The organism is Qipengyuania sp. MTN3-11 (genome assembly GCF_042851825.1).
Lineage (GTDB): Bacteria > Pseudomonadota > Alphaproteobacteria > Sphingomonadales > Sphingomonadaceae > Qipengyuania.
The window spans coordinates 672,931-1,484,722 of the sequence record NZ_BTGM01000001.1 but is presented as its reverse complement, the minus strand read 5'-3'; the positions used below and the strand labels follow the sequence as shown (position 1 = coordinate 1,484,722).

Here is an 811,792-nt window from a genome sequence, read left to right as displayed (position 1 = left end):
CTCGAATAAAACCGGTAGGTTCCCCTGCCCCCGCCCTTGGCAGCATAAAGTGCAAGATCGGCTGCCTTGACCAACTCTGTGGCATCGAGCCCGTCGTAAGGCGCGATCGCTATCCCCAGCGAGGTCCCGATGATCGCTCGCGAGCCCTGAAGGGAATAGGGCTGGGAAATGAACTGGATCAGTCGCTGACCGAGTTCGCCGAGCGCACCCCGATCGTCGATATCGGGTAAGATGATCTGAAATTCGTCCCCTCCCGGCCTTCCGACCGTGCCCTGGGTGTCGACGATGCGCGTAAGGCGGTCCGCTACTTGCTTGAGCAGTTCGTCGCCCGCCGGATGACCCAGCGTGTCGTTGACCTGCTTGAAGCGGTCGAGATCGACCATCATCAAGGCGCAGGAACGCTTGGAGTTTCGATAGGCGTTGAGCGTGTTGGTCAGAAGATTGTCTATCCGATGACGGTTAGCCAAGCCCGTCAGTGAATCGAATTGAGCAAGTCGTTCGGCGCTTCGCTGCTTTTCGCGCGATTCCGTGATGTCTTTCGCGCTGCCCCGATAGCCGATGAAGTTTCCATTCTTGTCGCGCTGGGGTTTTCCGGCGATCTCCCACCAGATCTCTCTGCTTGGATCGCTGATCCTTACGGCGAGTTGCGAAATCGTGTTGCGGGCGTTCAGCAAAAAATTGAGGGGGCGCTCGGATTTGTCCTCCGCTTCCTCGATGACGAAGAGATCGGTCAGGCTCTTGCCGATGGTGAATTGGGCATCCCATTTGAATTTGGCATTCGCATTGGGCGAGAGGTAGGTGATGCGGCCCTCGTCGTCGGTCGCCCAGAACCATCCAAGCCCGGCGGTTTCGAAACTGTCCAAGAGCTCGAGGCGCTGCGCGGTGTCGGACTGCTCGCCCGACGGCGTCCGCCAACCCCGCGCTCCCGATGTGCTGCGCGAAAAGAAACTCATCGCCTTTTCTCGAACTCCGCCGTCAGAACCTTCATCGACCCTGGACGGCCGACTTGAAGGGCGAACTAGGCAAAAATGCTTGAAAAAGGGCTAACCATGCCTTTCCCGTGTTCGCGATCGCTTGCCTCGCCCGGCCGACCGGGTCATTCTGCTGGCGAGGAGAGGCTATGCGCCACATCGCGATTATCGGTTCGGGCCCGGCGGGCTATTACACCGCCGAAGCCGCGCAGAAGAAATGGGGAGAGGAGGTCCGGGTCGACATCTTCGATCGGCTCCCGGTCCCTTTCGGACTGATCCGCACCGGGGTCGCGCCCGATCATCAGTCCATCAAGGGTGTCTCGCGCCGTTACGAGAAGACCGCAAGCGGCGACAACGTCCGATTCGTCGGCAATGTCTGCGTGGGCAGCGACGTGGCCATCGGCGAGTTGCAGCAGCTTTACGATGCCGTGGTGCTCGCAACGGGCGCACCGAACGACCGCGTGCTGGGGTTCGAGGGAGAGGATCTCGCCAACGTCTTCGGTAGCGCGGCATTCGTCGGCTGGTACAACGGCCACCCGCAATTCGCCAGGCTCGATCCCGACCTCTCGGGCCGCCACGCGGTCGTAATCGGCATGGGCAATGTCGCGCTCGATGTGGCGCGCATTCTGTCGAAGACTCAGGGCGAGTTCGCAGGTTCGGACATCGTGCTCCATGCGCTCGACGCGCTCGAGGAAAGCAATCTGGAAACGATCACGATCCTCGGGCGCCGCGGACCGCACCAGATCATGATGACGCCGAAGGAACTGGGCGAGCTGATGCAGCTCGAGCGCGCCAGCCCCCACGTCGATCCGGAGGTCCTGCCACCCTTGGAGGACGACGCCCTGCTCGAACCCGGTCTGCGCAAATCGGTCACGCTCCTGCGCGACTTCGCCGCCATTCCGCAGAGCATCCACGGCGAGAAGAGCATCGCCATCGATTTCGCGTTCTTTGCCAGCCCGGTTCGCCTTTTGGGCGACGATGGCAAGGTCACCGCCGTCGAGGTCGAACGAACCGAAGTCAAGGCGGGACGCGCGGTGGGGACGGGAGAGTTCACCCGACTGCCTGCCGATCTGGTCGTCACCTGCATCGGCTATCGCACCTCGCCGATCGAAGGCGTCCCCTATGACGAGCGGGCCGGCAAGTTCGCCAATGACGAGGGACGCATCCTGCCCGGGCTCTACTGCGTCGGATGGGCGCGCCGGGGGCCTTCCGGCACGATCGGGACCAATCGGCCTGATGGCTTCGCCATCGTCGACCTGATCGATGACGACATCGGCAGCGGGAACCGCAAGCGCGGTCGCGAGGGCTTCGACGAACTCGCGCGCGACCGTGGACTCGACATAGTGACCTTCCGCGATTGGCAGGAAATCGAGAAGGCCGAGATTGCCGCCGCCCGGGATGGATCGCCGCGCGAGAAATTCGTAGATGTCGAAAGCATGATCGCGGCGCGCGGAGGCTGATCGGCGCGCTTGCGCCCGGGTCGTCGCCGGCGCATGACCGTTCGCACAAAAATAATAAATGTGAGAGGCTGCCGATGACCAAGCTCGAAGACGAAGCTGCCCAGCATACGAATGCGCTCGGTCCGCTCGTGGGCCTGACGCGCGAGGACATCTTCGGTGCCGTGGCGGTGATGCTGCGCGAAAGCGCGTCCGATCCGCAACGCATGGCGAGACACGGTCAGGCGCTGGGGATGGACATGGTCCGGATCATGACCGGCAAGAGCGAGATCGCCCCGCATCCCAAGGACAAGCGCTTCCAGGACCCGGCCTGGCAGTACAATCCCTTCATGCGCGCGGGTATGCAGTATTACCTCGCGGTCCAGAAGGGCACGCAGCAATGGATCGAGGAGCTGGAACTCGACGAACTGGAGAAGGATCGCGCGCGCTTCGTCTCCAACATGATCGTCGATGCCCTCGCCCCGACCAACACTTTCGCGGGCAATCCCTCGGCACAGAAGATGGCGATCACAAGCGGTGGGCTGTCGCTTTTGAAGGGCCTCAAGAACGCCTATGACGACATGGTCCACAACAAGGGCATGGTCAGCCAGGTCGACAAGAAGCCGTTCAAGCTGGGCGAGAACGTGGCGACCAGCCCGGGTTCGGTGGTCTTGCGAACCGAGATGATGGAACTGATCCAGTATGCGCCCACGACCGACGAGGTCTACGAGGTGCCGCAGCTGACCATCCCGCCGCAGATCAACAAGATGTACATCAACGACCTCAGCCCCGAAAAATCGGTGGTCAAATACCAGGTCGACAACGGCATCCAGACCTTCGTCATCAGTTGGAAGAACCCGAGCAAGGACCAGGGCGTTTGGGACATGTCCGCTTACGTCCGCTCCTGCCGCGAGGCGATGGAGGCGGTGGCAAATATTACCGGCGCGAAGAAGGTCAATGTATCCGCGGGTTGTTCGGGCGGGCAGACCGCCGCGATGCTGGCGAGCAAATTGGCGGCGGACGGGGACGACCTGCTCGGCGCGCTGACGCTGATGGTCTGCGTGCTCCATCCCAAGCAGAACGACATCGAGGCCGGATCGCTGATCTCCGACAACGGACTTCATCTCGCGCGCCGACGTGCGGAGAAAAAGGGCGTGATCAAGGGCGACGATTTGGCACGCGGTTTCGCCTGGTTGCGGCCCAACGATCTGGTGTGGAACTACGTGATCAACAATTACCTGCTGGGGCAGGACCCGCCGGCCTTCGACGTGCTGTTCTGGAATGCCGACGCGACCAATCTCTCCGCCAGCCTGATGGGCGATTTCCTGACGATCTACGAGACGCTGGCCTTCACCAAACAGGGCGAGGTCGAGATGGTTGACCACAGGATCGACCTCTCAAAGGTCACCAGCGACCTGTTCATCCTCGGCGGCGTGACCGACCACATCACGCCGTGGAAGGCGACCTATCGCTCGACCCGGCTGTTCGGGTCGGAGGACGTCACCTACGTGCTCTCGCATTCGGGCCATATGCAGGCGATCCTCAACCCGCCGGGCAATCCCAAGGCGAAATACTATCTGCCCAAGGATCGCGGCGCGCAGCTGCCGGGCACCGCCGACGAATGGCTCAAAACCACCGAGGAAGTGGCCGGAAGCTGGTGGCCGTTCTGGATGGAATGGGTCCAGGCGCGCTCGGGCGAGCGGAAGGCCTCGTCCAAGAAGCTGGGGAACGCCAAGTACAAGCCACTTGACCCGGCCCCCGGTCTCTACGTCATGGAACCGTGTTGAAACCGATCAAGGGCCGCGGATGACCGCCTCCAAAGTTGAAAAGATGACCGCCACCGTGGAAATGGTGGAGGCAGGAGGCCGCAAACTGCGCGTAGCTCACTGGCGGCTCGGCGAGCGCTCCGATCATCCCCCGATCCTGTTCTTCAACGGCATCGGCGCCAATATCGAGGCGGTCGCCCCCTTGGCAGAGAAGCTGTCAGAGCGCGGGTTCGTGATGTTCGACATGCCGGGCACGGGCGAGAGTCCGGATCCGAGCGTGCCGTACAACCCCTTCACCATGGCCTGGACCGCGACGAAGGTTCTCGATCATCTCGCGATCGACACGGTCGACGTTATGGGGGTCAGCTGGGGCGGCGCCATTGCGCAGCATTTCGCTCTCCAGCACCCCAAGCGCACTCGCCGGCTCGTCCTCGCGGCGACAACGGCCGGGATGCTGATGGTTCCCGGCAAGCTCTCCGCGCTCACGAAGATGGCCGATCCGCGCCGCTACATCGATCCCGAATACATGAACGAACATTTCATGACGCTCTACGGCGGAATGACGAAACGCCCAGGCAGCAAAGCGCAGCATATCGGCAGGCTCAAACCCCCGTCGCCCCGCGGCTATCTTTATCAACTCATCGCCATGCTCGGCTGGACCAGCCTGCCCGCCCTGCCCTTCATGGACAAGGAAGTGCTGATCATGATGGGCGGCGAGGACAGTATCGTCCCGGTCGTCAACGGCCGCATCCTTGCCGCCGCCATTCGCAATTCGCGGCTGGAGGTATTCGAAGACGGCGGCCACCTGTTCCTCCTCACCCACGCTGACGAAAGCGTCGCCGTGCTACGCGAATTCCTCGACGCGCCCGACAGCCCCTCCGAACAACGCCGTGCGGCCTGATCGCTTCGAAACAACCGCGGCAAGGCGACAGGACGCGAACGGAATAAGCGGCTCTTAACTCTCCCGCGATAGGGCGGCGGGATGGACGCGCCCCGCACCCCGCAGCGGTTTCATTCGGTGGATGCCTTGCGCGGTATCGCCGCGATCGCGGTCATGCTCTATCACGCTGGCCCGGCATCGCCGCTGCCGATGCCCGGCGGCTATCTCGCGGTCGATCTCTTCTTCGCCCTGTCGGGCTTCGTAATTGCCGCGAACTACGCCGGCAGGCTCGATCACGGCATGGGTTTTCGCGAATTCATGTGGCTGCGCGTAGCCCGGCTCTGGCCGATGCTGGCACTGGGCGCCTTACTGGGTATCGTGCTCCACGCCGGGCATGCGGGAATGCTCTTCCTGCTTCCCCAGCCCAAGTCCGCGACAATGCTGTTTCCTGCCAATCCGCCGCTCTGGTCGCTGCTCTTCGAGATGATCGCCTATGCCACCTTTGCTGCGATCTGGCGGCGGGGCGGGTTGAAGGCCATTTGTGCCATCACCGCTGTTAGCGGAACGGCACTGCTGTTCCTGGCCGGTTCCGCGCATCCGCTCGAAGGTTTCGGTGCGGAATGGCCGGCGGTGTTTTCCGGCTTCGCCAGACTGGGCTTCGCCTTCGGAGCGGGCGTTCTGATCTGCAAATGGCAGGCCGAGCGGTTTGTTGTTCGCTCGAGCACGATGGGGTGGCTGATCCCTATCGCCTTTCTCGCAGCTGCCGCGCTGTTACCGACCTCGAATGCCGCGGGCGTGGCATTCATCCTGGTGGGGGTTCCCGCCTTCGTCTTCACCACAATCCGGTTCGACATCGGGCGCAGCGCGACGGGAAAGGCGCTGGGGGCGCTCTCCTACCCGCTATACTGCATTCACGTGCCGCTGATCGCCACCGCATCCGGTTCGGGAGCGGAGGTCATGATGCTGGCCATGCTCCCGGCCCTGGCGCTGTGGCTCGACGGGCATTTGGATAAACCGGCCCGCGCGGCGCTCCGGCGGATTCTCCCGAGCGAAAGCGCGCGCCTTTCGCCCGCCTGACTAGACCCGCATCGGCATCAGGACATAGAGCGCAGGCGAGTTCTCGTCCTTGCGGATCAGGGTGGGCGCACCTGCGTCGGCAAGGTGCAATTCCACCGTATCGCTGTCGATCTGGCTGAGGATATCCTTCAGATAGCCGGCGTTGAAACCGATCTCGAAGCCGTCAGCGCCATATTCGGCCGGCAGTTCCTCGGCCGCCGTGCCGTTGTCCGGGCTGGTCACGGTGAGGATCACCTTGTCCTTCTCCAGACCCATCTTGACCGCGCGGGTCTTCTCGGTGGCGATGGTTGCGACGCGATCGACACCTTGGAAGAAGCTCTTCGGATCGAGCTTCAGCAGCTTGTCGTTCCCGGTCGGGATGACCCGGCTGTAATCGGGAAAGGTTCCGTCGATCAGCTTGCTGGTGAGCACCACCCCGCCCTCGCCGCCCAGCGTGAAGCGGATCTTGCTGGCGGAAAGATCGATCTGGACATTGCCGTCCATCGTCTCTTCCAGCAGCTTGCGCAATTCGGCGACGGCTTTGCGCGGCACGATCACATCGGGCATGCCTTCGGCTCCCTCCGGCCGCGCCAAGGTGAAGCGGGCCAGCCGATGGCCGTCGGTGGCAGCGGCCTTCAGCACCGGCTGGTCCTCGTCCGAGACATGGAGGAAGATGCCGTTGAGATAGTAGCGCGTCTCCTCGGTCGAGATCGCGAAGCGCGTACGGTCGATCAGCTCGGCAAGGGTCTTTGCCGGCAGCTCGAAGCTGGTCGGCAGATCGCCCTCGACGATCACCGGGAAATCGTCGCGCGGCAGGGTCGGCAGCTTGAACCGACTGCGTCCGGCCTTGACCTCCATCCGGTTCTCGGCGGTCTCGAGGCTGACCTGGCTGCCGTCGGGAAGCTTGCGGGCGATGTCGAACAGGAGATGCGCCGACACCGTCACCGCGCCGGGATCGTCGACATTCGCCGCGCTCATGTGTTCGACCACTTGCAGGTCTAGATCGGTCGCCATGACCTTGAGATCGCCGTCCCCGCTGGCCTCGATCAGCACGTTGGAGAGGATGGGGATCGTGTTGCGACGTTCCACGACCGACTGCACGTGGCTGAGACAGCGGAGCAGCGTCGCGCGTTCGATGGTGGCCTTCATGGTCCTGTTTGTCCCTCTGATCCGTCTCTGGGGCGCATAAAGGGCCGGAATCGCCCCACCAGCGCCGGAATTTCGCCCGACCTTAGCGCGAGGGCCATGACGGGCAAGGCCAGGCCCCTATGCTCGCGGATTCCTTGGGGATAACCGCGCGATCAGCCGAGCATCGCCATCCCGCCGTTCACATGCAAGGTCTGCCCGGTGACGTAGGCCGCCTCGTCGCTGGCGAGGAAGGCGACAGCGGCGCCGATCTCCGCACCCTCCCCCATGCGACCCATGGGAATACGTGCGTCGATCGCCTGCTTCTGCTTGTCGTCGAGCTTCTCGGTCATGGCGGTGCGGATGAAACCGGGCGCGACGCAGTTGACCGTGACGTTGCGGCTGGCCAGTTCCTGCGCCAGACTCTTGCTCATGCCGGTCAGTCCGGCCTTGGCTGCGGTGTAGTTCATCTGCCCCGGATTGCCGGTGGCGCCGACGACGCTGGTGATCGAGACGATCCGTCCGCCCCGTGCCTTCATCATCGGCCGGGCCGCGGCGCGCATGAGGCGAAAGCTGGCTTCGAGATTGATGCGGATCACCTCGTCCCACTCATCGTCCTTCATCCGCAGGGCGAGATTGTCCCGCGTGATGCCGGCGTTGTTGACGAGGATGTCCATCCCGCCGAGCGTGTCGAGCGTCGCTGGGACCAATTCCTCGACCTGTTCGCGGTTCGAAAGATCGCAGGTGATCTCGACATGGTCATGCCCGAACTCGTCGTTGAGCTCGTCGCGGAAGGCGCGCAGTTTCGACGGGTTGGAACCAGACAGCGCGAGCCGCGCCCCCTGTTTCGCCAGCGCGCGGGCGATCGAGGACCCGATCCCGCCGCTCGCCCCGGTAACCAGCGCGCTCTTGCCTTCGAGGCTGAACATCAGGCGTTCTCCTTGGCGAATGTCTCGAGGTCTTCCATCGTCACCAGGCTGGCGGTTTGCGCCTCGCCGTCGATCCGGCCGACCATGGGGGCGAGCACCTTGCCGCCGATCTCGACGAACCGCTCCGCGCCATCTTCGCGCATCGCCATCACGCTCTCGCGCCAGCGGACGCGCCCTGTGATCTGATCGACGAGCAGATCGAGCTCTTCCGCCGCATCGGTGACTTTTGCCGCCGTTACATTGGCGAACAACGGCACCGCGGGCGCCGATGTCCGCGCGTCATCGAGAGCACGCTTCATGCGCAACGCGGCCGGCTGCATCAGCGAGCAGTGGAAAGGCGCCGAAACCGGCAGCTTGATGCCACGCTTGATCCCGTGATCCTTAGCCATTCCGACGGCCCGGTCGATCGCTTCCATATGGCCGGAAATCACCACCTGGGTCGGATCGTTGTCGTTGGCGACCTCGCACACCTGGCCCTCGGCCGCGGCCTCAGCCAGCGCGCTGGCCTTCTCGAGATCGGCCCCCAGCAGCGCGGCCATGGCGCCGACACCGATGGGGACGGCGTCCTGCATGGCGATCCCGCGCAGCCGAAGCAGCTTGGCCGTCTGGGTCAGGTCGAACATGCCGGCGCCGCACAGCGCGCTGTATTCTCCCAGCGAATGTCCCGCGACACAGCCGGCGCTGTCGGCCAGCGCCATGCCGAAATCCTTTTCCAGCACCCGCAGCGTCGCGACCGAATTCGCCATGATAGCCGGCTGGGCGTTGCTGGTCAGCGTGAGCTCGCTTTCCGGCCCTTCCCACATCAATTGCGACAGCTTCTGATTCAGCGCGTCGTCGATCTCGTCGAAAACGTCCCGCGCGTGCCGGCTCGCTTCGGCGAGTTCGCGGCCCATGCCGACCTTCTGGCTTCCCTGTCCCGGGAAGATGTACGCATCCATGTATGTCTCCTCTTTCGAGGCAGGCGGTTAGGGGGCGGCGCCTCGCGCGGCAAGGCCGAAGGGGACGATCTTGTTGTCCGCATCGTGGCCGATGTCGGCGCGGCCGAGATATTCTATCCCGCTTCGCGCGCACCATTCGCGGGCGATCGCGACCTCGTCGGTGCCGAACGGCCGATCGTTCTCGGGGACAGCGCTGACCCGCCCCAGCCGCAACCCGGCAATCCCGCGTGTGTGCTGGGTGATGTGGAAGAACAGGCGGTCGACGGCGTAGAGATGCTCGGCGACTTCCTCCACCATCACAACATGCCCGGCGAGGTCGGGGGCGAACTCGGTGCCCACCAGCATGGCCAGCGTGGTGAGATTGAACGCAGCGGCGGGGCGTTCGTCGAGATGCGGTTCCAGCCCGCGGGTTTCCCCGGCCAGCCAGTCCAGCGCGCGCGCGATCGCCGCCTCGCCGCCGTCGCGCTTTATGTCCCCCGCCAGGGGCCCGTGCGCGACCCGGCCGAAGCCCTCGCGGTACATGGCCCCCAGCAGCGTCCCAGTATCGGAATAGCCGAGATAGCGCTTTGCTCGGGCGTGAACGTTCGCGCCGTCGATGAAGCCTCGGGCGATGCGGTTGGAGCCATAGCCGCCCATCGCGAACCACACCGCGTCGAAGCCGGGGTCGTTGGCGCATTCGAGCAGGGCCGACAGGCGCGTGGCATCGTCGCCGGCGAAATGCCCCTCTTCCAGGAAGCATTGCTCGTGGAAATGGAGCTCGATGTCGCTCCGTCCGCTCGCCAGCGAGAGGACGGCTTCGGCCCTCTCGCGCCGCATCCGCTTGCCCGGCGCACAGATCGCTATCTTCCTCGGCACGGCCAGACGCTAGACCGCTTGCAGGCACCGGCACAACTCAATACCGCGCCGCCATGAGCGAGTTTCCCACACCCGAGGCGCTGTTCGAACGGCCGTTCTTCTTCGTCGGAATCGGCGGATCGGGCATGCTGCCGCTGGCGCAGATCCTCCGAGGGCGCGGAGCACGGGTGGCGGGCTCGGATCGGAGTTTCGACCAGGGGCGAACGCCCGAGAAGTTCGCGGCGATGGAGCGGCAGGGGTTCGAACTGCACCCGCAGGACGGCAGCGGGATCGTTTCGGCCGATCAGGTGGTCGTCGCCTCCGCCGCGATCGAGGACAGCGTCCCCGAGATCGCGCGCGCGAACGAGCTGGAATGCCTGCGGATGACGCGGGCGGAACTCAATTCAATCCTTTTCAACACCAGCGGTGCCGGAATCGGGATCGCGGGGACGAGCGGAAAATCGACGGTTACCGCCATGCTCGGCTGTATCCTCCATCGCACCGGCCGCGAGCCGACGATCATGAACGGCGCAGTGATGAAGAACTTCGTCACGCCGGACAGCCCGCTGGCGAGCGCGGTGGTCGGCGGGCGCAGCCTCTACGTCAGCGAGGTCGACGAGAGCGACGGCTCGATCGCTCTCTACCGCCCGGCGGTTGGCCTGCTCCTCAACGTTTCTCTCGATCACAAGAGCATGGAGGAATTGCGGCAGTTGTTCGGCGATTTCCTCGCCCGCAGCCGGATCGCGGTCATCAATGCCGACGATGCCGAAGCGCTGGCGCTGTTGCCGCGAGCACATGAGGCGATCACTTTCGGGATCGAGCAGGAGCTGGCGCAGATCGGCGTCGTTCCAGGCAGCGTTGCAGAAGGGCCATTGCGCCAGGCGGCGACCGTCATCGATCGCCACGATGCGAGCGAGCATGCGCTGCGACTGAATATGCCGGGTCGGCACAACCTCGCCAATGCGCTCGCGGCGATCGCCGGGGCGGCAGCGGCGGGCATTCCTGTCGCGGCGTCGGTCGAGGCGCTGGCCGGCTTCGAGGGCATTGCACGGCGCTTCGATATCGTCGGGACGAACCACGCCGCCATCACCGTGATCGACGACTTCGGACACAATCCCGAGAAGTGCGCCGCCACCCTGCGGACGCTCAAGGCGCATCCAGGGCGCGTCCTCGCCTTCTTTCAGCCGCACGGGTACGGGCCCTTACGCCAGATGGGTACCGAACTCGCCGAAACCTTTGCCCGCGAACTCGACGCGGAGGACATCGCGATACTTTGCGATCCGGTCTATTTCGGCGGCACGGCAGACCGCAGCGAAGGCAGCGAGCGGATCGTCCGGTTGATCGAGGAAGTCGGGGGCCAGGCCGAATACATTCCCACCCGCAAGCATGTCGGCGACCGCCTGCTCTCGCTCGCGCGGCCGGGAGACCGGATCGTGGTGATGGGAGCGCGCGACGATACGCTCAGCCTGTTCGCGCGGAACCTGTTCGAACAGCTCGGCTGAGCTAGGCGCCTTCCGGCAGCGAGGGAGCGTTTCGCGCCCGCGTATCATCGCCTGTTTCGACCTCGGCGATCGCGATCCGGTTCCGTCCTTCCTGCTTCGCCCGGTAGAGCGCGCCGTCGGCGGTGGCGATCGCCTCGCGGATCGGTTGTCCGGTCCCAACCACCCCGCCGAGACTGATTGTGATAGGCGGCAAAGCACCCGAACCGCCGCTGCCGGAGTGTTCTGCGATCGCCGCGCGCAGGTCCTCGGCAATGGTCTCGAGTTCGGCGCGATCCTCGATCCGCGCCATGATCGCGAATTCTTCGCCCCCCAGGCGATAGACCCGCGCATGCGGCCGATCGGCCATTGCCTCGCGCAGCAGCGTTGCCGCATGACACAGCACAGCGTCCCCCGTCTGGTGTCCGTGGGCATCGTTGATCTGCTTGAAGCGGTCGAGATCGCCCAGAAGCAGGCCTTTGCCGGGGCGCAGTCGGGAAAGCTGATCGAAGGCCCTGCGGTTCAGCAGGCCTGTCAGGCCGTCGGTATTGGCCATCCGGCCCAGCATGACCGCTTTGTCCCGCGCCCGGTCGCGCTGGCTGCGCAGGTTGAGGACCCGATCGCCTACCCCGGCGGAGGTGCCCAGCGCGAGGATCACCAGCGCCGCATAAAGGACGTCGTCCAATGGGAAGGTCCCGGCAATCGCACCCGTCCGGACCATCGGGGCGAGGAGAGCGGTGACGGCCATTCCCGAGAAGCCGATTGCCAGATAAGTCGCGGCGCGACTGTGCCGTGCCAATCCCGTTGCCACCAGGGCAAGGGCAGCCACGGCGACGGCGAACAGGCTGGAAAAATACCACACCGCGAAGTTTTGCCGGATCGGCCAGACACCGAACAGTCCGAGCAGATTCACCAGGAGCACGGTACCGGTGGTCGCCAGCACGGTTCGCGCCAGCCAGCGTGGTATGATGCGATCTTCGATCGAACCGAGCGCGAAGGCCATGGCCGCCGTGACGGTCGCGCTGAGGCTCGCGATCGCGAAATGCCAACGGGCCTGGGACGAAAGTTGGGGGTACAGGAGATTGATCAGCCCCGAACTCGTCAGAACGAAGGCAAGCATCGCGGCGATCATCGCCAGGTGCCAAAGCATGAATCGCGCCCGCAGCACGCGATAGAACAGCATGTCGTAAATAAGCGGTACGATCAGCAGGCCGCAAATAAGGGCATAGACCAGTGCCCGGAGGTCGGTTTGCCGGGTCGATCCGCCCTCGCTGGCCGGCAGCGGTTGCCGCGTGTCGGGGAACGCTTCGGATCGCTCCGGCCCCTCGATACAATGCGGCGGCGGAGCGAGGGAAAAACCGGCTTCGACCCGGGCCGTGTCACCGTTGCAGATCTGCGTGCCCGCTTCGGCCGCGCGCGCGCCGGCAGCCCCCGCCAAGACGAGAACCACGGCGACCACGATCACATGCACGAGGCGGAGGAACCCCACGCGCTCTCCTGTCTGGCGTATAGGCGGACGGTTAACCGTCTCGGAAGATGCTAGGAAAAGTGGGCGTGCGCCAGCTTAAGCCGCACTCCGTGCCGATACGGGACTGGGCTTGCGCAACCGGTTAATGATGATCGGTACCGATCTTCAGCACCCGGTGGAGGGTCACCGCGATGACGGCGCCCAACGCCAGTCCGGCGAGCGCCGAAAGTCCGGCATAGGTTGCCCATCCCAGTATGCCCGACAGTCCGCCGGTCGCTCCCTCGACGGCATGTTGCGCGGCGTGCGCCCAGTCCGAAGGGCCGTGCATTCCGAGTTCGTGCAGGCCGTGGAGGATAATTCCACCGCCAACCCACAGCATGGCGATCGTGCCGACGAACGACAGGACTTTCAGCAGCCAAGGCATCGCACGCAGCAGAAACCGTCCGGTCGATCGCGCGATCTGCGAGGATTTGTCGTCAAGATGCAGCCCGATGTCGTCGATCTTCACGATCACCGCGACCGCCCCGTATACGAACAAGGTCACGGCGATACCGACGACGGCGAGCACACCCGCCCTCGTTACGAAGCTCTCGTCGGCGACTTCGTTCAGCGTGATTGCCATGATCTCTGCCGAAAGGATGAGATCGGTGCGGATCGCGCCCGATACTCGCTTGGCCTCGAAGGCGGCCGGATCCTCGATCGGGTCGTCGAGCGTCTTGCCGTGCTTGGCGCCACCCAGCTTCTCCACGACCTTCTCGGCGCCTTCGTAGGAAAGGTAGGCACCGCCCGCCATCAGGATGAAGATGATCGCCTGCGGCAGCAGCCAGCTCAGGAGCAGCGCGCCCGGGAGGAGGAGGAGCAGCTTGTTCTTGAGACTGCCGAGGGTGATCTTGCCGATGATCGGCAGCTCGCGCGAGGGGTCGAGCCCGGTGACGTAGGAAGGCGTTACCGCCGCATCGTCGATCACCACGCCCGCCGTCTTGGAACCCGCACGGCTCGCGGCGATGCCGATATCATCGACCGAGGCGGCGGCGGTCCGCGCGATCGCTGCCACATCGTCGAGCAGCGCGACCAGACCACCGGGCATCTCGTTCTCCTGATTTCGGTTTATCGTGCAACCCGCCCCTGCCGTGCCCGTTCCCTGCGCTCAAGTCTTGCATTGCAGGCCATTGCCGCTATGTGCGCGCCTTCTCCGTTGCCGCAACGGGGATGCGAAGAAAGCCGGAGGGGCTGCCCGCGATCCGCGTGGGACGAGCCAGCGATCGGCAGTGTTGAAAGGACCAAGGCATGGCTCTCTACGAGCATGTATTCTTGGCGCGCCAGGATCTGAGCCAGTCTCAGGTCGACAGCCTGGCCGCCACCGCGACCGAAATCGTCGAAGCGAACGAAGGCAAGGTCACCAAGACCGAGACCTGGGGCCTCAAGTCGCTCGCGTACAAGATCGACCGCAACCGCAAGGCGCATTTCGTGCTGCTCAACATCGACGGACCGGGCACGGTCGTCGAGGAGCTCGAGCGCCAGACCCGTATCAACGAAGACGTCATCCGCTACATGACCATTCGCGTCGACGAGCACGAGGACGGCCCCAGCGCGATGATGCGCAAGACCGAGCGCGACAAGAAGCGCCGTTCGGACCGTGAGGAGCGCGACTGATGGCCCGCCCGTTTTTCCGCCGCCGCAAGTCCTGCCCCTTCCAGGGCAAGGATGCACCCACGATCGACTACAAGGACGTTCGCCTGCTGCAGGGCTTCCTGTCCGAGCGTGGCAAGATCGTCCCCAGCCGCATCACCGCCGTTTCCGCCAAGAAGCAGCGCGAACTCGCCAAGGCGATCAAGCGCGCACGCCACATCGGCCTGCTTCCCTACGTCGTGAAGTAAGAGGAGAAGAGACATGGATATCATCCTCCTCGAAAGGATCGGCAATCTCGGCTCGATCGGAGACGTCGTCTCCGTGAAGGACGGTTATGCCCGCAACTTCCTGCTGCCGCAGAAGAAGGCGCTGCGCGCCAACGCTGCCAACAAGAAGGTCTTCGAAGCCAATCGCGAGCGCCTCGAAAAGGAAAATGCCGAGCGTCGCGGCGAGGCCGAGACGGCCGGCGGCAAGATCGACGGCGTCGAGATCGTGCTGATCCGCGCTTCGTCCAACGCCGGCCAGCTCTACGGCTCGGTCAATGTGCGCGACGTCGTCGCCGGCCTGGCCGACAAGGGCCACGAGATCGACAAGAAGCAGGTGGTGATGGGCAGCCCCATCAAGACCATCGGCATGCACGACGTCACCATCGCCCTCCATCCGGAGGTCCATGTGACGGTCAAGGCCAACGTCGCCCGTTCCGATGACGAGGCCGAACTGCAGAGCCAGGGCGTCGACGTTCTCGCGCAGATGTTCGAAGACGAGCAGCGCGAGATCGAGGAAGCGGCCTCGGCAAACCGCGTCGATCCCAATCTCGAGCCCGGTGAAATTCCCGCCGACATGCTCGAAGACGGGGTGAGCACCGAAGAGGGCACCACCACGACCGAAGCCAAGATCGAGGCGACCGCGCCCGACACCAGCTCGGAAGAGGTCGAGGCAAAGTCAGACGAAGCCTGACCCTCGCCGATCTTCGCACAGAGGGCGCGGCGGCTTCGGCTCCCGCGCCCTTTTTGTAACCGCGACACAGGCGTGCCACAATGGCGCGCGAACGGAACCGAACCCAAAGAGAAAAGACGGCAGCCATGGATTCGATCGACACAATCCTCGACCGGGTGGAAAAGATTTACGACGCGGCGGTCGAGCGTCTGCGCGAGGATGTGATCGCCTTCGGCCGCGATCGCACCCTGCCCCCGCCCGAACGCCGCAAGGACGGGTCCTACACCTATCCCGAACTGCGCCTGCGGTTTCGCGGCGGCGACCAGCCCGAGGATCGCAGCCGCGCCTTCGGACGCCTCAACGCGCCGGGTCTCTATACCACCACCGTTACCCGTCCCCCGCTGTTCCGCGACTATCTCGCTGAGCAGCTCGAGCTGATTTCCTCCAACTACGAGATCGAGGTCGAGGTCGGTTCGTCGGAACAGGAAATTCCCTTCCCCTACGTCCTCGACGGCGATGCCGGGGCGCAGATGGCAGGCGTCGATCCCAACGAGATCGCGCGCTATTTCCCCTCCACCGAACTCGCGGACATCGGCGACGAACTCGCCGACGGGATCGAGCTCGACAATCCCGAGGCGCCGATCCCGCTGTCGCTGTTCGACGGGCTGCGCACCGATTTCAGCCTCGCCCGCCTGGCCCATTACACGGGCACCCGGCCCGAGGATTTCCAGCGCTTCATCCTGTTCACCAACTATCACCGCTATGTCGATGAATTCGTCGATTGGGCGGGCGCGCGGATCGGGACGGACGGCTGCTCGCATCTCGCCGGCGCGGGCGGCCTCAAGATCACCGAGCGGACCGCCGCCGCCCGCGACCAGCTGTCGGACACCGCCTGGCGGCGGCACCAGATGCCCGCCTACCACCTCGTCGGCGAGGGGCGCGGCGGAATCACGCTGGTCAACATCGGCGTCGGCCCGTCCAATGCCAAGACGATCTGCGACCACCTCGCGGTGCTGCGGCCCGAGGCCTGGCTGATGATCGGCCATTGCGGCGGCCTCAGACCAAGCCAGAAGATCGGCGATTACGTCCTCGCCCATGCCTATCTGCGCGACGACCACGTCCTCGACCCGGTACTGCCACCCGAAATCCCGCTTCCCGCCATCGCCGAGGTGCAGCAGGCGCTTGCCGGTGCGGCCGAGGAGGTTTCGGGCGAGCACGGCAGCGACCTCAAGCGGCGGATGCGCACGGGCACAGTCGTCACCACCGACGACCGCAACTGGGAACTGCGATACACCAGCTCGGCTCGCCGGATGAGCCTCAGCCGCGCGGTCGGGGTCGACATGGAAAGCGCCACCATCGCCGGACAGGGCTACCGCTTCCGCGTACCCTACGGCACTCTGCTATGCGTATCCGACAAGCCGCTGCACGGTGAGATCAAGCTGCCGGGCCAGGCCAACAAGTTCTACGAGGAAGCCATCGCCGCGCATCTGCAGATCGGCGTGACCGCGTGCCGCCGCCTGCGCGAGGAAGGGCCTAGGCTGCACTCGCGCAAATTGCGCGCGTTCAACGAGCCGCCGTTCCGGTAATCGAAAAGCAAGGCCCGCTCAAACGAGCGATGTCTTAGCGGACGGGGCGGTCAACCCTTGCCCTTGGTTTTCGTCCTGCCCGATTTGGCGTGGGCGGCGATGAACTCGATGATCTGTCCGGCGATGTCCTTGCCCGTTGCCGCCTCGATGCCTTCCAGCCCGGGCGAGGAATTGACCTCCATGATGACCGGGCCGTGGTTGCTGCGCAGCATGTCGACGCCGCACACGTTCAGGCCCATGCGCTTGGCGGCACGCACCGCGGTGCTGCGTTCCTCCGGCGTGATCTTGATGAGCTGCGCGCTGCCGCCGCGGTGGAGGTTGCTACGGAAGTCGTCCGGCGCGCCAGTGCGCTTCATCGCGGCGACGACCTTGCCGCCAATCACCAGCGCGCGGATGTCGGTACCGCCGGCTTCCTTTATAAATTCCTGGACCAGGATGTTGACGTTGGCGCCACGGAACGCCTCGATCACGGACTTTGCCGACGACATCGTTTCGGCGAGGACGACGCCGATACCCTGCGTACCCTCAAGAAGCTTGATCACCACCGGCGGGCCGTTGACCGCCTTGATGATCTCCTCCGCCTGCCGCGGATCGTTGGCATAGGCGGTGAGCGGCAGGCCCAGTCCGTGTTTGGCGAGGATCTGCATCGAACGGAGCTTGTCGCGGCTGCGGCCGATGGCGATGCTTTCGTTCAGGGGCCAGACGCCTTGCATCTCGAACTGGCGGAGCACCGCGAGGCCGTAATTGGTGATCGAGGCGCCGATGCGCGGGATCACCGCCTCGTATCCGGCCAGTCTCTCGCCGTTGTAGGTCAGCGTGGGCCGATGACTGGCGATGTTGACCGTGCAACGCGTGGTGTTGAGGATGTCGAGCGTATGCCCGCGCGCCTCAGCCGCTTCCACCAGGCGCCGGTGCGAATAAAGGCCGGCGTTGCGCGCCAGCATGGCGATCTTCATGAGCCAGCACTCCTTATGGCCGGGAAATCAGGGCCTGTGCCCTTCCACCGGCTTGCGGCCGGGGGACTGGAGCCAGCTGTGCCCCGAGTCGACGACGAACCGCCTTCTAAGCGAGGAGCGACCGATCAGCATGGGAAATCGCATATCGGACCGATCGGCGAGACTGATTTCGGCGCGGAATTCGACCTCGCCTATCCGGAGAGGTGTTTTCACGATCCGCCTGCGCTGGGTCTTGCCGTTCGAGCTGGTGATGCCGCGCCAGTCGATATGCACCGCCTCGCACACCTGGCGGACATGCTGCTGCGGGAAATCGACGGCGAAGCGGACGAATTGCTCGCCGTCGCGTTCGAATTCCTCGAGCACGGTTGCGTGCAGCGAGGATGTGCGCGCGCCGGTGTCGATCTTCGCCGGAATTCCGTGCAGGCCGAGCTCGGGCAGATGGACCAGCTCGCGCCAGCCCACCACCGGCATTGGCTCTCTCGCCTTCTTCAATCGACGATCGCCATGCCGTCGCCGCCGCCGGTGCCCGGAAGCCGCCGCAGCACCGTTCCGCTGGCGAAATCGACCTCGGCAATGGTCTCGGCCACCGTTTCGGCGACGTAGATTCGCTCGCCATCGGGCGACCAGAGAATGGTGACCTGCATCCGCTCCTGCGCGCCCTCCGGGCTCGAAACGGCGATCTTGCGGGCCACCGACATGTGGGAAAGGTCGATGACCGTCAGTCCGCCGTCGGCCAGATCGGAGGTGACGGCGAAATCGCCCTGCGGCCGGACCGCGATCCGCAGCGGGAAGTCGCCCACCTTCAGCGTCCGGCGCACCTCCATGGTCTGCGGCGCGATGGCATAGACCTCGTCCGAACCGCGCGCGGAAACGTAGAGCGTTTCGCCATCGGGGGCGAGCGCGATGCCCTCGGGCTCCACGCCTACCTCGACCGACAGCGGCGCGCGGCGGGTGAGAAGATCCACCCGCGTCACGGTCTTCGAGCCGAGGTCGGTCGTCCAGGCATGGCGCGCATCGGGCGCGACCACCAGCATGTGTGTGCCTTGCTGGCCGGTCCCGTATTCGAAGGTCTCCGCCGCGCCCAGCGGGTCCTTGATCCAGAAGATCGACTGGCGCCCCTCGGCGGTCGCGAAGAGATCGCCGTTCGCGTGCCAGACGATGCCGTGCGGCCGGGCGTTCTCGCCGAGCTCGACCGACTTGACCTTTTCCAGCCCCCCGGTGCGAAAGATGTCCACGGTCGTCCCGCCGTAGCAGGCCAGCGCTACGTACCGGTCGTCGGGGGAGGTCGCGAGTTCGTGCGGGTTGGCGCAGCTGTCGACCCGCGCGGTCTCCCGCCCGGTCGCGAGGTCGATCCGGGCGAGCGTGTTGGCGAACTTGCCAGCGACGAACAATGCGCCATCGCTCGGCTCGCCATCGGCGGCCCGGGGGGCGTCGGCCACGGGCGCACAGGCGGCAAGGGCAAGGCCCAAGAGAACCGGAGCCGCCCTCACCAGCCCTGCCCTTTGCCAACGTTACCGAGCGATGCGCGGAACAGGTTCATGGTTTGGGTCCTCTCGAATACAGTCCGGAATGCCGGCCCGTGCGATTGCACCCGTCCCAGGACTTAATCAAGCGGGTGGCTTGCCCAGCCAGTCGGCGATCGCCTGCCCGAGATCGGGTTTGGTCACGCTGCCCATGTGCGTTCCCGGAACCTCGACGAAATCGGCGTATGGCAGCATCCGGGCCAATTCCTCGGCGGAACCGTTGTCGCGATCCTCGTCGCCGCAGACGACCAGCGTCGGCATGGTGGCGCGGGAAAGTTTCGCCAGGTCGAGATCGGGCATGGTATCGAGCAGCATCCGGGCCGCGACCCGGTCGATGCCCTGCGATTTGAGGAATTGCATCGAGAAATAGGCCGGATCGCCGCGCGGGATGGCATCGAATTCGTCGATCACCCTCCGGAAATGGGCGGCGCGCTTCTGCCATTCGCCGAGCCCGGCCGTGCCCATCCCGCCGACCACCAGCCGTGCCGGTTCGAGAACGCCATGCCCAACCCCATGCAGAACGGTCCTGGCCCCGAGCGAGAAGCCGCCGAGGTCATACACTTCGAGTTCCAGATACGCGACCAGCGCAGCGACATCGCGGACCAGCACATTCTCGGGATATTTCGTCGGATCGTGCGGGGCCTCGCTTTCGCCGTGAACGCGAAAATCGAGCATCAGGACTTCGTAGCCCTTCGCCGCGATCGCCGCGTGGTGGCCCCATTTGATCCAGTTCATCTGCGCGCTGGAAAAGAGGCCGTGGAGCAGCACGAAGGGCCGCCCCTCGCCATGGCGATGCAGCGCGAGTTCGGTGCCGTCGAAGCTGGCGAAACGCTCGGTCCTCATCGCTTTTGCATCCCCCGCTGCTCCATACGCCACTTCACCATCTCGATTCGGTCCTGCCCGAAGAACGGCTCGCCCTCGAACACCAGGGTCGGTACGCCCCAGTGCCCTGCCGCCTCGAGCGCCTGCTGGTTGGCGGCAATCTCGGCGTCGAGCGCTTCCTTATCGGCTTCGACTTCCTTTTCCAGCGTTGCGAAATCGAGAGCCGCTCGCCCCGTGGCCTTCGCCAAATGGTTGCCCTCGTTCCATCCCTCCTGGCCGCCCCAGATCAGCATCCCGGCCTCATGCGCGAAGGCGAGGCCGCGTCCGCGCCGCGCCGCCGCCTGTCCCAGCCTGGTTACGCGCCGGATATGCGGCTGATCCTTGGCGATCTTGCGGGTGGCGACGTCCTGCACGATCGGATCGGGACGAGGCGGGCCGAAGGGAATGGAGTTGAACTGCGCCACGCGCATCATGTCGCGCATGGTGTAGCCGAGCCAGTTGGGATGGTTGCGCTCGAAGAAATCCGGCTGGCGGATGGCCAGCGGCCAGACCGGACGCAGCGCGATGTCGAGATCGTATTCCTCCGCCATCGCGCGATACCTGCCCACCGCCAGGTAGCTGTAGGGCGAGCGGAAGCTGAAATAGAGATCGGCGGTCAGCGTCATCGCCGCCTTGTCGCGCGGTTCAGCGGAAGAAGCAATTCGTCCCCGTATAGAGCGAGGTGACAGTGCCCTCTTCGTCCACGAAGCCGCCGATCTCGCCGCCATCCGCCGCGGCATAGCTAAATTCGCCAACCAGCATGCTGTCTTCTACCATATTGGCGGAACGTTCGTTTTCGATATCGGCGAAGCTGGTCGTGCCCGGCTTCACGCCATCCGCGGTGGTCAGTTCGCCGCCGGCCTCGAGATACCAACCGACAAGCCGGCCGTCCTGGAAATTGAAGGTGAGCGGACCGTATTCGGTGAAGGACATCGGCCCTGCGCCGCATTCCTCATTGGTCGTGATGCCGGTCGGCTCGCCGAATTGCTGGCGGGCGATGCGTTCGACCGTTTCGCGCCGGATATCGAAGTCGATTTTCGAATTGGTGGTGCCCCCCGCCACGCGATAGGTGAACCCGGTGGAGGTGAGGACCATGTTGGCCTTCGACCCGATCGCCTCGTGCTCCGCGGTCGCTTGGCGGTCGACCTGTTCGGCCGGACGGTCCTCCACGGGCGCGGGCTCGCCCTTTTCGGCTCCGCAAGCGGCCAGTGGCATCAGCATGGCCGCGAAAAAAGCGGAGCGCATCGCGATCATCCCTTCTTGAGGCATTCGCGTCCGAGCAGCTCGGCGATCTGCACCGCATTCAGCGCGGCACCTTTTCGCAGATTGTCGCTGACGCACCACAGGACCAGACCGTTCTCCACCGTCGGGTCCTCGCGCACGCGGCTGATGTAAGTCGCGCTGTCACCGGCGGCCTCCACCGGCGTGATGTATCCCCCGTCCTCGCGCTTGTCGACGAGCATGATGCCCGGCGCCTCGCGCAGGATGTCCTGCGCCTGCTGTGCGGAAATCTCGTTCTCGAACTCGATGTTCACCGCTTCGGAATGGCCGACGAAGACCGGCACCCGCACGCAGGTGGCGCTGAGCTTGATCTTGGGGTCGAGGATCTTCTTCGTCTCGACCACCATCTTCCATTCCTCCTTGGTCGACCCGTCGTCGAGGAAGACGTCGATATGCGGAATGACGTTGAAGGCGATCTGCTTGGTGAACTTCACCGGTTCGGTCGGGTCGCCGACGAAGATGTTGCGGCTCTGCTCGAACAGCTCGTCCATTCCCGCCTTACCCGCGCCAGAGACCGACTGATAAGTGCTGACCACCACGCGCTTGATCGTCGCCGCATCGTGCAGCGGCTTGAGCGCCACGACCAGTTGCGCTGTCGAGCAGTTGGGGTTGGCGATTATGTTGCGCTTGGAATAATCGTGGATCGCCTCCGGATTCACTTCGGGCACGATCAGCGGAACGTCGGGCTCCATGCGATAGAGGGAGGAATTGTCGATCACCACGCAGCCCGCCTTGGCTGCCTTGGGCGCGTATTCCTTGGCCGGGCCGCTGCCGGCCGCGAACAGGGCGATATCCCAGCCGTTCCAGTCGAAATGCTCGATACTCTGGCATTTGAGCATCTTGCCGGTGTCGCCGAATTCCACCTCGGTCCCGTGCGAGCGTGATGACGCGACCGCGGCGATCTCGTCGCAGGGGAAGCCCCGCTCCGCCAGCACCATCATCACCTCGCGCCCGACATTCCCCGTCGCGCCGACCACGGCCACCCGATAACCCAAATCAGTTCTCCTAAATCGCCCGCGCGATGTAGCGAGCGCTCGCGCGATCGCAAGCTTACTCGGGCGATGTCACCCCGTGGCTCTCGAGGAAGCGGAACACCGTGTTATAGCGGTGGGGGCTGATCTGCTCGCCCGAGACGCGGTGGGTGTACCCGGGGTAGAGCATCATCTCGAACGGCGCATTGCCTTCCTGCAGGGCCGCGATCAGCTCGGTGGCGTTCTCGAAGACAACATTGTCGTCGGCCATGCCGTGGATCACCAGCAGAGGGTCGGTGATCTTGGTCGCGTCGGGGATCGCCGAGGCGGCACGGTAGGCCGCGGCATCGACGTTCGGATCGCCCATGTAGCGTTCGGTGTAGTGCGTGTCGTAGAGTTCCCAGCGGGTCACCGGCGCGCCGGCAATGCCCGCGGCATAGAGCCCCGGATCGGCCTGGAGCTGCTTGAGCGTCAGGTAGCCGCCGTAGGACCAGCCATCGATGGCTATCTTGTCCGGATCGACGAAGGGCAGCGTCTTGAGATATTCAGCCCCCGCCTTCTGGTCGCGCACCTCCACCCCGCCCATCGCCCGGTAGAGTGGCTGTTCGAAGCCGACGCCGCGATTGGCGCTGCCGCGGTTGTCGAGCTCGAACCAGATATAGCCCTTGTCGACAATGGCCTGCTCGAGCGGCGCGCTCCAGTCGCGCTGCACGGTCTGCGGGCCGGGACCGCCGTAGTGGTAGAAATAGACCGGATAGCGTTTGCCCGGCTCCATCTCCGGAGTGATCATCTTGTAGTGCAGCACGGTCCCATCCTCGGCGGCGATGGTGCCGAACTGCGGCATGCGGTGGCTCGCGAGGAAGGGGGCATAGGGATGGTCAGCGTCGAGCGCGTTGCGTTCGACCCACAATTGAGCATCCCCCATCGCATCGGCGAGGTAGGTCTGCGGCGGCTGGTCGGGCTTGGACCGGGTGACGAGCAGGTTCTGCCCCCGGCCGTCCATCGTCGCGGAATTGGCGAATTCGGCGTCGGTCAGCCGGGTGTATTCTCCCGGCCGGGCGATATCGACCGCATAGACCTGCTGCGCCAGCACGTCGTCCTTCGTCCCCTGGAAGAACACACGGCCTTGGCGTTGGTCGACGCCGGCCAGGCCGGTGACCACCCATTCGCCGCTGGTGAGCTGCGTCCAGGCTCCTTCGGCGTAGCGATAGAGGTGGCCGTAACCGTCGCGCTCGGACCACCAGATCAGCGAACCGTCGTCGAGCCAGCGGTAAATGTTGCCGAGGTTGATCCAGTAGTCGGGGACGGCGGCGTTCTCGGTAAAGACGATCTCGCTCGCCCCGGTGCGCGGATCGACCGCGAGCATGTCGAGCCGGGTCTGTTCGCGGTTCTGGCGCTGGACGTAGAGCGTGTCGCCATCGGGAGCCCAATCGACGCGGGCGAGATAGATGTCGGTCTCCTCGCCGAGATCGACCTCCACGCGCTCGCTCCCGTCCGGGTTCATCACGAACAGCTCGACCAGGGCATTGGGTGTGCCCGCCGCGGGATAGCGTTGATCGAACACCTGAGTGCCGGTCGCGCCGATCGCCGCGCGGGTGACCACGCCGACCCCGCTTTCGTCGAAGCGCTCGACCGCGATGCGGCTGTCGCCGGGTGCCCACCAATAGCCGGTGTCGCGGTCCATCTCTTCCTGCGCGACGAATTCCGCTTCGCCCCAGCGGATATCGGCCCCTTCTTGCGGGGTGATCGGCCGTGCATCCTGGCCGACGCGGCCGACCCACAACTGCCGGTCGCGGACGAAGGAGAGGTATTCGCCGGTCTCGCTCAGCGCGGGGTTGAGTTCGCTTGCCTCGGTGTCGGTGAGCCGAGTGACGACGGTTCCTTCCGGGCCGTCCAGCCGCGCCAGATAGAGATCGCCATCGAGAGGCACCAGGATCGCCTCGCCGTCGCTGGTCCACTGATAGGCGATGATGCCGGACAGATTGCCGACCCGTGCGCGTTCGCGCTGCATCTTCTCGTCTTCCGACAGCTCGCGGCCCGATCCGAGCTTTTCGCTGTCGACCAGCATCGTCCACTCGCCTGCCTCGCGGTCGTAACCCCACAGGTCGTACCGCTGGCGATCGTCCTCGCGGTTGCGCAGCAGGGTGAGCCAGCGTCCGTCGGGCGAGAGCTTGGCCTGCCGCGGTGCCGGCCCGTCGAGCGAGGGCGAGGCGAAGACTCGTTCGAAGGTCAGTTCGGGCGTCTGGCTCACCGCAGGTTCCTGCGCGGCGGCGGATGCGGAAAAAAGGATGCAGGCGGAAGCAAGGAAAATGCGCATGACAAAAGGTTCGTCCCCAAACGAAAAAGGCGCCCCGGCATAGACCGGAGCGCCCTTTTGGCAAAGCTGATCGGCGGCTTGCGCCCCCAAACATCAGGACTTGGGTGCGTTGTCCCGGCGCTCGGCGATGCGGGCGCTCTTGCCCGTGCGGCCGCGCAGGTAATAGAGCTTGGCACGACGCACGATGCCGCGACGCACGACCTCGATGCTGTCGACGATCGGCGAATAGAGCGGGAAGACGCGTTCCACGCCCTCGCCGAAGCTCATCTTGCGCACGGTGAAGTTCGAACCCATGCCGCGGTTCGAACGGGCGATCACGACGCCTTCGAAGTTCTGCACGCGCTCGCGGGTGCCTTCGACGACCTTCACGCCCACGCGCACGGTGTCGCCGGCGCGGAAATCGGGGATGTCCTTGCCGAGGTTTTCGATCGCCTCGGCCTCGAGTGTCTGGATCAGGTTCATCGCCTAATCATCCTTCGTTTCATGCCGCGCGCCAGAGGCAGATCGGTCCCGAGCGCCACCGTGGCGCTCCCAAAGGTCCGGCCTGCGTAACCGTGTATCGTCCTCGCTGCGTTGCTTGCGCCACGCCGCGATCCTCGCATGATCCCCCGATCGCAGCACTTCAGGGATCGTGCGCCCTTCCCATTCGACAGGTCGGGTGAATTGCGGATACTCGAGCAACCCGTTCTCGAAGGATTCCTCGGTACCGCTTTCGGGCGCGCCCATTACTCCGGGAAGCAGGCGAATGCAAGCATCGAGAATGGCCAGCGCGGCCGGCTCTCCGCCCGACAGGACGATGTCGCCGAGCGAGATCTGCTCGACCTGCGGCCGCGCCTCGAAGAAGCGCTCGTCGAACCCCTCGAACCGGCCGCAGATGATGGTGACGCCCGGCCCGGCGGCGATCTCGCGAATGCGGCGCTGGGTAATGGTTTGGCCTCGGGGCGTCATCGCCAGGATCGGTCGGGCATCGGCGACGCTGTCCAGCGCAGCGCCCAGCACGTCCGCCTTCAGTACCATTCCCGCCCCGCCCCCGGCAGGCGTGTCGTCGACCGTGCGGTGTCGGTCGGAGGCGAAGTCGCGGATCTGCACCGTCTCGCACGACCACTCGCCCCGTTCCAGCGCCCGCCCGGCGAGCGACGCGCCGAGAGGACCGGGAAACATCTCGGGATAGAGCGTTAGGATAGTGGCGGCGAACGGCATGCTCCGCCCATGCGCGAGAGGGGACCCCGATGGCAAGCGACGCGACCAGCGAACCGGACGACTGTATCATCGTCGGTGCGGGACCGGCGGGGCTCACCGCGGCGATCTACCTTGCGCGCTATCACCTTTCGATCCGCATGTTCGATTGCGGCAGCAGCCGCGCGGGTCTCATCCCGACCAGCCACAACCATGCGGGTTTTCCCGATGGCATCAACGGCAAGGACCTGCTCAACCGGATGTACACGCAGGCCCACCGATACGGCGCGATACGCGAACAAGTGAAGGTCGAACACCTTGCCCAAGCCGGCGATTGTTTCGTCGTCGGCACCGACCAGGGCACCTACCGCGCCCGCTCGGTCCTGCTGGCCACCGGGGTCGTCAATCATCGCCCGACGAACCTGCCCGACGATGTGCACGACGCCGCGCTTGGCGCGGGCATGCTGCGCTATTGCCCCGTCTGCGACGGCTTCGAGGTCACAGACCGACGCGTCGCGGTGGTCGGAACATCGGATCATGGGACTGCCGAAGCCATGTTCCTGCGCGGCTACACGGCCGATCTGACGCTGGTTTCGCCCCATGGCGACCATGATCTCGACGATGCCTGCCGGCGCAAACTGGCCGATGCCGGTGTGACGGTTGTCGCGGGGCCTTGCGGAGGCTGGCAAATCGAGGGCGCGCGGCTCGGCTTCGAAACCGGAGAGGGGCGCATGCGCTTCGACAGCGTCTATCCGGCAATGGGATCGCACATCCGTTCCGAACTTGCCGAAGCGGCGGGCGCGAAGCTCAGCGACGAGGGCTGCATCGCGGTCGGCGATCACATGGAAACGAGCGTTTCCGGCCTCTTCGCCGCGGGCGACGTGGTGATCGGGCTCGACCAGATCAGCCATGCGATGGGGCAGGCAGGCGTCGCCGCCACCGCCATCCGTAATCATCTGGCGGAGAAAAGGCCGATCAGGCGCTAGTCGACGAAACCGGCTGCGACGATCAGCCGATCGTCGTTCCATTCGGGAACCGCCTGTTCGATCAGCGGGACCATGAAAGTCTTGCCATCGGGCTTCTCGATCTCGACGATATCGGTGGCGCCGAAATTCTCGACCGAACGGACGCGCCCGATGGCGTCCCCCGTATCGGTGACGACCGGGAGGTCGAGCAAGTCGGAGTGGTAGAACTCGCCCGGCTCCAGCTCCGGGAGACTATCACGCGGAACGGTTAAGACTGTGCCGCGCAGCGCCTCCGCGGCGGTGCGGTCCGCGACCTCGGCGAATCGGGCGATCGCGCCGCCCTTGCTGTCGCTCCGGATCTTCGACAGCGTCAACGCACCATCGTTGAGTCGCCGTGGTGCCTTCAGGCTGTCGAGTCCTTCGCCGAACAGCTTCAGGCGGACCTCGCCCGTCACGCCGTGCGCGCCGGAGATGGCGGCGAGCGTGACGGGCTTGTCCGGCATGGGTCGGCCTTACTCGGCCTTTTCTTCGGCTTCGGTCGCGGTATCGCTGTCTTCGGAAGCCGCGCCCTCTTCGGCGGAGGGGCTGTCCTCGACAGCGGCTTCCTCGGCCGGAGTGGGAGTGTTCGCCTCTTCCTCGGCGGCCTTTCTGGCTTCCTCGGCCTCGGCGGCCTTGGTGGCCTTCTCCTCGGCGCGCTCCTTGGCGGCTTCGCCAGGCTCGCCCTTCTTGGGGTTGTTGCGCGCAGCACGCTCTCGGACGCCGGCGGCGTCGAGGAAGCGGGCGACGCGGTCCGACGGGGTCGCACCGACGCTCAGCCAATGGCGCGCGCGGTCCTCGTCGAGCTTCACGCGCTCGCCCGAGTCCTTGGGCAGCATCGGATTGTATGTGCCGATCTGTTCGAGATACTTGCCGTCGCGCGCGGCGCGGCTGTCAGCGACGACGATGCGGTAATAGGGACGCTTCTTCGCACCACCGCGCGAAAGACGGATTGCAACTGCCATGTTAGTTCACCTTTCCAATGTAGATAACTGAAATCACTTGTTGTTCTTGAGCAATGCCTGAAGGTCGGGCGGCAGGGTGCTGGCATCCACGCCCGGCCCCTTCGAGCCGCCGGGCCCGCCGAGGCCGGGAAGACCGCCCGCTCCGCCCATCGCGCCGCCGCCTCCTCCGCCACCGAACAGCGCGCCGAGTCCCTTCAGTCCACCCATCTTCCGGATCTGCTTCATCGCCCGGGACATTTCCTGGTGCATCTTGAGCAGCTTGTTGACGTCCTGCACCTGCGTGCCGCTGCCCGCCGCGACGCGCTTCTTGCGCTTGGCGTTGAGCAGCGCCGGATTGCGCCGTTCCTTGCCGGTCATCGAGCCGATGATCGCATCCATGTGGACCAGCACCTTGTCGTCCATGTCGGAGGCGGCGAGCGCGGCCTTGGCCTTCTTCATGCCCGGCAGCATGCCCGCGAGCATGCCCAGTCCACCCATCTGCTGCATCTGCTTCAACTGCATGCGCAGATCGTCGAGGTCGAACTGGCCCTTGGCCATCTTGCGGGCGAGGCGTTCGGCGTCCTCCGCCTTGACCGTTTCCGCCGCGCGCTCGACCAGGCTGACGACGTCGCCCATGCCGAGGATGCGGCCGGCGACGCGCTTGGGATCGAATGCTTCGATGGCGTCGAGCTTCTCGCCCGTTCCGGCGAACTTGATCGGCTTGCCGGTGACGTGGCGCATGGAAAGCGCCGCGCCGCCGCGCGCATCGCCGTCCATCCGCGTCAGCACCACGCCGGTCAGCGGCACCTCGCCGGTGAAGCTCTGCGCGACATTGACCGCGTCCTGGCCGGTCAGGCTGTCGACCACCAGCAGCACCTCGGTCGGGGTCGAGACGCCGGCGATAGCCTTCATCTCGGCCATCAGCGCCTCGTCGACATGCAGCCGGCCCGCAGTGTCGAGCAGCAGCACGTCGGCGTTCTGCAGGCGCGCGCTTTCCATAGCACGGCGGGCGATGTCGACCGGCTGCTGGCCCGGAACGATCGGCAGGGTCGCGACCTCGGCCTGCGTGCCCAGCACTGCGAGCTGTTCCTGCGCCGCCGGACGGTTGACGTCGAGCGAGGCCATCAGCGGCTTCTTGCCGTGCTTCAAGCGCAGCATGCGTGCGAGCTTGGCTGTGGTGGTCGTCTTGCCCGAACCCTGCAGGCCGACCATCATCACCACGACCGGCGGCTTGGCGGCGAGGTTCAGGCCTTCAGGCTCGCCTTCGCTGCCGCCGAGCATCGATTCGAGTTCGTCGTTGACGATCTTGACGACCTGCTGGCCCGGCGTGACCGACTTGAGCACCTCGGCGCCGATCGCGCGCTCGGTGACGGCGTCGATGAAACGGCGCACCACCGGTAGCGCGACATCCGCCTCGAGCAGGGCGATGCGCACCTCGCGCATGGCGTCGCGCACGTCCTGCTCGGACAGCGCGCCACGGCCGCGAAGCTTGTCGAACACATTGCCGAGCCGGTCGGACAGATTGTCGAACATCGCCTACTCCTCGACCCCGCAAACCGGGAAAACGCGAAAAACGCCGGCGGACGAGAACTCGTCGGCCAGCGCGCGGGTGGTTACCCGGCTTGTATGTGACTGGTGGAGCCTAGCGGGATCGAACCGCTGACCTCAACACTGCCAGTGTTGCGCTCTCCCAGCTGAGCTAAGGCCCCGTTCCAGTCATGTACGCGGGTCTCATACCCGCATGCCCTGCCCTTCGGCAAGGCCGCGCCATCTAGGCGCGGGCCCTGCGCTTGGCAAGGGCGAAAATCAGCTCTCGTCGTCTTCGTCGTCGCCCTTGCCCTTGGACACGCCGAGGTCGTCGTCGCCGCCGAGATCGACGTCGTTGTCGGGCGAATCATCGTCCTCGTCGATGTCCTCCAGATCGTCGTCGGCCAGATCGCTGTCGGGCTCGGCGTCCTTCTTCTTCTCTTCCTCGAACGGGATCGGCTGCTTCGATTTCAGAACCGGCTCGGGTTCCCACTCGTTCCCGCATTCGATGCAGGTGACCGGGTGTTCCTTACCCAGATCGTAGAAACGCGTTCCGCAGTTCGGGCAGGTCCGCTTCGTGCCCCATTCCGGTTTGACCATGTGTAATCCTTAAGATCGCTGGCTCCGCCCAGATGCGGACGGAGCGGGAATTTCGTCTGTGTCAGATGGGATTCCGATCCCCCGATGCAAGCACCGGAATCGACAGCGCCGCGCGCCTTGCCAGAAGGTATGTGCGCTGTCAAAGCGCGCATCGCATCGCGCCATCGAAGCGTACCCCACGCGCCCGAAGAACCGCCGGAGTTTTCTTGACCCCCCACCGCTTCCTGCCTTCCGGCCCGCTCAAAGGACGCATCCGCGTCCCGGGCGACAAGTCGATCAGTCATCGGGCGCTGATGTTCGCTGCCTTGGCAGTCGGGCGCAGCCGCATTTCCGGGCTGCTGGAGGGCGAGGACGTTATGGCCACCGCCGCGGCGCTGCGGACAATGGGCGCGCGGATCGCGCGTGAGGGCGACGATTGGGTGGTCGACGGGGTCGGGGTCGGCACGCTGCTGCAACCGGACCGGGCGCTCGACATGGGCAATTCCGGCACTTCCGCGCGGCTTTTGATGGGACTTCTCGCCAGCCACGGGATTACCGCGGTGCTCACCGGCGATGCAAGCCTCTCGAAGCGCCCGATGGACCGCGTGATCGAGCCGCTTTCGCAAATGGGCGCGCAGTTTACCGCCTCGCCGGGCGGCACCCTGCCACTGACGGTGCGCGGCATGCAGCCCGCGGTCCCGATCGCCTATCGCCTGCCGGTCGCCAGCGCCCAGGTGAAGAGCGCAGTTTTGCTCGCCGGGCTCAACACGCCCGGCACGACCACGGTGATCGAGCCGGTGCCCACCCGCGACCACACCGAGCGGATGCTGCGCGGTTTCGGCGTCGAGGTCCGGATCGAAGAGCGGGACGGCGAACGCTGCGTCTCCCTGTCCGGTCCGGCGGACCTTGCACCTTGCGATGTCGCAGTACCGGGCGACCCGTCTTCCGCCGCCTTCTTCGCCGTGGCGGCGAGCATCGTCCCCGGGAGCGACCTCGTGCTCGAAAACGTCGGGCTCAATCCCACCCGCGACGGGCTGTTCCGCGTGCTGGTGCAGATGGGCGCGAGTATCGAGCGGCTGGACGAGCGCGAAGTGGGGGGAGAACCGGTCGCCGACCTGCGCATCCGCCATGCGCGCCTTCGCGGTATCGCGGTCGATCCCGCCCTCGCGCCGAGCATGATCGACGAATTCCCCGTCCTCTTCGTCGCCGCGGCTCTGGCCGAGGGCCGCACCACGACCGCTGGGCTCGAAGAACTGCGGGTCAAGGAAAGCGACCGCCTCTCCGCCATGGCGTCGGCGCTGCGGACGATCGGAGCGAGCGTCGAAGAGCGCGCCAACGGGCTGGTAATCGAGGGAACGGGTGGCGCACCTCTTGCCGGGGGCGGCCCCGTCGCCACCCACCTCGACCACCGGATCGCGATGAGCATGGCGGTGGCGGGCCTCGCCAGCAGGCATGGCGTGCAAGTCGACACCACCGAACCCATCGCCACCAGCTTCCCGAATTTCCTCGCTCTGCTGGACGAGGCGACCGGGTGAGCGAGGCTTTCGACATCTACACCGCGATCGGCTTCCTCGGCATGGCCTGCATCATCGCGGCCTATGCCTATCTGACCTGGAAGGACGACCCGAACCCCTTTGTCCTGCACGGCACCAACCTCGTCGGCGCCGCCTTGCTGACCGTCTCGCTGGTGGTCCACACCAACTGGCCGAGCTTGGTGCTCGAAGGCTTCTGGGCCGCGATCGCAATCTGGGGCCTCATCAAGGCGATGCGGCGAGGCAGCCCCGCCCAACCACGGAAGGAACCACCTCGATGAAGCTTGTCGCCACGCTGTCCGCGGCCCTGCTATCGGTTTCGCCCTCGTGGGCGCGGGACGTGACCCCACCCCCGTCTCCCGCCGACTGGTCGATACCCGACCGCGAACTCATGGTCCCGGTCGAAGGCGGTCGCGTGTGGGTGCGCATCGACGGCGATCTCTCCACGGACCTCCCCCCGGCGGTGCTCGTCCATGGCGGACCCGGCGGCACGCACACCAGCTTCGGCAACATGATGAGTCTCGCCGACGAGCGGGCCGTGATCCTCTACGACCAGCTCGATTCCGGCAAATCCGATCATCCAGGCGATCCCGCCAATTGGCGGGTCGACCGCTTCGTCGAGGAACTCGAGGCGATCCGCAAAGCGCTCGGCATCGAGAAATGGCATGTCATCGGCCACAGCTGGGGCTCGGCGCTCGCCCTGGAATATGCTGCGAAATATTCGCAGCACGTCGCCTCTTCCGTACTGGCGGGCACGTTCATTTCCACTCCGCACTGGATCACCGGCACCAATTTGCTGATCCGCGAATTGCCCGACGATGTCGCGGCTGCCCTGATTGCCTGCGAAGGCCCTACGCCGCCCGCGGCGGAGGTCTGCGAGCCGGCGAGCAAAGCCTTCTACAGCGCCTATAACGGCCGCCCGGACCGGCCCGCGGTCACGCCGGAGGAGAAGGCCTATCGCGAACGGTTCAACGGCAAGGGCTTCAATCCCGAACTCTATAACGCCATGTGGGGACCGAGCGAATTCTCCGCCCGCGGGAGCCTGGTTTCCTTCAATGCGACTCCGCTTTTGTCCCGCATCGACGGCCAGCGAACCCTGTTCATGATCGGACAGTACGACGAGGCGCGGATCGACGACGTGCAGGAGTTCGTCGAGCTCGCTCCGGGCTCGGAACTGGCCGTGATCCCGGGCGGGAGCCACTCCTCCTTTCACGAGCGCCCCGCCGAAAGCGAGGCGATCCTGCGCGCCTGGATGAGGCGGCACGACCCCCAGGACGCCGCACCGTGATCATCGCCGTCGACGGCCCGACCGCCAGCGGCAAGGGCACCATCGCCAAGGCGCTGGCCGCGCATTTCGGCCTGCCGCATCTCGACACCGGGCTGCTTTATCGCGCGGTTGGACGGCAGTGCTTCCTGGATGGCGGCGATCCCGACGATGCCGGCGATGCGCTTGCCGCCTGCAGCTTCCCCGACGGCCTGCTCGATGACCCGCATCTGCGCGACGAAGGCTCGGGCGGGCTCGCCAGCCGCGTGTCGGTCCATCCGTCGGTTCGCGAGGCGCTGTTCGAGCGCCAACGCGCCTTCGCCGTTCAACCCGGCGGCGCGGTGCTCGACGGGCGCGACATCGGCACGGTCATCGCGCCCGATGCCGATGTGAAACTCTTCATAACCGCCGACACCGAAACCCGGGCCAGGCGCCGCTGGGCCGAAATGCGCGAACGCGGCAAAACGGTCGATCTGGAGGATATCGTCGCCGACTTGAAAGCTCGCGACGAACGCGACCGGGGGCGCAGTCACGCCCCGCTGGTCCCGGCCGGCGATGCGCAGGTGATCGACACCAGCACGCTCGATCGCGATCAGGCAATCCGCTTCGTCATCGACGCGGTCGAAACGGCGCTCGCCCGCGAGTAGGCGCTCTCAAGCCGCCAGCTTGCCGCGGATGAAATCCTCGCTGCATTCGCGTTCGGTCAGCCCCCAATATTCCGGCGAAGAGGGCGCGGTGATGCTGTCCTTCGCGAAACTGTCGGAGATCGTCACGTCTTCGGGCACGATCGGCTGCCGATCCCGCATGGAATAGAAAGCGAGGACGCGTGGCGGTGCATTTTTGCGGCGCGATGCGAGGACCAGGGCAAGACGGTTGCTGCGCAGTTCGACCAGCATGCCGGGCGGGAACACGCCGATGCTCTGCATGAAGGCGAACTGCAGCTTGCGATCGAACTGTCCTTCCCAGTCCCACATCGCCGTGACCGCTTCGGCCGGGGTCCAGGCGTCCTTGTACACTCGCTCGGATGTCAGCGCGTCGTAGACATCGCAGATCGCGCCGAGCCGCGCGGCAATCGAAATGTCCCCGGCGGGCAGACCGAAAGGATAGCCCTGCCCGTCGGGCCGCTCGTGATGATGGCGGCAGACGTCGAGCGCGAGCTCGGGAATGTTCGAGGTTTGCGACAGAACCTGGAAACCGTGCTCCGGGTGGCCACGGACCTGTTCGAGCTCGCCGTCCGTCAGCCTGCCGGCCTTGTTGAGCACCTCGTCCGCGATGCCCATCTTGCCGATGTCGTGCAGCAGTCCGGCCATGCCGTAATCGCGGACCTCGCGTTCGGGCAGGCCGAGATGGCGCGCGACGGTGATCATCAGCGTGCAGACCGCGACCGAATGCAGGTAGGTGTATTCATCCTTCTTCTTCAGCCGCAGCACTTCCAGCAGGGTCCGCGGACTGCGCTCCACGCTGGCGACCACGTCGTCGACCAGATCGCCGACCTCGGTGATGCGGATCGCGCGTCCCAGGCGAACCTCGCCGAAATTGCGGCGCATGACCTTGAGCGAACGTGCGGCGAGCTTTTTCGCCTGGGCGCGCTCGTTGTCCTTCCAGCGGGCGTCGTATCTTTCCGGTTGTCGCGGGTGTCGCCCGCCTTCCTTGTCGGTTTTGCGACGCGCGAACGATGCGGGGTCCGCCTTCCGCGGCGGCTCCGAGGGCGCATTCGGGCCGAAGCCCAGCTGGTCGTCGATTACGACGTAGGGCACGTCGGAGGCGGCGAAACGCGGCACATCTTCGGGGCGCACGACGAAGCGGGGAAACCAGAACGGGTGGTCGAACCAGCTTCCACCGAACCGGCGGACATACATGCCCGCCTTCACCTCATGCGGAGCCAGCTTGTGTTCCATCGATCAACTACCCCTGCAGTTCGGATATTTGTTATGTTCCGATCCGCAACCCGCCTTTTCAGCTCCCCGGAGCTTTAGTGCAAAGGAGGTAAAGAAATTCTGAGCCGCTGCATGTTCGTCGGATCGATCGTTCGCGACCGACGCGTAGTTGCGCTCAGGCCACCGCAGCGTAATCCGCTCCGGGACCGGCGACAGCCGGAAGCTCGCGGAACGCCGGCCGTGCGAGATGATACCCCTGGATATAGCGAATGCCGAGGACCCGCAGCGTGTGGAATTCCTCTTCGGTCTCCACGCCCTCCGCGATCACCGTCACTCCGAGAGCGCGCGCAATACGGACCACGCCCTCTACGATCGCGCGGCGCGGACGCGAGGCTCCGATGCCGCGGATAAGCGCCATGTCGAGTTTGAGATAGTGGGTCTGTATATCGGCGAGCAGGCCGAGACCGGCGTGCCCCGCGCCGAAATCGTCGATCGCGGTGCCGAAACCCATCGCGCTGTATGTGTCGATAATGGTCCGCACATGCTGCGTATCGGTCATTTCCTCGTTCTCGGTGAATTCGAAGATCAACCGCTCGGTGGGAAAGCCGCAGGCATTCGCGGTCTTCAGGGTCAGCTGGATGCAGGCGAGCGGTGAATATACGGCGTTGGGGAGGAAGTTGATCGACAGCCGGGCATCGGTGTCGAGAATGCCCGCCGCGACCGCGCCTTCGATCGCGGCGACGCGGCACTGCTGGTCGAAGGCATAGCGGTTCTCCGGCGTGACCCTCGCCAGCACCTCGCCCGCGCCTTCGCCGTTGCCTCCGCGCACGAGCGCCTCGTAGGCGAAAGGCACGCCCGTCTCGCAATCGACGATCGGCTGGAACGCCATGGCGATGTCGAAATCCTGCCGTTCGGAGCGGCATCCCCGACAGCCTGTGGTGGACATATTTTCTATCCCTTCCACCGTTTTGATAAGGGCCAGGGAATAAGATATTGTGAAGGCTGACAAAGATTGCGACACCTCCAGCCATCCCGACGGTCCGTCCAACCGGCGGCCAATCCACGATACCGGGCCCGAGCCGTGAACGGGTTGACGGCGCGCAACCGCGCTTACCACTTGCAAATTCGGGCCATTGGCTCTACCCGGCCGCCCGTTCCAGACCATCTTCGGACAGGCGGGACCCGGACGGCGGCATTCGGCCATCGCCCGGCACGCGGCCCTCTTGCCCCGTCAGCCCCCGCAATGGTGCGGCGGAGACGGGTAAAGACCCCGGAAAAACCGGCGGCCGGTAGCAAAACGATACGAAGGACTACTGAACACATGGCAACCACAGCCAATCCCACCCGGGACGATTTCGCCGCGATGCTCGACGAGCAGCTCGGCAGCGTCGACGACGGCGGCTTCGAAGGCCGCGTCGTCAAGGGCACCGTCACTGCCATCGAGAACGGCATGGCGCACATCGATGTCGGCCTTAAAAGCGAAGGCCGCGTCGATCTCAAGGAATTCATGCGCGTCGACGACGAGCACGGCCTCGAGGTCGGCTCCGAGGTCGAAGTCTTCGTCGACCGGATCGAGAATGCCGACGGCGAAGCCATGCTCAGCCGTGATCGCGCGCGCCGCGAAGCCGCCTGGGACAAGCTGGAAAGCGAATTCGGCGAAGGCAAGCGCGTCGAGGGCCGGATCTTCGGCCGCGTCAAGGGCGGCTTCACCGTCGACCTCGACGGCGCCGTGGCCTTCCTCCCCGGCAGTCAGGTAGACATCCGCCCGGTGCGCGACGTCGGCCCGCTGATGGACATGCCGCAGCCCTTCCAGATCCTCAAGATGGATCGTCGCCGCGGCAACATCGTCGTCTCGCGCCGTGCGGTGCTCGAGGAAACCCGCGCCGAACAGCGCGGCGAGTTGATCGACAAACTGACCGAAGGCGAAGTGATCGACGGCGTCGTCAAGAACATCACCGATTACGGTGCCTTCGTCGATCTCGGCGGCATCGACGGCCTGCTCCACGTCACCGACATGAGCTACAAGCGGGTCAACCACCCCAGCGAGATGATCGAGATCGGCGCCACCGTGACCGTCCAGATCATCCGCATCAACGAGGATACCCAGCGCATCAGCCTGGGCATGAAACAGCTGGAAAGCGATCCCTGGGACGGCGTCAGCCAGAAGTACCCGGTGGGCGCGAAGATGACCGGCACGGTGACCAACATCACCGAATACGGCGCCTTCGTCGAACTCGAGCCGGGTATCGAGGGCCTCGTCCACGTCTCCGAGATGAGCTGGACCAAGAAGAACGTCCATCCGGGCAAGATCGTCTCGACTTCGCAGGAAGTCGAAGTGATGGTGCTCGAGGTCGACAGCGAGAAGCGCCGCATCTCGCTCGGTCTCAAGCAGGCCCAGCGCAATCCCTGGGAAGAGTTCGCCGAAGCGCATCCCGTCGGCTCCAAGGTCGAGGGCGAAGTCAAGAACGCCACCGAGTTCGGCCTGTTCGTCGGCCTTCCCGGCGACGTCGACGGCATGGTCCACATGTCGGACATCGCCTGGGGTATCTCGGGCGAGGATGCTCTCGCCCTGCATCGCAAGGGTGAGCAGGTCGAGGCGATCGTGCTCGATGTCGACATCGACAAGGAACGCATCAGCCTGGGCATGAAGCAGCTTGAAAAGGGCGCGCCATCCGCCGAAGGCGCGGATGCTGGCAGCCTGCGCCGCAACCAGACCGTCACCGTCACCGTGCTCGAAGTGCGCGATGGCGGCCTCGAGGTCCAGGTCGGCGACGACGGCGCGACCGGCTTCATCAAGCGTTCCGATCTCGGCCGCGACCGCGACGAGCAGCGCCCCGATCGCTTCCAGGTCGGCAGCAAGGTCGATGCGATGGTCACCGGGTTCGACCGCTCGAAGAAGCCCAACTTCTCGATCAAGGCGCGTCAGATCGCCGAAGAGAAGGAAGCGGTGCAGCAGTTCGGCTCGTCCGACAGCGGCGCTTCGCTCGGCGACATCCTCGGCGAAGCGCTGAAGAAGAAGGAAGACTAAGCTCCTTCCTCCTTCGCAGGACACGAAAGGCCCGCTTGCGAGACCCGCAGGCGGGCCTTTCCACTATTCGCCCCCTGCCCTACAATGCCGGCCATGCTCGAAATTCATCAGTTCCCGTGCCTGTCCGACAATTACGGCTTCCTGCTCCACGATCCCGACAGCCGCGAGACCGCGGCGGTGGATACGCCCGATGGGGCGGAATATCTGAAACAGGCCGATGCCAGGGGCTGGCGGATCACCCAGATCTGGAACACCCACTGGCACCCCGACCACGCCGGCGGAAACGAGGCGATCGTCGAGGCCACCGGCGCAACGACCATCGCTCCGCGCGAGGTCGAGAAGATCGCCGCGATCGACCGAGTCGTAGGTAACGGCGAGACCGTCACACTCGGCAAGCACGAGGCGCGGGTGATCGATGTGTCCGGCCACACCAACGGCCATATTGCGTATTACCTGCCGGACGACGCGATCGCCTTCGTCGGCGACAGCGTCTTCGCGCTTGGTTGCGGGCGCATGTTCGAAGGCGAGCCGAAGCAGTTCTGGGAGAGCCTGCGGCGCATCCGCGACCTGCCGCCCGAAACGACGCTCTACTGCGCACACGAATACACGCAGGCGAACGCGAAATTTGCGCTCCATGCCGATCCCGACAATATCGAGCTCCAGCAATACGCGCGCGAAGTGGACGAGAAGCGTGGGCGCGGGGAGCCGACCGTGCCGACCCGTCTGGCGCGAGAGATCGAGACCAATCCCTTCCTGCGCGCCGACAAGGAAGGCCTGCAGAATCGCTGGGGCGGCTCCACTCCGGCCGAAACTTTTGCCGCGCTGCGTGCCGGCAAGGACAATTTCTGACGTCATGAAGGCATTGCGGGTCGAGCGGCTGAGCCCCGACCTTTCGGGCGTGGTCCTTCAGGAGACCGACCGACCCGCACCCGGCGAAGGCGAGGTGCTGGTGCGAGTCTGCGCCGCGTCGCTCAACTATCCCGACCTGCTGATGACGCGCGGCGACTATCAATTCAAACCGGAACTGCCCTTCATCCTCGGTATGGAACTCGCCGGCGAGGTAGTCGAGGCTCCGCCGCAAAGCCGGTTCCGGGCCGGCGACCGCGTCCGTGGCGGCGCCAAGACCGGGGCGATGGCCGAATTCGCCGCGGTGCCTGCCGACACGCTACGCGCGGTCGCGGACGGCCTCGACCTCGATGCCGCCGCGGCTATGGGCGCGGCCTATCAGACCGCCTGGGTCGGGCTGGTCGAACTCGGGCAATTGCAGGCGGGGCAGACCGTACTGGTCCACGGAGCCAGCGGCGGCGTCGGCATGGCCACCTGCGATTTGGCAAGGGCGCTCGGAGCAACGGTGATCGCGGCTTCGCACCGGGCGGAGAGCCTCGCCGCGCTCAGCGCGATCGGGACAGCGGATCACTATATGCTCAACACCGGCCGCTTCCGCGAGGACGTGTCGGAGATTACCAAGGGGCGCCTCTGCGACCTCGTGTTCGATCCCGTGGGTGGCGATGTCTTCGATGAAAGCACCCGTTGCGTCGCCTTTGGCGGCAAGCTGCTCGTGGTCGGTTTCGTGGCCGGCAGGATACCGCAGATCGCGGTGAATATTCCGCTGATAAAGGGTTTTTCGGTCGTCGGCGTGCGGGCGGGCGAATATGCGCGGCGTTTTCCCGATCGCGGCGCGCGGATCGCCGAGGAGATCGACCGGCTCGCCATAGCCGGCGCGATCCACCCGCATATCGACTGGATACTGCCGCTTGCCGAATGGCAAGCAGGGTTCAACGCGATGGCGCGGGGCGAGATCACCGGCAAGCTGCTGATCCGGCCGTAGAACGAGAAAGGGCGGCCCCTTCGGACCGCCCTCTCGGAAACATGTGAAACTTTCGCCTAGAGCGAAGCGATCAGCTGGTCGGCCAGCGCCTTGTCGGCCTTGGCGTCATGCTTGCCGGCGATCAGCTTGCGGCTGGCGAGGGTCGCGGCCATCGCCGCGCGGTTGCGGACGTCCTGCACCGCCTCGCGCTCCGCGGCGGCGATCGTGTCTTCCGCCATGCGCTGGCGACGTTCGACCAGCGCCTTGCTGTCGGTCTCGGCCTGGGCCAGGATATTGCCCGCTTCGTTCCGGGCGTTCGCCAGCATCGCCTCGGCATCGCGCGCGGACTCGGCCTGTTGCCGACGTGCATCCTCGAGCAATGCTTCGGCTTCCTTGCGATAGCGTTCGGCCTCGTCGAGCGACTTGCGGGTCTCGGCGATCTGCGCATCGAGCTTCTCGGCAATGGTGCGGTGCACCTTGAAACCGAAGAAGGCGATGAGGAAGAAGATGGTGATCGAGGCATAGACCCAGCCCTCGGCCGCGAGGCCCAGGAGCTCGGGATGATAACCGCCATCCGCCGTATGGGCGGTCGGGGTTTCCTCGACGATCGACGGGAGTGCCATGCTCAATTTCTCCGCATCAGGTCCGCTGCGCCAGCGCCGCGTCGACCTCGGCCTCGGCCGCTTTCCGGTCGGGCTCGCCGCCCGTCAACTTGGCGACGATGGACTGCGCGCTCTCGACCGCAATCTCGCGGATCGCGTCGCCCGCGGCGCGGCGCGCCTCATCGATCCGGGCCTCCGCTTCGGCCAACTTCTTGCCGACCGTGGTCTCGGCGGCCTTGAGCCGCGCTTCGCTGGCCTTTGCCGCCTCGGCCTTGGCTTCCGCCACGCGGGCCCGCGCCTCGTCGCGCTTGCCGTCGAGCTCCGCACGGACCTCGTCGGCCAGCGCATCGGCCTTTTCCTTGGCCAGACGCGCAGCCTCGAGATCGCCCGTCACCTTGTTTTCGCGCGCATCCATCACCTTGCCGAGCCGCGGCAGAGTGGTCTTCACCACGCCGAAATACAGCACGAGAAAGAACACCGTCAGCCAGAACAGCTGCGGAATGAAGACCGTGGCGAAATCGAATTGAGGCATCGCGGCTACCCGAATGGCTGACTGTCAGGTCGGCGCGGCGACATGATCGCCCCCGCGCCGGACCGGATCAGGAGAAGGCCAGCGCCAGCGCGACGACGGCCGCGATGAGGCCGAGCGCCTCGGTCACGGCGAAGCCGAAGATCAGGCGGCCGCCCATCTTGGCGTCGGCTTCCGGGTTGCGCAGTGCGCTGTTGAGGTAGTTGCCGAAAATGGCACCCACGCCGATGGCGGCGAGACCCGCACCGATCGCGGCGAGACCTGCACCGATTACCCGAGCTGCTTCAGCGTCCATTGTAAAAACCTTTCCTTGGTATTCGTTCGATTAGTGGAGATTGACCGCATCGTTCAGGTAGAGCGATGCGAGAAGGGCGAAGACATAGGCCTGCACCACCGCGATCAGGATCTCGAGCGCGGTGAGCGCCACGTTGACCGCCAGCGGCAGCACCCCGAAGACATAGGGCAGCGCGCCGAAGGAACCGAGCGTGACCACGAAGGTGCCGAACACCTTGAGCAGCACGTGGCCCGCAGTCATGTTCGCGAACAGCCGGATGGCCAGGGTGAAGGGGCGCGAGAGGAAGCTCAGCACTTCGATGATGAAGACGAACAGGCCGAGGACGATGTTGGCATCCTTGGGCCAGAACAGGCTGAAGAAATGGAGGCCATGGCGCCAGAAACCGACGATGCAGACGACGATGAAGACCAGGAAGGCGAGCCCCAGCGTCACCGAAATATGGCTGGTGGGGGTGAAGGCGCCGACCCAGGGCAGCATGCCGAGCAGGTTGCAGACCAGCACGAACATGAAGATCGCGAAGATCAGCGGCGCGTAACGCTTGCCTTCAGGCCCGACGTTCTCGTCGAGCATCCCGCGCACGAAGTCGTAGACGTATTCGACCGCCGCTTGCCAGCGGCCGGGCACCATCTGCGGGCGCGCGGTACCGACGAACATGAAGACCGCGATCACGCCGATCGCGATCGCCATCCACAGCGAGGAATTGGTGAAGGAGAGATCGTAACCCGCCGCCTCGAGCGGCTTGAGAGCGACGATCTCGAACTGTTCCATCGGGCCTGCCACGATATACTCCCGTTGACCCTCAGTTGGTTGTTTCGTCGGAATCGAACTGCGCCGAGGTCTTCATCGCGCGGCGCGTGCCGGCGGCGAAGCCCAGGATCAGCAGGACGATCATGCCCCAGGGCGAGGTGCCCAGGCCGGCCCAGTTGTCGATCGCCCAGCCGATGAAGCCGGCGACGAGGATGGTGCCGACGAATTCGATGCCCACGGCCCAGCCACGCGTTTCCGCCCGGCCTTCGGCCCGGCTCGCGCCGTGATCGTGCTTCGCCTGCGCTTCGGCGATCCGGCGATCGAGATCGTCGCCGTTCTTGTGTCCGTTGCTGTCGGCCAAAGCGTGCTGAGCCCCGCGAGAATGTTGCCTGCCCGAAAGGGCGCATCAGGATGAAATTCGCCACCGGCAATTGGCCCGCAAGTGCGAGCCAGCCGTTGCGCCGCCCCCTTAGAAGGGGGTCAAACCCGAGTCAACAATGGGCAGCGGCACACTCGCGCATAAGCTGCAAGCCTTGCCGCATTTGCGTCAACCCCGATGCAGGGCGCGGATCGGGCCCCGGGTCAGGGGCAGCGCGGGTCGCGGATCGGAGGACCGCTGCCACGGGTCTGCCAGCTGCCGTCGGGTGCCTGATACTTCTCGCCCGGCTCGGTCTTGAGAATCGCCTGGCAACCGGCGGCAAAGGCATATTCCTCCAGCGTCGCGTTGGCGGCCTGGGCCTTTTCCGAATAGACGGCACGGCGCTTGATGTTGATGTCGTTGACGATGCGCTGCAATTCGGCGCTCCCGGCGCCGACGATGCCGATGTATCCGTCCATCTTCTCGCCGATCTGCCCGGCTGCGCGCGCCGCGGCGTAGGCGGGATCGCGCTGGGCGAAGGCGGGGCCGGCGATGCCGCCCGCCGCCATGGCCAACCCGGCAAGCGCGAGTGCGGTTCTGGTGAGTGTCTTCATGGTCCTGTTACCCTCAGAAAATATCTGCGTTCTCGTCGATCGTGTTGCCGGCGTCCTCGGCCAGCCGGTAAATAACTTCCTGGCGGATGTTGACGTTGAGTTCGATCACGATCGGTTCCTCGGGCGCATTCACCGTGATGCACCCCGATAGCGCGAGCGAGGCCAGCATCAATGCCGCCGGTTTGCATGACGCCTTTCCGCCCATGGCCCGCATTTTCGCAAGATGCGCGGTCCGCGTCAAATTCCCCTGTCTCATAGTCCTCACTCGCTTTCTTGGCGCTGAATGGCCGTATTCGTGTTCGGTTTGTCCGGAACGAGGTCGTCCGGCTCGATATCGGGTTGGGCTTCTTCGCCGGTGATCTCGCGTCGCAGCAACCGGGTGCCGTCGTCCGAGAGCAGGCCCAATTCGCGTGGGTCGCGGATCGCCGCCGGATCGTAGAGCGAACGCACCGATGTGATCAGCTGGTAGAACTGGGCTGTGATGTTGATCCGGAACTGCAGCGGCAGGTTGGCGAGCCGCCGGGTGATGAAGTTGGTTTCCGCGCCCTCCCCCTGCCGAACTCCGTCGAACCGCAGCCTGGTAATGATCTCGCCGGTCAGCGGGCCGTCCATCACCACCCGCATCTGCGAATAGTCGAGGCTGCGCAGCGAATCGAAGGCGAAATTGGCGATCGGCGAAAGGTCTTCGTAGGTCAGCTCGCCGACATAGGAGATGTTGCCCCCCGGCGGACGCGAGATCAGCAGCCCCTGTTCGATCCTGCCGTCGCCGCTTGCGTCGAAGACGATGGGCACGGTACCGTCGAAGATGCCGGTGGCGCTGACGTTGCCGATGTCGAGCTGCTGGACGAAAACGCCGGCATCCAGACCGACGATCTCGAAGACGTAGCGTCGCTGTTCCTCGACGCCGAAATTGAGGTCGGTCTCACGCAGGATCAGCTGTCCCCCCATGAACGGGAAAGTCGCGCCCGCGACCGAAAGGAACTGCCCTTCGCGCAACCCGAATTCGACCACGCCGTCGGCCACTTCGATCCCCGGATTGACCGAGGCGACGCGCAGGCTTTGGCCCGGCGCGGTGGTGAGGCCGAGGAGATCGCTGAAGACGATCGTGCCGCTGGCTCCGCGCACCGGACCGAAAGCGGCGGCAAAATCGAGATCTTCGGTGGAATAGCTGCCTGTGCTGGTCACCGCCTCGCCGCCCCAGTCGATCCTGCCGCGCCCCGTCACCGTGCCGCGTGTGTTGGCGACGACGCCGATGGCCTTGACCGTCAAATCGCCGGGTTGAAGATCTTCGTCGAACAACAGGCCGGCGGTGGCGAGATCGGCATGGCCGCCACCCGTCGCTAGGTCGTGGCGGATATCGGCGGAGGTGACGATCCGGTCGCTCTCTGGATGGCGCAGTTCGGCGAAGGCAGTGATCACATTGTCCTGAAGCGTCAGCGACGCGTCGCGGGCAATCAGCGGTTCGAACCGGTCGGACTCCTCGCGGTCGAACAGGCGGAATTCGCCGTCGGCCAGGGTCAGCACTCCGTCGGCGTAGCGCCAGGTGCCGGAGGTTTCGCGGATATCGAGCGGAACGGCGTCGAGCGTGACGTCGGCATCGGCGAAACGGCCGGAGATATCGCTGCCGAGGCGCGCGTCGAGATTGCTGATGGTGAAGCGGTTCGCGGTGTCCGCCGGCCCGAGCGTGACGTCGAGCGCGCGCGCCGTCATCACTCCGGGATAGGCGAAGCCGACCGGCCCGCTGGCGATCCGGATCGGAGTGCCGCCGAGCATGCCGACAATATCGAGGCTGGGCGCGCCCGCCGCGATCCTGACACCTTGGCCGGAACTGCGGACGATGGCGCTGCCGGGCGCCGGACACAGCGTCACGTCGCGGCGTTCGAAGACCAGCTGCGCCAGCTCGAGCCGGTCGAAACCGAGCGCGGTACATTCGCGCCACAGCGCCAGTTCGCCGCCCGGCCCGTATCGTCCGCTGACCGGCAGGCGCAGGTTGCGGGTCGATCCGCCCGGCAACGGCCCGCTGGCGACGACGCGGCCGGAAAAATCCAGCGCGCCGTTCGCCGCCTGCGCGACGGTCATCTGCGGGATGGCGAGCGAGGAACCTCCGGCCGAATATTCGTCCATCGCCAAGCGGAAAACGGTGTCACCGCCGGGCTCGCGCTCCATCCGCCCGGTGAGCCGCGGCAGACCCGACCCGGCGCTGGCGATGTTGCCGCTGATCGTGGCGGGACCGCCGCCCGCGCTGCTCAGCTCGACCTGCGAGAGCGAAAGCAGACGCGCGCCGCTGCCGCCGCGCATCTCCGCACGGGGCAGCAGCACGGTCAGCCGCTCGCCATTCACCCGCGCGGTGAGGTCGGCGGCAAAGGCGCTGCCGCGCGCTTCCCGGCGCAGTGCCGCGGCGAACTGCCGGGCCAGGGGTGCGACCAGCGTCCCCTCGCCCACCCGCGAGAGCGAGGCGATGCCGCTTTCGAGCGACGGCCCCGACCGCAACCCGTTGCCCTCGATGTCCGAGCGCAGCTGGACCTGCTCGAAGCCGTCCCCGGCACGGATGGTCCCGTCGAAGGTCACCAGCGCAGCGAGCGCCTGCGGCGTGCGGATGCCCCGCGCGGCGACGATATGACGCGCGTCGAGCACGCCCTCGCGCCAGGACGCGCGGATCGAACCGTTGAGCCCGGCCAGGGCATATTCGCCGTACCGCCCTTCGCCCGTGTCCAGCGAGATCTGACCGCGAAGCATGTCGAACGCGGCATCGCTCGTGGCATCGACCCGTGCGGCAACCCGCTCGAGCGAGACGCCGGCCTCGGGGCAGGCGATGGTGGCTGCGCGCAGCGGACCCTGGAAACGCGGTTCGCCGCCCGCAGTGCTGAGCTGGCCATAGGCGCTGGCGCCACCGATGGCGCAGCCACTCGCAACAAGATCCGGCGCTGCGATGGCGAGGACGCCGTCGAACCCGTCGGCAATCGGCCCCTCGCCCTCGAGCTTGATGCCCATCGGGCCGAAGTCGGTTTCGAGCAGCCCGCGCCCGTCACGGATGGCGACGTCGATCTCGGGCAGGCCGGGCGGCTCTCCGGTTTCGCGGAACAGCAGCGGGTCGAGCGCGCCGAAGCTCAGCGTGCCGTCGCGATAGCTTCCGAAGAGCCGCGGCCGCGTGACGGTGATCCGTCCGATTTCCGGCGTGCCGAACCGCCAGCGAATCTCCACTTCTACGGTTTCGGCGGTAAAATCGGGCGCGGCGGGGTCGCCGACCACTACGTTCGAGAGTACCTGGCGCTGGCCGCCGATGCGCGTGATCTCGTAGGTCGCCGGGACGCCGTAGGCTTCCAGCTGATCCTCGATGACATCGATGGCGATCCGCTCGCGCGAGAGCCAGGCGACCAGCGTCAGCATGGCGACCAGCGCCAGCACGGCGTTCGGTACCCACCAGCGCTTCCTGCGCCAGCGCGGCCGCCGGGGCGAAATCACATCGGTCTCGCTCTGGCTTGGGTCGCCTTCGGCCATCGTCCTCACGCAGTCGTGTTGATCCCTTGCGCCTCGACCCCACCGAAGGCAATGCAAATGCTTTCAACTCCATGGGGAGAAAAAGGTTGCCGGAGCCAGGCGCGAAAGCCCCAGCCCATTCCGGAACGGGTCACCGCGCGCGTCTGCGCCAGCGGCTGCTCGACGGCGGGGACGAGGCACTGGCGGATTATGAGCTGCTCGAGTTCCTGCTCTTCGCCGCGGTCCGACAGGGCGACACCAAGCCCGCGGCCAAGGCGCTGATCGCGCGGTTCGGATCGCTGGCAGGCGTGCTCAACGCGGATGCCGAGGCGCTGAAGGGCGTAAAGGGCGTCGGCGATGCCGGCGCGGCGGCGATCCGCAGCGTCTCGCTCGCCGCCCGGCGGATGGCGCGCGGAAAGGTTCGGGACATGCCGGTTTTGAGCAGCTGGCAGGCGCTGCTAGACTATCTCGCGATCGACATGGGTTCGCTCACCCGAGAGCGCGTGAGGGTGCTCTATCTCAACACCCGCAACCGGCTGGTCCTCGACCATCTCGCGCACGAGGGCACGATCGACGAGGCGGCGATCCATCCGCGCGAGGTGATCCGCAAGGCGCTCGACCTCGGTGCGACGGCGCTGATCCTGGTCCACAACCACCCCAGTGGCAGCCCCGAGCCGAGCCGCGCCGACATCGCCATCACCCGCCGCATCGCCGAGGCGGGCGCCCATCTGGGCATCACCGTCCACGACCACGTGATCATCGCCGGGGACGATCACGTGTCGCTCCGGGCCAAGGGGTTGATCTGACCGACTGCGAAAACGCCCCTTAGGGCACCAGGCCCCATCTGGCGTATTCGCTGCTCACGGCCGGACGCATCGCGGTCGCTTCGGCGATGGATGCCTGGCCGCCCTCCCGATCGCCCTGCGCGATCAGGATCAATCCGCGCAGATAGCGCGTCTCCGGCATCAGCCGATGTTCGCGCAAGGCGGCCTCGGCGTCGGCCAGTGCCGCGGCGTAATCGCCCACCCGGTAATGCGCGAGCGCCCGGCTATCGAGCGCCGCCGGACTGTAATTGCTGCGTTGCACCGCCTCTTCGCAGCGTTCCAGCATGGCCGGGTCGATCGCATCGTTCGTGCCCGCCAGCCAGCACAGGGCGTTAAGCGTGCTGCCATCTCCCGGCCGTTCATCCAGAGTGGCTTCGAGAAGCGCGATACCCTCCTCCGCCCGTCCTGCCCAGCCGAGCGCCACCGCCATGACCTGGTCCGCCTGATACCGCTCTTCGGCGAAAGCCGCATATTCCTCCGCGAGCGAAAGCGCTTCATCGCTCCGCCCCAGCCGGCCCAGCCAGTCGACCCGGTCGCCATAGCTCCAACCGGTCGGAGAGAGATTTTCGGCGGTTTCGATGTCTGCGAGAGCCCCTTCCAGATCGCCCATCGCCGCTTTGAGACTGGCCCGCGCGGAGTAGACGTTTTCGTCCTCCTCGATCGCCAAGGCCGCATCGTAATCCGCCAGGGCACCGGCGAAATCGAGCGTTCCCTCCCGGAACGCGGCCCGGTTGACGTAGGGCAAGGGTTCGTCGGCATCGGCATCCGCGATCAGCTTTTCGTAGGTCGCCTCGATCGCGGCGAGCGGGCTCCGGTCGTCGCCATATTGCCACGATCGCGTCACATCGTCGGGTGCGACGAGCAAGGGCAAGGCACGCTCGTGCAACGCGGCCTGCCGCCGGGCTTCCGCGATCTCGGAGGCCGGGATTTCCCGCCGGGTGCTGCGATTGCTTTGCTCGATCGACAGGCGGTCCCCCGACAGCACGGCATCGGACGTCAGGCGGACGCCGGCGATGGTGGTATCGATCGGATCGGAATTGCGCAGGGTAAATTCCTGCGCGCCATCGGGCAGAAGCACCTCGACATCGGAGGTGAAGTACAGCGGAAAGTTCATCCGCAGCGGAATGTCCCGCCATGCCGCGCGGGAGCGGTTGCCGCCGATGGTGAAATCGGCGGCGGCCTGACCGGGAGCGGAGAGACGGTAGATGCCGCGGTCCTGAGTCCACGGCGTCGTCATCAACCCCTCGGCGGTGTAGGTGGCGATGCCGGTCTCGGCGTCGAAATCCGCCGCGAACTCGGTCATCTGGACGTCGCCCAGCACGCGGCTGACGAACATCCTGACCATGTTCTCGGTCGCTTCCTCGTCGTCGAGCTGCACCAGGCTTTCGGCCGCCACCGCACTCGCCCCGGTGTGGGCGATGGAAATGTCGAAGAGCGCGGGCACGCCGAGCCCGGCGCGACTGTCGAGCGTCAGGCGTATCGCACTGTCCGGCACCGACTGCCCGCGCTCGTCGATCGCGATCAGCTCTGCCCCGTTTTCGCGCAAGGGAAGCGCGTGGTAGAAGGCCGGAACCTCGTCCATGTTGGCGAGCCGCGTGCCCCGCGAAGTGCCGTCGAGCCAGTAATTCTCCCCGTCGATGGTTGCCCGAACGATGACATGGTTGAAGCTTGCCGGAGCGGGGAGGAGAGCGGGCACCGCATCGCCTGCCTGGGTCCGGACCAGCACCGATTCCGCCTCGACTCCTAGCGCGTCAAGCATCGCGGCAAGAAGCAGGGACTTGGCCTTGCAATCGCCAGAGCGTTCCTCCCACGTCGCCATCGGAGATTGGGGGAGATAATTGCCGCCATCGAGGCCGTTCATGAGATAGCTGACCCGATCCTGCACGAACTGGGTGGCGAGGACCGCCCTTCGCTTCCGATCGGCTCCCGCGGTTTCGGCGATCTTCTCGACCTCGCGCATCAGATCGCTGCCCGGTTCGATCGCGCCTTCGGTGCGGTAATAGGGTGCCATGACCGCGGCCACTTCGGCATAATCGGCAAAGCTCGACACGGTAAGGATGGGAGGCAGGAGATAGCGATGCGGCGCGTCGCCCGGCATCTCCGGCTGTTCGGGCAACGGCAAGGGCACGTCGAGAAAGGTGTAACCGCCCTCGGTCTCGACCTTGGGATCGGCCCCCTCGCCACTGATCTTCCACTTTATGTCCGCATCTTCGGGCCAGGAAATGCTGAGGCCGAAGTCGCCGAACGGGACCGGTTCGGTCATCAGGATGTCGGCGAACTGCATTTCGTCGCCGAGCGCCTGGTCCGAAATAGTGACGGAAACGGCCATCCGCAACACGTCGCCCACCCGTGCACCCGATACGGGCATGGTGGCCGTCAGCCGACCGTCCAGAACACGGTTTTCCAGTTGCTGCTCGCGGCGCAGGACTTCGAAGCGGCTGCCGTTCTCCAACAGGTCGATCACCTCGCCATCGCGAACCAGTTCGACAGCATGGACGATCAGGTCGCCCTTGTCCGGCATCCAGACGTGCGAAATCTGATTCATCTGGGTGAGCGCTTCCGGTGTCGCCAGCCGGATCGCCGCGTCGGAATAAGTCCAGACCCTGCCATCTTCCAGCCGAACCCGCTTTTCCGCCCGCACGAGAGGAGACTGCGCGGCAAGGTCTTCGGCGCTCAGCGGCTCGCTGTCGATCCAGTCCGGCACCGGCTGGTACAGCGGTTCGTCTCCAGCCGCTGCCGGGACGGCGAAGGCGGCGCAAGCGATAGCGATTGTGGAAACGGTTGCGACCCGAATGCGATACACTGATAATTCCCCCGATATTGAAGGCGTTGGCCTCCGCTAGCGAATTTGCCTCAACGGTCGCCGGGTTGCAAGGGCGCGAAAAGCGTCCGAACCACCCCTTGCCTTCGCCCCACCCTCGCTTTAGCCGCGCCCCAACCTCGCCAGCCGGAGTTCGCATGGTCCCCCGTTACGCCCGCCCCGAAATGTCCGCGATATGGGAGCCCGAGGCGCGCTATCGCATCTGGTTCGAGATCGAGGCGCATGCGACCACCAAGCTCGGCGAACTCGGCGTGGTGCCGGAAAGTGCCGGCAAGGCACTGTGGGACTGGTGGGCGACCGATCCCGCGATCGACGTCGACGCGATCGATGCGATCGAGGCGGTGACCAAGCACGATGTGATCGCCTTCCTCACCTGGGTCGCCGAACAGGTGGGCGAGGAGGCGCGGTTCATGCACCAGGGCATGACCAGCTCCGATGTGCTCGACACCACGCTTGCCGTCCAGCTCGCCCGTGCGACCGACATCCTGCTCGCCGACATGGACGCGCTGCTCGGGGCGCTGAAGACCCGGGCGGAGGAGCATCGCTACACGCCCACCATCGGCCGCAGCCACGGTATCCACGCGGAACCGGTGACTTTCGGGCTCAAGCTGGCGCAGGCCTATGCCGAGTTCGAGCGCTGCCGCGCGCGGTTGTGGGACGCCCGGGCGGAAATCGCCACCTGTGCGATCTCGGGCGCGGTCGGGACCTTTGCCAATGTCGATCCCGAGGTCGAGGCCTATGTCGCCGAGAAGCTGGGCCTCGTTCCCGAGCCCATCTCCACCCAGGTGATCCCGCGCGACCGGCACGCGATGTTTTTCGCGACGCTGGCGGTGGTCGCGGGATCCATCGAGCGGCTGGCGGTCGAGATCCGCCATCTCCAGCGCACCGAGGTGCTGGAGGCCGAGGAGTATTTCTCGCCCGGCCAGAAGGGCAGCTCGGCGATGCCGCACAAGCGCAATCCGATCCTCACCGAGAACCTCACCGGCCAGGCACGGATGATCCGCGCCTATGCGCTGCCCGCGCTCGAAAACGTGGCGCTGTGGCACGAGCGGGACATCTCGCATTCCAGCGTCGAACGCTTCATCGGTCCCGACGCGACCATCACGCTCGACTTCGCGCTCGCCCGGCTGACCGGCGTGGTCGAGAAGCTGCTGGTCTATCCCGAGCGGATGCAGGCGAATTTGGACCGGATGGGCGGTCTCGTCCATTCGCAGCGCGTGCTGCTCGCACTGACCCAGGCCGGTGTCAGCCGCGAGAACGCCTATGCGATCGTCCAGCGCAACGCGATGAAGGTGTGGGAAAGCGACGGGCACCTCAAGCTGCTCGACCTGCTGAAGCAGGACGGCGAGGTCACCGCGGTACTGGGCGAGAGCGCGCTCGAGGAGAAGTTCGACCTCGCCTATCATTTCCGCCATGTCGACACGATTTTCGCGCGGGTGTTCGGATAGCGGATGCTGGACGCGCGCCCGCGCTTTGCCTAGCATCGCGGGAAAGCGCGCCGATACGAAGGGGTAGTCGACCCATGCAGATTCTCCGAACCGCATTCTGGGTGCTGATTTTGGTGCTCCTCCTGGTGTTCACCGCCTTCAACTGGAAGCCGGTCGAGGTGCAGCTGTGGGAGAACATGATCGTCGAGACGAAGGTCCCGGCGCTAGTGATCATCGCTTTCCTGATCGGCCTCGTCCCCACCTGGCTGCTCCACCGCGGCACCAAATGGCGCCTGCAGCGGCGGATCAACCAACTCGAGAGCGCCGCGCGTACCACCGCCGCGAACCGGTCTGCTCCGCCGCATGCCACGACCGGGGATGTCGCAACCGACACCGTGGTGGCCGAACCGGCCCCCGCCGCCCCGGTCCGGCCCGAACCAGACAACCCGGTCGATCCGGTACCCTCCGACGATCGATGAGCAACCCGATCTTTCTCGCGCTCGATCTGCCGCGGCTCGATGCGGCGAAGGCGCTGGCGGAGAAGGTCGGGCCACATATCGGCGGGATCAAGCTGGGGCTGGAATTCTTCAACGCCCACGGCGGCCACGGCGTCCACGAGATCGCCCATGCGACCGGCCTGCCGATCTTCCTCGATCTCAAGCTGCACGACATTCCCAACACCGTCGCCGGGGCGATGCAGGCGATCCACGTGCTCGAACCGGCGATCGTCACCGTCCATGCCTGCGGCGGGCGCGCGATGATGGAGGATGCGAAGGCCGCCGCCGGCGAACATTGCAAGGTCGTGGCCGTCACCATGCTCACCAGCCTCGACGAACGCGACCTGAAGGCGACCGGGATAGACGGCTCGCCGCACGATCATGTCATGCGGCTGACGGAGCTGGCGCACAGGTCGGGACTCGATGGCGTGGTCTGCTCGGGCGAGGAAGTGGCGGCGGTCCATCGCCAGTGGAAGGACGGGTTCTTCGTCGTTCCGGGGCTGCGGCTGCCGGGCGGAGCGACCGGCGACCAGAAGCGCGTCGTCACCCCGCGCAAGGCGCGCGACGATGGCGCGAGCGTGCTTGTGATCGGCCGCCCGATCAGCCGGGCCGACGATCCGCTCGCCGCCGCGCGCGAGATCGAGGCGACGCTCTGACCGCTTCGGAAACGATGCATTCACGGGCCAGCAAGCGATGCTGCGCGATCCCGCCCTTCCCACCGAACAATCGGGAGTTACCGACCATGCGTGCCGCATTCCTCTTCCTAGCCGCTTCCGCTGCCACGCTGCCGCTTGCTCCGCTTTCGGCGCAGGTGGTGCAACCGGAGGTCGCGATCCCCGCCAACCATACCGTCCTCACCGTCAACGGCTCGGGCGAATCGATGCGCGCGCCGGACATGGCGATCTTTAGCGCCGGGGTGACGAGCCAGGGCACCACCGCCGCCGATGCGCTGGGCCAGAACTCGCGGGCCATGGAGCAGGTGATCGCCGCCCTGCGCCGCGCCGGGATTGCCGAGCGCGACATCCAGACCAGCAATCTCTCGATCAATCCGGTTTACCGCGACCCCAACCGCGAGGCGGCGCTGCGGGCGCAGAGCGGACAGCCCTACGTCCCCCCCGCCCCCGAGGACCAGATCCCGACCATCATCGGCTATCAGGTGAACAACACCGTCTCGGTCCGCCAGCGCGAACTGGGCGAATACGGCCGGATCATCGACACGCTGGCGAGCGCCGGTGCCAACCAGATCAACGGCCCGAACTTCCAGCTCGACGAGCCCGAACCGGCGCTCGACGAGGCCCGGCGCGACGCCATGGCGGATGCCCGCCGCAAGGCCGAACTGCTCGCCGGTTCCGCCGGCCTGCGGATCGTGCGGATCGTCTCGATCACCGAGGGCGGCGGCCATTACGGTCCCCCGCCGATGGCCTTCGCGCGGATGGCGGCGGATTCCGCTCCGCCCCCGCCCCCGCCTGCTCCCGTGCAGCCCGGCGAACTGGAAATGAACGCCAGTGTCACCGTGGTCTACGAGCTCGCCCCGTGAGGCTTTCGCGCCGCGTTAGCTTGGCCTAGGAGCGCGGCCCATGGCCACCGAAGTGAAGATCTGCGGGCTCTCGACGCCCGAAACCCTCGATGCCGCGGTCGATGCCGGCGCGACCCATGTCGGCATCGTGCAATACGAGAAAAGCCCGCGTCACGTCCCGCTGGCGGAGGCTGCCAAATTGCGCCGCCGCGTGCCGCCCGAGGTTAAGCTGGTCCTGGTGGTCGTCGGAATGGAGCCCGCGGAACTCGCCCGTGCCTACGAGGCCGTGCGCCCAGACGTCATCCAGTTCCATGGCGGGGAAACGCCGGAATGGATGACGCTTGCGAAGCAACACATGCTGGTCGAGACCTGGAGAGCCGTCGGTCTGCGCGAGGAAAAAACGCTCGAGAACTCCCGGAAATTCGTGGGCGCCTGCGACCGTCTGCTGTTCGATGCCCCGGCCACGCCGGTGCCGGGTGGCCTGCCGGGCGGCAACGGTGTTTCCTTCCGTTGGGACATTCTCGACGGGTGGAACGCGTATATGCCCTGGGGCCTGGCCGGGGGACTGACGGCCGACAACGTCGGCGAAGCCATCCGCCGGACCGGGGCGACGCTGGTCGATGCCTCGAGCGGAGTCGAGGACGAACCGGGCGTCAAGAACCCCTCCAAGATCAAGGCGTTCGTCGAGGCAGTTCGCAACGTATCGTAAGACGGGCGGCTCCCCCGGATGGAGGAACCGCCCGTCGCTCGGGCCGGATTGGGGGGATTGGTCGGGGTCGGGGACCATCCGGCCGGAGTTGAAACGCTGCTCGCGTGTTACCGATCTATCGTGTTGCCGTGCGATGGCAATAATACACTCGACGAACGACCCATCGCGTCCGATCGGGGCGTGCAAGGACCTTATTCCGGTTTCACAGGATGCTGGACAGCGCTCCAGGCATTTGCGAAGCCGCCGGGCGATGAACGATCCCCAGCCCAATTCCTTCCGCAACATGCCCGACGAGCGCGGGCATTTTGGCGATTACGGCGGGCGCTATGTCGCCGAGACGCTGATGCCGCTGGTGCTCGACCTCGAACGCGAATACCGCGCGGCGCAGGCCGATCCCGCGTTCGACGCGCAGTTCCAGGACCTGCTCGAACATTATGTCGGCCGCCCGAGCCCGCTGTATTTCGCGGAACGTCTGACTGACGCGCTCGGCGGCGCGCAAGTGTGGTTCAAGCGCGACGAATTGAACCACACGGGCGCGCACAAGATCAACAATTGCATCGGGCAAATCCTGCTCGCGATCCGCATGGGCAAGACCCGCATCATCGCGGAAACCGGCGCGGGTCAGCACGGCGTCGCGACCGCCACGGTCTGCGCGCGTTTCGGCCTGCCCTGCACGGTGTTCATGGGCGCGGAGGACGTGCGGCGGCAGTCGCCCAACGTATTCCGCATGAAGCTGCTGGGCGCCGAAGTCCGTCCCGTCACCGCCGGGCGTGGTACGCTCAAGGACGCGATGAACGAGGCGCTGCGCGACTGGGTCGCGAACGTCCACGACACTTTCTACATCATCGGCACCGCTGCGGGCCCGCACCCTTACCCGGAGCTGGTGCGCGATTTCCAGAGCGTGATCGGCAAGGAAGCGCGCGCGCAGTTGCAGGACCGCATCGGCCGCCTGCCCGACCTGCTGGTCGCGGCGATCGGCGGCGGCAGCAACGCGCTCGGCCTGTTCCACCCTTTCCTAGACGACGCGGACGTGAAGATGCTCGGTGTCGAGGCGGCGGGTCACGGGCTCGACGGGAGCGAACACGCCGCCAGCCTGCTCGGCGGTTTCCCCGGCGTGCTCCACGGCAACCGCACCTACCTGTTGCAGGACGAGGACGGCCAGATCGTCGAAGGTCACTCGATCAGCGCGGGTCTGGATTATCCGGGCATCGGCCCCGAACACGCCTGGCTCAAGGACATGGAGCGGGTCGAATACACCGCCGTGACCGACGACGAAGCGCTTGAGGCGTTCCAGCTTTTGTGCCGGACCGAGGGCATCATTCCCGCGCTCGAACCCAGCCACGCGATCGCCGCGGTCGCCAAGCGCGCGAAGGAAATGGACCGCGAGCAGATCATCCTCGCCAACCTCTGCGGCCGCGGCGACAAGGACATCTTCACCGTCGCGGAAAAGCTGGGAGTGGAGATGTGAGCAGCCTCCTCAAGTCCACTGGAACGGCTTTGATGCTCGCGGCGGTTCAAACGGTCGTCATTGTGCCGATCGTCAGCTGGCTTTTCGGCAACGGATTTAGATTGGGCTTCGAAGACGCAAAGTTCTTTTTCGCCTTCCTTGCGGTTATCCTCTTCAATCGATGGCTTAGCGGGCGCGACGCAAAACGGCAGTTTGAACCCAGCCCGTGACCCTCTCCTCAACTGTGTTTCCTAAACACCATCCACTCTCGTCACCCCGGACTTGATCCGGGGTCCAGCTTCTTCCTGCGCGGCGCTCAAGGCAGCGGGACCCCGGCTCGGGGGCCGGGGTGACGGTGGGGTGGGGGCTGTCCTACATGGCAATGGATGTGCCATCCTCGCTTAATGACCGCTGCAAATCTCTTCTCGATGCCCGATCGCCGACCCCCGCTCGCCCCCGCCGATTTTTCTTCTCCTGAACCGTGTAACACCTGTAACACCCTTCAGCTTCGACAGCTCCAACCTGAACGATAGACCCCCGCATGACCTCCCCCACTCGCCTCTCCGCTGCCTTCGCCAAGCCCCACCCCGCCCTCGTCTGCTTCGTCACCGCGGGTGACGGCGACACCGCGACCAATCTCGATGCGCTGGTCGAAGGCGGCGCGGACGTGATCGAGCTGGGGATGCCCTTTACCGATCCGATGGCCGATGGTCCGGCGATCCAGAACGCCAACATCCGCTCGCTCGGAGCTGGGACGACCACGGCCGACGTGTTCGCCATCGCGACCGCGTTCCGCGAGCGCCACCCCGAAACGCCGCTGGTTCTGATGGGCTATGCCAATCCGATGGTGCGGCGCGGGCCCGAATGGTTCGCGGATCAGTGCCGGAAGGCGGGCGTCGACGGGGTCATCTGCGTCGATATCCCGCCCGAGGAGGACGAGGCGCTCGGCCCCGCTCTGCGCGCCGCAGGGATCGCCCCGATCCGCCTCGCCACGCCGACCACGGATCACAAGCGCTTGCCGCAGGTAATCGCGGGCAGCGAGGGTTTCCTCTACTACGTCTCGGTCGCCGGTATCACCGGCAAGCAGCAGGCCGCGCAGCAGAGCATCGAGGATGCGGTGGCGATCCTCAAAGCCGCGACCGACCTTCCCGTGGCGGTCGGCTTCGGGGTGCGCACGCCCGAACAGGCCGGCGCGATCGCGTGCGTCGCGGACGGCGTCGTGGTCGGTTCGGCGCTGGTGGAACTGGTCGGCGAACACGGAGCGGATGCGCCGCGGCACCTGCGCACCCTCACCGCCGGTCTTGCCAAGGCGGTGCATTCCGCCGCAAGGACGAGCGCATGAACTGGTTCACCCGCGTCCGCAATTCGCTGTCCTTCCTGCCCAAGCGGGCATCGGAGAAGGACCTATGGATCAAATGTCCGTCCTGCCAGGAGATGATCTTCGCGCAGGAGTATCACGACAACGACGACGTCTGCCCGCGCTGCGAGCATCACGGCCGCATCGGCGCGGACCGGCGGCTGGAACTGCTGCTCGACGGGGGTTACGTGGTCATGGACCAGCCCGACGTCCGCGAGGATCCGCTCAAGTTCAAGGATACCGCCAAGTATACCGACCGGCTGAAGAAGGCGCGCGCCAAGAGCCCGCACAAGGATGCCTTCGTGGTCGGCTTCGGTTCGATCGAAGGCCGCGCGGCGGTGGTCGGCGTGCAGGACTTCACCTTCATGGGCGGCAGCATGGGCATGGCGGTGGGCACCGCCTTCTGCAAGGGCGCGGAACAGGCGCTCAGCCTCGGCTGCCCCTACGTCGTCGTTACCGCGGCGGGCGGCGCGCGGATGCAGGAAGGCATTCTCAGCCTGATGCAGATGCCAAAGGCGACGGTGATGACCCGACGCCTCAAGGAAGCCGGCCTGCCCTACATCGTGGTGCTGACCGACCCGACCACGGGCGGCGTCACGGCGAGCTATGCCATGCTGGGCGATTTGCACATCGCCGAACCGGGCGCGCTTATCGGCTTTGCCGGCCAGCGGGTGATCAAGGACACGATCCGCGAGCAGCTCCCCGAAGGCTTCCAGCGCGCCGAGTATCTCCACAAGCATGGCATGGTCGACATGGTCGTCCCCCGCCACGAGCTGAAGGACATGCTGGCGACGGTCATCGACTATTTGCAGCCGAGGAAGGCGGCCTAGGCGCCCTGCGCGACTTCGCGACCTCCGCCGATCCAGCCGTGCAGGCTCAGCTCGACCGGCTGGCGGCGCTCAGCGTGCCGCAGGGGCGGCTGGGGCTCGATACGATCCGCGCGCTGCTGGGCCGGCTTGGCGATCCGCATCTGCGCCTGCCCCCGGTGTTTCATGTCGCGGGGACCAACGGCAAAGGCTCGGTCTGCGCCTTTCTGCGCGCCATGCTGGAGGCGGAGGGCAGGCGCGTCCATGTCACCACCAGCCCGCATCTGGTGCGCTACAACGAGCGCATCCGGGTGGCCGGCGAGCTGATCGACGACGCGCGGCTCGCTGCGCTGCTGGCAGTGGTGCTGGATGCGGGGGAAGACCTGAGCCCCAGCTTCTTCGAGGTGACCATCGCCGCCGCCTTCGCCGAGTTCGCCCGCGTCCCCGCCGACGCCTGCGTGGTCGAGGTCGGGCTCGGCGGGCGGTTCGATGCGACCAATGTGCTGCCCGCTCCCGCCGCCTGCGGCATCGCGGCGCTGGGCATCGATCACGAACGCTTCCTGCTCGCGCCCGAAGAAGGAACGCCGGAGGTGCCGCTGGCCCGGATCGCATTCGAGAAGGCCGGCATTGCCAAGACCGGCAGCCCGCTTGTCACTTTGAGCTATCCGGCCGAGGCCGAGCTCGAGATCGAGCGCGCGGCGATGACCCACGGAGCGCCGCTGGCGATGCGCGGGCGGCACTGGTCGATGAGCGCCACTGCAACCGCCCTGCACTACGCCGATCGGCACGGCGAGCTGGCCTTGCCGCTTCCCGCCCTTCCCGGCGCGCATCAGGCCGAAAACGCGGCGCTCGCCATCGCCATGCTGCGGCATCAGGACCGGATCTCGGTCTCGCGCGACGCCATGGCGCAGGGACTGCGCAGCGCGAAATGGCCGGCGCGGCTGCAGCGGCTGGCGCCCGGCCCGCTCACCGGCGACCGGATCGTCTGGCTCGACGGCGGACACAACCCCAGCGCGGGCGAGGTCCTGGCCCGGCACTTCGCCGGCGAGCGGCTCCACCTCGTCATCGGCATGCTCGAGGCGAAGGATCCCGCGGCGCTGATCTCGCCGCTCGGCGAAGCCATCGCCTCGGTCACCGTCGTCCCGGTGCCGGGGCACGACTGGCACGCGGCCAGCGCCTTCGGACCGGGCGCACGCTCCGCATCCGATGTCGTCGAGGCTCTCGCCTCGCTCCCGGCCGACAGCCTGCCGGTGCTGGTATCCGGCTCGCTCTACCTCGCGGGCGAAGTCCTCCGACTCAATCGCGAGCTGCCGGACTAGCCCTGGCTCGCGGCCAGTTCGGGCGTGGCATCGGCAGCCACCACGCCGCTCCGCGCTCCGGCCCGGCGCTCGCGAATCCATTCGAGGATGCACAGCACCACCGCCACCATGCCGATCAGCATGGTGAAGATGAAGACGTCGTAATAGCCGCGCTCCTCGATCATCTCGCCCAGCGCCCCGCGCCCGAGCGTGCCGACCAGCAGCGTAAGCGAGGCGAGCAGGGCATATTGCACCGCCGAATAGCCCTTGGCGACGATGCTCGAGAGCCAGGCGATATAGGCCGCGCCTGCGATGCCGATGGCAAGGTTCTCGCCGCCGATCACGATCATCAGCCGCGCCAGCCTCTCGCTGCCGCCGGGGAATTGCATCACCGCCCAGGTGAACCCGATCGCATCGCTCACCGCCTGCATCGTCGCCCCGCCGAGGGCGAGATCGGCATAGAGCAGATTGGTCACCGCGGCGAGGAAGGCGCCGAGCGTCAGCGTGAACATCCGTCCCAGCGCGGTGATCATCCAGCCACCGAGCGCGAGCCCGAGGATGATCGCGCCGACGCCGAAGAACTTCGACGCCACCGCCACCTCGTCGAGGGTGTACTCGAGCTCGCCGAGATAGAAGGGATAGGCGAAGGTACCCCAGATCGCGTCGGTGATCCGGTAGGTCAGGACCAGCGCCAGCACCAGCACCAGCGACCAGCCCATCCGTCCGACGAATTCGACCAGCGGCAACAGCAATGCGCGGTAGAGTTGGTCGAGGATCAGCCCGTCGCGCTTCCCGGCGACGCGGTCGCTGGTGACCACATGCCTGCCCTCGCGCCGCAACTTGACCAGCCAGGCGGCGATGAAGGCGGGAAGAATGATCGTCGCGGCGATGATCAGCGGGCCGAAAGTGGCGGTGAATTCGGTCGGATCGGGGCGCAGTTCCGGCGCGTAGGTCATCGAGCGGACCATGAACACCAGCACCGTGCCGATCGCCCAGGCCCACAGCAGGCCGACCGCGAGCAGCGCCCAGTTGCGCACCCGAGGCTCGACCTCGCCGACCTCGTAGAGCTCGGCGGTGCGCTTCTCGTTCTCGATCGTCGCCGCCCCCTTGTCGACATCCGCATCGGGGGCGAACAGCCCGGCAAAGCCGATGGCGAGCATCAGCGCGCCCATCACCACATAGGTTTGCGGCCAGCCGATCCGTTCGGCGATGATCAGGCCCAGCGCCCCGCCGACAAGGGCGGCGAAGCGGAACCCCATCTGCGTCACGGTGGACAGGATGTCGATCGTCGCTTCGTCGTCGGCGATGTCGATGCGCCAGGCGTTGATAACGATGTCCTGCGTCGCGCTGGCGAAGGCGCCGATGCCGGCGAGCAGGCTGAACCAGGCGAGCTGGCTTCTGGGTTCGAGCAGCGACATCGTCACCAGGATCACGCCCAGCAGCAATTGCATCGGCGCGATCCATTGCTTGCGCTTGCCGAGTTTCCTCAGACCGGGAATGTCCACCCGATCGACCAGCGGAGACCACAGGAACTGAAAGGCGTAGGCGAGACCGATGAGCGAGAACACGCCCATCGTCTCCAGATCGACCTCAGCCTCGGTCAACCAGGCATAGAGCGTCCCGAGAAACAGGGCGAACGGAAGACCGCTGGCGAAGCCGAACAGCAGCATGAAGCCCGTCTTGCGGTTGTTCAACGCCAGCTTCAGCGCCTGCCAGCTGCTCTTCTTTTTCTCGACCACAGCTTCGGCCATTCCCTAGCGTCCTTCCATTTCGGCGAATTTTTTGCGACTCTAGCAGCGTCCCAAGCGAAAGGAACCTGAACGATGGGCCTATCCGGAACGCTGTCGGCCTCGCGCCGACCGACCGACGGGCAGCTCGAACTCGCCCGCCAGGTTGCGGCTGGCGGAGCCAAGCCAGACGCTGCGATCCGCAAGGTTCCGGCGTCGGTCTATACCGACCCGGATTACTGGCAGCGGGAGAAGCGCGCGATCTTCGACCGGCTGCCGCAAATCCTGTGTCCGACCGCGCTGGTGCCCGAAGCCGGGATGGCGGTGCCGCACGATGCGACCGGACGGCCGCTGCTGATCACCCGCGATGGCGATGGCCAGGCCCACGTCTTCCTCAACGTCTGCCGCCACCGCGGCACGAGGCTGGTCGAGGGCAACGAGGTCCAGTGCACGAAGAAGCTCGTCTGTCCCTATCACGCCTGGACCTATGCCGTGGACGGCAGGCTGCTCGCCCTTCCCCGCTCCGACAGCTTCCCAGGGCTCGCGAAGGACGAATACGGTCTGGTCGAACTGCCCAGCCTCGAGAGCGGAGGGCTGATCTGGTTCAGTCCCCAGCCCGATCCGGACTGGACGGACGCGCGCACGATCGGCGCCGACATGGACGCCTTCGGGACCGCGGATCATGTGCTGTTTCGCCGCAAGACCCACACGGTCCGCGGGAACTGGAAGCTGATCATGGACGCCTTCCTCGAAAGCTATCACGTGACCCGGCTGCACGCGAAGACCATCGGCCCGTTCTTCAAGGACGGGGTGACCAGCGGCGATCAGGTCGGCCCGCACAGCCGCAGCGCGGTCGGGCGGCTCGAGGAGATGGAAACCGTCGATCTCCACGACATGGCGGCGCTCCGCCGGGTGGTCACCTTCGCCTATCAGATGCTGCCGGGTGCCTTGATCATCCCCAGCCCCGATTACGTCAACGTCATGACGATGATGCCCCGGTCCCACGACCTCACGCTGGTCGAGGATTTCATGCTGATTCCCGAGGAGCCAGCCCCCGATTCCTCTGGCGACAAGGCTCGCGACCACTGGGAACGCAGCTGGGCGCTGCTCGACGGCGGCGTCTTCGCCAGCGAGGATTTTCGCGCCGCGGAACTCGGCCAGCAGGGGCTCGCGAGCGGAGCGGTGGAAGAACTGACGATCGGCACGCTCGAAGGCGGGGTTCGCCGCTACCACGAGATCGTCGAGGAGGCGTTGCGCGCCGCGAACTGAGCGCCTAGTCGCCGCGCCCATGGCCGAGAAACCATCCGACAGACTGCCCGAAGCCGGCGACCGGATCGCCAAACTGCTTGCGCGCGCCGGCATCGCCAGCCGCCGCGTGGTGGAGCGGATGATCGCCGATGGGCGCGTGGCGGTGGAGGGCAAGGTGCTGGATACGCCCGCGGTGAAGCTTACCGACCTCAGAGGGGTGACGGTGGACGGCAAGCCCGTGGCCAAGCCGGAACCCGCACGGTTGTTCCGCTTCCACAAGCCTGCCGGCCTGCTGACGGCCGAGCGCGATCCCAAGGGGCGGCCGACGATCTACACGGCGCTGCGCAACGCTCTGCCCAACGGGACCCCACGCCTGATGCCCGTGGGCAGGCTCGACTGGAGCACCGAGGGTCTGCTCCTCCTCACCAACGACGGCGAGCTGAAGCGCGCAATGGAACTGCCTTCCAGCGGAGTGCCGCGCAGCTACCGCGCCCGCGCCTTCGGCGAGATCACCCAGGCCCGGCTGGACGAGCTCATCGAAGGCGTGACCATCGATGGAGTGAACTACGGTAAGATCGAAGCCGATCTCGAACGCGGTGGCAAGGGTCGCAACAACTGGATCGAGATGACGCTGACCGAAGGCAAGAACCGCGAGGTGCGCCGGGTGCTCGAACATCTCGGGCTCGAGGTGAACCGACTGATCCGCACGTCCTACGGCCCCTTCCCGCTCGCCGACCTGCCGCGCGGCCAGGCGCAGGAAGTGCGCAGCGGCGAGGTCGAGCGCTTTCGCAAAACACTCGATCGCCGATGAGGATCGTGGCCGGGGACTGGCGGGGCCGGACGCTGGTCGCGCCCAAGGGCGAGCTCACCCGCCCGACCGCCGACCGCACCCGCGAAACCCTGTTCAACATGCTGGCGAGCCGGCTCGGCTCGTTCGAGGGTCTCGCCGTCGCCGACCTCTTCGCCGGTTCGGGAGCGCTTGGTTTCGAGGCACTGTCCCGCGGGGCGGCCCATTGCCTCTTCGTCGAACAGGAATCGCGCGCGGTCGAAGCGATCCGGACCAACGCGAAGAAGCTGGGTGCGGAGCGGAAGATCACTATCCGCTCCGGCTCGGTCATGGCGCTCGGACCGGCCAGCGCGGCCCTCGACATCCTGTTGCTCGATCCGCCATACGGCACCGGCGCGGGACAGGTGGCTCTCGACCGGATGCTGCGACTGGGCTGGATCGGTCAGGCGAGCTGGATCGCCTTGGAAACGGGCGCGCGCGAGGACGTCGAAGTCAAGGGTCTGGCAGTGGATGCCGTCCGTCAGGTCGGGAAGGCGAAATTGACCTTGCTCCGATACGCCCCGGATTAATGCACAACGGGAAAAGGGCGGAGCCGCCGCGGCGGCTCCGCCCCTCCACGCTACGCGCTACACCTTTGATCCAAGGGAGCGCGAGCTGGAACTTGGCTCAGTTGCTGGCACTTTCGCCCGGCCAGTAATTCAGCGGACGTGTGCCGGTCTTCCGTGCTTCCCAGGAATTGATGCAATTGTCCTGTTCGTTGGGTTCGCAGATCGGAACTTCGCCGGTCGGCGGGCCCTGATCGCCTGGTGTCGGTTGCACTCGCGCGTTGGAGACGAACCGAATATTTCCAGCAGACGCCATCGGTGCCGCGGTGGATGTGGTCGTCGCGGCGGTAGCCGCAGCCGAGCCGCTCATCTGGTTCATGATCGAGGTCCAGGCCGCGGCGCGCTGTTCCGGAGTCATCCCTACGATCCGCACGCGCTGCTCGTCGTTGAGAGCCCACCAGCCGCGCTGCTGGTTGGCGTTCAGCGTCCAATAGTAGGTCTTGGCTTCCATCGGCCAGGCGTCGTAGGTCGTCTGTCGATCAGCGGGCCAGCCGTCGTACATGGTCTGTTGGGCGGTCGTCATGCCCATCTCGCCGGTCTGGGAAACGGCGGGCGCGGCCGACATAGCGAGGCCGACGGCGGCGCTGGCAGCAAGCAGAGTCTTCATCATGTTACGCTCCTTCTCGGGGTGTATGCTGCAAAGGCAACGGGTTTGGTCCCCTGCCGGTTCCGAAATCCGCCTCCGCCCGGCCTCGGCTGGCCGTACACGCTTGCACGGAAGAGCCTCGTTCTCTACCTGTTCGCCCAAACGATGTCAGACCTCCCCACCACCACTTCCGAATTGCCGCCCTACGCCGCACGCTTGAACCCACCGCAGCGCGACGCGGTTGCGACCACCGAGGGGCCCGTGCTGATGCTCGCGGGCGCAGGGACCGGAAAAACGGCGGCGCTGACGGCCCGCCTCGCGCATCTCATCGCCATGCGACTGGCGTGGCCGAGCGAAATCCTCTGCGTCACTTTTACCAACAAGGCCGCCCGCGAAATGCGCGAACGTGTCGGTGGGCACATTGGTCAGGCGGTTGAGGGCATGCCCTGGCTCGGCACCTTCCATTCGATCGGTGCCAAGATGCTGCGCCGACATGCCGAACTGGTCGGGTTGCAATCGAATTACACCATCCTCGACACCGACGATCAGCTGCGTCTTCTGAAGCGGCTAATTCAGGAAAACGATCTCGACGAGAAGCGCTGGCCCGCCCGCCAGCTTGCCGGGCTGATCGACCGGTGGAAGAACCGCGGGCTCAATCCGGGTGATCTCGATGCGGCCGAAAACGAGAGCTACGCCAACGGGCGCGGGCAGGAATTCTACCGACTTTATCAGGAGCGGCTGAAGAGCCTCAACGCCTGCGATTTCGGCGACCTCCTGCTGCATGTGCTGAACATCTTCCGCCAGCATCATGATGTCCTCGAGCAGTATCAGCAGCGGTTCAAATACATCCTCGTCGACGAATATCAGGACACCAACCAAGTCCAGTACCTATGGCTCCGATTGCTGGCCCAGGCCCGCAAGAACATCTGTGTGGTGGGCGACGACGACCAGTCGATCTATTCCTGGCGCGGCGCGGAAGTCGCCAACATCCTGCGGTTCGAGAAGGATTTTCCGGGCGCGAAGGTGGTCAAGCTCGAACAGAATTACCGCTCGACCCCGCAGATCCTCGCCGCAGCATCCGGGCTGATCGACGCCAACAGCCAGCGGCTCGGCAAGACGCTATGGACCGAACTTCCCGCCGGCGACAAGGTGCGCGTGATCGGCGTCTGGGACGGGCCGGAAGAAGCCCGCCGCGTGGGCGAGGAGATCGAACGGCTCGAACGCGAGGGCTGTCCCCTCGACCAGATCGCCATTCTCGTGCGCGCCCAATACCAGACCCGCGAGTTCGAGGACCGGTTCATCCAAATCGGCCTCAACTATCGGATCGTCGGCGGTTTCCGCTTCTACGAACGCGCCGAAATCCGCGACGCCCTCGCTTATTTGCGGGTGATCGAACAGCCGGCCGACGATCTCGCTTTCGAGCGTATCTACAACCAGCCCAAGCGCGGGCTCGGTGCCAAGACGCTGGAAGCGATGGCCCGGCATGCGCGGCGCACGGGCGCGCCCCTCGCTGCGGCCAGCCTCGACCTCGCAGACAGCGACGAATTGCCGCCCCGCGCTCGCAACACACTGACCGGTCTGCTTCGTCAGTTCGTCGTCTGGCGCGAGGCGGCGGAGAAGGAGACCCCCGCCAACTTGCTGCGGCAGGTGCTGGTGGAGAGCGGCTACGAGGAAATGCTGCAGAAGGACCGCAGTGCGGAGAGCGCGGGGCGGTTGGAGAACCTGTCCGAACTCGCCCGAGCGATGGAGGAATACGACACGCTCGGCGATTTCCTCGAGCACGTCGGACTGGTGATGGACAACGACGCGCGCGACGATGGCGAGAAGGTCACGATCATGACCATGCACGCCGCCAAGGGGCTCGAATTCAACCACGTTTTCCTGCCCGGTTGGGAGGAAGGCGTGTTCCCGAGCCAGCGCGCGCTAGACGAAGGCGGGCTCGCCAGTCTCGAGGAAGAGCGACGTCTTGCCTACGTCGCGATCACCCGGGCGCGGCGTCGCTGCACCATCCTCCATGCCGCGAACCGCCGCATCTTCGGGCAATGGACCAGCTCAATTCCCAGCCGCTTCGTCGAGGAACTTCCCGCCGAACAGGTCGAGAGCGAGACGACAATGACCGGGGGAGCGTCCCTTTGGCGGGCGAACTGGAGCGAGAGCGAAGATCCCTTCGCGCACGTCTCGCAAAACCGCCCTGACAAGAGCAGCGCGCGCGGACCGGGCTGGCAGCGTGCACTCGCCACCGGTTACGATACCAAGCAGGCGCATGTGCGGGAGAACAGCCGCAGCGCCGCCAGCTTCGCGGCCCGGCCGCGCAGTGATATCGCGGCCGGTGCGCGGGTGTTCCACGACAAGTTCGGCTACGGCACCGTCACCGGGCAGGAAGGCAACAAGCTGGAAATCGATTTCGAGAAAGCCGGGACCAAGCGGGTGATCGACAGCTTCGTTACGGTGGCAAGCTAGGAGGCGAGTTCGCCGCTCGGCGCGCTCCGTGCCTGTCGGCGGTACCGGGCTTCCCACGGACGCATCAGTTCGCCCCATACGCTTCGCGTGCCTTCCGCGATGCCGGTTTCGCAATTGAGATAGGGTTTCGCATCGACATAGGTGCCGAAGACCCGATCCCACAGCGTGAGGGTGTTGCCGTAGTTGGCACCCATCAGCGCTTCGTCGCGGATGTGATGCAGGCGGTGGGCGGCGGGCGAGATCAGCACGGCGCCAAGGGGACCGAGGGTCCACGGCACATCCGCGTGTATGAAGAATCCCCACCAGCTGCGGATGACGTTCGCCAGCACGATCGCCTCGATCGGGAAGCCGAGCGCCAGGACGACGAGATTGTCCGCCAGCATCGACAGCAGTCGCGCGAGCGGATGCTTCCGATTGACGGAGAACCACGTCATCGCTTCGTCGGCATGATGGGTCGCGTGTATCCGCCACAAAGCCGGATCGTGTTCCAGCCGATGACGCCAATAGGCGGCGAGATCGATGAGCACGATTGCCGCGAAGATAGACAGCGGCAGCCCCACGGTCTCCCAAAATGCCGAGAAGGCTGGATGGCTCGGGATCGCCTGCTCGATCGCCGCCACGGGGATGAGGAAAAGGGGAAGGAGGATCACATAATTGACGAGGTAGAGCGCCATGTTCGTCCCGCTCTCGGCGCGCGCCCTCGCCCATGCCTCACGGATTCGCCCGCGTTTGACCGCCAGCGCCAGCAGGGTGAAGACGACCGCAACGGGCATGATTGCCAGGGTGGCAGTGCTGGCAGTTTCGACGAAGGCGTCCATGACGCGCAACTTAGCGCGATCGATACAAACAACCGGTTAAGGAATCACCCGAGCGCCGAGACATCCAGGAAGGTAGGGCAAGGACCGTTCCACTCGCCCGCGGGAACGGCATCGTCTCCGGTCTCCTGCTTCGGAGAACTCTTGGAGCGCGGACCGGCTCCTTCGGAACGGGATTTGCGGCTTCGAGAAGAGCGTTCCTCCCTCGGTTCCGGGTCGCGATCCTGGTCGGCTACCTTGCCTGCCGGCTTTGAAGTCTTTTCCCGGGCCGGCTTCTTGTCCGTGCTCGCCTCGACCAAATCGACGCGGACATCGCTCTTGCCGAAAATCGGTATCTTCGCCTTGGTCAGTTTCTCAACGTTGTCGATCGCCTCCTCGTCGCCTTCGGCCACGAAGGTGAAGGCACGGCCCTTCGCTCCGGCGCGGCCCGTCCGGCCGATCCGGTGGACGTAATCGTCGGGGTGCCAGGGCGTATCGTAATTGAAGACATGGCTGACGCCCTTGATGTCGAGACCCCGCGCGGCAACATCGCTGGCGACGAGAATATTGATTTCGCCGCTCTTGAAACGGTTGAGTTCCTTGATCCGCGTCGACTGGTCGATGTCTCCATGGATCTCGCCGCTGGCAAAGCCGCTGCGCTGCAGATGCTTGTTGAGCTCGCGCACCGTAGTCTTGCGATTGGAGAACACGATCGCGGTTTCGACATGGTCGTTGCGCAGCAGCCATTCGAGCGATTCGCGCTTCTGGCGACTCTTCACGGGCACCTTGAAGGCGGTGATGTTCTCGTTCGTCGAGGCCGCGCGGCTGACCTCTATCCGCTTGGGACTGGTCAGGAACTTGGCGGCGAGCTTCTCGATCGGCGGCGGCATCGTGGCGCTGAACAGCAGCGTCTGGCGCTGTTCGGGAAGCTTGGAGCAGATGAACTCGATATCGGGAATGAACCCCATGTCGAGCATGCGATCCGCCTCGTCGATCACCAGCAGTTCGCAGCCGTTGAGCAGGATCTTACCACGCTCGAACAGGTCCATAAGGCGGCCGGGGGTCGCGATCAGGACGTCGACACCCTCGTTCAGCGCCTTGACCTGATCGCCCATCTGCACGCCGCCGATAAGCAACGCCATCTTGAGATCGTGATTGACGCCGTATTTCTCGAAATTCTCGGCCACCTGTGCCGCCAACTCTCGGGTCGGCTCGAGTATCAGGCTGCGCGGCATCAGCGCCCGCCGACGGCCGCTGGCGAGAACGTCGATCATCGGTAGGACGAAACTTGCGGTCTTGCCGGTTCCGGTCTGGGCGATGCCGACGATGTCCTTCATCATCAGCACCGGCGGAATGGCCTGCGCCTGGATCGGCGTCGGCTCGGTGTATCCGGAGGCTTCGACCGCCTTCAGAAGGTCGGGAGAGAGGCCGAGGTCGGCAAAGGTCATGCGGGTGTTGCGTCGATCTGTGAGAGCGTGGGATTAAAACCGCCGGAAATGCTGACCCGCGGACGTCGGCCCCTAGGCGCGAAAGCGCGCGGAAGTCAAGAAATGCCGTTGGCGCTCAGTCGGCCGGGACCGCGACGATCTGCCGCAGCGAGGACACGGAACACTTCGTCCCGTTGCGCGCCTGAAGACGATCGCGATCGACGCACAGCCGCCCGTCGTCGTTGCGCTCGAGGTAGAAACCCGAGTAATAGTTCTGCGCGGAACAGGCTTTCTCGAGCTCGGCAGACAGGAGCCTGCGGTCGCGCAGGTGTAGCAGCAGGCGGTTGCCGCGCTGGACCTGCACGGCGGCAATCTGGGCGACCGGCAGACATTCTCCGAAAGATCGCTCGACCAGCCGCGAACGACCGCGCGTCGATTGCAACGCAGCGGCCATATCCTGGCGCGCGCCAGGCCGTGGCGAGATGCGCAGGATCACGCGCTGTTCGATGCGGACCTGATTGGCTCTCGGGACTTGAGACTGCACCACGGTATCGAACCACGAGATTGCATTGCGTCCCGACGGCTGCTCGATGGCCGATCTTGCTGTCAGCCGGTTTTCCGACCCGACCTCTGCGTTTCCGAACAGCGGAAACAACAACACAGCAGGTGCGAGGAGAGGTGCAAGAAATTGCATGGAGGTTCGTCGGCTCGGCTCGCATTCGCACCGCCGGGGCGGCCATCGGGTTCGACGGACCTTTGGCGCCCGCCGTTTGAACACCCGCTTAATTGGTGAACGGCCGGTGACAACCGCTCTAGCCGATAAGCGGTCAAGTGTGGCAAATCAGCCGCATGAGCGAATCATTTGTCCGGTCGATTTCCGAACGTCTCGGTCCCCGAGGCTTTACCAACGATCCCGAACTCGTCGATCCGTGGCTGACCGACTGGCGCGGACGCTATACCGGCAAGGCGATCGGCCTGGCTTCGCCCGCGAACACAAGTGAAGTCGCCGCGGTGATGAAGCTTTGCGCCGCTCACGGGGTGCCTGTCGTCCCGCAGGGCGGCAACAGCGGGATGTCCGGCGGAGCGACCCCGGACACAAGCGGAACGGCGCTCGTCCTCAGCCTGAGGCGTATGGACACCATCCGGAGCTTCGATCCCGACGGCTTCGAAATTACGTGCGACGCCGGGGTCATCCTGCAGACCTTGCACGAAACCGTCGAGGCCGCGGGGCGGCGCTTTCCGCTGACTCTGGGCGGCAAAGGGTCGGCGACGATCGGCGGCCTGATCTCGACCAACGCCGGTGGCACCCAGGTGTTGCGCCACGGAACCATGCGCGCCCAGGTCCTGGGACTGGAGGCCGTGCTTGCGGACGGGCGTATCATCGACATGCTTACGCCGCTCAAGAAGGACAATCGAGGTTTCGACCTCAAGCAGGTGCTGATCGGCTCGGAAGGAACGCTGGGGATCGTCACGGCTGCCACGCTGCGACTCCTGCCCGCGATCGGCGAACGCGCCGTCATGTGGGCCGGACTCGACAGCATCGGTGCGGCTCGTCGATTTCTGCTTCACTGCGAGAAACTTGCGGGCGACAAGTTGGAAGGGTTCGAAGTCTTGCAGAGCCATTCGCTTTCGGCCGTTCTCGACCATGTCCCTCATACAAGAAGCCCCTTGAGAGACGATCATTCGTGGCACGCGCTGGTCGAACTCGTCGCCGATCGCGAAGGTGAAACGGATCTGCAGTCCCTTGCCGAAACTCTGCTGGAGAGCGCATTCGACGACGGTCTCGTGGAAGATGCCACTATAGCCGCGAACGAGACGCAGGCGGAGGCATTCTGGCTCATCCGCGAGTCCATCGCTCCCGCGGAACGCTCTATCGGCCCGGCCATGCAGCATGACGTTTCGGTGCCGGTCGCACGAATGGCGGAATTCGTCGACCAGGCGATCTCAAGTGTCGAGACAAGATTTCCCGCACACCGTGCCATTGCCTTTGGCCATCTGGGTGACGGAAACGTCCATTTCCATGTTCTCGCTCCCCCCGACGCCGATCGCCTGGAGTGGGAACGCGACTGCAGCGATGAGATCGCCGGTTTCGTCTACGATCTCGTCGACCAATGTGAGGGTTCGATCAGCGCCGAGCACGGGATCGGGCAGGTAAAGGTCGGCGAACTGGAAAGATTGGGAGACCCGGTTGCTCTTTCGATGCAACGCGCAATAAAGTCGGCGCTCGATCCTCGCGGTATCCTCAACCCGGGCAAGCTTCTTGCACTGGAAGGGGCCGTTCCCTAAGGGGCTGCCCTTCAATCGCTCTCGCGGCAGACCCGCCGCGGCGTAGCCAAGCAGACCGTTTTGAAATCCGGAGAGACTTCATGGCCAGCGCGCCACAACAGCCTACACTTCCCCTGTTCTATCAGGACCTCATGCCCCTCAACAGCCGGGATCACGGCAACTGGCGAACGAAATCTCTCGAATCCGCCGATTTCCTGAAATCGCAGCACGCCATCCCGCTGACGGTCGATGAATTCGCGCAGGCCCAGCGCGACTTCCCGATCGTCTTTTCCTCTGGCGACAACCCGCTTCCGCTCGCGCTGATGGGCATGAACGAAGGGGTCAACACCTTCGTCGACGACGAGGGCAAGATCAATGAGCCGGTCTATATTCCAGCCTATGTCCGCCGCTATCCGTTCATGCTTGCCAAGCTTAGGTCCGATAGCGACGAACTGTCTCTTTGTTTCGACCCGACCACGGAAGTGGTTGGTGCCTTCGAGAGCGGCGAACCCCTTTTCGGAGACGACAACCAGGCCAGCGAAACCACCAAGAACATTCTCGAATTCTGCGAGCATTTCGAGCAGGCCGGACAACGCACCCGGGTGTTCATCGAAGAACTGACCAAGGCCGGTTTGTTGATGGACGGGGAGATCGCGATCACTCAGAACGACAATCCCGACAAGCCCTTTCTCTATCGCGGCTTTCAGATGGTCAATCAGGAGAAGTTGCGCGAAGTGCCGAAGGCAAAGCTCGAGGAATGGCACAAGAACGGGCTTCTTATGCTGATCCACGCCCACATCTTTTCTCTCGAACTGATGCGGGTCATCTTCTCGCGGCAGGTGCAGCAGGGCAAAATGCCCAAGCCCGACGCGGCCGTCCCCGAAACCTGAGGGTTCCGGAGCGACGAACCGTGTCGCGGCAGCGCCGGATATGATGCGGGGTGCGCAGGAGTGCTTGAACCGGCTTCCGCGCACCCCAAATACCGACAGTCGGGCGGCGCTTCCCTCATGGCTCGTCCGGCGTTGTGCACGCGAGTGCACTTCCTCCCTGAACCTCGACCACCTCGTGCTGATCCAGCGCGAGGTGGTTTTTTATTCGGCTGCGAAAGCCAGGGCATCGCCGCTACCCATGCGGGCGACGTCCTCCGCCAATGTCTGGATCATTCCCGTGAGCAGCCGCGCGATGGTCGGCAGGCGCGGTCCGGGGACATCGAGGCGAGCATCGAGATAGGTCGAGCGACAGATTTCGATCTGTAATGCGTGAATACCGCGCGACGGAGCCGCATGCGTGTCGAGAACGTACCCGCCCGAATAGGGGCGATTGTGCGCCACCTGCCGCCCCGCCTTGCCGATATGGTCGATGGCCCGCGCACTCAGCACCGCATCGCAGGATGCGCCGAACCGATCTCCGATGACGAACTCCGCCGGCTTCCCGCAACCCGCGCCGGATTTCAACGGAGGCATGGAGTGCAGATCGATGAGCAGAGCCGCCCCCCAAACGTCCCGGATGTTCTCCAACGTCCGGCCGAGCCGGCGATGGTAGGGCCTGTGAACGGATTCGATCCGCGCCGTGAGTTCTTCCCGACCGATGCGATCCTTCCAGATTTCTCCAAGACCGGGCAGTCGGCGGGGGACCAATCCGAGACCCGAGCGTGCACGCCGGTTGGCGATGGAGTCCGGTTGCCTGGCTCCGGCACCCCCGGCGATCATGCTCCAGTCCAGATCGTCGCGGGCGCGATTGAGATCGATCATCGCCCGCGGAGCGTTGGCGACGAGCAGCGCAGCACCGGTGGCGGTGGCGATCTTGCGGGCGAGCGCATCGACATACCGGTCTTCGAGCCGCAGCGACGACCAGCCCGGCTGTCGCATCCGTTCTCGCAATTGCGAGGGATAGACCCGGCCTGCGTGCGGGACCGCAATCAGGACCGGAAGGGCGGGCTCATCCAGGCGCGAGAACCGAAAAGCGGGCTCGTCCGAACCGGGGATGACCCCCTCCTGGCCATCCCAAGCCATCCCGCTCGTTTCCGACATGTCGCGTATTGGGACCCCCTGGCAAAAATTCGCTTCGACCAAAGATTTCTTAACGCGACCGGGCTACAGAGGGAAGGATGAACGAACAGCATCGTGCAAGCATACTTCTGGCGGAAGACGACGAGGCCATGCGTTCCTATCTGGAACGCGCGCTGTCCCAGGCGGGCTTTTCCGTGACCGCTGTGGATCGGGGTACCTATGCCCTGCCCCTGCTCTCGCAGGGCGCTTTCGACCTTCTGCTGTCCGATATCGTGATGCCCGAAATGGACGGGATCGAACTAGCGCAGCGCTGCAACGAGATCAGCCCCCAAACCAAAGTCATGTTCATCACCGGCTTTGCCGCCGTGACGCTGAAGGCGAGCCGCGAGCAGCCCAACGCCCGGGTACTGTCCAAGCCGTTCCACCTGAAGGACCTGGTGATCGAGGTCGAACGCGTGCTCGAGGACCGGATCGCCGCGACCCTGTGAGGTCGTGCCGGACAAGGCTCTTGCGCGGGCCGTGGTGCCTCGCTAAACGGCCCGCCTGCCCCGGACCCGATCCGCGGCAAGCCGCCGGAAACCGGCAAAGACGATGGTGCGGGCGTATAGCTCAGTGGTAGAGCACTATGTTGACATCGTAGGGGTCCCAAGTTCAATCCTTGGTACGCCCACCATCGCTTGAAGCCCGCCGCCACGGCGGGCTTTTTCGTTCCGGACCGGCAGGGTCAGGCCCGCCTTGCGCAAGGGCCGACCTCTGCTAAAGCGCGGCCACACCGCATTCTTACGAGACGCCAGCAGACAGGGCCCCCATGCAGAAAATTCAGGTCAAAAACCCGGTCGTCGAGCTCGACGGCGACGAGATGACGAAGATCATCTGGAAATGGATCCGCGAACAGCTGATCCTGCCCTATCTCGATATCGACCTGAAATATTATGATCTTTCGATCGAGGGGCGCGACGCCAGCGACGATCAGGTGACTGTCGATGCCGCCAATGCGATCAAGGAGCATGGCGTCGGCGTGAAATGCGCCACCATCACCCCGGACGAGGCTCGGGTCGAGGAATTCGGCCTCAAGAAGATGTGGGTGAGCCCCAATGGCACGATCCGCAACATTCTCGGCGGAGTGGTCTTCCGCGAGCCGATCGTCATCGACAACGTGCCGCGTCTGGTGCCGGGCTGGACCGACCCGATCGTCGTCGGCCGCCATGCCTTCGGTGACCAGTATCGCGCCAAGGACACGCTGATCCCCGGCAAGGGCAAGCTGCGCCTCGTGTTCGAGGGCGAGAACGGCGAGAACATCGACATCGACGTGTTCGAGTTCCCCTCCAGCGGCGTCGCCATGGCGATGTACAACCTCGACGATTCGATCCGCGATTTCGCCCGCGCGAGCTTCAACTACGGTCTCGATCGCGGCTGGCCGGTGTATCTCAGCACCAAGAACACGATCCTCAAGAAATACGACGGGCGCTTCAAGGACCTGTTCCAGGAGGTGTTCGATGCCGAGTTCAAGGAGCAGTTCGACAAGGCGAACATCACCTACGAACACCGCTTGATCGACGACATGGTCGCCGCCGCGCTCAAGTGGAGCGGCAAGTTCGTTTGGGCCTGCAAGAACTACGATGGCGACGTGCAGTCCGACGTGGTGGCGCAGGGCTTCGGCAGTCTCGGCCTGATGACCAGCGTGCTGCTGTCCCCCGACGGCAAGACGGTGGAGGCCGAGGCCGCGCACGGTACCGTCACCCGCCATTATCGCCAGCACCAGCAGGGCAAGGCCACCAGCACCAACCCCATCGCCAGCATCTTCGCCTGGACCCGCGGGCTTATGTACCGTGGCAAGTTCGACGGCACGCCCGAGGTCGTGAAATTCGCCGAAACGCTTGAGCGGGTCTGCATCCAGACCGTGGAGAGCGGCAAGATGACCAAGGATCTTGCCTTGCTGATCGGCCCGCAGCAGAACTGGCTGACCACCGAACAGTTCTTCGAGGCGATCGTCGAGAACCTCGAGAAGGAGATGGCGAGCTGGGCCTGACGGTCCGGTTCGCGCCTCTCGATAACTGACGATGGCGACGAACACCAAGGCACGGCTCGAAGTCCGCCAGGCGAAGGCGAGCGATGTGCGCGCCATCGCCGACCTCGTCCGCCGCGCATACGACGACCTGCCGCCCTACACCCACGGCGAGCTTCGCGGCCAGATCAACAATTACCCCGAGGGGTGCTTCGTCGCCAAGCTCGACGGCAAGCTTGTCGGCTATTGTGCTTCCATGCGCCTTTCCAAGCGCGTCGCCTTTGCCAATCATACCTGGGAAGAGGTGACCGGCAACGGGTTCGGCAGCCGGCACTATCCCAAGGGCGAATGGCTTTACGGCTACGAGATGTGCGTCGATCCCAAGGTGCGCGGCACGCGGATCGGGCGGCGGCTCTACGAGGAACGGCGGGCGCTGGCCGAACGGCTGGACCTGACCGGTATCGTTTTCGGCGGGCGGATGCCCGGACTGGCGCGGGCGATGCGCCGCAAGACCAACCGGGCCGACACCCCGGAAGACTATCTGGACCTCGTCGTCGACAACAAGATCCACGATCCGGTGTTGCGGTTCCAGCTCGCCAACGGATTCGAACCCAAGGGCATCCTCGAAGGCTATCTGCCCGAGGACAAACAGTCGAAGACCCATGCCGTGCGCATGGTCTGGCGCAATCCCTACATCGACAAGGATCAGCCGCGCACGCACCGCCTGCCCCGCGATGTCGAGAGCGTGCGCATCGCCACCTGCCAGCTTCAGGCGCGCGCCGTCTCCGGCTTCGACGAGTTCATGAAGCAGATCGAATATTTCGTCGATGTCGCAGCCGATTACGAGGCAGACTTCATCGTCTTTCCGGAGCTGTTCACGCTCATGCTCCTCTCTGCCGAGGAAGAGGAACTCACCCCGCTCGAAGCGATCGAGACCCTGAGCAACTACACGCCGCGCATCCGCAAGCGCCTCTCGGAAATGGCGCTCAACTTCAACATCAATATCATCGGCGGATCGCACCCAACCCGTATGGACGATGGCGACATCCACAACGTCGCCTATGTCTGCCTGCGCGACGGATCCATCCATGCGCAGGAGAAGATCCATCCCACGCCCAACGAGGCCTATTGGTGGAACATCAAGGGCGGCGACAGCATCGACGCCATCCCCACCGACTGCGGCCCGATCGGCGTGCTGATCTGCTACGACAGCGAATTTCCGGAACTGGCGCGGCGTCTGGTGGACGAAGGCGCGCGGATCATCTTCGTGCCTTTCTGCACCGACAGCCGGCAGGGCTATCTGCGCGTCCGCTATTGCGCGCAGGCCCGCGCTATCGAGAACCAGTGCTATACCGTCCTGTCGGGCAATGTGGGGAACCTGCCCAACGTCGCCAACATGGATATCCAGTACGCGCAGAGCTGCATCCTCACACCCTGCGACTTTCCCTTTGCACGCGACGGTATCGCTGCAGAAGCGACGGAGAACGTCGAGACGCTCACAATCAGCGATGTCAATCTGGCAGACCTCAGCTGGGCGCGTGCCGAAGGCACGGTGCAGAACCTCGCCGACCGTCGCTTCGATCTCTACCGCATCGAATGGGACAAGCGGGTCGGTAATGTACCGACGCGGGTGGGAGAAGATCACGATAGCGCCGCGAGCGCGCCGAAGGGCCCGCACACGCCCGGCGGGGGTTAATCCGCGCTTGCAGGTGACGGGCGGCCGCTGCTCGCTATAAGACGGCCATGGCCGGTGAAATCACCTTCTCGCCCATCCTCCAGGATGCGCTCGTCATTCTCGGCGCGGCGGGGATTGTCATTCCGGTCTTCACCCGCTTCCGGATCACCCCGGTCATCGGTTTCATTCTGATCGGTATCGCGGTCGGCCCCTACGGTCTGGGAAGTCTGATCTTCGAGCACCCCTGGCTCGAATACATCACTATATCGGACCCCGAATCGCTCGCGCCCTTCGCCGAATTCGGGATCATCCTGCTGCTCTTCACCATCGGGCTCGAGCTGAGCTTCAATCGATTGTGGCAGTTGCGCAAGCTGGTGTTCGGGCTCGGCGCCCTCGAGGTGCTGATCATCGGTTCCTCCCTCGCCATCTTCATGGCGATGATGGGCCAGTTCTGGACCGGCGCCGTCGGTCTAGGATTCGCGCTGGCTTTTTCCTCCACTGCGATTGTCTTGCCGATTTCGGGGACAGCCTCGCCGGTCGGACGCGCGGCGCTGTCGATGCTGCTTTTCGAAGACATCATGATCGTTCCGATCATCTTCCTGCTCGGCGCGATGGCCCCGAGCGTCGCCGGCGACAGCTGGGAGGGACTTGCCGAAACGCTCGGCATAGGAGTGGCGATCGTCGCGGCGATGATGATCGGGGGACGGTTCTTCCTTCCCCGCCTGTTTGCCCAGGCCGCACGCACCAAGAGCCCCGAACTCTTCCTCGCTGCCTCGATGCTGGTGGTAATCGGCGCCAGCCTCGCCACCGCCGCGGCCGGGCTTTCGCCGATCGTGGGTGCGCTGGTCGCGGGCCTGCTGATCGCGGAGACCGAATATCATGCCGAGGTCGAGGCGATCATCGAACCGTTCAAGGGCCTGGCACTGGGCGTCTTTCTGATCACCGTCGGCATGAGCGTCGACCTGGCGACGGTGTGGAACGGCCTCGGCATGTTCGTTGCGGCCGTGGTCGGCGTGCTGACATTCAAGGCTCTCGTGACGGGCACGCTCCTGCGCATGATGGGTGCGCGTCGAGGAACCGCGGTGGAAACCGGCATCCTCATGTCGAGCCCTTCGGAGACCACGCTGATCGTCCTCGCGGCCGCGAGCTCGGCGCTGCTCATCCAGCCCGGTACGGCGCAATTCTGGCAGGTGGTCACCGCCATCGGCCTCACCATTACCCCGCTGCTGGCCAAGTTCGGCCGCATTGTCGCCCGGCGGATCGAGCCCATCGCCGAACTCCCGCCCGAAGATACCGGAGAACGCCGCGTCATCATTATCGGCGCTGGCCGCGTCGGACGGCTCGTCGCGCAGATGCTCGAGACGCATGGCAAGCCCCATGTGGCGATCGATTCCGACGCGGATCTCGTCCAGCGGGCAAAGGCCCGGGGCATTCGTGCCGTCTTCGGCGACGCATCGCGGGGCGATGCGCTCGACCGGCTGGAGGTCGGAGACGCGCTCGCCGTGGTGCTGACGATGGACGAGCCAATTCTGGCGCAGCGTCTCGTTGCCAAGCTGCGCACCGAATACCCCGACCTGTTGATCGTCGCCCGGGCGCGCGATACGGGCCACGCCGCACAGCTCTACCGTGCCGGGGCGAGCCACGCCGTGCCAGAGACGCTGGAAAGTTCACTCCAGCTGTCGGAGGCGGTGCTGGTCGACATCGGCGTCGCCATGGGCCCGGTGATCGCCTCGATCCACGAAAAGCGCGACGAGTTTCGCTCCAAGATCGAACAGGAAGGCGCGCTCGACTACCGACCGAAATTGCGGACTTCGACCGCCGATGGCTGAGAAAATCTGAACGCTTTGGCATTCAGTGCGTTGTTCGGGAAAGGAGAAAATTGATGGCCGACCCGACCAAGCCCATTCCCAACGACGAGAAGTTCAAGCCGCAGAACGTGGCCAGCGTGCGCAAGGACAAGGCGCCGACCGACAAGCGCGGTGCACCGGGCGATACCGATGGCTACGACATCGAGCGCGGATCGAGCGGCGAGACCAAGTCGACGCCGAGCGCTTAAATCGCCTTAATCCAAAATCGCCTGACCGGTTCGCGCCGGTCAGGCGTTTTCGTGCGCCAATGCAGCCCGCACAGCGGCAATGGCATCCGTAGCCTTCGGTCCGTCGGGACCGCCACCCTGGGCCATGTCCGGGCGACCGCCGCCGCCCTTGCCGCCGAGCGCTTCCACTCCGGCACGCACGAGATCGACGGCGCTAAACCGCTCGACCAGATCGTCCGTCACCGCCACGGCGATGGCGCCCTTGCCCTCGTTGACCGCGCAGATCGTCGCGACGCCCGAGCCGAGGCGGGTTTTCGCCTCGTCTAGGAGGGGCCGCAATTCTCGCGGGTCGAGCCCGTCGATAACCTGACCGGAGAACTTCACGCCGGCCACGTCCTCCTCGGCCACGTTCGCGCCGTTGGCGGCGCCTCCCCCCAGCGCCAGGGCGCGCTTTGCCTCGGCCAGTTCCTTTTCGAGCCTGCGGCGTTCCTCGACCAGCGCCGCGACACGGTCGGCGGCCTCGTCCGGGGCGCTCTTCAAGGTCCCGGCGATCGCTTTCAACGCTTCCTCGCGCCCGACCAGCCACTGCCGCGCCGCCTCGCCCGTCAACGCCTCGATCCGGCGCACGCCCGAGCTGACGGCGCTTTCGGAGACGATGCGGAGCAAGCCGATATCGCCGGTCGCCTCGACGTGTGTGCCACCGCACAGCTCGACCGAGTAGTTCCGGCTGCCGTCCTGCCGCCGTCCCATCGAGAGGACGCGAACCTCGTCGCCGTATTTCTCGCCGAACAGAGCCAGGGCGCCCGCCGCAACGGCATCGTCCGGGGTCATCAACCTGGTGGAGACCTGTTCGTTGGCGCGGATCTCGGCATTCACCTCCGCCTCGATCGCGGCGATGTCGGCGTCGGACAACGGTTTGGGATGCGAGAAATCGAACCGGAAACGATCGTCGGATACCAAGGAGCCCTTTTGCGTCACGTGACCGCCAAGCCGCGCCCGCAGCGCCGCATGGACCAGATGCGTGGCGGAATGGTTCGCCCGGATCCGGTCCCGCCGGTCGGCGTCGATGGCAAGGTGCACTCTGTCGCCCCTTGCGACCGATCCGCTAGCGATCACGCCCACATGCGCATGCAACCGACCGAGCGGCTTGTTGGTCGTTTCGACCGCGATCTCCAGCCCCTCCGGCGTCCAGATCCGGCCCGCATCGCCGGACTGGCCACCGCTCTCGCCGTAAAAGGGCGTCTGGTTGGTAAGGATGGTGACGCTATCGCCTTCGCCGGCCCTGTCGACCTCTGTCCTGTCCTTCACGAGCGCGACCACCGTGCCCTCGCCCGTGGTCGAAGTGTAGCCGGTGAACTCCGTCGAACCTTCGCGATCTGCGATGTCGAACCAGATGTCGTCGCTCGCCGCTTCGCCCGAACCCTTCCACGCGGCCCGCGCAGCCTGCTTCTGCTGGGCCATCGCCGCATCGAAACCCGCACGGTCGACCGACAGTCCGCGCCCGCGCAGGGCATCTTCGGTCAGATCGTAGGGAAAGCCGTAGGTGTCGTAGAGCTTGAAAGCGGTTTCGCCATCCAGCGTGCCGCCCTCTGCCATCTCGGCGGTCGCTTCGTCGAGAAGGCGCAAACCCTTGTCGAGCGTGCGGCGAAACTGGGTCTCCTCGCGTTCGAGTACTTCCTCGATCAGATCCTGGCCGCGCTGCAATTCGGGATAGGCCTGTCCCATTTCGGTAACGAGAGCAGGCACCAGGCGGTGCATCAGCGGTTCGCTCGTTCCGAGCAGATGGGCGTGGCGCATGGCCCGGCGCATGATGCGGCGCAGGACATAGCCGCGCCCTTCGTTGCTGGGCAAGACACCGTCGGCGAGCAGGAAGCTGGTCGAGCGCAGATGGTCGGCGATCACCCGGTGGCTCGCCTGGTTCGCGCCTTCGGCCTTCACCCCGGTCAGGCTTTCCGACGCTTCGATAAGCTCGCGGAAAGTGTCGGTGTCGTAATTGTCGTGCACGCCCTGCATCACCGCCGCGACACGCTCCAGCCCCATCCCGGTGTCGATGCTGGGATGCGGCAGGTCGGCGACGATCTCGTCGGCTTCCTGCGTGAACTGCATGAAGACGAGGTTCCAGATCTCGACGAAGCGATCCCCGTCCTCGTCCGGGCTTCCGGGAGGACCGCCGGGGATGTGGTCGCCATGATCCCAGAAGATTTCCGAGCAGGGCCCGCACGGCCCATCCGCGCCCATTGCCCAGAAATTGTCCTTGGTAGGGATGCGGACGATCTTCTCGTCGGGAAACCCGGTGAGCGTCTTCCATAGATCGAAGGCTTCGTCGTCGGTATGATAGACGGTCACCAGCAGACGCTGGGGATCGAGGCCCCATTCCTTGGTCAGCAGGGTCCAAGCGTGATGGATCGCCTGTTCCTTGAAATAGTCTCCGAAGCTGAAATTGCCGAGCATCTCGAAGAAGGTGTGATGCCGGGCCGTGTAGCCGACGTTGTCGAGATCGTTGTGCTTGCCGCCGGCGCGCACGCATTTCTGGGCGCTGGTCGCGCGCTGCGCGGGCGGAGCTTCGAGCCCGGTGAATGCGTTCTTGAAGGGCACCATGCCGGCGTTGACGAACATCAGCGTCGGATCGCTGTAGGGCACCAAGGGCGCGCTCGGGACCTCGACATGGTCGGCCCGCGCAAAATAGTCGAGGAAGGCGCGGCGGAGTTCGTTGGTCGAGGTCATGGTGGCCAGTTAGGCAATGGCGTGCGGGGCGACAAGCAAGGAAAGCCGCTCACAGTTTGCGGCGTGGTGATCAGGCGGCGGCCTTACCAGGCAAAATAGGGTCCGGTTTTCTGGCGTGCACGCTGCCAAGCGTCCCGGGCATGGATCTTCTCGACGAAAGCGGCGAGTTTCGGCGCCTTCTCGGCATAGCCCTGCATGACCGCGATCTCGGCGGGAAAGCTCATCATGACATCGACCGCCGTCCAATCCTCGCCGATGAAATGAAGGTTTTCGCCAATCCGCTCTTCGGCAAATTCGATATGTGCGGCCAGTTGCTCCTCGATACGAGGAAAAAGCGGCGCCGCGCCCTCGCCCAGACGGCCGAAGTATATCTTCAGCATGACCGGGACGAAGAAGCTGCTCTCGGCGAACTGCATCCATTCGGCGTGGGCTATCCAGTCGTCCGAGCCATATCGGGGGACCCAACGATCGCCGCCGTAACGGACGCAAAGATACTCGATAATCGCGCCGCTCTCCGAAATCGAGCGACCGGCGTCCTCGATCACGGGGGACTTACCAAGCGGGTGAACGGCCTTGAGTTCGGGAGGCGCCAGATTCGTCTGCGCATCGCGCTGATACGCGACGAGTTCGTAGTCGACACCCAGCTCCTCGAGCAGCCAGAGGATGCGCTGCGAGCGGCTGTTGTTGAGGTGGTGGACGATAACGGTCACGCGCGTTCTCCCGGTGGCGATTCGAGATCGATGCTAGAAGCGCACACACCGGCGATCCAGAAACTTGCGCGCAAGGCGCGGAAAAGCCGGTGCGGTTGGGAAGCCTTCGCAAGCGACGGCCCCGGCACGCACCGGCTTTCCGTGTGTTCGGGAGCGAACGGCCACGGTGGGGACAGTGGCTCCATAGCGACCGGCGAGAAATAAGCCGGGCGCGCTCCCGCTTGAGAAGATCCGATCAGTCGTCCGCGTCCGGACCGGTCATCATCTCCTCGGCAACCTCGTCGGTCCGGCCGCGTATGGCGGCTTCCAACTTGGCGCAAACTTCGGGGTTTTCCTTGAGGTAGACCTTGGCGTTTTCGCGTCCCTGGCCGATCCTGATGCTGTCATAGCTGAACCAGGACCCGGATTTCTCCACCACACCGGCCTTGACGCCGAGGTCGAGGATCTCGCCGATCTTGGAAATGCCCTCGCCGTACATGATGTCGAACTCGACCTGCTTGAACGGCGGGGCGACCTTGTTCTTGACGACCTTCACCCGGGTCGAGTTGCCCACCACGTCGTCGCGATCCTTGATCTGCCCGGTGCGGCGGATGTCGAGACGGACCGAGGCATAGAACTTGAGTGCGTTGCCGCCGGTGGTGGTTTCCGGATTGCCGTACATCACACCGATCTTCATCCGCAGCTGGTTGATGAAGATGACCATGCATTTGGAGCGGTTGATCGAGCCCGTAAGCTTACGCAGCGACTGGCTCATCAGCCGCGCCTGCAGGCCGACATGGCTGTCGCCCATCTCGCCCTCGATCTCGGCCCGCGGCACCAGCGCCGCGACCGAATCGACAACCAGCACGTCGATCGCGTTCGACCGCACCAACGTGTCCGTGATCTCGAGCGCCTGCTCGCCGGTATCGGGCTGCGACACGATGAGCTCGTCGATATCGACACCAAGCTTCCTGGCATAGATCGGATCGAGCGCATGTTCGGCGTCGACGAAGGCCGCCGTGCCCCCGGCCTTCTGCGCCTCGGCAATCACATGCAGCGCCAGCGTGGTCTTGCCCGAGCTTTCCGGGCCGTAGATTTCGATCACGCGGCCCTTGGGCAGGCCGCCAATGCCAAGCGCGATGTCGAGACCGAGCGATCCGGTCGAAATCGATTCGACATTCATCGCTTCCTTCTGGCCCAGCTTCATCGCCGAACCCTTGCCGAAAGCGCGATCTATCTGCGCGAGCGCGGCATCGAGTGCCTTCTGACGGTCCACGTCGTTTTCCTTGTCTACGAGCTTGAGATTGGCCGCCATCGCATCACCTCCACCGAATGACCAGAGCCGGGTGTCGACTCATCAACGATGACACCCATGTATCGGGTTTGTTCCTGTAGAACAAGTGGGGAACGAAGATTTATTTTCAAACCAAATCAAGCGCCCTCGCGCACCTGCTCGCCGAGCACCTCGGCGACCTTGGCGTTGATCTGCTGGACACTGAAGGGCTTGGGAATGAAATGCATGTTGTCGATGTCGATCTCGCTGCGCAGATGCTCTTCGGCATAGCCGGACATGAAAAGGATCGGCAGGTTCGGCTTCACCTTGCGGATGTCGCGGGCCATGGCGGGACCGTCCTTCACCGGCATTACGACGTCGGAGACGACGAGGTCGAACTCGCCCTTGCCGTTGGCGATGATCGCCAACCCTTCCTCGCCGTCGCTGGCGGTGGTCACGGAATAGCCTGCCCTGGTGAGAGCGCGTTCGGCGACGGCGCGGACCATGTCCTCGTCCTCGACGAGCAACAGGCTCGCGCCACCCGACCATTCGCTCGCCCGCTCGTCTTCGACCGGGTCCTTGCGGGCAGGTGCGGGCACCTCGCCCTTGTGCACCGGGAGATAGACCGTGAACCGCGCCCCGGCGACCCTGCCGTCCGATCCGGTGACATTGTCCGCGAAGATGAAACCGTTGGACTGCTTGACGATGCCATAGACGGTCGAGAGGCCTAGCCCGGTGCCCTTGCCCTGTTCCTTGGTGGTGAAGAACGGCTCGAAGATCTTGTTGATCACCTGTTCGGGTATGCCGCCGCCGGTGTCCTGAACGATCAGCACGGTGTAATCGTCCGCCGGCATGATATCGATGCCGAGCTTGCGCACATCGCGCGCGGACACGCGCCGGGTCGCGAGAGTGAGCCGGCCCTTCCAGTCCGATCCGGCCCGCGCGCCATGCCCGTGCATCGCGTCGCGGGCATTCACCGCGAGATTGATGATCACCTGTTCGAGCTGCTGCGGATCGGCCCGCACCGGGCCCAACTCGCGATCGTGCCTGATAGAGAACTCGACCTTGTCGCCCATCAGCCGCTTGAGCAGCTGGCTGACCTCGCTGACGACATCGGGCAATTGCAGGACGACGGGGCGCAGGGTTTGCTGGCGACTGAAAGCGAGCAGCTGGCGGGTCAGCGAGGCGGCGCGGTTCGAATTCGCCCTGATCTGCTGGATGTCGTCGTAATCGCTGTCGCCCGGCGTATGGCGCAGGAGCATCAGGTCGCAATAGCCGATGATCGCGGTCAGCACATTGTTGAAATCGTGTGCGACGCCGCCGGCGAGCTGGCCGACGGCCTGCATCTTCGTCGCCTGGGCGACCTGACGGCGCAGGCGCTTTTCCTCGGTCGAATCCGACAGCGACAGCAGCACCGCCGCATCGCCCAGCCCGCGCACTCCGGCAAGGCCGATCGAAACCGGTTCCTCGCGGTCGTTGGCGAGACGTACCGCGATGTCGCCGCTCGCGGTCGCGCCGCGAGCGAAGCGGCGCACCGTATCGGCAAACGGACCCTTGTCCTCCCGAACCACGAGATCGGAGGGGAATTGCGGCAATCCAACCTGTTCGCGCTCGACCGCGCGGAGGAAGGCCTTGTTGGCGAAGAGGAAGCGACCGTCGCGGTCGGTCAGCGCAAGCCCGAGGGGAAGTGCCGACAGCAGCGCTTCCAACTGCGGCACGGAAGCCTTGCCACTGGCCTCCCACCCTCCGCCGAAGCCCACGCTGCTGTCGATCAGCAGCATGACCGAGGGTCTCGTTTCAACGCCTTCGTCCGGGGAATCGCCGGCGTCGAGCGGGATATGAACCAGCGTCTGAGGCGATCCCTGCTGCCCCTCGCGAGCGAAATAGATACGGTCGCGGTCGTCGGTGCGAAGCAGCTTCACGAACTCCTTCCCCGCCAGCGAACTGTCGTCCTGCCCCTCGGCACGCTCGGCAAGGCCGGGAGAATGCGACATTATGATGCCGTCTCCTGCGACCAGCGCCACTTCGACCCCCGCACGCGACAGGATCGCCCCCAGCGATCCGGAAATGCGCTCGTCGATGCCGTCATAGCCCTGTTCGACCAGGATCTCGGCGAAGCGCCAGACAAGAAAATTCTCACCCCGACCCGCCCGCGTCACCTCGAGGCGAAACCTTCGCTCGCCCTCGCTCTGCGACAGGTCGTCCGCCACCCCCCGCCCTTCGCGCCAGGCTGCCCTCGCCGCCTCTGCGATGGCGATGTTGGCAGTGTCCGAAAACGCAATCTCGCTGGGAGGGTCGGGTTCGCCGAACCATTGGCGATAGGTCTCGTTGGCACAGGTCAGGCGGTTGGCCCGATCGGTGATCGCCATGGCCCTTCGGCTGTTGTCCATGGCCGCTGCCGTGACGGTCCAATCCGGCAACGCCACGGCTTCCCGGGTGGCCTCCGCGCGCACCCTGCCGACGAGCAGGCCACCGATCGCGAGGACGAGCAGCCCGCCGGCATAGGCGAGCGCCGCAATGCCGCTTCCCCCGATCAGCCAGACCGCGGCGATGGAGAGCGCGATCGCGGCAAGAAGACCCGCGAGAAGGGGTAGAGGCGGGAGAGAAACCCCGCGTGGTTCGTCGCTACCTAACACGGCGAAGTTCATTCGCCGCTCGTCTGCGCATGGCGTTCGTCGAGCCGCCGCTTCATTTCCTTCAAGCGGCGGCTGCGCCGACGTCCGACGAGGAAGCGCCAGATCCAGCCCGCAAGAACCCGCCCGAGCACGGAGGTGACCAGTGCCAGGACGACAAAGCCTAGCGCGGTGACGCCGGCAGTCTCGAAGATCGTGGCGAACAGGCCGCTGTCGCGGGCCAGATCGCCCGCTCCGGCACCCACGGCGGCATCGACGTTGAGCACGAAACGGCCGACCTTGTTGGCGACGACTGCCCAGAAGGGAAAGGTCAGCGGGTTGGTCACGAAGGTCGCCAGGGCCGCGATCGGGACATTGGCACGCAGCGGCAGGGCAAGGAAGGCGGCGAGAAAAATCTGGCCCAGAGGCACGATGAAGGCCGCGAACAGCCCGAGACCGACACCGCGCGGAACCGAGGTGCGGGTGAAACGCCACAGTTCGGGGCTCAGGAACCGGTGCGCGATCGGCTTCAGATATTTGTTGCGCGCCATTTCCTCGCGCTCGGGCATGCGCACGCGCATCCACCCCGGCAGGCGCGATCTGGGACGCGGGTCGATCATTTGCACGGCGGCGGCATGCGCGTGTCGCGTGGAGAGCGCAAGGAGAATGCACCGGTCGAACTGGAGTCTGCCATACTGGCCATATGCTTACTCAGATTGCGCTTGCCACGTGCTGAATTGGCAGGTGCGGAGCTGACCACCCGCGCTAGCCGCGTTCGCGCATCAGCCGCGCCTTGTCGCGCTTCCAGTCGCGATCCTTGACCGTCTGACGCTTGTCGTGAGCCTGCTTGCCCTTCGCCAGAGCCAGCTCGACCTTGGCGCGCCCCGTGGAATTGAAATAGACCGACAGCGGCACCAGCGTCATCCCCTTGCGTTCGACCGCACCGAACAGCTTGTCGATCTCGCGGGTATGCAGCAGCAGCTTGCGGGGCCGTCGGGGTTCGTGGTTGTTGCGGTTGCCGTGGCTGAATTCGGGAATGTTGGCGTTGATCAGCCAGACCTGGCCGTCGCGCACCTCGGCATAGCTTTCCTTGATGCTCGCCTCGCCCGCCCGCAGCGCCTTCACCTCGGTCCCCTGCAAAGCAAGTCCGGCCTCGAAGGTCTCTTCGACATGGTAATCGAACCGTACGCGACGATTGTCGGCGACGGTTTTCTGCTTGTCGAAAGTGGCGGGTTTGGGACGGGCCATGGGGTGGGCGATGTAGGCGCTGGGGGCTGGCAGGGAAACCCCGGACACGATTTCCCTTGCCAAAATCCGTGCCGCGACGACGAATGCGGCAGGGAGGCCGAAGATGGGGGACAATTCCACCGAGTCGCCTGACGGGCACGGTGCGTTCGAGATCGCCGGCGAGAGCATTCCGCCGGGCGAGCGCCGGACGCTGGCCATCCCGGTCACGCATCAGGTCACCGGCTTTCCCGCCAATCTGGCGCTCCAGGTGATCCACGGGAAGGAGCCGGGCCCCGCGGTGTTCGTGAGTGCCGCGATCCACGGGGACGAGATCGTGGGGACGGCAATCATCCAGCGGCTAGTCGCGCGCATCACGCCCGATGATCTCAAGGGCACTCTGATCCTCTGCCCGGCGGTGAACATCTTCGGCTTCATGCAGCACATGCGCTACCTGCCCGACCGGCGCGACCTCAACCGCAGCTTTCCCGGCAGCCAGCGCGGCTCGCTGGCGGCGCAACTGGCGCATTGCTTTCTCGAGCACGTCATCGACCGCTGCTCCCTGGGCATCGACCTGCACACCGCGGCGATCAACCGCTACAACCTGCCACAGATCCGCATCGCAAGCGGCAGCCCCTATCTCGTCGAACTCGCCATGGCATTCGGCGCACCGGTGATCATTGAGAGCCCGCTGCGACCCGGTTCGATGCGCGCGCTCGCCGCTGAGCGCGAGGTGCCGATGCTGCTGATGGAAGCCGGAGAGGCCTTGCGTTTCGACCGCCTGTCGATCGATATCGGCACCAGCGGCATCTGCCGGGTGCTGGCGCATATCGGCATGATCGACGCGGACGACGGGCTGACCAGCGTCGGCATCCCGGCCCGCGCCAACCGATCGAGCTGGGTCCGCGCGCCCCGCGGCGGTGTGACCCATAGGGTCCGCAAGTCCGGGGACATCGTCTACAAGGGCGATCTGCTCGCCACCGTCACTGGCCTGTTCGGCGAAGATGGCCAGGAGATGCTGGCCAGTGTCGACGGCATCATCATCGGCCACGCCACCCTGCCCGTGGTCAACCAGGGCGACGCGGTGTTCCACATTGCCCAACTCGAACATCCCGAGCGCGCCGGCGATCGGATCGACACGATCACCGAGGCGATCATGGCCAGCGAACCCGCCGGCACCGCCCAGCCCATGATGGACGAGGACGAGGTGCTTTAAAGCAGTCCGGCAATCTCCAGCGCCTCGTCCACCGCCTTGCGGCTGGCTTCGCTCGCATTGCAGAGCGGCAGGCGGACGTCGGGACTGAACCACTCGTGGACCCGGCTCAGCGCGTATTTGACCGGCGCGGGGCTCGCGTCGGAGAACATGGCGTAGTGCAGCGGAAACAGCCGGTCGTTGAGCTTGCGCGCCTTGACCAGATCGTTCGCCGCGATCGCCTCGTGGAATTCTGCACACAGCGCGGGCGCCACGTTCGCGGTCACGGAGATGCAGCCTGCGCCACCGGCAGCGGAGTGCGGCAGCCAGAGCTCGTCATTGCCCGAAAGCTGGCAAAATTCGTGGCTCAATCCCATACGGTGGTCGGCGACGCGCGACAGGTCGCCGCTGGCATCCTTGATGGCAACGATCCGGTGAGGATATTTGCGGACCAGTTCGACCACCGTGTCGTCCTCGATGTCGGTGACCGTCCGGCTGGGCACATTGTAGAGCACGATCGGCAGATCGCTGTGTTCGGCGAGGTGGCTGAAATGGGCGATCAGGCCATTCTGTCCCGGTCGATTGTAATAGGGCGCAACGCACAGTCCGGCGGCGGCGCCGGCCTTCTTGGCGAACTGCATGTGAAGCAGCGCGTTGCGGGTATCGTTGCTGCCGCAGCCTGCAATCACCGGCACGCGACCTGCCGCCTGCTCGACGCACACCTCGATCACGCGGTGATGTTCGGCATTCGACAGGGTAGAGGCCTCTCCCGTGGTGCCGCAGGGCACCAGCCCCTTGCTGCCGTTGTCGATCTGCCAGTCGACCAGCTTCCGGAACGCCGTCTCGTCGAACGATCCGTCGCGAAAGGGAGTCGCCAGGGCGGGGATGGAGCCTGAGAACATTTACATCGGTCCTGCGTTCGGAGAAGAATTGCATCCACCGCCCGCGCCTGCGGGCGATATCATTCAGCGCCTGATAAGGAGCCGCTTGGCATTATGTCCAGCATGAGCCGCACATCGTTTTTCCCCATCGCCCTCCTGGCCGGCTCCGCCCTGGCCGTTCCCTCCGTCGCGAATGCGCAGGACCCCTCCAGCTGGGATCGCGCACGCGGCAATCTCGTCGCCAGCCAACCGGGTCGGATGGCACAGGCGATCCAGCAGTGGGAGGTGCTGCGGGAAAGCGACAACCCTGGTTTCTCCACCGTCGCCAGCTTCATCACCACCTATCCCGGCCTGCCGCTGCAGGAGAGCTTCCAACGCAAGGCGGAAAACGCGCTCGACCGCGATCCGGTGGGGCCGGAAACGCTCGTCGCCTTCTTCGATCGCCATCCGCCGCTGACAAATTCGGCGCGGGCTCGATATGCTCTGGCGCTTGCCACCCAGAACCGGCCCGAAGCCTTCGAGGTCGCCCGGAAGGCCTGGCGCGGCGGTGAGATGAGCGGACCCTCCGAAGCCTATATGCTCGGACTGTACGGCACCCGGTTCACGCCCGAGGACCACGATGCGCGGATGAACGCGCTGCTGTGGCAGGCTGCGGGCGAGGCGGCGGCCCGCCAGGTCGTGAACGTCTCGCCGGCCATGCGCGACATGGCGATGGCCCGCCTCGCTCTGGTCCAGGGTGAGACTCCGAGCAACGCCGGACTGTCGGTTCCCGACGGCGCTCTCGCCGACCCCGGCTACGTCTACAATCTCGCCCGCCACTACCGGTCGAGCGGCAATTCGGCCTCGGCCGTGAACCTGCTGGCGACGCGCGCCAGTTTCGGGCGCACGCCGTATGATTCCGAAACTTTCCTCACCGAGATGCTGCGGATCGCGCGCGGTGCCGATGCAAGCCGGGCGGTGACGATCGCCGCCAAGGCCAATGATCTGTTTCCCGCAGGAACCGACCTGTCCCAGGAAAGCTATCGCATCCGCGACGATTGGACCTCGCTGATGTGGCTTGGCGGGACCAAGGCGCTTTGGGACATGGGCGACGGCAATAGCGCCGCGCCGCTGTTCTACAATTACGGGACCGCTGCGCAGACGCCGCAGACCCGTTCCAAGGGGTTCTACTGGGCCGGATATGCTTCCGCGCGCGCCGGAAACCGGAGCGAAGCGACACGCTATTACGAGTTGGCGGCGGCCTACCCCGATCGTTTCTATGGCCAGCTTGCCCTGCGCGAGCTGGGCCGTCCCGTTCCCCGGGTCGGTTCGCAGACCCCCGTCGTTCCGACCGGCGAACAGCGACAACAGTTCAACGCCATGCCGCTGGTTGCCGCCACGCGCGAGGTCGCGCGCGATGCGCCCTGGCGCACCGGAATTCAGTTCTATCGCGAATTGGCCCAGAGCGCCGACACGCCGGAGGAGCATGCGCTGGTCGCCGATCTCGCCCGCGAAATCGGGCGGCGGGATCTTGCGGTCAACGTGGCGGAAGCGGCGGGCGCCGACGGGCTCGACGGCTTCGTGGTTCAGGGCTTCCCCACCCTGCCCCTTCCTCCGGGAGCGAATTTCACCCTGGTCCACGCGATCGCGCGGCAGGAGAGCCAGTTCGCACAGAACGCCATCAGTCACGCCGGGGCGCGCGGTCTGATGCAGCTGATGCCGGCCACCGCGCGGGAAGAGGCCGGGCGCGCCGGCATGCAGTACATGACCGCCTCGCTGATCGACGATGCCGAATACAACATCCGGCTCGGCAGCAACCATATCGAGCGGCTGGTGTCCTATTACGACGGCAGCTATCCGCTCGCCATCGCCGCCTACAATGCCGGACCGGGCAATGTGAACAAATGGCTGCGCGCCAACGGCGATCCGCGCACCGGTGCGGTGAGCTGGGAACGCTGGATCGAGGAAATCCCGTTCTTCGAGACAAAGAATTACGTCCAGCGGGTGATCGAGAACGCGGCCGTGTACGAGCAGCTCTACCCCGATCGCACGGCCTACGGCCGGGCCCGAACGGCAGGCGAGTTCCTGCGCTAGGATTTCCAACGGGTTTTGATAGGAGGGGGCAGATGTCCGCGATCCCTTCCATCAAAATCTTCGCCGGCCTGGGGCTGTTCGTCACGGTCTTGCTGGCGGCACCGGTCGCCGCGAAAGACAGCCTCGGCGTCTTCGACAATTGGGGTGCATTTCGCGACGGCCAGGTACCGCGCTGCTATGCCATCGCCCTCGCCGATACGACCGGGCGAGAGACGGAACTCGAACCCTACGCCACGATCGGAACCTGGCCGCGGCGCAACCTGCGCGGACAGGTCCATTTCCGCCTATCCCGGATGCTGCGCGACCGAAGCGATATTCGATTGACCATCGGCGAGCGGAGTTTCGCGCTGACCGGCGGCGGAGGAGACGCCTGGGCTCGGGATCGCGCGATGGACGCCGCAATCGTGGCGGCGATGCGGTCCGCGCCCCGAATGTCCCTCCGCGCCACGGCATCGAATGGGCGGAGATTCACCGATCGCTACCGTCTCGACGGTGTCGCCAGCGCGCTCGATGCGGCGACGCTCGCTTGTTCCGGACGCTGAACGAAAAAAGGGCCGGAGACGACAATGCGCCCCCGGCCCTCCTTCGTAATCAGCCGATATCAGAAGCGAACGCCGACGCCCGCCATGATCTGATGCCGGTCGAGATCGACGTCGAAACGGTCGGTGTCGGGCAGCGTGCCATCGAAATCCACCTCGGCCTCGCTGTAATTCGAATAGCGGTATTCGACATTGACGAAGGCCCGCGGATTGATCGCATATTCGAGCCCGCCGCCGACACGGTAGCCATCGAGATCGAAGTCCTCGTCGAACTCGGTCGTACCGTCGTTGGCGAGGACGTTGAGCTTGGCATTGGTGTATCCGCCCTTGGCATAGAGGAGCACATCGGGCGCGACCTTGGCACCGGCGCGGGCACCGAAATAGAGATCGCGGCCAGCATCCACGCTGCCAAAACCAAAGCCTTCGAAATCGCCGTTGCTGAACTCGGTCTTGGCGGTGGAATCGGTGTATTCCGCCTCGGCACCGATCACCGCGCCGCCGAAGTCGAAATCGTAACCGACCGCCGCGCCATAGGCGAAACCGTCGATCGACTGGTCGTTATTGTCGTTACCGTCGTCATCGACACTGCTACCGGCGGTCACGGAATCGTAACCCCCGATGGCCTGTGCGCGAAAGCCCGTGAAGGTATCGGCTTCCTGGGCCAAAGCCGGTGTGGCGAGCGACGCCGTCGATGCTGCGACGAGAAGGGCTGTAAGCTTTTTCATTGTTGTACTCCGTTGTGTTCGTCACGGCGCAGAACGCCGCGCGGACCGGTTCAACGGGGTTTTCCCTCGGCAGTTTCATTAACCCTGCACAACAGGAATGTGTTGCATCTTTGAAACATTATGAGCGACGAACAGCCGCGTCTGATCGACAAATCGCGATCTCCGAATTTTTTCGACGGACGGTGGCGAAAACCGACGAGTTGCGGGAACCGGTCCCTCAGGACCGGCAAGTCGGCTTTCAAAATTGCCGCGATATCCCTATATGACCGCGTTCCATGACAAGTACCGAGCTCATGCCCATCCCCGGACAGGTCGATCCGGTGCCCGTCGCGCGCGACATCACACCGCGCGCCGATGGACGCCAGGATCTCATCGGGCTGCCTCGCGATCGCATTCGCGCCCTTTTCGAATACGCCGGGCTCGATACCAAGCAGGCCAAGCTGCGCGCCAAACAAGTGTTCCATTGGCTCTACCACCGCGGAGTCACCGATTTCGCGGCCATGACCGACATCGCCAAGCCCATGCGACCCTGGCTCGCCGAGCGCTTCGTGATCGGCAGGCCGGACGTCGTCGAAGCGCAGCACTCGACCGATGGCACGCGCAAGTGGTTGCTCAAGACAGCCGACGGGCACGAGTTTGAGATGGTCTTCATCCCCGATGCAGACCGCGGCACCCTGTGCGTGTCGAGCCAGGTCGGCTGCACGCTCAACTGCACATTCTGCCACACCGGCACCATGCGGCTGGTGCGCAATCTGACCCCTGGCGAAATCGTCGGCCAGGTGATGCTTGCGCGCGATGCGCTGGGCGAATGGCCCAAGGGTAAGATGGATTTCGCCGCCGAGGCGAGCGAGGCCGAATACACCGCCGATGGCCGCCTGCTCACCAACATCGTGATGATGGGCATGGGCGAGCCGCTCTACAATTTCGACAATGTCCGCGATGCCCTGCGGCTGGTGATGGATGGCGACGGGCTGGCCCTGTCCAAGCGCCGCATCACGCTGTCGACCAGCGGCGTAGTGCCGATGATGGAGCGCTGCGGCGAGGAGATCGGGGTCAACCTCGCGGTCTCGCTCCACGCGGTGACCAAGGAGGTGCGCGACGAGATCGTGCCGCTCAACCGCAAATACGGGATCGAGGAATTGCTCTCCGCCTGCGCGGCCTACCCCGGCGCTTCCAACGCCCGGCGTATCACCTTCGAATATGTGATGCTCAAGGACAAGAACGACAGCGACGACGACGCGCGCGAACTGGTGCGGCTCCTCAAGAAGTTCGATCTCCCCGCCAAGGTCAATCTCATCCCCTTCAACCCCTGGCCCGGCGCGGCCTACGAATGTTCGACGCCCGAGCGCGTCCGGCGCTTTTCCGAGATCGTGTTCGAACACGGCATCAGCGCCCCGGTCCGCACCCCGCGCGGGCGCGACATCGACGCCGCTTGCGGACAGTTGAAGACGACAGCCCAGAAAAAGAGCCGCGCCGAACGCGATCGCGAGGCGGCGGCGCCGGCAGCCGTGTGACCCACGACGCGGCCACACTCGCCTATTACGAGAAGGCCGCACCGCATTACGCCGCCAGCACCGCGCAGGACCGGCACCGCCACCTCGATCCCTTTCTGGATCGGCTGGCCCACGGCGCTTCGATCCTCGAACTGGGGTGCGGCTGCGGCGCGGACGCCGCCCATATGGCTAAGCGCGGCTTTCGGATCGACGCCACCGACGGCACGCGGGCAATGGTGCGCAAGGTTCGGGAGCGGCACGGTATCGAGGCGCGGGTAATGCGCTTCGACGAACTGGAAGCACTAGCACATTACGACGCCGTCTGGGCTCATGCCTCGCTGCTGCATCTGCCCCGCGCATCGCTCCCCGCTGTTCTCGCGAAGATACGGCACGCGCTGCGGCCCGGGGGTCTTCATTTCGCCAATTACAAGCTCGCCGACGACAGACATTCCGGCGAGGGGCGCGACCCCCTCGGCCGCTGGACAAACCTGCCGACCGCGGACTGGCTCACGACCTGCTACGCGCAAGCCGGGTTCGAACCGGTGGATAGCGAAATCTATACGGGCAACGGCAGCGACGGGGTCGTGCGCCAATGGCTGGCACTGACCGTTCGCAAGCCGGACTGACCGCTGAACGGAGCGATTTCGCACGCTTCGTCCCCGCGTTTCTCACGTTCCGTCGTTAATTTGCCGACCCAGGCGTTCGTTCATCGAACGTTTTTCGTGCTGAAGCGATCAATCCCCATCGAAAAGCAATCGATGAGGTTCGATCATGAAGAAAACCGCTCTCGCCATCGCGACCTCGGCAATGGCATTCACCGGGCTCGGCCTGTCTGTGCCGGCCGCCGCCGATCCCCCGCGCTGGGCGCCTGCCCACGGTTACCGTGCCAAGGGCGGAGACGGCATCGCCTATCGCCGCGCGCAGGGTAGCGACATCCGCTACTGGCGCGGTCAGGATGGCCAGTACTATTGCAAGCGCGGCAACGGCACCGTCGGCTTGCTTGCCGGGGGCGCGCTCGGCGCTCTGCTGGGCCGGGCCGTCGATACCCGGGGCGATCGCGCCACCGGCACCATTCTGGGTGCTGCGGCCGGTGCGCTGGTCGGTCGGGAACTAACCCGCGGGCCGACACGTTGCCGGTAATCAGATAAGAGCCCGAAGGGTCGCATCTGCGCGCCGTTATCCATTTAGGATGGCGGCGCGCTTCGCTTTCGGGCTTCCCCCGTACGGCCCGATGTGGTTGACTCAAGACGATGACCAGGCCGGCAGTTCTCGTTACCGGAGGCGCAAAACGCGTCGGCGGCGCCATATCGCGCCGCTTCGGCATGGCGGGCTGGCATGTGGTCATTCACTATCGCAGTTCCGGGGACGCCGCCGACGATCTGGCACGTCAACTGCCGAGCGCCGAGACGATCGCATGCGATCTCGCCGACGGAGATGCCGCGGTGGCGATGGTCGGAAACCTTGCCGAGCGGGTAGGTGACTGGCGGGCGCTGGTGAACTCGGCCAGCATCTTCGAGCCCGACGATGCGGCGGCACTCGATCCCGACATCGGCGCCCGTGCCATGCGGATCAATGCGCGCACGCCGACCCACATGGCCCAGACCTTCCTCGCGAAGGCGCGTTCCATGGGCGGGCGCCGGGTGATCAACGTCACCGATCAGAAGATCGCCAATCCCAACCCGGATTTCTTCAGCTACACGATGAGCAAGCATGCCCTCGGATCGACCGTCGCCATGCTGGCGAAGGCCCATGCCGGCAGCTCCGATCGCGTCTACGGCCTGGCCCCCGGCGCGATCCTGCCGAGCCACGACCAGAGCGAAGAAGAGGCCGAGATTTCCCACCGTCTCAACCTGCTGCGGCGCAAGACCGGCCCCGAAGAGGTGGCCGACGCCGCGCTTTTCCTGGCCCACGGCTGGCTCGCGAGCGGACAGACCCTGTTCGTCGATAGCGGCCAGCATCTGCTCGACCAGGACCGCGACGTGATCTATCTGGCGCGCGAAGGGGACAATGCATGAAGCGGCATGCGCTGAGCACAAGGTTGTGGCACTGGATCAACCTCGTCTTCGTGGTGATCCTGTTCATGTCCGGGCTTACGATCTCCAACGCCCATCGCTATCTCTACTGGGGCGACTGGGGCTTCGCGCCCGAGCAGGCCTGGCTGGCGGTTCCGCGCTTTCCCGACTGGATGACGATCCCGGGGTATTACAGCCTCGCCGTGGCGCGAGACTGGCACATCCTCGCTGCCTGGCCCTTCGCCCTGGGGCTGTTGTTCATGTGGGCGGCGATGCTGCTCAACCGCCACTTCCGGCGCGATATCGCCACCAGCACCCGCGAATGGCGCGCGGCGAATGTATGGAGCGACATCAGGGCGCACCTGCGGCTCGATTTCGACCACGGCGGGGGTAAATACAACTTCCTCCAGAAGCTGGCCTACGGTCTCGTCCTCGGCGTCTTCCTGCCGATGATGATCTTCACCGGAATGGCGATCAGCCCCGGGATGCAGGCGACGTTCGGCTGGCTTCTCGAGCTGCTGGGGGGAAGGCAGTCGGCCCGCAGCCTGCATTTCATCTTCGCTTTCGCGACCTTCGGCTTCTTCGTCGTCCACGTGGCGCTGGTGATCCTTGCCGGTCCCGTCCACCAGTTGCGCGACATGATCACGGGAGGAAAAGCCGATGCGTCGTAGGGGGTTTCTGGCGGCGCTTGGCGCGGCTTTCGTTGCCGGCTGCAACAAGGTCGCAGAGAGCGAAGCGGGCGCCGGCATGCTCGCTGCGGCAGAACGGTGGCACCGGGGCGCACACCGGTTGCTGACCGATCGCAAGGCGCTGGCACCGGAATATCCGCGCAGCGAAATCAGTCCGTTCTTTCGCGGCAATGGCTCGACCGACCCGCAAAATGGCGATTATCAGCAGCAGGCCGCGGCCGGTTTCGCCGACTGGCGTCTCGAGGTTCGCGGGCTGGTCGACAACCCGCTGTCGCTGAGCCTGGAAAACATCCGTCGCCTCCCTCAGCGCACCCAGGTCACCCGGCACGATTGCGTGGAGGGGTGGAGCGCGATCGGCGAATGGACCGGCCCACAGCTTTCGGTCCTCCTCGATGCGGCAGGGCTGCGCGAGGAGGCGAAGTTCATCGTGTTCCGCTGCGCGGACAATCTCAACGGATCGGACTATTACGAGAGCGTCGACATGATCGACGCCTTCCACCCGCAGACGATCATCGCCCACAGCCTCAACGGGGAGCCGCTGCCAATCCGCAACGGTGCGCCCCTTCGCATGCGGATCGAACGCCAGCTCGGTTACAAGCACGCCAAATACCTCACGGCGATCGAGGCGGTGGCCAGCCTGGACGATATCGGACGCGGCCACGGAGGGTACTGGGAAGATCGCGGCTACCAGTGGTACGCGGGCATCTAGCGCGAACCCTCAGTCCGGGTAGCGTCGCTTCATGCCTTCCCAGTCGTTGCGGACCATCTCTTCGAGCACGTCCAATTCGATATCCGCCAGCTTGTTGACGTACAGGCAGCTCGCGCCGCGCGAGTATTTGCCGAGCCGCGCCAGCGAATCCGCGTGCTTCTCGCCCGTTTCCGGATCGCAGTATCCGCCCATCAGATAAAGCGAATGCTTGGCCTTGCGCGGGCTGAAGCCGGATCGCAGCGAGTGGACCTCGCGGCCGCTGTCGTAGGTGGTGCGGTAATCGCCGTAGCCGATGATACTCGGCCCCCACATCACCGGCGTCGCCCCCGTCGCACGGCGGAACAGCGCGTCGAGCTGTTTCGCCTCGTCGCGCCTGCGCTCGTGATCGATGCTGTCGATGAAGTCTGCGGGATCGACTTCGGTCGGTACGGTCGCAACATCTGCCACTTCGGGTCTCCCCTTCTAAGATTGACGCGCTTCGCATGTTTGGCAGCGCGGCCGATCGCGAGCAAGCGATGATGAAGCCGGGGCGGTGTCCCCGCTCCGGTGCCGGACAGATGCTTGAAAGCGAGTGCTCACGCGCCCATCTCGGGGGTCCGGGAAGGAGTTTGCCATGGCCGGCGGATGGACGCGCGACGGCGCGGTACAAGATCAGATCGACGATACGATTTCCGACGCGGTGAGCGCCGCACGGTCGCGCATGCCGGTGGGTGAAAGCGTTCGCTGGTGCGTCGAATGTGGCGAGGAAATCCCGGCGAAGAGGCGCGAGGCGCTGCCGGGAGTGAAGCGGTGCGTCGCCTGTCAGACCGGGCAAGACGGCGCGGTCCGTCAGTCCGGGATCAACCGGCGCGGCAGCAAGGACAGCCAGCTTCGCTGAAGCCCCCCTTCGTAACCCGCCTAACCGGAACGCATACACAATCGGCCCGGCACCCGATTGCCGCAGCCGCGCCCCCCTGCTAGCCGCGCGGCCTAAGCCAGTGAGGTAGATTCCATGTCCGACATCCAGCGCGTCGTCCTCGCCTATTCCGGCGGCCTGGACACTTCCGTGATCGCCAAGTGGCTGGAGGTGGAGCGCGGGCTCGAGGTCGTGACCTTCACCGCCGATCTCGGACAGGGCGAGGAGATCGAGCCCGCCCGCGAGAAGGCGCGCGCCATGGGCATCCCCGACAATCACATCTTCATCGAGGATCTGCGCGAAGAGTTCGTGCGCGACTTCGTCTTTCCGATGATGCGCGCCAACGCCCGCTACGAGGGCGATTATCTGCTCGGCACTTCGATCGCGCGGCCGCTGATATCGAAGCGGCTGGTCGAGATCGCGCATGAGACCGGGGCCGACGCCATCGCCCACGGCGCGACCGGCAAGGGCAACGACCAGGTCCGCTTCGAACTCAGCGCCTATGCGCTCGATCCCGACATCAAGGTCATCGCTCCGTGGCGCGAATGGGATCTGACCAGCCGGACCGCGCTGATCGCCTGGGCGGAAGAGCACCAGATCGCCGTGCCGAAGGACAAGCGCGGCGAGAGCCCGTTCTCGACCGATGCCAACCTCCTCCACACCTCGTCCGAGGGCAAGGTTCTCGAGGATCCGTGGGAGGAGACGCCGGACTACGTCTACTCGCGCACCGATCATCCCGAGGACGCGCCGGACACGCCCGAGTACATCACCATCGACTTCGAGACGGGCGACGGTGTCGCTTTGAACGGAGAGACGATGAGCCCGGCCTCCTTGCTCGCCGCGCTCAACGATCTCGGGCGGCGGCACGGGATCGGCCGGCTCGACCTCGTCGAGAACCGCTTTGTGGGCATGAAGAGCCGCGGCATGTACGAGACGCCGGGCGGCGAGATCTACGCCCGCGCGCACCGCGGGATCGAGCAGATCACGCTCGACCGCGGTGCGGCGCATCTCAAGGACGAGCTGATGCCGCGCTATGCCGAGCTCATCTACAACGGGCTGTGGTTCAGCCCCGAGCGCGAGATGCTGCAGGCGGCGATCGACCTCAGCCAGGAGAAGGTCAGCGGGACCGTGCGGCTGAAACTCTACAAGGGGCTGGCGAGCGTGGTAGGACGCAAGAGCCCGAATTCGCTCTATTCCGAAGCGCATGTGACCTTCGAGGACGATGCCGGCGCCTACGACCAGGCCGATGCGGCGGGCTTCATCAAGCTCAACGCGCTGCGCTTGCGGCTGCTCGCGCAACGCGACCGGACCCGCCCCGCCTGATTTGCGCCGAGCGGTTGAGTTATCCACCCGCGTCCACAGCGGAATCGTGGAAAGGTGGATAAGTCGGGCTTGCGAAGCTTGAAAACCGGGGCCGGGAGTCGCAATCTCAATCCATCGGAAGGGTGACGAACCTTCTCGGGATCGAGGGCCTAACAGCCTGACAAACCGAGGGATTTCCAACCCGGATGACGCTGCGGGACCTGTCCGCGCGCATCTGGAGTGACCCTTTGCAACGGGCTTCGGCCCCGCGCAAGGGCGAACGGTGAAGGAAGCGCGAAACGTCCCGAAGCGGATCTGGCCGACCGGTCGGAGCGCCGATGGCGGCATCGCATGAAGGTCTTCGGACCGGACGCGATGCGCCGGAAGCACCGGCCACCAGGAACGCCAGGTCGCGGAGCCGCCCGTCGAAGGCTGGCCCGGGCAGGAAACCGATGGCTTCGGCCACACGGAACCGAGCCAGGCCAGCCGGAGGGTGGATCCGGATGCCGGTGCGAGCGCCGGTGACGAAGCCTGCGACCATCTCCGGATGGCTGGAGGCGGAAACATCGGATGCCAAGTTCCGCGCATCTTCGGATGCAGGACCACGCATCGGTGAGAGTGGGGTCGGCAGTAATGCCGGCCCCATTTGCTTTGCGCGATCGCGGTTCGACCTGCGTCCGCCCCCTAGCCCCGCGGCTCACCCGCAGCGACTCGCCCCGGCCTCGCGAATCGGCCGGCGCGTGCCCTTTCCACCCCCATTTCCATTCGTCGCCCTCCCGACACGTTTCACCTGCAACCGGTTTCGAAGCGTTCCCGCGCGCGCGACGAACTGTGGCGGGATTGGGGCGATCCCCCTCCGCGTTAGGGACTCCCCGCTCCGCCTCCGGTATCAGGCTGGGCACGCAAGGAGGGGTTCGTCCCATGTCCCAACGTCCGTATTCCCGCACCCATCTGCGGCCCGCCGCCAAGTCCCTCACCACCGCGCTCGCCGGTGCGCTGGCGCTGTCGGCGACCTCGGTGGCGATGGCCGAGACTACGCCGCACACCCATTCCGCCGCCAGTGCCGCCACCAGCGCCGCCGCGATCGCCCAGCAGGCCGGCGACCGGCAGTTCGCCGCGCTCTTCGCCAGCTTCGCCGCGCTGCCCGAAGGCACCGTCCCGCCCCGCGCGGTCGACATCGACAGCTTCGAGCCGCCGGTGGAGGCCGAGCCCGCCGCCACCCTGATCGAAGGCGGCACCGCCTCCTATTACGGCCGCAAGTTCCACGGCCGCCGCACCGCCAGCGGCGAGGCGTTCGACATGAACGCGATGACCGCCGCGCACCGCACCCTGCCCTTCGGCAGCAGGGTCAGGGTGACCAACCCGGCGAACGGCCGCACCGTCACCGTCACCATCAACGACCGCGGCCCCTTCCACGGCAACCGCGTGATCGACGTGAGCCGCGCCGCCGCGACCGAGCTCGGCCTGATCCAGCGCGGATCGGGCCCGGTGGAGCTCGCGCTGCTCGACTAGGGGCTCGACTAGAGGCTCGACCGGGGGCGCAACCAGGGGCCACGTACCCCCGCCCTACGCTCCCCCCGGCACCCCACTCGCCGCCTCCAGCGCATCGAGCGCGGCGTCCAGCTCGGCCTCGCCGGTCACCCGCCACCATTGCTCGACCCCGCCGTCGAAGGCGGCCATCTGCACCGACTCGACCAGATCGGAGTCCGGATAGTCGGCGGGCAGCTTCTCGCCCCAGGGCCGCGCCTCCTCCATCGCATCGCGCAGCGGGTCGCCCGTCCCCTCGTCGAGCGGGTCGGGCCAGTCCCCCGCCGGCGCGGCCGGGGTGTTGGACATGGACCGGGTGTGACACGGTCCAGGAGAAGATTTTGCGGGCGCGGCTTCTGGTGAGGGTTCGGGAAGCGGCTCGCCCCGCTCCAGCGCCTCCAGCGCCTCGTCGAAGCAGTCGGACAGCGCCGCGACATCCGCGCGCGCGGCGAGCTTGTCGAGCCGGGCGATATGCGCGAGCAGCAGGCGCGGGTCGTAGCGGCGGCGCCGGGCGACCTCCTCGCCGTGGTAATAGACCGTCTCCTCCACCCCGTCGATCGCACGGCTGGCGAGCACGTCCTCGGCCCGCGGCAACGCCTGGAGCAGTGCCGCGTCCCAGCACCGCCGGAAGGCGGCGCAGGCCCGCCGCGCGCGGTAGACCGTCTGATGCGACACACGCGCGCGCTTCGCCGCGCTGCGCACCGACCCGACCACGCTGAGCGCCTCGAGAAACTCGCGCTTCACCGCGAGGGTGAATTCGAGCTGCGGCTTGCGGCTGTCGCCCTCCGGAAGCTGTTCGAGGAGCGCGGGGAGATTGGGCGTGGGGAGATCGGCGGGGGCGTTCATGGTCCGGTTCCTATGCGGAGGAGTGGACCGGGCTATTTATGGCATTTGGAGGGCTGTAGGAAAGCTGATCAGCTTCCTACCCGTTTTTCAAACAACATTTTTTGTATTTGATGCCGCTCCCACATGGGCAGGGTTCATTTCGACCGACCTTGATGCGCTTCAGTTGTCGTCCAACCAGGCGCAAATTCCCCATCATATTCATTCCCTTAGTTGTTTCTCTCAAACGCTCATCCGGTTTCCATCGGCTCTTAAGATTAACTCCGAATTTAGGCATGCCATCGGTATGGCGGACCGAGAGGCCGAACCATTGGTTGGCTTTGCTTGCATACTTCCGTCGCTCGCAATGATCGAATAATTTCTGTGCGGATTCTGGCGACGAGCCAATTCCGCAATGAACGGTTAGGCCCTCGGTCTGATCACCGAAGGTAACCGTGAAGTCATGCAGTCGGGAATCTCTCTCTGTTTGTTTGCAAATTTGTGTAACGCCGTTCTCTATAACGGCGAAAGTTTCCTCACTGAGTTTTAGCAGCGCAAAGCCTAAGTCGATGAGAGGTGGCTCAGAAGATCGCTCAATTGCGGCGAGGAGGCGCCCGACATAGGTTGTTTTCAATCTCGTTAGAATTCCCTCTGGAGTCGCTTTTCCTGGGATCCCTCTCCTTCTAATGGTGAAAGCCGTATCAAGATCGATGCCCATGGAGTCATCGAGCGCTAGCAAATGGGTATCGTCATCGATCCAGAGGTTGGATTTCAGATGAAACCCAAGAATTGTAAACTCGCTAACAACCGTAAGTCGTTCGTGATAGTTAACACGTCGATTGACATAGCTCAAAAAATAAAGCGGAGAGGTTAGAAATTCACAAATGACATCGATAAGAAATACATCAGCAACAAAAGGGAGTTGAATAATTTCATCATCATTTTTGTATTTTAGAATCTCTCGCGCCTGCACGGTAAGAGCAGGATAATTTTCGGAAGTAATGCAAAACGGATAAATCTCATTGAAATCGACAATTTCGATTTCCTCTCCCTCACTTGAGACGAGCCGAATGTCCTTCCTTTTGATGTGTTCAGAACATCCCAGAGCTTGATCGTAGCTCTCCTGTATCGCCTTTTTGAAGTCGGACTTCAATTGTCCATCATTGCCCTTGCGAGCTTCCAAAGTGAGCTTTTTTGATTTGCATTGGATGACCAGCGCCCTGTCACCAAACTTGACGAACACGTCAATTTCACCCGCGCGGTTCGAGCGGCCCCTCTCAAGGTTCACGTTCCGGAAGACATTGGATTTCCCAAAAACCTCTGCCAACCTATCTGCTACTATTTGCTCAGTGAACCGACCTCGATTGGCCTGAGCCGTCGATCTGTATTCCTTATCCTCCAACATCCAATAAAATGGGGAGTCGTATAATGCTTCGCACAGAGCGTAAAATTGGAGTGATAGGAACGTCTTATCGTTCAAGGCTATAATCGGTTTAGCATTGACGAGGTTGAAATCTCCGATTTCGTTAAATTGATGATTTATGTTGCCAGGAGTAAGGGAAAAGGCGCTTAGAAAAGATTCAAGAGTCCTTGCCTCTAACGAGCAAGCGCCTTCGAGATCAGCGATAGTAAAACTGAAAACATCGAGAAAAGACCATAATCTAGGATGTGTCGCAGGTAAACTAGCCATTTTTTCCATCATCTTTTGATGCTGGATTCGCGAGACAGCGTGTTCGAATTGCCTCATGTCCGAGGACGTAAAGCCGACGTTATCTTTTAGCCATTTATCGTCTTGACGATATCTCTCGACCGCGAATTCGGAATACTGGAAATGGAAGGCTGATTCACCCCGATAAAAGATGGGCTCCCTTAATATGTCCGCCTGATGGAATGGCCGCACCCCGCTTTTTAGCCGTTCGGGAGTGAAAATTTCCATCATTGGCTTATTGAATGAAGCGTGCAACTCTTCCATCAATCGTTCAGTTCGGTCGAGGTATTCCTGTGTGACGGTGGGATCAGGTAGAGTCGTTGCGACAGGCTCCTGAATCATGAAGCCAAGAAGCGTATTTAACTCCGTTCGAAGTAGTCTATTAGGGGCGTATGAATTTGCCATATCCTCTGGCGTGATTTCTCCAGCGTAGAAGATAAAGTTATCTCGCCAAGATGTGTGGGCAAGAGCATGAACATAGCCGGGACTTTGCGTAAGTTCTTTTATGTCGGACAGTATCTCGTTTTCAGGGCGAGCATCCAAAGAGAACCGCATTGACCTTCCTCGCTTTATCGTCCGTGACGCCAGCTACTCCGCCGCCTCCCGCTCCCCGGCCCGCGCCAGCATCGCGCGCAGGTACTGGCCAGTATAGCTCCCCTCCACCGCAGCGACCTCCTCCGGCGTTCCCTGCGCCACAACCTCCCGCCCCGCACGCCGCCATCCGGGCCGAGGTCGAGGATGTAGTCCATAGGCTTGATCGCGTCGAGACTATGCTCGATCAGCTTCCCAACCCTCTTGCACCCCCCGCTCCATCCGCTAGCCCGGCACCAGGGGGCACCATTCCATGAGCGGATTCGAGATCACCTTCGGCTTGTTCACGCTGTTGCTGGGGCTGGCGATGGCGGAGGTGCTGGCGGGCTATGTCCGTGCGTTCAAGCTCAAGAGCCGCATCCGCCACGGGCGCGAGCCGGGGCTGGCGAGCGGTTCGGGCAGCGGCGCGATACGGATCGGGTGGCTGATCCCGCTCTCGGCCACGGTGGTGGTGTGCCACCAGGCGACATTCTGGCTGTTCATCTTCGAGATGCAGGAGGCGATCCCGCTCAACTTCCTCTCGCTGCTCGCGCTGCTGGGGGTGATCGGCTGGTACTACCTCATCAGCGCGGCGCTGTGGCCCGAGGAGCCCGAGGCCTGGCCCGATTTCGACGAATATTACATGGCGCACCGGCGGTTTATCTGGTTCGGGGTGATCGCCATCGCGCTGCTGGCGGAAATGGCGCGCGCGGCCTTCGGCGACTACTCCGAGCCCGCAGCGCCCGCCTGGATGATCGCGGTGTGGGAATGGGCGAACGTGGTCGGGTCGGTGGCGCTGCTCGCCCTGCCCTTTATCCGCTCGGTCCGCTGGGCGGGGGTGCTGCTGTGGATCGTGGTCGCCCATTTCGCCGCGACCGCGCTGGTCTCGCCCTGGACGGGGATGTAGCGGGCTACTCCGCCGCCTCGCGCCGATGCTGGCGGGGGCGCTGCGTGGCCCCGGCATCGCCCCCCGCCCTGGCCAGCATCGGCGCGAGGTACTGCCCGGTGTAGCTGCCCTTCACCGCCGCGACCTCTTCCGGCGTGCCCTGCGCGACCACCTCCCCGCCGCGCACGCCGCCATCCGGGCCGAGGTCGAGGATGAAGTCCGCCGTCTTGATGACGTCGAGATTGTGCTCGATCACGACCACCGAATTGCCCTGGGCGACCAGTCGGTGGAGCACTTCGAGGAGCTTGCGCACGTCCTCGAAATGGAGGCCCGTGGTGGGCTCGTCGAGGATGTAGAGCGTCTGCCCGGTGCTGCGCTTGGAGAGTTCCTTGGCGAGCTTCACCCGCTGCGCCTCGCCGCCCGACAGCGTGGTCGCCTGCTGGCCGACCTTGACGTAGCCCAGCCCCACCTCGTTCAGCATGTGCATCTTGTCGCGGATGGGGGGGACGGCCTTGAAGAAGCCCTCCGCATCCTCGATCGTCATGTCGAGCACGTCGGCGATGGAGAGGCCCTTGAACTTCACCTCCAGCGTCTCGCGGTTGTAGCGCTTGCCGTGGCATTCCTCGCAGGTCACGTAGACGTCGGGCAGGAAGTGCATCTCGATCTTGATCAGCCCGTCGCCCTGGCACGCCTCGCAGCGGCCGCCCTTGACGTTGAAGCTGAAGCGCCCCGGCTTGTACCCGCGCGCCTGCGCTTCGGGGAGGCCGGCGAACCAGTCGCGGATCTGGGTGAAGGCGCCGGTGTAGGTGGCGGGGTTGGAGCGCGGGGTGCGGCCGATGGGCGACTGGTCGATCTCGATCACCTTGTCGCAATATTCGAGGCCGGTGACCTTGTCGTGCGGCCCGGCGATCACCCGCGCGCCGTTGAGCGTGCGCGCCGCGGCGGCATACAGCGTGTCGATGGTGAAGGACGATTTGCCGCTGCCGGACACGCCGGTCACGCAGGCGAAGGTGCCGAGCGGGAGGCTGGCGGTGACGTTCTGAAGGTTGTTCGCGCGCGCGCCGTGGACGGTGAGCTCTTTGCCGTTGCCCTTGCGGCGGGTGGCGGGGACGGCAATTTCGCGGCGGCCGGTGAGGTAGTCGGCGGTCAGCGACTTCTTCGACTTGAGCACCTGCTTGAGCGTGCCCTGCGCGACCACCTCGCCCCCGCGCACGCCCGCGCCGGGTCCGAGGTCGACGACGTGGTCCGCCTGGCGGATCGCGTCCTCGTCATGCTCGACCACGATCACGGTGTTGCCGAGATCGCGCAGGCGCTTGAGGGTTTCGAGCAGCCGGTCGTTGTCGCGCTGGTGGAGGCCGATGCTGGGCTCGTCGAGGACGTAGAGCACGCCGGACAGGCCCGAGCCGATCTGGCTGGCGAGGCGGATGCGCTGGCTCTCTCCGCCCGACAGCGTGCCGGAGGTGCGGTCGAGGTTGAGGTAGTCGAGACCGACGTTGTCGAGGAAGCCCAGCCGCTCGTTGATCTCCTTGAGGATCGCGCGGGCGATCTGCTGCTGGGTGTCGCCGAGATGGTCGGGCAGCGCGAGGAACCAGGCCCTGGCGTCGCTGACGCTCATCTTCGTGGGCGTCGCGATGTCGGTAGGGCCGTCCGGCCCCGGAACCTTCACCGCCAGCGCCTTCTCGTTGAGCCGCTTGCCCCCGCAGGTCTCGCAGGGCTGCGCGGTCTGGAACTTGCTTAGCTCCTCGCGCATCCAGGCGCTCTCGGTCTGGAGCAGGCGGCGGTTGAGATTGCCGATCACGCCCTCGAACGGCTTGTTGACGGTGTACTGCTTGCGCCCGTCCTTGAAGGTCAGCGGCACGCGCTTGCCCTTGGTGCCGTGGAGGATGATGTAGCGGTTCTCCTCGCTCAGATCCTGCCAGGCGGTGTCGAGCGCGAAACCGTATTCCTTGGCGAGGCTGGCGAGCACCTGCATGTAATAGGGGCTCGGCGGGTTGGACTTGGCCCAGGGCACCACCGCGCCCTTCTTGAGGCTCAGCGCCTCGTTGGGGACGACCAGCTGCGGATCGAACAGCTGCTTTTCGCCGATGCCGTCGCAAGTCGGGCAGGCGCCCTGCGGCGCGTTGAAGGAGAACAGCCGCGGCTCGATCTCCTCGATGGTGAAGCCGGAGACCGGGCAGGCGAACTTTTCGGAGAAGACGATGCGGTTGGGCGGCAGACCCGCGCCTTTCATCGCGCCGCCTACCCCCGAACCATTGGCACCCTCGTCCTCGCGCCCCGGCACCACGCCGTCGGCCAGATCGACATAGGCGAGCCCTTCGGCCAGCCGCAGCGCGGTCTCGAAACTGTCGGCGAGGCGCGTTTCCAGCCCTTCCTTCACCGCCAGCCGGTCGACCACCACCTCGATGTCGTGCTTGAACTTCTTGTCGAGCGCCGGGGCTTCCTCGATCGGATACATCTCGCCATCGATGCGCACGCGGGTGAAGCCCGCCTTCTGCCATTCGGCGAGTTCCTTGCGGTATTCGCCCTTGCGTCCGCGCACCACCGGAGCGAGCAGATAGAGGCGCGTCCCCTCGGGTAGCGCCATCACCCTGTCGACCATGTTCGAAACGGTCTGAGCTTCGATGGGCAAGCCCGTGGCAGGGCTGTAGGGAATCCCCACCCGCGCCCAGAGCAGGCGCATGTAGTCGTAGATCTCGGTCACCGTCGCCACGGTCGAGCGCGGATTGCGGCTGGTGGTCTTCTGCTCGATGCTGATCGCGGGGCTCAGCCCGTCGATATGCTCGACATCGGGCTTCTGCATCATCTCGAGGAACTGGCGCGCATAGGCGCTCAGGCTCTCGACGTAACGCCGCTGCCCCTCGGCGTAGATGGTGTCGAAGGCCAAGCTCGACTTGCCCGAGCCCGAGAGCCCGGTGATGACGATCAGCGAGTCGCGGGGCAGGTCGATGTCGATGCCCTTGAGATTGTGCTCCCGCGCGCCGCGAACCGAGATTTTGGTGAGTGCCATGAAGTTCCGTGTTCCGCTTTCGTTCGGGAGTGTCAAGGGCGGGTTCATCCCACCTGCGCCAAGCAGATGGGGCCGGTTCGCAGCTACCGCCACCCCCGACGCCGAGATTGATAGGCAAACGGCGATTGGCCTTCGATCCGCCCCCCTCGTCCGATGAGTCGTGGACCTTTTGGCTCGGCTTGTCCGTTATTTGGGTGAGACCGGGGCCAAGCCGAGCTTCGATTGCGGCAGACCGCGCGAAATCGGCACGGCCCTCCAGAAGTTACCGAGGTACGAGCAAGAATGTCATCCAATCCGAGCGAGAAAGCGCCCGAAGATCGACGAATGCCCGGCAGTAATTCGCCTGCTTCGGCGGCCAATGCACGTATTCGTCAGATGATGAAAGACCTCGACACGCCTCTCGACGCCGTGCCGAGAGCCGACAATGCCATCCGCGATCGAAGGTTTCGCGAGGCGCGACGGTTGCATGACCGCGAGCTCAAGAAGCGCCAGCGCAGCGATCTGAAACGCGCGCGCGATGCTGCGCGACGGGTGTTCAACGTCAAGCCGTCGATCTCGAGCCGCAAGGCAACGACCGCCCTGCTCACCGCGGGCGCGGTCGGGCTCGCCGCCTTCACCGGACCGGGGTTCAGCCGGGGGAGCCTCGACCCCAATTCCATCGAACTGACCGATGCCTTCCATGGCGAGCGGATGCCGGCACCGTTGCTCAAGGCCAGCGCGAAATTCAAAAAGGCGCTGATCGAGGAGGAAGGCGTTCGCTACGTCGTTTATCGCGACGTGGCCGGCTATCCCACCGTGGGCGTCGGCCATCTGATCGACGAAGGCGACAATCTGCGGGTCGGGGATCGGGTCAACAAGCAGCAGGTGCTCGATTTCCTCGAAGGCGACCTGATCGAGGCGGAGGAAGGCGTCCGGCAGTTGGTGGGCGATCTTCCGCTTCACCAGCACGAATTCGATGCGCTGGTCGATCTGGTCTACAACGTCGGATTGGGCAATGTCTCGGAGAGCGAGAGTCCGCGCCTGAATGCAGCGGTGCAGTCGGGCGACTACCGCCGGATCGCGTCCGAACTCGACTACACCCATGCCGGGGGAGAGGTCGCCCGCGGGCTGGAGTTCCGCAGCGACCGCAGGGCGAAAATCTTCCTCGACGCGCATTACGAGAACCCGCGCGGTGCGCTTCGCTCCACCGCCTGACGAACGCGAGGAGGCCCTGCCATGTCGCATCGGCTGTTCGTCGCCATACGTCCTCCCGAATGTATCCGCGACGCGTTGATCGACCGGATGGAAGGGCTCGAAGGTGCGAACTGGCAGGGCGAGGACCAGCTCCACCTCACGCTTAGATTCATCGGAGACGCAGATGGCCCGCTGGCCGAAGACATCGCCGAAAGTCTCGCAACCATCGGCATGGAATCCTTCACGCTCGCCTTGGCGGGGGTCGGCCATTTCGAGCGACGCGGGCGACCGCACACGCTGTGGGCAGGCGTCATGGCGTCAAAGGAGCTGCTGGCGCTTGCGGACCGGGTCGAAAGTGCGTGCCGGCGCGCCGGTTGCGCACCCGAAACCCGCAAATTCGCCCCGCATGTCACCATCGCCCGCCTCAACCGCTCGACGGTGCCGATCGGTCAGTGGATCGCTCGCAACGGCGATCTGCGATCGGAACCGTGGGCGGTCGAGGCCTTCACGCTCTACGAAAGCCACCTCGGCCGCGGCGGCGCCCTTTACGAGCCCGTGGTCCGCTACCAATTGAAGCCAGCATGATCCGCACGTCCCGCACTACCTGTCTCGCTCTCGGCTTCGCGGCCGCCGTCGCCGGCTGTTCGCCGGTTGCGGAGGACGACACCATGGCGCTGATGCCGGCGACCTCGGCGCAAGAAAAGCGGGTCGATCTCGAGCGGGCGCTGGAAACCGCGCGGGACGATTGCCTGCTGATGGTCTGGAGCGAACAGGAAGAACGCCGGGTCGAATTCGACCGTACCCACGATCAGGTGAAAGGCGGCGCGATCTCCTGCGCCACCGGAACCACGGCCAGCCAGTTCGATGCCGCCATCATCGCCATTCGCGAAGCCGCGCGCAGCGGCAACAAGGCGCGGATGCTCGAGGAGATCGGCATCCCCCTGATGTATATCGACGCGAGCGGCGAGCGCCGCCCGATCGAGGACCGCGAGACCGTGGAGCAGCTGTTCGACGAGGTGTTCGACGCGTCGATGCTGGCCACGCTGGAGCGCCTGGATCTGGAAGACATCACCGTGGTCCCCGACCAAGGGGCCTTCTTCGAACTCGGATCGCTGTGGCTGGTCGTCGGCGAGAAGGGCGGAAGGCCCAGCATCGTCACGGTCAACCGGCAAGCGCTCGACGACGCGGCCGAGGCCGCACGCGACAAGGCGGATCGCCGGGAAACGACGCCGCTGCCCGAAACGTGAACGATCCGCCGCGGACGGGCAGCGCGCCCTTGCCTTTGCGATCAATCCCCTGTTCAAGCAGGCCGTCCTATGCATGAAACCATCCGGCACGCGCGCGATCGCCGCAGTGCCACCAGCAATACCGGAGACCAATCCATGAAGGCCCAGATCCTTGCCACCGTCGCGTCCGCCGCACTTCTGGGGGGCTGCGCAACCGTTCAGGACAATATGGCGATGACCGACGATCCTGTTGAAAGTGCCGCCATTCCCGAGGGCACCGGCTATTTCGCCTCCGAAAGCACGCTGCCGTTCCATGCACCGGACTTCACGAAAATCTCGGAAGACGACTATATTCCCGCCTTCGAGCAGGGCATGGCCATCCAGAAGGCCGAGGTGCAGGCGATCATCGACAATCCGGCGGCTCCGACATTCGACAACACGATCGTCGCGCTGGAAAAGTCGGGGCGGATGCTCGGGCGGGTCAGCACCGTCTTCTTCGCGCTGACGGGTTCGAACACGACCCCGCGGCTCGACGAGATCAACACCGAGATCAGCCCCAAGCTCACTGCTCACGGCGATGCCATCGCGCTCGATCCGGAACTCTTCGCGCGGGTGAAGGCGGTGTACGACAACCGCGCCGCGATGGCGATGACGCCCGAGGACGCGATGCTGCTCGAGAACACCTATGACAGCATGGTCCACGCCGGCGCGATGCTGACCCAGGCGCAGCGCGAGCGGGTCAAGACGATCAACACCGAGCTTTCGACCGTGACCACCGAATTCGCGCAGCAGGCGCGCGACGCCATGGCCGAACAGCCGGTGTTCTTCGACAGCCGGGCTGAACTCGCCGGCCTGTCCGATGCGGACATCAAGTCCGCCGCCGACTTTGCCGCCGAGAAGGGCCAGCCGGGCAAGTTCGCCATCGCGCTGCAGAACACCACGCAGCAGCCGCTGTTGCCGAGCATGGAGAACCGCGCCGCGCGCGAGAAGCTGTTCAACGCCAGCTACCACCGTGCCGACGGGACCACCGCGATCGACACCAGGCCGCTGGTCGCCCGGATCGCCGCGCTGCGCGCCGAAAAAGCCGCGCTGTTCGGCGAGCCCGACTGGGCGAGCTACACCATGTACGACCGGATGGTGGAATCGCCGCAGGCCGCGCTCGACTTCATGGGACAGATGGTCCCCGCGCTTGCCGCCACCCAGCGGCGCGAGGCGGAGGTGCTGAACGAGAAGATCCGCGAGGAAGGCGGCAATTTCGACGTCAAACCCTGGGACTGGTACCGCTATGCCAACATGGTCAAGGCCGAGCGCTACGATGTCGACGACGATGCGGTGATGCAGTATTTCCAGCTGGAAAAGGTGCTGGAGGACGGTGTCTTCTACATGGCCAACAAGCTCTACGGCCTGAACTTCGAGCGCCGCACCGACATCCCGACCTATCACCCGGACGTTTGGACCTACACCGTCTTCGATGCGGACGGGTCCGAACTCGGCCTGTTCTATTTCGACCCGTTCCAGCGCCCGTCCAAGCGGGGCGGTGCCTGGATGAGCAATTTCGTCGAGCAGAGCTATCTGTGGGACAACAAGCCGGTCATCTACAACGTCCTGAACATCCCCAAGGCACCCGCGGGTGAACCGCAGCTGGTCAGCTTCGACAACGTCAACACGATGTTCCACGAGTTCGGCCACGCGCTGCACGGCTTCTTCGCCGACCAGAAATATCCGAGCCTGTCGGGCACGGCGACGGCGCGCGACTTCGTCGAATATCCGAGCCAGGTCCACGAGATGTGGGTGACCTATCCCGAGGTGCTCAGGAATTACGCCAAGCATCACGAGACCGGCGAGACGATCCCCACCGCACTGGTCGAGAAGATCGAGGCGGCGAGCAAGTTCAACCAGGGCTACGATTTCGGCGAAGTGCTGGAGGCGGCGCTGCTCGACATGAAGTGGCACGCGCTTTCCGCCGAACAGGCGGGCGCGATCGATACGCCGCAGGAGGTCTCGGACTACCAGGCGCGCGCGCTCTCCGAACTGGGCCTCGAGGTCGAGCTGGTGCCGCCGCGCTACCGCACGAGCTATTTCAACCACATCTTCTCGGGCCCGGCGGGCTACAGCGCGGGCTATTACAGCTATCTGTGGACGCAGATGCTGGATCACGACAGCCGCAACTGGTTCCTGGAGAACGGCGGCCTGACGCGGGCGAACGGCGACCATTACCGCGAGACCGTGCTCAGCCGCGGCGGAACGATGGACTACAACGAAATGTACCGCAATTTCGCCAGTCGCGACCCGAACGTGCGGTACATGCTGGCCGCGCTCGGCCTGATCGGCGGGGAAGGCAGCCAGCAGGGAAGCGGAGCGGAAGCCTCCGACGGCGCGCTGCCCGCGGACACCACCGGGACGGGTCCCGGCGAGAACTGAACGTTGCGATCGGCGTCCGGACGGCCTGGCCGCTCGGACGCTCGTTCGCTTCTACCTGCCGCGCCAGGCGAGCGAATTGCGGTTGAGTTCGGCGAGGTCCTCCTCGCCCGCCACCGCCGCCTCGCCCAGCGCGATGGCGCGTTCGAGCAGGTCGTCGGGCGCGTTGAGATAGGCCGGCGCGGGGATCTCGTCGGCCCAGTGGCCGCCCACGGCATTGTCGAGCAGGATGCGCTGGAAGCAGTGATCCTCGCGCACCGGCCAGCCGCGTTTGTCCGCCAGATAGGGCATTTGGTCGCGGGTGAGTTCGAACCAGCGTTCGGTAATGGATCGGTCGGCCATGAGCATCAAACCGGCAAACGCCGGATCAGTGCCCGCGCCCCGTCCTTTCCGATCCATTCCATGTCGATGGCCCACACCTTGTGGATCACATCCTCGGCCAGCGCCCGCTCCGCAAGGCCGTCGGCCGCCACCGTGCCCCGGTCGAGGACCACCACCCGGTCGGCATGGTTCATCGCCAGCGCGAGGTCGTGCAGCACCAGAACCACACCCGCGCCGGCATCGGCCGCCGAACGCAGATGGCCTATCAGCGCGTGCTGGTGCGCCAGATCAAGCGCGGCGAAAGGCTCGTCGGCGAGGATCCAGTCGGGCTGACCGGCCAGCACCCGCGCCAGCAGGACCCGGGCCGTTTCTCCGCCCGACAGGGACTGCGCACGCCGCTTGCGGAAATCGTCCAGATTCAGCGCGCGCAGCGCCGCATCCACAGGGGCCGGATCGGCATCGCCATGCGGCATCCGCCCCAGCGCGACGAGGCTTTCGACCGGCACGTCCCAGGCGATCTCCGGCTGCTGCGGGAGGTAGCCGATCCGGCGCCCGCGTGCCTTGGGATCGAGCCGGGCGAGATCGGTGCCACCGAGCAGCACCTCCCCCCGGTCGGGAGGCAGCAGGCCGGCGAGAGATTGCAGCAGACTCGATTTGCCCGCGCCGTTGGGGCCGCAGATCGCGGTGATCCCGCCTCGCTCCAGGTCCAGCGAAACGCCATCCAGGCGTCCACTCAGCGCAAATTCCTTCGCCGCCAGCATCACAACTCTCCCCGCCGCATCCGCAGCAGCAGCCACAGGAAGAAAGGAGCGCCGAGCAGGCTGAGCGCGATGCCGAGCCGGAGTTCGGTGACCAGCGGCAGCACCCGGACCGCGCTGTCTGCCACCAGCAGCAACAGCGCCCCGGCGAGCGCGCTGGGGAGGATCAGCCGCGACGGCCGCCGATCGGTCAGCGGGCGCACGAGGTGCGGGACGATCAGCCCGACGAAGCCGATGATCCCCGCCACCGCCACGCTCGCGCCGACGGTGAGCCCGATGCCGACCACCAGCAGCCACAGCAGGCGGCTGGGATCGACCCCGAGCGAACGGGCGACCGCTTCCCCAAGCGTCAGCGCGTCGAGCGAGCGTCCGGCGATCCACAGCACCGCAATCCCGCCCGCTACCAGCGGGGCGGCGATCTCAACCTCGCGCCAGCTGCGGTCGGTCAGCGCGCCGTTGAGCCACATGACGATCTCCGACATGGCGAAGGCATTGGGCGCAAGGCTGATCGCCAGTGCGGTGAGCGCGCCGGCGAGACTCGCCACCATCAGCCCGGCGAGCGTGAACAGGGCGATCCCGCCGGTCCGCCCGGCGATCGCGGCGAGCAGCGCCATCGCTCCCCCTGCCCCGGCGAGCGCGAACAGCGGCAGGAGATAGGGCGCGGCGGCATAGCCGAACCACAGCGCCGCCACCGCGCCCAGCGCCGCGCCGGGCGCGATCCCGAACAGGCCGGGGTCGGCGAGCGGATTGCGCAGATAGCCCTGCATCGCCGCACCCGCCGCGCCCAGCCCGGCTCCGACAATCATGGCGAGGATCGAGCGCGGCAGGCGCAGTTCGGCAAGGATCAGGGCGGCGTTGGGCGTGGTCGCGGGCTCGAGCCAGACCCGCCCCGCCAGCAGCGACAGCGGGAAGGCAATCGCGAGCAGGATCGCGAAAATGGCGACCGCGCGCGTCATGTCCGCCGCAATTCGCGCAGCCGCTGCATCGCGCGGATGATCGTCGGCCCGCCGCAATAGACCAGCGAGGGATCGAAACGCGCGCGGCGCATGTCTGGCACCCGCTCCAGCGCCGGGTGGGACTGCCCCACCTCGCTCCCCGCGACCAGCAGCAGGTCGGGCGGATCGGCGAGCACCTGCTCGAGCGGCAGATAGCTCGCCTGCCCGAGGCCCCGCGCGGCGGTGTGATTGTCGAACCCGGCGCGGTCGAGCAATTCGCTGACCAGCGCATCGCCGCCCGGCACGATTCCGCCCGCCTGCCACAAGACCGCGGTCCGGCGCGGTCCCGCGACCGGCCGGGCCGCAGCGGCCACCCGCGCCGCCAGCCGCTCGCCGGCCGCTTGCTCCCCCGACAGGTCGGCAAGCTGCCGTATCTGGGCGATGCTGTCGTCGACGCTCGCGGCGATGCCGACGGTGGTCACGGCAATCCCCAGTTCCTCCAGGGCTGCCCTGGTGGCGGGTGCGAGGAAGCTGCTGGCGACGACCACATCGGGATCGAGCGCCAGCACCTCCTCCACCGTACCGCCGGTGGCACGGAACCGGCGCGCCCGGGCGATGTCCATCGAGGTCGCGCGCGGATCTTGGCTGTAGTGCGAGATCGCCAGCAGCCGCTCGGGTCCCATGAGTTCGGCGAGGATCGCATCGGTGCAGGGGTTGAGGCTGACGATGGTCGGCCGCCCCTCCCCCTGCGATGCCACCGGCGGCACGGCGGGCCGGGCGCAGCCGGTCAGCGCCAGCACCGCCGCGGCCGCCAGACGGATCACATCCGCGCCCTCACCCCGAGGAACGCGCCCCGCCCCGCGGTCCCGTAGCCGGCGGCAGTCTGGTAATCCGCATCGAAGACGTTCTCGACCCGGCCGAAGAGTTCGAACCGATCGGTCACGTCGAAGGATGCGCGCAGGTCCAGGACCTCGTAGCCATCGAGTTTGATCGTGTTCGTCGCATTCTCGAAACTGTCGCCGACGAGGCGCAGGTCCGCGCCGAGATTCAGCCCGAAGGATGTCGCGTAATCGGCGAAGATCGTGGCGAAAAAGTTCGGCCGCCGTGCGAGGTCGTTGTCGCTGATCCGGTTTTCCGCATCGAGCACGGTGGCCGCCGCCGACAGGCGCAGGCCGGGCAGCAGATCGGCCCCGGCCTCGAATTCCAGACCCTGCGCCCGGGCGCGGGCGACATTGTCGTAGGTGCCGAAAGGGCGGCCGATGCAGATCGGATCGGCCGAGCCGAAGCAGGACACGAAGGCGATCAGATCCTCGCTGTCGCGGCGAAAGGCGGTGGCGGCAAGGTGCAGCCCTTCCCCTCGCGATCCGCGCTCGATCCCGAGATCGTAGCTGGTGCTGCGTTCGGGCTGGAGGTTGCGGTTGCCGAAATCGGAGAAGAGCTGGAACAGGGTCGGAGCCTTGAACCCTTCGCCCACGCTCGCGCGGGCGCGCCAGCCGCCGCCCAGCGCATAGCTGAGATCGCCGCCGAAACTCGCCTCGCTGCCGAAGCGCTCGTGGTCGTCGATCCGCCCGCCGACATGCGCGGCGAGCCCGCCGAGCACCCAGCCGAGCTGGACGTAGCCGCCGGTGATGGCAGTCTCCGCCCGGGCGTCGGAAGCGGTCTCGTAGGAGGTCCATTCGCGTTCGCCCCCGGCGGCGACGGTGAGCCCGCCGATCAGCCGGTATTCGCCGCGCAGCGACACGCGGTCCGAATGGCCGTCGCTGGTGAAGCTCGGCACGTCGCTGACGGTGCGGTCGAAATTCTCGCGCTCGGTATCGGAGAGCGAGTAGGACGCCCTGAGGGTAAGGTCCTGACCGTAATAATTGAGGCCGACCGCGCCTGAATATTGCTCGGTCTCCTGGGTCTCGGCCGTGTCGGCGAGCGCGAAGGCAGGGGCCGGAAACCCGTCGATGTCGAGCTCGCCGGCCGCATAGCGGCCGTTGACGAAAAGCTCGAGCGCCGGGGTGAGATCGAGGAAGCCCGAGCCGCCGAGAGAGAACTGCTCGAAACCGTCGGGTTCGGTGCCGCCCGCGGCGGCCGAGAAGCCGTCGGTTCGGAACCAGTTGGCGCTGAGGCCCGCGTAATAACTGTCGCCCGAGACCCCGCCGGTGGCATTGGCGGTCAGCGTGTCGCGCGCGCCGTATTCGAGGCTTCCGGACAAGCCCGGAGCGCCGCGGGTCGAGATGTCGAGCACGCCGCCGATCGCGTCCGATCCCCAGATGGTCGAGTTGGACCCGCGCAGGAGGTCGAACTTGCCGACCCCGGTCGCCAGCAGATTGCCGAAATCGTAGCCGCCCGAGGGCGAAGCGGGGTCGGCAACACGGACCCCGTCGATCAGAACCAGCAATTGCTCGTTGGCGGCACCGCGAACGAAGACGCTGGTCTGCGCGCCGACCGGACCGCTGCGGACCGTGTTCACCCCAGGGAGCCGCCTGAGGATGCGGATCGGATCGGCGCCCTGCACCGCATCGATTTCCTCGCTGTCGACGATCGCAACCGCCTGGCCGGTGTTGGCGATATCGGTTGCCAGACCCGTCGCGGTGACCGTGATCGTGTCGATCTCGTCTTCGGGCGCGGACCTCTCCTGCGCCTGGGCCGCAGCGGGCAAAGCAAAAACGGTAAGCAAAAGCAGTCGTTTGTACATAAAACCTCCTATCACGAACGAACGCCGCTCATGACGGAGGGAGCGCGAATTCATGCGCTCGCCCGTTTGCCATCGGTACACCCCGCCCGCGGCCGAACGACGGACTCGGGCAGGTCTCCTGGCTCCCGGATCTACGCCCTCCCGCCGCCTTCCCGCCCCGGCGAGGGGCAGTGGCATATCGGCGGGACGACTCCCCGGTCACAGTTGCGGGGGCAGCGGAGGCATTTACGGAGCGCAAGGCTCCACCTCCTTCCCTCTTAGGGCGCCGGCCCGGCCTTCGCCGGACGCAGCACCAACCCGTGTCCTGCGGCGCCCATATCGTCGCCTTCGTGCCGCGGCAAGCGGTCTGTCCCGCTCCGGGACCATGGCGGCGGGAGCTGCGCGGGGAGCGAGGATTAGTGGTAAGGAAAGAATAGCACGGCTATGAACGCCGCCTCGCACGCCATGACCGACGCTTCCATCCGAATCGCGCAGCGCCGCCAGCAACGCGCCGAAGCCCGCAAGGCGCGGCGGCTGCGGATCGCCGCGCTCGGCGCGCTGCTGGTGGCGGCGACAGTACCGACCGTGGCGCAGAGCGGCACCTGGCGCAGCCTGATGGGCCTGGAGGACGAGACCGCCGCGCTCTCGCCGATGCCGTTCGAGACCGCAGGCCAGAGCTTTCCCGGATCGGCCTTCTACTGGGTCGAGGAAACCCCGCGGCTCGCCTTCGACGTCGAGGAACTGCGCAGCGCCGCAACTTCGAGTGGCGGCGAGACGATCACGTTCGCCACCGCGCACGATCCCGAGACCACCGGCCTTGCCGCACCGGCCTTCCAGAGCGCGGGCAGCGGGCTCGACAAGGCGCGGGCGCTGCAGTGCCTGTCGATGGCGGTCTATTACGAAGCGGCGAGCGAGAGCTACGAGGGCCAGCGCGCGGTGGCGCAGGTGGTGCTCAACCGCGTGGCGCACCCCGCCTATCCCGCCAGCGTCTGCGGCGTAGTGTTCCAGGGTTCGGAACGGCGCACCGGGTGCCAGTTCACCTTCACCTGCGACGGCAGCCTGGCGCGCACGCCTTCGCGGCGCGGCTGGGCGGTGGCACAATCGGTCGCGCTTTCGGCACTGGCGGGCGACGTCTTCACCCCCGTCGGCACCGCGACCCATTATCACACCCACGCGGTCAATCCCTACTGGGCTTCCAGCCTCGACATGATCGGCTCGATCGGGGCGCATCGCTTCTATCGCTGGAAGGGCCGCGCGGGCCGGGCCGATGCCTTCTCGATCTCCTATCGTGGAGGCGAGCCCCTGGCCGCTCCGCGCCCTCGCGAACCCGAAATCTTCGCCGCCGCCCCGGCCCAGCCGCCGGTCTTTCGCGATACCGCCGTGCCCCTTGCCGCGACGCCCGAGGCGGTCGAGCCCGCTGCAGGAGCGGGGGCCTCCCCCACCGCGCCTCCGGCCGTCACCGACCGGCTGCCCGGCGGCGGACAGGTGCGCCCCGAATACGCCCGCAGCGGGCGCTGGCTGAACAAGCCGGGCAGCTGATCCGGCGCTGCCTCGCGGCTGGGTCGTCGTGAGCGCGAAAAGCTTTACGCTTTCATAACCCTGCTGCGGAACCAAGCCTTAGCGCGTGCACGGCTAGCCGTCCGGCGGTCGATCTGACCACCCGCTTCGGAGTCGCCCCGATATGTCCGTTCATTTTGCCGCCGCTCGTTCGCCCGCCAGCTCCCCGATCGCACGAGCGCTGGCGCGCAAGGCGCACGCCCGTGCTGCGAACGACAATTGCGCCCCCGGCGATACCTTCGGCCTCGAGAAACAGGACCTGATGCTGAAGGCAGCGCTGCGGCAATTCGCCGAACACGGCCTCGGTGCCGCGCGCGAGGCCCGCAAGCAGGCCGAAAGCGCATTCTTCGCCGACGACCGGCAGTCCTACGAATGGTGGCTGGGGGTCTGCCGTGCGCTCGACCGCCGCATGGCCGCGCAGATAGAGCGGGCGGCGGACATTCGTTAACACGCTGAAACTTAGGCAAATCGCCTTTTCTGGGGTTGGTCGCGACCCCGCCATTAACCAAATCTCGACGGTTGTCGGCGAATAGGGTGAGGATGGCCGAGCGTCACCACACCACGGAGCCGGTACCGCTCCACCTGCCCGAAGACGGCGACGAGGCGCTCACCGACCGCGTCAGGGACCTGCTCGTCCGCACGCTTTACACCCAGCCCAGCAGTCTGGCGATCGGCGCAGTCAACGGCATCGTTTCGAGCCTCGCCGCCGCCTATCTCAGCGGCGAGCGGCTGCTCTACATCTTCTCCGTCATTCTGGCGGTGGTTGCGATCGCCCGTGTTTCGCTGGCTCTCAGACTGCCCAAGGGCGGCAGCAGGGCCGATACCCAGACGCTCGAGATTGTCTACGAGATCGGCGCCTTCCTCTATTCGGGCATGCTCGGACTGATCGCGGCGGCGACCATGGTGATGGAGCTGCCGGCGGGGATCGAGCTGCTGATGGTGGCCAATGCGACCTGCTACGGCGTCGGCATCTGCGCGCGCAATGCCGGTCGGCCGGTCATCGCGCTCGGTCAGTTGATCTGGGTCTGCCTGCCGGTGATGGCCGCCTGCCTGTGGATCGGCGGGCTGGCGATGTACCTCCTCGTCGTCAACATGGTCCTGCTGCTGCCGGCCATGGCGAGCATCACCATCAACGTCTTCAAGGTACTGCGGGATTCGATCTCTTCGGCGGAGGAGAGCCGCCGGCTTGCCGAACGCATGCAGGAGCTTGCGCGGACCGACGTGGTCACCGGCCTCGCCAATCGTGCCGGGCTCAACCATTGCCTGCTCGAAGCGATCACCGACCGCGGGAGCAAGTCCCTCGGCATGTTCTGGATCGACATCGACCGGTTCAAGGAGGTGAACGATCTGCTCGGGCATCAGACCGGCGACCGTGTGCTGGGGGAGATCGCCTCCCGCCTGCGCGAGATCAATCCCGCCGGCGGAGCCGTGGCCCGGTTCGGCGGCGACGAATTCGTGATGCTGTGCGAGGTCGAGAACAAGCGTGCTTGCGAGAAGATCGCGACGCGGATCCTGAGCGAGATCAACCGCCCCATCCGGCTCGACAACGAGCGGCTGGAAGTGAAAGCCTCCGTCGGCATCGCCGCCCTGCCGGACGACGGCGAGGATGCGGAATCGCTGATGCAGCACGCCGATCTCGCGCTCTATCACGCCAAGGCCAACGGCAAGAACCAGATGGCCTTCTTCGACAAGTCGATGACCCGCGATCTGGTTCGCCGCAGGGAAATCGAGGCGGAGCTGCGCGCGGCGCTGCAACGCGACGAGCTGTCGATCTTTTTCCAGCCCATCGTCGATCTTTCCACCGGACGGATTCGCGCCTTCGAGGCTCTGGTGCGCTGGTTCCATCCGGAAAAGGGTGAGTTGCGGCCGGACGAATTCATCCCCGTCGCCGAAGAGACCGGCGCCATCGTGACCCTGGGCAACTGGATCACCGCGCAGGCGGCCCGGGCGGCCGCGCAATGGCCGGCGGACATCACCCTCGCGGTCAACCTTTCTCCCCTGCAGATCAAGGCTCCGGGAGCGGCGCTGGGCATCCTCAATGCGCTGCGCGATGCCGGGCTCGACCCGCGGCGGCTCGAGCTCGAAGTGACCGAAACGCTGTTCATGGAGGACAGTCCGACCGTCGGTTCCTTCATCGAGGAACTGTCCGCGGTCGGCGTGCGCTTCGCGCTCGACGATTTCGGCACCGGTTATTCCTCGCTCGGCTACATCAACAAATGGCCCTTCTCGAAGATCAAGGTCGACCGCAGTTTCGTTTCCGGACCGAATGTCGGCAGGAAGAGCGACGCGATCATCCGCGCGGTCAGCCAGATGGCGGCGACGCTGGACATGGACATCGTGGCGGAAGGTCTCGAGACGATCGAACAGGTCTCCGCGGTGCGCGAGGCAGGGTGCAACCTTGGACAGGGCTATTACTTCAGTCGGGCGGTGCCCGACTATCTCGCCGCCATGCTCTTGGCGCAGGAGCGCGACCAGGACAGCCCAGCCCGTATCGTCGGATAATTTCCGCGCCGGACGGCAGATCGTCCGCAACCGGTCGGACCTTGCGAGCGACCTTTATCGAGACAGATTGCAACGTGTTCTTGCAACTGCGAACCAATTGCAAAGATTGTTGGATTTGCGCGGCTAATGGCGGTTGCAATCGGGCCGACCTCGGCCTAGTTCGCCTCCACGCAAATGCCCGGCACGATCATCCTTGCGGGACAGGGAGCGCGCCACCGGCTTGAAGGTCACACCGGTCCCGCGACAGGCACAAGGACAAGACCCGCTCTCATGGCCCAGAACCCAGGACGCAAGAAGATCGCGCTAATCGGCGCCGGGATGATCGGCGGCACGCTCGCCCATCTCGCCGCGAAGAAGGAAATGGGCGACATCGTCCTTTTCGACATCGCCGAAGGAATGCCGCAGGGTAAGGCGCTCGACCTCAGCCAGTGCGGCCCGATCGAGGGTTTCGACGCGAAGATCACCGGCACCAATGATTATGCCGACATCGCCGGGGCCGACGTGGTGATCGTCACCGCCGGCGTGCCGCGCAAGCCGGGCATGAGCCGCGACGACCTGCTGGGCATCAATCTGAAAGTGATGAAGGCAGTCGGCGAAGGCATCAAGAACAACTGCCCCGACGCCTTCGTGATCTGCATCACCAACCCCCTCGACGCGATGGTCTGGGCGCTGCGCGAATTTTCCGGCCTGCCGCACGAGAAGGTGGTCGGCATGGCGGGCGTGCTCGACAGCGCGCGCTTCGCGACCTTCCTCGCCTGGGAGTTCGGCGTCTCGACCCGCGACGTCAACGCCTTCGTCCTGGGCGGCCACGGCGACACCATGGTGCCCGTGACCAGCTACACCACGATCAACGGCATTCCGGTGAACGACTTCGCCAAGATCAAGGGCGTTTCCGAGACCCGCATCGACGAGATCGTCAAGCGCACCCGTGGCGGCGGCGGCGAGATCGTTCAGCTGCTCGGCAACGGCAGCGCCTATTACGCCCCTGCGACCAGCGCCATCGCGATGGCCGAAGCCTATCTCGGCGACCAGAAGCGCGTCCTTCCCTGTGCCGCCTTTGTCGAAGGCAAGTACGGCCTCGACGGGCTGTACGTGGGCGTCCCGGCGGTGATCGGCGCGAATGGCATCGAGGACGTGATCGAGATCGAGCTGTCGGACGAGGAAAAGAGCAATTTCAAGGTCTCGACCGACGCGGTCGAGGAACTGCTCGAGGCGTGCAAGGGGCTGGACGAAAGCCTGAAATGAGAGCCGTCACCCCGGCTCAAGTCGGGGTCTCGCGCGGCAAGAGATGCCAGCTTGCGCTGGCATGACGGAACAAGGACTAGAGCATGAGCATCCTCGTAGACAAGAACACCAAGGTCATCACTCAGGGGATGACCGGCGACACCGGCACCTTCCACACGCAGCAGGCGCTCGATTACGGGACGCAGATGGTCGCGGGTGTCACGCCGGGCAAAGGCGGGACGACGCATCTCGGCCTCCCGAACTTCAACACCGTGCGCGAGGCCAAGGAGGCGACCGGGGCCGATGCCTCGGTGATCTACGTGCCGCCGCCCTTCGCCGCGGATGCGATCTGCGAGGCGATCGATGCGGAGATCCCGCTGATCGTGACCATCACCGAGGGCATTCCGGTGCTCGACATGGTGCGGGTCAAGGCCGCGCTCGAAGGCACGAAGAGCCGCTTGATCGGCCCGAACTGTCCGGGCGTGCTGACCCCGGGCGAGTGCAAGATCGGCATCATGCCCGGCTCGATCTTCAAGAAGGGTTCGGTCGGCGTCGTCAGCCGTTCGGGCACGCTGACCTACGAAGCCGTGCACCAGACCACGCAGGTGGGCCTGGGCCAGACCACCGCGGTCGGCATCGGCGGCGATCCGGTCAACGGCACCAATTTCATCGACGTGCTCGACATGTTCCTCGATGACGATGCGACCAAGTCGATCATCATGATCGGCGAAATCGGCGGCAGCGCCGAGGAAGAGGCCGCCGCCTTCATCAAGGAACAGGCCGCCAAGGGCCGTCGCAAGCCGATGGTCGGCTTCATCGCCGGCCGCACCGCGCCTCCGGGCCGCCGCATGGGCCATGCCGGGGCGATCGTCTCGGGCGGCCAGGGCGGCGCGGACGACAAAATCGCGGCGATGGAAGATGCGGGCATCCGCGTTTCCCCGTCCCCCAGCGAGCTCGGCACCACGCTCGATGCGATGCTGAAGGAACTCGCCTGATCCTCACGCACTCCTTCAATGTGAGGTGACAATGGGTAACGAAAGCCACGACTTCATCCCCGAGCTGGGCGCGCAGGAAGGCCCCCAGCCCGGCCCCAGCTGGGCGCGGCCGAACTGGCTGAGCGAAGTCGTCGATTCCGGCGACGATCTGACGCAGGCGCTCGACCCGACGCAGATGAAGCTGGCCGTCGCTCAGGCGGCGAAGCAGGCGGGCAAGCCCACCGATGCGAAATCGGTGGAGGCGGCGGCCGAGGATTCGATCAGCGCCATGCTGCTTATCCGGCTCTATCGGGTGCGCGGGCATCTCGCCGCCGATCTCGATCCGCTCGGCCTCACCCACCGCGAACAGCCCGAGGATTTGACGCTCGAATGGCATGGCTTCGCCGGTCAGGAGGACAAGGAGGTCTTTGTCGGCGGCGTGTTCGGCTACGACTGGGTGAAGATCGGTACGCTCTATGAGACGCTGCGCGCGACCTATTGCGGCAAGGTCGGCCTCGAATACATGCACATCTCGGATACCGAGGAACGGCGTTTCCTGCAGGATCACTTCGAGAGCCCGGGTGAAACCATCCAGTTCACCCCCGAAGGCAAGAAGGCTATCCTGGCCGCGGTGATCCGCGGCGAGGAATACGAGAGTTTCCTCGGCAAGAAATACGTCGGCACCAAGCGTTTCGGGCTCGATGGCGGGGAATCGATGATCCCCGCGCTCGAGGCGGTAATCAAATACGGCGGCCAGCTCGGCGTGCGCGAGATCATCTACGGCATGGCGCACCGCGGCCGTCTGAACGTGCTCGCGAACGTGATGGCCAAGCCCTACAAGGTCATCTTCCACGAATTCCAGGGCGGCAGCGCCAATCCCGACGATGTCGGCGGTTCGGGCGACGTCAAATACCATCTCGGCACCAGCACCGACCGCGAGTTCGACGGCATCTCGGTGCATATGAGCCTCGTCCCCAACCCCAGCCATCTCGAGGCGGTCGATCCGGTGGTGCTCGGCAAGACCCGCGCGCAGCAGGCCATTCGTGACGATCTCAAGAAGCACGAGCAGGTCCTGCCGGTGCTGATCCACGGCGATGCCGCCTTCGCCGGCCAGGGCATCGTATGGGAATGTTTCGGGCTGTCGGGCGTGCGCGGCTACAACACCGGCGGTTGTCTGCATTTCGTGATCAACAACCAGATCGGTTTTACGACCAGTCCCAAATTCGCCAGATCGTCGCCCTACCCTTCCGACGTCGCCAAGGGCGTCCAGGCACCGATCCTGCACGTCAACGGTGACGATCCCGAGGCGGTGACATTCGCCTGCAAGCTGGCGATCGAATACCGCCACACCTTCGGCCGCGACATCGTGATCGACATGTGGTGCTATCGCCGCTTCGGCCACAACGAGGGCGACGAGCCGAGCTTCACCCAGCCGCTGATGTACAAGGAAATTCGCCAGCACCCCAAGGTCAGCGAAATTTATCGCAAGCGCCTGCGCGACGAGGGCGTGATCGAGGAAGGCTACGCCGAGCAGCTGTCGAGCGAGTTCAATGCTCGGCTGGAAGAGGATTTCGAGGCCGCGAAGAGCTACAAGCCGAACGAGGCCGACTGGTTCGGCGGACGCTGGGCCGGTCTTTCCAAGCCCGCCGATCCAGAGACCGCGCGGCGCAACGTCGACACCGCGCTGACCAAGAAGCTGTTCGACAGCCTCGGCCGAACCCTGACCACGGTTCCAGACGATCTCGCCATCCACAAGACGCTGGGCCGGGTGCTCGATGCCAAGCGCAAGATGTTCGAGACCGGCGAGGGCTTCGACTGGGCGACCGGCGAGGCGCTGGCCTTCGGGAGCCTCGTCACCGAAGGCTACGGCGTGCGCCTGTCCGGTCAGGACAGCGGCCGCGGCACCTTCAGCCAGCGCCACGCGATCTGGACCGACCAGAACGACGAGCGCAAGTACATTCCGCTCGCCACGCTGCCGCACGGCAAGTTCGAGGTCTACGATTCCATCCTGTCCGAATACGGCGTGCTCGGCTTCGAATACGGCTTCGCCATGGCCGATCCCAAGACACTGGTGATGTGGGAAGCGCAGTTCGGCGATTTCGCCAACGGGGCGCAGATCATCATCGACCAGTTCATTGCCGCCGGCGAGGTCAAATGGCTGCGGGCCAATGGCCTGGTGATGCTGCTGCCGCATGGCTACGAAGGCCAGGGGCCGGAACACAGCTCGGCGCGGCTCGAGCGCTTCCTGCAGCTGTGCGCCAACGACAACATCCAGGTCTGCAACATAACCACGCCGGCAAACTATTTCCACGCGCTGCGCCGGCAGATGCTGCGCCCCTTCCGCAAGCCGCTGGTGATCATGACGCCCAAGAGCCTGCTCCGGCACCCGATGGCGAAGTCCGAAGCGCGGGATTTCACCGGCGATACGCACTTCATGCGGATCAAATCGGATCCGAAAGACATTCCCGACGACAAGGTCCGGCGCCTGGTGCTGTGCAGCGGAAAGGTGGCCTACGACCTGATCGAGCGGCGCGACGAGGAAGGTCTCGAGGATGTGTCGATCGTGCGCATCGAACAGCTCTATCCCTTCCCCGGCGAACCGCTTTCGGCGCGCCTGCAACGCATGCCCAATCTCGAACAGATCGTGTGGTGCCAGGAAGAACCGAAGAACAACGGCGCCTGGTTCTTCGTCGACCGCCTGATCGAGGAATCCGCGACCGATGCGGGCAAGGACGGCATGCGCCCCTGCTATGCCGGGCGCGAAGTCGCCGCCTCTCCCGCCACCGGTTACGCCACCCGCCACCAGATCCAGCAGGAGGCACTGGTCAGCATCGCGCTGGGCCTTGCCGACGGCGGTGCCGCCGCGCGCGGCGACTGCCCGTAAGTTTCAGGCCGACAGAGGAAATACACGAACATGGCCACCGAAATCCAGGTCCCCACACTCGGCGAATCCGTCACCGAAGCGACGGTCGGCGAATGGCTCAAGCAACCCGGCGACAGCGTCGCGGTGGACGAGCCGATCGCCAGCCTCGAGACCGACAAGGTCGCGGTCGAGGTCCCCTCGCCGGTCGCCGGCACGCTTGGAGAGCACAAGGTCGGCGTCGGTGACACGGTCGAGGTCGGCGCGGTGATCGCCACCGTCGAGGAAGGTGCCGGCGGCGGTGCGGCCAAACCGGCGCCCAAGCCTGCGGAGGCTCCGGAAAAGCCCGCACAGATCGAGAAGGCCGCGCCCGAGCAGGCCAAGCAGGTCGCCGAGGGCGACGGGACCCAGACCCTGTCGCCCGCCGTCCGCCGCGCGGTGCTCGAACACGGGGTCGACCCCTCCAACATCGAGGGCACCGGCAAGGACGGCCGGCTGACCAAGGAAGACGTGCTGCGCGCCGCCGAGGCCAAGAAGGACGGCGGCACGTCTGCGCAACCGAGCCCGGCACCCGCACCCACGTCCTCTCCCGCGCCATCCGCATCGGGCGAGCGCAAGGTCGAGCGGGTCAAGATGACCCGCATGCGCCAGACCATCGCCAAGCGCCTCAAGGGCGCGCAGGACGAGGCCGCGCTGCTGACCACCTTCAACGATTGCGACATGAGCGCCGTCATCGAGGCGCGCGAGAAGTACAAGGACCTCTTCGCCAAGAAGCACGACATCAAGCTCGGCTTCATGGGCTTCTTCGCCAAGGCCGCGTGCCTGGCGCTGAAGGACGTCCCCGCGGCCAACGCCTATATCGAGGGCGACGAGATCGTCTATCATGACTTCGTCGACATCTCGGTCGCGGTCAGCGCGCCCAACGGTCTCGTCGTCCCGGTCATCCGCGACGCCGACAGGAAAGGCTTCGCGCAGATCGAGAAGGACATCGCCGATTTCGGCGCGCGGGCCCGCGAGGGCACGCTGACGATGGAAGACATGAAGGGCGGCACCTTCACCATCTCCAACGGCGGCGTGTTCGGCAGCCTGATGTCGACCCCGATCATCAACCCGCCGCAGAGCGCCGTTCTCGGCCTGCATCGCATCGAGGACCGCGCGGTCGTGGTCGACGGGCAGATCGTCATTCGCCCGATGATGTATCTCGCGCTCAGCTACGACCACCGCCTAATCGACGGGCGCGAGGCCGTGACCGCCCTCAAGATCATCAAGGAGGCGATCGAGGATCCGACCCGGATGCTTATCGACCTGTGAGACATTCGATGACCAGACTGTCCAAACTCCCTCTCGCTTTCGTCGCCGCCATCGCCGTAGGGGCCTGCGGGCACGGCAGCGACACCGGCGAGGCATCCGGCGGCGGCGCTCTCGCCGGCCAGCTGCGCGTCGCTTGCACCACGCAGATCGAGAACTTCGGCGTTCCCGCCGGCGCCGTCGACCAGGTTTGCGAATGCGCCACTCGCCGTGCGCAGGATCAGCTCAGCGTAACCGACCTGATCGCGGGCGAGGCAACCGGGCTCGAGGACATCGTCGCCCAGTGCATCGATGAATCGCTCGGGTTCCGGGGCGGCGCGAACACCAACGAGATGGAAAGCCAATGAGCAATACCCAGTACGATTACGACGTCCTCGTCATCGGAGCCGGGCCCGGCGGCTATGTCGCCGCGATCCGGGCGGCGCAGCTGGGGCTGAAGACCGCCTGCGCGGAAAGCCGCGAGACGCTAGGTGGCACCTGCCTCAACGTCGGCTGCATCCCGTCGAAGGCGATGCTGCATGCGAGCGAATATTTCGACGCCGCGGCCAACGGCGCGATGGCGGAGATGGGGATAGAGGTCAGCCCCAAACTGAACCTCGACAAGATGCACGGCCAGCGCCGCGATGCGGTGAAAGGGCTGACCGGCGGCATCGAGTTCCTGTTCAAGAAGAACAAGGTCGACTGGAAGAAGGGCCGCGCCAGCTTCCAGGACGCGCATACGGTCAAGGTCGGCGAAGAGACGGTGACCGCGAAGGATATCGTCATCGCCACGGGTTCTTCCGTCACCCCGCTCCCCAACGTCGAGGTGGACAACGCGAAGCAGGTTGTGGTGGATTCCACGGGTGCGCTGGAACTCGCCAAGGTTCCCGAACACATGGTGGTGATCGGCGGCGGGGTCATCGGGCTCGAGCTGGGCAGCGTCTGGCGGCGGCTGGGTGCGAAAGTCACTTGTGTCGAATTTCTCGACGAGATCCTGCCCGGCATGGACGGCGATATCCGCAAGGAAGCGCGCAAGATCTTCAAGAAGCAGGGGATCGAGTTCAAGCTTTCGACCAAGGTCACCGGCGTCACCGTGAAGGGCAAGAAGGCGACGCTGACCATGGAGCCCGCGGCCGGCGGCGATAGCGAGACGATGGAAGCGGACTGCGTGCTGGTCTCGATCGGCCGGCGCCCGAACACCGACGGTCTCGGCCTCGAAGCGATCGGGCTCGAACCCAACAAGCGCGGCCAGATCGAGACCGATCACGACTTCCGCACTTCGGTGGAGGGCGTGTGGGCGATCGGCGACGTGATCCCCGGCCCGATGCTGGCGCACAAGGCCGAGGACGAGGGCATCGCGGTGGCCGAGAACATCGCCGGGCAGACCGGCATCGTGAACCATGCGATCATCCCCAGCGTGGTCTACACCTGGCCGGAAATCGCCGGGGTCGGCCTCACGCAGGAGGAAGCGATCGAGAAGGCGGGTGGCGACAAGGCCAAGGTCAAGATCGGCAAGTTCCCGATGATGGCCAACAGCCGCGCCAAGACCAATCACGAGCCCGACGGCTTCGTGAAGATCGTCGCCGATGCCGAGACCGACCGCGTGCTCGGCGTCTGGGCCATCGCCGTTCCCGCCGGGACCATGATCGCCCAGGCGGCGCAGGCGATGGAATTCGGCGCTACCAGCGAGGACATCGCCTATACCTGCCACGCCCACCCGACCCATTCCGAGGCGATCAAGGAAGCGGCGATGGCGGTCCAGGGCAAGCCCATCCACGTCTGACCGGCGATGCACCAACGCGCGATTGCCGTCGTTGCGCTCGCGATCCCGGTCGTCGCCGGTATCGGCTATCTCTTCGCGTTCGACGCGCCGCCATCCTATCCGGCCGTCAATGCCGGCGCGCTGGTGCTCGCGACCCTGTGGATCTTGTTCGCGCCACGCAGTCTGCCGCCGGTTGCCCGGCGCATCCTGCTGGTCGTCGCGCTCGCGGCTCTCTTCCTCCCGATTCTGACCGGTCCCTCGATTTCCGGCGTCGCTCGCTGGCTGCCCCTCGGCCCGGTGTCCCTCCATGCCGGAATGCTGTGCGTTCCGGCGCTGGCTGTCATGGCAGCCGACGATCCCGACCATGCCCCCGCGATCCTGTCGATCGCGCTCTTCGCGGCCGTGCTTCAGCCGGACATGGCGACCGGTGCCGCGATCATGCTCGCGACTGCCGGACTGTACGATGCGACGCGGGACTGGAAGCTCGGCATCGTCGCGATCGTCGCCTTCTTCGCCAGCCTCGTCGCCGCCGTGAATGGCGAGCTGGCGGCGCAGCCCTTCGTCGAACACGTGATCTTCCGGCTCGCGCTCACCGATCCCCTGGCCGCTCTGGGTCTTCTCGGCGCGCTGGTTGCTTCTCTGCTTCTCATTCTTCATGGCTTCCCCGGGCGGGAGGGTGCGCGCAAGGCACTGGCCGGAAGCCTCTTCGGTTTTTCCTTTGCAGGCCTCGTCTCGAACTATCCGAGCGCCCTTGTCGGCTACGGAGCGGCACCGATACTGGGCTTCGGGATCGGCCTGGGGCTGATGCTCGGGCTGCGCTCGCACCCGGCAGTTACGGATTGATCGCGTCTCCGCCGCCGTTATGCAGGCACGCGAGGAGCGAAGTCCCATGTCCCATCCGCGATTGACCGACAAGCCGGGCGCGGTGGCTACCGCTGCCGCCATCCGTGCGGGCGAGCTTTCGCCCCTGGAGGCGGTCGAGCTTGCGATCACGCGGATCGAAAAGCTCGACGCGCATGTCAACGCGGTGGTGGTATGCGATTTCGATCGCGCCTGCGGGACGGCCAGGGCCATGACCGCGCCGCGCGCGGACCAGCCGCTGTTCGGCGTACCGATGACGGTGAAGGAAAGCTTCGACGTAGAGGGTCTGCCGACATCCTGGGGACACGAGAAATTCGCGGGCCAGACCGCCGCGCGCGATTCCGAGGTGGTGCGGCGGTTGAAGCGCGCGGGCGCGATCATTCTCGGCAAGACCAACTTGCCTCCCGATCTCGCCGACTGGCAGTCCAACAATCCGGTCTACGGCAGGACCAACAATCCGCACGACCACGCGCGCAGCCCCGGCGGCTCCTCGGGTGGCAGCGCCGCGGCGGTGGCGAGCGGCATGGTGCCGTGCGACTTCGGCACCGACATCGGTGGTTCGGTTCGGGTTCCGGCGCATTTCTGCGGTGTCTGGGGGCACAAGTCGAGCTGGGGGCTGGTCGGCAAACGCGGTCACGAGCATCCCGCCTTCGCCGGTCGCGGAACGCACGAGGGCGCGCTCTCGATCGCCGGGCCGCTGGCGCGCAACGCCGGCGATATCGACCTTCTGCTGAAGCTCACTGCCGATCGTCCGCTCCCGCCGCCATCCGGCAAGCCGTTTTCCGAACTGCGGCTCCTGGCGCTGCTCGATCATCCCGCCTGCCCGGTCGACGAGGCGGTCCGCGCTCCGACCGAGGCGGCGATCACGGCGCTCGAACATGCGGGGGCGCGGATCGACCGAGCCAGCGATCGACTTCCCGACCTCTCCCGCCAGCATGGGGACTACATGCGCATGCTGAACATCGCCATGGCACGCGGCGCGCCCGCGCCCGACGGCAAGCGGGCGAGTGCTACCGACTGGTTCGACCTGCTCGACGCGCAGGCGCGCAACGAAGCGGCCTGGGCCGCGCTGTTCGACACCTATGACTTCGTGCTGACGCCCCCGGCCCCGGTACTGGCCATCGAACATCGCGAGACCCGCTTCTTCGAGGGCGAAGTGACGATCGACGGCACCTCACGGCCGGCGGCGGATACCCTCGCCTGGGCCGGCCTTGCCACCTTCCCCAACCTGCCCGCCACCGTCCTGCCGATCGGCGCGACGGGCGCCCTGCCCTGCGGCATGCAGGTGATCGGCCCGCGCTGGTCCGACCGCGATTGCATCGCCGCTGCCGCGGCCTTTGCCGAAATCCTGCACGGTTGAGAGACACGGATTGAACGAGACCGTCCTCACCCCGCTGCTCGACTGGCTGGACCTCGCCGGGGTGGCGGTGTTCGCACTGACGGGGGCGCTGATTGCCGCGCGCGAACAGCAGACCTTCGTGACCATGGCCTTCTTCGCGCTGATGACCGGGGTCGGCGGCGGATCGGTGCGTGACCTGCTGATCGGCGCGCCCGTGTTCTGGATCGCCGATCCCTGGGTCGCGCTGGTCTGCCTGGCGACAGCCCTCCTCGCGTGGTTCACGCCGATGCGCTGGTGGGAGGGACGCCTGCTGGATTTCGCAGACGGGCTCGGACTCACCGCCTATGCCGTGATTGGCGCCGCGAAGGCGCTGAGTTACGGGGTGCCTCCGGTCCCGGCGATCGTCATGGGCATCGTGACCGGCTGTGTCGGCGGGATTCTCCGCGATGTCGTGGCCGGGCGACCGTCGATCATCATGCGTCCGGAGCTATACGTTACCGCCGCGGCGCTCTCGGCGGGCCTGTGCGTCGTAGGCGAAGCGGTGGGGCTACCCCGAGTGCCGGTCTGGATCGGAGCCGCAACCGCGGGCTACATCCTGCGCGCGGCGGCGATCCAGTGGAGCCTGGCGCTCCCCGCCTACCGCGAACGCTCGGAGCGCTGAACGGCAGGTTTCAGCGGTCGGTGCCCGGATAGTCGGTGCCGATCTGGCTGTCGTCGAGGTCCCCGGGAAGCGGTCCGCCGGGATATGGAGGCAGCGGGCCGTCCGCCACCGCCGCGCCCCGCGCATCCACATCTGCCCAAGCCGCGCGATAGCGATCGTCGTCGTACTGGTTGCCGGCGTTCGGCGCGACACTGCCGGCGCCGGCGTAGGGTTCGTATGTCACGCCTTCGCTCCAGCCGTCGGCTCGGGCGGAATAGTCGATGTCCTCGATCCGCCCGTCGCTGCCGATGCGGCAATCGAAGCCTTCGCCATCGTAGAGAGTTCCGGAGACCCGCCAGCCCGCGGCGGTGCGATCGACATTGTCCACCTGCGAGACGCGGACGTCGCGCTCGATCGCATCGACGCATATCGAGACCGCGCGGTTGATGCCGCGTGCGTCCTGGGAAGGATAGCGCGCATCGCCGCGTGCGTCGGGATAGCGCGCCGGATAGCGGTAATCGTCGCGGCGCTCGTCCGATCGGCTCGCGGCGCTGGCGACCGCCGCGATCCCGCCGAGGATCAGCACGCCCGCGATCACATCGCCCGCGTCCACGCCGCCATGGCGGTGGCGATAGCGACGATAGCCGTCATTGACCTCGTCGGCCGGGCTCCAGCCGAGATCGAGCGCCCGCGCCGCCATCGGAGACGGTGCGACCGAGACGCCTATATCGGCGGCCGCTGAAGGGGTGGCGGTCAGGGACAGCGCTGCCAGCAAGGCCGGTCCCGAAGCGAATTTGAAGCGTGTCATTGATCCTGATCCCTCATGTCCGGGCGGGTCCCCGGCAACCGGCACAGCTAGGCGGTCCAGGCTGAGTAAAGCCTGAACCGCCCTGCTGTGTCCGCAGCAAGGGTTTACCTCAGTCCGCGGATGCCGTCGTAATCGATGTCGCGGATACGGCCGCGTTCGATCTCGCAGGTGAACCTGCCGTTGTCGCCGCGGTTGTAGCCGCGCCGGTCGTAACGATCGTAGCGGTCATAACGGCCGTAGCCCTGCGATCCGTCGACGCGGATATTGCCGCGCACCCGCCAGCCGTTGCGCGTGTCGTTGACGTTGCGGATCTCGGTGACTTGGGCGTAGCGATAGCCGCTGCGCCGGGCATCGTTGTTGGCGGCGTTGACGCAGGCTTCGACCGCCTGGCGCGGGTTGCCGTTGTAATAGCCGTAGCGGCCATCGCGGTAATAGCGATTGTCGCGGTTCCGATCATTGCCGATCGATCCGGCGACGGCGGCGATCCCGCCGAGGATCACGGCACCGGCGATGATCTCGCCGACGCCGATACCGTCACGGTCGCGGTCGCGGTACTGGGCGGCGGCGGGTGTCGCCGACGCGAGCGCCATTGCGCCCACGGCAGCGGTCGCGATCCCACCCTTCGCGAGCTTCTCGATAGTCGTTTTCATGGGAGGCTCTCCTCAATTCGACCGGGGCGGGACTGCCTCGGTTGATTGCCTTATAGGAGAGCCCCGGTGTGGCGAGGCTGAATTGCGCCGACAGCGAGCGTTAAGCTAAATGTCGATTTATCTGAACAGCCCGGTGTTATTGCGGCGGCACTTCCAGACCGGTGTGATAGGCCAGGAACGCGAGCACATCGCCGTATTCGTCGATGATCTTGTCGGTCGGCTTGCCGCTGCCGTGGCCGGCGCGGGTCTCGATCCGGATCAGATGCGGTTCGTCGCCCAGCTCCGCCGCTTGCAGCGCCGCGGTGTACTTGAAGCTGTGCCCGGGAACCACGCGGTCGTCGGTGTCCGCGGTGGTCACCAGGATCGGCGGATAGTCGGTGCCATCCGCGATGTTGTGATACGGCGAATAGGCGCGCAGTGTGCGGAAATCGGCTTCCTTCGAAGGGTAGCCGTAGTCGTCCACCCAATAGCGTCCGGCGGTGAACTGGTCGAAGCGCAGCATGTCCATCACCCCGACCGCCGGATTGGCGGCATCGATCAGGTCCGGCCGCTGATTGACCACCGCCCCCACCAGCAGCCCGCCGTTGGAGCCGCCCTGGATCGCCAGCCCGTCCGGCGTCGTGTGGCCATTGGCCTTGAGATATTCGCCCGCGGCGATGAAATCGTCGAACACGTTCTGCTTGTTGGCCAGCCGGCCGCCATCGTGCCATTCCTTGCCGTATTCCCCGCCGCCGCGGATGTTGGCGAGCGCGAAGGTGCCTCCGGCCTTGAGCCAGGCGAGCCGGGTGGCGGCGAAGCTCGGCGTCAGCGAGATGTTGAAGCCGCCGTAACCGTAGAGCAGCGTGGGTGCCGGGCCGGTCGAATCCTTGCCGCGGACGATGAACATCGGGACCCGCGTGCCATCCTTGGATTCGTAGAACACCTGCTCGACCGCGTAGTCTTCGGGCGAGAATGCGACCTCGGGCTGCGCGAAAACCTGGGTCTCCCCGCTGTCGACGTCTAGGCGATAGATCGCGCCCGGCTGGTTGAAGCTGGTGAAGCTGTAGAAGGTTTCGGGATCGCCCGGCTCACCGCCGAAACCGCCGATCGAACCGATCCCGGGCAGGTCGAGTTCGCCGGTGCGGTTGCCGTCGAGATCGTAATAGACCGCGCGGCTGCTGGCATCTTCCATGAATTCGACCACCAGCCGGTCGCCGATGATCGAAGCGCCGGAGATCGGCTGATCGCCCTGCGCGATCACCTCCTCCCATTCCAGCGTCGGGGCGGTGAGATCGGCGCGGACAATCCGGTAGCGCGGGGCACCCTTGTTGGTCATGAAATAGACCGTGTCGCCGGTCGATGCGATCGGGCTCCACTCGTTCTCGAACCCGGTGACGATGTCGCGCGTCTGCCACCCCCCGCTGCCGCGCGCGGTCAGGTCGATCACGCGCAATTCGTTGCGGTTGTCGGTGCCGGTCGAAGAGGAGATGAACGCCCAGCGGCCATCGTCGCTGACGCCGAGCCCGTGCCCTTGCTCTTTGGCCTGCGGTGTCTCGAAGACCAGCTCGTCCTGCGACTGCGGCGTGCCGAGGCGGTGGAAATAGACCTTCTGGTTGTAGTTGAGCGACTGGAAATCCTGTCCGCCCTCGGTTTCGGGGAAGCGCGAATAGAAGAAGCCCTCGTCCCCCAGCCAGGAAATGCCGGTGAACTTGGCCCATTCGATTGCGTCGCTCATCTCCTGGCCGGTATCGACATCGAGTACCTTGATCGTGCGCCAGTCGCTGCCGCCGTCCTGGATCGCATAGGCGAGATATTTGCCCGTTTTGGACGGCGCGGTATCGGCCAGCGCGGTGGCATCGTCGGCCGACCATTGGTTGGGATCGATCAGCAGCCGACCTTCCCCATCCCAGCCGTCGCGCACGAAATACTGCGACTGGTTCATCAACCCCGAATTGTAGCCGTAGAAATAGCGGTCGCCGGCCTTGGTCGGAATGCCGAAGCGTTCGTAGTCGATCAGCTTGGCGAGCTCGGCCTTGAACCATTCGGTGCCGGGCAATTGGTCGAGATAGGCGTCGGTAACGACATTCTGCGCCTCGACCCAGCGGGCCACCTCGGCATCGCTGCGGACGTCGTTCTCGAGCCAGCGATAGGGATCGGCGACCTGTTCGCCGAACATGGTCTCGGCCGTGTCGGTTGCGCGGGTTTCGGGATAGTCGACAGACATGGTCTGGGCGGCTCCGGGGCTCGCGGCGAGCGCGACGATGGCGGCGCCGGCGAGTGCGGCGGCGGTGATGCGGTTCATGGGGTGGGTCCTCTCCGTGGAAATTCGTTCCGGCAATGTAGGATCGCCGACGGCCGGGTCAATCGCTCAGTCGAGCGCCGCAAGCACGTCGCGCGTGAATGCCGTGATGTCGAAGCGCGCGCCGGTGGGGTCCTCTCCGCGCCGAACGATGACCACGTCTCGGCTCGGCACGATGACGACATACTGGCCCCGGTTGCCCATCGCGGCGAAGGTTTCGGGGGGGACGCCCTCGCTGTCGTTGAACAGCCAGAAGCCTGCGCCATAGCCGAATTCTCCCTCGGGCTGCGGACCGCTGGGCGACGAGACGTATTCCACCCAGTCCTCCGGCAGGATGCGGGTGCCGTTGGCCGCCATGCCGTCGTCGAGGTAGAGCTGGCCCAGTCGCGCCAGATCGCGGGCGGTGGCCCAGACTTGGCTGGAGAGCACGTAATCGCCCTGCCAATCGGTCTCCGCCGTGGTCTGGTTCATGCCGATGGCCGAGAAGAGCTTGCCGGGTGGGTAATCCGTGAAGGTTCCGGCAATCGCCTGGGTCGCCGCAAGGGTGTCGTTGTTGGCATAGCGAAACATCGTTCCGGGTCGGTGGACCAATGGCCCGTCCAGCGCCGTTTCCTGCACGGTCGCACCCCCGAAATAGAGCGCGTCGGTGCGATTGCCGGGAGCTTCGGAATAGCGTCCTGTGGCCATGCGCAGCGCGTGATCCACGGTGATCGCGCGGCGCGGATCGGCGGCGTCCGCGCCCAGCCCCGCCGAAGCGTTCACATCCGCGTCTCCGCGCAGAACCGCCGCCCCGACGAGGGTGGCGGCGATGCTCTTGGCCACCGACCAGGTCCTTTGCGGGGTGGTGAGCCCAAAGGGTGCTGCGGCATAACGCTCCGAAATGATGTCGCCGGATCGCTGGACGAGCACGGCCGTGGTCCGCGTGCCCTCTCCATACGCGCTTTGGAAAGCATCCGCCGTAACGGGATCGACCGGAGTTTCCGCCTGCGGTCGCATCGTCGGCATGGGCCCGGGCAGCACGCGCTCCGCCTTCGCCGCCGGCACCGGCTCGGCCGCACCGATCGGCAATATCGAACAACCCCTGCGTGGCTTGTAAAGCGCGATCCTCGGAGGAACGCGATCGTCCCAGTCGACCGCCACATAATGGAGTGTGGGCCCCAGCGTGGTCGAGAGCGCTGTCCCGGCATGCACTTCGATCCGGTAAGGCAGATCCTGAACGATGGGATCGAGATCGGGATAGATGCCGGTCAGTTCCCAGCGCGCGATATCTTCGGGAGTGCGCTTCGCCATGTGGTGCGAATTGCCGATTGCTCCGCACAGGAACAGCGCCTTGTACCCCGCCGCCATGGCGCGGTCGTAGCGCGCGTCCAGCTGCTCCTGGGAGACCGTCTGCGCGGAAGCGGAGGGAACGACGATGGCGAGCAGAGCGGCTGCTGCGATGGTTCTGCGGATCATGCCCGGTCTTGTGGCAGAACGGTTCCAAAAGGAAAGGGGCCGGAAGGTTTCCCTCCCGACCCCTGCATCCTGTTGCGTTTCGAGAGCGCTTACGCGTCTTCGAACTCGTCTTCTTCGGCCATCACCGGGCCGCTGTCCTGGCCCTTGGCGTCCTCGTCGCGGTCGACGAACTCGATGATCGCCATCTGCGCGGCGTCGCTGCCGCGGTAACCGGCCTTGATGACGCGCGTGTAACCGCCTTCGCGGTCGGCATAACGCTCGGCCAGCGTGTCGAACAGCTTCTTGAGCTGGGTCTCGTCGCCGAGACGGCTCATCGCCAGGCGGCGGTTGGAGAGGCCGCCGCGCTTGGCCAGCGTGATCAGCTTCTCGACATAGGGGCGCAGTTCCTTCGCCTTGGCGGCGGTGGTCAGGATCTGCTCGTGCTTGATCAGCGCGGCGCTCATGTTGCGGAACAGCGCATTGCGGTGGCCGGTCTTGCGCTGCAACTTGCGGCCGGAAATCTTGTGACGCATGTCTTTATCCTTCGTTCGAAAAAGGCCCGTTCCAGGTAGCCCAGTGCCGGCGGCGGTTGGGGCCCGCCGCCATCGCCCGTGTCAGCCCAGCAGCTCTTGTTCGAGCTTCTTGGCCATTTCCTCGATGTTCTCCGGCGGCCAGCCGGGGATGTCCATGCCGAGGCGCAGACCCATCGACGAGAGCACTTCCTTGATCTCGTTGAGGCTCTTGCGGCCGAAGTTCGGCGTGCGGAGCATCTCGGCCTCGGTCTTTTGGACCAGGTCGCCGATGTAGATGATGTTGTCGTTCTTGAGGCAGTTGGCGGACCGCACCGACAGTTCCAGCTCGTCGACCTTCTTCAGGAGGTAGCGGTTGAGCTGGTTGGTGTCGCTTTCCTGCGGCTCGGCGGCCTGGCCGATCATCGCGCTGGAAGGCTGCGGAATGCCGTCCTCGAAGTGGACGAACAGGGTCAGCTGGTCCTGAAGGATGCGGGCCGCATAGGCGACGGCATCTTCCGGCGTCACGGTGCCGTCGGTCTCCACGGTCAGCGAGAGCTTGTCGTAATCGAGTTCCTGCCCGACGCGGGCGTTTTCGACCTTGTAGCTCACCTGCCGGACCGGCGAATAGAGGCTGTCGACCGGAATCAGGCCGATCGGCGCATCGGCCGGGCGGTTCTGCACCGCCGGAATGTAGCCCTTCCCGACATCGGCGGTCAGCTCCATGTTGAGCGTCGCGCCCTCGTCGAGATGGCAGATCACCAGATCCTTGTTCATCACTTCGATGTCGCCCGACGTGGCGATGTCGCCGGCCTTGACCGCCCCGGGACCGGTCGCGGACAGCTGCAAACGCTTCATGCCGGCGCCTTCCATGCGCAGCGCGATCTGCTTCACGTTGAGGACGATGTCGGTGACATCCTCGCGCACGCCGGCGAGGCTGGAGAATTCGTGCAGCACGTTCTCGATCTTGATCGAGGTGATCGCGGCGCCCTGGAGGCTGGAGAGCAGCACGCGGCGCAGCGCATTGCCGAGCGTCAGGCCGAAGCCGCGCTCGAGGGGTTCGGCGACGAAGGTGGTCTTGCGCTTCTTGTCGCCGCCATCCTTGATGTCGAGAGTGTTGGGTTTCTTGAGTTCCTGCCAGTTCTTGGTGTTGACGGACATGGATTTCCCCTGGAGGTTAGATGCGGACGGGACCGGGGTGCTGGGCGGAGCGACCGGTCCGTAAGGAGATCGGCGGGGCGCTCACCCCGCCGAACAGGTACGGATCAGACGCGACGGCGTTTGGAGGGCCGCACGCCGTTGTGCGGGATCGGCGTCACGTCGCGGATCGAGGTGATGGTGAAGCCGACCGCGGCAAGACCGCGCAGCGCGCTCTCGCGGCCCGAACCCGGGCCCTTCACTTCGACTTCCAGCGTGCGCACCCCGTGTTCGGCGGCCTTCTTGCCGGCATCGTCGGCGGCGACCTGCGCGGCGTAGGGCGTCGACTTGCGGCTGCCCTTGAAGCCCATCATGCCGGCGCTGGACCAGCTGATGGCATTGCCCTGCGCATCGGTGATTGTGATCATCGTGTTGTTGAAGCTGGCGTTGATATGCGCGACGCCGCTGGTGATGTTCTTCTTGTCGCGCCGCCTGATCCGGCTGGGTTCGCGTGCCATGTGACTGTCTTCCTTATATTCTCAAGAAGGGAAAAGCGTGACGGGAAGCCCCGTCCGCTTACTTCTTCTTGCCGGCGATCGGCTTGGCCTTGCCCTTGCGGGTGCGGGCGTTGGTGTGGGTGCGCTGACCGCGAACGGGCAGACCGGCGCGATGACGCAGGCCGCGATAGGACCTGAGGTCCATCAGCCGCTTGATGTTCATCGCGGTTTCGCGGCGCAGATCGCCCTCGACCTGATGATCCTCGTCGATCGTCTCGCGGATGCGCAGGACTTCCTCGTCGGTCAGATCCTGCACGCGGGTCTTGTGATCGATCCCGAGCTTGTCGGCGATGCGCACGGCGGTCGTGCGACCGATCCCGTGAATATAGGTGAGCGCGATGATCACGCGCTTGTTGGTGGGGATGTTGACCCCGGCAATACGAGCCACTTACTTCTCCATGCTCCACAGGGTCTGGCCGCTTGCGTCGGGCGGCGAACCCTATCTCATAGCGATTGTCGATCCGACCGGCAGCCCTAACGCAAAAAGCCCGGATGGCGCACGAATTGGCTGGCGCCTGCCGGACTGGACCTTACCTGTCGAATGAAGGCGCGCTTAATCGGATTCGCCCGAGGCGTCAACCGGTTTGCGCGCGCGAACGACGCACCCGCCATATGGGCGATGCGATCCGCGTTTCAACCCTCATAGCCTATCGCGCGGCAACCGTCAAAACGGGCGGCACTTCCTCATGGGACGCGCCGCCCCCATTTGTCAGACGACCCCGAAAGCCAGCATCGCATCGGCGACCTTCTTGAAGCCCGCGATATTGGCCCCCTTCACGTAATCGACATGCCCGTCTCCGCGATCGCCGAACTCGACGCATTTGGCGTGGATGCCCTCCATCAGGTCGGTGAGCATTTCGCCCAGGCGGCCGTGATTCCACGAGATACGCTCCGAATTCTGGCTCATTTCGAGGCCCGACACCGCGACGCCCCCGGCATTCGCCGCCTTGCCGGGCGCATACATGACCCGAGCCTTCTGGAAGACATGCACGCCTTCCAGCGTCGTGGGCATGTTGGCACCCTCGGACACCGCCTTCACGCCGTTGTCGACCAGCGTCTTCGCCTCGTCCTCGTTGAGCTCGTTCTGGGTCGCGCAGGGCAGCGCGAGATCCGCCGCGACTCCCCAGGGCCGGCCCTCGTGGAAGCTCGCACCCTTGAACTCGTCCGCATATTCGCTGATCCGGCCGCGCTTGACGTTCTTCAGGTGCTTGATCCAGTCGATCTTCTCCTGGGTCAGCCCATCGGGATCGTGAATGTACCCGTCCGAATCCGACAGGGTGAGGACCTTGCCGCCAAGCTGGGTGAGCTTTTCCGCGGCATGCGTCGCGACATTGCCCGAGCCCGAGATCACCGCGGTGTGCCCTTCGACATCCATGCCCTTGTGCTTGAGCATGTTGCGCAGGAAATAAACGGCGCCGTAGCCGGTAGCTTCGGGGCGCATGGCCGAGCCGCCATATTCCAGCCCCTTGCCGGTCAGGACCCCTTCCCAGCGGTTCACGATGCGCTTGTACTGACCGAACATGTAGCCGATCTCGCGCCCGCCGACGCCGATGTCGCCGGCCGGCACGTCGGTGTCGGGGCCGATATGGCGATAGAGTTCGGTCATGAAGCTCTGGCAGAAGCGCATGACCTCGGCATCGGACTTGCCCTTGGGGTTGAAGTTCGCCCCGCCCTTGCCGCCGCCCATCGGCAGGCCGGTAAGCGAATTCTTGAAGGTCTGCTCGAACGCCAGAAACTTGAGCGTGCCTTCGGTCACGCTCGGGTGGAAGCGGATGCCGCCCTTGTAGGGGCCGATCGCGTTGTTGCATTGGACGCGCCATCCGCGCTGGACGCGGATGTTGTGATTGTCGTCTTCCCAGCACACGCGGAAGCTCACCACCCGGTCCGGCTCGGCGATCCGGCGCAGGATCTGGGCCTGGTGATATTGTTCCTTGTCCTCGATGAATTCGAAGATGTCCTGCGATACCTCCTGCACCGCCTGAACGAATTCCGGCTGCCCCGGATTGCGCTTCTTCACCCCTTCCATGAACTGGTCGAGATTGACGTGACGATCGTAAACTGAAGCCATGTGTCGCTGTCCTTACCTGATCCAGCCAAGCGGCCGGGAAATTGCCCTGTGTCGCGACCTGCGCCGTCAAGCGCACTGGTGTTCTTGCGACCGCTCGTCCGGCGGCCTTGTCGGAATTCAATCGTCGTCGGCGAGCGCGTCGATCTGCGCTTCGAGGCTCGGCTCTTCCGGCGGTTCGTCCGGTTCTGAGTCGGTGGCGACGGCCGGGGGCTCGACGCCGTCCAGCGCGCCCAGATGCGCCTGCAGTCCGCGCAGCTGCTCGCTCATCACCGCATCCACGGCACCGGAAATCTGGCCTATCTCGTAGCGCATCGGACCGCCGACATTGTATTCCCACAGGATCCGCGTGCCGCCCTCGATCTCTTCCATCGTGATGGTCAGCACCCCGGTTGCGGGCTCGCCCTGCAAGGGTCCGAAGCCGCCGCGCATCCGCAGGACGCGAAGCGGAAAGGCCTGGACGACCGTGGCGTGCAGCGCACTGCCGTCCATGGCGTAGCCATTGGCGCTGTCGTCGCCCGGAATGGTCTCGCAGAAGCAGCCGCCGGCCTGCGGGGTCAGCACCATGTTTCCGGCATCGCCCGACCAGCTGTGCCGATCGTTCCACCAATCGCCCGGTTTGATCAGCGCAAGCCACGTCTCCAGCGGGGAGACAGCCACCGTCGCGGTGTCCCGCGTGACGAAGCCCGTAACCGTCGTCGACACGACTTCCGCGGACACGGGAACGGAGGCCGAGAGACAGGCCAGCGCGGTCATCATGGACAAATTGCGGCGCATCCCGGCCCCCCTCGCGCGGGTGTTTAGGACAGCTGCGAAACGTTGGAAAGAGGGAAGCGAACCGCGCGCCCGCGGTCGCGCAATCAATCGAGGATCGCGTCGAGCGCGTGAGTGACTTCTTCGATGCTGGCCATGCCGTCGACGCGGCTGACGATCCCCCGCGCCTCGTAGCCGGGCAGGATCGGTGCGGTCTCCGACCGATAGACTTCCATCCGGTGACGCACCGTTTCCTCATTGTCGTCCGGCCGGCGCTTGAACTCGGTCGAACCGCACTTGTCGCAGACGCCCTCGACCTCGGGGGTCTTGAAGCTGTCGTGGTAGCCCTCGCCGCAGGCGGCGCATGTGAAGCGGCCGGTGATCCGTTGCACCAGCGCATCCTCGTCGACCTCGAGTTCGATCACATGGTCGAGCTTGCGTCCGTGGCTGGCGAGGATCTCGTCCAGCATTTCGGCCTGAGCGGCGGTGCGCGGATAGCCGTCGAAGATGGCGCCGGTCTCGCGGCCCATCGCGGTCAGCTCGGCATCGATCAACTGGGACACGATCTCGTCCGAAACGAGTTCGCCCTTTTCCATCACCGCCTTGGCCTTGATGCCCACCGGCGTTTCGGCCTTCACCGCGGCGCGCAGCATGTCGCCGGTCGAAAGCTGCCGCATCCCGTGGTGTTCGACCAGACGCTGGGACTGTGTGCCCTTCCCAGCCCCCGGCGGCCCAAGCAGAATGATATCCATCTCGCCCCTAACCCCTCGGGCAGCGCTCAGCGCAGCCGCCCCTTCAGTTTGGCCTTCTTGATCAGATCGCCATACTGGTGCGCCAGAAGATGCGACTGGATCTGGCTGATCGTGTCGACCGTGACGTTCACGACGATCAGCAGGCTGGTGCCGCCCAGGAAGAGCGGAATGCCCGTCTGAGCGATCATGTATTCGGGAATGACGCAGACCAGCGTCAGGTAGATCGCCCCGACGACTGTGATGCGGGTGAGGACGTAGTCGAGATATTCCTCGGTTCGCTTGCCCGGCCGGATGCCGGGGATGAAGCCGCCGTTGCGCTTCAGGTTCTCGGCCGTTTCCTCCGGATTGAAGACCACCGCGGTGTAGAAGAAGCAGAAGAAGATGATCCCCGCCGCATAGAGCGTCATGTAGAGTGGCTGGCCGTGCGCGAGGTACTGATTCAGCGCCACGACGATGCTGCCCATCGTGCTTTCGGTGTTGACCGAATTGCCGGCGAACTGGGTGATCGTCAGCGGCAGGAGCAGCAGCGAGCTGGCGAAGATCGGCGGTATGACGCCGGCGGTGTTGAGCTTGAGCGGCAGGTGCGAACGGTCCGCCTGCATCATCCCTCGCTGCGTGGCCCGCTTGGGATACTGGATCAGCAGGCGCCGCTGCGCGCGTTCCATGAAGCTGATGAGCAGGATCAGGACGACCACCATCAACAGGAAACCGATGATGATCCCGGCCGAGATCGAACCGGTCCGTCCGCCTTCGAACAGATTGGAAGCGAATTGCGGAAACTGGGCGACGATGCCCGCCATGATGATCAGCGAAACGCCGTTGCCGATACCGCGGCTGGTGATCTGCTCGCCCAGCCACAGCAGGAACATCGTGCCCCCGACCAGGCTGATGACCGCGCCGACGCGGAACATGTAGCCGGGATCGACGACCGCCTGGAGCCCGCTGGCGGCACCGAAGCTCTCGAGACCGGCGGCGACGAACCAGCCCTGGATCGTACACAGGAAGACCGTGCCGTAGCGGGTGTACTGGTTGAGCTTCTGGCGCCCGACAGTGCCTTCCTTCTTCAGCGCGGCGAGCGTGGGATGCAGCGCACTGGCGAGCTGAACCACGATCGATGCGGTGATGTAGGGCATCACGCCGAGCGCGATCAGGCTCATGCGCTCCAGGCTGCCGCCGGTGAACATGTTGAACATGTCGAGGATGCCGCCGCGCGTCTGGTCCGCCAACTGGCTGAGCACGCGCGGATTGATACCCGGGAGCGGCACGAAGCTCAGGAACCGGAAGACGATCAGCGCACCGACCGTGAACCATATCCGCTGGCGGAGCTCGGTCGCCTTGGAGAAATTGGCCAGGCTCATCTGGCTGGCGAAACTGTCGGCGCGTGATGCCATGTTACTTGGTCGATCCTAGCTTTGCGCCGGCCCGTCTCCGGCGATGACCGGACAGATAGGGAGCGGGCGACGGAATGTCGAACCCGCTCCCCGAAATATTACCGGTCAGTTCGACTTCTTGGCCTTGTTGGCTTCGGTGCGCGCGGCTTTCTTCTCGTGCTCGGGCTGCGCCTTCGCAAGGACCTCGACCGAGCCGCCGGCCTTCTCGACCGCCTCGATCGCACCCTTGGACGCACCGGCCACGACGAACTTCGCCTTGGCGGTCAGCTCGCCCTTGCCCAGCAGGCGGACGCCATCCTTGCCGCCGCGCGCCAGGCCCGCGGCCTTCAACGCCGCGTGGTCGATGTCCTTCTTGGCATCGAGCTTCTTGGCATCGATGAACTTCTGGACCATCCCCAGATTCACCTCGGCATAGTCCTTGGCGAAGGGATTGTTGAAGCCGCGCTTCGGCAATCGCATGTGCAGCGGCATCTGGCCGCCCTCGAAGCCCTTGATGGCGACGCCCGAACGGGCCTTCTGGCCCTTCTGGCCGCGCCCGGCGGTCTTGCCCTTACCCGAGCCGATGCCACGGCCGACACGCATGCGGTCCTTGCGGGCACCGGGGTTGTCGCGGATGTCTGTCAGTTTCATAGTGTGCACTCGCTTTCGCTTTGTTCGCGCTGGAAAACGGCACCCCCGTCCGGGGTGCCGGTCGATCAGTCGTTCACCACCTCGACCAGATGCGGGACCTTTGCGAGCGCGCCGCGCACCTCGGGGGTGTCCTGGCGGGTCACGGTCTTGTGCATCTTGTTGAGGCCCAGGCCGATCAGGATCTTGCGCTGGCTTTCAGGCCGACGCAGCGGCGATCCGATCTGACGGATGGTGATGGTATCGTTGGATTTCTTGTCTTGGGCCATCTGACTTACTCCGCCACAGCCGCGGCGTCGGCTTCCGCCTCAGCCTCGCTCGCGCCGCCACGACCCAGGAGGTCGGCGACCTTCTTCCCGCGACGCTGCGCCACCGACTTCGGCGAAGTCTGGCTGGTCAGCGCGTCGAAAGTGGCGCGGATCATGTTGTAGGGGTTCGACGTACCCACCGATTTGGTCACCACGTCGGCCACGCCCAGGCTCTCGAACACGGCGCGCATCGGACCGCCGGCGATGATGCCGGTACCCGGAGGCGCCGTGCGGACGGTCACCTTGCCGGCACCGAAACGGCCGTTGCCGTCGTGATGCAGCGTGCGGCCTTCCTTCAACGGAACGCGGACCATGTGCTTGCGCGCAGCGGCACTCGCCTTCGAGATGGCTTCCGGCACTTCGCGGGCCTTGCCCTTGCCGAAGCCGACCCGGCCGGAACCGTCGCCGACCACGACCAGCGCCGCGAAGCCGAAGCGCTTGCCGCCCTTCACCGTCTTGCTGACGCGATTGATGTGCACCAGCTTCTCGATGATGCCGTCGTCTTCTTCCTCGCGGCGCCCGCCACGACGGTCGTCCCGGCCACGCCCGCGGCCGCGGCCACGATCGCCGCCGCCACCGCCGCGATTGTTGTCGCGGCCGCCGCGGTTGCCCCCGCGGCCGCGTTGTTCGGGCTGCCCTTCGGCACCCTGCGCGGGATCCTGGTTGTCGGCGGCCTCGGAAGGCGTATCGGCAATAGCCGGCTCTTCCTTGGTCACGGCGTGCTCGGTTTGCGCTTCGACGACGCCGGAATCGGCCTTCGCCTTGGCGACCTCGGGCGTTTCCGCCGGACCTTCGGCAGCCTTGGTCTCTTCGACCTGCTGGCCTTCGTTGGCCTTGTCGGTGTTTTCGTTCTCGGACATCATCAGAACTCCAGCCCGCCTTCGCGAGCGGCGTCGGCCAGCGCTTTCACGCGGCCATGGAAAAGGAACCCGCCGCGATCGAACACGACGGTGGTCACGCCCGCCTTCTTGGCGGCGGCCGCGATGTCGCTGCCGACCTTGGTCGCGGCATCGACATTCGCGCCGGAAGACTTGGCGCCGAGCGTAGAGGCCGCGGCGACGGTCTTGCCCGAGGAATCGTCGATGATCTGGGCGTAGATGTGCTTGCCGGTGCGGTGCACGGACAGGCGCGGCTTGTCGCCGGCGCGCCGACGCAGAGCGGTGCGCACCCGGCGGCGGCGGCGTTCGAAGAGGGAAAGCTTGGCCATCTTACTTCTTCTTCCCTTCCTTACGGAAGATATATTCGCCCTGGTACTTGATGCCCTTGCCCTTGTAGGGTTCGGGCTTGCGCCAGCGGCGGACTTCGGCGGCGAACTGGCCGACCTTCTGCTTGTCGATGCCCGAGATCTCGACCGTGGTCTGATCCGGCGTCTTGACTTCGAGGCCTTCCGGAACATCGAGATCGACATCGTGCGAATAGCCGAGCTGAAGCTTGAGCTTCTTGCCCTGCGCCTGCGCACGGTAGCCGACGCCGGAGATCTGCAGCGTCTTGCTGAAACCGTCCGTGACACCCTCGACCAGGTTGGAGACCAGCGTACGCTGCATGCCCCAGTGGTTGCGGGCGGCGCGCGTGTCGTTGGCCGGCTGGACCGAGATTTCCTCGCCCTCGACCTTGTAGTCGATCAGGTCGGACAGGCCCATGGTCAGGGTGCCCTTGGGACCCTTCACCGACAGCGTGTCGCCTTCGATATTGGCGGAAACCCCGCTCGGGATCGCCACCGGACGTTTGCCGATGCGGCTCATCAGAACACCTCCGCCAGCACTTCGCCACCGACGTTCTGGGTGCGTGCCTCGTTGTCGGAGAGCACGCCCTTGGGCGTCGAGACGATGGTGATGCCGAGGCCGTTGCGCACGATCGGAAGTTCCTTCGAACCCGAATAGACGCGGCGGCCGGGCTTCGAGACGCGAGCGACATGCTTGATCGCAGGTTCGCCCTCGAAATACTTCAGTTCGATCCGCAGCGCGGCGTGCTTGCCCGAGGAATCTTCGGTGTAGCCACGGATGTAGCCTTCGCGCTGGAGCACTTCGAGCACGTTCGCGCGCAGCTTGCTGGCGGGCGAGAGGACGCTGTCCTTCTTCGCCTGCTGGCCGTTGCGGATGCGGGTGAGCATGTCACCCAGGGGATCGGTCATAGCCATCTATCGGTTCCTCACCAGCTCGACTTGGTCAGGCCCGGAATCAGGCCCTTGTTGCCGAGGTCGCGCAGTTCGATGCGGTTCAGGCCGAACTTGCGGTAGTAGCCGCGCGGGCGGCCGGTGGTGGAGCAGCGGTTGCGCACCCGGGTCGGGTTCGCATTGCGCGGGATCTCGGCCATCTTCAGCCGGGCCATCAGCCGCTCGGTATCGTCGAGCGACTCATCGTCCGCGATAGCCTTCAGCTTCGCGTACTTGTCCGCATACTGCTTGACGAGCTTCTTGCGACGCTCGTTCTTGTTGATCGAACTCAGTTTCGCCATTGGACTTAAGTTCCTCTGCTAGCGGCTTACGCCGCTTCCTTCTCTGCGTCGGCCGACTTCTCGGCCGGGAACGGGAAACCGAACAGGCGGAGCAGCTCGCGCGCTTCCTCGTCGGTCTTCGCCGTGGTGGTTACGATGATGTCCATGCCCCGGACCTTCTCGATCTTGTCGTAGGAGATCTCGGGAAAGACGATCTGTTCCTTCAGGCCCATGGCGTAATTGCCACGGCCGTCGAAGGAACGCGGATTGAGGCCGCGGAAGTCGCGGATGCGCGGCATTGCCACGGTCACCAGGCGGTCGAGGAATTCGTACATCCGGTCGCGGCGAAGAGTCACCTTCGCACCGATCGGCATGCCCTCGCGCAGTTTGAACTGCGCGATCGACTTCTTGGCCTTGGTGATGACCGGCTTCTGGCCGGCGATCAGCGCCATTTCCTCGGCGGCGGTCTGGACCTTCTTCTTGTCCTGGCTCGCCTCGCCCACGCCCATGTTGAGCGTGATCTTCTCCAGCCTCGGGACCGCGAGCCGGTTGGCATAACCGAACTTCTCGGTCATCGCCTTGACGATCTCGTCCTCGTAGCGGGACTTCAGACGGGGGGTGTAATCAGCCATCGATGGTCTCCCCGGACTTGACTGCGACGCGCACTTTCTTGCCGTCCTTCTCTTCGAAGCGGACACGGGTCGGCTTGCCGTCCTTGGGATCGGCGATCGCGACCTTGCCGATCGGCATGGGTGCGGCGAACCGGTCGAGCCCGCCCTGCGGGTTCTGCTGGCTCGGCTTGCGGTGACGGGTGGCGACGTTGACGCCCTCCACGACGATCTTGCCTTCCTTGGGCATGACCTTCTGGACGGTGCCGGTGTTGCCCTTGTCCTTGCCGGACAGGACGACGACGGTGTCACCCTTCTTGATCTTCGCGGCGGCCATCACAGCACCTCCGGAGCAAGGCTGATGATCTTCATGAAGCCCTTGCCGCGCAGCTCGCGAACCACGGGGCCGAAGATACGGGTGCCGATCGGCTCCTCGCTCTTGTTGACGAGCACGGCGGCGTTGCTGTCGAAACGGATCACGCTGCCATCGGGGCGGCGCACGTCCTTCTTCGTCCGCACGATGACGGCGCGATGGACATCGCCCTTCTTCACCTTGGCGCGTGGCTGGGCTTCCTTCACGGAAACCACGATCACGTCCCCGACACTCGCGGTCCGGCGCTTCGACCCGCCCAGCACCTTGATGCACTGGACGCGCTTCGCGCCGCTGTTGTCCGCGACGTCGAGATTGGATTGCATCTGGATCATCGATCCGGTTCCTTCTCACTGGCTTGCCGGGACGGCCCCGGTTTCGGGGGCCCGACAGTTCCTAAAACGTCAGTTTCCTGCGGCTTCGACTTCGAGGTTGGCGTCGACCGCCTGCGTGCCGCCCGCCGTCACCCGATCCTTGACCGCCCAGGTCTTGGTCTTGGAGATCGGCTTGGTCTCCTCGATCCGCACGATATCGCCGAGCTCGTATTCGTTCTGCTCGTCATGGGCGTGATACTTTTTCGAGCGGCGGATGATCTTCCCATATAGCGGGTGCTTCACCTTGCGCTCGACGAGCACGGTCACGGTCTTGTCGGTCTTCGTCGAGGTGACCGTACCGATGAGGATACGCTTGGGCATGTTCAGGCCTTCTCTTTCGTGGCGGCCGCGTTCTTTTCCTTGGCCTTGCGCTCGGTCTGCAGCGTCTTGATCCGGGCGATGTCGCGACGGACCTCGCGGATGCGCGCGGGGCGCTCGAGCTGATTGGTCGCCGACTGGAAGCGCAGGTTGAACTGCTCCTTCTTCAGATCGACGAGCTGCTCACCGAGCTGGTCGTCGGTCTTCGTCCGCAGATCCTCGGCAGTGGATTTCTTCTGGGCCATCATTCACCTCCCAGGTGCGAGGTGTCGCCGAAACGGGCGACGACCTTGGTCTTGACCGGCAGCTTCATCGCCGCACGCTCGAACGCTTCGGCGGCCAGCGGGCCGGCGACACCGTCGAGCTCGAACAGGATACGGCCCGGCTTCACGCGTGCGGCCCAGTATTCGACCGAACCCTTGCCCTTGCCCTGACGGACCTCGGCAGGCTTCTTCGATACCGGCACGTCCGGGAAGACGCGGATCCAGAGACGGCCCTGACGCTTGATGTGGCGCGTGATCGCGCGGCGAGCGGCCTCGATCTGGCGCGCGGTGATGCGTTCCGGTTCCAGCGCCTTGAGACCGTAGGATCCGAAGTTGAGGTCGGTGCCTCCCTTCGCATTGCCCTTGATCCGGCCCTTGAACGCCTTGCGGAACTTGGTTTTCTTCGGTTGCAGCATTGTCTCTTACCTCAGCGGGCCGGGCGGACGCCGGACGTCTGCGATTCCATCATCAACCGGTCCTGCGCGGTCGGATCGTGGCCGAGGATCTCGCCCTTGAAGACCCACACCTTGATGCCGATGATGCCATAGGCGGTCAGCGCCTCGGCCTCGGCATAGTCGATGTTGGCGCGCAGGGTGTGCAACGGCACGCGGCCTTCGCGATACTGCTCGACACGCGCGATCTCGGCACCGCCGAGACGTCCGCCGCAGACGATCTTGATGCCTTCGGCACCCAGACGCATGGCGGACTGCATCGCGCGCTTCATGGCGCGGCGAAAGGCGACACGGCGGACCAGCTGGTCGGCGATGCCCTGGGCAACGAGCTTGGCGTCGACTTCCGGCTTGCGGATCTCGACGATGTTCAGCTTGACCTCGCTCGCGGTCATCGTCGCCAGCTTGGTGCGCAGCTTCTCGATGTCCGCGCCCTTCTTGCCGATGATGACACCCGGGCGGGCGGCATAGATCGAGATGCGGCACAGCTTGGCCGGACGCTCGATCACCACCTTCGAAATCGCCGCCTGCGGCAGCGAATCGATGATGAACTTGCGGATCTCGATGTCTTCGCTGAGCAGCTTGGCATAGTCGCGCCCTTCGGCGTACCAGCGGCTGTCCCAGGTGCGGTTGATCTGCAGGCGCAGACCGATCGGATTGCTCTTCTGACCCATCTTATGCCTCTTCCTGCTCGCGGACGACGATCCGAAGCCGGCTGAACGGCTTGAGGATGCGGGTGGACTTGCCACGGCCGCGCGTGTGGAACCGCTTCATGGTAATCGACTTGCCGACGGATGCCTCGGCAACCACCAGCGCATCGACGTCGAGATCGTGGTTGTTCTCCGCATTGGCGATCGCCGAAGCGAGCACCTTGCTGGCGTCTCGCGCCATCGACTTCTTGGAGAAGGCGAGGATGTTCATGGCCTCTTCGGCCTTCTTGCCGCGGATCAGCTCGGCGACGAGGTTGAGCTTCTGGGCCGAACCACGGATCGTGGTCCCGACGGCCAGTGCCTCGTTCTCGGCGACGCGGCGGGGGGCTTTAGGCTTGCTCATCAGCGCTTACCCTTCTTGTCGGCGGCATGGCCCGGGAAAGTCCGCGTGGGCGCGAACTCGCCGAGCTTGTGGCCGACCATCTCTTCCGAGACGGAGACCGGAATGAACTTGTGACCGTTGTAGACGCTGAACGTCAGCCCGACGAAATCGGGAAGGATCGTGCTGCGTCGCGACCAGGTCTTGATCGGCTTGTTGTTGGCGTTCGCTTCCTGAGCTTCCTGCGCCTTCTTCAGAAGGCTGAGCTCGACGAACGGACCTTTCCAGACGGAACGTGCCATGTCCGGTTACCTCTTCTTCTTCGCGTGGCGCGAACGGATGATCATCTTGTCCGTCTGCTTGTTCTTGCGGGTGCGGGCACCCTTGGTCGGCTTGCCCCAAGGGGTGACCGGATGGCGGCCACCGCTGGTGCGGCCTTCACCACCACCGTGCGGGTGGTCGACCGGGTTCTTGGCGACACCGCGGGTCAGCGGCCTGCGGCCCTTCCAGCGGGTGCGGCCGGCCTTGCCGAAATTCTGGTTCTGGTTGTCGGGGTTCGACACCGCACCGACCGTGCCCATGCAATCGGCGCGCAGGTAACGCTGCTCGCCGCTGTTGAGGCGCACGATCACCATCCCGCGGTCGCGACCGACGAGCTGGACGTAAGTGCCGGCCGAACGGGCGATCTGGCCGCCCTTGCCCGGCTTCATCTCGACATTGTGACAGATCGTGCCGACCGGCATCTGACCGAGCAGCATGGCGTTGCCAGGCTTGGTGTCGGTACGCTCGCCGGCGACGACCTTGTCGCCCACCGCAAGCCGCTGGGGCGCGATGATGTAGGCGAGCTCGCCGTCCGCGTACTTCACCAGCGCGATGAAGGCCGTGCGGTTGGGATCGTATTCGAGCCGCTCGACCGTACCCTCGACATCCCACTTGCGACGCTTGAAGTCGATGTAGCGGTACTTCTGCTTGTGACCGCCGGCGATGCCGCGCGAGGTCACATGGCCCTTGTTGTTGCGGCCGCCCGTCTTGCGCTTGCCTTCCGTCAGCGACTTCACCGGACCACCCTTGTGGAGGGCCGACTTGTCGACGAGGATGAGGCCGCGGCGCGCGGGGCTCGTCGGTTTGTAGTTCTTCAGTGCCATGGGATCAGCTCACACCTTCGGTGATGTCGATCGGATCCTGACCCTCGGCGAGGGTCACGATCGCCTTCTTCTGGTCGCTGCGCTTGTAGGGCTTGCCCCTCCAGCGCTTGGTCTTGCCCTTCACGTTGATCGTGTTCACCGCGGCGACCTTGCGATCGTAAAGCGCTTCGATCGCTTCCTTGATCTGCGGCTTGGTCGCACTGTTGGCAACCTTGAAGACGACCGCATTGTGCTCGGACGCCATCGTCGACTTCTCGGTGATGTGGGGGCTCAGGATCACGTCGTAGTGACGCGAATCGATTGTCTGCTTCTTAGCCATTGAACCTGGCCTCCAGCTTCTCGACCGCGTCCCGCGTGAGGACCAGCGTGTCGTGCTTCAGGATGTCGTAGACGTTGGCCCCCATCGCCGGGAGCACGTTCACGCCCGGGAGATTGCCGGCGGCCTTCTTGAAGCCATCGTCCACGCTTTCGCCGCCGATCACCAGAACCTTGCCGTTCCAGCCGTTCTTGTCGAACTGGCCCTTGAGCGCCTTGGTCTTGGCATCCTTCAATTCGAGGCTGTCGACGATGATCAGACCGTCCTTCGCCTTGCTCGAAAGCGCCATCTTCAGGCCGAGCGCGCGAACCTTCTTGTTCAGCGAGCTGTTGAAGTCGCGCTTGCGGGCGCCATGGGCCTTGCCGCCGCCGATGAAGATCGGAGCGCCGCGATCGCCGTGGCGAGCGCCGCCGGAGCCCTTCTGACGGCCGAACTTCTTGCCGGTGCGGGCCACGTCGGAACGCTCGCGCGTCGGACGCGCCGTCTCGCGACGGTTCCACAGCTGCCAGGTGACGACGCGGTGGAGGATATCGGCGCGCGGCTCGACGCCGAACACGGTATCGCTCAGCTCGATGTCGCCGGACGCCTTCCCATCCAGGTTCTGGACCTTGACCTTCACGATCAGGACTCCTTGCTTTCGCCGGCGTCGCCATCGGCGCTCGGCGTGGTGCTGTTGTCGTCGGCCGCGCCGGTGTCGGCATCCGCGCCCGCGTCCTGCTGCTGCAGGAGTTCTTCCTGCTGCTCGGCGGACACTTCGGGGTTAACCTGGCTTTCGGCGGCGGTCTCGATCAGGCCGGCATCGGCCTCGTCGTGTTCGAACTCGTCGCGGTTGCGGTACATCACGCCCGGGAACGGCAGGTCCTCGTGCTTCACCTTCACGGCGTCGCGGACGAGCATCCAGCTATTCTTGGCACCCGGGACCGAGCCCTTGACGAAGAGCAGGCCGCGATCGGCATCGGTGCGCACGATCTCGAGGTTCTGCTGGGTGCGCTGACGGTCGCCCATGTGACCGGCCATCTTCTTGCCCTTGAACACGCGGCCCGGATCCTGGCGATTGCCGGTCGAACCGTGCGAACGGTGGCTGATCGAGACGCCGTGCGTCGCGCGCAGACCCCCGAAGCCCCAGCGCTTCATGGCGCCGGCAAAGCCCTTGCCCTGCGTGTGGCCGGTGATGTCGACCTTCTGGCCGGCGACGAAATGTTCGGCCGAGATGCGGGCGCCGACCGGCAGCAGCCCGTCCTCGCCTTCGACGCGGAATTCCGCGACCTTCATCTTCAGCCCGACGTCGGCCTTGGCGAAGGCTTCGCGCTGCGGCTTGTTGACGTTCTTCTGCTTGGCCTCGCCCGCGCCGAGCTGGACGGCGAAATAACCGTCGCGCTCCTGTGTGCGCTGGGCAGTGACCTGGCAATTCTCCAGCGCGAGAACGGTGACCGGCACGTGCCGACCGTCCTCCTGGAAGAGGCGGGTCATCCCGACTTTTTTCGCGATAACGCCTGTGCGCATCGACTGAACTCCTCGACAGAGGCACCCGGCCCATCCGGGTGCTTGCTTGGCCCAATTGTCTGATGCGTCGCCCGTCCGGGCCAAACCTGCTTCCCTTGGGAGGAAGCGAGACGGGAGACGCAGCCCGGAAGGTATCCGGCGGTATCTCGTTTTCGCCGAGGCCGCAGCCCCGCGCTGGTGCCCCAGCGACCCCGGATCAAGTCCGGGGCTAAGGGCAAACTGACCTAGGCCAGTTTGATCTCGACATTGACACCCGCGGCCAGGTCGAGCTTCATGAGCGCGTCCACGGTCTGGGCGTTGGGCTGCACGATGTCGAGCAGCCGCTTGTAGGTGCGCACCTCGAACTGCTCGCGCGACTTCTTGTCGATGTGCGGGCCGCGGTTCACGGTGAACTTCTCGATACGCGTCGGCATGGGAATGGGACCACGAATGAGAGCACCCGTGCGACGCGCCGTATCTGCGATTTCGCCAGTCGCCTGGTCGAGAACGCGGTGGTCGAACGCCTTGAGGCGAATGCGGATGTTCTGTGCTTCCATTACCTGTACCGATGCGAAAGAGCCAAGCGAGCGTCCGGCGTTGCCGCGTTCAACCCGCAAAAAAAGAAAGGTCCGACCCGCTGGTCCCCGGTTTCCCGGAACGGGCGACCTTCCTGAAATTCGTTGGCGGAGACGAATCTCCGTCCGTGGACGCGCATATACGGAGAGAGCCTGTGGCTGGCAACCCCGTAATTCCGACAAATTCCCGCTCTGTCGAAACCCTGCGGCGAAGCGTGCCTCGCACTCGGCGCATCATGGTTGAAAAGCGAAGGGCCCAGCCTTCCGAAGAAGGCCGGGCCCCTACGTTTTCAGCCGTTGGGCTTACTTGGTGATCTTGGAGACCACGCCCGAGCCCACGGTGCGGCCGCCTTCGCGGATCGCGAAGCGCAGGCCTTCGTCCATGGCGATCGGTGCGATCAGCTTGACGCCGATCGACACGTTGTCGCCCGGCATGACCATCTCGGTGCCCTCGGGGAGAACGACCTCGCCGGTCACGTCCGTCGTGCGGAAGTAGAACTGCGGACGGTAGTTGGCGAAGAACGGCGTATGACGGCCGCCCTCGTCCTTCGAAAGGACGTAGACCTCGGCTTCGAAGTCCGTGTGCGGATTGACCGAACCCGGCTTGGCCAGAACCTGGCCACGCTCCACGTCCTCGCGGCCGATGCCGCGGATCAGCGCACCGATGTTGTCGCCGGCTTCGCCGCGATCGAGCAGCTTGCGGAACATCTCGACGCCCGTGACGGTGGTCTTCTGGGTGTCCTTGATGCCGACGATCTCGACTTCGTCGCCGACATTGACGACGCCGGTCTCGACACGGCCGGTCACGACGGTGCCGCGGCCGGAGATCGAGAACACGTCTTCGATCGGCATCAGGAAGGCTTGGTCGACCGGACGGTCGGGCTGCGGGATGTGCTCGTCGACGGCATCCATCAGCGCGATGATCGATTCCTTGCCGATGGTGTCGTCACGGCCTTCGAGAGCGGCAAGCGCCGAACCCTTGATGATCGGAATGTCGTCGCCCGGGAAGTCGTAGGCGCTGAGAAGTTCGCGAACTTCGAGTTCGACGAGCTCGAGCAGCTCCTCGTCGTCGACCTGATCGACCTTGTTGAGGTAGACGACCAGCGCCGGCACGCCAACCTGACGGGCGAGGAGGATGTGCTCGCGGGTCTGGGGCATGGGGCCGTCGGCGGCGTTCACGACCAGGATTGCGCCGTCCATCTGGGCGGCACCGGTGATCATGTTCTTCACATAGTCGGCGTGGCCCGGGCAGTCGACGTGCGCATAGTGACGCGAAGAGGTCTCGTACTCGACGTGCGCGGTCGAGATGGTGATGCCGCGCTCACGCTCTTCGGGCGCCTTGTCGATATTGGCGAAGTCGACGGCTGCGCCGCCATGCTCTTCCGCCATGACCTTCGTGATCGCCGCGGTCAGCGTGGTCTTGCCATGGTCGACGTGACCGATGGTGCCGATGTTGCAGTGCGGCTTGTTGCGCTCGAATTTTTCCTTCGCCATTTCTCGTATAACCTCTGTCTGGATTGATTTTTCTGCGGGAGAAAGGCGACGCCCGCTGAATCAGGCGCCGCCCCTAGACCTTGCGCCTGCCTTAGGCAAGCTTCTCCTTGACTTCCTGCGCGACGTTTGCCGGCACTTCGTCGTAGTGGCTGAACTGCATCGAATATTGCGCGCGGCCCTGGCTGAACGAGCGCAGTTCGTTGACGTAACCGAACATGTTCGCGAGCGGCACGAAGGCCTCGACCGCCTGGGCGTTGCCGCGGCTGTCGGTGCCCTGGATCTGCCCGCGACGCGAGTTGAGATCGCCGATGACGTCGCCGAGATAGTCCTCGGGGGTCACGACTTCCACCTTCATGATCGGTTCGAGCAGCTTGATGCCGGCCTTGTTGGCCGCTTCGCGCATCGCGCCGCGCCCGGTGATCTCGAAGGCGACCGTGCTCGAGTCGACATCGTGATACTTGCCGTCGAGCAGCTCGATGGTGAAGTCGATGATCGGGAAGCCGACCAGATAGCCACTCTCGGCCTGCTCGCGCATGCCCTTTTCGACCGACGGGATGTATTCGCGGGGAATATTGCCGCCCTTGATCTGGTCGTCGAAGATGATGCCCTGGCCGCGTTCGCCGGGGATCACGCGCACCTTCGCCTCGCCGAACTGACCCGAGCCGCCCGACTGCTTCTTGTGCGTGTAGGTCACCTCGACCTCGCGAGCGAGCGATTCACGATAGGCGACCTGCGGCGCGCCGACGTTCGCCTCGACCTTGAACTCACGCTTCATGCGATCGACCAGGATGTCGAGGTGCAGCTCGCCCATGCCCTTGATGATCGTCTGACCGCTTTCGTGGTCGGTGGAGACGCGGAACGAGGGATCCTCGGCTGCCAGGCGATGAAGGGCGACGCCCATCTTCTCCTGGTCGGCCTTGGTCTTGGGCTCCACCGACAGCTCGATCACGGGCTCGGGGAATTCCATCCGCTCGAGGATGATCGGCTTGGCCGGATCGCACAACGTGTCGCCGGTGGTGGTGTCCTTCATCCCGGCCAGCGCGACGATGTCGCCCGCAAAGCCTTCCTCGATGTCCTCGCGGTTGTTCGAGTGCATCAGCAGCATGCGGCCGATCTTTTCCTTCTTGTCCTTCACGCTGTTGAGCACCGTGCCCTTGCTGAGCTTGCCCGAATAGATGCGCGTGAAGGTGAGCGAGCCGACGAAGGGATCGTTCATGATCTTGAACGCCAGCGCGCTGAACGGCGCGTCGTCGCTCGACGGACGCTCGGCCTCTTCCTCGGTGTCGGGCAGGACGCCCTTGATCGCCGGCACGTCGAGCGGGCTCGGCATGTAGTCGACGACGGCGTCGAGCAGGGGCTGGACGCCCTTGTTCTTGAACGCGGAGCCGCACAGCACGGGCACGAAGGCGCGGGCCATGGTGCCCTTGCGGATCAGCTTCTTGAGCGTCGCGGCATCGGGCGCCTCGCCCGTTTCGAGATAGGCCTCCATCGCGTCGTCGTCCTGCTCGACGGCGGTCTCGACGAGCTTCTCGCGGTATTCGGCCGCCTTGTCGGCGAGGTCGGCGGGGATTTCGACGAATTCGTACTTCGCGCCGAGATCCTCGGCCTGCCACACGATGCCGCGCATGTTGACGAGGTCGACGACGCCCTTGAGGTCGCTCTCCGCACCGATCGGCAGGTAGAGGACCAGCGGCGTCGCGCCGAGGCGTTCGACGATCGAGTTGACGCAATAATAGAAGTCGGCGCCGGTGCGATCGAGCTTGTTGATGAAGCACATCCGCGGGACGCCGTACTTGTCGGCCTGGCGCCAGACGGTCTCGGATTGGGGTTCCACCCCGGCAACTCCATCAAAAACCGCCACCGCGCCGTCGAGCACGCGCAGCGAACGCTCGACCTCGATGGTGAAGTCGACGTGGCCGGGGGTGTCGATGATGTTGATGCGGTGCTTCGGCTGGTCGGCGCGCAGGCTCTCCGGGTCCGACATCGGGTCCATGGTCGGATCCTCGGCGGTCCAGAAGGTCGTGGTCGCGGCGGACGTGATGGTGATCCCGCGCTCCTGCTCCTGCTCCATCCAGTCCATGGTCGCGGCGCCGTCGTGGACTTCGCCGATCTTGTAGGACTTGCCGGTGTAGTAGAGGATGCGTTCGGTCGTGGTGGTCTTGCCGGCATCGATGTGCGCCATGATGCCGATATTGCGATAGCGCTCCAGCGGATAGTCGCGGGCCATAGGAAATTCCTCGAAGTTCGGGGGCGAGACGGGCTCGGCCTCCCATGTAGGGATTTGTGTGACGGGTTAAAGACGGGGCTCGCGCAGTCCAGCGCCGCGCGGCCCCGCCCTGTCCCTCTCGCCTACCAGCGGTAGTGGCTGAAGGCGCGGTTGGCGTCGGCCATGCGGTGGGTGTCTTCCCGCTTCTTGACCGCGTTGCCGCGGTTGTTGGCCGCATCCATCAGCTCGCCCGACAGGCGCGCCGCCATGGTCGTCTCGGCCCGGCCGCGCGCGGCGTTGATGAGCCAGCGGATGGCGAGCGCCTGGGCACGCTCGGGGCGCACCTCGACCGGCACCTGGTAGGTCGCACCGCCGACGCGGCGCGAACGCACCTCGACCTGGGGCGCGATGTTCTGCAGCGCATTGTGGAACAGCTCGATCGGGTTCGCCTTGGCCTTGGCCTCGACCACGTCGAGCGCGGTGTAGACGATCCCCTCGGCGACGGCCTTCTTGCCGTCGTACATGAGGTTGTTCATGAATTTCGAAAGGACCTGATCCCCGAACTTGGGATCGGGCAGGATTTCCCGCTTCTCGGGACGACGACGACGTGACATATTTTCTCACTCCTTCGGAGTTCGGGGCGGTGCCGGCCCGTCTCCGCGTTTTCCTCTTTTTGGCCAACCACCCGAGGCTTGGTCATCGGGTGGTTTGGGCCAAGAGACAAAAACTTGAGAGGGCTGGAACCGAGGTCGACCCGCACGGGTCGACCGCACCCCACAAAAACTAAAACCTAGCCACCGGCGCAGTTGCCGGCGACCCGCTCCACCTTACTTCGGACGCTTGGCGCCGTATTTCGAACGGCTCTGCTTGCGGTCCTTCACGCCCTGCGTGTCGAGCACGCCGCGCAGCACGTGGTAGCGCACGCCGGGAAGGTCGCGCACACGGCCGCCGCGGATCAGCACAACCGAGTGCTCCTGCAGGTTGTGGCCCTCGCCGGGAATGTAGGAGATGACCTCGCGCTGGTTGGTCAGGCGCACCTTGGCGACCTTGCGCAGCGCCGAGTTCGGCTTCTTCGGGGTCGTCGTATAGACGCGGGTGCACACGCCGCGCTTCTGCGGGTTGGCTTCCATCGCAGGGACCTTGCTCTTGGCCTTCTGCGGAACGCGGCCCTTGCGGACCAGCTGGTTGATCGTCGGCATAGATATCTTTCTCTTCACCGTATGAAGGTGACGACTAGCGGGATGGGGATGGAAGTTCGGTAGCTCGCGCCAGGGTCATCCCGGACTTGTTCCGGGACAGTGCTGACAAAAACGCCGCGCTCTTCGCGCGTCATCTCGCGAGCCTGAAACACTCCACCCTCGGCCCACACGGCCACCGGGTTACTTTGACGGCTGCCCCGCATTCCGCCCGCCCGTCATCCCGGCGAACGCCGGGATCTCAGAGTGGCCTGGAACCCAATAGAAAAGAGCCTCGTCGCCTCAGCGACAGGCCCCCGGGACATGACCGGCAATGTTCAGCTCTATCTGACCGGGGTTGGATCGCTACGAGCCGAGTCCGTCACCGGATGGGGGCGCGCTTAATCTGTCTCTTCGTCGCCGTCAAGACCTTCGAGTCGTGAGAATGAAGTGTGCACTGTCGCTCCGGAGAAGTTTTGAAACGCCCACATAAACTCGCCATATTTTGCTTTGAGAGATACGATGAAGGATGGCTCCACATCACGGACAAAATTCAAGTAACCTTCTAAGTATGCGACCCTGTCCTTAGGCAAATCTCCAGTAATAAGCTTATGCACCAAAGCCTTGAGCTCTCTCTTCTTTTTTCTGCCAATGGATACTTCTCCATCCGGCGTTATGACCAACCCCGTGATCTCTCGATGATATTTTTTCGATAAGAACGCAGTTTTCTTTGAATTCACTCTAAGTCGGGCAAATTGATAGCTCTCCGCCAACGATCTAACGAAGTCTAATGTCTGACCTAAGATATTCGGTTCATTCGTCGATAGAAAAAGATCGTCGGCATATCGAGTATAAACGATTCGCTTCCCTATGCAATATTCAGTCAACATCTGATCGAATTCGAACATCATTGCATTCGTCAGAACGGGAGACGTAGGCGCGCCAATAGTCAACCCACCATCACGGCACACAAGCATGGTTGCAACGAGCGCATCGTCACCGGCCATCTCCAGCAAATCCGAATTCAGCTCAAGAAACTTATAAATGTGAAGCATAGTGAAGTTAGGAAAAAATTCCCGAAAATCAATCCTAAGCGTGAATCGCTTTGCCAAATGTGGCTGAGCATTGGCTTTTAAACCTCGACCTTTACGATAGGCGGTTGCAGCATCATGAATTGGGAGGCGGATGAAGTATTTTGCATTGAGCCACCGTTGCACAGCCTTCAGTGGGCGAGCGGGATGAGCAATCTTTCGATAGCCGCCAGTGGCCTTCGGTACAGAAAACACGTAATAGCGTCGGGATGCAGATTCCGCGAAGTAGCGAAGGCGACCGCGGTCGAGCCCAGTCTGTTTTGAAAGTCGCTCAATTAGCATCGGCCCGGTCCATCAGCAGCTGAGCAAATTCACGCGAACTTTCTCGAATGATCTCCGCGATTTCTAATTTAAGCGCCAACTCGTTGCTAGCCATCCCACTGCGGATTTGAACCAAACCTTCTCCTAGTGAGAGACAAGAGTAATGTCCGAACTCGCCTACCGGTTGCAGGAAGCCCGCTCCGACGAGGATGGAGGCAATATCCCTTATTCGCCTCCTCGGGGCGTGACCGGAGAAGAGACTATTAAAGACAGCATTTAAATCTTCCATAGTTGCGACGATTAGAACATCAAATATCTTATATACGAGACAAAATAAATCGTAAGGGGTTAAATCAACTCCATCCTCCAATTCGATAGCTTTACGATATTTCGGGATATTAAATCTATTTATTCTATCAAGAATTACGTTGAAATCGGGATCTTTGAAATCTATTTGGACATTGGGATTAAATTTAGAGTACTGCTCGAACCTTCGAGCAGGGCCCATCATTATGAAACTGTCATTGCTTTGATGTTGCAGGTCCAAGACCAATATCGACTTACTAGAAAGCGCCTCGGTTTGGGAGAAATATCCAGTTTCTGCGTATGAACCAGGAGCTTCCGGAAAAATCACGATCGCGTGTGAAAGCTCGCCAATAAGCTCCTCGAACTCGCCCAAATCTAGTTGAGCCCCATCCTCGTCCGAAAAATAATTTTTCATGGCGAACTCAGGCATGAAAGCCGTGAACTCCGAGCCATGCTCTTTTAAGAACTCAGTGAATTTCGGGCGGAGATGATGATTTTCGTTGCCGCCGCAGATGAAAATCAAATTTCCAGCGCGACGAATGAGAAGGCCGTCGCGCAATAAAGATATCATCCGCTTCCGAACCTCAGGATGAGATTTCAGAAGCGGATGACGCACTAGACCCTCTTACTTAAGGCGGCCGATTTCGGAATCCGGAGTCGGCGCCGTGACGCGAAGACAGGCCGGTGACGACTCCGGATTCCGAAATCGGCGCCCATTCTCACGCAACGAAATACAGCCTGGCTAAACACCCGGCATAGAGCTCACCCAGAGCAGGGCAAAACCCAACTAAGAGGTATCGACTAGCTAATCGCCCCATCCGGCCCCTGCAATACAAATCATTTTCCTACACGCCAAAATTCTGCAACCTCACCGTGGTCATGCCCGACCGCACCCCTCCGAGCCTTTCGTTTGATCCCTCAAGCGCCGGGCGCGACGCGTCCGCCTTGGGTTGGCCTTCCGGCCATCTCCGCTTCGCACCGATTCCCTCCCATTGGCTCAGGCGCGCAGTCGCGCTTGCCACGGCTACGCCTCGGTTTCTCGCGCCATGACTGAGAGGAAGGCACGCGGGAAAGCTGCGGAGCTCGGTCCGCGGAGTCGAAGCGAAGCGCCGACGGCGCGTAGCGCCACCTGCAAAGCGGACCGCAAGGGCGGAGTCGAAGCCAAAGGCGCAGACGTGCGGAGCACACCTGCAAGGCCGCCCGCAGCGACCGAAGGGAGCGAGGATAGCCTGAGCGAGCGCACGCGAGCGCCGGCGCTTGAGGCCAAACGAAAAACCCCCCGCCAGGCCACCTCCGCAGTCGCGCACCGCGCCGCGCCGCCCGAGCAGGACGATCCGCTGCTCGATTTCGCACCCTACCTCCACGCGGCGCCGCGCGCGAACTCGATCACGCCGGACGTCCAGCGCGCCTTCATCGCGCAGCTTGCCGCCACCGGCATCGTCACGCAGGCGGCGATGAAGGTCGGCAAGTCGATGGAGGCGCTCTACAAGCTCAAGCACCGGCCCGGGGCGGAAGGGTTCGCGGCGGCCTGGGAGGCGGCGCTCGACCTCGGCATCGCGCGGTTGGAGGACAGCGCGCTCGCCCGCGCGATCGAGGGGACGCCCGTGTGGAAGACCGACGGCGACGGTGGGCTGATCACCTACGGCACGAAGCACAACGAGGCGCTGGTGATGTTCTTCCTCAGGAACCGCCGGCCCGAGCGCTATTCCGACCACATCCGCCCCGGCCACCCCGTCTACGAACGCATCCGCGCCGAGGTGCTGGCGGGCCAGCCGCCCCGCCCCGCGCGCGCCGATCCCGCCGAACCCTCCGAGACCCGCGAATGCGCGCTCTCCCGCCACTTCGCCGATCGGCTGGCACGCGGAGAACCGGCGATGCTCGAACACCGCGAGGGGGATGGCGGCGAACCCGCGCGCGACGGCGGGGACGGATAGCAGGGTCGCCCCCGCCCTTTCCCTGAACCTTTGCCGCCGCGCCGCATTGGTTGTGCATGGACGAGGAACAGGCGCTCTATCTGATCTGGCACGATCCCGCCGCCGCGCCCGCGGGGCCGCTGGAGCTTCACGGCGACGGGCATCCGCTGGCGGACGGGCTGTGGCTGGTGCGCTCCCCCCTCACCCGTTCGAAGCTCTACCACCGGATCAAGTGGCAGCTGCCCGAGGGCACCGCGCTACTCTGCGCCCCGCTGGCCGACGATCCCGACGGCTGGCCCAAGTTCAAGGGGCTGGAGGCCGGCGCGCTGGCCTGGCTGCGCGCGGATGTAACATAAGTTTGACCGTAGCCTGTCGTCGCTGGCAGGAGGGGATGGTGCCGACTAGAGCCACGCGCGCCATGGATGAGAGCCCTCAGGATGCCCCGGCCGAGCCGATGACCGCGCCCGACGCGATGCCGGAAGCGCCGCCGCCGGAACCGCCGGCCGATCTGCCTGTCGATCCGCCGGCCAATCCGCCATCCGATCCGGGCGAGCGCTACTTCAACCGCGAGCTGTCGTGGCTGGCCTTCAACAGCCGGGTGCTGGCCGAGGCCGAGGCGGACCGCTTCCCGCTGCTCGAGCGGCTGCGGTTCCTGTCGATCTCGGCGAGCAATCTCGACGAGTTCACCATGATCCGCATCGCCGGGCTGGAGGGGCTGGCGAGCCGCGGGATCGAGGAGACCGCGATCGACGGGCGCACCCCGCGCCAGCAGCTCGTCGCGATCCGCAAGAAGGTGGTCGCACTGGAGAAACGCCAGCAGAAGGCGCTCGCCGCGCTGCGCCGCGAGCTCGACGCCGAGGGCATCCAGCTGCCCGAGATCGCCGAGCTTTCGGACAAGAAGCAGGCCTGGTGCCGCGCCTATTTCGAAAGCGACATCCTGCCGCTGATCACGCCCCAGGCGATCGACCCCAGCCACCCCTTCCCCTTCGTCCAGAACCTCGGGATGGGGCTCATCTTCCGCCTCGGCCGCCCCGCGCCGCAGCCCGAGCTGATGGAGATGGTGCTGATCCCCAGCGGCGCCCCGCGCTTCGTCCGCGTGCCGGGGAGGAAGGCGATCTACGTCGCCATCGAGAAGCTGATCGTCGAGCATGCGGAGCTGCTGTTCCCCGGCTTCGAAATCCTCGGCGACGGCAATTTCCGCGTGCTGCGCGACAGCGACATGGAGGTCGAAGAGGAGGCCGAGGACCTGGTGCGCGTGTTCCGCAGCGCCATCCAACGCCGCCGCCGGGGCCGCGCCGTGCTGCTCGAGCTCGACGACGAATGCGACGCCACCGCCGAGACGCTGCTGCGCGACTGTTTCGACATCGAGGCGGCGATGGTGGTCAAATCCGCCGGGATGCTGGGGCTCCACGATCTCGACGCGATCTGCGACGAGCCGCGGCCCGATCTCAAGTTCAAGCCCTTCGCCCCGCGCTATCCCGAACGCATCCTGGAACACGACGGCGACTGCTTCGCGGCGATCCGCGAGAAGGACATCGTCATCCACCACCCCTTCGAGAGCTTCGACGTCGTGGTCGACTTCCTCCAGCAGGCGGCGCACGACCCGGCGGTGGTCTCGATCAAGCAGACGCTCTACCGCGCCGGGGACCAGTCGCCGGTGATCGCCGCGCTGATCGAGGCGGCGCTGAACGGCAAGGCGGTGACCGCCGTGGTCGAATTGAAGGCCCGCTTCGACGAGGAACGCAACCTGCGCTGGGCGAGCGAACTCGAGCGCGCGGGCGTGCAGGTGATCTACGGCATCCAGGAGCTGAAGACCCACGCCAAGGTCAGCCTGGTGGTCAGGCGCGAGGAGGAGGGCTACCGCACCTACTGCCATTTCGGCACCGGCAATTACCACCCCGTCAACGCCAAGATCTACACCGACCTTTCCTATTTCACCGCCGATGCCGCCTATGGCCGCGATGCCGCCAAGATGTTCAACTACATCACCGGCTATGTCGAACCGCATGATCTGGAACTGCTCGCGATCTCGCCGCTGGACCTGCGCGAAAAGCTCTATGCGCTGATCGAGGCGGAGACCGAAGCCGCGCGCGAAGGGCGGCCGGCCGCGATCTGGCTCAAGATGAACTCGCTGACCGAGCAAGGCACGATCGACCGGCTCTACCAGGCGAGCCAGGCGGGGGTTCAGGTGGTGCTGGTGGTGCGCGGCATCTGTTCGCTGCGTGCCGGCGTGCCGGGCCTGTCCGAGAACATAACCGTCAAGTCGATCATCGGCCGGTTCCTCGAACACACCCGCATCTGGGTCTTCGGCAACGGCGCCATGCTGCCCAACGAGGGCGCGCGGATCTACATCACCTCCGCCGATGCGATGAGCCGCAACCTCATGCGCCGGGTCGAGGTGGCGGTACCGGTGACCAACCGCACGGTCCACGACCAGGTCCTGGACCAGGTCATGCTCGCCAACATCCTCGATACCGAGCGGAGCTGGAAACTGATGCCCGACGGCGAGTATCTGCGCCAGACCCAGGGCCCCGACGGGTTCAACTGCCACGACTATTTCATGAGCAATCCATCCCTGTCCGGCCGCGGCGCCGCTATCGAGGAACACGACGTGCCCGAACTCAGCCTGGCGAAGAGGCCCTCTTGAACAGCAGCAGCAACCGCCGGGTGCGACCCGAACGCCCGCTGCCGCGCCGTGCGGTGGTGGACATCGGATCGAACACGGTGCGGCTGGTGATCTACGGCGGGCCGCTGCGCGCGCCGATCACCCTGTGGAACGAGAAGGTCGCCCCCCAGCTCGGCAAGGCGCTGAGCGGCACCGGAGGGGCCATTCCCGAAGAGGCGATGGAAGAGGCGATCGCGGCCATCGCCCGCTATCGCCACATCGTCGAGGACCTGGGGATCGAGCAGGTCGACGTGGTCGCGACCGCGGCGGCGCGCGATGCGACCAACGGTCCCGAATTTATGCGCCGCGCCGCCGAAACTGGCTTCGACGTCCGCCTGCTCGACGGGCCGGAAGAGGCCCGGTTGTCGGCCATGGGCGCGATCGCCGCCTTTCGCGATGCCCGCGGCACGGTGGCCGATCTGGGCGGCGGCAGCCTCGAACTGATCGCCATCGGCGATGGCGAATGCAAGGACGGGGTCAGCCTGCCGCTCGGCACGCTGCGGCTGTCGGCTCTGCGCAAGAAGGCCCATTTTCGCCGCCGGGTCGTGGAGCTTCTCGCCAAGGAAGGCTGGAGCGGTGCGCATGACGGGCCGCTCTACATGATCGGGGGCACCTGGCGCGCCTTCGCCGCCTGCGCCATGCGGGCGCGCAAATACCCGCTGACGGATCCGCACAGCTTCGAGATGAGCGTGGAAGAGGCGAACGAACTCGCTGCCAAGCTGGTTCGTAGCAAGCCGGCCAAGCTGGTCGAAGTCCGCGGTGTGTCCCCCATGCGCGCGGAAAAGCTGCCCGATGCCGCCGCATTGCTTCAGGTCCTCCTCAAGGAACTGGGTCCGAGCAAGCTGGTCTTCTCTTCCTGGGGATTGCGCGAGGGACTGATCTACGACCGCCTCGATCCGCTGGACAAGGCACGCGACCCGCTGATCGCCGCCATCAGCGCTTTCGCCTCCCAGCGCTATGCGACCATCACCGATGCCACGCTGCTTGCCGCGTGGACGGCCGACATGGCGCATGGAGACGGCGAGACGAGCGAGCGGCTGCGTCTCGCCGCCGGGCAGCTGGCGATCGCGCTACACCGGGTCGAGCCCAATCTGCGACTCAATTACGCGACCGAATGGGCGCTCGACAAGCGCTGGATCTGGCTCGACGCGCGCGGTCGCGCGATGATCTGCGCGGCGCTGTTCGGCAGCCTCGGGCGCACCGCGCTGCCCGATGCGCTGCGCGAGCTCGCCGGCGACGACGATCTGCGCGAAGCGGTCGGCTGGGGGCTCGCCTTCCGGCTGGCACGACAGCTCGGCGCGTCGTCGAAGGTCTCGCTGACGACCAGCGCGCTGCGGGCGAAGAAGAAGAACCTCGTCCTTCGGCTCGACAAATCCCGCGCCGCGCTGGCGACCTGGCCGGTGGAGCGCGACCTCGAGATGCTGGCGGATTGGCTCGGTCTGACGCCGAAGATCAAGACCGGCGACTTCCAGTTCGACGAACCGGACGACGAGCCAGAAATCGGCTGACCAGGTTCGCGGCCATCCTGATTCGCGAAGGTCCTAGTTCGCGGTCGCGGGGGCGCTGAGCGGGAAGAAGGGTATCCTTACCTCGAGCGGCGAGCCGTCCTCGCGGTGGAAGGTGTAGAAGCCTTCCATCGAGCCGTAGGGCGTTTCCAGCGGGCATCCCGAAACGTAGTCGTGCGCCTCGCCCGGACGGAGGAGCGGTTGCTCCCCCACCACGCCCTGCCCGTCGACATGGGCGACGGCACCGCGCGCATCGGTGATCCGCCAGTGGCGGGTGAACAGCTTCACGACCTCGTGGCTGCCGTTCTCGATACGGATGTGATAGACCCAGAACCACTTGCCCAGCTCGGGCTGCGATTGTTCGGGCAGGAAATTGACCGACACCCGAACGGTGATCCCGTCGGTGATGGCGGCATGCTGGAAGAGCTCCTTGATCACGCCTGCCAAGGTAGCGCCTCTCGCGCGGGTCTCAAGGGGCTCTGACCGCAAGCTTCGGGGAAAACCTGCCGGCGCGACACCGAACACGGTTAATCCGGAGTAACCGGAATTCTTGGGCTTTGGGACAGGTTGCGCGTGCACAACCCGAGACCAGCACGCAAGGGGAGACAGCCAATGCGAGTCTGGATGGCATTTTTCCGCCATATCCTGCGGGACACGGCCGGCATGGTGACGCTCGGCCGCCACCGCTGATACCGGCAGCAACCGGGCCGGCGATCATCTTAGGGGCTGTTACGTCCCCCCGGCTCGCAACGCGCGATCGAGATCCTCTCGCAGATCCTCGACATCCTCCAGCCCGATATTGATGCGCAGCAGGCCTTCGGTGACGCCCATCGCGGCGCGATCCTCGGCCGTCATTCCGGCATGGGTGGTGCTGGCCGGGTGGCACATCAGGCTGCGTGCGTCGCCGATGTTGTTCGAGATGTCGATCAGTTCGAGCGCGTCGAGCACGGCAAAGGCCTTTTCGCGGCTGCCGACGTCGAAGGCGAAGATCGGGCCGAAGGCGTCCATCTGCCGCGCCGCGAGTTCGTGGCGCGGATGGCTTGGCAGGCCAGGATGGAGGATGCGGCCGCCGCCCGAAGCCATCCGGTCCTCGATGAAACGGCCGAGATCGAGCGCGCTCTCGCTCTGGCGATGGGCCCGCAGCGACAGTGTCTCGAGCCCCTTCAGCACCACCCAGGCGTTGAACGGCGCGCAATTGGGGCCGGTGTTGCGCTGGAAGGGAAGCAGCACGTCGTCGATGAACTCCCGCGTGCCGCAGACCGCGCCCGCCAGTACCCGGCCCTGCCCGTCCATCAGCTTGGTCGCCGAATAGGCGACCACGTCGGCACCGAACTCCAGCGGCCGCTGGAGCGCGGCGGTGGCGAAGGCATTGTCGACCACCGTCGCGATGCCGTGCGACTTCGCCAGCTTGCAGACGAATTCCATGTCGACGACGTCGAGGGTGGGATTGGCCGGGGTCTCGAAGAAGAAGACCTTGGTGTTGGAACGGATCGCGGCTTCCCAGGCGGCATTGTCGGCGCTGTCGATCGTCGTGCTCTCGATCCCGAAGCGCGGGCAGAGGTGATCGACGAGCCAGCGGCACGAGCCGAAGGCGGCTCTGGCGGCGACCACATGATCTCCGGCGGACAATTGGCACAACAGCGCGGTGGTCATCGCCGCCATGCCGCTCGCCTGCGCGCGGCAGGCCTCGGCCCCCTCCATCAGCGCGATCCGCTCTTCCAGCATCGCCACGGTCGGGTTCTGGAGGCGCGAATAGGTCATGCCCTCCGCTTCGCCGGCGAAGCGGTCGGCGACGGTCTGCGCGTTGTCGTAGGTATAGCCCGAGGTGAGGAACAGCGCTTCGCTGGTCTCGCCGTGTTCGCTGCGCCAGGTGCCGCCGCGGACGGCCTGCGTCGCGGGACGCCAGTTGCGGGTAATCGAACGGTCGGTGCCGGTGGTTTTCTTCATCGCCGCCGCGTTAGGTCACGCGGCTTGAAGAGGGCAACAGAAAAGGCGGAGCACCGGGCCCCGCCTTTTCATCGAAATCGAATTCAGATGGCGATCAGGGGCTGACCGGTTCGTCGTCGTCATCCGCGATAAGGATGATACCGCCGATCACGGCAGCAGCCGCCAGGACCAGAAGGACCGGGCTGACGCCAACCAGATCCTGCTCGCCCTGGATCGGGGCGGATTGCCGTTCGGCGGCGAGGACCGGCGCGCTTGCCAGTCCGAGTGCCGCAGCAGCGAAGGCCACTGTCTTGATACGCATGCGTTGCTTCCCTTCGTTCCTCGATTTTGCCCGACGTGCCGCCGCGCTGATGGCCGAATGCCAACCCGATCTTGTAATATGGCGACGCGGTTGACCAGCTAAAGTTCCCGAGCCGTTCGATTCACGGGTCGAGCGGTTCGTCGCCGACGTCGGCAATCACGCTCACCCTCTCCCTCCCCCCCGGCGAAGCGCTTGCCCGCCCGACGGTCCCGGCATAGGGAGGCGCGGATGACCCAGCCGCCCCCGCAACCGCGCGATCCGATGGCTTGGTCGGCGGGATTGTGCGCCCTTTTTGCGACGCTGGCCTGGGTCAGGCTCACGATCCCCGGCGCGCCCTATTTCGACGAGGTCCATTACCTTCCCGCCGCGCGCCAGCTTCTGGCGCTGGGAGACTACGTCAACCGCGAGCATCCGCTGCTCGGCAAGGAATTCATCGCGCTGGGCATCGCCCTGTTCGGCGACGGTCCGCTCGGCTGGCGGATCATGCCCTGGGTGGCGGGGACCTGCGCGCTCTATGCCGCAATGCGCGCGCTGTGGTTCGCCACGCTGAGCCGGTTCGCCACGCTTGCCTACGGCGTGCTCGTCGCCACCGGCTTTCACCTTTTCGTCCACTCCCGGATCGCGATGCTCGACGTGTTCTTCGTCGCCTTCCTCGCGCTCGCCTACTGGCAATGCGCGGCGGCGATGCGCGAGCCCGAGACCGGACGCTGGCGACTGGCGCTGGCCGGCGCGGCGCTGGGGCTCGCGATGGGCGCGAAGTGGAACGCGGTTCCGCTGGCGATGCTGCCCGGCCTCGCCTTCGTGGTGCTGCGCTGGCGGGCCGGACGGCGACGGCTGCTGCTGAGCCGCCGCGGGGCGCCGGTGCCGGGCATCACGCTGGTCGAGGCTGCATTGTGGCTCGGTGTGGTCCCGCTGGCGGTCTATGCCGCGACCTTCGCGCCCGCGTGGCATTTCGCCAGCATGGCGATCGGATCGAATGAGGGCGCAGCAAATCTGATCGCCCTCCACGAGCAGATCCTCGGGTTGCAATCGAGCGTGATCCAGGCCCACCCCTACCAGAGCACCTGGCCGCAATGGGTGCTCAACAGCCGGGCCATCTGGTATCTCTACGAGGTCGCCGACGGGGCCCAGCGGGGCATCCTGCTGGTCGGCAATCCCCTGACCATGCTGCTGGGCGTTCCCGCACTCTTGTGGTGCGCGCAGCGGGCGATTTCGGCCAGGGACCGGGCGGCTGGCGCCGTGGTACTGCTCTACGCGATCAGCCTCGGTTTCTGGATCGTCGCCGACAAGCCGATCCAGTTCTACTACCATTATTTCCTGCCGAGCATGTTCCTGCTCGCGGCGCTGGCGTTGGCGCTCGACGCGCTGTGGCGCAGCGGCAGGCGGCGGCTGGCGGTGCTTCCGCTGGCCGGCAGCGTCGTGCTGTTCGCATTCTACTACCCGATCCTCACCGCCGCGCCGCTCGATGGCCCCATGTCCTTCCTGCGGTGGACCTGGCTGGAAGGCTGGAAATAGCATCGCGGGGTGGCCGTACGACCGGTGCGTCTCACACCATCCGCCGCAGCCGTTCGAGAAGCTGGACCCGCGCCGCAAGGACATCGGCCCGCGCATCGCCGAGGAGATAGGCGGCGATCGGCCGGGTGAGCGCTTCCAGCCGGTCGAGCCCCTGCGCCAGATCGGCGACCGTTGGCCGCGCTATATCGGCGCCATAGCCGAGCTCGCGCAGCAGCAGCGTTTCGTATCCGACCTGAGCCTCAACCCAGCCCCGCGCCGAAGGGGCGCTGCAAATCGCATCGAGAAGCGCTGACAGCGCATGGTATATCTGCGGGTAGGCGCTGCGTTCGGCGAGGCTCGTGGCGGTGAGCGCGCAGTTCCAGGCGATCGCGGCTGCAGGCAGCGGTTCGGACAGGAAAGGCCCCCTGCTCGTCATCAGTTCCAGTCGGGCGAACGGCAGCTGGCTATCGGTCTTCGAGCGGATATCCGCCGCGACCACATTTCCGGGGATCATCACCGGCCGCAATCGCCTGCCGCGCCCGCCGGCGACATAGGCGGCGACCAGCCCCGCCTCCTCGGTCAGCATGCGCGCGATGACGGCTGTCTCTCCATGCGGGCGAGAGCCGAGGAGGATGGCAGGCGCGCGCAGGTGCATTCCGGCGGCTCTAGCCCGGCGGGATCAGCGCGCCAACGACTCCTTGGACGCCTTGGTCGCGGTGTTGGCAGCCCGGCCCATCGACCAGTTCGCCTGCATCCTCACCTCCGGATTGGGCGCGCACCAGATCTCGCCCGTGGCGTCGATCGCGGTGACCCAGATCAGATTGTGTTCCTGGCCGTAATCGATGACGGCGAGCGCATAACCATCGCCCTTTCCGAGGACATGGAGGGGTATAGGGGGATCGAGTTGCGTGAACATGAGGGGTGTCCTGAATGATACCCCCTCAACTCCCGGGACCGGAGCGCCGGGTCCCCGACAAACCTTTGTCAACCGCCGCCGATGCGCGCCTCCAGCGCGGCGATCCGGTCGGCGAGCTTCTCGTTCTCCTCGCGCGCCTTGCTGGCCATGGCCTTGACGGCGTCGAATTCCTCGCGGCCGACGAAATCCATCCCGCCGAAGCTCTCCCTGACCCGCTCGCGGGCGGTCTCGCGCGCTTCGCGTGTTATCCCGGCGAAGGTGCCCGCGGCCGAATTGGCGAGCTTGACGAAATCGGCGATCAGCGGGTTCTGGCTTTGCATGGACGCTATCTAGGCCCGTCGCGGCCCGGGTTCAATCGGCGATCCGCACCCGGTCGGCCGGACTGTCCGCGAAGCCGCCGTCGGCCTGCGGATTGAGCTGGAGGAACTGGAAGTTGAGCACCCCGGCGAACAGGACCCACGCCAGATAGGGGAGCATCAACACGCCGGCCAGCGTCCGGATCTTCCAGAACAGCAGCGTCGCCATCGCCACCAGCAGGGCCACCACCCCGATCACGGCGAGCCCCCCGGTGATCTCGAACGCCCCGAAGAACACCGGGGTCCAGAGGAAATTGAGCACCAGCTGGACCAGAAAGACCACGATCGCCGCGGTTCGCCCGCGTGCGCCCCAGGCCGCGCAGACCAGCGCGAAAGCGAGGCCCATCAGCACGTAGAGCGTCGTCCAGACGATCCCGAACACCGCCCCGGGCGGGAAGATGGCGGGCTTTTCGAGCGCCTGGAACCAGGCGGTGTCCGCGTTCCAGATCGCGCCGGGAATCAGGCCCAGGAGGCACAGCGGCACCGTCAGCAGCGCCCAGCGGAGGAAACTCGCGCGCAATTGTCCGCGCGATGCCAGCATGTTCACGTAGCGGCTCCCGAGATCGATTCCCCGTCAGTCTTATGCAGGCACGGGAGGTGTGGCAATCTCGCAGGGATACCGTGCCCCGCGAATCTGGCCCGACGCTGGCGGCAGAGATCGCCGGTGCCTGTCGCTTCGCCATGGCCGACACCAATCTAGCGCGTTCATGAGAGAGGCGGATTTCCTCGTCGTCGGCGCGAGTATCGCCGGCCTGACCGAGGCTTCGGCCTCCAGACCTCGCCGCAGGCGGTGGAAGCGCTGGCGACGGGCGGCGGATGGCCCGAGGCACTGCACGCACGGCTGGTGTGGAGCCGGACATACTGGGCGTCAGAAGAACGAAACCCTATGGCGAATGACTGCTATGGTCTCGTCGCCCGGTCGGAATGGTGGACTGGAATTGGGGTGGCAAGCGGCAATTCGGATTCCTCGGAGCCAAGTCGATAGAGATGGTTAACCCCACAGGCCGAAGAAGTCCCACTTTATCACCGCTTCTTGCAAAACCAAAAATCCGAGAATGACGGCCTGCCATCGGCGGGCGACCACCACGGCCACGGCAGTGAGAACCAGCGGCATCAAGAAGAAGGCGTAAAAATCCAACTCGATCAGTCTTTCAGGACCTTCAAAATAAAAGTGGGTCGCGATCCACATCGACACGAACAGCAGATACATCGACCAGATGTACCGGCTTTGCGTTGCATAATAGGCTCGAAGGTCAACCCGGCCGCGCTTAAAGTCGTCCTCGTCAGGCAAGGCTGCCGACATGACGAGTACGAGCAGCAGCGTCTGCACAACTACCACCGCCACGAAGGGTAGCCCAGTCACGACGGGCACCTCGCGCACCGACCACAGCTGATACCATAGCCGCATGAGGACCATGCTGGCATAGAGGGCGAGCGTGATTGGAAGCCAATCCCAAACAACGCCGGCCCGACGCTTTAGCAGTCGATGCAAACTCACTGCCACATCACTAAGGCCCAAACCTGTAATTACTGCAGCGAGAGCGACTACATATTCGAACTTGTCCATCTTGCCCCCAATGCCGTGGCAGAGTGTGGCAGAGCGATTCTGTTTCGCCAAGCTCTCCGATCACGACTGTCTCCGAACGTCCGCAATGGGGCCGTCAGCTGAAACGCCCCCTTCCGTCCAGAACGGGTTGCTCGCGGATGGTCCGCTTTGCACCGACGCCCTCCTCCCCTCAGCGCATCAGCACCAGCTCTTCCGCCATGGTCGGATGGATCGCGCAGGTGGCGTCGAAATCGGCCTTGGTCAGCCCCGCCTTCACCGCGATCGCGGCGGCCTGCATCATCTCGGGCGCTTCGGGGGCGATCATGTGGATGCCGACGATCCGGCCGCTGTCGCCGTCGCAGATCATCTTGATCAGGCTGCGCTCGTTGCGGCCGGCGAGGACGTTCTTCATCGGCCGGAAATCCGACAGATAGACCTTCACGCTGCCGAGTTTGTTCTTGGCTTCCCCCTCGGTCATCCCGACCGCGGCGATCGGCGGGTGGCTGAACACCGCCGCCGGGATGCAGCCGTGGTCGACCGCGACCGGATCGCCCTTGCCGAACACGGTGTCGGCGAAGGCCTGGCCCTCGCGGATCGCCACCGGGGTCAGCTGGACCCGGTCGGTGACATCGCCGACGGCATAGATGTGGTCGACATTGGTCTTGCTGAAGCGGTCGACCTTGACCTCGCCCCTCTCGCCCAGCTCGACGCCGGCCTTGTCGAGCCCCAGCCCCTCGGTGTTGGGCATCCGGCCGACGGCGAACATGACGAGATCGGCCTTCTCCTCCTCGCAGTCGGACATCTTGACGAAATAGCCGCCCTCGTCGCAGGGCTTGATGTATTCGAATGTGGTGTTGAAGCGGAACTTGATCCCCTTCATCGTGCTGATCTGCAGCAGCCGGTCGCGCACCGCCTCGTCGTAATGGCGAAGCAATTTGTCGCCGCGATTGACGATGTGAACATCGCAGCCGAACTCGTTGAATATCCCGGCGAATTCATTGGCGATATAGCCTCCGCCGGCGATGATGATCTTTTTCGGCAAGGCGTCGAGATGGAAGGCCTCGTTGGAGCTGATGGCGTGCTCCGCCCCCTCGCACTCGGGCATCCGCGGCCGCGCGCCGGTGGCGATCAGAATCGTCTTCGCGGTCAGTTTGCGCCCGCTCGCCAGCGTGATCTCGTGCGGGCCGGTCAGCTGCGCGCGTTCGTGGAAGATCGCGACGTCGTGGCTTTCCAGCGTGTCGGTGTAGGCCTGGTTCAAGCGGTCGACATCGGCGAGGACGTTGTCGCGCAGCTTGATCCAGTCGAACGTCTTGGTCTCGATCTCCCAGCCGAACTTCTGGCAATCCTCCAGATCCTCGGCGAAATGGGCGCCGTAGACGAGCATCTTCTTGGGCACGCAGCCGCGGATGACGCAGGTTCCCCCGACCCGGTGCTCCTCGGCGATCGCCACCTTTGCCCCGTGCGCGGCCGCGACCCGGCTGGCGCGGACGCCCCCGGAGCCGGCGCCGATGGTGAAGAGATCGTAATCGTATTCGTCGGCCATATTCCGGGGCTCCGTGGCTGGGGAGCGGCGGATATGGCGGGTGGTCGTCCGCTTGCCAACCGGCAGCGCATGCACACCCGGGAACGCCCCGCCCGATCCGCCCATTGATACGATGTCCTTGGGAGGGGATGCCGGCCCGTTCCGAACGCACCAGCCGGGAGACAGCATGACCGACCCCATCGCCGCCCCCATCACCGACCGCGTCGTCGAGACCGCCGGGCTGCTGCCCTATCCCTGGAACATCGCCGCCTATGCCGGGATCGCGATCCTCGTCGCACTGGCGCTGCACGGGGCGATCTTCGCGCTGCTGCGCCGGGTGGCGCGAAGGTCCGACAGCGAATCCGACGATGTGCTGATCCGCCGTCTCGCGTCGCCCACGCGCTATGCGCTCGTCGCCCTGGCCCTGGTGCTGACGGCGCGCGAGATCCCCGCTTTCGACAGCGCTTGGCAGAAGGTCGCCGGCTTCGTGATGCCCGCGCTCGTCGGGTGGATCGCCCTCGCCATCCTGCGTGCACTGGTGGAGGCGATGAAGATGCGCGCCGACATCACCGTGGCGGACAATCTCGCCGCCCGCCGCCGCAGGACCAAGCTGACGATGTTCAGCCGCATCGCCACCTTCGTGATCGTCTTCGTGACCGTGGGGCTGGTGCTGCTCTCCATCCCCGGAGTGCGCGATATCGGTTTGACGCTTGTGGCTTCGGCGGGTCTTGCCGGGCTGGCGGTCGGTGCCGCCGCACAGCCGGCGCTCAAGAACCTGATCGCCGGTGTGCAGATGGCGCTGACCGAGCCGATCAACATCGACGACGTGGTGATCATCGAGGGCGAGTGGGGGTGGATCGAGGACATCCGCACCACCTATGTGGTGGTCAAGATCTGGGACGAACGCCGGCTGATCGTGCCGACGACGCAGTTCCTCGAAAGCGCTTTCCAGAACTGGACCAAGAAGACGGCGCAGCTGCTGGGCACGGTGATGCTCTACCTCGACCCAGCGACGAAGATCGGCCCGATCCGCGCCGAATTCGAACGGCAGGTTCGCGCCAACCCGCGTTGGGACGGCCGGGTTCAGGTCACCCAGGTCACCGATACCCAGCGCGACGCGATCGAAGTCCGCCTGCTGATGAGCGCCAGGGATTCCTCGACCCTGTTCGATCTCAGATGCGACATTCGCGAAGGAATGCTCGAATGGATCGCGGACAACCGGCCCGACGCTCTGGCGAAGCTGCGAATCCTTTCCCCACAGCCCGAGGCGGCAGGATAGGCTTCAGTTCCTCGGAGGTTCTTCCTTCGCCAGCCGGGCGGCGATCCGCCTAGTCTGGACCAGGAACAGAGCGATGAGACAGATGCCGACGCCGCCGACGAACAGATCGAACACGTTGAGCGCCCCGATCAGCGGCGGTTCGCGGCCAGCGGCATACATGCAGACGGTCAGCGCGATCAGCACCATGCGCAGCTCGGTCGGCCCGGCATTGAGATAGGAAAGCCGCAGCTCTCCCAGCACCCTGACCGAGAGGAAGGCGTGGATTGACATGAGCAGGTATCCCGCCAGCGCGATCAGCGCCGCCTCGAGCTCGACATAGGGCGTGAGGCCGATGCCCACCACCAGCAGGGTGGTGGCGAACCCGTCGCAGCTGTGATCGAGGAAATAGCCGTATCGGGGGCGCTCGATCTTGCGGAACCGGGCTAGGCTGCCGTCGAGGGAATCCCCCAACCAGTGCACCAGATATCCCGCGACCGCGAGCCACAGCCAGTTCCGGTCGACATTGCTGCCGGCATAGCCCCCGAACACCATGAACGCACCGACAATGCCGGTGCCGGTCAGCATGTCGGGCGTGACCCAGCGCGGCAGCCGGGCGCAGAGCCAGTTCAGCACCCGTCGCTCGATCCGGGCGACGAGGTTTTCCTGGATGCGATCGATCGGCGTTATCTTGGCCTTGAAGCCGGAATTCATTCGCTTCGTCCGTTGGTAACCCGTGCCGAAGGCCTTGCGCCTCGCGATGGAGCCTGTCCACCCCGGGGTTCGAGGCGAAGCCCACCACGCGGCTCGCGTTTACCCCTCCCGGCGCGCACCACCGCCGCCGCCGCGGTTGCGGTTCCGGTTCCGGTTCCGGTTACGGCCACCGCCGCCGGGCCGTTCGCCCTGCGATCGGCCGTCACCGCCGCCGGCACCGCCGGGGCGCCCCTTGCGTTCGGGATGCTTGTTCTTCGGCTTGGCGCGACGTGCTGCGTCGCCCGTGGGCGTGACCCGCGGCTTCTTCATCCGCTGGCCGGGAGGCGGGCGCTTGGTCGGTCCCACGCCCTCGACCACGGCGCGGAAATTGTCCGGCAGCGGCAGGCGCTCGAACTCCGCGTCGGTGTTCTTGCGGATGTCCTTGAGATAATCGCGCTCGTCCTCGGCGCAGAAGGCGATGGCGATGCCGTCGCGGCCCGCGCGGGCCGTGCGGCCGATGCGATGGACATATTGCTCCGGAACGTTGGGCAGCTCGTAGTTGATCACGTGGCTGACGCCGGGAATGTCGATCCCGCGCGCGGCGACATCGGTCGCGACCAGCACCGGGGTCTTGCCGCGCTTGAACTCGTCGAGCGCGCGCTGGCGCTGCGGCTGGCTCTTGTTGCCATGAATCGCATTGGCGGCGATCCCGGCCCGAGCGAGGGTCTTCACCACGCGGTCGCAGCCGTGCTTGGTCCGCGCGAACACGAGCACGCGCTCGAACTTGCCGGGCACCTGGTGCTGGCCTTTCAGGATCATCTCGAGCAGGGTCTGCTTCTCGTCCTGCTGGACCATGAACAGATACTGGTCGATCCGCTCCGCCGTGGTGGCGGCGGGGGTCACGGAAACGGTCACCGGATCGTGGCAGTACTTGCCCACCAGTTCCTTGATCTGCGCTGGCATGGTGGCGGAGAAGAACAGCGTCTGGCGCTCGGCCGGAACCAGCTGGCTGATCCGCCGCAACGCATGGATGAAGCCGAGATCGAGCATCTGGTCCGCCTCGTCGAGGACGAGAATCTCGACCTTGTCGAGCACGAAGGCCTTCTGGTCGATCAGGTCGAGCAGGCGGCCGGGCGTGGCGACGAGGATGTCTGTGCCGCGGTGCAGCTTGTTGCGATCCTTGTTGACCGAGGTGCCGCCGACGATCGACTGGACCTTGAGCCCAGCCATCGCGCCGTAATCCTTGGCGCTGTCGGCGATCTGCCCGGCGAGCTCGCGCGTCGGGGCGAGCACCAGCATGCGGCAGCTCTTGAACGGCGTCTGCCGGTCCGCCTCGCGCAGCCGGTCGATGCTGGGCAGCATGAAGGCGGCGGTCTTGCCGGTGCCGGTCTGGGCGATGCCGAGCAGGTCGCGCCCGGCGAGCACGGAAGGAATGGCCTGCGCCTGGATCGGCGTCGGCGTGGAATAGCCCTTCATGTCGAGGGCCTGGAGAACGGGCTGCGACAGCCCGAGATCGGTGAATTGTGTCATGGTAACTCGCATATGTGCGATGGGCGCGCAGCATCTTTGCAGCGCGCGTCGCGGGGTTTGAAAACCGCCCGCGTGAAAAGGGAAGCTTTGGAAAAAGGACCGAGAGGCTGCCGGGGCTTGTGGCTGTCTCGCCACCGCCGCTTCACGCTGGCGGGCGTCTCGATACGCGCCATGTGGATGCTGCGGTGCAAAAAGTCAATTGCCTGAATGGCGAGGTTTTGATAATAGTTGATAAGTGTGAGGAGTGAAGTGTCATGATTAGCGCCGACCTGGGCAAGCCGCTCGAAGATTTCATCGCCAAGCTCGTCAGCAATGGCCGCTACAATTCCAAGAGCGAAGTTCTTCGCGAAGGCGTCCGCCTGATCCAGGACCGCGAGGCGCGGCTGGCGGGTATCGAGGCCGCTCTGGCCCGAGCCGAGGAGGACATTGCCGCAGGACGGGTAACGCCAGCGGAGGAGGTGTTCGACCGACTTGAGGGCAAGTATCAGGCGATGATCGACAAGACCACGTGATAGTCAAATTCACTCGCCAAGCGAGCGACGATCTCGAAGCAATCGGCGATCATATTGCTCGCGACAATCCGGTTAGAGCAAAGAGTTTCGTGCTTGAATTGCGAGACGCCTGCATTGGTCTAGGAGAATTCCCACTCCGATATCCCATCGCTCGATTTCCTTTTGCCCCAAACGTCCGCCAGCGATTTCATGGAAGTCATGCGATCCAATACCGGGTGGATGGCGATATTGTATGGATCATGCATATCGTCCATGCGGCCCGTCTCGCCTAAGCCAGTCCTGCCGCCTCCACCAACGCCGCCGTGCTCGCATCGAAATTCCCCTCGCCCCGCTCAATCGCCTTCGCCATCTGCTTGCCGAGCTCGACTCCGAACTGGTCGAAGGGGTTGATGCCCATCAGCACCGCGTTGGCAAAGGTGCGATGTTCGTGGAAGGCGATCAGCGCGCCGAGCGTGGCGGCGTCGAGGTCGTCGCACAGGATCGTTGCGCTGGGGCGGTCGCCGGGGAAATGGTGCGCGGGATCGGTACCCTTGTCGCCCGCCATCAGCGCGGCGCCTTGCGCGAAGCAGTTCATCAGCAGGATGCGGTGGTGCGCGGGATCGAGCATGTCGCCCGGCGCCACGCTGGCGATGAAGTCGACCGGGATCAGATGGGTGCCCTGGTGCAACAGCTGGAAGACCGCGTGCTGCGCATCGGTGCCGACGCCGCCCCAGGTGACGGGCGCGGTGGGCTCGTCCACGGGACGCATCTCGGCGGTGACGCGCTTGCCGTTGCTCTCCATTTCGAGCTGCTGGAGGTAGTCGGGGAACAGCCCCAGCCGCTCGTCGTAGGCGAAGACCGCGCGGGTCTGGCAGCCGCGGATGCGGGCGTAGTAGCGGTCGGCGAAAGCGGCGCGCAGCGGCAGGTTGGCCCGCCCGTCGGCCTCGGCGAAATGGCGGTCGACCGCCTGCGCGCCCGCCAGCATCGCCTCGAACTCGTCCCAGCCGACCGCCAGCGCGACCGGAAAGCCGATGGACGACCACAGCGAATAGCGCCCGCCGACGCTGTCGCGGAAGGGCAGGACGCGGGTTTCGTCGACACCCCATTCGACCGCCTTTTCGGGCGAGGCAGTGAGCGCGACCACCCGGCCCGAGGGATCGGCCACCCCGCCCTCCTCCAGCCATCTGAGCGCGCTGGCGGCGTTGGTCATGGTCTCGATCGTGGTGAAGGTCTTGCTCGCCACCGCGACCATGGTCGTCGCCGGGTCGCAGGCGGCGAAGGCCTGTTCCAGCGCCACCCCGTCGATGTTCGAGACGACATGGACATCGACCTTGGCGAGATCGCGGGTCAAGGCGTCCACGGCCAGCGCCGGTCCCAGCGCGCTGCCACCGATGCCGACGTGGATGAGATGCCTGACATCGCCCAGCGCGCCGCCATGGATCGCCTCGACCAGCAGCTTCATGCGCCGGTGGAGCGCGTCCGCTTCCTCGACGTCGCTATCCTTGCCCGTCCCGCGCTCGGCGGTGTGGGTGGCGGCGCGGCCCTCGGTGACGTTGACCTTCTCGCCGGATAGCAAGGCGGCGCGTTTGTCCGCGAAACCGCACGCCTCCGCCAGCCGCTCGAAGCCGTCCAGCAGCGCGCTGTCCAGATGGGTCTTGGACCAGTCGAACAGCACGCCGCCGGCCGTATCGCCTTCCCCCCATGCGATCCGGCCGGAGAGCATCGCCACGCGCTCGGTCCCACCCGGCTCGTCTCGGCCTTCGCCTCCGTCGCGCTCGGCGCTGAACAGTTCGCTCAAGGTGGGGCGCGGCAGCCCTTCGAGATGCGTCCATGCGGCGGAAACGGCATCGTCGGCGGATTTGGGCACGGTTAAAGTCCTTTTCCGGTGTCGCCAGCGCGGGTAGAGCCGGCCCCGATGGCCCGCAACCCCGCATCGACGATCGACGGCAACGCCGTGGCCCCGGACGAACCCCGGGTCGATACGGGGGAGGACGAGGAGCGAGAAAGCTGGGGCAGCTATCTGCGCTTCCTCGCGCTGGTGGTGCTCGGCGTGCTCGCCTTCCGCAGCTTCCTCTTCGCCCCCTTCACCATCCCTTCGGAAAGCATGCTGCCGCGGTTGATGGTGGGCGACTATCTGGTCGCGGCGAAATGGCCCTACGGCTATTCCGACCTGTCGCTGCCCTTCGGGGCGAAGCTGATCCCCGGACGCGTCTTCGCCGGCCTGCCCGAGCGCGGCGAGGTCGTGATCTTCCGCCATCCGGTCGACGGGACCGACTACATCAAGCGGGTAATCGGCCTGCCGGGCGACACGGTGGCGGTCCGCGAGGGGCGGGTCGTGCTCAACGGGCGCGTGCTGGCTCGAAGCACGCCCGAACTGCTGCGCGTTCCGGTGTCGCCCAACACTTCCTGCCACGGCCGCGCCCCCGTGACGGATGCAAACGGCGCGAAGGCCTGCCTCTATCCCGTGGCGTTCGAGACGCTGCCCGCGGGGCCCACCTATCCGGTGATCGACCTCGGCCGCACGGCGGCGGACGATTTCGGCCCGGTCACGGTGCCCGAGGGCCGCCTGTTCGTCATGGGCGACAACCGCGACAATTCGCAGGACAGCCGCTTTCCAGCGCAGGCGCGTGGCGGGGTGGGTCTGGTCCCCGCCGATCTGCTGGTCGGGCGGGCGAGCATGATCCTGTGGTCGACCGACGGCAGCGCGGAATGGGCCAAGCCCTGGACCTGGCTCACTGCCGCGCGGTGGAGCCGGATCGGGAACCTGCTGTGAGCGGCGGACTTTCGCCCGAGGCCCGCGCCTGGCTGGAAGCCACCGGCTACACGGTCCGCGACGAGGCGCTATGGCAGGCCGCGCTGACCCACGGCAGCATGGGCGAGGCGCGCGATTACGAGCGGCTCGAATTCCTCGGCGACCGGGTGCTCGGCCTCGCCATCGCCGACTGGCTCTACGCCCGCAGCGATGCGCCCGAGGGCCGGCTGTCGCAGCGGCTCAACGCGCTGGTCAGCCGCGCGATGTGCGCGCGCATCGCCCGCGGCATCGGCCTCGCCGAGCATATCCGCATTTCGAAGCAGGCCCATGCCGATGGCGGGCGCGACAGCGACAACATCCTCGGCGACGTGATGGAAAGCCTGCTTGGCGCGCAATTCCTCGAACACGGCTTTGCCAGCGCGCGCGATCTGGTCCATGTCCTGTGGCGCCCGGCGCTCGAAAGCGGCGCGGGGGTAAAGAAGCACCCCAAATCCGCGCTGCAGGAATGGGCCGCGGGCAGCCGGCGCAAGCCGCCCGAATACGAGGTGGTCGACCGCTCCGGCCCCGACCATGCGGCGAAATTCACCGTCCGGGTGAGCGTCCACCGGGTCGGCGAGGCCGAGGGCTCGGCGAGCAGCAAGGGCGAGGCGGAAAAGGCCGCGGCCAAGGCATTCATGGAGAAATACGCGTGAGTTCGGAAAAGCAGACCCGGTGCGGCGTCGTCGCCGTGATCGGCGCGCCCAATGCTGGCAAGAGCACGCTGGTCAACCAGCTGGTCGGCCAGAAGGTCGCGATCACCAGCGCCAAGGCGCAGACCACCCGCGCCCGGATGATGGGGATCGCGCTGCTGGACGAGACGCAGATGGTGCTGGTCGACACGCCGGGCATCTTCGCGCCCAAGCGCAAGCTCGACCGCGCGATGGTGAGCGCGGCCTGGGAAGGCGCGGAGGCGGCCGACGCACTGCTGCTGCTGGTCGACCCGATCAAGCAGAGGCGGCACGAGCTGGAACCGCTGGTCGAGGCGCTGGCGAAGCGGCCCGAGCGCAAACTGCTGGTGCTGAACAAGGTCGATCGGGCGAAGAAGGAACCGCTGCTCGCGCTGGCGCAGGAACTGGGCGCGAAGGTCGATTTCGCCGAGGTGTTCTTCGTCTCCGCGCTCACCGGCGACGGCGTGCCGGAAATGAAGACGGCGCTGGCGGCGATGATGCCCGAGGGCGAATGGATGTATCCCGAGGACCAGGTGTCCGATGCCTCCGAGCGCCTGCTCGCGGCCGAGATCACCCGCGAGCAGCTCTACGCCCAGCTGCACGAGGAACTGCCCTACGACAGCGCGGTGCGCCCGGAGAAATACATCGAGCGCAAGGACGGCAGCGTCGAGATCCACCAGCAGATCGTCGTGGCCCGCGACAACCAGCGGATGATCGTGCTGGGCAAGGGCGGCAGCCGCATCAAACAGATCGGCACCGCCGCCCGCGAGGAACTGAGCGAACTGCTCGGCCGCAAGGTCCACCTATTCCTCCACGTCAAGACCGACGAGCGCTGGAGCGAGGACAAGGAGATGTTCGAGGAAATCGGGCTGGACTGGGTGCGGTAGCCCTCCGTCCCGGAAAAAGCTCGGTTCTGGTGTCGCTCGCGTCGCGCCTGTGGATCGAGACCCAGCTTTCGCTGGGGTGACGGATTTCGTTTAGCGGTTAATATCCTCGAACAGGTCGCGCCAGTCCGGGTTCGATTTCTCGATGAGCTCGATCTTCCAGTCTCGCTTCCATGCTTTCATCGCCTTCTCGCGGGCGATGGCGTCTTCGATCGTATCGTGATGCTCGACCAAGACCAGCAGCTTCAAACCGTAGCGGCGCGCAAAGGCAGACCCCCTTCCCACGCGGTGCTGTATCATACGAGCATCGATGTCGGCCGTCACACCTATGTACAGCACGCCGCGCGGTTTGTTGGTGAGGACGTAGGTATAGCCGCCCCGCTCCATCTCTCATCTCCGTCATCCCAGCGAAAGCTGGGATCCCTCGCTACTAGCGCCGATGCAGCGGAACGAGATCCCAGCTTTCGCTGGGATGACGAACATCACCGCTTCTTCGCGATTGCGATCTTGTTCTTCTTGGCGAAGTCCTTGGTCGATTCCTCGCTGCGACCGATGGCCTTGGCGATTTCCTTGAGGCCCTTGCCCTTGGCGGCGAGGGTACGGAGCTGGCCGGCCTCGTCGGACTTCCACGGCTGCTTGTGGCGTTCGAAAAATTCCTTGGCCATCAGCTCGCCGCCTTTTTCTTGGCGGGCGCCTTCTTCGGCGCCGCCTTCTTCTTCGGCGCCGCCTTCTTGCGTCCCTTCTTCTTGGGCGGGCCCTTGGCGGCGCGGGCGTCGATCAGCTCCACCGCCTGCGCTTCGGTCACATCCTCGGGCTTCACATCCTTCGGGATCGTCGCATTGGTGGTGCCGTCCGTGACATAGGGCCCGTAGCGGCCCGGCATCACCTTCATCTCGCCGCCGCTGGTGGGATGCGCGCCGAGCGTCTTGATCGGTTCCGCCTTGCCGCGTCCGCCGCCACGGTTCGCGGCCTGGGCAAGGATGTCGACCGCGCGGTTCATGCCGACCTCGAACACTTCCTGCGTGCTCGACAGCTTGCCATACTTGCCATCGTGCCTGAGATACGGGCCGTAACGTCCTATAGCAGCTTCGATTTCCTTGCCGGTTTCCGGATGTGCGCCGACGATGCGCGGCAGGCTCAGCAGCTTCAGCGCCCATTCGAGATCGAAATCGTCGACATCCTTGGGAATGCTCGCGCGTTTGGCTTCCTTGCCTTCGCCGAGCTGGACATAGGGGCCGAAGCGGCCGCTCTTGCGCTCGACCGGCAGGCCGGTCTCCGGGTCCTCGCCCATCACGCCGTCGTCTGCCGGGTCCTCGCCGTCCGCGCCGGGCTGGGCGAAGCGGCGGGTGTATTTGCATTCGGGATAGTTCGCGCAGGCAACGAAGGCGCCGAACTTACCGCCGCGCAGATGCAGTTCGCCCCCTTCGCGTCCTTCCTGCTCGCACAGCGGGCAGAAGCGCGGGTCCTTGCCATCCGCGCGCTCGGGAAAGAGATAGTCGGAAAGGTATTCGTCGAGCACCTCGGTGACTTCGGATGGCTTCCTCTCCATCACCTCCTCGGTCTTGGGCTTGAAATCGCGCCAGAAGGCCTCGAGCAGCCTCTTCCAGTCCTCGCGCCCGTCGGAAACCGTGTCGAGCTCGTCCTCGAGCCCGGCGGTGTAGTCGTAGGCGACATATTGCGGGAAGAAGCGTTCGAGAAACGCCGTCAGCAGCCGGCCGGATTCTTCGGCGAAGAAGCGGTTCTTCTCCATCCGCACATAAGCGCGATCGCGCAGGGTCTGGATCGTGCTGGCATAGGTCGAGGGGCGACCGATGCCGAGCTCCTCGAGCCGCTTGACCAGGCTGGCCTCGGAAAAGCGCGGCGGCGGCTGGGTGAAATGCTGGTTGGCCTCGACGCTTTCCTTGGCTGGGGAATCGCCCTTGCGGAGCACCGGCAGCAGGCCCTCGTCCTCGTCGTCGCTATCGTCCCGGCCTTCCTGATAGACCGCGAAATAGCCCGGAAACTTCACCACCTGCCCGGTGGCGCGCAGCTCGTGGCTCCCGGTCGCGTCGCGCAGGGTGACGGTGGTGCGCTCCAGTTGCGCGGTCGCCATCTGGCTCGCCATCGCGCGCTTGAAGATCAGATCGTAGAGCTTCGCCTCGTCGCCCGATCCCGCGCGATCCTTGCGGAAATCGGTCGGGCGGATCGCCTCGTGCGCTTCCTGCGCGTTCTTGGCCTTGCTCTGGTAGAAACGCGGCTTCTCCGGGCGGTATTCGTCGCTGAACCGCTCGGCGATGGCGTCGCGCGCGGCCATGATGGCCGACATGTCCATCTGCACGCCGTCGGTCCGCATGTAGGTGATCGCCCCCGCCTCGTAGAGCGATTGGGCGAGCCGCATGGTGTGGCTGGCGGAGAAGCCGAGCTTGCGGGCCGCCTCCTGCTGGAGCGTGGAGGTGGTGAAGGGCGGCGCGGGGTTGCGCTTCAAGGGCTTGGTCTCGACGTCCTCGACCGTGAAGCGCCCCGCCTCGACCGCGGCCTTGGCAGCCATCGCACTGCCCTCGTCGCCGAGCGTCAGCTTCTCGAGCTTCTTGCCGTCATACTTGACCAGACGCGCATCGAACTGCGTGCCGTCGTGCTGCAATTTGGCCAGCACGCTCCAGTATTCGTCCGCGCGGAAGAGCTCGATCTCGTGCTCGCGCTCGCAGATCAGGCGCAGCGCGACCGACTGGACGCGGCCCGCCGATTTCGCGCCGGGAAGCCGCCGCCACAGCACCGGCGAAAGCGTGAAGCCGTAGAGATAGTCGAGCGCGCGGCGCGCCAGGTATGCGTCGATCAGCGGCTGGTCGAGCTCGCGCGGCGCCTTCATCGCCTCGGTCACCGCCCCTTTGGTGATGGCGTTGAACGTCACCCTGTCGACCTTGGCGGGCAGCGCCTTGCGCTTGGTCAGCAGCTCGCGGACATGCCAGGAGATCGCCTCCCCCTCGCGGTCGGGGTCGGTGGCGAGGACCAGCCGGTCGGCCTTCTTCGCCGCGTCGGCGATCTCCTTGAAGCGGCTCTGCTTGTCGCGATAGAGTTCCCAGTCCATCGCGAAATCCTCGTCCGGGCGGACGCTGCCGTCCTTGGGCGGCAGGTCGCGGACATGGCCGTAGGAGGCGAGGACCTTGAAGTCCTTGCCCAGATATTTCTCGATGGTTTTGGCCTTGGCGGGCGATTCGACGATAACGAGTTGCATGAGGTTGGCGGCAGTCCCTTACGTGTGCATATGCGTATACGCGCGAAAATGGGGTTCGGCATTTCGGGGCGTCAAGCGGGATTGTTTCGCGCGGAGGCGCAGAGGAAGCTGAGGCCGCTGAGGTTTTCCACACGAAGACACGAAGGCACGAAGGGTTTTCGCTCGCGGCGAAGCCGCATGCCCATGAAATTGGCTAGCGGATAGAAGGCCTGCGGCGCACCGGGCACAACATCTTCGTGCCTTCGTGTCCTCGTGTGATTCCCTTTCCTCTGCGCGCTCTGCTTCCCCTGCGCCTCTGCGCGAAACAGCTTAGCTCGCCAAGCTCACCCGCCCCGCAGCGTGTCGCTCAAGCCGTCCGGCGATCTCTAGCTCCAACAGCGCCAATTGCACCGCCGCCGCGCTCTCGCCCGACTGGCGGATGAGTTCGTCTACCGCCACCGGGGCGGTGGTCAGCAGGCTCTCGACATCGGCCGGCTCGGCGTCTGCGAATTCGTCTGGCGTCCAGTCGAATGTCGACGAGGCTTCGCGGAAGGTGCTGCGCGGGCTGCCGTCGAAAGTGCTGAGCAGTTCCACCACGTCGCCCGGTTCCTGAACCAGCACCGCGCCTTCGCGGATCAGGTGGTTGCAGCCGTGGCTGCGCGCTTCGAGCGGGCTGCCGGGGATGGCCATGACCTCGCGCCCTGCCTCGCCCGCCAGCCGCGCGGTGATGAGGCTGCCGGATTTGACCGCCGCCTCGACCACCAGCGTGCCGCCCGCGAGCCCGGCGATGATGCGGTTGCGGCTGGGGAAGTGGCTGCCGCGCGGCTCGGTGCCCGGCGGCTGTTCGGCGAGCAGCAAGCCCTCGCCGGCAATCCGCTCCTGCAGATCGGCGTGCTGCGGCGGGTAGGCGATGTCGATGCCGCTGGCGATCACGCCGATCGTGTGCGGGAACGCACCCTCGTGCGCCGCACCGTCGATCCCGCGGGCGAGGCCCGAGACGACGGTGAAGCCCTCCCCCGCCAGCACCGCCGCGAAATCGCGCGCCAGCTTGACCGCCGCGGCGCTGGCATTGCGCGCACCGACCATGGCGACGCAGGGTCTGCTCGCGTGGGGAAGATCGCCGCGCCAGGTCAGGATCGGTGGCGCGCTCTCCAGCTCGGCCAGCAGTGCCGGATAGTCCGGCTGATCGTGGAAGAGGTATTTCGCCCCCGCCCGGCGCACCGCCTCGATCTCGCGCTCAATCCTGTCGACCGGCGCGGCGCGGTACGCCCGTCCGCCCCGCTGCGCGAGATCGGGCAGCGCCGCGATCGCCGATACCGCGTCGCCGAAGCGCGTCAGCAGCTGCGCATAGCTCACCGGGCCGATATTGGGGGAACGCAGCAGGCGGATGCGGGCGAAAGCCTCCTCCTGCGAAAGCGTCATTTGCGGCCGCCGACCTTTGGTTCCTCGCCTCTCGCCAGGCGCCCGATGTTGGCGCGGTGGAGGTAGATGATCACCGCGGCGATCGCTGCGAGGACCGGGAAGAACTGCGGGTAGCCGAACAGCGGCGCGGCTGCGGCGGCGGCGACCACGGCGGCCATTCCGGCGAGGCTGGAGATGCGGAAGATCGCCAGCACGCTCAGCCAGACCAGCGCATAGGCGAGTCCGATCGGCCAGCCGAGCCCGAAGCTGACCCCGGCATTGGTCGCCACCCCCTTGCCGCCCTTGAAGCCGAGCCAGACGGGGAAGCAGTGCCCGAGCACCGCGCCCCCTGCGGCGAAGGCCATCGCCACCTCCCGCGCCTCCCCGCTGCCGTCGAGCGCGAACCACATCGCCGCCAGCGTCACCGGGACGAAGCCCTTGACCAGGTCGAGCACCAGCGTGCCGGCCGCCAGCGCCTTGTTGCCGGTGCGCAAAACATTGGTCGCGCCGATGTTGCCGCTGCCGATCTTGCGCACGTCGCCCAGCCCCGCCGCCTTCGTCAGCAGTAGGCCGAAGGGAATCGATCCGATCAGGTAGCCGAGCAGTGCGGCGAGAAATGCTTCCGAGCCCATGCGCGCACCTATAGCCACGGTCGGGCGCTTGTCGAAAGCCGCAATATCCGCCTAGGACCGGCGCGATGCGCGCGGACGCCCCCATCCTGATCTTCGATTCCGGCGTCGGCGGGCTCACCGTGCTGGGTCCCCTGCGCCGATTGCTGCCCGATGCGCCGGTGATCTATGCCGCCGACATCGCCGGCCTTCCCTATGGCACCAAGAGCGAGGCCGAGGTGGCGGCGCGGGTTTCGGGACTGCTCGGGCGGATGGCGGAGCGATATCAGCCGCGTCTGATCTGCATCGCCTGCAACACCGCCAGCACGATCGCGCTCGGCATGGTGCGCGAGGTGCTGGAGACGCCGATCGTCGGCACCGTGCCGGCGATCAAGCCCGCCGCGGCGATGACGAAGAGCGGCACCATCGGCCTCCTCGGCACCGAGGCGACGATGCGGCAGCGCTATGTCGACGAGCTGGAGAGCGCCTTCGCCGAGGGCAAGCGGCTGCTGCGCCACGGTGCCAACGGGCTGGTGATGCTGGCCGAGGCGAAGCTGCGCGGCGAGCGGGTGAGCGTCGATGCGGTGGCGCAGGAGGCCAAGGGCCTGGTGCTGCAGCCGCATGGCGAGGCAATCGACACCGTGGTCCTCGCCTGCACGCATTTCCCGCTGCTCCGAGAGGAATTGCAGGAAGCCTATGGCAAGGACGTTACGCTGATCGACGGGGCCGAAGGAATCGCCCGGCGGATCGTTTCGCTGAGCGAGGGACAGGCCTTCTCGCGCGAACGCCCCGACTTCGCCGTCACCACCGGTCCGTTGGGGGATTTCGAGAAGCTCGGCGATGCCTTCGCCCGGCACGGGATCGAGCGGCTCGAACGCTTCTGATCCCTTTGCGAATCGTTCGCAAAGATCGCGGTGGAAATACCCGGGATTCCGCACTAAATCGCTCGCGATCGAGGCCGCTCGGGAGGCGGTGCGGACTTTCGGCATGCGTTGGCGGGTGAAGCGGTGAACTACGGACAGATCTTCGACGAGGCGATCGGCCGGCTCCATTCCGAAGGCCGCTACCGCGTGTTCATCGACATCCTGCGCAACAAGGGCGCCTATCCCAATGCGCGCTGCTTCGCCGGGCACAACGGCCCCAAGCCGATCACCGTGTGGTGTTCGAACGACTATCTCGCCATGGGGCAGCATCCCAAGGTGATCGAGGCGATGGAAGAGGCGCTGCACGATGTCGGTGCCGGATCGGGCGGCACCCGCAACATCGGCGGCAATACGCACTACCATATCCAGCTCGAGGAAGAGCTCGCCGATCTCCATGGCAAGGAAGGGGCGCTGCTGTTCACCAGCGGCTATGTTTCCAACGACGCAACGCTCTCCACGCTGGCCAAGCTGCTGCCCGGCTGCGTGATTTTCTCCGACGAGCTGAACCACGCCAGCATGATTGCCGGCATCCGCAATTCGGGCTGCGAGAAGCGGGTCTTCCGCCACAACAACCTCGCCCATCTCGAAGAGCTGCTGGCCGCGGAAGACATCGACACGCCCAAGCTGATCGCCTTCGAGAGCGTCTATTCGATGGATGGCGATGTCGCCCCGATCCATGCGATCTGCGATCTGGCCGAGAAATACAACGCGCTGACCTATGTCGACGAGGTCCACGCGGTCGGCATGTACGGCGCGCGCGGCGGCGGCATCACCGAACGCGACGAGGCCGCGCACCGGCTCGACATCATCGAGGGGACGCTGGGCAAGGCATTCGGGGTGATGGGCGGCTACATCGCGGCCGACAAGCGGGTGATCGACTGCATCCGTTCCTATGCGCCCGGCTTCATCTTCACCACTTCGCTCAGCCCGGTGCTGGCCGCGGGCGTGCTGGCGGCGGTGCGCCATCTGAAGCAATCGTCCGAAGAGCGCGAGGCGCAGCAGGCGAACGCCGCCCTGCTCAAGAGCATCTTCGCCGAGCGCAATCTGCCTGTCATGCCGAGCACCACCCATATCGTCCCGCTGATGGTCGGCGATCCGGTGAGGGCCAAGAAGATCAGCGACATCCTGCTTGCCGAATACGGCGTCTACGTCCAGCCGATCAACTTCCCGACCGTGCCGCGCGGCACCGAACGCCTGCGCTTCACTCCCGGCCCGGCCCACACCGAAGAGATGATGCTCGACCTCGCCGATGCACTGGTCGAGATCTGGGACCGGCTCGAGCTGGACCTCGCCAGGGCCGCCTGACCGGCGATGGCATTGGCCTCGCGAAGGTTCGTCGATGCCTGACATGACTTACGACGAGGTCGTGCTCGGCCGCCGGTCCACCCGGGGTTATCTCGACAAGCCGGTCCCGCGCGCACTGATCGAGGACGTGCTGGCACTGGCGATGCGCTCGCCTTCCTCGATGAATACCCAGCCCTGGCATTTCCATGTCATCACCGGCGAACCGCTCGACCGCATCCGCAAGGGCAACACCGACAACATCCTCGCCGGCGTTCCAGACAGCCGCGAATTCCGCCGCGGGCAGCCCTTCGCGGGCGTTCATCGCGAGCGGCAGGTCGGCGTCGCCAAGCAGCTCTTCGGCGCGATGGGGATCGACCGCGACGACAAGGAGGGCCGCCAGGACTGGGTGCTGCGCGGCTTCCGCCAGTTCGACGCCCCGGTCTGCGTGATCGTGGCCTACGATCGCGAGCTCGCCGACAGCGACGACACCGCCTTCGATTGCGGCGCGGTCACCACCGCGCTGGTCAACGCCGCCTGGTCGCGCGGGCTCGGCTGCGTGATCAACAGCCAGGGCATCATGCAGAGTCCGGTTGTGCGCGAACATGCCGGCATCCCCGACGATCAGGTGATCCTGAAGGCGGTCGCCATGGGCTGGCCCGACGAGAACTTTCCGGCCAACGCCGTGGTCAGCGAGAGGAAGAGTGTCGAGGAGGCCGCGCGCTTCGTCGGCTTCGACTGACGGCTCAATCCCGGCAATAGCCCTCGCCTTCCTGCACCACGAGGCAGTCGCTCTTGTCGAGCAGCCATTTCAGGCCGGTCTCCTCGCCGGTGCCGGTCCGCAGGACGAAGCTCTCTCCATCACGCTCGAAGCGGATGCCGTCCTCGACCGCGACGCCCTGATAGGTGCCGCGCGTGTCGAGATCGGACTGCATCTCGATCGTATAGGTGCCATCGCCATTGGGCCGGATGTCGGCGAACATGCCCTCGACCCCGATCCAGCGTCCTTCCCACTCCGCATAGGGGTCGACCAGCGGAGAGGCTTCGACCTCGGGAGCCTCGACTGGCGCGGGAGTAGCTTCGCTTGCCAGGGCCTCGGTCTGCTCCTCGGCGGGCTCCGGCGCACAGGCCCCCAGCGCGCCGATCGCCGCGACTGCACAGATCGTCGATGTCCAATCGGGTCTCATCGCTCTCTCCTTCGCTCGCCTGATAGCGGATGTCAGCGCAGGCTCACCACGTTGTCGGCAGCCGGGCGTGCGCGGCTGCCATCGTAGAGGCTGGCCATCGGCGCGTCTTCCACCGTCACCGCCCTGGTCGCGCCGAAGCCGTTGAATTCGGTCTTCATGGCCGCGCCATAGGCGCCGAGCATGCCGATCTCGAAATAGTCGCCGGCCTGGATGTCCTCGGGCAGGCGGAACGGGCCGGTCATGTAATCGGCATCGTCGCAGGTCGGGCCATAGAAGGCAAAATCCATGTCCGGCTTGATCAGATCGTCCTCGAGCGCGCGGACCGGGAATTTCCACGCCACATGCGCGGCGTCGTAGAGCGCGCCGTAGGCCCCGTCGTTGATGTAGAGCTCGTCGCCGCGGCGCTTCTCCACCTTGACCAGCAGGCTCGAATATTCGGCGCACAGCGCGCGGCCGGGTTCGCACCACAGCTCCGCGTTGTAGGCGATCGGCAGACTGTAGAAGTTCTGGTGGATGATCTGGAAATAATCCTCGAGCGGCGGCGGCTCCATGCCGGGATAAATCGAGGGAAACCCCCCGCCGACGTCGATCATGTCGATGACCACGCTGGCCTCGCCGATGGCGATGCGCACGCGCTCGAGCGCCTGGACATAGGCGAAGGGAGTCATCGCCTGGCTGCCGACGTGGAAGCACACGCCGAGCCAGTCGCAGTGCTGGCGCGCTTCGCGCAGGATCAACGGAGCCTCGGTGAGGTCGCAGCCGAACTTGGAGGCGAGGCTGAGCTCGGAATATTCGCTCGAGACGCGCAGGCGGATGCACAGCCGCAAATCGGTGGCCGGCGCGCCGGTTTCCGGATCGCGACAGGCCTCGACGATCTTCTCCAGCTCCTCGACGCTGTCGAGGCTGAAGGTCTTCACCCCATGCTCGCGATAGGCCTCGCGGATCGCGCCCGGCGCCTTGATCGGGTGCATGAAGCACAGCACCGCCTGCGGCAGGGTGGCGCGCACCATCCGAACCTCGGCGATCGAGGCGACGTCGTAATGCGTGATGCCGGCGTCCCACAGCACGCGGATGAGGTCGGGCGATGGATTTGCCTTCACCGCGTAGAGCGACTTGCCCGGAAATTTCTCGACGAAGAAACGCGCCGCGCGCGCCGCGGCATGCGGGCGGTTGAGAATGACCGGATCGTCGGGCGCGAGGGTGCGCGCTACGGACTTGGCGTCAGGGAAATGCTGCAACTCAAGGGACCCCCTAAACAGCGCTTTCGCGCCATGAAACGACAAGCTGCCTTGCGGTTAGGAAGGGTCCTTGGGGCAGCGGGAGCGGCGCACATATACGATTCGTCATGCATCGCAAGTGAATAGCGAGGCCGCGAATGCAAGATTGCGACGGGATGCGCCGCGCCTGTCGCGCGACGGGTCGTGCGCGTCAGCTCAACCGGTCGCGGAAGGTCTCGTAGCCGAACTCGCGCACCAGATCGAGCTGATCGGTCGTGCTGTCCCACAGCCAGATGCTGGGCAGCTGGACGCCATTGAAGGTGTTGGTCTTGACCATGGAATAATGCGCCTGGTCGAGGAATGCGATGCGCTGCCCCGGTTCGGCGGGGACCGGCAGGCCATAGTCGCCGATCACGTCGCCCGCGAGGCACGACGGCCCGCCGAGCCGCACCGGTGCCTCGCCCGGCTTCTCGTGCAGCATGGCGGGCCGATAGGGTGCCTCGATCACGTCGGGCATGTGGCAGGTGGCGGAGATGTCGGTGATTGCCACCGGCATCTCGTTCGCGCCGACGTCGAGGATGGTGCCGACCAGAATGCCCGCATCGAGCGCCACCGCCTCGCCCGGTTCGAGATAGATCTCGGCGCCCGTGTCTTCCTTCGCATCGCGCAGGAACTCGACCAGCTCCTCGCGCTGGTAATCGGCGCGGGTGATGTGGTGCCCGCCGCCCATGTTGATCCACTTGAGCTGGCCGAACCAGGGTTCGATCGCGTCGAACACCTTGTCCCAGGTGCGGTGGAGCGGCTCGAAATCCTGCTCGCACAGATTGTGGAAATGGATGCCTTCGACCCCTTCCATATGCTCCTCGGTCAGCTGGTCGAGGGGGAATCCAAGCCGGCTGCCGGGGCTCGAGGGATCATAGCGGGGCACCTCGCCGGTCGGGACCTGCGGATTGATACGCAGGCCGACATCGAAATCGCCGCCGGTCGCCCGGCCCTGCTCGAGGATCAGCGCGGCGCGCCGCATCTGGCCCGGCGAATTGAAGATGACATGATCCGACAGCCGGCAGACCTCTTCCAGCTCGTCGGGCTTGTAGGCTGCGGAGTAGGTCGCGATCTCGCCGTCGTAGAACTCGCTCGCCAGCCGCGCTTCCCACAGGCCCGAGGTGCACACGCCATCGAGATATTCGCCGATGATCGGCGCGACGCTCCACATGCTGAAGGCTTTCAGCGCCGCCAGCACCTTGATCTCCGCCGCGTCGCGAATATCGGCCAGCACCTGGCAATTGGCGCGCAGCCTGGCCGCGTCGACCACGAAAGCGGGGCTGTCGACCCGGTTCAGATCGAATTCGGCAAAGGCACCCGGATCGCCGGCTCTAGTTTCCATTCGCACTCTCCGCTGCTTCCTCGCCGTCGCGCATCCGGCTGATGTCGATACGGATCACCCGGTCGCCATAGACGTCGGTCATGTAGAGCGCGCCGCCGGTGCCCAGCGCGAGATCGTGGCCGAGGCTGCCGTTGCCCGGAAGCCCTGCGTCATACGCGCGGTAGAGCCCGCCCTCGGGATCGTAGATGCGGAGAATCGCGCCGCTGCGGTCGGCGCGGTCGCGGCCCTCGACCACCGCCAGCCAGCCGCCGCCCATCGCGGCGAGGCCGTAGGGATGTCCCGTCGCTTTCTGCCCGCGGGTGCCGACGAATGCGCCGGTATCCTTGTCGAGCACCTGGACCCGGGCGTTCTCGCGGTCGGCAACGTAGATGAAGTCCTCGTCCACGGCCACGGCGTGGGGCAGGTCGAACTCGCCGGGACCGTTTCCGGCCGATCCGTATTCCTCGATGAAATCGCCGCGCCTGTCGAACACGGCGATGCGGGCATTGTCGTAGCCATCGGAGATCAGCACCCGATCGCCGTCGAAGGCGATGTCGCTCGGCTTGCCGAAATGCATCGCGTCGCTGCCGGAGACGCCGCGTTCGCCCAGTACCAGTTCGAGCGTGCCGCCGGGGCTGAAACGGAACACCTGTTCGCGCACCACGTCGGTGATCCACACCCGGTTCTCGGCGTCGATCGAAATGCCGTGGGGCATGACGAATTGTCCGGCCCCCCATTCGTCGAGCAGCCGGCCATTGCGCGCGAACACGAAGACCGTCGGCTCTTCGATGACGTCGTCGGCGGATGGCAGCACTTCGCCCCATTCGCGCCCGGCGCGGTGGAGCACGAAGATGCGGCCCTCACCATCCACCGCGACGCCGCTGGGCGCGCCGAACGCGGCATCCTCGGGAACGGTCGGCCAATCGGCAACGATATTCGCCCGCGGCGCCTCCTCGGGAGCCGGCGCACGATCGGCGCAGGAGGCGAGAGCGATTAGGAGAGCTATTGCACCCAGTCTCTTCACACGAAGACACGAAGACACGAAGAGATCAGCGACCATGAAACGGTCCGCGATAGTCGTTTGCAACGCGCTTTATTCCGTCCTTGAAGGTTGATTGCCCGAAGTTCATCAGCAGTCCCAACGGGAGGTTCATCAGTCGCAGGTAAGTGAGAACCTGCTTGGCATGAACGGGCGAAGCACGCTCGGTCGATTTCAACTCGACGACCAGCAAATCCTCTACCAGCAGATCGATCTTGAATGCGTTGTCCACGACAACGCCTTCGTAGTTTATCGTGATGGGAACCTGACGCCGAACAGCCAAACCTTGCTGCGAGAGGATTTTGAACAAAATCAGTTCGTAGGCGGTTTCCAGCAGACCCGGGCCGAGTTTCCGATGCAGGTGAAAGCCGCAATCGATGATCGTTCGAGCAAGCGCCTCAATCCGGACTTCGCGCGACATCTTCGTGCCTTCGTGGCTTCGTGTGAGTTCGTTCAAAAGCCCACCGGCCCGTCGAGCTCCCTGACCTGCCACGGAAGGCCGTGCGCGTTGAGCATATCCATGAAGGGATCGGGATCGAATTCCTCCATGTTGAACACGCCCTTCCCGGCCCATTTGCCCTGCACCACCATCGCGCTGCCGATCATGGCGGGCACGCCGGTGGTGTAGCTCACCGCCTGGTTGCCGGTTTCCTCGTAAGCCGCCTCGTGGCTGCAGATATTGTTGATGTAGAAGGTCTTCTCGCCGGAACCGTCCAGCGCTTCTCCGGTGGCGATGACGCCGATGTTGGTCTTGCCCTTGGTGCTCTCGCCGAGCGTTTCGGGCTTGGGCAGCACCGCCGCGAGGAATTGCAGCGGGATGATGTCGCGGCCCTTGTACTTGATCGGCTCGATACTGGTCATGCCGACGTTCTGCAGCACGGTCAGGTGCTTGATGTACTCATCGCCGAAGGTCATCCAGAACCGCGCGCGCTCCAGTTCGGGGACGAATTTCGCGAGGCTTTCCAGCTCCTCGTGATACATCATGTACATGTTCTTCTGCCCGACTTCGTCGAAGTCGAAGGCGACCTTCTTGCCCATCGCCGGGGTCTCGACGAATTCGCCACCCTCCCAGTGGCGCGCAGGGGCGGTGACTTCGCGGATGTTGATTTCGGGATTGAAATTGGTGGCGAAGGCCTGCCCGTGATCGCCGCCGTTGCAATCGAGGATGTCGAGCTGGCGGATGGTCTTCAGCTTGTGCTTCTTGAGCCACATGGTGAAGACCGAGGTGACGCCCGGATCGAAGCCCGAACCGAGCAGCGCCATGATCCCCGCCTGTTTGAAGCGCTCGTGATAGGCCCACTGCCATTTGTACTCGAACTTCGCCTCGTCCTTGGGTTCGTAATTGGCGGTGTCGAGATAATCGACCTTCGCCTCCAGGCAGGCGTCCATGATCGGCAGGTCCTGATAGGGGAGCGCGAGATTGACCACGAGGCTGGGGTTCACCCGCTTGATCAGATTGACCATCGCCGGGACCTCCTCGGCGTCGATCTCGTAGGTCTGCACGTCCTGCCCGGTGCGCTCTTTCACGCTGCGGGCGATGGTATCGCATTTGCTGCGGGTGCGGCTGGCGAGATGGATGTCGGAGAAGATCTCCGCATTCATCGCCATCTTGTGAACGCACACGCTGCTGACGCCGCCCGCGCCGATGACCAGGACTGTCGACATTCTCGCTCCTCGATTTTCGTCGTCGCTCACATAGGGGAATGCATCGCCACCGCAACATGATCCAATCGCGCTTTCCTACGGCGGCGATGGGCCGCTAGAAGGCAGGGATGAACGCACGCCCGCCTCTCCTCCGCCCTCTGCCGCGCCGCCGTGCCGGACGGGGTACCTTCTTTGCTTCTGGACCGTGTAACACCTGTAACACCTGTTCAGACCGCGAGGCTGTCGTATGAACACCGACCGATTGCCGACAAGGGAAGGTGTGCAATCCGCAGCCCGTTCGATCGCAGCCATCCTGCCGCCGACGCCGCTGCTGCCGGTGGAGATCGCCGGAGTGTCCTGCCTGGTGAAGGCCGAAAGCCTCCAGCCGATCGGCGCCTTCAAGATCAGGGGCGGCTGGTGGCGGCTGTCGAACCTGACCGAGCAGGAGAAGGCGCGCGGCGTGGTCGCCGTGTCGAGCGGCAACCACGCGCAAGGGGTTGCCTGGGCGGCGCGGCGGCTGGGGATCGAGGCGGCGATCGTGATGCCGCGCGACGCGCCCAGGGTGAAGCTGGAGGCGACGAAGGCGCTGGGCGCGGAGCTGGTGCTCTACGAAAGGCCGGGAGAGGACCGCGACGAGGTCGCCGCGCGCGAGGTCGAACGACGCGGCGCGGTGCTGGTCCACGCCTTCGGCGATCCGTGGGTGATCGAGGGGCAAGGCAGCGCGGGTATCGAGATTGCGGAGCAGATGGGCCGCCAGCCTTCGCGCATCGTCGCCTGCTGCGGCGGCGGCGGGCTGGCCGCAGGGCTCGCCCTCGCCTGCCCCGACAGCACGATCCAATTGGTCGAACCGCAAGGCTGGGACATGGTCGGGCGGGCGCTGGCGGCGGGCGAGGTGGTCCGCGTGGGCGAGGATCCGCCCGCCACCATCTGCGACGCGCTGCGCCCCGATGCGACCAAGCCGATCAACCTCGCCGTCCTTCGGGACCGGGCGGAACCGGGCGTCACCGTGACCGACGCGGAAGTGCGGGATGCCCAGCGCTTCGCCTTCGCCAGGCTGCGCCTCGCGCTCGAACCCGGCGGGGCGGCGGCGCTGGCTGCGGCGCTCGCGGGCAAGGTTCCGCTCGATGCCGACACGGTGATCATGCTCACCGGCGGCAACACCGATCCTTCCGATTTCGCGGGGATGCTCGCGGAGGGATAGGTTGCGCGGCGAAACGAAACGCCTAAACCGAAGACACAAAAGGGAGGGAATTGACGATGCAGGCACAGATCCTCGGACCCGCGGCGGTGCTGATCGCATGGACGCTGATCATGCTGGTGTGGATGGCCGCGACCCGGCTCCCCGCCATGAAGAAGGTCAGCGGCGGCGGGCTGGAGAAGGCCCGGCCCGGCGGCCGCGGTCAGGATCTGGACGGGGTCATCCCCGACAAGGTGCAGTGGAAAGCCCACAATTACATGCACCTGATGGAGCAGCCGACCATCTTCTACCCGGCGGTGGTGATCCTGGCGATCATGGGCGCGGGCGCGCTCGACGTCGTGTTCGCCTGGATCTACGTCGTGCTCAGGATCGTCCATTCGGTCTATCAATCGACGGTGAACGTGGTCGCGGTGCGGTTCCTGCTGTTCATGCTGGCAACGCTGTCGCTGGTCTATCTCGCCGCTCGCGCGGTGATCGCCACCCTCTTCGCCGACCCGGCGGTGCTGGTGTGATGGGCGCCGGTTCGATCATGGAGGCCGAAATCCTCCAGCCGGCGGTCGCTCTGATGATCTGGACCATGGTGATGTGGGCCTGGATGTACGCCACCCGCATCCCGGCGATGAGCAAGGCCAAGGTCGATCCCGACCGGCTGGTGCGCGATCCCGATGCCTCGCTCGACCGGGCATTGCCTGCCAACGTCCAGTGGAAGGCGCACAATTACAACCACCTGCACGAACAGCCGACGGTGTTCTACGCCGTGGCGATCGTGCTCGCGCTGATCGGCCTCGGCGACGGGATGAACGCCTTCCTCGCCTGGCTCTACGTCGGGCTGCGCGTCATCCACTCGCTGGTGCAGGTGACCGCGAACAAGGTGATGGTTCGCTTCGTCCTGTTCGCACTGTCGAGCCTGGTGCTGATCGTCCTGATCTTCGACGCCGCAGTGGTGATCTTCTAGCTATTCGGCGGCTTCCGACACGGGCTCGGCATGACCTTCGAGGTCGATGTCCAGCCCCGAATGGAAACGCTCGGCATCGAGCGCGGCCATGCAGCCCATCCCCGCCGCGGTGACCGCCTGACGGTAGACGTGGTCGGTCACGTCGCCCGCGGCGAAGACGCCGGGGATCTCGGTCTTGGGCGTACCCGGCTCGACCAGCAGATAGCCGCCGTCGTCCATCTTCAGCTTGCCCTTGAAAAGCTCGGTCGCGGGCGCATGGCCGATGGCGACGAAGGCCCCGTCGCAGGCGAAGTCGCTCGCCTCGCCGGTCTCGGTATCGCGCAGCGCCAGATGGGTGAGCCCGCCCGCGAGCGGATCGCCCTCGAAGCTGTCGACCACCTTGTTCCACAGCACCGTGATCCTGGGGTGCTTGAACAGCCGGTCCTGCAGGATGCGTTCGGCGCGCAGGCTGTCGCGGCGGTGGATCAGCGTCACGTCCTCGGAATGGTTGGTGAGGTAGAGCGCCTCCTCGACCGCGGTGTTGCCGCCGCCGATCACCGCGACCTTCTTGCCGCGGTAGAAGAACCCGTCGCAGGTCGCGCAGGCGGACACGCCCTTGCCGCCCAGTTCCTGCTCGCCCGGCGCGCCGAGCCACTTGGCCTGCGCCCCGGTGCAGATCACCAGCGTGTCGCCGATGTACTCGTCGCCGCTGTCGCCGACCGCGCGGAAGGGCGATCCGCCGGCGACGTCGACCTCGACGATCGTGTCCCACATCATCCGCGTGCCGACATGTTCGGCCTGCGCCTTCATCTCCTCCATCAGCCACGGGCCCTGGATCACCTCGCGAAAGCCGGGGTAGTTCTCGACATCGGTGGTGATGGTGAGCTGTCCTCCGGGCTGGAGGCCCTGCACAACGATCGGCTCCATCATCGCCCGCGCGCCGTAGATCGCGGCGGAATAGCCGGCGGGGCCGGAGCCGATGATGAGCATCTTGGTACGATGGGTGGCCATGTCTCGTCTCTGTCTGGGAACCGGGTTCGCCGCTATATGGGAAGCCCGCGGCGAAGAGTCACGCCACGAAGCGCGCCCGCAGCCGGTCTTTCAACCGCTCGTCCACACCTATCGCCTCGGCCAGGTAACCGTCCAGCGAGCCGTAGTCCTTCTCAGCCTCGGCGATGAAGGTGGCGAGATAGTCCTCGTCCACTTCGAGCCGCGCCTTGATCTCCACTTCCTCGAGCCGGCGCCCCAGACGCTCCTCCAGGATCGGCACGGACTGTTCGCGCAGCACGGCCAGGGTCGGCGCGGCATTGGTTCGCATGTACTCGGCAAACTGGTCTTCGCGGGACACGCCGAGGATATGCAAAAGGAAGGTCGCGGCCACACCGGTGCGATCCTTCCCGGCGAAGCAATGGACGAGACTGGCACCCTCACGGTCCGCCAGGACGCGGAGGTAGCGGCCGAACATCGTCCGCATCGCCGGATTGCGGGGCATGCGGGTATAGACGGCAAGCATCCGCTCGCGGGCATGTCCGGGTTCGACCGTGGAAGGATCGGTGTGCATGTGCGGCGGAGCGCTGCTCGTCTCGCCATCGTAGAACAGCACCTCGCCGTCGAAGCCTTCGACCCGGCGGCAAGGATTGCGGGTCCGCTCGGACGAACCGCGCAGGTCGATCACAGTGCGGATGTCGAGCGCGGCGATCGCGGCCAGATCGGCATCGCTGGCGCCGACGTGCTGGCCGGAACGGAACAGCAGCCCGCGCCGCACCTCGCCCCCGCCCGCGACCGCCCAGCCGCCGTAGTCGCGGAAATTGTGGATGCCCTCGGTCGGAAGGAAACGCTCTTGCTCGCGAATCATGCGTTTGACCGTGGCACCGCCCCGGTCCTGCGTAAACATCCCTAGCCAAGCACTAAGCCAAGCTTGCGACGGGCGCCGCTATCGCAGGAGCGGACAGGGAGAATTCGCTTGGCCCAAATCCTCATCGTCGACGACGACGACATCATCGCCGAACTCGCGAGCGATATCCTCGCGGGCGAAAACCACGATTGCCAGTGGGTCGTCAGCGGGGCCGAAGCGCTGGCGCTGCTGCTGGTGCGCCGACCCGACGTGGTCCTGCTCGACAACGACATGCCCGGCATGAGCGGTACGCAGGTCTTGCGCCAGATGCGGGATTCGCCGCGGGACTGCGAGTTGCCGGTAATCATGCTGACCAGCGTGAACCGCATACAGGACGAGGAAGCCGCGCTGTTCAACGGCGCGCAGGACTATCTGCGCAAGCCCTTCGAACCGCGAACCTTGGTGCAGAAGGTCGCGCACATCCTCGATACCCGGCCCTACCGTCCGCGTCACCGCGAGCTCGACGAGGTCCTCCAGATGGGTGGAGGCCGGTTCCGCAGGAACGGTTGGCCGACCCCGCGCTCCCCGATCTGAGGTCCGTCAGACGGGTCTTGTGCAGCGAAGATCGCCGAGGAAATTGGCGGTCCAGGCCTGCACGTTGTCGTCGCGCACGGTCCCGATCATCGCCTCGTAACGACGCCGGCGTTCGGCCAACGGCATGTCGAGCGCGGTGCCGATGGCATGGGCGAGATCGTCGGGGCTGTGCGGGTTGACCAGCACCGCCCCGCTGCCATCGCAATCGAGCTGGGCCGCCGCCCCGGCGAAACGCGAGAGGACGAGCACGCCGGGATCCTCGGGGTCCTGCGCGGCGACGTATTCCTTGGCGACCAGGTTCATCCCATCGCGCAGCGGCGTCACCAGCCCGATCTTGGATGCGCGGAAGAACCCGTGGAGCTCGGCATGGCCATATCCCCGGTTGACATATCGCACCGGCACCATGTCGACTTCGGACTGGGCGCCGTTGATATGGCCCGCCTTGCGCTCCAGTTCGGCCCGGATCTCCTGATAGCTTTCGACGTCTTCGCGGCTCGGCGGCGCGATCTGGATGAAGACGAGATCGCGAACCGATTCCGGCCTCCGGTCGAAGAAGCGCGAGATGCCGTCGAGCCGTTCGGGAAGGCCCTTGGAATAGTCGAGCCGGTCGACCCCGATCATCGCGATCCTGCGCCGCGTGGAGGAAAGGACCCGCTGCGCCGCCTGGCGTGCTTCACCCGTTTCGCCGAGCGCGCTGAACTGATCCCAATCGATCCCGATCGGATAGGCCCGCGCCGTCGTGGTGCGCCCCTCAAAATCGATCCGGCCGGTGCCCTCGTCGACCTGGGCCCCGAGCTCTTCGCGACAGTAGTGAAGGAAGCTCGACAGCCATTCCCCGGTCTGAAAGCCGATCAGATCGTAGTGCAACATCGTGCGCACAAGTCGCTCGTGATAGGGAAGCGATACCAGGAGCCGGCTCGGCGGCCATGGGGTGTGGAGGAAAAAGCCGATCCGGTTCCCGAATCCGCGGCTGCGCAGCCGTTCTCCGAGCGGGAGCAGGTGATAATCGTGCACCCACACGAGGTCGTCCTCGCCGATGAAGGGCGCCACATGTTCGGCGAAGCTCTCGTTGACCCGCTCGTAGCCCTTGCCCGTTTCGCGTTCGAACCGCGCGAGGTCGAGGCGGTAGTGGAACAGCGGCCAGAGCGTCGCATTGGCATAGCCGTTGTAATATTCGCCGACGTCCTGCTCGCTGAGGTCGATGGTCGCGATGGTGACGCCGTCATCGTCATAGGTGGTGACGTTGCCGGTCTCGCCCGCGCCATCCTCTCCCGACCAGCCGAACCAGACCCCCTCGTGCTGCTTCAGCGCCGCGTTGAGCGCGCCCGCCAATCCCCCCTGGGCACCGGCCGCACCGCGGGCCTTGGGTACGGCCACGCGGTTGGAGACGACGATCAGGCGTTGGCTATCGGTCAGCGGACTTCGCTCCATGGCTTGGACAGCAGGCCGGCGCAGTTGATGATCCCGACCAGCGAATAGGTCTGCGGGAAATTGCCCCACAATTCACCGGTTTCGTAATCGAGGTCTTCCGACAGAAGACCCGAGCGGGTCGTGTGCCCCAGCATGGATTCGAACATCTCTCGCGCCTCGTCGTTCCGCCCGACGAGATGGAGCGCCTCGATGAGCCAGAACGTGCAGACGTTGAATGCGGTCTCGGGTGCACCGAAATCGTCTTCCGCAGCATAGCGCAGCATGTGGTCCCCGCGCCTGAGTTCGCGCTCGATCGCGGCGAAGGTGCTGCGAAAACGGGGATCGTCGGACGAGATGAACCGCAGTTCGGCCATCTGCAGCAGGCTGGCGTCGAGATAATCGCTCTCGAAACTCGCGCCGAAATGGTCGCCCTCGGCGTACCAGGCCTCGCTTTCGATCCGTTCGCGGATGGTCTGCGCGCGCTCTCGCCAGAAGGCGACCCGGTCGCCCTTTTCCAGCTTCGCCGCGACGTTGGCCAGCCGGTCGCAGGCGGCCCAGCACATCACCGCCGAATAGGTGTGGACTTCCTGCCTCGTGCGAAATTCCCACAGGCCGGCGTCGGGCTGGTCGTGCATCCGCCAGGCCATCTCGCCGACTTCTTCCAGATGCGCGAAGTCGCGCTCGTCGGCCATGCGTAACAGACGTTGGTCGAAGAAGGCCTGCGCGGTCGGCATGACGATCTGGCCATAGCAATCGTGCTGCACCTGGCTGTAGGCGGCATTGCCGATCCGGACCGGCCCCATCCCGCGATAGCCGGCCAGATGCTCCGCCTCGCCCTCGGTCAGCTCGCTTTCGCCCATCACCGAATAGAGCGGCTGGATGCGTCCGCCGCGCGCCGAATCGACGATGTTGCGCAGGTAGGTCAGGTATTTCTCGAGCACGTCGAGCGCGCCGAGCCGATTGAGCGCCTGGACGGTGTAATAGGAATCGCGGATCCAGCAGAAGCGATAGTCCCAGTTGCGCTGGCTGCCCGGCGCTTCCGGTATCGACGTCGTCAACGCGGCGACGATCGCGCCGGTCTCCTCGTGCTGGCACAGCTTGAGCGCGATCGCCGCGCGGATCACCTCCTCCTGCCATTCGAGCGGGATGTGCAATCCGCGCACCCAGTGCTGCCAATAGCGGCGGGTCGCGGCTTCCATCCCCCTCACCTCGTTGCGGATATTGCCGACGAAGGGTTCGTCCGGCCCGAGGAAGAAGTGCTGGTCGCTTTCCACGCGATAGCTGCGCTCTTCGAGCAGGTAGCCGACCGGCGCGTCGGTCGAAAGGCGCATGGCCTGCGGGCCGACGAGATAGCGGATGTGGTTGGTGCCGTTGGTGGTCTCGACCGGCTCGGCGCCATAGCCGCACATCGGTGCCAGCGTCACCTTCATCCGCGGCGCGCCCGCCACGGGACGCACCACGCGGGCCAGCGCGACCGGACGGTACATCCGCCCCGAGCGCTCGAACCGCGGTGCGAAGTCGTGAATCTCCACCGCACTGCCATCGGCGCTCTCGAGCCGGGTGACGAGGATCGCGGTGTTGCGGACGTAATGCTGGCTGGCAGAGACCTGGTCCTCGAGCTCGAAGCGCCAAACCCCGGCCTCGCTCTTTTCCCCGTTGAGCAGGGAGCAGAACACCGGATCCCCATCCACCCGGGGCACGCAGCTCCAGACGATTCCGCCGGCCTCGTCGATCAACGCGCTGATCTGGCAATTGCCGATCGGGGAGAGCTCCAGAGACGGGGCGGCAGTTGTCATAGGCCCAGCCAATGGTGGACCGCGGCGACGCTGTCGAGGGCGTACCGCGCCATCGCACTCTCGCGCTCGCCCACCGCGATGCCGAAGCCGCCGTAGGCGCGGACGGCTTCCATGCCGTCCTCGTCGGTTGTGTCGTCGCCCAGGAACACCGGAAGCGCATCGGCGAAGGACGCGGTCTCCATAAAGGCGCGCACCGCCTCGCCCTTGTTGGCGCCGGGCCGAACGAGTTCGACGATGCCCTTGCCGGTGAACAGGTCGAGCCCGAAGGCATCGGCGATCTCGTGTCCGCGCCGCACCGCCGCCTCGCGGCTGTCGGGCGATTGGCGGAAATGCAGCGCACCGCCGTGCGCCTTGGTCTCGTAAAGCAGCCCTTCCCTCTCGGCAAAGGCGCGCAGCTCGGCGACCGCGCCATCGGGAAGACCTGTCGGCTCCTTGCCCAGACGCGCACCGTCGGCCAGCAGGCGCGAGGCCCCGTGCGATCCGGCGCGGCAGACCCTGATCGCCGGCAGATGCGCCTCGAGGTCGTCGAGCGCCCTGCCACTGACCAGCGCCACCCGGTGATCCATCCGCTCGCACAGCGCGTGCAGCCGGGCCACGAGATCGCCCGGCACATCGATTTCGTCGGGAGTGGGAGCGATGTCGACCAGCGTGCCGTCGAAATCGAGAAACAGCGCGACCTTCCGTTCGGCCAGCAGGGTGTCCAGCGCGGGAGGCGGGGGCAAGGTAGCGGCCATCGCGGCGGGGCATAGCGGCTTGCCCGTGGGGTTCAAACGCTCATTCGCGCCTCAGCCCGTTTCGCCGTTGCCCGGCACCAGAATGAGCGTCCGGCCCTCGACCCGCCAGCTCTCGAGCCGCGACAGCACGTTCATGCCAAGCACGTTGGTGGTGCCGAGGCTCGGTGCGATGACCACATCCACCCCGCGCGCCTCGACATTGCCGAAGGTCAGGCTGTCCGCCGAGGATATGTCCGCGTTCATCGCCCCGTTGGCCGTGGCGATCCGCACCGGAATGCCGCCTGCGCGGGGCTCGAGCCCGGCTTGGACGGCGACATCCTCGGACACGGCGGTCACCGTCGCCCCGGTGTCGACCAGGAAGCGCGCGGGGACGCCGTTGAGCGAAGCCTGGAGCCAGAAATGCCCGTCGGGTGCCATCTCGACGCGAGTCTCCCCGCCCTCGACCACCTGTTCCGGCAGACCGAACTGCGGAACCGCGACCTCGAGCCGGGGATCGAAGCGGGAGAGTTGCAGCACCACGGTCACCAGCACCGCGACGAGCACCAGTGTGCTCAGGCTGCGGACGGCGCGTCCCATCGGCACTCGATGGCGTATCAGCGCGGACCCGATCATTCCACCGATCACCGCCACGAGCGCCATCAGCAGCAATTCGGATCGCGGTATCGCCCGGATGACGTCGGTGGCGGCTTCGAAGGCGGGGGCGATGTCCATCCGCGGCTATATAGTTCGCCGCAGATGCCGTTTCCATGAACACCGCTGTTGCCGGCGGCGTCCAGTCACGGTGCGTTGCGCGGGTCGGTCGCCTCGGCGAGGATCAGCGAGAACCGCTTCTTGCTGTCCCGCCAGCGCTTGACCGGGCTCCAGCCGCTGGCTTCGAGAAGCAGATAGGAGCTGCGGCGCGTGAACTTGTGGCTGTTTTCGGTGTGTATCGTCTCGCCGCGCGCCATGGCGAAGGATTGACCCGAAACCTCGAAACGGATGTCGCGCTGCGCCTCCAGATGCATTTCCACCCGGGCGTATTTGTCGTTCCAGCGCGCGAGATGGCGCAGATCGTCGACGGGAATGGTACCGCCCAGTTCGCGGTTGATCCTGCGCGCGAGATTGCGGTTGAATTCCGCGGTCACTCCCCCGGCGTCGTCGTAGGCCGCGATCAGCATGTCGCGGTCCTTGACCAGATCCATGCCGACCAGCAGCATTGGCTGAACTCCGTAGTCGGCCTGCAAGGTCTTGCGCATCGAGCGCAGCAGATCGACCGCGGAGCGCGGCACCAGATTGCCGATGGTCGAACCGGGGAAGAAGCCGAGCTTGGGCTGCGCGGAAACCGCGTCCGGCAGATCGACCTCGCGCATGAAATCGGCCTCGACCGGGTGGACCGGTAGGCCGGGAAACTTGGCCGACAGGGCATCGGCAGCCTCGCGCAGGAAATCGCCCGCGATGTCGAGCGGGACATAGGCGGCGGGATCGATCGCGCGCAGCAACAGCGGCGTCTTGACCGAACTGCCGCTGCCGAATTCGACAACCGTCCGGCCCGCCCCGATCTCGGCAGCGAATTCTTCGCCGCGCTCGGTCAGAATCTCGGTTTCGGCGCGGGTCGGATAATACGCGGGGATGCGGGTGATGTCTTCGAACAGCTCCGACCCGGCATCGTCGTAGAGCCAGCGCGCGGGAATCGCCTTCTGCTTTTGCCGCAGCCCGTCGAGCACGTCGGCCCGGAAGGCCCTGTCGACCCCCTCCTCGTCGAGTTCGACGAGCGCAATGCCCTCTCCACTGGCCATCAGACGTCCTTTGCAAGCCGCAGGCCGGTGAACTGCCAGCGCTGGTGCGGGTAGAAGAAATTGCGGTAGCTGGCGCGCGAATGACCGCGCGCGGTCGCGCAGCTCGCCCCCTTGAGGACGAACTGCCCGCTCATGAACTTACCGTTGTATTCGCCCACCGCTCCCGGAGCGGGCTGGAAGCGCGGATAGGGCAGATAGCCCGAGCGGGTGAATTGCCAGCAATCGCCGAACAGGCTGTCGCCGCCGCGCGGCAAAGGCGGCGCCGCATCGTCGAGCTGGTTTCCGGCAGCAGGGTCGTGCGCGGCCCGCTCGCCCTCCTGTCCGCGGGCGATCGCTTCCCATTCGAATTCGGTCGGCAGCCGATGACCGGCCCAGGTGGCGAAGGCATCGGCCTCGAAATAGGAAATATGGGTCACCGGCGCTTCGGCGGCGCGTTCCTGCCAACCGGCATGGGTGAAATGTTCCGCGTCCCGCCAATAGAGCGGCGCGGCGACGCGGTTCTCGTTGATCCAGGCCCAGCCGTCGGAAAGCCACAGTGTCGCCGTCTCGTAGCCGCCGTCGGCGATGAATTCGGACCATTCGCCATTGGTTACCAACCGCTTGGCTAGAGCGAAGGGTTCCAGCAGAACGCGGTGCGCCGGCCCCTCGTTGTCGAAGGCGAAGCCGTCTGCCTGATGCCCCACCCGCGCGATGCCGCCGGGGTGGGTGTGCCAGCCTTGCCCCGCGCTTTCGGTCGCATGGGCGGGAGCTTCCCACATCGCCGGACCGAGGGGATTCTGAAACAGCGCGTGCTTGATATCGGTCAGCAGCAGTTCCTGATGCTGCTGCTCGTGCGCGACACCCAAAGCGACAAGGGGCGCGATCATGGCGGCGTGCCGCGGATCGTTCAGCAGGCTCTCCATCGCGCGGTTCACATGGTCGCGATAGGCCAGCAGATCTTCGAGCGAGGGGCGAGAGAGCATGCCGCGCGAGAAGCGTGCGATCCGCTCGCCCTCGGTCTCGTAATAGGAATTATGGATGAACGGCCAGCGCCCGTCGAACAGTTCGTATCCGGGCAGGTGCTCGCGAAGCAGGAAAGTTTCCCAGAACCAGGAGGTGTGCGCCAGATGCCATTTGGCTGGCGAGGCGTCTTCCATCGACTGGATCGTCGCGTCGGCGTCGCTCAGGGGCTCGACCAGCGCCTCGCTGAGCGAACGGGTGGCGCGAAACCGCGCCTCCAGAGCCTCGTCCGCACCTTCGGCCGAAGCGGGTTCGGGGGATTGTTCTTGCGCGCGGGTCATCCTTGGGGACCCTCCAGTCAGCGACCACCAGAACCGGCGACCATGATCCTACATGGCGAACAAAACGCGGCCGCGAAAGGCGTTCCTGGGAAAAACCCTTGCCTCGGCGGAACCTTTGGCGCCTTGGCCAGGTCTTAAGCGGCGTAGGCCCGCCGCTGCTCGCTCTCCGCGTTGATCATCTCCGCCAGCAGGAAGGCGAGTTCGAGCGATTGCGCGGCATTGAGCCGGGGGTCGCAGTGGGTGTGATAGCGATCGCGCAGCGCGGCGTCGGTGATCGCCACCGCGCCGCCGACGCATTCGGTCACGTCCTGCCCGGTCATCTCCACATGGATGCCGCCGGCATGGGTCCCTTCGGCGCGGTGAACCGCGAAGAAGCCCTTCACCTCGCCCAGGATGCGGTCGAACGGCCGGGTTTTGTAGCCGCTCTCCGATTTGACGACATTGCCGTGCATCGGGTCGCAGCTCCACACCACCGGATGCCCTTCGCGCTGCACTGCCCGCACCAGCGGCGCCAGCCCGCGCTCGACGCGGTCGTGGCCGAAGCGGCTGATCAGCGTGATCCGCCCGGGCTCGCGCCCCGGATTGAGCGTGTCGAGAAGTTCGAGGAGGTCGTCCGGCATCAGATTCGGCCCGCACTTGATCCCGAGCGGGTTGCCGATCCCGCGCGCGAATTCGACATGGGCGCTGCCGGGAAAGCGGGTCCGGTCGCCGATCCAGACCATGTGCGCGCTGCAATCGTACCATTCGCCGGTCAGGCTGTCGCGGCGGGTCATCACCTCCTCGTAAGGCAGCAGCAGCGCCTCGTGGCTGGTGTAGAAGCTGGTCCGCTGGAGTTGCGGCAGGGTCTGGGGATCGACTCCGCAGGCCTCCATGAAATCGAGCGCCTCCCCGATGCGGTCCGCGAGATGTTCGAACTTCTCGGCCCACGGACTGCGGCCCATGAAATCGAGCGTCCACTGATGCACCTGCCGCAGATTGGCGTAGCCCCCTCCGGCGAACGCACGCAGCAGGTTGAGGGTGGCTGCGGCCTGCGAATAGGCGCGCACCATCCGCGCCGGATCGTTGCGGCGCGCCTCAGCATCGAATTCGATGCCGTTGATATTGTCGCCGAGATAGCTCGGAAGGGTCACGTCGCCCTGGGTCTCGGTCGGCGAGGAGCGCGGCTTGGCGAACTGGCCGGCCATTCGCCCGACTTTCACCACCGGCTGCCGGCCGGCAAAGGTCAGCACCACCGCCATCTGCAACAGCACGCGGAAGGTGTCGCGGATGTTGTCCGGATGGAATTCGGCGAAGCTTTCGGCACAATCGCCGCCCTGCAGCAGGAATGCCTCGCCCGCCGCGACCTGTGCCAGATCGGCCTTCAGCGCCCGCGCTTCTCCGGCAAAGACCAGCGGCGGGTGACTGCGCAGGGTCTCCTGCACCTCCGCAAGCTCTACAGCGTCGTCGTAGACAGGCAGATGCCGCGCCTCGAAGTCCTGCCAGCTATCGGGTGTCCACGCCTTCGTCATCATCGTACTCGATCGTATTGCTCACCGCCCCACCGGCGGTTTGGCCAGCCATTATGGCGCAAATCAGCGCACGATGACCAGTCCTAATCCGAAATGGAATTGCCAGCCTAAGGCGCCGCCGGGGCCTCGGCCAACGTCTGCCCCTCCGGAATGACCGCAATGCGGTATGCTTCGCGGCCGCCGAAATACTTCTGCGCCAGCGCCAGCATCGCTTCGGGCGTCGTCCGCGAATAGTCGTTGAGCAGCGAGCGCATCATCGCGATCCGGCGCGGATCGGTCGTGGACCCCTCGAGCTGATATAACCAGAACAGGTTCCCGGTCGAAACCCGGGTGATGTACTGGCGCAGCGGTTCGGTCACCCGGGCGAGCTCGTCGGCATCGGGCGGAGACGTGGTCAGGCTCTGGGCGATCCGCTGCGTCTCCTCGAAGAAGATCGGCACGTCCTCGGGTTGAAGCTGGGCGATCGCGCTGATCCGCCCTCCTCCCTCGATATCGCTCGGCCATTCGGATTGCACCGACGGCGCGTAGCTGGCTCCGGCACGTTCGCGCATCGCTTCGAGCAGGCGATTGTTGAACACCTGGACGAGGATCTCGAGCTGGCGTGACTCGCGCAGTCCCATCACGCCTCCACCGCTCGGCCAGGCGACGACCGCGGCGGCCTGGTCGGGATCGCCGCGATGGGTGAGCACGCTCGTCTCGCCGACTGTCGGTGCGGCCGGGAGCGAAGCAGCGATCTCGGGGGACAACGGCGCGCGCGGATCGAGCGCGCCGAAGGTCCGCTGGAGCGCTGCGATCGCCTCGGCCTTGTCGAAATCGCCGAATATCAGGACTTCGACCGGACCCTCTGCCAGCAGTGGCTCCCAGACCTCCCGGAAGCCTTGCGGCGTCGCAGCTGCCAGCGCTGCGAGATCGGGCGTCGCATACCGTTGGTCGCCTCCACGCAACAGGGAATCGAGATCGCGGTTGAGGACGCCGGCAGGGCTGGTGGCATAGCTTTCGTAAGCCAGCCGTGCCGCCGCCTGTGCTCGTATCACCGGGTTCGGATCCCAACGCGGCTGATCGAGCTTGGCGGCGAAGAGATAGAGCTGGTCGGCAAGGTCGCGGGCATTGGTCTGCGCGAAGAAGGTGAAGGCACCCTCGGAAATACCGAAATCAAATCCCATCTTGCGGCCGGTGGAGATGCGGTCGAGCTCCTCCTGGCCGAGTTCGCCGATTCCCGAACCGATCAGCGCCATTTCGCCAAGCGTGGCATAGGTGCCGTCTTCGGGCGCGATCGATCGGTAACCGCCGCCGAAGCGGACCTTGACCGAAACGCGGCCCGGTTCGCCATTGTTGGGCCAGACGATCGCCTTGACCCCGTTGCCAAAGTCGACCCGCTCGATATCGAGCACGCCGATCGGGGCCTGCTGGACGATCTCGCTCGGAGTGCCGATCGGCGGAAGACCCTCGAAGGATATGTCCTGGGCCTGGAGCCGAGCCGAGGCGTCCGCCGCGACCGGCGCCGCGAGCGCCGCGCGCAATTGCTCCGCGCTCGCCTCGCCTTGGGCGGGCGTGACGTAGATTCCGCGGATCACGGCTCCGGAGAAGAGTGCGCGGGTATGCTCGAGCAGCTGCTCTGGCGTGATCGTGTCCTTCATTCCGCGAAAGACCTCCAGCACGGTATCGGGCGCGGCGACGGCCTCGCGGATGTCGACCGCCTGAACGATGTCGTCCGCCAATCGGGATCCGGGCAGAACCGCGCGTTCTTCCACCGAACTGACGAAGATCTGTTCGAACTCCGCGATCTCGCGGTCGATCTCCTCTTCCGTCGGCGGTGTCGCCAGCGCATCTGCGATCACCGAGCGGACATCGGCCAGCGCGGTCTCCCAATCGTCGGTCAGGGGTGCGAGGCTGACGAAGGTCGCATCGGACGAGCGGCTGACATCGTCCTGCTGGACCTGCGCGTAGAGGTAGCTGCCACCCGCCCGCGCGCGCGATTCGAGCCGGCGGTTGATCAATGCCTGCGCAAGCGAATCGCGCAGCAGGCCCTGGTTGTAGACGATGGTGTCCTGCACCGGCCGCCAGGGACGCATGATCCCGTAGCTGAGGCTGCGCGGCAAGTCGGGCTCGACGATCACCGCGGTTTCGCCCACCGGATTATCGGGGTCGCTGCCTGCCGGTGCGACCGGGTCGCCGAAATCGGGCGCCGGGGCAGGCTCGCCGCGCACGTCCCAGTCGCCGAAGTATTTCTCCACCAGCGCCGCCAGCAGCATCGGGTCGGCATCCCCGGCCACCGATACGACGGTGTTTTCCGGGCGGTACCAGCGCCGGTGGAATGCCTGCACCGATGCCGGTGTAGCGCCGCGCAATGTTTCTTCGGTCCCGATCGGGGCGCGGACCGCCAGGCGCTGTCCGGCGAACAGGGTTTCGCGGGTCGCATCGGCACTGCGCGCTGCGGCGCCGCCGCGCTCGCGCCTCTCGGCCATGACGATCGGCACGTCGGCGGCAAGATTTCCAGCGCTGAGGACCGGCTCGCGGACCATGCCTGACAACAATCGGAAGCTCTCGTCGAGCTTGGCGGCGTCGATATTGGGCAGGTCGAGCTTGAACACCGTATGCGTCGGGCTGGTCTCAGCGTTGGTGTCGCTGCCGAAGGTCGCGCCGAGACGCTGCCAGGTCGGGATCGCCTCGCCGGGGCCCAGATATTTGCTCTCGCGAAACAGCATGTGCTCGAGCAGATGGGCGAATCCCCGTTCGCTGTCCCGTTCATGCAGCGAACCGGCGTCGATACGGACCCTGATCGATACCTGATCGGGCGGCACGCCGTTGCGTCGCACCGCATAGCGCAGACCGTTGTCCATTTCGCCAAACTGCCACTCGGGATCGCGAGGAACGTCGCTGCCTTCGTAGATCCACGGCGTATCACCCCCGGTCTGGAGCGCGGTTGGAGTCGGCGGCGCGTCCTGCCCGGCCGCGGGCGGCACGGCGAGGAAAGCGAAGGGGAGGACAAGCGCGAAGCGCCGGACGGCGCGGGGGAAATTCGACATGGGCGGCATATAGGGTGGCAAGGGGTGAAGCGCGAGTGAACATCGCGCCGAATTCCGCCGGGCTTGTGGGGCGGGGCCCGCCTGCCTACATCGCCTGCATGTTCATCGAGACCGAAACCACTCCGAACCCCGCGAGCCTCAAGTTCCTGCCCGGCCAGACCGTCATGGACGGCGGGACACGCGAATTCGCCAGCCCCGAGGCCGCCGAGGCGAGCCCGCTGGCGCAAGCGATATTCGACACCGGCGAGGTCACCAACGTCTTCTTCGGCGGCGACTTCGTTTCCGTGACCGCCGCACCGGGCGTCGACTGGTCGGCCTTGAAACCGCAGGTGCTGGCGATCCTCCTCGATCACTTCGTCTCGCAGGCGCCGCTGTTCGCTCCCGGAACCGCGGTGGGCATTTCCGTGCCGGCGGAAGAGGAAGCGGCGCTGCTGGTCGAGGAACGGTCCGAGGATGCCGACATCGTCGCGCAGATCAACGAACTGCTCGAGACCCGGGTGCGGCCGGCGGTGGCGGGCGACGGCGGCGACATCCGTTACCGCGGCTATCGTGACGGGATCGTCCATCTCCAGATGCAGGGCGCCTGCTCGGGCTGCCCGTCCTCGACCGCCACGCTCAAGCACGGGATCGAGGGGCTGCTGAAGCATTACGTGCCCGAGGTCGTCGAAGTCCGCGCCGCCTGAAAATCATCCCCGTCGACGAGGATACCCATGCCAAAGCAATTCCACGACCAGGTCCTTTCCGCCGATTCCCTCGACCAGATCTTCCGCGAGGCCCGCAGTTACAATGGCTGGCTCGACAAGGAGGTGACCGACGATCAGCTCCACGCGATCTACGAACTGATGAAGATGGGTCCGACATCGGCAAACATGCAGCCGGCGCGGATAGTCTGGGTCAAATCCGACGAGGCCAAGGCCCGGCTGGTGGATCGCGTGTCCGACGGCAACAAGGACAAGGTGAAAGCCGCGCCGGTCGTCGCCCTCGTCGGTTACGATATCGACTTCCACGAGGAACTGCCCTGGCTCTTCCCGCACACCGACGCCAAGAGCTGGTTCGATGGCGACGAGCAGGGCCGCAAGGAAGGGGCGTTCCGCAACTCCTCTCTCCAAGGAGCTTATCTGATCATTGCCGCGCGGGCCCTGGGGCTCGACACGGGGCCGATGTCCGGGTTCGACGCGGACGCGGTGGAGAAGGAATTCTTCGGCGACAATCCGAAGCACAAGGTCAATTTCATCTGTGCGATAGGCTATGGCGATAAGGCGAGTATCTTCGACCGCAGCCCGCGCCCCGAATTCGACAAATTCAACCGGATCGCCTGATTTTCGCGAATCGGGCGGCTTGAACGAGAGATCGGGCTGGGGCATCGCCTCGCGATGCGCCTGCTTGCCATCGAATGCGCCACCGAAGCCTGTTCCGTCGCCCTTTTCGAGAACGGCGCGGCCGTCGATGCACGGCACGAAACGCTCGGCCGCGGTCATGCCGAACGACTGATTCCCATGATCGCCGAGCTACCCGAGCGGGGACGCGCCGACGAAATCCTCGTCTCGCTCGGACCGGGCAGCTTCACGGGAACCCGGATCGGCATAGCCTCGGGCCGGGCACTGGGGATCGCCTGGAGCGCGCGGGTCGTGGGCTACCCCACCCTCGCCCTCGTCGCGGCGATGGCGCAGCGGGAGGTCGAAAACGAACCGGTTCTCGTCGCGATGGCGGGCGGGCACGGCGAATATTTTCTCCAGCCTTTCGATGCTGCGGGCCTTCCGGAGGGACCGCATCGCTCGCTGTTGCCGGAAATTGCCGCCGGAGAGCACGATTACCGGCTCGTCGCGGGAAGCCGCGCCGCGGCGCTGGTCGAACAGCGGGGCTTCGGAACGGCGATCGACATCCTGCCCGATGCGCAATTCGCAAACCTTCTGCCCAAAACACTGATCACGAGCGATCTGCGACCGATCTACGGTCGTCCGCCCGACGCGAGACTGCCGGCATGATGGCCCACGATAGCCTCGACCGGCTGATGCGCGTCATGGAAGCGTCGTTCGATCCCTATTGGCGCGAGGCCTGGACCCGGGCGCAAGTGGCCAGTTCCCTCTCGCTGTCGAACACGCGCGCACTGATGATCGACTGCGAGGGCGGCGACGGTACGCGGACGCCTTCGAGAGTGGCAGGCTTCGTGCTAGCGAGACGCGCACCCGGCGAAGAGGAACTGCTTCTGATCGCCGTATCACCGGAGTTCCGCAATCGAGGGCTTGGCCGCAGGCTGCTGCGCCAATTCAACCGGTCCGCGAAGGTTTTGGGAGCCGAGAAAGTATTTCTCGAGATGCGGGCCGGAAACCCCGCAGAGACCCTGTACCGGTCCGAGGGATACGAGCCCATCGGGCGGCGGCGGGACTATTACACTGCCGTCGACGGGGCCACGTTCGACGCCGTCACATTCGCCAAATCGTTGATCGAATAACGGGCTTCGTCCCTTGCGAGAAATACTCGCCAATCCTTGCGAATATCGATTCGACAAATACCGATCCTCCTTCTAGGCGGGCCAAAAGGAGTAACCGTAATGGATGATTTCAGCGCCGACATGAAAGAAACACTGATCACTTTGACTTCGGAGATCGTGGCTGCTCATGTCAGCAACAACAATGTGAATGTCGACGAAGTCCCGACACTTATCTCCAGCATCTATTCGGCACTCGCCGGTCTGGGTGCGGAAAACGTCGAGGAAGAGGCCGCCCCCGAACCGGCGGTATCCATTCGCTCTTCGGTCAAGCCGGACTACATCGTTTGTCTCGAGGATGGCAAGAAGCTGAAGATGCTCAAGCGCTACCTTCGTACCAATTACGACATGAGCCCGGAAGAATATCGCGAGCGCTGGAACCTGCCTTCCGACTATCCGATGGTCGCGCCCAATTACGCGGAGAAGCGGCGTGAGCTCGCCAAGAAGATCGGCCTCGGCCGCAAGCCCGGCGAAAAGCGTCCCCGCAAGAAAAAGGCCTGAGCTCTTCCCCCGCGCTTGAGAACGACGCCCCGCTTGCCTAAGGCTCGCGGGGCGTTCTCGTTTCGGAGCCGGACTTGCAGCAGAAAATCGATCTCGAACAGCTTTGCGCCGACAAGGGTCTGCGCATCACCGAACAGCGGCGGGTGATCGCGCGCGTGCTTTCCGAAAGCGACGACCATCCCGACGTCGAGATGCTCCACGAACGCGCCAACCAGATCGATCCGGGCATCTCGATCGCTACGGTCTATCGCACCGTGCGCCTGTTCGAGGAGGCGGGCATCCTCGACCGCCACGATTTCGGCGACGGGCGCGCGCGCTACGAAGCTGCCCCCGAAGCCCATCACGACCATTTGATCGATGTCGAGAGCGGCAAGGTGGTCGAATTCGTCGATCCCGAGCTCGAGGCGCTGCAGAAGCAGATCGCCGAGAAGCTCGGATATCGTCTCGTCGACCACCGGATGGAACTCTATGGCGTCCGGCTCGACCGCGAAAACAAGTCCTAGCGACCGCGCGCTCCGCCGGGCGGAGAAATACGGCCGCAGGCGCATGGCGGCGATGCGGGGCGAAACCGTTCCGCTCACGATCCCCGGATGGATACGTTTCGTGTCGCGAGCGCTGGGCATACTTGCGCTGCTGATCGTCTTCGTGCCGCTACACTACATCTACCGCCTCTTCGCCTACGGCTCGCCCTTTCCGATGTATTTCCTGCGCTACACCGCCCGGGTCGTCGGGGCGCGGGTCGAGCGGGTCGGCACGCCGCTGCGGCGGGACGTGTTCTTCATCGCCAATCATCTCTCGTGGATCGACATCCTCGCGCTGGCGGGTGCCAGCGGCACGGCCTTCGTCGCCAAGTGGGAGCTGAGCCAGGTGCCGGTCATCGGCTGGCTGTGCAGCCTCAACCGCACCGTTTTCGTCAAGCGGGAACACCGCATGGGCGTGGCCGAACAGATCAACGCGTTGCGGGAGGCCTTGCAGGACAATTGGTCGGTCACGGTGTTTCCCGAGGGCACGGTCACCGACGGACAGTCGCTGTTGCCGTTCAAATCCTCCATGCTCTCGGTGCTGGAGCCACCCCCTCCGGGCGTGCTCGTCCAGCCGGTGATGTTCAATTACGGACCTGTTGCCGAGGACATCAGCTGGATCGGCGATGAAAGCGGGCTGCACAACGCGATGCGGGTCATGGCGCGCAAGGGCAGCTTCCGGTTGCGGATCGCCTTTCTCGAACCCTTCAGCCCGGAGGAATATCGCGGACGCAAGGCCATCGCGTCCAAGGCCCGCGAGGAGATCGAGCAAGCATTGGTGGCAAACCTGGGTAAGCCGCTGCGCGATTTCGCGCATACGGTCGAGGCCATTCGCTACCGTCCCCCGGCTGGGAGCACGACGGGCTAGAGCTCGGCCCTCACCAACCAGTCATGGAAGATGCGCACCGGCCGTTCCTCTAGAGCGGTTGGCTTGCAGACGAACCAGTAGCTGTAGGGGCTTTCGACCTCGGCGCCGTAAAGGTCGGTGAGCCGCCCGTCTCGGGCGCGCTTGAGATGGTCGTCATGCATGATTGCGATGCCCAGCCCCTGCGCCGCGGCCTCGAGCATCAACTGGCCCGAATCATACTGGTCGATCGCCGCAGGTTCGAGATCGTGCAGCCCCAATTCGGCCTTCCAGGCGCGGAAACTCTCGGGCAATTCGTTGTGGATCAGGAAGGTCTGCTTCGCCAACAGCTCCGCATCGGGTTTATCGCCCAGGGTCTGCGCCAGGTCCTTGCTGGCGATGGCATGGACCTTGTTGTAATCGAGCCGCACCGCGTGCAGCCCGCTGGCCGGCCCGCGCGAGAGGATGATGCCGGCGTCGAGCGTGTCGCCCACCCGCCCCTCGATATGCGGGCCCGTATCGATATCGATGTGGAGGAGCGGCTGACTCCGCCGAAGTTCGGCCAGCCGCGGGAACAGGCGCTGGCTGCCGAACAGCGGCAGCACGCCGAGATGCAGGCGCAGCAGCGAGAGATTGTCCGACTGGCTCTCCACCGCCCGCGCCAGCGCCTCGAGATGCGGGTTCACGGCCTCGTAAAAGGCCTGCCCTTCGTCGGTGAGCTGCATCGACTGGCGAGCGCGGGTGAAGAGCTTGCGGCCCACGAAGGTTTCGAGATTGCCGATCCTCCGGCTGAGCGCCGAGGGACTGAGCCCGAGCTCGTCGGCGGCGGCGCGCGCCGACCCAAGCCGGACGGTGCGGGCGAAAGCTTCGAGCGCGCGCAGGGGCGGAAGACGGCGAGTGACCATGGGCATGTGTCATGGCGGGCCGCGGACCGCCTGTCGAGGGGCTCTCAGTCTTCCGCGGTGCCGCGTTCCGGAGCGTGCAGCCGCAGCCGGGTGACATGGGTCTCGTCGCCGCCCGTCACCTCGATCCGCCAACCGCTGGGATGGTCGAGGATCGCGCCCACCTGCGGCACCTGTTCCGCAAGCACGAACGCCAGGCCACCGAGAGTATCGACCGATTCCTCGACCTCGGCGAGCCGCGGGTCGACCGTCTCGGCGACATCGTCGAGCTCGGCCCGGGCGTCGCAATCCCACATGCCCTCGCCGATCGAGCGGATCAGTTCGGTGGGCGCATCGTCGTGCTCGTCCTCGATGTCGCCGACGATCTCCTCGACCAGATCCTCGATCGTGATCAGCCCGTCGGTGCCGGAGAACTCGTCGAGCACGATCGCCAGATGCATCCGCTGGGCGCGCATGTCGGCGAGCACGTCGAGCGCGTTGCGGGTCTGAGGCACGTAGAGCGGCTGGCGCATCAGCACCGTCCAGTCGGCCGGGGGCGGCTTGCCCGATGCGAGGAACGGGAAGACGTCCTTGATGTGCACCATGCCGATCACGTCGTCGAGCTGATCGCGATAGACCGGCATGCGCGAATGGCCGTGTTCGGCGAAGGCGGCAACGACCTCTTCCCACGAGGCATCGGCGGCCAGCGCGACGATCTCACCGCGCGGCACCGCGACATCGTCGGCATCGTGTTCGCTGAAATGGAGCAGGTTGCGGACCATCTGGCGCTCGACGGGCGACAAGTCGCCCTTGCCGCTCTCGATCGCGGACAGCTCCCCGTCTTCGCTCTCGTGCTCGTCTAGCGTCTCCTCGAGCTGCTCGCGCAGAGACCGCTCGCCGCCCTCGGGATCGAACAATTTGCGGATGGCGGGCCACAGCCCGCTGCTACTTTCCGCCTCTCCGGCAGGTGATGAACTGTCGGGCATGGCCCTTGCGATTACTCCTGACTGTCGCGATCGCCATATGGGTCGGGGATACCCAGTTTGGCAAGCGCGGCGATTTCGAGGCGCTCCATCGCTTCCGCTTCGGCCTCGCCCGCGACGTGATCATGGCCTGCAAGATGGAGCATGCCGTGGACGAGGAGGTGCGCTGCGTGATCCTCCAGCGTAACGCCTTTCTCCTGCGCCTCGCGTTCGCAGGTTTCCCAGGCGAGCGCGATGTCGCCGAGCATCTCGGGCCCGCCCTCGGGTTCGAGGGCGAGCAGCTGCTTGCGGGTGAGCATCGGGAAGGACAGGACATTGGTCGGTCGGTCCTTGGTCCGCCATTCGCGGTTGAGGGTGCGGACTTCGTCGTCGACGGTGAACAGGACGCTGGCGGTCAGCCGCGGATTGGCGAGCGCGGATTCCACCCGTTCCGCTGCGCCGTGCGCGCGCTCGGCCAGATCGGCCCAATCGGTGCCCTTGGGCCAGCCGTCGATTTCGATGTCGAGGTCCACCTAGGCGTCGGGCCCTTCGTAGGCCTCGACGATCCGCCCCACGATCGGGTGACGGACCACGTCGGCGGCGGTGAAGCGAATCGTGCCAAAGCCCTCGACTCCCTCGAGCTTTTCGACCGCGTCGGCCAGGCCGCTCATCCGGTCCCCGCCCGGGATGTCGACCTGGCGCGGATCGCCGCACACCACCATGCGGCTGTTCTGCCCGAAGCGGGTGAGGAACATCTTCATCTGCTCGCGGGTGGTGTTCTGCGCCTCGTCGAGGATGACGAAGGCATCTGCCAGCGTGCGGCCGCGCATGAAGGCGATCGGGGCGATCTCGATCTCCCCGCTCGCCAACCGCCGCTCGACCTGCTCGGGCGGCATGCAGTCGTAGAGAGCGTCGTAGAGCGGGCGCAGATAGGGATCGACCTTGTCCTTCATGTCGCCGGGCAGGAACCCCAGCTTTTCCCCAGCTTCCACCGCCGGGCGGCTGAGGATCAGGCGCTGGACGCTGCCGGTGATGAGCTGCGCCACGGCCTGCGCCACGGCGAGATAGGTCTTGCCGGTGCCCGCCGGGCCCAGGGCGAAGATGATGTCGTCGCGCACCAGGCTGCGCATGTAGGTCGCCTGCATTGCGCTGCGCGGAACGATGGTCTTGCGCCGGGTGCGGATCATGATCGGCGGCCCGCCCCGTCCCCCGGCAGGTTCCGCATCCATGATCCCGTCGAGAGTCGGCTCGTCGGACATGGCGATCAGCGATTCGATCGCTCCCGCATCGAGGTCCTGCCCCAGCGCCAGCCGGTCGTACATCTTGGTAATGACGTCGCGAGCGCGGGCGACCCCGTCCTCAGGCCCTTCGATCTGCACCCGGTCGCCGCGCGCGGAGATGAAAACGCCGAGCCGGTTCTCGACCTGCACCAGATTGGCGTCGAACTGGCCGAACAGCGGGATCAGCAGGCTCTGGTTGTCGAAGCTCATCTCGGTGCGCGCGCGGCGCACCTCGCGATTGGGGACCGGGGGGCGCGACAGCGCCTCGGGTGCATTGCGAGCAGGTTTACGCGCCATACGCTCCTTTCGGGTTCATCATCGAACCTAAGGTGCAACGCGCGGGAAGCAAGAAAGTCACCGCGATACGGCGGTGGATAGTCATCGAGACGTCACGCGATTCCGAGGCGGTCGCACCTTCTTCGCAGTCGCCTCGTCGGGAATTATTCGGTCTCGGTGCCGCCATCTATGACCGCTTCCGCATACTCGCGCCCCACGGCGTTCAAGGTCGACGAGGCGGGGCGATTGCGCAGACGAAGCGAATAGTATGCCGAGAGGTAGGAACGATCGAAAATCGTCAGGCCTTCTGCCGGAGCAGGATCGGAAAACAGCGCGAGAATGCTCTCGGGTTCGCCGGTCGCTTCATTGATCTCCGTCACCGGAGCCAGAGCCCGCATGGTGGCGAAATCGGCAATTTGCTCGACCGTCTTGCCATCGATTGCGGCGAGTTCCATCAACACCACCGAGGCCGTGACCAGCCGGGTTACCGGCGCCGCAAGCCGAGTGGCAATGCTCACGTTGTTGACGACCGGACCTTTGGCATCTCGGATCGCAGCGCCGTTCTCGTCACCCAGGACCGAGACGTGCCATGCCCGGGTGAAGCCGGTTTCACCCGCGATACGCTCCCTTTCCGAAGGTTCGAGGGTTCCGAAAGCCCAGCGAGCATCGTTGATCAAAGAGTAAACTTCGCGGCCCGCATCGACGACGAAGGCGACGACGATGTTGCTTTTGCAATCCGCTCCGCCGACCGCCAGCCCCATCTCCGATGCGTTCTCTCGTATCCGAGCGGATAGCGCATCGCCCAACGTCGGGTGGATACCAGACACTTTGGGGCAGACCGGAAGATGGAAGCGTGCGAGCGGAGTACCATATTCGACGCGGCGGGTAATCTCCGCTGCCAAGTCGCGCCCCGCCTCGCGATCCGGTACCCGGCCTTGGACGACGATTTCGTCCGCCGGTTCGCTTTCTTCCGCTCCGCCACCTTGCTGGGCCAAGACCGCGTCCGGTGTCGTCAGCATAGTGAGCGCGCCAAAGAGCACCAATTTCATCGAGACCAAGCGCGCGTCCAACATCCTACTTCCCCCCGATAACCTGCCCGCGCATCGAGTTCGGGCCTCCTTCGAGAAGCCGAACCGTTACCATGTCACCGATCGCGCAATGGGAACCGCCCTTTTCCGAGAACCATACCGATTGTAGCCACGGCGACTTGCCCAGCCATTGCCCAGGATGCTTTCCCCTGCGCTCCACAAGAACCTGACAGGTCCTGCCGACTGAAGCGCGGTTGAATGCGAGCTGGTCGCGGTTGAGCGCGGCCTGTAGGCGCTGCAGGCGCTCGTCCATAACCTCCGGCGCGACCTGACCCTCCATCGTCGCGGCGGGCGTGCCGGGGCGCGGCGAGTATTTGAAGCTGAAGGCCTGCGCGTACCCGACCGAGTCGACCAGCGCGAGGGTCTCCTCGAACTCGGCCTCGGTCTCGCCGGGAAATCCGACGATGAAATCGCCCGACAACGCGATATCGGGGCGCGCTTCGCGAAAACGTTCGAGCAACCGCAAATAGCTGTCGGCGGTGTGCGAGCGGTTCATCGCCCTCAGAACCCGGTCGCTGCCTGATTGCACCGGCAGGTGGAGAAACGGCATCAGCTTTTCCACTTCGCCATGCGCCGCGACAAGCCCCTCGTCCATGTCCGCCGGATGGCTCGTGGTGTAGCGGATGCGCTGCACTTCCGGAATCCGCGCCAGTTCCCTGATCAGGCCGTCGAGACCCTGCACGCGTCCCCTGGAATCCTCGCCCGACCAGGCCGAGACGTTCTGCCCCAGCAGCGTGACCTCCTTCGCTCCCGCCTCCACCAGCCTCTTCGCTTCGTCCACCAGATCATTGAACGGCCGGGATATTTCCGCGCCCCGCGTATAGGGTACCACGCAATAGGTGCAGAATTTGTCGCACCCCTCCTGCACGGTGAGGAAGGCCGTCGGCGCAACCCGCCGGCGGTCGGGCAACGCGGCGAACTTGGCGATGGCCGGCATGTCGGTGTCGGTAGCGCGCTCGCCGGCCACAGCCCGGTCGAGCATGTCCGGTAGGCGGTGATACGCCTGGGGCCCGACCACCATCGAGACCGCCGGACTGCGCGCCATGATCTCCTCGCCCTCAGCCTGCGCGACGCAGCCGGCGACCGCGATCAGCGGTCTCTTCCCGGCGGCACGGCCCGCCTTGGTGATGCGGCCGATGTCCGAATAGACCTTTTCCGCCGCCTTCTCGCGGATGTGGCAAGTGTTGAGGACGACGAGGTCCGCCTCTTCCCCCTCCGCAGCCGGCGCGATTCCCCGCGCATCGAGCAGTTCGGCCATGCGCTCGCCATCGTAGACGTTCATCTGGCAGCCGAAGCTCTTGACCCTGTAGGTCCTGGGTTGATCACTCGCTTTCATGGGCAAGGGCGCACCATAGCGCCGCCTCTCCGCCAAGGCAACGCGCGGCCGCTGCCGAGCCTCAGTCGATCCGGTAGTCGATGGGCTTGAAGCTGCCGCCGTTGGAGGCATAGGCGGAGCAGGCGGTGAGACCGATCACGCAGTCCATCTTCGCTTCCAAGGCGATATGATCGCCGGCCCTGCTGAGCGGCGGGTCGACCGTGAGCCGGCCGCTCGATCCGTCGACAGGTACGTTCATGAAGAGGTTGAACGCGCAAGGAATATCGTCCTCGCCGATGTCCCAAGGGGCGAGTGCCTCGGCAAGATTTCCGAAGCACCCGCGGTGGACCGGCTTGTCCGGATAGAAGTGTTCGAAGGTCGCCGTGCTGCAAGGTGTCAGCAGGAAATCGTGGGTGCCGACCGTATCCTCGACGATCTCCAGCATCGGACGAGAGCGGTTGGACCACAGCGTGTTGCCGGCGGTCAGCTTGATCGTCTCCTCGTAGTCGAAGGTGCGACCGTTCGAGATCACCTCGCGCACATCGTCCCGCGCGTAGGCGAGCAGGTCCGACACCTGACTGCCATCGGGATCGAATACCCGAAGAACCTGGCCCGCTCGAAGCTCGAAGGCCACGCCGCTGCGCGGTTCGATCCGTTGCATCTCGCTCATGCGCGGGGATCGCGGAACGGGCACTGCCAGTCGTCGTCCACCACGCGTCCGCTGTACTGGCGCGCCTCGCTGCTCTCGCCGTAGCGGGAGAGCATGGGATTGATCGAACCGGCAAGCTGGAGATCGCGCTCGAGAATGCGCTCGCGCATCCGCTCGTAGCGGCCCTCCTCGCGCAGACGCTCGAACTGGGCATGCAGATTGAATACCAGCACCGGCGAGGGAAAGCGCCGCGCCGGGCGCGAAGCATTCGGATGGAGGCCGACGACGAAGAACGCCTCGCCCCCGAAGCTCAGCGAGAAATCGGGCCGCGCCGGGTCGGACCCGACCTCGGGATCGTAACGCTGCCCGCGCCAGGCATCCTTGTCGGCAAGCGATTGCAGCCGTTCCCACATCGCCGCTTCGAACCGCTCCTCGTCGAGATCGAGCGGCCCTTCGAACACCACCGCGAGGCTGCGCAGGTCGTCGGGCGCGAAATCCTCTTCCGCCCAGTCGAGCAGGGCATCGTGGATCTCCAGATCGTTCCAGGCACTGGTCAGATCGCGCGCGAGCCGGACCCGCAGGCGATCGTTGGCCAGCGCCGACTTCGCGCCGACGCAGGGAAAGGCAGGATCGCGAATCCGCTCCACGAATTCGCGTGCCTGGGGCTTTTCGAGAGTATCGACGGAATGTTGAGGCATGGCGGGGGAACGGCGCGCCAGCCGCACCGATCCCGATATAGCCTTTGTTGGTTCGCCTCGGAGCGGACAGGTGGCCGACGAAATGGCTGTCAGCCCACGCTCGCCTTGACGATCTTGCCGGGCTCCTTGGGCGGCTCGCCCTTGGGCAGCGCGTCGACATGCTCCATGCCGCTCTCCACCTGGCCCCACACGGTGTATTGCCCGTCGAGGAAGTGCGCATCGTCGAAGCAGATGAAGAACTGGCTGTTGGCGCTGTCGGGCACCTGGGTACGGGCCATCGAGCAGGTGCCGCGGGTGTGCGGTTCGCTGTTGAACTCGGCCTTGAGGTCGGGCTTGTCGCTGCCGGACATGCCGGTGCCGGTCGGATCGCCGCCCTGCGCCATGAAGCCGGGGATCACGCGATGGAACACCACGCCGTCGTAGAAACCGTCCTTCGCCAGTTCGGTGATCCGCTCGACGTGGCCGGGCGCGAGATCGGGGCGCAGCTTGATGACGACATCGCCCCCTTCGCCATTGCCGGTGTCGAGCGTGAGGGTGAGCGTGTCGTCTGCCATATCGTGAATCTCCTGAGTTTGCGGCGCCGATATAGGGACTGATGCCGGTCTGTCGACCTCGCAGGCACGGCGCAGCTTGCGTTTTGGCCTTCCCCGCCTAGAGCGACGCCATGGCCGACGACGCGCTCCTCGACGACGATATGACGGACGGGGCCGCCGAGGACACCGCCGAAGACGGGGGGCGTCCCGACGACCGGATCGACGACGAGCGCCACGACGAGGACAACACGCTCAAACCCGAATTCGTGCGCCGGGTGGAGGATGCGCTCGAGGCGGGTGACGCCAAGGCGGCATACGAACTGGTCGAACCGCTCCACCCCGCCGATGTTGCCGACCTCCTCGAACTGCTCGATCGCGACGACCGCCGCCAGCTTGCCGCGGCCATCACCGACCTGATGACCAGCGATGTCGTCGCCGAACTCAACGATTTCGTGCGCGACGACATGATGGAGTCGCTGCCCGCCGCCAGCGTCGCACAGATCGCCGAACAGCTCGAGACCGACGATGCCGTCCAGCTGATCGAGGACCTCGATGCCGAAGACCAGCGCGCGATCCTGGCCGAGCTCGACGACGAGGACCGGATCGCGATCGAGAGCGCGCTCTCCTATCCCGAGGAGACCGCGGGCCGGTTGATGAGCCGCGATTTCGTGGCGGTGCCCGAGCACCTGACCGTCGGCGACCTCATCGACTACCTGCGCGACGGGCGCGATCTGCCCAACGACTTCCTCGAGGTCTTCGTGGTCGACGAGAAGCACCATCCGCTCGGCACCTGCGCGCTGAGCTGGATCCTGCGGGCCCCGCGCCGCGTCGCCCTCGCCGATGTGATGAAGCGCGATCAGACGCTGATTCCGGCAATGCTCGACCAGGAAGAGGTCGGCAACATGTTCCAGAAATACGCGCTCGTCAGCGCCGCGGTGATCGACGAGAGCGGCAGGCTGGTCGGGCAGATGACGGTCGACGACGTGGTCCACATCATCGCCGAGGAAGCGAGCGAGGACGCGCTGCTGATGTCGGGCGCCGGCGAAGGCGACATCAACGAGCCGATCCGCGACGCCTATTCCGCCCGCGTGCGCTGGCTGGTCGCGAACCTCGGCACCGCGCTGGTCGCCAGCTTCATCATCGCGCTGTTCGGCGCGGCGATCGAACAGTTGGTGGCGCTCGCCGTCCTCATGCCGATCGTCGCCAGTATCGGCGGCAACGCGGGCACGCAGACCATGGCGGTGACCGTCCGCGCAATCGCGATGAACCAGCTCACCCGCTCGAACACGCGGCGCATATTGTGGCGCGAGATGCGGGTGGCGATGCTCAACGGCGCGACCATCGCAGTGCTGATCGGCGCGGCGACGGCGGTGATCTTCACCCCGTTGCTGGGCGCGGTGATCGCCGCGGCGATGGTGGTCAACGTCCTGATCGCGGGACTCGCAGGCGTGCTGGTGCCCGTGATCTTCGATCGTCTCGATCAGGACCCGGCTGTCGCCTCCAGCGTGTTCGTCACCATGATCACCGATTCGATGGGCTTTTTCGCCTTCCTCGGCCTGGCGGTGGCGGTCGGCGTGGTGTGACCTACACGATGTAGGACATGTTACAGGTGTTACACGGTCCAGGACAAAAAGCGGCAGGCCCCCGGCCAGCGCCCGCGAAGCCGCACGATTGTGGGGTTTTCCCCACCCGGACTCTTCGAAACCGATGGCCATGCCCCGCGCCTGCCCGACCGGCGGTCGTGTAGGAAAGCGGTTTCTGCGCCCTCGAATTTCGGCCCCGCGCCCCCTATCTCGGGGCCCATGCCGCTCAACCTGACCAAGATCGCTTTCGGCGCGCAAAGCTATGGCGACATCGAAAGCTGGTACGCGCAGCGGCGCAGCCCCAACCTCACCACCCGGTATCGCCCGACGAAATGGGAGCAATGCATCGGTGGATCGCTGTTCTGGATCCACCAGCACAACATCGTCGCGCGCAGCCCCATCGTCGGCTTCAGCCAGACGAAGGACGGGCGCTGGTCGATCGACCTCGAACCGCGGCTGATAAGGGTCTTCCCGAAATCGAAACGTGCCCATCAGGGCTGGCGCTATCTGAAGGGCGAGCCGCCTCGCGATCTGGCCGAGGGAGAGGATATCGGCGACGTCATTCCCGGCCGCCTGGCAGGCAAGCTCGAACGGCTCGGACTGATATGACGGGCGCAAGCGCCTGTTTTTCATCCCATGCAACTGCTGCGCGACCGTATCATGTCGTCAATGTTACACTTTGATTTCACAAGCTTTTTCGAGCGGCGTTGACCCGGGCTTAACCATCCGCACCTAGATGGGCGGCGAACCTTCCCTTCGAGGCCCGTTGCATGTCCGCCGAACCGCAAAGCGAGTCCTTTTCCCCTCCCCTCGACCGCGCCCGACTCAATCCGTCCGGTGATCCCGCCCGGAAACAACCCCGCATGCTGTCGCGGTTTGCCCGGCGCTCCGACACGACCATTGCCGGAAGGGTGCGCTTTCTCGCTTCGCTGTTCACCGCTCTCCTGATCGTGCTGGGCATCATTCTCGCTGGTGCGCTCTACAATCTCGAGCGCACGTCGGAACGGGTCACGGTCGTCTACGATCGAGCGCTCGCCGCTTCGACCCTCACCGCAGAGATCGCGCAGAGCCGCTATCACGCGTCGCGCTTTGCGGTCTCGGGCGATCCGGAGCAGATCGAAGCGGCCAAGGCGTCACTCGTCTATGCCAAGCAGGAACTGGCGGAAGCGAGTGGGAATACGGGTCATGACGAGCAGTCGCGCGAGCGGATCGACTGGCTCACCGCACAGGTCGATGGCTTCGAGAACGAGCTCGTTGCGCTCGAAAACTCGGTCCGCGCGGCGGGAACCGGACCGCAGGCGATGGCGCTGTCGCAGGCCATCCATCTGAGCGGCGACCTTCTGGCGAAGGATGCGCGGGCGATCGAGCGCGATCTCGAGGGACGGGCGATCGCCACCCGCGCCACACTCGACAAGGTCAAGACCACCACCGCCTTCCTCGCCTTCGGAACCATCCTCGCCTGCATCGCCCTCGCCGGTCTCGGCGCGCGCAATCTGCGTTGCACGGTTTCCCGCTCGATCTCGGCGATCGCCGCGGTCACGACCCGCCTCGCCGAAGGCGATCGCAGCGTGACAATTCCCGAAACCAACCGCGCCGACGAAATCGGCGAGATGGCGCGGGCGCTGACCGTCTTCCGCAAGGCGGGGGAGGAAATGGATGCCCTTCGCGAAACCGCCCGGCGCGACCGGGAGACCCTGCTGCGCGACACCGCCGGCCGCTTCGAAAGCGGGATGGGATCGGTCGTATCCTATGTCGCATCCGCTTCCTCGCAGCTCGAGGAGACGGTGACCGGGATGGCGCAGGCATCGGGACGCGCCGCCGAGTTCTCCGACGAGGTTTCGACGGCGATGGATCGAGTGAGCGAGAACATGACCGCCGCGGCGAGCGCGACCGATCAATTCGCCATGTCGATCGGCGAGATCGGGCGGCAGGCGGCAAGCTCAGCCGACGCCGCGCGCGAGGCCGAGGATGCAAGCAGCGAGGCGACCGCGATCCTTGCCGAGCTGGCGGATGCGGCAAGAGAAACCGGCACCGTGGTGGAACTGATCGAATCGATCGCCGAGCGAACCAACCTGCTGGCGCTCAACGCCTCGATCGAGGCCGCGCGCGGGGGCGAGGCCGGGCGTGGATTTGCTGTCGTCGCGGCGGAGGTCAAGGAACTGGCCCGTCGGACAGCCACTGCGACCGTGGAGGTCGGCGAACGGATCGCCGGGATGCAGGGTTCGACCAGGACCAGCGTCGCGGCCCTGGCGCGGATCGGCGAGCGGGTGCGGCAGGTCGATACCGTGGCGACGGCGATCGCGCAGGCGGTCGAGGAACAGTCGATTTCGGCCCGCGAACTGGCGACCAATCTCGACATGGCGGCCCGTGGCGCGGAGGATGTGAGGAGCAACATCGCAGAGGTCCGCGACATGGCCCAGCGCAACGGCGATTCCGCCGATCAGCTGCTCGCCGCCGCCCGCGGCCTGCGCACCGAGGCGGAAGGGTTGGAAACCCACGCCCGCGAATTCCTCGACAGCGCCAGGGCCGCCTGATTGCAAGTCCCATCGGAACATCGCCCGTCCCTTGCCCATTGATAGGCAAAGGAGAAAATCACATGCCCGAACGCCAATCCCGCCATCCCGACAACGATCTGATCGACGCGATGACCGAGAACGCGACGCCTTCGCAGCAGAGTTCGTCCGGCGGCGAGGTCAATCGCCGGGTCGGCAAGCGCGGCGAACTCAACCGCGCCACCGATCCCGACAATCGCGAGCCGGAAGTCGGCTCCGACAACCCACAGCAGGACGCGAAGAAGGGCCCCAAGACCCGTGCGGCCATCCAGGAAAAGCGCGAGTCCTGACCTCTCGGGGGGCGTCTCACTCGGCCAGGGTCGGGTCGTATTTCTCGAACCATTGGCGCAGCAGGAGCTGGGTGCGCAGATAGTTCGACGGAATGCTGCCGGTGCCGTGGTATTCGCCGCGCATCGGCACCAGCCGGGTCGGGACGCCGCGCATCTTGAGCGCGGCGAAATACTGTTCGGCCTCGGCAAGCGGTGTGCGCAGATCTTCCTGGCCGGTGATGAGCAAGGTCGGCGTGTCGACCTTGCCGACCTGCATCAGCGGCGAATTCGCCAGCCAGGGCTGCGGGTCTTCCCAATAGGGGCGCGGGAAGAACGTGTAGGTCCAGCCGACCACGTCGGTCGTGCCCGACATGCCGATCCAGTTGGTCACCGGGCACAGCGCCGCGGCGGCAGCGAAACGATCGGTCTGGGCGATGGTCCAGGTCGTGAGCACGCCGCCCCCCGAACAGCCGGTGATGAACTGCCGGCGTTCGTCGACATAACCCTGCGCGATCGCATGATCGACGCCTGCCATCAAATCCGCGTAGTCGAGGTCGCCCGGATAGCGATATTGGATAGAATTGGTGAAATCCTCGCCGTAGCCGGTCGAACCGCGAGGATTCATGTAGACCACCACGTAGCCGGCTGCGGCATAGTCCTGGAAGGTGAAGTTGAAGTCGCCCTCGTACATCGCATAGGGGCCGCCGTGGATCGACAGCAGCAGCGGATAGCGCTTGCTCGGGTCGAAATGGGGCGGCTTGACGATCCAGCCCTGAACCCGTGCGGTTTCTCCGGTCGCGGCGGTCGAATCGGTCCAGAACATCTCGACTTCCCCGAGCGTCTTGTCGCCCAAAACGTCGCGGTTCGGATCGAACAGTGTGCGCATACGTCCGTCGGTGCCGAGCAAGGCGACCACGTCGGGGCTTTGCGGAGTGCTGGTGGTCACAGCCATCGCTCCCGAATCGGACAGGCTGGCGAGATTGACCGTGTGCATCCCCTCGGTCACGGGCCGGACCCGGCCATCGAGACCGACGCGCATGATGTTCCGGTAGCCTTCGTCGTTGAGGGCAAAGACCAGACTGCGCCCGTCGGGCGCCCAGTGGACGCTGGACGGGGCGTCGCTGAGATCTTGCGTGAGCCGATCCGGCGCGCCGCCCGCGGCAGGCATCACATAAATGTCGGCATAGGGTTCGGGCTTGTCGTGCAGCGGGTAGCCGGTGAAGGCGATCCGCGAGCCATCGGGCGAAAACACGGGGTTGCCGAAACTGCCCTCGCCGCTGGTAAGCCGGCGAACGCTACCTTCCGTCACATCGACCGCAAGAATCTGGCTGATCCAGAACTTCTTCGGATCGGCAGCCTCGCCCGGACCATCGACGAGGATCGTCCGGCTGTCGGGCGACCAGGAAATCGCCGGCGACCCCGCGATTGCACCGATGCCGCGCTGTCCGACATTCCACTCGCCCTCGGTGAGCTGGCGTGCGGTCCCGCCGATCGACGGGGCGACGAACAGGTGGTCGTAGCCGGTGTTGGTCAGGCCGACGCGGTCCTGGCGGTAATGGACGGTGTCGATGATCGGCGAATCCTCGGTCCATTTCGCGCCCTCGGGCTTGCCCGGCAGAGTGATCCTGTCTTCCGGCTTCATCGGGACCCGGGCAACGAAGGCGATCTGCGACCCGTCGGGAGACCATTCGAAGGACCGCGGCGCGATGGGCAGATAAGTGACCTGCGATTCCAGCCCCTCCGCATCGCTCATCCGCACGAACAACTGCATGTTCCCGTTCGCATCCTCGCGCATGAAGGCGATGCGGTCGCCGCTGGGAGACCATTTGCCGCCGCTGCCCTGCATGAGCTGGCGGGGGCGCGAGCCGTCCGCGTCGATGAGCCACAGGGTCGAGACGTTGCGATCGTTCATCGCGTCGATGCGGCTGCGGGTGAAGAGGATACGCCGCCCGTCCGGCGACAGCTGCGGGTTGGAGACGCTTTCCATATCGAGATAATCGGCCAGCGCGAGCACGTCTTCCGGACGCTCGTCGCCCGCGTCCTCCTCGGTGGCGGCATCCTGCGCCAGCGCGGGCAGCGGCATGGCAACGGCGAGCGCCAGGACGGCAGACGTCGCCATGTGACGAGCAAAAGGCAATTTTTTCACAGGATTCTCCCCCCAGGACAAACGGAAATCCCGCACCGTCTCGCATATGGAAGCGCCTAGGGGAAGCCCGCCCGATCCTTGGCGGGATAGCGGACGCGGCTTCAGGCGGCGGTCTTTTCCGCAACCCGGCGCAGGGCATCGACATAGACGTCGGGACTCTGTGCGCCGGGGATCATAAACTTGCCCGCGACCACCATGGCCGGGACGCCGGAGACGTTGAGGTCCCACGCCGCCTGCTCCTCGGCACGGGTCTTGCGGGAGACGTCCTCGCGGTCGAGCGCGGCGGCGGCGGCCGAGCGGTCGAACCCGGTTTCCTTAGCGATGTCCAGCAAGGTATCGCGCTCGCCGATCGGGCGACGCTGGTTGAAATGCGCGGAAAACAGCGCGAGCTTGAGCGCGGTCTGGCGTTGGGGCCCGTATTCCTCGCCCGCCCAGGTCAGCAGCCGGTGCGCCGTGAAGGTGTTCCACATCATCGCCGGCGGAGAGGGATCCGGTCCCTCGTAGTCGAGGGATACGCGGGCGGCCTGCGCCGCCTGCCGCATCCTGTCCTGCACCTCGCGCGACTGATCGAGGGTGCGGCCGTATTTGCGCGCGATATGCGCCGTCCGCTCCTCGCCTTCGGCCGGCATGTCGGGGTTGAGCTCGAAGGCGTGCCAGCGGATTTCGGCCGCGATCTCGCCCTCGAGGCGCTCCAGCGCCTGCGACAGATTGCCCCAGCCGACCAGGCACCAGGGGCACATTACGTCGGACCAGATGTCGATGGTGAGCTTTTGCGGTTCGGTCATTCCTCGATCCACCATGTCATGAGGTGATGGGCGATCGCCTGCGCCGGCGGTGCCACAAAAGGTCCATCGCCGGCCAGTGCCGCGCGCACCTCGTCCCGGGTGAACCAGCGCGCCTCGGCAAGCTCGGTCTCGTCGAGCGCGATCGCGTCGGCTTCGGCCGTGGCATGGCAGCCGATCATCAGCTGGCTGGGAAAGGGCCAGGGCTGGCTGGCGACGTAGCGGACATCGCGGACGACGACGCCCGCTTCCTCGAAGACCTCGCGGGCGACGCCTTCTTCCAGGCTCTCGCCCGGCTCGACGAAACCCGCGAGCGCGGAGAAGCGCCCCTCCCCCCAGCCGAGGCCGCGTCCGAGCAGCAGGCGGTCTTCGTATTCGACCAGCATGATCGTGACCGGATCGGTGCGCGGGAAATGCTGCGCGCCGCAATTGGTGCAATCGCGCTGCCAGCCGCCCTTGGCGAGCACGGTCTTGCCGCCGCATTGCGCGCAGAAGCGATGGCGGGCATGCCAGTCGACCAGGCTGCGCGCGCCCCCGTAGATCGCCAGATCGTCGGGGCGGAGCGAGGCCATCGCCTGCCACAGCGCCGGATTGGCCATGCGCGGGGCGACATCGCCCCGGTCCGGAACCGCCGCGAAGCACGGCTTGCCCTCATCCGTGCCGAGAAAGACGAGTTCGCACCCCTCGGGCGCCTCGGCGAGGCTCGACCAGGCGAGCGCGCCGTCGTCGCCCAGGCCGGGCATCAACCCATCGAGAGCGAGCAGCCTCGCCCGCCAGTTCATCATTCCGGCGATCGCGTCGGGATCGGCGCGGAGATTGTCCGCCCGGTCGAGCCGCGAACCGGTGAATGCCAGCATGGTCGCGTCCGGCGCGATCAACCGGCCCGCCGCAGTGCCGCGGCCGCCACGTCCTTGAGCACAGCGTCCGGGAACTCGCGCTGGATCGCATAGGCTTCGGAAGGCATGTACTGGGTGAACAGCGCGGCCCGCAGCCCGGCCTTGTAGCTCACCAGCCCGACCGTTCCGGCCGCGCCGGCCCAGCCATAGCTGCCGTCCACCACGCGGCCGCCCGCGCCGAAGCCCGCGCCCGCCGCGAAGGTGCCGGCGGTGCTGACCCCTTCGGGCAACAGGTTGGAGGTGCCAAGCCGCACCGCCCGCTCGCTCATCACCCGCTTGCCGTCGATCGCGCCGTAGCCGAGCAGCATCCGCAGGAAGCGGTCGTAATCGCGCGGGCTGGAGACGAGCCCGCCGCCGCCCGCCGGAAACGGCGGTTCGTCGAGGAAGATCGACATGCGCGCCGGGTCGAGCGGGATCAGCGTGCCGTTCATCACGCCATAGTTGGTGGTCAAGCGCGCGGCCTCGCTGGCAGGGACGCGGAACCAGGTGCTGTCCATGCCGGTGGGCGCGAACAGCCGCTCGTTCAGAAAGCTCTCGAAACTCTGGCCCGATGCGACCTCGATCACCCGGCCGAGCAGGTCGATCGAGTTGGAATAGCTCCAGTGCGTTCCGGGCTGATAGACCAGCGGCAGTTCCGCCAGCCGGTCGGCGAAGGCTTCGAGGCTGGGAGCCGCGTCGTAATCACCCAGCAGCGCCTCGGCGATCGGCAGCTTGCTGACCTGGCCGCCGATGATGCCGCGCTGGTTATAGGCGTCCTTGATCGGGCCCTTCTGCACGATGTTGTAGCCGATGCCCGCGGTGTGGGTCAGCAGGTGGCGGATGGTGATCGGCCGCTCTGCCGGAACGACGTCGGTGATCGATCCGTCGTAGGTCTTCTGCACCTGCATGTTCGCATAGGCGGGCAGGACTTCGCCAAGCGGCTGGTCGAGGCCGAGCTTGCCCTCGTCGACCAGCATCATCGTCGCCATTCCGGTGATCGGCTTGCTCATCGAATAGATGCGGTAGAGGCTGTCGAGCCCGGCGGGCCGGTCCTGGCCGATGGCGAGATTGCCCTTGGCGATGACCCCGGGATCGGCCTGCCCCCAGCCCATCACCGCGACCACGTTGGCGACCTTGCGGCTGTCGACATAGCTGTCCACCAGCGCCGCGACGGCGGGAAACTGCTCGCGCACTCCGCTCGCCTGCGCCAGCAGCCGGCCGCCGAACGGCATCGCGGAGAGCGCGGCACCGGCACCGAACAGGGCCCCGCCGCGCAGCAGCGTGCGGCGGGAAAGACTGACATCGTCGAATTCGCGATAGGCCATGGAAACTCCGTGAGGACCGGCAGGGATCGCCGCCTTGCGCGGGCTAGTGTGAACAATCGATTGCGAAATGCAACGGGAGAAAATCGCCGGGCCGGACTTGCGCCCCCGTGCTGTGTTATCTATCTAGGACACATGCTCAACCTCGTCTCGATCCTCGTCGGCATCCTCTCGCTGGTCATCGTCATTCCCTCGCAGATTCCGTTTCTGGGCTGGGGCAATTGGTTCGCCCTGCCGCTGATCGTTCTCGGCATCGTGCTGGGCCAGCTTTCCTCGAGCCGGAGCGGCCGCAATTTCAACCTCGTGGTGCTGGTGATCGTGATCGTCCGCCTGAGCCTGGGCGGCGGTATCTTCTAGGCCAGCGCCAGCCGCGCCGCCTTGGCGAACAGGGTCGGCAGGCCCGCATCCTCGAGCCGGTCGAGCGGCCACCATTCCCCTTCCCCCGCGGGCTGCGCGTTGCTTTCGGCGCGCCGCACGGTCAGTTCCAGTTCGGCGTGGGTGAAACCGTGGCGCACCGTGCCGAGGTCTTCCCATCGTGTCTCGAAGGGCGGCGCGCCGTCGCCGTCGGCGCGGGCGCTCCAGCCGTCGTCGGGCAAGGCCCGCATCCCGCCGAGCAATCCGCGGCCCGCGCGCGTCACCAGCCAAACCGCACCCTCGCGCTCGATCCAGTAGGCAGTTCCGCGCCGCAGCGGCCTGGTCTTCTTCGGCGGCTTGACCGGAAAGCGGGCGGGATCGCCGGTCCTACGGCCATCGCAATCCTCGGCGAGCGGGCACAGCAGGCAGCGCGGATCGCGGGGTGTGCAGATGGTCGCGCCCAGATCCATCATCGCCTGCGCGAAATCGCCCGCGCGGCTCTCGGGCGTGATCTCGTCGGTGCGGCTGCGGATTTCCTTGCGCGCGGCGGGCAGGGGCTCGGCGATGGCGAAAAGCCGCGCGACCACCCGCTCGACATTGGCGTCGACCACCACCGCGCGCCGGCCGAAGGCGATCGCGGCGATCGCGGCGGCGGTGTAGGCGCCCAGACCCGGAAGTTCGCGCAGTCCGGCCTCTGTGTCGGGAAAGCCTCCGCGGGCTCCGACTTCCCGCGCCGCCTTCACCAGATTGCGCGCCCGCGAATAATAGCCCAATCCCGCCCAGGCGGTCATGACCTCCTCCTCCGGAGCGGCGGCCAGCGCCTGCACATCGGGCCACTTTTGTGTGAAGGCGGCGAAATAGGGCTTCACGGCCGCCACCGTCGTCTGCTGCAGCATCACTTCCGACAGCCACACGCGATAAGGGTCCGGAGGCGGCGCGCCGGGTCGCGCCCGCCACGGCAGGTCGCGCGCATGCCCATGGTACCATTCGAGCAATCTGTCGGAGACGGTGGCGGCCACGCGCCGCCTATGGCATGAGGCCCCTCGCAATGGAACGGGACAGCACAACCAGTCGCGGCAAGCCGCCGGCTCGCACGACCTCCTCGCGTACACACTCTGCGCGCAAGCCATCCGCGCCCAAACCCTACGAGCGGCCGCGCGGCGGACCGGCCAAGCCGGTCGGCTCGCTGATGCCGCAGATCGGCCGCACCGCCTTCCGCCGCTTCGGCTTCGTCCAGTCCTCCGTGGTCAGCCGCTGGCCCGAGATCGTCGGCGAGGTCCATGCGCGGGTGTGCCTGCCGGAATCGATCCGCTTTCCCCCGGGCGAGAAGGCGGAAGGCATCCTCAACCTCGTTGCCGCGCCCGGCCATGCGACGCTGATCCAGCACGTGATCCCGGAGATCATCGAGCGGGTGAACCGCTTCTTCGGCTACAACGCGGTGGCCCGCATCAAGCTGCGGCAAGGCCCGGTTAAGCCGCCCGCGAATAGCTCGGACGCGAAGCCCAAGGCGCCGCCTTCGTTGAAGCCCATCCCTATGGAACTCGGCGACAGTTTGCGCGATATCGGCGATCCGGAATTGCGTACGGTGCTCGAATCGCTGGCGCGCAGTCTCGGGACCCATGACGAGGAAAGAAAATGACGTCTGTGCCGAAAATCGCCGCTGCGCTGGCCGCGCTCGCGCTGGTCGCCACCGGTGGCATCGCGGCCACGCAGAAGCAGGGCGCGACCAAGAAGCAGAACTGGCTGGTCGCCATCGCCCGCAACGACAATGGCCACCGGCTCGGCAATCCCGACGCGGAAACCAAGCTGGTCGAATACATGAGCTACACCTGCAGCCATTGCGCGGATTTCGCGCGCGAGGGCGAAGGAGCGATCAAGCTCGCCTATATTCCCACCGGCAAGGTCAGCTTCGAAATCCGGCATCTGCTGCGCGATCCGGTGGACCTGACCGCGGCGCTGCTCACACATTGCGGCGAGGCCAACCGCTTCATGGCCAACCATGCCGCGGTCATCCTCAAGCAGGACGAATGGCTGGCGGCAGCGCGCGCGACCACGCAGGCGCAGCGTTCGCGCTGGCAGTTCGGCTCCAACGCCGCGCGCCGCCAGGCGATCGCCAGCGATCTGGGTTTCTACGAGATCATGGAAACCCGCGGTTACGAACGCACCCAGCTCGACCGCTGCCTGACCGATGAGACGAAGGCCACCGCGCTTGCCGAAACCAGCATGCGCGACATGCGCGACCACGGCATCCAGGGCACGCCCAGTTTCCTCGTCAACGGCGAGCTTCTCGACGGCGTCCATGCCTGGAGAGCGCTCCAGCCAGAGCTCGACAAGCGGATCTGAACGACAGCGAGCTGTTCACAAATTCCCGCCGCGACTTGCACCGCGCGTGCGGTGGCCTAGCCTTCCCGAACCGACCGAACAGGACCGAAGATGACCACGACCCGCCGCCCGATTCTTGCCGCAATCGCAACTCCCCTCGCCATCCTCCTCGCCGCATGCGGAACCGATGGCACGGCCGAGGGCGACGCCACGCTCGAAGGCGAGCCGATTGCCGAAATCGCGCCCCCCGCCGGCCAGCAATGGACCGACACGGTGACGGTGACCGAAGGGGACGGCTACGTCCTCGGCAATCCCGAAGCCCCGATCAAGGTGGTCGAATACGCCTCGCTCACCTGCCCCGCCTGCGCCGCCTTCGCCACCGACGGTGCCGATCAGTTGAAGGAAGAATACGTCAACACCGGCCGGGTGAGCTACGAGCTGCGCAACCAGATCCACGGACCGCACGATCTGATGCTCGCGCGCCTGGTCCGTTGCGGGCAGAAGGAAGCCTATCATCCACGATCCGACATGGTGTGGAAGAACCTCCAGGCGGTGCTGCAGCCGGTGTTCGACAACGAGCAGGCCTTCAGCCAGGCGCTCCAGCTTCCCGAGGAGCAGCGCTTCGTCCAGGCCGCGCAAGTGGCCGGCTTCTACGATTTCTTCAGTCGCTTCGGCCTCAGCCGCGACGAGGCGCAGAGCTGTCTTGCCGATTTCTCCAGCATGGAGACGATCGCCGCCAATTCCACCCAGCAGTCGAACGAGTTCGAAGTCACCGGCACGCCGACCTTCTTCGTCAACGGCCAGAAGCTCGACGTAAACCGCTGGACCGATCTCGAACCGATCCTGCAGCAGGCCGGGGCCCGCTGAGGGGCTGACGGCAGGGCGGCACGCGGGATGATCCTCAAGAAGCTGAAACTTTCCGGCTTCAAGAGCTTCGTCGAACCCGCCACCTTGCATATCGAACCGGGGCTGACCGGGGTGGTCGGCCCCAACGGCTGCGGCAAATCCAACCTGCTCGAGGCGATCCGCTGGGTCATGGGCGAGAACTCGCCCAAGTCCATGCGCTCGGGCGGGATGGAGGACGTGATCTTCGCCGGGACCGAAAGCCGGCCGCAGCGTGACTTCGCCGAAGTCGTCCTCCAGGGCGAAGATGCCGAGGGCGAAGAGCTTGAGGTCGTGCGCCGGATCGAACGCGGTGCGGGCAGCGCCTATCGCGTCAACGGCAGCGACGTGCGCGCCAAGGACGTGGCGCTGACCTTCGCCGATGCCGCCACCGGTGCCCATTCTCCCGCCTTGGTGAGCCAGGGCAAGATCGCCCAGGTGATCGCCGCCAAGCCGGCCGAACGGCGCATGATGCTGGAGGAAGCGGCGGGAATCGCCGGCCTGCACGTCCGACGCCGCGACGCCGAGAGCAAGCTTCGCCAGACCGAGGCGAACCTAGCCCGGCTCGAAGACCTGCTGGCCGGGCTCGACAGCCAGATCTCCACGCTCCGGCGGCAGGCGAAGCAGGCCGAGCGTTACGGCAAGCTCTCCGAGGAAATCCGCACCGCCGAGGCGCGGCTGGTCTTCGTGCGCTGGCGCGACGCTGCGGCGGCAGCGGAGGAGGCGAAAGCGGCGGCCCGGGGTGCGGAAACTGCAGTCGCCGAAGCGCAAAAGTCGGCTAGCGAAGCACAAAAGGGCCAGCAGGCGGCGGCGATTGCGCTCAACCTGGCGCGCGAGGAACTGGCCGACCGCCGCGACGATGCCAGCGCGCATGGCCACCGCATGGCGGCGCTCGGCACCCAGCTCGAAGCCGCCGAACAAAGGCTCGCCGATCTCGACCGCCAGCGTGCGCGGCTCGAGGAAGACCGCGTCGATGCCGATCGGCTGACCCGCGACGCGGCCGATGCGCTTGGGCGACTGGAAAAGGAACTGGCCGCCAACGAAACGCGCTTGGCAACTGACGAGGACAAGCGCCCGGCGCTGGCCGAGGCAGTCGACAAGGCAGAGAGCGCGGCGCGTGCCACCGAACTCGCGCTTGCCCGAACAGCGGCGGACAACGCCGGGGTCGAGGCCGAATGGCGCGTTGCCGAGGCCGCGATCGAACAGGCGGCCGGCCGGCTCCAGCGCCTAGAAGGCGAGGCCCGGCGGATCGCCGCGCTGCGCGAGGAACTGGCGAGCGAGGATGGCGAGGCGGCACTGCGCGAAGCTCACGACGCTGCGGCAGATGCGGGTCGCGCTCTCGCCGAGCGCCGCGCCGCGCTCGACGCCATGCAGGCGCGCAAGGCCGAATTGCAATCGGCGCGCGACGAAGCGGCCGACGCGCTTTCCACCGCCCGCGCCGAACTCGCGGGATTCCAGCGTGAATGGGAAGGTCTGAAGCGCGACCGCGACGCCCGCACCCGTGCCGTCGAAAGCCGCCAGGGGCGCGCGCAGGCGATCGACCGGGTCCGCGCCCGGCCGGGTTACGAACGCGCGCTCGCCGCAGCGCTCGGCCGCGACGGCAAGGCGCTGCTCGGCTCGCCCGAGGGGGGCGAGGATGGTCGTTACTGGACCGGCAGCGAGACCTCGGGAGCGGTAGCGGACAGCCTCGCCGACCATGTCGTCGAGTGCCCCCCCGAGCTCGCAGCGCGGCTGGCGATGGTCCATGCGGTGGCGGCGGACGACGGGCGTACGCTCGCACCCGGCGAATGGCTGGTCACGACCGCAGGGCATCTGCGCCGCTGGGACGGTCTGGTGGTGCGCGGCGAAGGTGCGGCCGATGCGGCGCGGCTCGAGGCGGAGAACCGCTTTCGCGATCTCGACGCGCGGATGCCGGAGTTGCGGCAGGCGGTCGAGAGGGCGGACGGCGCCGAGGCCGCGGCGCGCGAGGAGCTGTCCACGCTGCAACGCGAACTGGTCGGGGCGGAGCGTGCGGTCGGAGAAGCCGCCGAGGCCGAACGGCAGGCGCTGCGTTCGCTCGATCAGGCGGAGGCGGCACGCGAGCGGATCGCCCGCCGGCGAGACGAACTCGCCAGCGCCGAGGCCGAGCACGATGACCAGCTGGCGATCGCGCAGGACGAGCTGGACAAGGCCCGGGCACGGCAGGCCGAATTGCCCGATCCCGCCGCTGGACGTGCCGCGCTCGAGGCCGCGCGGGCCAGGAACGAGGCGGCGCGCGGAGGAGTTCAGGCGGCCGCCGCCGAACTCGCTGCCCACGATCAGGCGCTGGCGGTCATCCGCGAAAGGACCCAGGCTCAGCGCGGCGACATCGCCGGCTGGAAGGCGCGCAGCGGCGATGCCGCGCGTCGCCTGGCCGAGATGACCGCGCGCTTCGCGGAGATAGAGGAGGAGCGCGCCGTCACCGCCGCAAAGCCCGAGGGGCTCATTCGCGAGATCGAGCAAGGCGACGCGGTGCGCGAGCGGCTGGGCGCCGAACTCGCGCAGGCGCAAGCGGCAGTGGAAGCGGCGCAGGCGGCGGCCGACGAGGCGGACCAGGCTTTCGCCGCGGCCAACGAGACCCTCGCCGAAGCGCGCGAGACCCGCGCGACGCTGGCGGCGCGGGCCGAGAACCAGGATGCGCGGCGGATCGAGATGACCCGCATCTCGGGCGAGCGCTTCCAGGCCCCGCCGCCACTGCTGCCCCAGCGTTTTGCGTTCGACGAGGACGAGGTCAAATCCGCCGAGGACGAAAGCGAGGCGATGGACCGCCTCACCGCCAGCCGCGAACGGATCGGCCCGGTCAACCTCGTCGCCGCGGACGAGCTTGCCCGGATCGAGGAAGAGTACGGTGCCAGCGCGCAGGAGCAGGCCGATCTGGCCGAGGCGGTCAACCGGTTGCGCGGATCGATCGGCAGCCTCAACCGCGAAGGGCGCGAGCGACTGCGCGAGGCTTTCGAGCAGGTCGATACCCATTTCCAGCGGCTGTTCACCCGGCTGTTCGAAGGCGGCAAGGCGCATCTCGCCCTGATCGACAGCGACGATCCGCTGGAGGCAGGCCTCGAAATCTTCGCCCAGCCGCCTGGCAAGAAGCTGCAATCGCTCACCCTGCTTTCGGGCGGCGAACAGGCGCTGACCGCGATCGCGCTGATCTTCGGCCTGTTTCTCACCAACCCGGCGCCAATCTGCGTGCTCGACGAGGTCGACGCGCCGCTCGACGATGCCAATATCGATCGTTTCTGCGACCTGCTCGACGCGATGGTGCGCGAAACCAGCACCCGCTACCTCATCGTCACCCACAACGCCGTGACCATGAGCCGCATGCACCGCCTGTTCGGCGTGACCATGATCGAACAGGGCATCAGCCGCCTGGTCAGCGTCGACCTCGGCGAGGCCGAACTGCTGGCGGCAGAATAGGCGGGCGCACCTCGTCGCAATTAATTAATTGCGAGGGGTTCGCAACAAACGGGGATTGCGATAGGCGGGGCTTTCTCATCAGGAAGGACCAAGAATGCGCAAATCGATTCTCTCCGCCTCGGCCGCCATGGCCGTTCTCGCCCTCGCCGCCTGCGCCGAACCCGCCGAGGACACGGATGCCGCGACCGACACCGAAATGACCGACACCGCCGCGGACACGGCGATGACCGACTCCGACACCCTGCTCGACGCCAGCACCGCGACCGCCGACGAACTCGTCGCCGCCGGCCTGACGCAGGACATCGCCGATGCGATCGTCGGCGGCCAGCCCTATGACAGCGTCGTGGCGCTGAACGCCGTGCTGCCCGAAGGCGAAGCGGCCTCGATCCTCGAGCGGGTGTTCGTGCCGATCAACCTCAACACCGCTAGCGAAGAGGAAATCCGCCTCGTCCCCGGCATGACCGACGAGATGGTCCATGAATTCGAGGAATACCGCCCCTACGAAGACATGGCCGAATTCGACCGCGAGATCGGCAAATATGTCGACGAGGCCGAAGTCGCGCGCTTCCGCCGCTACGTCACGCTCTAAGCGCCTCGCGGGCGGCGCTGAAGCCACACCCTGACGATCTCGACGACGGCCAGCACCGCGATATGCGCGTAGGCCGTCGTCGGATCGAACGAAGTCAGCACCCAGTGCAGGAATGTCAGCACCGCCGCGGGATAGACCAGCCGGTGGAGCCGCTTCCACGCGCGCTTGAGCGCCCGCACCGCCACATCGCTGGATGTGAGCGCGAGCGGCAGGAACAGCAGGAAGGCGATCCACCCCGTAAGCAGATCAAGCGCGCCCGCCTCCTCCAACACGATCCCCACCGAGGCCTTGTCCGTCAGGTAGATGATGGTGTGGCCGAGAGCGTAGGCGAAGCTGGCGACACCCAGATCGCGCCGCCGCCGCATCAGCCAGGCGGACCATTGGCGGCGCCGGCTCAGCAGGCGGATCGGCGTCACCGCCAGCGTCGCCATCAATAGCCAAGCCGCCCACTTGCCGGTGTCCTTGATGATGTGGCCGTAACCGTAATCGTCCGGCGTCGTATTCCAGGCGTAGAGCATGCCGATTCCCGGCAGGGCGAGCACCAGCCAGAGGATCGCGCGCGACGCGGGCATCCCGCTCACCCGGTTCGCTGAGTGTGTGCGCAGGTCAGGAGGCGACGGCCTGCCGCAGATCGGCGCGGATTGCTTTCAGGCGGGCGAGCAGATCGCCATCCGCGGGGTCTCTCCGGCTCGCATCGGAACCGCCGTCCACGTCGTCGCCGCCCGGCTCGTGGGCAGCGCCGGTGCCCTTCAGCGCCCCCTTGGCACCTTTCAGCGTGTAGCCTTCACGGTTCACCAACCTGTCGATGGTGCGTACCAACTCGACATCCTCGGGGCGGTAGTAACGTCTGCCACCGCTGCGCTTGAGCGGTTCGAGCATCGGGAACTGCTGTTCCCAATAGCGCAGGACATGCGTCTTGATGCCCAACGCCCTGCCGACTTCGCCGATTGTGCGCAGCGCGCCTTCGTCTTTTCCATCGTCGAAATCGGCCATCGTCCTATCCCTTCGCGATCCGTTCCTTGAGCAGCTGGCTGGCGCGGAAGGTGAGCACCCGGCGCGGGGTGATCGGCACTTCGACCCCGGTCTTGGGATTACGCCCCACGCGTTCCTTCTTGTCGCGCAGCACGAAGCTGCCGAAGCCGGAAATCTTGACGTTCTCGCCGTCCGAGAGCGCGCTGCACATCTTTTCGAGGATCGATTCGACCATGTCGAGCGATTCCGCACGGCTGAAGCCCATCTTGCGGTTGATGGTCTCGGCCAGATCGGCGCGGGTCAGTGTTCCCACCGAGCGCATAAACAATTCCTCCTTCATCGGTGCGACCCGCGGGAAGATTCGCCGATCAGGTTAACATTTGTTCTACGGTGGGGAAACAACTGAGGCCGATATTCGACGGACTACATGCGCGCCAGCGCCGCCCCCCAGGTGAAACCGCCACCCATCGCCTCGAACATGACGAGATCGCCCTTGCCGATGCGGCCATCGCGCACCGCAACGTCGAGCGCCAGCGGCACCGAAGCGGCGGAAGTGTTGGCGTGCCGATCGACGGTCACCACGACCTTGTCCGCCGGCAGGCCGAGCTTGCGCGCGGTCGCATCGAGAATGCGGGCATTGGCCTGATGCGGCACCACCCAGTCGATGTCCTCCACCGAAACGCCGGCGGTCGCGATCACTTCGCGCAGTACATCGGCGAGGTTGACCACGGCGTGGCGAAACACCTCGCGCCCCTTCATCCTGAGCTTGCCGACTTCCCCCGTGGTCGAGGGGCCGCCGTCGACATAGAGCAGTTCCTTGTGCTCGCCCTGGGCGTGGAGCTTGCTGGCGATGATGCCCGGCCCGTCCTCGGCCACTTCGCGGGCCTCGAGCACCACCGCGCCCGCGCCGTCGCCGAACAGGACACAGGTGGTCCGGTCCTCCCAGTCGAGGATACGGCTGAAGGTTTCCGCGCCGATCACCAGCGCCTTGTTCGCCATTCCGGTCCGCAGCATCGAATCGGCGGTCGCCAGCGCATAGAGAAAGCCCGAGCAGACCGCAGCGACATCGAAGGCGATCCCCGCGCCGCAGCCGAGCGCATGCTGGACCTGGGTAGCGGTCGCCGGAAAAGTGTGGTCGGGGGTGGCGGTAGCCAGCACGATCAGGCCGATTTCCCCGGCCTCGATACCCGCCGCGGCAAGCGCCCGGCGCGCGGCGTCGGTCGCCAGGGTCGAGGTCGTCTCGCCCTCCCCAGCAATGTAGCGTTGCCGGATCCCGGTGCGCTCCACGATCCAGTCGTCGGTGGTGTCGACACGTTCGGCGAGTTCGGCGTTGCTCACCGCCTTCGCCGGGAGCGCCGAGCCGGTACCGGTTATGACCGAACGGATCACTTGGCGGCCTGCAATCCGTCGGATGCGCCGTTGAGCGTCTCTTCGCCCAATGCGCCGAGATCGCGGGCGATGCGGTTGGTGATGTCGTCCTCCAACAGCCGGGCGGCGACCTCCACTGCGTTGGCGACGCCCTTGGCATTGGCGCTGCCGTGGCTCTTCACCACCACGCCGTTGAGGCCGAGGAAGACCGCGCCGTTGTGATTATTGGGATCCAGGTGATGCCGAAGCAGCTCGGTCGCGGGGCGCGAGACGAGGAAGCCGACCTTGGAGCGGAAGGAGGAAGAGAAGGCGCTGCGCAACAGATCGGTGACGAAGCGCGCCGCGCCCTCGATCGCCTTCAGCGCGATATTGCCGGAGAAACCGTCGGTCACCACCACGTCGACATCGCCGCGATTGATCTTGTCGGCCTCGACGAAGCCCTCGAAATCCATCGCCAGACCGCTCGCTTCACGCAGCTGGTTGGCAGCGTCGCGGATGTCCTCGGTGCCCTTGTTCTCTTCCGTGCCGATGTTGAGCAGGCGAACGCGCGGACGCTCCCTGCCGGTAACGGTGCGCGAATAGGCGGCACCCATGATCGCGAACTGGACGAGGTTGCGGGCATCGCATTCGCGATTGGCACCGAGGTCGAGCATGATCACGTCGTGATCCTCGAGCGTCGGGAGCAGCGCCGCCAGTGCCGGCCGGTCGAGGCCGGGCATGGTCCTGAGGGCGAGCTTGCTGATCGCCATCAGCGCGCCGGTGTTGCCGGCGGAGACCGCGGCGCCGGCCTTGCCTTCCTTCACCGCGTTGACGGCGAGGCCCATGCTGGTGGTCTTGGCCCGGCGCAGGGCGCGCGAGGGCTGCTCGTCGCCGGCGACGACATCCTCGCAATGGAGGATCTCGGACGCCTCGCGCATGTTGGGATGGTTGTCGAGCGCCCGCTCGATCAGCGCTTGATCGCCGACCAGAAGGAACTTGAACCGCTCGTGCCGGCGACGGGCGAGCGCCGCGCCCTCGACCATCACGCGCACGCCCTCGTCGCCGCCCATCGCATCGACGGCGATACGCGGCAGGCTCATGAGCGACTCCGGTTCAGGTTACGGCCTTAGAGGCCGACGGCGACGACTTCGCGGCCGTTGTAGAATCCGCAATGCGGGCAGAGATTGTGCGGACGCTTCAACTCGCCGCAATTGTCGCATTCGTGATGCGCTTCGACCTTGAGCGAATCATGGGCCCGGCGGTTGCCGCGGCGGTGGGGCGATACTTTTCTCTTGGGGACGGCCATCTCGGCACCTGTTCCTCAAATAAATCCGTTGAATATGGTGGCCGCCCTTACGGGACAGTCCGGCGACGCACAAGGGCGGCGAACCGAAATCGTCCGGCAGGTACGGTGAAGGCGGGCGCTATAGCGATTTCGGCGCGGCTTGCAAGCGGTGGATAGCGGCTTCGACGAAAGCCTGCGCGCTTGTCCACGAACCACGGCGGGAGTAGCCGGAGACTCGGGTCATCCGGGAGACGAACCTTGCCCACCGAGCTTTTCCTGCCCATCACCCTCACCTCGGCCGCAGCAGCTGCGCTGATCACCATCTGGCTCGCCCTGCGCTGCGGTCAGATGCGGCTGAAGCACAACATCATCCACGGCGACGACGGCGGCGGCCCGCTGACCCGGCGGATGCGCGCGCAACTCAACTTCGTGGAGAGCGCGCCCTTCGTGCTGTTCCTGATCGCGGCGATCGAGCTGTCCGGCCGTGGCCAGTCCTGGCTGGCGCTCGTGGCGGGGGTCTACATGCTCGGCCGGGTGGCGCATGCGATCGGCATGGATGCCGAAGGCCCGCACCGGTTGCGCCAGATCGGGGTGATCGTGACGCTGGTCACGCTGCTCGGGCTTGCCGGGGCGGCGACACTGGTCGCGATGCGGGTGATGTGACGATCAGGCCAGGGCCGCGTCGCTGACGAAGGCGTTGGTCTTGCGCTCCCGGCCGAAAGTGCTGGTCGGGCCGTGGCCGGGGATGAAGGTCACGTCCTCGCCCAGCGGCCACAGTTTTCCGGTGATCGCGTCGATCAAATCCTGGTGATTGCCCATCGGGAAATCGGTGCGCCCGATGCTGCCCTGGAACAGCACGTCGCCGACGATGGCGAACTTGCTCGGCCGGTGGAAGAAGACCACGTGGCCGGGCGTGTGGCCGGGGCAATGGAGCACCTCGAGCTCGAGATCGCCAACGGTCACCGTGTTGCCGTCCTGAAGCCAGCGGTCGGGTTCGAACACCTGGCCGGCGATACCGTATTTGCGCCCGTCCTCGTCGAGCCGGCTGATCCAGAACCGGTCCGCCTCGTGCGGCCCTTCGATCGGCAGGCCCAGCTCCTTCGCCAGCACGCCCGCTTCGCCACAGTGATCGATATGGCCGTGAGTGATGAGAATCTTCTCCAGCTCCACCCCGCTGCGCTCCACCGCGGCCTTGAGCTTGTCGAGATCGCCGCCCGGATCGATCAGCGCGCCCCGGTTGGTGGCGGTGCACCAGATCAGCGAGCAGTTCTGCTGCAGCGGCGTAACCGGTACGATGCCGGCCTTCATCGGTGGGTTTTTCGCGGGTTCGGTCATGCCCGGGAGATGGCGACAAGCGGGCCGGATCGCAAGGTCACACCCGCCCCCCCTTCCAGACGACGCGGCCCACGATCTCCACTTCGTCGCGACCCAGTTCGATCGGGGCGTAGGCATCGTTGGCGCTGATGAGGGCAATGCGGCCCGGAGCGCTGGCCTGCACCTGCTTGACGTGGAGCGCATCGCCGATGCGGACGACGAAGACGCCCTCCCCGCCCCGCTTGCTGCGATCCACGAAGATCTCGTCGCCGCTGCGTAGCAGCGGTTCCATGCTGTCGCCCTCGACCCGGATCGCCGACAGGTCGGCGCCTTCCAAGCCCATCTCGCGCAGCCAGCGGCGCGAGAAGCGATAGGTGTCGAAGGAAATTTCCTCCGATCCGTAGGAGCCCGGTCCCGCGGAAGCGTCCAGCGGAAGCCGAGGCACGGCGACAAAATCATCCGGAACGGACCTTGTGGGAAGGCCCGACCCGCCCAGCTCGCTCTCCGCCACGCCGAAAAACTCGGCCAGCTTGAGCCGGTCGCGTTCTTCGAGTCGCCGCGGACTGCCCTTGCGGACATATTGCTGGAGATAGCTTGGGTTACGCCCGAGCATGGACGACAGAGCGGCAAGGCTGGACCGCGCTTCCGCCGCCAGTTCGACCAACCGTCTGCGTTCGGTATTCATGATATCGTCGGCCATTGCGTCACTCCCGAGCATCTTGCCCACCCATAACCAAGGCCGGCCCACAGCCCGCTAAGGAAAAATACCTATAGCGAAGGATTTTTCCTAGACAAGTAGGATTTCGGCTGGAACCCAAGGCCCATGGCGAATCGAGTCGCCGTCTTACAATCCGTGCCTGGGGAGCCTTCGCATGCTGGTCCGATCCGTCGAAACATTTCTCCGCCGCAATTCGATGGCGGCCACCAAATTCGGGCGTCTGGCGGCGCAGGATCCGCGTTTCGTGCTCGATCTCAGGCTCGGCCGGGAGCCGCGCGACCGGATGGAACAGCGCATCCGCGGCTTCATGGCCGGGTTCGAGGCCGCGCGCGATTCTGCCGAAAAGGAGAACGCACATGTCGGATGAAGCGTCGGCGCCGCGCGCGCCCCGAACCCGTCGGTCCGCAACCGAACGATTGCGCCAGGCGCTGTCGGGCCTGGGCGAACACCATGGACAGGTACTGACGCATTCGGAGAATGCCTGGGCCAGCATCACCTTCGCGGGCACGCGCCACCGGGTGTCGATCCTGTTCGCCGGGGACCAGGCGGTGGCCGCGGGCGAACAATTCGTGGCGCGATTGCCCGAGCACGAATTCGCCATTCCCGGCCAGCTGGTGGCGGATGCCAGCGTCGTCGAGGTCGAGCACCGGCTGGTGCCGAGCCCACGGCTCGTGGTGCAGTGCGAACTGCTTTTGCTGGAGGATGGATAGGGAGGCGTCAGATGCGCCGGATGACGAGATTGCGGATCTCGCTCATGTCCTCCATCGCGAAGCGGATACCCTCGCGGCCGAGTCCCGAATCCTTGACCCCGCCATAGGGCATGTTGTCGACGCGGTAGCTGGAGACGTCGTTGACCACCACGCCGCCGACCTCGAGCGTGTCCCAGGCATCGAGCACCTGGTGCAGATCGCGGGTGAAGATGCCCGCCTGGAGGCCGAACTTGCTGTCGTTGACCCGTTCCAGTGCCTCGTGGAAATCGCTGAATTTGCTGAGGTTGGCGAGCGGCCCGAAGGCTTCTTCCCAGTTCGCGTCGGCCTTGCGGGGCACGCCTTCGAGCAGGGTGGCTTCGAGCATGTTGCCGTTCGACAGCCCGCCGCCGCACAGCAGCGTCGCCCCCTGATCGACCGCATCGTCGATCCAGCCCTTCAGGCGGCTCGCCTCCTTGTCGGAGATCATCGGGCCGATGAAGGTTTCGCGATCCTTTGGATCGCCGGACTTCAGCGATTTGGTCTTCTCGACCAGCATGGATTTGAATTTGTCGTAGACATCCTCGTGGATGATGACCCGCTGGACGCCGATGCAGCTCTGGCCGCTCTGGTAGAAGGCGCCGAAGACGATCCGCTCGAGCGCATGGTCGAGGTCGGCATCCTTGTCGACGATCACCGCGGCGTTGCCGCCGAGTTCGAGCACGACCTTCTTCTTGCCGCTCTTGGCCTTGAGGTCCCAGCCGACGCCGGGCGAGCCGGTGAAGCTCAGCAGCTTGAGCCGTTCGTCCTCGGTGAACATGTCCGCCCCGTCGCGGCTGGCGGGAAGGATCGAGAAAGCGCCTTCGGGCAGGTCGGTCTCGGCCAGCACCTCGCCCATGATGATCGCGCCGAGCGGCGTCTTGCTCGCCGGCTTCATCACGAAGGGGCAGCCGATGGCGATGGCGGGCGCGATCTTGTGGGCGGCGAGATTGAGCGGAAAATTGAACGGGCTGATGAAGCTGCACGGCCCGATCGGCACGCGCTTCCACATGCCCATGTAGCCGTTGGCGCGCGCCGAGATGTCGAGCGGCTGGACCTCGCCGTAATTGCGCGTCGCCTCCTCGGCGGCGATCTTGAAGGTGTCGATCAGCCGGTCGACCTCGCCCTCCGCATCCTTGATCGGCTTGCCCGCCTCGACGCAGAGCGAATAGGCCAGCTCGTCGTAGCGCTCGCGGAAGCGCGAGACGCAATGCTCCAGCACCTTCTGCCGCTCGAAGCTCGCCATCCTGGCCATCGGCTCGGTGGCGCGCACGGTGCCGGCGATCGCTTCCTCGATGATGTCGGGCGTGGCGAGCGCGGTGCGGAAGGCGATCTCGCCGGTGAACTTGTCGGTCACCTCCAGGTCGGTGTTGGGCTGCGCCGCCTTGTTGTTGAGATAGAGCGGATAGGTGTCTTTGAGTTTCGGCACGTCGGTCCCTCGTTCTTCTTCCCGGACCTGATCCGGGTCCCGCGGATCGTCGGTCCCGCGGCAGGATGTCGGCTGCACCCCGGCGTTGCGCCGGGGCGACCCTTATCCAAGCCTACAGTTTCTTCGAAAGTTCCTTGATATCCTTGTTGAGGATCTGGTCGTTCTCCGAATAGTCGACCGGGCAATCGATCAGGTGCACCCCGCCCTCGTCCTGGCACTGCTTGAGCAGCGTCCTGAGATGTTCGGAGGATTCGACCCGGTGCCCCTTCGCGCCGAAGCTCTCGGCGAACTTGATGAAGTCGGGATTGCCGTAGGTCAGACCGAAATCCGCAAAGCCCATGTTCGCCTGCTTCCAGCGGATCATGCCGTAGGCGCTGTCGTTGAGGATCAGCACGGTCAGGTCGAGGCCGAGCCGGACCGCGGTCTCCATCTCCTGGTCGTTCATCATGAAGCCGCCATCGCCGCAGATCGCCATCACCTTGCGGTCGGGGTAGAGCATGGCACTCATCATCGCGCTCGGCAGGCCCGCGCCCATGGTCGCGAGCGCGTTGTCGAGCAGCACGGTGTTGGGCAGGTAGGCGGTGTAGCCGCGCGCGAACCAGATCTTGTAGACCCCGTTGTCGAGGCAGATGATGCCATCTTCGGGCATGGCGTCGCGGATCTGCTGGACCAGGTGCGGGGGGAAGATCGGGAAGCGGTCGTCCTTGGCCAGGCTCTGCGTGTGCTCAAGTTCGGCCTGGTGATAGCGCTTCAGATCGCTGCCGGACCAGTGGCCCTGCTTCACGATGTCTTCCTTGATCTGCCAGACGGCATTGGCGATGTCGCCGATCACCTCGATCTGCGGGAAATAGACCGGATCGACCTCCGCCGTGCGGTTGGAGACGTGGATCACGGTGACGCCTTCCTGCTTCATGAAGAAGGGCGGCTTTTCGATCACGTCGTGGCCGACGTTGACGATGCAGTCAGCCTCCTCGATCGCGCGGTGGCAGAAATCGCCCGCGCTGAGCGCCGCGCAGCCGAGGAACAGCGGGTGCCGCTCGTCGATCACGCCCTTGCCCATCTGGGTGGTGACGAAGGGTATGCCGGTCTTCTCGATGAACTGGTTGAGCATCCGCCCGGTCATCTTGCGGTTGGCGCCGGCGCCGATGACCAGGATCGGTTTCCTCGCCTTCTCGATCGCGCTGACCGCCTGGCGCACGGCCTTGGGCTCGGCGGAGGGGCGGCGCGCGACGCTGGCGGGGATCGGCTTGCCGCTGCACGGCTCCTCGGCGATGTCCTCGGGCAGTTCGAGGTGGACCGCGCCGGGCTTCTCCTCCTCCGCAAGGCGATAGGCCTCGCGCACGCGGCTGGGGATGTTGTCCCCGGCGGCGAGCTGGTGCGCATACTTCGTGATCGGCCCCATCATCGAGACCACGTCGAGTATCTGGAAGCGCCCCTGCTTCGATTTCTTGATCGGCTTCTGCCCGGTGATCATCATCATCGGCATGCCGCCCAATTGCGCGTAGGCGGCGGCGGTGACGAAGTTGGTCGCGCCCGGGCCCAGGGTGGCGATGCAGACGCCGGTCTTGCCGGTGTGGCGGCCATAGGTCGCGGCCATGAAGCCCGCGCCCTGCTCGTGCCGCGTCAGGATCAGCCTGATCTGCTTGGAACGGCTGAGGCTGTCGAGAAAATCGAGGTTCTCTTCCCCCGGCACGCCGAAGATGTACTCGCAGCCTTCGGCCTCGAGACACTCGACGAATAGATCCGATGCTTTCTTCGTGTCCGCCATCGCGAAAATCCCCCTGAAGCACCGCCGGCAGCGGCGCATGATCCCCGATTCGCGACCCGGTTTTCCGGTTGTGCGCGGGAACTATCAGAGGCTCGGGACGGAGTCAGTAGCCGAGTTCGAGATCGAACCGCGGTGCGACGGCTTCGCCTCGGCGCCAGCGATCGAGATTCTCGATGAAGCGGTCGGCGCTGCGCTGGAACATCCTGGTCTGCGCCCGACCGGAGAGGTGCATCGTCACCTGGGCGTTGTCGAGCGCCCACAGCGGGTGATCCTCGGGCAGGGGCTCGGGCGTGGTCACGTCGAGCAGCGCCGCCTCGATGCTCTTCGCCTCCAGCGCCTCGATCAGCGCGGGCTGGTCGACCACCGCGCCGCGGGCGATATTGACCAGCACCGCGCTGGATTTCATCGCCGCGAGCTCCGCCGCGCCGATCATCCCGTCGGTCTCCGGCGTGGCCGGAACCGCGAGCACCACCCAGTCGAATTCGGCCAGTCGCCCGCGCCATTCGTCCGGACCCAGCGACCCGTCTCCGCCCGAGCGCCGCACCGGCACGACCTCCATGTCGAAGGCCTCGAGCCGGGTCTTGATGAGCGAGCCGATCGCGCCGAGCCCGAGCAGCAGCACCCGCTCCCCGGCCAGTTCGCGCTTACCGGGGCTGTCGAGCAACCATTCGTGCCGCTCCATCGCCCGCACGACCTCGCGATAGCCCTTGGCATGGGCGAGCATCAGCATGACGACATATTCGGCGATGGTGATGGCGTTGATCCCGACACCGTTGGTGACGACGACCCCGCGTTCCCTCAGCAGGTCGAGCGGCAGGAAATCGAGCCCCGCATAGATCGAATTGAGCCATTGGAGCCCGGTCGCGGCGCGGGCGATCTCGACCATCGGCTCCGGCTGGTAGAGGTCGAACCAGCCGATTTCGGCCTCCGCAGCCTGAGCCAAAGCCTCGTCCGCGGACGCGAACCACAGGGGCTCGACCCAGTCGGGCAGCCGCGGCTCGACCAGCGGACGGATCATGGCGGAAAGCAGGGCCTTGGTCATTGCAGTGTCCACTCCCATCCCAGCGGATCGCCGTCCATCACCTCGACCCCGCGCGCCGCGAGACTTGCGCGGATCGCGTCCGAGGTGGCGAAATCCTTGGCCAGGCGCGCCTCCTTGCGGCGGAGAAGTTCGGCCTCGATCTCCTCCTCGGCGATCTGCGTGTCCCTGGGGCGGATGCGAAGATCGCTCCGCTCCAGCGCGAACAGGTCGAGACCGAGCACACGATCCATGTCCTCGATCACCGCCCGTTTGGCGCCGTCCTCCACCTTCTTGGCCGAGAGGGCATCTTCGAGAGCGACGAGCGCCTGGGGGGTGTTGAGATCGTCGGACATCGCCGCGTCGAATCGCGACACGATATCGGCGAGCTTGGCCTCCGGTGCCGCGCCCGTCGGCGGGTCGCGCAGCTTTGCGACCATCATGACGATCCGCTTCAACCGCGTCAGCGCTGCGCCCAGCCCTTCCCAGGAGAACTCGAGCTCACTGCGGTAATGCGCTTGGAGGCACATCATGCGGTAGGCGAGCGGATGGTAGCCCCTGTCGACGAGGAGCTGGAGACGGAGGAACTCGCCCGACGACTTGCTCATCTTGCCGCTGCGCTCGACGAGAAAATTGTTGTGCATCCACAGCTTCGCGCCCGAATGTGATGCGTCGTCGAGGGAACCGCAGCCGCAGAAGGCCTGGTTCTGGGCGATTTCGTTGGGGTGATGGATCTCGCGGTGGTCGATCCCGCCCGTATGGATGTCGAAGGGGAAGCCGAGCAGCTTCTCGCCCATCACCGAGCATTCGAGATGCCAGCCCGGCGCGCCGCGGCCCCAGGGCGAATCCCATTCCATCTGGCGCGTTTCGCCGGCGGGAGTCCTGCGCCAGATCGCGAAATCCTGAGGGTTGCGCTTGCCCTCGACCGTATCGATCCGGCCCTCCCCATCTTCGGTAATCGCACGCGCCAGTCGGCCGTAATCCGCGACCGTCGACACGTCGAAATAGAGCCCGCTGTCCAGTTCGTAGCAATGCTCGTCCGCAATGCTCCTGGCGAAGGCGATCATCGGCTCGATGTAGTCGGTCGCGACGGACCATTCGGCCGGTTCGCGGATGTTCAGCGCCTTGACGTCAGCCTTGAACGCTTCGGTGTAATGGCGGGCGATATCCCAGATCGATCGGTCAGATTTCGCCGCGGCCTTTTCCAGCTTGTCTTCTCCGGCGTCGGCATCGTCGGTCAGGTGGCCGACATCGGTGATGTTGATCACATGCCGCAGCGCGTAGCCCTTCCAGGCGAGCGTGCGCCCCAGCACATCGGCGAAGACATAGGCGCGCATGTTGCCGATGTGGGGGTAGTTGTAGACCGTGGGCCCGCAGGTGTAGACGCGCGCTTCCCCGGCATGGACCGGCGCGAAGGTCTCGAGGCGGCGGGTCAGCGAATTGAACAGGGTCAGCGGCAGCTGGTCAGGCATGCGCCGTCTCAACGCATGACCGACCGGCCGGGTCAAGCCTCTTGCGCGCTCACTCTTCCGGCGGTTGCCAGAGGTCTTCGTTGCCGGCGCCGGTCACCGGATCGTCGATCAGCGGCTCGCCCGCGGGATCGTCGATGGCGGTGATGTCGATCAGCATCTCGCCGCTCGGAGCATCGGCTCCGCGCAGCGCTTCCTCGGCTTCCGATTCCTCCTCCTCGACCTCTTCCTCGATCACGTCCTGCTCGGGCGGGATCGCTTCGCGTGCCTGATCGATCAGCGACACCGGCGGCGGCGGCGGCGGCGGAGGCGGTGGCGGCGGCGGCGGCGGCGGAGGCGGCGGCGGTGGCGGCGGCGGAGGCGGAGGCGGAGGCGGAGGCGGCGGCGGCGGCGGCGGTGGCGGCGGCGGCGGCGGTGGCGGCGGCGGAGGCGGAGGCGGAGGCGGCGGCGGCGGTGGCGGCGGCGGCGGTGGCGGCGGCGGCGGCGGCGGCGGAGGCGGCGGCGGTGGCGGCGGCGGAGGCGGAGGCGGAGGCGGAGGCGGCGGCGGCGGCGGTGGCGGCGGCGGCGGCGGCGGCGGTGGCGGCGGCGGAGGCGGAGGCGGAGGCGGCGGCGGCGGCGGCGGCGGCGGTGGCGGCGGCGGCGGCGGCGGCGGCGGTGGCGGAGGCGGCGGCGGCGGTGGCGGTGGCGGCGGCGGCGGCGGCGGCGGCGGTGGCGGCGGCGGCGTTACCGAGGTGCAGTTCTCGAAGTCGGTGAATTCGCATCCATTGACGGTCGAACCGACGGCGAACGCGGTCTCGTATTCGCCGGAAGCGGCGGCATCCCGACCCGTCTGGCCATCGACCGTGCCGTTGATCACGACGAGAGTGGTACCCTGCCCGGATCCGGCGACCGTCAGGCTGCCGGTGGTGAAACCGCGGCGATCGTCCGGTTCGTCTCCGGTGCCTGTGTTCTGGATCAGGATCCGGTCGGTCGCCTCGAGCCTTAGCGAGCCTGCCTGGACCACGCCTTCCTCGCGGTTGATTTCGGCGATGGAAAGCCGATCGTTCGCGACGAAGCCTTCGCCGATGTCGGACAGCGCCGAGTTCGAGGCCGCGAGGATTTCGCGGCCGCTGAGCGAGATCGCGCCCGTGGGCAGGCCGTCGCTGTCCGCGATGCGCAGATTGCCGGCCTCGTAGTCGATGGAAAGGGTATCGCCGGCAAGAATCTCCAGAGCCGTGGTACCGGAGGCTCGGTCGAGGAGAAGCTGGCCCTGAACGGCAACGGTGCCGCCAAAGAGGCTCAAGCCCCCTTCGGTACCGATCTGAATGCCCGCGGTGACCGTGGCGTCGCGAACGAACATCGTGCCGCCTTCCCCGGCGAAAAGCGTCAGCGTGCCGGAAGAGAAAATCCGGGTGGTCTCGTCGGCATCGAGCTCGAAGGTTTCTTCGGCGCTGCCCGATCCGCCGAAGACGAAATCGCCATTCGAACCGATCGTGACGGCCGAGGTGCCTTCGACGGAGCCCACCGCACCGCCGGCACCGATGACGAGATCGCCTCCGAAGATCGAGATTGTTCCGGCGTCGGCAGTCCCGTTGACCTCGACGGTAACGCCAGCATCGAGGGTGAGGTCGGTCGCGATGGCGTTGCCCAGCACGATGGTGCCCGCAAGGACGCTGGCGGAACCGCCGGCCTCGATTTCGGTCAGGTTGGCGAGCGAAGATACGGTCACATCGATGTCGCCTCCGGCAAGGATCGACGTCTGGTCGGAAGAGATCACGCTATCCGGCAAGTTGAAGCTGCCGATGACGATATCGTCATTGGCCCGGATCGCCGTAGTGGAGCCGGTGAGCGCGGCGGACCCGATATCGATCGACCGGACCCCGTTGCCCCCGGTGAACTGGCCGATTGCGACATCGCCGATGGCGGTCAGGCTGCCGATGCAGATATCGCCCAGCAGGCAATCGTTGACGAGCACGCCGAAATCGTCGCCCTGGTCCTCGTCCGGCGCGGGGCCATCGACGATATCGGCCGTGAAATTGCCCGCCAGTATGGTGCCGCCCGTGCCATCGATCGCGTCGGCGAGCAGCGTCAGCCGCGCTCCGCTGGTGTCGATCGTCCCGGCGACGACCAGCGAACCGGGGAAGGGAAATTCGTTGAGCGGAAAAATGTTCGCCCCGGCTTCGAACAGTGTGTCGCCCGAGGTGGATAGGGCGGGGTCCAGTGCCGAGGTGACGGTCGCGCCGGAGCGAACGAAGATGTCGTTCTGCGCCCGCACCCGGACCGCATTGTCCGCCGTGACCGACGCATTGTCGGCGAAGATCACATTGCCGCCCGCGGTCGCGATCACGTTGCCCGCCGAGGTGACGGTGCCGTCGATCGTCGCATCGAACAGGCCGCTGTAGTAGAACTCGCCGAACGGCACGTCGGTGTAGCCGGCGCGGATTTCCAGGCCGCTGGTCGCGAAGGATTCGCCGTCGTCGCTCACCGGTCCACGGATCGTCGCGTCGGTGAGCGTCACCGCTTGCGCGGCCGAGAGGAGCACGTCGGTCGTCCCGCGAACGTCGGCGATGGCAAGGCTGCCCCCGTCCGAACGGATTTCGACCGCATCGGCGGAATCGATGATGGAGCCCGACCCGGCGACGACATCGCCCTGCGCGGCGATCTGAAGGAACCCGTCCGAGGCGAGCGTGGCGAACCCCGACGTGTTGTTCTCGTGGGTCAGGGTCAGCGATCGCCCGGTCGCGATGGAGGTCGGTCCTCCGACCGATAGACCGCTGTCACCCGAGAAGCTGAGCGAAACCGCCCCGCCCGTTTCGACGACCAAGCCGTTGGTGGCGGTAATCGTGCCCCTGGTGCCCTGGATGACTACCGTCGGAAATGCGTCTTGAACCCCCTCCGCGAAAATACCGAGCTGGGCGAAGGACACTTCGGCATCCGGATGGAAGGAATTGTCGAACAGGGCTATCCGGCCCGCCTGGGCGGGAGTGGGCGCGCCGATCGCGGAAAAGCCGCCGGCGCTGACGACGGTGTATCCGAGCTCGAGGAAACTGGGCAGTTCGTCGGTCCCCGCCGCGCCGAGATCGACGATGCCGCCGCTTCCCACGCCACCGGCGGCGAATTCCGTCGTCTCGTTGCCATCGATCCCGAACTGGCCGGGCTGGCCGCCATAGCCGTCCGCGCTGATCGAGACGTCGCGGTCCTCGACATTGCCGTCGAGCGAGCTGAAGAGCGTTCCGTGGTCGGCAACGAGCGCGATGACTCCGCCGGAGCCGTCGCCGCCGATGCCGCCGGCACCGGGCGCCGACAGACCCTGGCTGTCGGTATCGCCGCCGCGCCCGCCGTCGCCGCCGGTCCCTTCGGAACGGATCGTCCCGCTAAGATCGATCCGCGCACCGTCGGCCGCTGTGAGGTCGATGGTGCCGCCGGCTGCCGCGCCGCCTGCCCCGCCCGCGCCGCCCTGCACGGTCTTGAGCGCGTCCGCCGACCCGTCACCCCCGGCGCCGCCGAAACCCGACACGTCCAGCGCAGGCCCTTCGCCGACGAAGGAGATGCTGTTGCCCTCGCCGGAAAGAACGAGCGTCAGCTCGCCCCCTTGAGCATTGCCGCCCTGGCCGCCGCTCTGCCCCATCTCCCCGTCGGCGCTGCCGCCATTGCCGCCGTAGGCGACGGCGGAGATGTTCAGCCCGATCGGATTGGCAAAGGTCGCCGCGCTGTCGAAGCCGATCGTGCCGCCCGCGGCACTGCCGCCGGCTCCGGGATCGCTTCCTTCGCTGGAAGAGCCGCCGTTGCCGGCGAACGCGGAAGCGTCGAGGATAATCCCGTCGACGTCGAGTTCGGTCCCCGAGCCGAGGTTCAGGGCAAGCGAACCGCCCTGTGCGTCGCCACCCTTGCCCCCCGCCTGCGCGAAACCGCCGGCAGCGGAGACATCGAGTTCGAGGAAGCCCGGCGCGATGTCCGTATCGTCGAGCGACATGAATACCGTTCCCCCGAGCGCATCGAAGGTCCGGCCCGACCCCTCGAAGAGTTCGCCCTGCGCCGTGGCGGAGGCGTCGACGACGAAGCTGCCGGTGGTGACGGTTCCGCCCGTCGAGATGAAGTTGATCGTGCCGCCCTGGGCATCGCCGCCTTCGGGCGGGCCACAGGGGCCCTCGCAGGAATTGGACTCGATATACGGCTTCGCCGATGCGTCGAGGAGGATGTTCCCACCGACCGCAAGCGTGCTGTCCGTTCCGCTCATGGTGAAGTCGATCGTACCGCCGCTTGCGGAATTGACCGGGTCGATGTCGATCGCGAGCGGGGCGAGAGCGAAGGAACCGAAGAAGGACTGATCGTTGGAGAAACCGTCGGCCGCCGCCGCGAAAACCAGCAGCGAGAGATCGCCATCGACGCTCAGCTGACCGCCGCCCGAAACGTCGGCGAAAATGCTCCCCCCCCTCCTGACGGAACTGAAGGGGCGACCGGCCGACAGATCGATCATCAGATTCCCGCCGATCGAAACCGTACCGGCCGGCAGGCTGGTCTCGCTGTTTCCGCGCGCGATAAGAGACGCCGTTTCGGTACCGGTCTCGTCGAAGCGCTTGCCGATGGCGACCGAACCGGCGATCGCGATGGCCCCGCCGGGTTCCGCGCCGAAGCTGGTCGTCTCCGCGGAAATGTTCAGATCGTAGGCACCGAAACCGTCGGAACCCATCGTGATGGTCTCACCCCCGTCGGCGACGAAATCGACGGTGTCGGCGTCCATTATGGTTCGCGACGTCAGCGATACCGATCCGACGTCGATCCTGTCACCGGTCAGCCTTATCGACCCGTTTTCCGCGATCGCTCCCGTGGCGGCCGGCGCGAAACCAGCCGAACCCGACAGCAGGATCTGGAGCCCCTCGCCCTCGGCACGAAATTCGATGAGGTGGAATTGCGACGATTCCGGGTCGAGGCTGTGGGGGGACGCGGGGCCGGTGGTCGTGCCGGTGTGCACCAGCCGGTTCCCCGATGCCGCGCCATTGAAGGCGAATGCCTCGGCATAAGACTCGCCGATATAGGCCACCCCCGTTTCGCCGAGCGTATAGGCGACGTTGCCGTTCACGCTGACCGATCCGCGTTGCTCGATCGTCGGGGCGAATATCACCAGGCTGCTGCCGGGCTGGGTAAGCGAGATCGACGAATCTTCGCCGACGATCACCGAGGAAAACGGATCGGCGACGCCCGTGAAATCCACGGAAAGAAATCCGCTCGAACCATTGATCGAGGTTACGTCGCTGGTGGTCAGAAGCAGGCTGCCGACCTCGAACGCCGCACCGCTGCCCAGCAGGATCCCGCCGGGGCTGTAGAACCAGATGTTGCCCCCGGTCGGTCCGCCATCGGACAGGAAGCTGGAGACCCGCCCGGAGAAGGCGATGCCCCGGTACTGCCCGCCGCTGCTTTGTGCGGGAACGATGCGGTTGAGAGCGGTGAAATTGCTTCCGGTTCCGTTGAACCGCAGCTCGGTCCCCTCCGGCAGGAAATTGACGTAGGAGGGTGCGGCATCGATGTCGTCGGTGTCGTAGGTGGTCCAGTTGATGATCGCCGCGTCCTGGCTGATCTCGACCACGTCCAGCGTCGGCGAACGGCTGACGAAGCGCGCGGGAGGAGGAAGGCCGGAGCCGCTGGGCGAAGGCGAGGGAAAGACGAATTCGCCCTGGGCCGATACGCTTTCGTCGATCCGCGGGCCGATCGCCTGGGCGATCGCCGGACTGAGGCCGCCGCCATCGGACACCGCCAGCATCATCGCCAGCGCGGTCGTCGATCCGTAGATCATCAGACCCCGCCGGAAGGCCCTGCGCTCCGTCGATCCTTCGCGATCCTGCATCCCGTTCATGGTACCCGTTCCTCGACCCATCGCTCAGCTTCCCAGCCGCACGGCCAGATTGACCAGCAGACGCGCATCGCCGCGCCTCGTCTGGAGCGGTGCGCGTTCGAGCGGCACCGCACCCAGTATTTCCACGAAGACCCGGTTCGCGTAGTTGACGCGCACGCCCCCGCCGGCCGAATTCAGCGTGAAGGGGTCGGTCGGATCGCCCTTGATCCAGGTCGCGATCGTGTCGAAGAAGGCGAAGGGCTGGAACGCGAAACCGTCGCGTTGCGGCGGCAGCAGCGAACCGTTGGCGATTTCCGCCTGTCCGCCGAAGCCGCTGTCGCCGATCACCGAACCGGGATCGTAGCCCCTGCCGACGGTGTAATTGCCGCCCGAGAACTGCTCGTAGGGCAGGACCGCGTCGGGCGAATACTGGAAGCGCGGCCGCAGCGAAAACTTCCAGTCCTGCATCGGGCGGAAATCGACCGCGCCCTCGCCCCGCAGCACGAAGGCCGTCGGATCGGCGACGAACCGGGAGATCGGCACCGCCCCGGGCACGAGGCAGGCGGCGAAAGCGGGGCCGCAGTCATCGCTCGCGCCGAAGATGTCGAGCCCCTGACGCAATTCGATCCGGCCCCGGCTGTACCATCGCGGCTTCGCGATGTTGTAGCCGCCCCGGCCCTGGATGCTGGCAAGATCGGTCTCTTCGAATTCGAGCGCGACGAAACCGACCCGAAGGTCGTCCTCCGCCAGGGCCAGACCGGAAAAGTCGACATCCTGATTGATGTAATCGAGCCCGGCGCGGACACGAATCGTCTGCGCCTGCTTGCGCACGAGCGGATAGGACGCCTGCGCGGTGGCGATCAGGGTCCGCGCCTCGAACACGTCGGGGCCGGGAACGTCCGGCTGGGTCCAGGCATGGGTGGCGGAGATGCCGGCCCGCAGTCCGTCGCTGCCGATGGCGAATTCGTGGCGTCCCGACAGGACGTATTGCTCCGAGAGATCGGCGGTGGCGAAGGCGCTTATCTCGGTGAGGTCGCCGAGCCCGGTCAACCCGTTGAACTGCGCGCGCAATTGCCCGCCGATGCGGCCGACCGTTCTGGTGCCGAGGTTCTGCACGGCGAGATCGGCTTCGAAGGGCGTGTGGATCACGTCGACGACGCCGACGAGATCGCCCGGTCCGGCCCCGGCTGAGAGATCGCGCGTGAGCGAAAGGCGCACATCGAGACCGGGAATGTCGCGCGCCAGCAGCAGATAGCGTTCGGCTTCGCCGGTGACGAACACCTCGCGGCCGCGAAGATTGCCGAAATAGCGCTCTATCAATTGTCCCGATGGGCCGGTCTCGCCGCGGACGACCAGACCGGTCAGCCGGGCGACGACGACATCGAAGCGAACCACGCCGCCTTCGATCGTCTGGACCGGGACCTGGACGCTGGCGACATAGCCCGCCTCGCGCAGCAGCGCCGCCGCGCGATCGCGAATGTCGCAGACCGTGGCGATCGGAATTTCGCGCCCGACATAGGGGCGCCAGGCAGGATCGAGCAGTCCCGGCTCGATGTTCTCGGCTCCGGCGAACCGGGATTCGGCAAGGGTCAGCGCGATATCGGCGAACTGGTCGCCGGCCAGCGGACAGGGCGCGCGTTGAAAGGCACCGTCGAGGTCGAGCGGGCTCTGGCTCTCGCGCAATTGCCGGTTGAGCTCCTCGCGCAGCACCTCCTCGCGGGTTGGAACACCGGGCGTGGTGGTCTGTGCGGACAGGGCCAGCGGAGCCACGAGCGCGGCGAGCGAGACAGCTCCGGCGAAAAGGTGTCGAAAACCGATCATGCTATTCCGCCGCCGTGGTGGTCGTTTGCGCGACCGGTGCCGAACGCTGCGCCAGGAGCGGCCGCGCCGCGTCGCCGATCAAGGCGAAACCCGACCAGTAATAGGGATGCGAGGTGGTAGGATCGTCCATCAGGGCCTTCTGGGATTGCTTGAGCGCGGCACCGATCGGCGCGTCGCGCCCGGCCCGGAACATCTCGCTCATCAGGCGCTCGGTGGCGCGGTAATCGTCGGGTGCGGGCCAGTGGCTTGCCAGGACCGCCCGGCCGCCGGCGCCGATGAAGGACCGCACCAACCCGTCGAGCGCCGTGCCGCCGCCGCTGGTGAGCCCCGCCGCGCGTGTCGCCTCCACCGATGCGGAGCCGGCAGTGTCGCAAGCCGACAGAATCACCACGTCGGCATCGATCCCGAGGTCGAACACCTCGTCGAAGGTCAGCAGCCCGTCCGATCCCTCGGCTCCGAACGAGGTCAGCAGCGCCGGCTTGATCGCACATTCCGGACGCGGCGGCGTGACGAGGCCGTGCGTTGCGAAGTGGAGAATACGGTATTGGTCGAGATCGGGCTTCGATCTCAGGGCGGTGTCGGTGAATTGCGCCCCGGTCAGCAGTTCCGAACCGGAATCGCCGATGATCGCGCGCGCCGTTACCAGTTCGGCCTCGTCGATCGGCCGGTTCCATTCCACCGCCGTCCAGCCGCAGGAGTCGCTGCCGCTTGCGAGCACCGCGCGCACCGTCTCCGGAGGGTCCTCGCCGACCGGCAGGTTGCGCCCCATGCCGAGATATTCGCGGCTGGCGTTCGAGGACCGGACCTGGCGCGCGTCGATGAAGGCCTGGGCCGATGTCGCGGTGCTGATCATCCGGTCGCGGCCGAGCCAGGTCATGCCGGTGAAATCATAGGGGTCGGCGTCCGGCCTTTCGAGTCGCCGCTCGTGTGTAACGACCGCATTCGCATCGGTGACGAGAAGATCGACGGGCAGCCGCAACATGGCCCCGTCGGGTTCGAAGACCAGATGGCGAACGGTGCCGAGCCTGTCGTCGACGGGCCCCAACAGCGCCGTGTAGAGTCGCTGCGAACTTTCGAGGTCGAAGGGATAGGTCACGTTCTGACCGCCCTCCTGGATCGAGATCGAAGCCCGGATCAGATCGACCAGCACATCGAGGTCGACATCGCTCAACCCGGTGTCGTATGCGGTGGCGAAGCCGCGGTCGGCGTAGAACGCCAGCACCCGATCGCCGACCAGCGCCAAACGAACGTAGGCCTCGCCTTCGCCCAGCAATTGCTGGAATTGCGGCAGAGTGACCGCGCGCTGCGAAACGGCACGATATTGCGCGTAGTCGGCCAGCTGGGCTTGGGTCCGAACCTGCGCCGCTTCGAGCTCGGCAATGCGCTGCTCCAACCCCGCCATTTCCGCATCGGCCCCGGCATTCTCGCGATTGCGTTGCAGCGCGAGGTTGCGGACGCGCAATTGCTCGATCTCGCGCGTCAGATCGACCGACTGGCGGAACAGGCGCGATGCCTCGTCGGAGCCACCCGAAAGCTCGCGGGCCAAAACGGCCTGGGTCTCGGCCACGCCCGGCCGAACCAGCAGCTGGGCGGCATCGAAGAACGCCGGGGCGGCTGCGGGATCGCTGTCCATCCGCTCGATCAGATCGCGGAAATAGGGAGCCATCTGGTTCTCGAACCCGGTCGCCGCAGCGCCCGAGCCGGTCGCGCGCGCCACCAGTTCCGCATAGAGCCTGCGCCCCTCGTCCCCGCCGCCGTTGCGCAGCAGGAAGTTCGCCAGCCCGGCCTTGGCGCTCGCGACCGCGACGCGCTCGGGATATTGCGCCTCGACCAGTTCGAGCCCGTGGCGCAGATAGGTTTCGGCCTGTTCGGGATCGCCCTGCGCCTCTGCGACAAGGCCCAGCCCACCCAGGATCTGCGCGCGCATCCGGGCGAGGGTGGTGACCCGGCCATCGCGCACCGACTGCGCCTCGTTCAGCGCATCGAGGAATTCGATCCGCGCCGCATCGTAATCCCCCAGCAGTCGCAGAGCGGTGCCGCGCAACTGCCGCGCCTGGGCGTCGATGATCGCCACCCGCTCGCGCGGGGTCAGCGCGGTATCGCTACTGATTCCGGTGACCCCGCTGCGGCGGTCCGCGTTGAGCCGCGCGGCGATGGGGATCGTGATCTCGAGCCTGTCGCCCGACACCGTCAATCCGGCGAACCCCGCCGTCAGCGGCTGATCGAGCCGGGCGATGGCCTCTGCCGGACGGCCGCGGTTGAGCTGGTGCATGGCCTCGAAATTGCGCTGGAGACGCTCGCCGATAGGATCGCCCGATGTCGATTGCCGCGCCTGTGCAAAGAGCCGCTCGGCCTCCGGAAACTCGCCGAGATTGCTCTTCTGCAAGGCCCGATTGACGAGGAACTCGACCGGATCGATCGAGCTGTCGCCTTCGCGTTCGAGGCGGTTCTGAAGGGTTTCGAAATAGGCCGCGGCCTCGGCATAATCGCCGCCCAGATTGCGTCGGTACCCCTCGGTCAGCGCCTGATCGGGCTCGAGCGTTTCGGCCTGGATTCGGCTGAAGGCGACCGGATCGGCGACCGAGGTGGTGGCGGCATCGATCCGCCCTTCGGCGATGCGGTTTTCGATCACCGATCGCAGCGCGAGCAGCGTTGCGCTGTCATAGGCCGAAAAGCCGTCGGCGACATAGGTGGTATCGCCACGTCTCAGGACGATCGTGGACCAGTCGAGCGATCCGTCGGCGATGGTGCAGACCTGAAAATCCGCCCCGGGCACATTTGCGGCGGTGGCGACGCGCCGAGCCTCGCAATCCACGGCTTCGCGGCGGAAAGGCGCGATATGGCCCACCGGATCGGCAAGCTCTCCGCGAAAGGCGTAGACACTGGCCACGGGAAGCGCCGAGTCGCGGCACACCACCGACCACGCCCGGTCGAAGCTGGTTCGGGCCGCGGGGTTGCCGACCGTGCGGTCCTGCACCTGGCACAAAACCCCTCCGCCCGAACCGATCGGAAAAGAATCGCGCAAAAGCACGGGCCTACCCTGTGCCGAGGCAGGCTGCGGGATGACGATAATGGCGGACACCAACAGTGCCGCTTTCAAGAATGCGCGTTCCACAGCGGACCCCTTCCAACCCCGATACGGCTCGGGGCCTCCACGATGCAGCGACTCTTTGTTCTGGTTTGCGGCGCGATCTTACTGCTGCCGGGAATTAAAGGAAAGGCACATGGAGAGGTCCCGCCCTATCCGGGACATAATCGGCGCGTCAGTCCGCGAACCCCGCCCAGCGGATCGCCTCGTCGAGCGGGGCGCGCTTGACCTCGAAGCGGTTCACCGGTGCCTCCGTGTCGCGGTAGCCGATCGCCATGCCGCAGAAGAAGATATGGTCCTCGGGAATGTCCACCACCTCGCGGATCTGCGGCGAATAGACCGCCCAGGCTTCCTGGAAGCAGCAGTCGAGCCCTTCCTCGCGCAGCAGCAGCGCGATGGTCTGGAGCCACATGCCGATGTCGCTCCACTGCGGAGGGCCCATGTATTTCGGCGTGTGGACCAGCATCAGCACCGGCGCCCCGAAGGCGCGGAAGTTTTCCGCGAACCACATCAACCGCTTGCCCTTCTCCTCGCGCGAGATTTCGAGCGCGCCGTAGAGGTCCTCGCCGACCCCGAAGCGCCGTTCCTCGTAGGCTCCGTCGAGTTCAGGCGGGTAGATGTGGTACTCGGGAGCATGTGCCTCGCGGCCCTTGGGAAATTCCTGCGCGACTCGGTCGAACAGCCTCTGCTTGGGTTCTCCGGTGAGGACGATCCCGTGCCACGGCTGCGTGTTGCCGCCCGAGGGGGCGCGCTGCGCCTTCTCGAACACCCGTGCGAGCAGCTCCCGATCGACCGCTTGATCGGTGAATTTGCGCACCGAACGGCGGCTGGCGACGGCTTCGGAAACATTCATGTCAGTTCTCCACCTCGAACAGCCCAGCCAGCTGCTCGATGATCGTCCCGCCGAGCTGCTCCACGTCCATGATCGTCACCGAGCGCCTGTAGTAGCGCGTCACGTCGTGGCCGATGCCGATGGCGGCGAGCTGGACCGGCGACTGCTTCTCGATCCAGTCGATCACGCGGCGCAAATGGCTCTCGAGATAGCCGGCGGCGTTGACGCTGAGCGTGCTGTCGTCGACCGGCGCGCCGTCCGATATCACCATCAGGATGCGGCGGTCCTCGGGGCGGCGGAGCAGGCGGTCGTGCGCCCACAGCAGTGCCTCGCCGTCGATGTTCTCCTTGAGCAGCCCCTCGCGCATCATCAGGCCGAGGTTGCGGCGCGCGCGGCGCCAGGGCTCGTCGGCCTGCTTGTAGAGAATATGCCGGATGTCGTTGAGGCGCCCCGGCTTTTCGGGGCGCCCGTCGGCAAGCCATTTCTCACGGCTCTGTCCGCCCTTCCAGGCGCGGGTGGTGAAACCCAGGATTTCGGTCTTCACCCCGCACCGCTCCAGCGTGCGGGCAAGGATGTCCGCGCTGATCGCCGCGATGCTGATCGGTCGCCCGCGCATCGAGCCCGAATTGTCGATCAGCAGAGTCACGACCGTGTCCTTGAACTGGGTGTCCCGCTCGATCTTGTAGGACAGCGAATGGCCGGGGCTGACGACCACCCGCGCCAGCCGTGCGGCGTCGAGCATCCCCTCTTCCTGGTCGAAATCCCAGCTGCGGTTCTGCTGCGCCATCAGCCGGCGCTGGAGACGGTTGGCGAGCCGGGTCACCACGCCCTGTAGTCCGGCGAGCTGGCTGTCGAGATAGGTCCGCAGCCGTTCGAGCTCTTCCGGGTCGCACAGCTCGTCCGCCTCGACCACTTCGTCGAACGCATCGGTAAAGGCCCGGTAGTCGAAATCCTCCGGCTCCTCGGTCCAGGGCCGGTTGGGGCGGACCGGCTGCATGCCCTCCTCGCCATCGTCGGAGGGGTCGCCGTCCGACATCTCGGTTTCGCCCTCGCTGTCGCTCTCGCCGTCGGCATCCTCGCCGTCGGCCATCTCGCCGGCGGCTTCGGCGGGTTGCGGCTCGGCATCGCCCTCGTCCGGCTCATCGCCGCTCTCGTCCTCTTCGGGCGCCTCGCCCTCGTCCTCGTCGCCGCCATCGTCGCCGTCCTCGGGTGCTTCGGGCAGGGTGAGATCGAGATGACGCAACATGTCGAGAGCAACCGATTGAAACGCCTGCTGATCGTCGAGCTTCTCCACCAGGCCGTCGAGATCGCCGCCGATCCTGGCCAGCACGTCCTCGCGCACCATGTCGACCGCGTCCCGGGCCCGGTCCGGCACCGCCTGTCCGGTCAGCGCCTCGCGCAGCATCAGCGAGAGCGCTGCGGGAAGCGGCACCTCGCCAGGCTCGTCGGCCCGGGTGATCGGGTCGCCGCGCGTGCGCATCTCCACCGCCGCGTCGAGATTCGCTCGGATGCCGGAATAGCGCGTGGTCCCGAGCGCCTCGTAGCGCACCTGCTCCATCGCATCGAAACAGGCGCGGGCGATCGGTTCGGGCGGGGCGCCCCGCGCGTGCACGCCCTCGTCGTGATGGCGCAGCCTCAAGGCGTAGCTGTCGGCGAACCCGCGCGCCTCGCGCGCTTGGTCGGCGGGCAATTCGCGGCCCGGCAGGGGCACGCGCATGTTCTTGCCGTTCTGCGTCGGCGCATCGGCGCTCCACGCAACCTCGACCTCGGGCTCGCGCGCCAGCGCCCGGGCAGTCCCGGTCAGCGCCTGCTTGAACAGGTCGAGGGGGGTCCGGTCCGCCAAGTCAGTTCTTCAGGATCGACTGCCCGGTGCCCTGCCAATCCTTGAGGAAGCCTTCGATCCCCTTGTCGGTCAGCACGTGGTTCACCAGCGATTTGATGACCTTGGGCGGGGCGGTCATGACATCGGCGCCGATACGCGCGCTCTCGAGCACGTGCGTGACATGGCGCACGCTCGCCACCAGGATCTCGGTGTCGAACAGATAATTGTCGTAGATCAATCGGATGTCGCGGATAAGTTCCATCCCGTCGAACCCGTTGTCGTCGTGTCGGCCGACGAAGGGCGAAACGAATGTCGCGCCCGCCTTGGCCGCGAGCAGCGCCTGGTTGGCGGAAAAGCACAGGGTGACGTTGACCATTGTTCCGTCGCCCGTCAGCTTGCGGCAGGTCTTAAGCCCGTCGATCGTGAGGGGGACCTTGATGCAGACATTGTCGGCGATCTTCCGCAGAACCTCCGCCTCCTTCATCATCGTGTCGTGATCCAGCGCCACGACCTCGGCGCTCACCGGCCCATCGACGATGCCGCAGATTTCCTTCGTCACTTCGAGAAAGGACCGGCCCGATTTGGCGATGAGCGATGGATTGGTGGTCACGCCGTCGAGCAGGCCGGCTTCCGCCAGATCGCGGATGTCGTCTATTTCGGCGGTATCGGCAAAGAATTTCACGGCTAGATGCTCCTGTCACGAACCGGTCATAAAGTTCGTCTGGGGAAAAGTTTCAATTCGATGTCGGTTTCACGACCGATTTTCAACCGAAGGACCCATTCCGTGTCGAACAGAATCCTCGCTTTCGCAATCGGCTTTGCCGGTCTGGGCGCCTCTTTGCAACCGACCGGCGCGGCAGCGGCCACCAGCGACGACGAGTTGTGGATCGAGACTTCGGTGAACGGCGAGATCGCTCCCGAAACCGGTTTCAAGTTCGAGCTCGAGACACGCCGCCGCGATGGGCCTGACGAGTACATCGTCGGCGCCGAAGTCAACACCGCCGTGGCGAACGGGATCGCCCTGGGCGGCGGAATGGAGATCCACGACGAGGATGGCTTTACCGAAGTGCGCCCCTATCAGCAGGTGACCATCGGGATCGGCAAATTCGACCTGCGCAGCCGGATCGAGGAGCGGTTCTACGACGATTCCGACCAAATGGCGCTGCGCCTGCGGCAGCGCGTCCGTTTCCGCACCGACATCGGAGCCGGCTTCGGCGGCTTCGCTTCGGGCGAGCTGCTCTATCAGCTGCGTGATCGGCTGAACGGCGGACCCAGCCGCATAGACCAGTGGCGCGCGAACATCGGCGCCACCCGTGAGATTGCCCCCGGACTCGATCTGACGGCGGGATATCTGTTCATCATCCGTCCGCGCGACAATGGGGCGACTTCGCACACCCACGTCGGCCAGCTTTCCCTGTCCTACGACCTGTAGGGGTTCCTACAGGATCGCATCGGCCGAAAAGATACCGATGATGGCCGGATCCCGGGTCGAGCGCGGATCGCGACGGATCGCCGCCTCTTCGGCCCCGATCTCGCGCCAGATGGTCTCGTCGATCGTGTCGGCCACCCGCGTCGCCACCCCGCCGACATCGACCCCGGTGAGACCGGCGAGCAGTTCGCCGACGAGCGGATCGGAAGCGACCCGCATCGCCTGGCCGAGTTCGGGGACCATGGCGTCGACCAGCCGGGTGCCGAGATTTCCGCGCAGAAATGCGGTCGCCGCGGTCGGCCCGCCGCGAACCAGATCGACGGCGTTCTGAAAGCCGATCACGCGCACCGCATCGGTAACGATCGGCGCGGCGCGCTCCGCCCCGCGATAGGCGATGTCGGCAAAGGCGCTTTCCAGCCGCGTCTTGAACAGGGTGCTGGTGAGGATGCGCGTGAGCACGTCGCCGCGCGTGCCGAGGACATTGCCGAGCCCGAGCGTCGCCACCTGACTATCCCAATAGCCGCCGTCGAGCATGCGGGCGAAGGCGCGTTCGCTGGAGAGGAACAACAGGCGCTGGACGGCGTCGACGAGAGAGAAGCCGCCATATCCTCCCGCGCAGCCGGCGAGCGAGATCGCACCCAGCGCCGCGCCGCCGCCCATCGTCCGCGTCATGAAGGCCCGGCGGCCTGTGGTGCGTTCGAGAATTCGATCCATTATCCGCGACTCCTTCGTCTCCGCCCTTGTTCCGGCCAGCTTGCCCTGCCCATATGGCCCGGGCATGAACCGCGTGCGCTGCCTCGTCCTCAATGCCGCCCTCGGGCCGCTCGACTACCGCGTGCCCGAGGGCATGGCGGTCGAGGCGGGTTCGGTCGTCGCCTGTCCTCTGGGGCCCCGGACCGTGATTGGGATCGTCTGGGAGGCCGAACGGCTGCCGGGAACCGACGTTCCGGCAGAGAAGCTGCGTCCCTTGCGCGAAATCCTGCCCGTGCCCCCGCTCCCGGCTCCGCTGCGCCGACTCATCGAGTGGACGGCGGATTACTACGTCGCGCCGCTGGCGGCGGTCACGCGGATGGCGCTGTCCTCCGGCGGCGCGCTCAAGGGCCCGGCGACGATGGTCGAATATCGCCTGACGGGCGGCATGCCGGAACGGATGACCCCGCAACGACAGACGGCAATGGAAGCGCTGGAGAACGAACAGGCGACGATCCGCGAGCTCGCCGGCATCGCTGGGGTCTCCGAAGGGGTTTTGCGCGGACTGGTGAACCAGGGCGTGCTCGAGCCGGTCGAGGTCGATTGCGACCGACCCTACCACCAGGCGCGGCCGGACTTCGCGCGGGTCGATCTCAATCCGGAACAGGCCGAGGCCGCCGAAGTGTTCGCCGCGGCGGTCCGGAGGCGGGAGTTCGCGCCCTTCCTGCTCGACGGCGTGACCGGATCGGGGAAGACCGAGACCTATTTCGAACCCGTCGCCGAAGCGATCCGCGCTGGGCGGCAGGTGCTCGTTCTCCTTCCCGAGATCGCGCTGACCGAGGCTTTCCTCGGGCGCTTCGAGGCCCGGTTCGGGGCCAAACCGGTGCTCTGGCACTCCAGCCTCAAGTCGACCGAACGCCGCCGCGCCTGGCGGTCCATCGCCGCGGGAGAGGCGCAGGTGGTGGTCGGCGCGCGTTCGGCGCTGTTCCTGCCCTTCCCCGGCCTCGGCCTGATCGTCATCGACGAGGCGCACGAGGTCAGCTTCAAGCAGGACGACGGGGTGCGCTACAACGCCCGCGACGTCGCCGTGATGCGTGCCCGGTTCGAAGGCGTGCCGGTGATCCTGGCCAGCGCAACCCCCGCGCTGGAAAGCCTGGCGATGGCGGAAAACGGCACCTACGCGAAGATCGACCTGCCGAGCCGCTACGGCGCGGCCGAGCTCCCGGCGATCCGTACCATCGACCTGACGGAAGAGAAGCCGGGACGCGGTGCCTGGCTCGCCGGGCCGCTGGTGACTGCGCTGGAAGATCGGCTCGACCGGGGGGAACAGTCGCTGCTGTTCCTCAACCGCCGCGGCTATGCGCCGCTGACGCTGTGCCGCAATTGCGGGTTCCGGTTCCAGTGCCCCAATTGCAGCGCCTGGCTGGTCGAGCACCGCTTCTCCCGGCGCCTCGCCTGCCACCACTGCGGCCACGAGACCGCGCCGCCCGAAACCTGCCCCGAATGCGGCGAGCCCGACTGCCTGGTGGCCTGCGGACCGGGGGTTGAGCGGATCGCCGACGAGGTCGCCGAACGCCTGCCCGATGCGCGCACGTTCGTGGCGACGTCGGACACGCTCAACTCGCCGGGCCGCGCGGCCGAATTCGTCGCCCTGGTCGAGGGCGGCGCGGTCGATATCATCATCGGCACCCAGCTCGTTACCAAGGGATTCCACTTTCCCGAACTCACGCTGGTCGGCGTGGTCGATGCCGATCTCGGCCTCGAGGGCGGCGATCTGCGCGCGGCCGAGCGCACCTACCAGCAGATCGCCCAGGTCGCCGGACGCGCCGGGCGCGGCGACAAGCCGGGCGAGGTGCTGCTCCAGACCCGCCACCCCGAGGCGCCGGTGATCGCCGCGCTGGCCCAGGGCGACCGCGACGGGTTCTACGAAGCCGAGACCGAGGCCCGCCGCTTCGCCGGTGCCCCGCCCTTCGGCCGCTGGGCGGCGATCATCGTCTCCAGCGAGGAGGAAAGCGAGGCGCGCGAAGCCGCCAACCGCATCGGCCGCGCGCGCCCCGCGCAGGACGAACTGGCGATCTACGGCCCCGCCCCCGCCCCGCTCAGCCTGCTGCGCAATCGCTACCGCTACCGCCTGCTGATCAACGCGCGGCGCAGCGCGCAGCTGCAGGACACCATCCGCGAATGGCTCGGCGCGCTCGATCACCCCGCCGGCGTGCGGGTGGCGGTGGATATCGATCCCTACAGCTTCGTCTGAGGCACCATTCGCGAGGAGCGGCATTGATGCGGGGATGCCCGGCCCCGTCCTAGTCCCCATCCTCGGCGATCAGCTCACCCGCGATCTCGCGAGCCTGCGCGGGCGGACCAAGGACGATACCGTCGTCCTGATGATGGAGGTCTGGGACGAGGCGACCTACGTCAAACATCACAAGCAGAAGATCGTCCTGGTCTTTTCCGCCATGCGCCATTTCGCCGGCGAACTGGAAGCGGCGGGCTGGACCGTCGACTACGTCAAGCTCGGCGATGCCGACAACGCCGGCAGCTTCACCGGCGAACTCGCGCGCGCGATCGAGCGGCACGCGCCGCGGCTGGTCAGCGTGGTCGAGGCGGGCGAATGGCGGGTGCGGGAGGATATGGACCAGTGGGCGGACAAGTTCGCCTGCGAGGTCGAGATCCTGCGCGACGATCGCTTCGTGTGCAGCCAATCCGAATTCGAGGAATGGGCGAGGGACCGCAAGGACCTGCGCATGGAATTCTTCTACCGCGAAATGCGGCGCAAGACCGGGCTGCTGATGACCGCAGAGGGCAAACCCGAAGGCGGCGAATGGAATTACGACAGCGAGAACCGCAAGCCGCCCAAGGAAGGACTGTCGGCACCCGAACGCCCCAAATTCGAACCCGACGCGATCACTCAAGAGGTGATCGAGCTCGTCCAGGACCGCTTCGCCGATCATTTCGGTTCGCTGGAGCGGTTCGAATGGCCCGTCACCCGCAAGGAGGCGGAAGCGGCCGCCGACGCCTTCTTTACCGAGCGGATCGAATGCTTCGGCCCCTATCAGGATGCGATGGTGGCGGGCGAGGACGATCTGTTCCACTCGATGCTGTCGACCAGCATCAATCTCGGCCTGCTCGATCCCCTGGCGCTGTGCGAGCGGGCGGAGGCGGCCTGGCGCGAGGGCAAGGCGCCGCTCAACAGCGTCGAGGGCTTTATCCGCCAGATCATCGGCTGGCGCGAATATGTCCGTGGCTTCTACTGGCACCAGATGCCGCATCTGCAGAAGGCGAATGCCCTGAACGCGCAGCGCGCCTTGCCCGAATTCTACTGGACCGGCGAGACCGAGATGGCCTGCCTTGCCGACTGCATCCGCTCGACCCGCGACAATGCTCATGCGCATCACATCCAGCGGCTGATGGTGCTGGGCAATTTCTGCCTCCTCGCCGGAATCGATCCGCGCGCGGTGCAGGACTGGTATCTGGTGGTCTATGCCGATGCCTATGAATGGGTCGAGCTGCCCAACGTCGCGGCGATGATCCTCTATGCCGACGGCGGGAGGCTGGCGTCCAAACCCTATGCGGCGAGCGGCAATTATATCAACAAGATGAGCGATTACTGCTCGGGTTGCACCTACTCGCCCCACAAGAAGACCGGCGAAGGCGCCTGCCCCTTCAATCCGCTCTATTGGCACTTCATGGCCCGCCACCGCGAACGGTTGGAGAGCAACCACCGCATCGGGCGCATCTACGCGACGTGGGACCGGATGGGCAATGAAAGGCAGCAGGCGTATCTCGACAGCGCCGAGGGATTCCTTGCCACGCTGACGCCCGCGCAACACGGCTGGGCGCGCCGGGAGAACTGATCCGGCAAACGACTCGTCGCAGAATGGGCCCAAGCGGTCCCCCGGCGCTCGCCGCGGCGGAACCGGCAGCATAGTGGCGAGATTGTGGCCGTCATGGATTGCTCGTCGGCATCGACGAACGATCCGGTCCGTCTGGGGGTCCAGTAACCCCGACCCGGCGCGCTTTGGGGTAAGCGCCGGTCGGCCCGTGGATTGCAAGGAGTATTCATATGCGTACCATCTTCACCAGCGCCATCGCGATGGCCGGAATGATGTCCGCGCCGCTCGTGGCGCAGCAGTATCAGCCGACGAACGAGCCCGGATATGCCGGTGACGAGGTCGTGGTGACCGGCAACATCCCCTCCGACCTTTCCGGCATGGCCGCAGGTCCCGATGTCGAAGGCATCATCTCCGCCCGCGAAGGCGAGCGCATAGAGGTGGTGGCGGCTGACGGGACGCGCACCGTGGTGGCGATCAGCCCCGCGACCGAAATCCGCAGCAGCGGCGGCTTTCTGGGTCTCGACCGCGATACATTGAACAGTTCGCAACTGCTCAACGGCATCCCGGTCGAGATCGAGACCGTCGAATGGGGCGGCGGCAGCCTGATCGCCAACCGCGTCGCGCTCAAGAGCCGCGACCTCAGGACCGCGCAGATGATCCAGAACGCCACCGACCAGCGCTTCACCGCCAACGAGGCGGCGACCGAGGCGCTGCGCGGCCGCGTCGCCAATATCGACGAATACAACATCAAGGGCGTCACAAACGTCTATTTCGACACCGGCGAATACGATCTGTCGGAGGAAGCCCGGGCCAATCTGTGCAGCGCGGCGCAGCAGGCGAATGCGACCGACAACGCCCTCCTGCTCGTCGTCGGCTATACCGATTCGACCGGAACCTACGAGATCAACCAGGATCTGAGCGAAAAGCGTGCCACGCGCGTGGTGAACTACCTCCAGCAGCAGTGCGGCTGGCAGCCCTACCGGATGATGACGCCGACTGGAATGGCCGAGGCCGATCCGGCGGCCGACAACACCACCGATTACGGCAAGGCGCAGAACCGCCGGGTGGCGGTGAACATCCTCGTCAGCAAGAGCGTCGACGGGATCTGACACCTCCGGGAACATCGCTATGGGGCGGGCCCTGGGGCCCGCCCCATTTGTTTGTTTCGAAACACCTGTGCCCCCGACCCGTTCTCACGCTGACCGGAAAATGACGTAAGGGGATCGGGATGAACGACCGAGCAGGCGAACTGGAGGCGGCGATTCCCTCCGACATCCTCGACCTGGCATGGAAGGTGTTGCAGGCGGCCAAGGACGGGGAGGTCATGCTGGCGACGGCGGAAAGCTGCACGGGCGGTCTGCTCGCCGCCCTGCTGACCGATGTCAGCGGTTTCGGCCGCGTCTTCGACCGCGGTTTCGTGTCCTATTCGGACCGGGCGAAATGCGATCTTCTGGGTATCGAGCGGCAGATGGTTGACGATTGTGGCGCGGTCAGCCGGCAGGTCGCCGAAGCCATGGCCAAGGGCGCGCTCGATCGGTCGCAGGCCGATATCGCGGTGTCGGTGACGGGCTTCGCGGGGCCGGGCGCCGAGGACGACGAGGAAGGGCTGGTCCACTTCGCCCTGGCCACGCGCGACGGCGCTCTCTCCCGTCGCGAGGAGCATTTCGGCCCGATCGGGCGCGACGGCGTGCGGATCGCCGCACTGCGCGTGGCGCTAACCATGATGGACGAGTCGCTGGCGGAAATCGAAATCGGCGTCTGAGCGGGCGAGCCCGCGTCAGGCGTTCTCGCCGATCATGTCGAGAAGCCGCTGGACGACGTCGTCCGAAGGGCGCGGCTTGGCGATCACCGGCGCATCGATGTCCCGGAGCCGTTCCCCCACACGATCGAGGTCGCCGGTGTGGAGCAGGAAGGGAATGCCGCGTCTGGTTAGTTCGGTGGCGGTGGGCTGGCAGGTCTCTCCCCCGCCCAGGCTGACATCGAGGATCGCGCCGGCGATCCGGTGCTTCTCGATGCAGGCGATCGCCTCGGCATTGTCGGCGGCCACGACCGCTTCGAGATTCAGGTCCTCGAAAGCGTATTTCAGGTCCATCGCGATCAGGGGTTCGTCTTCGAGGACGAGAAAGGTCTGCATCGGTTCCTTCACCTGTTCGCGATCGGCAGGATCACCTGCGCGCGCAGGCCGTCCTCTTCCCAGTGCTTGTCGAGCACGCCGCGCGCGTGGCTAAGCAAGGTGTCGGCGATGTCGAAGCCCGTCCCGCCGGTTTCGGGCGTTCCGGAAACACGGGGACCGCCGCGCTCCTTCCAGTCGATTTCCAGCGAATTGCGCCCGAGCCGGTCCTTGGCATGCTGCCAGGACACTTCCACCTTGCCCTCCTTGGTCGAGAGGGCCCCGTACTTCGTGGCATTGGTCGCGAGCTCGTGGAGCGTCAGGCCGATGGCGGAGATCGCGTTGGGTTCGGTCCGTATGCCGTTGCCGGAGAAGACGAAGCGATCGCCTTCCGGATCGTAGGGCGAGAGCACCGAACGGATCGCCTGACCGACGTGGATGGTGCCGAGCGCGGCATCGTCCAGCGTCGGCTCGTAGGATCGCCCGAGCGCCTGAACCCGCTCGTTTATCTTCCTTGCAACATCGCGCGCATCCATCGAGCGGCCGGTAATGTTCACGATCCCGCCGATGACGGCGAAGACGTTCTTCAATCGATGCGAGACCTCGCGCGCCATGGCCTTGGCGTGGCGTTCCTCGGCGCGGGACTGGTGGATGTCGGTGACGTCCCACTGGCTGCCGAAGAAATATTTGAGCTTGCCGTCGTCGTCGTAGATCGGCCCCAGATGGAGCGTGTTCCAGAAGCTCGAGCCGTCCTTGCGGTAGTTCAGGATCTCGACGACCACCACGGTCTCGTCCTTGATCGCGCGGCGAATCTTGCCGACCTGTTCCTGATCGGTATCGGGACCTTGCAGAAAACGGCAGTTGCGGCCGATGATCTCGCTGGCCTGGTAACCGGTAAGTTGCTGGAAGGCCTCGTTGCAAAAGATGATGGGATCGTCCGGCAGACGCGGGTCGGTCAGGCAGACCGCCATGCGGGTCTGCGCCATCGCCTGTTCGAACAGCAGGCCGGTGGCGCCGTCGAACGGGTCCAGCGCCTCTCCACGACGCAGGATCGCGCGATGCGCCTGATCCGACGATCGCAGTTCCGCTTCCTTTTTGCCCTCGGGCTCTTGGTCGGCCAATGTCCGTCGCTTTCCAGAACAGCCGCGCCGATGCGCGCTGCCAATCGGTCTCTACGCTACCCTCAAGCGCGTCAATCCCGAAACGAGGCAATCGGTTCCGAGGGTTATAGGCCGCGGACTAGTCGCGCTTCTCCCGGCGGAGCAGTTCGGCCTTGATCGCCGTGCCATATGCATATCCCCCCAGCCCGCCGTCGGCTGCAATCACCCGGTGACAGGGGATGAGCACCGCGACGTGATTGGCGCCGTTGGCACCGCCCACCGCCCGGCTGGCTCCCGGGCTGCCGAGCGCGGCCGCGATCGCGCCGTAGCTGCGGGTCTCGCCTGCCGGAATTTCGCGCAGCGCCTGCCAGACGCGGTGCTGGAAGGCGGTGCCCTTGACGTCGAGCGGGATGTCCGCGCCCGTCCCGGGCTGCTCCACCGCCGCGGTCACCTCTTCGAACAGCGCGCGAAAGTCCCGACCGGCCGGGACCAGCTCGGCGGCCGGGAAGCGCGCCCGCAACTGTTCCTCCCCCTCGCCGAACGCAAGGCAGCACACCCCCTTGTCGGTCGCCGCGACCAGCATGTCGCCGAGCGTCGTCTCGACCACCGCCCAGTGGATCGTGCGGCCCCTGCCGCCGGCCTGCCAGTCGCTCGCACTCATGCCGTTGTCCTTCCTGTCCTCGTAGAAGCGCGAAGGCGCGCCGTAGCCGGCGGTGTAGATCGCCCCGGTCACGCTCTCGCTGCCGGCAAGCGCCGCGCCCGCCCGCTCGCGGCGCAGCGCGCGCTGGTAGGCGGCGGGCGAGAGGCCCACCGCGCGGGTGAAGATGCGCTGCAGATGCGCCGGCGAATAATCGGTCAGCCGCCCCAGCCGTTCGAGCGGAACCGCCTCCTCGGCATCGCGCAGGATCGCCAGCGCCGCCAGCACCGCAGCCTCGTCGCGGCTCTGGCGATCGGGCGCGCAGCGCTTGCAGGCGCGCAGCCCCGCCGCCTCGGCCGCCTCGGGTCCGGAATAGAAACGCACGTTCTCGCGCAGCGGCGTGCGGGCCGGGCACGAAGGGCGGCAATAGATGCCGGTCGAATGGACGCCGGTCACGAAGACGCCGTCGAAGCGCCGATCGCGGGCGATTGCGATGCGCCAGCGATCGTCGTCCGAGAGCGGCGGGGTGGGAGCGGCGGGGTTCATACGGTGGATCGATAGAGCCTGTGGGCAGACTGCGCATCCCGGAGCTTGCGGTCAATGTCGGGCGCGCGGTAATGCGCGCGGCGATGGTCCGTTTCCTCGCACTGATCGCCACGCTCTGGGCCCTCGCCTTCGCCGGCCTGGCCAAGGCGGAACCGGCCGACATCGACGCGGCGGCACGCGGCGTTGTCCGGGTCATCGTGATCGGGACGGAAGGCGAAGAGGTCTATCCGGTCAGCCACGGCACCGGCTTCGCGGTGTCCCAGGGCCGCATCGTCACCAATGCCCATGTCGTGCGCGACGCCGTTCGCGACGGCGCGCTGCGGATCGGCATCGTCCCTTCGGACGGCGGCGAGGCGGTGGAAGGACGGATCGTCGCGCTCTCGCCGCGCAACGATCTCGCGCTCATCGCCATCGAGGGCGATCTGCGCCTGCCGCCGCTGACGCTCGCCAGCGGCGCGGCGGGCGACAGCGGCGAGGTCTATTCGGTCGGCTATCCGATGAACGTCGACCGGGCGCAGGGGCTGGGCGCAGGCGACATCTTCCAGGCGCAGCCGCCGGTGAAGAGCCGCGGATTCCTTTCCGGCACGCGCCCCAGCCGCGAGTTCGACACGGTGCTCCACACCGCGCCGATCGCGCGCGGCAATTCGGGCGGGCCGCTGCTCGACGGCTGCGGCCGGGTGCTGGGCGTCAACAGCTTCGGCGCGGATTCGGGCGGATCGGACGCGGAATTCTACTTCGCCGTCTCCAACCGGGAACTGCTTCCCTTCCTCCGCGCCAACGGGATCGAGCCGCGGGTCAACGACACCGCCTGCCGCAGCCTCGCCGACCTGGAGGAGGAGGAACGCGCCCGACTGGAGGCGGAACAGGAGCGGGCCCGCGCGAACCTCGCCGACCGCAGCGAAGCCCAGCGCGAGAGGCGCGACCGCGCGCGCTTCGAGGCCGAGATGCAGGTCCGCGACGAGCGCGACGACCGCATGCTCGCGACCATGCTGATGCTGCTCGTCGCTGCCGGGCTCGCCTGGTGGGCCGTCGAGAAGCGCGAACGCCCCGTACCCGACGAGGACGGCGTTGCCGCTACCGGTCTCGCCGGCTGGCCGCAGCGCAACCGGATCGTGGCGGTGGCAGCGATCGCCGTCCTGCTTGCGGCACTGATGCTCCACATCACCCGGCCCGGGATCGACGAGATCGACCGCCGCGTGGCCAACGCCATGGGCGAAGGCGAGGACACCGCCGGGGACACGGCCGGGGGCGACGACGCTACCGCCGGCGACCCCGCCACACGCTCCTACGTCTGCACCATCGACCCGCAGCGCAGCCGGATCACCAGCGCCCAGACCGGCGATATCACCTTCGAGTGGTCGCCCGGAGGCTGCGTCAACGGTCGCACGCAATATGGATATGCCGCGGGAAGCTGGTCGCGGGTGCTGGTTCCGAACGACGAACAGGCGGTTTCGGTCAACAGCTTCGATCCCGACCGCGAGGTGTTCCGGACCGAGCGCTACCTCCTCGGACGCGAGGCGATGGCCGAGGCACGAGATGCGCGCGGCGACTACGCGGCGCCGAGCTGCGAGGCCGAGGATGCGAGCGCGTCCCTGGGCGAACGCCAGAGCGCCGTGCTGGCGACCTTACCGAGCAATCCCAACGAACGGCTGGTCTACGACTGCCGGGTGACCGAAGGCGGCTAGGCCGCCAGCGCCTCGCCGGTCAGCGTGATGCGGTGCATCTCGCGCGCGTGGCCGTGATAGTCGTTGACGGCGAGGTGCCAGGTGGTGCGGTTGTCCCAGATCGCCACCGTGCCGTCTTTCCACTCCACGCGGCACTGATGTTCGGGCAGCATCGCGTGGGCGAACAGCTCCTGCAGCAGCGGCAGGCTTTCCTCGCGAGTCTGCCCGGTGAAGTGGATGGTGAAGCCGGGATTGACGTAGAGCAGCTTCCGGCCGGTCTGCGGATGGCGGATCACCACCGGGTGTGTGGCGCCGGTCTTCATCTCCTGCCCGCGCAGCTCGCTGCCCTGATCGGTCTGCGCGTAGAGACCGTCGGGCGCATAGATGTGGTCGGCGGTGTGGAAGGCGGTCATCCCCTCCAGCCGCTCCTTCATTTCCTTCGGCAGCGAATCGTAGGCCGCGCCCATATGCGCCCACAGCGTGTCGCCGCCCTTGGGCGGGAGCGTGCGCGCAACCAGCACCGATCCCATCGCGGGCACCTGGTCGTAGGAATGGTCGGTATGCCAGCCGCCGCCGATATTGGTGGTCTGGTTCTCCGCCTTGCGGACCACCGCGATCTCGGGGTGAGCGTCCGTCAGCGGGAAATAGTTGTTGATGTCGATCCCGCCCCAGCGCCGGGCGAAGGCGATATGCTGTTCGGGCGTGAAGCGCTGGTCGCGGAACACCGCCACCCCGTGGCGATAGGTCGCCTGCCGTATCGCATCGAGCGTCTCGCCCTCCGCCTCCGCCAGTTGGATCCCGACTATCTCGACCCCGCACCCCGGTGCCATCGCGCGCTGTTCCATCGCCTCTCTCCTCTCGATCGCGCATTTTATGCAACCTGACTTGCGAGTCCAGCGAATCGGCCACCCGCCGGTTGCAAACCCCCGGACCCGATGCTAACCGCGCGCCAGCCTCGCCTGGGAGCCTTCCGAGCGCACCCTTTCGGCGAGCATCGCATCGTTATTTTCCGCTCCCTTCACGAGGACGAGAACGCGTGGAACTTTCCGCCGGTATTCAGGCAAGCCTGTCAGGGCGCTATGCTTCTGCGCTGTTCGACCTGGCATCCGAGAACGGCACCGTCACGGCGGTCGAATCCGATCTCGAGAAGCTGGACGCCGGGTTGTCCGAATCGGCAGAGCTCAAGCTGCTCACCACCAGCCCCAAGGTCGGCCGCGCGGAAGCGGAGAAGGCGCTGTGGAGCGTGGCCGCGATCATGGGTCTTTCCGACCTCACGCAGAAATTCCTCGGCACGCTGGCGCAGAACCGCCGCCTGTCGCAGCTGCCCGCGATCATCCGCGCCTTCCGCGCCATCGCCGCCGCCCAGCGCGGCGAGGTCACGGCACAGGTCACCAGCGCCCATCCGCTGACCGACGCGCAGGTCGAAACGCTCAAGGGCAAGCTCACCGCGCGCGAAGGCCGCACCGTGAAACTCTCGACGAAGGTCGATCCCGACCTTCTCGGCGGCCTCGTCGTCACCATCGGCTCCAAGCGGATCGACGGTTCGATCCGCACCCGCCTCAATTCACTCGCCCAGGCCATGAAGGCTTAAAGGACTTACGCACATGGATATCCGCGCCGCAGAAATCTCCAAGGTCATCAAGGACCAGATCGCCAGCTTCGGCACCGAGGCCGAAGTCAGCGAAGTCGGAACCGTGCTGTCCGTCGGTGACGGCATCGCCCGCATCCACGGCCTCGACAAGGTCCAGGCCGGCGAAATGATCGAGTTCGCCAACGGGGTCCAGGGCATGGCGCTCAACCTCGAAGCCGACAATGTCGGCGCGGTGATCTTCGGGTCGGACAACGACATCAAGGAAGGCGACACGGTCAAGCGGACCGAGACCATCGTCGACGTGCCGGTGGGCAAGGCCCTGCTCGGCCGCGTGGTCGACGCGCTGGGCAATCCGATCGACGGCAAGGGCCCGATCGAGACCACCGAGCGCCGCTTGGTCGAGACCAAGGCCCCCGGCATCATTCCGCGCGAATCGGTTTCCGAACCGGTGCAGTCGGGCCTCAAGGCGATCGACGCGCTCGTTCCCGTCGGCCGCGGCCAGCGCGAGTTGATCATCGGCGACCGCCAGACCGGCAAGAGCGCGGTGGCGATCGACACCTTCATCAACCAGCGCGAAGTCAACAAGTCCGACGACGAGGGCAAGAAGCTCTACTGCATCTACGTCGCCGTCGGCCAGAAGCGTTCGACCGTGGCGCAGATCGTCAAGAGCCTCGAGGAAAACGGAGCGATGGAATACACCATCGTCGTCGCCGCGACCGCTTCCGAGCCGGCTCCGCTTCAGTACCTGGCGCCCTACACCGGTGCCGCCATGGGCGAGTTCTTCCGCGACAACGGCATGCACGCCGTGATCGTGTACGACGACCTTTCCAAGCAGGCCGTCGCCTATCGCCAGATGTCGCTGCTGCTGCGCCGCCCGCCGGGCCGCGAAGCCTATCCCGGCGACGTGTTCTACCTCCACAGCCGCCTGCTCGAGCGCGCGGCGAAGATGAATAAGTCCGAAGGCGGCGGTTCGCTGACCGCGCTGCCGATCATCGAAACGCAGGCGGGCGATGTGTCGGCCTATATCCCGACCAACGTGATCTCGATCACCGACGGCCAGATCTTCCTCGAGACCGACCTGTTCTACCAGGGCATCCGCCCGGCGATCAATGTCGGCCTGTCGGTCAGCCGCGTCGGCGGCGCCGCGCAGACCAAGGCGATGAAGAAGGTCTCGGGCTCGATGAAGCTCGACCTTGCACAGTACCGCGAGATGGCCGCCTTCGCGCAGTTCGGCTCGGACCTCGACGCCGCGACGCAGAAGCTGCTCAATCGCGGCGCGCGCCTGACCGAGCTGCTCAAGCAGCCGCAGTTCAGCCCGATGCCGTTCGAGGAACAGACCGTGTCGATCTTCGCCGGCACCAATGGCTATCTCGATTCGATCCCGACCGACCGGGTGACCGAATACGAGAGCGCGATGCTGAGCCACATGCGCAGCGAGCACAGCGATGTCCTCAAGACCATCCGCGAAACCGGCAAGTTCGAGGACGACGTCAAGGACAAGGTCGTCGCCGCGCTCAACACATTCACCAAGCAGTTCGCTTGATGGATGATCGCCTCACCCTCCGGATAGCGACCGACGGCTCGCTGTTCCTCGAGGGGGAGGCGATGACGCTCCAACAACTGGAGCAACGATTAGAAGAGGATGAGGCCAACAACGTCAGAACAACGATCATCGCAAATTCAGCGGAGGAACCGGAATGGGAAACCATCCAGCCGGTTCTACAGCTTCTGATGCGCTTCGATCGTATGATCAAAGGCATTGTCGGGACTCAGGAATAGGACACTATGGCCAGCCTCAAAGAACTCAAGGGCCGGATCAACTCGGTCAAATCGACCCAGAAGATCACCAAGGCCAAGCAGATGGTCGCGGCGGCCAAGCTGCGCCGTGCGCAGGCGCGGGCCGAAGAGGCGCGCCCCTATGCCGAGCGGCTGGCCGACGTCATGGCCTCGCTCGTGAGCAAGGTCAGCGGCGACAGCGCGCCCAAGCTGTTCCGCGGCACCGGCTCCGACCAGCGCCACCTGCTGGTGGTGGTCAACACCGACAAGGGCCTGTGCGGCGGTCTCAATTCCAACATCGTCAAGGCCGCCAAGGTCAAGGCGCGCGAGCTCATCGCGGCGGGCAAGGACGTCCAGTTCTACCTCGTCGGGCGCAAGGGCCGCGCGCCGATCAAGCGCGACTACGAGGACCGGATCAAGACGCATTTCGACACGTCCGAAGTCCGCACCCCTGGCTTCGAGGAGGCCGAGGCGATCGGCATCGACCTGATCGAGCGCTTCGAGAACGGCGAATTCGACGTCGCCCACCTGATCTACCCGATCTTCAAGTCGGCGCTGGCGCAGGACCCCACGGTCGAACAGCTGATCCCCGTCCCCAAACCCAAGGGCGAAGAGGTCAAGACCTCCGGCGGAGCAGTGGTCGAGTACGAACCGGACGAGGAAGCCATCCTCGAGGAGCTGCTGCCGCGCTACGTCCGTACCCAGCTGTTCACCGCCCTGCTCGAGCGCGAGGCTTCCGAACAGGGCGCCTCGATGACCGCGATGGACAACGCCACGCGCAACGCCGGCGACCTGATCAAGGACCTCAACATCAAGTACAACCGCAGCCGCCAGGCCGCGATCACCACCGAACTCATCGAAATCATCGCCGGCGCGGAAGCGCTGTGATCAGGAATTTGCCACCCGTGAAGAACATCGCATTCATCCTTCCCCTTCTCGCCCTTGCCGCCTGCGGCGAGGAACCGGCGACCGAGCCCGCCGAAGTCGCCACCGTCGCGCCCGAGCCGGTGGAAAGCCTGCCGGCTCCGGACCAGGCGCTGTTCACCGCCCGCTACGCCGAAGCCTGCCCCGAGGACGATGCGGTCAACACCGCCGTGTGCCGTCGGGCCGGGCTGGGCTCGCCCGACGTCGTCTGCGAATTCGGCCTCGGCGAGGACGAATATCTTCGCAACAAGGCAACCCTAACCGCGAGCGACGGCGACTGGGCCTTCGCCGATCCGGAAAACGTCTGCGCCGGCTGAGGCGCGAAATCTCAACGTCAGGACCACGATCATGGCCACCGCTCCCGTAATGAACCAATCGCCCAACGGCACCATCGCCCAGGTCATCGGCGCCGTCGTCGACGTCGCCTTCGAAGGCGAACTGCCGCCGATCCTCACTGCGCTCGAAACCAGGAACGGCGAGTCGACGCTGGTCCTCGAGGTCGCGCAGCACCTCGGCGAGAACACCGTGCGCACCATCGCGATGGACGGGACCGACGGTCTCGTGCGCGGGCAGGAGGTCATCAACACCGGATCGCAGATCAGCGTGCCCGTGGGCCCGAAGACGCTGGGCCGGATCATGAACGTCATCGGCCAGCCGATCGACGAGCGCGGCCCGATCGGCGCGGAACAGACCAACCCCATCCATGCCGAGGCTCCGCTGTTCGTCGACCAGTCGACCGAAGCGGCGATCCTGGTGACGGGCATCAAGGTCATCGACCTGCTCGCCCCCTATGCGCGCGGCGGCAAGATCGGCCTGTTCGGCGGCGCCGGCGTCGGCAAGACCGTGCTGATCCAGGAACTGATCAACAACATCGCCAAGGGCCACGGCGGCGTCTCGGTGTTCGCCGGCGTGGGTGAGCGGACTCGTGAGGGCAACGATCTCTACCACGAATTCCTCGACGCCGGCGTCATCGCCAAGGACGCCGAAGGCAATGCGACCTCGGAAGGCTCCAAGGTGGCGCTGGTCTTCGGCCAGATGAACGAGCCCCCGGGTGCCCGCGCCCGCGTCGCGCTGTCGGGCCTGACCATGGCGGAATACTTCCGCGACGAGGAAGGCCAGGACGTGCTGTTCTTCGTCGACAACATCTTCCGCTTCACCCAGGCGGGCTCGGAAGTGTCGGCACTGCTCGGCCGCATCCCCTCGGCGGTGGGCTACCAGCCGACGCTCGCCACCGACATGGGCAATCTGCAGGAGCGCATCACCTCGACGACCAAGGGTTCGATCACCTCGGTCCAGGCGATCTACGTTCCCGCGGACGACCTTACCGACCCCGCGCCCGCGACCTCCTTCGCGCACTTGGATGCGACGACGACGCTCAGCCGCGCGATTTCCGAGCTGGGCATCTACCCCGCGGTCGATCCGCTCGATTCGACCAGCCGCGTGCTCGAACCCCGCGTCGTCGGCCAGGAGCATTACGAGACCGCCCGCCGCGTCCAGGAGACGCTGCAGAAGTACAAGAGCCTGCAGGACATCATCGCCATTCTCGGCATGGACGAGCTGTCCGAGGAAGATAAGCTCACCGTCGCCCGCGCGCGCAAGATCCAGCGCTTCCTCAGCCAGCCGTTCCACGTCGCCGAGGTGTTCACCAACATCCCCGGCGTGTTCGTCCAGCTCGAAGACACGGTGAAATCGTTCAAGGCGGTCGTCGACGGCGAATACGACCACCTGCCCGAAGCCGCCTTCTACATGGTCGGCGGGATCGATCAGGCGGTCGAGAAGGCCAAGAAGCTCGCCGAGGACGCCTGATACCATGGCCCTGCATTTCGAACTCGTCACTCCGGCCAAGCTGGTCCGTTCCGAGGACGTCTACATGGTGGTCGTCCCCGGAACCGAAGGCGAGTTCGGCGTGCTGGAGGGCCACGCGCCCTTCATGTCGACGATCCGCGACGGCGAGGTGAAGATCTACGCCACGGACGGCGCGACGCCCGAGACCATCGCCGTGCGCGGCGGCTTCGCCGAAGTCGGCGACAAGGGGCTGACCGTGCTGGCGGAGCACGTCGAGGGCTGACTTACATCTCGAACCGATTTCGAAGGGCGGCCCGCGGGTCGCCCTTTTTCGTTGTCGTGCAAGCCGCGCCGAGCGCATCTTTAGGTTTTGGAAAGGATGTTTTTCTACACCCTGGAAACGCGCAGTGTGCGGCCGGGGGAGCGGCCGGCAGAGCGCCTTCTAGGGGGCTATTGGCTTGTCCGTCGGTTTCTACAAACACACGCGCATCTCGCTGGTCGTCGCAGTCCTCGACGAGGAAGCCAGCATCGGTCCCTTCGTCGCGCGGATCGACCAGGTCTTCGCCGCACATCCCGAGATCGGCCTGGAGCTCGTCTTCGTCAACGACGGCAGCAGCGATCGCACGCTCGAGGTTCTGATAGACCTCCAGAAGCACGACAGGCGGATCAAGATCGTCGACCTGTCGCGCAATTTCGGCAAGGAAGCGGCAATGACCGCCGGGATCGACATCGCTTCGGGCGCCGCGGTGGTACCGATCGACGTCGACCTGCAGGACCCTCCCGAACTCATTCCCGACATGATCGCAATGTGGCAATCCGGCTTCGAGGTCGTCCTTGCCCGCCGCAACAGCCGCCCCGGCGACAGCTGGACGCAGCGCACGCTTGCCGGGCTTTTCTACAAGAGCCACAATCTCATCGCCGACGTGAAACTGCCCGACGATGTCGGCGACTTCCGGCTGATGGACCGCGCGGTGGTGGACGCGCTCAAGCAATTGCCCGAATCCCGACGGTTCATGAAGGGCCTGTTCGCATGGGCCGGGTTCCGGACCACGAGCATCGGCTACGAACGACCTGCGCGCGCTGCCGGCAAGTCCAGCTTCAACCGCTGGAAGCTGTGGAACTTCGCACTGGAGGGGATCACCAGTTTCTCCACCAGCCTGCTGCGGGTGTGGACCTATATCGGCCTCATAGTCGCCAGCTGTTCCTTCCTCTATGCCGGCTACATCGCGCTGCTCGTTCTGGTCCGGGGGGTCGAGGTGCCCGGCTACGCGTCGCTCGCGGTCATGATCATGTTCATCGGCGGGCTGCAACTGGTCGGCACCGGCATTCTGGGCGAATATCTCGGCAGGACCTATCTCGAATCCAAGCGGCGCCCGGTCTACCTCATCCGCAAGGTGCATTCCGCGCAGCTATCGTCTCGCGAAGAGCGCGAACCTCTGCCTGCCCACGAGACGGCCGAAGCGCCGCGCTGAGCCCCGATGGCACATGCCGACAGGATGACCGCTCTCGGGTCGCGCCGGGTGGGACGGTGGGAATGGCTCGCGGCCGCCGGACTGGGCGTGGCGATCTTCCTCGTCGTGGCCGGTCCGCAGATCCTCGACCCGACGAACGACGGCTGGCTTCTCAACAAGACCGCCGTCGGCGAGTACGATCGCAGCGCTCACTATCTCGCCTGGTTGCAATATGCGCAGGATGAGTGGCGCTGGCCGCTGGGCGCCAACCCGAACTACGGATTGGAGCTGGGAAATTCGACGGTCTACAGCGATTCCGTCCCGCTTCTCGCAGCGATCGCCAAGCTGATCGCGAAGCTGACCGGAGCGCAGTTCCATTACTTCGGCTTCTGGGTCCTGCTGTGTTTCGCGATGCAGGCCGTGGTGGGATACCGCATCGCTGCCATTTTCGACGACGGCCGACTGTTCCGGATCGCCGGAACGGCGCTGATCGTCCTGACCCCGCCCTTCGTCGAGAGGTTCCAGCGCCACATCACCCTGGGCGGGCACTTTCTGGTGCTGCTGGGGGTGCTGCTGGTTCTCGACCGGCGCATCGCGCGAAAGCCGGTCTGGTGGATCGGGCTGTTCATGCTCGCCACCGCGATCCACTTCTATCTGCTGGCGATGGTCGCGGCGCTGTATCTCGCCGATCTCGTCATGCGCCTGCGCGAAGGAGCGCGACCGCTCCATGTCATTGCCGAGCTGGTCCTGGCCGAACTCGCGATCCTGCTGGTGGCGTGGCAATCGGGCTATTTCACGGTGCAGGGCAGCGTCCAGAACTGGGGGTACGGCCTTTTCTCCATGAATCTTCTGGCCCCAATCGTGCCGATGGGTTTCGGCCTTGTCTTGCCGGAAATCGCAGTCGGGCCCGGACAGGGAGAAGGTTTCAATTACCTCGGCCTCGGCATCTTGATGCTGCTTGCGATCGCACTGGGGACGCTGGCGCGCGGCCGGGTCGACATTCGCCCCACATTGAGGCGGTTCTGGCCCCTCCTGCTGGTGTCTTGCGGATTGGCCGCCTTCGCGGTGACTCATGCGCTGGCGTTCGGTCCGTGGTCGGCGACCCTCCCCCTGCCCGAACGGCTGACGGCTTTCGGCGGGATCCTGCGCTCGTCGGGCCGCATGTTCTGGCCGGTGGTCTACCTGCTCGTTGCGGCAGGCCTCTGGTTGATCGCGCGGGGATTTTCCGAGCGTCGCCGCGCTGTGCTGCTCTGCGCGCTCGTACTCGTTCAATTGGTCGATATTGCGCCCGGCATCGCCAAGGTCCGGCAGTCCTTTGTAGACGAACGCGCTTTCGCCCCGCTCGAAAGCACCGATCCATTCTGGTCCAAGGTTCCCCGTCGATACGCGAAACTGCGCTGGATGATGCCGATGGACCAGAGTCCGCACTGGCTCCAGCTCGCCGAATTCGCGGGGCGGCACGGTATGGCCACCGATGCCGTCTACCTCGCGCGGATGGATGGCGACGCCTACGATGCACTCGAGCGCGATACGAAGACGGCGATCGCGCAAGGGCGCTTCGCACCCGACACGCTTTACGTCCTCGACGAGGACATCGCCGAAGAAGTCTCGAAGGCGTACGATCCGGAGCGCGACAGCCTGGGGAGGGTCGGCAATCTCACCGTGCTCGCGCCGGGCCTCGCTGCCTGCGAAACCTGCGTCCGGCCCGAACCGTTGAACTGAACCCCGACAGGCCTGCCTATCGCGCGGAGCAGATGGCGCAGAGCGACAGACCGACCGGCAGCGACCCCCGGGCGAGCACGTGGCGCTCGCTGGCGAATATCCGTGTCAGCGCGGCATTGAGCCTCGGCGGCGGCACATCGTCGAGCTGCGCTCGGCTGTTCCTTATCCGGCTGGCCAACCTCTGGGCCACGGCAGCAGGAAAGAGAAAGCTGTTGAAGAAGCTCAGGTAGTCGACCCGGAGTCCGGCCTTGTCGATCACTCCGGCGAGATTTGCGCGCGAATAGCGGCGATGATGGTGATGCTGCTCGTCGTGCGAGGACCACAGCATCTGCAGCGCGGGGACCGTGAGCATGATCCGGCCGCCGGGTGCGAGCAAAGCAGCCAAGCTGGTAAGGCTCGCAACGTCTTCCTCCACATGTTCGAGGACATCGAACAGGGCGATTAGGTCGAAAGGGGGATCGATCGCGTCGAGGCCGTCGGGAAGACGGGCGGGTTTGACGTCGAGACCCGAACGGGCCCGGGCGATCTCCCGCGCCGAATCATCATATTCGCAGGCCTGCACACGGCCGAAACGCCGCAGAAGCTCGAAATTCCCGCCGGTGCCGCAGCCGGCCTCGAGTATGCGCGCTCCAGTCGGCGGGGCGATCCGCCTGGCGATGAGGCTGTCGATGATCGCGCGCCGGCCGACGAACCACCAGTGGGTGGTCTCGATCTGTGCCATGGCGTCGTAGGCCTCGCGCTCCATTTCCCGCCTTCCCCTCGTCCCGTTCGCGCTTCGGTCGGATTCAGTCCTTCCTGGCCGCCGCCTTTTTCTTCTTCATCGCATCGTGGAAGCGGTCGGCCCAGCCTGGCTTTACCAGCTGTTCGCCCCTGACCATGCGCATCTCGCCGTCCGCGACGTCGCGGCTGACCGCGCTGCCGGCGGCGACGATGGCGTCCGCGCCGATCCGGACCGGGGCGATCAGCGCGCTGTTCGAGCCGATGAAGGCGCGGGGACCGATCTCGGTCCTGTGCTTGAAATAGCCATCGTAATTGCAGGTGATCGTGCCCGCGCCGATGTTGGCGCCGGCGCCGACCTCGGCATCGCCGAGATAGGTGAGGTGGCTCGCCTTGGCCCCCTCGCCCAGCACCGCCTTCTTCATCTCGACGAAATTGCCGACGAAGCTGTCCTTGCCCATCACCGTGCCGGGGCGAAGGCGGGCGAACGGTCCGACCTGTGCCCCTTCGCCGACATCCGCGCCCTCGATATGGCTGAAGCTCTTGATGTGCGCGCCGCGCGCCACCTTGACGCCGGGCCCGAACACCACGTTCGGTTCGATCGTGACATCGGGCGCGAGCTCCGTATCGAAGCTGAAGAACACCGTCTCGGGTGCCTTCAGCGTCACCCCCTCGGCCATCCAGTGCTCGCGCTGCTCGGCCTGCCACAGCGCCTCCGCGGCAGCGAGTTCGGCGCGGCTGTTGATCCCGGCGACCTCGCCCGGATCGGCGGTGGTGACCGCGGCGCATGTGTCGCCGTCGGCGATCGCGATGTTGACGATGTCGGGCAGGTAGTATTCGCCCTGCGCATTGTCGTTGCCGACCCGCCGCAGCAGCGCGAAGATGTCATCGGCCCGCGCCGCCATCAGGCCGGAATTGCACAGCGTGCAGGCGCGCTCCGCCTCGTCGGCGTCCTTGAACTCGACCATCTTGCGGATGCGGCCGTCCTCGTCGGCGATCACCCGGCCATAGGCGAGCGCGTCCTCGGGTTCGAAGCCCAGCACCACCACCTTGGGCGCGTCCTCGGCATGCAGGCGGTCGAGCATCGCCTGCATGGTCTCGCCCTTCACGAAGGGCACGTCGCCGTAGAGCACCAGCACGTCGCCGGTGAAGCCTTCGAGCGCGCCCTCTGCCTGCTGCACCGCATGGCCGGTGCCCATCTGCGGTTCCTGCAGGCAGGTGCGCGCGGAGTCGCCGAGCGCCTGCTCCAGCTGCTCGCGCCCGGCGCCGACCACCACGACCTTCTTCGCCGGTCCCAGCGCGTCGACCGAGGCCATCAAATGGTGCAGCATCGGCCGCCCCGCGATCGGGTGCAGCACCTTGTGCAGGTCGCTCTTCATGCGGGTACCCTTGCCCGCGGCGAGGACGATGGCGGCGAATTCGTGGCGTGTGCTCATGGTCCGGAGCCTTGCCACCATTGGCTTGCGGTTTGAAGGCGCTTCCGCCACCGGCATCCATATGGCTGATTTTCCCTTCGACGCGATCGGCTTCGATCTCGATGGCACGCTGATCGAATCGCACCGCGATCTCGGGACCGCGGTCAACCACGCGCTGGCGCTCGGCGGCTTCGTCAGCGTTCCGATCGACCATGCGAGCGATCTGATCGGCGGCGGAGCCAAGCTGATGCTGGCCAAGGCGCTGGATGCGCAGGGCGGCGTGGCGGAGGACGAATTCCGCCGGCTCTACAAGGCGATGCTGGCCTTTTACGGCAAGAATTACGCGAACCATACCCGCCCGTATCCCGGCGTCGTCGAGGCGCTGGACGAACTGGCGCGGCGCGGCGTACGGCTGGGCGTGGTGACCAACAAATTCGAGGAGTTTGCCCGCGGTATCCTTGACATGCTGGGCCTGTCGGGCCGCTTCGACTGCGTGATCGGGGGCGACACGCTCGGCAAGGGACCCGACGGCAAATATCTCGCCAAGCCCGCGCCCGACCCGATCGTGAAGGTCCGCGAACGCTGCGGCGGGGGACGCTTCGCCTATGTCGGGGACAGCAGCTACGACATTCGCGCCGCCCGCGCCGCGGGCGTTCCGGTGGTTGCCGCCTGCTATGGCTATTGCGACAAGCCCCGCGATGAATTTGGTGCCGACGTCATGATCGATTCGTTCGCGGAGCTAATCCCGGCGCTCGAAAGGCTCGGCTGACGACCCGCCGCTACGGCATCGCGGCCCGTCCCGCGCGCTGTTGCAAGTGCGAAGGGAACGTGCCAACCCGCGCACCGATTGACCTTAACGTAAACATTAGCGGAGAGACCCCATGAGCATCGATTTCAAGGACAAGGTAGCCATCGTCACCGGTGCAGGCGGGGGTCTGGGCCGCGAATATGCACTCGAGCTCGGCAAGCGCGGCGCCAAGGTCGTGGTCAACGACCTCGGCGGATCGCGCGACGGCACGGGCACGTCCGACATGGCGGCGCAGGTGGTCGAGGAGATCGAGAAGGCCGGCGGCACCGCCATGGCCAACGGCTCCTCCGTCACCGAATACGACCAGATGGAAGAGATGGTCGCCCGCGCGAAGGAGAAGTTCGGCGGCATCCACATCCTGATCAACAATGCCGGCGTGCTGCGAGACAAGACCTTCGCCAAGATGGAACCGCAGGATTTCGAATTCGTCGTCAAGGTCCACCTCAACGGCAGCGCTTTCGCCACCAAGGCGTGCTGGGAGACCTTCCGCGATCAGGCTTACGGCCGCGTGCTGATGACCGCGAGCTCGACCGGGCTGTTCGGCAATTTCGGCCAGGCGAATTACGGCGCGGCCAAGCTCGGCCTCGCCGGGCTGACCAAGACGCTCCAGCTCGAAGGGGCGAAGTACAACATCAAGGTCAACACGCTCTCGCCGGTGGCCGGCACGCGCATGACCGAGGACCTGTTTCCCGAAGAGGCCTTCAAGCTGTTCGACCCAGTCAATGTCGTCCCGGCCGCGCTCTTCCTTGTCAGCGAGGACGCGCCGACCAACGCCATCGTCGGCGCCGGCGCGGGCGGCTTCCACAGCGCGTGGACGGTGATGAACGACGCGGTCTGGCTGACGGACGAAGAACGCACCGTCGAAGGCTTCGCCGCGAACTGGGACAAGATCTCCGAATTCTCCAACCTCAAGGCGCCGCAGTCCGGTTCCGAGCAGTCGGGCGCGATCCTCACCGCGATGCAGAAGGTGACCGGCACCGGACCGTCCAGCGCGCGGGGCTGATTCCCGGCGTGTTGACGTAATAATACACCGGGCCTATCCTTACGGCATAGCCAGGGGGAGGCCCGGATGTATTCCGAAGACGACATCAATTCCGCCGTCGCGGCGGGCGCGCTGAGCGCCGATGCCGCGGCCTCGTTTCGCGCGCATATGACGCAGGTCCGCGACATGCCGCGCGGGGACGAGGAAAATTTCCGGCTGATCAACAGCTTCAACGACATCTTCGTCGCCATCGGCGTGGTCATCATGCTGCTCGCCGCGGGCGCGATCGGGCAGGCGATCGCCGGCGCCATCGCGGCGGTGCCCCCCTTCCCCGGACTGGACGGGATCGAGCCGACCGAGGCCCAATGGCAGGCCTTCGCCGCCGCTTCGCAGTGGCGAACAAGCCTTTCCGCCATGTTCGCCGGAATACTGGTCGCCGGCACCGGCTGGTCATTGGCCGAATTCTTCACCCGGCGGCGGCGGATGGCGCTGCCGAGCATCATCCTGCTGCTGGCCTTCGTCGGGGGAATCTTCGCCACGATCTTCGGCCTCGGCCTCGTCATCGGAGCCATGGACAACGAAAGCTCGGGCGCTTTCCTAGTGTCCGGTGCCGGACTGGTCGCGGCGCTGGCGGCCTATCTCCACTGGCGCCGCTTCATGGTTCCGATCACGGTTGCCGCGGGCGCGGGCGCCGCGGCGGTGACGCTGGTCGCGCTCGTCCTGGCCCTCATCCAGGCGAGTTTCGGGATCGCCGACCAGGCGGTGGGCGACATCCTGCTTGTGCTCGTCTTCGTGGCCGGGCTCGCGGTATTCGCCTTCGCCATGCGCTGGGATATCAGCGATCGCGAGCGCATCAGCCGCCGCAGCGACGTCGCCTTCTGGCTGCATCTGCTCGCCGCGCCGATGATCGCGCACCCGATCTTCTACTCGCTCGGTGTGATGGACGGGGCCGATCGCGTGGGCATCGGCGCCGCATTGGGCGTGGTCGCGATCTATATCGTGTTCGGCCTGGTCGCGCTGGCGATCGACCGGCGGGCGCTGCTGGTCTCCGCCCTGGCTTACGTCCTGGCAGCACTGACCTTCCTTTTCGACCGCTTCGGAGCCGTGGAGTTGACCTTCGCGCTCACCGCGCTGGTGATCGGCTCGGCCCTGCTGACGCTATCGGCCTTCTGGACGCCGATCCGCAATCGCATCGTCGGGCAACTGCCCGGCGGGTGGCAGGCCCGGGTTCCGGTAGCGGGCGTCGTCGCGGGCTAGTTCTCGACGATCTTCATCAGCCGCCGCTCGACCGGGGCGATGACCCCGGCGAGTTCGTGGCCGCGCTTCAGCACCTGTCCATGTTCGCCGATCAGGGTCCACATGCCCTGACGATTGCGGAGCGCCGGGCGCTTCTCGATCTGCGCCTGCGGCCTTTCCGCCGTGCGCCGGAAGGCCGCGAACAGAGCCGCATCGCGGGTGAAGTCCATCGCGTAGTCGCGCCATTCGCCGGCTGCGACCATCCGCCCGTAGAGATCGAGGATGCGCAACAGCTCCTCGCGCGAGAAGCCGGTCTGGGTGTTGCCATGCCGGAAGGGAAGGATCGCCCCGGTCGTGGCGGGCGGCTGCATCAGTCCTTGGTTCCGCTGCGCTTGGTGCCGGCATCCTCGACGGGAACGGCGCGGCGAAGGTTCTCGAGCTCCAGCCGCATTTCGGTGAGTTGCTGTTCGAGCGCCTCGACCCGGCCCATGTCGGGCTCGCACGGCTCGTTGCACGGCGTGCCGTAAGGCATGAACTCGCGCATCCAGGTCTCGACCGGGACCAGCGTGCTGCGCGCCTTCAAGCCGATCATGGTCGCGCCCTCGGGCACATCGTCGGTAACCACGGCGTTGGCGCCGATCCGCGCCCGCTCGCCGACCGTGATAGGGCCTATCACCTGCGCCCCGGACCCGATGATGACGTTGTCGCCGATCGTCGGGTGGCGCTTGCCGGGCTGGCCGTTGGTGGGATTGGTACCGCCCAGCGTGACGTTCTGGTAGATCGTCACGTCGTTGCCGATCTCGGCGGTTTCGCCGATGACGGTGAAGCCGTGATCGATGAAGAAATTGCGCCCGATCTTCGCACCCGGGTGGATGTCGATCGCGGTCACCATGCGGCTGAAATGGTTGATCGTGCGCGCCAGGAGGAACAGCTCGGCCTCGAACAGCCAGTGCGCCGCGCGGTGCCAGAACAGCGCCCAGACCCCGGGATAGGTGAGCACTTCCCAGCGGCTCCGCGGCGCCGGATCGCGCGCCTTGACGCTGTCGAGATAGGCAGTCAGCCGGTCGAACATTGCCGCAAATCCTTCCACCGATCGCGTTTCAAAGCAAGCGCGCCTGTTCCGGCCCCTGGATCGCCTCGAGAGCGTCGCGCCAGACCGACATGGTGGCGGCCACCTGCCGTTCAAGAGAAATACGGTCGATCTCGGCGACCAGCTGCTCGATCGCGGCGAAGCTGCGCTCGATACGGGGGGCGAGGTAACCGGCGGCTCCGTCGGCCAGCGCCAGCCGCCGCTGCTCGGCATGCGCCTCGATCAGATCGGCCACCATCGCATCGTCGGGCGTCCCGATCGCCAGCTGGAGCGAGCCTGCCAGCCGCGACCTGAGATCGGGCAGAGCGATGTCCCAGCCATCGGCATCGCTCACCAGCAGCAGTGGCCGCCCATCCTGCTGCGCGCGGTTCCAGCGGTGGAACAATGCGTCTTCCTCCATCGCATCGGCCCCGTCGATCGCCTCGCCCTCGCCGCTGCGTGCGAACCATTGGGCGAGCAGCGATTTGCCCGAGCGCGGCGGGCCGACCAGGATGGCGGTGTGGAAGGGCCAGGATGCGGGATCGCCGAGCGCCTCGACCGCGGCGCGGTTGGCGTTGCCGATCACGATCCGGCGGGCACCGCCGGGCATTCGCACATCGATCGGGAGGGCGATCTGCGACATGCGCAGGCGCTAGCGGCTGACGGTCAGCGCCGCGCCGCTCTGCTGCACCGAGAGACCGCGACCGCGCAGGGCCTCGGCCAGCTCGGCGATCGATCCGGCGAAGCTCACCGTCATGACCGACGTCCCGCCGATTGCGGTGCTGCGAATACCGGCATTGCGGACCCCGGGCGCGCCCCGCACGGCCGACAGCAATGCGTCGAAACTCTCGGCGTCCGGCGTCGCGAACTGCACCGAATAGAGCGCCACCGATCCTTCGGGCGGCGGTGCGCGGACGGGCGCATCGGTGATCGCCTGGCCGGGTTCGCCCTCGCGCAGTTCGAGCTCGCGCTCGCTCAACCCGCGGTTCTGCGCCTGGGCCTGGGCCAACACGGCGCGGGCACTGTCGATCAGCGTCTGGATCCGCTCGTCGAGCGTGATGTTGCCCAGCGTCAGCGTGGGATCGGGCTGCAGCCTGCCGGCCGCCAGGCCCCGCTGGAACAGCGCGTCGAACCGCAGCACCGCCTGTTCCAGCATCGCCGGAAGCTCCTCCGGACTTTGGGCGGTCAGCTCGAATGACCCCAGATAGGTGCTATCGGGTCCGTAGCGCGCGGTGAAGCGCCCTTCCACCGGCCCGCCGGGATAGGTGTAGCGCAGGTTCGCGATCGGCACGATCACGTCCGCCGCACCGAACTGGTCGAGCACGTTGCGCCACCAGGTGCGGCTGCGCCGGCCGGTCTGACCATAGGTGATCAGCAGCGATTCGCCGCCGGCACCGGCGGGGCGGACATAGGCGATCCGGCTGTTGCCCGGCTGGAATTCCGCCCAGGCGCGCTGCCAGGGATTGCGCCTTTCGTAGACGAGCTGCACCCCCGCGCTCATCGTCACCGGGACCAGCAGCAGCGGTGCGGAGCGCTGGGTTTCCGAAGCGCTCCCGAGATAGCGGCTGGCACGGGCACGGTCGAAGACCACGCCGAGCCGTGCGACGTAGCGCCGCGGACCGGCCTGCTCGCGCTCGATCACGATCGAGGAGACCAGCGACTGAAGCTGCGAATCGGACAGTTCCGGGCCGTCGATCTTCGCCCAGGCGAGCCGGGCCGCTTCCTGCCACCCGTTCTCGCGCGCTTCTTCCGGCGTGTCGCCGGTCTCGTTGACCTCGATCCCGCCGACCTGGATGTCCGACGAGGCGGCGATCGGCGCGATCCCGCGCTCCCCGTCGACCTGCGCGCGCACAGCAAGGGCCAGCAGCACTGCCAGAAGCAGCGCGGCGGCGACGATCAGTGTCCGACGCGAGGGGTGGGATGGAAGGGTCAGGGTCCGCATGGGGGAAACAGCGGGCCTTTTGCCCAAACCCTTATGGAAATCCAAGCGCGAATGCGTATGGCGGGGGGATGAGTGCGAATGGCTCCTCCTACACCTATGCCGATGCCGGCGTTTCCATCGCCGCCGGCAACGCGCTGGTCCGGGCGATCGGGCCGCTGGTCAAGGCCACCGCCCGGCCCGGAGCCGATGGCGAGATCGGCGGCTTCGGCGGCTTCTTCGACCCGAAGGCGGCGGGGTACAGCGATCCGCTGCTGGTCGCCGCGAACGACGGGGTGGGGACCAAGCTCAAGCTCGCCATCGACCACGACCGGCACGACACCGTCGGCGTGGATCTGGTCGCGATGTGCGTCAACGATCTGATCGTCCAGGGTGCCGAACCGCTTTTCTTCCTCGACTATTTCGCCACCGGCAGGCTCGAGAACGGGATCGCCGAACGCGTGATCGCCGGAATCGTGGACGGCTGCAAACAGGCCGGATGCGCGCTGATCGGAGGCGAGACCGCCGAGATGCCGGGCATGTATGCCGCCGGCGACTACGATCTCGCAGGTTTCTGCGTCGGCGCGGTCGAGCGCGGCGAGCAGCTTGCCGGCGACCGTGTCGCACCAGGCCAGGTGCTGCTTGGTCTCGCCAGTTCCGGCGTGCATTCCAACGGCTATTCGCTGGTTCGGCGGCTGGCAGCGGACAAGGGCTGGAAGCTCGATCGTCCCGCCCCGTTCGACCAAGACCGGCTGCTGATCGACGCGCTGATCGAACCCACGCGCATCTATGTCGCGAGCCTGCTTCCGGCGATCCGCGCAGGGCGGATCGCGGCGCTGGCGCATATCACCGGCGGCGGTTTGCTGGAGAATATCCCCCGCGTCCTGCCCGAAGGCTCGCACGCCGTGGTCGAGGCCGATGGCTGGGACCAGCCGGCGCTGATGGGTTTTCTCCAGGCGCAAGGCCGCATCGCGCCCGAGGAAATGGCGCGCACCTTCAACTGCGGTATCGGCATGGTGCTGGTGGTCGCCGAGGCCGAGGCCGAGGCCCTGGTCGCCGATCTCGAAGCGGCAAGCGAACGGGCTTTCCGGATCGGACGCATCGAAGCTGGCGGGCGCGGCTGCACGGTTCGTGGTTCGATCGACACATGGGGCGCCACCGCCGCGTGGGAAGCCCGGCACATTGCCTGATCGCCTCCGACCCCGCGCGCGCGTCGCGGTCTTCGTGTCGGGTGCCGGGACCAACATGGCGGCACTTCTCTATGCCTCGCGGCTTCCCGGGGTGCCTTACGAGATTGCCCTGGTGGCGAGCAACGATCCCGGGGCGGACGCGCTCGACCTGGCTGCAGGCGAAGGATTGCCGACTTTCGCTCTCGCGCATCGGGGCATGACGCGCGCCGAGCACGATAGGGCGATGGGGGATGCCGCCAAGGAAGCCGGGGCCGATTACATCGTACTGGCCGGCTATATGCGCATCCTGACACCCGAATTCGTCGCCCGCTGGCAGGGACGCGTGCTCAACATCCACCCCTCGCTGCTGCCGGCCTATCCCGGGCTCGATACCCATGCCCGCGCGATCGCGGCCGGGGACCGCGCGGGCGGCTGTTCCGTCCATCTCGTGACCGACGAGCTCGACAGCGGCGAGGTGCTCGGCCAGCTCGCAGTGGCGATCAGCCCAGAGGATACGGCCGAGGCGCTGGCCGCACGGGTGAAGCTGGCCGAACATCAGCTCTATCCGCGCGTGCTGGCGGATTACGTCTCGCGCCCCTATCGCGCCGACTGGCTGCTGGCCGAGGTCCGCAGCCGGGCAATGGCACTCGACGAGGTCGAGGAGAAGGAGAGCCACGGCGCGCCGGGCTGGAAGCTGGCAGGCAAGAGCGGAAAGTTCTTCGCCTATTTCAGCGATTTCCACCACGGCGGCTCGAACATCGCGCTGCTGGTGAAGACCAGCGGCGCCGACGAGCAGGAGGCGGTGATCGCGCGCGATTCCGATCGCGTCTTCAGCCCGCCCTATTACGGATCGGGCGGATGGATCGGCATCGTCCTCGACCGTCCGGGGCTCGATTGGGAACAGGTCGAGTATTGGCTGGCACGAAGCTGGCGCGCCGTCGCCCCCAGGCGGCTGTCCCGCTTGCTCGATGCAGCGGAGGAGTTCTGATGGCTCCGCCCCGCCCTCACCCGCTGGCGGTCTCGAACGCTGCCCGCCATGCCGCGCGGGCGCTCGAATGGTCCTGGTCGAGCGGTTGGAACGACAAGCCGGCGCTCGAACCCGAGGCCCTGTGGGCGATCGGCAGCAAGGGCTACGCGCGCGAGGACGAAATCTCGATCCGATCGGTCGAAGATGTCGCCGATTTTCGCGAGCGGCTGGAGGTCCTGTGCCGGTCCCTGCGCGAGGAAGCGCGGCTCAATGCGCTGGGTCACACCATGGCCTATGGGCAGATTACCGGCGCGATCCGCAAGCGACACGCGCTGGGTCGGCTGTGGCGCGAGCGGCCGGGGCTTGCCGAGACCGGAATCGCACCGCCGATCGCCGTGCTTGGCCAGATGCGCGCGGGGACCACCCGGCTGCAGCGCCTGATCGCCGCCGACCCGGCGCATGCGGGGACGCGCTTCTGCGACAGCCACAATCCCCTCCCCCGCGATCCCGACCTGCGCCCGCTGCGCAGCCGCGCCGCGCTGGCGCTGGCGCGCATCGTCAATCCCTGGCTCGACACGCTTCATCCCTTCGGCGCGACCCGGACGGACGAGGAGATCGGCTGGCTCTCCGCGGCGCTCGGCGCCTGCGCCTTCGAAGCGCAATGGCACATCCCGACCTTCGTCGCGCACAGCGAAGCGGGCGATCCGGCGCCGGTCTATCGCGAGTTCGCGCGCATCCTGCGGACCGATGCGGGCTTCCATCGCAACGCGCAACGTCCGCGTGTCCTCAAATGTCCGCAGTTCTCAGAGGACGCAGCCACGCTGGTTGCCCAGTTCCCGGACGCTCGCCTCGTGGTCGCCCGCCGCAAGCCGGCGGACACGATCGCCAGCGCGGTCTCGATGGTCGCGGCGCAAAGCGCGTTCCAGTCGGATTCACGCGACATCGCCGCGATCGAGGCGGAATGGCGTCGCAAGACTCGCTTACGGGATGCCCGCTTGGATGCCGCGCTGGCGGATTGCGACAACGCCGTCGCCGAAGTCGGGTTCGACGATCTCAACCGCGACTGGCGCGCGGCGATCCGCGCCGTCTACGAAGCGCTCGGTATGCGGCTGACGGCGGCAGCGCTCGCGGCGATGGAGCGGGAAGCCAGAACCGCGCGCAGCGACGCGCATCATGCCCACCGCGGGCAGATCAGGCGTTTCGCCGAAGCCTAGGAAGGGGTCGGCTCGCGCCTCAGGTGCGCAGTCAGCCGGGTGACCGAAACCGCGTTCTGATCGCGAAAGGCCTGCATCTCGCACAGCCGGTCGTCGTCTCCGAACTGGATCCGCCAGAGGCTTTCGCTGCAATAGTCGGGGTCGCTCCCGAGCAGGCGACCCTTGACCAGCACGTCGCCCTCCTGCTCGAAGACCTCGTCGGTCTCGATCTGCATGTCCTCGACCCGGTTGTAGAGTTCGCGCATGGCCGCAAGAAACGCATCGCGCCCGCGGATCGGCGACCCCGCGGTGTCGAGGTACACGAAATCCTCCGCGAGCGTATGTTCGAGCGCCTCGTATTCGCGCGCGTTGAGCATGCGCACGAGTTCGCGGGTCCGGACGATATGGTCTGAGCCGAACCAGGTGGCGGGGTTGAACAGCTTGCGCGACATGCCCGGCCCCCTATCAGATCGCGGGACCGGGCGTTATCGCATATGATATAGGGCGGTTCCGCGCCGCCGGTTCAGCCGACGATCTCGTCCTTGTCGAAGAAGAAATCGATCTCCTTCGCGGCGTTCTCGTCCGAATCCGACCCATGGACCGAGTTCGCCTCGATGCTTTCGGCATAGGTCTTGCGGATCGTGCCGTCCTCGGCATCGGCGGGGTTGGTCGCGCCCATCACGTCGCGGTTGCGCTTCACCGCATCCTCGCCCTCGAGCACCTGGACCACCACCGGGCCACTGGTCATGAAATCGCACAATTCGCCGTAGAACGGGCGTTCCTTGTGGACTTCGTAGAAGCCTTCGGCCTGCTCGCGGGTCATCTGGATACGCTTGGAAGCGACGACGCGCAGGCCGGCATCCTCCAGCATCTTGGTGACCGCGCCGGTCAGGTTGCGGCGGGTGGCATCGGGCTTGATGATCGAAAAGGTGCGGGTGACCGCCATGACGAATGTCCTCGAGAATGTTGGGAGAGTTTGGGAAAGTCGCGCGCGCCGATAGCGCCCGCCTTCGAACCGGGCAAGCCCTTCGCGCGGCTATTCCATTCCGGTTCCGACCATCAGCTGCGCCATGGTTGCCCCGCTCTCCTTCGAGACGTTGAAGCTGACGGTGAGATCGTCGGGGCTCTTGCCGGCGAACATCGCCGTACCCCCGGCGGCCATCTCGACCTCGATGGCGACACCGGCAGCATCGGCCTGGCGGCGGTAGAAGGCGGCCAGTTCGCCCGGCTCGTCGCCGCTGCGCATCGTCAGCAGCACACCCCGCCCGCCACCATGATCGACGCGGGTGTTGGCGAGGACCTCGGCATCCGGATAGAGCGTGAAACCGGAGGGCAGGTCGACGGGTACCTCCTCGCCCGAACGCATGGTCGCGACGGTGCCGTCGTCCTGGTGGATGCGGGCGTTGATCTCGCCGGTCTCGGCATCGACCTCGTAGCTGCCGACGTCGCGCTGGGGGCTCTCTTCCACCCCCGCGCTCTCCGCATCGGGCTCATCGCTGCATGCGGCGAGAGCACCGGCGAAGGCAAGAAGGATCGTGGCGTAACGCATGGGCCTCCGGGTGCGGACGAACGGGATCAGCGGCCCTCGCGCCATGTGCCGTCGGGCCCCTGCTTGAAGATATGCAGTTCGTGGGCGCTTGTTCCGCCGCCCGCCGCGGTACCCAGCCGACGCCACAGGTCGCGCGCCGCATCGGTCCGCTCGGCGCCGAACAGCAACAGCACCCGATCGAATTGTTCGGCCGCCGAACGGATATCGCCATCGGCGAGGACGGCGATGGTCGCGCCGTTGGCCAGGTCCCCTTCACCCGACAGCAGAATCGGCTGCCGCGCAGCGTGATCGCCCTCGGCCTCCCCATGGGCGAGGAAGCATTCCTCCGCCGCCCACAGAGCGTCCGAGAGGCGCCTGCGCATGTCGGTATCGCGATGGACCACCGCCAGCCGTGCCCCGCTCGCCAGCGCTTTCCTCGCCAGCGACGGCACAACCTGCTCCACCGGGTCGCGGCTCAGCTGGTAGAAATCGATCCGCGCCACGCGAGCGCCGTCACGCCTCGACGGTGTCGCGCACCAGCTGGTCGATCAGCCTGACGCCGTATCCGGTCGCGCCCTTGCCCCAGGTTGCCCCGGGCTTTTCGGCCCAGACCATTCCGGCGATGTCGCAATGCGCCCAGGGGGTCCCGTCGACGATGAAGCGCTTGAGGAACTGGGCCGCGGTGATCGAGCCAGCCGCCTTGCCGCCGATGTTCTTCATGTCGGCAATCGGGCTGTCGATCAGCTTGTCGTAGGCCGGACCGATCGGCATGCGCCACACCGCATCCCCGCTGGCCTTGCCCGCGGCGAGGAGATCGTCGGCAAGCTTGTCGTCGTTGGCGAAGATGCCGGCATGATCGTTGCCGAGCGCGATGATCATCGCCCCGGTCAGAGTCGCGAAGTCGACGATCCGCGCGGGTTCGAACTCCTGCTGGGTCCAGTGCAGCGCATCGGCGAGGACCAGCCGCCCCTCGGCATCGGTGTTGAGCACCTCGATCGTCTGCCCGCTCATGCTGGTGACGACATCGCCCGGACGCTGCGCCTTGCTGCCGGGCATGTTCTCGACGAGACCCATCACCCCGACGACATTGGCCTTCGCCTTGCGCTTCGCCAGCGCCAGCATCGCGCCTGCCACCGCGCCGGCGCCACCCATGTCCCACTTCATGTCCTCCATCCCGGGACCGGGCTTGAGCGAGATGCCGCCGGTGTCGAAAGTCACGCCCTTGCCGACGAAGGCGGTCGGCTTCTCGCCCTTCGCGCCGCCGTTCCAGCGGATCGCGAGGATGCGCGATTCGCGGTCCGAACCCTGCCCGACGCCGAGCAACGCGCCCATGCCGAGCGCTTCCATCTCCGGCTCGTCCAGCACGATCAGTTCGGCCCCGGTGCCCTCGAAGCGATCGCGGCAGCGTTCGACGAAGCTCACCGGGTAGAGGATGTTGGCCGGCTCGGTGATGAGCTCGCGCGTGAACTCCACGCCCTCGGCCAGCGCAGCCGTCTCCGCCCATGCCGCTTCGGTGCCTTCGGGCGCGCCGATCACGGTCACGCCTTGCAGCGAGACCTTCTGCTCGTCCTTCATGCGCGTGTGATAGCTGTCCCACCGCCAGTTCCTCAGCCGCAGGCCGAGGAGGATGCGGGCGATTTCATCGGCCGAGTGATCGTCGGCCATCAGCCCGATGTGCTGCTCGCCCGAAGCCTGGTATCGCGCCGCCAACGCTGCGCCTGCCTTCTCCAGATTGGAGGTCCGGTTCTCGCCGTCGGGCATGCCCGCGCCGGCGAGCGCGACCCGCACCACGGTGCCGTCACGCTCGGCGAAACCGTCGAAGCACTGGCCGGCCCGTCCCTTGAAACGCGCAGCGTTCGCGCCCTCGCGCAGGCTGGCTTCAAGATCGGAAGGAAACTTGCTCTTGTCGACGACATGGGCAATGAGCCGCAGCCCTTCAGGGCGGGACCGACTGAATTCGATGTTCATGAACACTCCTGAAAATGCGTGTGGCGGTGCCCCGGATCGTCCGCGTCGGCGCGGCGCAGGCGCGGCGAACCGCGCGAGGCACCCCCTTATGGCAATTGCGCTTACGGAGTGGCGATGCGATAGGCAAGGCATGCCCGGCTCCCGCGCCCTCGCGCCTAGATCGCGCCTAGCGCCCGCCGGACTGGCGCTGATCGCGTTGGCGGGGCTGGCCGCGCCGCTGCGGGCGCAGGAGGGTGCAGCCCCCGGGGTCGAGACCGCCGAAGAACCGGTCGAACTTCCCGATCCCGCCAGCCCCGAATTGTCCGGCGAGCAGGACGCCGGTCTGCCCCAGGCGGTTCCCCCGTTTCCGGGCGAAGCCGCTCCGGTCGACCCCGCTCCCGAGTTCAATGCCGCAGGCGAACGCCAGATCGGTTTCGAAGCCGATACGCTGGAATATGATTCCGGCGGCGAGACGGTCACCGCGCTCGGCAACGTCGTGCTGCGCAGCGGCGACCGTTCGCTGCGCGCCGACCGGGTGAGCTGGTCGCGGCCCTCGGGCGAAATCGTCGCCTCGGGCCGGGTCCGCTTCGTCGACGAGAACGGCAACCAGCTCTTTTCCGAACGGATCGTCCTCACCGACGAATTCGAGGCCGGGGCGATGGAGGACCTGCTGCTGGCCCTGCGCCAGGGCGGGCGCCTCGCGGCCGAATCCGCCACGCGCGAAGCCGACGGCACCATCCGCCTGACTCTGGCGGCCTATTCCGGCTGCGCCGTCACGACGCCCGATGGCTGCCCGAAGGACCCGAGCTGGCGGATCACCGCCGATCGCGTGATCTACGATCCGGCAGAGGACCGGGTCAGCTTCCAGTCCGCCTATTTCGAGCTGTTCGGCATGCGCCTGCTGCCGCTGCCCGGGCTCGCGCTCAAGACCGACGGCGGGGCGGCCTCCGGTTTCCTCGTCCCCGATTTCCGCTTTTCCGAGAGCAACGGCATCGAGGTGTCGGGCAGCTATTACTGGCGCTTCGCCGAAAACCGCGACCTCACCGGCAGCGCCTATCTCTTCACCGACGCGCCCCCGATGGTCAGCGCGCAGTATCGCGAACTGAACGAGGCGGGCGCCTTCCAGGTCACCGGCTATCTGACCAACAGCCGCCGTTCCTCCGATTTCGTGGGTGGTCAGGTCACCGATTTCGACAGCGAGCCGCGCGGCTATCTCTTCGCCAACGGGCGCTATCAGTTCGATGCGAACTGGAGCCTGACCGGATCGATCCGGCTGGCCAGCGACCGCACGTTCCTGCGCCGATACGATCTCAGCCGCGACGACCGGCTGCGTTCGGTGGTGGAAGCCGAACGGATCGACGCCAATTCCTACCTCTCGATTGCCGGCTGGGCCACCCAGACCCTGCGCCTGGGCGACGACCAGGGCCAGGTCCCGGTGGCCCTGCCCGCGATCGATTATCGCTACCGGCTGAACGACCCGATCCTCGGCGGCAAGGTCGAACTGCAGGCCAACAGCCTCGCCATCCTGCGCACCGATGGGCAGGATACCCAGCGTGCCTTCGCCCGCGCCCGCTGGGACCTTCAGCGCATCACCCCGGGCGGTCAGGTGGTCCAGCTTACCGGCCTGGTGCGCGGCGACATCTATCATTCCAGCAACAATCTGCAGACACCCACCCCCCTCTACCGCGGCCGCACGGGGTGGGAGGGTCGCGGCGTGGCGCTCGCCGCCGTCGATATGCGCTGGCCCCTGGTCGGCGAATTGTTCGGCGGCCAGCAGGTGCTTTCCCCCCGGGTCCAGATCGTCGCGACTCCGCCGATCCGCAATCTCGCCATTCCCAACGAGGACGCGCGGGCCATCGACCTGGAGGATTCGAACCTCTTCGCGCTCAACCGCTTCCCCGGCTACGACCGGATCGAGGACGGCGCGCGGATAACCTACGGGGTCGACTGGCAATTCACCAAGCCCGGCCTGCGTGTCGAGAGCACGATCGGCCAGTCCTACCGCCTCGATGCCGAACGGCGCATCATCCCCGATGGCACGGGCCTTGCGGAAAGTGTTTCCGATTTCGTCGGCCGCACCGAAGTCCGGTACCGCGATTTTCTGAAGCTCACCCACCGCTTCCGGCTCGACAAGGACAATTTCGCGGTCCGCCGCAACGAGATCGACGCCACCGTCGGCAGCAGCCGGACCTATGCCGAAGTCGGCTATCTGCGGCTCGACCGCGACATCACCCTGGTCGAGGACTTGCAGGACCGCGAAGAGGCCCGCGCAGCCGCGCGCGTCGCCTTTGCCAACTACTGGTCGATCTTTGCGTCCGGCATCTTCAACCTCACCGACCGCGAGGAGGACCCCACTTTCACGAGCGACGGGTTCGAACCCATCCGGACACGGCTGGGCATAGCCTATCAGGACGACTGCCTGGAGATGGGCATCGCCTGGCGCCGCGACTACGTGACCCTGGGCGACGCGCAGAGGGGCAACACCTTCCAGCTCTACTTCTCGCTGCGCAACCTCGGAATCCGCTGAAGCGGGATTGGCGGGGAGAGGCGTTGGCATGGTGCGGCAAAAGCGCTATCCGCCCTCGTCACAATAACGGACTATCAGCTTCGGTTAAGCCGCGAACGGGCATCTGCCGGGCGGTAACAGTGCGCACGGGATGCGCCTCCACACGGGAAATCGACGACGTGACGAGAAACAGTTTCGCCAATTTCATTGCCATCGCTTCCGCGCTCGGCCTCGCTTGCGGGCCCCTGGCCGCAAGCGCGCAGGAGGCCGCGCCTCAAGCCGTCGACGTATCCGATCCGCTCGGCCTGCCCAATTCGATGACGGTCTTCGGGGAAGCCGATCCCAATCTCCGGACGGCGACGGCGGTGGTGAACGGTCATGTCATCACCGGCACCGACATCGATCAGCGTGTCGCCCTGCTGCTCGCTGCCAACGAAGCCGAAATAAGCGAGGAAGAACTCATCCGCGTACGGATGCAGGTGCTGCGCAACTTGATCGACGAGACGCTGCAGATCCAGGCCGCAGAGGCGCAGGAGATCGCCGTCACCGAGCAGGAGGTCGCGCAATCCTACACCCGCGTCGCCGGCCAGAATTTCGGGCAGAACCCGGAAGCGATGGACGCCTATCTCGTTTCGATCGGCTCTTCGCCCGCTTCGCTCAAGCGCCAGATCGAGGGCGAGCTCGCATGGCGGCGACTGCTCCAGCGCAACATCGCACCCTTCGTAAACGTTTCGGAGGAGGAGGTGAACGAGGTTCTCCAGCGGCTCGAGCAGGACCGCGGGACCGAGGAATTCCGGCTCGGCGAAATCTTTCTCGCTGCAACCCCCGAAAACGCCGCGCAGGTGCAGAGCAATGCCAGCAACATCGTCGAGCAGTTGCGTCAGGGCGGCAGCTTCGTCGCCTATGCCCGGCAGTATTCGCAGGCTTCGACCGCAGCGGTCGGCGGTGATCTGGGCTGGGTGCGGCTGGGCCAGCTCCCACCCGAACTCTCCGGAGTCGCCGGGCAGATGCAGCCGGGGCAACTGGTCGGCCCGGTGCAGATACCGGGTGGCTATTCGATCCTTCTCCTGATCGACAAACGCCAGGTGCTGACCGCCGATCCGCGCGACGCGCTTCTTTCGCTGAAGCAGATTTCCATCAATTTCGAACCGGGCACGACACAGGAACAGGCACAGGCGCGCGCGCAGGAATTCGCTGCCGGGATCAGCGCCACTCGCGGCTGCGGCGATGTCGAGTCGGCTGCCGCAGCGCTTGGCGCGGAAGTCGTGACCAACAACGAGGTTCGGGCCCGATCCCTGCCGGAACAGCTGCAGTCCCTGGTGCTGGCGTTGCAGGTGGGTCAGGCGACGCCCCCCTTCGGCGATGTCGCCGACGGAGTTCGGGTGCTGATGCTGTGCGGGCGCGACGATCCGCAGACTGCGGGCGGGCCGGACTTCGGGCAGATGATGGCCCAGCTCGAGGACGAGCGGGTCAACAAGCGCGCTCAGCGCTATCTGCGCGACCTGCGCAACGACGCCTATATCGAATACAATTGATCGCCCCGCGACAGCCTCTTGCGATCTCGCTCGGCGATCCGGCCGGGATCGGCCCCGAGCTGATCGCCGAGATCTGGACCCAGCGCGGATCGCTGGACCTGCCCCCGTTCGTGGTGGCAGGCGGCGCCGGCGTGCTACGCAATGCCGGCAGGTCGCGGGGGATCGATCTGCCAATCGCCGTGGTGGACGGCCCTTCCGAAGCGCTGTCCGCATTCCCCGACGCGGTGCCGGTCATCGGCACGCAGGATGCGGTCTATTCTCCCGGCGAGCCCGACGTAGACGGGGCGCGGCTGGCGCTCGCGTCTCTGGAGCATGGCCTGGCGCTGGCGCTGGAGGGCGACGCCGCCGGGCTGGTCACGCTCCCTGTCGGCAAGGCGCAGCTTGCGCGTGTCGGCTTTCCTCATCCCGGCCAGACCGAATACCTTGCAAAGGCTTGTGGCGTCGCGGCCGATGACACGGTGATGATGCTCGCCGGGCCAAGCCTGCGGACGGTGCCGATCACCGTCCACTGCCCTCTCTCCGAAGTGCCGAAGCTTTTGAGCGTGGAGCTTATCTGCGCCAAGGCGCGGACGGTCCACCTGGCGCTGCGCCGCGATTTCGGCATCGAAAGCCCTCGGCTGGCGCTCGCCGGGCTCAATCCCCATGCCGGGGAATCGGGACAGATGGGACATGAGGAGGAACGGATCATCGCTCCGGCGGTGGCGCGTCTTCAGGACGAGGGGATCGCGGCGACCGGCCCGCATCCGGGCGACGCGCTGTTCACGCACCGCGCCCGCGAAACCTACGACGTGGCGCTGGCGATGTATCACGACCAGGCGCTGATCCCGCTCAAGGCGCTCGATTTCGACGAAGGGGTCAATACGACCCTCGGCCTGCCGCTGGTGCGCACCAGCCCCGATCACGGCACCGCCTTCGCGATTGCCGGAGAGGGCATCGCCGACCCCGGCGCGACCATCGCCGCGATCCGCATGGCCGGTGCAATGGCGGCACGGCGGGCAGGTGGCTGACCTCCCGCCCCTGCGCGAAATCATCGCGCGCCACGGGTTGAGCGCCTCCAAGGCTCTGGGGCAGAACTTCCTTCTCGACGAACAGCTGCTCGACCGCATCGCTGCCATTCCCGGCGATCTTGCGGACCGCGCGGTGCTGGAGGTCGGCCCCGGTCCGGGCGGGCTCACCCGCGCCCTCCTGCGCGCCGGTGCCCGCGTTACCGCGATCGAAATGGACCGCCGCTGCCTTCCCGCCCTCGCCGAACTGGCCGATGCCTTCCCCGGCCGCCTGCGGGTGGTCGAGGGCGATGCGATGGCAATCGATCACGATGCGCTGATGGGCGAGCCTTACGCCGTGGTCGCCAATCTTCCCTACAATGTCGGCACCGCCCTCTTTACCCGCTGGCTGGGCGGCGAGGCATGGCCGCCGCGCTGGACGTCGCTGACGCTGATGTTCCAGCAGGAGGTCGCCCAACGTATCGTCGCCCCCCCGGGAAGCGCAGCCTACGGAAGACTGGCGGTGCTGGCGCAATGGCGGGGCGACGCAACCCTCGCGATGAAGGTCCATCGCAGCGCCTTCACGCCGCCTCCGAAGGTGATGAGCGCCATCGTTCATGTCGAACCCGGCGCGATGCCCGCGGGCGTTTCGGCGGCTGCGCTCGAACGCCTCACCGCCGCCGCCTTCGGCCAGCGCCGGAAGATGCTGCGCCAGAGCGTAAAGAATGTCCCCGGCGCCGTGGATGCGCTGACAAGCCTCGGAATCGACCCGCAACGCCGCGCGGAGACGCTGAGCATTGCCGAGTTCACCAAGCTGGCGAAAGCGCTCAGCTAGCCTTCTTCCGGCGCCGCCATTCGTGGAGCAGCGGTTCGGTGTAACCGCTCGGCTGTTCGACGCCCTTGAAGATCAGGTCCTTCGCCGCGGAGAAGGCCGGCCCCTCGAGGTTGTCCATGAGCGGCTCGTAGAACGGATCGCCAGCGTTCTGCGCATCGACCTTGGCCGCCATGCGGTGCAGGCTCTGCATCACCTGGCGCTCGTCGACGATGCCGTGGAGCAGCCAGTTGGCGATATGCTGGCTGGAAATGCGCAAGGTCGCGCGATCCTCCATCAGGCCGACATCGTTCAGATCGGGCACTTTCGAACAGCCGACACCCTGGTCGATCCAGCGCACCACATAGCCGAGCAGTCCCTGGCAATTGTTGTCGAGCTCCTCGCGGATCTCTTCCTCCGACCAGTTCGCCCCACGCGCGAGCGGAATGGTCAGCAAATCGTCGAGACCCGGCATTTCGGCCAGCCGCTTCTGAAGCGCGAAAACCTCCTCGCGGTGATAGTGGATCGCGTGGAGCGTGGCCGCGGTCGGGCTGGGTACCCAGGCGGTGTTGGCCCCGGCGCGCAGGTGCCCGATCTTCTCGATCATCATCTTGCCCATCAGATCGGGCGCCGCCCACATGCCCTTGCCGATCTGCGCCCGGCCCGAAAGCCCGTGCTTCAGGCCGATGCCGACGTTGCGCGCTTCGTAAGCCTTCAGCCAGGCGGCGTCCTTCATCTCGCCCTTGCGCATCATCGGGCCGGTCCGCATCGAAGTGTGGATCTCGTCGCCGGTGCGGTCGAGGAAGCCGGTGTTGATGAAGACGATCCGGTCCTTCACCGCATGGATGCAGGCCGAAAGGTTGGCGCTGGTGCGCCGCTCCTCGTCCATCACACCGACCTTCATGGTGTGGCGCGGAAGCTGAAGCAGGTCCTCGACCGCGTCGAACAGATCGCTGGTGAACCGGCATTCCTCCGGCCCATGCATCTTGGGTTTGACGATGTAGATCGATCCGCTCCGGCTGTTGCCGAACCTGCCCAGCCCGGCCACGTCGATCGCCCCGATCGCCCCGGTGACGACCGCGTCCATGATGCCCTCGGGTATCTCGTTGCCGTTCCAGCGCATCGCGGGATTGGTCATCAGATGGCCGACGTTGCGGACGAACATCAGGCTGCGCCCGGGAAGCGTCCGGCGTTCCCCGGCCCGGTCGATGTACTCGCGGTCCTCGGCCAGCCGCCGCGTGGTGCGGTTGCCCTGCTTTTCGAAGCTTTCTTCCAAGTCGCCCCGGATCACCCCGAGCCAGTTGCGATAGGCGAGCAGCTTGTCCTCGGCATCGACCGCCGCGACGGAATCCTCCAGATCGGCGATGGTCGTCAGCGCCGCCTCGAGCTTGACGTCGCAAATGCCGGCGGGATCGCTGCGGCCCACGGGATGTTCGCGATCGAACTGAACTTCGATGTGCAGGCCGTTGTTCCGGTACAGCAAACCGTCCGGCGTCCGACCGACGAACTGGTCGGGATCGCGCAATTCGATGTCGTGCGCATCCTCGATCTCCGCCCAGCCCTCGCTCGCTAGCGGAAGCGCGGTGTCGAGGAAGCGGCGCGCCTCGGCGATGACCGCGGCCCCGCGGGCCTCGTCGTAGCCGCCCGGCCGTGGCGGCGGCGCGTCGAGCGCGTCGGTGCCGTAGAGCGCGTCGTAGAGGCTGCCCCAGCGGGCGTTGGCGGCGTTGAGCAGGAAACGGGCATTGAGCACCGGCACCACCAGCTGCGGCCCGGCCATGGTGGCAATCTCCGGATCGACGTTGCGCGTGCCGATGGTGAACGGGTCCGGCTCGGGAACGAGATACCCGATCTTCTCCAGGAAGGCGCGGTAGGCCAGAGGGTCGTGCTCCTGGCCGGCGCGTTCCACGTGCCAGGCGTCGATCGCCGACTGCAGCTCCTCGCGCTTCGCCAGAAGCGCGGCGTTGCGGGGGGCGAACCGGGCGAGGAGATCGGCAAAGCCGCTCCAGAACGCCTCCGCATCCTTGCCCAGCGGCTCCAGTACCTCCGCCTCGATGAATTGGGCCAGCGTGGAATCGACCTCGATCCCGCCGCGCGTCGTGTAATCGCTCATGAGAAAATCTGCTCACCCGAACCGGCGACCGCGCTGCGGCCCATTTCATGCGAATCTCTGGGGGAGGAGACGGGTTTCCCTATGGCCAGACGGCGCGGACTTGGCAACCGGCGCGGGGGTGGACAGCGCCGCGAGCCTGCCTAAGGACGTTTGACCATGCAACCCGCCGAACCCCAGACCTCGCCGCACCTCGACCGGATCGATTCCGATGCCATGCTCGCCGAAACGCTCGACTGGGCGCGGGTGAACAGCGGCACCGGCAATCTCGAGGGCCTGGCGGTGATGGCGGGGAAGCTCGCCGATGCCTTCGCCGCCCTGCCGGGCGAGGTCGAGCTGGTCGATCCTGCCACGGTCACCGCGATCTCCGCCGACGGCGAGGAATTCGAGAAACCTCACGGCCGGCACATGGTGCTGCGCGTCCGGCCCGAGGCGGAGCGGCGGGTGATCCTGACCGGTCACATGGACACCGTCTATCCTTCCGATCATCCCTTCCAGGACATCGAGTGGCTCGATGAAGAGACGGTCAACGGCCCCGGCACCGCCGACATGAAGGGCGGGCTCGATGTCATCCTCCACGCGCTGAAGGCGTTCGAACAGACGTCCGGCGCATCCCGTCTCGGCTACGACGTGCTGATCAATTCCGACGAGGAGACCGGCAGCCTCGCCAGCCGCGGGCTGATCGAGCAGCTTGCGGCGGGCAAATACGCCGCGCTGACCTACGAGCCGGCGGCGCTGCCCGACGGCACGCTGGCCCACGCCCGCGGCGGCACCGGCAATTATTCGATCACCATTCGCGGCCGCTCCGCCCATGCCGGGCGCAACCCGCAGGACGGGCGCAACGCCATCGTCGCCGCCAGCGACCTGGTGCTGCGGATCGTCGACCTCGCGGCAGACGACATCACCATCAACCCGGCCAAGATCGAAGGCGGGGCGGCGAACAACGTCGTCCCCGACCTCGCCGTGCTGCGATTCAACATCCGCCCCAAATCGACCGAGGCGATGGAGCGGTTCGACGGCGAACTCTCCCCGATCCTCGCGGCGATCAAAACCCGGCACGAGGTCGCGGTCCATCGCCACGGCGGTGTCACCCGCCCGCCCAAGCCGGTCGACGAACGGGCGCAGAAGCTGTTCGATCTGGTTCGCGATTGCGGCGCGCAGCTCGGCCAGACGATCGGCTGGCAGCCCACCGGCGGGGTTTGCGACGGCAACAACATCGCCGCCACCGGCGTGCCGGTGGTCGACACGATGGGTGTGCGCGGCGGCAAGATCCATTCGCCCGACGAATACATGATCGTGCCCAGCCTGGCCGAGCGCGCGGCGCTTTCGGCGCTGGTCCTCGAACGGCTGGCATCGGGAGACGCGCTGTGAGCTTCCGCCTGCGCGCGGCACGGCCGGAAGACATCGAGCCGCTCTACGAGATGGCGAAGCTCACCGGGGGCGGCTTCACCAACCTCCCCGCCGATCGCGATTCGCTGTCCGGCAAGCTCGAGCGCGCGGGGCAGGCCTTCGCCCGCACCGACGACACGCTGGGCGACGATCTCTTCGTCCTAGTCCTCGAAAACCGGGAAACCGGCCAGGTGCGCGGAACCTGCCAGCTGTTCAGCCAGGTCGGGCAACGCTGGCCGTTCTACTCCTACCGCCTCAACACGCTGACCCAGCACAGCGAGGAACTGGGCCGCACGGTGCGCGCCGAACTGCTCAGCCTGGTCACCGATCTCGAAGGCTCGAGCGAGGTCGGCGGCCTCTTCCTGCACCCCAACGAGCGCGCCGGAGGGCTGGGCCTGCTGCTCGCGCGCAGCCGCTATCTGTTCATCGCCATGCACCGGGCGCGCTTTGCCGATCGCATCCTCGCCGAACTGCGCGGCATCATCGACGACAGCGGCGGCTCGCCCTTCTGGGACGGGGTGGCCGGGCGGTTCTTCGGCATGAGTTTCCAGGAAGCGGACTATTTCAACGCGATCAACGGCAACCAGTTCATCGCCGATCTGATGCCCAAGCACCCGGTCTATGTCGCGATGCTGGAAGACGAGGCGCGCAAGGTCATCGGCCTGCCCCACCCCAGCGGACGCGCGGCGATGCGAATGCTGGAACAAGAAGGGTTTGCGGCCGAAGGTTACGTCGACATCTTCGATGGCGGCCCGACCATGACCGCGCGTACCGATCACGTGAGGAGCATCGCGGAGGCCGTTCCCGCGAAGCTCTCCGACTGCGAACTGGACGGTGGCGAGCGGGCACTGGTGGCGACCGGCCGCCTGGAGGATTTCCGCTGCGCCTACGGCATGCGCGCGCTGCACGAAGACGGGACCGCATCCATCGACGAGGCGTGTGCACAAGCGCTCGACGTTGCTCCGGGAGACGAGGTCTGGAGCGTGGCGCGGTGACGGGCGGACTGGCCGAGATCAATTTCGACGGGATCGTCGGGCCGAGCCACAATTATGCGGGCCTCAGCCTCGGCAACATCGCCAGCGCCAGCCACCGGGGCGACCCATCGTACCCGCGCAAGGCGGCGCTCCAGGGGATCGCCAAGATGCGCGCCAACATGGCGCTGGGCCTGGCTCAGGGTTTCCTGCTCCCCCTGCCGCGCCCCAACGGCGCGTTCCTGCACGCACTCGCGGTCGACCGCGACACCGATCGCGCGCTGCTCGCCGCGGCCTGGTCGGCTTCCAGCATGTGGACCGCCAACGCCGCCACCGTCAGCCCCGCGCCCGACACTGGCGACGGCCGTTGCCATCTGACCCCCGCCAATCTCGTAACCATGCCCCACCGCGCGCAGGAATGGCGCGACACCCGGGCGCAGCTCGCCCTCGCCTTTGCCGACAGCCGCCATTTCGCGGTCCACGACGCGATCCTGCCGAGCTTCGGCGACGAGGGCGCGGCGAACCACATGCGCTTCTGCGAGAGCCACGGCGCGCCCGGGGTCGAGGTGTTCGTCTACGGCCGCCAGGGCGGCAAATTCCCGGCGCGCCAGCACGAACAGGCGAGCCGCGCCGTCGCACGCCGACACGGTCTCGATCCGGCGAAATGCGTGTTCATCGAGCAGAATCCCGAAGCGATCGAAGCCGGCGCCTTTCACAACGATGTCGTCGCGGTGGCCAACGAACGGGTGCTCTTCGCCCACGCCCGCGCCTTCGCCGACCGCGATGCTGCCTGCGCCGCGATCCGCGCCGCATTTCCCGCGCTGGAGGTCGTCGAGGTCTCCGAGGAGCAGGTCACGCTGGACGAGGCGATCCGGACCTATCTGTTCAACGCCCAGCTGCTGACCCTGCCCGATGGGGGCATGGAACTGGTCGTCCCCGACGAATGCCGCGAGAGCGCCAGCGTTTCGGCCTTTCTCGACCGGATGATACGCGACAACGGGCCGATCGGCTCGGTCCGCCATGTCGACGTGCGCCAGTCGATGGCCAATGGCGGCGGACCCGCCTGCCTGCGGCTGCGCGTGGTGGCCGACCCCGCGACCATCGATCCGCGCTTCCTGCTGGACGAGCGGTCCGCCGAACGGATCGAGGCCGTGGTCGCCGAAATGTGGCCCGAGCAGATCGACCCCGCCGACATCGGCAGCGAGGCGCTGGCGAAGCAGGTGGTCGAAGCCCGCGAGGCGTTGCTGGGTGTCCTGTCTCTGGACGAGCTGGGATAATCCTCCACCCGAAGGGTTCCGACACGGTTAACGCGCTGGACAGCCTGTCGGGCGGGCTTACAATCCCGACTTCATTAACCAACGGAACCCGCGGCGCAGCGTCGCTGGAATGCGCTTTGCAGTTCGGAAGGTTAACCAGGAGATTCGTTCGGGTGCTGCGCAAGATCGGGAGGCTGTTCGTGATCAAATCGCCGTGGGAGGCGTATTTGATCATCTATGCCCTCGCCCTGGGCGCAACTTCGCGCGGCGCGGCCTATCTCGAACAATATCCGGGATGGGGCGGAAAGCTCCTGTTCCTCGCCTGTACCTGCGCGGTGTTCATGGCCGGCGCAAAGATCCTCGACTGCCTGAAGTACGAAAAGGCGGCCAAATCCGCCGGCGCCGACGCGGGCTAGATCAGCCTTCCGGGGAGCCGGGTACGATGCCGATCCCGTCGGGCATATCGGAATCGGGGGCCATCGGATCGACGCAGACCCTGGCGATGACGGGGCGATGGTCCGAACCCACATCGGGCCCGATCTCCAGGCTCTCGACCTTGACCCCTTCCTTCACCATGATCTGGTCGAGCGGCCAACCGAGCGCGGTCAGGCCAGCGGGAAAGGTCGCATAGCTTCCCCGTCCCGCGCGCGGATCCAGATAACCACCGACCTCCCGGAAATTCTCGGTGGTGCGCGACCACGGCACATCGTTGAAATCGCCGATCGCCAGGACGTTTCCGAGTTGGTCGGGCGTCCGGGCCCCGGCTCTCGCAATACTGGCATCGCGTGCTTCCGTGCTCTGCCCCGGCAGGGGCGGGCGCGGGTGCAGCCCGACCAGCTCGAACCGCGCCCCGTCGCCGGTCCGCAAGGTCGCATAGAGCGTGGGAGTGTTGTTGCCCGTGTTGGAGACCATCGCGGCCCGATCGACCTCGAGGCGGGTTGCGAAGGCCATCCCGTATGTGTTGTCGAGCGGGCGATCGAGCCGATAGCCGTAGCGGGACAGTTGCGGCTCCAGCGCGTCGAGCCATGCTTCGTCGGTTTCCATCAGCAACAGGATGTCGGGATCGACCCGTTCGATCAGGGTGGCCGTCCGGTCGTAGCGATCGTTCGACTGCAGGACGTTGAGCGCCAGCACGTCGGCGCAGCTCATTCCGTCCACATCGTCCGGCAACGGCACTTGGGCGGAGGCGAGAAAACTGTAGGGCCACAGCCGCACCAGATTGATCGCGGCCGATCCCGTGAGCATCGCGACCGCGATCCACCGTGACCGCCCGCCGAACAGACCGGCAAGAACCGCAGAAGCCGCGGCGAGATAGATCGCCGGCTCGCGCACGAAATCGACCATGCGCACCATGCCGCGATTGGTCGGCCAAAGCGATACCAGCGCGAGCAGCAGCATCACGCCGCCAAGACCCAGGAAGAACCACGCGCGAACCGAAAGGTTTTTGATAAGTAGCCCCCCTTTGCCGCTCGCTTAGCTCTCCGGCGATGGCGGTCAAGTTTCGTGACCGGCCAAGCCGGTGCGCAACCGGCGCGGTCCGCTCTCTTCTGCAGGTGAAGGGTGGGGGTTTCTGTTGCTAGCTACCCCCGGAGCCCCGGAATCCGCTTCTGTTGCCCGGTGGGTCCGACCGCGCTTTGGCTTTGTAAGTTCAGGCCGCTAGGCCGTCAGATTACGCAGCGATTGCGAGTGCTTCGTTATCGTTGGCACTTGTGTGTTTTGAACAGTTTTACGGGTTACTCAGCCCGGGCGAAAACACCGTCTTTCAGCACACGTCGATCCTGGTTCGGCCCCGTCATAAATCGCGGAGATCCGCGGTTTGTGGTGGAGCCGCCGGGTACTGCCCCCGGGTCCGTTGTACCTATTGCACGGCGCCATTTATCGCCATAGCCGGCCGAAACCGGCAGAGCCCATATAGGCGATCCTACCTTAATTGGAAGTGGACGAAACGTCCGATTTTTCCTCGCGCAACGCGGCGAGGATCTTCTTCAATACGTCGAGCTGCGGATCGGTCGGAACTTCGGGATTGGTCGAACTGTCTTCCGTTTCCATCTGCTTGCGCTGCATTTCCTCGGTAACGCGGTTCACCCCGCGGACCAGCATGAACAGCGCGAAGGCGACGATGAGGAAATTGATCGCCGCGGTGATCAGCGCGCCGTAGCCGATCATCGCAACGCCGGCTTCCTTCAATTCGGCGTAATTCGTGACCGAACCGGCATAGCCTTCGGGAATTTCGCCGAGCAGGATGAACCAGTTCGAAAAGTCGATGTCGCCGAAGATCCAGCCGATCAGCGGCATCAGCACCGCTTCGGTCAGCTGCGTGACGATCCCGCTGAACGCCGCGCCGATGACCACGCCGACCGCCAGGTCGATGACATTGCCGCGCGCGATGAATTTCTTGAATTCGGTTCCCAGTGCCATGCCGTCCCTCCGTACTCGACTTCGCCCTCCCCTGTGCCCGCTGTCCGGTATGCGATCAAGACCGCGATCAAGAGCTGTTCTGTCCGGTTCTCCTTGAACGGCGACACCGGTGTGCTATCTTGCCAAGACACTCGTCAAGGGAGCCGATCACGCCATGAACCGCATTGCCGCATTCCGTACCGCCATCGTCGCCGCCGCCGCGCTCGCGCTGTCGGCCTGCGGGATCAACTCGGTCCCCGCCGCGGAGGAGAACGCCAAGGCCAAGTGGGCCGATGTCGAAGCCGCCTTCCAGGAGCGCGCAAACCTCATCCCCAACCTCGAGCAGATAACCATGTCCTCGGCCGAGCAGGAGCGCCAGACGCTCAATCAGGTGATCGAGGCCCGCGCTTCGGCCACACGGCCCGAGATCGATGTGTCGGACCTTTCCGATCCGCAGCAGATGCAGCAGTTCCAGCAGGCGCAGAACACGCTGGGCGGCGCGCTGTCGCGGCTGCTGGTCTCGGTCGAGCGCTATCCGGAACTGCGAAGCCAGGAGAATTTCGGCCGCTTCATGACCCAGATCGAGGGGCAGGAGAACCGCATTCGCGTCGCTATCCGCGACTACAACGAGGCGGTGCGCCAGTATAACACCACGATCCGCACCTTCCCCGACACGATCGGCGCGAATATCATCCACGGCGCCGAGCCGATGGTGCCCTACGAAGCGGTGACCGAAGGCGCCGAAGTCGCGCCCGAGCTGAACATGCGCTCCAGCGCCGGCAATGCGCCGACCGCCACCGGGGCGAACGACAACGCTTCGGACGATCTCGACGCCGCAGCCGTCAATTGAGCGGCGTTGGCGCCGAAACTGGGATGCGTGAGCTTGCGCGCCTGATCCTCGTTATCGCTGCGGCGGTCGGGTTCGCCCTTCCCGCCGCGGCGCAGACCTTTCCGGAGCGCGGCACCGCGCCGGTGGTCGATGCCGCGAACATCATCGACGATGCCACCGAGGCGCGGCTGACGCAGAAGCTCGACCAGTTCGAGCAGGCCAACCAGCGCCAGTTCGTCATCGCCACTATCCCCGATCTCGAAGGCTACGACATCGCCGATTACGGCTATCGCCTGGGCCGCGAATGGGCGCTGGGGGACGAGGAGAACGACGACGGCATCCTCCTCATCGTCGCGCCCAACGAGCGCAAGATGCGGGTCGAGGTCGGCTACGGCCTCGAAGGCATCATTCCCGACGGGCTCGCTTACGAATACGTCGAGGGGATGAAGCCCTATTTCCGCGAGGGCGACTATTCCGCCGGGATCGAATGGGGTGCCGACCGGATCATAACCCAGCTCCAGCTGCCGCCCGAAGAAGCGGCGGCGATCGCCCGGCAGGCCTCGCAGGAACGCAGCAGCGACGGGGGCTTCCCGATCGGCACGCTGATCTGGATCGGGTTCATCCTGTTTTTCTTCATCCTGCCGATGTTCCGCGGCGGCCGGCGGCGGCGCTATCGCCGCGGGGGCATGGGCGTGGTCGGCGACATTCTGTTGTGGGAAGCCGGCAAGGCGGTCGCCCGCGGCTTCGACGGCGGCGGAGGCGGCGGCTGGGGCGGCGGCGGAGGCGGTGGCTTCGGCGGCTTTTCCGGCGGCGGCGGCAGTTTCGGGGGCGGCGGCGCCTCCGGGGGGTGGTAGGCCATGGCGCGCTATCTCGACGAACGGGGTCACCGGATTGTCAGCGACGCGGTCGCCGAGGCGGAACTCACCACCAGCGGCGAGATCGTCACCGTCCTGGCGGATCGCAGCGACGGCTACAGCGACGTGGTGCTGGTCTGGTCGGCCGGTATCGCCTTCACCGCGATGAGCCTGTTTGCGCTTTTCCCTCTGCCGTTCATGAATCTCTGGGATTCGCTGGTCGGCGGCTGGACCCATGAATGGACCAATGGCGAGCTCGCCAGCATGACCATCGGTCTCGGCCTCCTCGCCTTCGCGGCAACCTGGGCGCTGCTGAGCTGGGACAGGCTCACCTACGCCTGCGTTCCCGGACCGGTGAAGACCGCCCGGGTCCACGAAACCGCGATCCGCCACTTCAAGGTCGGCGCCGAACGCCGCACCCACGGCCGCACCGGAGTGCTGCTCTACCTGTCGATGAAAGAACACCGCGCGGAGATCGTCGCGGACCAGCCGATCGCCGCGATCGTCGACGCCGAAGTCTGGGGCGAGGCGATGGCGGACATGCTGGCCGAGATCAAACAAGGCCGCATCGCCGAGGGTCTGGCGGCGGGCGTGCGCGATGTCGGCGCGGTCCTCGCCGAGCATTTCCCCCGCGATGCGGACGACCAGAACGAGCTGCCCGACCGGCTGATCGAGGTTTGACCGCTCCGGATCACGACGCCCCCGAACGCATCGAATGGCAGGGGAGATACATCGTCGCGAAGACGCGCGGGCGCTGGGAATATGTCGGGCGCACCCGCGACATCCGCGCCGCCGTGATCCTCGCGGTCGACGACGGGCAAATCCTTCTCGTCGAACAATACCGCGTGCCGCTGGGCCGCAACTGCCTCGAACTGCCCGCCGGACTCATCGGAGACGATGACGGAGCGGAGGGCGAGGACGACCTCGCCGCCGCCGGGCGCGAGCTCGAGGAGGAGACCGGCTACCGCGCCGCGCATCTCCAGGACGTCGGCCGTTTCCACTCCTCCCCCGGCATGGTCAGCGAGAGCTTCACTCTGGTGCGCGCGACCGGCCTGACCCGGATCCACGCGGGCGGCGGCACCGAAAGCGAAAACATCACCGTCCACCGCGTACTCCTGTCCGAACTCGACGCATTCGTGGCGGCGAAGCGCACGGAAGGTTGCGCGATCGACGTCCGCCTGCTCTTGGCGCTGGGACAGGATATCCTCGCGGGAGAGTAGACATGGCGGGTAGAGTTGCAGGCAAGCTGGCGCTGGTGACCGGCGCGGCCCAGGGTCTGGGTGCGGCGCAAGCACGAATGCTCGCGCGCGAGGGTGCCCGCGTGCTGGTCACCGATCTCAACGAGGATGGCGCGGCCGAAACCGCCAGGGCGATCGAGGACGAATGCGGGGGCGGCACCGCCTTCTCCATGAAGCTCGACGTCACCGACGAAGGCGCCTGGGAAAATGCGGTCGAAACGGCCCGCGACAATCTCGGCGGCCTGTCCGTGCTGGTCAACAACGCCGGCATCGGAGTGAAGGGCAATATCGAGACCTGCGATTACGAGACGTGGAAGCATGGCTTCGCAGTCAATGTCGATAGCGTCTTTCTCGGTTGCCAGAAGGCCCTGCCGCTGATGAAGGAGAGCCAGCCCGGCTCGATCGTCAACATCTCCTCGATCGCCGGGCTGATCGCCAGCGACACCATGCCCGGCTACAACGCCAGCAAGGCCGCGGTGTGGATGCTGTCGAAATCGGTGGCGCTCTATTGCGCCAAGCAGGGCTGGAACATTCGCTGCAATTCGGTCCACCCGACCTTCATCGACACGCCCATCCTCGACGGGATGGTGGCCAACACGGGTTACGAGAAGAGCGTTGTGATGGAAAAACTCGCCCGTCAGATCCCGTTGAAGCGGGTCGGCGAGGCTGACGATATCGCCAATGGCGTGCTCTATCTCGCCAGCGACGAGAGCAAGTTCATGACCGGTGCGGAGCTCAAGCTCGACGGCGGCATTTCGGCCATGTGAAAGAAGGACGGTGTGACGGAGGGGGCGGCGGTCTCGCCGCGCCCCCTCAGTCCGCGATCAGGCCGATCGCGAGGTAGATGAGCAGGAAGCTGCCGAAGCCCAGCAATGTGCCGAGCACGAAGCCGATCCTGACCAGGGTCGTGTCGACCCCGAAGTGGTTGCCGATGCCGGCGCACACGCCCATCAGCTTGCCATGGCGCTTGTCGAGCCGGAACTTGCGGCCCGGGGTGACGGCCCTGTCGTCGTCGCGGAACTTGAGGTCGTTCATGCCAGCATTCCTGCAGGCGAGGCCGGGACGATGGCCGTGGCGAAGAAGATCGCCGAGAGAACGAGCGAGAACGCAGCGGCGATGGCCTTGTTCGAATTGAAACCGGGCATTCTGATATTCCTTTGTCGAAGTGTTGGTGAAGCCGCGATCAGGCGATGAAACCGGCGGGGCTGGCGGGAACGATGGCGGCGGCCATGACGATCACCGAGACGGCGAAGGCGGCGATGGCAGCGAGAGCGTTGTTGGCATTTTCGTAGGTCATTTGGTGTTTCCTTCCTGAACACCCCGGCCTTTCCGGGGATGTCGACAGGATTGCAACGGGCGTGCCAAAACCGTGAAATGGCTGAAAACGGCCATTGCCACCTGTACCAAGCTCTCCAGCCGCATTCACCTATCCGCAATGTTGGGAAAATTCCCCAACTGTTCGAAATGGGCTTTTCCGTGACGGAGCACCATCTCCGCTTTAGGCGATGCGGGATGGCGCTGGACCGCATTTCCCTGGCTCGATTCCGCAATCATGCCGACACCGCACTGGAGGGGGCGGCAGGGTTCAACCTGCTCGTTGGCGCGAACGGTGCGGGCAAGACCAACATTCTCGAGGCGCTGTCGCTCCTCGCCCCCGGGCGGGGCCTGCGGCGAGCGACACTTGCCGAGATGGCCCAGGTGGAGAGCGCCGGTGGCTTTGCCGTCGGCGCGTCGCTCGAATACGAGGGCGAGCCGGTTCGCCTCGGCACCTGGACCGACCCCGAGCCGAACCTGCGCCGCAAGGTACGCGTCAACGGAGCGGAGACGAGTGCGGCCGCGCTGGGCGAATGGCTGGCGATGGGGTGGCTGACCCCGGCGATGGACGGGCTGTTCATGGGCCCGGCGCAGGAGCGGCGGCGCTATCTCGACCGGCTGGCGCTGGCGCGCGATCCGATGCATGGCACCCACGCCGCCGCCTATGAGAAAGCGCTGCGCGAACGCAATCGCCTGCTCGCCGACCGGCGCGATCCCGATGGGCGCTGGTTCGATGCGATCGAGGCACAGATGGCGGATCACGGCGCGCGGCTGGCGCATGGGCGGCAGGCGACGGTCGATGCCCTGATGGCGCGGATCGTCGCTCAGGACGAGGCCCCCTTCCCCCGCCCCGCGCTGACCTATGCGCCCGGCGGGCCGGTCGGCCGCGACCAGTTCGCCCAGGCGCTGCACGACGGGCGCGCCCGCGACCGGGCGGCGCAGCGCACCCTTGCCGGGCCACATCGCGACGAACTCGAAGTGTACTATGCGGCCAGGCGGATGCCCGCGGCCCAATGCTCGACCGGCGAACAGAAGGCGTTGCTGCTGGCGATGACGCTGGCCCATGCGGCGATGGCCGCAGCCGGCCGTCCGTCCGTCCTGCTGCTCGACGAGGTCGCCGCCCATCTCGATCCCGACCGCCGGGCGGCCCTGTTCGACAGGTTGCGCGCGATCGGCACACAGGTGTGGATGACCGGAACCGAGATCGCTCCCTTTTCCGCCATCGAAGGGACGGCGGCGGTGTGGGAGGTGGCGGCGGGTGCCGCGCGGCGGCTCTAACCGGCGGGCAGCGCCGCCTGCACTTCGTCCCTCGTATCCTCGACCAGCCGGTCGATCCCGGCCGCCGTCGGGTGGATGCGATCGGACTGGAACAGCGACGGATCCCGATAGATCGCTTCGAGCCAGAAGGGCACCAGCTGTGTGTCGTATTCCGTCGCGAGCTCGCGATAGAGACCGTCGAACGCCTGCTGGTACTCGGGCCCGTAATTGGGCGGCGCCCGCATACCCATGATGAGTACGGGAATATCGCGCGACCGGAGCTCTTCCAGCATCGCCTCGAAATTGGCCCGGGTCTGGGCGGGCTCGATCCCGCGCAACAGATCGTTGCCGCCGAGTTCGAGGAGGACGAGATCGGGCTTGGCGTCCAGCCCGTCGAGCACGAAGCCGAGCCGCTGCGCGCCCGCGGCGCTGGTGTCGCCCGAGACCCCGGCATCGATCACGCGCACATTCACCCCTTCGCCGCGCAACGCCACCTGCAACCGCTCGGGATAGGCCTCGGCCTCGCCCAGCCCGTAGCCTGCGAACAGGCTGTCGCCGAAGGCCAGGATCACCCGTTCCGGGCCGTCGATGGTGGCCATCGCCTCCGGTGCGGAAGGCGCCTCGACGCTGGTCTTGACCGGATCCCGCGGCTCGCTTTCCTGCGTGCATGCGCCGAGCAGCAGCAGGGCTGCGATCGACAGGAGGCGGACCGGCATCGGCGAGTTTCCTTGTGCAACGGGTGTCGCCATGCCATCGCAGCCCGGTGACGACTTCTCAAGCCGCGATTTCCGCCCGCAACCTCACTCTCACCCTCGGCAACGCCGCCGCGCCGGTCGAAATCCTCAAGGGGCTCGATCTGACCGTCGGCACCGGCGAGACGGTCGCCCTGCTCGGGCCCTCGGGCTCCGGCAAGAGTTCGCTGATGGCGGTCCTCTCCGGGCTCGAGCGGGCCACGGGTGGCACGCTGACGGTCGCGGGTCAGGATTTCATGGGGATGGACGAGGATGCGCTGGCGCATGCCCGGCGCGGGAACATCGGCATCGTTCTCCAGGCCTTCCATCTGCTGCCGACGATGACTGCGATCGAAAACGTCGCCACGCCGATGGAGCTTGCCGGCGAGAAGGACGCGCAGCCGCGGGCCCGGGCCGAGCTGGAAGCGGTCGGCCTCGGTCACCGGCTCGATCACTATCCGCAGCAATTGTCCGGCGGCGAGCAACAGCGCGTGGCCATCGCCCGCGCCATCGCCCCACGCCCGCAACTGATCTTCGCCGACGAGCCGACCGGCAACCTCGATGCCGCGACCGGGCACGAGATCGTCGAACTGCTCTTCGCTCGCCGGGCCGAGACCGGTGCCACCCTGCTCGTCATCACCCACGACCCCGAACTCGCCGGCAAATGCGAGCGGGTGCTGACGCTCGGCGACGGACGCATCGCTACCGACAGCGCCGCGCCGTGAGCTGGGCCGAGGCCTGGCGGATCGCCCGGCGCGATCTCAACGCCCGGTTCCGGGGCCTCAGGCTCCTGCTGGTGTGCCTGTTCCTCGGCACCGGCGCGCTCGCCGCGATCGGCACGCTGACCTCGGCGATCGAGAACGAGATCGAAGGCCGCGGGCAGGAATTGCTCGGGGGCGATCTCGAGATCGAGCTGTGGCAGCGCGGGCTGAACGAGGAAGAGCGCGCGGCGCTTGCGGAATATGGCCGCCTGTCATCGGGCTTCCGGCTGCAGGCGATGGCCCGCTACGGCGATCAGGCGGCACCGATCGGTTTGAAGGCGGTCGACGATGTCTATCCGCTCTACGGGTCGCTCGACCTGGAAGGACGGGAGGCGGTCGGCCCGCCCGCGGCGAACGAGGCCTATCTCGATCGCGGCGCGGCCGACAGGCTCGGGGTCGACACCGGGGACGCGATCACCATCGGCACGCAGAGGCTGACGGTCGCGGGCATCATCGCCACCGAGCCCGACCGGCTGAGCGAAGGCTTCCAGCTCGGCCCCACGGTGATCGTGGCACGCGATCTGCCCGAAAGCGCCGGCCTGATCGCGCCGAGCTCCATGTACCAGACCAAGACCCGCGTCGCCTTCGACGACGTCGCGCGCGATCCCGAGGCGGTCGAGGAAGCTTTACAAGCGCTATTCCCCGAGGCCGGGTTCGATTTCCGCACCCGCGACCGCGCTTCCCCCGGGGCCGATCGCTTCGTCGGCCGGATGAGCGAATTCCTGACTCTGGTCGGGCTCGCCGCGCTGGTCATCGCCGGGATCGGCATCGGCGGCGGGGTCACCTCCTATCTCGACGCGCGGCGGCAGGCGATCGCCACGCTCAAGATCCTCGGCGCGACCAGCCAGGATATCGCCCGCATCTACGCGCTCCAGATCGGCGCCGCGGCGCTGGCAGGGAGCCTGGCCGGCCTGGTGGTCGGAGTGGCGATCACCCCGTTGCTGGGGCTCGCCCTCGAAGGGTTGCTGCCGGTCGAGACCGGGCTGGTGATCGACCCGCTCGCGCTGCTCGTGGCGCTGACCTACGGCGTTCTGGTCGCGCTGGTCTTCGCTGCCCCGCCTTTGATGCGCGCGCGCCATTTTCCGGCGATGGCGCTGATGCGCGCCCGCGTGGCCCCCCTGGCAAGCGACCGCCGCGCGCTCGGCATCGTCGGGGGTGGCCTCGCAGTGATCGTGGCGCTGGCCCTGGTCACCGCGAGCAATCCGCTGCTCTCCGCCGCCTTCCTCGGCGGCGCCGCAGCCGCTCTGGCACTGCTCGCGGGCCTTGGTTGGGCCATCCGCAAGTTCGCGGCCACCCTCCCCCGCCCGGCCAACCCGATCGCCCGCGGCGCGCTCGCCAATCTCCACCGCCCCGGATCGAGCACGGGGGCGCTGGTCACTGCGCTGGGTTTCGGATTGGCCGCCTTCGTCGTTCTTGCCGCGGTCCAGACCGCGATCGACGGCAACATCGAATCCCGCGTGCCGCAGGAAGCGCCCGACTATTTCGTCCTCGACATCCCGCGCGAGCGCATCGGCGCGTTCGAGCAGCTCGTGTGGGCCGAGGACGAGGAGGCCTCCATCCGCGCCGTACCGGCCCTGCGCGGCGCGGTCCTCGCCTTCGGGCCCGAGGGCGACATGATCCGCACCGCCGATCTGGAAGACATTCCCGACGGTGCCTGGGCGCTGCGCGGCGAGCGCGGCCTGACCTATGCCGACGCTGTGCCCGCGGGCAACACGATCACCGATGGCCAGTGGTGGGGTCCCTTCTACCAGGGCGAGTACCTGGTCTCGGTCGACGAGGAATTTGCCGAGGCGGCGGGGCTGGAGATCGGCGACATGCTGACCTTCGGCGTCCTCGGCGTCGAACGCACCGCACGCATCGCCAGCCTGCGCCGGATCGACTGGGAGAACATGGGCTTCAACTATGTCTTCGTCCTCAGTCCCAACGCGCTGGCCGATGCCCCGCACAATCTCGCCGCCACCATCGACCTCACCGACGGCACGCCGACCGGGCCGCTGCTGCAGGCGCTTGTCCGCGAATTTCCCTCGAGCTCGGTAATCGAGGTCGGCGGCATTCTGGTACAGGCGCGGACCATCCTCGAACAGGTCGGGCTGGCGACGCTCGCCGCCGCAAGTGTCGCGGTGCTGGCCGGTCTGGCCGTGCTGCTCGGCGCGATCGCCGCAGCGCGCGCGGCACGGACCTACGACACGGTGGTCCTGCGTGTCCTTGGCGCCGATCGACGCCAGATCCTCGTCATGCAGCTCGTCGAATATGGCGTGCTGGCTCTCGCGCTCGCCGTGGTGGCGCTGGGGATCGGCGGTGTGCTCGCGTGGCTCGTGATCACGCAGATGTTCGAATTCGACTGGCTGCCCGACTGGGGCGCGGTTCTCGCGGTGCTCGGGGCCGGGCTGGCGGTGGTTTTCGCCTTTGCCCTTGGCGGTTCCCTCCCGCTGCTGCGCGCCAAACCCGCACAGGCCCTGCGAGCGCTTTAAACGCGCAAAAAGAAGGGGGCCCGAAAGCCCCCTTCCCGTTTCGATTGGTCGCCGGCCGCTCAGAAGCGGAAGCGCGCCGAAACGCCGTAGGTGCGCGGCTGGTTGGGATAGCCCGAGATTGACTCGTCCTGCGCAACGGAGTCGAACACCGTGGTGATGTCGCGATCGTCGAGCAGGTTGCGCCCCCAGACCGACAGCTCCAGCCCCATGTCGAAGGCGTAGGTGAACGAGGCGTTGAGGTCGTTTACCTCGCGCCGGTACGGCCGCACGACAGAACGCGCGCGGGTGAAGTCGCGGGCACCGGTCACCGGGTTGGTGTCGATGAAGGCGACGAGCCCGGCAACCACCTGGACCGGCGACTGGTAGGAGAAATCGCCGCGCAGGATGATGCGGTCGCCGGCCGAATTGACTTCGCGGTCGTATTGCGCGCCGATCACCGCGGACAGTTCGGGAATGCCCGCAACCTCTTCGCCCGACAGATCGCCGATGGGCGAATTGACGAAGCTCTCGTAGGTCGAGTCGAGGTAGGTCATGGCGAGATTGAAGGTCAGTTCGGGGGTCGGGCGGACCAGCCCATCGAACTCGACGCCGTAGGTCTTGCGTTCGCCGGCGTTGGACAGGATGAACCCGGTGCCCGTGAAGGTGTTGGCCTGGAAGTCGTCGATCGACTGCTGAAACAGCGTGAGATTGGCCGAAGCGTATTCCCAATTACCCTTGATGCCGACTTCGTAGACCGTCGATTCCTCCGCCTCGGCGAAGCGGGTGCCGGGACGCAGGTTCGGAACCGCGAGACCCTGGCTGACCAGTGCCGCGAAATCGCCCGGCAGCGGCCGGCTGTCGCGCGACAGGTTGAAGCTTGGAGCCTTGTAGCCAGTCGCGTAGCTCGCATAGACGTTGAGCGTCGGCGTGATCTCGTAAGCGAGACGCGCGGTGTAGCTCCAGTCGTCGTCGTTGGTGGCGCAATCCTCGACCGCGTTCGGGCAGTTCTGCAGGGGCGGCAGGAATTGCAGCGACGTCAGGCCGAGCAAGGGCGCGGTCGCCGCCGCCGCTCCGGCGGAAATCTGCTGGAACGCGCCGGGCTGCGCCGCAGCGAAGCCCTGGATCTGCGCCGCCGAGGCGAAGCCACCTGGCACCCCGAGGATCCCGCCGATCGTCTGTGCGATGCCGACCTGGGTCGCGGTGTTGCGGATCGCCGTCAGGTTGAGGTTCGAGAACACGTCGGTGCTCTGCGAATTGGTGACGATCGACTTCTTGTCCTTGGTGTAGTTCGCGCCGAGCGTCAGCACCAGTTCGGGCGTTATCTCGAAATCGACGTTGCCGAAGAAGGAATAGGCTTCGTTGTCCTGACTGATGTTGTTCAGGAAGCCCTGGCCCGCGGCAAAGAACTGACCGGTGAAGTTTTGCCCGGTTAGCTGCGAGAACAGGCCCTCGAGCGAGGGGACCGTGAAAGCGCCCCCACTGGCCGCCTGGAGCAGGATGTTGGCATAGGGCCGGAAATCCTGGCCGAAGATGATCGAATCCGAGGTGTCCACCTTCTCGTCGAAATAATACCCGCCGAGGAGGAAGTTGAGCGGACCGTCGAAATCGGAGGCGAGCCGCAGTTCCTGGGTGAAGGTGTTGATGTCCGCCTGGCCGATATTGGCGCCGGTGGCGAGCCGGGCGCTGGTGAAATCGACGTCCTGATTGGCCGAAAGCTCGGTGTCGCGGTAAGCGGTGATCGAGGTCAGCTCGACCGCGCCGAAGGAATATTCGAGCTGGCCCGAGACACCCCAGTTCTTGATCCGGCTGAAGGGATCGACATCGGTGAACACCGTGTCGCCGTCCGGGTTGTCGCGGAAGTCGCTGACTTGGCCACCGACCGCGAGAACCGCCCCGGTCGCGGCCGAAGGCAGGACGTTGACGACGCCGCAGCATTTCTCGTCGATCTCGTCGTAGTCGCCGATGATCCGGGCGCGGAAGGCACCGCCGTTGTCGAACAGCAGCTGTCCGCGCGTGAACCAGCGATTGCGATCGTTGATGTCGTTGCCGTCGACGGCATTGATGAGATAGCCGTCGCGCCGGTTGTAACCGGCCGCGCCGCTGACCGCGATGGAATCGGTGATCGGCCCGGTGGCGTAGCCTTTCACCACCAGCGCATCGTAATTGCCGTAGCTCACGTCTACCAGGCCGCCGAAGTCGAACTCGGGCTCCTTGGTCACGATTGAAATCACGCCGGCGCTGGCGTTCTTGCCGAACAGAGTCGATTGCGGACCGCGCAGCACCTCGACCCGCTGGATGTCGGGCAGATCGGAGAGCTGCGAGATCGCGCGGCTGCGATAGACGCCGTCGACGAACAGAGCGACCGAAGGTTCGAGGCCGATGTTGTTGCCATCGGTGCCGAAGCCGCGGATCGAGTAGGTGGTGGCGAAGGCGCTCTGGAGCTGGCTGACCCGCAGCGAGGGAACGACGGTGGCAAGATCGGTGACGTCGCGGATCTGCGCGCGCTCGATCGTCTCGGCCGTGGTCACGCTGACGGCGACCGGGGTTTCCTGCAGCGTCTGCTCGCGCTTGGTCGCAGTGACGACGATGGTGTTGCCGGTGCTGGAATCCTCGGCGATCGGGATGTTGTCGCCGTCGTCGTCGACGACCTCCTGCGCTTCCTGAAGCTCGTCGCGATCCTGGGCCTGGACGGCGGTGGGGATGGCGGCCAGGGCGACGCCACCAAGCAGGGCGGCACGGAAGCGGGCTGCACGAACGTGCGCGGTGAATTTCATCTGGGGTCCTCTCCTCAAACCCGGCCCTCGGACGTACCGAATGGATTGCGGGCCGTTAACCGCCGAATAAACGGGCTGTCAGTCCGTCTCAAGCCATTGACTCGCCTGTCAGTAAGCCCCCGCCGTGCCTGTGGTATTCGAGTCACACCCGTGCACCGGGTTGCTGCAACGCACCATTCCCGCTAGGGGCGCGGGCGTTTCCCGGCAGATGCCCGGATTTTCTCTCGAAAGCTCCCCGAAAATGTCCTCTTCGCTGCGCAATATCGCGATCATCGCCCACGTCGATCACGGCAAGACCACGCTGGTCGACCAGCTTTTCCGCCAGTCCGGCACCTTCCGCGAAAACCAGCGGATCGAGGAACGGGCGATGGATTCGGGCGATCTCGAGAAGGAACGCGGGATCACGATTCTCGCCAAATGCACCAGCGTCGAGTGGGAGCATGGCGGAGAAACCACGCGGATCAACATCGTCGACACGCCGGGCCACGCCGATTTCGGCGCCGAGGTGGAGCGCATTCTCTCGATGGTCGACGGGGTGATCCTGCTGGTCGACGCCGCCGAGGGCCCGATGCCGCAGACCAAGTTCGTCACCGGCAAGGCCCTGGCGCTCGGGCTCAAGCCGATCGTGGTGGTCAACAAGATCGACCGCTCCGATGCCCGCCCCGACGAGGTGCTCGACGAATGTTTCGAGCTGTTCCTTAGCCTCGATGCCAATGACGAGCAGCTCGATTTCCCCTCGCTCTGGGCTTCGGGCCGCGATGGCTATGCCAGCGAGGACAAGGATGCGCGTTCGGGCGATCTCGAGCCGCTGTTCAAGCTGATCGTCGATCACGTGCCGCCTCCGGGCCTCGACACCGAGGGTCCGTTCAGCTTTCTCGCCACGCTGCTCGACCGCGACAATTTCATGGGGCGCGTGCTCACCGGGCGGGTCCAGTCGGGCAAGGTCAAGGTCAACGACCCGATCCGCGCGCTCGACATGGACGGCAACGTCATCGAGGTCGGCCGCGCGACCAAGCTGATGAGCTTCGACGGGCTCGAGCGCGTGCCGGTCGACAGCGCGCAGGCCGGCGACATCATCGCGCTGGCGGGGCTCGAGAAGGCGACGGTCGCCAACACCATCGCCGCGCCGGAAGTCAGCACCCCGATCGCAGCGCAGCCGATCGACCCGCCGACGCTGGCCATGCGCTTCTCGGTCAACGACAGCCCGCTCGCCGGGCGCGAGGGCGACAAGGTGACGAGCCGCATGATCCGCGACCGGTTGATGCGCGAGGCGGAAACCAATGTCGCCATCCGCGTGACCGAGGCCGAGGACAAGGACGCCTTCGAAGTCGCCGGTCGCGGCGAACTCCAGCTCGGCGTGCTGATCGAGACGATGCGCCGCGAGGGCTTCGAGCTCGGCATCAGCCGCCCCCGCGTGCTGTTCCGCACCGAGGACGGCCAACGCATGGAACCCTTCGAGACCGTCGTCATCGACGTCGACGACGAGCATTCCGGGACGGTCGTGGAAAAGATGCAGCGCCGCAAGGCCGAGCTCACCGAAATGCGCCCCTCGGGACACGGCAAGACGCGGATCACCTTCTCCGCCCCCAGCCGCGGGCTGATCGGCTATCACGGCGAATTCCTGTCCGACACGCGCGGTACGGGCATCATGAACCGCATCTACGAGAAATACGATGCGCATAAGGGTCCGATCGAAGGACGCCAGAACGGCGTGCTGATCTCGATGGTGCCGGGCGATGCCCAGGCCTATGCGCTCAACGCCCTGGAAGATCGCGGCGAGCTGTTCATTGGCGGCGGGGCGAAGATCTACGAGGGCATGATCATCGGCGAGAACGCCAAGCCCGACGATCTCGAAGTCAATCCGATGAAGTCGAAGCAGCTGACGAACTTCCGCTCCACCGGCAAGGACGATGCCATCCGTCTCACCCCGCCCCGGGTGATGACGCTGGAGCAGGCGATCGCCTATATCGACGACGACGAGATGGTCGAGGTGACGCCGAAGACCATCCGCCTGCGCAAGGCGATCCTCGACCCGCACGAGCGCAAGCGGGCGAAACGCGCGGCCGGCTGACCGCGCTCAGCCCGGACAGCGATAAATGCGGATGCGCGGTTCGTCGTCGTAGCGAATACGCATCGTGTCCGGCCCTTCGATCGCCATGTAGAAGGCATAGACCGCCGGCGGGGCGTCGCCATATTGCTCGCTCAACGTCGCTGCCGCGTAATTGCCGTTGACGTCGACATCCTGCACGATCCCGCGGCTCTCGAAGAAGCCGACCTCGCGCGCGCGGATATCGTAACCCTGATGGCCCGGCTCGTCGCAATGGGCGATGTCTTCGGACCAGTCGCCGTGGAAGCGCACGGGGATGACGTCCTGCTTCTCCCCCGCCAGCGCCTGCACCTCGTCCTCGGCCCCGGCGATCTCGACGTCCCGCTCGGCGGCGGTGCCGGAAGCGGGTGTCGGCCCCGGCGAGGTCGCGGCCGCCCGGGGCCGCTCGGCCGGAACGTCTTCCGCTGCCGGTTCCTCGCCGCACCCGGCAAGAAGCAGGGCGGTAAGCGCCGCGAAGGCGGCGAAGCGTGTAGGATGGTTCATGGCGCGAGACCTCGGGAAGGAGCGGAATTGTCTCTGCACCAAGCGATCGGAGGGCTGCCCGGGTTCCGTCACGCGGCCAGATACTGCTCCCCGATCGCGAGCATCGAATAGATCACGGCTCCGCCCAGAAACGGCAGGAAATAGCTCTTGCGCTCCTCCGGCAGCTCCTCCTTCAGCACCACCAGCACGATGCAGCCACCCACGAAGGCGAAGAGGAAACCGACGACGATCTGCGGCAAGACCAGCTGCGTTCCCACGGCCCAGCCCACCAGCGTCGCCGCCACCAGCACCCAGCGACCGCGCTCGTCGTACATCTCGGGATGATCGTGCCGGGTGCCGTAATCCGCGGTGACGAAATGCAGGATCATCGCCGCGAAGAACAGGATCAACCCGGCAGCGGTCGTGTCCTCGCGGTGGTTCAGAAGATAGGCGATGACAAAGATCAGCAGCGCCGAGGCGGCGATGTGGAGCCGGAAGATCCCGCGATGCGGCCGGTCCCGCCCTTCTTCCGCTCGCCGGCGCCCCCGCGAATGGGTCAGCGCGCGCTCGATCCCGTAGAACAGCACCAGCCCGGCGAGCGCCAGCGCATGGACCCAGCTCTCCGACAAGGTCGGCGGCAGTCCCAGAGCCTGTTCGAAGGTCGTCGCGTGGCTGCCGAGCTCGGGGAGGATGTGGAGAAAGACGTAGCCGACCGCGACACCGCCAGCAAAGCTCAGCCAGCGGCTGCGCGGTTCGCGGTCGAGAAATTCGAGCCGGCCGACGAAGATATGGACGGCGCAGAAGGCAACAGCCATGAGGGCGGTGACGATGGCCTGGCTCATCGGTCGAGTGTGGCGGGTCGGGCACGGCTGCGCAACCAAGCGCGTCGGTGGCCATAACCGGTATCATTTGTTACGAGGTGGACATGCAGACCGGAACCCTGATTACCCTGGCCCTCTACTTCGTGCTGATGATCGGAATCGGGCTTTTCGCATGGAAACGTTCGACCGATACCAGCGAAGGCTATCTGCTCGCAGGCCGCAACCTCTCCCCCGGTGTCGCGGCGCTTTCGGCCGGGGCGTCGGACATGAGCGGCTGGCTGTTGCTCGGCCTGCCCGGCGCGCTCTATGCCGCGGGGCTGGTGGAGGCGTGGATCGGCATCGGCCTGTTCTGCGGTGCGGTGGCCAACTGGATTATCGTCGCGCCGCGCCTCCGCGCACAGACCGAGGCGCTCGGCAATGCGCTGACCATCCCCGAATTCCTCGCCAACCGCTTTCCGGAGAAGGCCGTGGCGCTGCGCGTTATCAGCGCGCTGGTGATCGTAGCCTTCTTCACCGTCTACACAGCGGCGGGACTGGTCGGCGGCGGCAAGCTGTTCGAGACGGCCTTCGCCGATTTGCTCCCGGCCAATGGTTTGGGGGGCGGCATGAGCGACTACATGCTCGGTATCTGGATCACCGCGGGGGTGGTGCTGGCCTACACCATGGTCGGGGGATTCCTCGCGGTCAGCCTGACCGATTTCGTCCAGGGCTGCATCATGGTGGTGGCGCTGGTGCTGATGCCGCTGGTGGTGATGTTCGGACCCGGCGGTGCGTCGGGCGACAGCATTCTCGCGGTGGCCGCAGGTCAGCCCGGCTTTCTCAGCCTGACCGAGGGGCTGACGGCGCTCGGCTTCGTCAGCGCGGTGACCTGGGGCCTGGGTTATTTCGGCCAGCCGCACATCATCGTGCGCTTCATGGCGGTGCGCTCGGTCGAGGACGTTCCCGCGGCGCGCAACATCGGCCTTGCCTGGATGGCTGTGTCGCTGGTCGGCGCGCTCGGCGTCGGGCTGGCGGGCCGTGCCTATGCGGAGCGCAACGGTCTGGTGGTCGACGATCCCGAGACGATCTTCATCGTGCTGGCCGACCTCCTTTTCCACCCGCTGATCACCGGCTTCCTCTTCGCCGCGCTGCTGGCGGCGATCATGTCGACGATCAGCTCCCAGCTGCTGGTTTCCTCCAGCTCGCTGACCGAGGATTTCTACCGCCTGTTTCTGCGCAAGCGCGCCAGCGAGCGCGAGGCGGTCAATGTCGGGCGTATCTGCGTGGCGCTGGTGGCCTTGGCTGCCATCGCCATCGCACAGGACCCGGACAGCGAAGTTCTCGGTCTCGTCGCCAACGCCTGGGCCGGGTTCGGCGCGGCCTTCGGCCCGCTGATCGTCCTCGCCCTGACCTGGGACCGGATGACCGGCGCGGGCGCGGTGGCAGGGCTCGTGACCGGAGCGGCGGTGGTCGCGGTATGGATCGCGCTCGGCTGGAACGCGAATTTCATCGGCGGACAGGGGCTCTACGAGATCGTGCCCGGCTTCGTCGCCTCGTGGATCGCCATCGTCCTCGTCAGCAAGGCCACCGTTCCGCCCCCCGTTTCCTACGCGGCGAAAAAGACCTAGTGTCTCCTGATACGCCCGCCCCTCCCGAACCGGGAAACGGGGTATCGCTATTTGGTCCTTGGACCGTGTAACACCTGTAACATGTCCAACATCGCTTGGACGGCAAAGCTGGGGAGAAAACGAGATGCGGGTCGCGATAGCAGCAGCAATGATGGCCATGGCGGGCACGCTGGCGACGCCCGGGATGGCCCAGGATGCCGCACCCGACCACCCCCCGATCGAGGAGCAGATCGGCGCGGGCGGCAGGCCGGTGGGCGCGAACTGGAGCCGCAGCCCGGTGATTGCCCAGCACGGCATGGCCGCGACCGCGCATCCGCTGGCGACGCAGGTGGCGCTCGACATCCTCAAGGCGGGCGGCACCGCGGTCGACGCGGCGATCGCCGCCAACGCCGCGCTCGGCCTGATGGAGCCGACCGGCAACGGCATCGGCGGCGACCTCTTCGCGATCATCTGGGACCCGGCGACCGGCAAGCTCCACGGGATCAACGGATCGGGTCGCAGCCCCATGAACCAGACCCTGGACCAATTGCGCGCAAAACTGGGCGATGCGGAAGCCCTGCCCCCCTATGGCCCGCTGCCCATCACCGTTCCCGGGACGGTCGATGCCTGGTTCTCCATGCACGAGCGATTCGGCAAGCTGCCGATGGCGACCAATCTCGCCCCGACCGTACGCTATGCCCGCGAGGGCCACCCGGTCGCTCCGGTGATCGCCATGTATCTCGACCGCAGCCTGCGTGCCTATTCCGCCCGCGAGGACCAGTTCGACTTCGCCAATGCGCGCAAGGTCTGGTTCGCCGACGGCAGCGCGCCCGAAGCCGGCGAGATCTTCCGCAATCCCGACCTCGGGAACACGCTTGAGACCATCGGCCGAGAAGGCCGCGATGCCTTCTACGACGGTGCGCTGACCGATGTCATGGTCGGCTATCTCCAGCGCCAGGGCAGCGCCTTCACGCGCGAGGACTTCGCCGCGCACGAGAGCGAATGGGTCGATCCCGCCTGCGCCGCCTACCGCGACGGTTACGAGCTGTGCGAACTGCCGCCCAACAGCCAGGGTTTCGCGGCGCTGCAGATGGTCAACATACTCAAGAACGTCGATCTGGCGCAGTGGGAGCGCGGCAGCCCCGAAACGATGCACTACATGGTCGAGGCCAAGCGCCTGGCCTACGAAGACGTCGCACGCTTCTATGCCGACCCGGACTTCGCCGCCTTTCCCGAGGAATTGCTGAGCGAGGAATACGGGCGCGAGCGTTTCGCCCTGATCGATCCGTCGCGCGCAAGCACCGACCTGCGTCCCGGCGAGCCCAAATTGGAAGGCGAAGGCGACACCACCTATCTCACCGTGGTCGACGGCAACGGCATGATGGTCAGCCTGATCCAGTCGAACTATCGCGGCATGGGCGGCGGGCTGGTGCCCGATGGCCTCGGCTTCATGTTCCAGGACCGCGGCGAGCTCTACAGCCTCGATCCCGAGCATCCCAATGCCTACGAGCCGGGCAAGCGGCCCTTCCACACCATCATCCCCGCCTTCGTGAAGAAGGACGGCGAGCCCTGGATGACGCTCGGTCTGATGGGCGGCGGTATGCAACCGCAGGGCCATGTCCAGGTGCTCGTCAACATCGTCGATTACGGCATGAACCTTCAGGAAGCAGGGGATGCCGCACGCTTCAACCACGATGGCGGACCGCAGCCGACCGAGGCACTGGGCGGTCCTTTCGCCGATCCGATGGGCACGCTGTTCGTCGAACCCGGTATACCCGCCGCCACCAACGAACGGCTGCGCGCGATGGGCCACAAGGTCGAAGTGGTCGACAACGGCATCATGTTCGGCGGGTGCGAGGCGATCGCCCGCGACCCCGAGACCGGCGTCCTTACCGGGGCGACGGAGATGAGGAAGGACGGGCAGGTCAGCGGCTACTGAGGAGCAGGAACATGGCGAAGGTCACCGGTCTGGGCGGCGTCTTCTACGTGGTGAAGGATCCCGAAGCGACCCGGGCTTGGTATCGCGAGACGCTGGGGATCGACGGTCCCTACGGTCCGCAACTGGCATGGTCGGAGGAGCACGGAGAAGCCCCCTATTCGCTGATCAGCCATTTCCCCGACGATGCCTATATCCGGCCCGGAAAGGGCGGTTTCATGATCAACCTGCGGGTGGACGATGTGGACGGCATGATGACGCAATTACGGGACAAGGGCGTCGAGGTGCTCGACAGCGCGGACGAGGGTTACGGCAAGTTCGCCTGGTTGCTCGACCCCGACGGGATCAAGATCGAACTGTGGGAGCAGTGCGAGCCCCCGGCCGCTTGAACGCCAATGTCGCTCAATGGGCGGCCACGAACGCCGTGATCGCGGAAGCCACCCCCTCGGCCAGCGGCAGGTCCGCATCGCCATAGCTCGCCAGATTGGCTGCCCGATCGCCCTCGGGCACGGTTTTCAGCACGTGATTGACCCCGTCGAGCATGATCACCTCGGCGGCCGGTTGCGCCGCTGCCAGCGTCTCGGCATCGGCATCGGTAACCTGCAGGTCCTCGCGCCCGTGGAGGATCAGCACCGGCAGTTCGATCCTCGCGATCATCGCCGCCGGGTCCTGCGCCAGGAAGCTGGCCATGTAGCCCTGGATCTGCGGGCCGAACAGCGGAGCAAGGCCGGGGTGGATCGGCTCCTCTATCGATTGACCCGCTTCGAGCGTCGCGATGTGCCGCTCGATTTCTTCCATCAGCGGAGCGGCACCGGGATTGGCGGCCAGCTGTTCCCGCAGCAGATCGCCCGGCCTGCGGCCGGGGGCGGCGACGAGGATCACGCCGCAAAGTCCGGCAGGGTCGCGGGTCGCGGCGCTGAGCACGATCAAGCCGCCTTCGCTGTGCCCCAGCAGCCAGGCACAGTCCGCGCCCGTCTCCTCGCGCAACTTCGCCGCCCACGCCAGCGCATCCCCTGCATAATCCTCGATAGTCACCTTGTTGGCATCGGGGATGGCTGCCTTGCTCGCGAACATGCCGCGCTTGTCGATCCGCAGCGTCGGAATACCCTGTTCCGCCAGAGCGTCGGCGAGAAGGCGATAGGGCTGCGCCTTGACGCCCATCGGGTTGTTGCCATCGCGGTCGGTCGGGCCCGAGCCCGGCAGGATCACCACCCCCGCCTGTCCGGCGGAGGTATCTCCCGCGAGGGTTCCGGCGAGCGGAGCGGCCAGTCCCTCGCGCTCCACGGTCACTTCCCGCGCGGCGGCGGCTCCACCGGAAGTAATGGCAAGCGCGGCGGCAAGAGTCAGTATGCGGGTCATGGACGATCCTTCCAGATTTGACGCGGCCGGTACCTCGACCGATTAGGGGTTCGTTAACCACGAATGCGGCAGGGTGGCGAGATGCTCAGATACGCCGCTAGCATATTCCTCGGCCTGGCGCTCGCCTCCTGCGGTGCGATCCCCGCCGGGCGCGAGCAGGCGCGGGTCGAACCGCGGGCGGTGCCGCACACGGGCTCGCTCCACCGCGAAGAGTCAAGCTCCTGCCTTGCCGAACTGGGCGCAGGCGGCTCTCGCTTCGCACCCCTGCCCGATCGCTATTATGGCGCCGGTTGCCAGACCGTCGACACCGTGGCGCTGAGCGCGCTGATGGGCGATGCCGGCGAATTCGCCCTGTCGAACCTCGGCCCGGTGACCTGTCCGGTTGCCAATCGCTTTGCCGGCTGGGCGCGTTACGGCGTCGATAGGGCGGCGCGGCAGATACTCGGCAGCGCCCTGGTGCGGATCGAGACGATGGGCAGCTATTCGTGTCGCAACATCGCCGGCAGCAATCGCCGATCGGCGCATTCGCGCAGCGAGGCCATCGATGTCGCCGCTTTCGTCCTTGCCGATGGCAGGCGGATTTCGGTGAAGGCGGGCTGGGACGCCAGCCGTGAGGAGCGCGAATTCCTGCGCACCGTCCACCGCAGCGCCTGCAAGCGGTTCGGTACCGTCCTCGGCCCGGACTACAATTCGGCCCACGAGGATCATTTCCACCTCGAGCAGGGCGACGGCAGTTTCTGCCGCTGAGACGCTCAGATCGAGGTGCTGGCGATCCGGTTGACGTCCAGCATTGCCTCCAGCCGGCAGCGCACCGCATCGGCGGCGTGATTGGCCCCCAGCTTGTTCATCATGTTCGCCCGGTGGATCTCCACCGTCCGCGGGCTGATGCCGAGTTCACGGGCGATGATCTTGTTGCTGGATCCTTCCGTGAGCAGGTCGAGGACCTCGCGCTCGCGCCCGGTGAGTGCACCCATCCGGCTGCGTGCATCGACAGCGCGCTGCCGTTCGGCCCCGTGCCGTTCGATCTCGCGCAGAACCGACCGCAGCGTGCCCCGAAGCTGCCCGTGGCGCAACGGCAGGCCGACGAAGCCGAGCGCGCCCCGCCGCATCGCCCCGACTACCTGTTCGGGCACCGGGTCGTAGGCGGTGCCGATGATCGGCATCCAGATGCACAACCGGTCGAGCATCTCCACCGCCGCCCCGACCCCGCCCGAGGTGTCGTCGTCGCGGCACAGGACGATGCCACGCGTCGGGGGGCGATCGGCGAATTCCTCCACCCCTTCGTAGATTTCCGCGTGACATCCGGCGCTCAGCACCATACGCGCCTGTTCCGCCCGACCGCGCGAGGACCGGTCGGTGATGTGAAGCACGAGTCCTTCGAACATGGTTCCTCTCCTCCTGTTCTCGAACAGCATTGATGCCGAGAAACAGGGGATTACGGGAAAACGTTCGCTCAAAATCCGAGCAGCATATTACGGGGAATCGCGCCCCTCCTAGGTGATGCGACAGTGTGTTTTCCTCCGTATCGGAGGCGAAATACGGACAAGACCGGCAGTCCCGACCTTTAATCTTTTTGAAAGAAAGTGTAATCCGGCAGCGAGTGAAACGCGTGTTTGAGCGCGTCGCCCCAGCTCGACGAGATCGCCTGGAAATAGGGATCGTCATGCGCGATCCGCCGCTCGTGCCGCGCCTCGAACGTGTCGCGCTCGATCACCATCAGGTCGAGTGGCAGGCCGACCGAGAGATTGGCCTTGAGGGTCGAATCGAACGATACCATCAGCAGCTTGACGGCATCTTCCAGACTCATCGTCCGGTCGTAGCCGCGGATGATGATCGGACGCCCGTATTTGGTCTCGCCGATCTGAAAAAACGGCGTGTCGAGCCCGGCCTCGATGAAATTGCCTTCCGGATAGATCAGGAACAGACGGGGCTCCATGCCCTTGATCTGGCCGGCGACGATGATCGAGGCGGTGAAACGCCCCTTGCCGCGGACGCCGTTGGCATCCTGACGTTCGGCGATGGTGGCGCGCAACAGCTTGCCGATATCGCCCGCGACCTGGAACATGGTCGGCGATTTCAGCAGCGTGTTGTCACGGTCTTCGGGCGCCTTGGTGCGCTCTTCGAGAAGGCTCACCACCGCCTGCGTGCTTGCCAGGTTCCCGGCGGTCAGCACCGTGATGATCCGTTCCCCCGGCACCTGCCAGCTGAACATCTTGCGAAAGACGGAGATGTTGTCGACGCCCGAATTGGTGCGCGTGTCGCTCATCAGGACGAGGCCCTTCTCGACGAGCATGCCGACGCAATAGGTCATGCGTGTTCCTTACTGCTGAACTTGCTGCTGCTCGACCGCCACGGCAACCTCGAGCGCCTGGGTCGTGGAGCCGAAGCTGATCCCAGTGATCGGCGCGGCGTCGCGATAGTCGCGTCCGGTGGCAACGCGAACATAGCGCTGGTCCGGGCTGATGCCGTTGGAGATGTCGAAGCCGACCCAGCCCAGACCCTCCACATGCGCTTCGGCCCAGCCGTGGGTCGCTTCCTGCTCGATGCGGTCGTCCATCATCAGATAGCCGCTGACATAGCGCGCGGGCACGTTGAGCAATCGGGCCGCGCCGATGAAGATGTGCGCATGGTCCTGGCACACCCCCTTGCCTTGCTCCAGCGCCTCTTCGGCGGACGTGTCGACCTTGGTGGTACCGATGCGATATTCGACGCTTTCGAGGATCGCTGCGGAAAGGCGATGGAGAGTGTCGAGCGGACCCAGGTCCTCTCCGCGCACTTTCTTCACGAGTGACTTCATCCCGCTCCCGGGCCGGGTCAGATCGGTCTGGCTGCAGAAGGTCCACAGCGGCAGATGTCCCGAATGCTTGCCGATCACGCCCGAGAAGTCATGGGTGTCGACCGTGCCCCTGCAGGTGATCACCACCTCGGTCGCCCCCGGTTCGACGGCCACCAGCGAAGTGGTGTTGTGATGCTGGTCCTCGTAGCTCAATTCGGGATGGGCGTGCTCGAACTCCATCTGCCAGTCCAGAATCTCCTGCTCCTGCGTCGCCTTGGGCGTCAGCCGCAGACGTTGCAGGGCATGGATCACGGGATGATCGAAAGAATAGCGAGTGGTGTGGCGGATCGCGAGGCGCATCGATTATCTCAGGCAAGGAAGCGATAGTCCTCCGCGATCGCCTGGGCGATGGCGGAGTTCGTGGCAAGAAAATCGAGGATGAATTCGTGCAGCCCCTGCTCGAAGACATCGTCGATGGAGATATCGGCAAGCCGCGTGTCGGCATCGCGCATCAAGGCGTTGCACTGGCCCTCCCGACCGTGAATCCGAGCCAGTGACGCGAGCTGCTGACGCAGCGCGGAATGGCAATAGGCAAGGCTGCGCGGAAAGCGATCGTCGAGGACGAGAAATTCGACGATCCCCTTGGCATCAATCTGGCCGGCATTGAGCCAGCGATAGGCGCGATCGCCCGATACCGAGCGCAGGACCGTGTCCCATTGGCCGGTGTCGAGGCTGGAGCCCACGTATGAAAGAGAGGGCAGCAGCAGGTAGTATTTGATGTCGAGTATTCGCGCCGTGCTGTCGGCACGCTCGATGAAGGACCCCGCCCGCGCGAAATGATAGCCGGCATCGCGCAGCATCGACCCGCCGATCGCACCGTGCGCCAGCGTCCCCGCCTGGCGGATCATCGCCACCACTTCCCCCACCCGCTGCTCGGGAACGGGTTTGGCGAGGATATCCTTTATCTGGATCCAGCTGTCGTTGATCGCTTCCCACAACTCGCCGCTCACTGCGTTGCGGGACTGGCGGGCGTTGTCGCGAACCTGGCCGAACATCGCCAGCACGCTTTGGGGATTGTCCTTGTCGCGCAGGATGAAATTCCACGCCTGCATCCCCGTATAGCTGGCATGCCGCGCCTCGTAGGTCGCGCGGTGACCGGCGGTGGCGATGACCGAGCGCCATTCCTCCTCCGCCGTCACCAGATCGCGGGTCAGCGCCATCCGCAGCCCGGCGTCGAGCAGGCGCGCAGTGTTTTCGGCGCGTTCGAGATAGCGGAACATCCAGAACAGGGCGTTGGCGGTGCGTCCTAACATCAGTCTTTAAGCACCCAGGTGTCTTTCGTGCCGCCGCCCTGGCTCGAATTCACGACCAACGATCCCTTCTTCATCGCCACTCGCGTCAATCCGCCGGGGGTGATGTCGATCTGGTCGGGGGACACCAGCACGAAGGGCCGCAGGTCGACGTGGCGCGGCGCCAGCCCGGCCTTGGTGAAGATCGGGCAGGTCGAAAGCGACAGTGTCGGCTGGGCAATATAGTTCGACGGGTTCGCCTCGATCTTCTTGCGGAATTCGGCGATCTCCGCCCTGGTCGAAGTCGGGCCGATCAGCATTCCGTAACCGCCCGAACCGTGAACTTCCTTCACCACCAGCTCGGCCAGATTGTCGAGAACGTAGGCGAGGCTGTCCCTGTCCGCGCAGCGCCAGGTCTCGACATTGGGCAGCAACGGTTTCTCACCGGTGTAGAATTCGACGATCTCGGGCATGAAGGAATAGATCGCCTTGTCGTCGGCGACGCCCGTGCCCGGCGCGTTGGCGATGGTGATTCCGCCCGCGCGATAGACATCCATGATGCCCGGCACGCCGAGCACGCTGTCGGGATTGAACGTCAGCGGGTCGAGGAAATCGTCGTCGACCCGGCGATAGATCACGTCGACGGGCTCGTAGCCGCTGGTCGTGCGCATCTGCACCCGGCCGCCGACGACGCGAAGGTCGCTCCCCTCCACCAGTTCGGCGCCCATCTGGTCGGCGAGAAAAGCATGTTCGAAATAGGCCGAATTGTAGATACCCGGCGTCAGCACCGCGACATTGGGACGCCCGGTGGTGGTTTCCGGGGCGCAGGCGGCAAGGCTCTTGGCGAGCCGGCGGGGATAGTTCGAAACGGTCTCTACCGGCACGCGCATGAACAGCTCGGGGAACATCGCCATCATCGTCTCGCGATTCTCCAGCATGTAGGAGACGCCGCTGGGCGTGCGGGCATTGTCCTCGAGCACGAAGAACTCGTCCGGACCGGTGCGGACCAGATCGATGCCGACGATGTGGGTGTAGACACCGCCCGGCGGCGTGAAGCCGACCATGCTGGGCAGCCAGGCGGCATTGTTGCGGAACAGGCGTTGCGGGACCCTGCCGGCGCGGATGATCTCCTGCCGGTGGTAGAGATCGTGCATGAAGGCGTTGAGCGCGCTGACCCGCTGCTCGATCCCCCGGGTCAGTTTCCGCCATTCGCCGGCGCTGATGATGCGCGGCACCATGTCGAACGGGATCAGCCGTTCCTCGGCCTCGTGTTCGCCATAGACGTTGAAGGTGATCCCGGTGCGGCGAAACGCGGTTTCGGCATCGCGGTGCTTGCGCGCGAGATAGCGGTTTCCCTGCTCGGCGAACCACTTGTGGTATCCGGCATAGGCGTCCCGGACCCCGCCGTCGCCCGCCTGCATCTCGTCGAAATATTCCGCCGTGCCGCTCATGGTCCCCCGTTCTCGGGTCCGGCGCTGCGGTGCGGCCGAACATCCAATATCATTGATAAAGGTTTACACCGCTTCCAGTTCCCCCAGCACCCGATCGATCGAATCCTTCGAATAGACGAACCCCATGTGCGAACAGCGCACCGGTACGGCGCGGTCGCGTTCGCCCGGCCAGCCGCAGGCGGAGCGGGGATTGACCACTCCGTCGAGCGGACTCCACAGGGCCACCGTCTCCACCGGCGGCTTGACGGCGGGCTCGGCCTCGAACTCGGGCTCGTCGACCCGGTGCCCGGCGATCGCCTGATAGGCGCGCCAGCCGTTGTTGGCCCGCGGGCTTCCCGAAAACGGCGAACCCATGGTGATCACCTTGGCGACCTTGTCCGGATGGCGTTTGGCAAGTTCGCGGGCGATCACTCCGCCCAGGCTCCAGCCGACGAGAACGATCGGTTCGCCCCGCCGGGCGAACAGGTCGAGAAGCCGTTCCTCGACCTTGAAGAACCGCTCTGCCGTTGCGCCCAGATTGTAGCCCATGCCCCAGCGCTTGACCGTGTGACCCGCTTTCTCGAGCTGACGGGCCATGTACCGCATGCGGATCGGATGCGCCCCGAAGCCTGGCAGGAGCATGACCGACCGGGGGGTGCGAGCTGTGGCCACCCTGTGCTCGCGGAACATGCGCTTTACCGGTTCGGCGACCCAAGTCAGCTCGTTGAGCAACAGCAGCAGGCGTGGTCCGCGAACATCCTCCGGACAAGGTTCGCGCGCAAGTTCCCACCGGCGCGCCAGTTCGGCGCGGGTGCCCTCACCCAGATTGAAGAACCGCGTTGCCATGGAAACGTAACATTCCTCCACCCGCCTGAATGCGGGATGAGGCGATCGGGTTCCAAGACCATCCCGCTTAGCAGTCGCCGATTCGCTCGTGATCTGCAGTCAGGGTCATCGACATTTCTCCCATGCCGGGCATGTCGCCCTCCATGGTCATTCGCATCTGCGACGATGTCCGGGTGCCGGTGCCTTCCATCGTCATTCGCAATTGCCCGCCCTGCTGGTTGCAGACCATCACCGCATCGATGTCGCCGCCGTCGGCGTCGAAGCGTTCGAAGCTGCAATCGCCCTCGCTCGACTCGCGGGCCATGCGCTCGAAGCCCTGCTCCGCTTCCTCGGCGGTCAGGCAATATTCGCTCGATTCGCCGTTCATGGAATTCTTCATCATCTCGACCACCTGCGGCGGGGCGTTCGGGATATCGACCGAGACCAGCTCCACCGTGCTGCGGTATTGCCCGGGGTCGGGCTTGATCCCGCCGGATTCCGCTTCGCGTGCAGCCTCTTCCATGCTGATCGTCCCGTCGCCATCGGCATCGCTAGCCCCGTTGCCGCAGGCGGCCAGCATCGGCAGCACCATGATCGTCGCCAAACCCCGCATGTCGTCCTCCCCGCTTCGATGAGGCGCGCAGTGTAATACGGAAAGCGAGGCTGGCAAACGCCCCGTTGCGGCGCGGAGCTGCGTTCCCCATATGTGCGCCCATGGCGGAACTCGTGATCAGACGCGGACTCGAAGAGCCCGACACCACCGGGGAGTTCGTGCCCCACAAGCCCGCCCGCCCCGAAAAGTCGATGGGCGGACGCAGGTTCGAACTGGTCAGCGATTACGAGCCCGCGGGCGACCAGCCGACCGCGATCGCCGAGCTGGTCGCCTCCGCGCGCGAGGGCGAGCAGACACAGACTCTGCTGGGCGTCACCGGCTCGGGCAAGACCTTCACCATGGCCAAGGTGATCGAGGAATTGCAGCGCCCCGCCCTCATCCTTGCGCCAAACAAGATTCTCGCCGCCCAGCTCTATGGGGAGTTCAAGAGCTTCTTCCCCAACAACGCGGTCGAGTATTTCGTCAGCTATTACGACTACTACCAGCCCGAAGCCTACGTGCCGCGCTCCGACACCTACATCGAGAAGGAAAGCTCGGTGAACGAGGCGATCGACCGCATGCGTCATTCAGCCACCCGCGCCCTTCTCGAACGCGACGACGTGATCATCGTCGCTTCGGTCTCGTGCCTTTACGGCATCGGCTCGGTCGAGACCTACTCGGCGATGATCTTCGACCTCAAGACCGGCGACACGGTCGATCAGCGCGAACTGATCCGCAAGCTCGTGGCGCTGCAGTACAAGCGCAACGACGCCGCCTTCCAGCGCGGCAATTTCCGCGTGCGCGGCGACAATCTGGAACTGCACCCGAGCCACCTCGAAGACACCGCCTGGCGGATCAGCTTCTTCGGAGACGAGATCGAGGAGATCGCCGAGTTCGATCCGCTCACCGGCAAGAAGGGCCAGGTGCTCGACAAGGTGCGGGTCTACGCCAATTCGCACTATGTCACGCCCGGCCCGACGATGAAGCAGGCTTCCGCGGCGATCAAGTTCGAGCTCGAGGAGCGGCTGAAGGAACTGCATGAGGAGGGCCGCCTGCTGGAAGCCCAGCGGCTGGAGCAGCGAACCAATTTCGACCTCGAGATGATCGCCGCGACCGGCAGCTGCGCGGGGATCGAGAATTATTCGCGCTTCCTCACCGGCCGACTTCCGGGAGAGCCGCCGCCGACGCTGTTCGAATACCTGCCCGAGAACGCGCTGCTGTTCGTCGACGAGAGCCACCAGACCGTCCCGCAGGTCGGCGCGATGGCGCGCGGCGACCACCGCCGCAAGATCACGCTCGCCGAATACGGCTTCCGCCTGCCGAGCTGCATCGACAACCGTCCGCTGCGCTTCAACGAATGGGACGCGATGCGCCCGCAGACCTTCTGCGTGTCCGCCACGCCCGGAGGGTGGGAGCTGGAGCAGACCGGCGGCGTCTTCGCCGAACAGGTCATCCGCCCCACGGGCCTCATCGACCCGCCGGTCGAGATCAAGCCGGTGGAGGATCAGGTTCAGGACTGCATCGAGGAGTGCAGGAAGACCGCCAAGCTCGGCTACCGCACGCTGGTCACCACGCTGACCAAGCGCATGGCCGAGGACCTGACCGAGTTCATGCACGAGGCGGGCGTACGGGTGCGTTACATGCACTCCGACGTCGAGACGCTGGAGCGCATCGAGCTCATTCGCGACCTGCGGCTGGGCGTTTACGACGTGCTGGTCGGCATCAACCTGCTGCGCGAAGGCCTCGACATTCCCGAATGCGGGCTGGTCTGTATCCTCGATGCCGACAAGGAGGGCTTCCTGCGCTCCGAGACCAGCCTCATCCAGACCATCGGCCGCGCCGCGCGCAACGTCGACGGGCGCGTGATCCTTTACGCCGACCGCATCACTGGCAGCATGGAACGCGCCATGGCGGAGACCGAGCGCCGCCGCGAAAAGCAGCGCGAATACAACGATGCGCACGGGATCACGCCGCAGACGATCAAGCGCGCCATCGCCGATATCGTCGCGCATACCGCGGCGGGCGACGGCGTCACCGTCGATACCGGCGACGACGAGCGCAACAACCTCGTCGGGCACAATTTACGTGCCTATATTGAGGACCTCGAAAAGCGCATGCGCAATGCCGCCGCCGATCTCGAATTCGAGGAGGCGGGGCGGCTCCGCGACGAGATCCGCCGGCTCGAGAACGACGAGCTTGGCCTCGGCGAGCACGAGAAGAAGGCGCCGCTCGTCGGCCGCAGCAACGAAGGCAAACCGGGCACGCGAAAGACCCGTTACGGCAAGACGCGTTACAAGAAGATGGGCGGCAAACCCTAGCGTTAACAGTATTTTAACCGCGAAAGCGGGAACCGGTCTGAGATGACGGGGTTGAGGCGCAAAAGGTTCTTGGAGGAACAGTTATGCCTACTCGACTTCTTGCCGCTTCGCTGATCCCGCTGGCCATCGCCGCCTGCAATCCCGGCGTCGACCCCGACGAAGAGGTGTCGGAAGAAGCCGCCGAGATCGCCGAGGAAGCGCCCGTATTTGGTGAGAGAAGCGACGCCGACGTCGCCGGCGTTACGCCGACCGAGGGAATGCGCTGGTTCTACAAGCCCGCGACCCAGACCGCATTGTACGGCCCGGCCGACAGTGAGGCGGTGATCTCGCTGTCCTGCAACGAGAGCATGACCGGCGAAACTCTGCTCGACTTCCAGTGGATCGCCCCGGCCACAGCCGGCGCCAGCGAGACGGTCGCGGTGAGCGCCGGCGACGCAGGCGGCTCCTTCCCGGTGCGCGGTATCGCCAGCGCGCTGGGCCCCGACGCCATCTGGCAGGGCGGCATCCAGCGCGGCGATGCGGTGGTCGAAGTGTTGGCCGATGCCGAGCAGCCGATCACCTTCACGCTCGGCGACCGCAGCATCACCACCCCCGTCGGGGAACCGCTGGCGCGCGCCATCGCCGCCTGCGCCTGAGGCTTGGCCTTCAGCCATCCGGTCATCGGGGATGGCGGACGCGGCCCTATTGCCACGGCGTCCCCGCATGCCATAGGCGCCGGCAATGCGGTCGCGTCTCGCGCTTATCCTGGCGTTCGCTCTCGTCCCGGCCTGCAGGCCGCCGGCGAGCGACGACTATGTCGCCCGGGTAGGTCTTGAAGTGCGCGAGGAACCGCGCGCGCCCATCGATACTCCCGACACGCAAGGCGCCGGCTGGGCCCCGGGGCGCAATGCGGGGCGGATCATCTACGGCAAGCCCGGGGAACGCCCGCTTTTCGCGCTCGAATGCACCGCAAGCAAGAGCGGTCCGGCGATCGTCTTCACCCGCCATGCCGTCGCCGACCCCGAAGCCCAGGCGGTGCTGGCGCTGATCGGCAACGGCCATGTCGAGCGCTTGTGGATCGACGCCGTGCGCGTGGACGGCACCTGGCTGTGGCGCGGGAGCGTCCCGGCCGACAGTGCTCAGCTCGAAGGTCTGACGGGGTCGGGCCGGATCGAGGCGACGGTCCCCGGCGCGGGCAGCCTGATCCTCAACCCCAGCGGCCTGCCGGGGCGGCTGATCAGCGACTGCCGCGCCCGGGCAGGCCGGCGAGGAGATCGGGCGTAAGCACCTGCGGCAATTGCCGCGGCTCGCCGCCCGCCGGATACCACAGGTAGAGCGGCACGCCCGCGGCACCCTGGCGGGTGAGGAAACCGGTGATCGCCTCGTCGCGCCGGGTCCAGTCGCCTCGCAATGTCACCACCCCCGCCCGCCGGAAGGCCTCCCGGACCTCCGCGCGCTCGATCGCGGCCCGTTCGTTGACCTTGCAGGTCAGGCACCAGTCGGCCGTGAACCAGACGAAGACGGGGCGGCCGCTGGCACGTGCCTCGGCCAGCCTCGCTTCGGAGAAGGGCTCGGGATCGTGGATGCTGTCGCCGGCCGCCTCGGCCTGTGGAACGAAACCGTATTGCATCCCCATGCCGGTGCCGATCAGCAGGAAAGTGGCGATGCCCGCAGCGGCCCAGCGCATATTCGCGCCCTTGAGCCCGCCGAGGATCGCGGCCAGCAGCAGCGTGACCACTCCGGCGATGGCCAGCGCGCCGATGGCGAAGGCCGTTCCGCCCATCCGCCAAACCAGCCACGCCAGTGCCAGCGCGGTCAGCCCCATCGGCACCGCCATCCATTTGCGGAAGCGCGCCATCCAAGCGCCCGGACGCGGCAGGAGCGCGCGCAGGGCGGGTACGAAGCCGAGCAGCAGGAAGGGCAGCGCAAGCCCCAGTCCCAGCGCGGCGAACAGCGCCAGGGCCTGCGGGGCGGGCAGCAGCAACGCCGCGCCCATCGCCGCCGCCATGAACGGCCCGGTGCACGGCGTCGCGACGAAGGCGGCGAGGAGCCCGGTGGCGAAGCTGCTGGTCCCGCCCCGGCCGCCGCGCACCACCAGCCCGGGCAGTTCGAAGGCCCCGGCGAGATTGGCGGTGATCGCGGTGGCCAGCACCAGCAGCGCGACGACCACCCAGGGTTCCTGCAGCTGAAACGCCCAGCCGACCTGTTCGCCCGCCGCCCGCAAGCCCAGCAAAACCCCGCCGAGCGCCACGCAGGCGAGCACCACTCCGGTGGTGTAGGCGAGCGCGTCGCGCCGCGCTGCGCCCTCCGCGCCCCCAGCCCTGGCCAGCGCCAGCGCCTTGAGGCTGAGGATGGGAAAAACGCAGGGCATGAGGTTGAGCAGCAGCCCCCCGGCGAGCGCGCCAAGCAGCGCCAGCCATACCGACGGCAGCCGGTCATGACTGGCCGCGAGCGCGAATCCGCCCGACGGGACCGGCCCCGCGCGGGCGGTGAAGCGGACTCCATTGCCGTCTCCGAAGGCGAGGATGCCGCGCAACTCCACCGGTGCCTCCCCGAGGCCGAGGGGGATCTCCGCGATCAGCGTGTTGCCGCGCGCGAAGAAAGGCTGGGGCGCGGCGTAATCGACCAGATCGAGGTTCTCGACGAACAGATGGGCATCGCCGAGCCGCTCCGCCTCGGGGATCGGGATCGCGACCCGCAGCCGCCCGTCGGCGATGGCGAAGCTCCCCTCTCGGTCGAGCAGCGGCGCGACCTGCGCGCGCCAGCCGGCGAACCGTTCGTCGCCCGTCGCCGCGGAAGGGTCGAGCGTCAGATAGGCGTCCTGCGGTACGCAGACCTTGTCGGTGCAGGCGAGATACTGCGCCCTGACCGCAATCGCCGGAACCGCCGCAATGGCCGCATTCGCGGGCACGGCCACCGGTACCAGCACGGTGTAATCGCCCTTGTAGACATGGTTCATCAGCCCCGCGACGACCAGCCTTTGCGGGACCGGGTACAGCGGCTCGCCCACCTCCGAGCCCGGCGGCAGGTTCCAGTCGAGCGTCATGCCCAGCCCGGCATCCCCCGGGTTCGACCAATAGCCGTGCCATTCCTCGGAGCGCGGAGAGAAATGCAGCGCCAGCATCCAGGTCTCGCCCGGCCTCGGCGGAGCGTCGGCCGCGAGTTCCACCGCCATGTTCTCGCTGCCGAAGCGCACATCCTGCGCCGCCAGCGAGGACGGAAGGAGGAGCGCCGCCAGCAGAGCCACCAGCGCCGCCACCCGAGCGAACCCGTCCAATATCCTTGCGCCAGTCACGCCCCCGGCTCTAGGGCTGGCGGCCATGGACAACAAGCGCGACCTCCTGATCCTGGGCGGCGGACTGGTGGGGATGACGCTCGCCCTCGCCGCCGCGAAGAAGGGCTTCTCGAGCCATGTGGTCGACCGCGCCGACCCCGCCGAGCTGACCGCCGAGGGTTTCGACGGCCGCGCTTCGGCGATCTCCACCGCGAGTTGGAACCTGTTCGGCAACATCGGTCTCGCCGATGCGCTGGAACCGCACGCCTGCCCGATCGAATCGATCGCGGTGGTCGACCAGATGAAGCGCGGGCGGATCGACTTCCGGCCCGAACCGCACGAAGGCAGCCTCGGCCGGATGTTCGCCAACCGCACGCTGCGGCTGGCGCTGTTCGAGGCGGCGCGCGCCGAGCCGCTGATCGCCTGGCATGCACGCACCGAGATCGCATCGCGAGAACGCTCCGAGCATGGCGTGTCCGCAACCTCCACGAGCGGCGAGACGTTCCAGGCTGCGCTGATGGTCGGGGCCGAGGGCCGCGCCAGCCCGACCCGCGCCGAGGCCGGGATCGCGGTCGCGAAGTGGCAGTACGATCACCGCGCGGTGGTCGCCGGGATCGAGCACGCGCAGCCCCACGGCAACGTCGCCTGGGAAATCTTCTACCCCGCCGGCCCCTTCGCGCTGTTGCCGATGCGCGATGCCGAAGACGGCACGCATCGCAGCGCGCTGGTCTGGACGGTGTGCGAGACGGATGCCGCCGGGGTTCTCAAGCTATCCGACCGCGCCTTCGTCGCCGAGGTGGAGAAACGCATGGCCGGCCTTTTCGGCGACATCGCCGGGGTCGGCCCGCGCGCCTCCTTTCCATTGGGCTTCCACCACACAGCGACCATCACCGGCCAGCGCCTGGCGCTCGTCGGCGATGCGGCGCACGGGATCCACCCGATCGCGGGACAAGGGCTCAATCTGGGCCTTCGCGACGTCGGCGCGCTGGTCGAGGTATTGGAGGACGGCGCGCTGCTCGGCCTCGAGCCCGGCGATGCGCAATTGCTCGCGAAATACGAGCGCTGGCGCGGGCTGGACAGCTTCATGGTGGCACTGGCGACGGACGGGCTCACCCGGCTCTTCGGCATTCCCGGCCCCGCCGCCTCGGCGATCCGCCGGTTGGGCATGGCGGGCGTCCAGCGCGCGCCGACGCTCAAGCGCTGGTTCATGGACGAAGCGCGCGGCGTCGCGGGCGATCTGCCCGAACTCCTGCGCGCCTGACCTATCCCCTCAGTTCTCGGTCGTAGCTGTGCCGGCGGGGCTCGCCTGGTCGATCCGCTCGCCGGTCCCGTCGCGCAGCATCCGCGGTTCGAGCACGGCGGCGGTCTCGATGAGATCGAGCGCTTCCAATGCCGCCGCATAGCGCTCGGCATCGGCGATCCAGTCCTGCGCCCGCGCCGCGCCCGGCAGCGCCGAGACCTCGGCGACCGCAGCGTCGATCCGGCCGCTCTGGAGGAACAGCCGCGCCCGTTCGACCCGGCGCTGCGGCTGGGGCGAAGGCGTGCTTTCCCGGCGCACCACGAACAGGGTCGCCAGCTCGCTGCGCAGCCGCTCCCAGGAAAATCCGGCGTCGCTTTCGGCAAGCTCGGGAGCCAGACCGTCGAGCCGGGCGATAAGCTGGTCGATGGTGATCGGATCGCGGCTCGCCGCGACCACCGTGCGCACCGCATTGGGCAGCGCATCGCCGAAACGCAGCCGCAACTGGTCGGCGAGAAAACCGAGCTCCGCCCCCTTTTCCAGCGCCCGACGCGCGGCGAAGGCGATCAGCAGCCCCTCGGCGCGCGCGGCATTGCCGGCGGCAGCCTGGGACTGGAGTGAAAGGCGGTCGAGCCGCTGTTCGGCCGCGGCAAGGCGCTGGTCTATACCGCCCTGCTGCTCCTCCACCCGCTCCACCGCAGCTTCGGCGGCCTGTTGGCGGGCCGCGGTGGCGCTGGGCGTCGGCGTCGGCCCCACGCGTTCCGATGGCGGCATCAGCTCCGTCGGGGAGTCGGCCTCCACCGGTTCGGGGGCGCTCTCACTACTGTCGAGCCAGCGATAGACGCCATAGCCGGCCAGCCCGCCGCCGAGGAGAAAGGCGGCCAGCAGAGCGAGGACCATCGGCCGCAACGAGGCGCGCTTGCGCCGGGGGGCTGTGATATCGTCCATCCTCATCCGTTCTGCAGACCCTATGGTGAATGCGTGCTGTCGCTCGCGGTCACACCAGCGCCTTGGCACAGGCGCCCGGCCAATGCCAGCAAAGCGGCGTCATCGGGCGAGTCGGCAATGTGGATGGACTGCCAGCCCGCCCCTGCCTCGCGCGCCACCCGCGCCGACAAGGCACAGAGAACATAGGCTGTCCGATCCCGGCTCAGCCGATCGACCTCATGCGCGAAATGGGCCGCGGCGGTGCCGGAATGACAAGCGATCACCGCGCGCGGCGGCAGGAGATCGACTGCCATGGGGAGCCGACGGCTGCGATAGGCAGTGATTTCGACGATCGCGACGCCCTCGGGAGGCGAGAGCGCGACCCGCTCCTCACCGGTCAGACGGAGCATCCGGGCGGGTGGCGCGATCGCATCGAGCGCCGCCTGCAACCCCTCGGTTCCCGTGAAAGCCACCTCGAACCCCGCCGCGAGAGCTGCCGAAGCGGTTGCCTTGCCGACGCAGTGAGCAGGCAGATGGCGCAGGCGCTCCAGCGTATCTCCACCGCAACGGAAGACATTCGCGCTGCCGGCGAGCAATCCGTCGAACTCTCCCTCCGGCATCCGCCAGTCGACCGCCTCGATCGCCACCAGCGGCGCCCCCGCCACTTCGAGCCCCATTTCGCGCGCACGCGCCGCACTGGCGCTCCAGCCGGGCTCCGGTCGCAACAGCACCAGCGGCAAGCTCACGCCGGACCCGCGAACAGGCAGCGGACCTTTTCCGGTGCCTTGCCGAGAAGCTCCGCCGCAAGCGCCCGCACCGGCGCGTGATCGCCCGCGACGAAGGTCGTTTCTCCCGCGATCCTTTCCATCCCGCATTCGCTGTAGATCGCCGCACGCATGGTCATCGCGTCTCCGTCGCCGCCGGTGAGGACCGCGACCGGGCTATGGCAACTGCCCCCGAGCGCCGCGAGCAGCGCCCGCTCGGCAACGATCTCCGCCCGGCTGGCGGCGTGGTCGAGCGCAGCGAACCACTGCATCGTCTCCGCATCACCGGCCCGGCACTCGATACCGATCGCGGCCTGCGCGGGTGCGGGCAACCACCTCTCTGGATCGAGGCGAACACCCACCCCGTCCTCGCCCAGCCGTTCGAGCCCGGCGGCGGCGAGAAAGGTCGCATCGACCTCTCCCGCCTCGAGCTTGGCCATCCGGGTCGCGACATTGCCGCGAAAGGTCACCGCCCGGCAGTCGGGCCGGGCGTGGAGCAATTGTGCTGCCCGCCGGGGGGCGCTGGTGCCCACCGTCGCGCCTTCCGGGAGCTCCGCTATCGTCATCGCGCCGAGCAGCCGGTCCGCCTTGTCCGCACGCGGCAGGATCGCTGCGATGGCTAGCTCCTGCGGCCTGATCGTCTCGACATCCTTCATCGAGTGGACCGCGGCATCGATCCGGTTCTCGATCAGCCAGGCGTCGAGCTCGCGGGTCCACAGCGCCTTGCCGCCGATTTCCGACAGCGGCCGGTCCTGCACCTTGTCGCCGCTGGCGACCACCGGGACCAGTTCGACGGCATCCTGCACCCAGCCGTGCGCGGCGACGAGCCGGGCCTTCGCCTCCTCCGCCTGCGCCATGGCAAGCGGCGAACGGCGGGTTCCGAGGCGCAGCGGCGTGTCTGGGGTGGGGGGTCCGGGCATCGCGTCGCCTTGCCCTAGCGCCCCGCTTCGCTAAGGAAAAGCGTGATGGCTGTGGTTCTCGGTATCGAATCGAGCTGCGACGAAACCGCGGCTGCGCTGGTCACCTCCTCGCGCGAAATCCTCAGCGAACGGATCGCCTCGCAGGACGAGCACCACGCGCCCTATGGCGGCGTCGTTCCCGAAATCGCCGCGCGCGCCCATGCGGAGCGGCTGGCGCCGATGATCGAAGGCGTGCTCGCCGACGCCGGGCTGGCGCTCGCCGATTGCGACGCCATCGCCGCCACGGCGGGACCGGGCCTGATCGGCGGGGTCATGGTCGGCCTGGTCAGCGCCAAGGCGCTGGCGATGGCGAGCGAGGTGCCGCTGCTCGCGATCAACCATCTCGAGGGCCACGCGCTGAGCCCGCGGCTCGCCGATCCCGAACTCGGATTTCCCTATGCGCTGCTGCTGGTCTCGGGCGGGCATTGCCAGATCCTGCGAGTCGACGGCGTGGGACGCTATCGCCGGCTGGCGACGACGATCGACGATGCTCTGGGCGAGGCGTTCGACAAGACCGCCAAGATCCTCGGCCTCGGCTTTCCCGGCGGCCCGGCGGTGGAGCGGCTGGCGAAGGAGGGCGATCCTGCAGCGGTGCCCCTCCCCCGCCCGCTGCTGCGATCGCCCGAGCCGCATTTCTCCTTCGCCGGCCTCAAGAGCGCGGTGCTGCGTGCGCATGAAAGCGGGCGCTACGAACCGGCGGACATCGCCGCGAGTTTCCAGCAGGCGGCGCTCGATTGCGTGCTGGACCGGCTGCGCGTCTCGCTCGACGCGATTGGGCGGGTGCCGGCGCTGGTCGTCGCCGGCGGAGTCGCCGCCAACGCGTCGATCCGCTCCGCGCTGGAGGCGCTGGCGAAGGAGCGGGACATGCGCTTCGTCGCCCCGCCGCCGGCACTCTGCACAGACAACGCGGCGATGATCGCCTGGGCCGGCTGCGAGAGGCTCACGCTGCCCGGCTTCGCGCCCGACCCGCTCGATTTCACCGCCCGGCCGCGCTGGCCGCTCGATCCCGGTGCGGAGCCGGCGCGCGGTGCCGGGGTGAAGGCATGATCCCGACGGTCGGAGTTCTCGGCGCCGGTGCCTGGGGAACGGCGCTGGCGCAGATGCTCGCCAGCGACGGGCGCGAGGTGCTGCTGTGGGCGCGCGAAACCGAGCTGGTCGACGAGATCAACGCGGCACACACCAATTCGCTGTTCCTGCCGTCCGCCGAGCTGTCACCTTCGATCCGCGCCACCGGCAGCCTCGACGCAATGGCCGAGCTCGCCATCCTGCTCGTCGTCACCCCCGCGCAGCACATGGGCAGCGTGCTCGGCGCGATGACGCGTCACCCGCGCGACCTGGTGCTGTGTTCGAAGGGTATCGAAGCCGCCAGCGGACGGCTGATGAACGACGTCGCCCGGGCCGCCGCACCGGAAAGCGACGTCGCCGTCCTGTCCGGTCCGACCTTCGCCCACGAGGTCGCCGAAGGGATGCCTACCGCGGTTACCCTCGCCTGCGGCGGAACCGAGGCGCAGTGGCAGAGGCTCGCCCCGGTCATCGCCCGGCCGTCCTTCCGCCCCTATTACACCGCCGATGTCGCCGGCGCGGAGATCGGCGGCGCAGTCAAGAACGTGCTCGCCATCGCCTGCGGCGTGGTCGAGGGGCTCGGCCTGGGACAGAACGCCCGCGCCGCGCTGATCGCGCGCGGTTATGCCGAGATGCTGCGCTTCGGCGAGGCGCTGGGGGCCGATGCCGAGACGCTGGCGGGGCTGTGCGGGCTGGGCGATCTGGTGCTCACCTGCACTTCCACCTCCAGCCGCAATTTCTCGCTCGGCAAGGCGCTGGGCGAAGGCGAGAGCGCCGCGGCGCTGATGTCCGACCGCCGCACAGTGGCGGAGGGCGCGCACACCGCGCCGATCCTCGCCGAACTGGCGCGCAAGCACGACATCGCCATGCCGATCGTCGGCGCCGTGGTGCGGCTGCTGGGCTGCGATCCGGCAGGTGAAGTGGTGTCCGCCCTGCTCTCGCGCCCGCTCAAGGCCGAACGCGAAGGTTGAATGGCCAGCGTTCCGCCGCCTCCCACCGGCTCGGTGCCGGATCCCGCCGTATCCGCGAAGGCGGACGACGGCGACATGGCCGAACTCGCCAAGGGCGGCCGGACCAATTTCCTCGGCTTCCTGCTGCGGCTGCTCGCGCGGATCCCGTTTCTGTTCATCGCCGGACGACTTTACGGGGCGGAGAAGCTGGGCCTGTTCGCCTCCGCCCTGGTGGTCGTCGAATTGGTCGCGTTGATGTGCTCGATGGGCGAGAAGCGCGGCCTTGCCCAACGGCTTACCGAGGGGGCGGATCAGTCGCAGACCAATCTCGTCTTCGACGGCATCCTGCTGGCGACGCTGTTCTCCTGCCTTGCCGCGCTGTTTCTCTATTTCGTCCCCGCCCCGATGTTTCCCGCCGGCCGCTATTCGCAGATCGACCGGCTGATCGTGCTGGCGATCCCCGCCTATGCGCTGACCGAGATCGTGCTCGCCGCACAAGCGTACAAGTTCGACATCGCCACCACGGTGCGGGCCCGCGCGGTGGTCGAGCCGTGGACGATCTCGATCCTCGCCGGCGCACTGTGGTTCGTCACGCCCGAGGACGGTCTGACCCTGGCCTACATCGCCTCGATCTACGCCGGGCTGCTGACGGGACTGTGGACCTTTCTCAAGACCTACGGCCTGCCACGCGGCTGGCGACCGCGCCCGCGCTACATGGGCCGGGTCACCTGGCGTGCGCTGCCGTTGGCGACCGCCGATGCCATCGAGTGGGGGACCCGCCGGCTCGACATCTTCATCCTCGGCCTGTTCGCCGCGCCGTCGGCGGTGGGGGTCTATTACATCGCCCAGCAGGTCGCTTCTCTGCCGCAGAAGCTCAAGACCAGCTTCGAGCCGATCCTCGGACCGGTCATCACGAAGAACCTGAAGGACCACAACTATGCCGCGATCGCGCGGCAGGTGTGCCAGGTGGGTTTCTGGATCACGGCCATGCAGGCTGGGATCGCGCTGGCGCTCGGCGTGCCCGGGGAGGCGGTGATGGGGCTCGTCGGACCGAACTTCGTCGGCGGCACCGGCGCGCTCGCCTTCCTCCTCGCGGCCGAAGTCGTCGCGGCAACCGCGGTCGTCTCCGAGGCGGCGCTCATCTACGTCGCCCGGGTCCGCAATCTGTGGATCTCGATCGCGACCATCGCGCTGCAGGCGGCGCTCACGGTTGCGCTGATCATGCTCGTCGAGGCGAACGGCCTCGGCGAACCCTACAAGGCGGCGGCCGCCGCGCTGGGGCTGATGCTGGCGCTGGGCGTCGCGAGCCTGGTCAAGGCAGTCATGCTGTCGCGCATCCTCGGCCATCCGGTGAACAACTGGCGTTGGGCGGTGATCTGGGCGGCGGGGCCGGCGATCCTGGTCGGCTTCCTCGCCACGCGCCTGCCGGAGTGGGCCGAGCTCGCGTTCGGTGTCCCTGCGATCCTCGCGGTCTACGGCTGGGTGATCTGGCGCCGCGGTTTCGGGCCGGAGGACCGGGTCCTCTTCCGCAGCATGGGAAGCGACAAGCCGGCGACCGGGGTTACCGGCCCCGTCTGAGTTCTTTTCGCCCCGCCCCCTTTTGCTCGGGAGCGGGTGTGGTTAGGGACAGGGCCATGGCCGTCCGCGCTTCCCTCGCCATTGTGTCCGGCGCCGTGCTGGTGGCGGGGGTCGGCTATCTCGGCAGCGCCAGCTACGCCCTGAGCTTCGCCGAAGAAAAGACGGGTCTCGCCACTCGAGCGATCGCAAATGCCGGTGGATCGGGAGTCGAGGTCCGCTTCGCCAACCGCCTGGGCATCACGCGCCATCCCGTGCTGAGCGGCGGCGAGACCCTGGACGAAGGCACCAGGGCGCAGGTCGCCCGCTCGGTTGCCGCGATCCCCGGGGTCGGGGGCGTTTTCTGGGCCGACGGCACCCTCGTCGCCGAAAGCGATGTGCCGACCTTCACTCCGATGCATTGCCAGGAAGATGTCGAGGGGCTGCTGCGCACCCGCACGATCCGTTTCGAGGAGGGGTCGGCGGCCCTGACCGCCGCCAGCCGCGCGCTGCTCGACGAGGTGGCCGAGGCTCTGCGCCCGTGCCTCGGCTCGATCATCGCGGTGACCGGCCACACCGATCAGTCGGGAGCCGAGGCGACCAACCTCCTGCTCAGCCGCGAACGCGCGATCGCGGTGCGCGAGGCGCTGGTCCAGCGCGGCATACCCCGCAGCGGCCTGCGCGCCGAAGGCGTCGGCTCGGCCGAACCGGCGGAGGGGCTCGCCCCCACCGATCCGGCCAATCGCCGTATCGATTTCTCGGTCATCCGCACCGAACCGCTCAAGCCGACTCCGGTCGACACGCCGGGAGCGCGCTGACATGCCGCTGGTGCTCGAACTCATCGTGCTGATGCTCGCGGCCTATGCCGCCGGCATTGGCCTCGGCTGGCTGGTCTGGGGCTCCAGCCTCGGCCAGGACCATGCGCTCGACGACGAAGCGGACAAGGGAGATCTGACGTGATGGAAATGATCGAGGCCAACTGGCTGCTGATCCTGCTGGCGCTGGTGATCGGCATCGCCGTCGCCTGGTACGTGTTTCACGCCGCGCGCAAGACCAAGGTCACCGGCGACCGGCGCGACGTGCTCGACGAAGGCGCGGCGCCGGCCGCGCGCAATCAGGCGCTGATCGACACGCCGCGCGCGGGACAGGCAGAGACACCCGCCGCCGCCGCCCCGCCGAGGGAAGCGCCTCCAGTGATCCCCCCGGTCACGCCTGCCGGGCTCGCGGGCGCCGGTGAAGCGGTGAGTGCCGCAGTCGAGCGCGAGCAGCCCTCCGAAGCGCGCCACGGCGGCGAGACCGGCGACGATCTCACCCGGATCAAGGGCGTGGGCCCCAAGCTCGCCGCCAAGCTGCGCGACATGGGCGTCACCAGCTTCGCCGCGATCGCCGGATGGAGCGAGTCCGATATCGACCGGATCGATGCGCAGCTCGGTCGTTTCCAGGGCCGTATCCGCCGCGACAGCTGGGTGGAACAGGCCGATTATCTCGCGCGTGGCGACGAGGCCGGCTTCGCCGAACGCTACGGCAACCTGGGCGGAAACTAGGACTCGGTCGGGAACCCGAACCGTGATAGCCTGTTGAGACTCGATGGGGCGCAAACGCGGATCACGGAGAGGGTGGAAAATATGAGACAGCCGGTAATTCTCGTCGCGGAAGACGAGCCCCTCATCGCGCTCGACCTGTGCGATACCGTCGAGACTGCGGGCTTCGCGGTGGAGGGCCCGTTCGAAGACATATCCTCCGCGATGCTGTCGTTCCAGAAGCAGAAGCCGGATCTTGCCATCCTCGACGTGCAGCTGAGCGACGGCAACGTCTTCCCCCTGGCCGAACAGCTGATGGCCGAAGACGTGCCGGTGATCTTCCATTCGGGAAATTACGGGCCGAGCGAGGTGACCGAACGCTTCCCGCAGGCATGCACTCTGGCCAAGCCTTGCCCTCCGGCCCATATCATCGACAGCGTTCAGCAGGTGCTGTCCACCGGCTGAGAGTTCTTGGAACACGTAGCGCTTCCCGGCGGTTCGGAAGACGACTCCCGAACTGCAAAGGAATTCCCATGTCTCTCCAGGATATGATTTCGCGCCACCCCCAGGTCGACGACAAGACCGAGGAACTGGTGCTGGCCGCGCGCCACGCGATGCTGTGCTCGCTGTTCTGCACCAGTTGCGCCGACGCCGACGTCGCCGAAGAGATGGACATGCAGCAATGCATTCGCAACTGCCTCGACTGTGCGGACGTGTGTGCTTCGACCGCGCGTCTCGCCGTTCGCCGTACGGCGCAGAACATCGAGGTGCTGCGGGCCCAGCTCGAACTGTGCATCCTGGCGTGCGAGACCTGTGCCGACGAGTGCGAGAAGCACGACAATCCGCATTGCGCCAAATGCGCCGAGATGTGCCGCGAATGTGCCGCCGACTGCCGCAAGGCGCTGCCGCTGGTGCACTAAACTCCGCTCGCTCGATCCGTTCGCCGGCGTGGCATCCTTGCCTCGCCGCCGGCTTGATGCCATCGACCGCGCCACAATCATCGCATGGAGACCACATGGCGGAAATGGTGCCCTTTGCCTGGGACGACCCCTTCGACCTCGAAAGCCAGCTGAGCGAGGAGGAGCGGATGATCCGCGACGCCGCCCGCGGCTTCGCACAGGACGTGCTCCAGCCGCGCGTGATCGAGGCCTTCCGCGAAGAGAGAGACGCCCCCGAACTCTTTCCCATGATGGGCGAGGCCGGCCTGCTCGGCGCGACCATCCCCGAAGAGTACGGCGGCGCGGGCGCGAGCTACGTCGCCTACGGCCTGATCGCCCGCGAGATCGAGCGGGTCGACAGCGGCTACCGCTCGATGGGCTCGGTCCAGTCGAGCCTGGTGATGTATCCGATCCATGCCTACGGATCGGAGGAGCAGCGCAGGAAATACCTCCCCGGCCTCGCCAGCGGCGAATTGATCGGCTGTTTCGGCCTGACCGAGCCCGATGCCGGCAGCGACCCCGGCGGGATGAAGACCGTCGCCCGAAAAGACGGCGATGGCTACGTTCTCAACGGTTCCAAGACCTGGATCTCCAATTCCCCCTTCGCCGATGTCTTCGTGGTCTGGGCCAAGAGCGAGGCGCATGGCGGCGGCATTCGCGGCTTCGTGCTCGACAAGGGCACCAAGGGCCTCTCCGCGCCCAAGATCGAGGGCAAGATTTCGCTGCGCGCGAGCACCACCGGCATGATCGTGATGGACGATGTGAAGGTCGGCGCCGACGCGCTGCTGCCCGAAGTGCAGGGGCTCAAGGGACCTTTCGGCTGCCTCAACCGGGCGCGCTACGGGATCAGCTGGGGCGCGATGGGCGCGGCGGAGTTTTGCATGCATGCGGCGCGTCAATACGGGCTCGATCGCCAGCAATTCGGCGTGCCGCTGGCTTCCAAGCAGCTCTACCAGCTCAAGCTCGCCGACATGTTGACGGACATCGGCATGGGGCTGCAGGCGTCCCTACGGGTCGGCAGGCTGATGGACGAGGGCCGCTTCGCTCCCGAGATGATCAGCATCGTCAAGCGCAACAATGTCGGCAAGGCGCTCGCCATCGCCCGCACCGCGCGCGACATGCATGGTGGCAACGGCATTTCCGAGGAATACCAGGTGATCCGCCACATGGTGAACCTGGAAACGGTCAACACCTACGAGGGCACGCACGATGTCCACGCGCTGATCCTCGGCCGCGCGATCACGGGGATCGCGGCGTTCTGATGGTGATGCCGGCAACGCCCCCGCCCTGTCCTACACCGCATCTCCGTGTCAGGGAGGTGTCATGATCGCTCCTGCCTCGCCTTCGCCGATGCCCCTTCTCCGTCCGCGCGCGCGGGCCGAATTTTCTTCTTCTGGACCGTGTAACACCCGGTCCATGTCCAACAGCCCGAGGAGCCCTGCATGATCCGCCTGCATGGCTACTACCGCAGCTCGACCAGCTACCGCCTGCGCATCGCGCTGGAGCTGAAAGGCCTCGATTACGAATACGTGCCGGTGAACCTGCTCGCATCCGAGCAGAAGGGCGAGGCGTATACCGGGCGCAACCCCTTCGGCACCGTGCCGCTGCTCGAAGCGGAGGGCCGCGACCGGGCGCAGTCGATGGCGCAGATCGAATGGCTCGACGAAGCCTATCCCGACGCGCCGCGCCTGCTGCCGAAGGATGTCGAGCAGCGCTTCACCGCGCGCGAGCTCGCCTATGCCATCGCCACCGAACTGCACGCGCCGCTGAACCTGCCTGTGCTCAAGTACCTCTCCAACGAATACGGCAAGTCGCAGGAGGAGATCGACAGCTGGTATCGCCACTGGCTCGGCCGCACGCTGGACCCGGTGGAGCAGCGGCTCGCCCAGCTCGATACCGGCGACTTCCTGTTCGATGCGCCCGGCCTGTTCGAGACCGTGCTGCTGCCGCAGGTCTACAACGCCCGGCGTTTCGCTTTCGATTTCGCCGACAAGCCCCATATCGAGCGGATCGAGGCCGCCTGCCTCGCCCTGCCCGAATTCCAGCGCGCGCATCCCGACGCGCAGCCCGACAACCCGGAGAATACCTGATGAAACTCGCCACGCTCAACGACGGAACCCGCGACGGCAAGCTCGTCGTCGTCAGCAAGGACCTCACCCGCTACTGCGCCGCCGACAACATCGCGCCGACGCTGCAGGCCGCGCTAGACGACTGGAACAATGTCGCGCCGAAACTCCAGGCGCTCTACACCGATGTCGAGCATCAGGCCTGCCCGACCGAGCGTTTCCACGAGCGCGAGGCTCATTCGCCGCTGCCCCGTGCCTACCAATGGGCCGACGGCAGCGCCTACATCAACCACGTCGAACTGGTCCGCAAGGCGCGGGGTGCCGAGGTACCGGAAAGCTTCTATCACGATCCACTCATGTACCAGGGCGGTTCGGACCGTTTCCTCCCGCCGCGCGCCGACATCCCCTTGAAGGATACCAAATGGGGCTGCGACATGGAGGGCGAGATCGCCGTGATCACCGACGATGTGCCGATGGGTGTCACCAGCGAGCAGGCCGCGGATCACATCAAGCTGGTGATGCTGGTGAATGACGTCTCCTTGCGCGGACTGATCCCTGGCGAGCTCGCCAAGGGCTTCGGCTTCTTCCAGTCCAAGCCCTCCAGTGCCTTCTCCCCGGTCGCGGTGACGCCCGACGAGCTGGGCGATGCCTGGCAGGGCAGCGTCATCCACCTGCCGCTGATGGTGGATTACAACGGCGAGCCCTTCGGCCGCGCCAATGCCGGCGTGGACGCAACCTTCAGCCTCGCCGACCTGGTGGCCCACGCCGCCAAGACCCGCGATCTCGGTGCGGGCACGATCATCGGGTCGGGCACGGTCAGCAATCAGGGGCCGGAGGGCGATCCGGGCAAGCCGGTCTCTGAAGGCGGCCTCGGCTACAGTTGCATCGCCGAGATCCGCATGATCGAGACCATCGACAGCGGCGAGGCCAAGACCCGCTTCATGGAACCGGGCGACACCGTGCGGGTGGAGATGAAGGACAAGGACGGCCACTCCATCTTCGGCGCGATCGAACAGAAGGTGGTCGCCGCCTAGAGCGCACGACCCGATTTCGAGAGAGCCGATGACCTCTGCAGAGCCGCCCTCGAGGCGACGCCGGGCATGGCTCGCGCTCGCCCTCGGCATACCGATCCTGCTGTTTCTGCTGGTCACCGGTTCCGAGCCCTGGGTGCCTCCCGCTCGTGCGGCGACGGCGGAGCAAGTCGCCCTGGCGCAGGATGCCTATCTCGCCTTGCGCTCCGACCGTCCCGAGGGGGAGCCGGTTTCACTTCGTCTCGAGCAGGCGCAGCTGGGCGCCATCACGGCGTTGATCAGCCAGGGTTTCGCCCCCAACCGCCTCGCCGCCGAGCTCGAAGGCGATACACTTGCCATCGCCGCCAGCCGCCCCCTCCTGTTTCGCTGGCTCAACATGCGCGCCCTCATCCGCGGGGAAAGCGAAGGCTTTCCCGAGATCGAAGCCAGGGTGGGCGCGATCCCCGTGCCGTCATGGCTGGCCAGAGACATGCTCGAACTGGTGCTGGGCCGAAGCACGCGCGCCGCTGAGTTCCCGCCGCTGGACGAACTTGTCCGATCGGTGAGCATCGCCCGCGACAGTGCCACGCTGTCTGTCGACCTTCCGCCTTCCGGCTTGCTCGACCGCCTCTCTGGCGCGCCCATGATCGACGATCGCATGGTCGCCGCGATCTATTGCGCGCTTGCCAAGCGGCAGCGCGAGCAACCCGAACCGCTCTTCGCGAACCAGCTGCAGCGCGCCCTGCACCTGACCCGGCCCGTACCCGAGCAGCACGGGGCCGCGCTGGTGGCGCTGGCCATGATCGCCGTCGCTCCGGAAGCAGGCGATTTGACCGGAGAGGCCGCCGAAAGCGTGCGCGAATGCGCCATCGCGCCCGTCGCGCTCACCCTGCAGGGCCGACCGGACTCGCCCAAACACTGGGCGTTGTCCGCCGCGCTGGAAGTGACCACCGGCACCCGCTTCACCGCCGCGATCGGCGAATGGAAGGAGCTGGCCGACGGCCTGTCCCGCAATCCGCTGCTCGGCCCCAACGATCCGAGCGGCTTCTCCTTCGTCGATCTGGCGACCGACCGGGCGGGCTTCCTCACTGCGCGGAACCTGACCGATCCCAAATACCTGGAATCCACGCGCGCACGCTTGCTGAAGGCCGACGACAATGTGCTCCTGCCCCCGGCGACGCTGGGCCTTACAGACGGCATGCCCAATGTCGAGTTCGTCGAACTCTACGGCGCGACCGACGACCCGCGCTTCGAACGCAAGATCGCCGAGATCGACGCGATGCTGCGCCGGGGCGGGATCGAATGAACGGTTACATCGAGCGCGCGATCACTATCTTCATGATCTCGTTCGAGCCGCCGAAGATGCGCGTGATGCGGCTGTCGCGATACATCCGGGCGATGGGGTAGTCGTTGATGTAGCCCGCGCCGCCGTGGAGCTGGAGGCACTTATCGACCGTCTCGCCCTGCAGCTCGGTGATCCAGTACTTGGCCATGCAGGCGGTCGGCACGTCGAGCTCGCCCTTCAGGTGCTTGGCGATGCAATCGTTGAGGAAGACCTTGGCCGCCGTCCCCCGCGCCTTGAGGTCGGCGAGCGTGAACTGGGTGTTCTGGAAGTCCCAGATCGTCTGCCCGAAGGCCTTGCGATTCTTGACGTAGGCGACCGTCTCCTCCAGCGCGCGTTCGATCGTGGTCATCGCGCCCATAGCGATGATCAGGCGTTCCTGCGGCAGCTCGCCCATCAGCTGGTAGAAGCCCTTGCCCTCTTCGCCGCCGAGCACGGCGTCGCTGGGCACGAAGACATCGTCGAAAAACAGCTCGGAAGTATCCTGCGCATCCAGCCCGACCTTGTCGAGCTTCTTGCCGCGCTGGAAGCCTTCCGCCCCCTCGGTCTCCAGCAGCATCAGCGAGATGCCCTTGGCGCGCTCCTTGGGATCGGTCTTGGCGACGACGATGATGAAGTCCGCCGTCTGGCCGTTGGAGATATAGGTCTTGGCCCCGTTGATGCGGTAGCCGTTGCCGTCCTTCAGCGCGGTGGTGGTGATGCTCTGCAGGTCCGAGCCCACGCCGGGCTCGGTCATGGCGATGGCACTGACGAGTTCCCCGGTGACGAGCTTGGGAAGATACTTCTTCTTCTGCTCCTCGGTCCCGTGGCGCACGAGGTAGGGCAGGATCACCGTGTTGTGCAGGCTCGCGGAAAAGCCTTCGACCCCGTGCTTGCCCTGCTGGTCGATGACGACCATCTCGTGGCGGAAATCCCCGCCGTGGCCGCCGTATTCCTCCGGTACCGAGCTGCCGAGGAGGCCCGCCTCGCCCGCCTCGTTCCAGAATTCGCGCTCGACCTGGCCGTCTTCCCGCCATTTGAGGACGCGTTTTTCCGGCGCGTGCTTCTCGTAGAACTTGCCGACGGCGTCCGCGAAAATCGCGATCTCCTCGTCTTCCATATATTCGGGCTGGGGTACGTCGATGACCGGCATGGCTTACTTCCCCTTCCAGTTGGGTTTGCGCTTCTCGGCGAAGGCGGCCGCGCCCTCGCGCGCGTCCTCGCTGACGAAGACCGGGCCGATCAACTGCGATTGCCTGTCGTATCGCTCGTCCATCGACCAGCCGCGCGATTGCTTCAGTATCTGCTTGGACACACGGACCGCCAGCGGGCCGTTCGCCGCGATCTTCGCAGCCAGTTCCTTCGCCCCGTCGAGTGCGGAGCCACCGACGACGCGGTTGATCAGCCCGAGCTCGTAGGCGCGCGCCGCATCGATGAACTCGCCTGTAAGCGCCAGTTCCATCGCGATCCGCTCGGGGATCTGATCGGGCAGCATCATCACGCCGCCCGCCGCCGCGACCAGACCGCGCTTGGCCTCGGGTATGCCGAATTTGGCATTCTCGTTGGCGACGACGAGATCGCACGCGATCATCAGTTCGAGCCCGCCGGCGAGCGCATAGCCCTCGACCGCCGCGATCAGCGGCTTCTCGGGCGGCTTTTGCACCACCCCGCCGAAGCCGCGTCCCTCGACGCTCGGAGATTCGCCGCGCAAGAAACCCTTGAGGTCCATGCCCGAACAGAAGGTGCCGCCTGCTCCTGTGAGGATCCCGACCCTGAGGTCGTCCTCGCTGTCGAGCCGGTCCATCGCCGCCGCGATCCCCTCGGCCGCAGCCTTGCTCATCGCGTTCTTGGCCTCGGGCCGGTTGATGGTGACGATCAGCACGCCGTCGTCCACTTCGGTCAGGACTTCTTCGCTCACCCTGCTCTCTCCCATTGCATTATGAAACTGGTCTTGCGCCCTTGCTGCGGGAGGCTTACGCAAACGTCAACCGGCAATTCGCCGCTTCCGGAATGCCAGCGAGAGGAGAGCCCGCCATGGCCGAAGCCTACATCATCGATGCCGTCCGTACGCCGCGCGGGATCGGCAAGCAGGGCAAAGGCGCGCTGGCGCACATGCACCCGCAACACCTGGCCGCGACCTGCCTGAAAGCGATCGCCGCGCGCAACGGCCTCGACACCGCGACGGTCGACGACGTGATCTGGTCGGTCAGCACGCAGGACGGCATGCAGGCGGGCGATATGGGCCGGATGGCCGCGCTCGATGCGGGCTACGACGTCACCTCCAGCGGCACCACGCTCGACCGTTTCTGCGGCGGCGGGATCACCAGCGTCGCGCTCGCCGCCGCGCAGGTGATGAGCGGGATGGAGGATTGCGTGGTCGCGGGCGGCACCGAGATGATGAGCCTCACCGCGCAGATGTCCAAGGACAAGATGGCTGCCGGTATCAAGCCGCCGATGATGGGCAGCTACAACGAGCGTCTCACACGCACGCATCCGCAAAGCCATCAGGGCGTCTGCGGCGATGCCATCGCCAGCATGGAAGGCTTCACCCGCGCGGAACTCGACGAAGTCGGCTATCGCAGCCAGCAGCGCGCCGCCACCGCCATCGATGAAGGGCGGTTCGACAAATCGCTCGTCCCGGTCACGGACGACGAAGGCAATGTGGTTCTCGACAAGGAAGAGTTTCCGCGCCCCCAGACCACGCGCGAGGGATTGGCGGAGCTCGAGCCGGCCTTCACCAAGATCGCCGACGTTCCCCTCGACAAGGAGGGGACGACTTTCCGCAAACTGGTCAACGCCAAATATCCCGACCTCGAAATCGAGCATTTCCACCATGCCGGCAATTCCTCCGGCGTGGTCGACGGCGCGGCGGCGGTGCTGGTGACGAGCAGGGAATATGCCGAGAAGCACGGCCTGAAACCCCGCGCCCGCATCGTCGCAACGGCCAACATGGGCGATGACCCAACGCTGATGCTCAATGCGCCCGTTCCTGCGGCCAAGAAAGTGCTGGAGAAGGCCGGACTGACCAAAGACGACATCGACCTCTACGAGATCAACGAAGCCTTCGCCGTGGTCGCGGCCAAGTTCGTCCGCGATCTCGATCTCGACTGGGACAAGGTCAACGTCAACGGCGGCTCGATCGCGCTCGGTCACCCCATCGGAGCGACCGGATCCATCCTGATCGGCACGATGGTCGACGAGCTCGAACGGCAGGACAAGCGTTACGGTCTGGTCACGATGTGCGCGGCGGGCGGCATGGCCCCGGCCATCGTGATCGAGCGGGTGGACGGCTTCGTAGACTAGGAAAGGCTGGCGAGCAGTTCCAGCTGCGCCCTGCCCGCTTCGGTGAGCCGCAGACCGTTCGCGGTCTCTTCCGCCAGTCCGGCCAGCAGCAGGGCGTCCTCGTCCCTCGCCCCACCGCTCGCGACCCTGCCGTAGCGGCCGCCGTGATAGATCAGCGGCTCGGCCCGGCTGCGGTCGAAATCGACGACTTCGCCCAAGAAGATCGCATGGTCGCCGCCCTCGTATTCGAACCGCGCGCGGCAGCCGAACCGCGCGGCGCAACCTTCGATGAGCGGAGCGCCCTCGGGCCCATCGGCCGGTCCGTTTCGGTCGCCGAGTCCGGTGAACTTGTCGAGGCCGCTGGTCGCGAAGCGCTGCGAGAGGTCCTCCTGTCCCGCGGCGAGGATGTGGACCGCCCAGCTCTCCGCATCTCGGAAGACAGGCAGCGAGTTGCTGGACAGCGCCAGGCTCCACAGCACCATCGGCGGATCGAGGCTGACCGAATTGAAGCTGTTGGCCGTCAGCCCGACCGGCTCGCCATCGGGCCCGCGCGCGGTGACGATGGTGACGCCGGTGACGAAACTGCCGAGCGCGCTGCGGAAGGCATCCTGATCGAACACGGTCCGGCAGCTAGGTCGCCGGGAGCCTGCGCGCAACCCGGATGAGGCCCGCCCCGGCGCTTTGTCCGTGACTCGCCCGGACGAAATCGGCACATAGGTTGCAAATCGGAACGCGAGAGGAGAGTCGAATGTCCGCCCCAACGACCACCAAGACCTATCCCTGCCTGATCGGCGGCGAGATGGTGACCACCGCCGGCACGTTGGAGGTCATCAACCCGGCCAACGAGCAGGTGATCGCGACCGTCCCCTCCTGCGGCAAGGACGAGCTCGACCGTGCCGTCGCCGCCGCGCGGACCGCGTTCAAGACTTGGCGCAAAACCTCTCCCGAAGAGCGCAAGAAAGTCGTCCAGGGCATCGCCGCGGCGATCAAGGAAAACGCCGACGAGCTGTTCCGCCTGCTCACCAGCGAGCAGGGCAAGCCGCACGCGCAGGCGCAGCAGGAAATCTATGGCGCCGCCGGCCTCGCCGCCGCGCAGGCCACGCTGACGCTGGACGACGTGATCAACCAGGACGACGACACCCGCCTTTCCCGCACCCGCCGCGTGCCGGTGGGCGTGGTCGGCGGGATCGTGCCGTGGAACTTCCCGGTGATGATGGCGATCCAGAAGATCGTCCCCGCGCTGATCTCGGGCTGCACCATCGTGCTCAAGCCCAGCCCCTTCACCCCGCTGACCACGCTGCGCATCGCCGAGTTGATCAGGGACGTGGTGCCCGCAGGCACGGTCAACATCATCACCGGCCCGGACGAACTCGGCCCGCTGATCACCGAGCATCCGGATATCGACAAGATCACCTTCACCGGCTCGACCGCGACCGGCAAGAAGATCATGGAAGGCGCCAGCCGCGATCTGAAGCGCATCACGCTCGAACTCGGCGGCAACGACGCCTCGATCGTGCTCCCCGACGCCGATGTCGAGAAGGTCGCCGAACAGCTGTTCTGGTCGAGCTTCTCCAATGCCGGGCAGATCTGCGTCGCCGCCAAGCGCATCTATATCCACGAGGACATCTACGACGACCTCAGCAAGGCGATCGCCGAATACGCCAAGGGCGTGACCGTGGGCGACGGTTCGCACCAGGGCACCGGCGTCGGCCCGATCCAGAACAAGAAGCAGTTCGACCGCGTCTGCGAACTCATCCAGGACGCCAAGGACAATGGCTACCAGTTCCTCGTCGGAGGCGAAGTCGATCCTTCGGGGAGCGGGTATTACGTGCCGATCACAATTCTCGACAATCCGCCAGAGGATGCGCGGATCGTCGCCGAGGAACAGTTCGGTCCGGTCATGCCACTGATGAAGTTCTCATCCGTGGACGAGGTGATCGCGCGCGCCAACGCCAGCGAATACGGCCTCGCCGGCGCGGTCTGGACCAAGGATACGGACCAGGGCGTCGCCATTGCCGAACAGCTCGAGACCGGGACGGTGTGGATCAACGAATTCCTCCACATCAGCCCCTTCGCCCCCTTCGGCGGGCACAAGCAGTCGGGCTTCGGTGCCGAATACGGCACCGAGGGACTGAAGGAATTCACCTATCCCCAGGTGATCACGGTCAAGCGCGACGCGATGGTCTGATCCGCCGCTTGCCGGGGCGCGCGTCTGTCGCTAGAGGCGCGCGTTCAGCCGATCAGGCATGCGGAGCGGTGGCCGAGTGGTCGAAGGCGCACGCCTGGAAAGTGTGTATACGGTAACCCCGTATCGAGGGTTCGAATCCCTCCCGCTCCGCCATTGCATCTTGATTTTCCTCGATAAAATTCAAGGTTAGCCATCGGTTCCCATAACCGCTCCCCGATAGGGTCGCTGCTAAAGGCTGACGCGTGCGGCTGGATTTTAATCGCCGCGCACCTCAACATTTTTCAACAGTGGCGGGGGAAAATCTGCACTGTCGGCTATCAGGCGCAGCGCTCGCGCCCCTCAACGGCGGGAAATAGGGTGGAAAGCGGACTTCGGCGTAGATAGTAAGTTTCGACGATGGCTGAACCGTGGTCAGACGAAGATCGCTCTCGAATGAGGGCTGAACTCGGCTTCCAAAAATGGGAGGCGATGGGTCATTTCTTTAACGACGGAGACTACCTCGGCTTCAACCAATCCAATTACCGGGGCGCTATTGCCCAGTATGAGAGGGCATGGGAGCTACTGAGCACTCCCTGGCAGCAAGAGACAGGTGGTGCGGATATTCTTGAGGGCATCGCCGATTTTGCGTTGCGCTCGAAAGACCCGGAACTTGCTGCCGAGATACTGGGTGGCCTTTTGCATCGCGCCAACCCGATTGACGATGCTTCCTTGCGAGATGCGTGCGACAAAGTTGCACAGTTAGCCAGTCAGCAGCCGCAAGATTGAACTTCACCCGAACGTCCGCAATGGGGTCGCTAGCGGAATGGCAGGTTCTCGCTCAAAGTGTCTAGGAGCAGACCGACCGCTAGCGGCCCAGTTGCGGTCAGCCTGTTTCGAGGCACTTAAAGATGGAAAGCCGCTGGTCCCCCTCTCAAAGTTCGTGGGCTGCTTTGAAAGGTCCCAGAATGGGTGGAAAGGGGTCAATCAACGTTATGCCCTCTCGACAAGATGAACGAGCTCAGCATGTCTGTGAACTCCTGTCTTTGAGTAGATTGCTTCCATGTGGGACTTAATCGTGTTGGGGGATAGCCCACATCTTTGAGCGATTTCTGCCCTCCCACCCCCTGCGCAGGCCTCCATAGCAATTTTTGTTTCGGCGGGCGTCAGCGAGAAGGCATTACTCAATCGGTTCATCCGCTCTTCTTTTAGCTGCTCGTCCGATATCAGCCAAATCAAGGCAGCAGGTCGATCTATAATAACTGGAGTCAGGTTCTCGCCGGAGCTGCAGGGTATTACCGCAAGACGACTCAGCGAGCCTTTACGATCGACAAGGTTTATCGAGGATCCCTCACCTTGATCAACGGCACGGCGGAGCAGACTCTTTACCTGACCCGGAGCGATTTGAGCCGTGTTTCGGCCATTCTGGATAAGGTTTAGTGACTCTAGCCACGTTAAAGTCCGGGGGTCCGAATGCAGAACGGCGCCCTCTCGGTCTACGACGAGGAACCCGGAAGCCATCTCTGCTTCAGCCCGACTGATTACGAGTTGCGCCATTTGAAGGCGGCGAAGTATTGCCACCGACCGGATAAGATGCTGAACGATCTCACCAAACAGTTCTTTCTCGCTTCTCTGGAACCCTAACTTCGACGTGGGAGCATGGATGGTAATTGAGGCAGTTGCCCCACTATCCGAGACGATATTTGCAGCAAGCGAACCTCCTCCAGCACCTTGCGGAAGCCACCACTCATTATAGAACTCAGTGCTTCGGAGCCAATCCACATCGAACATCTCTTCATAGTCAATCACTCTTCCGACGGGATAGAACCGAAGCTTGTGAGCAATCGTGAACCGCTTTTGCCAGTGAGAAAAGAAGGACGCGCGATCATCTTCGCGCCACATGGGCGTAATGACCTGCACATCTCCACGGGGTGGATCAGCCATGACGAAATTGCATTGTTCGCAATTCATCGCGCGGGCGACGCGAGTTAGCATGTGTGGCCACTCATCAGGCGCAAGCGCTGCATCGTAGATGCTTCTAATTAGGTTATCCCGTTCTCTTCTCTGCATGGTAAGCTATCCGGCAAAGTGAACGTCCGAGAAATATCACATAAATCTGCTCCTGCATCGGACATTTGTCCGATGTGCTTACCGTGCGGAAGCGTCATTTTCCAAGGGTCGGTCAGACAGCCCCAAAGGAATTTAACATGCGAAAAATACAATTTCCTGGTGCGCTCGTGGCTCTAGCGCTGGGTAGTTTATCTGTATCTGCTGGAGCCCGCGAGACACCCAGTGAGGACGTGCGCTATCTGGACCTTGATCTTCGGACGGATGCCGGGGTGAAGTCTTTGGACAATCGCATAGAGAAAGCCGTTCGTAAGGTTTGCGGTGGCGTTTCAGGAGGCGGCTATTTCGAATGGATGTTTTACAACGACTGCAAAGCTGCCACCCTCGCTAGCGTGACTCCTGTAAGGAATGCAGTGATTGAAAGAGCGCGAGAGCAACAGGGACTGGCGGGGGATATAGCGCTGTCAGTCGTCGCTAAATTGCCTACCAAGTGAAAGAATGCGTATCGCCGGGCGAGGTTTAACGCGCCGGCGATACAAGATTGTACCGGCCCCAAGACCAAAGCTCTCGAAATTGGAAGCTACCCCTTCAAAAAGTGATGCTGGTGCCGGGCGTGCCTGAGACAAACTTATTGTCTCTCTAATTTTCTGAAAGCTATTGGACAGACATTGCAAGAAAACTGTTCTAGGTGCCGTTCACGGGCTTGCTTTTAGGTCTCGCAGATGCTGCAATTACCTAGCGAACTAAATGGGGTCGTGAGCCGAACGGCAGCTTACCTCCTTATGAGAACATAAAGCGGACTGACCGCTAACGGCCCAAGAGCTGACATAGATCAGCGCGCTCTTCTGCTGACCCGCGTTTCGTGCCACGTTGACGCGACAAAAGAGACAGGAGAAGGTTGGTGGCTCATCGTCTTGTGAAGAAACTCTCTGTAGTGGCAGAGAGCTGATCCCATGGCCGCCATATTCTCCCTGCTTGTGGTGATCGCACTCTCTTTCCTAGTAGTTCGGATTGGCGCGATTGCTCTGGCGATGACCGGTCTTTCCGACGAGATTGCGCATTTCCAGGCGCTTTCGGCCTTTTCGGGAGCGGGATTTACAACAAGCGAAGCAGAAACCGTGGTCAAGGGCCGTGCTCGGCGCCGGATCGTATCCTGGCTCATTCGGGCCGGAAGTGTGGGGATTGTCAGTGGTATTTCCAGCCTGTTCCTCTCGTTTGTCGACGATCAGTTCGCCACGCAAACGAAACTGGCCGTGCTCGGCGGCGGAACGATGATCATCTTCCTGCTGGCGCGCTCGAAGCAGCTCGACCGGTGGACAAGACCGATGCTCGAACGCGCCTTGAGCGGCACCCGGTCGACAGAATTGCGCGACTATGCGGCCCTGCTCCACATGCGCGAAGACTGGCGCATCGGCGAGATCAGGGTCGAAGAGGAAAGCTGGCTTTCCGATCGTACCTTGGCCGAGCTCGATCTGAGGTCCGAAGGCGTTGTCGTCCTCGGTATCGAGCGCGAGGGTGAAGCCTACGAAGGCGCGCCGTCCGGCGATAGTTATCTCGAAGCAGGCGATACAATCTTGGTCTATGGTGAAGCCGAGCGCCTTTCGGAGCTATCTGAGCGCTTGCGGCAGGACTCCGGAGCTCACGAAGACGCGAAACGCGATGAGGAGAAGCGACGCGAGAAAGAAGAACGGGAAATCGATAATGCCGGCGGCAAGGGTCAACGTGATCGTGACGCAGATTAGCTGTGTTGACAGAAGGCATATGGTTGCTCGATTTCGAATGTCTGTCCCGGTTTTGAGCCCGACCCCGTTTTCTGGTCGGCGCGTGAGCCCCTTTCGACCGACTTGTTCGTTATAAACTTGGCCAACTTATCCGGCCGCTCCATCTAGGAGATGATCATGCCCAAATTGGCTCTTTACGTGCCTTTGAAGGCCAAGCCCGGCAGGGAGAGCGACATCGCTGCTTTCTTCAAGTCGGCACTCCCGCTCGTGCAAGACGAGCCCGGCACGCTGACATGGTATGCGATCGAAGAAGGCCCCGGCGCATACGCCATCTTCGATACCTTCGACACTGAGGAGGATCGACAGGCTCATCTCGACGGCAAAGTGGCTGCTGCGCTAATGGAAAAGGCGGAAGATCTGTTCGCGGAGCCGCCGCAGATTCATAAGCTCACGCTTCTAGCCGCGAAATAGGGCGCGCTCGCCGCTCTGTCATTTCGGTTTGATGCCGAAGCAAGTGTAGCTTATGGGTTAAGACTCTTTTGCCGACGGTGACCGCTGTGGGGACGCATTGCTGGCCAGCCGATTTTTGGGCCGGTAGCTGTCTGTCTGCTTGTGGAGCTGCAGGGCGGGAAAGCCGCCGGTCGGCTAACGACCCGACGGCAGGGGAAGGCACTATTATCCTGACGATCGACCCGAATGGTCGATTGATTGCCGAGGGCGTGGCGGCTGGCACAAGGCTTTATCTCGACCAGATCGCTCTGCCGGTTCAGGGTCGAAACTCATTTGTGTCTGGCCCCTATTGAGCGGCGAGCAATTGCACAGCTGAGAGGCAATCCTACCCTCGTGCATCGCGCACGCCGTAGCTCGGCGCTTCGAACCAAAGGTAGAACTGTCCGGTGAAGGAGCCGCCCTTCTGCTTCCGACCTCATTTCCGCTATTCGAAAGATAATGATAGCAAGTTCTAACAGCGAGACAGCGTTGGATTGTGCCTGCGCGGAGAATGCGCTGCATGATACTCTTGGCCTTGCTACTTGCGCTCGGTAGCAGGCGCGGAAAGTACTTCCTCCACCGGCAGGCGTTCGGCGATCCCACGATAGCGCTCGATCCGCATGCCCGCGAACAGCGCGTTGATTGCGGCTTCCTCGGTCGCCTCCGCGACCGCCTGAAAGAGCGGGCTTATCGCTTCGTTGCGCACTTCCGTGTTCGGCACTTGTGAGGTGCCGGCCTGCTCGCGCCGCACAGCCATATTGGTTGAGAACGCCAGCGCGTAGTCGCCGGATCCGTTCGAGAAGGACGATCCCGTGCGCGCGATACCGGCAAACGCTCGTTCGGCGATACGGCGAAGGTTGCGGTCGGAAAGGGGCGCGTCGGTGGCGATGACGATCACGACCGACCCATCCGCCGTTACCCGATCGTCCAGGGCGCTGAATGCGTGCTGCCCGAGCCGCTCGCCCACGGGGATGCCGTCGATGGTCAGCACGCCGCCGTAGTTGGACTGGACGAGAACGCCCAGTGTCCAGCCCCCCATATCGTCGGGAAGGCGGCGCGAGGCGGTTCCGATCCCGCTCTTGTAGCCGAAGCTGACCGTGCCGGTGCCTGCGCCAACCGCGCCTTCGGCAACCGGGCCGGCGGCCGCAGACTCTATCGCGCGCCGTGCGTCGGCGATGGTCACTCGCCGACGGCGGATATCGTTGAGCAACCCGTCGTTGGTTTCGCCGACCACTGCATTGACCGATCGCACGTCTTCGTTGCCAGGTTGTGTCAGTGTCCATTCGATCGCCGCTGCGGCCGCTTCGGCGACGTTGAGAGTATTGGTCAGCAGGATCGGCGTTTCGATCTCGCCCAGTTCTACAACCTGGGTCGAACCCATGAACTTGCCGAACGCGTTGAAGGCTACGAACCCGGCTGGCACGCGCGAACGGAAGGGATTTCCCCCGTGCGGCAGGATCGCGGTGACGCCGGTATGAACATCACGGCCTTCCCGGATCGTGACCTGGCCCACCCGGACCCCTTCGACATCGGTGATCGCGTTGAGCGGGCCCGTCGGCAGCACACCGATCGTTACCCCTGCTTCGCGAGCGCGCTGGGGATGCTCCATTGTCCGGGTCGGCGGCGGCGCGGCTGCAACCAGCGACATCAGCACCGCGGCCATTATTGTCCGGCCGATATCCATGCTCGTCCACCTCAATCGAAACGTTCCGGCGAAAGTATATCGGGCGCGATACTGAAGCTCTCGAGTTGCTCCGGCCATGGTTCGCGCAGGATAAGGGACGCTGCCGCCGCGGCAAGCGCTGGTGACGTCTGCAATCCGGCGCCGCCCTGACCCGCCAACCAGAAGAAGCCGTCCACCCGGCTGTCGTATCCGACCGCCGGGTTGTTGTCGGGGAAGAAGCTCCGCAGGCCTGCCCAGCGGGCAGTGATCCGGTCGATCTTGAGTGTGGTTGCCTCTTCGACGCGCCAGGCGGCGGTGGCGACGTCGATCTCTTCAGGCTGTGCATCGCCCGGCTCGACCGGCGTCGCATCCATCGGCGATGCTAGCAAGCGGCCCGATTCGGGCAGCATGTAGAACCCGTCTTCGATGACGGTCTTCAGGAACGGGAAGGATGCGATATCCACATCTGCAGGCCCGGCGAAACCGATGATCGTGCGGCGCCGCGCAGTGATACCCAGGCGGTTCACGCCGGCCATGGCGGCAATTTCGTCCGCCCAGGCACCGGCGGCGTTGACGAGTGTGTGCGCAGACCAAGTCCCGTCCGCGGTGGCCACGGTCCAGCGCCCCTGATTGCGAGAGATCGACTGGATGCGGGTACCCCTCTTCACGCGGCCACCATGATTGGCGATAGTCCGCTGGTGATGTTGCAAAAGCGCGTGCGAATCGATCCGGCGGGCGCCTTCGTCGCAAACGCCTGCTACGAATGCTTCATCGCCGGTGCGCAACATGGGCACGGCAATGCGAAGCGCATCTGCGTTCATGCGCCTGACTTGCTCCGAAACGCAGCGCATTGCGCACTCCAGTTCGTCGAGCTGATCCATCTCTTCGGCCCGGGCCACGAACAGCGCGGCATGCGGGACGGACACTGGAGGATTGTCCGGCGTCGCGGGTGGTTGCGAGAAGAACTCCCGGCTGGCTGCAGTCAGCGCACGCACCAGAGCCGTGCCGATCCCCAAGTGCAGCCAGGTCGCACTCCGCCCCGACGAGTGGAAGCCTACCGCCGTTTCCCGCTCGAGCACGACAACCGAAGCTCGGTTCGCCAGGGCCGCCCCGCAGGAGAGACCGGCGATCCCGCCTCCTATTATAAGCACGTCCACATTGGTCAAAGCCTGCGCTCCGAACGAAGGAAGCGTCCGAGGGTCGCCCACATTCGAACTCTAAACGTGAAAGGGCAGCCCGAAAAGTCTGCGGATCGGAAAGACCTATTCCCTCGTGGAATGAGCAAGACGTTCGCGGCCGTTGGCCATTGCGAATTGCTTACCGAGAAGCTTGAAATTCAACGATCAGATTGGTTCCAGAGGTCGGACCGGTCGCGAAGGATCTACGCTTGGTCATTCTTCCGGCAGCAATCTGTCAGCGCCCGCTTTCGAGCGAAAGCTGCAAACGAAGCATCACTGTCCGAGACTTAAACCGCGTCCCTGCCCGCATCCAGAATCCCTCAGTTTATGGAAATAACGGGATGGATCGACGTGCTCACATCTTTGATACCCCTTGTGTTCCCACCCCGCTGGCACGCCGCCTACGCACGTTGGTGGGCTGACCATCTCTCTCCGGACGCTATTCAAGCGATCGCACCGTGGTCGGTGGTTGCTGAGCCGAGAGCTTTCTTACGTAGTTGCATGAGATAGGGACAAGCGGTCTGTGGCATTTGGTCACTCTGTTAAGTGTTCAATTTGTGATCGTGCATTGGGGAAATTGCGGATGTCGGCCTTTGCCGAACCGCAAAGCAACGCGAGTTAGTGAGCTGTAGTTCTCCGCACGGCTTCCATCGAAGGGAGCAAACTAGGGGCAGGCATCACTGATGGTGACTGCGCCGTTTCATGGAGATACGACATGCGCAAACTTTTGACCATGACCGCCGTCGCTGCTGCTGCTTTCGCCATCGCCGGAACCCCCGCAATGGCACAAGACAGCGAGGCGGGTCCCGGTTCGCAAGACACCTCCGCCGAGGACAACCAGATCGACGATGGTAGCAGCAACACCCAGAACGAAGATTCGCTGCAGAACTCGCTCAACGGACTGAGAGCGCTGAATGGCTGGTCGAACTTCAACAACGACAACGCCGCCGACCAGGACAACGACGAAAACGGATCCTACAACAGCAACACGTTCGTTGTGGCCGAGCAGGAGTTGAAAGCGGTCAACATCAACCGCGAACTCGATGAAGTCGTCGACCTCGACGGTATCGACGAAACCGAGTCCAGCGTTGGATACAACAGCGGCAACAACTCGGTGAACGATAATGCCTTCGCGGCCTTCGCGGGCATTTCGAACGCCGCCTGGAATACCGGGATCAACGCCAACACCCAGGCTGCGACCAATATCGCGGCTCAAGGCACGATCAACTTCGGGGTGAGCTCGGGTAGCAGCGCAGCCGGCGAGGGCACCGGCGGCGAAGATTGATTAGTTGGCCGGTCCGACACTCTGCCGGACCGGCCATACTCCAGTCTGGAGAAATTTCATGAGCAAAGACCCACATATCGCCGGCGTTCTGGCAATCGGTTTACTTTCGCTTTGCAGCGCGCCTGCGTCCGCGGACGAGACGGTCGATTCCATCTCCCGAGTTGCAGTAGGCGAACCGATTACTCCCGACTTTTCCACCCCGCGCCCGCTGACGCTGGAAGAACTTTCCGCCGAACGCGGCGGGACCGCCATCGTGCTGAACAATCAGACGCTGGGGGCCATAACCGCGGGAAATTCGATCGGTAGCTATCTGGCAGGCACCATCAATCTGAGCGATAATGCGCTCAGCAGCTTCAACGGCGTCGGCAATTTCCTCTTCAACACCGGCGCCCAAAACAATCTGCAAGCCGGAATGACGCTCACGATAACGCTCGAGAACTGAGCCGTGTCGAACCTGCTTCGCCGCCGTCCATGCCTTGCACCCCCCCTCGCGGCGGCGCTCCTGGCCTCCGCTGCCGGTGCCAACGCGCAAGTGCGTTTGCAGCCGGATAGCGGAGGCAATTTTGACGTCATGGTTATGACCTGGTGGGATATTCCGTTTCGCAGCGTCATCCGTCAGCGCTACGATTTCAGTTGCGGGTCGGCAGCCATCGCTACCCTCCTTACTCATCACTACGGTCGTCCCCTCAATGAGCGAGAGGCCTTTGTCGCCATGTGGCGAACCGGGGATCGCGACGCCATCAAGCAACACGGTTTCTCGCTGTTAGACATGCGCAGCTATCTTTCATCGATCGGTTTCGTCGCCGAAGGCTATCGTCTGACGTTCGACCAGCTTCGTGCGGTGCGCCGCCCGACGATCGCGCTCATCGACCTCAACGGATACAAGCATTTCGTGGTTATTAAGGGTGTGCGCGGCGATCGCGTGTTGACCGGCGACCCGACCCTGGGACTGACCGAGTATTCTGCCGACGATTTCTCCAAACATTGGAACGGGATCGTGCTCGCGATCACACAAGCTCCGGGAACGGAACCGCTTTACGATCTTGCTGACGATTGGGGCCCTTGGTCCCGGGCGCCTCTCGAAGGAAGCGGCGGTGTTCGCGTAGCACTGCTGCAAGCAGATGACGACCTCCCACCCCAGTACCAGATTACCCCGGAATTTCTCATCCCCGTCCGGATCGGCACGGTAGAATGAAAGGCAACACGATGAAGGACCGTCGCCTCAAACGATTGTTCGCTGTCGCCAGTGCGATGGGGCTTCTCGGTGCAGTACCAATGCCGGCCGGGGCCGAAGAACTTCCTGCGGCCTCCAAGCTGAACGAGGCCGAACTTCGATCGGCGCGAGCAGGCTTTACTATCCAGGGACTGGAAATTTCGCTCGGAGCTGACCTGCGAACCTATCTGGACGGAGAGCTTGTCCTCCATACGGTTGTAAACTGGATCGGCGATCAGGCAACTTCCAGCCGCTGGGTGGCCAACACGCTGACTCCAGCCGATTCTGCGGCGCTCGGCGGGGTCCTAGCCAATGGGCACATTACCATGCGGCTCGGTGATGAGGCCCTCTATCTTGCCAACGGCGGGCAAACGGCCTTGTTGCAGAGATCCGACGGGGGCCTGCAGAACCTGATTTTTAACACTGCCAGTGGCGTTGATCTTCGCCAGGAGGCCGACATATCCATTAGCGTGTCCGACCTCCAAGGTTTCCAAACGGCGATCGCGCCTGGTGTGCTCGTCAGTGGTTTGAGCGAGGCGATGGGCGGCGCCGCGATCACCGCCAACGGATTCTAGTCGGCGGTCAGAAAACCAAGGGAAAGCGCAACGTCACACCGAGATCCGGTGCATCCTCGGTCACACCGATGTCAAAGGATGCATTCACCGTCGAACGTGCTGTAAGGCGGTAGGACATTCCGAGCGCGAGGGAGCCCACTTGCAGCCTATCTGATCGCTCGAGGGCTTCGCCAATTTCCGTCTCGCTAGGCATTATATAGCTGTGGCGGTAACCCAATGAGAAGGAAAAACGCGGGTTGAGTGCGAAGCCGAAGCCGAGATTGCCACTAATTGAATCTCCCGGGTCGACATGTCCAATGGGGACGCCGCCGACCTCCCGATCCACGTCCCGGCCAACGTGGTAGAAATAGTTCACGCCTGCGAAGATGACCGCTGGATCGGAAGGCAGCAACATACTCAAACTTGGCTGAATACCCCAGAAACCTGACCCGGTGGTGAGGCCGGTGGCTACACCGAACTCGTCGTAGCCGATATCGAAGGGACCCCGTCCGGTATCGCTCTTGATCCGCACTCCCGCGATCCAGATGGGTCGCTGGCCTTGCTGGGCGTTGAGTTGATAGCGGAACGATATCTCGGCATCGCCAACTTCGGTCTCCGACAGATTGATCTCGCGAACAATCCCTTCATCGCGCTGCTGAGTCACGCGGATCGAATCGTTGCGGTAAAGGAACGGCAAGCGCCCTTCGACTTCGAGCCGGTTGGTAAGACCGTACCGCAGGGCAAGTGTTCCGACCAATGAATCGCGTCGTGCGCGGCTGGCCTCGATCACTCCAATCTGGATCCCGGGTATGAGTTCGAAGCCGCGAAAAACCAGCCGGTCGTTTGCCGAATTGACGTACTGAAGGCTGGGTTCGACGATCATTTGTCCCGGGCGGGTGAGAACGCCCTGGTCCTGTGGTACTGCTGCCACGGCCGCACGCGCTCCCGGTTCACTTGTCCTCGGAGCCTCACCAACCGGGTCGACTGGGGGTATATCCGCTGGGGTCTGTGCCAAAGGCTCCGGGTCTTGGGATAGTCCAGCGCCGCGGTAAGTAACCATAGCATCGTCGGCCAAGAGGTTGCCCTCAGCTACAATGAGAGCTCGCAGCCGAGCCAGCTGTTGGTCCTGACGCTCGATCCGTTCTTGTTGCTGATCCAAACGCCGTGCCTGCTCGGCGAGAAGTGCGCGTAGGTCGGCGAGTTCAGTCTCGCTCGTCTGAGCGGAAACAGGCTGGCCTGTAGCCAAAACGAGGGCGCACCCTGCTAGTAGCGCATGTCGAAACCTGATCGACGATACCTTACGCATTGTCGCTCCCTCCCCATCAGGCGACCAATTGATCGTCGCCTTGCATTTTTTCGAACTCCACCATTGCCTCGAGTCCACTGCGGTCCAGAACCTTCAAGCGATCGGGCTTCTCGAGAATGAAAAAACTTCGTCTCGCTAGCTCAGAAAAGGAGCGACTAACCGTATGCATCGTCAAACCCAGATGATCGGCGAGATCTTGCCTGGACATCGGCAATTCGATGATGTCCGGCTGTTCACAGTAAGTACTGAACTGAAGCAAAAAGGCCGCAGTGCGATGCATCGCATTGGGATAGCTGAACAGCCGCATGGTGTTCTCCACCGCCTCCAGCGCACGCTGCAAAGCTGGGTGAGAACCGCTTGGGGGGGTCATGTCGATTGGCGGCGCACGATCATCCCAGAAGGCATGCCCGACTAGTCCGACGTCGGTCAGGGCTTCGGCGGAAAACTGGCGAAGGCCGCTTTCGAAACCGAACGCGTCGCCGCGACCCGCGAAGCGGGAGACCTGTCTTCGGCCGTCACCGAAATAATGACAAAGAGCTACAAAACCTTCGACGACTTCATACCAGTGCCTGCCCTCGTCCCCTTGTCGATATATCGCCTGGCCTTTCCTCCACGAGGCGATCCTGAGATGTACGGTGCTCGTAGAAAGAGTTTCCATTTCACGCCCTCCAGAAATTGGCCAGCGACTCGTCTCTATCGTCGGCGCAACGATACTGGGGGCGCGGGGGGGGCATATTCGTAAATATACGAACTGATCAGCCGAGCGCGTTCGCCTCATTGGCGAAGCCGAAATTTTAGGATAAATTCGAGTTTGGGAGGGGTGTTGCGGGCGCAAGCCAGTCATTTGCGAATTCGCAAATCCGGATCGATGCTTGGTTTTAAGTTGGACTAGCCAATCGTCTGCGGCCTTGTTTTAAAGGCCTCGCTGACAAAGGTCGTGGAGAGCGATTTTTGGATAAGACAGCTTCAGCGATGGACACAGACGGCCGACCCCGAAGGCTGGTTCACCTTGTCGACGACGATCTGGCCGTGAGACGCTCACAGACCGTTCTGCTCAAGTCTCTGGGGTATCACGTCCAGGCGTGGGTGGACGGAGATACCTTTCTCAAGGCAGTGTCATTCCTGGGGCCATCGTGTATTTTGCTCGATCTCTCTATGCCCCACTCCGATGGATTGACTGTCCAGTCGGAGCTCACACGTCGCGGTATTGACTGGCCCGTTATCTTTCTTTCCGGCACCGCCGACATTCCGCAAGCGGTGGCCGCAGTGCGAAACGGCGCTGTGCATTTCCTCGTAAAGCCAGCTCCGCCAAACGAATTGGTAAAGGTGCTGAACCGAGGGTTCGAACAACTCGCCAATTCACGTACACGATCCGCTGGCGCAACACAGGCGAAATGTCGATTAGCGCGCCTTACTACCCGGGAAACAGAAGTACTCGAGGGCTTGGTCGAAGGCCTGCCTAATAAGTCCATAGCCTACGATCTCGGCGTTAGTCCGCGCACCATCGAGGCCCATCGAGCGAAGATCATGAGAAAGCTCGAGGCTACGAGTTTTGCCAGCGTATTACAGACTGTATTCGAGGCGCGCCAGTGAACGCGCCAAGCAGCAAGGACGTGCGCCGCCTGCTATCATCGAGTGAGGCGCAATTGCGCTCGATCTTAGCGACCTCTCCCGATGCCATGGTGGTTATCGACGAGCTCGGCGCAATCTGCGCTTTCAGCGGTGCCGCGGAACGTATGTTCAATTACGAAGCGCAGGAGGTCATCGGACGGAACGTCGCGATGCTGATGCCCGAACCTGACAATTTGCGACATGACGGTTATCTCTCGAACTATCTCGGCTCGGGCGAACGCAAGATCATTGGCGTCGGCCGCAGGGTTCATGGGATCAGGCGAGACGGGTCGGTGTTTGCGCTTCATCTCAGCATTGGGGAGTCGGAAGCCGGAGGGCGCCGCCTCTTCACCGGGTTTATGCACGATCTTTCCAGCGAGGAGACTTCAGAAAAGCATTTGCACGAATTGCAGGCCGAACTGGTTCATCAATCACGCATCGGAATCATGGCGACCATGACTACCGCCCTCGCGCATGAGATTAACCAGCCTCTGGCAGCGATCACGAACTATGTCGAAGCTGCACAGACCATGCTCGAACCCTCGCTGCCCTTTTGGGATCGCGAGGAGATCGTCGAATGTTTGCGCATGGCCTCGCGAGAGGCGGTTCGCACAGGCGAGATCGTTTCGCGTTTGCGGCGCTTTATTTCGCGGGGAGAATTGCAGCGCAGCATCGCCTTGCCGTCCGACCTGGCTCAACAGACCTGCGCTCTGGCGGCGATCGAAGCGAAAGCTAGCGGAGCAGAATGCAAAATCGAAATAGGCCCTGGCGAGAAGCGAATTCTGGTCGATCCGATACAAATTCAGCAAGTCCTACTCAATCTCACCCGCAACGCGATTGAGGCCGCTGGCTCAGCCGGTGACACAATCGAAGTCAGGATCGTCATCGAGACTAATGAGAAGGACGTTTGTTTTGCGGTGATCGACGATGGTCCCGGCCTGGCACCCGGACATGTGCCCTTTGTTGCTTTCAGTAGCACCAAACGCGAGGGAATGGGTCTGGGGCTCTCGATCTGCAAGACAATAGTCGAAGCACACGGCGGGACAATCTGGTACGAAGCAGTTCAGCCCAAGGGCACCGCGTTCAAGTTTACCGTTCCTATCGCGCCCCGGGACTTTGAATGTGCTTAGTACCAAGGTGGTTCATGTCGTGGATGATGATGCGGAGGTGCGTCGTTCTCTGAGCGTGCTTCTTCGCGCGCTCCAGTTTCGCCCAATGCTTTGGAAGGACGGAAGGGCGTTTTTACGACGACTTCCGGAGGTGCCTTCTGGATGTGTGCTGCTCGACCTACGCATGCCTGGTGTAGACGGTCTTGCCCTCCAAAAGGAGCTGGGGGCATTTAGTGAAACGTTCCCGATCGTGATGATCTCAGGGCATGCTGATATGGCGAAAGCAGCGCAGTCCCTCCGCGGCGGGGCGCGCGCCTTCCTAAGCAAACCTTTCACGCGCCAAGACCTCTGCGATGCGGTCCTCAATGCGTTTAGTTGGAAGAACGATGTCCACGCGCGCTTTCGGATGGGCGAGGTAGCGCGTGAGAAATTCGCTAAGCTAGACGAGCGCGAAAGTGCCCTTCTGCGAATTTTCGCAAACGGGCAGTCCGAGCAGACAGCTTCATATCTTCTCAACTTGACGATGGACGAAGTAGACCTTTGTAGAGAAAACATTTTCAAGAAGTTCGAAGTCGATAGAATGGAAAACGCCGTGCGCATTTTCTTCGAGGGAAATGCTGTGTTCTCCGAGGGCGATCACTTGGGAGATCCCCGGTTCGACAGCATGCTCTTTTCATGCAAATAAACAGAGTCCGCACGGTATCACTCGCTTCAATGGGGTTCGCGAAGGCAACTTTAGAGAGAAATTCTCGTCCGTCCGTATGGCCAGCATGGTGCCAGATCGTCGTCGATATCGATATGAACGAACAGCGGTTTTCGGCTCTGAGGTGCTAGCGGCCGAATGGCCGCAATGAGAGCGCGAAGCCGCCGTTGCGCGCTGCGCAATGGACGTCGACGCTACCAGGAGCAGGTTGGATACGGTTACACCCGCTATCGTACATCCTGTGCATAAGGCATCTAAATGGCAGGAACTGGGCCGTGTGTGGACGGCCCTCCGTTGGCAAGGGATTTCGAAGTTCTGCATTCCGCTGGTCGAGGCGGCCATGTGTCCAGCCTTTGATTGCGGCTGTGTCATGCGCCGCTGGCCATGATGCCTTTCACGCGAAGCGGGCCCTGCTTCGCGCGGGCAACTGCGCAAACGATATTGGAAAGGGCAAAGAGGGCTTCGTCAGCAAAATTCGTGGGCCGCACATCGCTGACCCGGCCCGACAAGTGCTAGAGACAGAGCACCCAAGCGGTCACGAACTTCGGTCCTCCCGCTTAATCTCCTTAATCGCGGCCTCCAAGACAGTATCTCGTGCGCTACCGATCGGATTGGGCGGGATCGGGAAATCGGGCACCACGCCGCGAATTGCCTCCGATCCTGACGGCCGAACCATATATGCTTTGGGATAGACGATCGATGCACCCGAATTGGGCAAGGCAAAGCTCTCCACCGCCCCATAGGTGGTCGGGACATCGGCGGTTTCCTCGCCCATGACAGCGGCGATGTCGAGGTCCTGCATCAGCGCGGCGACCACGGCCGCATTCGAAAAGCTATGCCGGTCCACCAGCACCCAGACCCGCCCGTTGAAGCCATCATCGGTGATCGGCTGGATTGCGGGGAGATCGATCGATACACGTTCACCATCCGCGGCTGTCCGTAGCGCTGCTGCGATCCGGCCCGACAACGTCTCGGGATTAGCGTCCCGCCCGGCCCACACCGCCTTGGTGTTCGGCCCTGCCCTGATCTCGTAGCGCGCGGAATGACGATACGGCTGATCGGTCAGCCGCGCGATGATGAGGTCGGAAAAGCTTGCATCGCCGCCGCCATTGCCGCGCAGGTCGACGATCAGATCGCGCGCGCCGCTATTGGCCAGCGCAGCGAATGCCTGCGCGACGAATTCACGGAAAGGACCAATTGTATACGCCGCGCCATCCTCGCCGCGTTCCTCACTGGTGGCGGAGAATGGGCCGGGCTGGAGATAGAAGAGCCCATCACCAAGATCGCGATAGACCCGCGCATTCGCATTGCGATCTGGGCGCTCAACCGGACGCTCGTCGTGGAGGGCATACATTTCCCCGAGCGGCATCGCTGCCACATCGTGCGTGCCGGAGTTGCCATCGGGCGTGACGAATTGGACTGTCAGCGCATCGCGCGGGCCGAAAACCAAATAGAGATAGGCTGGTAGGCCGAGTTCGATCTGTGCCCGAAGCAGTCTGGTGGTATCGGCAGAAACAAGCTTGCGCACCTCAGCCTCGAAATCGGCAGTCGGCATTCCTCCCAATCCGGTGATGCGCGAACCTGGTGGTAGCGCCTCGCTGGTGCCGGTCCAGTTGTCCGTCAGCATCGCCTCTTCGCGATACACTATTGAAAGCGGAATGATGCCACCGCCCGCTCCGACGTGTGCGAAAACATCTTCCAGTGCTGCTTCGGTTTTCGCATGTCCAATTTCTCCGAAGGCCATCGCTTTGTGGAGCAGTAGTCGAAACTTATACTTGGGGATCGGTCGATCGATCTGGGCACCCAATCGATCGATTTGCGCGTCATAATCGGTCTTGCGACGTCGGGCGAAGAGATCAACATGCTCTTCCTGCAGACGTTGATAGAGAATGCGCAAATCCTCCTGTGCTTCGGCGGCAGTGAAGCAGTTCGCGCAATCATCTGATGGCTGCGCGTTTGCGTCCCACGCCAAGACGAGCAGTAGCCCGGCAAAAATTCTGCGAATACCAATCATACCTGATTCCTTGGCCTAGACGCCTGTCAACATCCTTTACTTTGGGGTGTGGATGCAAGCCGCATAGCAGCCCTGTGTCATGGGACACCCGGTCTCGAACATCATCGAATAGAAACTGCAGATCCGCTTTTAGGCGATTGCAGAACCGTCCCGAACGGCCGAGAAGGAGGCGCAAAGCGGACGTTTGAATTGAGACTGGTTGCGATTAGACTGACAGCACCGCCATCCACCCCCAGCACTTGCCTCTCGGCAGATTCGGCGATGTAAGCCGCGGCCCGGGCGGATGTGCGCGTGTAATTCGTTTGCGAGCGCGTCGACGGACTGTCTCTTCAGAATCCACGGACCGCAACTGTTTGGGTTCCACCGCGCCCGCTGCTAAGGGCGCGCCGCAATGATCACGATCGACAAGCTGACCGTCCGGCTGGGCGGAAGAGACATCCTGCGCGATGCCTCCGCCGCCATTCCGCTGGGCGCGCGGATCGGTCTGGTCGGGCGCAATGGAGCGGGCAAGTCGACGCTCATGAAAACGCTGATCGGGGAACTCGAGCCGGACGAAGGTTCGATCGAGATGCCGCGCCGCGCACGGGTCGGCTATATCGCGCAAGAGGCGCCTGCCGGGTCGATCACGCCGTTCGAAGCGGTGCTCGCCGGAGACGTCGAGCGGGCCAGGCTGCTCGAGGAAGCTGAGACCTGCACCGACATGGACCGGCTGGGCGACGTACACGAACGCCTTCTGGCGATCGACGCCTATGCCGCACCGTCACGCGCGGCGATCATCCTGACGGGGCTCGGCTTCGACGAGAACATGCAGGGCCAGCCGCTCGACACCTTTTCCGGCGGCTGGAAAATGCGGGTCGCGTTGGGCGCCTTGCTGCTTTCGAACCCCGACGTCCTGATGCTCGACGAACCGTCGAACCACCTCGATCTCGAAGCGACGCTGTGGCTGGAGAACTTCCTAAAGTCCTACCAGGGCACGCTGATCTTCATCAGCCACGAACGCGACCTGCTCAACAATGTGGTGACCGCGATCCTACATGTGCATGACGGGAAGCTGACGCTGTATCCCGGCGGGTACGACGCCTTCGAAAAGCAGCGGGCGGAGCGCGCCGAGCAGCTCGAAGCGGCGAAGGCCGCACAGGATGCCCAGCGCGCGCGGCTCGAGGACTACGTCGCGCGCAACAGCGCCCGCGCATCCACGGCCAAGCAGGCACAATCGCGTGCCAAGATGCTGGCCAAGATGCAGCCGATCGCCGCCCTGATGGAAGATCCGAGCCTGAGCTTCGACTTTCCGAGCCCCGACGAGATGCGTCCGCCGCTGATTACGCTCGACCTCGCGGCTGTCGGCTACGGCGAGACGCCGATCCTGCAGCGGCTCAACCTGCGGATCGACCCGGACGACCGGATCGCCCTGCTGGGGCGGAACGGCAACGGCAAGACCACTTTGGCGCGCCTGCTGGCCGCACAGCTCGCACCCATGGACGGGGCGATGCAGGCTTCGGGGCGGATGCGCGTGGGCTATTTCACGCAGTATCAGGTCGAGGAACTGGCGTCCGATGGGACCCCGCTCGATCACATGACACGGGCGATGGAGGGCGCCTCGCCCGGCGCGATCCGCGCACATCTGGGCCGGTTCGGCTTTTCCGGGCACAGGGCCACCGCACGGATCGGGACGCTTTCGGGGGGTGAGCGGGCGCGGCTGGCGCTGGCGCTCATCACCCGGGATGCTCCGCATCTGCTGATCCTCGACGAACCGACCAACCACCTCGATGTCGATGCGCGCGAGGCGCTCGTGCAGGCGCTCAACGACTTCGAAGGGGCCGTCATTCTCATCAGCCACGACCGGCACATGGTCGAGCTGGCCGCCGACAGGCTGGTCCTCGTCGACGGGGGAACGGCCCGGGAATTCGACGGCAGCATCGAGGATTACATCGACTTGGTCCTCGGACGTAACCAGCCTCGCGCGGGCGACGGCGCGAAGTCGAAAAAGGACAAGCGCGCATCCGCGAAGGACCGCGAAGCGATGCGCCTCGCCCGGAGCAACGTGACGGCCACCGAGAAGGCGATCTCCCGCCTGCAGGACCGGCTTTCCTCGCTGGATACCACCCTTGCCGATCCGGCGGGCCCCGGAGACAAGTCGCCCGCCGACATCATGCGCGATCGGGCAGCGGTTGCAGCCGAGCTCGAAGAGGCCGAGTTGCAGTGGCTCGAAGCGCAGGAACGCCTGGAGAAGGTCGGGGCCTGATCGTCATGCGCACTCGCCTCAGCGTCTGCGCGCGCAAACGGCGCTTCGGATCGGCGGACGAGGCGATGGCGATCGCCAGCGAATGGGACGCCGGGCTGCGGCACTATCGCTGCGACCGGTGCGGCGCGTTTCATCTCACCAGCCGCCGGAAAGGCAAGCGCGTCCCTCGATCCCGGCCGACAGGGATGCCGCGATGACGGGCATTATCCTGTTCAACAAACCGTACGGCGTGCTTTCGCAATTCACCGACGAACGCGAGGGGGCGCCTCGTCCCACATTGGCGAATTTCATCGACGCGCCGGGATTCTACCCAGCGGGAAGGCTCGATTTCGACAGCGAGGGCTTGCTTGTCCTGTGTGACGACGGACGATTGCAGGCACGCATCGCGAACCCGCGCTTCAAGGTCGCGAAAAGCTATCTGGCACAGGTCGAAGGCGAGCCCGACGATGCCGCGCTGGAAGCACTGCGGCATGGGGTTCGGTTGAAGGACGGCCAGACCCGCCCCGCCCGCGCCGAGAGGATCGCCGACCCGGACTTGTGGCCGCGCGATCCGCCGATCAGGGTCCGCAAGACAATTCCCGACAGCTGGCTGCGATTGACGATCACCGAAGGCCGCAACCGGCAGGTCCGCCGCATGACCGCGGCGGTGGGCCACCCGACCTTGCGACTGGTCAGGTGGTCGGTCGGCGAATGGTCGCTCGATGGCCTCGTACCTGGCCAATGGCGCAAGCGCTGACAGCAAGGCGGCTAAGCGGGGTCCTCCACCGCGATGCAGCCGCTATTGACGAGGGCGACGAGCAGCTCGGCGACGTTCGCAGCATCTATCTCCTCGGCGTGGACGGCAAACCGATCGCTCGCGCACATCCGCTCGGCGACGGACATCACCGCGCCCGAGCATTCGTACGAGACGCCATCGACGAACAGCAGGAAGGGCCCGCTATCCGCACGGATGAAGGAGAACCGGCTCGCGGGATTGCGTTCGAACCAGATTGGCCCGGAGGCCGCGGGGGTCAGGTCCGCCACCGAAACTGGCGTCTCAGGCGACCAGTCGAGCCGGTCGTCCTTCGGCACGGTGACATACTCGCCGAACCATCTTGCGAATTCGTTCGGATCCCCCAGCGCGTCGAGCACCATGCCCTGCAGGCGCGACAGGGCGGTTGACGAGATTTCTCCGGGATTGGCACCTATGGGCAGTTGCGCATCGGTATAGCGGTCGTCCTCGGCCAAGGTGTCGATCGCATGGTCCGCCCACCCCGAGATCAGATCGCCGCGCGACGGCGCGCGAAAGCCGATCGAATAGGTCATGCAATCGTCGCCGACAGCGACGCCATCATGCGCGAATCCGGGCGGGACATAGAGTATATCGCCCGGCCCGAGCACCCATTCCCCGACCGGCTCGAAGTCGGCCAGGAGCCGGAGATCGTCATGCGGCAGGAGGCGGGCGGAACCGTCGCAACGTGGCCCGACTTTCCAGCGTCGTCGACCGGCGCCCTGGACCAGGAAGACGTCGTACTGATCGAAATGCGGCCCCACGCCGTCGCCGGCGACCGCGTAGCTGACCATAACGTCGTCGATGCGCCAGTTCGGGATGAAGCGAAACGGATCGATCAGGGCAGCGACTGCCGGGACCTGATGATCGACCGCCTGCACCAGCAGCGTCCACGGACAGGTATCCAGTTCCTCGAAGCGCTTCGCCTTCAGGGGGCCGTGTTCGAGCTCCCACTCCTTTGCACCGACGTTGCGCACGAGACGGGATTCGATGTCCGGTTCGCAGGCGAGACCTGCGAGTTCCTCCGGGTCCAGCGGATTTTCCCAGGACTGCCAGGGATCGCGGATAAGGAGCGGTCGCTTCTGCCAGGTCTCGCGGAGAAACCGTTCCGCGTCGAATGTCCGGAAAGCAGGCATCAGCGCTCCGGCCTTTCGTCGGCCGCCGCCATCAGGTCCATGAAATTGCGAGCGGCTTCGCGGTCGGCGGCCTCGGGAAAGGCGATTTCCAGGTCGGGCGCTGCGCCCAACATGTAAAGGACTGACCAGAGCGCGAACCGCTGTCCGCGATCCCGGGACAGGCCGAGATCGACCAGCATCTTCTCCGTCCCTGCCGAACGCGCCCCTTCGCCGATTTCCTCGAGGGAATGCGTCCCGAAGTAGCGGTGGAGCAGATCGTCGAGATCCATCGGGGTTCCCTCGGCAGGTTGAGCAATGATCCAGCGGACTGGGCGAGCCAGGCGCCCGTGGTTGCGGACGCCAGCCGGATACGGGAATGAACGCGCTACCGGGATCATCCCGGATGGCAAGTCCGCGATAGCCGCAGACCTGCTTTCGCCCGGGAAAACCTTCGGGCGGTTCGGGGCAGCGGCGTTGCGCGATACGGAACACGCTGTGCCGTAGGCAGAGGCTGGCCGCATGGATCGTTCTGGTTCAATACTTGTCGCGGGTTCGATCGAGCCGATCGAACGCGTGCACGCAGGAGTTCCCATGAATCATCGCTGGCCGTTTCTCGACTATCTCTCATGGCGGGAGACCGCCTCCGCGCTTCATCTCTATGTTCAGATCGCCGGCAAATATCGGTTGGCGAAAACGCCCTGGGTCAATCACTCGTGGCACGCGACCTTCTACGTGACCCCCAGGGGGCTCACCTCGTCGCTCATCCCCGACGGGCCGGGGATCGAGATCGCATTCGACTTTCGTGACCATCGCGTCATCGGAACCGCCGGTGACGGCCGATCGGTCTCGTTCGCGCTCGAGCCGATGACCGTCGCGGCGTTCCATGCCGCCTTCGTGAAGATGGTCTCGGAACTGGGCGGCCAACCGAAATTCGATGGCTCGCCCAACGAGGTGCCGTTCCCGGTCCCGTTCGTCGAGGACGACCGCGATCGCCCCTACGATCGGCACGCCGTTCAGCAGTTCCATCAGGCGCTCCTCAGCATCGACCGCGTGTTCAAGCAGTTTCGGACGTCTTTCCTCGGCAAGTGCAGCCCGGTGCATCTGTTCTGGGGAAGCTTCGATATGGCTGTGACGCGATTTTCGGGCAGACGCGCGCCGCTCCATCCCGGCGGCGTTCCGGCGCTGCCGAACGATGTGGCGCAGGAGGCATACGACCGAGAGGTTTCCTCTGCCGGCTTCTGGCCAGGTGGAGGCGGCATCGATTATCCCGCCTTCTATGCCTATGCCTATCCGGCTCCCGCAGGTTTCGACCGTGCGGCGGTTCGCCCCGAGGCCGCCTTCTGGCATGCCGAGCTTTCGGAATTCGTGTTGCCCTATGACGCGGTGCAGTCTGCCGAGGACGGCGACGCGGCGTTGATGGCGTTCCTGGAATCCACTTATGATGCCGCAGCGCGGCTCGGCAATTGGGACCGCGATGTCCTAGAGTGCGGCGACGGTCGGCCGGGAGAAGTTCGTCCGGCCGATCCACAACTCGGCAGCGAGGAACCGCCGCCTTCCATCGAGGCCGAGGTCGAACGCGAGGACGGAGATTCGAACGGACGTTATCGCATCGTCGTCGACGGACACGAAGCGGAGATGACCTACAGCCGGGCCAACGCCTCGCTCATCATCATCGATCATACCGAGGTTCCAAGCGCGCTGCGCGGCCGACGGATCGGCGAGCGCATGGTCCATGCGGCGGTGGAGGATGCCCGGCGGGACGGCGTTGCGATTATTGCGCTCTGCCCGTTCGCGAATGCGCAGTTCGCGCGTCACCCGGACTGGCAGGACGTTCTGCGGCGCTGAGACCGTTGGGCACCTGAACGCCGGGCTTGCCGCAGCAGCATTGAAAGAGCCTACTCAGGTGCGATTACCGGCGAGGTCGGATGTTTGCCGGACACATTTCGCGCTCTGGAGGTTGAACCAGAAAAGGAGGCGAATTTGGCTCGGACAATCTCCGTCAACGGAGGCGAACACCCCATCCCGAAAGACCCGCGCACCTCGCTGCTCGATTATCTTCGACACGATCTCGGTCTCACCGGAACGAAAAAGGGGTGCGACCACGGCCAGTGCGGCGCCTGTACCGTCATCGTGAACGGCATCAGGATCAACAGCTGCCTGTCGCTGGCGGCGATGCACGATGGCGATGAGATAATCACGATCGAAGGTCTCGGCACTCCGGACAAACCGAGCGCGATGCAGAAGGCGTTCCTCGAGCACGATGGCTTCCAGTGCGGCTATTGCACGCCGGGCCAGATCTGCTCCGCAACGGCAATGCTAGACGAGATCGCCGCCAATTGGCCGAGCGACGCGAGCGAGAGCCTCGATGGCGAGATCGCGCTGTCCGGCGAGGAGATACGCGAGAGGATGAGCGGCAACTTGTGCCGCTGCGGAGCCTACGCGAACATCGTCGCCGCCATTCGCGAAGTCGCGGAGGCGGGCGTATGAGGCCCTTTGCCTATACCAGACCGGTCTCGCTCGGCGAAGCGAGGCAGGCCGTTGCGGACAATGGTGCCCGGCTCATCGCGGGCGGAACCAACCTCGTCGATCTGATGAAGCTGCAGGTGGAAACGCCGGGCGAATTGGCGGACATCAATCGCATCGGCTTTGCCGGGATCGACAGCCTCGAGAACGGCGGCCTGTCCATCGGGGCGCTCGCGACCAACACCCAGGCGGCGGTCCACGAAAGGGTTCGGTCCGATTACCCGGTCCTTGCTCGCGCGATCCTGGCCGGCGCGACTCAGCAGTTGCGCAACAAGGCCACGACAGGCGGAAACCTGTGCCAGCGGACGCGCTGCTATTATTTCACCAACATCGACCAGCCCTGCAACAAGCGCGATCCGGGCAGCGGTTGCGGCGCGATAGACGGGATCGCGAAGCTCCACGCGATCCTCGGAACCAGCGAACAATGCATCGCGACCTATCCCGGCGACATGGCGGTGGCACTCAGCGCGCTCGACGCGCAGGTCGACATCGCTGCATCGGACGGGTCCAGCCGCACGGTCCCGGTGCGCGATTTTCATTGTCTTCCCGGCGACACGCCGTGGATCGAGAATGTCTTGGAAGCAGGCGAAGTGATTACAGCGGTCACGCTGCCGCCCCCGGTCGGCGGGACCCAGATCTATCGGAAGGTCCGTGAACGCTCTTCCTATGCCTTCGCGCTCGTCTCGATCGCAGCGATCATCGAGATGAAGGACGGCGTATTCTCACGCGCCGATCTCGCGTTCGGCGGGATCGCCCACAAGCCTTGGCACGACCCGCGCATCGCCGAACTGTTGATCGGAAGCGCGCCTTCCACGCATCTTTTCGACAAGGCCGCCGATGTGCTTCTCGAAGGGGCAAAGGGCTTCGGCGAAAACGATTTCAAGATACCCCTGGCCCGACGGACGCTTCACGCCGTCCTCGAACAGGCGACGCAGGTGACCGCATGACCGTGCATTTCAAACAGGATAAGCCCGATACCTCCAATCGTCTCGACGGCATGGCGCAGGGCGTGATCGGCAAGGCGATGCCGCGCGTCGAAGGCTTGGCCAAGGTGACCGGAACGGCGCCCTATGCGGCAGAATACCCGATCCAGAATTGCGCGGAGGGCGTGCTCGTCACTGCCACCATCGTGCGCGGCGAAGTGACGCGGATCGACAAGGACAGCGTGCTGTCGATGCCCGGGGTGATCGCGGTGATCGACGACGAACGCTTGACCACCCGTGCGGCCCAGGGGACCGCCGGCGAGGCGCCACAACAAAGCCCGCGGAAGATATGCTACTGGGGTCAGCCCATAGCGCTGGTGGTGGCCGAAACCTTCGAGCAGGCGCGCGATGCGGCCAAGCACCTCAAGGTCGAATATCGCGCCGAGGACGGCGCGCCGCTGGATCCCACCACTTCCGAGCGCGAGGAGCAGGAAGACGAGACGGTCCGTCAGGGCGATTTCGATCATGCCATGTCCACTTCGGCCCATTCGGTCGATGTCGCATGCACGACGAAGGGGCATGCTTCGGCCGCGATGGAACCCCATGCGGCGATCGCGGACTGGGACGGCACCAGGCTGACCGTCCATGCATCGCTTCAGATGCCCAATTACAACATTGCCGAACTGGCGGATTCCCTCGATCTCGAGGAAGAGCAAATCCGGCTCGTCTCGCGTTTCGTGGGCGGCGGTTTCGGATCGAAGCTCGGCATCAGCGAGGAGGTGGTCGCAGCCTCCATCGCCGCGATCGACCTGGAGCGCCCGGTCCGGGCCGTCATGTCGCGCCAGCAGGTCTTCCAGTGCATCATGCGCAGGTCCGAAACGACGCAGCGCCTGCGGCTCGCCTGCGACGAACAGGGCAAGCTCACCGCCTTCGGTCACGAAGCCCTGGTCTCCAACCTGCCCGGCGAGAGCTTCGCCGAACCGGTTCTCCAATCCTCCCACTTCCTCTACGCGGCCGAGAACCGCGAATTGAAGCTGGAGCTGGCACGAATTCACCGGATGACTGCCGGTTCGGTCCGCGCGCCGGGCGAAGCCGTGGGCATGCCCGCGCTGGAATGCGCGATGGATGCTCTGGCCGAAAAGGCCGGTATCGATCCCGTCGAACTGCGACTGAGGAACATTCCCGAGAGGAACCCCGAAGAGGACCTGCCCTTCTCCTCGCACAAGCTGGCGGAGTGCCTGAAAACGGGTGCCGAAGCGTTTGGATGGGATGCGGGTCCCCGCAAACCCCGCCAGCGCCAGGAAGGCGAATGGTGGGTGGGAACCGGCATGGCGAGCGCGGCGCGCGTCCACAACGTATCCGAAGCCAAGGCGCGGGTGACCATTGGCGCCGACGGCACCGCGCTGGTGCAGACCGACATGACCGATATCGGCACCGGCACCTACACGATCCTCGCACAGATCGCCGGCGAGATGCTGGGTCTCGACCCCGCGGATGTTCTGGTCGAGCTCGGAGACACCGATCATCCGCGCGGCCCCGGCTCGGGCGGAAGCTGGGGCGCGGCATCGAGCGGTTCGGCTGTCTATGTCGCCTGCAAGGCACTGCGGGAAGAGCTGGCGGACCGCGCGGGTGTGGAAGAGGCTGCGCTCGAGTTGAAGGACGGCCGCACGGCCGATGGAAAACCGCTCGCCGATCTCTTGGGCGGGGAGGACCTTTCGCGCGAAGGACACTACGAGCCCGGCGATATCTCGGACGATTTCACCGCCTCCGGCTTCGGCGCCTTCTTCGCGCAGGTGCGCGTCAACCGCTTCACCGGCGAGACCCGTGTGGATCGGATGCTCGGCACCTTCGGGTTCGGGCGTGTCCTCAACCGGACGACGGCTCGCTCGCAGTGCCTTGGCGGTATCACCTGGAGCATCGGCCTCGCGCTCACCGAAGCGCTCGAGTTCGACCCGCGCGACGGCCATCTGGTGAATTGCGACCTCGCCGAATACCACGTGCCGGTCCACCGCGACGTGCCGGATCTCGAGGTCATTATGGTCGAGGAACGGGACCCCGCGGCCAGCCCGATCCAGGCCAAGGGGATCGGCGAGCTCGGCATGTGCGGCGGCGCGGCGGCGATCGCCAGCGCAATCTACAACGCCTGCGGCGCGCGCCTGTACGATTATCCGATGACGCCGGACCGCGTGCTGGCGGCCATGCCGGATTGATGCAGACCCTGCTTGCCCGTCCGGACGCGCCGTCGGAGGATCATGCCGCCCTGAACGCCGCCACAAGTGCGGACGTCGGCCTGTGCACGATCGTGGGTATCGACGGCAGCTTCTCGCGCCGTCTCGGCGCGCAGCTGGCGGTCCTCCCCGATGGAAGCACCATCGGCTCGCTCGCCGACGGGTGCCTCGAGGCGCAACTGGCAACCGACATGTACGGGCTCGAACGGCCTTCGGTCATCCGGTACGGACGCGGATCGGAGACGATCGACTTTCGCCTGCCCTGCGGCAGTGGCATCGACATCCTCCTCGATCCCCAGCCGGACCCGCTCGCGTGTCGCCGCGCCGCGCAGCTGCTCGCGAACCGGCAGCCCGCGCGGATGGCCCTCCCCCCTGTCTCGCCCATCGGCCACCGTCGGTATCTGCCTGCCCTCACGATCGCGGCCTTCGGCGAGGGGCCCGAACTCGAAGCCTTTGCTTCACTCGCCGCGGCGTTGGGTATAGCCGTCCAATCCTACGACAAGATCGACCTATCGCTCGGTCAGCGAGCCAGCGATTGTCGCCTCGACCCCTGGACCGCCGCATTGCTGCTGTTCCACGATCATGAATGGGAATTGCCCCTTCTCGAACAGGCTCTCGAGAGCGAGGCGTTCTATGTCGGCGCGCAGGGCGGGGAGAATGCGCGCGTTTCGAGAGGCCTGTCGCTCGCGGCGCGCGGCGTGCCGGAAGAGCAGATCGCCAGGATCCGCAGCCCCATCGGCCTGATCCCCTCGTGCAAGACGCCCGCGACGCTCGCCCTCTCGGCGATCGCCGAGATCGTCGCGCAATACGAGCGGCTGCTTGACGCTGCTTGATCCCTCCGTGGCGCTGATCCTGCTGGCCGCGGGCCGAAGCAAGCGTTTCGGAAGCGACAAGCTGACAGCGAAGGTCGACGGCAGACCGCTCTGGGAGTGGGCGGCTCGGGCCGCAGAGACGGCCGGCTTCGCGACCCGCTACCTCGTGGTCGCCGCGCATTCCTCCATCGGCACGCGGCAGGGCTGGGACATCGTCGTGAACCCCGACACGGACCGTGGCATGGGTTCGTCCATCGCCGCCGGCGTCACCGCGGCGGCTGCTCGCGAACGGGTCGTCATCGCGCTCGCGGACATGCCCTATGTCGAGGCCCCGCACCTGCGGATGCTTGGAGAGGGCCGCGGAACGATATTCACTCGCCAGGTGGATGACGGCGCGGGCACGCCGGCGGCCTTCGATCGGGAGAGCTTTGCAGACCTGCGCTCTCTGACCGGCGACAGCGGCGCGCGCAGCCTCGGCACACCCGGAGCAAAGCTGATCGACCCGCGAGATCGCAGGATGCTGCGGGACATAGATCGACCGGGCGATCTGGACCCGGAAATCTAGGTTTCCTCAGTTCACCCGCTGTTCCGCAACGCCGTGGCGATGGCGTTGATCGAAAGCTGGATGCCCTCGGCGATCCGATCGTCCTCTTCCCCGGCCCGGTGGCGTTTGAGAAGCTCGATCTGGAGGAGATTGAGCGGTTCGATATAGGGAAGCCGGAGGCGTATCGACGCATCGAGCTTGGGCGAGTTCTCGAGCAAGCGCGTCTGACCGGTTGCGTCGAGCAAACCGTCATGCGTGCGCTGCCATTCGCCCTTGATCGATCCGAAGATGTCGCGTGCCGCGGCGCGATCCGACACCAGCTCGCAATAGCGTTCGGCGATCGCCATGTCGGACTTGGCCAGGACCATCTCCATATTTGCGAGCGCGTTGCCGAGGAACGGCCATTGGTCGGCCATCTCCCGCAGCAGGACCTTGTCCTCGAACCCGGCCAACGCGCTTCCGACGCCGTACCAGCCGGGGAGCATCACCCGCGCCTGCGACCACGAGAATACCCAGGGAATGGCGCGCAGATCCTCGATGCGGTCCGACGATTTGCGGCTTGCGGGCCGCGACCCGATCTTGAGCGCGGCAATCTCCGCTATCGGCGTCATTTGCCGGAAAAAGCGCACGAAATCCGGTGTTTCGTAAACCAGCCCCCGATAGGCAGCCATCGCATCGGCGGAAATCCGGTCCAGCGCGGAGGAGAAACGAGCATAATCCGCGGACGGGATCGCGGCGGGCTCCAGCGTCGCCAGCATCGCAGCCGTCACCATGGCTTCCAGATTGATCGCCGCGCTTTCGCTCGTCCCGAACTTGGCCGCGATGACCTCCCCCTGCTCCGTGATCCGGATGCGCCCGTTGACCGTGTTCGCCGGCTGGGTCCGGATCGCCTGGAACGCCGAGCCTCCCCCGCGACCCACCGATCCGCCCCGGCCGTGGAACAATTGCATTCTCACGCCCGCCTCGGCGAAAACCGGGGCCAGCGCCTCGCTCGCCTTCGCGAGCATCCAGCTCGACGTCAGGTATCCGCCGTCCTTGTTGGAATCGGAATAGCCGATCATGACTTCCTGAAAGCCGCGCTTCGACAGCAATCCGGCAATCTCCGACAGGCCGAAGAAGTCGCGCATGACGTGCGGAGCGCTTTTCAGATCGCCGATCGTCTCGAACAGCGGCACCGCCATGATGTCGGCCTCCGGCACCGGTCCGGGACGGTAGAGCCCGACCTCTTTCAGGAGAATGTGAACTTCGAGAAGGTCCGAAACAGTCTCGGCCATCGAGACGATGTACTGGGTGATGCAATCGGGGCCGTAGACCGAATGCGCCTCGGCGGCCGCGGAGAGGATCGCCAGTTCCTTCTCGGTCTCGTCCGAATAGCGCGTCCACGGTGACCGCAGCGGCCGCGGGCTTGCCAGTTCGCGTCGGAGAATGTCGATCCGCTCGGCTTCCTCGAGCGCGCCATAGTCCGCCGTCACCCCTGCACCGGCGAACAGTTCGGCGACCACCCGCTCGTGAACGGCGCTGTTCTGGCGCAAATCGATCGTCGCGAGGTGGAAGCCGAAGGTCCGGACGGCCCGGATCAGGCGGCCGAGCGAACCTTGCGACGCCAGGGTCTCGCCTCCGAGATCGGCCAGCGCCCGGGCCACGATCCTGAGATCGTCCTGAAATTCTCTCGGCCCCGCATAGGGATCGGCACGGAACAGCGCGGCGCGCGGAGGCGGCTTCCCGACGAGGGTTTCGAAACTGGCGGCGAGGCGATTGTAGATGCCGACGATGGCCCGCCGATAGGGCTCGTCATTCCGGTGCGCGGACGCGTCGCCGCTCGTTTCCGCCAGCCGCGCCACCTCGGGATCGATCTCGGCCAGTTCGCTGGAGATCGACAGTTCTGCACCCAGGGCATGGAGTTCGTCGAGATAATGTTCGATCACCGTCTCGGCGGCGCGGGCCTGGGCGTATCGCAGGGAATCCGCCGTGACGTAGGGATTGCCGTCGCGGTCGCCCCCGATCCAGCTGCCCAAGCGCAGGAAGCTCGCCGGCCGTTCTCCCAAGGCATCTTCCCAGCTTCGGTAGAGCCCCGGCAACACCGGCACGAAGACCTCGCGCATGAAGGCGATCGCGTTTTCCACCTCGTCCGTCACGAACAGCCGTTCGCGCCGGAGCGGCCGCGTGCGCCAGAGCAGCGCGATCTGGCGGACGATGGCATCTTCGAGATCGTCGCCTTCGGGCGTCCGGTTCCGGCCCGCGTCCCGCATGGCCATCAGCTCGGCGATTCGCGTGCGATGATCGATCACGCTCTTGCGCCTGACTTCGGTAGGATGCGCGGTCAGCACCGGCACGACCAGCGCCTCGTCGAGCATGTCTCGCACTTGCGCGCGGTCGACACCCTGCCCCGACAGGTCCGTCAGGGCGTCCGCAAAGGACACTTCGCTATCGGCCATCACTCCGTCCCGGTCTTCGGCCAGATTGGCGAGCATCGAGAACAGGCCGAAGCCCCGGACGAAATCCAGCGTCTCGTCGAGGTCGAGATCCTCCAGTTCCAAATCGACCGGCTCGTCGCCCCGGTGGCGTGCCACGCTGGCCGAGCGAATGTGTTCGGTACGCTCGAACAGCCGTGCGCTGCCATGCTCGCGAATGACGTCGCCCAGAATCTTCCCGAGATAGCGAATGTCTGGGTTCTGCCGGATCGGCGGCTGGCTGGTCATGGTGATACTTCCTACTTTCGCATCGTTGCAGTCGAGGGACGGTTCGGGGTCGGTTGGCGGCGATCGGTGCCGAGCGTGTCTACCGTGATGATGGTGGTCGGCCCCTCGCTCCAAGGTGCTGACCGGCGAAAGCCGCCGCGACGCCCAGGAGCCCGGGTTGGGGGTGGACGATCAGCTTGACCGGTATCGTCGCCATCAATCCGGAGAATCGTCCCTTGGCCGTGAACCGTTCGGCGAAGCCGGAGCGCGGAAGGATCTCGCGCAGCCGATACCCCAACCCCCCCGCGATGACGACCCCGCCGAAACCGCCCTGCGCCAGCGCGATGTCGCCGGCCACGCTTCCGAGCGTCAGGCAGAAGCGCTCGACCGCCGCCGTCGCCAACCTGTCCTCGCCGGCAATGCCCCGGCGCCAGATTTCGACGTGGTCCGGTCCCTCTTCATCCCGACCCGCACCTGCCGCAAGGGCGCGGTGAATCTCCACGATCCCCGGGCCGGAAACCACGCGTTCCACCGACACGCGGTCGTATCTACGACGGAGACGCGCCAGTATGGCATCGTCGACGGCATCGAGCGGAGCGAAGCCGATGTGCCCGCCTTCGGTCGACTGCACCTCGTAGCCGGTTTCGAATCGACGCAGATGGGCCACGCCAAGCCCGGTGCCGGGACCGAGGATGCTGATGGTCCCGTCCTCGGCAAGAGCATTCGCTGGCCCCGCGAGATGAACCAGTTCCTCGTCCGGAGTGTGCGCGACGGCATGGGCGACCGCTTCGAAATCGTTGACGATGCTCCACTGCGACACCGAAAGCTCGGATGCGATGCCGTCCGCACGGATGGTCCAGGGATTGTTGGTGAAGCGGATCACCTCCTCGTCGGCCCGGCCCGCGATCGCCAATGCCGCCGCATCGGGTAGCGCCCCCCCCTGCATGTCGCAAAAGCGGGCCCAGGCCGTGCCGAAGCTGCCGTAATCCTCGGTGCGCAGGGTCTCGGGCTCGCTCAGAGCGATCGAACCGTCGCCCTCGATCGTGGCGATGGCGAACCTGGCGTGCGTGCCGCCGATGTCCGCGACGACGATCTGGCGGGTTGCGCTCAAAGGCCCGCTTCCGCCAGCATGGCGCTGCCGCCCTTCTCCGCCGGATCGGCATGGTGGCGCAACATGGCGAAGAGTTCGCGGCCGGTGCCGGTCGCCGCCGGGGGTGCCTCGGCCAGTTCGCGCGAGGACCATTCCGTCTCGTCGACCAGCGCGGCGAGCGTGCCGGTTTCCGCGCAGACCCGCACGACATCGCCATCGCGCAGCTTGGCCAGCGGGCCCCGGTGCCACGCTTCGGGGGAGACGTGGATCGCGCAGGGCACCTTGCCGCTCGCCCCCGACATCCGCCCGTCGGTGACCAGCGCGACGCGGTATCCCCGGTCCTGCAAGACACCCAGCGGCGGGGTGAGCTTGTGCAATTCCGGCATGCCGTTAGCCGCCGGCCCCTGGAACCTGACGACCACCACGACGTCGCGATCCAGCGCGCCGGTCCTGAAGGCCTCGATCACCTGGTGCTGGTCGGAGAATACCCGGCAAGGAGCCTCGGTCGTCCGGCGTTCGGGGGCGACGGCGCTGACCTTCATCGTCGCCCGGCCGAGATTGCCCTGGAGCAGGGCAAGCCCGCCATTGGGCTGGAACGGTGCCGAGACCGGCGCCAGCAGCGTCTCGTCGCGACTTGTTGCCGCACCGGGGTGCCAGACGAGGCTGTCGCCTTCCATCACGGGTTCCTGCGCGCCTTCGGAAAGCGAGGTGCCGTAGACCGTCCGGATGTCGTCATGCGCAAGGCCCGCCTCGAGCAGTTCGCGGATCACGAAGGGCATGCCGCCCGCGGCGTGGAAATAATTTATGTCCCCCGCGCCATTGGGATAGACGCTGGCGATCAGGGGCACGACGTCGCTCAGTTCGTCCATGTCGTCCCAGTCGAGCTGGATGCCGGCGGCACGGGCGATGGCCGGCAGATGGATGACGTGATTGGTCGATCCGCCGGTGGCGAGCAGGCCGACGACCGCATTGACGATCGCCTTCTCGTCCACGCAGGCGCCCAGCGGGCGGTAATCGTCGCCTCTCCAGCCGATTTCGGTCAGCCGATGAATGGCCGCGCGGGTCAGCTCCTGCCGCAGCCTGTTGCCCGGATTGACGAAGCTGGAACCGGGCATGTGCAGCCCCATCATCTCCATCATCATCTGGTTGGAATTGGCGGTGCCGTAGAACGTGCATGTGCCCGCGCCGTGATAGCTGGCGCTCTCCGCATCCATCAGCTCCTCCTCACCCACCTTGCCTTCCGCATAGAGCTGGCGGACGCGGATCTTCTCCTTGTTGGCGAGGCCCGACGGCATCGGGCCCGCAGGGATCAGGATCGTCGGCAAATGTCCGAAGCGCAGCGTGCCGATCAGCAGGCCCGGCACGATCTTGTCGCAGATGCCGAGCAGCGCCGCGCCCTCGAACATGCCGTGGGACAGGCCGACCGCCGCGCCCATCGCGATGACGTCGCGGCTGAACAGCGACAGCTCCATGCCCGGCTGACCCTGCGTCACCCCGTCGCACATGGCGGGCACCCCGCCGGCGACCTGCGCGGTGGCACCTTTCTGGCGCGCGAAGATCTTTATCTGCTCGGGATAGCGGCCATAGGGCTGATGCGCGCTCAGCATGTCGTTGTAGGCGGTGACGATGCCGATGTTCATCGCCTCGCCGCCGCGGATCGCGGGCTTGTCGTCGCCGCTGGCGGCAAAGCCGTGAGCGAGATTGCCGCAGGACAGCGTCGGCCGGTTGACCCCGGCATCGCGTTCCCGGTCGATCAGGTCGAGATAGCGGCGGCGGCTGTCGCGGCTGCGCTCCACGATCCGCTCGGTAACCTTGGCGAGGGTCGGATGGAGAGTCATTCGGCGCTCCAGTAGATGGTGATCGGGCAGGTCGCGCGGGCGATCAAGGTGGTGATCGGCAGGGTGATCGAGCCGCTGATCGCGGCCTCGATCACGCGCTTCTTGTCCTCGCCGCGGGCGACCAGGATGATCTCCCGCGGAGCCTGGGTAAGCGCTTCCATGTTCATGCTCAACCGGGGGAATGGAGCCTCCGCCGACAACGGCACCGGCTCGGTCCGGATCACCCTGCGGCCCTCGACATCCTCTGTCTTCATCTCTGGAAAGAGCGAGGCGATATGACCGTCGCTGCCCATTCCCAACCACAGCAAATCGAGATCGGGAACCTCCATACCCTCCTCCAGCGCCACGATCGTCGCCTCGGTCGCGCAGAAGGCCCCCTCGAGCTTGGCCTGATTGCTGGCGGCGTGGCCCGGTTCGACGATCCGGTCGTCGCCGAGCATCAGCGTCACGCCCGACCAGTCGATGCCGCGCCCGACCAGCTCCTCGAAGATCGGGAGCGGCGTCGAACCGCCTGGCACTGCGATCCTTGCCCGGGGGTTCAGATCGATGACCCGGGCGATATGCGCCGCGACCGCTCCCGCCGAACCGTCCTTCGCCCAGGTGACGGACCGGCCGTCACTCATGCCAGCTGCGCCCGTCGCGCTCGGTCAGGGCGATGGCCGCGCTCGGTCCCCAATTGCCCGCGCTGTAGGATCGCGGGGCGCTTTGTTCCTTCATCCAGACTTCGCGGATCGCGTCGATCCATTTCCATTGCGCCTCGACCTCGTCGCGGCGGACGAACAGCGTCGAGTCGCCGTCGATCAGGTCGAGCAGCAGGCGCTCGTAGGCGATACGCCGCCGCGCCTTGGCGAAGGCCTGAGTCAGCGAGAGGTCGAGCGGCACCTCGCGCAGCGTGACGCCGTCGCGGTCCATGCTGGGCTGCTTGGCCATGACCATCAGGCGGACGTATTCCTCGGGCTGCAGGCGGATCACCAGCCGGTTGGGATTGAGGCTGCCCCCGCGCTCGGCGAAGATGTTGTGCGGCACGCATTTGAACTGGATGACGATCTCGCTGCGGCGCTCGGCCATGCGTTTGCCGGTGCGCAGGTAAAAGGGCACGCCTTGCCAGCGCCAATTGTCGACATGGGCCTTCAGCGCGACGAAGGTCTCGGTGTCCGAAGCCTCGCCCAGATCGCCTTCGTAACTGCCGACGCTCTCGCCCTTGACCGCGCCTTCGCCATATTGGCCCCGCACCATCTCGTTCGCTTGCAAGGGGCGGAGCGAGCGCAGGACCTTGACCTTCTCGTCGCGCACCGCGGTCGCGTCGAAATCGGCGGGCGGTTCCATCGCGGTGATAGCCAGCAGCTGCAGCATGTGGTTCTGCACCATGTCGCGCAGCGCGCCGGTGTCGTCGTAGAAGCCGCGCCGCCCTTCCAGCCCGACGGTCTCGCTCACCGTGATCTGGACGTGATCGATCCCGTTGGCGTTCCACAGCGGCTCGAACATGGCATTGGCGAAGCGCAGCGCCATCAAGTTCTGCACCGTCTCCTTGCCGAGATAATGGTCGATCCGGAAGGTCCGCTCCTCGTCGAAGGCGCTGGCGACCGCATCGTTGATTACTCGCGAGCTCGCGAGATCGTTGCCGAGGGGCTTCTCCAGGCCGATGCGAACGTTTTCGCCGGCCAGACCCGATGCCTTGAGCCCCTCGATCGTCGGTTCGAACAGGAACGGCGCAGTAGACAGGAAGATCGACAGCCCGCCGGAAATATCGCCGACCTTGTCCGCCAGCGCATCGAAGCCTTCGACGGTGGAGGCATCGAGCGGCTGGTAGACCAGGTGGTCGACGAAGCTCGCCAGCTTACCTTCGTGCTTGCGGTCGTCCGGTAGATATTCGAGCAAGGCCTCGCGCGCCATCTGGCGGAAATCTTCATCGGAAAGCTCGCTGCGCGCGGTGCCGACGATCCTGAGGTCGGCCGCTATCAACCCGTCTTCATGCAGCGCATAAAGCGACGGCAACAGCATGCGCTTCGCCAGATCGCCGGTGGCGCCGAACAGGAGGAGGGTCGAGGAGGATTCGATGTGTCGGATCGTTGCTGCTCCCGGGGTTCGCGTTTCGGAACCTATTCAGCCGATCCTGCGAATATACAACCGCCAAGGCGGAGCGGGCAGGCGATCGGCCGATCCCGAACCCCTGTCGAGCAATACCCGCCATGAATACCCAAGCGCCTGCAATCGCATCAGAACGACTGGCTGATCGCCATATTGAAACGCGGGGACTTGTCGTCGGTATCGTAGCGCGGGCCGGTGAGCGGCAGGGCGAGTTCGAGCCCGAGATCGAGATCGCGGGTGATGTTGGTACGCAGCCCACCGCCGCCAGAGGCGAGCGAACCGCTGCCGCGACCGTCATCGAGATTGCCCACCACACCGCCGTCGGCGAACGCGTAGATCTGCATTTGGCGTACCAGCCCGAAGGGGCTCGGCCAGTCGTATCGCAGCTCGGCCGAGCCGGCCACGCCGTTGTCGCCGGAGCGTTCGCTGAAATTGTAGCCACGCAGGAAGCTGTTGCCCCCGAGGCCGATATCCTCGGTGATCAGCAATGGAGTCGTCGACACCTGCCCGCGCCCGGCGAGCGCCAGACTGAAGGAGCGCGAAAGCTCGCGTTCCCAGGCGAACCAGGCAGAAAGGGTCGTGAAATCGGGCGAGGCATCGCCGCGCGAGGCGAGCGGATCGCCGGTCTGCGTCGCATCCAGCACGTCGAGCCCCTGGGCAAGCGTCAGCCGCCCGCGGAAGGAACCGTCGAACATCAGCGACCGGGCGTAGAGCCCGACACGCACCACCGGGATGCGGTCGTGCCGCGCCAGAATTCCGAAGCGTTCCTGGCGCAGATCGCGGAATTCGAATTCGCCGTCGAGCCATAGCGAGAAGGCCCGTGACCGATGCAATGGGTGTCGAAGATGGGCGGCCAGACTCATCGACTCCCCGAAGATGTCCCGATCTTCGAGATAGGCCCCCGGATTTGTCGCGGAATAGGAGGCCGAGACCGCGAATTGCGATCCTTGCTGCGAAAACACCACACCGTAACGCCCGCGCACGTACTGCAGTTCGCTGGGGCTGTCTGGCACGGTCGAATAGGTGAAGTCGACCTCGTCGAACGGAGAGATCAAACCGTTGGCATCGAAATCGATCCGCGCGCGCAAGGGACCGATCGGCCTGGACCCGTCGTTCTCGATCCCTGCGCGGCCGCTGAAATCGCTGCGCGAGGCTTCGACGATCAGTATGCCGCGATCGCCTTCGCGTTCATAGCGCGGCGAGCGCAGGCGGACGCCGGCGATATCGTCGGCTAACAGCAGATGGCGCTCGAGCCTCGCCAGCGTTACCGGCCGACCGTCGCCGAGGGGCGCGAGTTGCGACCGAATGGCGCTGTCGTCGTCCCCGGTCACCCGGATCTCGTCGATCACGCCTTCCTCGAGGCGAACTCTCAGGACCCCGGAGGCCAGCGATTGCGGTGCTATCGCGGCGCTGGCGAAGATATAGCCCCGATCGCGCGCGCGCTGCGCGACTCGACCGCTCAGTGCGCCGAGTTCGCCCGCGGAGAGCGAGCGAGCCGAGTATTCCTGGACGATATCGGTGAAATCGCCGGGATCGAGCGCGGCGAGGTTGTCGATGACGATCGCGCCGACATCGTACCGCGTGTCGTCGAAGATGCTCGGATCGACATCGATCCGGATCGTCTCGACGCGCACCTCGTCGTCGATTTCGCGCGGAAGGTCCTCGGGAGCCTCCGCCTGGGTGGGGTCGGTCCGGTCGAGCGGATCCTGCGCCAGTGCGGGCGCGGCTGTGATCGCCGCCCCGAGTACAATTCCGTTCGTTAGGACTGACCGCACAGACATATTCCCAGCTGTTCGCGGACCTTATCGGCGGTAAGTCCTTTAATTTTCGTCAATTTCAGGAAGTGTTTACCCTGCGCTTCAACCACTTGGGTGGGTATTTTCCCCTATGGCACGCTCGAAGGAGAGTGCCGTGCACCGCACAATCGTCAAGCTTTCGACCCTCGCAGCGCTGCTGGGAAGCACCAGCGCGCTGGCGCAGACCGGACCGTGGCAGGTCAGCGAGATGCAGGGGCAGGTCACCATCCGCGGCGAGGCGGGAACCGTGGCAGCGCGGCCGGGTGCGCGCGTTCCAAGCGGTGCCGTGGTCCGGACCGGCAATGACGGCAATGCGGTGCTGGTGCGCGGGCGCGAATTCGTGACCCTCCGGCGCAATTCGCAGATCCGCATCCCCGCCCCCACCCGCGAGCGCTCCGTGATACAGATCGTCCAGGACTTCGGCAGCGCGCTGTTCAACATCGGCAAACAGCCCGATCCGCATTTCGGCGTGAAGACCGAATATCTCGCCGCCGTGGTCAAAGGGACCGTGTTCACCGTGACCGTCGCGCCCGAGGGGGCCTCGATGCAGGTGCTGGAAGGCGCGGTCGAAGTGTCGACCGACGACGGCGGCGCGCGCGACCTGGTGATGCCGGGCGCGGTGGCGATGGTGGCGGCCGACGACCGCTATCGCCTAGTCGTGGAAGGCGCCGAGCGCCGGGTGCTCGATTCTCCGTCGCGTCCGGCGGACGGCACCGCTCCGGCGGTACCCCCGGCTGCTGCGGCGATCACGTCCGGCAGTGTCCCCGCGAGCATTACTGATGGAGCGGGCGAGGCGGCGGTCGCGGCCCCGGTCCGGTTCATCACTTCGGTATACAGCAGCGAGGCAGCCGATCTGTCCGATCTTTCGGGAGGGCTGTTGGCCGGGGAAACCATCGACTTCGCCGCCCGGATCGTGGCCGATGCCGCGGTGCTCGCCGGTCGTGGCGGTCGTCCCGAGGTTCCCGACCTTGCCGAGGGCCCGGTCCAGACCCCCACCGAACCGGAAGAGCCGGAGGCGGACCCGACGCCGGAGCCGGAGCCGGAACCGGAACCGGACGAACAGCCAGGGACCGACCCCCAGCCTGTACCGGAGCCTCAACCGGAACCTACGCCGGAGCCCGAGCCGGAGCCGGAACTCGAGCCGCTGCCCGAACCGGAACCTACGCCGGAGCCTGAGCCGGAGCCGGAGCCCGGTCACGATCACGATCACGATCACGATCACGATCATGACCACGAGCCGCCGCCTGGTCCGCCCCCGGGTCCTGAACCGGAGCCGATGCCCGGCCCCGAGCCGATGCCCGAGCCGGAACCTGAACCAGAGCCGGAGCCGGAGTCGGAGCCGGAGCCGGAGCCGGAGCCGGAACCCGAGCCGCTGCCCGAACCGGAGCCGGAGCCCGAAGACGACCTGGGCGGCGATGAGGACGACTGCCTTATCGGTGCGCTCGGTATCTGCGTCGGGCTCGATCTCGATGGCGAGGATGATGACGAAGATTACGACGACGATGAAGACGAAGACGAGGACGACGACGACGATGAAGACGAAGACGACGAGGACGAGGACGATGAAGACGATGACGACGATGACGATGACTGACGGCGAAATCGCCAGCTAGGCCATCGATGTCGATCCGCTTTCCCGACCGCGTTTTCGCGCGGTTCGCACCGCGACCCTTCGCAGTGCGGTTGATTGCCACGCTGGCGCTTGCCGTAGCCGTCGCGCTCTTCGCGGCATCGGGTGCGGTCCGGCCGATCGAGAACACGCTGCAGAACATCGGTTTCGCGGCGCGCATGGCGCCTGCCAGCGGCCAGATCCACGTCGTCGAGATGGATGCCGCGAGCATCGCCGCCATCCGCCGCTGGCCGTGGGATCGTTCGCACTATGCGCGGCTCGTCGACCGGCTCGACCAAGCGGGCGCGCGCACGATCGCCTTCGACGTCGATTTCTCCACACCCTCGACGGCCGAGCAGGACCAGCGCTTCGCTCGTTCCCTGTCTAACGCGAGTGCCACCGTGGTCCTCCCGGTCTTCGCCCAGCGGGCGGGGTTCAGCGAAGAACGCCAGCTGGATTCGCTGCCGATACCCGCTCTGCGCGAGCACGCGCTGCTGGGCTCGGTGTCGGTCCGTCCGGGCGCGGACGGGATTGTGCGCGAGATGCCGGTGGGCACTTTAAACGCCGGCGCGCCCCGCCCCTCGCTATCCGCGCAGCTCGCCCACCGTTCGGGCGCGGCAGGCGAGGATTTCCCGATCGATTTCGCCATCAGCCCCGACAGCCTGCCCCGCCACAGCTTCATTGCAGTCGAACGCGGCGAATTCGAGCCGGGGACCTTCCGCGGCAAGGATGTGGTGATCGGTGCCACCGCCATCGAGATGGGAGATCGCTATGCGGTGCCGATGTACGGGGTGCAGCCGGGCGTGATAATCCAGGCAATCGCGGCGGAAACGCTGCTGTCCGGGATGCCGGTCACTGTCGGGTGGCGGCTGCCTCTGACCATCGCCGCGCTCTTCGCCTGCTGGATCCTCGCGGCATCGACGCGCAATCGGATCGGCGGGAGGTCCTTGGCGGGCGCGGCGATGCTTGCCGCGCTGCTCCACTTCGGGGCCAGCCAATTCGCGCTGCGGATCGAGATCGCGCCCGCACTCATCGCAATCGCCGCTGCCGCATGCGCAAGATGGGCGGTGCTGGTTCATCGGGAATTCGAAGAGAGGCAGTCGATCGATCCCGAAAGCGGGCTGCCCAATCGCCGCGCGCTGGAGAAGCGCGTCGGTTCGGGTTCCGGCCACCGCGTCGTGGCGGCGATGATCGACGAATTCGATGCCGTGAAGATGGTGGTCGGTCAAGAGTCGATCGCCGGGCTCCTCGCCCGGCTCGAGGATCGCCTGCGCGTGGCCGGATGCGAAGGGCCGATCTACCGTATCGATGATCGTGCGCTGGCCTGGGTCTCGTCGCTCGAACCCTTCGAGCTCGACGGCCAGCTGCAGGGCCTCGCGGCGATCATGCGCAACCCGGTGGAGGTGTCGGGTCGCCGGGTCGATACCCGGCTCGCATTCGGCATCGCCGAGGATTGCGCCGCCAGCGATGCTCTCCACGCAGCCAGCCTCGCGCTCAAGAAGGGGGCCGCCTTCGCCTACCACGAACAGGCCGAACGTGCCGCGCTCGAGCAGCAGCTTTCGCTGATGGGCGAGCTGGAGGACGCGCTCCACAACGGCGAGGTCACGGTGTTCTACCAGCCCAAGCTCGACCTGCGAAGCAATCGGATCGCCAGCGCCGAAGCGCTCATCCGCTGGCATCATCCGACGCGCGGCAATCTGCGCCCCGACACCTTCATCCCGCTTGCCGAAGAAAGCGACCGCATCGACGAACTGACGATTTTCGTGCTGCAACGGGCAATCGCGGACATCCGGGAGTGGAGCGCGGTGGGTGTGGAGATCCGGCTCGCGGTCAATATCTCGGCAGGGCTCGTGTCTTCGCCCGGCTTTATTGAACGTGTCGATACGATCCTGCGCGGACCGGACGTTGCCTGCCGCCAGCTCATTTTCGAGATTACCGAATCCGCGACCATCGGCGGGTTCGACGCGGCGCGTGAGGCGCTGCAGCGGTTTCGCGATCTCGGCATCGCCATCTCGATGGACGATTACGGGACCGGCCAGTCCACCCTGTCCTATCTCAAGGGTCTGCCGCTCAACGAGCTCAAGATCGACCGCAGCTTCGTCCAGAATGCGCACCGCGACCACGGCGATGCGCTTCTGGTAGGATCGACGGTGGAACTCGCGCACCAGCTCGGGCTGGAGGTGGTCGCCGAAGGGATCGAGGACGAAGAATGTCTCGATTTCCTGCGTTCGATGGGCTGCGATTACGCCCAGGGTTATCATATCGGGAAGCCGATGGAGGCTGCGAGCCTGCTGGCACTCCTCCGGCCATCGGCGGCGCTGGCAGCCTAACGCGAAACCCGTCGGGCAGTTTTCCCGCGCGCACCTCGATCCTCCTACCCTCGTCCCCGCTAATGCGAGTGATTCGCATCCGCATCCAAATCGTGAAATGACTTGGGCGTGGTCCCACCCAAGGAGTCTTCATGCTCGCAACCGACAGCTGTTTCGCCAAAGCTATCCTGGTCCGACTCTTCCGCGTCTGGTCGATGGCCCGGGAAGAAGGAACGATGGGACTTGCGCCCGTGTATTCCCTGGCCGCGGATCTCCGGCTCCCCGACGAAACAGCCTTGGCCTGCGCGAGCCTCTTCGAACTCGTCGAAGGCGAACTGGGTCGACCTCTGAAGCGGGAGAGTTGTTGCGCGCGGACCTTTTCCTCCGACGAGGTCGCGCTTCTCGGACTCGTCGAAGCCGCTCCCGCGCTGAATGGTGTATCGGGGTCGCGCGCGGTACCGCATGGTCTGTCCGGGGCGATCCGATGGGCGGTCATGGCGGTCCGGCGCGCCTTGGCCTGGCAGAATGGGACGGAGAAGGACGACAGTCAGGAATCCGTCCCGCCAGAGGAGCATTGCTGCTGGGTGGCTATACCCTCGACACGCCGGGTGATCCTTCGCGGAGAGTGAGTAAGCAGTGTGAATCAGGGGCCCGCCCCCGACCGACAACGAGAAAAGACAAATTATTGCTTGATCTGATCGGATTTCCTTATATTCTGCCCCGCAACGCAGCAATTTTGCTGCATTTGCGAGGCTCGACGAATGCTGGCCAAGGCCGACATCCGCAATGACAATGGTACGGCGCTGACCGCGCTGGGCCTTGCCTCGCTTCTCGTACTTGTACTGGTACTTATTATCGAGCGGGGGGGAGTGCCCATCGGCTGAGCCAAGCCTGACGGACCTCCCGGAACCCCGCTCTCCGAAAGGACAGCGGGGTTTTTTATGGGTCCGTCCGGGGTTGCCACCCGCGGGACGAACACACGAATGACCGAAAATTCCGCCAAACGCTCCGATGCGATCACGAAGGGTCCGGCCAAGGCGCCCGCGCGTGCCATGCTGCGGGGAGCGGGCTTCACCGACGCCCAGATGGCGCAACCGATGGTCGCGGTGGTCAACACCTGGTCGACCGTCACACCGTGCAACATGCATCTCGCAAGCCTGGCCGAACCGATCCGCGAAGGCCTGCGCTGCGGCGGCGCGACGCCCGTCGATTTCAACACCATCGTGGTCTCCGACGGGATCACCATGGGCGGCGAGGGCATGCGAGCCTCCCTCATCAGCCGCGAGATCATCGCGGATTCCATCGAACTGGCGGTCAAAGGCCACTCGCTCGATGCGGCGATCATTCTGGTCGGATGCGACAAGACCATTCCAGCCGCAGCGATGGCGTTGGCGCGGCTGAACATCCCCGGTCTCGTCTTCTACGGCGGCACCATCATGCCCGGCCGGCTCGACGGGCGCGATCTATCCATCCAGGACGTCTTCGAGGCGGTCGGTGCCCATGCCAAGGGCGACATGAGCAATGCCGAGCTCGACCGGGTCGAGCGTGCGGCCTGCCCCGGCGCGGGCGCTTGCGGTGGCCAGTTCACCGCCAACACCATGGCGATGGCGCTCACCATGATGGGCATCAGCCCGATGGGCGCTGGCGATCCCCCGGCGACCCACGCGGCCAAGAGCGCCGAGGCGGCACGCTGCGGCAGGTTGGCGGCGAAACTGGCCCGCGAAGGCATATCGGCCCGCAGTTTCGTGACCCCGGCTTCCCTGCGCAACGCGGCGACCGCGGTGGTCGCCAGCGGTGGTTCGACCAATGCCGTGCTTCACCTGCCCGCCATCGCCGCCGAGGCCGGCTTCGCCTTCCCGATCGAGATTTTCGACGAGCTTTCCCGCAGTGTCCCCGTCATCACCGATCTCAAGCCTGGGGGCCGGTTCCTGGCGCGCGACCTCTTTGCCGCTGGCGGTGTTCCGCTGTTCGGCAAGCGTCTGGCCGATGCGGGGATGCTGGAAGACACGCCCACGGTCACCGGCCGCAGCCTGTTCGCGGAGCTGGCCGAAGCGCAGGAGACCGAAGGCCAGCAGGTCGTCAAATCGCCCGCCGATCCGGTCAAGGCGACCGGTGGCCTCAGCATCCTCTATGGCGATCTCGCCCCCGAAGGCGCGGTGCTCAAGACCGCCGGCTACGGAACCGGGTCCTTCGCAGGACCGGCGCGGGTCTTCGATGGGGAAGAAGCCTGCTTCGCCGCGGTCAATGCCAACGAGATCCGCGAGGGCGACGTCGTCGTCATTCGCTACGAAGGGCCGTCCGGCGGCCCCGGCATGCGCGAGATGCTGGCGGTCACCGCCGCGCTCGCGGGTCAGGGGCTTGCCGGCAAGGTTGCGCTGATTACCGACGGGCGCTTTTCCGGTGCGAGCCACGGTTTCGTCATCGGACACTGCTCGCCCGAAGCCGCCGCAGGTGGCCCGCTCGCGCTGATCGCCGAAGGCGACACAATTCATATCGATGCCGAAACCCGGCGGATCGACGCCGATATAGACTGGGACGCCCGCCGCGCCGCGCACACGCCGCGCGAGCCCAATCGCCTCGGCGGGGTCTTCGACAAATACGCCCGTCTCGTCTCGTCCGCCGCCTACGGCGCGACGACCATCCCACCCGTCACCGAATAGAAAAGAGAGAGATTCTACCATGCCCAAGACGATCAAGGTTTACACCGATGCCGACGCCAAGCCCGATTTGGTGAGGGGCAAGCCCGTCGCCATCATCGGCTACGGCAGCCAGGGCCGCGCCCATGCGCTCAACCTCAAGGACAGCGGTTGCGAGGTCATCGTCGGCCTGCGCGACGGGTCGCCCACCGCAGCCCGGGCCCGCGCCGACGGACTGACCGTAAAACCGGTTGCCGAAGCTGCGAAGGCTGCCTCGCTGATCGCCCTGCTGACCCCGGACATGAGCCATGAGGCGATCTTCGCTTCCGAAATCGCGCCCCATCTCGAGCAGGGCGATGCGGTGCTCGTCGCCCACGGCTTCACCGTGCTCTACGAACGCATCCAGCCCGCCGCGGGGATCGACGTGATCCTGGTCGCGCCCAAGGGCCCCGGAGACCTCGTCCGCCGCGAATACGAACGGGGCGCCGGGGTGCCCTGTCTTTTCGCCGTGCGCCAGGACGCGACCGGCGAAGCGCGCGAGCGCGCCCTCGCCTATGCCAGCCTGATCGGCGGAACCACGGCGGGGGCGATCGAGACGAGCTTCCGCGAGGAGACCGAGACCGATCTCTTCGGCGAGCAGGCGGTGCTGTGCGGCGGTGCGACCGAACTCGTCGCCGCCGGCTTCGAGACCCTGGTCGAGGCGGGATACCAGCCCGAGATCGCCTATTACGAGTGCCTCCACGAGCTCAAGCTGATCGTCGACCTGCTCTACGAGGGCGGCTTCGCGAAGATGCACGAATTCATCTCCGAGACCGCGATCTACGGCGATCTGGTCTCCGGACCGCGGGTGATCAACGACGAGACGCGCGCCCGCATGAAGGACATTCTCGCCGACATCCAGAACGGCACCTTCGCGCGCAACTGGATCGCCGAGAACGAGGCCGGGAAGACCCAATACGACGCCATGCAGGCCGCCGATCTGGGCCACCCGATCGAGGCCACCGGCCGCGAATTGCGCGCACTGATGCCGTGGCTCCAGACCGGCGAGAAGAAGGCGCAGAAGGCCGCCTGAACGCGGCCTAACCGAGCGAGAACCATGAACGCGATGACCCAGACACTGCCCGAACCGGATACCGAGCCCGCCACCCGCACCGGTGCGCAGCTGGTAGTGGACACGTTGGCCGCGCTCGGGGTCGATTGCGTGTTCGGCTATCCCGGTGGCGCGATCATGCCGGTCTACGATGCGATCGCGCATGGGAAGACCCGTCACATCCTGGTCCGCCACGAACAGGCGGCGGCCTTCGCCGCCGATGCCTACGGCCGGATGACAGGTCGGGCGGGGGTCTGCCTCGCCACCTCCGGTCCGGGCGCGACCAATCTCATCACCGGAATCGCCAACGCCTATCTCGATTCGGTCCCGATGGTGGCGATCACCGGCCAGGTCGCGCAGCCGATGATGGGGACGGACGCCTTCCAGGAAACCGACATCTTCGGCATGACCATGCCGATCGTGAAGCATTCGGTGATCGTCCGCCGGCCGGAGGACATCCCCGCGGCACTGAGCGAAGCCTTCTCCATCGCCGAGAGCGGCCGCCCCGGCCCGGTGCTGGTCGATCTGCCCAAGGACGTCCAGCAGGCAGTGTGCGAACCGCCGCGCAAGTGGCGCGGCCAGGCCGAAATCCTGCCCTCCCCCTCGCCCGAGGCGGTGGCCGAGGCGGAACGACTGATCGCCGCTGCCGAACGTCCGCTGTTCTACCTCGGCGGCGGGATCGGGCGAGCCGAGGCGACCGAGATGATCCGGCGCATCGTCGATGCGAGCGGCATTCCCGCCGTCGCGACGCTCCAGGGGCTGGGCGTGCTGCCCCCGGAACACCCGGCGATGCTCGGCATGCTCGGCATGCACGGTCACCGCGCCGCTAATCTGGCAGTCCAGGAGAGCGATCTCCTGATCGTCGTCGGCGCGCGGTTCGACGACCGGGCGACCGGCAAGCTCGCCGAATTCGCGCCCCACGCCTCGATCGTCCACATCGACGTCGATGCCGCCGAGATGGGCAAGTTGCGCCACGCCCACGCGCCGGTTTGCAGCAATCTCAAGTCGAGCCTCGCGGCGATCGATTTCGCGCCCGGCGACATCGCCGAATGGTGCGACGCGGTCGCCGCCATGCGCGCCGCCCAGCCGCCGCGCTACGACGCTCCGGGGAACGGCATCTATGCCCCCGCCCTGCTCAAGCAATTGTCCGAACGGGTCGGCGACAGTTTCGTCGCCGCCTGCGATGTCGGCCAGCACCAGATGTGGGTCGCCCAGCATTGCCGCTTCGCGCATCCTCGCGCGCATCTAACGTCGGGTGGCCTGGGAGCGATGGGCTATGGCCTGCCCGCAGCGATCGGCGCCAAGCTCGCCGATCCCGAGGCGGATGTCTTTGCGATCTGCGGCGATGGCGGGTTCCAGATGAACATCCAGGAATTGGCAACGCTGCGGCGCTACGGAATTCCGGTCAAGATCGTGCTGATCGACAATGCCATGCTCGGTCTCGTCCGCCAGTGGCAGGAGCTGTTTTTCGCCGGTAATTATTCGGAAGTCGATCTTTCGGATAATCCGGACTTCGTCGAAGTCGCCAACGCCTTCGGGATCGAGGCCTTCTGCATCGAACGCCATGACGAGGTCGACGGCGCGATCACCCGCCTGATGGAAGCCCGCGGGCCGATCCTCGCCCATGTCCGGATAGACCCTGAAGAAAACGTCTGGCCACTGGTCCCGCCCGGCGCATCCAATGCCGAAATGATGGAGAAACGCGATGAACCTTGAGCATGTCCGCATCGAATTCCGCTGCGCCGAAGGCGCTCTGCGCCGCATTCTCGGGGTCATCGAGGCGCGGGCCTTCTCCGTCCGTTCCATGCAGATGGGGAGCGACGGGGATCGCTCGGTGATGACCCTGGCGATCGAACCGCGCGATGCATCGCGCCGGGTCGATACCCTCCTGCGGCAGTTGGACAGGCTGCAAGATATCGAGAGCACGATCCGCCTGACCAATGCCCCTCCGGTAGCGGAGGTAGCCCGTGTCGCAAACGCATGAGGATGCTCCCCGGCAGATCGCGATCTTCGACACCAGCCTGCGCGACGGTGAACAGGCCCCCGGATTCTCGATGAACACGGCCCAGAAGCTCGCAATGGCGCGCGCGCTTGCGAAGCTGAAGGTGGATGTGATGGAGGTGGGCTTTGCCGCCGCCTCTCCCGGCGATGCCGAGGCGATCCATGCCATCGCGAGCGAGATCGGGCAGCGGCCGGACACGCCGGTGTTGTGCTCGCTCGCTCGCGCGGTCGAACCCGATATCGAGGCGGCCGAGCGCGCGCTCGCCCCCGCGCAGCGCACCCGCATCCATCTCTTCCTCGGCACCAGCGAACTGCATCTCAGAACGAAGCACAGGATGACCCATGCCGAAGCGCTGACCGCGATCGAGCGGGCACTGCATTCGGCAAGGGGGCGGTTCGCCGAAGTCGAATTCTCGCCCGAGGATGCGATCCGCACCGATCGCGCCTTCCTCAAGGAAGTTCTGGAATGCGCCGCGGCTGCCGGCGCCGACGTGCTGAACGTTCCCGATACGGTCGGCTATACTTCGCCGGAGGAAATCCACGCGCTTTTCGCCGACCTCACCACGAATGTCGCGCGGCCCGATCACGTCATCTTCTCAACGCATAACCACGACGATCTGGGCATGGCGGTCGCCAACAGTCTTGCTGCGGTCCGTGGCGGCGCGGGCCAGATCGAATGCGCGATCAACGGGATCGGCGAGCGGGCGGGCAATTGCGCGCTCGAAGAGGTCGTGATGGCTTTGCGGACCAGACCGGACCATTATCGCGCGACCACCGGCGTCGAAACGCGCGAGCTCTATGCCGTCAGCCGGTTGCTGGGCGAAACCACCGGCAACGCCCCGCCGCGCAACAAGGCGATTGTCGGGCGCAACGCCTTCGCCCACGAGGCGGGCATCCACCAGCACGGTGTGCTTGCCGACCGCCGCAACTACGAGATCATGAGCCCGGAGGATATCGGGTTGCCGTCCAACGCGCTGGTGCTCGGCAAACATAGCGGCAAGCACGCGCTGCGGGCCCGTCTGGAGGCGCTGGGGCACGATCTCGGGAGCAATCGGTTCGAGCAGCTCTTCTCCGATTTCAAGCGCCTCGCCGATACCAAGCGCGAAGTCACCGACAACGATCTGTGCGACCTCGTCGCGGAGGACGGCCAGGGTCACGCCTGGGAGCTGGTGCGGGTCGAGATGCGGACCGGCACGGCGGGCAATTCCCGACCGACCGCGAAGGTCACCCTCGACCACGCGGAGCGCGGGCGACTGACCACGATCGGCCACGGAACCGGCCCGTTCGAAGCGCTGACCGATGCGTTCTGCGTTGCGGCGGAGGTGCGGGGCACGCTCGACAGCGTCGATGCGCATCAGCTGGGACGCGAGATGGAGATAGAGGTTAGCCTGACGGTCGACGGTGCAGGAGTATCCGGCCGCAGCCAGCATACCGATGTGGTGGTCGCGGCAGCCGAGGCTCTTCTGGCGGCGTTCAACAACCATGCACGGCAGGCGCGGGCCACCCGGCTGGCCGATGCCGCCTGACGGGAGATGAGCCGTGGTTACACCCGAACAGCCGCCGCGTTCGCTCTTCGACAAGCTGTGGGATGCGCATGTCGTGGTCCCCGAAAGCGACGAGAGCCCGGCGATCCTCTTCATCGACCTTCATCTCGTCCACGAGGTTACCTCGCCTCAAGCATTCGCGATGCTCGAAGAGCGCGGCCTGCGCGTGCGCCGCTCCGATCTGACCCAGGCGACGCTCGACCATTCGACACCCACCCTGCCCCCCGGTCCCGACGGGCGGCCGCCCTATGCGACCGATGCCGCCGAGAAGCAGGTCCACCAGCTCGAGGCGAATTGCGAACGGCATGGCATAGACCTGCTCGGTTTGGACGATCCGCGGCGCGGCATCGTTCATGTCGTGGGACCCGAACTCGGGCTCACCCAGCCGGGCAAGACGATCGTGTGCGGCGACAGCCATACCTCCACCCATGGCGCGTTCGGCGCGCTGGCCTTCGGCATCGGCACCACCGAGGTCGGACATGTGCTGGCGACCCAGTGCCTGCTCCAGCGCAAGCCCCGGTCGATGCGGATCCGTTTCGACGGCGCGCTCGCCCCCGGGGTCGGCGCGAAGGACATGGCGCTCGCCATGATCGCGCAGATCGGCGCCGACGGCGGCCGGGGCTACGCGGTGGAGTTCGCCGGTCCCGCGGTCGAGGCGCTGTCGATGGAGGCGCGGATGACCCTGTGCAACATGGCGATCGAGGCAGGCGCGCGCGTCGGCATGGTCGCCCCGGACGAAACGACCTTCGCCTATCTCGAAGGCCGCGAACGCGCACCCCGGCACGAAGATTGGGAGCGTGCGCTCGAACGCTGGCGCGCACTCCCCTCCGATCCCGAAGCTGCATTCGACCGCGAGGTCGCCATCGATGCCGCGGCGATCCGCCCGATGATCACCTTCGGCGTCTCTCCCGATGCCGCCGCACCCGCCGCTGCAAACGCACCGGTTCCCGCCAACGACGGCGAGCGCGAGGCGGCGGAGTACATGCGCTTCGTGCCCGAGCGACCCTTCGCCGAAATGGCGGTGCAGCGCGTCTTCATCGGCAGCTGCACCAATTCGCGGCTGTCCGACCTGCGCGAGGCGGCTGCGGTGATGCGCGGCCGCAAGGTTGCCCCCGGGGTCACCGCACTCGTCGTTCCCGGGTCCGAGGCAGTCCGCAACCAGGCCGAAGCCGAAGGTCTCGATACGATCTTCACGGAGGCCGGGGCGGAATGGCGCCTGCCCGGCTGTTCGATGTGCATTGCCATGAACGGCGATCAGGGCGATCCCGGCGAACTGGTCGTCTCGACATCGAACCGCAATTTCATCGGGCGGCAGGGCAAGGGCGTGCGCACGGTTCTCGCCGGTCCGGCGACCGCCGCCGCCTGTGCCCTTGCCGGCCATATCGCCGATCCAACCCCCTATCTCGATCCCTCGCCGGAGACGCGCGATGCGGCTTGAGCCCTTCAATCGGCTGGAATCGCGCACGCTGGTGCTGCCACAGGCCAATATCGACACCGATCAGATCATTCCGGCGCGCTTCCTCACCACCACCGATCGCGCGGGTCTGGGACAATGCGCCTTTTACGACTGGCGCTACACTGCCGACGACCAGCCCAAGAACGCGACGCCCTTTCCCGTTGTCGGAGCGGGCGATCGGCAGGTTCTCGTCGCGGGCGCGAACTTCGGCTGCGGCTCATCGCGCGAACATGCCCCGTGGGCCCTCCTCGACTACGGCTTTCGCGTAGTGATCAGCACGCAAATCGCCGATATCTTCAAGAGCAATGCCTTGAAGAACGGACTGCTTCCGGTGGAAATCGATGCGCATACCCATGCCCTGCTTCTGGCAAACCCGGGCATTCGCGTCGGGATCGATCTCGAAGACTGCACTGTGGTGCTGGACGATGGATCGCGTGCGTCCTTTTCAGTCGAGCCCTTCGCGCGGCGCTGCCTGCTCGACGGGGTGGACCCACTGGGTCACATCCTCGCCCACGAAAGCCGCATAGCTGCATTCGAGGCGGCGGCCGCATGACGACGAGGAACATCGTTCTTCTGCCCGGCGACGGGATCGGGCCCGAGGTGACGAAGGCGGTGCGCACGGTGCTCGAAGGGGTGTCGAAGGGGCACGATTTGTCGCTTGCCTTCGAAAGTCACGCGATCGGCGGCTGTGCCATCGATGCCTGCGGCGATCCCTTTCCCGACGCGACGGCCGAGGCCTGCAAGAAGGCCGACGCTGTCTTCCTCGGGGCGGTGGGCGGACCGCAGTGGGACGGGGGCGGGCCGCGCCCAGAAGCGGGCCTGCTCGCGCTGCGCCAGGCACTCGGCACCTTCGCCAATTTGCGCCCCGTCCGGCTCTTTCCCGGCCTCGAGCACCTCTCGCCGCTGAAGCCCGAGCGCGCGACCGGTACCGACATGCTGATCGTGCGCGAACTGACCGGGGGCATTTATTTCGGCGCGAAGGAGGAAGGCGAGCAGCGCGCATCCGACCTGTGTGCCTATTCACGCCACGAGGTGGAGCGGGTCGCGCGTATCGGCTTTGATGCGGCGCGCTCGCGGTCTGGCCGCCTCACCTCGGTCGACAAGGCCAATGTCCTCGCCAGCAGTCGCCTGTGGCGCAAGGCGGTGGTCGCGCTTCGCGACGCCGAATATCCCGACATCGCACTCGACCACGTGCTGGTCGACGCAATGGCGATGAAGCTGATCGAACGGCCGTCAGCTTTCGACGTGATCCTGACCGAGAACATGTTCGGCGACATCCTGAGCGACGAAGCCTCGGTGATCGCCGGTTCGATCGGCCTCGCGCCCTCGGCCTCGCTCTCGGAAAGCCATGGCGGGCTCTACGAGCCGATCCACGGCTCCGCCCCCGATATCGCTGGCGAAGGAAAGGCGAACCCGGTCGGCGCGATCCTGAGCGGGGCGATGCTGCTGCGCCATGCCCTCGGCGAAGAGGCTGCTGCCGCCGAGATTGAAACCGCCGTGGCCCGGTGCCTGGCCGATGGGATCGGCACCGCAGACATCGGCGGCAGCGCCAGTACGACAGGCGTTGCGCAGGCCGTATGCGATCGGCTCCGCACGCCGGTCACGTCCTGAATTTGGGCCGAACTACCCCCGAACCGTTCCGGCGATCCGCAGCGCCTCCTGCGCCAGCCGGGTGATCTGCGCAAAATCTCCCGACGCGTTCGCATCGTCCGGTGTCAGCCAGCTCCCGCCGCAGGCGATCACGCCGTCGAGGGCCAGGTATTCCGCCAGGTTCTGAGGCGAAATGCCCCCGGTGGGCATGAAGCGCATCTGCCGGAAGACGGCTGAAAGAGCCTTCAGCATCGGCACGCCGCCGGCGAGGCTGGCAGGGAAGAACTTTACCGTATCGAGCCCCATGGCATGGGCGCGCTGGACCTCGCCCGCGGTCATGGTGCCGGGATAGACCGGTACGCCCTCCCCCAGGCAGTGCTCGACGATGTCCTCGACCAGCCCCGGGCTGACGACGAATTGCGCACCGCTCGCCAGAACCGATTTCGCCTGGTCCAGCGTCAAAACCGTCCCCGCGCCGACGACGACGTCCTCGACCTTGCCGATGACAGCCTCCATCGCGGCCTGCGCGCCATCGCTGCGCATGACCACCTCGATCACGCCCAGTCCGCCATCGCGAAGGGCCGCGGCGGTCCGCACCGAGCGTTCGGCATTATCGTCATCGATCAGCGGGATGATCGGTGCCGAACAGAGGCGATCATGGAGGGTATGCGGCATGAGGCGGCCATCGTGGCACGCCCGGCCCCCGTTTCCAAGCTCGCCGAACCGGACAGGCGAGCATTTTTCACGCGGTCAGGCCCAGCTTGCGGGAAACCTTTTCGCTGTTCGGCGCGTTGATCCGATACCCTCCCTGACAGGCGGTGTTGCGCGGCAAAGCATTCCCTGCGAACATCGCCCCGAAAGCCCCTCTCCGCCCCCGAAAACGCGTGGAGAGGGGCTTTTTCGTTGGCACTTTCCGTGTCAGACGATGTGCATGAAACGCACACTCTGGGCCTCACTTGCCATCGCCGCCCTCGCCCTGCCGCTCGCCGCGCAGGAGGCTGCGCCGGCGCCTTCGCCCGGAGAGATCGTCGCCGCCGCAGATCCAGGCGACTGGATCGGGATCGCGGCCGACGACCTGCTGGTCATGGACCTCGCGGCAGGCCGCGACGGCCAGGCCCGCCGCGTGGTCATCCAGCTGATGCCCGAACCCTTCAGCCAGGGCTGGATCGAGAACATCCGCACCCTCGCCCGCACCCGCTGGTACGACGGAATCAGCGTCAACCGCGTGCAGGACAATTACGTTACCCAGTGGGGCGATCCGAACTACGACAATCCCGAAGCGGAAGGCGAGGCCAAGCCCCTACCCGGCGGATTGATGGTGGTACCGCAGACCGAGTACACGGATCTCCGGACGGCCGGCGAGGCGACCTGGTTCAAGTGGGCGGACGGACCCTACGCCAACCACCATGGCTTCTACTCCGGGTGGCCGATCGGGTGGCGGGCCGATGCCAAATGGCCCGTCCACTGCTATGGCATGGTCGGCGTCGGCCGAGGAATGTCTCCGGACACCGGATCGGGCGCGGAGCTTTACACGGTGATCGGGCACGCGCCGCGCCATCTCGATCGCAACATCGCGCTGGTGGGGCGCGTGATCGAGGGAATGGAGCACCTTTCCAGCCTGCCGCGCGGTTCGGGGGCGCTCGGCTTCTACACGCCGGAGGAGGCGGACAAGCGCACTCCGATCCGCTCGGTCCGCGTCGCCAGCGACCTTGCGGAAGCCGAACAGCCTCGCTTCGAATACCTCGCCACCGACAGCGAAACCTTTGCTCGCTACGCCGAGGCGCGCGCCAACCGCCGCGATCCCTTCTTCATCGTGCCCGCGGGCGGGGCCGATATCTGCAACATCCCGGTGCCTGTTCGCCGGGTCGGCGAGGCCGGCTAGACCCGTTCCGCGCCCGCGATCGAATCGCTGGCCCTCAGGGCGCTGAGAATCCGATTGAGATGAGACACGTCCTGCACCTCGAGATCCATCTCGTAACTGCCGAAGGGCGGATCGTTGTGAACCAGTTCGAGCGCGCGGACATTGGCGTGGTTCTGCGCGAAGATCGCCAGCGTATCGGCCAGCGTTCCCGGCCGGTCGTATAGCGTCACCCGCAATCGCCCGACCGCACCGGCGGCACGCGTGCCCCATGACAGGTCCAGCCAGTCGGAATCGATCCCGCTGGCAAGTGCGTGGCAATCGATCGTGTGCACTTCCACCTTCTCGCCCGGACGGCGGGTGCCGACGATCCGGTCGCCCGGCACCGGATGGCAGCAATCGGCCAGCTCGTAGCCCACCCCGGCGGTCAGACCCCGAATCGAAAGCTCGCTCTTCCCCCATTTGGGCTGTTCGGGAAGCTCCTCGGTACACCCGGGCAGGAGCGCTTCCATGATCTCGGGATCGGTGATCTTGGCCGCCCCGATCGCGTAATAGAGATCGTCTTCCTCCTCCATCTCGAGCCGTTCGAGCGCCTGGCGGATGGCCTTCTTGCCGATCCGCGCCGGAACGCGGTCGGCGATGGCGGCGAACAGCTTCTGCCCGATCTCGGCGACTTCGGCGCGTTCCTTCTGTCGCACCGCGCGGCGGATGGCCGCACGCGCCTTGCCGGTGACGACATAGCCGAGCCAAGACAATTGCGGTTCGGCATCCTTGCCCTTGAGGATCTCGACCACGTCGCCATTGGCCAGGGGGGTGCGCAGCGGCATGTGCCGCCCGTTGATCTTCGCGCCCACGGTCTGCGCCCCGAGATCGGTGTGGACGGCGAAGGCGAAATCGACCGCCGTGGCCCCGATCGGCAACTGGAACAGCGCGCCCTTGGGCGTGAAGGCGAAGATGCGATCCTGGTAGATCGCCAGCCTCGTGTGCTCGAGCAGCTCCTCGGCATCGTGGCTCGCATCGACGATCTCGATCAGGTCACGCAGCCAGCCGACCTGTCCGTCGGGCCGCCCGCCCTGCTTGTAGGCCCAGTGCGCGGCGAAGCCGAATTCGTTGAGCCGGTGCATTTCGCGCGTGCGGATCTGCACCTCCACCCGCATCGAATTCTCGTACATCAGGCTGGTGTGGAGCGAGCGGTAGCCGTTGGTCTTCGGCGTCGAGATATAGTCCTTGAACCTGCCCGGCAGGAACTGCCAGGTCGTGTGCAGCACGCCCAGCGCGCGGTAGCAGTCGACGGGGTCGTCGGTCAGCACGCGGAAGGCCATGATGTCGGTCACCTGCTCGAAGCTGACGTGCCGTTCCGCCATCTTGCGCCAGATGCTGAACGGGTGCTTCTCGCGCCCGGAAACCTCGACCTGCAGACCGGCCTCGGCCAGCGCCTGCTTGATGGCCAGCGCGATCGCGTCGACATGCCCGCCATCCTGTTCGCGCAGCTGCGTGAGCCGCCCGGTGATGGTCGCGTAGCCTTCGGGCTCGAGCTGCTCGAAGGCGAGCAGCTGCATCTCGCGCATATATTCGTACATCCCCACCCGCTCGGCAAGCGGGGCGTAAATATCCATGGTCTCGCGCGCGATCCGGCGGCGCTTTTCCGGATTCTTGATGAAATGCAGCGTGCGCATGTTGTGCAAGCGATCGCCCAGCTTGACCAGCAGGACGCGGATGTCCTCGCTCATGGCGAGCAGGAACTTGCGCAGGTTCTCCGCCGCGCGTTCGTTCTCCGGCAACTGCTCGATCTTGGAAAGCTTGGTCACGCCGTCGACCAGCCGGGCGACATCGGGCCCGAAATTCGCCTCGATATCGTCGATCGTCGCCAGCGTGTCCTCGACCGTGTCGTGGAGCAGCGCGGTGGCGATGGTCTCCTGGTCGAGCTTGAGGTCGGTCATCAGCCCGGCAACCTCGACCGGATGGCTGAAATAGGGATCGCCGCTCGCCCGCGTCTGCGTGCCGTGCTTCTGCACAGTGTAGACATAGGCGCGGTTGAGCATCGCCTCGTCGGCGTCGGGGTCGTATTCCTTGACCCGCTCTACGAGTTCGTACTGGCGCAGCATCGGCGTTCAAGATGGGGTCAAGGTACCCCGCATTGCAACGCAAAAGCGCGCCGCGATGCTATTCTACCACGCCGAGGATGCGATCGACCCCGCCGCGGGTCACCGCGTGATAGGTCGGGCGGGTCTCGGCATAGATGCGCCGGGCGATCGGCCGGCCCCACTCACCCTGGTCCCACAGGGTCTGGAACAGCGGCCGGACGAACTTGGCGCGGCCGACCTCCGCGAGGAAGGTCTCGGCCTGCGCCACCGCCGGCTGATAACGGTTGGCGAGCGCCAGCTCGAGCCAAAGGAACAGCTCCTCATTGTTCCCGGTACGCGAAAGGCCGAGCGCCTGGTCGAGCCGGGCGAGCTGCTCAGCGCTGCGCTGTTCCGGGATGTTGTCGAGGAACCGCTGCCGCTCGGCACTGGTCCAGTTTGCGAAACCCGCGGGGATCGCCCCGCCCGAAGCATAAGCGGCCACGGCCGCATCCACCTCGGCGAAGGCGGCGGGATCGGGCTTGGCCACGTTGGCCGGCAGGCCGGGCTCGAATATCCATTGACGCAGCATCAACCGCTCGGCTTCGGCCGGCGAACGCACGAGATTTTCCTGCATGTCCTCCAGGATCATACGACTGGTCGCGGGCTCGAAGGCATGGTTGTCGAACCATTGCCGCAGCCAGGCGTCGAACCGCTCGCGCCCGACGATGCTTTCCACCGTGCGCATGAAATAGGCGCCCTTGTCGTAGGCGATGGCGCTGCCGATCAGCTCGCCGGAGCCGTCGTTGTGCAGCGCGGTTCCCGGCGCATCCTCGCCCACCTCCGCGAGCGTCTCGACGATATTGGCATAGGACAGCGCCGCTTCCTGCTCGGCGCGCTTCCTGCCGTAGACTTCCTCCACGATGCGGTTCTCGAAATAGGACGTGACGCCTTCGTTGAGCCAGCCGTCGCCCCACACCGCATTGGTGACGAGATTGCCCGACCAGCTGTGCGCCAGTTCGTGCGCGACGAGCCCGTTGTTCGACCGATCGCCGGCGATGAAGGTCGGGGTGAGGAAGGTCATCACCGGATTTTCCATCCCGCCGTAGGGGAAGGCGGGCGGCAGAACGATCATGTCGTAACGGCCCCAGCGGTAATCGCCATAGAGCTCCTCCGCGGCGGCGATCATCTCCTCGGTATCGCCGACCTCGCGCGCTGCGCGGTCGAGCACCGAGGGTTCCGCCCAGACGCCAGAGCGCGGGCCGGTGGCGCGAAAGTCGATGTCGCCCGCGGCGATGGCAATGAGATAGGGCGGGACCGGCTTGTCCATGACGAAGCGAAAGGCGCGCCTGCCGTTGCCGAGGTCTTCCGGCTCGCCCTGCCGCACCCCGCTCATCACCACGTCGAGCGGCTTGGGCGCGGTGATGCGGGCCTCCCAGGTCTGACGGATGCCGGGGCTGTCCTGGGTGGGGATCCAGGTGCGGTTGAGGATCGCCTGTCCTTGGCTGAAGAGATAGGGATGCTCGCCCCCGGCGGTCTGTTCGGGCGAAAGCCATTGCAGCGCCGCCGCGTCGGCGGGTGCGGTGTACTGGATGCGCAGCTTTCGCGCCCCATCGAGCCGGATGGTGAGCGGCGCGCCCTTGCCCGCCTCCTCGACCATCGGCCCGATCGCGTATTCGAGCTCGCGCCCCGAGCCGTCGGTGACGCGGGAAATCTCGAGCCCGTTGGTATCGAGCACGATTTCCCGGGCTCCAGGTGCCGCCATCACGTCGAGCTCTGCGACCCCGCCGAGCCTCTTGGCTGCGAAATCGAGCGCCAGATCCAGCGCCACATGGGTCACTCGAGCCTCTTGCGGACGGGCATAGGTCAGCTCGTCGACCGCGTCGGCGCTGGTCAGGATCGGGGAGACCATCCCGTTCGCGGCGGTTGGCGGGGTGTCGCTGACCGTGGTGCAGCCGGCGGCGGCCATGGCGAGAGTGGCAGCGACGGTCAGTGAGCGGAACATTCGTATCTCCCCGGGTAAAATCTTGGTGCTACAGGGCCTTGGCAGACCCCCGCTTGCGCGGCGATGAAGCCGCTTTGGTTCAGTCGAAACTCTTGGCCGCGAAGGCCTCTATCTTTTCCACCTTGCCCGACACCACCAGCATGTCGCCGGGCAGGATGATCGTGTCGGGCACCGCGTGGAGGAAATCCTCGCCCTCGCGCTTCACGCCGACCACGGTAACGTCGAACTTCTTGCGGCACTGGCTGGTCACCAGCGGCAGGCCCACGATCGGTTCGGGCGCGGCGAGGCGGGCGATCGCGAAATCATTGTCGAAGGAGATGAAGTCGAGCAGCCGCTCGTTGACCAGCCGCGCCACGCGCTCGCCCATCCGCTGCTCGGGAAAGACGACGTGATGCGCGCCGGTCCGCTCGAGGATGCGGCCGTGGCGCTCGTTGGTGGCCTTGGCCCAGATGTTCGGCACTGCGAGATCGGAAAGCGCGAGGACCACCAGCACGCTCGCCTCGATATCGCTGCCGATGCCGACCACGGCCGACGAGAAGCTGTCCGTCCCGAGCTTCACCAGCACGTCGTGATCGGTGCAATCCGCCTCGACGGTCTGGGTGAGCTGGCGGGAAAATTCCTGGACCCGCGCGGGGTCCGCATCCGCCCCGAGGACCTCGTGTCCCATGCGTTCGAGCGTGAGGGCCACGGCCCCGCCGAACCGGCCGAGGCCGATCACCAGCACCGGTTTGCGCCTGTCAGCCGACAATCGGGTTCTCCTCCGGATAGCGATAGGGGCGCGGCGTCCCGCCAAGGGCCAACGCGGTGGCGACGGTAATGGTCCCGACCCGGCCGACGAACATGAGGATGCACAGCACCATCAGCGCCGAGGGCGGCAGATCGGCGGTGATACCGGTCGACAGGCCCACCGTCGAGAAGGCCGAGATGGTTTCGAACAGGACGGCGTCCATCGTCAGATCGGTAATCGCGAGGATGTACATCGAACCGAGAATGATCAGCATGGCGGCGGTGAAGAACACGGTGAGCGCCTGGCGCTCCAGGCTGCTCGAGAACCGGCGGCCGAACAGGCCCGCGTCGCGCTTGCCGCCGATCTCGGAGAGGACAACTGCGACGAGGACGAGGAAGGTCGTGACCTTGATCCCGCCGGCAGTGCCCGCGCTGCCGCCCCCGATGAACATCAGCACGTAGTTCAACAGCAGCGTCTCGCCCTCGAAGGCCCCCACGTCGAGGCTGTTGAAACCGGCGGTGCGCGGCATGACCGAATGGAAGGCGGCGTTGAGCACCTTCACGCCTACGTCCATGGGGCCCAATGTCGCAGGATTGCTCCATTCCTTGGCGAGCATGGCGACGAAACCGACGCCGAGCAGCACCACGGTTCCCGCGACCGTCAGCTTGGTGTGCAGCGTCCATCGCCGCCAGCGCAGTCCATTCGTGCGCACGTCCTGCATTACCGGAAAGCCGAGCGCGGTGAGGACCACCGCAAGCATGATCGGGACGAGGATGAAGCCGTCCTTCTGGAAACCCATGACGCTGTCGGAATAGCTGGAGAAACCGGCGTTGTTGAAGGCGCTGACCGAATGGAAGACGCCGTGCCATAAAGCCGGCCCGAGGCTGTAATCATAGGCGAGCATCAGCCGCGCGACGAGAATCGCGGCGACGATTGCTTCGACCGCCAGAGTAATCTTGAGCACCAGCAACAGCACCGACCGGGCATCGCCGACCTGAAGCCGGCTGCGCTCGACCTGCGTCGCCATGCGGTGCCGCAGCCCGAAGCCGCGCCCCGCCATCAACCCGAAGATCGTCGCCGCGGTCATGATCCCGAAACCGCCGATCTGGAACAGCAGCAGGATCACGATCTGGCCGAATTTCGACCAGTAGGTGGCGGTATCGACCACGATCAGCCCGGTCACCGCCACGGCCGAGGTGGAGGTGAAGAAAGCCGTGCTGAGCGGCGCGATCTGCCCCTGTGCATGCGACACCGGCAGCATCAGCAGGATCGTCCCCACGCCGATCGCTGCGGCGAACAGCAGGGGGATCAGCCGGACGGGATTGGCGAGGAGACGAATCACCAGGGCCGGATCGCGTCTCCCGCCGCCCGAGATCAACGCCACACGGCCTCGGGCGGAAGGCTCATCAGGATCGCGTCGATATTGCCGCCGGTCTTGAGGCCGAACAGCGTGCCGCGATCGTAGACAAGGTTGAATTCGGCGTAGCGCCCGCGCCATTCGAGCTGGGTGCGCTTGTCGCTCTCGTCGAATTGGCTCTCCATTCGGCGGCGGACCAGCCGCGGGAAGATGTCGAGAAAGGCCTCGCCGACATCCTGCGTGAAGGCGAGATTGCGCTCGAAGCTCTTCTCGTCGGTGCATTCGAGATGATCGTAGAAGATGCCGCCCACCCCGCGGTGCACGCCGCGGTGGGGAATGTAGAAATAATCCTCCGCCCATTTGGAAAAGCGGTCGTAATAGGTCGGGTTGTGCGCGCTGCAGGCGGCGCGAAACCGAGCGTGGAAATCGGCCGTGTCCTCATCGTAGGGGATCGGCGGGTTGAGGTCCGCCCCGCCTCCGAACCATGCCTTTCCGGTTACGAGGAAGCGGGTGTTCATGTGCACCGCCGGAACATGCGGATTGGCCATGTGCGCGACCAGGCTGATCCCGGTTGCAGTGAAACCGGGGTTCTCGGCATCGGCACCGTTGATCGTCCCGGCGAATTCCGGCGCGAAATTCCCACGCACGGTGGACACGTTGACTCCGACCTTCTCGAACACCTTGCCCTTCATCGCGCCGCGGGTGCCGCCGCCGGGGTCCTCGTTCCCCTCTTCCTCGCGGCTCCAGTCGGTGTATTCGAAAACGGCATCCGAACCCGCCTCGCGCTCGATCGCTTCGAATTCGGCGCAGATTCGGTCCCTGAGTTTCTCGAACCAGGTCTGCGCTGTGCGGCTCTCGGCGGTCCAGTCGGTCATGCGGCCCCCTTGCCAAGCCGAATCCGGCAGGGCAATAGCGGCGCATGGTTCCCCTTTCGTTCGCCCCATTCGAATTCGCCGGAGAAGAGTGGCTGCTCGCCACCAACCAGGCGCTTTACTGGCCGCGCGAACAGGCCCTGCTGGTCGCCGACCTGCATCTGGAGAAAGCCAGCTTCTACGCGCGCCACGGCCAGCCGATCCCGCCCTACGACAGCCGCGAGACGCTGGAACGGGTGGCGCTGGCGATCCGCGCCACCGGCGCGCGACGGGTGATCACGCTGGGGGACAATTTTCACGATTCGGACGGGTCCACACGGCTGGAGCCGCACGCCTGCGGCATGCTGGAAGCGCTGACCAAGGCGGTCGACTGGGTGTGGATCACCGGCAATCACGATCCGGACATGGAAGCGCGCTGCGGCGGGACGCTGGTGGAGGAACTGGAGATCGGCGGCAAGATCCTGCGCCACCGCGCGAAACGCGGCGAGACCCGGCCGGAGCTTTCGGGCCATTATCACCCGCGGGTGCAAATCAAGGTCCAGCAGCGGCATATCCGCCGGCCTTGCGCCGTCGTGAGCGCATCGGGCGACGGCGCATCGGGTCGGATCATCCTGCCCGCCTTCGGCGCCTTCACCGGCGGCATGCCGGCCAACGATCCCGCGATCCTCAAGGCGATGCAGCCCGCCAGCCGGATCGACGCTCTCGTCCCGACCCGGGACCGATTGGCGCGCTTTCCCCTCTGGCGCGAGGCGGCCTGAGTTCCTTCGCGCAGAGGCGCAAAGGAAGCAGAGGTGACGGCGGCCGCGCAGCGGCTTTCTTTCACACGAAGGCACGAAGGCACGAAGAGGCCGCAACGACCGGAAAGTTAGCGCTCCAATTCGTGGCTTCGTGGCTTCGTGTGAATCCCGAGATCGGCTTCGTCGCCAAATCTCCGCGCGCTCTGCTTCCTCTGCGCCTCTGCGCGAAACACTGTTTGTTCCAGAACCGCGTCCCGAAAAGCACGCACCACCGCGAATTCGCGCCCCGCGAGACGAAGCCACTTCCGAATCCCGTCGACAATGCCTACATGCGCCGCTTCGACAAGGCGAAACAAAGGAGAGTGCCCCATAGCCCGTCCACCCCGGCGCAGCATGCAAATGCCCGTGAAAAGCGGCCCGCGCTACGACAACATGATCAATGTCCCCAAGGTCCGCGTGATCGATCACGAAGGCGAGAACCTGGGGGTGATGTACACCCGCGAAGCGATCGAACAGGCGGCCGAACACGGCCTCAACCTCGTCGAAGTCAGCCCCAATGCGGACCCGCCGGTGTGCAAGTTCCTCGACGTCGGCAAGTATCGCTACGAGGCGCAGAAGAAGGCCAACCTCGCACGCAAGACGCAGAAGACGCAGGAAATCAAAGAGATCAAGATGCGCCCGAACATCGACGATCACGATTACGATGTGAAGATGCGCAATGTGAACAAGTTCATCGAGAACGGCGACAAGGTGAAGTGCACCCTGCGCTTTCGCGGGCGTGAGATGGCGCACCAGCAGCTCGGCATGGACCTGCTCAACCGCGTCCGCGACGATGTCGAGGAGATCGCCAAGGTCGAGGCGTTCCCCCGCCTCGAGGGCCGCCAGATGGTGATGGTGCTCGCACCCAAGTAACGGTTGGTCCGGCTTCGGGGAACGGCAATCTCCCTCCCCGATTTTGCCGGCATGCGCGGTTTGAAAATCACATGGTCCGCTTTGCTCGCTGTCGCCGGCCTGGCGGGTCTTGCGGCCTGTTCCGAGCCGGCAGCGGACAATGGCGCTGCGGCCGCTATAGCCGAAGAAAGCGCTGACCCGGGGGCGCCGGCCCCCACCCCGCCAGCCCCCACCCCGCCACCGCCCGCCGCCCTACCCGCGAACGACGACGGCCCGCCGCAGGGTTACACCGACGGATCGGGAGTGAACGAAGGGTACCCGGAGCTCAGCCCCTCACCGCTGGCGCCCGATGCGGAGCGCACGGAGACGGGCGCGCGAAATGTTCTGCTCGCCTTTGCCCGGGCAATCGAGCTGCGCGAATACGACCAGGCGTGGACCATGCTCGGTCGGTCCGCGAAGGAGAAATGGAGCAAGGCGCGCTTCAACGCCCTGTTCGACGGGTTGTCCGACATCACCGTCGCCGTTCCGGGCGGACGGATGGAAGGCGCCGCCGGCTCGAGCTATTACACGAGCGAGGCGACCATCACCGGCACCGATGCGGACGGTAGGCCGGTTCGGATCGAAGGGCCCATCGTCCTGAGACGGGTCAACGACGTGCCCGGCTCGACCGTGGATCAGCGCCGCTGGCACATCCAATCGGTCGATCTGGCCTGGACCCACTGAACCGCCGGTCTATTCGATCCGGAAGTCGAGAACGGTGAAGCGCGCGGGATTGGTGGCGTAGACTCCGTGCCCGCGCCCGCTGCTGCCGCCGAAGGTAAATCCGACACGGTGCGCATCCTCGATCGCTGCGGCGAACCCGCGCGGGTTGGTCGCGGAATCGCTTCCCATCATCGCGATCCACCTCTCGTCCTCAGCGAGCGGAATGCTGACCTCGTGCACGCCGGGCGAAAGCGGAACCTGGCGCGCCACCGGCGAATACCAGCGATAATCGGGATGGCGGGCACGCCAGCTGTCTCCGCGACGCTGGAAGTAGAGCGACAGCGTCGCCGGGCCGGCACCGGGATTCTCCTGCTGCACGAACCGCGTGCCGCGCGGCGCGTCGATGCGGTAGCGCAGCGTGATCCGTTTGGCCCCGGCGAGGCTGCGCACCGGGGTGGTCACGTAATGCACATGCCCGTCGGCCGCCGTCGGGCCCGGGATGACGAAGCTCGCGCCCTCGCGCGTATCCGCCGGACGGACCGGCATGCCGACCGAATAATTGCGCCCGTCGATGAACGGGCCAATCTCCCAGGCGGATGCGGGAGGCGCCTCGGCCGCGCCGGGCGATATGGCGGAGCCCGCGAGCGCGGCGGCGAGGATCGATCTGAGTATCGGCATCATGCCTCTTCCAGTGACATGGCGGCACTGAAAGGGGCCTGAGCCAGGCGTTCGGCGGACAGAAAGGTTTGAGGGAATCTACCGCCCGATATGCTCGTCGAGGAAGGTCAGATAGGCTTCCGACGCTTCGATCCGGTTGGACTTGTTACGGAAGCCGTGCCCCTCGTCGTCGAACAGGACATATTCGACCGGAACGTCGTTCGCGCGCACTGCCTCGACCAGCTCGTCGCTCTCGACCTGAAGCACGCGGGGGTCGTTGGCGCCCTGCACCACCAGCATCGGCTTGACGATGTTGGCGGCGTGGAACAGCGGCGAAATTCGGCGCAGCCGCTCCTCGTCGGTCGCCGGGTCGCCCATCTCGTCGAACAGCGCCACGCGGTTCGCACCCCACCAGGCGGGGATCGAATTGAGCGTGCGAAGCCAGTTGGTGACGCCGAAGATGTTGATCCCGGCATCGAAGACCTGGGGCCGGAAGGCGAGCGCCGCCGCGGTCATGTAGCCGCCGTAGGAACCGCCCATTATCGCGATCCTGTCGTCCGCGACCCAGTCCATGCCCTTCAGCCATTCGGCCGAGGCGACGACATCGTCGAGATCGGCCTCGCCGTGCTTGCGGTCGTCCATGTGGAAGAAGGTCTTGCCGTAGCCAGAGGAGCCGCGGTTGTTGATCCCGTAGACCGCATAACCGTGGTTCACGAGATGCTGGATCGTCGGGTTGTAGCCCCGCCGCGTCTGTCCGCCGGGACCCCCGTGGACATAGACGACCGCCGGGGCCGGATTGGCCGCGCTCGCTCCCTTGGGCCGGTAGAGAATTCCGGGGACTTCGACCCCGTCGTAGCTCTCGAAACGCGCGACGGTGGCGGTGACGAGATCGCCTTCGTCGATCGCCGGATCGAGCGCGCTGGTCAGCCGCCGGGCCTTTCCGGTGGCGAGATCGGCGACGTAGATGTCCGAAGGCGAGGTGTCGGAGGACACGGTGAAGGCGATGTGGCTCTCGTCCTCGTCGAAGCGGATCGACCCGAGATCGCCATCGGGAACACCGCTCAGCGCCACGTCGCGGCCGGTGTTCTGGTCGAGCAGGGTGAGTTCCGTCTTGGCATCGGCGTTGACCCCGCTCACCCGGTAGCGGCCGCTGGGCGAGAAGCTGACGAAGCTGACGTCCCAGTCGTCCGCCAGATATTTTTCCTTGTCGCCGCTTGCCAGATCGTAGGTCCAGGCCTCGCTGTATTCGCCGTTCTCGTTGGTGGAATAGACCAGCTTTGTGTTGTCCCGGGTGAAGGCGTGGCTGCCGTAGGTGATATTGCCCTCGTGCGCGGTGATCAGGCGGGGCGTCTTGTCACCGGTCAGATCGACCAGATAGAGATCGCTGTCGGCGCTCGAATTGTATTTCACCAGCACCATCCAGCGCCCGTCGTCCGACACCTCGCCGGGGAAGAACCCGCCGGGATTGGTGAACAGCAACTCGCGCGAATAATCGTCGGCATCGTAGGCGTAGAGGTCGAAGGCCTGCGGATCGCGCTCGTTGGTCGAAACGTAGAAAGTCTCGCCATCCTTGCTCCAGCCGGCGAAGTTGGAGGTGAGTTCGTCCCCGGGTGTCAGGTCGCGCACCGTCCCGTCTTCCTCGCGGACATAAATATGGGTCAGCTCGTTCCCGCCGCCATCGGAGCCGTATAGGACGCGCCCATCTTCGGGAAAGAAGCTGGCGGCGAAGACGGCGTTCGTGGTCGAGCTGGTGAGCGGCATCGCCTCGCCGCCGTCGACGGGCAGGAGATAGGCGTTGAACACGCCGCTCTCGTCGCTGGTGATCAGGACGTGCTCGCCGTCGGGCGAGAACACATGTCCCCCGCCCGATCCGAGCGCGTAGGATGTCGAATCGTAGAATTGTTCGGCACTGTAGGTCTTCACCGCCTCGGCTGTCGCGCTTGCCTGCTGCGCGCTAGCGATGGCCGGAGCGGTCAGCGCCGCCAGCGCGACGCCCGCGGCCAGAATGCGAAGGGTCGGTCTCATCGAATCTCTCCCATGCGTATTGAGTGCCTAACACACCGGGAATAGGCATTGCGAACCGGTTGGACAAGCCGTCGATTGCTTGGGCCGGGCCTTCTTGCTAGCCCTTGCGGCTTGAGGGGGGGAGTTCGGGAGATGAGCGCCGCAAGGATCGGCCTCGCGGTCGGGATAGTCGCGCTATCGGGCAGCCTGTTCCTGCCGCTTCCGGCCGGCATGCCGCGCGAGGCGATGGTGGTTGCCGGACTGGTGCTGCTGATGGCGGCCTGGTGGATGACCGAGGCGATCCCGCTCACCGCGACCGCGCTGATGCCCTTTCTCGTCCTGCCCTTCGCCGGAGTGATGGACGCCGGGGAGACGGCCAGCGCCTATTATTCGCCGATCCTCTTCCTCATTCTCGGCGGGGCGTTCCTCGCCCTTGCGATCGAGCGAACCGGCCTGCACCGGCGGCTGGCGCTGGCGATCCTCGACATGCTGGGGGATCGCGGCGGACAGGGCGGCTTGCTGCTTGCCTTCATGGTCGCCGCCGCCGTGCTGTCGATGCTGATTTCGAACACCTCCACCGCGCTGATCATGATGCCGATGGCGCTCGCGGTCCTTTCCGGCGGCGGGAGCGAGCGCGGCAGTTTCGAAGGCCTTTCCGGCGCCCTGCCGATGGGGATCGCATTCGCCGCGAGCATCGGCGGTCTCGGCACGCTCGTGGGTTCGCCCACCAACGCCATCGCGGTCGGGCTGGTGGAGGAAATTGCCGGAACCCGCATCACCTTCGCGCAGTGGACGCTCTACGGGTTGCCGCTGGTGGTGCTCGGCGTGCCCCTCGCCGCGCTCGTCGTCGCGCGTGTGCAGAAGGTGGCGGCCCACCCGTTCGACGTGAAGGCGGCGCGCCAGGCGATCGCGGGAGACGGGCCGATGGGGACGGCCGAACGGCGGGTGATGATGGTCGTCGGGCTCTCTTTCCTCGCCTGGATGACGCAGATCTGGGTCGGCGCACTGCTGCCCGAAGGCAGCTGGACCGACGGCACCATCGCCATCGCCGCGGGCCTCGCGCTGTTCCTCGTCCCCGACGGCACCGGCCGCCCCCTGCTGGTCTGGGAGGAAGCCGACCGCGCGCCGTGGGGCGTGATCATGATGTTCGGCGGTGGACTGGCGCTGGCCGCCGGGATGAGCGCGAGCGGACTGGCCGACTGGCTGGGGCAGGCGCTGCTGCCACTCGACACCCTGCCGCTGGTGGTGGTGGCCCTCGCCATCGTCGCCATGGTGGTGCTGATCACCGAATTCGCCAGCAACGTCGCCACCGCCAGCGGCATCATCCCCGTCGTCGCGAGCCTGATCGTCGCGCTCGGTGCCGATCCGGTGCTGCTCGCCATGCCTGCAGCACTCGCTGCAAGCTGGGGGTTCATGCTGCCCGCCGGGACCGGCCCCAACGCCATCGCCTGGGCGACCGGGCGCATCCGCATCGAGCGGATGGTCAAGGCCGGCATCCTGCTGGATCTGATCGGCGTGTTCCTGATCGTCGGCGTGGTCTTCGCCATGCACGCGCTCGCCTGAACCGGTTGAAACGGGGGCAGCGGCGGCTTATGCGCAGAGCCGCTTGCGAGACCCGGCGGAGAAGCGTTCCTGCGGAGGTTAGGGACGGGTGCCCCGGCTCTCCGACCGGCTCCCGCCTTCCTGGGAGCGTGCGACAGGAAGGAAGCTCTCACCGATGAGCGACAACGACATCGATCCCACCACGCCCCGCAAGAACCCCAAGCCCGAGGTCAAGACCATCGGCGGGCGGACGCTGAAGCCGTCGACGCTGATGATGGGCCATGGCTACGATCCCACCCTCTCCGAAGGCAGCCTCAAGGCGCCGATCTTCCTCACCAGCACCTTCGCCTTCCCCAGCGCGGCCGACGGCAAGCGCCATTTCGAAGGCATCACCGGCAAGCGTCCGGGAGGGGCGGAAGGCCTGGTCTATTCCCGCTTCAATGCCCCGAACCAGGAAATCCTGGAAGACCGTCTGGCGGTCTGGGACGGTGCGGAAGAGGCGCTGAGCTTTTCCAGCGGCATGACCGCCATCGCCGTGCTGCTGCTGGCGGCGTGCAAATCCGGAGACGTGATCGTCCATTCCGGGCCGCTCTATGCCGCGTCCGAGGGCTTCATCGCCAAGACCATGGCGAAATTCGGCGTGCGCTTCGTCGATTTTCCCGCCGGCGCCGACCGCGCCAAGCTGGACGAGGTGATGGCCCGCGCCAAGTCGCTGGCGGAGGAACAGGGCGGCGAGGTGCCGATGATCTACCTCGAAAGCCCCGGCAATCCCACCAACGCGCTGGTCGACATCGAAGCGGTAAGGGACGCCCGCGACGCGCATTTCGATCCGGACAAATGCTCGATCGCGATCGACAACACCTTCCTCGGGCCGCTGTGGCAACGTCCGCTCGATCACGGGGCCGATCTGGTCGTCTATTCGCTGACCAAATACGTCGGCGGCCATTCGGATCTCGTTGCCGGCAGCGTTTCGGGCAAGAAGCGTTTCGTCGATGCGATCCGCATGCTGCGCAACACGATGGGCGGCATCTGCGACCCCAACACGGCCTGGATGTTGTGCCGCAGCCTGGAAACGGTCGAACTGCGGATGCAGCGCGCCGGCGAAAACGCGGCCAAGGTGTGCGATTACCTTGCCGCCCATCCCAAGGTCGAAGGTCTCGGCTATCTCGGCATGATCAAGGATGCGCGCCAGCAGGACATCTACGATCGCCATTGCCTGGGTGCGGGCAGCACCTTCTCGCTGCTGCTCAAGGGCGGCGAGGCCGAATGCTTCCGCTTCCTCGACGCCCTGAAGATCGCCAAACTCGCGGTGAGCCTCGGCGGAACCGAAACGCTCGCCAGCCACCCGGCCAGCATGACGCACCTGTCCGTGGCGGAAGGCCGCCGCGCGGAACTCGGCATCTCCGACAATCTCGTACGCATCAGCATCGGCATCGAGGATGCGGACGACCTCATCGCCGATTTCGAGCAGGCGCTGGAGGCGGTCTGACGAAGATAGGATTCCTCGCCTGCGCCGAGACCCTGCCCGGCAAGGGCGCACGGCGCGGCGATGCCTTCGAGCACGATCTCGAAGTCGCTGCGCTGCGTCCTGCGCTCGCCGATGCGGGGCTGGAGCTGCTGGAAATCGACTGGCGCGCGCCACCGAATGCGTTCGATGGCGTGGCGCTGGTCCTGCTCGGGACCGCATGGGACTATCAGGATCATCCGGCGGAATTCCTCGCGCGGCTGGAGGAACTGGCGGCGCGCGGCATCGCGGTCCGCAATCCTCCCGAGGTGGTCCGGTGGAACGCCGACAAGTCCTACCTGCAAGAGCTTGCCGAGCGGGGTGCGACCACGGTTCCGGCGCTCTATCGCGAGGATGCGGGGGCCGATGATGTCGCCGAGGCGATGGAGCGGCTGGGTACGCGCGACGTCGTCGTCAAACGACAGGTCGGAGCGGGCGGCTTGGGGCAGCACCGTTTCACGGCCGACTCCCCTCCCTCCCCCGGGTGGCGGATGGGCCATCGCTGCTTGATCCAGCCGTTCCTGCCGAGCGTGGTCGAGGAGGGCGAATACACCTTCGTCTTCGTCGACGGCGAATTTTCGCACGGGGTCCGCAAACGTCCGGCGAAGGACGATTACCGCATACAATCTCTCTACGGTGGATTAGAAAGCGCCTACACGCCCTCGGTCACGGACCTTGCCGGCGCGAAGGCCGTGCTCGATGCCCTGCCGTTCGCCGACCTGCTCTACGCCCGCATCGACATGATCCGCCTGCCCGACGGCGCGCTGGCAGTGATGGAGGCCGAGCTGATCGAGCCCTATCTCTATCCCGAGCAAGGACCCGAGCTCGGCGCGAGGCTCGCGCCGGCGATAGCCGACCGCCTCGCCTAGCCCTTCCACTCCCGCCGTTCTTCGGCTGCCTTCAGAACATCGTAGGCCACGGAAAGCTTGCGGAATTCCGCCGCCGCCGCATCGTCGCCCGGCTTGACGTCGGGGTGAACGACCTTCGCCTTCATGCGGAACGCCTTCTTCACCGCGACGAAATCGGCATCGGCCTCGAGTTCGAGGATCTCCAGCGCGCGCATTTCGTCGGCGCTGCGCGATCCGTCCCCGCTGCCACTCCAGCCGTAGTGCTGGGCCTCCGCATAACCGGCGTTCTCGCTGCGCTCGGCCCGGGCGCGCTGTTCCTTTTCCGCCTTGTCGAGGCCTTCGAAATAGTCCCACTTCTGGTTGTATTCGGCGGCGTGCTTCTGACAGAACATCCAGCGCTCGGGGCTGTTGGGCGCCTTGGGTGCGGGGCACTCGCCCTTTTCCTCGCAGCCGTGACGATCGCACAGGCGCACGGTCGCCGCCTCGCGCGAGCTGTCGTAGCTGCGCCAGCGCGGGAAACCCCAGTCGAGCGAGCGATGGGCCTTAGGCATGGGTGGAAGTCGTTCGTCGGGCAGGCATCATCGTCAGTCTAGGCATGATTGCGACAGGCACAAGGATCGGGAACGGGCCGGGATGCGAAATGTTGCATCGCAACGAAACGATAACCCATTCACGCTACGGACCCGCCATGAAATCGCCCAGCCCCCAGGTCACATTCGCGATCGCGCTGTCGCTGGCGCTCACGGGCCTGTTCGCCGTTTCGACCGGCGCGCCGCGGCGCGATGGTGCGGAATTGCAGATCCCGGCATTCGCCACTGCGCCGCACGGCCCCCTCGCAAATATCGCGCGCTGAGGAGCCCCCGCCGGGCGGAGGCTCCCCTTCGCGACGATCAGTTGATCACGACCGTCGCCGCGCGGCGGTTCTGCGCCCATGCGCTCTCGTTCGAACCCATCGCCACCGGACGTTCCTTGCCGTAGCTGATGGTGCGGATGCGGTTGGCCGGAATACCGACAGAGACGAGGTAGTTCTTCGCCGCATTGGCCCGCCTCTCGCCCAGCGCGAGGTTGTATTCGCGCGTGCCACGCTCGTCCGCATGTCCCTCGATGGTGAAGGTCACGTTCGGATATTGCGAGAAATACTGCGCCTGCGTCTGCAGGATGCGCGAATCCTCGGCATCGATGTTGAAGCGGTCGGTGTCGAAATAGACCACCGAATTGCTCTGGCCGACGGTCTGCAGGAAATGCTGCTGCGTGCCGGGACCGCTGGCACTCGGCCCCGTCGTGGTCGGCGTCGGCGTCGTGGTACCGGTGTCCTGCGGCGCGGGCGGAAGCTGCTCTGGCGCTTTCTTGGCGCAGCCGGCGATGGCCAGCGTGCCCGCTGCAAGGGCGAAGGCGAATTTACGTGTGGTCATGGCGCTGATTCCCTTTTCAGCCTCGGAAAAATGGTGCCCGGGTTCGTCGGCCCCCGGGTATGCAATGCGTTCACGGCAGGATCGGTCCCCACGCCGGGTCGGATGCATCGACCGGCGTGGGCAGTTCGCGCAGGTTCTCCCCGGTCAGATCGATTTGCCACAGCGAGGTGGCACCCGAATTGCGCTCGGTCCGGAAGAACTGGATGATGCGGCCGTTGGGCGACCATGTCGGCGCCTCGTCCTGCCAGCCGCTGGTCAGCCGGCGCACGTTGCCGCCGCTCGGGCTCATGACCGACACGTTGAAGGTGCTGGCGTTGGTGAAGGCGATCTGGTCGCCGCGCGGGCTCCATTCCGGCGTCGCGCAGCGCGCGCTGCCGAAGCTGATGCGCCGCTGGTTCGACCCGTCGGCATTCATGACGTAGCACTGCTGGTTGCCGGAACGGTCGCTCTCGAAGACGATCTGGCTTCCATCGGGCGAGAACGAGCCGCCGATGTCGATTCCCGGCGTGTCGGTCAGCCGCTCGCTGCGCCCGCCCTGCGCCGAGACGCGGTAGATGTCGGTGTTGCCGCCGACCGCCATCGAATAGAGGATGTAACGCCCGTCCGGGCTCCAGCGCGGGGCGAAGGTCGGGTTGGCGCTCTCGGTGACCAGCGTCTGGCGTCCGGTGCCGATGTCGTAGACGTAGATGCGGGGATTGCCGTCGACGTAGCTGAGATAGACGAGCTGGCGGTAGTCGGGCGAATAGCGCGGGGTCAGCGCGGTCGAGCGGCCGGTGGTGATGAAGCGGTGGTTGGCGCCGTCGCTGTCCATGATCGCGAGCCGCTTGGTGCGATTGTCCTTGGGTCCGGTCTCGGCGATGTAGGCGATGCGGCTGTCGAAGAACGGGCTCTCGCCGGTGAGCCGCGAATAGACGAGGTCGGCGCATTTGTGCGCGGCGCGGCGCCAGTCGGCGGGCTGCACGACCCAGCCCTCGCGCACGAGCTCGCTGCGCAGCGCCATGTCGTAGAGATAGCAGCCGACCGTCAACCGCCCGTCGCCGCGCGCGCGAACGTAGCCCTGGACCAGCATCTCCGCCCCGCGGTTCGACCATGTGGCATAGTTGGGGGCGGAGATTTCCGGGAATTGCGGGCGCGGCAGGGCATCGGGGCCCGTCGGCTTGAACAGGCCGTTGTTGCGAAGATCGGAGGTGATGACCCGGGCCAGCTCGATCCCGAGCGCCGCGGTCCCCTGCGCATTGGCAGGCGTCGGCGCATCGCGATCGGTGGCGAAGGCCGGAATGGCGATGCCGAGATCGTCGAGATTGCCTTCGAAGCTGACCGAGCCGGTCAGGCCCTGGCTTTCCTCGACGGTCTCCACCTCGCCGCCTTCCGGCAGCGGTTCGCCGAGATCCTGGTTCTGCGCCGCCAGCGGTGCGGCGAGCAGGATGGTGAAGGTTGCGATCAGTGCTTTCATTGGGCCAATCTCCAGTCGAAGCCGAACGGGCCGACAAGTTTCCAGGCTTCGTAATATTCTTCCGGCAGGTCGGAAAAGGGTGCGGCGAGCTGTACCGCGCGGATCGCCTGTTCCGCATGGCGCCCGGCCTGGGCGCGGTTGACGTCGTTGACGCCGGTCTGGCGGACGACTTCGGGACGGCCGGCGAGCGAGCCGTTCTCGTTGAGCCGGAACCGCAGGAAGGTGGTGATCTCCTCGACCTCCGGACCGTTGGGCGGCGACCAGTGCGGCTTGATCCGCCGCGCAATCGCCTGAACCAGGGAAGCCTTGGCGCTTGCTCCGATCTGCGAGGCGGGAGTGCGGGTCTCCTCGGTCCGCGCGCTGTCTCCGGCCCCGGCGAGGAAATTCTCGCCCACGCGCGAGCCTCCGCCACGCTCCGCGGCGCGGGCGGGTTGCTGGGCGGGACGCTCGGTGCGCGGCGGATCGGGGCGACGACGCGGGCGCGTGTCCGCGGGGCGCTGAGGCGTCGGGGCCGGTCGCTGGACGCGCTCGACCGGGCGGCGGACGGGCTGCTGGACCGGCTGTGCCACAGCCTCGGGCACGGCTTCGGGCTCGGGCGCGGGGGCCGGCGTGTCCGAAAGCTCGGGCGCCACCGCGGCCCGGCTTTCGGGAACCGGCTCGGGCGCGGTGGCTTCCATGCCGACTTCCTCGGCCAGATTGACCGTCATCCGCTCGACGGGGGTGATGTCGCTGCGATTGGCCGGCTGGAGCAGCAGGACGAGGACCAGCAGCAGATGCAGCACTGCGGCGACGAACAGGCCGACGCGCTCTTCCTTGCTGAACCGGGTCTCTCCCATGGCCATGCGGCTATGGCTCCACCGATGAACCGTTTGTGACCAGCGAGATGCGATTGAGGCCGGCCCTGTTGAGCTCGCCCATCACCGCCATCACGCGGCCGTAGTCGAGCCCGCGATCGGCGCGCAGGGTGATGTCGGTCCCCTCGCCCGTGCGCGGCAGGTCGGCGAGCGCCTGCTCCAGCCCGCCGACTTCGATGCGCTGCTGGTCGATGTAAACGAAGCCCTGCTCGTCGATGCTGATGGTGACCTGCTGCGCCTCGTTGTCGAGCGGATTGGCGCGGCTGTCGGGAAGGTCGATCGGCACGCCCGCGGTCAGCAGAGGCGCGGTGACCATGAAGATGATCAGCAGCACCAGCATCACGTCGACCAGCGGCGTCACGTTGATCTCGGCCATCGGCGCGCGTTTGCCGCCCCGCCCCCGCCGCCTGCCGGAAGAGACCATGCCCATCGCCATCAGGCGGCGTCCAGCTGGCGGCTGAAGGTCGCGTGCAGCTTGTCGGCGAAGCGCTGGAGGCGGGCCTCGTACCGGTTCACGCGGTGGCTGAACCGGTTGTAGGCGATCACCGCAGGGATCGCGGCAAACAGCCCGATCGCAGTGGCGAACAGCGCTTCGGAAATGCCCGGCGCGACCACGGCGAGCGAAGAGCTTTCCTGCGCTCCGATCTGGAAGAAGCTGTTCATGATCCCCCAGACGGTGCCGAACAGGCCGACGAAGGGTGCGACCGCGCCGGTGGTGGCGAGGAAGTTGAGCCGCTCCGCCAGCGTATCGGATTCCAGTGCCACCTGGCTTTCCATCGCCCCGGCCAGGCGCGACCGCACGCCTTCGCGGTCCTTGATCCCGCCCTTGGTCGAACGTCGCCATTCTCCGACGCCGGCCCCCGCGACGCGCGAGGGCGGCAGATCGGCCCGGCCGCGCTCGGCCATGAAGCGATCGTAATTCTCGGCCTGCCAGAACTCTTCCTCGTAACGCATTGTCTGCGAACGCAAACGGCCCATGCGCAGCCAGAAGCTGACGATGATCATCCAGGTCCAGATGCTGGCAAGCAACAGGCCGGCCATGACGAGCTGGACCACGATGTCGGCATCGAGAAACAGCTGGATCGGATCGAGCCGGGTCGCGGCCGCGGCACCGGCCGGGGCGAGAAGATCGAGTGCGTTCATGCGGTTGCGGTCTCTTTCATGAAGTCTTCGAATGCCTGGCGCCAGGCCAAGGGTTGGCGGATCGGGCGGCCGGCGGGGCTGACGAAGCCGACACGCAGCCGCGCTTCGGCGAGCAGGCAATCGCCCTTCCCGAAATCGCGGATCGCCCGCTGGTGCATGCGGCAGCTCGCCGCGCCCATCTCGGTGCAGCGGGTCTCGATCACCACATCGTCGTCGAGCTTTGCCGGGCGGCGATACTTCAGCTCGATCTCGGACACCGCATAGGCCCCCTCGCCCGCCTCGATCGCGGCGCGCTGATCGATGTCGAGCAGCCGCAGCAGGTCGGAACGCGCACGTTCGAACCAGCGCAGGTAGTTGGCGTGGTAGGTGATGCCCGACAGATCGGTATCCTCGTAATAGACGCGCACGGCATACAAATGCCGCGCGCCGTCGATCGTGCCGCCCGGAAGGTTCAGGCCGGGATGGGATTGGATCGCCATGCGCCGCGCCTTAGCGGAGGCGCGAATCGCGTGGCAAGCGGTGCGAAGCCAAAATGTTGTGAAGCGGGGCCGAAGCGTTGGGCCGCCGCGCTCAGGCGATCATGCGGCCGAGCGGCTGTCCGCCGAAGATGTGGACGTGGAGATGCGGCACCTCCTGCCCGCCATGCGCGCCGACATTGGCGAGCAGCCGGTAGCCGGGCTCGACCAGCCCCTTCTCGCGCGCGACCGTGCCCACGGCGCGGACGAAGCCGGCGATCTCGGCATCGCTCGCCTTGGCGCTGAAATCGTCCCAGCTGACGTATTCGCCCTTTGGCACCACCAGCGTGTGGATTTCCGCCTGGGGATTGATGTCCTCGAAGGCGATGGCCCAGTCGTCTTCATAGACCCTGGTGGCAGGAATTTCCCCGCGCAGGATCCTGGCGAAGATATTGTCGCTGTCGTAGGGCCTGGTGGCGTCGATCGGCATCTACCGGCTCCCGTTCCTGGCGGCCTTCTCGGCGATACCCGAGACCCCTTCGCGCCGGTCGAGCTCGTCCATCACATCCGCCAGGCTCACGCCGCGCGCCTCGAGCAGGATCAACAGGTGGAAAAGCAGGTCGGCGGCCTCGCCGCGCAGGTTCTCCGGTTTCTCGCCCAGCGCGGCGATCACGGTCTCGACCGCTTCCTCGCCGACCTTGCGGGCGATCTGGGGAATCCCTTTCGCGAAGAGACTGGCGACATAGCTGGTATCGGGATTTGCGTCCCGCCGGTCGGCGATGGTGGCGCAAAGGCGGGTCAGCGTGTCCATGCCGGGCTGCATGGATGGCGGGACCCGCCGGGTCAATCCCGTCCGCCGGCCTTGCCGACGGCGATCGACCTGCCGACGGCCAATCCGGCAAAGCCGATGGCGATCACCAGCAGCGCACTCGGCTCCTCGACGGCGCGGACGGCTTCGCGCACGCCCGGAAGGGCGGCGAGCTCGGCAGCGAGGGCGATCACCTGAGTCGACACGGGTGGGACATTAGCAGCAGGGATGTTGCGTTCCCGCGACGGGTCGCGATGCGTCCCACGCCGGGACATACACACGCATCAGACGCGGGCAGGCAGTCCGGCGGCCCTCAGCGCCTCGTGCGCCTCCGCGATGGTGTGCATGCCGAAGTGGAAAATCGAGGCGGCAAGCACCGCGCTCGCATGGCCCTGGGTCACGCCCTCGACGAGATGGTCGAGCGTGCCGACACCGCCGCTGGCGATGACCGGCACGGGCACGGCATCGGCGATCGTGCGGGTCAGGTCGATGTCGTAGCCCTTCCGAGTGCCGTCCCCATCCATCGAGGTGACGAGCAGTTCGCCGGCGCCCAGCTCCACCAGGCGCCGCGCATGGGCGAGGGCGTCGATCCCGGTCGGCCGGCGACCGCCATGGGTAAAGATTTCCCAGCGCTCGCCAATCCGCCGCGCATCGACGCTGGCGACCACGCACTGGCTGCCGAAGCGATCGGCGATCTCTCCCACCAGTTCGGGCCGCGCGACCGCGGCGGAATTGACCGCCACCTTGTCGGCCCCCGCCAGCAGCAATGCGCGCGCATCCGCCACGCTCCGCACGCCGCCGCCGACGGTCAGCGGCATGAAACACACCGCCGCGGTCCGCCGAACGATGTCGAGCAGCGTGCCGCGCCCTTCGTGGCTGGCGGAAATGTCGAGGAAGCACAGCTCGTCGGCTCCCGCCGCGTCGTAGGCCTGGGCCTGTTCGACCGGATCGCCGGCGTCCTTGAGATCGACGAAGTTGACGCCCTTCACCACGCGCCCGTCGGCGACGTCGAGGCAAGGGATGACGCGGATGCGGACGGTCATCGCGCCGCACCGCTTCGCTGTTCCGTCCGCGCCGCCACTTTCAGCGCTTCGCCGAGGTCGAGCCGGCCGTCGTAGAGCGCCCGGCCCGTGATGACGCCTTCGATTCCCTCGTCGGCATGGCGCGCAAGTGCCTCTATATCCTCGATACCGGCGACTCCGCCGCTGGCGATAACGGGTATGTCGACCTGCCGCGCCAGCGCCAGCGTCGCGTCGAGATTGACGCCCTTGAGCATCCCGTCGCGCCCGATATCGGTAAACAGCAACGCCGCGACGCCCGCATCCTCGAACCGGCGCGCGAGATCGGCCACGGCCACGTTCGAGACCTCGGCCCAGCCCTCGGTGGCGACCATTCCGTCGCGCGCATCCACCGCGACGACGATCGCGCCGGGATGGGAGCGCGCCATGTCCTTGACGAATTCGGGATCCTTGAGTGCGGCGCTGCCCATGACGATCCGCGCCACGCCGGCGGCGAACCAGCTCTCGACATCGGCGCGTGTGCGGATGCCCCCGCCCAGCTGGACCCGGCCGGGAAAGGCCGCGACGATGGCTTCCACCGCGCCGCGATTGCGCGCCGAACCGGCGAAGGACCCGTCGAGATCGACCACATGGAGATGATCCGCGCCGGCTTGCGAGAAAGCCAGCGCCTGCCTTGCCGGATCGCCGGAATAGACCGTGGCGCGGGCCATGTCGCCTTCCGCCAGGCGCACCACCTCGCCGCCCTTCAGGTCGATGGCGGGGAACACGATCATGGCCGCCACTCCAGGAAACGTTCCAGCAGCGCCAGACCGTAGGCCTGGCTCTTTTCCGGATGGAACTGAACACCGGCGATGTTGTCCCGCCCAACCGCCGCGGTCAGACTGCCGCCGTGATCGCTCAGCGCCAGCGCGTCGGCATGGTCCGCTACGTGGAAATGGTAGGAATGGAGGAAATAGGCTTCGCCCTCTTCCACCACCGCATGCCCGCGCGCGTGCGGCAGGGGCGCGACATCGTTCCAGCCCATATGCGGCACCTTCACGCCGCGCCGGGCGGGATCGAGCGGTTGCACCTCGCCCGCGATCCAGTCGAGACCGGGGGTGCTGCCGTGTTCGAGCCCGCGGGTCGCGAGCAGTTGCATGCCGACGCAGATGCCGAGAAAGGGCGCCCCGCCAACCTTCACACGCTCGGTCATCGCCTCGACCGCGCCCTCGGCGGCGCGCAACCCTTCCGCGCAGGCCCGAAACGAACCCACGCCCGGAAGCACGATCCGATCGGCGGCGCGCAGCACGTCGGGATCGGCGGTCACCGCGACCCGCGCCCCGACCCGCCGCAGCGCGTTCTCGACCGAATGGAGATTGCCCGCGCCGTAATCGACGAGGGCCGTGACCTCAGCCACCCAATTGCCCCTTGGTGCTCGGCACCGCGCCACCCTTGCGCGGATCGATCTCGACGGCGATCCGCATCGCACGGGCGAAGCCCTTGTACAGCGCTTCGCAGATGTGGTGATTGTTCTGGCCGTAGAGCAGTTCGCAATGGAGCGTGATTCCGGCGGTCTGGGCGATCGACTGGAACCAGTGCTCGATCAGCTCGGTGTCCCATTCGCCGAGCTTTTCCTGCGTGAACCGGGCGTTCCACACGAGGAAGGGCCGCCCGGAAATATCCAGTGCGACCCGCGCCAGAGTCTCGTCCATCGGCGAATAGGCGCTGCCGTAGCGCGCAATCCCGCCCTTTTCGCCCAACGCCTGTGCCAGGGCCTGGCCGAGCGCCAGCGCGCTGTCTTCGGTGGTGTGGTGCTGATCGACATGGAGATCGCCGTCGACCTTCATGATCACGTCGATCAAGGAATGCTTGGAGAACTGTTCGACCATGTGATCGAGAAAGCCGATGCCCGTCGAGACCTCGTACGTCCCTGTTCCATCGAGATCGACCTCGACCAGGATCGCGGTTTCGGCGGTCTTTCGTTCGATACGTCCCTTGCGCATGGCGCGCGCTATAGGCGGTGCACCGTCGCAGGCAAGGGAATCGTCCGGGGGAATGGCACCGACTTCGCGCTTGACCGGATGCGCGCCCGCCGCCACCTAGCCTGGGATATGAGCGACGAAACGCCCGACAGCCTGATCCCCTACGATGCCATCGTGCAGGAGGCCCTGCGCGCGGTGGTCGGAAGGGTGCTCGGCGAGATCGAGGATTCCGGCGGCGAGCTGCCGGGTAATCATCACTTCTACATCACCTTCAAGACTCACGCGCCCGGCGTTTCGGTGCCCAAGAGCCTGCGCGAACGCTTCCCGGACGAGATGACCATCGTGCTCCAGAACAAGTTCTGGAACCTCAACGTGCGCGAGGACGGCTTCGGCGTCGGGCTGAGCTTCAACCAGATTCCGGCCGAGCTCGAAATTCCCTATGCCGCGATCACGCAATTCGTCGATCCCGCGGTCGATTTCGGCTTGCAGTTCCAGGCGACCGTTGCGGACATGGCCCCGGCCCCGACCGAGACGCCGGAGAACGATGCCGAGGACGGTGAAGCGGAACAGGGCGGCGATGCAGCCGTTAAGGGAGCGGACGACGGCTCGAACGTCGTCACGGTCGATTTCGGCCGCAAGAAATAGCCTCCCGGAGCTTCCGGGAATGCGGGGGCAGAATGGCGAACAAGGCAAGTCACATCACCGATCGTGCGGGAGCGGCGCTGGAAAGAGCGACCGATCCGCGGCCGCACCGTTCCGACAGGGTTCCGGGGCCGAGCCCGAACCCGGCAACCAATCTGATCATCAACGACATCATCCTGCGCAGCGTCGGGCGCCTGTCCCGACTGACGGTGGAGAAGGCGCTGCTGGGCCGGCAATATTCGAAGGAATTCGCCAAGGAAGCGGTGGAGAACCGCTCCCTGCTCCATACCCTCGCCGCCTATGGAGTCACCAAGGTTGCCACCCGCTCCGTACCCGGCGCGCTGGTCGTCGGCGCGGGGCTCGCCGCGAAGACGCTCTACGACCGGGCCCAATCGAAGAAGTCGGCGCGCCGCAACGGGGACCGCATGCTTAAGAAACAGGCCGACCCGGACGCGGCGATCTGAGAATCGCGCACACGGGCTTGATTTGCCGCCCCGCCATGCGCCAACAGCGCACATGGCCAGTCCCGAACATTCGATCGACACCCTTGCCCGGCGCGGGCTCATGTTCATCCTCTCCTCGCCAAGCGGCGCCGGCAAGACCACGATCAGCCGCATGCTGCTCGACGCCGACGACGAAATCATGCTCTCGGTCAGCGTCACCACGCGCCCGCCGCGCGAAGGCGAGATCGACGGGGTGCATTATCATTTCGTCGACGATGCCGAATTCGACCGGCTGGTGGAGGAAGACGATTTCTACGAATGGGCGCATGTGTTCGGCCATCGTTACGGCACGCCCAAGGGCCGTATCCGCAGCGCGCTGAAGGAAGGGCAGGATTTCCTGTTCGACATCGACTGGCAGGGCACGCAGCAGCTCTACCAGAAGGACCAGCAGGACGTGGTCCGGGTATTCATCCTGCCGCCCAGCATCGTCGAGCTGCGCCGACGGCTCGAGAGCCGCGCGCAAGACAGCGCGGCGGTGATCGATGCCCGCATGGAACGTGCCCGCAGCGAAATCAGCCACTGGGACGCTTACGACTACGTCGTCATCAACGACGACATGCAGGCCTGCTTCGCCAAGGTTCGCGAAATTCTCGACGCCGAACGGATGAAGCGCCAGCGGCAGACCGGTTTAATCCCCTTCGTGCGCGAACTGATGAGTTGATGCCGGTCTAACTGCCGGGCGTCGCCTCAAGCGAGACCAGATAGGACCGGACCCGCCTTTCGGCAGCTGGTCTATCGCGCGGGATACCTTCGAACAGGCCGACCGCCACGAAATCTCCGCGACGTACCGACAAAGTCCATTCCTCGCGCCCGCCGGCTGACGGGGGAAAACCGGAACGCAAGCTTTCCCGAACCCTTTCGCGCATCGCTGGGGTCGCGTTCAGCGCGAGGACCCGCGAGCCCGCCCCGCCCGTCCTGAAAGCGACGGCCGCGCGCGTCAGGCCGTGCTCTGCCATGAGATCGGCGAGCGGGCTTTCGAGCATCGCGATGTCGCAATCGACCGGGCGCTGGAGGCAGATGGCCTGAAGTTTTTCGCGGGCGTCGAAATGCGGGCGATGGACGGGTGCCCAAGTGTCGAAATCGACGATCCGCCAGCGATCGATCCAGATGGCGCGTTCCCCCGCCCCCCGATCCGCAAAGGGGGCGGCGGTGATGTAAGGGTGGAAGAAGGCCAGCACGACTCCGCTCGCGACCGCGGTCCCGACAGTCCAGTATCGCGGCATCCTCGCCAGCATCAGCGCAGCCATGGCGAGGCCCACGGCCATCGGCAGGGCGAACTGGTGGACATAGGCGACCCGGTCCGAACCCGCGGCGAGGACAATGGGGGTCAGGTAGAACGGCAGCAGGAGCCGCAACCGGCGATCCCGCCAGGCAAAGGGGAGCGCCACAAGCGTCGCCAGCGTGCCGACTGGGTTCTGGATGAGGACGATGAAACGCCATGCCCCGTCGACCGCCTGCGCCAGCGCCCAGTAGGGTGCGAGGCCCAGCGGCAGCTCCCACCAGCGTGCCGCATAGGGATTGGGCGCGTTGTAAGAGAGCAGAGCATCCTTCATCACCGATTGCAGCGTAAGAAATTCGGCGGGCACGAAGGGGTTCTCCCTGACGAAGAACCCCGGCAGGAAGCTGACCGCATAGACGGCCAGCGGCACGATACCGAAGCGCAGCAGCTCGATGCCGACCGCCCTGGGCCCGCCCGCGCCTCTCATACCGACGAGCAGGGCGAGGACGGGAAGCAGGGGCGCGACGGTCCATTTGCAGGCGAGAGAGAGCCCGAAGAACACCGCCGCCACCCATCTCCTGTCTTTCGCAAGCGCATGGGCACCCGCCGCAGCGAACAGCAGCATCGGTGCATCGAGCGTCCCGAGCCTGGCGAGGCCGAGCGTTAGGCCGCTGGTCGCCAGCAGGAAACCGAACATCAGGCTCGCCGTCCTGTCGCGGGTGAAGTGCCACATCGCCCGCATCGCCAGAAACAGGGCGCCCGTCATCGACACAAGCGAAAGGGCGCGCCAGCCCAGCGGATTGTCTCCGAGGACCGCGATCGACACCGCCAGCAGCTCCTTTGCCAGCATCGGATGCTCGCGATTGAGCACCGCCTCGCCCTGAAGCAGGCTCAGGGCGGCGGGGATATAGTATCCCTCGTCGAACAGGTAGCTGCCGGGCACCGCGATGCGCGGCAGGCACAGCAGCAGGAACAGACCCGCGATCGCCAGGGAAAGGGGTTGGGGATCGCGCATCATCCGCCGTCTAGCAATCGCCGACGGCGGCGCAAAGGCAGGCGATCATGGCCCGGAATTCGGGCGGTCAGCGTCCGCCGGCCGGGTCCGCGAAATGGGTGGGCAGCAGCGCATTGACGATGCCCCCGTCGACCGTCAGCGTCTCGCCGATCGTGTAGTCGCCCGCGCGGCTGGCGAGATAGACGGCGCTGCCGCCCATGTCGAAGGCATCGCCCACACGCTTGTTGGGAATGCCCTTCCCGCTTTCCTCGGCCATGTCGCGCGCGACCTTGTTCATGTCCGATGGGAAGGCACCGGGGGCGATCGCAGTCATGTACACGTGGTCCTTGACCAGCCGCGCCGCCATGCGGCGGGTGAGCTGGATCAGCGCCGCCTTGCTCGCCTGGTAGGAATAGGTTTCCCAGGGATTGATCCTGAGGCCGTCGACGCTGGCGATGTTGATCACCTTGGCCGGGCGTTCGGCGCTGGCCGCGGCGGTCAGCAGGCCGTGCAGCTTCTGGGTGAGGAAGAACACGGATTTGACGTTCAGATCCATGACCTTGTCCCAGCCTTTTTCAGGGAAATCGAGATATTCCGCACCCCATGCCGCGCCGGCATTGTTGACGAGGATGTCGAGCTTTTTCTCCTTGCCCGCAATCTCCGCGACCAGGTCGTCGATGCCTTCGGTGGTGGAAATGTCGCCCTGGACCGGCACCACGCGATCGCCCAGCTCCTCGGCGGTCTCGTGCAGTTCGCCGCCCTTGCGCGCGGTGATGTAGACGCGCTCGATCCCCGCCGCGAGGAACCCCTCGACGATCATTCGCCCGATCCCGCGGCTTCCGCCGGTCACCAGCGCAGTGCGTCCTTTGAGGCTGAACAGATCTTCGAGGGTCATGTTATTTCTCCGTCATCCCGGCCCAGGCCGGGGTCTTCGTGTTTTGGATCGTATCGAGGGGCCAGAGACCCCGGCCCGCGCCGGGGTGAAGCGTTCTCGTCAATACCCGCTCAGCTCGGCCACACGCCCGGCGTGATAGTACTGATCGCCCAGGAACTCCTGCAGCGCCCGGTCGCGCTTCATGTAGAGGCCGATGTCGTATTCGTCGGTCATGCCGATGCCGCCATGCATCTGCACGCCCTCCCGGACCGCCAGGCCGGCGGCCTTGGCGACCTTGGCCTTGGCCACGCTGGTCATCAGATTGGCCTTGTCCGATCCGCCATCGAGCAATTGCGCCGCCTTGATGGTCACCGCGCGGGCGATCTCGACTTCGGAATAGAGATGCGCGGCGCGGTGCTGGAGCGCCTGGAACTCGCCGATCAGCCTGCCGAACTGCTTGCGCTGCTTGAGGTAGTCGATGGTCATGTCCATCGCTCCCTGCGCCACGCCGACTCCTTCGGCCGCAGCGCCGACCCGGCCCGCGGCAAGCATGGCGTTCAGGATTTCGCGGCCGCCGTCGACCTCGCCGATCACGGCGTCGCCGTCGAGCTCGACCCCTTCGAACTTCGTGTGGGTGGCCATCGAACTGTCGACCAGCCGGACGGCATCGTGGGTCATTCCGTCGGCGTCCTTGGGCACCGCGAACAGGGTGATGCCGTCCGCATCGCTATCGCTGCCGGAAGTGCGCGCGGCGACGATCATCATGTCGGCACTTGCCCCATGGATCACGAAATCCTTCTGACCGGAAAGGCGAAAGCCGTTGCCCGACTTCTCGGCCTTGGTGCGGATCGTCTCCGGACGGTGCTTGGCACCCTCGTCGATGGCGACGGCGTAAACCTTCTCGCCCTCGACCATGCCAGGGAGCCAGCGGCCCTTCGCGTCATCACCGCCGTGCCTGAGCGCGGTCGCCGCCAGCACCGAGCTGGTGAGGAACGGCGAAGGTGTCAGATTGCGGCCGATCTGCTCGAGAACGATTCCCGCCTCGACATTGCCCATGCCGAGCCCGCCGTGATCCTCGTCCACCAGGATGCCGGTGAAGCCCATCTCGGCGAACTGCTTCCACAGCGCGTGGCCGAATCCGTCCTTGCAATCGCGATCGCGCCATTGGCGCAGCTGATCCTTGATCCCGCCCTGTTCGGCCATGAACTGGCTGGCGCTTTCGGCCAGCATCGCCTGATCGTCGTCGTGGTAGAGTGGCATTCGCCAGTTCCTCTCTCGTCATCCCAGCGAAAGCTGGGATCTGGTTCCGGTTGGTCGGCACACGCCGACAGAGATCCCAGCTTCCGCCGGGATGACGGTTAATCTACGCCCCGGGCAATTCCAGGATGCGCTTGGAAATGACGTTGAGCATCACCTCGCTGGTGCCGCCCTCGATGCTGTTGGCCTTGGTGCGCAGCCAGCCGCGCGCGGGCTTGCCGCCGCCGGTCTCCTCGCTCTCCCATTCCAGGGCTCTGGAGCCGCCCGCCGCCATCATCAGTTCGTGCCGGCGCTTGTTGAGCTCGGTCCCGACGTATTTCATCATGTTCGGCTGGGCCGGGTGGCCCTTGCCGACCTTGACCTCGTCGAGGAATTTCTCGCCCATCGCGGCGTAGGCCAGTGCATCGACGTCGAACATCGCCAGCTCGGCGCGCAGCACCGGATCCAATTCTCCGGCATTGCGCTTCATGGCCGCACCGATCGCACTGGTGCGGTCGCCGCCGCCAGCACCGGAGATCATCTCGCGCTCGTGCCCGAGCAGGTATTTCGCCACGTCCCAGCCGCGGTTGATCTCGCCGACATAGCCGGGGATGTCCTCGCCGTAGCTTTTGGGCACCTTCACGTCGTCGAAGAAGGTCTCGCAGAACGGGCTGTTGCCGCTGATCAGCTTGATCGGCTTTGTGTCGACCCCTTCGTTCGCCATGTCGAACAGCATGAAGGTGATGCCCTGGTACTTGTTCTCCTTGTCGGTGCGGACGAGGCAGAAGATCCAGTCGGCCTCGTCAGCGTAGGAGGTCCAGATCTTCTGGCCGTTGACCACCCAGTGATCACCCTTGTCCTCGCCGAATGTCTGCATGCTGACGAGGTCGGAGCCGCTCCCGGGCTCGGAATAGCCCTGGCACCAGCGGATTTCCCCGCGGGCGATCTCGTTCAGGAATTTCTGCTTCTGCCCTTCGGTGCCGAATTTGAGCAGCGCCGGGCCGAGCATCCAGATACCGAAGCTGGAAAGCGGCGGGCGCGCGCCGATGCGCGCCATTTCCTGCCGCAGCACCTTGGCCTGCGCCGCGGTCAGCCCGGCGCCACCATAAGCCTTGGGCCAATCGGGCACGGTGTAGCCCTTGTCACGGCAGGCCTCGAACCAGGCCTTCTGCGCATCGTTCTTGAAACTGGCATTGCGCCCGCCCCAATAGACGTCGTCCTCGTCGCGGACGGGCTGGCGCATCTCTTCGGGGCAATTCGCCTCCAGCCAGCCGCGCACTTCGCTGCGAAACGATTCCAGATCGCTGTCTTCGGCCATTTTCCGACTCCTCTCTCGAGCTCCTGATTGACGTAAACGTTAGGTCGATTCGACCCGTGCCCGCAAGGGTGATGACGGCAGAGCGCCATGCCGTAGCGTCAGGCCGTTTCCGTTGACGGCGGGCGGGCTGCCCCTAAGCTTGTGACGGGAATTTCGGGGAGAGAATGCCGTGCGATTCAGCCGCCGGGCAGGAATGAAACTGTCATGAGTTTCGTCAGCGGCCCCCTGCCGCAACGCCTCAAGATCGTCCACGGCTTCGGCGCGGTGGCGTTCGGCGTCAAGGACAGCGGCTTTTCCTTCTTCCTGCTGATCTTCTACAATCAGGTGCTGGGGATGAACGCCGGGCTGGTCAGTCTGGCGCTGGCCTGCGCGCTGCTGGTCGATGCCGTGGTCGACCCGATCCTCGGCAATCTGTCCGACCGTACCTATACGCGTTGGGGGCGTCGCCTGCCCTGGCTCTATGCCGCCGCGCTGCCGCTGGCGCTCGCCTGGGCGGTGCTGTGGAACCCGGCGGTCGACGGCACCCCGAGCTTCTGGGAACTGCTCGGCATCGCCATCGTCGTGCGCATACTTTTGTCCGCGTGCGAGGTCCCCTCGGTCAGCCTCCTGCCCGAGATCACCGCGGATTACGACGAGCGCACCACGCTGTTCCGCTATCGCTACCTGTTCGGCTGGATCGGCGGGCTGACCATGATGCTGCTCGCCTATACCGTCTTCATGCGCGGGCCCGAGGGGATGCTCGATGCCAGCGGCTACAGCCCCTTCGGCATCTTCGGCGCGGTGCTGATCTTCGTATCGGTCGTCGGGTCGGCGATCGGGCAGCATCGGCTGGTCGCCCATCTCCCAGCGGACCGGCCCCCGCCCTTTACCATCCGCCAGGCCTTTTCCGAGATCCGCGAGGCCTTTTCCGAACGCGCCTTCCTGATCTTTGCGGCCGGGGCGATGGCCGCATACGTCAGCCAGGGAATGACGTTCTCGATCTCCAACTACGTCAACCTGTTCGTCTGGCAGTTCGACCGCACCGCTCTGGTTATCTATCCGATCATCCTGTTCCTTTCGGTGGTGCTGATGTTCTTTGTCGTCGGACCGCTTCATCGCCGGTTCGGCAAGCCGCGCAGCGCCGCCTTGTCGATGATCGTGGCGCTGGGACTGGGCATGTTGCCATACGCCCTGTTCGTGGGCGGCCTGTGGCCCGAGCCGGGCACCGCCGCATCGACCGCGCTGTTCTACGGCTTCCTCCTGCTCTCCAACACCAGCGGCATCGTGACGATGATCTCAGGATCCTCGATGATCGCCGAGATCGTCGAGGCATTCCAGGAGCGGACCGGGCGGCGCGCCGAGGGCAGTTTCTATTCGGGCAACTGGTTCGTGCAGAAATGCGCGACCGGGGTCGGAATTTTCCTGACCGGGCAGATCATCGCCTTTTCCGGGCTCCCGACCGATGCCGCGCAAGGCTCGGTGGACGACGACGTGCTGATCCGCCTGATCGTGCTCTATGCGCTTGCCTCCGCGGTGCTGGCCTCGGTCGCCGCATACTGGCTCGGCCGCTTCCCGATCACGCGCGAGGAGCACGAGGCGCGGATCGCCGCGCTCGACCTGGCCGCTCGCGGCGACATCGACGCAGGCACCACCGGTCCCTGAGCGGGCTCCGCAGACAAACCCCTTGGCGCAGCTTCCCCGCTCTGCCAGTTTCGCAAAGCAACGGATTCGACGAGAGAGGATTTCACGATGGATTTCGAACCTACCGAACGGCAGGCCTATTGGCGCGACCGGGTCAAGAACTTCATCGACGACCATGTCCGCCCGGCCGTTCCGACCTATGCCAAGCAGGATGCCGAGGGTGATCGCTGGAAGGTGATCCCCGTGGTCGAGGAGCTGAAGGCCAAGGCCAAGTCGCAGGGCATCTGGAACCTCTTCATGCCGCCGCGCAACGAGGGTCACCATCATGTCGAGGAGAGCTTCGAATTCGAAGGGCCCGGCCTCACCAATCTCGAATACGCGCTCTGCGCCGAGGAGATGGGCAAGATCGGCTTCGCGTCGGAGGTCTTCAACTGCTCCGCGCCCGACACCGGCAACATGGAGGTCTTCCATCGCTACGGCACCCGCGAGCAAAAGGACGAATGGCTGACGCCGCTGATGAACGGCGAAATCCGCTCCGCCTTCCTGATGACCGAACCGTACACCGCCAGTTCCGATGCGACCAACATCGAAACAAGGATCGAGCAAGACGGTGATCACTACGTCATCAACGGCCGCAAATGGTGGTCTTCCGGCCTCGGCGATCCGCGCTGCAAGGTCGCCATCGTCATGGGCAAGACCGATTTTTCCGCCGGACGTCACGCCCAGCAGTCGATGATCCTGATGCCGGTGGAGGCGGAGGGCGTGAACATCCTGCGCCATCTCCCCGTCTTCGGTTACGACGATGCCCCGCACGGCCATATGGAAGTCGAATTGAAGGACGTCCGCGTTCCCGCTTCCGCGATGCTGCTCGGCGAAGGGCGCGGCTTCGAGATTGCGCAGGGGCGGCTCGGACCGGGCCGCATCCATCACTGCATGCGCACCATCGGCGTCGCGGAAGAGGCGCTGGAGAAAATGTGTCGCAGGCTCCAGGAACGCGAGGCCTTCGGCAAGCCGATCTACAAGCATTCGGTATGGGAAGAACGCGTCGCCCGCGCCCGGATCGACATCGACATGACTCGCCTGCTCTGCCTCAAGGCCGCCGACATGATGGACAAGGTCGGCAACAAGGCCGCCAAGCAGGAAATCGCGATGATCAAGGTACAGGCACCGAATATGGCGCTCAAGATCATCGACGATGCGATCCAGGCCCATGGCGGCGGCGGCGTGTCGAACGACTACGGGCTCGCCAGTGCCTACGCCCACCAACGCACCCTGCGGCTCGCCGACGGTCCCGATGAGGTCCACGCCCGTTCGATCGCGCGGATGGAATTCGCCAAGCACCTTCCCCAGGAGGGGCCGAGCGCCAATGCGCTGCGCGGCGGGAATGCCCAGTCCGCGAGCGCGGGCAGTGCCGGCGCGATGAGCAGCGGCGACGTGGGGGCGAGCCGCTGATGGCCAAGGCAGCGATCCTGGAGAAGGTCGGCGCGCTTACCATCGGCGAGGTCGAGCTGGCCGATCCCGGCCCGCACGAGGTGCTGATCGATACCAAGGCCTGCGGCCTCTGCCATTCGGACCTGCATTTCATCGACGGCGCCTATCCGCACCCCGTCCCCGCCATACCGGGTCATGAAGCAGCAGGCGTGGTTCGCGCCGTCGGCAGCGAGGTCAAGACGGTAAAGCCGGGCGACCACGTGGTTTCCTGCCTCTCCGCCTTCTGCGGGCACTGCGAATTCTGCGTCACCGGGCGAATGGCGCTGTGCATGGGGGCGGACACGCGCCGTCCGCAGACCGCCAGGCCGCGCATCATGCGGGCGGACGGCAGCGAACCGGTCGCGCAGATGCTCAACCTGTCCGCTTTCTGCGAGCAGATGCTGATCCACGAGCACGCCTGCGTCGCGATCGACAAGGACATGCCGCTCGACCGCGCGGCGATCATCGGCTGCGCGGTCACGACCGGTGCGGGGACGATCTTCAACGCCTGCTCGGTCGTTCCGGGCGAGGCGGTCGCAGTGGTCGGTTGCGGCGGGGTCGGCCTCGCCGCGGTCAACGCCGCCAAGATCGCCGGCGCGGGCAAGGTTATCGCCATCGATCCGATCCCGGAGAAGCGCGAACTCGCCGAAGCGCTGGGCGCGACGCACAGCATCGATGCCATGGCCGAAGATGCGGTCGAGCAGGTCATGCGGATCTCCGAAGGCGGGGTGCACCACGCGATCGAGGCGGTGGGCCGCCAGGCCAGCGCCGATCTCTCGGTCAAACTGTTGCGGCGCGGCGGCACGGCGACGATCCTCGGGATGATGCCGCTCGACTGCAAGGTCGGCCTGGGCGCCATGGATCTCCTCAGCGGCAAGAAGCTCCAGGGTGCGATCATGGGCATGAACCACTTCCCGGTCGACCTGCCCCGCCTCGTCGATTTCTACATGCGCGGACTGCTCGATCTCGACACGATCATCGCCGAGCGCATCCCGCTCGAGAAGATCAACGATGGTTTCGAGAAGATGAAACAGGGCAATTCGGCGCGCAGCGTGGTGGTGTTCGATTGATGGCGGCTGACGACACGAGCATCGATTTCGACAAGGAGATGGTCGGCACCGTCGCTGTGCCCGAGCGCGATCAGCTCGATCTCGACCGGTTGGGCCAATGGTTCGCGGCGAACGTCGAGGGTTTCGAAGGGCCGATTTCCTATTCCAAGTTCAAGGGCGGTCAGTCGAACCCGACCTATCGCATCGACACGCCCGGACGCGCCTATGTCCTGCGCCGCCAGCCCTTCGGCAAGCTGTTGCCCAGCGCGCATGCCGTTGATCGGGAATATGCCGCCATGTCGGCGCTCGGCCCGACCGGCTTTCCCGTGCCCAAGACCTACGGGCTGTGCGAAGACACGGATGTCATCGGGTCCAAATTCTTCGTCATGGGTCTCGCCGACGGACGCTCGCTGTGGAACGGTGCCCTGCCCGGTATCGATCCGGAAGAGCGCCGTGCGATCTACCATGCGATGATCGACACGATGGCGGACCTTCACCTCAAGGACCCGCAGGAGATCGGCCTCGGCGATTACGGGAAGCCGACCGATTACTGCGCGCGGCAGATCGCGCGCTGGTCCAAGCAGTACAAGCTCTCCGAAACCGAGCACATGGAGCAGATGGAGCGGTTGATCGCCTGGCTGCCCGAGACGATTCCCCCGCAACACGAAAGCAGCGTGGTCCACGGAGATTACCGGCTCGACAATCTCATTTTCGAGAAAGACAGCCCGAACGTCCTGGCCGTGCTCGACTGGGAGCTGTCCACCCTCGGCGATCCGATCGCGGATTTCAGCTATCTCATGCTCAACTGGCACAACCCGGCGGACGGGCGCGCCGGGCTTCTCGGCCTCGACCTTGGTGCGCTCGGTATCCCGACACAGGGCGAAGCGGTCGAACGCTATGTCGCGCGGACCGGCTATCCGGTGCCGCCGATGGACTGGTATTTCGCCTACAATCTCTTCCGCCTTGCCGGGATCATGCAGGGCATCAAGAAGCGAGTGATCGACGGCACCGCCTCCTCGGCCCACGCCAAGGCGATGAGCGAGCGGGTCGGACCGCTCGTCGAGCGGGCCCATCAGTTCGCCCTCGAAGCGGGAATGCCGGCCTAGAAGGCCCGGCGCCAGCTCAGCGCAGCGCCCATATCGTCGGGCGCGGCGACGTAGTGTCCGGGTTGCCGGCGATAATAGAGGCTGGCACCGGCCTCGCCCGAGCCCACCGGGCCGCGCCAGGCCACTTCGCCGACGATCTCCCGACCTGATGGCGCCAGCGAAAGGTGGCGGCGACCGAAGCTCGCCGTCTCGCTGACATAGTCGTAGCTCACCGGCATATCGAAGGCGATCCCACCTCCCGTTACCCGGAGTGGCTGAGCGATGCGGAAGCCGATGCTGTCGCCCGGCTTGAACAGTCCACTCCGAGACAGATCGAGCGACCATGCGTTGCTGGCGAAATTCGACCCCGCCGCCACCAGTCCCGCTCGGCGCGCCTGCGTGTATCCTTGACGATAGTTTCCTGCCAGGATCCAGCCGTCGAACACGCGCATCGCCGCGCCGGCATCGACGAACAGGGTCTCAGCGCCTGCCGCTCCCAGGCTGCGATCGAAATAGCCCCCCAGCACCGTTTGCTCTTCCTGCATCACCGTGAGACCGAACACCGTATCCAGCGGCCCGAAGCTGCGGTCTGCCGCGATCGCGAAGCTTCGTGTACCAAAGCGTTCGCGCCGACCGCGGAGATTCTCTTCGCCGCGTCGCCAATTTCCGAGCCAGGCCTCGCCGCTCTCGGCACTCAGGGTCAATCCGAAGCCCGCTATCTCGCGGCGCAATGCCAGCGACATGTCGGACACACGCTCGAAGCCCGTATCGCCATTCGCTGCCCCGGCGATAAGGAAAGCCGGGCGCTGCGTGTCCTGCAGCTGTCCTGCAAGCCCGCTCGCCCCTTCGCGCATGGCGATGCCGAGCTGCGTGTGGGGGTCGATGCGCAGCGCCAGCCTCGCCGCCAGCACGCGCGCTGCCTCCGCCTGTTCTTGGGTCAGCCGGAGCTGACCGATCCACCCCTCTTTCGGCTGCGCTCCGGGGTCGGCGATGGTGAAGGCAAGCGACATGTCGCGACTGCCCGCAGCGACATGTCGCGACCCGCCGGCAAGCGCTGCGTGTAGCCGGTACTGCGGCACCGAGCCCCGCAACCCGGCACCGAAATCATATTCGTAGGCACGCTCGTAATCGTCGAGCACCACGCCCCGCATTGGCTGTCCGCCCATAAAGGCGTCCCCCATCGCCGCCGAGGCGATCGCAGTGTCGGAACCGATGCGGACGGCCGTGGCTGTGCCAGCCATCGTGGTGGTCCCCGACGGCGCGAAGGCGGCGGCGATGTCGAGAAGGCCCCGCCCGTAGATCGGATCGGTCCCGGCGCTGCCTGCATCGCGCGCGCTGGCAAGCAGGATTTCGACGATCTGCTGCCCGGTCAGATTGGGAAAGGCCTGCGCCAGCAAGGCCACCGCACCGGCGACCTGCGGGGTGGCGAAACTGGTGCCGGCGAACAGCAGGCGGAAGCTGCCCCCCGAATCCCTGCCGACGAAGATCTCTCCGTCCTCGTAGACGCAGCAGATGCGCTCGCCCCGGGCGCCGAGATACCACGCGGCATCATCTCCGGCGCGCTGGCTGAAGCTGGAGATCGTCCCGGCCTCGTCGACCGATCCGACGATGATGACGTTGTTCCCGCCCGCGGCGCGCAGGGCCGAAGCGAATTCGGTGGGCTGGTTGGGATCGGTCCCGGCGACATCTCCCTGCCCGCCGTTGCCGGCCGCGACGACGACGACGATACCCGCATCCGAAGCCCGCCGGATCGCGCCAAGCACGGATTGTGAGGCGCCATCGCCCCCGAGGCTGAGGTTCACGACCCTGGCGCCGCTGGCGATCGCCACGTCGACGGCTTCGGCGATTTCGGAATCGAGGAAGCTGCAGCCGAGCGATGTGTCCTCCGGAGTGTCCGTTCCGCAGGTGCCGACCCGGTCTGCGCGCAGCACCAGCAGGTCGGCATCGAAGGCGATCCCGAGAATGCCCGCGCCGTTGCGCGCTGCGGCCGCCACCAGCGCGACGTTGGTCCCGTGATCGTCTTCCTGCTGAATCCCCCGATTGCCCGCGACATCGCGCGAGTTGGGGTGAATTCGTCCGGCGAACTCGGGATTGTCTGGGTCGATACCTGTATCGACGATGGCGATGGTGACGCCATCCCCGGTTGCGCCGCGCTGCCATGCAGCGGTTGCGTTGTGCTGGTCCGGGCCGTCCGAGGTGCGGAATTCGGCGGTATCGAAATTGGTCGGCGGCGGCGTGGGTGTCGGTGTGGGAGCAGGAGCGGGCGTTGGCACCGGCGTCGGCGTCGGTTGCGGCACCGGCGTGCTGCTGATGCCGCCGTTGCCACCGCCGCCACCGCAAGCGGCCAGAAAGACCAGCGCGCTGAGGACGGCAGGGGGCCTGATCCGCAATAGAGACATTCCAAGGTCCTCTGGGAGTACACCTGCGTTCATAAGCCGGGACGATGGCCAAAGGCTTAACGCAGCAAGGGGCTTGCATCGGCCCGGCGTCTTGCCGCCGTCCTACCCGACGCCTAACGGGACTGGCATTCCCAAATCAGGAGTTGAAATGAGCGACGATCTGGAAACCCGCCTCGAAGCCGCCTGGGACGATAGGGCTGCGGTGACGCCGCAGAGCAGCGACGTTCGCGACGCGGTCGAGGCGGCCCTCGCATTGCTCGACAGCGGCAAGGGCCGGGTCGCTGAACCCGATGGCAAGGGCGGCTGGAAGGTGAACCAGTGGCTCAAGAAGGCCGTCCTCCTGAGCTTCCGCCTCAACGACAACCGGATCATGGAAGGCGGCAGCGCCGGCCATCCCGCGTTCGACAAGGTCCCGAGCAAATTCGCCGGCTGGGACGAAGCGCGGTTCCGCGAGGCGGGTTTCCGCGTTGTCCCCGGCGCGATCGCGCGCGAAGGCGCCTATATCGCGCCCGGCTGCGTGCTGATGCCCAGCTTCGTCAACATCGGCGCCTATGTCGGCAGGGGCACCATGGTCGACACCTGGGCCAGCATCGGGAGCTGTGCCCAGATCGGCGAGAACTGCCATATCTCGGCGGGTGCGGGAATCGGCGGCGTGCTCGAACCGATGCAGGCCAATCCGACGATCATCGGGGACAATTGCTTCATCGGAGCACGCAGCGAGATCGTGGAAGGGGTTATCGTCGGCGAGGGCTGCGTGGTGGCGATGGGTGTCTTCATCACGCAATCGACCAAGATCGTCTATCGCGACACCGGCGAAGTCATCCGCGGCCATATCCCGCCCTATTCGGTGGTGGTGCCGGGCTCGCTGCCGGGCAAGGATGGCGGGCCGGGCCTTGCCTGCGCGGTGATCGTCAAGACCGTGGACGCGCAGACGCGCGAAAAGACCGGGATCAACGACCTTCTGCGCGATTGACGCGGGCCGCGTTAGGGAACATTGCCGGCACCCACAGGTAAGTCCGGCACAACGATTGGGATCAGGAGCACGACGATGCACACCGATGGCGAGGAAGTCCATGTCAGCGAAACCGAGGCCAGCGGCGGCTCGAAGGAAGGCGTGGTCCGCTGGGTCCTGATCTTCGGCACCATTCTGGCGATCTTGCTGCTTTCGGCGATCTGGATCTTCGGCGCCGCTTCGCAGGGCGATGTCGAGGAGGAAGCAACCGTTTCCGGCAGCATCCAGTCGGCCGAGGACGAGACCGCCGGCGACGACACGGATTCGCTCGTCGGGATCGATGGCGACGAGACCGAAGGCGAGATGGGCGATGTCGCCGGGGACGAGGGCCCCGATGCCGAGACTCCGCTGGACACGGTCGAGAACTGACCGCGGGCTTTATCCCCCGCTCGGCGAGCGCGACCGGAACTCATCCACGGCCTTGCTCATTGTTTCCTCGAAACAATCGAGGAGAGCGGCCGATGAGCAATTCCAACAGCTTCCAGACCAATCAGCATGTCAAATGGAACTGGGGCAATGGCGAGGGCCGCGGACAGATCGAGGAACGGTTCGAGCGCGAGGTGACCCGGACCCTGAAGGGCAGCGAGATCACCAAGGACGGGACCGAGGACAATCCGGCCTATCTGATCAAGCAGGATGATGGCGACAAGGTGCTGAAGCACGGCTCCGAACTGAAGGCGGCGAACTGATGCCGGCCAAATCCAAGGCGCAGCAGAAGGCCGCGGGAGCGGCGCTTTCCGCCAAGCGCGGCGAGACCAAGGTCTCCGACCTCCAGGGAGCGTCCAAGCAGATGTACGACAGCATGTCGGAAAGCGAGCTCGAGGATTACGCCTCGACCGATCGCGACGGCCTCCCGGACCATGTCGAGGGCGACTGACGGTTTCGATCGATAGTGGGGGTCATTCGCCGTCGCGGGGTGCCCCTACGGGATATTCGATCGGAGCCATGCCTTTTTGACTGCCGGCGAATGCTTCCGCCTGCTTCATTGCACGCAACATGTTGCGATAGCTGATCTTCTCCAGGTCGGCCTGGGAGTATCCACGCCGTGCCAGTTCCGCGAACAACGCGGGATAGCCGGACGTGTCCTCCATTCCCACGGGCCCGCTCGGCATGCCGTCGTAATCGCCCCCGATGCCGATGTGATCGATTCCCGCAACCTTGCGGATGTGATCGATGTGATCGGCCATATCTCCGATGGTAGACGGGGGTGCGGGGTTGTTCGCATCCCAGGCGTCGAGCCCCGCCGTCACCTCGTCTGGGGACCCAGGAAAGAGTGAGCCCAGCCGTGCCGCTTCCGCAGCGCGCAATGCGGCGTGGTCGCGCAGCGCCTCGGTAACGAACGCCGTGTAGGCAACCACCATCACCAGCCCGCCATTTTCCGGCAGCCTTTCCAGCACACTGTCGGGGACGTTGCGCGGATGGCCGTTGATCGCGCGTGCGCCCGAGTGGCTGAAGATCACCGGGGCCCGCGCCGCGTCGAGCGCATCGTGCATCGCCGCCTCGCTGACATGGCTGAGGTCGACCAGCATGCCGATCCGGTTCATCTCGCGCACCACATCCATGCCGAAGGCGTTGAGCCCGTCGTGCTTGGGCGCGTCGGTGGCGCTGTCGGCCCAGCTCAGCGTGGTACCGTGGGTCAGCGTCATGTAGCGCGCGCCGAGATCGTACATCTGGCGGAGCACCGCGAGGCTAGAGCCGATCGAATGGCCGCCCTCCATGCCCATCAGAGACGCGATTCGCCCGGCGGCGACGGCCTGCTCGACATCCTCGGTAGTCAGCGCGAGCTGCAGCGCATCGGGATAGCGGGCGATCAGCCGCTTGGTCACGTCGATCTGTTCGAGCGTGGCCTGCACCGCCTGCGGTTCGGGCAATCCGGCGCTGACATAAACCGACCAGAACTGCGCCCCGACCTTGCCCTGACGCAGTCGGGCGAGGTCCGTATGCATCGCCGCACGATCTCCGTCGGCGGTATTGCGCGTGTCCCGGAAGTCGAAATCGCCGATGCGGTTGTCGAAGCGTCCGCGCAGCTGCCAGGGAACATCGTTGTGTCCATCCCACACCGGCGCGGCGTCCAGAGCAGCTTCCGCGACGGCTTCCGGCGACTGCGCAAAAGCGGGCGGCACCGCCAGAACCGAAACAGCGAATATGGCGACGGCGGCTTTCATCGGCGACTTCCCCTTCCTATGGTCGCGGGCATCATAGCGGAGAGCGACGATTTGACCATGGCGAAGCAAGACAATGCGCGCGACGCCATCCTGAAGCTTCTGGCGCAGCGCGACGTGGGAAAGTCCATCTGCCCCAGCGAAGTCGCACGCGCGCTGGCGGACGGCGGCGACTGGCGCGGCGAGATGGCCGGGGTTCACCGCGCCACCGATGGATTGCTGGCGGATGGCGCGATTGCGATCAGCTGGAAAGGCGAACGGCTGACGAGACGTCGGGGCCCCTACCGTATCTGCATCAGCGAAACATGATCCGGACCGGCCTCAACCTGGTTCTCGCTGCGCTCTATGCGATCGCCGGTTGCCTCCACATCGCAGCGCCGCGCCCGTTCATGGAGATCATGCCTGGCTGGGTGCCGGCTCCGGGAGCCGTAGTGCTGTGGACGGGCATCGCCGAAATCGTCGGCGCAATCGCGCTGGCGCAACCCTGGTCAAAATCGCTTCGACATGCCGGGGCGATCGGGCTGGCGATCTACGCCGTCTGCGTGTTCCCCGCCAACATCAATCATTTCGCGATCGACATGGCGACCGCGGACGGAGGTCTCGGCCTCGCCTATCATATCCCGCGAATGTTCGCGCAGCCGGTCATCGTCTGGCTGGCGCTGTGGGCCGGCGGCGTCACGGATTGGCCGTTCCGCCGCCGGCGGTAAGAATCAGCTCATGTGCTTGGAAACGGCACCGGTCATCTTGAACATGGAAATCTGTTCCTTGCCGATCACCGCGCCCAGCTTGTCGTCGGGATTGATCATCCGCCGGTCCTTGGAATCCTGAAGGTCGTTGGCCTTGATGTGATCCCACACTTTGGACGTGACCTGGGCGCGGGTCATCGGACCCTTGCCGACCACGTTTTCCAGTTCCGGCGAGAGATTCACCGGCTTTTGCAGGGCGTTGTTCTTGCCAGCCATAATAGTTCCTTTCTTATCAGGCCTGCCATGTCGCCGGACGCACCGCGCGTCCGGAAATCGGAAAGTTCGTTCAGTCCTCCGCTGCGGCGTCCCAGTCGCCGGCGTCCCATTCCTCGACCTCGTGACCTTCGAAACGGGCGGTGACCATCGCCGCGGCGGTGACATGACCGCGCAGGTTCTTCGCGACCTCGTCGTAGTCCGCACCCGGCATCAAGGTTAGCGGGAGTTCCACGGCGAAGAGCTGGAACGCGTAGCGGTGCTCTTCGCCCAGCGGCGGGTCGGGCAACAGCCATTCCGAATTGCCCTGGCCGTTCTTTCCGGTCCGCGGCGGGCTTTCGCCCTCGAGCAGTGCGCCCTTTTGCGGCGCCAGCCCCCAGACCAGCCAATGCAGCACGGGCTTGTCGCCGGGCGCGTCGAGATCCTCGACCACCAGCACCAACTCCTGCGATCCCGGGGGCGGTGCGGTCCATTCCAGCGGCGGCGCAACCGCGAATTCCTCGCAGGCCGTGAAAGACGGATCGAGCTCCCCGCCATCGACAAAAGCGGCGCTGGACAGCGAAAATCCGCCCCGCCCGAACTCGCGCTCGCTCGCCAGTTCGGCCAGCACCGGCACACGACCCGTCGGCTGTCCTCCCAATGCTTTCGACACCCAGTCCGGCAGCGATGCACTCACGCGTGAATCTCCAAAATCATCCTATATCCCTGCGCTTGCGCGACTCACAAAGCCAAGTGGGCCCAGCGAGATTTGCACGGTTTTCCCCGGTCGCCCATCCGTAAACGTATTAACCGATGGTATGGCGCCCGCAACAAGCCGGCGTTAGGATGTGTGCTCGCCCACATCCTCGGCCCGGCCCCTAGGGCGCGGCTAACCGAAACTGGAGCAAAGTCGAATGTCCTTCGGTCGCACCGCCATCTCTTCCATCGTCGCCCTTTCCCTTGCCGCATGCGGCGGTGGAGGAAGCGGCGATCAACCGACCTCGGTGACCCCGACGCCGACTTCCACCCCCACGCCGGGACCCGCGCCCACGCCGACGCCGGTGTCGACCTGCTCGCTCGCGGCGCGCCAGCAGTTTGCTCTCGAAGTGCTCAACGAATGGTATCTCTTCCCCGACCTTCTCGACACGAGCGTCAATCCTGCATCCTTCGGCACCGTGCAGGATTATCTCGATGCTCTGGTCGCGCCCGCCCGGGCCCAATCGAAGGATCGGTTCTTCACCTACATCACTTCGATCGAGGAAGAGAACGAGCTCATCAACAGCGGCTCGAGTGCCGGTTTCGGCATTCGGCTTGGCTATGACACGGTCAACAACCGGGTCGTCGTCCTCGAAGCCTTCGAGAGCGCACCGGCCTTCCCCGCCGGGATTGACCGCGGCACCGAATTGCTGTCGATCAACGGCGCTTCGGTTGCCGTCCTCATGGCCAGCGGGGGCCCGCAGGCCGTCGTCGATGCTCTCGGCCCCACCGATCCCGGGGTGACCCGCACCCTCAGGTTCCGCGATGTCGGGGGCGTCGAACGCAGCGCCACCATCACGAAGACGGAGTTTTCGCTCGATCCGATTTCGGACCGGTACGGCGTCAGAACCTTTACCAACAACGGCACCAGCGTCGGTTACATCAACCTGCGCACCTTCATCGTGGCCGATGCCGAACAGCAGTTGCGTGCCGCATTCCAGCAGTTCCGCAGCGCCGGCATCAGCCAGATCATTCTCGATCTGCGCTACAATGGTGGCGGCCTGGTCTCGGTGGCCGAAGTGCTGGGCGATCTGATGCTGCGCGACAACGTGGGCGAGATCTTCAGCCGCACTGTCCTGCGCCCCTCCAAATCGGCAGAGAATTCGACCGAATTCGTCATGGCGCAGCCCCAGGCGGTGCAGGCCACCAAGCTCGCGGTGATCGGTGGCGGCGGCACCGCATCGGCGAGCGAGCTGGTGACCAATTCCATGATTCCCTATCTCGGTAACAACATGGCCCTGGTCGGCGCGAACACGTTCGGAAAACCGGTGGGCCAGTTCGCCTTCGATCGTTCGGCCTGCGACGATCGCCTTCGCGCAGTGACTTTCAAGACAGTCAATCGCGAAGGGAATGGCGAATATTTCACTGGGCTTGCCAGTGTGGTGCCGAACACTTGCGCTGCCGAGGACGGTTTCTTGACGCCGCTCGGCGACGTCCGCGAGGAATCGATCGCCGCGGCGCTCCAGTTCCTGCGAGGGGGGAGTTGCGTGCCGATCAGCCGGGCACAGACCCGCGGCCTACAGTCGGTCGGCAGCCGCAAGCTTCTGCTCCAGCCGGATCGTCCGAATGCAGCGCAGGTCAACATTCCCGGACTGTTCTGATGCGGCCCGGACCCTGAGATTGATCGCGGCCTCGAAACAAGGAACAATGGCGTCATGAGCCGAGCGTATTCCACTTTCGCCGCGTTCTGGCTGTTCTATCTCCGCGAGCATTCCCTGCCGGGAACACGCGCGCTTCACTACGTCGGCACGAGCCTGGTGGTGATCCTCGCTCTCACGGCACTCATGACCGGAACCTGGTGGCTCTTGATCGCGATGCCGGCCGCCGGTTACTTCTTCGCCTGGATCGCGCACTTCCGCGTGGAGAAGAACCGGCCCGCGACCTTCACCTATCCACTCTGGAGCTTGGTGGCGGACTTCAAGATGTGGTGGCTCTGGCTCACGCGGCGGCTCGGCCCCGAACTCGAACGGGCCGGCGTCACCCAAGGCGTCAGTAGGGCTTCCGGCCCACGGTAAGCAGGAAGGCGATAAAGCCGAGGGCGAACAGCAGATCGCCCGCAACCACGATACCGATCGCCATGTCGCCACCGTTCCCCCAGTTCGACGGACCCAACAGCAGGACGACGCCCAGTTTTCCGGCAACGCCCGCCCACAGGATCGGCGCAAATCGCAGCGGATCACTGGCGATAAGCGCATAGACCAACCCGAAGCACGCGATCAGCAGCGATGTGATCATGCCGTCGACACCCACGCCGGGCGCAAACATGCCGGCGAACCCTGCCGCGAAATTGTAGAGTGCCGCGATCCAGAGGAAGATGCGCCAAAAGCGCGGCACGGTGTACGTGGCGTCCGTCATGGGGTTTCTGATCCTTGGTATGGCCTCGCCTCGGTCCAGGCGCAGCCGCTGAGCGTGCCTTGGTCGCCGAGCTTGAGCGAGGCGACGAAGGGAAAGGTCCGGTCGCTCATCCCGTCGGAGCAGTTACCGGGCGTGATCATGAGATCGAAGGATTGCCCTTCCAGCTCCCCGCTGAACGACAACCCGTTGTTTCCCGCGAAGCGTTCGACGGCAAAGGTGGTGCCGTCGCCGTTCTCGGGCGTCGAATAGGTCAGGCGGGTGCCGGTCACCTCTCCGCCCCAGAAGGGTTCCGTACCGACGAAGCGGACCGTTTCCCCGGCGCCGATCGCAGAAAAGGCTTCGGTCTGGCGTGCGTCGGGCGCGGTTCCAGCCGTGCACGCCGACAGGACCGTGCAAACGAGGAGAAGGAGAGATGATCGCATCGCCTTCCTTCCGTAGACGGTCCGGTGCGAAGGGGGAAGTCACCGCGGGGGAACACCAGGTTCGGCAAAAGCGTTCTCGCGGCATGGACGGTCTTAGGCACGCCATCGCTCGTACCCTCTTCTCGCCTCGCATGGCGCTCGCGCTTGGGCTCGTCGCCATCGGCGGGGCGACGGCAGGCATGTCGATCGGAGCCAGTCCGATGGTTGCGAAAGGTATCGGCGGCAGCGAGTCCTTCGGCCGCGAGGATGGGGCGATCTCGTCCGCGTTCTACGAACCGCGTCCGCGGCAGCCCGATCATTATCCCCTGGTCACACCCCAAGGCACCGTACCGATCGCCGAACTGGCCTTGCGGGGCCGGTTGCGGAACAACCGGTCCGGAGCGGACTGGTCCGAACCGGAATACATCCCCGCCGAGGATGACTTTCCCGATCAGTATTCCCTGGCCGAGCTCGACGATCTTGCCCGGTGGGAACCCGAACCGGGTTATGCCTCCGGCAGGCCGAACGATGCCGCGCCGCCAGTGCGGGTGCATCGCGGCGCGGAGAGCGCGGCGCCGGTCGGCACGATGCAGGTGGCCGCGGCGGATCGCGTAACGCCGACCGCCCCGGCGACGCCGGCATCGCAAGAGCATCTCGGCACTCTCCCTCCGGCGCAGCCGGTGGCCGAGGCCCAAACCGTGCAGGCGATAACCCCCGCCGATCCAACACCCTGATCCGCAACCGCATGACGAAAGGGCGGCCCGATGGTCCGGGCCGCCCTTCGCTTCTGTAGGTATCGAGTGGCCGCTTACGCCGGCATCAGAACGGTGTCGATCGTGTGGATCACGCCGTTGGAAGCCTCGGTGTCCGTCGCGGTCACGATCGCGGTGTTCCCCGCCGCATCGGTGAGGACGACGTTGTCGCCATCCATCGTCGCGGTCAGCACCGCGCCGTTCACGGTGGTCAGCTCGTAACCTTCGTCACCCGCGGCGGCGATCGCCTCGGTCAGCGCGGCGGCGTTGGTTTCGCCGGGGACCACGTGATAGGTGAGGATGCCGGTCAGATCCTCGCGGCCCGCTTCGCTCATCAGCTCGTCGCGGGTGGCCTGGGGGATCTTGTCGAAGGCGGCGTTGGTCGGCGCGAACACGGTGAAGGGACCTTCGCCCGACAGCGTCTCGCCCAACTGCGCCGACTGCACCGCGGCGGCCAGCGTCGAGAGATTGGCATCGGCCATGGCGACATCGGCGATGGTCTCGCCCTCGGCGGTGTCGTTGGCCATCTGGTCGGCCATCGCCGTGTCCTCGGTCATGGCATCGTCGGTTGCCGGTTCCTGCGCACAGGCGGCAATGGCCAGCGAGGCGGCCGAGGCGAGCGCGATTGCGTATCTGTTCATGGGTCGGTTCCTTGATTGGAGAGAGATTCACGAAGGCGCGCCGTTCCCCGGCCTAGTCCGGGGGTTGGCGTGTGGCACCTTCTGCCAACCCAACCGCCGCGGGGCACCGATGTTCCGATAAAGGCGAGAATGTGTCCGAGGCACCGTTTCCGCGCCAACGGGAACCTCGAGATCGCCCCTCCATTGGTTTCGGAGCAACAGGAGTTAACAAATGATACAAACGAAATTCGTCCTTCTCGCCGCCGCCGTCACCGCGCTGGCGGCCTGCGAATCCCAGGCCGAGGTCCAGGACGACCGCGCCGAGGATGCGATGGAAATGCAGGCCGAGCAGAGCGCGATGGCTTCCGGCACCGCCGAGGCCGCGTTGGGCATGACCGAGGCGCAATTGCTCGATGCCGACCTGGTCGATGCGACCGGCAACGACCTCGGCGATGTCGAACTGGTCCGCCGCGATGCCAGCGGCGCGGTGACCGGGCTGGTGGTCGAACTCGACGACACCGATCCCGACCGCTGGGTCGAAGTACCGATGACGGGCCTCACCGCGCGTCCCGACGACGGTGACGATCTGGACGACATCGATGTCCAGACAGCCATGACCCCGGCAGAACTGGCCGCCCTTCCCGATGCGGAGATGCCCGCGCCCGCCATGTAAGCCGCTTCGGTAGCGGCTTTTCGAAGGGGAGCGGCGGCGCGTCCGTCGCTCCCCTTTTGCGTGCCCGCGCGTGTTGGACATGGACCGGGTGTTACACGGTCCAGGCGAAGAAATCGGGGCCCGGCGGAAGAGGCCTGAAACGGCGCGTTCGTGCGGGTTTTGGCGGCTCGAGAGCGCATCCGGCGAACAGGCCACAACCCGCCCGAGTAGGAAAGCGCTTTCGCCGCATCCGGAGCCGGAGCGCCCCCCCAATCGCAAAAACCCAATCGCGAAAACCCTATCGCGACAGCCGCCGCCGGTTGGCGCGGACCGGCTTGCGGTAATGGCGGATCGCGCGCGCGCCGATCTGCTCGGGCGACTGGAGCAGTCCGCCCATCATCAGCGCGGGCCAGAGCATCATGTTCGCCGCCAGCTTTTCCTGCACCATCCGCTCCACCTCGCGCTCGGCGAGCGCCCCGCCCGCCATGATCCGGAGGCTGCGCAGCCAGACGACCGAGGCCGCCTCGAAGGACAGCGCCCAGCTGTCACGGGCAAGACGGGTCCAGGCGGCGGTGTCGGGTGCGGTCAAATGCGGAACTCCACGATGGGTAGCAGCGGGATGCTCGGCTGATGCGCCGTCGGCGCGGATCGCCTAGAGCATTCCCGATGATCGAACCAGTCACCATTCTCGTCGACGCCGACGCCTGCCCGGTGAAGGAGGAGATCTACCGCGTGGCCGAGCGTTACGGCGCCCACGTCCGCGTTGTCAGCAACAGCCCCTTCCGCGTGCCGGTGAGCGAACGGGTACAGCGCGTGGTGGTTTCGGGCAGCTTGGACGCGGCGGACGACTGGATCGCGGAGAATGCGGGCCCGCGCAGCGTGGTGATCACCGCCGACATCCCGCTCGCCGACCGCTGCCTCAAGGCGGGCGCGACCGTGCTGAAGCATGACGGCGGCGCATTCGACGCCGCGAGCATCGGCAGCGCCGTTGCCACCCGCGCGATCATGGCGGACCTGCGCGCCGGGATGGACGGAGTTGGAGGCGGCCCGCCGCCGTTCGGTAAGGCGGACCGCTCGCGCTTCCTGCAGTCGCTGGACCGGGTGCTGGTGGGGATGGGGCGGAGTTAAGATTTTTCGGCAAGATGCTGGCGAAACCACTCGGCGAGTTCGTCTTCCGAGAGTTCGCCAGCGGCGAGCTTCTCGACCGTGCGGATCGCGTCTATTTCGTCGTAGGAGAGGGCAAGACCATTCTTGCGCAGGAACAGGCGCGCGGTCACCCAGGCGGTACGCTTGTTGCCATCGGTGAAGGGGTGGTTGCGGGCGAGACCGAAGGCATAGGCTGCGGCAAGCGCGCACAGATCGTCTTCGCCATAGGACCACTGATTGACGGCGCGCGCCAGCGCGGATTCGAATATTCCCGCGTCGCGAATTCCCGAAGGCCCGCCGTGTTCGGCCAACTGCCGGTCATGCAGCGCCAGCGCGGTTGCTTCGCCCACCCAGCGCGGTTCGGTGCGGTCGGATGGCTTCTCCGGCACCTACTTGGCCAGCGCACGTAGGATATTGCGATCCTCGCGCATAATTTCCTCGGCCAGTTCCATGTCTTCGGCGAAATCGGGATCGGTCGCGGTGAGCCGCACGCCATCGGGCGCTTCGGTGATATACAACGCATCCCCCGGCCCCACCCGCAGGCGGGCGAGCACATCCTTGGGCAGGACGATCCCGGCGGAATTGCCGATCTTGGTGATCTTGAGCGGTTTGTTCATACGGGTGTTATAACGCCTTCTGGCCAGTGCGGCAATCTGTTGGAGTTGTCGCTCTGGCCCCGGCACTCGAAAGTTTTATCAACTCTTTAGCCAACCCCTCGACCGTAGGACAACTCTGTTCCTCTTGTGTTCCTAGCGCACTTGATGCTAGTGAATCGAATCACTGGCACTGCAACTTTCATATGAGGCTAGAATGGCTGAAAATAAAGGCTATCCGCAGATTCCCGGGCGAGTGTGGTGGGGCGTCCGTGATATGATCAACAAGTCACCCAACATGAAATTCGACGAGAACAATCTGGCCGTAACCCTGAACGTTCAGCCGGTTGCAGCTCGACAATATCTTAAAGAGCTCGAGCGGATTGGGATTCTTGACGAGGACGGGTCTCCATCTGATCTGGGAAAAAAGTGGCGCCTCGATGATCAGTACGAAGAGGCTGTCGAAAGGATTTTGGACGAAGCTTATCCTAGTGGATTGACAAGCATTGCCCCTCTCGGCGGCGCGGACCGGTCAATTGTCGAACGATGGTTTCAAAATGACGGCTTGGGAAGCGGCACTGCTAAAAACAAGGCCGGCACTTACATCATGATTGCCAATGATCGTCCGGGAGAGGTCAAGGTTCGTTCGGCGCCGAAGGCGAAAGACGCAGCAGATGGTAAGCCGGCTGCGAAGTCACCACCACGCGAGAGCAAGAAAGATGCTCAAAAGCGTTCGACGCCACAGCACTCGTCCAAAATGCCTGACCTCAATGTGAATGTGCAAATTCACATTAGCGCCGATGCTTCGAGCGAACAGATTGAAATGATCTTTTCTTCGATGAGGAAATATCTGGGAAATGAAGCTTCTTGATCGCATCCGGGGCTTCCAAGAACATCTTATTGAGCTTGGGCTAAGCCGGACAACTCTCGCCCTACCCGCGCCAACTATATTGGCGCTTCCATCGCCCGATGGCGAAACGCTCGAACTTGACTTGCTCTTCGATCGCTTGATCGAAGACGATGAAATCAGGAACGTTAGTCGCGACCTCTTCGACAGCGGCCATTACAATCTCGCAGTCGCGGAAGCCTTCAAGGCCGTGGATCACGTTGTGCAAAGCGCGATAGGAGAAAAGGAGCTTTCCGGTACGTCGCTGATGGATCAGGTTTTCAGCCCAAGCGCGCCAAAGTTGGCGTGGACCGCTCGCTCAAATCGTACTGAAAAAGATCATCAAAAGGGCTATCATAGACTCTTTTCAGGCGCGATGCTTGGTATTCGGAACCCTACCACTCATGATTTCGACTGGATCTCGGAGCCTGAGGAGGCGCTGGAATGTGTAGTATTTGCACAGCACCTTCTTCGAAAGGTTAAGCGAGCAAAACATCCAGATCAACTATCGTCTGGCACATAAAGCCTCTCCCCCCTCTCCCGGTACACCTTGCTCATTTCCTCCATCCCCTCGCGCGCTTCCTGGGCCTCTTTCGCCGAGGTCTCCCGCTTGATGTTCTCGCTCGCCAGATAGCTGTCCGAGTTCTGCTTCGCCGCGAAATCCCGCACTTCCTGCGTGATCTTCATCGAGCAGAACTTGGGCCCGCACATCGAGCAGAAATGCGCGGTCTTGGCGCCTTCCGCCGGGAGGGTCTGGTCGTGGTATTGCTCGGCGGTGTCGGGGTCGAGCGAGAGATTGAACTGGTCGCGCCAGCGGAATTCGAAGCGGGCTTTGCTCAGCGCGTCGTCGCGGACCTTGGCGGCCGGGTGGCCCTTGGCGAGGTCGGCGGCGTGGGCGGCGAGCTTGTAGGTGACCACGCCCACCTTCACGTCGTCGCGGTCGGGCAGGCCGAGGTGTTCCTTGGGCGTGACGTAGCAGAGCATCGCCGTGCCGTACCAGCCGATCTGCGCCGCGCCGATGCCGCTGGTGATGTGGTCGTAGCCGGGCGCGATGTCGGTCACGAGCGGGCCGAGCGTGTAAAAAGGAGCCTCGCCGCAGGCCTCCAACTGCTTGTCCATGTTTTCCTTGATCTTGTGCATCGGCACGTGGCCCGGGCCTTCGATCATCACCTGCACGTCCTCGGCCCAGGCGCGCTTCGTCAGCTCGCCCAGCGTGTAGAGCTCGGCGAACTGTGCCTCGTCGTTGGCGTCGGCGATGGAGCCGGGGCGCAGGCCGTCGCCCAGCGAATAGGCGATGTCGTAGGCCTTCATGATCTCGGTGATCTCGTCGAAGCGTTCGTAGAGGAAGCTCTCCTTGTGATGCGCGAGGCACCATTTCGCCATGATCGAGCCGCCGCGGCTGACGATGCCGGTGACGCGTTTCGCGGTCATGGGCACGTAGGGCAGGCGCACGCCGGCGTGGATGGTGAAATAGTCGACGCCCTGTTCGGCCTGTTCGATCAGCGTGTCGCGGAAGATTTCCCATGTGAGGTCCTCGGCCACGCCGCCGACCTTCTCCAGCGCCTGGTAGATCGGCACGGTGCCGATGGGGACGGGGCTGTTGCGGATGATCCATTCGCGGGTGTCGTGGATGTTGCGCCCGGTGCTGAGGTCCATCACCGTGTCAGCGCCCCAGCGGATCGACCAGACCATCTTATCGACCTCGTTGGCGACGTCCGATGCCACGGCGGAATTGCCGATATTGGCGTTGATCTTGACGAGGAAGTTGCGCCCGATCGCCATCGGCTCGGCTTCCGGGTGGTTGACGTTGGAGGGGATGATCGCCCGCCCCCGCGCCAATTCGTCGCGGACGAATTCGGGGGTGACGTATTCGGGGATCTCCGCGCCCCATGACTGGCCGTCCAGTTCGCGGCGCACGAATTCGCGGCCAAGGTTCTCGCGCTCGGCGACATATTCCATCTCGGGGGTGACGATCCCGCGCCGGGCGTAGTGCATCTGGCTGAGGTTCGCGCCGGGCTTCGCGCGCAGGACCGTCTTCGCGACATTGGGGAAGGCGGGCACGCCGCCGCTGCGGTCCGGGCCGAGCTGGCCGTTGTCTTCGGGCCGCACTTCGCGCGCGGCATATTCCTCGACGTCGCCGCGCTCGAGCTGCCACTGGCGGCGCAGTTGAGGCAGCCCGGCAAGGATGTCGATCTGCGCTGCGGGGTCGGTGTAGGGGCCGGAGGTGTCGTAGACCCGCACGGGTTCTTCACCGCCCTCCAGCGCGATTTCGCGCATCGCCACCCGGCGCTCTCCGACATGGATCTTCTTCGAGCCGCGGATCGGACCGGTGGTCACTCCGATGTCGAACTTGGAATTGATGTCGGCCATGCTGCGCTCTCCTTTGGCGGAGTGCGAGCGGGGTTTCGGATGCCGTCCGCCCACTCCCTCCGCCGATGCTAATCGGTTCAGGTTCGACGGGTCGGGCGGCGCTTACCCCGCCCCTCTCAGCCGCAAGCTGGCTCCCCGGGGATAGGAGCGGGCATAGACCTTCGCGCCGCCGGGCGAAAGGGGCGATTGCCGCGAGCGGCGAAACGCGCGATCACGGGTTCGGATGATCACCGGCTCGCCGCCGGAAAAGTCGGGCCCGCCCTCAGCACGCGCTAGCGGCCGCGAACATTCGGGTGTTCGCGCACGGTCCGCCGTTCCCCAACCGGCACTTGCAATGGGGACATTCGGCCAATGTCCCTCCCGATCAGGCCGACCGTCGCAACTCGACCGAATTCGCCGCCGAGGTGCCCTGGGTGTTCTCGTGCTTCGACCACGCCCGATCGTGAAAGTAGAAGGCCACTGTCTGAACGAGCGGCTCGATCAGGCCGATCGCCAGCGCCGCCCGCCAGTCTCGCGTCAGCAGGTAGGCGACGGTAATCGCCACCATCAGGTGCATCACCGCATAGCTGCCCGTCTTGTAGCAGGTGATCTTGAAGCAGTTGCCGTGGGAATGCGACATGTTCGAACCCTTTTCCTTCGCCCCGGATCAACCGGCGCTGAGGCGAATGTCGCCGTTCACGCCGTTGGGGAAGAACCCCCCGCGATCGGTTGCCATGGCATTGAGGTAGGCAATGTTGAGCACCTGTCCAGTGGTTCGGCTGAAAGCGATGGCGTTTGCGTCCGTCGGCACGATATTGCTTCCGGCACCGAAGGGCGTGTCGCGGCTGCGGACGCCCTGGTCGAGATCGGAGGCACCGTCGAGACTGTCGCGGGCGTTGGAAATCGCTTCGCTGGCATCGACCAGCGCCGGGGTCTGGATGCCCTTGCGGAACAGCACCGTGCGGACCAGGCCGGCGTGGTAGGCTTCCGCCGCCAGGATGCCGGCCGCTGCCTCCAGGAAGGTCTTGTTGGTGATCAACGGCGAGGCTCCCTTGTAGGCCGTCACCCCGACATCTTCGAAGATATAGGCGCCGAGGAGGAAATTCTCGTCGCTGGCATAGGGGTCGAAACTTTGCCCCGCGGCAACGAGACCGGCTGCGCGCGCTGCTGCCGAGAAGGCGCCGCTGGCACTGGCCGAAATGTCGATGGCCGGCTGTGCCACTGCCGTTGCGCCGATGGCCTGCCGCAGAAAGGCGACATGCGCCCGCTCGTCGGCGGCGATCTCGCGGGCGTATTGCGCGACCAGCGGATCCTGGAAGGCGACCTGCCGGCCGCCCGTGACGGCGCCCTGCTGCCCCCTGCCGTCGAGCAGATTGCTGGGAAGCCCCGCCCCGGTCGCGGCGAAGGCGTAGAATTGCGCTTCTAGGTATTCGAGGTTGAGCGCGAAGTTCAGGACATCGGCATCGGTGATCCCGGCCGGCGGCGGCGTGGGGGTGGGCGTCGGCGAAGGTGTCGGTGTCGGTTGGACATCGTCGTCGTCATCGTCGAAACAGCCGCCGAGCAGCGCCGCCCCGCCGACCACGGCGGTTCCTTGGCTGGCGATCTTGATGAATTTCCGGCGGTCTGTGCGCCGCCCCTCGCGGGCCTGCAGGACCTGGAGGATGATATCGTGCTGGTTCATGATCTTATCCCTTGTTCCTGGTTCAGTTGGCCGCGCTCATGCGCAGGGTGCCGTTGACACCGTTGGGGAAGAACCCGCCGCCGGTGACCGCCATGTTGTTGAGGTAGACGATGTTGAGCACCTGTCCGGCCGAGCGGCTGAAGGCGATGCCGTTCTGGTCGAGCGGGGCGATGTTGCTGGCGACGCCGCCGCTCTGGCGACTGGGCGCGAGACCCTGGTCGAGGTCGGTCGAACCGTCGAGGCTGTCGCGAGCGTTCGAGATCGCCTCGCTCGCATCGATCAGCGAGGGGGTCTGCAGTCCCTTGGCATAGAGCGTCGTGCGGACCAGGCTGGCATGATAGCCTTCGACCGCCAGAATGCCGGCCGCCGCCTCGAGGAAGGTCTTGTTGCTGATGAGCGGCGAGGCCCCCTTGTAAGCCGTCACCCCGACATCCTCGAAAATGTAGGCGGCGAGGAGGAAATTCTCGTCGCTGGCGTAGGGATCGAAGCTCTGCCCGGGTCCGATCAGACCGGCCGCCCGCGCCGCCGAGGAAAACGCGCCGTTGGGTGCGGTACCGATGTCGATCGTCGGTTGCGCGACCGCCGCCGAGCCCAGCGCGCCGCGCAGGAAGGCGACATGCGCGCGCTCGTCCGCCGCAATCTCGCGGGCGTATTGGGCGACCGCATTGTCGGTAAAGTTGACCCGGCGCCCGCCGGTGGCCTGACCCCGGTTGCCGGTTCCGCCCAGCAGGTTTTCCGCCAACCCGGCGCCGGTCACCGCCTGGACGTAGAACTGCGCCTCAAGATATTCGAGGTTGAGCGCGAAGTTGAGGATGTCCGCATCGCTCACTGCCTGCGCCGCAACCGGTCCGGCCTGATTGGCGAGCACGAAACCGCCGGCCGCCGTCGATGCCGCGGTAAAGCCCCTGAACAGATCGCGTCGCCGAACCCGCCGCTCCTCGCGCGCCTCCAGAGCCTCGATCACATCGTTACTGTCGGCCATTGATTGTCTCCCCGGAAGGTTTCGGTGTTCCGGGCCGAGACTAGTGGCGGGCCCGCCGGGGGCACCGCATGGTACGCGCTCGTACAAAAATTTCGGCCTCAAGCGACGGAAACTAAACAGGTTGAATCCCGGTCTTGCCGAAGGCTGGTAACCCCTTGCGAAATCGACCGATCGAAGGGTGGGCCGTCCACCTCCAAATTCGACGGCAGGGGACGCGATGACCAGAGACGCCGAAGAGCACGATGGAACGGGTTTCGCCAATGGGCTGCTCGATTCCCTTCACTCCGAAGACGCGAGCCGACTGAGGCCCCTGCTGAGCCCGATCGTCTGCAAGGGCGGACAGAGGCTGGCGCTCACCGATACAGATTCGCTGGTCTATTTCCCCCAGACCATGGTCGCTTGCCTCAGTCTGCGATCGTTCCGGACCGGGGTGGCTCTGGTGGGACGTGAGGGAATGATCGGCTGGTCGGCCCTGCTCGGACCGGGCAACCAGGAGCACGAGGCCACGGTGCTGCTCGAAGGCGGGACGGCGCTGACCGTTCCGATCGGCGAACTGAAGGCTGCATGTCTTGCAAGCCCCACCCTTTTCCTGAGCGTGCTGGGTTTCCTCCAGTCCCACACGCTGCAGATGGGGCGCATGATCCGCGCTTGCGGCCGCGCGAGCCTCAAGCAGCGGGTCTGCGCCTGGCTGCTGATGCTCCACGATCGCACCGACGGGAATTTCATCCGGATAACCCACGATGTCCTCGCCACGCATCTCGCGGTCCGGCGCGCCAGCGTCACCGAAGTGCTGCACCACCTCGAAGGCGAACATTCGGTGCGATGCGAGCGAAGCCTGCTGTTCGTGCGCGACAGGGGCGAACTGGAATTGACCGCTGGAAAGGCCTATTGCGGTGCCGATGCCCTGCCCCGGTCAACCCAGATGCCCGATCCGGAACGGACGTTGACCGTGATACCGCACATCGGTTCGGCAGCGCATCCGGACCTTCAGCCGATCATGGTCGGCAGGAGGTAGTTCCGTGACCAAGGAAGGTACGAAGGCTCCTAGCGGGGAGCTCGATCCCCGTGAGCAGGTGGTATCGCGGCTTACCGGATTCGGCGATCTTCTCGACGATGACATCCACCAGCTGGCAGCGATGGGCGGACCTGTGCGCCAGCTTGCCCGGGGCGAGGAAATCCGCGCGGAGGACGATGCGCCGGCGAGGCTTCATCTGCTCATCCAGGGCTGGGCGGCGAGCGCGATCACGCTCGCCAACGGATCGCGGCAATTGACCGCCGTCAGCCTGCCCGGCGATGTCCTCGGACTGCCGACGCTGGCCATCGAGCAGCCGATCGACACGCTGGTCGCGCTGAGCGACGTCGTCCTGTGCGACATTCCGGTCGACAAGCTGGCGGAGCTGTTCTGCGTTGCTCCGCGGCTCGCTTTCCTGATGTTCCTGGTTTCCCAGGAGGAACGGTCGCTGGCGATGGAGCGGATCGCGCTGATGGGCAAGGCGCCGGCACGGACCCGGCTGGCGGCGCTCTTCGTGCGCCTGCACGAGCGCAATTCGCAACTATCGGTCGAGGAGCCGTTGAGCTTCTTCATGCCGCTGACCCAGAAGGACATGGGCGACCTCATCGGAGCGAGCGCGGTCCACCTCAACAAGCTGGTGCGAGATTTCCGCAAAGAGGGGCTCATCGAGATAGAAAAGCGCTTCCTGACGATCCACGATCACCCCGTCCTGCTCGAGACGGCAGGCGTGGTAAAGTGGCGGCGATCGCAGCCGGCGTGGATACCGAGCTGACCGTAGGGTGAGGGAAAAATGGTGCCGCTTAGGTGACTCGAACACCTGACCCCATCATTACGAATGATGTGCTCTACCAACTGAGCTAAAGCGGCACATCCCGGCATGCGGGAAGTGGAGGCCCGAGCCGGAATCGAACCGGCGTGCAAGGATTTGCAGTCCTCTGCGTAACCACTCCGCCATCGGGCCTCGCCCGTCAGAAACTTTCGCCTCGGCCGGGAGGCGGCGCTCTAGCGAGTCTGCCGCGGCAAGGCAATCGCTCAAAAGGGAGACTTGGCACGCCCTTCCGTTACGTCAGTCTGGACGGCGCGCCCGGTTTGCGCAAGGCACGCGAAATGAGCGTTGCCGAGCTGATCGAACCCGTGCGCCCCGAGGGCGGCCCGACCCACCTGCCCGATGTCGAGAAGTGGGGCCAGGGCCGCACGCTCTATGGCGGCGCGTCCGCGCTGATCGCCTATACGGCGGCGATCCGCGCCTTTCCCGACCTCCCGCCGCTGCGGGCCGCGCAGATCGGCTTCGTCGCCCCGGTCGGCCCCGACGTCGAGCTACGCAGCGAGATCCTGAGGCAGGGCCGCAACGTCACCCAGCTGCGCAGCGAGATCTGGTGCGAGGGCGGTTGCGCGCTGACAGCGCATTGGCTCTTCGCCGCGGCGCGCGATGCCAATGCCATCCATCCCGCGCCCTCGCCCGCCAACTGGCCGGAACCACCGGCCGAGGCCGAGGAAGTGATGGCCGACAAGGGTCCGGAATTCATCCGCAACCATTTCGACCTGCGCCGGGCGCAGGAGCAGCGCGGCGCGGGCGATCCGGTGGTGCGGAGGTGGGTGCGGCTGCGCGGCGACGAGGGGATCGATGCGGTCTCGCGGCTGGTCCTGATGGGCGACGTCCTGCCGCCCGGCGCGATGCGGGCAATGCGACGCCCTGGCCCGATCAGCTCGATCAACTGGTCGTTCAACCTGCTCGACACCCGGCCGCACAGCGAGGATGGCTGGTGGCTTGCCGAAAACGCCAGCCAGCACGCCGATGCCGGCTATTCGAGCGAGCGGTTGCGATTGTGGTCGTCGAACGGGCGCCAGGTGCTCGACGGAATGCAGAGCGTGGCGGTGTTCGGCTGATCAGCCGTCCGAAAAGCGCGGCTTGCGCTTCTCCATCCCGGCCATGACCGCCTCGATCTGGTTGGGCGTGCGCATGACCTTCGCCTGCTCTTCGCTCTCGGTCATCAGTATGGCATCGGTGTCCGGCGACAGCATGGCTTCGGCGAGTCGCTTGGCCCCGCGTATGGCATCGGGGTTGCGGTCGGCGATGTCCGCAGCGATCGCTTCGGCACGCGCCAGCGGATCGGGATCGACGACGGTGGCGAGCCCGTATTCGAGCGCTTCCTCCCCGGTGAATTCCCGATTGGTGTAGACGAGTTCGCGCAGCACGTCGTCGCGCACCAGGCCGCGCCACAGGGCGTAGCCGCCCATGTCGGGCACCAGCCCCCATTTCATCTCCATGATCGCCATCCGCGTTGCCGGATGGACCACGCGGATGTCGGCACCGCTGGCGATCTGCAGCCCGCCGCCGAAGCACACGCCGTGAACCGCGGCGATCACGGGCACCGGGCACTTGCGCCAGGTCATCGCGACCTCCTGGAAGAGGTTGGCGTTGCCGTGGGTGCGCTCGGTGATCGGCTTGCGGTCCGGCGATGGCGGGGCCGAGAAGTTCGACAGATCGAGCCCGGCACAAAAGGCCCGCCCCTCGCCCGACAGCACCACCGCGCGCAGCCCCTTCATTTCGCGCACTGCATCCCCGGCGTCGATGATCGCGGCGAACATCTCCGGGTCGAGGGCGTTCATCTTGTCCGGACGGGTAAGGCGGACGTGGGCGACCCCGTTCTCGGCGAGGTCCAGGGTCACGCGGTCATTCCATTGCATGGCTTTTACAATCCTTCGGCACGGGAGCGCCGGCATCGTCGCCGATGCACGCGCCGCTGTCCAGCGGGTCTGCGCCCGGCCGCGCCATGGCAGATGGGGCCCGTCAGCCGCGGGCGTTGCCGAGGAAGCGCTTCACGTTGCGGGCAGCCTGGCGGATGCGCTGTTCGTTCTCGACCATGGCGATGCGGACGAAGCCCTCGCCCTCCTCGCCATAGCCGACGCCCGCCGCCACCGCGACGCCGGCATGTTCGAGCAGCTGCTTGGAAAATTCAAGACTGCCGACATTGTGGAAGCCGGGCGGAAGCGGCGCCCAGGCGAACATGCTCGCCGGGGGAACGGGGATGTCCCAGCCGGCCCGGCCGAAAGCCTCGACCATCACGTCGCGGCGGCGCTGGTAGCGGGCGCGGTTCTCCTCCACGATATCCTGCGGCCCGTTGAGCGCGGCGCAGGCCGCCGCCTGGATCGGCGTGAACGCCCCGTAGTCGAGATAGCTCTTCACCCGCGTCAGAGCGCCGATCAGCACCGGGTTGCCGACCGCGAAGCCCATCCGCCAACCTGCCATCGAATAGGTCTTGGACATGGAGGTGAACTCGACCGCCACCTCCTTGGCACCCGGGACCTCCAGAATGGATCGGGTCGGTTTGCCGTCGTAATAGAGCTCCGAATAGGCGAGGTCGGAAAGGACCCAGACCTTGTTCTCGCGCGCCCAGGCGACCAGCCGCTCGTAGAAGGCGAGGTCCACGGTTTCGGCGGTGGGGTTGCTGGGATAGTTCACCACCAGCACCGTCGGGCGCGGGACGGTGTAGGCCATCGCGTTGTCGAGCGCCTTCCAATAGCGATCGTCGGGCGTGGTGGGCACGGAGCGGATCGTCGCCCCGGCGATGATGAAGCCGAAGGTGTGGATCGGGTAGGAAGGGCTCGGGGCGAGCACCACGTCGCCGGGGGCGATGATCGCCGTCGCCATCGACGACAGCCCCTCCTTGGACCCCATCGTCACCACCACTTCGCGCTCGGGATCGAGATCGACGTTGAAGCGGCGTCCGTAGTAATTCGCCTGAGCGCGGCGCAGGCCCGGAATGCCCTTCGACTGCGAATAGCCGTGAGCGCCCGGCTTTCCCGCCACTTCGCACAATTTGTCGATCACATGCTGCGGCGGAGGGTGGTCGGGATTGCCCATGCCGAGATCGATGATGTCGCGCCCCGACTGCCGCGCCGCGTGCCGCATCGCGTTGACCTCGGCGATGACGTAGGGGGGCAGACGTTTGATGCGATAAAAGTCTTCGGACATCGGGGCTCCGGACGCTGGCGGAAAGATTTGCGGACTTCAGGATTACTCAATCATGGGCCATGTGCAATCAATCGCGCAATCCGGTGTCGGTGCAATGGCCCGACCGAAGTCCTAGAAGAGCAGCAGCGCGGCGGAAGAGACCCGAAAGAGGCAGCATGACCGATCCCGATCCCTTCACCAACCTCTACGCCGGACCCGCCAAGCTGGCGCAGGCGATGTTCGGGCCGATGATGCGGCCCATGGCCGGAATGCCGCAACCAGCCTTTTCTCCGACGCCCCTCAAGCCCGAAGACGCGCAGCACTGGGCCGAGGTGGGGGCGAAGCTGCAGGGCATGTGGCTGGAATACGCCGCCGAGCAGTCGCAATCGCCGCAGGCCGCCCTCCCCTATCTCGATCCCTCGCGCTGGATGGCGCTGGCGGAGAACTGGTACAACCAGATGCCCGTCGCCGATCCCGCCCGGCAGAAGGAGCTCTGGGAGGAAGGTTTTCGGCTGTGGGAAACGGTGCTCGGGAATTTCGGCATCGGGCCGAAGGCGGAAGGCGAGAAGCAGGAACTCCCCCGCCAGGACCGGCGCTTCGCCGACGACAGGTGGCGCGCGCATCCCGCCTTCGCGCTGATCCACCAGACCTATCTGATGCTCGCCGAACGGATCGAGGGAATGGTCGACGAAATCCAGGGCCTGCCGGAGGACAAGCGCGAGCAGCTGCGCTTCACGACCCGTGCGATCACCGAGGCGGCGAGCCCGGCGAACTTCCCGATGCTCAACCCCGTGGTGCTCGAACGGACGATGGAGACCCGCGGGGACAATCTGGTCAAGGGGATGGAGCACCTGCTCGCCGACCTCAGGCGAGGCCAGCTCAGCCACACGGATGCGGGCGCCTTCAAGCTCGGCGAGAATATCGCCGTGACGCCGGGCAAGGTCGTGTTCGAGACCGATCTGTTCCAGCTCATCCAGTACAGCCCGACGACGGACAAGGTGCTGGAAGTGCCGCTGGTGATCTTCCCGCCGTGGATCAACCGGTTCTACATCCTCGATCTCAATCCCAAGAAAAGCTTCGTGCGCTGGGGGGTCGAACAGGGCGTGACCGTGTTCATGGTCAGCTGGAAATCGGCCGACGCGAGCATGAAGGATATTATCTGGGACGATTACGTGCGCAGCCAGATCGAGGCGATCGATCACGTGCGCGAGCGGCTCGACGTGCCACATGTCCACACGATCGGCTATTGCGTGGCCGGGACCACCCTGGCCGCCACGCTGGCGCTGCTTCATCGCCGCGGCGAGCAGGACCGGGTCAAGAGCGCGACCTTCTTCACCGCGCAGGTCGATTTCGAGAAGGCGGGCGATCTGCTCCATTTCGTCGACGACGGTCAGCTGGCGACGGTGCAGGCGCTGAGCCCGGACGGCTATCTCGACGGGCGCTACATGGCGGCGACCTTCAACCTGCTGCGCGGGACCGACCTGATCTGGAACTACGTCGTCAGCAATTACATGCTGGGCGAGGACTATCCCGCCTTCGACCTCCTCCACTGGAACGGCGACGTCACCAACCTGCCGGCCAAGTGGCACCAAGACTATCTGCGCGATCTCTACCGCGACAACCGGCTGGTGGCGAAGGACGCGCTGGAAGTCGACGGAACGGCAATCGACCTGGGCCTGGTCGAGACACCCACCTATGTCCAGGCGGGGCGCGAAGACCACATCGCTCCGGCCGAGAGCGTCTGGAAGATCACCGAGCATTTCAAGGGTCCGCTGCGCTTCGTGCTCGCCGGGTCCGGACATATCGCCGGGGTGGTCAATCCGCCCGATGCCGGCAAGTACCAATACTGGATCAACGAAGGCGCAGCGCGCAGCCTCGAGGATTTCCAGAACGGCGCCACCGAACACAAGGGCAGCTGGTGGCCAGACTGGATCGAATGGCTCCGCAAACAGGACGAAAAGACGGTGGCCGCTACCGGCAAGCGCAAGCCGGGATCCAAGGGCGATCGGGTTGTCGAAGACGCTCCGGGGCGTTACGTGATGACCCGATAAGGCAATTCCTTTCAGAGCTTTACCGCAGCCGGGCAGCACCCCTTCCCCGATCTATTGTGCACTGCACAATTTTTGCTTGACTTCGCCCTTGCGATGCCTATTTTGTGCACTGCAACAAAAGCGAGGTTTCCATGGCCGAGAGCCAGAGCAAGATCGATGCCGCCGCGGAGAAGGCCTATGCCGACGCGTCGGAGAAGAAGAACAGCGAGGGCGTGAATGCCAAGGCGGTCGAAAAGGCCGTCGAAGCCGACACGAACAAGCCGGCCAAGGCCGCCAAGGTGGCCGAGGCCGTCGCGGCGAAGCCCAAGAAGAAAGTCGCCGCCAAAAAGGCTTCGGCCCGCAAGCCTGCCGCGCGCAAGGCGTCGAAGACGAACACCGCTCCCGCGCAAGCCGTCGTTTCCAAGGCGGCACGCGAGACCAAATCCACCAATACCCCGACTATCGCCCAATTGAAGGACAAGATCATGGACAATGTGAACAGCAACGAATTTTCGCAGAAGGTCAAGGAAACCGCCGCCGAGGCGCAGACCCGGATGAAGGCCGCCTACGAGAAGGGCAGCGAGATGACCACCGAGGTGGTCGAATTCCAGAAGGGCAACATCGAAGCGCTCGTCGAATCCGGCAAGCTTCTGGCCGGTGGCATGCAGGACATGGGCCGCGTCTATCTCGAAGATGCCAAGCTTGCGGCCGAGACTGTGACCGAGGACGTCAAGAAGATGGCCGCCGTCAAGTCGCCGACCGAGTTGTTCCAGCTCCAGGGCGAGATGGTCCGTCGCAATTTCGACGCCGCCGTGGCCCGCGCCTCGCGCAACGTCGAGATGACCACCAAGCTGGTCAACGACGCCTTCGCTCCGATCTCGACCCGTGCCAGCATCGCTGCCGAGCGCATGTCGAAGGTCGCCGCCTGATCGCGGTCACGAACTGCCAAGACCGGACCTCTCCTCTCTCCCTCGTCCGGTCGAGGTAAAAGAGCGGGTCGGATGGCGCATCGCCATCCGGCCCGTTTCCTTTTTTACGCCTGCGCGCGGGATTCACGCGACAAAGTGCTGGCCGTCGAACGCCGACGGGTTGCACGAGGCGCGAACGATACGATATTGGCGATCCGTCATGGCTCACCCCTTCGCCCTGCCCCAGGCCGCATTCTCGCCGGCCCTTGTCCGCGGCATCGCCAGCGATGTCCGTGGCGCCGCCCGCATGGCCGATGACGGCGCGAAGGACGGCGACAACGACAGCGATGGCCAGGTCGGCATCGCCACCAAGACCCGGACGAAGCCGAAGAAGCCGAGCCAGTACAAGGTCCTGCTGCTCAACGACGACTACACGCCAATGGAATTCGTCGTCATCGTCCTCAAGCGCTTCTTCCGGATGGATATGGAGGAAGCGACGCGGGTGATGCTGCACGTCCATCAGAAGGGCGTCGGCGTGTGTGGCATCTTTCCCTACGAGGTCGCCGAGACCAAGGTGAACCAGGTGATGGACTTCGCCCGCCAGAATCAGCACCCGCTGCAATGCACGCTGGAAAAGGCCTGACCCCGGCGGATTTTCGGGATAGGGACCGGGACCGACCGGCAACAACGGCGAACGCGTGTTCAATTTCATCCCTGCCATAGACCGCTACATCTTCCGATTGGTGATCGTGCCGATGCTCGGCGTGTTCGCGCTTGCCGCTTCGCTGCTGCTGCTCGAGAAGATGCTGCGGCTGTTCGATTTCGTCGCGGTCGAAGGCGGGCCGATCGGCGTGGTCTTCAAGATGCTGGCGGCGGTCGTGCCGGAATACGCCGCTCTCGCGATCCCGCTTGGGCTGCTGCTCGGCGTGCTGCTTGCCTTCCGCAAGCTTGCCACCACCAGCGAACTCGACATTCTGCGCGCGGTCGGCATGTCCTACGGCCGAATGCTCCGGGTGCCGTACATCATCACCGCGGTGCTGATGGCAGTGAACATCGCTCTGGTGTTCTACGTCCAGCCGGTCAGCCGCTTTGTCTACGAACGGCTCGAGTTCGAACTGCGATCGGGTGCGCTCGGGGCGTCGATCAAGGTCGGCGAATTCACCACGCTGGCGGACCGGATGGCGCTGAGGATCGAGGAGAGCGAGAACGACGGTCGCGATCTCAAGGGGATCTTCGCCCGCGTCGCCAACGAACGCGGACAGGTGCTCTCGATCTCGGCACGCGAAGGCACGTTCCTCGCCACCACCGACAGCCCCGAGACCATCATTCTGCGGCTGACCGACGGCACCATCGTCCAGGACACCGGCAGCGCATCGCCGCGCGTCCTCACCTTCACCCGTCACGACTTGCCGATCGATCTGCCGGCGATCGAACAGTTCCGCCAGCGCGGCGAGGACCAGCGCGAATACATCCTGCCCGAATTGCTGCGGATCGGCTGGAGCCCGGAGTCCACCACATCGCAGCGCGACGCCAGCCAGGCGAGCTTCAACTATCGCATGGTCGAGGTCGTGATGATGGCGCTGATGCCGCTGCTGGCGGTGGCGCTGGGCATCCCCCCAAAGCGATCGACCAGCGCCTTGGGCGTATTCCTTTCGATCGTGCTGGTGGTCGCCTATCACAAGGTGAACCAGTATGGGGAGGATCTCGCCACACTCGGCCGGTTCGATCCCTTCCTGGCTCTTTGGGGTCCGTTCGTGATCTTCGCTGTGCTGATCCTGTGGATGTATTACCGCGTCGCGTTCATACCGGGGGGACAGGCCATCGGCGCACTGGAGAGCCGGTTCGACAAGCTCGCCAAAAGGCTCGGCAGGCTGTTCGGACGCAATCGCGGCCGGACAGGCGCACGGCAAGAGGACATCGTGGAGCCGGTACCCGCCGAATAATCCATGCAGTTCGACTTTTTCCCCTCGCGCACGCTGACGTTGTATCTGGCGAAGATGTTCGTCACCCGCATCCTCGCGGTGCTGGTGATGCTCGTGCTCGTGCTCATGATGCTCGACCTGCTCTCCACGAGCGGAGACATCCTCGCGGCGCCCGGTAACGGCCAGGGCGAGCTGCTGACCTACGTCGGGCTGCGGCTGCCCCAACTGATCGCCCGTTTCCTGCCATATTCGGTGTTGCTGGCGACGCTGATCATGCTGGTCGGTCTCAACCAGAACAGCGAAGTGATCGCGATGAAGGCGGCGGGGCTTTCCGCCCACCAGGTTCTGGCGCCGCTGTTCCTCACCGCAGGACTGATCGCGCTGATGAGTTTCGCCTTCAACGAACGGGTGGTGACACGCGCCAATGCCACGCTCAAGGCATGGGAAACGGTCGAATTCGGACCCGTTCCCGCCGCCTCCGACGTCCGCGCGAACGTGTTCGTAAACGACGGGCGGAACGTGCTGACCGCAGGAGCCGTCGCCGGCACCGGCGCGGCGATGGCGATGCGCGAAGTGACCTGGTACGGTCGCACGCCGGACGGGATGATCGTCGAGCAGGTCCGCGCCCCGCGAGCGACCTTCGCGTCGCCGGGATGGCGGCTCGAGGATGCGCGGCGCTTCACGGTCCAGGACGCCGGTGCGCGCGACGTGCCCGAACTGGTCGTGGGCGAAGGCATCACGCCGGAGAACATCGAACTCGCGCAGGTCGATCCGGACACGCTGAGTTTCTGGGACCTGTCGGAGGCCATCGACCGCTACGAGGATGCCGGTCGCCGCACCTCGGAACTGCGCGCGCGCTGGTGGCATAAGCTGTCGGGCCCGCTCGCCGCCCTTCTCATGCCACTGCTCGGCTCTGTTGCCGCGTTCGGCCTAGCGCGGTCGGGCCAGCTGTTCTTCCGCGCGCTTGTCGGGATGGCCCTGGGCTTTGCCTATTTCGTGGTCGACAATGCGGCTTTGGCGATGGGGAATTTCGGCGGATACCCCCCGTTCCTCGCTGCCTGGGCGCCGTTCCTGCTGTTCGTGCTGATCGGCGAGACGGTGCTTATCCGCACCGAGGAATGATCGCCTAGCGCCGGCCCATCGTGCTGCGGGCGATCCGCCCGACAAGCACCACCATGCCCGGATGGTTCGCACCGTGATAGGTCGATTCCAGCCCCAGCTTGTCGGCAAGGCGCCGGTGTGCCTCGGGCAGCGAGTGATAGGGCATGGACGGCATCAGGTGATGCAGGGCGTGATAGCGGAGCCCCACCGGCGCCCACAGCTCGGCGATGCGGCCCGGCGGCGGCACGTTGACGCTGTCGAGGAACTGGGCGGTCACGGTCATCGGCTTGCCCTCGTTCTCCCACAGATGGGCGACCAGCGTGCGCAGCTGGTTGAGTACGGCGGTAAAGGAGACGATCCCCAGCGCGATCAGGATCGGTCGCCAGCCGAGCAGGAAGACGCTGCCGATCAGTACCCACGACCATACGAAACCGGCCAGCTCCAGCCGGAACACGCGCGGACGCATGTCGCCTTCGGGTGGGCGCCGACGAAACTTGGGGTTGATCGAGAGCGCGGAAAACCGCTGCCAGACCATGCGGCGCACCGGGGGCAGAACCGCCCCGAGCGGGACGAGGACGGCGAAACGGAACAGCAGGGCGACCGGCGCCAGAAGCGCGATCAGGACGAAGAGCGGCAGGCTCCACGGCTTCATCAGCGCCAGCGGCAAATATTCCGGGTCCTCCACCGTTCCATACTGCGTGCGCTTGTGATGCAGTGTGTGCACGCCTTCGTACATGAAGGATGGGGTCAGCAGCGGCACCCCGATCATCGCGTTCCACCCGGTGCGGAAGCCCGGCAGCGCGTCGCGGTGGAGGTGAGTGAGCTCGTGGATGAACATCAGCGCCCGGTAGAGCGCCAGCGCCGAGACCAGGCCCAGCAGCACCGCAAGGGGCACGCTGGAGACCAGGATCGCTCCGGCCATCGCCGCATAGCCGATCCCGGCGGAGGTCAGCAGATCGAGCCAGTAGATATCGTCGCGCGCCTCGGCCAAATCCTTGGTCAGGTCACGTGCCGCGCGCAGCAGCTCCTTGTCGTCACTGGCGACGAATTGCGCGCGCGAGGCTCTTTGTCCGGCCGATTGGCCGGTTGCATGCGCGTTTGCCGCGTTGGGGATCGGATGATTGATCGTGTTCATGGTTCGGATCGTAGGGCGCGCTTTACAGCATGGGCCATGGCGCTGACAAATGCAGCCTGTCGGAAAGAGTGATCGGACACTTGCGAAAAGGGTCCGCTACCCGCCACAGGGCTAACCCGGCCTTAACAGGAGCACGCCCGGTGAGCGACGCGCAGATAGTGATCGAACCGGTCACCGACAAGAAGGGGCGGCGGGCCTTCGTCGAGCTCGGCCGCGCGTTCGCGCGTCGTGAACCCTTCGCGGTGCCGCAATTGCGATCAGAACAGATGGAACTGATCGATCCGGACAGGAACCCGTTCTTCGGCCATGCCACGGTGCAGCTGTTCATCGCCCGGCGCGCCGGATTGCCGGTCGGGCGCATTTCGGCGCATATCGACCATCTGGCGCTCGACCTGCCGCCCGAGCAGGGCATGGGCGCGGGCTCCGGCATGTTCGGCTATTTCGATGCCGAGGACGAGACGGTCGCCCACGCGCTGCTCGCGCGCGCCGAGGACTGGAACCGGCAGCAGGGGATGAGCAGGGTCCTCGGCCCGATCTCGATGTCGATCTGGGAGGAGCCAGGGCTGCTGGTCCGCGGTCAGGATCACTACCCGACGATCATGATGGGCCACCATCCCGCCCATTACCGCGGCTGGATCGAGAGCGCGGGGTACGAACGCGCCAAGACGCTGCTGACCTACGAGATCGATATAACCCGCGAATTTCCGCCGCTGATCGAGCGCATCGTCCAGTCGGGCGAACGCAATCCGCGGATCAGCGTGCGCCGTGTCGATCCCGGGGAGTGGGATCGCGACGCCGAGATCGTTCTCGATATCCTCAACGATGCATGGTCGGGCAACTGGGGGTTCGTGCCGTTCACCGATGCCGAGATCGCCTATGCGGGCAAGAAACTGCGGCAGATCATCCATCCGCAGATCAACATGATCGCCGAACTGGATGGAAAGCCCGTTGCCTTCATGCTGACCTTTCCGGACATCAACCATGTCCTGCGCAAGTCCGGCGGCAAGCTGTTCCCGTTCGGCTGGTGGCGCATCCTGCGGTGGCTGCGCAACCCCAGCGGCTCGGACATGCGCGTGCCGCTGATGGGCGTCCGGCGCGAGCTGCACAACACCCGCGTTGCCAGCCAGCTGGCCTTCATGATGATCAGCCAGATCAAACAGGCCGCACAATCGAACTGGAACGCGCAGAGGGGCGAGATCGGCTGGATCCTCGAAGACAACAAGGGAATGGTGGCGATCGCCGATGCCATCGGCAGCACGTCCAACCGGGAATACGCGATCTTTCGAAAGTCGCTGTAATCTCCCGACTGTCGCGCGGATGCAACGCCGATTGGGAACGCGCCGCAATCGGGGAACGGCGCGGTTTGGTCGTGGTTTGATCTGCATCGGGCGGCAGATCGCGGCCCATCCGCAGGAAATCCATGGACGCAAACAGAAAGTTCGAAACGGGTGATGGCGAGCAAGCCTTGCCCCGGCGCGTCCTGGTCGTCGAGGACGATGCCGTTCTGGCGATGTCCATAGAGGATGCTCTGGTGGAAGCGGGCGTGGAACAAGTCGAACTCACCGCCTCCACTGAAGCCGCGCTCGAGGCGCTGCGACGCGGAAAGCCGGAAGCCATCGTCCTGGATGTCCACCTCGCCGATCGCGACGACGGCTGGGCGATAGCGGAATTGCTGCGGACCCTGGGGCCCGACCGCCCCCGCATCGTCTTCTCTACCGGCGCACCCGACGCAATCCCCGAGGATATCGCCGAATTGGGCGTGGTTCTGGCAAAGCCCTACCGAACCGAGGCCCTGGTTGCCCTGTTGCAGGAACCCCGGCGCAAGGGCATCCTCTCGCGCTTGCGGGGCGCGCTGGGCTGATCGCCCGACCCCACCTGAAACCCATAGCCAGTGCCTGCTTTATCGCGGATGCGCTGCCCACGATGAAAAAAAAGGCCTCCGTTCTTTTTGAACGGAGGCCTTTCGGGATCGTATCACCAGCCGCTTGGACGGGAGGGGGGGTCTCGGCGGTGACAGTGATGAAATGCCCGTCCTGTCATGGGGTTCCGACCGAAACGAAATTTTTTCGAGAAACCGCGCGATCCCCTGTCAGGCCGTCAGATGAAGGGCCGCGGTCGGCGCAGTTGACGGTCGAAATTGGCGAAATCGCTCGCCTTGGTCATGTCGGGCACACTGATCTCGCGCTGGTTCCAGTATACCAGCCCTTCGCGCTCCAACGCCTTGATGGTGCGGTTGGTATGGACCAGCGACAGACCGAGCATGTCGGCGATCTGCGCCTGGGTGATCGAAACCGACAACCGGTTGCCGCCCGTCGCCATGCAGGTCCCCAAGGCCCGGTCGAGCAGCCAGACCGCCAGATAAGTGACCCGTTCGCGGGCCGACCGCCGACCCAGCGCAACGATATGTTCTTCCAACGCCGTCTCCTCCTTCGCCGCCAGCCATGTGAGATCGAAACCCAGTTCGGGGCGATCGACGGTCAGCGCGTGGAAGCGGTGACGCTCGAATACGCACAGGCGCGAGGGCAACAGGGGCTCGACCGAATGCGTCGCCGGTTCTTGGAAGGCGCCCTGAAGCCCCACCAGATCGCCCGGGAACATGAAGTTCACGATCTGCCGCCGCCCGTCCTCGAGAGCGCGGAAGCGGATCAGCAATCCGTCGAGCAGCGTGAACAGGCGGTCCACGCGCTGCCCCTGCTCGATGATCCGCTCGCCCCGATCGGCGATCACCTCACCCTGCTTGAAGGTTTGCAGGTAGGCGATCTCGTCGGGTTCCAGCCGACGCAGGCCGGGACAGTCCTGCAAGGGACAATCACGGCACTCGACCGGGTCGGCGACCCTTTGCATTGACCATCCCCCGCGACCCCGCCAAGGCGCTCAAATTCACGGATTTGCGTGCGAAGTCAAATGCCGGACAACAGGCTGCGCGCATACGGAACCAAGACCACGGCGCGACGTTCTAGCGCGTGAAACAAGGAAGGGGTCTTCATGTCGCTCGGTGACCAGATTGCCAAGAATTTGCCGTACCTGCGCCGTTACGCGCGGGCGTTGACCGGATCGCAGGCGACCGGAGACGCTTTCGTCCGCGCCACGCTGGAAGCCGCTCTCGCGGACGAAGCGCTGAAGCAGTCGCTCGAAGGCGGGCGGGTGCCGCTCTACCGCGCGTTCAACAAGGTGTGGTCGAGCGCCTATATGGAAGTCCCCGAACGACAGCTGACCGGCGCGCACGAGGAAGCGGCATCGGACCGCCTGAAGTCGATCACTCCTCTCAACCGCCAGGCGCTGTTGCTTACGACGCTCGAGGATTTCTCGATCGAAGAAGCTGCCCAGATCATGGATTTGGAAGAAGGCAACGTCGAATCGCTGGTCCAGGAAGCGGTGCAGGAAATCGATCGCGAGACCTCGACCAACGTCCTCATCATCGAGGACGAGCCGTTGATCTCGATGCAGCTCGAGGACCTGGTCAAATCGCTTGGTCACGAGATTTGCGGCACTGCCGCGACTCGGACACAGGCACAGGAAGTGGTCGCGGAAAAGACCCCGGGTCTGGTCCTCGCCGACATTCAGTTGGCCGACGGTTCGAGCGGGCTCGATGCGGTCGACGACATTCTCGCCATCAGCACCGTTCCGGTGATCTTCATCACTGCGTACCCAGAGCGGCTGCTGACCGGCGACCGGCCCGAACCGACCTATCTGGTGACCAAGCCGTTCCAGGAACAGACGGTGCGCGCGGCTATCAGCCAGGCGCTGTTCTTCGGCTCCAGCCGTCCGCTCGCCTGATCCGGTAATTCCGCACGATCCGCTGACTTCGCGATGCGCAGCGCTCAGTTGCTGCGCATCGCCCCGTATCGTGCGCGGATCGCGAAATCGACCGGCTCGCGGATGGGCACCATCAATGTGCAGCGCACGCCTTCGGGGGCGAACTCGAGCTCCACGGGGTGGCGCAACTCGTGCGCGACGATCTTCTCGATAAGATCGGTACCGAAGCCCCGCTCGCGCCGCTGCGGCACCGGCGGGCCGCCGCTTTCGATCCAACGAACCCGCGCGAGCCGGTCGGCGGTCTGATCCCAGGTCACCGAGACGCTGCCTCCCGGTGCGCTGAGCGCGCCGAACTTGGACGCATTGGTGGCCAGTTCGTGCAGTGCCAGTCCCAGCGACAAGGCGTCGTTGGGCGCGAGTTCGACCGGCGGGCCGCTGGTTTCCAGCTCGTAATCCTCCTGGCGAATGTACGGCGCGAGTTCCGCAGCAACCACCGATGCGATCGGCGTGGTACCCCATTCGGACTGGGTCAGAAGATCATGCGTGGCCGACAGGGCCCGGATGCGGCCGTCGAGGCCATCGGCGAAATCCTCGACATTGTCTGCGCGGCGGCGGGTCAGCGCGACGATCGAGAGCACATTGGCGAGCGTATTCTTGACCCGGTGGTTGAGTTCGCGGGTCAGCGAATTGCGGATCGAATTCTGCTCCGCGAACCAGTCGAGCGAACGCTGATCCTCGATCGCCTGCTGTGTGAGAAGGCGGGAAACCAGCATCAGCAGGCTGGCGACGGCGAGCCCGAAGATCAGCGTTATCATCGACAGCGAGGACAGAGCGTTGCCGCGCGGGGAAGCGATTTCCACGGTCATGTTGCGATTGGCGACGCTGACGGGCTGGCTGATGTGACGGCGGGGATCCTCGACCCCGTCGATACGACCCATCAGCGTCTCGTCGCCCGGAGCGCCATCGTAGAGCGAAACCGCAAAGTCCCCGAGATCGACCAGATCCGCGGCCGAAGACAGGAAATCCTGCGAGTTGAAGGGACTGTACACGAAGCCGCGCAAGCGCCGCTCGGGCCCCGCACTGCCGAAGACAGGCATGTAGATCAGAAAGCCCGCCGATGTGCCGTTGCTTTCCTGGACCAGGACCACTCGCCCGCTGGCGGTCGGCCGCACGGCCCGCTCCGCTTCGTCCATCGCCGCCCGGCGGACCGGGTCGGAATACATGTCATAACCGATGGCCCGGCGATTGCGCGCGGTATCGGGTTGCAGAAGAGCAACGGGAACCAGCTTGTCGCGGGGCATCTCCTCGAGCGATGGCCTGATCGCGATGGAGTCGATGCGGTAGTTCGAAAGCCGCTGTTCGAGCGCCGGAACTTCCGCCGCGCCGATTGCGGGGGCCCAGCCGATTCCCTCGGCCCCGCGATAATCGGAATCGAGCCGCAGTTCCGACACGAAGCGCCGGAACAGCGCCGGCTCTACGGTTGGCTGGGTCGAGAACAGCGCCGCGCCCGAGCGCAGATAGGAGGCGTTGATCGAGGCCCGGCGCTCGAGGGCGGAGGCCATGGCGATGCTCGCACGGCTCATCGCGGCGGCTTCGCGCTGGCGTTCGCCCCGTTCGATCGCGAAGACACTGAGGGCCGTGACCGCAAGCACAGCCAGGAAGATGCCGACCGGCACGGAACGCGGATTCTCGATCAGCCAGCGGCGCGAGATTTTCCGACGCGTTGTGTGCGAATTCGACAGCTCGTCGCCCCCTGGATTGGTACAGCCTTCGCGCCCCTTGCACAGCGGGGTGCGAAGCGTTTACGGATCGTGGTCTCGGTTGGGAACAATAGAGCAGGGACATCGTTCCCCCTCAACCAATGGGATCGAATCATGGGGCAAGACAGCGGCGCTGTCGGGCCTCGCACGGCAAGGACGCGCCACTCTGCATATGACTTTCGAGAGAGACAATCAGGACGGGCCGCGGGGTCGCACATCCCCATCCGGCCCGGGCCGCAATCGCGGCGAACCAGGTTGGGCGAACGGGCTCAAGCAACTCTACGACTCCGTCGTGGACGAAGACCTGCCCGACACCTTCAAGGACCTTCTCTCGCAATTGGACAAAGACGAAAAGGACTGATGGGGGGACAAGCCAGAACGGCTGCCGAAAAGGCCGATTTCAAGCGCGAACTCACCGAGGTGGTTCCGCATCTGCGCGCGTTTGCGCGCGGGCTGTGCGGCCGTGCGGACCTCGCGGACGATCTCGTGCAGGAGGCCCTGCTCAAGGCTTGGGCCGCACAGGAGCGGTTCGAGCCCGGCACTTCGATGCGCGCCTGGACTTTCGTGATCCTGCGCAACGCCTATCTCACCGACATGCGGCGCAACCGGTTCCGCGGCGAGTACGACGAGACCGTGGCCGAACGCATCCTGACCGCGCCGGCGGGCCAGGAGGAGCCGATCCATCTGTCCGACATGCATCGTGCTCTGCTGACCCTGCCTCCGGAACGGCGCGAGGCGCTGCTGCTGGTCGGCGCCGGCGGCTTCTCCTACGAAGAAGCGGCGAACATCTGCGGCTGCGCGGTAGGCACCATCAAGAGTCGGGTGGGCCGCGCCCGCGCCGCGCTCAATTCCATGCTGGCCGATGGCGACATTCCCAAGCGATCGCTCGACGACGAGACCGCCCACCGGGCCATCCTCGAGGAGCTCGACGATGTCGCTTCCGGCCAGGGGCTGGCCTCGCGCAGCTAGGATGAAGGCCCTTGCCCGCGGAAGCGGCCGGGGCCACTCTCGCCGCCGATGACAGAGATTCCATTCGTGGATGGCAGGCCCGACCCAGATGATCGCGAGCCTGAGGGTCGCGGCCGGCGCATGGCCTTCGCGGAGCAGGAGCTGCGTCTGATCTCTGCACTGGTGGTGCTCATCGGCGCGGGCCTGTTCTTCGCCCTCCCCTTCGTCCTCTCGATCGGTTCGGTGGTGTTCCTGCCGCTGACCGCGGCGATCATCCTCACCATCATACTCTCGCCGCTCGCCGACAAGCTGGCAGGCTGGGGGCTGCCGAACGTCCTCGCCTCGCTGACCGCCCTCCTCATCTTCTTCGCGGTGCTGCTTGCCGCGCTGGCGCTGATCCTGCAGCCGGCGGTGACTCTGTTCGATCGCTTGCCGGACCTGATGCGCTCCATCGGCACGCGCTTTTCGGAGATTCGCGATCAGTTCGGCTGGCTGGCGCAGCTCAATGCGGAACTGGGCGATCTGATGCGGCGCAGCGGGCAGCAGGAGGTCGTTCTGGCCGGACCAAGCCTTTTGGAGGAACTCGCCTTCGCCACCCCGAGCGTGGTGATCGAGGTGATCCTGACCTTCCTGATGACCTTTTTCCTGATCGAGGCGCGCGTCCGCCTGCGTCAGCACCTGTTGTTCGGCCGCACAAGCTTCGGCACCAGCATCAAGGCGGCGCGGGTGATGCGCGAGGTGCAGGACCGAGTGGCCGCCTATATCCTCACGGTGACCTGGATCAACGCGGGGGTCGGGGTGATCGTGACGCTGGGCGCTTGGGCGCTCGGGGTCGACGCCCCGATCATGTGGGGCGGCCTCGCCGCGATCCTCAACTTCATTCCCTACATCGGCCCGACCCTGATGATCGGGCTGCTGGCACTCTTCGGCATCGGCACCACCGAAACGATCATCCTCGGCCTGATCCCCGCCGCCGCCTATCTCGCCCTGCACACGATCGAGGCCAATGTGGTGACGCCTTCGATCCTCGGCGCGCGCTTCACCATGAACCCGGTCATGATCCTGATCGCGCTGAGCTATTTCTCGTGGATTTGGGGCTTTACCGGGGCGCTCCTGTCGGTGCCCATCCTGCTGACGCTGACGGCGCTGTTCGACCACACCGGACGGCCAAACGTCATCGGCTTCATTTTCGGTGAACCGCTGTTCGCCGGCGATCTTCTCGAGACCGACGAAGAACGCTCGAAATAGAAAAGCCCGCCCCGCCGATGGCGGAGCGGGCTTCGGTTTTCGAGATGCGGATTATCAGCCGGGATATCGCCAGGTGTTTCCGCGCGCCAGATTGTCGCTGGCGAAGCTCCAGTTGAGCTTCGATCCGACGACAGCGTCGAGATATTCGGGGCGCTTGTTCTGGTGATCCAGATAATATGCGTGCTCCCAAAGGTCGATGACAAGCAACGGGTTCAACCCATTCTTGTCCGCCAGCGTGTCCCCGTCGTGGGTCTCCTCGATCGTGAGTTCGCCGCCCTTCTCGGCCAGCCAGACCCAGCCGCTGGCAAAATGCCCTGCGCCGCGCTCCTTGAGCTTGTCCTTGAGCCCGTCGGTCGAACCGAAAGCGCTGTCGATCATGCTCTTGAGCTCGTCGGAAGCCGAGCTTTCCTCTCCGGTCATGGAGTGCCAGTAGAAGCCGTGGTTCCAGCTCTGCGCGGCATTGTTGAACAGGCCCTGGTCGCTGCCGCGCGCGGCGGCGACGACATCTTCGAGCGGCTTGTCGGCCAGATCCGTGCCTTCGATCGCCTTGTTGGTCTTGTCGATATAGGCCTGGTGGTGCTTGCCGTGATGATAGGACAGCGTTTCGGCCGAGACCGCCGGTGCCAGCGCGCTGTCGTCATAGGGCAGGTCGATGAGCTTGAATGCCATGATTCGTTTTCCCTTGTGCTGAAGAAATTTTGGGATTCCCTAATGCAACGCGCCGCGCGGGCAAGGGTTGCAAGACTGCGGCGAAAACCACCCGCGGCCTTTCCATCCGCGTCCGGACGCGCCACAAGCGCCGCGAAACGACAGCGGAACACGGGACAGCAATGGGACGCAAATTCTTCGGCACCGACGGAATTCGCGGGCGAACCAACCAGGGCAAGATGAATGCCGAACTCGCCATGCGGGTCGGCCAGGCCGCCGGCGCGCATTTCCGCCGCGGCGACCACCGCCACCGCGTGGTGATCGGCAAGGATACGCGGCTGTCCGGCTACATGATCGAAAGCGCACTGGTCGCCGGCTTCACCAGCACCGGCATGGACGTGATCATGACCGGCCCGTTGCCGACACCGGCGATCGCGCTGATCACCCGCGAGATGCGCGCCGATCTCGGTGTCATGATCTCGGCCAGCCACAACCCATACGAAGACAACGGGATCAAGCTGTTCGGGCCCGACGGCTTCAAGCTGTCGGACGAGGACGAGATGGCGATCGAGGCGCTGATGGAACAGCCCCCGCAGCTCGCCGATGCCGAACATATCGGCAGGGCTCGTCGTATCGAGGACGCCCGCGGGCGCTACATCCACGCGGTCAAACGGTCGATCGGCTCCGACATTCGCTTCGACGGGCTGAGGATCGTCGTCGATTGCGCGCATGGTGCCGCCTATCAGGTCGCCCCGAGCGCGATCTGGGAACTGGGTGCCGAGGTGATCCCGCTCGGCGTCAGCCCGAACGGGACCAATATCAACGACGAGGTCGGCTCCACCGCACTCGAGGCGGTAAAGGCCAAGGTGGTGGAGGAAGGCGCGCACATCGGCATCGCGCTCGACGGAGACGCCGATCGCCTGATTGTCATCGACGAGAAGGGGAAGGCCGTCGACGGCGACCAGATGATGGCGCTGATCGCCACGAGGATGAGCGAGACGCGCAGGCTGACGGGCGGCGGCGTGGTTGCCACGGTGATGTCGAACCTTGGTCTGGAACGCTATCTGCGCGGTCTCGGCCTCGGTCTCGAGCGGACCAAGGTCGGCGATCGCTATGTCCTGCAGCGGATGCGAGAAGGCGGGTTCAACCTCGGCGGCGAGCAGTCCGGGCATATGATTCTGCTCGATCACGCCACCACAGGCGACGGCACGGTGGCGGCGCTGCGCGTGCTCGCCAGCCTGGTCCGCGAGGGCAAGCCGGCGAGCGAGTTGCTCCATCTCTTCGATCCGGTCCCCCAGCTTCTCAAGAACGTGCGATACGATGGCGGGGCACCTCTCGAAGCAGAAACCGTCAAACGCGCGATCGCGGAGGCCGAGAGCGAACTCGGCGACGGCGGGCGTCTGGTGATCCGTCCCTCGGGTACCGAGCCGGTCATCCGGGTCATGGCCGAGGGCGACGATGCAGCCCAGGTCGAACAGATCGTCGACCGGGTCTGCGACGCGGTGCGCGACGCCGCCTGATGCTGGAGATGCGCCCCGATTGCGAAGCCTGTGGGGTGGAGCTCCCGGCCGAGGCCCACGGAGCCTTCATCTGCAGTTTCGAGTGTACCTTCTGCGCACAATGCGCCGACCGGCTCGACGATCGCTGTCCCAATTGTGCGGGCGAACTCACCGACCGCCCGACCCGCGCCCACGCCCTTCACGCGCAGTACCCGCCCTCCACCGAGCGGAAACATCGGGCGTGACGACGACCCCGCGCATCCTTTCCATCGCTGGTTCCGACAGTTCGGGCGGCGCCGGGATACAGGCTGACATCAAGACCATCGCCATGCTCGGCGGCTATGCGATGACCGCGATCACGGCCGTGACCGCGCAGAACTCGCTCGGCGTCCAGGCGGTGGAGACCTGCGAAGCCGATTTCGTCGGGGCGCAGATCGATGCCTGCCTCGAGGATATCGGTGCCGATGCGATCAAGATCGGCATGCTCGGGTCGCCGACCATCGCCGCGGTGGTCGCCGAGCGGCTGGCTCGCTTCGGGGGCAAGGTGGTTTTCGACCCGGTGATGATCGCGACCAGCGGCTCCGTGCTGGCCGATGAGGCCACCATCGAAGGCTTCGCGCAGATCATGGAGCATGCGACGGTGGTCACCCCCAACCTGCCCGAACTGGCCGCGCTCACCGGTTTGCCCGTCGCAAGCACCGAGGAGATCGTCGAAGCGGCATTGGTTCTTGCACGGGCGCGGGATGTGGTGGTGCTGGCCAAGGGCGGACACGACGAGGGCGAAGAAGTCATCGACCGGGTGGTCTCGCCCGACGGCAAGGTTGCGAGCTTCGCCCACCAGCGGATCGAAACCCGGCACACCCACGGCACCGGTTGCACCCTGAGTGCGGCGCTTGCCACCATGCTCGGCCATGGCCAGCCCCTGACCCATGCGGTGCGACTGGCGCGGCAATTCACCTATGAGGCGATCGCGAGGGCGCCCGGCTACGGTTCCGGCCACGGTCCCCTGGGTCACCAGGCGGTGCGCCGGTCCGAATAAGCCTGCGGCCTAGCGTTCGAGCTTGTAGAATTCGGCGATGTGGTCCCAGGCATCGTCTGCGCTCTCGCACCAGTGGATCAGGTCGAGATCGACATGCGAGACCGTCCCCTCGTCGGCCAGCGCCTCGAAATCGATCACCCGCGTCCAGAAGTCCTTCCCGAACAGCAGGATCGGGATCGGCTTCATCTTGCCTGTTTGCACCAGCGTGAGCAGTTCGAAGAACTCGTCGAAGGTCCCGAACCCGCCCGGGAACACGGCGACCGCACGCGCGCGCAACAGGAAGTGCATCTTGCGCAGCGCGAAATAGTGGAACTGGAAGCTGAGGTATGGGGTGACGTAGGGGTTGGGCGCCTGCTCGTGCGGCAGAACGATGTTGAGACCGATGGATTCCTCCCCGGCATCGCTCGCCCCGCGATTGGCAGCTTCCATGATGGAGGGGCCCCCGCCCGAGCAGATCACGAACTGCCGCTTCCCGTCCTCGATGATCGACTTCTCGCTGGCGATCTTGGCGAGGCGGTAGGCCTCATCGTAATACTTTGCCTTCGCCGCGAGGTTGCGGACCACCCGCGCTTCCTGATCCGGCAGATTTTCCGCGCCGGCGAGTGCATCCTCGACCGCGTCGGGCGGAGGGATGCGCGCCGAACCGTAGATCACCAGCGTCGAGCCCACCCCGGCCTCGTCGAGCAGCATCTCGGGCTTCATCAGCTCGAGCTGGAAGCGCAACGGGCGCAACTCGTCGCGCATCAGGAAATCGGTGTCGCGATAGGCGAGCCGATAGGCCGGATGCATCGTCTGCGGAGTCCGCGGAGACTGCGCGTCGGCGAAGCTCGCTTCCTGGTCGGCACGGTAGAACTTGCGATCGGTCAGATCGCGGTCGGGTGATTTTTCCTCTGTCATCGGCGCGCGCGATAGGGCCGAGCGGAGCCGCTCACAAGGTCTAGCGGCGAAGCGACGCAGGTCTTTCTACGCCGCTTCGCCCAAGGACCTCTTCAGAACTCCACGCGGGCCCCGACCGTGTAGTACCGACCGACATTGTCGTAATGCACGTTAGTCGTCTGGATGATCAGCGGCGGCGCAACATCGAAGACGTTGTTCACGTTCATGAAGAAGGTGAACAGGTCCTCCACCTTGAACTGTGCACCGAGGTCCAGATAGGTGCGCGCATCGATGTCGTTGTTCACGATCGGCAGCGTGCTGTCATACTGACCGCCACCGACATAGCGAAGGCGGGCATCCAGACCGAGATCGTCGGACTGGTAGGTCAGGCTCAGGTTTCCGCGCCAATGCGGGACGCCATCGAGGACGGTGTCGCCAACGTCGCCGGCGACCTGGCGCTGGTTGAAACCGGTCTGGAAAGAGAGCTCATCGACGTAGGTCGCAAGCGCCCGGACGCGGAGGACGCCGGGTATATCTGCCAGCCAGCTCAACGGCGTCACGTAGGAAGCCTCGATATCGACACCGTTGGTGGCAAACTGCGCGATGTTCTGGGTCGTCGCGTAAACCGTGGTGATCGTGCCGGTCGCGTCGCGGATCACGGCATCGCAAGCCGAGGTTACGCCTTGCGCACAGGCCGCAGTGATATCCGACGCATTCGGCGCGGTGATCGCGTTGCCGATTTCGATATCGTAATAGTCGACCGACAGGTTGAAGCCATCGAAAGGAGAGACCGAAAGTCCGGCCGTCCAGGTTCGCGCGACCTCTGGAACGAGATCGGGATTGCCACCTGTAAAGATCGTGGCGCGCGGCGTGGGATTGTAGCCGGGAGTGCCCGTGCGTCCTTCGGTATCATTGTCGACCACATTACGGATGTTGATCGCGCTGACAGAGAAGAGATTGCCGATGCTGGGCGCCCGGATATCGCGCGAGCGCGTCGCCCGCAGCAGGATGTCCTGGAAAAGCCGGGCCGTCCCGCCGACTTTCCACGACCAGATGCCGCCGCTCAGATTGTAATCCGAATAGCGGGCAGCCCCATTGAGATCGAATTCGAAGTTCTCGCTGTTGAACAGGGGTAGCAGGATTTCGCCGAAGCCTTCCTTCACGTCCGTGCCGCCGTTCAGGGCGCTGCTGAAAACATTGGTACCGAACGCGCCCGCGGCATTGAGCGCGCCGATCGTCTGTTCCTGCTCCTGCCAGCGTGCCTCCACACCCAGGACTATCGAAACCGGTCCGGCCCATAGCGAGAAGGGTTCCCCCTGTACGCTCGCCGCAAGCGAATCCAGCTTGTTCACCGAATCGGTCATCTGCGTCCCGGTGACGTAGTCGATCGCCGCCTGGGATGGCGCGCCCTGGCCGAACGGGTTGAAAGGTACGCAAGCCGGGTCATCGTTGGCCGCATTGCCGTCGGCGTTGACCGCACAGACGATCTGGCCGCCAGAATTGACCGCATTGAGCGCTCGCTGGAAGTTGGCGGTAATCGGCGAATTGAAGAAGCGCTGCGAATTTTCGATCTGTCCATGGCTGAAATGCGCATCGAAGCGCCAACCGCTTCCCAGCTCGCCGCTTATGCCGATGGCACCTTCGATGTTTTCCCGCCGCGCGTCGAAATCAAGGACGAAAGAATCGGTCGAAAACCGGCCCAAAACGAATGCGGCTTCGCCCGCCCCGAGGAGCTGCGCGCGCACCCCAGGATTAAGAAACGGGTTGCTGGTCGCAACCTGGAACGCGAGGATCGACCCCGCCGGATCGGCAAAGAAGGGCTGCCGAACATCGGAGATCCCGTAAGCCCCGTCGACCCAGACTTCGATGTTGTTGGTGATGTCGAAAGTCGCGCGCGCATAGGAGCTGAACCTTTCGAGCGGACTCGCGACGATCAGGCTATCGTAAAGGCTGGAGGCATCGGCAAGGGTGTACGGGCCGAGCGTGCCATCGGAATTGAAAGCCTGTCCCGCGAGCGAGCCGGAGAGTATCGTTCCGCCCTGCGATATCGGGAAGAGGTCGGTGTTGACATCCGGCTGTAGTTCGACCTGCCCGCCGCCAATCGCGACGAGGCCCGCCCCCAGCCGGGGCCGATCCCGCCGTCCCGACATCGGTATCCCGCTGTCGTCAACATACTCAGCACCGATGATGAAATGGCCGCGCCCGTCCGCAAAGGACGTACCGAAAGCACCGTCCACGCCGTAACGTTCGCCATCGTGGCGAGACGAGATGCCCGCACTTGCGCCTATTGTCAGCCCGTCGAAATCGTCGTCGAGAATGATGTTGACGACACCGGCCACGGCGTCGGAACCCCAGGCGGCGGAAGCGCCGCCGGTCACGATCTCGATCCGATCGACCAGGCTGGTCGGAACGAAATTCAGGTTGTTGTCGCCGACAAAGCGCCGACCGTTGAGCAGCGTTAGCGTGCGAGCACTGCCAAGCCCGCGCAGGTCGACCGGGGCCGTACCGCTCGCGGTGTTTCCGATCGTGCCGGTGGGCGACACGGTGTTGCGCACCTGCGGCTGTTCGTTGAGCACCTGCTGGAGATTGACCTTGGCCGCCTGGCGGATTTCGGTGCTGCCGAGCACTGTGGTCGGGGTCGGCTGATCGAAGCCGTCACGCGAGATGCGGGAGCCGGTGACGACGATGGTCTCGTTGGCGGTCTCCTCGACATCGGCGTCTTCCTCGACGTCGCCGACTGTTCCGCCCGATTGCGCCGCTACGGGGGCACCCGCCAGCAGCGCGATGGCCGCCACCGAAGTCGAAAGGGCTGCGCGAACCGCGGTTGTTTGCCAATGCATGCTCCTTAATCTCCCTTGATCGTCGCCACGGCCGCCCGTGATTGCGCTCGTCCCCGATTGCTTCCCGAAAGCCCCCTTGCCCGTTTGCTTTTCACGCCCATTCTCCGGTGAGCGCTTTATCCCAAACAAGACAACTTGCTCCTGTTTGGAGAATATGAGCCTGAAAATGCCCTTGCTGTCAACCGTTTCGTCACAAAACCCGAGTAGAAACACCTGTTTCGGCGTATCGCGCTGAGAAAGCGCGCTTTCGCGTCATCCGCCCGAACTCCTATCGGTCACCCAGGCGAACGCCGGACCCGGGATAGGCCCCGGGTGTGACCTCTCCGCCACGGGCGAGCACCTCGCCGCCGACCAGAATATAGCGGTATCCGCTGGAAGGCCGCAGCGCGTCGCCATAGGTGGCGTTGTCGGTGACCCGCGCCGGATCGAAGACGACGATGTCCGCATCGGCGCCCACCTGGATGCGCCCCTTGCGCGCCATGGCCGGTGCCGCCTTCTCGAGGCGTTTTGCCGGAAGGATCGTCATCTTCTCCAGCGCGGTCGGCAGATCCAGCAGGCCGCGCTCGCGCACGAAATGTCCGAGAACCCGGCTGAAGCTCCCGGCGCCCCTGGGATGGACGTTGGGCTTGTCCATCACCCCTCCGTCGGACGCAATGCTGACATAGGGATCGGCGATCGCAAGGTCGATCGCGTCCTGCGGGATCAGGAAGATAACCACGCCGCCGTCCGGCCTTTCGCGCCGGTATCGGGCAAAGGTCTCCTCGGTCAGCCGCTCGCCGGTTTCGGTCCAGAGAACGTCGTTGTAGGTGACACCGGATCGCTCCCGCCAGCCGTCGGAAAAGAATTCCGAGCCGATCGATGTCGATCCGGCTTCGTAGGGATAGGCTTCGGTGGTCACATCCACGCCGCGGGCCGCGGCACCCTTGATGATCTCGAGCACGGTCGGCGTGTCCCCGAGCGCGGTCGAGGTGATGTGGACGATCTGCAGCGCCGCTCCGGTGGCGGCGGCATCGGCGATCAACTCGTTCGCCACCGCGATCGGCATGCCCGGCGCGCGGCTCGCCTCGCGCATGCGGACATGGACGAACACCGGCACATCGTGCTTGGCGGCCAGCTTGAACAGCTTGTAGATCTCGCGTCGTCCGGCAGCGGGTGCGTATTCCAGCCCCACCCCGATGCCCAGGGCTCCCGCCCTGATCTCCCTTTCGAGCACGGCAAGGATGCGCTCCTCCTGCTCGGGAGTGGTCGGCGTGGTGAGAGCTTCCGGCGCGAGCGTGGTCGCATCACTGTCCGCGCCATCGACACCGCAACGCTTCTCCGTCAACACCTCGATCCGGGCGCAGAGAAACGAGGCACTGGCGCCGTGATGGATCAGCGATTCGCCCCGCATGTCCGCGTAGAAATCGGCGACCGGTAGACGTCCGATCTCCATTTCCATCGCGGTGGTCACCCCGTCCAGGAGATGAAGCCGCTGGCTGGCGAGATCGTGGCCATGAGCGTGAAGGTCGATGAAACCGGGAGCGACGACTTGCCCGCGGGCATCGAGGACTTGCTCGCCCTGCATCGGCTCGGACGAGATGGCGGCAATCCGCCCCTCGGTGACCGCGACATTGGCGATCTCGTCTCGCCCGGTCTCGGGATCGATGACCCGGCCGCCTTCGATCACCAGATCGTAGGTCTGAGCGGCCAGCGGCGAAGCGAGGATCGCGACCATGGCCGCAAGGCCCCGGAACGCCGCGAGGGTTTTCCATCTACCGGCGCGCGTCGAAATCATGTGTTGGCGTCTCCCTTGCTCGTTTTGCCCCACGCGGGCCGCGCGAGCCGCCACAGACCCACGGTCATCAGCGGCAATACGAGAATGGCCAGCATGATGTAGCCGAAGGCCCCGTACCCCTGGGCGATCAGATCGACGAGGCCGAAGCGCACCGCCGCGAACCCCGAAACCAGCAGCAGGACAGCCGCGACCCCCAGCCTGCCCAGGAAGGAAAACTCGCCCCGCCCGCTATTCTCCAGGGCAACCTCGATCCGCTCGTTCAGCGCGTTCACCACCCCGACCCCGGTCTCCACCAGCGCGCAGAAGATCATCAGCTGGAACATCAGCTGGAACCAGGGCAGGCCGAGCTCTTCCAGGACGAAATCGGATGGCAGAGACGCCCCGGCGATCTCGGGATAGAAGGCCGACATGCTGAGGAAGAACACGAGCGCCGGTGCCATCGCCAGGGGTCCGGCCAGTGCCCCGGCTACGATCGCGTCGCGGCGCGAAGTGAGGCGGCGAATGAAGGGCAGCACGGCGATCGCCGCGACAAAATTGTAGCTGGCATAGGTCGCCCCGCCCACGATCCATTCCTGCGAGGTCGGAGCGATGGTCAGGGCCTCACCGATCCCGTCCGAGAAATAGGTGATCGCGAGGACCAGGAAGAGCGCATAGACGAGGTAGAGAAATCCGGAGGTGAAGCGGAAGACCCGTTCGACCCCGTCGTTGCCGAAGCTGGTGGTCGCCGCGACCGCGGCCATGAGCAGCAAGGTGCCGACCACGGGAGGCCAGCCGAACAGCGCCGCCCCGATCTCCCCGGCCGCGGCCGACATGACGGCGAGGATCAGGATCAGGAAAAGGACATAGAAAACCTCGAACACCACCCAGAAGGGGCCGAGGACCGATTGCATCAGCGTGCGGTAGTCGTAGGCGCGCAGATGATGCGACAGTGCGAAGGCGACGGCGCAGACCAGGCTCCAGATCGCCATCGCCAGAAGCATGCCGTACAATCCGCCGAGTGGCCCGGTCGGAAAGAAGAATTCCGCCAGTTCGCGCCCGGTCGCGTAGCCGCCGCCGATCACCACCGCCTTGAACGTGATGCCGGGGAGCAGGAACCGCTGGAAGAAGCTCGGCTTGGCGATCAGCAGGGCCTCCCGAATTCGCTCAAGGGGCTGAGGCCCGGTGAGGCGGAAACGGGCACCGCTCGGCGTGTTCGATGCCCGCCCCGCCAACTCATGCCAGGCAGCTGTCCAGCAGCGCTTCGAAATGCGGTCCGCCGCGAATGGGATCGGCAGCCGGAAGGCCATAGCGCCGCGCGGTCTCTTCGATCAGCGCTTGGGCCTCTTGCGCGTCATAGCTCTTGGTATTGAGGCTGATGCCCCCGCAGCGGATCGCCGGATTGGTCCGCTTGCCGAGCAGGATCGTCGCTTCGATGATCTCGGCGATGTCGGGCAGCGGCGTTCCTGGATAGCCGAGCACTTCGGTGCGGCTGGGATCGTGGCACACGACGAAGGCATCCGGCTGGCTGCCGAAGAGAAGCCCCACGGACACCGCCGCGAAGCCGGGATGGAGCAGCGAGCCCTGTCCTTCGATGATGTCCCAGTGTCCGTCAGCCGCATCGGGCGAGAGCATCTCCGCAGCCCCGGCTTCGAAATCCGACACCACCGCGTCGATCGGGATGCCGCCGCCGGCAATCAGGATGCCGGTCTGGCCCGTGGCGCGGAAATCGACGTCGATCCCGCGCGCCTCGAACCCTCGGGCCATGGCCAAGGCGGTGTATTTCTTGCCGAGCGCGCAGTCGGTGCCAACGGTCAGCAACCGCTTGCCCGATCGTTTGCGGCCGGATGCGATGGGGATGTTGGCCGGCGGGCGACGGATGTCGATCAGCCGTACGTTGTTTGCGCGCGCGGCTTCCGCGAGTTCGGGGACGTCGCCGAGGCGCGCGTGCATGCCGCTGACGATATGCAATCCGGCATCCATCGCCGCGATCAGATGGGGGCGCCAGGCCTCGAGAATAACTCCGCCGGAATTGGCGATGCCGATCACCAGGGCCTTCGCGCCATGCTGCGCGGCGACCTGCGGCGTCATCTCTGGAAGGCCCAAGGTCAGCGTGCTGTCGCCATAGGAGTATTCGCCAACGCAGTCTTCCGCAGCCCAGTCGCGAATGCCGAATGCCGATTTCGCATAGCCCGGGTTCGTCTCATCTCCGAGAAACAGCAGATAGGGACGTGGAATTCGCAGCGGATCGGCCCCACCGGATCGTTCGAGTTCGGAAGCCTGCGCGCCGCCAAATACCGCCTTCTGCATTTCTGCTGCGCGGGCCATCAGCCGTGGTCCATCGACTTGCCGCGCCGGTGGCGGGACGGAAGGACCGGGCACCGCTTACCCACATCCAGCTTGAAATTAAAAAGCACGAGAACCCCCGGATGCAGCGACCCTCTCCCACGAGGGCACACCATCCTAATCAGGACACAATCGTCCTGTCCAGAACAAACCAATGCTTGACGAGAAGATTGTCATCTGCGGATCGGATTGGTCGGGCGGTCGGTCGGGACGAAAACTGGCATTTCCGACGCGCAGCCCAGGCGCCCACGAACGCGGGGGCCGGTTCAGAGACCCGGTTCTCCGTGAACGTTCTTGATGAGCGAATCCATCAGCCCCTGTTCCTCGCTCGAGCAAACCCCGAGAACCAGTGCCTCCTCGCACCCGTCGGCGACCAGATAGGCATGGGCCATGGTCGAGTCGATGTAGATCGACTGCTGTTCGCGAACCACGATCGGGTCGTAGAATTCGGTGTGGACTTCGATAGCCCCCTCGATGACGAAGATGAACTCCTCGCCCTGGTGGTGGACCAGCTCGCCGAATTCCTTCGTGCTCTTCGCCCGGATCCGGGTCAGGATCGGGATCATGCGCTTGTGCCGCAGATCGGTGCACAGGTAGAAATAGTCGTAATTGGGCGTCTCGACCCGCAACGCCTGTTCGATCGTCCCGACGCTGCGGCGTCCCATGACCTGGCGTTCGGGCGCCGGACGGTTTTCCGCGAACAGCTCGGACATGCTGATGTTGAGGCGCCGGCTGAGTTGCTGGAGCTTGTCGTAGGTCAGCGTGAGGCGATCGTGCTCGACCTTGGACAGTGTCGATACCGGTATGCCGGTCTTCGCGCTCATCTCCTTGAGCGTCCAGCCGTTCTTGTTGCGAATACCGCGAATGATGACGCCCAGCGTCGGGTGGTCTGCCGTCATCAGGCGTCAACCGCCACCAGAATCATCATCGAAGGTGTTATCATCATGCAGTCACGCGTCTGTTGATCTCGGGGAGGTGATATAGGGGGCGCGGCGGCTGCGCAACCGCACGGCCCGCCACCCATTCCCGCCAGACCTATTTGCGCCCGGCAAAGGGCGTCAATCGGCCGCCTCGACGTGATGATAGGTCATGTAGGGCTGGTTCGAGAAGGACAGTCGCAGATCGTCGGCAGGACCGTAGAACTGCAGCCGCGTATAGGGCCCGCCCTCGCGTGCCGCCGTGACCTGTTCGTACATCCGCGGGCCGATCTGTTTCCAGGCGGTGGCGTTCTCGCCGGTCTTTAACACCAGCCGGTTCGGCGCAGGCGCCGTGACCTTGAGATCGTTGTCCGGGTTTGGCTCGCGGTTGTAGTCGCGGCGATTGGCGCGGTAGGACCCCGCCAGCGCCGCGCCGGCATCCTCGCCGCTCCAGCGCTCGGCGGGCTCCTGCGGAAACAGCCGGCCAATCAGTATGTCGCTGAGATCGGTGCGCCCTGCCCCGCTCGCGACCCCGCCGGTCGTGGACACGAAGAAGCCGAGATCGTGCTCCGGCGCGAGCACCAGATTGGAATGGAAATCGCGGGTGTTGCCCGCATGGCCGATGAGCCGTGGCCCCTCGTTGCGATATACCAGGAATCCGTGCGCCATTCCCTCCAGGTCGGGAGCGTTGGCGGTGGAATTGCTGAACAGCAGATCGATCGACGCGGGTTCGAGCACCTTTGCTCCGGCCAGACTACCGTGGTCGAGCAGCATGAGCATGAAGCGCGCCATGTCGGGTCCGCTGGCTGCGGCGGAGCCGGCGGGCATGACCGGACTGAAGAACTCGTAGGGCATCGCCACGAAACGCCCGTCTTCGAGGGTATAGCCGGTCGCCATGTTCTCCTTCATGGTTCCGGTCAGCGGCTCGCGGAACGTGGTCGAGGTCATGCCCAGAGGCTGGAAGACATGCTTCTCGACATAGGTTTCGAACGGCTCTCCCGAGAGGCGCTCGACGATGTAGCCCGCAAGCGCCGTGCCGTAGTTAGAATAGGAGATCTCGCTTCCGGCTTCCCACAGCCGGGCGGGAATATTGGCCTTGATCCAATCGCGATAGGGCGTGATTTCCGCTTCGGTGCGGACGGAAATGCCCCCTATGTCGCTCATCCCCGGCGTGTGCTGAAGCAGATCGCGCACGCGGATCGGTTGCGATCCGAATTCGGGGATTTCGAAGTCCAGATAGCGGTTGACGTCCGCGTCGAGATCGACCCGGCCCTGCTCGACCTGCTGCATCAGTGCCACCCAGGTAAACAGCTTCGACACCGAGCCGGGGCGAAACAGGGTCGCCATGCCGTCGACCGGTTCGCGCGCATCGACATCGGCATAGCCGTAGCCCCGACTGAACAGGACTTCGCCGTCGTGAACCACCGTCACCACGGCCCCGGCAATTTCGCGCGAAGCGATCTGTTCGGCCATGACGCCGTCGACGAAATCTTCGAGCCCGGCTAGCCGCGAATCCGAGAACGCAGCCGGCTGTGCCTGCGCGGCCAGAGGTGCGGCGGAAATCGATGCAACCCCCGCCAATCCGAGCAGCACGGGTCCCAAGATCCTGTTCATGACGACATTCGCGGCTTTCGGCATTCGACCCTCCTCGATTTTCCGATCAGGACATTACCGATTAGATTGCGCAGGTCAATTCCCCGCCGTCGTTGCTTTTCCGGCGATTTTCAGGGGTCGTGCGCCGAATTTCCCGATCGCGTCATTCTCCAAGAGGAAAACATATTCATTCCTCTGGTCAGGCTCTACCATTGAGAGATCGCCTTCGAGGAACCTGTAAATGAAAACCTATTTCGATCGCCGCCAACTCACCCATCGTCCCGAACGCGAACTGCACAATGGCGATTGGCATCCCCATGCCGAAACACCCGACCGCGCCGAGGCGATCCTCGCGGTTCTGGGCGAAGCGACACAGCCAGAGGATTTCGGGACCGATCCGATCGCCGCAATCCACAATCCCGCCTATGTCGATTTCCTGCGCTCAGCCCATTCCGAATGGCGCGACAGCGGGCGTCCTGGTGATGCGGTCGCCTACACCTGGCCGGTGGTCCGGCGGCGCGAAATCGCCATGGACCGGATCGACGCGAAGCTCGGCCGCTACAGCTACGATGCCGGCACTCCCATCGGCGAGGGGACCTGGTCCGCCGCCTATTGGAGCGCGCAATGCGCGATCGCCGCGGCAGCGGATGTGGCAGCGGGCGCGCGGACGGCCTTTGCGCTCTGCCGCCCCCCGGGGCACCATTCGGAGGCCGACTATTTCGGCGGCTATTGCTATCTCAACAGCGCCGCCATCGCCGCGCAATATCTGCTCGGCCAGGGCCGCGAGCGGGTCGCCATCCTCGACATCGACTATCACCACGGCAACGGCACGCAGGACATTTTCTACGATCGATCCGATGTCTGCTTCGTGTCGATCCACGCCGATCCCGCAACCGACTATCCGTTCTACTGGGGCCGCTCCGACGAGCGCGGCGAAGGGGACGGAACAGGGTACACGCTCAACCTGCCTCTGGCGCGGGGCACGGAGATCGCAGGGTTCATGGATGCGCTGGAGACGGCCTGTGCCAAGCTGGGGGAATGGGGCCCGCAGGCGCTTGTCCTCTCCTATGGTGCGGATACCTATGCCGGCGATCCGATCTCGTTCTTCGCGATCGAGACCGCCGAATACCAGGCCATCGGCCAACGGATCGCAGCGCTCGGCCTGCCGATCGTGGTGGTGATGGAGGGCGGCTATGCGGTGGAGGCGCTGGGCGCCAATGTCGCTTCGCTGCTCGCGGGCATCGAAGGGAACTGAACGGCGTTGCCGGTCAGCGGCAGGCGCCGCCGTCCGGCCAGCCGGTCCAGCCGGGTCCGCGGACCACCCGTCCCGGGGTTGCGCCCGTGTGCTCGCCGCCGGCCAGCACCTGCACGCCGTTGACGAAAACGTCGCGGACCCCCGTCGCATATTGGTGCGGTTGCTCGAAGGTGGCGTGGTCCGTGATCGTCGCCGGATCGAACACCACCACATCGGCAAAATAGCCCTCGTCGAGCTTGCCGCGGCCCCTGATGCCGAGATTGCCTGCGGGCTGGCTGGTCAGCTTGCGGACCGCCTCGGCCAGCGACAGCGCCTTGTCCTCGCGGACGTATTGGCCGAGGACCCTGGCGAAGGTGCCGTAGGCACGCGGATGCGCGGCCGTCTGCAAGGTTTCGCCCTCCGCTGCCGGCGCGCCGGCGTCGGAGCCGAAGCTCATCCATGGCAAGGCGGTCTGCTTGCGCACGTTCTCTTCCGACATCATGAAGAAGATTGTGCCGATCCCGGTGCTTTCGATGACGAGATCGACGGCGGCCTGCTGCGGGGTCTGGTTCCGCTCCGCGGCGATTTCGGACAGGCGCTTGCCCAACAGCGGTTCGTGTTCGGGATTCTCGCTGTCGACGAGCATGACGTTTTCTGCGCCCGACAGGCGTAGAAGGTTTTCCCAATCGCTTTCCGGCGCGCTCATCTCGGCGACAATGCGCGCGCGCATTTCGGGGTCGCGCAGCCGCTCGAGCATCGCCTCGCGTCCGCCGTCCTGGACCCAGGGCGGAAGCACCGCATCGAGGCTCGTGCCGCCTGCGGTGTAGGTGTACATGTTGGTGGTGATGCGCAGTCCCTCGGCCCGCGCCTTCTCGATCTGCGCGACCACTTCGGGCAGGCGATCCCAGTTCGCCTTGCCCGCCATCTTCAAATGGTAGATTTCCGCCGGCAAATCGCCCTCGCGCGCGATGGTGATGACCTCGTCGATGGCCTTGTCGATATCGTCGGCCTCGGACCGCATGTGCGAGATATACATGCCGCCGCATTTGCCCGCCTCGCTCGCTAACGCGACAAGCTCGGGGGTTTCGGCATAATTGCCCGGGGCATAGATCAGCGCGGTGCCCACCCCCATGGCGCCCTGCTCCATCGCCTGGCGGACGAGGCCGCGCATCCGGGCGAGCTGCTCGGGCGAGGGATCGACGTCGAACTCGCCCAGTTCGTGAATGCGCAGCGTAGTCGCGCCGACGAAGCTGGCGACATTGGGGGAAACGCCGCGTTCCTCGAGCGCTTCGAGATAGCCGCCGAGCGTGTTCCAGGTGACGGGATAATCCGCATTCTCGGCCATGGCGGCCTTCATTTCGGGATTGAGCGGGCCCATGGTCCAGCCCTCGCCGAACACTTCCAGCGTAACGCCCTGCTTGAGGTCGGACATGCCGCGGCCATCGGTAAGCAGCGACTGGGTGGCCCAGCTGAGCATGTTGATGAAGCCAGGAGCGACCGCCTTGCCGCTGGCATCGATGGTGGTCGCGCCGGTTCCCTCGACATCGCCGACTGCGACGATCCGGTCGCCCTCGATCGCCACGTCGCCGACAAAGGGCTGCCCGCCCGTCCCGTCGTAGATCGTCCCGCCGGTAATGAGTACATCGTATCGCGCGGCGCCGGGCGCGCCGGCGTCGTCCACGGTGGCACATCCGGCGAGAAGGGCGAGGCTGAGCGGCATTGCGGCGAGGCGGATTGTGTTTCGGGTCATCGGTGAGCCTCCGTTGCGGCGATCAGTCCGGCTGGACCGGGGTGAAATCGAGATCGTGGTAGTCGAAGCTGAAATCCGCAGCCGGGGACACCGCCTTCATGGTGATCCGCGCGACATCGCCTTCCGCATCGAGCGCGAAGGTCATGTAGGCGGGCTCGACGCCGGGGTCGCTGAAACGGGCGATGAAGGTGTCGTACTGGTGATGCTCCAGCGTCGCCCCGACGCCTTCCCAATGCGGGAAGGTGACCGACAACTTGCCGGCCCTCTCTGCGATGGAGATGTTGCCGAACCAGGGATCCGAATAGGTCCCCGCATAGCCCGAAAGCGGTAGCGAAGGGCCGACATCGGCGGTCTCCGCCGACGCTGCGACGACCGCAACCCGCGCGGACTCGAGCCGCTGGTCGAGATACTCGTCGTAGATCGCGGTCCAGTCCTTCTCCGGCGCGCCGAGATAGTGATCGAGCAGCTCGAACTGCAATCCGGTCAGCAGCGCGCTCTCCTCGCTGTTGGTGGCGATGAAGAAGCCGACATTGCGATCGGGGATCAGCACCAGCCGGGTGATCGATCCATAGACCCCGCCGCCATGGCTGACGATCTTCGCGCCGCGATAGTCGCGCACCGACCAGCCGAGGGCATATGTGTTGAACATCGGTGCGGTCTCGGCGAGCGGACCCGACGGCGCGCCGGTGGGCATGAGCACCACTGGCTGCCACATCTCGCGCGCGGTCTCCTCGCTGAACACGCGGGTGCCGTCCGGTGCCTGGCCCTGCGCAAGCTGCGTCTTGATCCATTTGACCATGTCGTTGGCGCTGGCGGCGATGCCCCCTGCCGGCGCGGCGACCTGGGCCACCACCACCTCGTCATCGAGCCGCTCGATCTCGCCCAGCCCACGCACCGGGCCGCTGATCCGCGCGTGCGGGTGGGCGACCAGCGCGGGATCGCCGCGATCGTCGTTCTCGACCGTCGCGCGCGCCATGCCCGCCGGGCGCAGCACCTCGGCGGTGACGAAATCCTCCCAGCTCATGCCGCTGACCCGTTCGATCAGACGGCCGGCGACCATGTAGAGGATGTTGTCGTAGGCATAGGCGCTGCGGAAGCTGGTGGAGAGCGGGATGTTGCCCAGCCGCTCGACCACGTCGGCGCGAGTCAGATCGCTGCGGGGCACGAACAGCAGGTCGCCCGCACCCAGCGCAAGGCCGCTGCGATGGACCAGCAGGTCGCGCACGGTCATCTGCCGTGTCACCCAGGCATCGTGCATGCGGAATTCGGGCATGTGGTCGATCACCGGATCGTCCCAGTCGAGCTTGCCCTGATCGACCAGCGCAGCCAGCCCAGTGGCGGTGAAAGCCTTGGTCACGGAACCGATGGCGAAATTGGTGTCCGCCGTCACCTGCCGGGGCGCCTCGATATCGGTCACACCGAAGCCCTGCGCGAAAGTCACCTCGCCACCCTCGACGATGCCGATGGTGAGGCCCGGTGCGCCGAACTCCTCTCGCAGTTCCTCGGCCTCCTGGGCGAGATCCGCCGGCGGTGCGGCGAATGCGGGCGACACCGGCGCCACGCTTGCCATCAGGAGGGCAAGCGTTCCCAGGAATAATGTTGGTCGAGCCATGGGTTTGTCCTCCTGTCGGCCTGGAGCGGCCTGGTGTGTCATGGAACTGCGGTGAAAGCGTAGAAATCGTATATCGCGCGGGCGATGTCCGCGATGGTGCGTTCGCGCGATGCCATGGGCGCATCGCTCTGCTTGACGAAAATGGCCATGACCACGCGGTGCCCGCTTTCGCCCGGAAGCGTGACCACGCCCACGTCGTTGGTCGATCCACCGACGGTTCCGGTCTTGTCGGCCACCTCGACCCCGATCGGAAGGCGGGCACGGATGCGGGCATTTCCGGTGCGATTGCGCACCATCATGGCGGCGAGCGCCTCCGTGCTTGCGGCAGAAAGCGCTTCGCCGGAAAAGATGCGATCCAGCAAAAGCGCCATCGCCCGCGGGCTCGCAGTGTCTCTGGGATCGGAATCGAAGGACGGGTTCGGAACAAGACTGCGATCAAGGAGCGACGGGTCCGCGATCAAGCCTGCTTCGAGCGCCTCGGGAAACGGACCTTCGGGCAAGGCGAAGAAGCCGCGCAGCACGCCTGCGGTGTCGCGGTCGACCCGCAGCCCCTCGACACCCTGGCCGCGCACCCAAGCGGTGACCGCCGCGGGGCCGCCTGCGAGTTCGGTGAGAACGTCGGTGGCGGTGTTGTCGCTCTGCGTCATCATCAATTCAAGCAGATTGTGGACCGATATGCTGAGGCCGGGATGGATGAAGCGGTCGGCAATAACCTCCGAGGCCACATGCATGTTCGCCGGCACTTCGATCAACCGGTCCAGCGTCAGTTCGCCTCGATCGACGCGCTCCAGAATGCGCCCGGCCACGGCCACCTTGAAGGTACTCGCCATCGGAAAGGCGATATCGGGATTCAGTTCGATCTTCTCGCCAGTTTCGCCGATCCGCCAGGCCGAAACTCCGACCGTACCCGAGGTGATTGCGGCGATACGCGCGATTTCCGCCTCGACACGGTCGCGGGGAGCGGCATTGGCAGGGAATGCGGCGGCCAGTAACACGAGGAATAGCCAGCGGAAAGGTCCGCGAAAAATCATAGCTGAGCCTCCGTTCGTTCCGCCGGTCCCGGCCGCGCTGCGTCCAGGCCGGACCGTTCGGCGATCACGCGCCGTAGCGGATGGTCGAGCAGCTTGAGAAAGCCGGCCGCGGCGACAGCTAGGCCGGCAAGAAGCGAGAAGAAGATCGCGCTCGGCAGGTCGTTCCAGAAGCTGCCGACGAAGCCGCCCGCCAGACTGCCGGTGAAAATGGCGAAGAACCAGCTCGCGACCGTGCTCGCCCCGAAGCGCGGCGGCGCGAGGCGGGCGAAGAGGCCGAGGCCGTTGGGCAGGATGTAGAGTTCGCCGGTGGTGAGAACGAGGAAGAAGCCGACCAGCCACAGCCAGCTCGCCTGACCGTCTCCCTGCAGCGCGGCGGCGAGCGCGAGCATGAGATAGGCGGCGGCAACGACCAACGCGCCGATCGCCATCTTCTGCAGCGGCGATTTCTCTTTTCCCGCCTCCGCCTGCCGCCGCCAGTGTGCGAGCAGGAACGGGGTGAAGACGATGACGAACAGCGGGTTGAGCGACTGGAACCAGGTCATCGGGATCTCGAACCCGCCGGCCAGGCGGTCGACTCCCTCGTTGGCCCACAGGGCGACCGTGTTGCCGACCTGCTCGTAAGCCCCGCGGAACAGCGTCACCGCGCCGATCAGCGCGCCGAGCAGCAGGATGGTGCGCCGGTCGAAATTGTCCCGCGAAGCACTTTCCGCGTCGGACGGAAGGACCCGCCTTTCCTCGGGCAGATATTTCCCGCCCCAGATGTAGATCATCAGCCCGATCACCATGCCGACCCCGGCGACGCCGAAGCCGTAATGCCAGCCGTAGAACTCGCCCAGCGTCCCGCAGATCAGCGGAGCGAGGAAGCCGCCGATATTCACCCCGACATAATAGACGTTGTAGGCCCACGGCCGGCGCGGATCGTCTGCCTTGTAAAGGTCGTTGATCTGGCTCGGCAGGCTGGGCAGGAAGAAGCCGTTGCCGAGCGCGATGGCTCCCAGCGCGACGTAGAGCAGCGGCTCGAAGGTCATGAAGAAATGGCCGAGCGCCATGATCGACCCACCGATGATAACCGCGCGCCGCTTGCCCAGCCAGCGATCGGCGATGATGCCCCCGAAGATCGGCGTGAAATAGGCCATCGCCGTGTAGGTGCCGTAGATGAAGGACGACATCCCCTGTTCGATCAGCAGTTCGAGCGTCATGTAATAGACGAGCAGCGCCCGCATTCCGTAATAGGAGAACTGTTCCCACATGTTTGTGAGGAACAGCACGGTCAGCCCCCGGGGCTGGCCGAACCACGTCGGCTCGGTATCTTTTGCCCGACCCGTGGCGGTCACTCCGCCGATCCGCCCCAGACCCGGGGTCCGGCGAAGACGGTGCCGTCGCGGTAGTCGATGCTCGGTTCGCGATCGCGCGCGAGAAACGTCGGTCCGTCGAGATCGACCACGTCGCAATATTGGCCGACGATGAAGGCCGGCGCCATCGCTAGACTGGTGCCGACCATGTTGCCGACCATGACCTTGAGCCCCGACTTGCGGCATGCCTCGGCGATCATCAGCGCCTCGGTAAGACCGCCGCATTTGTCGAGCTTGATGTTGAAGACGTCGAACCGCCCGGCGATTTCCGGCACGTCGTCGAGCGTCAGCGCGCTCTCGTCGGCGGCGAGAGGGATGCTCGATTCGAAGCCCTCCATATCCGCCTCGCGTCCGCGCGCCAGCGGCTGTTCCACGAGTGCGACGTCGAGCGTCTCCAGCCCGGTCACCAGTTCCGGCAGTTCCGCGATGGAGAAGCCCTGATTGGCATCGACCCCGATCCAGACCTTCGGCAGCGCAGCGCGGATCGCCCCGACTCGTTCGAGGTCCAGCGCCAGATCGCCGGTCAGCTTGATCTTGATCGCGCGCGCGCCCTCGTAGCTCAGCGCCTTGGCGGCCATGGCGGCGGGTTCGTCCGCGCCGCAGGTGAAGGTGGTCACCAGGGGAGCGGGCTTATCGATACCGGCGAGTTGCCAGGCGGCCTTGCCGGCGCGTTTCGCCTCCAGCTCCCACAGCGCACAATCGACCGCATTGCGCCCCCCGCAGGCAGGCATGAGGGCACGCAGTTCCTGGCGGTCGATGCCCGCCTCGATCGCCGGACGCGCCGCCTCGATATCGGCGACCATGCGGTCGGCGTCGTCGTTCAGATAATAGACGCCACCGCCCTCGCCTCGGCCGCCGTGCTCCCCATCGGAGACGGTCGCCACCACGACCTCGGTCTCCTCGAAGACATAGCCCGAAATCCGGAAGGGCTCGGCGAGGCGGAGCTTCTCGCGCTCGACGGTCAGCTGCAGTGCGCCCATCAGTAATTCGTCCCGAAGCCGATCAGGTGGAAGGCCAGCCCGACCCACAGGATCACGACACCCGCCAGCAGCAGCACCAGGCTCCACAGCTTGCCGGGCCAACGGTAGCCGCTCTTCCAAGCCAGCCAGAGGTTCCATGCGAAAACCGCGGTGCCGCCGACAAAGGCGACGAGGGTGAGCACTTGCAGACCGACCAATATGCCGTCGAACATCGCCCCGAGTGTGTCGGAGAACAGCATGCTCATGATCACGGCCCAGCCGGCGAGGACCAGCAGGATGAGCAGGGCCGCGCCGCGCGAAAGGCGATAGGCGAGCAACTGACGTCCCTCCAGCGGGAAGCCGGCCTTGTAGTGGCGCCTTACCAGCGCACGGACCGGCCACAGCACGGCGGTGAGCAACAGCACCGCGAGCGCCGCATAGAGCAGCGGCATCAGCAATGCGGAATTCTTGTACCACACGGGTCGCTCGAACACGGTGAAGGCCGAGATGATCGACATGCTGAAGCGCTGGACCTCGCCATCCTCCACAATAGCGGAAAGCGCCGCGTGGCTGTTGCGGTCGCGCCAGAAGAAGGGCGCGACCTCGACCCAATCGGCGGTCTGGCCGTTGAGCGTCGCACCCGGAGGAAGCTTGAGCTCGCCATCCGGGCCCGCGGTCACCGTGGTCTGACCCAGGAGCTGCGTGATGTTGAGGAAGGTGCTGTCGGCTCGGCGGGAGGCGACCCAGTTCCCGGCCATCATTCGCGCGTGTTCGCGCGCTTCCTCGTCGGTGACGCCCTGTTCGATCGGTGTGTCGTCGCCCGGGAAGTAGCGATCGGCGAATTGCTCGAACAAGGAGATGCGGACGGAGTTGACCGCGCCCTCTGCCCCGCCGCTGTTGAACGAGGCGTAGAGCCCGGTGTTCTCGTCTAGGAACAGGTGGAGCGAGGAATGGAACCCTCCGGTATCGCCGAGATGCGCGATGACGTCCCGGCCATTGATGTCGGTTTCGAAGAATCCGAGCAGCATGCGATCGAGCCCTGGAATCATGTCGAGCGCGGTGGTGTGCATGTAGCGCGCGGTTTCGGGCCGCAGGATACGCTGGCCGTCGAGCTCGCCATTGTTGAGGTGCGCCATCATGAAACGCGCCATGTCGGGCCCGGTCGAGGACAGCGAGCCTGCCGGTGCCGGGCCGACATATTCGAAACCGATCGGATCCTGCGACGCGCGCGAATATCCGCTCGCCATCTGGCCCTCCAGCCGCTCCGGCAGCGGCTGACGGAAGGTGGAATTTTCCATCCCCAGCGGCTCGAAGATGTGATTCTCGACATAATCGTCGAAGGGCTCGCCGGAGACCCGCTCGACGATGTAGCCGGCCAGCGAAGTGGCGTAATTGGAATAGGCGGGTGTCGTCCCGGCATCGAAAATCCGCTCGGGCACCCAGCGCTTCAACAGCGCGTCGTAGGATGGCGTCGGCTTGTCGACGATCAACTGCTTGATCTGCTCCTCGAAACCGGCGGTGTGCGTCATGATGTTGCGCATCGTCACGGGTTCGCCGTTGCGTTCGGGGATTTCGAAATCGAGATACCGGTTCACATCGGCATCGAGATCGATCCGGCCCTGTTCCACCTGCTGCATCACCGCCGTCCAGGTGACGAGCTTGGAGATCGAGCCCGGGCGGAACAGCGTGCGCTGAGCATCCACCGGGGTGCGCGATTCCACGTCGGCGAGGCCATATCCCTTGACGGTCACGATCTCGCCATCCTGGACGATGGCCACCACCGCACCGGCGATGTCGCCTTTTGGCAGAGCGTAGGACATGAATCCCTCGAGCCAGGCATTGGCGTCTTCCGCCGTGAGCGCCTGCGCACCGTTTCCGTTAGCCGGTTCGGGGACCGCCACGCCCTGCGCCTCGCTCTCCACCGGGCCTGGCCCTTGCGGAGCAAGATCCTGAGACAGCGTGGCGGTGCCGACGAGGGCGGCTATTGCGGCCAGAGCCGCCCAGCCCTTGGTGATGGAATTGCGGAAATGCATGAGGCCTCCCCCTCGTCACGGATATGTGTCCGGTTCGGCGCTCGATCATTTTCGCCGTAGACCCAATCAGGACATAAATACCCTAATCGGAGAATTGTCAAACGGTCCCGGGAATTCTCCTCAGAGCCAGGTGCGGTCGAGCAGCCGCTTGAAGTTGCCACCGAGCACCAGCTTGATGTGATCGTCGGTATAGCCACGTCGGATCAGTTCTTCGGCAAGGTCGAAGGTCTTGAGCGGGTGATCGAACCCGTCGGTGTCGACCTTGCCTCGGAATTGGTAGCTGTCCTTGTAACTGGCCTTCAGCGCCGCGTACTGGTCGGGGGGCATGTCGTCGTAGCCATTGAGATCGGAATCGGAGCCGATGCCCACGTGCTCGATGCCGGTCAGCTTGACGACGTGGTCGATATGGTCGGCCATGTCGCGCACGGTCACCGGATCGGTCGCCTTCACGAACATCCGCACTTCGGTGATGCCCATTACCCCTTCCTTGGCGGCGAGTTTGCGGATCGCCTCGTCACCCTTGTTGCGGACGTGATCGTTCAACGCGCGGCAGTTGGAATGGGTGATGGCGATCGGCTTGGACGATGCCTCGATCGCGTCGATCGCGGTCTTTTCTCCGCAGTGCGACACGTCGACCAGCATGCCAACCTCGTTCATCGCCGCGACGATGCTTGCGCCGAAATCGCTCAGGCCGCCATCGACCCGGTCGGTCGAGCCGGAACCGATGAAGTTCTGGCTGTTGTAGGTCAGCTGCGAACAGCGGAGCCCCATTCGGTAGAAATAGAGAACGTCCTCCGGCCGCTGGAAATGGTCGGCGTTCTGGATGCCGAGGATGACCGCGATCTTGCCGTCGGCCTTGGCCCGGTCGAGATCGGCGGCGGTATCGACCAAGGTGAAGAGATCGGCTTGGCTCCCGGCGAAGAAGGACCAGGAGGCGAGGTATTCCTTCGCGCGCTCCCTGGCGTTGAACCCTCCTAGCCCCACCGCGTGGTGAAACCCGGTGATGCCCGAGCGGCGGAACTCCTCCTTGGTGGTCTCGCCGAAGGGCTTGTCGAAGAAGTCCGGGCGGAAATCGATCTTCAACGGGGCGAGCATGTCGATCACAAGCGCCTCTCGCACCACTTCGATCGCGCGGGCGGAATAGGTCCGGTTGCTGCCCTGCGCGAGCGCGAAGGCGTTGCGATTGATCATGAAGGCTGCGGCACCCGCCACCCCCGTCTTAAACACAGCGCGCCGCGAAACCCCGATTTTGCTCATTGTCATGTCTCCATTCGAAAGCCGCGGTCGAGCGGGTCAGTAACTGGCGCCGAGGCCGATCAAGTTGAATGCGATCCCTACGTAGAGGACCACCAAGGCCGAGAGTGCCAGAAGGACGCTCCAGAGCTTTCCAGTCCAGCCTAGCGCTGCGCGCCAGACAGTAACGGCGTACCAGACCATCGCCGCGAAGCCGCCGACGAAGGCGATGGCACTCGCCAGCTGGAGGATGAAGGCGAAAATGTCTCCGGAACCGGAGAGATTGGTCACGTCGGCGAACAGATAGGTGATGAACCAGGCCCATCCCGCCAGGACCAGCAGGATCGCCCAGGCGAAGATCCGGGACAGCCGGTAGGCACGCAGCTGCCGCCCTTCGAGCGGAAGGGCGGCCTTGAAGTGGCGGCGGGTCAGCGCCCGGACCGGCCACAGCACGGCGGTCAGACCCAGGACGATCAGCGCAACGACAAGCGCCGGGTTGAGCCAGGCTGCCGAGCGCCAAAAGGATACCCGGTCGAACACCATGATCGGCGCGTAGCCGTTCATGCTGAACCGGTTCACCTCACCATCTCGTTCGACGATGCCGAGCATCGCGTGGCCGCCTACCTCCTGCCACAGCCCTTCGCCTGCGGGCACGAATTTCGCCGGTGCGCCGCCACGACCGCGCACGCCGGAAACCACGGGATTGCCGTCCTCGTCGAGCGTCACCTCGGTCTGGCTCAGCAGACCGTTGATGTCGAGGAACGACGAATGCGAACGGCGCGATGTGAGGTAATTGCCCACCAATGCCTCGGCCAGCCCTTCGGCGCGGGACGCGTCGACCGGAGCAGCGGTTTCATCCTGAAGCGGAGGAAAGTAGCGGTCGGCGAACTCCTCGAAAAGGATCGAGCGGATCGCGCCCGAAGCACCCTGACGCCCCGGCGCGTTCATGCTGACGAACAGGCCGACCCCTTCGTCCAGGAACAGATGCAGGTCGCTGTGGAAAGCCACGGTATCGCCACCATGCGCGATCACCCGCCGACCATTGATATCGGCCTGATAAAACCCGTGCGCCATCGCGTTGAGACCGGGGATCGCGCGGTTGAGCGGGGCGTGCATCAGCTCCGCCGTTTCCGGTCGCATCAGACCCTCGCCATCGGCAAGGTGGGCATTCATGAACCGCGCCATGTCGTCGGCCGTTGTCGAAAGGCTTCCCGCGGGCCAGGGGCCGACGATTTCAAAAGCGAAGGGCGTGACGCCATCGCTTTCGTATCCTGTAGCCATTTGCGACGCCAAGCGATCGGGAAGCGGCTGACGAAAGGTCGAATCCGTCATATTCAGAGGAGCGAAGATGTTCTCCTCGATGTAATTCGCCAACGGCTCGCCGGTTACGCGCTCGACGATGTATCCCGCCAGCGACGTCGAATAATTCGAATAGGCCGGCGTGCTGCCCGCGGGATAAACCCGCTCGGGCACCCAGCGCTTAAGCAATTCGTCATAGGGCAAAGGCTCGTCGGGCGATTGGCGCAGGAGATCCTTCAGCTGTTCCTCGAACCCGGCGGTGTGGGTCATCAGGTTGGCCATCGTGATCGGGTCGCCATCGCGCGCCGGGATCGTGAAATCGAGATACTGATTTATGTCGGCATCGAGATCGATCCTGCCCTGCTCGACCTGCTGCATTACCGCGGTCCAGATGAAAAGCTTGGATACGGAGCCGGCCCGGAACAGGGTCTCGGCCGGGTCGACGGGAGTGCGGTTCTCGAGATCGGCATATCCGTAGCCGCGCGAAAGGAATATTTCGCCGTCCTTCACCACCGATACGGTGGCGCCCGGGATGTTCCCCTGGCCGATCGCATAGGGCATGAACCCGTCGAGCCATGCCGAAACATCCTCACGCGTGAGTTCGGCCTGACCTTCGTCCGGCCGATCGAGCTCGATCTCGCTGTCACTTTCGGTTCCGCTGTCGAGGACTTCGGGCGGCAGGAGGCTGTCTGCCGGTGCCTGGGCCATCACGGTTCCGAACGACAGCGCCGCCGCTATCGCCAGTATGATCCCGGTCGTTCTTTTCATGCCGCCACCCCTCGTCAGCCATCGCGCCGAAATTTTCATGCGATTATCCTGATCGAGACGATTAAGTCCTCATCGGAAAATGTCAAATCCCCCGGAAGTTCCGGAGCGGCACCTCTCGGCGGTTCGAGCCATGGTAAGTATTTGGTGAAGATTTCCTGGCTAGGCTAAGCCCATGGCGCTTAGAACAGCCACGTTCAGATCTGCCGTAGCGATCGCACTCGCGCTCGCCGCCGCGAACTATCTGTCGACCGTGGCGGGATATTTCCTGCGGCTCGATGCCGAGCGGCTCGCGTCTATTTTTCCCGCCAATGCCCTGACTCTCGGTGTGGTGCTGATGCGGCCGCGCAGTCAGTGGGTCGCTCTGCTCGCCGGCGGTGTCTTCGGAAATGCGATGGGCAATCTGACCCTCGGCGACATGCCGTTGCAGGCTCTGTCGCTGGCTCTGACCAATCTGATCGAAGTTGCGATCGCCGCAACGGCCATGCACGCGCTGCATGGAAGCGACCTTCATATCCTGTCGAAGCGGTGGTTAGCGCATCTCGCCGCGGTGGCAGCGCTGGCCTGTGCGGTGTCCGCGACGCTGGCCAGCTTCATTCTCCATGCCGCCGGCAGCTATTTCGACCACTGGCTCACCTATTACCCGGCGCACCTCATCGGCGTGCTGACCTTGGTACCGATCGTGATCGGGCTCGCGACCGAATGGCCGCGAGGCACTGCGCTCAGGAGCGCAGCCCGCTTGCCGCTGGTCGCCGTGCTGACTGTCGCCGTTTCCCTTTTCATCTTCAACCAGGGCGCACAGCCGCTACTGTTCCTCGTGTTTCCGATTCTGGTCTTCGCCGCCTTCCGCGCCGAAGTGCCCGGCGCGGCGCTGGCGCTCTTCCTGTTCACCGTGATCGCGACCGGCTTCACCTTGCGCGAGATGGGACCGGTGATGATGATCGAGGGTGGAGAGCGGTCCCGCATCCTGTTCCTCCAGGGTCTGATCCTGACCGCGACCCTGACCACGCTGCCCATCGGTCTGGCTCTGGCCGAACGCAAAACGGCCTTCGTTCGCCAAGCGGAACTTGCCGAGCAGGCCCGGTCGGCCAATCTCGCCAAGAGCCGCTTTCTCGCCAATATGAGTCACGAGATCCGCACTCCGTTGAACGGCGTCCTCGGCTTCGCCGAATTGCTCGAAGGTGGGCAGCTCGACGCCAAGCAAGCGCATCAGGCGGCGATGATCCGGACTTCGGCACAGGCATTGCTCAGCCTGCTCAACGACATTCTCGATCTCTCGAAGATCGAGGCGGGCGAGATGCGCACCATCGCCGAGTCGGTCAATCTGTTGGCCCGCATGCGCGACTGCGCCGAACTGATCGGGCCGGTGGCGGAGGCGAAAGGGCTTCGGGTGGCGATCGAGCCGGCCGAAAATCTCCCCGAGTGGATTGAGGGCGACAACTTGCGATTGCGTCAAATCCTGCTCAATCTCTTGGGTAATGCCGTCAAGTTCAGCGAGGAAGGCACGATCCGCATCGGTGCCGCCCGACAGGGCGAGCGCATAAGGATCTCCGTGTCCGACCAGGGTATCGGTATCGCTCCTGCCCGACAGCGCGAGATTTTCGAGGAATTCGTTCAGGCCGATGCGACCACCGCCCGCGATTTTGGTGGCAGTGGTCTGGGGCTCGCGATCAGCCGTCGCCTTGCCAACCTCCTCGGCGGCGAGGTCAACCTGTGGAGCGCGCCCGGCGAAGGCACGGTGGTCTATCTGGACCTTCCCTACCGCGAAATCGAAGCGCCGACCGCGCCCGCGCCGGCATCCGGTGCTCCCGACATCGAGACCAAAAAGGCTCGTATCCTGCTCGTCGAGGATTTCGAGCTCAACCGCGAGGTCATCGGCGCCATGCTCGAGCGGATCGGGCACGAGTGTTTGGAGGCCTTCGATGGACAGGATGCGATGGCCAAGATCGACCTTTCGCTGTTCACGGGCAAATACTTCGATCTCATCCTGATGGATGCGCGGATGCCGCGGATCGATGGACTTGAGGCGACCCGTCGGCTGCGCGCTTGCGGACGCTACGCCAAGACGCCGATCATCGGCCTGACCGCCAATGTCTTCGCCGAGGATGTTGAAGCGTGTCTCGAGGCCGGGATGGACAGGGTTCTCCACAAGCCGGTACGCATCGACGAATTGCGGGATGCCATCGCCGCCGCTCTGCAGTCTCCGGTGGATCGGTCTGAGAGCTGCGAAATCAAGCCAGCCGGAAAGGAACCGACCGCCCGCGAGGCGCTGACGGCGCGCTACGTCGAACAGCGAGCGGCGATGCTCGCCCGGATTTCGGAACTGATCGACGCGGGCGACTTTTCCGAGGCGAACCGCGAAGAGATCGTCGGCATCGCTCACAAGCTCGCCGGATCGGCCGGCATGTTCGGAGACCCGGTGACCGGAGACCTCGCCTATGTTCTCGAGGAGTGCGTGAGAGGCTTCTCCCAGGGCGATGAAGAACCGATACGAGAGGCGGCGGCGGCGCTTGCGCGCGCCGCCTGACAAGGAGACTGCAATTGGCCCGCATCATCTACGCTGAAGACGACCCGCTGGTCGGCGACCTGGTCAAGGCCACCCTCATCGATGCCGGGCACGCGGTCGGCGTCGTCCAGACGGGGCGGGAAGCGGTGGACGTGGTGCGCTTCCGGCGCCCCGACCTGCTCATTCTCGATATCACCATGCCGGAAATGTCGGGCTCCGAAGCGCTCGATCTGATCCGGCGCGACCCCGGGCTCTACGATCTGCCCGTCCTCATGCTGACCGGCCGCCGGGGCCAGACCGACGAAGACATCGCCCTGAAGGCGGGTGCCTCGGAATATCTGCGCAAGCCCTTCGATTGCGATCGCCTGGTGGTTCTGGTCGAATCCATGCTGGCGCAGGCGCGTCGCTATGCGGATCGTTCGGATACTCGCTCGATCTGATCCGCGTGGGCGGATTGCGATCACCGGGTAGGGGAATCGATCACTTGCGCCAACGGCGGGCCCAAAGCCACAGGATGCCGTCCTCCTGACCCGCCGCCAGTCGTTCTTGCGCCACCGGCCGCTTGGCCCTCGTCCGCAAGGGATCGATGCTCGCCGACGAGATGGAACGAGGAAATCCCCTGACGTTGCTCATAAAGCCTCCAGACCCCTGCTTGAGATCTCTTAGGGGCTACGGGCTTGCCAGCCTGCTAGCGGACGTCGTCAGCAAGTGGTTGCCCAGCGAGGTTAATTTTCAGAATATTTCGTCGTATCGCGTCCTGCCCGCATCGCCAACGTCTCGCTTAGTCGCGGATGGCGGTGCCCGCTGATCACCCGTCCGCCACCGCGATCGAACCCCACGATCATCGTCACCCTACGGATTTACCTTAATTTTATCTCTCCGGCATACTTCGGAGCTACTCAGGGTCGAAATCAAGGAATTAGGCGATGCAGCATCGTGTCGGCAGGCGGGAGCACGAGCGATACGACGTCGCGGTTGCCGGCCATCTGCGCACCGGCCGGGGCAAGGAACTCGCGGCGAAGGTCACCGACCTTTCGGAAAGCGGATGCTCCTGTGTCGCCGGATCGATGTGGATCAACGAGGGTGCCAATATTTCCGTCAGGATCGGATCCCTGGGCCCGATCGAGGCGACGGTCCGCTGGGTCGAGGGCTACGAGGTCGGGATGGAGTTCCATCGCCCGATATACGGCCCGGTGTTCGAACATCTGTGCGAAATGATCAACCAGGCCGAAGCGCGCAAGGATCGCCGTATCAAGCCGGTGGGTAGCTAGAGGCGATAACCCGGCATCTGTCAGGACTCGACGTCGCGGCGATCCCTCGCCCGGCCGAGAATTAGTCGCGACGTCCGCCAACCCGGCTTTCCCGCGAAGCGTAATCCAGGTTCTCGTCGCGCAATCCGGCTCCCGCGATGAAAAAATCGGTGCGGGCGCGCAAGCGTTCGTGGCTACGGGCGAGGCCCAGCCCGTGGCTTATTGCTTCCGCATGCACATCGCTGATGAATTGCCCCAGGAACAGCTCGGCAAGCAGCACCGGAGTGGCGGTCATCGGCACACCTTGACTCTCCCAGGTCTCGAACATGCGCTGGAGTGCGATGCCGGTTCGCGTCGCGGTGCGATCGAAGAACTGACGGGCGAAAGCTCGGTCGCTCATGCTGCGCGCTATCACTATCCTCACCAGAGCGACGGTTTCCGGGTCCAGGAAGTGCCTGTCGAAGGATGCCGCGAGCCGGTGAAGGATCGTCGACGGACTGCCACTCTCGGCTATCGCCTCATGCACCATAGCAACACCGGAGGAGGTCCTTTCGAACACGATTGCCTCCAGCAAACCATCCTTGCTTCCGAACAATTTATAGACAGTGGCCATCGAGCCACCCGCGCGCTCCACGACCTCCCCCAGGGTCGTTTTCTCGTACCCCTGCTCGATGAACAGCGTTCGCGCCGCATCAATGACCGCAAGGCGACGACGGCTCAAGCGGCAGCATTCGGCGGGATCGGTCATCGTTTCAAGGCCTTCGGAAAACGGGTTGCGAGCAAGGCGTGTAATAACTATTACACCATTCCATCCGCACTGTGAACCTTTTGGGAACAGCGTTCCCATCCTGTTTCGATCCCTTCGAAAGCCGACCCCGTCATGAAGAATGTTCTCGCTGGTCTGGCCGCGTGCCTGTTGCTCATCGGTTGCTCCGACGCGGAAGCTCCGCCCGAAGAGCCGACGGTGCCAGTGCGGATCGTGACGATCGCCAGCCAGTCCGTGCCGAACGTGATCGAGCTTCCCGGGCGGGTGGAGCCGGTGCGCGTGGCGGAGGTCCGCGCGCGCGTGACGGGGATCGTCGAACAACGCATGTACGACGAAGGAAGCAGTGTCAGCGCTGGCCAACGGCTTTTTCGGATCGACCCGCGCGAATTGCGCGCCAGCTACGCCCAGACCCAGGCCGCGCTTCAACGTGCGCAGGCGACTGCCGCCAACGCCCGCGCGGTGGTCGATCGCTACCTTCCGCTCGTCGATGAGAATGCGATCAGCGGCCAGGAATACGACGCCGCGCTCGCTGCCTCTCGCGAGGCGCAGGCCAACGTTGCCCAGATTCGCGCGCAGCTCGAGGCCGCCTCGCTTCAGCTCGGCTACACGACCGTACGCGCGCCGATCGCGGGCCGGGTCGGCCGGGCTCAGGTTACCGAAGGCGCGCTCGTCAGCCAGCCGGAAGGTACGCTCATGACCCGGATCGAACAGATCTCTCCGGTCTACGTGAGCTTCGCACAGGCAGCCAGCGAAGTGCTGGACATCCGCCGCGGGATCGCGGCGGGCGAGATCGACCTCGACGAGAACGACCGGGTCGAGGTCCGGCTGACATTCAGCGACGGGACCGAATATCCGATCCCCGGATACATCGATTTCCTCGCCTACTCGGTGGACCAGCAGACCGGTACGGTCGAACTGCGCGCGGAATTCCCCAATCCTGAAAATCTCTTGCTGCCGGGCGAGTTCGTGCGCGCCCGAATTTTTGCCGGCCAGGTCCAGAATGGATTGACCGTGCCGCAGCGCGCCGTGTCACTGACGGAGGACGGCGGCACGGTTTTCGTCGTCGACAACCGGGGCCAGGCGGCAATACGTCCGGTAAGTCTGGGCGCGATGGTGGATGGGCGCTGGATCGTGGAAAGCGGTCTTAGGGTCGGCGACCGGGTTATCGTCAGCAACCTGCAGAAAATCCGCCCCGGCACGCCGGTACAGGTGCTCCAGACTCCGACCGGTCGGAACGCGGCATCGCGACAACCCGCCCGCAAGGACGGAGCGCCCTAAGGCATGGCCCGCTTTTTCATCGATCGTCCCATTTTCGCCTGGGTGGTCTCGCTCGGCATTTTGCTGGCCGGGATCATCGCCCTGCGCGCATTGCCGATCGAACAGTACCCCGAGGTCGCGCCGCCATCGCTCGCGATCAACGTGGTATATCCGGGAGCCGATGCCGAAACGCTGGAGCAGAACGTCACACAGGTGATCGAGCAGCAGCTGAACGGGGTCGAGGGCTTCCTCTACATGTCCTCTTCGAGTGCCTCGAACGGCACCGCATCCATTACGCTGACCTTCGAGGCCGGGACCGATATCGATATCGCGCAAACCGAGGTCCAGAACCGCCTGAGCACGGTCGAGGCCCGTCTGCCGGAGGAGGTACGCCGACAGGGCATAACCGTGCGTCAGGCGAACGCGGGCTTCCTGATGATCGTTGCGCTGACATCGCCGAGCGGCGCGCTCGACACAACGGATCTCGGTAACATCGCCGCCACGCAGGTGGTGGACGAATTGCGCCGCGTGGGCGGAGTGGGCGATGTCACCCTGTTCGGATCGCAATACGCGATGCGCATCTGGCTCGATCCCGACGCACTCGCTTCCTACAATCTGTCCCCCAGCGCCGTGCTGGCCGCGATCCGCGAACAGAATGTTCAGACCGCAGGCGGATCGATCGGTGCGAAGCCGATCGCGGACGGACAGCAGATCACCGCCACGATCACCACGGATGGACGTTTTACGACCGTCGAGGAGTTCGAGGACATCATCCTGCGGGCTAGCACCGGAGCCGCGGTCGTTCGTCTAGGCGAAGTCGCGCGGGTCGAGATCGGTGCACAGACCTACGCCACCTCGACCACGCTCAACGGCAGGCCGATGGCGGGCATGGCGATCCAGCTCGCGACGGGCGCCAACGCGCTGGCGGCGGCCGAAGGCGTCAAAGAGCGTATGGAGGAATTGGCCGCAGGTCTGCCAGGCGACGTCGACTGGTCGATCCCCTACGATACCACACCCTTTGTCGAAGCCTCGGTGGAAGAAGTGGTGAAGACGCTGGTCGAGGCGATGGTGCTGGTCTTCCTGGTCATGTTCCTGTTCCTTCAGAACTGGCGCGCCACGCTGATTCCGACGCTTGTCGTGCCGATCGCACTGGCCGGCGCGTGTCTCGGGCTTTGGCTGTTCGGATTCTCGATAAACGTCCTCTCGCTCTTCGGCATGGTTTTGGCGATCGGCATCCTGGTCGATGATGCGATCGTGGTGATCGAAAACGTCGAGCGAATCATGCGCGAGGAAGGACTGCCGCCGCTCGAGGCGACCCGAAAGGCCATGGGCCAGATCACCGGAGCGATCATCGGCATCACCCTGGTGCTGATTGCGGTGTTCGTGCCGATGGCCTTTTTCCCCGGATCGACTGGGGGAATCTATCGCCAGTTCTCGGTGACGCTTGCGATTGCGATCTCGTTCTCCGCCTTCCTGGCCCTATCTCTGACCCCGGCACTATGCGCCACCTTCCTCAAGCCGATCGCCGGCGGACATGGCGAAGGCGGCGAGATTGCGGTCGATCGGGAAACGGAAGCACAGCCCGGATGGCGCGGGCAGTGGGCGCGGGTGCGGAATACGGCGGCGCGCTTCTTCGGGCGGTTCAACCGCTGGTTCGCGCGCATGCAGGAGAAATACGGTCGTGCAAATGACCGCATCCTGTCGCGCCCGTGGCGAGCCTTTGCGGTGTTTCTGGCACTCGGTCTCGTGACGATCCTGCTGTTCGTGCGGCTACCCTCGGCGTTCCTGCCCACGGAAGACCAGGGGTTCCTGATCACGGCCGTTCAGGCGCCGCCGGGCGCGACGCAGGAGCGGACTGACGAAGCGCTCGAACCGATCCAGGCCTGGTGGCTGGCACGCGAGGAGCTCGAGAACCTCGTCGTGGTGCGGGGTTTCAGCTTCTTCGGATCGGGCCAGAACAACGCGATCATGTTTGCATCGTTCAAACCGTGGGGGGAACGGACGGCCGAAGGCAGCGCGGCGGACGAGATCCTGAGTGAGGCCACCGGCGTGTTCGGTCAGATCGAAGGCGCGATCGCCTTCGTGATCCAGCCCCCGGCGATCCGATCCCTGGGTCAGGCGAGCGGATTCACCTTGAAACTGCAGGACCGCGGCGGATTGGGCCGCGAGGCCCTGACCGCTGCGCGCGACCAATTGCTCGGGATGGCCTCGCAAAGCCCGGTGATCGCCAATCTGCGGCCGGAGGACCAGGGCCCCAGCCCGGAAGTGTCGATCGACATCGACCGGGTCCAGGCGCGCGCGCTCGGCCTGTCGCTCAGCGATGTAAACGCCGCGCTCTCGATCGCTTTCGGTTCTGCCTATGCCAACGACTTCAACCGCCAAGGCCGCGTGCTGCAAGTGCTGGTACAGGCCGACGCGCCCTATCGCATGACTCCCGAGGACGTGCTGGCGCTACGCATTCCCAATGCCGAGGGCGAGCTGGTGCCCTTCAGCGCCTTCGCCAGCGCCGACTGGTCCGCTGCGCCGGCCAGCCTGGCGCGCTACAACGGCTACCCCGCAATGACCTTGTCTGGAATGGCCGCACCGGGACAATCCTCGGGTGCCGCGCTTGCCGAGATGGAACGGCTGGCCGGCCAGCTGCCGCAGGGCATCGACTACGAATGGACGGGCATCTCCTACGAGGAAAAGCAGGCGGGGGGCCAGATCGGCCTGCTGCTGGGCCTTTCGGTCGTGGTCGTGTTCCTGGTGCTCGCCGCGCTTTACGAAAGCTGGGCGGTTCCGCTTGCCGTTCTCCTGATCGTCCCGATGGGGGTGCTCGGCGCGGTGCTGTTTTCGATGCTGCGCGGATTGTCCGCCGACGTCTATTTCAATGTCGGCCTGATCACCATCATCGGCCTGGCGGCCAAGAACGCGATCCTCATCGTCGAATTCGCCATCGAGGAGGAAGAGCGCGGCCTACGCCGGATCGAAGCGGTCAAGGCCGCCGCGCGGCTGCGGCTGCGCCCGATAATCATGACCTCGCTCGCCTTCACGATGGGGATGGTCCCGCTCGTGCTGGCCAGCGGTGCGGGCGCCGCCAGCCGGATCGCGGTGGGCACGGGCGTGATGGGCGGGATGATCGCCGCGACGGTGCTCGGCATCTTCCTCATACCGATGCTCTATCTGCTGGTACGGCGCAACGTCAGCCGCAAGCGCCCGGTCGCGACCGGTGGTCATGAAGGGAGCGAACACCATACCGGACCGCTGACAGGCCCGGAGGCCCCCCGCGAAAAGCCGACCGACGACAGGGAGGACGATCGATGATCTTCTCTGCAAAGAGACTTCTCGCTGCCGCGCTCGCCTCCATCCTGCTCGCCGGCTGTGCCAGCATGGCGCCCGAACACAGCCGCCCCGAACTCGCCACCGAACCGGTCTTCGACCCGGAATATGCGCCCGACGGCAGCGTGGTTGCATCGCAGCTGTCCTATCGCGATTGGTTCGGCGATCCGCGCCTGCGGGGCCTTATAGCCAGCGCGCTCGAGAACAACCGCGACCTGCTTGCCGCGACCGCGCGGGTTGAACAGGCCCGCGCGCGCTATCGCATCCAGGATAGCCGCCGACTGCCAACGGTGGTCGCGAATGCCGGGGCCAGCCGCACCCGGCAGCCGCTCGGCGTCAATCCCTCGCTCGACAGCGGCGATGTCGAGGGCGCGCCGGCCGCGGTCACCTTCGACCGGTTCGACCTCGGCGTGGGAGTGAGCAGCTTCGAGCTGGACTTCTGGGGCCGGATCGCGAGCCTTTCGGAAGCAGCGCGCGCCGAATATCTCGCCACTGTCGCGGCTCAGCGCGCCTTCTACCTCTCGCTGATAGCCGACACTGCGACCACCTATTTCGAAATCGTCGAGACGGAAGAGCAGATCGCGCTGGCGGAAGCGACCGCCGAAAGCCGCCGCGAAGGTCTCCGGATCGCACGATTGCGGCTCGACAACGGCGTGACTTCCGCACTGCCTTACAGACAGGCGGAAACGTTGTTGACCCAGGCCGAACAGCAGGTCTCGAGCGAAAGGCTGGCCCTGGCGCAACTGCGCAATCAGCTCGCCGTCCTGGTCGGCGGGTCGGTACCTGCCGACATTCCGAAAGGGCAGAGCCTGGCGGCGCAGGGTGATGAACGCCGACTGGATACCGGGCTTCCCTCCACCCTCCTGCTGGTCCGTCCCGACATCGTCGCGGCGGAGGAGCAGTTGCGGGCCGCACGCGCCAATATCGGCGCGGCCCGTGCCGCTTTCTTTCCGACCATTTCACTGACGGGCAATGCCGGTCTGGCCTCGAGTAGCCTCGACGGGCTGTTCTCGGGCGACAGCTTTGCCTGGAGCTTCGGGCCCGCCATCTCTCTGCCGATCTTCGACTGGGGGACGCGAGAGGCCGATCTCGATCTGGCGCGGGCCTTGGAAGTGGAGCAGGTCGCGAATTACGATCGCACCGTCCAAACGGCCTTTCGTGAAGTGTCGGACGCGCTGGCCGGGCGGCGCTATCTTGCCGAGCAGGTCGAAACCCTGCGTCGCGCCGTGACCGCGCAGGAGCGGATCGCGCGGATCGCCCAATTGCGCTATCGCGAAGGCGTGGCGGATTATCTCGAAGTGCTGGATGCGGAACGCAACCTGTTCAGCGCGCGCCAGCAATTACTGACCACCGAGCGCGCCTGGCTACAGAACCGTGCAACGCTGTTCGTAGCGCTCGGCGGCGGTTTTGGCGAAGTCGTTTCGTACGAATGAACTCATACCCGAGCAGGGAACTGCCGTGGAATGAAGAGGTTTGCGGCGAAGCTCGACGCACTGCGGCACCGGATTTCCAAGGACAAAAGAGGAGCTTTCTGACTTTGAAAGAAAAATAGGCATCGCTTCTCAAAAATTACCTGGATACTTTCCGCCATCCATCAGGATGTTTTGACCCGTAAGGTAACCGGCGTGAGCGCTGCATACAAAGGCGCACATCGCGCCCAATTCCATAGGATCGCCTACCCGGCCAGCCGAATTGTTCGTGGTCAGATACCGGGCAATATCCTTCGATCCGCGCAGTCGACCGGTGTCGAAGGGTCCGGGTAGCAGGTTATTGATCGTCACATTGTGGCTCGCGAACTGCGGCACCAGGCCCAGCATGAAATTGGCAAGCCCGGCGCGCGCTGCATTGGAAAGCCGGCCACGTCCATGTCGAGATTGCGCGCGGCTTCGATGTGCTGGCGGCTCACGTCCGCCTCGGTGTAATGCGTCGCGACCCGAACCGAGCGCATGCCGATCGCGTGGGCTTCCCGCAAATCGTGCACCGTACCGATCCCCGGGAGCAGCAGCGTCGTGAGAACGACACGATCCACAGTGCAGAAAGAAAGCTAGCATGCAAGTCGGGTGTGCCGAGGCTTCTGACCCCACCCGAGTTGGCGTTGCCCTGGAACGGTCATCTGAAATCGGCTCGCCAGCCTCTCCCATTCGGGGCACGCCGAACAAACGGTTCCACTCGGACGCACGGAGTGGCACGGCCTTTCGAATGATAAGCTATGATCACGCCCAGGCCTTGATGCTCGATACGGCGCCCGTCTTGCCTGCCGAGACTGCGGCCATCGACGCTGCCGGGGGTCGATTTCTTTCGCAGCCGGTAAGAGCCGCGATCGACGCACCGCGCGCCGATGTTTCAGCCATGGACGGCTATGCCTTGCGTCGGGCCGACGCGGTACCTGGACAATGGCTGACGGTGGTGGGGGAGGCGGCCGCAGGTGCGCCTTTCGCGGGGGAACTTCACCAAGGCGACGCGGCGCGCATCTTCACAGGAGCGCATGTCCCCCCAGGCGCGGATTGCGTGATCATGCAGGAATATGCGCATCGGGACGGCGCCCGGGTCAGGTTCGCCGAAGGGTTCGGGCCAGACTCCCACATCCGCTTGCGAGCGGGCGATTTCGCCAGGGGCGACGTGCTGCTGGAACAGGGCCAGCGGCTGACACCGCGCGCGCTGGTGGCGCTTGCAGGTGCGGATGTTGGCGAGGTCGAGCTCGTCCGCCAGCCCCAGATCGTGATCATTGCGACCGGAGACGAACTGGAACAGCCCGGCCGCGCACGCAAGTCGCTCCATTCTCTGCCCGAGTCCGCCAGCTATGGCGTCGCGGCGCTGGCCATTGCGTGGGGGGCGACCCTGATCGAACGCGTGCATGGCCAGGACGACCTAGACATACTTGCTCCTCTTGCGCGCAATGCCATCGCCAAGGCCGATTGCGTGGTGGTTATCGGAGGCGCCTCGATCGGCGAACGGGACTTCGCCCGTCCGATGTTCGGCGGCTCGCAAATGGACGAGACGTTTTCCAAGGTCGCGATCAAACCGGGCAAGCCGGTGTGGTTCGGACTCGCCGATGGTACCCCGGTGTTGGGTTTGCCGGGCAACCCGACGTCGGCGATGGTTACGGCTAGATTGTTCCTGGCTCCCTTGCTGGTGGCCCTGCAGGGAGGGAACGCGGCGGAGGCGACCCGCTTCCTTCCGCAGGTCCTTTGCGGCGGCCTTCCTGCCAACGGAACCCGCGAAACCTTCGTGAGAGCGCGCTCTACCGAACACGGCCTGCTACCTGCCCGGAACCAGGAAAGCGGGGCACAGGCACCGCTGGCTGCGAGCGACTGGTTGATCCGCCGTCCGACAGGCGCAGACGCGGTTGGCCACGGGGAGATCGTATCCGCGCTCCCGTTCTAGACGTGCCGTTCGGAATCGGCGTTGCGGGGCGTCGACGATCGGCGCCCAGTCGCTCCGCGCCAGCGCCAGCGATGTGAGCCGGCCTGCGCTTGCCCGCGCGATTGCGGGGGTGGAGACCGGTCCACGACCTACCAAAGGCTTTCCGCGGTCGGGGGTTGTGCCACCGAGCTCGCCCCGCACTGGATCGCCGTAATTAGAGACGTCAACATCTTGATTGCGGGCCTGTTTCGCGCGACACGCTTTTCCCCAGCGGTCGGATGACAGAGGTTCGGTTTGGACATTGATTTTTCCGCGATGATGAACGCCTCGCCCAATCCCTACGTGGTTTTGGATAAGGATCTTCGGCTGGTGTGGATGAACCGGGCATACCTGGCCGCGACCATGCGCGAGCGAGACGAACTCGTCGGCCAGAAGATGTTCGATGCTTTCCCGAGCGAACCCGACACGGAAAGTTTTCGGCTGTTGAATGACTCCCTGCAGCGTGTTCTGCGCACTGCGGAGGCCGATGAAATAGCTTTGATCCGGTATGATATCCCGGCGGCTGACGGCTCGATGGAAACGCGCTTCTGGAGCGCCACCCACACCCCCATTCCGAACGGCAGCGGTGAGCTCGCATATATCCTCCAGCACACCGTCGACGTGACGGAGTTGCAGGGCCTCAAGCGTTTGCGGGACGAAGCCGATCTCATCCGGCGGGCCGAAAAGGTCCAGTCGACGAATGAGAGCTTGGTACGCGAGAGCCATCGGCTTCACGCCTTTTTCGACCAGGCTCCGGGTTTCGTGGCTGTTCTCGGTGGACCGGATCATGTGTTTCAGATGGCGAACGCTGCCTACCATCGCCTGGTCGGACGAGACGATCTGGTCGGCCTGAAGGTCGCGGATGCGCTGCCCGAGGTCGTTGATCAGGGTTTCGTCGATATCCTGGATCAGGTTTACCGTAGCGGCGAGCCCTATCTGGGCAGACGCGAGCCCGTGGTCTTGAACGTGGGAGCGAATGAAGACGGCTTCACTCGCCTGCTAACCTTCATTTTTCAGCCCATCCAGAGCTCCATGGGGGATGTGTCGGGCATCATCGTACAAGGCTACGACGTCACCGACGAGGTCGAGTTCGAGGAACGGCAGGTCTTGCTCATCAACGAGCTTCAGCACCGGGTCAAAAACACGATCTCCGTCGTTCAGGTGCTCGCCAAGCAGTCGTTCCGCCTGGTTCCGGAAAGCGAGAAGGCGCTGGCAGTGTTTTCGGGCAGACTATCCGCCCTGTCCACCGCGCATGGCCTGTTGACCAGCAAGAACTGGGGCCCGACCTCGATGCCGGCCCTGTTGAGATCGACCCTTTCTGCCGCCGTCGGGGAGGCGGTCGCTCGTATCGAATTGGAGGGTCCGGAACACCTGCTCGAGCCGGAGACTGCGCTGGGTCTGACAATGATAATCCACGAACTGGCCACCAACGCGCTCAAACACGGTTCGCTTTCCGCTGAGAGCGGCCAGGTACTGCTGAGCTGGCGCATCGACGATCGCAATGACACCGACACGGTGCTGCTTGCGTGGACGGAGACCGGAGGGCCCGTCGTCTCGGAACCCCGCCATAAGGGATTTGGCAGTCGCCTGATCGAGCGAGGCCTCGGTGGGGGAGGATCGCGGCCGCAGATCAGCTTCAAATCCGAAGGATTCGCGTATTCGATCAGCTTCGCGATTGCCAAGAATCCTCAAGGCGCCGGACTGGGGCGAACATTTGCGCGTTTCAAGAATGTCGGAACGGCGTCCGGCAAGGCTTTCGAACAATAGCTCGCGAACCGGCCTCAAGCGTGATGCTCGGAATATTCATCGATCCGGCTCTCGCCGTTTCCCTTTTTCGGAAGCTTCGACCGTCTTGGCGCCGGGGATCGCCAGGTAGGCGATAAAAGCCATCACCATGAAACCGGCCGCGATACTCAGGGCCTGGTCGTAGGATTGCGTGTCATCGTCGAGCATACCGACGCGCGTGATCTTGCGATCCGGTCAGCCTTGGATAAGAACGAACGGAGCCCAAAAAGCCGGACGATCTGCATCTGGAATTCCGCTTTTATCGCGCAGCGCAACAATTGCTTCCTGAAATGCCTTAGCCTTGTCTCCATGCTCCTGCCATCGGCGGAGAGTTTCGCGCGAAACGAAGGCCGCTATATCGTCTCGCACACGCCAGTGGGTTACCAGAAGGGAGTTTGCCCCGGCATATCGGAACGCCTGGGCAAGACCTGAGAAGGCAGGCAAGCCGCCCCCCATCCCGGCGGCGCTATCGCACGCGGAAAGAATGACCCAATCGGCGTTGAATTTCAGATCGGCGATCTCGCTGGCGGTAAGAAGTCCATCCTCCGACGCCGGTTGTTGGGGGGCGGCGAGAACCAGCGCTGGCTCGGCGATACCCTCGATCTCCCCAGCCACCAGGCCGTGGGTGGCAAACAGTACGACGTCGGCCTGCCGAATGCCTGGATCGCTCAAAGCTCCCTCGCTTGCTTCCTGGCCGACAAGGACGGAGGCGCTTCCCGAAGAGAAAAGCCGGGCGACATCGAGAGCCTCTTTCCGGGATGCGTCGAGCCGCGGAAGACGCGCCAGGGCCGTTTCATCGGGACCGGAACGATCAAAGAAGCCGGAAATCCCGCGCATCGGTTGCGAGCGGAGAATCTCCGGCTCGGCACCGCCGAACGGGGCGGGGTCCGCGAAGCCCACGAAGCGGGCCAGTTTCCGGTCCTTGTCTGCGGAGGCTGGAAACAGGTTGAAGCCGCTCACATGCGACAGCGCGAAGCGGTCGATCAGCCTGCGCGATACACCCGGTTCGTTCTCCGCCCAGTCGAGCACAGCAAAGGGGAAGGAGGCGAGTGCACCGCCTGCCAGGATTCTGAGGGAGGTTTGACCCGAAAGCCTCGCGCGCACGGAAGGCGTTAGGATCGCCGCCGCCAGTTCGCGGGATTTCTCCTCGTCGTCGCGGCCGGTGACGATATCGTCGCGGAGACTTCGTGCGAGCGCCACCACCTGGGCTCTCCCGGCTCCGGCCTTCGTTGCCAAGGCACCCTGGCGGTCGACAAGGAGGATATAGAGGCCGGAATAAGCAGGCACCACCGCAAGCAGGGTTTCGCCCGGTTGCAAACCGTTTCGCAGGTCCCTCAGGTTCGGAGCACCCATGCCTTCGCTGGTCATCGACCACGCCGGAAAGTCGGATTTCAAAAGAGACAGCGCAGCTTCCCGTCTGGCGGAGGCCGATTCCAGTGCGGTGCGCATTTCCAGGGTGCGCTCTCCGTTCGCCAAAGCCTGAAGCAGCATGCCGTCTGCCGTTTCGACCGCTGCGTCCGCATCCTGCAGGGCTCGCAAGGCCTCGGCAAACGCGGGATCGTCCTCCCGCATACGATCTGCGCGATGGACCGTGGCCTGAGATAGCGCCGACGATGTTAGCAGCGCCATTGCCGAAAGCATCAGGGGTGCATCGTTCTGCCTCGCGGCGATCTCCATCGCCAGATCGAGGGCGCTGCGCTCTTCTGCGGGAACATTTCCACGCATCTCGGCCGTGCCGCGCCGCTCAAGCAGTTCTACAAGACCGCGCGCCTCCGTAATGGCAGAGCCTGCGGGCTTCGCGTCGCCATCCGCAGCAGTCCGTGCGGCGAGGGTATGGGCGAGGCGCAGGAGGATGGGATCGGGCTGTTCGGTGCGCAGCACGCTCGCTTGAAAGTCTTGTGCGACAGAACTTGCACGCGTGTCACCGGTGGCGAGGAGAGCGCGGATGAAATCCGGCGCAATCCGTCGCTGCATATCGAGATCGCTGCTTTGATCGCCGAGCCGCTTTTCGAGCGCGCTGAATTTACCGACCGCTTCTCCGGCCCGCCCTTCCGCAAAATCGATCTGCGCCGCATAGGCCAGCGAACCGATCGCGTAAGGGCTGTCTTCACCCTGTTTTTGCCGAAAGAGAGCCTCTGCCTCGACGAACAGGGGCGATGCATCCGCGTATCGTTCGCGCTGCAACAGGATCGTCGCGAGGTTGTGGATGCCGTAGCCGAAAACCAGATTGTCGGACCCCTCGTGCTCTCTCTTCAATTCGAGGGCGCGAACAAGGTAATCGGTGGCTTCGATCGGCCTGCCACTCCGCGACAGGACGATCCCGAGCATCTCGAGCGCCCGCGCGTAGGAAGGGTGGGAACTGTCCATGTGCTCGACAGCCCGTTCGACGGCGAGGCGGGCGGTCCGCTCCGCCTCTTCCATCCGCCCCGCCCGGCGCAATGCGCCCGCGTAACCGTAGTAGCTCGCGATCGTATCCGGGTGGTTCGGGCCCAGGGCCGCTTCACGCGTCTCGAGACTGGTTTTCTGGAAGGCGACCGCTTCCTCGGAGCGACCGGTTCGCGCGGCGATCTCCGCCAGTGCGAACTCCAGGTTCGACCTTGACATGGCGAGGCCGTCGTCCTCGTCGGAGCGGGCACCGGTTCCCGATGTCTCGAGAAAGCTCCTGTATCCTTCGACCACTACAGGCCACGCCGCTTCGCCATCTCCATCCTGCGTCATCAGGACCCCGAGGAGGGCCAATCCCTCCGCCCAGGTCCCGGGATAATAGGCCTGATACGGCCGAAGGCTGTCGATGCCCGCCTCGAGACGCTCTCGCGCGGCCCCGTTCTCTCCCAGAGCGTAGAGCTGCGAAGCGATCTTGACCTTGCTCGCGTGGACCAGCGGATGGGGCTGTCCATCGGACAGAATTTCGCGAGCAGCAGCAGCCTCGAGGGCTTGCCAAGCTTCGATGGTCCGCCGTCGCGCTGAGGCATCCTGTTCGGCACCGAGCGTCAGGTTCGCCGCGCGCTCCTCCAATTCGGCAAGGGCCGCGAATTCCGGGCGTTCCGTATCGTACGGATTCCCCGGTTCGGACAGCAGCGCCGCAGGGCAGAACAGCAGCGATAAGGTCAAAAGCAACTTGCCAAGGGCCGGCCACAGGAACGGTCGCATGTTCGCAGGGTTTGCCATTGCTATCCCTAGATGAAGCTTATGAAATATTTGACCGTCGCGCTGCGCGGATTGTCGATACGGATAAGGTGGCGCTGCGTGTACGGCGGCGTCCACCGGCACCGGATGCGGTTTCCGGACGATGCGCAGAGCGTTTTGGCGCGGCCGTCGATGACCGTAAGGCCGATCGGCGTCCCGCCGTGGGTACGGGCAGCGATTTCCGCTCTTTGCCCCGCCAGAAAGGTCTGTTCGAAATCGATGGTGGCGTTCGGGGCGACTTCCCCCGAAAGGAACGCCGGTCCCAGAGTCCTGCCTCGCGTCGGAATGTCTCCGGGAGGGAGGGACGCTTTCCATTCGCGCAAGAGCATCGACCCGGCTTCGTCCCGTGGCTGCGCGCCCAGCGCATCGAGAGTCCAGATCGCTTGCCGCAACCGTTCCGTCTCACGATTGGCGAAAGCGACATCGGCTTCGACCAGGGCGTCCGCGACACGGTCGCTGGCCCCATCCGACGCGGCGCTGGAAACTGTCTGCGAGGCCAAATCCGCGGGCACCTGACAGGATGCAGCGAAGATCACGGCGCCGAGGAAAATGCGTCGGGCTGTCATGGTATCCCCCTTGCTACCCTGAAGCGCGCTCCCTTATCGCTGGGCTCGAGGGTCAGCGTCAATCCGTGACGTTCGGCAATGGCGCGGGCCACGGCGAGCCCGAGACCGCTGCCGGTCGTCGATGTGTTCTCGCCTCCGCGGCGATAAAAGCGTTCGAAAATGCGGTCCGCGTCTACGGGCGGGATCCCGGGACCATCGTCGCTGACGGTGATGACCGGTCCCTTCTCCAGCGCGAGCACGATCCGCCCCCCTCCCGGGACATATTTGAACGCGTTGTCGAGAAGGTTGGTGACGATACGCGAAATCTGGATGTCCTCACCATCGAACCACACGTCTCGTGCGATTTGCCAATCGAAGGCGTGCCCCGATTCCTCGGCGCTGTCGGCGTAGAGGTTGCAGATCCGCTCGATCGTTTCGCTGAGGTTGAAGGGTAACAGGCCGTGGCGGTCGCCCTTGCGCGCTTTGCTTGAGGCAATGTCGAGCAGCGATTCGAGCATGCGGACGATTCTGCGGATCTCGGCGCGCGCTTCGACCAGTTTGGAAGAGACACTTGACGGCAGTGGCTCGGCAAGCGCTTTGACCAGTCGTTGATCGAGGTGCATCAAAGGCGTGCGGATTTCGTGAGCAAGCTGATCCGAGGATTCGCGGTAAGCTGCCAGCAACCGCCGGACCCGCTCGAGGGCCAAGGCGCTATGATCGGCAAGTTCGTCGATCTCGTCGCCGCGACGGGTATGACGAGGCGCCGAGATTGCCGGTGCCGTCTCCGGAACCCGGAACGCGGCGTTGATCTGCTCGATCCTCGACTGCAATCCGTAGGCTGCTCGCCTTCCGAACAGGGCAACGAGCAGCACGAAGACCGTGCCTCCGGCCAGGAACGCCAGGGCCACCCGGTGCCGCAGAGGATCGGCCTGATCGCTCTCGTAGGCGACCACGAGCCGCAGGTCCGGACCGAGGTATGTCGCCCGTGCCAGAACCGGAACATCTTCCATCACTGTCACGGAATTCAGTTCCGAAACCTTGGGATCGAGATCCGGCCACCGCTCCAGGTCCCCGGTGATCGGGTTTCCAGCGCCATCGGCCAGGAGATAGTGAGCCCGGCTTCGTCCAACCGGAGTGATCGCGAGACGATCGCCGATCCGCCGTTCTAGCTCCGCCTGACCGCCGCTGGCATAGATGTCGACCAGACCGGCCAGATCGACATCCACCGCTTCCTCTGCCGAGGCCCGACTGGTGGAGAGGATGGTCTGGTCGGTCACCACCCACAAGCCGGCCACCAGCAGAACGGAAAGTCCGATGGCCAGCCATACGAGGCGGGTGAAGATGGACGTCGAGAAAGCCAGCCCTACCGCCCGTCGAGAAGCCGGTAGCCCGAACCCCAGATCGTCTCAAGGGCAGGAGTGTCGAAACCGTCTTCGAGCTTGCGCCGCAGACGGCCGATGTTGACGTCTACGACGTTGGTCTGGGGATCGAAGGCGATGCCCCAGACGTCGCGCAGGAGCATCTCGCGAGTGACAGTCTCGCCGGCATTCTCCATGAAGTAGCGAAACAGTCCGAATTCGCGCGGACTGAGGGGGAGGTGACGGTTCTGTCGGAAGGCGGTCCGGGCCTTCATGTGACACTCGAACGCGCCGTAGAGGATGACCGCGCTGTGCTCGCGACCGGTGGCGCGACGGTGCAATGCCTTTACCCGGGCAAACAGCTCGTCGGCCTCGAACGGCTTGGCAAGATAGTCGTCGGCGCCGGCTTCCAGTCCTTCCGCGCGATCGACCGTGCGGCCCAGTGCGGACAGCATGAGAATGGGTGTTCCCACCCCGCTTTCGCGCAGGCGGCGGATGATAGTCAGGCCGTCGAGATCGCCGAGCATGCGGTCGAGGATGACGACATCGAAGGGCTCCATTCCCGCACGCAGCAAACCGCTTGCCCCACTGGATTCGCATACGATCGTGGCACCTTGCTCGACCGCAAGATCCTGCACTTCCGCAGCAGCGCGCGCATCATCCTCGACATAGAGGATGCGCATGTTGTCCAGTGCTGCCCCCATGTCTCCTCCCGAAAGTCCCTGCGCCGTTGCCGAGGGTGCCACCGCTCGCAATCCGGGACAAGACGCAGGATCGTCAGCCAAGATCTTCGACCGATACCCAGCCTCTGGTTCCGTAGTTGTCCTCCACCTCGATGAACAGACCATCGCGCGCGCCGGTGGCCGTGAGCTCGGTGCCGGCGCGAAGCGAACGCACTTCGGCGGCGGCGGCATCGGGTGCGGCACGCAGAAGCGTATCGACAGCCACGGTCGCAGTTGCGGACTGAGGGGCGGCCGACGGCCCAGGTCGTGCTTTCGACACGGCCGCGATCGCCCCCTTCTGCGCGACCACTTCGTTGAAAGCGATGACGAAGGCCTCGACCAACATCTTGCCATCCTTGCTCTGCCCGTAACCCGAAGCGGAGGCCCCGGCGTTCCAAGCCGTCCCGCCGCCGAAGTTGAGCGTGGACTTACGGACTTCGCCGCTGCCGGTTACGATGGTCAGACCCGATGCCGGATCCAGCACCTTGATACCGGCGGCGACCCGCTTCTTCTTGCCGCCCAATCCGCCGAACATGCCGAGAACCGAACCGGCAAGCGGGACGTTCGACAACATTGCCGATGCGGCCCCCGAACGCACCAGACCTTCCATTGCCGCGGATTTGGCAAGCTCGATCGATTTGTCGACCTCCTCGCTGTCGCCCGCAACCACGTTCATCAGGAAGTCCGCTGGTACGCCGGCCGCCGCGCCGTGAGGGGTGAAGCACCCTGATTCGACCGCCAGCGAATTGATGAGTTCGCGCGGGCTGCCGAGCCCGTATTCGGACCAGCCCTGGGTGTCGCCATCGACCACCGCGATAGTCCCGAGGCTTTCCGGGCAGGCGGTCAGCGCGAGGTCGTCGCCCTGTGCCATGGCGGGGGCCGCAATGGCGCATCCCAATAAGGCGGCCCCGATCGAGAGAGGTGAGAATCGCTTGGTCATGTTATCCCCCTGTTCCTGTGATGGTGTGGTTGGCTGTGGCTCAGTGGAAGCGGACGCCATCTAGTCCTTGGTCCCGGAAACGGTGCCCGAGGCCTGAAGCTGCGGCGTATCGAGAGCGGCCACAAAGCCCACCTCCTCGGCCGCGGGACCGAAGAAGGATCCGAAGAACTCCCCTCCGGCGGCAAAGATGCCGGAGAAGTCGGCCCCCGAAGTTATATTCCCCGAGCCACTGAAACTGCCGAAGTCGCGCGTCGATTGGTTCGTCTCGTCGAGACCGATCAGATTGAGGTTGGTCGACAGGCTACCCGCTCCGAAATCGACGCTGAGTGATCCCGTCGAGTTCGGCAGAAAGTTGTAGGCGGTGAAGGTACGATCCGTCCCGGTGAGCCCGATACCATCGGTCAGGTCGTAGGTCGCGGTGCCGGTTGGCAGATTTTGCGTCTTGTTCCCGAATACGAAGAATTCATTGGTACGAATGTCGCCGGGGTTGGTCGTGTTCACCTGCGTCCAGACGCCTATCACATGGTAGGTCAGGCTGAGCCTTCCGGACACGGGTGGCGCCTGAACCTTCGACAGGACGATATCGTTCTGAATGCCGTTGTTCGTGACGCGATATTGCGTCGCGGTCTGAAGCTCTTCGATGATCTGGGCATCGCCGAAGGTCACGGCCTGCCCATCGTTGCGGGTGATCGTGTAACCGCCCGATCCGTCGTATTCGACCCTCGTTCCTTCGGCAGGTCCGCGCGCCATCGGCGAAAAGTCGAGGCCGGAAAACGTCCCGTTCAAACCCGGACGAAAACTCGAGACCGGGGCGTCGTATGTCGTCGCCGTGGTCGCTCCCAATCCGCGCGCGCCTGGCGCGCCGGGAACAGGCGTCGGGAAGCCCCCAGTTGGTGGCGGAGTAGGCGTGGGAGTGGGTGTCGGGGTTGGGGTTGGAGTAGGCGTAGGCGTAGGCGTAGGCGTCGGTGTAGGCGTCGGAGTCGGTGTAGGCGTCGGAGTCGGAGTCGGAGTCGGAGTCGGTGTAGGCGTCGGGGTTGGCGTCGGTGTGGGCGTAGGCGTCGGTGTGGGCGTAGGCGTCGGTGTGGGCGTAGGCGTAGGCGTCGGTGTAGGCGTCGGTGTAGGCGTCGGAGTCGGTGTGGGCGTCGGCGTAGGCGTTGGCGTTGGGCTTGGCGTTCCGACCGGTGGCGGAGGGTTCATCGCCATGTTCGAGTTTCCGTTCCCGTCGAGAAAGCAGCCTCCGAGAGCCAGGCTCATCGCGGCGACGGAACAGCTGGCGAGCATTGATTTCTTGGTCATCATTTTCCCCTGTGGATCGATAAATTGGTGTCAGAATGCAGAGACGATGCCGAACTCGCCGGCGACGCGCTGGAAATCGAAGATGCCGACGGTCGAGAAATTGCGCTCCCAGCGCATCCGAAGGAGCGGAGCGAAGGTAAGGACGCGAAGGTTGCGAAAGGTCGCCGATACGCTCCCCGCCAAGCGGTGGTCGCGCCGGCGTTCGGGATAGAGGAGGAGCCGTTTGTCGGCTTCCAACATGCTGTAGTTCGCATCCACCACTGCGGTAATGGGACCCAGCTCGCGATATGCGTAAAATCCAGCGCCGCCCGACCAGATGGAATAGCCCGGGTCGCGGGCGACGAACCGGCTTGCGAACAGCGAAAAGCCAGCTCCCGTACGCGAACTCAGCACCGCATCCAGCCCTCCTGACAGTGCCGCTCGCGCCCCCGATTGCAACGGGTTGGACCGGTTTTCTTCCCTCGTTCCGGAGGCATCGAACTTCGTTCGAAGCCGACGCGTCAGCGGATGCTGCCACGATCCGGTCAAACCGTAATTCAACAGGTAGGGTTCGAAGCCGAACCAACGGTGAGCCACCGCCGCGGAAAGCGCGAGCCGGTCTCGTCCCCACACCCACTCTGGCCCGGCTTGGAAGGCAGCGGAAACATCGCTGAACGCGCGCCTCCTGTAGAGGTCTGCATCGCCCGAGACGCGGATGAGCACTCTTGCCCGGGAGCTAAGGGGAATGCGACGATAGACCTGGCCACGGAGGGACAGCCCTATGCCGGAACGCACCTGCGCATCCTCGTCGAGGGCGAAATCGCCGATGATCGTGTCGAGCGTCGTGCGCGTGGTTGCACGATTGATGTTCGTGCTGGGAGCGATGGCGATCTCGATGCTGCCCCCCATGGGCTTGCCCGAGGCAAGCGCGCCTGCGTAGAATCGAACCAATTGCTGCACCTGAGGTGGCAATTCGCTTGCCTGCACGATGCGCAGCTCGCGCTCGGCAGCAGAAAAATTGCCCAACACCGTTTGAAGCCGCGCAAGTTCGAGCCGAACGGCAACCGCGTCCGGCTTGTCGTCCAGGATACGACGCAGGAGAATTGCCGCGACGCGCGGCTTGTCCATCCTGTCCGCGTACATTTTGGCGAGCCGGAACCTCGCTTCGGTGCGCACTTCGAGATCGGGATCCCGGGTCAGCGCGAGATAGGCACTCTCGGCGAGGGCGAAGTCATTCCGGTTGCGCGCAGCCTCGGCCAGTTCGAACACCTCGATGGCATCGAGCTTGGGGGGCGTTGCAGGTGACGGGGAGCTCGCGCTTCCAGGTTCCTGCGCCGCCGTAGCCACCGGAATAGCAAGAATTCCGCAAAAAAGGATCAGCGCGCGGATCACGTCGATCCAAGCGCGCTTTGGACACGGTCGAATCTGAAGGATCCGAAAAGCCTCGATGGCTTCTCGACACCGGTCGAAGGTTCGGGATGTAGATCCGTGTATTTTTTCCCGGCAGCTAAGGCCGAAACAATCGTGTCAAAGCCCAAGGGCACCCCCGAGATCTTCCAATGCAGTTGGATCCGAGGGAGTATCGAACGCGCACGACGAGCCGTCTGCTGACAATGCGTGTTAAGGAAGTGACGAAGTTGGTTAGGCGGACGCCATTTCGTTGCGCCGAGTCATCTGCGCGCAGAGTCCGTTCGTCGGCATCCTTGGCATAATCTTCGCCGGTTGTACGCCGCGAGCAAGATGTTCTGACCGATGAGGTGGCCGGACACGCCGGATAATCGTTTCTACTTGCTTTCAGCAGGCATACCGGATCCGGTTCGTGAGGGGGCCGGCGACGGAGACCCCAGTTCGCGGTCCATCTCCTGCGCCTTCTCCGTGATCTTCGTGCTTGCCTCGGCATAGCGTTCGTCGAAAGACGGCTCCCGCTCGCAACCCGCCATTGCCAGAAACACCATCAAAACGATCGCAGCACGCATCAGTATTTCTTGCGGTAGCGAAGATTGACATTGGTTGCCCCAGAGCCGCCCGCTTGGCTCAGGATCGACAGGAATGGCGTCAGGCTCACCTCGAGTTGCGTGGCGGTGAAACCGCGTGCGTCGGTAATGAACTCGACATAGATGTCGTCGGTCAAATATTGCCCCGCGGCCAGCGCTGTGCCCCGCCCGCTCGTCTCGTCGGCACCCAAGATGCGAAGGCGGTCCACTCCGGTGGCCGAACGCAGCTTCCCGAGTGGATTGAGCCCGCCACCGCTCCCGCGCAGCGAATTCAGGGACGCGGCCAGCTGGACCGCCTGGATGGTCGAAAGATTGCCGATCGAACTGCCGAACAGGATGCGAGAGACGATCTCGTCCTGGGGAAGCCCTGGCGAACTGGAGAAAGCGATCTGTGGATCGTAGGCGCGGCCCGAGACGTTCACACTGACCGTCACGTCCTCGATGTCCTCGGTTGCCGTCAGGCGGATGACCGGATCGATGGTGGTGCCGCCAGTGAAATCCACCCGCCCTTCGCTCAGTTCGAACGAGCGCCCGGCGAAACCCAAAGTGCCGCGCACCAGTTCGACCTCGCCGGAAATGCGCGGCGCGGTGCTGGTTCCGGTCAACCGCAGATCGGCGCTCCATTCCGATTCGAGGCCCATGCCCGAGACGTAAAGCTGCTCTTCGGCAACGAGCGCGATGTCGAGCCGCAATTGGTCGAAGAGGCCGGGCTGCGGCAGAGCCGGTTCGTCGCCGGTGATCCGCACCGGGCCACGCGGCGGCTTGAACCGGACACCGGTGAGTTCCGGCACTTCGGCCGATCCCTGGCGGATAATCTCGTAGCGCGTTTCGGGAAGGACGATCCGGCCCGTGATCAGCGCGGTCTGCCGAGCGGCCTTGGTCAAGCGCAGATTGCCGGTGGCCGTGGCCGAGAGTGCATCGCTCTGCGCCAAGCGTGCATCGTCCATCGTGATCTCGACATTCATCGGATAACCGCTCGCTTCGGCCAGGCTGACGAAGCCGCTGGCGGTCACCGTGCCCTCGCCCGCCGTGGCGGTCAGCCGCTCTATTTCGAGCCGGTCGCCGCTGAACCGTCCGGCCACCGCCATGTCGGAAAGCCGCGTTCCGTAGGTCTGGTTCTCATAGGTCAGACCGCTGCCGCGAATGATGCCCGCAAGTTGCGGGCTCTGAATCCGCCCGGAGAAATCGGCGGCGACCCCTAGCGGGCCCGACAGGCGCTGATCGGGCTGACCGGCAAAGGAAAACAGTGTGTCCGCTGGGCCGTTGTAACGAATCCCGCCACCGAGCGGTGCGGAAAGCAAGCGCGTGGTCCAACTGCCCGAACCGGGCGGAAGCGGATTGAGCGATGCCACCATTCGCCCGATCACTGCGCCCCTACGCCGCATCACCGCGCGTGCCTCGCCACCGTCCGGCAACAGCTTGCCGACGAAATTGATGTCGATCGGCTGGCTGACCGAGACGGCGGTGGTGCGGCTGAAATTCGCGATCTGGAGCCGCGCATCTGCCCGGGGGAAGGCTGCGCTGCTGGCCTGCGCGAAATCCAGGCTGCCGGTCGCGCGGCCATTGATGCCGAGGCCGGGCACGAAGGCCTCGATCATCGCCAGGTCGAGAGAATCGAGCCTGCTCTGTATCTCGATACCATCGCCATAGGTTCCGGCGAGCCTGACGTTGCCTCTGCCGAAATCGATCCGGGTCGGCAGTAGTTCGTATTCGTCCTCGCGTGGGACAATGCGCGCCGGGCTGGTCGTCGCGAAGTCGATGCCGCGCACCCGGCCGCGCATTTGCGCCCGCCACAAATCCGGCGTCAGCTCGGCATTTGCTGCGACGCGGAAGGGAACGCCGCTGACGCCTTCGGCCAGAATGCGCGCATTGCCCCGCCCGTCGCGGTAATCGATCTTGGCACGGGCGGCGTTCAGATTGAGGCTGCCCAGGGTCGTCCGCGCCAGCTGCGCGTCGGCCACGACATAGGGTTGGTCGTAAAGCACGATCCGCGCATCGACGATCGCCGATCCGATCGCGAGATTGGCCGGGCCGGGAAGGACGGTGTCGCGCGCCCTCAGATTGACGAGCGCCTGCTGATACTCCCCTGCCGCATCAAGCCGGACCACGGCCGTCAGACCACGGCCATTGGCATCCAGCCGACCGGCGAACGGTCCCGCGGCGGTCTGACGAAGCGAACCGGCGAAATCGATGCCAGCCAGATTCGCGCTGTTGATGTCGAGCGTCAGCGCATTGCCTGTCCCGAGCACGACGTCCGCCGTCAGCGGTCCGTAATCGGTTTCGGCCGTCGCATCGAGGCGGTAGCCGCCCGGGGCGCCGGTGATGTTGGCACGCAGATTGGCGAGGCCGATTCCGAAGTCCGGACGCTCCGCGGTAACGACTGCGCGCGGATTGCTGATAGTGCCCGCGACGCGAACGCCGATGCGGCCATAGGCGTCGGTAACACCATCGGCACTCAGCGCCAGACGACCGTCCGGCGCGTAGAACCCGCTGCCACCGGTGATCCGAGCCGCGGGGGCACGCAGAGTCAGATTGCTGAACCGCACCACGCCATCGGAACCGTAGCGCACGTCGCTGGCGGCGACGGCGTTGCCGCCGAGAAAATCGCGCACGCCGTCATTGAACAGGCTTGTCGAGCGCGCCCGCACCCGGCCCGCAAGCGCAAAGCCGCTACCCTCGGACTGGAGGTCGACGTCGGTCTCGATGTCGAAGATGCCGACGCTTTCGACCCGGTAATCGTCGATCCGCCCATCGATGGCGCCGGTGTAGAGCCCGGTCGAGGTATCGGCGAGCAGGATGACCCCGGCATCGATCCGGTCGGATCGGATGCGCAGATTGTCCGAAAGGATGCGCGGCCCATCGATTGCGAGGTCTCCGGCGAGCCGCACGTCGCGCAATTGACCGCCCGCCACGGTGTCGAGCCCGGTAATGCGCGACACGCTGGCGTCGATCGGGATCAGAATGCGTTCGGCATCGACCTCCGCCTCGCCGCTGGCGCGAAGGTTTTCCAGCCCCATGTCGTTCATAGCCAGGCGATTGGCGTTGAGCGCGTATTGCACCCGAGGAGTGGCAAATTCGCCGTTCAGCGTCAGCAGGGCCCGCAGCCCGCTGCCGGTGAGATTTTCCGCCATCGCCGATGGTTGCAGCAGGACGAAGGCGAGCTTCAGATCCTCGAAACTGTTGTCCGACAGATCGACCAGCCCGTTGGTGTTGAGACGGAAGGCATCGCTGTTGAGATTGCCGGCGAGCATGGCCCGGCGCTCTTCGACCGCAGCGGTCATGTCGACGTTCAACACCGGTCCGAGCAGCGTCGCGGTCGGCCCTTCGAACAGCCGCGCCACGCGCGTCGGTCCGCGTATCTGGAACGTGCCGTCACGCCCGGCAAGACGGAGGCGCGCGAACTCGCTGCCTGCGAGATCGGCATCGAGCCGACCGCTCCAGCGGTCCCAGGTGCCCTCACCGGCGAGTTCGACTCGCAGGGACTCGCTAAGACCGGCCATGGCCGCGATTACGCCGTCCCCCGGAGCATCGAGGTCGAGCGAAAGGTCGAAGCGGTTCTCTTCCGGCACCGCGTCGAGCAGCAGGGCCACCCGGTCGCCCCCTGCCCGGCCCTGGCCCGCCACCGTCGCGCCATCGAATCTGGCCTGCGCGCGGCCGTCCGCGATGTGCGCCGCGCCAGTCATCGCGGCGACGCGCCGCTCGCCGCTCACCGGCGCTTCGGCGACGAAATTGTCGATGCGGAAGGTGCCGATGTCGATGTCGTAATCCGGAAGCAACGGATCATCGCTCGGCGGTGTTTCCGCAAATTCTGGCAGTCGCGCGAGGACGACCCGCGATGCGGTCAGCGAACGGAAGTCGATATGGCTGCGCACGAATTTGAAAGGGCGCCAGTCGACGTGCAGCTCGGGCGCAGTCAGGAACACGCCTTGGGGGTCGGACACCGCGACGTTGCGCAGCACCATCTCGCCGTACAGCGAGCCTTCGATGCGGCCGACATCGATCTCCATCCCGTTCTCGAATTCGAGCGCGGCGATCTGGTTGGCGACGAAGCGCTTGCCTGGGGCAGTGTCGAGCCCGAGAATGACGGCGCCGACGAGGAGCACCAGTCCGCCCAGCACGATCGCCGCCCATTTGCCGATCGAGCGTGCGACATGTCGATCGCGATGCGCGGCCTGCTCCGTCTCGACGGTTTCCCCCGGCTCGCCCCCGGTATCGGCGTCGCCAGGCGCTTCGGCGGTGTCGTTCCCGACCATCAGAACGCCTGCCCGATCGAGACATAGACCGCGAAGCTGCTTTCGCCTTCACGCTTGTCCAGCGGCATTGCGACATCGAAGCGCAGCGGCCCGAAATTCGTGTAGTAGCGCCCTCCGATGCCGGCGCCGAAGCGCAGGTCGCTGAAGTCGGGTCTCGTGCTTTCGTAGACCTGGCCGGCATCGAGAAACCCGACCAGCCCGAAATTGCCAAAGCGATAGCGCACCTCCGCCGCAGCCTCGTTGAGGCTGCGCCCGCCCAGCGGGCGATAGATGAGATCGGCGACCTCGTCGGGTTCTTCCGGATCGAATTCGAAATCGGGGTCGGGATAAATCACCCGCGGGCCCAATTGCTGGAACCCGAACCCGCGTACCGACCCGCCGCCACCGGCATAGAAACGCCGCGAGGGCGCCAAGTCGAAGCGGTCGATGCCCTGGATCGTGCCGACCCTGACACGGCCCGCCAGGGTGATCGCGTCGGTCGCGCTGAAATAGGCGGAGCCGTCGATCCGTGCGCGGACATAAGGGCTGAAGCCGTCCTGCAGCGACCCTTCCGGTTCGATCAGTGCTGTGACGCGGAAGCCCTCGGTCGCATCGAGAAGACTGTCGGTGCGGTCGATCCCGACTTGCCCGGTCAGTCCGCCGATGAAAAAGGTCCGCCGCACGAGTTCGTTCTGAACGAGATCGAAATCCTGTTCGTTGGTTGCGATGATCTGCGCGCCGTAGGCGTAAGTGAAGGGTTTTTGCCAGATGCTGGTCGAATCGTAGCTGACCAGCGCGGAGAGGCGTCCCGTGAACGCCTCGTAGGCGTCGTAATCTGCGCGCAGCGCTTCGAGACTGGCCTGGAAGGTGCGGTCCCTGCGTCCGGCGTTCGAACGGCGGAACGTGGCGCTCGCGCCCTGCTCCTGCGTTCCAATCACCGCGCGCCCGATCAAGGCGCCTTCGGGCGGGAACAGATTGGCATGCGTCCAGCTGCCCTCGAGGCGGAAACCCTGCCCCGTCCCGTAGCCCGCGCTCGCGGCAAGGGTGCGCGGTGGCCCGGCTTCCTGTTCGACCAGAATGGTCGCGTACTCGGTACCGTCGCCCGCCTCTTCTCCGGTGCGTTCCGGCACGACAGACACGGTGTTGAACAGGCCGGTGGCGACCAAAGCCTGGCGCAGATCGTCTACCATGCGGCTGTCGTAAAGCTCGCCGCGCTCGAAGCGGGAGAGGACCTCGACGTGCTCGGCGTCGAAGGCGAGATCGCCGGTCGTGCGGATCCCGCCGAAGCGCGAGCGCGGACCGGTGTCGATGGGTAGGGTATAGACGCCGTCCTGCGTTTCCTGGTCGAGCAAGATGTCCCGCTGACCGATCTCGGCGAAGGGATAGCCGTTCTGCGGAAGTTCGACCGCGACCCGCGCCTCGGCGCCCTGAACCCGCGCGGCGACGATGGGTTCTCCGACCTGCAGCGCCAGATTGTCGCGGATCAGGTTCTCGGGCTCGACCGGGGGTGCATCGATCACGATGTCGGAAAACGTGTAACGCGCACCCGGAACAACATCGATAACTGCAGTCAGCGGTTGGCCCGTTACGTCTTCCGACCTGTCGATCCGCGTGGTCGTCCGGGCTTCGTACCAACCCTCGGCGGCGAGAATACGCTGTATCAGGGCACTGTCTTCGGTGAGGCGGGCGGCAACCTGCGCAACGTTTGCGGCTTCCCCGTCGCCGTCTTCCAGTGCGGACAGATCGTCGAACATGGCGCGCAGATCGGACTCGGCATCGGCATCGGCCTCCTCGAGACCGTTGATCGTGACGCCATAGGCGATTTCGACCGCTTCCTCGTCGGTCTCGGCCTCGGCGAATTCTACCGGCGCGACCTCGAATTCATCGAGGGGCGGCAACGGAGCGACCAGTTCCGCATCGCGGATCGGCGCATCGCCGATGGATTCCACCGCATCGCCGTCCGCCAGAGCCGATTCGCCGAGAGGGGCTTCCTGCCCCTCGGCCAGTTCCGCCTGGGCCTGCTCTGCCGCAATCCTTCGTTCGAACTCGGCGATCGATTCAAGCGGCTCTTCTAGTTCCTCGTCCTCGGCCAGAGAGGGGATCGCTGTCTCGAATTCCTCGTCGGTGATGATCGGTTCTATCTCGGGCAAGTTCGCGTCTGCGGGGGGGGCGGGAACGGCCGGTTCAGTGCCGGAAGCCGGTTCCGAGGACTGGTCCCGTGCCGCAACGGGCAACGCGGTCAAAACGGTGGCCAAGGCTAACAACGAGGCCAAACGGCGCACCGCAACGGTCACACCGCGCTCTTCCCCGAGGGCACGTTTGTTCGACTGAGCGGTTTGAAAATCGGACGAAGCCGAAGCGAGCATAGAAAGCGACCCATGGTGGACATCGAAAGACCCACCCCGTCATCGAACAAGGAGCAACCGATGCTCGATGATGCGAGAAATCCTGTCCAGGAGCCTGTTTCTTCTCCGAAAGATGCTGCCGGCGCAACCGCAAAAAATCCCTGGGCGATGCCATGGGAGGCGTGGAAGAAGATCTTCAAGAGGGTTTACACGATGTGGGGGTTCCACAATCTCTCCCTTCTCGGAGCGGGCGTGGCATTCTTCACCTTTCTTGCGCTGACCCCCCTGATCGCGGCGACCGTGATGGTTTACGGACTGGTCGGCGATGTCGAGACGGTCCAGCGCCAGATGCAGGCGATCATCAAGGTCGTCCCCCGCGAAGCGGCGGCGGTGATCGAGAATCAGCTTCTCGGCGTCGTTACCGCGAATTCCGGTGTGACCGGCTTCGCCCTCGTCGTTGCCCTGGTCTTCGCGATCTACGGCGGCATGCGTGCCGCCAACGGTCTGATCGGTGCGCTCAATATCATCAACGAGGAACACGAAACCCGTGGTATCATCCCGCTGACCCTGCGGGTTGCGGCGCTCACACTCGCGGCGATCTTCGTGGCGCTGACAGGTATCCTGAGTGCGGGCCTGTTCGCGTGGCTGCAGACCCAAGCCGACGGATTGCTCGGCCCGGGTACCGAATGGGCCATCAAGATCCTGACCTGGACCGCCTCGATCGCCCTCGGCAGCACGGGATTCGCGTTGGTCATGCGCTACGGGCCGGACCGGACGCCGGCGAAATGGAAATGGCTGGCACCGGGTGCCCTGCTCGCGACGATCCTATGGATTGCAATCTCGTTCGGTTTCTCGTTCTACGTCGCCTACGTCAGCGACTACAACGCAACCTACGGTTCCCTTTCGGCAATCGTGGTCTTTTTGATGTGGCTGTTTCTCTCCGCCTATGGAGTGCTCGCCGGGGCGCTGCTGAATGCCGAGATCGAAAGGCAAACGACCGTGGATACCACGCGTGGTCCCGAGAAGCCGTCGGGCCATCGCGGTGCCGTGCTGGCCGATCTGGCGGAGGGCGATCTGTCGCTCAAGCAATGGATGGAGAAAGCGCAGCGCCGGGCGGTGCGACGACACGAAAAGAAATCCGGGATCGGGCCCTTCATAAAGTCTTCTAGATGAAGGAAAGGCCTCTCGCGCCTGCGATGATTGCAGTTGGGTCGGTTACCAATGCGTCGCCGTACCGGCCGACTTGGACATAAGGATCGACACTGGCCTATTTATTTTTGTGCCTCCCATCGCCACTAGCCTGCCGACAATTATTGGGGACTTTCCGGCATAGTGTGTTCGCCGTTGGCATTGGGAACCTTTCGTTCGGTTGGGACTGAGGCCGCTGGCTTTTTCTTGCAGGATTGGGTAGAGTGTAGGTCTGCTCCTATCTGAGGAGTGATCGCATGACTCCAGACGACGTACGCAGCGTAACCATCTTCGCGCCTGCCGACGTGCATTCGCTGGAGATCTCGGGCGTAATGGACGCATTCCACGAGGCGAACTTCGAAGGCGCAGCGCCAAGTTACGCTCTGTGTGTGGTTGCCGAGGACGAGGATGCGATCCGTTGTGCCTCGGGACTGCGAATTGTGCCCGATCGGACGATTGCGAGCGCAAGGGAGGCTTGCGACACCTTTGTCGTCACCGGCAGCTACGGCGTCCCCGAACGGCCGAGCGACAGGGTGATCGAATGGATCCGCGAGCACGCCATGATGGCGCGGCGCCACGGGGCGGTATGCACCGGCACTTTCCTTCTGGGCGACGCCGGACTGATCGAAGGGCACCGCGTCACGACCCATTGGGACTACGTCAAGGAACTCGCAGCTCGTAACCCGACTGCGGAGATCGACGTGGACGCGATTTTCGTTCGCGACGGTCCCCTGTTCACTTCGGCCGGCGTGACCGCGGCGATCGACCTGACACTGGCCCTGATCGAAGAGGATCATGGCCGCGAGCTCGCGCTCGCCATCGCGCGCCACATGGTGATGTATCTCAAGCGGCCGGGAGGACAATCGCAGTTCAGCACTCCGCTGGCCGCGCAATCCACGCGCCGCACGCCGGTCGCGCGCGCGCAGCAATGGGCGGCGGAGCATCCCGAGGCCGAATTGAGCATTGCCGCTCTGGCGAACCGTGCGGCGATGAGCCCGCGCAATTTTGCCCGCGTCTTCCGCGAAGAGACAGGGATCACCCCTGCGGAATTCGTGGCACGGCTCCGCATCGACACGGCGCGCCGATTGCTGGAAGAGACGCAGCTGCCCCTGACCGAGGTCGCTCGCGCCGCCGGCCTGGGCACCGCGGCCTCGGCGCGGCGGGCATTCCTGCGTCGACTCGGGATCACCATGCGCGAGTACCGGGAGCGCTTCGAACGTACACGCGCCCGGAATTGATCCTGTTTGTCCGCTTCGGGCCGCGCTTTGTCCGGGATCGTCCGTCTCGCCCGATTGTCGCGGAGCACTGGACGCGCGACAAGGGTCATCCGCACCGCAATGCTCGTCAAATGGTTACACGGCCTGGGGGTGTCGGCCCGCTTCCGCTTTGATTGTCAGAAACATGCTTCACCGAACACTGTTCAAGCCGCGCCGTCTGCAATCGCGTCAAATCGAGTCCGAGCAGCTGACCCGAGATTTGCTCATCGAGCTCGCCGATTCTGCCAGCGATGCGGTCCTCGTCGCCGACATGAATACATCGAACAAGGCGATCGTCTATGTCAACGACGCCTTCGAGCAGCTGACCGGCTATGTCCGAAGCGAGGCAGTGGGCAAGAACTGCAGATACCTCCAGGGAGCGGATCGTCTGCAGCCGGAAATCGATATAATCCGTCAGGCGATCGCTGATGGCTCCGGCTGCGAGGTCCGGCTTCGAAACTATCGCAAAGATGGCACCCTCTTCTGGAACCGCCTGCGGCTGGCTCCGCTGGGCCCCGCTGGCGCGCCGACTCACTATGCGGGCTTTCTGCGCGACGAGACCGCTCTGGTGGAAGCTGAGGCGCGGATCGAGGCGACGACCCACCGCGATGCTTTGACAGGCTGCCTCAACCGCGACGGGCTGCTCGCCGCCCTCGGTCCGTTGAGCGTTCTGCACCGGCTGTTGCTGGTCAAGATCGACGTCGCGCATTTTCACGACATCAACAGCGGCTATGGCTACGATGTCGGCGATGCGCTGCTGTTCGAAACCGCGCGACGGCTGTCCGCGCTCGACTGTAAAGCCGTGGCGCGCGTCGGCAGCGACCAGTTCGCAATCGTCTTCGCGCTGGCCGAGAGCGCCGGAGCATCCGACGAGCTCGCGAGTGTCGCCGACTGTCTCAAGCCGCGCTTCGACCTTCCCGGCGCTGCCCTCACCGTGCGTTATGCCACGGGTTACGCCATCGGCGAAAAGGGGGGTGAACCCCTTGCCCTGGTACGACAGGCCGGCGCTGCCCTGGCCCGGTCGAATGCCAATCAACTGCGCGTGCCATGCGCCTTCCAGGTCGAAGCCGAACGGGAGGCGTTCCACCGGACGCGTCTGACCGCCGAGCTGCAGCACGGGATCGCCGCCGACGAATTTCTCTATTACTACCAGCCCAAGATCGATCTCCAGACGGGAGACTTCGTGGGAGCGGAGGCGCTGCTGCGCTGGCGGCACGGGCTGTTCGGTCTTCAGAGTCCCGAGGGATTCGTCAATCTGGCGGAAGATACCGGGTTGATCCTCGACATCGGCGCGCGAGGCTTTCGGCAGATCGCGGCCTTCGCAGCCCGCGTGAACAGCTGGCGTCGCCATCCGCTTCGCTTTGCCATCAATGTCTCGGCAATCGAATTCACCCATCGCGATATGGTCGCACTCATCGCCAACGTGCTCGACGAAACCGGAGCCGATCCGGCCTGGCTCACTCTCGAGCTGACAGAGCGGCTTATCGCGACGGATTCGCCGGAGATGTTGCGGATATTCCGCGAGGTGCGCGAACTCGGCGTCGGTCTGTCGATCGACGACTTCGGGACCGAATATTCGAGCCTGCGCTATCTGGACCGGTTTCCCGTGACCGAAGTGAAGATCGACCGCAGCTTCGTCTCCGATCTCCAGCACCACGCGGCAAAGCGCATCATCGTCGGAGCGGTAATCCAGTTGGGTGCCGAACTCGGTATCGACATCGTCGCGGAAGGCATCGAGCAGGAAAGCGATCGCGCCATGCTTCGAGCAATGAATTGTCCGCTAGGCCAGGGAAGATTGTTCAGCGGCCCGCTGAGTGAAGAACACTTCGCCGTCCTCGCACGCGATGGCATTCTGCCCGGAAAAGGTCGCGACTAAACATGGCTTCGGCGTGCCGAACGGTACGAGTGCAAATCCGGCCGATGATCGAATTGGCTGAGGGCGACTTCTATCCGAGGCCCACTCCGCAGGTTTCCGAACGCCCCTCTAAAGCAAGTTTTCGATGGGTAGGATTTTGTCAGCGGGACGAGGCTCTCTCGGCGGGTTCGGCCGGCGATCGCAAAGCCTCCAGGATCTTGCCCCAGGACACCAGCTTGAAGTTCTGGGCGGAAGGAGGGTTGATACCGTCCTGTGCGATGAAGAGCCCATCGGGATAGTCGGGGCCGAAGCTACGCGGATCGAGCGCGATGCCATCCGTCTCCTCCGCCGATCCGATCGTGCCCTGCACGATGCGGAAGCGTCCGAGCGGTCGCATGTTTGGCAGTGCGAAAACCGCATAGGCGTTGTCGCCTTGGCTGGAAGCGACGAGATAGCCGCCATCCACGCCTTCCGCTGCAAGCGCAAGTCCTTCCACATCGGCAACCAGCTGCTTGTTGTCCATGCGGGCGACCAGCCGCTTCGCGCCGCTCTCCATGTCGATCGCCCAGATGCCGGCGGCTTCCTCGCCGATATAGAGCGTGCCGGTGCGTGGATCGACCACGCAGCCCTCTGGCTGGCTGGGGACAGTCGCGATAGTGGTGGTCACGCCGCTCATGCCGTTGCGAGTGGATGTCAGGCGCGTGCGATAGATCGCCCCGTTCTTGGGCGCGCTGAATACGTCGATGGTACCGTTGGCAGCAGGCTCGCCCATGCACACGCCATAGCCTTCGCCAGCACCCACCTCGATCCGCGCGACGCGCGTCAACTGGGCGGTATTCGTGTCGAGCGTCGCCACCAGTAGATGTGCGGTGGCGACGTCGGTCCGATCGCTGGCGACGACCAGCACGCGCCCGTCGGGCATTTCCGCCAGATCGACATTGTTGAACAGGCCCCCGCCGAGGAAGCCCAGATCCCGGCCCTCGAGATCGTAAACGTGCAGGCCCGCCTTCTTGTCGGTACCGACGATCAGGCTTTTGGACGGGTCCGCCATGTTGCGCCAGATCGCGGGATCGTCCGCAGCATCTTCGTTCGACGTTCCGACCGGCTCGGTCTCCGCCACAGCGAAGACCGGAACCGCCGGATGGCCCGTGATCGGCGTGGTAGCGCAGCCCGCCACCGCCAGCGCAAGACCGGCGCTGGCAAGCGCTTGGAAACACACGCGCATCAGAACGTCACCCTCACGCCGCCCTTCATCGTCCAATTGTATTCCTCGAACTGGTACAGATTCCGTTGCCCGCCGAGATTGTTGTAGGCGTAGTACTTTGCGTTGTTGATGTTGATCCACTCGTAGAAGATCTGGACGTTGTCGGTCGCGCGGAACTTTGCGCTTAAATCCAGCTGGAAATGATTGTCGACATAGCGGTCCAGCTCGGCCTCGCCCGCCACCTCGTCCAGGTAACGATCGCGATAGGTGCCTGCCAGACGCAGGTCGAACGGCCCCCTGTCGTATCCGAGGACCACGTTGAACGTGTGCCTCGAGGTTGCAGGCAGCGGGATTTCGCGCGGATCGGCAATATCGCCGTCGGTGAAGATCGTACCCTTGGCATCGGTGAAGGTGTAGTTCGCCTGGAACAGCAGGCCGGATAGCGCGCCCGGGAGAAAGCCGAAGCTCTGTGCGAAGCCGGCTTCGAAACCGAACACCTGTGCATTGTCGCCGTTGAGCGGGATGACGGCCTCGTCGAACGCGATACCGCGATAGATACCATTGTAGGGTGCATCGTCGCTCTCGAAGGTCGCGTCGACGATGTAGTCCTCGATGTCCTTGTAGAACACCGCCGCCGTGATCGCGCCGTTGCTGCTCATGTAATATTCGAGCGAGGCGTCGAAATTCCACGCGCGATAGGGGTCGAGATCGGGGTTGCCGAACTCGCCTTCGCGTTCGTCGTCGTCGTTCTGCTCGACTGCGAAGCGCGGCGCCAGCCTGGACAGTTTCGGACGCACCAGGCTCCTGTAACCAGCGAGGCGCACGATCAGCTCGGGCTGCGCTTCCCAGCGGATGTTGAGGCTGGGCAACCAGTCGGTGTAATCCTTGGCGAACATAACCGGGGAAACGATGACGGTATCTTCCGTCGCGGTACCGCCGCCGGGCAGCGTGCCGTCCTCCTCGATCAGTGTCACCGTGTTGCCGAGGATATCGTTCTTCGTGTTCTCGACACGCACACCGCCGATCACCCGCAGCGTCGCGCTGTCGTAGCGACCGAGCAGGTAGCCTGCGAGAATGTCTTCCTCGACGGTGTAATCCTCCACTGCGCTGTCGAAAGCGCTGTCTGCGCCGACCAGCTCGAAATCGCCCAAATTCGCACGGAAGAAGTCGCTCGCCGCGGTGTAGCCTGCAACCGGGCCGATATCGGCTATGCGGTAGGTCTGCCCCTCTCCCAAGGCATCTGCGAGCGTGAAGGCGCCGGGGCCGGCATATTCGTAAAACTCGACCGTCTTGTTGTAGCTCTTGTCGCGCCAGCGGCCCTTGAATCCAGCCTGCACGGTGAATTCACCGCCATCCATGGCAAAGCGGCGCCCAAGGTCGAAGACCCCGGCATATTCCTCGTCCTGCGCATCCGAAAGCGCGGTGAACTCGATATCGTTAAGCTCGTAGGTCGAAGGGTCGAGGAAATCGCCCGGATCGGCAACGACCGAATAGAGCGGACGGCGCGGGTCCGAATAATCGAAGCCGATCACCAGCCCGTCGCCATCGAAATCGCGATCAAACGAGGTCGGGTCGAAGCTGCCGTTCTCGCGCTCGGACGACTTGGCCCAACTGACCGAGTAATCCGCGAACCAGGTGCCCCAGTCGCTTTCGCCGCCGAGCACGATCGAGCGGATCCTCTGCCTTTCGAAACGGTCCTTGATGTCGCGCTCGACGGTGAATTCCTGGTCGGAATCGTCGAAAGTGGCTCCGTCCGCCGTAACCGTGGTCGGGCCGTCGTCCTCGAAATCGCCGAGGTCGAAGATCGTCCGGCGGCGATATTCCAAATCGTCGAACTGGCTGTAGATGCCCCGGGCGTACAGTTCGGTCGAATCGCCCGCCCGGAAATCGAAATTAAGCGTCGCGCTGATCCGTTCGCGCTCGACGTCGTAGTCGCGATATTCGAGCGCCGCCGGGAAGATCGTGCCCTCGTCGACATAGTCGTCGGCTTCGATATTGTCGGTCTCGAAGGTGCGCTTGTAATAGGAAACGCCGCCAGAAACGCCGACATTATCGGTTAGGCGCGTGGCGAAGTCGATGCTGCCCTTGGGGCTGACCTCGTCCGCATATTCGTTGTAACTGCCTTCGATTTTCGCGGTCAGCAGGCTCTTGCGGCGGTCGAAAGCGCTTGTCGTCTCGATCTCGACCGAGGCGCCGATGGTATCGCCGTCCATGTCGGGCGTCAGCGACTTCTTGACCTCGATCGATTCGATGATGTCGCTCGAGATCACATCCAGGGCGACCGAGCGGACATCGCTTTCGGGCGATGGTAGGCGCACGCCGTTGAGCGAGGTCGACACGAGATCGGGGTCCAGTCCGCGCACCGCGACGAACCGGCCCTCGCCTTGGTCGTTGAGGACATTGACGCCCGGCAGGCGGCGCAGGCTCTCCGCCACGTTCTGATCGGGAAACTGGCCAATCGCGTCGCGCGTCAGCACGTCGCTTACGACGTCGGATTCGCGTTTGCGGGACAGGGCGCTCGCCTGGTTGGCGCGCTGTCCGACGACGAGGATCATGTCGCCCGCGTCCGATGCCAGCCGCAGCGTAGCGGAAACGGTCCCCGTGGCCGGCACGGCGATGGTCTGCCGCACGGGTTCGGCACCCACGTAGCGTACCTCTAAAGTGTATTCGCCCGCCGGAACGTCCGCGAACAGAAAGGATCCATCACGCTCGGTCGCAACCGAACGGCCGAGCTCGACGATGGAAACTTCGGCCGCGCGCAGGGCAACCGTATCTGTTTCGTCGACCACCACTCCTGCGATTTCCCCCGCGAAGGCAGGTACGGCGAGCCCAACCGCCAGCGCCGTCGCGGCTACACGCGACGCGAATCGTACCTTTGTCATCGATATTACCCCTCGAACCGGACCCGATTTCGCAGGATCGATAGGCACGCTTGATGACACGATTGCGAAGGATGGATGACGATTCGGCGAACACTCGGTTGCAATATTATGGCGGAACCAATCGCAGAGCGCGTGACCATGGGCGAACAGCCACCCCATGTACCGCGCCCGCAGCCAGCGGCCGCTGCCCCGCTCCCAAACCCGGTCGAGAGACACGATCGTTCCGGCCCCGAAATCCGGCGTAAATGGAGCGTACTTCCTGGCGTCGATCAGCCTGAACGCCAGGTGCTACCGTCTGAAATCACTTGCCTGCTGTCGTTAACTCCTCGTTGAACATATTCCGATACCCCAGAATCGACGCGAGGTAGCGGTTTGACCGCCGCAATTTTAGGAATCCGTTAAGCGCTTGAGCCTATCGAGCCCTCGCGATCGGGAGGCTTTTCGTGAAGGGCGTCATTTTCAATCTCCTGGAAGAAGCCGTCACGGCGGATTTCGGCGACCATGTCTGGTCGGACCTCATTGATGCTGCCGGCGTGCATGGCGGATATACCTCGCTCGGCAGCTATCCCGACGAGGATATTCTGGTGCTCGTATCCACGGCAGCCGCCGCCTTGGGGAAAACCGATGGCGAAATCCTGCAGTGGTTCGGCCGCGCAGCCATGCCGATGCTGGCACAGCGATATTCCGAATTCTTCGTACATCACGCGAGCGCCCGCCCCTTCATCCTGAGCGTCAACGAGATCATCCATCCCGAAGTCCGCAAACTCTACTCGGGCGCGGGATGCCCGTACTTCCATTTCGAGGACGATCCTGAGGGACACTTGCTCGTCGGCTATCGCTCGGCCCGTCAGATGTGCCAGCTGGCGCACGGCTTCATCGAAGGCGCGGCTGGCTATTACGGCGAGCGCGTGAGTATCGATCATCAACTGTGCATGCAGGAAGGCGATCCGCTTTGTCGCATGGCGGTGGCTTGGAATGGTTGAACATGGTCTTCGAGCCAGCATCCCTCACGCCTGAAGAACGGATCGCCAAGCTCGAACGTCAGCTCGAACGTGAGCGTGCCGCCCGCAAGGAGGCGGAAGAAATTGCCGAGAAAGGCCTGCGCGACCTGTACATCGGGCGCGAGTGGCTGGCCCTGCTGCAAAGAATCACCGAAGGAGCCAATCGGACCGACGACCTTGCCTCGGCTATGGAGGTCACGCTCCGCGAAGTGTGCGAGAAGATGGGATGGGTCTTCGGCAACGCCTACGATGTCGAGGATAGTTCGGGCAGGGCCAGCAAACTGATCGAAAGCGGCGCGTTCGAGAAGCTCGGCATCAGCGCCATCGGCATTGGCGGACACCCGGAGGGGCACCCGAACATGGACGCACAGGAATGCTTCGACGTGCTTCGGGCCAAGCGCGACGCGATCGAGAGCCGCGGGATGGCCCCCCTGATCGTCACGCAGTTCTCCTTCGACGCCGACCGGGTGCTCGAATGGCTGATCGAACTTCGCCGATGCGGCATCGACGCGCCCGTGCGCCTCGGCGTGCCCGGCCCCGCAGGAATCAAGACGCTGCTCCGCTTCGCCAAGCGCTGCGGCGTCGGTGCGTCCGCGTCCGTGATGTCTAAATACGGCATATCGATGTCGCGCCTGATGAGCAGCGCCGGGCCAGACAGATTGGTGGAAAGGTTATCGCAGGGGCTCGGACCGGAGCATGGGCCGGTCCGACTCCATTTCTACCCTTTTGGCGGAGTCGCCCGCACGGTGGAATGGATCAACGATTACGCAGCACGGAACTCGCGCTCTGGGGAGGATATCGGAGAATGAGCTTGGAGCAATGCATTCTTACCCTGCAATGCGACGATCGGTCGGGACTGGTGGCCGAGGTTTCCTCCTTCCTCGCCACCAATGGCTGCAACATTGTCGACGCGCAGCAGTTCAACGATGCCGGGAACGAGCGCTTCTTCATGCGCGTCGCATTCACTGCAGCCAGTTGCGATGACGTCGCGCGGGGTTTCGCGGATTTGCCCCTGGCGAAAGAAGCGGACTGGGTCATGCGGCGCGCCGAACGCCCGCGCAAGGTCCTGATGATGGTCAGCAGGTTCGACCATTGCCTGGGCGATCTGCTCTATCGCAACCGCATTGGCGAACTAGACATGGATGTGGTCGGCATCGTCTCGAACCACCAGCAAAGTGCGCTGAGAATTTCGATGATCGGCGACATCCCGTATCATCATCTTCCGGTCACGACCGAAACCAAACCCCAGCAGGAAGCGCGGATCAAGCAAATCGTCGACCAGACCGGCGCCGAGCTCGTGGTGCTTGCCCGTTACATGCAGATCCTGTCGGATGATCTCGCCGGCTTCCTCTCGGGCCGGTGCATCAATATCCACCACTCGTTTTTGCCCGGATTCAAGGGTGCCAAGCCTTACCACCAGGCGCACGAGCGCGGGGTGAAGATGATCGGCGCGACCGCGCACTATGTCACGGGCGATCTCGACGAGGGGCCGATTATCCATCAGGACGTCGAAGCCATCAGCCATTCGGATACGCCGGAAGATCTGGTCGCCAAGGGCCGCGACATCGAGCGGCGCGTGCTTGCCACTGCCGTCAAACACCATCTTGCCGGGCGCGTATTCCTCAATGGGTCGCGCACCGTCGTCTTCAAGGCTTGAGGAGCGACGCATGCTCCACATCCCAGTCACGCACGTCGGTTCCACGCCGCGCGGCGAGGCGCTGACGCCGCTACTCCTCGCCCGCAACAAGGGCGAGCCCTATGACGAGCAGGCATTCGACCAGATCGTCACCCAGCCGGTGACCGACTGCGTGGCGATGCAGCGCGAATGCGGCGTCGATTTCGTCAGCGACGGCGAACTCGGCAAAGTAGGCTATTCGACCTACATGACCGAGCGCCTGTCGGGCTTTGGCGGACATGTCGATCGCAAGCTCGCTGCGGACATTGCGGAGACGCCCGAACGGGCCAAGCGGTTGTCGAGCATTACGGGCTCGCAGGAATTGAAGGGCTCGGGATGAGCGCGATCCAATCCAACCCCGTCAAATCCGCTCTGCGAACGCTCGACACGCTCGAATTCGTCGTTGCCCATCCAAGTGGCGTGGTGGCGCGCGACATCGCGAGCGGGCTCGACATTCCGCTGAGCAGCCTTTCGTACCTTCTCGCCACACTGGCGGAGCGCCAGTATCTGGTTCGCGACGGGCGACGCTATTCTGCCGGACCCAGCCTCGCTCGCCTGCGCACCGAACGCGCGGATCTGTCGCTGGAAGATCGCGTGTCGCCGATCGTGAAGCGGTTGGCTGCGGAGCTGGACGAGACGGCATCCTTCATGGTGCGCGAAGGCTGGAAGGCGCGCATCGTCGCCAGCCGGTCGAGCGGACAGGCGTTGCGTTACGCCATCGCCGAAGGGGACACGAAACCGCTCCATGTGCTCGCAGGCGGCAAGGCGATCCTCTCCGAACTTTCCGACGAGATGCTGGCGAGCTATTTCGATGAAACTCGAGGCCGGCGCGAAAGCCTCACTCAAACGACCATTACCGCGCAAAACCAACTGCGCAGACAGATAGCCGTCTTTCGCGAGCAGGGTTATGCGACGGCGGTGGAGGAAAGCACCGTCGGCATTTCCAGCATCGCCCGACCTGTACGCCTTGGCGACACCGTCGGCGCCCTGAGCATCGCGGTGCCGTCGATCCGCTTCCTCCCAGAGCTTCAGGACCGCGCAGTCCATGCCCTGACGCATGCCGTAGCGTCCCTTTGCGAAAACCCCGCGCGCGACCACGACTGAACTATTGGCATCAAAGTGGCGGTGCTGTCAGTCGCGTCGCAACTCGGCTCCGATCGACGCAGCTATCCAAATCCCGCGCTCGGCTCAGGCCATAAGCGATTGTCACTCGGCCAGAGCGGCCGAGCGGCGAGCCTTGTAGGTCTGTCTGTCAACGAGGTGGCGTTCAAGGTTGAAGTGGTTGTGGATGTTGACGTGAACCGTAGCGAACTTCTGTAGGCTCTACATTCGCCCGAAGCGCTGCATCGATCGCTTTCGTTCTCGGAAGGAGAGATGGCTGTGTTTCACCCGGTTGTTGGCCCAGCGTCCGACCTCCTGCTTCGTTTGGTTGCCGAGCTCGGTCATCGCTGCCTTGAACGAGCGCAGGCCATCTGTGGTGATTGCCCGGGATGAACCATGGCGCTTCAAGGCCTTCTTCATGAACCGCATCGCCGCGTCCTTGTCGCGGGTCCTGGTGACGTAGCTCTCGAGGATCTCGCCCTCCAGGTCGACCGCGCGCCTCAAGTAGACCATCTCGCCATTAACCTTGACGTACATCTCGTCGAGGTGCCTGCCCCACTGCCTGATGCAGCGCATCCGGCTGACCCGCTGTCTTCGGATATCGCCTAGGCGCGTAGCCTCTATATCGGCGGTGCCAAACAATTGGTACGCTCGCAGGTCTTCAATAGGGGCACGCGCGCGGCAGCAGTGACAGTGCTGTCGATCCGGGTGAGCTCGGCCCGCCGCCCGACACGCGGCTCGGTTAGTGGTGGATCGTCCATTCGTAATGGTGATCCGAGATATGGAAACGGGCGCGATACTGTACTCAAGCCGCGTGGTCGATCCGTAGGCCTGTAAGCCTCAAGGCGCTCATCGACCCCTTCAAATTGTCTTGCAGACTAGACCGAACCCTAGCTCTCCCGATGTGATAAGCCCTACACGGATAGTCCGGAAGCGGAAACTAAGGTTTGGGACCGCTACTGGGCCGCTTGCGGACTGTTGGCTTTTGGGCAACATCGAGCTGAAGCCGACTTTGGCAAGCCAGCCGTCGGGCCAATCAGGCGATCATTTTGATACTCTTCATCCTTACCAGGTCGGACAGCGTTTTCGCTTTCCTCGTCATCATAGTATTGGGCCGGTAGACCACGACCGTTCGAGGACCGATGTCGAGGTCAATCGCGATCACCTTGGCGGCCTCGTATTCGACCACGCCGTCGACGACTTCGCGCTCCCTGCGGGATGATCGGCGCTCGATCGCGGGTGTATCTCCTTTCTAGCACGGAAGAGGCACTCAGTCTCCAAGGGACGCTGAATAGATTGACCTTCGGACTTCGGTTTGATCTCTCGACAAGGGCTCGTATTGTGGCGGCCTTACCACCCACTGTTCGCCGAACCTTGGGCACTCCAGGTCAGTGAGACGAACATGCCTTTCCAGAACGACAAGGGTATTGCACCGCCCCTTATCGAATTGCCCATCCGCACCGCCACACGCGGGTTCTACGACGGGTTCAGTCGCGAAGTGACGATACCGGCGAAGATCATCGTCAGCCTGCTCATCTTGTGGGCGATCTTCTTCCCGGTGAGCGCCAGCGACACCCTGACCGCGGCGAATTCGACGATCATCTCCTCTTTCGCGGGATGGTACGTCTATCTCGTGGCTGCGGTGATGGCGGTCTGCGCCATTTTGGCCATCGTTCCACACACCGGCAGGCTGAGGATAGGTGCTCCCGGGGAGAGGCCCGAATTTTCCCGGCTTTCCTGGTTCGCCATGCTGTTTGGCGCCGGCATCGGTATCGGCCTGCTGACCTATTCGACGGGCGAACCGCTGGCGCATTTCTCGAACAATCCGGAGATAATCCGGGGCGCTGTGGATGAGCGTTCGACCGAAGCGGTGCGATCCGCCTATGTTTACACCTTTCTGCACTGGGGTTTCGCGGCCTGGTGCACCTATGCCCTTGTGGGCCTCTCGATCGGTTACGTCGCATATCGCCGGGGGCTGCCGCTCACCATCCGCTCGGCTCTCGCTCCGCTGTTCGGTGGCACGATGTCGGGTGTCGCGGGGCATCTGGTCGACATCGTCGCCGTGGTGGCGACGATCCTTGGCGTCGCGGTGACGATGGCTCTCGGTGTCGAGCAGTTCGTGATCGGACTGTCGCGTATCGGGCTTGGCGGGTGGCTGCTGGCCCCCGACGGTTCGTCTTCCATCGCGGCCATCGTCGTGGCGCTGGGGGTGCTCGTGGGCGCATCCACGCTCAGTGCGCTGTCCGGCGTCGGCAAGGGCATCAAATGGCTCTCCAACCTCAACCTCGGCCTGTCCTTCCTCCTGCTGCTGCTCTTTGCCGTCGCGGGCGCGGGCCTGTTCGCGCTCGAGGTTCTGGGCAGCGGTCTGGTCGATTATCTCGGCCGGCTGGTGCCGCTCTCGCTGACCCTGTTTTCCGAACAGGGCGCGTTCGGGGAGCAACTGGTGCGCTGGCAGCTGGACTGGTCCGTATTCTACTGGGCCTGGTGGATCGCCTTTGCGCCCTTCGTCGGCATGTTCATCGCCAGGATCTCGCGCGGGAGGACGATCAGGGAGTACGTTCTCGGCGTCGTCCTGGTGCCTTCGCTGGTGTGCTTCATCTGGATGGCCCTGCTTGGCGGAACGGCCATCGCGCTCGAACTGGACGGTACGGCAGCCGGCTCGATCGTCGACGCCGCCATGGCCGATCAACTTTACGCGACTCTGGCGGTGTTGCTCGATCCGGGCTTGGCCTTGGCGGTCTCCGGCCTGATCGTCCTTCTGTTGATGACCTATCTCGTCACTTCCACCGACAGCGCGATCCTGATCATCAACACCATCAACGGCGCGGGAGATGGCGAAGGCGAACGACGTCGCCACGTGCTGTTCTGGGGGAGTGCCCTTGCGCTCGTGGTTGGCAGCATGCTGGTGGTGGGCGGGATCGAGGCAATCCGCATCACCATGATCATCGGCGCGCTCCCGTTCTCTTTCGTGGTGGCGCTGATGGGCGTCGCGATCCTCAAGGCGATCGGGTTCGACCTGATCCGCCAGCGGCACGGCGTTCCCACGACGGCCGCCGCTTTGGCCGACGATAGCGCTTGATATGACTGAACGACGCGGTTTCGCGCCCTATCTGTGGTATTGATGTAACACCCAGCGGGCAGTCCTGGCATTCCGGCGCCACTGCGGTGGCCGACGCATGTCCACCTCCCTAGCCTCCACACTCTAACAAAAGTTCGCGTCGATCGCCGGCCGACCCCGTCGCGCCGGCCGTTCGACTGTATGTCCATGACACCAAGGGGGGTTCCCATCCTTACCAAATTTGCCAGTGGCGCGTCGGTCGGCGCGCTCGCCATTGCCTTGATTTCACCCACTCCCGCCAAAGCGCAGACCGCGGGATCCACCCCCACGACCCGGGAACGAGTGGCCCAGCCCCCCGCGACGGCGCAGCAACCGCGCCGCGGCGGCGTGCAGACAATCGTCGTGACGGCTCAGCGCCGCACCGAGGATCTGCAGGACGTGCCGGTATCCGTGCAGGCGCTGGGCGAGGAACAGCTCGACCAGCTCAACATCGACACCTTCGACGACTATCTGCAGGAACTTCCCACGGTCACCGCCGGCGGCGGCAGTCCGGGTCAGAGCACGATCTACATCCGCGGTCTTGCCTCGACGACGCCGAACCTGACAACCGCCGGGGTCGCGGGTCTCGCGCCCAATGTCTCGCTCTATCTGGACGAACAGCCTCTCGCCCAGCCGGGGCGCAATCTCGACGTCTATGCCGCCGATCTGGAGCGGATCGAGGTCCTCTCCGGTCCCCAGGGGACGCTGTTCGGCGCGAGCTCGCAGGCCGGTGTAGTCCGCCTGATCACCAACAAGCCCGAACTTTCCGGCTTCGACGCGAAGGTCACCATCGGCACCTCCTTCACCAAGGACGGTGAGGCGAGCTACAAGGCGGAAGCCATGCTGAATGTGCCGGTGACCGACAGCTTCGCGCTGCGCGGCGTCGTCTATCTCGACGATCAGGGCGGCTATGTCGACAATGTTGCCGGCACCCGTGACGCCAGCGAAAGCGCGCGCTTCCGTTCGGCAGGGACGGTGCGCCAGAACGGCGTGCCCGTGGCACCGAACCGCGCCGGCTTTCAGGCGGGCGACGACCTGTCGGGCGTTACCTTCGTCGAGGCCAACAATGCCGGCCTGGTCGAGGACGATTTCAACGACACGCAATATTCCGGGTTCCGCCTGACGGGCCTCTACGAGATCAATCCCGATTGGCGCGTGACGGTGGCGCACAGCCGCCAGAGCCTCGAAAGCGACGGCGTGTTCTTCTCGGATCCGACGCTCGATCTCGACGATCTGGAAATCCAGCGTTTCGAGGAGGATCGGCTGGAAGACGATTTCTCGAACACCGCCTGGAGCGTCGAGGGACGCCTGGGAATGCTCGATGTCGTCTACAACGGCGCCTACACCGATCGCGAGACCGAGCAGCGGATCGACTATTCCGATTACCTGTTCGCCGGGCAGTACCTGCCCTATTACATCTGCGACGGATCGGTGAGCTATCCGGGGGACGCCGCGCCTTCCGGGACCTGCCAGGCACCCAACAACTACGTCACCTCCGATACCGACCTGACGGTGTTCACGCAGGAACTGCGCGTCAGCACGCCGGAACAGAACCGCTTCCGCGTGACTGCCGGAGCGTTCTATTCCGACCTCACGCTCGAGGAGCGCAACGACTACACCTATCCAGGCAGCGAGCTTGCGCAGCCTTTCGGCGGCTTCGTTCCGAACTTCCCCTTCCCGGGGGCCTATCAGTCCGATGCCGGCCCGTTCCCCTACGGCGTGATCTTCCGCAACGACGTGAAGCGCACGGACGAACAGTTCGGTCTGTTCGGCGAGGCGACATTCGACATCGTGCCGGACGTCCTCTCGATCACGGGCGGAGCGCGTTACTACGATGTGGCGGTCGATTTCGAAGGCACCGCGAACAGTTCGTTCTGCAATGCCGGCGCGGCGCAGGATGCCGATGCCTTTGGCACCAATCTGTCCGACCTCTACGACGGCGACGGACAATACACCTTCATCGGGTCGTGCGACGCCTCGCTGCGCCAGACCTTCGACCTCGACGACAGCCTCCAGGACATCCAGAACGCCGGCCTGACGGCCGCGCAGGCGCAGCAGGTGTTCAATGCGGTACGCGCTCCGGACAAGGCGAGGACCGAAGGCGTCATCTTCAAAGGTACGGTGAACTTCACACCCACCGAAGACCTGCTGTTCTACGCGACTTATTCCGAAGGTTTCCGCCCCGGTCTGCTGAACCGGCCGGGCGGTGCGCAGGGCCCCAACGGCTTTACCGTACCCTTCGAGCTGGAATCGGACGAGGTGCAGAACTACGAGATCGGCGCGAAGACCGAACTCTTCGATCGGCAGCTACGCGTCAACGGAAGCCTGTTCTACGTCGACATCAGCAATCTGCAGACCACGATCTTTGATCCGAGCATCACCAACCTGTTCTTCTCGGACAATGCGGCGAATGCGGAGATCAAGGGCTTCGAGGCCGACTTCACCTACGCGCCCTATGCCCTCGCCGGGCTGACCGTGTCGGGTGCGGTATCCTTCCTCGATACCGAGATCACCGAGGTCCTGACGCCGACCGATGACGTGGTGGCGGGGTCCGAACTCGCCTACGCTCCGTCCTTTCAGGGCAATCTGCGGGTTCGATACGAGTGGGACCTGACAGACAGGCTCGGCGCGTTCGTCCAGCCGTCGGTCTCGCATTCCGCGTCGAAATTCACCGACATCGTCGCGATCAACCGGCTGCAACTCGACGGATATACGGTGTTCGACCTCTCCGCGGGTGTCTCCTACGACCGCTGGCGGCTCGAGGTGTTCGGCGCGAACCTGTTCGACGAGCGGGCACAGATCGCCGGCGATTTCTACTACGATCGCGCGCGCATCGTCACCAATCGCCCTCTTACGGTGGGCGTGAAGGCGACCTTCAGCTACTGACGATCGGAAACGGCAGTGTGCGCGGCGGGGGCGGAGCTTGGTCTCCCCTCCGCCGTTCGCATATCGAAATCGGGAGACGAGATGGACCAGCGCGAACAGGCCCTGAAAGACGCAAAGGAGGCATTGCAGGCGCGCGATTTCGAACGCGGGCTGGCGATTGCCGAAGCGACGCTGGCCGACGGGCCGGGCGATGCCGAAGCCCTATACATCGCAGCGGTCGCCAACCGTTACCTCGGCAGGTTCACGGCGGCCCGGCAGTTTCTCGAGCGTCTGCACGCGCAGGTGCCCGAATACGGGCGCGCATGGCAGGAGGCGGCCCATCTCGCGCGCGCGGAGGGTCGGAGCGACCGCGCGATCGACGCCTACGCCCGCGCGGTGCGTTTCAATCCGGCGCTGGCCGCCAGCTGGCGGGCGCTCTGCGAGCTGCAGCAGGCGGCCGGCCGCTCCGGCGAAGCGGCGCGCGCACGGGAGCAGGAGGCGCGCCTCGCCGCTCTTCCGAACGAACTGGTCGCGGTGACCCATCACCTCCATGAAGGGCGCCCGCTGCGCGCCGAGGAGATTTGTCGTCACTTCCTGCGCCGCCATCCCGACCACGTCGAAGGGATGCGGCTATTGGCGCAGATCGGCCTGCGGCTCGGCATCCTCGACGATGCGGAGTTCCTGCTCGAGAGCGCCGCCGCCTTCGAGCCGGACAATGTCCAGGTGCGGCTCGACTACATCGACGTGCTGCGCAAGCGGCAGAAATTCGCGCGCTCGCGCGAAGAGGCCGAGGCGCTGCACCGACGCGATCCCCACAATCCACTCTTCCAGTCGCACTTGGCGATCGAAAGCATGCAGACCGGCGATTACGAACGGGCCTTTGCGCTGTTCGACGAGGTTCTGGCACGTCTGCCGGACGATCCGGCCACGCTGACTTCGCGAGGACACGCCTACAAGACGGTGGGCGAGCAGGACGACGCAATCGGGTCCTATCGCGCCGCCATCGCCGCGAGCCCCGGCCACGGCGACGCCTATTACGCGCTCGCCAATCTCAAGACCTATCGCTTCGCGGACGACGAACTCGCTGCCATGCGTTCGCAGGTCGACCGGACGGACATCGGTTTCATGGATCGCGTCCACCTCGCCTTCGCGCTGGGCAAGGCGTTGGAAGACCGCGAAGCCTACGAAGAGTCTTTCCGATTCTACGAATTGGGGAACAGGCTCAAACAAAGGCAGACCGGTTACGATGCAGACAAGATGACGGCTGAGCTGGCCGCCCAGGCCGAGCATTGCACGAATGCGCTGTTCGGCGCGAAGGCCGGATCGGGTGCGAAGGCTCGCGATCCGATCTTCATCCTGGGTCTGCCGCGCGCGGGCTCGACGCTGCTCGAACAGATTCTCGCCAGTCATTCGCAGATCGATGGCACGCTCGAACTACCCAACATCCTGGCGCTGGCGCACCGTCTGCGCGGGCGCAAGGCCGGCAAAAGCCGCTACCCGCAAGTCCTGCAAGACCTCTCGCCCGACGAACTAGAAAAGCTGGGCCTGCAGTTCCTGGAAGATACGCGGATCCACCGGCAGGATGCACCGTTCTTCATCGACAAGATGCCGAACAATTTCCGACATATCGGCCTGATCCACCTGATCCTTCCCAACGCCACGATTATCGACGCTCGCCGCGCGCCGATGGATTGCTGCTTCTCTGGCTTCAAACAGTTATTCGCCGAAGGCCAGGACTTCACCTACGGCCTTACCGAAATTGGTCGCTATTACGCCGATTACGTCGGGCTGATGGAACATTGGGATCGAGTCCTGCCGGGCCGCGTGCTGCGAGTGAACCACGAGGACGTGCTGGACGACCTCGAAGGCCAGACCCGCCGCATGCTCGACCATATCGGCCTGCCATTCGAAGATGCCTGCCTCGATTTCCACCGCACTGAGCGAGCCGTGCGCACCGCCAGCTCGGAACAGGTGCGTCGCCCGATCAACCGCTCCGGGCAGGGCGTATGGAGGCGCTACGATCCGTGGCTGGGTGAATTGCGCAGGGCGCTGCGCATGCGCGACAACCCGTGAGCTGACAGAGCCATTGCTGGCGTCGTGAAAGTCTGGTCTCGCGATCATCCTGATTGCGCGGAAGAGACCGAATTTGGGGCGCTTTGCAGACCGGCTGAAACTGGGCCGATAACGGAATGTCCGGTTTGAGAACCCGAATGCAGAAAAGCGGACTATCAATGGTTCAATCCAAGTCGTGGAACATTCAGAGCTTCTCAGCCTCAACGAAAGAAGGCGAAAAAGCAGACACCGACGGACGCGAGAAGCATCCACACCGAACTGCCAATCGTGAGAAAGGCGACGGCCCGCTCGCCCGTGTCACTTGCGCCGAAACCCTTGCCCGCGATAGGTAGCGCGCGGCTCGCGCCGGAAGCCGCTGCCAAGCAAAGGCCCAGCACGAGCAGTCCAGACGACCCAATCAGCGAGAACGTCAGGCCTTGGGCAGCCCAGCCGGGTATCGCGAAATGGGGCCAGAAGATCGCAAATGCCAAGAGGGCGATCCCGCACTGCACCGCGGTCGTATGAGCCGAAAGTCCCATCCGCGAATTGTGAAACGCCGGGATGAACGCGCCGATGAGGAGGCCGACCGTAACCTTGCGCAATTCGCCATAGAGTTCGACCCCATTGGTCTCGCCGATCATCACGTCCAACAATATGCCGTCAGGATTCAGCCCATTCTCGATAAGCGTAAGCGCCTCCGGCCCTGATGCCGCACCGATGGCCCTGATTGCCGGATCGCGACCGAGCGCGAGCGACACTATGGTGCGGATGTCCGGATCGTCGTCCACATAGAGGATCGTCAGTGCCGTCGCCGGCGCAGGGGCTCCAAAAACACTGGAGGAGCGATGCGACATCAATCTCGATCTGGACATCTCGGGCGCACTATGGATGACGACTGCAAGGATCGCCCTGATTGCAGCCGGAACCGCCCTGCCGGCGATCATTGGTGCCTATGCTGCCGATAAAGGATCTCTGGGTCTGGCCTTCTTCATGTTTCTCGCAGCGATACTTACTGGTCTTGGAACAGTCATTCCGGCGATCAAGAAACCGTAGTCGCAAGGCGTTCAGCAAAGTGATCCGCCGTTAGCAGTGCCAGGGCATAGCGATAGGTCGCGACATCCGGCGCCGTTGCTCCGGCGTGTGCACCCTCGGTGCCCATCATCGCACTCATCTTCCAGACGAACTCAGCCTCCGGCGACTTCCCCGCTTGCCGCCCTGGCGCGAAGAAGCCTGCGTCGGCCAGTCGCTTGCGCGCCTCGCTTTCCTCGCGCGGCTCTTTGCCTTTTTCGACAGTCTGGCAAATGCCGACAAAGACCGCTGCTAGGAATCCGCGTGCCATGCTGTTCGCGCTTTCCCAGTTCCCGCCATCAATGGCTGCCTCGAGCTGTTCCAACCTGCTTTTAGCGTCGGCAAAGCAAGGGCCGTCGAGATTCGCCTTCAGGCGCAAGCGTTGCGGGGCAAGTTCAACCGGAGCAACGGGGATCAGGCAGCTATCGCTCACCGCCCATCCATCGACAGCAAGGCTGTTGCGCAGGGCGGTCTCCCGTGGCCGTTCCTGAATGCGCCGCGGGCGCCATTCGAGTTCCTCGGGATCCGGGGGGGGTTGGATAGATGCGAGGCTGCCTCGCGAACCAGGCCATCCGAAACAAAGTTTCCTTCGGTGTCGCGTAATTCTGGGCTGCGCCTCAGTAATCTCTGGAGCAGGGTGTGAAGCTTTGGGGTGGTCAGACCCACCCCTCCCTCACTTTCCAGATGCTCTCCCAGACCATATTCCTCGAACAGACGATGGAACTGAGCATTTGTCCGAGACATTTCCAGCACATCGAGCGCTCGGCACTGTGTAATCCATCGAAAACGGGCCAAGAGGTTTTTTCCTGTCAAATTAGCTATAGATCGGGATGCAGGTTTATTTTGGGGAGGATCGGATCAGGCCGGAAAGGCTTATGGCGGAGAGGGTGGGATTCGAACCCACGGTACGGTTGCCCGCACACCGCATTTCGAGTGCGGCGCATTCGACCACTCTGCCACCTCTCCGCACGAGTTCGGCGCTGTGGGCTTTACGGCCCCGGTCGCTGCGAGCCGCGCGGTTAGACGAGGTGCCGCCGCTTGCCAAGTCCCTTGCTGCCACACTTGGCGCGAAATCGGGGGACCGCGGGCTGTTGGCTGTTGTCATCGTCCGCCCGGCCCCCATATTCTCCCTGACATGGACCGCGCACAGTTCTTCTCCGCCCAGGCCGGCCGCACGATCGATGCGCCCGCCCGCGCCAACGCCCGTTTCGCCATCGGCGACGTCGTTCGCCATCGCATGTTCGATTTCCGCGGGGTGATCTTCGATATCGATCCGGTGTTCGCCAACAGCGAGGAATGGTATGCGTCCATTCCCGAAGACATCCGCCCGGGACGCGACCAGCCCTTCTACCATCTCTTCGCCGAAAGCGACGAAAGCTCCTATGTCGCCTATGTCAGCCAGCAGAACCTGCTGAACGATTCCATCGGCGGACCGGTCGAACACCCCGAGGTGCATCAGGTCTTCGAGACGTTCGAGAACGGGCGCTATCGCCTGCGCCGCGCGCTCACGCACTGACGTTCAGTTCTTGATCTTCCAGCCCGATCTCAGCAGTTGGTAGGTCAGGATCGCCAGCACAAGATTGAAGGCCAGCAAACCGGCCCCGGCGAGAACAACGGGTCCGGTTCCCGCACCGATGTCGGTCGCCCCGACGAAGCCGTAGCGGAAGCCGGAAATCACGTAGAAGAACGGATTGGCGCGGCTGATCGTCTGGAACAGCGGCGCGAGATTGTCGATCGTGTAGAAGGTGCCCGAAAGCAGGCTGAGCGGCGCGACGACGAATTGGGTGACCGCCGCGTTGTGATCGAACTTCTCCGCCCAGATCGAGGCCATCAGGCCGAACAGCGCCAGCATCGTTGCACCCATCAGGCCGAACCATGCGATCGCCCAGCCATGGGCATAATGCAAATGGGCGGCGGGATAGAGCCAGACCGCGACAGCGATCGCGAAACCCACGACGATCGCCCGGGTAACCGCCGCGCCGACGATGCCGGCCATCAACTCCCCTTCCGACAGGGGCGGCATCAGCAGGTCGATGATCGTGCCCTGGATCTTCCCGGCGAGAAGCGAGAAGCTGGAATTGGCGAAGGCGTTCTGCATCATCCCCATCACGATCAGCCCCGGAGCGAGAAAATCCGTGAACGGAACCCCCAGCGCCTCGCGCCCGCCCCGGCCGAAGGCGACTGAAAAGATCACGAGAAAAAGCAGTGTCGTCAGCGCCGGACCCCAGATCGTCTGCGTCTGGACCTTGAGAAACCGGCGGACCTCCTTCATATAGAGGCTCCACAGCCCCACGCGGTTGACACCGGTGATCACCGGAACGCCGCGCGGCGCAAACCGGCCCTTCGCACCGGCACCGTCTTGCGTGAAGGACGTGTCCGGGGTTCCCGGCGTCGTCTGGACCTGTTCAGCCATCGCACCGGCGCCTAGGCGGCCCAGCGGGGACTGGCAAGACCGGCGCCGTCGCGGGCGTTACCGGGATGCGGGATCGGCAACGAACGAGAGATTGACAGGAATACGCATGAGCTGGACCGACGAACGGATCGCGACGCTGAAGAAGATGTGGGAAGGCGGGGCCACCGCCAGCCAGATCGCCGACGAATTGGGCGGGGTCAGCCGTAACGCGGTGATCGGCAAGGCCCATCGCCTCGGTCTCAAGGCTCGCCCCTCCCCGGTCAAGGCTGCGGCCAAGCTCAAGCCAAGCGCCAAGGCGAAGCCCGCGGCCAAGCCCGAGGGGGCGAATTCAGTCAGCCCGGCGAAGGTGGAGGCCAAGCCTGCACCGAAAACGAACAAGAACGCTGCCGGCCCGCGCCGTCCAGCCCCGCCCCCGGCTGCTCACACGACCGATCCCACAATCCCGTCGCAGCCCCTCCCGAACAAATCGACCGACATGCCGAAGATCGTCTCGGTCGGCCCTGGCGGTTTCCTGCGGCAGGGTCCGGGCGATCAGCAGCCACCGATACCGCCCGCGCCGCCCCGACGGCTGGTTCCGGCCAAGCCCGATCCGGCGATCGCCGACAAGACCAGCCTGCTCGACCTGTCGGAGAAGGTCTGCCGCTGGCCGATGGGGCACCCGGGAGAAGCTGATTTCCACTTCTGCGGCGAGGCGGTGAATCCCGGTTTTCCCTATTGCGTGGAACATTGCGGAAGGGCCTATCAGGCACAGCTGCCTCGCGGTGCCCGGCGTCCTCCGCCACCGCTGCCGTTCGGCGGCCCCCGGGTGCGCTGACCCAAACGACAACGTTTCCGTAAAGGCTTCCCCACACGCCTTAAGGTCCGTTAACCACGGCTCTTGACCATTTCCGGCCCTGTTTCCTCTAGAAAGGGGAGCCGCATGGTCACGGCGTCATGCCGTATAGGGGGTGGTGGGGTAATATGGCGTGGACGAGTTTGTTCTTCGGCGCATTTCTGGCGCTCGCGGTCCAGTTCGGCCTTCTCGCCCTGGCGCTCTATCCGATCATGCGCCGCGAATTTCTGCTGTGGCTGCTGCTACGCACAGCGATGATCGCGGTGATGGTAGTTACCCTGTCACCGATCGCCGCGAGCGGATGGCTTCCCGACGAAGACCTGCGCCGGCAAATCGGCGGTATAGCGAATGCCATCAGCGTGGCGGCGGTCGGACCTTTCCTTGCCAGCTATCTGGAACGCAATATCCGGCTGTGGCGGGTTCGCACGCTGCTCCGCCAGTCTGTCTGGCTTGGCCTTCTCGCAGCCGTCGCGGTGGTGCTGATTCCCTTCGCGCCTTTGGCCAACCATGTTCACGACATCGCACTTCTCCTGCTGATCGGCGTGATCGTTTACGGGCTAGTTCGCACGGTGGCCGCGGGGAGCCGGGCAGCCTTGTTCCAGACCGGGGCGTGGACCCCCGGGATCGTGGTCGGGGCATCGGTTCTGCTGGTCGAGATCGGCACCGGCGTTCCGGTCAGCTTCTGGCTGGAAGCGGTATTCATGGCTCTGCTGGTGGAATTCGTGGTTACCACCATGGGCCTGGTCGACGGCTTCATGACCATCAAGCGCGAGCGCGACGAGGCGCTGGCGGAAATGCACGCGGCCAAGCGTGCCAATGCCACCGATCCACTCACCGGTATCGCCAATCGGCGCGGACTGCAGCGTCATTTCGACGAGGGTTCGCGGGGGCGGCCGAAGGGGCTCGCGATCATCGACTGCGACCATTTCAAGACAATCAACGACCGCTTCGGCCATGACATGGGGGACGATGTCCTCGTAGCGGTCGCGAATGGACTGCGGGGCGAGGACGTATTCGCCGCCCGGCTCGGTGGAGAGGAATTCATCGTGCTCGTCTATTCGCGCGACTGGCAAAGCAGCGCGGAGGGCGCTCGCCGTCGCATCACCCAGGCGGTGCGCGCGCAGGTTCCCGACCTGCCGTTGATGGTTACGGCCAGCGCCGGCCTCGCTTCCCTTCCCGAGGGCGAGAGTCTGGCGGCCGCGATGAAGCGCGCGGATCGGGCGCTTTATGCCGCCAAGGATGCCGGTCGGAACCGTTCGCTGGCTCTGACCGAGTTCCACCCCCGCCCGGAGATGATGCGGATCGCTTGAGGCTCGGGATGCCGGCAGGCTATGGTCGCGCTTGGATTCGGGAGACCCAGAAATGCCGCTGTCGCTTCACGCCGCCTATGTTCCCAGCGCATTGCAGATGCTCGGGACTGCACGCCACCTCGTCGATAGGGCAGAAAAATGGTGCGGCGAGAACGGTGCCGGCGAAAGCGATCTCGTCGGTTGCCGGATCATCGCGGACATGCTACCCTTCAGCTACCAGGTGAAGAGCGTCGCCGAACACACGCAGGGTTCGATCGAGGGGTTGAGGGCGGGAGTCTATTCGCCCGACCTGGCGCCGCCACCCGACAGTTTCGATGCATTGCGCACCAAGCTCGACGGCGCGGTTCAGGCGATGGAGGCGCTCACCGAAGAGGAGATGGAGGACTTCATCGGCCGGCCCATGCGGTTCCAATTCAAGGACACGCGGATCGGTTTCACCGCCGAGGATTTCCTTCTCACCTTCAGCCAGCCGAATTTCTATTTCCACTGCGCCACCGCCTACAACATCCTGCGCATGAAAGGCGTGCCGGTGGGCAAGCGGGACTTCATGGGCCGGATGCGGATCGCACGCTGAGCCGCCCGTCTAGCCCTTGCGGGCGAACCAGATGGTGTGGCGTGGCCCCTTGTTGTTCGGACGCGCGCGCACCTCGCGCACCTCGACTGCGAACCCGGCGTCCATCAGCCTTCGGGTGAACTTGTGGTCGGGCGCCGCCGACCAGACCGCGAGCATGCCCCCGGGTCGCAGCGCTTCGCGGACCTTGCCCAGACCGGTGCGGGTGTAGAGCCTGTCGTTGCCGTCGCGCACGATGCCGTCGGGCCCGTTGTCGACGTCCAGCAGGATCGCGTCGAACTTGGCGCAGGTTCCGTCGTTGGCGTCGTCGATCAGCGCCGCGACATCGCAGATCATGACCTCGCCGCGCGGTTCCTCGAGCGTATCGCCGGTGAGGTGAGCCAGAGGGCCCTCCGCCCATGAAAGGATATCAGGCACGATCTCGGCGACGATTATCCGCGCCCCCTCCCCCGTGGCGGCGAGCGCGGCGCGGTAGGTGAAGCCCAGTCCGTAGCCGCCGATCAGCACGCGCGGATTTTCACGGCCCAGCTCTTGCAAGGTCAGCGCGGCCAGCTGTTCCTCGCTGAACTGCATGCGCGTTCCCATCAACTCGTCGCGCCCCAGCATGACAATGAAGTCGCGCCCGTGGCTGACCAGCGTCAGCGTATCGCCGCCGGGAATGGCAGCGGTCGCGATGGTTTCGCGTGGCAACATGGGATGTCTCCAAGAAAAAGGGGCCGCAGGCGAACCCGCGACCCCTTCGTTCTAATTTTCCAAGGGTCAGTCCTTGAGGAAGTCGGGCACGTGGGCACCGCCCTCGCTGCCGCCACCGTCGCGGTCGCTGCGCTCGCGGCGCGGGCCGCGATCGCGGTCACCGCCACCACGGCCACCGCGTCCGCCGCGACGATCGCCGCCTCGGCCGCCGCGATCACCGCCCCGGCCGCCTTCGCGATCACCACGGGGTTCGCGCGGAGGACGGGTGTCTTCCAGCTCCTCGCCGGTTTCCTGGTCGACCACGCGCATCGACAGGCGGACCTTGCCGCGCTGGTCGATCTCGAGCACCTTGACCTTCACTTCCTGGCCTTCGGAGACGACGTCGGTCGGCTTTTCGACCCGCTCGTTCTTCATCTCGGAGACGTGGACGAGACCGTCCTTGCCGCCCATGAAGTTCACGAACGCGCCGAAATCGACGATGTTGACGACCTTGCCGTTGTAGATCTTGCCGACTTCGGCCTCTTCGACGATGCCTTCGATCCAGCGCTTCGCCGCCTCGATCTCGTCGGCATTCGAAGACGAGATCTTGATCACGCCCTCGTCGTCGATGTCGACCTTGGCGCCGGTTTCGGCGACGATCTCGCGGATGACCTTGCCGCCCGTGCCGATGACGTCGCGGATCTTCGATTTGTCGATCTGCATCGTTTCGATGCGCGGGGCGTGCTTGGAAACGCCCGAGCGCGAAGTGCCGAGCGCCTTGGTCATTTCGCCCAGGATATGCGCGCGGCCGGCCTTTGCCTGCTCGAGCGCGGTCTTCATGATTTCCTGCGTGATGCCGGCGACCTTGATGTCCATCTGCAGCGAGGTGATGCCGCTTTCCGAACCGGCGACCTTGAAGTCCATGTCGCCGAGGTGATCTTCATCGCCCAGGATATCGCTGAGGACCGCGAAGTCCTGGCCCTCGAGGATCAGACCCATGGCGATGCCGGACACCGGGCGCTCGATCGGAACGCCGGCGTCCATCATCGACAGACATCCGCCGCATACCGTCGCCATCGAGCTCGACCCGTTGGACTCGGTGATGTCGGACAGGATGCGGATCGTGTAGGGGAAATCCTCATGGTTCGGCAGCACCGGGTGCAGCGCGCGCCAGGCGAGCTTGCCGTGACCCGTCTCGCGGCGGCTGGTGAAGCCGAAGCGGCCTACTTCGCCGACCGAATAGGGCGGGAAGTTGTAGTGCAGCATGAAGGGCGAGTACGACAGGCCTTCCAGCCCGTCGATCATCTGCTCGCTGTCCTTGGTACCCAGCGTCGTGGTGCAGATCGCCTGCGTTTCGCCGCGGGTGAACAGCGCCGAACCGTGGGTGCGGGGCAGCAGGCCGACCATCGCCTCGATCGGGCGGACCTGATCGACCTTGCGCCCGTCGATACGGGTGCCATCCTTCAGGATGGCGCCGCGCACGATGTCGCTCTCGAGCTTCTTCACCAGCTTGAGCTTGCCGAGATATTCGGCCGGATCGCTGTGATCGAGGCTTTCGTAGTGCTCGCGGGCCTTGGCGCGGGCGGCGTTGACCGCGTCCTGGCGCTGACCCTTGTCGGTGATCTTGTAGGCCGCTTCGAGGTCGGCGCCGATGATGCCGCGCAGTTCCTCGAGCGTGCCCGACTTGTCCTCGACCGGATTGAGGTCCCACGGATCCTTGGCAGCCTGTTCGGCGAGATCGATGATCGCGCCGATGACCTTGCGGCTTTCCTCGTGCGCGAACATGACGGCGCCGAGCATTTCCTCTTCGGTCAGTTCCTTGGCTTCGGATTCGACCATCATCACGGCGTCCTGCGTCGCGGCGACGACGAGGTCGAGACGGCCGTTTTCGCCCAGCGCGTCGGACACCGACGGGTTGAGGACGTATTCGCCATCCGTGAAACCGACGCGCGCGGCGCCGATCGGACCCATGAAGGGCAGGCCGGAGATGGTGAGCGCTGCGGACGCCGCGATCATCGCCACGATATCGGGCTCGGTCTCGCCGTCATAGGACAGGACCTGCGCGATGACGTTGATCTCGTTGTAGAAACCTTCGGGGAACAGCGGGCGAACGGGCCGGTCGATCAGGCGCGAGGTCAGCGTTTCCTTCTCGGTCGGGCGCGCTTCGCGCTTGAAGAAGCCGCCGGGGATACGGCCCGCGGCGCTGAATTTTTCCTGGTAATTGACGGTGAGCGGGAAGAAATCCTGCCCCTCGCGGATGCTGCGCGCTGCGGTTACGGCGCACAGCACGACGGTCTCGCCGTAAGTCGCCAGTACGGCGCCATCGGCCTGACGGGCAATGCGCCCGGTTTCCAGAGTGAGGGTCTTTCCGCCCCACTCCAGCGATACGGTTTTCGTGTCGAACATGTGTTTTCCTAAATGTCCCGCACGGCCTGATTGCGATGCGGGGCCTACTGCCGGGATACCGTCCCGGTCCGGTGCGGGGCTATTCGCGCCCCATGGTCCCGCTCCCCGCCGAATTGCACGGGAGCCGGATGGACGAAGGGGCGGCCCTTGCAAGCCGCCCCTCCGAGAAACTCTTACTTGCGAAGACCCAGCTTCTGGATCAGCGCATTGTACCGCTCGACATCCACCTTCTTGAGATAGGCGAGCAGGTTGCGGCGCTTGTTGACCATCATCAGCAGGCCACGGCGGGAATGGTTGTCCTTGTGGTGGCCCTTGAAATGCTCGGTCAGGTTGCGGATGCGCTCGGTCAGGATGGCGACCTGGACTTCCGGAGAACCGGTGTCGCCCTTGGTCTGCGCGTTGTCCTTGATGATTTCCTGTTTCTTTTCGGCGGTAACCGACATGTCATTCACTCCGCGACATCGGGTAGGTTGAAGCCCCGCACCACCTTGGCGGTGCCCCCGATGATCTCCACGAGCGCCAAGGGAACATCGTCCAGCTTGGCGAGGTAGAGCCCGTCGGGATGGGGCAGTTCCGACACGACCCGGCCCTGGCGGACCGCCTGCGCGCTGTCGGGATCGAGCTTCAGGGCCGGGATGTCGTCCAGCCCCGCCTCGAGCGGCAGGAGGAGGTCTTGAAGTGGCGCGCCCTTAGCGATTTCCCCGAGTCTGTCCAGCGAAATCGCCTGTTCCTCGGCAAACGGGCCGGCCCTGATGCGCCTGAGATAAGTCACGTGACCTACGGTTCCAAGGGCGCGCGCGATATCCCGTGCGAGGCTCCGGATGTATGTCCCCTTGGATACATGCGCGGTCAGCGTCACGCTCTCCGCCAGTTCGAGCGGTGCCGAAGGGTCGTAGGGGTCGGGCCGCCCCGCGGTCGTCGCGAAGGCGGAGCGGACCGGCATATCGAAGCGTTCGCTTGCGAGCGCCAGCGAATGCACCGTCACCGCCCGCGTCTTCATCTCGACCTCTTCGCCCGCCCGGGCCCGGTCGTAGGCGCGCCTGCCATCGACCTTGATGGCGGAATAGGCGGGTGGCACCTGTTCGATCTCGCCGGTGAAATGCTCCAGCACCGCCGCGACCGCCGCCATCGGCGGCCGGCGTTCGGACCGTTCGACGACCTCGCCCTCGGTATCGAGCGTGTCGGTCTCCTCCCCGAAGCGGATCGTGAATTCGTAGGTCTTGCTGGCATCGAGCATCCGGCCGGCGAGCTTGGTCGCCTCACCGAGCGCGATCGGCAGCACGCCCTCTGCCAAGGGATCGAGCGTGCCGCCGTGGCCCACCTTGGTCTTGGGGTAGCCAGCCTCGCGCAGCACCCGCTTGACCGCTCCGACCGCCTGGGTCGAACCGAGCCCGCGTTGCTTGTCGAGGATCAGCCAGCCGTGAAGCTGCGGCTTCACGAAACCGCCCGCGCGACCCAGTCGGCGATCAGCAGATATTTCTCCTGCAGCCACAGAACCGGCGGGAAGACGACGTTCTCGACCAGGCCGCTGTCGGGAAAGGCCCAGCTTGCCGCGATTAGCACGACGATGAACAGCATGCCCGCTGCCTGCAGCTTCTGCCACTGGCGCGCCCAGCGCGGCGGCAGCAACCCGCCGACGATATGCGAACCGTCGAAGGGCGGGATCGGCAGCAGGTTGAAGAGGCCGAGGAAGATGTTGATGAGGATGAAATAGACGAGCGCGGTGAAGACCAGGCTGTCAGGCTCCAGTGCCCCCCAGCCCATGCCGAAGACCAGCCCGGCGACCACCGCACCGACAAAAGCCAAGATGAAGTTGGTGCCCGGCCCGGCCGCCGCGACCGCCATCATCCCGAAGCGCGGGTTGTCGAGCCGGTTCTTGTTCACCGGCACCGGCTTCGCCCAGCCGAAGATCGGCCCGCCGAACAGGGCCAGCGCGCCCGGCACCAGCAGCGTGCCGATCGGATCGACGTGGCGGATCGGGTTGAGCGACAGCCGCCGCTTTTCCCTGGCGGTCGGATCGCCCAGCGCCAGCGCCATCCAGCCGTGGGCGACCTCGTGGAAGACGATGGCGACGATCAGGCAGGGGATCAGGATCGCCGCGAGAAGCAGGGTTTCGGTCATCGCGGGCTAGATAGGGTGCGCGGCGCTATCCCGCCAGCGCCGCGACGAAATGCTTGCGGCACAGGGCGACGTAGCGATCGTTGCCGCCGATCTCGGTCTGCTCTCCGGCAGTTACCGCGCGGCCTTGCGGGTCGACGCGCAGGTTCATCGTCGCCTTGCGCCCGCAATGGCACACGCCCTTCAGTTCGACGAGCTTGTCGGCGATCCCGAGCAGCGCGGCGGAGCCGGGGAAGAGTTCTCCCTGGAAGTCGGTTCGGAGGCCGTAACAGATCACCGGAATGCCCGCTTCGTCCGCCAGGCGAGCGAGCTGCCAGACCTGGTCGCGGGTGAGGAACTGCGCCTCGTCGACCAGCACGCAGTCGATCGGCTGGTCGCGATGCGCATTGACGATTCCGAGCCACAGATCGGTGTCGGGTTCGTAGCGATGGGCGTCGGCCTCGAGCCCGATACGGCTGCGCACCATCCCCTCGCCGCGGCTGTCGAGCCCGGCGGTCCAAAGCATGGTCCGCATGCCGCGTTCTCGGTAGTTGAAATCGGCCTGCAGCAGCGTGGACGACTTCCCCGCGTTCATGCTGGCGTAGTAGAAATAGAGCTTGGCCATCAGGCCTCGTCGTCGAGGTCGAGGTCGCGGGCCACGCGGGGATCGTCGAGCAGGCGTTCGATACGGTCGGCCTCGTCGAAGCTCTCGTCGGGCTGGAAGGACAGCTTCGGCGCGAATTTGAGGCCGAGACGCTTGGCCACCTCGCGCTGGAAGAAGGCGGTGTTGGTGCGCAGCGCCTTGAGCACTGGTCCCTCGTCCTGCCCCAGCAGCGGTTTCACATAGGCCTTGGCATTCCTGAGATCGGGCGACATCCGCACTTCGGTGACGGCAATATTGCTCGCCGACAGCACCTCGTCGTGGGCTTCGCCGCGCGCGAGGAGTTCGGACAGGATATGCCGCACCCGCTCGCCGACCTTGAGAACGCGAACCGATTGCTGTTCGGGGCTGGACTGCGTTCTTGCCATCAAGAATTCAATCTACTTCGCAATGCCAGCGCTGCAACGACGAGCCATGGACCACCAAAACAATCCACGCTCCGGGCGATCGCGCCAAATAAGCCAACGAGCCCGAAAATCCCAATGAAAGCAGAAATCCGAAAACGCTGACTACCAGCCACACGATTAGCAACCCGGTCATCGCATTTCGGATGAACCAACTCACAGGGTCCGCTCGCGCAGCTCCACTTCGAAGACCTCGAGCTGGTCGCCCGGCTTGATGTCGTTCGTGTCGGCAAGCACCACGCCGCATTCGAGGCCGGCGCGCACTTCGTCGACATCGTCCTTGAAGCGTCGCAGCGACGCGATTGTCGTTGCCGAGACGATGACGTCCTCGCGGGTGAGGCGGGCATGCAGACCCTTGCGGATGACGCCTTCCTCGACCAGCAGGCCGGCCGCCTTGTCGCGCTTGCCCGAGCGGAAGACCTCCTTGACATGCGCACGGCCGACAACGTTCTCGATCCGCTCCGGACCCAGCTCGCCGGCCATTTCCTTGGCGATCTCGTCGGTCAGGTGGTAGATCACGTCGAAATATTTCATCTCGACCCGATCCCGCTTCACCAGCTCGCGTGCCTTGGCATTGGGGCGGACGTTGAAGCCGATGATCGGCGCCTTGGAGGCAGCCGCCAGCGTCACGTCGCTTTCGGTGATCGCGCCCACGCCCGCATGGAGCACGCGAACCTTGATCAGATCGTTGCCGAGATTGTGGAGAGCACTGGTGATCGCCTCCACGCTTCCCTGCACGTCGGCCTTCACCAGCACCGGGAACTCGACCAGGTCGGAAGAGAGGTTGTTGAACATCGTGTCGAAACTGGTCGGGGCGAGCGCGGTGCGCTTCTCGGTGGCCTTTTCCTGACGATACTGGGCGACCTCGCGAGCACGCTGTTCGTTCTCGACCACGGTCAGCTGTTCGCCCGCACCCGGAACGCCGCCGAGGCCGAGGACCTCGACCGGCATCGACGGGCCGGCTTCCTTCACCTGCTTGCCCTGATCGTCGACCAGTGCCCGCACGCGGCCGCTCTCGGTCCCCACCACGAAGGTGTCCCCACGCTTCAGCGTGCCGCGCGTGACGAGCACGGTGGCGACAGGGCCGCGGCCCTTGTCGAGCTGCGCTTCGATCACCGTCGCTTCAGCCGCGCGGTCGGGCCGCGCTTTCAACTCGAGCAGTTCGGCCTGATTGGCGATCGCATCGAGCAGGTCGTCAAGGCCGGTCTTCTTGAGCGCCGAAATCTCGACGTCCTGAACATCGCCGCTCATCTTCTCGACGATGACCTCGTGTTCGAGCAGGCGATTGCGGATGTTGTCCGGCCGCGCGTCCTCCTTGTCGATCTTGTTGATCGCCACGATCATCGGCACGTCGGCAGCCTTGGCATGGTTGATCGCCTCGATCGTCTGCGGCATCACCCCGTCGTCGGCCGCGACCACCAGCACCACGATATCGGTGACGTTGGCCCCGCGCTGGCGCATCTCGCTGAATGCGGCATGGCCCGGCGTGTCGAGGAAGGTGACGATGTCGCCCTTCTTGGTCTTTACCTGATAGCTGCCGATGTGCTGGGTGATGCCACCGGCCTCGCCCTTGACGACATTGGCGTTGCGCAGCGCATCGAGCAGGCTGGTCTTGCCGTGATCGACGTGTCCCATGATCGTGACGACCGGCGGGCGGGGTTTCAGCGTCTCTTCGGGATCGACATCCTCGCTCGCCTGGATGTCGACATCGGCCGCCGAGACCTTCTGGATGTTGTGCCCGAACTGCTCCACGAGCAGTTCCGCCGTATCCTGGTCGATGGTCTGGTTGACGGTGACCATCATGTCGAGGTTGAAAAGTTCCTTTACCAGATCGGCGCCCTTTTCGCCCATCCGCTTCGCGAGCTCGCCGACGGTGATCGCCTCGGGGACGACGACGTCGCGCACCTGCTTCTCGCGCGGCTTGGAGGGGCCGCCGTGCGAGCGGCGCTCCTTCTCGCGCGCTCGCTTGAGCGCCGCGAGGCTGCGGGCACGGCGGCCTTCGTCCTCGTTCAGCGCCTTGGTGACGGTCAGCTTGCCGGCACGGCGTTTGTCGGGCCGCTCGGCCTGGCGAACGGGTTTCTCTTCCTTTTTCTTGCGCTCGGGCTTTTTCGGCTCGGGCCGCGCGACTGGCGTGAACTGGCGCGGGGCCGGGCCCTTCGCCTGCTCGACAGAAGGCGCTGCGCTCGGTTCGGCTTCGGCCGCAGCCTCTTCGCGGGGCGCAGCCTCGGTGTCCTCGGCCTCCTGCTTGGACGCCTCTTCCTCCGCCTTGCGATTGTCCTCGGCGCGCTTCTTCTCGTTCAGTGCTGCCTGCCTCGCAGCCTCGTCCTCGCGCACCCGTGCCTCTTCGGAAAGCCGCAGACGCTCTTCCTCCGCCTCGCGCTGCAGCCGGGCGACGCGTTCCTGCGGGGTTTCCGCATCGGCCGCCGGCTTTTTCGGGGCGGGTGCCTTGGCCACGGGTGCGGGCGCAGGGGCCGGAGTCGGAGCGGGCGCAGGCGCGGGTTCCGGAGCAGGCGCAGGTGGCGGAACCTCACCCGGCTTGACCAGCTTGCGGCGGCGCTTGACCTCGACCGCGACCTTGTTGGTCCGACCGTGGCTGAAGGTCTGCTTGACCTCGCCAGGCTGGCTGCCCTTGAGGGACAGCGGCTTGCGGGCGGGCTTCTTGTCTTCGTCGCTCATGCTAACTCGTCAATCCTTCAAAATTTCATTGTCGTCGCGCGCCGGTGCGGGCGCGCGCCCATCGGTTTCCGCGGAATCCACATACAGCAACAGGCGGTTGAGTGCCCGCCGGACCCGTTCGGCTGCGTCCTGACCTTTCGACCGGCCAAGGGTTCTGGCAGCCGCCACGCCCAGATGGACGACATTCTCGCGGCCCAATGCCACAGACAGCGCGGTGCGGTCCAGTGGCAGCACCACGCCGCGTTCACCGGACCCCTCGCGATCCGATCCGACCCGCCAGGCCTGATCGAGCTTCTTGCGCCCATCCTCGCTCGCATCGCTCGCATGGAGGAGCAGTGCCACGTCCCCGGCCCGCGCGGCATCGGCGATACGCTGGGTGCCCAATATGAGGCTGCCGGTGCGCATTTCCAGCCCCAGCCGGTCGAGGAAATTCCGGATCAGCGCATCCTCCACCCTTTGCGGCAGGTCGTCGGCGATCTCCAGACTGCCGGTCTTGAACGCCCGGGCGAGCGCTGCGCGCAACTTTCCCTTATCGAGCGCGGCCTGCAATTCGCAGCGTGAAACGCAAATCCACGCGCCCCGCCCCGGCGCCTTGGCCTGCGGATCGGGCAGGACCAGCCCGGCGGGTGAAACCGCCAGCCGGATCAGCGCGTCGCGATGACCGGTTTCGCCGGACAGCACGCAGCGGCGCTCCGGACAGGACCTGGCGGGCTCGGACTTCGTCCGTGCCTCGGCGGCTTCAGCGATGTCGGAACTCAGGCGCTCATTGAGTGGAGTCCGCATCGGCGGCCTCCTGCTTCGGTTCCTCGGCCGCGGAGGCCTCGGCGGGAGTATCCTCGTCCTCGAACCAGTGTGCGCGGGCGGCCATGATGATCTCGTTGCCCTGCTCTTCGGTCAGTCCGTATTCGCCGAGCACCCCGCCCTTGTCCTGCTCGCGGACGGAGGGGCGACGCATCGGGGGACCACCGGCCAGCGCCTCGGTCGGGCTCTGGCGACGGCGCGGCGCTTCGCGCTTCTTCTGGATCAATTCGTCAGTGGCGAGATCGGCGAGATCGTCGAGCGTCTTGATGCCGCCCTTGCCCAGGGTCACCAGCATCTGCTCGGTGAGATGCGGAAGATCGGCAAGATCGTCCTCGACCCCGAGTTCCTTGCGCTCCTCGCGGAACGTGGCTTCCTGTCGGTCGAGCGCCTCCTTGGCGCGGTTCTGGAGTTCCTCGCCCAACTCCTCGTCGAAGCCCTCGATCGTCGCGAGCTCTTCCAGCTCGACATAGGCGACTTCCTCGAGATCGGTGAAGCCCTCGGCGACGAGCAGCTGCGAGAGCGTCTCGTCGACGTCGAGTTCTTCCTCGAACATCTTCGAGCGTTCGGCGAATTCCTGCTGGCGCTTGGTGCTCGCCTCCTCGTCGGTCATGATGTCGATCTGGTGACCGGTGAGCTGGCTGGCGAGGCGCACGTTCTGGCCGCGGCGACCGATCGCGAGACTGAGCTGATCGTCGGGCACGACCACCTCGATCCGGCCTTCTTCTTCGTCGAGCACGACGCGGCTGACGGTGGCCGGCTGGAGCGCGTTGACGACGAAGGTCGCGGTGTCCTCGCTCCAGGGGATGATGTCGATCTTTTCGCCTTGCAATTCCTGGACCACCGCCTGGACGCGGCTGCCCTTCATGCCGACGCAGGCACCGACCGGGTCGATCGAGCTGTCGTGGCTGATGACGCCGATCTTGGCGCGGCTGCCCGGATCGCGGGCGGCGGCGCGGATCTCGATGATGCCGTCGTAGATCTCGGGCACTTCCTGCGCGAACAGCTTGCGCATGAAATCGGGGTGGGCGCGGGTCAGGAAGATCTGCTGGCCGCGGTTGTTGCGCTCGACCTTGCTGATCAGCGCGCGGACCCGCTCGCCGACCCGGGCGGCCTCGCGCGGGATTTGCTGGTCGCGGCGGATAACGCCCTCGGCGCGGCCGAGGTTGACGATCACGTGACCGAACTCGACCGATTTGATGACGCCGGTGATGACCTCGCCGGCGCGGTCCTTGAATTCCTCGTACTGACGCTCGCGCTCGGCATCGCGGACCTTCTGGAAGATCACCTGCTTGGCGCTCTGCGCGTCGATCCGGCCGAGATCGACCGGGGGCAGCGGGTCGACGATGAAATCGCCGACCTTGGCATCGTCCTGCAGCTTCTGCGCGGCCTTCAGGTCGACCTGCTTGAAATAGTCCTCGACCTCCTCGACCACCTCGACCACACGCCACAGGCGCAGGTCGCCGGTCTGCGGATCGAGCTTCGCGCGGATGTCGTTCTCCGCGCCGTAGCGGTTGCGCGCGCTCTTCTGGATCGCCTCTTCCATCGCCTCGATGACGATGGCCTTGTCGATCATCTTCTCGGACGCGACGGAATTCGCGATCGCGAGCAATTCGGCCCGGTTGGCGGAAATGGCACTGGCCATCGGTTAGTCTGCCTCTTCTTGCGTGGTTTCGACGGTTTCGTCGGCACCGCTCGGATCGAGCGGCTGGGTGGCGGCGATGAGCGCGTCGGTCAAGACGAGTTTCGCCGAGTGGATCTGGTCGCGGGGAAGCTGCACCTCCCCCGCCTTGGCGTCCGCGATGGTCACGAGGTCGCCCTCGATGCCCTTCAGTTCGCCCTTGTAGTTGCGCCGTCCGTCATAGCCCTTGGCCATGCTGACCTTGGCCTCGTGCCCCGCCCAGTCGGCGAAATCCTTGGCCCGGGTCAGCGGGCGATCGATGCCGGGGCTGGAGACCTCGAGATGATAGGCACCGGGTATCAGCACCTCGCCCTGTTCCTCGAGCGCGTCCAGCTTCTCGGACACCCGGCGCGAAAGTGCGGCGCACTGATCGATGATCAGCTGGCCGGTCGCGGGATCCTCGGCCATGATCTGCAGGGCTTCGCCCCCGTCGCCGGCCTCGGACGGCATCATCTTCACGCGCACGAGTTCGAACCCGAGCGCCTGTGCCTCGGGTTCGATCACTTCAATCAGGCGCGCGATATCGGCCATCGGGTCTCCGGTTATGCAATGCATCGCGGCGACGTGCCTTCGCGGCCGGCCCCTCGCGGCGCCAGCCCCTCCAGTGTCGCGACAATGTCGGGATTGAGCGCCAGATAGGCGCGACGCGTCCGGAGTGCAAGCTCAATCGTCGTCGGCGAGACCGTGCTTCTTGATACAGTGCCGCAGCTGATCGTAGCTCAATCCTAACGCCTTGGCGGTCTGCCGCTGGTTCCAGCGGTGCTTGCCGAGCGCATGTTCGACGATCGCCCGTTCGTGGGAATCGACCGCGGCGCGAAGGTCCTCGATCGAATCGTATTCTGTCGCAGATGGCGCGGCGCTGTTCTGCGCGGCAACCTGTTCGGCTCGAGGCTTGGGCGCGGCGGGCATCCACGGGCTGTCGAACGGATCGAACTGGACATGCCCGATCGGATCGTTCCAATTGTCCCAACGGTAGATCGCCCGCTCCACCGCGTTGCGCAATTCGCGGACGTTGCCCGGCCATTCGTGCTCTTCCAGCCGGCGCGCGACATGCTCGGCAAAGCCGGGCCAGCTTTCCCAGCCGAGTTCGGCCGCCATGCGCCGGCCGAAAAAATCGGCGAGCACGGCGATGTCGCCTTCCCGTACGCGAAGCGGCGGCAGAGTGATGACCTCGAAGCTAAGCCGGTCGAGCAGATCGGCGCGGAATTCGCCGCGCTCCGCCTTGGCGGGGAGGTTCTCGTTGGTCGCCGCGACGATCCTGACGTTGACCCGCACCGGCCGACTCGATCCGATCCGCGTGACTTCGCCGTATTCGACCGCACGCAGCAAGCGCTCTTGCGCCCCCATCGACAGCGAGCCCAATTCGTCGAGGAACAACGTGCCCTGATCGGCCTCTTCGAAGCGCCCGGCGCGCTGCTTGGTGGCGCCGGTGAAGGCACCGGCCTCGTGGCCGAACAATTCCGCCTCGATGAGCGTCTCGGGCAAGGCGGCGCAGTTCATGATCACCAGCGGTTCTTCCCAGCGATCGGACAGGCGGTGGAGGCGCTCGGCGATCAGTTCCTTGCCGGTCCCGCGCTCTCCGATGATCAGCACCGGGCGCTGCATCGGCGCCGCTCGGCTGGTCCGCTCGACCGCGTCGAGGAAAGCTCCGGACTGGCCGATAAACTGATTTTCCCGCTCCATGCCCAAGATATAGGGAATTTCCCCAATTCATGGCAATGGGTAAGATACGAGCACGCCCGAAAGTCGCTAAGAACGGCCGATTTCTGCCGATGATTTCAGTTGGCATGGCTGTTGCACATACTCCGCCAACAACGCAGTGGAGGAACCCAACAATGTACGATCGCCGCTTTTTCCGCACCAGACTGGGGCAAGCCGCGCTCGTCAGCATCGCCGCGATGGTCACCTTCGTCGGCCTCAGCGGTCAGATCGCGGTGACCACGCCCGCTGTTCCGCTGGCGGTCGGCGAGCAGGTCGAAATCGCGTGACCCGACCGGACGATCCTCGCGACCAGTTAGGGCCGGAGTCTCCCTCCCCCGAAAGTCCCCATCGCGGCCCGAAAAATGACGGGGCCGCACCGGAGACTTCGGCCCGCCCCGGTTCGTCCTCGTCCGATCGCCCCCGCCTGTCGCGGCTCGAGGAGGAGGTGGAGCGCCTGCGCCGCACCCCCACACCGACCCAGCGCGCGGATCGCAAGACGTCGGCTGCAGACTGGGCCGATGCTGGGAAGGTCAACGCCAAGATCAACGATTTCTTTTCAAACGGAGCACCCTTGATGGGCATTTTCAGCCGCACCCGCGATATCATTGCCGCCAATTTCAACGACATGCTCGACAAGGCGGACGACCCCACCAAGATGATCCGCATGATCATCCTCGAAATGGAGGAAACCCTGGTCGAAGTCCGCGCCAGCGCAGCGCGCACGATCGCCGATCAGAAGGAGATGCACCGCCACACGGTGAAGCTCGACAAGCTCCAGGCCGATTGGGCGGAAAAGGCGCAGCTTGCACTTTCGAAGGATCGCGAGGATCTCGCCCGCGCGGCCCTCGTCGAAAAGAAGAAGGCAGCCGATACTTCGGACCAGCTCAAGCAGGAGATCGCGGTGCTCGACGATGCGCTGCGGGCTTACGAGCAGGACATCGCCAAGTTGCAGAATCGCCTGCGCGAGGCCCGGAGCCGCCAGACCGCCATCGCAGCCCGGCTCGAAAGCGCCGAAAACCGCGTCAAGCTGCGCACGCTGATGACCAACGAGCGCACCGACGAGGCGCTGTCTCGCTTCGACCAACTCGAACGCCGGGTCGATTACGCCGAAGGGCGCGCCGATGCGCTCAGCATCGAGGACGGGTCGAACAAGCACAGCCTCGCCGACGAGATCGCCGCGCTGGAAGGCAGCGACCAGATCGACGACGAACTGGCTCAGATGAAAAAGGCGCTCGGCAAGGCCGACGATGCCGACACCGGACGGGAGGATTGATCCATGGAAGAAGTATTCGCGATAACCGCCATATTCATCGCCCTGCCGTGGATCATCTTCCACTATATCACGAAATGGAAGACTTCGGCTTCGATAACCAGCGACGACGAGGTGCTGCTCGAGGAGCTCTACAATCTCGCCAAGCGGCTCGACGAGCGTATGGACACGGTCGAGCGTCTGGTGGCGAGCGACAATCCCGATTTCCGCCCCGCCCGCCTCGTCCACGACAGTGAATCCGACAACCAGCAGCTGCGCGAGCTCGAACAGCTGATGGCCGAGAAGAAAGGTTCCGTGAAATGAACAGCCCCCGCACCACCCTCTATCGCGACAAGCACAACGCCAAGCTGATGGGCGTGTGCTCGGGGATCGCCGATTACACCGGTGTCGACGCGCTGTGGATCCGGCTGGCGGTCGTCCTGATGGTGTTCATGACCGGCGGCGGAGCGATCCCGTTCTATTTCATCGCCGGACTCCTGCTGAACAAGAAGCCGTCGCATCTCTATGTCGATCAGGACGAGAGCAAATACTGGCAGCGCGTGAGGCAGAACCCGAAGCGCACTGCGCGCGAAATTCGCGCCCGGATGAAGGATGTCGATCGCCGTCTGGCAGAGGTCGAAACCTACTATGTCTCGTCGAACCCGCGCCTCAATGCCGAGATCGAGCGCCTTCGCTGACAACCAGGGCCGGGTGGGCCTGCCGAATTACGGGAGAAAGACAATGGAATGGATGATCGGCTTCGCGCCCTTCCTGATGGTGATGTTCATCGTCTGGACGGTCTCGCGCTCCAAGCTGGAATCGAAGCGCATTTCGGCGACCGCCACCGAAACGGCCGAGAAGGCCGCGCAATATTCCAGCCGCGTCCAGCAGCTCGAAGACCGCGTCCGGGTACTCGAACGCATCGTCACCGATCGCGGCTACGACGTCGCAACCCAGATCGAGGCCCTGCGCGACAGCCGTGCGGTCGAGGGCCACGATGCCGGCGTCCCGCTCGACATGACGCGCAAGGAGAAAGTGTGATGGAATTCTCCGATTTTCTTCCCTACCTCGGCTGGATCGTCGGGGGCGCCTTCGCCCTCGGCATGGCCGGCATCCTCGCCTCGGTTCACACCACCAGGCTGAAGATCCGGAACGGCTATCCGCTCGAAGGCATGTGGGGTCAGTCGCTCAAGCCCGGTATGACCAGCGAGGCGCAGCAGCGGGTGACCCTGCTGACCCAGGAGAACGCCCAGTTGCGGGCCGAGATGGGTTCGATGAAGGACCGGCTCGCCAATATCGAGCGCATCGTCACCGACAGCGGCTATCAGCTGACTCACGAATTCGACCGCCTGCGTGAGGACAAGGAGCAGGTGCAATGAACTTTCCGGAAGCCATCGCCTTGTGCGCCATCGTGGTGGGCATCATCAGCCTGGCCGGAATGTGGCTCGACGCGCACAACACGAAGGTCAAGAACCGCACCAAGGTGCTCGAACTCGAAGTGCGCAAGGCCGAAGCCGAACGCGGGGCGGGTGTACAGCGGATCGGGGATGTCGAGGAGCGCCTGCGCGTTCTCGAACGCATCGCCACGGATCGCAACCATATGCTCGCCGACGAGATCGAGACGCTGCGCGACCGCCCAGCCCGCAAGGAACACGCGGCATGAGCAGTTGGGCCATCGTCGCGATCATCGCCATCGTCGTCTGGGGGATAGTGCAGAGCGCCAGCGCCCGCAGCCGATCGCAACGCAATGTGATCGTCGACGAGGACGGCAACGAGACCTTCGTCGGCAAGCCCGACGAGGATGCCCGCCGGGAAATCGCCGAGCTGCGCGAGCGCATCAAGGTGCTCGAGCGGATCGCCACCGAAAGCAACAGCCTCGATGCGCAGGAGAGAAAGCGCATCGAGCGCGAAATCGACGCGCTGCGAGAGCAGCAGGACTGACCCCACCGGGTCTTGGGTTGAAGGAGGACATGAGGGTAATGTTCGAACCGACCATCATCATCGCCGCCGCCGCGCTGATCGGCCTCGCGGTCGTCACTGCCGGCCTGCTGATCGGCTGGCGCGAATGGCTGGCCCTGAAGCGTCAGGAACTGGAGCGCAGCCCCCTCGCCTCCGGCTCCCGGCCAGAGGAGGGCTCTTCGCTCGGTGCCGCGCGGATCGAGATTTCCGATCTCAAGGAACGCATCCGCAAGCTCGAGGCGATCGCCAGCGGGGTGGATTTGTGAGCAGCAACACGACCAATGCCGCGCAGGCGGGCATCGGTCTGGGGAGCGCGATCGCCGTCGCCATCAGCTGGAGCCTGCACAAGTCGATCGTCTGGGCGATCGTCCACGGCGTGTTCTCGTGGTTCTACGTCATCTACTATGCCGTCACGCGGCCGGGCGGGCTCGACGGAGGTTGACCTTTCCAATCCCCCCGGGCGTGCCTACCTGCATGCGATGAGAACGCTGGAAGACATTGCCGAAGAATACGAATTCCTCGAGGGCGACGAACGCTATCGTCTTCTGATCGAGCTCGGGCGCGAACTGGACGAAATGCCCGATGCGCTGAAGACCGACGCCACGCTGGTGCGCGGATGTTCGGCGGCGGTGTGGGTCTATCCCACCGGCGATGCGGACAGCCTGCATTTTCTCGCCGACAGCAACGCCGCGATCACAAAGGGCATCGTCGCGCTGGTCATCGCCGCGGTGCAAGACAGGTCGGCGCGCGAAGTGGCGGATATGGATATCGCTGCCGCGCTCGCTCCATTCGACCTGAAGAACCAGCTGAGCTCCAATCGCACCCAGGGCGTCCCCAACATGATCGCGCTGGTACACAACCACGCTGCCCGGATCGCGGGGGTGGACACCAGAAGCTGAGATGCGCCGCATCCTCTACCGTTTTCTGGGATATCTGAGCGTCACGCTCGGCGCGATCGGCGCGGTTTTACCGATCATGCCGACCGTACCGTTTCTCCTGCTGGCGGTTTATTTCTTCGCGCGTTCCAATCCCGAGCTCGAGAAGAAGATACTCGACCATCCCCACTGGGGTCCGCAAGTAAAGGACTGGCGCGACCGCCGCGCCATCAGCCGCAGTTCGAAAACCATCGCCATCGTCGCCATGGCGAGCGGCGCGGTGTTCACCTATGTCACGCTCGGCCACCCATGGTACTGGGTCTCGATCACGATCCTCGTGGTCGCCGGCGGCTGGATCGTCACGCGCAACGAATGATCAGGGGTGCGCGCTCTCGCGCACCACGGCCACGCCCGCCTCTCGTTGGCGCCTGAGCTCGGCCTTGAGCTTCGCGGGATCGCGGGCGAGGACGAAGCCGAAGCTCACCCCGCCCTCCCTGCCGATCGTCGCGTGGTGGAGCTTGTGCGCCTGGACCAGCCGTTTGGCGTATCCCCTCTTCGGCACCCAGCGAAAATAACGCTGATGGACCAGCCCATCGTGCACCAGCGTGTAGATTACGCCGTAGAGCAGGATACCCAGCCCGATCCAGGTCGCAGGCCACCAGGCCGCCTCGCCGAGCACCAGCGGGCTGCCGAGCGCGAACATCGAGATGCTCATCGCCGCCCCGACGATGGCGTAGAGATCGTTCTTTTCGAGGATCTTGTCGTGCGGCTCGTGGTGGTCGCGGTGCCAGGCCCAGCCGAAGCCGTGCATGACGTATTTGTGGCTCGCCCAGGCGACCCACTCCATCGCCACGACGGTGGCAAGCACGATGAGGATGGCGGCAATCACGTCCATGACGCGATCCGATATAGGCTATTGTCCACCCGGAAAGAAGAACCGGGTCACTTCCTCGCGCAACCGCGCCGGGCGCAGGGTCTCGGCATCGATGCAGCACCAGGCGCTCTTGACCTCGGCCAGCACCTCCTCGCCGCGCTGGATCAGGGTGGTGTAGAAGGCGCGCGCGCCCTGCACCTTGTCCAGCACCGTGCGGGCGATCACCTCGTCGTCAAGGAAGGCGGGCTTTCGATAGGTGATCTCGTGCTTCAGCGCGACCCAGGCCTTGCTCGCCACCTCTTCGGCCGGAGCGATGCGGTTCCAATGCGCCAGCACCGCGTCCTGCACCCAGCCGAGATAGCGGGCGTTGTTGACGTGGCCCATGAAATCGATGTCTTCGGGGACCACGGTGATCGGATGGGCATGTATTGCTGACATGGGTGTAAGCTAGACGGGAAATGCTTACCTTTCCATGACATTCTGAAAAACCGGCCGGACGAGCTCCGAGGTTAGGCCTTGCCAGCCGCCGCCGCCTTATCCATGAGATCGCCATGAGCAAGAAACTCAACGGAACAGCCGCGATCGCCGGTGCCATCGGTTCGGCTGCGATCGCAGCGGCGCTGCTCTATGCCAGCAAGCGCAAGAACAGGAACGCGCCCACCCAGCCGGGCCCCATTCCTTCCGGCGAATCCCCGGAAACCGACTGAGTTTCTCCGGGTCATCACGAAGAGAGGAAGAGGCGAGGCATGAAGGCAGTTCTGTCGAAAGAGGTTGGCGGCCCCGACACTCTGGTGGTCGAGGAAATCGACGCTCCGGAGGCGGGACCGGGCCAGGTGCTGGTCGATGTCGCCGCCTGCGCCATCAATTTTCCCGACACGCTGATCATTCGCGATCTCTATCAATTCAAGCCTCCCCGCCCCTTCGCGCCGGGCGGCGAAATCTCCGGGACCATCGCCGCGCTTGGCGAGGGAGTTACCGGCTGGAAGGTCGGCGACCGGGTTATCTGCGGGGTCGGCAATGGCGGGCTGCAGGAACAGGTTGCGGTCGATGCGGGCCGGCTGTTCCGGGTGCCGGAAGGGATCGACCTGGTCGAAGCCAGCGCACTGCTGATGACCTACGGCACCACCATTCACGCCCTCAAGGACCGCGGCGACATCGCCGAGGGAGAGACGGTGCTGGTGCTGGGCGCCGCGGGCGGCGTCGGTCTCTCGGCGGTCGAACTCGCCAAGGCATACGGTTGCCGGGTGGTCGCCGCTGTCTCGACCGAAGAAAAGGGCGAAGTCGCGACCAAGGCCGGCGCGGATGCGGTGGTGATCTACCCCCACGCGCCTTTCGACAAGGACCAGTCCAAGGCGCTGGCCCAGCAATTCAAGGACGCGGTCGGTGCCGAAGGGGCGGACATCGTCTACGACATCGTCGGTGGCGACTATTCGGAACCCGCCCTGCGCTCGATCGCCTGGGAGGGTCGCTTCCTCGTGGTCGGTTTCCCGGCGGGCATCGCCAAGATGCCGCTCAATCTGACGCTGCTGAAAAGCTGCGACATCCGGGGCGTGTTCTGGGGTGCCTTCACCGCGCGCGAACCCGAACGCAACGCGCAGAATATCGCGGAGCTTTTCGATCTGTGGCAGGCAGGCAAGATCAGCCCGCTGATCAGCCAAACCTATTCGCTGGACCGCGCCCATGAAGCGATCGCCAAGCTGGAAGCCCGCAAGGCGGTCGGCAAGCTCGTGGTGACGATGCGCTGAGGCCTGCGGGCGGGCGGAGGCTTGCGGGCCCGACGCCCCCACCCTATGCGCCATGTGACTGCCGGCAGGGCAGATGTCAGCGAGGACGACGATGACCGATTTCAAGGACCGGGGCCGGGGCGAAGAAGCCAAGCACGCGCTCGACGAGGAAACCGCTTTCAAGATCGCCGCGCGCCGCAACCGCCTGCTGGGCGAATGGGCGGCCGGGCTGATGGGGCTGACCGACGAGGAAACCGAAAGCTACAAAAAAGAAGTGCTGGTCGCGGACTTCGAGGAGGCCGGAGACGAGGATGTCGTGCGCAAGCTGCTCGGCGATCTCACCGCCGCGGGCTCCGACGTGTCCGAGGCCGACATTCGCGCGAAGCTGGACGAGTGCGCGGTCGAGGCCCGGCGCCAGTTCATCAGCAGCCAGGGCTGATCCGATGGCGATGGCGGCGGACGAGATCGTGCGGTTGATCCGCGAGGCCTTGCCCGGCGCCGAGATCGAGATGCGCGATCTCGCGGGGGACGACGATCATTGGGCGGCCCGGGTCGTCGCCCCGCAATTCGCGGGCAAGAGCCGGGTGCAGCAGCACAAGATGGTCTATGACGCGCTCGGCGGGCGGATGGGCGGCGAACTGCACGCCTTGCAACTGACGACGGCCGCCCCCACCTGAAAAGCCCAGTCTTCAAGCAATTCAAGGATCGGTCAGCCATGTCCGACGTCAGTTCCCGCATTTCCGGCATCGTCGGCGACAGCGATGTCGTCCTGTTCATGAAGGGCACTCCCCTCTTCCCGCAATGCGGATTTTCCAGCCGCGCGGTGGCGATCCTCGACCATTGCGGCGTCGCCTACGAAAGCGTCGACGTGCTGCAGGACATGGAAGTCCGGCAGGGTATCAAGGCCTTTTCCGACTGGCCGACCATCCCGCAGCTCTATGTGAAGGGCGAATTCGTCGGCGGCAGCGACATCATGATGGAGATGTTCGAGGCCGGGGAACTCCAGCAGTTGATGAACGAAAAACAGGTCGCCAAGGCGGAAGGCTGATCCTTCGGAACAAAAAAGGCCCTCCCGGCGGGTAGTCCGGGAGGGCCTTTCTCTTTTCGGGGAGGCGGGCCGGGAGACCAGGGGGTGGCCCGCCTCTTTTCGAAGACTTTCAGGATGATCCCGATTTTGCACGCTTCGTGCCAATCCATCGGAGTTCGCGATTTTCGCCGTCTTCGATGGTTAACGCCGCGGTGGCCTCCGGCGGTGGTGTAAAATATTTCGACGCCTCCGCTATAACGTGAGACACTTGGCAAGCCCGGGCGCTCCTTGCACAACATGATGATGGAATCCGCTTCGACCCACGAGGAAATCCCTGCGGCCACGTTGGTGGTCTTTCGCCATGCACGCGACGGTGGTCCGCCGGAAATCCTCATGGTCGTGCGCTCGCGCGACATGTCCTTCGCCGGTGGCATGGCCGTGTTTCCGGGCGGGCGCGTCGACGCGGCCGACCGTGCCCTCGCCGCCGCGATAGACCATGGTCTGGGCGACGACGACGAAGCCGCGCACCGGATCGCTGCCGTCCGCGAGACGATCGAGGAAACGGGCCTTTCCGTGGGACTGACCCGCAAAATCGATGCTTCGGAGGCGGCGAGAATTCGCGACGACCTCATCGCCTGCGGCGAACTCGCACCAGTGCTCGATCGCCACGATCTCGCGCTCGATCTCGCCGCGCTGGTGCCCTTCGCCCGCTGGTGCCCCCGAGGGATGAAGCATAACCGCATATTCGACACCCGCTTCTACCTTATCGACCTCGGCACCGGCGCGGTCGACATCGCCATCGACCGGACCGAGAACACGCGCCTGTTCTGGACTTCGGCACAGGCTGCCCTCGATGCCGCGGACAAAGGCGATATCTCCCTGATCTTCCCCACCCGCCGCAATCTCGAGCGGCTGGCATTGTTCTCCGATTTCGCCGAGGCGCGCAGCCACGCCGAGAGTATCCCGGTGCGGACCATCGTTCCGCAGATCGGCGACCGCGAAGGCCGGCCTTCGCTGACGATCCTCGAGGACGCCGGCTACCCCGTCACGCACGAACCCCTCGACGAAGCGCTGCGCGGGTGAACGGGGCGGGCGGGTTGGCGCGCCCGGCAGGATGATAATGGGCACTGTAATAAATGGGAAATTTCTTTTGAGTTCCCGCGGTAAGTGGCATCGCGCCTCCCGTGTTTTTCGGGAGCAAAAAACCAATCCGAGCTATGTTCCGAGTCGCGATCTTGGAACGCTCATTTTCTCGATATTTCGCTTAACCGAATGCGCCGCTCAGCCTGTCTGACCCATTCTTAAATATTGCACGAATTGCAATTTCGAGAAAATGGACATTCCAGACTTCGCGGTAACTTATTTCTGCCTTGGTTTTCGGATGATCGGTGGAGGCGATGATAAGACTTCCATTGTGGCTCGAGATCGTCACTTCGCCCCACGTCAGGAAAACTCGCTCGTTTCCGAAAAAGCGTGGTTTGGGAAGATCGACGCCTTCGTCACTGATGACGGCGGATCCGAATGTCATAGCATTTCCGTTGCGCAAATCAGCCAGCATCTCCGTCAAGATGGGTCCGATCAGAAGGCGCATCATGCGGGGCATGATTTCTTCGAATATCTGGCCCTTACCGAAATTGACGGTCACTTCGCGCCGGTTTTCGTCGAACCATGCGATCAGAAAGTCAGTTCCGGTCGGCACGCCGTTTACCGATTTTCGGATGGCGCCCCACCGCGCGCCCTTCACAGTTTCGATTGGATAAAATTCGTCCTTCCATGTTAGACCGGTCGAAGAAACGGACAGGACAGTTCCACCGAACATTCCGATGCGTGCGCTGAAGGCCAGCTCCTGTTCGTCCTCCTTTGCCTGTGCTTCGAGACTTTCCAAGGCCTCGAGATCACCTGCGACTATCGAAGATACGGTCGGAGACGCAGAAAAGGTCTGTTCGAGAGACTGACTGAGGCGGCGTGCCTGAGAAATGAGGTTGTGTTCATTGTTGAGATACAGCGCTAGATCACGAACCAGACGCGCCATGCGTTCGCTTTCATCGTAACTCTGCCCGCGAATGGATAGGCTTCGATGCATAGGATAGGTAATCTCATGCCATGTATCGAGGAGTTCTTCGAAAGCCTTGAGAAGGGGTTCCAACGCGTCTGGTCGGTTTCCTGCTAGCTCACGTGCCTTTACCACCAATTTTTCTGCTCGAATAACCTCCGAACTCATAAATGGCTCAGCGCGCAGACCGTAATCGTCGATGAACTCGTGCAAAATTCTTGGAAAACTCTGGTCATTCTTCGCGTCGGCGAGAATGAACATCGCCTGTGCCATGATCGGGGTAGAAAACCCTTCCATTGCTCGAAGGACTGATTGGCGGCGCTCCACTCTCCGCCGCTGTAGTTCTTCGTCGATGGCGACAATGTTTGGAACCGCCGGAAAACCAGCAAGCTCTCGGTCCTCGTTAATTTCAACGAGAAGACGTTCACTATTCACCGCGTCGTCGGAAAGGAATATCTCTCCGAGAAGAGCGGCTAGTTTGACTGCGTCTTCCTGTACGCTTTTAGCGAGTACCGCCTCGAGTGCATTCGCCCGCGAAAGTCCGGACAACCCTAGTTCATCGACTTCCTGCAAAGATACGGCACCTGCTGCGCGGGTGGCTGCGTTGGGTGTAACTCCTGGGAACCACGCCATCTCGGCTTCAAGCCGTCGCCTCGGATGCGTGAGCGTCGATGCCGCCCTCTGGCAGAGATCGTGATCGTATAAAAGCGACTGGTCCTCGACTGCGGCCATGATGCGACCAGCGTCATCTCGCGTCGAAACTCCAAGCAGGCTGAACGGACTGGTTGACTCATTTTGTTCAGCGGACACGAATGCGCCCTTCCTGCTGGAGCGAATATCGGCGAAACGACAGTTCTTTTTCTATCGCAGTTTCGTCGACGATCCGATAGTTTCCGTCGCAGATGTAGCGCAGATCATTAAGCCGACCGTTGAACGCATCGACGTTATTGTTGTACCGATCAATATCGATGTTTTCGATACTTTCCATTTCCGATTGCTCACCTTTTAGACGCTCCATCTCTTCCATGCAGTAGCGTAGCTCGCCTTTGGTCAACTGCATCGTGCCTGGCGCTGGTCGGGAGGTCGTATCGTCAGGGTATTCGCCAATAGTGGGATAAGATCCTTCATCCGAAATGACGTAGTCATCTTCGTATGTATCCGAATTTTCGAGCGTTTCGTCGATTGGTATGTCATTCGTGTCGGACCCATAATCAGGAGCGTAATCAATAGGTATGTCCGAATAGGCTTCGCTATTATAATAATCTTCCTCATCAGTGCTGGATGATGCGTCCACTGCGGCCCCAATACCGAATTTCACGATAGAAATTAGAATGATCACTGCAATCCAGCCACCTGCGGTCTTGGCGAAACGCCCTACAGCGGTGTCTCCGAACTCCTGACTGATGTTAGGTTGGGACGAACCTTGTGAAGGTTGTTCGGTGGCTGGCAGAGGACTGGCGGCTATTCGGTCGGCTTCCGCGATTGCGGCATCCACGTCGGTAGCAAACTGATTGAGGCCTGCGAAACCGTTCATTTCCCCCCCCTTTTAGAAGCCCACACGACGCGGTACGTCGGGATCGCGTGAAGGCACAAGAGCCAAGGCCGCGAGCAGATCCTCATTTTCGATTCGATCTTTACGAGCGCGAGCGGCGATCCGGCCTGCTTCCCGGACGACGAAACTCACGTCAGACAGCGGCCGGTTTGTTAGTTTTGCTGCGATCGGATCCAGGTCGCTGATGTCGTTCGGAACTCTCCCGAGCAACGATGTAAGGAGCCCCTCGATTTCCGTAGTGCCAGCATTTCCGACATGTACGACGTGATCGAATCGCCCCCGACGTAGGATAGCCGCATCGATTAGTTCCAACTTGTTCGTCATCCCGATCACGAGCACCCGGCTTTTGCTCGCTTCGGGAATGCGTCGGAGAAATTCCGCTACTTCCTCAAGGTGGTGTTGACCTGTCGAACCATCGCGACTTGCTAGAAATGCATCCATCTCGTCAACGACGAGTACGGCCGGAGCGTTTTTAATCGCCTCGTTGAAAATCTCTGCGATCTTCCGCGACGTTTCATGAATGTAGGGGCTGGCGACGCTCGAAGCCTCTACGTGGTAGCTCGCCCACCCGAGATGCTCGATCAGCCTCTCCACCGCAAACGTCTTGCCGCAGCCCGTCGGTCCCTCGAGAATGATACCTCCGGGAAATTCTATTCCCAGAGCGGCATATCGGTTGGCATCTTCAACGATCTCGATGACGTGCTCATTGAAGAAACGTGCAAGATCCTCGCGCCCTGGAAGGACGAACGGTCCAGATGCACCTTGTATTGCGGTTGAAGCTCCGGTCAGTCCTTTTCGCTGCTGCGGCCCCGTTACCTTGACGGGTATGCCGGCTACCTCTGCTATCTCTTCAAGTTCATCTTCCGGGGCCCCGGGAAGAATGCGTTTCATATGAACGATGTCAGAGGCACTGACTGGCGTACCGCCCGTCATGAAGCGACCAAGCGCGATCTCTTTTTCCTCCGGTATTGCGATATCGCTTTCGATGAGAAACAGGGGATCGGAGCAATAGATTGCACGACGTGAGAGGCCTTCTAAATCACGTAGGAGCCCCGCGAATGGAAGTGCCTGTGATAGACCCTCGGGTTGCTCAAGATATTCGACCTGGTCGAGAATTCCGTATGTGACGAGATAGTCGTAGGAATGGCCTACATGTTCGATCCGTAGGTTCAACGCGTTCCGGATCTTTCCCGCATAGACATCTTCCGACGAAACAAGCAGTGCCCGTCGACCGTCCTTGGTAGCATGGATGAAAAGCCGGTCGTCGATGACCCGGACTGATCTACCAAGCGACGTTCCTGCTTCAGGTAGAGAGAGGCCCTGCGGAAAAATGCTTCCAGACATCAGGCCCTCACGATGTTCGCCATGGCGAGAAGCTCCTCTTCTCCAGAACGAACGAATCGGATTTGATCCATTTCGATCACAACTTGTCGCAGACTATCGAGATCATTGACCCCGAGAGCGCGCTGCCCCCTGTTGACGAGCGTTGTATGTTGGGAGCGATCAGGGAACATTTCGGGACTGGCGGCAAGCCATTGGAAACGACCTATGACGAAGGCTTCCGATTTCCACAACGCAAGGAATACCCTCGTATGAAGATCATCGAGGTGAACCTCGAAATCCATGCCGTTGACATCAATGGCATGCTGCGCGGTCTGCGCCAGATTGTCGAATGCCTGTCGCTCCTCGACAGAGGAGAGTTCGCGGCCCATTCTGTTGTAGGTGTCGACTACCGCGTCGAGATCCATCTGCCTGATCGGCTTGAGGTGATCTTTACGAATGGTGGAAAGATCCACGCGCGCCTCGCGGACTGCGTCAAGAGCCGTCTTCGTCTCTTCGGGATCGGCGTTGTCCGGATTTATCGATGCGGCAGACGAAAGCTTGTGGCGGACTTCTTCGAGGCGAGCATCGTCGATGTTTTCGGCGAACTGGTCGATGCGCTGAAGCGCTTCCTGCGCCTCGAGGATCACTCGATCAGCAGCCTCCGTGTAGTCGATCTGTGCTTCCTGACGCGAATAGTAGTTCCGCCCAGAGGAGAATGAGCCTGAGATGTCAGGCACCGATACATCGAGTTGGATCGTTCCCGCATCGGTGATCTCGTATTCGCATATGATCTCTGCACCGGTATTGATGATACCTTCGTCGAAATCCTGACCGCTTACCCGGAAAAGCCCGATATGCTGGTTGTCCTCGACGTTGTCCTTGCCTTCACCCTCCCACATCTTGAAATTGAGTGCATTCAATCCGCCAGCCCGGATGGTTTCTCCGGCACGGAAGGAAAGCTTGCCTTTCTTGGGGAGAGCTTCCCCCTTTCGAATCAGAGGCTCGAGCGTGCGGGTGCGCGTCCTGCCGGTCAGGACCTCGATACCGATCGTATGCGAGGCTGGGATGGCATCAACTGAGGCCGCCGTCCGGCTAACGATAATCCGGTCATTCGGTATCGACTGGGGCGCCCCATCGGCGTCGAACACGAATACACGGAATGCGTTCTCACCCCGCTTCGACAACGGCAGGTCTATGGATGCGCCAACCTGGAGAGGCATCCGCCCCGAGGACCAACCGGTATCGAGGCTGTCGACCTGGAATTCGGACCCATCTTCTCCAACTGTCTTAGCAACGATTTTTGCCGACGAATCTGGCGTCCGGGCTACGTATGCGAATTCGACTTTCGAGCTGGCCAAAGAGTTCCTGGCTGCCTTACGACCGCGGCTCTGAGCGCTCCAGTCAATCGATTCCGCGAAGATTGCCGCTCCTTCCGCCACTGCTGTCATCGGATTGACGTCTGTCGAGGCAGCGATGCCCAGCTCGAAGGCAACCTTGTCCCTCAGCGGCTTATATTGTGTCGGACCGCCAACGAAGACGATCCGATCCACATCTGCAGGACTGATGCCCGCCTGCTCGAGAGCGTCACGCGCGGCAGACACGGCCTTAGCGATAACCGGGGCGACAAGGGTATCGAGGCGGCCCCTATCAATGGGAACATCGAGATAAATCTCCTCCCCCGCTTCGTCGCGGATTCCGATCTCCAGCTCTGACAGCGAGATCACTGCTTCCTCTCCCCTTGAAAGCGCAATCTTCGCCTTCTCGGCGGCCCAGGTCGCGACCCTCGCTAACGTGCTAAAGCGCGGGTCCGCTGCAAACGTTTCCCTCAGATCGAAGTTGTCGATAAGCCAAGGCTTCACAACGTCATCGAGAAGAGCTCGGTCAATATCCCTTCCTCCACACATTTCCACGCCTCCGTGCGAAAGGAGGCTGACGCGCCCGCGCATGCTCTGCGCAATCGCGATGTCGAGTGTGCCACCGCCGAGATCGAAGACGAGGAAGGTGCCATCGCGGTCACGTTGACGCATCACGCTCATGACCGCAGCAACAGGTTCTTGCATCAGGGCAACGCTTCCGATGCCCGCCATCTCAGCGGCTGCCAGGGTCGCGTCTTTCTGCATCTGGTTGAATGCCGCAGGCACAGTAATGACAGTGCCGGTGTCGCCACCGCTGCGTATCTCCTCCGGCAGATATCCGAAGACGGTGCGCAGGATCTCGGCCGAGCATTCCTCGGGTGTCATAACGGTATCCGTTGCCGCTATCTTGATAGGCGTGCTCGTGCCCATCATACGCTTGAACAGCGTCGCGCCATTTCCCGGATTACGAGCCCAGTTGTCGTAGGCCCGTGACCCCACCCATCGGTTCCCGCGCTTGTCATAGAACAGAGCAGACGGTGTGACATCATGCTGTTCAGGGCTCTTGTACAGCGCCACGTTCTCGCCGTCATAGCTGGCGATGGCGCTGTTAGTCGTTCCGAGGTCAATCCCCACGTATTCCACTACTCAGCTCCTCAACATCATCGTGCCAGTGCGGCGTATTCCATGGGGCCCCATCACGATCGGCTCCATCATTACGTCGACGAAAAGGCTGTCGTCAGTGTCGAAGTCGCCTACGTTGAGGGGGGTTGCTGCCATGCCGCCATCGTAGGGCTGACCCTCTAGGGAAACCAGGCTAAGATCGGACTCGGCAAGAATCTCGTCCAACTTGCGATTGAAGTAACGGATCTGGTTGGATTGCCGTTGAGCAGCTTTCAGATCCGTTGATGAAACGGATTTCTGGAAAAGACGTGCAAGCCGCCATCCTTCGATGGCAAGGTCGATGATCTGATCTTCGCTGTCCCGTAGATGCGGCATTATGACGATACCCCCGATTGTTGAGAAGCGTTCTAGGATGGAAAATGCGTCTTCCAAAGGCGGATTCTGATCGCATGCATTTTTCAGAATGCCTAAGGTATCGGCAAAATTCACCCCTTGTCTTGAAGGCGGTCAATAGCGCGAGGGATCGCCATTCGCCAGCAATGCCTCGTCATTTTTAAGATGCACGGGACAGGTCGTCTGCCGGTCAGGCCGGGAAAGTCCGACCAGCAGCTTGTCTTCATGCCTAAGCGGCGAGATCGAATTCCGAAGACATTTGCTCAGCCGTTCTCATGCGCAATTCAACGAGCGGAGCGGCCATCCGGGTATCATCACCAATCCGGCGCAGGAACCAGTCGGCGAGCTGGTATAGGGCCGGTGGCATATCTATACCGATCCGGCCCTGCACCCGCATCCACGCCAACGTCACCATGGCGGTGAGCATGACGTCGCAACTGACATGGCGGCGCATCTCGATCCAGTCTTCCGCGGTTTGTGGCAGGTCGACCTCGGTCTTTCCGGTGAACAGGTCACGCGGCAGCCCCATCCGCAATCCGATTTCGGAAAGATGCGCCCAGTCCCGACCCTGACCCTTGAGTTCGAGCGCAAGGTCCATATGCGGCCGCCCCCCCCCATACCGGACGCGCTGATTGCCGCGCAGCTGGTCCGGCAGGAGTAGGCCGTACTGCATAGCGGCCAACGTCAGCAGGGGAAGTTCGGCTGCTAGCCCGCCATAGGTCACCACCTGATAGTCTGGTCGGAACCGGATGTGATCGAGCAAGCCCTCGACGATCGCTTTCTCATCGCCGTGCTCGCGCTCGGTCCAGGCAGATAGCCCCTCGATCACCATCGTGCGGTCATCACCGATGACGATGTCCAGCGCGGCAGCGGCGAATATCCGCTTGCAGGCCTGGTTGTGGCGCTTGCGGCCTTGGCGCTCGAGCTTGGCAACGCCCTTGGGGTCGATAGCGCGGTAATCCTCGTGAAGATATTCGTCCCATGCGGATTCGGTATCGATGAACGTCAATTTCAGCATTGTGTTTTCCTTCTTCAGGTTGGCCCCGCCAACTCGCTTTTGTTCCAGCCCTTAGAACCCGACGGGCCGCGCCCGTTCGATCGCTCGCCATGCTTCCCACGCCGTGCTGAGCGAGGTTCGCTCGTGCGGTGCAAAACTCGACCAGAGGAAGGCCAGCCACAGGCATTGCGCCTCGTCCGGTGCCCTGCGCGACCGGGAGAGGATGTTCGAACCGGGCCCTGCCCGCTCGATCCGATACGCCGCGGCGATCTCCTCCATCGCGCGGTTTGCGCATTCGAGCGGCAAGAGGTCGAGATCGCCGCGTTCCCGTTGCAGCAATTGCAGGTCGGCCGGTGGTACCGGTCCGCCCGCGGCGAACGCATGGCGCAGATAGTGCTGCGGAGTGCGCGAAGCGCGTGCGATCACGGTCGCATCGGATGGTATGCGTTCGGCAACAACGGCAAGGATGTCCGCGCGGGTCGCGGTCTTGTCGAAAGCGCGATGTTCGATCGCAAACCTCGCCGCTCCTTGCCGGCCGCGGGTGACGGTGAAGATCGCGGTCGAACGGATCGCCGAGCGGGTAGCGAATTCATTTCGGTCGCGGATGATGGCGAGCGAGCACACGATCTGCGGGTGCCGCCGTAAGGTATCGGCCATGAAAATGGTCCTCTTTGTGTAGAACGAGAAAGGGCGGCGCTCCTGCTGGAAGCGCCGCCCTTTTGGGTCAGGTCGATGAAGGCGGTCAGGCTGCTGCGGTGTCGACCGGGACCGCGGTGCCGTCGGACTGGAACGCGAATGGAGTCGCCTTCCACGCCCCCGTCTTGAGAACCGGAGCGAGCGCTTCAGCCGCAGCCGCAATACGAAGCTCGGCTCGTGCGAATGCGCCCGATCGTTTTGACGCTTTGCCGACCGGCATTTCTCTCAGGATACCCCGCCCATCGATGGCGAACTGACGGCTCCGGTCCAGGGTGACGAGGACGAGCGCTTTTTCTGCGCCAATGCAGACCGGTTCGACCCGCACCATGCCGATCGAGTCCAACATGCGGAAAACCAGGAAATACCATGCGGGCCTTGTGTCCGCGTCCGTATTGTAGACCGCGAACACTGCGTCCTGACGATCGGTGGAAGCCTTGCGAGCGATGCCTTCCATGACCGGCAGGCTAGCGGTCACCACGCCGCCGAATGTCACCGCCGACGTGCCCGTCGCGGTCACCGGCAATCCGAGTTCGAGGCGCAGGGCAAGCGCGTTCGCCCGGTGGGCTTCGAGCCCACCAGCTTGGGGTTTGTTCATCGATTTGTTCCTTATGTCAGTGTGACGGCGTCTTCGCCGGAGCCTTTTTCCTCAACCGGATGGCCCACCCTCAGCGCCGCCAGTGCGCTACTTCCAGTTCCCGTTTCACCGGTTCCCAGGTCCAATCGGACCGATAGCGATCGATCCAGTCCACCGGGACCATCGTCGGATCGCGGCCGACCAGTTCCCGGTACCAGGCGATCTCGGCGTCGTGGTCCGGCTCTCGCACGAGCTTGTGATAGACGCCATGAAACGACCGGCGGTAGCCGCGACGATACGCGTCCTTCTGCAGCCGATGCGGCAGATCGCTCGCTTCGAAACGCCAGCGGGGTGCCTTCGCACCTTCAAGGGCGTGGGCCATGACAGTGCGCCCGTCCCCGCATACATGCGCTAGGAGATTGACGAGGCTGGCGACATCGTCGCTCGCGCGGTGCGCGACGGGATTGAACAGGCCCGCCTGCGTCAGGAGATACCCCTGTGCGCGGCCATCGAAGCCGAGGCCGCGCCAGCCGACATCCGCCATGGCGCATATCCAAGGCATCGCGCCGACCTCCGGCACGAGCTCTTCGAGATGACGCCGATCGAAGGCGACGTTGAAGGCCAGGCAGGCATCCGCCTCGGCAAGATGGTCGGCGATCTGCTGCGGGACGAACCGTTTGCCTTCGACCATTTCGGTGGTGATCCCGGTAATCCGGCTGATCTCCGGTTCGATCGGACGGCATGGCTGCCGCATGCCGCTCCGCAAGTTCTCAACCGCAATCAGGCGACCCTGATCGTCGATGACGATCATGGCAACGGCGATCTCGATCAGCTCGTCATATTGCGGATCGAACCCGGTGGTTTCGGTATCGAGCACGGCGATTTTCATGAACGGCGGCCCCGCATCGGCGGGGGCTTGCCATTCGCGAAGCGGCGTTATGCGGCGCAAGATCCGAACGTCCTCGTCGGCCTGCGAAGGCCGGCAGGGGCTTTTCGATATCATGATATTCTCCTTGATGGCTGTGACACGAGGATGTCGCGGCGAAGCCTTTTCCTTCACCACTTCACCCTCGGCTGCACCGTCAGCCTCGAGAATTCAGACGACCTCCTGGGAGGCCGAACCTATTCCACCTGCGGTGGCATGGGTGCGCCAATAGCGGGCAAGCGACCAGAAGGATCGCGTTCAGACGATACCTTGGGAGCGGGCGCGCGCCTGGTGCGCCGCCAAATTAGCACGGTGTCGATCGGCGCCCTCCCGCAGCGCTCGCCAGTCGTCCGCATCGAGGTCGAGGGGCCATTTCCCAACTTGCATTGCAGCCCTGTCCGCCAGGGCGAACTGCGAGCCATCGGCCTTGTCCCGTGCGCTCTTCCAGCGCCGCAGATCGCGTCTGCTGCGGCGCTCGCCCTCTTCGGTCACCCAGCGCAACAGAGTAGGCCACATACCCGTGGTGGCCCAGCGGCGGGCACCCTCTCGCTCTTTTTCAGGAAGCGCGTCGATGATGGCGGCATTGCCTTTGACGAGCATCTTAGCGGTCACGACCTCGCCCAGGATCGGATGGATATGCCGCATGAACGCAGCCTGGCGCTGCTCCATCCGGACGAGCTCGGCTTGTACCGCCGGGTCGCTCAAGCCCCGCAACGTCAGGCGGTTGCCTGGCCAGTAGATCGGCTGCGGCAGGACCAGTCCCTGTTCGGTGATGCCGACATGGATTGCCTTGTCCTTGACCCGGGCAACAAAGGCGCGCGCGGTCTCGATTTCGCTCGCGAGCGTATCGTTCGCATCGCTCGAGGGGGGCAGATCGCGTGCCGCAGAAGCCGCCTTGTTCCTGCCCGCCAATGGCGGGACCGGCGCCCCCTGCCCGCGCTTGGCCGAGATTTCTCGCGCGAGCCGTTCGAGCCGCTCGACAAGATCACGCATCGTGTCGACCAGTTCGGAGTCGGTCCGCGCTTCGCCAGGAGGGTCGACGGATGTGAGGCCGAAGGGCACGCCCGGCTTCCCGGTTTGGATAGGCACGGACACCGGGGACACTAATTTGATCCCAGGCCATTCCCGCGGCGGCGAGACGGCGCGGATGACCGGCATTTTCCTCGCCTGGGGGAGATCGACGGGGCGAAGATCAGGGCTCGGATGGGAGCCAGGCGCCCGGACCGGCTGCAGTCGCACGCCTGGATCAGAGTAAGGTTTGACCGGTCGGATATGTCGCAATCCCGGGAAGGATTGGGCTGTCGCGGAGACCGGAGCGACCGGGCGGAGGGACGGCCAATTCTTGATTTTGGGCGCCGCTACCGGGGCCATCACGGGCGAATGGACCCGCGGCGGCGAGACGGCGCGGATGATCGGCATTTTCCTCGACTGCGGGAGCTCGACGGGGCGAAGATCAGGGCTCGGATGGGAGCCAGGCGCCCGGACCGGCTGCAGTCGCACGCCTGGATCAAAGTAAGGTTTGACCGGTCGGATATGTCGCAATCCTGGTAAGGATTGGGCAGTCGCGGAGACCGGAGCGACAGGGCGAATGGACGGCCAATTCTTGATTGTGGGCGCCGCTACCGGGGCGATCACGGGCGAATGGGCCCGCGCCGCGTCGATCCGACGCAGTATCGGCGCTGTCTGGCTCGTTGGGCTTACCGGGGACACATTCGAGATCCCGAGGGCGTTCACGTCAGGCGCAATCGCAGCCACCGGCCGAAGGACGATGTCTCTATCGGTCGCTCCGATTACGGGACGTAGAGACGCTAGAGGCGACACCATAGGCGCAACTGGCTTCAGATTGGCGGTTGGGTATGAGGAGGGCGACACGGGAGCAAGCGCCGGGGGTGGCAACGACGCCGACACGACCGTAGTAATGCCCGGGGAAGTGTCGGCGCCTGATGACAGGACAGCGTTCAAGCTCGTATTCGGTCCTGGATCGATGTTGCCCTCGACCGGCTTGAACGGGCGCGTACCCGGGCCTTTCTCAAGCCGCAATTCCACCTTCTCAAGCGGTGTCTGGGCCGCGATCTGCGCCACTTCGACCGGCCCGATAGCCGCTGTGGACAATCGTTCTTTGGGTGCTGCGACCCCGCTCAGCGATGGGCCGGGCTTATGGCTCGTCACACCACTGACAAGGACGGAGGATGCGCTATCGGCGCCAACTCCGACACCAGCGACGGGGCGCAAATCGAGAGGCGATCTAACCGCCAGTTCCAGCTTCGCTAGTACCGCAAGCCGGCGCTTCAGGGCTCTCTTCCGGCGTTCTTCCCGCTTCGTTTCGAGAGCTCTTTCGAGCCGAAGATTGGCTTCGATCACCCTTCGGTTCGCCTCGACATCGGCCACGAATTCGCCCTCCCGCGCGGTCCGCGTTTTGCGCTTGTCGAGCTTCTTCTGCGGCTTGTGGACGAGCCCACGCTCGGCATTCGAGAGGTGCGTATAGTGCCGTTGGGTCCCTGCCCTTTCGAGGGTCGCCGTCATGATCTCGGCGATCCTGCGACGTGCATGGCGCCAATATTCGCCGCCATCGAGGTCCGCGCGATAGTCCTGGGCGATCTCCCAGCCATAGGCCTCGGTGCGCGTCATCGGCCGCCAGCTGCCGCAGATATGGCCATGGAAATTGCGCTGATCACCATCCGGATCCGGCCGGTGGAGCGCTGCGGCATAGGGCAGGCCATGACGACCGAACAGTTCGTGCGCGACCGCTTTCAGGATTGCGATGCGCACCTCCTGCGGAACGTCATGCGGCATCTGGATGATGATATTGACGTTGGTCTTTGCATCCACCCGGCTCTCGCGCTGCGTCAGTTCGAGGACGTCCGCGCCCATGAGGATTTCGTCGAGATCACCGCCCATGTTGCTGAAGAATATCGACCTGCCCAGGGGATCGAGTTCGCAATGTTCCGCGTCGGACATATAGACGATCCTGCGCCCCGTGATGCCGAAGGAATGCCGCTTCGCGCCATCGTAATCGATCATCATCACGATCGCGCGTCGGCCCTGCCGGTCGAGGATGGGCGCCTCGTATGATGGCAGCGGAACCATGGCTTTCGACGCAACTCGGCGCTGTTTTCGGCGGAATTTCTTACGGTTCTGCTGCTCGACGCGAACCCGGATCTTCTTGGGCGGGAACCGCCTTTCGACCCTGTCGAGCTTGCGCTGAATCGCCTTGTTGATACGAGCTTGAAGCCGGTCGTCGCGCAGGATCGCGGCCATCCTGCGCCGCTCGTGGCGGCTCGCCGAGACCGCATCGCGACGGTGAATGGCGATGTCCTTCACCTCTGCCCGGGTCAGCGAGACGATGGTCCCGTCAAGCGTATAGGAATAGGTGCGCGCGATGCCATCGCGCTCTTCGGCTGTGGGTGGTGTGGGGGTCCTTTTCGTTTGGCGCATGCTAAACAATTTCTCTCGCTAAGACCCCCACACCTCCTTTCTGCCCTTCTTGATTGCCTTAATCCTGCAACCCAATGCGTGACCATTCTTCAGCAGCATGGGTTGGCATACGGATACACTTGATGAAGTAGTTCTGCGACGACCGGCGATGTCAGTTTCGCGCCCTAATTTCGGTCGCTGAAGCTTCGCCGCCGATCACCCGAAAGCTGACATCAATCCGATGCGGGTGAAATGGCGGAGCTGTCGGACGATCCCGAACGGCAGCTGCTAAACCGTAGCAGGCGTAAAGCCACCCTTCGTTCATCGTTACGCTCGAGCGTGCGCTTCGTTGGACGGTCTGAGAAGCCCGCTATCAACATGTCGCCCACGAAAAGCTGTCTTCCGTCCAGGCTGATCGCGATGCGCCTAAATCGTCAGACTATCGTGCCAGTTGCCTTGAGGAATAAAATTCCTCAATTCGACTCAGATTGTTGCGGAGGTCAATCGTTGTCGCTCCGCCAAAATTGGCTAGTCTTCCCGATGGCGTGGAGAGGCAGCACGGTGGTGTCGTGCCTGATTTCCAGGCGGGCAGGAAGAGGGGAACTGGTGGAAGAGGACGAGAGAGCAGCACCCGCGGATGCGGTGGCGCCCGACGTGATTGCGGCCCTTGCCGCTCCGGAAGCGGATGTGGTGGAAACGCCCGAAGCGTTTTTGACCGACGTCTCCTTTGCGCTCAAGTCCTCCGATGACGTCGATGCCGATCTGGCCGCCATCTTGTCCGATCATCTGTTGACCGTCACGCCGCACGACAATGTCATCGCGAATGCCAAGACGGCAATCCTGGCGCTGGCCGCTGAGCGCGCGGCCCCGGACGAGGAGCAGGCCGATGGCTGATCAGACGCTGTTGCACTCGCTGACGCTCGAAGGCTTTCGCGCCTATCTCCAGCCCAAAACGTTCGACCTCAGCAAAAAGCCCAGCCTCGCGATCTTCGCGCCAAACGGCTTGGGCAAGTCGAGCGTGATCGATGCGCTCGAATTCCTTTTCTCCGAACATGGCACGCTCGATCGGCTCGGACAGCGCACGCTGAACAACCAGGCTGGACCATCCGCGCTGGCTCATAATGGCGCACAGGCGGCGGGCATCGCGCCAGTGGTCAAGTTCACGACCATCACCGGCAAGGTCACCACCGATGGCAGCCGTACGGCGGTCGGAAATCCACGTCCAATCCATGCAGCGGCCACTGCAATGAAGACCGGATTCGTCGTCGCGCCGATCATCCGCGGCTATACACTGCGCACCTTTGTCGAGGAGCATAAAGCGGAGACTCGCTACAGCGATATCGTGAGCTGGTTGCAGCTCTCGCCGCTGGTTGAGGTCCAGAAGAATCTCCGGCTGCTGCGCCGCGAGATTAAGGCCGCTGCCGAGAGCACGACCGAACAGGTTCGTCTCGCCGGGCAGCTGCGCGCCGAGACCGACCAGGCCGTGCAGGCGTGGGACGACGCTGCCGTGCTCGACTTCGTCAACACGAACGTCATTGCGCCGCTCGATCCCGCGCTGACAATGGCTGCGCTCGATGCCGCGGACGCCAGCTATGTCGACATCGGCAAACGTGTCGCAACCGAGGAGGCGAGCGTCGGCCTCGCTGGGCTGCGACAGGTCCGCAACTCGGTTATCGCGCTGTGGCAGAAGACCTTGCCCGACGACGGTGGCGACCCCGAATATTCGGGCGCCATCGCCGCCTTCGACAAAGCGCTGTCGGCGCTGGCCGACGCCACGGATACCGAAGCTGAAGAGCGCGACAAGGCGGCGGGCACGGTCTTCCGGTCAGTGTGGAAGGAGGCCGAGAAGCTGTTCGCCGACGATGCCGCGGCTCCGGACGAGTGTCCGGTCTGCGCGACGGCTATCGGCGATACCGCTGCCGGAAGCGTGCACGCGGTTCGCGATCTTCTGAAGACCCGTCTCGACGATCTACAAAGCTACAACGACGCCAAGACCGCGTTGGACGACGCCGACAAAGCCGCCACCAAGGCGCACAACCAGTTGATCGCGCGGCTTCCCGCGATGATCGATCATCTGTCCGACGATGATCCGGACGGCTTTAGGGCAGCACTTATCGAATATCAGACCGGGGTTGCTGCTTGGCCAGCCGCCGCGGCGCCCGCGTCCGCCGCGATCACCGCCGAGCTGGAGGGACACCTGACCGGTCTCGATCAGGACATCGCCGCTATTGAGGAAAAGCAGGGCGAACATACGTGGGTTAAGGCCAAGGCGAGCATCGACCGACTGCTGAAACTCCAGACGGAGGTAGCGCAGGCGACGCGCACGACCGCGGAGCTCACCGCGCTGCACGAGGCGCTCGGCACGCAGGCCACGCTCGTCTCGGGCAAGATTCGCGAGAAGGTCCAGTCGCTGCTCGACACGCTCCAGACGCCGATGAACGACATCTACAAAGAAATTCAGGGCGACATGGCCAGGCCGATCCGGCTCGAACTGCCCGGCGAGGACGATACTAACCAGCAGCGCATGCAGCTGGTCATTGATTTCGCCGACAATCGCCAGGGCGTCGCGCCCGGCGGGTATCTTAGCGACTCCCAGATCCATTCGGTGGCGTTGGCGCTGCGCCTTGCGGCGATCAAGAAGTTCAACGGCGCCGCCCCGGTGATCGCGCTCGACGACGTCGTCACCTCCTATGACGCCGACCATCGCCGGGCGATCGGCGCGCTGCTCGCCAAGATGTTCACCGACTGCCAGATCATTCTCGTCACCCATGACGAGCGGTTTTTCAATCACCTAAAGGATCAGCTTGCGGCGAAGGACTGGCAGTTCACGCGCATCATCGGGCTGGACCCGGCCTATGGCCCGCGCTTCGCCGACCATAAAGTGACCGATGAGATGATCGCCGATCGCTGGGAAAAGGGCGAATCTGCGGCCAACGAGATGCGTCAGGCCGAGGAGGAATGGCTGCTCGGAATAGCGCGTGGCTTCGGCGTCAACGTCCGCATCCGCCAGCTCGAAAAAGCCTATTCCTACGAACGATCCGAATTGGCCTCGGCGATCGGCCGCTTCCTTCGCGACATCAAATTGACGCCGGCCGATGTACCCGGCGTAAATAATCGCTTCATTGGCAGCTTGGTGAAGGGGGACATCGAAAATTTCGGCAGCCATTTTCAGGACGCCCCCTATGGCGACGGTTCGATCGGAGACGAGAAGACGCGCTGGGATGAATTTAGGGCGTTCCGGAGGCAGTTCGAGTGCGTGTGCGGCCGCACGAAGTATCAGAGGCCATTCGGCCTCAGCAAGCCGGTCTGCGCTTACGACAAATGCGAGACACAATTCGAGTTGAAACCGCTTGTCGCGTAAGGAAAGTCAAGGTTGGAGCGCTAAGCTGTCGATGAGGGCAAATCGGGGAATGCCGACCCATTTCTTCACAAGGGGCAAAGCGAGGGTGTGAGAACCGTGCACGGTCAAATCGAAACTGCGGGACGCCACCCACGTCGCGCGCATGGCCCCTGGAGCGACCTCGCGCTTCACACGATCGGTTGGCGCGCCTTTCAAGACCTTTGCTCGCAAGTCTGCCAAGTGGTACTTGGCCGTCCCGTCGAAATATTCCGAGAGGCCCAGGATGGCGGTCAGGACGCGGTCTTTCTCATCCCCTCGCCAAATGGCGAGCAACCCATCGGCACGATCCAGTGCAAGCACACGTCGGATGTCGGCAAAGCGTTGAAGGTCAGCGACCTCTCCGCCGAAATCGGTAACGTCGAAGAACTCGTCAAAGGCAGCCAGGCAGACACATACGTCTTCATGACCAACATGAGCGTGGATGCGCCGGTTGCGGCCGCCATGCGAGCCAAACTGCGCGAACTCGGCGTTCGCAAGCCGCATATACTGGGGCGCCAATACATCGTTCGGGTCATCAAGAGCAGTGCACGCCTGCGCGCCCTCGTGCCGCAGGTCTACGGCTTGGGGGATTTGACCGCGATCGTCGACGAACGGCTCAGCGAGCAGAGCCGCGCGCTGCTGGATAGCTGGATTCCGAAACTTCGCACCTATGTTCCGACCCGGGCGCATCGCGACGCCGTCAACGCCATCTCGGACCATGGCGTGGTTCTTCTGCTCGGCAATCCTGCGAGCGGCAAATCGGCGATCGGCGCGATCGTTTCGACGATCGCTTCGGAGAATCCCGACAACACCGTGCTCGCTCTGACCAGTCCACGCGATTTCGAGGCTGGCTGGAATCCCAACGATCCCGGCCGCTTCTTCTGGATTGATGATGCCTTTGGCTCAAACGTGCTGCGCGACGACTACGTACAGGATTGGGCCTCGGCGTTTTCAAAGTTGCGCGCTGCCATCAAGCACGGCAACCGCTTCCTGCTGACTTCGCGCAGGCATATTTACGAGGCAGCGCGGCGCAGGCTAGGTCAGCGCAATCTAGCGCAATTCGCCGATGGCAGCGCCGTAGTCGATGTCGGTGAACTGGCCTTAGAAGAGAAGGCGCAGATTCTCTACAACCACATCAATTTCGGCGAGCAAAGCCAGAACTGGCGCTCGAGCGTCAAGCCGCATCTGGCTGCCGTCGCCGCCGTCGACGAGTTCCTGCCTGGAATCGCCGAGCGGCTTGGCGACCCGAACTTTACCAAGGGACTGGCGCCGCGCGAAGGTTCGCTCGTTCGATTCATGGAGGAGCCGACTGAGCACCTTATCGACACGGTCAGCGCACTGGACGAGCAACTGCAGGCCGCGCTCTACCTCGTCTATGTCAATCAAACCGGCTTCGATCCCAGCGACCATGATGCGGCAGCAGCGCAGGCGGTTGCAGACTTGACCGGTTTTACCCTGGCCAAGATCCAAGACTGCTTCGCCGAACTGAAGGGCTCGTTTCTCAAGCTGTCCGGCACCAAATGGACCTTCGCGCATCCGACCATATCGGATGCTCTGACGGAGATTCTGCGGCAAAAACCTCATATGATGGCCGCACTCATCCGCGGCGCACCAATCGATACGATCCTCGGCAGCTTCACCTGCGAAGGATCGCCGCTCATTCGCGATGCCTTGGTGATTCCGTCCGTACTGGACGAAGCTCTGGTAGCGCGCCTCGGCCACACACCGGACGAAAACCATCAAAACTGGATGCTGTTTCACTTCCTGTCTTACAGGGCGAGCGACGCGGTTTTCACAAAGGCGATCGGGCAGTTTCCGGAGCTACTTCAACGGTACTGCTGGAGGACCGAACCCCTCGCCAACGACCCTCGGTTTCAAACCTACGCCCGCGCTCATCAATTCGGTTTGCTCCCGGATGAATTGCGGCGCGAGGCCGCCAGTAGCCTCGAATCCGCTGCGCTCTCAGACCTCGATATGTCCTTCTTTGCTGAAAGGGCGATGCTCGCGCTCATATCGCCGCTTCATCTCGTCGGATTAGGCCTGGCACTGCGAACCAATCTGCTGCCGGCCCTTGAGGAGAAGATCGACGAGATCGCCGCGGATGCCGATCTGGACGAAGAACCCGACAGCCACTTCAAGAAATTGCTCGGCGCGCTCGATCGCATCGAGGAGATTGGCGTCGAGCTGGATGAGGATGCGGTTGGCTTGGTCGACGACGCGCGAGATCAGGTGAAGGTGGCGGTCGACAGACTCGAAGAACGCAGGCGGGAGCGCGACGAGGAGGCTGAAGACGACACCGACTGGACCCATATCGTCACGCAGAAGAAAGAAGAGCCGTCCTCGCTCGACGCTACGGCTACGAAGCGCTCAGTCTTCGACGATGTCGACAAGTGACGATAAGCAAATGGGGCGATCAGATGTCGGGCAAAAGACCTCACTCACCGGTGCTGCCGCAGCGCAGGCAGGCTATGACTACCAAGTCGATGTGTCGATCTTGGCGGCATTACGGCTTCTTCTGATTACCAAGGCGGCCAGTCGGCTCATCCTCGAACCCGCGAATGAGGAAGACCTCGAAGCGGACCTAGCGCCGGACGTGGCGGGGCGTGTGGAGCCGAGCGCGGTGGTGGCTGGCGGCTACAAGCTCGTCATCCAAGTCAAGCGGCGAAGCGGAGAACCTTGGTCGATCGAAGATTTTCGCGCGCTGCTCAAGCATGGTAAGAAGCGGCGGCCCGCGCTTCGCCATCTTGACGATCCGGCGACGCGCTATCTTCTTGTCACCAGCGCCGATGCGAAAGGCGTCGCCCGCAACCTTATGGTCGACGACTTTGAAGAACCCTCCGACAAGAACGCCTTTCCGGCCACCCTCAAGTCGACACTGAAGAAGAGCCCTGAGGGCAGGGTGGCGATCTGGGGCAGTCTGACGGAAAAGCAGCTTGCCGCCGACCTGCGCGCCCTGATGTCCGACTTGCTGCACGTCCCCAAGGCACGACAAAACGACCTGCTGCTCGATCTCCGCGGAGAAGCGAAGCGTCGCATGCGCGGTTCGACCCCCGGCATATGGACTCGCCAGGACTTGCTCGGCACGGTGAGAAAACATGGTGGATTTCTCGCGAGTTCCGCCAGCCTTGAACTCTTCGTGCCGCCCTCCAACTTCGATCAGATGACGAAGCTGCTCGAACAGCGCAACGCGATCGTCATCCGCGGCCCATCGGGTACCGGCAAGACGCAGGCAGCCCTGAAGCTGTGCGAGCTCGCCCGAGACCGTTACGGAACGCTGGAGATCGTAACGGTTGGACCCGACGACAGTCCGGCCAGCACGCGCAAGCTGATCGATACCGGCCCCACCTTATATTATGTTGAGGACCCTTGGGGTCAGTATAGTCTGCGCGGCGGGTCCGAGGCCTGGACCACGCAACTGCCGCGCTTGTTGGACAAGGCAACCCCTAATCACCTCTATGTGGTCACCTCACGCGACGACATGATGCGAAGCGCGGACGTGGGAACAGGACTCAACCATTGGTTGATCGAGCTGGACGGCGATCAGTATAACGACGGGCCGCTCATCGCGATCCACGACAATCGCATGGATCAATTGCCAGCCGACCTTCAGGCGAAGGCTTTCGCCTTTCGCGCGGATGCGCTGCAGGCGTTCGAGACGCCGCTCGAGATCGATCTCTATTTCAAGGAATTGCAGGAAGGCCCCGCGGAAGGCGAAGCGGACCATGTCTTTTTCCGGCGACTTCGGGAGGCCGCACACCGGGAAGCGGTGCAGAATGAAGTCGGGAAATATCTGTCGAAGATCGACAGCGCAGGCCTTTCCGCCATCATCTGGGCACTGCTGGCGGCCCGGTCGCAATTCGACCGCGCGCACCTGACCGCACTTCAGCGCGCGCTCCGCAAGATCGCGCCCGCGCTCGGCGACGAACTCGACAAGGTCGTCGACCGTCTGGTGGCAACCCGACATCTGCGCCAGCCTGCGCGGACCGTGGCATTCGCCCATCCAAGCGTCAAAGAGGGCTTCGAGAAGTTCCTGCAGGCGAATTGGCCGCGCAGCGAGGGCGCGCTCGAACAGCTCATTGCGGCGCTCACGAAGCTCGGCGGCAGCTACAGCGAGTGGGGCTTGGAAACTGCGGCGAGAGCGTTTCAGGTAACCAAGGCGTTCAGCAAGCGGATCGAGGGTCTCGACCCGCCCTTCGACATCGATCGGGACGCTCAGGCAGCGATCGACGCATGGCTGGACGACTGCCTGATAGACGAAAAGTCCCATTTTTCCCCGTTGCTCGAATTATCGACCGCTGTGGGATCGAGCCGATCGGTGCCGAGCGAAGTAGCCCGCTGGCTTCTGTTGGGCGTGCAGCGAGGCGCTTCGGTCTTCCTCAAGACGTGGAAACCACCGACCTATTCTGACGAGTGGTATGACCGCATCGCGGCGGATCCGTTGACCGCCAAGGTCGCGGAGCGTTTCGTGCGCGATGCCCTGCCATGGGAGCGAGGCGGCTTTGGTCGCGGCTTTCCTGAGAAATTGGATCGCATCGCGCCCGGCCTCGCTCATGCCTATTGCGAGGCCGCCCGGAAAATGGTCGGCAATGGTTTCGAATCCAACGCCGACACCGTGGCGGCCGGGGCCGTCCGCGACCTTGCAGCCTTTGCCCCAGTGGTCGAAGCCGCACTCGATGATCTCACAAGCATCCAGCGCTATTTCGCGCAGGAAGGCGCCGAGGAATGGCGCGCGATCCAGGATGGCGAGCGCGATCATGCCGTCGAGGAAGGCCACCAGGCCAATCATGAGGGCGACGGCTATACCTCGAGCGTCTTTGTCGACGCCTATATCGCGCAGTTGCGCCGCGAGGGCCGTTGGCAGAGCGTTGCCGCTCACCCCCGCGTGAACGAGATGCTTTATGCTTGGGCGCGCGATATCGCCACATCTGCCGAGCGACCGGAGATCGTCGAACTTCGCGAGCTGATGCGGCTCAGTCAGGACAAGCCGTCCGAGCATCAGACTTGGTGGGCCGCGCGAGAGAATTGGGACCCCGAACTTGTATCGGATCTACGTGCGCGTCTCATGGCCGATCCCGCGGAAAGCCAGCTGCGGTCGGAACTGGGCACGACCGCCGTCCTGTGTGCGCCCGACATGCTTGTCGAGGTGATAAACGCGCTCGGCCAAAGGCCGACCGCGCAGCTGCGACTCGTAGTCGATGTGTGGGAAGCTCGGGGCCGGTTCGGCGTGAAGGGCCGGTCCGCCAAGCTCAAGCAAATTACTGATAGGATCGCGCCGGACCTTGGCGAGATCGCTGACGCGCTCGGGTTCAGGAAGCGCGCCGCAACGGGTGTGGGCGCCACCGCGCTCGCCCACATCCTCAGCACGATCGGAAGCCTGTCCGCTTCCACGCTGAAATCGCTTGTCCCGATCATCGTCGCGAGCGGTGGCGATGCCGAAGAGGCTATAAAGCGGTGGCTGATCGTCGCCGACGACAAAAATGATGCGCGCGCCGCGGCCGAGGCGGCCGTCGCGCTCGGCAGCCAGCGCCTGATCGAGCTCGCCTTGCATCACAAGCGCGCAGATGCCCGGCGCGTCGCGCTCATAGCGCTCTCAAATGTACACGCCACGCCATTGCCGGACACGCTCCTGAGACTTGCAAACGATCCTGGCAGCCGGGTCCGCCGCGCTTTGGTCGCGATCCTCAAGAACTTTCCGCATCCCGATCACCTCGCCGCATTGCGCTCTCTCATTCACGACACTTGGTCGGACAACGACGCATATTATCACGAGCCCGAATCGCATCCGATTGCCTGCGAAGCGATAGAGGCGCTTGCCCATTATGATGAACTCCCGGCAGATCTGGGACCGGAGCTTCTGAATCTTGCAGACCGCACGCCCGATCGTCAGTTGAGCCAGAACGCCCTCATCCTGGCGGCCCACGCGTTCGGTGCGGATATCCGCACGAAGCTATGGGAGATGGCGTTGATGCCAACATCCCGCTGGATCCGGCTCGATGCACTCGATGCGTTGGCAGACGCTGAGTTTGTCGAGCCAGAAATCGTGGCGCAGGTGACGGCGCCCTTACTGCTCAAACTCCCGCCTTTGCTCGCCGTGCCGACCGCCGTCCTGCTCTGCAATCATGCCACGCCAATGCAAGCGGTGAGCGTCTTCGAGCGCGTCGCCAGCTCGAACAACCGCCGCGCCCTCCTGCTGGTCGGTGCGGCAACGCTTGCGCCGAACCATCCTGTGGAAGCCGATCAAATCCTCTATCTGCTGGAACCCGGTCATCCAGCGCGGGACTTGCTGTCAGCAGGAGCTCCCCTCCCAACGTCCGTGCTGGATGATCTCGGTAAGATTCGACTGCGCAGGGCGGTGCGCGAGCGGCTAGGCGATCGATTGATCGATCCGCCGGTAACTGAAATGGCCACCCCTTAGTGCTGTGCCATCGCCTGTCAGACGCCGTCGTTCGCGCCGCCAGCAAATCAATAACCAACCAGAGGGTGCGAAGCTGTCGCTATTGGTTGATATGAACAAAAGACAGGTTTTGGGCAGCTATGGCGAGCTTGAATTGGCAGCTTTGTTCGCGAGATTAGCCGAGACTTCAGCGCACCCGATGTCAGCTTTCCCAGTTTCTGCGCCTGAAACCGGACAGTCAGAAAGCGGCCCAGAAGACGTCATATTGGGTTGTTGGTTTTGTCCAAGCTTCATCGTCAGATTCGCATCGAAAGGAGATTTCGATGTCGATTAACGAACGCCTCTATGCCTGCGCGAGCCTTGCCGGACCGCTGGTAGACGGCAACCTCGGACACGCTGATGCAAACGCATTTCACGGCCTTCTGACGTTCGAGGCCGCCGAATTCGCGCAGCGCATTTCGCTCGTTCCCGGATGGTCCACGATGTCCGTGCTCGATCTGATCATCGGCCTTGTGAAGGAAGATCACAGCGATCTTGCAGCTCGTTTCGCCGTCTCGCGATGGACTAAGCGCAAGGTCGCCTACGACGACGAATGTGCTTCGTGGAAAGCCGCAGCCATCGAAAAAGGCGACGACTGGCGCGGTCGGCCGATGTCTTCGGCACAGCGCTTCCTGATCGCCGACACGGCCAGACTACTCGAAATCGAGATACCCGAGGCGATGAATAGGGGCGAAGCGGCCGACTGGCTCGATCGCAATGGCGCCCACCTCCTCTACAACAAGAAGGGATAAGACCGATGAAAAATTATGAGATGTACCGTTCCACTGGCGGAAAGGTGTCGGTGGGGACGATGCTCATGGCGCTCAAAATCAGCAGTGAATTCAAGGCGACGTCCATGGAGCGCATCGCAGACCTCGGGAATACCGAACCAATGAGCAACGAATTCTACGCGTCGTGCGATGCGCTGTTCGCGCGCTGGAACCACAACCACGAGATCATCGAACTGATGAACGCTGACCCCGAATTTCAGGAACAGAATAGGAGGTCGTCATACGCTCTGAACCTCCTCCAGATCGCCGATATGGCGGGCAAGTGCGAGGAAGAAGGTCCGCCGCTCGCCGATCAGTGACGGACGCCGCGCGAGAAGCATGGAAATGGCGGATCGAGCAGCGCCATCATTTCGCCGATCGTCTTGGGGCCGGGTCCGATCATCCCGGCCCTGGCATGCTTTCCTTGTTTCCCAGTGAGGGTGACCCCGGCCAATAGACGAATGCGCTCTTGAATCCGGATCCAGATTGGATCGGTGGAAAGTAAGCTCATGCTGTGGGCGAGATAGCAGAAGATGCGCGTCGAGCGCTCGAGTTTACCGAGACGGTGAACTTCATGCGTCAGCGCATAGAGATACCGCCGCCCTTCGAGGAACATGCGAGCATTGGGGTCGCGGCTCCAATTCGACGTGACCAGCAGATTCCACAAGGATTTGTCTTGTTCCAGATCCCGCCAAGTCGTGGCAGCGAAACCAGCACCGTGCCCGAACTCCCCGAATTTGCCGAAGGCGAGGCGGATGACATCATCAGCATGAATAACATGATGGACACGGCGGTTGGCTTCGCCAGGCTCACAGTAATTCGTCGCCTCGAGCAGGACGTTGGCGAAGTTGGCCAGCCTGTCCGGCATGATCTTTCGCCCAGCAAGCTCGGCGACAGCCTTTGCGACATGAACGGCGATGTCTCGCCCGTCCAGTCCATAGAAGCAGGCGAGCTCGTCCCTGCGCAGTCCACCCCTTAGGTCGATGCGATGAACAGCGGTAGCACTTGATGACGGCCAGAGGATGCGCGGTCGCCCTCCCATCGGTAGTCCGAGCCTGGCTTGGTCGATGATGTCCTCCACAACGGTTCCGAAATACTCCGTGTCCGGGCCGGCTAACTTGGAGAAAGCTGCAAGCGTGCGAAGGTCGCTGCTCTGTTTTTCGAAACGGAAAGTGCCTGGACGTCTTCCCTGCCCATCCGTGTGATAGTCGAGATCATCGAACGCGATTTTGCGCAGCGCATAAACCGTGTGGTTGGCCCGGCGCAGCATCTTTCGGTCTTCCCCCGGCGAACGCGCGGTATTCAGGTCGGCAGCTATACGCTTCATGGCCGACAGTCTGAACGGATCGCGGGCGGCCAGTACCTTGAGAATGGCGCAGCCGCGGCGAAGGGTACGAAGAATACGAAAAACCGAAGCGATCGAACAGGCGAGATCCGGAAAGTAGTCGGATCGCCATTGGGCTGTCAGGCTCTTTGTGCCCTTCGCGTAGTCGAGCGAGGGCAATTTCTCGATCGCAAGATCAATCTCTTCGCTAAGAAGCAGCAGGAACATGGCGGGATGCGTGCCCCGAACATTTTCAAGGAATGCAGCAATCGAGTCGATGTCCACACCAGCGACCAGCCTGAACAGCCGCTCGCCGTAAAACGCATCCGCCATCGTCGAATGAAGATAGGCAGCAATCTCTCGCTTGGTTTTCGGCAAATGCGGGAGTCGGCGATCCTGGCCATACTGGCTTTCGACCTTCGTCAGCTTTCCCTGGTAGAAATGATAGAGGGGCGAGAAATACAGGAGCGGAAGCTTCACGCCGATCGGTGCCGCCTCTTTTCCTGGCTCCAAAGGCGCTCCGATGGTCCGGGCGATATATCGCCCTCGCGCGATGTAGTGGGGTTCAAGGTCGATCGACGAGAGCGCGATCTTGCCGTCCTGCCAATCCATCAGCTGCTGGGCGTAATCTTGGATGTCCGCACGAGCACAGTCGCGATCGCGTATGCGCAGCCGCCGATCTATGTTGATCGCATCATGAGCAAGGTCGTCATACATCATCGGAACGTCCAGGTCGTTGGGTTCTCGACCTATTTTATGATGAATGGTAATTTACGCCAACTTGTGCGTAGTCACTCAGCCGATATTGGGTTGTTGGTTTCGATCTCAGGCTCAGTCGCATACCGGCACCATGAGCCGGAGCGATCCATCTCCCGATGACTTTCAGGCCGCGCATGATTCATCGCGGGACGGCTTTGTCGTGCACGATGAATTGCCCGCCGACCTGCCTATACTCGACGAGGAACTGCTGTGGCTCAGCGAGCTATTCGCCTCGATCCTTTCGCGCTGCCCCAAGGACGCTAACGTACAATGACCGAGCTTATGCCTGCCGCCGGATATATCCGCGTTTCCACGCGCAAGCAGGCGGAAGCCGGAACGTCGATGGACGAACAGAAGACCGGCATCTCGCGGGAGGCCGAGCGGCATGGCTACACCATCGTCCAGTGGTATATCGATGGCGGCATCAGCGGTCGTTCCGCTAACCGTCCGGAGTTTCAGCGTCTTATTGCCGATAGCTGCTCGAGAACGCGGCCTTACAACGCAGTGTTCATCTACAACTTCTCGCGCTTCTTCCGGGACGACTACGAGACCGAAGGGTATCGCCGTAAGCTCGAGAAGAACGGTGTAGACCTGCTTAGCGCCACCCAGCATATCTCCCCTGGGCCCCATGCGCGATTGCAGCGCGCAATTATCACTGCAATGGATGCCGCAGCCAGCGATATCAACGCCGAGCAGGTGACGGCGGTGATGCGTCGCAATGCCGAAGACGGTTTCTGGAACGGCTCGCAGCCTCCGCTCGGTTATGAAACGTACACGGCCGAAATCCGGGGCAAAAAGCACAAGAAAAAGCTGAGGGTCGTCTCGTCCGAAGCCGCAACCGTGGAGTATGTCTATGGCGCCTACATCGGCGCTGGTGGGAAGGCTTCCATGGGCATCGGCAAGCTTTCCCAGCACCTCAACGAAAAGGGTTTGAGCTACCGTGGTCGCAAGTTCACGCCTGCGCTGGTCCATTCGATCCTGACGCGCGAGACCTATGTCGGTCGCCACTATTACAACACGAAGGACAGCCGCACCAATACGAAGCGTCCGCGCGAGGAGTGGATCGAGGTCGAAGTTCCCGCGATCATCGCAGAGAAGATGTTCGAAAAGGTCCAGGCGATCCTCAAGTCACGTGACCCCAAGATGACGCCTGCGCGCTCGCATTCCAGTCCTGTTCTGCTGTCCGGGCTTGGTCGCTGCGGAAATCCGGGATGCGGCGGCACAATGATGCTCATGACCGGCAAGGGCGGGCAATATCGCTATTATGCCTGCTCCAATGTGCGCAGGAAGAAGGACCGGTCCTGCGGCGGAAACAATGTGCCGATGGACCAAGTCGATGCCGCGGTTCTCGATGTGCTCGAGAAGCGATTGCTCGATCCTTCCCGCCTCGAGAACTTACTCGCTCAACTTCTCGAACGATCGGCCGGAGCCGACGCCAAGCGCAAGCGCGACATCATCACGCTGCGCAACGAGCGCACGGCTGCCGAAATCGCCATCCAGCGCCTTTTCGAAACGATCGAGGCTGGACTGGTCGATCCCAAGGACAAGGATCTCAAGAAGCGTCTCGCGGGCCACCAGTCGAGACGCGCCGCCCTCGATGAGGAGATCAATCTGCTCGAACGCCAGTGTGGTGACAAGCGGGGACGCATCGACAGCGAAACCATTGCTGCTTTCGCTGCGGGATTTCGGAAGAAGCTCACTGATCCCAGCGATCCCGGACTCCGTAAAAAATACGTGCAGGCGTTCGTCAGCGAGGTTGTGATGACCAGGGAGCGTCTCACCGTTCGTGGCCAGGTGGCCAGCTTGGTCCAAGCGGTAAGCACGCCCAACGCCGTCGATGCGCCGGTGCGTACTTCCATGGTAAATTGGCGCGCCCGGCAGGACTCGAACCTGCTGCCTCAAGATTAGAAGTCTCGCGCTCTATCCAGATGAGCTACGGGCGCGCACCGCACCGGCAATAGCGTGGCTTTCCACCCGCGCCAATCGGCGATAACCGGAGCAGCTATGGATAACCCGCCCGCCAGCGAACAGCCGAACTTTCGCTATTTCGACCTGGTGATGGCGGCTTTCGTCACCATCCTGCTGCTGTCGAACCTGATCGGCGCGGCCAAGCCTTCATACATCGTCCTGCCGGACGGCACCCAGTGGAGCTTCGGCGCGGGCGTGCTGTTCTTCCCCGTGAGCTACATCATCGGCGACGTCCTGACCGAGGTCTATGGCTATGCGCGGGCGCGCCGGGTGATCTGGACCGGTTTCGCCGCGCTTCTGTTCATGGCCTTCATGGCGTGGGTGGTGGTGTCTCTGCCCGCTGCCGAAGGATGGAACGGACAGGCGGCCTACGAGCAGGTCTTCGGCAACACCTGGCGGATCGTCGCGGCATCGATGATCGCGTTCTGGGCCGGGGAATTCGCCAACGCTTTCGTCCTCGCCAAGATGAAGCTGTGGACCCGGGGCAGGCACCTGTGGATGCGCACGATCGGCTCGACCGTGGTCGGCCAGGGACTCGACAGCCTGATCTTCTATCCGCTCGCCTTCTACGGTCTCGCCGGTTGGCCGCCCGAACTGTTGTGGCAGGTGGTGCTGTCGCAATGGCTGATCAAGACGGCATGGGAAGCGGCGCTGACTCCGGTGACCTATGCCGTGGTCGGCTGGCTCAAACGGCGCGAAGGCGTCGAGATCTTCGACACCGGCACCGATTTCTCCCCTTTTGCCACCCGGCACTAGCGCGCCACCAACGAAAAAGGCCGGACCTTGCGGCCCGGCCTTCCTCCCCTCTCCTGTCGGGAGCTCTAGAACTTGGTGCGAACCGTCACGCCATAGGTTCGCGGCTCTTCAAGAAAGGCGATGCGGGACCGGGTCCCCGCTCCGCCCCTGATCGGGCCGTTGGCCGTGATGCCGCGGGTAATCTCGTCGGAAAGGTTCACACCCCAGATCTCGAAGGTGAAGCGCTCGTCCGGGGTGGTGAACCCGAGGCGTGCATTGATCTTGAAGTAGTCCTCCTGGACGTCGAAGGGCAGCGGCGCGAAAGGCGGCGTCGACTCCGTCGGCGTTGTGCTCGTGCGGCGAGCCCCGGAGTAATAGAGGTTGAGGTTCGCCAGCACGGTCCAGTCCGAGTTCATCAGCGGCCCGTCATAGGTCAGGCCGGCGATCCCGCTGAATTCGGGCGCGTTGGTGAGTTCCTCTCCGCACAGTGTCTGGACCGTGGGTACGGCTGGCCCGGTGATCCCTGCCGTGCAATCGTCCCCGTAACGCGCATCGACATAGGTCAGGCCGAAATTGGCGGTAAAGAAGGGAGTCAGCCTGCCGATCATCTCCAGTTCCGCGCCGGTGGACTTCGCCGAGGCCACGTTGAACGTCTGGAACTGCACCCCGGTGAATTCGAGCACCTGGAAATCGGTCAGATCCATGTGGAACAGGGCGAGGTTCGCCGTCAGCCTGCCGTCCAGCGTCGTCGACTTGACGCCGAGTTCGTAGGCATCGACCTTCTCGGAATCGAACCGCGGGTCGGCCCCGCCCGCCGCTGCCGCGGGATCCAAGTTGAAGCCACCCGATTTGAACCCGTGAGAGAAACTGCCGTAGAGCAGCAATCCGTTGTCGTTGTTGTAGGCGAGCTGTGCCGTGTAGGTCAGCTCGTCGTCCTTGAAGCGCAGGTCGTATTCGCGCGGCAGCGGCAGGACGGCGGACGCCGGGAGGTTCGCCTGGGTGGCGAATGGGAAACAGGTCAGGCCGAGCCCACCCGCCGCCAGAGCCTGCGCCGTGGCCGCCGGCAGCCCCACGATCGTGGTCAGATTGGTGACGATGTTGCCGAAGCCGTTGGCGATGGCGGCGCAAGCGGGTGAGCTGGCCGACAGCTGATCGAACGCTCCGTCCTTCGTCTCGTCGACATAGCGCGCCCCGAGAGTCAGGCTAATCGTGTCGGTCAGATCGATCACATTGTGCGTGAACACGGAAAAGCTTTCCGCATCCTGGGTGAAGCGGTTGACCGCGAAGCTTCCGTTGGCGTCGATCCCCACGGTCGTCGGCAGAGCAAAGTTCGGGATCGGCCCGAGACCCGGAATCACCGTCACGCCGGTGCGTTGGGCAAGCCGGGTGAGCGCGATCAGCGGATTGGAACCGAAGGCGTTGAACCCGGTCCCCAGCGAGGGGAACAGGGCATTCGCCGCATAGGCCTGGAAGTCCGGACCCAGGGTCATCGCCTGGATTTCGTCGATCTTCTCGTCCGAATAATACGCGCCGATCAACCAATCGACGCGATCGTTGAAGAGAGACCCCTGGAACCGGAGTTCGTGCGACATGAATTTGTTCGTGCCACCGCTGAAGGGAAAGTCGGGCGCGGAGAACGAACTCGGCCCCACCTGGTAGACGTCCAGACCGACGAAATCGTCCTGGCCTGATTCGGCCTCGAACCGGCGATATGCGCCGATGTATGTCAGGTCGAGCGCGTCGCCGAGCGCCCAGTCGAGCTGTCCGGAGATGCCCCATTGCTTGGTGTTGTTGATGAAGCCATCGTCGCTCGAAATGCGGTTTTCGACGGCATCGGGACCGAAATCGATCACGCCGCCGTTGGGCGGCAGGCCGTAGGCGGCAAAAGCACCCGCCGCCCGCAGTTCGGTCTCCTTGATGAAGACCGCGGTGCAGCAGTTCTCGTCCGATTCCGCATAGTCGCCGATCAGGCGAATGCTGATGTCGGCCGTCGGCTCCCAGAGCGCCTGTCCGCGCAGGAGGAAACGGTCCTTGTTGTGGCTCTCCGCGCCGCTCGTCGAGCTGACCACGAACCCGTCGCGCTTGCGATAGGCGCCGGAAAAACGAACCCCCAGCTGGTCCTGAACCACCGGCAGGCTGATCCCCGCCTGCGCGCCGTAATAGTCGAAATTGCCGTAGCTTGCGTTCGCGAAGCCTTCGACCTCGTTCAGGTTGGGGCGCTTCGTCGTGATGTTGAGGGCACCGGCCGAGGTGTTGCGGCCGAACAGCGTTCCCTGCGGGCCCCTCAGGATTTCGAGCCGCTCGAGATCGAGCAGATCGCCCAGCGCGATGCCTGGCCGCGACTGGTAGACGCCGTCGATGAAGACGCCGACCGAACTTTCGAGCCCGGTGTTGTTGCCGGTCGTACCGACACCGCGGATCTTGATCGAGGTGCCCTGGGTCTCGGTCTGCGAGGACTGGAGGTTGAAGCTCGGCGATACGGAGGACAAGGTCTTGATGTCCTGAATGCCCTGCCGTTGCAGCTCGGCGGGAGCGACCGCGGTGACCGCGATCGGGATGTCCTGGACATCCTCGGCACGCAAGGTCGCGGTGACGATGATCACCTCGCCTTCGTACTCGTCGCTGTCGTCGGTTGATTGCGCGTGCGCCGGATAAGCGAGCGCGATGGCGCAGATACCCGCCATCAGGGTAGCCTTAACCCCCATAAGTCCTCTCCTCTCCCGGCCACCTTTTCCCGGTGGTCCAGACGCGAGAAGCTATCATCAAATTGTGCTTAAGCAAGCGGCAACGAAGTATTGTTGCGCTTTTGTGGCATTCGCGCCGCGCCAGGGGTTCAGGCGATCTCGGAACTCCGGGCGATCTGGGTGATGCCCCGCTTGCCGCCGGCATCCCTGCCAAGCTGGACGATCACGTCGATCACGCTCGCCGCATAGGCGATCGTGTCGGACCGGGTCAGCCCGATCCCGGTCTGCATCACCATCAGCGAAAGCTGCTCCAGCGCGCCCCGCAGGCTGTTGGCGTGGATCGTGGAGAAGCTGCCGGGATGGCCGGTGTTGATCGCGCGCAGGAAGGACACCGATTCCGCCCCTCGCAATTCGCCGAGCACGATGCGATCGGGGCGCAGTCGCAGCGCCGCCTGGAGCAATTCGTTGGCGGTCACCTTGGCCTCACCGAGCTCGCCCTTCACCGCGACCAGCCCGACGCCGTTCTCGCCAGGGAGCCGCAGTTCGGGCGTGTCCTCGACCAGAACCACGCGCTCGTGCCCCGGGATCTCGCCGAGCATGGCGTTAAGGAAAGTCGTCTTGCCGGTGCTGGTCCCGCCGGAAATCAGGATCGTCTGACGCTGGCGGATCGCCTCGCGCAGGAAGGCGACCGGCTCGGCCTGCGGGTCGGGCATGGCGATCTCGCCCGCGCGGGTGAGCGGACCGGTGTCGTAGGCATCGAGCGGAAGATCGAGCCGGCGGTGCCGGCGGATCGCCATGGCCCAGTGCCGGCGCGCGGCGGGCGGGCCGCAGAACTGGATGCGCGCGCCGCCCTCGTGGCCTTTGGCGGGCAGAGTGGCACCCAGCAGCGGGTGTTCGCGGTTGATCCCCTGATGGCTCACCCGGGCGACTTGTTCGGCCAGCCGCTGGACAAGCCGGTCGTCGATCTCGGGACGCAGATGCTTGCGCATCCCCGGCTCGGCCGCGTCTTCGATCCAGACCTCGCCGGGCCGGTTGACGATGATCTCGGTCACCGTGTCGCGCTCCAGCCATTCGGCGAACGGCGCGAGATAGGCGTCGAGATAGACGCTGCGCTCTCCGGGAAGGTCGACGGAAGGCAGATCGTCGTCGGCCACGGACGATTTGAAGGGATGGATGTCCGCGCTCATCCGAGGGTACCGCCGCTCAGCTGACCGAGGAGAAGTCGAGATCGCGGGCGGTGAAGATGCGGATCGGCTCGCCTTGGCGCACCCGCACCGTGGGGCCGCGCTGGCCGTCCTGCTGCGCCGCCGTCGATGCCGCCGACTGGCTGGCCCCGCCGATCAGTACGCCCGCCGCGCCGCCGCTGGCGAGGCTGCCGAGCCCGCCGACGACCGAGAGCAGCATGGCCGAACCGAAACGGCGGAAGAAGCCCGCGCCCGAAACCTTGCCGGCGAGCCCGGTGGTGCCGTCGAAGCCGATCGCCGGCGAAGCGAGATTGACCGAGGCTCCGTCGGGCCGGATCAGCCGGGTCCAGATCACATAGGCGCGGCGCTGGCCGTTCTGCAGGCCCGACTGGTACTGGCCGATCAGCCGGCTCGATCGCGGGACGAGCACCTTGCTGCCGTCGAAGCTGCGCACGTCCTGACTGACCACCGCGCGGACATAGCCGGGCACATTGGTGTCGATCGCCGTCTCCAGCACCGCCGGGATCAGCGTGCCCTGGGTGACGGTGGTCGAGGGATTGGTCATCGCCTTCGCCTGCGCGGGCGCACCTCCCACGCCGCCGATACGGCTGGCGAAATCGTTCGCCGAATTGCCACTCTCGCCGGCACCCTGTGCCACGGCGGCACCTTCGGCGGGAGAAGTGGCAGCGCCCAGGCCCTGGGCCGCGCCGGCATCGAAGACGACCGTCGGGCTGGCGTAGGGATTGGCGGCGGGGCCGAGTGCTGCCTGCGGAGGAGCGGCATAGATCGGCTGGGGCGCGGGATCGGGCTGCTGGACGACGCCTGTGGGGGTGACCTGGGTCACCGCCTGGTCCGGGACCATCGCCACGGTCTCGGCCGGCGCGGTCTGCGTGGCAGGCGCGATGTCGGGATTGCCGACGCCTTCGGGTTCGGCCAGCCGGGCCGAGTTCATGCTCCACAGCGTGATCGCCCCGATCGCGCCGACCAGGGCGATGCCGGCGACCATGCCCATCGAACCGCTCTTGCCCCCCGGGCGCGCCACCAGCGGATAGGAATTGCGGCTGGCGAGGTCGATCACATCGTGATCTTCCTCGTCGCGCGGATCGACATCGTTCGCCGCGCCGGTACCGGCGTGTTTCGGCGGCATCTTCATCGCCAGACGCATCACTTCACCTCCGCTGAAAGCGCGAATGCCGCATCGCGGGCCGCGCTGGTTTCGGGCCGATCCGGGCCGCTGTTGACCATGACCGCGCGATCCGCTCCGGATCGCAACACGATTTCGCGCGGGACGCCGTCGATCACGATCGTGTCGCCGCGAACGGTGAAATTCACCGGACCTTCCGTACCCTCGCTATTGGTCATCAATATGGCGGGGACGGGCCGGCCGACGGGCCAGGTCATGAAAGTCGCCGTGCCGTCGTCGAAGACACGCGTCGGCAGCAGATTCTCCTCGCCCGAGCCCGACCATGCGAAATTGAGGTCCGAGGGATCGATCACCGCCAGCCCGTCCTCGGTCGCGGCGCGCTCGACCTCGCTGCGCTCGTCCACCGCCATCCGCGGGGTCTCCGCCTCCGGCACCGGCTCGTCGGGATAGGTGAAGCTGAGGACGTAGAGCGGCTTGCCGGTCGGCGCGGCGACCAGATCGAACAGATAGGTCCGTTTGTTGGTGACCACGGTCATGTTAGTCGCGGCGCGCGGTTCCAGCGGCTTCACGAAAAGCAGATTGGCGCGCTTGTTGGGCGTCACCTGCCACGCGGCGGAATCGCCGATGGCGACGTTCTCGATCGATTCGTCCTCGGCGAAACGGATGGTCGCCTGGACCTTGGGTTTGCCCTCGATGCGGAACACCCGCGTCTCGTCGTATTCGACCTCGGCCAGCCGCGCGTCCTGCGCAATGGCAGGAATCGCGACCAGGGCCAGGGCGGTGGCCAGTGCCAGGGGGCGGATCATCTCAGTTTCTCCGTGGAACGGGGAGCGGCGGCGCGGAAGCGGCTGCCGACACCGGCGGCGCGCGAGGGCCCGCCCTTGAGCGGCGACACCTGAGCCGAGCCTGAAGAGGTGGCGAAGACCTTGGTGGTGCGGTGAGTGCCGGCGCTGCCGCCTCCCATGCCCCCGCTGTCGTTGGCGGCGCCGGCGATTGCAGGCGCGGAGACGTCGATACGCCGGGCCGCGGCCAGGCTCTGGCTCGCCTGCTGCGCCTGATTGGCCTGCGCCTGGACCGCCGGTGCCGGCGCCGGTGCGGGACTGCGCGAACCGCCTTCCTCCTTCTCCGGCTTGGCGAGGCCGAACACGGTCCAGCCCGAAACCATGGTCGCAGCGGTCTTGAGGACCAGCAGCATCAGCGCGACGTGCACCGCGCCGACGAGGAAGAAGCCCATCGCCGCCTGCGGATCGGGCTGGCCGGGATTGGCGACGAGCGCGGAGAGCAGCGGCACGGCGAGTTCGAGCATGACGCTGCCGCCGAGCACCGCGAACAGCGGCGCCAGCGCAAGCATGGTCAGCCCCTTGACCCAGCCGGTGAACAGCCCACGGGTGCCATTGAACAGTGCCATCACGACGAAGACCGGTCCCAGCGCCACCAGCACGGCGAGCGCGATCCGCGCGGTCACCAGCAGGCCCACGGTGCCGAGCAAAAACAGCATCGCGCCCATCCACATCATGCCCTGCGGCGAAAAGGCGGAGATGTCGCTCTGCTGCTCTCCGCTCGCCTCCTGGATGGCGAGGAAGACGACGTCGATCTTCTGCGCGAAGGTCTGGGTGGCCGAGCCGTCGCTGCCGGTCAGGATGCCGGCAAGCCAGTCGGGCGCACCGACCGCGAGGTTCCAGACCACGCTCTGATAGGCGACCCAGCTGGTCGCGAAGGTGATGACGAGGCCGACGGTGATCATCCGCGGCGTCAGCGCCCGCACGCCGAGCGTCGCGCGCCCGGTCAGCAGCTGGATCGCGAAGAAGGCCACGTAGAGCGTCAGCAGGATGGTGAGCACCGTCGCCATCTGGCCGCCCGGCGCGAACAGGCGTCCGAAGGCCTGCCCGGTGACCTCGCCGGCGACGCAGTCCACCGCTGTCAGCGCGGCGGAGATGCCGGAGCCGACCTGCTGTGCCGCTTGCTGGCAGACCTGCGTGTTCATTCCGCGGCCAGCCTGTCTCGAGGATCGATCCCGAGATCGTTGGTGCCGCCCGGCCAGGCGCTGCCGGTGAGCGAGGGGAACCACTCGGCGGGCTCGTCGCCCACCGCCTCGCGCAGCAGGTCGAGCCGCCGGACCGAACTCTCGCGGCCTGACAGCACGGTCAGCACTTCGGGCGCGCCAGACAGGTCGAGCCGCACGACGACGCTGGCGTCGGGTTGGCGCACCAGGAAGCAGCGGCTGTGCGCCGGCAGCGTGCGGATCAGCGCCAGCTCGTGATCGGTCAGGCCGAAGCCGTCGCAATAATCCTCCGCCCGCGCGCGGCTGTTGGGCATGAACACCATGGTCGCGGTCTGCTCGACCAGCGCCGTCGAAATGCGGCTGTCGAGCGCGTCGCGCGCGCTCTGGGTGGCGAAACCGACCAGCGCGTTGCGCTTGCGCAGGGTCTTGAGCCAGTCGCGGATGCGCGCGGCGAAGACCTCGTCGTCCAATGCCTTCCAGCCTTCGTCGATCAGGATCATCGTCGGATCCCCGTCGAGCCGCTCCTCGATCCGGTGGAAGAGGTACATCATGGTCGGCGTGCGCAGCCGCGGATTCTCGAGCAGCGCGGTCATGTCGAAGCCGAGCACGCGCGCCGACATGTCGAGCCGGTCGGCCGCATTGTCGAAGAGCCAGGCGTGTTCGCCCTCGTTAATCCATGCCGCCAGCCTATCGGCGAGATCGCCCGGCTGCGGGCGGCGGGCGCCCGACAGCAGCTCGCGGAAATTGCGCAACCGGCGCAGCGAGGCGTCGTTGGCATAGGCCGCATCGACCGCCCCGGCGATGGTCGCTTCCTCTTCCGGCCCGCTCGCCTTGAGCAGCACGCCCAGCCAGTCGCGCAGGAACGCCTTGTTGCCGGGCGTGTCGGGCAGGCTCAGCGGGTTGAACCCGGTCGGCTCGCCGCTCCGGATCGCATCGTAATTGCCGCCGATGCCGCGCACGAACAGTTCCGCGCCGCGATCCTTGTCGAACAGGATGGTGCGCGGGCGGAACTTCTGCGCCTGCGCGGCGAGGAAATTCATCACCACGGTCTTGCCCGAACCCGACGGCCCGATGACCGAGAAATTGCCCAGATCGCCGTGGTGGAAATTGAAAAAGAACGGCGTCGCGCTGGTGGTCTGGAGCAGCGTCACCGCCTCGCCCCAGTGATTGTTCGATGCCTGGCCGAGCGCGAAGCCATGCAGCGAACCGAAGCTCGCCATGTTGGCGCTGGAAATCAGCGCGCGGCGGACCAGATAGCCCTCGTTGCCGGGAAACTGACCCCAGAAAGCGGGTTCGAGATTGGTATCCTCGCGCACCGCGATCGCGCCGGTATCGGCGATCGCCGCGGCACAGGCGGCGGTGGCATCGTCGAGCCTGGCGAGATCGCGCTCGCGCACCAGCACGGTCAGGTGATGGTCGCCGAAGCCGACCGCGCCGTTGCCGAGCTCGTCGCGCGCGGAAAGCATGTCGGCGCGCTCGGCGGCGGCTTCCTCGTCCGCGCTGCGGAGGCGGCGAATGGCAAGGTCCATGCGTTCGCGCGCGGTCTGGCGCTCGGTCGGGGCGTAGCTCTCGCTCACCACCATCTCGAACGGCAGGCGCAGCAGAGAGTCGAGCAGGCCGGGGCTGGTCGCCTCGGGATAGTCCTTGAGGCCGAGCACCGAGGAGAAGTCGGGCGAGCCAGAGCCGCGCTGCTCGATCGCGTCGATCCCGAAGCTGACCCGGCGATAGGGCAGCATATGGCCGATATCGACATCGTCCGTCGGTTTCCGCACCGGCCGCATCTCGCCGTTGTACAGCGCGGAGAGCAGTTCGAGAATCTCGTTGTTCGCATTGCCCTGCGGCCCGACATAATCGCCCAGAACCTGTGCGCCGTATGCCGAGAGTGAGGCCACCAGCCCCTGCGCGGCGGCCTTGAGCGAACGCAGGTCCTTGGGATCGGCCTCGATCTCGTTTTTGCGCCGGCTCATCTTCTTCTGCGCGCGCTCGACCAGCCCCGCCTTGCCGCGCGCCGGGCGGCGGATCAGCGTCACGAACTGGTCGTTGATGAAGAGCGAGCCCGAGCCGAGCCGTTCCTTCCACCGCGCATCGATATGACGGCTCAGCGGATCGGGAAATTCCGCGTCGAGATCCACCTCGACCCGGCGGCGCACGACGTGATGATATAGCACGAAACGCGCATCGAGCGTCGAGCGCAGCATCACCTCGCGCGTGGCGGCGTGGGCATTCAGGGCCTCGCTGTCCTCGGTCTCGAACAGCAGGCCGGGGACTTGCAGCGCGGTCATTACGCTGCCGTCGCGCAGCAGCATGGTGCTCTCGTCGACCAGCCGGGCGTAGGGCAGCCGGTCGCCGGCGCGCGCTTCCTTCGCGCTCCAGGCCGCGGCTCCTTTCCACTTGCTCATGCCGTCATGGTCCTTGTCTGCGGCCTATGCCGCGTAGCTGTTGCAGCCCCAGCGGTTGTAGTTCTTCACCCGCGGGCACTTGGAGACTTTGGTGATCCACAGGTCGAAGATGCGCGGTTCGCGCAGGCAAGCGAAATAGCCCACGCCGTGGATCAGCAGCGCGGCGGGCAGCGCCAGCCAGCTGCCGGTGATCAGGAACAGTTCGGTGGTCACCATCCCGTTGATGATAAAATAATTGTAGGTCACGCCGGCGAACATCTGCGGGCGGGTCAGCGCGCGATGTACGGGATGGCGGGCGAGCTGCGTCACCTCACACCCCCGCCGTCGCGCCCTGGATGCCGGCGACGATCGAGGCCGCGCCGAACAGGATGAAGACACCGATGATCACGGTCGCGCCGAAGCGCCAGTTCAAGCGGCCGGTCAGCATCATGAAGCCGATAGCGGCGACCGCCATCACGGCGACCGCGGTGGCGACATTTCCGAGCAGGGTGCCCTGCAGCCAGCCGAGCGCGGCGACGATCGGACCCGACCCGGCGGGGTCGGCGGCCTGCGCCATGGCGGCGGTGGGAAAGGAAAGCAGCGCCAGGGCGGCGGCGCGGAATATCGAACGCATAGGTAGAACTACTCCCGGGAATGGTCGGACAGCCGGCCCATGATGGCGGCGACATATTTTTGGGTCTCGCGGATTCGGGGAATGCCGCCCGCACGCTCGACGCGGCCGGGACCGGCATTGTAGGCCGCCAGCGCGCGTTCGACGTCGCCGTCGAAACGGTCGAGCTGGGTGCGCAGGTACCGCGCGCCGCCCTCGAGATTGGCGAAGGGATCGGCGGGATCGACACCCAGATCGCGGGCAGTCCCCGGCATCAGCTGGGCGAGGCCCCGGGCGCCGACCGGCGATACCGCGTCGGCGCGCCACCGGCTCTCCTGCCACACCACCGCCTCCAGCAGGGAAGGACTGATGTCGAAGCGGGTCGCCAGTTCGGCAATCTTGGCCTTGTAGGCCTGCGGCACGGCGGCGGCGTGCAGATGCGGTTTGGCTATCGCGCGATCGGGAAGTGCGAGATCGGCGGGCACTTCTTCGGCGTTTCCATCGCTGCCCAGGGCCGTGACGTCGGACGCGACCTCGGTCCCGCCGCCGGCGATCCAGCGCGCTTCACCCTCGTCGATCTGCAGAACATCGGCCTTTGCCGGCATCGCCGCCAGAACCATACCGGCGGTAAGAACGGTGCGCAGGCCCGCGCGAAGAATCATCTGGCCCTCCAATCCGGTTCCCCTGCCCCCTATACATGACATCAGGGTGACAAGGAACGCTACGATTGGAACGGGTTCGTACCGAGGCGCCGGTCGCCCGGAGGGCCCGCGACCGTCCGCCGGGCCCGATACTCGCGGAATCTAGCGGCTGGCGACCAGCGCGCTCGCGGCGAAATCGCCGCGCTCCAGCATCGCCAGCGCCCGCGCGGCCAGCCGCCGCGCTTCGATCCAGTCGCCATCGGCGGTTTCGAGATAGATCGCATCGTCGATCTTCATCGCGGCTTTGAAGAATTGCCGCGCGCGATCGCTTTCGCCCTGGCGGGCGTGCGCCACACCGAGGTTGATGAGACGCGCCGGATCGCTGTCGTCGAGTTCCTCGTTCGCCCCGATCGTGGCGATCGCTGCGGCGTTCCGCCCGGCAAGCAATTCGTCCCGCGCGACATCGACCGTAGCGGATGAGGCCTGGCCCGCGAAGGCTATGGCGGCTGCGATTGCTAGGATGCTCATGTCCGTTCTCCCATTTCCATGCAGCCGGTGATGCACCCCGGGTGCGACGACTGCAACCAAACTGTCACATTGTCATCTTTCCGTCATTTCAAGCTGCCGGCGTTGTCCGCAACATTATCGTCTGGGAAAGCGTGGAAACTGTAAGATTAGTGTCACCGAGCACCCCGAACTGTCATCTGCCAGCTCTAGCGAGCGATTCGCGAACCTGATCTCGCGTCCATTTCCATCGGTTTTTTGAGGGGACCGTCGCTCGTGAAAAAATTCCAAAGCTCGCTCGTACTCGCCTGCTCCGCTCTGGCTCTCGCCAGCTGCGGTGGCGACGAAATCGTTTCGCCCGGCACTTCGGGCGACATCAACGTCGACATCACCAACCCGGCCCCGACGCCGACACCGACTCCGACCCCGACCTCCTCGCTGGTCACTCCGGCGGCGGGTTGCCCGACAATCAATTCGACCGGCGGGCTGACCGATGCCGGCACCATCACCGGGCCGACCGGAACCTATCGGGTCTGCTCGCTCCCCGCGCTCTTCGATGCCGACGACACGCTGCCCTTCATCGCCGGGCTGCTCTATTCGCTTCCCGGCCGCGTCGACATCGGCGCCGACCGGGGCTTCTCCAGCACCGGCTCGACCGTAGAGCTGACCATCCAGCCGGGCGTGACCGTGTTCGGCGGCACCGGGCGGTCCTTCCTGGTCGCCAATCGCGGCAACCAGCTGATCGCCAACGGCAGCGCCACGCGCCCGATCGTCTTCACCAGCCGCGACAACGTCCTCGGCCTCAGCAATGATTCCTCGATCGGCCAATGGGGCGGCGTCGTGCTTCTCGGCCGCGGCCGGGTCTCCGACTGCCGCGCCGGCGGGATCAACACCGATGCGGCACCCAATGCCAACCCGCAGTGCGAACAGGAACTGGAAGGTGCGACCACCACGACGCTGTTCGGCGGAGCCAACAACGCCGACAATTCCGGTTCGCTGCAATATGTCCAGATCCGTTATTCGGGCTTCAGCCTGGCGCCCGGCAACGAACTGCAGTCGCTGACCACCGGCGGCATCGGTTCGGGTACCACCATCCGCTATCTCCAGACGCACAATTCCTCCGACGACGGCATGGAGTTCTTCGGCGGAGCGGTGAACATCAAGAACGTCATCGCCACCGGCGCCGACGACGACAGCTTCGATGTCGACACCGGTGCCCAGGCGAACCTGCAGTACGTAATCGGCGTGCAGCGTACCGGCGGCGGCGACAGCCTGATCGAGCTCGACTCGGCCGATTCGGCCTCGCGTCCGGTCGCCTCGCGGCCGCAGACCGTGTTCAACGTCGCCAATTTCACCTTCGTCCAGCGCAGCTCCGCCTCCTCGCAGTCGGTGCGGGCCAACGGCGGTGCCAAGCTGAACCTGATCAACGGCGTCATCGACAGCGATGGCGATCCCTGCATCCGTATCGACGATGCGCCGACCTTCGCGGCGGACCCCGACTATTTCTCGGTGGTCGGCGATTGCAGTGCGACGCGGCCCAACCGCGGCGGCGATACGGCTCCGACCGATGCTCAGGTCCAGTCCGACTTCGTCGCGGATTCGTCCGCCAACAATTCGGGCTTCACCATCAGCCTGACCGGCGTGATCGTGAACGGCACGAACGAGACCGGCGTGACCGCGACCAACCCGACCACGATCTCCTCGTTCTTCGATGCCACCACCTATATCGGGGCGGTCCGGAACGCTCAGGACACCTGGTACCGCGACTGGACCTGCAACTCGGCGACCGTCGATTTCGGCAGCGCCGCCGGTCTGTGCACTCGCATCCCGGTCTACTCGTAAGGAACGGAAAACCCGGGGTTCCCGCAAGGGAGCCCCGGTCTTTCCATTCACCCAGAACATAAGTTTCGATACAAAACGAGGGACATAACGATGGCGACCGGCGCACGTCTCGCAGGGATCCTGCTGCTTGGAACGGCTTTGACTTCACCCGCCATGGTTGCGGCGCAGGACGCCCCGACCACTCCTCCCGGGGACGATCCGAGCACCCAGGAAGCGGAAGAAGAAGCGGCCTCCCAGGTCGATCCGGCCGAGGATCTCGATGCCGAGGCTGAGGTCGACGTCTCCGTCCCCGGCGGCGTGATCGTCGTTACCGGACGGCGCGTGCGCGACATCTCGCGCAGCTCCGGCCAGGTGCTGAGCGTTCTTACCGCCGAGGACATCGCCCGGACCGGCGAAGGCGACATCGCCGGTGCCCTGGGACGCGTCACCGGCCTTTCGGTCGTCGGCAACGGCCGGGTCTTCGTGCGCGGCCTCGGCGATCGGTATTCGCTTGCGCTTCTCAACGGCCTCCCGCTGCCGAGCCCCGAACCGCTCAGCCGCGTGGTCCCGCTCGACATTTTTCCCACCAGCCTCGTTGCCTCCTCGCTGGTGCAGAAGACCTATTCGGCGAACTTCCCCGGCGAATTCGGCGGCGGCGTGATCAACCTCACGACCCGCGCCGTGCCCGAGGAAAGCTTCCTCAAGCTCAGCGCCGGGATCGGCATCAATTCGATCACCAGTTTCGAGGACGGTCTGACCTATTACGGTTCCGATCTCGATCCCTTCGGCTTCGACAACGGCAACCGCGACCTGCCGTCCAACCTGCAGGCCTTCATAGCCAGCGGCGAGCGGATCGAGGACACTTCGATCGCCACGCAGGAAGGGATCGCGGGGCAGATCTTCCCGCTCAATCTGGTCACCCTGCAGAAGGACAACAGCCTGCCGCCGAACTTCTCCGGCACGGTGGCCGGCGGCACGTCCTTCGAGGTCGGCGACGATGCGTTTGTCGGCATCATCGCGTCGGCCGGCATCTCGAATTCCTGGCGCAACCGCAACGTTCGCTCGCAGCTCGCGAATTCCGATCTTTCGGTGATCAACGAGGATTTCACCACCTTCATCACCGACAACAACGTGCTGGTGAACGGCCTGCTCGGGATCGGCCTAGACATGGGCGAGAGCACGGTTCGCTTCACCAATGTCTATATCCGCGACACGTTGAAGACCGCGCGCCTGGGCGTCGGCACCCGCCCCCTGCTGGGCGCCAGCGGCTTCGATTTCATCGACCAGAACACCGCCTGGTTCGAGCGCCAGCTGATCACCTCGCAGCTGGTCGGCGAGTTCGAGTTCGACCGCCTGTCGGTCGATCTGCGCGGCGGCTATTCGCAGACCGATCGCGAGGCGCCGTTCAACACGACCTTCTCCTACACCAGGACCAATATCCCCGATGCGACTCCGGATGTCGCGGATTCGGTGGGCGAGCAGTTCGCGGTCTATCTCAACCGCGCGACCGATACCGGGCTCAGCCGCGTCTCCTTCGACGATCTGACCGAGAAGTTGCGCTTCGCGGGCGTCGACCTGAGCTACGAGGCTCTGGACAATCTGACCGTCACGGTGGGCGGTGCCTATACCGACACCGACCGGCGTTCCTCGCGGAGGGAATTCCTGCCGGGCGCGGAAATTTCGCCGATCACGCTCACGGACCCCGACAACGGGCAGAGCTTCGTCTTCACCCCCAATCCGCTGCTCATCCCGATCATCGGGCTGCGGCGTCCGGGCGACATCATCAACGGGGCTGCGCTGGCGCTGTTCGACATCACTCTCGACGAGGCGAGCCCGTTCCCGGTGTTCGACGCCGCGCTCGAGATCAAGGCCGGCTACGCCAAGTTCAACTACGTGCCCATCGACGCCCTGACCATCGAGGCCGGCGTGCGCTACGAGGACGCGGAGCAGACCGTCGCTCTCGACCAGTCGATCTTCAACACGCCGATCCCCGGCGCGACCTCCACCTTCCTGGCGAACGACTATTTCCTGCCGGGCGCCACGCTGACCTATCTGATCACCGACGATCTGCAGTTCCGCGCCGCGGCATCCCGCACGCTGGCCCGCCCGCAGTTCCGCGAGCTGGTCGAACAAACCTATTTCGATCCGGAGAGCAACCGCACCTTCCGCGGCAATCCGTTCCTCGTCGACAGCACGCTGATCAACGCCGAGGCACGGCTGGAATATTACCTCGGCGGACCCGACCGGATCAGCCTCGCCGGCTTCTACAAGAAGATCAACGATCCGATCGAGGCCTTCGTGGCGATCAACGCCGGCGGCGGGTTCATCACCAGCTATGCCAATGCTCCGGAAGCCCAGCTCTACGGCGCCGAGTTCGAGCTGCAATATTCTTTCGACCTGGTGAATTGGGGCGATTTCTTCGCCACACGCCAATTCGTGGTGCGCGGCAACTACACCTTCACCAATTCCGAGATCAAGGTCGCCCCCACGGACGTCACCTTCGTCCCGCCGGCGGGCTCGGACCTCGCCAACCGCTACTTCGACGATGGCGACCGGCTTACCGGCCAGTCCGACCATGTCGGCAATCTGCAGCTCAGCCTCGAAGACACCGAGGAGCTCTCGCAGTTCACGGTCCTGCTGAATTACGCCAGCGACCGCGTGACCAGTCGCGGCTTCCTGCAGCCCGACGTGATCGAGGACCCGGGCCTGACGGTCGACCTCGTGGCCCGTCAGGGCGTCCAGCTGATGGGCACACAGCTCGAACTGTCGCTGGAGGCGCGCAACATCTTCGGCCGCGACAATTTCGAATTCCAGGAATTCGGCGACAACCGCATCGAGATCAACACCTACCGCGTCGGGCGGATCTTCAGCGCGTCGATCTCCGCCGAGTTCTGACGCTTCACGGAACTGGGGTTACACCGAGGAGGGGGCTGCGCGAGCGGCCCCCTTTTTCATGAGCAGTGCCGGCTGTTCAGTCGCTGTCCCAGACATAGCCCATCGAGCGGACGGTGCGCAGCTTGTGCCCCGCGCCGACAGCCTTGAGCGCGCGCCGCAACCGCCCGATCCAGACATCCACCGTGCGCTCGTCGATCGGCGGGTCCTGCTTGCCGAGGCCGGCAATGAGCGCGAGCCGCGAAAGCACCCGGTCCGGGTTCTCGACCAGGAAGCGCAGCAGGCGGAACTCGTTGGGCTGCAGCGCCAGGGGCTTGCCCGCCCAGCGCGCCTGCAAGGCGCCGAGATCGATCCTCAGATCGCCCTCCTCGATCATCTGGGTGGCCCTGCGCTGGCCTGCGGGGGCATGGACCGCGAGCACCCGGTCGAGGACCTTGGTCCGGTCCAGCGGCGCGAGCATGTAATCGTCGGCCCCGGCTCGCAGCGCCCGCCGCCGCTCGTCCTCGGTCTCGCCTTCGAGCATCATCGTCACATGGGCATCGGCCAGGCGGCTGTCGGCCCGCAGCCGGCGGCACATCTCGAGGCCGGACATCTCGTCCATCACCCAGTCGACGAAGATCCACACCGGGCCGTCCGCAAGACGCGAAGGCCCGTCCGAAGCGAGGCGTTCGAAGACATAGCGGCGCCCGTCGTGGATGAAATCCTCGAAGGTCTCGACCTCTTCGCTGGTCAGAAAGATCGTGACAGTATCCACGACGAAACCCCCGTTGCCTCGACGGGGGATGGCGCGATTGCATGACGCCGATATGACGGCGAACCTGCGGCTGTCACAATCGGCGCGAAAACCTTCAGCCGCGCTTCGCGGTGAGCTGCCAATCCCCGCCGGACGTGGTCTCCACACCGACCGGCTGCTTGGGCAGATAGGGGCTCTCCAGCCGCGCGATCTCTTCCTCGCTCAGCGCCAGATCCATTGCCGCCACGGCGGCGGCGATATGTCCGTTCTTGGTCGCGCCGATGATCGGTGCGGTCACGCCCTTGGCGAAATGCCACGCCAGAGCGACGCTCGCCCGTTCGGCCCCGCGCGCCTCGGCGATCGCGCCGACCGCTTCGACGATCGCCCGGTCCGCCTCGATGTTCTGGCGATAGAGCGTCTTGCCGAAGCCGTCGGTCTCGCTACGGACCGTGCTCTCGTCCCAGCTCCGCGCCAGCTTCCCGCGCGCGAGCGGGCTCCACGGGATCAGCCCCACCCCCTGATCGCGGCACAGCGGGATCATCTCGCGCTCTTCCTCGCGGTAGAGGAGGTTGAGGTGATTCTGCATCGACACGAAGGGCGTCCAGCCGTTGCGGCGCGCGACCTCCTGCGCCTTGGCGAATTGCCAGGCATACATGGACGAAGCGCCGATGTAGCGAACCCGGCCGGACTTCACGATGTCGTGCAACGCCTCCATCGTTTCCTCGATCGGCGTGGTCTCGTCCCAACGGTGGATCTGGTAGAGATCGATGTAATCCATGCCGAGACGGGCAAGGCTATCGTCGACCGCCTGGAACAGGCTTTTCCGCGAAAGCCCGCCAGCGTTCGGCGCGCGGCGCCAGGGCAGGAAGGCCTTGGTCGCCACCACGATCTCGTCGCGGTGGGCGAATTCGGGCAGCAGCCTGCCGATCACCTCTTCCGAGGCGCCTTGCGAATACATGTTGGCGGTGTCGAAGAAATTGATCCCGGCCTCGACCGCTTCGCGGATGAAGGGGCGGGACTGCGCCTCGTCCAAGACCCAGTCGCCATGCCACCCGCGCGCTGTATCGCCGTAGCTCATGCAGCCGAGGCACAGCCGCGAGACCTTGAGGCCGGTGGGGCCGAGATTGACGTATTCCATGTCGCTATCCTGCCAGTGTCATGCCGCCGTCGACGGTGATCGTCTGTCCGGCGATGTAGTCCGCGAGCGGCGAGGCGAGGAACAGTGCCGCGCCCGCCATGTCCTCGGGCGTTCCGAGCCGCCCGCGCGGGATCCCCGCGATCGCATTCTTCTGGAAGTCTTCCTCGCCGAGGAAGCTGCGGTTGAGCTTGGTGAGAACGTAGCCCGGCGCGATGCCGTTCACCCGGATGCCTTCTTCCGCGAAGGCCGCAGCGAGCGATTTGACGAGGCTCACCGCCCCGGCCTTGCTCGCGCCGTAGGCTGGGTTGGCGCGAAGCCCGTAATAGGCGCTGACCGAGCTGATGACGATCAGCGAACCGCCGCTCTTCGCCAGCGCGCCGCGCGCCGCGTTGGCGCAGTCGAGCACCGAGGTGAGATTGACCTGAAGCACTTCATCCCAGCCCGCGCGCTCGAACTCCTCGCGACCGTATCGGACCGCGCCCTGGCACAGCACCACCACGTCGAGCGGATCGGGCCAGCCGAAGCGATCGATAGCGGTGCGGTCCGAGACGTCGAGGGTACGAAATTCGAGTCCCTCGAGATCGCTGCCCTCTTCGGCCGCGTAAGCGCTTGCCGATGCCCGGGTGCCGGTGGCGATCACGCGTGCGCCCGCCTCGCGGAAACCGTGCGCGATCCCGTTGCCGATGCCGCTGCTGCCGCCGACCACGAGCGCGGTCTTGCCCGAAAAGTCGAGTGGCGCGCTCATGCTGCCCGCAACCCGGCAAGCCGTTCCGCGATGATCGCGTCGGCCTCGGCCATGATCCGGTCGATCAATTCCTTGCAGGTCGGGATGTCGTCGATCAGCCCCGCGACCATGCCGCAGGACCACGCGCCCGCATCCATGTCGCCTTCGGTCATGATCCTGGGATAGACCCCGGCGACCTGTTCGATGATGTCCTCGAATGCGAGATCGGCGCCCTTTTCGCGTTCGATCTCGAGCAGTTCCTCGACCGCGGCGTTGGTCATCACCCTCTCGGTGTTGCGCAGCGGCCGCATGACGAGACGCGTGTCGAGTTCGCTGGCCGCGACGATCGCCTGCTTCACGTTTTCGTGCACCGGCGCTTCCATGGTGGCGATGAAGCGGGTGCCCATGTTCATGCCCTCCGCACCCATCGCCAGCGCGGCGACGAGGCTGCGCCCATCGGCCATGCCGCCGCTGGCGACGAAGGGAATTTCCAGCTCGTCGGCAGCACGCGGCAGCAGGATCATGTTGGGAATGTCGTCCTCCCCCGGATGACCGCCGCATTCGAACCCGTCGACGCTGACCGCGTCGCAACCGATCGACTGCGCCTTCAGGCTGTGCCGAACGCTGGTGCATTTGTGGATCACCTTGACCCCGGCGTCCTTGAAATAGGGCAGCACCTGCGCCGGATTGTTGCCTGCCGTTTCCACCACCTTCACCCCGCCCTCGATGATCACCCGCACCAGTCCGGGATAGTCGGGCGCGTTGACCGTCGGCAGGAAGGTCAGGTTAACCGCGAAGGGCTTGTCGGTCATGTCCCGGCATTTCGCGATTTCGTCCGCCAGCTTTTCCGGCGTGCCGAGCGTCAGCCCGGTGATCGTGCCGAGCCCGCCCGCATTGCTGACCGCCGCCGCCATCTCCGCGAAGCCGACGTAATGCATGCCGCCCTGGATGATCGGATGCTCGATGCCGAACATTTCGGTGATGCGGGTCTTCATGCCGGGCTCTCCACTTTGTGTTTCGTTTTGCAACGCGTATCGACCGGGCCGGTGGCAGGCAAGGGAGATCGGCCGATGGTGCAGGCAGACGAACGGACCCCGGTGATCGTCGGCGTGGGGCAGGTGAACGACCGCCCTGACGATCCCGCCGAAGGGCTCGATCCCGTGGGGTTGATGGCCGCGGCCCTGCGGCGCGCGGATCGGGATGCGGGCGGCGGAATGATTGGCGATTGCGACCATCTTTCGGTGGTGAGCCAGCTCGGCTGGCCGCAGCTCAACCCGGTCGACGGAAAGCTCGCCGACACGCTCGGCATTGCGCCCGCGCATCGCGAGCAGACCGCGATGCCCAATGGCGACAGCCCGATCCGTCTGCTCCATGATGCGGCGAACCGCATCGGTGCCGGAGAGGCGAGCATTTGCGCGGTGGTCGGCGGCGAGGCGCTGCGCACCGCCGGGCAGCTCGCGGTCGCCAAGATGCGCGAGGACGGCGAGAAGCCCAACCCCCTGCGCGACGCGAGCCACCGCGTTCGCCAAGGCTTCGCGCCGATGCACGGGCTGGTGGTGCCGGTGGATGTCTACCCGCTCTACGAGAACGCGCTGCGGGCCCAATACGGCCAGACGCTTGCCCAGGGTCAGGCCGAAAGCGGCACGCTGTGGTCGGGCATGAGCGAGGTCGCAGCGGCGAACGATCATGCCTGGATACGCGAACCCGTTGCGCCCGAGCAGATCGTCACCCCCACCGAGCGCAATCGTCCGATCGCCTTTCCCTACACCAAGTTGCAGGTCGCCAATTCCAGCGTGAACCAGGGCGCGGGCTTCATCGTTGCCAGCCTTGCCGAGGCACGCCGCCGCGGCGTGCAGGACGAACGGATCGTCCATATCGGCCACGGCGCGGCGGCGCACGAGGACGGCAATTTCCTCGCACGCGCCGATTATCGCGGTTCTCCGGGCCTCGAAGTGTCCATCCGCCGCACGTTGAGTCTGAACGCGGTGACATCCCCCGATCTCGATCTCGTCGAGCTCTATTCCTGCTTTCCCTGCGTTCCCAAGATGGCGCGGCGGGTTTTGGACTGGCCACTCGACAAGCCGATCACGGTCTTCGGCGGGCTCACCTTCGGCGGCGGCCCGATCGGCAATTACATGAGCCACGCGCTGGCCTGCATGGTGGAGAAATTGCGCGGCACGGACGGCAAGGGGCTGCTCTTCGCCAATGGCGGCTATGCGACCCACAACCACACGATCCTGCTCTCGGGCCGGCCGACCGGCGCGACATTTCCGCAGGACTACGACCACCAGGGGGAGGCCGATGCGTTGCGCGGGCCGGTGCCGGTGGTCGAAGAGACTTATGCCGGTCCGGCCACCATCGAGACCTATACCGTGCATTACGGCCGCGACGGTGCCCCGCGATCAGGCACCGTGGTGGCCAGCACGCCTGCGGGCGCGCGGACGCTCGCCGTCGTTCCAGCCGCGAACAAGACGGCGATCAAGCGGCTCGAAAGCGGTGATCGAGAAGCGATCGGCAGCCGCGGAACGATCGCGCGGGAACCGGGCGAGGCCGGAATCTGGAGCTTCGCCTAGGGTGCCAGGGGGCCTGTAAGCCGGGTTCTGTCCCGCAGCCGGTATCCGAAAAGGACCGGCGCTGCGGGGGCAGCCATTCATCTGGGCCGCGGATCGCTCCGCGGCTCGAGCAGCCAACCCGAGCGGTCGATGCAAAGCACACCTGCCGTAAAACGGCGCGCCGCCCCTATTCGGCCTTGCTCCGGGTGGGGTTTGCCATGCGGGCCGCGTTGCCGAGGCCCCGGTGCGCTCTTACCGCACCCTTTCACCCTTGCCTGTGAGGTTGCCCTCCATCGGCGGTATGCTCTCTGTGGCACTTTCCCTGGGATCGCTCCCGGCGGGCGTTACCCGCCACCCTTGCTTGGTGGAGCCCGGACTTTCCTCGGATCGAAACCCGCGGCTGCCCGGCCCCCTGGCGGCGAGGGATGTAGGGCCTCGCCACCGGGTTGCCAAGCCAGCCTATTCGCCGACGCGCGTCGGATAGGCCGGTGCCCAGTTGGGATCGCGCGGCGGATTGCTCTCCAGTTCGCGCAGGGTCCAGGCGATCGCCGTCTCGAGCTGCGTGTCGCGCCCCTGCTCCAGCGCCATCTGATCGAGCTCGACCGGGATGTCCGGCGAAACGCCCATGTTCTCGATGGTCCAGCGCCCTTCGTTATCGAAGAAGCGGAAATAGGGCACGGTGACATACCCGCCGTCGATCAGGCCCGGATTGGCGCTGATGCCGATCAGACCGCCCCAGGTCCGCGTGCCCATCAGCGGGCCGAGCTCGGCCTCGCGGAAGGCGTAGGGCATCCAGTCACCGCCCGAACCCGCATCCTGGTCGATCAGCATGACCTTGGGGCCATGGATCGCGCCGCCCGGGGTATCGAAGACCAGCCCTTCGCGATCCTTCCAGCCCGACAGATAGGGACGGCTGAGAACGTCGATGACATAGTTCGCCGCCTGGCCCCCGCCGTTGGAGCGCTCGTCGATAATCACGGCCTGCTTGTCCGACTGGGCGAAATACATGCGGTTGAAGAAGGTGTATCCGGCGTCGGCGGTGTTGGGGAGATAGACGTAACCCACCCGGCCGTTGGTCGCCTGATCGACCCGGCGCCGATTGTCCTCGACCCAGGTCCAGAGCCGCAAGCCGTTTTCGTTGGCGACCGGTTTGACGATCGAGGTCCGCCGGGTTCCCGACGGCGTGCTGGCGACGGTCAGGGCCACCTGCGTCCCGGCCGAACCCGACAACGCCTCGAAGATGTTGTCCGCAGCGCTCAGTTCACGACCGTTGACGGCGAGGATGTAATCCCCCTCCTTCACATCGACGCCCGGCGCGGCGAGCGGTGCTTCGATGAAGGGGTTCCACTGCTCGCCGTCGAAAATCCGCTCGATCCGGTAGCGTCCGCCCTCCAGGGCGATGTCGGCCCCCAGCAAGCCCGGACTTCCGGTGGAATCGTCGTAGACGTCGCCGCCACCGGTCCGGTTGTGCCCCACCTGCATCTCGCCGATCATCTCGACCAGCAGTTCGTTGAGATCTTCGCGTCGCCCGACATGGGCCAGCAGCGGCTCATACTTCTCGCGCACCGCCTCCCAATCGAGGCCCTGCATGTTCGGATCGTAGAAATAGGCCTTTTCCATCCGCCAGACGTCGTTGAAGATCTGCCGCCATTCGGCTGCCGGATCGACCTGCATCCTGAGCCCCGAAAGATCGACCGGCTTCGGGTCGAGCGTTTCCCCGGCCTTGCTCGTCACCATGCTCTGGTCGGCCTTCATCAGCAGCAGGTTCTCGCCGGCGGCGTCGGTCTGCACTGCGGTCACGCCGCGGGTCAGTTCCTTTTCCTCGCGCTTCTCGAAATCGAACCGCTTGAGCTGAGCGTCGGCCTGGGGGTTGCCGCTGCCCGGTGCCGCGTTCGAATCTCCGGGCTGGACGTAGCTCACGTAATACAAGGCTCCGTCCTTGCCGCTGGCGAGGCTGCCGTAGGATGCTTCGGGCACCGGAAGCGCGACGGTGCGTCGCATGAGGTTCGTCGGATCGACGACCGGCGCGCCGGCATCCTTCTCTTCCTCGTCGTCACCGGCGGCGGCTTCCGCACTTTCTTCGGCCAGTACGGGCGCGAGCGGGGATTCGCCGTCGGCTTCGAGGACAACCGCGTAGAGACCCGCCCGATAGGGCTGTTCCTGGCTGGTCATGTCGAGGCCGACGTGTTGCGGCCCGGCATTGGTCGATGCCGCGAAGAACAGCAGCTTGCCGTCCTTCGAGAAGGCCGGCGATCCGATGTCCGCGAATTCGCCGGTGACCGGATAGGAACGCCTCTGCGCCAGATCGTAGAGATGGAGCGAGGCGTTGAAGTTTGCTCCGCGGCGCGTGTAGGCGAGCCACCGGCCTTCGGGCGACAGGACTGCGGCATTGTCGCCGTTGCGGCGCGCGCTCTGGTCGATCTGCCAGCTCGATCCCGTGGCGACATCGAGCGCATGCAGCGCCAGACGGTTGCTCGAATAGATCAGGTGCTTCCCGTCACCGCCCCAGTCGAGCAGGCGATAGAAATCGCTGCCCAGCGGAATGCGGCGCACCGGCTCGATCCCGCTCTGATCCTCGATCACCAGCGTCTGCGTGCCCTCGTCGTCGGTGAGATAGGCAAGCTGAGTCCCGTCATGCGACCAGATTCCGGTGTAATTGCGCACCGCGGCGCTGCTCGAGATGTTACGGGTGCTGCCCTGGTCGGTGGGTACGGTGAACACCTCGCCGCGAGCGGTCACCGCCACACGCTTCGCCGAAGGCGAAAGCCGGACGTCCTCGATCTGGCCCTTGAGGTCCTTCCACTGCGGCTGGCGCATCGGCAGGTCGGGCGCCAGCGCGATCGGCAGGGCGCCGGCCTGACCGCTGGCGAGGTCGACGAACTTCAGCTCGCCGCCGGCTTCGTAGACGATCCGCCCGCGATTGACATCGAAGGCACGGACGTCCCATTCGGTCTCGTTGGTGATCTGCGTCGGCTCGCCGCCACTCGGATCGGCAGTGAAGACGTTGAAGACCTTGTCGTTGCGGTCGGACAGGAAATAGAGCCGTCCGTCCATCCACTCAGGATCGAATTCGGTGGTCGTTTCGCCCGGAATCTCGGTCAGTGTATCGGCCTCGAAATCGACGACTTCGATCGAGGGAACGGTTCCGCCGCGATAGCCGCGCCAGCCGGACGAGCCGCCCCACAGGCCGTTGTAACCGCTCATGCCGGGCACATTGGCGAACTGCCCGGTCGCGCGATCGTATGTGCCGCCGCGGCTCTTGATCTCGGAGATTTTCTCCGGGAAACCACCGGCCACCGGTACCCGGTAGAGCTCGGCCGATCGGCCGTTTCCGACCTCCCGTGCAGAATTGAATACGATATGCTGGCCGTCGAGAGAGAAGTCGGACGCATAGTCCGCGCCCGGGTGCCAGGTGAGGCGCTTCGGCGTTCCGCCGGCGGTGGGGACCACGAAGACATCGTAATTGCCGTCGTAATTGGCGCTGAAGGCGATCATCGAACCGTCGGGGGAGAACACCGGATCCCGCTCGTCGGCGGCATGGCTGGTCAGGCGGCGGGGGTTCGATCCGTCGGGGGCGGCCACATAGATATCTCCGGCGTAGGCGAAGGCCAGATGGCTGTCCGACAGGGCCGGGTCGCGCAGCAATTTGGTCTGCGCCATCGCGGGCGAGGCGAATACGGTGGTGGCGAGAAGGCCAGCGGCCAGCGTGCGGATCATCGTGAAGTCTCCCTGTTTTTACGCGGTGGAGCCTGCCTCCAAGCGCCAGGAAAGGGAAGGCCATTCGTCGACCGCGGCCCGCCTTTGGCAGATCAGCGGGTCCGGCCCTGATCGCGGTCGAGCAGCAGCTGGAACAGGATCGCGCGGATTTCGCCATCGATCTCGCCGTCGATCTTGCGCGGCCGCCAGCGGCGCTGGAACGCCTCGACCGCCTTGTACCCGTCGGTCACGTCGTAACCGAAGCGCTCGAGCGCGAGGTAGAAGGCTGCATCGTTGTCGAAGGGGTTGTCGGGCGACAGCTTGGTGGGTGTGGGCAGGCAGAGGCCGTATTCGGCCAGCCGCTCCCAGGGAAACAGTTCGCCCGGATCGATCTTGCGCGCCGGAGCGACATCCGAATGGCCCACGACATTAGCGCGGGGAATGTCGTAGCGCTTCACGATCCGGGCCACCAGCGGAACCAGGGCCTCGAATTGCGCCTCGTTGAAATCGCGATAGCCGTATTTGTGGCCCGGATGGTCGAGTTCGATTCCGACGCTGCAGGAATTCACATCCTTGTGGCCCCGCCAGTAGGAAACGCCCGCGTGCCACGCGCGTTTCTCCTCGGGGACCAGCCGGACGACTTCGCCCTGTTCGCCGATCAGGTAATGGGCGGAGACCTTGGCCTCGGGATCGCAGAGCCGCTCGATGGCGAAGCCCTTGTCCTCCATCTCGGTGTAATGAATCACCACCATGTCGATCGGCATGGTCCGCTCGTCGTGATTGGGCGAGAGCACCTCGCGATCGACCAGCTCGTCCTTGCTGGAGGGTAGCCCCTCGCCGAGCCGGCCAAAATCGCTCGCCCCCTTCCCGTCGCTCATCCGATCAGCCCCTCGGGCTCGGGCAGCACTGCGCCGAGGACCAGCGCGTCCTCGCCCAGCGCGTATTGCAACCCGCCGCCACACTCCCGGGCGAGCAGCTGGATCATGTGCGCCGCCGCGGTGCGGCTCGACAGCTCCTCGGCGGGCAGGCTGCCCTCAAGTGCCCGCCCGATGACTTCGTCGAAGGCGATCCGATCGCCGCCGGCGCGCACCACGATCTCGCAGGCGCCCTCGCGCAGTTCCGCGCCGATATCCAGACGCCCTCCGCGCACCAGCGCGTCGAGCGCGATCTGGGCGAAATTGAGCAGCACCTTGACCGCGGGCTTGGAGAGGTTCGCGCCCCCGAGCGCCCATTCGACCTCGATCCGCCCCTTGTCTCTGGCGAGCGCCTCGACCAGCGCCTTGGGCTCCTCGACCGGCACCCGTTCGCCGAACCCCCCGGCGGCGCCGAAGGCGAGGCGGAAGAACTTGAGCTTGTTGGTCGAGATCGTCGCGCTCTGCTCGAGCAATTCCATGCAGTTGCGGCGCATTTCCGGATCGGTCTCGCTGGCGAGCAGTTCGAGGCCGTTGGACATCGCGCCCACCGGCGAGAGCATGTCGTGGCACAGCCGCGAGCAGAGCATCGCGGCGAGATCGGTAGAAGACACCTCGTTCATAAAGTCAGACAATTTCCTGAAGGATGGACCATGTGTTACACTGTCCTAGACGCATTAACCGTGATCGCGCCAGTGGGCTCTGACGCCCTTGCACGACAGCGCGAGGGTTAGGCGGGGCCGACCGTGTAGGAAAGCGCAATGAAGCCACCCGGATCGTCGCGCCAGAAGGTGATCGCCCCCGCCGCCATGATCGCCCAGACCATCCCGTCCCCGGCGGCGAGAGCCCGGTCGGTCGCCGAAGGTTCGGCCACGCCGCTGGGATGCGAATGATAATATCCCGCCACCGCCGGCCCGCCCTGCCGCGCCTTCCGGTGGGCGTCGATCAGCAACTGCGGATCGATCTCGAAATGCCTTGCGGGGTCCGGGTGGACGTTTTCGGCGCGCGCGGCTCGATCTATCGCCCCGGCCGAACCGAACAACACGCCGCAGGCCTCATTCGGCAACGAGACCCGCGCGTGGTCGCGCATCGCCGCCAGCACGTCGCTTGTCACGAAAAGGTCCATCGCGCATGGTCGTAGCGATGTCCGCAGCGGAAATCATCTCAGGCACTCTCTCGACTGCCGGTCGACTGGACAAGGCGCTCGCAGAAGCCACCGGGTTTTCGCGCGAACGGATCAAGACGCTGATCGGGGATGAGGCGGTGCGGCTGGACGATGCGCCCGCGCGCAGTCCCTCGCTGAAGGTCATCGCCGGAACGCATTTCACTATCGCCCTCCCTGCCCCCGCGCCGCTCGATGTCGAGCCGCAGGACATCCCCCTGGCGGTGGTGTTCGAAGACGATCACCTGATCGTGGTCGACAAGCCCGCGGGGATGGTGGTGCACCCCGCGGCCGGCAATCGCGATGGCACGCTGGTCAACGCGCTGCTCCATCATTGCGGGGGGCGGCTGTCGGGAATCAATGGCGTGGCGCGGCCGGGGATCGTCCACCGGATCGACAAGGACACCTCCGGGCTGCTGGTCGTCGCCAAGACCGATGCCGCGCACGAGGGCCTGGCACGCCAGTTCGCCGATCATTCGATTCATCGGCGCTATCTGGCGGTCTGTGCGGGACATCCCAACCCGAGCGAAGGCACGATCGATGCGCGGCTTGGTCGGTCGGACCGGGATCGCAAGAAGATGGACGTGCTCCTTGCCGACGCCCGGCGCGGGAAGCGCGCGGTCACGCATTATCGTACCTTGCAGAGGCTCGACCACGCAGCGCTGCTGGAATGCCGGCTCGAGACCGGGCGCACACACCAGGTGCGCGTTCACTGTCTGTCAATCGGTCATCCGCTATTGGGAGACCCAGTCTATGGACGCACTCCCAAGGCACTCCGCCCGCTGCTTTCCGACCTCGGTTTCGCACGCCAGGCGCTTCATGCGGCAGAGCTCGGTTTCATTCATCCGGTCACCGGCGAAACGGTGCAATTCCGGGCCGAAATGCCCCCGGATATGCGGGAACTCATCGACGAAACCACTCGTTGAAATCGATGAAATCCGCTTCATTCGCGGCGTCCAGCGATTATATATGCAGGAAGCGGCCCACCGCCACGGATGCCCATCAGGGGTCCGGCGCATCGAGGCTGGCTAGAGAAAGGTCAGGGTAAAGTGAGCAATACCAAATCATTGAGCGTCCCGGCGCTCGGCGGCGAGCAGAGCCTCAACCGCTATCTCGCCGAGATCAAGAAATTCCCGGTGCTGACGGCGGAGCAGGAATACATGCTCGCCAAGCGCTACGAGGAGCACGAGGACAGCGAGGCCGCGGCCCAGCTCGTCACCTCGCACCTGCGGCTCGTGGCCAAAATCGCCATGGGCTATCGCGGCTACGGCCTGCCGGTCAGCGACCTCATTTCCGAAGGCAACGTCGGGCTGATGCAGGGCGTCAAGAAGTTCGAGGCCGATCGCGGCTTCCGCCTTGCGACCTATGCGATGTGGTGGATCAAGGCGAGCATCCAGGAATTCATCCTGCGCAGCTGGAGCCTCGTCAAGATGGGCACCACCGCGGCGCAGAAGAAGCTGTTCTTCAATCTGCGCCGGATGAAGAAGCAACTCGAGGCCTACGAGGACAGCGACCTCCATCCCGACGACGTGACCAAGATCGCCACCGATCTCGGCGTGCCCGAGCAGGAAGTGGTCAACATGAACCGCCGCATGATGATGGGGGGCGACGGGTCGCTCAACGTCAGCATGCGCAACGGCGAGGAGGGCTCGGGCGAATGGCTCGACTGGCTCACCGACGATCGCCCCTTGCAGGACGAGACCGTCGCCGATGCCGAGGAAGCCGAGGTGCGCCACGACATGCTGGTGGAAGCGATGGACAGCCTCAACGACCGCGAAAAGCACATCCTCACCGAGCGGCGCTTGACGGAAAATCCGCAGACGCTGGAGGAACTCAGCCAGGTCTATGACGTCAGCCGCGAACGCATCCGGCAGATCGAGGTGCGCGCCTTCGAAAAGCTGCAAAAGGCAATGAAGACCATTGCCGGCGACAGGTTGCTGCCCGGCGTCGCCTGAACGGTCAGGCATAGATCGACAACCAATGGTGTATGAGAGGGGGCGGAGTTAGCCGCCCCCTTTTCGTTGGCTCCGGGCCGTATCAGCCGGGTGGTGCGAGATCGAGCACAGCCGCCACCATCGCTTCCGTTCCCCGGGTCACGGATTCGCGCGGAGCGATCTTGAACAACGGCGAATGGTGCGATGGCACGGGCGGACCGCCCGCCTGCGCCGCGGCGAAGGCCTCGGGCGGGGTTCCCCCGACGCCGAAGTAATATCCCGGAACGCCGCTATCCTCGGTGACGAAGTAGGAGAAGTCCTCCGCCCCCATCGTGGTCTGCTCGTAGGGCAGGAACCCATCTTCGCCGAAAGTCTCCATCATCACCGCGTTGAGCCGGCGGGCCAGCGCCGGATCGTTGTTGGTGACCGGCGTCCCCTCGCTCACGGTCATGACCGGCAGCATGTCGTCGGCAAGGCCGTGCGCACGGCCGATGTTGACCGCAATTCGTTCGATGCTCTCGAGCAGCTGCGCGCGCGTCGCCTCGTCGTTGGCGCGCACGGTCAGTTGCAGGTCGGCGCGGTCGGAAATGATGTTATGCTTGGTGCCCGCGTGGAAAGATCCCACGGTAATGACCCCGGGTGAAAGAGGGGGCCGCTCGCGCGAGACGATCGACTGCAGCGCGGTGACGATCTGCGCGGCGATATAAACCGGATCGCGCCCCATGTGCGGTGCGGCACCGTGTGCGCCGACGCCGGGGACCATGATCTCCACCGAATCGGCGCTCGAATACATGATCCGCTCGCTGGCCGAGACCACGCCGGTCGGCAACAGGGTGGTGACGTGAAAGGCGAGCGCATAATCGGGCTTGCCGAACCGGTCGTAGAGCCCGTCCGCCATCATCGCTTTGGCCCCGCCGACCCGCTCCTCGGCGGGCTGGACGACGAACATCAGCGTGCCGCTCCAGGCATCGCGCATGGCGGCGAGCCGGCGCGCAGTGCCGACCATCGATGTAATGTGCACATCGTGCCCGCAGGCGTGCATCACCGGATAGACCGCCCCGTCCTGCCCCGTCTGCGTCGCTTCTGAAGCGTAGGGAAGGCCGGTCTTCTCCTCCACCGGCAGACCGTCCATATCGGCACGCAGCAGGATCAGTGGCCCCTCTCCGTTGCGCATCATGCCGACCACGCCGGTGCCGCCGACCCCCTCGGTCACCTCGAGGCCCGCGGCACGCAACTCGCTCGCCATGCGCGCGGCGGTTTCGGTCTCGAGGAAGGAGAGTTCGGGATTCTCGTGGAAATGAACGAACAGGTCTTCGAGATGAGCATCGTAATCGGCCGCCACCGCCTCGCCGACAGTGGCTTCCTGCGCCCCCGCCACCTGCGTCCACGCCAGAGCGGCCGCGGACAGGCCCAGCATCATCGTCTTCCGCATCGTCAAAGTCCCCCTTCGGCTGCCTGGGGAATAGAGAGCATGCGCGCCCGCCCGGCAAGCACGATAATTGCGCTTGCCGCATCCCCCCGGTAGACGGCCCGCATGCGCTGGGTGCTCCGCTTTCTTTTCAAGCTGATCGGCGGGCTGATCGTGCTCGCCCTGGGTCTCGTCCTCCTCTACAAATTCGTCCCGGTTCCGGTCACCGCGACGATGCTGATGGACGATCGCGGCATCACCAAGGACTGGGAGCCGCTTGCGAATATCGACCGCAACCTGGTGCGCGCGGTGATCGCGGCGGAGGACGGCAAGTTCTGTTCGCACGACGGCTTCGACCGCGAGGCGATCGAAAACGCCATGCGCCGCAACGCGCAGGGCGGCCGCATTCGCGGCGGGTCCACGATCAGCCAGCAGACCGCGAAGAACGTCTTCCTGTGGCAGGGCGGCGGCTATTTCCGCAAGGGACTGGAGGCCGGGTTCACCTTTCTGATCGAGCAGATCTGGGGCAAGCGGCGGATCATGGAAGTCTATCTCAACGTCGCAGAGACCGGGATCGGAACCTATGGCGCGGAGGCCGGGTCACAGCGCTATTTCGGCAAATCCGCCGCCTCTCTCTCGCAGATCGAGGCGGCACGGATGGCCGCTGCCCTCCCGCTGCCCAAGGAGCGTTCGGTGGTGAACCCGCGCGGCTGGCTGCGCGGCTATGGCAACACGATTTCCGCGCGGATCGGGGTGGTCGGGCGTGACGGGCTCGACGCGTGCGTCTACGAATAGCGCGCATGGGCGCAGGGCACTCGCACGATCATTCGCATGATGGCGGCCACGGGCACGGCCATGCCCATGCTCATGCGCACGCACCGAAGAGCTTCGACCGCGCCTTCCTGATCGGCATCGTCCTCAATACCGGCTTCGTGATCATCGAGGCGGGGTACGGCTGGATATCCGGATCGATGGCGCTGATCGCCGATGCCGGGCACAATCTGTCCGACGTGATGGCGCTGATGCTGGCCTGGGGGGCGAGCGTCGCCGCCAAACGCCCGGCGAACGAACGCTTCACCTACGGCTACAAGAGTTCGACCATCCTCGCGGCGCTGGCCAACGCCGGCCTGCTGCTGGTGGCGATCGGGGCGATCCTGTTCGAGACCTTGCGCCGGGTGGCAGAACCGGCACCGGTGGAGGGCCAGACCATGGCGATCGTCGCCGGCATCGGCATCCTGATCAACGGCGGCACCGCGGCGCTGTTCATGCGCGGCCAGCACGACATCAACATCCGCGGCGCATTCCTGCACATGGCGGCGGATGCGCTGGTCAGCCTGGGAGTAGTGGTGGCCGGACTGGCGATCCTGTGGACCAGGGCGCTGTGGATCGATCCGGCGGTGAGTCTGGTTATCGTCGCGGTGATCGCCTGGGGAACCTGGAGTCTGCTGAAGGACAGCGTGGCGATGAGCATGCTGGCGGTGCCCAAGGGCATCTCGAAGAGCGAGGTACGCTCCTATCTCGTCGCTCTGCCCGGGGTCGAGGCGGTGCACGACCTGCACATCTGGCCCATGAGCACCACCGAGACCGCGCTGACCGTCCATCTGGTCATGCCGGCGGGGCATCCGGACGACGACTTCCTGCACGAGATCGCCGAGGCACTGCGGCACCGGCATCGGATCGGCCATGCGACGGTGCAGATCGAGCGGACGCGCGATTGCGCGGCGGGTTGCTAGGCGGAACCCGACGACACGCGCCGAAGAGCTGTCATGCGCACGGCCGATCGACGGCCTTCTTGCCCTATTCCGTACGGCCGGGCCTCATGCTAGTCCTCTACTCCGCGGTCGCTTTCTCCCGGATTCGTTCCGTGTTCGGAGGAGGTATTGATGAGACCCGGCCTTCTGTTCGCTGCCCTGTTTTCCATCGTGCCTGCGCTGATGATGGCCAGTCCGGCCGTCGCGGCACTTGCCGCGCAGGAGAGCTCGGTCGACCCCGGCCAGACCGCGTCGCCGCCCGCCCTGCCCCGCACGCTGGAAGCGCAGATCATGCAGGCTGCCGGCTTCACCCGGCGCGGCAGCGAGTGGGTGAATTGCGAGGGCGACGGGACCGGATCGATCGAGCAGTTCCGCGACCTGAACGCCGATGGGAGCGAGGAGGCGATGGTGATGTCCTACGGGACGGGATGCCACGGGATGACCGGCCAGGGCTTCGTGCTGCTGGCAAGGCAAGGCGCGGGTTGGAAGGTCGTCGCCGAATCCACGGGAATTCCCGCGCTCTACCCCCGTTCCGGGATCGCCTGGCCCGATATCGAGATCGGCGGTCCGGGTTTCGATTGTTTTCGGTTTCTGCGCTGGGACGGCCGTGCCTATGTCGATGGCGGCACCTCTCTGGAGGGCCGCTTCTGCTCGATCGCGGCACGTTTCGAGCCCTCCGTGAAGCGAGCCAGCGCACTGTCTCTCGGTTCGCCGGAGTTCGGGTTCATGGGCCGCATACCCATGCGATTGGGATATTACGGTTTGCAAGACGTCCCTTGCGCCCGCGCCGGCTCTTTCATCAAGTTCGAACGCGACGGCTATTGGGAAATCTTCGGGCCGGGGCGCGACGATGCCTACCACACCGCGGTCGGCGACATCATCGAAGCCGAAGAGGGCTATTTCAGCCTGGTGCCGGATGAATCGACTTCGGGCGAGCCGCTCGAGGAAGGAGAGCCGGAAAGCGGGTTGATCCTGAAGCCCGTCTATCCGGGCGCCATCGAGGTGGTCATCCAGGATACGGCCGACATGACCTTCTGCCCCGCAGATCAGGTCCCGCAGCGCATGCGCCGATAACGGGCGCAGGCTCACCTGCGCCCGATCCGGGTACTACGCCGCCGCTTCTTTCTTCTCGTCCTTCTTGCCGCCATGGACCTGGATCGGCTCCTTGCGGCCGTCGACGACATCCTTGTCGATGACGATCTCGGTCACCCCGTCCATGTCGGGCAGGTCGAACATCGTGTCGAGCAGGATGCCCTCGACGATCGAGCGCAGCCCGCGGGCGCCGGTTTTGCGCTTGATCGCCTTCTCGGCGATCTCGCGCAACGCGTCGTCGTTGAAGGTCAGCTCGACATCCTCGAGCTCGAACAGCTTGGCATACTGCTTGACGAGCGCGTTCTTCGGCTCGGTGAGAATGGTCACCAAAGCTTCGATGTCGAGATCGCGCAGGGTCGCGATCACCGGCAGGCGACCGACGAACTCGGGAATCAGGCCGAACTTCAACAGATCTTCGGGCTCGCTCTTCTCGAGCAGCTCGCCCACCCGGCGCTTGTCCGGATCGGCGACATGCGCACCGAAGCCGATGCTGCGCTTCTGCAGCCGGTCGGCGATGATCTTTTCGAGACCCGCAAACGCGCCGCCGCAGATGAAGAGGATGTTCGTCGTATCGACCTGCAGGAATTCCTGCTGCGGATGCTTGCGCCCGCCCTGCGGCGGCACGGAGGCGGTGGTGCCTTCCATCAGCTTGAGCAGCGCTTGCTGCACGCCCTCGCCCGACACGTCGCGGGTGATGGAGGGATTTTCCGCCTTGCGCGTGATCTTGTCGATCTCGTCGATGTAGACGATGCCGTGCTGCGCTTTCTCGACATTGTAGTCGGAGGCCTGGAGCAGCTTGAGGATGATGTTCTCGACGTCCTCGCCGACATAGCCCGCTTCGGTCAGCGTGGTCGCATCGGCCATGGTGAAGGGCACGTCGAAGGTGCGGGCCAACGTCTGGGCGAGCAGGGTCTTGCCGCAGCCGGTGGGGCCGACCAGCAGGATGTTCGACTTCGCCAGTTCGACGTCGCCCGCCTTGCCGCCGTGCTTTAGCCGCTTGTAGTGATTGTGCACCGCGACCGAGAGCACCCGCTTGGCGCGATCCTGGCCGATCACGTAATCGTTGAGCGTCTCGAAGATCTCGGCCGGCGTCGGGACGTCGCCTTCCTTCTTGCCGGTCAGACCGGCCTTCGTTTCCTCGCGGATGATGTCGTTGCACAGCTCGACGCATTCGTCGCAGATGAACACCGTGGGTCCGGCGATGAGTTTGCGCACCTCGTGCTGGGACTTGCCGCAGAAGCTGCAATAAAGTGTCGATTTGCTGTCGGTACCGCTCAACTTGGTCATGTCCTGCCTACGCCCCGTGATTCCCGGCCGAGATCGACCTGGATAGAGCATCCTTGGTTAATTTGCACCGTAGCGCAACCGCCTTGCCGCAAGCTGAAGCGGCAAGGTTGCCGAAATGCTACGATCGCTTCGCGCGCTGCCCCGAACGGGTCGGCCGCGCGATGCTTATTCCGGGGCGCCGCCACTGCCTTCGGCGTCACCCGGCTCCTCATTTTCGGGGCGGGTTTCGAAGACCTTGTCGACGATGCCGAATTTCATCGCCTCGTCGGCTTCGAGGAAGGTGTCGCGATCCATCGCCTTCTCGATCGCATCGAGGCTCTGGCCGGTGTATTTGACGTAGAGATCGTTCATCCGCTTGCGGATGCGAAGGATCTCGCGCGCCTGGATTTCGATGTCCGAAGCCATGCCGCGCGCCCCGCCCGATGGCTGGTGGACCATGATCCGCGCATTCGGCAAGGCGATCCGCATCCCCGGCTCGCCCGCCGCGAGAAGGAAGCTGCCCATGCTCGCGGCCTGCCCGATGCAGACGGTCGAGACCCGCGGCTTGATGTATTGCATGGTGTCGTGGATCGCCATTCCGGCGGTGACCACGCCGCCCGGCGAATTGATGTACATGCTGATCGGCTTGGAAGGGTTTTCGCTCTCGAGGAACAGCAACTGCGCCGTCGCCAGGCTGGCCATGCCGTCTTCCACCTGACCGGTGATGAAGATGATCCGTTCGCGCAGAAGACGGCTGAAGATGTCGAAGCTGCGTTCGCCACGGCTGGTCTGCTCGACCACCACGGGCACCAGTGCGCCGGTCACCGGGTCTTGGGTGAACTGCCCCTGGGTGGCGTGGCCTTCGCCGTTGAACAGATCGATCATTCTTGTCCCTCTCGTCGCGTGATGAGCGCCCTATGTCGCCCTTCCCCCGATCAATTCAAGAGCCTTGCGGCCAGATGTCCCGAGACGTGGTAAACCGCACGCGAAAAGGTTGCGAAACGATACTTGCGTAACCATTCGTCGGGGCGAAATTCGCTTCGGTCGAGCAGGGCTTAAAGGCCCGCTGATCGGCGGACATGGCCACGCCACACACCGAACCGGAGTACGAATGCCGCAATCCCGCGCTGCGACCCTGCTGGTCGGTACCTGTCTTGTCCTGTCCGTTGCTCCCGTTCGAGCGCAAGGGGCAGAGGAGCAGTCCGGCACAAGCCCCGTCACGCCCGCCGGAGCGGCCGAGGCGGTGCCTGCCGGACGCGGGCAATCCTACGCTCCGGCCTATTTCGCGCAGTACAGTCCGCGCACAGCGCTCGACATGGTCGAACGTCTCCCCGGCTTCACGATTTCCGACGGCAATACCAGCCAGCGCGGGCTGGGGCAGGTGAGCCGCAACGTGTTGGTGAACGGCGAGCGATTCTCGAGCAAATCCGACAGCGTGCGCGACCTGCTACGCCGGATTTCGGCAGGCGACGTTATCCGTATCGATGTGGTCGACGGCACCACGCTCGACATCCCCGGTCTCACCGGACAGGTCGCGAACGTCATCGTCGAGGGTAGCGGAGGCGGTTCCGGCCAGTTCACCTATCGTGCCGGCTTCCGGGCGCACAATACCGATCCACAGCTCTACGGGGGCGAGATTTCGTGGTCCGACAGCCTCGGCGAGCTGGACTACACCGTCTCGCTCAAGAACAACAACGATCGCTTCGGAGCGGACGGCCCGATCCGGATCACCGACGGCGCCGGCGAACTGATCGAGATCCAGGATACGGTCTTCTCCGGCGGGTTCGACAATCCCATTCTCAGCGCCAACCTGACCTATCGCCCATCTTCTTCGACCGTCGCCAATCTCAATCTCCGGTTCGGCGAAGATTACTATTACACCGATGATCCGGAGACCGGATTTCCGGTGGTGGGCCCGGTCCGTACCCGCCTCGCCACCGTCCGCGAGGATGGCCCGGAATACGAGATCGGCGGCGATGTCGAATTCCTCCTCGGGCCCGGCAAGCTCAAACTGATCGGGCTCGAACGATTCGAACGGGACAATTTCGAAAGCATCGTCGTCGACAGCTTCGACAATGGCATGGCGGACCGGGGCAGCCGCTTCAATCAGGTCAACGAGATCGGCGAGCGCATCGGCCGGTTCGAATACGGATGGCGGATGCTGGCTGCCGACTGGCAGTTCGCGGGCGAAGCGGCCTTCAACCGGCTCGACCGCATTTCCGGCCTTTTCGAGCTGGATCCGCGAGGGGATTTCATGGCCGTGCCCTTCCCCGCCGGAACCGGCGGCGTGAGCGAGGATCGCTACGAGGGGATTCTGTCGGTCGGGAAGCAATTGACCGACACGCTCTCGTTCCAGGCCACCGGAGGCGCCGAGTATTCGAAGATCGAACAGACGGGATCGGCGGCCAATTCTCGGACCTTCCAGCGGCCCAAGGGCTCGGCCTCGCTGGCCTGGAAGCCCGCCGCCGATTTCGACGCCTCGGCAAAGCTCAGCCGCGAGGTCGGTCAGCTTTCCTTCGGCAATTTCCTCGCCAGCGTCGCACTCAACGACAACAATCAGAATGCGGGCAACAACACGCTGCAACCGGTTCAGAGCTGGAAACTGGTGGCCGAAGCCAACAAGCGACTGGGCGCCTGGGGATCGGTCACATTCGAATTCGAGCGGTCCTGGTTCGAGGATTTCGTCGACTTCTTTCCTCTGCCTGGCGGTGGAGAAGCGCGGGGCAATATCGGCGACGCCGACGCCACCGTGCTGCGGAGCAACGCGACGATCAAGCTGGATCCCGTCGGGTGGACAGGCGCCCAGTTCGATGCGCGCGCGGCGCTGGTCGATGCCAGCGTCGTGGATCCCTTCACCGGCCTGCCACGGTTCATCTCGGGCAACACGCGCGACCTGCTGGAACTGGATTTCCGCCAGGATATCCCCGCCAGCGACTGGGCTTACGGCGGTGGTTATTCGACCTATCAAAATGCCTTCTATTTCCGTCGTTTCGAGATCGGCCGTGATCAGGAGGGGCCTGGGTTCCTCGACGTCTTCGTCGAACACAAAGATGTCTTCGGCCTGACCGTCAACGCCACCGCCGCCAATCTGCTGGGCGCAACGCAGAACTTCGAACGCACGGTCTTTTCCGGCGACCGTGCCGCGGCTCCGATCGCGTTTCGCGAGACCTACCGGCGCAGGATAGGGCCCATCTTCCGGTTCAGCGTAAGCGGAAACTTCTGATCGGGCTTTGAATTCGCCGCAAGCGGTGGCATCGGGGCAGGCATGATCGAACGCGCCCTTTCCCTCGCCGCCCTCGCTCTCGCCTTTGCCGCCGCACCGGCCTCGGCGCAGACTGCATCGCCTTCTGCCGCGCAGGCCGAACCGGGTACGCTCGCCCTGCCGCCCGGCTTCGAACCGGCGCTCAGCCCCGCCGAAGCGACCGCGATCGGTCAGGTGGTCAAGATTCGGCGCTACGACGACGGGCCCGACGGCCTCAACGCCGTCATCGCACTTGCTCCCGACGTGCAGGCGCAAGTCCGCGCCGCAGAGGCGGCCGGCCTCCCTCTCGCTGGACGCACGGTGCTGGTGAAGGACAATATCGAGACACGCGAGCTGCCGACCACTGCGGGCAGCCTGGCGCTTGCGAACAACCGCACCGGCCGCGATGCGCCGCTGATTGCCAATCTTCGCGCAGCCGGCGGCGTGGTCATGGGCAAGGCGAACCTGTCCGAGTGGGCCAATATCCGCGACGACAATTCAACCAGCGGCTGGAGCGCGGTCGGCGGCCTGACCCGCAATCCCCATGCGATCGACCGCAACACCTGCGGTTCCTCCTCGGGCAGCGGGGCGGCGGTGGCGGCGGGCTTCGCCTGGGCCGCTATCGGCACCGAAACCAACGGCTCGATCACCTGCCCCGCCAGCATGAACGGCGTCGTCGGCTTCAAACCCAGCGTTGGCCTCGTCAGCCGCACCCATGTGGTGCCGATCTCCAGCACGCAGGATACCGCCGGGCCGATGGCGCGCAGCGTCCAAGACGCGGCGCTCCTGCTCGGCGCGATCGCAGGCGAAGATAGCGCCGATCAAGCGACCCTCGGCATTCCCAATCGCGTGCGGGATTATACGCAGGGACTTGAGAACTATTCGCTCGAGGGTGTGCGTATCGGCGTGATGCGCGACCAGATCGGCGATCGCGAGGATCTCGAGACCGTTTTCGAAAATGCCCTCACCGATCTCGAAAATGCAGGCGCCGTGCTGGTCGACATCGAATTCGAACCGAACGAAGAGATGTACGGCAGCAGCTTCGCCGTGCTGATGTACGAACTGCGCGAGGAGATGGGCAGATATCTCGCCAGTCTACCGCCGTTCGAAGGGCAGGAAACACCCCGCAGCCTCGCCGATCTGATCGCCTTCAACGAGGCGAATGCCGATGCCGAACTGCGCTGGTTCGGCCAGGACCTTTTCAAACAGGCGGAAAAGGCCACCGATCGTACCGCCTATGAGGAGGCCCGGGCGAAGGCGATCCGCATCGCCGGCGAAGAGACCCTGGATGTTCTCTTGGCCGATAACGACGTTCAATTCCTGGTCGCCCCTACCCGAGGGCCCGCGTGGATGAGCGATCTGGTCAATGGCGACAATTTCAACGGCAGCGTCGGCTTCGGCAGTCCCTCGGCGATTGCCGGCTATCCGCACCTTACCGTGCCGATGGGCGCGATCGAGGGCCTGCCGGTGGGCCTCAGCATTCTCGGCGCGAAGTGGGACGATCACGCCGTGCTCAAGGCCGGAGCCGCCTACGAGCGGGCGCGCAGCGCCGAACTGCCCGATCCGCAGTTCCATCGCTGGGTACCGCAGGGTGGGGGCGGTCCCGATGGCAACTGATCCGCGTCGCACCGAGCGGACCCGCATTGCCTGAATTCCTGGACGCCGATCCGCGCATTCTCGCCCTGACCGTTTTCGGGCTGGGCCTCATGCTGGCCGTCAGCCTGGAGAAATTCCTCGCGCGGTTCTGGCTTTCGCTGCCGATCCTCTACGTCGCGATCGGTTATGCTCTCGCCTCGCTGCCGCTGGGGTTTCCCAATCTCAACCCGAGCTGGGACGGGTTCGACGCGGCGACGCTTGAATATGTTACCGAATTCATCGTGATCGCCTCGCTGATGGCGGCGGGGATCGCCATCGATCGGCCGGTGAGCTGGATCAACTGGAGCCAGATTTGGCCGCTGCTGGCGGTGGCGATGCCGCTGACGATCGCGGCCGTGGCGTTCCTCGGCTGGTGGGCGATGGGCCTCGCCCCCGCAAGCGCGATCCTGCTCGGTGCGGCGCTCGCCCCGACGGACCCCGTACTCGCACGCAGCGTGCAGGTCGGCCCGCCCGGCGAAAACAAGCGCCACGACGTGCGCTTCAGCCTGACGGTGGAAGCCGGGCTCAACGATGGGCTGGCCTTCCCCTTCACCTATCTCGCGATCGCCGCCGTCGGCATGACATCGCTCGGCGCCTGGACCTTCGAATGGGCGGCCTTCGATCTCGTCTTCCGGATCGCGGTCGGCTGCGCGGTCGGCTGGGGCGTGGGCCGGATCGGCGCCTGGTACGTCTTCGAGCGGGAAGCCGACGCGCCGCGCGAGGAGATCGAGCAGGAGGCCGAAAGCGCCGACACCCCGAAATATTCGACCAGCGAAGGTCTTATCGTCCTCGGCACGCTGCTTACCGCATATGGGCTTGCGGAAGTTTTTCAGGGCTACGGCTTCCTGGCGGTGTTCGTCGGCGCGGTGACGGCTCGCCAGCGCGAGAACCGCAGCCGCTACCACAAGATCAGCCATCATTTCATCGACCAGATCGAACAGATCGTGCTGGTGGCGGTGCTGCTCGGCTTCGGGGCGATGCTGGCGAGCGGCGTGCTCGACGCGCTGACCTGGCCTGCGGCGCTGGTGGGTCTGGCGCTGATCTTCGTCATCCGGCCGATCGCGGGATTCATTGCCGAATTCCGCTCCGCCCTGCCGCTTGCGGGCACGATCGCCATCGCCTTCCTCGGCGTGCGCGGCATGGGCTCGATCTACTACCTCGCCTACGGGCAGAACAATGCCGAATTCGCCCAGCTCCAGCTGCTCTGGGCAACCGTGAGCTTCACCATCCTGGTCTCGATCCTGGTCCACGGCGTGGTGTCCGGGCCGGCCTTGTCCTTCGTCGAACGCCGGCGCGGGCACATTCATGCCGGACACGACGAGACTATGATGGCTCTGACGCCCGAGGGACGCCGGGTGGAGGTCGAGGATACCGGGGTTCGGGAATAGCTCGGCAGACAAAGAAAAGGGGCGGCAGGATTTGCCCCGCCGCCCCTTTTTCTTTTTCGAAGCCGTCGCTTCCGAAGCAAAGGCCGGATCAGGCCTTTTTCGCGGGCGTCTTCTTGGCAGCAGGCTTCTTCGCCGATGCCTTTTCGGCCGGGGCCTTCTTGGCCGGAGCTTTCTTGGCCGCGGGCTTGGCATCAGCTTTTGCAGCGTCGGCCTTCTTCGCAGGAGCCTTCTTGGCCGCCGGCTTCTTTGCCGGAGCCTTCGTGTCGGCCTCGGACTTGGCATCCGGCTTGGCGGCGGGCTTCTTCGCGGCCGGCTTCTTGTCGCCGTCCTTCTTCGCCGCAGCCTTGGCCGGAGCCTTCTTCTTCGCCGGCGCCTTCTTGGCCGCCTCGATCTCCTGCTCCTCGTCGGCCTCGATCGCCGCTTCGAGTTCCTCGCGGGTCACTTCGCGGTCGCTGATCTCCGCCTTGTCGAACAGGAAGTCGACCACCTTGTCCTCGTAGAGCGGGGCGCGCAGCTGGGCGGCGGCCATGGGCTCGGACTGGATGTACTGGACGAATCGCTCGCGATCCTCGGCCCGGTACTGCTGCGCGGCCTGCTGAACCAGCATCTGCATTTCCTGGTTCGAGACCTGGACGTCGTTCGCCTGACCGATTTCGGAGAGCAACAGGCCGAGGCGCACGCGGCGTTCGGCGATGCGGCGATAATCCTCGCGCTCGCTCTCGATTTCCTTCATCTCGGCTTCGGGATCATCGGCCCGCGCCGCTTCCTGCTGAAGCTGCTGCCAGATCTGCGCGAACTCCGCATCGACCATACCCTCGGGCACGTCGAAATCGTGGCCTGCCGCCAGCTTGTCGAGCAGTTGGCGCTTCATCTGCGTGCGGGTGAGGCCGGAGGTCTCCTGCTCAAGCTGACCCCGAAGCAGTTCCTTGAGCTTGTCGAGGCTCTCGAGGCCGAGGTTCTTGGCGAATTCGTCATCGGGTTTGCTCTCGGTCTCGATCTTGACCTGCTTCACCACAATGTCGAACTCGGCTTCCTTGCCCGCCAGATGCGCGGCCTGGTAATCTTCGGGGAAGGTGACCTTGATGGTCTTTTCCTCGCCGGTCTTGACCCCGGTCAGCTGATCCTCGAACCCGGGGATGAAGGTGCCGGAGCCCAGCACCAGGGGCGCATCCTCGGCCTTGCCGCCTTCGAATTCCTCGCCGCCGAGCTTGCCGGTGAAGTCGATGATCAGCTGGTCGCCCTCGGCCGCCTTGCGGCTCTTGGGCGCATCCTTGTAGCTCTTGTTCTGTCCGGCAATGCGCTCCAGCGCCTCGTCGACTTGCGCGTCGGTCACCGGGACCGTCATCCGCTCCAGCTTGAGGCCATCGGTCTTGGGCGTATCGATCTGCGGCAGGATCTCGAGCTCGACGGAGACCTCGGCGTCCTTACCTTCCTCGTATCCCTCGTCCAGCTCGACCTTCGGCTGCATCGCGGGGCGCAGCTCCCTGTCCTTCATCAGGCGGTCGACCGATTCGCGAATCGTGTCGTTGATCGCCTGGGCATGGATCTGTTCGCCATGCATCTTGCGGACGAGGTTCGCAGGTACCTTGCCGGGGCGAAAGCCGGGCATCCGCACCTGGGGGGCGATCTTCTTGACCTCTCCGCTCACCCGGGCGTCGATCTCGCTCGCCGGAATTGTAACGGTATAGGCGCGCTTGAGACCCTTGTTGGTCTTTTCCTTGATGTCCATGGACTTGGCTGACTTCCGCTGTTCTTGCAATGACACTGCCTGAGGGGACCGGGGGGCGTTCCTGGTGCGGGCGAAGGGACTCGAACCCCCACATCTTTCGATACTGGTACCTAAAACCAGCGCGTCTACCAGTTCCGCCACGCCCGCTACCCGAACGAAGCCGCGCGGCGACCGGGGCCGCCGCGCGTCAGGTGCGACGAGCCTCTAAGGCCAAGCGCTGGAAAGGGCAAGCACGGCGGCGAATGGCGGAACGCGCGGGCGGGTCCGGGGGTTGACGATGCGAAAGGCATTTCCCCCATGACCGATTACGAACAGCCCAAGACACCCCCGGCCACTCCGCCTACCATCGATCCCGAGGTAAAGCCCAAGACCGCCGCCGAAATGGAGGCGGAAGGCGAAACCGAAGGCGAAGTACTGGGGCATCGCAGCGAACCCGACGAGATCGACACCGAACGCTCGGACGATCTGGTGAAACGCGACAAGCAAGATGGTGCCGGCGAAATGGCGCTCAACCTGCCCCCCGATTGAGGAGACAAGTCATGGCTACGCAACCCGATCCTTCCCCGGACACTATCGATCCTGGCGCCCCCGACGAGATGCCGCCCGATAGCCTCCCCGGTTCGCCGGACGAGGCGCCAATGCAGGAGCCTCCCGGTTTCGACCCGCCCCAGCCGGACGTCGACAACCCGGGAGGAAACCCCTTGGAGACGCCCCCGCCACCGGATTGATCTTGCGACCCGCCTGGCCGCCAACTACAGGCCCGGCGCATGAGCGACGATACGAAACCCGACCTCCCTCCGCATCGCCTTTCGGTAAACCCGCGCAGCGAGTATTTCGAGGCCGAAGTGCTGCAGCGCGGCGTGGGCATTCGTTTCAAGGGCAAACAGCGCACCGATATCGAGGAATATTCGATCGATGAGGGCTGGGTGCGGGTTCAGGCGGGAAAGACGGTGGATCGCAAGGGCAATCCGCTCACTCTCAAGCTGAACGGCCCGGTCGAAGCGTGGTACGAGGATCTGGGCGAAGACCCACCCGTGGCCAAGGCGGATTAATTCGTCAGATCGGAAAAGGCGGTGAGGAACGCGCGCGAGGTCTCCTTGCGCGCCGGTGCCATGGTCCTGCGCGGAGCCTGCACCGAGGTTCTGTCGGGGTAAATAAAGCCATGAACTGGCCACGCCGTCCGGCCGAGAGCCTGCAGCGGATCGTACCACACCCGAACCGCGCTCCAGTCGTTGGCGGGCGAGACGTCGATCGCTTTCGCCTCGCGCTCGATCTGACCTCGTCGGCCGTCGATCGGCGACCAGTTGGCGTGGTCGAGCAGCACCGTACGGCTGTCGAGCACCCGTGCTACCGTGGCGACATGGCCCAATTCCATGCCCCGATACGGCGCAAAGGCCATGACCGCTCCGACGCGGGGTGCCGATCCGCGGGCAAAGCGGCCTTCGGCCTGGTCCCACCAACTGTGGGCATCGCCGTAGATGGGAATGCCCGAAACCTGGCGCGCATAGGGAACGCATTGGAGATAGGGTGGGAGTTCCTGAGCGGCGTCGGCGGTCGCGTGCCGGTGAGCGGCAGTTTGCGAAAACGTCGCATGGAAACCGGGCGTCGCTTCCTCGGCGGCGGAGGGCGCGGCGAACAGACAGGCGGCGAGAGCGATGGGCAGGAAGCGTTTCATCGCCGCCCCTGATGCGCCGCCCATGGTTTCCGGCGGCTCTCCGCTTGTGGTTAACGCGAATTCATCTTCGCGGGACCAAGCGCAGCTTGCCAAACCGGCTGCCACGGGCCACCTGCGCCCTGCGAAAGTTCTGCCATGAAACCGACCGTCATCATCATCGGCCGCCCCAATGTCGGCAAATCCACGCTGTTCAATCGGCTGGTGGGCAAGAAGCTCGCCCTCGTCGACGACCAGCCCGGCGTCACGCGCGATCGCCGTATGGGGGATGCGAGCGTCGCCGGGCTGGAATTCTCCGTCGTCGATACGGCAGGCTGGGAAGACGAGGATCCGGAGACCCTCCCCGGCCGCATGCGGGCGCAGACCGAGGTCTCGCTCGAAGGTGCCGATGCGGCGATGTTCGTGATCGACGCGCGCGCCGGCCTGACCCCGCTCGACGAAGAGATCGGCCGCTGGCTGCGCGGGCAGGACGTGCCGGTGGTTCTGGTCGCCAACAAGGCCGAGGGCTCCGCAGGCGAAAGCGGCGTGTTCGAAAGCTATGCGCTGGGCCTCGGCGAACCGGTGGCGATCTCGGCCGAGCATGGCGAGGGCATCGCCGACCTGTTCCAGGGTCTGTGGCCCCTGATCGGAGAGAAGGCGGAAGCCGCCGAAGTGGCAATCGCGGCAGAGGACGAGGAGGACGAGGATGCGCCCCTCGGCCCGCTCAAGCTTGCCATCGTCGGTCGGCCCAATGCCGGCAAGTCGACGCTGATCAACCGGCTGCTCGGCGAGAATCGGCTGCTGACCGGCCCCGAGGCCGGCATTACCCGCGATTCGATCGCCGTGGACTGGCAGTGGACCGCGCCGGGCGGCGAGGTGCGGGACATCCGCCTTATCGATACCGCCGGGATGCGTAAGAGAGCCAAGGTCACCGACAAGCTGGAGAAGCTTTCGGTCGCCGATGCGCGCCGGGCGGTCGATTTCGCCGAGGTCGTGGTGCTGCTGCTCGACGCCACCAAGGGCCTCGAACACCAGGATCTCAAGATCGCCGACCATGTGCTTCAGGAAGGCCGCGCTCTGATGGTGGCGATCAACAAATGGGATGTCGCGGAGGATGCGAGCGTCCTGTTCAACGGCATCCGCGGCGCGCTCGACGAGGGGCTGTCGCAGGTCCGCGGGCTGCCCCTGCTCGCGGTCAGCGCCAAGACCGGCAAGGGCCTCGACACGATGCTCAAGGCCGCCTTCGAGATTCGCGAGAGCTGGTCGAAGCGCGTGCCCACCGCGGCGCTCAACCGCTGGTTCGACGATGCGCTGGAGGCCAACCCGCCACCGGCACCCGGTGGCCGCCGGATCAAGCTGCGCTACATCACGCAGGCCGGGACGCGCCCGCCGCGCTTCGTCGTCTTCGGCACGCGGCTCGACGACTTGCCCAAGAGCTACGAGCGCTATCTGGTCAACGGCATCCGCGCCAAGCTGGGCTTCGACGCCGTTCCGGTGCGCGTGGTGCTCAAGAGCCCGAAGAACCCCTACAACGCCAACAAGGGCGGTGGCGGCAATTACAGCGGGGAACGATGACACTTCTCGACCTCGTGGCGTCAACGCCGGCGCAGCCCTTCGCGTTCGAGATTCTCGAGCGCACCGCGAGCACGCCGCGCGTCCAGCAGATCGTCCAGCTCAGCCTCGCCCCCGCCTTTCTGCTCGGCGGCATCGGAGCGATCATGAACGTGATGATGAGCCGACTGATCTGGGTCGCCGAGCGGATCGAACGCATCCAGCGGCGGATCGAGGACGAAGTCGCCGGAAGCGAAGTCGACGAACTGCCGTGGCTCGGACAGCGCCGCCGCTATTCGCAATGGGCGCTGGTCTTCAGCACCGCCTCGGCCGTCACCATCAGCATCGTCATCGCGCTGCTCTTTGTCAGCGCCTATATCGAGGCACGCATCGGCACCACCATCGCCCTCGCCTGGGTGTTGACCATGACACTGCTGATCACCGGGCTCGGATTCTTTCTGCTGGAAACCCGGCTCGCCGCGCGCGGGGCAAGACGGACAGGCCGGCGCGGATGACGCACGGCCCGCGCCGGAGAGGTGCCGTCGCGCGACGCATGGTCGCGCGCGGTCTACCGGGGTTCATTCTCCGGGTGTAGTTCGGGCGGCGCGAAAGGAGCCCGATCCATGCCGAGAACCAGAGTGACCGTACGCATTCACGATGATCCGGACCTCGTTCCGATCGAGTTCGAAACGCACGATGTGGCCACTGCCTTGACCGTGGCCGACATCAACACCATGCATGGCCGCGCCGATATCAGCGCCGGCGGTCGGATCGTCGCCCGGCTGGCCAAGCGCGGCAAGGCGCGGGCGAGTTTCTGGGAGGTATTCTAGGCTTCGCCAGATTCGCCCTCGCCCGCGGGCCGGCTGTTGAGCTGGGTGTAGTTCTCGATCCCCATGCGCACGATCATGTCGAACTGTTTCTCGAGGAAATCGACATGCTCTTCCTCGTTGCGGAGGATATCCTCGAAAAGCTGACCCGAGGTGAAATCGCGGACTTCCTGGCAATATTCCGCTGCCTCGCGCAGTTGCGGAATGGCCTCCATTTCCAGAGCCAGATCGGCTTCGAGTATTTCCTTGACCGATTCCCCGACCTTGAGCTTGTGGATCGCCTGGAAATTGGGAAGTCCGTCGAGAAAGAGGATGCGGTCGGCCAGACGGTCGGCGTGCTCCATCTCCTCGATCGATTCCTTGCGCTCGTAGGCCGCGAGTCGAGAAACACCCCAATTGTCGAGCACACGGTAGTGCAACCAGTACTGGTTGATCGCGGTCAGCTCGTTGGTGAGCGCCTGGTTGAGATATTCGATGACCTTCTCGTCGCCCTTCATCGCGCGCTCCTTCATGTTCCGAATTGGAGTGGATTATGCGGCGTGATGCCGTCCCTGACAAGGGACTTGGACCGAAAAAATGGCGGAATTCCGCCATTGCGAGCGATTGTCAGTAGCGCAGATCAGGCGGCGGCGTGGGCCGGAACGAATGCCAGATCACGTTCCTCGGCGATCACATCCTCGGCATCGCAGAGGCAGGTTCCGCAATTGGGACGCTTGCCGAGCGCGGCGTAGCAGGCTTCCGCATCGCCCGGGCAGTGGCGCGCGACGCGGCGCAGCTCGCTTTCCCTGATTGCGTTGCAGATGCAGACGTACACGCGTCACCCACTCCCTGCGATTGATTCGCAAGTGCTCTTCTAGTGAGAGTGGTTCGCAGTAGCAAGCCTTATCGTCTCAGCTGAAAGCGGCGTCTGTAGGTCAGACAGCGCCAGAGCCATTCGAGCGGGCCGTAGCGAAAACGATTCAGCCAAGGCTTGGACCAGGCGAGCATCACCACCCAAGCCGCCACGGTGACGAGATAGAGCTGCCCTCGGGTCAGTTCGCCGAACAGCCCGAGCGCCCAGCCATGGAAGACGAACATCATCACCACCGACGTCCCGAGGTAGTTGGTAAAGGCCGTCCGCCCTGCCGCTGTGATCCGCTCCGCCAACCATCCCCGCGCCTGCATGCCCCACACCGCCAACAGCGCCGCGAGTCCCAGAACCATCGCCAGTCGGGGAAAATGCGACCAGCCGGTGAAGGCCGACAGCGTGCCGTAATAGGTGAAGCCATCGTCCGCGACCCGCAGGGCGATCCACACGCTGGCCGCCCCGCCCGATACGCACCCTACCGTGCCCCACAGCAGAAGCTTGCTGCGGGACAGCCCGCCATCGAACATGCCCATGCGATAGAGCGCCATTCCGATCAGCATCAGTGGCAGGGTCTCGAACCAGAACATCAGCAACATGAACCCGAGACTGCCGACATGTTCGGCGAACCGGTGCGCGACCAGCCCCGTGTAATCGCCGGACTGGATCAGCTCGGCGTCGACGAGCGATTCCGCCAGCTGCTCCTGCTTGCCGGCCACCATCTCGTCGCGCATTTCTTGCGCTTCCCCCGGACTGTCCGCTAACGCGCCGTCCACCGCGCCTTCCATCGAGAAGGCCAAACCCATGTAGAGCAGTCCGCCGAGGACATAGCCGAGAATGCCGAGCACCATCTGGTTGATCGGTCCCAGCCGCACGAACAGCAAGGCGACCAGGCCCGACACCGCGTAGAGAAACAGGATGTCGCCTTCCCAGATGAAAAAATAATGCACGAGGCCGAAGAGGCCCAGAAACAGTAGGCGCCTGACCTGAAGACGGCGTGACGCGCCCCGCGCCCAGGCTTTTTCCATGAACAAATAGAGGCCGGCACCGAACAGCAGGCTGAAGAGCCCGCGCATCTTGCCGTCGACCAGCACGAATTGGGCGATCCACATCCTCTCCTCCGCCGCACCATGGGGCGTCAGGAAGGCGTCGGGATACATGTAGGCGCTGAAGGGCTGGCCGAAAGCGACGATGTTGGCCGCAAGGATACCCATCACTGCCAGACCGCGGATGAAGTCCAGGCTCGCGATCCGGACCGTCGATCCAGTGGGACACGGCTGGTCCGGCGTCCCGGGCGGCACGGCGCTTAAGTTCATCGGATCGGTCATCGCTGCCGGCGCGCGATAGACGCCGGCAGGCGATCTATCAAAGCGCTATCTCGTGACGAGACACTCCTGGCCGCCGGCCTTGAGCGCGGCGCAGGCGCGCCGGGCGTCGGCCTCGCTGGCGAAGCCGCCGGCGAGCAGCTTGGTCAGCCGTCCGGCGGGCTCCTTGATCTTGGCCGCACCGACAAGAGCGGTGTTGCCCGCCAGCCGGTCCCACAACCGGTCGGCGCTTCCGGCGACCCCGAAGGCGCCGAGTTGGACTTTCCAGGCGCCGGTCATCCGAGCCGCGGGTGTGGCTGCGGACGCTGCGGGCGGCGCCACGGGCGCAGGTTGCGCAGAGGCCTGGCGCGGTTCGCTCGGGTTGGCGGCGGCGGGTGCGGGGGCCGCCGGAAGCGTGTAGTCCGCTCCCGGTGCGTCGGATGCGGCGTTTCGCGCAACCACCACCGGCGCCGGTGCGGGCTTGGGTGCGGGCTTCGGCGCGGGAGGCGACGGCGCAGCCTCGTCGACCCGACCGGCGACCCGGGGTTGCACCTCGCGCGCGGGCACGCCCCCGGTCGCGAGATCGACCGCCGCAAGGTCGCTCGCCCGCGTGGCCTGGGCATCGGTTGCAAGGGTTCGGGCGAGAACCTGCGCCTCCTGGCGTTGCTCCATCGGGATGAATTCGTCCATCTGCGCCATCGCGGCGCGGGCCTGGGGCAGCCCGGCCGAATTGGCCAGCGTCGCCAGTGCATAGGCGCGGACCCAGTCCTTCTCGACCAGGTCGCCGTTGAAATGGGCGACGCCCAAAAGATACTGGCCGCGCGGGTCGCCGCGCTCCGCCGCTGCCTGCACGTAGGGCAAGGCTGCCTCGCGCCGCCCGTCTTGGAACAGCAACAGGCCGTAATTGTCCGCCGCCTTCACGTGTCCCTGGTTCGCCGCGAGCAGATAGAGCGCCTCGGCCTGTTTCGGGTCGGCTTCGACCCCCCGCCCCAGGCGATAGGCCTGGGCGAGATTGAACTGGGCATCGGGGTCGCCCTGGGCCGCCGGTTCCGCCCATTCGCGCACGGCGGTGGCGTAATCGCCGGCGCTCCAGGCATCGACCCCCGCCTTGACGTCCGCCATCGCCGGCGTGGCCAGCATCCCGAGTGCGATTGCACCCGCCATCGTCGCCATCGCGGCCCTGGTCAATCCTCGGCTCATCTCGCAATCCTTTCCGCAATTTCGCGCCGCAGCGCAGCGTCTTCGGGCAAGCCTATAGTAAACCACCTCTTAGCAAAAGATTGCTGCGCGCCGGACACGCAAACCGACAGTACAAATGCCGCCCGGTTAACCCAAAATTAGGGGTAGTCTGCGAATTCCCTGCCAAGACCGCTCCATGCCGGGGCGATCGGACACGAACTTCAGGGCGTTTCAGCAGGGGGACCAGGCCGTGCGAGTACTGGCTTTGGCATCGCAAAAAGGCGGATCGGGCAAGACCACCCTTTCCGGACATCTCGCCGTCCAGGCACAGCGCGCCGGGGCGGGGCCGGTCGTGCTGATCGACATCGATCCGCAGGGCTCGCTCGCCGATTGGTGGAACGAGCGCGAGGCCGAATATCCCGCCTTCGCCCAGACAACCGTGGCGCGGCTCGCCAGCGATCTCCAGGTTCTGCGCCAGCAGGGCTTCAAGCTCGCCGTCATCGACACGCCACCCGCGATCACCATGGCGATCCAGTCGGTCATCGGCGTCGCCGAGCTCATCGTCGTCCCCACTCGCCCCAGCCCGCACGACCTGCGGGCCGTGGGCGCCACTGTCGATCTGTGCGAGCGCGCCGGCAAGCCGCTGGTCTTCGTGGTCAACGCCGCCACCCCCAAGGCCAAGATCACCTCCGAAGCCGCGGTGGCGCTCAGCCAGCACGGCACGGTCGCGCCGATCACGCTTCACCACCGCACCGATTTCGCCGCCTCGATGATCGACGGCCGCACTGTGATGGAAGTCGATCCCGAGAGCCGCAGCGCCGCCGAAGTAGCCGCGCTGTGGAAATACATGTCCGACCGACTGGAGAAAAACTTCCGCCGTACCGTTTTCGCCAACCCCAATTCGCAATCGCTGATGCAGGGCGTGCACCGGCCCGCCGGGGGCTTCGGCCGCCGGGTGGCGCAGTAAACCGAAGGGAGCCCGACGGAGTTACGGACATGAGCGAGACCAGCTTCGCCTCTCTTTCCTCCACGCTTCTCGCGCGCAAGGGCGGCGCCAAGCCCGCCATGCGTCCGCAGAGCACTTCCCCCAGTCTCGACGGCAAGCAGGCCGCCGCCGGCCTCGAGGATCTTGGCTGGAACGACATGGGCGACACGGATGGCGACGACACCCCCGCTCGGGTCGTCACCCTCAAGCGCGACACCGAGCCCTCCTCCGACGTCGCCAGCCCGGTGCGCGAGACGATCGAGCGGATCGCCGAGCGCCTCGAAGCGCCCCGGGCGCGTTCCGCCACCAGTCCATCAACCCATGCGAAAACGCAGGGTACGAAGCGTGCCGCCTTCACGTTGCGGCTCGACCAGCGCCGGCATCTCAAGCTGCGCCTCGCCTGCACCGTGCATGGCAAGAGCGCACAGGCCCTGGTGACCGATGCGCTCGACGCGTTGCTCGCCGAAATGCCCGAAATCGACAACCTCGCCGCGCAGGTTTCGCGCGACTGACATGAACGACCAGCCCGCACCGAATGGAGAGGGACAGATGAGCAAGCCCGTTAAGAACAAGACAATGGTCCGCCTTGCCGTCGGCACCGCGCTGGCATCGCTGACGCTCGCCGGTTGCAGCGCCAAGGTGGCACCGCCCGCCAGCGCATCGGCTGCCGCGGCGGAAACCGCGCTCGCCAAGGGCAAGAGTTCGCAGGCCGTCGAATTCGCCGAAGCTGCGGTCTTGGCCGCACCGCGCGACGCCGCGGGACGCGCACTGCTCGGCGCCGCCTATGTCGAGGCAGGGCGCTTCGTTTCCGCCGCCACGACGCTCGGCGAAGCGATCGAGCTCGGCGACACCTCGCGCCGCACGATCATCACCTATGCGCTGGCTCAGATCGCTGCCGGCAATCCGAACGAGGCGCTTGTCACGCTCGACCGCTTCGAAGCCGCGCTCGATCCCGCCGACTTCGGCCTCGCCGTGGCGCTCGCCGGGCGACCGCAGCAGGGCGTGCACGTCCTCGCCAACGCCCTTCGCGATGGGCGCAACACCGCCAAGGTGCGCCAGAACCTCGCCTACGCCTACGCATTGACGGGCGACTGGCAGTCGGCCCGTCTGATGGCCGCACAGGACGTCCCCGCCGACCAGGTTGGCGAACGGCTCGGTCACTGGGCGCAGATGGCCCTGCCCGAGATGTTCCAGCACCGGGTCGCCGACCTGCTCGGGACCGGCATCGCGACCGACCCCGGCCAGCCGACGCAGCTCGCGCTCGCCAACCATCCCAGCCACGCAATGATGGTCGCCGAAGCAGCGGCGGTCGCTCCGGTCGAGGAAACGATCGCCGTGGCCCCGAGCGAGGAATTGCCGGCCGTCGCCCAGGCGACACCGGTCGCATTTCCGGCCTTCCCCGAAGGACCGGTCGCTCCAACTGCCGAGGAGACCGAACGCACGAACGGACCCGCCGCAGTGCGCTTCGTCGCGCGCGAGATGGTACAGGGTCTTCCCGGTGCGCAAGCCGGACCCGTCCGCCAGAATGTGGTGCCGCGCATCGCCGGTCAGGCGGCGGCTCAAGCGACTACTGCCGCTCCAGTCCCGCAGGCCAATGCAAGCCGGGTGGCGAAAGCCGAAGCGCCGACCCCGCGTCAGCGCGCCGGGAAGAGTTTCGTCATGAAACCCGGTGACTACCGCGTCCAGCTCGGCTCCTATTTCTCGATGTCGGACGCCCAGGCCGCGTGGAAGCTCTTCATGAAGCGCCATCCCGAGCTCGAAGGCGCCCAGAAGGTCATCTCCAAGGCCAACGTCAAAGGCAAGATCTACTACCGCGTCGCGGCCGGCGGGTTCGCTCGTCAGTCGGCAAAGGATATGTGCGGTCTGGTCAGCAAGGGTGGCGGCGGCTGTCTGGCCTATGCCGCCAACAACCCGCTTCCGGGCACGATCGACAACGATGTGAGAGTCGCACGCCGCTGACACCAGCCGGGCTTGCCCCGTGACATGGCTCTTCCCCCCATTCGCTGGGACGGGCCTTTTCCCGCGCCTAGCCTTCGATCGCGACACCGCCCTTGTAGAGCGCGGTTACCCGGCCCTGAGTCGGCTGGCCGTCGAATGGCGTGTTGCCGGCGGTCGCCGCCATCATCCGGCTGTCGATGACCCAGGGCTTCTCCTGGTCGATCAGAGCGATATCCGCCTCGCTGCCCGGCGCGAGCCGTCCCGCCTCCACCGCGAGCAGGCGCGCAGGGTTCGCGGCCAGCAGTTCGAAGGCACGAAAGAGGTCGATCACCCCGTCGCGCACCAGCGTCAGCGTCATCGCAAGCAAGGATTCCGCGCCTGCCATTCCCGGCGCGGCGTCGGCGAAGGGCAGCCGCTTGTCTTCGGGACCGCGCGGATCGTGGCCGGAGGCGATGACGTCGATCGTGCCGTCGCCGATCGCCGCGATCACCGCCTGACGGTCGTCTTCGCAGCGCAGCGGCGGCGACAGGCGCATGAAGCTGCGGAATTCCGCCGTCGCGAGGTCGGAGAGCATAAAATGAGCCGGCGTGACGCCTGCCGTCACCCGCAGCCCCTTCGCCTTGGCCGCGCGGACCAGTTCGAGACCGGCCCGGGTCGTCACCTGGCGGAAATGGATGGCTCCGCCCGCCAGCTCGGCCAGAGCCAGATCACGGGCGATCGCCAGCGCCTCGGCCTCGGCCGGCGCTCCGGCCAGGCCGAGCCGCGTCGCCATCTCGCCCGACGTGGCGACCGCCCCGGCCGCCAGACCGGCATCCTCGCCGTGGGCGATCACCACCATGTCCAGCATTGCCGAATATTGCAGCAGGCGCAGCATCGTGCCGCTGTCGCCGATCCACCGGCGCCCGGTGGCGACCGCACGGGCCCCCGCCGCGCGCATCAGGGCGATCTCGGCCAGGCTCTCGCCAGCCAACCCGCGCGTCGCGGCGGCGAGCGGATGGACCCACAGGTCGGGCTTGCCGCTCTTGGCGATATGGGCGACGCGGCTCGGCAAATCCACCGGCGGCGACTGGTCCGGCATCAGCGCCGCGCGGGTGATCCCGCCGAAGCGAAACGCCGGCTTGTCGATCGCGAAGACGCCGAAGTCGACGAGGCCGGGCGCCACCAGCCGCCCCCGCGCATCGACGACCTCGTCGCCGTCGCGTGCAGCTTCCTCGACACCGGCAATCCGCCCGTCGACGAGCCTCAGCGTGCCCTCGCGCACGCCGTCGGGCAGCACGAGACGCCCCCCGGTGATCGCGATCGGTCGGGCCTGCTTCATTCGGTCCAGCCTGCGATGCCCCGGGCCCCGCGCGTGAGGACATCGAGGCAGGCCATGCGGATCGCCACCCCCATCTCCACCTGGCGGGTGATGATCGAGCGGTCGAGCATGTCGGCAACCTCGCTGTCGATCTCGACCCCGCGGTTCATCGGCCCGGGATGCATCACCAGCGCTTCGGGCGCGGCATTTTCGAGCCGATCTTTCGTCAGCCCGTAGAGATGGTGATATTCGCGCGCGGACGGGATGAACTGACCCTCCATCCGCTCGGTCTGGAGGCGCAGCATCATCACCACGTCTGCTCCGTCCAGCGCAGCATCGAAATCGTGGAAGGGCTCGCCACCCATCGCCTCGATCCCCGCCGGCATCAGCGCCGGCGGTGCACACAAACGCACCGATGCCCCCAGTGCCTGCAAACACAAGAGGTTGGAGCGGGCGACGCGGCTGTGGAGGATGTCGCCGCAGATCGTCACCCTCAATCCGGTGAAATCCTCGCTGGGATCGCCGCGTTCGGCGAGCGCCTCGCGCAGCGTAAGCGCATCGAGCAGCGCCTGCGTCGGATGTTCGTGGCTGCCATCGCCGGCGTTGAGGACGGGGCAATCGACCTTGTCGGCGATCAGCTGGGTGGCCCCGCTCGAGCCGTGACGGATGACGATCGCATCGGCGCGCATCGCGTTGAGGGTGATCGCCGTGTCGATCAAAGTCTCGCCCTTCTTCACGCTCGACTGCGCGGCATGCATGTTTACCACGTCCGCGCCCAGCCGCTTGCCGGCGATTTCGAAGCTCAGCAGCGTGCGGGTGGAATTCTCGAAGAAGGCGTTGATGATAGTCAGTCCGGCCAGCGCATCGTGATGCTTTTGGCGGCGGCGATTGAGCTCGATCCACTGCTCCGCTTCGTCCAGCAGGAACAGGATCTCGTGCCGCTCGAGCTGGCCGATCCCGGTCAGGTCGCGATGCGGGAAGGCCCGCCGACCCGCGGGATAGCGGCCGGAGGCGGTCGAGGCGCTCGGCGATATCATTAAGAGCAGAGCCCTAGTCGAGCCCTGTGGCACGCTCAAGCATATTTGCGTGGCCCTCGGACGCCCGGCCCCCTAGACGGGTGGCAGACGAAACGACGGAGTGATTGAATGCGGTTTGCACGCGGAGTGTGGCGGTTGCTGGTGGGCATCAAGGACGGGCTGGTGCTCCTCTTCATGCTGCTGTTCTTCGCCGCGCTGTTCGCCGTCCTCACCGCCCGCCCGTCCCCCGCGCAGGTCCGCGAGGGGGCCCTGCTGCTCGAACTCGACGGCACGGTGGTCGAGGAGCGCTCGCGCATCGATCCGTTCCAAGCGCTTATCGCCGCCGAGGCCCCCGTACGCGAATTCGAGGCTCGCGACCTCGTCCGCGCGATCGATGCCGCGGCGACCGACGAGCGGGTGACCGCCGTGGTGCTCGACCTCGATCGGTTCCTCGGCGGTGGACAGGTCCATCTCCAATCCATCGGCGAAGCGCTCGACCGGGTGCGCGCCGCGGACAAGCCGGTGCTCGCCTTCGCCACCGCCTATTACGACGATTCCATCCTCCTCGCTTCGCATGCCAGCGAAATCTGGATGGACCCGCTGGGCGGTGCGGCCATCGCGGGCCCGGGCGGCCACCAGCCGTATTTCGGCGGACTGCTCGACCGGCTGAACATCAACGCCCGCGTCTATCGGGTGGGTACCTACAAGAGCGCGGTGGAGCCCTTCACCCGCAGCTCCATGTCGGAAGAGTCGCGCGAGAACTACACCGCGCTCTACGGCGCGCTGTGGGAGGAATGGCAGGCACATGTGAAGAAGGCCCGCCCGGCGCTCCAGCTCGACACCGCGACCCGCGATCCGGTCGCCTGGGTTCGGGCGGCGAACGGCGATTTCGGCACCGCGGCGAAGGCTGCGGGTCTCGTCGACACGCTCGGCAGCCGCGCCGAATTCGATGCCCGCGTCGTCGAACTTGTCGGCGAGGATGCGTGGAGCAACGAGCCCGACGCCTATCCCTCGACCGGCTACGATGCCTGGCTCGCCGATCTCGGCGAGGACACCGCCGGCGGGGCGATCGGCGTGGTCACCGTCGCCGGCGAGATCGTCGATGGCGATGCCGGTCCGGGCACGGCGGGCGGCACCCGCATCGCCGACCTGCTCGACGAAGCGCTCGACCACGATCTGAAGGCGCTGGTGGTGCGCGTCGATTCCCCCGGGGGATCGGTGCTGGCGAGCGAGGAGATCCGCCGCGCGATCCTGCGGCACAAGGCCAGGGGCATTCCAGTCGCCGTGTCGATGGCCAATGTCGCGGCATCGGGCGGCTATTGGGTCGCGACGCCGGGTGACCGCATCTTTGCAGAACCCGAGACCATTACCGGCTCGATCGGCATCTTCGCCGTGCTGCCGACCTTCGAGAATCTGGCGAGCGAATGGGGCGTCGGCTTCGACGGCGTCCGGACCACGCCGCTGTCGGGCCAGCCCGATATCATCGGCGGGCTGACGCCGGAGGTCGATGCAATCCTCCAGGCCTCGATCGAGGACGGCTACCGCGATTTCCTCGCCCGCGTCGCCCGCTCGCGCGGCCTTACCCCGGCCGAGGTGGATCGGATCGGCCAGGGCCGCGTATGGGACGGCGGCGCCGCGCGCCAGATCGGCCTGGTCGATCAGTACGGCGGGCTCGACGATGCCATGGCCTGGGCCGCCGACCAGGCCGGGCTCGCGGACGATGCCTGGCACCCGGTCTATCTCGGCGCCGACGACGAGGGGACTTACGATACCTTGCTGCGCCAGTGGCTGCTCGAAGACGATACCGAGGCCCGCCCCGATGTCGCTGCCCTGTTCGCCCGGCGGGAGCGGGACGCCGCGGCGTCGCTGGCAGCCGATATCGAGCGGCTGCTCACCGTCCGGGGGATGCAGGCGCTGTGCCTCGAATGCCCTTCCGCAAAACGTCCCGCCAGAGTGCCGAGCGAAGGCTGGCTGACACGCCTCGCGCGTTTCCTGGGCACCTGAAAGGCAGCGCGCTCACCATTGCTATGTTGCGATTCGCATCGTAAAGGCGCGCCCCTGCCCCGGTGGCGGCCAAGGGCCCCTCGGAGAGCGGGCGCGTAGCTCAGTGGTAGAGCACACCCTTCACACGGGTGGGGTCGCAAGTTCAATCCTTGCCGCGCCCACCATCTTTTCAAAGACTTAGAAGAGATGGCCCGCGTTGCCATGAAAAAAACATGAAAAACTTGCGTGGACATCCGCGAACACTGGCGGGGATTTCGGCGCGATAAGGTTTCGAGCTTTCACCAACTCTATCGGCCAGCATTTCCGTAGCGATCCAGAAGGTTACCGCTTTTTTCACGATTGGCTGACACACACGGCTATTCAAAATCGAGAGAAAGCATGCCGGCCCATCAACCGATCCTTCCAGCCAAAGCCGTCGAACTCGTTAAAACCAGGAATCTCGACAGGGCTGATGCTCTCCTCGCTGACTTCGCGGCCGCGGGCTTGGTTAAGACTTATGCTCTTGTGCGGGAGATAAGGCCCGCTGCGGGGCCAACCGAAATTGTTCGCGATGCCCAAGTTCCGCCTGAGGATTGGAAGCGGATCGTAGCATCAGAAAACATCCAAGTGGCACTGAACGGCGGAACCGTCCGGCTCGAAGGATCACCTCTCAAGGGAGGAATACCGTCAGTGCTGATAACCGGTATAAGTTTCTCGGAAGCGTCGCTAACCAAAATACTAGATCGCTATTGCTCGGATCCATCCGTTCGCGCGTCAGGTCCCCTGCCTAAGCGAGGCCCCACAACTCAAGAGAGTGCTTCTAAACCATCGCATCAAAGTCAGAAACGGACTCAGAAGGGAGTGCCTCCAATCAAAGCCGGGGACCTAACGGCGTCAGTTGCACAAACCATGCAAGCCACAGGGTTGGGTCGCACTAAGGTTGATCAACTGATGCAGAAAGGTGACTTGGTTAGAACCAAAGTTGGCAATCGCGCTCTAATTACGGTCGAGAGCATTGAACGCCTCGTCGGAGCGAAAGTGGCCAGATAAGAAGGTTCCGATTGGCGGTCGGAAGCACTTTATCGGCAGTTGCAACAACAGTCGATCACTACGTCGGCTTTGCGCTCTTATTCTGTTGAAGAAGTTGGCTCTGGGGACGATCGGCACGCGCTGCGTATAGCGGACGAGCAGGTCCGCCTCCGTTATCGGGCTGCTGCGAGCCTCTGCAGCGGGATCATCTTGGCCATTTTGCGAAGGTTCTGGGCTGCGGCGGCGAGGTGGAACTCGTCTTTCGCTCCGTTGGGACCGCGCAAGCGCAAGCGGTCCAGCTTCAGGATGCGTTTGAGGTGAGCGAAGAGCATCTCGACTTTCTTTCTCTGGCGGCGTGAGACCACGTAGGCATCGGTCGCGGAGATATCGCGGGCCATGTCGCGCGCACCTTCGTGAACCGAGCGCATGATCTTGCGAGCTGGCATTTTGGGCGTGCAGCGCTGCTTTAGATCGCAGGCCGAACAGTCCTGCTGGCGGGCACGATAGCGGATGAAGCCATCGGCATTGGCGAGCGGGCGCGGCGTCTTGAAGTTACGGTTGGATGGACGGAGCCGTTTGCCGCCAGGACAGATATAGCTGTCGTCCTCGTGGTCGAAGGTGAAGGCGGACCGCTCGAAGGTGTCGTCGCTCCGGGCGGACTTGTCGAACACAGGGATATGCGGCTCGATGCCTTTGTCCTCGACCAGCCATCCCAGGTTCGGCGCGGAACCATAGGCCGCATCGGCAACAAGCCGCTCGGGCCAGAGGCCGAAGCGCTCCTGCGTTCGCTCGATCATCCGGCGCTGGGCGATCACTTCCGCCTGCCGCACTGAAGTCGTGGCCTCGACATCGACGATTACCGCATGATCGAGGTCGATCAGGTAGTTGGTGCTGTAGGAATAGAAGGCGGCCTCGCGCGTTGCCGCCGTCCAACGCGCCGCAGGATCGGTGAGGTTGATCCGCTTGGGCGTGACCGGCGTCGCGCCGCCGAACGCCGCATCGTCGAGCACCTCGAGATACTCAGCGACCGCACGGCCGGCGGCCTCGGGCGGCAGACCTTCCTCGCCAGGCACCGAACGCTGCCGGTGGACAGCTGTTCGAACTCGGGGTCATCATCCTCCAGATCGTCGATCGACGGAGCGTCAATGCTATCGTCATGAGCATCAATACGACCAATCAGCTCTTCCACCGCGGCTAGCTGCCGCTCGATCGTCAAAGCGAAGGCATGGACCGAACTTTCCATGCGCTTGAGCAGATTCACACGCATGAGGGCGACCAGGCTTTCTTCGCGGTCTAGCTGTCGGAATACGCTAGCACCGGAGCCCGTCTGCTGACTGTAGCGCCGGTCGTAGGCCTCACGCCGATCCTCCATCACGTAGCGCAGCGGCGCGAAGGCAGCGAGCTTGAGGCGGCGGATTTCGGTGTTGACCTCACCTATGGGCGGGAAGCCTTCCGACAGGTCCACATCGGAATAGATGTTCTTCGGCGGGAGGCGTGCGGGGAAGGTGCCGGTCTCCTCGGTGCCATAATATTTCTCGATGTGTTTGCGGCTGCGCGCGATCGTCAGCAGGTCGAGCAGCCGAAAATAGTCGAAGCCGAGCATCTCCAACAGGCGCGCAGGCGAGCGCCTGGCGTCGGGCAGGTCCTGCCACCGGTTGAACTGGCCCTGCGCGATGCGCACTGTGCCCGCGATGCTCGGCACACCGTGCCCGGCCAGCGCACGATCGTCGCCTTCAGTCGCGAAGGCGATCTGGTTCTTGAGATCGTTGAGGCGGTTGTTCACCGGAGTTGCCGACAGCATCAGCACCTTGGTGTCGACGCCGGCTTTGACCACCGCGTTGAGCAGCTTGTCGTACCGGCTCTCCCGCTCGCCCTTGCCAGCCGGACGGTTCCGGAAATTGTGGCTCTCGTCGATCACCACCAGGTTGTAATTGCCCCAGTTGATATGGCTCAGATCGATCTCGCCGGATTGCCCTTGTTCGCGTGAGAGGTCGGTGTGATTGAGCACATCGAACGCGAACCGATCAGAAGCGAGCATGTTGCGCATGTCGTTCTGGGTCCAAAGGGTCCAGTTGTCCCGCAGACGCTTGGGCGCCAGCACGAGCACCCGGGCGTTCCGCAACTCGAAGTACTTGATGACCGCGAGGGCTTCGAACGTCTTACCGAGCCCGACGCTGTCCGCGAGTATGCAGCCCCCGAAACGCTGCAGCTTGTCAATCGCCCCGATAACACCGTCCTTCTGGAACCGGTAAAGCTTCGACCAGACGGTGGTTTCGCGGATGCCAGTGGCGGAATCCACGATTCTATGCTCGTCGGTCGCTTCTTCCATTTCGGCAAACAGGTGGAAGAGCCCCTGAAAATAGACACTCTGTGCGGGGTGCTCTCCTGCGCCATCCCCTGCGGCGCGCAGCAACGCCTGGACTGCATCACCACCGGGGTCGGCGTGAAGCCATTGGGTTCTGAACCATTGGCGCAAATGCTCTAGTTCCTCGGCCGATTGGGTTTCCTGTACGAATCCGAGGGAAGCCTGCGGGGCGATGCCCAACCCCGCAGTCGTCAGATCGCAGTTTCCCAGAAGGGCCGACGACGGCCCCAGCACAACGGATTGCGCCGGTGGCAATCCAGCTTGCCGAACCTGCGCTCCATGCAGGAGCATAGAGAGCTGGCGACATAGCGCACGTGTTTCGAGTGCATTTCGGCGCTTACGGTCGTTGTGACCTCCCGACAGCTCCTGCTGCAAGCCGCCAGCACCTAGGAGCAGGCGCTGCAACTGATTGCCCGTCGTCCTGCCGAAGGCTTCAGAGGCGCCGAATACGGTGATGCCGCTAGTGAGGACGTCTATATCGCCGCCCGACTGACGAAGCCGGTCGATCACCCGCTCGCCCCCAGCATTCGAAATGATCCGCAACTTAGCCCCCAAATAAGTGTTGTGTCGGTGCTAGCCTCGCCGAGCCCGCGCGACAACGCAGCGAGTTAATTCGACGCGGGAAGCCGGACAGCAGCGGTGCCTTGCGCCTTATGAGGCGCCATCAAAGGTGCCGGCGCTGGGAGCCGCTGTGGAGAAGCCAGAAACGGGCACTCGACAATACACACAAGCCCTGCACAACGGGCGGGCAATACTGCAGAACCAGCGGAAATCTGCGGTTACGGTGGAGAGCTATTCTGGGTTCGAATCCTCTCCCCCTGACCATGTTATGAATGATGTCGGCGATCTGATCGCCCAATCTTAATCTAGAGGGTTAAAGTCGCCAGCGCGTCTTCGGCATCGTCGCGCACAAGATGGCCATAGTGCTTCTCGATCATGGCGACACTTGTCCCGGATAGCTGCGCAACTGTCAGAATAGGCAAGCGCACGCGTATAAGGTCCGTAATGACGCTATGGCGTAAGGTGTAGGCGGACACAGCTTCCGGCAAGTTCGCCCCCCTCACAGCGTCCTTGATCGGGTGTTTCCAGGTATCCTTGTTCCAGGCGTCGCCCGAGTGCCGAGCAAAGACCGGCGCGGTCGGCAGTTTGCCCTTCACCTGAGCAGCAAGGAAATCGGCAATGACTTGGGGTAAGGAAATCTGCCGCGGGATGCCGTTCTTGTCCTTGCCGATTGTGAGTGTTCGGGTGCGCTTGTCAAAATCTCGCGCGGTTAGGCTTGCAAGCGAGCCGGGACGCAGAGGCAGGAGACATAGCGCCCTTAGGAACGGCCGCGCTTCCTCGCAGGCGGTATCGATCAATTTCTTCCGCTCGCCCTTGTCCAGATACAGTTCTCGGGGTTTGTCCGCACCCTTGAAGGGCTTGAGCGCCTCCTGCCATGCGGCATCGGTATTGGGGGAACCGGGCGTAAGGACACGCCCCAGCGCCGCGCGCAACGGCACCATGTCGCGGTTCACCGTCGACTTCGCTCGCTCCTTCCAGCGCTTCCCGCCCTCCTTAGTCCGGGTCAACAAGGCGGGCGCATGTTCCAGGCGCTTGCGCCAGCTTCGCAAATGGTGCCGCCGAAGCTTGTCGAGCTTCACCTTGGCAATGGGATCGTCATAGACGTGTCTCCGGAACACGCCTTCGGCGATCGAATTGGGCTTTTCCTCTAGGTAAGCGACGCAGGCATCCCTCACCGTCACCATGTCGCGGGCGAGTTCGCCGCCGGACTCCACAGTTAAAGCCCAGGCCTCTGCATCGGCCTTGGCCTGCTTGAAGACGTCATGACCGGTAACCGTGCCATAATCGCCGAGCCGCTTGCGCTTGTTGCGATTGGTGTCCGCGTCGTAAAATCTAGCGAACCATGTGCCCCTGTCGCTCTTCTTCGATGGCCGATAACCAAGGTAGATGCCTTGGCGTAGGCGGTGCCAGTGCGGCTCATCACCCGATTTCGGCTTCAGCTTTTCACGATCCCCGATGCGACTCAAATCTGGCATCCGGAATCGCTATCCTAAAATCCATGAAAAAAACATGAAAAACTTGGGTGGACAGCGGCGAACACCGGCGAGCATCAGACATTGTTTTCAACGGATTTTCTTCTTCTAGAAAGCCGCAGATTTCCGTTATTCCCATCCTTCACACGGGTGGGGTCGCAAGTTCAATCCTTGCCGCGCCCACCAGTTTTTCAAAGCTGCCCAAGGTTGGAAGCCGCCATCCTGGCGCGCATCGAGCCGCATTGCGCGTCAATGCAGGCGAGCTACCGCCTCGGTTGCTCACACGATGCAATCGACCGAAGTGTACCGCACGAAAACAGGCCGCATTGCCCGATTCTCGTTCGTTCAGGACGGAAAGGCTGCCGACTACCTGCCCGAACACCCGAGCGTCGGCGGTTCGTAACCGGCTACGGATTGAAGGAAAACAGACGCTTCCCGCGCGACCAGACTTCGAACTGGCTATTGATCGCCATCGCTCGGGCCGTCTCCACGCAAGCCGGATAAGACGCGACGAACTCGCGAACGTCGGACACGCCGCTGCGCCGATCGAACAGGCGCAAGGTAAAATCCTCCATCGCGCATGGCTGGACTCTCAGGGCCGTCTGCATTTCCATCAGTCTGTCTCCCAGAATCTTGCCGAGCCGAGCTGGCGCAGACCGATCGGCTCGATCAATTGTACCCCCGCCCAGCCATCGTCGGACCAGCGGACCGTTCCCCGACGCTCGATTCCGGAGACGGTGCGGATGCGCACATGCATGCCCGGCTTGAAATTCGAACGGGTCTTCAACGCGGCGCCCGCCTGCGACACGTTCTGAATGCGAGCCGCGACCATGCCGGCTTCGGAATCGACCATGGCCAGAGCATTCGTCGGAAGGCGCAGGGCGCGCGCCTTTCCCGTGGCGGCCTCTTCGACGAGCTGGCCGAGGATCGCGCGGCAGTCCACGGCCTGATCGAATTCCACCCCGCACATGTCCTGTTGCGACCAGACGACTTCGCCCTGAACCTCTACGGAATCGGACAGTTGCACGCGAAGGTGTTCACCGGGATCCATCGTCCGGGAAATCGAGAGCGAGACACCCTTGTCGGAGATATTCCGCAGCAGTGCCAAAGCCTGATCGTCCTGCATCAGGACACGGGCGACCCGGTATATCGTCATGACACGCTGATGTTCGCGGCGGTCGACCGCGTAGCCGCCGTCCGTTTCGTAAAGCCCGCGCGTGTCATGCGGCGCGGTCGCCGTTGCAACAAGGCTCATCTCATGGTCCTTTCGCTGGGTGTTGGCGAGCAGGGCGTTCATGCCGCGACCTCGATCCCACGACCGGCGAAAATCGCCAGTTCGTGAATGGACAGGGGCGGCGCGAGCAACATGCCCTGCACGTTCATGCAGCCGTTCTTCTTCAGGAATTGCAGCTGCGCATCGGTCTCGACGCCCTCGGCGACGACTTCCAGATCGAGATCGCGACCGAGCTGCATGATCGCCCGAACGATGGCACTGCCTTTCGTCGTCCGCCCGAGCGACTGCACGAAGGTGCGGTCGATCTTGATCGTGTCGACCGGATAGCTTTCCAGATGTGCGAGCGAAGCGAAGCCGGTTCCGAAGTCGTCGAGTGCGATGCGCACGCCGTGGTCGCGCAAACCCTCGACGATCGATCTGATCCGGTGCCCGGTGCGCCCGATCATCACGTCTTCCGTGATTTCGATTTCCACCTTCTCGGGCGGCAGGCCGAGCTGTTCGAAAATCTGCGGCAGATCGGGATCGACGATTTCCGAAGTCGAGATGTTGATCGCGACCCGGTCGAGCACAATGCCGTTCGAGGCGAGCCATTCCATGTCCCGGCGAACCCTGTTCATCGTGGCGCTGCGCAGCACCCGCGACAGGTCGGAGCGCTGGAACGCGCTCCTGTAGGCGCAGGGCATCAGCAGATTGCCATTGCCGTCCTCGATCCTGGAGAGGACTTCCACGCCGATCAGATTGCCGGTCCGGGGGTCGATCTGCGGCTGGTAGTGGGGAACGATGCGGTCGTGGCGGATCGCGTCTTCGATGATTGCCTTTGTGTCGCTTTCGGAATCGATTTCGGCGCGCGCATCCGCGTCGAATACTCTGACCCCGCCGCCGCCCATCTGCTTTGCAAGGCGCAAGGTTACGTCGGCATGGCGATAGAGTTCCTTGAGCGTACGTCCGTCGGCCGGGAACAGGCAGCCGCCGGCGCTGATGTTGCAGGTGATTTCCCGGCCGTCCCATGCGAACGGCTTGGCTGCGGCCACGCAGAGCGACCCGATCCGCTTCCTCAGCGCGCCGTGATCGACGATGCCGGGAATCAGCATCGCGAACTCGTCTCCACCCAGGCGGGCGATCACATGGGGCGCGCGCGTCCCCTGATGCAATGCCTGGGCGACGTGTCGCAGTATCGCGTCCCCGACATCGTGCCCGTAACTGTCGTTGAGATATTTGAAATCGTCGAGATCGAGGAGCACGAGTGCGCAGGGCTCGCCGCGTTCGATGTAGCCATCCAGTTCCGCGCGAAGCCCCGCCCGGTTGCACAGTCCGGTCAGGAAATCGTGCTTCAGGGCGTCTTCCAGCCTGGCTGTCAGCGCGACCTGCTGCTGCAATTGCGTTCCGGCTTGCGACACTTCGCGCCGCAGGTGCATGAGACGTCCGGCGACCTTCCCCAGAAGAGCCAGCGCCGTCTTCGCGCGTGCGTCGAGAAGGGCATCGGAGCGCCGCCGGCACAGCATCGCGACAAATTCGTCGGCGGCGATTTCGTGGCACACGACACCGACGATTTCGCCATGGCTGAAGAATTGGCCGTCGGACCAGGCATCGCGAAGCATCGCAAGAGGTACGAATTCTTCAACCGCGATCCCGGATGAGGGGAATGGTCCGTGACGCAAGAGCACCGCGTTTTCCTCGGGCCCGGAGCGCACCAGCGCAGCGGTCTCTCCCTCGCAATATTGCGCAAGAAGCGCAAGGATGTGGGGAATTGCACCGGTTTCGAAAAGCCCGGGGAAAAGCGAAAGTCCACCGACGAGCGTTTCGCTTACCGGGGGGCCTGGATTGAATTCTTCATGGTAAGCCATCGACACCTCCCAAGTCTCCCGCAGCATTTGCCTTGGGTTGGCCTGTGCCTTAAATTGCCGCGAGAGCAGACGTCTGACAATCTCGGGATTATTCGATAACGTCGGGGCCCGGGACTACAGTAGTTGGCTACGAATTGTTAATTCTTGGCCTGTGCAGCAGCCTGAGCCACCAGGAGTGCCGACACGAAGTTGGGCACTTCGAGTTTTCGCACGATGTTGGACCTGTGCATCTCGACCGTACGGACGCTCAACTTCAGATCGTGCGCCATCTGTTTGCTGGCACCGCCACCGGATGAGGCGTCGAGGACATCCCGCTCGCGGGGCGTCAGCTCCTTGAAACGCTCGATTTGTTCCATCTCGCGAGGTGTTTGTGGCGAAGGCGAAATCTTCGCGCGCGTCCGATCGACCGCTTCGAACAATTCGGCCCGGCGAAACGGCTTGCGCAGGAAATCGACCGCGCCCGCGCGCATCGCGTTGACGGCATCCGGAATATCGCCGAACCCCGTGAGAAGAACGACGCGATGTCGGCTCCCGGCTTCCACAAGAGCTTGCTGCAACTCCAACCCGTCCATGTCCGGTAGACACAAGTCGAGAAGGACGCAGCCTGGTGCAAGATCGTTTGAAACCGAAAGAAACGCCCGACCGTTTGCAAATGACTGCACACGATCTTCTTCCCGTTCGAGAAGGTTACCAAGCGTCTCGCGCAGATTTTCGTCGTCGTCTACGACGTATATGTTCATATAACCCCATACAGACCGCCTTTGTGTTATAAATTGACTAGGCTTTCCGTGTGGGTGCGATTTAACGCACGTGAGAGTGAGCGTCAATTAACCTATGCTACTCAAGCGGTTCAACGGTTGGATTTTCCACCGATTTTCGCTCTGGTCCGGTTCAGAGCCTTTGCCAGCGCCGTCCTGCGAAACGGTTTGCGCAGCACTTCGGTGGTCTCCTTCATCATGGGATCGAGCGGAATGGCTTCATCGTCCTGGGGCTGCCCCGTGACGAATAGCACCGGCAAATCCGGATACAGCGCGCGCGCTTCGATCGCCAAGGCGATGCCGTTGGATCCCGGCATGTTGATGTCCGTCATCAGGATATCGGGGCGTGTTTTCCGGAGCAGTTGCAGCGCCGCCCGGGCGGTGTCCGCCAGTTCCGGACCCATGCCCAGGCGGTGGACCTGATTGGCGAGCGCTTCGGCAACGCTGGCGTCGTCTTCCACGATAAGAACATGGTCTTCCGCGCCTTTTTCGAAGACATCGTGGTGAGCGTCGTCGGCCGTGATCGAGGCAGGAGGCGCGATCGGCAGTATCAGTCTTATCGCCGCCCCCGTCCGTGTGGAATCTTCTACCTCGATGTGGCCGCCGGTCTGCTTCATGAAACCATAGGCGGTGGACAGGCCGAGGCCGTGACCCTGTCCGGCACCCTTGGTCGTGAAAAAGGGGTCGAACACGCGCTCGCGAATCTTTTCCTCGATGCCTGGCCCGTTGTCCCTGACGACCAGTTCCACGTAATCTCCGGGCGGGATGCCTCTCTTCCGTGCAATCCAGTCCGTCAGTTTCGCAGGCGCCGCGGTCATCACGATCTCGCCGGCCTGCTGATCCTGCAGGGCGTCGCACGCATTCATCACGAGATTGACCAGGACGCTTTCCAATCGGGCCCGATCGGCGAGGACCCAGGGCAGATCGGTCGCGACCTGCGAACGGTAGGAAATGTGACTTGGCAGAACGCGCTCGATCAGATTTCCGAACCCCCCGAGGACGTCCGCGATGTCGAACGGCTTCGGATCGAGTGCCTGACGCCGGGCGAAGGACAGCAGTTGATTGCTGAGAGTGACTGCCTGATCCGTCGCGGAAAACATCGCGTTGATGCCGCGCCGATGCTCGTCGGACAATTCGGCATCCTCGAGGCGTTCGAGATTTGCGACCAGGATCGCAAGGATGTTGTTAATGTCGTGCGCGACACCGCCGGTCAGTTGGCCGAGCGCGCTCAATCGCTCCATGGCCGCCAGTTTGCGGTTGGCAATGGCGCGCCGGTGGTCCGCGTAGAGGTAACGCAGGGTGCCGCCCAATCGCTCCAGGGCGCGCTTCTCCGCGACCGACCAACTGCGCGAACAGGCGCGGTGTTCTTCCTGCCAGAGTTCGAAGGACTTGCGCGGCGAAAGGCGGGTGCGGCCGTTCTCCGTCACGACCTCGACCTTGTCGCGCTCGCCGGCCCAATCGATGGTTTTCAGGGCCTCTTCGCGTCCGAAGAAGATATAGGCTCCATCATCGTCGAGCGGAACGAGCGCACCGCCTACGATCTCCTCGGACACGCCGAGATCGCGCTGCGGGCCGGGATCGAACCGATCGGAGACGATCGGGGGCCCGTGATAAGGCATCGCCGACCCTGTTCCCGCCCTGGCACCCCAGCGTACCGTATCTTCGGGCGTTCGGACGATCAGCGCCGCACATTCCCAGTTCTCGGCAAGAGGCGCGAATGCCGCGGCCATCCGTGCTGCGAACGTCTCGTTCTCATTGCCATCTTCATCCTCGCCCTCGCCCGACCCCATGGATTCGCGCATCGCAATGGCACAATCGTTCACGAGGGCCACCATGGCCTGCTCGTGAGCGCGTTCGATGGTCTTGATCCGCGTACCGACGAGATAGCATGCTGTCTGTATGGCGCTCCGAATCTTGGGCAATGGCTTTCGCGGCCCGGCATAATGATGGCAGACCAGCAGGCCCCACAAGGCGTCGTCGATGACGATCGACACCGTCAGGCTCGCGGTCACTCCCATGTTCTGCAGGTATTTGATATGGATTGGCGATACGGCCCGGATATCGCAAAAGCTGAGATCCACGGGTGCGGTATCGTCGGGATCGATTGCCTCGAGGGGGACGGGCTGACCTTCGACGTCGTCGATGCAACGCGTCAACTGACGCCGGTACAGTTCGCGCGCCTGGTGCGGGATGTCGGTGGAGGGGAAATGCAGGCCCAGATAGGACGATACAAGCTCGCCTTGCGCTTCGGCGATCACCTCTCCGTTCCAATCGCTGTCGAACCGGTAGGCCATCACCCGATCGTATCCGCTCAGGTCTCGGACGCGTTTGCACACGGAATGCAGCAGGGCGCGAACATCCCGCGCCTGCAGATCCTCGCCCAATATTTGGTTAAGCCATCTGGCCGTCTCGGGCTCAACTGTCGCAGCTTCGATCGGCTCGATCTCGACCAGTTGTCGCCCGGCGAATTGGTGAGCGCTCGCCACCGCCAGCGAGAGGCCAAGCTTCGGTATCGACACCGCGACGCCGTGTTGGAAGAAATGCGAGGCTCGCGGATGGATCCTCTCCACCCTGACCGCATCCTCGGCCTCTTCGCCGAGCATGTCGCGCAAGGTGCGCGTGGACCCGTCCCAGCGCTCCCGGGCGCGAGCACAGAGATGGGTCAGGCAACCGGCTTCGTCGGCGACGAGAAGCATGCCGCGCGACTGCACGCGGCCGGGAATGTGGATCGGCTCGTCGGCGCAGTTATCCAATGTGACTGAAGGATGTGCCATCGTTCAAAACAGATGCGTTCGGACAGTCCGCCTCCCCGCTTCCCGTTCTAACCGTGCGCAGCGACATTTCACATGGCAGCGCGAACATATCCCCAAGAGCGCGATGTCGCGGGAGAAACGGAACGGAGTGATCCGGCCATACCGGTCGACATGCGCGCAGGATAGCGAATTCGGGCCGGGTCGGCCCCGCTCGAATCAGCCGACCAAAAGGGCCAACGTCGCTATTCCCGAAAGCCACAACAGGGCGCTGACCGAGGCGATGATCGAGAGGCGGGTAGGACCCGCCAGGTCCGATCCTTCGGATTTCGATGCGTCGGCAGCCCGCGGAGACATCGGATCGCTCTTGAGGATCGCCGCACTCAGACTGGCTTTCGGCAGGGGTGTCAGTAGCGTGCGGCCGACAAACCAGAGTTGGCGGTACCAATCGTCATTTCAGTGATTTGTTAACTATAACAGCCCATGTATCTATGCGCACATGGAACTTGACCCGGCCCTTCGCGATTTCGATGCAAGGTGGCAACCATCGCGAGAGCGCGCGATGCGAGCTGGGGATGTAGTTGGTGCGAGTGGCATCGAACTTTCGGTCATCGTCCCGACCTTCAACGAACGGGACAACGTGCGGGCCATAACCCAAGCGATAGAAGAGACGCTGTCAGGCATCCGCTTCGAAATCGTCTTCGTCGACGACGATTCGACTGACGGCACCCGCGATATCCTCGCCGAGCTGGCGATGCGGAAAGGGCACGTGCGCGTCCTCCATAGGATCGGTCGGCGGGGACTCTCGACCGCAGTGACCGAAGGCATGTTGAGCACGGTCTCGCCCTATATCGCAGTGATCGACGCCGATCTTCAGCATGACGAGCGTGTCCTCCCGGAGATGCTCGCGCTTTTGCGAAAGGAGGAAGCCGATGTGGTGATCGGGTCGCGATACGTGGATGGAGGCAGCACCGGCGAATGGGAAAAGAGCCGGGTACGTGTAAGCTCGACGGCGACCAGGCTCGCCAAACTGATCGCCTCGACCGAAATCAGCGATCCGATGAGCGGATTCTTCGCGATAACCCGGCCAGCGCTCTACAGCGCGGTCCGCGATCTTTCGGGTCAAGGCTACAAGGTCCTGCTCGACCTGATCGCTTCCGCCCCGCGTCCGCTGCGGATCAAGGAAGTGCCATACACCTTCCGGTCACGCACCGCAGGCGAAAGCAAGCTCGATGCGATGATCGTCTGGGAATATCTGCTGCTGCTGGTCGACAAGCTCGTCGGCCATGTCGTCCCGGCGCGCTTCCTTTCCTTCATGTTCATCGGCGGCCTCGGCGTCTTCGTCCACATGGCGGTGCTCGGGGTCATGGTGGCGCTGGGCCATCCCCGTTTCCTATGGGCCCAGGCGGTCGCGACCGGCGTAGCCATGGTGTTCAATTTCTTCGTCAACAACACGCTCACTTATCGGGACCGGCGGCTCAAGGGTTTGATCCCGGTTGCGCGGGGGCTGCTGACCTTCATGCTGGTTTGCTCGGTCGGCGCGATCGCCAACGTCGGGATCGCCGGGTATCTGTACAAATCGTTCGAGTATGTCTGGTGGGCGGCTGCGCTTGCCGGCATTCTCATGGGCGTGGTCTGGAACTACGCAGCGACTTCCGTTTTCACCTGGCGCACACGCTAAACTGTTGAGACGGAAGATTTTGTTTTAATTAAACTCTGCACCTCAGATCTCTTACCTGGAGGAAGTCAGATAACAACCGTGAGTAGGCCAACCAGCGCCAGCACGAACAAAACTGGTCCGGCACCACGCGAAATAAGAGACAGTGTTCTATCGACCTTATTGACAGTAAAATTTTCGGCCTCGGCTCTACTAAATTGCGACCAAAGTAAATCGGTCAGGTCATCCGAATCATTGATATCTCGAGATGAAAACTCACCCGCCTCGACTTCCTCCGCGAATTTTTCAGCTTCCGCTTTTACGGTCGTGAATACTTCATGCTCGGACATCCCACCAAAAGAGCCGAGATTTTTCTGGTGATACCGACAAGCACGCTTGTCATAGACACGAACAAACCATGATCCATTTCCATTGTGCTCTGGCGGGAGATAGCCAAAATACCGCCCTGCCTGAATTCGTTGCCCCACGAGGCTCATATCGCCATTCGCGATCGGCTCGTTACGCTCATCAGCCTTACCGAGGTCACACATTGAAAGATTGCCTTCGGCAAAATTCGGATAGAGGGACTAATAGACGATAGCACTTCATCAACGCAACGTCAGGTCAAGTCGCCGTTCTTTTCTAAATCCGTTCAGTTAAATGACAACGAAGTCCGTGGATCAAATCATCGCAAGTTGCTGACGAGCGAGCTCCGGCAGGTTTGGAGCGGGTGAAGGGAATCGAACCCTCGTCGTCAGCTTGGGAAGCTGCTGCTCTACCATTGAGCTACACCCGCTTTTCAACGACTTAGCCGAACAAGAAAACGCCTTTTTGCATTGTCTTATACATGCAAGACGGTGGACGAGCCATTTGCAACCGCGACAAACTCACGTCAACCAGTTTCGAAGCGGATTGAATACACCTTCCTAGACACAGATGTCATATTTGGCATCGTTGGGCTCAGGGGGGCTATCGTTCAGTCCTAAAGCACGTCGAATGTTAACAGCATCAGGTCAATATTCTGCGATCATAGATGAGTTTTTGAGTGAGGCAAACACCGCAGATACACGAACTAGACCTAATTCTGAAAATCATCTATGTCGCATATCATCTAAACTAACGGTAACACCTTTCACAGGAAGCAAATCAAGCTTGCTGATTACTGGTTAGGTAGCCTTATTTACTCCCTCCTAACACTCTTGGGCTGGCGAAAGTTAAGGACGCGGTAAGGCTGACTGGCGTCTGAATCTTAAGATTGCGCCTATAACGATAGCGAAATGGGATCAACCAAGAGGCTATCCGATGGGCAGATACCTTTCACATCTGGCTTCCACCTTCGCGGTCGGAATCTCGCTTACTTGCGCTGCTTGGCCGTCCGCAAGTGAAGCTCGCTCGGGGGCAGGAACATTTAATCTTCGTGCCCGCGTGCCCGTCGCCTGCTGGATCCAGCCTGCCGGAGAGGTACAGGCACAAACCGACATTGGCGGTTCGGTGATCGAAGCCTGCAACAATCCCGGTGGCTTCATCGTCGCTGCCATTTATCGCCCGCTGGTGATGAACGAAGCGGCTCAGCTCGTATATGACGGAACGAGGCTGAACCTCGCACCGTCGGGGAACCAGTTGCTGCGTTCTTCCAGCACCGCGACCATTCGAACGGTAGACTATCGGTTCGAAGAAGTGCGGCTCGAATCGCCGTTGATCCTGTCGCTAACGATCCAACCGGTCTGAACCAGCCGGCTAAGCCCGATCCTAAGCGTTACATTGCCGCAACCGTGAAGACGATCGTGTCGGAATAAGCTCCGGCCCGCCGGCCGGCCACATCGCCGATCACCACGTCCAGATCATAGTCGTCCGCACGAGCCGACTGCGAAGGTTGTGCCAGAACGGAAGCTGCGGACAGATCATATTGTTCGTTATCCAGACCGAGCGAATAATCGACATACCAGTCGCTCTGCCCCAGCCTCAATCGGCCGGCATTTTGCGAACTCATCGTTACCCGATACCCCGAGGTGCTGAGGACGTAGAGCGAGGTACCCAGAGACTTCTGACCAGGCGTCAATTCGCCGAGATCGATGGATGCGGCCCCGCCGCTGCGTTGAAACCTGCCCTTCAGGCCGATCAGCGCGGTAGGAACGACATCGAAGGATAAGACGATCGGTCGTTGTCCTATCGCTGCGCCGAATGCGTCCTCCACCGCGAGGAGGATGTTCTGCACGTAATTGCCGGCAGACATGTTCGAGAATGTATCCGGCATGAAGGAAAAACGGATCAATAACCGTTCTCCCGGAGCGATGCTCACGGGGCGATCCTGGGGCCGCCGCATTCCGCTTCCCGCCAAGGGAGTAATGTCGGTGCCGTTCCGCTCGTCGGTGAGGGCATAGGCGATCCGCTCCCCGCCTCCGATCTTGGACAGACCGTATTGCTCGCCCTGGAGGTCCGCACTGACCGTGCCCTCGCAGGGCGTATCGCCGCCGTTGTAGAACGCTACATCGAACTGGCGAATAGCCACGTCCTGGGCGTAGGGATCGTAGCGGACTGCCCAATCATCCTGCGCGGGTTCGATGGTCAACCGGCACTCGGCGAAAGCCGGCGTGGGGACGCCGAAACTTGCGATCGCGACCGCCAGAGGGAGAAACGAGGGGCGCAGGCTCATGGGCACTATCCTTTGCTTCATTCGGCGGAGATGTCGAGGGGAACGGAAACCGTCTCGAGGTCGAGCAATCCGGTGTTGTCGGCAGGTACGGTGAACTCGAACTCGGTGGGCGGACTGGAGAACAACTCGACTCGGTAAGTCTTCCCAGGCTCGAGCGATTGGATGGCAAACCGGCCTACCGTATTGGTAAAAAACAGCTGTGGCTCGGCTGCACCTTCGGTGGTGACGCGCCCGGAAACGAGCGCCACGGGGCGATCGCCACTGCCAACCAACCGTCCGAGCGCGCTCACGAAAGCGGCGCTCCCCACCTCGATGGCGTAACCGCTGCGATAGGTCGGGCGCACCCGCACCACCCCTTCGCCAATGTCGTATCCGACCGGGACGTCGACCACGTCATAGCGAATTTGCTGATTGACGTAGGATGTCAGGAAGCCGGTCATCGCCGGCCCCAGGGCGCCGCTGGCGGCGCTGTAATCGCCATTCTCGAAATCTTCCCCGACGATGACCTGTCTATCGCCCAGCGATTCATGCGGGTAGAGGATCGCGAAGCTGTCGTAGATCGGGCGCCCAATCGCGACCTTGCCGCCGGAGGTGGCAATCGCGGTGCCGATCCGCAGCGTGGTGAGCTGCTCGTCGGTGATGTCGCCGAAGTTCCGGCCGAAGCTGGTGTGCGCCACGCTCGCATCGAAACGGTTGGCGATATAGTCCGCCTGCCCCGATATCGTAGCAGGTCCGTCGTTATAGGTCGAGGAAATGCCGTAACCGAGCGATCCCACGCGGCCGTCGCTAGACTGGCGATAGCTGACCGAACCCGAATTTCGTGCCGAGGAATAGCGGGCATCCGCGCGACGGTCGTAACGTGGCTGCCAGACCAATCCGACGAGGAAACCTGCTCCATCGCGTCGGTTGGAAATCCGGCTTCCGGTATCGATATATTCCACTCCGAATTGCACCGACCATTCCGGAGAGAAACGATAGTTCGCAGTGGTGTTAAGGCTGTACGAGTCGGAAAACAGCTCGGCCCGACTGATTTGATAGGATGCGGACGCGGTGATGCTGAAACGGGGCGAGAAAATTCGCGCGTAATTGGCGGAAAAGTTCCAGGAGATTTGGTTCTGCGGGAAGAAGTTGCCGAGCGTCGCATAGTCCTCCGACGTGTAATCCGCCACGAATGAGAACGCATCGCTCACGGCGCCGCGATTGATGAGCTGGTTGTAGCCGGCAGCAAAGGCGAACCCGGCGCCCGCATCGGAGTTGCTGACTGCGCCGTCCAGCTGCAACTGACCGCCGCTGCCGAGAATGAACTGGGTCTGGCCGAAGACCGATTGAACCGTTTCGGACAGCTGCAAGCCGACGCCGATCGCAGGGCGATCAAAGAAGGCCTTTCGCCAAAAGCCGGTGAAGGCCAGCTCGCCATCGCTGTAATCGGGGCTACCGAAAGCGCCGCGGCTGGTAACGCCCAAATAGGCCCCGTACTCATAATCGCCGGGATCGAGATCGATGGGATCGAGATAAGCCGTGTAGGACACCCGTTCCAGGCGCCCCGCCTGATCCTGAATCTCGAGTTCGACGTTGTTGCTGCCTATCGAGAGCGGCAATTGGCTCAGATCGTACTGCCCCGCATCGAGCAGAAATTCCTCGAACAAAATGCCGTTACGATAGACGCGGACCGTGGAATCGCGCTGCAGGACGATCTGCCTCGCATTAGAGAGCACGCTGTTGCGAAACGCATCGAAGCGGCTGCGGCGTCTGTCGACCCCGATCCCCCCGAGATTGACGAACCCCTGGCGTCCCCGGATTTCCGGTTCGATGTCACCCAGGTACCAGCGGCGAAAATCCTCGGGCTGATCATAGACCAGCCGGACGTAGCGACGGTCGAAATCATAGGAATTGTCGAAAAAATCTTCGCGACCTTGGAAATCCGCTTCGAGGACGAAGGTCTTGTACCGAGCCGCACCGTTGAGCAACAGACCGGGTTTGCTGATTCCACCGATGCTCCGCCGCTCAAGCAGCAAGTTGGTGCTGAGGTAAGCGCTGAAATCCTTGGGCGGTATACCGTCTGGCTCGCGCTGGCCGGCAGTGAAGAGGGATTCGACGGCACGACGAGAGGGATCGATCCGGATGACCAGGACGGCCAGCTGTTCCGGATCATAGTTCAAGGTGATCCCGGCCGCATTGAGCTGCTCGGAAGGAAAGCTATCCACGCCTTCCAGACGAGCGGCCAGTTCGGCTTGTCCGTCCGGTGTCAGAAGCGGCCCGATCAGGGCGAGGAAGGCTGGCGCATCGACGAGAAACCGGTCATCGGCGGTCAGCACCACCGGCAATTCGCCGAGCGGCCGTCGATTGAAAATGAGCGGAACGGTCAAGACGACATCGCGGTCGTAGGGATTGATATTGGGACGCGAGAGGGGGGTTTGCTGGGCCGCCAACGCCTCGTCGCCGGGGATTACGATCGATGTACGAGTCGCGGTCTCGATGGGGGTACTCTGCACGGCCAGATCGCCCTGCGCTTCCGGTTGCACGGGAGCCTGCTGAAAGAGATTCAACGCGTAGTGGAGTTGCGGCCACTCTTCATCGATGGCCATGCCGGCGGGAAAGCGCGCGCTCGCTGGCAGCCGCGGCAAAACAACACCGCTCGCAACGGCCGCCGCCTCCGGCAGCCCGATCGCGAGTGCCACCAAGGCAGTTTTTGCCAGCCTCCGTGTCATCTTGCCCCCCCCGGGTGTCATGGTGCCCCCCTTAGACCCTCATCGCGCGAAGCGGACTTTCACCGGTCTTGCCGGATCGAAAGGCGTCGTCGCGGGAATTTCGAAGGTTCGCGTTCCATCCGGCGCCAGATAGCCTACCCCGACGGAAGCGGCGACATCGCCGCTGGTCAGTGTCTGGGTCAGCGGCTGCCCGTCGAGCCCGGTACCTTCGATGATCCAGGTTGCGCCGCTCATCAGTGCATAGCGGTTCCCGTCGTTGCGGACGATCACTTCAACGCCCGGGGTAGGAACTACCGGGACCGGAGCTGCTGCCTCTTCCGCGGCAAGATCGGGATCGATCTCCGGTTCCGGCGCAGCGATCTCCACCACCCGGGCGGAAACGACCTGAACGTCGGGCCGCGCGCCTTCGGGCGCAACGACGATCAGCGCCTTCATCGTGTAAAGCACCTGCACCGACACGCTTGCAGTGCCCTCTTCGGCGGGACCTTCGACATTGGTCGAGACCGGAAGCTGTCGAACCCAAAGATAGTAGGCCTTCGACGTGTCGATTTGCCCTTCGCCCACCCACTGCACGCGAACGACCTGACGGCCATTGACTGGCACGACCCCCTGAGGCGGAAAGATCAGGAAATTGTCATCGGCCGGGGTCTCGACGAATTCGCCGTCGGGGCCGACGCTCAGCTCGGTGATCCGAGTTTCGAATGGCAGAGGTGCGCTGCCGATATTGCCGACCTCGATACGCGCCGCAGAACCCACGCCGGTAGTGGAAAGCTCCGCAACCATCGGGGAAACGCGCATGGCGTCTGCCGGCACGGGAGCGAGACCGAAGACGGCGAGCCATAGCACGATGTGAAACCAGATGGATTTCTGTGTCATAACGGCAATCGGGCTCCAGCGCTCACGAAAGGGAAGAGGTTCTTCGCCTCTTACGCCTGTACGGATTAACGAAGGCATTCACGAAAATGGGGCGGCTCCGCAGAACCGCCCCACTTATCGTCTGATCAACGTGATCCTTAGATCGCGGTGAGAGTCAACTCGACGGTGTCGGTGTATTCACCGGCGACCAGCGCTTTTTCGGCGACCGGAATGCGGAAGTTGATCGTCATTTCCGACTTGAACGCACCCTGCTGCTTGGCATCCTGACCCTGGCCCTGAGCGACAAACGAACGACGCTCCGAACCCGGGCCCTGCGTGGTCGTGTCGGAGGTCGCCTGATAAAGCGCCTCGACCGAATAGGGCAGGTTGTTCTGGAAGGTGTTGGTGTCGAAGCCCGAGGTATTGTCGGTGCTCATTCCCTGAGCATTGCCACCCTTATCAATCTCGAGACGGTTGGCGGTGTTGCAGCCAGCGACGCTGGTTACGATGGTGACGAGAGCCGGACCGGTCATCTCGAAAGCATTGTCGAGGCCCTGGGTCGAGGTGTTGTAGATGCCCAGCGTGCCAAAGTCGACATTGACATCGCCGCCACCGGTGTAGAAGCTGCAATCCTCGGCGACGGTGGCCGAAAGATTGAACGTCGCACCGGCGCTGTCGCCGGCGGTGCCCTGCGAAGCGGTCCCGGTCGTCTGGCTAGTCAGCGTGGAGCCGGCACCCGAGTTAGAGACGATCGTCTGCGCGCTGGCAGCGGTGGCGGAAAGAGCAACGGCAGCAACGCCGGCAAGAGCATAAGCAAGCTTCATAGTAGTCCTCCAATAAATGACCGAAAAATAGCGCCGGCCCAAACGCAATATCGAAACCAATTTTCTCGGCTAAGAACGCCGATCCTAATCGAAACGCAAATCGGAAAAAATCACAACCTCATTCAGCGTCTTTTATCACACCGTACTCTTATGGTACGGAATTCCTTTTGCCTACAGTCGCGCCGCAACTGTAATCGACAATGAATCGCTATACTCGCCTGCAAGCAGCCCGGCCCCCCTTGGTTCTTGAGTTCGCAGCACGAATTCGCCCCCGCCCGCGGCGATCGCGTCGCCACTGCTGATGGTCCGTCGTCCGAACAGCTCGCCGCTGTTGAACTCCGCGCGCAGGACACCGCTGAGATTGGCCGAGTTCATGACCGGAACGATCATGTCGATATCGTAAGCCAGCGTACCCGCATAAGGTCCCTGCCCATCCGGCATCGTGAGATGCGCCAGCCCACCTCGGCTCGACGACACGGTGAGATCGAACGGGGTATTGCAGACCAGGCCGAACGATCCGGGAACCGTAATGCCACCCTGCAGGTCACTGCCAAGATCGATCGAACGCCCGCCGGTAACCTCGCAGCTTTCGCTGATATGGCCATTGAGCGTGAGTTCGACGCTACGGCCGATCGTGTAGCGCTCGCTCTTCGCCGAATTGGCGGCAGCGGGCGCGGCGGTCGAGGCAAGAGCGAACAGGACGAGGGACAGCTGGAAACCGCCGCGCAAACTGTCCCTCCGCATATTGGATAAGTGCATCACATACCCCCTCTGACCTCGAACCGATCGGTTCTTGGTCTGTTGCCGCCGTCTGTCTCAGTGTTCGGCACCTTCGGTCCGAGATTCCTTCTGTCGCTGAAAGACGAGGAATTTTGGACCTTACGATCGCCGGTTCTCGGGGCTCATCCGATGCGGGATGCATTCGGGAGCCCTCTGGTTAACAGCCTATTAGGATTTTCGATTGACCGAGTCCACAGGGAAGTTCAGCGAAATGGTCCTTCCCGACAGCTTGTCCTTAATCGGGACGAGCCTTATGCAAAAATTAACCAGCATCTTTTCGGATACATTGGATAGCATCTGAGGGCATAAGCGAACTTGGGCGCTGAGGGTTTGGGCCCTGATCGGCGAGAGGGGTCAATATCCATTATCCGTGAGGCCGAAGTTTCGCGACCCGCGCATTGATTTCGGACCTCTCGCTTGCCAAGGCCGTTGGCGAGAGAAGAGAGGACTTTCCCATGCGCCAAGTCGACCATTTCATCTCCGGCGGAGCCGGCGGCTCCGGTTCGGGCCGCAGCCACAAGATCTGGAACCCGTCCACGGGCGAGGTCCAGGCCGAGGTGCCGCTGGGCGATGCCGCGCTGCTCGCGCGCGCGGTGGAGACCGCCAAACAGGTCCAGCCCGAATGGGCGGCGACCAATCCCCAGCGCCGCGCACGGGTGATGTTCGAGTTCAAGCGGCTGGTCGAGGCGAACAAGCAGGAATTGGCCGAACTGCTCTCCAGCGAACACGGCAAGGTGGTCGACGACGCGCATGGCGACGTGCAGCGCGGACTCGAGGTGATCGAATATGCCTGTGGCATCCCGCAGGCTCTGAAGGGCGAATACACGCAGGGCGCGGGCCCGGGCATCGACGTCTACTCGATGCGCCAGCCGCTGGGTATCGGGGCTGGCATCACGCCGTTCAACTTCCCGGCGATGATCCCGATGTGGATGTTCGGCATGGCGGTCGCTGCGGGCAACGCCTTCATTCTCAAGCCCTCCGAGCGCGACCCGAGCGTGCCGGTGCGGCTCGCCGAGCTGTTCCTGGAAGCCGGTGCGCCCGAGGGACTGCTGCAGGTGGTCCACGGCGATAAGGAGATGGTCGATGCGATCATCGACCATGCCGACATCGCCGCGATCAGCTTCGTCGGATCGTCCGACATCGCGCAGTATATCTATTCGCGCGGCACCGCGAACGGCAAGCGGGTGCAGGCCTTCGGCGGGGCCAAGAACCACGGGATCGTCATGCCCGACGCCGATCTCGACCAAGTGGTGGGTGACCTCGCTGGCGCCGCATTCGGCTCGGCCGGCGAGCGTTGCATGGCGCTGCCGGTGGTCGTGCCGGTGGGCGAGGACACCGGCGACCGGCTGCGCGAGAAGCTGATCCCGGCGATCAACGCCCTGCGGGTCGGCGTCTCCAACGATCCGGATGCGCATTACGGTCCGGTGGTGACCCCCGAGCACAAGGCGCGGATCGAACAGTGGATCGACACCGCCGAGAAGGAAGGCGCCGAAGTCGTGATCGACGGGCGCGGCTTCACGCTCCAGGGCCACGAGAACGGCTTCTTCGTCGGACCGACCCTGCTCGACCGGGTGACGACCAAGATGGAAAGCTACCAGGAGGAGATCTTCGGCCCCGTGCTCCAGATCGTGCGCGCCAAGGATTTCGAGGAGGCGGTGCGGCTGCCGAGCGAACACCAGTACGGCAACGGCGTCGCCATCTTCACCCGCAACGGCCATGCCGCGCGCGAGTTCGCGCACCGGGTGAATGTCGGCATGGTCGGGATCAACGTGCCGATCCCGGTGCCGGTCAGCTATCACAGCTTCGGTGGCTGGAAGCGGTCCGGCTTCGGCGACATCGACCAGTACGGGCAGGAAGGCCTAAGGTTCTGGACCAAGACCAAGAAGGTGACGCAGCGCTGGCCCGATGGGGGAGGCGACGGATCGAACGCCTTCGTCATCCCGACCATGGGGTAGGGCGGATTGCGGGAAATATTCGCTGCACCCGTGCGTTGAGGCGAAGATGACCGCCATACCACGCCTCGCCCCTGCGATCGCTTTCGCCATGCTGCTCGCCGCCTGTTCGGGCGCGGACGACGCTCCGGCAGCGGAGGATAATTCGCCTTCGCCCGCAACCGCCACCCCTCCCCCGACGTCGAGGCCGGTCAAGCCCGACGGCGGGATCGGAGACGGCGCCGGTCCACCGCGTGCCGCTACGACCATCCCTGCCGACTTCCGCGGCGTCTGGGACAACGCGGACGGAAACTGCAACCCCGCCTCCGACCTGCGCATGGACATCCGCGCCGGGGAGATCGAATTCTACGAATCGCTCGGGACCGTGACCGATGTCGAAATCGAGAGCGCCGACAGCATCGTCGTCTCGCTGGCCATGGAGGGCGAGGGAGAGAGCTGGGAAGTTACCAACCGCTATACGCTCAGCGAGGGCGGACGCCTTCTGACACCGCTCGAAACCCGCGACGATCCACGCTATCAGCCCATCCCGCGAAAGAGGTGTACGTGATGCCCAGACCCGCCCTGCCGTTTCTCGCCGTTGCCGCCGCCCTCGCGGGTTGCGCCACCGTACCCGCCGAGGGCCCGATCGATGACCGCGAGGCGGGCATGGGCAACGGTGCCTGCAACGCTCAGCCGGCCCAGCGCTTCATCGGTCGGACTGCCGACCAGCAGACCGGTGCCGCGATCATGCGCGAAAGCGGCGCACGAAGCCTTCGCTGGGGCCCGCCGGGCGCGGTGTTCACCATGGATTTCCGCCAGGACAGGGTGAACGTCATGTACGACGAGAGCTCGACCATCACCGAGATCCGCTGCGGCTGACATGGTCGAGCGCGGTTTTTCCGGCTCGCCCTTCGAACGACAGTTCGGTTTCGCGCGCGCCTTGCGCACCGGTAATCGCATTCTCGTAGCGGGCACCGGCCCGGTGGAGGACGATGGCTCCTCGACCCCCGGCGATGTCGCGGTGCAGGCCGAGCGATGCTTCACCCTGGCGTTGAAGGCGATCGAGCGGCTCGGTGGCAGCGCGTCCGACATCGTGAGAACCCGCATGTTTCTGACCGATCCCGCAGATCAGGATGCGGTCGGCGCGGTCCATGCCCGCTTCTTCGCCGACAACCCGCCGGTGGCGACGATGGTCGGGGTCGCCTGGCTCTGCCGTCCCGAATGGAAGGTCGAGATCGAGGCGGAGGCGGTCCTCCCCGCCTAGGTCCGCGCAGCGGCCCACCGCACCCCTTCCCACCGCGTCGCCCCGACGCTAGGGCACGGCGCATGACCGGACAGTTCCAGCTTACCGACGACCAGCTTGCCATTCAGGAAATGGCGCAGCGCTTCACTGCCGACAACATCACGCCCCATGCCGCCGAATGGGACGAGAAGGCCCATTTCCCGCGGGACGTGATCAAACAGACCGCCGAGCTCGGCTTCGGCGCGATCTACGTCAGCGAGGAAAGCGGCGGCATCGGGCTGGGCCGGTTGGAGGCGGCGCTGATCATGGAGGCCATGGCCTATGGCTGCCCCGCCACCAGCGCCTATATCTCGATCCACAACATGGCCACCTGGATGGTCGACCGCTTCGGCGGCGAGGCGGTCAAGGCGAAATACATGTCCGACCTCGTCACCATGGAGAAGATCGCCAGCTATGCGCTGACCGAACCCGGCAGCGGATCGGATGCGGCGGGACTCAAGACCACCGCCCGGCGCGCCAACGATGGCGGGGGCGACCATTACATCCTCAACGGGACCAAGCAGTTCATCTCCGGCGGCGGCTTCAACGACGTCTATGTCACCATGGTCCGCACCGGGGAGGACAAGACCAAGGGCATCACCTGCCTCGTCGTGGACAAGGACACGCCGGGCCTGACCTTCGGCAAGCCCGAAAAGAAGCTTGGCTGGAATGCCAGCCCGACCGCGCAGGTGATTTTCGAGGATGCCAGGGTACCTGCCGAAAACCTCGTGGGAGCGGAGGGCGACGGGTTTCGCTTCGCGATGATGGGGCTCGACGGCGGACGGCTCAACATCGGCGCCTGCTCGCTTGGCGGGGCGCAGCGCTGCCTCGACGAGGCGGTGGCCTACACCAAGGAACGCCAGCAGTTCGGCCAGCCCATCGCCGACTTCCAGAACACCCAGTTCATGCTCGCCGACATGGCGACCGATCTCGAGGCGGCGCGCGCCCTCCTCTACCTCGCCGCCGCCAAGGTAACCGACAACGCGCCCGACAAGAGCCGCTTTTCGGCCATGGCCAAGCGGCTGGCGACCGACAGCGGCAGCCAGATCGTCAACGATGCGCTGCAATTGTTCGGCGGCTACGGCTATCTCAGGGAATACCCGATCGAGCGCTTCTGGCGCGATCTGCGGGTGCATTCCATTCTCGAAGGCACCAATCAGGTGATGCGAATGATCGTCGGAAGGGATTTGCTGCGGCAATGACGGAGAAGCTCGGGACCGACGAGGTCCATATCCATATTCACGAACGTGCGGGCCATATCTCCCTGAACCGGCCCAAGGCGCTGCATGCGCTGACGCTCGACATGTGCCACGCGATGAGCGCGGCGCTGCGCCGCTGGGCGGAGGACGACGAGGTTCAGGCGGTGATCCTCGACCATGCCGAGGGCCGCGGCTTCTGCGCCGGCGGCGACATCAACCTTCTGCGGCATTCGGCGCTCAACGACGGGGGGACGAGCGGCCGCCGGTTCTTTCACGACGAGTATCGGCTCAACCACCAGCTGTTCGAATATGAGAAACCGGTCGTCGCCTTCATGGACGGGATCACCATGGGCGGCGGTGTCGGCATCGCCCTGCCCTGCAAATACCGCGTCGCGACCGAGAACACACGTTTCGCCATGCCGGAGACAGGCATCGGACTGTTTCCGGATGTGGGCGGCGGGTGGCACCTGTCGCGGCTGGGCGGACGATTGGGACAGTTCCTGGCCCTGACCGGCGCGCGTCTCGACGGAGCGGAATGCCACTTCGCGGGGCTGGCGACGCATTACCTGCCGACCGACAAGCTGGCCGAAGCCAAGGCGCGAATCGCCGAGAAGCCCGACCGGATCGCCGGCATCCTCTCCGAACTCTCGGTATCGCCGCCGCCCGCGCGGATCGAGGAGAACAGCGACCGCATCAACCGCCACTTCGCCTCCGACCGCTTTGAGGACATCCTCGCCAGTCTCGAGGCCGACGACAGCGAATGGGCGGCAAAGGAACTCGCCACGCTGAGCACCAAGAGCCCGCAGACCTGCAAGGTCGCGCTTCGCCAGCTCGCGAAGAGCGAGAAACTGGCCAGCTTCGCCGACAACATGCGCATGGAATACCGCATCGCCAGCCGTGTCCTGACCCGCCCCGATTTCGCCGAGGGCGTGCGCGCGGTGATCGTCGACAAGACGAACGATCCGCAATGGGACCCGGCAACCCCCGAGGGCGTGAGCGAGGAACTGCTCGACAGCATCTTCGCCCCGCTCCCCGCCGACGAGGAATGGAAACCCCTATGAGCTACGAAGCCATCACCGTCGAACCCAATGCGAACGGGAGCGATGCGGTCACGCTGATCACGCTCAACCGCCCCAAGGCGCTGAACGCGCTCAACAGCACGATTCTGGAAGAACTGATTGACGCCTTCGGCGCCTATCAGGCCGATGGCAGCCAGCTTTGTGCGGTCCTCACCGGCTCGGGCGAGAAGGCCTTCGCCGCCGGCGCGGACATCAAGGAAATGAGCGAGAAGGAAGCGGCAGATTTCTACCTTGAGGACTTCTTCGCGCCCTGGACCAGCGAGATCGTCAAGAAGACCCGCAAGCCGTGGATCGCCGCGGTCAACGGCTTCGCGCTGGGCGGCGGATGCGAGCTCGCGATGATGGCCGATTTCATCATCGCCAGCGAGAACGCCAAATTCGGCCAGCCCGAGATCAAGCTCGGCGTTGCGCCGGGCATGGGCGGATCGCAGCGGCTGACCAGAGCGGTCGGCAAGTCCAAGGCGATGGAAATGTGCCTGACCGGCCGGATGATGGGTGCCGAGGAGGCCGAGCGCAGCAATCTGGTCGCCCGCGTGGTGTCGCATGACAGCCTGCTCGACGAAGCGATGAAGACCGCCGCGACGATTGCCGGAATGCCTCCGATGGCCGCGATCGCGAACAAGGAAATGGTCAACGCCGCCTTCGAGACTGGACTTGATCAGGGCCTCATCGTCGAACGCCGCATCTTCCAGATCCTCACCGCGAGCGAGGACAAGCAGGAAGGCATGGCCGCCTTCGTCGAGAAGCGCGAGGGCAAGTGGAAGGGGCGTTGAGCACGTCATCCCAGCGAAAGCTGGGATCTCGTGCCGCTAGGTACGATCGGGATGCGAAAGATCCCAGCTTTTGCTGGGATAACGGAGAGTAGTATGAAAATCGCTTTTATCGGCCTCGGAAACATGGGCGGCGGGATGGCCGCGAACCTGGTCAAGGCGGGGCACGAGGTGAATGCCTTCGACCTAAGCGAAGATGCGCTGGCTGTGGCCAAAGGCAGCGGCTGCGAAACTTTCTCAGATGCGCGCGACGCCGTGCAGGGCGTCGATGCGGTGGTGACCATGCTGCCCAATGGGGGGATCGTGAAGTCGGTCTATACCGACAACGTGATCGGTCATGCGCCGGAGGGCGCGGTGCTGCTCGACTGTTCGACCATCGACGTCACCACCGCCAAGGAGGTAACCGCGGCGGCGGAAAGTGCGGGTTACGACATGGTCGACGCGCCGGTTTCGGGCGGGATCGCAGCGGCGAACGGGGGCACGCTGACCTTCATGGTCGGCGGCACCGACAAGGCGTTCAATCGCGCCGAGGAGGTGCTGAACCCGATGGGCAAGGCGGTGATCCACGCCGGCGATGCGGGCGCGGGCCAGACCGCCAAGATCTGCAACAACATGCTGCTCGCCATCCACATGATCGGCACGGCCGAGGCGATGAAGATGGCCGAGAAGCTCGGCCTCGACCCGCAGAAGTTCTACGAGATTTCCTCGCAGTCCTCGGGCTACAACTGGTCGCTCAACGATTACACCCCGATGCCTGGCGTGGGCAAGCAGAGCCCGGCGGACAATGATTACAAGGGCGGGTTCGCCACCGCGCTGATGCTCAAGGATCTGCGCCTCGCGATGGAGGCCGCCGAGACTGCCGACGCCGCCGTGCCGCTGGGTGCGCGCGCCGCCTCGCTCTACGAGGATTTCGCCGGGGCCGGAAACGGCGGGCTCGATTTCTCGGCGATCATCAAGACCTATTGATCTCGGCGAGTACCGTGTCGAGCCATGCGCGCGGAGATTTCCGCCGGCCCACATCCGCGACGAATTCCTGACCGCGCGCGACGCTGCGCAGACGCTTGCCGGAAAGCCAGCGGTCGGGCCGGTCGTGATAGCTGAGCCCGCCGGGCCGCAGCCAAGCCGGCCGCCGCCACACGCTCGGCGGGCCGCCGGGCACCGTCAGCCGCAGCGCCTCTCTCGCCCGACGCGCCTGCCGCCCTTCCCCGCGATAGACCGTGTCGTTGGTGGCGGACATCGCCAGCGCGTGCGGATGGCCGATGTCGACCAGTTCGGCCGGAATGGCCTCTGCAAGCGAAACCACTTCCTCGATCCGCAAATAGCCGAAGATCCGGTGGTGCGGCTCTGCGCTGACCTCTTCGCGGAACAGGCCGAAGAACAGGAACACGTCGCCCACGCCGACTCCGCGATTGGCGAGGTGGGTCTGCGCCGCGCCGCACTGGCCGAACAGGCAGGTGCCGTCCTCGCGGAACATCGGGTCGTGGTGGCATGGGTCGTCCGCCCCCAGCCTCCCCCGGCTAGCGCGCGCGGCATGCTCGCCGAGCCCGAGATCGCCATAACGCGTGCGCGATCCGCCTGTCGTCGGTATCGGCAGGCTGACGGGGCGGCCGTCGACGATCGGCGACGGACCGCCGCCCGACGCGCTGTCGAACCCTTTGCGGCTGAAGACGATACGCATGGGTGGGGGCGCTGTCGCAACCACGCCGTGTTGGCAAGCCTGCGACCGCAAGAGCTTTGATTATCCCGGCATAGGGCCTAGGGCGCGCGGGCTATGGAGAAAGTCACCGCACTCGTGATGGCCGGCAAGCGCTCCGGCACGCTCGATCCTCTCGCCGAACGCGCGGGCGTCAGCCAGAAGAGCGTCGTGCCGGTCTACGGCAAGCCGATGATCGAGCATGTCACCGAGGCGCTGGCCGCCTGCCACCGGGTCGGCGAAATCCGCGTGGTGGCGCACGAGCCGGACGAAATCGCCGCGATCCCCTCGATAGCGAAGCTGCAGGCCGAGGGCCGTCTGACTTTCCGCCCCGGTGCCTTCAACCTCGTCGACAGCGTGTTCTCGGGGGCCGAAGGTGCGGCGTTTCCGTTGCTGATCACCACCTCGGACAATTGCCTGGTGACCGCCGCGGGCTATGCCGAATTCGTCGAAAAGTGCCTGGCCGCCGATGCGGGCGCCGCGGCTGCCTTGGCCCGCAAGGAAGACGTGATCGCCGCCGATCCGGAGGGGCAGAAGAAGTTCTACGAGTTCACCGACGGCGGCTATTCGAACTGCAACACCTACTGGATCGGCAGCCGCGAGACGCTTTCGGCGGCGGAAATCCTCCGCAGCGGTGGGCAGTTCGTCAAATATCCCGGGCGCATCGCCAAGGCCTTCGGGCTGATGAACCTGATTCGCTTCTATTTCGGCTGGGGCGACAAGGAGAAGCTGTTCGCGCAGATTTCGCGCCGGTTCGGTTACCGGCTGGTGCCGGTGGTCCTGTCCAACGGCGAATTCGCCATCGACGTCGACGAACCGCGGAGCTTCGCGATCACCGAGAAGCTGCTCGCCCGGCGCGAGGTCGGCTGAGGCGCGCATGAAGCGCCTGTTCGGCAACATCGGCTGGCTGCTCGGCGGGCGCGGCTTCAACGCCGTGCTCAGTCTGGTCTACCTCGCGCTCGCGACGCGGACGCTGGGGCTTGCCGGCTTCGGCCATTTCGCGCTGATCGTCGCGCTGGGCCAGACGGTGACCGGGCTCGCCAATTTCCAGACCTGGCAATTCGTCGTGCGCTGGGGTGCGGAGGACACCGGGCCGCAGCGCGCTGTCGGCTTCGCCATGGCGCTCGACCTGCTCTCCATCGGCCTCGGCACCGTGCTCGCCGCCGGACTGGTCTGGAGCGCGCAGTTCTGGTTGCCGCTGCCGACCGAACTCTTGCCGCTGGCCTTCGGTTTCTGCGTGATCTCGCTGCTGTCGATCCGCACCACGCCGGTGGGGATCATGCGGCTGCATTTCGTCTACGGGCGCGAGACCGCCGCGGATGCGGTGCAGCCCGCGATCAGGGCGATGGGAGCGATCCTGGCAGCGCTCTACATGCCGAGTGTGGCCGGCTTCATCCTGGCCTGGGCCGCGGCCGAGGTCGCCGTGGCGGCAGCCATGTGGTTCGCCGCCTCGCGCGTCGAGCGGATCGATCCGCGGCAAATCAGCCTGACCAAACTGCCACGCGAAAATCCCGGTGCCTGGCGGTTCGTCTGGGCGACCAATTTCAGCGGCAGTCTCAACGTCGGCGGCAAACAGGTCATGCTGCTGCTGGTCGGGGCCATCGGCGGTGACACGCTCGCCGGCGGCTTCCGGGTCGCCGCCCAGCTCGGCCAGGCGCTGGTGCAACTGGCGCAGACCGTTTCCAAGGCGATCTATCCAGAGCTCGTTCATGCCCGCGAGACCGCGCACGCGATCGCCCGGCGCATGGCGAACATCGCGCTGATCGCCGGGTTCATCGCGGTGCTGGTGGCGATCATGGTCGGTCGCCCGGCGCTGGCGCTGATCGCCGGTCCGGAGTTTCGGGTCTACTGGCCGATGGTCATCCTGGCGATCGCCGGGGCGTTCGAACTGGTCGGCGCGAGCCTCGAATCGCTGCTGGTCAGCGCCGGCAAGGCGCATGTCGCCTTCTTCTGCCGCGCGGTCCCGACCCTGCTCGCCTTCCTGCTCCTGGAAACCTCGATCGGGTGGATGGGGCTTAAGGGCGCGGGCTTTGCGGTGCTGGGATCGAGCGCGCTTTCGGTGGTGGGCTTCTGGGTGGCGATCATCTCGCTCTCCCAGATCCGCATCACCGTGGAAGAGCCGCCTGCCCGGCCGCGCTAAGTCACGCCGAGCAGCCGCGCCTCTGCATCGAGCCGCTCGCGTGCCGCGGGATTGGCGGACTTCGCCTTGGCAAGCGCCTCGCGCGCCTTCTGCCCATCGCCCAGCGTCACGTAGCTGCGCATCAACAGCACCCAGCCGTCGACATCGCGCGGATTGGCGCGCTGTTTCGCTTCGCGGCTGGCGACCATGCCGCGGACCATCTCCTGCTGCTGGTCGGGCGACATCTGGCTGGCGGCCTGCATCTGCTCGGCGGTCGGACCGGGGATCGCCTGGCCCGCGGTCAGGCCGCCCATCCCGCCTGCCACACCGGGACTGAGCGGCGGCACACCCGCCATGCCCGAGACCGGCGCGGCGGCGGCGAAGGTTTTGCTGCGCGCCTCTTCGGCTGCGGCGATCCGGCTTTCGGTGGCGATGTCGTTGATCTTGCCGACCTGCTCGATCGTCCGCACCAGATCGCCTTCCCACGGCGCGCCGGGCGGAGTGTCCTCGAGCAGTGCCAGCCAGTCGGCGATCGCGCCCGGCGAATCGCCCTGCAAATCCTTGCGCACCGCCATGAAATAGCGCGCCCTTGGGTCAGTATCGTCGAGCGCCAGCGCCTTTTCGAAAGCCTCCACCGCGGCGCGCGGCATCGGGTCGCGCTCGCTGGCCATCACCCGCGCCTCGCCCAGCGAGGACCACATGACCGCGTTTTCGGGATCGAGAGCCACGGCGCGCTCGTAAGCGGCGGCCGCTTCGGCGAATTCGTTGCGCTGGAAGCGGGCGAAAGCGAGTTCCTGCCAGACGCCGGGATCGTCTGGCGAGGCCTCAGCCCGGCGCTGCAGCTCCTCGATCGAGAGCGGCGCCTCGGGATCGGCCTCGGCCACCCGATCGGCCTCGTCCCCGCCCAGGCTCCGCCAGCCGACCGCGGTCACGGCCACCGCCGCGGCCACGCCCAGGGCCAGAAGCCCCGCCTTGCCGCCGAAGCCGCGCGATTTGGTCTCGTCCATAAACGATGCGCTAGCAAGTCGGCGAGCCGCGAGCAATTCGCTCTGGTCTATTCCGCCTCATAGGGTATTGTGGAGGCCGCAAAGACGGCCGCGACAGAATGGCCGGGGTTTCCAGGGGTCGCACCAACCGGGGGGCGTGCGGGAAGTGTCGGACAAGGTGCGTGTCGCGATTGTGGGATCGGGACCTGCGGGCATGAGCGCCGCCGGCCGTGCCGCGCAATTGGGCATGACCCACGTGCTGCTGGAGAAGACCGACCACCTCTCCGACACGATCTACAAATACCAGAAGGGCAAGCACGTCATGGCGACGCCCAGCAATCTGGTGCTGCGGTCGGACTTCGATTTCGACGCCGGGAAGCGCGAATTCATCCTCGACACCTGGAACCGCCAGACGGAGGAGAACAAGGTCAACGTCATGCTCGATGCCGAGGTGGTGGAGATCACCGGCGAGACGGGCGCGTTCCAGATCAAGCTCAAGAACGGCAAGACCGTCGAGGCGGAGGCGGTCGTGCTGGCGATCGGCACGCAGGGCAATCCCAACAAGCTGCGCTGCCCCGGCGCGGACCTTCCGCTGATCCAGTATCAGCTCGACGATCCCGGCGAATATTTCGACGAGCACATCACCGTGATCGGATCGGGCGATGCGGGGATCGAGAACGCGCTCGGCCTCGCCGCCGATTCGGCGCAGGCCAACGTCGTCCACATCCTCAACCGCAGCGCCGATTTCGCCCGCGCCAAGAAGGCCAACGTGGCGTTGCTCGAGGAAGCCGAGCGCGACGGCAAGGTCATCGTCATGCGCGAGACCACGCCGGCCGAGGTGCGCCACGGCGAGAACGGGGGCGAGCTGGTGCTCGACACACGCGACGGGCAGCAGACGATCCGTTGCGACCGGATCATCGCGCGCACCGGATCGCAGCCGCCGCGCGGTTTCGTCGAGGCGATGGGGGTGCAGTTCACCAGCGAGGACCATGCCGCCTTCCCCCAGCTCTCGCCCAGCTTCGAGACGACCAAGAACGGCATCCACGTCATCGGCGCGCTGGCGGGCTATCCGTTGATCAAGCACTGCATGAACCAGGGCTACGACGTCATCGAGTTCCTGAACGGCAATGCCGACCTCAAGCCCGCCGACGAGCCGATCCTGGCGGAGAAGTTCGCCGTGCTCCCAGGCCGGCGCTCGGTCGAGGAATGGCTCGAGACTTTTCGCAAACAGATCGTCATCCTCGAGGAGCTCTCGCCCCTGCAGATGCGCGAGCTGATGCTCGACAGCGAGGTTCATGGCTACCGCGCGGGCGAGGTGATCTTCACCCGCAACGATCCCGGATCCTCGATGTTCGCCATCGCCGAGGGCTCGGTGGTGGTCGAGGTCGACCCCAACGACCCCTCCGTCACCGTGCCGATCGAGCAGGGGACGATCTTCGGCGAGGTCGGCCTGATTTCCGGCCGCCGCCGCGGCGCGACGATCCGCGCGGCGGAGGATACCGTGTGCATGGAGCTGTCGCGCAACGCCGCGCTCAAGCTGCTCGCCACCGCGCCTTCGGCCAACCGCGCGGTCAACCGTATCACGATCGAGCGCCAGCTGCTGCAGATTTTCGGCTCGGGCCTGTCCAAGGAAGACGTCGTCGAGCTGGTCGAACAAGCCGAGCTGGTCGATGTCCGCGCCGGCTCCAAGGTGATCGAGGAGGGCGCGGAGGACAAGGATCTCTACATCATCCAGCGCGGCTCGATGATCGTCGAGAAGGAGATCGGCGGGCACCCGGTGTTCCTCTCATACCTCCCCGCCGGGTCCTTCTTCGGCGAGATGGCGGTGATCGACGGATCGCGGCGTACCGCCACGGTCAAGGCGGCGATCAAGAGCTCGGTGGTCAAGTTTCCCGGCGAGGCCTTCTCCGCTCTGCTCGAGCGCAAGCCCCAGCTGCGCGAGCGCGCGCTCGACGTCATGGCCGGGCGGCGCGAAGTCACCGCCTTCATCGAAAACCAGAAGGCAAGCTTCGGCAGCGCGGTCGACATGTATTCGCAGACCGCCCGGTTTCTGATCGACAACGGCCTCGGCGAAGCGACCGACGTGCTGCTGATCGACGAGAAGCTGTGCGTCGGCTGCGACAATTGCGAAAAGGCCTGCGCCGACAGCCACGAGGGATTGAGCCGGCTCGACCGCGAGGCGGGGACGACCTACGCCCACCTCCACGTGCCGACATCCTGCCGTCACTGCGAACATCCGCACTGCATGGCCGATTGCCCGCCCAATGCGATCAAGCGCGGACCGGACGGCGAGGTGTTCATCGACGACACCTGCATCGGCTGCGGCAATTGCCAGCGCAACTGCCCCTACGGCGTGATCCGGCTCGACGCCAAGCCGCCGCCCAAGCCCGGCCTGCTGCAATGGCTGCTGTTCGGCCGCGGCCCGGGCCCGGGCGAGGCGAGCTACGCCTGGCGCAAGAAGAAGATCGAGCAGTCCGGCAAGGAAGTGCCCAAGACCGCGATTAAGTGCGACATGTGCTCGGGCATCGAGGGCGGCCCGGCATGCGTACGCGCCTGCCCCACCGGTGCCGCCATCCGCGTCAGCCCGGAGAAATTCCTGACCTTCACCAAGCTCGAGGAGGTCGAGTGATGGCCACCAGGGCGGCTGGTGGCGCGGCCGGTGCGGGGACGGCCAAGTTCAATCGCGACGAACGCCGGCGCGACGCCGACCACGAAAGCTTCCTCGCGCACAAGCGATTCCGCTATCTCTGGGTCGCCCTCGCTCTCGTGGCCGCCTGCTTCGCCAGCTACGCGCTGGTCGATGTGAGCCCGCGCCACAACGGCGGCAGCTGGTACGGCTACACGCTCGGCACCATCGGGGCGCTGCTGATCGTCTGGTTGACGCTGCTGGGCGTGCGCAAGCGGCGGATGACACCGGGCCGGTGGAGCCTCAAGGCCTGGACCAGCGCGCATGTCTATCTGGGCCTCAGCCTCGTCGTGATCGGCACGCTCCACACCGGCTTCCAGCTCGGCTGGAACGTGCATACGCTCGCCTGGGCGCTGATGATGCTGGTGATCGCCTCGGGCATCTGGGGCATCATCGCCTATGCCAACCTTCCGCAAAAACTCTCCGCCAACCGCGGCGAGATGACACGCGAGGCGATGGTGGAATCGCTGGCCGCGATCGACCGCCAGCTGGATGCCGCCGCCCAGCCGCTGAGCCGGGGAGACACCGACCTGGTGATCGCTGCGCTGGAGAAGGATATCTTCAAGGCGGGAGTGGTCTCGCGCCTTACCGGTCGGCTCCCGCGTGATCCGACGAAGCGCGCGCTGGAGCGTCTGTCGGTCGGGCGCGAACGGTCCGAAGTCGAGGCGCTGGAAAAGGTCCGCGCGCTGCTGGGCCGGCGGCAAGCCCAGGTGCTGCAGATCCGCCGGCAGATGCGCACCAAGGCGCTGCTCGAGGTGTGGCTGTTCGTCCACATCCCCCTGACCATCGCGCTGCTGGCCGCGCTGACCGCGCATATCGTCAGCGTTTTCTACTATTGGTGAGCCGGGCGCGATGAGCTTCCTGATCCGCACCATCGACCAGACGGCCACCGGCCGCGAGATCGTCCGCGAACGTCCGGTCGACAAGGACACGCTGACCATCGGTCGGGCGACGACCAACGACATCGTCCTGGCCGACCTGTCGGTCGAACAGCATCACGCCAGTCTGGAACCGGGCGACGGCGACCGGCTGCGCATGCGCGCGACCGACAAGCGCGGCTTCCAGTTCGAGGGGCGCAAGAGCAGCGACACGGTGTTCGACCCCGGCCAGGGCGGAGAATTCGTCTTCGGCACCTTCCGCCTGGTTTTCGCCCGCGAAGGCACGGCCGAAGACGGCGCACGGGTCATCATCGTCGTCCAGCAGGAAGAGCGGATACAGGGTTCGCGGGATGCGGTGCGCGGCTTCGACCTCGCCAGCGCGATGCCGAGCAAGCGGGCGATGGCTTGGGCGGGGCTCGCCGCGGTGCTGGTCGCCTTCCTGGCGATCCCCGTCTGGTCGCATCTCCACCGCGCCGACAAGTCCCCGGGCGCCGACGAATTCAACCAGGTCGCCATGGACGCTTCCTGGAATCCCGGCGCGCTCAGCAGCGCGCACCATGGGCTCGAGAACAGCTGCGAGGCGTGCCACGTCGAACCTTTCCAGTCGGTGCGCGACTCCACCTGCCTTTCTTGCCACGAGGACATCGCCGACCACGCCGACAAGCCGCGCATGATCACCAGCCGCGGGCCGCTGTCGGCGTGGGACGGGTTCCAATGGGCGGTCGCCGACACCTTCGGCAAAGAGGGGCGCGAAAGCTGCACCACCTGCCACACCGAGCACGAGGGCGAGGGCCGGATGGAGCCCGCCGCGCAGCAGTTCTGCGCCGACTGCCACACCGGAATGGACATGCGCCTGACCGACACGGTGCTGGCGAACGCCGGCGATTTCGGCACCGATCACCCGCAATTGCAGGCGGTGGTCTGGACGCAGCCGGGTCAGGGGCGGATCGAACGCATCTCGCTCGCCGGATCGCCCAAGCACAACGACGGACTGCGCTTCCCCCACGCGATGCACATGGCGGCGAACGGCGGCGTCGCCCGCATGGCGGCATCGCTGCGCAAATATGGCGGCGAGTTGGTCTGCGCCGATTGTCATGTCCCGGATTCGGACGGCCGCAATTTCCGCGATGTCGAGATGGAAGAGAATTGCGAGAGCTGTCACAGCCTAGTCTATGACCGCGTCGGTGACACCTTCCGCACCCTGCGCCATGGCGACGTCGATCAGCTGCGGGCCGATCTGGCGGCGCTCGACCGCGGTGTCAGGCGCCCGATCGTCACCGGCCGCAGCCGCCCCGGCGAATTCGCGCAAGGCCGCCGCTACTACCAGGATTTCGGCCGGCCGCAGCGCAATTACATCGGGGTCAACGTTGCCCTGTCGCGCAATGGCGTGTGTGGCGAATGCCATATCGCCACCACCACCAACGGGCGCCCCGACGTGGTCCCGGTCAAATTCCGCAAGGCCTTCTTCCTCAACGGCAAGTTCGATCACAAAGATCACGAGCAGGAAGAATGCTCGACCTGCCACAAGGCGGAAAGCAGCGACAGCGCGCGCGACCTGCTGCTTCCCGATCTCGCTACCTGCCGCACCTGCCATCTCGGCGAGAATGCCCGCCAGGCCGAAGTCCCGTCGAGCTGCGCCATGTGCCACTCCTATCATTTGCCTTCGGGTCGCAAGCCGGAGGACCACCCTGACTTCACACCAGACCAGATGGCCGCGATCGCGCGCAGAAAAAGCGGCTAGATCGGCATGAGGGGGTACGCGCCATGCTGATCGCACAGATGACCGACATCCACATCGGGTTCGATCCCGATGCGCGGCCGGAAGAGCTGAACCGGGTGCGCTTTCGGGCAACGCTGGACCGCATACTGGCATCCCCGAACCGCCCCGACGTGATGGTGCTGTCCGGCGATCTCACCGACCACGGCGACCGCGAGAGCTTCGAGAAGACCGCAGCGCTGCTCGAACGCTGCGATTTCCCGCTGCTGCCGATGGTCGGCAACCACGACACGCGCGAGGAATTGCTCCACGCTTTCCCCGATTGCCCGAGCGAAGGCGGCTTCGTGCACTATGTTGTCGAGCGCGAGGGTCTCAGGATCATCATGCTCGACACGCTCGAGCCCGGTCGCCACGGCGGCGCCTTTTGTGCGAAGCGGCGCGACTGGTTGCGTGCGCAGCTCAATGCCGCGCCGCAGGCTCCGACTCTCATCTTCATGCACCACCCGCCGGCGGTGGCGGGGATCGGCTGGATGGACCCGGGCGAAGACGAAAGCTGGATCGCCAATTTCGGCGAGGCCGTGGCGGGGCACGAGGACCACATACTGGCGATCCATTGCGGCCATCTGCATCGCCCGCTGAGCACGATGTTCCGGGGCATTCCGCTCAACGTCACGCCTTCGGTCGCACCACTGGTGGCGATGGACCTCAGGCCCATCGACCCCGACCGGCCCGACAACCGCGACCTCATCACCACCGAACCGCCGAGCTATGCGCTGCACCGATGGGACGGCCGGAACGTCGTCACCCATTACGAGACGGTCAGCGACTGGGACGTGCTGGCACATTACGGCGAGCACCTGAAACCGATGATCCGCGAGATGTTCGCCGAGCGGGAATAGGTTCCGTATGATCCGACCACGTCGTCCCGGCAGGAGCCGGGATGACGCTGCGCGCTTTACCGCGCCGCCGCCAGTTCCTCGTCGCGCCGCCAGGGGCCGCCGACCCAGGCATTCATGTCAGGCTCGTCGCTGACCTTCCACGGCACGCCCGACCCGGTCATGAACATCCGCTCCATCTCCTCGCGCAGGAAAGGGCGTGAGCCGAGCCGGCCGAACACCGCCATCTGCCCGCCGGTCTCGTCCACCGCGCGGTCGCGGTCGAGACCCTTGGAGAGCGCGATCGCAGGCGCTTTCGTCCGAGCCCAGCCCACCAGTTCGGGCTTGGGCGCGGGGCTGAAGCCGTAGAAATTGGGCTGGCTCGACGGGCTGGTGAGCTGGAGGACCTTCAAGCCGTTACGCCCGTCGGCGACATAGGCGAAAAGGCTGGCGTTGGTCGATCCGACGATCACGTCCTCGACATCGTTCATCGTTCCGCCCAGCGTCTCCTTGGCATAAATCTGCGGGGCGAGTGGACGGGTCACGTCCACGATCACCAGCCCCTCGCCCTTGGCTGCCACGTAGGCGTAGGTGCGGGCGATGTAGAGCCGTTGCGCGTTGGCCACCGGGATGGTGCCCATCGGCTCCGCGATCGGGTTGCGCATGTCGGTGACGTCGAACAGCTTCACGCCCTCGGCATCGGTGACCCAGAGATAGCGGAACTGGATCGCGCTCGCCCGGGCATCGCGCAGCTCGCGCACGGCGGCGAGCTGCGGGTTGAGCGGGTCGGTCAAATCGACCACCACCAGTCCGCGATCGGCGGTGATGTAGGCGATGTCTCCGGCGAGGTGAATGTGCCGCGCCCCGGTCAACACCCCGCCCTCGTTCCACGCGGTCGCGCCGTTCGCGAGCCGCGCGCGTTCGAGGTCGTTGTTGCGGAACTCGCCGTCGGCCATGGTGTCGACATCGACGAGGATTAGCCCCTCGACCGCGTCGGTGATCACCGCATAGCTGTAGATCGGCCGCATGATCTGCTCCTGGTTGACCTGGAGCAGCGACATCGGGGTACCGTCGGGATTGATCACGTCCTGCCCATTGGCATCCTTGACCACCGTTTCCGCCATCGCCCGGTTGCGATCGGGGCGAACGGGCTGGGTGGTCGCCAGCGCCATGCAGGTGGCGTTAGTGGTCGCCACGTGGCTGTCGTGGCCCATCGCGCTGAAGGGCGCGGTGATGATCCGTTCCGACACGCCCTTGTTGGCGATCGAGGCGACGTCATAGACGCGGAAGCCGCCCTTCCCTTCGGCTACGAACATGTATTCGCCGCGCAGCTGGAGGCAGCCGACCCGGTCGCGGGTGCCCTCGCGGACATTGGCGAACTGTTCGAACGGCTTGGTCTCACCGCCCAGATCCTCGTCGAAGGTCTGGCCGCGGATCCAGTCCTTCAACTCGCGGCCGTTGTCCTCGACATGCATGCGCCAGTAATCGGGATAGGCGTAGCGGTGGAGGTAGGAGCCGAGGACTGCCTGCGGCTCGTCCCATTCGGTCACGCGGATCGCCTCGAACCCGTCCTGCTGGCCGACCCAGGCGTTGAGCCCGACGAAGTTCACGAAATTGGTGCCGAGCAGTAGCAGCTGGCTCATGATCGCATTGTTGTCGTCGTTCTCCGAGAGGTGGCAGTCCGAACACTGCTTGGTCTCGTTGAGGCGGACCGTATGCGGGAAATGCGGCGCGAAGGCCTGGCTCGAATAGCCCGCGGCCGAAATCGGCGGCTGCTGGATGTAGATGCGCTCGCGATTGATGTTGGTGGAGGACAGCACCAGTGCGCTGGTCGAGCGGACCGGGGCGATCTGGTTGCCCTTGGTGGTCTGGTGACGGCCGAGTTGGAACATCTCGTCGCGCGCGACCTGTGGGTTGTAGGTGGCGAAATTGCGCGTTTCCTCGCCGTCGTAGCGGTGGCTCTTGGTCTTCCAGTTCGCCTCGATCGGCAGATGGCAGCCGCCGCAGCTGGTGGTCCAGGAGAGATGGCAGGTGAAGCAGGCCATTTCCTCGTCGCGGTGCGCGCGCTCGTCGGGCGCGAAGCCGGTGCCGAATTCGTAACGCCCGGTCTCCGCGCCGGTACGGCTCATCAGCTTGGCGCGCGCCGATTTGGCGTTGAAATGCGGGCTCTGCGGATCGACGCTGTCCTTGACCAGGCTGACCCGCCATTCGAGATCGGGATCGACGATCGAGCGCTGGATCAGCTGGCGCCGGCCCATGGAGTCGTAGGTCCATTCGAAACGGCGCTCGCCATCGGGGTTGCGCAGCAGCGAGAGGTCGTGCCCCTTGGGTGGCGCTGCGGGACCGCTGGTGCGCAGCGTCGGATAGGCATCCGCCGTGCCGTGGCAGTCCTTGCAGCCGATCTCGATGGCGTTGGCGACCTCTCCGTAGATCAACCCGTTGCCGTGGCTGTCCTGCCCGTAATGGCAGTCCGCGCATTGCATGCCCTTTTCGGCATGGATGCTCATCATGTGCACGGTCTTGCCGGGATTGGTGCCGGGCTGAACGAACTTCTCCTCGCCCTCGCGCCGCCATTTCTCCGGATCGTCAGGACCGATGATGTTGGCGGTGTCCGTGCCGTAGGTCGCCATGTTGCCCTCGGCGGTCAGCAGATTGCCGCTGCGGTCGCGCTTGAAGATGCCGCGAAAGTTCCAGCCGTGGCCATGGTAGTCGGCGAACTGGGTGTCCTTGGCCTTGTCGTTGAGATCGTAGACGTTGCGCAGGAAATCGAGATCGCCCCATTTGCCCTTGGGCGCGGCGGCCTCAGGGTTGCGGTCTAGGATCGCGCGGACTTCCGCCGCATCGGGATATTTCTGTTCCTCCGGCCACATCAGCGGAGCGTCGCTCTCGTAGTCCCACATCGTGTAGCCGAGGTACGAATTGAGGAAGATGTTCGGCTGGTGCATGTGGCAGTTCATGCACTGCGCGGTCGGGATCGACCGCGTGAAGACATGGCGCAGCGGATGGCCTTTCTCCTTCATCGGCCCCTCTTCGCCGCCATGCCCGGAGGGCGCATCCTCGTCGTGATGCGCATCGCCATCGCCCGGCTGCTTGACCGATCCGTGCCCGCCGCCGTGCCCGTCATCGTGCGCCGGTTCGAGCTTGCCCGCGATGGTCGGGTCGACCGTCTGGGTCTGCCCGTCGCGGCCGTATTGCGCATAGGTCAGCGAGTGCCGCGGCTCGCGGTCGTTGGCATAGACCACGTGGCAGGCGGCGCAGCCCGAATGGCGATAATCGCCCGGCTGGTCGTTGGTGCCCATGAACCACATGAAAGGATCGTTGAGCCGGGTCTTGTGGATGTTGAGCACGGGGATGGCCACCCGCAGCCCGGTGCCGGGGCCGCGGTTCGACTGCTTGAGATCGGGTCGACCGGGCTCTTCCAGCCGCTGGATACTGCCGCTCGGGCTCGGCAGGCCGATCTCGGGGAATTGCGAGTTGATCGTCCGCCCGCCGCGCTCGAACACGCGGAACACGTCGGCCGGCGGGATCACGTGCCAGGTCGGCAGCGGGTAGAGTTCGGCGAGCGCGCCGCGCGCCGCCTGGTTGTCGGTGACGGTGCCCGGGGGCGCGCCGGGGCTGCGGATCTTCGCGGGCTCACCCTCGCGGGTATAGGCCTCGCCGACGATGTAGTTCTTGAACGGCAGAATCCCGTTGTTGTACGCCGCCCCTCCCCACAGCATCGCGCCGGTGGCCATGATCGAGCGTTCGCCCGCCTCGATCGTCTCCATGTGGCAGGCGCCGCAGCTTTCGCGCGCGACGCGGTAGTCGGACGGATTGACGAAGCGGATGAAGACCGGGTCTTCCCTGTTGAGCAGGGCATAGGATTGCTTGGGATTGGCGCTGCTCGGCCAGTGCCAGCTGTCCGGATAGGTCGGGAGGACATGCGCCCGGTCGCGAGCGGCGACATAGGCGGGATCGTCGTGCTCCAGCTCGGAATTGCCAATCACGCTGGCATCGCCGCCGTGGCAGTCGACGCAGCCGAGCCGCACCGCCGGGGTCTCGTGCATGGTCGGGGCATCGGTGCGGACGTGGCAGGAATAGCACCCGTCCGACTTCATCGCCATCTGCTCAAGCGTCTGCTGCGCCGGCGCGGGCGCGGCGGTGACGCGGGTGTAGTCGCGCTCGACCGCCTTCTCTTTCTCGGCCGCGCGGCTCTGGGTGATCGCCAGGCTGCCTGCGAAGACCAGCACGGCCAGCAGCAGGAAGAGGGAGCGGAGCGTGCGCATCAGTAGGTCAGGATCACATTGGCGAGAACGGAAACGTAGGCATCCGTATCTCGGGTCGTGGTGAAGAGATCGCGGAACCCGTCTCCGGCTACGAGCGCGGCGGCGGAAAGGCGGAAGACGATATTCTGATTCGCCTTGGGCCGCCAGATGGCAGCGGCGGACAGGTCGAACCCGATATCCTTGGGAATGCTGCCCTCGCTGCGCAGCACCTGGAGGGTGGTCGTGTCCTCGAACCACAGGTGATTGGCGTTGGCCGAGAGGCGGAATTCGGGTGTCAGATCGAAATCGGCCCCGACCCCGGCCAGGATCAGGCCGGGATTGTTGAAATTCGACTGCCCCTGCTCCTTCGAGGAGCGCAGCGAATTGAGCAATCCGTTGCGGCCGTTGAGGAACACCTGCCGCCCACCGCCGGCGAAGGGGATCGTCTGGCGTATCCAGTAGCTGGTATCGGCGCCGGCGAAGACCGGGTTCTCGAAGATCGCGTCGAAGCCGGTCTCGGTATCGTCGTACGGATCACCATCGCCGCTGGCATAGGCGCCCGACAGGCGGAAGCGCGCCCAATCCCGGTCGTAGCTCAACTCGGCCGCGCCGAAAAAGGCGCGGATCGCGGCGGACCGTCCGGTGAAGAAACTGTTCCGATCCTCCCCGAACGCCCCATAGAGGCTGGCCGTCATGTTGATGCGGCCGACGCGGCCGTCGGCGTTGTATCCGAGGTAGACGACATCGTATTCCCGGGGGCGCAGATTGCCGAGCAGCGCCGGACGGATCGGGAAGCCGTTGTCGTCGATCTTGATGTCGTCCCCGCCCTCGCGGTTCATGTTGTAGGCGACGGTCACCTGGCTGGTCAGCGCTGGGATGAGAAAATCCTGGCGATAGACGTTGGCGACGAACAGCCAGTCGTCTCGGGGAATCTCGACCACCGAATTGAGGCCGGAATTGGTGTCCTTCTCCAGGCGCCAGAAGGCCGCGAAATTGTACTGGAATCGATTGTTGTCGCGCGTCCCGAAAAGCCGCACGCCCAATTGCTGATCGTTGAACAGAAAGCCGCGAAAATCCGCCTGGAACGGCTGGATGCCGATCCGGATCGAATCGAAATCGTACCGGTCCGAAACGTTGCGGAAGTGATAGTCGAAGAACAGTTCCTGCACGCCGACGAAATGGTCGAGCCGGTCCGTGCCCTTGCTCGGCTCGACGAACAGCACCCGCCGCTCGGGCACCGTAACGTAGTTGATGTTGGTGGCCAGGGTCAGGCGGTACTCGACGTCGGGCGGCTTGTAGGCGGTGCTGCCCTTGATCAGCGCCAAGCCGGTGATGAAGGTCTGCGAGAAGACCTGGCTGAACGGTCGCCCGAACACATCGAGGCTGTTGGGCCGCGCGGTGGTCTGAACCCCCACCGGAATCGGAAAGGTGCGCGGCTCGTAGACCGAATCGCTGATGACATTGGCGACGAAGAACCAATCGTCGCCCTTGATCGGCAACCACGGCACCTTCGCGGGATCGATCGGCCGGTCGCCCTTGTACGTGTTCTGATGGTAAGGATCGAGGAACCGTTCCTTGACCAACCCGAGGCTCTCGATCAGCCGCCAGCGGTCAGGGATCGGGACCTGGTCGGTCGGAAAGGCCTCCGGCGGCGGTGCACGGACCGCGCCGATATTGGTCTGGTCGATCCGCTCAGGCAACTCGTCGGTGTTGTCCGGACGGCGGCGGCCATCGATAATCTCGGAATCGACCGGCGGGGGTTCGGGCTGTTCGGTCGCCGGGAGTGGCGGAGACGGCGAAGATTCGGCCGTCTGGCCGGCATCCGCTGCCGGCCAGACGACCGGAACGCCCGGAGGCTGATCGGCCTGGACGCTCAGCGCCAGTGCGGACAGCAATGTCAGCGCCGATGCCATCGTCCCGTTTTCGTCCCCCTAAGTCGAGAATTGCAAAAGTTCCGTCTCAAATGCAATTGCGAACTTGCACAATGGCGAGAATCGGAACAAAATTGCGGCGCTCTCCGGGCGCTATTGCGGAGAGCTTGAGGGGGCGCCATGAGGGTATCGACGGAAACGTTGCGGAATCTGGCCACCGGACTGCTCGCAGTCGCCGGTTCGCTGCTGGTTACGGGCGCCCCGAACCTCGCGGCAGACCATCTCGATCCGCCCACGCGAACGGATCCGACGGTCGATCCGACCCCCGACCTTGCCGCCGATATCGCCGATGTCTTCGCCTGGCATGGCCCCGGAACGGTACGACTCGCCGTGACCTTCGGAGGCCCCAATGCCCCGAATGCTCCGGCGTTCTACGACCGCGACGTGCTCTACAAATTGTTCATTTCGACCGCCCCGCCCGACGACACGCCCGAAATCACGATAAGGGTGCAATTCGGCCAGGGACCGGTCGAGGGGCAGCACGGGGTTCGGTTCGAAGGTGTTCCTGGGGTTACCGGCACCATCGAAGGGCCGGTCGAAACCGTTCTCGTCAAGGACGGGGTCAGGGCCAGAGCGGGCCTGCACGACGATCCCTTCTTCTTCGATTCGCGGGGGCTGCGGGAATCGCGCACCACGGGACAGGTACGCTTCAACAACACGCGCGATTTCTTCGCCGCCCAGAACGACACGGCTTTCGTGCTCGAGGTTCCGCGCGAACGTTTCGCGGGAGGCAATGGGGTCATCAAGGTTTGGTCCACAACCGCGCGGTTCGGGGGACAGATCCAATGAGCAAGCTCCGCCCGGTCGGTGCTATCGCCGCCGTCACGCTTCTCGCGGCCTGCGGAGGCGGTGACAGCCCCACTCCGACCCAGACACCCTCGCCGGCCGCGACCGCTCCACCGGGGTCCCCGCCGCAATCCTTCACCTACAATGTCGAGCCCTGCTTCAGCCAGGTGGTGCCGGGCACCGGCGGCCGCACCATGCGCGATCTGATCGTGCCCGATGCCCTGACCTTCGACCTGTCGCGAGCGGCGGATTTCCCGAACGGGCGCGATCTCGACGACCAGACGGTGGACATCACGCTCGCCTTCCTGTTCCTCGACCTGTCGGAATCGGGCCAGAGCCTGCGGACCTTCGCCAATCTGCCGCTCAACCCACCCGCCAGCGACCGTGCTCCGATCGAGACATTCCCCTATCTCGCACCGCCGCAGGGCAATCCACCCCTGGCGCTGACCAGCGGAAGCAGCTTCAACTTTCGCACCGACCCGGATTCGGCGTTCGTATCCGTCGATCGCATGGGTATGCCGGCGATCGCACCCGCCATCATCGGCGGGCCGCAACGCATCCCCTACAATGACGCGCCCCAAACCGCGGACCTCCAGGGTGCATTCCGGGCCGAGCAGACGCTCCAGCTCACCAACCTGTTCAACGCGATCGGCGACGATCTCGTCAATCTAGGGCTCGAGATTTGCGCAACGCGGAGCTGACCGCGCGCGCCGATGCGGTGCCTCTTGTCGGGCGAGGAACGCTCGGGCTCCTGGCCGCTGCCTTCGTTGCAGTGGTGGGGGTCGCGGCGCTCGATTACTACGGTTCGCAATCTGCCGACGTCGCCGTTCTCCCGCCGCTCGACCCGGCGGAACTGTCTCCGGGGTTCGGACCGGAATCCTTCGACGCGGCAATGGCGGCGGTGAACCAGGATCTCGAAGGCAGGCGCTACCTGCTCGCCCGCGAGCCGGACGATTGGGTTCGCATGGAGGGCGTCGCGCGCGCCCTGCTCACGCGCGCGCGCCTGACCGCCAGCGCCGAGGACTTCCACGAGGCGGGGCGCTTGCTCGCAGCCGGGATCGAGGCGGCTCCCTATCCGTCCGGCCCGGTCATGTCCCGCGCGGGCGCGGCGCTTGCCATTCACGATCTGCCGGTGGTCGAGCGCGCGCTGGAGCGGCTCGACGCCTCGGTTACACCGCCCAACGACGGCGAAGCGATCCAAGCCCGCGCGATGCGCTGCGAGATCGCTTACGAGCGCGGCGATCTGAAGGGAGCGAAGGCTCTGTGTGCCGGTGGCGGCGGCGACGATATCGGACTGTTGCTGCGCTCGGCCAACATGGAGCTCGCAAGCGGCAACACCGCCGCCGCGGCGCGCCATGTGGAAGAGGCACTGCGGACTCCTCGGCAGACACCCTTTCAGCTGGCCCGCCTCATGCTCCAGCGCTCCGCGATCGCCCTCGCCACCGGCGATTGGGAGGCGGCGGGCGAATGGGCGCGCGCCGCGGATCGCATTTTCCCAGGATACTGGCTGGCGCAAGCTTTCGTCGCCCAATCGCTTGCGCTGGATGGCGACGTCGCGGGGGCGGAAGCTGCCTATCGCGCAATCGCCGAACGGACCGACAACCCCGACGTGTGGGGAGCCCTTGTGGGCATCGCGAGCGAGCGCGGGGACGAAGCGGCGCGGCGCGCCTACCTCGCCAGGGCGGGTGCTGCGTGGGAACGGCGCGTGGCGCTGCTCCCCGACACCTATGCCGGGCATTACGCGGAATATCTGGCGCAGACCGGGGCGATCGATCGTGCGCTTGCAATTTCGGGCGGCGACTATGCCGAGCGCCCGTTCCTGCCGGTGATCACGGGATGGGCGATCGTGCTCGACGCGGCCGGTCGTCAGCGCGAGGTTCTGACCGTGGTCGAACGCGCCGAAGCGGCGGGATTTCGCTCGCCCACGCTGTTGATGTTCAAATCCGGTGCTCTGGCCGCGCTTGGCCGCAATGGCGAGGCGGAAGAGGCGCGCGAAGCCGCGCTGGCGATGAACCCCAAGATAGAGCACCCGCTCCAGTCCTACGTGCATTTCCGGCAGGACTAGGTCCGCGGCGAACCGTCAAAGCCCTTGGCAGACGTTCTGGACCGGGTCGTCGAGAAACGGGGCGAAGGGACAATTGACGTAACGCGGACGAACCCCGGCACCGACCGGGATCACGATCTGATCGGCCCTGATCGATACCGGCGCATTGCCGATCGAGCCGACCCGCGCTCCGCCAATGTGTGCCCCCAGAAACGAGATCATGTCGTCCTGATCGATGCCGTCGCCGGACACGCCGATGGCGCCGACCAGCTGGCTGCCGCGATAGATCGGCACGCCGCCGGAGAAGATCTGTATGCCGTTGGCGAGCCGCCGCTGCCCCGTGGGCGCCGGCGGCGACAGGGTGCATTGCTGGGCAGTGTCACTGAACGGCGCGCCTTGCGTGAACAGCACATGCTGCACCACATTGGACTTGATCAGCGCCGCCTGGAGCCCGGTGGCGAAGGGATTGAAGTCCTCGATCGGGTGCGAGAATGGACCGGGGGACCGCCCAGCTTCGCCATCGGGATAATGCGGGCGCGAAAGATTGCCGACCGACCGCGCGGCGAAGGCGAATTTTCCGGTCAAAGCGGCCGGATCGCCGAAGAAATCGCGTGCGCGCGTGACATAATCGGCCACGCCGCCATCGGGATTGGCCTGAAGTTGCTGCGCGGCGGCCGGATTGGAGAAGAACGCGACGGTGCGCGCCTTCTGCAGCGAGACATCGGTGCCGAAGATCGGCGCATCGGGCGAGCGGACGAGACCGAGCACCGCGCCATAGGTGTCGACCATGCTGATCGTTACCTGAGCCGGACTGTCGAGCGGCCGGCGAATCTGCCCGCGCGCCCGGCTGAGCACCTTGTAGGCTTCCTCGAGCACCGCGCGCACTTCGGCGGACGAAAGCGGGGTGCCGACGGCACCCGCATCGGTCGCGTCGCGAATGGGATAGCGGTTGGCACCCGACCCGTTGGATAGCACGAAGGCGTCGGCGAAGGCGAAGTCGGCGGACGTCGCGCGGCGATACCCGCTGGCTTCGCTGCCATAGGGCGTACCCGGGATGATCGCCCCGGCGGTGTAGCCGGTCACCGCGACCAACAGGCCGCGCGTGCCGTTGATCGCGGCGAAATCGGTCTGCAGCGGGGACAGGTCCTGCACGCGCATGTCGGAAAAGATCAGATTGGTGCCGTCGACGGTGATGCGCTCCGCGCGGATCGCGTCGGGCGGGGCGAAGCCTTGCATGCCCGCCAGCGCGATCGCCTCCTCGCTGTCGACCTGAAGGTCGATGACATTGCTGTCGAAGGCATAGTCGCCGTCGGCCATGACACCGATCCCGCCGACCAGGACGCCGTTCTTGTAGAGCGGGAAGCCACCGGGGTCCGCGGAAAGGCCCAGCGGGGAACGCTTCGGGCCGATGAGCGCGCCCGGCCCGCCCGCCGGCTGGAATCGCGTATTGAGGTCGGAACATGGCAGCTGACTGAATTGCACACCGTAGAGAGGGCCGCTTTCCAGCCCCACCGTATTGGGTGCCGGCGGAAAGTTCGCCTGGACAATCTGGCTGGCCGTGCGGGACGAAAAGGCGTTGCCCGCGCTCGAGAGATACGCGCCGGTAATGGCTTTGGCGATAGCCGCTATGACTGAATCGATTTCCACGCCCTGGAAATCGACATCGACGTCGTTGAGCTGGCCGGTGGCGGTCACCCTGCTGATCAGCGAGCGGTTGCGCGCGCCATTCATATTGTAAACGGCAAGGACGTTGCCCACGCGGTCGACCACCGCGATCACCGCGGGCAAGCTGCGCGCATCGGCCTCGCCTGCGGCCTGCGCGATGATCCGCTGTACCTCGGCGACGGTAAGCGCTTCCTGCGCCGGGGCGGTGTAGACCGATCCGAATGGAGTGCCCGAGGTCGGGGTGGGCGTCGGCGCCGCGCCGGTGTTGCCACCGGTCGAGCTGTCGCCGCCTCCGCACGCGGTGACGAGCAGCATGGCGATGGTGGCCGCGGCGACCCCGCGCGATGTCCTCATCGCAAGGATCCGATAGCACCGGCCGCCTGGCCGAGCGCGCTGCGGAAGGCTTCCGGACGATAGGAATTGGGGGTGTCGACCGCGGCATAGGCGCGGTTGATGCTGGCGCGGATGCCCGCCGCCGCCCCGACCGTCACCTGGCCTTCGCGCACCAGCGCGTTGAGCAGCGTGTCGACGGCCATCACCGCCTGGACCGATCCGGCGTAGTCGGTGAAGCGCGGCCGCGTCGCTTCCCCGGCGATCGCGGCGACGATCGCGAATGTGTCGCTTTCGGAGTATGCCCGTGCAGCGAGCGCGTTCGACAGCGCCTCGGCGCGTTCGCGCAGCGCCACCGCCGCTTCCTGCGAGGCGGCGCGGCTCTGGCCCATGGCGCGGTGGAAACCCTTGCTCGCCTCGTCGAAGGCGGCACCTTGCTGGGGTGCGAGCGTACGCGAGACCGCCGAGAGCAGGATCATGTTCTCGTCGTTGAAGGGCGGGTTGCCGAACGGGATCGGGCGGGCCGGATTGCTCTCGAAGGTCAGCTTGCGCTGCGGCCCGTCGGTGATGGTCCGGTGGCAGCTGTGGCAGTCGAGGAAGTAGAATTCGGGGAAGGCGCCCTGCATGCCGAGATCGGGCCGGGCATAGAGGTCGGTCTGGCGACGCACCGCTTCCGCCTGGCCTACCGCCCACAGCCGCGCGCTGTCGGTGCCGCCCTTGCGGGCGCGATAATCGGCATCGATGTCGTGATGCTGCTGCAGCGCGCTGAACAGGTCGAGCTCGAAGGATACCCGCGGATGGCCCGCCGCCATCATCTCGTGGCTGACGAACTGCCCGGTCTTGGCGCTGCCGTAATGGCAGTCGAGGCACACCTGCGCCCGGACCTGCGGCTGCGTCAGCGGCGTGAGGCCCGCGCGGACATTGCTCGCATGGGTCGCGGGGCGTGCGTAATGCACCGCCAGCCAGTTCTCCGCCGGACCGTGGCAACTCTCGCAGCCCACACCGTCGGCGGTGATGAACCGCGCGCCACGCTGGCTCTCGGGCACGTAGGTCGCGTGGCAGCCGAGACAGGCCGGCGCGCTTGTCGCCGCGCCGAGGCCGAGGCTGGCTGCGATCTGCCGGCCGCGGGGGGAGCCGAGGACGGCATAGGCACGGCTGTGCGCGCCGCTGGGCGAGGAGGGCTCCTGCCAGGTCGCGATCTCGTCCTGCCGGACAACCGCGCCGTTGCCTTCGGCCCTTCCGTGACAGGTCGATCCGGCACAGGTCGCCACGCCGACGTATTGCGCGCCGCCCTGCGCTTCGGCCCGGGTACCGAAACCGATCCAGGCGGCCGCAAGCGCCAGGACCAGGCACGCGAACGCCAGCCCCGTGCGGCGAAATCCCGCATGGCGCAACGATCTCAGGCCCGGAAGGAAGACGGACCTTTCCCCCATGCTAACGTAGCGCATCTGCGCTCCCCCAAATGCGGCCCGCCCCCGTGTTCGGAGTGCAGCCCGCCTGCCGGTGCGCCGCGGGCGGCGGCGCGATTCGGCGACCCCGAAAGCTAGATCATTCCACCATCATCATTCTATCCGCGAGAAGGTCAAGCTGCGACTGGCATCCGTTGGATGCGAGCGCGGCAGCCATGCCTTCGACATCCGCGGGGGCTTCGTCGAGGACGACGAATTCCACCGTGCTGCCGGTTCCGCCATCCGGCCCGGTCAGGGTGAAGGCCTGTCCATCCGCAACCGGGAGCTTGTCCCCGTCGAGCGAGGCCTGGGACACGCCGGCACTGAAGGTCACGGGCACGTTGAAGTCGCTGCCGGACCGGCCGAACATGTAGGTCGCTTCCTCCGTCGTGTCGGCGCGCCACATGTTGATCGCACCGGTATCGACCACGCACATCCGCCCGCCTTGGGACACGTCGAGGTTCCACAGATTGGGGTTGGACGCGGCCACTGCGCTGGTGCCCGAACGCACCGCCCCGGTGCGCACCCGCGCGCCGGAGCGCTGGCGGGTGAGGACCGCGAAGGTGGAGCGCTTGCTCGCGCCGCCCGCACCCACGCGGTGCGTGCCCGCACCGCTGATCACCCGCGTGCCGCCGTCGGTGAGGACAGTAACCGAATCGCCCGCCCTAAGCGTGATCGACGATGCATCGTCGAGCTTCTTGCCCACCGGATATTGCCCGGCGGACGGACCGCTCGACTTGACCACGACGCCCGCAACCGCCGGCGCGGCAAGCGCGATACCGGCGCTCGCCAGCATAAGCACGGCCGTCCGCGCCAAGGTTCTATCCCAAGACATACATGCCTCCTTCGTCCGTATCCTGTGTTTCTTTAGCAGATTTCGTAAGGTCCTGTCATCTGGCCACGACAGCGTGAAATGATGTTTCGGCGGCGCGGGTGCGCGAAGGCTCCGGCCGCTATTTCGATCCGAGAACATGCGCGCCCCTCTCGTCGAGATCGGCGCTGCGCCGCGCCAGCGCCTGAAGCGCGGCATCGTCCGGATGGCGCGCCGCCAGCGCCTCGACCGCCGCCAGCCCTGCCGCGCGGTCGCGATCGAGCAGGTCGAGCGCGTCCCGAAGCGCCTGGCGTTCGCCCTCGGGAAAATCGGGTGCGGGCTCGAACAGTTCGACGGGGCTGGAGCGGCCCGACAGCACCACCCGCCCCATCGGCCGCCACCAGTCCATGCTGGTGCGGCGAGCGAAGTCGCCGGTCGCCATGATCGAGGAGCCGAACGCCTTGTTGCCCGATTCCATCCGTGCCGCGGTGTTCATCGAATCGCCGAGCGCAGTGTACTGGATGCGGTTCTCGCCGCCGAAATTGCCGACGACGGCCTCGCCGAAATGGAGGCCCACACGGGTCTTGCCGATCTTCGGCAGGTTCGGGTCCATCGCCGCTACCTCGTCGCGGAAGGCCTCGCCCGCCTGCCAGATGGCAAAGCCCGCTCGCGCGGCGCGGTCGGCATCGTCGGGCCGGGCGATCGGCGCGCCCCAGAAGGCCACCACCGCATCGCCGATGAACTTGTCGAGAATGCCGCCGTGTTCGAGGACCACGTCGGAGAGGATCGCCAGATAGCGGTTGAGCAGCTTGGCGACCATCTCCGGCTCGATCGCGTGGCTCATCTTGGTGAACCCCTCGAGGTCCGAGAAGAGCACGTAGATCTGCTTCTTCTCGCCGTGGAGCGAGAGCAGTTCGGGATGCTCGATGATCTCGTCGGCCATTTCCTTGGGAAGATATTTGCCGAGCGCGCCTTGCGCGAAATTGCGTTGCACGGCGCCGGAGGCGCGCGCGGCCGAGGTGACCGCGGTAAAGGCGAGGAGCCAGCCCAGCACCAGCCCGACCGCGGGAAAGTTGTAGGTGTCGACACCGTTCAGCGCCATAATGATCGGCACCGCGATGATGATCGCGAACTGGGCACCGAACAGGGCGTAGACCCGCCAGCTGCCCCATTCGAGCAGACCCGAAAGCACCGCCATGGCGATGACCAGCACCGCGAGCAGCCAGATCGTCCCCGGGACCGGTCGCGGCAGCGCCGCACCGTCGAGCATCTGCGAGATGCTGGTGGCGTGGAATTCGATCCCCGGTGGCTCGGGCGTGCCCATCGCGTTGGATAGCGGGGTCGCCAGCCGGTCGATATCGACGATGTCCCCGCCGATGAGGACGTAGCGGCCGGCGATCTGCTGACGAAGGCCCTCGGCCAGTTCGGGAATGGCCATCAGTTCGGGATCGGCGAAGGCATCGATCGGGAGGTAGGAATAGACGGGCACCCCCGCGTCCTTCGGCAGGCGGTAACGGACCGCCCCGTCGTAACCGGGCAGGGTACGGCCCGATTCGCCTGCAGCGTCCAGCATCACTCGCCCGAGCAGCGGCGGCTGACCCTCGACGATGTTTGGCCAGGTTCGCGTGGTGCCGAAGGAATCGCTCAGCCGGACGCTTCCCGGCTCGGCCCGGGTCCCAGCCAGCGCCGCCTGGAACTCGCGCAGGTACTGTTCCTGTTCGAAGATGATGTTCTCTTCGTTCTCGTCCGTATCGGCATAGGCGACGGCGACCGGCGTCTTCATGCTCCGCAAGGTCTCGACCAGCAGCTCGTCCTCGTCCTGTGGCTGGTCAAAGAGGATATCGATGCCGATCGCCTTTGCACCCATGCCGTCGATGGTCTGCAGGGCTCGCGCCAGGATACCGCGATCGAGCGGGGAGCGCTTGCGCGCGGCGATCAGGGTCTGGTCGTTGTAGACCACCATGACCACCCGGTCGTCCTGCGGCACGTCGTTCCGGTCGGCCTCGAGGTAGGTACGGAAATCGTAGAACTCGCGTTCGGCCTCGGCGACGCCGGGGACCGACCAGCCGAAGCGGGCGAGCAGCAATGCAAGGACCACGAGGACAGCCGTCAGCGCGAGCCGCCGGGGCCCGGCCTCGCGCACGTTGCGCCATCCTCTTCTGAGGAAATTTTCCCTCTTCGCGTCGCTCAAGCCGCCCTCCCGTGCGGAGTGATGCGATCCCGATGTTGTCTTTATGCTGCGCCGTCATAGGCGCAGGGTTGCGCGCCGCAAGCCCGAAGATCGGCTTCTAGGTCAGGTTCGGATCGTTCCACGCGAGCACGGGCTTGCGCGCCGCCAGGGTCTCGTCGAGCCGGCGACGCGGGGCGTAGTGCGGTGCACTGGCCAGGCTTTCGTCGCCTGCCTTGGCGCGTTCCGCGACGCTGCGCAGCGCACCGATGAACTGGTCGAGCGCGGCCTTGCTTTCGGTCTCGGTCGGCTCGACCAGCATCGCGCCGTGGACCACCAGCGGGAAATACATCGTCATCGGGTGATAGCCCTCGTCGATCAGTCCCTTGGCCAGATCGAGCGTCGAGAGCCCTTCGGCGAAGCCTTTGTCGCCGAACAGCGCCTCGTGCATGCAGGGTCCGCTATGGCCGAAAGGCGCGTGGAGCACATCCTCCAGGCTGCGCAGGATGTAGTTCGCGTTGAGCACGGCGTCTTCGGCCACTTGCCGCAACCCGTCCGCGCCGTGACTGAGGATATAGGTCAGCGCGCGAGTGAACATGCCCATCTGGCCGTGAAAGGCGGTCATCCGGCCGAAGCTCTGCAGCGGCCCGCCGAAATGCTCGCGCGCGAAGCTGTCGGCCTGCTCCTCCTCGACCAGATGAACGACGCCGTCCTTCGTCCGCGCGGTGTAGGGCAGCGGGGCGAAGGGGCTGAGCGCCTCGGACAGCACGACCGGGCCGGAGCCGGGGCCGCCTCCCCCATGCGGCGTGGAGAAGGTCTTGTGGAGGTTGATGTGCATCGCATCGATGCCGAGGTCGCCAGGGCGCACCTTGCCGACGATGGCGTTGAAGTTCGCGCCGTCGCAATAGACGAAGCCGCCCGCCGCGTGGACCGCGTCGGAGATTGCCTTCATGTCGCGCTCGAACAGACCGCAGGTGTTGGGGTTGGTGATCATCACTCCCGCCACGTCGGGGCCGAGCCTGGCCTTGAGCGCCTCCAGATCGACCCGGCCGTCCGCGTTCGCCGGAATGTCCTCGACCCGGTACCCCGCGAAGGCGGCGGTCGCCGGATTGGTGCCGTGCGCGCTCTCGGGGACCAGGATCACTTCTCGCGCGTCGCCCCGCGCCTCGAGCGCGGCGCGGATGCACAGGATACCGCACAGCTCGCCATGCGCACCCGCCTTGGGGCTCATCGCGACGCCGTGCATGCCGGTCAACTCGATCAGCCAGAAGGCGAGTTCGTTGATCACCTCCAGCGCGCCGCGCACGGTGTCCACCGGCTGTAGGGGATGGACGTCGGCGAAGCCCGGCATCCGCGCCACCTTCTCGTTGAGGCGCGGATTGTGCTTCATCGTGCAGGAGCCGAGCGGAAACAGCCCCAGGTCGATGGCGTAGTTCTGGCGGCTGAGCCGGGTGTAGTGGCGCACGGTTTCCGGTTCGGTCAGACCGGGCAGGCCGAAGGGCTCGCTCCGCTCGAGGTCTCCGAGGCGCGATCTCGTCGCTTCGGCGGAGGTCGGCTTTTCCGGTTGCTCCACGCCCGCCAGGTCGAGACGCGCGGCGAAACCGAAATCGACGCCGGTGGTCTCGGTGCTGCCGATCTCGAAGATGAGCGGCTCCTCGAGCATCAGCGCCCGGTTGCCGGTGTGGGTCGGCGGACCGGCCGGCTCCTCCTCTCCGGAAACAGGCGTGCCGGGCTTCCAGCCCGATGCGTTGGGAGCATTCATGCCAGCACTCCTTTCAGCGCGGCGGCCAGGGTTTCGATATCCTCTTCCGTGGTGGTTTCGGTGACCGCGACCAGCAGACCGTCGGCGAGATCGGCATCGTCGGGGAACAGCCGCCCGAGCGAGACGCCCGCGAGGATGTGATCGTCCGTCAGCTTACGCACGACCTCGCGCGCATCCGTGCCCAGCCGCAGGGTGAACTCGTTGAAGAAGCTTTCGTTGAGCACGGTGACGCCGGGCACGCTGGCCAGCCGGTTGGCGGCGAGGCAGGCGAGGCGGTGGTTCTCCGCCGCCAGAGCGCGCAGGCCCTTTTCGCCGAGCAAGGTCATGTGGACGCTGAAGGCCAGCGCGCACAGCCCGCTGTTGGTGCAGATATTGCTGGTCGCCTTCTCGCGGCGGATATGCTGTTCGCGCGTGGAAAGCGTCAGCACGAAGCCGCGCTTGCCCTCCGCATCCTGCGTCTCGCCGCACAGACGCCCGGGCATCTGGCGCACATGCTTGGGATCGCGCACCGCGAAGAGGCCGAGATAGGGCCCGCCGAACTGCAGGCCGACGCCGATTGCCTGGCCCTCGCCGACGACGATGTCCGCGCCCTGTTCGCCCGGCGATTTTACCGCGCCCAGCGCAACCGGCTCGGTGTTGACCACGATCAGCAACGCGCCCTTCGCATGCGCCGCGTCGGCGACTTTCCGGAGGTCGGTCAGCCGCCCGAGGATGTCGGGATATTGCACCACCACGCTCGAGGTGCTCTCGTCGATCCGCGCAATCAGCCCATCGACGTCGGGCGCCGGGGTGAGCGAGGGCTGCGCCCCGGCGATCTCGTCTTCGGTGAACCTGGCCATGGTCTTCACGACCTCGGCGTAATGCGGGTGCAGCGCGCCCGAGAGGACCACGCGCTTCTTCTTCGTAACCCGCCCGGCCATCGCCACCGCTTCCCAGCACGCGGTCGAGCCGTCGTACATCGAGGCGTTCGCCACCGCGCAGCCATAAAGGCGCGCAACCTGGCTCTGGAACTCGAACAGCATCTGCAGCGTGCCCTGCGCGATCTCGGGCTGGTAGGGCGTGTAGGCGGTTAGGAACTCGCCGCGCTGGATGATGTGATCGACGGAAGCGGGCACATGATGGCGATAGGCCCCCGCCCCGCAGAAGAACGCCGCGTCCGCCGCCGCGAGGTTCTTCTTGGAGAGCCGCCGCATGTGTTTCTCGACCGCCATTTCGGAGGCGTGCATCGGCAACCCGTGGATCGGTCCGTCGAGCCGGGCTTCCTCGGGCACATCGACGAAAAGGTCGTCGATCGAGGACGCGCCGATCGCCGCCAGCATGTCGCCGCGGTCGGCATCGGTCAGGGGAAGGTAGCGCATGTCAGTCTCCAGCCCCTCCGTTCAAGAGGAGGGGAAGCGTACGGTCAAAGCCCGTCGCAGAAGCTCTTGTAGGCCTTGGCGTCCATCAGCCCGTCGAGCTCGCTCTTGTCGCCGATGGTGAGCTTGAAGAACCAGCCCCCTTCCTCGGGCGAGGAATTGACCAGCGCCGGATCCTCGTCGAGCGCATCGTTGGTCTCGGTGACCTCGCCGCTGATCGGGGCGTAGACGTCGCTCGCGGCCTTGACGCTCTCGACCACGGCGGCATCCTTGCCCTTGTCGATCATCGCCCCGACGTCGGGCAGTTCGACGAAGACGATGTCGCCCAGTTGCTCCTGCGCGAAATCGGTGATGCCGACGGTGGCGGTGTCGCCCTCGACATCGATCCATTCGTGTTCTTCGGTGAAGTAACGCGCCATCGGTCAGTTTCCTCGATAGTAGTTGTGCGGGACGAAGGGCATGGCGGCGACCTTCGCGGGCAGTCGCTTGTTACGAACCATGACCTCGAGTTCGGTTCCGGGATCGGCATGCGCCTTGTCGACATAGGCCATCGCGATCGGATGGCCGAGCGTGGGCGAAAAGCCGCCGCTGGTGACGGTTCCGACCTTGTCCTCGCCGGAGAAAACATCCGCCCCTTCGCGTGCGGGCAGGCGGCCTTCTAGCGTCAGGCCGACGCGGAAACTTTGCGGGCCGTCCTTGAGCGCGGCGGCGATCCGCGCATGGCCGTGATAGCCCCCGGTCTCGCGCCGCGGCTTGCTGAGCGCAAAGGTCAGGTCGGCGCTGACCGGATCGATCTCGGCGGTGAGATCGTGGCCGTAAAGCGGCAGGCCGGCCTCGAGCCGCAGACTGTCGCGCGCGCCGAGCCCGGCGGGGCGCACCTCGATCTCGGCGCAGAGCCTGTCCGCCAGAGATTCGGCGAATTCGGCGGGGATCGAGATTTCGAACCCGTCTTCCCCGGTGTATCCCGCGCGAGTGATCCGTAGCGGCCATTCGCCGAAATCGTAGAGTGTGGATTGCATGAATACGAGCCCGTCGGGCACGCCGCGCATCACCCGGCCGAGCGCGTTTGCCGCCTTGGGGCCCTGGAGCGCAATCAGCGCGTGGTCTTCCATGTGGTTGAGCGTGACATCGTCCGACAGATGCTCGCGCAGGAAGGCGATGTCGTCATGCTTGGTCGCGCCGTTGACGACCATGTAATAGGCCGGCTCGCCCCAGCGGCCCGGCTCGATTTCCTCGCCCTCGTCGCCCAGCACCGGCTCGATCCAGGGCGTGGCGTTGGTGACCATCAGATCGTCGAGGATGCCGCCGTCCTCGTCGAGCAGCAGTGAATAGCGCACCCGCCCGGGCTTGAGCGAGGCGATGGCGCCGGGCAGCAGCTTCTCGAGCTCCGCCGCCGCAGTCTCGCCGGTCAGCATCAGCTGGCCCATATGGCTGACATCGAACAGGCTCGCCTGGCTCCGCGTCCATTCATGCTCGGCGACGATCCCGCCGCCCTGTTCCTTGTTGTACTGGATCGGCATGTGATAGCCGGCGAAGCCGACCATGCGCGCGCCCTTCGCGCGGTGCCATCCATCGAGCGGCAGGGTCTTCAGGTCTTCGGAATCGTCGCTCACAATCGTTTCCCGCACACATGGCGGTGCCCCGCGGGCACCGTTCCAACCCATGCCCCCTCTGTCGGGAAACCTGAGAGCTTAGCCCGGTCAATGCGACGGGCCTTCCCCTTCGGTGGCCGTGCGAAAACCTCGCGCGGCGCTTTCCAGAGTGTCGATGGGTCGCGCGCGGTCCGTTGGCCTGAGAGTTTCCGGGGCGGTTGCTCCTTCGGCGCCGCCTGGCCGGAGCCCAGCGATCTCTCCCGTGCGCGCCCGCCGCAGAATCGCTCTCGCGGCCGACGCCAGTTCCCTGCGCGACTCTGTCCGCCCGGTCAATCGAGATTGGGGCGCAGCCAGCGCGTCGCGGTGTCGATATCCACACCGCGCCGCGCGGCATAGTCCTCCAGCTGGTCGCGCCCGATGCGCGCGACGCCGAAATACTCCGCTTCGGGATGACCGAAGTAGAAGCCGCTCACCGCCGCCGTGGGCATCATCGCAAAATTTTCGGTCAGCGTGAGCCCCGCGGTCTCGCCCGCATCGAGCAGGTCGAACAGGATCGGCTTGAGGCTGTGATCGGGACAGGCGGGATAGCCCGGGGCCGGGCGGATACCGCGATATTCTTCCTTGATCAGCGCCTGGTTGGTGAGCTGTTCGGCAGGCGCATAGCCCCACAGATCGGTCCGCACGTGCTGGTGCAGCCGTTCGGCGAAGGCTTCGGCGAAACGGTCCGCGAGCGCCTTCAGCAGGATGTCGGAATAATCGTCCTTGTCGGCGAGGAAGCGCTTGGAATGGGGCTCGATCCCGTGGATGCCGACCGCGAAACCGCCGATCCAGTCGCCGGCCGGATCGATGAAATCGGCCAGGCACATGTTCGCCCGGTCGCGCGATTTCTTCACTTGCTGGCGCAGAAACGGAAGGACCGTGTGGGTCTCGCCCTCGGTGTCGTGAAGCGTGACATCGTCGCCGTCCCGCGCGCAGGGCCAGAATGCGGCGACTCCCCTCGCCGTCAGCCATTTCTCGCCTATGATCTTCTCGAGCATGGCGTCGGCATCGCGCTTGAGATCGCGCGCGGTCTCGCCGACCACTTCGTCGTCGAGGATCGCGGGGTAATTGCCGGCCAGTTCCCAGGCGCGAAAGAACGGCGTCCAGTCGATATAGTCGCGCAGGTCCGTTAGGTCCCAGTCGTCGAAAACGTGGCGACCCTTCTGCAGCGGCGGGGCCGGCTTGTCGGAGAGGAAGGCGTCGTAATAATTCGCCCGCGCTTCCTCCAGGCTCAGCAGCACGCTCTGCGACTTGCCCTCGCGCGCTTCGCGCACCTTGACGTATTCGGCGGCGGTGGTGTCGACGAATTCGTCGCGCTGGGTGTCCGACAGCAAGCGGCTGGCGACGCCGACCGCCCGGCTCGCGTCGAGCACGTGGATCACCGGGCCGGGATAGGCCGGGTCGATCCGCAGCGCGGTGTGGACCTTGCTGGTGGTCGCCCCGCCGATCAGCAGCGGCATCGACATCTCCGCCGCCTTCATCTCTTCGGCCACGGTGACCATCTCGTCGAGCGAGGGCGTGATGAGGCCCGAAAGCCCGATCATGTCCGCGCCGCTGTCGTTCGCCGCCTCGAGAATCTTCGACCACGGCACCATCACGCCGAGGTCGACCACGTCGTAGCCGTTGCACTGGAGCACCACGCCGACGATGTTCTTGCCGATGTCGTGGACGTCGCCCTTGACCGTCGCCATCACGATCTTGCCCTTGGCCTTGCGCTGGCTTTCGGGGAGCAGGTCCTTTTCCGCTTCGATGAAGGGGATGAGGTGGGCGACCGCCTTCTTCATCACGCGGGCAGACTTGACCACCTGGGGCAGGAACATCTTGCCGCTGCCGAACAGGTCGCCGACGACGTTCATCCCGTCCATCAACGGGCCTTCGATCACCTCGATCGGGCGGCCACCGGTGGCGGCAGTCAATTCGCGTGCTTCCTCCGTGTCCGCCACGACATGCGCATCGATCCCCTTGACCAGCGCGTGTTCGAGGCGGCGCTTCACGTCCCAGCCGCGCCATTCCTCTTCGGCCTTCTCGTCGGCCGCGCTCTTGCCCTTGTAGCTTTCGGCGAGGTCGATCAGGCGTTCGGTCGCGCTTTTGCCCCCTTCCCCGCCCCCGCGCCGCATCAGGATCACGTCCTCGCAGGCCTCGCGCAAGGTGGGATCGATCTGGTCGTAGACGTCGAGCTGGCCGGCATTGACGATCGCCATGTCGAGCCCGGCGGGGATCGCGTGATAGAGGAACACCGAATGCATCGCGCGGCGCACGGTCTCGTTGCCGCGGAAGCTGAAGCTGAGGTTGGAGAGCCCGCCGCTGGTCTTGGCATGCGGGCAGCGCTGCTTGATCTCGGCCACCGCCTCGAGGAAATCGAGCCCGTAGCGGTCGTGTTCCTCGATCCCCGTCGCCACCGCGAAGATGTTGGGATCGAAGATGATGTCCTGCGGCGGAAAGCCGATCCCGGTGAGCAGGTCGTAGGCGCGAGCGCAGATTTCGACCTTGCGGTCCCTCGTGTCGGCCTGCCCCACCTCGTCGAACGCCATGACGACCGCGGCCGCGCCGTAGTCCATGCATTTCCGCGCATGGTCAAGGAAGGCCTCCTCGCCCTCCTTCATGCTGATCGAATTGACGATCGGCTTGCCGCTGACGCATTTGAGCCCGGCCTCGATCACCTCCCATTTGGAGCTGTCGATCATCACCGGCACCCGGGCGATGTCCGGTTCGGCGGCGATCAGCTTCAAGAAGGTGGTCATCGCCTTCTCGGCGTCGAGCAGGCCCTCGTCCATATTGACGTCGATCACCTGCGCGCCGTTCTCCACCTGGTCGCGCGCGACCTCGACGGCAGCCTCGTAATCGTCGGCCATGATCAGCTTCTTGAAGCGCGCCGATCCGGTGACGTTGGTGCGCTCGCCGATATTGACGAAGCGGGCGGTGGTGAGATCGGACATCAAGCGGCGATCGTGAAGGGTTCGAGGCCGGCGAGACGCATTTCGGCGTTCGCTTTCGGCAGTGTGCGCGGGGCGATGCCCTCGACCGCCTGCGCCATTGCGGCGATATGCGCGGGCGTCGACCCGCAGCACCCGCCGAGCGCATTGACCCGGCCGTTGTCGGCCCAGACCTTGACCAGCCGTGCGGTGGTCTCGGGCAGCTCGTCGTATTCGCCCAAATCGTTGGGCAGGCCGGCGTTGGGATAGGCCATCAGCCAGGTGTCGGCGATGTCGGAGAGGACCTGCACATGCGGGCGCAGCTGGTCGGCGCCGAAGCTGCAGTTGAGCCCGATGGTGAGGGGCTTGGCGTGCTGCACCGTGTACCAGAACGCCTCGACCGTATGCCCCGACAGATTGCGGCCCGATAAATCGGTCAGCGTCAGCGAGATCATCAGCGGAATGTCCCGATCAAGTTCGCGTTCAAGTTGCTTGACCGCCATGATCGCGGCCTTGCAGTTGAGCGTATCGAACACCGTCTCGATCAGGATGAAATCGGCCCCGCCCTCGACCAGCGCGGCGCATTGCTCGCGATAGACGTCGACGATGGTGTCGAAATCGACCTCGCGGAAGCCCGGGTCCTCTACGTCCGGCGAAAGCGAGAGGGTCTTGTTGGTCGGCCCCACAGCCCCCGCGACGAAGCGCGGCACGCCATCGTCCCGCGCATCCACAGCCTCGCGAATGATCCGTGCGGCTGCGACGTTGATTTCGTGGACCAGCCCTTGCGCCCCGTAATCCGCCTGGCTGATGCGGTTGGCGTTGAAGGTATTGGTGGCGAGGATATGCGCCCCGGCGTCGATATAGCTGTCGCAGATCGCGCGGATGACCTGCGGCTGGGTCAGGTTGACGAGATCGTTGTTGCCCTTCTGCTCGTCCGCCAGCCCGGTGGCGCCGGCATAGTCCTCCGGCGCCAGCTTCGCATTCTGGATGGCGGTGCCATAGGGCCCGTCCTTGATCAGGATGCGCGCCCTGGCGGCGGCTTCGAATTCTTCGCGCTTGGACATGATCATGCTTTCGGTCGCAGGCCGAGCATGTGGCAGATGGCGTAGCTCAGCTCGGCGCGGTTGAGAGTGTAGAAGTGGAACTGCCGCACCCCGCCAGCATAGAGGCGGCGGCACAGCTCGGCGGCGATGGTGGCGCTGACCAGCTGGCGCGCCTCGGGCCGATCGTCGAGCCCTTCGAACAGGCCTTCCATCCAGTGCGGTATCGCGGTGCCGCATAGGCCCGACATGCGCTGGACCGCGGCGAAGCTCATCACCGGCATGATCCCCGGCACGATCTCGCCCGCGATCCCGGCGGCCGCAGCCCTGTCGCGGAAGTCGAAGAAGCATTCCGGCTCGAAGAAGAACTGCGTGATCGCCCGCGTGGCGCCGGCGTCGAACTTAGCCTTGAGGTTGTCGAGATCGGCCTGGCGATCGGCGCTGTCGGGATGAACCTCGGGATAGGCGGCGACCGAAATCTCGAAATCGCCGATCTTCCTGAGCCCCTCGATCAGGTCGACCGCATTCTCGTATCCGCCCGGATGCGGCCTATAGGCGCTGTCGCCGTCCGGCGCATCGCCGCGCAGGGCGACGATGTGGCGGATGCCTTCTTCCCAGTAATGCCGCGCCACCGCATCGACCTCCTCGCGCGTCGCGGCGACGCAGGTGAGATGCGCGGCGGCGGGGATGCCCGCCTCGTTCTGGATGCGGACGACCTGTTCATGGGTGCGCTCGCGAGTCGATCCGCCCGCGCCGTAGGTTACCGAGACGAAACGCGGACCCAGGGGGGCGAGCGTTGCCACGCTTTCCCACAGCGTCTCGCCCATCTTCTCGGTCTTGGGCGGGAAGAACTCGAAGCTGACCTCGATGTCTCCGGGCAGGCCCGAGAACAGCGGCGTCTCGAGCGCGCGCTGGGCCTCGCGCATCTGGTCCAGGGTCGGGCTCAAGATGCGATCCTTTCGGCCTCTGCGCCGACGCGCTCGGCGACCCAGATGGTCACGACCAACTCGCCATCGTCGAGCGCAGCGGGCTCCGCGGCGCGAAACCCGGCGCCTTCCAGCAATTCGCGCATCTGGTCTTCGGCGAAGCCCAGCCGGGCATGTGCGTGTTTCTCGCGCAGATCCTCGCGTGCATGGACGTCGAAATCGACGATCGCCACCCGCCCGCCGGGGCGGAGGACCCGCGCAGCCTCCGCCAGCACGGCGGCCGGCGCCTGCGCGAAATGGAGAACCTGGTGGAACAGCACGGTGTCGAAGCTGGCTTGCCCGAACGGCAGGTCGGTGAAATCCCCCTGCACCAGCTCGATCCGCTCGGTGGGCAGGTGCTGGAGCTTGGCGCGAGCGACCCGCAGCATGGCGAGGCTCTTGTCGAGCGCGACGATGTGATCGGCGCGTTCGGCGAAGAGTTCCGCCATCCGCCCGGTCCCGGTGCCGATGTCGAGCAGGCGTCCGAGCCGCTGCGATCCGAGCGCCTGCGCAAGCGCTGCCTCGACCTGATCGTCGGAACTGTGAAGCCGCCGCAATTCGTCCCAGTCCTGGGCGTTGGCGGCGAAATAATCCTGCGCCTGCGCCTCGCGCATGGCGCGGATTTCGACGAGCCGGCGGCGATCCTGTTCGCAGGTCAGCGCCAGCTCCTCGTCGACGGCGACCGCCCGGTCGATCAGCGCGAACAGTGCCGGTAGGGTCTCGGCATGGATGCCCTCGGCCCGGGCGACGCGCAGGAACACCCAGCTGCCCTCCTTGCGCCGTTCGGCGAGACCGCTTTCGCAAAGGATCGCGATGTGGCGCGACACCCGCGGCTGGCTCTGCCCGAGCACCTGCGCGAGCTCGCCGACCGCGAGCTCCATCGATTCCAGCAGCCGCAGGATGCGCAGCCTGGTGCTGTCGGCCAGTGCCCGGAAGATCGCCTCGGTCCGCATTGCGTCGAGGATATAAAGATATTTTTATATGTGTAAATGCTCCGCGCGGTGCGATCACGGCGCAAGCCACGTGCGGATGAGCCAGGCCACCGCGCCCAGCGACGCGACGCTGGCCAGCCAGATGCCGGCCATCCAGGCCAGACGCCGCCACAGCGGTCGGTCGTCGGCCTCGTCCATCAGTGGTAGCCTTCGTGGCCCACCTTGCCGCGGAACACCCAATAGGCCCAGGCGGTGTAGCCGATGATCAGCGGCATGGTGATGGCAACACCCACCAGCATGAAGACCTGGCTGCGCTCGGGCGCGGCGGCATCCCAGATGGTCAGCCCGGGAGGCACGACATAGGGCCAGATCGTCACCCCCAGGCCCGCCATTCCGAAGAAGAAGAGCGACAGGCTGAGCCAGAAGGGCTTGGAATGCCGTTCCACCGACAGCGCGCGAAGCAGGGCGATCGCGACGAGCCCGGTCAGCACCGGGACCGGCGCGGCCAGATAGATTTCCGGCGCGGTCAGCCACCGCTCGGCATATTCGGGATTGAGGAAAACATTGTAGAGGCTCACCGCCCCCATCAGCACCAGCGTCGCCCAGGCGGCGCGCTTGCCGAGCTTGCGGGCATGGTGCTGGCTCTCCCCGTCCAGCTTCCACACCAGCCAGGTCGCACCCAGCAGCGCATAGCCCGCCACCGTGCCCAGCCCGGTCAGCAGCGTGTAGGGCGTCAGCCAGTCCCACCAGCTCCCCGAATAGGCGCGACCCGTCACCTCGATCCCCTGGAGCAGCGCGCCCAGAATCATCCCCTGCGCCATCGCCGCGATCAGGCTGCCGCCGGTGAAGGCCACGTCCCACAGGGCGCGATGGTCGGGATCGCGCCAGCGGTATTCGAAGGCGACGCCTCTGAAGACTAGCCCCAGCAGCATGGCGATGATCAGCGGGTAGGTCGCGGGCAGGATTACGGCATAGGCCAGCGGAAAAGCGGCGAAGAGCCCGCCCCCGCCCAGCACTAGCCAGGTCTCGTTCCCGTCCCAGACAGGTGCGATCGAATTCATCGCCCGGTCCCTCTCCGGCCCTACCTCGAATGTGGGGAACAGGATGCCGATGCCGAGATCGAACCCGTCCATCACCACGTAGGCGAACACGGCGAAGGCGATGATGAAAGCCCAGACGGTCGTCAGGTCGATGGTCATGGCCGTTCTTCCGGCTCGTGTTTGGACCCCGACAGGTCGCGGCGGCTTTCGTCGGTCGGGTCCTGCGTCGGCCCCGGCGTGATCCCGGCGGTACGGATCGGGCCCTTGTCGCCGCGCTTGACCCCGTACTCGCCCGCATGCGGCGGCTTGTGCATCAGGTGCAGGATGTACCAGACGCCCGCGCCGAAGACGAAGAAATAGACCACCACGAATGCGAGCAGCGAGGCCCCGACCGCGGGCGCATCGAGCGGACTGGCCGCATCGGCAGTGCGCAGGAGGTTGTAGACGACATAGGGCTGGCGGCCGACCTCGGTGGTGATCCACCCGGCGAGCACGGCCACGAAGCCGCTCGGCGCCATGACCAGCGCGGCGCGGTGCAGCCCGCGCCAATCGTAGAGCCTGCCGCGCCAGCGGGCGATCAGGCTCCACAGCCCCACGCCCAGCATGGCGAAGCCCAGCCCGACCATGATCCGGAAGCTCCAGAACACGATACCGACCGGCGGCTGCTCGTCGTCGGGAATCGTGTCGAGCCCGGCGAGCGGCGCATCGAGATCGTGCTTGAGGATCAGACTGGAGAGCTTGGGTATGCCGACGGCGTAGTCCAGCCGCTGCTCCCTGTCGTTGGGAATGCCGAGCAGATAGAGCGGCGCGCCGTCGGGGTGGCTTTCGTAATGCCCTTCCATCGCCATGACCTTCTGCGGCTGGTGCTCCATGGTGTTGAGCCCGTGGAGGTCGCCGGCGAAAATCTGCACCGGCACCACGAGCGCCGCCATCCACATCGCCATCGAGAACATCTTGCGGGCATGGAGATTGCCGCGATCCTTCAGCAGGTGCCACGCGCCGACCCCGCCGACGACGAAGGCAGTGGTGATGAAGGCTGCGAGAACGGTATGGACCAGGCGATAGGGAAAGCTGGGATTGAAGACGATGGTCCACCAGCTGGGTCCGGGCAGGAACTGGCCGTTGGCGCCCATCTCGAATCCCGCCGGCGTGTGCATCCAGCTGTTGACGCTCAGGATCCAGAAGGCGGAGATGCAGGTGCCCACCGCCACCATCAGCGTCGCGGCGAAATGCAGCTTCCTGCCCACCCGCTCCATGCCGAACAGCATCACCCCGAGAAAACCGGCTTCCAGGAAGAAAGCGGTCAGCACCTCGTACGCCATCAGGGGTCCGATCACCGGCCCCGCGAGATCGGAGAACACCGACCAGTTGGTGCCGAACTGGTAGGACATGACGATCCCCGAGACGACGCCCATGGCGAAGGCGATCGCGAAGATCTTCAGCCAGTATTTGAACAGGTCGAGATAGAGCGGCTTGCCGGTCTTCAGCCACAGCCCCTCGAGCACCGCGAGATAGCTCGCCAACCCGATCGAGAAGGCCGGGAAGATGAAATGGAAGCTCACCGTGAAGGCGAACTGTATCCGGGCGAGAAGCAGGGCGTCCAAGCCGTCCATGGGGCAACCTAATCCAACGTCGCGCGCAAGGATAGGGCCGCTGTCTCGCTCTCTCCAGCGCTATCGTCGGAATGGCTGTTGCACGAAGCGCAAGCCCTGGAAGGTGCGCTTCCGATTGACCGGCACTGGATTGGCTGGATGCCCCGCGAGGATTCGAACCTCGATTGACGGAGTCAGAGTCCGTAGTCTTACCTTTAGACGACGGGGCAATCGCGGCCGCACGTGAATCCTGCATGGCAGGATCGCGAGGAGGCGGCCATCTAGTTCGGGCCTTCGTCAAGGTCAAGACCGCGTCCACCCCCGGGCCTTGCCGCGCGGGGCTTTCGCGATTAGCATCCGTCTCAGGTCCCCGTGCGCCGATGCGCGGCGCGCGGGAGGATAACAGAGAGTTTGGATATCATGGCGGATCGCCCTCCGCCGGACTTGACCAGAGGAGCTGGTACACAGAGGGGCAAACCGTCCGGCAAGGTAGCCGATTTCCGCTACAAGCGTCCCTCCCAGCCCGACCACAACGATACGGCCTCGGCCGCATCCCCTTCGGCGCGCGCCCGCGCCGCTCACCCGCATCGGATCCACGCCGGCAACGGCCGCACCCGGCGTCAGGCCTATGCCGCCCTCGATCTCGGTACCAACAACTGCCGTTTGCTGATCGCCCGCCCTTCCGGCGAGAACTTCACGGTGATCGACGCCTTCAGCCGGGTGGTCCGGCTCGGCGAGGATCTCGCGGCGACCGGACGGCTCTCCGACGAGGCGATGGAACGAGCGCTTGCCGCGCTCCACATCTGTGCCGAGAAACTGCGCCGTCGCAATGTCCATCTCGCCCGCTCGGTCGCCACCGAGGCCTGCCGCCGGGCGTCCAACGGGGCCGACTTCATCGCCCGTGTGCGCGAGGAGACGGGCATCGTGCTCGACATCATCTCCGCCCAGGAAGAAGCACGGCTGGCGGTGCTCGGCTGCCACATCCTGCTCGAAAGCGGGATCGGCCCGGCCGTGATCTTCGATATCGGTGGTGGCTCCACCGAGCTCGTGCTGATCGAGCCCGGCGGGCCGGTGCCCCGCATCCTCGACTGGCTGAGCGTGCCCTGGGGCGTCGTCTCCCTGACCGACAGCGTTCCCCCGCCCGACGGCACCCAGCAGGGCCGTGAACGCCGCTATGCCGAGATGCGGCGGCTGGTGGACGAGAGCTTCGCCCCCTTCGCCGAGCGGGTCCGCCCGGCGATGGAAGAAGCAGACACCATCCGGCTGCTCGGCACCAGCGGCACCGTGACGACGCTCGCCAGCCTCCATCTCGAGCTGCCGCAATACGACAGGCAGGCGGTCGACGGCTTGATCGTGCCGTCCGATTCCATGCGCGGCATCTGCCGCCGGCTATCGACGATCAGCGAAGCCGAACGCCGCACGGTCCCCTGCATCGGCGACGACCGCGCCAATCTGGTGGTCGCTGGCTGCGCGATCCTCGAATCGATCATGGACCTGTGGCCCGCGCCGCAGCTAGGCGTCGCCGACCGCGGCATTCGCGAAGGCATCCTGCGCAGCCTCATCGCCGCCGATGCGCAGGGCGAGGAAGGCCGCGCCATGCTCGCCCGGCAGCGCGAGCAGAGCCTCTGATGACCCGTTCCGGGCGCAATCCCGACAAGCGGGTCAGGACGGCGAAGAAGCGCACCGCCTCCTCCACCCGCTGGCTCGAGCGCCAGCTCAACGATCCCTATGTTCGCCAGGCCAAGGCCGAGGGCTATCGCAGCCGCGCCGCCTACAAGCTCATCGAGCTCGACGAGAAGTTCCACCTGCTGCAGGGCGTCGAGCGGGTCGTCGACCTCGGCATCGCGCCGGGCGGGTGGAGCCAGGTCGTGCGCAAGCTGCGTCCCCGCGCCGCGATCGTGGGGATAGACCTGCTCCCGACCGAACCGATCGAGGGCGTCACCATCTTCGAGATGGACTTCATGGCCGACGAGGCCCCCGCACGGCTCGAAGCCGCGCTAGACGGCCCACCCGACCTGGTGCTGAGCGACATGGCCGCCAATACCGTCGGACACAAGCAGACCGATCACCTGCGCACGATGGGGCTGGTCGAGGCCGCTGCCTGGTTCGCCACCGACACGCTCGCCAAGGGCGGAACCTTCGTCGCCAAGGTCCTCGCCGGGGGCACCGACACCGAACTGCTCAAGCTGCTGAAATCGCATTTTGCCAGCGTCAAGCACGCCAAGCCGCCGGCGAGCCGCAAGGGCTCGTCCGAATGGTACGTGATCGCGAAAGGCTTCAAGGGGCGCGGCTGACGGCGCCGCAAGAACCGCCCTAGTTGACGGTCGCCGGATTGTCGGAAGGCACTGGTTGCTCGTCGCCCATGGCTCCCGCCGCAACCGCGGCGTCGGCCTCTTCGCCTTCGGTGACACCCGGCCCCTCGCCCGCACCATCGACCGCCTCGCCCTCCGCAGCCGCTTCCGGCGCGGCCGGAGCGGGCTTGGCGGGAGCCCCGCCGTTGGCGGCGAGATATTCCATCACGTTGGCCCGATCCTCGGGGCTGGAAAGCCCGGCGAAGCTCATCTTGGTGCCGCTGGCGAAGGCACGCGGGCTCTTGAGCCATGCGTCCATGTTTTCCCAGGTCCACTGCCCGCCGTGTTCGGAAAGCGCACTGGAATAGGCGAAACCGGCCGCGTGCGCACCGATGGCGGTGCCGAACACGCCGTAGAGATTCGGACCGATGCCGTTGGCTCCGCCCTGATTGATCGTGTGACAGGCGGTGCATTTGGCGAAGACCGCCTCGCCCGCCGTCGCATCGGCGCTGGCGAGCAGCGTGCCGAGGTCGGGCCCGGCCTCTTCCGCACCCTCTTCGGGGGCATCGATGAAGTAGCCCGGCTGCTCCGGCGATTCCGGATTGTCGGCATGGAACACCATGCCCGACACGATCGATGATCCGAGAGCGATGATCCCGGCGAAAAGCACCCATCCGGCGGCGGTGTTGAATTTGTCGTCCATGCTCGATGAGATCCGCGAAAATTGGTCGAGGGTTCGGTTGCGCGCCGCTCTAGTGGCGCGGCGTCCGGCACGCAAGTGCACACGGCAGCACCATGCGGGTCTCCTTGCAAACGGCCTTGCCGATCGCCTCGCCCGCCGATAGCCCACGCCGCCGATGCGCAAGTTTCCACAACCCGCCCTCGCCATGGTCGATTCGATGCGCGCCGCCGCGGCGCAGGACCCGGCGCGGGCGATCTCCTTCGGCGGGGCGCCAGGCTCGAACTCGCATCAGGCGACCATGCAGTTCGCGCCCGAGTCACTGCCGCTGCCGTGCTACAATTTCGAGGACGCGCTCGATGCGGTGAAGACCGGCGCGGCGGGTGCGGCGATGATCCCGATCGAGAACAGCCAGCACGGGCGGGTGGCGGACATCCACTTCATGCTGCCCGAGAGCGGCCTTGCCATGGTCGCCGAGCATTTCATGCCGATCACCCACGCGCTGATGGCGCTGAGCGACGGCCCCTTCGAAGCCGCCTACAGCCACCCGCAGGCGCTCGGGCAATCGCGCGAATATCTGCTGGCGCGCGGCATCGTTCCCATGGCCTATGCCGACACCGCCGGGGCCGCGGCCCATGTCGCCGAGCGCGGCCAGCCCGATATCGCCGCGCTTGCCCCGCCGATGGCGGCCGAACTCTACGGCTTGAAAATCATCGAGGACGCAGTCGAGGACGCGCACGACAACACCACGCGTTTCGTGCTGCTGGCGCGCGAGCCTCGCGACCCGGCGGCGATCGACCAAGGCGAGGCGATGACCACCTTCGTCTTCGAGGTGAAGAACCAGCCCGCGGCGCTCTACAAGGCACTCGGCTGCTTCGCCACCAACGGCGTCAACATGACCAAGCTCGAAAGCTACCAGAAGGGCGCGAGCTTCGCGGCGACGATGTTCTACGCCGATATCGAAGGCGCACCGGGCGATGCGCGGGTCGACCGCGCGCTGGAGGAGCTGGAATTCCACTGCAACAGCGTGAAGCTTCTCGGCAGCTACGCCCAGGCGAGGAAACGCGGATGAACCGGGTGTCCGGCGGGCGGCTGAGCCGGCGCGAACTGGTCGCCGCGACCGGCAGCCTCGCGATGATGGCATGCACGCCGGTGCGGACCACGGGCAGAACCGCTGCCGCATCTGACTGGGCGACCGATCTGAACGAAAGGCTGGCGCGATTGGCGGGCGAGTCGCCCGGCACGATGGGTGCCTGCATCTTCGATCCCGCAAGCGGCGCATCGGCGTCGTGGAACGGTGATCGGCGCTTTCCCCATTGCTCCAGCTTCAAGGCATCGCTGGCCGCGATGGTGGTCGATCTCGCCGCCCGCGAAGAGATCGACGGCGATCGGGTGCTACGCTGGACACAGGACGAGCTGATGTGGGTTTCGCCTTTCACCACGCGCCGGCTGGGCGAAGGGGCGAGTTTCCTCGAACTGGCGGAAGCGACCCAGATCACCAGCGACAATGCCGCGGCGAACGTCCTGCTGCGCGAGCTGGGCGGTCCTGCGGCGCTGACCGCCTGGTGGCGCGCAGCGGGCGATCCCGTCAGCAGGCTGGACCGGACCGAGCCGGCGCTCAACAACGTCCCTCCGGGCGAGGTCCGCGATACGACCACGCCCGATGCCATGGCGCGGACGGTGGCGGCCATCCTCTACGGCGACGTGCTGAGCCCGGCCGGCGCGTACCGTCTGCATGGATGGATGGCGCAAACGCAAACCGGGGCGCGGCGGGTTCGCGCGGGCCTGCCCGAAGGCTGGCGATCAGGCGACAAGACGGGCACCGCGATGAGCGAAGGCATGGGCAGCGCTTATGTCGATATCGGCTATGCCGTGCCGCCGGGCAGGAGTCCGCTGACCTTCGCCGCCTATTACCTGGCGAAGGAGGTCCATGAAGATATGGACCCGCAGTCCGAAGGCGTTCTTGCCGCTATCGGAACCGCCCTCGCCGCGGCCGTCACGCCTCCGCCCGCGGGATAGCGCGGCGGCCTCAATCCCCGCGGAAGATCGCGACTTCGCTCACGCCCTCGCTGGTCGCGCGGCCGCGGTACATGCCGCTGGTGTTGAAGCTGAACACCGCCACGCCCGAGGGGGCGAGGACGATCACCCCGCCGTCGCCGCCGAGTTCGGCGACCTCGGCCATCACATCGTCGGCGACGCTCTGGACCAGGCCTTCGGTCAGCGCGACATTCTCGACGCCCCCGGCGCTGCCGACCTCGTCGTCGGCGCTCGCCGCTTCGGCGAATTCGTCGAGCGCGAGCCTGCCGCTCAGCCGCAGCCGGGTGCAGATTTCCTGCGCCACGCCGACGCGGATGAAATATTCGCCCCAGCCTGTGGCCGAGACCGCGCAGCTGCGGTTGTCGGCATAAGTGCCCGCGCCGATCACCGGCGCATCGCCGATCCGGCCCCAGCGCTTGCCGGTCATCCCGCCGGTCGAGGTGCCCGCGGCGAGATTGCCCGCCTGGTCGAGCGCCACCGCCCCGACCGTGCCGAACTTGAGATCGACGTCGAGAGCGGAGACCTGCTCGGCCTTCATCCGCTCGAGCGCCTCGCGCCGGGCGTCGGTCTCGAAATAGGCGGGATCGACCGCGGTGATCCCCTTGTCGCGGGCGAATTCCTCCGCGCCCGCTCCGGACAGAAAGACATGCCGCCCGTCCGTCATCACCGCGCGTGCCAGCAGGATGGGGTTCCTCACCCGCGTCACCCCGGTCACCGCCCCGGCGGAACGGTCGCGCCCGTCCATCACCGCCGCGTCCAGCTCGTTTCGCCCCTCCCAGGTGTAGACCGCGCCCTTGCCGGCGTTGAACTTGGGGTCGTCCTCCATCAGCAGGATCGCCGCCTCGACCGCGTCCATCGCGCTGCCCCCTTCGCGCAGCACCGCCGCGCCGGCGTCGAGCGCGGCCTGCAGCGCCGCCTCGTATTCCGCCCGCCGCTCGGGCGTCATCGCCTCGCGGCTCATCGTCCCGGCGCCGCCGTGGATGGCGAAGGACCATTTGGGTGCTTCCTGAGCCGCAAGGGGCGCGGCGATCAGGATGGCAAAAGCGGCGCACAGCGCGGCGAAACGGGAGGAAAGTGCTGTCATCGCTTCGGGATAGCACGGGAACCTTTGCACTCAATCCCCCATTGATGACCCGGGAAGGCCGCGCGGTCCGAATGCGCGCGGCCGGGCAAGAACCGAAGGGGAGAGGTTTCATGCGCATAGGAAATTACCGCTACGATCAGGATCTCGCGATGCAGGTCCTGGAGAAGGCCGGACTGGCCATACTGGTCCTGCTCGTCACCTGGGCCGCGGCGCGGGCGGCCAAATGGGCTTTTGCGCAGCTGGTCGACAAGGTCTCCTTCTTTCGCCGGCACACCGGCGGCGGCACGACGTTGGGCGAATCGCTGGGCAAGATCGTTTCGCTGCTGATCTGGCTGTTCGGGCTGCTGGTCCTCCTCACCGTTCTCGGCCTTGGCAGCGTCGCCGGCCCGGTCGACAGCCTGCTCGAGAATGTGGTCGAATACATCCCGCGTATCGTCGCCGCCGGCATCATCTTCTTCATCGGCATGATGGTCGCGCGGATCCTGCGCGACATCGTCCAGACCACGCTGCAGACGATCGACTTCGACAAATGGGCCAATCGCGGCGGGGTCGACAACGTCACCGGCAACACCACGATCAGCCGCACGATCGCGACGATCGTCTATGCGGTGGTGGTGATCTTCGTCGCCATCATGGCGCTCGACGTGCTCGCCATCGACAGCATTTCCGGCCCGGCGTCCGACATGCTTCGCCGCATCTTCGCGGCGATCCCGAACATCATCGGCGCGGCGATCCTGCTCGGCATCGGCTATGTCGTCAGCCGCTTCGTGGTCCAGGTGCTGAAAGAAGTGCTGCCGGGCCTCGGCGTCGACCGGGCGCTGGCGGAAACGGGAATGGTCGGCGAGACCACCACCGCCTCGGCCATCATCGCGCGGGTGGTGCAGGTGGCAATCCTGCTGTTCTTCGCCATCGCCGCCACCCGGCTGCTCGGTTTCCCCGAGTTGACCGCGATCCTCGACCAGCTGCTCGAACTGGGCGGCCGCGTCATCTTCGGCGCGGTGGTCATCGCCTTCGGCTTCTTCATCGCCAATCTGCTCGCCCGGCTGATCGGCGGCGAGACCGGCGAGAGCAGCGCGGCGATGATCGTCAAGTGGGCCACCATCGTGCTGTTCGTCTTCATGGGCCTGCAGTTCACCGGCATCGGCGGCATGATCCCCGGCACGGCGCTCACCATCATCGTCGCCGGTCTCTCGGTGGCTTTCGCTCTCGCCTTCGGGCTCGGTGGCCGTGACTGGGCGGCGCGCAAGCTCGAGCAGATGGACGACAGCATGAGCGGCGGTTCCATGCCGACCGGAACCACGACCACGAGGGCGCGTACTCCGGCGAGCCGTCGCAAGCCCGCCGCTTCGACCGACGAGGATCCGCTTCCTCCCGGCGCGTGACGGACCAGCGCGGGGCCGCTAACAGGGCGCGGGGACTCGACAGGAGTTCCCGCGCCCTTCGTTCGTCGAGGAGAGACAGGTGAGCAATTTCGGTTTCGAGACCACTGCCGACGAGGTTCTCGCGGACCAGGACCTTTCGGGGCGCACCGTCTTCATCACCGGCGCCTATTCCGGCCTCGGCCGGGAGACCGCGCGGGCCATGGGAGCAAAGGGCGCGCATCTGATCCTCTCCGGCCGCGATGCAACCAAGCTCTCCGCCGCGGCGGACGAAATCGCCGAGCAGACCGGAGCCAGGATCGACACGCTGGTCTGCGATCTCGCCAGCCTCGACAGCGTCCGCAAGGCCGCGAAGGAGGCCAAGGCCCGCTTCCCCAAGATCGACGTTTTGATCGCCAATGCCGGGGTGATGGCTCCGCCGCTGGGCCATACGGAAGACGGGTTCGAGACCCAGTTCGGCACCAACCATCTGGGCCATTTCCTGCTGACCAATCTGCTGATGCCGCTGGTCGAGAAGGGCGAGCGGCCGCGCATCGTCAACCTCTCGAGCCGCGGGCACCATTTCGCGCCGGTCGATCTCGACGATCCCAATTACGAGAAGCGCGACTACGAGAAATGGGCCGCCTACGGCCAGTCCAAGACCGCCAATATCCTCTTCGCGGTCGGGCTGGAGAAGCGGCTCGCGGACAAGGGGATCCACGCCTACGCGCTGCATCCAGGCGGCATCATGACCAACCTCGGCCGCCACATGACCGAGGAGGACATGGCCTGGATGATGGACCGCATCCGCAAGAGTGCCGAAGAGAGCGGCGAGGAGCCGAGCGGCTTCAAGACCGTGCCGCAGGGCGCGGCGACGACCTGCTGGGTCGCCACCGCCGAGGAGCTGGAGGGACGCGGGGGCCTCTATGCCGAAGACTGCCATGTGGCGGAGGTGGACGACGCGAGCACCAGCGGCGGCGTGCGCAGCTATGCTCTGGACCCCGACGCCGCCGACCGGCTGTGGGCGTTGTCCGAAAAGCTGGTCGGCGAGCGGTTCGCCTACTGATCCGCGCCTATTCCGCCGCCATCCGCAGCAACTCGACCTCCTGCCGCAGCCGCGCGATCTCCAGTTCGTAGAGCCGGCTGCAGTCGATCCGCTCCGGCCGCCGGCCCAGCGGGATCGTCATCCGCACATAGGCCAGCGCCTCGCGGTCGCGGTCCTGCGGATAGGTGAAGAAGGTAGAGCCTTCCGGCGGCTCGGGCAGTTCGGACCCGCTGCGCCCGGTAACGCCGACATCGAGATAGGGCCCGCTCGAATTGATCGACTGCCGGCAGCGCGTGCCTTCGGCGGTCTCTATCGAATCCTCTCCGCCGGAGCCCTGCGGCGCGGGCGGCAGGAACACTCCGTCGTTCGCCTGCGCGGGCGCGCTAATCGCGAACAGCGACACGGCGAGCAAGCAGCCTGGAACATACGCGCGCATGGATCATCCCCTCTTGCCTGGCGAGTTCGGCGCAGATGCGCGTCTCGCGAATTTCGCCGGGGTCCAGATCGCGCAGGATCACCGTGACCCGGCGCTGCCCTTCGCCCTTGATGGTCGGATTGGCGGGCAGGATGTCGAGCGGAGCGCCGCCGCCTTCCCCCTCGGCGTAGAGCCGGAACTCGCGCGGCTGCGGATAGGGGTTGATGACGGTCAGGTAGAACGCCTTCGCCGGCCCCGCCGTCAGCCCCTCCTTGGCCAGCGGCGACAGCCCGACGGCAAGCGCCGGGGCGGCAATCAGCCCCGCCAGCACTCCGATCGATCCGAGGCGGCCGGGCACGCTCATTGCCCGCAGGTGACCTGCACCGTCTCGGTGTAGGTGCCTTCCGGAAAGCCGGTGGCGCTGGTGATCAGCCCGTCGATGGCGACGACGTCGATCAGCCGCGTGGTCGCCGTCGCGCTGGCAGTGCCGAAGGCGCGCGACTGGCCGGTGCCGTTCACCCGGTAGGCATATTGCACGCTGTCGGCCGTGAATCCGGACGGGGCGGCCAGCGTCGGCGTTGCGAAGGTTATCGTGGGGGATACGCCGAGCGCGGTCACCGCGAGCGTGGCGGACCGGGCGCCGGTGCCGGTGTCCGAACGCATCGTGGTGCCGCTGGCGTCCGCAACCATCTGCCCGCCCAGCGAGACGCTGAGCACGCAGCTGTTGAGCGAGATGCCGGTCAGCGTCACCGAGGTCTGCGCCGAGGCCGGCGCGGCCGCGGCGAGACCGATCGTGGCAAGAAGCAGTGTGTTGTGTCGCATGTCGTGACCCTTGTTCCGATGCGGCACCGGAATAGGGGAAAGACATGGTGAACCGGCCTAATCCGGGGCTGCGGAAAAGCCCCTAGGCATCTGCCCTCATAGCCAGCGCAACTTCTTGAAAAGCAGCATCAATCCGACCAGCACGCCCATGCACAGGATCACGACGATCCAGAAAGCGCGCGGATCGTCCACCCCCGGCATGCCGCCGACATTGATACCCAACAGCCCGGTGAGGAAGCCCAATGGCAGGAAGATGCCGGCGACGATGGTCAGCATGTAGGTCGCGTGTTCGCTGCTGGCGAGGCTGCGGGCGCGCAACTCGTCCTGAAGCACCAGCGCGCTTTCCTTGCTGATGTCGATATCGTCGAGATAGCGGCGCAGCCGGGCGATGCTCTCGGCCATCTCGCGCCGGTCGTGGTCTTCGAACCAGGCCGGCGCATCGCGGGCGATCTGTTCCAGCGCCTCGTGCTGGGGCGCCATGTGGCGTTTGAGCGCCAGGCAGTTGCGGCGGATGCCCGAAATACGCGAGAGCATGCCCTCCGGATCGTCGTCGGGGTCCTCGTCCTCGAGATCGTCGAGCACCTGGTTCATGTCGACGATCGCCTGGCTCATCCTGGTGATCAGCAGTTCGGCGAGCAGCGTCACCGTCGCTCCGGCATCGAGCGGCCCCTGTCCGCGGTCGATCAGCGCCAGCACCTCGCGCGGGGTCTGGAGCGGGAAGCGGCGCAGCGTGACGAGCCGGCTGCCGTCGGACCACAGCTGCATCGAGATCATGTCCTCGGGCTCGGCTCCGGGATTGAAGTTGATCCCCCTCAGTGTCGCCACAAGCGTGGTGCCCTCGCGAAAGGCACGCGGGCGGGTCTCGTCGCTGGTCAGCAATTCGGCGGTGGGCTCGGGGACACCGAGCTCCACCTCCAGCCATTGCTGCACTCCGGGGCGGTCGCGGCAAAGATGCACCCACAGCACCTCGCCCGGCGCGGCGGGCCGCCAGTCTTGCGCCTGGCGCCAGTCGATCGGCCGGCCCCCGCCCTGGCCATCGAGCACGCGCCCGAACAACATGGGGCCATCGAGTTCGGCATCGTCGCGTGTCTGGTTCATGATGCTATCAATGCCGCAATCGGCACCGGTTTCCTACCGGCTGCAAGCGGTGCTAAAGGCCAAACCATGTTCGAGGTCGCAAAACCGCAGCACGGGGGCCATATGCGGGCCGGTGCCGGCGCTGTCGGCCCATCGGTTTTTCTTTTTCAGGACCGTGTAACACCCGGTCCATGTCCTACACGCAGGCGATCAGGCACATGAACGCAATCCGCCCCTGGCGCAGCATCGAGCGCCGCCCATCGCGACAGATCATGGTCGGCAAGGTGCCGGTCGGCGGCGATGCGCCGATCAGCGTCCAGACCATGACCAACACCCCGACGGAGGATGTCGCCGCGACGATCGACCAGATCCGCCGCTGCGAGGATGCGGGCGCGGACATCATCCGCGTCTCGTGCCCGACCGAGGAATCGACCGCGCGCTTCGACGAGATCACCCGCGCCGCGAACGTCCCGATCGTCGCCGACATCCACTTCCACTACAAGCGCGCGCTGGAAGCCGCCGACAAGGGCGCGGCCTGCCTGCGCATCAACCCCGGCAACATCGGATCGTCCGAGCGGGTGGCCGAAGTGGTGCGCGCCGCCAAGGCCAATGGCTGCGCGATCCGCATCGGCGTCAACGCGGGCAGCCTCGAGCGCGACCTGCTCGAGAAATACGGCGAGCCCTGCCCGGAGGCGCTGGTCGAAAGCGCGCTCGACCATATCAAGCTGTTGCAGGACCACGATTTCCACGAATTCAAGGTGGCGGTGAAAGCCAGCGACGTGTTCCTCGCGGTCGCCGCCTATCACGCGCTGGCGGAAACGGTCGATTGCCCGCTGCATCTCGGCATCACCGAAGCGGGCGGACTGATCGGCGGCACGGTCAAGAGCTCGATCGGTATCGGCAGCCTGCTGTGGGCCGGGATCGGCGACACCATCCGCGTCAGCCTCTCCGCCGAGCCCGAGCGCGAGGTGAAGGTGGGGTTCGAGATGCTCAAGGCGCTGGGCTTGCGCACCCGCGGCGTGCGCGTGGTCTCCTGCCCCAGCTGCAGCCGCCAGGGCTTCGACGTCATCCGCACGGTCGAGGCGCTGGAAGAACGGCTCGAACACATCAAGACGCCGATGAGCCTCTCGGTCCTCGGCTGCGTGGTCAACGGCCCGGGCGAGGCGCGCGAGACCGATATCGGCATCACCGGCGGCGGCAAGGGCAAGCACATGGTCTACCTCTCCGGCGTGACCGACCACCATGTGCAGGACGGCGACATGCTCGACCACATCGTCCGGCTGGTGGAGCAGAAGGCCGCCGCGATCGAGGCCGGCGAGGCCGAGGCGTTCGATCCGCACAGGGTGGCGGCGGAGTAGCTTGCTCCACGTGGTCCACCACGCCGACTACATGGCTCCCGCGCCGACTCGCGGGAGCTTCCGCTTCGACAAGTACATGGCGGTCATGGTGGCGCTGCGCGAGAGCGGCTATCCGATCACCGAACATGCGCCCGAGCCTTGCCCGCGCCAATGGCTCGAGGCGGTGCACGACCCGGCCTATGTCGACGAGGTGCTGCGCGCCGCGGTTCCGCGCGAGAAGGAGCGGCGGATCGGCTTTCCGGTTACTCCCCACATCGCCCAGCGGGTGCGGCACACCAACGGCGGCACATGGCTCGCCGCCCGGTTGGCGATGGAACACGGCTATGCCGCCAACAGCGCCGCGGGCAGCCATCACGCATTGCACGATACCGGGGCGGGTTACTGCGTGTTCAACGACCTCGCCGTCACCGCCAACCGGCTGATCGCCGAGGGCGATGCGGCCAAAGCAATCAGGCGCATCCTGATCGTCGATTGCGACGTCCATCAGGGCGACGGCACCGCCGCGCTCACCGCGGGGCGCGAGGACGTGTTCACCCTCTCGCTCCATGCGGAGAAGAACTTCCCCGTTCGCAAGGCCCGCTCGAGCCTCGACGTGCCCCTTCCGGACGGCACCGACGATGAGGGCTACATGGCGGCGCTGGAACGCCACCTTCCGGGCGTGCTCGACGATTTCGCACCGGACATGGTGCTCTACCAGGCGGGGGTCGATCCGCATGTCGATGATCGTCTCGGGCGCCTGGCGCTGAGCGACGAGGGGCTCGCGGCGCGCGACCGCTACGTCGTCGGCGAGGCACGGCGGCGGGGGCTGCCCATCGCCAGCGCGCTGGGCGGCGGTTACGGCAGCGATCCGCGCGTGGTCGGCGAACGCCACGCCCGCTCGATGATCGCGATGGCCGAGACGAACGCCCGCTTCGCGCGTTCACCTTCGATCCACGCTGATATGGTAGGCTGACAGCATGAAGAGACGCGAGCTTCTCAAATCGGGCGTGGCCGCCGCGGCGACGATGGCGCTGGCCCCGCGCGCACTGGCGCAGGCCGATCCGCTCGCCGCGCGAGATGCCCGGCTGCTGGCGCTGGCCCGCGACGAGATCGACCGGATCGCCGCCGCCGGCCACACCATCTGGCGCAAGGATATCGTCGGGGTGGCGGATTTCGGGCTCCACTCCGCGCAGCGGCGCTTCCATTTCGTCGACCTGACGAACGGCAAGGTCGCGAGCTACCACGTCAGCCACGGCGACGGATCGGATCCCGAGCACGACGGCTGGCTCAACCGCTATTCGAACGAGGAAGGCAGCCACTGCACCAGTTCGGGCGCCTACATGACGCGCAGCTGGTATGTCGGCAAATTCGGCACCTCGATCCGGCTCGACGGGCTCGACCCGACCAATTCGAACGCGCTGCCCCGCGCCATCGTGATGCATCAGGCCGACTACGCGACGCCCGAGCATGTCGCGCGGTGGGGGCGGTTGGGCCGCTCGAACGGCTGTTTCGCGATGGGGCCGGAGCAGTTCGACCGCGCGCTGATCGACCTATCGGGCGGGCGGCTGCTGATCGCCGGCAGCTACGGCTTCGCCGAGGACGGTTCGGTGGTCAGCCCGCCCGCCGCGCCGACGACCACCGACCTCCAGCCGCTGATCCGCCAGCGGCCCGACGGCACTTTCGAACGCGTCAATCCGAGCGTGTATTGAGCCTCACGCCTCGCTCGTCGCGCGAGGATCGTCGACCACTTCGATCACCTCTTCGCTCGTCTCGCGCGCGCGTTCGCGCACACGGGGCGCATCGAGCGCGGCCAGCACCGGCGCGTCGCGATCGTAGATGTCGCTGAAGGTCGCGAGCTTGCCGTCGGTGTCGGAGGCGATGGTGAAATAGGTGATGTACACCGGCCACTGGTTCTGCAGCGGATAGCGGGTGTACTCCCCGCTCCCGGTGATCGCGCTCACCTCTTCCTGGATCGCGGGAATGTCGTCCTTGCTTGTGGCATTGCCGAGCATCGCCATGGTCATGGCCAGCTCTCGCGCGCCCTCCACGCGCACGCAGCCGTGGCTGAGCGCGCGATTGTCCTGCGCGAACAGGTTGCGGGCGGGTGTATCGTGGAGGAAGATCGCATGCTCGTTGGGCATGTCGAGCTTCATCAGCCCCAGCGAATTGCTCGGGCCCGGCTGCTGGACGACCGTCACCCAGCCGTTCTGGCCCTTGGTCGCGGTGTATCCCGCGGCCCGCGCCCAGCCCGGATTGCCCAGCACCTTGGCGCCCAGCCCCTCGCCCTTCACGATGCTCTGCGGCACCGTCCAGGTCGGGTTGAAGATCACGCCCTCGACCATCTCCGCGAGCTGCGGCGTGGCGGTGCGGCCGGGCTTTCCGACGATCGTGCGATAGCTCTTGATGATCCGGTCGTTGACCGTGAGGCGCACCTTGTATTCGGGCACGTTGGTGAGGAGGTAGCGCTTGCCGAGGTCCTGCCCCAGCCAGCGCCAGCGATCCATGTTGGCGCGTATCAGCTTGCGGCGCTTGGTATCGGTCTTGGGCGTCGCGGCCAGCGCGTCGCGCAGCTTGGCATAGTCGGGATGGACCGGGTTGAGATCGGTCAGCGTACCCGCGACATCGCCGCTTTCCAGGGCGCGCTGGAGCATGGTGGCGCTTGGCAGCACATCGGGATCGGGATCGACAACGAACCATTGCCGGCGCGCATCCATCGGCGTGCGCCCGTCGCGCAGATCCTCGACCAGCCAGACGAAGATCTCGCTCGCCACACGGTTGAGCGCGGGCCCTTCGCCGGCGTCGATCGCCGCGCGAAGCTCGTCGGCGTGGTAATCCGCGGGCACCAGTCCCTCGGCAGCGACCGTGGGAATGAAGGCGAGCAGCTTCTGCGCATTCGCGACACTCCATTCGCCTTCGAGCGAAGGAACCTCCTGCACCGCTTCCGAAGGCTTGAAGACCACTCCGTCGAAACTTTGCTCGACCGTCGGGCGCTGGGCATCGCGAGGCGTGACAGGACGAGGCGTGGCAGGGCGAGGCTGATCGGCCCGCATCTGGGTGTAGTCGGGCAGTTCCTCGCGAACCTTGGGCGGCTCTTCCGGAAGCAGGTTGGCCGGCTGCGCCACGGCAGCGCCTGCAGCCATCAAGGCTGCTGTCGCCGCGGTCGTGAGGTAAAGCGTCTTCATCATATCCACCGTTCGCAAGTGCGAGGACAATCTACAGGTTGTGGGGTTCATATTCCAGTGCAACGCATTAGCCCTCGCTGAATTGATGACGGGGCCGCGGTCTTTGGCTACGGGGCGCCGATGAGCCAGACCGCCTCGCCGCTCGGCCCCGTGCTTCGACCGGTCCTGGCGACGGCCGTGGGCATCGCCCTGCTCTCGCTCATGGACGCTTACATGAAAAACGCTTCGCTCGCGGTGGGGGCCTATATGGCCGCGCTGCTGCGGGCCGCCCTGGCCTTCGCCATCATCGCCCCGATATGGCTCGCCGGCAGGCCGAAATGGCCCGGGCCCGCCGCTCTCAAGGTGCACATGAAGCGCGGCGCGGTCGGATCGCTGATGGCGTTGACCTTCTTCCTCGCGCTGACCAAGCTGCCGCTCGCCGAGACGATCGCCATCTCCTTCATCGCGCCGATCATCTCGCTCTACCTTGCAAGCCTGCTGCTGGGCGAGGCGGTCCGGCCGCGCGCAGTCTGGGGTGCGATCCTAGGTCTCGGCGGCGTAGTCGTGATCGTCGGCGGCAAGTTCGGCCGCGGCAATCTCAACGAGGACACGGCGATCGGGCTCGCCGCGATCATCGTCTCCGCCCTGCTCTACGCCTGGAACCTGGTGCTGCAGAAGCAGCAGGCGATGATCGCCCGGCCGGTGGAAGTCGCCACCTTCTACATGGGCATCGCCAGCCTGGTCTATCTCCTCGCCGCACCGTTTCTGTTCGTGGTTCCGGATTCCGCCGTGTTCGGCGACGTTGCCGCGGCCGCGGTCCTCACGGTCGGCGGAGCACTGATGCTCGCCTGGGCCTATGCGCGGGCCGAGGCGCAGGTGCTGGTGCCGCTCGAATATTCGGGATTCCTGTGGGCCTCGCTATTCGGCTGGCTGCTGCTGGACGAGACCGTTACGCCCACCGCGGGAGCGGGTGCCTTCCTGATCGTGATCGGATGCCTGATCGCCACCACCCGCCGCCGTACCGAACAGAGCGCGATCTGACCCGGGAGCGGGTGCGCCATCCCGATTCGCACCCTTGCAATTTTCCGCTCCAACGCGCAGGTGCGCTGCACATTCGCCGCACCTGCGAAGACAAGCAATGCGGCTTCATTTTCGAAAGGACGAGAAGCACGCATGACCCAGGTCGGCCAGGACACGCTCGGAACCCGCTCCACCCTCAGCGTCGGTGGCAAGGATTACGCCTATTACTCCTTCGCCAAGGCGGAAGAAAAGATCGGCGACGTGTCGAGGCTGCCCTTCAGCCTCAAGGTCCTGCTGGAGAACATGCTGCGCTTCGAGGATGGCGGATTCACCGTCGGCGAGGAGCACATCCGTGCGATCGCCGACTGGCAGAAGAACCCCGCCACCGGCCAGGAAATTCAGTATCGCCCGGCGCGCGTGCTGTTGCAGGATTTCACCGGCGTGCCTTGCGTGGTCGATCTTGCCGCGATGCGCGATGCGATCGCCAAGCTCGGCGGCGACACCGCCAAGATCAATCCGCAGGTGCCGGTCAATCTCGTCATCGACCACTCGGTGATGGTCGACGAGTTCGGCCACCCCAAGGCTTTCGAGAAGAACGTCGAGCTCGAATACGCTCGCAACGCGGAGCGGTACGACTTCCTCAAGTGGGGGTCCAAGAGCTTCAAGAACTTCTCCGCCGTGCCCCCGGGCACCGGCATCTGCCACCAGGTGAACCTCGAATACATCGGCAAGGGCGTGTGGTCGTCGGAAGATCCGGACGGCAATCCGGTGGCCTATCCGGACACATGCGTCGGCACCGACAGCCACACGACGATGATCAACGGGCTCGGCGTGCTCGGCTGGGGCGTCGGCGGGATCGAGGCCGAGGCGGCGATGCTCGGCCAGCCGATCTCCATGCTGATCCCCGAAGTCGTCGGCTTCAAGCTGACCGGCGCGCTGGCCGAAGGGGTGACCGCAACCGATCTGGTGCTGACCTGCGTGCAGATGCTGCGCAAGGTCGGCGTGGTCGGCCGCTTCGTCGAGTTCTACGGGCCGGGCGTCTCCAATCTCAGCCTTGCCGACCGCGCGACGATCGCCAACATGGCGCCCGAATACGGTGCCACTTGCGGCTTCTTCGGCATCGACGAGAAGACCATCGACTACATGCGCCTGACGGGCCGCGACGAACATACGCTCGAACTGGTCGAAGCCTATGCCCGCGAGCAGGGCATGTGGTTCGAACCGGATAACGAACCGGTGTTCACCAAGACGCTCGAGCTCGACATGGACAGCGTCGTCCCCAGCCTCGCCGGACCCAAGCGCCCGCAGGACAAGGTAGCGCTGCCGGAGGTGGACGAGCTGTTCAATTCCGACCTCAAGACGGTGTACGGCAAGGACAAGCCGCACCGTGTGGCGGTCGACGACGCCCACCACGACATCGGCGACGGCGACGTCGTCATCGCCGCCATCACCAGTTGTACCAACACCTCCAATCCCGACGTGCTGATCGCCGCCGGACTCGTTGCCAAGAAGGCGCGGGAAAAGGGGCTGAAGCCCAAGCCCTGGGTCAAGACCAGCCTCGCTCCGGGTTCGCAGGTGGTGACCGACTATCTGGTGAAGAGCGGACTGCAGGACGATCTCGACGCCATGGGCTTCGACCTCGTCGGCTATGGCTGCACCACCTGCATCGGCAATTCGGGCCCGCTCGCCCCGCCGATCAGCAAGGCGATCAATTCCAACGACATCGTCGCCGCCAGCGTGCTGTCCGGCAACCGCAACTTCGAAGGCCGCGTGTCGCCCGACGTGCGCGCCAACTTCCTCGCCAGCCCGCCGCTGGTGGTCGCCTATTCGATCCTCGGCACTGTCACCGAAGACATCACCGACAGCCCGATCGGCCAGGACCAGCAGGGCAACGACGTGATGCTTGCCGATGTCTGGCCGAGCAATCAGGAGATCGCCGACCATCGCGCGGCCAATATCGACCGGCAGATGTTCGAGAGCCGCTATGCCAACGTCTACGACGGCGACGAGCATTGGCGCGCGATCAATGTCGAGGCGTCGGACACCTATCGTTGGCAGCCTGGCAGCACCTACATCGCCAGCCCGCCTTATTTCGAGGGCATGGAGATGACCCCGGCGCCCGTCGCGGACATCGTCGATGCGAAGCCGCTGGCGATCCTGGGCGATTCGACCACCACCGACCACATCAGCCCGGCCGGATCGATCAAGGAAGACAGCCCGGCCGGCGAATACCTCAAGAGCCACCAGGTCGCGAAGGCGGACTTCAATTCCTACGGCAGCCGCCGCGGCAATCACGAGGTGATGATGCGCGGCACCTTCGCCAACATCCGCATCCGGAACGAGATGGTGCCCGGCGTAGAGGGCGGCGTGACGACCTATCAGGGCAAGCAGATGCCGATCTACGATGCGGCGATGAAGCACAAGGAAGACGGCACTCCGCTGGTGGTGATCGCCGGCAAGGAATACGGAACCGGCTCAAGCCGCGACTGGGCGGCGAAGGGCACGATCCTGCTCGGCGTGCGTGCCGTGATCGTGGAGAGTTACGAGCGAATCCACCGTTCCAACCTGATCGGCATGGGCGTGCTCCCACTGCAGTTCAAGGATGGCGAAACTCGCCAGTCGCTCGGCCTCGGCGCCGACGACACCTTCACCATCCACGGACTGGCCGATCTGACGCCGGGCCAGGATGTCGAGGTCGAGGTCACCCACGGCGACGGCCGCAAGGCCAGCTTCACCGCGCAGTGCCGGATCGATACCGCCAACGAGATGGAATACTACAAGCACGGCGGCATCCTGCACTACGTGCTGCGCAATCTCGCGGCCTGACCGGCGCGGGAATTTCGTTCCGCAGATAGCAGAAGGGCGGCGCTCCGTTCGGGAGCGCCGCCCTTTCTTGTAGGTCGTACCGGAACCGCCCGGTGCGGGTCAGGCGTTGGCGGGCCGGCGTCGCCGGCGCAGCAGCGCGAAGGCGGCGAGCCCGAACAGCGCCATCATCGGCGGCTCGGGAACCTCTGTGCCGCTGGTGGTGCTGGTCGACGAATTGGTCGAGGAGCCCGTGCAGTTCTTGTACCCGTTGCAGCCGCTGGTCGACGAACTCGTCGATGAGCTTGTCGAGGACGAGGTCGAGGAGCTGGTCGATGACGAGCTCGAGGTGCTGGTCGAGGAGCTCGTGCTCGAGGTGATGTTGCCCGAGGTCGACGTGGTGGTCGACTGGTTCTGCTCCTGGCTCTGGCCCTGGTTCTGCTCCTGACTGATGTCGCCCGAGCTGGTCACGTTGCCCGTGCTCGTCGAGGTCGAGGAGGAGCTGGTCACGGTTCCGGTCGAGGTCGAGACCTGGCCGGTGGACGTGGAAACCTGGCCGGTGGAGGTCGAGACCTGCCCGGTCGATGTGGAGGTCGACGAACCCCCGCTCGAATTCTCGATATCGATGTCGATGTCGCCGTCGAAACCGCTGGTCGTCGTCGTCGTGGTCGTGGTGGTCGAGCCTGGCTGGCCGCTGGTCGTCTGCCCCTGGCCCTGGTCCTGCCCCTGGCCCTGTTCCTGCGAGAGATTGTTGGTGGTGTTCACAACCACGCTGCCGCCGCTCGATCCGCCCCCGAAGAAGCCGCCGAAGAAGCCGCCGCCGAAGCCGCCCCCGAAACCGCCGCCGTACCCGACGTTCGGGATCGAGCGCACCGCGCCGCCCCCGCCGGAGATCGGCGCTGCGGCGGGCAGCGGCGGGACCGGCACGGGCGCCAGCGCGGTGCGGTACACCGGCGGGCAGATATTGTCGGGCTGGTTCGCAGCCTCGGGCGAGGTCGCGGGAACGCAGACCGCCTGGCGCGGGATCACCCGGGCCGCCGGGCGGCTGGGAACCTTGCGCGGAGCCTGCTTGGCCTGCTTGACGTAGCGCGGCTTGACGGTCTTGGCGCCCTTCGCCGATTTGTAAGACGGCGCGTCGGTGATGGGCTTTTCCGCCACATGGACAGCACCGCCAGCAAGTAGCGCGCCCCCCGCTGCGGTGGCCGACAATTTGGCGAGTGCTGCTTTGACCGACATTGCTGATCCACCTTCACGAATGCGACCGACGTCATCTGCCGGCTACTTTTTGAAACCCCTGCCAGCGAATCCCCGGATGGGTTCCACTCGCGTTTACCTTTGCGTTCTTGTGCCAAAAAGTAAATTTTTCGCAGGTTTGCGAGCCCTTCGCCGGCGCTGTCCCGTTGCGGGACCACCTCTGCGGCAATCCTTACCCGGGTCTCAACCCTCTTCGTCGAACAAACCCTCCTGGCGATTGCCCCCTGGCGGAACGAGGCCGAGATGCCGCCAGCCGCCCTCGTTGAGACAACGGCCCCGCGCGGTACGGGCGATCAGGCCGAGCTGGATCAGATAGGGCTCGATCACCTCCTCGACCGTGTCGCGCGGCTCGCTGAGACCTGCGGCCAGCGTCTCCACCCCCACCGGTCCGCCCTTGTAGGTGGTCGCGATCATGGTGAGATAGCGCCGGTCCATCGCATCGAGCCCGAGCGAATCGACCTCGAGCCGGGTCAGCGCATCGTCGGCGACTTTGGCGGTGACCCTGCCATCGCCCGCCACGCTGGCGAAATCGCGCACCCGGCGCATCAACCGCCCGGCGACGCGCGGCGTGCCGCGGCTGCGCCGGGCGATCTCGCGCGCCCCGCCCTCGTCGATCGCCATGCCGAGCAGCCCCGCTCCGCGCGTCACCACGCGCAGCAGCTCGTCCTCCGAGTAGAAGGTCAGCCGCACCGGAATGCCGAAGCGGTCCCGCAAGGGCGTAGTCAGCAGCCCCTGCCGGGTGGTTGCGCCGACCAGGGTGAAGGGCGGCAGGTCGATCCGCACCGAACGCGCCGACGGCCCCTCGCCGATGATGAGGTCGAGCGCGCGGTCCTCCATCGCCGGATAGAGCACTTCCTCGACCACCGGATTGAGGCGGTGGATCTCGTCGATGAAGAGAACGTCGTTCGCCTCGAGATTGGTCAGCAGCGCGGCGAGGTCGCCCGCCTTTGCGATCACCGGGCCGCTGGTGGCGCGAAAGCCGACGCCGAGCTCGCGCGCGACGATTTGCGCCAGCGTGGTCTTGCCCAGCCCCGGCGGGCCGAAGAACAGCACATGGTCCAACGCCTCGCCGCGGCGCTTCGCGGCTTCGACGAACACCCGCAGGTTCTCCCGCGCGGCCCTCTGCCCGACGAACTCGGCGAGCGACTTGGGCCGCAGCGCCGCGTCCGGGTCCTCGGGCTGGCGGGCGGGGGCGTGGAGGGGAACGGGGTCGGTCATCCCGCCGCCCTCTTGAGCGCCACGCGGATCAGTTCGCCCTCGTTCGCGCCTTCGCCCAGCTCGCCCTGCGCTGCGGCGACGGCGCGGGCGGCGACGGCGGGCTTGAAGCCGAGGTTCTCGAGCGCGCTGACCGCGTCGGCGCTGGCCCCGGAAACAGGTGCCGCGCTTGTCCCGGTCATGCCACCCCCCGGCAGCGCACCGGCCTTGTCCTTCAGTTCGTTGACGATACGCCCGGCAAGCTTGGGCCCGACGCCGTTCGCCCGCGCCACCATCGCGGCGTCGCCGTTCGCGCAAGCCTGCTGCACCTCGCCGGTCGAGAGCGCCGAGAGGATCGCCAGCGCCACCTTGCTGCCGACACCCTGCACCTGGGTCAGCAGCCGGAACCAGTCGCGCTCGGCCGCCTCGGCGAAGCCCAGCAGGCGCATATCGTTCTCGCTCACCTGCAGATCGGTGAAGACCGTGCAGGCTTCTCCGACCTCGCCCAGCGCGGCGAGCGTCTTGCTCGAACAGTGGACGAGATAGCCGACCCCGGCGACGTCGATCACCGCCCAGTCGGCACCGGTTTCGTCGAGCAGGCCCTTGAGTTTGGCAATCATGCTTTGTTCCTGCCCGAGCGGCAGCCGTTTGACCAGCGCGGCGTTGCGTTCATTCCCGGCTGTGCCAGCCTGAACGGTGTTACAGGTGTTACACGGTCCTGAAGAGGAAAAGCTGCCGGGAGATACACATCTCCCTTCGGGACCAATGCCGGAATGCGTGTGCGCGAGAAAGCCATTCACCGAAATCGTATGGCAGGCTGGCCGCGAGTAGGAAAACCAATCGCGCGCTCCGCCTCGACAGGCGACGGTCCGGCGCTATGAAACGTCCGATGAGCTGGAACACTTTCGGACGCGTCTTGCGCTTCACCACCTGGGGCGAAAGCCACGGCCCCGCCATCGGCGCGGTGGTGGACGGCTGCCCGCCTGGGCTGGCGTTGAGCGAGGCCGACATCCAGCCGTTCCTCGATGCGAGGAAGCCGGGACAGAGCCGCTTCACCACCCAACGCAAAGAGGCGGACGCGGTTCGCATCCTCTCCGGTGTCTTCGAGGGCCGCACCACTGGCACGCCGATTTCACTGCTGATCGAGAACACCGACCAGCGATCCAAAGACTATTCCGAGATCGCCAACACCTACCGCCCCGGCCACGCCGATTATGCCTACGACGCGAAATACGGCTTTCGCGACTATCGCGGCGGCGGGCGGTCCTCCGCGCGCGAGACGGCCAGCCGCGTGGCGGCGGGCGCGGTGGCGCGGCTGGTGGTGCCGGAGGTGCGCATCATGGCCTATGTCGCGGAGATCGGCGGCGATAGCATCGACCCGGCGAATTTCGACGCAGACGCGATCGTCCGCAATCCCTTCTGGTGCCCCGACGCGGCGGCGGCGCAGCGCTGGGAGGGGCTGGTCGACCAAGCCCGCAAGGCCGGATCGAGCCTCGGCGCGGTGGTCGAATGCGTCGCCAGGGGCGTGCCCGCCGGATGGGGCGCACCGATCTATGCCAAGCTCGACGCGGACCTCGCGAGTGCGATGATGGGGATCAACGCCGTCAAGGGCGTCGAGATCGGCGACGGCTTCGGCGCGGCGCGGCTGACCGGCGAAGAGAATGCCGACGCGATGTCGCCGGGCAAAGACGGCCCGCAGTTCGCCGCCAATCACGCGGGCGGGATCGCGGGAGGGATCAGCACCGGGCAACCGGTCGTGGTGCGCGTGGCCTTCAAGCCGACCAGTTCGATCCTCACCCCCGTCGCCAGCATCGACCGGGACGGCAACGCGGCCGAGGTGCGAACCAAGGGCCGCCACGACCCATGCGTCGGCATCCGCGGCACCCCCGTGGTCGAGGCGATGATGGCACTGGTGCTGGCTGACCACAAGCTGCTGCACCGGGCGCAGTGTGGGTGAACGGAATGTCCGCAAACGACCCCGTTGCAGACGTTTCGGATAGGCGCTAGGTGCAGCCCCGTTGGGGAGTAGCTTCCGACCTTAGTCGGCTCTGCGTCAACACACTTGCGTCGTGGCGCATGGTGCAGAGAGCGGCTTCTGCCGCCTAGCGAGACCAGCGCATCCGAGACCTTCCGGGCGTCTCGGAGCGTGCTGTCTTGTGCCCGGCGGAGCCCTTTGATGTCGCCGCTATCGATTACCGTTCTCGCATTCAGCATGTCTGCCGACGCCTGTGCCGCCGCGATGGCTCGTGGCGCGAGCACTAAACCGTCGCTGCTACAGGCGGCCAAGGGTGGTCTGGTGTTCGGTGTGATCGAAACGGTCACCCCCCTGCTTGGATGGGCGCTCGGCCTTGCCGCGAGCGCCTATATCACGGCCGTCGACCATTGGATCGCTTTCGGCCTTCTCGGTCTTGTAGGTGGTAAAATGGCTGTGGAAGCGGGGCGGCAGCTTACAGCGCACAACCTCCCCGACAACACTGAGGTCCCTCCGAAACAGAGAGGAATGCTCGCACTCATTCTCACTGCCTTTGCGACGAGTATCGATGCTGCGGCGGTTGGTGTTACTCTGGCATTCGTCGATGTGAATATCGTCTCGGTCGCGCTTGCCATTGGGTTGACGACCTTCGTTCTAGCGACAGCCGGACTGATGCTTGGACGGCTCGTCGGCGTGAAATTCGGACCTGTGGTCGAGTTTATCGGTGGGTTGGGCCTGGTGGCGATCGGAACCGGTATCCTGCTCGAACACACTGGTATTCTCGCTTAGCACAGAACGACCGCTTCCCACCCCAATTCCAGACGCTAAAACGCCGCGATCCGACGCGCAGGCCTCATCGATTCCCTCAATCAATCCGCTCTGATTGATTTATTCGCTTAGCCCAATCGGACTATCGCGTTTCGTGCTCGCGCCGCCGTTTGCTACGCGGAAAATGCAGGCGAAGCGCCTATCTGGCGAGTCGCAGACATTCAACAAACGAGGAGACAGAGATCATGGACGCCAAGACAGGTTCAATCGACGGCGGCTGCCCCTTCACCGGCGGTGCCGACATGCGCGCATTGTTCGGCCGCACCAACCGCGACTGGTGGCCCGACAGCCTCGACCTCGGCCCGCTCACCCAGCATGGCCAGACCGTCGACCCGATGGGCGACGACTACGATTATTGCGAGGCGTTCAACGCGCTCGACTACAATGCGCTGAAGAAAGACCTCACCGCGCTGATGACCGACAGCCAGGAATGGTGGCCGGCTGACTACGGTCATTACGGCCCGTTCTTCATCCGGATGGCGTGGCACGCGGCGGGCACCTATCGCACCGGCGACGGGCGCGGCGGTGCCTCCAGCGGGCAGCAGCGCTTCGCCCCGCTCAATAGCTGGCCGGACAACGGCAATCTCGACAAGGCGCGGCGCCTGCTGTGGCCGATCAAGAAGAAGTACGGCAAGCATATCAGCTGGGCGGACCTCTTCGTGCTGACCGGCAATGTCGCGATCGAGAGCATGGGCGGCCCGGTGTTCGGCTTCGGCGGCGGCCGCAAGGACGTGTTCGAACCCGAGACCGTCTATTGGGGCACCGAGGAAGAGTGGGTCGACGAGGGCGTCGAAACCCGCATCATTCCCGAGGAAGGCAAGGCGCTCGAGAACCCGCTCGCGGCGATCCAGATGGGCCTCATCTACGTCAACCCCGAAGGTCCGGGCGGCAATCCGCACGATGCCGAGGGCATGGCGCGCGACATGCGCGAGACCTTCGCCCGCATGGCGATGAACGACGAGGAAACGGTGGCGCTCACCGCCGGCGGCCACGCATTCGGCAAGTGCCACGGCGCCAAGCCCGCCGACACCTTCGGCAAGGCGCCCGAGGGCGAGAACCTCCACACCATGGGCTTCGGTTGGCTGACCGACCCCGAGGAAATCGGCAAGGGCCACATCACCACCTCGGGCATCGAGGGCGCGTGGACTCCCAACCCGACCCAGTGGGGCAACGACTATTTCCGGCTGCTGTTCAAATACGAATACGAGCTGACGGAAAGCCCCGCCGGTGCCAAGCAGTGGACCCCGGTGAACCCGGAAGAAGCCGACATGGCGCCCGACGCGCGGGACCCGAACAAGAAGGTCCCGACCATCATGACCACCGCCGACATGGCGCTGAAGCGCGATCCGGAATACCGCAAGATTTCCGAGCGTTTCCTCAACGACCAGGCGGCGCTCGACGATGCCTTCGCCCGCGCGTGGTTCAAGCTGACCCACCGCGACATGGGGCCCAAGGTCCGTTATCTCGGCCCCGACGTGCCGAGCGAGGAGCTGATCTGGCAGGACCCGATCCCCGCCGGCAAGGAAGCTTCGGACAGCACGGTTGCGGACTTCAAGGCCAAGGTGCTCGACAGCGGCCTCTCGGTGCGCGAGCTGGTCAAGGCGGCCTGGGCCTCGGCCTCGACCTATCGCAAGTCCGACCATCGCGGCGGCGCCAACGGTGCGCACATCCGCTTCGATGCGATCAGGAACTGGGCGGTCAACGATCCGGAAGAGCTGGGCAAGGTGCTGAGCAAGCTCGATGAGCTGCGCGGCGATCTGTCGATGGCCGACGCGATCGTGCTGGCCGGCGCTGCGGCGGTCGAGAAGGCGGCCAAGGACGGCGGCTTCGACATCGAGGTGCCGGTTTCGACCGGGCGCGGCGATGCCACCGAAAACCAGTTCGATGCCGAGAGCTGGGAGCCGCTCGAGCCCTTCGCCGACGGTTTCCGCAACTACCTCAAGACCAAGGCGCACGTGAAGACCGAGGACATGCTGATCGACCGGGCCGACCTGCTCGGCCTGTCGGTGCCCGAGATGACCGCCCTGCTCGGCGGCATGCGGGCGCTGGGTGCGGTCAGCGACCACGCCGAGCACGGCCATCGGATCGGCGTGCTGACCGACAATCCGGGCGTCCTGTCGAACGACTTCTTCGTCAACCTGCTCCACATGGGCACGGCCTGGGAGGTGGTCGACGAGAGCGGCGACGAGGAATTCATCGGCCGCTGCCGCTTGAAGGGCCACGAGAAATGGCGCGCCACGCGCACCGATCTCGTCTTCGGCTCCAACAGCCAGCTGCGCGCCGTGGCCGAGGTCTATGCCGAGGACGGCAACGAAGAGAAGTTCGCGCGCGACTTCGTCAAGGCCTGGACCAAGGTCATGGAAGCCGACCGCTTCGACCTCGCATACGCCAAATACGCCAAGTAGGACCGCAACGAGTCCTTCGGGTACGCGAAGCCCCCGGCAGCCACGGTTGCCGGGGGCTTTTTTCATGATCGCCAAAAGCGATCTTGGGCGCTTGTTAATTCGCAGGAACGGGGAACCGGGCGCGGCGTAGGTTCAGCAAGCCCCCAGCGCGAAGGATCGTCTCCATGGCCGACAAGAAAATCCCCTACACCACCACCGATGCCGGTATCCGCGTCCAGAGCGACGAACATTCGCTGACCGTCGGCCGCGACGGGCCGATCGTGCTCAACGATCACTACCTGATCGAGCAGATGGCGAACTTCAATCGCGAGCGCATTCCCGAGCGCCAGCCGCATGCCAAGGGCTCGGGCGCCTTCGGCCATTACGAGACCACTGCCGACGTCAGCGAATATACCAAGGCGAAGATCTTCCAGCCCGGCGCCAAGGCGGAAGCCGCGGTTCGCTTCAGCACCGTCGCCGGCGAGCGCGGCAGCCCCGACACCTGGCGCGACCCGCGCGGCTTCTCGGTCAAGATCTACACCGAAGACGGCAATTTCGACATGGTCGGCAACAACACGCCGATCTTCTTCATCCGCGATCCGCTCAAATTCCAGCACTTCATCCGCAGCCAAAAACGCCGCGCCGATAATGGCCTCCGCGATCACGACATGCAGTGGGATTTCTGGACGCTGAGCCCCGAAAGCGCGCACCAGGTCACCTATCTGATGGGCGACCGCGGCATCCCCAAGAACTGGCGCGAGATGAACGGCTATTCCAGCCACACCTACATGCTGGTGAACGCGGACGGCGAGAAGTTCTGGGTCAAGTTCCACTGGCACAGCGATCAGGGCGACGGCAATGCGCATCTGACACAGGACGAAGCCGACACAATGGCCGGGCAGGACGGCGATTATCACCGCCGCGACCTGTTCGATGCGATTGCGAAGGGCGACCATCCGAGCTGGACGCTTAAATGGCAGGTGATGCCGTTCGAGGACGCCAAGACCTACCGCATCAACCCGTTCGACCTGACCAAGGTCTGGCCGCATGACGACTATCCGCTGATGGAAGTCGGCAAGCTCACGTTGACCGAAAACCCGGTCGATTGGGACACGCAGATCGAGCAGCTCGCCTTCGAGCCCAACAACATGGTGCCCGGCATCGGCCTCAGCCCGGACAAGATGCTGCTCGCCCGCGGCTTCTCCTATGCCGACGCGCACCGCGCCCGGCTGGGGGTCAATTACAAGCAGATCCCGGTCAATTCGGCGAAGAACGCCGACGTGCATTCCTATTCCCGCGCGGGCAAGGGCCGCACGGTCAACGCGGTCGATCCGGTGTACGCGCCCAATTCCTATGGCGGCGCTGGCGCCGAGCCACAGGTCGGCGGCGAAGCCACCTGGATGAGCGACGGCGACATGGTCCGTGCCGCCTACACGCTGCGCGAGGACGACGACGACTGGAGCCAGGCGGGCGCGCTGGTGCGCGAGGTGATGGACGACGCGCAGCGCGACCGTTTCGTCGACAACGTCGCCGGGCATCTGGCCGACGGCGTCAGCGAAGCGATCCTCGTCCGCGCCTTCGATTACTGGCGCAACGTCGACAAAGCCATCGGCGACCGCATCGAGAAGGCCACGCGCGACCTCGTCGGCGGCAAATCCGACGCGCCCGGCATGGCCAGCGCCGTATCGATCAAGGGCTATACGGGCGTTCCGGCGACCTCTTCGCTCGCGAAGGGCGAAGGCGAGAGGAACGCGAAAGAGGACCTCCGCGAACCCGCGCCCGCCAAATAGTCAGCGCTCGCGCCGCAGCACGATGTAGAGCGCGCCCTCGCCGCCGTGGCGGATATGCGCGCGGCGGACCGCGGCGATCGCGCCATGATGCTCGCTGGCCGCCAGCCAGTCGAGCACCTTGGCGCGGATTGCCCCGCGCTTCGTGCCCCGGTCTGCCGGATCGACGGGACGCGGCTTGCCGGTGATCAGCAATATCGTCCGTGCGCCTATCGCACGCGCCTGCGCGACACCGCCCATCAGACGATCGTAGGCGGCATCGAGGCCATGCCCGTGCAGATCGAGCGTGAAATCGGGCGCCAGCGCGCCGGATTTGAGTTTGCGATCCCACTGCGAATCGAGCGTGCCTTCCGTCTGTACCGGGCGCTGCGGACGGGCCACGGGTGCCCTCGATGGCATGCGCCCCTTGCTCGCGGGCTGCGGCAAGGTCGGTGCTTGTCGAGCCGTTGCGGGGTCCGGCGGGTGCGACTGGTCACGCGGGCCGGTCCCGGCTCGTCGCGGCGCGATGGGTCGGACCGTCGCCGCAACCTTGTCCCAGGCCGCCTTTTCCGTTTCGCTGAGCCCGCGCGGCGCGGTCATCGCAGGTCGCGACGCGCGAGCGTTCCCTTGGGGACCAGCACCAGCGCGTCCCCGCGCCCAAGCATGCCACCGGCGATTTGGCTGGCATCGGGCCCGTTGCCCCAGAAGGTGTCGAAGCGATTGGCGCCCTTGATCGCCCCGCCGGTATCCTGTGCGATCCACAGCCCGTCGGCCACATCGCGGTCGAGATCGAGCCACACCGGCGCGCCATAGGGCACGTAGGTCGGGTCGACCGCCACGCTGCTGCCGCGCCGGACCGGCACGCCGATCGAACCGAGGGGACCGCCCAGCCCATCGGGATCGGGCAGTTCGCGGAAGAAGATCCAGCTCCTGTTCTCGCGCATGATCGCCCGCCCCTCGGCGGGATGATCGCGCAGATAGCGCACGATCCCCTGCATCGAGGTCTCGTAGCCCGTGTCACCACCGATCAGTCCGCGTTCGCGCATCAGCGCACCGATGCCGACATATTCGCGGCCGTTCTGCCCCGCATAGCCGATCCGCATCAGCGAGCCGTCGGGCAGGCGCAGCAGACCGGACCCCTGGATCTGGAGGAAGAACATCTCGATCGGATCGGCCGCCCAGGCGATTTCGAGCCCGCGGTTGGCGAGCGCGCCATCCTCGATCTCCGACCGTTCGTAGAACGGCACGAAACGGCCGCTCGCATCGCGGCGACCGAGCGGCGCGCGGCCGGTCCGCTCGCTCTGCGGAATGTCGTCGTGCCAGTCGCGAACGAGTTCGGGCGGCACGCTGTAGACCGGCACCTCGTAGCCCGGGATGCGGGTGCGGCTACCGCGGATTTCGGGCTCGAAATAGCCGGTCGCGAAGGCCCGGCCGTCCCCGATCCGGGCGGTCTCGAAATGCGTGTCGAAGAAGCGTGCGGCGTCCACGGCCGGCCAGCGCGGAGCATCGGCGCAGGCGGGCTGCCAATCCTCGCGCCGGGTCAGACCGGTCTGATCGGTGCGCCGGAGAAGTTCGGGGCAGGATTCGACGAAGGATGCGAGCGCGGTGCGCGCATCGTCGGGAGCGATCCGCAGCAAGCCGACCCCTGGCCCCGGCGATGCGGCGGCCAGACCCGCCGTTTGACCGGCACCCGGAGCGACCACCGGCGGCATGGCGGTACCGGGCGGCTGTGCGTCCGGAACGATCCGCCCGCAGGCGGCGAGGAGCAGCGCGGCGAGGAGAGCCAGTGATCTGTGCATCCGCCCTCCCCGGCCGGCCAGGAAGGCCTCAGCCCTCGTCGGTCTCGTCGAGTTTCCAGTCCGGCCCGGCGGCATCGACGTTGCGCATGAATGTCCAGGCGTCCCGGCTCTCGATGGCATCGTCGAGCGACCCGGCGACGAGATTTCCGTCCTTGTCGCGCGTGACCGAAGCGATGTCGGAGACGAACAGCACGGTGACGCGCGCCGTGCGTCCTTCGAGGTCGGCGGACTTGACGATCGCATCCTCGATCCGGATCAGCCGGTTCTCCAGCGTCTCGCCGGCCGCTTCGCGCGCGTCGATCGCACCGGCGAAGCTGGCGTAGACATCGTCGTCGCACAATTCGCGCAGCGTGTCCTTGTCGCCTTCCCAGAAGGCTTCGAGCACCATGGCGTAGGCCCCCTTGGCACCTTCGACGAACGCGATGAGGTCGAAACCGGGATCGGCCGCCGCGATCGCCCGTACGCCCTGCTCCACCCCGGCAGGCACATCGCCGATACGCATCGGCATTTGCGTGCGCGGCTGCGGCGCGGGTTGCGCCTCGTCATCGGCGCCGTGCTCGCGTTCGAACCGGTGCGGAATGGGCTCTTCCTCGTGCTCCGCCCTGCGACCGAGCACCGAATAGAGCCGCAGGCCCAGGAAGGCAGCGACCATGGCGAGGATGACGATTTCGACTATCACGTTAGAGCACCTGCAAGATTGCGTTCCGGGTGCCGCGGCCCCGGACATTCTTTCCTGCCCGAGATAGGCGCGAATATCAAACGAACAAGCATCCCGAGCGTGGCGTTTCGATCCCTTGCGGCGCGCCATTGCCCCGCCCTGTCGCAGGTGCTAGGCGCGCCCCCCTGACGGGCAGTGCCGACATGGACCGGTCCGGCCCGACATCCCTGATACGCAAAACACGGAAACGACATGGCCGACGAAGGCGACATCCTGACCGATCTCAATGCCAATCCCGCCGCCGGCGCCAACGGCGCCGACAACCAGCCTGCCGCCGGGATCATCTCGCAATACATCAAGGACATGTCGGTCGAGAACCCCAACGCCCCGGCCTGCTATCAATGGACCGATCAGCCGCAGGTCGACATCCAGTTCAACATCGGCGCGACGCAGGTCAACGACGAGGTCCACGAGGTCGAGCTGAAGATCACCGCGACCGCGAAGTGCGAGAAGGGCAATCTCTATCTCATCGACCTCAGCTATTGCGGGCTCGCGGGACTGCGCAACCTGCCCGACGAGCATGCCCACGCCTTCCTCTATGCCGAGGCACCGCGCGTGATCTTCCCCTTCGCGCGCCGGGTGCTGGCCGATGCGACGCGCGATGCGGGATTTCCGCCGCTGATGCTCGACCCGATGGATTTCGGCGCGCTCTACCAGCAGCAGTTGCAGGCACGCGCGCAGCAGGGTCAGGACGCGGGCACCACTCCGCCCGCGGGCGAGGCCTGAGCGCTCTCACGGTTCGGCTCGCACGATGAGCCTGCTCAAACACGTCGGGACCATCGGCGGACTGACCGCGGTCAGCCGCGTGTTCGGCTTCGTGCGGGACATGCTGGTCGCGCGGGTGCTCGGGGCGACACCGATGGGCGATGCCTGGCAGCTCGCCTTCATGCTGCCCAACATCTTCCGTCGCCTGTTCGCCGAAGGGGCCTTCGCCAGCGCCTTCGTTCCGCTGTTCAACCGCCGGATGAACGAGGGCGCGAGCGAGGCGGAACGCTTCGCCACCAGCGTTCTTTCTCTTTTGCTCCCGATCCTGATCGTGTTCGGCGCGCTGGCGATGATCGCGATGCCCTGGGTGGTCGGCTATTTCGCGCCCGAGGGGCTGGAGCGCGATCCCGAGGCACTGCCCATCGCCATCACGATGGCGCGGATCGCCTTTCCCTATCTGATCTTCATGAGTCTCGCGACGCTGGTTGCGGCGGTGCTCAACTCGCTCTCGCGCTTCGCCGCGGCCGCCGCGGCACCGATCTTCCTCAACCTGTGCCTGATCGTCGCGCTCGTCTACGGCGCGAGCCTGGGCGACGGGGTGCTGGCCCGGCGGGAAAGCGCGATGTGGCAATCGGTGGCGCTGAGCGTGTCGGGTCTGGTCCAGCTCGTCTGGCTGTGGTTCTTCATGCGCCGCGCCGGCTTCCGGCTCCACCTGGTCGCGCCTAGGGTGACCGAGGGGGTCAAGGACCTCGGCATCCTCATCATCCCGGCCGTGTTCGGGGCCGGGGTCTACCAGATCAGCCGCTTCGTCGACCTGTTCTTCCTCTCCACCTTGCCGGTCGGCAGCTACACCTATCTGGCCATGGCCGACCGCTGGAACCAGCTGCCGCTGGGCATCATCGGCATCGCGCTCGGCACCGCGATCCTGCCGGCGCTGTCGCGCCATCTGGGCAAGGACGAACACGGCGAGGCAGGAAGACTGCAGTCCAACGCGATCGAGCTTGCGATGCTGCTGACGGTGCCCTGCGCCGTCGCGCTGTTCGTCACCGGCAGCGCCTTCACCCGGGTCTTCTTCTCCGGCGGCGCCTTCACGGTCGAGGACGCGCTGGTCACCGGCACCGTGGTCTCCGGCCTCGTCATCGGGCTGCCCGCCTATGTGCTGGTCAAGGTGCTGACCCCCAATTTCTTCGCCCGCAAGGACACCCGCACCCCGGTCTACACCGCCGCCGCCAGCCTGGTGGTGACGGTGGGGCTCAACATCGTGCTGGTGCCGCGCATCGGCGTTCTGGGTCTGGCGATCGCCGGATCGGCGGGGGCCTGGGTCAACGTCCTGCTGCTCTACGCCATCCTCGCGCGGCGCGGTTTCTTCGTCCTCCCGGCGCGGATCTTCTGGCGGATCGCGCGGATCACGCTTGCCGCCCTGGTCATGGGCGCGGCGCTGTGGTTCGCCATGCCCTATGGCGAGGGCTGGTTCACCGGCGAGGTGCTGGAGCGCGCGCTGGCTGTGGGGGGGATCATGCTGGTCGGGCTCCTCACCTTCGCGCTCGCCGCCTACGTCCTGCGCGTCCTCGACAAGGACACGGTGACCCGCCTAATGCGCCGCCAGGCCTGATTTTTCCCCTATCCAAGGACAGCTATGCGCGTCGTCTCCGGCATCCAGCCCACCGGCACCCCCCATCTGGGCAATTATCTCGGCGCGATCGTCAATTACGTGCGGCTGCAGGACGAGGCCGAGGTGGCAGGCGGCGACTGCCTGATCTTCCTCGCCGACCTCCATGCGATCTCCATGCCGCACGATCCGGCGCGGCTCCACGCGGCGACGCTGGAGATGGTCGCCACGCTGGTCGCCTGCGGGGTCGATCCCAGGAAGACCGTGCTGTTCAACCAGGCCCAGGTGCACCAGCACGCGGAGCTGCAATGGTTGCTCAGCGGCACCGCGCGGATGGGCTGGCTCAATCGCATGACGCAATGGAAGGACAAGGCCGGCAAGAACCGCGAAGGCCAGTCGGTCGCGCTGTTCAGCTACCCCGTGCTCCAGGCCGCGGACGTGCTGCTCTATCAGGCGACGCATGTCCCCGTGGGCGAAGACCAGAAACAGCATCTGGAACTCGCCCGCGACATCGCACAGAAATTCAACAACGACTTCGCTTCCGAGGAGGCACCGGTCTTCACCCTGCCCGAACCTATCATCCCGCCGGGCGCAGCGCGGATCATGAGCCTGCGCGACGGATCGGCGAAGATGAGCAAGTCGGCGGATTCGGACATGAGCCGGATCAACCTGTCCGACGATCCGGACACCATCGCCAGGAAGATCAAGAAGGCCAAGACCGATGCCGAGCCGCTCCCCTCCGAGGCCAAGGGGCTGGAGGCGCGGCCGGAGGCGCTGAACCTGGTGACGATCTACGCCGCGCTTGCCGGGAGCAGCGTGGAGGCGGTGCTCGGCGAATACGGCGGCCAGGGTTTCGGCAGTTTCAAGCCGGCGCTCGCCGAGCTTACCGTCGCCAGTCTCTCGCCCATCGTCGAACGCTTCACCGCGCTGCGGGACGACCGCGAATCGCTCGACGCGATTCTGGCGCGCGGGGCAGCGCAGGCGCGCGAACTGGCGATACCGACGCTGGCGGCGGCATATCGCGCGCTGGGGCTGGTACGCGCTTGAATTGATTCACCTTTCCCAGTCACGCCGTTCAAAGCGTGTTCATGGCTCGTTCCTTACATGGGGCAAGCACGCTGCGATGGGATCGCGGAAACCATCCCGCCCTCGCGCGTTTCGAATTTGGAAAGGACCCCGCGATGACCGATTCTGCGAAGGGGTGGGGGCGCACCGCAAGGCTGGCCTCCGTCCCGCTCATACTGGCAGGCCTCGCGGCCTGCGCTACTCCGTTCCGCGCCGATGTGCAGCGCTTCCAGACGCAATTGCCGGCGCCCACGGGCGAAAGCTTCGCCGTCGTCGCCGACGATCCGTCGCTCGCCGGCGGGCTCGAGTTCGCGCAATATGCCGATCTGGTGGAGGCCAACATGGCCCGGCTCGGCTATGCGCAGGCCGCGCCCGAAAGCGCGACCCTGCTGGTCCGCTTCGATTACAACGTCGACAACGGCCGGGAGCGCATCCGCACCACGGGCTTCCGCGATCCGTTTTACGATCCGTGGTTCGGCTACAGTGCGTTCCGTTCGCCCTACTACCGCTCGCGCTTCGGATATTCGCCCTTCCGCTCGCGCTATTACGGCAGCAGCTGGGGCTACGGTTTCTACGATCCCTGGTTCGGCGGGCCCGAAGTGCGCAGTTACACGGTCTACAATAGCGAGATCGATATGAAGATCGACCGCGCCGCTACCGGGGAGAGGCTGTTCGAGGGCAAGGCCGAGGCGTTGTCGACATCCGACCGGCTGCAATATCTGGTCCCCAATCTGGTCGAGGCGATGTTCACCGACTTCCCGGGCAATTCGGGCGAGACCGTGCGCATTTCGATCAAGCCGGAAGAAACCACGGTGCGCAGGATCGATTGATTCATCGCATCGAAAAGATCACTGAGGGGGGCGGCGCGCGAGTGCCGCCCTCTTTATTTTTGCCGGAGGTTGGCGTGCAATAGGGCGGCGGCGACACAAGCGGTGAAGGCGGCGCCTTCGAGCACGCTCGTAGCCAGCTGGGTGAACATGTAGAAGCCGTCTTCGCCGAAGGCCCTGCCGACCCGATCGAGGGCCAAATCGGACCCGGGGAATTGTGCCTCCAGCAGCATCAAACTGCGTCCCAGGAGCGACCCGCCCGACAGCGCGATGATGGCACCTGCCGCTCCGCCCGCGATGGCGGAAAGACCCATGACGGATCGCTCTCGCCAACCGGCGGTGAGCGCCAGCGCCCCAATCATTCCCACGGCCAGACCGAGCACCAATCCCTCGAACAGCCCGGTGATCTCGACAACCCGCGCGCCCGTCAGCGCCGCGATCCCGTCACGCCCCAGTGGCTGTCCAAATGCTCCGACCAGCGCTCCGCCGAGCGCCGCTCCCGAAATCAGTGCGAGCGGCTTCGCGCCTCGCAGCATCGCTGCCACCCCCATTCCGATGCCGACGCCCGCACCGCCGAGCACCCCAAGCGCGGCGACCAGCGCCGCCATCACCAGCACTCCCGTGCCTCCCCCGCTCGTGCCCAGAAGACCGTAGAACAGGCCGCCGAGCGTCCCGGCGATCCCGCCACCGATAGTGGCCGCCCCTGCAATGCGACCGCCTGCCGAACCCCCGACGGCCGACGCTGCCCTGGAAGGCCCGCTTCCGTCGCGCCTCGAGCGCTCGACCTCGGCGAGGAAGCGATAGCCGTGCTTGGGCACGGTGGCGACGAAGCGAGGATCGCCTGCCTCGTCGCCCAGGGCGCGCCGCAGCGTGCGGATGCACTGGGTGAGTGCCTCGTCGGTCACCGGAATGCCCCGCCAGACCTCGTCCATGAAGCGATTCTTGGTAACCAATTCGCCAGGGTGGGCGGCGAGCAGCACCAGCGCATCGAAATAGCGGCTGCCGAGCGGGATAGGGTGACCTTCGCGGCGCAGTTCGCGGTTGGCTCGGTCGATTTCGAAGGCGTCGAAGCGCCAGACCAGCGCCCCTTCCCGCTCGCGATCTGCCTCTGCCGCATCCATCGGGAAACCATAAGCGAGCGCGCGCAGGCGAGGGAAGCTTTTCAGCCATTGCTCACGAATTGCTCATGCTGCTCAGGCCGCTCGCGCGCTAGCTCTGGGGCATCACGAAGGAAGGACCCACAGCATGACCGACGATATCTACGCTATCCGGGATGGCTCGCTCAAGGGCTGGCGAATCGCCGGGTGGGGCGCACTGCTCGCTCTGCTCGCTTTGCCGACCGTGGCCTATCTGTTCGATCCGGGCTTCGGCTGGAGCGGCGGCGATTTCCTTTTTGCGATCGTCATGCTCGGCGCTTTGGGAATCGCAGGAGAGGTGGCCCTGCGCGTCGGAAAAGGCTGGATACACAGACTGGCGCTTCTCGGCGCGGCCGGGGCCGGCTTCGCGACGGTGTGGATCAATGCGGCGGTGGGCATTATTGGCGAGGGAGCGATCAACATCGCCTACGATCTCATCGTGCTCGCCGCGCTGATTGGCAGCGTCGCCGTCAGGTTCCGTGCCTGGGACATGGCCCGCGTAACGGCGTTGGTCATTGTCGCGGAACTGATCACGGCCATAGTTGCCCAACTCAACGGCCAAGCCGATTGGGGCCCGGCTCTGTTCGCGATCGCTCTCTGGCTCGCGCCGCTGCTGCTGTTCCGCAAGGCAGCGAGCGACGCCGCAGGGTAATCAGACCAGCTTCGCGTGGCCGCCGGTGGAACCGAAACCACCGGCTCCGCGCAGGGTCTCGTCGAGCGCGGCGACCTCTTCCCAGCGCGCTTGCACGACCGGGGCGAGGACGATCTGGGCGATCCGGTCACCCCGCGCGATGGAGAAATCCTCGGTCCCGTGGTTGATCAGGATGATCTTCAATTCGCCGCGATAGTCCGAATCGATCGTCCCGGGCGTGTTCGGCACGGTGATCGCATGCTTCAGGGCGAGGCCCGAGCGCGGACGCACCTGGATCTCGAACCCCGGCGGGATGGCCAAGGCGAGCCCGGTGGCGACCGCGCGCGGCACGCCACGCTTCAGCGTCGCATCCTCGGCCGAAACCACGTCCATGCCCACCGCGCCGTCCGTCGCATAGGCGGGCAGATCGAGACCCTTGCCATGCGCCATGCGCTTCACCTGCACCGGGACCGGATCAATCATCCGCATCGTCCTTGGGATCGACCAGCGCCTCGGCCGCGCGGCGGACCAGTTCGCGAGCAACGTCCTCCTTGGGCATGTCCTCCAGGTGCTCGACCCCGCGCGCGGTGACGATCGCCACCCGGTTGCGGTCACCCCCCATCACGCCGCCGCCCGAGGAGCCGACGTCGTTGGCGACGATCCAGTCCGCCCCCTTGCGCTTGCGCTTGGCCTTGGCGTTTTCGACCAGATCCTCGGTCTCGGCGGCGAAGCCGATCAGCAGATGCGGGCGCTTGCGGCCGGCCGCGACATTGGCGAGGATGTCCGGATTTTCGGTCAGCATCAGCGCCGGCGGAGCGCTGCCGCGCTTCTTCATCTTCTCCTGGGCGACGGTGCGGCTCTTCCAGTCGGCCACGGCGGCGACCATGAAGGCGGCATCGGCGGGGAGCGCCCGGCGCACCTTTTCCGCCATCTCGTCGGCGCTCTCGACGTCGATCCGGTCGACCCCGAGCGGAGTCGGCAGATGCACCGGCCCGGCCACCAGCGTCACCCGCGCACCTGCCGCCGCGGCCATCGCGGCGATCGCGAAACCCTGCTTCCCGCTCGAGCGGTTGGCGATGTAGCGGACCGGATCGATCGGCTCCCAGGTGGGCCCGGCGGTGACCAGCACATGCTTGCCGAACAGCGGGCGGTGATCGGGATCGGGATCGAATTCGGGCTGGCCGGCCAGCGGGTCGGTCTCCGAACCGGACTGCCTCACGGCCTCGTCCGGGATCGGCTGCGGCATGGCGGCAGGGTTACGGCGCGCGACTTCGTGGTTGATCGCTTCCGGATCGGTCGGTGGCGCTGCCGTGGCGCGGCCCTTGGTCGCCAACACCGGCCCGCCCTGAATTTCGCCCTGCGCGGGCGGAGCGTCGTTGTCCTGCGGCACGCCGCGGATCAGTTCCTCGGCATCGAGGGCATCGATCTGCGGCATCGCGTCGAGCTCGGCCTCGAGCTCCTCGTGGCTGCGCCGCGCCGTGCTGCGCGGAATGATAGCCGAGAGCAGCCCGCCGAGCATGCCCTTCGACTGCACCTCGGGTTCGGGCTCCAGGGCCTCGCGGGCGATATCCTCCTCCGGCGCGGACGCAGGCGTGGGCTGCTGCGGCGCCGGAAGCCCAGGGACGTCCATATCCACGTCGAGTTTGTCGGCGATGGCGGAGAGGATCACCACCGGCTCGGGGAGGCGTCCGGGTCCGTATTCGCCGCAGGCCATCTCGCCCTCGTCGGGCTCCATCACCTCGACACCCGCCTCGCGCAGCCAGGCGGTGTTGCGCTGCGTGGTCGCATGCTCCCACATTCGCACGTTCATCGCCGGCACGGTCAGCACCGGCTTGTCGGTCGCGAGGATCAGCGTGGTGGCGAGATCGTCGGCGATCCCCGCCGCCATCTTGGCGAGAAGGTCGGCAGTCGCCGGGCAGACGACGACGAGATCGGCGGCGCGCGAGAGCTGGATGTGCCCCATCTCGACCTCGTCCTTGAGATCGAAGAGCGAGGTGTAGACCTTGTTGCCGCTGAGCGCGGCAAGCGCCATCGGGGTGACGAACTGCTGCCCGCCCTCGGTCACCACGCAGGTCACCTCGGCTCCGGCCTTTCGGATCAGCCGCACGAGCTCACAGGATTTGTAGGCCGCGATGCCGCCGCCGATCACCAGCAGGATACGCGGCACGCTCATCCGGCGGTCCACCCGCACGGAGCCGCGCCGCACGTCGATCGCATCGTGCATTCCCGCTGTCTCATCGTTGCGCGTGCTAGCGCCCTCCGACCGCCAATGCCAGCACCCATCAACAGCGCGATTGCCCCGCTGGCTGCCGCGCTCTAGGCCTGGTCGATAACGGAGGAGGCGCAGCCATGCGGATGATCCTGAGCGCAATCATAGTTCTGATGGCGATAATCGACATGGTTATCGGGATCGGGTTCTTCCTCGATCCGGCCAGATCCGCGGTGAATTTCGGCCTCGCGCCCGACGGGGCGATGGGCCGGTCGGCGTTGCGGGCGGACTTCACCGCCTTCTTCACCGTCGCGGCCGGCTTCATGGCCTGGGGCGCATGGCGGCGGCGCGGCGATCTGCTGGCGGCGCCGCTGGCGCTGTTCGCGGTGGCCTTCACCGGACGGCTGGTGAACCTCCTCGTCGTCGGCACCTACGACGGATGGTGGCAGCCGATGGCGGTCGAGATGGCGCATGTGCTGGTGCTGGTCCTCGCCATCAGGCGCTGGCCGTGGCGGGGCGCCGGAATCTGAACACGTCCGCGATCGCGCGCGGCACGAAGGCGAGACCGATCCCGTAGGCCGGTACGAACAGCGCCATCCAGTAGAAATTCTCCTGCCGTGCGAACAGCGCGGCGAAGAGCATGAAGCCGGCGAACCAGCCCAGCGCGAAGGTCCCCGTCCGCCCGCCGAGGGCAAGCCAGCCGAGCAGCGGCAGCACGCCGAGCGGGCCGGCGATCCAGAGCGGCAGGGTCTGGAGCAGGGTCGTCACGTGGATGCCATAGAGCGGCAAGCTCGGCCCGATCAGGCCCGCCCAGCCCGGCGATACCGCATCTCCCGGCAGGCGCATCGCCTCGACGGCCTGCGCGTGAAGCGCGAAGCCGGCAAGGAGAAGTGCGATCGCTGCCCCCACCGCCAGCGCTTCGCGCCGCCGCCTGCCGGAGCCGGCCAGCGCCAGCCAGAGCAGCAGGAAGGGAAGCGCCAGTTCGCGCAGAGCGACGGCAGATGCTGCGAGCGCCAGCGCCGCCGGCCAGGACCGGTCCTTCACCGCCAGCGCCAGCGACAGCATCAGCCCGGCGAGCGCCTCGTGGCTGTAGGCGACGTCGGGAATGAAGGCGATCGCGCCGAAAAGCGCGGCCAGAGTGGCTGTCGCCCCCCTTTCGGCGACACTCGCCCGCCCTGCGAAAACGCTCCACCAGGCCAGGATGTTCGCCGCCCAAAGCACCACTGCGATCACCCGCCAGCCCTGCGCGCCCCAGACCGCGCTGGTCCAGGCGAGCACCGGGGTGCGCACGGCAACGGCCGGACTGGTCGGAAAACCGAAGCGGCGATGCTCCTCGGCGACGGCGGCGTAGTAATTCTCGCCCTTCGCAACCCGGGCTTCGAGCGCACGGTACATGTCCATGTCGACCCGGTCGCCGCGATCGAGCCGCTGCGCGATGTCGGCTCCATGCGCGGTATCACGGGACTGCAGCGCACCGGCGTTCCAGATACCCGCCAGCGCGAAAGCCAGCAGCAGCGCCAATCCCACGAGCCGGGGACAATGGCGCAGCGGGCGTTCGGGCAGCGTCATCGGCCCCGCGCCGCACGGATCAGCGAGGTGGCCGCCACGGGAACGAAGGCCAGCCCCACGAACATCAGCGGCGCGACCACCGCACCCCAGTAGAAATTGTTCGCCCGGCCGGCGAGCATGAAGGCCAGCGCGTAGCCGAGGAGCAGCAGTGTCGCGGTGCTGCCCGCGGGGGACCGCCAACCGCTCCAGCCGAACACCATCAGCACGGCGAGCGGACCGGCGAGCCAATGTGGCAGGAACCGCAGATTGCTCGACAGCACGACCTTGGACAGCCAGCCGCGCATCCCGTCGAGCACCAGCCAGGGCGGCCCTTGCGGATCGGTCGGCAGGACAAGCGCCGCCACGGCCTCGAGATGGAACCGCAGCGCCAGCGCGAAGATGCCCGTCAGCGTCAGCCAGGCCAGCCCCTCGCGCCAGTGCCGACGCCACAGCGCCATCGCGGCCATCAGCAGGACGAAGGGCAGGGTATGTTCGCGCAGCGCCAGCGCCAGCGCCGCCACCGCCAGCGCCGGCCAATAGCGCCCGGGCCGGTGCAGCCCCAGCGAGAGCGCGATCAGCATTCCGGTCCAGAATTCGTGGAGGACGAAATAATAGCGGTTGAGGATCGTCGACCCGCCGAGGACTATCAGCGCCGCGGCGAAGTTGCGGTAACGCGCCCCGCCCGGCTCGGCGCCGAGCCGCCGCCACCAGGCCCAAGCCGTCGCCGCGAGCAGGAGAAAGGCGATTGCCTGCAACCCGCCCTCGCCCAGCCGCGCATGAAGGATGGCCAGCGTCGGCAACCGCACTGCGAGACCCGGGCGGACCGGATAATCGCCCGCGCGCTGTTCCTCGACTGCGGCGGCATAATAATCTTCCCCGTCCGCGACCCGGGCGATGATCCGGTCGTAGAGCGCCAGGTCGTCGTCGCGCTCCGTATTGGCTGGAGCATCGTCCGATGACGGGGAAAGCGCCGGGACTGCCGCCGCCTCGCCGTCCATCGATGCGGTAGGCGGGATGCTCGCCGTCAACAGCACCAGTACCGCCAGAACGGCGAGCAGCAGGACCGCCGGTCCGCGTCGCCAGCGGGCGTAGCGGTTCCAGCGGGCGCCCCCGCCGATTTTCAGCCGACCCAGCCTTGCACCGCCGCCAGCCACATCGCTCCCCCGCCCACGATCGCCGCGGCGATATAGCCCAGAAGTCCGCGACCGCGCTCCTTGCGTTCGCGCCTTTCCCACATCAATTCGACATCCGGCACCGGGGGCGGTTCGGGCGCGCCGCCGCGCGGCGGATATTGTTCTTCCAGCCGGCGGACCAGCGCGGGGATGCGCAGGAGGGTCTCGGTGTCGGTGCGAATGCGGTCCGCGAGCGCGGCTTCGGGCCCCAGCTCGTCGCGGATCCAGGCGCGCACGAAGGGGGCGGACACGTCCCACATGTTGATCTGCGGGTTGAGCTGGGTGGCGATGCCTTCGACCATCACCATGGTCTTCTGCAGCAGCAGCAGGTGGGGCTGGGTCTGCATGTCGAAATCGCGAGTGATGGCGAAAAGCCCGTCCAGCATCTGGCCGACCGATAGTTCGCTCACCGGCTTGCCGCGCATCGGTTCGCCGACGGCACGCAAGGCGGTGGCGAATTCGTCGACCGAATGATGGCTGGGGACGTATTGCGCTTCGAAATGGATTTCGGCGACGCGCCTGTAATTGCCGGTGGTGAGGCCGTAGAGGATTTCCGCCAGCCATTGCCGCGCGCGCCGGTCGATCCGACCCATGATCCCGAAATCGATCGCCACGATGGTCCCGTCCGCCTGCACGAACAGGTTCCCCTGGTGCATGTCGGCATGGAAGAACCCCGCGCTGATCGCCTGCTTGAGGAAGGCGAGCACCAGCCGTTCGGCAAGGTCGGGAAGGTCGTGACCGGCGACAACTAGCGCCTCGACATTGGAAATCTTGATGCCGTCGACCCATTCGACCGTCATCACCCGGCCGTTGGTCCGGTCCCAGTCGATCGCCGGGATGCGGTATTTCTGGGTGCCGACCATGTGTTCGGCGAGCTCGGAAGCGCTCGCCGCCTCGCGCCTCAAGTCCAGTTCCCGGTTGGTCCAGCGCTTGAAATTGGCGATCACGAGCTGCGGGCGCAGCCGCCGCGCCTCGTCGCTGCCCAGCGCCTCGAGATGCGCTGCCGCCCATTCGTAGGTCGCGATGTCGCGCGCGAAGCGTTCGCGGATCCCCGGTCGCAGCACCTTGATCGCGACTTCGCGCCCCTCGGTGGTGACGCCCTTGTGCACCTGCGCGATCGAGGCCGCGCCCACCGGAACCGGGTCGATGCTCGCGAACAGCGTTTCGAGCGGCGCTTCGAAAGCGGCTTCCATGCTCGCCCGTATCTGCGCGAACGGCACGGGAGGAAGATCGTCCTGCAGCGATAGGAGATTGCGCGCGGCCTCTTCACCGACGATGTCGGGCCGGGTGGCGAGCGTCTGGCCGAGCTTGATCGCCGCGGGGCCGATCGCACGGAACGCACCGGCATAGTCGGGCTCACGCGGCTGGACCGTCCCGATGCGGGCGATCCGGCACAGGCGCTTGACCGGAGCCGGCATGTTGGGATCGTTCTCGATTCCGCGCAGCGCACCGTGCCGGGCGAGCGTGCGGCCCCATCCGAGCAACCTGCGGATATGCGTGGACGGACGGGTCACGCGCTCAGATTTTCCATCCCGAATGGATCGCCACGAGCCCGCCCATGATCGGCTCGACCCTGGTCTGCGCAAAACCCGCCTCGCGGATCATCGCCTCGAATTGGGGCATCGCAGGGAAACGGCGGATCGATTCGATCAGATAGCGATAGCTGTCCTCGTCGCCGGCGATGGCCTTGCCGATCTGCGGCACCAGCTTGTGCGAATAGAGATCGTAGGCTTCCCTGAACCCCGGCCATTCGGTGGTCGAGAACTCGAGGCAGAAGAAGCGCCCGCCGTGCCGCAACACCCGGTGCGCCTCCGCCAGCGCCCGATCGATCCGCGTCACGTTCCTTATCCCGAAGGCGATCGTGTAGGCATCGAATGTGCGCGAGGGATAGGACAGCACCTCGGCATTCTGGCACGACCAGGCGAGCCCGGTGATTCCCTTCTCCAATGCCCGTTCGATGCCGACGTCGAGCATGTCCTGGTTGATGTCGGCGACGGTCACCTCGGCCCCGCGCGCCGCCATGCGGAAGGCGATGTCGCCGGTGCCGCCCGCCATGTCGAGCACCGCCTCGCCCGGCTGCGGCTTCACCCGCCGCACGAAGCGGTCCTTCCACAATCGGTGCATGCCCCCCGACATGGCATCGTTCATCACGTCGTATTTCGCCGCGACGTTGGAGAAGACCGCGCCGACGCGGCGGGTCTTTTCCTCGGGGGCGACCTCTTCGTAACCGAAGGAAACGCTCTCGCTCATGGCATGGCTCTCATGCGGGCGGCCTTACGGACAATTGCAGGCGCGGCAAAGGGTGTTAGGAGCGGCCCCGCCATGCCCGAACTGCCCGAAGTCGAAACCACCGTGCGCGGTCTGGCACGCCATCTGGAAGGGGCGATGATCACCGCGGTGCGGGTCAATCGCCCCGACATGCGCCGTCCCTTCCCGCCCGACCTCGTCCAGGCGCTGACCGGGGCGCGGATCACCGCGCTTTCCCGCCGCGCGAAATACGGGTTGATCCACACCGATCGCGACCGCGTGCTGGTGTTCCACCTCGGCATGAGCGGGCGCTGGCGGATCGATCCCGAGCGCCGGGAGAAACACGACCATCTGGAGATCGAGACCGCGGACCATCGCTTCGCGCTCAACGATCCGCGGCGCTTCGGTTCGGTGGATCTGATCGATGCCGATGGCCTCGAAAGCTGGCAGGCCTTCGCCGCGATGGGGCCCGAGCCGCTGGGCATTGGGCTGACTGCCGAGCACCTTCGCGCGGCGACGAAGGGCCGCAGCCAGGCGATCAAGACCCTGCTGCTCGATCAGCGCGTGGTCGCCGGGCTCGGCAACATCTATGTCTGCGAAGCGCTGTGGCGGGCCGGAATCCATCCGCGCAAAGCCGGCGGCAAGGTCACCATGCCCCAGCTGCGCCGGCTGGTGCCCGCGGTGCGCGAGGTACTCGAGCAATCGATCAGCGACGGCGGATCGAGCCTGCGCGATTTCGCCCGGCCCGATGGCGAGCTCGGCTATTTCGCCACCCGCTTCGATGTCTACGGGCGCGAGGGGCAGCCGTGTCACCGGGCAGACGGTGGAACGATCCGGCGCGCGGTGCAGGGCGGGCGCAGCAGCTGGTTCTGCCCGCGCTGCCAGCGATGAGGCGCCTGCGCAGCCGGTAGCGCGCGAATTTCTTGACGATTCGGCTGCGCGCCCCTATGAGGCCCGCTTTCCGGCGGTCATACGCCGACTTTCGACAGAACGAATTACGATCCGGTCGCTTCGCCGCGGCCCCGACGATAACGCGACAGACCAAGGACGAACATGGCCAATACGCCGCAAGCCAAGAAGCGCATCCGCCGCAACGAGAAGCGCGCCGACGTTAACACCGCGCGCATGAGCCGCATCCGCACCTACCTGAAGCAGGTCGATGCCGCCGTCGAAGCCGGCGACAAGGACAAAGCCGCCGAGGCGCTGAAGGCGGCGCAGCCCGAGCTCGCCCGCGGCGTCGCTCGTGGCGTGTTCCACAAGAACACCGCGGCGCGCAAGATGAGCCGGCTTTCCAAGCGAGTCGCCGCGCTCTGATTCGCTGCCCGCCGGGTCTGCCGGCGGCTCTCATTTCGTGATCGCAATCGGGGTCGGTGCCAACAGGTACCGGCCCTGTCGCTTTTCGGTATCCGGATCGCAACCGACCTGTCACCTCGCGCAGGGGCGATTGGCGGAAAACCCGCGATTCGCTTTGCCGGCCGTGCTGAAAACCAGCAAAAACAGGCACATCAACGCACGCCTGCGGGGTCGCAACCTGTCAATTAATTTATTTCAGGTTTTTTACGTTCCCCACACTTGCGACTCGTTCGAAACGCGACTTAGAAGATGGCTCTGCCCGGGGCGGGACAGCCCGGGCTTCACAATCTGAACCGACCAAGGGGGCTCTCCGAAATCGGACGATTCCGGAGAGGGCGGAGCCATGTCTGGTGCTCCCCGGCAAGCGCAATTCGGTTCGCCAGCACGGGCGAACCGGTCGAGACGGGTGACAGCGGAAGATGAGCACGTTCGGACATTCGCACAGGCCGCAAAAGACAAAGACAGGCGAGGAATCGATGGAAGATCTTGAAGCGGTGAACCTGGCGGCGGATTGGGCGGACATCAGCCAGGGCCTGCGCAAGGATCTCGGACACCAGCTCCACAGCCAGTGGATCAAGCCGATCCAGGTCGGCGGGCTCGACAAGGAGACCGGCACGCTCGCGCTCTACCTGCCGACGCAGTTTTCCGCCGACTGGGTGAAGGATCGCTTCGCCGACCGGCTGGGCCTGGCGTGGAAAATCGCCTGCAGCGAAGTGCGGCGGGTCGAGATCGCGGTTCATCCGGGTCGCCGCCAGGTCGCCGACCTGCGCTTCCACACCGATGGCCGCCGCCCGGCGAACGACGGGGCGGACAGTTCGATGATGGCGATCGCCGCCGACACCATCGGCGATGCCGGTTTCACCACCAGCGTCGGCCTCGACCCCTCGCTGACCTTCGCCGCCTTCGTCACCGGCGAGGCGAACGTGCTCGCCTGCAACGCCGCCCAACGCATGGCGGCGGCGGAGAAGCCCCAGTTCAGCCCGCTCTACCTCAAGGGCGCGACCGGGCAGGGCAAGACCCATCTGCTCCACGCCATCGGCCACAATTTCCTCGCCAGCCATCCGCGCAGCCGCATCTTCTACTGCAGCGCCGAGCGGTTCATGGTCGAATTCGTCCAGGCGCTGAAATCGAACCAGATGCTCGAGTTCAAGGCCCGGCTGCGCAGTTTCGACCTGCTGCTGGTCGACGACATCCAGTTCATCATCGGCAAGGCGAGCGCGCAGGAAGAACTGCTCTACACGATCGACGCGCTGCTGGCCGAAGGCAAGCGGCTGGTGTTCGCCGCCGACCGCGCGCCGCAGGCTCTCGACGGAGTCGAACCGCGGCTGCTCAGCCGGCTGTCGATGGGCCTCGTCGCCGACATCCAGGGCGCCGACATCGAGCTGCGCAAGAAGATCCTGCATTCCAAGCTGACCAAATTCGCGCCGCTCGAAGTGCCAGAGGACGTGCTCGGCTTCCTAGCCCGCACGATCACGCGCAACATTCGCGAGCTGGTCGGCGGGCTCAACAAGCTGATCGCCTATGCCCAGCTGACCGGGCAGGAAGTCTCGCTGCAGCTGGCCGAGGAGCAGCTGACCGACATCCTCTCGGCCAACCGCCGCAGGATCACCATCGACGAGATCCAGCGCACGGTGTGCCAGTTCTACCGCATCGACCGCTCCGAGATGAGCTCGAAGCGCCGCGCGCGCGCCGTGGTCCGGCCGCGGCAGGTGGCGATGTACCTCTCCAAGGTGCTCACCCCGCGGTCCTATCCCGAGATCGGGCGCAAATTCGGCGGGCGCGATCATTCGACGGTTATCCACGCCGTCCGGCTGATCGAGGATCTGCGCCAGCGCGACGCCGATATGGACGGCGATGTGCGCAGCCTGCTGCGCCAGCTCGAGAGCTGATCCCTCCCCATCTCCTGCACCGCTGATCGACAGGGCTGTCCACGGTCCTGTCGACAGGCGGTGCACAGCCTGCCAACGGGTTTTCCATGGCTTTCTCGCCCGAGCGCCTCGACCGGTTCGCCCGGCATATCGTCATCCCCGAGATCGGCGGGGCCGGGCAATTCGCGCTGGCCGAGGGGCATGTCGCGCTGGTCGGGCTCGGCGGCATCGGCTCGCCCGCGCTCCAATACCTCGCCGGGGCCGGGATCGGGCAGCTGACCCTGATCGACGATGGCGATGTCGAGCTCACCAACCTCCAGCGTCAGACCATCTACACCGAACGCGACATCGGCCACGGCAAGGCGGTCGCCGCGCGCCAGTGGTGCGCCGATTTCGACCGGCAACTGAACGTGACCATCAGCGACGCGCGGATCGCGACTGAGAACGCCGGCGCGCTCATCGGCGAGGCCGATCTGGTTCTCGACGGGACCGACAATTTCGCCACGCGGCTCGCTGTCTCCGATGCCTGCGTCGCCGAGGCAGTGCCGCTGCTCTCGGCCGCGGTCGGCCGCTTCCAGGGGCAGGTCGGCGCCTTCGCCGGGCACCTTCCCGACCAGGCGTGCTACCGCTGCTTCGTGGGCGATGCCTTCGATGCGGACGATTGCGACAGCTGCGCCGAAGACGGCATGCTCGGCGCAATGGCCGGCTGGGTCGGCAGCTTTGCGGCGATGCAGGCGGTGCGCGTGCTTCTCGATGGCGTCGCCAGCCTGGGCGATCCGCAATGGGGCCGCGTCCATCTGCTCGACGGGCTCGCGCCCGCCATGCGCAGCTTCGCCATCCCGAAGGATCCCGCCTGCAAGGCCTGCGGCGGCTCAGCCGGCTAGCACCTCGTCCACCCATGCGGGCACCAGCGCGCCCGCCGGACCGTGGCGGTGTTCGTCGAACCAGCGCGAGCCTTCGCTCGGATCGAGATTGAGCTCGAGCGTCCTCGCACCATGCGCGGCAGCCTCCTGCACGAAGCCGGCAGCGGGGTAGACCGCGCCCGAGGTGCCGATGCTCACGAAGAGATCGGCGTTTGCGAGCGCGGAATAGATACGCTCCATCTGGTAAGGCATCTCGCCGAACCAGACGACATCGGGGCGCAGCGCAGCCACACCGCAAGCGCTGCAATTCGGCCTATCGAGCATGGTCCCCGCGAACCGTTCCCGTGCGGCGCAGTTCGCGCACAATGCGCTCAGCAATTCGCCGTGCATGTGCAGCACCCGCTTCGCCCCGGCGCGCTCGTGCAGATCGTCGACGTTCTGGGTGACGATCAGCAGGTCGCCCCGATCGCCCTGCGCAAACGTCGCATCCAGCCGCGCCAGCGCGCGGTGCGCGGCGTTGGGCTCGACCTTCGTCAGCGCGGCGCGGCGCATGTCGTAGAAGCGCAGCACCAGATCGGGATCGCGGGCGAAACCTTCCGGCGTCGCCACATCCTCGACCCGGTGCTGCTCCCACAGGCCGCCGGCATCCCGAAAGGTGTCGATCCCGCTTTCCGCGCTGATCCCGGCTCCGGTGAGGACCACGATGTTGCGAATATCGCCCATGGAGGCCATGAAGCACGAGCGAGCAGGGAGAAGCAATGGCGCGCATCGGCATCATCGGCGGCGAAGGCCGCATGGGGCAGGCGATCGCGGCCCTGCTCGGCGAGACGGATCACGAATGGGCCGGCGGCGTCGACCGCGGCGAGGATGTCGCGCGGCTGGCGGACGGCAGCGACGTGCTGATCGACTTTTCCTCGCCCGGCGCCCTCGCGGCCACGCTCCACGCGGCCATCGGCGCGGGCATCCCGGCGGTGATCGGCACCACCGGGCTGAGCGAAGAGAACCATCAGGCGATCGACGAGGCGGCGCGCGCGGTGCCGATCCTGCAGACCGGCAACACCTCGCTCGGCGTCACGTTGCTGGCGCATCTGGTCGAGGAGGCGGCGCGGCGGCTGGGGCCGGACTGGGATATCGAGATCACCGAGATGCACCACCGGATGAAGGTCGATGCGCCGAGCGGCACGGCGTTGCTGCTGGGCGAGGCGGCGGCGCGCGGGCGCGGAATCGACCTCGCGGAGAATTCCGAACGCGGGCGAGACGGGCAGACCGGTGCCCGCGAGCGCGGCACCATCGGATTCGCGGCGCTGCGCGGCGGCACGGTCGCCGGCGAACACAGCGTCATCCTCGCCGGGGAGCAGGAGCGGATCGCGCTGACGCATCATGCCGAGGACCGGGATATCTTCGCCCGCGGAGCCCTGCGGGCCGCCGAATGGCTGATCGGCCGCGAACCGGGCCGCTACACGATGAACGACGTGCTGGCGCTGTAGGCCTGCCGGTGACCCTGCGCGCCCAACTCCACCGGCAACTGGCGATCGGATCGTGGCCCGACGGCAAGCTGACCGGGCTCAACATCTTCCTGATCTGGACCATCCTCGGCGCGCTCGGCATCGCCGTGATTGCGACCGAGCCGGCGATCCACGAGCCGTGGCGTTCCGAAATCCTGATAGCGGAAATGGTCTTCGGCGCGGTCTTCCTGCTCGAATACCTCGGACGGGTCTACGCCGCCCCCGAACGCGAGGGACCGGGCTCGGCCTGGGGCAAGCGGCTGCGCTTCATGCTCTCGCCCATCGGCCTGATCGACCTTGCGGTGGTGATCGTCAGCCTCGCCCCGATGTTCGTCGCCAATGCCGCGGTACTGCGCCTCGTGCGCCTGCTGCGGATCGTCTCGATCCTGAAGTTCGGGCGCTTCTCCGCGGCGATGCGCGAGATCGGCGGGGCGCTGAGGGAGCGCAGCTACGATCTGCTGGTTTGCGCCACGCTGGCCTTCGTGCTGATGCTGATCGGCGCGACCGGGCTCTATTGGGTCGAGGGGCGCATCCAGCCCGATTCCTTCGGCAGCATCCCGCGCGCGCTGTGGTGGGCGGTGATCACGCTGACCACGGTGGGCTATGGCGACGCCTATCCGATCACCACCGCCGGGCGCTTCATCGGGGCCTTCGTCGCGGTCGGCGGGGTGCTGCTTGTGGCGCTGCCGACCGGCATCTTCGCTGCCGCCTTTTCCGACGCCATGCAGCGCCGGCGCGAGGCACTGGCCAGGGCGGTCGAAGAGATGCAGGGGACGCCGGACCAGATTTCCCGGCCCTGAGAGACGATGACCAAGGACCAGATCTTCGAATTCTTCCGCCGGCTGGCGGAGGACAACCCGGCACCCGAGACCGAGCTCGAATACGGCAATGCCTACCAGCTGGTGGTGGCGGTGGCGCTATCCGCGCAGGCGACCGATGTCGGAGTGAACAAGGCTACGCGGACGCTGTTCGCCGAAGTCGAGACGCCGCAGCAGATGCTCGCGCTGGGCGAGGAGGGTCTGAAGGACCACATCAAGACCATCGGCTTGTTCAATTCCAAGGCCAAGAACGTCATCGCGCTCTCGCACTTGCTGGTGGACGAATACGGCGGAGAGGTGCCGGCCACCCGCGAGGACCTCGTCCGCCTGCCCGGCGTGGGCCGCAAGACCGCCAACGTCGTGCTCAATTGCTGGTTCGGGCAGGAGACCTTCGCGGTCGACACCCACATATTGCGCGTCGCCAATCGCACCGGCCTTGCCAAGGGCAAGACGCCGGAAGCTGTCGAAGCCAAGCTGGAAAAGCGCGTCCCCCAGCCCTTCCGCCTCCACGCGCATCACTGGCTGATCCTGCACGGCCGCTACGTCTGCAAGGCCCGCACTCCCGAATGCTGGCGCTGCCCGGTGGTCAACCTATGCAGCTACCGGA

General features: G+C 65.3%; 763 protein-coding genes, 12 tRNA genes, 2 other RNA genes, 4 pseudogenes and 4 riboswitches (1 of these 785 cut by a window edge). Of the genes and pseudogenes, 366 read left to right on the top strand and 415 right to left on the bottom strand.

Annotated elements, in window-relative coordinates:
* Positions 1 to 953 (bottom strand): diguanylate cyclase domain-containing protein (locus ACGHN1_RS07170; protein ID WP_390549691.1); only part of this gene is annotated, 953 nt, incomplete at its 3' end.
* A gap of 167 nt (positions 954 to 1,120) precedes the next feature.
* Here ACGHN1_RS07170 and ACGHN1_RS07165 point away from each other — a divergent pair.
* From ACGHN1_RS07165 to ACGHN1_RS07150, 4 genes are all read left to right on the top strand, one after another.
* Positions 1,121 to 2,431, top strand: coding sequence for an FAD-dependent oxidoreductase (locus ACGHN1_RS07165; protein WP_390549689.1), 1,311 nt, complete (start codon positions 1,121 to 1,123; stop codon positions 2,429 to 2,431).
* A gap of 74 nt (positions 2,432 to 2,505) precedes the next feature.
* Complete coding sequence (locus ACGHN1_RS07160; RefSeq protein WP_390549687.1) at positions 2,506 to 4,194, top strand: PHA/PHB synthase family protein; 1,689 nt, start codon at positions 2,506 to 2,508, stop codon at positions 4,192 to 4,194.
* A 19-nt stretch (positions 4,195 to 4,213) separates the two neighbouring features.
* Complete coding sequence (locus tag ACGHN1_RS07155; RefSeq protein WP_390549685.1) at positions 4,214 to 5,074, top strand: alpha/beta fold hydrolase; 861 nt, start codon at positions 4,214 to 4,216, stop codon at positions 5,072 to 5,074.
* Between the two features lie 81 nt (positions 5,075 to 5,155).
* On the top strand, positions 5,156 to 6,130 hold the full coding sequence (locus tag ACGHN1_RS07150; RefSeq protein WP_390549683.1) for an acyltransferase family protein: 975 nt from the start codon (positions 5,156 to 5,158) through the stop codon (positions 6,128 to 6,130).
* Here the strand turns inward: ACGHN1_RS07150 and dnaN are convergent, their stop codons facing one another.
* The 4 genes from dnaN to ACGHN1_RS07130 form a co-directional block, all read right to left on the bottom strand.
* Positions 6,131 to 7,258, bottom strand: coding sequence for a DNA polymerase III subunit beta (gene dnaN, locus ACGHN1_RS07145; RefSeq protein ID WP_390549681.1), 1,128 nt, complete (start codon positions 7,256 to 7,258; stop codon positions 6,131 to 6,133).
* A 152-nt stretch (positions 7,259 to 7,410) separates the two neighbouring features.
* A complete protein-coding gene (gene fabG / locus ACGHN1_RS07140; RefSeq protein WP_390549679.1) occupies positions 7,411 to 8,163 on the bottom strand; it encodes a 3-oxoacyl-[acyl-carrier-protein] reductase in 753 nt (250 codons plus the stop codon).
* Positions 8,163 to 9,101 carry an ACP S-malonyltransferase gene (fabD, locus tag ACGHN1_RS07135; protein WP_390549677.1) on the bottom strand — a complete coding sequence of 313 codons (939 nt, stop codon included), beginning with the start codon at positions 9,099 to 9,101 and terminating at the stop codon, positions 8,163 to 8,165. The genes fabG and fabD overlap by 1 nt, the downstream gene beginning before the upstream one ends.
* Before the next feature lie 27 nt (positions 9,102 to 9,128).
* On the bottom strand, positions 9,129 to 9,956 hold the full coding sequence (locus ACGHN1_RS07130) for an LD-carboxypeptidase (protein WP_390549675.1): 828 nt from the start codon (positions 9,954 to 9,956) through the stop codon (positions 9,129 to 9,131).
* Positions 9,957 to 10,009: 53 nt separating this feature from the next.
* Between ACGHN1_RS07130 and ACGHN1_RS07125 the strand changes: the two genes are divergently transcribed.
* Positions 10,010 to 11,437: a glutamate ligase domain-containing protein gene (locus tag ACGHN1_RS07125; RefSeq protein ID WP_390549673.1), complete on the top strand. Its 1,428-nt coding sequence runs from the start codon at positions 10,010 to 10,012 to the stop codon at positions 11,435 to 11,437.
* A 1-nt stretch (position 11,438) separates the two neighbouring features.
* Here ACGHN1_RS07125 and ACGHN1_RS07120 read toward each other — a convergent pair whose 3' ends face one another.
* Together ACGHN1_RS07120 and ACGHN1_RS07115 are read right to left on the bottom strand one after the other, a co-directional pair.
* A complete protein-coding gene (locus ACGHN1_RS07120) occupies positions 11,439 to 12,902 on the bottom strand; it encodes a diguanylate cyclase (protein WP_390549671.1) in 1,464 nt (487 codons plus the stop codon).
* Positions 12,903 to 13,023: 121 nt separating this feature from the next.
* Positions 13,024 to 13,968: a DUF808 domain-containing protein gene (locus ACGHN1_RS07115; protein WP_390549669.1), complete on the bottom strand. Its 945-nt coding sequence runs from the start codon at positions 13,966 to 13,968 to the stop codon at positions 13,024 to 13,026.
* Positions 13,969 to 14,168: 200 nt separating this feature from the next.
* Here ACGHN1_RS07115 and rpsF point away from each other — a divergent pair, with 200 nt between their 5' ends.
* The 4 genes from rpsF to ACGHN1_RS07095 all read left to right on the top strand — a co-directional run bounded on the left by rpsF (position 14,169) and on the right by ACGHN1_RS07095 (position 17,032).
* Positions 14,169 to 14,534, top strand: a complete 366-nt coding sequence (rpsF, locus tag ACGHN1_RS07110; protein WP_390549667.1) for a 30S ribosomal protein S6 — start codon at positions 14,169 to 14,171, stop codon at positions 14,532 to 14,534.
* Positions 14,534 to 14,758 (top strand): 30S ribosomal protein S18, encoded by a 225-nt coding sequence (gene rpsR / locus ACGHN1_RS07105; RefSeq protein ID WP_390549665.1) that lies wholly within the window; start codon positions 14,534 to 14,536, stop codon positions 14,756 to 14,758. Before rpsF ends, rpsR begins: the two co-directional genes overlap by 1 nt.
* Positions 14,759 to 14,771: 13 nt before the next feature.
* Positions 14,772 to 15,467, top strand: a complete 696-nt coding sequence (rplI, locus tag ACGHN1_RS07100; RefSeq protein ID WP_390549663.1) for a 50S ribosomal protein L9 — start codon at positions 14,772 to 14,774, stop codon at positions 15,465 to 15,467.
* 80 nt (positions 15,468 to 15,547) lie between these two features.
* The gene (locus ACGHN1_RS07095; protein WP_390549661.1) at positions 15,548 to 17,032 is read left to right on the top strand and encodes an AMP nucleosidase; all 1,485 of its coding nucleotides are present in this window, start codon (positions 15,548 to 15,550) and stop codon (positions 17,030 to 17,032) included.
* 50 nt (positions 17,033 to 17,082) lie between these two features.
* Here ACGHN1_RS07095 and rimK read toward each other — a convergent pair whose 3' ends face one another.
* The 10 genes from rimK to trmD form a co-directional block, all read right to left on the bottom strand.
* Positions 17,083 to 17,988 carry a 30S ribosomal protein S6--L-glutamate ligase gene (rimK, locus tag ACGHN1_RS07090; protein WP_390549659.1) on the bottom strand — a complete coding sequence of 302 codons (906 nt, stop codon included), beginning with the start codon at positions 17,986 to 17,988 and terminating at the stop codon, positions 17,083 to 17,085.
* A gap of 27 nt (positions 17,989 to 18,015) precedes the next feature.
* Complete coding sequence (locus tag ACGHN1_RS07085; RefSeq protein WP_390549657.1) at positions 18,016 to 18,480, bottom strand: ATP-dependent zinc protease; 465 nt, start codon at positions 18,478 to 18,480, stop codon at positions 18,016 to 18,018.
* Positions 18,477 to 19,427 carry a YncE family protein gene (locus ACGHN1_RS07080; RefSeq protein ID WP_390549655.1) on the bottom strand — a complete coding sequence of 317 codons (951 nt, stop codon included), beginning with the start codon at positions 19,425 to 19,427 and terminating at the stop codon, positions 18,477 to 18,479. Before ACGHN1_RS07080 ends, ACGHN1_RS07085 begins: the two co-directional genes overlap by 4 nt.
* 168 nt (positions 19,428 to 19,595) lie before the next feature.
* Positions 19,596 to 20,354 (bottom strand): alpha/beta fold hydrolase, encoded by a 759-nt coding sequence (locus tag ACGHN1_RS07075; RefSeq protein ID WP_390549653.1) that lies wholly within the window; start codon positions 20,352 to 20,354, stop codon positions 19,596 to 19,598.
* Positions 20,351 to 20,998: a 2-hydroxychromene-2-carboxylate isomerase gene (locus ACGHN1_RS07070; protein ID WP_390549651.1), complete on the bottom strand. Its 648-nt coding sequence runs from the start codon at positions 20,996 to 20,998 to the stop codon at positions 20,351 to 20,353. The genes ACGHN1_RS07075 and ACGHN1_RS07070 overlap by 4 nt, the downstream gene beginning before the upstream one ends.
* A gap of 19 nt (positions 20,999 to 21,017) precedes the next feature.
* Positions 21,018 to 21,617: a hypothetical protein gene (locus ACGHN1_RS07065; RefSeq protein WP_390549649.1), complete on the bottom strand. Its 600-nt coding sequence runs from the start codon at positions 21,615 to 21,617 to the stop codon at positions 21,018 to 21,020.
* A 5-nt stretch (positions 21,618 to 21,622) separates the two neighbouring features.
* Complete coding sequence (locus ACGHN1_RS07060) at positions 21,623 to 22,648, bottom strand: aspartate-semialdehyde dehydrogenase (protein WP_390549647.1); 1,026 nt, start codon at positions 22,646 to 22,648, stop codon at positions 21,623 to 21,625.
* 55 nt (positions 22,649 to 22,703) lie between these two features.
* On the bottom strand, positions 22,704 to 24,941 hold the full coding sequence (locus tag ACGHN1_RS07055; protein ID WP_390549645.1) for a DPP IV N-terminal domain-containing protein: 2,238 nt from the start codon (positions 24,939 to 24,941) through the stop codon (positions 22,704 to 22,706).
* A gap of 93 nt (positions 24,942 to 25,034) precedes the next feature.
* Positions 25,035 to 25,403, bottom strand: coding sequence for a 50S ribosomal protein L19 (rplS, locus tag ACGHN1_RS07050; protein WP_390549644.1), 369 nt, complete (start codon positions 25,401 to 25,403; stop codon positions 25,035 to 25,037).
* A 3-nt stretch (positions 25,404 to 25,406) separates the two neighbouring features.
* A complete protein-coding gene (trmD, locus tag ACGHN1_RS07045) occupies positions 25,407 to 26,141 on the bottom strand; it encodes a tRNA (guanosine(37)-N1)-methyltransferase TrmD (RefSeq protein WP_390549642.1) in 735 nt (244 codons plus the stop codon).
* 29 nt (positions 26,142 to 26,170) lie between these two features.
* On the opposite strand from trmD, the gene ACGHN1_RS07040 reads away from it, so the two are divergent.
* Positions 26,171 to 27,103, top strand: a complete 933-nt coding sequence (locus tag ACGHN1_RS07040) for an NAD(P)/FAD-dependent oxidoreductase (protein WP_390549640.1) — start codon at positions 26,171 to 26,173, stop codon at positions 27,101 to 27,103.
* On the opposite strand, the gene rimM is transcribed toward ACGHN1_RS07040, so the two are convergent.
* The 5 genes from rimM to ACGHN1_RS07015 all read right to left on the bottom strand — a co-directional run bounded on the left by rimM (position 27,100) and on the right by ACGHN1_RS07015 (position 30,189).
* The gene (gene rimM / locus ACGHN1_RS07035) at positions 27,100 to 27,585 is read right to left on the bottom strand and encodes a ribosome maturation factor RimM (RefSeq protein WP_390549638.1); all 486 of its coding nucleotides are present in this window, start codon (positions 27,583 to 27,585) and stop codon (positions 27,100 to 27,102) included. The genes ACGHN1_RS07040 and rimM overlap by 4 nt on opposite strands.
* Before the next feature lie 9 nt (positions 27,586 to 27,594).
* Positions 27,595 to 28,083, bottom strand: coding sequence for a 30S ribosomal protein S16 (gene rpsP, locus ACGHN1_RS07030; RefSeq protein ID WP_390549637.1), 489 nt, complete (start codon positions 28,081 to 28,083; stop codon positions 27,595 to 27,597).
* Positions 28,084 to 28,116: 33 nt separating this feature from the next.
* On the bottom strand, positions 28,117 to 29,595 hold the full coding sequence (gene ffh, locus ACGHN1_RS07025) for a signal recognition particle protein (RefSeq protein ID WP_390549635.1): 1,479 nt from the start codon (positions 29,593 to 29,595) through the stop codon (positions 28,117 to 28,119).
* A gap of 100 nt (positions 29,596 to 29,695) precedes the next feature.
* Positions 29,696 to 29,771, bottom strand: a tRNA-Ala gene (locus ACGHN1_RS07020).
* Between the two features lie 97 nt (positions 29,772 to 29,868).
* Complete coding sequence (locus ACGHN1_RS07015; protein WP_390549633.1) at positions 29,869 to 30,189, bottom strand: TIGR02300 family protein; 321 nt, start codon at positions 30,187 to 30,189, stop codon at positions 29,869 to 29,871.
* A 206-nt stretch (positions 30,190 to 30,395) separates the two neighbouring features.
* Here ACGHN1_RS07015 and aroA point away from each other — a divergent pair, with 206 nt between their 5' ends.
* The 4 genes from aroA to ACGHN1_RS06995 are packed head-to-tail and all read left to right on the top strand — an operon-like array spanning position 30,396 to position 33,611.
* Positions 30,396 to 31,703 (top strand): 3-phosphoshikimate 1-carboxyvinyltransferase, encoded by a 1,308-nt coding sequence (gene aroA, locus ACGHN1_RS07010; RefSeq protein ID WP_390549631.1) that lies wholly within the window; start codon positions 30,396 to 30,398, stop codon positions 31,701 to 31,703.
* A 41-nt stretch (positions 31,704 to 31,744) separates the two neighbouring features.
* A complete protein-coding gene (locus ACGHN1_RS07005; RefSeq protein ID WP_390549807.1) occupies positions 31,745 to 31,981 on the top strand; it encodes a permease in 237 nt (78 codons plus the stop codon).
* A complete protein-coding gene (locus ACGHN1_RS07000; protein WP_390549629.1) occupies positions 31,978 to 32,988 on the top strand; it encodes a proline iminopeptidase-family hydrolase in 1,011 nt (336 codons plus the stop codon). The genes ACGHN1_RS07005 and ACGHN1_RS07000 overlap by 4 nt, the downstream gene beginning before the upstream one ends.
* Positions 32,985 to 33,611 carry a (d)CMP kinase gene (locus tag ACGHN1_RS06995; protein WP_390549627.1) on the top strand — a complete coding sequence of 209 codons (627 nt, stop codon included), beginning with the start codon at positions 32,985 to 32,987 and terminating at the stop codon, positions 33,609 to 33,611. Before ACGHN1_RS07000 ends, ACGHN1_RS06995 begins: the two co-directional genes overlap by 4 nt.
* Before the next feature lie 6 nt (positions 33,612 to 33,617).
* Here ACGHN1_RS06995 and ACGHN1_RS06990 read toward each other — a convergent pair whose 3' ends face one another.
* Together ACGHN1_RS06990 and ACGHN1_RS06985 are read right to left on the bottom strand one after the other, a co-directional pair.
* Positions 33,618 to 34,862 carry an HD-GYP domain-containing protein gene (locus ACGHN1_RS06990; RefSeq protein WP_390549625.1) on the bottom strand — a complete coding sequence of 415 codons (1,245 nt, stop codon included), beginning with the start codon at positions 34,860 to 34,862 and terminating at the stop codon, positions 33,618 to 33,620.
* Between the two features lie 154 nt (positions 34,863 to 35,016).
* Entirely contained in the window at positions 35,017 to 35,730 is a 714-nt protein-coding gene (locus tag ACGHN1_RS06985) for an EAL domain-containing protein (protein ID WP_390549805.1), read from the bottom strand.
* A gap of 432 nt (positions 35,731 to 36,162) precedes the next feature.
* Here ACGHN1_RS06985 and rpsA point away from each other — a divergent pair, with 432 nt between their 5' ends.
* From rpsA to ACGHN1_RS06970, 3 genes are all read left to right on the top strand, one after another.
* Entirely contained in the window at positions 36,163 to 37,869 is a 1,707-nt protein-coding gene (rpsA, locus tag ACGHN1_RS06980; RefSeq protein ID WP_390549623.1) for a 30S ribosomal protein S1, read from the top strand.
* Positions 37,870 to 37,962: 93 nt separating this feature from the next.
* Entirely contained in the window at positions 37,963 to 38,718 is a 756-nt protein-coding gene (gene gloB / locus ACGHN1_RS06975; protein WP_390549621.1) for a hydroxyacylglutathione hydrolase, read from the top strand.
* Positions 38,719 to 38,722: 4 nt separating this feature from the next.
* Complete coding sequence (locus tag ACGHN1_RS06970; protein WP_390549619.1) at positions 38,723 to 39,697, top strand: NADPH:quinone oxidoreductase family protein; 975 nt, start codon at positions 38,723 to 38,725, stop codon at positions 39,695 to 39,697.
* Between the two features lie 56 nt (positions 39,698 to 39,753).
* Here ACGHN1_RS06970 and ACGHN1_RS06965 read toward each other — a convergent pair whose 3' ends face one another.
* From ACGHN1_RS06965 to ACGHN1_RS06930, 8 genes are all read right to left on the bottom strand, one after another.
* Positions 39,754 to 40,299, bottom strand: coding sequence for a hypothetical protein (locus ACGHN1_RS06965; RefSeq protein WP_390549617.1), 546 nt, complete (start codon positions 40,297 to 40,299; stop codon positions 39,754 to 39,756).
* Between the two features lie 16 nt (positions 40,300 to 40,315).
* Positions 40,316 to 40,810 (bottom strand): ATPase, encoded by a 495-nt coding sequence (locus ACGHN1_RS06960; RefSeq protein ID WP_390549616.1) that lies wholly within the window; start codon positions 40,808 to 40,810, stop codon positions 40,316 to 40,318.
* Between the two features lie 67 nt (positions 40,811 to 40,877).
* Entirely contained in the window at positions 40,878 to 41,102 is a 225-nt protein-coding gene (locus tag ACGHN1_RS06955) for a F0F1 ATP synthase subunit C (RefSeq protein ID WP_390549614.1), read from the bottom strand.
* A 30-nt stretch (positions 41,103 to 41,132) separates the two neighbouring features.
* Positions 41,133 to 41,882 carry a F0F1 ATP synthase subunit A gene (locus tag ACGHN1_RS06950; protein ID WP_390549612.1) on the bottom strand — a complete coding sequence of 250 codons (750 nt, stop codon included), beginning with the start codon at positions 41,880 to 41,882 and terminating at the stop codon, positions 41,133 to 41,135.
* 19 nt (positions 41,883 to 41,901) lie between these two features.
* Positions 41,902 to 42,210 (bottom strand): AtpZ/AtpI family protein, encoded by a 309-nt coding sequence (locus ACGHN1_RS06945; RefSeq protein WP_390549610.1) that lies wholly within the window; start codon positions 42,208 to 42,210, stop codon positions 41,902 to 41,904.
* A gap of 221 nt (positions 42,211 to 42,431) precedes the next feature.
* The gene (locus ACGHN1_RS06940) at positions 42,432 to 42,821 is read right to left on the bottom strand and encodes a YdbL family protein (RefSeq protein ID WP_390549609.1); all 390 of its coding nucleotides are present in this window, start codon (positions 42,819 to 42,821) and stop codon (positions 42,432 to 42,434) included.
* Positions 42,822 to 42,834: 13 nt separating this feature from the next.
* Positions 42,835 to 42,990 (bottom strand): YnbE family lipoprotein, encoded by a 156-nt coding sequence (locus ACGHN1_RS06935; protein WP_390549607.1) that lies wholly within the window; start codon positions 42,988 to 42,990, stop codon positions 42,835 to 42,837.
* A 92-nt stretch (positions 42,991 to 43,082) separates the two neighbouring features.
* Complete coding sequence (locus ACGHN1_RS06930; protein WP_390549605.1) at positions 43,083 to 46,319, bottom strand: YdbH domain-containing protein; 3,237 nt, start codon at positions 46,317 to 46,319, stop codon at positions 43,083 to 43,085.
* A gap of 71 nt (positions 46,320 to 46,390) precedes the next feature.
* Between ACGHN1_RS06930 and radC the strand changes: the two genes are divergently transcribed.
* On the top strand, positions 46,391 to 47,104 hold the full coding sequence (gene radC, locus ACGHN1_RS06925; RefSeq protein WP_390549603.1) for a DNA repair protein RadC: 714 nt from the start codon (positions 46,391 to 46,393) through the stop codon (positions 47,102 to 47,104).
* Between the two features lie 19 nt (positions 47,105 to 47,123).
* Here radC and ACGHN1_RS06920 read toward each other — a convergent pair whose 3' ends face one another.
* Positions 47,124 to 49,925 (bottom strand): DUF3857 domain-containing protein, encoded by a 2,802-nt coding sequence (locus ACGHN1_RS06920; protein ID WP_390549601.1) that lies wholly within the window; start codon positions 49,923 to 49,925, stop codon positions 47,124 to 47,126.
* Positions 49,926 to 50,080: 155 nt separating this feature from the next.
* Between ACGHN1_RS06920 and purB the strand changes: the two genes are divergently transcribed.
* The 10 genes from purB to ACGHN1_RS06870 all read left to right on the top strand — a co-directional run bounded on the left by purB (position 50,081) and on the right by ACGHN1_RS06870 (position 59,021).
* Positions 50,081 to 51,391 carry an adenylosuccinate lyase gene (purB, locus tag ACGHN1_RS06915; protein ID WP_390549599.1) on the top strand — a complete coding sequence of 437 codons (1,311 nt, stop codon included), beginning with the start codon at positions 50,081 to 50,083 and terminating at the stop codon, positions 51,389 to 51,391.
* 74 nt (positions 51,392 to 51,465) lie between these two features.
* The gene (locus ACGHN1_RS06910; RefSeq protein WP_390549597.1) at positions 51,466 to 51,849 is read left to right on the top strand and encodes a DUF1049 domain-containing protein; all 384 of its coding nucleotides are present in this window, start codon (positions 51,466 to 51,468) and stop codon (positions 51,847 to 51,849) included.
* Positions 51,846 to 52,523 carry an orotidine-5'-phosphate decarboxylase gene (gene pyrF, locus ACGHN1_RS06905; RefSeq protein ID WP_390549595.1) on the top strand — a complete coding sequence of 226 codons (678 nt, stop codon included), beginning with the start codon at positions 51,846 to 51,848 and terminating at the stop codon, positions 52,521 to 52,523. Before ACGHN1_RS06910 ends, pyrF begins: the two co-directional genes overlap by 4 nt.
* 86 nt (positions 52,524 to 52,609) lie before the next feature.
* The gene (locus tag ACGHN1_RS06900; RefSeq protein WP_390549593.1) at positions 52,610 to 53,404 is read left to right on the top strand and encodes an SIMPL domain-containing protein; all 795 of its coding nucleotides are present in this window, start codon (positions 52,610 to 52,612) and stop codon (positions 53,402 to 53,404) included.
* Between the two features lie 40 nt (positions 53,405 to 53,444).
* Complete coding sequence (locus ACGHN1_RS06895) at positions 53,445 to 54,092, top strand: phosphoribosylanthranilate isomerase (protein ID WP_390549591.1); 648 nt, start codon at positions 53,445 to 53,447, stop codon at positions 54,090 to 54,092.
* Positions 54,093 to 54,342: 250 nt separating this feature from the next.
* On the top strand, positions 54,343 to 55,560 hold the full coding sequence (gene trpB / locus ACGHN1_RS06890) for a tryptophan synthase subunit beta (protein ID WP_390549589.1): 1,218 nt from the start codon (positions 54,343 to 54,345) through the stop codon (positions 55,558 to 55,560).
* Complete coding sequence (locus tag ACGHN1_RS06885) at positions 55,557 to 55,769, top strand: hypothetical protein (RefSeq protein WP_390549587.1); 213 nt, start codon at positions 55,557 to 55,559, stop codon at positions 55,767 to 55,769. The genes trpB and ACGHN1_RS06885 overlap by 4 nt, the downstream gene beginning before the upstream one ends.
* A 311-nt stretch (positions 55,770 to 56,080) precedes the next feature.
* Positions 56,081 to 56,881, top strand: coding sequence for a tryptophan synthase subunit alpha (gene trpA / locus ACGHN1_RS06880; RefSeq protein ID WP_390549585.1), 801 nt, complete (start codon positions 56,081 to 56,083; stop codon positions 56,879 to 56,881).
* Entirely contained in the window at positions 56,878 to 57,726 is an 849-nt protein-coding gene (gene accD, locus ACGHN1_RS06875) for an acetyl-CoA carboxylase, carboxyltransferase subunit beta (RefSeq protein ID WP_390549583.1), read from the top strand. Before trpA ends, accD begins: the two co-directional genes overlap by 4 nt.
* A 5-nt stretch (positions 57,727 to 57,731) precedes the next feature.
* Positions 57,732 to 59,021 carry a bifunctional folylpolyglutamate synthase/dihydrofolate synthase gene (locus ACGHN1_RS06870; RefSeq protein ID WP_390549803.1) on the top strand — a complete coding sequence of 430 codons (1,290 nt, stop codon included), beginning with the start codon at positions 57,732 to 57,734 and terminating at the stop codon, positions 59,019 to 59,021.
* Here the strand turns inward: ACGHN1_RS06870 and ACGHN1_RS06865 are convergent.
* A complete protein-coding gene (locus ACGHN1_RS06865; RefSeq protein ID WP_390549581.1) occupies positions 59,018 to 60,751 on the bottom strand; it encodes an AmpG family muropeptide MFS transporter in 1,734 nt (577 codons plus the stop codon). The genes ACGHN1_RS06870 and ACGHN1_RS06865 overlap by 4 nt on opposite strands.
* A 72-nt stretch (positions 60,752 to 60,823) precedes the next feature.
* Between ACGHN1_RS06865 and ACGHN1_RS06860 the strand changes: the two genes are divergently transcribed.
* From ACGHN1_RS06860 to rsmD, 3 genes are read left to right on the top strand one after another with little or no spacing between them, the layout of a single operon-like run.
* Positions 60,824 to 61,996, top strand: coding sequence for an aromatic ring-hydroxylating dioxygenase subunit alpha (locus ACGHN1_RS06860; protein WP_390549579.1), 1,173 nt, complete (start codon positions 60,824 to 60,826; stop codon positions 61,994 to 61,996).
* 19 nt (positions 61,997 to 62,015) lie between these two features.
* Positions 62,016 to 62,786, top strand: a complete 771-nt coding sequence (locus ACGHN1_RS06855; protein ID WP_390549577.1) for a pseudouridine synthase — start codon at positions 62,016 to 62,018, stop codon at positions 62,784 to 62,786.
* Complete coding sequence (gene rsmD / locus ACGHN1_RS06850) at positions 62,783 to 63,331, top strand: 16S rRNA (guanine(966)-N(2))-methyltransferase RsmD (protein WP_390549575.1); 549 nt, start codon at positions 62,783 to 62,785, stop codon at positions 63,329 to 63,331. The genes ACGHN1_RS06855 and rsmD overlap by 4 nt, the downstream gene beginning before the upstream one ends.
* A gap of 97 nt (positions 63,332 to 63,428) precedes the next feature.
* Here rsmD and ACGHN1_RS06845 read toward each other — a convergent pair whose 3' ends face one another.
* Positions 63,429 to 63,977, bottom strand: a complete 549-nt coding sequence (locus tag ACGHN1_RS06845; RefSeq protein WP_390549573.1) for a hypothetical protein — start codon at positions 63,975 to 63,977, stop codon at positions 63,429 to 63,431.
* 141 nt (positions 63,978 to 64,118) lie between these two features.
* On the opposite strand from ACGHN1_RS06845, the gene ACGHN1_RS06840 reads away from it, so the two are divergent.
* Positions 64,119 to 66,413, top strand: a complete 2,295-nt coding sequence (locus ACGHN1_RS06840; RefSeq protein WP_390549571.1) for an ATP-dependent helicase — start codon at positions 64,119 to 64,121, stop codon at positions 66,411 to 66,413.
* Here the strand turns inward: ACGHN1_RS06840 and ACGHN1_RS06835 are convergent.
* From ACGHN1_RS06835 to ACGHN1_RS06825, 3 genes are all read right to left on the bottom strand, one after another.
* Positions 66,410 to 67,231: a sterol desaturase family protein gene (locus ACGHN1_RS06835; protein ID WP_390549569.1), complete on the bottom strand. Its 822-nt coding sequence runs from the start codon at positions 67,229 to 67,231 to the stop codon at positions 66,410 to 66,412. The two genes, ACGHN1_RS06840 and ACGHN1_RS06835, sit on opposite strands and share 4 nt — an antisense overlap.
* A gap of 44 nt (positions 67,232 to 67,275) precedes the next feature.
* Entirely contained in the window at positions 67,276 to 68,655 is a 1,380-nt protein-coding gene (locus ACGHN1_RS06830) for a DEAD/DEAH box helicase (RefSeq protein WP_390549567.1), read from the bottom strand.
* Positions 68,656 to 68,770: 115 nt separating this feature from the next.
* Positions 68,771 to 69,328 carry a hypothetical protein gene (locus ACGHN1_RS06825; protein WP_390549565.1) on the bottom strand — a complete coding sequence of 186 codons (558 nt, stop codon included), beginning with the start codon at positions 69,326 to 69,328 and terminating at the stop codon, positions 68,771 to 68,773.
* Between the two features lie 155 nt (positions 69,329 to 69,483).
* Between ACGHN1_RS06825 and ACGHN1_RS06820 the strand changes: the two genes are divergently transcribed.
* Positions 69,484 to 70,920 (top strand): FAD-binding oxidoreductase, encoded by a 1,437-nt coding sequence (locus ACGHN1_RS06820; protein WP_390549563.1) that lies wholly within the window; start codon positions 69,484 to 69,486, stop codon positions 70,918 to 70,920.
* Between the two features lie 80 nt (positions 70,921 to 71,000).
* Complete coding sequence (locus ACGHN1_RS06815) at positions 71,001 to 71,789, top strand: SapC family protein (protein WP_390549561.1); 789 nt, start codon at positions 71,001 to 71,003, stop codon at positions 71,787 to 71,789.
* A 201-nt stretch (positions 71,790 to 71,990) separates the two neighbouring features.
* Here ACGHN1_RS06815 and ACGHN1_RS06810 read toward each other — a convergent pair whose 3' ends face one another.
* Positions 71,991 to 72,929, bottom strand: a complete 939-nt coding sequence (locus ACGHN1_RS06810) for an N-formylglutamate amidohydrolase (RefSeq protein ID WP_390549559.1) — start codon at positions 72,927 to 72,929, stop codon at positions 71,991 to 71,993.
* 77 nt (positions 72,930 to 73,006) lie between these two features.
* Here ACGHN1_RS06810 and cpdR point away from each other — a divergent pair, with 77 nt between their 5' ends.
* The 6 genes from cpdR to ACGHN1_RS06780 all read left to right on the top strand — a co-directional run bounded on the left by cpdR (position 73,007) and on the right by ACGHN1_RS06780 (position 78,644).
* Positions 73,007 to 73,396 (top strand): cell cycle two-component system response regulator CpdR, encoded by a 390-nt coding sequence (gene cpdR / locus ACGHN1_RS06805; RefSeq protein WP_390549557.1) that lies wholly within the window; start codon positions 73,007 to 73,009, stop codon positions 73,394 to 73,396.
* 110 nt (positions 73,397 to 73,506) lie between these two features.
* Positions 73,507 to 73,581: transfer RNA gene (locus ACGHN1_RS06800), tRNA-Val, on the top strand.
* 135 nt (positions 73,582 to 73,716) lie between these two features.
* Positions 73,717 to 74,937 carry an NADP-dependent isocitrate dehydrogenase gene (locus tag ACGHN1_RS06795; RefSeq protein ID WP_390549555.1) on the top strand — a complete coding sequence of 407 codons (1,221 nt, stop codon included), beginning with the start codon at positions 73,717 to 73,719 and terminating at the stop codon, positions 74,935 to 74,937.
* Positions 74,938 to 74,968: 31 nt separating this feature from the next.
* Positions 74,969 to 76,609, top strand: a complete 1,641-nt coding sequence (locus ACGHN1_RS06790) for a GNAT family N-acetyltransferase (RefSeq protein ID WP_390549553.1) — start codon at positions 74,969 to 74,971, stop codon at positions 76,607 to 76,609.
* A 47-nt stretch (positions 76,610 to 76,656) separates the two neighbouring features.
* Positions 76,657 to 78,417 carry a cation:proton antiporter gene (locus ACGHN1_RS06785; protein WP_390549551.1) on the top strand — a complete coding sequence of 587 codons (1,761 nt, stop codon included), beginning with the start codon at positions 76,657 to 76,659 and terminating at the stop codon, positions 78,415 to 78,417.
* 53 nt (positions 78,418 to 78,470) lie between these two features.
* Complete coding sequence (locus tag ACGHN1_RS06780) at positions 78,471 to 78,644, top strand: hypothetical protein (protein ID WP_390549549.1); 174 nt, start codon at positions 78,471 to 78,473, stop codon at positions 78,642 to 78,644.
* Between the two features lie 39 nt (positions 78,645 to 78,683).
* On the opposite strand, the gene alaS is transcribed toward ACGHN1_RS06780, so the two are convergent.
* The 6 genes from alaS to smpB form a co-directional block, all read right to left on the bottom strand.
* A complete protein-coding gene (gene alaS / locus ACGHN1_RS06775) occupies positions 78,684 to 81,347 on the bottom strand; it encodes an alanine--tRNA ligase (RefSeq protein ID WP_390549547.1) in 2,664 nt (887 codons plus the stop codon).
* Positions 81,348 to 81,430: 83 nt separating this feature from the next.
* The gene (locus tag ACGHN1_RS06770; protein WP_390549544.1) at positions 81,431 to 82,057 is read right to left on the bottom strand and encodes a glutathione S-transferase family protein; all 627 of its coding nucleotides are present in this window, start codon (positions 82,055 to 82,057) and stop codon (positions 81,431 to 81,433) included.
* 235 nt (positions 82,058 to 82,292) lie between these two features.
* Complete coding sequence (gene recA, locus ACGHN1_RS06765) at positions 82,293 to 83,351, bottom strand: recombinase RecA (RefSeq protein ID WP_390549542.1); 1,059 nt, start codon at positions 83,349 to 83,351, stop codon at positions 82,293 to 82,295.
* Positions 83,352 to 83,467: 116 nt separating this feature from the next.
* Positions 83,468 to 85,957, bottom strand: a complete 2,490-nt coding sequence (locus ACGHN1_RS06760; protein ID WP_390549540.1) for a response regulator — start codon at positions 85,955 to 85,957, stop codon at positions 83,468 to 83,470.
* Positions 85,954 to 86,541, bottom strand: a complete 588-nt coding sequence (locus ACGHN1_RS06755) for a DUF2062 domain-containing protein (protein WP_390549801.1) — start codon at positions 86,539 to 86,541, stop codon at positions 85,954 to 85,956. The genes ACGHN1_RS06760 and ACGHN1_RS06755 overlap by 4 nt, the downstream gene beginning before the upstream one ends.
* Before the next feature lie 145 nt (positions 86,542 to 86,686).
* Entirely contained in the window at positions 86,687 to 87,169 is a 483-nt protein-coding gene (smpB, locus tag ACGHN1_RS06750) for an SsrA-binding protein SmpB (protein WP_390549538.1), read from the bottom strand.
* 103 nt (positions 87,170 to 87,272) lie between these two features.
* On the opposite strand from smpB, the gene ACGHN1_RS06745 reads away from it, so the two are divergent.
* A complete protein-coding gene (locus tag ACGHN1_RS06745; protein WP_390549536.1) occupies positions 87,273 to 88,361 on the top strand; it encodes a succinylglutamate desuccinylase/aspartoacylase family protein in 1,089 nt (362 codons plus the stop codon).
* On the opposite strand, the gene dapA is transcribed toward ACGHN1_RS06745, so the two are convergent.
* On the bottom strand, positions 88,358 to 89,239 hold the full coding sequence (gene dapA, locus ACGHN1_RS06740) for a 4-hydroxy-tetrahydrodipicolinate synthase (RefSeq protein WP_390549535.1): 882 nt from the start codon (positions 89,237 to 89,239) through the stop codon (positions 88,358 to 88,360). The genes ACGHN1_RS06745 and dapA overlap by 4 nt on opposite strands.
* Before the next feature lie 93 nt (positions 89,240 to 89,332).
* Here dapA and ACGHN1_RS06735 point away from each other — a divergent pair, with 93 nt between their 5' ends.
* Positions 89,333 to 91,291 carry a lytic transglycosylase domain-containing protein gene (locus tag ACGHN1_RS06735; protein WP_390549533.1) on the top strand — a complete coding sequence of 653 codons (1,959 nt, stop codon included), beginning with the start codon at positions 89,333 to 89,335 and terminating at the stop codon, positions 91,289 to 91,291.
* Between the two features lie 32 nt (positions 91,292 to 91,323).
* Positions 91,324 to 91,833: an invasion associated locus B family protein gene (locus tag ACGHN1_RS06730; protein WP_390549531.1), complete on the top strand. Its 510-nt coding sequence runs from the start codon at positions 91,324 to 91,326 to the stop codon at positions 91,831 to 91,833.
* A 59-nt stretch (positions 91,834 to 91,892) separates the two neighbouring features.
* On the opposite strand, the gene ACGHN1_RS06725 is transcribed toward ACGHN1_RS06730, so the two are convergent.
* Positions 91,893 to 92,555 (bottom strand): outer membrane protein, encoded by a 663-nt coding sequence (locus ACGHN1_RS06725; protein WP_390549529.1) that lies wholly within the window; start codon positions 92,553 to 92,555, stop codon positions 91,893 to 91,895.
* A 275-nt stretch (positions 92,556 to 92,830) separates the two neighbouring features.
* Here ACGHN1_RS06725 and rlmN point away from each other — a divergent pair, with 275 nt between their 5' ends.
* The 6 genes from rlmN to ACGHN1_RS06695 all read left to right on the top strand — a co-directional run bounded on the left by rlmN (position 92,831) and on the right by ACGHN1_RS06695 (position 97,458).
* Positions 92,831 to 94,069, top strand: a complete 1,239-nt coding sequence (rlmN, locus tag ACGHN1_RS06720) for a 23S rRNA (adenine(2503)-C(2))-methyltransferase RlmN (protein WP_390549527.1) — start codon at positions 92,831 to 92,833, stop codon at positions 94,067 to 94,069.
* Positions 94,066 to 94,674, top strand: coding sequence for a class I SAM-dependent methyltransferase (locus ACGHN1_RS06715; RefSeq protein WP_390549525.1), 609 nt, complete (start codon positions 94,066 to 94,068; stop codon positions 94,672 to 94,674). The genes rlmN and ACGHN1_RS06715 overlap by 4 nt, the downstream gene beginning before the upstream one ends.
* Positions 94,675 to 94,819: 145 nt before the next feature.
* A complete protein-coding gene (locus tag ACGHN1_RS06710; RefSeq protein WP_390549523.1) occupies positions 94,820 to 95,188 on the top strand; it encodes a glycine zipper 2TM domain-containing protein in 369 nt (122 codons plus the stop codon).
* A 110-nt stretch (positions 95,189 to 95,298) separates the two neighbouring features.
* A complete protein-coding gene (locus tag ACGHN1_RS06705) occupies positions 95,299 to 96,063 on the top strand; it encodes an SDR family oxidoreductase (protein ID WP_390549521.1) in 765 nt (254 codons plus the stop codon).
* A complete protein-coding gene (locus ACGHN1_RS06700; protein ID WP_390549519.1) occupies positions 96,060 to 96,731 on the top strand; it encodes a cytochrome b/b6 domain-containing protein in 672 nt (223 codons plus the stop codon). The genes ACGHN1_RS06705 and ACGHN1_RS06700 overlap by 4 nt, the downstream gene beginning before the upstream one ends.
* Positions 96,721 to 97,458, top strand: a complete 738-nt coding sequence (locus ACGHN1_RS06695) for a molybdopterin-binding protein (RefSeq protein WP_390549517.1) — start codon at positions 96,721 to 96,723, stop codon at positions 97,456 to 97,458. Before ACGHN1_RS06700 ends, ACGHN1_RS06695 begins: the two co-directional genes overlap by 11 nt.
* Positions 97,459 to 97,467: 9 nt before the next feature.
* Here ACGHN1_RS06695 and ACGHN1_RS06690 read toward each other — a convergent pair whose 3' ends face one another.
* Positions 97,468 to 97,905: a DUF1801 domain-containing protein gene (locus ACGHN1_RS06690; protein ID WP_390549515.1), complete on the bottom strand. Its 438-nt coding sequence runs from the start codon at positions 97,903 to 97,905 to the stop codon at positions 97,468 to 97,470.
* A gap of 166 nt (positions 97,906 to 98,071) precedes the next feature.
* On the opposite strand from ACGHN1_RS06690, the gene ACGHN1_RS06685 reads away from it, so the two are divergent.
* The 3 genes from ACGHN1_RS06685 to ACGHN1_RS06675 all read left to right on the top strand — a co-directional run bounded on the left by ACGHN1_RS06685 (position 98,072) and on the right by ACGHN1_RS06675 (position 101,167).
* Positions 98,072 to 98,335, top strand: coding sequence for a DksA/TraR family C4-type zinc finger protein (locus tag ACGHN1_RS06685; RefSeq protein ID WP_390549513.1), 264 nt, complete (start codon positions 98,072 to 98,074; stop codon positions 98,333 to 98,335).
* 114 nt (positions 98,336 to 98,449) lie between these two features.
* Positions 98,450 to 99,676, top strand: a complete 1,227-nt coding sequence (locus tag ACGHN1_RS06680) for an argininosuccinate synthase (protein ID WP_390549511.1) — start codon at positions 98,450 to 98,452, stop codon at positions 99,674 to 99,676.
* A 900-nt stretch (positions 99,677 to 100,576) separates the two neighbouring features.
* Positions 100,577 to 101,167 carry a septal ring lytic transglycosylase RlpA family protein gene (locus ACGHN1_RS06675; RefSeq protein ID WP_390549509.1) on the top strand — a complete coding sequence of 197 codons (591 nt, stop codon included), beginning with the start codon at positions 100,577 to 100,579 and terminating at the stop codon, positions 101,165 to 101,167.
* Between the two features lie 54 nt (positions 101,168 to 101,221).
* On the opposite strand, the gene ACGHN1_RS06670 is transcribed toward ACGHN1_RS06675, so the two are convergent.
* Together ACGHN1_RS06670 and ACGHN1_RS06665 are read right to left on the bottom strand one after the other, a co-directional pair.
* Positions 101,222 to 102,028, bottom strand: coding sequence for a hypothetical protein (locus ACGHN1_RS06670; protein WP_390549507.1), 807 nt, complete (start codon positions 102,026 to 102,028; stop codon positions 101,222 to 101,224).
* A gap of 76 nt (positions 102,029 to 102,104) precedes the next feature.
* Positions 102,105 to 104,267 (bottom strand): SEC-C metal-binding domain-containing protein, encoded by a 2,163-nt coding sequence (locus tag ACGHN1_RS06665; protein ID WP_390549505.1) that lies wholly within the window; start codon positions 104,265 to 104,267, stop codon positions 102,105 to 102,107.
* A 289-nt stretch (positions 104,268 to 104,556) separates the two neighbouring features.
* Between ACGHN1_RS06665 and ACGHN1_RS06660 the strand changes: the two genes are divergently transcribed.
* Entirely contained in the window at positions 104,557 to 105,189 is a 633-nt protein-coding gene (locus tag ACGHN1_RS06660; RefSeq protein WP_390549503.1) for a hypothetical protein, read from the top strand.
* Between the two features lie 4 nt (positions 105,190 to 105,193).
* Here the strand turns inward: ACGHN1_RS06660 and uvrA are convergent, their stop codons facing one another.
* Positions 105,194 to 108,175 (bottom strand): excinuclease ABC subunit UvrA, encoded by a 2,982-nt coding sequence (gene uvrA, locus ACGHN1_RS06655; RefSeq protein WP_390549501.1) that lies wholly within the window; start codon positions 108,173 to 108,175, stop codon positions 105,194 to 105,196.
* Between the two features lie 375 nt (positions 108,176 to 108,550).
* Here uvrA and ACGHN1_RS06650 point away from each other — a divergent pair, with 375 nt between their 5' ends.
* The 4 genes from ACGHN1_RS06650 to ACGHN1_RS06635 all read left to right on the top strand — a co-directional run bounded on the left by ACGHN1_RS06650 (position 108,551) and on the right by ACGHN1_RS06635 (position 112,995).
* Positions 108,551 to 109,369, top strand: a complete 819-nt coding sequence (locus ACGHN1_RS06650) for a lysozyme (protein WP_390549499.1) — start codon at positions 108,551 to 108,553, stop codon at positions 109,367 to 109,369.
* A gap of 21 nt (positions 109,370 to 109,390) precedes the next feature.
* Positions 109,391 to 109,933 (top strand): RNA 2',3'-cyclic phosphodiesterase, encoded by a 543-nt coding sequence (gene thpR, locus ACGHN1_RS06645; protein WP_390549497.1) that lies wholly within the window; start codon positions 109,391 to 109,393, stop codon positions 109,931 to 109,933.
* A complete protein-coding gene (locus tag ACGHN1_RS06640; protein WP_390549495.1) occupies positions 109,930 to 110,595 on the top strand; it encodes a hypothetical protein in 666 nt (221 codons plus the stop codon). The genes thpR and ACGHN1_RS06640 overlap by 4 nt, the downstream gene beginning before the upstream one ends.
* 135 nt (positions 110,596 to 110,730) lie before the next feature.
* Positions 110,731 to 112,995 carry a M3 family metallopeptidase gene (locus ACGHN1_RS06635; protein WP_390549493.1) on the top strand — a complete coding sequence of 755 codons (2,265 nt, stop codon included), beginning with the start codon at positions 110,731 to 110,733 and terminating at the stop codon, positions 112,993 to 112,995.
* A 51-nt stretch (positions 112,996 to 113,046) separates the two neighbouring features.
* On the opposite strand, the gene ACGHN1_RS06630 is transcribed toward ACGHN1_RS06635, so the two are convergent.
* Genes ACGHN1_RS06630 through ACGHN1_RS06610 form a run of 5 tightly spaced genes read right to left on the bottom strand, consistent with a single transcriptional unit; the run spans position 113,047 to position 117,689 of the window.
* Positions 113,047 to 113,334: a GCN5-related N-acetyltransferase gene (locus ACGHN1_RS06630; protein ID WP_390549491.1), complete on the bottom strand. Its 288-nt coding sequence runs from the start codon at positions 113,332 to 113,334 to the stop codon at positions 113,047 to 113,049.
* A 5-nt stretch (positions 113,335 to 113,339) separates the two neighbouring features.
* Positions 113,340 to 114,074 carry an ABC transporter ATP-binding protein gene (locus ACGHN1_RS06625; RefSeq protein WP_390549489.1) on the bottom strand — a complete coding sequence of 245 codons (735 nt, stop codon included), beginning with the start codon at positions 114,072 to 114,074 and terminating at the stop codon, positions 113,340 to 113,342.
* Positions 114,074 to 115,027 carry a FecCD family ABC transporter permease gene (locus tag ACGHN1_RS06620; RefSeq protein WP_390549487.1) on the bottom strand — a complete coding sequence of 318 codons (954 nt, stop codon included), beginning with the start codon at positions 115,025 to 115,027 and terminating at the stop codon, positions 114,074 to 114,076. The genes ACGHN1_RS06625 and ACGHN1_RS06620 overlap by 1 nt, the downstream gene beginning before the upstream one ends.
* Positions 115,024 to 115,830, bottom strand: coding sequence for an ABC transporter substrate-binding protein (locus tag ACGHN1_RS06615; protein ID WP_390549486.1), 807 nt, complete (start codon positions 115,828 to 115,830; stop codon positions 115,024 to 115,026). The genes ACGHN1_RS06620 and ACGHN1_RS06615 overlap by 4 nt, the downstream gene beginning before the upstream one ends.
* The gene (locus ACGHN1_RS06610; RefSeq protein ID WP_390549484.1) at positions 115,827 to 117,689 is read right to left on the bottom strand and encodes a TonB-dependent receptor plug domain-containing protein; all 1,863 of its coding nucleotides are present in this window, start codon (positions 117,687 to 117,689) and stop codon (positions 115,827 to 115,829) included. The genes ACGHN1_RS06615 and ACGHN1_RS06610 overlap by 4 nt, the downstream gene beginning before the upstream one ends.
* A gap of 90 nt (positions 117,690 to 117,779) precedes the next feature.
* A riboswitch (cobalamin riboswitch) is annotated at positions 117,780 to 117,978 on the bottom strand.
* A gap of 155 nt (positions 117,979 to 118,133) precedes the next feature.
* Here ACGHN1_RS06610 and ACGHN1_RS06605 point away from each other — a divergent pair.
* The 12 genes from ACGHN1_RS06605 (at position 118,134) to ACGHN1_RS06550 (ending at position 132,695) form a co-directional block, all read left to right on the top strand.
* A complete protein-coding gene (locus ACGHN1_RS06605; protein WP_390549482.1) occupies positions 118,134 to 119,207 on the top strand; it encodes a cell wall hydrolase in 1,074 nt (357 codons plus the stop codon).
* Between the two features lie 142 nt (positions 119,208 to 119,349).
* Complete coding sequence (locus ACGHN1_RS06600) at positions 119,350 to 119,673, top strand: hypothetical protein (RefSeq protein WP_390549480.1); 324 nt, start codon at positions 119,350 to 119,352, stop codon at positions 119,671 to 119,673.
* Between the two features lie 92 nt (positions 119,674 to 119,765).
* Positions 119,766 to 121,727 carry a putative bifunctional diguanylate cyclase/phosphodiesterase gene (locus ACGHN1_RS06595; RefSeq protein ID WP_390549478.1) on the top strand — a complete coding sequence of 654 codons (1,962 nt, stop codon included), beginning with the start codon at positions 119,766 to 119,768 and terminating at the stop codon, positions 121,725 to 121,727.
* A gap of 270 nt (positions 121,728 to 121,997) precedes the next feature.
* Complete coding sequence (gene mdh / locus ACGHN1_RS06590) at positions 121,998 to 122,972, top strand: malate dehydrogenase (RefSeq protein WP_390549476.1); 975 nt, start codon at positions 121,998 to 122,000, stop codon at positions 122,970 to 122,972.
* Positions 122,973 to 123,055: 83 nt separating this feature from the next.
* The gene (gene sucD, locus ACGHN1_RS06585) at positions 123,056 to 123,946 is read left to right on the top strand and encodes a succinate--CoA ligase subunit alpha (RefSeq protein ID WP_390549474.1); all 891 of its coding nucleotides are present in this window, start codon (positions 123,056 to 123,058) and stop codon (positions 123,944 to 123,946) included.
* A 31-nt stretch (positions 123,947 to 123,977) separates the two neighbouring features.
* A complete protein-coding gene (locus ACGHN1_RS06580) occupies positions 123,978 to 126,809 on the top strand; it encodes a 2-oxoglutarate dehydrogenase E1 component (protein WP_390549472.1) in 2,832 nt (943 codons plus the stop codon).
* A gap of 30 nt (positions 126,810 to 126,839) precedes the next feature.
* Positions 126,840 to 128,096, top strand: a complete 1,257-nt coding sequence (gene odhB, locus ACGHN1_RS06575) for a 2-oxoglutarate dehydrogenase complex dihydrolipoyllysine-residue succinyltransferase (protein ID WP_390549470.1) — start codon at positions 126,840 to 126,842, stop codon at positions 128,094 to 128,096.
* 8 nt (positions 128,097 to 128,104) lie between these two features.
* Entirely contained in the window at positions 128,105 to 128,440 is a 336-nt protein-coding gene (locus tag ACGHN1_RS06570; RefSeq protein WP_390549468.1) for a hypothetical protein, read from the top strand.
* A complete protein-coding gene (lpdA, locus tag ACGHN1_RS06565) occupies positions 128,437 to 129,855 on the top strand; it encodes a dihydrolipoyl dehydrogenase (RefSeq protein WP_390549466.1) in 1,419 nt (472 codons plus the stop codon). The genes ACGHN1_RS06570 and lpdA overlap by 4 nt, the downstream gene beginning before the upstream one ends.
* Before the next feature lie 6 nt (positions 129,856 to 129,861).
* Positions 129,862 to 130,677: a hypothetical protein gene (locus ACGHN1_RS06560; protein WP_390549464.1), complete on the top strand. Its 816-nt coding sequence runs from the start codon at positions 129,862 to 129,864 to the stop codon at positions 130,675 to 130,677.
* Positions 130,678 to 130,723: 46 nt separating this feature from the next.
* Positions 130,724 to 132,055, top strand: coding sequence for an amidase family protein (locus ACGHN1_RS06555; protein ID WP_390549463.1), 1,332 nt, complete (start codon positions 130,724 to 130,726; stop codon positions 132,053 to 132,055).
* Positions 132,056 to 132,065: 10 nt separating this feature from the next.
* Complete coding sequence (locus ACGHN1_RS06550; RefSeq protein ID WP_390549461.1) at positions 132,066 to 132,695, top strand: trimeric intracellular cation channel family protein; 630 nt, start codon at positions 132,066 to 132,068, stop codon at positions 132,693 to 132,695.
* A 10-nt stretch (positions 132,696 to 132,705) separates the two neighbouring features.
* Here the strand turns inward: ACGHN1_RS06550 and ACGHN1_RS06545 are convergent, their stop codons facing one another.
* The 39 genes from ACGHN1_RS06545 to ACGHN1_RS06355 form a co-directional block, all read right to left on the bottom strand.
* Complete coding sequence (locus ACGHN1_RS06545; RefSeq protein ID WP_390549458.1) at positions 132,706 to 133,482, bottom strand: hypothetical protein; 777 nt, start codon at positions 133,480 to 133,482, stop codon at positions 132,706 to 132,708.
* A gap of 104 nt (positions 133,483 to 133,586) precedes the next feature.
* Positions 133,587 to 134,132 carry a hypothetical protein gene (locus ACGHN1_RS06540; RefSeq protein ID WP_390549456.1) on the bottom strand — a complete coding sequence of 182 codons (546 nt, stop codon included), beginning with the start codon at positions 134,130 to 134,132 and terminating at the stop codon, positions 133,587 to 133,589.
* Positions 134,133 to 134,268: 136 nt separating this feature from the next.
* Complete coding sequence (locus ACGHN1_RS06535; protein WP_390549454.1) at positions 134,269 to 136,413, bottom strand: prolyl oligopeptidase family protein; 2,145 nt, start codon at positions 136,411 to 136,413, stop codon at positions 134,269 to 134,271.
* A 66-nt stretch (positions 136,414 to 136,479) separates the two neighbouring features.
* Positions 136,480 to 137,865 (bottom strand): serine hydrolase domain-containing protein, encoded by a 1,386-nt coding sequence (locus ACGHN1_RS06530; RefSeq protein WP_390549453.1) that lies wholly within the window; start codon positions 137,863 to 137,865, stop codon positions 136,480 to 136,482.
* An 89-nt stretch (positions 137,866 to 137,954) separates the two neighbouring features.
* Entirely contained in the window at positions 137,955 to 138,377 is a 423-nt protein-coding gene (rplQ, locus tag ACGHN1_RS06525) for a 50S ribosomal protein L17 (protein WP_390549451.1), read from the bottom strand.
* Positions 138,378 to 138,458: 81 nt separating this feature from the next.
* Complete coding sequence (locus ACGHN1_RS06520; RefSeq protein WP_390549449.1) at positions 138,459 to 139,514, bottom strand: DNA-directed RNA polymerase subunit alpha; 1,056 nt, start codon at positions 139,512 to 139,514, stop codon at positions 138,459 to 138,461.
* A gap of 104 nt (positions 139,515 to 139,618) precedes the next feature.
* Positions 139,619 to 140,008 carry a 30S ribosomal protein S11 gene (gene rpsK / locus ACGHN1_RS06515; RefSeq protein ID WP_265557413.1) on the bottom strand — a complete coding sequence of 130 codons (390 nt, stop codon included), beginning with the start codon at positions 140,006 to 140,008 and terminating at the stop codon, positions 139,619 to 139,621.
* Between the two features lie 58 nt (positions 140,009 to 140,066).
* Positions 140,067 to 140,435: a 30S ribosomal protein S13 gene (rpsM, locus tag ACGHN1_RS06510; RefSeq protein WP_390549447.1), complete on the bottom strand. Its 369-nt coding sequence runs from the start codon at positions 140,433 to 140,435 to the stop codon at positions 140,067 to 140,069.
* Between the two features lie 321 nt (positions 140,436 to 140,756).
* Positions 140,757 to 142,115: an NADP-specific glutamate dehydrogenase gene (gdhA, locus tag ACGHN1_RS06505; protein WP_390549445.1), complete on the bottom strand. Its 1,359-nt coding sequence runs from the start codon at positions 142,113 to 142,115 to the stop codon at positions 140,757 to 140,759.
* A gap of 117 nt (positions 142,116 to 142,232) precedes the next feature.
* Positions 142,233 to 142,889, bottom strand: coding sequence for an SRPBCC family protein (locus ACGHN1_RS06500; RefSeq protein ID WP_390549444.1), 657 nt, complete (start codon positions 142,887 to 142,889; stop codon positions 142,233 to 142,235).
* 83 nt (positions 142,890 to 142,972) lie between these two features.
* A complete protein-coding gene (locus ACGHN1_RS06495) occupies positions 142,973 to 143,617 on the bottom strand; it encodes an adenylate kinase (RefSeq protein WP_390549442.1) in 645 nt (214 codons plus the stop codon).
* 26 nt (positions 143,618 to 143,643) lie between these two features.
* Positions 143,644 to 145,008 (bottom strand): preprotein translocase subunit SecY, encoded by a 1,365-nt coding sequence (secY, locus tag ACGHN1_RS06490; RefSeq protein WP_390549440.1) that lies wholly within the window; start codon positions 145,006 to 145,008, stop codon positions 143,644 to 143,646.
* 105 nt (positions 145,009 to 145,113) lie between these two features.
* Entirely contained in the window at positions 145,114 to 145,638 is a 525-nt protein-coding gene (gene rplO / locus ACGHN1_RS06485; protein WP_390549438.1) for a 50S ribosomal protein L15, read from the bottom strand.
* 65 nt (positions 145,639 to 145,703) lie between these two features.
* A complete protein-coding gene (gene rpmD, locus ACGHN1_RS06480; RefSeq protein ID WP_390549437.1) occupies positions 145,704 to 145,904 on the bottom strand; it encodes a 50S ribosomal protein L30 in 201 nt (66 codons plus the stop codon).
* Positions 145,905 to 145,909: 5 nt separating this feature from the next.
* Entirely contained in the window at positions 145,910 to 146,638 is a 729-nt protein-coding gene (gene rpsE, locus ACGHN1_RS06475) for a 30S ribosomal protein S5 (RefSeq protein ID WP_390549799.1), read from the bottom strand.
* Positions 146,639 to 146,805: 167 nt separating this feature from the next.
* The gene (gene rplR / locus ACGHN1_RS06470) at positions 146,806 to 147,150 is read right to left on the bottom strand and encodes a 50S ribosomal protein L18 (RefSeq protein ID WP_390549435.1); all 345 of its coding nucleotides are present in this window, start codon (positions 147,148 to 147,150) and stop codon (positions 146,806 to 146,808) included.
* A 1-nt stretch (position 147,151) separates the two neighbouring features.
* On the bottom strand, positions 147,152 to 147,685 hold the full coding sequence (gene rplF, locus ACGHN1_RS06465; protein ID WP_390549434.1) for a 50S ribosomal protein L6: 534 nt from the start codon (positions 147,683 to 147,685) through the stop codon (positions 147,152 to 147,154).
* On the bottom strand, positions 147,685 to 148,080 hold the full coding sequence (gene rpsH / locus ACGHN1_RS06460) for a 30S ribosomal protein S8 (protein ID WP_390549432.1): 396 nt from the start codon (positions 148,078 to 148,080) through the stop codon (positions 147,685 to 147,687). Before rpsH ends, rplF begins: the two co-directional genes overlap by 1 nt.
* Before the next feature lie 11 nt (positions 148,081 to 148,091).
* Positions 148,092 to 148,397, bottom strand: coding sequence for a 30S ribosomal protein S14 (gene rpsN / locus ACGHN1_RS06455; protein WP_390549430.1), 306 nt, complete (start codon positions 148,395 to 148,397; stop codon positions 148,092 to 148,094).
* Positions 148,398 to 148,423: 26 nt separating this feature from the next.
* A complete protein-coding gene (gene rplE, locus ACGHN1_RS06450; protein WP_390549428.1) occupies positions 148,424 to 149,008 on the bottom strand; it encodes a 50S ribosomal protein L5 in 585 nt (194 codons plus the stop codon).
* Positions 149,001 to 149,321 (bottom strand): 50S ribosomal protein L24, encoded by a 321-nt coding sequence (gene rplX / locus ACGHN1_RS06445; protein ID WP_390549426.1) that lies wholly within the window; start codon positions 149,319 to 149,321, stop codon positions 149,001 to 149,003. The genes rplE and rplX overlap by 8 nt, the downstream gene beginning before the upstream one ends.
* Complete coding sequence (gene rplN / locus ACGHN1_RS06440; RefSeq protein ID WP_066775183.1) at positions 149,321 to 149,689, bottom strand: 50S ribosomal protein L14; 369 nt, start codon at positions 149,687 to 149,689, stop codon at positions 149,321 to 149,323. Before rplN ends, rplX begins: the two co-directional genes overlap by 1 nt.
* A gap of 69 nt (positions 149,690 to 149,758) precedes the next feature.
* A complete protein-coding gene (gene rpsQ / locus ACGHN1_RS06435) occupies positions 149,759 to 150,049 on the bottom strand; it encodes a 30S ribosomal protein S17 (protein WP_390549424.1) in 291 nt (96 codons plus the stop codon).
* 2 nt (positions 150,050 to 150,051) lie between these two features.
* Positions 150,052 to 150,291, bottom strand: a complete 240-nt coding sequence (gene rpmC / locus ACGHN1_RS06430; RefSeq protein WP_390549422.1) for a 50S ribosomal protein L29 — start codon at positions 150,289 to 150,291, stop codon at positions 150,052 to 150,054.
* Entirely contained in the window at positions 150,291 to 150,725 is a 435-nt protein-coding gene (rplP, locus tag ACGHN1_RS06425; protein ID WP_390549420.1) for a 50S ribosomal protein L16, read from the bottom strand. Before rplP ends, rpmC begins: the two co-directional genes overlap by 1 nt.
* An 11-nt stretch (positions 150,726 to 150,736) precedes the next feature.
* Positions 150,737 to 151,432, bottom strand: a complete 696-nt coding sequence (gene rpsC, locus ACGHN1_RS06420) for a 30S ribosomal protein S3 (protein ID WP_390549418.1) — start codon at positions 151,430 to 151,432, stop codon at positions 150,737 to 150,739.
* A gap of 1 nt (position 151,433) precedes the next feature.
* Entirely contained in the window at positions 151,434 to 151,811 is a 378-nt protein-coding gene (gene rplV / locus ACGHN1_RS06415; RefSeq protein ID WP_390549416.1) for a 50S ribosomal protein L22, read from the bottom strand.
* Positions 151,811 to 152,089, bottom strand: coding sequence for a 30S ribosomal protein S19 (rpsS, locus tag ACGHN1_RS06410; protein ID WP_390549414.1), 279 nt, complete (start codon positions 152,087 to 152,089; stop codon positions 151,811 to 151,813). The genes rplV and rpsS overlap by 1 nt, the downstream gene beginning before the upstream one ends.
* A 6-nt stretch (positions 152,090 to 152,095) precedes the next feature.
* Complete coding sequence (gene rplB, locus ACGHN1_RS06405) at positions 152,096 to 152,932, bottom strand: 50S ribosomal protein L2 (RefSeq protein WP_390549412.1); 837 nt, start codon at positions 152,930 to 152,932, stop codon at positions 152,096 to 152,098.
* Between the two features lie 4 nt (positions 152,933 to 152,936).
* Entirely contained in the window at positions 152,937 to 153,251 is a 315-nt protein-coding gene (locus ACGHN1_RS06400) for a 50S ribosomal protein L23 (RefSeq protein WP_390549410.1), read from the bottom strand.
* Positions 153,244 to 153,867, bottom strand: coding sequence for a 50S ribosomal protein L4 (gene rplD / locus ACGHN1_RS06395; protein ID WP_390549408.1), 624 nt, complete (start codon positions 153,865 to 153,867; stop codon positions 153,244 to 153,246). The genes ACGHN1_RS06400 and rplD overlap by 8 nt, the downstream gene beginning before the upstream one ends.
* Positions 153,868 to 153,869: 2 nt before the next feature.
* Positions 153,870 to 154,751: a 50S ribosomal protein L3 gene (gene rplC, locus ACGHN1_RS06390; protein WP_390549406.1), complete on the bottom strand. Its 882-nt coding sequence runs from the start codon at positions 154,749 to 154,751 to the stop codon at positions 153,870 to 153,872.
* A 224-nt stretch (positions 154,752 to 154,975) separates the two neighbouring features.
* The gene (rpsJ, locus tag ACGHN1_RS06385) at positions 154,976 to 155,287 is read right to left on the bottom strand and encodes a 30S ribosomal protein S10 (RefSeq protein ID WP_006831877.1); all 312 of its coding nucleotides are present in this window, start codon (positions 155,285 to 155,287) and stop codon (positions 154,976 to 154,978) included.
* A 321-nt stretch (positions 155,288 to 155,608) separates the two neighbouring features.
* Positions 155,609 to 156,799, bottom strand: coding sequence for an elongation factor Tu (gene tuf, locus ACGHN1_RS06380; protein ID WP_390549402.1), 1,191 nt, complete (start codon positions 156,797 to 156,799; stop codon positions 155,609 to 155,611).
* Positions 156,800 to 156,890: 91 nt separating this feature from the next.
* Positions 156,891 to 159,026, bottom strand: coding sequence for an elongation factor G (fusA, locus tag ACGHN1_RS06375; RefSeq protein ID WP_390549400.1), 2,136 nt, complete (start codon positions 159,024 to 159,026; stop codon positions 156,891 to 156,893).
* Positions 159,027 to 159,148: 122 nt separating this feature from the next.
* Complete coding sequence (gene rpsG, locus ACGHN1_RS06370; protein WP_390549398.1) at positions 159,149 to 159,619, bottom strand: 30S ribosomal protein S7; 471 nt, start codon at positions 159,617 to 159,619, stop codon at positions 159,149 to 159,151.
* A gap of 213 nt (positions 159,620 to 159,832) precedes the next feature.
* Complete coding sequence (gene rpsL / locus ACGHN1_RS06365) at positions 159,833 to 160,204, bottom strand: 30S ribosomal protein S12 (protein WP_115366484.1); 372 nt, start codon at positions 160,202 to 160,204, stop codon at positions 159,833 to 159,835.
* A 377-nt stretch (positions 160,205 to 160,581) separates the two neighbouring features.
* On the bottom strand, positions 160,582 to 161,553 hold the full coding sequence (locus tag ACGHN1_RS06360) for a retron St85 family RNA-directed DNA polymerase (protein ID WP_390549395.1): 972 nt from the start codon (positions 161,551 to 161,553) through the stop codon (positions 160,582 to 160,584).
* Entirely contained in the window at positions 161,543 to 162,454 is a 912-nt protein-coding gene (locus tag ACGHN1_RS06355) for a retron St85 family effector protein (protein ID WP_390549392.1), read from the bottom strand. The genes ACGHN1_RS06360 and ACGHN1_RS06355 overlap by 11 nt, the downstream gene beginning before the upstream one ends.
* A 559-nt stretch (positions 162,455 to 163,013) precedes the next feature.
* Between ACGHN1_RS06355 and ACGHN1_RS06350 the strand changes: the two genes are divergently transcribed.
* The 4 genes from ACGHN1_RS06350 to ACGHN1_RS06335 all read left to right on the top strand — a co-directional run bounded on the left by ACGHN1_RS06350 (position 163,014) and on the right by ACGHN1_RS06335 (position 167,924).
* On the top strand, positions 163,014 to 163,772 hold the full coding sequence (locus ACGHN1_RS06350; RefSeq protein WP_390549390.1) for a hypothetical protein: 759 nt from the start codon (positions 163,014 to 163,016) through the stop codon (positions 163,770 to 163,772).
* A gap of 56 nt (positions 163,773 to 163,828) precedes the next feature.
* Entirely contained in the window at positions 163,829 to 164,107 is a 279-nt protein-coding gene (locus ACGHN1_RS06345) for a hypothetical protein (RefSeq protein WP_390549388.1), read from the top strand.
* A 62-nt stretch (positions 164,108 to 164,169) separates the two neighbouring features.
* Complete coding sequence (locus ACGHN1_RS06340; protein ID WP_390549386.1) at positions 164,170 to 166,398, top strand: RNA degradosome polyphosphate kinase; 2,229 nt, start codon at positions 164,170 to 164,172, stop codon at positions 166,396 to 166,398.
* Complete coding sequence (locus tag ACGHN1_RS06335; protein WP_390549384.1) at positions 166,395 to 167,924, top strand: Ppx/GppA family phosphatase; 1,530 nt, start codon at positions 166,395 to 166,397, stop codon at positions 167,922 to 167,924. Before ACGHN1_RS06340 ends, ACGHN1_RS06335 begins: the two co-directional genes overlap by 4 nt.
* 33 nt (positions 167,925 to 167,957) lie before the next feature.
* Here ACGHN1_RS06335 and apaG read toward each other — a convergent pair whose 3' ends face one another.
* The 3 genes from apaG to ACGHN1_RS06320 form a co-directional block, all read right to left on the bottom strand.
* Positions 167,958 to 168,356 carry a Co2+/Mg2+ efflux protein ApaG gene (apaG, locus tag ACGHN1_RS06330; RefSeq protein ID WP_390549797.1) on the bottom strand — a complete coding sequence of 133 codons (399 nt, stop codon included), beginning with the start codon at positions 168,354 to 168,356 and terminating at the stop codon, positions 167,958 to 167,960.
* 294 nt (positions 168,357 to 168,650) lie between these two features.
* Complete coding sequence (locus ACGHN1_RS06325; RefSeq protein ID WP_390549382.1) at positions 168,651 to 169,868, bottom strand: trans-sulfuration enzyme family protein; 1,218 nt, start codon at positions 169,866 to 169,868, stop codon at positions 168,651 to 168,653.
* A gap of 94 nt (positions 169,869 to 169,962) precedes the next feature.
* Complete coding sequence (locus tag ACGHN1_RS06320) at positions 169,963 to 170,169, bottom strand: hypothetical protein (protein ID WP_390549380.1); 207 nt, start codon at positions 170,167 to 170,169, stop codon at positions 169,963 to 169,965.
* 228 nt (positions 170,170 to 170,397) lie between these two features.
* Here ACGHN1_RS06320 and ACGHN1_RS06315 point away from each other — a divergent pair, with 228 nt between their 5' ends.
* Positions 170,398 to 171,684 (top strand): phospholipid carrier-dependent glycosyltransferase, encoded by a 1,287-nt coding sequence (locus tag ACGHN1_RS06315; RefSeq protein WP_390549378.1) that lies wholly within the window; start codon positions 170,398 to 170,400, stop codon positions 171,682 to 171,684.
* 31 nt (positions 171,685 to 171,715) lie between these two features.
* Here the strand turns inward: ACGHN1_RS06315 and ACGHN1_RS06310 are convergent, their stop codons facing one another.
* The 6 genes from ACGHN1_RS06310 to gorA all read right to left on the bottom strand — a co-directional run bounded on the left by ACGHN1_RS06310 (position 171,716) and on the right by gorA (position 176,024).
* Positions 171,716 to 172,318, bottom strand: coding sequence for a DNA repair protein RecO (locus ACGHN1_RS06310; protein ID WP_390549376.1), 603 nt, complete (start codon positions 172,316 to 172,318; stop codon positions 171,716 to 171,718).
* A 24-nt stretch (positions 172,319 to 172,342) separates the two neighbouring features.
* Positions 172,343 to 172,579: a hypothetical protein gene (locus ACGHN1_RS06305; RefSeq protein ID WP_390549374.1), complete on the bottom strand. Its 237-nt coding sequence runs from the start codon at positions 172,577 to 172,579 to the stop codon at positions 172,343 to 172,345.
* Positions 172,580 to 172,647: 68 nt separating this feature from the next.
* Positions 172,648 to 172,899 (bottom strand): accessory factor UbiK family protein, encoded by a 252-nt coding sequence (locus tag ACGHN1_RS06300; protein ID WP_390549372.1) that lies wholly within the window; start codon positions 172,897 to 172,899, stop codon positions 172,648 to 172,650.
* Between the two features lie 31 nt (positions 172,900 to 172,930).
* Positions 172,931 to 173,476, bottom strand: a complete 546-nt coding sequence (locus tag ACGHN1_RS06295) for a TspO/MBR family protein (protein ID WP_390549795.1) — start codon at positions 173,474 to 173,476, stop codon at positions 172,931 to 172,933.
* Between the two features lie 450 nt (positions 173,477 to 173,926).
* Positions 173,927 to 174,553 (bottom strand): hypothetical protein, encoded by a 627-nt coding sequence (locus tag ACGHN1_RS06290; protein ID WP_390549370.1) that lies wholly within the window; start codon positions 174,551 to 174,553, stop codon positions 173,927 to 173,929.
* 118 nt (positions 174,554 to 174,671) lie between these two features.
* Positions 174,672 to 176,024: a glutathione-disulfide reductase gene (gene gorA, locus ACGHN1_RS06285; protein ID WP_390549368.1), complete on the bottom strand. Its 1,353-nt coding sequence runs from the start codon at positions 176,022 to 176,024 to the stop codon at positions 174,672 to 174,674.
* A 166-nt stretch (positions 176,025 to 176,190) separates the two neighbouring features.
* Here gorA and ACGHN1_RS06280 point away from each other — a divergent pair, with 166 nt between their 5' ends.
* Complete coding sequence (locus tag ACGHN1_RS06280) at positions 176,191 to 177,282, top strand: mechanosensitive ion channel family protein (RefSeq protein ID WP_390549366.1); 1,092 nt, start codon at positions 176,191 to 176,193, stop codon at positions 177,280 to 177,282.
* A gap of 3 nt (positions 177,283 to 177,285) precedes the next feature.
* On the opposite strand, the gene ACGHN1_RS06275 is transcribed toward ACGHN1_RS06280, so the two are convergent.
* Together ACGHN1_RS06275 and ACGHN1_RS06270 are read right to left on the bottom strand one after the other, a co-directional pair.
* Positions 177,286 to 177,972 carry a CDP-alcohol phosphatidyltransferase family protein gene (locus ACGHN1_RS06275; RefSeq protein ID WP_390549364.1) on the bottom strand — a complete coding sequence of 229 codons (687 nt, stop codon included), beginning with the start codon at positions 177,970 to 177,972 and terminating at the stop codon, positions 177,286 to 177,288.
* A 99-nt stretch (positions 177,973 to 178,071) separates the two neighbouring features.
* The gene (locus tag ACGHN1_RS06270) at positions 178,072 to 179,481 is read right to left on the bottom strand and encodes a DEAD/DEAH box helicase (protein ID WP_390549362.1); all 1,410 of its coding nucleotides are present in this window, start codon (positions 179,479 to 179,481) and stop codon (positions 178,072 to 178,074) included.
* Between the two features lie 254 nt (positions 179,482 to 179,735).
* On the opposite strand from ACGHN1_RS06270, the gene ACGHN1_RS06265 reads away from it, so the two are divergent.
* Together ACGHN1_RS06265 and ACGHN1_RS06260 are read left to right on the top strand one after the other, a co-directional pair.
* Positions 179,736 to 179,993: a type II toxin-antitoxin system ParD family antitoxin gene (locus ACGHN1_RS06265; RefSeq protein WP_390549360.1), complete on the top strand. Its 258-nt coding sequence runs from the start codon at positions 179,736 to 179,738 to the stop codon at positions 179,991 to 179,993.
* Positions 179,990 to 180,265, top strand: a complete 276-nt coding sequence (locus ACGHN1_RS06260) for a type II toxin-antitoxin system RelE/ParE family toxin (RefSeq protein WP_390549358.1) — start codon at positions 179,990 to 179,992, stop codon at positions 180,263 to 180,265. Before ACGHN1_RS06265 ends, ACGHN1_RS06260 begins: the two co-directional genes overlap by 4 nt.
* Here ACGHN1_RS06260 and pgi read toward each other — a convergent pair.
* Positions 180,262 to 181,839, bottom strand: coding sequence for a glucose-6-phosphate isomerase (pgi, locus tag ACGHN1_RS06255; protein ID WP_390549356.1), 1,578 nt, complete (start codon positions 181,837 to 181,839; stop codon positions 180,262 to 180,264). The two genes, ACGHN1_RS06260 and pgi, sit on opposite strands and share 4 nt — an antisense overlap.
* A 48-nt stretch (positions 181,840 to 181,887) precedes the next feature.
* Between pgi and lepB the strand changes: the two genes are divergently transcribed.
* Genes lepB through era form a run of 3 tightly spaced genes read left to right on the top strand, consistent with a single transcriptional unit; the run spans position 181,888 to position 184,318 of the window.
* Entirely contained in the window at positions 181,888 to 182,745 is an 858-nt protein-coding gene (lepB, locus tag ACGHN1_RS06250) for a signal peptidase I (protein ID WP_390549354.1), read from the top strand.
* Positions 182,742 to 183,416, top strand: a complete 675-nt coding sequence (rnc, locus tag ACGHN1_RS06245) for a ribonuclease III (RefSeq protein WP_390549353.1) — start codon at positions 182,742 to 182,744, stop codon at positions 183,414 to 183,416. Before lepB ends, rnc begins: the two co-directional genes overlap by 4 nt.
* Positions 183,413 to 184,318, top strand: coding sequence for a GTPase Era (era, locus tag ACGHN1_RS06240; protein ID WP_390549351.1), 906 nt, complete (start codon positions 183,413 to 183,415; stop codon positions 184,316 to 184,318). The genes rnc and era overlap by 4 nt, the downstream gene beginning before the upstream one ends.
* A gap of 90 nt (positions 184,319 to 184,408) precedes the next feature.
* Here era and ACGHN1_RS06235 read toward each other — a convergent pair whose 3' ends face one another.
* The 5 genes from ACGHN1_RS06235 to plsY all read right to left on the bottom strand — a co-directional run bounded on the left by ACGHN1_RS06235 (position 184,409) and on the right by plsY (position 189,538).
* Positions 184,409 to 184,702 carry a GIY-YIG nuclease family protein gene (locus ACGHN1_RS06235; RefSeq protein ID WP_390549349.1) on the bottom strand — a complete coding sequence of 98 codons (294 nt, stop codon included), beginning with the start codon at positions 184,700 to 184,702 and terminating at the stop codon, positions 184,409 to 184,411.
* A gap of 95 nt (positions 184,703 to 184,797) precedes the next feature.
* Complete coding sequence (locus ACGHN1_RS06230; protein ID WP_390549348.1) at positions 184,798 to 184,980, bottom strand: hypothetical protein; 183 nt, start codon at positions 184,978 to 184,980, stop codon at positions 184,798 to 184,800.
* Entirely contained in the window at positions 184,980 to 187,526 is a 2,547-nt protein-coding gene (gene topA / locus ACGHN1_RS06225; RefSeq protein WP_390549346.1) for a type I DNA topoisomerase, read from the bottom strand. Before topA ends, ACGHN1_RS06230 begins: the two co-directional genes overlap by 1 nt.
* 309 nt (positions 187,527 to 187,835) lie before the next feature.
* Positions 187,836 to 188,927 (bottom strand): DNA-processing protein DprA, encoded by a 1,092-nt coding sequence (gene dprA / locus ACGHN1_RS06220; protein ID WP_390549345.1) that lies wholly within the window; start codon positions 188,925 to 188,927, stop codon positions 187,836 to 187,838.
* Positions 188,924 to 189,538: a glycerol-3-phosphate 1-O-acyltransferase PlsY gene (gene plsY, locus ACGHN1_RS06215; RefSeq protein ID WP_390549343.1), complete on the bottom strand. Its 615-nt coding sequence runs from the start codon at positions 189,536 to 189,538 to the stop codon at positions 188,924 to 188,926. The genes dprA and plsY overlap by 4 nt, the downstream gene beginning before the upstream one ends.
* Before the next feature lie 65 nt (positions 189,539 to 189,603).
* Between plsY and murI the strand changes: the two genes are divergently transcribed.
* The 3 genes from murI to ACGHN1_RS06200 all read left to right on the top strand — a co-directional run bounded on the left by murI (position 189,604) and on the right by ACGHN1_RS06200 (position 192,460).
* Positions 189,604 to 190,398, top strand: coding sequence for a glutamate racemase (murI, locus tag ACGHN1_RS06210; RefSeq protein WP_390549341.1), 795 nt, complete (start codon positions 189,604 to 189,606; stop codon positions 190,396 to 190,398).
* 123 nt (positions 190,399 to 190,521) lie between these two features.
* Positions 190,522 to 191,742: a 5-aminolevulinate synthase gene (gene hemA / locus ACGHN1_RS06205; RefSeq protein ID WP_390549339.1), complete on the top strand. Its 1,221-nt coding sequence runs from the start codon at positions 190,522 to 190,524 to the stop codon at positions 191,740 to 191,742.
* Between the two features lie 43 nt (positions 191,743 to 191,785).
* Positions 191,786 to 192,460, top strand: a complete 675-nt coding sequence (locus ACGHN1_RS06200) for a nitroreductase (protein ID WP_390549793.1) — start codon at positions 191,786 to 191,788, stop codon at positions 192,458 to 192,460.
* Positions 192,461 to 192,464: 4 nt separating this feature from the next.
* On the opposite strand, the gene ACGHN1_RS06195 is transcribed toward ACGHN1_RS06200, so the two are convergent.
* The 6 genes from ACGHN1_RS06195 to ACGHN1_RS06170 all read right to left on the bottom strand — a co-directional run bounded on the left by ACGHN1_RS06195 (position 192,465) and on the right by ACGHN1_RS06170 (position 198,189).
* Positions 192,465 to 192,905: a hypothetical protein gene (locus tag ACGHN1_RS06195; RefSeq protein WP_390549337.1), complete on the bottom strand. Its 441-nt coding sequence runs from the start codon at positions 192,903 to 192,905 to the stop codon at positions 192,465 to 192,467.
* A gap of 32 nt (positions 192,906 to 192,937) precedes the next feature.
* Complete coding sequence (locus ACGHN1_RS06190) at positions 192,938 to 194,143, bottom strand: type III PLP-dependent enzyme (protein WP_390549335.1); 1,206 nt, start codon at positions 194,141 to 194,143, stop codon at positions 192,938 to 192,940.
* A 190-nt stretch (positions 194,144 to 194,333) separates the two neighbouring features.
* On the bottom strand, positions 194,334 to 195,506 hold the full coding sequence (locus ACGHN1_RS06185; protein WP_390549333.1) for a carboxynorspermidine decarboxylase: 1,173 nt from the start codon (positions 195,504 to 195,506) through the stop codon (positions 194,334 to 194,336).
* The gene (locus ACGHN1_RS06180) at positions 195,496 to 196,545 is read right to left on the bottom strand and encodes a peptidyl-alpha-hydroxyglycine alpha-amidating lyase family protein (RefSeq protein ID WP_390549331.1); all 1,050 of its coding nucleotides are present in this window, start codon (positions 196,543 to 196,545) and stop codon (positions 195,496 to 195,498) included. Before ACGHN1_RS06180 ends, ACGHN1_RS06185 begins: the two co-directional genes overlap by 11 nt.
* Positions 196,535 to 196,945, bottom strand: coding sequence for a GxxExxY protein (locus tag ACGHN1_RS06175; RefSeq protein WP_390549329.1), 411 nt, complete (start codon positions 196,943 to 196,945; stop codon positions 196,535 to 196,537). The genes ACGHN1_RS06180 and ACGHN1_RS06175 overlap by 11 nt, the downstream gene beginning before the upstream one ends.
* A 32-nt stretch (positions 196,946 to 196,977) precedes the next feature.
* Positions 196,978 to 198,189, bottom strand: a complete 1,212-nt coding sequence (locus ACGHN1_RS06170; protein ID WP_390549327.1) for a saccharopine dehydrogenase family protein — start codon at positions 198,187 to 198,189, stop codon at positions 196,978 to 196,980.
* A 226-nt stretch (positions 198,190 to 198,415) separates the two neighbouring features.
* Between ACGHN1_RS06170 and ACGHN1_RS06165 the strand changes: the two genes are divergently transcribed.
* The 3 genes from ACGHN1_RS06165 to ACGHN1_RS06155 are packed head-to-tail and all read left to right on the top strand — an operon-like array spanning position 198,416 to position 200,321.
* A complete protein-coding gene (locus ACGHN1_RS06165; RefSeq protein ID WP_390549325.1) occupies positions 198,416 to 199,369 on the top strand; it encodes a threonine/serine dehydratase in 954 nt (317 codons plus the stop codon).
* A 56-nt stretch (positions 199,370 to 199,425) separates the two neighbouring features.
* The gene (locus ACGHN1_RS06160; protein WP_390549323.1) at positions 199,426 to 199,878 is read left to right on the top strand and encodes an MAPEG family protein; all 453 of its coding nucleotides are present in this window, start codon (positions 199,426 to 199,428) and stop codon (positions 199,876 to 199,878) included.
* Entirely contained in the window at positions 199,878 to 200,321 is a 444-nt protein-coding gene (locus ACGHN1_RS06155) for an MAPEG family protein (RefSeq protein WP_390549321.1), read from the top strand. The genes ACGHN1_RS06160 and ACGHN1_RS06155 overlap by 1 nt, the downstream gene beginning before the upstream one ends.
* On the opposite strand, the gene trxB is transcribed toward ACGHN1_RS06155, so the two are convergent.
* Positions 200,322 to 201,311 (bottom strand): thioredoxin-disulfide reductase, encoded by a 990-nt coding sequence (trxB, locus tag ACGHN1_RS06150; RefSeq protein WP_390549319.1) that lies wholly within the window; start codon positions 201,309 to 201,311, stop codon positions 200,322 to 200,324. It lies immediately after the preceding gene.
* Between the two features lie 58 nt (positions 201,312 to 201,369).
* Positions 201,370 to 202,155, bottom strand: coding sequence for a tyrosine-protein phosphatase (locus ACGHN1_RS06145; RefSeq protein WP_390549317.1), 786 nt, complete (start codon positions 202,153 to 202,155; stop codon positions 201,370 to 201,372).
* A gap of 108 nt (positions 202,156 to 202,263) precedes the next feature.
* Between ACGHN1_RS06145 and ACGHN1_RS06140 the strand changes: the two genes are divergently transcribed.
* Positions 202,264 to 202,728 (top strand): two-component system response regulator, encoded by a 465-nt coding sequence (locus ACGHN1_RS06140; RefSeq protein WP_390549315.1) that lies wholly within the window; start codon positions 202,264 to 202,266, stop codon positions 202,726 to 202,728.
* Positions 202,729 to 202,734: 6 nt separating this feature from the next.
* Here the strand turns inward: ACGHN1_RS06140 and ACGHN1_RS06135 are convergent, their stop codons facing one another.
* From ACGHN1_RS06135 to ACGHN1_RS06100, 8 genes are all read right to left on the bottom strand, one after another.
* Positions 202,735 to 204,159, bottom strand: a complete 1,425-nt coding sequence (locus tag ACGHN1_RS06135; protein WP_390549313.1) for a trehalose-6-phosphate synthase — start codon at positions 204,157 to 204,159, stop codon at positions 202,735 to 202,737.
* Complete coding sequence (locus ACGHN1_RS06130) at positions 204,141 to 205,934, bottom strand: glycoside hydrolase family 15 protein (RefSeq protein ID WP_390549311.1); 1,794 nt, start codon at positions 205,932 to 205,934, stop codon at positions 204,141 to 204,143. The genes ACGHN1_RS06135 and ACGHN1_RS06130 overlap by 19 nt, the downstream gene beginning before the upstream one ends.
* Positions 205,931 to 206,668, bottom strand: coding sequence for a trehalose-phosphatase (gene otsB, locus ACGHN1_RS06125; protein ID WP_390549309.1), 738 nt, complete (start codon positions 206,666 to 206,668; stop codon positions 205,931 to 205,933). The genes ACGHN1_RS06130 and otsB overlap by 4 nt, the downstream gene beginning before the upstream one ends.
* A gap of 51 nt (positions 206,669 to 206,719) precedes the next feature.
* Entirely contained in the window at positions 206,720 to 207,379 is a 660-nt protein-coding gene (locus tag ACGHN1_RS06120; RefSeq protein ID WP_390549307.1) for a TIGR02281 family clan AA aspartic protease, read from the bottom strand.
* Between the two features lie 65 nt (positions 207,380 to 207,444).
* Positions 207,445 to 208,443, bottom strand: coding sequence for an L-histidine N(alpha)-methyltransferase (gene egtD, locus ACGHN1_RS06115; RefSeq protein ID WP_390549305.1), 999 nt, complete (start codon positions 208,441 to 208,443; stop codon positions 207,445 to 207,447).
* Positions 208,443 to 209,723 carry an ergothioneine biosynthesis protein EgtB gene (gene egtB, locus ACGHN1_RS06110; RefSeq protein WP_390549303.1) on the bottom strand — a complete coding sequence of 427 codons (1,281 nt, stop codon included), beginning with the start codon at positions 209,721 to 209,723 and terminating at the stop codon, positions 208,443 to 208,445. The genes egtD and egtB overlap by 1 nt, the downstream gene beginning before the upstream one ends.
* Before the next feature lie 134 nt (positions 209,724 to 209,857).
* A complete protein-coding gene (locus tag ACGHN1_RS06105) occupies positions 209,858 to 211,231 on the bottom strand; it encodes a class II 3-deoxy-7-phosphoheptulonate synthase (protein WP_390549791.1) in 1,374 nt (457 codons plus the stop codon).
* A 107-nt stretch (positions 211,232 to 211,338) separates the two neighbouring features.
* Positions 211,339 to 214,257, bottom strand: a complete 2,919-nt coding sequence (locus ACGHN1_RS06100; RefSeq protein ID WP_390549302.1) for a M16 family metallopeptidase — start codon at positions 214,255 to 214,257, stop codon at positions 211,339 to 211,341.
* A 98-nt stretch (positions 214,258 to 214,355) separates the two neighbouring features.
* On the opposite strand from ACGHN1_RS06100, the gene ACGHN1_RS06095 reads away from it, so the two are divergent.
* From ACGHN1_RS06095 to ACGHN1_RS06065, 7 genes are all read left to right on the top strand, one after another.
* The gene (locus tag ACGHN1_RS06095; RefSeq protein ID WP_390549789.1) at positions 214,356 to 214,940 is read left to right on the top strand and encodes a NifU family protein; all 585 of its coding nucleotides are present in this window, start codon (positions 214,356 to 214,358) and stop codon (positions 214,938 to 214,940) included.
* Positions 214,941 to 214,967: 27 nt separating this feature from the next.
* On the top strand, positions 214,968 to 215,576 hold the full coding sequence (locus tag ACGHN1_RS06090) for a malonic semialdehyde reductase (protein ID WP_390549300.1): 609 nt from the start codon (positions 214,968 to 214,970) through the stop codon (positions 215,574 to 215,576).
* 54 nt (positions 215,577 to 215,630) lie between these two features.
* Positions 215,631 to 216,242, top strand: a complete 612-nt coding sequence (tsaB, locus tag ACGHN1_RS06085; protein ID WP_390549298.1) for a tRNA (adenosine(37)-N6)-threonylcarbamoyltransferase complex dimerization subunit type 1 TsaB — start codon at positions 215,631 to 215,633, stop codon at positions 216,240 to 216,242.
* A complete protein-coding gene (locus ACGHN1_RS06080; protein ID WP_390549296.1) occupies positions 216,239 to 216,709 on the top strand; it encodes a GNAT family N-acetyltransferase in 471 nt (156 codons plus the stop codon). Before tsaB ends, ACGHN1_RS06080 begins: the two co-directional genes overlap by 4 nt.
* Before the next feature lie 99 nt (positions 216,710 to 216,808).
* A complete protein-coding gene (locus ACGHN1_RS06075; RefSeq protein WP_390549294.1) occupies positions 216,809 to 217,246 on the top strand; it encodes a MucR family transcriptional regulator in 438 nt (145 codons plus the stop codon).
* Positions 217,247 to 217,320: 74 nt separating this feature from the next.
* Positions 217,321 to 217,749, top strand: a complete 429-nt coding sequence (locus ACGHN1_RS06070) for a Fur family transcriptional regulator (RefSeq protein WP_390549292.1) — start codon at positions 217,321 to 217,323, stop codon at positions 217,747 to 217,749.
* Between the two features lie 52 nt (positions 217,750 to 217,801).
* Positions 217,802 to 218,635: a lysophospholipid acyltransferase family protein gene (locus ACGHN1_RS06065; protein WP_390549290.1), complete on the top strand. Its 834-nt coding sequence runs from the start codon at positions 217,802 to 217,804 to the stop codon at positions 218,633 to 218,635.
* On the opposite strand, the gene ACGHN1_RS06060 is transcribed toward ACGHN1_RS06065, so the two are convergent.
* The 9 genes from ACGHN1_RS06060 to ACGHN1_RS06020 form a co-directional block, all read right to left on the bottom strand.
* Positions 218,632 to 219,516: a LysR substrate-binding domain-containing protein gene (locus ACGHN1_RS06060; protein WP_390549288.1), complete on the bottom strand. Its 885-nt coding sequence runs from the start codon at positions 219,514 to 219,516 to the stop codon at positions 218,632 to 218,634. The two genes, ACGHN1_RS06065 and ACGHN1_RS06060, sit on opposite strands and share 4 nt — an antisense overlap.
* A 44-nt stretch (positions 219,517 to 219,560) precedes the next feature.
* On the bottom strand, positions 219,561 to 220,478 hold the full coding sequence (locus ACGHN1_RS06055) for a hemolysin family protein (protein ID WP_390549286.1): 918 nt from the start codon (positions 220,476 to 220,478) through the stop codon (positions 219,561 to 219,563).
* A gap of 11 nt (positions 220,479 to 220,489) precedes the next feature.
* A complete protein-coding gene (gene ybeY, locus ACGHN1_RS06050; protein WP_390549284.1) occupies positions 220,490 to 220,987 on the bottom strand; it encodes an rRNA maturation RNase YbeY in 498 nt (165 codons plus the stop codon).
* Positions 220,988 to 222,031: a PhoH family protein gene (locus tag ACGHN1_RS06045; protein WP_390549282.1), complete on the bottom strand. Its 1,044-nt coding sequence runs from the start codon at positions 222,029 to 222,031 to the stop codon at positions 220,988 to 220,990.
* Between the two features lie 143 nt (positions 222,032 to 222,174).
* A complete protein-coding gene (locus tag ACGHN1_RS06040; RefSeq protein WP_390549280.1) occupies positions 222,175 to 223,029 on the bottom strand; it encodes a hypothetical protein in 855 nt (284 codons plus the stop codon).
* Between the two features lie 55 nt (positions 223,030 to 223,084).
* Complete coding sequence (gene miaB / locus ACGHN1_RS06035; RefSeq protein WP_390549278.1) at positions 223,085 to 224,434, bottom strand: tRNA (N6-isopentenyl adenosine(37)-C2)-methylthiotransferase MiaB; 1,350 nt, start codon at positions 224,432 to 224,434, stop codon at positions 223,085 to 223,087.
* A gap of 61 nt (positions 224,435 to 224,495) precedes the next feature.
* A complete protein-coding gene (locus tag ACGHN1_RS06030) occupies positions 224,496 to 225,083 on the bottom strand; it encodes a DUF1989 domain-containing protein (RefSeq protein WP_390549276.1) in 588 nt (195 codons plus the stop codon).
* Positions 225,080 to 225,760, bottom strand: coding sequence for a guanitoxin biosynthesis heme-dependent pre-guanitoxin N-hydroxylase GntA (gene gntA, locus ACGHN1_RS06025; protein WP_390549275.1), 681 nt, complete (start codon positions 225,758 to 225,760; stop codon positions 225,080 to 225,082). Before gntA ends, ACGHN1_RS06030 begins: the two co-directional genes overlap by 4 nt.
* A gap of 89 nt (positions 225,761 to 225,849) precedes the next feature.
* The gene (locus tag ACGHN1_RS06020) at positions 225,850 to 226,314 is read right to left on the bottom strand and encodes a peptidylprolyl isomerase (RefSeq protein WP_390549273.1); all 465 of its coding nucleotides are present in this window, start codon (positions 226,312 to 226,314) and stop codon (positions 225,850 to 225,852) included.
* Positions 226,315 to 226,424: 110 nt separating this feature from the next.
* Between ACGHN1_RS06020 and mgtE the strand changes: the two genes are divergently transcribed.
* From mgtE to ACGHN1_RS06000, 4 genes are all read left to right on the top strand, one after another.
* Entirely contained in the window at positions 226,425 to 227,876 is a 1,452-nt protein-coding gene (mgtE, locus tag ACGHN1_RS06015) for a magnesium transporter (RefSeq protein ID WP_390549271.1), read from the top strand.
* 219 nt (positions 227,877 to 228,095) lie between these two features.
* Positions 228,096 to 228,485, top strand: coding sequence for a DUF1489 family protein (locus ACGHN1_RS06010; RefSeq protein ID WP_390549269.1), 390 nt, complete (start codon positions 228,096 to 228,098; stop codon positions 228,483 to 228,485).
* A gap of 302 nt (positions 228,486 to 228,787) precedes the next feature.
* A complete protein-coding gene (locus ACGHN1_RS06005; protein ID WP_390549267.1) occupies positions 228,788 to 230,410 on the top strand; it encodes a methyl-accepting chemotaxis protein in 1,623 nt (540 codons plus the stop codon).
* 62 nt (positions 230,411 to 230,472) lie between these two features.
* Entirely contained in the window at positions 230,473 to 230,718 is a 246-nt protein-coding gene (locus ACGHN1_RS06000) for a hypothetical protein (protein WP_390549265.1), read from the top strand.
* Between the two features lie 16 nt (positions 230,719 to 230,734).
* Here the strand turns inward: ACGHN1_RS06000 and ACGHN1_RS05995 are convergent, their stop codons facing one another.
* The 4 genes from ACGHN1_RS05995 to ACGHN1_RS05980 form a co-directional block, all read right to left on the bottom strand.
* Positions 230,735 to 232,816 carry a S9 family peptidase gene (locus ACGHN1_RS05995; RefSeq protein ID WP_390549263.1) on the bottom strand — a complete coding sequence of 694 codons (2,082 nt, stop codon included), beginning with the start codon at positions 232,814 to 232,816 and terminating at the stop codon, positions 230,735 to 230,737.
* 128 nt (positions 232,817 to 232,944) lie between these two features.
* Positions 232,945 to 233,628, bottom strand: a complete 684-nt coding sequence (locus ACGHN1_RS05990) for a DsbA family oxidoreductase (protein WP_390549261.1) — start codon at positions 233,626 to 233,628, stop codon at positions 232,945 to 232,947.
* Positions 233,625 to 234,482 carry an NAD(+) diphosphatase gene (gene nudC, locus ACGHN1_RS05985; protein WP_390549259.1) on the bottom strand — a complete coding sequence of 286 codons (858 nt, stop codon included), beginning with the start codon at positions 234,480 to 234,482 and terminating at the stop codon, positions 233,625 to 233,627. The genes ACGHN1_RS05990 and nudC overlap by 4 nt, the downstream gene beginning before the upstream one ends.
* Before the next feature lie 17 nt (positions 234,483 to 234,499).
* Positions 234,500 to 235,825, bottom strand: coding sequence for a serine hydrolase domain-containing protein (locus ACGHN1_RS05980; protein ID WP_390549257.1), 1,326 nt, complete (start codon positions 235,823 to 235,825; stop codon positions 234,500 to 234,502).
* Positions 235,826 to 235,957: 132 nt separating this feature from the next.
* Here ACGHN1_RS05980 and ACGHN1_RS05975 point away from each other — a divergent pair, with 132 nt between their 5' ends.
* The gene (locus ACGHN1_RS05975) at positions 235,958 to 236,179 is read left to right on the top strand and encodes a hypothetical protein (protein WP_390549255.1); all 222 of its coding nucleotides are present in this window, start codon (positions 235,958 to 235,960) and stop codon (positions 236,177 to 236,179) included.
* Here the strand turns inward: ACGHN1_RS05975 and ACGHN1_RS05970 are convergent.
* Entirely contained in the window at positions 236,176 to 237,195 is a 1,020-nt protein-coding gene (locus ACGHN1_RS05970) for an A/G-specific adenine glycosylase (protein WP_390549253.1), read from the bottom strand. The two genes, ACGHN1_RS05975 and ACGHN1_RS05970, sit on opposite strands and share 4 nt — an antisense overlap.
* A 29-nt stretch (positions 237,196 to 237,224) precedes the next feature.
* Here ACGHN1_RS05970 and ACGHN1_RS05965 point away from each other — a divergent pair, with 29 nt between their 5' ends.
* The 5 genes from ACGHN1_RS05965 (at position 237,225) to ACGHN1_RS05945 (ending at position 243,401) form a co-directional block, all read left to right on the top strand.
* Positions 237,225 to 237,815: a DUF721 domain-containing protein gene (locus ACGHN1_RS05965; protein ID WP_390549251.1), complete on the top strand. Its 591-nt coding sequence runs from the start codon at positions 237,225 to 237,227 to the stop codon at positions 237,813 to 237,815.
* Positions 237,812 to 238,519: a thioredoxin domain-containing protein gene (locus ACGHN1_RS05960; RefSeq protein WP_390549249.1), complete on the top strand. Its 708-nt coding sequence runs from the start codon at positions 237,812 to 237,814 to the stop codon at positions 238,517 to 238,519. The genes ACGHN1_RS05965 and ACGHN1_RS05960 overlap by 4 nt, the downstream gene beginning before the upstream one ends.
* Before the next feature lie 90 nt (positions 238,520 to 238,609).
* Positions 238,610 to 239,365, top strand: coding sequence for a DsbA family protein (locus tag ACGHN1_RS05955; RefSeq protein WP_390549248.1), 756 nt, complete (start codon positions 238,610 to 238,612; stop codon positions 239,363 to 239,365).
* A 27-nt stretch (positions 239,366 to 239,392) separates the two neighbouring features.
* On the top strand, positions 239,393 to 242,812 hold the full coding sequence (locus tag ACGHN1_RS05950; RefSeq protein ID WP_390549246.1) for a chromosome segregation SMC family protein: 3,420 nt from the start codon (positions 239,393 to 239,395) through the stop codon (positions 242,810 to 242,812).
* A 94-nt stretch (positions 242,813 to 242,906) separates the two neighbouring features.
* Positions 242,907 to 243,401: a hypothetical protein gene (locus ACGHN1_RS05945; RefSeq protein ID WP_390549244.1), complete on the top strand. Its 495-nt coding sequence runs from the start codon at positions 242,907 to 242,909 to the stop codon at positions 243,399 to 243,401.
* Here the strand turns inward: ACGHN1_RS05945 and ACGHN1_RS05940 are convergent.
* The 6 genes from ACGHN1_RS05940 to rpmF form a co-directional block, all read right to left on the bottom strand.
* Complete coding sequence (locus ACGHN1_RS05940; RefSeq protein WP_390549242.1) at positions 243,398 to 243,973, bottom strand: ferric reductase-like transmembrane domain-containing protein; 576 nt, start codon at positions 243,971 to 243,973, stop codon at positions 243,398 to 243,400. The two genes, ACGHN1_RS05945 and ACGHN1_RS05940, sit on opposite strands and share 4 nt — an antisense overlap.
* A gap of 34 nt (positions 243,974 to 244,007) precedes the next feature.
* Positions 244,008 to 244,394: a MerR family transcriptional regulator gene (locus tag ACGHN1_RS05935; protein ID WP_390549239.1), complete on the bottom strand. Its 387-nt coding sequence runs from the start codon at positions 244,392 to 244,394 to the stop codon at positions 244,008 to 244,010.
* A 4-nt stretch (positions 244,395 to 244,398) separates the two neighbouring features.
* Positions 244,399 to 244,695, bottom strand: a complete 297-nt coding sequence (locus ACGHN1_RS05930; protein ID WP_390549237.1) for an integration host factor subunit alpha — start codon at positions 244,693 to 244,695, stop codon at positions 244,399 to 244,401.
* A 101-nt stretch (positions 244,696 to 244,796) separates the two neighbouring features.
* On the bottom strand, positions 244,797 to 245,762 hold the full coding sequence (locus ACGHN1_RS05925) for a beta-ketoacyl-ACP synthase III (protein WP_390549235.1): 966 nt from the start codon (positions 245,760 to 245,762) through the stop codon (positions 244,797 to 244,799).
* A complete protein-coding gene (gene plsX, locus ACGHN1_RS05920; protein ID WP_390549233.1) occupies positions 245,759 to 246,820 on the bottom strand; it encodes a phosphate acyltransferase PlsX in 1,062 nt (353 codons plus the stop codon). Before plsX ends, ACGHN1_RS05925 begins: the two co-directional genes overlap by 4 nt.
* A gap of 26 nt (positions 246,821 to 246,846) precedes the next feature.
* Positions 246,847 to 247,026, bottom strand: a complete 180-nt coding sequence (gene rpmF, locus ACGHN1_RS05915) for a 50S ribosomal protein L32 (RefSeq protein ID WP_390549231.1) — start codon at positions 247,024 to 247,026, stop codon at positions 246,847 to 246,849.
* 237 nt (positions 247,027 to 247,263) lie between these two features.
* Between rpmF and ACGHN1_RS05910 the strand changes: the two genes are divergently transcribed.
* Positions 247,264 to 247,668, top strand: coding sequence for an MAPEG family protein (locus ACGHN1_RS05910; RefSeq protein ID WP_390549229.1), 405 nt, complete (start codon positions 247,264 to 247,266; stop codon positions 247,666 to 247,668).
* A 3-nt stretch (positions 247,669 to 247,671) separates the two neighbouring features.
* On the opposite strand, the gene ACGHN1_RS05905 is transcribed toward ACGHN1_RS05910, so the two are convergent.
* Together ACGHN1_RS05905 and ACGHN1_RS05900 are read right to left on the bottom strand one after the other, a co-directional pair.
* Positions 247,672 to 248,313, bottom strand: a complete 642-nt coding sequence (locus tag ACGHN1_RS05905; protein WP_390549788.1) for an MBL fold metallo-hydrolase — start codon at positions 248,311 to 248,313, stop codon at positions 247,672 to 247,674.
* A gap of 64 nt (positions 248,314 to 248,377) precedes the next feature.
* Positions 248,378 to 249,019, bottom strand: coding sequence for a helix-turn-helix transcriptional regulator (locus ACGHN1_RS05900; RefSeq protein WP_390549227.1), 642 nt, complete (start codon positions 249,017 to 249,019; stop codon positions 248,378 to 248,380).
* Between the two features lie 172 nt (positions 249,020 to 249,191).
* Between ACGHN1_RS05900 and ACGHN1_RS05895 the strand changes: the two genes are divergently transcribed.
* Positions 249,192 to 249,404: a hypothetical protein gene (locus ACGHN1_RS05895; RefSeq protein ID WP_390549225.1), complete on the top strand. Its 213-nt coding sequence runs from the start codon at positions 249,192 to 249,194 to the stop codon at positions 249,402 to 249,404.
* A complete protein-coding gene (locus ACGHN1_RS05890; protein WP_390549223.1) occupies positions 249,394 to 249,747 on the top strand; it encodes a hypothetical protein in 354 nt (117 codons plus the stop codon). The genes ACGHN1_RS05895 and ACGHN1_RS05890 overlap by 11 nt, the downstream gene beginning before the upstream one ends.
* 7 nt (positions 249,748 to 249,754) lie before the next feature.
* Here ACGHN1_RS05890 and ACGHN1_RS05885 read toward each other — a convergent pair whose 3' ends face one another.
* The 10 genes from ACGHN1_RS05885 to fsa form a co-directional block, all read right to left on the bottom strand.
* Entirely contained in the window at positions 249,755 to 251,191 is a 1,437-nt protein-coding gene (locus tag ACGHN1_RS05885; RefSeq protein ID WP_390549221.1) for an aldehyde dehydrogenase family protein, read from the bottom strand.
* A gap of 112 nt (positions 251,192 to 251,303) precedes the next feature.
* Positions 251,304 to 252,959, bottom strand: coding sequence for an acetolactate synthase large subunit (locus ACGHN1_RS05880; RefSeq protein WP_390549219.1), 1,656 nt, complete (start codon positions 252,957 to 252,959; stop codon positions 251,304 to 251,306).
* Between the two features lie 103 nt (positions 252,960 to 253,062).
* Positions 253,063 to 254,001, bottom strand: coding sequence for a D-2-hydroxyacid dehydrogenase (locus tag ACGHN1_RS05875; RefSeq protein WP_390549217.1), 939 nt, complete (start codon positions 253,999 to 254,001; stop codon positions 253,063 to 253,065).
* Positions 253,998 to 255,449, bottom strand: a complete 1,452-nt coding sequence (cysS, locus tag ACGHN1_RS05870; protein WP_390549215.1) for a cysteine--tRNA ligase — start codon at positions 255,447 to 255,449, stop codon at positions 253,998 to 254,000. Before cysS ends, ACGHN1_RS05875 begins: the two co-directional genes overlap by 4 nt.
* Positions 255,450 to 255,498: 49 nt before the next feature.
* Complete coding sequence (locus tag ACGHN1_RS05865; protein WP_390549213.1) at positions 255,499 to 261,276, bottom strand: beta strand repeat-containing protein; 5,778 nt, start codon at positions 261,274 to 261,276, stop codon at positions 255,499 to 255,501.
* Positions 261,277 to 261,300: 24 nt separating this feature from the next.
* The gene (locus ACGHN1_RS05860) at positions 261,301 to 263,076 is read right to left on the bottom strand and encodes a ShlB/FhaC/HecB family hemolysin secretion/activation protein (protein WP_390549211.1); all 1,776 of its coding nucleotides are present in this window, start codon (positions 263,074 to 263,076) and stop codon (positions 261,301 to 261,303) included.
* A gap of 1 nt (position 263,077) precedes the next feature.
* The gene (locus ACGHN1_RS05855; RefSeq protein WP_390549209.1) at positions 263,078 to 266,158 is read right to left on the bottom strand and encodes a CHAT domain-containing protein; all 3,081 of its coding nucleotides are present in this window, start codon (positions 266,156 to 266,158) and stop codon (positions 263,078 to 263,080) included.
* A 181-nt stretch (positions 266,159 to 266,339) separates the two neighbouring features.
* Positions 266,340 to 267,017: a nitroreductase gene (locus ACGHN1_RS05850; protein WP_390549207.1), complete on the bottom strand. Its 678-nt coding sequence runs from the start codon at positions 267,015 to 267,017 to the stop codon at positions 266,340 to 266,342.
* A 1-nt stretch (position 267,018) separates the two neighbouring features.
* The gene (cobT, locus tag ACGHN1_RS05845; protein ID WP_390549205.1) at positions 267,019 to 268,839 is read right to left on the bottom strand and encodes a cobaltochelatase subunit CobT; all 1,821 of its coding nucleotides are present in this window, start codon (positions 268,837 to 268,839) and stop codon (positions 267,019 to 267,021) included.
* A 1-nt stretch (position 268,840) separates the two neighbouring features.
* Positions 268,841 to 269,500: a fructose-6-phosphate aldolase gene (gene fsa / locus ACGHN1_RS05840; RefSeq protein ID WP_390549203.1), complete on the bottom strand. Its 660-nt coding sequence runs from the start codon at positions 269,498 to 269,500 to the stop codon at positions 268,841 to 268,843.
* Positions 269,501 to 269,602: 102 nt separating this feature from the next.
* Here fsa and ACGHN1_RS05835 point away from each other — a divergent pair, with 102 nt between their 5' ends.
* A complete protein-coding gene (locus ACGHN1_RS05835) occupies positions 269,603 to 270,250 on the top strand; it encodes a DUF2490 domain-containing protein (RefSeq protein WP_390549202.1) in 648 nt (215 codons plus the stop codon).
* A gap of 6 nt (positions 270,251 to 270,256) precedes the next feature.
* On the opposite strand, the gene ACGHN1_RS05830 is transcribed toward ACGHN1_RS05835, so the two are convergent.
* Complete coding sequence (locus tag ACGHN1_RS05830) at positions 270,257 to 270,961, bottom strand: DUF4197 domain-containing protein (RefSeq protein WP_390549200.1); 705 nt, start codon at positions 270,959 to 270,961, stop codon at positions 270,257 to 270,259.
* A gap of 64 nt (positions 270,962 to 271,025) precedes the next feature.
* On the opposite strand from ACGHN1_RS05830, the gene ACGHN1_RS05825 reads away from it, so the two are divergent.
* The 4 genes from ACGHN1_RS05825 (at position 271,026) to ACGHN1_RS05810 (ending at position 276,532) form a co-directional block, all read left to right on the top strand.
* Entirely contained in the window at positions 271,026 to 273,191 is a 2,166-nt protein-coding gene (locus ACGHN1_RS05825) for a primosomal protein N' (protein ID WP_390549199.1), read from the top strand.
* A gap of 34 nt (positions 273,192 to 273,225) precedes the next feature.
* Positions 273,226 to 274,791 carry a cryptochrome/photolyase family protein gene (locus tag ACGHN1_RS05820; protein WP_390549197.1) on the top strand — a complete coding sequence of 522 codons (1,566 nt, stop codon included), beginning with the start codon at positions 273,226 to 273,228 and terminating at the stop codon, positions 274,789 to 274,791.
* A gap of 209 nt (positions 274,792 to 275,000) precedes the next feature.
* A complete protein-coding gene (locus ACGHN1_RS05815) occupies positions 275,001 to 275,879 on the top strand; it encodes an OmpA family protein (protein ID WP_390549195.1) in 879 nt (292 codons plus the stop codon).
* 119 nt (positions 275,880 to 275,998) lie between these two features.
* Complete coding sequence (locus ACGHN1_RS05810) at positions 275,999 to 276,532, top strand: CinA family protein (RefSeq protein WP_390549193.1); 534 nt, start codon at positions 275,999 to 276,001, stop codon at positions 276,530 to 276,532.
* A gap of 15 nt (positions 276,533 to 276,547) precedes the next feature.
* Here the strand turns inward: ACGHN1_RS05810 and ACGHN1_RS05805 are convergent, their stop codons facing one another.
* The 3 genes from ACGHN1_RS05805 to ACGHN1_RS05795 all read right to left on the bottom strand — a co-directional run bounded on the left by ACGHN1_RS05805 (position 276,548) and on the right by ACGHN1_RS05795 (position 279,163).
* Positions 276,548 to 276,904, bottom strand: coding sequence for a response regulator (locus ACGHN1_RS05805; protein ID WP_390549191.1), 357 nt, complete (start codon positions 276,902 to 276,904; stop codon positions 276,548 to 276,550).
* Positions 276,905 to 276,912: 8 nt separating this feature from the next.
* Complete coding sequence (locus ACGHN1_RS05800; RefSeq protein ID WP_390549189.1) at positions 276,913 to 278,001, bottom strand: PAS domain-containing protein; 1,089 nt, start codon at positions 277,999 to 278,001, stop codon at positions 276,913 to 276,915.
* A 118-nt stretch (positions 278,002 to 278,119) separates the two neighbouring features.
* Positions 278,120 to 279,163: a bifunctional transcriptional activator/DNA repair enzyme AdaA gene (locus ACGHN1_RS05795; protein ID WP_390549187.1), complete on the bottom strand. Its 1,044-nt coding sequence runs from the start codon at positions 279,161 to 279,163 to the stop codon at positions 278,120 to 278,122.
* Between the two features lie 20 nt (positions 279,164 to 279,183).
* Between ACGHN1_RS05795 and ACGHN1_RS05790 the strand changes: the two genes are divergently transcribed.
* Positions 279,184 to 280,848 (top strand): S1C family serine protease, encoded by a 1,665-nt coding sequence (locus ACGHN1_RS05790; RefSeq protein ID WP_390549185.1) that lies wholly within the window; start codon positions 279,184 to 279,186, stop codon positions 280,846 to 280,848.
* Here ACGHN1_RS05790 and ACGHN1_RS05785 read toward each other — a convergent pair.
* Positions 280,845 to 281,672, bottom strand: a complete 828-nt coding sequence (locus tag ACGHN1_RS05785; RefSeq protein WP_390549183.1) for a TauD/TfdA dioxygenase family protein — start codon at positions 281,670 to 281,672, stop codon at positions 280,845 to 280,847. The genes ACGHN1_RS05790 and ACGHN1_RS05785 overlap by 4 nt on opposite strands.
* 191 nt (positions 281,673 to 281,863) lie before the next feature.
* Between ACGHN1_RS05785 and ACGHN1_RS05780 the strand changes: the two genes are divergently transcribed.
* From ACGHN1_RS05780 to ACGHN1_RS05740, 9 genes are all read left to right on the top strand, one after another.
* Positions 281,864 to 282,418: a F0F1 ATP synthase subunit delta gene (locus tag ACGHN1_RS05780; RefSeq protein ID WP_390549181.1), complete on the top strand. Its 555-nt coding sequence runs from the start codon at positions 281,864 to 281,866 to the stop codon at positions 282,416 to 282,418.
* Between the two features lie 13 nt (positions 282,419 to 282,431).
* A complete protein-coding gene (atpA, locus tag ACGHN1_RS05775; protein WP_390549179.1) occupies positions 282,432 to 283,961 on the top strand; it encodes a F0F1 ATP synthase subunit alpha in 1,530 nt (509 codons plus the stop codon).
* Complete coding sequence (locus ACGHN1_RS05770; protein ID WP_390549178.1) at positions 283,961 to 284,197, top strand: hypothetical protein; 237 nt, start codon at positions 283,961 to 283,963, stop codon at positions 284,195 to 284,197. The genes atpA and ACGHN1_RS05770 overlap by 1 nt, the downstream gene beginning before the upstream one ends.
* A 6-nt stretch (positions 284,198 to 284,203) precedes the next feature.
* Positions 284,204 to 285,082, top strand: a complete 879-nt coding sequence (locus ACGHN1_RS05765; RefSeq protein WP_390549176.1) for a F0F1 ATP synthase subunit gamma — start codon at positions 284,204 to 284,206, stop codon at positions 285,080 to 285,082.
* 17 nt (positions 285,083 to 285,099) lie between these two features.
* Positions 285,100 to 285,435, top strand: a complete 336-nt coding sequence (locus ACGHN1_RS05760; RefSeq protein WP_390549174.1) for a hypothetical protein — start codon at positions 285,100 to 285,102, stop codon at positions 285,433 to 285,435.
* Between the two features lie 31 nt (positions 285,436 to 285,466).
* Positions 285,467 to 286,924, top strand: a complete 1,458-nt coding sequence (atpD, locus tag ACGHN1_RS05755) for a F0F1 ATP synthase subunit beta (protein WP_390549172.1) — start codon at positions 285,467 to 285,469, stop codon at positions 286,922 to 286,924.
* 4 nt (positions 286,925 to 286,928) lie between these two features.
* Positions 286,929 to 287,186 (top strand): ATP synthase F1 subunit epsilon, encoded by a 258-nt coding sequence (locus ACGHN1_RS05750; protein WP_390549171.1) that lies wholly within the window; start codon positions 286,929 to 286,931, stop codon positions 287,184 to 287,186.
* 175 nt (positions 287,187 to 287,361) lie between these two features.
* Entirely contained in the window at positions 287,362 to 288,375 is a 1,014-nt protein-coding gene (locus ACGHN1_RS05745; protein WP_390549169.1) for a glycosyltransferase family 2 protein, read from the top strand.
* Positions 288,376 to 288,399: 24 nt separating this feature from the next.
* A complete protein-coding gene (locus ACGHN1_RS05740; protein WP_390549167.1) occupies positions 288,400 to 290,076 on the top strand; it encodes a DUF6311 domain-containing protein in 1,677 nt (558 codons plus the stop codon).
* A gap of 16 nt (positions 290,077 to 290,092) precedes the next feature.
* Here ACGHN1_RS05740 and ACGHN1_RS05735 read toward each other — a convergent pair whose 3' ends face one another.
* Positions 290,093 to 290,821 (bottom strand): class I SAM-dependent methyltransferase, encoded by a 729-nt coding sequence (locus ACGHN1_RS05735; protein WP_390549165.1) that lies wholly within the window; start codon positions 290,819 to 290,821, stop codon positions 290,093 to 290,095.
* Between the two features lie 40 nt (positions 290,822 to 290,861).
* Entirely contained in the window at positions 290,862 to 292,229 is a 1,368-nt protein-coding gene (glmU, locus tag ACGHN1_RS05730) for a bifunctional UDP-N-acetylglucosamine diphosphorylase/glucosamine-1-phosphate N-acetyltransferase GlmU (RefSeq protein WP_390549163.1), read from the bottom strand.
* A gap of 61 nt (positions 292,230 to 292,290) precedes the next feature.
* On the opposite strand from glmU, the gene ACGHN1_RS05725 reads away from it, so the two are divergent.
* The 3 genes from ACGHN1_RS05725 (at position 292,291) to ACGHN1_RS05715 (ending at position 295,255) form a co-directional block, all read left to right on the top strand.
* A complete protein-coding gene (locus ACGHN1_RS05725) occupies positions 292,291 to 292,977 on the top strand; it encodes an HAD family hydrolase (protein WP_390549161.1) in 687 nt (228 codons plus the stop codon).
* Positions 292,978 to 293,089: 112 nt separating this feature from the next.
* Positions 293,090 to 294,019: an SDR family NAD(P)-dependent oxidoreductase gene (locus ACGHN1_RS05720; protein ID WP_390549159.1), complete on the top strand. Its 930-nt coding sequence runs from the start codon at positions 293,090 to 293,092 to the stop codon at positions 294,017 to 294,019.
* A gap of 66 nt (positions 294,020 to 294,085) precedes the next feature.
* Positions 294,086 to 295,255 carry a hypothetical protein gene (locus ACGHN1_RS05715; RefSeq protein WP_390549157.1) on the top strand — a complete coding sequence of 390 codons (1,170 nt, stop codon included), beginning with the start codon at positions 294,086 to 294,088 and terminating at the stop codon, positions 295,253 to 295,255.
* Here the strand turns inward: ACGHN1_RS05715 and ACGHN1_RS05710 are convergent.
* The 4 genes from ACGHN1_RS05710 to ACGHN1_RS05695 are packed head-to-tail and all read right to left on the bottom strand — an operon-like array spanning position 295,252 to position 298,245.
* Positions 295,252 to 295,605 (bottom strand): DUF2794 domain-containing protein, encoded by a 354-nt coding sequence (locus ACGHN1_RS05710; protein ID WP_390549155.1) that lies wholly within the window; start codon positions 295,603 to 295,605, stop codon positions 295,252 to 295,254. The genes ACGHN1_RS05715 and ACGHN1_RS05710 overlap by 4 nt on opposite strands.
* Positions 295,605 to 296,306, bottom strand: coding sequence for a serine O-acetyltransferase EpsC (epsC, locus tag ACGHN1_RS05705; protein WP_390549153.1), 702 nt, complete (start codon positions 296,304 to 296,306; stop codon positions 295,605 to 295,607). The genes ACGHN1_RS05710 and epsC overlap by 1 nt, the downstream gene beginning before the upstream one ends.
* A 28-nt stretch (positions 296,307 to 296,334) precedes the next feature.
* Positions 296,335 to 296,946, bottom strand: coding sequence for an ATPase (locus ACGHN1_RS05700; RefSeq protein WP_390549151.1), 612 nt, complete (start codon positions 296,944 to 296,946; stop codon positions 296,335 to 296,337).
* 9 nt (positions 296,947 to 296,955) lie between these two features.
* On the bottom strand, positions 296,956 to 298,245 hold the full coding sequence (locus ACGHN1_RS05695) for a heavy-metal-associated domain-containing protein (RefSeq protein ID WP_390549149.1): 1,290 nt from the start codon (positions 298,243 to 298,245) through the stop codon (positions 296,956 to 296,958).
* Between the two features lie 68 nt (positions 298,246 to 298,313).
* Here ACGHN1_RS05695 and purM point away from each other — a divergent pair, with 68 nt between their 5' ends.
* Genes purM through ACGHN1_RS05680 form a run of 3 tightly spaced genes read left to right on the top strand, consistent with a single transcriptional unit; the run spans position 298,314 to position 301,571 of the window.
* Positions 298,314 to 299,411, top strand: a complete 1,098-nt coding sequence (gene purM, locus ACGHN1_RS05690) for a phosphoribosylformylglycinamidine cyclo-ligase (RefSeq protein WP_390549147.1) — start codon at positions 298,314 to 298,316, stop codon at positions 299,409 to 299,411.
* A complete protein-coding gene (purN, locus tag ACGHN1_RS05685) occupies positions 299,404 to 300,378 on the top strand; it encodes a phosphoribosylglycinamide formyltransferase (RefSeq protein ID WP_390549145.1) in 975 nt (324 codons plus the stop codon). Before purM ends, purN begins: the two co-directional genes overlap by 8 nt.
* Complete coding sequence (locus ACGHN1_RS05680) at positions 300,378 to 301,571, top strand: sulfotransferase (RefSeq protein ID WP_390549143.1); 1,194 nt, start codon at positions 300,378 to 300,380, stop codon at positions 301,569 to 301,571. Before purN ends, ACGHN1_RS05680 begins: the two co-directional genes overlap by 1 nt.
* Here the strand turns inward: ACGHN1_RS05680 and ACGHN1_RS05675 are convergent.
* The 5 genes from ACGHN1_RS05675 to ACGHN1_RS05655 form a co-directional block, all read right to left on the bottom strand.
* Positions 301,568 to 302,002 (bottom strand): nuclear transport factor 2 family protein, encoded by a 435-nt coding sequence (locus ACGHN1_RS05675; protein WP_390549141.1) that lies wholly within the window; start codon positions 302,000 to 302,002, stop codon positions 301,568 to 301,570. The genes ACGHN1_RS05680 and ACGHN1_RS05675 overlap by 4 nt on opposite strands.
* Before the next feature lie 71 nt (positions 302,003 to 302,073).
* Positions 302,074 to 302,496 (bottom strand): nucleoside-diphosphate kinase, encoded by a 423-nt coding sequence (gene ndk / locus ACGHN1_RS05670; protein ID WP_390549139.1) that lies wholly within the window; start codon positions 302,494 to 302,496, stop codon positions 302,074 to 302,076.
* Positions 302,497 to 302,586: 90 nt separating this feature from the next.
* Positions 302,587 to 303,099: a hypothetical protein gene (locus tag ACGHN1_RS05665; RefSeq protein WP_390549137.1), complete on the bottom strand. Its 513-nt coding sequence runs from the start codon at positions 303,097 to 303,099 to the stop codon at positions 302,587 to 302,589.
* A 26-nt stretch (positions 303,100 to 303,125) separates the two neighbouring features.
* Entirely contained in the window at positions 303,126 to 303,581 is a 456-nt protein-coding gene (locus ACGHN1_RS05660) for a DNA polymerase III subunit chi (protein ID WP_390549135.1), read from the bottom strand.
* Positions 303,582 to 303,591: 10 nt separating this feature from the next.
* Positions 303,592 to 305,046 (bottom strand): leucyl aminopeptidase, encoded by a 1,455-nt coding sequence (locus ACGHN1_RS05655; RefSeq protein WP_390549133.1) that lies wholly within the window; start codon positions 305,044 to 305,046, stop codon positions 303,592 to 303,594.
* A gap of 130 nt (positions 305,047 to 305,176) precedes the next feature.
* On the opposite strand from ACGHN1_RS05655, the gene ACGHN1_RS05650 reads away from it, so the two are divergent.
* The 4 genes from ACGHN1_RS05650 (at position 305,177) to rsmA (ending at position 310,884) form a co-directional block, all read left to right on the top strand.
* Positions 305,177 to 307,552, top strand: coding sequence for an LPS-assembly protein LptD (locus ACGHN1_RS05650; protein ID WP_390549131.1), 2,376 nt, complete (start codon positions 305,177 to 305,179; stop codon positions 307,550 to 307,552).
* Between the two features lie 149 nt (positions 307,553 to 307,701).
* Positions 307,702 to 309,066, top strand: coding sequence for a peptidylprolyl isomerase (locus ACGHN1_RS05645; protein ID WP_390549785.1), 1,365 nt, complete (start codon positions 307,702 to 307,704; stop codon positions 309,064 to 309,066).
* Positions 309,066 to 310,073, top strand: coding sequence for a 4-hydroxythreonine-4-phosphate dehydrogenase PdxA (gene pdxA, locus ACGHN1_RS05640; protein ID WP_390549783.1), 1,008 nt, complete (start codon positions 309,066 to 309,068; stop codon positions 310,071 to 310,073). Before ACGHN1_RS05645 ends, pdxA begins: the two co-directional genes overlap by 1 nt.
* Positions 310,066 to 310,884 carry a 16S rRNA (adenine(1518)-N(6)/adenine(1519)-N(6))-dimethyltransferase RsmA gene (rsmA, locus tag ACGHN1_RS05635; protein WP_390549129.1) on the top strand — a complete coding sequence of 273 codons (819 nt, stop codon included), beginning with the start codon at positions 310,066 to 310,068 and terminating at the stop codon, positions 310,882 to 310,884. Before pdxA ends, rsmA begins: the two co-directional genes overlap by 8 nt.
* Here the strand turns inward: rsmA and ACGHN1_RS05630 are convergent.
* Complete coding sequence (locus tag ACGHN1_RS05630; protein ID WP_390549127.1) at positions 310,877 to 312,970, bottom strand: malate synthase G; 2,094 nt, start codon at positions 312,968 to 312,970, stop codon at positions 310,877 to 310,879. The genes rsmA and ACGHN1_RS05630 overlap by 8 nt on opposite strands.
* 156 nt (positions 312,971 to 313,126) lie before the next feature.
* Here ACGHN1_RS05630 and ACGHN1_RS05625 point away from each other — a divergent pair, with 156 nt between their 5' ends.
* The 4 genes from ACGHN1_RS05625 (at position 313,127) to ACGHN1_RS05610 (ending at position 316,999) form a co-directional block, all read left to right on the top strand.
* Positions 313,127 to 314,338: a hydrolase gene (locus ACGHN1_RS05625; RefSeq protein ID WP_390549125.1), complete on the top strand. Its 1,212-nt coding sequence runs from the start codon at positions 313,127 to 313,129 to the stop codon at positions 314,336 to 314,338.
* A complete protein-coding gene (locus ACGHN1_RS05620) occupies positions 314,335 to 315,351 on the top strand; it encodes an arginine N-succinyltransferase (RefSeq protein WP_390549123.1) in 1,017 nt (338 codons plus the stop codon). Before ACGHN1_RS05625 ends, ACGHN1_RS05620 begins: the two co-directional genes overlap by 4 nt.
* Complete coding sequence (locus tag ACGHN1_RS05615; protein ID WP_390549121.1) at positions 315,348 to 316,604, top strand: N-succinylarginine dihydrolase; 1,257 nt, start codon at positions 315,348 to 315,350, stop codon at positions 316,602 to 316,604. The genes ACGHN1_RS05620 and ACGHN1_RS05615 overlap by 4 nt, the downstream gene beginning before the upstream one ends.
* 152 nt (positions 316,605 to 316,756) lie before the next feature.
* On the top strand, positions 316,757 to 316,999 hold the full coding sequence (locus ACGHN1_RS05610; RefSeq protein ID WP_390549119.1) for a hypothetical protein: 243 nt from the start codon (positions 316,757 to 316,759) through the stop codon (positions 316,997 to 316,999).
* Between the two features lies 1 nt (position 317,000).
* On the opposite strand, the gene ACGHN1_RS05605 is transcribed toward ACGHN1_RS05610, so the two are convergent.
* From ACGHN1_RS05605 to mscL, 3 genes are all read right to left on the bottom strand, one after another.
* Positions 317,001 to 317,981 (bottom strand): endonuclease/exonuclease/phosphatase family protein, encoded by a 981-nt coding sequence (locus ACGHN1_RS05605; RefSeq protein WP_390549781.1) that lies wholly within the window; start codon positions 317,979 to 317,981, stop codon positions 317,001 to 317,003.
* A 197-nt stretch (positions 317,982 to 318,178) separates the two neighbouring features.
* Positions 318,179 to 318,524: a transfer-messenger RNA gene (gene ssrA / locus ACGHN1_RS05600) on the bottom strand.
* The gene (gene mscL / locus ACGHN1_RS05595) at positions 318,510 to 319,001 is read right to left on the bottom strand and encodes a large conductance mechanosensitive channel protein MscL (RefSeq protein ID WP_390549117.1); all 492 of its coding nucleotides are present in this window, start codon (positions 318,999 to 319,001) and stop codon (positions 318,510 to 318,512) included. The genes ssrA and mscL overlap by 15 nt, the downstream gene beginning before the upstream one ends.
* A gap of 154 nt (positions 319,002 to 319,155) precedes the next feature.
* Between mscL and ACGHN1_RS05590 the strand changes: the two genes are divergently transcribed.
* Genes ACGHN1_RS05590 through ACGHN1_RS05570 form a run of 5 tightly spaced genes read left to right on the top strand, consistent with a single transcriptional unit; the run spans position 319,156 to position 322,668 of the window.
* A complete protein-coding gene (locus ACGHN1_RS05590; RefSeq protein WP_390549115.1) occupies positions 319,156 to 319,830 on the top strand; it encodes a LemA family protein in 675 nt (224 codons plus the stop codon).
* Positions 319,831 to 319,853: 23 nt separating this feature from the next.
* Positions 319,854 to 320,663: a TPM domain-containing protein gene (locus ACGHN1_RS05585; RefSeq protein ID WP_390549113.1), complete on the top strand. Its 810-nt coding sequence runs from the start codon at positions 319,854 to 319,856 to the stop codon at positions 320,661 to 320,663.
* Between the two features lie 3 nt (positions 320,664 to 320,666).
* Positions 320,667 to 321,344, top strand: coding sequence for a TPM domain-containing protein (locus ACGHN1_RS05580; protein ID WP_390549111.1), 678 nt, complete (start codon positions 320,667 to 320,669; stop codon positions 321,342 to 321,344).
* Positions 321,341 to 321,883: an NUDIX hydrolase gene (locus tag ACGHN1_RS05575; protein WP_390549109.1), complete on the top strand. Its 543-nt coding sequence runs from the start codon at positions 321,341 to 321,343 to the stop codon at positions 321,881 to 321,883. The genes ACGHN1_RS05580 and ACGHN1_RS05575 overlap by 4 nt, the downstream gene beginning before the upstream one ends.
* 2 nt (positions 321,884 to 321,885) lie before the next feature.
* Positions 321,886 to 322,668 carry an SDR family oxidoreductase gene (locus ACGHN1_RS05570; RefSeq protein WP_390549107.1) on the top strand — a complete coding sequence of 261 codons (783 nt, stop codon included), beginning with the start codon at positions 321,886 to 321,888 and terminating at the stop codon, positions 322,666 to 322,668.
* A gap of 46 nt (positions 322,669 to 322,714) precedes the next feature.
* Here ACGHN1_RS05570 and ACGHN1_RS05565 read toward each other — a convergent pair whose 3' ends face one another.
* Genes ACGHN1_RS05565 through ACGHN1_RS05555 form a run of 3 tightly spaced genes read right to left on the bottom strand, consistent with a single transcriptional unit; the run spans position 322,715 to position 323,198 of the window.
* Entirely contained in the window at positions 322,715 to 322,936 is a 222-nt protein-coding gene (locus tag ACGHN1_RS05565) for a PspC domain-containing protein (protein ID WP_390549105.1), read from the bottom strand.
* Positions 322,933 to 323,046, bottom strand: a complete 114-nt coding sequence (locus tag ACGHN1_RS05560; RefSeq protein WP_390549103.1) for a recombination protein F — start codon at positions 323,044 to 323,046, stop codon at positions 322,933 to 322,935. The genes ACGHN1_RS05565 and ACGHN1_RS05560 overlap by 4 nt, the downstream gene beginning before the upstream one ends.
* A 38-nt stretch (positions 323,047 to 323,084) precedes the next feature.
* Positions 323,085 to 323,198 (bottom strand): recombination protein F, encoded by a 114-nt coding sequence (locus tag ACGHN1_RS05555; RefSeq protein ID WP_390549100.1) that lies wholly within the window; start codon positions 323,196 to 323,198, stop codon positions 323,085 to 323,087.
* Positions 323,199 to 323,413: 215 nt separating this feature from the next.
* Here ACGHN1_RS05555 and recF point away from each other — a divergent pair, with 215 nt between their 5' ends.
* Positions 323,414 to 324,493, top strand: a complete 1,080-nt coding sequence (gene recF, locus ACGHN1_RS05550; protein WP_390549098.1) for a DNA replication/repair protein RecF — start codon at positions 323,414 to 323,416, stop codon at positions 324,491 to 324,493.
* Here the strand turns inward: recF and ACGHN1_RS05545 are convergent.
* Entirely contained in the window at positions 324,490 to 325,188 is a 699-nt protein-coding gene (locus ACGHN1_RS05545) for an arylesterase (RefSeq protein ID WP_390549096.1), read from the bottom strand. The genes recF and ACGHN1_RS05545 overlap by 4 nt on opposite strands.
* Positions 325,189 to 325,235: 47 nt before the next feature.
* Here ACGHN1_RS05545 and ACGHN1_RS05540 point away from each other — a divergent pair, with 47 nt between their 5' ends.
* Both ACGHN1_RS05540 and ACGHN1_RS05535 read left to right on the top strand, forming a co-directional pair.
* Positions 325,236 to 325,928, top strand: coding sequence for an ABC transporter ATP-binding protein (locus ACGHN1_RS05540; protein ID WP_390549094.1), 693 nt, complete (start codon positions 325,236 to 325,238; stop codon positions 325,926 to 325,928).
* Positions 325,868 to 328,435: an ABC transporter permease gene (locus ACGHN1_RS05535; RefSeq protein ID WP_390549092.1), complete on the top strand. Its 2,568-nt coding sequence runs from the start codon at positions 325,868 to 325,870 to the stop codon at positions 328,433 to 328,435. The genes ACGHN1_RS05540 and ACGHN1_RS05535 overlap by 61 nt, the downstream gene beginning before the upstream one ends.
* A 59-nt stretch (positions 328,436 to 328,494) precedes the next feature.
* Here ACGHN1_RS05535 and ACGHN1_RS05530 read toward each other — a convergent pair whose 3' ends face one another.
* Positions 328,495 to 331,188 (bottom strand): TonB-dependent receptor, encoded by a 2,694-nt coding sequence (locus ACGHN1_RS05530; RefSeq protein ID WP_390549090.1) that lies wholly within the window; start codon positions 331,186 to 331,188, stop codon positions 328,495 to 328,497.
* Positions 331,189 to 331,429: 241 nt separating this feature from the next.
* Between ACGHN1_RS05530 and typA the strand changes: the two genes are divergently transcribed.
* Complete coding sequence (typA, locus tag ACGHN1_RS05525; protein WP_390549089.1) at positions 331,430 to 333,259, top strand: translational GTPase TypA; 1,830 nt, start codon at positions 331,430 to 331,432, stop codon at positions 333,257 to 333,259.
* 6 nt (positions 333,260 to 333,265) lie between these two features.
* Here typA and ACGHN1_RS05520 read toward each other — a convergent pair whose 3' ends face one another.
* Positions 333,266 to 333,778 (bottom strand): hypothetical protein, encoded by a 513-nt coding sequence (locus tag ACGHN1_RS05520; RefSeq protein ID WP_390549087.1) that lies wholly within the window; start codon positions 333,776 to 333,778, stop codon positions 333,266 to 333,268.
* A 68-nt stretch (positions 333,779 to 333,846) separates the two neighbouring features.
* On the bottom strand, positions 333,847 to 334,599 hold the full coding sequence (locus tag ACGHN1_RS05515) for a hypothetical protein (protein WP_390549085.1): 753 nt from the start codon (positions 334,597 to 334,599) through the stop codon (positions 333,847 to 333,849).
* A gap of 83 nt (positions 334,600 to 334,682) precedes the next feature.
* Between ACGHN1_RS05515 and putP the strand changes: the two genes are divergently transcribed.
* From putP to ACGHN1_RS05500, 3 genes are all read left to right on the top strand, one after another.
* Complete coding sequence (putP, locus tag ACGHN1_RS05510) at positions 334,683 to 336,185, top strand: sodium/proline symporter PutP (RefSeq protein WP_390549083.1); 1,503 nt, start codon at positions 334,683 to 334,685, stop codon at positions 336,183 to 336,185.
* A gap of 124 nt (positions 336,186 to 336,309) precedes the next feature.
* A complete protein-coding gene (ggt, locus tag ACGHN1_RS05505; RefSeq protein ID WP_390549081.1) occupies positions 336,310 to 338,103 on the top strand; it encodes a gamma-glutamyltransferase in 1,794 nt (597 codons plus the stop codon).
* Positions 338,104 to 338,114: 11 nt separating this feature from the next.
* A complete protein-coding gene (locus ACGHN1_RS05500; protein WP_390549079.1) occupies positions 338,115 to 338,489 on the top strand; it encodes a VOC family protein in 375 nt (124 codons plus the stop codon).
* A 13-nt stretch (positions 338,490 to 338,502) separates the two neighbouring features.
* Here the strand turns inward: ACGHN1_RS05500 and ACGHN1_RS05495 are convergent, their stop codons facing one another.
* On the bottom strand, positions 338,503 to 339,459 hold the full coding sequence (locus ACGHN1_RS05495; RefSeq protein ID WP_390549077.1) for an alpha/beta hydrolase: 957 nt from the start codon (positions 339,457 to 339,459) through the stop codon (positions 338,503 to 338,505).
* A gap of 81 nt (positions 339,460 to 339,540) precedes the next feature.
* On the opposite strand from ACGHN1_RS05495, the gene ACGHN1_RS05490 reads away from it, so the two are divergent.
* Complete coding sequence (locus tag ACGHN1_RS05490; protein ID WP_390549075.1) at positions 339,541 to 340,206, top strand: extensin family protein; 666 nt, start codon at positions 339,541 to 339,543, stop codon at positions 340,204 to 340,206.
* A gap of 5 nt (positions 340,207 to 340,211) precedes the next feature.
* Here ACGHN1_RS05490 and ACGHN1_RS05485 read toward each other — a convergent pair whose 3' ends face one another.
* The 7 genes from ACGHN1_RS05485 to ACGHN1_RS05455 all read right to left on the bottom strand — a co-directional run bounded on the left by ACGHN1_RS05485 (position 340,212) and on the right by ACGHN1_RS05455 (position 346,392).
* Positions 340,212 to 340,844 carry a response regulator transcription factor gene (locus ACGHN1_RS05485; RefSeq protein WP_390549073.1) on the bottom strand — a complete coding sequence of 211 codons (633 nt, stop codon included), beginning with the start codon at positions 340,842 to 340,844 and terminating at the stop codon, positions 340,212 to 340,214.
* 179 nt (positions 340,845 to 341,023) lie between these two features.
* Positions 341,024 to 341,770 (bottom strand): peptidase, encoded by a 747-nt coding sequence (locus tag ACGHN1_RS05480; RefSeq protein ID WP_390549071.1) that lies wholly within the window; start codon positions 341,768 to 341,770, stop codon positions 341,024 to 341,026.
* Positions 341,771 to 341,779: 9 nt separating this feature from the next.
* On the bottom strand, positions 341,780 to 342,595 hold the full coding sequence (locus ACGHN1_RS05475) for a transglutaminase domain-containing protein (protein ID WP_390549069.1): 816 nt from the start codon (positions 342,593 to 342,595) through the stop codon (positions 341,780 to 341,782).
* Positions 342,596 to 342,603: 8 nt separating this feature from the next.
* Positions 342,604 to 343,548, bottom strand: coding sequence for an alpha-E domain-containing protein (locus ACGHN1_RS05470; protein ID WP_390549066.1), 945 nt, complete (start codon positions 343,546 to 343,548; stop codon positions 342,604 to 342,606).
* Positions 343,548 to 344,975 (bottom strand): circularly permuted type 2 ATP-grasp protein, encoded by a 1,428-nt coding sequence (locus ACGHN1_RS05465; RefSeq protein ID WP_390549064.1) that lies wholly within the window; start codon positions 344,973 to 344,975, stop codon positions 343,548 to 343,550. The genes ACGHN1_RS05470 and ACGHN1_RS05465 overlap by 1 nt, the downstream gene beginning before the upstream one ends.
* Before the next feature lie 63 nt (positions 344,976 to 345,038).
* Positions 345,039 to 345,800 (bottom strand): alpha/beta fold hydrolase, encoded by a 762-nt coding sequence (locus ACGHN1_RS05460; RefSeq protein ID WP_390549062.1) that lies wholly within the window; start codon positions 345,798 to 345,800, stop codon positions 345,039 to 345,041.
* 67 nt (positions 345,801 to 345,867) lie between these two features.
* Entirely contained in the window at positions 345,868 to 346,392 is a 525-nt protein-coding gene (locus ACGHN1_RS05455) for a DUF3617 domain-containing protein (RefSeq protein ID WP_390549060.1), read from the bottom strand.
* Positions 346,393 to 346,493: 101 nt separating this feature from the next.
* On the opposite strand from ACGHN1_RS05455, the gene uvrB reads away from it, so the two are divergent.
* The 3 genes from uvrB to ACGHN1_RS05440 all read left to right on the top strand — a co-directional run bounded on the left by uvrB (position 346,494) and on the right by ACGHN1_RS05440 (position 349,952).
* Positions 346,494 to 348,689, top strand: coding sequence for an excinuclease ABC subunit UvrB (gene uvrB, locus ACGHN1_RS05450; RefSeq protein WP_390549058.1), 2,196 nt, complete (start codon positions 346,494 to 346,496; stop codon positions 348,687 to 348,689).
* A gap of 83 nt (positions 348,690 to 348,772) precedes the next feature.
* Positions 348,773 to 349,324, top strand: coding sequence for a hypothetical protein (locus ACGHN1_RS05445; protein ID WP_390549056.1), 552 nt, complete (start codon positions 348,773 to 348,775; stop codon positions 349,322 to 349,324).
* Positions 349,325 to 349,409: 85 nt separating this feature from the next.
* Positions 349,410 to 349,952, top strand: coding sequence for a hypothetical protein (locus tag ACGHN1_RS05440; protein WP_390549054.1), 543 nt, complete (start codon positions 349,410 to 349,412; stop codon positions 349,950 to 349,952).
* On the opposite strand, the gene ACGHN1_RS05435 is transcribed toward ACGHN1_RS05440, so the two are convergent.
* On the bottom strand, positions 349,906 to 351,945 hold the full coding sequence (locus ACGHN1_RS05435; protein ID WP_390549052.1) for a protein-disulfide reductase DsbD family protein: 2,040 nt from the start codon (positions 351,943 to 351,945) through the stop codon (positions 349,906 to 349,908). The genes ACGHN1_RS05440 and ACGHN1_RS05435 overlap by 47 nt on opposite strands.
* Before the next feature lie 43 nt (positions 351,946 to 351,988).
* On the opposite strand from ACGHN1_RS05435, the gene ACGHN1_RS05430 reads away from it, so the two are divergent.
* Positions 351,989 to 353,203, top strand: a complete 1,215-nt coding sequence (locus ACGHN1_RS05430; protein WP_390549050.1) for an FAD-dependent monooxygenase — start codon at positions 351,989 to 351,991, stop codon at positions 353,201 to 353,203.
* 9 nt (positions 353,204 to 353,212) lie between these two features.
* Here ACGHN1_RS05430 and ACGHN1_RS05425 read toward each other — a convergent pair whose 3' ends face one another.
* Genes ACGHN1_RS05425 through hemC form a run of 3 tightly spaced genes read right to left on the bottom strand, consistent with a single transcriptional unit; the run spans position 353,213 to position 355,790 of the window.
* Entirely contained in the window at positions 353,213 to 354,127 is a 915-nt protein-coding gene (locus ACGHN1_RS05425; RefSeq protein ID WP_390549048.1) for a hypothetical protein, read from the bottom strand.
* A 20-nt stretch (positions 354,128 to 354,147) separates the two neighbouring features.
* Entirely contained in the window at positions 354,148 to 354,852 is a 705-nt protein-coding gene (locus ACGHN1_RS05420; RefSeq protein ID WP_390549046.1) for a uroporphyrinogen-III synthase, read from the bottom strand.
* Positions 354,849 to 355,790 (bottom strand): hydroxymethylbilane synthase, encoded by a 942-nt coding sequence (gene hemC / locus ACGHN1_RS05415; protein ID WP_390549044.1) that lies wholly within the window; start codon positions 355,788 to 355,790, stop codon positions 354,849 to 354,851. Before hemC ends, ACGHN1_RS05420 begins: the two co-directional genes overlap by 4 nt.
* Positions 355,791 to 355,835: 45 nt before the next feature.
* On the opposite strand from hemC, the gene tsaD reads away from it, so the two are divergent.
* From tsaD to ACGHN1_RS05355, 12 genes are all read left to right on the top strand, one after another.
* Positions 355,836 to 356,876, top strand: a complete 1,041-nt coding sequence (tsaD, locus tag ACGHN1_RS05410) for a tRNA (adenosine(37)-N6)-threonylcarbamoyltransferase complex transferase subunit TsaD (RefSeq protein WP_390549042.1) — start codon at positions 355,836 to 355,838, stop codon at positions 356,874 to 356,876.
* Positions 356,873 to 357,862, top strand: coding sequence for an NAD(P)H-dependent glycerol-3-phosphate dehydrogenase (locus tag ACGHN1_RS05405; RefSeq protein ID WP_390549040.1), 990 nt, complete (start codon positions 356,873 to 356,875; stop codon positions 357,860 to 357,862). The genes tsaD and ACGHN1_RS05405 overlap by 4 nt, the downstream gene beginning before the upstream one ends.
* Positions 357,863 to 359,419: a lipopolysaccharide biosynthesis protein gene (locus ACGHN1_RS05400; RefSeq protein WP_390549038.1), complete on the top strand. Its 1,557-nt coding sequence runs from the start codon at positions 357,863 to 357,865 to the stop codon at positions 359,417 to 359,419.
* A gap of 56 nt (positions 359,420 to 359,475) precedes the next feature.
* The gene (locus tag ACGHN1_RS05395) at positions 359,476 to 360,213 is read left to right on the top strand and encodes an OmpA family protein (protein ID WP_390549036.1); all 738 of its coding nucleotides are present in this window, start codon (positions 359,476 to 359,478) and stop codon (positions 360,211 to 360,213) included.
* A 1-nt stretch (position 360,214) separates the two neighbouring features.
* A complete protein-coding gene (locus ACGHN1_RS05390) occupies positions 360,215 to 360,355 on the top strand; it encodes a hypothetical protein (RefSeq protein ID WP_390549034.1) in 141 nt (46 codons plus the stop codon).
* Entirely contained in the window at positions 360,355 to 360,939 is a 585-nt protein-coding gene (locus tag ACGHN1_RS05385) for a helix-hairpin-helix domain-containing protein (protein WP_390549779.1), read from the top strand. The genes ACGHN1_RS05390 and ACGHN1_RS05385 overlap by 1 nt, the downstream gene beginning before the upstream one ends.
* A gap of 81 nt (positions 360,940 to 361,020) precedes the next feature.
* Complete coding sequence (locus ACGHN1_RS05380) at positions 361,021 to 361,380, top strand: response regulator (protein ID WP_390549032.1); 360 nt, start codon at positions 361,021 to 361,023, stop codon at positions 361,378 to 361,380.
* A gap of 68 nt (positions 361,381 to 361,448) precedes the next feature.
* On the top strand, positions 361,449 to 361,835 hold the full coding sequence (locus ACGHN1_RS05375; protein WP_390549030.1) for a four-helix bundle copper-binding protein: 387 nt from the start codon (positions 361,449 to 361,451) through the stop codon (positions 361,833 to 361,835).
* 104 nt (positions 361,836 to 361,939) lie between these two features.
* Positions 361,940 to 363,115 carry an acyl-CoA dehydrogenase gene (locus ACGHN1_RS05370; protein WP_390549777.1) on the top strand — a complete coding sequence of 392 codons (1,176 nt, stop codon included), beginning with the start codon at positions 361,940 to 361,942 and terminating at the stop codon, positions 363,113 to 363,115.
* A 183-nt stretch (positions 363,116 to 363,298) separates the two neighbouring features.
* Positions 363,299 to 363,943, top strand: coding sequence for a maleylacetoacetate isomerase (gene maiA, locus ACGHN1_RS05365; RefSeq protein ID WP_390549775.1), 645 nt, complete (start codon positions 363,299 to 363,301; stop codon positions 363,941 to 363,943).
* A complete protein-coding gene (locus ACGHN1_RS05360; RefSeq protein ID WP_390549028.1) occupies positions 363,943 to 364,953 on the top strand; it encodes a fumarylacetoacetate hydrolase family protein in 1,011 nt (336 codons plus the stop codon). The genes maiA and ACGHN1_RS05360 overlap by 1 nt, the downstream gene beginning before the upstream one ends.
* Before the next feature lie 28 nt (positions 364,954 to 364,981).
* The gene (locus ACGHN1_RS05355; protein WP_390549026.1) at positions 364,982 to 366,235 is read left to right on the top strand and encodes a hypothetical protein; all 1,254 of its coding nucleotides are present in this window, start codon (positions 364,982 to 364,984) and stop codon (positions 366,233 to 366,235) included.
* Between the two features lie 4 nt (positions 366,236 to 366,239).
* Here the strand turns inward: ACGHN1_RS05355 and ACGHN1_RS05350 are convergent, their stop codons facing one another.
* Together ACGHN1_RS05350 and ACGHN1_RS05345 are read right to left on the bottom strand one after the other, a co-directional pair.
* On the bottom strand, positions 366,240 to 367,403 hold the full coding sequence (locus ACGHN1_RS05350; protein ID WP_390549024.1) for an acyl-CoA dehydrogenase family protein: 1,164 nt from the start codon (positions 367,401 to 367,403) through the stop codon (positions 366,240 to 366,242).
* Positions 367,404 to 367,406: 3 nt separating this feature from the next.
* Complete coding sequence (locus ACGHN1_RS05345) at positions 367,407 to 368,168, bottom strand: crotonase/enoyl-CoA hydratase family protein (protein ID WP_390549022.1); 762 nt, start codon at positions 368,166 to 368,168, stop codon at positions 367,407 to 367,409.
* Positions 368,169 to 368,284: 116 nt separating this feature from the next.
* Between ACGHN1_RS05345 and ACGHN1_RS05340 the strand changes: the two genes are divergently transcribed.
* Positions 368,285 to 369,553 (top strand): acetyl-CoA C-acetyltransferase, encoded by a 1,269-nt coding sequence (locus ACGHN1_RS05340; protein WP_390549020.1) that lies wholly within the window; start codon positions 368,285 to 368,287, stop codon positions 369,551 to 369,553.
* On the opposite strand, the gene ACGHN1_RS05335 is transcribed toward ACGHN1_RS05340, so the two are convergent.
* Entirely contained in the window at positions 369,550 to 370,152 is a 603-nt protein-coding gene (locus ACGHN1_RS05335; RefSeq protein WP_390549018.1) for a flavin reductase family protein, read from the bottom strand. The genes ACGHN1_RS05340 and ACGHN1_RS05335 overlap by 4 nt on opposite strands.
* 128 nt (positions 370,153 to 370,280) lie before the next feature.
* On the opposite strand from ACGHN1_RS05335, the gene ACGHN1_RS05330 reads away from it, so the two are divergent.
* From ACGHN1_RS05330 to ACGHN1_RS05320, 3 genes are all read left to right on the top strand, one after another.
* Positions 370,281 to 371,720, top strand: a complete 1,440-nt coding sequence (locus ACGHN1_RS05330; RefSeq protein ID WP_390549017.1) for an aldehyde dehydrogenase family protein — start codon at positions 370,281 to 370,283, stop codon at positions 371,718 to 371,720.
* Positions 371,721 to 371,782: 62 nt separating this feature from the next.
* Positions 371,783 to 371,873, top strand: a tRNA-Ser gene (locus ACGHN1_RS05325).
* Positions 371,874 to 372,152: 279 nt separating this feature from the next.
* Positions 372,153 to 372,485, top strand: coding sequence for a hypothetical protein (locus ACGHN1_RS05320; RefSeq protein ID WP_390549015.1), 333 nt, complete (start codon positions 372,153 to 372,155; stop codon positions 372,483 to 372,485).
* Positions 372,486 to 372,689: 204 nt separating this feature from the next.
* On the opposite strand, the gene ACGHN1_RS05315 is transcribed toward ACGHN1_RS05320, so the two are convergent.
* A complete protein-coding gene (locus ACGHN1_RS05315) occupies positions 372,690 to 373,505 on the bottom strand; it encodes a helix-turn-helix transcriptional regulator (protein WP_390549013.1) in 816 nt (271 codons plus the stop codon).
* Between the two features lie 398 nt (positions 373,506 to 373,903).
* Here ACGHN1_RS05315 and ACGHN1_RS05310 point away from each other — a divergent pair, with 398 nt between their 5' ends.
* The 3 genes from ACGHN1_RS05310 (at position 373,904) to ACGHN1_RS05300 (ending at position 375,955) form a co-directional block, all read left to right on the top strand.
* On the top strand, positions 373,904 to 374,257 hold the full coding sequence (locus ACGHN1_RS05310) for a UrcA family protein (protein ID WP_390549011.1): 354 nt from the start codon (positions 373,904 to 373,906) through the stop codon (positions 374,255 to 374,257).
* 459 nt (positions 374,258 to 374,716) lie between these two features.
* Complete coding sequence (locus ACGHN1_RS05305; protein WP_390549009.1) at positions 374,717 to 375,505, top strand: cation:proton antiporter regulatory subunit; 789 nt, start codon at positions 374,717 to 374,719, stop codon at positions 375,503 to 375,505.
* A 156-nt stretch (positions 375,506 to 375,661) separates the two neighbouring features.
* On the top strand, positions 375,662 to 375,955 hold the full coding sequence (locus ACGHN1_RS05300; protein ID WP_390549007.1) for a putative quinol monooxygenase: 294 nt from the start codon (positions 375,662 to 375,664) through the stop codon (positions 375,953 to 375,955).
* 556 nt (positions 375,956 to 376,511) lie between these two features.
* Here the strand turns inward: ACGHN1_RS05300 and ACGHN1_RS05295 are convergent.
* Positions 376,512 to 377,636 (bottom strand): P1 family peptidase, encoded by a 1,125-nt coding sequence (locus ACGHN1_RS05295; protein ID WP_390549005.1) that lies wholly within the window; start codon positions 377,634 to 377,636, stop codon positions 376,512 to 376,514.
* A 32-nt stretch (positions 377,637 to 377,668) separates the two neighbouring features.
* On the bottom strand, positions 377,669 to 378,793 hold the full coding sequence (locus tag ACGHN1_RS05290) for an NAD(P)/FAD-dependent oxidoreductase (protein WP_390549773.1): 1,125 nt from the start codon (positions 378,791 to 378,793) through the stop codon (positions 377,669 to 377,671).
* A gap of 736 nt (positions 378,794 to 379,529) precedes the next feature.
* On the opposite strand from ACGHN1_RS05290, the gene ACGHN1_RS05285 reads away from it, so the two are divergent.
* The 4 genes from ACGHN1_RS05285 to ACGHN1_RS05270 are packed head-to-tail and all read left to right on the top strand — an operon-like array spanning position 379,530 to position 381,887.
* Positions 379,530 to 380,099, top strand: coding sequence for a hypothetical protein (locus tag ACGHN1_RS05285; protein ID WP_390549003.1), 570 nt, complete (start codon positions 379,530 to 379,532; stop codon positions 380,097 to 380,099).
* A 58-nt stretch (positions 380,100 to 380,157) separates the two neighbouring features.
* Positions 380,158 to 380,541, top strand: a complete 384-nt coding sequence (locus tag ACGHN1_RS05280; RefSeq protein WP_390549001.1) for a hypothetical protein — start codon at positions 380,158 to 380,160, stop codon at positions 380,539 to 380,541.
* 3 nt (positions 380,542 to 380,544) lie between these two features.
* Positions 380,545 to 381,294: a C39 family peptidase gene (locus ACGHN1_RS05275; protein WP_390548999.1), complete on the top strand. Its 750-nt coding sequence runs from the start codon at positions 380,545 to 380,547 to the stop codon at positions 381,292 to 381,294.
* Entirely contained in the window at positions 381,291 to 381,887 is a 597-nt protein-coding gene (locus ACGHN1_RS05270) for a hypothetical protein (protein WP_390548997.1), read from the top strand. The genes ACGHN1_RS05275 and ACGHN1_RS05270 overlap by 4 nt, the downstream gene beginning before the upstream one ends.
* A 7-nt stretch (positions 381,888 to 381,894) precedes the next feature.
* Here the strand turns inward: ACGHN1_RS05270 and ACGHN1_RS05265 are convergent, their stop codons facing one another.
* Both ACGHN1_RS05265 and ACGHN1_RS05260 read right to left on the bottom strand, forming a co-directional pair.
* Positions 381,895 to 382,749: a hypothetical protein gene (locus ACGHN1_RS05265; protein WP_390548995.1), complete on the bottom strand. Its 855-nt coding sequence runs from the start codon at positions 382,747 to 382,749 to the stop codon at positions 381,895 to 381,897.
* A 439-nt stretch (positions 382,750 to 383,188) separates the two neighbouring features.
* Positions 383,189 to 383,830 carry a helix-turn-helix domain-containing protein gene (locus tag ACGHN1_RS05260; RefSeq protein WP_390548993.1) on the bottom strand — a complete coding sequence of 214 codons (642 nt, stop codon included), beginning with the start codon at positions 383,828 to 383,830 and terminating at the stop codon, positions 383,189 to 383,191.
* 293 nt (positions 383,831 to 384,123) lie between these two features.
* On the opposite strand from ACGHN1_RS05260, the gene ACGHN1_RS05255 reads away from it, so the two are divergent.
* From ACGHN1_RS05255 to ACGHN1_RS05245, 3 genes are read left to right on the top strand one after another with little or no spacing between them, the layout of a single operon-like run.
* Positions 384,124 to 384,765 carry a response regulator transcription factor gene (locus ACGHN1_RS05255; RefSeq protein ID WP_390548991.1) on the top strand — a complete coding sequence of 214 codons (642 nt, stop codon included), beginning with the start codon at positions 384,124 to 384,126 and terminating at the stop codon, positions 384,763 to 384,765.
* Positions 384,762 to 385,913: a sensor histidine kinase gene (locus ACGHN1_RS05250; RefSeq protein WP_390548989.1), complete on the top strand. Its 1,152-nt coding sequence runs from the start codon at positions 384,762 to 384,764 to the stop codon at positions 385,911 to 385,913. Before ACGHN1_RS05255 ends, ACGHN1_RS05250 begins: the two co-directional genes overlap by 4 nt.
* Before the next feature lie 19 nt (positions 385,914 to 385,932).
* Positions 385,933 to 386,577, top strand: a complete 645-nt coding sequence (locus tag ACGHN1_RS05245; RefSeq protein ID WP_390548987.1) for a response regulator transcription factor — start codon at positions 385,933 to 385,935, stop codon at positions 386,575 to 386,577.
* Between the two features lie 553 nt (positions 386,578 to 387,130).
* Here ACGHN1_RS05245 and ACGHN1_RS05240 read toward each other — a convergent pair.
* On the bottom strand, positions 387,131 to 388,609 hold the full coding sequence (locus ACGHN1_RS05240; protein ID WP_390548985.1) for a S41 family peptidase: 1,479 nt from the start codon (positions 388,607 to 388,609) through the stop codon (positions 387,131 to 387,133).
* A gap of 391 nt (positions 388,610 to 389,000) precedes the next feature.
* On the opposite strand from ACGHN1_RS05240, the gene ACGHN1_RS05235 reads away from it, so the two are divergent.
* Genes ACGHN1_RS05235 through ACGHN1_RS05225 form a run of 3 tightly spaced genes read left to right on the top strand, consistent with a single transcriptional unit; the run spans position 389,001 to position 391,587 of the window.
* Complete coding sequence (locus ACGHN1_RS05235) at positions 389,001 to 390,851, top strand: ABC-F family ATP-binding cassette domain-containing protein (protein ID WP_390548983.1); 1,851 nt, start codon at positions 389,001 to 389,003, stop codon at positions 390,849 to 390,851.
* Positions 390,852 to 390,856: 5 nt separating this feature from the next.
* Positions 390,857 to 391,048 (top strand): hypothetical protein, encoded by a 192-nt coding sequence (locus tag ACGHN1_RS05230; protein WP_390548981.1) that lies wholly within the window; start codon positions 390,857 to 390,859, stop codon positions 391,046 to 391,048.
* Complete coding sequence (locus ACGHN1_RS05225; protein ID WP_390548979.1) at positions 391,045 to 391,587, top strand: pseudouridine synthase; 543 nt, start codon at positions 391,045 to 391,047, stop codon at positions 391,585 to 391,587. Before ACGHN1_RS05230 ends, ACGHN1_RS05225 begins: the two co-directional genes overlap by 4 nt.
* Before the next feature lie 11 nt (positions 391,588 to 391,598).
* Here ACGHN1_RS05225 and ACGHN1_RS05220 read toward each other — a convergent pair whose 3' ends face one another.
* Positions 391,599 to 392,756, bottom strand: coding sequence for a JmjC domain-containing protein (locus tag ACGHN1_RS05220; RefSeq protein ID WP_390548977.1), 1,158 nt, complete (start codon positions 392,754 to 392,756; stop codon positions 391,599 to 391,601).
* On the bottom strand, positions 392,756 to 393,025 hold the full coding sequence (locus tag ACGHN1_RS05215; RefSeq protein WP_390548975.1) for a hypothetical protein: 270 nt from the start codon (positions 393,023 to 393,025) through the stop codon (positions 392,756 to 392,758). The genes ACGHN1_RS05220 and ACGHN1_RS05215 overlap by 1 nt, the downstream gene beginning before the upstream one ends.
* 301 nt (positions 393,026 to 393,326) lie before the next feature.
* Here ACGHN1_RS05215 and ACGHN1_RS05210 point away from each other — a divergent pair, with 301 nt between their 5' ends.
* The 6 genes from ACGHN1_RS05210 to ACGHN1_RS05185 all read left to right on the top strand — a co-directional run bounded on the left by ACGHN1_RS05210 (position 393,327) and on the right by ACGHN1_RS05185 (position 399,786).
* On the top strand, positions 393,327 to 394,580 hold the full coding sequence (locus ACGHN1_RS05210) for a DUF5996 family protein (protein WP_390548973.1): 1,254 nt from the start codon (positions 393,327 to 393,329) through the stop codon (positions 394,578 to 394,580).
* Positions 394,581 to 394,715: 135 nt separating this feature from the next.
* The gene (locus ACGHN1_RS05205; RefSeq protein WP_390548971.1) at positions 394,716 to 395,222 is read left to right on the top strand and encodes a 2Fe-2S iron-sulfur cluster-binding protein; all 507 of its coding nucleotides are present in this window, start codon (positions 394,716 to 394,718) and stop codon (positions 395,220 to 395,222) included.
* Complete coding sequence (locus tag ACGHN1_RS05200) at positions 395,219 to 396,205, top strand: FAD binding domain-containing protein (protein ID WP_390548969.1); 987 nt, start codon at positions 395,219 to 395,221, stop codon at positions 396,203 to 396,205. The genes ACGHN1_RS05205 and ACGHN1_RS05200 overlap by 4 nt, the downstream gene beginning before the upstream one ends.
* Entirely contained in the window at positions 396,202 to 398,391 is a 2,190-nt protein-coding gene (locus tag ACGHN1_RS05195) for a xanthine dehydrogenase family protein molybdopterin-binding subunit (protein ID WP_390548968.1), read from the top strand. The genes ACGHN1_RS05200 and ACGHN1_RS05195 overlap by 4 nt, the downstream gene beginning before the upstream one ends.
* A complete protein-coding gene (locus ACGHN1_RS05190; RefSeq protein WP_390548966.1) occupies positions 398,391 to 399,242 on the top strand; it encodes an XdhC family protein in 852 nt (283 codons plus the stop codon). Before ACGHN1_RS05195 ends, ACGHN1_RS05190 begins: the two co-directional genes overlap by 1 nt.
* 7 nt (positions 399,243 to 399,249) lie before the next feature.
* Positions 399,250 to 399,786, top strand: coding sequence for an NTP transferase domain-containing protein (locus ACGHN1_RS05185; protein WP_390548965.1), 537 nt, complete (start codon positions 399,250 to 399,252; stop codon positions 399,784 to 399,786).
* A gap of 11 nt (positions 399,787 to 399,797) precedes the next feature.
* Here ACGHN1_RS05185 and ppc read toward each other — a convergent pair whose 3' ends face one another.
* From ppc to ACGHN1_RS05155, 6 genes are all read right to left on the bottom strand, one after another.
* Positions 399,798 to 402,464, bottom strand: a complete 2,667-nt coding sequence (ppc, locus tag ACGHN1_RS05180) for a phosphoenolpyruvate carboxylase (RefSeq protein ID WP_390548963.1) — start codon at positions 402,462 to 402,464, stop codon at positions 399,798 to 399,800.
* A gap of 79 nt (positions 402,465 to 402,543) precedes the next feature.
* Positions 402,544 to 403,554, bottom strand: coding sequence for a glucokinase (gene glk / locus ACGHN1_RS05175; protein ID WP_390548962.1), 1,011 nt, complete (start codon positions 403,552 to 403,554; stop codon positions 402,544 to 402,546).
* Complete coding sequence (gene edd, locus ACGHN1_RS05170; protein WP_390548960.1) at positions 403,551 to 405,371, bottom strand: phosphogluconate dehydratase; 1,821 nt, start codon at positions 405,369 to 405,371, stop codon at positions 403,551 to 403,553. The genes glk and edd overlap by 4 nt, the downstream gene beginning before the upstream one ends.
* Complete coding sequence (locus ACGHN1_RS05165; protein ID WP_390548959.1) at positions 405,368 to 405,994, bottom strand: 6-phosphogluconolactonase; 627 nt, start codon at positions 405,992 to 405,994, stop codon at positions 405,368 to 405,370. The genes edd and ACGHN1_RS05165 overlap by 4 nt, the downstream gene beginning before the upstream one ends.
* Positions 405,987 to 407,429, bottom strand: coding sequence for a glucose-6-phosphate dehydrogenase (zwf, locus tag ACGHN1_RS05160; RefSeq protein WP_390549771.1), 1,443 nt, complete (start codon positions 407,427 to 407,429; stop codon positions 405,987 to 405,989). The genes ACGHN1_RS05165 and zwf overlap by 8 nt, the downstream gene beginning before the upstream one ends.
* 158 nt (positions 407,430 to 407,587) lie before the next feature.
* Positions 407,588 to 409,234, bottom strand: a complete 1,647-nt coding sequence (locus ACGHN1_RS05155; protein ID WP_390548957.1) for a ShlB/FhaC/HecB family hemolysin secretion/activation protein — start codon at positions 409,232 to 409,234, stop codon at positions 407,588 to 407,590.
* 136 nt (positions 409,235 to 409,370) lie between these two features.
* On the opposite strand from ACGHN1_RS05155, the gene ACGHN1_RS05150 reads away from it, so the two are divergent.
* The 12 genes from ACGHN1_RS05150 (at position 409,371) to leuB (ending at position 423,511) form a co-directional block, all read left to right on the top strand.
* Positions 409,371 to 410,849 carry a FecR domain-containing protein gene (locus ACGHN1_RS05150; protein ID WP_390548955.1) on the top strand — a complete coding sequence of 493 codons (1,479 nt, stop codon included), beginning with the start codon at positions 409,371 to 409,373 and terminating at the stop codon, positions 410,847 to 410,849.
* 26 nt (positions 410,850 to 410,875) lie between these two features.
* Positions 410,876 to 413,194, top strand: coding sequence for a putative bifunctional diguanylate cyclase/phosphodiesterase (locus ACGHN1_RS05145; RefSeq protein ID WP_390548953.1), 2,319 nt, complete (start codon positions 410,876 to 410,878; stop codon positions 413,192 to 413,194).
* 131 nt (positions 413,195 to 413,325) lie between these two features.
* Positions 413,326 to 413,802 carry a hypothetical protein gene (locus tag ACGHN1_RS05140; RefSeq protein WP_390548951.1) on the top strand — a complete coding sequence of 159 codons (477 nt, stop codon included), beginning with the start codon at positions 413,326 to 413,328 and terminating at the stop codon, positions 413,800 to 413,802.
* 132 nt (positions 413,803 to 413,934) lie between these two features.
* Complete coding sequence (locus ACGHN1_RS05135) at positions 413,935 to 414,057, top strand: hypothetical protein (RefSeq protein WP_390548949.1); 123 nt, start codon at positions 413,935 to 413,937, stop codon at positions 414,055 to 414,057.
* A 99-nt stretch (positions 414,058 to 414,156) separates the two neighbouring features.
* Positions 414,157 to 415,833 (top strand): dihydroxy-acid dehydratase, encoded by a 1,677-nt coding sequence (locus ACGHN1_RS05130; RefSeq protein WP_390548947.1) that lies wholly within the window; start codon positions 414,157 to 414,159, stop codon positions 415,831 to 415,833.
* 19 nt (positions 415,834 to 415,852) lie between these two features.
* The gene (ilvC, locus tag ACGHN1_RS05125) at positions 415,853 to 416,881 is read left to right on the top strand and encodes a ketol-acid reductoisomerase (RefSeq protein ID WP_390548945.1); all 1,029 of its coding nucleotides are present in this window, start codon (positions 415,853 to 415,855) and stop codon (positions 416,879 to 416,881) included.
* Positions 416,882 to 416,905: 24 nt separating this feature from the next.
* Complete coding sequence (gene ilvG, locus ACGHN1_RS05120) at positions 416,906 to 418,615, top strand: acetolactate synthase 2 catalytic subunit (RefSeq protein ID WP_390548943.1); 1,710 nt, start codon at positions 416,906 to 416,908, stop codon at positions 418,613 to 418,615.
* Positions 418,605 to 418,883, top strand: a complete 279-nt coding sequence (locus tag ACGHN1_RS05115; protein ID WP_390548941.1) for an ACT domain-containing protein — start codon at positions 418,605 to 418,607, stop codon at positions 418,881 to 418,883. The genes ilvG and ACGHN1_RS05115 overlap by 11 nt, the downstream gene beginning before the upstream one ends.
* Positions 418,867 to 420,426: a 2-isopropylmalate synthase gene (locus ACGHN1_RS05110; protein WP_390548940.1), complete on the top strand. Its 1,560-nt coding sequence runs from the start codon at positions 418,867 to 418,869 to the stop codon at positions 420,424 to 420,426. The genes ACGHN1_RS05115 and ACGHN1_RS05110 overlap by 17 nt, the downstream gene beginning before the upstream one ends.
* A 13-nt stretch (positions 420,427 to 420,439) precedes the next feature.
* Positions 420,440 to 421,882, top strand: coding sequence for a 3-isopropylmalate dehydratase large subunit (gene leuC, locus ACGHN1_RS05105; RefSeq protein WP_390548938.1), 1,443 nt, complete (start codon positions 420,440 to 420,442; stop codon positions 421,880 to 421,882).
* A complete protein-coding gene (leuD, locus tag ACGHN1_RS05100) occupies positions 421,872 to 422,453 on the top strand; it encodes a 3-isopropylmalate dehydratase small subunit (RefSeq protein WP_390548936.1) in 582 nt (193 codons plus the stop codon). The genes leuC and leuD overlap by 11 nt, the downstream gene beginning before the upstream one ends.
* Positions 422,450 to 423,511: a 3-isopropylmalate dehydrogenase gene (gene leuB / locus ACGHN1_RS05095; RefSeq protein WP_390548934.1), complete on the top strand. Its 1,062-nt coding sequence runs from the start codon at positions 422,450 to 422,452 to the stop codon at positions 423,509 to 423,511. The genes leuD and leuB overlap by 4 nt, the downstream gene beginning before the upstream one ends.
* A gap of 12 nt (positions 423,512 to 423,523) precedes the next feature.
* On the opposite strand, the gene ACGHN1_RS05090 is transcribed toward leuB, so the two are convergent.
* The gene (locus tag ACGHN1_RS05090; RefSeq protein WP_390548932.1) at positions 423,524 to 424,165 is read right to left on the bottom strand and encodes a bifunctional 4-hydroxy-2-oxoglutarate aldolase/2-dehydro-3-deoxy-phosphogluconate aldolase; all 642 of its coding nucleotides are present in this window, start codon (positions 424,163 to 424,165) and stop codon (positions 423,524 to 423,526) included.
* Between the two features lie 256 nt (positions 424,166 to 424,421).
* On the opposite strand from ACGHN1_RS05090, the gene ACGHN1_RS05085 reads away from it, so the two are divergent.
* Positions 424,422 to 425,372, top strand: coding sequence for a peptidylprolyl isomerase (locus ACGHN1_RS05085; protein WP_390548930.1), 951 nt, complete (start codon positions 424,422 to 424,424; stop codon positions 425,370 to 425,372).
* Here the strand turns inward: ACGHN1_RS05085 and ACGHN1_RS05080 are convergent.
* The 5 genes from ACGHN1_RS05080 to hemF form a co-directional block, all read right to left on the bottom strand.
* Entirely contained in the window at positions 425,369 to 427,453 is a 2,085-nt protein-coding gene (locus ACGHN1_RS05080; RefSeq protein ID WP_390548928.1) for a RelA/SpoT family protein, read from the bottom strand. The genes ACGHN1_RS05085 and ACGHN1_RS05080 overlap by 4 nt on opposite strands.
* Before the next feature lie 58 nt (positions 427,454 to 427,511).
* A complete protein-coding gene (locus ACGHN1_RS05075) occupies positions 427,512 to 429,413 on the bottom strand; it encodes a M1 family metallopeptidase (RefSeq protein WP_390548926.1) in 1,902 nt (633 codons plus the stop codon).
* A gap of 79 nt (positions 429,414 to 429,492) precedes the next feature.
* A complete protein-coding gene (locus ACGHN1_RS05070; protein WP_390548924.1) occupies positions 429,493 to 430,161 on the bottom strand; it encodes a potassium channel family protein in 669 nt (222 codons plus the stop codon).
* Positions 430,151 to 431,482: a TrkH family potassium uptake protein gene (locus tag ACGHN1_RS05065; RefSeq protein ID WP_390548922.1), complete on the bottom strand. Its 1,332-nt coding sequence runs from the start codon at positions 431,480 to 431,482 to the stop codon at positions 430,151 to 430,153. Before ACGHN1_RS05065 ends, ACGHN1_RS05070 begins: the two co-directional genes overlap by 11 nt.
* A 32-nt stretch (positions 431,483 to 431,514) precedes the next feature.
* Positions 431,515 to 432,372 (bottom strand): oxygen-dependent coproporphyrinogen oxidase, encoded by an 858-nt coding sequence (hemF, locus tag ACGHN1_RS05060; protein ID WP_390548920.1) that lies wholly within the window; start codon positions 432,370 to 432,372, stop codon positions 431,515 to 431,517.
* A 44-nt stretch (positions 432,373 to 432,416) separates the two neighbouring features.
* Between hemF and pdeM the strand changes: the two genes are divergently transcribed.
* The 3 genes from pdeM (at position 432,417) to ACGHN1_RS05045 (ending at position 434,720) form a co-directional block, all read left to right on the top strand.
* Positions 432,417 to 433,127 (top strand): ligase-associated DNA damage response endonuclease PdeM, encoded by a 711-nt coding sequence (gene pdeM / locus ACGHN1_RS05055; RefSeq protein ID WP_390548918.1) that lies wholly within the window; start codon positions 432,417 to 432,419, stop codon positions 433,125 to 433,127.
* A 372-nt stretch (positions 433,128 to 433,499) separates the two neighbouring features.
* Positions 433,500 to 434,018 carry a translation initiation factor IF-3 gene (infC, locus tag ACGHN1_RS05050; RefSeq protein WP_390548916.1) on the top strand — a complete coding sequence of 173 codons (519 nt, stop codon included), beginning with the start codon at positions 433,500 to 433,502 and terminating at the stop codon, positions 434,016 to 434,018.
* Between the two features lie 282 nt (positions 434,019 to 434,300).
* A complete protein-coding gene (locus ACGHN1_RS05045) occupies positions 434,301 to 434,720 on the top strand; it encodes a hypothetical protein (protein WP_390548914.1) in 420 nt (139 codons plus the stop codon).
* A gap of 9 nt (positions 434,721 to 434,729) precedes the next feature.
* Here the strand turns inward: ACGHN1_RS05045 and ACGHN1_RS05040 are convergent, their stop codons facing one another.
* Both ACGHN1_RS05040 and ACGHN1_RS05035 read right to left on the bottom strand, forming a co-directional pair.
* A complete protein-coding gene (locus ACGHN1_RS05040; protein ID WP_390548912.1) occupies positions 434,730 to 435,380 on the bottom strand; it encodes a hypothetical protein in 651 nt (216 codons plus the stop codon).
* A gap of 75 nt (positions 435,381 to 435,455) precedes the next feature.
* Complete coding sequence (locus ACGHN1_RS05035) at positions 435,456 to 437,381, bottom strand: S9 family peptidase (protein ID WP_390548910.1); 1,926 nt, start codon at positions 437,379 to 437,381, stop codon at positions 435,456 to 435,458.
* A 132-nt stretch (positions 437,382 to 437,513) separates the two neighbouring features.
* Here ACGHN1_RS05035 and ACGHN1_RS05030 point away from each other — a divergent pair, with 132 nt between their 5' ends.
* The 3 genes from ACGHN1_RS05030 (at position 437,514) to ACGHN1_RS05020 (ending at position 441,275) form a co-directional block, all read left to right on the top strand.
* Positions 437,514 to 438,923: an SLC13 family permease gene (locus tag ACGHN1_RS05030; RefSeq protein WP_390548908.1), complete on the top strand. Its 1,410-nt coding sequence runs from the start codon at positions 437,514 to 437,516 to the stop codon at positions 438,921 to 438,923.
* A 154-nt stretch (positions 438,924 to 439,077) separates the two neighbouring features.
* Complete coding sequence (locus tag ACGHN1_RS05025) at positions 439,078 to 440,391, top strand: cystathionine gamma-synthase family protein (RefSeq protein ID WP_390548906.1); 1,314 nt, start codon at positions 439,078 to 439,080, stop codon at positions 440,389 to 440,391.
* 170 nt (positions 440,392 to 440,561) lie between these two features.
* Entirely contained in the window at positions 440,562 to 441,275 is a 714-nt protein-coding gene (locus ACGHN1_RS05020) for a RimK family alpha-L-glutamate ligase (RefSeq protein WP_390548904.1), read from the top strand.
* On the opposite strand, the gene ACGHN1_RS05015 is transcribed toward ACGHN1_RS05020, so the two are convergent.
* Positions 441,272 to 441,805 (bottom strand): J domain-containing protein, encoded by a 534-nt coding sequence (locus ACGHN1_RS05015; protein ID WP_390548902.1) that lies wholly within the window; start codon positions 441,803 to 441,805, stop codon positions 441,272 to 441,274. The genes ACGHN1_RS05020 and ACGHN1_RS05015 overlap by 4 nt on opposite strands.
* Before the next feature lie 137 nt (positions 441,806 to 441,942).
* Between ACGHN1_RS05015 and ACGHN1_RS05010 the strand changes: the two genes are divergently transcribed.
* Positions 441,943 to 442,107, top strand: coding sequence for a hypothetical protein (locus tag ACGHN1_RS05010; RefSeq protein WP_390548900.1), 165 nt, complete (start codon positions 441,943 to 441,945; stop codon positions 442,105 to 442,107).
* A 37-nt stretch (positions 442,108 to 442,144) separates the two neighbouring features.
* Here ACGHN1_RS05010 and pal read toward each other — a convergent pair whose 3' ends face one another.
* The 13 genes from pal to hisB form a co-directional block, all read right to left on the bottom strand.
* Positions 442,145 to 442,666, bottom strand: coding sequence for a peptidoglycan-associated lipoprotein Pal (gene pal / locus ACGHN1_RS05005; RefSeq protein WP_390548898.1), 522 nt, complete (start codon positions 442,664 to 442,666; stop codon positions 442,145 to 442,147).
* A 70-nt stretch (positions 442,667 to 442,736) separates the two neighbouring features.
* On the bottom strand, positions 442,737 to 444,119 hold the full coding sequence (gene tolB, locus ACGHN1_RS05000; protein WP_390548896.1) for a Tol-Pal system beta propeller repeat protein TolB: 1,383 nt from the start codon (positions 444,117 to 444,119) through the stop codon (positions 442,737 to 442,739).
* The gene (locus ACGHN1_RS04995; RefSeq protein ID WP_390548894.1) at positions 444,116 to 444,961 is read right to left on the bottom strand and encodes an energy transducer TonB; all 846 of its coding nucleotides are present in this window, start codon (positions 444,959 to 444,961) and stop codon (positions 444,116 to 444,118) included. The genes tolB and ACGHN1_RS04995 overlap by 4 nt, the downstream gene beginning before the upstream one ends.
* A gap of 4 nt (positions 444,962 to 444,965) precedes the next feature.
* A complete protein-coding gene (locus ACGHN1_RS04990) occupies positions 444,966 to 445,409 on the bottom strand; it encodes an ExbD/TolR family protein (protein WP_390548892.1) in 444 nt (147 codons plus the stop codon).
* Positions 445,409 to 446,116, bottom strand: coding sequence for a protein TolQ (tolQ, locus tag ACGHN1_RS04985; RefSeq protein ID WP_390548890.1), 708 nt, complete (start codon positions 446,114 to 446,116; stop codon positions 445,409 to 445,411). The genes ACGHN1_RS04990 and tolQ overlap by 1 nt, the downstream gene beginning before the upstream one ends.
* Positions 446,113 to 446,595: a YbgC/FadM family acyl-CoA thioesterase gene (locus ACGHN1_RS04980; protein ID WP_390548888.1), complete on the bottom strand. Its 483-nt coding sequence runs from the start codon at positions 446,593 to 446,595 to the stop codon at positions 446,113 to 446,115. The genes tolQ and ACGHN1_RS04980 overlap by 4 nt, the downstream gene beginning before the upstream one ends.
* A 91-nt stretch (positions 446,596 to 446,686) precedes the next feature.
* The gene (locus ACGHN1_RS04975; RefSeq protein WP_390548886.1) at positions 446,687 to 447,061 is read right to left on the bottom strand and encodes a histidine triad nucleotide-binding protein; all 375 of its coding nucleotides are present in this window, start codon (positions 447,059 to 447,061) and stop codon (positions 446,687 to 446,689) included.
* Complete coding sequence (locus ACGHN1_RS04970) at positions 447,062 to 447,382, bottom strand: phosphoribosyl-ATP diphosphatase (protein WP_390548884.1); 321 nt, start codon at positions 447,380 to 447,382, stop codon at positions 447,062 to 447,064.
* A 32-nt stretch (positions 447,383 to 447,414) separates the two neighbouring features.
* On the bottom strand, positions 447,415 to 447,585 hold the full coding sequence (locus tag ACGHN1_RS04965; RefSeq protein WP_390548882.1) for a hypothetical protein: 171 nt from the start codon (positions 447,583 to 447,585) through the stop codon (positions 447,415 to 447,417).
* 78 nt (positions 447,586 to 447,663) lie between these two features.
* The gene (gene hisF, locus ACGHN1_RS04960; protein ID WP_390548880.1) at positions 447,664 to 448,422 is read right to left on the bottom strand and encodes an imidazole glycerol phosphate synthase subunit HisF; all 759 of its coding nucleotides are present in this window, start codon (positions 448,420 to 448,422) and stop codon (positions 447,664 to 447,666) included.
* Positions 448,419 to 449,171 carry a 1-(5-phosphoribosyl)-5-[(5-phosphoribosylamino)methylideneamino]imidazole-4-carboxamide isomerase gene (gene hisA, locus ACGHN1_RS04955; RefSeq protein WP_390548878.1) on the bottom strand — a complete coding sequence of 251 codons (753 nt, stop codon included), beginning with the start codon at positions 449,169 to 449,171 and terminating at the stop codon, positions 448,419 to 448,421. Before hisA ends, hisF begins: the two co-directional genes overlap by 4 nt.
* Entirely contained in the window at positions 449,168 to 449,794 is a 627-nt protein-coding gene (hisH, locus tag ACGHN1_RS04950; protein ID WP_390548876.1) for an imidazole glycerol phosphate synthase subunit HisH, read from the bottom strand. Before hisH ends, hisA begins: the two co-directional genes overlap by 4 nt.
* Positions 449,787 to 450,380: an imidazoleglycerol-phosphate dehydratase HisB gene (hisB, locus tag ACGHN1_RS04945; RefSeq protein WP_390548874.1), complete on the bottom strand. Its 594-nt coding sequence runs from the start codon at positions 450,378 to 450,380 to the stop codon at positions 449,787 to 449,789. Before hisB ends, hisH begins: the two co-directional genes overlap by 8 nt.
* Before the next feature lie 108 nt (positions 450,381 to 450,488).
* On the opposite strand from hisB, the gene ACGHN1_RS04940 reads away from it, so the two are divergent.
* Genes ACGHN1_RS04940 through gmk form a run of 3 tightly spaced genes read left to right on the top strand, consistent with a single transcriptional unit; the run spans position 450,489 to position 452,165 of the window.
* Entirely contained in the window at positions 450,489 to 451,004 is a 516-nt protein-coding gene (locus ACGHN1_RS04940; protein ID WP_390548872.1) for an SspB family protein, read from the top strand.
* A gap of 32 nt (positions 451,005 to 451,036) precedes the next feature.
* Positions 451,037 to 451,465: a hypothetical protein gene (locus tag ACGHN1_RS04935; RefSeq protein ID WP_390548870.1), complete on the top strand. Its 429-nt coding sequence runs from the start codon at positions 451,037 to 451,039 to the stop codon at positions 451,463 to 451,465.
* A gap of 52 nt (positions 451,466 to 451,517) precedes the next feature.
* Positions 451,518 to 452,165, top strand: coding sequence for a guanylate kinase (gene gmk, locus ACGHN1_RS04930; protein ID WP_390548868.1), 648 nt, complete (start codon positions 451,518 to 451,520; stop codon positions 452,163 to 452,165).
* Between the two features lie 7 nt (positions 452,166 to 452,172).
* Here gmk and ACGHN1_RS04925 read toward each other — a convergent pair whose 3' ends face one another.
* The 4 genes from ACGHN1_RS04925 to ACGHN1_RS04910 all read right to left on the bottom strand — a co-directional run bounded on the left by ACGHN1_RS04925 (position 452,173) and on the right by ACGHN1_RS04910 (position 457,145).
* Entirely contained in the window at positions 452,173 to 453,738 is a 1,566-nt protein-coding gene (locus ACGHN1_RS04925; protein ID WP_390548866.1) for a hypothetical protein, read from the bottom strand.
* A 67-nt stretch (positions 453,739 to 453,805) separates the two neighbouring features.
* Positions 453,806 to 454,612 carry an SDR family oxidoreductase gene (locus ACGHN1_RS04920; protein WP_390548864.1) on the bottom strand — a complete coding sequence of 269 codons (807 nt, stop codon included), beginning with the start codon at positions 454,610 to 454,612 and terminating at the stop codon, positions 453,806 to 453,808.
* 99 nt (positions 454,613 to 454,711) lie between these two features.
* Complete coding sequence (locus tag ACGHN1_RS04915) at positions 454,712 to 455,851, bottom strand: acyl-CoA dehydrogenase family protein (RefSeq protein ID WP_390548862.1); 1,140 nt, start codon at positions 455,849 to 455,851, stop codon at positions 454,712 to 454,714.
* Positions 455,852 to 455,954: 103 nt separating this feature from the next.
* On the bottom strand, positions 455,955 to 457,145 hold the full coding sequence (locus tag ACGHN1_RS04910; protein ID WP_390548861.1) for an acyl-CoA dehydrogenase family protein: 1,191 nt from the start codon (positions 457,143 to 457,145) through the stop codon (positions 455,955 to 455,957).
* Positions 457,146 to 457,349: 204 nt separating this feature from the next.
* On the opposite strand from ACGHN1_RS04910, the gene ACGHN1_RS04905 reads away from it, so the two are divergent.
* The 4 genes from ACGHN1_RS04905 (at position 457,350) to ACGHN1_RS04890 (ending at position 462,390) form a co-directional block, all read left to right on the top strand.
* A complete protein-coding gene (locus ACGHN1_RS04905; RefSeq protein ID WP_390548859.1) occupies positions 457,350 to 458,786 on the top strand; it encodes an MFS transporter in 1,437 nt (478 codons plus the stop codon).
* A gap of 87 nt (positions 458,787 to 458,873) precedes the next feature.
* Positions 458,874 to 460,217, top strand: coding sequence for an acyl-CoA dehydrogenase family protein (locus ACGHN1_RS04900; protein ID WP_390548857.1), 1,344 nt, complete (start codon positions 458,874 to 458,876; stop codon positions 460,215 to 460,217).
* Positions 460,217 to 461,305, top strand: a complete 1,089-nt coding sequence (locus ACGHN1_RS04895; protein WP_390548855.1) for a Zn-dependent alcohol dehydrogenase — start codon at positions 460,217 to 460,219, stop codon at positions 461,303 to 461,305. Before ACGHN1_RS04900 ends, ACGHN1_RS04895 begins: the two co-directional genes overlap by 1 nt.
* On the top strand, positions 461,305 to 462,390 hold the full coding sequence (locus tag ACGHN1_RS04890) for a phosphotransferase family protein (RefSeq protein ID WP_390548853.1): 1,086 nt from the start codon (positions 461,305 to 461,307) through the stop codon (positions 462,388 to 462,390). Before ACGHN1_RS04895 ends, ACGHN1_RS04890 begins: the two co-directional genes overlap by 1 nt.
* Here the strand turns inward: ACGHN1_RS04890 and ACGHN1_RS04885 are convergent.
* A complete protein-coding gene (locus ACGHN1_RS04885) occupies positions 462,387 to 464,768 on the bottom strand; it encodes a S8 family peptidase (RefSeq protein WP_390548851.1) in 2,382 nt (793 codons plus the stop codon). The two genes, ACGHN1_RS04890 and ACGHN1_RS04885, sit on opposite strands and share 4 nt — an antisense overlap.
* 148 nt (positions 464,769 to 464,916) lie before the next feature.
* Between ACGHN1_RS04885 and dapD the strand changes: the two genes are divergently transcribed.
* The 4 genes from dapD to ACGHN1_RS04865 all read left to right on the top strand — a co-directional run bounded on the left by dapD (position 464,917) and on the right by ACGHN1_RS04865 (position 466,657).
* Complete coding sequence (dapD, locus tag ACGHN1_RS04880; protein ID WP_390548849.1) at positions 464,917 to 465,741, top strand: 2,3,4,5-tetrahydropyridine-2,6-dicarboxylate N-succinyltransferase; 825 nt, start codon at positions 464,917 to 464,919, stop codon at positions 465,739 to 465,741.
* A gap of 75 nt (positions 465,742 to 465,816) precedes the next feature.
* On the top strand, positions 465,817 to 466,149 hold the full coding sequence (locus ACGHN1_RS04875) for a hypothetical protein (protein ID WP_390548847.1): 333 nt from the start codon (positions 465,817 to 465,819) through the stop codon (positions 466,147 to 466,149).
* Positions 466,150 to 466,241: 92 nt separating this feature from the next.
* On the top strand, positions 466,242 to 466,469 hold the full coding sequence (locus tag ACGHN1_RS04870; protein ID WP_390548845.1) for a DUF2945 domain-containing protein: 228 nt from the start codon (positions 466,242 to 466,244) through the stop codon (positions 466,467 to 466,469).
* Complete coding sequence (locus ACGHN1_RS04865) at positions 466,469 to 466,657, top strand: DUF3008 family protein (RefSeq protein WP_390548844.1); 189 nt, start codon at positions 466,469 to 466,471, stop codon at positions 466,655 to 466,657. Before ACGHN1_RS04870 ends, ACGHN1_RS04865 begins: the two co-directional genes overlap by 1 nt.
* Before the next feature lie 22 nt (positions 466,658 to 466,679).
* Here ACGHN1_RS04865 and ACGHN1_RS04860 read toward each other — a convergent pair whose 3' ends face one another.
* The gene (locus tag ACGHN1_RS04860; protein ID WP_390548842.1) at positions 466,680 to 467,945 is read right to left on the bottom strand and encodes a dipeptidase; all 1,266 of its coding nucleotides are present in this window, start codon (positions 467,943 to 467,945) and stop codon (positions 466,680 to 466,682) included.
* Between the two features lie 18 nt (positions 467,946 to 467,963).
* On the opposite strand from ACGHN1_RS04860, the gene ACGHN1_RS04855 reads away from it, so the two are divergent.
* Together ACGHN1_RS04855 and ACGHN1_RS04850 are read left to right on the top strand one after the other, a co-directional pair.
* Positions 467,964 to 468,251, top strand: a complete 288-nt coding sequence (locus ACGHN1_RS04855; RefSeq protein ID WP_390548840.1) for a DUF3253 domain-containing protein — start codon at positions 467,964 to 467,966, stop codon at positions 468,249 to 468,251.
* Positions 468,248 to 468,649, top strand: coding sequence for a DoxX family protein (locus ACGHN1_RS04850; RefSeq protein WP_390548838.1), 402 nt, complete (start codon positions 468,248 to 468,250; stop codon positions 468,647 to 468,649). The genes ACGHN1_RS04855 and ACGHN1_RS04850 overlap by 4 nt, the downstream gene beginning before the upstream one ends.
* Positions 468,650 to 468,652: 3 nt before the next feature.
* Here the strand turns inward: ACGHN1_RS04850 and ACGHN1_RS04845 are convergent, their stop codons facing one another.
* Positions 468,653 to 468,904, bottom strand: coding sequence for an SWIB/MDM2 domain-containing protein (locus ACGHN1_RS04845; RefSeq protein ID WP_006833160.1), 252 nt, complete (start codon positions 468,902 to 468,904; stop codon positions 468,653 to 468,655).
* A gap of 70 nt (positions 468,905 to 468,974) precedes the next feature.
* Positions 468,975 to 469,577, bottom strand: a complete 603-nt coding sequence (locus tag ACGHN1_RS04840; protein ID WP_390548836.1) for a YbhB/YbcL family Raf kinase inhibitor-like protein — start codon at positions 469,575 to 469,577, stop codon at positions 468,975 to 468,977.
* A gap of 217 nt (positions 469,578 to 469,794) precedes the next feature.
* On the opposite strand from ACGHN1_RS04840, the gene ACGHN1_RS04835 reads away from it, so the two are divergent.
* Both ACGHN1_RS04835 and ACGHN1_RS04830 read left to right on the top strand, forming a co-directional pair.
* Positions 469,795 to 471,237, top strand: coding sequence for a S41 family peptidase (locus ACGHN1_RS04835; protein ID WP_390548834.1), 1,443 nt, complete (start codon positions 469,795 to 469,797; stop codon positions 471,235 to 471,237).
* Positions 471,238 to 471,291: 54 nt separating this feature from the next.
* Entirely contained in the window at positions 471,292 to 471,651 is a 360-nt protein-coding gene (locus ACGHN1_RS04830; protein ID WP_390548832.1) for an Mpo1-like protein, read from the top strand.
* On the opposite strand, the gene ACGHN1_RS04825 is transcribed toward ACGHN1_RS04830, so the two are convergent.
* Both ACGHN1_RS04825 and ACGHN1_RS04820 read right to left on the bottom strand, forming a co-directional pair.
* Positions 471,626 to 471,991, bottom strand: a complete 366-nt coding sequence (locus ACGHN1_RS04825) for a hypothetical protein (protein ID WP_390548830.1) — start codon at positions 471,989 to 471,991, stop codon at positions 471,626 to 471,628. The two genes, ACGHN1_RS04830 and ACGHN1_RS04825, sit on opposite strands and share 26 nt — an antisense overlap.
* On the bottom strand, positions 471,988 to 472,413 hold the full coding sequence (locus tag ACGHN1_RS04820) for a COG3650 family protein (protein ID WP_390548828.1): 426 nt from the start codon (positions 472,411 to 472,413) through the stop codon (positions 471,988 to 471,990). Before ACGHN1_RS04820 ends, ACGHN1_RS04825 begins: the two co-directional genes overlap by 4 nt.
* Before the next feature lie 131 nt (positions 472,414 to 472,544).
* Here ACGHN1_RS04820 and ACGHN1_RS04815 point away from each other — a divergent pair, with 131 nt between their 5' ends.
* Positions 472,545 to 473,126: a hypothetical protein gene (locus tag ACGHN1_RS04815; RefSeq protein WP_390548826.1), complete on the top strand. Its 582-nt coding sequence runs from the start codon at positions 472,545 to 472,547 to the stop codon at positions 473,124 to 473,126.
* A 74-nt stretch (positions 473,127 to 473,200) separates the two neighbouring features.
* On the opposite strand, the gene ACGHN1_RS04810 is transcribed toward ACGHN1_RS04815, so the two are convergent.
* Positions 473,201 to 473,785, bottom strand: coding sequence for a fasciclin domain-containing protein (locus ACGHN1_RS04810; protein ID WP_390548824.1), 585 nt, complete (start codon positions 473,783 to 473,785; stop codon positions 473,201 to 473,203).
* A 211-nt stretch (positions 473,786 to 473,996) separates the two neighbouring features.
* Between ACGHN1_RS04810 and ACGHN1_RS04805 the strand changes: the two genes are divergently transcribed.
* Positions 473,997 to 474,437: a PRC-barrel domain containing protein gene (locus ACGHN1_RS04805; protein WP_390548822.1), complete on the top strand. Its 441-nt coding sequence runs from the start codon at positions 473,997 to 473,999 to the stop codon at positions 474,435 to 474,437.
* 277 nt (positions 474,438 to 474,714) lie between these two features.
* Here ACGHN1_RS04805 and ACGHN1_RS04800 read toward each other — a convergent pair whose 3' ends face one another.
* Complete coding sequence (locus tag ACGHN1_RS04800; RefSeq protein WP_390548820.1) at positions 474,715 to 475,005, bottom strand: hypothetical protein; 291 nt, start codon at positions 475,003 to 475,005, stop codon at positions 474,715 to 474,717.
* 77 nt (positions 475,006 to 475,082) lie between these two features.
* Between ACGHN1_RS04800 and ACGHN1_RS04795 the strand changes: the two genes are divergently transcribed.
* Positions 475,083 to 475,544, top strand: a complete 462-nt coding sequence (locus ACGHN1_RS04795; protein WP_390548818.1) for a YaiI/YqxD family protein — start codon at positions 475,083 to 475,085, stop codon at positions 475,542 to 475,544.
* On the opposite strand, the gene ACGHN1_RS04790 is transcribed toward ACGHN1_RS04795, so the two are convergent.
* Complete coding sequence (locus tag ACGHN1_RS04790; protein WP_390548816.1) at positions 475,541 to 475,951, bottom strand: type II toxin-antitoxin system death-on-curing family toxin; 411 nt, start codon at positions 475,949 to 475,951, stop codon at positions 475,541 to 475,543. The genes ACGHN1_RS04795 and ACGHN1_RS04790 overlap by 4 nt on opposite strands.
* Positions 475,952 to 476,179, bottom strand: a complete 228-nt coding sequence (locus ACGHN1_RS04785) for an AbrB/MazE/SpoVT family DNA-binding domain-containing protein (protein WP_390548814.1) — start codon at positions 476,177 to 476,179, stop codon at positions 475,952 to 475,954.
* A 193-nt stretch (positions 476,180 to 476,372) separates the two neighbouring features.
* On the opposite strand from ACGHN1_RS04785, the gene ACGHN1_RS04780 reads away from it, so the two are divergent.
* Positions 476,373 to 477,026 (top strand): hypothetical protein, encoded by a 654-nt coding sequence (locus tag ACGHN1_RS04780; RefSeq protein ID WP_390548812.1) that lies wholly within the window; start codon positions 476,373 to 476,375, stop codon positions 477,024 to 477,026.
* On the top strand, positions 477,013 to 477,564 hold the full coding sequence (locus ACGHN1_RS04775; RefSeq protein WP_390548810.1) for a TIGR02391 family protein: 552 nt from the start codon (positions 477,013 to 477,015) through the stop codon (positions 477,562 to 477,564). The genes ACGHN1_RS04780 and ACGHN1_RS04775 overlap by 14 nt, the downstream gene beginning before the upstream one ends.
* Here ACGHN1_RS04775 and thiC read toward each other — a convergent pair.
* From thiC to ACGHN1_RS04755, 4 genes are all read right to left on the bottom strand, one after another.
* Complete coding sequence (gene thiC / locus ACGHN1_RS04770) at positions 477,543 to 479,411, bottom strand: phosphomethylpyrimidine synthase ThiC (RefSeq protein ID WP_390548808.1); 1,869 nt, start codon at positions 479,409 to 479,411, stop codon at positions 477,543 to 477,545. The genes ACGHN1_RS04775 and thiC overlap by 22 nt on opposite strands.
* 36 nt (positions 479,412 to 479,447) lie before the next feature.
* Positions 479,448 to 479,559, bottom strand: a riboswitch (TPP riboswitch).
* Between the two features lie 216 nt (positions 479,560 to 479,775).
* A complete protein-coding gene (locus ACGHN1_RS04765; RefSeq protein WP_390548806.1) occupies positions 479,776 to 480,030 on the bottom strand; it encodes a DUF2061 domain-containing protein in 255 nt (84 codons plus the stop codon).
* 27 nt (positions 480,031 to 480,057) lie between these two features.
* Positions 480,058 to 481,071: a ferritin-like domain-containing protein gene (locus ACGHN1_RS04760; RefSeq protein WP_390548804.1), complete on the bottom strand. Its 1,014-nt coding sequence runs from the start codon at positions 481,069 to 481,071 to the stop codon at positions 480,058 to 480,060.
* Positions 481,072 to 481,093: 22 nt separating this feature from the next.
* A complete protein-coding gene (locus ACGHN1_RS04755; RefSeq protein ID WP_390548802.1) occupies positions 481,094 to 482,053 on the bottom strand; it encodes a ferritin-like domain-containing protein in 960 nt (319 codons plus the stop codon).
* A gap of 217 nt (positions 482,054 to 482,270) precedes the next feature.
* Between ACGHN1_RS04755 and ACGHN1_RS04750 the strand changes: the two genes are divergently transcribed.
* A complete protein-coding gene (locus ACGHN1_RS04750) occupies positions 482,271 to 483,068 on the top strand; it encodes a Crp/Fnr family transcriptional regulator (protein WP_390548800.1) in 798 nt (265 codons plus the stop codon).
* Between the two features lie 4 nt (positions 483,069 to 483,072).
* Positions 483,073 to 483,837, top strand: a complete 765-nt coding sequence (locus ACGHN1_RS04745; RefSeq protein ID WP_390548798.1) for a Crp/Fnr family transcriptional regulator — start codon at positions 483,073 to 483,075, stop codon at positions 483,835 to 483,837.
* A 19-nt stretch (positions 483,838 to 483,856) separates the two neighbouring features.
* Here the strand turns inward: ACGHN1_RS04745 and ACGHN1_RS04740 are convergent.
* Positions 483,857 to 483,932 (bottom strand) — tRNA-Thr (locus tag ACGHN1_RS04740).
* Between the two features lie 20 nt (positions 483,933 to 483,952).
* Positions 483,953 to 484,026 (bottom strand) — tRNA-Cys (locus tag ACGHN1_RS04735).
* A gap of 146 nt (positions 484,027 to 484,172) precedes the next feature.
* Here ACGHN1_RS04735 and ACGHN1_RS04730 point away from each other — a divergent pair.
* A complete protein-coding gene (locus ACGHN1_RS04730) occupies positions 484,173 to 484,952 on the top strand; it encodes an acyl-CoA thioesterase (protein WP_390548796.1) in 780 nt (259 codons plus the stop codon).
* On the opposite strand, the gene ACGHN1_RS04725 is transcribed toward ACGHN1_RS04730, so the two are convergent.
* Positions 484,953 to 485,753: a crotonase/enoyl-CoA hydratase family protein gene (locus ACGHN1_RS04725; RefSeq protein WP_390548794.1), complete on the bottom strand. Its 801-nt coding sequence runs from the start codon at positions 485,751 to 485,753 to the stop codon at positions 484,953 to 484,955. It lies immediately after the preceding gene.
* A 103-nt stretch (positions 485,754 to 485,856) separates the two neighbouring features.
* The gene (locus ACGHN1_RS04720) at positions 485,857 to 487,041 is read right to left on the bottom strand and encodes an LL-diaminopimelate aminotransferase (RefSeq protein ID WP_390548792.1); all 1,185 of its coding nucleotides are present in this window, start codon (positions 487,039 to 487,041) and stop codon (positions 485,857 to 485,859) included.
* A 155-nt stretch (positions 487,042 to 487,196) separates the two neighbouring features.
* On the opposite strand from ACGHN1_RS04720, the gene ACGHN1_RS04715 reads away from it, so the two are divergent.
* The 5 genes from ACGHN1_RS04715 (at position 487,197) to lptG (ending at position 493,002) form a co-directional block, all read left to right on the top strand.
* Positions 487,197 to 489,071 carry a PHA/PHB synthase family protein gene (locus ACGHN1_RS04715; RefSeq protein WP_390548790.1) on the top strand — a complete coding sequence of 625 codons (1,875 nt, stop codon included), beginning with the start codon at positions 487,197 to 487,199 and terminating at the stop codon, positions 489,069 to 489,071.
* 131 nt (positions 489,072 to 489,202) lie between these two features.
* Entirely contained in the window at positions 489,203 to 489,979 is a 777-nt protein-coding gene (locus tag ACGHN1_RS04710) for a phasin family protein (protein WP_390548788.1), read from the top strand.
* Positions 489,980 to 490,265: 286 nt separating this feature from the next.
* On the top strand, positions 490,266 to 490,601 hold the full coding sequence (gene clpS, locus ACGHN1_RS04705) for an ATP-dependent Clp protease adapter ClpS (protein WP_390549769.1): 336 nt from the start codon (positions 490,266 to 490,268) through the stop codon (positions 490,599 to 490,601).
* A 55-nt stretch (positions 490,602 to 490,656) separates the two neighbouring features.
* Positions 490,657 to 491,901, top strand: coding sequence for an LptF/LptG family permease (locus ACGHN1_RS04700; protein ID WP_390548786.1), 1,245 nt, complete (start codon positions 490,657 to 490,659; stop codon positions 491,899 to 491,901).
* 3 nt (positions 491,902 to 491,904) lie between these two features.
* The gene (gene lptG, locus ACGHN1_RS04695; protein ID WP_390548784.1) at positions 491,905 to 493,002 is read left to right on the top strand and encodes an LPS export ABC transporter permease LptG; all 1,098 of its coding nucleotides are present in this window, start codon (positions 491,905 to 491,907) and stop codon (positions 493,000 to 493,002) included.
* A gap of 4 nt (positions 493,003 to 493,006) precedes the next feature.
* On the opposite strand, the gene ACGHN1_RS04690 is transcribed toward lptG, so the two are convergent.
* Positions 493,007 to 494,116, bottom strand: a complete 1,110-nt coding sequence (locus ACGHN1_RS04690; RefSeq protein ID WP_390548782.1) for a fatty acid desaturase family protein — start codon at positions 494,114 to 494,116, stop codon at positions 493,007 to 493,009.
* A gap of 140 nt (positions 494,117 to 494,256) precedes the next feature.
* Between ACGHN1_RS04690 and ACGHN1_RS04685 the strand changes: the two genes are divergently transcribed.
* A complete protein-coding gene (locus ACGHN1_RS04685; RefSeq protein ID WP_390548780.1) occupies positions 494,257 to 495,414 on the top strand; it encodes an N-acetyltransferase in 1,158 nt (385 codons plus the stop codon).
* Between the two features lie 122 nt (positions 495,415 to 495,536).
* The gene (locus ACGHN1_RS04680) at positions 495,537 to 495,977 is read left to right on the top strand and encodes a response regulator (RefSeq protein ID WP_390548778.1); all 441 of its coding nucleotides are present in this window, start codon (positions 495,537 to 495,539) and stop codon (positions 495,975 to 495,977) included.
* Between the two features lie 236 nt (positions 495,978 to 496,213).
* Here the strand turns inward: ACGHN1_RS04680 and ACGHN1_RS04675 are convergent, their stop codons facing one another.
* On the bottom strand, positions 496,214 to 496,960 hold the full coding sequence (locus ACGHN1_RS04675; protein ID WP_390548776.1) for a Crp/Fnr family transcriptional regulator: 747 nt from the start codon (positions 496,958 to 496,960) through the stop codon (positions 496,214 to 496,216).
* Between the two features lie 141 nt (positions 496,961 to 497,101).
* Here ACGHN1_RS04675 and ACGHN1_RS04670 point away from each other — a divergent pair, with 141 nt between their 5' ends.
* On the top strand, positions 497,102 to 497,893 hold the full coding sequence (locus ACGHN1_RS04670; protein WP_390548774.1) for a response regulator: 792 nt from the start codon (positions 497,102 to 497,104) through the stop codon (positions 497,891 to 497,893).
* A gap of 44 nt (positions 497,894 to 497,937) precedes the next feature.
* Here the strand turns inward: ACGHN1_RS04670 and ACGHN1_RS04665 are convergent, their stop codons facing one another.
* Positions 497,938 to 499,548 (bottom strand): CHASE domain-containing protein, encoded by a 1,611-nt coding sequence (locus ACGHN1_RS04665; protein ID WP_390548772.1) that lies wholly within the window; start codon positions 499,546 to 499,548, stop codon positions 497,938 to 497,940.
* Positions 499,549 to 499,804: 256 nt separating this feature from the next.
* On the opposite strand from ACGHN1_RS04665, the gene ACGHN1_RS04660 reads away from it, so the two are divergent.
* Genes ACGHN1_RS04660 through ACGHN1_RS04650 form a run of 3 tightly spaced genes read left to right on the top strand, consistent with a single transcriptional unit; the run spans position 499,805 to position 501,828 of the window.
* Positions 499,805 to 499,993: a NepR family anti-sigma factor gene (locus tag ACGHN1_RS04660; protein ID WP_390548771.1), complete on the top strand. Its 189-nt coding sequence runs from the start codon at positions 499,805 to 499,807 to the stop codon at positions 499,991 to 499,993.
* The gene (locus ACGHN1_RS04655) at positions 499,993 to 500,601 is read left to right on the top strand and encodes a sigma-70 family RNA polymerase sigma factor (RefSeq protein ID WP_390548769.1); all 609 of its coding nucleotides are present in this window, start codon (positions 499,993 to 499,995) and stop codon (positions 500,599 to 500,601) included. The genes ACGHN1_RS04660 and ACGHN1_RS04655 overlap by 1 nt, the downstream gene beginning before the upstream one ends.
* Positions 500,602 to 500,649: 48 nt before the next feature.
* Positions 500,650 to 501,828, top strand: coding sequence for an AI-2E family transporter (locus tag ACGHN1_RS04650; protein ID WP_390548767.1), 1,179 nt, complete (start codon positions 500,650 to 500,652; stop codon positions 501,826 to 501,828).
* Between the two features lie 54 nt (positions 501,829 to 501,882).
* On the opposite strand, the gene ACGHN1_RS04645 is transcribed toward ACGHN1_RS04650, so the two are convergent.
* Complete coding sequence (locus ACGHN1_RS04645) at positions 501,883 to 502,497, bottom strand: superoxide dismutase (protein WP_390548765.1); 615 nt, start codon at positions 502,495 to 502,497, stop codon at positions 501,883 to 501,885.
* A gap of 161 nt (positions 502,498 to 502,658) precedes the next feature.
* Between ACGHN1_RS04645 and glmM the strand changes: the two genes are divergently transcribed.
* The 3 genes from glmM to thiD are packed head-to-tail and all read left to right on the top strand — an operon-like array spanning position 502,659 to position 505,014.
* The gene (gene glmM / locus ACGHN1_RS04640) at positions 502,659 to 503,996 is read left to right on the top strand and encodes a phosphoglucosamine mutase (protein WP_390548763.1); all 1,338 of its coding nucleotides are present in this window, start codon (positions 502,659 to 502,661) and stop codon (positions 503,994 to 503,996) included.
* Positions 503,996 to 504,220, top strand: a complete 225-nt coding sequence (locus tag ACGHN1_RS04635; protein ID WP_390548762.1) for a DUF1272 domain-containing protein — start codon at positions 503,996 to 503,998, stop codon at positions 504,218 to 504,220. Before glmM ends, ACGHN1_RS04635 begins: the two co-directional genes overlap by 1 nt.
* The gene (gene thiD, locus ACGHN1_RS04630) at positions 504,217 to 505,014 is read left to right on the top strand and encodes a bifunctional hydroxymethylpyrimidine kinase/phosphomethylpyrimidine kinase (protein ID WP_390548760.1); all 798 of its coding nucleotides are present in this window, start codon (positions 504,217 to 504,219) and stop codon (positions 505,012 to 505,014) included. Before ACGHN1_RS04635 ends, thiD begins: the two co-directional genes overlap by 4 nt.
* Before the next feature lie 9 nt (positions 505,015 to 505,023).
* Here the strand turns inward: thiD and ACGHN1_RS04625 are convergent, their stop codons facing one another.
* The 7 genes from ACGHN1_RS04625 to ACGHN1_RS04595 form a co-directional block, all read right to left on the bottom strand.
* Complete coding sequence (locus ACGHN1_RS04625) at positions 505,024 to 505,911, bottom strand: LOG family protein (RefSeq protein WP_390548758.1); 888 nt, start codon at positions 505,909 to 505,911, stop codon at positions 505,024 to 505,026.
* Positions 505,912 to 506,003: 92 nt separating this feature from the next.
* Positions 506,004 to 508,730, bottom strand: a complete 2,727-nt coding sequence (locus ACGHN1_RS04620) for a TonB-dependent receptor domain-containing protein (protein ID WP_390548756.1) — start codon at positions 508,728 to 508,730, stop codon at positions 506,004 to 506,006.
* Positions 508,731 to 508,998: 268 nt separating this feature from the next.
* A complete protein-coding gene (locus ACGHN1_RS04615; RefSeq protein WP_390548755.1) occupies positions 508,999 to 510,504 on the bottom strand; it encodes an amidohydrolase family protein in 1,506 nt (501 codons plus the stop codon).
* Positions 510,501 to 511,715 carry a hypothetical protein gene (locus ACGHN1_RS04610; protein ID WP_390548753.1) on the bottom strand — a complete coding sequence of 405 codons (1,215 nt, stop codon included), beginning with the start codon at positions 511,713 to 511,715 and terminating at the stop codon, positions 510,501 to 510,503. Before ACGHN1_RS04610 ends, ACGHN1_RS04615 begins: the two co-directional genes overlap by 4 nt.
* A gap of 1 nt (position 511,716) precedes the next feature.
* Positions 511,717 to 512,808 (bottom strand): DUF1611 domain-containing protein, encoded by a 1,092-nt coding sequence (locus ACGHN1_RS04605; protein ID WP_390548751.1) that lies wholly within the window; start codon positions 512,806 to 512,808, stop codon positions 511,717 to 511,719.
* Positions 512,809 to 513,092: 284 nt separating this feature from the next.
* The gene (locus ACGHN1_RS04600; protein WP_390548749.1) at positions 513,093 to 513,725 is read right to left on the bottom strand and encodes a helix-turn-helix domain-containing protein; all 633 of its coding nucleotides are present in this window, start codon (positions 513,723 to 513,725) and stop codon (positions 513,093 to 513,095) included.
* Between the two features lie 159 nt (positions 513,726 to 513,884).
* Positions 513,885 to 515,381, bottom strand: coding sequence for a serine hydrolase domain-containing protein (locus ACGHN1_RS04595; RefSeq protein ID WP_390548747.1), 1,497 nt, complete (start codon positions 515,379 to 515,381; stop codon positions 513,885 to 513,887).
* A gap of 196 nt (positions 515,382 to 515,577) precedes the next feature.
* On the opposite strand from ACGHN1_RS04595, the gene ACGHN1_RS04590 reads away from it, so the two are divergent.
* Entirely contained in the window at positions 515,578 to 516,591 is a 1,014-nt protein-coding gene (locus ACGHN1_RS04590; protein WP_390548745.1) for a histone deacetylase family protein, read from the top strand.
* A 13-nt stretch (positions 516,592 to 516,604) separates the two neighbouring features.
* On the opposite strand, the gene ACGHN1_RS04585 is transcribed toward ACGHN1_RS04590, so the two are convergent.
* The 8 genes from ACGHN1_RS04585 to ACGHN1_RS04550 all read right to left on the bottom strand — a co-directional run bounded on the left by ACGHN1_RS04585 (position 516,605) and on the right by ACGHN1_RS04550 (position 528,607).
* A complete protein-coding gene (locus ACGHN1_RS04585) occupies positions 516,605 to 518,320 on the bottom strand; it encodes an amidohydrolase family protein (RefSeq protein ID WP_390548744.1) in 1,716 nt (571 codons plus the stop codon).
* 22 nt (positions 518,321 to 518,342) lie between these two features.
* Positions 518,343 to 519,890 carry a serine hydrolase gene (locus ACGHN1_RS04580; protein WP_390548742.1) on the bottom strand — a complete coding sequence of 516 codons (1,548 nt, stop codon included), beginning with the start codon at positions 519,888 to 519,890 and terminating at the stop codon, positions 518,343 to 518,345.
* 80 nt (positions 519,891 to 519,970) lie between these two features.
* Positions 519,971 to 520,963, bottom strand: coding sequence for a class A beta-lactamase (bla, locus tag ACGHN1_RS04575; RefSeq protein ID WP_390548740.1), 993 nt, complete (start codon positions 520,961 to 520,963; stop codon positions 519,971 to 519,973).
* The gene (locus tag ACGHN1_RS04570) at positions 520,960 to 522,297 is read right to left on the bottom strand and encodes a peptide MFS transporter (RefSeq protein ID WP_390548739.1); all 1,338 of its coding nucleotides are present in this window, start codon (positions 522,295 to 522,297) and stop codon (positions 520,960 to 520,962) included. Before ACGHN1_RS04570 ends, bla (ACGHN1_RS04575) begins: the two co-directional genes overlap by 4 nt.
* Positions 522,294 to 523,295 carry a dipeptide epimerase gene (locus ACGHN1_RS04565; RefSeq protein ID WP_390548737.1) on the bottom strand — a complete coding sequence of 334 codons (1,002 nt, stop codon included), beginning with the start codon at positions 523,293 to 523,295 and terminating at the stop codon, positions 522,294 to 522,296. Before ACGHN1_RS04565 ends, ACGHN1_RS04570 begins: the two co-directional genes overlap by 4 nt.
* Positions 523,295 to 525,307: a serine hydrolase domain-containing protein gene (locus tag ACGHN1_RS04560; RefSeq protein ID WP_390548735.1), complete on the bottom strand. Its 2,013-nt coding sequence runs from the start codon at positions 525,305 to 525,307 to the stop codon at positions 523,295 to 523,297. The genes ACGHN1_RS04565 and ACGHN1_RS04560 overlap by 1 nt, the downstream gene beginning before the upstream one ends.
* A 120-nt stretch (positions 525,308 to 525,427) precedes the next feature.
* Positions 525,428 to 526,534 carry a dipeptidase gene (locus ACGHN1_RS04555; RefSeq protein WP_390548734.1) on the bottom strand — a complete coding sequence of 369 codons (1,107 nt, stop codon included), beginning with the start codon at positions 526,532 to 526,534 and terminating at the stop codon, positions 525,428 to 525,430.
* Positions 526,535 to 526,600: 66 nt separating this feature from the next.
* Positions 526,601 to 528,607 carry a serine hydrolase domain-containing protein gene (locus tag ACGHN1_RS04550; RefSeq protein ID WP_390548732.1) on the bottom strand — a complete coding sequence of 669 codons (2,007 nt, stop codon included), beginning with the start codon at positions 528,605 to 528,607 and terminating at the stop codon, positions 526,601 to 526,603.
* Positions 528,608 to 528,779: 172 nt separating this feature from the next.
* On the opposite strand from ACGHN1_RS04550, the gene ACGHN1_RS04545 reads away from it, so the two are divergent.
* From ACGHN1_RS04545 to ACGHN1_RS04535, 3 genes are all read left to right on the top strand, one after another.
* Positions 528,780 to 531,131: an ATP-binding protein gene (locus tag ACGHN1_RS04545; protein WP_390548730.1), complete on the top strand. Its 2,352-nt coding sequence runs from the start codon at positions 528,780 to 528,782 to the stop codon at positions 531,129 to 531,131.
* A gap of 14 nt (positions 531,132 to 531,145) precedes the next feature.
* Entirely contained in the window at positions 531,146 to 531,550 is a 405-nt protein-coding gene (locus ACGHN1_RS04540; protein WP_390548728.1) for a response regulator, read from the top strand.
* Positions 531,551 to 532,036: 486 nt separating this feature from the next.
* Positions 532,037 to 532,381 carry a PilZ domain-containing protein gene (locus ACGHN1_RS04535; RefSeq protein WP_390548726.1) on the top strand — a complete coding sequence of 115 codons (345 nt, stop codon included), beginning with the start codon at positions 532,037 to 532,039 and terminating at the stop codon, positions 532,379 to 532,381.
* 61 nt (positions 532,382 to 532,442) lie between these two features.
* On the opposite strand, the gene ACGHN1_RS04530 is transcribed toward ACGHN1_RS04535, so the two are convergent.
* Complete coding sequence (locus ACGHN1_RS04530) at positions 532,443 to 533,108, bottom strand: TetR/AcrR family transcriptional regulator (protein WP_390548724.1); 666 nt, start codon at positions 533,106 to 533,108, stop codon at positions 532,443 to 532,445.
* Between the two features lie 132 nt (positions 533,109 to 533,240).
* Between ACGHN1_RS04530 and ACGHN1_RS04525 the strand changes: the two genes are divergently transcribed.
* Genes ACGHN1_RS04525 through ACGHN1_RS04515 form a run of 3 tightly spaced genes read left to right on the top strand, consistent with a single transcriptional unit; the run spans position 533,241 to position 539,134 of the window.
* Positions 533,241 to 534,404: an efflux RND transporter periplasmic adaptor subunit gene (locus ACGHN1_RS04525; RefSeq protein ID WP_390548722.1), complete on the top strand. Its 1,164-nt coding sequence runs from the start codon at positions 533,241 to 533,243 to the stop codon at positions 534,402 to 534,404.
* Between the two features lie 3 nt (positions 534,405 to 534,407).
* Complete coding sequence (locus ACGHN1_RS04520) at positions 534,408 to 537,686, top strand: multidrug efflux RND transporter permease subunit (RefSeq protein WP_390548720.1); 3,279 nt, start codon at positions 534,408 to 534,410, stop codon at positions 537,684 to 537,686.
* Positions 537,683 to 539,134 carry an efflux transporter outer membrane subunit gene (locus ACGHN1_RS04515; protein ID WP_390548718.1) on the top strand — a complete coding sequence of 484 codons (1,452 nt, stop codon included), beginning with the start codon at positions 537,683 to 537,685 and terminating at the stop codon, positions 539,132 to 539,134. Before ACGHN1_RS04520 ends, ACGHN1_RS04515 begins: the two co-directional genes overlap by 4 nt.
* Positions 539,135 to 539,263: 129 nt before the next feature.
* On the opposite strand, the gene ACGHN1_RS04510 is transcribed toward ACGHN1_RS04515, so the two are convergent.
* Positions 539,264 to 539,518, bottom strand: a complete 255-nt coding sequence (locus tag ACGHN1_RS04510; RefSeq protein ID WP_390548716.1) for an SDR family oxidoreductase — start codon at positions 539,516 to 539,518, stop codon at positions 539,264 to 539,266.
* 26 nt (positions 539,519 to 539,544) lie between these two features.
* Positions 539,545 to 539,730, bottom strand: a pseudogene (locus tag ACGHN1_RS04505) (4-hydroxy-2-oxovalerate aldolase); the annotation flags it as partial.
* Positions 539,731 to 539,750: 20 nt separating this feature from the next.
* On the opposite strand from ACGHN1_RS04505, the gene ACGHN1_RS04500 reads away from it, so the two are divergent.
* Positions 539,751 to 541,085, top strand: coding sequence for a molybdopterin molybdotransferase MoeA (locus ACGHN1_RS04500; protein WP_390548714.1), 1,335 nt, complete (start codon positions 539,751 to 539,753; stop codon positions 541,083 to 541,085).
* A gap of 273 nt (positions 541,086 to 541,358) precedes the next feature.
* A complete protein-coding gene (locus ACGHN1_RS04495) occupies positions 541,359 to 542,870 on the top strand; it encodes a PAS domain-containing protein (RefSeq protein ID WP_390548712.1) in 1,512 nt (503 codons plus the stop codon).
* A 36-nt stretch (positions 542,871 to 542,906) separates the two neighbouring features.
* Here the strand turns inward: ACGHN1_RS04495 and ACGHN1_RS04490 are convergent, their stop codons facing one another.
* The 11 genes from ACGHN1_RS04490 to ACGHN1_RS04440 form a co-directional block, all read right to left on the bottom strand.
* Positions 542,907 to 543,056: a hypothetical protein gene (locus tag ACGHN1_RS04490; RefSeq protein WP_390548710.1), complete on the bottom strand. Its 150-nt coding sequence runs from the start codon at positions 543,054 to 543,056 to the stop codon at positions 542,907 to 542,909.
* Positions 543,057 to 543,083: 27 nt separating this feature from the next.
* Complete coding sequence (locus tag ACGHN1_RS04485) at positions 543,084 to 546,158, bottom strand: CHAT domain-containing protein (RefSeq protein WP_390548708.1); 3,075 nt, start codon at positions 546,156 to 546,158, stop codon at positions 543,084 to 543,086.
* Positions 546,065 to 546,640: a hypothetical protein gene (locus ACGHN1_RS04480; protein ID WP_390548706.1), complete on the bottom strand. Its 576-nt coding sequence runs from the start codon at positions 546,638 to 546,640 to the stop codon at positions 546,065 to 546,067. Before ACGHN1_RS04480 ends, ACGHN1_RS04485 begins: the two co-directional genes overlap by 94 nt.
* Positions 546,637 to 547,914, bottom strand: coding sequence for a sensor histidine kinase (locus tag ACGHN1_RS04475; RefSeq protein ID WP_390548704.1), 1,278 nt, complete (start codon positions 547,912 to 547,914; stop codon positions 546,637 to 546,639). The genes ACGHN1_RS04480 and ACGHN1_RS04475 overlap by 4 nt, the downstream gene beginning before the upstream one ends.
* 68 nt (positions 547,915 to 547,982) lie before the next feature.
* Positions 547,983 to 548,681 carry a response regulator transcription factor gene (locus ACGHN1_RS04470; RefSeq protein WP_390548702.1) on the bottom strand — a complete coding sequence of 233 codons (699 nt, stop codon included), beginning with the start codon at positions 548,679 to 548,681 and terminating at the stop codon, positions 547,983 to 547,985.
* Between the two features lie 73 nt (positions 548,682 to 548,754).
* A complete protein-coding gene (locus ACGHN1_RS04465; protein ID WP_390548700.1) occupies positions 548,755 to 549,639 on the bottom strand; it encodes an SH3 domain-containing protein in 885 nt (294 codons plus the stop codon).
* A 60-nt stretch (positions 549,640 to 549,699) separates the two neighbouring features.
* The gene (locus ACGHN1_RS04460) at positions 549,700 to 550,389 is read right to left on the bottom strand and encodes a hypothetical protein (RefSeq protein ID WP_390548698.1); all 690 of its coding nucleotides are present in this window, start codon (positions 550,387 to 550,389) and stop codon (positions 549,700 to 549,702) included.
* 576 nt (positions 550,390 to 550,965) lie between these two features.
* Positions 550,966 to 552,261, bottom strand: a complete 1,296-nt coding sequence (locus tag ACGHN1_RS04455) for a surface lipoprotein assembly modifier (RefSeq protein WP_390548696.1) — start codon at positions 552,259 to 552,261, stop codon at positions 550,966 to 550,968.
* Between the two features lie 437 nt (positions 552,262 to 552,698).
* Entirely contained in the window at positions 552,699 to 552,890 is a 192-nt protein-coding gene (locus ACGHN1_RS04450; protein WP_390548694.1) for a hypothetical protein, read from the bottom strand.
* A complete protein-coding gene (locus ACGHN1_RS04445) occupies positions 552,890 to 557,161 on the bottom strand; it encodes a translocation/assembly module TamB domain-containing protein (RefSeq protein WP_390548692.1) in 4,272 nt (1,423 codons plus the stop codon). Before ACGHN1_RS04445 ends, ACGHN1_RS04450 begins: the two co-directional genes overlap by 1 nt.
* Complete coding sequence (locus tag ACGHN1_RS04440; protein WP_390548690.1) at positions 557,161 to 559,290, bottom strand: autotransporter assembly complex family protein; 2,130 nt, start codon at positions 559,288 to 559,290, stop codon at positions 557,161 to 557,163. The genes ACGHN1_RS04445 and ACGHN1_RS04440 overlap by 1 nt, the downstream gene beginning before the upstream one ends.
* Positions 559,291 to 559,566: 276 nt before the next feature.
* On the opposite strand from ACGHN1_RS04440, the gene ACGHN1_RS04435 reads away from it, so the two are divergent.
* The 3 genes from ACGHN1_RS04435 (at position 559,567) to ACGHN1_RS04425 (ending at position 563,805) form a co-directional block, all read left to right on the top strand.
* Positions 559,567 to 560,658, top strand: coding sequence for a YihY/virulence factor BrkB family protein (locus ACGHN1_RS04435; RefSeq protein WP_390548688.1), 1,092 nt, complete (start codon positions 559,567 to 559,569; stop codon positions 560,656 to 560,658).
* Between the two features lie 272 nt (positions 560,659 to 560,930).
* Positions 560,931 to 561,911, top strand: coding sequence for a GlxA family transcriptional regulator (locus ACGHN1_RS04430; RefSeq protein WP_390548686.1), 981 nt, complete (start codon positions 560,931 to 560,933; stop codon positions 561,909 to 561,911).
* 163 nt (positions 561,912 to 562,074) lie between these two features.
* Positions 562,075 to 563,805, top strand: coding sequence for a putative bifunctional diguanylate cyclase/phosphodiesterase (locus ACGHN1_RS04425; RefSeq protein WP_390548684.1), 1,731 nt, complete (start codon positions 562,075 to 562,077; stop codon positions 563,803 to 563,805).
* 139 nt (positions 563,806 to 563,944) lie between these two features.
* On the opposite strand, the gene ACGHN1_RS04420 is transcribed toward ACGHN1_RS04425, so the two are convergent.
* Together ACGHN1_RS04420 and ACGHN1_RS04415 are read right to left on the bottom strand one after the other, a co-directional pair.
* Complete coding sequence (locus ACGHN1_RS04420; protein ID WP_390548682.1) at positions 563,945 to 565,009, bottom strand: phytase; 1,065 nt, start codon at positions 565,007 to 565,009, stop codon at positions 563,945 to 563,947.
* On the bottom strand, positions 565,009 to 567,870 hold the full coding sequence (locus ACGHN1_RS04415) for a TonB-dependent receptor (RefSeq protein ID WP_390548680.1): 2,862 nt from the start codon (positions 567,868 to 567,870) through the stop codon (positions 565,009 to 565,011). The genes ACGHN1_RS04420 and ACGHN1_RS04415 overlap by 1 nt, the downstream gene beginning before the upstream one ends.
* 443 nt (positions 567,871 to 568,313) lie before the next feature.
* Here ACGHN1_RS04415 and ACGHN1_RS04410 point away from each other — a divergent pair, with 443 nt between their 5' ends.
* Genes ACGHN1_RS04410 through ACGHN1_RS04390 form a run of 5 tightly spaced genes read left to right on the top strand, consistent with a single transcriptional unit; the run spans position 568,314 to position 571,650 of the window.
* Positions 568,314 to 568,853 carry a heme NO-binding domain-containing protein gene (locus tag ACGHN1_RS04410; RefSeq protein WP_390548678.1) on the top strand — a complete coding sequence of 180 codons (540 nt, stop codon included), beginning with the start codon at positions 568,314 to 568,316 and terminating at the stop codon, positions 568,851 to 568,853.
* A 2-nt stretch (positions 568,854 to 568,855) separates the two neighbouring features.
* Complete coding sequence (locus ACGHN1_RS04405; protein WP_390548676.1) at positions 568,856 to 569,680, top strand: methylenetetrahydrofolate reductase; 825 nt, start codon at positions 568,856 to 568,858, stop codon at positions 569,678 to 569,680.
* A complete protein-coding gene (gene purU, locus ACGHN1_RS04400; RefSeq protein WP_390548674.1) occupies positions 569,677 to 570,528 on the top strand; it encodes a formyltetrahydrofolate deformylase in 852 nt (283 codons plus the stop codon). The genes ACGHN1_RS04405 and purU overlap by 4 nt, the downstream gene beginning before the upstream one ends.
* A 10-nt stretch (positions 570,529 to 570,538) precedes the next feature.
* On the top strand, positions 570,539 to 570,886 hold the full coding sequence (locus ACGHN1_RS04395; RefSeq protein WP_390548672.1) for a hypothetical protein: 348 nt from the start codon (positions 570,539 to 570,541) through the stop codon (positions 570,884 to 570,886).
* Complete coding sequence (locus ACGHN1_RS04390) at positions 570,883 to 571,650, top strand: IclR family transcriptional regulator (protein WP_390548670.1); 768 nt, start codon at positions 570,883 to 570,885, stop codon at positions 571,648 to 571,650. Before ACGHN1_RS04395 ends, ACGHN1_RS04390 begins: the two co-directional genes overlap by 4 nt.
* A gap of 219 nt (positions 571,651 to 571,869) precedes the next feature.
* On the opposite strand, the gene ACGHN1_RS04385 is transcribed toward ACGHN1_RS04390, so the two are convergent.
* Entirely contained in the window at positions 571,870 to 572,289 is a 420-nt protein-coding gene (locus tag ACGHN1_RS04385) for a DDE-type integrase/transposase/recombinase (protein WP_390548668.1), read from the bottom strand.
* Positions 572,290 to 572,683: 394 nt separating this feature from the next.
* On the bottom strand, positions 572,684 to 572,881 hold the full coding sequence (locus tag ACGHN1_RS04380) for a LuxR C-terminal-related transcriptional regulator (protein WP_390549767.1): 198 nt from the start codon (positions 572,879 to 572,881) through the stop codon (positions 572,684 to 572,686).
* A gap of 168 nt (positions 572,882 to 573,049) precedes the next feature.
* Here ACGHN1_RS04380 and ACGHN1_RS04375 point away from each other — a divergent pair, with 168 nt between their 5' ends.
* The 3 genes from ACGHN1_RS04375 to ACGHN1_RS04365 all read left to right on the top strand — a co-directional run bounded on the left by ACGHN1_RS04375 (position 573,050) and on the right by ACGHN1_RS04365 (position 579,682).
* On the top strand, positions 573,050 to 574,726 hold the full coding sequence (locus ACGHN1_RS04375) for a BCCT family transporter (RefSeq protein ID WP_390548666.1): 1,677 nt from the start codon (positions 573,050 to 573,052) through the stop codon (positions 574,724 to 574,726).
* Positions 574,727 to 574,912: 186 nt separating this feature from the next.
* A complete protein-coding gene (locus ACGHN1_RS04370; protein WP_390549765.1) occupies positions 574,913 to 577,630 on the top strand; it encodes a TonB-dependent receptor in 2,718 nt (905 codons plus the stop codon).
* Between the two features lie 81 nt (positions 577,631 to 577,711).
* On the top strand, positions 577,712 to 579,682 hold the full coding sequence (locus ACGHN1_RS04365; RefSeq protein WP_390548664.1) for a tetratricopeptide repeat-containing sulfotransferase family protein: 1,971 nt from the start codon (positions 577,712 to 577,714) through the stop codon (positions 579,680 to 579,682).
* A gap of 200 nt (positions 579,683 to 579,882) precedes the next feature.
* On the opposite strand, the gene ACGHN1_RS04360 is transcribed toward ACGHN1_RS04365, so the two are convergent.
* A complete protein-coding gene (locus ACGHN1_RS04360) occupies positions 579,883 to 580,533 on the bottom strand; it encodes a response regulator (protein WP_390548663.1) in 651 nt (216 codons plus the stop codon).
* Positions 580,534 to 580,549: 16 nt separating this feature from the next.
* Here ACGHN1_RS04360 and ACGHN1_RS04355 point away from each other — a divergent pair, with 16 nt between their 5' ends.
* Positions 580,550 to 580,714, top strand: coding sequence for a hypothetical protein (locus tag ACGHN1_RS04355; RefSeq protein WP_390548661.1), 165 nt, complete (start codon positions 580,550 to 580,552; stop codon positions 580,712 to 580,714).
* On the opposite strand, the gene ACGHN1_RS04350 is transcribed toward ACGHN1_RS04355, so the two are convergent.
* Together ACGHN1_RS04350 and ACGHN1_RS04345 are read right to left on the bottom strand one after the other, a co-directional pair.
* On the bottom strand, positions 580,701 to 581,162 hold the full coding sequence (locus tag ACGHN1_RS04350) for a hypothetical protein (RefSeq protein ID WP_390548659.1): 462 nt from the start codon (positions 581,160 to 581,162) through the stop codon (positions 580,701 to 580,703). The genes ACGHN1_RS04355 and ACGHN1_RS04350 overlap by 14 nt on opposite strands.
* A 443-nt stretch (positions 581,163 to 581,605) precedes the next feature.
* Positions 581,606 to 581,695, bottom strand: a tRNA-Ser gene (locus ACGHN1_RS04345).
* A 169-nt stretch (positions 581,696 to 581,864) separates the two neighbouring features.
* Here ACGHN1_RS04345 and hspQ point away from each other — a divergent pair.
* A complete protein-coding gene (gene hspQ / locus ACGHN1_RS04340) occupies positions 581,865 to 582,245 on the top strand; it encodes a heat shock protein HspQ (protein ID WP_390548658.1) in 381 nt (126 codons plus the stop codon).
* Between the two features lie 3 nt (positions 582,246 to 582,248).
* On the opposite strand, the gene ACGHN1_RS04335 is transcribed toward hspQ, so the two are convergent.
* The gene (locus tag ACGHN1_RS04335) at positions 582,249 to 583,142 is read right to left on the bottom strand and encodes an ABC transporter permease (protein WP_390548656.1); all 894 of its coding nucleotides are present in this window, start codon (positions 583,140 to 583,142) and stop codon (positions 582,249 to 582,251) included.
* A gap of 106 nt (positions 583,143 to 583,248) precedes the next feature.
* On the opposite strand from ACGHN1_RS04335, the gene ACGHN1_RS04330 reads away from it, so the two are divergent.
* The 3 genes from ACGHN1_RS04330 (at position 583,249) to ACGHN1_RS04320 (ending at position 585,858) form a co-directional block, all read left to right on the top strand.
* Entirely contained in the window at positions 583,249 to 583,956 is a 708-nt protein-coding gene (locus ACGHN1_RS04330) for a GcrA family cell cycle regulator (protein WP_390548655.1), read from the top strand.
* A gap of 146 nt (positions 583,957 to 584,102) precedes the next feature.
* Positions 584,103 to 585,284 (top strand): diguanylate cyclase, encoded by a 1,182-nt coding sequence (locus tag ACGHN1_RS04325; RefSeq protein WP_390548653.1) that lies wholly within the window; start codon positions 584,103 to 584,105, stop codon positions 585,282 to 585,284.
* Positions 585,285 to 585,336: 52 nt separating this feature from the next.
* Positions 585,337 to 585,858, top strand: coding sequence for a DUF1993 family protein (locus ACGHN1_RS04320; RefSeq protein ID WP_390548651.1), 522 nt, complete (start codon positions 585,337 to 585,339; stop codon positions 585,856 to 585,858).
* A gap of 9 nt (positions 585,859 to 585,867) precedes the next feature.
* Here ACGHN1_RS04320 and ACGHN1_RS04315 read toward each other — a convergent pair whose 3' ends face one another.
* The 12 genes from ACGHN1_RS04315 to pspF all read right to left on the bottom strand — a co-directional run bounded on the left by ACGHN1_RS04315 (position 585,868) and on the right by pspF (position 598,933).
* Positions 585,868 to 586,548 carry a spermidine synthase gene (locus ACGHN1_RS04315; RefSeq protein ID WP_390548650.1) on the bottom strand — a complete coding sequence of 227 codons (681 nt, stop codon included), beginning with the start codon at positions 586,546 to 586,548 and terminating at the stop codon, positions 585,868 to 585,870.
* A gap of 66 nt (positions 586,549 to 586,614) precedes the next feature.
* Positions 586,615 to 588,933: a polyribonucleotide nucleotidyltransferase gene (gene pnp, locus ACGHN1_RS04310; RefSeq protein ID WP_390548648.1), complete on the bottom strand. Its 2,319-nt coding sequence runs from the start codon at positions 588,931 to 588,933 to the stop codon at positions 586,615 to 586,617.
* A gap of 173 nt (positions 588,934 to 589,106) precedes the next feature.
* The gene (gene rpsO, locus ACGHN1_RS04305) at positions 589,107 to 589,376 is read right to left on the bottom strand and encodes a 30S ribosomal protein S15 (protein WP_390548646.1); all 270 of its coding nucleotides are present in this window, start codon (positions 589,374 to 589,376) and stop codon (positions 589,107 to 589,109) included.
* 5 nt (positions 589,377 to 589,381) lie between these two features.
* Positions 589,382 to 590,371: a tRNA pseudouridine(55) synthase TruB gene (truB, locus tag ACGHN1_RS04300; protein ID WP_390548644.1), complete on the bottom strand. Its 990-nt coding sequence runs from the start codon at positions 590,369 to 590,371 to the stop codon at positions 589,382 to 589,384.
* Entirely contained in the window at positions 590,368 to 591,054 is a 687-nt protein-coding gene (locus ACGHN1_RS04295) for a site-2 protease family protein (RefSeq protein WP_390548642.1), read from the bottom strand. Before ACGHN1_RS04295 ends, truB begins: the two co-directional genes overlap by 4 nt.
* A 25-nt stretch (positions 591,055 to 591,079) precedes the next feature.
* The gene (locus ACGHN1_RS04290; protein WP_390548640.1) at positions 591,080 to 591,655 is read right to left on the bottom strand and encodes a thymidine kinase; all 576 of its coding nucleotides are present in this window, start codon (positions 591,653 to 591,655) and stop codon (positions 591,080 to 591,082) included.
* A complete protein-coding gene (gene rbfA / locus ACGHN1_RS04285) occupies positions 591,655 to 592,059 on the bottom strand; it encodes a 30S ribosome-binding factor RbfA (RefSeq protein ID WP_390548638.1) in 405 nt (134 codons plus the stop codon). Before rbfA ends, ACGHN1_RS04290 begins: the two co-directional genes overlap by 1 nt.
* A 192-nt stretch (positions 592,060 to 592,251) precedes the next feature.
* Positions 592,252 to 594,771 (bottom strand): translation initiation factor IF-2, encoded by a 2,520-nt coding sequence (infB, locus tag ACGHN1_RS04280; RefSeq protein ID WP_390548636.1) that lies wholly within the window; start codon positions 594,769 to 594,771, stop codon positions 592,252 to 592,254.
* Positions 594,772 to 594,780: 9 nt separating this feature from the next.
* Entirely contained in the window at positions 594,781 to 595,554 is a 774-nt protein-coding gene (locus ACGHN1_RS04275) for a DUF448 domain-containing protein (RefSeq protein ID WP_390548634.1), read from the bottom strand.
* On the bottom strand, positions 595,535 to 597,214 hold the full coding sequence (gene nusA / locus ACGHN1_RS04270) for a transcription termination factor NusA (protein WP_390548632.1): 1,680 nt from the start codon (positions 597,212 to 597,214) through the stop codon (positions 595,535 to 595,537). Before nusA ends, ACGHN1_RS04275 begins: the two co-directional genes overlap by 20 nt.
* Positions 597,215 to 597,217: 3 nt before the next feature.
* Entirely contained in the window at positions 597,218 to 597,781 is a 564-nt protein-coding gene (gene rimP, locus ACGHN1_RS04265) for a ribosome maturation protein RimP (RefSeq protein ID WP_390548630.1), read from the bottom strand.
* A 132-nt stretch (positions 597,782 to 597,913) separates the two neighbouring features.
* The gene (gene pspF / locus ACGHN1_RS04260; protein ID WP_390548628.1) at positions 597,914 to 598,933 is read right to left on the bottom strand and encodes a phage shock protein operon transcriptional activator; all 1,020 of its coding nucleotides are present in this window, start codon (positions 598,931 to 598,933) and stop codon (positions 597,914 to 597,916) included.
* A gap of 152 nt (positions 598,934 to 599,085) precedes the next feature.
* Between pspF and ACGHN1_RS04255 the strand changes: the two genes are divergently transcribed.
* From ACGHN1_RS04255 to ACGHN1_RS04200, 12 genes are all read left to right on the top strand, one after another.
* The gene (locus ACGHN1_RS04255) at positions 599,086 to 599,238 is read left to right on the top strand and encodes a hypothetical protein (RefSeq protein WP_390548626.1); all 153 of its coding nucleotides are present in this window, start codon (positions 599,086 to 599,088) and stop codon (positions 599,236 to 599,238) included.
* Positions 599,239 to 599,396: 158 nt separating this feature from the next.
* Complete coding sequence (gene pspA, locus ACGHN1_RS04250; RefSeq protein ID WP_390548624.1) at positions 599,397 to 600,224, top strand: phage shock protein PspA; 828 nt, start codon at positions 599,397 to 599,399, stop codon at positions 600,222 to 600,224.
* 3 nt (positions 600,225 to 600,227) lie between these two features.
* Complete coding sequence (pspB, locus tag ACGHN1_RS04245; RefSeq protein ID WP_390548622.1) at positions 600,228 to 600,524, top strand: envelope stress response membrane protein PspB; 297 nt, start codon at positions 600,228 to 600,230, stop codon at positions 600,522 to 600,524.
* A complete protein-coding gene (pspC, locus tag ACGHN1_RS04240; protein WP_390548620.1) occupies positions 600,521 to 600,898 on the top strand; it encodes an envelope stress response membrane protein PspC in 378 nt (125 codons plus the stop codon). The genes pspB and pspC overlap by 4 nt, the downstream gene beginning before the upstream one ends.
* Positions 600,899 to 600,941: 43 nt before the next feature.
* Positions 600,942 to 601,241, top strand: coding sequence for a hypothetical protein (locus ACGHN1_RS04235; RefSeq protein ID WP_390548618.1), 300 nt, complete (start codon positions 600,942 to 600,944; stop codon positions 601,239 to 601,241).
* Positions 601,241 to 601,579: a hypothetical protein gene (locus tag ACGHN1_RS04230; protein WP_390548616.1), complete on the top strand. Its 339-nt coding sequence runs from the start codon at positions 601,241 to 601,243 to the stop codon at positions 601,577 to 601,579. The genes ACGHN1_RS04235 and ACGHN1_RS04230 overlap by 1 nt, the downstream gene beginning before the upstream one ends.
* Positions 601,576 to 601,863, top strand: coding sequence for a hypothetical protein (locus ACGHN1_RS04225; protein ID WP_390548614.1), 288 nt, complete (start codon positions 601,576 to 601,578; stop codon positions 601,861 to 601,863). The genes ACGHN1_RS04230 and ACGHN1_RS04225 overlap by 4 nt, the downstream gene beginning before the upstream one ends.
* Positions 601,860 to 602,141, top strand: coding sequence for a hypothetical protein (locus tag ACGHN1_RS04220; protein ID WP_390548612.1), 282 nt, complete (start codon positions 601,860 to 601,862; stop codon positions 602,139 to 602,141). Before ACGHN1_RS04225 ends, ACGHN1_RS04220 begins: the two co-directional genes overlap by 4 nt.
* Before the next feature lie 38 nt (positions 602,142 to 602,179).
* Positions 602,180 to 602,425: a hypothetical protein gene (locus tag ACGHN1_RS04215; protein ID WP_390548610.1), complete on the top strand. Its 246-nt coding sequence runs from the start codon at positions 602,180 to 602,182 to the stop codon at positions 602,423 to 602,425.
* A complete protein-coding gene (locus ACGHN1_RS04210) occupies positions 602,422 to 602,601 on the top strand; it encodes a hypothetical protein (RefSeq protein WP_390548608.1) in 180 nt (59 codons plus the stop codon). Before ACGHN1_RS04215 ends, ACGHN1_RS04210 begins: the two co-directional genes overlap by 4 nt.
* Positions 602,602 to 602,638: 37 nt before the next feature.
* Positions 602,639 to 603,058 (top strand): SufE family protein, encoded by a 420-nt coding sequence (locus ACGHN1_RS04205; protein WP_390548606.1) that lies wholly within the window; start codon positions 602,639 to 602,641, stop codon positions 603,056 to 603,058.
* Between the two features lies 1 nt (position 603,059).
* The gene (locus tag ACGHN1_RS04200; protein ID WP_390548604.1) at positions 603,060 to 603,410 is read left to right on the top strand and encodes a YbaN family protein; all 351 of its coding nucleotides are present in this window, start codon (positions 603,060 to 603,062) and stop codon (positions 603,408 to 603,410) included.
* Here ACGHN1_RS04200 and ACGHN1_RS04195 read toward each other — a convergent pair whose 3' ends face one another.
* Together ACGHN1_RS04195 and ACGHN1_RS04190 are read right to left on the bottom strand one after the other, a co-directional pair.
* Positions 603,411 to 603,929: a sterol desaturase family protein gene (locus ACGHN1_RS04195; RefSeq protein ID WP_390548602.1), complete on the bottom strand. Its 519-nt coding sequence runs from the start codon at positions 603,927 to 603,929 to the stop codon at positions 603,411 to 603,413.
* A gap of 18 nt (positions 603,930 to 603,947) precedes the next feature.
* Positions 603,948 to 604,346, bottom strand: a complete 399-nt coding sequence (locus ACGHN1_RS04190) for an acyl-CoA thioesterase (protein WP_390548600.1) — start codon at positions 604,344 to 604,346, stop codon at positions 603,948 to 603,950.
* A gap of 113 nt (positions 604,347 to 604,459) precedes the next feature.
* Here ACGHN1_RS04190 and ACGHN1_RS04185 point away from each other — a divergent pair, with 113 nt between their 5' ends.
* The 6 genes from ACGHN1_RS04185 to ACGHN1_RS04160 all read left to right on the top strand — a co-directional run bounded on the left by ACGHN1_RS04185 (position 604,460) and on the right by ACGHN1_RS04160 (position 607,742).
* On the top strand, positions 604,460 to 604,615 hold the full coding sequence (locus ACGHN1_RS04185) for an isopropylmalate isomerase (RefSeq protein ID WP_390548598.1): 156 nt from the start codon (positions 604,460 to 604,462) through the stop codon (positions 604,613 to 604,615).
* 39 nt (positions 604,616 to 604,654) lie between these two features.
* Positions 604,655 to 605,653, top strand: coding sequence for an NADPH:quinone oxidoreductase family protein (locus ACGHN1_RS04180; RefSeq protein WP_390548596.1), 999 nt, complete (start codon positions 604,655 to 604,657; stop codon positions 605,651 to 605,653).
* A 91-nt stretch (positions 605,654 to 605,744) separates the two neighbouring features.
* Positions 605,745 to 606,071: a DUF1476 domain-containing protein gene (locus tag ACGHN1_RS04175; RefSeq protein WP_390548595.1), complete on the top strand. Its 327-nt coding sequence runs from the start codon at positions 605,745 to 605,747 to the stop codon at positions 606,069 to 606,071.
* Between the two features lie 4 nt (positions 606,072 to 606,075).
* Positions 606,076 to 606,309 carry a BolA family protein gene (locus ACGHN1_RS04170; protein WP_390548593.1) on the top strand — a complete coding sequence of 78 codons (234 nt, stop codon included), beginning with the start codon at positions 606,076 to 606,078 and terminating at the stop codon, positions 606,307 to 606,309.
* Between the two features lie 38 nt (positions 606,310 to 606,347).
* Entirely contained in the window at positions 606,348 to 606,680 is a 333-nt protein-coding gene (gene grxD / locus ACGHN1_RS04165; protein WP_390548591.1) for a Grx4 family monothiol glutaredoxin, read from the top strand.
* 282 nt (positions 606,681 to 606,962) lie between these two features.
* Positions 606,963 to 607,742 carry an NUDIX hydrolase gene (locus ACGHN1_RS04160; RefSeq protein ID WP_390548589.1) on the top strand — a complete coding sequence of 260 codons (780 nt, stop codon included), beginning with the start codon at positions 606,963 to 606,965 and terminating at the stop codon, positions 607,740 to 607,742.
* Between the two features lie 181 nt (positions 607,743 to 607,923).
* On the opposite strand, the gene ACGHN1_RS04155 is transcribed toward ACGHN1_RS04160, so the two are convergent.
* From ACGHN1_RS04155 to ACGHN1_RS04110, 10 genes are all read right to left on the bottom strand, one after another.
* Positions 607,924 to 609,444: a hypothetical protein gene (locus tag ACGHN1_RS04155; RefSeq protein WP_390548587.1), complete on the bottom strand. Its 1,521-nt coding sequence runs from the start codon at positions 609,442 to 609,444 to the stop codon at positions 607,924 to 607,926.
* Between the two features lie 67 nt (positions 609,445 to 609,511).
* Positions 609,512 to 610,246 carry a hypothetical protein gene (locus ACGHN1_RS04150; protein WP_390548585.1) on the bottom strand — a complete coding sequence of 245 codons (735 nt, stop codon included), beginning with the start codon at positions 610,244 to 610,246 and terminating at the stop codon, positions 609,512 to 609,514.
* A 12-nt stretch (positions 610,247 to 610,258) separates the two neighbouring features.
* Positions 610,259 to 611,608 carry an ATP-binding protein gene (locus ACGHN1_RS04145; RefSeq protein ID WP_390548583.1) on the bottom strand — a complete coding sequence of 450 codons (1,350 nt, stop codon included), beginning with the start codon at positions 611,606 to 611,608 and terminating at the stop codon, positions 610,259 to 610,261.
* Positions 611,608 to 614,085, bottom strand: a complete 2,478-nt coding sequence (locus ACGHN1_RS04140; protein ID WP_390548581.1) for an Hsp70 family protein — start codon at positions 614,083 to 614,085, stop codon at positions 611,608 to 611,610. Before ACGHN1_RS04140 ends, ACGHN1_RS04145 begins: the two co-directional genes overlap by 1 nt.
* A gap of 3 nt (positions 614,086 to 614,088) precedes the next feature.
* Positions 614,089 to 614,553 carry a hypothetical protein gene (locus ACGHN1_RS04135; RefSeq protein ID WP_390548579.1) on the bottom strand — a complete coding sequence of 155 codons (465 nt, stop codon included), beginning with the start codon at positions 614,551 to 614,553 and terminating at the stop codon, positions 614,089 to 614,091.
* A gap of 133 nt (positions 614,554 to 614,686) precedes the next feature.
* Positions 614,687 to 615,475 (bottom strand): hypothetical protein, encoded by a 789-nt coding sequence (locus ACGHN1_RS04130; RefSeq protein ID WP_390548577.1) that lies wholly within the window; start codon positions 615,473 to 615,475, stop codon positions 614,687 to 614,689.
* A gap of 51 nt (positions 615,476 to 615,526) precedes the next feature.
* Complete coding sequence (locus ACGHN1_RS04125) at positions 615,527 to 616,111, bottom strand: hypothetical protein (RefSeq protein WP_390548575.1); 585 nt, start codon at positions 616,109 to 616,111, stop codon at positions 615,527 to 615,529.
* Between the two features lie 85 nt (positions 616,112 to 616,196).
* Entirely contained in the window at positions 616,197 to 616,745 is a 549-nt protein-coding gene (locus tag ACGHN1_RS04120) for a hypothetical protein (protein ID WP_390548573.1), read from the bottom strand.
* Between the two features lie 70 nt (positions 616,746 to 616,815).
* Positions 616,816 to 617,727, bottom strand: a complete 912-nt coding sequence (locus ACGHN1_RS04115; RefSeq protein WP_390548571.1) for an exonuclease domain-containing protein — start codon at positions 617,725 to 617,727, stop codon at positions 616,816 to 616,818.
* 180 nt (positions 617,728 to 617,907) lie between these two features.
* A complete protein-coding gene (locus tag ACGHN1_RS04110) occupies positions 617,908 to 621,084 on the bottom strand; it encodes a MobA/MobL family protein (RefSeq protein WP_390548569.1) in 3,177 nt (1,058 codons plus the stop codon).
* 585 nt (positions 621,085 to 621,669) lie between these two features.
* Here ACGHN1_RS04110 and ACGHN1_RS04105 point away from each other — a divergent pair.
* From ACGHN1_RS04105 to ACGHN1_RS04080, 6 genes are all read left to right on the top strand, one after another.
* Positions 621,670 to 621,957, top strand: coding sequence for a hypothetical protein (locus ACGHN1_RS04105; RefSeq protein WP_390548567.1), 288 nt, complete (start codon positions 621,670 to 621,672; stop codon positions 621,955 to 621,957).
* On the top strand, positions 621,950 to 624,424 hold the full coding sequence (locus tag ACGHN1_RS04100) for an AAA family ATPase (protein WP_390548565.1): 2,475 nt from the start codon (positions 621,950 to 621,952) through the stop codon (positions 624,422 to 624,424). Before ACGHN1_RS04105 ends, ACGHN1_RS04100 begins: the two co-directional genes overlap by 8 nt.
* 96 nt (positions 624,425 to 624,520) lie before the next feature.
* The gene (locus tag ACGHN1_RS04095; RefSeq protein WP_390548563.1) at positions 624,521 to 626,836 is read left to right on the top strand and encodes a hypothetical protein; all 2,316 of its coding nucleotides are present in this window, start codon (positions 624,521 to 624,523) and stop codon (positions 626,834 to 626,836) included.
* Positions 626,823 to 630,857 carry a hypothetical protein gene (locus ACGHN1_RS04090; RefSeq protein ID WP_390548561.1) on the top strand — a complete coding sequence of 1,345 codons (4,035 nt, stop codon included), beginning with the start codon at positions 626,823 to 626,825 and terminating at the stop codon, positions 630,855 to 630,857. Before ACGHN1_RS04095 ends, ACGHN1_RS04090 begins: the two co-directional genes overlap by 14 nt.
* A 302-nt stretch (positions 630,858 to 631,159) precedes the next feature.
* Entirely contained in the window at positions 631,160 to 631,627 is a 468-nt protein-coding gene (locus ACGHN1_RS04085; protein ID WP_390548559.1) for a hypothetical protein, read from the top strand.
* A gap of 5 nt (positions 631,628 to 631,632) precedes the next feature.
* On the top strand, positions 631,633 to 631,965 hold the full coding sequence (locus tag ACGHN1_RS04080) for a hypothetical protein (protein WP_390548557.1): 333 nt from the start codon (positions 631,633 to 631,635) through the stop codon (positions 631,963 to 631,965).
* On the opposite strand, the gene ACGHN1_RS04075 is transcribed toward ACGHN1_RS04080, so the two are convergent.
* Entirely contained in the window at positions 631,959 to 633,689 is a 1,731-nt protein-coding gene (locus ACGHN1_RS04075; RefSeq protein ID WP_390548555.1) for a hypothetical protein, read from the bottom strand. The two genes, ACGHN1_RS04080 and ACGHN1_RS04075, sit on opposite strands and share 7 nt — an antisense overlap.
* 309 nt (positions 633,690 to 633,998) lie before the next feature.
* On the opposite strand from ACGHN1_RS04075, the pseudogene ACGHN1_RS04070 reads away from it, so the two are divergent.
* Positions 633,999 to 635,027 (top strand): annotated as a pseudogene (locus ACGHN1_RS04070) (recombinase family protein); the annotation flags it as partial.
* Between the two features lie 96 nt (positions 635,028 to 635,123).
* Here ACGHN1_RS04070 and ACGHN1_RS04065 read toward each other — a convergent pair.
* Together ACGHN1_RS04065 and ACGHN1_RS04060 are read right to left on the bottom strand one after the other, a co-directional pair.
* Positions 635,124 to 635,540 carry a hypothetical protein gene (locus ACGHN1_RS04065; RefSeq protein ID WP_390548554.1) on the bottom strand — a complete coding sequence of 139 codons (417 nt, stop codon included), beginning with the start codon at positions 635,538 to 635,540 and terminating at the stop codon, positions 635,124 to 635,126.
* A gap of 54 nt (positions 635,541 to 635,594) precedes the next feature.
* Positions 635,595 to 635,671 (bottom strand) — tRNA-Arg (locus ACGHN1_RS04060).
* A gap of 61 nt (positions 635,672 to 635,732) precedes the next feature.
* Here ACGHN1_RS04060 and ACGHN1_RS04055 point away from each other — a divergent pair.
* Positions 635,733 to 636,452 carry a queuosine precursor transporter gene (locus ACGHN1_RS04055; RefSeq protein WP_390548552.1) on the top strand — a complete coding sequence of 240 codons (720 nt, stop codon included), beginning with the start codon at positions 635,733 to 635,735 and terminating at the stop codon, positions 636,450 to 636,452.
* A 65-nt stretch (positions 636,453 to 636,517) separates the two neighbouring features.
* Here the strand turns inward: ACGHN1_RS04055 and ACGHN1_RS04050 are convergent, their stop codons facing one another.
* The 10 genes from ACGHN1_RS04050 to ACGHN1_RS04005 all read right to left on the bottom strand — a co-directional run bounded on the left by ACGHN1_RS04050 (position 636,518) and on the right by ACGHN1_RS04005 (position 647,602).
* A complete protein-coding gene (locus tag ACGHN1_RS04050; protein WP_390548550.1) occupies positions 636,518 to 639,136 on the bottom strand; it encodes a TonB-dependent receptor in 2,619 nt (872 codons plus the stop codon).
* A 128-nt stretch (positions 639,137 to 639,264) separates the two neighbouring features.
* Positions 639,265 to 640,302, bottom strand: coding sequence for a P-type DNA transfer ATPase VirB11 (virB11, locus tag ACGHN1_RS04045; RefSeq protein WP_390548548.1), 1,038 nt, complete (start codon positions 640,300 to 640,302; stop codon positions 639,265 to 639,267).
* 16 nt (positions 640,303 to 640,318) lie between these two features.
* A complete protein-coding gene (locus ACGHN1_RS04040) occupies positions 640,319 to 641,464 on the bottom strand; it encodes a TrbI/VirB10 family protein (RefSeq protein ID WP_390548546.1) in 1,146 nt (381 codons plus the stop codon).
* A complete protein-coding gene (locus tag ACGHN1_RS04035; protein ID WP_390548544.1) occupies positions 641,464 to 642,249 on the bottom strand; it encodes a TrbG/VirB9 family P-type conjugative transfer protein in 786 nt (261 codons plus the stop codon). Before ACGHN1_RS04035 ends, ACGHN1_RS04040 begins: the two co-directional genes overlap by 1 nt.
* A complete protein-coding gene (locus ACGHN1_RS04030) occupies positions 642,246 to 643,427 on the bottom strand; it encodes a type IV secretion system protein (RefSeq protein ID WP_390548542.1) in 1,182 nt (393 codons plus the stop codon). The genes ACGHN1_RS04035 and ACGHN1_RS04030 overlap by 4 nt, the downstream gene beginning before the upstream one ends.
* Positions 643,424 to 645,844, bottom strand: a complete 2,421-nt coding sequence (locus ACGHN1_RS04025) for a VirB4 family type IV secretion/conjugal transfer ATPase (RefSeq protein WP_390548541.1) — start codon at positions 645,842 to 645,844, stop codon at positions 643,424 to 643,426. Before ACGHN1_RS04025 ends, ACGHN1_RS04030 begins: the two co-directional genes overlap by 4 nt.
* A 24-nt stretch (positions 645,845 to 645,868) precedes the next feature.
* Positions 645,869 to 646,153 (bottom strand): type IV secretion system protein VirB3, encoded by a 285-nt coding sequence (locus ACGHN1_RS04020; RefSeq protein ID WP_390548539.1) that lies wholly within the window; start codon positions 646,151 to 646,153, stop codon positions 645,869 to 645,871.
* 1 nt (position 646,154) lies between these two features.
* The gene (locus ACGHN1_RS04015) at positions 646,155 to 646,457 is read right to left on the bottom strand and encodes a TrbC/VirB2 family protein (RefSeq protein ID WP_390548537.1); all 303 of its coding nucleotides are present in this window, start codon (positions 646,455 to 646,457) and stop codon (positions 646,155 to 646,157) included.
* Positions 646,458 to 646,465: 8 nt separating this feature from the next.
* Positions 646,466 to 647,095: a lytic transglycosylase domain-containing protein gene (locus ACGHN1_RS04010; RefSeq protein WP_390548535.1), complete on the bottom strand. Its 630-nt coding sequence runs from the start codon at positions 647,093 to 647,095 to the stop codon at positions 646,466 to 646,468.
* 141 nt (positions 647,096 to 647,236) lie between these two features.
* A complete protein-coding gene (locus tag ACGHN1_RS04005; protein ID WP_390548533.1) occupies positions 647,237 to 647,602 on the bottom strand; it encodes a tetratricopeptide repeat protein in 366 nt (121 codons plus the stop codon).
* A gap of 252 nt (positions 647,603 to 647,854) precedes the next feature.
* On the opposite strand from ACGHN1_RS04005, the gene ACGHN1_RS04000 reads away from it, so the two are divergent.
* Positions 647,855 to 649,420 carry a hypothetical protein gene (locus tag ACGHN1_RS04000; protein ID WP_390548531.1) on the top strand — a complete coding sequence of 522 codons (1,566 nt, stop codon included), beginning with the start codon at positions 647,855 to 647,857 and terminating at the stop codon, positions 649,418 to 649,420.
* 90 nt (positions 649,421 to 649,510) lie between these two features.
* The gene (locus tag ACGHN1_RS03995; RefSeq protein WP_390548530.1) at positions 649,511 to 652,294 is read left to right on the top strand and encodes a TonB-dependent receptor domain-containing protein; all 2,784 of its coding nucleotides are present in this window, start codon (positions 649,511 to 649,513) and stop codon (positions 652,292 to 652,294) included.
* Between the two features lie 76 nt (positions 652,295 to 652,370).
* Here ACGHN1_RS03995 and ACGHN1_RS03990 read toward each other — a convergent pair whose 3' ends face one another.
* The 4 genes from ACGHN1_RS03990 to ACGHN1_RS03975 form a co-directional block, all read right to left on the bottom strand.
* Positions 652,371 to 653,045: a response regulator transcription factor gene (locus ACGHN1_RS03990; protein ID WP_390548528.1), complete on the bottom strand. Its 675-nt coding sequence runs from the start codon at positions 653,043 to 653,045 to the stop codon at positions 652,371 to 652,373.
* 94 nt (positions 653,046 to 653,139) lie between these two features.
* A complete protein-coding gene (locus ACGHN1_RS03985) occupies positions 653,140 to 654,162 on the bottom strand; it encodes an aldo/keto reductase (protein WP_390548526.1) in 1,023 nt (340 codons plus the stop codon).
* A gap of 4 nt (positions 654,163 to 654,166) precedes the next feature.
* Positions 654,167 to 654,907: an SDR family NAD(P)-dependent oxidoreductase gene (locus ACGHN1_RS03980; protein WP_390548524.1), complete on the bottom strand. Its 741-nt coding sequence runs from the start codon at positions 654,905 to 654,907 to the stop codon at positions 654,167 to 654,169.
* Complete coding sequence (locus ACGHN1_RS03975) at positions 654,904 to 655,881, bottom strand: NAD(P)H-dependent flavin oxidoreductase (RefSeq protein WP_390548522.1); 978 nt, start codon at positions 655,879 to 655,881, stop codon at positions 654,904 to 654,906. Before ACGHN1_RS03975 ends, ACGHN1_RS03980 begins: the two co-directional genes overlap by 4 nt.
* Before the next feature lie 75 nt (positions 655,882 to 655,956).
* Between ACGHN1_RS03975 and ACGHN1_RS03970 the strand changes: the two genes are divergently transcribed.
* On the top strand, positions 655,957 to 657,459 hold the full coding sequence (locus tag ACGHN1_RS03970; protein WP_390548520.1) for an acetyl-CoA acetyltransferase: 1,503 nt from the start codon (positions 655,957 to 655,959) through the stop codon (positions 657,457 to 657,459).
* Here ACGHN1_RS03970 and rnpB read toward each other — a convergent pair.
* The 5 genes from rnpB to ACGHN1_RS03945 all read right to left on the bottom strand — a co-directional run bounded on the left by rnpB (position 657,460) and on the right by ACGHN1_RS03945 (position 663,171).
* An RNA gene (rnpB, locus tag ACGHN1_RS03965) (RNase P RNA component class A) lies at positions 657,460 to 657,854 on the bottom strand. It lies immediately after the preceding gene.
* A 43-nt stretch (positions 657,855 to 657,897) separates the two neighbouring features.
* Positions 657,898 to 661,155: a PDZ domain-containing protein gene (locus tag ACGHN1_RS03960; RefSeq protein ID WP_390548518.1), complete on the bottom strand. Its 3,258-nt coding sequence runs from the start codon at positions 661,153 to 661,155 to the stop codon at positions 657,898 to 657,900.
* 92 nt (positions 661,156 to 661,247) lie between these two features.
* Positions 661,248 to 661,898 (bottom strand): N-acetylmuramoyl-L-alanine amidase, encoded by a 651-nt coding sequence (locus tag ACGHN1_RS03955; protein WP_390549763.1) that lies wholly within the window; start codon positions 661,896 to 661,898, stop codon positions 661,248 to 661,250.
* A gap of 110 nt (positions 661,899 to 662,008) precedes the next feature.
* On the bottom strand, positions 662,009 to 662,668 hold the full coding sequence (locus ACGHN1_RS03950) for a histidine phosphotransferase family protein (RefSeq protein ID WP_390548516.1): 660 nt from the start codon (positions 662,666 to 662,668) through the stop codon (positions 662,009 to 662,011).
* A gap of 107 nt (positions 662,669 to 662,775) precedes the next feature.
* Complete coding sequence (locus ACGHN1_RS03945) at positions 662,776 to 663,171, bottom strand: Mov34/MPN/PAD-1 family protein (RefSeq protein ID WP_390548514.1); 396 nt, start codon at positions 663,169 to 663,171, stop codon at positions 662,776 to 662,778.
* A 17-nt stretch (positions 663,172 to 663,188) separates the two neighbouring features.
* Between ACGHN1_RS03945 and ACGHN1_RS03940 the strand changes: the two genes are divergently transcribed.
* Both ACGHN1_RS03940 and rpoH read left to right on the top strand, forming a co-directional pair.
* A complete protein-coding gene (locus tag ACGHN1_RS03940) occupies positions 663,189 to 664,133 on the top strand; it encodes an RluA family pseudouridine synthase (RefSeq protein ID WP_390548512.1) in 945 nt (314 codons plus the stop codon).
* Between the two features lie 123 nt (positions 664,134 to 664,256).
* Positions 664,257 to 665,162: an RNA polymerase sigma factor RpoH gene (rpoH, locus tag ACGHN1_RS03935; RefSeq protein WP_390548511.1), complete on the top strand. Its 906-nt coding sequence runs from the start codon at positions 664,257 to 664,259 to the stop codon at positions 665,160 to 665,162.
* 82 nt (positions 665,163 to 665,244) lie between these two features.
* On the opposite strand, the gene ACGHN1_RS03930 is transcribed toward rpoH, so the two are convergent.
* Positions 665,245 to 666,573 carry an amidohydrolase gene (locus tag ACGHN1_RS03930; RefSeq protein WP_390548509.1) on the bottom strand — a complete coding sequence of 443 codons (1,329 nt, stop codon included), beginning with the start codon at positions 666,571 to 666,573 and terminating at the stop codon, positions 665,245 to 665,247.
* 102 nt (positions 666,574 to 666,675) lie between these two features.
* Here ACGHN1_RS03930 and mtgA point away from each other — a divergent pair, with 102 nt between their 5' ends.
* The 3 genes from mtgA (at position 666,676) to ACGHN1_RS03915 (ending at position 669,374) form a co-directional block, all read left to right on the top strand.
* Positions 666,676 to 667,344: a monofunctional biosynthetic peptidoglycan transglycosylase gene (mtgA, locus tag ACGHN1_RS03925; protein WP_390548507.1), complete on the top strand. Its 669-nt coding sequence runs from the start codon at positions 666,676 to 666,678 to the stop codon at positions 667,342 to 667,344.
* 5 nt (positions 667,345 to 667,349) lie between these two features.
* Positions 667,350 to 668,282, top strand: coding sequence for a cation diffusion facilitator family transporter (locus ACGHN1_RS03920; RefSeq protein ID WP_390548505.1), 933 nt, complete (start codon positions 667,350 to 667,352; stop codon positions 668,280 to 668,282).
* A 150-nt stretch (positions 668,283 to 668,432) separates the two neighbouring features.
* Positions 668,433 to 669,374 (top strand): hypothetical protein, encoded by a 942-nt coding sequence (locus ACGHN1_RS03915; RefSeq protein ID WP_390548504.1) that lies wholly within the window; start codon positions 668,433 to 668,435, stop codon positions 669,372 to 669,374.
* Between the two features lie 33 nt (positions 669,375 to 669,407).
* Here the strand turns inward: ACGHN1_RS03915 and clpX are convergent, their stop codons facing one another.
* Positions 669,408 to 670,679 (bottom strand): ATP-dependent Clp protease ATP-binding subunit ClpX, encoded by a 1,272-nt coding sequence (gene clpX / locus ACGHN1_RS03910; protein ID WP_390548502.1) that lies wholly within the window; start codon positions 670,677 to 670,679, stop codon positions 669,408 to 669,410.
* Positions 670,680 to 670,844: 165 nt separating this feature from the next.
* Positions 670,845 to 671,543, bottom strand: a complete 699-nt coding sequence (locus ACGHN1_RS03905) for an ATP-dependent Clp protease proteolytic subunit (RefSeq protein ID WP_390548500.1) — start codon at positions 671,541 to 671,543, stop codon at positions 670,845 to 670,847.
* Positions 671,544 to 671,769: 226 nt separating this feature from the next.
* Here ACGHN1_RS03905 and ACGHN1_RS03900 point away from each other — a divergent pair, with 226 nt between their 5' ends.
* Genes ACGHN1_RS03900 through ACGHN1_RS03890 form a run of 3 tightly spaced genes read left to right on the top strand, consistent with a single transcriptional unit; the run spans position 671,770 to position 676,922 of the window.
* Positions 671,770 to 673,881: a hypothetical protein gene (locus ACGHN1_RS03900; RefSeq protein WP_390548498.1), complete on the top strand. Its 2,112-nt coding sequence runs from the start codon at positions 671,770 to 671,772 to the stop codon at positions 673,879 to 673,881.
* A gap of 42 nt (positions 673,882 to 673,923) precedes the next feature.
* The gene (locus ACGHN1_RS03895; RefSeq protein ID WP_390548496.1) at positions 673,924 to 675,516 is read left to right on the top strand and encodes an amidase; all 1,593 of its coding nucleotides are present in this window, start codon (positions 673,924 to 673,926) and stop codon (positions 675,514 to 675,516) included.
* Between the two features lie 26 nt (positions 675,517 to 675,542).
* Positions 675,543 to 676,922 carry a cation:proton antiporter gene (locus ACGHN1_RS03890; protein WP_390548494.1) on the top strand — a complete coding sequence of 460 codons (1,380 nt, stop codon included), beginning with the start codon at positions 675,543 to 675,545 and terminating at the stop codon, positions 676,920 to 676,922.
* 88 nt (positions 676,923 to 677,010) lie between these two features.
* On the opposite strand, the gene tig is transcribed toward ACGHN1_RS03890, so the two are convergent.
* A complete protein-coding gene (gene tig, locus ACGHN1_RS03885) occupies positions 677,011 to 678,651 on the bottom strand; it encodes a trigger factor (RefSeq protein WP_390548492.1) in 1,641 nt (546 codons plus the stop codon).
* A gap of 62 nt (positions 678,652 to 678,713) precedes the next feature.
* Positions 678,714 to 678,798 (bottom strand) — tRNA-Leu (locus ACGHN1_RS03880).
* Positions 678,799 to 678,948: 150 nt separating this feature from the next.
* Between ACGHN1_RS03880 and ACGHN1_RS03875 the strand changes: the two genes are divergently transcribed.
* From ACGHN1_RS03875 to ACGHN1_RS03865, 3 genes are read left to right on the top strand one after another with little or no spacing between them, the layout of a single operon-like run.
* Entirely contained in the window at positions 678,949 to 679,179 is a 231-nt protein-coding gene (locus tag ACGHN1_RS03875; RefSeq protein ID WP_390548490.1) for a hypothetical protein, read from the top strand.
* An 11-nt stretch (positions 679,180 to 679,190) separates the two neighbouring features.
* Positions 679,191 to 679,379, top strand: coding sequence for a hypothetical protein (locus tag ACGHN1_RS03870; protein ID WP_390548488.1), 189 nt, complete (start codon positions 679,191 to 679,193; stop codon positions 679,377 to 679,379).
* Positions 679,380 to 679,418: 39 nt separating this feature from the next.
* Positions 679,419 to 679,703 (top strand): DUF3297 family protein, encoded by a 285-nt coding sequence (locus tag ACGHN1_RS03865; RefSeq protein ID WP_390548486.1) that lies wholly within the window; start codon positions 679,419 to 679,421, stop codon positions 679,701 to 679,703.
* On the opposite strand, the gene ACGHN1_RS03860 is transcribed toward ACGHN1_RS03865, so the two are convergent.
* Positions 679,700 to 680,326: a CHAP domain-containing protein gene (locus ACGHN1_RS03860; protein WP_390548484.1), complete on the bottom strand. Its 627-nt coding sequence runs from the start codon at positions 680,324 to 680,326 to the stop codon at positions 679,700 to 679,702. The two genes, ACGHN1_RS03865 and ACGHN1_RS03860, sit on opposite strands and share 4 nt — an antisense overlap.
* A 135-nt stretch (positions 680,327 to 680,461) precedes the next feature.
* Between ACGHN1_RS03860 and der the strand changes: the two genes are divergently transcribed.
* From der to ACGHN1_RS03845, 3 genes are all read left to right on the top strand, one after another.
* Positions 680,462 to 681,877 carry a ribosome biogenesis GTPase Der gene (gene der, locus ACGHN1_RS03855; protein ID WP_390548482.1) on the top strand — a complete coding sequence of 472 codons (1,416 nt, stop codon included), beginning with the start codon at positions 680,462 to 680,464 and terminating at the stop codon, positions 681,875 to 681,877.
* Entirely contained in the window at positions 681,874 to 682,368 is a 495-nt protein-coding gene (locus ACGHN1_RS03850; protein ID WP_390548480.1) for a DUF2721 domain-containing protein, read from the top strand. The genes der and ACGHN1_RS03850 overlap by 4 nt, the downstream gene beginning before the upstream one ends.
* A gap of 108 nt (positions 682,369 to 682,476) precedes the next feature.
* Positions 682,477 to 682,683, top strand: a complete 207-nt coding sequence (locus tag ACGHN1_RS03845) for a hypothetical protein (RefSeq protein WP_390548478.1) — start codon at positions 682,477 to 682,479, stop codon at positions 682,681 to 682,683.
* On the opposite strand, the gene bfr is transcribed toward ACGHN1_RS03845, so the two are convergent.
* The 4 genes from bfr to ACGHN1_RS03825 all read right to left on the bottom strand — a co-directional run bounded on the left by bfr (position 682,680) and on the right by ACGHN1_RS03825 (position 686,028).
* Entirely contained in the window at positions 682,680 to 683,177 is a 498-nt protein-coding gene (gene bfr / locus ACGHN1_RS03840; protein WP_390548476.1) for a bacterioferritin, read from the bottom strand. The genes ACGHN1_RS03845 and bfr overlap by 4 nt on opposite strands.
* 122 nt (positions 683,178 to 683,299) lie before the next feature.
* The gene (locus tag ACGHN1_RS03835; RefSeq protein ID WP_390548474.1) at positions 683,300 to 683,494 is read right to left on the bottom strand and encodes a bacterioferritin-associated ferredoxin; all 195 of its coding nucleotides are present in this window, start codon (positions 683,492 to 683,494) and stop codon (positions 683,300 to 683,302) included.
* Positions 683,495 to 683,562: 68 nt separating this feature from the next.
* Complete coding sequence (locus ACGHN1_RS03830; RefSeq protein ID WP_390548472.1) at positions 683,563 to 684,852, bottom strand: DUF418 domain-containing protein; 1,290 nt, start codon at positions 684,850 to 684,852, stop codon at positions 683,563 to 683,565.
* A gap of 45 nt (positions 684,853 to 684,897) precedes the next feature.
* Positions 684,898 to 686,028 (bottom strand): SPOR domain-containing protein, encoded by a 1,131-nt coding sequence (locus ACGHN1_RS03825; RefSeq protein ID WP_390548470.1) that lies wholly within the window; start codon positions 686,026 to 686,028, stop codon positions 684,898 to 684,900.
* A 229-nt stretch (positions 686,029 to 686,257) separates the two neighbouring features.
* On the opposite strand from ACGHN1_RS03825, the gene ACGHN1_RS03820 reads away from it, so the two are divergent.
* The 3 genes from ACGHN1_RS03820 to ACGHN1_RS03810 are packed head-to-tail and all read left to right on the top strand — an operon-like array spanning position 686,258 to position 688,951.
* Positions 686,258 to 686,974 carry an AAA family ATPase gene (locus ACGHN1_RS03820; RefSeq protein ID WP_390548469.1) on the top strand — a complete coding sequence of 239 codons (717 nt, stop codon included), beginning with the start codon at positions 686,258 to 686,260 and terminating at the stop codon, positions 686,972 to 686,974.
* 29 nt (positions 686,975 to 687,003) lie between these two features.
* Entirely contained in the window at positions 687,004 to 687,504 is a 501-nt protein-coding gene (locus ACGHN1_RS03815) for a hypothetical protein (RefSeq protein WP_390548467.1), read from the top strand.
* 1 nt (position 687,505) lies between these two features.
* A complete protein-coding gene (locus tag ACGHN1_RS03810) occupies positions 687,506 to 688,951 on the top strand; it encodes an SPOR domain-containing protein (RefSeq protein WP_390548466.1) in 1,446 nt (481 codons plus the stop codon).
* Positions 688,952 to 689,018: 67 nt separating this feature from the next.
* Here the strand turns inward: ACGHN1_RS03810 and ACGHN1_RS03805 are convergent, their stop codons facing one another.
* Together ACGHN1_RS03805 and ACGHN1_RS03800 are read right to left on the bottom strand one after the other, a co-directional pair.
* The gene (locus ACGHN1_RS03805; protein WP_390548464.1) at positions 689,019 to 690,248 is read right to left on the bottom strand and encodes a dihydroorotase family protein; all 1,230 of its coding nucleotides are present in this window, start codon (positions 690,246 to 690,248) and stop codon (positions 689,019 to 689,021) included.
* Positions 690,245 to 691,264, bottom strand: a complete 1,020-nt coding sequence (locus ACGHN1_RS03800) for an aspartate carbamoyltransferase catalytic subunit (RefSeq protein ID WP_390548462.1) — start codon at positions 691,262 to 691,264, stop codon at positions 690,245 to 690,247. Before ACGHN1_RS03800 ends, ACGHN1_RS03805 begins: the two co-directional genes overlap by 4 nt.
* A gap of 108 nt (positions 691,265 to 691,372) precedes the next feature.
* On the opposite strand from ACGHN1_RS03800, the gene sppA reads away from it, so the two are divergent.
* A complete protein-coding gene (gene sppA / locus ACGHN1_RS03795) occupies positions 691,373 to 693,247 on the top strand; it encodes a signal peptide peptidase SppA (protein WP_390548460.1) in 1,875 nt (624 codons plus the stop codon).
* 89 nt (positions 693,248 to 693,336) lie between these two features.
* Positions 693,337 to 693,411, top strand: a tRNA-Val gene (locus ACGHN1_RS03790).
* A gap of 1,017 nt (positions 693,412 to 694,428) precedes the next feature.
* On the opposite strand, the pseudogene ACGHN1_RS03785 reads toward ACGHN1_RS03790, so the two are convergent.
* From ACGHN1_RS03785 to ACGHN1_RS03775, 3 genes and pseudogenes are all read right to left on the bottom strand, one after another.
* Positions 694,429 to 695,358, bottom strand: a pseudogene (locus ACGHN1_RS03785) (transposase); the annotation flags it as partial.
* 647 nt (positions 695,359 to 696,005) lie between these two features.
* Positions 696,006 to 696,584 (bottom strand): annotated as a pseudogene (locus ACGHN1_RS03780) (SNF2-related protein); the annotation flags it as partial.
* Positions 696,585 to 697,486: 902 nt separating this feature from the next.
* A complete protein-coding gene (locus ACGHN1_RS03775) occupies positions 697,487 to 698,656 on the bottom strand; it encodes a tyrosine-type recombinase/integrase (protein WP_390548458.1) in 1,170 nt (389 codons plus the stop codon).
* A 45-nt stretch (positions 698,657 to 698,701) separates the two neighbouring features.
* On the opposite strand from ACGHN1_RS03775, the gene ACGHN1_RS03770 reads away from it, so the two are divergent.
* Positions 698,702 to 698,839 (top strand) — tRNA-Val (locus ACGHN1_RS03770).
* Between the two features lie 221 nt (positions 698,840 to 699,060).
* Here the strand turns inward: ACGHN1_RS03770 and ACGHN1_RS03765 are convergent.
* From ACGHN1_RS03765 to ACGHN1_RS03745, 5 genes are all read right to left on the bottom strand, one after another.
* Positions 699,061 to 699,267 carry a hypothetical protein gene (locus ACGHN1_RS03765; protein ID WP_390548456.1) on the bottom strand — a complete coding sequence of 69 codons (207 nt, stop codon included), beginning with the start codon at positions 699,265 to 699,267 and terminating at the stop codon, positions 699,061 to 699,063.
* Positions 699,267 to 699,950 (bottom strand): PilZ domain-containing protein, encoded by a 684-nt coding sequence (locus ACGHN1_RS03760; protein WP_390548454.1) that lies wholly within the window; start codon positions 699,948 to 699,950, stop codon positions 699,267 to 699,269. Before ACGHN1_RS03760 ends, ACGHN1_RS03765 begins: the two co-directional genes overlap by 1 nt.
* Positions 699,947 to 701,731 carry a putative bifunctional diguanylate cyclase/phosphodiesterase gene (locus ACGHN1_RS03755; RefSeq protein ID WP_390548452.1) on the bottom strand — a complete coding sequence of 595 codons (1,785 nt, stop codon included), beginning with the start codon at positions 701,729 to 701,731 and terminating at the stop codon, positions 699,947 to 699,949. Before ACGHN1_RS03755 ends, ACGHN1_RS03760 begins: the two co-directional genes overlap by 4 nt.
* Positions 701,732 to 701,868: 137 nt before the next feature.
* Complete coding sequence (locus tag ACGHN1_RS03750; protein ID WP_390548450.1) at positions 701,869 to 702,471, bottom strand: response regulator transcription factor; 603 nt, start codon at positions 702,469 to 702,471, stop codon at positions 701,869 to 701,871.
* Between the two features lie 110 nt (positions 702,472 to 702,581).
* Entirely contained in the window at positions 702,582 to 705,242 is a 2,661-nt protein-coding gene (locus tag ACGHN1_RS03745) for an ATP-binding protein (RefSeq protein ID WP_390548449.1), read from the bottom strand.
* 559 nt (positions 705,243 to 705,801) lie between these two features.
* Between ACGHN1_RS03745 and ACGHN1_RS03740 the strand changes: the two genes are divergently transcribed.
* Positions 705,802 to 706,920, top strand: a complete 1,119-nt coding sequence (locus ACGHN1_RS03740) for a glycosyltransferase (protein ID WP_390548448.1) — start codon at positions 705,802 to 705,804, stop codon at positions 706,918 to 706,920.
* Positions 706,921 to 706,985: 65 nt separating this feature from the next.
* Here ACGHN1_RS03740 and ACGHN1_RS03735 read toward each other — a convergent pair whose 3' ends face one another.
* Complete coding sequence (locus ACGHN1_RS03735; protein WP_390548446.1) at positions 706,986 to 707,447, bottom strand: hypothetical protein; 462 nt, start codon at positions 707,445 to 707,447, stop codon at positions 706,986 to 706,988.
* Positions 707,448 to 707,618: 171 nt separating this feature from the next.
* Positions 707,619 to 707,692 (bottom strand) — tRNA-Gly (locus tag ACGHN1_RS03730).
* Positions 707,693 to 708,198: 506 nt separating this feature from the next.
* Here ACGHN1_RS03730 and ACGHN1_RS03725 point away from each other — a divergent pair.
* A complete protein-coding gene (locus tag ACGHN1_RS03725) occupies positions 708,199 to 708,624 on the top strand; it encodes a hypothetical protein (RefSeq protein ID WP_390548444.1) in 426 nt (141 codons plus the stop codon).
* 28 nt (positions 708,625 to 708,652) lie between these two features.
* On the opposite strand, the gene ACGHN1_RS03720 is transcribed toward ACGHN1_RS03725, so the two are convergent.
* From ACGHN1_RS03720 to ACGHN1_RS03700, 5 genes are all read right to left on the bottom strand, one after another.
* Positions 708,653 to 709,549 carry a hypothetical protein gene (locus ACGHN1_RS03720; RefSeq protein ID WP_390548443.1) on the bottom strand — a complete coding sequence of 299 codons (897 nt, stop codon included), beginning with the start codon at positions 709,547 to 709,549 and terminating at the stop codon, positions 708,653 to 708,655.
* Between the two features lie 17 nt (positions 709,550 to 709,566).
* Positions 709,567 to 712,134, bottom strand: coding sequence for a hypothetical protein (locus tag ACGHN1_RS03715; protein WP_390548441.1), 2,568 nt, complete (start codon positions 712,132 to 712,134; stop codon positions 709,567 to 709,569).
* 162 nt (positions 712,135 to 712,296) lie between these two features.
* Entirely contained in the window at positions 712,297 to 713,133 is an 837-nt protein-coding gene (locus ACGHN1_RS03710) for a molecular chaperone (RefSeq protein WP_390548439.1), read from the bottom strand.
* 137 nt (positions 713,134 to 713,270) lie between these two features.
* Positions 713,271 to 713,936, bottom strand: a complete 666-nt coding sequence (locus ACGHN1_RS03705) for a spore coat protein U domain-containing protein (RefSeq protein WP_390548437.1) — start codon at positions 713,934 to 713,936, stop codon at positions 713,271 to 713,273.
* A 171-nt stretch (positions 713,937 to 714,107) separates the two neighbouring features.
* Positions 714,108 to 714,695, bottom strand: coding sequence for a hypothetical protein (locus ACGHN1_RS03700; RefSeq protein WP_390548436.1), 588 nt, complete (start codon positions 714,693 to 714,695; stop codon positions 714,108 to 714,110).
* A 476-nt stretch (positions 714,696 to 715,171) separates the two neighbouring features.
* Here ACGHN1_RS03700 and ACGHN1_RS03695 point away from each other — a divergent pair, with 476 nt between their 5' ends.
* From ACGHN1_RS03695 to mmsB, 8 genes are all read left to right on the top strand, one after another.
* The gene (locus tag ACGHN1_RS03695; protein WP_390548434.1) at positions 715,172 to 716,671 is read left to right on the top strand and encodes a CoA-acylating methylmalonate-semialdehyde dehydrogenase; all 1,500 of its coding nucleotides are present in this window, start codon (positions 715,172 to 715,174) and stop codon (positions 716,669 to 716,671) included.
* A gap of 46 nt (positions 716,672 to 716,717) precedes the next feature.
* On the top strand, positions 716,718 to 717,215 hold the full coding sequence (locus ACGHN1_RS03690; protein WP_390548432.1) for a hypothetical protein: 498 nt from the start codon (positions 716,718 to 716,720) through the stop codon (positions 717,213 to 717,215).
* Positions 717,215 to 717,526, top strand: coding sequence for an I78 family peptidase inhibitor (locus tag ACGHN1_RS03685; protein WP_390548430.1), 312 nt, complete (start codon positions 717,215 to 717,217; stop codon positions 717,524 to 717,526). Before ACGHN1_RS03690 ends, ACGHN1_RS03685 begins: the two co-directional genes overlap by 1 nt.
* 1 nt (position 717,527) lies before the next feature.
* Positions 717,528 to 717,911: a RidA family protein gene (locus ACGHN1_RS03680; protein WP_390548428.1), complete on the top strand. Its 384-nt coding sequence runs from the start codon at positions 717,528 to 717,530 to the stop codon at positions 717,909 to 717,911.
* A 62-nt stretch (positions 717,912 to 717,973) separates the two neighbouring features.
* Positions 717,974 to 719,131, top strand: a complete 1,158-nt coding sequence (locus tag ACGHN1_RS03675; RefSeq protein WP_390548426.1) for an acyl-CoA dehydrogenase family protein — start codon at positions 717,974 to 717,976, stop codon at positions 719,129 to 719,131.
* A complete protein-coding gene (locus ACGHN1_RS03670) occupies positions 719,128 to 720,189 on the top strand; it encodes an enoyl-CoA hydratase/isomerase family protein (RefSeq protein ID WP_390548424.1) in 1,062 nt (353 codons plus the stop codon). The genes ACGHN1_RS03675 and ACGHN1_RS03670 overlap by 4 nt, the downstream gene beginning before the upstream one ends.
* The gene (locus ACGHN1_RS03665) at positions 720,186 to 720,980 is read left to right on the top strand and encodes an enoyl-CoA hydratase-related protein (RefSeq protein WP_390548422.1); all 795 of its coding nucleotides are present in this window, start codon (positions 720,186 to 720,188) and stop codon (positions 720,978 to 720,980) included. Before ACGHN1_RS03670 ends, ACGHN1_RS03665 begins: the two co-directional genes overlap by 4 nt.
* A 93-nt stretch (positions 720,981 to 721,073) precedes the next feature.
* Positions 721,074 to 721,943 (top strand): 3-hydroxyisobutyrate dehydrogenase, encoded by an 870-nt coding sequence (gene mmsB / locus ACGHN1_RS03660; RefSeq protein ID WP_390548420.1) that lies wholly within the window; start codon positions 721,074 to 721,076, stop codon positions 721,941 to 721,943.
* On the opposite strand, the gene ACGHN1_RS03655 is transcribed toward mmsB, so the two are convergent.
* The gene (locus ACGHN1_RS03655; protein WP_390548418.1) at positions 721,930 to 722,655 is read right to left on the bottom strand and encodes a hypothetical protein; all 726 of its coding nucleotides are present in this window, start codon (positions 722,653 to 722,655) and stop codon (positions 721,930 to 721,932) included. The two genes, mmsB and ACGHN1_RS03655, sit on opposite strands and share 14 nt — an antisense overlap.
* A 93-nt stretch (positions 722,656 to 722,748) precedes the next feature.
* On the opposite strand from ACGHN1_RS03655, the gene ACGHN1_RS03650 reads away from it, so the two are divergent.
* Together ACGHN1_RS03650 and ACGHN1_RS03645 are read left to right on the top strand one after the other, a co-directional pair.
* Positions 722,749 to 723,540 carry an NTP transferase domain-containing protein gene (locus ACGHN1_RS03650; RefSeq protein ID WP_390548416.1) on the top strand — a complete coding sequence of 264 codons (792 nt, stop codon included), beginning with the start codon at positions 722,749 to 722,751 and terminating at the stop codon, positions 723,538 to 723,540.
* Between the two features lie 7 nt (positions 723,541 to 723,547).
* The gene (locus tag ACGHN1_RS03645; protein WP_390548414.1) at positions 723,548 to 724,810 is read left to right on the top strand and encodes a lipopolysaccharide biosynthesis protein; all 1,263 of its coding nucleotides are present in this window, start codon (positions 723,548 to 723,550) and stop codon (positions 724,808 to 724,810) included.
* On the opposite strand, the gene ACGHN1_RS03640 is transcribed toward ACGHN1_RS03645, so the two are convergent.
* Positions 724,807 to 725,796 carry a tetratricopeptide repeat protein gene (locus ACGHN1_RS03640; RefSeq protein ID WP_390548412.1) on the bottom strand — a complete coding sequence of 330 codons (990 nt, stop codon included), beginning with the start codon at positions 725,794 to 725,796 and terminating at the stop codon, positions 724,807 to 724,809. The genes ACGHN1_RS03645 and ACGHN1_RS03640 overlap by 4 nt on opposite strands.
* A 193-nt stretch (positions 725,797 to 725,989) precedes the next feature.
* On the opposite strand from ACGHN1_RS03640, the gene ACGHN1_RS03635 reads away from it, so the two are divergent.
* Genes ACGHN1_RS03635 through ACGHN1_RS03620 form a run of 4 tightly spaced genes read left to right on the top strand, consistent with a single transcriptional unit; the run spans position 725,990 to position 731,955 of the window.
* Positions 725,990 to 728,404, top strand: a complete 2,415-nt coding sequence (locus tag ACGHN1_RS03635; RefSeq protein WP_390548410.1) for a cyclic nucleotide-binding domain-containing protein — start codon at positions 725,990 to 725,992, stop codon at positions 728,402 to 728,404.
* The gene (locus ACGHN1_RS03630) at positions 728,404 to 729,303 is read left to right on the top strand and encodes a hypothetical protein (protein ID WP_390548408.1); all 900 of its coding nucleotides are present in this window, start codon (positions 728,404 to 728,406) and stop codon (positions 729,301 to 729,303) included. Before ACGHN1_RS03635 ends, ACGHN1_RS03630 begins: the two co-directional genes overlap by 1 nt.
* 10 nt (positions 729,304 to 729,313) lie before the next feature.
* Positions 729,314 to 731,080, top strand: a complete 1,767-nt coding sequence (locus ACGHN1_RS03625; protein ID WP_390548406.1) for a cytochrome c3 family protein — start codon at positions 729,314 to 729,316, stop codon at positions 731,078 to 731,080.
* Between the two features lie 23 nt (positions 731,081 to 731,103).
* Positions 731,104 to 731,955 carry a phosphodiesterase gene (locus ACGHN1_RS03620; RefSeq protein ID WP_390548404.1) on the top strand — a complete coding sequence of 284 codons (852 nt, stop codon included), beginning with the start codon at positions 731,104 to 731,106 and terminating at the stop codon, positions 731,953 to 731,955.
* 56 nt (positions 731,956 to 732,011) lie between these two features.
* On the opposite strand, the gene ACGHN1_RS03615 is transcribed toward ACGHN1_RS03620, so the two are convergent.
* Positions 732,012 to 736,196 (bottom strand): hypothetical protein, encoded by a 4,185-nt coding sequence (locus ACGHN1_RS03615; protein ID WP_390548403.1) that lies wholly within the window; start codon positions 736,194 to 736,196, stop codon positions 732,012 to 732,014.
* Positions 736,196 to 738,088 (bottom strand): hypothetical protein, encoded by a 1,893-nt coding sequence (locus ACGHN1_RS03610; RefSeq protein ID WP_390548401.1) that lies wholly within the window; start codon positions 738,086 to 738,088, stop codon positions 736,196 to 736,198. The genes ACGHN1_RS03615 and ACGHN1_RS03610 overlap by 1 nt, the downstream gene beginning before the upstream one ends.
* 138 nt (positions 738,089 to 738,226) lie before the next feature.
* Between ACGHN1_RS03610 and ACGHN1_RS03605 the strand changes: the two genes are divergently transcribed.
* The 3 genes from ACGHN1_RS03605 to ACGHN1_RS03595 are packed head-to-tail and all read left to right on the top strand — an operon-like array spanning position 738,227 to position 740,957.
* Entirely contained in the window at positions 738,227 to 738,895 is a 669-nt protein-coding gene (locus ACGHN1_RS03605; RefSeq protein ID WP_390548400.1) for a hypothetical protein, read from the top strand.
* The gene (locus ACGHN1_RS03600; RefSeq protein ID WP_390548398.1) at positions 738,892 to 739,593 is read left to right on the top strand and encodes a hypothetical protein; all 702 of its coding nucleotides are present in this window, start codon (positions 738,892 to 738,894) and stop codon (positions 739,591 to 739,593) included. The genes ACGHN1_RS03605 and ACGHN1_RS03600 overlap by 4 nt, the downstream gene beginning before the upstream one ends.
* Positions 739,575 to 740,957 carry a tetratricopeptide repeat protein gene (locus ACGHN1_RS03595; protein ID WP_390548396.1) on the top strand — a complete coding sequence of 461 codons (1,383 nt, stop codon included), beginning with the start codon at positions 739,575 to 739,577 and terminating at the stop codon, positions 740,955 to 740,957. The genes ACGHN1_RS03600 and ACGHN1_RS03595 overlap by 19 nt, the downstream gene beginning before the upstream one ends.
* 15 nt (positions 740,958 to 740,972) lie before the next feature.
* Here ACGHN1_RS03595 and ACGHN1_RS03590 read toward each other — a convergent pair whose 3' ends face one another.
* The 16 genes from ACGHN1_RS03590 to ACGHN1_RS03515 form a co-directional block, all read right to left on the bottom strand.
* Positions 740,973 to 742,955 carry a heme-binding protein gene (locus tag ACGHN1_RS03590; protein ID WP_390548394.1) on the bottom strand — a complete coding sequence of 661 codons (1,983 nt, stop codon included), beginning with the start codon at positions 742,953 to 742,955 and terminating at the stop codon, positions 740,973 to 740,975.
* The gene (locus ACGHN1_RS03585) at positions 742,952 to 744,379 is read right to left on the bottom strand and encodes a multiheme c-type cytochrome (protein ID WP_390548393.1); all 1,428 of its coding nucleotides are present in this window, start codon (positions 744,377 to 744,379) and stop codon (positions 742,952 to 742,954) included. Before ACGHN1_RS03585 ends, ACGHN1_RS03590 begins: the two co-directional genes overlap by 4 nt.
* Before the next feature lie 100 nt (positions 744,380 to 744,479).
* Positions 744,480 to 745,214, bottom strand: a complete 735-nt coding sequence (locus tag ACGHN1_RS03580) for a hypothetical protein (protein WP_390548391.1) — start codon at positions 745,212 to 745,214, stop codon at positions 744,480 to 744,482.
* A gap of 118 nt (positions 745,215 to 745,332) precedes the next feature.
* Positions 745,333 to 747,381, bottom strand: coding sequence for a CHASE2 domain-containing protein (locus ACGHN1_RS03575; RefSeq protein ID WP_390548389.1), 2,049 nt, complete (start codon positions 747,379 to 747,381; stop codon positions 745,333 to 745,335).
* A 97-nt stretch (positions 747,382 to 747,478) separates the two neighbouring features.
* Positions 747,479 to 749,119, bottom strand: coding sequence for an aminomethyl-transferring glycine dehydrogenase subunit GcvPB (gene gcvPB / locus ACGHN1_RS03570; RefSeq protein WP_390548387.1), 1,641 nt, complete (start codon positions 749,117 to 749,119; stop codon positions 747,479 to 747,481).
* Positions 749,116 to 750,477, bottom strand: a complete 1,362-nt coding sequence (gene gcvPA / locus ACGHN1_RS03565) for an aminomethyl-transferring glycine dehydrogenase subunit GcvPA (RefSeq protein WP_390548385.1) — start codon at positions 750,475 to 750,477, stop codon at positions 749,116 to 749,118. Before gcvPA ends, gcvPB begins: the two co-directional genes overlap by 4 nt.
* A gap of 44 nt (positions 750,478 to 750,521) precedes the next feature.
* The gene (gcvH, locus tag ACGHN1_RS03560) at positions 750,522 to 750,893 is read right to left on the bottom strand and encodes a glycine cleavage system protein GcvH (RefSeq protein ID WP_390548383.1); all 372 of its coding nucleotides are present in this window, start codon (positions 750,891 to 750,893) and stop codon (positions 750,522 to 750,524) included.
* Between the two features lie 3 nt (positions 750,894 to 750,896).
* A complete protein-coding gene (gcvT, locus tag ACGHN1_RS03555) occupies positions 750,897 to 752,087 on the bottom strand; it encodes a glycine cleavage system aminomethyltransferase GcvT (protein WP_390548381.1) in 1,191 nt (396 codons plus the stop codon).
* A 48-nt stretch (positions 752,088 to 752,135) separates the two neighbouring features.
* A riboswitch (glycine riboswitch) is annotated at positions 752,136 to 752,244 on the bottom strand.
* A 151-nt stretch (positions 752,245 to 752,395) separates the two neighbouring features.
* Positions 752,396 to 755,041 carry a methionine synthase gene (gene metH, locus ACGHN1_RS03550; RefSeq protein WP_390548379.1) on the bottom strand — a complete coding sequence of 882 codons (2,646 nt, stop codon included), beginning with the start codon at positions 755,039 to 755,041 and terminating at the stop codon, positions 752,396 to 752,398.
* Positions 755,041 to 756,081: a homocysteine S-methyltransferase family protein gene (locus tag ACGHN1_RS03545; RefSeq protein ID WP_390549761.1), complete on the bottom strand. Its 1,041-nt coding sequence runs from the start codon at positions 756,079 to 756,081 to the stop codon at positions 755,041 to 755,043. Before ACGHN1_RS03545 ends, metH begins: the two co-directional genes overlap by 1 nt.
* Before the next feature lie 2 nt (positions 756,082 to 756,083).
* Complete coding sequence (gene metF / locus ACGHN1_RS03540) at positions 756,084 to 756,983, bottom strand: methylenetetrahydrofolate reductase [NAD(P)H] (RefSeq protein WP_390549759.1); 900 nt, start codon at positions 756,981 to 756,983, stop codon at positions 756,084 to 756,086.
* 17 nt (positions 756,984 to 757,000) lie between these two features.
* Positions 757,001 to 757,975: an ArsR/SmtB family transcription factor gene (locus tag ACGHN1_RS03535; protein WP_390548377.1), complete on the bottom strand. Its 975-nt coding sequence runs from the start codon at positions 757,973 to 757,975 to the stop codon at positions 757,001 to 757,003.
* Between the two features lie 54 nt (positions 757,976 to 758,029).
* Positions 758,030 to 758,152, bottom strand: coding sequence for a DUF2474 domain-containing protein (locus ACGHN1_RS03530; RefSeq protein ID WP_390548375.1), 123 nt, complete (start codon positions 758,150 to 758,152; stop codon positions 758,030 to 758,032).
* Complete coding sequence (gene cydB, locus ACGHN1_RS03525; protein ID WP_390548373.1) at positions 758,152 to 759,153, bottom strand: cytochrome d ubiquinol oxidase subunit II; 1,002 nt, start codon at positions 759,151 to 759,153, stop codon at positions 758,152 to 758,154. Before cydB ends, ACGHN1_RS03530 begins: the two co-directional genes overlap by 1 nt.
* A complete protein-coding gene (locus tag ACGHN1_RS03520; RefSeq protein ID WP_390548371.1) occupies positions 759,150 to 760,607 on the bottom strand; it encodes a cytochrome ubiquinol oxidase subunit I in 1,458 nt (485 codons plus the stop codon). Before ACGHN1_RS03520 ends, cydB begins: the two co-directional genes overlap by 4 nt.
* Before the next feature lie 135 nt (positions 760,608 to 760,742).
* A tRNA-Gln gene (locus tag ACGHN1_RS03515) sits at positions 760,743 to 760,816 on the bottom strand.
* Positions 760,817 to 761,006: 190 nt separating this feature from the next.
* Here ACGHN1_RS03515 and ACGHN1_RS03510 point away from each other — a divergent pair.
* Both ACGHN1_RS03510 and ACGHN1_RS03505 read left to right on the top strand, forming a co-directional pair.
* Entirely contained in the window at positions 761,007 to 762,215 is a 1,209-nt protein-coding gene (locus ACGHN1_RS03510) for a Ppx/GppA phosphatase family protein (protein ID WP_390548369.1), read from the top strand.
* Positions 762,215 to 762,880, top strand: coding sequence for an RlmE family RNA methyltransferase (locus ACGHN1_RS03505; RefSeq protein WP_390548367.1), 666 nt, complete (start codon positions 762,215 to 762,217; stop codon positions 762,878 to 762,880). Before ACGHN1_RS03510 ends, ACGHN1_RS03505 begins: the two co-directional genes overlap by 1 nt.
* Positions 762,881 to 762,899: 19 nt before the next feature.
* On the opposite strand, the gene ACGHN1_RS03500 is transcribed toward ACGHN1_RS03505, so the two are convergent.
* The gene (locus tag ACGHN1_RS03500) at positions 762,900 to 763,580 is read right to left on the bottom strand and encodes a c-type cytochrome (RefSeq protein WP_390548365.1); all 681 of its coding nucleotides are present in this window, start codon (positions 763,578 to 763,580) and stop codon (positions 762,900 to 762,902) included.
* A gap of 154 nt (positions 763,581 to 763,734) precedes the next feature.
* On the opposite strand from ACGHN1_RS03500, the gene ACGHN1_RS03495 reads away from it, so the two are divergent.
* Together ACGHN1_RS03495 and bla (ACGHN1_RS03490) are read left to right on the top strand one after the other, a co-directional pair.
* Entirely contained in the window at positions 763,735 to 764,628 is an 894-nt protein-coding gene (locus ACGHN1_RS03495) for a prephenate dehydratase (protein ID WP_390548363.1), read from the top strand.
* Entirely contained in the window at positions 764,625 to 765,575 is a 951-nt protein-coding gene (bla, locus tag ACGHN1_RS03490) for a class A beta-lactamase (RefSeq protein WP_390548361.1), read from the top strand. Before ACGHN1_RS03495 ends, bla (ACGHN1_RS03490) begins: the two co-directional genes overlap by 4 nt.
* Before the next feature lie 10 nt (positions 765,576 to 765,585).
* Here bla (ACGHN1_RS03490) and ACGHN1_RS03485 read toward each other — a convergent pair whose 3' ends face one another.
* Positions 765,586 to 766,677, bottom strand: a complete 1,092-nt coding sequence (locus ACGHN1_RS03485; protein ID WP_390548359.1) for an isoaspartyl peptidase/L-asparaginase family protein — start codon at positions 766,675 to 766,677, stop codon at positions 765,586 to 765,588.
* A gap of 110 nt (positions 766,678 to 766,787) precedes the next feature.
* On the opposite strand from ACGHN1_RS03485, the gene ACGHN1_RS03480 reads away from it, so the two are divergent.
* Entirely contained in the window at positions 766,788 to 768,059 is a 1,272-nt protein-coding gene (locus ACGHN1_RS03480) for a mechanosensitive ion channel (protein WP_390548358.1), read from the top strand.
* A 79-nt stretch (positions 768,060 to 768,138) separates the two neighbouring features.
* Positions 768,139 to 769,101 (top strand): SDR family NAD(P)-dependent oxidoreductase, encoded by a 963-nt coding sequence (locus ACGHN1_RS03475; RefSeq protein ID WP_390548356.1) that lies wholly within the window; start codon positions 768,139 to 768,141, stop codon positions 769,099 to 769,101.
* Positions 769,102 to 769,108: 7 nt separating this feature from the next.
* Here the strand turns inward: ACGHN1_RS03475 and ACGHN1_RS03470 are convergent, their stop codons facing one another.
* From ACGHN1_RS03470 to ACGHN1_RS03455, 4 genes are all read right to left on the bottom strand, one after another.
* Positions 769,109 to 769,438: a hypothetical protein gene (locus ACGHN1_RS03470; protein ID WP_390548354.1), complete on the bottom strand. Its 330-nt coding sequence runs from the start codon at positions 769,436 to 769,438 to the stop codon at positions 769,109 to 769,111.
* Between the two features lie 25 nt (positions 769,439 to 769,463).
* Positions 769,464 to 769,859 carry a hypothetical protein gene (locus ACGHN1_RS03465; RefSeq protein WP_390548352.1) on the bottom strand — a complete coding sequence of 132 codons (396 nt, stop codon included), beginning with the start codon at positions 769,857 to 769,859 and terminating at the stop codon, positions 769,464 to 769,466.
* A complete protein-coding gene (locus tag ACGHN1_RS03460) occupies positions 769,856 to 770,317 on the bottom strand; it encodes a hypothetical protein (RefSeq protein ID WP_390548350.1) in 462 nt (153 codons plus the stop codon). The genes ACGHN1_RS03465 and ACGHN1_RS03460 overlap by 4 nt, the downstream gene beginning before the upstream one ends.
* 96 nt (positions 770,318 to 770,413) lie before the next feature.
* Positions 770,414 to 771,415 (bottom strand): zinc transporter ZntB, encoded by a 1,002-nt coding sequence (locus ACGHN1_RS03455; RefSeq protein WP_390548348.1) that lies wholly within the window; start codon positions 771,413 to 771,415, stop codon positions 770,414 to 770,416.
* A 197-nt stretch (positions 771,416 to 771,612) separates the two neighbouring features.
* Here ACGHN1_RS03455 and ispG point away from each other — a divergent pair, with 197 nt between their 5' ends.
* The 3 genes from ispG to ACGHN1_RS03440 are packed head-to-tail and all read left to right on the top strand — an operon-like array spanning position 771,613 to position 774,440.
* Positions 771,613 to 772,752 carry a flavodoxin-dependent (E)-4-hydroxy-3-methylbut-2-enyl-diphosphate synthase gene (ispG, locus tag ACGHN1_RS03450; RefSeq protein WP_390548346.1) on the top strand — a complete coding sequence of 380 codons (1,140 nt, stop codon included), beginning with the start codon at positions 771,613 to 771,615 and terminating at the stop codon, positions 772,750 to 772,752.
* A gap of 31 nt (positions 772,753 to 772,783) precedes the next feature.
* Positions 772,784 to 773,704 carry a histone deacetylase gene (locus ACGHN1_RS03445; RefSeq protein WP_390549757.1) on the top strand — a complete coding sequence of 307 codons (921 nt, stop codon included), beginning with the start codon at positions 772,784 to 772,786 and terminating at the stop codon, positions 773,702 to 773,704.
* Positions 773,705 to 773,708: 4 nt separating this feature from the next.
* The gene (locus tag ACGHN1_RS03440) at positions 773,709 to 774,440 is read left to right on the top strand and encodes a murein L,D-transpeptidase catalytic domain-containing protein (protein ID WP_390548344.1); all 732 of its coding nucleotides are present in this window, start codon (positions 773,709 to 773,711) and stop codon (positions 774,438 to 774,440) included.
* A 3-nt stretch (positions 774,441 to 774,443) separates the two neighbouring features.
* On the opposite strand, the gene ACGHN1_RS03435 is transcribed toward ACGHN1_RS03440, so the two are convergent.
* Positions 774,444 to 775,916, bottom strand: a complete 1,473-nt coding sequence (locus ACGHN1_RS03435) for a L,D-transpeptidase family protein (RefSeq protein WP_390548342.1) — start codon at positions 775,914 to 775,916, stop codon at positions 774,444 to 774,446.
* 117 nt (positions 775,917 to 776,033) lie between these two features.
* On the opposite strand from ACGHN1_RS03435, the gene ACGHN1_RS03430 reads away from it, so the two are divergent.
* Complete coding sequence (locus ACGHN1_RS03430; RefSeq protein WP_390548340.1) at positions 776,034 to 776,933, top strand: DMT family transporter; 900 nt, start codon at positions 776,034 to 776,036, stop codon at positions 776,931 to 776,933.
* A 132-nt stretch (positions 776,934 to 777,065) separates the two neighbouring features.
* Entirely contained in the window at positions 777,066 to 779,738 is a 2,673-nt protein-coding gene (acnA, locus tag ACGHN1_RS03425; RefSeq protein WP_390548338.1) for an aconitate hydratase AcnA, read from the top strand.
* A gap of 99 nt (positions 779,739 to 779,837) precedes the next feature.
* On the opposite strand, the gene ACGHN1_RS03420 is transcribed toward acnA, so the two are convergent.
* The 3 genes from ACGHN1_RS03420 to ruvA form a co-directional block, all read right to left on the bottom strand.
* Positions 779,838 to 780,950, bottom strand: a complete 1,113-nt coding sequence (locus tag ACGHN1_RS03420; RefSeq protein ID WP_390548336.1) for a PEP-CTERM sorting domain-containing protein — start codon at positions 780,948 to 780,950, stop codon at positions 779,838 to 779,840.
* 201 nt (positions 780,951 to 781,151) lie between these two features.
* Positions 781,152 to 782,186, bottom strand: a complete 1,035-nt coding sequence (gene ruvB, locus ACGHN1_RS03415; protein ID WP_390548334.1) for a Holliday junction branch migration DNA helicase RuvB — start codon at positions 782,184 to 782,186, stop codon at positions 781,152 to 781,154.
* On the bottom strand, positions 782,183 to 782,782 hold the full coding sequence (ruvA, locus tag ACGHN1_RS03410) for a Holliday junction branch migration protein RuvA (RefSeq protein ID WP_390548333.1): 600 nt from the start codon (positions 782,780 to 782,782) through the stop codon (positions 782,183 to 782,185). The genes ruvB and ruvA overlap by 4 nt, the downstream gene beginning before the upstream one ends.
* Positions 782,783 to 783,051: 269 nt before the next feature.
* On the opposite strand from ruvA, the gene aroC reads away from it, so the two are divergent.
* The 4 genes from aroC to ACGHN1_RS03390 all read left to right on the top strand — a co-directional run bounded on the left by aroC (position 783,052) and on the right by ACGHN1_RS03390 (position 789,136).
* Entirely contained in the window at positions 783,052 to 784,119 is a 1,068-nt protein-coding gene (gene aroC / locus ACGHN1_RS03405) for a chorismate synthase (protein WP_390549755.1), read from the top strand.
* Between the two features lie 56 nt (positions 784,120 to 784,175).
* Positions 784,176 to 784,343, top strand: a riboswitch (yybP-ykoY riboswitch).
* 31 nt (positions 784,344 to 784,374) lie between these two features.
* The gene (locus ACGHN1_RS03400; RefSeq protein ID WP_390548331.1) at positions 784,375 to 784,923 is read left to right on the top strand and encodes a manganese efflux pump MntP family protein; all 549 of its coding nucleotides are present in this window, start codon (positions 784,375 to 784,377) and stop codon (positions 784,921 to 784,923) included.
* 224 nt (positions 784,924 to 785,147) lie between these two features.
* Positions 785,148 to 787,367, top strand: coding sequence for a catalase/peroxidase HPI (gene katG, locus ACGHN1_RS03395; RefSeq protein ID WP_390548329.1), 2,220 nt, complete (start codon positions 785,148 to 785,150; stop codon positions 787,365 to 787,367).
* A gap of 164 nt (positions 787,368 to 787,531) precedes the next feature.
* Complete coding sequence (locus tag ACGHN1_RS03390; protein WP_390548327.1) at positions 787,532 to 789,136, top strand: catalase; 1,605 nt, start codon at positions 787,532 to 787,534, stop codon at positions 789,134 to 789,136.
* On the opposite strand, the gene ACGHN1_RS03385 is transcribed toward ACGHN1_RS03390, so the two are convergent.
* From ACGHN1_RS03385 to ACGHN1_RS03375, 3 genes are all read right to left on the bottom strand, one after another.
* Complete coding sequence (locus tag ACGHN1_RS03385; protein WP_390548325.1) at positions 789,137 to 789,514, bottom strand: Smr/MutS family protein; 378 nt, start codon at positions 789,512 to 789,514, stop codon at positions 789,137 to 789,139. It lies immediately after the preceding gene.
* A 194-nt stretch (positions 789,515 to 789,708) separates the two neighbouring features.
* Positions 789,709 to 790,911 (bottom strand): murein transglycosylase A, encoded by a 1,203-nt coding sequence (locus tag ACGHN1_RS03380; RefSeq protein ID WP_390548323.1) that lies wholly within the window; start codon positions 790,909 to 790,911, stop codon positions 789,709 to 789,711.
* Between the two features lie 28 nt (positions 790,912 to 790,939).
* Complete coding sequence (locus ACGHN1_RS03375) at positions 790,940 to 791,590, bottom strand: Tim44/TimA family putative adaptor protein (RefSeq protein WP_390548321.1); 651 nt, start codon at positions 791,588 to 791,590, stop codon at positions 790,940 to 790,942.
* A 231-nt stretch (positions 791,591 to 791,821) separates the two neighbouring features.
* On the opposite strand from ACGHN1_RS03375, the gene secB reads away from it, so the two are divergent.
* The 4 genes from secB to ACGHN1_RS03355 all read left to right on the top strand — a co-directional run bounded on the left by secB (position 791,822) and on the right by ACGHN1_RS03355 (position 795,838).
* Positions 791,822 to 792,355 carry a protein-export chaperone SecB gene (secB, locus tag ACGHN1_RS03370; RefSeq protein WP_390548319.1) on the top strand — a complete coding sequence of 178 codons (534 nt, stop codon included), beginning with the start codon at positions 791,822 to 791,824 and terminating at the stop codon, positions 792,353 to 792,355.
* Between the two features lie 25 nt (positions 792,356 to 792,380).
* On the top strand, positions 792,381 to 793,946 hold the full coding sequence (gene murJ, locus ACGHN1_RS03365; protein WP_390548317.1) for a murein biosynthesis integral membrane protein MurJ: 1,566 nt from the start codon (positions 792,381 to 792,383) through the stop codon (positions 793,944 to 793,946).
* A 24-nt stretch (positions 793,947 to 793,970) separates the two neighbouring features.
* Positions 793,971 to 794,990 (top strand): tryptophan--tRNA ligase, encoded by a 1,020-nt coding sequence (gene trpS, locus ACGHN1_RS03360; RefSeq protein WP_390548315.1) that lies wholly within the window; start codon positions 793,971 to 793,973, stop codon positions 794,988 to 794,990.
* A gap of 134 nt (positions 794,991 to 795,124) precedes the next feature.
* Positions 795,125 to 795,838 (top strand): DUF4136 domain-containing protein, encoded by a 714-nt coding sequence (locus ACGHN1_RS03355; protein ID WP_390548313.1) that lies wholly within the window; start codon positions 795,125 to 795,127, stop codon positions 795,836 to 795,838.
* A gap of 53 nt (positions 795,839 to 795,891) precedes the next feature.
* Here ACGHN1_RS03355 and ACGHN1_RS03350 read toward each other — a convergent pair whose 3' ends face one another.
* Positions 795,892 to 796,956: a transcriptional regulator gene (locus ACGHN1_RS03350; RefSeq protein ID WP_390548311.1), complete on the bottom strand. Its 1,065-nt coding sequence runs from the start codon at positions 796,954 to 796,956 to the stop codon at positions 795,892 to 795,894.
* 124 nt (positions 796,957 to 797,080) lie between these two features.
* Here ACGHN1_RS03350 and ACGHN1_RS03345 point away from each other — a divergent pair, with 124 nt between their 5' ends.
* Positions 797,081 to 797,623 carry a hypothetical protein gene (locus tag ACGHN1_RS03345; RefSeq protein WP_390548309.1) on the top strand — a complete coding sequence of 181 codons (543 nt, stop codon included), beginning with the start codon at positions 797,081 to 797,083 and terminating at the stop codon, positions 797,621 to 797,623.
* On the opposite strand, the gene dut is transcribed toward ACGHN1_RS03345, so the two are convergent.
* On the bottom strand, positions 797,624 to 798,085 hold the full coding sequence (gene dut, locus ACGHN1_RS03340; RefSeq protein WP_390548307.1) for a dUTP diphosphatase: 462 nt from the start codon (positions 798,083 to 798,085) through the stop codon (positions 797,624 to 797,626).
* Positions 798,078 to 799,775 carry a bifunctional phosphopantothenoylcysteine decarboxylase/phosphopantothenate synthase gene (locus tag ACGHN1_RS03335; RefSeq protein WP_390549753.1) on the bottom strand — a complete coding sequence of 566 codons (1,698 nt, stop codon included), beginning with the start codon at positions 799,773 to 799,775 and terminating at the stop codon, positions 798,078 to 798,080. The genes dut and ACGHN1_RS03335 overlap by 8 nt, the downstream gene beginning before the upstream one ends.
* A 176-nt stretch (positions 799,776 to 799,951) precedes the next feature.
* Here ACGHN1_RS03335 and ACGHN1_RS03330 point away from each other — a divergent pair, with 176 nt between their 5' ends.
* Entirely contained in the window at positions 799,952 to 800,341 is a 390-nt protein-coding gene (locus ACGHN1_RS03330; protein ID WP_390548305.1) for a hypothetical protein, read from the top strand.
* Here ACGHN1_RS03330 and ACGHN1_RS03325 read toward each other — a convergent pair.
* Genes ACGHN1_RS03325 through ACGHN1_RS03310 form a run of 4 tightly spaced genes read right to left on the bottom strand, consistent with a single transcriptional unit; the run spans position 800,307 to position 804,781 of the window.
* Positions 800,307 to 801,380, bottom strand: coding sequence for a hypothetical protein (locus ACGHN1_RS03325; RefSeq protein ID WP_390548303.1), 1,074 nt, complete (start codon positions 801,378 to 801,380; stop codon positions 800,307 to 800,309). The two genes, ACGHN1_RS03330 and ACGHN1_RS03325, sit on opposite strands and share 35 nt — an antisense overlap.
* On the bottom strand, positions 801,377 to 802,513 hold the full coding sequence (locus tag ACGHN1_RS03320) for a hypothetical protein (protein ID WP_390548301.1): 1,137 nt from the start codon (positions 802,511 to 802,513) through the stop codon (positions 801,377 to 801,379). Before ACGHN1_RS03320 ends, ACGHN1_RS03325 begins: the two co-directional genes overlap by 4 nt.
* Positions 802,480 to 804,045, bottom strand: coding sequence for a 2-polyprenylphenol 6-hydroxylase (ubiB, locus tag ACGHN1_RS03315; RefSeq protein ID WP_390548299.1), 1,566 nt, complete (start codon positions 804,043 to 804,045; stop codon positions 802,480 to 802,482). The genes ACGHN1_RS03320 and ubiB overlap by 34 nt, the downstream gene beginning before the upstream one ends.
* Before the next feature lie 4 nt (positions 804,046 to 804,049).
* Positions 804,050 to 804,781: a class I SAM-dependent methyltransferase gene (locus tag ACGHN1_RS03310; protein WP_390548297.1), complete on the bottom strand. Its 732-nt coding sequence runs from the start codon at positions 804,779 to 804,781 to the stop codon at positions 804,050 to 804,052.
* A 72-nt stretch (positions 804,782 to 804,853) separates the two neighbouring features.
* Between ACGHN1_RS03310 and mutM the strand changes: the two genes are divergently transcribed.
* The 4 genes from mutM (at position 804,854) to ACGHN1_RS03290 (ending at position 808,883) form a co-directional block, all read left to right on the top strand.
* Positions 804,854 to 805,669: a bifunctional DNA-formamidopyrimidine glycosylase/DNA-(apurinic or apyrimidinic site) lyase gene (gene mutM / locus ACGHN1_RS03305; RefSeq protein WP_390548295.1), complete on the top strand. Its 816-nt coding sequence runs from the start codon at positions 804,854 to 804,856 to the stop codon at positions 805,667 to 805,669.
* A 162-nt stretch (positions 805,670 to 805,831) separates the two neighbouring features.
* Positions 805,832 to 806,092, top strand: a complete 261-nt coding sequence (gene rpsT, locus ACGHN1_RS03300) for a 30S ribosomal protein S20 (protein ID WP_390548293.1) — start codon at positions 805,832 to 805,834, stop codon at positions 806,090 to 806,092.
* Positions 806,093 to 806,607: 515 nt separating this feature from the next.
* Positions 806,608 to 808,020, top strand: a complete 1,413-nt coding sequence (gene dnaA, locus ACGHN1_RS03295) for a chromosomal replication initiator protein DnaA (RefSeq protein WP_390548291.1) — start codon at positions 806,608 to 806,610, stop codon at positions 808,018 to 808,020.
* Positions 808,021 to 808,106: 86 nt separating this feature from the next.
* Positions 808,107 to 808,883 carry a HesA/MoeB/ThiF family protein gene (locus tag ACGHN1_RS03290; protein WP_390548289.1) on the top strand — a complete coding sequence of 259 codons (777 nt, stop codon included), beginning with the start codon at positions 808,107 to 808,109 and terminating at the stop codon, positions 808,881 to 808,883.
* Here the strand turns inward: ACGHN1_RS03290 and ACGHN1_RS03285 are convergent.
* The gene (locus ACGHN1_RS03285; RefSeq protein WP_390548287.1) at positions 808,872 to 809,585 is read right to left on the bottom strand and encodes an NAD-dependent deacylase; all 714 of its coding nucleotides are present in this window, start codon (positions 809,583 to 809,585) and stop codon (positions 808,872 to 808,874) included. The two genes, ACGHN1_RS03290 and ACGHN1_RS03285, sit on opposite strands and share 12 nt — an antisense overlap.
* 35 nt (positions 809,586 to 809,620) lie before the next feature.
* On the opposite strand from ACGHN1_RS03285, the gene dapB reads away from it, so the two are divergent.
* The 3 genes in view from dapB to nth are tightly spaced (at most 8 nt apart) and all read left to right on the top strand, a layout consistent with a single transcriptional unit that may run on beyond the window.
* On the top strand, positions 809,621 to 810,349 hold the full coding sequence (gene dapB / locus ACGHN1_RS03280) for a 4-hydroxy-tetrahydrodipicolinate reductase (protein WP_390548286.1): 729 nt from the start codon (positions 809,621 to 809,623) through the stop codon (positions 810,347 to 810,349).
* 8 nt (positions 810,350 to 810,357) lie between these two features.
* Complete coding sequence (locus ACGHN1_RS03275; RefSeq protein ID WP_390548284.1) at positions 810,358 to 811,167, top strand: ion transporter; 810 nt, start codon at positions 810,358 to 810,360, stop codon at positions 811,165 to 811,167.
* A 6-nt stretch (positions 811,168 to 811,173) separates the two neighbouring features.
* A protein-coding gene (gene nth / locus ACGHN1_RS03270) for an endonuclease III (RefSeq protein ID WP_390548282.1) crosses the window boundary here: on the top strand, positions 811,174 to 811,792 show its 5' portion. It continues 32 nt past the right edge of the window; 619 of the gene's 651 nt are visible here — the first part of the coding sequence; the start codon lies at positions 811,174 to 811,176; its stop codon lies off the right edge, out of view.

Bases quoted from the DNA above. Each gene is read 5' to 3' on its own strand.
- ACGHN1_RS07165 (WP_390549689.1), top strand. From the start codon at position 1,121: ATGCGCCACATCGCGATTATCGGTTCGGGCCCGGCGGGCTATTACACC.
- ACGHN1_RS07160 (WP_390549687.1), top strand. From the start codon at position 2,506: ATGACCAAGCTCGAAGACGAAGCTGCCCAGCATACGAATGCGCTCGGT.
- ACGHN1_RS07155 (WP_390549685.1), top strand. From the start codon at position 4,214: ATGACCGCCTCCAAAGTTGAAAAGATGACCGCCACCGTGGAAATGGTG.
- ACGHN1_RS07150 (WP_390549683.1), top strand. From the start codon at position 5,156: ATGGACGCGCCCCGCACCCCGCAGCGGTTTCATTCGGTGGATGCCTTG.
- dnaN (WP_390549681.1), bottom strand. From the start codon at position 7,258: ATGAAGGCCACCATCGAACGCGCGACGCTGCTCCGCTGTCTCAGCCAC.
- fabG (WP_390549679.1), bottom strand. From the start codon at position 8,163: ATGTTCAGCCTCGAAGGCAAGAGCGCGCTGGTTACCGGGGCGAGCGGC.
- fabD (WP_390549677.1), bottom strand. From the start codon at position 9,101: ATGGATGCGTACATCTTCCCGGGACAGGGAAGCCAGAAGGTCGGCATG.
- ACGHN1_RS07125 (WP_390549673.1), top strand. From the start codon at position 10,010: ATGAGCGAGTTTCCCACACCCGAGGCGCTGTTCGAACGGCCGTTCTTC.
- ACGHN1_RS07115 (WP_390549669.1), bottom strand. From the start codon at position 13,968: ATGCCCGGTGGTCTGGTCGCGCTGCTCGACGATGTGGCAGCGATCGCG.
- rpsF (WP_390549667.1), top strand. From the start codon at position 14,169: ATGGCTCTCTACGAGCATGTATTCTTGGCGCGCCAGGATCTGAGCCAG.
- rpsR (WP_390549665.1), top strand. From the start codon at position 14,534: ATGGCCCGCCCGTTTTTCCGCCGCCGCAAGTCCTGCCCCTTCCAGGGC.
- rplI (WP_390549663.1), top strand. From the start codon at position 14,772: ATGGATATCATCCTCCTCGAAAGGATCGGCAATCTCGGCTCGATCGGA.
- ACGHN1_RS07095 (WP_390549661.1), top strand. From the start codon at position 15,548: ATGGCGCGCGAACGGAACCGAACCCAAAGAGAAAAGACGGCAGCCATG.
- rimK (WP_390549659.1), bottom strand. From the start codon at position 17,988: ATGAAGATCGCCATGCTGGCGCGCAACGCCGGCCTTTATTCGCACCGG.
- ACGHN1_RS07075 (WP_390549653.1), bottom strand. From the start codon at position 20,354: ATGAGGACCGAGCGTTTCGCCAGCTTCGACGGCACCGAACTCGCGCTG.
- ACGHN1_RS07070 (WP_390549651.1), bottom strand. From the start codon at position 20,998: ATGACGCTGACCGCCGATCTCTATTTCAGCTTCCGCTCGCCCTACAGC.
- ACGHN1_RS07065 (WP_390549649.1), bottom strand. From the start codon at position 21,617: ATGCGCTCCGCTTTTTTCGCGGCCATGCTGATGCCACTGGCCGCTTGC.
- ACGHN1_RS07055 (WP_390549645.1), bottom strand. From the start codon at position 24,941: ATGCGCATTTTCCTTGCTTCCGCCTGCATCCTTTTTTCCGCATCCGCC.
- rplS (WP_390549644.1), bottom strand. From the start codon at position 25,403: ATGAACCTGATCCAGACACTCGAGGCCGAGGCGATCGAAAACCTCGGC.
- trmD (WP_390549642.1), bottom strand. From the start codon at position 26,141: ATGCCGTTCGCCGCCACTATCCTAACGCTCTATCCCGAGATGTTTCCC.
- ACGHN1_RS07040 (WP_390549640.1), top strand. From the start codon at position 26,171: ATGGCAAGCGACGCGACCAGCGAACCGGACGACTGTATCATCGTCGGT.
- rimM (WP_390549638.1), bottom strand. From the start codon at position 27,585: ATGCCGGACAAGCCCGTCACGCTCGCCGCCATCTCCGGCGCGCACGGC.
- rpsP (WP_390549637.1), bottom strand. From the start codon at position 28,083: ATGGCAGTTGCAATCCGTCTTTCGCGCGGTGGTGCGAAGAAGCGTCCC.
- ffh (WP_390549635.1), bottom strand. From the start codon at position 29,595: ATGTTCGACAATCTGTCCGACCGGCTCGGCAATGTGTTCGACAAGCTT.
- ACGHN1_RS07015 (WP_390549633.1), bottom strand. From the start codon at position 30,189: ATGGTCAAACCGGAATGGGGCACGAAGCGGACCTGCCCGAACTGCGGA.
- ACGHN1_RS07005 (WP_390549807.1), top strand. From the start codon at position 31,745: ATGGCCTGCATCATCGCGGCCTATGCCTATCTGACCTGGAAGGACGAC.
- ACGHN1_RS07000 (WP_390549629.1), top strand. From the start codon at position 31,978: ATGAAGCTTGTCGCCACGCTGTCCGCGGCCCTGCTATCGGTTTCGCCC.
- ACGHN1_RS06990 (WP_390549625.1), bottom strand. From the start codon at position 34,862: ATGGAACACAAGCTGGCTCCGCATGAGGTGAAGGCGGGCATGTATGTC.
- ACGHN1_RS06985 (WP_390549805.1), bottom strand. From the start codon at position 35,730: ATGGCGTTCCAGCCGATCGTCGATTGCGAGACGGGCGTGCCTTTCGCC.
- rpsA (WP_390549623.1), top strand. From the start codon at position 36,163: ATGGCAACCACAGCCAATCCCACCCGGGACGATTTCGCCGCGATGCTC.
- gloB (WP_390549621.1), top strand. From the start codon at position 37,963: ATGCTCGAAATTCATCAGTTCCCGTGCCTGTCCGACAATTACGGCTTC.
- ACGHN1_RS06970 (WP_390549619.1), top strand. From the start codon at position 38,723: ATGAAGGCATTGCGGGTCGAGCGGCTGAGCCCCGACCTTTCGGGCGTG.
- ACGHN1_RS06965 (WP_390549617.1), bottom strand. From the start codon at position 40,299: ATGGCACTCCCGTCGATCGTCGAGGAAACCCCGACCGCCCATACGGCG.
- ACGHN1_RS06960 (WP_390549616.1), bottom strand. From the start codon at position 40,810: ATGCCTCAATTCGATTTCGCCACGGTCTTCATTCCGCAGCTGTTCTGG.
- ACGHN1_RS06955 (WP_390549614.1), bottom strand. From the start codon at position 41,102: ATGGACGCTGAAGCAGCTCGGGTAATCGGTGCAGGTCTCGCCGCGATC.
- ACGHN1_RS06940 (WP_390549609.1), bottom strand. From the start codon at position 42,821: ATGAAGACACTCACCAGAACCGCACTCGCGCTTGCCGGGTTGGCCATG.
- ACGHN1_RS06935 (WP_390549607.1), bottom strand. From the start codon at position 42,990: ATGCTGGCCTCGCTCGCGCTATCGGGGTGCATCACGGTGAATGCGCCC.
- ACGHN1_RS06930 (WP_390549605.1), bottom strand. From the start codon at position 46,319: ATGGCCGAAGGCGACCCAAGCCAGAGCGAGACCGATGTGATTTCGCCC.
- radC (WP_390549603.1), top strand. From the start codon at position 46,391: ATGGGGAGAAAAAGGTTGCCGGAGCCAGGCGCGAAAGCCCCAGCCCAT.
- purB (WP_390549599.1), top strand. From the start codon at position 50,081: ATGGTCCCCCGTTACGCCCGCCCCGAAATGTCCGCGATATGGGAGCCC.
- ACGHN1_RS06910 (WP_390549597.1), top strand. From the start codon at position 51,466: ATGCAGATTCTCCGAACCGCATTCTGGGTGCTGATTTTGGTGCTCCTC.
- pyrF (WP_390549595.1), top strand. From the start codon at position 51,846: ATGAGCAACCCGATCTTTCTCGCGCTCGATCTGCCGCGGCTCGATGCG.
- ACGHN1_RS06900 (WP_390549593.1), top strand. From the start codon at position 52,610: ATGCGTGCCGCATTCCTCTTCCTAGCCGCTTCCGCTGCCACGCTGCCG.
- ACGHN1_RS06895 (WP_390549591.1), top strand. From the start codon at position 53,445: ATGGCCACCGAAGTGAAGATCTGCGGGCTCTCGACGCCCGAAACCCTC.
- trpB (WP_390549589.1), top strand. From the start codon at position 54,343: ATGAACGATCCCCAGCCCAATTCCTTCCGCAACATGCCCGACGAGCGC.
- trpA (WP_390549585.1), top strand. From the start codon at position 56,081: ATGACCTCCCCCACTCGCCTCTCCGCTGCCTTCGCCAAGCCCCACCCC.
- accD (WP_390549583.1), top strand. From the start codon at position 56,878: ATGAACTGGTTCACCCGCGTCCGCAATTCGCTGTCCTTCCTGCCCAAG.
- ACGHN1_RS06865 (WP_390549581.1), bottom strand. From the start codon at position 60,751: ATGGCCGAAGCTGTGGTCGAGAAAAAGAAGAGCAGCTGGCAGGCGCTG.
- ACGHN1_RS06860 (WP_390549579.1), top strand. From the start codon at position 60,824: ATGGGCCTATCCGGAACGCTGTCGGCCTCGCGCCGACCGACCGACGGG.
- ACGHN1_RS06855 (WP_390549577.1), top strand. From the start codon at position 62,016: ATGGCCGAGAAACCATCCGACAGACTGCCCGAAGCCGGCGACCGGATC.
- rsmD (WP_390549575.1), top strand. From the start codon at position 62,783: ATGAGGATCGTGGCCGGGGACTGGCGGGGCCGGACGCTGGTCGCGCCC.
- ACGHN1_RS06845 (WP_390549573.1), bottom strand. From the start codon at position 63,977: ATGATGAAGACTCTGCTTGCTGCCAGCGCCGCCGTCGGCCTCGCTATG.
- ACGHN1_RS06840 (WP_390549571.1), top strand. From the start codon at position 64,119: ATGTCAGACCTCCCCACCACCACTTCCGAATTGCCGCCCTACGCCGCA.
- ACGHN1_RS06835 (WP_390549569.1), bottom strand. From the start codon at position 67,231: ATGGACGCCTTCGTCGAAACTGCCAGCACTGCCACCCTGGCAATCATG.
- ACGHN1_RS06830 (WP_390549567.1), bottom strand. From the start codon at position 68,655: ATGACCTTTGCCGACCTCGGCCTCTCTCCCGACCTTCTGAAGGCGGTC.
- ACGHN1_RS06825 (WP_390549565.1), bottom strand. From the start codon at position 69,328: ATGCAATTTCTTGCACCTCTCCTCGCACCTGCTGTGTTGTTGTTTCCG.
- ACGHN1_RS06820 (WP_390549563.1), top strand. From the start codon at position 69,484: ATGAGCGAATCATTTGTCCGGTCGATTTCCGAACGTCTCGGTCCCCGA.
- ACGHN1_RS06815 (WP_390549561.1), top strand. From the start codon at position 71,001: ATGGCCAGCGCGCCACAACAGCCTACACTTCCCCTGTTCTATCAGGAC.
- ACGHN1_RS06810 (WP_390549559.1), bottom strand. From the start codon at position 72,929: ATGTCGGAAACGAGCGGGATGGCTTGGGATGGCCAGGAGGGGGTCATC.
- cpdR (WP_390549557.1), top strand. From the start codon at position 73,007: ATGAACGAACAGCATCGTGCAAGCATACTTCTGGCGGAAGACGACGAG.
- ACGHN1_RS06795 (WP_390549555.1), top strand. From the start codon at position 73,717: ATGCAGAAAATTCAGGTCAAAAACCCGGTCGTCGAGCTCGACGGCGAC.
- ACGHN1_RS06790 (WP_390549553.1), top strand. From the start codon at position 74,969: ATGGCGACGAACACCAAGGCACGGCTCGAAGTCCGCCAGGCGAAGGCG.
- ACGHN1_RS06785 (WP_390549551.1), top strand. From the start codon at position 76,657: ATGGCCGGTGAAATCACCTTCTCGCCCATCCTCCAGGATGCGCTCGTC.
- ACGHN1_RS06780 (WP_390549549.1), top strand. From the start codon at position 78,471: ATGGCCGACCCGACCAAGCCCATTCCCAACGACGAGAAGTTCAAGCCG.
- alaS (WP_390549547.1), bottom strand. From the start codon at position 81,347: ATGACCTCGACCAACGAACTCCGCCGCGCCTTCCTCGACTATTTTGCG.
- recA (WP_390549542.1), bottom strand. From the start codon at position 83,351: ATGGCGGCCAATCTCAAGCTCGTAGACAAGGAAAACGACGTGGACCGT.
- ACGHN1_RS06760 (WP_390549540.1), bottom strand. From the start codon at position 85,957: ATGAACTTCGCCGTGTTAGGTAGCGACGAACCACGCGGGGTTTCTCTC.
- ACGHN1_RS06755 (WP_390549801.1), bottom strand. From the start codon at position 86,541: ATGATCGACCCGCGTCCCAGATCGCGCCTGCCGGGGTGGATGCGCGTG.
- smpB (WP_390549538.1), bottom strand. From the start codon at position 87,169: ATGGCCCGTCCCAAACCCGCCACTTTCGACAAGCAGAAAACCGTCGCC.
- ACGHN1_RS06745 (WP_390549536.1), top strand. From the start codon at position 87,273: ATGGGGGACAATTCCACCGAGTCGCCTGACGGGCACGGTGCGTTCGAG.
- dapA (WP_390549535.1), bottom strand. From the start codon at position 89,239: ATGTTCTCAGGCTCCATCCCCGCCCTGGCGACTCCCTTTCGCGACGGA.
- ACGHN1_RS06735 (WP_390549533.1), top strand. From the start codon at position 89,333: ATGTCCAGCATGAGCCGCACATCGTTTTTCCCCATCGCCCTCCTGGCC.
- ACGHN1_RS06730 (WP_390549531.1), top strand. From the start codon at position 91,324: ATGTCCGCGATCCCTTCCATCAAAATCTTCGCCGGCCTGGGGCTGTTC.
- ACGHN1_RS06725 (WP_390549529.1), bottom strand. From the start codon at position 92,555: ATGAAAAAGCTTACAGCCCTTCTCGTCGCAGCATCGACGGCGTCGCTC.
- rlmN (WP_390549527.1), top strand. From the start codon at position 92,831: ATGACAAGTACCGAGCTCATGCCCATCCCCGGACAGGTCGATCCGGTG.
- ACGHN1_RS06710 (WP_390549523.1), top strand. From the start codon at position 94,820: ATGAAGAAAACCGCTCTCGCCATCGCGACCTCGGCAATGGCATTCACC.
- ACGHN1_RS06705 (WP_390549521.1), top strand. From the start codon at position 95,299: ATGACCAGGCCGGCAGTTCTCGTTACCGGAGGCGCAAAACGCGTCGGC.
- ACGHN1_RS06700 (WP_390549519.1), top strand. From the start codon at position 96,060: ATGAAGCGGCATGCGCTGAGCACAAGGTTGTGGCACTGGATCAACCTC.
- ACGHN1_RS06695 (WP_390549517.1), top strand. From the start codon at position 96,721: ATGCGTCGTAGGGGGTTTCTGGCGGCGCTTGGCGCGGCTTTCGTTGCC.
- ACGHN1_RS06685 (WP_390549513.1), top strand. From the start codon at position 98,072: ATGGCCGGCGGATGGACGCGCGACGGCGCGGTACAAGATCAGATCGAC.
- ACGHN1_RS06680 (WP_390549511.1), top strand. From the start codon at position 98,450: ATGTCCGACATCCAGCGCGTCGTCCTCGCCTATTCCGGCGGCCTGGAC.
- ACGHN1_RS06675 (WP_390549509.1), top strand. From the start codon at position 100,577: ATGTCCCAACGTCCGTATTCCCGCACCCATCTGCGGCCCGCCGCCAAG.
- ACGHN1_RS06670 (WP_390549507.1), bottom strand. From the start codon at position 102,028: ATGAACGCCCCCGCCGATCTCCCCACGCCCAATCTCCCCGCGCTCCTC.
- ACGHN1_RS06665 (WP_390549505.1), bottom strand. From the start codon at position 104,267: ATGCGGTTCTCTTTGGATGCTCGCCCTGAAAACGAGATACTGTCCGAC.
- ACGHN1_RS06660 (WP_390549503.1), top strand. From the start codon at position 104,557: ATGAGCGGATTCGAGATCACCTTCGGCTTGTTCACGCTGTTGCTGGGG.
- uvrA (WP_390549501.1), bottom strand. From the start codon at position 108,175: ATGGCACTCACCAAAATCTCGGTTCGCGGCGCGCGGGAGCACAATCTC.
- ACGHN1_RS06650 (WP_390549499.1), top strand. From the start codon at position 108,551: ATGATGAAAGACCTCGACACGCCTCTCGACGCCGTGCCGAGAGCCGAC.
- thpR (WP_390549497.1), top strand. From the start codon at position 109,391: ATGTCGCATCGGCTGTTCGTCGCCATACGTCCTCCCGAATGTATCCGC.
- ACGHN1_RS06640 (WP_390549495.1), top strand. From the start codon at position 109,930: ATGATCCGCACGTCCCGCACTACCTGTCTCGCTCTCGGCTTCGCGGCC.
- ACGHN1_RS06635 (WP_390549493.1), top strand. From the start codon at position 110,731: ATGAAGGCCCAGATCCTTGCCACCGTCGCGTCCGCCGCACTTCTGGGG.
- ACGHN1_RS06630 (WP_390549491.1), bottom strand. From the start codon at position 113,334: ATGGCCGACCGATCCATTACCGAACGCTGGTTCGAACTCACCCGCGAC.
- ACGHN1_RS06625 (WP_390549489.1), bottom strand. From the start codon at position 114,074: ATGCTGGCGGCGAAGGAATTTGCGCTGAGTGGACGCCTGGATGGCGTT.
- ACGHN1_RS06620 (WP_390549487.1), bottom strand. From the start codon at position 115,027: ATGACGCGCGCGGTCGCCATTTTCGCGATCCTGCTCGCGATTGCCTTC.
- ACGHN1_RS06610 (WP_390549484.1), bottom strand. From the start codon at position 117,689: ATGTACAAACGACTGCTTTTGCTTACCGTTTTTGCTTTGCCCGCTGCG.
- ACGHN1_RS06605 (WP_390549482.1), top strand. From the start codon at position 118,134: ATGACCGACGCTTCCATCCGAATCGCGCAGCGCCGCCAGCAACGCGCC.
- ACGHN1_RS06600 (WP_390549480.1), top strand. From the start codon at position 119,350: ATGTCCGTTCATTTTGCCGCCGCTCGTTCGCCCGCCAGCTCCCCGATC.
- ACGHN1_RS06595 (WP_390549478.1), top strand. From the start codon at position 119,766: ATGGCCGAGCGTCACCACACCACGGAGCCGGTACCGCTCCACCTGCCC.
- mdh (WP_390549476.1), top strand. From the start codon at position 121,998: ATGGCCCAGAACCCAGGACGCAAGAAGATCGCGCTAATCGGCGCCGGG.
- sucD (WP_390549474.1), top strand. From the start codon at position 123,056: ATGAGCATCCTCGTAGACAAGAACACCAAGGTCATCACTCAGGGGATG.
- ACGHN1_RS06580 (WP_390549472.1), top strand. From the start codon at position 123,978: ATGGGTAACGAAAGCCACGACTTCATCCCCGAGCTGGGCGCGCAGGAA.
- odhB (WP_390549470.1), top strand. From the start codon at position 126,840: ATGGCCACCGAAATCCAGGTCCCCACACTCGGCGAATCCGTCACCGAA.
- ACGHN1_RS06570 (WP_390549468.1), top strand. From the start codon at position 128,105: ATGACCAGACTGTCCAAACTCCCTCTCGCTTTCGTCGCCGCCATCGCC.
- lpdA (WP_390549466.1), top strand. From the start codon at position 128,437: ATGAGCAATACCCAGTACGATTACGACGTCCTCGTCATCGGAGCCGGG.
- ACGHN1_RS06560 (WP_390549464.1), top strand. From the start codon at position 129,862: ATGCACCAACGCGCGATTGCCGTCGTTGCGCTCGCGATCCCGGTCGTC.
- ACGHN1_RS06555 (WP_390549463.1), top strand. From the start codon at position 130,724: ATGTCCCATCCGCGATTGACCGACAAGCCGGGCGCGGTGGCTACCGCT.
- ACGHN1_RS06545 (WP_390549458.1), bottom strand. From the start codon at position 133,482: ATGACACGCTTCAAATTCGCTTCGGGACCGGCCTTGCTGGCAGCGCTG.
- ACGHN1_RS06540 (WP_390549456.1), bottom strand. From the start codon at position 134,132: ATGAAAACGACTATCGAGAAGCTCGCGAAGGGTGGGATCGCGACCGCT.
- ACGHN1_RS06535 (WP_390549454.1), bottom strand. From the start codon at position 136,413: ATGAACCGCATCACCGCCGCCGCACTCGCCGGCGCCGCCATCGTCGCG.
- ACGHN1_RS06530 (WP_390549453.1), bottom strand. From the start codon at position 137,865: ATGATCCGCAGAACCATCGCAGCAGCCGCTCTGCTCGCCATCGTCGTT.
- rplQ (WP_390549451.1), bottom strand. From the start codon at position 138,377: ATGCGTCACAAGATTTCCGGCCGCAAGTTGCAGCGCAAGACCGGCCAC.
- ACGHN1_RS06520 (WP_390549449.1), bottom strand. From the start codon at position 139,514: ATGTCCGTCAACACCAAGAACTGGCAGGAACTCAAGAAACCCAACACT.
- rpsK (WP_265557413.1), bottom strand. From the start codon at position 140,008: ATGGCACGCGAACCCAGCCGGATCAGGCGGCGCGACAAGAAGAACATC.
- gdhA (WP_390549445.1), bottom strand. From the start codon at position 142,115: ATGGCTTCAGTTTACGATCGTCACGTCAATCTCGACCAGTTCATGGAA.
- ACGHN1_RS06500 (WP_390549444.1), bottom strand. From the start codon at position 142,889: ATGCGCCGCAATTTGTCCATGATGACCGCGCTGGCCTGTCTCTCGGCC.
- ACGHN1_RS06495 (WP_390549442.1), bottom strand. From the start codon at position 143,617: ATGGATATCATTCTGCTTGGGCCGCCGGGGGCTGGGAAGGGCACACAG.
- secY (WP_390549440.1), bottom strand. From the start codon at position 145,008: ATGGCATCACGCGCCGACAGTTTCGCCAGCCAGATGAGCCTGGCCAAT.
- rplO (WP_390549438.1), bottom strand. From the start codon at position 145,638: ATGAAACTGACAGACATCCGCGACAACCCCGGTGCCCGCAAGGACCGC.
- rpmD (WP_390549437.1), bottom strand. From the start codon at position 145,904: ATGGCCCAAGACAAGAAATCCAACGATACCATCACCATCCGTCAGATC.
- rplR (WP_390549435.1), bottom strand. From the start codon at position 147,150: ATGGCCAAGCTTTCCCTCTTCGAACGCCGCCGCCGCCGGGTGCGCACC.
- rplF (WP_390549434.1), bottom strand. From the start codon at position 147,685: ATGAGCCGCATCGGCAAACGTCCGGTGGCGATCCCGAGCGGGGTTTCC.
- rpsH (WP_390549432.1), bottom strand. From the start codon at position 148,080: ATGGCTATGACCGATCCCCTGGGTGACATGCTCACCCGCATCCGCAAC.
- rpsN (WP_390549430.1), bottom strand. From the start codon at position 148,397: ATGGCGAAACTGAGTTCGATCAACAAGAACGAGCGTCGCAAGAAGCTC.
- rplE (WP_390549428.1), bottom strand. From the start codon at position 149,008: ATGGCTGATTACACCCCCCGTCTGAAGTCCCGCTACGAGGACGAGATC.
- rplX (WP_390549426.1), bottom strand. From the start codon at position 149,321: ATGGCCGCCGCGAAGATCAAGAAGGGTGACACCGTCGTCGTCCTGTCC.
- rplN (WP_066775183.1), bottom strand. From the start codon at position 149,689: ATGATCCAGATGCAATCCAATCTCGACGTCGCGGACAACAGCGGCGCG.
- rpsQ (WP_390549424.1), bottom strand. From the start codon at position 150,049: ATGCCCAAGCGTATCCTCATCGGTACGGTCACCTCGACGAAGACCGAC.
- rpmC (WP_390549422.1), bottom strand. From the start codon at position 150,291: ATGGCCCAGAAGAAATCCACTGCCGAGGATCTGCGGACGAAGACCGAC.
- rplP (WP_390549420.1), bottom strand. From the start codon at position 150,725: ATGCTGCAACCGAAGAAAACCAAGTTCCGCAAGGCGTTCAAGGGCCGG.
- rpsC (WP_390549418.1), bottom strand. From the start codon at position 151,432: ATGGGTCAGAAGAGCAATCCGATCGGTCTGCGCCTGCAGATCAACCGC.
- rplV (WP_390549416.1), bottom strand. From the start codon at position 151,811: ATGAGCAAGCCTAAAGCCCCCCGCCGCGTCGCCGAGAACGAGGCACTG.
- rpsS (WP_390549414.1), bottom strand. From the start codon at position 152,089: ATGGCACGTTCCGTCTGGAAAGGTCCGTTCGTCGAGCTCAGCCTTCTG.
- rplB (WP_390549412.1), bottom strand. From the start codon at position 152,932: ATGGCACTGAAGAACTACAAACCGACGAGCCCCGCGCGCCGCGGCCTC.
- ACGHN1_RS06400 (WP_390549410.1), bottom strand. From the start codon at position 153,251: ATGGCTAAGAAGCAGACAATCGATTCGCGTCACTACGACGTGATCCTG.
- rplC (WP_390549406.1), bottom strand. From the start codon at position 154,751: ATGCGCACAGGCGTTATCGCGAAAAAAGTCGGGATGACCCGCCTCTTC.
- rpsJ (WP_006831877.1), bottom strand. From the start codon at position 155,287: ATGGAAGCACAGAACATCCGCATTCGCCTCAAGGCGTTCGACCACCGC.
- tuf (WP_390549402.1), bottom strand. From the start codon at position 156,799: ATGGCGAAGGAAAAATTCGAGCGCAACAAGCCGCACTGCAACATCGGC.
- fusA (WP_390549400.1), bottom strand. From the start codon at position 159,026: ATGGCCCGCGACTATCCGCTGGAGCGCTATCGCAATATCGGCATCATG.
- rpsG (WP_390549398.1), bottom strand. From the start codon at position 159,619: ATGTCACGTCGTCGTCGTCCCGAGAAGCGGGAAATCCTGCCCGATCCC.
- rpsL (WP_115366484.1), bottom strand. From the start codon at position 160,204: ATGCCGACGATCAACCAGCTGGTCCGCAAGGGCCGCGTTCCGCAGAAG.
- ACGHN1_RS06360 (WP_390549395.1), bottom strand. From the start codon at position 161,553: ATGCTAATTGAGCGACTTTCAAAACAGACTGGGCTCGACCGCGGTCGC.
- ACGHN1_RS06345 (WP_390549388.1), top strand. From the start codon at position 163,829: ATGGACGAGGAACAGGCGCTCTATCTGATCTGGCACGATCCCGCCGCC.
- ACGHN1_RS06340 (WP_390549386.1), top strand. From the start codon at position 164,170: ATGGATGAGAGCCCTCAGGATGCCCCGGCCGAGCCGATGACCGCGCCC.
- ACGHN1_RS06325 (WP_390549382.1), bottom strand. From the start codon at position 169,868: ATGAAGAAAACCACCGGCACCGACCGTTCGATTACCCGCAACTGGCGT.
- ACGHN1_RS06320 (WP_390549380.1), bottom strand. From the start codon at position 170,169: ATGCGTATCAAGACAGTGGCCTTCGCTGCTGCGGCACTCGGACTGGCA.
- ACGHN1_RS06315 (WP_390549378.1), top strand. From the start codon at position 170,398: ATGACCCAGCCGCCCCCGCAACCGCGCGATCCGATGGCTTGGTCGGCG.
- ACGHN1_RS06310 (WP_390549376.1), bottom strand. From the start codon at position 172,318: ATGCACCTGCGCGCGCCTGCCATCCTCCTCGGCTCTCGCCCGCATGGA.
- ACGHN1_RS06305 (WP_390549374.1), bottom strand. From the start codon at position 172,579: ATGTTCACGCAACTCGATCCCCCTATACCCCTCCATGTCCTCGGAAAG.
- ACGHN1_RS06300 (WP_390549372.1), bottom strand. From the start codon at position 172,899: ATGCAAAGCCAGAACCCGCTGATCGCCGATTTCGTCAAGCTCGCCAAT.
- ACGHN1_RS06295 (WP_390549795.1), bottom strand. From the start codon at position 173,476: ATGCTGGCATCGCGCGGACAATTGCGCGCGAGTTTCCTCCGCTGGGCG.
- gorA (WP_390549368.1), bottom strand. From the start codon at position 176,024: ATGGCCGACGAATACGATTACGATCTCTTCACCATCGGCGCCGGCTCC.
- ACGHN1_RS06280 (WP_390549366.1), top strand. From the start codon at position 176,191: ATGACCGACCCCATCGCCGCCCCCATCACCGACCGCGTCGTCGAGACC.
- ACGHN1_RS06275 (WP_390549364.1), bottom strand. From the start codon at position 177,972: ATGAATTCCGGCTTCAAGGCCAAGATAACGCCGATCGATCGCATCCAG.
- ACGHN1_RS06270 (WP_390549362.1), bottom strand. From the start codon at position 179,481: ATGACACAATTCACCGATCTCGGGCTGTCGCAGCCCGTTCTCCAGGCC.
- ACGHN1_RS06265 (WP_390549360.1), top strand. From the start codon at position 179,736: ATGATTAGCGCCGACCTGGGCAAGCCGCTCGAAGATTTCATCGCCAAG.
- lepB (WP_390549354.1), top strand. From the start codon at position 181,888: ATGGCCCGCAACCCCGCATCGACGATCGACGGCAACGCCGTGGCCCCG.
- ACGHN1_RS06235 (WP_390549349.1), bottom strand. From the start codon at position 184,702: ATGGAGCGGGGCGGCTATACCTACGTCCTCACCAACAAACCGCGCGGC.
- ACGHN1_RS06230 (WP_390549348.1), bottom strand. From the start codon at position 184,980: ATGGCCAAGGAATTTTTCGAACGCCACAAGCAGCCGTGGAAGTCCGAC.
- topA (WP_390549346.1), bottom strand. From the start codon at position 187,526: ATGCAACTCGTTATCGTCGAATCGCCCGCCAAGGCCAAAACCATCGAG.
- dprA (WP_390549345.1), bottom strand. From the start codon at position 188,927: ATGACGCTTTCGCAGGAGGAGGCTTTCGCCCGCATCCGCCTGCTGCGT.
- plsY (WP_390549343.1), bottom strand. From the start codon at position 189,538: ATGGGCTCGGAAGCATTTCTCGCCGCACTGCTCGGCTACCTGATCGGA.
- murI (WP_390549341.1), top strand. From the start codon at position 189,604: ATGCGCGCGGACGCCCCCATCCTGATCTTCGATTCCGGCGTCGGCGGG.
- ACGHN1_RS06200 (WP_390549793.1), top strand. From the start codon at position 191,786: ATGACTTACGACGAGGTCGTGCTCGGCCGCCGGTCCACCCGGGGTTAT.
- ACGHN1_RS06195 (WP_390549337.1), bottom strand. From the start codon at position 192,905: ATGAGACCCGATTGGACATCGACGATCTGTGCAGTCGCGGCGATCGGC.
- ACGHN1_RS06185 (WP_390549333.1), bottom strand. From the start codon at position 195,506: ATGGAAACTAGAGCCGGCGATCCGGGTGCCTTTGCCGAATTCGATCTG.
- ACGHN1_RS06180 (WP_390549331.1), bottom strand. From the start codon at position 196,545: ATGGTCGCTGATCTCTTCGTGTCTTCGTGTCTTCGTGTGAAGAGACTG.
- ACGHN1_RS06175 (WP_390549329.1), bottom strand. From the start codon at position 196,945: ATGTCGCGCGAAGTCCGGATTGAGGCGCTTGCTCGAACGATCATCGAT.
- ACGHN1_RS06170 (WP_390549327.1), bottom strand. From the start codon at position 198,189: ATGTCGACAGTCCTGGTCATCGGCGCGGGCGGCGTCAGCAGCGTGTGC.
- ACGHN1_RS06165 (WP_390549325.1), top strand. From the start codon at position 198,416: ATGAACACCGACCGATTGCCGACAAGGGAAGGTGTGCAATCCGCAGCC.
- ACGHN1_RS06160 (WP_390549323.1), top strand. From the start codon at position 199,426: ATGCAGGCACAGATCCTCGGACCCGCGGCGGTGCTGATCGCATGGACG.
- ACGHN1_RS06155 (WP_390549321.1), top strand. From the start codon at position 199,878: ATGGGCGCCGGTTCGATCATGGAGGCCGAAATCCTCCAGCCGGCGGTC.
- trxB (WP_390549319.1), bottom strand. From the start codon at position 201,311: ATGGCCACCCATCGTACCAAGATGCTCATCATCGGCTCCGGCCCCGCC.
- ACGHN1_RS06145 (WP_390549317.1), bottom strand. From the start codon at position 202,155: ATGATTCGCGAGCAAGAGCGTTTCCTTCCGACCGAGGGCATCCACAAT.
- ACGHN1_RS06135 (WP_390549313.1), bottom strand. From the start codon at position 204,159: ATGGAGCGAAGTCCGCTGACCGATAGCCAACGCCTGATCGTCGTCTCC.
- ACGHN1_RS06130 (WP_390549311.1), bottom strand. From the start codon at position 205,934: ATGACAACTGCCGCCCCGTCTCTGGAGCTCTCCCCGATCGGCAATTGC.
- otsB (WP_390549309.1), bottom strand. From the start codon at position 206,668: ATGGCCGCTACCTTGCCCCCGCCTCCCGCGCTGGACACCCTGCTGGCC.
- ACGHN1_RS06120 (WP_390549307.1), bottom strand. From the start codon at position 207,379: ATGGACATCGCCCCCGCCTTCGAAGCCGCCACCGACGTCATCCGGGCG.
- egtD (WP_390549305.1), bottom strand. From the start codon at position 208,443: ATGGCCAGTGGAGAGGGCATTGCGCTCGTCGAACTCGACGAGGAGGGG.
- egtB (WP_390549303.1), bottom strand. From the start codon at position 209,723: ATGACCCGCGCGCAAGAACAATCCCCCGAACCCGCTTCGGCCGAAGGT.
- ACGHN1_RS06105 (WP_390549791.1), bottom strand. From the start codon at position 211,231: ATGACGAAGGCGTGGACACCCGATAGCTGGCAGGACTTCGAGGCGCGG.
- ACGHN1_RS06100 (WP_390549302.1), bottom strand. From the start codon at position 214,257: ATGTCGAATTTCCCCCGCGCCGTCCGGCGCTTCGCGCTTGTCCTCCCC.
- ACGHN1_RS06095 (WP_390549789.1), top strand. From the start codon at position 214,356: ATGTTCATCGAGACCGAAACCACTCCGAACCCCGCGAGCCTCAAGTTC.
- ACGHN1_RS06090 (WP_390549300.1), top strand. From the start codon at position 214,968: ATGCCAAAGCAATTCCACGACCAGGTCCTTTCCGCCGATTCCCTCGAC.
- tsaB (WP_390549298.1), top strand. From the start codon at position 215,631: ATGCGCCTGCTTGCCATCGAATGCGCCACCGAAGCCTGTTCCGTCGCC.
- ACGHN1_RS06080 (WP_390549296.1), top strand. From the start codon at position 216,239: ATGATGGCCCACGATAGCCTCGACCGGCTGATGCGCGTCATGGAAGCG.
- ACGHN1_RS06075 (WP_390549294.1), top strand. From the start codon at position 216,809: ATGGATGATTTCAGCGCCGACATGAAAGAAACACTGATCACTTTGACT.
- ACGHN1_RS06065 (WP_390549290.1), top strand. From the start codon at position 217,802: ATGCGGGGCGAAACCGTTCCGCTCACGATCCCCGGATGGATACGTTTC.
- ACGHN1_RS06060 (WP_390549288.1), bottom strand. From the start codon at position 219,516: ATGGTCACTCGCCGTCTTCCGCCCCTGCGCGCGCTCGAAGCTTTCGCC.
- ACGHN1_RS06055 (WP_390549286.1), bottom strand. From the start codon at position 220,478: ATGCCCGACAGTTCATCACCTGCCGGAGAGGCGGAAAGTAGCAGCGGG.
- ACGHN1_RS06045 (WP_390549282.1), bottom strand. From the start codon at position 222,031: ATGGCGCGTAAACCTGCTCGCAATGCACCCGAGGCGCTGTCGCGCCCC.
- ACGHN1_RS06040 (WP_390549280.1), bottom strand. From the start codon at position 223,029: ATGCTGACGACACCGGACGCGGTCTTGGCCCAGCAAGGTGGCGGAGCG.
- miaB (WP_390549278.1), bottom strand. From the start codon at position 224,434: ATGAAAGCGAGTGATCAACCCAGGACCTACAGGGTCAAGAGCTTCGGC.
- ACGHN1_RS06030 (WP_390549276.1), bottom strand. From the start codon at position 225,083: ATGAGCGAGATGCAACGGATCGAACCGCGCAGCGGCGTGGCCTTCGAG.
- gntA (WP_390549275.1), bottom strand. From the start codon at position 225,760: ATGCCTCAACATTCCGTCGATACTCTCGAAAAGCCCCAGGCACGCGAA.
- ACGHN1_RS06020 (WP_390549273.1), bottom strand. From the start codon at position 226,314: ATGGCAGACGACACGCTCACCCTCACGCTCGACACCGGCAATGGCGAA.
- mgtE (WP_390549271.1), top strand. From the start codon at position 226,425: ATGGCCGACGACGCGCTCCTCGACGACGATATGACGGACGGGGCCGCC.
- ACGHN1_RS06010 (WP_390549269.1), top strand. From the start codon at position 228,096: ATGCCGCTCAACCTGACCAAGATCGCTTTCGGCGCGCAAAGCTATGGC.
- ACGHN1_RS06000 (WP_390549265.1), top strand. From the start codon at position 230,473: ATGCCCGAACGCCAATCCCGCCATCCCGACAACGATCTGATCGACGCG.
- ACGHN1_RS05995 (WP_390549263.1), bottom strand. From the start codon at position 232,816: ATGGCGACGTCTGCCGTCCTGGCGCTCGCCGTTGCCATGCCGCTGCCC.
- ACGHN1_RS05990 (WP_390549261.1), bottom strand. From the start codon at position 233,628: ATGACCGAACCGCAAAAGCTCACCATCGACATCTGGTCCGACGTAATG.
- nudC (WP_390549259.1), bottom strand. From the start codon at position 234,482: ATGCTGGCATTCACCGGTTCGCGGCTCGACCGGGCGGACAATCTCCGC.
- ACGHN1_RS05980 (WP_390549257.1), bottom strand. From the start codon at position 235,825: ATGGCCTATCGCGAATTCGACGATGTCAGTCTTTCCCGCCGCACGCTG.
- ACGHN1_RS05975 (WP_390549255.1), top strand. From the start codon at position 235,958: ATGCTCAACCTCGTCTCGATCCTCGTCGGCATCCTCTCGCTGGTCATC.
- ACGHN1_RS05965 (WP_390549251.1), top strand. From the start codon at position 237,225: ATGGAACGGGACAGCACAACCAGTCGCGGCAAGCCGCCGGCTCGCACG.
- ACGHN1_RS05960 (WP_390549249.1), top strand. From the start codon at position 237,812: ATGACGTCTGTGCCGAAAATCGCCGCTGCGCTGGCCGCGCTCGCGCTG.
- ACGHN1_RS05955 (WP_390549248.1), top strand. From the start codon at position 238,610: ATGACCACGACCCGCCGCCCGATTCTTGCCGCAATCGCAACTCCCCTC.
- ACGHN1_RS05950 (WP_390549246.1), top strand. From the start codon at position 239,393: ATGATCCTCAAGAAGCTGAAACTTTCCGGCTTCAAGAGCTTCGTCGAA.
- ACGHN1_RS05945 (WP_390549244.1), top strand. From the start codon at position 242,907: ATGCGCAAATCGATTCTCTCCGCCTCGGCCGCCATGGCCGTTCTCGCC.
- ACGHN1_RS05940 (WP_390549242.1), bottom strand. From the start codon at position 243,973: ATGCCCGCGTCGCGCGCGATCCTCTGGCTGGTGCTCGCCCTGCCGGGA.
- ACGHN1_RS05935 (WP_390549239.1), bottom strand. From the start codon at position 244,394: ATGGCCGATTTCGACGATGGAAAAGACGAAGGCGCGCTGCGCACAATC.
- ACGHN1_RS05930 (WP_390549237.1), bottom strand. From the start codon at position 244,695: ATGCGCTCGGTGGGAACACTGACCCGCGCCGATCTGGCCGAGACCATC.
- plsX (WP_390549233.1), bottom strand. From the start codon at position 246,820: ATGAGCCTGCCGCGTATCGCCGTCGATGCGATGGGCGGCGACGAGGGC.
- rpmF (WP_390549231.1), bottom strand. From the start codon at position 247,026: ATGGCCGTCCCCAAGAGAAAAGTATCGCCCCACCGCCGCGGCAACCGC.
- ACGHN1_RS05905 (WP_390549788.1), bottom strand. From the start codon at position 248,313: ATGAAGGCCGGCATCGTACCGGTTACGCCGCTGCAGCAGAACTGCTCG.
- ACGHN1_RS05900 (WP_390549227.1), bottom strand. From the start codon at position 249,019: ATGGCCGACGATATCATGAATACCGAACGCAGACGGTTGGTCGAACTG.
- ACGHN1_RS05895 (WP_390549225.1), top strand. From the start codon at position 249,192: ATGCTGGTCCGATCCGTCGAAACATTTCTCCGCCGCAATTCGATGGCG.
- ACGHN1_RS05890 (WP_390549223.1), top strand. From the start codon at position 249,394: ATGTCGGATGAAGCGTCGGCGCCGCGCGCGCCCCGAACCCGTCGGTCC.
- ACGHN1_RS05880 (WP_390549219.1), bottom strand. From the start codon at position 252,959: ATGGCGGACACGAAGAAAGCATCGGATCTATTCGTCGAGTGTCTCGAG.
- ACGHN1_RS05875 (WP_390549217.1), bottom strand. From the start codon at position 254,001: ATGACCAAGGCCCTGCTTTCCGCCATGATCCGTCCGCTGGTCGAGCCG.
- cysS (WP_390549215.1), bottom strand. From the start codon at position 255,449: ATGCCTGACCAGCTGCCGCTGACCCTGTTCAATTCGCTGACCCGCCGC.
- ACGHN1_RS05865 (WP_390549213.1), bottom strand. From the start codon at position 261,276: ATGAACGGGATGCAGGATCGCGAAGGATCGACGGAGCGCAGGGCCTTC.
- ACGHN1_RS05860 (WP_390549211.1), bottom strand. From the start codon at position 263,076: ATGATCGGTTTTCGACACCTTTTCGCCGGAGCTGTCTCGCTCGCCGCG.
- ACGHN1_RS05850 (WP_390549207.1), bottom strand. From the start codon at position 267,017: ATGAATGTTTCCGAAGCCGTCGCCAGCCGCCGTTCGGTGCGCAAATTC.
- ACGHN1_RS05830 (WP_390549200.1), bottom strand. From the start codon at position 270,961: ATGGATCGAATTCTCGAACGCACCACAGGCCGCCGGGCCTTCATGACG.
- ACGHN1_RS05825 (WP_390549199.1), top strand. From the start codon at position 271,026: ATGAACCGCGTGCGCTGCCTCGTCCTCAATGCCGCCCTCGGGCCGCTC.
- ACGHN1_RS05820 (WP_390549197.1), top strand. From the start codon at position 273,226: ATGCCCGGCCCCGTCCTAGTCCCCATCCTCGGCGATCAGCTCACCCGC.
- ACGHN1_RS05815 (WP_390549195.1), top strand. From the start codon at position 275,001: ATGCGTACCATCTTCACCAGCGCCATCGCGATGGCCGGAATGATGTCC.
- ACGHN1_RS05810 (WP_390549193.1), top strand. From the start codon at position 275,999: ATGAACGACCGAGCAGGCGAACTGGAGGCGGCGATTCCCTCCGACATC.
- ACGHN1_RS05805 (WP_390549191.1), bottom strand. From the start codon at position 276,904: ATGCAGACCTTTCTCGTCCTCGAAGACGAACCCCTGATCGCGATGGAC.
- ACGHN1_RS05795 (WP_390549187.1), bottom strand. From the start codon at position 279,163: ATGAACCCCGCCGCTCCCACCCCGCCGCTCTCGGACGACGATCGCTGG.
- ACGHN1_RS05785 (WP_390549183.1), bottom strand. From the start codon at position 281,672: ATGGAACAGCGCGCGATGGCACCGGGGTGCGGGGTCGAGATAGTCGGG.
- atpA (WP_390549179.1), top strand. From the start codon at position 282,432: ATGGATATCCGCGCCGCAGAAATCTCCAAGGTCATCAAGGACCAGATC.
- ACGHN1_RS05770 (WP_390549178.1), top strand. From the start codon at position 283,961: ATGGATGATCGCCTCACCCTCCGGATAGCGACCGACGGCTCGCTGTTC.
- ACGHN1_RS05765 (WP_390549176.1), top strand. From the start codon at position 284,204: ATGGCCAGCCTCAAAGAACTCAAGGGCCGGATCAACTCGGTCAAATCG.
- atpD (WP_390549172.1), top strand. From the start codon at position 285,467: ATGGCCACCGCTCCCGTAATGAACCAATCGCCCAACGGCACCATCGCC.
- ACGHN1_RS05750 (WP_390549171.1), top strand. From the start codon at position 286,929: ATGGCCCTGCATTTCGAACTCGTCACTCCGGCCAAGCTGGTCCGTTCC.
- ACGHN1_RS05740 (WP_390549167.1), top strand. From the start codon at position 288,400: ATGACCGCTCTCGGGTCGCGCCGGGTGGGACGGTGGGAATGGCTCGCG.
- ACGHN1_RS05735 (WP_390549165.1), bottom strand. From the start codon at position 290,821: ATGGAGCGCGAGGCCTACGACGCCATGGCACAGATCGAGACCACCCAC.
- glmU (WP_390549163.1), bottom strand. From the start codon at position 292,229: ATGAGCACACGCCACGAATTCGCCGCCATCGTCCTCGCCGCGGGCAAG.
- ACGHN1_RS05725 (WP_390549161.1), top strand. From the start codon at position 292,291: ATGGCTGATTTTCCCTTCGACGCGATCGGCTTCGATCTCGATGGCACG.
- ACGHN1_RS05720 (WP_390549159.1), top strand. From the start codon at position 293,090: ATGAGCATCGATTTCAAGGACAAGGTAGCCATCGTCACCGGTGCAGGC.
- ACGHN1_RS05715 (WP_390549157.1), top strand. From the start codon at position 294,086: ATGTATTCCGAAGACGACATCAATTCCGCCGTCGCGGCGGGCGCGCTG.
- ACGHN1_RS05710 (WP_390549155.1), bottom strand. From the start codon at position 295,605: ATGCAGCCGCCCGCCACGACCGGGGCGATCCTTCCCTTCCGGCATGGC.
- epsC (WP_390549153.1), bottom strand. From the start codon at position 296,306: ATGTTCGACCGGCTGACTGCCTATCTCGACAGCGTCAAGGCGCGCGAT.
- ACGHN1_RS05700 (WP_390549151.1), bottom strand. From the start codon at position 296,946: ATGTCGCAGATCGCCCTCCCGATCGATGTGCGAATGCCCGGCGGTGCC.
- ACGHN1_RS05695 (WP_390549149.1), bottom strand. From the start codon at position 298,245: ATGCGGACCCTGACCCTTCCATCCCACCCCTCGCGTCGGACACTGATC.
- purM (WP_390549147.1), top strand. From the start codon at position 298,314: ATGAGTGCGAATGGCTCCTCCTACACCTATGCCGATGCCGGCGTTTCC.
- ACGHN1_RS05680 (WP_390549143.1), top strand. From the start codon at position 300,378: ATGGCTCCGCCCCGCCCTCACCCGCTGGCGGTCTCGAACGCTGCCCGC.
- ACGHN1_RS05675 (WP_390549141.1), bottom strand. From the start codon at position 302,002: ATGTCGCGCAAGCTGTTCAACCCCGCCACCTGGTTCGGCTCAGACCAT.
- ndk (WP_390549139.1), bottom strand. From the start codon at position 302,496: ATGGCGGTCACCCGCACCTTTTCGATCATCAAGCCCGATGCCACCCGC.
- ACGHN1_RS05665 (WP_390549137.1), bottom strand. From the start codon at position 303,099: ATGCGTTACGCCACGATCCTTCTTGCCTTCGCCGGTGCTCTCGCCGCA.
- ACGHN1_RS05655 (WP_390549133.1), bottom strand. From the start codon at position 305,046: ATGAACATCGAATTCAGTCGGTCCCGCCCTGAAGGGCTGCGGCTCATT.
- ACGHN1_RS05650 (WP_390549131.1), top strand. From the start codon at position 305,177: ATGCCCGGCTCCCGCGCCCTCGCGCCTAGATCGCGCCTAGCGCCCGCC.
- ACGHN1_RS05630 (WP_390549127.1), bottom strand. From the start codon at position 312,970: ATGAGCGATTACACGACGCGCGGCGGGATCGAGGTCGATTCCACGCTG.
- ACGHN1_RS05625 (WP_390549125.1), top strand. From the start codon at position 313,127: ATGCAACCCGCCGAACCCCAGACCTCGCCGCACCTCGACCGGATCGAT.
- ACGHN1_RS05605 (WP_390549781.1), bottom strand. From the start codon at position 317,981: ATGCTGCTGCTCGCGCTGGTATCGCTTTGGCCGACCAATCGCGGCATG.
- mscL (WP_390549117.1), bottom strand. From the start codon at position 319,001: ATGGCACTGGGAACCGAATTCAAGAAATTCATCGCGCGCGGCAATGTC.
- ACGHN1_RS05590 (WP_390549115.1), top strand. From the start codon at position 319,156: ATGAACCGCATTGCCGCATTCCGTACCGCCATCGTCGCCGCCGCCGCG.
- ACGHN1_RS05585 (WP_390549113.1), top strand. From the start codon at position 319,854: ATGCGTGAGCTTGCGCGCCTGATCCTCGTTATCGCTGCGGCGGTCGGG.
- ACGHN1_RS05580 (WP_390549111.1), top strand. From the start codon at position 320,667: ATGGCGCGCTATCTCGACGAACGGGGTCACCGGATTGTCAGCGACGCG.
- ACGHN1_RS05570 (WP_390549107.1), top strand. From the start codon at position 321,886: ATGGCGGGTAGAGTTGCAGGCAAGCTGGCGCTGGTGACCGGCGCGGCC.
- ACGHN1_RS05565 (WP_390549105.1), bottom strand. From the start codon at position 322,936: ATGAACGACCTCAAGTTCCGCGACGACGACAGGGCCGTCACCCCGGGC.
- ACGHN1_RS05560 (WP_390549103.1), bottom strand. From the start codon at position 323,046: ATGCCCGGTTTCAATTCGAACAAGGCCATCGCCGCTGCGTTCTCGCTC.
- ACGHN1_RS05555 (WP_390549100.1), bottom strand. From the start codon at position 323,198: ATGACCTACGAAAATGCCAACAACGCTCTCGCTGCCATCGCCGCCTTC.
- recF (WP_390549098.1), top strand. From the start codon at position 323,414: ATGGCGCTGGACCGCATTTCCCTGGCTCGATTCCGCAATCATGCCGAC.
- ACGHN1_RS05545 (WP_390549096.1), bottom strand. From the start codon at position 325,188: ATGCCGGTCCGCCTCCTGTCGATCGCAGCCCTGCTGCTGCTCGGCGCA.
- ACGHN1_RS05535 (WP_390549092.1), top strand. From the start codon at position 325,868: ATGCGAGCGGGTGCTGACGCTCGGCGACGGACGCATCGCTACCGACAG.
- ACGHN1_RS05530 (WP_390549090.1), bottom strand. From the start codon at position 331,188: ATGAAATTCACCGCGCACGTTCGTGCAGCCCGCTTCCGTGCCGCCCTG.
- typA (WP_390549089.1), top strand. From the start codon at position 331,430: ATGTCCTCTTCGCTGCGCAATATCGCGATCATCGCCCACGTCGATCAC.
- ACGHN1_RS05520 (WP_390549087.1), bottom strand. From the start codon at position 333,778: ATGAACCATCCTACACGCTTCGCCGCCTTCGCGGCGCTTACCGCCCTG.
- ACGHN1_RS05515 (WP_390549085.1), bottom strand. From the start codon at position 334,599: ATGAGCCAGGCCATCGTCACCGCCCTCATGGCTGTTGCCTTCTGCGCC.
- putP (WP_390549083.1), top strand. From the start codon at position 334,683: ATGCAGACCGGAACCCTGATTACCCTGGCCCTCTACTTCGTGCTGATG.
- ggt (WP_390549081.1), top strand. From the start codon at position 336,310: ATGCGGGTCGCGATAGCAGCAGCAATGATGGCCATGGCGGGCACGCTG.
- ACGHN1_RS05500 (WP_390549079.1), top strand. From the start codon at position 338,115: ATGGCGAAGGTCACCGGTCTGGGCGGCGTCTTCTACGTGGTGAAGGAT.
- ACGHN1_RS05495 (WP_390549077.1), bottom strand. From the start codon at position 339,459: ATGACCCGCATACTGACTCTTGCCGCCGCGCTTGCCATTACTTCCGGT.
- ACGHN1_RS05490 (WP_390549075.1), top strand. From the start codon at position 339,541: ATGCTCAGATACGCCGCTAGCATATTCCTCGGCCTGGCGCTCGCCTCC.
- ACGHN1_RS05485 (WP_390549073.1), bottom strand. From the start codon at position 340,844: ATGTTCGAAGGACTCGTGCTTCACATCACCGACCGGTCCTCGCGCGGT.
- ACGHN1_RS05480 (WP_390549071.1), bottom strand. From the start codon at position 341,770: ATGACCTATTGCGTCGGCATGCTCGTCGAGAAGGGCCTCGTCCTGATG.
- ACGHN1_RS05475 (WP_390549069.1), bottom strand. From the start codon at position 342,595: ATGCGCCTCGCGATCCGCCACACCACTCGCTATTCTTTCGATCATCCC.
- ACGHN1_RS05470 (WP_390549066.1), bottom strand. From the start codon at position 343,548: ATGTTAGGACGCACCGCCAACGCCCTGTTCTGGATGTTCCGCTATCTC.
- ACGHN1_RS05465 (WP_390549064.1), bottom strand. From the start codon at position 344,975: ATGAGCGGCACGGCGGAATATTTCGACGAGATGCAGGCGGGCGACGGC.
- ACGHN1_RS05460 (WP_390549062.1), bottom strand. From the start codon at position 345,800: ATGGCAACGCGGTTCTTCAATCTGGGTGAGGGCACCCGCGCCGAACTG.
- ACGHN1_RS05455 (WP_390549060.1), bottom strand. From the start codon at position 346,392: ATGCGGGGTTTGGCGACGATCATGGTGCTGCCGATGCTGGCCGCCTGC.
- uvrB (WP_390549058.1), top strand. From the start codon at position 346,494: ATGGCGGAACTCGTGATCAGACGCGGACTCGAAGAGCCCGACACCACC.
- ACGHN1_RS05445 (WP_390549056.1), top strand. From the start codon at position 348,773: ATGCCTACTCGACTTCTTGCCGCTTCGCTGATCCCGCTGGCCATCGCC.
- ACGHN1_RS05440 (WP_390549054.1), top strand. From the start codon at position 349,410: ATGCGGTCGCGTCTCGCGCTTATCCTGGCGTTCGCTCTCGTCCCGGCC.
- ACGHN1_RS05430 (WP_390549050.1), top strand. From the start codon at position 351,989: ATGGACAACAAGCGCGACCTCCTGATCCTGGGCGGCGGACTGGTGGGG.
- ACGHN1_RS05425 (WP_390549048.1), bottom strand. From the start codon at position 354,127: ATGGACGATATCACAGCCCCCCGGCGCAAGCGCGCCTCGTTGCGGCCG.
- hemC (WP_390549044.1), bottom strand. From the start codon at position 355,790: ATGCCCGGACCCCCCACCCCAGACACGCCGCTGCGCCTCGGAACCCGC.
- tsaD (WP_390549042.1), top strand. From the start codon at position 355,836: ATGGCTGTGGTTCTCGGTATCGAATCGAGCTGCGACGAAACCGCGGCT.
- ACGHN1_RS05405 (WP_390549040.1), top strand. From the start codon at position 356,873: ATGATCCCGACGGTCGGAGTTCTCGGCGCCGGTGCCTGGGGAACGGCG.
- ACGHN1_RS05400 (WP_390549038.1), top strand. From the start codon at position 357,863: ATGGCCAGCGTTCCGCCGCCTCCCACCGGCTCGGTGCCGGATCCCGCC.
- ACGHN1_RS05395 (WP_390549036.1), top strand. From the start codon at position 359,476: ATGGCCGTCCGCGCTTCCCTCGCCATTGTGTCCGGCGCCGTGCTGGTG.
- ACGHN1_RS05390 (WP_390549034.1), top strand. From the start codon at position 360,215: ATGCCGCTGGTGCTCGAACTCATCGTGCTGATGCTCGCGGCCTATGCC.
- ACGHN1_RS05385 (WP_390549779.1), top strand. From the start codon at position 360,355: ATGGAAATGATCGAGGCCAACTGGCTGCTGATCCTGCTGGCGCTGGTG.
- ACGHN1_RS05380 (WP_390549032.1), top strand. From the start codon at position 361,021: ATGAGACAGCCGGTAATTCTCGTCGCGGAAGACGAGCCCCTCATCGCG.
- ACGHN1_RS05375 (WP_390549030.1), top strand. From the start codon at position 361,449: ATGTCTCTCCAGGATATGATTTCGCGCCACCCCCAGGTCGACGACAAG.
- ACGHN1_RS05370 (WP_390549777.1), top strand. From the start codon at position 361,940: ATGGTGCCCTTTGCCTGGGACGACCCCTTCGACCTCGAAAGCCAGCTG.
- ACGHN1_RS05360 (WP_390549028.1), top strand. From the start codon at position 363,943: ATGAAACTCGCCACGCTCAACGACGGAACCCGCGACGGCAAGCTCGTC.
- ACGHN1_RS05355 (WP_390549026.1), top strand. From the start codon at position 364,982: ATGACCTCTGCAGAGCCGCCCTCGAGGCGACGCCGGGCATGGCTCGCG.
- ACGHN1_RS05350 (WP_390549024.1), bottom strand. From the start codon at position 367,403: ATGCCGGTCATCGACGTACCCCAGCCCGAATATATGGAAGACGAGGAG.
- ACGHN1_RS05340 (WP_390549020.1), top strand. From the start codon at position 368,285: ATGGCCGAAGCCTACATCATCGATGCCGTCCGTACGCCGCGCGGGATC.
- ACGHN1_RS05330 (WP_390549017.1), top strand. From the start codon at position 370,281: ATGTCCGCCCCAACGACCACCAAGACCTATCCCTGCCTGATCGGCGGC.
- ACGHN1_RS05320 (WP_390549015.1), top strand. From the start codon at position 372,153: ATGAGGGCTGAACTCGGCTTCCAAAAATGGGAGGCGATGGGTCATTTC.
- ACGHN1_RS05310 (WP_390549011.1), top strand. From the start codon at position 373,904: ATGCGAAAAATACAATTTCCTGGTGCGCTCGTGGCTCTAGCGCTGGGT.
- ACGHN1_RS05305 (WP_390549009.1), top strand. From the start codon at position 374,717: ATGGCCGCCATATTCTCCCTGCTTGTGGTGATCGCACTCTCTTTCCTA.
- ACGHN1_RS05300 (WP_390549007.1), top strand. From the start codon at position 375,662: ATGCCCAAATTGGCTCTTTACGTGCCTTTGAAGGCCAAGCCCGGCAGG.
- ACGHN1_RS05295 (WP_390549005.1), bottom strand. From the start codon at position 377,636: ATGGCCGCGGTGCTGATGTCGCTGGTTGCAGCCGCGCCGCCGCCGACC.
- ACGHN1_RS05285 (WP_390549003.1), top strand. From the start codon at position 379,530: ATGCGCAAACTTTTGACCATGACCGCCGTCGCTGCTGCTGCTTTCGCC.
- ACGHN1_RS05280 (WP_390549001.1), top strand. From the start codon at position 380,158: ATGAGCAAAGACCCACATATCGCCGGCGTTCTGGCAATCGGTTTACTT.
- ACGHN1_RS05270 (WP_390548997.1), top strand. From the start codon at position 381,291: ATGAAAGGCAACACGATGAAGGACCGTCGCCTCAAACGATTGTTCGCT.
- ACGHN1_RS05265 (WP_390548995.1), bottom strand. From the start codon at position 382,749: ATGATCGTCGAACCCAGCCTTCAGTACGTCAATTCGGCAAACGACCGG.
- ACGHN1_RS05260 (WP_390548993.1), bottom strand. From the start codon at position 383,830: ATGGAAACTCTTTCTACGAGCACCGTACATCTCAGGATCGCCTCGTGG.
- ACGHN1_RS05240 (WP_390548985.1), bottom strand. From the start codon at position 388,609: ATGATTGGTATTCGCAGAATTTTTGCCGGGCTACTGCTCGTCTTGGCG.
- ACGHN1_RS05235 (WP_390548983.1), top strand. From the start codon at position 389,001: ATGATCACGATCGACAAGCTGACCGTCCGGCTGGGCGGAAGAGACATC.
- ACGHN1_RS05230 (WP_390548981.1), top strand. From the start codon at position 390,857: ATGCGCACTCGCCTCAGCGTCTGCGCGCGCAAACGGCGCTTCGGATCG.
- ACGHN1_RS05225 (WP_390548979.1), top strand. From the start codon at position 391,045: ATGACGGGCATTATCCTGTTCAACAAACCGTACGGCGTGCTTTCGCAA.
- ACGHN1_RS05220 (WP_390548977.1), bottom strand. From the start codon at position 392,756: ATGCCTGCTTTCCGGACATTCGACGCGGAACGGTTTCTCCGCGAGACC.
- ACGHN1_RS05215 (WP_390548975.1), bottom strand. From the start codon at position 393,025: ATGGATCTCGACGATCTGCTCCACCGCTACTTCGGGACGCATTCCCTC.
- ACGHN1_RS05210 (WP_390548973.1), top strand. From the start codon at position 393,327: ATGAATCATCGCTGGCCGTTTCTCGACTATCTCTCATGGCGGGAGACC.
- ACGHN1_RS05200 (WP_390548969.1), top strand. From the start codon at position 395,219: ATGAGGCCCTTTGCCTATACCAGACCGGTCTCGCTCGGCGAAGCGAGG.
- ACGHN1_RS05195 (WP_390548968.1), top strand. From the start codon at position 396,202: ATGACCGTGCATTTCAAACAGGATAAGCCCGATACCTCCAATCGTCTC.
- ACGHN1_RS05190 (WP_390548966.1), top strand. From the start codon at position 398,391: ATGCAGACCCTGCTTGCCCGTCCGGACGCGCCGTCGGAGGATCATGCC.
- ppc (WP_390548963.1), bottom strand. From the start codon at position 402,464: ATGACCAGCCAGCCGCCGATCCGGCAGAACCCAGACATTCGCTATCTC.
- edd (WP_390548960.1), bottom strand. From the start codon at position 405,371: ATGACTCTCCATCCGACCCTCGCCAAGGTTACCGAGCGGATCGTGGAG.
- ACGHN1_RS05165 (WP_390548959.1), bottom strand. From the start codon at position 405,994: ATGAGTGACGGCCGGTCCGTCACCTGGGCGAAGGACGGTTCGGCGGGA.
- ACGHN1_RS05145 (WP_390548953.1), top strand. From the start codon at position 410,876: ATGTCGATCCGCTTTCCCGACCGCGTTTTCGCGCGGTTCGCACCGCGA.
- ACGHN1_RS05140 (WP_390548951.1), top strand. From the start codon at position 413,326: ATGCTCGCAACCGACAGCTGTTTCGCCAAAGCTATCCTGGTCCGACTC.
- ACGHN1_RS05135 (WP_390548949.1), top strand. From the start codon at position 413,935: ATGCTGGCCAAGGCCGACATCCGCAATGACAATGGTACGGCGCTGACC.
- ACGHN1_RS05130 (WP_390548947.1), top strand. From the start codon at position 414,157: ATGACCGAAAATTCCGCCAAACGCTCCGATGCGATCACGAAGGGTCCG.
- ilvC (WP_390548945.1), top strand. From the start codon at position 415,853: ATGCCCAAGACGATCAAGGTTTACACCGATGCCGACGCCAAGCCCGAT.
- ilvG (WP_390548943.1), top strand. From the start codon at position 416,906: ATGAACGCGATGACCCAGACACTGCCCGAACCGGATACCGAGCCCGCC.
- ACGHN1_RS05115 (WP_390548941.1), top strand. From the start codon at position 418,605: ATGAACCTTGAGCATGTCCGCATCGAATTCCGCTGCGCCGAAGGCGCT.
- leuD (WP_390548936.1), top strand. From the start codon at position 421,872: ATGCGGCTTGAGCCCTTCAATCGGCTGGAATCGCGCACGCTGGTGCTG.
- leuB (WP_390548934.1), top strand. From the start codon at position 422,450: ATGACGACGAGGAACATCGTTCTTCTGCCCGGCGACGGGATCGGGCCC.
- ACGHN1_RS05090 (WP_390548932.1), bottom strand. From the start codon at position 424,165: ATGCCGCATACCCTCCATGATCGCCTCTGTTCGGCACCGATCATCCCG.
- ACGHN1_RS05085 (WP_390548930.1), top strand. From the start codon at position 424,422: ATGAAACGCACACTCTGGGCCTCACTTGCCATCGCCGCCCTCGCCCTG.
- ACGHN1_RS05080 (WP_390548928.1), bottom strand. From the start codon at position 427,453: ATGCTGCGCCAGTACGAACTCGTAGAGCGGGTCAAGGAATACGACCCC.
- ACGHN1_RS05075 (WP_390548926.1), bottom strand. From the start codon at position 429,413: ATGTTCCGCTCACTGACCGTCGCTGCCACTCTCGCCATGGCCGCCGCC.
- hemF (WP_390548920.1), bottom strand. From the start codon at position 432,372: ATGACCGACTGGACCGCCGAGAGCCGCACAGCGCAGACCTGGTTCGAG.
- pdeM (WP_390548918.1), top strand. From the start codon at position 432,417: ATGGTTCCCCTTTCGTTCGCCCCATTCGAATTCGCCGGAGAAGAGTGG.
- infC (WP_390548916.1), top strand. From the start codon at position 433,500: ATGCAAATGCCCGTGAAAAGCGGCCCGCGCTACGACAACATGATCAAT.
- ACGHN1_RS05040 (WP_390548912.1), bottom strand. From the start codon at position 435,380: ATGATGCCGATACTCAGATCGATCCTCGCCGCCGCGCTCGCGGGCTCC.
- ACGHN1_RS05035 (WP_390548910.1), bottom strand. From the start codon at position 437,381: ATGAGACCGACCCTTCGCATTCTGGCCGCGGGCGTCGCGCTGGCGGCG.
- ACGHN1_RS05030 (WP_390548908.1), top strand. From the start codon at position 437,514: ATGAGCGCCGCAAGGATCGGCCTCGCGGTCGGGATAGTCGCGCTATCG.
- ACGHN1_RS05025 (WP_390548906.1), top strand. From the start codon at position 439,078: ATGAGCGACAACGACATCGATCCCACCACGCCCCGCAAGAACCCCAAG.
- ACGHN1_RS05015 (WP_390548902.1), bottom strand. From the start codon at position 441,805: ATGCCTAAGGCCCATCGCTCGCTCGACTGGGGTTTCCCGCGCTGGCGC.
- ACGHN1_RS05010 (WP_390548900.1), top strand. From the start codon at position 441,943: ATGAAATCGCCCAGCCCCCAGGTCACATTCGCGATCGCGCTGTCGCTG.
- pal (WP_390548898.1), bottom strand. From the start codon at position 442,666: ATGACCACACGTAAATTCGCCTTCGCCCTTGCAGCGGGCACGCTGGCC.
- tolB (WP_390548896.1), bottom strand. From the start codon at position 444,119: ATGAAAGCACTGATCGCAACCTTCACCATCCTGCTCGCCGCACCGCTG.
- ACGHN1_RS04995 (WP_390548894.1), bottom strand. From the start codon at position 444,961: ATGGCCATGGGAGAGACCCGGTTCAGCAAGGAAGAGCGCGTCGGCCTG.
- ACGHN1_RS04990 (WP_390548892.1), bottom strand. From the start codon at position 445,409: ATGGCGATGGGCATGGTCTCTTCCGGCAGGCGGCGGGGGCGGGGCGGC.
- tolQ (WP_390548890.1), bottom strand. From the start codon at position 446,116: ATGAACGCACTCGATCTTCTCGCCCCGGCCGGTGCCGCGGCCGCGACC.
- ACGHN1_RS04980 (WP_390548888.1), bottom strand. From the start codon at position 446,595: ATGGCGATCCAATCCCATCCCGGCCTGAACCTTCCGGGCGGCACGATC.
- ACGHN1_RS04975 (WP_390548886.1), bottom strand. From the start codon at position 447,061: ATGCCGATCGACGCCACCAGGCCCTACGACAGCGACAATATCTTCGCC.
- ACGHN1_RS04970 (WP_390548884.1), bottom strand. From the start codon at position 447,382: ATGGACACGCTGACCCGCCTTTGCGCCACCATCGCCGACCGGCGGGAC.
- hisF (WP_390548880.1), bottom strand. From the start codon at position 448,422: ATGACCGTCCGCATCCGCGTCATCCCTTGCCTCGACGTCGCCGACGGG.
- hisA (WP_390548878.1), bottom strand. From the start codon at position 449,171: ATGATCGTGTTCCCCGCCATCGACCTGAAGGGCGGCGAGGTGGTGCGC.
- hisB (WP_390548874.1), bottom strand. From the start codon at position 450,380: ATGCGCAAGGGACGTATCGAACGAAAGACCGCCGAAACCGCGATCCTG.
- ACGHN1_RS04940 (WP_390548872.1), top strand. From the start codon at position 450,489: ATGAGCGACGAAACGCCCGACAGCCTGATCCCCTACGATGCCATCGTG.
- ACGHN1_RS04935 (WP_390548870.1), top strand. From the start codon at position 451,037: ATGGCGAACAAGGCAAGTCACATCACCGATCGTGCGGGAGCGGCGCTG.
- gmk (WP_390548868.1), top strand. From the start codon at position 451,518: ATGGCCAGTCCCGAACATTCGATCGACACCCTTGCCCGGCGCGGGCTC.
- ACGHN1_RS04925 (WP_390548866.1), bottom strand. From the start codon at position 453,738: ATGCGCGATCCCCAACCCCTTTCCCTGGCGATCGCGGGTCTGTTCCTG.
- ACGHN1_RS04920 (WP_390548864.1), bottom strand. From the start codon at position 454,612: ATGACCCTCGAAGATCTGTTCAGCCTCAAAGGACGCACTGCGCTGGTG.
- ACGHN1_RS04915 (WP_390548862.1), bottom strand. From the start codon at position 455,851: ATGCCACTCTACCACGACGACGATCAGGCGATGCTGGCCGAAAGCGCC.
- ACGHN1_RS04910 (WP_390548861.1), bottom strand. From the start codon at position 457,145: ATGGCCGAAGACAGCGATCTGGAATCGTTTCGCAGCGAAGTGCGCGGC.
- ACGHN1_RS04905 (WP_390548859.1), top strand. From the start codon at position 457,350: ATGAGTTTCGTCAGCGGCCCCCTGCCGCAACGCCTCAAGATCGTCCAC.
- ACGHN1_RS04900 (WP_390548857.1), top strand. From the start codon at position 458,874: ATGGATTTCGAACCTACCGAACGGCAGGCCTATTGGCGCGACCGGGTC.
- ACGHN1_RS04895 (WP_390548855.1), top strand. From the start codon at position 460,217: ATGGCCAAGGCAGCGATCCTGGAGAAGGTCGGCGCGCTTACCATCGGC.
- ACGHN1_RS04890 (WP_390548853.1), top strand. From the start codon at position 461,305: ATGGCGGCTGACGACACGAGCATCGATTTCGACAAGGAGATGGTCGGC.
- ACGHN1_RS04885 (WP_390548851.1), bottom strand. From the start codon at position 464,768: ATGTCTCTATTGCGGATCAGGCCCCCTGCCGTCCTCAGCGCGCTGGTC.
- dapD (WP_390548849.1), top strand. From the start codon at position 464,917: ATGAGCGACGATCTGGAAACCCGCCTCGAAGCCGCCTGGGACGATAGG.
- ACGHN1_RS04875 (WP_390548847.1), top strand. From the start codon at position 465,817: ATGCACACCGATGGCGAGGAAGTCCATGTCAGCGAAACCGAGGCCAGC.
- ACGHN1_RS04870 (WP_390548845.1), top strand. From the start codon at position 466,242: ATGAGCAATTCCAACAGCTTCCAGACCAATCAGCATGTCAAATGGAAC.
- ACGHN1_RS04865 (WP_390548844.1), top strand. From the start codon at position 466,469: ATGCCGGCCAAATCCAAGGCGCAGCAGAAGGCCGCGGGAGCGGCGCTT.
- ACGHN1_RS04860 (WP_390548842.1), bottom strand. From the start codon at position 467,945: ATGAAAGCCGCCGTCGCCATATTCGCTGTTTCGGTTCTGGCGGTGCCG.
- ACGHN1_RS04855 (WP_390548840.1), top strand. From the start codon at position 467,964: ATGGTCGCGGGCATCATAGCGGAGAGCGACGATTTGACCATGGCGAAG.
- ACGHN1_RS04850 (WP_390548838.1), top strand. From the start codon at position 468,248: ATGATCCGGACCGGCCTCAACCTGGTTCTCGCTGCGCTCTATGCGATC.
- ACGHN1_RS04845 (WP_006833160.1), bottom strand. From the start codon at position 468,904: ATGGCTGGCAAGAACAACGCCCTGCAAAAGCCGGTGAATCTCTCGCCG.
- ACGHN1_RS04835 (WP_390548834.1), top strand. From the start codon at position 469,795: ATGTCCTTCGGTCGCACCGCCATCTCTTCCATCGTCGCCCTTTCCCTT.
- ACGHN1_RS04830 (WP_390548832.1), top strand. From the start codon at position 471,292: ATGAGCCGAGCGTATTCCACTTTCGCCGCGTTCTGGCTGTTCTATCTC.
- ACGHN1_RS04825 (WP_390548830.1), bottom strand. From the start codon at position 471,991: ATGACGGACGCCACGTACACCGTGCCGCGCTTTTGGCGCATCTTCCTC.
- ACGHN1_RS04820 (WP_390548828.1), bottom strand. From the start codon at position 472,413: ATGCGATCATCTCTCCTTCTCCTCGTTTGCACGGTCCTGTCGGCGTGC.
- ACGHN1_RS04815 (WP_390548826.1), top strand. From the start codon at position 472,545: ATGGCGCTCGCGCTTGGGCTCGTCGCCATCGGCGGGGCGACGGCAGGC.
- ACGHN1_RS04810 (WP_390548824.1), bottom strand. From the start codon at position 473,785: ATGAACAGATACGCAATCGCGCTCGCCTCGGCCGCCTCGCTGGCCATT.
- ACGHN1_RS04805 (WP_390548822.1), top strand. From the start codon at position 473,997: ATGATACAAACGAAATTCGTCCTTCTCGCCGCCGCCGTCACCGCGCTG.
- ACGHN1_RS04795 (WP_390548818.1), top strand. From the start codon at position 475,083: ATGATCGAACCAGTCACCATTCTCGTCGACGCCGACGCCTGCCCGGTG.
- ACGHN1_RS04785 (WP_390548814.1), bottom strand. From the start codon at position 476,179: ATGAACAAACCGCTCAAGATCACCAAGATCGGCAATTCCGCCGGGATC.
- ACGHN1_RS04780 (WP_390548812.1), top strand. From the start codon at position 476,373: ATGGCTGAAAATAAAGGCTATCCGCAGATTCCCGGGCGAGTGTGGTGG.
- ACGHN1_RS04775 (WP_390548810.1), top strand. From the start codon at position 477,013: ATGAAGCTTCTTGATCGCATCCGGGGCTTCCAAGAACATCTTATTGAG.
- thiC (WP_390548808.1), bottom strand. From the start codon at position 479,411: ATGGCCGACATCAATTCCAAGTTCGACATCGGAGTGACCACCGGTCCG.
- ACGHN1_RS04765 (WP_390548806.1), bottom strand. From the start codon at position 480,030: ATGTCGCATTCCCACGGCAACTGCTTCAAGATCACCTGCTACAAGACG.
- ACGHN1_RS04760 (WP_390548804.1), bottom strand. From the start codon at position 481,071: ATGAACCAGCACGATATCATCCTCCAGGTCCTGCAGGCCCGCGAGGGG.
- ACGHN1_RS04755 (WP_390548802.1), bottom strand. From the start codon at position 482,053: ATGGCCGACAGTAACGATGTGATCGAGGCTCTGGAGGCGCGCGAGGAG.
- ACGHN1_RS04750 (WP_390548800.1), top strand. From the start codon at position 482,271: ATGACCAGAGACGCCGAAGAGCACGATGGAACGGGTTTCGCCAATGGG.
- ACGHN1_RS04730 (WP_390548796.1), top strand. From the start codon at position 484,173: ATGAGCGTTGCCGAGCTGATCGAACCCGTGCGCCCCGAGGGCGGCCCG.
- ACGHN1_RS04725 (WP_390548794.1), bottom strand. From the start codon at position 485,753: ATGCAATGGAATGACCGCGTGACCCTGGACCTCGCCGAGAACGGGGTC.
- ACGHN1_RS04720 (WP_390548792.1), bottom strand. From the start codon at position 487,041: ATGTCCGAAGACTTTTATCGCATCAAACGTCTGCCCCCCTACGTCATC.
- ACGHN1_RS04715 (WP_390548790.1), top strand. From the start codon at position 487,197: ATGACCGATCCCGATCCCTTCACCAACCTCTACGCCGGACCCGCCAAG.
- ACGHN1_RS04710 (WP_390548788.1), top strand. From the start codon at position 489,203: ATGGCCGAGAGCCAGAGCAAGATCGATGCCGCCGCGGAGAAGGCCTAT.
- clpS (WP_390549769.1), top strand. From the start codon at position 490,266: ATGGCCGATGACGGCGCGAAGGACGGCGACAACGACAGCGATGGCCAG.
- lptG (WP_390548784.1), top strand. From the start codon at position 491,905: ATGCAGTTCGACTTTTTCCCCTCGCGCACGCTGACGTTGTATCTGGCG.
- ACGHN1_RS04690 (WP_390548782.1), bottom strand. From the start codon at position 494,116: ATGAACACGATCAATCATCCGATCCCCAACGCGGCAAACGCGCATGCA.
- ACGHN1_RS04680 (WP_390548778.1), top strand. From the start codon at position 495,537: ATGGACGCAAACAGAAAGTTCGAAACGGGTGATGGCGAGCAAGCCTTG.
- ACGHN1_RS04675 (WP_390548776.1), bottom strand. From the start codon at position 496,960: ATGCAAAGGGTCGCCGACCCGGTCGAGTGCCGTGATTGTCCCTTGCAG.
- ACGHN1_RS04670 (WP_390548774.1), top strand. From the start codon at position 497,102: ATGTCGCTCGGTGACCAGATTGCCAAGAATTTGCCGTACCTGCGCCGT.
- ACGHN1_RS04660 (WP_390548771.1), top strand. From the start codon at position 499,805: ATGACTTTCGAGAGAGACAATCAGGACGGGCCGCGGGGTCGCACATCC.
- ACGHN1_RS04655 (WP_390548769.1), top strand. From the start codon at position 499,993: ATGGGGGGACAAGCCAGAACGGCTGCCGAAAAGGCCGATTTCAAGCGC.
- ACGHN1_RS04650 (WP_390548767.1), top strand. From the start codon at position 500,650: ATGACAGAGATTCCATTCGTGGATGGCAGGCCCGACCCAGATGATCGC.
- ACGHN1_RS04645 (WP_390548765.1), bottom strand. From the start codon at position 502,497: ATGGCATTCAAGCTCATCGACCTGCCCTATGACGACAGCGCGCTGGCA.
- glmM (WP_390548763.1), top strand. From the start codon at position 502,659: ATGGGACGCAAATTCTTCGGCACCGACGGAATTCGCGGGCGAACCAAC.
- ACGHN1_RS04635 (WP_390548762.1), top strand. From the start codon at position 503,996: ATGCTGGAGATGCGCCCCGATTGCGAAGCCTGTGGGGTGGAGCTCCCG.
- ACGHN1_RS04625 (WP_390548758.1), bottom strand. From the start codon at position 505,911: ATGACAGAGGAAAAATCACCCGACCGCGATCTGACCGATCGCAAGTTC.
- ACGHN1_RS04620 (WP_390548756.1), bottom strand. From the start codon at position 508,730: ATGCATTGGCAAACAACCGCGGTTCGCGCAGCCCTTTCGACTTCGGTG.
- ACGHN1_RS04615 (WP_390548755.1), bottom strand. From the start codon at position 510,504: ATGATTTCGACGCGCGCCGGTAGATGGAAAACCCTCGCGGCGTTCCGG.
- ACGHN1_RS04605 (WP_390548751.1), bottom strand. From the start codon at position 512,808: ATGGCCCGCGCAGCAGAAATGCAGAAGGCGGTATTTGGCGGCGCGCAG.
- ACGHN1_RS04600 (WP_390548749.1), bottom strand. From the start codon at position 513,725: ATGACGGCAGACCACCCGACGCTGGGCGTCATCATTCGCGGTATTCGC.
- ACGHN1_RS04595 (WP_390548747.1), bottom strand. From the start codon at position 515,381: ATGCCGAAAGCCGCGAATGTCGTCATGAACAGGATCTTGGGACCCGTG.
- ACGHN1_RS04590 (WP_390548745.1), top strand. From the start codon at position 515,578: ATGAAAACCTATTTCGATCGCCGCCAACTCACCCATCGTCCCGAACGC.
- ACGHN1_RS04585 (WP_390548744.1), bottom strand. From the start codon at position 518,320: ATGACCCGAAACACAATCCGCCTCGCCGCAATGCCGCTCAGCCTCGCC.
- ACGHN1_RS04580 (WP_390548742.1), bottom strand. From the start codon at position 519,890: ATGGCAAGCGTGGCGCCGGTGTCGCCCGCATTCGCCGCACCGCCGGCG.
- bla (WP_390548740.1), bottom strand. From the start codon at position 520,963: ATGATTTTTCGCGGACCTTTCCGCTGGCTATTCCTCGTGTTACTGGCC.
- ACGHN1_RS04565 (WP_390548737.1), bottom strand. From the start codon at position 523,295: ATGGGCGCACTGCAGCTGACCGTCGAGCGCGAGAAGCTCCGCCTCGCC.
- ACGHN1_RS04560 (WP_390548735.1), bottom strand. From the start codon at position 525,307: ATGCATTTCCGCAATTCCATCACCAAGGGCTGGGCGGCTCTGGCCGCA.
- ACGHN1_RS04550 (WP_390548732.1), bottom strand. From the start codon at position 528,607: ATGAAAAGAACGACCGGGATCATACTGGCGATAGCGGCGGCGCTGTCG.
- ACGHN1_RS04545 (WP_390548730.1), top strand. From the start codon at position 528,780: ATGGCGCTTAGAACAGCCACGTTCAGATCTGCCGTAGCGATCGCACTC.
- ACGHN1_RS04535 (WP_390548726.1), top strand. From the start codon at position 532,037: ATGCAGCATCGTGTCGGCAGGCGGGAGCACGAGCGATACGACGTCGCG.
- ACGHN1_RS04530 (WP_390548724.1), bottom strand. From the start codon at position 533,108: ATGACCGATCCCGCCGAATGCTGCCGCTTGAGCCGTCGTCGCCTTGCG.
- ACGHN1_RS04525 (WP_390548722.1), top strand. From the start codon at position 533,241: ATGAAGAATGTTCTCGCTGGTCTGGCCGCGTGCCTGTTGCTCATCGGT.
- ACGHN1_RS04520 (WP_390548720.1), top strand. From the start codon at position 534,408: ATGGCCCGCTTTTTCATCGATCGTCCCATTTTCGCCTGGGTGGTCTCG.
- ACGHN1_RS04515 (WP_390548718.1), top strand. From the start codon at position 537,683: ATGATCTTCTCTGCAAAGAGACTTCTCGCTGCCGCGCTCGCCTCCATC.
- ACGHN1_RS04510 (WP_390548716.1), bottom strand. From the start codon at position 539,518: ATGCTGGGCCTGGTGCCGCAGTTCGCGAGCCACAATGTGACGATCAAT.
- ACGHN1_RS04500 (WP_390548714.1), top strand. From the start codon at position 539,751: ATGCAAGTCGGGTGTGCCGAGGCTTCTGACCCCACCCGAGTTGGCGTT.
- ACGHN1_RS04490 (WP_390548710.1), bottom strand. From the start codon at position 543,056: ATGCTCGACGATGACACGCAATCCTACGACCAGGCCCTGAGTATCGCG.
- ACGHN1_RS04480 (WP_390548706.1), bottom strand. From the start codon at position 546,640: ATGACAGCCCGACGCATTTTCCTCGGCGCCGTGATCTTCGCTGCATCC.
- ACGHN1_RS04470 (WP_390548702.1), bottom strand. From the start codon at position 548,681: ATGGGGGCAGCACTGGACAACATGCGCATCCTCTATGTCGAGGATGAT.
- ACGHN1_RS04465 (WP_390548700.1), bottom strand. From the start codon at position 549,639: ATGACCAAGCGATTCTCACCTCTCTCGATCGGGGCCGCCTTATTGGGA.
- ACGHN1_RS04460 (WP_390548698.1), bottom strand. From the start codon at position 550,389: ATGGCGCGCGGACCTGCCGAAGGAACGAGGGTCGAATACGACGGATCG.
- ACGHN1_RS04450 (WP_390548694.1), bottom strand. From the start codon at position 552,890: ATGCGTGCTGCGATCGTTTTGATGGTGTTTCTGGCAATGGCGGGTTGC.
- ACGHN1_RS04445 (WP_390548692.1), bottom strand. From the start codon at position 557,161: ATGGTCGGGAACGACACCGCCGAAGCGCCTGGCGACGCCGATACCGGG.
- ACGHN1_RS04435 (WP_390548688.1), top strand. From the start codon at position 559,567: ATGCTCGATGATGCGAGAAATCCTGTCCAGGAGCCTGTTTCTTCTCCG.
- ACGHN1_RS04430 (WP_390548686.1), top strand. From the start codon at position 560,931: ATGACTCCAGACGACGTACGCAGCGTAACCATCTTCGCGCCTGCCGAC.
- ACGHN1_RS04425 (WP_390548684.1), top strand. From the start codon at position 562,075: ATGCTTCACCGAACACTGTTCAAGCCGCGCCGTCTGCAATCGCGTCAA.
- ACGHN1_RS04420 (WP_390548682.1), bottom strand. From the start codon at position 565,009: ATGCGCGTGTGTTTCCAAGCGCTTGCCAGCGCCGGTCTTGCGCTGGCG.
- ACGHN1_RS04415 (WP_390548680.1), bottom strand. From the start codon at position 567,870: ATGACAAAGGTACGATTCGCGTCGCGTGTAGCCGCGACGGCGCTGGCG.
- ACGHN1_RS04405 (WP_390548676.1), top strand. From the start codon at position 568,856: ATGGTCTTCGAGCCAGCATCCCTCACGCCTGAAGAACGGATCGCCAAG.
- purU (WP_390548674.1), top strand. From the start codon at position 569,677: ATGAGCTTGGAGCAATGCATTCTTACCCTGCAATGCGACGATCGGTCG.
- ACGHN1_RS04395 (WP_390548672.1), top strand. From the start codon at position 570,539: ATGCTCCACATCCCAGTCACGCACGTCGGTTCCACGCCGCGCGGCGAG.
- ACGHN1_RS04390 (WP_390548670.1), top strand. From the start codon at position 570,883: ATGAGCGCGATCCAATCCAACCCCGTCAAATCCGCTCTGCGAACGCTC.
- ACGHN1_RS04375 (WP_390548666.1), top strand. From the start codon at position 573,050: ATGCCTTTCCAGAACGACAAGGGTATTGCACCGCCCCTTATCGAATTG.
- ACGHN1_RS04370 (WP_390549765.1), top strand. From the start codon at position 574,913: ATGACACCAAGGGGGGTTCCCATCCTTACCAAATTTGCCAGTGGCGCG.
- ACGHN1_RS04365 (WP_390548664.1), top strand. From the start codon at position 577,712: ATGGACCAGCGCGAACAGGCCCTGAAAGACGCAAAGGAGGCATTGCAG.
- ACGHN1_RS04360 (WP_390548663.1), bottom strand. From the start codon at position 580,533: ATGTCCAGATCGAGATTGATGTCGCATCGCTCCTCCAGTGTTTTTGGA.
- ACGHN1_RS04355 (WP_390548661.1), top strand. From the start codon at position 580,550: ATGACGACTGCAAGGATCGCCCTGATTGCAGCCGGAACCGCCCTGCCG.
- hspQ (WP_390548658.1), top strand. From the start codon at position 581,865: ATGGACCGCGCACAGTTCTTCTCCGCCCAGGCCGGCCGCACGATCGAT.
- ACGHN1_RS04335 (WP_390548656.1), bottom strand. From the start codon at position 583,142: ATGGCTGAACAGGTCCAGACGACGCCGGGAACCCCGGACACGTCCTTC.
- ACGHN1_RS04330 (WP_390548655.1), top strand. From the start codon at position 583,249: ATGAGCTGGACCGACGAACGGATCGCGACGCTGAAGAAGATGTGGGAA.
- ACGHN1_RS04325 (WP_390548653.1), top strand. From the start codon at position 584,103: ATGGCGTGGACGAGTTTGTTCTTCGGCGCATTTCTGGCGCTCGCGGTC.
- ACGHN1_RS04320 (WP_390548651.1), top strand. From the start codon at position 585,337: ATGCCGCTGTCGCTTCACGCCGCCTATGTTCCCAGCGCATTGCAGATG.
- ACGHN1_RS04315 (WP_390548650.1), bottom strand. From the start codon at position 586,548: ATGTTGCCACGCGAAACCATCGCGACCGCTGCCATTCCCGGCGGCGAT.
- pnp (WP_390548648.1), bottom strand. From the start codon at position 588,933: ATGTTCGACACGAAAACCGTATCGCTGGAGTGGGGCGGAAAGACCCTC.
- rpsO (WP_390548646.1), bottom strand. From the start codon at position 589,376: ATGTCGGTTACCGCCGAAAAGAAACAGGAAATCATCAAGGACAACGCG.
- ACGHN1_RS04295 (WP_390548642.1), bottom strand. From the start codon at position 591,054: ATGACCGAAACCCTGCTTCTCGCGGCGATCCTGATCCCCTGCCTGATC.
- ACGHN1_RS04290 (WP_390548640.1), bottom strand. From the start codon at position 591,655: ATGGCCAAGCTCTATTTCTACTACGCCAGCATGAACGCGGGGAAGTCG.
- rbfA (WP_390548638.1), bottom strand. From the start codon at position 592,059: ATGGCAAGAACGCAGTCCAGCCCCGAACAGCAATCGGTTCGCGTTCTC.
- infB (WP_390548636.1), bottom strand. From the start codon at position 594,771: ATGAGCGACGAAGACAAGAAGCCCGCCCGCAAGCCGCTGTCCCTCAAG.
- ACGHN1_RS04275 (WP_390548634.1), bottom strand. From the start codon at position 595,554: ATGCGGACTCCACTCAATGAGCGCCTGAGTTCCGACATCGCTGAAGCC.
- nusA (WP_390548632.1), bottom strand. From the start codon at position 597,214: ATGGCCAGTGCCATTTCCGCCAACCGGGCCGAATTGCTCGCGATCGCG.
- rimP (WP_390548630.1), bottom strand. From the start codon at position 597,781: ATGGCCGATATCGCGCGCCTGATTGAAGTGATCGAACCCGAGGCACAG.
- pspF (WP_390548628.1), bottom strand. From the start codon at position 598,933: ATGGAGCGGGAAAATCAGTTTATCGGCCAGTCCGGAGCTTTCCTCGAC.
- ACGHN1_RS04255 (WP_390548626.1), top strand. From the start codon at position 599,086: ATGTACGATCGCCGCTTTTTCCGCACCAGACTGGGGCAAGCCGCGCTC.
- pspB (WP_390548622.1), top strand. From the start codon at position 600,228: ATGGAAGAAGTATTCGCGATAACCGCCATATTCATCGCCCTGCCGTGG.
- pspC (WP_390548620.1), top strand. From the start codon at position 600,521: ATGAACAGCCCCCGCACCACCCTCTATCGCGACAAGCACAACGCCAAG.
- ACGHN1_RS04235 (WP_390548618.1), top strand. From the start codon at position 600,942: ATGGAATGGATGATCGGCTTCGCGCCCTTCCTGATGGTGATGTTCATC.
- ACGHN1_RS04230 (WP_390548616.1), top strand. From the start codon at position 601,241: ATGGAATTCTCCGATTTTCTTCCCTACCTCGGCTGGATCGTCGGGGGC.
- ACGHN1_RS04225 (WP_390548614.1), top strand. From the start codon at position 601,576: ATGAACTTTCCGGAAGCCATCGCCTTGTGCGCCATCGTGGTGGGCATC.
- ACGHN1_RS04220 (WP_390548612.1), top strand. From the start codon at position 601,860: ATGAGCAGTTGGGCCATCGTCGCGATCATCGCCATCGTCGTCTGGGGG.
- ACGHN1_RS04215 (WP_390548610.1), top strand. From the start codon at position 602,180: ATGTTCGAACCGACCATCATCATCGCCGCCGCCGCGCTGATCGGCCTC.
- ACGHN1_RS04205 (WP_390548606.1), top strand. From the start codon at position 602,639: ATGAGAACGCTGGAAGACATTGCCGAAGAATACGAATTCCTCGAGGGC.
- ACGHN1_RS04200 (WP_390548604.1), top strand. From the start codon at position 603,060: ATGCGCCGCATCCTCTACCGTTTTCTGGGATATCTGAGCGTCACGCTC.
- ACGHN1_RS04195 (WP_390548602.1), bottom strand. From the start codon at position 603,929: ATGGACGTGATTGCCGCCATCCTCATCGTGCTTGCCACCGTCGTGGCG.
- ACGHN1_RS04190 (WP_390548600.1), bottom strand. From the start codon at position 604,346: ATGTCAGCAATACATGCCCATCCGATCACCGTGGTCCCCGAAGACATC.
- ACGHN1_RS04185 (WP_390548598.1), top strand. From the start codon at position 604,460: ATGAGCAAGAAACTCAACGGAACAGCCGCGATCGCCGGTGCCATCGGT.
- ACGHN1_RS04180 (WP_390548596.1), top strand. From the start codon at position 604,655: ATGAAGGCAGTTCTGTCGAAAGAGGTTGGCGGCCCCGACACTCTGGTG.
- ACGHN1_RS04175 (WP_390548595.1), top strand. From the start codon at position 605,745: ATGACCGATTTCAAGGACCGGGGCCGGGGCGAAGAAGCCAAGCACGCG.
- ACGHN1_RS04170 (WP_390548593.1), top strand. From the start codon at position 606,076: ATGGCGATGGCGGCGGACGAGATCGTGCGGTTGATCCGCGAGGCCTTG.
- grxD (WP_390548591.1), top strand. From the start codon at position 606,348: ATGTCCGACGTCAGTTCCCGCATTTCCGGCATCGTCGGCGACAGCGAT.
- ACGHN1_RS04160 (WP_390548589.1), top strand. From the start codon at position 606,963: ATGGAATCCGCTTCGACCCACGAGGAAATCCCTGCGGCCACGTTGGTG.
- ACGHN1_RS04155 (WP_390548587.1), bottom strand. From the start codon at position 609,444: ATGGCCGCAGTCGAGGACCAGTCGCTTTTATACGATCACGATCTCTGC.
- ACGHN1_RS04150 (WP_390548585.1), bottom strand. From the start codon at position 610,246: ATGAACGGTTTCGCAGGCCTCAATCAGTTTGCTACCGACGTGGATGCC.
- ACGHN1_RS04145 (WP_390548583.1), bottom strand. From the start codon at position 611,608: ATGTCTGGAAGCATTTTTCCGCAGGGCCTCTCTCTACCTGAAGCAGGA.
- ACGHN1_RS04130 (WP_390548577.1), bottom strand. From the start codon at position 615,475: ATGCTGAAATTGACGTTCATCGATACCGAATCCGCATGGGACGAATAT.
- ACGHN1_RS04125 (WP_390548575.1), bottom strand. From the start codon at position 616,111: ATGGCCGATACCTTACGGCGGCACCCGCAGATCGTGTGCTCGCTCGCC.
- ACGHN1_RS04120 (WP_390548573.1), bottom strand. From the start codon at position 616,745: ATGAACAAACCCCAAGCTGGTGGGCTCGAAGCCCACCGGGCGAACGCG.
- ACGHN1_RS04115 (WP_390548571.1), bottom strand. From the start codon at position 617,727: ATGATATCGAAAAGCCCCTGCCGGCCTTCGCAGGCCGACGAGGACGTT.
- ACGHN1_RS04110 (WP_390548569.1), bottom strand. From the start codon at position 621,084: ATGCGCCAAACGAAAAGGACCCCCACACCACCCACAGCCGAAGAGCGC.
- ACGHN1_RS04100 (WP_390548565.1), top strand. From the start codon at position 621,950: ATGGCTGATCAGACGCTGTTGCACTCGCTGACGCTCGAAGGCTTTCGC.
- ACGHN1_RS04090 (WP_390548561.1), top strand. From the start codon at position 626,823: ATGTCGACAAGTGACGATAAGCAAATGGGGCGATCAGATGTCGGGCAA.
- ACGHN1_RS04085 (WP_390548559.1), top strand. From the start codon at position 631,160: ATGTCGATTAACGAACGCCTCTATGCCTGCGCGAGCCTTGCCGGACCG.
- ACGHN1_RS04080 (WP_390548557.1), top strand. From the start codon at position 631,633: ATGAAAAATTATGAGATGTACCGTTCCACTGGCGGAAAGGTGTCGGTG.
- ACGHN1_RS04075 (WP_390548555.1), bottom strand. From the start codon at position 633,689: ATGATGTATGACGACCTTGCTCATGATGCGATCAACATAGATCGGCGG.
- ACGHN1_RS04055 (WP_390548552.1), top strand. From the start codon at position 635,733: ATGGATAACCCGCCCGCCAGCGAACAGCCGAACTTTCGCTATTTCGAC.
- ACGHN1_RS04050 (WP_390548550.1), bottom strand. From the start codon at position 639,136: ATGGGGGTTAAGGCTACCCTGATGGCGGGTATCTGCGCCATCGCGCTC.
- virB11 (WP_390548548.1), bottom strand. From the start codon at position 640,302: ATGAGCGCGGACATCCATCCCTTCAAATCGTCCGTGGCCGACGACGAT.
- ACGHN1_RS04040 (WP_390548546.1), bottom strand. From the start codon at position 641,464: ATGCGTCTGGCGATGAAGATGCCGCCGAAACACGCCGGTACCGGCGCG.
- ACGHN1_RS04035 (WP_390548544.1), bottom strand. From the start codon at position 642,249: ATGATCCGCCCCCTGGCACTGGCCACCGCCCTGGCCCTGGTCGCGATT.
- ACGHN1_RS04030 (WP_390548542.1), bottom strand. From the start codon at position 643,427: ATGAACACGCAGGTCTGCCAGCAAGCGGCACAGCAGGTCGGCTCCGGC.
- ACGHN1_RS04025 (WP_390548541.1), bottom strand. From the start codon at position 645,844: ATGAGCAAGTGGAAAGGAGCCGCGGCCTGGAGCGCGAAGGAAGCGCGC.
- ACGHN1_RS04015 (WP_390548537.1), bottom strand. From the start codon at position 646,457: ATGCGTTCGATATTCCGCGCCGCCGCCCTGGCGCTGCTTTCCTTTCCC.
- ACGHN1_RS04010 (WP_390548535.1), bottom strand. From the start codon at position 647,095: ATGATTCTTCGCGCGGGCCTGCGCACCGTTCTTACCGCCGGTATGGTT.
- ACGHN1_RS04005 (WP_390548533.1), bottom strand. From the start codon at position 647,602: ATGAGCATCCTAGCAATCGCAGCCGCCATAGCCTTCGCGGGCCAGGCC.
- ACGHN1_RS03995 (WP_390548530.1), top strand. From the start codon at position 649,511: ATGGCGACCGGCGCACGTCTCGCAGGGATCCTGCTGCTTGGAACGGCT.
- ACGHN1_RS03985 (WP_390548526.1), bottom strand. From the start codon at position 654,162: ATGGAATACGTCAATCTCGGCCCCACCGGCCTCAAGGTCTCGCGGCTG.
- ACGHN1_RS03980 (WP_390548524.1), bottom strand. From the start codon at position 654,907: ATGAGCGCGCCACTCGACTTTTCGGGCAAGACCGCGCTCGTGGTCGGC.
- ACGHN1_RS03975 (WP_390548522.1), bottom strand. From the start codon at position 655,881: ATGAAGACCCGCATCACCGAAATGTTCGGCATCGAGCATCCGATCATC.
- ACGHN1_RS03970 (WP_390548520.1), top strand. From the start codon at position 655,957: ATGGTGCAGGCAGACGAACGGACCCCGGTGATCGTCGGCGTGGGGCAG.
- ACGHN1_RS03960 (WP_390548518.1), bottom strand. From the start codon at position 661,155: ATGATCCGCACGCTGGCCGCTGGCCTTCTCGCCACCACCGTATTCGCC.
- ACGHN1_RS03955 (WP_390549763.1), bottom strand. From the start codon at position 661,898: ATGCCGATCGACATGGTGGTGATTCATTACACCGAGATGGAGGACAAG.
- ACGHN1_RS03950 (WP_390548516.1), bottom strand. From the start codon at position 662,668: ATGAACGAGGTGTCTTCTACCGATCTCGCCGCGATGCTCTGCTCGCGG.
- ACGHN1_RS03945 (WP_390548514.1), bottom strand. From the start codon at position 663,171: ATGGACCTTTTCGTGACAAGCGACGTGCTGGCGGCGATGCGCGACCAC.
- ACGHN1_RS03940 (WP_390548512.1), top strand. From the start codon at position 663,189: ATGTCCGCAGCGGAAATCATCTCAGGCACTCTCTCGACTGCCGGTCGA.
- ACGHN1_RS03930 (WP_390548509.1), bottom strand. From the start codon at position 666,573: ATGCGGAAGACGATGATGCTGGGCCTGTCCGCGGCCGCTCTGGCGTGG.
- mtgA (WP_390548507.1), top strand. From the start codon at position 666,676: ATGCGCTGGGTGCTCCGCTTTCTTTTCAAGCTGATCGGCGGGCTGATC.
- ACGHN1_RS03920 (WP_390548505.1), top strand. From the start codon at position 667,350: ATGGGCGCAGGGCACTCGCACGATCATTCGCATGATGGCGGCCACGGG.
- ACGHN1_RS03915 (WP_390548504.1), top strand. From the start codon at position 668,433: ATGAGACCCGGCCTTCTGTTCGCTGCCCTGTTTTCCATCGTGCCTGCG.
- clpX (WP_390548502.1), bottom strand. From the start codon at position 670,679: ATGACCAAGTTGAGCGGTACCGACAGCAAATCGACACTTTATTGCAGC.
- ACGHN1_RS03905 (WP_390548500.1), bottom strand. From the start codon at position 671,543: ATGATCGATCTGTTCAACGGCGAAGGCCACGCCACCCAGGGGCAGTTC.
- ACGHN1_RS03900 (WP_390548498.1), top strand. From the start codon at position 671,770: ATGCCGCAATCCCGCGCTGCGACCCTGCTGGTCGGTACCTGTCTTGTC.
- ACGHN1_RS03895 (WP_390548496.1), top strand. From the start codon at position 673,924: ATGATCGAACGCGCCCTTTCCCTCGCCGCCCTCGCTCTCGCCTTTGCC.
- tig (WP_390548492.1), bottom strand. From the start codon at position 678,651: ATGGACATCAAGGAAAAGACCAACAAGGGTCTCAAGCGCGCCTATACC.
- ACGHN1_RS03875 (WP_390548490.1), top strand. From the start codon at position 678,949: ATGACCGATTACGAACAGCCCAAGACACCCCCGGCCACTCCGCCTACC.
- ACGHN1_RS03870 (WP_390548488.1), top strand. From the start codon at position 679,191: ATGGCTACGCAACCCGATCCTTCCCCGGACACTATCGATCCTGGCGCC.
- ACGHN1_RS03865 (WP_390548486.1), top strand. From the start codon at position 679,419: ATGAGCGACGATACGAAACCCGACCTCCCTCCGCATCGCCTTTCGGTA.
- ACGHN1_RS03860 (WP_390548484.1), bottom strand. From the start codon at position 680,326: ATGAAACGCTTCCTGCCCATCGCTCTCGCCGCCTGTCTGTTCGCCGCG.
- der (WP_390548482.1), top strand. From the start codon at position 680,462: ATGAAACCGACCGTCATCATCATCGGCCGCCCCAATGTCGGCAAATCC.
- ACGHN1_RS03850 (WP_390548480.1), top strand. From the start codon at position 681,874: ATGACACTTCTCGACCTCGTGGCGTCAACGCCGGCGCAGCCCTTCGCG.
- ACGHN1_RS03845 (WP_390548478.1), top strand. From the start codon at position 682,477: ATGCCGAGAACCAGAGTGACCGTACGCATTCACGATGATCCGGACCTC.
- bfr (WP_390548476.1), bottom strand. From the start codon at position 683,177: ATGAAGGGCGACGAGAAGGTCATCGAATATCTCAACCAGGCGCTCACC.
- ACGHN1_RS03830 (WP_390548472.1), bottom strand. From the start codon at position 684,852: ATGACCGATCCGATGAACTTAAGCGCCGTGCCGCCCGGGACGCCGGAC.
- ACGHN1_RS03825 (WP_390548470.1), bottom strand. From the start codon at position 686,028: ATGAGCCGAGGATTGACCAGGGCCGCGATGGCGACGATGGCGGGTGCA.
- ACGHN1_RS03815 (WP_390548467.1), top strand. From the start codon at position 687,004: ATGAGCGAGACCAGCTTCGCCTCTCTTTCCTCCACGCTTCTCGCGCGC.
- ACGHN1_RS03810 (WP_390548466.1), top strand. From the start codon at position 687,506: ATGAACGACCAGCCCGCACCGAATGGAGAGGGACAGATGAGCAAGCCC.
- ACGHN1_RS03805 (WP_390548464.1), bottom strand. From the start codon at position 690,248: ATGAAGCAGGCCCGACCGATCGCGATCACCGGGGGGCGTCTCGTGCTG.
- ACGHN1_RS03800 (WP_390548462.1), bottom strand. From the start codon at position 691,264: ATGATATCGCCGAGCGCCTCGACCGCCTCCGGCCGCTATCCCGCGGGT.
- sppA (WP_390548460.1), top strand. From the start codon at position 691,373: ATGCGGTTTGCACGCGGAGTGTGGCGGTTGCTGGTGGGCATCAAGGAC.
- ACGHN1_RS03775 (WP_390548458.1), bottom strand. From the start codon at position 698,656: ATGCCAGATTTGAGTCGCATCGGGGATCGTGAAAAGCTGAAGCCGAAA.
- ACGHN1_RS03765 (WP_390548456.1), bottom strand. From the start codon at position 699,267: ATGGAAATGCAGACGGCCCTGAGAGTCCAGCCATGCGCGATGGAGGAT.
- ACGHN1_RS03760 (WP_390548454.1), bottom strand. From the start codon at position 699,950: ATGAACGCCCTGCTCGCCAACACCCAGCGAAAGGACCATGAGATGAGC.
- ACGHN1_RS03755 (WP_390548452.1), bottom strand. From the start codon at position 701,731: ATGGCTTACCATGAAGAATTCAATCCAGGCCCCCCGGTAAGCGAAACG.
- ACGHN1_RS03750 (WP_390548450.1), bottom strand. From the start codon at position 702,471: ATGAACATATACGTCGTAGACGACGACGAAAATCTGCGCGAGACGCTT.
- ACGHN1_RS03740 (WP_390548448.1), top strand. From the start codon at position 705,802: ATGCGAGCTGGGGATGTAGTTGGTGCGAGTGGCATCGAACTTTCGGTC.
- ACGHN1_RS03735 (WP_390548446.1), bottom strand. From the start codon at position 707,447: ATGTGTGACCTCGGTAAGGCTGATGAGCGTAACGAGCCGATCGCGAAT.
- ACGHN1_RS03725 (WP_390548444.1), top strand. From the start codon at position 708,199: ATGGGCAGATACCTTTCACATCTGGCTTCCACCTTCGCGGTCGGAATC.
- ACGHN1_RS03720 (WP_390548443.1), bottom strand. From the start codon at position 709,549: ATGAGCCTGCGCCCCTCGTTTCTCCCTCTGGCGGTCGCGATCGCAAGT.
- ACGHN1_RS03715 (WP_390548441.1), bottom strand. From the start codon at position 712,134: ATGGCCATCGATGAAGAGTGGCCGCAACTCCACTACGCGTTGAATCTC.
- ACGHN1_RS03710 (WP_390548439.1), bottom strand. From the start codon at position 713,133: ATGACACAGAAATCCATCTGGTTTCACATCGTGCTATGGCTCGCCGTC.
- ACGHN1_RS03705 (WP_390548437.1), bottom strand. From the start codon at position 713,936: ATGAAGCTTGCTTATGCTCTTGCCGGCGTTGCTGCCGTTGCTCTTTCC.
- ACGHN1_RS03700 (WP_390548436.1), bottom strand. From the start codon at position 714,695: ATGCACTTATCCAATATGCGGAGGGACAGTTTGCGCGGCGGTTTCCAG.
- ACGHN1_RS03695 (WP_390548434.1), top strand. From the start codon at position 715,172: ATGCGCCAAGTCGACCATTTCATCTCCGGCGGAGCCGGCGGCTCCGGT.
- ACGHN1_RS03690 (WP_390548432.1), top strand. From the start codon at position 716,718: ATGACCGCCATACCACGCCTCGCCCCTGCGATCGCTTTCGCCATGCTG.
- ACGHN1_RS03685 (WP_390548430.1), top strand. From the start codon at position 717,215: ATGCCCAGACCCGCCCTGCCGTTTCTCGCCGTTGCCGCCGCCCTCGCG.
- ACGHN1_RS03680 (WP_390548428.1), top strand. From the start codon at position 717,528: ATGGTCGAGCGCGGTTTTTCCGGCTCGCCCTTCGAACGACAGTTCGGT.
- ACGHN1_RS03675 (WP_390548426.1), top strand. From the start codon at position 717,974: ATGACCGGACAGTTCCAGCTTACCGACGACCAGCTTGCCATTCAGGAA.
- ACGHN1_RS03670 (WP_390548424.1), top strand. From the start codon at position 719,128: ATGACGGAGAAGCTCGGGACCGACGAGGTCCATATCCATATTCACGAA.
- ACGHN1_RS03665 (WP_390548422.1), top strand. From the start codon at position 720,186: ATGAGCTACGAAGCCATCACCGTCGAACCCAATGCGAACGGGAGCGAT.
- mmsB (WP_390548420.1), top strand. From the start codon at position 721,074: ATGAAAATCGCTTTTATCGGCCTCGGAAACATGGGCGGCGGGATGGCC.
- ACGHN1_RS03655 (WP_390548418.1), bottom strand. From the start codon at position 722,655: ATGCGTATCGTCTTCAGCCGCAAAGGGTTCGACAGCGCGTCGGGCGGC.
- ACGHN1_RS03650 (WP_390548416.1), top strand. From the start codon at position 722,749: ATGGAGAAAGTCACCGCACTCGTGATGGCCGGCAAGCGCTCCGGCACG.
- ACGHN1_RS03645 (WP_390548414.1), top strand. From the start codon at position 723,548: ATGAAGCGCCTGTTCGGCAACATCGGCTGGCTGCTCGGCGGGCGCGGC.
- ACGHN1_RS03640 (WP_390548412.1), bottom strand. From the start codon at position 725,796: ATGGACGAGACCAAATCGCGCGGCTTCGGCGGCAAGGCGGGGCTTCTG.
- ACGHN1_RS03635 (WP_390548410.1), top strand. From the start codon at position 725,990: ATGAGCGCCGCCGGCCGTGCCGCGCAATTGGGCATGACCCACGTGCTG.
- ACGHN1_RS03630 (WP_390548408.1), top strand. From the start codon at position 728,404: ATGGCCACCAGGGCGGCTGGTGGCGCGGCCGGTGCGGGGACGGCCAAG.
- ACGHN1_RS03625 (WP_390548406.1), top strand. From the start codon at position 729,314: ATGAGCTTCCTGATCCGCACCATCGACCAGACGGCCACCGGCCGCGAG.
- ACGHN1_RS03620 (WP_390548404.1), top strand. From the start codon at position 731,104: ATGCTGATCGCACAGATGACCGACATCCACATCGGGTTCGATCCCGAT.
- ACGHN1_RS03615 (WP_390548403.1), bottom strand. From the start codon at position 736,196: ATGCGCACGCTCCGCTCCCTCTTCCTGCTGCTGGCCGTGCTGGTCTTC.
- ACGHN1_RS03610 (WP_390548401.1), bottom strand. From the start codon at position 738,088: ATGGCATCGGCGCTGACATTGCTGTCCGCACTGGCGCTGAGCGTCCAG.
- ACGHN1_RS03605 (WP_390548400.1), top strand. From the start codon at position 738,227: ATGAGGGTATCGACGGAAACGTTGCGGAATCTGGCCACCGGACTGCTC.
- ACGHN1_RS03600 (WP_390548398.1), top strand. From the start codon at position 738,892: ATGAGCAAGCTCCGCCCGGTCGGTGCTATCGCCGCCGTCACGCTTCTC.
- ACGHN1_RS03590 (WP_390548394.1), bottom strand. From the start codon at position 742,955: ATGAGGACATCGCGCGGGGTCGCCGCGGCCACCATCGCCATGCTGCTC.
- ACGHN1_RS03585 (WP_390548393.1), bottom strand. From the start codon at position 744,379: ATGCGCTACGTTAGCATGGGGGAAAGGTCCGTCTTCCTTCCGGGCCTG.
- ACGHN1_RS03580 (WP_390548391.1), bottom strand. From the start codon at position 745,214: ATGTCTTGGGATAGAACCTTGGCGCGGACGGCCGTGCTTATGCTGGCG.
- gcvPB (WP_390548387.1), bottom strand. From the start codon at position 749,119: ATGAATGCTCCCAACGCATCGGGCTGGAAGCCCGGCACGCCTGTTTCC.
- gcvPA (WP_390548385.1), bottom strand. From the start codon at position 750,477: ATGCGCTACCTTCCCCTGACCGATGCCGACCGCGGCGACATGCTGGCG.
- gcvH (WP_390548383.1), bottom strand. From the start codon at position 750,893: ATGGCGCGTTACTTCACCGAAGAACACGAATGGATCGATGTCGAGGGC.
- metH (WP_390548379.1), bottom strand. From the start codon at position 755,041: ATGTCCGATCTCACCACCGCCCGCTTCGTCAATATCGGCGAGCGCACC.
- ACGHN1_RS03545 (WP_390549761.1), bottom strand. From the start codon at position 756,081: ATGTCCAAGCGCGAAGAATTCGAAGCCGCCGCCAGGGCGCGCATCCTG.
- metF (WP_390549759.1), bottom strand. From the start codon at position 756,983: ATGCGCGAGGCCCAGCGCGCGCTCGAGACGCCGCTGTTCTCGGGCCTG.
- ACGHN1_RS03535 (WP_390548377.1), bottom strand. From the start codon at position 757,975: ATGCGGACCGAGGCGATCTTCCGGGCACTGGCCGACAGCACCAGGCTG.
- ACGHN1_RS03530 (WP_390548375.1), bottom strand. From the start codon at position 758,152: ATGGACGAGGCCGACGACCGACCGCTGTGGCGGCGTCTGGCCTGGATG.
- cydB (WP_390548373.1), bottom strand. From the start codon at position 759,153: ATGACCATCGACCTGACGACCGTCTGGGCTTTCATCATCGCCTTCGCC.
- ACGHN1_RS03520 (WP_390548371.1), bottom strand. From the start codon at position 760,607: ATGGACGGCTTGGACGCCCTGCTTCTCGCCCGGATACAGTTCGCCTTC.
- ACGHN1_RS03510 (WP_390548369.1), top strand. From the start codon at position 761,007: ATGGCGGATCGCCCTCCGCCGGACTTGACCAGAGGAGCTGGTACACAG.
- ACGHN1_RS03505 (WP_390548367.1), top strand. From the start codon at position 762,215: ATGACCCGTTCCGGGCGCAATCCCGACAAGCGGGTCAGGACGGCGAAG.
- ACGHN1_RS03500 (WP_390548365.1), bottom strand. From the start codon at position 763,580: ATGGACGACAAATTCAACACCGCCGCCGGATGGGTGCTTTTCGCCGGG.
- ACGHN1_RS03495 (WP_390548363.1), top strand. From the start codon at position 763,735: ATGCGCAAGTTTCCACAACCCGCCCTCGCCATGGTCGATTCGATGCGC.
- bla (WP_390548361.1), top strand. From the start codon at position 764,625: ATGAACCGGGTGTCCGGCGGGCGGCTGAGCCGGCGCGAACTGGTCGCC.
- ACGHN1_RS03485 (WP_390548359.1), bottom strand. From the start codon at position 766,677: ATGACAGCACTTTCCTCCCGTTTCGCCGCGCTGTGCGCCGCTTTTGCC.
- ACGHN1_RS03480 (WP_390548358.1), top strand. From the start codon at position 766,788: ATGCGCATAGGAAATTACCGCTACGATCAGGATCTCGCGATGCAGGTC.
- ACGHN1_RS03465 (WP_390548352.1), bottom strand. From the start codon at position 769,859: ATGAGCGTGCCCGGCCGCCTCGGATCGATCGGAGTGCTGGCGGGGCTG.
- ACGHN1_RS03460 (WP_390548350.1), bottom strand. From the start codon at position 770,317: ATGCGACACAACACACTGCTTCTTGCCACGATCGGTCTCGCCGCGGCC.
- ACGHN1_RS03455 (WP_390548348.1), bottom strand. From the start codon at position 771,415: ATGAACCAGACACGCGACGATGCCGAACTCGATGGCCCCATGTTGTTC.
- ispG (WP_390548346.1), top strand. From the start codon at position 771,613: ATGAACGCAATCCGCCCCTGGCGCAGCATCGAGCGCCGCCCATCGCGA.
- ACGHN1_RS03445 (WP_390549757.1), top strand. From the start codon at position 772,784: ATGGCTCCCGCGCCGACTCGCGGGAGCTTCCGCTTCGACAAGTACATG.
- ACGHN1_RS03440 (WP_390548344.1), top strand. From the start codon at position 773,709: ATGAAGAGACGCGAGCTTCTCAAATCGGGCGTGGCCGCCGCGGCGACG.
- ACGHN1_RS03435 (WP_390548342.1), bottom strand. From the start codon at position 775,916: ATGATGAAGACGCTTTACCTCACGACCGCGGCGACAGCAGCCTTGATG.
- ACGHN1_RS03430 (WP_390548340.1), top strand. From the start codon at position 776,034: ATGAGCCAGACCGCCTCGCCGCTCGGCCCCGTGCTTCGACCGGTCCTG.
- acnA (WP_390548338.1), top strand. From the start codon at position 777,066: ATGACCCAGGTCGGCCAGGACACGCTCGGAACCCGCTCCACCCTCAGC.
- ACGHN1_RS03420 (WP_390548336.1), bottom strand. From the start codon at position 780,950: ATGTCGGTCAAAGCAGCACTCGCCAAATTGTCGGCCACCGCAGCGGGG.
- ruvB (WP_390548334.1), bottom strand. From the start codon at position 782,186: ATGACCGACCCCGTTCCCCTCCACGCCCCCGCCCGCCAGCCCGAGGAC.
- ruvA (WP_390548333.1), bottom strand. From the start codon at position 782,782: ATGATTGCCAAACTCAAGGGCCTGCTCGACGAAACCGGTGCCGACTGG.
- aroC (WP_390549755.1), top strand. From the start codon at position 783,052: ATGAGCTGGAACACTTTCGGACGCGTCTTGCGCTTCACCACCTGGGGC.
- ACGHN1_RS03400 (WP_390548331.1), top strand. From the start codon at position 784,375: ATGTCTGCCGACGCCTGTGCCGCCGCGATGGCTCGTGGCGCGAGCACT.
- katG (WP_390548329.1), top strand. From the start codon at position 785,148: ATGGACGCCAAGACAGGTTCAATCGACGGCGGCTGCCCCTTCACCGGC.
- ACGHN1_RS03390 (WP_390548327.1), top strand. From the start codon at position 787,532: ATGGCCGACAAGAAAATCCCCTACACCACCACCGATGCCGGTATCCGC.
- ACGHN1_RS03380 (WP_390548323.1), bottom strand. From the start codon at position 790,911: ATGCACAGATCACTGGCTCTCCTCGCCGCGCTGCTCCTCGCCGCCTGC.
- secB (WP_390548319.1), top strand. From the start codon at position 791,822: ATGGCCGACGAAGGCGACATCCTGACCGATCTCAATGCCAATCCCGCC.
- murJ (WP_390548317.1), top strand. From the start codon at position 792,381: ATGAGCCTGCTCAAACACGTCGGGACCATCGGCGGACTGACCGCGGTC.
- trpS (WP_390548315.1), top strand. From the start codon at position 793,971: ATGCGCGTCGTCTCCGGCATCCAGCCCACCGGCACCCCCCATCTGGGC.
- ACGHN1_RS03355 (WP_390548313.1), top strand. From the start codon at position 795,125: ATGACCGATTCTGCGAAGGGGTGGGGGCGCACCGCAAGGCTGGCCTCC.
- ACGHN1_RS03350 (WP_390548311.1), bottom strand. From the start codon at position 796,956: ATGGATGCGGCAGAGGCAGATCGCGAGCGGGAAGGGGCGCTGGTCTGG.
- ACGHN1_RS03345 (WP_390548309.1), top strand. From the start codon at position 797,081: ATGACCGACGATATCTACGCTATCCGGGATGGCTCGCTCAAGGGCTGG.
- dut (WP_390548307.1), bottom strand. From the start codon at position 798,085: ATGATTGATCCGGTCCCGGTGCAGGTGAAGCGCATGGCGCATGGCAAG.
- ACGHN1_RS03335 (WP_390549753.1), bottom strand. From the start codon at position 799,775: ATGAGCGTGCCGCGTATCCTGCTGGTGATCGGCGGCGGCATCGCGGCC.
- ACGHN1_RS03330 (WP_390548305.1), top strand. From the start codon at position 799,952: ATGCGGATGATCCTGAGCGCAATCATAGTTCTGATGGCGATAATCGAC.
- ACGHN1_RS03325 (WP_390548303.1), bottom strand. From the start codon at position 801,380: ATGACGCTGCCCGAACGCCCGCTGCGCCATTGTCCCCGGCTCGTGGGA.
- ACGHN1_RS03310 (WP_390548297.1), bottom strand. From the start codon at position 804,781: ATGAGCGAGAGCGTTTCCTTCGGTTACGAAGAGGTCGCCCCCGAGGAA.
- mutM (WP_390548295.1), top strand. From the start codon at position 804,854: ATGCCCGAACTGCCCGAAGTCGAAACCACCGTGCGCGGTCTGGCACGC.
- rpsT (WP_390548293.1), top strand. From the start codon at position 805,832: ATGGCCAATACGCCGCAAGCCAAGAAGCGCATCCGCCGCAACGAGAAG.
- dnaA (WP_390548291.1), top strand. From the start codon at position 806,608: ATGGAAGATCTTGAAGCGGTGAACCTGGCGGCGGATTGGGCGGACATC.
- ACGHN1_RS03290 (WP_390548289.1), top strand. From the start codon at position 808,107: ATGGCTTTCTCGCCCGAGCGCCTCGACCGGTTCGCCCGGCATATCGTC.
- ACGHN1_RS03285 (WP_390548287.1), bottom strand. From the start codon at position 809,585: ATGGGCGATATTCGCAACATCGTGGTCCTCACCGGAGCCGGGATCAGC.
- dapB (WP_390548286.1), top strand. From the start codon at position 809,621: ATGGCGCGCATCGGCATCATCGGCGGCGAAGGCCGCATGGGGCAGGCG.